At 56.3% G+C, this 922,746-nt stretch carries 846 protein-coding genes, 17 tRNA genes, 1 other RNA gene, 17 pseudogenes and 2 riboswitches (2 of these 883 cut by a window edge); of the genes and pseudogenes, 416 read left to right on the top strand and 465 right to left on the bottom strand.

Going from position 1 to position 922,746, the window contains the following annotated elements:
* On the top strand, positions 1–577 hold the 3' end of the coding sequence (locus tag HP15_RS07035; RefSeq protein ID WP_041645166.1) for a dehydrogenase. 1,502 nt of this gene lie to the left of the window's left edge; only the last 577 of its 2,079 coding nucleotides appear in the window; its start codon lies off the left edge, out of view; the stop codon is at positions 575–577.
* Here the strand turns inward: HP15_RS07035 and HP15_RS07040 are convergent.
* From HP15_RS07040 to HP15_RS07050, 3 genes are all read right to left on the bottom strand, one after another.
* A complete protein-coding gene (locus HP15_RS07040) occupies positions 547–2,106 on the bottom strand; it encodes a glutamate synthase-related protein (protein WP_041645167.1) in 1,560 nt (519 codons plus the stop codon). The two genes, HP15_RS07035 and HP15_RS07040, sit on opposite strands and share 31 nt — an antisense overlap.
* Positions 2,107–2,245: 139 nt before the next feature.
* Entirely contained in the window at positions 2,246–4,438 is a 2,193-nt protein-coding gene (locus HP15_RS07045; RefSeq protein ID WP_014576824.1) for an OsmC domain/YcaO domain-containing protein, read from the bottom strand.
* 93 nt (positions 4,439–4,531) lie between these two features.
* Positions 4,532–5,227, bottom strand: coding sequence for an aspartate/glutamate racemase family protein (locus tag HP15_RS07050; protein WP_014576825.1), 696 nt, complete (start codon positions 5,225–5,227; stop codon positions 4,532–4,534).
* 264 nt (positions 5,228–5,491) lie between these two features.
* On the opposite strand from HP15_RS07050, the gene HP15_RS07055 reads away from it, so the two are divergent.
* From HP15_RS07055 to HP15_RS07085, 6 genes are all read left to right on the top strand, one after another.
* Positions 5,492–6,196 (top strand): MipA/OmpV family protein, encoded by a 705-nt coding sequence (locus tag HP15_RS07055; RefSeq protein ID WP_041645168.1) that lies wholly within the window; start codon positions 5,492–5,494, stop codon positions 6,194–6,196.
* Positions 6,197–6,207: 11 nt separating this feature from the next.
* Positions 6,208–6,885 carry a hypothetical protein gene (locus tag HP15_RS21655; RefSeq protein WP_014576827.1) on the top strand — a complete coding sequence of 226 codons (678 nt, stop codon included), beginning with the start codon at positions 6,208–6,210 and terminating at the stop codon, positions 6,883–6,885.
* A gap of 463 nt (positions 6,886–7,348) precedes the next feature.
* Positions 7,349–7,954, top strand: a complete 606-nt coding sequence (locus tag HP15_RS07070; RefSeq protein WP_169702145.1) for a sensor histidine kinase — start codon at positions 7,349–7,351, stop codon at positions 7,952–7,954.
* The gene (locus HP15_RS07075; RefSeq protein ID WP_014576829.1) at positions 7,951–8,703 is read left to right on the top strand and encodes a LytR/AlgR family response regulator transcription factor; all 753 of its coding nucleotides are present in this window, start codon (positions 7,951–7,953) and stop codon (positions 8,701–8,703) included. The genes HP15_RS07070 and HP15_RS07075 overlap by 4 nt, the downstream gene beginning before the upstream one ends.
* Positions 8,704–8,720: 17 nt before the next feature.
* Entirely contained in the window at positions 8,721–9,632 is a 912-nt protein-coding gene (locus HP15_RS07080; protein WP_014576830.1) for a pirin family protein, read from the top strand.
* Positions 9,633–9,736: 104 nt separating this feature from the next.
* Positions 9,737–9,982, top strand: coding sequence for a DUF1289 domain-containing protein (locus HP15_RS07085; protein ID WP_014576831.1), 246 nt, complete (start codon positions 9,737–9,739; stop codon positions 9,980–9,982).
* 51 nt (positions 9,983–10,033) lie between these two features.
* Here HP15_RS07085 and HP15_RS07090 read toward each other — a convergent pair whose 3' ends face one another.
* The 3 genes from HP15_RS07090 to HP15_RS07100 all read right to left on the bottom strand — a co-directional run bounded on the left by HP15_RS07090 (position 10,034) and on the right by HP15_RS07100 (position 14,025).
* A complete protein-coding gene (locus tag HP15_RS07090) occupies positions 10,034–12,133 on the bottom strand; it encodes a TonB-dependent siderophore receptor (protein ID WP_014576832.1) in 2,100 nt (699 codons plus the stop codon).
* An 88-nt stretch (positions 12,134–12,221) separates the two neighbouring features.
* Complete coding sequence (locus HP15_RS07095; protein WP_014576833.1) at positions 12,222–12,887, bottom strand: DNA-3-methyladenine glycosylase I; 666 nt, start codon at positions 12,885–12,887, stop codon at positions 12,222–12,224.
* A gap of 13 nt (positions 12,888–12,900) precedes the next feature.
* Positions 12,901–14,025: a hypothetical protein gene (locus tag HP15_RS07100; RefSeq protein WP_014576834.1), complete on the bottom strand. Its 1,125-nt coding sequence runs from the start codon at positions 14,023–14,025 to the stop codon at positions 12,901–12,903.
* Positions 14,026–14,202: 177 nt separating this feature from the next.
* Between HP15_RS07100 and HP15_RS07105 the strand changes: the two genes are divergently transcribed.
* The gene (locus HP15_RS07105; protein WP_041646175.1) at positions 14,203–14,745 is read left to right on the top strand and encodes a GNAT family N-acetyltransferase; all 543 of its coding nucleotides are present in this window, start codon (positions 14,203–14,205) and stop codon (positions 14,743–14,745) included.
* 16 nt (positions 14,746–14,761) lie between these two features.
* Positions 14,762–15,868: a histone deacetylase family protein gene (locus HP15_RS07110; RefSeq protein WP_014576836.1), complete on the top strand. Its 1,107-nt coding sequence runs from the start codon at positions 14,762–14,764 to the stop codon at positions 15,866–15,868.
* Positions 15,869–15,878: 10 nt separating this feature from the next.
* On the opposite strand, the gene HP15_RS21660 is transcribed toward HP15_RS07110, so the two are convergent.
* Together HP15_RS21660 and HP15_RS07120 are read right to left on the bottom strand one after the other, a co-directional pair.
* The gene (locus HP15_RS21660) at positions 15,879–18,509 is read right to left on the bottom strand and encodes a sensor domain-containing protein (protein WP_014576837.1); all 2,631 of its coding nucleotides are present in this window, start codon (positions 18,507–18,509) and stop codon (positions 15,879–15,881) included.
* A gap of 635 nt (positions 18,510–19,144) precedes the next feature.
* Positions 19,145–20,350, bottom strand: coding sequence for a CaiB/BaiF CoA transferase family protein (locus HP15_RS07120; protein ID WP_014576838.1), 1,206 nt, complete (start codon positions 20,348–20,350; stop codon positions 19,145–19,147).
* 165 nt (positions 20,351–20,515) lie between these two features.
* Here HP15_RS07120 and HP15_RS07125 point away from each other — a divergent pair, with 165 nt between their 5' ends.
* The 6 genes from HP15_RS07125 (at position 20,516) to HP15_RS07150 (ending at position 27,045) form a co-directional block, all read left to right on the top strand.
* Positions 20,516–21,169 carry an ABC transporter ATP-binding protein gene (locus tag HP15_RS07125; RefSeq protein ID WP_206076561.1) on the top strand — a complete coding sequence of 218 codons (654 nt, stop codon included), beginning with the start codon at positions 20,516–20,518 and terminating at the stop codon, positions 21,167–21,169.
* A complete protein-coding gene (locus HP15_RS07130) occupies positions 21,159–23,726 on the top strand; it encodes an ABC transporter permease (RefSeq protein WP_041645170.1) in 2,568 nt (855 codons plus the stop codon). Before HP15_RS07125 ends, HP15_RS07130 begins: the two co-directional genes overlap by 11 nt.
* A 309-nt stretch (positions 23,727–24,035) precedes the next feature.
* A complete protein-coding gene (locus HP15_RS07135) occupies positions 24,036–24,854 on the top strand; it encodes a transporter substrate-binding domain-containing protein (RefSeq protein ID WP_008169535.1) in 819 nt (272 codons plus the stop codon).
* A 153-nt stretch (positions 24,855–25,007) separates the two neighbouring features.
* Entirely contained in the window at positions 25,008–25,673 is a 666-nt protein-coding gene (locus HP15_RS07140; RefSeq protein WP_008169533.1) for an amino acid ABC transporter permease, read from the top strand.
* Positions 25,673–26,326 (top strand): amino acid ABC transporter permease, encoded by a 654-nt coding sequence (locus tag HP15_RS07145; protein WP_008169529.1) that lies wholly within the window; start codon positions 25,673–25,675, stop codon positions 26,324–26,326. Before HP15_RS07140 ends, HP15_RS07145 begins: the two co-directional genes overlap by 1 nt.
* Positions 26,323–27,045, top strand: coding sequence for an amino acid ABC transporter ATP-binding protein (locus HP15_RS07150; protein WP_014576841.1), 723 nt, complete (start codon positions 26,323–26,325; stop codon positions 27,043–27,045). The genes HP15_RS07145 and HP15_RS07150 overlap by 4 nt, the downstream gene beginning before the upstream one ends.
* An 88-nt stretch (positions 27,046–27,133) precedes the next feature.
* On the opposite strand, the gene HP15_RS07155 is transcribed toward HP15_RS07150, so the two are convergent.
* The 17 genes from HP15_RS07155 to HP15_RS07230 form a co-directional block, all read right to left on the bottom strand.
* Entirely contained in the window at positions 27,134–27,526 is a 393-nt protein-coding gene (locus HP15_RS07155) for a hypothetical protein (protein ID WP_014576842.1), read from the bottom strand.
* Positions 27,527–27,590: 64 nt separating this feature from the next.
* The gene (locus HP15_RS07160) at positions 27,591–28,292 is read right to left on the bottom strand and encodes an SDR family oxidoreductase (protein WP_014576843.1); all 702 of its coding nucleotides are present in this window, start codon (positions 28,290–28,292) and stop codon (positions 27,591–27,593) included.
* Positions 28,293–28,405: 113 nt separating this feature from the next.
* Positions 28,406–28,825: a DUF4399 domain-containing protein gene (locus tag HP15_RS07165; protein WP_373274854.1), complete on the bottom strand. Its 420-nt coding sequence runs from the start codon at positions 28,823–28,825 to the stop codon at positions 28,406–28,408.
* 75 nt (positions 28,826–28,900) lie between these two features.
* Positions 28,901–29,812 (bottom strand): serine hydrolase domain-containing protein, encoded by a 912-nt coding sequence (locus tag HP15_RS07170; RefSeq protein WP_227499723.1) that lies wholly within the window; start codon positions 29,810–29,812, stop codon positions 28,901–28,903.
* A 219-nt stretch (positions 29,813–30,031) separates the two neighbouring features.
* Positions 30,032–30,364 (bottom strand): YnfA family protein, encoded by a 333-nt coding sequence (locus HP15_RS07175; RefSeq protein WP_008169514.1) that lies wholly within the window; start codon positions 30,362–30,364, stop codon positions 30,032–30,034.
* Positions 30,357–30,800 carry a GFA family protein gene (locus HP15_RS07180; protein ID WP_041645171.1) on the bottom strand — a complete coding sequence of 148 codons (444 nt, stop codon included), beginning with the start codon at positions 30,798–30,800 and terminating at the stop codon, positions 30,357–30,359. Before HP15_RS07180 ends, HP15_RS07175 begins: the two co-directional genes overlap by 8 nt.
* Positions 30,801–30,803: 3 nt before the next feature.
* A complete protein-coding gene (locus HP15_RS07185; RefSeq protein WP_014576847.1) occupies positions 30,804–31,346 on the bottom strand; it encodes a DinB family protein in 543 nt (180 codons plus the stop codon).
* A 65-nt stretch (positions 31,347–31,411) separates the two neighbouring features.
* Positions 31,412–32,008 carry a glutathione S-transferase family protein gene (locus HP15_RS07190; protein WP_014576848.1) on the bottom strand — a complete coding sequence of 199 codons (597 nt, stop codon included), beginning with the start codon at positions 32,006–32,008 and terminating at the stop codon, positions 31,412–31,414.
* Between the two features lie 45 nt (positions 32,009–32,053).
* The gene (locus tag HP15_RS07195) at positions 32,054–32,506 is read right to left on the bottom strand and encodes a GNAT family N-acetyltransferase (RefSeq protein WP_008169509.1); all 453 of its coding nucleotides are present in this window, start codon (positions 32,504–32,506) and stop codon (positions 32,054–32,056) included.
* Positions 32,507–32,543: 37 nt separating this feature from the next.
* Positions 32,544–32,636 carry a ChaB family protein gene (locus tag HP15_RS21890; protein WP_081449868.1) on the bottom strand — a complete coding sequence of 31 codons (93 nt, stop codon included), beginning with the start codon at positions 32,634–32,636 and terminating at the stop codon, positions 32,544–32,546.
* Positions 32,633–32,899: a DksA/TraR family C4-type zinc finger protein gene (locus HP15_RS07200; RefSeq protein ID WP_041645172.1), complete on the bottom strand. Its 267-nt coding sequence runs from the start codon at positions 32,897–32,899 to the stop codon at positions 32,633–32,635. Before HP15_RS07200 ends, HP15_RS21890 begins: the two co-directional genes overlap by 4 nt.
* 98 nt (positions 32,900–32,997) lie before the next feature.
* A complete protein-coding gene (locus tag HP15_RS07205) occupies positions 32,998–33,318 on the bottom strand; it encodes a DUF2834 domain-containing protein (RefSeq protein WP_041645173.1) in 321 nt (106 codons plus the stop codon).
* A gap of 29 nt (positions 33,319–33,347) precedes the next feature.
* Positions 33,348–33,845 carry a hypothetical protein gene (locus HP15_RS07210; RefSeq protein ID WP_014576851.1) on the bottom strand — a complete coding sequence of 166 codons (498 nt, stop codon included), beginning with the start codon at positions 33,843–33,845 and terminating at the stop codon, positions 33,348–33,350.
* Position 33,846: 1 nt separating this feature from the next.
* The gene (locus HP15_RS07215) at positions 33,847–34,167 is read right to left on the bottom strand and encodes a hypothetical protein (protein ID WP_014576852.1); all 321 of its coding nucleotides are present in this window, start codon (positions 34,165–34,167) and stop codon (positions 33,847–33,849) included.
* A gap of 150 nt (positions 34,168–34,317) precedes the next feature.
* Complete coding sequence (locus tag HP15_RS07220; RefSeq protein WP_014576853.1) at positions 34,318–34,797, bottom strand: acyl-CoA thioesterase; 480 nt, start codon at positions 34,795–34,797, stop codon at positions 34,318–34,320.
* Positions 34,798–34,858: 61 nt separating this feature from the next.
* Positions 34,859–35,149, bottom strand: a complete 291-nt coding sequence (locus HP15_RS07225; RefSeq protein WP_014576854.1) for a DUF1330 domain-containing protein — start codon at positions 35,147–35,149, stop codon at positions 34,859–34,861.
* Between the two features lie 59 nt (positions 35,150–35,208).
* Positions 35,209–36,054, bottom strand: coding sequence for a LysR family transcriptional regulator (locus tag HP15_RS07230; protein WP_014576855.1), 846 nt, complete (start codon positions 36,052–36,054; stop codon positions 35,209–35,211).
* Positions 36,055–36,198: 144 nt separating this feature from the next.
* Here HP15_RS07230 and HP15_RS07235 point away from each other — a divergent pair, with 144 nt between their 5' ends.
* Complete coding sequence (locus tag HP15_RS07235; RefSeq protein WP_041645175.1) at positions 36,199–36,912, top strand: FMN-dependent NADH-azoreductase; 714 nt, start codon at positions 36,199–36,201, stop codon at positions 36,910–36,912.
* Positions 36,896–37,375, top strand: coding sequence for a nucleoside deaminase (locus tag HP15_RS07240; RefSeq protein ID WP_014576857.1), 480 nt, complete (start codon positions 36,896–36,898; stop codon positions 37,373–37,375). Before HP15_RS07235 ends, HP15_RS07240 begins: the two co-directional genes overlap by 17 nt.
* 31 nt (positions 37,376–37,406) lie before the next feature.
* On the opposite strand, the gene HP15_RS07245 is transcribed toward HP15_RS07240, so the two are convergent.
* From HP15_RS07245 to HP15_RS07270, 8 genes are all read right to left on the bottom strand, one after another.
* Positions 37,407–37,844 (bottom strand): AAA family ATPase, encoded by a 438-nt coding sequence (locus HP15_RS07245; protein WP_041646179.1) that lies wholly within the window; start codon positions 37,842–37,844, stop codon positions 37,407–37,409.
* Positions 37,845–37,936: 92 nt separating this feature from the next.
* A complete protein-coding gene (locus tag HP15_RS21895; protein WP_206076551.1) occupies positions 37,937–38,986 on the bottom strand; it encodes a hypothetical protein in 1,050 nt (349 codons plus the stop codon).
* 355 nt (positions 38,987–39,341) lie between these two features.
* Positions 39,342–39,977, bottom strand: a complete 636-nt coding sequence (locus HP15_RS07250) for a hypothetical protein (RefSeq protein WP_041645176.1) — start codon at positions 39,975–39,977, stop codon at positions 39,342–39,344.
* Between the two features lie 108 nt (positions 39,978–40,085).
* Entirely contained in the window at positions 40,086–40,718 is a 633-nt protein-coding gene (locus HP15_RS22320; RefSeq protein WP_169702146.1) for a Cap15 family cyclic dinucleotide receptor domain-containing protein, read from the bottom strand.
* Complete coding sequence (locus HP15_RS07255) at positions 40,715–41,641, bottom strand: nucleotidyltransferase family protein (protein WP_014576862.1); 927 nt, start codon at positions 41,639–41,641, stop codon at positions 40,715–40,717. Before HP15_RS07255 ends, HP15_RS22320 begins: the two co-directional genes overlap by 4 nt.
* Positions 41,642–41,655: 14 nt before the next feature.
* The gene (locus tag HP15_RS07260; RefSeq protein WP_169702147.1) at positions 41,656–41,952 is read right to left on the bottom strand and encodes a hypothetical protein; all 297 of its coding nucleotides are present in this window, start codon (positions 41,950–41,952) and stop codon (positions 41,656–41,658) included.
* A gap of 5 nt (positions 41,953–41,957) precedes the next feature.
* Positions 41,958–42,656, bottom strand: a complete 699-nt coding sequence (locus tag HP15_RS07265; RefSeq protein WP_014576864.1) for a TSCPD domain-containing protein — start codon at positions 42,654–42,656, stop codon at positions 41,958–41,960.
* Between the two features lie 27 nt (positions 42,657–42,683).
* The gene (locus HP15_RS07270) at positions 42,684–44,822 is read right to left on the bottom strand and encodes an adenosylcobalamin-dependent ribonucleoside-diphosphate reductase (RefSeq protein ID WP_041646181.1); all 2,139 of its coding nucleotides are present in this window, start codon (positions 44,820–44,822) and stop codon (positions 42,684–42,686) included.
* Between the two features lie 449 nt (positions 44,823–45,271).
* On the opposite strand from HP15_RS07270, the gene HP15_RS07275 reads away from it, so the two are divergent.
* Positions 45,272–46,093 (top strand): DUF6160 family protein, encoded by an 822-nt coding sequence (locus tag HP15_RS07275; protein WP_041645178.1) that lies wholly within the window; start codon positions 45,272–45,274, stop codon positions 46,091–46,093.
* 48 nt (positions 46,094–46,141) lie between these two features.
* Here the strand turns inward: HP15_RS07275 and HP15_RS07280 are convergent, their stop codons facing one another.
* The 3 genes from HP15_RS07280 to HP15_RS07290 form a co-directional block, all read right to left on the bottom strand.
* Positions 46,142–46,936: an ABC transporter ATP-binding protein gene (locus tag HP15_RS07280; protein ID WP_014576867.1), complete on the bottom strand. Its 795-nt coding sequence runs from the start codon at positions 46,934–46,936 to the stop codon at positions 46,142–46,144.
* A gap of 9 nt (positions 46,937–46,945) precedes the next feature.
* A complete protein-coding gene (locus tag HP15_RS07285; protein WP_008174269.1) occupies positions 46,946–47,848 on the bottom strand; it encodes an ABC transporter permease in 903 nt (300 codons plus the stop codon).
* A 66-nt stretch (positions 47,849–47,914) separates the two neighbouring features.
* A complete protein-coding gene (locus HP15_RS07290; RefSeq protein WP_014576868.1) occupies positions 47,915–48,889 on the bottom strand; it encodes an ABC transporter substrate-binding protein in 975 nt (324 codons plus the stop codon).
* 241 nt (positions 48,890–49,130) lie between these two features.
* On the opposite strand from HP15_RS07290, the gene HP15_RS07295 reads away from it, so the two are divergent.
* Together HP15_RS07295 and HP15_RS07300 are read left to right on the top strand one after the other, a co-directional pair.
* A complete protein-coding gene (locus HP15_RS07295) occupies positions 49,131–50,798 on the top strand; it encodes an AMP-binding protein (protein ID WP_041645179.1) in 1,668 nt (555 codons plus the stop codon).
* A gap of 132 nt (positions 50,799–50,930) precedes the next feature.
* A complete protein-coding gene (locus tag HP15_RS07300) occupies positions 50,931–51,416 on the top strand; it encodes a thioesterase domain-containing protein (protein WP_008174272.1) in 486 nt (161 codons plus the stop codon).
* Between the two features lie 5 nt (positions 51,417–51,421).
* Here the strand turns inward: HP15_RS07300 and HP15_RS07305 are convergent, their stop codons facing one another.
* Both HP15_RS07305 and HP15_RS07310 read right to left on the bottom strand, forming a co-directional pair.
* Entirely contained in the window at positions 51,422–53,110 is a 1,689-nt protein-coding gene (locus HP15_RS07305; protein WP_041645180.1) for an ABC transporter permease, read from the bottom strand.
* A gap of 155 nt (positions 53,111–53,265) precedes the next feature.
* Complete coding sequence (locus HP15_RS07310) at positions 53,266–54,282, bottom strand: Fe(3+) ABC transporter substrate-binding protein (RefSeq protein WP_039882044.1); 1,017 nt, start codon at positions 54,280–54,282, stop codon at positions 53,266–53,268.
* A 187-nt stretch (positions 54,283–54,469) separates the two neighbouring features.
* Here HP15_RS07310 and HP15_RS07315 point away from each other — a divergent pair, with 187 nt between their 5' ends.
* From HP15_RS07315 to HP15_RS07325, 3 genes are all read left to right on the top strand, one after another.
* A complete protein-coding gene (locus tag HP15_RS07315; RefSeq protein WP_041645181.1) occupies positions 54,470–54,748 on the top strand; it encodes a PilZ domain-containing protein in 279 nt (92 codons plus the stop codon).
* A gap of 211 nt (positions 54,749–54,959) precedes the next feature.
* The gene (locus tag HP15_RS07320; RefSeq protein WP_227499724.1) at positions 54,960–55,415 is read left to right on the top strand and encodes a hypothetical protein; all 456 of its coding nucleotides are present in this window, start codon (positions 54,960–54,962) and stop codon (positions 55,413–55,415) included.
* Positions 55,416–55,591: 176 nt separating this feature from the next.
* Positions 55,592–56,899: an HD-GYP domain-containing protein gene (locus HP15_RS07325; RefSeq protein ID WP_014576875.1), complete on the top strand. Its 1,308-nt coding sequence runs from the start codon at positions 55,592–55,594 to the stop codon at positions 56,897–56,899.
* Here the strand turns inward: HP15_RS07325 and HP15_RS07330 are convergent.
* A complete protein-coding gene (locus HP15_RS07330) occupies positions 56,889–58,004 on the bottom strand; it encodes a hypothetical protein (RefSeq protein ID WP_014576876.1) in 1,116 nt (371 codons plus the stop codon). The genes HP15_RS07325 and HP15_RS07330 overlap by 11 nt on opposite strands.
* A gap of 261 nt (positions 58,005–58,265) precedes the next feature.
* Between HP15_RS07330 and HP15_RS07335 the strand changes: the two genes are divergently transcribed.
* The 3 genes from HP15_RS07335 to queF are packed head-to-tail and all read left to right on the top strand — an operon-like array spanning position 58,266 to position 60,819.
* Positions 58,266–59,216, top strand: a complete 951-nt coding sequence (locus HP15_RS07335; protein ID WP_014576877.1) for an ABC transporter ATP-binding protein — start codon at positions 58,266–58,268, stop codon at positions 59,214–59,216.
* Positions 59,213–59,986 carry an ABC transporter permease gene (locus tag HP15_RS07340; RefSeq protein WP_014576878.1) on the top strand — a complete coding sequence of 258 codons (774 nt, stop codon included), beginning with the start codon at positions 59,213–59,215 and terminating at the stop codon, positions 59,984–59,986. Before HP15_RS07335 ends, HP15_RS07340 begins: the two co-directional genes overlap by 4 nt.
* A gap of 14 nt (positions 59,987–60,000) precedes the next feature.
* Positions 60,001–60,819, top strand: a complete 819-nt coding sequence (queF, locus tag HP15_RS07345) for an NADPH-dependent 7-cyano-7-deazaguanine reductase QueF (RefSeq protein ID WP_014576879.1) — start codon at positions 60,001–60,003, stop codon at positions 60,817–60,819.
* A gap of 30 nt (positions 60,820–60,849) precedes the next feature.
* Here the strand turns inward: queF and HP15_RS07350 are convergent, their stop codons facing one another.
* Both HP15_RS07350 and HP15_RS07355 read right to left on the bottom strand, forming a co-directional pair.
* A complete protein-coding gene (locus tag HP15_RS07350; protein ID WP_227499760.1) occupies positions 60,850–62,193 on the bottom strand; it encodes an adenylate/guanylate cyclase domain-containing protein in 1,344 nt (447 codons plus the stop codon).
* Positions 62,194–62,290: 97 nt separating this feature from the next.
* Positions 62,291–62,602, bottom strand: coding sequence for an Mpo1-like protein (locus tag HP15_RS07355; protein ID WP_014576881.1), 312 nt, complete (start codon positions 62,600–62,602; stop codon positions 62,291–62,293).
* Positions 62,603–62,757: 155 nt separating this feature from the next.
* On the opposite strand from HP15_RS07355, the gene HP15_RS07360 reads away from it, so the two are divergent.
* From HP15_RS07360 to secF, 18 genes are all read left to right on the top strand, one after another.
* Positions 62,758–63,309, top strand: coding sequence for a nitroreductase family protein (locus tag HP15_RS07360; RefSeq protein ID WP_014576882.1), 552 nt, complete (start codon positions 62,758–62,760; stop codon positions 63,307–63,309).
* Between the two features lie 238 nt (positions 63,310–63,547).
* Complete coding sequence (flgB, locus tag HP15_RS07365) at positions 63,548–63,946, top strand: flagellar basal body rod protein FlgB (RefSeq protein ID WP_041645182.1); 399 nt, start codon at positions 63,548–63,550, stop codon at positions 63,944–63,946.
* 34 nt (positions 63,947–63,980) lie between these two features.
* Positions 63,981–64,430 (top strand): flagellar basal body rod protein FlgC, encoded by a 450-nt coding sequence (gene flgC / locus HP15_RS07370; protein WP_014576884.1) that lies wholly within the window; start codon positions 63,981–63,983, stop codon positions 64,428–64,430.
* Positions 64,431–64,448: 18 nt separating this feature from the next.
* Complete coding sequence (locus tag HP15_RS07375) at positions 64,449–65,126, top strand: flagellar hook assembly protein FlgD (protein WP_014576885.1); 678 nt, start codon at positions 64,449–64,451, stop codon at positions 65,124–65,126.
* 27 nt (positions 65,127–65,153) lie between these two features.
* On the top strand, positions 65,154–67,052 hold the full coding sequence (locus HP15_RS07380) for a flagellar hook protein FlgE (protein ID WP_014576886.1): 1,899 nt from the start codon (positions 65,154–65,156) through the stop codon (positions 67,050–67,052).
* 76 nt (positions 67,053–67,128) lie between these two features.
* Positions 67,129–67,881, top strand: a complete 753-nt coding sequence (locus tag HP15_RS07385; RefSeq protein ID WP_014576887.1) for a flagellar basal body rod protein FlgF — start codon at positions 67,129–67,131, stop codon at positions 67,879–67,881.
* Positions 67,882–67,963: 82 nt separating this feature from the next.
* Complete coding sequence (gene flgG / locus HP15_RS07390) at positions 67,964–68,752, top strand: flagellar basal-body rod protein FlgG (RefSeq protein WP_014576888.1); 789 nt, start codon at positions 67,964–67,966, stop codon at positions 68,750–68,752.
* A gap of 28 nt (positions 68,753–68,780) precedes the next feature.
* Positions 68,781–69,473 (top strand): flagellar basal body L-ring protein FlgH, encoded by a 693-nt coding sequence (gene flgH / locus HP15_RS07395; protein ID WP_373274848.1) that lies wholly within the window; start codon positions 68,781–68,783, stop codon positions 69,471–69,473.
* Positions 69,470–70,567, top strand: coding sequence for a flagellar basal body P-ring protein FlgI (locus HP15_RS07400; protein ID WP_014576890.1), 1,098 nt, complete (start codon positions 69,470–69,472; stop codon positions 70,565–70,567). The genes flgH and HP15_RS07400 overlap by 4 nt, the downstream gene beginning before the upstream one ends.
* A gap of 8 nt (positions 70,568–70,575) precedes the next feature.
* Positions 70,576–71,562, top strand: coding sequence for a flagellar assembly peptidoglycan hydrolase FlgJ (gene flgJ, locus HP15_RS07405; protein WP_014576891.1), 987 nt, complete (start codon positions 70,576–70,578; stop codon positions 71,560–71,562).
* 5 nt (positions 71,563–71,567) lie between these two features.
* Positions 71,568–73,598 (top strand): flagellar hook-associated protein FlgK, encoded by a 2,031-nt coding sequence (gene flgK / locus HP15_RS07410; protein WP_014576892.1) that lies wholly within the window; start codon positions 71,568–71,570, stop codon positions 73,596–73,598.
* A gap of 18 nt (positions 73,599–73,616) precedes the next feature.
* On the top strand, positions 73,617–74,840 hold the full coding sequence (flgL, locus tag HP15_RS07415; protein ID WP_014576893.1) for a flagellar hook-associated protein FlgL: 1,224 nt from the start codon (positions 73,617–73,619) through the stop codon (positions 74,838–74,840).
* A gap of 82 nt (positions 74,841–74,922) precedes the next feature.
* Positions 74,923–75,009, top strand: a tRNA-Leu gene (locus tag HP15_RS07420).
* A 35-nt stretch (positions 75,010–75,044) separates the two neighbouring features.
* Positions 75,045–76,148, top strand: coding sequence for a tRNA preQ1(34) S-adenosylmethionine ribosyltransferase-isomerase QueA (queA, locus tag HP15_RS07425; protein WP_014576894.1), 1,104 nt, complete (start codon positions 75,045–75,047; stop codon positions 76,146–76,148).
* 14 nt (positions 76,149–76,162) lie between these two features.
* The gene (gene tgt / locus HP15_RS07430; RefSeq protein WP_014576895.1) at positions 76,163–77,284 is read left to right on the top strand and encodes a tRNA guanosine(34) transglycosylase Tgt; all 1,122 of its coding nucleotides are present in this window, start codon (positions 76,163–76,165) and stop codon (positions 77,282–77,284) included.
* Between the two features lie 29 nt (positions 77,285–77,313).
* Positions 77,314–77,676: a preprotein translocase subunit YajC gene (gene yajC, locus HP15_RS07435; protein ID WP_014576896.1), complete on the top strand. Its 363-nt coding sequence runs from the start codon at positions 77,314–77,316 to the stop codon at positions 77,674–77,676.
* 95 nt (positions 77,677–77,771) lie between these two features.
* Entirely contained in the window at positions 77,772–79,646 is a 1,875-nt protein-coding gene (gene secD / locus HP15_RS07440; protein WP_014576897.1) for a protein translocase subunit SecD, read from the top strand.
* Positions 79,639–80,592 carry a protein translocase subunit SecF gene (gene secF, locus HP15_RS07445; RefSeq protein ID WP_014576898.1) on the top strand — a complete coding sequence of 318 codons (954 nt, stop codon included), beginning with the start codon at positions 79,639–79,641 and terminating at the stop codon, positions 80,590–80,592. Before secD ends, secF begins: the two co-directional genes overlap by 8 nt.
* Before the next feature lie 85 nt (positions 80,593–80,677).
* On the opposite strand, the pseudogene HP15_RS22855 reads toward secF, so the two are convergent.
* Positions 80,678–81,477, bottom strand: a pseudogene (locus HP15_RS22855) (inositol monophosphatase family protein).
* Positions 81,478–81,660: 183 nt separating this feature from the next.
* Between HP15_RS22855 and trmJ the strand changes: the two are divergent.
* From trmJ to der, 13 genes are all read left to right on the top strand, one after another.
* Complete coding sequence (gene trmJ, locus HP15_RS07455) at positions 81,661–82,524, top strand: tRNA (cytosine(32)/uridine(32)-2'-O)-methyltransferase TrmJ (RefSeq protein ID WP_014576900.1); 864 nt, start codon at positions 81,661–81,663, stop codon at positions 82,522–82,524.
* A complete protein-coding gene (gene cysE / locus HP15_RS07460; protein WP_227499763.1) occupies positions 82,487–83,290 on the top strand; it encodes a serine O-acetyltransferase in 804 nt (267 codons plus the stop codon). Before trmJ ends, cysE begins: the two co-directional genes overlap by 38 nt.
* Before the next feature lie 78 nt (positions 83,291–83,368).
* The gene (gene iscR / locus HP15_RS07465; RefSeq protein ID WP_008174321.1) at positions 83,369–83,866 is read left to right on the top strand and encodes a Fe-S cluster assembly transcriptional regulator IscR; all 498 of its coding nucleotides are present in this window, start codon (positions 83,369–83,371) and stop codon (positions 83,864–83,866) included.
* A gap of 22 nt (positions 83,867–83,888) precedes the next feature.
* Complete coding sequence (locus HP15_RS07470; protein WP_008174323.1) at positions 83,889–85,037, top strand: IscS subfamily cysteine desulfurase; 1,149 nt, start codon at positions 83,889–83,891, stop codon at positions 85,035–85,037.
* Positions 85,038–85,105: 68 nt separating this feature from the next.
* Entirely contained in the window at positions 85,106–85,534 is a 429-nt protein-coding gene (gene ndk / locus HP15_RS07475; RefSeq protein ID WP_008174325.1) for a nucleoside-diphosphate kinase, read from the top strand.
* 63 nt (positions 85,535–85,597) lie between these two features.
* Positions 85,598–86,710: a 23S rRNA (adenine(2503)-C(2))-methyltransferase RlmN gene (gene rlmN, locus HP15_RS07480; RefSeq protein WP_008174327.1), complete on the top strand. Its 1,113-nt coding sequence runs from the start codon at positions 85,598–85,600 to the stop codon at positions 86,708–86,710.
* Between the two features lie 74 nt (positions 86,711–86,784).
* Complete coding sequence (gene pilW / locus HP15_RS07485) at positions 86,785–87,558, top strand: type IV pilus biogenesis/stability protein PilW (protein ID WP_008174329.1); 774 nt, start codon at positions 86,785–86,787, stop codon at positions 87,556–87,558.
* The gene (locus tag HP15_RS07490; RefSeq protein ID WP_014576904.1) at positions 87,548–88,585 is read left to right on the top strand and encodes a RodZ domain-containing protein; all 1,038 of its coding nucleotides are present in this window, start codon (positions 87,548–87,550) and stop codon (positions 88,583–88,585) included. The genes pilW and HP15_RS07490 overlap by 11 nt, the downstream gene beginning before the upstream one ends.
* Before the next feature lie 35 nt (positions 88,586–88,620).
* Positions 88,621–89,739, top strand: coding sequence for a flavodoxin-dependent (E)-4-hydroxy-3-methylbut-2-enyl-diphosphate synthase (ispG, locus tag HP15_RS07495; RefSeq protein ID WP_008174332.1), 1,119 nt, complete (start codon positions 88,621–88,623; stop codon positions 89,737–89,739).
* A 49-nt stretch (positions 89,740–89,788) separates the two neighbouring features.
* Positions 89,789–91,069, top strand: coding sequence for a histidine--tRNA ligase (gene hisS / locus HP15_RS07500; RefSeq protein WP_014576905.1), 1,281 nt, complete (start codon positions 89,789–89,791; stop codon positions 91,067–91,069).
* A 52-nt stretch (positions 91,070–91,121) separates the two neighbouring features.
* Entirely contained in the window at positions 91,122–91,778 is a 657-nt protein-coding gene (locus HP15_RS07505; protein WP_014576906.1) for a YfgM family protein, read from the top strand.
* Complete coding sequence (gene bamB / locus HP15_RS07510) at positions 91,778–92,950, top strand: outer membrane protein assembly factor BamB (protein WP_014576907.1); 1,173 nt, start codon at positions 91,778–91,780, stop codon at positions 92,948–92,950. Before HP15_RS07505 ends, bamB begins: the two co-directional genes overlap by 1 nt.
* Before the next feature lie 9 nt (positions 92,951–92,959).
* Positions 92,960–94,381 carry a ribosome biogenesis GTPase Der gene (gene der, locus HP15_RS07515; RefSeq protein WP_041645184.1) on the top strand — a complete coding sequence of 474 codons (1,422 nt, stop codon included), beginning with the start codon at positions 92,960–92,962 and terminating at the stop codon, positions 94,379–94,381.
* A 21-nt stretch (positions 94,382–94,402) separates the two neighbouring features.
* Here der and pta read toward each other — a convergent pair whose 3' ends face one another.
* Genes pta through HP15_RS07530 form a run of 3 tightly spaced genes read right to left on the bottom strand, consistent with a single transcriptional unit; the run spans position 94,403 to position 100,227 of the window.
* A complete protein-coding gene (pta, locus tag HP15_RS07520) occupies positions 94,403–96,565 on the bottom strand; it encodes a phosphate acetyltransferase (RefSeq protein ID WP_041645185.1) in 2,163 nt (720 codons plus the stop codon).
* A 27-nt stretch (positions 96,566–96,592) separates the two neighbouring features.
* A complete protein-coding gene (locus HP15_RS07525) occupies positions 96,593–97,789 on the bottom strand; it encodes an acetate/propionate family kinase (protein ID WP_014576910.1) in 1,197 nt (398 codons plus the stop codon).
* A 26-nt stretch (positions 97,790–97,815) separates the two neighbouring features.
* Complete coding sequence (locus HP15_RS07530; protein ID WP_041646184.1) at positions 97,816–100,227, bottom strand: bifunctional diguanylate cyclase/phosphodiesterase; 2,412 nt, start codon at positions 100,225–100,227, stop codon at positions 97,816–97,818.
* A gap of 239 nt (positions 100,228–100,466) precedes the next feature.
* On the opposite strand from HP15_RS07530, the gene ccoM reads away from it, so the two are divergent.
* The gene (gene ccoM / locus HP15_RS23045) at positions 100,467–100,619 is read left to right on the top strand and encodes a cytochrome c oxidase subunit CcoM (protein ID WP_169702149.1); all 153 of its coding nucleotides are present in this window, start codon (positions 100,467–100,469) and stop codon (positions 100,617–100,619) included.
* 51 nt (positions 100,620–100,670) lie between these two features.
* Here the strand turns inward: ccoM and HP15_RS07535 are convergent.
* The 3 genes from HP15_RS07535 to HP15_RS07545 form a co-directional block, all read right to left on the bottom strand.
* Positions 100,671–100,746 (bottom strand) — tRNA-Glu (locus HP15_RS07535).
* Positions 100,747–100,861: 115 nt separating this feature from the next.
* Positions 100,862–101,788, bottom strand: coding sequence for a TIGR01777 family oxidoreductase (locus HP15_RS07540; RefSeq protein WP_014576914.1), 927 nt, complete (start codon positions 101,786–101,788; stop codon positions 100,862–100,864).
* 53 nt (positions 101,789–101,841) lie between these two features.
* The gene (locus HP15_RS07545) at positions 101,842–102,216 is read right to left on the bottom strand and encodes a sirohydrochlorin chelatase (protein WP_014576915.1); all 375 of its coding nucleotides are present in this window, start codon (positions 102,214–102,216) and stop codon (positions 101,842–101,844) included.
* A gap of 103 nt (positions 102,217–102,319) precedes the next feature.
* Between HP15_RS07545 and HP15_RS07550 the strand changes: the two genes are divergently transcribed.
* The 6 genes and pseudogenes from HP15_RS07550 (at position 102,320) to HP15_RS07575 (ending at position 107,473) form a co-directional block, all read left to right on the top strand.
* On the top strand, positions 102,320–102,922 hold the full coding sequence (locus tag HP15_RS07550; RefSeq protein WP_014576916.1) for a DUF924 family protein: 603 nt from the start codon (positions 102,320–102,322) through the stop codon (positions 102,920–102,922).
* Positions 102,923–103,067: 145 nt separating this feature from the next.
* Positions 103,068–103,757: pseudogene (locus HP15_RS21900) on the top strand (murein L,D-transpeptidase catalytic domain family protein); the annotation flags it as partial.
* Positions 103,758–103,841: 84 nt separating this feature from the next.
* Positions 103,842–103,917: transfer RNA gene (locus HP15_RS07560), tRNA-Gly, on the top strand.
* 135 nt (positions 103,918–104,052) lie between these two features.
* Entirely contained in the window at positions 104,053–104,847 is a 795-nt protein-coding gene (locus tag HP15_RS07565) for an MOSC domain-containing protein (RefSeq protein ID WP_041645187.1), read from the top strand.
* 8 nt (positions 104,848–104,855) lie between these two features.
* Entirely contained in the window at positions 104,856–106,808 is a 1,953-nt protein-coding gene (locus HP15_RS07570; RefSeq protein ID WP_041645188.1) for an ATP-binding cassette domain-containing protein, read from the top strand.
* Positions 106,805–107,473 carry a DUF6901 family protein gene (locus HP15_RS07575; protein WP_041645189.1) on the top strand — a complete coding sequence of 223 codons (669 nt, stop codon included), beginning with the start codon at positions 106,805–106,807 and terminating at the stop codon, positions 107,471–107,473. The genes HP15_RS07570 and HP15_RS07575 overlap by 4 nt, the downstream gene beginning before the upstream one ends.
* A gap of 61 nt (positions 107,474–107,534) precedes the next feature.
* On the opposite strand, the gene HP15_RS07580 is transcribed toward HP15_RS07575, so the two are convergent.
* From HP15_RS07580 to HP15_RS07590, 3 genes are all read right to left on the bottom strand, one after another.
* Positions 107,535–107,966: a universal stress protein gene (locus HP15_RS07580; RefSeq protein WP_008174363.1), complete on the bottom strand. Its 432-nt coding sequence runs from the start codon at positions 107,964–107,966 to the stop codon at positions 107,535–107,537.
* A 152-nt stretch (positions 107,967–108,118) separates the two neighbouring features.
* On the bottom strand, positions 108,119–108,937 hold the full coding sequence (locus HP15_RS07585; protein WP_008174364.1) for a hypothetical protein: 819 nt from the start codon (positions 108,935–108,937) through the stop codon (positions 108,119–108,121).
* Between the two features lie 70 nt (positions 108,938–109,007).
* Positions 109,008–109,223 (bottom strand): hypothetical protein, encoded by a 216-nt coding sequence (locus HP15_RS07590; RefSeq protein WP_008174365.1) that lies wholly within the window; start codon positions 109,221–109,223, stop codon positions 109,008–109,010.
* 150 nt (positions 109,224–109,373) lie between these two features.
* Here HP15_RS07590 and fadB point away from each other — a divergent pair, with 150 nt between their 5' ends.
* From fadB to topA, 3 genes are all read left to right on the top strand, one after another.
* On the top strand, positions 109,374–111,521 hold the full coding sequence (gene fadB, locus HP15_RS07595; RefSeq protein WP_014576921.1) for a fatty acid oxidation complex subunit alpha FadB: 2,148 nt from the start codon (positions 109,374–109,376) through the stop codon (positions 111,519–111,521).
* Between the two features lie 33 nt (positions 111,522–111,554).
* A complete protein-coding gene (gene fadA / locus HP15_RS07600; protein ID WP_041645190.1) occupies positions 111,555–112,730 on the top strand; it encodes an acetyl-CoA C-acyltransferase FadA in 1,176 nt (391 codons plus the stop codon).
* A 272-nt stretch (positions 112,731–113,002) separates the two neighbouring features.
* Positions 113,003–115,645 (top strand): type I DNA topoisomerase, encoded by a 2,643-nt coding sequence (gene topA, locus HP15_RS07605; protein WP_008174370.1) that lies wholly within the window; start codon positions 113,003–113,005, stop codon positions 115,643–115,645.
* Between the two features lie 60 nt (positions 115,646–115,705).
* Here topA and HP15_RS07610 read toward each other — a convergent pair whose 3' ends face one another.
* Positions 115,706–116,578 carry an NAD(P)-dependent oxidoreductase gene (locus HP15_RS07610; protein ID WP_014576923.1) on the bottom strand — a complete coding sequence of 291 codons (873 nt, stop codon included), beginning with the start codon at positions 116,576–116,578 and terminating at the stop codon, positions 115,706–115,708.
* A gap of 116 nt (positions 116,579–116,694) precedes the next feature.
* The gene (gene gltA, locus HP15_RS07615) at positions 116,695–117,969 is read right to left on the bottom strand and encodes a citrate synthase (protein WP_008174375.1); all 1,275 of its coding nucleotides are present in this window, start codon (positions 117,967–117,969) and stop codon (positions 116,695–116,697) included.
* Positions 117,970–118,447: 478 nt separating this feature from the next.
* On the opposite strand from gltA, the gene sdhC reads away from it, so the two are divergent.
* From sdhC to rluB, 13 genes are all read left to right on the top strand, one after another.
* Positions 118,448–118,825 (top strand): succinate dehydrogenase, cytochrome b556 subunit, encoded by a 378-nt coding sequence (gene sdhC, locus HP15_RS07620; RefSeq protein ID WP_014576924.1) that lies wholly within the window; start codon positions 118,448–118,450, stop codon positions 118,823–118,825.
* Entirely contained in the window at positions 118,816–119,163 is a 348-nt protein-coding gene (sdhD, locus tag HP15_RS07625; RefSeq protein WP_014576925.1) for a succinate dehydrogenase, hydrophobic membrane anchor protein, read from the top strand. The genes sdhC and sdhD overlap by 10 nt, the downstream gene beginning before the upstream one ends.
* 3 nt (positions 119,164–119,166) lie before the next feature.
* Positions 119,167–120,939 carry a succinate dehydrogenase flavoprotein subunit gene (gene sdhA, locus HP15_RS07630; protein ID WP_008174382.1) on the top strand — a complete coding sequence of 591 codons (1,773 nt, stop codon included), beginning with the start codon at positions 119,167–119,169 and terminating at the stop codon, positions 120,937–120,939.
* A gap of 14 nt (positions 120,940–120,953) precedes the next feature.
* The gene (locus HP15_RS07635) at positions 120,954–121,658 is read left to right on the top strand and encodes a succinate dehydrogenase iron-sulfur subunit (protein ID WP_008174383.1); all 705 of its coding nucleotides are present in this window, start codon (positions 120,954–120,956) and stop codon (positions 121,656–121,658) included.
* A 312-nt stretch (positions 121,659–121,970) separates the two neighbouring features.
* Positions 121,971–124,808, top strand: a complete 2,838-nt coding sequence (locus HP15_RS07640) for a 2-oxoglutarate dehydrogenase E1 component (protein WP_008174385.1) — start codon at positions 121,971–121,973, stop codon at positions 124,806–124,808.
* A 25-nt stretch (positions 124,809–124,833) separates the two neighbouring features.
* Positions 124,834–126,063: a 2-oxoglutarate dehydrogenase complex dihydrolipoyllysine-residue succinyltransferase gene (gene odhB, locus HP15_RS07645; protein WP_014576927.1), complete on the top strand. Its 1,230-nt coding sequence runs from the start codon at positions 124,834–124,836 to the stop codon at positions 126,061–126,063.
* A gap of 35 nt (positions 126,064–126,098) precedes the next feature.
* The gene (gene lpdA / locus HP15_RS07650) at positions 126,099–127,541 is read left to right on the top strand and encodes a dihydrolipoyl dehydrogenase (protein WP_008174390.1); all 1,443 of its coding nucleotides are present in this window, start codon (positions 126,099–126,101) and stop codon (positions 127,539–127,541) included.
* Between the two features lie 36 nt (positions 127,542–127,577).
* Entirely contained in the window at positions 127,578–128,744 is a 1,167-nt protein-coding gene (gene sucC, locus HP15_RS07655) for an ADP-forming succinate--CoA ligase subunit beta (protein ID WP_008174392.1), read from the top strand.
* Positions 128,744–129,616 carry a succinate--CoA ligase subunit alpha gene (gene sucD / locus HP15_RS07660; protein WP_008174394.1) on the top strand — a complete coding sequence of 291 codons (873 nt, stop codon included), beginning with the start codon at positions 128,744–128,746 and terminating at the stop codon, positions 129,614–129,616. The genes sucC and sucD overlap by 1 nt, the downstream gene beginning before the upstream one ends.
* 120 nt (positions 129,617–129,736) lie before the next feature.
* Positions 129,737–130,951: a tryptophan--tRNA ligase gene (locus HP15_RS07665; RefSeq protein WP_081449827.1), complete on the top strand. Its 1,215-nt coding sequence runs from the start codon at positions 129,737–129,739 to the stop codon at positions 130,949–130,951.
* Between the two features lie 59 nt (positions 130,952–131,010).
* Positions 131,011–131,844, top strand: coding sequence for a segregation and condensation protein A (locus tag HP15_RS07670; protein ID WP_008174399.1), 834 nt, complete (start codon positions 131,011–131,013; stop codon positions 131,842–131,844).
* 42 nt (positions 131,845–131,886) lie between these two features.
* Complete coding sequence (scpB, locus tag HP15_RS07675; RefSeq protein WP_008174401.1) at positions 131,887–132,525, top strand: SMC-Scp complex subunit ScpB; 639 nt, start codon at positions 131,887–131,889, stop codon at positions 132,523–132,525.
* Positions 132,526–132,564: 39 nt separating this feature from the next.
* Entirely contained in the window at positions 132,565–133,548 is a 984-nt protein-coding gene (rluB, locus tag HP15_RS07680; RefSeq protein ID WP_014576930.1) for a 23S rRNA pseudouridine(2605) synthase RluB, read from the top strand.
* A 3-nt stretch (positions 133,549–133,551) separates the two neighbouring features.
* On the opposite strand, the gene HP15_RS07685 is transcribed toward rluB, so the two are convergent.
* Positions 133,552–134,478 (bottom strand): GGDEF domain-containing protein, encoded by a 927-nt coding sequence (locus HP15_RS07685; protein WP_014576931.1) that lies wholly within the window; start codon positions 134,476–134,478, stop codon positions 133,552–133,554.
* A 284-nt stretch (positions 134,479–134,762) separates the two neighbouring features.
* On the opposite strand from HP15_RS07685, the gene HP15_RS07690 reads away from it, so the two are divergent.
* From HP15_RS07690 to HP15_RS22610, 6 genes are all read left to right on the top strand, one after another.
* Positions 134,763–135,446: a GntR family transcriptional regulator gene (locus HP15_RS07690; RefSeq protein WP_008174408.1), complete on the top strand. Its 684-nt coding sequence runs from the start codon at positions 134,763–134,765 to the stop codon at positions 135,444–135,446.
* Position 135,447: 1 nt separating this feature from the next.
* A complete protein-coding gene (gene smc / locus HP15_RS07695) occupies positions 135,448–138,942 on the top strand; it encodes a chromosome segregation protein SMC (protein WP_014576932.1) in 3,495 nt (1,164 codons plus the stop codon).
* A 122-nt stretch (positions 138,943–139,064) separates the two neighbouring features.
* Entirely contained in the window at positions 139,065–140,078 is a 1,014-nt protein-coding gene (zipA, locus tag HP15_RS07700; RefSeq protein ID WP_014576933.1) for a cell division protein ZipA, read from the top strand.
* A gap of 73 nt (positions 140,079–140,151) precedes the next feature.
* A complete protein-coding gene (gene ligA, locus HP15_RS07705; RefSeq protein WP_014576934.1) occupies positions 140,152–142,188 on the top strand; it encodes an NAD-dependent DNA ligase LigA in 2,037 nt (678 codons plus the stop codon).
* A 144-nt stretch (positions 142,189–142,332) separates the two neighbouring features.
* On the top strand, positions 142,333–143,589 hold the full coding sequence (locus tag HP15_RS22605; RefSeq protein WP_014576936.1) for a hypothetical protein: 1,257 nt from the start codon (positions 142,333–142,335) through the stop codon (positions 143,587–143,589).
* A 23-nt stretch (positions 143,590–143,612) separates the two neighbouring features.
* Complete coding sequence (locus tag HP15_RS22610) at positions 143,613–145,082, top strand: hypothetical protein (RefSeq protein WP_014576937.1); 1,470 nt, start codon at positions 143,613–143,615, stop codon at positions 145,080–145,082.
* A 12-nt stretch (positions 145,083–145,094) separates the two neighbouring features.
* Here HP15_RS22610 and HP15_RS07715 read toward each other — a convergent pair whose 3' ends face one another.
* From HP15_RS07715 to HP15_RS07725, 3 genes are all read right to left on the bottom strand, one after another.
* Complete coding sequence (locus HP15_RS07715) at positions 145,095–145,727, bottom strand: CBS domain-containing protein (protein WP_014576938.1); 633 nt, start codon at positions 145,725–145,727, stop codon at positions 145,095–145,097.
* A 73-nt stretch (positions 145,728–145,800) separates the two neighbouring features.
* Positions 145,801–147,699 carry a bifunctional tRNA (5-methylaminomethyl-2-thiouridine)(34)-methyltransferase MnmD/FAD-dependent 5-carboxymethylaminomethyl-2-thiouridine(34) oxidoreductase MnmC gene (gene mnmC / locus HP15_RS07720; RefSeq protein ID WP_014576939.1) on the bottom strand — a complete coding sequence of 633 codons (1,899 nt, stop codon included), beginning with the start codon at positions 147,697–147,699 and terminating at the stop codon, positions 145,801–145,803.
* 4 nt (positions 147,700–147,703) lie between these two features.
* A complete protein-coding gene (locus tag HP15_RS07725) occupies positions 147,704–148,315 on the bottom strand; it encodes a peptidylprolyl isomerase (RefSeq protein ID WP_014576940.1) in 612 nt (203 codons plus the stop codon).
* A 227-nt stretch (positions 148,316–148,542) separates the two neighbouring features.
* Here HP15_RS07725 and HP15_RS07730 point away from each other — a divergent pair, with 227 nt between their 5' ends.
* A complete protein-coding gene (locus HP15_RS07730) occupies positions 148,543–149,292 on the top strand; it encodes a hypothetical protein (RefSeq protein WP_014576942.1) in 750 nt (249 codons plus the stop codon).
* Between the two features lie 38 nt (positions 149,293–149,330).
* Here the strand turns inward: HP15_RS07730 and HP15_RS07735 are convergent, their stop codons facing one another.
* The 3 genes from HP15_RS07735 to flgA form a co-directional block, all read right to left on the bottom strand.
* A complete protein-coding gene (locus HP15_RS07735; RefSeq protein WP_008174427.1) occupies positions 149,331–149,801 on the bottom strand; it encodes a flagella synthesis protein FlgN in 471 nt (156 codons plus the stop codon).
* A gap of 7 nt (positions 149,802–149,808) precedes the next feature.
* Positions 149,809–150,135, bottom strand: a complete 327-nt coding sequence (gene flgM / locus HP15_RS07740) for a flagellar biosynthesis anti-sigma factor FlgM (protein WP_008174429.1) — start codon at positions 150,133–150,135, stop codon at positions 149,809–149,811.
* 173 nt (positions 150,136–150,308) lie between these two features.
* Positions 150,309–151,010: a flagellar basal body P-ring formation chaperone FlgA gene (gene flgA / locus HP15_RS07745; RefSeq protein WP_008174432.1), complete on the bottom strand. Its 702-nt coding sequence runs from the start codon at positions 151,008–151,010 to the stop codon at positions 150,309–150,311.
* A 188-nt stretch (positions 151,011–151,198) separates the two neighbouring features.
* Here flgA and HP15_RS07750 point away from each other — a divergent pair, with 188 nt between their 5' ends.
* The 6 genes from HP15_RS07750 to HP15_RS07775 all read left to right on the top strand — a co-directional run bounded on the left by HP15_RS07750 (position 151,199) and on the right by HP15_RS07775 (position 156,206).
* Positions 151,199–152,128 carry a chemotaxis protein CheV gene (locus tag HP15_RS07750; protein ID WP_014576944.1) on the top strand — a complete coding sequence of 310 codons (930 nt, stop codon included), beginning with the start codon at positions 151,199–151,201 and terminating at the stop codon, positions 152,126–152,128.
* Positions 152,129–152,165: 37 nt separating this feature from the next.
* The gene (locus tag HP15_RS07755) at positions 152,166–152,993 is read left to right on the top strand and encodes a CheR family methyltransferase (RefSeq protein WP_008174436.1); all 828 of its coding nucleotides are present in this window, start codon (positions 152,166–152,168) and stop codon (positions 152,991–152,993) included.
* A 3-nt stretch (positions 152,994–152,996) separates the two neighbouring features.
* The gene (locus HP15_RS07760; protein ID WP_014576945.1) at positions 152,997–154,193 is read left to right on the top strand and encodes an MFS transporter; all 1,197 of its coding nucleotides are present in this window, start codon (positions 152,997–152,999) and stop codon (positions 154,191–154,193) included.
* Positions 154,193–154,810 carry a flavin reductase family protein gene (locus HP15_RS07765; protein WP_014576946.1) on the top strand — a complete coding sequence of 206 codons (618 nt, stop codon included), beginning with the start codon at positions 154,193–154,195 and terminating at the stop codon, positions 154,808–154,810. Before HP15_RS07760 ends, HP15_RS07765 begins: the two co-directional genes overlap by 1 nt.
* Before the next feature lie 20 nt (positions 154,811–154,830).
* Positions 154,831–155,730, top strand: a complete 900-nt coding sequence (locus HP15_RS07770) for a LysR family transcriptional regulator (protein ID WP_014576947.1) — start codon at positions 154,831–154,833, stop codon at positions 155,728–155,730.
* A 110-nt stretch (positions 155,731–155,840) separates the two neighbouring features.
* Positions 155,841–156,206 carry a DUF7352 domain-containing protein gene (locus HP15_RS07775; protein ID WP_014576948.1) on the top strand — a complete coding sequence of 122 codons (366 nt, stop codon included), beginning with the start codon at positions 155,841–155,843 and terminating at the stop codon, positions 156,204–156,206.
* A gap of 28 nt (positions 156,207–156,234) precedes the next feature.
* On the opposite strand, the gene HP15_RS07780 is transcribed toward HP15_RS07775, so the two are convergent.
* Together HP15_RS07780 and HP15_RS07785 are read right to left on the bottom strand one after the other, a co-directional pair.
* Positions 156,235–156,894 (bottom strand): cupin domain-containing protein, encoded by a 660-nt coding sequence (locus tag HP15_RS07780; protein WP_014576949.1) that lies wholly within the window; start codon positions 156,892–156,894, stop codon positions 156,235–156,237.
* 66 nt (positions 156,895–156,960) lie between these two features.
* Entirely contained in the window at positions 156,961–157,491 is a 531-nt protein-coding gene (locus HP15_RS07785) for an isochorismatase family protein (protein WP_008174446.1), read from the bottom strand.
* A 205-nt stretch (positions 157,492–157,696) separates the two neighbouring features.
* Here HP15_RS07785 and HP15_RS07790 point away from each other — a divergent pair.
* Positions 157,697–157,787, top strand: a tRNA-Ser gene (locus HP15_RS07790).
* Positions 157,788–157,864: 77 nt separating this feature from the next.
* Here the strand turns inward: HP15_RS07790 and HP15_RS07795 are convergent.
* A complete protein-coding gene (locus tag HP15_RS07795; protein WP_014576950.1) occupies positions 157,865–158,467 on the bottom strand; it encodes a DUF938 domain-containing protein in 603 nt (200 codons plus the stop codon).
* Positions 158,468–158,495: 28 nt separating this feature from the next.
* Between HP15_RS07795 and HP15_RS07800 the strand changes: the two genes are divergently transcribed.
* Positions 158,496–159,089, top strand: coding sequence for a GNAT family N-acetyltransferase (locus tag HP15_RS07800; RefSeq protein WP_014576951.1), 594 nt, complete (start codon positions 158,496–158,498; stop codon positions 159,087–159,089).
* Here the strand turns inward: HP15_RS07800 and HP15_RS07805 are convergent.
* Positions 159,086–159,361 carry an acylphosphatase gene (locus tag HP15_RS07805; RefSeq protein WP_008174451.1) on the bottom strand — a complete coding sequence of 92 codons (276 nt, stop codon included), beginning with the start codon at positions 159,359–159,361 and terminating at the stop codon, positions 159,086–159,088. The two genes, HP15_RS07800 and HP15_RS07805, sit on opposite strands and share 4 nt — an antisense overlap.
* 85 nt (positions 159,362–159,446) lie before the next feature.
* Here HP15_RS07805 and HP15_RS07810 point away from each other — a divergent pair, with 85 nt between their 5' ends.
* Positions 159,447–160,220 (top strand): fructosamine kinase family protein, encoded by a 774-nt coding sequence (locus HP15_RS07810; protein WP_014576952.1) that lies wholly within the window; start codon positions 159,447–159,449, stop codon positions 160,218–160,220.
* On the opposite strand, the gene HP15_RS07815 is transcribed toward HP15_RS07810, so the two are convergent.
* The 3 genes from HP15_RS07815 to HP15_RS07825 all read right to left on the bottom strand — a co-directional run bounded on the left by HP15_RS07815 (position 160,217) and on the right by HP15_RS07825 (position 164,107).
* The gene (locus HP15_RS07815; protein ID WP_008174455.1) at positions 160,217–161,164 is read right to left on the bottom strand and encodes an AEC family transporter; all 948 of its coding nucleotides are present in this window, start codon (positions 161,162–161,164) and stop codon (positions 160,217–160,219) included. The two genes, HP15_RS07810 and HP15_RS07815, sit on opposite strands and share 4 nt — an antisense overlap.
* 151 nt (positions 161,165–161,315) lie before the next feature.
* Positions 161,316–163,649, bottom strand: a complete 2,334-nt coding sequence (locus HP15_RS07820) for a xanthine dehydrogenase family protein molybdopterin-binding subunit (RefSeq protein ID WP_014576953.1) — start codon at positions 163,647–163,649, stop codon at positions 161,316–161,318.
* On the bottom strand, positions 163,646–164,107 hold the full coding sequence (locus tag HP15_RS07825) for a (2Fe-2S)-binding protein (RefSeq protein WP_008174459.1): 462 nt from the start codon (positions 164,105–164,107) through the stop codon (positions 163,646–163,648). The genes HP15_RS07820 and HP15_RS07825 overlap by 4 nt, the downstream gene beginning before the upstream one ends.
* A gap of 161 nt (positions 164,108–164,268) precedes the next feature.
* On the opposite strand from HP15_RS07825, the gene HP15_RS07830 reads away from it, so the two are divergent.
* Positions 164,269–164,673 (top strand): DUF1330 domain-containing protein, encoded by a 405-nt coding sequence (locus HP15_RS07830; RefSeq protein WP_014576954.1) that lies wholly within the window; start codon positions 164,269–164,271, stop codon positions 164,671–164,673.
* Positions 164,674–164,684: 11 nt separating this feature from the next.
* On the opposite strand, the gene HP15_RS07835 is transcribed toward HP15_RS07830, so the two are convergent.
* A complete protein-coding gene (locus tag HP15_RS07835) occupies positions 164,685–165,014 on the bottom strand; it encodes a branched-chain amino acid transporter permease (protein ID WP_014576955.1) in 330 nt (109 codons plus the stop codon).
* Positions 165,007–165,711 carry an AzlC family ABC transporter permease gene (locus HP15_RS07840; RefSeq protein WP_014576956.1) on the bottom strand — a complete coding sequence of 235 codons (705 nt, stop codon included), beginning with the start codon at positions 165,709–165,711 and terminating at the stop codon, positions 165,007–165,009. Before HP15_RS07840 ends, HP15_RS07835 begins: the two co-directional genes overlap by 8 nt.
* Positions 165,712–165,879: 168 nt before the next feature.
* On the opposite strand from HP15_RS07840, the gene HP15_RS07845 reads away from it, so the two are divergent.
* The 5 genes from HP15_RS07845 to pgsA all read left to right on the top strand — a co-directional run bounded on the left by HP15_RS07845 (position 165,880) and on the right by pgsA (position 171,029).
* On the top strand, positions 165,880–167,499 hold the full coding sequence (locus tag HP15_RS07845) for a methyl-accepting chemotaxis protein (protein WP_014576957.1): 1,620 nt from the start codon (positions 165,880–165,882) through the stop codon (positions 167,497–167,499).
* Between the two features lie 84 nt (positions 167,500–167,583).
* Positions 167,584–167,835 (top strand): hypothetical protein, encoded by a 252-nt coding sequence (locus HP15_RS07850; RefSeq protein WP_008174466.1) that lies wholly within the window; start codon positions 167,584–167,586, stop codon positions 167,833–167,835.
* Positions 167,836–167,934: 99 nt separating this feature from the next.
* Positions 167,935–168,597, top strand: a complete 663-nt coding sequence (gene uvrY, locus HP15_RS07855) for a UvrY/SirA/GacA family response regulator transcription factor (RefSeq protein WP_008174467.1) — start codon at positions 167,935–167,937, stop codon at positions 168,595–168,597.
* Positions 168,581–170,443, top strand: coding sequence for an excinuclease ABC subunit UvrC (gene uvrC, locus HP15_RS07860; RefSeq protein ID WP_014576958.1), 1,863 nt, complete (start codon positions 168,581–168,583; stop codon positions 170,441–170,443). Before uvrY ends, uvrC begins: the two co-directional genes overlap by 17 nt.
* A gap of 7 nt (positions 170,444–170,450) precedes the next feature.
* Complete coding sequence (gene pgsA, locus HP15_RS07865) at positions 170,451–171,029, top strand: CDP-diacylglycerol--glycerol-3-phosphate 3-phosphatidyltransferase (RefSeq protein ID WP_014576959.1); 579 nt, start codon at positions 170,451–170,453, stop codon at positions 171,027–171,029.
* Here the strand turns inward: pgsA and HP15_RS21910 are convergent.
* The 4 genes from HP15_RS21910 to HP15_RS07880 are packed head-to-tail and all read right to left on the bottom strand — an operon-like array spanning position 170,962 to position 174,555.
* Entirely contained in the window at positions 170,962–171,615 is a 654-nt protein-coding gene (locus tag HP15_RS21910) for an ABC-type transport auxiliary lipoprotein family protein (protein ID WP_169702150.1), read from the bottom strand. The two genes, pgsA and HP15_RS21910, sit on opposite strands and share 68 nt — an antisense overlap.
* Positions 171,612–172,550, bottom strand: a complete 939-nt coding sequence (locus HP15_RS07870) for an MlaD family protein (RefSeq protein ID WP_014576960.1) — start codon at positions 172,548–172,550, stop codon at positions 171,612–171,614. The genes HP15_RS21910 and HP15_RS07870 overlap by 4 nt, the downstream gene beginning before the upstream one ends.
* A 2-nt stretch (positions 172,551–172,552) precedes the next feature.
* Positions 172,553–173,386, bottom strand: coding sequence for an ABC transporter ATP-binding protein (locus HP15_RS07875; protein WP_227499765.1), 834 nt, complete (start codon positions 173,384–173,386; stop codon positions 172,553–172,555).
* Between the two features lie 2 nt (positions 173,387–173,388).
* Complete coding sequence (locus HP15_RS07880; RefSeq protein ID WP_014576962.1) at positions 173,389–174,555, bottom strand: MlaE family ABC transporter permease; 1,167 nt, start codon at positions 174,553–174,555, stop codon at positions 173,389–173,391.
* Between the two features lie 224 nt (positions 174,556–174,779).
* Here HP15_RS07880 and HP15_RS07885 point away from each other — a divergent pair.
* The 15 genes from HP15_RS07885 to HP15_RS22615 all read left to right on the top strand — a co-directional run bounded on the left by HP15_RS07885 (position 174,780) and on the right by HP15_RS22615 (position 199,572).
* Positions 174,780–174,855, top strand: a tRNA-Gly gene (locus HP15_RS07885).
* A gap of 60 nt (positions 174,856–174,915) precedes the next feature.
* Positions 174,916–174,989, top strand: a tRNA-Cys gene (locus HP15_RS07890).
* A 168-nt stretch (positions 174,990–175,157) separates the two neighbouring features.
* A complete protein-coding gene (locus tag HP15_RS07895; RefSeq protein WP_014576963.1) occupies positions 175,158–176,873 on the top strand; it encodes an NAD(P)H-dependent oxidoreductase subunit E in 1,716 nt (571 codons plus the stop codon).
* Between the two features lie 10 nt (positions 176,874–176,883).
* Positions 176,884–179,775, top strand: a complete 2,892-nt coding sequence (fdhF, locus tag HP15_RS07900; protein ID WP_014576964.1) for a formate dehydrogenase subunit alpha — start codon at positions 176,884–176,886, stop codon at positions 179,773–179,775.
* Positions 179,776–179,911: 136 nt separating this feature from the next.
* Positions 179,912–181,033, top strand: a complete 1,122-nt coding sequence (locus HP15_RS07905; protein ID WP_014576965.1) for a metallophosphoesterase family protein — start codon at positions 179,912–179,914, stop codon at positions 181,031–181,033.
* A complete protein-coding gene (locus HP15_RS07910) occupies positions 181,030–183,678 on the top strand; it encodes an AAA family ATPase (RefSeq protein WP_014576966.1) in 2,649 nt (882 codons plus the stop codon). The genes HP15_RS07905 and HP15_RS07910 overlap by 4 nt, the downstream gene beginning before the upstream one ends.
* Before the next feature lie 587 nt (positions 183,679–184,265).
* Positions 184,266–186,689 (top strand): type I restriction-modification system subunit M, encoded by a 2,424-nt coding sequence (locus tag HP15_RS07915; RefSeq protein ID WP_014576968.1) that lies wholly within the window; start codon positions 184,266–184,268, stop codon positions 186,687–186,689.
* A 6-nt stretch (positions 186,690–186,695) separates the two neighbouring features.
* On the top strand, positions 186,696–187,979 hold the full coding sequence (locus tag HP15_RS07920) for a restriction endonuclease subunit S (protein ID WP_014576969.1): 1,284 nt from the start codon (positions 186,696–186,698) through the stop codon (positions 187,977–187,979).
* A gap of 6 nt (positions 187,980–187,985) precedes the next feature.
* Positions 187,986–189,398, top strand: coding sequence for a DUF262 domain-containing protein (locus HP15_RS07925; RefSeq protein ID WP_041645192.1), 1,413 nt, complete (start codon positions 187,986–187,988; stop codon positions 189,396–189,398).
* Positions 189,395–191,401: a DUF262 domain-containing protein gene (locus HP15_RS07930; RefSeq protein WP_014576971.1), complete on the top strand. Its 2,007-nt coding sequence runs from the start codon at positions 189,395–189,397 to the stop codon at positions 191,399–191,401. Before HP15_RS07925 ends, HP15_RS07930 begins: the two co-directional genes overlap by 4 nt.
* A complete protein-coding gene (locus HP15_RS07935) occupies positions 191,382–194,411 on the top strand; it encodes a type I restriction endonuclease subunit R (protein ID WP_014576972.1) in 3,030 nt (1,009 codons plus the stop codon). Before HP15_RS07930 ends, HP15_RS07935 begins: the two co-directional genes overlap by 20 nt.
* A gap of 186 nt (positions 194,412–194,597) precedes the next feature.
* Entirely contained in the window at positions 194,598–195,152 is a 555-nt protein-coding gene (locus HP15_RS07940) for a hypothetical protein (protein WP_014576973.1), read from the top strand.
* A gap of 86 nt (positions 195,153–195,238) precedes the next feature.
* Positions 195,239–195,634: an HIT family protein gene (locus tag HP15_RS21675; RefSeq protein ID WP_049784464.1), complete on the top strand. Its 396-nt coding sequence runs from the start codon at positions 195,239–195,241 to the stop codon at positions 195,632–195,634.
* Positions 195,592–196,938, top strand: a complete 1,347-nt coding sequence (locus HP15_RS07945; RefSeq protein WP_049784465.1) for a DUF3883 domain-containing protein — start codon at positions 195,592–195,594, stop codon at positions 196,936–196,938. The genes HP15_RS21675 and HP15_RS07945 overlap by 43 nt, the downstream gene beginning before the upstream one ends.
* 183 nt (positions 196,939–197,121) lie before the next feature.
* Entirely contained in the window at positions 197,122–199,572 is a 2,451-nt protein-coding gene (locus HP15_RS22615; protein WP_014576975.1) for an oxidoreductase, read from the top strand.
* 6 nt (positions 199,573–199,578) lie between these two features.
* Here HP15_RS22615 and HP15_RS21680 read toward each other — a convergent pair whose 3' ends face one another.
* Genes HP15_RS21680 through HP15_RS07975 form a run of 4 tightly spaced genes read right to left on the bottom strand, consistent with a single transcriptional unit; the run spans position 199,579 to position 202,879 of the window.
* Positions 199,579–200,625, bottom strand: coding sequence for a Gfo/Idh/MocA family protein (locus tag HP15_RS21680; RefSeq protein WP_014576976.1), 1,047 nt, complete (start codon positions 200,623–200,625; stop codon positions 199,579–199,581).
* Between the two features lie 44 nt (positions 200,626–200,669).
* Positions 200,670–201,488: an SDR family NAD(P)-dependent oxidoreductase gene (locus tag HP15_RS07965; RefSeq protein ID WP_041645194.1), complete on the bottom strand. Its 819-nt coding sequence runs from the start codon at positions 201,486–201,488 to the stop codon at positions 200,670–200,672.
* Positions 201,489–201,492: 4 nt separating this feature from the next.
* Complete coding sequence (locus HP15_RS07970) at positions 201,493–202,335, bottom strand: DNA glycosylase family protein (RefSeq protein WP_014576978.1); 843 nt, start codon at positions 202,333–202,335, stop codon at positions 201,493–201,495.
* 16 nt (positions 202,336–202,351) lie between these two features.
* Complete coding sequence (locus HP15_RS07975) at positions 202,352–202,879, bottom strand: CIA30 family protein (RefSeq protein WP_014576979.1); 528 nt, start codon at positions 202,877–202,879, stop codon at positions 202,352–202,354.
* Between the two features lie 258 nt (positions 202,880–203,137).
* Between HP15_RS07975 and HP15_RS07980 the strand changes: the two genes are divergently transcribed.
* From HP15_RS07980 to HP15_RS07990, 3 genes are read left to right on the top strand one after another with little or no spacing between them, the layout of a single operon-like run.
* Positions 203,138–206,077 carry a hypothetical protein gene (locus HP15_RS07980; protein WP_014576980.1) on the top strand — a complete coding sequence of 980 codons (2,940 nt, stop codon included), beginning with the start codon at positions 203,138–203,140 and terminating at the stop codon, positions 206,075–206,077.
* The gene (locus HP15_RS07985; RefSeq protein ID WP_014576981.1) at positions 206,070–207,470 is read left to right on the top strand and encodes a hypothetical protein; all 1,401 of its coding nucleotides are present in this window, start codon (positions 206,070–206,072) and stop codon (positions 207,468–207,470) included. Before HP15_RS07980 ends, HP15_RS07985 begins: the two co-directional genes overlap by 8 nt.
* Positions 207,463–208,032 (top strand): condensin complex protein MksE, encoded by a 570-nt coding sequence (locus HP15_RS07990; protein ID WP_014576982.1) that lies wholly within the window; start codon positions 207,463–207,465, stop codon positions 208,030–208,032. The genes HP15_RS07985 and HP15_RS07990 overlap by 8 nt, the downstream gene beginning before the upstream one ends.
* Positions 208,033–208,045: 13 nt before the next feature.
* Here HP15_RS07990 and HP15_RS07995 read toward each other — a convergent pair whose 3' ends face one another.
* On the bottom strand, positions 208,046–209,518 hold the full coding sequence (locus HP15_RS07995) for a DUF3336 domain-containing protein (protein WP_014576983.1): 1,473 nt from the start codon (positions 209,516–209,518) through the stop codon (positions 208,046–208,048).
* A gap of 91 nt (positions 209,519–209,609) precedes the next feature.
* Positions 209,610–211,517, bottom strand: coding sequence for a hypothetical protein (locus HP15_RS08000; protein WP_014576984.1), 1,908 nt, complete (start codon positions 211,515–211,517; stop codon positions 209,610–209,612).
* Here HP15_RS08000 and HP15_RS22330 point away from each other — a divergent pair.
* Both HP15_RS22330 and HP15_RS08005 read left to right on the top strand, forming a co-directional pair.
* Positions 211,510–211,779 (top strand): hypothetical protein, encoded by a 270-nt coding sequence (locus tag HP15_RS22330; protein WP_014576985.1) that lies wholly within the window; start codon positions 211,510–211,512, stop codon positions 211,777–211,779. The two genes, HP15_RS08000 and HP15_RS22330, sit on opposite strands and share 8 nt — an antisense overlap.
* A gap of 207 nt (positions 211,780–211,986) precedes the next feature.
* Positions 211,987–212,079, top strand: a riboswitch (glycine riboswitch).
* Positions 212,080–212,242: 163 nt separating this feature from the next.
* Positions 212,243–213,463, top strand: a complete 1,221-nt coding sequence (locus tag HP15_RS08005) for a D-amino acid dehydrogenase (RefSeq protein WP_008171203.1) — start codon at positions 212,243–212,245, stop codon at positions 213,461–213,463.
* Here the strand turns inward: HP15_RS08005 and HP15_RS08010 are convergent.
* The 5 genes from HP15_RS08010 to HP15_RS08030 all read right to left on the bottom strand — a co-directional run bounded on the left by HP15_RS08010 (position 213,444) and on the right by HP15_RS08030 (position 219,667).
* The gene (locus HP15_RS08010) at positions 213,444–215,003 is read right to left on the bottom strand and encodes an FGGY-family carbohydrate kinase (RefSeq protein WP_014576986.1); all 1,560 of its coding nucleotides are present in this window, start codon (positions 215,001–215,003) and stop codon (positions 213,444–213,446) included. The two genes, HP15_RS08005 and HP15_RS08010, sit on opposite strands and share 20 nt — an antisense overlap.
* A complete protein-coding gene (locus tag HP15_RS08015; RefSeq protein WP_014576987.1) occupies positions 214,993–216,591 on the bottom strand; it encodes a glycerol-3-phosphate dehydrogenase/oxidase in 1,599 nt (532 codons plus the stop codon). Before HP15_RS08015 ends, HP15_RS08010 begins: the two co-directional genes overlap by 11 nt.
* A gap of 26 nt (positions 216,592–216,617) precedes the next feature.
* Positions 216,618–218,222, bottom strand: coding sequence for an FAD-binding oxidoreductase (locus HP15_RS08020; protein ID WP_014576988.1), 1,605 nt, complete (start codon positions 218,220–218,222; stop codon positions 216,618–216,620).
* Between the two features lie 123 nt (positions 218,223–218,345).
* Entirely contained in the window at positions 218,346–219,008 is a 663-nt protein-coding gene (locus HP15_RS08025) for a transglutaminase-like cysteine peptidase (protein ID WP_008171198.1), read from the bottom strand.
* An 8-nt stretch (positions 219,009–219,016) separates the two neighbouring features.
* Positions 219,017–219,667 carry a type II secretion system protein N gene (locus HP15_RS08030; protein WP_008171195.1) on the bottom strand — a complete coding sequence of 217 codons (651 nt, stop codon included), beginning with the start codon at positions 219,665–219,667 and terminating at the stop codon, positions 219,017–219,019.
* Between the two features lie 166 nt (positions 219,668–219,833).
* Between HP15_RS08030 and gspE the strand changes: the two genes are divergently transcribed.
* The 11 genes from gspE (at position 219,834) to gorA (ending at position 229,729) form a co-directional block, all read left to right on the top strand.
* A complete protein-coding gene (gspE, locus tag HP15_RS08035; protein ID WP_014576989.1) occupies positions 219,834–221,342 on the top strand; it encodes a type II secretion system ATPase GspE in 1,509 nt (502 codons plus the stop codon).
* A gap of 3 nt (positions 221,343–221,345) precedes the next feature.
* Positions 221,346–222,557 (top strand): type II secretion system inner membrane protein GspF, encoded by a 1,212-nt coding sequence (gspF, locus tag HP15_RS08040; protein WP_014576990.1) that lies wholly within the window; start codon positions 221,346–221,348, stop codon positions 222,555–222,557.
* Positions 222,558–222,624: 67 nt separating this feature from the next.
* Complete coding sequence (gspG, locus tag HP15_RS08045) at positions 222,625–223,077, top strand: type II secretion system major pseudopilin GspG (RefSeq protein WP_014576991.1); 453 nt, start codon at positions 222,625–222,627, stop codon at positions 223,075–223,077.
* Positions 223,078–223,083: 6 nt separating this feature from the next.
* Positions 223,084–223,614 (top strand): type II secretion system minor pseudopilin GspH, encoded by a 531-nt coding sequence (gspH, locus tag HP15_RS08050; protein WP_014576992.1) that lies wholly within the window; start codon positions 223,084–223,086, stop codon positions 223,612–223,614.
* A complete protein-coding gene (gene gspI, locus HP15_RS08055) occupies positions 223,611–223,985 on the top strand; it encodes a type II secretion system minor pseudopilin GspI (protein WP_014576993.1) in 375 nt (124 codons plus the stop codon). The genes gspH and gspI overlap by 4 nt, the downstream gene beginning before the upstream one ends.
* On the top strand, positions 223,982–224,761 hold the full coding sequence (gene gspJ / locus HP15_RS08060; protein WP_041645195.1) for a type II secretion system minor pseudopilin GspJ: 780 nt from the start codon (positions 223,982–223,984) through the stop codon (positions 224,759–224,761). Before gspI ends, gspJ begins: the two co-directional genes overlap by 4 nt.
* A 6-nt stretch (positions 224,762–224,767) precedes the next feature.
* Positions 224,768–225,772, top strand: a complete 1,005-nt coding sequence (gspK, locus tag HP15_RS08065; protein ID WP_008171185.1) for a type II secretion system minor pseudopilin GspK — start codon at positions 224,768–224,770, stop codon at positions 225,770–225,772.
* A 2-nt stretch (positions 225,773–225,774) separates the two neighbouring features.
* Positions 225,775–227,079, top strand: a complete 1,305-nt coding sequence (gene gspL / locus HP15_RS08070) for a type II secretion system protein GspL (protein ID WP_014576995.1) — start codon at positions 225,775–225,777, stop codon at positions 227,077–227,079.
* Between the two features lie 3 nt (positions 227,080–227,082).
* A complete protein-coding gene (gene gspM, locus HP15_RS08075) occupies positions 227,083–227,613 on the top strand; it encodes a type II secretion system protein GspM (protein WP_014576996.1) in 531 nt (176 codons plus the stop codon).
* Positions 227,614–227,669: 56 nt separating this feature from the next.
* Positions 227,670–228,341 carry a GNAT family N-acetyltransferase gene (locus tag HP15_RS08080; RefSeq protein ID WP_008171182.1) on the top strand — a complete coding sequence of 224 codons (672 nt, stop codon included), beginning with the start codon at positions 227,670–227,672 and terminating at the stop codon, positions 228,339–228,341.
* Positions 228,342–228,367: 26 nt separating this feature from the next.
* Entirely contained in the window at positions 228,368–229,729 is a 1,362-nt protein-coding gene (gorA, locus tag HP15_RS08085; protein WP_014576997.1) for a glutathione-disulfide reductase, read from the top strand.
* A gap of 38 nt (positions 229,730–229,767) precedes the next feature.
* On the opposite strand, the gene HP15_RS08090 is transcribed toward gorA, so the two are convergent.
* The 3 genes from HP15_RS08090 to HP15_RS08100 form a co-directional block, all read right to left on the bottom strand.
* Positions 229,768–231,711 carry a HAMP domain-containing hybrid sensor histidine kinase/response regulator gene (locus HP15_RS08090; RefSeq protein ID WP_014576998.1) on the bottom strand — a complete coding sequence of 648 codons (1,944 nt, stop codon included), beginning with the start codon at positions 231,709–231,711 and terminating at the stop codon, positions 229,768–229,770.
* Positions 231,704–232,459: a hypothetical protein gene (locus HP15_RS08095; protein ID WP_227499727.1), complete on the bottom strand. Its 756-nt coding sequence runs from the start codon at positions 232,457–232,459 to the stop codon at positions 231,704–231,706. Before HP15_RS08095 ends, HP15_RS08090 begins: the two co-directional genes overlap by 8 nt.
* Positions 232,460–232,713: 254 nt before the next feature.
* Positions 232,714–234,837 carry a TonB-dependent receptor plug domain-containing protein gene (locus tag HP15_RS08100; RefSeq protein ID WP_041645196.1) on the bottom strand — a complete coding sequence of 708 codons (2,124 nt, stop codon included), beginning with the start codon at positions 234,835–234,837 and terminating at the stop codon, positions 232,714–232,716.
* A gap of 157 nt (positions 234,838–234,994) precedes the next feature.
* Between HP15_RS08100 and HP15_RS08105 the strand changes: the two genes are divergently transcribed.
* Positions 234,995–235,639, top strand: coding sequence for a hypothetical protein (locus HP15_RS08105; protein WP_014577001.1), 645 nt, complete (start codon positions 234,995–234,997; stop codon positions 235,637–235,639).
* 14 nt (positions 235,640–235,653) lie between these two features.
* Here HP15_RS08105 and HP15_RS08110 read toward each other — a convergent pair.
* The 4 genes and pseudogenes from HP15_RS08110 to HP15_RS08125 form a co-directional block, all read right to left on the bottom strand.
* A pseudogene (locus HP15_RS08110) lies at positions 235,654–236,585 on the bottom strand (bile acid:sodium symporter family protein).
* Between the two features lie 66 nt (positions 236,586–236,651).
* Complete coding sequence (locus HP15_RS08115) at positions 236,652–237,329, bottom strand: FadR/GntR family transcriptional regulator (RefSeq protein ID WP_014577004.1); 678 nt, start codon at positions 237,327–237,329, stop codon at positions 236,652–236,654.
* Positions 237,330–237,410: 81 nt separating this feature from the next.
* Entirely contained in the window at positions 237,411–238,907 is a 1,497-nt protein-coding gene (locus tag HP15_RS08120) for a flavin-containing monooxygenase (RefSeq protein ID WP_081449870.1), read from the bottom strand.
* Between the two features lie 84 nt (positions 238,908–238,991).
* The gene (locus HP15_RS08125; RefSeq protein WP_014577006.1) at positions 238,992–239,903 is read right to left on the bottom strand and encodes a LysR family transcriptional regulator; all 912 of its coding nucleotides are present in this window, start codon (positions 239,901–239,903) and stop codon (positions 238,992–238,994) included.
* 100 nt (positions 239,904–240,003) lie between these two features.
* On the opposite strand from HP15_RS08125, the gene HP15_RS08130 reads away from it, so the two are divergent.
* Both HP15_RS08130 and HP15_RS08135 read left to right on the top strand, forming a co-directional pair.
* Positions 240,004–241,623 carry an NADH-quinone oxidoreductase subunit L gene (locus HP15_RS08130; protein WP_014577007.1) on the top strand — a complete coding sequence of 540 codons (1,620 nt, stop codon included), beginning with the start codon at positions 240,004–240,006 and terminating at the stop codon, positions 241,621–241,623.
* Positions 241,620–244,076, top strand: coding sequence for a YbcC family protein (locus tag HP15_RS08135; protein ID WP_014577008.1), 2,457 nt, complete (start codon positions 241,620–241,622; stop codon positions 244,074–244,076). The genes HP15_RS08130 and HP15_RS08135 overlap by 4 nt, the downstream gene beginning before the upstream one ends.
* A 30-nt stretch (positions 244,077–244,106) precedes the next feature.
* Here the strand turns inward: HP15_RS08135 and HP15_RS08140 are convergent, their stop codons facing one another.
* Positions 244,107–244,379 carry a YebG family protein gene (locus HP15_RS08140; protein WP_008171158.1) on the bottom strand — a complete coding sequence of 91 codons (273 nt, stop codon included), beginning with the start codon at positions 244,377–244,379 and terminating at the stop codon, positions 244,107–244,109.
* 148 nt (positions 244,380–244,527) lie between these two features.
* Positions 244,528–245,496, bottom strand: a complete 969-nt coding sequence (locus HP15_RS08145) for a beta-ketoacyl-ACP synthase III (RefSeq protein ID WP_014577010.1) — start codon at positions 245,494–245,496, stop codon at positions 244,528–244,530.
* 167 nt (positions 245,497–245,663) lie between these two features.
* Between HP15_RS08145 and HP15_RS08150 the strand changes: the two genes are divergently transcribed.
* Entirely contained in the window at positions 245,664–245,915 is a 252-nt protein-coding gene (locus HP15_RS08150; protein WP_008171152.1) for a YdcH family protein, read from the top strand.
* Between the two features lie 170 nt (positions 245,916–246,085).
* Positions 246,086–246,238 (top strand): hypothetical protein, encoded by a 153-nt coding sequence (locus HP15_RS22335; RefSeq protein ID WP_008171150.1) that lies wholly within the window; start codon positions 246,086–246,088, stop codon positions 246,236–246,238.
* A gap of 251 nt (positions 246,239–246,489) precedes the next feature.
* On the opposite strand, the gene HP15_RS21920 is transcribed toward HP15_RS22335, so the two are convergent.
* From HP15_RS21920 to HP15_RS08185, 7 genes are all read right to left on the bottom strand, one after another.
* Complete coding sequence (locus HP15_RS21920; RefSeq protein WP_014577011.1) at positions 246,490–247,611, bottom strand: peptidoglycan-binding domain-containing protein; 1,122 nt, start codon at positions 247,609–247,611, stop codon at positions 246,490–246,492.
* Between the two features lie 116 nt (positions 247,612–247,727).
* A complete protein-coding gene (locus HP15_RS08165; RefSeq protein WP_227499728.1) occupies positions 247,728–249,593 on the bottom strand; it encodes a methyl-accepting chemotaxis protein in 1,866 nt (621 codons plus the stop codon).
* A 213-nt stretch (positions 249,594–249,806) separates the two neighbouring features.
* Positions 249,807–251,651: a protein kinase domain-containing protein gene (locus tag HP15_RS08170; protein ID WP_014577013.1), complete on the bottom strand. Its 1,845-nt coding sequence runs from the start codon at positions 251,649–251,651 to the stop codon at positions 249,807–249,809.
* A gap of 9 nt (positions 251,652–251,660) precedes the next feature.
* A complete protein-coding gene (locus HP15_RS08175) occupies positions 251,661–252,857 on the bottom strand; it encodes a 2-oxo acid dehydrogenase subunit E2 (RefSeq protein WP_455709724.1) in 1,197 nt (398 codons plus the stop codon).
* On the bottom strand, positions 252,803–253,258 hold the full coding sequence (locus HP15_RS22620; protein WP_014577015.1) for a biotin/lipoyl-containing protein: 456 nt from the start codon (positions 253,256–253,258) through the stop codon (positions 252,803–252,805). The genes HP15_RS08175 and HP15_RS22620 overlap by 55 nt, the downstream gene beginning before the upstream one ends.
* Positions 253,259–253,284: 26 nt before the next feature.
* Positions 253,285–254,262: an alpha-ketoacid dehydrogenase subunit beta gene (locus HP15_RS08180; protein ID WP_014577016.1), complete on the bottom strand. Its 978-nt coding sequence runs from the start codon at positions 254,260–254,262 to the stop codon at positions 253,285–253,287.
* Between the two features lies 1 nt (position 254,263).
* A complete protein-coding gene (locus tag HP15_RS08185; protein ID WP_041645201.1) occupies positions 254,264–255,448 on the bottom strand; it encodes a thiamine pyrophosphate-dependent dehydrogenase E1 component subunit alpha in 1,185 nt (394 codons plus the stop codon).
* Positions 255,449–255,725: 277 nt separating this feature from the next.
* Here HP15_RS08185 and HP15_RS08190 point away from each other — a divergent pair, with 277 nt between their 5' ends.
* The 4 genes from HP15_RS08190 to HP15_RS08205 all read left to right on the top strand — a co-directional run bounded on the left by HP15_RS08190 (position 255,726) and on the right by HP15_RS08205 (position 260,168).
* The gene (locus HP15_RS08190) at positions 255,726–257,162 is read left to right on the top strand and encodes a malate:quinone oxidoreductase (RefSeq protein ID WP_014577018.1); all 1,437 of its coding nucleotides are present in this window, start codon (positions 255,726–255,728) and stop codon (positions 257,160–257,162) included.
* Between the two features lie 61 nt (positions 257,163–257,223).
* Positions 257,224–258,960: an isocitrate/isopropylmalate family dehydrogenase gene (locus HP15_RS08195; RefSeq protein ID WP_041645202.1), complete on the top strand. Its 1,737-nt coding sequence runs from the start codon at positions 257,224–257,226 to the stop codon at positions 258,958–258,960.
* A 115-nt stretch (positions 258,961–259,075) separates the two neighbouring features.
* Positions 259,076–259,513: a PAS domain-containing protein gene (locus HP15_RS08200; protein WP_014577020.1), complete on the top strand. Its 438-nt coding sequence runs from the start codon at positions 259,076–259,078 to the stop codon at positions 259,511–259,513.
* A gap of 85 nt (positions 259,514–259,598) precedes the next feature.
* A complete protein-coding gene (locus tag HP15_RS08205; RefSeq protein ID WP_014577021.1) occupies positions 259,599–260,168 on the top strand; it encodes a pyridoxamine 5'-phosphate oxidase family protein in 570 nt (189 codons plus the stop codon).
* Positions 260,169–260,173: 5 nt separating this feature from the next.
* On the opposite strand, the gene HP15_RS08210 is transcribed toward HP15_RS08205, so the two are convergent.
* On the bottom strand, positions 260,174–260,668 hold the full coding sequence (locus HP15_RS08210) for a MarR family winged helix-turn-helix transcriptional regulator (RefSeq protein WP_227499729.1): 495 nt from the start codon (positions 260,666–260,668) through the stop codon (positions 260,174–260,176).
* Positions 260,669–260,816: 148 nt separating this feature from the next.
* On the opposite strand from HP15_RS08210, the gene HP15_RS08215 reads away from it, so the two are divergent.
* Entirely contained in the window at positions 260,817–261,797 is a 981-nt protein-coding gene (locus HP15_RS08215; protein WP_014577023.1) for a LysR family transcriptional regulator, read from the top strand.
* 77 nt (positions 261,798–261,874) lie between these two features.
* A complete protein-coding gene (locus tag HP15_RS22340; RefSeq protein WP_014577024.1) occupies positions 261,875–262,045 on the top strand; it encodes a hypothetical protein in 171 nt (56 codons plus the stop codon).
* 68 nt (positions 262,046–262,113) lie between these two features.
* Here the strand turns inward: HP15_RS22340 and HP15_RS08220 are convergent, their stop codons facing one another.
* Complete coding sequence (locus tag HP15_RS08220; protein WP_014577025.1) at positions 262,114–262,983, bottom strand: AraC family transcriptional regulator; 870 nt, start codon at positions 262,981–262,983, stop codon at positions 262,114–262,116.
* A 109-nt stretch (positions 262,984–263,092) separates the two neighbouring features.
* On the opposite strand from HP15_RS08220, the gene HP15_RS08225 reads away from it, so the two are divergent.
* The 8 genes and pseudogenes from HP15_RS08225 (at position 263,093) to ccoG (HP15_RS08260) (ending at position 269,494) form a co-directional block, all read left to right on the top strand.
* Complete coding sequence (locus tag HP15_RS08225; RefSeq protein ID WP_014577026.1) at positions 263,093–263,563, top strand: YHS domain-containing (seleno)protein; 471 nt, start codon at positions 263,093–263,095, stop codon at positions 263,561–263,563.
* A gap of 84 nt (positions 263,564–263,647) precedes the next feature.
* Positions 263,648–263,932: a BufA1 family periplasmic bufferin-type metallophore gene (locus HP15_RS08230; protein ID WP_014421587.1), complete on the top strand. Its 285-nt coding sequence runs from the start codon at positions 263,648–263,650 to the stop codon at positions 263,930–263,932.
* 5 nt (positions 263,933–263,937) lie between these two features.
* Entirely contained in the window at positions 263,938–264,849 is a 912-nt protein-coding gene (locus HP15_RS08235; protein WP_014577028.1) for a DUF692 domain-containing protein, read from the top strand.
* The gene (locus HP15_RS08240; protein ID WP_014577029.1) at positions 264,836–265,585 is read left to right on the top strand and encodes an HvfC/BufC N-terminal domain-containing protein; all 750 of its coding nucleotides are present in this window, start codon (positions 264,836–264,838) and stop codon (positions 265,583–265,585) included. Before HP15_RS08235 ends, HP15_RS08240 begins: the two co-directional genes overlap by 14 nt.
* A 12-nt stretch (positions 265,586–265,597) precedes the next feature.
* Positions 265,598–266,053 (top strand): DoxX family protein, encoded by a 456-nt coding sequence (locus HP15_RS08245; protein WP_014577030.1) that lies wholly within the window; start codon positions 265,598–265,600, stop codon positions 266,051–266,053.
* A gap of 108 nt (positions 266,054–266,161) precedes the next feature.
* Positions 266,162–266,500: a thioredoxin family protein gene (locus HP15_RS08250; protein ID WP_041646195.1), complete on the top strand. Its 339-nt coding sequence runs from the start codon at positions 266,162–266,164 to the stop codon at positions 266,498–266,500.
* Between the two features lie 84 nt (positions 266,501–266,584).
* Positions 266,585–267,985, top strand: a complete 1,401-nt coding sequence (locus HP15_RS08255) for an aminotransferase-like domain-containing protein (RefSeq protein ID WP_014577032.1) — start codon at positions 266,585–266,587, stop codon at positions 267,983–267,985.
* Positions 267,986–268,100: 115 nt separating this feature from the next.
* Positions 268,101–269,494: pseudogene (ccoG, locus tag HP15_RS08260) on the top strand (cytochrome c oxidase accessory protein CcoG).
* Between the two features lie 66 nt (positions 269,495–269,560).
* Here ccoG (HP15_RS08260) and dsbG read toward each other — a convergent pair.
* From dsbG to HP15_RS08275, 3 genes are all read right to left on the bottom strand, one after another.
* Positions 269,561–270,328 carry a thiol:disulfide interchange protein DsbG gene (gene dsbG / locus HP15_RS08265; protein WP_014577035.1) on the bottom strand — a complete coding sequence of 256 codons (768 nt, stop codon included), beginning with the start codon at positions 270,326–270,328 and terminating at the stop codon, positions 269,561–269,563.
* Between the two features lie 242 nt (positions 270,329–270,570).
* The gene (locus HP15_RS08270; protein ID WP_014577036.1) at positions 270,571–271,041 is read right to left on the bottom strand and encodes a nuclear transport factor 2 family protein; all 471 of its coding nucleotides are present in this window, start codon (positions 271,039–271,041) and stop codon (positions 270,571–270,573) included.
* A 46-nt stretch (positions 271,042–271,087) separates the two neighbouring features.
* On the bottom strand, positions 271,088–271,684 hold the full coding sequence (locus tag HP15_RS08275) for an RNA polymerase sigma factor (RefSeq protein ID WP_049784467.1): 597 nt from the start codon (positions 271,682–271,684) through the stop codon (positions 271,088–271,090).
* Between the two features lie 189 nt (positions 271,685–271,873).
* Here HP15_RS08275 and HP15_RS08280 point away from each other — a divergent pair, with 189 nt between their 5' ends.
* Entirely contained in the window at positions 271,874–272,443 is a 570-nt protein-coding gene (locus HP15_RS08280) for a TetR/AcrR family transcriptional regulator (protein ID WP_014577038.1), read from the top strand.
* 26 nt (positions 272,444–272,469) lie between these two features.
* Here the strand turns inward: HP15_RS08280 and nrtS are convergent, their stop codons facing one another.
* From nrtS to HP15_RS08295, 3 genes are read right to left on the bottom strand one after another with little or no spacing between them, the layout of a single operon-like run.
* Positions 272,470–272,715 carry a nitrate/nitrite transporter NrtS gene (gene nrtS / locus HP15_RS08285; RefSeq protein WP_014577039.1) on the bottom strand — a complete coding sequence of 82 codons (246 nt, stop codon included), beginning with the start codon at positions 272,713–272,715 and terminating at the stop codon, positions 272,470–272,472.
* On the bottom strand, positions 272,702–274,123 hold the full coding sequence (locus HP15_RS08290; RefSeq protein ID WP_014577040.1) for a dihydrolipoyl dehydrogenase: 1,422 nt from the start codon (positions 274,121–274,123) through the stop codon (positions 272,702–272,704). Before HP15_RS08290 ends, nrtS begins: the two co-directional genes overlap by 14 nt.
* Before the next feature lie 30 nt (positions 274,124–274,153).
* Positions 274,154–274,447, bottom strand: coding sequence for a glutaredoxin family protein (locus HP15_RS08295; protein ID WP_081449830.1), 294 nt, complete (start codon positions 274,445–274,447; stop codon positions 274,154–274,156).
* Between the two features lie 220 nt (positions 274,448–274,667).
* Here HP15_RS08295 and HP15_RS08300 point away from each other — a divergent pair, with 220 nt between their 5' ends.
* Positions 274,668–275,498 carry an alpha/beta fold hydrolase gene (locus tag HP15_RS08300; protein ID WP_081449831.1) on the top strand — a complete coding sequence of 277 codons (831 nt, stop codon included), beginning with the start codon at positions 274,668–274,670 and terminating at the stop codon, positions 275,496–275,498.
* 58 nt (positions 275,499–275,556) lie between these two features.
* On the opposite strand, the gene HP15_RS08305 is transcribed toward HP15_RS08300, so the two are convergent.
* Entirely contained in the window at positions 275,557–275,808 is a 252-nt protein-coding gene (locus HP15_RS08305) for a hypothetical protein (protein ID WP_014577045.1), read from the bottom strand.
* Between the two features lie 321 nt (positions 275,809–276,129).
* Between HP15_RS08305 and HP15_RS08310 the strand changes: the two genes are divergently transcribed.
* The 4 genes from HP15_RS08310 (at position 276,130) to HP15_RS08325 (ending at position 279,573) form a co-directional block, all read left to right on the top strand.
* Complete coding sequence (locus tag HP15_RS08310; RefSeq protein WP_014577046.1) at positions 276,130–277,125, top strand: lipid A deacylase LpxR family protein; 996 nt, start codon at positions 276,130–276,132, stop codon at positions 277,123–277,125.
* A gap of 117 nt (positions 277,126–277,242) precedes the next feature.
* On the top strand, positions 277,243–277,566 hold the full coding sequence (gene trxA, locus HP15_RS08315) for a thioredoxin (protein ID WP_014577047.1): 324 nt from the start codon (positions 277,243–277,245) through the stop codon (positions 277,564–277,566).
* 103 nt (positions 277,567–277,669) lie between these two features.
* Entirely contained in the window at positions 277,670–278,623 is a 954-nt protein-coding gene (locus HP15_RS08320) for a LysR family transcriptional regulator (RefSeq protein ID WP_014577048.1), read from the top strand.
* A 191-nt stretch (positions 278,624–278,814) separates the two neighbouring features.
* On the top strand, positions 278,815–279,573 hold the full coding sequence (locus HP15_RS08325; protein ID WP_041645203.1) for a BUD32 family EKC/KEOPS complex subunit: 759 nt from the start codon (positions 278,815–278,817) through the stop codon (positions 279,571–279,573).
* 112 nt (positions 279,574–279,685) lie between these two features.
* On the opposite strand, the gene HP15_RS22345 is transcribed toward HP15_RS08325, so the two are convergent.
* Together HP15_RS22345 and HP15_RS08330 are read right to left on the bottom strand one after the other, a co-directional pair.
* A complete protein-coding gene (locus tag HP15_RS22345; protein WP_014577050.1) occupies positions 279,686–279,829 on the bottom strand; it encodes a hypothetical protein in 144 nt (47 codons plus the stop codon).
* 108 nt (positions 279,830–279,937) lie between these two features.
* A complete protein-coding gene (locus HP15_RS08330) occupies positions 279,938–280,834 on the bottom strand; it encodes a PhzF family phenazine biosynthesis protein (RefSeq protein ID WP_014577051.1) in 897 nt (298 codons plus the stop codon).
* A gap of 115 nt (positions 280,835–280,949) precedes the next feature.
* Here HP15_RS08330 and HP15_RS08335 point away from each other — a divergent pair, with 115 nt between their 5' ends.
* The 6 genes from HP15_RS08335 (at position 280,950) to HP15_RS08360 (ending at position 285,751) form a co-directional block, all read left to right on the top strand.
* Complete coding sequence (locus HP15_RS08335) at positions 280,950–281,837, top strand: LysR substrate-binding domain-containing protein (RefSeq protein WP_014577052.1); 888 nt, start codon at positions 280,950–280,952, stop codon at positions 281,835–281,837.
* A 119-nt stretch (positions 281,838–281,956) separates the two neighbouring features.
* Positions 281,957–282,367: an ACT domain-containing protein gene (locus HP15_RS08340; protein ID WP_014577053.1), complete on the top strand. Its 411-nt coding sequence runs from the start codon at positions 281,957–281,959 to the stop codon at positions 282,365–282,367.
* Between the two features lie 468 nt (positions 282,368–282,835).
* Positions 282,836–283,837: an AraC family transcriptional regulator gene (locus HP15_RS08345; protein WP_041645204.1), complete on the top strand. Its 1,002-nt coding sequence runs from the start codon at positions 282,836–282,838 to the stop codon at positions 283,835–283,837.
* A 111-nt stretch (positions 283,838–283,948) separates the two neighbouring features.
* Complete coding sequence (locus tag HP15_RS08350) at positions 283,949–284,791, top strand: NAD(P)H-binding protein (RefSeq protein WP_014577056.1); 843 nt, start codon at positions 283,949–283,951, stop codon at positions 284,789–284,791.
* Between the two features lie 98 nt (positions 284,792–284,889).
* Positions 284,890–285,306, top strand: coding sequence for a hypothetical protein (locus HP15_RS08355; RefSeq protein WP_014577057.1), 417 nt, complete (start codon positions 284,890–284,892; stop codon positions 285,304–285,306).
* A 106-nt stretch (positions 285,307–285,412) separates the two neighbouring features.
* Positions 285,413–285,751, top strand: a complete 339-nt coding sequence (locus HP15_RS08360) for a hypothetical protein (RefSeq protein WP_049784468.1) — start codon at positions 285,413–285,415, stop codon at positions 285,749–285,751.
* Between the two features lie 53 nt (positions 285,752–285,804).
* On the opposite strand, the gene HP15_RS08365 is transcribed toward HP15_RS08360, so the two are convergent.
* A complete protein-coding gene (locus HP15_RS08365) occupies positions 285,805–286,353 on the bottom strand; it encodes a carboxymuconolactone decarboxylase family protein (RefSeq protein WP_041645205.1) in 549 nt (182 codons plus the stop codon).
* A gap of 128 nt (positions 286,354–286,481) precedes the next feature.
* Here HP15_RS08365 and HP15_RS08370 point away from each other — a divergent pair, with 128 nt between their 5' ends.
* Positions 286,482–287,396: a LysR family transcriptional regulator gene (locus HP15_RS08370; RefSeq protein WP_041645206.1), complete on the top strand. Its 915-nt coding sequence runs from the start codon at positions 286,482–286,484 to the stop codon at positions 287,394–287,396.
* A gap of 24 nt (positions 287,397–287,420) precedes the next feature.
* Here HP15_RS08370 and HP15_RS08375 read toward each other — a convergent pair whose 3' ends face one another.
* Both HP15_RS08375 and HP15_RS08380 read right to left on the bottom strand, forming a co-directional pair.
* Complete coding sequence (locus HP15_RS08375) at positions 287,421–287,963, bottom strand: NADPH-dependent FMN reductase (protein WP_014577061.1); 543 nt, start codon at positions 287,961–287,963, stop codon at positions 287,421–287,423.
* Entirely contained in the window at positions 287,960–288,832 is an 873-nt protein-coding gene (locus HP15_RS08380) for a pirin family protein (protein WP_041645207.1), read from the bottom strand. Before HP15_RS08380 ends, HP15_RS08375 begins: the two co-directional genes overlap by 4 nt.
* A gap of 105 nt (positions 288,833–288,937) precedes the next feature.
* Between HP15_RS08380 and HP15_RS08385 the strand changes: the two genes are divergently transcribed.
* Complete coding sequence (locus HP15_RS08385; RefSeq protein ID WP_014577063.1) at positions 288,938–289,849, top strand: LysR substrate-binding domain-containing protein; 912 nt, start codon at positions 288,938–288,940, stop codon at positions 289,847–289,849.
* Positions 289,850–290,062: 213 nt separating this feature from the next.
* On the top strand, positions 290,063–290,557 hold the full coding sequence (locus HP15_RS08390) for an anthrone oxygenase family protein (protein ID WP_169702151.1): 495 nt from the start codon (positions 290,063–290,065) through the stop codon (positions 290,555–290,557).
* A gap of 391 nt (positions 290,558–290,948) precedes the next feature.
* Here HP15_RS08390 and HP15_RS08395 read toward each other — a convergent pair whose 3' ends face one another.
* Genes HP15_RS08395 through HP15_RS08405 form a run of 3 tightly spaced genes read right to left on the bottom strand, consistent with a single transcriptional unit; the run spans position 290,949 to position 292,345 of the window.
* Positions 290,949–291,350: a GFA family protein gene (locus HP15_RS08395; RefSeq protein ID WP_041645209.1), complete on the bottom strand. Its 402-nt coding sequence runs from the start codon at positions 291,348–291,350 to the stop codon at positions 290,949–290,951.
* Positions 291,343–291,741, bottom strand: a complete 399-nt coding sequence (locus tag HP15_RS08400; protein WP_014577067.1) for a cupin domain-containing protein — start codon at positions 291,739–291,741, stop codon at positions 291,343–291,345. The genes HP15_RS08395 and HP15_RS08400 overlap by 8 nt, the downstream gene beginning before the upstream one ends.
* Positions 291,742–291,754: 13 nt before the next feature.
* Positions 291,755–292,345 (bottom strand): NAD(P)H-dependent oxidoreductase, encoded by a 591-nt coding sequence (locus HP15_RS08405; protein WP_014577068.1) that lies wholly within the window; start codon positions 292,343–292,345, stop codon positions 291,755–291,757.
* A gap of 122 nt (positions 292,346–292,467) precedes the next feature.
* On the opposite strand from HP15_RS08405, the gene HP15_RS08410 reads away from it, so the two are divergent.
* The 4 genes from HP15_RS08410 to HP15_RS08425 all read left to right on the top strand — a co-directional run bounded on the left by HP15_RS08410 (position 292,468) and on the right by HP15_RS08425 (position 297,938).
* Complete coding sequence (locus HP15_RS08410) at positions 292,468–292,827, top strand: winged helix-turn-helix transcriptional regulator (protein WP_014577069.1); 360 nt, start codon at positions 292,468–292,470, stop codon at positions 292,825–292,827.
* Positions 292,828–292,983: 156 nt separating this feature from the next.
* Positions 292,984–294,393 carry an aminotransferase-like domain-containing protein gene (locus tag HP15_RS08415; protein WP_041646203.1) on the top strand — a complete coding sequence of 470 codons (1,410 nt, stop codon included), beginning with the start codon at positions 292,984–292,986 and terminating at the stop codon, positions 294,391–294,393.
* Positions 294,394–294,492: 99 nt separating this feature from the next.
* A complete protein-coding gene (gene ccoG, locus HP15_RS08420) occupies positions 294,493–295,884 on the top strand; it encodes a cytochrome c oxidase accessory protein CcoG (RefSeq protein ID WP_014577071.1) in 1,392 nt (463 codons plus the stop codon).
* Positions 295,881–297,938 (top strand): putative bifunctional diguanylate cyclase/phosphodiesterase, encoded by a 2,058-nt coding sequence (locus HP15_RS08425; RefSeq protein WP_014577072.1) that lies wholly within the window; start codon positions 295,881–295,883, stop codon positions 297,936–297,938. Before ccoG (HP15_RS08420) ends, HP15_RS08425 begins: the two co-directional genes overlap by 4 nt.
* 27 nt (positions 297,939–297,965) lie before the next feature.
* Here the strand turns inward: HP15_RS08425 and HP15_RS08430 are convergent, their stop codons facing one another.
* Entirely contained in the window at positions 297,966–299,846 is a 1,881-nt protein-coding gene (locus tag HP15_RS08430) for a monovalent cation:proton antiporter-2 (CPA2) family protein (protein ID WP_014577073.1), read from the bottom strand.
* Positions 299,847–300,101: 255 nt separating this feature from the next.
* On the opposite strand from HP15_RS08430, the gene HP15_RS08435 reads away from it, so the two are divergent.
* Together HP15_RS08435 and HP15_RS08440 are read left to right on the top strand one after the other, a co-directional pair.
* Positions 300,102–302,840 (top strand): ATP-dependent Clp protease ATP-binding subunit, encoded by a 2,739-nt coding sequence (locus HP15_RS08435; RefSeq protein ID WP_014577074.1) that lies wholly within the window; start codon positions 300,102–300,104, stop codon positions 302,838–302,840.
* A gap of 17 nt (positions 302,841–302,857) precedes the next feature.
* Positions 302,858–303,826, top strand: coding sequence for an LLM class oxidoreductase (locus tag HP15_RS08440; RefSeq protein ID WP_014577075.1), 969 nt, complete (start codon positions 302,858–302,860; stop codon positions 303,824–303,826).
* A gap of 48 nt (positions 303,827–303,874) precedes the next feature.
* On the opposite strand, the gene HP15_RS08445 is transcribed toward HP15_RS08440, so the two are convergent.
* Positions 303,875–304,696: a CmcJ/NvfI family oxidoreductase gene (locus HP15_RS08445; protein ID WP_041645210.1), complete on the bottom strand. Its 822-nt coding sequence runs from the start codon at positions 304,694–304,696 to the stop codon at positions 303,875–303,877.
* 244 nt (positions 304,697–304,940) lie between these two features.
* Between HP15_RS08445 and HP15_RS08450 the strand changes: the two genes are divergently transcribed.
* The 3 genes from HP15_RS08450 (at position 304,941) to HP15_RS08460 (ending at position 307,246) form a co-directional block, all read left to right on the top strand.
* The gene (locus HP15_RS08450) at positions 304,941–306,269 is read left to right on the top strand and encodes a DUF3422 family protein (protein WP_014577077.1); all 1,329 of its coding nucleotides are present in this window, start codon (positions 304,941–304,943) and stop codon (positions 306,267–306,269) included.
* Positions 306,270–306,379: 110 nt separating this feature from the next.
* Positions 306,380–306,646, top strand: a complete 267-nt coding sequence (locus HP15_RS21925) for a DksA/TraR family C4-type zinc finger protein (protein WP_014577078.1) — start codon at positions 306,380–306,382, stop codon at positions 306,644–306,646.
* A 183-nt stretch (positions 306,647–306,829) separates the two neighbouring features.
* Positions 306,830–307,246, top strand: coding sequence for a MerR family transcriptional regulator (locus tag HP15_RS08460; protein WP_014577079.1), 417 nt, complete (start codon positions 306,830–306,832; stop codon positions 307,244–307,246).
* Between the two features lie 2 nt (positions 307,247–307,248).
* Here the strand turns inward: HP15_RS08460 and HP15_RS08465 are convergent, their stop codons facing one another.
* A complete protein-coding gene (locus HP15_RS08465) occupies positions 307,249–308,175 on the bottom strand; it encodes a hypothetical protein (RefSeq protein WP_014577080.1) in 927 nt (308 codons plus the stop codon).
* 181 nt (positions 308,176–308,356) lie between these two features.
* Between HP15_RS08465 and HP15_RS08470 the strand changes: the two genes are divergently transcribed.
* The 4 genes from HP15_RS08470 to HP15_RS08485 all read left to right on the top strand — a co-directional run bounded on the left by HP15_RS08470 (position 308,357) and on the right by HP15_RS08485 (position 316,799).
* Positions 308,357–309,580, top strand: coding sequence for an NADH:flavin oxidoreductase/NADH oxidase family protein (locus HP15_RS08470; RefSeq protein ID WP_041645212.1), 1,224 nt, complete (start codon positions 308,357–308,359; stop codon positions 309,578–309,580).
* 451 nt (positions 309,581–310,031) lie between these two features.
* Complete coding sequence (locus HP15_RS08475) at positions 310,032–310,793, top strand: tyrosine-type recombinase/integrase (RefSeq protein ID WP_227499731.1); 762 nt, start codon at positions 310,032–310,034, stop codon at positions 310,791–310,793.
* A 172-nt stretch (positions 310,794–310,965) separates the two neighbouring features.
* Positions 310,966–315,510 (top strand): NACHT domain-containing protein, encoded by a 4,545-nt coding sequence (locus HP15_RS08480; protein WP_169702152.1) that lies wholly within the window; start codon positions 310,966–310,968, stop codon positions 315,508–315,510.
* 125 nt (positions 315,511–315,635) lie between these two features.
* Positions 315,636–316,799 (top strand): hypothetical protein, encoded by a 1,164-nt coding sequence (locus tag HP15_RS08485; RefSeq protein ID WP_014577084.1) that lies wholly within the window; start codon positions 315,636–315,638, stop codon positions 316,797–316,799.
* A gap of 610 nt (positions 316,800–317,409) precedes the next feature.
* Here HP15_RS08485 and HP15_RS08490 read toward each other — a convergent pair.
* The 3 genes from HP15_RS08490 to HP15_RS08500 are packed head-to-tail and all read right to left on the bottom strand — an operon-like array spanning position 317,410 to position 319,177.
* Positions 317,410–318,039, bottom strand: a complete 630-nt coding sequence (locus HP15_RS08490; RefSeq protein ID WP_041645214.1) for an ATP-dependent zinc protease family protein — start codon at positions 318,037–318,039, stop codon at positions 317,410–317,412.
* Positions 318,036–318,611, bottom strand: a complete 576-nt coding sequence (locus tag HP15_RS08495; protein WP_041645215.1) for an acyl carrier protein phosphodiesterase — start codon at positions 318,609–318,611, stop codon at positions 318,036–318,038. The genes HP15_RS08490 and HP15_RS08495 overlap by 4 nt, the downstream gene beginning before the upstream one ends.
* Before the next feature lie 23 nt (positions 318,612–318,634).
* A complete protein-coding gene (locus tag HP15_RS08500) occupies positions 318,635–319,177 on the bottom strand; it encodes a porin family protein (protein WP_008169714.1) in 543 nt (180 codons plus the stop codon).
* Between the two features lie 250 nt (positions 319,178–319,427).
* On the opposite strand from HP15_RS08500, the gene HP15_RS08505 reads away from it, so the two are divergent.
* Positions 319,428–320,840, top strand: coding sequence for a TrkH family potassium uptake protein (locus HP15_RS08505; RefSeq protein WP_169702211.1), 1,413 nt, complete (start codon positions 319,428–319,430; stop codon positions 320,838–320,840).
* A 3-nt stretch (positions 320,841–320,843) separates the two neighbouring features.
* Here the strand turns inward: HP15_RS08505 and glgP (HP15_RS08510) are convergent, their stop codons facing one another.
* The 6 genes from glgP (HP15_RS08510) to glgC all read right to left on the bottom strand — a co-directional run bounded on the left by glgP (HP15_RS08510) (position 320,844) and on the right by glgC (position 329,139).
* A complete protein-coding gene (glgP, locus tag HP15_RS08510) occupies positions 320,844–323,378 on the bottom strand; it encodes an alpha-glucan family phosphorylase (RefSeq protein WP_014577087.1) in 2,535 nt (844 codons plus the stop codon).
* Between the two features lie 30 nt (positions 323,379–323,408).
* Positions 323,409–324,179, bottom strand: coding sequence for an SDR family NAD(P)-dependent oxidoreductase (locus HP15_RS08515; RefSeq protein WP_014577088.1), 771 nt, complete (start codon positions 324,177–324,179; stop codon positions 323,409–323,411).
* A gap of 27 nt (positions 324,180–324,206) precedes the next feature.
* The gene (locus HP15_RS08520) at positions 324,207–324,566 is read right to left on the bottom strand and encodes a PilZ domain-containing protein (protein ID WP_049784470.1); all 360 of its coding nucleotides are present in this window, start codon (positions 324,564–324,566) and stop codon (positions 324,207–324,209) included.
* Positions 324,567–324,666: 100 nt separating this feature from the next.
* Positions 324,667–326,160: a 4-alpha-glucanotransferase gene (malQ, locus tag HP15_RS08525; protein WP_014577090.1), complete on the bottom strand. Its 1,494-nt coding sequence runs from the start codon at positions 326,158–326,160 to the stop codon at positions 324,667–324,669.
* The gene (locus HP15_RS08530; protein ID WP_014577091.1) at positions 326,157–327,884 is read right to left on the bottom strand and encodes a glycoside hydrolase family 57 protein; all 1,728 of its coding nucleotides are present in this window, start codon (positions 327,882–327,884) and stop codon (positions 326,157–326,159) included. Before HP15_RS08530 ends, malQ begins: the two co-directional genes overlap by 4 nt.
* Positions 327,874–329,139, bottom strand: a complete 1,266-nt coding sequence (glgC, locus tag HP15_RS08535) for a glucose-1-phosphate adenylyltransferase (RefSeq protein ID WP_014577092.1) — start codon at positions 329,137–329,139, stop codon at positions 327,874–327,876. The genes HP15_RS08530 and glgC overlap by 11 nt, the downstream gene beginning before the upstream one ends.
* Before the next feature lie 203 nt (positions 329,140–329,342).
* Here glgC and glgB point away from each other — a divergent pair, with 203 nt between their 5' ends.
* Genes glgB through glgP (HP15_RS08550) form a run of 3 tightly spaced genes read left to right on the top strand, consistent with a single transcriptional unit; the run spans position 329,343 to position 335,274 of the window.
* Positions 329,343–331,229: a 1,4-alpha-glucan branching protein GlgB gene (gene glgB, locus HP15_RS08540; protein ID WP_041645216.1), complete on the top strand. Its 1,887-nt coding sequence runs from the start codon at positions 329,343–329,345 to the stop codon at positions 331,227–331,229.
* Positions 331,226–332,689, top strand: a complete 1,464-nt coding sequence (gene glgA / locus HP15_RS08545; RefSeq protein WP_014577094.1) for a glycogen synthase GlgA — start codon at positions 331,226–331,228, stop codon at positions 332,687–332,689. The genes glgB and glgA overlap by 4 nt, the downstream gene beginning before the upstream one ends.
* A gap of 32 nt (positions 332,690–332,721) precedes the next feature.
* Complete coding sequence (glgP, locus tag HP15_RS08550) at positions 332,722–335,274, top strand: alpha-glucan family phosphorylase (RefSeq protein WP_169702153.1); 2,553 nt, start codon at positions 332,722–332,724, stop codon at positions 335,272–335,274.
* 19 nt (positions 335,275–335,293) lie between these two features.
* Here glgP (HP15_RS08550) and HP15_RS08555 read toward each other — a convergent pair.
* Together HP15_RS08555 and HP15_RS08560 are read right to left on the bottom strand one after the other, a co-directional pair.
* Positions 335,294–335,952: pseudogene (locus tag HP15_RS08555) on the bottom strand (alpha/beta hydrolase).
* Between the two features lie 33 nt (positions 335,953–335,985).
* Complete coding sequence (locus HP15_RS08560; protein WP_041645217.1) at positions 335,986–337,182, bottom strand: lysophospholipid acyltransferase family protein; 1,197 nt, start codon at positions 337,180–337,182, stop codon at positions 335,986–335,988.
* Between the two features lie 217 nt (positions 337,183–337,399).
* On the opposite strand from HP15_RS08560, the gene recQ reads away from it, so the two are divergent.
* Entirely contained in the window at positions 337,400–339,268 is a 1,869-nt protein-coding gene (gene recQ, locus HP15_RS08565) for a DNA helicase RecQ (RefSeq protein WP_014577099.1), read from the top strand.
* 5 nt (positions 339,269–339,273) lie between these two features.
* Here recQ and HP15_RS08570 read toward each other — a convergent pair whose 3' ends face one another.
* Both HP15_RS08570 and HP15_RS22350 read right to left on the bottom strand, forming a co-directional pair.
* On the bottom strand, positions 339,274–339,828 hold the full coding sequence (locus HP15_RS08570) for a YiiD C-terminal domain-containing protein (RefSeq protein ID WP_041645218.1): 555 nt from the start codon (positions 339,826–339,828) through the stop codon (positions 339,274–339,276).
* Complete coding sequence (locus HP15_RS22350; RefSeq protein ID WP_169702114.1) at positions 339,812–340,084, bottom strand: hypothetical protein; 273 nt, start codon at positions 340,082–340,084, stop codon at positions 339,812–339,814. The genes HP15_RS08570 and HP15_RS22350 overlap by 17 nt, the downstream gene beginning before the upstream one ends.
* Between HP15_RS22350 and HP15_RS08575 the strand changes: the two genes are divergently transcribed.
* Positions 340,015–340,971 (top strand): type 2 periplasmic-binding domain-containing protein, encoded by a 957-nt coding sequence (locus tag HP15_RS08575; RefSeq protein WP_014577102.1) that lies wholly within the window; start codon positions 340,015–340,017, stop codon positions 340,969–340,971. The two genes, HP15_RS22350 and HP15_RS08575, sit on opposite strands and share 70 nt — an antisense overlap.
* A gap of 14 nt (positions 340,972–340,985) precedes the next feature.
* On the opposite strand, the gene HP15_RS08580 is transcribed toward HP15_RS08575, so the two are convergent.
* Positions 340,986–342,872, bottom strand: coding sequence for a methyl-accepting chemotaxis protein (locus tag HP15_RS08580; protein ID WP_014577103.1), 1,887 nt, complete (start codon positions 342,870–342,872; stop codon positions 340,986–340,988).
* Positions 342,873–343,020: 148 nt separating this feature from the next.
* Between HP15_RS08580 and HP15_RS08585 the strand changes: the two genes are divergently transcribed.
* The 4 genes from HP15_RS08585 (at position 343,021) to selD (ending at position 348,097) form a co-directional block, all read left to right on the top strand.
* Complete coding sequence (locus HP15_RS08585; RefSeq protein ID WP_008171577.1) at positions 343,021–344,541, top strand: carbon-nitrogen hydrolase family protein; 1,521 nt, start codon at positions 343,021–343,023, stop codon at positions 344,539–344,541.
* Between the two features lie 172 nt (positions 344,542–344,713).
* On the top strand, positions 344,714–345,112 hold the full coding sequence (locus HP15_RS08590; protein ID WP_008171578.1) for a hypothetical protein: 399 nt from the start codon (positions 344,714–344,716) through the stop codon (positions 345,110–345,112).
* 40 nt (positions 345,113–345,152) lie between these two features.
* Positions 345,153–345,821 carry a helix-hairpin-helix domain-containing protein gene (locus tag HP15_RS08595; protein WP_014577104.1) on the top strand — a complete coding sequence of 223 codons (669 nt, stop codon included), beginning with the start codon at positions 345,153–345,155 and terminating at the stop codon, positions 345,819–345,821.
* The gene (selD, locus tag HP15_RS08600) at positions 345,821–348,097 is read left to right on the top strand and encodes a selenide, water dikinase SelD (protein WP_014577105.1); all 2,277 of its coding nucleotides are present in this window, start codon (positions 345,821–345,823) and stop codon (positions 348,095–348,097) included. Before HP15_RS08595 ends, selD begins: the two co-directional genes overlap by 1 nt.
* On the opposite strand, the gene senB is transcribed toward selD, so the two are convergent.
* Positions 348,094–349,080, bottom strand: coding sequence for a selenoneine biosynthesis selenosugar synthase SenB (senB, locus tag HP15_RS08605; RefSeq protein WP_041645219.1), 987 nt, complete (start codon positions 349,078–349,080; stop codon positions 348,094–348,096). The genes selD and senB overlap by 4 nt on opposite strands.
* 177 nt (positions 349,081–349,257) lie before the next feature.
* Here senB and HP15_RS08610 point away from each other — a divergent pair, with 177 nt between their 5' ends.
* The 4 genes from HP15_RS08610 to HP15_RS08625 all read left to right on the top strand — a co-directional run bounded on the left by HP15_RS08610 (position 349,258) and on the right by HP15_RS08625 (position 353,007).
* Complete coding sequence (locus HP15_RS08610; RefSeq protein ID WP_197476564.1) at positions 349,258–350,133, top strand: putative selenate ABC transporter substrate-binding protein; 876 nt, start codon at positions 349,258–349,260, stop codon at positions 350,131–350,133.
* A complete protein-coding gene (locus tag HP15_RS08615; protein WP_014577108.1) occupies positions 350,133–350,783 on the top strand; it encodes a phosphonate ABC transporter ATP-binding protein in 651 nt (216 codons plus the stop codon). The genes HP15_RS08610 and HP15_RS08615 overlap by 1 nt, the downstream gene beginning before the upstream one ends.
* A gap of 16 nt (positions 350,784–350,799) precedes the next feature.
* On the top strand, positions 350,800–352,266 hold the full coding sequence (locus HP15_RS08620; RefSeq protein ID WP_014577109.1) for a PhnE/PtxC family ABC transporter permease: 1,467 nt from the start codon (positions 350,800–350,802) through the stop codon (positions 352,264–352,266).
* Between the two features lie 135 nt (positions 352,267–352,401).
* Positions 352,402–353,007, top strand: coding sequence for a hypothetical protein (locus HP15_RS08625; protein WP_014577110.1), 606 nt, complete (start codon positions 352,402–352,404; stop codon positions 353,005–353,007).
* On the opposite strand, the gene HP15_RS08630 is transcribed toward HP15_RS08625, so the two are convergent.
* A complete protein-coding gene (locus HP15_RS08630) occupies positions 353,000–353,311 on the bottom strand; it encodes a hypothetical protein (protein WP_014577111.1) in 312 nt (103 codons plus the stop codon). The two genes, HP15_RS08625 and HP15_RS08630, sit on opposite strands and share 8 nt — an antisense overlap.
* 89 nt (positions 353,312–353,400) lie before the next feature.
* Positions 353,401–353,892, bottom strand: coding sequence for a hypothetical protein (locus HP15_RS08635; protein WP_081449832.1), 492 nt, complete (start codon positions 353,890–353,892; stop codon positions 353,401–353,403).
* 102 nt (positions 353,893–353,994) lie between these two features.
* Between HP15_RS08635 and HP15_RS08640 the strand changes: the two genes are divergently transcribed.
* The 3 genes from HP15_RS08640 to HP15_RS08650 are packed head-to-tail and all read left to right on the top strand — an operon-like array spanning position 353,995 to position 356,217.
* Positions 353,995–354,915, top strand: coding sequence for an ABC transporter ATP-binding protein (locus HP15_RS08640; protein ID WP_008171591.1), 921 nt, complete (start codon positions 353,995–353,997; stop codon positions 354,913–354,915).
* Positions 354,916–354,941: 26 nt separating this feature from the next.
* Positions 354,942–355,703: an ABC transporter permease gene (locus HP15_RS08645; protein ID WP_008171593.1), complete on the top strand. Its 762-nt coding sequence runs from the start codon at positions 354,942–354,944 to the stop codon at positions 355,701–355,703.
* Positions 355,704–355,761: 58 nt separating this feature from the next.
* Entirely contained in the window at positions 355,762–356,217 is a 456-nt protein-coding gene (locus HP15_RS08650) for a DUF192 domain-containing protein (RefSeq protein WP_014577113.1), read from the top strand.
* A gap of 25 nt (positions 356,218–356,242) precedes the next feature.
* Here HP15_RS08650 and HP15_RS08655 read toward each other — a convergent pair whose 3' ends face one another.
* Complete coding sequence (locus HP15_RS08655; RefSeq protein ID WP_041645221.1) at positions 356,243–357,034, bottom strand: enoyl-CoA hydratase; 792 nt, start codon at positions 357,032–357,034, stop codon at positions 356,243–356,245.
* A gap of 188 nt (positions 357,035–357,222) precedes the next feature.
* On the opposite strand from HP15_RS08655, the gene HP15_RS22355 reads away from it, so the two are divergent.
* Genes HP15_RS22355 through HP15_RS08665 form a run of 3 tightly spaced genes read left to right on the top strand, consistent with a single transcriptional unit; the run spans position 357,223 to position 359,140 of the window.
* Positions 357,223–357,366 (top strand): hypothetical protein, encoded by a 144-nt coding sequence (locus HP15_RS22355; RefSeq protein WP_167450411.1) that lies wholly within the window; start codon positions 357,223–357,225, stop codon positions 357,364–357,366.
* A 38-nt stretch (positions 357,367–357,404) separates the two neighbouring features.
* Positions 357,405–358,283, top strand: coding sequence for a DMT family transporter (locus tag HP15_RS08660; RefSeq protein WP_014577116.1), 879 nt, complete (start codon positions 357,405–357,407; stop codon positions 358,281–358,283).
* Between the two features lie 53 nt (positions 358,284–358,336).
* Positions 358,337–359,140: an enoyl-CoA hydratase-related protein gene (locus tag HP15_RS08665; RefSeq protein WP_014577117.1), complete on the top strand. Its 804-nt coding sequence runs from the start codon at positions 358,337–358,339 to the stop codon at positions 359,138–359,140.
* Between the two features lie 38 nt (positions 359,141–359,178).
* Here HP15_RS08665 and HP15_RS08670 read toward each other — a convergent pair whose 3' ends face one another.
* On the bottom strand, positions 359,179–359,541 hold the full coding sequence (locus HP15_RS08670; protein WP_014577118.1) for a hypothetical protein: 363 nt from the start codon (positions 359,539–359,541) through the stop codon (positions 359,179–359,181).
* Positions 359,542–359,786: 245 nt separating this feature from the next.
* Here HP15_RS08670 and HP15_RS08675 point away from each other — a divergent pair, with 245 nt between their 5' ends.
* Complete coding sequence (locus HP15_RS08675) at positions 359,787–360,422, top strand: hypothetical protein (protein WP_014577119.1); 636 nt, start codon at positions 359,787–359,789, stop codon at positions 360,420–360,422.
* 182 nt (positions 360,423–360,604) lie between these two features.
* On the opposite strand, the gene HP15_RS22860 is transcribed toward HP15_RS08675, so the two are convergent.
* The 5 genes from HP15_RS22860 to HP15_RS08695 form a co-directional block, all read right to left on the bottom strand.
* A complete protein-coding gene (locus HP15_RS22860) occupies positions 360,605–361,486 on the bottom strand; it encodes a S8 family serine peptidase (protein WP_264642430.1) in 882 nt (293 codons plus the stop codon).
* 46 nt (positions 361,487–361,532) lie between these two features.
* Positions 361,533–363,110 (bottom strand): S8 family peptidase, encoded by a 1,578-nt coding sequence (locus tag HP15_RS22865; protein WP_264642264.1) that lies wholly within the window; start codon positions 363,108–363,110, stop codon positions 361,533–361,535.
* A 15-nt stretch (positions 363,111–363,125) separates the two neighbouring features.
* Positions 363,126–364,100: an AAA family ATPase gene (locus HP15_RS08685; RefSeq protein WP_014577121.1), complete on the bottom strand. Its 975-nt coding sequence runs from the start codon at positions 364,098–364,100 to the stop codon at positions 363,126–363,128.
* Positions 364,101–364,293: 193 nt separating this feature from the next.
* A tRNA-Leu gene (locus HP15_RS08690) sits at positions 364,294–364,380 on the bottom strand.
* A 75-nt stretch (positions 364,381–364,455) separates the two neighbouring features.
* On the bottom strand, positions 364,456–365,097 hold the full coding sequence (locus tag HP15_RS08695; protein WP_041646210.1) for a class I SAM-dependent methyltransferase: 642 nt from the start codon (positions 365,095–365,097) through the stop codon (positions 364,456–364,458).
* A 183-nt stretch (positions 365,098–365,280) separates the two neighbouring features.
* Between HP15_RS08695 and HP15_RS08700 the strand changes: the two genes are divergently transcribed.
* From HP15_RS08700 to cydC, 4 genes are read left to right on the top strand one after another with little or no spacing between them, the layout of a single operon-like run.
* Positions 365,281–366,723, top strand: a complete 1,443-nt coding sequence (locus HP15_RS08700; RefSeq protein WP_014577123.1) for a cytochrome ubiquinol oxidase subunit I — start codon at positions 365,281–365,283, stop codon at positions 366,721–366,723.
* 2 nt (positions 366,724–366,725) lie between these two features.
* The gene (gene cydB / locus HP15_RS08705; RefSeq protein ID WP_014577124.1) at positions 366,726–367,727 is read left to right on the top strand and encodes a cytochrome d ubiquinol oxidase subunit II; all 1,002 of its coding nucleotides are present in this window, start codon (positions 366,726–366,728) and stop codon (positions 367,725–367,727) included.
* Positions 367,728–369,440 carry a thiol reductant ABC exporter subunit CydD gene (cydD, locus tag HP15_RS08710; RefSeq protein ID WP_014577125.1) on the top strand — a complete coding sequence of 571 codons (1,713 nt, stop codon included), beginning with the start codon at positions 367,728–367,730 and terminating at the stop codon, positions 369,438–369,440.
* Positions 369,433–371,049, top strand: a complete 1,617-nt coding sequence (gene cydC / locus HP15_RS08715; RefSeq protein ID WP_014577126.1) for a thiol reductant ABC exporter subunit CydC — start codon at positions 369,433–369,435, stop codon at positions 371,047–371,049. Before cydD ends, cydC begins: the two co-directional genes overlap by 8 nt.
* On the opposite strand, the gene HP15_RS08720 is transcribed toward cydC, so the two are convergent.
* Positions 371,046–372,287, bottom strand: a complete 1,242-nt coding sequence (locus HP15_RS08720) for a saccharopine dehydrogenase family protein (RefSeq protein ID WP_014577127.1) — start codon at positions 372,285–372,287, stop codon at positions 371,046–371,048. The genes cydC and HP15_RS08720 overlap by 4 nt on opposite strands.
* A 57-nt stretch (positions 372,288–372,344) precedes the next feature.
* The gene (locus HP15_RS08725; RefSeq protein WP_014577128.1) at positions 372,345–372,761 is read right to left on the bottom strand and encodes a hypothetical protein; all 417 of its coding nucleotides are present in this window, start codon (positions 372,759–372,761) and stop codon (positions 372,345–372,347) included.
* Positions 372,762–372,968: 207 nt separating this feature from the next.
* Between HP15_RS08725 and HP15_RS08730 the strand changes: the two genes are divergently transcribed.
* Together HP15_RS08730 and HP15_RS08735 are read left to right on the top strand one after the other, a co-directional pair.
* Entirely contained in the window at positions 372,969–373,298 is a 330-nt protein-coding gene (locus HP15_RS08730; protein WP_041645222.1) for a hypothetical protein, read from the top strand.
* Between the two features lie 28 nt (positions 373,299–373,326).
* Entirely contained in the window at positions 373,327–373,800 is a 474-nt protein-coding gene (locus HP15_RS08735) for a hypothetical protein (RefSeq protein ID WP_014577130.1), read from the top strand.
* Between the two features lie 10 nt (positions 373,801–373,810).
* On the opposite strand, the gene HP15_RS08740 is transcribed toward HP15_RS08735, so the two are convergent.
* From HP15_RS08740 to HP15_RS08750, 3 genes are all read right to left on the bottom strand, one after another.
* Positions 373,811–374,650 carry a putative RNA methyltransferase gene (locus HP15_RS08740; RefSeq protein ID WP_041645223.1) on the bottom strand — a complete coding sequence of 280 codons (840 nt, stop codon included), beginning with the start codon at positions 374,648–374,650 and terminating at the stop codon, positions 373,811–373,813.
* A 110-nt stretch (positions 374,651–374,760) separates the two neighbouring features.
* Positions 374,761–375,702, bottom strand: a complete 942-nt coding sequence (locus tag HP15_RS08745; protein ID WP_014577132.1) for an electron transfer flavoprotein subunit alpha/FixB family protein — start codon at positions 375,700–375,702, stop codon at positions 374,761–374,763.
* A complete protein-coding gene (locus HP15_RS08750; RefSeq protein ID WP_008171627.1) occupies positions 375,703–376,452 on the bottom strand; it encodes an electron transfer flavoprotein subunit beta/FixA family protein in 750 nt (249 codons plus the stop codon).
* Positions 376,453–376,870: 418 nt separating this feature from the next.
* Here HP15_RS08750 and HP15_RS08755 point away from each other — a divergent pair, with 418 nt between their 5' ends.
* Entirely contained in the window at positions 376,871–378,523 is a 1,653-nt protein-coding gene (locus tag HP15_RS08755; protein WP_041646211.1) for an electron transfer flavoprotein-ubiquinone oxidoreductase, read from the top strand.
* Positions 378,524–378,621: 98 nt separating this feature from the next.
* Here the strand turns inward: HP15_RS08755 and HP15_RS08760 are convergent, their stop codons facing one another.
* From HP15_RS08760 to HP15_RS08790, 7 genes and pseudogenes are all read right to left on the bottom strand, one after another.
* Entirely contained in the window at positions 378,622–379,083 is a 462-nt protein-coding gene (locus HP15_RS08760) for an FKBP-type peptidyl-prolyl cis-trans isomerase (protein WP_008171631.1), read from the bottom strand.
* A gap of 199 nt (positions 379,084–379,282) precedes the next feature.
* Complete coding sequence (locus HP15_RS08765; RefSeq protein WP_014577134.1) at positions 379,283–379,849, bottom strand: DUF1285 domain-containing protein; 567 nt, start codon at positions 379,847–379,849, stop codon at positions 379,283–379,285.
* A 24-nt stretch (positions 379,850–379,873) separates the two neighbouring features.
* Positions 379,874–380,770 carry a radical SAM protein gene (locus tag HP15_RS08770; protein ID WP_014577135.1) on the bottom strand — a complete coding sequence of 299 codons (897 nt, stop codon included), beginning with the start codon at positions 380,768–380,770 and terminating at the stop codon, positions 379,874–379,876.
* Between the two features lie 45 nt (positions 380,771–380,815).
* Positions 380,816–381,265 (bottom strand): SixA phosphatase family protein, encoded by a 450-nt coding sequence (locus tag HP15_RS08775; protein ID WP_014577136.1) that lies wholly within the window; start codon positions 381,263–381,265, stop codon positions 380,816–380,818.
* 42 nt (positions 381,266–381,307) lie between these two features.
* The gene (locus HP15_RS08780) at positions 381,308–382,375 is read right to left on the bottom strand and encodes an NAD(P)H-dependent glycerol-3-phosphate dehydrogenase (RefSeq protein ID WP_008171642.1); all 1,068 of its coding nucleotides are present in this window, start codon (positions 382,373–382,375) and stop codon (positions 381,308–381,310) included.
* A 60-nt stretch (positions 382,376–382,435) separates the two neighbouring features.
* The gene (locus HP15_RS08785; protein ID WP_008171643.1) at positions 382,436–382,927 is read right to left on the bottom strand and encodes an STAS domain-containing protein; all 492 of its coding nucleotides are present in this window, start codon (positions 382,925–382,927) and stop codon (positions 382,436–382,438) included.
* A gap of 14 nt (positions 382,928–382,941) precedes the next feature.
* Positions 382,942–384,149 (bottom strand): annotated as a pseudogene (locus HP15_RS08790) (PP2C family protein-serine/threonine phosphatase).
* Between the two features lie 114 nt (positions 384,150–384,263).
* Here HP15_RS08790 and HP15_RS08795 point away from each other — a divergent pair.
* On the top strand, positions 384,264–385,748 hold the full coding sequence (locus HP15_RS08795; RefSeq protein WP_014577138.1) for an HD domain-containing protein: 1,485 nt from the start codon (positions 384,264–384,266) through the stop codon (positions 385,746–385,748).
* On the opposite strand, the gene HP15_RS08800 is transcribed toward HP15_RS08795, so the two are convergent.
* Positions 385,738–386,766 carry an NAD(P)/FAD-dependent oxidoreductase gene (locus HP15_RS08800; protein WP_014577139.1) on the bottom strand — a complete coding sequence of 343 codons (1,029 nt, stop codon included), beginning with the start codon at positions 386,764–386,766 and terminating at the stop codon, positions 385,738–385,740. The two genes, HP15_RS08795 and HP15_RS08800, sit on opposite strands and share 11 nt — an antisense overlap.
* Before the next feature lie 116 nt (positions 386,767–386,882).
* Here HP15_RS08800 and HP15_RS08805 point away from each other — a divergent pair, with 116 nt between their 5' ends.
* The 10 genes from HP15_RS08805 to HP15_RS08850 all read left to right on the top strand — a co-directional run bounded on the left by HP15_RS08805 (position 386,883) and on the right by HP15_RS08850 (position 395,308).
* Complete coding sequence (locus HP15_RS08805) at positions 386,883–387,839, top strand: acyl-CoA desaturase (RefSeq protein ID WP_041645224.1); 957 nt, start codon at positions 386,883–386,885, stop codon at positions 387,837–387,839.
* On the top strand, positions 387,836–388,303 hold the full coding sequence (locus tag HP15_RS08810) for a nuclear transport factor 2 family protein (RefSeq protein ID WP_041645225.1): 468 nt from the start codon (positions 387,836–387,838) through the stop codon (positions 388,301–388,303). Before HP15_RS08805 ends, HP15_RS08810 begins: the two co-directional genes overlap by 4 nt.
* Entirely contained in the window at positions 388,300–389,100 is an 801-nt protein-coding gene (locus tag HP15_RS08815; RefSeq protein ID WP_014577143.1) for an SDR family NAD(P)-dependent oxidoreductase, read from the top strand. Before HP15_RS08810 ends, HP15_RS08815 begins: the two co-directional genes overlap by 4 nt.
* Positions 389,097–390,362, top strand: a complete 1,266-nt coding sequence (locus HP15_RS08820; protein ID WP_014577144.1) for an NAD(P)/FAD-dependent oxidoreductase — start codon at positions 389,097–389,099, stop codon at positions 390,360–390,362. Before HP15_RS08815 ends, HP15_RS08820 begins: the two co-directional genes overlap by 4 nt.
* Before the next feature lie 2 nt (positions 390,363–390,364).
* Positions 390,365–391,249, top strand: a complete 885-nt coding sequence (locus HP15_RS08825) for a DUF1365 domain-containing protein (protein ID WP_014577145.1) — start codon at positions 390,365–390,367, stop codon at positions 391,247–391,249.
* On the top strand, positions 391,237–392,511 hold the full coding sequence (locus HP15_RS08830; RefSeq protein ID WP_014577146.1) for an SAM-dependent methyltransferase: 1,275 nt from the start codon (positions 391,237–391,239) through the stop codon (positions 392,509–392,511). Before HP15_RS08825 ends, HP15_RS08830 begins: the two co-directional genes overlap by 13 nt.
* A complete protein-coding gene (locus tag HP15_RS08835; RefSeq protein ID WP_014577147.1) occupies positions 392,508–393,029 on the top strand; it encodes a DUF2878 domain-containing protein in 522 nt (173 codons plus the stop codon). Before HP15_RS08830 ends, HP15_RS08835 begins: the two co-directional genes overlap by 4 nt.
* Complete coding sequence (locus tag HP15_RS08840; protein WP_041645226.1) at positions 393,026–393,766, top strand: hypothetical protein; 741 nt, start codon at positions 393,026–393,028, stop codon at positions 393,764–393,766. Before HP15_RS08835 ends, HP15_RS08840 begins: the two co-directional genes overlap by 4 nt.
* 81 nt (positions 393,767–393,847) lie before the next feature.
* The gene (xthA, locus tag HP15_RS08845; RefSeq protein WP_014577149.1) at positions 393,848–394,660 is read left to right on the top strand and encodes an exodeoxyribonuclease III; all 813 of its coding nucleotides are present in this window, start codon (positions 393,848–393,850) and stop codon (positions 394,658–394,660) included.
* A gap of 18 nt (positions 394,661–394,678) precedes the next feature.
* On the top strand, positions 394,679–395,308 hold the full coding sequence (locus HP15_RS08850; protein WP_008171664.1) for a TetR/AcrR family transcriptional regulator: 630 nt from the start codon (positions 394,679–394,681) through the stop codon (positions 395,306–395,308).
* A 9-nt stretch (positions 395,309–395,317) separates the two neighbouring features.
* Here the strand turns inward: HP15_RS08850 and HP15_RS08855 are convergent, their stop codons facing one another.
* Positions 395,318–395,731 (bottom strand): phasin family protein, encoded by a 414-nt coding sequence (locus HP15_RS08855; protein WP_014577150.1) that lies wholly within the window; start codon positions 395,729–395,731, stop codon positions 395,318–395,320.
* Positions 395,732–396,077: 346 nt separating this feature from the next.
* Here HP15_RS08855 and HP15_RS08860 point away from each other — a divergent pair, with 346 nt between their 5' ends.
* The 4 genes from HP15_RS08860 to hemH all read left to right on the top strand — a co-directional run bounded on the left by HP15_RS08860 (position 396,078) and on the right by hemH (position 398,621).
* The gene (locus HP15_RS08860; protein ID WP_014577151.1) at positions 396,078–396,515 is read left to right on the top strand and encodes a YeeE/YedE family protein; all 438 of its coding nucleotides are present in this window, start codon (positions 396,078–396,080) and stop codon (positions 396,513–396,515) included.
* 4 nt (positions 396,516–396,519) lie between these two features.
* Positions 396,520–396,945, top strand: a complete 426-nt coding sequence (locus HP15_RS08865; protein WP_008171667.1) for a YeeE/YedE family protein — start codon at positions 396,520–396,522, stop codon at positions 396,943–396,945.
* Positions 396,946–397,042: 97 nt separating this feature from the next.
* On the top strand, positions 397,043–397,474 hold the full coding sequence (locus HP15_RS08870; protein ID WP_008171670.1) for a TIGR01244 family sulfur transferase: 432 nt from the start codon (positions 397,043–397,045) through the stop codon (positions 397,472–397,474).
* A gap of 37 nt (positions 397,475–397,511) precedes the next feature.
* Positions 397,512–398,621, top strand: a complete 1,110-nt coding sequence (hemH, locus tag HP15_RS08875) for a ferrochelatase (protein ID WP_014577152.1) — start codon at positions 397,512–397,514, stop codon at positions 398,619–398,621.
* Positions 398,622–398,650: 29 nt separating this feature from the next.
* On the opposite strand, the gene HP15_RS08880 is transcribed toward hemH, so the two are convergent.
* Together HP15_RS08880 and HP15_RS08885 are read right to left on the bottom strand one after the other, a co-directional pair.
* The gene (locus tag HP15_RS08880) at positions 398,651–398,869 is read right to left on the bottom strand and encodes a hypothetical protein (RefSeq protein ID WP_014577153.1); all 219 of its coding nucleotides are present in this window, start codon (positions 398,867–398,869) and stop codon (positions 398,651–398,653) included.
* Positions 398,870–399,007: 138 nt separating this feature from the next.
* Positions 399,008–399,098, bottom strand: a tRNA-Ser gene (locus HP15_RS08885).
* A gap of 211 nt (positions 399,099–399,309) precedes the next feature.
* Between HP15_RS08885 and HP15_RS08890 the strand changes: the two genes are divergently transcribed.
* The 5 genes from HP15_RS08890 (at position 399,310) to HP15_RS08910 (ending at position 401,489) form a co-directional block, all read left to right on the top strand.
* Positions 399,310–400,008 (top strand): Bax inhibitor-1/YccA family protein, encoded by a 699-nt coding sequence (locus tag HP15_RS08890; protein WP_014577154.1) that lies wholly within the window; start codon positions 399,310–399,312, stop codon positions 400,006–400,008.
* Between the two features lie 103 nt (positions 400,009–400,111).
* On the top strand, positions 400,112–400,516 hold the full coding sequence (gene tusD, locus HP15_RS08895) for a sulfurtransferase complex subunit TusD (protein ID WP_014577155.1): 405 nt from the start codon (positions 400,112–400,114) through the stop codon (positions 400,514–400,516).
* A gap of 2 nt (positions 400,517–400,518) precedes the next feature.
* The gene (locus HP15_RS08900) at positions 400,519–400,869 is read left to right on the top strand and encodes a DsrE family protein (RefSeq protein WP_014577156.1); all 351 of its coding nucleotides are present in this window, start codon (positions 400,519–400,521) and stop codon (positions 400,867–400,869) included.
* Positions 400,870–400,874: 5 nt separating this feature from the next.
* Complete coding sequence (tusB, locus tag HP15_RS08905; RefSeq protein ID WP_049784472.1) at positions 400,875–401,159, top strand: sulfurtransferase complex subunit TusB; 285 nt, start codon at positions 400,875–400,877, stop codon at positions 401,157–401,159.
* Between the two features lie 3 nt (positions 401,160–401,162).
* Positions 401,163–401,489 (top strand): TusE/DsrC/DsvC family sulfur relay protein, encoded by a 327-nt coding sequence (locus HP15_RS08910; protein WP_014577158.1) that lies wholly within the window; start codon positions 401,163–401,165, stop codon positions 401,487–401,489.
* On the opposite strand, the gene HP15_RS08915 is transcribed toward HP15_RS08910, so the two are convergent.
* The 3 genes from HP15_RS08915 to nfuA form a co-directional block, all read right to left on the bottom strand.
* Entirely contained in the window at positions 401,476–401,844 is a 369-nt protein-coding gene (locus HP15_RS08915; protein WP_008171682.1) for a hypothetical protein, read from the bottom strand. The genes HP15_RS08910 and HP15_RS08915 overlap by 14 nt on opposite strands.
* A 41-nt stretch (positions 401,845–401,885) precedes the next feature.
* On the bottom strand, positions 401,886–403,085 hold the full coding sequence (locus HP15_RS08920) for a hypothetical protein (protein ID WP_206076552.1): 1,200 nt from the start codon (positions 403,083–403,085) through the stop codon (positions 401,886–401,888).
* 219 nt (positions 403,086–403,304) lie between these two features.
* Positions 403,305–403,892, bottom strand: coding sequence for a Fe-S biogenesis protein NfuA (gene nfuA, locus HP15_RS08925; protein ID WP_014577160.1), 588 nt, complete (start codon positions 403,890–403,892; stop codon positions 403,305–403,307).
* A gap of 232 nt (positions 403,893–404,124) precedes the next feature.
* Here nfuA and metH point away from each other — a divergent pair, with 232 nt between their 5' ends.
* From metH to HP15_RS08945, 4 genes are all read left to right on the top strand, one after another.
* Positions 404,125–407,823, top strand: a complete 3,699-nt coding sequence (metH, locus tag HP15_RS08930; RefSeq protein WP_014577161.1) for a methionine synthase — start codon at positions 404,125–404,127, stop codon at positions 407,821–407,823.
* A 33-nt stretch (positions 407,824–407,856) separates the two neighbouring features.
* Complete coding sequence (locus HP15_RS08935; protein ID WP_008171686.1) at positions 407,857–408,093, top strand: DUF2970 domain-containing protein; 237 nt, start codon at positions 407,857–407,859, stop codon at positions 408,091–408,093.
* Positions 408,094–408,453: 360 nt separating this feature from the next.
* Positions 408,454–410,106: a nitrite/sulfite reductase gene (locus HP15_RS08940; protein ID WP_041645228.1), complete on the top strand. Its 1,653-nt coding sequence runs from the start codon at positions 408,454–408,456 to the stop codon at positions 410,104–410,106.
* On the top strand, positions 410,099–410,605 hold the full coding sequence (locus HP15_RS08945) for a DUF934 domain-containing protein (RefSeq protein ID WP_008171689.1): 507 nt from the start codon (positions 410,099–410,101) through the stop codon (positions 410,603–410,605). Before HP15_RS08940 ends, HP15_RS08945 begins: the two co-directional genes overlap by 8 nt.
* Before the next feature lie 74 nt (positions 410,606–410,679).
* Here HP15_RS08945 and HP15_RS08950 read toward each other — a convergent pair whose 3' ends face one another.
* Both HP15_RS08950 and sohB read right to left on the bottom strand, forming a co-directional pair.
* Complete coding sequence (locus tag HP15_RS08950; protein ID WP_041645229.1) at positions 410,680–411,678, bottom strand: YhdH/YhfP family quinone oxidoreductase; 999 nt, start codon at positions 411,676–411,678, stop codon at positions 410,680–410,682.
* Positions 411,679–411,701: 23 nt separating this feature from the next.
* Positions 411,702–412,763: a protease SohB gene (gene sohB, locus HP15_RS08955; RefSeq protein ID WP_014577164.1), complete on the bottom strand. Its 1,062-nt coding sequence runs from the start codon at positions 412,761–412,763 to the stop codon at positions 411,702–411,704.
* A 231-nt stretch (positions 412,764–412,994) separates the two neighbouring features.
* On the opposite strand from sohB, the gene HP15_RS08960 reads away from it, so the two are divergent.
* Entirely contained in the window at positions 412,995–413,309 is a 315-nt protein-coding gene (locus tag HP15_RS08960; RefSeq protein ID WP_008171697.1) for an SCP2 sterol-binding domain-containing protein, read from the top strand.
* A 62-nt stretch (positions 413,310–413,371) separates the two neighbouring features.
* Here HP15_RS08960 and HP15_RS08965 read toward each other — a convergent pair whose 3' ends face one another.
* The 5 genes and pseudogenes from HP15_RS08965 to HP15_RS08985 all read right to left on the bottom strand — a co-directional run bounded on the left by HP15_RS08965 (position 413,372) and on the right by HP15_RS08985 (position 417,963).
* On the bottom strand, positions 413,372–414,019 hold the full coding sequence (locus HP15_RS08965) for a hypothetical protein (protein ID WP_008171698.1): 648 nt from the start codon (positions 414,017–414,019) through the stop codon (positions 413,372–413,374).
* Between the two features lie 4 nt (positions 414,020–414,023).
* Positions 414,024–415,729: pseudogene (locus tag HP15_RS08970) on the bottom strand (chemotaxis protein).
* A gap of 218 nt (positions 415,730–415,947) precedes the next feature.
* Entirely contained in the window at positions 415,948–416,658 is a 711-nt protein-coding gene (dnaQ, locus tag HP15_RS08975; protein ID WP_041645230.1) for a DNA polymerase III subunit epsilon, read from the bottom strand.
* Between the two features lie 38 nt (positions 416,659–416,696).
* Positions 416,697–417,140, bottom strand: a complete 444-nt coding sequence (gene rnhA, locus HP15_RS08980) for a ribonuclease HI (protein ID WP_014577167.1) — start codon at positions 417,138–417,140, stop codon at positions 416,697–416,699.
* A 28-nt stretch (positions 417,141–417,168) separates the two neighbouring features.
* Positions 417,169–417,963 (bottom strand): class I SAM-dependent methyltransferase, encoded by a 795-nt coding sequence (locus HP15_RS08985; RefSeq protein WP_014577168.1) that lies wholly within the window; start codon positions 417,961–417,963, stop codon positions 417,169–417,171.
* 96 nt (positions 417,964–418,059) lie between these two features.
* Between HP15_RS08985 and gloB the strand changes: the two genes are divergently transcribed.
* From gloB to HP15_RS09020, 7 genes are all read left to right on the top strand, one after another.
* Positions 418,060–418,854 (top strand): hydroxyacylglutathione hydrolase, encoded by a 795-nt coding sequence (gloB, locus tag HP15_RS08990; RefSeq protein WP_014577169.1) that lies wholly within the window; start codon positions 418,060–418,062, stop codon positions 418,852–418,854.
* A 168-nt stretch (positions 418,855–419,022) separates the two neighbouring features.
* Positions 419,023–420,723 (top strand): LysM peptidoglycan-binding domain-containing protein, encoded by a 1,701-nt coding sequence (locus HP15_RS08995; RefSeq protein WP_014577170.1) that lies wholly within the window; start codon positions 419,023–419,025, stop codon positions 420,721–420,723.
* A 12-nt stretch (positions 420,724–420,735) separates the two neighbouring features.
* On the top strand, positions 420,736–422,559 hold the full coding sequence (locus HP15_RS09000) for an extracellular solute-binding protein (protein WP_014577171.1): 1,824 nt from the start codon (positions 420,736–420,738) through the stop codon (positions 422,557–422,559).
* Between the two features lie 15 nt (positions 422,560–422,574).
* Entirely contained in the window at positions 422,575–423,660 is a 1,086-nt protein-coding gene (locus HP15_RS09005) for a microcin C ABC transporter permease YejB (RefSeq protein ID WP_008171714.1), read from the top strand.
* Positions 423,657–424,685 carry an ABC transporter permease gene (locus HP15_RS09010; protein ID WP_014577172.1) on the top strand — a complete coding sequence of 343 codons (1,029 nt, stop codon included), beginning with the start codon at positions 423,657–423,659 and terminating at the stop codon, positions 424,683–424,685. The genes HP15_RS09005 and HP15_RS09010 overlap by 4 nt, the downstream gene beginning before the upstream one ends.
* 1 nt (position 424,686) lies before the next feature.
* Positions 424,687–426,291 carry an ABC transporter ATP-binding protein gene (locus HP15_RS09015; protein WP_014577173.1) on the top strand — a complete coding sequence of 535 codons (1,605 nt, stop codon included), beginning with the start codon at positions 424,687–424,689 and terminating at the stop codon, positions 426,289–426,291.
* 65 nt (positions 426,292–426,356) lie between these two features.
* A complete protein-coding gene (locus HP15_RS09020) occupies positions 426,357–427,142 on the top strand; it encodes an enoyl-ACP reductase FabI (protein ID WP_008171720.1) in 786 nt (261 codons plus the stop codon).
* A gap of 71 nt (positions 427,143–427,213) precedes the next feature.
* Here HP15_RS09020 and HP15_RS09025 read toward each other — a convergent pair whose 3' ends face one another.
* On the bottom strand, positions 427,214–427,618 hold the full coding sequence (locus HP15_RS09025) for a PilZ domain-containing protein (protein WP_041645231.1): 405 nt from the start codon (positions 427,616–427,618) through the stop codon (positions 427,214–427,216).
* Positions 427,619–427,643: 25 nt separating this feature from the next.
* Entirely contained in the window at positions 427,644–429,467 is a 1,824-nt protein-coding gene (locus HP15_RS09030) for a DUF1631 family protein (protein ID WP_041645232.1), read from the bottom strand.
* A gap of 175 nt (positions 429,468–429,642) precedes the next feature.
* Here HP15_RS09030 and HP15_RS09035 point away from each other — a divergent pair, with 175 nt between their 5' ends.
* Positions 429,643–430,719, top strand: a complete 1,077-nt coding sequence (locus HP15_RS09035) for a 3-deoxy-7-phosphoheptulonate synthase (RefSeq protein ID WP_008171726.1) — start codon at positions 429,643–429,645, stop codon at positions 430,717–430,719.
* A 27-nt stretch (positions 430,720–430,746) separates the two neighbouring features.
* On the opposite strand, the pseudogene cobA reads toward HP15_RS09035, so the two are convergent.
* The 20 genes and pseudogenes from cobA to leuC form a co-directional block, all read right to left on the bottom strand.
* Positions 430,747–431,688, bottom strand: a pseudogene (gene cobA, locus HP15_RS09040) (uroporphyrinogen-III C-methyltransferase); the annotation flags it as partial.
* A complete protein-coding gene (gene serS / locus HP15_RS09045; protein ID WP_014577177.1) occupies positions 431,601–432,875 on the bottom strand; it encodes a serine--tRNA ligase in 1,275 nt (424 codons plus the stop codon). The pseudogene cobA and the gene serS, both read right to left, overlap by 88 nt.
* Before the next feature lie 87 nt (positions 432,876–432,962).
* Positions 432,963–434,300, bottom strand: a complete 1,338-nt coding sequence (locus tag HP15_RS09050; protein ID WP_014577178.1) for a replication-associated recombination protein A — start codon at positions 434,298–434,300, stop codon at positions 432,963–432,965.
* Entirely contained in the window at positions 434,300–434,947 is a 648-nt protein-coding gene (gene lolA / locus HP15_RS09055) for an outer membrane lipoprotein chaperone LolA (RefSeq protein WP_014577179.1), read from the bottom strand. Before lolA ends, HP15_RS09050 begins: the two co-directional genes overlap by 1 nt.
* Positions 434,948–434,959: 12 nt before the next feature.
* On the bottom strand, positions 434,960–437,542 hold the full coding sequence (locus HP15_RS22870; protein ID WP_014577180.1) for a DNA translocase FtsK: 2,583 nt from the start codon (positions 437,540–437,542) through the stop codon (positions 434,960–434,962).
* Between the two features lie 6 nt (positions 437,543–437,548).
* Positions 437,549–438,790: an O-succinylhomoserine sulfhydrylase gene (locus HP15_RS09065; protein WP_014577181.1), complete on the bottom strand. Its 1,242-nt coding sequence runs from the start codon at positions 438,788–438,790 to the stop codon at positions 437,549–437,551.
* A 26-nt stretch (positions 438,791–438,816) separates the two neighbouring features.
* On the bottom strand, positions 438,817–440,343 hold the full coding sequence (gene purF / locus HP15_RS09070) for an amidophosphoribosyltransferase (RefSeq protein ID WP_014577182.1): 1,527 nt from the start codon (positions 440,341–440,343) through the stop codon (positions 438,817–438,819).
* Positions 440,344–440,377: 34 nt separating this feature from the next.
* On the bottom strand, positions 440,378–440,947 hold the full coding sequence (locus HP15_RS09075) for a CvpA family protein (protein ID WP_008171742.1): 570 nt from the start codon (positions 440,945–440,947) through the stop codon (positions 440,378–440,380).
* Positions 440,948–441,038: 91 nt separating this feature from the next.
* Positions 441,039–441,710: an SPOR domain-containing protein gene (locus tag HP15_RS09080; protein WP_014577183.1), complete on the bottom strand. Its 672-nt coding sequence runs from the start codon at positions 441,708–441,710 to the stop codon at positions 441,039–441,041.
* A gap of 123 nt (positions 441,711–441,833) precedes the next feature.
* Positions 441,834–443,156 (bottom strand): bifunctional tetrahydrofolate synthase/dihydrofolate synthase, encoded by a 1,323-nt coding sequence (gene folC, locus HP15_RS09085; protein ID WP_014577184.1) that lies wholly within the window; start codon positions 443,154–443,156, stop codon positions 441,834–441,836.
* On the bottom strand, positions 443,140–444,066 hold the full coding sequence (gene accD, locus HP15_RS09090; RefSeq protein ID WP_008171745.1) for an acetyl-CoA carboxylase, carboxyltransferase subunit beta: 927 nt from the start codon (positions 444,064–444,066) through the stop codon (positions 443,140–443,142). The genes folC and accD overlap by 17 nt, the downstream gene beginning before the upstream one ends.
* Before the next feature lie 46 nt (positions 444,067–444,112).
* The gene (trpA, locus tag HP15_RS09095; RefSeq protein ID WP_008171746.1) at positions 444,113–444,925 is read right to left on the bottom strand and encodes a tryptophan synthase subunit alpha; all 813 of its coding nucleotides are present in this window, start codon (positions 444,923–444,925) and stop codon (positions 444,113–444,115) included.
* Between the two features lie 19 nt (positions 444,926–444,944).
* Positions 444,945–446,153 (bottom strand): tryptophan synthase subunit beta, encoded by a 1,209-nt coding sequence (trpB, locus tag HP15_RS09100; RefSeq protein WP_373274847.1) that lies wholly within the window; start codon positions 446,151–446,153, stop codon positions 444,945–444,947.
* A complete protein-coding gene (locus tag HP15_RS09105; RefSeq protein ID WP_014577185.1) occupies positions 446,146–446,775 on the bottom strand; it encodes a phosphoribosylanthranilate isomerase in 630 nt (209 codons plus the stop codon). Before HP15_RS09105 ends, trpB begins: the two co-directional genes overlap by 8 nt.
* A complete protein-coding gene (gene truA / locus HP15_RS09110) occupies positions 446,772–447,680 on the bottom strand; it encodes a tRNA pseudouridine(38-40) synthase TruA (protein ID WP_014577186.1) in 909 nt (302 codons plus the stop codon). The genes HP15_RS09105 and truA overlap by 4 nt, the downstream gene beginning before the upstream one ends.
* Positions 447,681–447,787: 107 nt before the next feature.
* The gene (locus HP15_RS09115) at positions 447,788–451,036 is read right to left on the bottom strand and encodes a FimV/HubP family polar landmark protein (protein ID WP_014577187.1); all 3,249 of its coding nucleotides are present in this window, start codon (positions 451,034–451,036) and stop codon (positions 447,788–447,790) included.
* 314 nt (positions 451,037–451,350) lie between these two features.
* Complete coding sequence (gene asd / locus HP15_RS09120) at positions 451,351–452,466, bottom strand: aspartate-semialdehyde dehydrogenase (RefSeq protein ID WP_041645233.1); 1,116 nt, start codon at positions 452,464–452,466, stop codon at positions 451,351–451,353.
* Between the two features lie 131 nt (positions 452,467–452,597).
* The gene (gene leuB / locus HP15_RS09125) at positions 452,598–453,671 is read right to left on the bottom strand and encodes a 3-isopropylmalate dehydrogenase (protein WP_041645234.1); all 1,074 of its coding nucleotides are present in this window, start codon (positions 453,669–453,671) and stop codon (positions 452,598–452,600) included.
* 60 nt (positions 453,672–453,731) lie between these two features.
* On the bottom strand, positions 453,732–454,379 hold the full coding sequence (leuD, locus tag HP15_RS09130) for a 3-isopropylmalate dehydratase small subunit (RefSeq protein WP_014577190.1): 648 nt from the start codon (positions 454,377–454,379) through the stop codon (positions 453,732–453,734).
* 16 nt (positions 454,380–454,395) lie between these two features.
* Positions 454,396–455,814, bottom strand: a complete 1,419-nt coding sequence (gene leuC, locus HP15_RS09135) for a 3-isopropylmalate dehydratase large subunit (protein ID WP_014577191.1) — start codon at positions 455,812–455,814, stop codon at positions 454,396–454,398.
* Between the two features lie 425 nt (positions 455,815–456,239).
* Between leuC and HP15_RS09140 the strand changes: the two genes are divergently transcribed.
* On the top strand, positions 456,240–457,112 hold the full coding sequence (locus HP15_RS09140) for a LysR family transcriptional regulator (protein ID WP_041645235.1): 873 nt from the start codon (positions 456,240–456,242) through the stop codon (positions 457,110–457,112).
* Between the two features lie 3 nt (positions 457,113–457,115).
* Here HP15_RS09140 and HP15_RS23050 read toward each other — a convergent pair.
* The 10 genes and pseudogenes from HP15_RS23050 to HP15_RS09190 all read right to left on the bottom strand — a co-directional run.
* Positions 457,116–458,203 (bottom strand): annotated as a pseudogene (locus tag HP15_RS23050) (MFS transporter); the annotation flags it as partial.
* A 218-nt stretch (positions 458,204–458,421) separates the two neighbouring features.
* Positions 458,422–459,516 (bottom strand): chorismate synthase, encoded by a 1,095-nt coding sequence (gene aroC / locus HP15_RS09150; RefSeq protein ID WP_014577195.1) that lies wholly within the window; start codon positions 459,514–459,516, stop codon positions 458,422–458,424.
* Positions 459,517–459,553: 37 nt separating this feature from the next.
* Positions 459,554–460,456, bottom strand: coding sequence for a 50S ribosomal protein L3 N(5)-glutamine methyltransferase (gene prmB / locus HP15_RS09155; RefSeq protein WP_014577196.1), 903 nt, complete (start codon positions 460,454–460,456; stop codon positions 459,554–459,556).
* A gap of 88 nt (positions 460,457–460,544) precedes the next feature.
* Positions 460,545–461,759 carry a patatin-like phospholipase family protein gene (locus HP15_RS09160; protein ID WP_014577197.1) on the bottom strand — a complete coding sequence of 405 codons (1,215 nt, stop codon included), beginning with the start codon at positions 461,757–461,759 and terminating at the stop codon, positions 460,545–460,547.
* Between the two features lie 5 nt (positions 461,760–461,764).
* On the bottom strand, positions 461,765–462,679 hold the full coding sequence (locus tag HP15_RS09165) for a DUF4892 domain-containing protein (RefSeq protein WP_014577198.1): 915 nt from the start codon (positions 462,677–462,679) through the stop codon (positions 461,765–461,767).
* Positions 462,672–463,622, bottom strand: coding sequence for an alpha/beta fold hydrolase (locus HP15_RS09170; protein WP_014577199.1), 951 nt, complete (start codon positions 463,620–463,622; stop codon positions 462,672–462,674). The genes HP15_RS09165 and HP15_RS09170 overlap by 8 nt, the downstream gene beginning before the upstream one ends.
* 13 nt (positions 463,623–463,635) lie before the next feature.
* Positions 463,636–463,986: a PilZ domain-containing protein gene (locus tag HP15_RS09175; RefSeq protein ID WP_041645236.1), complete on the bottom strand. Its 351-nt coding sequence runs from the start codon at positions 463,984–463,986 to the stop codon at positions 463,636–463,638.
* 115 nt (positions 463,987–464,101) lie between these two features.
* Complete coding sequence (locus HP15_RS09180) at positions 464,102–465,133, bottom strand: DNA polymerase III subunit delta' (protein WP_014577201.1); 1,032 nt, start codon at positions 465,131–465,133, stop codon at positions 464,102–464,104.
* On the bottom strand, positions 465,126–467,192 hold the full coding sequence (locus HP15_RS09185) for a transglutaminase TgpA family protein (RefSeq protein ID WP_085987850.1): 2,067 nt from the start codon (positions 467,190–467,192) through the stop codon (positions 465,126–465,128). The genes HP15_RS09180 and HP15_RS09185 overlap by 8 nt, the downstream gene beginning before the upstream one ends.
* Positions 467,193–467,197: 5 nt before the next feature.
* Positions 467,198–468,232 carry a DUF58 domain-containing protein gene (locus HP15_RS09190; RefSeq protein WP_041645237.1) on the bottom strand — a complete coding sequence of 345 codons (1,035 nt, stop codon included), beginning with the start codon at positions 468,230–468,232 and terminating at the stop codon, positions 467,198–467,200.
* Positions 468,233–468,420: 188 nt separating this feature from the next.
* Between HP15_RS09190 and HP15_RS09195 the strand changes: the two genes are divergently transcribed.
* A complete protein-coding gene (locus HP15_RS09195) occupies positions 468,421–469,038 on the top strand; it encodes a hypothetical protein (RefSeq protein ID WP_014577205.1) in 618 nt (205 codons plus the stop codon).
* Positions 469,039–469,172: 134 nt separating this feature from the next.
* Here the strand turns inward: HP15_RS09195 and HP15_RS09200 are convergent, their stop codons facing one another.
* Both HP15_RS09200 and HP15_RS09205 read right to left on the bottom strand, forming a co-directional pair.
* Positions 469,173–470,009, bottom strand: coding sequence for a DUF6160 family protein (locus tag HP15_RS09200; protein ID WP_014577206.1), 837 nt, complete (start codon positions 470,007–470,009; stop codon positions 469,173–469,175).
* A gap of 158 nt (positions 470,010–470,167) precedes the next feature.
* The gene (locus tag HP15_RS09205) at positions 470,168–470,722 is read right to left on the bottom strand and encodes a hypothetical protein (protein WP_049784473.1); all 555 of its coding nucleotides are present in this window, start codon (positions 470,720–470,722) and stop codon (positions 470,168–470,170) included.
* Between the two features lie 239 nt (positions 470,723–470,961).
* Between HP15_RS09205 and pabB the strand changes: the two genes are divergently transcribed.
* Complete coding sequence (gene pabB / locus HP15_RS09210) at positions 470,962–472,299, top strand: aminodeoxychorismate synthase component I (protein WP_041645238.1); 1,338 nt, start codon at positions 470,962–470,964, stop codon at positions 472,297–472,299.
* 65 nt (positions 472,300–472,364) lie between these two features.
* Here pabB and thrH read toward each other — a convergent pair whose 3' ends face one another.
* The gene (gene thrH, locus HP15_RS09215) at positions 472,365–472,979 is read right to left on the bottom strand and encodes a bifunctional phosphoserine phosphatase/homoserine phosphotransferase ThrH (protein ID WP_041646218.1); all 615 of its coding nucleotides are present in this window, start codon (positions 472,977–472,979) and stop codon (positions 472,365–472,367) included.
* A gap of 232 nt (positions 472,980–473,211) precedes the next feature.
* Between thrH and HP15_RS09220 the strand changes: the two genes are divergently transcribed.
* Entirely contained in the window at positions 473,212–473,934 is a 723-nt protein-coding gene (locus HP15_RS09220) for a phosphoadenylyl-sulfate reductase (RefSeq protein ID WP_014577210.1), read from the top strand.
* Positions 473,935–473,961: 27 nt separating this feature from the next.
* Here the strand turns inward: HP15_RS09220 and cysB are convergent, their stop codons facing one another.
* Positions 473,962–474,939, bottom strand: coding sequence for an HTH-type transcriptional regulator CysB (cysB, locus tag HP15_RS09225; protein ID WP_008171800.1), 978 nt, complete (start codon positions 474,937–474,939; stop codon positions 473,962–473,964).
* 246 nt (positions 474,940–475,185) lie between these two features.
* Between cysB and HP15_RS22885 the strand changes: the two genes are divergently transcribed.
* Positions 475,186–477,906 (top strand): LuxR C-terminal-related transcriptional regulator, encoded by a 2,721-nt coding sequence (locus tag HP15_RS22885; protein ID WP_041645239.1) that lies wholly within the window; start codon positions 475,186–475,188, stop codon positions 477,904–477,906.
* Between the two features lie 264 nt (positions 477,907–478,170).
* Here the strand turns inward: HP15_RS22885 and dinG are convergent, their stop codons facing one another.
* The 5 genes from dinG to HP15_RS09255 are packed head-to-tail and all read right to left on the bottom strand — an operon-like array spanning position 478,171 to position 485,116.
* Complete coding sequence (gene dinG / locus HP15_RS09235) at positions 478,171–480,375, bottom strand: ATP-dependent DNA helicase DinG (protein WP_014577212.1); 2,205 nt, start codon at positions 480,373–480,375, stop codon at positions 478,171–478,173.
* The gene (locus HP15_RS09240) at positions 480,375–481,100 is read right to left on the bottom strand and encodes a general secretion pathway protein GspB (RefSeq protein WP_014577213.1); all 726 of its coding nucleotides are present in this window, start codon (positions 481,098–481,100) and stop codon (positions 480,375–480,377) included. The genes dinG and HP15_RS09240 overlap by 1 nt, the downstream gene beginning before the upstream one ends.
* 2 nt (positions 481,101–481,102) lie before the next feature.
* Positions 481,103–482,809: an AAA family ATPase gene (locus HP15_RS09245; RefSeq protein WP_014577214.1), complete on the bottom strand. Its 1,707-nt coding sequence runs from the start codon at positions 482,807–482,809 to the stop codon at positions 481,103–481,105.
* 1 nt (position 482,810) lies between these two features.
* Positions 482,811–484,298, bottom strand: a complete 1,488-nt coding sequence (locus tag HP15_RS09250; RefSeq protein WP_014577215.1) for a DUF3336 domain-containing protein — start codon at positions 484,296–484,298, stop codon at positions 482,811–482,813.
* A 29-nt stretch (positions 484,299–484,327) separates the two neighbouring features.
* Positions 484,328–485,116 carry an MlaA family lipoprotein gene (locus HP15_RS09255; RefSeq protein ID WP_041645240.1) on the bottom strand — a complete coding sequence of 263 codons (789 nt, stop codon included), beginning with the start codon at positions 485,114–485,116 and terminating at the stop codon, positions 484,328–484,330.
* 89 nt (positions 485,117–485,205) lie between these two features.
* Between HP15_RS09255 and HP15_RS09260 the strand changes: the two genes are divergently transcribed.
* Positions 485,206–485,613, top strand: coding sequence for an acyl-CoA thioesterase (locus HP15_RS09260; RefSeq protein WP_041645241.1), 408 nt, complete (start codon positions 485,206–485,208; stop codon positions 485,611–485,613).
* A 12-nt stretch (positions 485,614–485,625) separates the two neighbouring features.
* Here the strand turns inward: HP15_RS09260 and HP15_RS09265 are convergent, their stop codons facing one another.
* From HP15_RS09265 to HP15_RS09275, 3 genes are all read right to left on the bottom strand, one after another.
* Entirely contained in the window at positions 485,626–486,747 is a 1,122-nt protein-coding gene (locus HP15_RS09265; RefSeq protein ID WP_014577218.1) for a beta-ketoacyl-ACP synthase III, read from the bottom strand.
* 150 nt (positions 486,748–486,897) lie between these two features.
* On the bottom strand, positions 486,898–490,833 hold the full coding sequence (gene hrpA, locus HP15_RS09270; protein ID WP_014577219.1) for an ATP-dependent RNA helicase HrpA: 3,936 nt from the start codon (positions 490,831–490,833) through the stop codon (positions 486,898–486,900).
* Positions 490,834–490,956: 123 nt separating this feature from the next.
* Positions 490,957–492,633, bottom strand: a complete 1,677-nt coding sequence (locus tag HP15_RS09275; protein WP_041645242.1) for a long-chain fatty acid--CoA ligase — start codon at positions 492,631–492,633, stop codon at positions 490,957–490,959.
* 200 nt (positions 492,634–492,833) lie between these two features.
* On the opposite strand from HP15_RS09275, the gene HP15_RS09280 reads away from it, so the two are divergent.
* On the top strand, positions 492,834–493,319 hold the full coding sequence (locus tag HP15_RS09280; RefSeq protein WP_014577221.1) for a MaoC/PaaZ C-terminal domain-containing protein: 486 nt from the start codon (positions 492,834–492,836) through the stop codon (positions 493,317–493,319).
* A gap of 47 nt (positions 493,320–493,366) precedes the next feature.
* On the opposite strand, the gene HP15_RS09285 is transcribed toward HP15_RS09280, so the two are convergent.
* The 22 genes and pseudogenes from HP15_RS09285 to HP15_RS09380 all read right to left on the bottom strand — a co-directional run bounded on the left by HP15_RS09285 (position 493,367) and on the right by HP15_RS09380 (position 512,440).
* On the bottom strand, positions 493,367–494,362 hold the full coding sequence (locus tag HP15_RS09285; protein WP_169702154.1) for an AgmX/PglI C-terminal domain-containing protein: 996 nt from the start codon (positions 494,360–494,362) through the stop codon (positions 493,367–493,369).
* On the bottom strand, positions 494,355–494,843 hold the full coding sequence (locus HP15_RS09290) for an ExbD/TolR family protein (protein ID WP_041645243.1): 489 nt from the start codon (positions 494,841–494,843) through the stop codon (positions 494,355–494,357). Before HP15_RS09290 ends, HP15_RS09285 begins: the two co-directional genes overlap by 8 nt.
* Positions 494,840–495,370: an ExbD/TolR family protein gene (locus HP15_RS09295; RefSeq protein ID WP_041645244.1), complete on the bottom strand. Its 531-nt coding sequence runs from the start codon at positions 495,368–495,370 to the stop codon at positions 494,840–494,842. Before HP15_RS09295 ends, HP15_RS09290 begins: the two co-directional genes overlap by 4 nt.
* Positions 495,367–495,992 (bottom strand): annotated as a pseudogene (locus HP15_RS09300) (MotA/TolQ/ExbB proton channel family protein). The gene HP15_RS09295 and the pseudogene HP15_RS09300 overlap by 4 nt, the downstream one beginning before the upstream one ends.
* A 13-nt stretch (positions 495,993–496,005) precedes the next feature.
* Positions 496,006–496,353, bottom strand: coding sequence for a hypothetical protein (locus HP15_RS09305; protein WP_014577226.1), 348 nt, complete (start codon positions 496,351–496,353; stop codon positions 496,006–496,008).
* Positions 496,354–496,836: a hypothetical protein gene (locus HP15_RS09310; RefSeq protein ID WP_014577227.1), complete on the bottom strand. Its 483-nt coding sequence runs from the start codon at positions 496,834–496,836 to the stop codon at positions 496,354–496,356.
* Positions 496,826–499,633 carry a tetratricopeptide repeat protein gene (locus HP15_RS09315; RefSeq protein ID WP_227499738.1) on the bottom strand — a complete coding sequence of 936 codons (2,808 nt, stop codon included), beginning with the start codon at positions 499,631–499,633 and terminating at the stop codon, positions 496,826–496,828. The genes HP15_RS09310 and HP15_RS09315 overlap by 11 nt, the downstream gene beginning before the upstream one ends.
* Positions 499,630–501,036 carry a tetratricopeptide repeat protein gene (locus tag HP15_RS09320; RefSeq protein ID WP_014577229.1) on the bottom strand — a complete coding sequence of 469 codons (1,407 nt, stop codon included), beginning with the start codon at positions 501,034–501,036 and terminating at the stop codon, positions 499,630–499,632. Before HP15_RS09320 ends, HP15_RS09315 begins: the two co-directional genes overlap by 4 nt.
* 6 nt (positions 501,037–501,042) lie before the next feature.
* Positions 501,043–501,591: a hypothetical protein gene (locus HP15_RS09325; RefSeq protein WP_227499739.1), complete on the bottom strand. Its 549-nt coding sequence runs from the start codon at positions 501,589–501,591 to the stop codon at positions 501,043–501,045.
* A gap of 346 nt (positions 501,592–501,937) precedes the next feature.
* Complete coding sequence (locus HP15_RS09330; protein ID WP_014577231.1) at positions 501,938–503,077, bottom strand: vWA domain-containing protein; 1,140 nt, start codon at positions 503,075–503,077, stop codon at positions 501,938–501,940.
* A 72-nt stretch (positions 503,078–503,149) separates the two neighbouring features.
* The gene (locus tag HP15_RS09335; protein ID WP_014577232.1) at positions 503,150–503,992 is read right to left on the bottom strand and encodes an AAA family ATPase; all 843 of its coding nucleotides are present in this window, start codon (positions 503,990–503,992) and stop codon (positions 503,150–503,152) included.
* A 17-nt stretch (positions 503,993–504,009) separates the two neighbouring features.
* On the bottom strand, positions 504,010–504,363 hold the full coding sequence (locus HP15_RS22650) for a hypothetical protein (RefSeq protein WP_014577233.1): 354 nt from the start codon (positions 504,361–504,363) through the stop codon (positions 504,010–504,012).
* Between the two features lie 23 nt (positions 504,364–504,386).
* Entirely contained in the window at positions 504,387–506,114 is a 1,728-nt protein-coding gene (locus HP15_RS09340; RefSeq protein WP_227499740.1) for a VWA domain-containing protein, read from the bottom strand.
* Between the two features lie 42 nt (positions 506,115–506,156).
* Complete coding sequence (locus HP15_RS09345) at positions 506,157–506,501, bottom strand: hypothetical protein (RefSeq protein WP_014577235.1); 345 nt, start codon at positions 506,499–506,501, stop codon at positions 506,157–506,159.
* On the bottom strand, positions 506,501–506,947 hold the full coding sequence (locus HP15_RS09350) for a YcgN family cysteine cluster protein (RefSeq protein ID WP_014577236.1): 447 nt from the start codon (positions 506,945–506,947) through the stop codon (positions 506,501–506,503). Before HP15_RS09350 ends, HP15_RS09345 begins: the two co-directional genes overlap by 1 nt.
* Positions 506,944–507,237, bottom strand: a complete 294-nt coding sequence (locus tag HP15_RS09355) for a YcgL domain-containing protein (RefSeq protein ID WP_014577237.1) — start codon at positions 507,235–507,237, stop codon at positions 506,944–506,946. The genes HP15_RS09350 and HP15_RS09355 overlap by 4 nt, the downstream gene beginning before the upstream one ends.
* Complete coding sequence (locus HP15_RS09360) at positions 507,234–508,391, bottom strand: ribonuclease D (RefSeq protein WP_014577238.1); 1,158 nt, start codon at positions 508,389–508,391, stop codon at positions 507,234–507,236. Before HP15_RS09360 ends, HP15_RS09355 begins: the two co-directional genes overlap by 4 nt.
* A 31-nt stretch (positions 508,392–508,422) precedes the next feature.
* Positions 508,423–509,025 (bottom strand): recombination mediator RecR, encoded by a 603-nt coding sequence (gene recR / locus HP15_RS09365; protein ID WP_008171846.1) that lies wholly within the window; start codon positions 509,023–509,025, stop codon positions 508,423–508,425.
* 31 nt (positions 509,026–509,056) lie between these two features.
* Positions 509,057–509,380, bottom strand: a complete 324-nt coding sequence (locus tag HP15_RS09370) for a YbaB/EbfC family nucleoid-associated protein (protein ID WP_008171847.1) — start codon at positions 509,378–509,380, stop codon at positions 509,057–509,059.
* 3 nt (positions 509,381–509,383) lie between these two features.
* The gene (dnaX, locus tag HP15_RS09375) at positions 509,384–511,336 is read right to left on the bottom strand and encodes a DNA polymerase III subunit gamma/tau (protein WP_014577239.1); all 1,953 of its coding nucleotides are present in this window, start codon (positions 511,334–511,336) and stop codon (positions 509,384–509,386) included.
* 150 nt (positions 511,337–511,486) lie between these two features.
* An RNA gene (ffs, locus tag HP15_RS21930) (signal recognition particle sRNA small type) lies at positions 511,487–511,583 on the bottom strand.
* 101 nt (positions 511,584–511,684) lie between these two features.
* A complete protein-coding gene (locus tag HP15_RS09380) occupies positions 511,685–512,440 on the bottom strand; it encodes a 2OG-Fe(II) oxygenase (RefSeq protein WP_014577240.1) in 756 nt (251 codons plus the stop codon).
* A gap of 118 nt (positions 512,441–512,558) precedes the next feature.
* On the opposite strand from HP15_RS09380, the gene HP15_RS09385 reads away from it, so the two are divergent.
* From HP15_RS09385 to HP15_RS09430, 10 genes and pseudogenes are all read left to right on the top strand, one after another.
* Positions 512,559–513,482: a D-hexose-6-phosphate mutarotase gene (locus HP15_RS09385; protein WP_041645245.1), complete on the top strand. Its 924-nt coding sequence runs from the start codon at positions 512,559–512,561 to the stop codon at positions 513,480–513,482.
* On the top strand, positions 513,479–514,294 hold the full coding sequence (locus tag HP15_RS09390) for a lysophospholipid acyltransferase family protein (protein WP_014577242.1): 816 nt from the start codon (positions 513,479–513,481) through the stop codon (positions 514,292–514,294). Before HP15_RS09385 ends, HP15_RS09390 begins: the two co-directional genes overlap by 4 nt.
* Positions 514,294–515,241, top strand: a complete 948-nt coding sequence (locus tag HP15_RS09395) for an SDR family oxidoreductase (RefSeq protein ID WP_014577243.1) — start codon at positions 514,294–514,296, stop codon at positions 515,239–515,241. The genes HP15_RS09390 and HP15_RS09395 overlap by 1 nt, the downstream gene beginning before the upstream one ends.
* A gap of 81 nt (positions 515,242–515,322) precedes the next feature.
* Positions 515,323–517,458 carry an XrtA/PEP-CTERM system histidine kinase PrsK gene (prsK, locus tag HP15_RS09400; protein ID WP_014577244.1) on the top strand — a complete coding sequence of 712 codons (2,136 nt, stop codon included), beginning with the start codon at positions 515,323–515,325 and terminating at the stop codon, positions 517,456–517,458.
* Between the two features lie 115 nt (positions 517,459–517,573).
* Positions 517,574–518,932 carry a PEP-CTERM-box response regulator transcription factor gene (prsR, locus tag HP15_RS09405; RefSeq protein WP_257903074.1) on the top strand — a complete coding sequence of 453 codons (1,359 nt, stop codon included), beginning with the start codon at positions 517,574–517,576 and terminating at the stop codon, positions 518,930–518,932.
* Positions 518,933–518,951: 19 nt separating this feature from the next.
* Positions 518,952–521,627, top strand: a complete 2,676-nt coding sequence (locus HP15_RS09410; RefSeq protein ID WP_014577246.1) for a tetratricopeptide repeat protein — start codon at positions 518,952–518,954, stop codon at positions 521,625–521,627.
* Positions 521,628–521,801: 174 nt separating this feature from the next.
* Positions 521,802–521,876: riboswitch (cyclic di-GMP riboswitch) on the top strand.
* Between the two features lie 32 nt (positions 521,877–521,908).
* Complete coding sequence (locus HP15_RS09415) at positions 521,909–522,703, top strand: PEP-CTERM sorting domain-containing protein (RefSeq protein WP_041645247.1); 795 nt, start codon at positions 521,909–521,911, stop codon at positions 522,701–522,703.
* A 129-nt stretch (positions 522,704–522,832) separates the two neighbouring features.
* Positions 522,833–524,248: an archaeosortase/exosortase family protein gene (locus HP15_RS09420; protein WP_014577248.1), complete on the top strand. Its 1,416-nt coding sequence runs from the start codon at positions 522,833–522,835 to the stop codon at positions 524,246–524,248.
* Between the two features lie 576 nt (positions 524,249–524,824).
* Positions 524,825–524,908: pseudogene (locus HP15_RS23055) on the top strand (PEP-CTERM sorting domain-containing protein); the annotation flags it as partial.
* A 96-nt stretch (positions 524,909–525,004) separates the two neighbouring features.
* Positions 525,005–526,450 carry a lipopolysaccharide biosynthesis protein gene (locus HP15_RS09430; RefSeq protein WP_014577250.1) on the top strand — a complete coding sequence of 482 codons (1,446 nt, stop codon included), beginning with the start codon at positions 525,005–525,007 and terminating at the stop codon, positions 526,448–526,450.
* Here HP15_RS09430 and HP15_RS09435 read toward each other — a convergent pair.
* Complete coding sequence (locus tag HP15_RS09435) at positions 526,447–528,807, bottom strand: FG-GAP repeat domain-containing protein (RefSeq protein ID WP_014577251.1); 2,361 nt, start codon at positions 528,805–528,807, stop codon at positions 526,447–526,449. The genes HP15_RS09430 and HP15_RS09435 overlap by 4 nt on opposite strands.
* Before the next feature lie 148 nt (positions 528,808–528,955).
* Here HP15_RS09435 and HP15_RS09440 point away from each other — a divergent pair, with 148 nt between their 5' ends.
* The 11 genes from HP15_RS09440 to HP15_RS09490 are packed head-to-tail and all read left to right on the top strand — an operon-like array spanning position 528,956 to position 541,047.
* On the top strand, positions 528,956–529,858 hold the full coding sequence (locus HP15_RS09440) for a glycosyltransferase family 2 protein (RefSeq protein WP_014577252.1): 903 nt from the start codon (positions 528,956–528,958) through the stop codon (positions 529,856–529,858).
* 17 nt (positions 529,859–529,875) lie between these two features.
* On the top strand, positions 529,876–530,901 hold the full coding sequence (locus tag HP15_RS09445) for an NAD-dependent epimerase/dehydratase family protein (protein WP_014577253.1): 1,026 nt from the start codon (positions 529,876–529,878) through the stop codon (positions 530,899–530,901).
* Positions 530,902–530,912: 11 nt separating this feature from the next.
* Positions 530,913–531,437 (top strand): dTDP-4-dehydrorhamnose 3,5-epimerase, encoded by a 525-nt coding sequence (rfbC, locus tag HP15_RS09450; protein WP_014577254.1) that lies wholly within the window; start codon positions 530,913–530,915, stop codon positions 531,435–531,437.
* 32 nt (positions 531,438–531,469) lie between these two features.
* Entirely contained in the window at positions 531,470–532,756 is a 1,287-nt protein-coding gene (locus tag HP15_RS09455) for an NAD(P)H-dependent oxidoreductase (protein WP_014577255.1), read from the top strand.
* Between the two features lie 24 nt (positions 532,757–532,780).
* Positions 532,781–533,566, top strand: coding sequence for a sugar phosphate nucleotidyltransferase (locus HP15_RS09460; protein WP_041645248.1), 786 nt, complete (start codon positions 532,781–532,783; stop codon positions 533,564–533,566).
* A 5-nt stretch (positions 533,567–533,571) separates the two neighbouring features.
* Positions 533,572–534,231, top strand: coding sequence for a PIG-L deacetylase family protein (locus tag HP15_RS09465; RefSeq protein ID WP_041645249.1), 660 nt, complete (start codon positions 533,572–533,574; stop codon positions 534,229–534,231).
* The gene (locus HP15_RS09470) at positions 534,231–535,571 is read left to right on the top strand and encodes a polysaccharide pyruvyl transferase family protein (RefSeq protein WP_014577258.1); all 1,341 of its coding nucleotides are present in this window, start codon (positions 534,231–534,233) and stop codon (positions 535,569–535,571) included. Before HP15_RS09465 ends, HP15_RS09470 begins: the two co-directional genes overlap by 1 nt.
* A gap of 2 nt (positions 535,572–535,573) precedes the next feature.
* The gene (locus HP15_RS09475; RefSeq protein ID WP_014577259.1) at positions 535,574–538,123 is read left to right on the top strand and encodes an RIFT barrel domain-containing protein; all 2,550 of its coding nucleotides are present in this window, start codon (positions 535,574–535,576) and stop codon (positions 538,121–538,123) included.
* 1 nt (position 538,124) lies between these two features.
* Positions 538,125–538,745 (top strand): acyltransferase, encoded by a 621-nt coding sequence (locus HP15_RS09480; protein ID WP_014577260.1) that lies wholly within the window; start codon positions 538,125–538,127, stop codon positions 538,743–538,745.
* 1 nt (position 538,746) lies between these two features.
* Positions 538,747–540,111: a phenylacetate--CoA ligase family protein gene (locus HP15_RS09485; protein WP_014577261.1), complete on the top strand. Its 1,365-nt coding sequence runs from the start codon at positions 538,747–538,749 to the stop codon at positions 540,109–540,111.
* A 6-nt stretch (positions 540,112–540,117) separates the two neighbouring features.
* Positions 540,118–541,047, top strand: coding sequence for a glycosyltransferase (locus HP15_RS09490; RefSeq protein ID WP_014577262.1), 930 nt, complete (start codon positions 540,118–540,120; stop codon positions 541,045–541,047).
* A 3-nt stretch (positions 541,048–541,050) separates the two neighbouring features.
* Here HP15_RS09490 and HP15_RS09495 read toward each other — a convergent pair whose 3' ends face one another.
* Complete coding sequence (locus HP15_RS09495; RefSeq protein ID WP_014577263.1) at positions 541,051–542,241, bottom strand: hypothetical protein; 1,191 nt, start codon at positions 542,239–542,241, stop codon at positions 541,051–541,053.
* A gap of 566 nt (positions 542,242–542,807) precedes the next feature.
* Here HP15_RS09495 and HP15_RS09500 point away from each other — a divergent pair.
* Positions 542,808–544,097 (top strand): glycosyltransferase, encoded by a 1,290-nt coding sequence (locus HP15_RS09500; RefSeq protein WP_169702155.1) that lies wholly within the window; start codon positions 542,808–542,810, stop codon positions 544,095–544,097.
* Positions 544,098–544,136: 39 nt separating this feature from the next.
* Here HP15_RS09500 and HP15_RS09505 read toward each other — a convergent pair whose 3' ends face one another.
* The 15 genes from HP15_RS09505 to HP15_RS09580 all read right to left on the bottom strand — a co-directional run bounded on the left by HP15_RS09505 (position 544,137) and on the right by HP15_RS09580 (position 563,558).
* A complete protein-coding gene (locus tag HP15_RS09505) occupies positions 544,137–546,161 on the bottom strand; it encodes a PA14 domain-containing protein (RefSeq protein ID WP_014577265.1) in 2,025 nt (674 codons plus the stop codon).
* A 423-nt stretch (positions 546,162–546,584) separates the two neighbouring features.
* Positions 546,585–547,748 carry an oligosaccharide flippase family protein gene (locus HP15_RS09515; RefSeq protein WP_014577266.1) on the bottom strand — a complete coding sequence of 388 codons (1,164 nt, stop codon included), beginning with the start codon at positions 547,746–547,748 and terminating at the stop codon, positions 546,585–546,587.
* 7 nt (positions 547,749–547,755) lie between these two features.
* On the bottom strand, positions 547,756–548,877 hold the full coding sequence (locus tag HP15_RS09520; RefSeq protein WP_014577267.1) for a glycosyltransferase: 1,122 nt from the start codon (positions 548,875–548,877) through the stop codon (positions 547,756–547,758).
* Complete coding sequence (asnB, locus tag HP15_RS09525; RefSeq protein ID WP_014577268.1) at positions 548,874–550,772, bottom strand: asparagine synthase (glutamine-hydrolyzing); 1,899 nt, start codon at positions 550,770–550,772, stop codon at positions 548,874–548,876. Before asnB ends, HP15_RS09520 begins: the two co-directional genes overlap by 4 nt.
* Positions 550,773–550,774: 2 nt before the next feature.
* Complete coding sequence (locus HP15_RS09530) at positions 550,775–551,926, bottom strand: glycosyltransferase family 4 protein (RefSeq protein ID WP_014577269.1); 1,152 nt, start codon at positions 551,924–551,926, stop codon at positions 550,775–550,777.
* Positions 551,923–553,293, bottom strand: coding sequence for an O-antigen ligase family protein (locus tag HP15_RS09535; RefSeq protein WP_014577270.1), 1,371 nt, complete (start codon positions 553,291–553,293; stop codon positions 551,923–551,925). Before HP15_RS09535 ends, HP15_RS09530 begins: the two co-directional genes overlap by 4 nt.
* Positions 553,294–554,469, bottom strand: coding sequence for a glycosyltransferase family 2 protein (locus tag HP15_RS09540; protein WP_014577271.1), 1,176 nt, complete (start codon positions 554,467–554,469; stop codon positions 553,294–553,296).
* Positions 554,466–555,527 (bottom strand): FemAB family XrtA/PEP-CTERM system-associated protein, encoded by a 1,062-nt coding sequence (locus HP15_RS09545; protein ID WP_014577272.1) that lies wholly within the window; start codon positions 555,525–555,527, stop codon positions 554,466–554,468. Before HP15_RS09545 ends, HP15_RS09540 begins: the two co-directional genes overlap by 4 nt.
* Complete coding sequence (locus HP15_RS09550) at positions 555,527–556,651, bottom strand: GNAT family N-acetyltransferase (RefSeq protein WP_014577273.1); 1,125 nt, start codon at positions 556,649–556,651, stop codon at positions 555,527–555,529. Before HP15_RS09550 ends, HP15_RS09545 begins: the two co-directional genes overlap by 1 nt.
* A complete protein-coding gene (locus tag HP15_RS09555) occupies positions 556,645–557,643 on the bottom strand; it encodes a polysaccharide deacetylase family protein (RefSeq protein ID WP_014577274.1) in 999 nt (332 codons plus the stop codon). The genes HP15_RS09550 and HP15_RS09555 overlap by 7 nt, the downstream gene beginning before the upstream one ends.
* A gap of 29 nt (positions 557,644–557,672) precedes the next feature.
* A complete protein-coding gene (locus tag HP15_RS09560) occupies positions 557,673–559,001 on the bottom strand; it encodes a hypothetical protein (protein WP_049784476.1) in 1,329 nt (442 codons plus the stop codon).
* A gap of 26 nt (positions 559,002–559,027) precedes the next feature.
* Positions 559,028–559,906 carry a P-loop NTPase family protein gene (locus tag HP15_RS09565; RefSeq protein WP_014577276.1) on the bottom strand — a complete coding sequence of 293 codons (879 nt, stop codon included), beginning with the start codon at positions 559,904–559,906 and terminating at the stop codon, positions 559,028–559,030.
* Positions 559,896–561,476, bottom strand: a complete 1,581-nt coding sequence (locus tag HP15_RS09570; RefSeq protein WP_014577277.1) for an XrtA system polysaccharide chain length determinant — start codon at positions 561,474–561,476, stop codon at positions 559,896–559,898. The genes HP15_RS09565 and HP15_RS09570 overlap by 11 nt, the downstream gene beginning before the upstream one ends.
* A complete protein-coding gene (locus tag HP15_RS09575; RefSeq protein WP_049784477.1) occupies positions 561,477–562,115 on the bottom strand; it encodes an XrtA/PEP-CTERM system exopolysaccharide export protein in 639 nt (212 codons plus the stop codon).
* 36 nt (positions 562,116–562,151) lie between these two features.
* Complete coding sequence (locus HP15_RS09580) at positions 562,152–563,558, bottom strand: TIGR03013 family XrtA/PEP-CTERM system glycosyltransferase (RefSeq protein ID WP_041645254.1); 1,407 nt, start codon at positions 563,556–563,558, stop codon at positions 562,152–562,154.
* Between the two features lie 264 nt (positions 563,559–563,822).
* Between HP15_RS09580 and HP15_RS09585 the strand changes: the two genes are divergently transcribed.
* Both HP15_RS09585 and HP15_RS09590 read left to right on the top strand, forming a co-directional pair.
* Positions 563,823–564,731, top strand: coding sequence for an XrtA system polysaccharide deacetylase (locus HP15_RS09585; protein ID WP_227499741.1), 909 nt, complete (start codon positions 563,823–563,825; stop codon positions 564,729–564,731).
* Between the two features lie 23 nt (positions 564,732–564,754).
* On the top strand, positions 564,755–565,804 hold the full coding sequence (locus HP15_RS09590) for an ExeA family protein (RefSeq protein ID WP_014577281.1): 1,050 nt from the start codon (positions 564,755–564,757) through the stop codon (positions 565,802–565,804).
* Between the two features lie 28 nt (positions 565,805–565,832).
* Here the strand turns inward: HP15_RS09590 and prpD are convergent, their stop codons facing one another.
* The 7 genes from prpD to HP15_RS09625 all read right to left on the bottom strand — a co-directional run bounded on the left by prpD (position 565,833) and on the right by HP15_RS09625 (position 575,652).
* Positions 565,833–567,317 (bottom strand): 2-methylcitrate dehydratase, encoded by a 1,485-nt coding sequence (gene prpD, locus HP15_RS09595; protein WP_014577282.1) that lies wholly within the window; start codon positions 567,315–567,317, stop codon positions 565,833–565,835.
* 33 nt (positions 567,318–567,350) lie between these two features.
* Positions 567,351–568,529, bottom strand: a complete 1,179-nt coding sequence (gene prpF / locus HP15_RS09600; RefSeq protein ID WP_041645255.1) for a 2-methylaconitate cis-trans isomerase PrpF — start codon at positions 568,527–568,529, stop codon at positions 567,351–567,353.
* Positions 568,526–571,123: a Fe/S-dependent 2-methylisocitrate dehydratase AcnD gene (gene acnD / locus HP15_RS09605; protein ID WP_014577284.1), complete on the bottom strand. Its 2,598-nt coding sequence runs from the start codon at positions 571,121–571,123 to the stop codon at positions 568,526–568,528. Before acnD ends, prpF begins: the two co-directional genes overlap by 4 nt.
* A complete protein-coding gene (gene prpC, locus HP15_RS09610) occupies positions 571,120–572,250 on the bottom strand; it encodes a bifunctional 2-methylcitrate synthase/citrate synthase (RefSeq protein ID WP_014577285.1) in 1,131 nt (376 codons plus the stop codon). Before prpC ends, acnD begins: the two co-directional genes overlap by 4 nt.
* 73 nt (positions 572,251–572,323) lie before the next feature.
* Complete coding sequence (gene prpB / locus HP15_RS09615) at positions 572,324–573,211, bottom strand: methylisocitrate lyase (RefSeq protein ID WP_014577286.1); 888 nt, start codon at positions 573,209–573,211, stop codon at positions 572,324–572,326.
* 62 nt (positions 573,212–573,273) lie between these two features.
* Positions 573,274–573,954, bottom strand: a complete 681-nt coding sequence (locus tag HP15_RS09620) for a GntR family transcriptional regulator (protein WP_014577287.1) — start codon at positions 573,952–573,954, stop codon at positions 573,274–573,276.
* Positions 573,955–574,065: 111 nt separating this feature from the next.
* Entirely contained in the window at positions 574,066–575,652 is a 1,587-nt protein-coding gene (locus HP15_RS09625; RefSeq protein ID WP_014577288.1) for a glucan biosynthesis protein, read from the bottom strand.
* A gap of 383 nt (positions 575,653–576,035) precedes the next feature.
* On the opposite strand from HP15_RS09625, the gene galU reads away from it, so the two are divergent.
* On the top strand, positions 576,036–576,872 hold the full coding sequence (gene galU / locus HP15_RS09630) for a UTP--glucose-1-phosphate uridylyltransferase GalU (RefSeq protein WP_014577289.1): 837 nt from the start codon (positions 576,036–576,038) through the stop codon (positions 576,870–576,872).
* Positions 576,873–576,888: 16 nt separating this feature from the next.
* On the opposite strand, the gene HP15_RS09635 is transcribed toward galU, so the two are convergent.
* The gene (locus HP15_RS09635) at positions 576,889–577,125 is read right to left on the bottom strand and encodes a hypothetical protein (protein ID WP_041645256.1); all 237 of its coding nucleotides are present in this window, start codon (positions 577,123–577,125) and stop codon (positions 576,889–576,891) included.
* A 141-nt stretch (positions 577,126–577,266) separates the two neighbouring features.
* Between HP15_RS09635 and HP15_RS09640 the strand changes: the two genes are divergently transcribed.
* Positions 577,267–578,139, top strand: a complete 873-nt coding sequence (locus HP15_RS09640; protein WP_014577291.1) for a RibD family protein — start codon at positions 577,267–577,269, stop codon at positions 578,137–578,139.
* Here the strand turns inward: HP15_RS09640 and HP15_RS09645 are convergent.
* The 4 genes from HP15_RS09645 to HP15_RS09660 are packed head-to-tail and all read right to left on the bottom strand — an operon-like array spanning position 578,123 to position 582,406.
* Entirely contained in the window at positions 578,123–579,046 is a 924-nt protein-coding gene (locus tag HP15_RS09645) for a lysylphosphatidylglycerol synthase transmembrane domain-containing protein (RefSeq protein ID WP_014577292.1), read from the bottom strand. The two genes, HP15_RS09640 and HP15_RS09645, sit on opposite strands and share 17 nt — an antisense overlap.
* Positions 579,043–580,983 (bottom strand): glycosyltransferase family 4 protein, encoded by a 1,941-nt coding sequence (locus tag HP15_RS09650; RefSeq protein WP_014577293.1) that lies wholly within the window; start codon positions 580,981–580,983, stop codon positions 579,043–579,045. The genes HP15_RS09645 and HP15_RS09650 overlap by 4 nt, the downstream gene beginning before the upstream one ends.
* Complete coding sequence (locus HP15_RS09655; protein WP_014577294.1) at positions 580,970–581,368, bottom strand: 6-pyruvoyl trahydropterin synthase family protein; 399 nt, start codon at positions 581,366–581,368, stop codon at positions 580,970–580,972. The genes HP15_RS09650 and HP15_RS09655 overlap by 14 nt, the downstream gene beginning before the upstream one ends.
* A 30-nt stretch (positions 581,369–581,398) precedes the next feature.
* Complete coding sequence (locus HP15_RS09660) at positions 581,399–582,406, bottom strand: zinc-dependent alcohol dehydrogenase (protein ID WP_014577295.1); 1,008 nt, start codon at positions 582,404–582,406, stop codon at positions 581,399–581,401.
* A gap of 176 nt (positions 582,407–582,582) precedes the next feature.
* On the opposite strand from HP15_RS09660, the gene HP15_RS09665 reads away from it, so the two are divergent.
* The 7 genes from HP15_RS09665 to HP15_RS09695 all read left to right on the top strand — a co-directional run bounded on the left by HP15_RS09665 (position 582,583) and on the right by HP15_RS09695 (position 587,962).
* Complete coding sequence (locus HP15_RS09665) at positions 582,583–583,317, top strand: CDP-alcohol phosphatidyltransferase family protein (RefSeq protein ID WP_041645257.1); 735 nt, start codon at positions 582,583–582,585, stop codon at positions 583,315–583,317.
* Positions 583,304–583,921: a YceI family protein gene (locus HP15_RS09670; RefSeq protein WP_085987844.1), complete on the top strand. Its 618-nt coding sequence runs from the start codon at positions 583,304–583,306 to the stop codon at positions 583,919–583,921. The genes HP15_RS09665 and HP15_RS09670 overlap by 14 nt, the downstream gene beginning before the upstream one ends.
* 131 nt (positions 583,922–584,052) lie before the next feature.
* Positions 584,053–585,123, top strand: coding sequence for a hypothetical protein (locus tag HP15_RS09675; RefSeq protein ID WP_014577298.1), 1,071 nt, complete (start codon positions 584,053–584,055; stop codon positions 585,121–585,123).
* Between the two features lie 102 nt (positions 585,124–585,225).
* Positions 585,226–586,314, top strand: coding sequence for a hypothetical protein (locus tag HP15_RS09680; RefSeq protein WP_014577299.1), 1,089 nt, complete (start codon positions 585,226–585,228; stop codon positions 586,312–586,314).
* A 146-nt stretch (positions 586,315–586,460) separates the two neighbouring features.
* Positions 586,461–587,411 (top strand): DMT family transporter, encoded by a 951-nt coding sequence (locus HP15_RS09685; RefSeq protein ID WP_014577300.1) that lies wholly within the window; start codon positions 586,461–586,463, stop codon positions 587,409–587,411.
* Between the two features lie 55 nt (positions 587,412–587,466).
* Positions 587,467–587,543, top strand: a tRNA-Val gene (locus HP15_RS09690).
* A gap of 164 nt (positions 587,544–587,707) precedes the next feature.
* Positions 587,708–587,962 (top strand): hypothetical protein, encoded by a 255-nt coding sequence (locus HP15_RS09695; protein WP_169702156.1) that lies wholly within the window; start codon positions 587,708–587,710, stop codon positions 587,960–587,962.
* Positions 587,963–588,184: 222 nt separating this feature from the next.
* Here HP15_RS09695 and HP15_RS09700 read toward each other — a convergent pair whose 3' ends face one another.
* The 34 genes from HP15_RS09700 to HP15_RS23060 all read right to left on the bottom strand — a co-directional run bounded on the left by HP15_RS09700 (position 588,185) and on the right by HP15_RS23060 (position 617,171).
* Positions 588,185–588,367: a hypothetical protein gene (locus tag HP15_RS09700; RefSeq protein ID WP_014577302.1), complete on the bottom strand. Its 183-nt coding sequence runs from the start codon at positions 588,365–588,367 to the stop codon at positions 588,185–588,187.
* Positions 588,368–588,998: 631 nt separating this feature from the next.
* A complete protein-coding gene (locus tag HP15_RS09705) occupies positions 588,999–591,581 on the bottom strand; it encodes a hypothetical protein (protein ID WP_014577303.1) in 2,583 nt (860 codons plus the stop codon).
* Positions 591,581–592,453 carry a hypothetical protein gene (locus tag HP15_RS09710; RefSeq protein ID WP_014577304.1) on the bottom strand — a complete coding sequence of 291 codons (873 nt, stop codon included), beginning with the start codon at positions 592,451–592,453 and terminating at the stop codon, positions 591,581–591,583. Before HP15_RS09710 ends, HP15_RS09705 begins: the two co-directional genes overlap by 1 nt.
* A gap of 74 nt (positions 592,454–592,527) precedes the next feature.
* Positions 592,528–592,788, bottom strand: coding sequence for a hypothetical protein (locus HP15_RS09715; RefSeq protein WP_041645258.1), 261 nt, complete (start codon positions 592,786–592,788; stop codon positions 592,528–592,530).
* Positions 592,788–593,195 (bottom strand): hypothetical protein, encoded by a 408-nt coding sequence (locus HP15_RS09720; RefSeq protein ID WP_041645260.1) that lies wholly within the window; start codon positions 593,193–593,195, stop codon positions 592,788–592,790. Before HP15_RS09720 ends, HP15_RS09715 begins: the two co-directional genes overlap by 1 nt.
* Entirely contained in the window at positions 593,192–593,545 is a 354-nt protein-coding gene (locus tag HP15_RS09725) for a hypothetical protein (protein ID WP_014577307.1), read from the bottom strand. Before HP15_RS09725 ends, HP15_RS09720 begins: the two co-directional genes overlap by 4 nt.
* Complete coding sequence (locus HP15_RS09730; RefSeq protein WP_041645261.1) at positions 593,542–596,289, bottom strand: phage tail tape measure protein; 2,748 nt, start codon at positions 596,287–596,289, stop codon at positions 593,542–593,544. Before HP15_RS09730 ends, HP15_RS09725 begins: the two co-directional genes overlap by 4 nt.
* A 59-nt stretch (positions 596,290–596,348) precedes the next feature.
* The gene (locus HP15_RS09735; RefSeq protein WP_014577309.1) at positions 596,349–596,765 is read right to left on the bottom strand and encodes a DUF4124 domain-containing protein; all 417 of its coding nucleotides are present in this window, start codon (positions 596,763–596,765) and stop codon (positions 596,349–596,351) included.
* A gap of 164 nt (positions 596,766–596,929) precedes the next feature.
* A complete protein-coding gene (locus HP15_RS09740; RefSeq protein WP_014577310.1) occupies positions 596,930–597,436 on the bottom strand; it encodes a hypothetical protein in 507 nt (168 codons plus the stop codon).
* Positions 597,433–598,404 (bottom strand): hypothetical protein, encoded by a 972-nt coding sequence (locus HP15_RS09745; protein WP_014577311.1) that lies wholly within the window; start codon positions 598,402–598,404, stop codon positions 597,433–597,435. Before HP15_RS09745 ends, HP15_RS09740 begins: the two co-directional genes overlap by 4 nt.
* 57 nt (positions 598,405–598,461) lie before the next feature.
* Positions 598,462–598,872 carry a hypothetical protein gene (locus HP15_RS09750; protein WP_014577312.1) on the bottom strand — a complete coding sequence of 137 codons (411 nt, stop codon included), beginning with the start codon at positions 598,870–598,872 and terminating at the stop codon, positions 598,462–598,464.
* The gene (locus tag HP15_RS09755; RefSeq protein WP_014577313.1) at positions 598,872–599,489 is read right to left on the bottom strand and encodes a phage tail protein; all 618 of its coding nucleotides are present in this window, start codon (positions 599,487–599,489) and stop codon (positions 598,872–598,874) included. The genes HP15_RS09750 and HP15_RS09755 overlap by 1 nt, the downstream gene beginning before the upstream one ends.
* Positions 599,479–599,793, bottom strand: coding sequence for a head-tail joining protein (locus tag HP15_RS09760; protein WP_014577314.1), 315 nt, complete (start codon positions 599,791–599,793; stop codon positions 599,479–599,481). The genes HP15_RS09755 and HP15_RS09760 overlap by 11 nt, the downstream gene beginning before the upstream one ends.
* Positions 599,793–600,056: a hypothetical protein gene (locus tag HP15_RS09765; protein ID WP_041645262.1), complete on the bottom strand. Its 264-nt coding sequence runs from the start codon at positions 600,054–600,056 to the stop codon at positions 599,793–599,795. Before HP15_RS09765 ends, HP15_RS09760 begins: the two co-directional genes overlap by 1 nt.
* 92 nt (positions 600,057–600,148) lie before the next feature.
* Positions 600,149–601,168 carry a major capsid protein gene (locus HP15_RS09770; RefSeq protein ID WP_014577316.1) on the bottom strand — a complete coding sequence of 340 codons (1,020 nt, stop codon included), beginning with the start codon at positions 601,166–601,168 and terminating at the stop codon, positions 600,149–600,151.
* Between the two features lie 61 nt (positions 601,169–601,229).
* Positions 601,230–601,598: a head decoration protein gene (locus tag HP15_RS09775; protein WP_014577317.1), complete on the bottom strand. Its 369-nt coding sequence runs from the start codon at positions 601,596–601,598 to the stop codon at positions 601,230–601,232.
* A gap of 63 nt (positions 601,599–601,661) precedes the next feature.
* Entirely contained in the window at positions 601,662–602,987 is a 1,326-nt protein-coding gene (locus HP15_RS09780) for a S49 family peptidase (protein ID WP_014577318.1), read from the bottom strand.
* A gap of 352 nt (positions 602,988–603,339) precedes the next feature.
* Positions 603,340–604,932, bottom strand: a complete 1,593-nt coding sequence (locus HP15_RS09785; protein WP_041645264.1) for a phage portal protein — start codon at positions 604,930–604,932, stop codon at positions 603,340–603,342.
* Between the two features lie 2 nt (positions 604,933–604,934).
* Complete coding sequence (locus HP15_RS09790; RefSeq protein ID WP_014577320.1) at positions 604,935–605,141, bottom strand: phage head-tail joining protein; 207 nt, start codon at positions 605,139–605,141, stop codon at positions 604,935–604,937.
* On the bottom strand, positions 605,138–607,165 hold the full coding sequence (locus HP15_RS09795; RefSeq protein WP_206076553.1) for a phage terminase large subunit family protein: 2,028 nt from the start codon (positions 607,163–607,165) through the stop codon (positions 605,138–605,140). The genes HP15_RS09790 and HP15_RS09795 overlap by 4 nt, the downstream gene beginning before the upstream one ends.
* Positions 607,050–607,568, bottom strand: coding sequence for a terminase small subunit (locus HP15_RS09800; protein ID WP_014577322.1), 519 nt, complete (start codon positions 607,566–607,568; stop codon positions 607,050–607,052). Before HP15_RS09800 ends, HP15_RS09795 begins: the two co-directional genes overlap by 116 nt.
* A 116-nt stretch (positions 607,569–607,684) precedes the next feature.
* Positions 607,685–608,035: a hypothetical protein gene (locus tag HP15_RS09805; protein WP_041645266.1), complete on the bottom strand. Its 351-nt coding sequence runs from the start codon at positions 608,033–608,035 to the stop codon at positions 607,685–607,687.
* Between the two features lie 5 nt (positions 608,036–608,040).
* Positions 608,041–609,588: an Ig-like domain-containing protein gene (locus tag HP15_RS09810; RefSeq protein ID WP_014577324.1), complete on the bottom strand. Its 1,548-nt coding sequence runs from the start codon at positions 609,586–609,588 to the stop codon at positions 608,041–608,043.
* Positions 609,588–610,727, bottom strand: coding sequence for a hypothetical protein (locus tag HP15_RS09815; protein WP_041645267.1), 1,140 nt, complete (start codon positions 610,725–610,727; stop codon positions 609,588–609,590). The genes HP15_RS09810 and HP15_RS09815 overlap by 1 nt, the downstream gene beginning before the upstream one ends.
* On the bottom strand, positions 610,727–611,833 hold the full coding sequence (locus tag HP15_RS09820) for a hypothetical protein (protein WP_014577326.1): 1,107 nt from the start codon (positions 611,831–611,833) through the stop codon (positions 610,727–610,729). Before HP15_RS09820 ends, HP15_RS09815 begins: the two co-directional genes overlap by 1 nt.
* Positions 611,823–612,059, bottom strand: a complete 237-nt coding sequence (lysC, locus tag HP15_RS23125) for an Rz1-like lysis system protein LysC (protein WP_423793701.1) — start codon at positions 612,057–612,059, stop codon at positions 611,823–611,825. The genes HP15_RS09820 and lysC overlap by 11 nt, the downstream gene beginning before the upstream one ends.
* A complete protein-coding gene (locus tag HP15_RS09825) occupies positions 611,944–612,405 on the bottom strand; it encodes a DUF2570 domain-containing protein (protein WP_014577328.1) in 462 nt (153 codons plus the stop codon). Before HP15_RS09825 ends, lysC begins: the two co-directional genes overlap by 116 nt.
* The gene (locus HP15_RS09830; RefSeq protein WP_041645268.1) at positions 612,402–612,647 is read right to left on the bottom strand and encodes a hypothetical protein; all 246 of its coding nucleotides are present in this window, start codon (positions 612,645–612,647) and stop codon (positions 612,402–612,404) included. Before HP15_RS09830 ends, HP15_RS09825 begins: the two co-directional genes overlap by 4 nt.
* Positions 612,647–613,009, bottom strand: coding sequence for a hypothetical protein (locus tag HP15_RS09835; protein ID WP_041645269.1), 363 nt, complete (start codon positions 613,007–613,009; stop codon positions 612,647–612,649). Before HP15_RS09835 ends, HP15_RS09830 begins: the two co-directional genes overlap by 1 nt.
* A 30-nt stretch (positions 613,010–613,039) precedes the next feature.
* Complete coding sequence (locus HP15_RS09840) at positions 613,040–613,447, bottom strand: M23 family metallopeptidase (RefSeq protein ID WP_049784478.1); 408 nt, start codon at positions 613,445–613,447, stop codon at positions 613,040–613,042.
* A gap of 268 nt (positions 613,448–613,715) precedes the next feature.
* Positions 613,716–614,036: an antiterminator Q family protein gene (locus HP15_RS21695; RefSeq protein ID WP_014577332.1), complete on the bottom strand. Its 321-nt coding sequence runs from the start codon at positions 614,034–614,036 to the stop codon at positions 613,716–613,718.
* Between the two features lie 335 nt (positions 614,037–614,371).
* Positions 614,372–615,985 (bottom strand): DUF5906 domain-containing protein, encoded by a 1,614-nt coding sequence (locus HP15_RS09850; RefSeq protein ID WP_049784479.1) that lies wholly within the window; start codon positions 615,983–615,985, stop codon positions 614,372–614,374.
* On the bottom strand, positions 615,972–616,868 hold the full coding sequence (locus HP15_RS09855) for a toprim domain-containing protein (RefSeq protein ID WP_014577334.1): 897 nt from the start codon (positions 616,866–616,868) through the stop codon (positions 615,972–615,974). Before HP15_RS09855 ends, HP15_RS09850 begins: the two co-directional genes overlap by 14 nt.
* Positions 616,869–616,934: 66 nt before the next feature.
* Positions 616,935–617,171, bottom strand: coding sequence for a YdaS family helix-turn-helix protein (locus HP15_RS23060; RefSeq protein WP_014577335.1), 237 nt, complete (start codon positions 617,169–617,171; stop codon positions 616,935–616,937).
* On the opposite strand from HP15_RS23060, the gene HP15_RS09865 reads away from it, so the two are divergent.
* The 41 genes from HP15_RS09865 to HP15_RS10055 all read left to right on the top strand — a co-directional run bounded on the left by HP15_RS09865 (position 617,133) and on the right by HP15_RS10055 (position 644,213).
* Positions 617,133–617,675 carry a hypothetical protein gene (locus tag HP15_RS09865; protein ID WP_169702115.1) on the top strand — a complete coding sequence of 181 codons (543 nt, stop codon included), beginning with the start codon at positions 617,133–617,135 and terminating at the stop codon, positions 617,673–617,675. The genes HP15_RS23060 and HP15_RS09865 overlap by 39 nt on opposite strands.
* Positions 617,676–617,864: 189 nt before the next feature.
* Positions 617,865–618,500, top strand: coding sequence for a hypothetical protein (locus tag HP15_RS09870; protein ID WP_014577337.1), 636 nt, complete (start codon positions 617,865–617,867; stop codon positions 618,498–618,500).
* A gap of 92 nt (positions 618,501–618,592) precedes the next feature.
* On the top strand, positions 618,593–619,036 hold the full coding sequence (locus tag HP15_RS09875) for a helix-turn-helix transcriptional regulator (RefSeq protein WP_014577338.1): 444 nt from the start codon (positions 618,593–618,595) through the stop codon (positions 619,034–619,036).
* On the top strand, positions 619,033–619,335 hold the full coding sequence (locus HP15_RS09880) for a phage antirepressor KilAC domain-containing protein (protein ID WP_014577339.1): 303 nt from the start codon (positions 619,033–619,035) through the stop codon (positions 619,333–619,335). Before HP15_RS09875 ends, HP15_RS09880 begins: the two co-directional genes overlap by 4 nt.
* Complete coding sequence (locus HP15_RS09885; protein ID WP_014577340.1) at positions 619,335–619,583, top strand: hypothetical protein; 249 nt, start codon at positions 619,335–619,337, stop codon at positions 619,581–619,583. Before HP15_RS09880 ends, HP15_RS09885 begins: the two co-directional genes overlap by 1 nt.
* 10 nt (positions 619,584–619,593) lie before the next feature.
* A complete protein-coding gene (locus HP15_RS09890; protein WP_041645270.1) occupies positions 619,594–619,791 on the top strand; it encodes a hypothetical protein in 198 nt (65 codons plus the stop codon).
* A gap of 101 nt (positions 619,792–619,892) precedes the next feature.
* Entirely contained in the window at positions 619,893–620,234 is a 342-nt protein-coding gene (locus HP15_RS09895; protein WP_014577342.1) for a DUF7673 family protein, read from the top strand.
* On the top strand, positions 620,231–620,542 hold the full coding sequence (locus HP15_RS09900; protein ID WP_014577343.1) for a hypothetical protein: 312 nt from the start codon (positions 620,231–620,233) through the stop codon (positions 620,540–620,542). Before HP15_RS09895 ends, HP15_RS09900 begins: the two co-directional genes overlap by 4 nt.
* The gene (locus HP15_RS09905; RefSeq protein ID WP_014577344.1) at positions 620,542–620,787 is read left to right on the top strand and encodes a hypothetical protein; all 246 of its coding nucleotides are present in this window, start codon (positions 620,542–620,544) and stop codon (positions 620,785–620,787) included. The genes HP15_RS09900 and HP15_RS09905 overlap by 1 nt, the downstream gene beginning before the upstream one ends.
* A complete protein-coding gene (locus tag HP15_RS09910; protein ID WP_014577345.1) occupies positions 620,784–621,149 on the top strand; it encodes a hypothetical protein in 366 nt (121 codons plus the stop codon). The genes HP15_RS09905 and HP15_RS09910 overlap by 4 nt, the downstream gene beginning before the upstream one ends.
* A gap of 3 nt (positions 621,150–621,152) precedes the next feature.
* Positions 621,153–622,019, top strand: a complete 867-nt coding sequence (locus tag HP15_RS09915) for a DUF2303 family protein (RefSeq protein ID WP_014577346.1) — start codon at positions 621,153–621,155, stop codon at positions 622,017–622,019.
* A 77-nt stretch (positions 622,020–622,096) separates the two neighbouring features.
* Positions 622,097–622,669, top strand: a complete 573-nt coding sequence (locus tag HP15_RS09920; protein WP_014577347.1) for a 3'-5' exonuclease — start codon at positions 622,097–622,099, stop codon at positions 622,667–622,669.
* 17 nt (positions 622,670–622,686) lie between these two features.
* Positions 622,687–623,082, top strand: a complete 396-nt coding sequence (locus tag HP15_RS09925; protein WP_014577348.1) for a DUF7673 family protein — start codon at positions 622,687–622,689, stop codon at positions 623,080–623,082.
* 2 nt (positions 623,083–623,084) lie between these two features.
* Positions 623,085–623,426: a hypothetical protein gene (locus tag HP15_RS09930; RefSeq protein ID WP_014577349.1), complete on the top strand. Its 342-nt coding sequence runs from the start codon at positions 623,085–623,087 to the stop codon at positions 623,424–623,426.
* Positions 623,404–624,483: a DUF5131 family protein gene (locus HP15_RS09935; RefSeq protein WP_014577350.1), complete on the top strand. Its 1,080-nt coding sequence runs from the start codon at positions 623,404–623,406 to the stop codon at positions 624,481–624,483. The genes HP15_RS09930 and HP15_RS09935 overlap by 23 nt, the downstream gene beginning before the upstream one ends.
* The gene (locus tag HP15_RS09940; RefSeq protein WP_014577351.1) at positions 624,480–624,977 is read left to right on the top strand and encodes a hypothetical protein; all 498 of its coding nucleotides are present in this window, start codon (positions 624,480–624,482) and stop codon (positions 624,975–624,977) included. Before HP15_RS09935 ends, HP15_RS09940 begins: the two co-directional genes overlap by 4 nt.
* The gene (locus tag HP15_RS22465) at positions 624,977–625,729 is read left to right on the top strand and encodes a cupin domain-containing protein (RefSeq protein WP_014577352.1); all 753 of its coding nucleotides are present in this window, start codon (positions 624,977–624,979) and stop codon (positions 625,727–625,729) included. Before HP15_RS09940 ends, HP15_RS22465 begins: the two co-directional genes overlap by 1 nt.
* Entirely contained in the window at positions 625,726–626,226 is a 501-nt protein-coding gene (locus HP15_RS09950; RefSeq protein ID WP_014577353.1) for a hypothetical protein, read from the top strand. Before HP15_RS22465 ends, HP15_RS09950 begins: the two co-directional genes overlap by 4 nt.
* A 159-nt stretch (positions 626,227–626,385) precedes the next feature.
* Positions 626,386–626,664, top strand: coding sequence for a hypothetical protein (locus HP15_RS09955; protein ID WP_014577354.1), 279 nt, complete (start codon positions 626,386–626,388; stop codon positions 626,662–626,664).
* Positions 626,657–627,019, top strand: coding sequence for a nucleoside triphosphate pyrophosphohydrolase family protein (locus HP15_RS09960; RefSeq protein WP_041645271.1), 363 nt, complete (start codon positions 626,657–626,659; stop codon positions 627,017–627,019). The genes HP15_RS09955 and HP15_RS09960 overlap by 8 nt, the downstream gene beginning before the upstream one ends.
* 12 nt (positions 627,020–627,031) lie before the next feature.
* A complete protein-coding gene (locus HP15_RS09965) occupies positions 627,032–627,373 on the top strand; it encodes a hypothetical protein (protein WP_014577356.1) in 342 nt (113 codons plus the stop codon).
* The gene (locus tag HP15_RS09970) at positions 627,370–627,801 is read left to right on the top strand and encodes a hypothetical protein (protein WP_014577357.1); all 432 of its coding nucleotides are present in this window, start codon (positions 627,370–627,372) and stop codon (positions 627,799–627,801) included. The genes HP15_RS09965 and HP15_RS09970 overlap by 4 nt, the downstream gene beginning before the upstream one ends.
* Positions 627,801–627,929 (top strand): hypothetical protein, encoded by a 129-nt coding sequence (locus HP15_RS22890; RefSeq protein ID WP_014577358.1) that lies wholly within the window; start codon positions 627,801–627,803, stop codon positions 627,927–627,929. The genes HP15_RS09970 and HP15_RS22890 overlap by 1 nt, the downstream gene beginning before the upstream one ends.
* Positions 627,922–628,407 carry a hypothetical protein gene (locus HP15_RS09975; protein WP_041645272.1) on the top strand — a complete coding sequence of 162 codons (486 nt, stop codon included), beginning with the start codon at positions 627,922–627,924 and terminating at the stop codon, positions 628,405–628,407. The genes HP15_RS22890 and HP15_RS09975 overlap by 8 nt, the downstream gene beginning before the upstream one ends.
* 13 nt (positions 628,408–628,420) lie before the next feature.
* Positions 628,421–628,624, top strand: a complete 204-nt coding sequence (locus tag HP15_RS09980; protein ID WP_014577360.1) for a hypothetical protein — start codon at positions 628,421–628,423, stop codon at positions 628,622–628,624.
* Positions 628,624–629,745 (top strand): phage integrase Arm DNA-binding domain-containing protein, encoded by a 1,122-nt coding sequence (locus tag HP15_RS09985; RefSeq protein WP_014577361.1) that lies wholly within the window; start codon positions 628,624–628,626, stop codon positions 629,743–629,745. The genes HP15_RS09980 and HP15_RS09985 overlap by 1 nt, the downstream gene beginning before the upstream one ends.
* A gap of 131 nt (positions 629,746–629,876) precedes the next feature.
* Positions 629,877–630,404: a hypothetical protein gene (locus HP15_RS09990; protein ID WP_014577362.1), complete on the top strand. Its 528-nt coding sequence runs from the start codon at positions 629,877–629,879 to the stop codon at positions 630,402–630,404.
* Positions 630,404–630,817 carry a hypothetical protein gene (locus tag HP15_RS09995; protein ID WP_014577363.1) on the top strand — a complete coding sequence of 138 codons (414 nt, stop codon included), beginning with the start codon at positions 630,404–630,406 and terminating at the stop codon, positions 630,815–630,817. Before HP15_RS09990 ends, HP15_RS09995 begins: the two co-directional genes overlap by 1 nt.
* 523 nt (positions 630,818–631,340) lie before the next feature.
* Positions 631,341–632,930, top strand: coding sequence for a sensor histidine kinase (locus tag HP15_RS10000; protein ID WP_227499742.1), 1,590 nt, complete (start codon positions 631,341–631,343; stop codon positions 632,928–632,930).
* Positions 632,930–634,108 carry a sigma-54-dependent transcriptional regulator gene (locus HP15_RS10005; protein ID WP_014577365.1) on the top strand — a complete coding sequence of 393 codons (1,179 nt, stop codon included), beginning with the start codon at positions 632,930–632,932 and terminating at the stop codon, positions 634,106–634,108. Before HP15_RS10000 ends, HP15_RS10005 begins: the two co-directional genes overlap by 1 nt.
* A 98-nt stretch (positions 634,109–634,206) precedes the next feature.
* Entirely contained in the window at positions 634,207–634,317 is a 111-nt protein-coding gene (locus tag HP15_RS22660) for a helix-turn-helix domain-containing protein (protein ID WP_264642437.1), read from the top strand.
* On the top strand, positions 634,314–635,603 hold the full coding sequence (locus HP15_RS10010; protein WP_014577367.1) for an ABC transporter substrate-binding protein: 1,290 nt from the start codon (positions 634,314–634,316) through the stop codon (positions 635,601–635,603). Before HP15_RS22660 ends, HP15_RS10010 begins: the two co-directional genes overlap by 4 nt.
* A 237-nt stretch (positions 635,604–635,840) precedes the next feature.
* Positions 635,841–637,121, top strand: coding sequence for an ABC transporter substrate-binding protein (locus HP15_RS10015; RefSeq protein ID WP_041645274.1), 1,281 nt, complete (start codon positions 635,841–635,843; stop codon positions 637,119–637,121).
* Positions 637,122–637,256: 135 nt separating this feature from the next.
* Positions 637,257–638,153 (top strand): branched-chain amino acid ABC transporter permease, encoded by an 897-nt coding sequence (locus tag HP15_RS10020; protein WP_014577369.1) that lies wholly within the window; start codon positions 637,257–637,259, stop codon positions 638,151–638,153.
* Positions 638,153–639,103, top strand: coding sequence for a branched-chain amino acid ABC transporter permease (locus HP15_RS10025; protein ID WP_041645275.1), 951 nt, complete (start codon positions 638,153–638,155; stop codon positions 639,101–639,103). Before HP15_RS10020 ends, HP15_RS10025 begins: the two co-directional genes overlap by 1 nt.
* Positions 639,100–639,903, top strand: coding sequence for an ABC transporter ATP-binding protein (locus HP15_RS10030; protein WP_014577371.1), 804 nt, complete (start codon positions 639,100–639,102; stop codon positions 639,901–639,903). Before HP15_RS10025 ends, HP15_RS10030 begins: the two co-directional genes overlap by 4 nt.
* A complete protein-coding gene (locus HP15_RS10035) occupies positions 639,890–640,546 on the top strand; it encodes an ATP-binding cassette domain-containing protein (RefSeq protein ID WP_014577372.1) in 657 nt (218 codons plus the stop codon). The genes HP15_RS10030 and HP15_RS10035 overlap by 14 nt, the downstream gene beginning before the upstream one ends.
* A 9-nt stretch (positions 640,547–640,555) precedes the next feature.
* Positions 640,556–641,713, top strand: coding sequence for an iron-containing alcohol dehydrogenase (locus HP15_RS10040; RefSeq protein ID WP_014577373.1), 1,158 nt, complete (start codon positions 640,556–640,558; stop codon positions 641,711–641,713).
* 33 nt (positions 641,714–641,746) lie between these two features.
* Positions 641,747–643,216, top strand: a complete 1,470-nt coding sequence (locus tag HP15_RS10045; RefSeq protein WP_014577374.1) for an NAD-dependent succinate-semialdehyde dehydrogenase — start codon at positions 641,747–641,749, stop codon at positions 643,214–643,216.
* Positions 643,217–643,287: 71 nt separating this feature from the next.
* Positions 643,288–643,728, top strand: a complete 441-nt coding sequence (locus tag HP15_RS21940) for an acyl-CoA thioesterase (RefSeq protein ID WP_228732810.1) — start codon at positions 643,288–643,290, stop codon at positions 643,726–643,728.
* A gap of 20 nt (positions 643,729–643,748) precedes the next feature.
* Positions 643,749–644,213, top strand: a complete 465-nt coding sequence (locus HP15_RS10055; protein WP_014577375.1) for a DMT family transporter — start codon at positions 643,749–643,751, stop codon at positions 644,211–644,213.
* 277 nt (positions 644,214–644,490) lie between these two features.
* Here HP15_RS10055 and HP15_RS10060 read toward each other — a convergent pair whose 3' ends face one another.
* The 6 genes from HP15_RS10060 to dapA are packed head-to-tail and all read right to left on the bottom strand — an operon-like array spanning position 644,491 to position 649,666.
* Positions 644,491–645,030, bottom strand: a complete 540-nt coding sequence (locus HP15_RS10060; protein ID WP_014577376.1) for a lipocalin family protein — start codon at positions 645,028–645,030, stop codon at positions 644,491–644,493.
* Positions 645,031–645,090: 60 nt separating this feature from the next.
* On the bottom strand, positions 645,091–646,098 hold the full coding sequence (locus HP15_RS10065; protein ID WP_014577377.1) for an NAD-dependent epimerase: 1,008 nt from the start codon (positions 646,096–646,098) through the stop codon (positions 645,091–645,093).
* Positions 646,099–646,126: 28 nt separating this feature from the next.
* Positions 646,127–646,864, bottom strand: coding sequence for a TIGR04219 family outer membrane beta-barrel protein (locus tag HP15_RS10070; protein WP_014577378.1), 738 nt, complete (start codon positions 646,862–646,864; stop codon positions 646,127–646,129).
* A gap of 32 nt (positions 646,865–646,896) precedes the next feature.
* Positions 646,897–647,610: a phosphoribosylaminoimidazolesuccinocarboxamide synthase gene (purC, locus tag HP15_RS10075; RefSeq protein WP_008169108.1), complete on the bottom strand. Its 714-nt coding sequence runs from the start codon at positions 647,608–647,610 to the stop codon at positions 646,897–646,899.
* Between the two features lie 44 nt (positions 647,611–647,654).
* Positions 647,655–648,752, bottom strand: a complete 1,098-nt coding sequence (gene bamC, locus HP15_RS10080) for an outer membrane protein assembly factor BamC (protein WP_041645277.1) — start codon at positions 648,750–648,752, stop codon at positions 647,655–647,657.
* 35 nt (positions 648,753–648,787) lie between these two features.
* Positions 648,788–649,666 (bottom strand): 4-hydroxy-tetrahydrodipicolinate synthase, encoded by an 879-nt coding sequence (dapA, locus tag HP15_RS10085; RefSeq protein WP_014577380.1) that lies wholly within the window; start codon positions 649,664–649,666, stop codon positions 648,788–648,790.
* Between the two features lie 74 nt (positions 649,667–649,740).
* On the opposite strand from dapA, the gene HP15_RS10090 reads away from it, so the two are divergent.
* Positions 649,741–650,208 carry a peroxiredoxin gene (locus HP15_RS10090; protein ID WP_014577381.1) on the top strand — a complete coding sequence of 156 codons (468 nt, stop codon included), beginning with the start codon at positions 649,741–649,743 and terminating at the stop codon, positions 650,206–650,208.
* A 7-nt stretch (positions 650,209–650,215) separates the two neighbouring features.
* Here the strand turns inward: HP15_RS10090 and HP15_RS10095 are convergent, their stop codons facing one another.
* Positions 650,216–651,295, bottom strand: coding sequence for an AI-2E family transporter (locus tag HP15_RS10095; protein WP_008169115.1), 1,080 nt, complete (start codon positions 651,293–651,295; stop codon positions 650,216–650,218).
* A 16-nt stretch (positions 651,296–651,311) separates the two neighbouring features.
* Positions 651,312–651,539 carry a sulfurtransferase TusA family protein gene (locus tag HP15_RS10100; RefSeq protein ID WP_014577382.1) on the bottom strand — a complete coding sequence of 76 codons (228 nt, stop codon included), beginning with the start codon at positions 651,537–651,539 and terminating at the stop codon, positions 651,312–651,314.
* 242 nt (positions 651,540–651,781) lie between these two features.
* On the opposite strand from HP15_RS10100, the pseudogene HP15_RS22895 reads away from it, so the two are divergent.
* A pseudogene (locus tag HP15_RS22895) lies at positions 651,782–653,175 on the top strand (M48 family metalloprotease).
* On the opposite strand, the gene nadA reads toward HP15_RS22895, so the two are convergent.
* The 15 genes from nadA to aspS all read right to left on the bottom strand — a co-directional run bounded on the left by nadA (position 653,176) and on the right by aspS (position 665,114).
* On the bottom strand, positions 653,176–654,237 hold the full coding sequence (gene nadA / locus HP15_RS10110; protein WP_014577384.1) for a quinolinate synthase NadA: 1,062 nt from the start codon (positions 654,235–654,237) through the stop codon (positions 653,176–653,178). It abuts the pseudogene before it with no gap.
* Between the two features lie 191 nt (positions 654,238–654,428).
* Positions 654,429–654,504 (bottom strand) — tRNA-Lys (locus tag HP15_RS10115).
* A 68-nt stretch (positions 654,505–654,572) separates the two neighbouring features.
* A tRNA-Lys gene (locus HP15_RS10120) sits at positions 654,573–654,648 on the bottom strand.
* Between the two features lie 85 nt (positions 654,649–654,733).
* Positions 654,734–655,480 carry a tol-pal system protein YbgF gene (ybgF, locus tag HP15_RS10125; RefSeq protein ID WP_014577385.1) on the bottom strand — a complete coding sequence of 249 codons (747 nt, stop codon included), beginning with the start codon at positions 655,478–655,480 and terminating at the stop codon, positions 654,734–654,736.
* A gap of 16 nt (positions 655,481–655,496) precedes the next feature.
* Positions 655,497–656,069, bottom strand: coding sequence for a peptidoglycan-associated lipoprotein Pal (gene pal, locus HP15_RS10130; RefSeq protein WP_008169120.1), 573 nt, complete (start codon positions 656,067–656,069; stop codon positions 655,497–655,499).
* A 67-nt stretch (positions 656,070–656,136) separates the two neighbouring features.
* Entirely contained in the window at positions 656,137–657,450 is a 1,314-nt protein-coding gene (gene tolB, locus HP15_RS10135; RefSeq protein ID WP_014577386.1) for a Tol-Pal system beta propeller repeat protein TolB, read from the bottom strand.
* A gap of 16 nt (positions 657,451–657,466) precedes the next feature.
* Positions 657,467–658,447 (bottom strand): cell envelope integrity protein TolA, encoded by a 981-nt coding sequence (gene tolA / locus HP15_RS10140; protein WP_014577387.1) that lies wholly within the window; start codon positions 658,445–658,447, stop codon positions 657,467–657,469.
* A 79-nt stretch (positions 658,448–658,526) separates the two neighbouring features.
* Positions 658,527–658,973, bottom strand: a complete 447-nt coding sequence (gene tolR / locus HP15_RS10145) for a protein TolR (RefSeq protein ID WP_014577388.1) — start codon at positions 658,971–658,973, stop codon at positions 658,527–658,529.
* A 46-nt stretch (positions 658,974–659,019) separates the two neighbouring features.
* Positions 659,020–659,709 (bottom strand): protein TolQ, encoded by a 690-nt coding sequence (tolQ, locus tag HP15_RS10150; RefSeq protein WP_014577389.1) that lies wholly within the window; start codon positions 659,707–659,709, stop codon positions 659,020–659,022.
* 3 nt (positions 659,710–659,712) lie between these two features.
* Positions 659,713–660,174 (bottom strand): YbgC/FadM family acyl-CoA thioesterase, encoded by a 462-nt coding sequence (locus tag HP15_RS10155; RefSeq protein ID WP_014577390.1) that lies wholly within the window; start codon positions 660,172–660,174, stop codon positions 659,713–659,715.
* Positions 660,167–661,198: a Holliday junction branch migration DNA helicase RuvB gene (ruvB, locus tag HP15_RS10160; protein WP_008169131.1), complete on the bottom strand. Its 1,032-nt coding sequence runs from the start codon at positions 661,196–661,198 to the stop codon at positions 660,167–660,169. The genes HP15_RS10155 and ruvB overlap by 8 nt, the downstream gene beginning before the upstream one ends.
* A 132-nt stretch (positions 661,199–661,330) precedes the next feature.
* A complete protein-coding gene (gene ruvA / locus HP15_RS10165; protein ID WP_014577392.1) occupies positions 661,331–661,960 on the bottom strand; it encodes a Holliday junction branch migration protein RuvA in 630 nt (209 codons plus the stop codon).
* 30 nt (positions 661,961–661,990) lie between these two features.
* Positions 661,991–662,518, bottom strand: a complete 528-nt coding sequence (gene ruvC, locus HP15_RS10170; RefSeq protein ID WP_014577393.1) for a crossover junction endodeoxyribonuclease RuvC — start codon at positions 662,516–662,518, stop codon at positions 661,991–661,993.
* Positions 662,519–662,536: 18 nt separating this feature from the next.
* Positions 662,537–663,280 carry a YebC/PmpR family DNA-binding transcriptional regulator gene (locus HP15_RS10175; RefSeq protein ID WP_014577394.1) on the bottom strand — a complete coding sequence of 248 codons (744 nt, stop codon included), beginning with the start codon at positions 663,278–663,280 and terminating at the stop codon, positions 662,537–662,539.
* 25 nt (positions 663,281–663,305) lie between these two features.
* Positions 663,306–665,114 carry an aspartate--tRNA ligase gene (gene aspS, locus HP15_RS10180; RefSeq protein WP_014577395.1) on the bottom strand — a complete coding sequence of 603 codons (1,809 nt, stop codon included), beginning with the start codon at positions 665,112–665,114 and terminating at the stop codon, positions 663,306–663,308.
* 208 nt (positions 665,115–665,322) lie between these two features.
* Between aspS and fabR the strand changes: the two genes are divergently transcribed.
* On the top strand, positions 665,323–665,940 hold the full coding sequence (gene fabR, locus HP15_RS10185; RefSeq protein ID WP_008169141.1) for an HTH-type transcriptional repressor FabR: 618 nt from the start codon (positions 665,323–665,325) through the stop codon (positions 665,938–665,940).
* A gap of 13 nt (positions 665,941–665,953) precedes the next feature.
* Here fabR and HP15_RS10190 read toward each other — a convergent pair whose 3' ends face one another.
* The 6 genes from HP15_RS10190 to guaB form a co-directional block, all read right to left on the bottom strand.
* Positions 665,954–666,394 carry an HIT domain-containing protein gene (locus HP15_RS10190; RefSeq protein WP_014577396.1) on the bottom strand — a complete coding sequence of 147 codons (441 nt, stop codon included), beginning with the start codon at positions 666,392–666,394 and terminating at the stop codon, positions 665,954–665,956.
* 17 nt (positions 666,395–666,411) lie between these two features.
* Positions 666,412–667,755, bottom strand: coding sequence for a UDP-glucose dehydrogenase family protein (locus HP15_RS10195; protein ID WP_014577397.1), 1,344 nt, complete (start codon positions 667,753–667,755; stop codon positions 666,412–666,414).
* Complete coding sequence (gene galE / locus HP15_RS10200) at positions 667,752–668,780, bottom strand: UDP-glucose 4-epimerase GalE (RefSeq protein ID WP_014577398.1); 1,029 nt, start codon at positions 668,778–668,780, stop codon at positions 667,752–667,754. The genes HP15_RS10195 and galE overlap by 4 nt, the downstream gene beginning before the upstream one ends.
* 9 nt (positions 668,781–668,789) lie before the next feature.
* Positions 668,790–669,293, bottom strand: a complete 504-nt coding sequence (gene tadA, locus HP15_RS10205; RefSeq protein WP_014577399.1) for a tRNA adenosine(34) deaminase TadA — start codon at positions 669,291–669,293, stop codon at positions 668,790–668,792.
* A 20-nt stretch (positions 669,294–669,313) separates the two neighbouring features.
* Positions 669,314–670,891, bottom strand: a complete 1,578-nt coding sequence (guaA, locus tag HP15_RS10210) for a glutamine-hydrolyzing GMP synthase (protein WP_014577400.1) — start codon at positions 670,889–670,891, stop codon at positions 669,314–669,316.
* A gap of 62 nt (positions 670,892–670,953) precedes the next feature.
* A complete protein-coding gene (guaB, locus tag HP15_RS10215) occupies positions 670,954–672,417 on the bottom strand; it encodes an IMP dehydrogenase (protein ID WP_008169151.1) in 1,464 nt (487 codons plus the stop codon).
* A 192-nt stretch (positions 672,418–672,609) separates the two neighbouring features.
* Here guaB and xseA point away from each other — a divergent pair, with 192 nt between their 5' ends.
* From xseA to HP15_RS10230, 3 genes are all read left to right on the top strand, one after another.
* Complete coding sequence (gene xseA / locus HP15_RS10220; RefSeq protein ID WP_014577401.1) at positions 672,610–673,998, top strand: exodeoxyribonuclease VII large subunit; 1,389 nt, start codon at positions 672,610–672,612, stop codon at positions 673,996–673,998.
* Positions 673,999–674,101: 103 nt separating this feature from the next.
* Entirely contained in the window at positions 674,102–675,976 is a 1,875-nt protein-coding gene (locus HP15_RS10225; protein WP_014577402.1) for a propionyl-CoA synthetase, read from the top strand.
* Between the two features lie 316 nt (positions 675,977–676,292).
* Positions 676,293–676,502, top strand: a complete 210-nt coding sequence (locus tag HP15_RS10230; protein ID WP_008169155.1) for a cold-shock protein — start codon at positions 676,293–676,295, stop codon at positions 676,500–676,502.
* A gap of 92 nt (positions 676,503–676,594) precedes the next feature.
* On the opposite strand, the gene leuA is transcribed toward HP15_RS10230, so the two are convergent.
* Positions 676,595–678,289 (bottom strand): 2-isopropylmalate synthase, encoded by a 1,695-nt coding sequence (gene leuA, locus HP15_RS10235; RefSeq protein ID WP_014577403.1) that lies wholly within the window; start codon positions 678,287–678,289, stop codon positions 676,595–676,597.
* 145 nt (positions 678,290–678,434) lie between these two features.
* On the opposite strand from leuA, the gene HP15_RS10240 reads away from it, so the two are divergent.
* Entirely contained in the window at positions 678,435–678,932 is a 498-nt protein-coding gene (locus tag HP15_RS10240; RefSeq protein WP_008169158.1) for an Lrp/AsnC family transcriptional regulator, read from the top strand.
* A 1-nt stretch (position 678,933) separates the two neighbouring features.
* Here HP15_RS10240 and HP15_RS10245 read toward each other — a convergent pair whose 3' ends face one another.
* Positions 678,934–679,548 carry a TetR/AcrR family transcriptional regulator gene (locus HP15_RS10245; RefSeq protein WP_041646252.1) on the bottom strand — a complete coding sequence of 205 codons (615 nt, stop codon included), beginning with the start codon at positions 679,546–679,548 and terminating at the stop codon, positions 678,934–678,936.
* 127 nt (positions 679,549–679,675) lie between these two features.
* On the opposite strand from HP15_RS10245, the gene HP15_RS10250 reads away from it, so the two are divergent.
* A complete protein-coding gene (locus HP15_RS10250; RefSeq protein WP_014577405.1) occupies positions 679,676–681,409 on the top strand; it encodes a proline--tRNA ligase in 1,734 nt (577 codons plus the stop codon).
* A gap of 55 nt (positions 681,410–681,464) precedes the next feature.
* Here the strand turns inward: HP15_RS10250 and murB are convergent, their stop codons facing one another.
* The 9 genes from murB to HP15_RS10295 all read right to left on the bottom strand — a co-directional run bounded on the left by murB (position 681,465) and on the right by HP15_RS10295 (position 690,389).
* Positions 681,465–682,511 (bottom strand): UDP-N-acetylmuramate dehydrogenase, encoded by a 1,047-nt coding sequence (gene murB / locus HP15_RS10255; RefSeq protein WP_014577406.1) that lies wholly within the window; start codon positions 682,509–682,511, stop codon positions 681,465–681,467.
* On the bottom strand, positions 682,508–682,987 hold the full coding sequence (locus HP15_RS10260) for a low molecular weight protein-tyrosine-phosphatase (RefSeq protein ID WP_014577407.1): 480 nt from the start codon (positions 682,985–682,987) through the stop codon (positions 682,508–682,510). Before HP15_RS10260 ends, murB begins: the two co-directional genes overlap by 4 nt.
* Positions 682,980–683,774, bottom strand: a complete 795-nt coding sequence (gene kdsB, locus HP15_RS10265; RefSeq protein WP_014577408.1) for a 3-deoxy-manno-octulosonate cytidylyltransferase — start codon at positions 683,772–683,774, stop codon at positions 682,980–682,982. Before kdsB ends, HP15_RS10260 begins: the two co-directional genes overlap by 8 nt.
* Before the next feature lie 26 nt (positions 683,775–683,800).
* Positions 683,801–683,989: a Trm112 family protein gene (locus HP15_RS10270; RefSeq protein ID WP_008169170.1), complete on the bottom strand. Its 189-nt coding sequence runs from the start codon at positions 683,987–683,989 to the stop codon at positions 683,801–683,803.
* Between the two features lie 19 nt (positions 683,990–684,008).
* The gene (gene lpxK, locus HP15_RS10275) at positions 684,009–685,055 is read right to left on the bottom strand and encodes a tetraacyldisaccharide 4'-kinase (protein WP_014577409.1); all 1,047 of its coding nucleotides are present in this window, start codon (positions 685,053–685,055) and stop codon (positions 684,009–684,011) included.
* Positions 685,052–686,830 (bottom strand): lipid A export permease/ATP-binding protein MsbA, encoded by a 1,779-nt coding sequence (msbA, locus tag HP15_RS10280; protein WP_014577410.1) that lies wholly within the window; start codon positions 686,828–686,830, stop codon positions 685,052–685,054. The genes lpxK and msbA overlap by 4 nt, the downstream gene beginning before the upstream one ends.
* Positions 686,827–687,252, bottom strand: a complete 426-nt coding sequence (locus tag HP15_RS10285) for an ExbD/TolR family protein (RefSeq protein ID WP_014577411.1) — start codon at positions 687,250–687,252, stop codon at positions 686,827–686,829. Before HP15_RS10285 ends, msbA begins: the two co-directional genes overlap by 4 nt.
* Before the next feature lie 5 nt (positions 687,253–687,257).
* Entirely contained in the window at positions 687,258–687,884 is a 627-nt protein-coding gene (locus tag HP15_RS10290; RefSeq protein ID WP_008169179.1) for a MotA/TolQ/ExbB proton channel family protein, read from the bottom strand.
* 72 nt (positions 687,885–687,956) lie between these two features.
* Positions 687,957–690,389: a DNA internalization-related competence protein ComEC/Rec2 gene (locus HP15_RS10295; protein ID WP_227499745.1), complete on the bottom strand. Its 2,433-nt coding sequence runs from the start codon at positions 690,387–690,389 to the stop codon at positions 687,957–687,959.
* A gap of 81 nt (positions 690,390–690,470) precedes the next feature.
* Between HP15_RS10295 and HP15_RS10300 the strand changes: the two genes are divergently transcribed.
* Positions 690,471–691,016, top strand: a complete 546-nt coding sequence (locus tag HP15_RS10300) for a DUF2062 domain-containing protein (RefSeq protein ID WP_008169186.1) — start codon at positions 690,471–690,473, stop codon at positions 691,014–691,016.
* On the opposite strand, the gene HP15_RS10305 is transcribed toward HP15_RS10300, so the two are convergent.
* Positions 691,004–691,693, bottom strand: a complete 690-nt coding sequence (locus HP15_RS10305) for an ABC transporter ATP-binding protein (protein ID WP_014577413.1) — start codon at positions 691,691–691,693, stop codon at positions 691,004–691,006. The genes HP15_RS10300 and HP15_RS10305 overlap by 13 nt on opposite strands.
* A 13-nt stretch (positions 691,694–691,706) precedes the next feature.
* A complete protein-coding gene (locus tag HP15_RS10310) occupies positions 691,707–692,948 on the bottom strand; it encodes a lipoprotein-releasing ABC transporter permease subunit (protein ID WP_014577414.1) in 1,242 nt (413 codons plus the stop codon).
* Between the two features lie 123 nt (positions 692,949–693,071).
* On the opposite strand from HP15_RS10310, the gene HP15_RS10315 reads away from it, so the two are divergent.
* From HP15_RS10315 to infA, 9 genes are all read left to right on the top strand, one after another.
* The gene (locus HP15_RS10315; protein ID WP_014577415.1) at positions 693,072–693,659 is read left to right on the top strand and encodes a PilZ domain-containing protein; all 588 of its coding nucleotides are present in this window, start codon (positions 693,072–693,074) and stop codon (positions 693,657–693,659) included.
* A 95-nt stretch (positions 693,660–693,754) separates the two neighbouring features.
* Complete coding sequence (locus tag HP15_RS10320) at positions 693,755–694,057, top strand: hypothetical protein (protein ID WP_014577416.1); 303 nt, start codon at positions 693,755–693,757, stop codon at positions 694,055–694,057.
* A 101-nt stretch (positions 694,058–694,158) separates the two neighbouring features.
* Entirely contained in the window at positions 694,159–695,208 is a 1,050-nt protein-coding gene (locus HP15_RS10325) for an agmatine deiminase family protein (RefSeq protein ID WP_227499746.1), read from the top strand.
* A complete protein-coding gene (locus HP15_RS10330; RefSeq protein WP_014577418.1) occupies positions 695,208–696,131 on the top strand; it encodes a carbon-nitrogen hydrolase in 924 nt (307 codons plus the stop codon). Before HP15_RS10325 ends, HP15_RS10330 begins: the two co-directional genes overlap by 1 nt.
* A gap of 7 nt (positions 696,132–696,138) precedes the next feature.
* Positions 696,139–697,050 (top strand): AAA family ATPase, encoded by a 912-nt coding sequence (locus tag HP15_RS10335; RefSeq protein WP_014577419.1) that lies wholly within the window; start codon positions 696,139–696,141, stop codon positions 697,048–697,050.
* Positions 697,051–697,192: 142 nt separating this feature from the next.
* Positions 697,193–698,146, top strand: coding sequence for a thioredoxin-disulfide reductase (trxB, locus tag HP15_RS10340; RefSeq protein WP_014577420.1), 954 nt, complete (start codon positions 697,193–697,195; stop codon positions 698,144–698,146).
* A 203-nt stretch (positions 698,147–698,349) separates the two neighbouring features.
* Positions 698,350–699,063, top strand: a complete 714-nt coding sequence (gene aat / locus HP15_RS10345; RefSeq protein WP_014577421.1) for a leucyl/phenylalanyl-tRNA--protein transferase — start codon at positions 698,350–698,352, stop codon at positions 699,061–699,063.
* Complete coding sequence (locus HP15_RS10350) at positions 699,064–699,777, top strand: arginyltransferase (RefSeq protein ID WP_014577422.1); 714 nt, start codon at positions 699,064–699,066, stop codon at positions 699,775–699,777.
* Between the two features lie 80 nt (positions 699,778–699,857).
* The gene (gene infA, locus HP15_RS10355; protein WP_008169200.1) at positions 699,858–700,076 is read left to right on the top strand and encodes a translation initiation factor IF-1; all 219 of its coding nucleotides are present in this window, start codon (positions 699,858–699,860) and stop codon (positions 700,074–700,076) included.
* Between the two features lie 105 nt (positions 700,077–700,181).
* On the opposite strand, the gene clpA is transcribed toward infA, so the two are convergent.
* Positions 700,182–702,452 carry an ATP-dependent Clp protease ATP-binding subunit ClpA gene (gene clpA / locus HP15_RS10360; RefSeq protein WP_014577423.1) on the bottom strand — a complete coding sequence of 757 codons (2,271 nt, stop codon included), beginning with the start codon at positions 702,450–702,452 and terminating at the stop codon, positions 700,182–700,184.
* 18 nt (positions 702,453–702,470) lie between these two features.
* On the bottom strand, positions 702,471–702,830 hold the full coding sequence (gene clpS / locus HP15_RS10365; protein WP_008169202.1) for an ATP-dependent Clp protease adapter ClpS: 360 nt from the start codon (positions 702,828–702,830) through the stop codon (positions 702,471–702,473).
* Positions 702,831–703,136: 306 nt separating this feature from the next.
* On the opposite strand from clpS, the gene HP15_RS23000 reads away from it, so the two are divergent.
* From HP15_RS23000 to HP15_RS22900, 8 genes are all read left to right on the top strand, one after another.
* Complete coding sequence (locus HP15_RS23000; protein ID WP_014577425.1) at positions 703,137–703,448, top strand: cold shock domain-containing protein; 312 nt, start codon at positions 703,137–703,139, stop codon at positions 703,446–703,448.
* 186 nt (positions 703,449–703,634) lie between these two features.
* Positions 703,635–704,267, top strand: coding sequence for a pseudouridine synthase (locus tag HP15_RS10375; RefSeq protein WP_041645279.1), 633 nt, complete (start codon positions 703,635–703,637; stop codon positions 704,265–704,267).
* A complete protein-coding gene (locus HP15_RS10380) occupies positions 704,264–704,728 on the top strand; it encodes an NUDIX hydrolase (RefSeq protein ID WP_041645280.1) in 465 nt (154 codons plus the stop codon). Before HP15_RS10375 ends, HP15_RS10380 begins: the two co-directional genes overlap by 4 nt.
* 36 nt (positions 704,729–704,764) lie before the next feature.
* Positions 704,765–705,952 carry a tRNA 2-thiouridine(34) synthase MnmA gene (gene mnmA / locus HP15_RS10385; RefSeq protein WP_014577429.1) on the top strand — a complete coding sequence of 396 codons (1,188 nt, stop codon included), beginning with the start codon at positions 704,765–704,767 and terminating at the stop codon, positions 705,950–705,952.
* Complete coding sequence (gene hflD, locus HP15_RS10390) at positions 705,949–706,593, top strand: high frequency lysogenization protein HflD (protein WP_008174761.1); 645 nt, start codon at positions 705,949–705,951, stop codon at positions 706,591–706,593. Before mnmA ends, hflD begins: the two co-directional genes overlap by 4 nt.
* 87 nt (positions 706,594–706,680) lie before the next feature.
* Positions 706,681–708,048, top strand: a complete 1,368-nt coding sequence (purB, locus tag HP15_RS10395; RefSeq protein ID WP_014577430.1) for an adenylosuccinate lyase — start codon at positions 706,681–706,683, stop codon at positions 708,046–708,048.
* Positions 708,049–708,065: 17 nt separating this feature from the next.
* Positions 708,066–709,217 (top strand): cupin domain-containing protein, encoded by a 1,152-nt coding sequence (locus HP15_RS10400; protein ID WP_014577431.1) that lies wholly within the window; start codon positions 708,066–708,068, stop codon positions 709,215–709,217.
* 5 nt (positions 709,218–709,222) lie between these two features.
* Positions 709,223–710,188, top strand: coding sequence for a GNAT family N-acetyltransferase (locus HP15_RS22900; RefSeq protein WP_014577432.1), 966 nt, complete (start codon positions 709,223–709,225; stop codon positions 710,186–710,188).
* Here the strand turns inward: HP15_RS22900 and HP15_RS10410 are convergent.
* On the bottom strand, positions 710,177–711,187 hold the full coding sequence (locus HP15_RS10410) for a LysR family transcriptional regulator (protein ID WP_039882066.1): 1,011 nt from the start codon (positions 711,185–711,187) through the stop codon (positions 710,177–710,179). The two genes, HP15_RS22900 and HP15_RS10410, sit on opposite strands and share 12 nt — an antisense overlap.
* Positions 711,188–711,422: 235 nt before the next feature.
* Here HP15_RS10410 and HP15_RS10415 point away from each other — a divergent pair, with 235 nt between their 5' ends.
* Entirely contained in the window at positions 711,423–712,190 is a 768-nt protein-coding gene (locus HP15_RS10415) for a hypothetical protein (RefSeq protein WP_014577434.1), read from the top strand.
* Positions 712,191–712,243: 53 nt separating this feature from the next.
* Positions 712,244–714,571 (top strand): hybrid sensor histidine kinase/response regulator, encoded by a 2,328-nt coding sequence (locus tag HP15_RS10420; protein WP_014577435.1) that lies wholly within the window; start codon positions 712,244–712,246, stop codon positions 714,569–714,571.
* Positions 714,572–714,580: 9 nt separating this feature from the next.
* Here HP15_RS10420 and HP15_RS10425 read toward each other — a convergent pair whose 3' ends face one another.
* Positions 714,581–715,072 carry a glutathione peroxidase gene (locus HP15_RS10425; protein ID WP_041645282.1) on the bottom strand — a complete coding sequence of 164 codons (492 nt, stop codon included), beginning with the start codon at positions 715,070–715,072 and terminating at the stop codon, positions 714,581–714,583.
* A 252-nt stretch (positions 715,073–715,324) separates the two neighbouring features.
* On the opposite strand from HP15_RS10425, the gene HP15_RS10430 reads away from it, so the two are divergent.
* The 3 genes from HP15_RS10430 to htpX all read left to right on the top strand — a co-directional run bounded on the left by HP15_RS10430 (position 715,325) and on the right by htpX (position 717,998).
* Positions 715,325–716,539, top strand: a complete 1,215-nt coding sequence (locus tag HP15_RS10430) for a pyridoxal phosphate-dependent aminotransferase (protein ID WP_014577437.1) — start codon at positions 715,325–715,327, stop codon at positions 716,537–716,539.
* An 11-nt stretch (positions 716,540–716,550) separates the two neighbouring features.
* Positions 716,551–717,021: a hypothetical protein gene (locus HP15_RS10435; RefSeq protein WP_014577438.1), complete on the top strand. Its 471-nt coding sequence runs from the start codon at positions 716,551–716,553 to the stop codon at positions 717,019–717,021.
* A gap of 95 nt (positions 717,022–717,116) precedes the next feature.
* The gene (gene htpX, locus HP15_RS10440; RefSeq protein ID WP_014577439.1) at positions 717,117–717,998 is read left to right on the top strand and encodes a protease HtpX; all 882 of its coding nucleotides are present in this window, start codon (positions 717,117–717,119) and stop codon (positions 717,996–717,998) included.
* 49 nt (positions 717,999–718,047) lie between these two features.
* Here the strand turns inward: htpX and pdxB are convergent, their stop codons facing one another.
* The 3 genes from pdxB to HP15_RS10455 are packed head-to-tail and all read right to left on the bottom strand — an operon-like array spanning position 718,048 to position 721,061.
* Positions 718,048–719,199, bottom strand: coding sequence for a 4-phosphoerythronate dehydrogenase PdxB (gene pdxB, locus HP15_RS10445; protein ID WP_014577440.1), 1,152 nt, complete (start codon positions 719,197–719,199; stop codon positions 718,048–718,050).
* Positions 719,200–719,216: 17 nt separating this feature from the next.
* Positions 719,217–720,500 carry a DEAD/DEAH box helicase gene (locus HP15_RS10450; RefSeq protein WP_014577441.1) on the bottom strand — a complete coding sequence of 428 codons (1,284 nt, stop codon included), beginning with the start codon at positions 720,498–720,500 and terminating at the stop codon, positions 719,217–719,219.
* Positions 720,501–720,506: 6 nt separating this feature from the next.
* A complete protein-coding gene (locus HP15_RS10455) occupies positions 720,507–721,061 on the bottom strand; it encodes an elongation factor P hydroxylase (RefSeq protein WP_014577442.1) in 555 nt (184 codons plus the stop codon).
* A gap of 187 nt (positions 721,062–721,248) precedes the next feature.
* On the opposite strand from HP15_RS10455, the gene dsbD reads away from it, so the two are divergent.
* Entirely contained in the window at positions 721,249–723,144 is a 1,896-nt protein-coding gene (gene dsbD, locus HP15_RS10460) for a protein-disulfide reductase DsbD (protein ID WP_014577443.1), read from the top strand.
* 11 nt (positions 723,145–723,155) lie between these two features.
* Here the strand turns inward: dsbD and tusA are convergent, their stop codons facing one another.
* Positions 723,156–723,395 (bottom strand): sulfurtransferase TusA, encoded by a 240-nt coding sequence (tusA, locus tag HP15_RS10465; RefSeq protein ID WP_014577444.1) that lies wholly within the window; start codon positions 723,393–723,395, stop codon positions 723,156–723,158.
* Positions 723,396–723,481: 86 nt separating this feature from the next.
* On the opposite strand from tusA, the gene HP15_RS10470 reads away from it, so the two are divergent.
* A complete protein-coding gene (locus HP15_RS10470; protein ID WP_014577445.1) occupies positions 723,482–723,772 on the top strand; it encodes an antibiotic biosynthesis monooxygenase family protein in 291 nt (96 codons plus the stop codon).
* Here the strand turns inward: HP15_RS10470 and rlmM are convergent.
* Positions 723,769–724,845 carry a 23S rRNA (cytidine(2498)-2'-O)-methyltransferase RlmM gene (rlmM, locus tag HP15_RS10475; protein WP_014577446.1) on the bottom strand — a complete coding sequence of 359 codons (1,077 nt, stop codon included), beginning with the start codon at positions 724,843–724,845 and terminating at the stop codon, positions 723,769–723,771. The two genes, HP15_RS10470 and rlmM, sit on opposite strands and share 4 nt — an antisense overlap.
* 112 nt (positions 724,846–724,957) lie before the next feature.
* Between rlmM and HP15_RS10480 the strand changes: the two genes are divergently transcribed.
* On the top strand, positions 724,958–726,799 hold the full coding sequence (locus HP15_RS10480; protein WP_014577447.1) for a sensor domain-containing diguanylate cyclase: 1,842 nt from the start codon (positions 724,958–724,960) through the stop codon (positions 726,797–726,799).
* 9 nt (positions 726,800–726,808) lie between these two features.
* On the opposite strand, the gene HP15_RS10485 is transcribed toward HP15_RS10480, so the two are convergent.
* A complete protein-coding gene (locus HP15_RS10485; RefSeq protein WP_014577448.1) occupies positions 726,809–727,450 on the bottom strand; it encodes an alpha/beta family hydrolase in 642 nt (213 codons plus the stop codon).
* A gap of 220 nt (positions 727,451–727,670) precedes the next feature.
* Here HP15_RS10485 and ccoN point away from each other — a divergent pair, with 220 nt between their 5' ends.
* The 9 genes from ccoN (at position 727,671) to HP15_RS10530 (ending at position 736,353) form a co-directional block, all read left to right on the top strand.
* Positions 727,671–729,101 carry a cytochrome-c oxidase, cbb3-type subunit I gene (gene ccoN, locus HP15_RS10490; RefSeq protein ID WP_014577449.1) on the top strand — a complete coding sequence of 477 codons (1,431 nt, stop codon included), beginning with the start codon at positions 727,671–727,673 and terminating at the stop codon, positions 729,099–729,101.
* A gap of 15 nt (positions 729,102–729,116) precedes the next feature.
* Complete coding sequence (gene ccoO, locus HP15_RS10495; protein WP_014577450.1) at positions 729,117–729,725, top strand: cytochrome-c oxidase, cbb3-type subunit II; 609 nt, start codon at positions 729,117–729,119, stop codon at positions 729,723–729,725.
* 4 nt (positions 729,726–729,729) lie between these two features.
* The gene (locus tag HP15_RS10500) at positions 729,730–729,915 is read left to right on the top strand and encodes a CcoQ/FixQ family Cbb3-type cytochrome c oxidase assembly chaperone (RefSeq protein WP_014577451.1); all 186 of its coding nucleotides are present in this window, start codon (positions 729,730–729,732) and stop codon (positions 729,913–729,915) included.
* Entirely contained in the window at positions 729,912–730,802 is an 891-nt protein-coding gene (ccoP, locus tag HP15_RS10505; RefSeq protein WP_014577452.1) for a cytochrome-c oxidase, cbb3-type subunit III, read from the top strand. Before HP15_RS10500 ends, ccoP begins: the two co-directional genes overlap by 4 nt.
* 130 nt (positions 730,803–730,932) lie before the next feature.
* A complete protein-coding gene (gene ccoG / locus HP15_RS10510) occupies positions 730,933–732,363 on the top strand; it encodes a cytochrome c oxidase accessory protein CcoG (RefSeq protein WP_014577453.1) in 1,431 nt (476 codons plus the stop codon).
* Between the two features lie 47 nt (positions 732,364–732,410).
* Positions 732,411–732,926: a FixH family protein gene (locus HP15_RS10515; protein WP_014577454.1), complete on the top strand. Its 516-nt coding sequence runs from the start codon at positions 732,411–732,413 to the stop codon at positions 732,924–732,926.
* Positions 732,923–735,370, top strand: a complete 2,448-nt coding sequence (locus HP15_RS10520; protein WP_014577455.1) for a heavy metal translocating P-type ATPase — start codon at positions 732,923–732,925, stop codon at positions 735,368–735,370. The genes HP15_RS10515 and HP15_RS10520 overlap by 4 nt, the downstream gene beginning before the upstream one ends.
* A gap of 36 nt (positions 735,371–735,406) precedes the next feature.
* Positions 735,407–735,667 (top strand): cbb3-type cytochrome oxidase assembly protein CcoS, encoded by a 261-nt coding sequence (gene ccoS, locus HP15_RS10525; RefSeq protein ID WP_041645284.1) that lies wholly within the window; start codon positions 735,407–735,409, stop codon positions 735,665–735,667.
* The gene (locus tag HP15_RS10530) at positions 735,664–736,353 is read left to right on the top strand and encodes a sulfite exporter TauE/SafE family protein (protein WP_041645285.1); all 690 of its coding nucleotides are present in this window, start codon (positions 735,664–735,666) and stop codon (positions 736,351–736,353) included. The genes ccoS and HP15_RS10530 overlap by 4 nt, the downstream gene beginning before the upstream one ends.
* A gap of 12 nt (positions 736,354–736,365) precedes the next feature.
* Here HP15_RS10530 and ttcA read toward each other — a convergent pair whose 3' ends face one another.
* Positions 736,366–737,280, bottom strand: a complete 915-nt coding sequence (gene ttcA / locus HP15_RS10535; protein ID WP_014577458.1) for a tRNA 2-thiocytidine(32) synthetase TtcA — start codon at positions 737,278–737,280, stop codon at positions 736,366–736,368.
* Positions 737,281–737,352: 72 nt separating this feature from the next.
* Between ttcA and HP15_RS10540 the strand changes: the two genes are divergently transcribed.
* The 3 genes from HP15_RS10540 to HP15_RS10550 are packed head-to-tail and all read left to right on the top strand — an operon-like array spanning position 737,353 to position 739,768.
* Positions 737,353–737,997: a TetR/AcrR family transcriptional regulator gene (locus HP15_RS10540; protein ID WP_014577459.1), complete on the top strand. Its 645-nt coding sequence runs from the start codon at positions 737,353–737,355 to the stop codon at positions 737,995–737,997.
* Positions 737,998–738,016: 19 nt separating this feature from the next.
* A complete protein-coding gene (locus tag HP15_RS10545) occupies positions 738,017–738,691 on the top strand; it encodes a DNA-J related domain-containing protein (protein ID WP_014577460.1) in 675 nt (224 codons plus the stop codon).
* 45 nt (positions 738,692–738,736) lie between these two features.
* Complete coding sequence (locus HP15_RS10550) at positions 738,737–739,768, top strand: polysaccharide deacetylase family protein (RefSeq protein ID WP_014577461.1); 1,032 nt, start codon at positions 738,737–738,739, stop codon at positions 739,766–739,768.
* A 4-nt stretch (positions 739,769–739,772) separates the two neighbouring features.
* Here the strand turns inward: HP15_RS10550 and HP15_RS10555 are convergent, their stop codons facing one another.
* The 11 genes from HP15_RS10555 to HP15_RS10605 form a co-directional block, all read right to left on the bottom strand.
* A complete protein-coding gene (locus tag HP15_RS10555) occupies positions 739,773–740,828 on the bottom strand; it encodes a MalM family protein (protein WP_014577462.1) in 1,056 nt (351 codons plus the stop codon).
* Between the two features lie 36 nt (positions 740,829–740,864).
* Positions 740,865–742,490, bottom strand: a complete 1,626-nt coding sequence (locus HP15_RS10560) for an OmpP1/FadL family transporter (protein ID WP_041645286.1) — start codon at positions 742,488–742,490, stop codon at positions 740,865–740,867.
* A gap of 38 nt (positions 742,491–742,528) precedes the next feature.
* Complete coding sequence (locus tag HP15_RS10565) at positions 742,529–743,539, bottom strand: hypothetical protein (protein WP_014577464.1); 1,011 nt, start codon at positions 743,537–743,539, stop codon at positions 742,529–742,531.
* Between the two features lie 53 nt (positions 743,540–743,592).
* Complete coding sequence (locus HP15_RS10570) at positions 743,593–744,393, bottom strand: C39 family peptidase (protein ID WP_014577465.1); 801 nt, start codon at positions 744,391–744,393, stop codon at positions 743,593–743,595.
* A 206-nt stretch (positions 744,394–744,599) separates the two neighbouring features.
* Positions 744,600–746,066, bottom strand: coding sequence for an SLC13 family permease (locus HP15_RS10575; RefSeq protein ID WP_041646258.1), 1,467 nt, complete (start codon positions 746,064–746,066; stop codon positions 744,600–744,602).
* A gap of 50 nt (positions 746,067–746,116) precedes the next feature.
* Complete coding sequence (locus HP15_RS10580) at positions 746,117–746,722, bottom strand: DUF2238 domain-containing protein (protein ID WP_014577467.1); 606 nt, start codon at positions 746,720–746,722, stop codon at positions 746,117–746,119.
* 20 nt (positions 746,723–746,742) lie between these two features.
* On the bottom strand, positions 746,743–748,491 hold the full coding sequence (locus tag HP15_RS10585) for an N-acyl-D-amino-acid deacylase family protein (RefSeq protein ID WP_014577468.1): 1,749 nt from the start codon (positions 748,489–748,491) through the stop codon (positions 746,743–746,745).
* Between the two features lie 98 nt (positions 748,492–748,589).
* Entirely contained in the window at positions 748,590–749,795 is a 1,206-nt protein-coding gene (locus HP15_RS10590) for an efflux RND transporter periplasmic adaptor subunit (RefSeq protein WP_014577469.1), read from the bottom strand.
* A gap of 32 nt (positions 749,796–749,827) precedes the next feature.
* Positions 749,828–752,209, bottom strand: coding sequence for an ABC transporter permease (locus HP15_RS10595; RefSeq protein WP_014577470.1), 2,382 nt, complete (start codon positions 752,207–752,209; stop codon positions 749,828–749,830).
* A gap of 21 nt (positions 752,210–752,230) precedes the next feature.
* Positions 752,231–752,962, bottom strand: a complete 732-nt coding sequence (locus tag HP15_RS10600) for an ABC transporter ATP-binding protein (protein WP_014577471.1) — start codon at positions 752,960–752,962, stop codon at positions 752,231–752,233.
* A gap of 8 nt (positions 752,963–752,970) precedes the next feature.
* Positions 752,971–753,291, bottom strand: a complete 321-nt coding sequence (locus HP15_RS10605) for a TraR/DksA family transcriptional regulator (protein WP_008174687.1) — start codon at positions 753,289–753,291, stop codon at positions 752,971–752,973.
* A 143-nt stretch (positions 753,292–753,434) separates the two neighbouring features.
* Here HP15_RS10605 and HP15_RS10610 point away from each other — a divergent pair, with 143 nt between their 5' ends.
* The 3 genes from HP15_RS10610 (at position 753,435) to HP15_RS10620 (ending at position 757,043) form a co-directional block, all read left to right on the top strand.
* On the top strand, positions 753,435–753,767 hold the full coding sequence (locus HP15_RS10610; protein ID WP_008174685.1) for a phasin family protein: 333 nt from the start codon (positions 753,435–753,437) through the stop codon (positions 753,765–753,767).
* 9 nt (positions 753,768–753,776) lie between these two features.
* The gene (locus tag HP15_RS10615; protein ID WP_014577473.1) at positions 753,777–755,579 is read left to right on the top strand and encodes a PHA/PHB synthase family protein; all 1,803 of its coding nucleotides are present in this window, start codon (positions 753,777–753,779) and stop codon (positions 755,577–755,579) included.
* A 99-nt stretch (positions 755,580–755,678) separates the two neighbouring features.
* Positions 755,679–757,043, top strand: a complete 1,365-nt coding sequence (locus HP15_RS10620) for a sodium:solute symporter family transporter (protein ID WP_008174680.1) — start codon at positions 755,679–755,681, stop codon at positions 757,041–757,043.
* Positions 757,044–757,067: 24 nt separating this feature from the next.
* Here HP15_RS10620 and HP15_RS10625 read toward each other — a convergent pair whose 3' ends face one another.
* From HP15_RS10625 to HP15_RS10695, 15 genes are all read right to left on the bottom strand, one after another.
* Positions 757,068–758,069, bottom strand: coding sequence for an AgmX/PglI C-terminal domain-containing protein (locus HP15_RS10625; RefSeq protein ID WP_014577474.1), 1,002 nt, complete (start codon positions 758,067–758,069; stop codon positions 757,068–757,070).
* Between the two features lie 2 nt (positions 758,070–758,071).
* A complete protein-coding gene (locus HP15_RS10630) occupies positions 758,072–758,572 on the bottom strand; it encodes an ExbD/TolR family protein (RefSeq protein WP_008174676.1) in 501 nt (166 codons plus the stop codon).
* Positions 758,569–759,081 carry an ExbD/TolR family protein gene (locus HP15_RS10635; protein ID WP_008174674.1) on the bottom strand — a complete coding sequence of 171 codons (513 nt, stop codon included), beginning with the start codon at positions 759,079–759,081 and terminating at the stop codon, positions 758,569–758,571. The genes HP15_RS10630 and HP15_RS10635 overlap by 4 nt, the downstream gene beginning before the upstream one ends.
* A gap of 25 nt (positions 759,082–759,106) precedes the next feature.
* Positions 759,107–759,814, bottom strand: coding sequence for a MotA/TolQ/ExbB proton channel family protein (locus HP15_RS10640; RefSeq protein WP_014577476.1), 708 nt, complete (start codon positions 759,812–759,814; stop codon positions 759,107–759,109).
* Positions 759,815–759,953: 139 nt separating this feature from the next.
* A complete protein-coding gene (locus HP15_RS10645) occupies positions 759,954–760,259 on the bottom strand; it encodes a hypothetical protein (protein ID WP_014577477.1) in 306 nt (101 codons plus the stop codon).
* Between the two features lie 15 nt (positions 760,260–760,274).
* Positions 760,275–760,844 carry a tetratricopeptide repeat protein gene (locus tag HP15_RS10650; RefSeq protein ID WP_041645287.1) on the bottom strand — a complete coding sequence of 190 codons (570 nt, stop codon included), beginning with the start codon at positions 760,842–760,844 and terminating at the stop codon, positions 760,275–760,277.
* The gene (locus HP15_RS10655) at positions 760,831–763,800 is read right to left on the bottom strand and encodes a tetratricopeptide repeat protein (RefSeq protein WP_227499623.1); all 2,970 of its coding nucleotides are present in this window, start codon (positions 763,798–763,800) and stop codon (positions 760,831–760,833) included. Before HP15_RS10655 ends, HP15_RS10650 begins: the two co-directional genes overlap by 14 nt.
* A complete protein-coding gene (locus HP15_RS10660) occupies positions 763,709–765,652 on the bottom strand; it encodes a coiled-coil domain-containing protein (protein WP_169702157.1) in 1,944 nt (647 codons plus the stop codon). The genes HP15_RS10655 and HP15_RS10660 overlap by 92 nt, the downstream gene beginning before the upstream one ends.
* Before the next feature lie 8 nt (positions 765,653–765,660).
* Positions 765,661–766,212, bottom strand: coding sequence for a hypothetical protein (locus HP15_RS10665; protein ID WP_041645288.1), 552 nt, complete (start codon positions 766,210–766,212; stop codon positions 765,661–765,663).
* 19 nt (positions 766,213–766,231) lie between these two features.
* On the bottom strand, positions 766,232–767,392 hold the full coding sequence (locus HP15_RS10670) for a DUF3570 domain-containing protein (RefSeq protein WP_039882068.1): 1,161 nt from the start codon (positions 767,390–767,392) through the stop codon (positions 766,232–766,234).
* Complete coding sequence (locus HP15_RS10675) at positions 767,379–767,615, bottom strand: DUF4266 domain-containing protein (RefSeq protein ID WP_041645289.1); 237 nt, start codon at positions 767,613–767,615, stop codon at positions 767,379–767,381. The genes HP15_RS10670 and HP15_RS10675 overlap by 14 nt, the downstream gene beginning before the upstream one ends.
* Before the next feature lie 18 nt (positions 767,616–767,633).
* A complete protein-coding gene (locus tag HP15_RS10680) occupies positions 767,634–768,137 on the bottom strand; it encodes a TlpA family protein disulfide reductase (protein ID WP_014577483.1) in 504 nt (167 codons plus the stop codon).
* Between the two features lie 11 nt (positions 768,138–768,148).
* On the bottom strand, positions 768,149–768,793 hold the full coding sequence (locus HP15_RS10685; RefSeq protein WP_008174661.1) for an outer membrane beta-barrel domain-containing protein: 645 nt from the start codon (positions 768,791–768,793) through the stop codon (positions 768,149–768,151).
* Positions 768,763–769,515, bottom strand: coding sequence for an SH3 domain-containing protein (locus HP15_RS10690; RefSeq protein WP_014577485.1), 753 nt, complete (start codon positions 769,513–769,515; stop codon positions 768,763–768,765). The genes HP15_RS10685 and HP15_RS10690 overlap by 31 nt, the downstream gene beginning before the upstream one ends.
* Before the next feature lie 22 nt (positions 769,516–769,537).
* Positions 769,538–772,240 carry an HzsA-related protein gene (locus HP15_RS10695; RefSeq protein WP_041645290.1) on the bottom strand — a complete coding sequence of 901 codons (2,703 nt, stop codon included), beginning with the start codon at positions 772,238–772,240 and terminating at the stop codon, positions 769,538–769,540.
* Between the two features lie 170 nt (positions 772,241–772,410).
* On the opposite strand from HP15_RS10695, the gene HP15_RS10700 reads away from it, so the two are divergent.
* From HP15_RS10700 to HP15_RS10710, 3 genes are read left to right on the top strand one after another with little or no spacing between them, the layout of a single operon-like run.
* Entirely contained in the window at positions 772,411–773,646 is a 1,236-nt protein-coding gene (locus HP15_RS10700; RefSeq protein ID WP_039882063.1) for a hypothetical protein, read from the top strand.
* 31 nt (positions 773,647–773,677) lie between these two features.
* Complete coding sequence (locus HP15_RS10705; RefSeq protein ID WP_014577489.1) at positions 773,678–776,143, top strand: LamG domain-containing protein; 2,466 nt, start codon at positions 773,678–773,680, stop codon at positions 776,141–776,143.
* A 12-nt stretch (positions 776,144–776,155) separates the two neighbouring features.
* Positions 776,156–777,715, top strand: coding sequence for a hypothetical protein (locus HP15_RS10710; RefSeq protein ID WP_014577490.1), 1,560 nt, complete (start codon positions 776,156–776,158; stop codon positions 777,713–777,715).
* 21 nt (positions 777,716–777,736) lie between these two features.
* Here HP15_RS10710 and HP15_RS10715 read toward each other — a convergent pair whose 3' ends face one another.
* Complete coding sequence (locus HP15_RS10715; protein WP_041645292.1) at positions 777,737–778,630, bottom strand: FAD:protein FMN transferase; 894 nt, start codon at positions 778,628–778,630, stop codon at positions 777,737–777,739.
* A gap of 401 nt (positions 778,631–779,031) precedes the next feature.
* Here HP15_RS10715 and HP15_RS10720 point away from each other — a divergent pair.
* Positions 779,032–780,281, top strand: a pseudogene (locus HP15_RS10720) (substrate-binding protein).
* Positions 780,282–780,304: 23 nt separating this feature from the next.
* Here the strand turns inward: HP15_RS10720 and HP15_RS10725 are convergent.
* The 10 genes from HP15_RS10725 to HP15_RS10770 form a co-directional block, all read right to left on the bottom strand.
* Positions 780,305–781,936, bottom strand: coding sequence for an NADP-dependent glyceraldehyde-3-phosphate dehydrogenase (locus HP15_RS10725; protein WP_014577493.1), 1,632 nt, complete (start codon positions 781,934–781,936; stop codon positions 780,305–780,307).
* Between the two features lie 11 nt (positions 781,937–781,947).
* Positions 781,948–782,754 carry a triose-phosphate isomerase gene (tpiA, locus tag HP15_RS10730; RefSeq protein ID WP_014577494.1) on the bottom strand — a complete coding sequence of 269 codons (807 nt, stop codon included), beginning with the start codon at positions 782,752–782,754 and terminating at the stop codon, positions 781,948–781,950.
* A 22-nt stretch (positions 782,755–782,776) separates the two neighbouring features.
* A complete protein-coding gene (eno, locus tag HP15_RS10735; protein ID WP_041645293.1) occupies positions 782,777–784,078 on the bottom strand; it encodes a phosphopyruvate hydratase in 1,302 nt (433 codons plus the stop codon).
* 163 nt (positions 784,079–784,241) lie between these two features.
* Positions 784,242–786,248, bottom strand: a complete 2,007-nt coding sequence (locus tag HP15_RS10740) for a methyl-accepting chemotaxis protein (RefSeq protein ID WP_014577496.1) — start codon at positions 786,246–786,248, stop codon at positions 784,242–784,244.
* Between the two features lie 213 nt (positions 786,249–786,461).
* Positions 786,462–788,204 carry an ABC transporter substrate-binding protein gene (locus HP15_RS10745; protein WP_014577497.1) on the bottom strand — a complete coding sequence of 581 codons (1,743 nt, stop codon included), beginning with the start codon at positions 788,202–788,204 and terminating at the stop codon, positions 786,462–786,464.
* Positions 788,205–788,425: 221 nt separating this feature from the next.
* Entirely contained in the window at positions 788,426–788,701 is a 276-nt protein-coding gene (locus HP15_RS10750) for a DUF2160 domain-containing protein (RefSeq protein WP_014577499.1), read from the bottom strand.
* Between the two features lie 11 nt (positions 788,702–788,712).
* Positions 788,713–789,519, bottom strand: coding sequence for a carbohydrate ABC transporter permease (locus HP15_RS10755; protein WP_008174643.1), 807 nt, complete (start codon positions 789,517–789,519; stop codon positions 788,713–788,715).
* A 10-nt stretch (positions 789,520–789,529) separates the two neighbouring features.
* Complete coding sequence (locus HP15_RS10760; protein WP_014577501.1) at positions 789,530–790,396, bottom strand: carbohydrate ABC transporter permease; 867 nt, start codon at positions 790,394–790,396, stop codon at positions 789,530–789,532.
* Positions 790,396–791,496 (bottom strand): ABC transporter ATP-binding protein, encoded by a 1,101-nt coding sequence (locus HP15_RS10765; RefSeq protein ID WP_014577502.1) that lies wholly within the window; start codon positions 791,494–791,496, stop codon positions 790,396–790,398. Before HP15_RS10765 ends, HP15_RS10760 begins: the two co-directional genes overlap by 1 nt.
* A complete protein-coding gene (locus HP15_RS10770; RefSeq protein ID WP_014577503.1) occupies positions 791,496–792,590 on the bottom strand; it encodes an ABC transporter ATP-binding protein in 1,095 nt (364 codons plus the stop codon). Before HP15_RS10770 ends, HP15_RS10765 begins: the two co-directional genes overlap by 1 nt.
* Before the next feature lie 334 nt (positions 792,591–792,924).
* Between HP15_RS10770 and HP15_RS10775 the strand changes: the two genes are divergently transcribed.
* Positions 792,925–794,805, top strand: a complete 1,881-nt coding sequence (locus HP15_RS10775; protein ID WP_014577504.1) for a sigma-54-dependent Fis family transcriptional regulator — start codon at positions 792,925–792,927, stop codon at positions 794,803–794,805.
* Between the two features lie 28 nt (positions 794,806–794,833).
* Here the strand turns inward: HP15_RS10775 and glpK are convergent, their stop codons facing one another.
* The gene (gene glpK / locus HP15_RS10780; protein WP_014577505.1) at positions 794,834–796,306 is read right to left on the bottom strand and encodes a glycerol kinase GlpK; all 1,473 of its coding nucleotides are present in this window, start codon (positions 796,304–796,306) and stop codon (positions 794,834–794,836) included.
* Between the two features lie 204 nt (positions 796,307–796,510).
* Between glpK and HP15_RS10785 the strand changes: the two are divergent.
* Positions 796,511–797,267 (top strand): annotated as a pseudogene (locus tag HP15_RS10785) (DeoR/GlpR family transcriptional regulator).
* A gap of 179 nt (positions 797,268–797,446) precedes the next feature.
* Positions 797,447–798,976, top strand: coding sequence for a glycerol-3-phosphate dehydrogenase (gene glpD / locus HP15_RS10790; protein WP_041645295.1), 1,530 nt, complete (start codon positions 797,447–797,449; stop codon positions 798,974–798,976).
* A gap of 302 nt (positions 798,977–799,278) precedes the next feature.
* Here the strand turns inward: glpD and HP15_RS10795 are convergent, their stop codons facing one another.
* The gene (locus HP15_RS10795) at positions 799,279–800,406 is read right to left on the bottom strand and encodes a porin family protein (protein ID WP_014577508.1); all 1,128 of its coding nucleotides are present in this window, start codon (positions 800,404–800,406) and stop codon (positions 799,279–799,281) included.
* Between the two features lie 370 nt (positions 800,407–800,776).
* Between HP15_RS10795 and HP15_RS10800 the strand changes: the two genes are divergently transcribed.
* Positions 800,777–802,528, top strand: coding sequence for an ABC transporter substrate-binding protein (locus tag HP15_RS10800; RefSeq protein WP_041645296.1), 1,752 nt, complete (start codon positions 800,777–800,779; stop codon positions 802,526–802,528).
* 51 nt (positions 802,529–802,579) lie between these two features.
* Here HP15_RS10800 and HP15_RS10805 read toward each other — a convergent pair whose 3' ends face one another.
* Positions 802,580–803,188: a uracil-DNA glycosylase family protein gene (locus HP15_RS10805; protein WP_041645298.1), complete on the bottom strand. Its 609-nt coding sequence runs from the start codon at positions 803,186–803,188 to the stop codon at positions 802,580–802,582.
* Between the two features lie 92 nt (positions 803,189–803,280).
* Between HP15_RS10805 and HP15_RS10810 the strand changes: the two genes are divergently transcribed.
* Positions 803,281–804,021: a nitroreductase family protein gene (locus tag HP15_RS10810; protein WP_014577511.1), complete on the top strand. Its 741-nt coding sequence runs from the start codon at positions 803,281–803,283 to the stop codon at positions 804,019–804,021.
* Between the two features lie 21 nt (positions 804,022–804,042).
* Here the strand turns inward: HP15_RS10810 and HP15_RS10815 are convergent, their stop codons facing one another.
* Together HP15_RS10815 and edd are read right to left on the bottom strand one after the other, a co-directional pair.
* The gene (locus HP15_RS10815; RefSeq protein ID WP_014577512.1) at positions 804,043–805,008 is read right to left on the bottom strand and encodes a glucokinase; all 966 of its coding nucleotides are present in this window, start codon (positions 805,006–805,008) and stop codon (positions 804,043–804,045) included.
* Positions 805,005–806,825: a phosphogluconate dehydratase gene (gene edd / locus HP15_RS10820; protein WP_041645299.1), complete on the bottom strand. Its 1,821-nt coding sequence runs from the start codon at positions 806,823–806,825 to the stop codon at positions 805,005–805,007. Before edd ends, HP15_RS10815 begins: the two co-directional genes overlap by 4 nt.
* Positions 806,826–806,994: 169 nt before the next feature.
* Here edd and gap point away from each other — a divergent pair, with 169 nt between their 5' ends.
* Together gap and pyk are read left to right on the top strand one after the other, a co-directional pair.
* Complete coding sequence (gap, locus tag HP15_RS10825) at positions 806,995–807,999, top strand: type I glyceraldehyde-3-phosphate dehydrogenase (RefSeq protein WP_014577514.1); 1,005 nt, start codon at positions 806,995–806,997, stop codon at positions 807,997–807,999.
* 68 nt (positions 808,000–808,067) lie between these two features.
* Positions 808,068–809,516: a pyruvate kinase gene (gene pyk / locus HP15_RS10830; protein ID WP_014577515.1), complete on the top strand. Its 1,449-nt coding sequence runs from the start codon at positions 808,068–808,070 to the stop codon at positions 809,514–809,516.
* 282 nt (positions 809,517–809,798) lie between these two features.
* Here the strand turns inward: pyk and HP15_RS10835 are convergent, their stop codons facing one another.
* From HP15_RS10835 to zwf, 3 genes are read right to left on the bottom strand one after another with little or no spacing between them, the layout of a single operon-like run.
* Positions 809,799–810,464 (bottom strand): bifunctional 4-hydroxy-2-oxoglutarate aldolase/2-dehydro-3-deoxy-phosphogluconate aldolase, encoded by a 666-nt coding sequence (locus tag HP15_RS10835; RefSeq protein WP_014577516.1) that lies wholly within the window; start codon positions 810,462–810,464, stop codon positions 809,799–809,801.
* A 17-nt stretch (positions 810,465–810,481) separates the two neighbouring features.
* Positions 810,482–811,195, bottom strand: a complete 714-nt coding sequence (gene pgl / locus HP15_RS10840; RefSeq protein ID WP_014577517.1) for a 6-phosphogluconolactonase — start codon at positions 811,193–811,195, stop codon at positions 810,482–810,484.
* A complete protein-coding gene (zwf, locus tag HP15_RS10845; protein WP_014577518.1) occupies positions 811,188–812,663 on the bottom strand; it encodes a glucose-6-phosphate dehydrogenase in 1,476 nt (491 codons plus the stop codon). Before zwf ends, pgl begins: the two co-directional genes overlap by 8 nt.
* A gap of 211 nt (positions 812,664–812,874) precedes the next feature.
* On the opposite strand from zwf, the gene HP15_RS10850 reads away from it, so the two are divergent.
* Entirely contained in the window at positions 812,875–813,747 is an 873-nt protein-coding gene (locus tag HP15_RS10850; protein WP_008174607.1) for a MurR/RpiR family transcriptional regulator, read from the top strand.
* A gap of 112 nt (positions 813,748–813,859) precedes the next feature.
* Here HP15_RS10850 and HP15_RS10855 read toward each other — a convergent pair whose 3' ends face one another.
* The 10 genes from HP15_RS10855 to HP15_RS10900 form a co-directional block, all read right to left on the bottom strand.
* Complete coding sequence (locus tag HP15_RS10855) at positions 813,860–815,704, bottom strand: SurA N-terminal domain-containing protein (protein WP_014577520.1); 1,845 nt, start codon at positions 815,702–815,704, stop codon at positions 813,860–813,862.
* Between the two features lie 156 nt (positions 815,705–815,860).
* A complete protein-coding gene (locus tag HP15_RS10860; RefSeq protein WP_008174603.1) occupies positions 815,861–816,133 on the bottom strand; it encodes an HU family DNA-binding protein in 273 nt (90 codons plus the stop codon).
* 238 nt (positions 816,134–816,371) lie between these two features.
* Complete coding sequence (gene lon, locus HP15_RS10865) at positions 816,372–818,789, bottom strand: endopeptidase La (protein WP_014577521.1); 2,418 nt, start codon at positions 818,787–818,789, stop codon at positions 816,372–816,374.
* Positions 818,790–818,951: 162 nt separating this feature from the next.
* Positions 818,952–820,235, bottom strand: a complete 1,284-nt coding sequence (clpX, locus tag HP15_RS10870) for an ATP-dependent Clp protease ATP-binding subunit ClpX (protein ID WP_008174598.1) — start codon at positions 820,233–820,235, stop codon at positions 818,952–818,954.
* Between the two features lie 76 nt (positions 820,236–820,311).
* Complete coding sequence (gene clpP, locus HP15_RS10875) at positions 820,312–820,947, bottom strand: ATP-dependent Clp endopeptidase proteolytic subunit ClpP (protein ID WP_039882061.1); 636 nt, start codon at positions 820,945–820,947, stop codon at positions 820,312–820,314.
* Positions 820,948–821,121: 174 nt separating this feature from the next.
* Positions 821,122–822,426, bottom strand: a complete 1,305-nt coding sequence (gene tig / locus HP15_RS10880) for a trigger factor (RefSeq protein WP_008174593.1) — start codon at positions 822,424–822,426, stop codon at positions 821,122–821,124.
* Between the two features lie 222 nt (positions 822,427–822,648).
* Positions 822,649–822,733: transfer RNA gene (locus HP15_RS10885), tRNA-Leu, on the bottom strand.
* Between the two features lie 79 nt (positions 822,734–822,812).
* Positions 822,813–822,888, bottom strand: a tRNA-His gene (locus HP15_RS10890).
* A gap of 75 nt (positions 822,889–822,963) precedes the next feature.
* Positions 822,964–823,040, bottom strand: a tRNA-Arg gene (locus HP15_RS10895).
* Positions 823,041–823,073: 33 nt separating this feature from the next.
* A tRNA-Pro gene (locus HP15_RS10900) sits at positions 823,074–823,150 on the bottom strand.
* Between the two features lie 234 nt (positions 823,151–823,384).
* Between HP15_RS10900 and folD the strand changes: the two genes are divergently transcribed.
* Positions 823,385–824,242 carry a bifunctional methylenetetrahydrofolate dehydrogenase/methenyltetrahydrofolate cyclohydrolase FolD gene (gene folD / locus HP15_RS10905; RefSeq protein WP_041645301.1) on the top strand — a complete coding sequence of 286 codons (858 nt, stop codon included), beginning with the start codon at positions 823,385–823,387 and terminating at the stop codon, positions 824,240–824,242.
* Positions 824,243–824,325: 83 nt separating this feature from the next.
* On the opposite strand, the gene HP15_RS10910 is transcribed toward folD, so the two are convergent.
* From HP15_RS10910 to HP15_RS10920, 3 genes are all read right to left on the bottom strand, one after another.
* Positions 824,326–826,506 (bottom strand): malate synthase G, encoded by a 2,181-nt coding sequence (locus tag HP15_RS10910; RefSeq protein ID WP_014577523.1) that lies wholly within the window; start codon positions 826,504–826,506, stop codon positions 824,326–824,328.
* Positions 826,507–826,656: 150 nt separating this feature from the next.
* Positions 826,657–828,045 carry a cysteine--tRNA ligase gene (gene cysS, locus HP15_RS10915; protein ID WP_014577524.1) on the bottom strand — a complete coding sequence of 463 codons (1,389 nt, stop codon included), beginning with the start codon at positions 828,043–828,045 and terminating at the stop codon, positions 826,657–826,659.
* A complete protein-coding gene (locus tag HP15_RS10920) occupies positions 828,042–829,721 on the bottom strand; it encodes a glutamine--tRNA ligase/YqeY domain fusion protein (protein ID WP_014577525.1) in 1,680 nt (559 codons plus the stop codon). The genes cysS and HP15_RS10920 overlap by 4 nt, the downstream gene beginning before the upstream one ends.
* Before the next feature lie 138 nt (positions 829,722–829,859).
* Here HP15_RS10920 and HP15_RS10925 point away from each other — a divergent pair, with 138 nt between their 5' ends.
* Both HP15_RS10925 and HP15_RS10930 read left to right on the top strand, forming a co-directional pair.
* The gene (locus tag HP15_RS10925) at positions 829,860–830,360 is read left to right on the top strand and encodes a peptidylprolyl isomerase (protein WP_008175011.1); all 501 of its coding nucleotides are present in this window, start codon (positions 829,860–829,862) and stop codon (positions 830,358–830,360) included.
* A complete protein-coding gene (locus HP15_RS10930) occupies positions 830,357–831,082 on the top strand; it encodes a UDP-2,3-diacylglucosamine diphosphatase (RefSeq protein ID WP_008175010.1) in 726 nt (241 codons plus the stop codon). Before HP15_RS10925 ends, HP15_RS10930 begins: the two co-directional genes overlap by 4 nt.
* Before the next feature lie 39 nt (positions 831,083–831,121).
* On the opposite strand, the gene HP15_RS10935 is transcribed toward HP15_RS10930, so the two are convergent.
* The 8 genes from HP15_RS10935 to HP15_RS10970 form a co-directional block, all read right to left on the bottom strand.
* The gene (locus HP15_RS10935) at positions 831,122–831,892 is read right to left on the bottom strand and encodes an amino acid ABC transporter ATP-binding protein (protein ID WP_014577526.1); all 771 of its coding nucleotides are present in this window, start codon (positions 831,890–831,892) and stop codon (positions 831,122–831,124) included.
* A 38-nt stretch (positions 831,893–831,930) separates the two neighbouring features.
* Positions 831,931–833,016, bottom strand: coding sequence for an amino acid ABC transporter permease (locus tag HP15_RS10940; RefSeq protein WP_041645302.1), 1,086 nt, complete (start codon positions 833,014–833,016; stop codon positions 831,931–831,933).
* Positions 833,016–834,203: an amino acid ABC transporter permease gene (locus HP15_RS10945; RefSeq protein ID WP_014577528.1), complete on the bottom strand. Its 1,188-nt coding sequence runs from the start codon at positions 834,201–834,203 to the stop codon at positions 833,016–833,018. The genes HP15_RS10940 and HP15_RS10945 overlap by 1 nt, the downstream gene beginning before the upstream one ends.
* A gap of 90 nt (positions 834,204–834,293) precedes the next feature.
* Positions 834,294–835,319, bottom strand: a complete 1,026-nt coding sequence (locus tag HP15_RS10950; protein ID WP_041645303.1) for an amino acid ABC transporter substrate-binding protein — start codon at positions 835,317–835,319, stop codon at positions 834,294–834,296.
* A gap of 261 nt (positions 835,320–835,580) precedes the next feature.
* Positions 835,581–836,468, bottom strand: coding sequence for a hypothetical protein (locus HP15_RS10955; protein WP_014577530.1), 888 nt, complete (start codon positions 836,466–836,468; stop codon positions 835,581–835,583).
* 33 nt (positions 836,469–836,501) lie between these two features.
* A complete protein-coding gene (locus tag HP15_RS10960) occupies positions 836,502–836,894 on the bottom strand; it encodes an acyl-CoA thioesterase (protein WP_014577531.1) in 393 nt (130 codons plus the stop codon).
* Positions 836,895–836,962: 68 nt separating this feature from the next.
* Positions 836,963–838,543 carry a PQQ-dependent sugar dehydrogenase gene (locus tag HP15_RS10965; RefSeq protein WP_081449836.1) on the bottom strand — a complete coding sequence of 527 codons (1,581 nt, stop codon included), beginning with the start codon at positions 838,541–838,543 and terminating at the stop codon, positions 836,963–836,965.
* Positions 838,544–838,657: 114 nt separating this feature from the next.
* Positions 838,658–839,428, bottom strand: a complete 771-nt coding sequence (locus HP15_RS10970; RefSeq protein ID WP_008174999.1) for a ferredoxin--NADP reductase — start codon at positions 839,426–839,428, stop codon at positions 838,658–838,660.
* A 145-nt stretch (positions 839,429–839,573) separates the two neighbouring features.
* On the opposite strand from HP15_RS10970, the pseudogene HP15_RS10975 reads away from it, so the two are divergent.
* Positions 839,574–840,457 (top strand): annotated as a pseudogene (locus HP15_RS10975) (LysR family transcriptional regulator).
* On the opposite strand, the gene miaE reads toward HP15_RS10975, so the two are convergent.
* Positions 840,449–841,057 (bottom strand): tRNA-(ms[2]io[6]A)-hydroxylase, encoded by a 609-nt coding sequence (gene miaE / locus HP15_RS10980; RefSeq protein WP_014577534.1) that lies wholly within the window; start codon positions 841,055–841,057, stop codon positions 840,449–840,451. The pseudogene HP15_RS10975 and the gene miaE sit on opposite strands and share 9 nt — an antisense overlap.
* Positions 841,058–841,313: 256 nt before the next feature.
* Between miaE and HP15_RS10985 the strand changes: the two genes are divergently transcribed.
* A complete protein-coding gene (locus tag HP15_RS10985) occupies positions 841,314–843,908 on the top strand; it encodes a bifunctional aconitate hydratase 2/2-methylisocitrate dehydratase (RefSeq protein ID WP_014577535.1) in 2,595 nt (864 codons plus the stop codon).
* A 90-nt stretch (positions 843,909–843,998) separates the two neighbouring features.
* On the opposite strand, the gene HP15_RS10990 is transcribed toward HP15_RS10985, so the two are convergent.
* From HP15_RS10990 to HP15_RS11050, 13 genes and pseudogenes are all read right to left on the bottom strand, one after another.
* On the bottom strand, positions 843,999–844,745 hold the full coding sequence (locus HP15_RS10990) for a sulfite exporter TauE/SafE family protein (RefSeq protein ID WP_014577536.1): 747 nt from the start codon (positions 844,743–844,745) through the stop codon (positions 843,999–844,001).
* A 130-nt stretch (positions 844,746–844,875) separates the two neighbouring features.
* Positions 844,876–846,366 (bottom strand): sodium/proline symporter PutP, encoded by a 1,491-nt coding sequence (putP, locus tag HP15_RS10995; RefSeq protein WP_041645305.1) that lies wholly within the window; start codon positions 846,364–846,366, stop codon positions 844,876–844,878.
* Between the two features lie 303 nt (positions 846,367–846,669).
* Positions 846,670–847,449: an AraC family transcriptional regulator gene (locus tag HP15_RS11000; protein WP_014577538.1), complete on the bottom strand. Its 780-nt coding sequence runs from the start codon at positions 847,447–847,449 to the stop codon at positions 846,670–846,672.
* A gap of 100 nt (positions 847,450–847,549) precedes the next feature.
* Positions 847,550–848,191, bottom strand: a complete 642-nt coding sequence (gene tmk / locus HP15_RS11005; protein WP_014577539.1) for a dTMP kinase — start codon at positions 848,189–848,191, stop codon at positions 847,550–847,552.
* Positions 848,188–849,252, bottom strand: a complete 1,065-nt coding sequence (mltG, locus tag HP15_RS11010; RefSeq protein WP_041645306.1) for an endolytic transglycosylase MltG — start codon at positions 849,250–849,252, stop codon at positions 848,188–848,190. Before mltG ends, tmk begins: the two co-directional genes overlap by 4 nt.
* A gap of 5 nt (positions 849,253–849,257) precedes the next feature.
* Complete coding sequence (gene pabC / locus HP15_RS11015; protein WP_014577541.1) at positions 849,258–850,076, bottom strand: aminodeoxychorismate lyase; 819 nt, start codon at positions 850,074–850,076, stop codon at positions 849,258–849,260.
* Positions 850,077–850,084: 8 nt separating this feature from the next.
* Positions 850,085–851,331: pseudogene (gene fabF / locus HP15_RS11020) on the bottom strand (beta-ketoacyl-ACP synthase II).
* Positions 851,332–851,461: 130 nt separating this feature from the next.
* Complete coding sequence (gene acpP, locus HP15_RS11025) at positions 851,462–851,695, bottom strand: acyl carrier protein (protein WP_008174976.1); 234 nt, start codon at positions 851,693–851,695, stop codon at positions 851,462–851,464.
* 133 nt (positions 851,696–851,828) lie between these two features.
* The gene (gene fabG / locus HP15_RS11030) at positions 851,829–852,572 is read right to left on the bottom strand and encodes a 3-oxoacyl-ACP reductase FabG (protein WP_008174974.1); all 744 of its coding nucleotides are present in this window, start codon (positions 852,570–852,572) and stop codon (positions 851,829–851,831) included.
* Between the two features lie 18 nt (positions 852,573–852,590).
* The gene (gene fabD / locus HP15_RS11035; protein ID WP_041645307.1) at positions 852,591–853,529 is read right to left on the bottom strand and encodes an ACP S-malonyltransferase; all 939 of its coding nucleotides are present in this window, start codon (positions 853,527–853,529) and stop codon (positions 852,591–852,593) included.
* 112 nt (positions 853,530–853,641) lie between these two features.
* Positions 853,642–854,643, bottom strand: coding sequence for a phosphate acyltransferase PlsX (gene plsX / locus HP15_RS11040; protein WP_014577545.1), 1,002 nt, complete (start codon positions 854,641–854,643; stop codon positions 853,642–853,644).
* Positions 854,644–854,686: 43 nt separating this feature from the next.
* Positions 854,687–854,866 carry a 50S ribosomal protein L32 gene (gene rpmF / locus HP15_RS11045; RefSeq protein WP_008174968.1) on the bottom strand — a complete coding sequence of 60 codons (180 nt, stop codon included), beginning with the start codon at positions 854,864–854,866 and terminating at the stop codon, positions 854,687–854,689.
* 100 nt (positions 854,867–854,966) lie between these two features.
* The gene (locus HP15_RS11050) at positions 854,967–855,521 is read right to left on the bottom strand and encodes a YceD family protein (RefSeq protein ID WP_008174965.1); all 555 of its coding nucleotides are present in this window, start codon (positions 855,519–855,521) and stop codon (positions 854,967–854,969) included.
* A gap of 138 nt (positions 855,522–855,659) precedes the next feature.
* Here HP15_RS11050 and HP15_RS11055 point away from each other — a divergent pair, with 138 nt between their 5' ends.
* Positions 855,660–856,268: a Maf family protein gene (locus tag HP15_RS11055; RefSeq protein WP_014577546.1), complete on the top strand. Its 609-nt coding sequence runs from the start codon at positions 855,660–855,662 to the stop codon at positions 856,266–856,268.
* Between the two features lie 4 nt (positions 856,269–856,272).
* On the opposite strand, the gene HP15_RS11060 is transcribed toward HP15_RS11055, so the two are convergent.
* The 3 genes from HP15_RS11060 to rluC are packed head-to-tail and all read right to left on the bottom strand — an operon-like array spanning position 856,273 to position 859,058.
* On the bottom strand, positions 856,273–857,316 hold the full coding sequence (locus tag HP15_RS11060; RefSeq protein ID WP_014577547.1) for a S49 family peptidase: 1,044 nt from the start codon (positions 857,314–857,316) through the stop codon (positions 856,273–856,275).
* Between the two features lie 39 nt (positions 857,317–857,355).
* Positions 857,356–858,003 (bottom strand): HAD family hydrolase, encoded by a 648-nt coding sequence (locus HP15_RS11065; protein WP_014577548.1) that lies wholly within the window; start codon positions 858,001–858,003, stop codon positions 857,356–857,358.
* The gene (gene rluC / locus HP15_RS11070; protein ID WP_014577549.1) at positions 858,000–859,058 is read right to left on the bottom strand and encodes a 23S rRNA pseudouridine(955/2504/2580) synthase RluC; all 1,059 of its coding nucleotides are present in this window, start codon (positions 859,056–859,058) and stop codon (positions 858,000–858,002) included. Before rluC ends, HP15_RS11065 begins: the two co-directional genes overlap by 4 nt.
* A 595-nt stretch (positions 859,059–859,653) precedes the next feature.
* Between rluC and rne the strand changes: the two genes are divergently transcribed.
* Together rne and HP15_RS11080 are read left to right on the top strand one after the other, a co-directional pair.
* Positions 859,654–862,887 carry a ribonuclease E gene (rne, locus tag HP15_RS11075; RefSeq protein WP_041645308.1) on the top strand — a complete coding sequence of 1,078 codons (3,234 nt, stop codon included), beginning with the start codon at positions 859,654–859,656 and terminating at the stop codon, positions 862,885–862,887.
* 3 nt (positions 862,888–862,890) lie between these two features.
* Positions 862,891–863,433: a YecA/YgfB family protein gene (locus HP15_RS11080; protein WP_008174953.1), complete on the top strand. Its 543-nt coding sequence runs from the start codon at positions 862,891–862,893 to the stop codon at positions 863,431–863,433.
* Here the strand turns inward: HP15_RS11080 and HP15_RS11085 are convergent.
* Complete coding sequence (locus HP15_RS11085) at positions 863,430–864,308, bottom strand: PHP domain-containing protein (RefSeq protein ID WP_041645309.1); 879 nt, start codon at positions 864,306–864,308, stop codon at positions 863,430–863,432. The genes HP15_RS11080 and HP15_RS11085 overlap by 4 nt on opposite strands.
* A 131-nt stretch (positions 864,309–864,439) precedes the next feature.
* On the opposite strand from HP15_RS11085, the gene HP15_RS11090 reads away from it, so the two are divergent.
* The 3 genes from HP15_RS11090 (at position 864,440) to HP15_RS11100 (ending at position 865,830) form a co-directional block, all read left to right on the top strand.
* On the top strand, positions 864,440–864,739 hold the full coding sequence (locus HP15_RS11090; protein WP_008174948.1) for a YciI family protein: 300 nt from the start codon (positions 864,440–864,442) through the stop codon (positions 864,737–864,739).
* Positions 864,740–864,863: 124 nt separating this feature from the next.
* Positions 864,864–865,535, top strand: coding sequence for a TIGR04211 family SH3 domain-containing protein (locus HP15_RS11095; protein ID WP_041645310.1), 672 nt, complete (start codon positions 864,864–864,866; stop codon positions 865,533–865,535).
* Between the two features lie 4 nt (positions 865,536–865,539).
* Entirely contained in the window at positions 865,540–865,830 is a 291-nt protein-coding gene (locus HP15_RS11100) for a PilZ domain-containing protein (protein WP_008174945.1), read from the top strand.
* 51 nt (positions 865,831–865,881) lie between these two features.
* On the opposite strand, the gene rraA is transcribed toward HP15_RS11100, so the two are convergent.
* Positions 865,882–866,361: a ribonuclease E activity regulator RraA gene (gene rraA / locus HP15_RS11105; protein ID WP_008174943.1), complete on the bottom strand. Its 480-nt coding sequence runs from the start codon at positions 866,359–866,361 to the stop codon at positions 865,882–865,884.
* Between the two features lie 30 nt (positions 866,362–866,391).
* Positions 866,392–868,728: a phosphoenolpyruvate synthase gene (ppsA, locus tag HP15_RS11110; protein ID WP_373274841.1), complete on the bottom strand. Its 2,337-nt coding sequence runs from the start codon at positions 868,726–868,728 to the stop codon at positions 866,392–866,394.
* A 215-nt stretch (positions 868,729–868,943) separates the two neighbouring features.
* Between ppsA and ppsR the strand changes: the two genes are divergently transcribed.
* Positions 868,944–869,759 carry a posphoenolpyruvate synthetase regulatory kinase/phosphorylase PpsR gene (ppsR, locus tag HP15_RS11115; protein ID WP_008174940.1) on the top strand — a complete coding sequence of 272 codons (816 nt, stop codon included), beginning with the start codon at positions 868,944–868,946 and terminating at the stop codon, positions 869,757–869,759.
* Positions 869,760–869,860: 101 nt separating this feature from the next.
* Here ppsR and HP15_RS11120 read toward each other — a convergent pair whose 3' ends face one another.
* Positions 869,861–872,785: an insulinase family protein gene (locus HP15_RS11120; protein WP_014577554.1), complete on the bottom strand. Its 2,925-nt coding sequence runs from the start codon at positions 872,783–872,785 to the stop codon at positions 869,861–869,863.
* A 99-nt stretch (positions 872,786–872,884) separates the two neighbouring features.
* Here HP15_RS11120 and HP15_RS11125 point away from each other — a divergent pair, with 99 nt between their 5' ends.
* The 3 genes from HP15_RS11125 to HP15_RS11135 all read left to right on the top strand — a co-directional run bounded on the left by HP15_RS11125 (position 872,885) and on the right by HP15_RS11135 (position 875,922).
* On the top strand, positions 872,885–873,346 hold the full coding sequence (locus tag HP15_RS11125; RefSeq protein WP_008175027.1) for a hypothetical protein: 462 nt from the start codon (positions 872,885–872,887) through the stop codon (positions 873,344–873,346).
* A gap of 115 nt (positions 873,347–873,461) precedes the next feature.
* The gene (locus HP15_RS11130) at positions 873,462–874,775 is read left to right on the top strand and encodes an MORN repeat-containing protein (protein ID WP_014577555.1); all 1,314 of its coding nucleotides are present in this window, start codon (positions 873,462–873,464) and stop codon (positions 874,773–874,775) included.
* A gap of 52 nt (positions 874,776–874,827) precedes the next feature.
* Complete coding sequence (locus HP15_RS11135; protein WP_008175032.1) at positions 874,828–875,922, top strand: response regulator; 1,095 nt, start codon at positions 874,828–874,830, stop codon at positions 875,920–875,922.
* Here the strand turns inward: HP15_RS11135 and HP15_RS11140 are convergent.
* Positions 875,882–876,559 carry a nucleotidyltransferase family protein gene (locus HP15_RS11140; RefSeq protein ID WP_041645311.1) on the bottom strand — a complete coding sequence of 226 codons (678 nt, stop codon included), beginning with the start codon at positions 876,557–876,559 and terminating at the stop codon, positions 875,882–875,884. The genes HP15_RS11135 and HP15_RS11140 overlap by 41 nt on opposite strands.
* 100 nt (positions 876,560–876,659) lie before the next feature.
* Between HP15_RS11140 and HP15_RS11145 the strand changes: the two genes are divergently transcribed.
* The gene (locus HP15_RS11145) at positions 876,660–877,511 is read left to right on the top strand and encodes a 6-carboxytetrahydropterin synthase (RefSeq protein WP_014577556.1); all 852 of its coding nucleotides are present in this window, start codon (positions 876,660–876,662) and stop codon (positions 877,509–877,511) included.
* A gap of 129 nt (positions 877,512–877,640) precedes the next feature.
* Here HP15_RS11145 and HP15_RS11150 read toward each other — a convergent pair.
* The 3 genes from HP15_RS11150 to gltX form a co-directional block, all read right to left on the bottom strand.
* Positions 877,641–877,716 (bottom strand) — tRNA-Glu (locus HP15_RS11150).
* Between the two features lie 7 nt (positions 877,717–877,723).
* A tRNA-Ala gene (locus HP15_RS11155) sits at positions 877,724–877,799 on the bottom strand.
* A 113-nt stretch (positions 877,800–877,912) separates the two neighbouring features.
* The gene (gltX, locus tag HP15_RS11160; RefSeq protein WP_041645313.1) at positions 877,913–879,397 is read right to left on the bottom strand and encodes a glutamate--tRNA ligase; all 1,485 of its coding nucleotides are present in this window, start codon (positions 879,395–879,397) and stop codon (positions 877,913–877,915) included.
* Positions 879,398–879,584: 187 nt separating this feature from the next.
* Between gltX and HP15_RS11165 the strand changes: the two genes are divergently transcribed.
* Positions 879,585–880,583 carry a zinc ABC transporter substrate-binding protein gene (locus tag HP15_RS11165; protein WP_014577558.1) on the top strand — a complete coding sequence of 333 codons (999 nt, stop codon included), beginning with the start codon at positions 879,585–879,587 and terminating at the stop codon, positions 880,581–880,583.
* Here HP15_RS11165 and HP15_RS11170 read toward each other — a convergent pair.
* Positions 880,560–881,474 (bottom strand): AEC family transporter, encoded by a 915-nt coding sequence (locus HP15_RS11170; protein WP_014577559.1) that lies wholly within the window; start codon positions 881,472–881,474, stop codon positions 880,560–880,562. The two genes, HP15_RS11165 and HP15_RS11170, sit on opposite strands and share 24 nt — an antisense overlap.
* Positions 881,475–881,584: 110 nt before the next feature.
* Between HP15_RS11170 and HP15_RS11175 the strand changes: the two genes are divergently transcribed.
* The 6 genes from HP15_RS11175 to HP15_RS11200 all read left to right on the top strand — a co-directional run bounded on the left by HP15_RS11175 (position 881,585) and on the right by HP15_RS11200 (position 886,699).
* Positions 881,585–882,016 carry a BLUF domain-containing protein gene (locus HP15_RS11175; protein ID WP_014577560.1) on the top strand — a complete coding sequence of 144 codons (432 nt, stop codon included), beginning with the start codon at positions 881,585–881,587 and terminating at the stop codon, positions 882,014–882,016.
* A 121-nt stretch (positions 882,017–882,137) separates the two neighbouring features.
* On the top strand, positions 882,138–883,172 hold the full coding sequence (gene dusA, locus HP15_RS11180) for a tRNA dihydrouridine(20/20a) synthase DusA (protein ID WP_014577561.1): 1,035 nt from the start codon (positions 882,138–882,140) through the stop codon (positions 883,170–883,172).
* 127 nt (positions 883,173–883,299) lie between these two features.
* On the top strand, positions 883,300–884,265 hold the full coding sequence (tal, locus tag HP15_RS11185) for a transaldolase (protein WP_014577562.1): 966 nt from the start codon (positions 883,300–883,302) through the stop codon (positions 884,263–884,265).
* 42 nt (positions 884,266–884,307) lie between these two features.
* The gene (locus HP15_RS11190; protein WP_014577563.1) at positions 884,308–884,757 is read left to right on the top strand and encodes a tellurite resistance TerB family protein; all 450 of its coding nucleotides are present in this window, start codon (positions 884,308–884,310) and stop codon (positions 884,755–884,757) included.
* An 11-nt stretch (positions 884,758–884,768) separates the two neighbouring features.
* Positions 884,769–885,896 (top strand): 3-deoxy-7-phosphoheptulonate synthase, encoded by a 1,128-nt coding sequence (locus HP15_RS11195; protein ID WP_014577564.1) that lies wholly within the window; start codon positions 884,769–884,771, stop codon positions 885,894–885,896.
* On the top strand, positions 885,893–886,699 hold the full coding sequence (locus HP15_RS11200) for a glycerophosphodiester phosphodiesterase (RefSeq protein ID WP_014577565.1): 807 nt from the start codon (positions 885,893–885,895) through the stop codon (positions 886,697–886,699). Before HP15_RS11195 ends, HP15_RS11200 begins: the two co-directional genes overlap by 4 nt.
* A 58-nt stretch (positions 886,700–886,757) precedes the next feature.
* Here the strand turns inward: HP15_RS11200 and sthA are convergent, their stop codons facing one another.
* The 10 genes from sthA to HP15_RS11250 form a co-directional block, all read right to left on the bottom strand.
* Positions 886,758–888,149: a Si-specific NAD(P)(+) transhydrogenase gene (gene sthA, locus HP15_RS11205; RefSeq protein ID WP_008175054.1), complete on the bottom strand. Its 1,392-nt coding sequence runs from the start codon at positions 888,147–888,149 to the stop codon at positions 886,758–886,760.
* A 58-nt stretch (positions 888,150–888,207) separates the two neighbouring features.
* Positions 888,208–888,456, bottom strand: coding sequence for a (Na+)-NQR maturation NqrM (gene nqrM, locus HP15_RS11210; RefSeq protein ID WP_008175057.1), 249 nt, complete (start codon positions 888,454–888,456; stop codon positions 888,208–888,210).
* Between the two features lie 12 nt (positions 888,457–888,468).
* Positions 888,469–889,518 carry an FAD:protein FMN transferase gene (locus HP15_RS11215; protein ID WP_041645317.1) on the bottom strand — a complete coding sequence of 350 codons (1,050 nt, stop codon included), beginning with the start codon at positions 889,516–889,518 and terminating at the stop codon, positions 888,469–888,471.
* A 9-nt stretch (positions 889,519–889,527) separates the two neighbouring features.
* Entirely contained in the window at positions 889,528–890,754 is a 1,227-nt protein-coding gene (gene nqrF, locus HP15_RS11220) for an NADH:ubiquinone reductase (Na(+)-transporting) subunit F (protein WP_014577567.1), read from the bottom strand.
* Positions 890,755–890,791: 37 nt separating this feature from the next.
* Positions 890,792–891,400, bottom strand: a complete 609-nt coding sequence (gene nqrE, locus HP15_RS11225; RefSeq protein WP_014577568.1) for an NADH:ubiquinone reductase (Na(+)-transporting) subunit E — start codon at positions 891,398–891,400, stop codon at positions 890,792–890,794.
* Positions 891,400–892,065 (bottom strand): NADH:ubiquinone reductase (Na(+)-transporting) subunit D, encoded by a 666-nt coding sequence (locus HP15_RS11230; protein WP_008175066.1) that lies wholly within the window; start codon positions 892,063–892,065, stop codon positions 891,400–891,402. The genes nqrE and HP15_RS11230 overlap by 1 nt, the downstream gene beginning before the upstream one ends.
* Positions 892,066–892,067: 2 nt before the next feature.
* Positions 892,068–892,871, bottom strand: coding sequence for a Na(+)-translocating NADH-quinone reductase subunit C (locus HP15_RS11235; protein ID WP_014577569.1), 804 nt, complete (start codon positions 892,869–892,871; stop codon positions 892,068–892,070).
* The gene (locus HP15_RS11240) at positions 892,864–894,072 is read right to left on the bottom strand and encodes an NADH:ubiquinone reductase (Na(+)-transporting) subunit B (RefSeq protein ID WP_014577570.1); all 1,209 of its coding nucleotides are present in this window, start codon (positions 894,070–894,072) and stop codon (positions 892,864–892,866) included. The genes HP15_RS11235 and HP15_RS11240 overlap by 8 nt, the downstream gene beginning before the upstream one ends.
* Before the next feature lie 4 nt (positions 894,073–894,076).
* The gene (locus tag HP15_RS11245) at positions 894,077–895,423 is read right to left on the bottom strand and encodes a Na(+)-translocating NADH-quinone reductase subunit A (RefSeq protein ID WP_014577571.1); all 1,347 of its coding nucleotides are present in this window, start codon (positions 895,421–895,423) and stop codon (positions 894,077–894,079) included.
* 270 nt (positions 895,424–895,693) lie between these two features.
* Positions 895,694–897,163, bottom strand: a complete 1,470-nt coding sequence (locus tag HP15_RS11250; protein ID WP_014577573.1) for a glyceraldehyde-3-phosphate dehydrogenase — start codon at positions 897,161–897,163, stop codon at positions 895,694–895,696.
* Positions 897,164–897,383: 220 nt separating this feature from the next.
* On the opposite strand from HP15_RS11250, the gene mfd reads away from it, so the two are divergent.
* Positions 897,384–900,917: a transcription-repair coupling factor gene (mfd, locus tag HP15_RS11255; protein ID WP_014577575.1), complete on the top strand. Its 3,534-nt coding sequence runs from the start codon at positions 897,384–897,386 to the stop codon at positions 900,915–900,917.
* Between the two features lie 29 nt (positions 900,918–900,946).
* Positions 900,947–901,774 (top strand): CsiV family protein, encoded by an 828-nt coding sequence (locus HP15_RS11260; protein WP_014577576.1) that lies wholly within the window; start codon positions 900,947–900,949, stop codon positions 901,772–901,774.
* Here HP15_RS11260 and HP15_RS11265 read toward each other — a convergent pair.
* Genes HP15_RS11265 through HP15_RS11285 form a run of 5 tightly spaced genes read right to left on the bottom strand, consistent with a single transcriptional unit; the run spans position 901,749 to position 905,972 of the window.
* Entirely contained in the window at positions 901,749–902,537 is a 789-nt protein-coding gene (locus HP15_RS11265; protein WP_014577577.1) for an S-methyl-5'-thioinosine phosphorylase, read from the bottom strand. The genes HP15_RS11260 and HP15_RS11265 overlap by 26 nt on opposite strands.
* Entirely contained in the window at positions 902,534–903,757 is a 1,224-nt protein-coding gene (locus HP15_RS11270) for a mechanosensitive ion channel family protein (protein WP_014577578.1), read from the bottom strand. The genes HP15_RS11265 and HP15_RS11270 overlap by 4 nt, the downstream gene beginning before the upstream one ends.
* 24 nt (positions 903,758–903,781) lie before the next feature.
* Entirely contained in the window at positions 903,782–904,276 is a 495-nt protein-coding gene (locus tag HP15_RS11275; RefSeq protein ID WP_014577579.1) for a L,D-transpeptidase, read from the bottom strand.
* A gap of 55 nt (positions 904,277–904,331) precedes the next feature.
* Positions 904,332–905,009, bottom strand: a complete 678-nt coding sequence (locus HP15_RS11280; RefSeq protein WP_008173132.1) for a TetR/AcrR family transcriptional regulator — start codon at positions 905,007–905,009, stop codon at positions 904,332–904,334.
* 60 nt (positions 905,010–905,069) lie between these two features.
* On the bottom strand, positions 905,070–905,972 hold the full coding sequence (locus HP15_RS11285) for a hypothetical protein (RefSeq protein ID WP_041645319.1): 903 nt from the start codon (positions 905,970–905,972) through the stop codon (positions 905,070–905,072).
* A gap of 174 nt (positions 905,973–906,146) precedes the next feature.
* Between HP15_RS11285 and HP15_RS11290 the strand changes: the two genes are divergently transcribed.
* The gene (locus HP15_RS11290) at positions 906,147–906,767 is read left to right on the top strand and encodes a riboflavin synthase (RefSeq protein WP_014577581.1); all 621 of its coding nucleotides are present in this window, start codon (positions 906,147–906,149) and stop codon (positions 906,765–906,767) included.
* A 13-nt stretch (positions 906,768–906,780) separates the two neighbouring features.
* On the opposite strand, the gene HP15_RS11295 is transcribed toward HP15_RS11290, so the two are convergent.
* The 5 genes from HP15_RS11295 to HP15_RS11310 form a co-directional block, all read right to left on the bottom strand.
* A complete protein-coding gene (locus HP15_RS11295; protein ID WP_041646266.1) occupies positions 906,781–907,929 on the bottom strand; it encodes a class I SAM-dependent methyltransferase in 1,149 nt (382 codons plus the stop codon).
* Positions 907,930–908,094: 165 nt separating this feature from the next.
* Positions 908,095–909,141 (bottom strand): class I SAM-dependent methyltransferase, encoded by a 1,047-nt coding sequence (locus tag HP15_RS11300; RefSeq protein ID WP_014577583.1) that lies wholly within the window; start codon positions 909,139–909,141, stop codon positions 908,095–908,097.
* 124 nt (positions 909,142–909,265) lie between these two features.
* The gene (locus tag HP15_RS22365; RefSeq protein ID WP_008173126.1) at positions 909,266–909,439 is read right to left on the bottom strand and encodes a hypothetical protein; all 174 of its coding nucleotides are present in this window, start codon (positions 909,437–909,439) and stop codon (positions 909,266–909,268) included.
* Between the two features lie 120 nt (positions 909,440–909,559).
* Positions 909,560–910,243: a carbonate dehydratase gene (gene can / locus HP15_RS11305; protein WP_014577585.1), complete on the bottom strand. Its 684-nt coding sequence runs from the start codon at positions 910,241–910,243 to the stop codon at positions 909,560–909,562.
* A 65-nt stretch (positions 910,244–910,308) separates the two neighbouring features.
* Positions 910,309–915,195: an NAD-glutamate dehydrogenase gene (locus HP15_RS11310; protein ID WP_014577586.1), complete on the bottom strand. Its 4,887-nt coding sequence runs from the start codon at positions 915,193–915,195 to the stop codon at positions 910,309–910,311.
* Between the two features lie 163 nt (positions 915,196–915,358).
* Here HP15_RS11310 and HP15_RS11315 point away from each other — a divergent pair, with 163 nt between their 5' ends.
* From HP15_RS11315 to HP15_RS22685, 7 genes are read left to right on the top strand one after another with little or no spacing between them, the layout of a single operon-like run.
* A complete protein-coding gene (locus tag HP15_RS11315; RefSeq protein ID WP_014577587.1) occupies positions 915,359–916,321 on the top strand; it encodes an AAA family ATPase in 963 nt (320 codons plus the stop codon).
* Between the two features lie 37 nt (positions 916,322–916,358).
* Positions 916,359–917,300: a DUF58 domain-containing protein gene (locus tag HP15_RS11320; RefSeq protein ID WP_014577588.1), complete on the top strand. Its 942-nt coding sequence runs from the start codon at positions 916,359–916,361 to the stop codon at positions 917,298–917,300.
* Positions 917,297–917,767, top strand: coding sequence for a DUF4381 domain-containing protein (locus tag HP15_RS11325; protein ID WP_008173120.1), 471 nt, complete (start codon positions 917,297–917,299; stop codon positions 917,765–917,767). Before HP15_RS11320 ends, HP15_RS11325 begins: the two co-directional genes overlap by 4 nt.
* A complete protein-coding gene (locus HP15_RS11330) occupies positions 917,761–918,789 on the top strand; it encodes a vWA domain-containing protein (RefSeq protein ID WP_014577589.1) in 1,029 nt (342 codons plus the stop codon). The genes HP15_RS11325 and HP15_RS11330 overlap by 7 nt, the downstream gene beginning before the upstream one ends.
* Positions 918,779–920,593, top strand: coding sequence for a VWA domain-containing protein (locus tag HP15_RS11335; RefSeq protein ID WP_014577590.1), 1,815 nt, complete (start codon positions 918,779–918,781; stop codon positions 920,591–920,593). The genes HP15_RS11330 and HP15_RS11335 overlap by 11 nt, the downstream gene beginning before the upstream one ends.
* The gene (locus HP15_RS21700; protein WP_014577591.1) at positions 920,587–921,771 is read left to right on the top strand and encodes a BatD family protein; all 1,185 of its coding nucleotides are present in this window, start codon (positions 920,587–920,589) and stop codon (positions 921,769–921,771) included. The genes HP15_RS11335 and HP15_RS21700 overlap by 7 nt, the downstream gene beginning before the upstream one ends.
* Before the next feature lie 2 nt (positions 921,772–921,773).
* A complete protein-coding gene (locus tag HP15_RS22685; RefSeq protein WP_014577592.1) occupies positions 921,774–922,328 on the top strand; it encodes a BatD family protein in 555 nt (184 codons plus the stop codon).
* A gap of 3 nt (positions 922,329–922,331) precedes the next feature.
* Here HP15_RS22685 and ccmI read toward each other — a convergent pair.
* Positions 922,332–922,746: pseudogene (gene ccmI, locus HP15_RS11350) on the bottom strand (c-type cytochrome biogenesis protein CcmI); it runs 853 nt beyond the window's last position.

Genomic DNA, 922,746 nt, shown 5'->3' on the forward strand with positions numbered 1-922,746 from the left:
TCTGGCGGCACCGGAGCCGGCCAAACTGCTGGCTCTCAAGGAAAGCATCGAACAGGAAACGCCGGGTGCCATCGTACATGTTGCCGGCTCTGCCGAACGCGATCTGGCCGACATGGACATGATCGTGACCGCCACCTCCGGGGCCGGCAAACGTATCCTGGATATCATGAAAGTGAAGCCGGGCTGCGTCATAACCGACGTCGCCCGCCCACTGGATATCCCGGCGGAGGATGTCGCCAAGCGGCCGGATGTGCTGGTGATCGAATCTGGCGAGATTCAGCTACCGGGTGAGGTGCATATGAAAGACATCGGGCTTCCGAAAGGCATTGCCTATGCCTGCCTGGCGGAAACCATCGTGCTTGCTCTGGAAGCGCGTTTCGAGAACTTCACTCTCGGGCGGAATATCGAGTGGGAAAAAGTGCGGGAGATTTACAAGCTGGGGCTGAAGCATGGCATGAAGCTGGCCGCCATTTCCGGGGTGAACGGTGTGTTCACCGAGGAGGACTTCGAACGGGTTCGAGTCCTGGCGGCCAGCGAAGAAGCACCTCAGGCAGAAGGATCAAGCACACCGGCGTAGCGAACGCCGCTGAGCAGGGCCATCTCCCGATGCCAGGTGGACAGGTCATCTATGTTCAGTTTGCTCAGGCTGTCGTGGCCACAGGCTCGTGCCATCACCTGCATCAGTGAGACAGAGGCCTCAAGGAAGTTCTGCAGCTGTTTGGCAGACTGGTCGACGTTCAACCGTTGGCGCAGGTCCTTGTTCTGGGTCGCAATGCCTGCAGGGCAATTGTTGGTGTTACAGATACGGGCTGCAACACAGCCGATGGACTGCATGGCACTGTTGGCAACGGCAATACCGTCAGCGCCCAGCGCCATGGCCTTCACAAAATCGATAGGAACCCGCAGGCCACCGGTAACGATCAATGTGACCCGTCCGCTTGCACCGCGGTCATCCAGATAGCGCCGCGCACGCGCCAGGGCAGGAATGGTGGGCACACTGATGTGATCACGGAAGATCTCGGGAGCAGCACCGGTGCCGCCGCCACGACCGTCGAGAATGATGTAGTCGGCGCCGGCATCCAGGGCGAATTGCACATCCCGCTCGATGTGATTGGCGCTCAGCTTGAAGCCCACGGGAATACCTCCGGTCACTTCCCGAACATGGCTGGCGAAGCGCTGGAAATCCTCAACTGAGCGCAAATCGTCGAAAGTGGGTGGGGAGTTCGCCGGTTCGCCCTCAGGAATATTGCGAACCTCTGAGATCTTGCCGGTGTTCTTGTTGCCCGGCAAATGGCCACCGGTGCCGGTCTTGGCGCCCTGGCCACCCTTGAAGTGAAACGCCTGCACTTTCTTGAGCAATTCTTCCTTGTAACCGAACTTGGCGCTGGCCAGCTCGTAGAAGTATCGGGAATTTTCCTGTTGCTCCTCAGGCAGCATGCCGCCCTCGCCAGAGCAGATGCCGGTGCCCGCAAGCTCGGCGCCACGAGCGAGAGCAATCTTGGCCTCCTCCGACAGTGCCCCGAAGCTCATGTCGGAAACGAATAGCGGCATGCTCAGTGTCAGTGGCATGCGGGCTTCAGGCCCGATTACCAGTTCGGTCGAGACGTCGGCGTCGTCTGCCAGCGGTTTACTGGCCATCTGCGCCACCATCAGTTGGAGGTCGTCCCAGTGGGGCAGGGTGTGGCGGGGCACGCCCATGGCAGTTGTCGGACCATGGTGGCCCATACTGCTCAGCCCCTCACGGGCCAACTGATGAATAAATTCAACGGTGGGTTCTTCTTTGGTGGATTTGGCCTTCGGCGCATCACCGGATTCCTCGTCGCCATCATCGTCTGACTCCGGCGCCTCCTTGCCAACCTGGTCATCGCTGAACTGCTGGTGAGTGCCGTCACAATAAGGCGCGCTTCCGGTCTGTTTACACTGGCACAGAACCGCCTCTTCGTCTTTTTCGGCCTTGAAGACCTTGGGCTTGAACCCCGTATCTCCGTGGGAACCGTCGCAGAACGGCTGGTTGTTGGAACGGCCACAAACGCAGAAGGCGTATTCCTCGCCTTTTTTCAGGCTGACTTTCTTGGGCTTGTTATCAGCGATCACCGGATTGCTCATTGCAAGGCTCCTTGTTTGGCGTATGCCACAAATGTACAAGGGTGTACGGGCATTAAACGCAAATAGGCTACTTGTAATGATCAAGTGTGGATCAGGACTGACCGCGCCGCCAATGCGGCGCGGCTCGCTCGGCGTCCGATTACTGCTGCAGGCCCGCCCTGGCTGCACGCGCCGCGTGCAGCTTCCGGTAGCTCTCGATCAACCGCTGATGCTTCTCCAGCCCATCCAGTTGCATGTTCGTGGTTTCCAGGCCGTGGAAACGAACGCTGCCATCCACTGAGCCAACAACAGCTTCCATGGTTTCCTTGCCGAACATGCGGGTGAAGTTGGTTATGTAGTCGCCCAGCTCCATTTCGTCGTCAAGGGTGACTTCGAGAACCGCATACATCGCTCGGTAGAAAAGGCCGCGCTCAACGGTGTTGTCGTTGAACTGAAGGAACATGTCGACGAATTCCAGGGCTTCTTCATGCCACTGCAGGGCAAGGCAGATCAGGATCTTCAGCTCAAGGATCGTGAGTTGGCCCCAGATGGTGTTTTCATCGAACTCCACGCCGATCAGGGTGATGATCGTCATGTAGTTGTCCAGCTGGCTGGCTTCCAGGCGCTCCACCAGATCGGCCAATTGCTCATCGTCCAGGCGGTGCAGGTTGAGGATGTCTTCCCGATAGTCCAAAGCCATGTTGGTGTTGTCCATTATCAGGTCTTCCACCGGATACACCTCGGAATAGCCTGGAACCAGGATTCGGCAGACCGGCGCGCCCAGTTCCTCATAGACGGCGACATAGACTTCCTTGCCCAGCTCCTCGAGGATACCGAACAGACACTCGGCTTCCTCGGCGTTGGTGCCGGAAAAATCCCATTCAACAAAATCATAATCGGACCTGGCGCTGAAGAACCGCCAGGACACCACGCCTGTGGAATCGATAAAGTGCTCCACAAAGTTGTTTGGCTCGGTCACTGCCAGGCTGTTGAAGGTGGGCGCCGGCACATCGTTGAGGCCCTCGAAGCTGCGGCCCTGCAGGAGTTCCGTCAGGCTTCGCTCAAGGGCCACTTCAAAGCTCGGGTGAGCGCCGAAAGAGGCGAACACGCCGCCCGTTCGCGGGTTCATCAGGGTAACGCACATTACCGGGAACTGGCCGCCGAGGGAGGCGTCCTTTACCAGAGTCGGGAAACCCTGGGCTTCCAGGGCTTCAATGCCTTCCAGGATGTTCGGGTATTTTTCCAGTACCTCCCGGGGCACGTCCGGAAGTGCAATCTCCTCTTCGATAATCTGCTTCTTTACCGCCCGTTCGAAAATCTCCGACAGACACTGAACCTGTGCTTCGTTCAGGGTATTGCCCGCACTCATGCCGTTGCTGAGAAACAGGTTCTCAATCAGGTTGGAGGGGAAATACACCACCTCGCCATCCGATTTTCGCACGTAGGGCAGGGAGACAATGCCCCGGTCGGCTCTGCCGGAGTTGGTATCAATCAGGTTGGAGCCGCCAAGCTCGCCGTCCGGGTTGTAGATGGCGAGGCAGTGGTCATCCAGAATACCTTCCGGCAGCTCGTCGTTGGGGCCCGGCTTGAACCACTTTTCGTTCGGGTAGTGGACGAAGTCGCTGTTGGCGATGTCCTCACCAAAGAACTGATCGTTGTAGAAAAAGTTGCAGCTGAGCCGCTCGATAAATTCGCCCAGGGCAGAGCACAGGGCGCTTTCCTTGGTAGCTCCCTTGCCATTGGTGAAGCACATGGGTGAGGCAGCATCGCGAATGTGCAGGGACCACACGTGCGGCACAATGTTCCGCCAGGAGGCAATCTCGATCTTCATGCCTAAGTCTTCAAGGATGCCAGTCATGTTGGCGATGGTCTGCTCCAGGGGCAGGTCCTTGCCTTCGATAAAGGTCTGGGTGCCGCCTTCCGGCTGGGTCATCAGCAGTGCCTGGGCGTCCGCGTCCAGGTTCTCGACGGTTTCAATCTCGAAGGTCGGGCCGGTCTGGACCACTTTTTTCACGGTGCAGCGGTCGATCGAGCGCAGGATGCCCTGGCGGTCTTTCTCCGAAATGTCCTCGGGCAGTTCCACGGAGATCTTGAAGATCTGGTTGTATCGGTTTTCCGGGTCCACGATGTTGTTCTGGGACAGGCGGATATTCTCGGTGGGAATGTCCCGTGCCAGGCAGTAGACCCGGACAAAGTAGGCTGCACACAGGGCAGAGGAGGCCAGGAAGTAGTCGAACGGGCTGGGCGCCGAGCCGTCGCCCTTGTAGCGAATCGGCTGGTCCGTTACGACGGTGAAATCGTCAAACTTGGCTTCAAGTCTGAGGTTCTCGAGAAAGTTGACGTTGATTTCCATTGCAAAGAGTCCTGGATCGGAGAATTTGGCGCGCCATGGCTTCTAATGGCGGCCATTATCCAGTTTTTGCAGGTGTTCGTCTTGGTCGGTCTTCTACGGATGATGTAACGCCAGCTCCACGGCTCGGGCGGCGTGAATCTCCGTGGTGTCGTAAAGTGGAACCTCAGTGTCGGCCTGGCTGATCAGCAATCCGATCTCGGTGCAGCCGAGAATGACCGCCTGGGCCCCGCGCCCCGAAAGCGACGAAACGATATCCAGGTAGGTGTGGCGCGAGTCAGGCTTGATCTCGCCCTGGCAAAGCTCTTCGTAGATAACACGGTGCACCTCATCCCGCTGGCTTTCATCCGGGGTGAGAACGTCGATACCGGCCGCCTCCAGTCGTTCCCTGTAGAACGCCTGCTCCATCGTAAAGCGGGTGCCCAGCAGGCCTGCTCGGGTCACACCCTCTTTCTTCAGTAACTGCGCGGTGGCATCCGCGATGTGTAGCAATGGAATCCCGATCGCCTGTTCGATCTCCGGAGCAACCTTGTGCATGGTGTTGGTACCGATCACCAGGAAATCCGCGCCGGCCTTCTGAACTGACAGAGCGGCCCCGGTAAGAATGTCGGCAGTGGCCGGCCAGTCGCCTTTGTGTTGTAGCGCTTCAATCTCGGCGAAATCCACGCTGAAGAGCACCAGTTTGGCTGAATGCAGCCCGCCCAGGCGGTTTTTAACGCCCTCGTTGATAAGCCGGTAATAGGTTTGCGTGGATTCCCAGCTCATGCCGCCGAGAAGGCCAATGGTTTTCATATATGAAATCCCAGAACAGAGTTTCCAACGACTCTAGCACAGTCTAGTGCGGTCGAATGCGCGTTACCGTCCATCTCTATTTATGCCGGCTTGTCGTCCATACCAACCGTTTATCTCACGCTTCCTTGGAGATTCTCCATCCGTGTGAAAGTCCGTGCTTCCGGGTATTCCACCCCTGAATTCATTCACTTGGAGATCATTGAAATGAACCCGTTAGCGACTCACCTTGCCCTCCGGTCAAGGCTCACTTTTACAGCACTTGTCTTGTGTATTCTTGCAGGCCCTGTCAGCGCCTCCGACTGGGACGCAAGCCTTGGCCTTTCGGGCGGCTCTATCCAGCGCCATGTAAAGGGGGAGAATGATCAGCATGTCGTCGTACCTTATGCCGATCTGCGGTGGGGGATGATGATGGCAAACCCGGAAGGTATCGGGCTTGTTACCTCGCCCACGTCTTCTAGCAAGCTCAAGGTGATGGTGCAGTTACGCCAGTCTGTGTTCGACCCGGATGATAACAAGGTGCTGGCAGCACTGGACGACCGGGATGACACCGGTGAGTTACTGATCAAATGGGGGCAGGCGACCCCCTGGGTTGATCTTGCCATTTTTGCGTCGGCCGATGTGTTGGACCGGCATGGCGGCCATGAATGGGGTATTGCAGTATCGCGCGAATTGCCCGCATGGGGGGGTGCGCTGGTGCCAAGCATTGACGTGCGTCAGCAATCGCGAAGGCTGGTTGATTACTACTACGGCGTTAGCCAGCAAGAGGCGTCTGCAAACATTGCGGCATACGAAGGAGAGAAATCGGTCGTAATGCGGACGTCGGTCTCTCACGTCCAGAAACTGGGTAGCGATTGGCATTCGGTGTTCGCGTTTGGTTATGAACATCTTGGCGACGGAGCTGGCGAAAGTTCAATCGTGGAGCGCAAGGGCTTCTGGTCTGGTGGTGTTGCAATCTTTTATCAGTTCTAGGAGCAAACGACATGAAGCTGTGTTTCTCATCTCGTGAACGAACGGGAGGGCTTGCCGGTATCCTTGCCGGATTAACGTTTCTGTTCGGGATGGTCTTTTACCTCGCGCTCTTGACGGAAGTTCAGTTCGGGAATCTATCGGCAGACATCACTTCCCAGCTCATTTACCTGCAGGGGCACAGCGGTTTTCTGTATACATGGTATTTTGTTATTTACCTCGTGTTCGGCTTTGCGCTGCTCAACATGCAGTTCGGATTGTCGGCGTTGTTGCCGAGAACAACCCTGAGCCAAGCTGCATCGCTCGCGGCGTACCTGTGGGCAGGTCTCGTGATTTCAGCGGGGCTGGTGGCGACCGTAGGGCATAATATGGTGATCACTCTTGCACAAGCCCATCCGGAACTCGCGCCGGGGGCCTTTGTGTCGCTCCATATAGTCGTCAACGGCCTAGGAGGCGGGAACGAACTCGTAGGTGGCGTATGGCTGATTCTGGTTTTTTTTGCCTCACGGCAGAAACAGTCGTTGCCAGAGGCTATTCAGTGGAGCGCACTGTTGGTCGGTTTTGCCGGCACGGCTACTGCACTGCCGCAACTGGCAGGGTTCTGCGGTGCGGTATTCGGGCTTGGCGGCATTCTCTGGTTCGTGGCCACGGGTATGCATCTGGCTTTTAATGGAGCAGGGCAGACATCATGATTACTGAGATTCAACGTCTCTGGCAGCGCCATGACCTGCTCCGAGATACCTTTCAGACGCTTGCAATCTGCTACGCGATTTCGATGGTAATCTGGCTAACGGACGCGGGCGAGTTCTGGCTGACACTGCAGGTTGCTCTCGTATTCGGGGTGTCTTGCCTGTGTGCGATACGGGTCAGTGTTCATTATCTTGAAAACCGGACTTCCATATTGGTGGCCACGGTCATTGGCTACCTGGTGGGAGTCGTTATTGGCATCGTCCACTTGTTTTATCAGCTTTATGGCTCCTTCGAAGAAGTGCGGGAGGCGCCGGCTTCTGATCTTATACTCAAGATCCTGTTCAGTTTGTTGGTGACCTACGTTTTCTACAACTCACATCGTTTGACCCGTAAACGTAGAGAACTACAGGCTCAACGAATGCGAACGCTTGAGCAGGAAAACAGCTGGCGGAATCCAACTATCAGGTGTTGCAATCAAGAATTGAGCCGCACTTCCTATTCAACACACTCGCCAATATACGTGTACTCATTGACGTGCGACCGGAGACGGCGAAAACAGTTCTGGATGACCTTACAGGGTTGCTCAGAGGTTCCATGACCAAGGCTGAGCGTCAGCTCATTCCTCTGTCTGAAGAGTTGGAGTTTGTGAAAGCTTACCTTTCGATACAGCGCACTAGAATGGGAGACAGATTGACCTTTGAAGTTGTCGTGCAGGATGACATCGCTGGAGTGAGCTGCCCGCCATTTACGCTGCAGCCGCTTGTTGAAAATTCGGTTATCCATGGCATTGAACCTAAACTTGAAGGCGGTCATATCCGGGTGCTGGTAGATGTTGGACCTGAGCGGTGCTGCGTTACCATCCGTGATACGGGGCTGGGATTGCGAAAGGATTCTCGTAAGAACAATGGCGTCGGGCATGGAATCGCCGTTGACAACATTCATCAGCGTTTGTCGCTGCTCTATGGAAAGAATGCATCGCTGATACTGGCCAACCATACTGATGAAAAGGGCTCAGTAACCGGTTGCGTTGCTACGGTTCGGTGGCCGATTAATCCCGGGGACTCGCCATGAACGTTATGGTTGTTGACGATGAACCCTTACTCAGATTTCACCTTCAGAAACTGCTCACGGATCTCTGGGATGAAGCAGAGCAGGTGATCTGTGTGGGGTCGGGCGTGGAAGCGGTCGAACGAATCAATGAAGTTGATGTGCATACCGTGTTTTTGGACATCAAGATGCCCGGTATGAGCGGCGTTGAGACAGCGGGTGTCCTGCGTGATATGGGATTTTCCGGGAACCTCGTATTTGTTACAGCCTACGATCAACATGCCTTGGAGGCATTTGAACATGAAGCGGTGGACTATCTGCTTAAACCCGTGCACGGAGACCGCTTGTATCAGTGCATTGAAAGACTGAGAAAGCGTGATGAAAGAACAGTGAAGTATGAGCTGGATGCTGCGCAGCTGAAACGCCTAATGCCGGTTGCAGGCTCCAGCGAACTTCGCTGGATTAACGCCACCCGCGGCCAGCAGGTTCATGTTATACGGTTGGACGATGTCTGTTGCTTTATCGCCGAGGACAAGTACACAACAGTGGTGACCGAGAACGGGGAGTTCCTCATTCGCAAAACCATCAAAGAATTAACGGAAACCCTCGATGTTGATCAGTTTTGGCGTATTCATCGTGCGATCATAGTTCAGGTTGGCCGTATTTCCAGGGTGGAACGAGATGAAGAAGGACACTATGAGGTGTTTATGGATGGCATTGGCAGAAGACTGCCGGTCAGTCGCAGCAATGCCCATCTCTTCAAGCAGATGTGAAGCTTAGGGAGCGATGCATGAGCAATCTGATGAATTCTGTCGAACAGAGCTGTGATTCGGCCGATGCGCCGTGCAGCGCCATTGAAGTCATTTTAAGCCCAAGGGTTGCTGATCTGGGCGGCTTTTCTGTGCGTCGCCTGTTGCCAACGGCAAAACGGAAAATGGTCGGCCCCTGGATTTTCTTTGATGAGATGGGTCCGGCGGCATTTCCGGCCGGCGAGGGCATCAACGTATTGCCGCATCCGCACATTGGCATTGCCACCGTAACCTACCTGTTTGAAGGCGAAATATTGCACCGGGATTCGGTGGGCAGCTACCAGCCCATCCAGCCGGGAGATATCAACTTGATGGTGGCCGGTAGTGGCATCGCCCATTCCGAGCGGGAGCGTCCTGAAATCACGGCCAAGGATCATCGTCTGCATGGGCTCCAGCTCTGGCTCGCCTTGCCGGAATCCCACGAGGAAACCGACCCCGCCTTTCATCATTATCCGGGCGATCAGATACCAGCCATCGACATTGACGGTGTCCCGGTCCGGGTAATGATCGGCAGTGCCTATGGCGTGAGCTCACTGGTGCGCCAATTCAGCGACACGCTGTATCTTGAAGCTACCCTGAAAGCCGGTCAGACCCTGGAGTTGCCGGAGGCGACCGAACGGGCCGTCTATGTCGCCAGTGGTGCGTTGCGAGCTCACGGCTCCGAACTGCCTGCCCATAGCATGACGGTTTTTTCCCGAGGCTCCGGCGTTGAGGTCACTGCTACTGAAGAAACGCGTATCGCTGTGATCGGTGGTGAGCCCCTTGGTAAGCGGTTTATTGAGTGGAACTTTGTTTCTTCCACCAGAGCCAGAATCGAAAAGGCCAAAGAGGACTGGAGGGCCGGGCGGTTTGCCAAAGTCGTGGGTGATGAGGAAGCGTTTATTCCCTACTAGGAGCTTGTCTCGGTTTTCCACTGGTGCCACGCCTTGTATCCAGGTGTCGACGTCTACAGTGTTAAGTAGAGCCACTTCTCAAAGAAGGAGGGGAGCCAGTATCCATGGAGCCCGTCACCAAGAAACCCTGTATCGACGTCTGCGAGTTCAACAAGAAGGCCATCTGCAAAGCCTGCGGCCGAACCCGTCAGGAGAAGAAAGAGTGGAAACAGCTGTCACCGGAACAGAAGCAGGCGATCTGGACACGTATTCTGGAGTCTCACGGCTCGGGTAAAGGAAAGAATCCCAAGGCATTGCGCGAGTTGTACGAGAAGGCCAAAAACAAGAAAAAGAAGAAAAAGAAGAGCTGATCGCCGCGGAAATATTCGGGTTGCGGCGATCAGAGACCTCAGGGTGAAGTGTTAGAAACGATACTTGGCGTTTGCATTCACAGTGCGCCGCTCGCCGTATCCGCAGTCTGCACCCTCGGAGCGACACCAGGTGATGTACTCTTCATCGGCCAGGTTCTTGGCATCGACGGTGAAGTCCCAGTTTTGCCAGGTGTAGCCAATCATGGCGTCGTAAAGGGTAACGGAAGGCACGACGGGCCCGCCGCCAGAACCAACGTTGTCTCCCACATATCGAACTCCGGCACCGAACCGCCAGTTGCTGGCGATATAGAGCTGGTTCCACCAGGAAGCCTGACGCTCGGCTACATAGGGAAGACGGTTGCCGGTGCCATCGTCTTTGGCACTGATGTCGGTATACGCCAACTGGGTTTCGAAACGCTGCCAGCGTTTGTTCACCTGCAGCTCCCAGCCGTCGATCACGGCGCCGGTCTGCTCGACACCTCCTGGCGTATTGCCATCACTGACGCGGTTCTCCTGGGTAATATCGAAATACGCGGCGCTTATGCCGAGGGACTGGTCCGGTGAAACATACTTCACGCCAGCTTCCTGCTGGTCGCCGGTTGTCGGTTTCAGGGTATTAGCCTCGGGAGTGCCGTCGGTACCGAGGTTCATGCTGAAGGCTTCAGCGTAGCTGATGTACGGAGAAATCCCGTTTTCAAACCGGTACATCAGACCCGCGCGACCGGTAGTGGCTTCTTCATCACTGACGGTGTCTGATCCGGAGACGGCCAGGCTGCGGTTCTCGGCCCAGTCGTGGCGAAGGCCGGCGGAAACGACAACAGGGCCGATTTCAATGTGGTCGGCAACGTAGAGGCCAATCTGCTCAATCTCGTTGTCTGGCCGGTCGGATGGGTTGATGATGCTGTCATTCAGGTTGCCGTACTGTGGGTCGTAAACATCGAATGTTCCGCCCAGACCATAGCCGTAGAAGTAGTTGTCCTGTTCCCAGAGGGCATCCTGGCGGTCGGCTCCGATAATAAGACGGTGGCGGGTCATGCCCAGATCAACATCGCCCTCGAGACGAGCGTCCATGTTGAAGATACGGGTTTCAGTGTCTGCCGTGTAAATGGTTCGTGATACCTCACCGTTGGCGTCAGGAACGCTTGGAATAGTGATCCAATGCTCACGAGTTTCTGCGCTGGAATCGGTATAACGGGCCGTAGCGGAAACCGCCCAGTTGGAATTCAGCTGATGATCGACAAACAGGGTAGCCTCGGTCTTCTCCCGGTCGTAACGATCCCAACCCGGTTCGCCAACAAACCGCTCGGAACCGATGAAACCCTGAGAACCCGGCTCCAGGGTGCCGGCCTGTGGCAGGAACTGGGCAGACACCTGGCCTTTGTTCTCCTGACGGTTCAGAAGCAGGGTGATGCTTGTATCATCGGTGGCGCGCCAGGTCAGTGAAGGGGCGAGTACGTAGCCATCGTCTTCCACATAATCCACCTGTGTGTCGCTGTCGCGTCCCAGTGCGATCAGACGGTACAACAAATCACCACTCTCGTTGACGGGGCCGGTTACATCCACGGCCAGTTGCTTGTGATTAAAGGTGCCATACTGGGCCCAGATCTCGCCGCCCTGTTCCTTTTCCGGGAGCTTGGATACCCCATTGATGATGCCGCCCAGGTCGCTCTGGCCATAAAGCATGGAGGAGGGGCCCTTGAGCACTTCGATGCTCTCGAGGGCGTACACATTGGTGCGGACGGTGTTGTAGGAACCGTAGATCTGACGCAAGCCATCCAGGTAGCGGCCGGCGTCTACTCCACGCACTTTTGCGGAATCGATTCGGGTGTCAAAACCGAAGTTGCCCGCGTTAACCCCTGGGGTGTAGAGCAGGGCGTCCTGGATGTTCTTGGCGCCGGAATCTTCGATGAAGCTGCGATCGACGATTGAGACCGAATAGGGTTGCTCTTCAACCGGAACGTTCAGTTTTCCAACGGCCGGCGTTTTTTCCAGAGGCATATAGTCCGGAGCGGTAATCGCATCAGAAACCACATCGAGAGCTTCGAGTGTGGTCGCGTCGTTGGTTTGCGATTGCGCCATGGCCAGAGAGCTTGCGCCGAGGAGTGAAACCAGTGCTGCAGAGCTGCAGCGTCGGGAGCGAATGACTTTCATACAAAAATACGCCTTCATTGTTAATGCGGAGGCGAATGATAACAATTATCATTAAATAAACAAGAGGTAATGAAATCGCGTGACAAGGTCAGTCGATAGTAAACGAGAGGATTCTCGAGATGTGGCTGTAGGGCAGGCCACTCTCCTCATGCCAGAGATTAAACGCTTCCTGCGCTTGCATCAGCCCTTTCCTGCTGGTGGGTGAAGCATCCAAAACCTCTTCCCTATGCAGCGCGGCAATAACATCCCGTGAAAGGATAAAGCCGTCCCAACCCACTCGCCGCAAAAAGTACTGGGCGCTGTTGCCACCGAGCCTCGCTCCGTTGCGTTTAAGCCACATCAGCAGGCCGGCCTGGTCACTGCTGGGCCAATTGGCGAGGAACTTGCCAAAGCTGCCGTGTTCCCGGGAGGCATCGACAATCATCCGCGCATTTTCGGGAACGGTCTGAATTTTCTGCGCGTTCCTGACGATGCGTTCGTCGCCCGCCAAACGCTCAAGCACTTCGGGAGGAACCTGCTGCCAGTAAAGCGGTACAAAGCCTTCGAAGGCCTCTTCAAACTTCGGCCATTTGTTTTCGATCACCCGCCAGACGAAACCGGCCTTGAAGATGCACCGGGTGATTTCCGAAAGGTATCGATCGTCACCAAGAGCCTCAAGCTCGCCGGGTGCCGCCACTCTCGGCAGCCGTGCGAGAACCTCGCTCTCGCCGCCTTTCTGGAGAACGGCCTGTTCGTAGATGCGGGAAAAGGACATAGCGGTCTTTGAATCAGTCCAGTGTGTTAAGTGATTTTTTCCGGCCAACGTGCGACAGGCCAATAATCAGGGTTCCGAGTAACCCGAGGGCAGGGCGCACAATCAACCGGAATACCCAACTGCCGATGTACAACACCGGCAGTAGTATCAGCATCCACCCGAGAAACTGCACCAGCTTTACCGGGTAGCCCATTACTTCCGCTACCTCTGCCAGGACGTCGTTGATGATACCGGGGTGTGTGACCACCAGATACCCCACGCCAATCACGGCGGGCCATTTTGCGTAGCGGGCGGTCGTCATCAGCATGCGCCCGCTAGTCGTGAGGCGAGCGGCCAGTGCTGCGGACCGGGTACCCCTTGCAGCGCCTCTGGATGAAACAGCGACAGCCCGTCCTACCCGAAGTACCTTCAACGCGCTGGCAAAAACCAGAACATCCACCGACGCCCAGCCGATATCAGAGGCGGTCACGTCGTCACCGGTGCGGTGCTGAATCTCAAGGTTGCGTATACCACTTGCGAAGAACTGGTTGATGTTCTCCAGCACCCGTTCGGTTCGAACCCAGATGACGTCGCCCTGCTCGTTCAATACGAACTGGCCCAGGAAATCGTGCCCTTCTTCCTGAATAAAGCGCACGGCGTACCACCCGCGCTCTTCCGGAGTCAGCTTTTCCTTTCGGGACGTGCTTTGTTGGCCGGCGGTACTGTTACCGGTGTCTTCGCCTCCGGTAAAGAACTCCACGGCCGCCTGATATTTTTTCGCCAGATCGTTCATCAGCTCGATAGAGCCAACAGGTTTGCTCAGGAAATAGTGAATCGGCGGAAGAATGTTTTCGCCATAGAGCCGAAGAATTTCCCGGAATTCCGGTTCGGGACCATATAGGGGAAATACTTCGCGTGTCATCGCCGGGTATCGCAAATACGCTGCCCGGGCCTTCAGTAGCAGCAGTTCGTCGTCTGCCATATCCAGCAAGGCTGCCTGCACTTCCAGTGGCTCTTTCTCGATCCGAGGGAATTCCCGGAGAGTATCTTCCGCCTGAATCTGGATCAGCCGCTCTTCAATCAGCATGGGCCGGGATGTGACCGTCGACAACAATGCAACGATCACCGAGATCCCCAGAATCAACAGGAGTTTTCTCATCGAAACTTACCCCGGGCAGGAATGAGTAAAAGAACCGTGTAGGGGTTGCCGCTTTTGTAGCTCGATCAACCAGCGACTACGCTTTGGAGAGTAGCGCAAATGTATACGCCCCGAAAATGCAGATCATTCCGGGATTGGGCTGGCATGCTTTTGGCGAAGGTCGAACGGGAGTTGCAAGTGGCGGTAAATCAAGCAAAGCGTGGATTTGTCATCAGAGAGGCCCGGGAAGAGGATTTGCCCGAGATGGTGGGCTTCCTCGCCAAACTGGCCCTGCATGTTTCGGGTGCGCCTCCCCATGACTTGAAGGAAAGCGAGTACAAGCGGCTTCTGCGAACCCTGCACTCCGCGCTGGACGATCCCAACAGACGACTCGTTGTGGCCGAAAGCAAAAGCGCCGGGCTCGTGGGTATGGGTTATGTTTATATCTGGAGAAGCCAGGGCATCTGGGAGCAGTCGGAAGCGGCAGAATTCAAGTCCGGCGTTATTGATGATATCTGGGTAGAGCCGGACTTCCGGGGGCTTGGTATCCTGAAGGCACTGTTGCGGGATCTTGTGACTTTCGCGGAGGAGCATCACGCCTCGGAGCTGATCCTCGAATACTCTGCTTCAAACAAGGAAGCCAAGGCTGCCTGGACCAAGCTGGGTTTCAAACCGACCGGGGTTCGCGCGGCGGCATTCACCTCGGTGGTTAAGCAGGCGCTGGCGGAATCACAAGGATAAGAAAAGGAAACAGGCCATGATCGGCGATCGCAGTGTGAATGTGTTTTACGATGAGATCATGCTCGGGCATAACCCCGAGGTGGATCTTCCGTTCATGCCCAGCCGGGTGGAAAAGCGGGTGCGATCCATTCTTCAGGGCTTGGATTTCAAATGGAGCTATCCGGAGCACCCTGGGCGGATCAGCGCCATCAAGGAGTATCTGGATGAAAACCCTGTGGCAGGTACTCAATTCAAATCGGGTGCGGCTGCCGCAACATACGATCAGCTGGCACGGGTACACACCACCTCCTACCTTGACCACATCTTCTCACTGGACGGGAAACGGGCGTGGCTTGATAAAGATACTACGGCGGTGTCACCCGACAGCATCAAAGCCGCCACGGCTGCGGCCGGCAACGCCATTGCCGCCGTTGAAAGCGTTGTGAAAGGGGAGTGTAACAGCGCGTTTGCCCTGATCCGCCCGCCCGGCCATCATGCGGAACCGGTTCGGGCACGGGGATTCTGCCTGCTCAATAATGTGGCCATTGCTGCGGCCCATGCCCAGGCCAAACTCGGCTGTGAGAAGATTCTGATCATCGACTGGGATGCCCATCATGGCAACGGTACCCAGGACATTTTCTGGGCAGACCCCGATGTCCTGTTTTTCGATACCCACTGCGCGGCGCCATTCTATCCCGGATCCGGTCACCTGGAAGAGATCGGTGATGGGCTGGGGGAGGGCTACACCATCAACGTGCCACTGCCGGAAACGGCTGGCGACGTTGCCTTTGAGAAAGTGTTCCGGGAGATCCTGATGCCGGCGGCGGATTACTTCCAGCCGGATCTGGTGCTGGTCTCTGCCGGCTTTGATCCGCACAGAAACGACATGGCCCTGAACCTCACCTACGATGGTTTCAAAGTAATCACAGGTATTGTTCAGGCGATTGCCGACAAACACTGTGAGGGACGGTTAGCGCTGGTTCTGGAAGGTGGCTACAGCCTGAGTTCGCTGTCCAAGGGGGTGCACGCCGTGCTCGAAGTGCTGGCCGGAGGGGAGGTACCGGAAGTGCATGAAATCGGTGTACCGGAGGCCGAGGAGGCAGCGGAATTCCATCGGTCTGCTTTCAGTGACGATCAGGAGTGATCAAGCCGCCTCAGAGTTGAAATTTGGCAATCACCTCCGAAAATGGCATCGGTCGGGCGATCAGGTAGCCCTGAGCCTGATCACATTCTCGCTCGCGCAGCATTGCAAGTTGCTCTTCAGTCTCAACTCCTTCAGCAATTACCTTGAGGTTCAGGCTGTGAGCCATGGCAATGATCGTGTTCGCAATCACTTCACTGCCTGGATCGGTAGTGACCTCGTTTATGAAGGATTTATCGATTTTTAAAGTATCGATAGGGAAGCGCTTCAGGTAGCTCAGGCTTGAGTAGCCAGTGCCGAAATCGTCGAGCGAGATGCTGACGCCAAGACTGCTTAGCTGAGACATGGTGTCTATTGCCGCCTCAACCTCATAAATCAGGGCGCTCTCTGTGATTTCCAGCTCCAGGTAGGCCGGCGGCATGCCGGTTTTGTCCAGAACTTCTTGTACAACAGTCACGAGATTCTCTTGATGGAACTGTCTGGCAGAAAGGTTTACTGCGACTCTCAGTCCCGGAATTGCCGCTGCCTGACGACAAGCTTCGTAGAGTACCCACTTTCCGATAGGTATGATCAAGCCCGTCTTTTCTGCCAGGGGGATGAAATGGTCTGGTGGGACCAGTCCTTCGGTAGGGTGCTGCCAGCGCAAGAGAGCCTCGAGGCCTACAAGCTGACGAGAAGCGATATCGATCTGCGGCTGATAATACAATTCGAGCTGGCGTTCCTCCAGCGCATGCCTGAGCGAAGTTTCCAGTGCAAGCGCGTCGCTCAGGGTGCCGTGATCCGAGGCAATGAAATGCCGGTAGTCGTTACCACCTTGCTCCTTTATCGTGGCCATTGCAGTTCTGGCACGATTGATCAACACATCCACGTCTATGCCAGTTCCGTCACATTCAGCGATTCCCATGCTGCAGGACACGAATAATTCTCGTCCGTTTTCCAACGAAATTACTGAGTGCAATTGGCCGTTGATGCAGGTAGCAATTTCAGAGGCGTCGGCTCCGCTCCGGTCAGGAAGCAACACGATAAACTCGTCACCACCCCAACGCGCAACCGTATCGGCTTCGGCAACACAGGCAAGTATACGTTCAGCGACTTTGCATAGAACGTAGTCCCCTACCGTGTGCCCCAGGCTGTCATTCACCTGTCGAAAGCGATCTATGTCGACATAGAGAATGCTGAACACGTTTTTTCGCCATTCGGCTTGAAGAATCGCCTGCTGCAGCCGGTCGGTAAACAACAGCCGGTTCGGCAGTTCGGTAACACTGTCAAAGTGAGTGAGGTACTCCAGCTGGTGGCTTTTTGCCAGGTTGGCGATCGCGAAAGAGATGTCACCGGCAACCTCGTTTAAAAGTCGCATTTCGGCTTGGTCAAAAGAGAATGCATCTTCTCGGTATAGCAGCAGGGCCACTTGTAGTTCCTGATCGCGATGCGTTAACGGGAATGCTACCAATGCCCCTACGCCAAGATTGATCAGGTCATTGAAGCCCCTATTGTAATCTGGCTTACGGAGCTCATTTTTTATGACGATGCGATGATTTTGGAGGCACTCGCCTACGATGGCCGTCTCTGCCTTGGATAACGGTCTGTTGCTAAATTTGTTGTTGGCAGCATGCTGGTTCAAGACGGTTCCTTGGCCCGAGTCGTGGTTGTACTCGACGATCATGGCTGCGAGTAATTCGCCTTCCTCGACCGTAAGCCGGGTAGCTTCCTCAAAGAGAGCTTTCCGGGTCTGTACCCTGACTATCAGGGTATTAATGCCACTCAACACCTTGTGGATACGGTTGAGTCTCAGAATCTTTTCCTCGGCCTTAAGGCGCTCAGTAATGTCCATTACCGACGCCATGATGTAGCGACCCTCCACCGTATGCACCGGGTTCAGGGCTATTTCTGCAGGGAATTCGGAATCATCATGGCGCAGGGCGAAAAGTTCGCGCCCCTCACCCATCATTCTCTGTTGGGGAGCATTCATGAACCCGCGCACGAAAACACTGTGCTCCTCGCGGAAGCGAAGAGGTAGCAGGCTTTCCAGGGGCTTACCGACCAGGTGATTTCGAGGGTAAAGAAACAGGGAATGGGCTAACTGGTTGGCCATTTGAATAATGCCGGCCTGATCAACCATTACGGTGGCGACGGGCGAGGAATCTATGGTTGAGCGAAACCGTTCCTCTTCACGGTTCAGCGCATCAGCGCCGAACCAACCGACAAAGCTCAGCACAAGAATGCTGGATACGGCGCTGATTGCAAACCCGAACGCCTCGCTATAGTAGCCTGCCTGAAGGCCTTTAAGGCTAAGCCAGCACATTAAAATTGGCGTGACTATTATAAACGGCAGAAGCTTTCGTACAGACCGACCACCGACGTAAGGGCTTGTGGCAGAGGCCATGATCCCCTCGTTCGGTCTAACCAGAAGCATGGCTGTACTGCAGAGCACGAAAAGGAGGGATGTGTGGAGGGCCATGGTTGAGAAAATCGTTAACTCAAACTGCTGAATTCCGAAAACGTAACCGGTCAGAGCTGACCCGCTGATAGTGAAAACCGTTAGAGCGAGGACCTGCAGTGCAATAGTCGAGTGGCGAACAGGTAATACGGTGGCCATCCATGCAGCGCCGATAAGGCCGAAACAGAGGGCCGTTCCGATGGACATTCGACCGGGCCAATCGCTCGGGGGAGTTGCTGTATCTTGGACGAACGGGTTGTCGATCCCCAGCTGCCATCCGCTAAAGTATTCAAGGAGCGTAAGACCCGGGATAATCAATAGGAACGCTGCGATTGTGAGCGTAACCGGACAATCTGAGCAAGGCCTGTAAATCAGAGCCTTGTAGCGGAGTATGAGGCCGCACGCGAGAAAGCACATCGCTGTGTTGAATTTCATCGACTGGAAGCCGGGAAGGATGCGCTTTCCGGCTTCGATGTCAAAAAACCAAGACAATAAAACCAGTGTGGCAATAGCGATTGTGAGCCAGCCGATCTGGTGCACAATGCGCCTGTAGATCCCAGAGGGTCTCGTAGCAGAGTGGGTATTGAATCTCAGGGCTTTATCGCTTGTCACCGTCTGAACTCCTCCTTGAGCGGGCGCAGAAACTGCCTTGCTTGAGACGCTAGCTCGGACTCCCGGATCGCATCCTTCAGCCTCTCACCAACAGCATAGCTACGGGTCGAAAAATTGCTACACGTGTAGGTTCGATATACGTTTAAACCTACCATCTGGACGTTATTGCCGTGCAGTCTGTGCTTATAAATCCCGCCGTTTCCGAAGAGTGATCAGTGTGTATGCAGCGTTTAAAAAATGTTAGTGGCGGCTATGGCTGCGATGCCTGAATCACACATCGCCTGGATTTCTTCGGCGGAATACCCACACTCTGCCAGCAGTTCGCCGGTTTGCTCGCCAAGGCGCGGAGCTCCCTGCCAGTGCTGCTCCGGTGCGGCCGAGAATCGCGACGGCGCCCTGGCCTGGCGGAGTCGGCCGGCCTGGGGGTGGTCGTAGTGGGAGAGCAGATCGTTGGCCAGTACCTGGGGATGGTCGAGTACCTGAGTGCGGGTCAACACCGGGGCGCAGGGCACTTGCTCGGCCTCGAGCCTTGCCAACCAGTGTTCGGCCGTATCGGTTTTGATGACCGACTGGATCAGCTCCAGCCTCGCATCAATATTCTCCTGGCGCAGCCGGGCAGTCAGGAACCTTGGATCCTCCGCCCACTCCGGGCGGTCCACAGCACGAATAAGGGCTTGCCACTCTCGATCGCTCTGAACCGCAATGGTGATGTAGCCGGTTGTGGTCTCATAGATGAGATCCTGAAGGCTCGCAGCCTCCTGCTGCGGCACCTCACTGTGAACAAAGGTCTGGCTGCCCATGTCGGAGCTCCAGAGAAACGCGATGATCGCGTCCAGCATGGACAGCCGGACATGTTGGCTTTCCCCGGTGCGTTCGCGGGCAAACAGAGCCGCGGTAATCGCCTGGGCTGCGGTTACACCGGTGAGCTTGTCGGGCAAAATGGTTCTCACCAGTTGCGGTCGAAGTTCATCGGCGCCCGCCTGCACGGTGGCCAATCCGGAGAGGCCCTGAATCAGCGGGTCGTATACCGGTCGCTGGGAATAGGGGCCGGTGTCACCGAAGCCACTGATTGATACCATCACGAGATTCGGGGCCACCTTGCGCAGCTGCTCTTCGCCGAGCCCCATCCGCTCAATGACGCCCGGCCGGAAGTTCTGCACAAAGACATCGGCCGACGCTACCAGTCGAAGCAGCGCGTCGCGTCCTGCCTTTTTTTTCAGGTTCAGCGCCACTGATTTCTTGTTGCGGTTGTTGTTGAGGTACAGCGCCGACATATCGCCCTGCCGATTGGCCGCGGAGCGCGTAAAGTCGCCACCCGCCGGATTCTCGATCTTGATAACCTCGGCACCCTGATCCGCCAGTATCATGGTCGCGAGAGGCCCGGAAATCATGGCTGTCAGATCGATAATGCGGATGCCATCGAGTGGTCCGGTCATGGTCAGGACTCCTGTTTTTCCGTGAAGGCGCCAAAAAACGTGAGTGCGCCACTCTTAAAAAGGGTTCGTACTCTAAACTTTATGCGGATGCCGATCATTTACCAGTACGCAACAGAGCAGGAAATTCATCAAACCAGAGGAGCGCCAGTGTCCACCAGCGTTGAAATGACCGACATTTTTCTCGAGTACCCCACAGAGTCCGGCAAGGTCGCCGTACTCAAAAATGCCTCCCTCATGGTGCCCCCGGGAGAAACACTGGCAATCACAGGCCCCTCTGGCAGCGGGAAAACGTCCCTGCTTTTGTTGCTTTCCGGCCTGCAGCGACCGACCAGTGGTGAAATTCTGGTCGGCGATCAACGTCTGGGCGACATGGACGCCAATGCTCTGGCCGACTGGCGAAGTGAGCACCTTGGCATCATTTTCCAGTCCTTTCACCTGCTGCCTGGCCTCACGGCCCTGGGAAACGTGAGTCTGCCGCTTGAGATTGCCGGCGAGGCCAGGCCGCGGGAACGAGCTCTCGCCATGTTGGAGGCCGTTGGTCTCAGCCATCGGCTGCAGCACTACCCGGGGCAGCTCTCTGGCGGCGAGCAGCAACGGGTTGCGATCGCTCGGGCACTGGTTCACCAGCCAAGCCTGTTGTTGGGAGATGAGCCCACAGGCAATCTGGACCATGAAACCGGTGAGAAAGTGCTCTCCCTGCTGTTCGACTTGCACAAGGACAGCAAATCCACGCTGGTACTGGTGACCCATGACGAGCGCGTTGCCGAGCGTTGTCAGCACAGGGTCCGGATGGACGGTGGGCGTCTCTATGCCTCCTGAACGCTCCACAAACCCGCTCTGGATGCTCCGATTCGCGATCACCGACCTGCGGTCACGTATCTCTGCGTTGAAGATTTTCCTGGCCTGCCTGATTCTCGGCGTTACCCTTGTGGCTGCGACAGCCAGCCTCTACCGGGTGATCGAGCAAAGCTTGCTGGCGGATACCCGCGCGCTGCTCGGTGGCGATGTGGAGCTGGATACCAGCGAGCCGCTGCCCGATGATGCGCTCGAATGGATTCGTGCTACCGGCAAAATTTCACTGGTTCGGGAATTCGATACCATCGTCAGCGGAAGCGGCGGCGACGGCTTCTTCCGGGCGGAGATACTGGTTCCGGATGCTCTCTATCCCCTCTACGGCGAGCTGGAGCTAATGCCGGATGAGCCTCTGGGGGCGCTTACAGGCCAGAAGGAAGGGCAGTGGGGCGCTATCATCGATCCTTTGCTGGCAGAACGCCTGGGCCAGTCGATTGGTGACCAGATTGAGATTGGCGCCGCCACCTTTCGAATCAGCGGCCTTATCGAGAAGCAACCGGATCGGAGCCTGAACGCCAATTGGCGAGGTCTGCCGATCATGATTTCCGAGCAGGCCGTGGAGGCAACCGGGTTGATTCGCCCGGGTAGCCGCGTGGATTACGAATACCGGGTACAAACCGAACAGAATCTCGACACCTGGCTTGAGGAATTCGAGCAGGCATTCCCGGATGCGCGATGGGAAATCACTACGTTTGCCGAGCGCAGCGAACGGATTTCCGAGCGTCTGGACCAGATTGCCACAGCACTCATCCTTATCGCTTTCACTACATTGTTCATCGGTGGCCTCGGCGTTGCCAACAGCATCCACGCCTACCTCGATGAAAAGCTGGGCACAATTGCCACCTTGCAAACACTTGGCCTGCGTCGCAAACCGCTTGTCGGCATATACCTCCTGCAGATTGGTGTATTGGGCAGCCTTGCAGGGCTTATTGGCGGTAGTATCGGGCTGGGGCTTTCCGCCCTGGCGATCAGCCTGGCGGGCGATGCCTTTGCTCTGGCGGGGCCCGATGGGGCCGGCGGCTGGTTGTCCTTGTGGTTGGTTCCTTTGCTGCTGAGCTGGCTGTTCGCTGTTCTGACTGCTTACGTGTTCGCACTGCCGGCACTCGCTCGAGCCCTCGCTGCTGCGCCGGCCGGGCTTTTCCGGGGGCAGGTCGAGGCGGCTCCCAACGAGCCTCGAAGCTGGCGGATTGCCAGCTATCTACTGCTGGCTGTCTACATCGGCGCTACCCTGTTCTGGCTCCCATCGCCTCATCTGGGCTTTCTGTTCCTGCTGGCGGTTACGCTGCTCTGGGGTCTCCTGGAAGGTTTGATCAAGGGGTTACGCCGCGGTGCCAAGGCTCTGGAAAACGGCGGTTTTGCCGACCGCAGGTTTGCCCGGCGGTTGGCCCTGGCCAATCTGCACCGGCCGGATTCGCCGCTCCGGGCAACGCTGCTGTCACTGGGCACCGCACTGACGCTTGTGGTGGCCTGCACGTTGATGGTTACCACGCTCCTGAGGGCGCTTGAAACCACCATACCGGAACAGTCGCCGGCGCTAATCCTCTATGAAGTGTTCCCGGACCAGATGGAACCGCTGCAAAACGGCCTGGAAGCGGTGGATGCCTCCAGCCGCGTCGAGTTGCTTCCGATGGTCCGTTCCCGTCTGGACACTATTAACCAGAAGCCGATTGCGGAGGTTCTGGCTGATAATGCCGAAGCTCGGCGAGAAGCCATGGGCGATGAATACAAACTGAGTTATCTCTCGGGAAACCCCGAAGCACTGGAACTGGTGGAAGGCAGCTGGTGGGAATCGCCGGCCCCCGAGGGGGAGCCTGCGTACATGGCCATGGAGGATCGGGAGGCCTACCAGCTTGGACTGGGGGTGGGCGACCAGCTCACCTTTACTGCACAGGATAAGAGCATCGACGTCGAAATCCGTGCAATTTACCGGCAAAAAGGGCTGCAGACCCGATTCTGGTTCGAGGGCATATTGCAGCAAGACGCACTGGACGACTTGATCAGCCTTTACGTCGGTGCGGTCTACCAAAGCGATGAGGCGGCCAGGGAATCCCAGCAATGGCTGGCACAGAACATCCCCAATGTAATCACGCTGCGCACCGCTGACTGGCTGGAAACCGCCGGCGATCTGCTGAATAAGGCAGCCGCGGGCCTGGCGGCTGTGGCATCGGTCAGTCTTCTCGCCAGCCTGCTTGTGCTTTCCAGCGTGGTCAGTGTCAGCCGCAGGCGGCAGCTTTACGAGGCCAACCTGTTGCACTGCCTTGGCGCCCGTCACGGAGCGATCCGCCAATCCATGCTGCTGGAAACCGGTTTGCTGACCTTCCTGGCAACGGTTTTCGCGACGGCGCTTGGTGCGCTAATTGCTTTACCTGTGGCTGACCTCGCCTTGAAGCTGCCGGCCGGCGATTTATGGTGGATTGGGGCGCTGGTTGCCGGAGGTGTCAGTTCGCTGGCGCTGCTGGGTGGATTACTGCCCACGCTCAGGGCAATGCGGTTAAACCCCGCTGTGTTGCTCAGAGACCGTTAAAATGGCCTGCTATAGTAATAAATTCGTCTTTTTGATTAAGGAGGTGTAAACATCAGTTAAATCATAGACCTAAGAACATGAAAAATGACTGTTTGTTCGTTTTTTGGCCGCTATCACGAGTTGCAGGCTCAAAAAATCCGGTTATATTGAGGAAATTAAGGAAAATTGCCTACCAAATGGCAAATTTCAAAAATTTTCACTAAATAATCTACGGTAGTATTTTTACGTATGCTTTTTGCACATAACTCGTGTTGTGTAGGCATAACGGACACACACTTTTCGCCCACGAAAGAAAAAGAGAGAATAACTATGATTCGCAAACTAGCACCGCTTGTATTCGCTTGTGCTGCGGTAACCTCCGTAAGCGCGACAGCCGATCAGCTGGACACCGTGATTCAACGTGGCACTCTGAACTGTGGCGTGGTTCTGGATTTCCCACCAATGGGATATTTTGACGAGAACAACGAGCCTGCAGGCTTCGACGTCGATTACTGTAACGACCTGGGCGAGGCGCTCGGCGTAGACGTCAATGTTCTCAACCTGACCTGGGGCGAGCGGATTCCCTCCCTGGTGTCCGGCAAGACTGATGTGGTTATCGGTTCTACCTCCGATACACTGGAGCGCGCCAAGACCGTTGGCTTCACCTACCCGTATTTCGTCTTCAAATTCCAGGTTATCGCTAACGAGGACAAGAACATTGAATCCTTCGACGACCTGAAAAACCTGAAAGTCGGTGCAGCACTCGGCACCACCTATGAAACCGAATACCTCGCGTATGCCGAGCAGCAGGGCTGGGGCAAGGACAACTACACCTCCTTCAAATCCGAGAACGATGCCTACCTGGGTCTTTACCAGGGCAAGGTCGACGCAATCATCTCTACCAACACCAACATCGCGACCAAACTGCGTAGCGAAGAGTTCGCAGACTTTGAAGCAGGCCCCTACGTTCCCAACTACGACGACGTTGTGGGCATCATCGCCAAGCGTGATGAGGTTGCCTGGATCAACTACCTGAACCTGTTCCTGGTACGCCAGATTCGCGACGGCAACATGAACGAAGCTTACAACAAGCACTTCGGTACCGATGCGCCGGCCGATCTGATCAAGTCCCTCCGGGACAACAAGTAAGCGCCGAACCGACGGCCGCCAAACAGGCGGCCGTCATTGCATTGGTTCCCGGGTCGGGCTCTCACCCAACGGTGTCCTGACCCAAAATTCTGATCACAGCCCTGGTTAAAGGGCCGTGGTCGAGTTTCCTACCATTCATAAAATGGCCAAGGTATGGACTACGAATTTCACTGGAACGTTGTGTTCCAGAACATGCCCCAGCTGCTGAACGGTGCCTTCGTTACCCTGCACGTATCCGTTCTGGCGATGCTTCTGGGCGTTGTGATCGCAATACTGTTGGCGATCGCCAAAATGAACAACACAAAGTTCTTCAGCCAGGTTGCTACGGTCTGGGTCGAGATCGCCCGGAATACGCCGGCCCTGTTCCAGATCTACATGGCCTATTTTGGCCTTGGAGCATTTGGTATCCACCTCAGTCCCTACGTGGCGGTATTGAGCGCACTGGTCTTTATCAACGCGGGCTACCTGACGGAGACGTTCCGGGGTGGTTTCCAGTCGATTCCGAGCACCCAGTACAGCGCCTCCAAGTCGCTGGGCATGACCAGTATCCAGACGTATCGATACATCATCCTTCCGCAGATGCTGAGACGCATCTACCACCCGATGACCAACCAGTTTGTCTGGTCCATCCTGATGAGCTCTCTGGGCATTCTGGTGGGTATGAGCGAGCTTTCTGGCACGACTCAGCGTCTGCAGTCACTGTCGTTCAGAACGCTGGAGTTCTTCATTGTGGCGGCCGTGATGTACTTCGTGATCACCAAACTCGTGTTGTTCGGGTCATCACTGCTTGCTCGTAGACTTTTCAAGGGGGAAATCTGATGAATTCTTTATTCACACCCCTGTCCTGGAGCGATAGCGGTCTGATCCTGACCGGTGTCTGGAATACCATCATCATCTCCGTTGTCGCCATCGTGGTGGGCACTATTCTGGGATTGATCGTCGGCTTTCTCCGTGCCGAGAGCAACAAGGCCGTCAACGTCCTTTTCGGTAGCGTGCTCGACGTGCTGAGAAGTGTTCCCCTGATCATCCAGCTTATTTTGTTCTCCACTTTTGTCGGTGCGATGGGGAATCCACTGGCGCCGTTTGTTGCGGGCTCCATTGTGCTCTCGCTGTATACCATGGCCTTCATGAGCGAGGTATTTCGCAGTGGCTTTGAGAGTGTCAGTCCCTCAATGCAGACGGCAGCGCGCTCACTGGGTATGACCAAATGGCAAACCATCTACCACATTCGGTTGCCGATTGGTTTGCGTGCTGTGTTCCCCTCGTGGCTGGGTGTTGCACTCAGTGTCATCAAGGACTCGGCCCTGGTCTCGGTCATCGGTTACATGGAATTGCTGCGCACGTCGGAGCAACTGATTTCAAGAACCCAGCAACCGCTCGAGATTCTGATCGGTGTTGGTATCTTTTACTTCATTATTTCGTACCCGCTGTCCCACTACGGCCGGTATGTTGAGAGGAAAATGGCAATATGATCAGCGTACAGAATGTCCATAAATCCTTCGGCGATCTTGAAGTACTGAAAGGCGTCAGCCTGGATGTAAAGAAAGGCGAGGTCGTGAGCGTTATCGGGGGCTCCGGCAGTGGCAAGTCGACTCTCCTGTATTGCATCAATGCCATTGAGCCCATCAACAAGGGCAAGATCCTCGTTGATGATGTGGATGTCCATGCCAAAGAGACCAACAAGGACAAGCTGCGCCAGAAACTGGGCATGGTCTTTCAGCAATGGAATTCCTTTCCTCATATGACTGTACTGGAGAACGCCGCACTGGCGCCCAGAATCGTCAAGAAAATGAGCAAGGAAGAGGCAATCGAAATTGCCAAGAAAGAGTTGGAGCACGTCGGCCTGGGCGACAAGTTCGACGTCTATCCCACGAAAATGTCGGGCGGCCAGCAGCAACGCCTGGCGATTGCCCGTGCTCTGGCCATGAAGCCTGACTATATGCTGCTTGACGAGGTGACCTCCGCGCTCGACCCGGAGCTGGTCGGCGAGGTTCTGGATACCCTGCGCCTGTTGGCAGAAGAGGGGATGACCATGATCTGTGTGACCCACGAAATGGGGTTCGCACGGGATGTCTCTGACCGGGTGGCTTACTTCCACGAGGGTGTGATCGCAGAGATCGGTGAAGCACGCCAGGTGATTACCGATCCGCAAAACCCGCTCACCCAGAAGTTCCTTTCAAAAGTGCGCTAGAAAGTCGCCACAACCGTGGCGCTGGCTGGGGGAGTTCTTGGACCCGCTTTCCCAGCCATTTTTCCAGCCCGCCCAGAATCCGGTGGCTTCAGTTCCGGTTCTTCAGCACCTCATAAATCTTCCTGACCGCTTCCTCCTGCTTTTGTTTCTCAACCATATCTTCCAGCAGCTCCAGTACCCGTTTCTCGTCGTTGCTCCGAAGACCCGGCCAGTACACATAGGGCACCAGATCCGGATTGCTGATAAAGAACAAGGCGGTTTGTTCCGGATCGTTGGCGATGTCTCCGCGCAGGCCTACGGAAAACTGGCGGCCCTCGCCACCCCGTAGCGTTAACAGGAGGGATTGGTCCTGCTCGATGAATCGGGTTTCCTCCACGGTAATGGGCTCTGCCAGATCCGGCACGGAGGTGATGTAGTATTGAAAGCCAAGGAACCCCAGCAGAACAGCAATCAACGCTGCCAGGGCAAAGGATTTGTTCATTCTGAAGATTCCAAGCTGCTTACATTGCTCTGGCAAATAATCCAAAGGGAAGGGATTTGATCACTTAGCTCAGCGGCGTCCATGGCCACCAGGGCACATAGGCCCGGCGCTTCTCCGATTCGATGGCCTTCACCAGAGCCTTCACTCCGGTTTCCAGATCCACCCGGAAGGGGGCATTTTTCGTATCGCGGTTAATATCGGTGAGAATGTAGCCCGGCATGATGTTGCTGACGTTAATGGGCTTGCCCCTGGTATCCAGTTGCAGGCCTTCCGCCAGAGAGGCTACGGCGGCCTTGGTGGCAGCGTATACGTTCAGTGGCCCACGGAAACCGCGAACACCACTGACTGACGACATCAACACCAGGTGACCGCTGTTTTGCTCGCGGAAGATCTCCATGGCCGCCTCGCTCTGGGCAATAGCGGCGATGAAGTTGGTCTCGGCGGTGTGACGGTTGGCGGCGAAATGCCCACGGCCGATGGGCTGTGAGCTGCCAATGCCTGCGTTAACCACCACCCGATCAAGACTACCGAGCTCATCCCGGAAGCCCCGGAACACTTCGAACACCTGATCGTAATCGCAGACATCAAGGCCTCGGACGAGTACCCGGATATCCGGATGAGCCTGCTGCAATTCCCGCTGGAGAGCTTCCAGCTTGTCTGCCCGGCGCGCACAGAGCGCCAGATTACAGCCTTTGGCCGCCCATTCGCGAGCCATGCCTTCCCCGAGACCGGTGCTGGCACCGGTAATCAGAATGTTCTTTCGCATCAGCTATCCCCTGGATTCGTTCGGATTATTTGCGCTCACAGTAGCATGATCGAACGCCCAGGGGATTGACTGAAATGCAACTCTGCACTGGCCATTCCGTTCAGGGTAGAACGTTACTCCACCATTACTGTGATCTTCTCGGAAACCACTGGCGGGTTGTGCGGCACATGCATGTGATCACCGACCAAAAGCTGCAGCGTGTGTTTACCCGGTGATAGCGTGATCTCGGTTTCGGTTTGCCCGCCACCAAAGTGTCTGATTTGATCCGTTGCCGGGAGGGATTTGCTCAGATCGGACGGTACGTCGGTATCGATCAGCAGGTGGTGGTGTCCGGTGCCTGCTTTTTCCACGCCAGCAGGTGCCACGCCCATGTTCCGCAGACCAAAGACGACTTTGAAGGTTTCGTCTACGGTTGCGCCGTCAGTTGGTTGCACGAAATACACGCCAGCGTTGGCCGGCGCCTCAGACTTCATGCTCTCTGCAATCGCTGCTACTGGCGCGATCAACAGAGCTGAAAACAGTGTAATTGCGATCCTGTTCATTTCGTTTCCTCCTTGGTGTTCGCCACCAGTGAATATAGTTGAGGAAACTTATGCGTGACGGCCGCTTCAGTTTTCCACGGCAGGAATTATGTGCTCCTCAATTAACTGGAACTGGCGGCGCAAAAAGGCTGAACCCGGCGAGGGAGGGGTAGGGTCAGAGGTCATCACCACGGTCAGTTTGCGAGCGGGCATCACATACAGTACCTGGCCTCCGTACCCACGCCCGTAATACCCCATTTCGCCGGCGAGCGGCTGCTGGAACCAGCCATAGCCATAGGGATCATCTGTGTAGGCGGACCTTCCGCGTTCAATCCAGGACTCCCGCACCCAGTTTTCCGGAAACAGGCGCCGATCACCAAGGCGGCCTTCATTGCGATAGAGCTCGCCGATTTTTGCCAGGTCCCTTGGCGAAAGAGCCATATTATTGCCACCAAAATAGATCCCCTGGGGGTCCCGACCCCAGGCAGGAATAGTTATATTCAGTGGCTCGCCCAACCATTCCCGCGCCAGGTCGAGCGTGCTGCGCCCGGCGCTTTCAGTGAGCGCCGCCGAGAGCAGGTGGCTGCTGCCGGTAGAGTAGAGCATGCGACCGCCCGGCTCATCCACGAACGGCCGGGTAAGCACATGGTGCACCCAGTTATCGCTGTTCACCCAGGGGCCATAGTAACGGCCAGATGTCCGCTGCAACCCGGCCTGCAAAGACAGCAGGTGGCCCAGAGTTATCCGGTCTACGCCCTCGGTGGCGGAGGCGGGTACGCGGTCACCGAGCGTTTCAACAACCGGTTGATTGGTTCCCTCGAACACACCTTTTTCGATGCCGATACCCACCAGCGCGGCGAGTACTGTCTTGGAGAGAGATTTGATGTTGGTTGGCGTGTCGAGCCCGGCACTCTTCAAATCCAATGCCAGAACTTCCTGGCCCTCATGGACAACAATCAAGGAGTGAAGGCGCTCAAGGTTTGCAGCCTCTCTGGACACCTCTGTTTGCCAGTCGGCTGTCTCTGAGTGGCTTGGCGGGGTCACCAGGAGCAGCAGTGCGAAAAGCCAATATGAAAAGCGTTGCATAGTGTAAGGAGGCGCTGGCGTCTTCGTTTTGGTAATTGGAACGTCGATCATATGACTACTGTACGTCAGCGCGCCGAGAGGAGGTCACGGGTTATTCAGATCTGTGGTGATTATCGGGTACGCGATGCAGATTTATGCGCCTCTAGGCGCAAACATGATAATCGCCATGCCGAGCAGTGCTACGCCGGATCCCACCAGATCCCAAACGGTCGGCCGGATACCATCAATAGCCCAAAGCCAGAGAATGGCCATAAAGATATACACACCGCCGTAGGCCGCATAAACCCGCCCGGCGGCAGTGGGATGCAGGGAAAGTAACCAGGCAAATGCCGCCAGGCTTAGGGCCCCGGGTACCAGAAGCCAGATGCTCTTTCCCTCGCGAAGCCAGAGATAGGGTAGGTAGCAGCCAACGATTTCAGCCAGCGCGGTAACGAGAAACAGACCGATGGTTTTCAGTTCAGGCACGGGGATTTTCCTGTAAAGCTTCCTGTAAAGATTCAAGGCTCTCGGGCCCTGCCTCCAGGCGGACGCAATCCCCGGAGTCACGCTCCCAGGAGGCAGCTGAGCCCATGTGAAGATGCACGTTCACGGCCACGGCCGTTTCAAATGACTCCTCCAGGAGTCCTGCAGGAACCCAAACCAACTCCATTCCCCTCAGTTGATTCGGTACTGGACTACCGCATACCGAGCAGAAATCACTGCGATAGCCTGTTGGCTTCTGGAAAGAAGAGATTTTGTCCTGACCAGACAGCCAGCGAAAATCCTTCTGCGTAACCAAAGTTGCCGCATTTGCCGACGATCCCGTTACCTTCCGGCAGAGGGAACAGTGGCATTGGTAGAGGTTGGGAAGATAGCCCTTGATTTCAAACTTCACCTCGCCACACAGGCATTCGCCGTTCATTTTTCATTCCTTAGATTGGTCTGGAATCAGCGCCAGAAGATCTGTCACCCCAATATCCACCCCGGCTTGTGAGAGCAGCGTAGAAACCTGCCCGCGATGATGGGTCTGGTGATTGAAAAAGTGTTGAAGAAGACTGGAGAACCGACGGTTCGCTGGAACCCCCTTCGTGTTTTGATAACGGATAACCACGTTCAGGTCGTCATCCGACAACGTGCCAACCCAACCGATAATATGGTTGTCGAGCCAGGCCCTCCGCTCCGACAGCGCGGCGAAGTCCTCAAACAGGATATCGTTCAGTTTGTTGGGTGAGGGCAGATCTACGACTTCCTTCAGTGCAATGCTAAAGGTTGGGTGCATGGCGAACCGTTTTAGCCAAATGGTGTCGCCAACAACAATGTGGTTGAGCGTTCCGAGAATGGAGCCGAAGAACGCGCCACGATCCTTGGCCAACTCGGTTTGTTCAAGGCCCCTTGCCGCTCCATAGATCTTTTCATTCATCCACTGATTGTAGGCGGCCATCAATTCGAAATTTGTTCTCAGACTCATTGTCTTGACCCTGTTCGAACTCTTTGGGTTTCATACGGGGATTGGTAGGAAATTACAAAGGACTCCTAAACCATAGGCCTGAAATTCGGTAATGCCGCAACCCGATCCAGCCATGCGCGAATCGCAGGGTAGGCTTCCAGCTCAAAACCACCCTCATCGGCGACGTGGGTGTATGCATAGAGTGAGATATCTGCAGTAGTGACCTTCTCACCCGCCAGGAATGGCGTTTGTGCCAGCTGCTGCTCCATCACCTGCAAGGCCTTGTGACCGCCGGTTTGCTTGGCGGCATACTCGTCGGCTTTGTCTGCCGGCAGTCCCAGGTACTTGTTGATAAAGCGCGCAACGGCGATAAACGGCTCATGGCTGTATTGTTCGAAGAACTGCCATTGCAGAACGCGGGCCTGGGCGAGGCGGTCATTCGGGTACAGATCAGAGCCGAACGCGAGGTAGTTGATGATGGCGTTGGACTCTGACAGCGTCTCGCCACTATCCAGCTCCAGCAGAGGAATCTTGCCATTCGGGTTCTTTTTCAAAAAATCATCGGATTTTGTGTCGCCCGCCAGAATGTCGACATCAATCCACTGATGGTCGATGTTCAGCAGTTGGCAAACGAGCTGAACCTTGTAGCAGTTGCCGGATTGGGTATCGCCATAGATTTTCATGCAGTTTCCTTTGCTGGGAGCGCGCCGTTTTTCAGGCCGGGGCGTTCAGGGCTCCGATCCGGGCTGCTTGAGGTCTTTGGTGTAGACATGCGTTGTTTTGGATTGCGTATAACCAACCGCCGGATAAAAGCCATGAGACTCAAGGCGCGTTACATTAGAGCGTACCACCACCCGCGGGAGTCCCATAGAGCTGGACCAGTCTTCAGCAGACTGGACCAATAGCTGGCCGATACCAGCCCTCCGTGCGCGGGAGCCTACAACCAGGCCTGTAATTTCCGCGACAAACAGCTCGCTGAGGAACAGGCGCTTTTCCACAGCTATCCATCCAACGACCGAACCTCCGGAAAGGGCGACGAAAAGCTGATGGTCGGGAGAGTTAGCGATTGCCTCGAGCCATGCTTTCGTGCGGAGCCTGCTGGCTGTGTAACCCCATTCGAGGACCAGAGCGTGAATGCCATCAAGATGATCAGCCCGCCCCGGTTCGATTGAAATGTCCATATTCAAACGCTAGTCCGGGAGGGTGTGCTATGGCGATTCATTCTTGGGATTTGCCTTTGACCCACCTGTCGCCCTCCTTGTGATATTCCTCTTTAACCGCCGCCCAGGCTACTTTGTGGGCCGTCTCTATCGCAGCTGGCTGTCCTTGCTGCCCCTGCGATTGATGCCGCCAGACTGGCTGTGCTCCTTTTCATGGGCCGACTGGCAGTCAATGCACAAACGAACACCGGGAATGGCCTTGCGCCGGGCCTCTGGAATTGGTGCTCCGCACTCATCACATTCCTCGGCACTTTCGCCTTTGGCCAACTGGCTGCGTGCGCGCTGGATTTCATCCTCAACGCTTGCGTCGATCTGTTCCTGAACCGCACCATCACGAGACCATCCGCCTGCCATGGGGCCCTCCGAAGTCTGGCTGACTGAAACCACTCAACGTTAGCATTGTAGCTCGGGTGCTCAAAGATGGCCGACGCTGATTTGGCTGATGCGAAGAGTCAAAGCCTACCAGTTTCAGTCTCGGGCCCACCTCGAAGAACCAGATACAACAAGGGCCCTGCGGAGACAAACACTGCTGTCAGAACGAAAAACGGAACTAGGTAACCCAATCCTTTGCCTCGACGTTTGGCATCCTGGTACATCCAGATGCAAGCCAATACCGCGAGAATGTAGAGATCAATAACAACCTGTGCGGTATCGGGGCTCGACATCAACTGGGCCCCGAATGCCAGGAGCGATTGCTCGGCGCCGGCCATCACCCAGAAGGTGAAGCCCATAAACAGGCAGAGAACGACGAGGGGGAGGGGGGATAGTCTCATAATCTTCCTTGATTTATTTGTTGCTGGAATTAAATGTCTTCAGCGATGCGCTTGAGGGATTCGCCATCAAGAAAATCGGAGTCAATCTTTAGCAGCTTTGCATCTTTGCCGATCACAAAGAGGAAGGCTTTGTTCCCGTGGTCGGAGTAGGCGAGTGAATAGGAATCCTGCGTCCAAGTGGCGACATCTCTGCCGCTGACAAAATTCTCGTGCACGGCCCCGATCAACGTCTGGTCACAATCGGCTGCAGCTGTCTCAAAGAAAACAGCCTCGAAGAAAGTGCCCGCTGGGCAGCCGTATTCCAACGTTTCATCGTGGGTCATGTCTGCGAATGCCAGGAATCGTTTACCTAGCTCGTCGCCGTATCGGAAGATCAACATGTTCTGGCTGTCGCCAATATCGCCAACAGCGGCGAAACCTGCCGGAATGTTGAATCTCAAGTCCGAGTACAAAAGCTCGATTCGGTTACCGGCATGAACAGCAACGGACAAACTTAAAGCAACAGCGATCAATCCAATCTTGAACATCTCAAATTCCCTTTAGTGCCATGTGGATTTCAGAGCGGAAATTCTGGCTGACTTGCAGCTTGCAAATGTAATAAGTCTGACTGTTACCGGAAGCGATGTTTTTACCGATGCCAGCCACTTGCTTCACGATATAGGAGATTCCTGGCTTGCCGCCGCTCGGTCTGGGAACCAGGTCCATGGAAGCTGAGCACGATTGCGACTCGGTTACTGCGGTATAGACGACCTCAGCGGATCGTTCATTGACGGATTCAGGTGAGGCCGTGCCATCGCCCCAGAAAAAATTGATGGCAGCGGAGACATACTCACGGTCACTGTGATCCATGATCCAATTCCTTTTGTTTACTGAGAGATAACGTCCTCCTGGACGCTTTGCACGTTAGCAAATGATCATTGCGAGAGCGAGTAAATCTACTGCGACCAAGTCACGTTCAAATTCGAAAAAATAGATCTGCTTCAGTTATTTGCGCCGGACTCATTTTTTATGCAGTGCCTTGTAGCGTTCCTCCAGTTCGGCACGAATGGCCCGGCGCTCCTTGCCGTTGGCAAATCGCCGTATCTGATCATCGGTGCTCGGGACCAACTGCGGCACGGCGACGGCTTTGCCGTTGTCATCAACCGCCACCATGGTAAAAAAGCAGCTGTTGCTATGGCGAACCAACTTGTCGCGGATGTTCTCGGTAACCACCTTGATGCCGATCTCCATGGAGGTACGGCCGGTATAGTTCACGCTGGCCAGAAAGGTCACCAGCTCGCCAATCTGGATGGGCTGGAGGAACATCACCTGATCGACGGACAGGGTAACAACATAGGTCCCCGCGTAGCGGCTGGCGCAGGCATAAGCGACCTCATCCAGGTACTTCAGCAGGGTGCCGCCGTGCACATTGCCGGAGAAATTGGCTTTGTCCGGCGTCATCAGAACGGTCATGCTCAGGCTTGTTGAATTGTTTTCCATGGCGCTTCTCTGTTGGTTTTGCTGTCCAGTATAGGCGCCAGGCTGCCAGCGGTGGCAGTAGTTATTCGTCGGCCTCGAAGGTCACCAGATCCACATCCGCTGCCTGGTTGCGTAACGGCACCAATGCCTGATAGGCAGGAGAGTCGTGCCAATTGGCGACGGAATCCGCATTGGGAAAGCGGATAACCACCGTATCGGTGTGCCGGTATTGCCCGCTCAGCACCTTTGCCTGTGTACCCCGAAGTACCAGTTCCGCACCCCAGGGAGCCAGCGTTGCCGGAACAAGGCTGCGGTATTCTGCCCATTTGTCGGGGTCTTTTACGGTGATGTTACCGATCACGTAGGCGGTCATTGGCGTTCTCCGGTTTTTATTGGGCTGATGTCCATGAAAAATGAAAGTGACTGCATGTATTACTGGTTCAGGATATCTTCGATCCAATTCAGGAATTTGGCCGCACTCCTCGTTTCGAAGCTATCCCTACCCGGAACGTAATAGCACAAATCTGATGTTACCGATTGAGTGTCGAAATGCTGCAGAACGTTGGCCTTTAACAGCCTTTCGACGAGCGTTGTAGAGCAGAACACCAGCCCATTGCCCGCCATAGCCTGTTGGATCCCGAAAAGCTCCTGATCAAACGTTTTGAGTTGGATATTTGCCCCCTGCAGTCCATTTTTTTCTAACCAATCGGTGAGGGGAGGGGCCGGTAACGCTTTGTTTTTCCACTCCGTGGTAAAAAGGGTTAAAGGGGCATTTTCCCAGGAGGGAGGCGTCATTCCATAGGCACCAAATACATTGAATGACTCAAATCGAATGACATCAGAATGCTCAGCAACTGAGACATCCCCGAATCGAATGGGAATGATGTAGGATTGGCTGTCGACCGACTCGCCGGTCGATATTTCCACAGAAATCTCGGGGTTGGCTTGTTCGAAATCGTGCTGGGAAGGGATCAGCACCATCGCTGCCAAGGATGATGTCGTCGTCACCCTGACCGTATTGCCTGCCTTCACCACCTCTTCCAAAGCGCTGTCGATTTTGCGAAACCCTTCCGCGGTCGCTTTGGCTAATCGGATACCCGTTCCCGTCAAGGATATCCGTCTTCCCTGCCGATGAAACAGGCTCACATTCAATCGGCTTTCCAGGTTGCCAATATGGTGTGAGATGGCTGTCGGCGTTAGCGAAAGTTCTTCTGCCGCCAACTTGAAACTACCCCGGCGGGCAGCCGACTCAAAGGCTTTCAGCGCCTGTAATGACACCTGCAATGTGAATCTCCAGGTCAATCACGAGTTCATGAACGTTTAGATGAGTTTAATTCATCTGCAAGTGTAATTTTTCCGTTTGTGCAAGTCCATCCAGCGCCACAAACTAGCTCCTGTCATCAATCAGCCAAGGAAATGAACATGAGCACACTATTACACATTGATTCAAGCGTTAGAGCCGCGACAAACCCGAACCCGGATCACGATTCCATATCGAAAAATGTCGCCCGCCGATTCATTGATACCTGGAAACAGAACCGGCCTGAGGATGAATATATCTATCGTGACGTTGGGGTGAATCCACCTGCTTTCATTACCCAGGATTGGATTGGTGCGGTGTTTACCCCTGAGGAAAACAGGACCCCGGCACAGCAAGAGACATTGGCACTCTCTGACACCCTGATCGCTGAGGTCTCAGCAGCCGACGTTATTGTGATTTCCTCACCCATGTACAACTACGGTATGCCGGCCCAGCTAAAAGCCTGGTTCGATCAGATCGTTCGCATTGGCAAAACGTTTGATTTCGATCTCGAACGAGGGGACTTCCCGCTGCAGCCCCTGCTATCCGGTAAGACATTGATCATCGTGACCTCCAGCGGAGAGTTTGGCTTTGAAAAAGGCGGAATAAGAGAAGAGTCTGGCCACCTGGTGCCGCACCTCAGAACGTTGAGCAAATACCTCGGTGTGGACACCATTTATGAGGTCGCCGCTGAATATCAGGAATTTGGCGACGAGAGGCACCGAGTGTCAGTAGCCAACGCCAAAGCTCGAGCCGAGAGCCTTGCTTCAGAGCTGAGCCTTTCCGCCCAGGCTCCATCGTCAGTACGTGAGGTCACCGATGTGGGACGAAATTGATGAAGAGCGTCTAGCAACCTGTGGCGAAAGCGCGATTGATCTGGCTATTAGCAATGTAAAAGCCGGTGGTTTGCCGTTTTCCGCTGTGATCGTCAATCAAAATGGAGACGTTGTCGGCAAGGGGGTAAATCAGGTTGCCGAGCATCTGGATTGTACCGCACACGCAGAAATACAGGCGATAAGGGACGCTTCACGTAATGAAAATAGCGTCTCTTTAAAAGGGACGACGTTGATTGCCTCAGGAGAGCCTTGCGCTCTCTGTTACATGGCGATCCGTATGGCCGGCATTGGGCATGTCCGTATCTTGTTGGATCGCTATGAGGCTGCAGAAAACGGGTTCGATTATCGGTGGACTTACAGGTATTTGAACCCCGGCCTCGTTAATGAGCTAGATGTTGTGACTTTGGCTAACGAAAGGAAGTTACTCCCATTCCAGATGGCCAAAATGGGGCTGAATGATTGAGAGGAGGGGGGTAATAGCGTGGCGGCTAAAATTAAGCCGTCACCATTCTAAAGACTTCCTCCGTGTCGAACTGAGCCCGTTCAGGCTGTTCTTTCTGTCGCTGTTTCAGCTGTTTTAAACAAACTTCATCGTCTACCGACAAATAGTACAGCTCATGAGGAATGCCGTGTTGCGAGTAGACGTCTTTGAACCAGGCTCTCTGCTTACGGGTGTTGCCGGGAAAGTTCAGGACTACAGAGGTACCAGCCAAGAGCACTTGCTCAACGTGTGATTTCAGCACTGGCTTGAGCCGAGATGAGTAACGAATGTAAGCATTGAAATCATTGATCTCGCCGGGGAACAAAGCGGCCAGCCACTCATCCTCTGAGATAAGCACGGCTCCCCGTTCACGAGCGATTTTGCCAGACAGAGTGCTTTTGCCAGCTCCCATTTTCCCGCAGAAGAATATCAACGTTCCGTAGGAATTCATTGCTTAATCCTTGGGCATAACGTCGCCAACAGCGGCCGAGCATAGCGAGGTCCAGCCCCGAAGGGCGATGCTGCTTGGCCTTGTTAGGCTTATTAATATATTGTGTTTTCTGTCATGCTTTTCCAAAGCAGCTTTCGATCTAGTTCTTTTCCTTCGTGAAAAACTCTTCCAAAGGTGTCATCTACTACCCTGCGACCTTTTTCATATACGTGCACATGGATGCCTTTTTCTTGAGGTCTATCTGCAGTCCAGAGAACAGCGGGAGTTGATGACCATAATTCAAAATCAAGTCCTTTGTAGTCATCCAAATCTAGCACTCTGTCCGGTATAATATATTCGTTACTCCGGTGAAACTGATCATGCAAGGGCTTTAAGGGTGTGGATACAATTTTGCCCTTGCTCCACACGCTATCATTCCCACAATTTCCACAAAAATGCTTTGCATGTGGAGTATTTGCAAAGCTTCCTAAATCTAGGTGAGGATAACCACATTTCTTGCAAGTAATGCAGCCCATCTCTCGTCCTTCTTCGATAGATTTTACAAACTCAAATGCGGCTGGAGGCGTGATTTGTATCTGTGTAATTTCATTGCTTTCGAACAAATCTAGGTGCTGTTTATATGAACAAACTATCGCATCGAAATCACGGTCGAGCTTTTTCTTGTCTTGACCTGTGAAGCGCTTGTGCACATGAATCTTTGGAGGTCTAGGAGTAGTTTCCTTCGAGGACATTGCCGGAGGCAAAGAACACCAAACTCCTATTTCCTCAAAATCACTGAAATCAATAACAAGGGGGTCGACAACATAACTCATAGCCATCAAATGATTGCTACAAGTTACCTCGCCAGACTCTGAGACAGCTGCCAGATCAGCCTTTGTTCCCCAATGTATTTGGTGGGTTTTACAATACCATCTATCTGCTCCATTTCTGAACTTTCCACATGGAACGATATGACAGGGAAGGATTGCATTGCCCCCCGACTTATTAGTAAAGCTACCAAAAACTTCTTCTGAACTTACTGCTATATTTCCAATTGTCCTTCCAGGAGCCCAACATATTGCTGTAGCCGCGCTATGATTTTCAGCCTCATCCTCCATTTCCCCTTCATTACAATGTTTTCGAAGAAAGATTTTCTTGGCCATTCCTGTGCCTGGGTCAGACCATTTGCATTCCCAAACTTCGACTTGACCAGTTTCAGGATTTAATTTTCTCGAATAAAACATTCTTTATATATCTCTAGTTGCACTATTCTCGCGGAACTTGGCTGCCTAACGCCTTGAATAAGCCGCCGTTTGGAGCGCTAGCGCAAAACGGTCGGCTTGATTCACTGGTTATAGGCTCCACAGGCCTAAGGACATTGAGGGCATTTTGCACCTCTAGGGTACTGGACATTGTGTATTGGACACAGAGAATAAGTACTCTCTTTTAAGACAGTGTCTTTCTTACTGGTTTTATCTTCGTTTCCTTGACTGCCTTTTTGATTTTTTTTGTCAGCGCTCATTTCGGTCTCCTTTTGAATGCGCTCAGATAGCTGTTGCGCGCCTTAATGTTCATGGAAAAAATCGTCAGCCAAAAAAGAAAGAAAAACAACAGGCAAGTTAACTTTATAGCCGGATCGATTTCTGTACTGTATATCGCGCTCAATAACGATAGCAACAACGCTAACTTTCCAGTATCTGACATTGCATCAACAACATCAACTTGCCATCGATAATATTTGAACGCCTCAAAACTGAAGGAACCATAAAACATTAAAAAACTGATTAGCATCAGTAATATCGAAGCCCCTAGTAACTGAACATTAGATTCCGATGATGTTGTCGCCAGAACTAGCGCAAAAAGTGCTGAAAATGAAAATCCAGCCAAAGTCAAAAACATACCTCTGTGCTCAGTTGTATTGCGCTCTTCCTCATCGATCTGTACAAATGTCGCATCGTGGTATTTAAAAATAATAACCAATCGCAAAGTAACAGGCACCAAGAAAATGAAAGCCCAATGAAAAGACTCAAACAGATCGAGAAGCTCTCTTTCAAGCTGCGTCAACATAATAGACACCAGTAGTAATGAAAGGGATACCTTTAATATTATTGTTGTATATATTTTTTCTCTTTCCCCAGGAAACATCTTATCCATTACTCGTATAACGCCAGCGTAACGGGCCGGTTTGTGTAGCGCAGCGAAATAAACCGGTCCTGTTGACGCACTAGTTAGGCATCCTGCAAATAGGCACCAGAATCTGTCTCATTCTGAGGCCTTCCGGAGTCGGTATGCGTGTTCAAAAGAGTGAGCCCGATTTCTACTCACAAACTGGAACTCTAATGACCCGGAAGTCTTTCTGGCCGTCCAATAGTTTCCAACCATTTGCTCAGGCGACCTTGGAGAACCCTCTACGGCCAGCCGGGTGGCGCCGTAGTGCATCCGGCTTCGGGTCTGCTGTAATTCGATGTCTGGTTCGTTGATAAATACAGTTGCGAGAATAAATTTGTCGCCTGGCTCCGCCGTAACTGATGCCGCGACAGTCGTTGATGATGACTCTTTTGTATACTGGCGAACATTAAGTTCATCTGCTGATTGAGTAACCACCAGCACGGCATCAATTGGTCCTCGTGGCGCCGTTTCGCCCTCGTGAATATAGTCAGATTTAAGCGTGCCGATCCAAGTCCCAGATAGGTGAGGAGTTTTAGTTAGTAAATGAACTACAGGCCAATGCCATGTCCAATGTTTAAATATAAATCCCGCAGCTGTAAGCACGCCGACCGCCAATGAAAAAGGCCCCAAGTAACTCCAGGTTAGGGTTTTACCTTGTATTAACAAATAGGCAGCCCACGTCGCTACCACAAGCCCTACGATGATGGTTGCGAAGGCTCTATTCATCTGCTGAACCCCACATGCTGCCAGGCTTTCAAAAGGAAGCTATGGGCTGAAGCTTTGGTCCATGGTTGCTCGCCACCAAAAAGCCATTTTAGGCCGCTTACTTCCACATAGACGAAATCATCCGTTTCTGCCTTAGTACCGTTCCACAGGGTGGTGATCACAGCTTTCAAATCGTCGTACAGGTCGCCCTGCTGGTAGCAGCCATCTGATGCATTGAAAGCCAAGCATTCCAATAAAAATGATGGCACGTCGGCGGCTTGACGAATCGATTGCTCTTCACTCCTTTTCATGTCGTCACGGAGACATTTTAGGACTCTTGCAATACGCTTGTATCGGCGACCAGTGCGATTATTTTTGTCAACACCATTTCTATAGTGGTCTTGGTGCCAGTTAATTATTCTTGAGCCATCCTTGCCTCGCATTTCGACACCTTCTAAGTAATGCCATGACCCGTCCGTGTTTCTCTTTCCGGTGTACCGATGGTGCTCCAAGAAAACAGCAACGTCAGCGTCCAGGCGAGAAGTATTGGAGTGAACATCGAATGCCTTTGACCCAGCGGTAACTCCATCATGGCCAAACTTCGCTTTCAAAGCTCGCCCGACATCCTCATGGAATGCATCTAATCCGTATTTCACTCCACCTGTATGACCCAAGTCTTCTGGTTGAGGCGGCTTGCCATTCGGGTATTTTGAAAAGAAACAGTCATGCAGTACCACTGCAATATCGATGTCACTCTCGTTTCGAGTGTTCGTATTATTTTTGTAGGAACCCGCTCCATAGACACTTATGCTCTTGCTATCCAAAGGAGCATAATTCGAGATGGCTTCATTTATCATCCTTGCTGCCCGGTCCGCCTTAGCCTCTTCACTATCACTCGGTGGTCGAGACCATGTAGCGAAACGGTCGCGCCAATACTGGGTCATAATCTCTCCGATTATTAGTCAATAAAGCGTTGTTGACTTTGGAATTCATTGCCTAACATTTGTATAGTCGTCGCGATGGTCATATTCCCCGTCCAAATATCCTGTCTGACCACTTCCAAACCTAACCAAAAGCGCTTCACATTCAATGCCCTGAATTCCAAACCTTTCCCAGAGCTTCGATAAAAACGATCATCACGACCGCTTTTCCTAATATCACCGACTTTTCGATCAAACCAATCACTTTTCCGGCCCGCCAAACAAAAAGGCCCGAAGTTTTCACTCCAGGCCTTCTCGTCATTCAATGCAGTCAATCATCTCAACCGCACTTGCTATCGCCGCAGGAGAGGCAGGTAGCACAACCGTCCATTACGATCACCGCCTTGGTGCTGCACTTGCCGCACATGGTGGCGTTCGGCGGGAAGTCGCTGGCCTTTTCATCGTTCGTGGCCGTGCTGTGGCTGGCTTCGAACTCGGCGCGCTTTTCGGCGAGGATGCGCTTGGTGGTTTCGCTCATTTCCTCGCTTTCCAGCAGGCCGATGGCTTTCAGGTGCTTCTCGATCACGGCGCCGATTTCAGCGACCAGGGAAGGCATGAACACGCCGCCTTTCTTGAAGTAGCCGCCGTTGGGGTCGTACACGCTGCGCAGCTCTTCCACCAGGAAGGTTACGTCGCCACCCTTGCGGAATACCGCAGAGATTACGCGGGTGAGGGCGATTACCCACTGGAAGTGTTCCATCGACTTGGAGTTGATGAACACTTCGTACGGCTGCCGGCTCTCGTGGTCGGTGCCTTCGTTGAGCAGGATGTCGTTGATGGTGATGTACATCGCGTGCTCGGCCACCGGCGGCTTGATCTTGTAGGTGGTGCCCAGCAGGAAGTCCGGCCGTTCGATGTATTCGTTCATCTGAACGGGCTTGGTTTCTGCGTGCACCGGTGCCTGGTGTTCGGCGGCTGCTTCTGGGTCGGCCTTCTTTACGCGGTAGCCGACGATTTTGTTGCTGATTTTAACTGTCATGTTCGTTGTCCTGTGTCGGTTCCCGGATCAGTATTTGCCGTAGGTGCCTTCTTTAAGCGCGTCAAACAGGTTGGCGGCGTTGTGGATTTCGCCGTCGTACTCTACCTGCTCGTTGCCCTTGAGGGTGACCTTGCTGCCATCGTCCAGGGTGAACTCGTACATTGTGTTCTCGAGGTCTTTTTCCTTAACCAGTACGCCCTGGAAGGCTTCCGGGTTGAAGCGGAAGGTGGTGCAACCCTTCAGGCCCTTATCGTAGGCGTAGAGGTAAATGTCCTTGAAGTCCTGGTAAGCGAAGTCTGTCGGAACGTTCGCGGTCTTGGAAATCGAGGAATCTACCCACTTCTGGGCGGCGGCCTGGATGTCCACGTGCTGCGACGGTGTTACGTCGTCGGAGGTGGTGAAGTAGGCCGGCAGCTTCTTGTCTTCATCCTCGGAGAACGGCATGGCGCCCGGGTTTACCATATGGCGGTATGCCAGCAGCTCGAAGGAGAATACGTCGACTTTCTCTTTCGTCTTCCGGCCTTCGCGGATGATGTTACGCGCGTAGTGGTGCGAGAAGCTCGGCTCAATGCCGTTGCTGGCGTTGTTGGCCAGTGACAGGCTGATGGTGCCGGTCGGCGCGATGGACGTGTGGTGGGTAAAGCGACCACCTTTCTCGGCCAGTTCTTCCACCAGCTTCGGCTCTACCTTGGCAATCTCCTGCATGTACTTGCTGTACTTGGCGTGCAGGATGCGGCCTTTCACCTTGTCGCCCAGTTTGTAGCCGTCTTCAGACAGCTGCGGGCACTTGGTGAGCATTTTCGGGGTAATCTCGAACTCATCGTCCATGATCGGCGCAACGCCTTTTTCCTCGGCCAGGGCGAGGGACTGGCGCCAGCCTTCAACGGCCATTTCACGCACGACTTCTTCGGTGAACTGCACAGACTCTTCAGAACCATAGGGCATGCGCAGCATGGCGAGGGTGGAGCCCAGGCCGAGGATGCCCATACCGTGGCGGCGCTTGTAGGTGATTTCGTGGCGCTGCTCAGCCAGCGGCAGGCCGTTGATCTCAACCACGTTGTCCAGCATGCGGGTGAAGATGGCCACAACCTTACGGTACTTCTCGTAGTTAAAGCTGGCCTTGTCGGTGAACGGGTAGTCCACGAACATGGTCAGGTTTACAGAACCAAGCAGGCAGCTGCCGTACGGGGGCAGGGGCTGCTCACCGCAGGGGTTGGTGGCACGGATGTCTTCGCAGAACCAGTTGTTGTTCATCTGGTTGACCTTGTCGATCAGGATGAAACCGGGCTCGGCGTAGTCGTAGGTGCTGGTCATGATGGTGTCCCAGATGAACTGGGCTTTCAGGGTGCGGTAGATGCGGCAGGCAACCTTGCCTTCACCGTTCACCACGTAGCCTTTCTGTTCCGGGAAATCACGGTATACAAACTGGCTTTCGTCGCTCAGGTCCAGCTTCTCGTCTTCCACTTCCTTCTTGGTAACGGGGAAGGAGAGGTGCCAGTCGGCGTCGTTGCGCACGGCTTCGATGAAGTCTTCAGTGATCAGCAGCGAGAGGTTGAACTGGCGCAGGCGACCGTCTTCGCGCTTGGCCTGGATGAAGTCGATCACGTCCGGATGGTGCACATCGAACGTGGCCATCTGGGCGCCGCGGCGGCCACCGGCAGAGGACACGGTGAAGCACATGCGATCGAAGATATCCATGAAAGACAGCGGGCCGGAGGTGGTTGCGCCGGCGCCAGCTACGTACGCGCCTTTCGGGCGCAGGGTGGAGAATTCATAACCGATACCACAGCCTGCCTTGAGGGTAAGGCCGGCTTCGTGGTTCTTTTCCAGGATGTCGTTCATGGAATCCTGAACGGTGCCTGAAACGGTGCAGTTGATGGTGGACGTTGCCGGCTTGTGCGCTTCGGCACCGGCGTTTGAGGTAATCCGGCCGGCAGGGATGGCGCCGTTCTGCAGGGCCCAGATGAAGTTCTTCATGTGCTGGGTACGCACGGATTTGTTTTCCACCTCGGCAAGGGCTTTGGCAACGCGTTCGTAGGTAGCGTTGATGTCCTTGTCCACGGGCTCGCCGGTCTTGGTCTTCAGCTGATATTTGCTGTGCCAGATGTCGATCGAGGCTTCCTGCATCGGAATTGTTGTTACCACTGCCTGTGCCTTAGCGTTCATTTCCACCCTCTGTCTTCCGGTATGTCTTCTTTTTGTGGCGCCGGTCCTTGTACCGGCGGCGCCACTCCCCTTGAGAATCGTGTCTTTGGCCTTGGGCCTGTTTTCTTTTTAACCACTATATATGGGCTGAATCTGAAACGAGTATAACAGGATATAGTGTTCTGTGAATAAGAACGCAACTATTGATAGGCGCTTCGGGGCAAAGAAAATCAATCAAAACCGGCTTGAATCCGGGAAATTTTTTCTAAAACAGCGGTTTGGGGCTAAAGGTTCAAAACCACTACATGTTGTGGTTTAAAAATTGATCAGGCCCTAGGCCGATCCGTGAGTCACATGAATTGTGACCCCTGCACGTACCCGGTTTGAACGTGTCGCTAAAGTATGGACGTGGTGTCGAAAACTGCAGTGGCCCACAGGATGTGAAAGAGACCAAAAACAAGGAAATAATAATGAAAGGCCTGAAACCTACCTTGCTAGCGCTCTGCGTTGCGGGTGTTCCACCTGCAGCCGTAGCCGAGATCCAGATGCTGGATGACTCGGCGATGGGCATGATCACCGGCCAGGCCGGTGTGACCATTGAGCTGGAAACCAAACTGAACATTGATCGCTTCATCTATACGGATGAGGGTTCAATGGAAATTAACGATATCTTCGTGGGTGGTACCAATCGGAGTGATATGTTTTCGGAGCTGGGTGTAAACCTGATGGGTGGCGCAGCTCAGGAAACAGACCTTCTGGATAACGTTCGAATCGAAATTGATATCCTCAGCGATGGGGATGCCATCATCAACGTCTTGCCTCAAACGTTCGGAGCGGTAGACCTGAGAGTTTCCACAGGAGCATGGAATCTTACAGGGACTGGCGGCAGTACCACCATTCTGGATAACTTTAATGCTGATATCCTGATGGGCGGTGCCAACATCGAGATTGATGCCGATACCGATGTCATGAACCTGAGAACGGACATCGCCGTTGATGACATGGATTTCGACATGCCCTTCCTGGCATTGGGCATCCGAGATTTCCGGCTGACAGGCAACACCTATGATCCGGTTCGCAACAAGAACATTCCTGATCTGTTTGCCAAAGTTGACCTGGATATCTACAAACGGGCCAATAGCCTTGGTGTTGATAGCCTGGCTATTGATCTGAACTCGTTCAATGCCGACATCACAATGGGAGGGGTTCTGGTTGGTGGAACATCCATCGGCACTGTGTTTGTGGATGACCTGGCGATCACCAATACCCAGCTACTGGTCTACGGCCACTGATATTGGGTGTAAAACCAAAACGGGGGCCAGTCTGGCCCCCGTTTTTTATCAGCCCAGCAACAGGCTGTCGTCGTCCACTTCCAGCCCACGTTGCTTTTCAAACAGCCCGAGCAGATCCTTCACTTCCAGACCTTCCCGATCTTTGCCTGCGATATCGAAAACCACCTGGCCCTGGTGCAGCATTACCGTGCGGCTGCCGACTTCCAGTGCCTGCTTCATGCTGTGGGTTACCATCAGTGCGGTGAGCTTCTGCTCTTCGATGATCTTGGTGGTGAGTTCCAGCACGAATGCAGCGGTTTTCGGGTCCAGCGCGGCCGTGTGTTCGTCCAGCAGCAGGATGCTCGAGGGCGTGAGGCTCGCCATTAGCAGGCTTACGGCCTGGCGTTGACCCCCGGAGAGCAGGCCCATCTTGTCTCCAAGACGTTTTTCCAGGCCCAGATTCAGGGACGAAAGGCTGTCCCTGAATTTTTCCATGTACAGCTTCTTCACGGCGCTGGTGAGGCCGCGGCGTTGGCCACGTTTGATGGCCAGGGCGAGGTTTTCCTCGATGCTGAGGCCCTCGCAGGTACCGGCCAGTGGGTCCTGGAATACCCGGGCAACACGGCCGGCCCGCTTGTGGGTCGGCAGTTTGGTGACGTCCAGGTTGTCCACGATGATCTGGCCGCTGTCTACCAGCACTTCGCCGGCGAGGGCATTCAGAAAGGTGGATTTGCCGGCGCCGTTGCTGCCTATCACGGTGACGAACTCACCCTGGTTAACGGTCAGGCTCATACCCCGAAGGGCCGGGTTTTCCAGCGGTGTGCCCTTGCCAAAGGTAAGCCGGAGATCGGTTGCACTGATCATGTCGCCTCCTCAGGCCTTGCTACGGGAAAGTTTGCCGGCAATGGATGAACGTACGCCGGGCAAAACGATGGCCAGGGTAACCAGAACCGCGGTAATCAGGTTCAGATCCTGGGCCTGCAGTCCCAGGAAATCCGCATTCAGAGCGAAGGCAATGGCCAGTCGGTAGATGATTGCGCCCACCACGCACGCAATGAGCGCGCGTACCACGGTAGAGGGAGTCACCACTGCTTCACCGCCAATCAGGGAGGCAAGGCCAATGACGATCACGCCTACGCCCATGGTGACATCGGCTGCACCCTGGCTCTGGGCAAAGAGCGCACCGGCAAGTCCGACAAGGCCGTTGGAAACGGCAACGCCGAGAACAATCATGGCGCCGGTGGCGATGCCCTGTGCCCGGGCCATTCTGGCGTTGGCGCCAGTGGCTCGCATGGCCAGGCCGGTTTCGGATTTCATGAAACGCCACAGGAGGATAAGGGCAACAAAGACCACAATAACGAACAGAAGCACCGGTACCTGGTGGTAGGCCAGATCCAGGTCGTACCAGGGCGTCAGCACGGTTTCTTCGGTCAGCAGGGCCACGTTGGGGCGGCCCATGATGCGCAGGTTGACTGAATAGAGCGCAATCATGGTCAGGATCGAGGCCAGCAGATTCAGAATGTTGAGTTTCACATTCAGCAGCGCCGTTACCGCGCCTGCGGCCATGCCGGCCATGACGGCACAGCCTGTGGCTAGCCACGGGTTCCAGCCTTCAATGATCAGTACGGCGGCAACGGCAGCACCGAGAGGAAAGCTGCCATCTACAGTGAGATCCGGGAAATCCAGCACCCGGAAGGAGAGGTAGATGCCGAAGGCGACCAGGCCGTAGATCAGTCCGGTCTCAATGGCACCATAAAGAGCGATGTTACTCAGCATGGTCGGGTATCACCAATGATAAAACGGGCAGCCCCTCGTGAGGGCCGCCCGTTGGGTTCAGGGGGATTACTTGGCGCTGTCGATCACTTTCTTCGCGTCTGCGATTACATCATCTGACAGGGTGATGCCCATGCGCTCTGCGGCGGCCGGGTTCACGAACAGGTCCAGCTTCTCCATGGTTTCAACCGCCATTTCGCCGGGTTTCTCGCCATTCAATACCCGGGCAACCATCACGCCGGTCTGGCGGCCATGGTCGTAGTAATCAAACCCGAGTGCTGCAACGGCACCGCGCTCAACGGTAGCGGTGTCTGCCGCGAATACCGGAATGCTGGCGCGCTCACCAACAGAGATAACGGCTTCGGCAGCACTGATCACGGTATTGTCTGTGGTCAGGTAGATGGCGTCTGCTTTACCCACCAGGGAGCGGGCCGCGCCCAGAACCTCGGAAGTTTTGGTGGCAGCACCTTTTACCAGTTCAAGGCCACGCGCCGAGAGGCGCTCTTCGAGCAGTTCTACCAGGGAGACGGCATTGGCTTCGCCCGGGTTGTAGACCGTGCCAATGCGTTTGGCATCGGGCATTACGCGCTGCAGCATGTCCAGGTGTTTGTCGATGGGCAGCATGTCGCTCACGCCGGTAATGTTGGCGCCAGGCGCCTCCAGATTACTTACCAGCTTGGCGCCAAGCGGGTCGGTTACAGCGGAGAAAATCACCGGTGTATTGCGGGCCGCAGCGGCAACGGTTTGCGCGGAGGGCGTTGCAATCGCCACGATCACGTCGGGACTTTCACCAACGAATTTGCGGGCAATCTGGGAAGCAATGGCAGAGTTGCCCTGGGCGCTTTCGTGCATCACTTCGAGGTTGTCGCCTTCTTTGAAGCCGCGCTCGGCGAGTTCATCTTTTATGCCCTGGTAGACGGCGTCCAGTGCCGGGTGTTCCACAATCTGTGTGATGGCTACAACGCGGGGTTCCTGTGCTTGAACAAGTGTTGCCAGCGCCAGCAGGGTGGCACCGAACAGGGTGCGCAGGGTTGTCTTGGCCATATGCCCATCTCCGGGTAGGTAAACTGATATGTTGCGAATCTGAAGGAGCGGAAGTTTACCACAGGCAAGGGGTTCAAGGGGTAGGGGATGTTGCCGGTGGCGGCGTTTTGGTTGCAATAGATGCAGTTGGAAATTATTTTGCTTGTGTCACGTTTTGACCGCTCATACTATGTTGAAATACCCTACGAAAGTCTAATAATAAGTCATCTATAACTCGAATAACGAACTGCAAGGAAGGTCCATGGACACAACAAACAAGCTTCCCCTGGATATGGTTTATCACTGGGAGAAGGCCAAGGCGAACTCCGTATACATGACCCAGCCCATTGGCGACGGCAAAACCGTCGACTACACCTGGGGTCGGGCGGTGGATGAGGCGCGGCGCATGGCGTCTTACCTCAAATCGCTGAACCTCCCTGAGAAGAGCCGCATCGGCCTGATCTCCAAGAACTGCGCCCACTGGATCATGACCGACTGGGCCATCTGGATGGCCGGTCACATTTCCGTTCCGCTGTATCCCACCCTGAATGCCGACACCGTTAATTACATCCTGAACCACGCCGAGTGCGAGGTGGTGTTTGTCGGCAAGCTGGACGACTGGGACATGATGAAACCGGGCGTGCCGGAATCCGTGCGTTGCATCTCCTTCCCGCTGAGCCCTCCCAATGATTTCGAAACCTGGGACGATATCGTCGCCAAGTATCCGCCTCTGGAAGAAAACGTTCAGCGTGATGCCGACGAACTGGCCACCATCGTTTACACCTCCGGCAGCACCGGTAAACCCAAGGGCGTCATGCTCAGCTTTTACAACATGGCCTATGCGGCAGAGGGCGGCATGGAGGTACTCGGTGTGAGCTCCGAGGAGCGCATGTTGTCGTACCTGCCGCTGGCTCACGTGTTCGAGCGTACCTTTGTTGAGCTGGCGTCGCTCTATGCGGGTTTCCACCTGTATTTTGCAGAATCTCTGGATACCTTCGTGCAGGATTTGCAGCGTGCCCAGCCAACGCTGTTCCTCTCGGTACCGCGCCTGTGGGTGAAATTCCAGCACGGTGTGCTCCAGAAGCTGCCGAAGAAGAAGCTGGACCGGCTGCTGAAGATTCCGGTGGTCAACAAACTGATCAAGAAGAAAATCCTGAAGGGCCTTGGCTTGGACAAGGTCAAGCTGGCAGGCAGTGGCTCGGCCCCCCTGGCGAGCGACGTTCTGGACTGGTACCGCAACCTTGGCCTCGAGTTGCTTGAGGGCTATGGCATGTCTGAAAACTTTGCCTACTCCCACATGAGCAAGCCGGGGCGCTCAAGAACCGGTTACGTTGGTGAGTCCGCGCCGGGGGTTGAAACCCGTATCAGCCCGGAGGGAGAGATTCAGATCAAGAGCCCGGCCACCATGATGGGCTACTACAAAGACGAAGAGAAAACCCGGGAGACCTTCACCGAGGATGGCTTCCTGAAGACTGGCGACAAGGGTGAAATTGATGAGATGGGCCGGCTCAAGATCACCGGTCGCATCAAGGAAATCTTCAAGACCAGCAAGGGCAAATATATTGCGCCTGCACCCATTGAGAACCGTCTGATGTCCCACGATGCCATCGAGATGGTGTGTGTCTCCGGTGCCAATCAGACCCAGCCCCACGCGCTGGTGATGCTGGCCGAGGAGTCCCGGCCGAAAATGGCGGATGAAGCCTTCCGTAAGGAAATCGAAGAGAGCTTCAAGAAGCTGATTGCCGATGTGAACAAGACCGTGGATCCCCACGAACAGTTGGCGTTTATCACCGTAATGAGCGACGAGTGGTCGATCGAGAACAGCTTCCTCACGCCGACCATGAAGCTCAAGCGCAATGTGGTTGAGGATGCGTATCAGGAGCAAGTGGAGAACTGGTATGCGCAGCGTCAGCCGGTTATCTGGCAGTAAAACGCCCGATTCAAAATGAAGATGTTATAGCCCGGCTCAGCCGGGCTTTTTTGTGCCGGAGAAAAACCGACGTAAGTCGCATAGGGAAAAGGAGGAAGCGGGCCTAAACTGGATGAATATCAGGAGGATGTTATGAGCCAGTTGTCCCTTTTCCAGAAGCGTATCCAGGACGAAATTCCCCTTTCCCGGGCGTTGGGGATTCAATTGCATTCCTGGGATGGTCATTCGCTGCTGCTTAGTGCGCCGCTGGAACCCAACAAGAACCACCAGGGTACGGGTTTTGGAGGCAGCGTGTACTCTGCGGCGGTTACTGCGGCCTGGGGCCTGACTGAATTGGCACTATGGGATCTTGGCTTGAAGGGCAATGTGGTAGTGCAGAGCGGGAATATCGATTACCTCGAGCCCGTGTCTTCCGATTTCTACGTGATCTGCCGACTGCCCGGTGAGGAGGTGCCGGAACGTTTTCGCAAAAGTCTGGCCCGGCATGGCAAGGGACGACTGGATCTGACGGCTGAGGTTTTTTGCGGCGAACCAAACACAATGCCTGAGGGGGATCCTGTGGCGGTTTTCCAGGGGCGGTTCGTGGTTCAGGATGTGAAAAGCCGGGTGACGTTCTGAGCTTGTCAGGCAATTGACCGGCTGTTGGAGATTGAGCGGCTCATCAGAATAATCGGAATGATGCCGGCCAGAACGATAATCAGGGCGGGTAGGGCGCTGTGGTACAGGCGCTCGTCAGAGGCGAACTGGTAGACGTAGGTCGCCAGTGTCTCGAAGTTGAACGGCCTGAGTATCAGGGTGGCCGGCAATTCCTTCATGCAATCCACGAAAACCACCAGGGCCGCTGTTACCAATGTGCCTCGCAACATTGGCAAGTGAACCCTGACCAGGGTGTTGCCCGGGGTGTGGCCCAGAGAGCGGGACGCCATGTCCATGCTCGGGGTAATCTTCTGCAACGCACTCTCCACGCTACCGGCCGAAACGGCAAGGAATCGCACGGTGTAGGCGAACACCAGGGCGAAGGCCGAGCCACTCAGTAACAGGCCCGTGCTGATTCCGAATACGTCCCGCATCAGGCTATCCAGCCAGTTGTCAAAACCTGCCAGGGGTACAATCACACCCACAGCCAGCACGGCGCCGGGCATGGCATAGCCCAGGCTGGAAAGGCGCATCAGTACCTGCATTTTGCGAGTGTTGTGCAGTCGGCGGCTGTAGGCGAGCGTGACACCAATCAGCAGAGTAGTGAGGGCTGCCGCGCCCGAGAGGAAAAGGCTGTTGAAGGTGTTTCGGACAAAATCCGGGTTCCAGCTTTCACCGAAGTATTCCCACGCATAGAGCCCGAGGGTTGCACCGGGAATCACGAAACCGAACAGAACCGGCAAAGCGCAAACCGCTACGCAAATCATCTGGCGCGGGAAGGACATGGTGAAGCGCTGGATCGGCTCACGGTTGTCCCGCGCTGCGAACTGTTGCTGGCGTCTTCGGGAATACCGTTCCAGGGTAACCAGGATCACCACGAAGATCAGCATTGTGGTGGCTATTTGAGCGGCCCCACCGAGGTTGCCGAGGTTCATCCAGGTATCAAACAGGCCAGCGGTCAGGGTCTGGACGGCAAAGAAGTCCACGGTGCCAAAATCGTTCAGGGTTTCCATCAACACCAGCGAAAGGCCGACGGCTACCGCCGGCCGGGCGATGGGCAGAACCACCCTGAAGAATGTGCTCAGCGCGGAGTGGCCGAGACTGCGGCTGACCGCGAACAGAGAAGGGGACTGTTCCAGAAAGGCGGCGCGGGCCAGAAGGTAAACGTAGGGATACAACACCAGCCCGATCATCAGCGTGGCGCCTTCGAGGCTGCGAATTTCCGGGAACCAGTAGTCTGCGGCACTGCTCCAGCCGAACAGGTCTCTCAAGGCACCCTGAACGGGGCCAGCGTAGTCCAGGAGGCTTGTGTACACATAGGCAATTACGTAGGCGGGCACTGCGAATGGTAGCAGCATCGCCCACTCAAAGAATTTGCGGCCAGGAAACTCGCACATGGTGACCGCCCAGGCCGACGCCAGGCCTATAACCAGAGTAAGGGCGCCCACCCCAATCATCAGTTTGAGCGTGGTTGTCAGGTACCGGGGAAGGGTGGTTTCGATCAGGTGTGGCCAGATGTTCTCTTCGGGAAAAAACGCCAGAAAAATAACGGAGAGAACCGGAAGGGCGACGATGGCGGTGGTCAGTAGTGCGCTGATCATCCATTTTGGAGAGGTACGCTTAGCCAGCAGGGGCTGGGATAGCCCTGGATTAACGCTGGTTGCGGCCTCGCTCATAGTGTCCCTGCGCCTGGATGTGGAGTCTGTCCAATTGAAGGCTGCAGATTGTAGTCACCTGACCTGATGCCTGCAACGGCTGGTGTCATACCGGAAGAGGGAAGCGCCCGGTAAAGGGCATGTGAGGGTGGTCAAACCACCCTCACTGCTGGCGATTACTCGCCGTCGTAATCGACGCGGTCAACCAGTTTGACTGCGGCGTTGCGGTTATCTGCAATCTCCTGCAGTGACAGGTTGTCGGGATTGATCTCACCCCACTCGGCAACCAGTCCGGAAGGCTTGACTTCCGGGTTTGCCGGGTATTCCGTGTTTGCCTCGGCGTAGATACGCTGGGCTTTCGGTGAAGACAGGAATTCCATCAGCTTGATGGCGTTCTCTCGGTTCGGCGCGCTCTTGGTCAGTGAAATACCACTGATATTTACGTGAGTGCCCCGGCCTTCGGCGTTCGGAAATACAAGCCGTACCTGCTCGGCAATCGGCCGCTGGTTCTCATCCTGCAGCATGTTGCCATAGTAGTAGCTGTTGCCAATGGAGACGTCGCATACGCCCTCGGCAATAGCCTTGATCTGGTCGCGGTCGCCACCCTGGGGTTTGCGGGCCAGATTGTCTTTCAAGCCTTCCAGCCACTTCTCGGTTTCGGCTTCACCATGGTGTGCGATCATGGAGGAGAACAGGGCGATGTTGTAGGGGTGCTTGCCGCTGCGAGTGCAGATACGGTTGTTCCACTTATCGTCTGCCAGTTGCTCGTAGGTGGTGATCTCACCTTCTTCCACGCGGTCCTTGGAAACGAAGATCAGGCGCCCGCGGGTGGTCAGGGCAAACCACTTGCCCTCGGGATGGCGCAGGTTTTCCGGAATGTTCTCTTCCAGAGTCTCGTTGTCGACGTTCTGAACGAGATCACGTTCTACCAGCTCGTTGAGGCGGGAAATATCAACGGTCATTACCAAATCTGCCGGGCTGTTGCGACCCTCGCGCTCCAGTCGCTCGGCCAGACCCTGTTTGGCAAAGACCACGTTGCTCTGGATGCCGGTTTCCTGTTCAAAAGCGTTCAGCAGGGGTTCGAGCAGATATGCCTGACGGTATGAGTAGATATTGACCTCGCCATCTGCGGAGGCGGCCATGGGCATGGCAGAGAGGGCGATTGCTGCGGTAGCAGCCAGTTTCATTCGCATATTCCCATCCTTTCGGGTGTTTCCGGTATTAATTTGCCTTTGCCAGGATCGGCAAGTTCTTAAAAACGCCAACCATTCTCATTTCCATTGACTCCAGAGTCAATCTCTCCGTTGGCATATTTTTCTGAAAATGGTGTTATGCTTCGGAAGACTATAAAAACTATGCAAAAAGTAGTGGAATCCTCAAATGGATGGGAACGATCGAAGAGAGCACATACGCACGGCAATGAGTGCGAAAGTAAAGGTGGTTCACGAGGAGCTGGGCGAGTTCATATTCTCGACCCGCGATATCTCCGACGGCGGTGTTTTCATCGTTGTGGACACTGAGCCATTTGCGCCAAACCTCGGCGACACAGTTACCGTGCAGGTGCAGGGGCTACCTGTTCCAGCACCGGTACTTGAAATGGTGGTCGTGCGCAAAACCAATGACGGGTACGGCCTCCAGTTTGATCAAAATGGTGACTGATAGACGGATTGAATGCCCCTGCCGTGGATAATGGCAGTGTTCAACCAACCGCTGTCAGGGATGCAACAGCCAGATGATCTTTTCAGTCTTTTCCAGAGCTTACAAGCCAATTATTGCAAGCCTTGTCCTGGTTTCCGTATCGGGTTGTGCCAGCTATTACTCACATTTTGCGATGTTTCCGGCTGAGAATTCATCCGGTGAGCCAAGACACGTGCGGCTGTCCTGGCAAAGCGCGGAGTATCCTGGTTGGTGGTTTGCCGGCGATAAAGCCACGCCCGTGAAGCTAGAAACCCAGTGCAGCGACCGTGTCTGGCGCCTCCGCGATGACGAAGAGGCGAGTGCCTGCGGCGAGGGTATTCGTGCCTGTGGCGAAGCGGGCCGGGATCGGGTGGCGCAGACGGGCCAGCCGGCAAGCGGCTCAACACGCTGCATGTCTATCAATCCGGCGGATCCGGATGCCCGTATTGCAGAAATAGAAGGGAAACTGGAGTTGCTGGTGTCCTGTACCCCTGCCGTCGTGGCAGAGGGTGAGGGTGATGACGCCCTGAACCTTGACTATCTGCGAGCATCATCAGTTCCGTACACGGTTTATGTCCGGAAGGCGCCGCGGGGTTCAATGCGGTCCCGATTGCCTGAATTTGATGAATCGGTATGTGACGCAGAGTGACACTTTCTGACGTTGATATGTGACTCCCATCACGTTGCTACATTTTGTTTCCTGTTGAACATTAGCGTTACGTTTTGTCGCGTTTGGGTTACCTGGCGATACGATATTGTAATTGTGTCTTCCGGCGGTTCGGTCAGAATGGTAGCTATCGAAAAGTTTGTTGTGTGAGGTGGCCCGTGGGTGTCCAACAGAAAAAAGTCGCAGTTCATGATCTGGAAGTGGGCATGTTCGTGTCTGATCTGGACAGGCCATGGCATCAGACTCCCTTTCCGATTCAGGGTTTCCATATCCGGTCCCAGGATGACATTCGTGCACTGGTATCCCACTGCAAATGGGTTCTGGTCGATGTGGCGGAAGCGAGGGAATCCAAAGAGGTAAAAGGCGGAAGCAAGCCGGCTTTCGGAACATTGCAAGGCAAGCGCAGGGGTGGGCGGGAGCAACTCCAGTTGCCGCCCCTGAGTATTCGCGAGCCAGTGACGTATGAAACCGTTACCAGTCTCAAGAAGGAAATGAAAACCTCAAAGCGCCTGCTTGACGATATGGAAGGCGCGCTGGATCAGCTTTTCGAGACTCTTCGTGCCGATGGCGTGCCAGATCTCCGGCCGATCGCTGCGATCACCAGCAAAATGGTGAGTAGCGTTGTTCGCCAGCCAGACGCTCTGTTGTGGCTCAGTCGCACCCGTGCTCACGACAGCTACCTGTACCGGCATGCACTGAATACCTCTGTCTGGGCCCTGGTGTGTGGGCGCCATCTCGGGTTGAACGAGGGGCTGCTGAACCATTTGGGCCTGGGTTGCCTGCTGTCCCAGGTGGGCAAGACCACGCTGCCTGCCGAGTTGCTGGCGCGGGAAGGCCAGTTGAGCTCAGAGGAGTATCTGACCTACCGGAGTTACGTTGGCCGTGGAGTCAGGATGCTTGAAAACAGCGGGCTCTCCCGTGCCGTGCTGAGTGTGGTTCAGGGGCATCGGGAACGTCACAACGGTTCCGGCTTTCCGGAGGGTGTCCGCGGCGATCGGATTCCATTGCTGGCCAAGGTTGCCGGTATCGCGGAATTTTTCGAATCGTTGATAGCGCCCCGGTCTCATGCCGAGCCGATGACACCGGCAAAAGCGGTCACGCTGCTCTATGAGATGCGCAATATCGAGTTCCAGGAGGACCTGGTCGAGAATTTCATCCAGGCGATCGGTATCTATCCCACCGGGAGTCTGGTCGAGCTGACCGATGGTCAGCGCGGTATTGTGGTTTCCCATTCCCCTGAGCGCCGTTTGTGGCCGCGGGTAATGGTAATGACCGATGCTGCCTCAAGGCCGTTGAAAACAGCCAAAATTATTGATCTGGCCAGATACAACGAAGGCAAGGAAGCGCCAGAAACCGTGCGGGTTCGCGATTGTCTGCCGCACGGTACGGAAGGCCTCGATCCTTCCTATTACGACGTGACCGGCGTGGAATCACGCTGGAGCCTCTCGCGCCTGATCAGCGGATAAGCACTCGCAGCTGTTTGCGAACCCACCGATAGGTATCCTCCGGACGGAAGCTGAGCAGCAGCTCGGACTCACCGCCGGAGGGGCCGGCGACAAAATACTCCACCTCTCCGCTCTGCCAGTCGGCTGAATTTATCTGGATATCCTGCGGGCGTGTGCTGATGGCCTCCAGCTCCGCCAGGGAAAGTCCGCCCCCGATTTTTCGAACCGCAACCTGCTTCAGGGCTGTATCAGTAGCCGGATGACTGGCAACGTCCTCATCCAGGAAATATCGGTTTGCGACGGTTGTACTGATCGCCTTGAGTTCCCGAGTGAGATAGGTCTGGGCATCCTCCGAATCAATGTCTTCCATGGTTCGCACGGCATTCTCGATTCGGTCCTTTTTGGCCTGCAGGTCTTCACTGTATTCAATGTCAGGATCGCGATCCTCATCATTCTCCGGTCGTGGCGGTGCGTTGTCGATTTCCTCCTGGGTGGGCGGCTCCTCACAGAGTTCATCGTCCTCGGGGTAAAAACAGATCGCGGCAAGCAGCTGATTGGCGGGAGACATCGGGTTGTTGGCCGTGAATTCGGATTCGCTGACACTGAAATCAATCGGCGCTGTCAGGCCCGGAAGGGCCGCGTTCAACTGCCTAATAACCCGGTCGCGGATATCGATACCGTCGCCCTCAGCAACATTCTGGCTCCAGTTCAGGAGCATCAGGAACCGGGACAGGTTCATCAGCGTTGTATTCTCCAGAACGTTTTGCTCAGTCAGCGTGTGGGTGCTCAATCCCTCATCATCCACCATTGGCGTTTGCAGCCCTGTGCGGGTGGTCTCGAAAAATTCGAGCAGGGTTACGTATTGCCTGGCCGGTACATCGCTAACCAGCGGCAGGTCTCCAACCCTGAACGTGAGGGTTTCGCCGGGGTAGTAGCGGAATTCTCCCGCTGTGTTCGTGGTGCCGGACTGACTGGCAGTCTGATAGGAAAGACCGTTAAAACCATTGAAATTGACTCGGCCGGTGCTCCTGTCGTCGCCGGAGCCTCCGCCGTCATCCAGACAGCCGGAGAGAGCAAGTGTGCCCAGCAGGGTGAACGTAAGTCGGGTGCGGTGAACGGATCTCATGGTTGAACGTACATTCCCTTCGTTTCAGCGCGCCTGCACCCGGGGTGCAGCAGCCTCTTTTGTAAATTGTTGTAACCGCATTATAGGGGCGTGATTTGCCTCATATCGGGATTCCTGTCGCAGTTTCCGTTATTGGTCCGGGCATGCCTCCGGCCGATAAGGGCCTTGAAATCAGCGACTTTGTCACAATAAATAGCAATCTAAATTCTGGCTGGCGGCGAGGGCCGTTCTTTGCCGTTTTTCACCGAATCGGGATGAGTTATGACCAATGCACTGGAAATTGAGGGCCTCACCAAAACCTATGGTGACGGCTTCAAGGCTCTCAAGGGGATTGATCTGCACGTCGCCGAGGGGGACTTCTTTGCCTTGCTGGGGCCCAATGGGGCAGGCAAATCGACCACCCTGGGTATTGTTTGCTCCCTGGTTAACAAAACAGCGGGAAAGGTGCGGGTGTTCGGATATGACACCGACACCCATCTCTCGGATGCCAAGTTGAACCTTGGTGTTGTGCCGCAGGAGTTCAACTTCAACCAGTTCGAAAAGGTCTTCGACATTGTCACCACCCAGGCCGGCTACTACGGAATTCCTCTTAAACAGGCCTCGGCGTCGGCTGAAAAGTATCTGAAAAAGCTCGGACTCTGGGAGAAGCGGGACACCCCGGCACGTATGCTCTCCGGCGGTATGAAACGTCGTCTGATGATTGCCCGGGCCCTGGTTCATGAGCCCAAACTGTTGATTCTGGACGAGCCGACTGCCGGCGTAGATATTGAACTTCGTCGGTCCATGTGGACCTTTCTGGAAGAAATGAATCGTCAGGGCACCACCATTATCCTGACGACCCATTATCTGGAGGAAGCGGAAGCCCTTTGCCGCAATATTGCCATTATCGATCATGGCAAGATTCTTAAAAACACCAGCAAAAAGGCCCTGCTGCAGCAACTGAGCCTGGAAACCTTTGTTCTGGACACCGAGAAGACCCTTGATGCCGCGCCTGAACTGAATGGTTTCCCGACTCGATTGGACGGAGAAGGTGCACTCGAGGTGGAAGTGCAGAAAGGGCAGGGGCTCAACCAGGTGTTCGTGGAGCTTGAACGGTTGGGCATAAAAGTGGTCAGCATGAGGACCAAGGCCAACCGGCTGGAGGAACTGTTTATTCGCATGGTCGAAGAGAACGCTGCGGAGTCAACTCAAACCGTGGAGGGTGCAGCATGACGCCACAAGCGCTCTTCACCGCCTTCAGTACCATCGTTGTCCGGGAGATACGCCGGTTTACCCGCATCTGGGCGCAAACCCTGTTGCCGCCCGCGGTCACCATGACCCTGTATTTCATTATTTTCGGCAACCTCATCGGTTCCCGTATCGGGGAGATGGGCGGCTTCGACTACATGTCTTTCATTGTGCCTGGGCTGATCATGATGTCGGTGATCACCAGTTCCTATGCCAATGTGGTGTCCTCATTTTTCTCCATGAAGTTCCAGCGCAGTATCGAGGAGCTTCTGGTGTCGCCGGTGCCGAACTGGGTAATCCTGGCCGGCTATGTAACCGGTGGCATGGCGCGAGGCCTCGGCATCGGGCTGATTGTCACGCTGTTGTCACTGGCGTTTACCCGCCTGTCCATCCACAACTTGCCAATGATGGTTCTGACGGTATTTCTGACTTCGGCACTGTTTGCCCTGGGTGGCTTTATCAACGCCATGTTGGCGACCAAGTTTGATGACATCTCCATTGTGCCCACGTTCGTGTTGACGCCGTTGACGTATCTGGGCGGCGTGTTCTACAGCATCGATTTACTGCCGGGGTTCTGGCAGGGCGTATCCATGGCCAACCCTATCCTCTACATGGTCAACGGCTTCCGGTACGGCATTCTGGGCGTGTCAGACGTTAATCCGTTTGTCTCTCTTGGTATGATTCTGGTTTTCATCTCCGTACTGGCATTCATTGCTCTCAGAATGCTGGAGCGTGGTAAAGGCATTCGCCACTGATTTCAGGAACCACTATGGCACTTAACGACGCCCCGCTTGGCAAGACAAGCGACTACCCGGACAGCTACGATCCTGGGCTGCTTTTCCCGGTGGCGAGAGAGGAAAATCGCCGCCGCCTTGGTCTGGAGGATGGCCGTTGGCCCTGGTTTGGCGAGGATCTGTGGCAGGCCTGGGAAATCTCCTGGCTGCGTCCAAGCGGCGTGCCGGAAGTGGCCTGGGCGGAGATTGTTTTTCCGGCGGCCTCGCCCGCAATCATTGAGTCCAAATCGCTCAAGCTGTACCTGAATTCGTTGAACCAGGCGGTCTACTCTTCTCGGGAGCAGGTCGCGGAGGTGATTACCCAGGATCTTTCCAGCGCCTGCGGCGGTGCTGTTCAGGTGAATCTGTTGAGCGTCGACGAATCCGGTGAAGCGATTGGCCGGCCGGAGGGCTTCGAGCTCATTGATGACGAGCCGGTCAGCGAAGTGGTTTTTGAATACGCGCCTGAGGCGCTTTCAGCGAGTGGGGAGGTGGTGACAGAACGGCTCTGCTCCCATCTGCTGAAGAGCAACTGCCCGGTAACCGGCCAGCCTGACTGGGCGACACTCCTCATAAGCTACACCGGACCGAAAATCGATCGGGGCGGTTTGTTGCGTTACGTGGTGAGCTTCCGGCAGAAACAGGATTTCCACGAGCATTGCGTGGAAACGGTGTTTACCGATCTGATGGGGCGATGCAACCCGGAGTCGCTTACCGTGGTTGCCCGGTATACACGGCGGGGCGGGCTGGATATCAATCCGTGGCGAAGCACGGAAACCGGCGGGGATGCCGGCCCAAGGTTGATACGTCAGTAGCAGGATTCTGTTTGAGCGCAGGGAAGCGCCTCAGGAAACATCCTCTTCCCGCCGCAGGCGATCTGCAGCATCTTCCAGAGCGGTCAGGATGGCCTGCCGCTCTTTCTCGGTGATCTTGTCCGAATCGAGATACATGGCGAAGCCGCTATGTTCGTGTTCCAGGAAGCTTCGGTTGGGGCCCATATCGCGCCGGAAGTCGACCACTTCGTAAATCGGCACCGGCTTGCCAAAGCCCTTCACGGTAATCTCGCCCTTGTCTCTGCACATGATCTTGTCCTTGATCAGCGCGAAGGTTTCGTAGGAAACGAGGATTTCGCCCGGCTCCGCCAGGGACTCAAGCCGGCTGGCCAGGTTTACTTCCTTGCCGATAATCGTGTAATCCATCCGGTTCTCGGCGCCAAAGTTACCAACCGTGGTATAACCGGTGCTAATTCCCATGCGGATTTCCAGCGGGGTCTTTATGCCCTGGCTGCGCCATTTCTGTCGCATGATTTTCATATGCTTGCGCATCTCGATGGCCATGGAGACACAGGCAAATGCGTCCTCCCTCTGGCCACGGCTGGTTGGGTCGCCAAAGAACACCATGATGGAATCACCAACGAACTTGTCGATGGTGCCGCCATACTTGAGAGCAACTTCCGACATTTCATTGAAATAGTGATTCAGCAGTTCGGTCAGTGCTTCGGGTTCCATTTCCTCAGACAACTCGGTGAAGCCTTTGATGTCAGAGAAAAACACCGCCAGTTTCTTGCGCTGGGTTTCCAGTCTCACGTCCCGCTCACCGGTGAAGATCGACTGCCAGACTTGAGGCGAGAGATATTTGGACAGTTTGTGTGAAAGCGCGATGGACTGCTCCCGCTGGTTCTGGATCTGGGTCTTTGCCAGCATCAACGCCCGTGCCTGCTGGTGGGAATAGTAAGCCGTAACGCATATATAAAGCCCGGTGGATAAAATCGACACGATGCTGGTCAGCAGGGGCGAGTGTGGTCCGTCTGCCGGGCCGACGATCGCAACCGCCCCCGCAATGGAGGCCGCCATGAAGCCGGTGCCCAGGACCCACTGACGGATACCACCAACAATCAGGCAACTGAACATCAGCATCAGTGCAACGGCGAGGGAGGGGATGACGATCAGCCCGATGCAACCAATGAAAGCGCCACCAACCACGCAATCAAATATCAGCATTTTCTGACGGATGCGTGGCGAATTCCTGAGGAAAGTGCGGCGAGTCAGGGCATGGGCGATGTGGGGCCAGGTGAGGGCCCCGGCAACCAGCCAGAGAAGCCATTGCGGAAAGGCGCCCTGGAGAACGCCGGTTACGATAATGGCGGCGGTTGAGGTGTATGCCAGTACCCGGCCATTGTAATCGGGCATCGGGGGAATGGCGATCGGGTTGCCCGCCGCCTCGGACGAGAGGGCTCTGCCAGCTGAGCTACTGGCATTACGCAGGTCTGCCGGGGCACTCATCATTTCAGAAACGGATCCTGCCAATGAGCATGTCGCGGAACATGACCCAGTCACCCATAAGGCTGTACAGTGGATATTTGAAGGTAGCGGGGCGATTTTTTTCAAACTTGAAATGACCAACCCACGCAAAGCCATAGCCTATAACCGGCAAGGCCAGAAGCCACAACAGCTTGCCTGAAGTCAGAGCCCATACGGCGACTATCAGGACCAGGAGACTTCCAGCGAAATGCAAGCGGCGACAGGTGACGTCGCTGTGCTCTTCGAGGTAGTACGGATAGAATTCGGAAAAGTTATTGAAGGATTGCTGGTTGCTCATTGTGTTGCCACTCAACGTTGTACGACCGCGTCATTTATAATTGTTGGTAGACCCGACTACGACTAAAGGTTAACAGCATTACGTAGAACCCACAATTCACAGCCATGAATTGTGTTCGTACCCATATTTCAACAGTCTTTAAACAGCGAGCAGATATGACCGCAGTTACCGATTTCCTCCTGAACCGCTCCTCTGAACCGAGGCTGGAATCACCCGCGCCGGATTCGACAACCCTCGAAAGGGCCTTTTCCTGCGCGGCGCGTGCACCGGACCATGCACTGCTCAGGCCCTGGCGCTATCTGGTGATCGAGGGTAAAGGCCTTGAAGCCCTGGGAGAGCTGTTTGCGTCCACCTGTGCCAATAACAGCGATGAGAAAGAAATCGAGAAGCTCCGGCGTGCCCCCCTTCGCGCACCCATGGTCATAGTTGGTATCGCGTCGCCCAGGACGCATCCCAAAGTACCGGAAATCGAGCAGGTCATGTCGGCAGCTGCCGGCATGAGTTTTGTTGAGCTTGCCCTTCAGGATGCCGGTTTCGGCGTGATGTGGAGAACAGGCGGCGTTGCCTACCACTCCTCGGTTCACCAGGGGTTGGGCCTGGAAGAGCATGAACAGATTGTTGGCTTTCTCTACACCGGTACGGTCTCGGCATCCAAGCCGTCTGTGCCCAGACCGGCGGTGGACGAGTTTGTGAGTCATTGGCCCTGAGACCTTGTTGAATACCCCCGGCTTCTGCCGGGGGAAGCAGCTTGCCGCTTTTTCTTGCCCTCTTCCTTTCTCCTTTCCCGTAACCGCTACTCGGATTCTCTGCAGGGCCTGCCAACACTGGGTTTCCTGACAAATTAACACCTGACCATAATTCTGGCATTCAGCTTGCTTTAGTCCTGTCAAAGAGCACAGCCGGCAAAAACAGCTCGGCATACCAGTGCAGTTTTCGGGAGGCAACATGGCAATTACGTTTGATTCGGCTCTGGGCATTCATCAACACGCGGTTGAAGCGCGTGTTAAACGCGCCGAAGTGCTGGCAAACAACCTGGCGAACGCCGACACCCCGGGTTTCAAAGCGCGGGATCTGGATTTCCAGGCAATGATGCAGAAGGCCCAGGAGCAGGTCAGCGGATTCCAGATGGCCAAAACCCATGACGCGCACATGGATACCTCGCCATCGGCGTCGGAAAGCGATTTGATGTATCGGGTTCCCCATCAGCCGTCGGTTGACGGCAATACGGTAGACGCCCAGCAGGAGCAGACCCGGTTTATGCGCAACGCCATGGATTTCCAGGCCAGCTTCCAGTTTTTGAACAGCAAGTTCAGCGGTTTGACCAAAGCCCTCAAGGGCGAATAAGCCGCAGTCACAGGATTAGCGAAGGAGAATTTTCATGTCACTGGGCAGCATTTTTGACATCGCCGGTTCCGGCATGACCGCGCAATCACTGCGGCTGAATACAACCGCGTCCAACATTGCCAATGCAGAAACGGCGAGTTCCAGCACGGGGGAAACCTATCGTGCCCGGAAGCCGGTTTTCTCGGCGATTCAGCAGTCTCTGATGAATCCCGGGCAGGGAGGCTTGCCCATGGCTGCCGATGAGGGGCCAGGTGCCGGCGTGAGGGTTGACGGTATTGTCGAGAGTGATGCGGAGCTTCAGATGCGTTACGAGCCCCATCACCCGGCGGCCAACGAAGATGGTTATGTCTTCTACCCGAATGTGAATGTGGTCGAAGAGATGGCGGACATGATGTCGTCGTCCAGAAGTTTCCAGATGAATGTGGATGTCATGAACACAGCCAAGTCCATGATGCAGCGCATTCTGACTCTTGGTCAGCAGTAACAGGGTGAGGAGCACAACATGACTGCAGTAAATGCAACAGACGCATCGGATGTTCTGAGCCAGTACCAGCTGAAGCAACAGAATGGCGGCCAGGGCACCAGTGAGCTGGGCCGGAACGAATTCATGGAATTGATGCTGGCGCAATTGAAAAACCAGAACCCGCTGGAGCCCCAGGAAAACGGCGAGTTTATCTCCCAGCTTGCACAGTTCAGCTCACTGGAGGAGATGCAAAACCTCTCCGGCACGGTTGAGGATGTGGTTGGGCAGTTCCGATCCACCCAGGCGCTACAAGCGTCGGCCATGGTGGGTAAAACCGTGCTGGCACCTTCCCAGATCGGGATCCTTGGTGCCGAAGGTGAAATTACCGGAACCATTCAAGTGCCAGCTTCGACAGGTGGGCTCCGCCTGTCTATCGAAGGGCAGAATGGCGAGCGGGTGCGGCAAATCGACATGGGCAGCAGCCAGGCAGGTGTTGTGTCCTTCCGCTGGGACGGCCAGGACGGTAACGGCAATCCCTTGCCGCCGGGGCCCTACCGCATTGTGGCAGAAGCCTCCTATCCAGATGGCCCGCAGCAGCTGGGCACTATGGTGAGCGCTAATGTGGACAGCGTATCCCTGGGCCAGGGCGGCTCGATAACCCTGAATCTTGCAGGCATGGGCTCCATCGCCTTGTCTGACGTGAAACAAATTAACTGAGACCGGTGAAACACCAAGGGGTGAACCATGGCATTTAATACAGGTTTGAGCGGCCTTCGTGCGGCATCGGTGGATCTGGACGTCACCGGCAACAATATTGCAAACGCCAGCACCGTCGGCTTCAAAGGCAGCAAGGCGCAGTTTGGCGATCTATACGCAAGCGGGTTCCTGAGCGCAGGCACCAACCCGATCGGCGACGGTGTCCGGGTTCAGGACGTTAAGCAGTCTTTTGGGCAGGGCAACATCAGCTTCACTGACAATGGCCTGGACATGGCGATTGCCGGCGATGGTTTTTTTATCCTGAACAACGGCGGCGAGATTCGTTATTCCCGCGCAGGACAGTTCGGCATTGATAAGGAAGGCTATGTAACGAACAATCAGAATATGCGGGTACAGGGATACACCGCGGACGAGGACGGCAACTTGTCTGGCATCCGGGGAGATTTGCAGATTGCAACAGACAACCTGGCTCCGAGAAGGACGACAAACCTCGACTCCGATCTGAATCTTGATTCCAGGGAGTCCGTGCTGGAAACCCGTGTTCGGGATGTCGGGCCTCTCACTCTTGCTTCCATACAGGGCGAGAGCTTTGATGTGCAGTATTCGGACGGCTCGCCTGCCTTCAATGTGAATATTGACCCTGCAGCCAGTGCCCGTGAAGCGGCCTCCACTATAAACGATGCGCCTGGATTGAGTGCTTCGGCCACGACGACAGCGACTTTCGACGGCACGCCGGCTCTTGATGACGCCTTCATCTCCGGCGCCAGTTCGTTTTCATTCAGCCTCGATATCAATGGTTCGCCGCTGACCCTGGACACGTCAAATATCAATTCCCTGCAGGATCTGGTTGATTCAATCAACAACTCCAGCGAGACCGCAATTTCCGCCTCGATTGTCACCGGAGGCGGGGGCAGCGATGTTCTGCGAGTGATTCATAACCAGGGTGAGACGCTCGACTTTACCTTTGCCGATGGCAATGGCAACGGCGATACCGGCACCGTCGAAGGTGATGTCAACGTGACTGCGGACCGGTCGGTGGCGGGAATCACATCAACCACCGCTGACAATGATTTTGAGGTTGCGTTCAACGCGTCACCAATCCGCGTCACCAATCAATTCAATCCGCTGGATCAGCGTACCTATAACCACGCTACATCCACCACGATCTACGACAGCCTGGGTAATTCCCACGAACTCACACAGTTCTTTGTGAAGAATCCGTCCCCAGGCAATGGTGTCGGGGTGAGCGAATGGTCGGTGTATGCCCAGATTGATGGCGAGTTTGTTGGTGGCACCGACGTGACCCCCTACACTGCAAGATTCGATCAGGACGGTGCTCTTCAGTCGATCGATGGCGACCCCAGTGGCGAAATCGTTATTGATGACTGGATACCCAAAGACAGCGACGGCCAGCCAAATGGGGCGGATGGCCCTCCTGCTGCCGGCGAGGTGGTAGTAACACCCATTCCTGAGCCACCGACAACATCGGCTTTTGTGATCAATCTCAGTGGCACAACGCAATATGGCGCTGCGTTTGGCGTGAACGACCAACAGCAGAATGGCTATACCACTGGCCGGCTCTCTGGACTGGACGTATCGGATCAAGGTGTTCTGTTTGCCCGATACACCAACGGCCAATCCCAGGCTCTGGGCCAGGTCGCGTTGGCCTCGTTCAATAACACCAACGGTCTGTCTCCCGTAGGCGATACGTCCTGGGTGGAAACGTTCGAATCCGGTCAGCCGATCATTGGTGCCCCGGATACCGGCACGCTGGGCTCTATCAAGGCCAGCTCGGTGGAGGAGTCCAACGTGGACTTGTCGGCGGAACTGGTTAACCTGATCATCGCCCAGCGGAACTATCAGGCCAACGCCAAGACCATTGAAACCTCCGATGCGGTCACCCAGACCATCATCAACCTCCGTTAATCCCGCATTTTAGCGAAAATGGCATGACTCCTGCAGGAAGACTGGAAACAGTCAAAATTCCGGCAGGAGTTTTCCCATGGACAAAGCCCTCTACATCGGTATGTCTGGCGCCAAGCAGAATATGCTGGCCCAGCAGGCCCATGCCAATAACCTGGCGAACGTCAGTACCACCGGCTTCAAGAAAGACTTCGCCCAGGCCCGCAGTATGCCTGTCTACGGGGAACACCACCCGACTCGTGCCTATGCCATGACAGAGAGGCCCGGCACGGACCTGTCCGCCGGGGCATTGATGGAAACAGGGCGCAAACTGGATGTGGCTGTGGAAGGTGAGGGATGGCTTGCCATTCAGAACGATCAGGGCGAGGAAGTCTTCACCCGCAGTGGCAGTCTCCAGGTGGATGTCAACGGCCTGGTGCGCCTTGCCAATGGCGAACTGGTGCTTGGCAACGGTGGGCCGGTCGCGCTGCCTCCTTTCGACAATGTCGAGATTGGCGCCGATGGCACTGTCTCAATTGTTCCTGTCGGTGGGCCACCGGACCAGCTGGTTGAAGTGGACCGGCTGAAGCTGGTCAGCCCGCCGCCGGAAGCCCTCGAGAAAGGTCTTGACGGACACATGCGCCGAAAGCCGGATCAGGCTCTGGATGGGCCCGAGCCACCGGATGCAAACCAGCGGGTTGCCTCAGGATTCCTTGAAAGCTCCAACGTAAACGCGGTGGAAGAGATGATCTCCAACCTCCAGCTGTCCCGGCAATACGAGATGCAGGTGAAGGTAATGACCACCGCGAACGAGAATTCCGAAGCAACGGCACGGCTGTTGCAGAACCTTTAAGTAACGACTGAACACATTGGCCTGGCGGGCCTGAAGCGGCAAAAAATGGCCGCCTGACAGCCCCCGGCAAGGAGTAAGCAGCATGCATCCAGCACTATGGGTCAGCAAGACCGGGTTGAGCGCTCAGGACACCAACATGTCCACCATTTCCAACAACCTGGCGAACGTCAACACCACTGGCTTCAAGCGGGACAGAGCCGTGTTTCAGGATCTTCTGTACCAGATCAACCGGCAGCCCGGTGGTCTGACAACCCAGAACTCGGAACTGCCTTCCGGCTTGCAGTTGGGCACTGGTGTGCGGGTTGTGGGTACGGCCAAGCAATTTTCCCAGGGCAACCTGCAGATTACCGAGCAGCCCCTGGATATGGCCATCAATGGCCGTGGTTTCCTGCAGGTGCAGTTGCCTGATGGCCAGATCGCCTACACCCGCGACGGCCAGTTCCAGCTCAACGCTGATGGCGATGTGGTGAACCCGGATGGCTACCCTCTGGAGCCCGCCATCAACGTGCCGGAGAACGCCACCAATATCACTATTGGTAAAGATGGCACCGTGACGGCGGTAACGGACGATCAGGCAGCACCGGTAAACCTGGGCCAGATTACGTTGGTGGATTTCATCAACCCCCAGGGCCTGCAGGCCATCGGCAACAACCTGTTCAAGGCGACCAACGCCAGTGGCGATCCTGCAGAAGGTGAACCCGGGCTGGCCGGACTCGGCAGTATCGAGCAGGGCTCCGTGGAGTCGTCCAACGTTGAGGTGGTGGAGGAGCTGGTGAACATGATTACCACCCAGCGTGCCTACGAGATGAACTCGAAGGTGGTTTCCACAACCGACCAGATGCTCCAGTTCATCACTCAGAACATCGGCTAATGCGGCCAGAGGTGAGGTCATGAAACTGATGACAACCCATAGGACAGTGCGAAGCGCCAGTACTCTGGTGATTGTGATGCTTCTGATCCTGTTGCAGGGGTGCACAGCGATGAGTCGCCCGCGGGCAGTTCCGGATGACCCGGAGTTTGCGCCGGTTCGTCCCCAGGCCATGATGCAGCGTGATAGCGCTTCGGGATCTATTTACCAGGTTTCCCGAAACTACAACTTCTACGGCGATACCGTGGCGTTGAACGTGGGTGATGTGCTGACCGTGAATCTGCAGGAATCCACCAGCGCCAGCAAAAATGCCGAGACCAGCATCACCAAGGACAATGAAACGACCTTGCCGAACCCGACCATTCTGGGCAAGGACAACTTTGGGATAAACACGTCGTTCAACCACGAGCGGGATTTCCAGGGCGCGGCAGAAGCAGATCAGAGCAACAGCCTCGCCGGCAGCATCACGGTTACGGTGACCGAAGTATTGCCGAATGGTGTTCTTCGTATTCGTGGCGAGAAATGGCTGTCGTTGACCAATGGTGATGAATACATCCGACTGACGGGTCTGGTACGCCCCCAGGATATCCAGCCTGATAACACGGTGGCATCCAATCGCATTGCGGACGCCCGGTTCGCCTATGGAGGCACTGGTGATTTTGACCAGGCAAACCAGATGGGCTGGCTGGCTCGCTTCTTTAACAGTGAGTGGTGGCCGCTATGAGCTTGCGCCGTGTCATTGTCTGGGTTCTTGCCCTGGCTGTGGTTTCTGCCCCGGTTTTGGCAGACCGCCTGAAGGATCTTTCCCGAATCAAGGGTGTCCGCAACAACCAGTTGGTGGGATATGGCCTGGTGGTTGGTCTTGATGGAACCGGTGACAAGGCGCCGTTTACCAATCAGACCTTCAGGAACATGATGAACCAGTTCGGCGTGACGCTTCCGGAAGGCGTCAACCCGAATCTTGCCAATGTCGCGGCCGTTACGGTGAGTGCGACATTGCCGCCCTTCGCCAAAGCGGGGCAGGAAATCGACATTACTGTGTCGTCCATCGGCAACGCCGACAGTCTGCGCGGCGGAACCTTGCTGATGACGTCACTGAAAGGTGCTGATGGACAGGTCTATGCCATGGCCCAGGGCAGTCTGGTGGTGGGTGGCTTCGGTGCTCAGGGACAGGACGGTTCCCGAATCACCGTGAACGTTCCCAGCGTTGGGCGGATTCCCAATGGCGCCACGATTGAGCGGGAGGTGGCTTCGCCATTCAGTCAGGGCGACACCATAACCTTTCATCTGCTGCGCCCGGATTTCACAACGGCTCGCAGGGTGGTCGAGGCCGTTAATGATCGTCTCGGCCCGGATATGGCTTATGCCCACGACGCCACGTCGATTTCCGTCCGCGCACCGCGGGACCCTTCCCAGCGGGTCAGCTTTCTGTCGATTCTCGAAAACATCGAGGTTGATCCGGCTCAGGATGCCGCGAAAGTGGTCATCAACAGCCGTACCGGCACCATCGTGGTTGGCCAGAATGTTCAGGTCAGTGCGGCAGCCGTTACTCACGGCAATCTGACGGTGACCATTCAGGAAAACCCCAACGTGGAGCAGCCGAATCCCTTTGCCGGTGGAGACACCGCCATTGAGCAGGATTCCCAGATTGCCATTACCGAGGAGCCGGCACGGATGTTCAAGTTCGGCCCCGCCGTCACCCTGAACGAGATCGTTCAGGCCGTGAACCAGGTGGGTGCGGCGCCTGGTGATGTCATGGCGGTACTTGAAGCCTTGAAACAGGCCGGTGCACTGCGCGCCGAACTGATCGTGATCTAGGTGGCGTGATGCAGGACTACAAGGTTCAACAGGCCCAGGTTTACACCGACTTCAACGGTCTTAATGCGTTGAAGGCCCAGGCTCGCACTGATAAGGAGTCCGCTCTTCGAGAGGTGGCGCGCCAGTTCGAGAGCCTGTTCCTGTCTGAAATGCTGAAGTCCATGCGTAAGGCCGGCGATGTCTTTGCTGAGGGCAACTACCTGAAGAGCAATCAGTCCGAGCTGTACCGGGATATGTTCGACAGCCAGATGAGTCTGACCATGGCTGGGGGCAAGGGCAGTGGCCTTGCGGAGGCACTGGTCCGGCAGTTGAGCAAACAGATTCCCGGCATGAACGATGAAGGAGGCAGGCTCGCTGGCCACAAGGCGAGTCTTGCGGATTACGACCGAAGCCTGCCCGCCCTGAATGCCGAGCTACCCGAGCGGGTTCGGGAGGTAACGTCTGTTGCACAGAAAGCGCCTTCAGCAGTGACGTCGACACCGTCGGACTTGCCGCATCAATTCGAATCTCCGGAGCATTTCGTGGCAGAGCTGCTGCCGGTGGCCGAACGGATTGCCCGGGACTCGGGGATAGACCCGAAACTGATGGTAGCCCAGGCGGCCCTGGAAACAGGCTGGGGCCGGCATATGATCCGTGGGGAGCAGGGCGAGCCCAGTTTTAACCTCTTCGGCATCAAGGCGGACAGCCGCTGGCAGGGTGATGCGGTCTCCATTACCACCACGGAATATCGGGAAGGGCTGCCCATGAAAGAGCAGGCCAACTTCCGGGCCTACAGGGATTACGAATCCAGCTTCCGGGATTATGTCTCTTTCCTGGAATCCAATCCCCGTTACCGGGAGGTCCTGTCGGTAGCAGACCAGCCTGAGGTTTTCGCAGAGAAGCTGCAGGAAGCCGGCTATGCAACCGACCCCAACTACGGCAACAAGATCCGCCAGATCATGAACCGTGACTCATTGATGACGCTGTCCATGGGCAGTGACGGGATGAAGGAGTAAAGCTTATGGCAGGGCTCATAGGTATTGGTCTGACCGGCATCCTCAGTCACCAGGCCGCGCTGAACACCACTGGCAACAATATAACCAACGCCAACACGCCGGGTTACAGTCGCCAGGAAGTGCTGTTTGAAACCCAGGAAGGCCAGCGAACTGGTGCCGGCACCATAGGCAGCGGCGTGAACGTGGCGGACATTCGCCGCCTGGCCAACGAATACCTGGTTCAACAGGTGCGTGAAGACAGCACCCTCTACGGAGAGCAGGAAGCCCTTAATTCGGAGCTGACCAGGCTTGATAACCTGCTCGGGGGTGAATCTACCGGCCTCAGCAATGCACTGAACAACTTTTTTGCGAGCCTTCAGAATGCCGCGGAAGATCCGACTTCCTTGCCACAGCGCCAGTTGGTCCTGAGTGAGGCACAGCAGGTTGTAAACCGTTTCCAGGCGCTGAACCAGGAATTCATCCAGCAGCGGGAATCCATCAAGACCCAGATGCAGCAGGGTGTGAAAGACGCGAATACCCTGCTGAAAAGCATTGCGGAGCTGAACCTGGCGATTTCTGAATCACCCGGCATTGCCCAGGGGCAAATGCCCAATGAATTGTTGGATAAGCGGGATGAGAAACTGCGGCAGCTGTCGGAGCTTATTAGCATAAAAGTCAGTCCGGCGGACGGTAGCCAGGTTAACGTGTCTCTGTCGAACGGTTTGTCCCTGGTGGTTGGCAGTAACGCTTCGACCCTCGGCACCCGGGAAAATGCCGAAGATCCGACACGTCTGGAGTTCACGCTGAGCAACGGTGGACGCCTCGTCAATATTGATGAACAGATCACCGGCGGCAAGCTGGGTGGTCTCCTGCGTTTCGATACCGAAGGTCTGAAACCGGCATTCGATGAGCTCGGCAGGATTGCCATTGCCCTCTCCGACACCATGAATCACCAGCATGAAATCGGGATGGATCTGGAGGGCGAACTCGGTGGGCTGTTCTTCACAGATATCAATTCGCTCGAGGCGCAACGGAGCCGCGTGGTCCCTAACGGAAATAACGCGCCCTCGACCAACGGACAGTTGGCTGTCGAGATAACCGACAGTTCGGCGCTTCCGGCAGGCCGCTGGACTCTCCAGTTCAGTGGCGATGGGCGAAGCTACGAGTTGATTGATCAGGGTACTGGAAGAACCGTCAATCAGGGCCGGTTGCCCGATCCGCCCCAGTCTGAGATTTCCATGCCCGGTTTCAACATCCGGGTGGAGGGCGGCACGTTCAATGCCGGAGACAAATATCTGATTCAACCAAGCCGGAATGCGGCGGAGAGCATCGGGCTGGTGGTCAATCGGGAGGAGGATCTGGCTTTCGCAAGTCCGGTTCGTGCTACCACCGGCGATGACAATATCGGTACCGGCAAGATTGATCAGGGCACCATGCTTAACGTCAGGAACCCCTTCACCAACTCCCTGTTGCCCGCGTTCCAATCGACCGGGCAACTGGCGAACGGGCCAATTACCGTAACATTCGACGATCCGGGAACCGGCCTGGTGTTCACGGTTACGGACGGCGGTGGAAACCCGATAGGTCCGGCAAACCGGCCCTACACGCCGGGCGTTGCCAATGAGCTGTTCAGCGACAATCCGGCGGATGGTGCCGAGTACCAGGGTTTCCAGTTCAAGATAACGGGCCAGCCGGCTGACGGTGACACCTTCGAGATCAATTACAACTCCAACGGTGTTTCGGACAACAGGAATGCGGAACTGCTGGCGGCTCTTGGCACGGCCAACACTCTGAATGGTGGCAGCCAGAACTTTTCCGAGGGCTATGCCGGGCTTGTTGAAGATATCGGTGTTAAAACACGCCAGAGCCAATTGGATGTGGATGCCGGCAAAACCCTTCTGGAACAGTCGACCAATCAGCGGGAATCTGTATCCGGCGTTAACCTGGATGAGGAAGCCGGCCGCCTGATCCAGTATCAGGCCGCCTACAATGCCTCGGCCCAGGTCATGTCGGTAGCCCAGGATTTGTTCAATACCCTGTTACAGAGTTTCCGGTAACGGTTGAGGTGATGTGACATGATCAGAATTTCATCACAGCAGATTTTTTCAGGCGGCATTAATCGGCTCCAGGAGCTCAATACCAGCCTGAATAACACCCAGCAACAGATCTCGACTGGCCAGAGGGTAAACAAACCTTCCGACGATCCGGTCGCTGCAGCGCGCATTCTGAAGCTGGATCAGGAGCTTTCGCGGGTTGAAACCTATCAGCGTAACGTCGACCTGGCGGACAACCGTCTGAAACAGGAAGAAAATGCTCTTTCAAGTTCGATCGATGTGATTCAGCGGATCCGGGAGCTGACGGTTCAGGCGGGTAATGGGTCATTGTCGGCCAACGACCGGCGGTCGATTTCTTCGGAGCTGGAGGAACGCCTGGGCCAGCTCGCCAATATTGCCAATACCCGTGATGCCTCTGGCGAATACATCTTTAGCGGATTCCAGGGCTCGGTAAAGGCTTTTGAGCAGGATCCCTCTGGCAGTTGGGTCTACCAGGGCGACGAGGGGCAGCGAGTCCTCGAAATCGATGATGGCGTCACCGTTCCGATCAGCGATAACGGCAAGGACATTTTCGTGAGGGTTCCTGCGGCCATCACCGGCGAACACAGCACGGTGAGCACGCCGGGCGCTTCTATTTCAGGCGTCAAGCTGGTTAACGAGGCAGATCTGGCTGCCGCCTACCCCAACTCATTCCCGGACGACATTACGGTTGAGGTTGATGCCGGTGGCAATATTATCGCTACGGACAGCCAGGGTGATGTGTTGACGGTGGATCCGGCAACCTATCAAAGTGGTGAGCCCTTTGAAGTTGCCGGTGTTGAAGTGACTCTGACAGATGCGGTTCCCGGTGCGGGGGATGTGTTTACGCTGAAGATCAATGAAAAACAGTCGGTGTTCGGCACCATTGAGAACCTGATTTCCGGTTTGAACAACATCGACAAGAGCAGTCCGGATGGGCAGTCCCAGTACGACGACCTGATTGCCAATTCCCTGATCAACCTCGATAACGCCCAGGAAAGCATTATCCTCAAGCAGACGGAGTTGGGAGGCCGGATGAACGCGGTGGAATCGACCAAGTCATTCCTGGAGGATTCGTCGGTCTACAGCAATGAAATACGGTCCCAGCTGCAGGATGTGGACTACGCAGAGGCCATCAGCACACTGAGTTTCCAGAGCTTCGTGTTGCAGGCGGCCCAGCAGTCGTTTGCCCAGGTTTCGCAGCTGTCACTGTTCGATCGATTGTAAAACTCTGAGCCGGCGGGCAGTTGTGTCCGCTGGCTTATTGCTTTCGCGATTTAGCTCAGTATAATCCCCAACACTCTCCGATGGCGGCGTGGTGAAATTGGTAGACACGACGGATTCAAAATCCGTTGGGGTAAAACCCGTGGCGGTTCGAGTCCGCCCGCCGCTACCATCTTCTTTTCTTCGGCGTCGTTAACAGTCCATTCCATGAATGTCTCCGATTTTCATTTTGACCTGCCGGACGAATTGATCGCCCGCTATCCACTCAAGGATCGCAGCGCGTCCAGGCTGCTTTGTCTCGACGGCCTCTCTGGCAAGCTTGACCACCGAATATTCAGTGAACTCCCTGACCTGCTTCAACCCGGCGACTTGCTGGTGTTTAACAACACCCGGGTGATTCCTGCGCGCCTTTTTGGCAAGAAGGAGACCGGTGGGCAGGTAGAAGTTCTGGTTGAGCGGGTAACCGGAGAACCTGACATCATCGCCCATGTTCGAGCCTCAAAAGCATTGAAACAGGGGCAGAAGGTGATCCTTGAGGATGGCACTTCTTTGAGAATGGCGGGGCGGGACGAAGCGCTGTTTCATCTCGTCTGTGAGTCTGAGGAGCCAGTGCTTGAGGTGCTCGAGCGGATTGGCCACATGCCACTGCCGCCCTATGTGGACCGTCCGGACGAATCCACCGATCGGGAACGCTACCAGACCGTTTACGCTCGGGAAGCAGGTGCCGTAGCAGCCCCCACGGCGGGTCTGCATTTCGATGAGAGCTTGCTGGAGAAACTGGCCGCCTGCGGCATTGAAAGTGCCTTTGTGACCCTGCACGTCGGTGCCGGCACATTCCAGCCGGTACGGGTCGATAAAATCGAGGATCACACCATGCACAGTGAGGTGGTGAACGTTCCCCAGGATGCCGTCGACGCCATCGAACGAACCCGTGCAAGGGGAGGGCGTGTGGTTGCCGTCGGTACCACGTCGGTTCGTTCCCTTGAGTCGGCCAGCCGTGGTGGTCGCCTGAGGGCGTTCACGGGCGAGACCGACATCTTCATTTACCCGGGTTACCGGTTTCAGACCGTGGACGCCCTGATCACCAACTTCCATTTGCCGGAATCCACCCTGATCATGTTGGTCAGCGCGTTTGCCGGCTATGACAACGTCATGTCGGCCTACCGGGAAGCGGTAAAGGAACGCTACCGCTTTTTCAGTTACGGTGACGCCATGTTTATCAACGGTCAGGAACCCAGCCGGGGCATGTTGCTCGGGGCGACCGTGGAATCCAATGAAGCCGGTAACGATAATGCCGGGGAGGCTTTGTGACACAAACCTGTTTCATGTCGTTCGAAAAACTGGGCGAGGATGGGCGCGCCCGCCGTGGCCGGCTGACGTTTCCCCGCGGAACCGTTGAGACCCCCGCGTTCATGCCTGTCGGCACTTACGGCACGGTCAAGGGTATGCTGCCCCGCGATATCCACGAAATCGGTGCTGAAATCATTTTGGGGAACACCTTTCACCTGATGCTTCGGCCCGGTACTGAGGTGGTCAAGGCCCATGGCGACCTTCACGATTTCACACAATGGCATGGGCCTATCCTGACCGACTCCGGCGGTTTCCAGGTGTTCAGTCTGGGTGAGATGCGCAAGATCACCGAGGACGGCGTTACCTTCCGTTCTCCGGTAGATGGTTCGCCGGTGGAGCTGTCACCGGAGATTGCGATCCAGGTGCAGCGGGATCTCGGGTCGGACATCGTTATGATATTTGACGAGTGTACGCCTTATCCGGCCACCGAGCGTCAGGCAAAAGATTCCATGGAGCTGTCGCTGCGATGGGCGCAACGAAGCAAAGATGCCCACGAGGGTAACCCTGCGGCGTTGTTCGGCATCGTTCAGGGCGGCATGTACGAAGGCCTGAGGGACCGCTCTCTGAAAGGGCTCACAGAGATCGGCTTCGATGGCTACGCCATTGGCGGTCTGTCGGTTGGCGAGCCCAAGGAAGACATGATCCGGATTCTCGACCACTTGCCGCCGAAAATGCCGGAAGACAAGCCGCGGTACCTGATGGGCGTGGGCCGGCCGGAAGATATCGTCGAGGCGGTGCGTCGCGGTGTCGACATGTTCGACTGTGTAATGCCTACCCGCAATGCCAGGAATGGCTATCTATTTACGTCAACCGGGATCGTAAAAATCCGCAATGCCCGGCACCGTCATGACACCGCGCCGCTGGACGAGCGCTGCGACTGTTATACCTGTAAGAATTTTTCGAGAAGTTATCTCCATCATCTGGATAAATGTGGAGAAATGCTTGGCTCACAACTGAATACCATCCACAACCTCCGGTTCTACCAGAACCTGATGGCTGGATTGCGTGGGGCCATTGAAGCAGGTACATTGTCGGACTTTGTAACCGACTTCTACGCTCTGCGCGGAGAGACCGTTCCGCCCCTGGGCAATGTTTGATTTATTCGCTAAACCAACGGAGATATTCAATGAAAGCTTTTAAAATGCTCGTTGCCGGCCTTTTGGCTCTGATGCCTGCTCTTGCCATGGCGCAGGACCCGGCTGCTCAGGGAATGGGTGTTATGGGCCAGGTGATCTTTTTCGCCGGCTTCATCCTGATTTTCTACTTCCTGATCTGGCGCCCACAGTCCAAGCGTGCGAAAGAGCACAAGGCTCTGATGTCCGGCCTGAATAAAGGTGATGAAGTTGTGACCTCTGGTGGTGTTGCCGGCAAAATTACCAAGGTGACTGACGATTTCATCGTTGTGGAAGTTGCTGACAACGTAGAGATCAAGGTCCAGAAAGTAGCCGTTGCTGCGGCGCTGCCGAAGGGCACGCTCAAGGACATCTGAGCGGGGGCCATTTAGCCGGCCATCCCTGGTGGCCGGTTTGAATCTTCCTGGCTGAAACACCAAGTCTGGCCGCTAGGCCGGCTACAAGGGATCCCATGCTGAACAAGTATCCGCTTTGGAAAAACCTGGTTATCCTGGTCGCGCTCGTGATCGGGTTTATCTACGCTTTGCCCAACCTCTTCCCCGACGACTACGCCATCCAGATTACCGGCGCCCGCAGTAGCACCGAAGTGAATGCCGGTGTGCTCGACAGGGCCGTTGGTGTGCTGGAAAGCCGGGGCATCGAGGTGAAAAGCAGTACTCTTCAGGATCGGGATGCTCTGATCCGTCTCACCAACTCTGAAGACCAATTGCAGGCCCGCCCCCTGGTGCAGGCTGCTCTTGGAAACGAATACCTGGTTGCACTGAACATGGCTGCCTCCACACCCGGTTGGCTAAAGAGCCTGGGTGCCGGCCCGATGAAGCTGGGTCTGGACCTTCGTGGCGGCGTCCACTTCCTGTTGGAAGTCGACATGGAAACCGCAGTCAGCCAGCGTCTGGATGCCATGTCTGGCCAGATCAAGCGAGAGCTGCGGGAAGAGCGGATCCGCTATCGTGGCGGAGATGTTCAGGATAACCGCGAGATCGTTCTCAGCTTTCGTGATGAAGCCTCCCGCACCGAAGCGTTCAACATGGTGCGTGACCAGTACAACGAATTCCTTCTCGATGAGCAGACCGAGGGTGATGAATTCCTCCTTGTCCTGACGCTCTCCGAGGCTGAGGTCACTGCGATTCAGGACTATGCTCTGGAGCAGAACCTCACAACGATCCGTAACCGGGTGAATGAGCTCGGTGTTGCTGAGCCCCTCGTTCAACAGCAGGGTGCCGACCGGATTATTGTTGAGTTGCCTGGCGTACAGGACACCGCACAGGCCAAGCGCGTACTTGGTGCAACCGCGAACCTTGAGTTCCGCATGGAGGCCCGCCAGGACGCCCCCAGCAGCGAGACCGAGGAGTTTGGTTTCCGGGATCAGCCACAGCGCACCGCGCGCCTCGAGCAGGAGGTGATCGCTACCGGTAACAACGTGGCCAATGCCCAGCAGGCGTTCGACGAAAACGGCCAACCCCAGGTTAATATCACCATGGATTCCGTCGGTGGCGACCTGATGAACCGGGCCACCCGCAATGCCATTGGCCGCAGGATGGCCGTGCTGTTCATCGAGTACCGCACGGAAACCGAAACCAGAATGGTAGACGGCGAGCCTCAGGAGGTGGAGAACCGCGTTGTGGAGAAAGGCATTATCAGCCTTGCCACAGTGCAATCCGCTCTGGGCAGCAGTTTCCGGATCACCGGGCTTGATTCTATTCCGGAAGCCGCAGAACTGGCGCTGCTCTTGCGCGCCGGTGCACTTGCCGCCCCGATGTACTTCGTTCAGGAGAGGACCATTGGTCCGAGCCTCGGCCAGAAAAATATAGACGCCGGCATGATGTCCGTTGCGCTTGGCTTCGGGCTGGTGCTGCTTTACATGCTTGTCTACTACCGTGGATTTGGCGTGGTAGCGAATATTGCGCTGACACTGAATCTGATGCTGCTCGTTGCGTGTATGTCGATCCTCTCGGCGACACTGACCCTGCCAGGCATCGCCGGTATCGTTCTGACCGTCGGTATGGCGGTGGATGCCAACGTGCTTATCTTTGAGAGGATAAAGGAAGAGCTGAAATCGGGCGTGCCGCCCCAGACGGCCATCAACTCCGGTTATTCCCGGGCCTTTGTTTCCATCTTTGATGCAAACATCACCACATTGCTGGTTGCCGTGATTCTTTTCGCGATGGGTTCCGGCCCCGTGAAAGGGTTTGCGGTGACACTCTGCATCGGGATTCTGACGTCGATGTTCTCTGGCCTGATGGTCAGCCGAAGCATCGTTAACATTGTTTACGGCGGCCGCAGGGTCGAGAAGCTGTCGATCGGAGGAAAGCTCGCTAATGTCTGAAGATCAAAAGCAACCGTTTGATTTCATGGGGTTACGGAAGATTGCTTCCATAATCTCCATTTCACTGATCGTGGTGTCCATTGCGCTGCTCGCAACACGCGGCCTGAATTTCGGGATGGACTTCACCGGCGGCACCTCCGTTGAATTTGAATACGCAGAGGCTCCGCAACTTGATGAAATCCGCTCCAGGCTGACAGAGGCCGGGTACGAGCAGTTTTCTGTTCAGAACTTCGGGGCTGACACGACGGTGTTGGTGCGGATGGCCGAGGCCGACAACGATCAGCTGGCACCGGAGGTTACCCGAACCTTGAAAGAGGGTGGTGCAGATCTTGAACTGGTCAGTTCCGAGTTCGTAGGGTCCCAGGTTGGTGAAGAGCTCAAGGAAGACAGTGGCCTTGGCTTGCTAATCGCCCTTGCCGTGGTGCTGATTTACGTGGGTATGCGCTTCCAGTTCAAATTCGGTATTGCCTCGGTGGTGCCTCTGGCTCACGACGTCATTATCGTTCTGGGTGTATTTGCGTTATTCCAGTGGACCTTCGATCTTACCGTTCTGGCTGCGTTGCTTGCGGTCATTGGTTATTCTTTGAACGATACCATCGTTGTGGCTGACCGCATCCGGGAGAACTTCCGCAAAATGCGTGTGGGTGAGCCCTGGGATATCATCAACGAATCCATTCACCAGACCATTGCGCGGACAATCAACACCTCGGGTACGACGCTCGTGGTCTTGCTTGCTCTCTACTTTCTGGGTGGTGAGGCAATCAACAACTTCGCCCTGGCTTTGATTATTGGTGTGGTCGTCGGTACCTACTCTTCCATATACGTGTCTGCGAATCTGCTGATGGTGATGGGCGTTTCTCGAGATGACCTGATCGTGCCGGCAAAGGAAGGCGCGGAAAATGCCGAAGAAGAAGAGCAGCCGCCGGAGTGGCTGAACCGGATGTAATCGTAGTTGTTCCCCGATTTCCGGGCACAAAAAAAACCGCCACATAATGTGGCGGTTTTTTTTGTGTCTCAAAGAGCCCGGGAGTTCAGCGAGGCAGACGGCCCCGGAACGGATGCAGGACCTTGAGCACTTCGCGGAACAGCTTCGGGTTTGCAACCACCAGCTGGCGGGCGTTCCCGGTGGACGGATTGCCCGAGAAATCACCGGTCAGGGCACCGGATTCCATGGCTAGTGTGACGCCAAGATCCAGTTCTGCCGCTTCTGGACGAAAGATGATGGCTGCGTCCATCAATCCGGCGGACACACGGGCGATATCCAGCACCACGCAGCCGGAGGTGCGGAACATACCGGAATCCCTGGCCAGTACAGCGGCCATTTCGCCCCAGAGCATCGGATCCTCGCTCTTTCGAGCCTGGTCCAGCAGGTTGGTAGCGATGGCGGCTTTCTCCGGCAGCTTGATTTCCGAAGCGCGCACGCGGCGGCTGTTGAGCGCCGCACCATGGCCTCGGCTGGCCGAGTATTCCTCTCCGGTAACGGGGTTAACCAGCAGCAGGTTTTCAGTTCGGTTATTCTTTTCTGGGACAGGGCCAGAGCGAACTCCGGAATGCCCCGAAGGAAATTTTCACGGCCCAGGACAGGGAAAATGTGCCAGCTCTTTTCGCTGGTTCCGGCATCCGCTTCGTTCAGGGCCGCGATGCTGTGGTCCTTGTAGGCTTTTTCGAGCTGTTCGGCAAAATTGTCATAAATAGATTGCTCAACCCGTTCCAGCTGACGACGGCGTTCTGAGTCGTCCTTGCCGGTAGGTTCCTGGCGCTCGAAATGGGCTTTCAGATAATCAGACCCCTGACGCGCGACGCGCAGGGCCATTTTAATAGCTGGTTGCATCTGAGTGTTCATTATCCGGGTGTGTGAAGGCCGGGTATCATAGCAAAAGATCACCCCGCTTGTATGTTTTTTGACTCAGCAATAGCACGGATAACCAGAGGTTACGGGTACTCCGGAGGGGCAGGGTGCCTTTGCTTTCTGCTATCATTGCCGCCCTGATCAATAACCTTGGGCCTGCTAACAATGCATAAAAGCGCACTTCCACAGGAAGGGACGGAAACATTCCAGGATCAGATCCGGATCGTTCTGGTTGAGACATCCCATTCAGGCAATATCGGCGCAGTCGCCCGTGCCATGAAAAATATGGGGCTCGGCAACCTGTGGCTGGTCAACCCGTCTTCGTTTCCGGACGAGGCTTCATACGCCCGTGCGGCGGGGGCTTCAGATGTGCTTGATAGCGCCCACGTGGTGTCTTCGCTCGATGAGGCGCTTGCCGACTGCGTTCTGGTAATGGGTACCAGTGCCCGGGGCAGAAAAGTCCCCTGGCCGGTGTGCGCCCCGCCCGAGGCTGCGGCCGCGGCCGCAGAGCACGCCGGCAGTGGCCCGGTGGCCATGGTGTTCGGCAGGGAGAACCATGGTCTCAGCAACGATGAGCTGCAGCGTTGTCATTATCATATTCATATTCCCTCCAATCCCGATTACAGCTCTCTCAACCTGGCCATGGCGGTGCAGGTCATGTGCTATGAATTGCGGATGTATTACCTCCGAAGCCTTGAAGGCGGTGAGGGAAGCCCATACTTAAAGTCGATGACCCGGCCCGGGGACGAAGGATGGGATGTGCCGCCGGCGAAAGTCCACGATGTTGAGGGCTTCTTCGGTCATCTTGAGCAGGTGCTTATCGATGTTGATTTCCATCGGCGGGAGAACCCCAGGCAGCTTATGACGCGCTTGCGGCGTCTGTTCCAGCGAGCCAGACTTGATCAGATGGAGATCAATATCCTCCGGGGCATCCTCACTGCTGTGCAGAAAGCGGCGGGCACACGGAACAACAGCAAATCAACCGAGGCCGATACTGCGGCGACGGAACAGGACAATGGCCATGTTTGAGCGTTTGCGGGAAGACATTAACAGCGTGTTCCATCGGGACCCCGCCGCCAGGAATACCTTTGAAGTGCTCACCAACTATCCCGGTTTGCACGCACTGCTTTTCCATCGGTTTTCCCATTGGTTGTGGAGTTTGGGGTTGAAATGGCTTGCGAGGACCATTTCGACGATCGCCCGTTGGCTTACCGGCATTGAGATTCATCCGGGTGCAACCATTGGTCGCCGCTTTTTCATCGACCACGGCATGGGTGTTGTTATTGGTGAGACTACGGTGATTGGCGACGACGTAACCCTCTATCAGGGGGTTACGCTGGGCGGAACCAGCTGGAACAAGGGTAAGCGGCATCCCACGATTGGCAACAGTGTGGTGGTTGGTGCCGGCGCCAAGATTCTGGGACCTTTTGAAGTAGGCGCGGGTGCCAAGATTGGTTCAAACTCGGTCGTTACCAAGGCTGTGCCAGAGGGTGCAACCGTTGTAGGTATTCCTGGCCGCGTTATTGTCAAACGCCAGGGCGAAGACGATGCCCGCCGCAAGGAGATGGAAGAGCGAATGGGCTTCGATGCATACGGCGTTACGGAAGAAATGCCGGACCCCGTAGCACGGGCCATGCGCTCTTTGCTTGATCACATGCATGCCGTGGATGACCGCATAGAGAATATGTGCAAGGCGTTGCGCAAGGTGAACAGTGAATACCAGAATGGTGAACTGCCACCGCTCCACGAGGAAGATTTCGATTGCGTGCGAGACGACGAAGAGGTGCGGCGCTGAATACTTGACTGAATTGGTTGGTCAATTCATACTCTGTTCTGCATTTTTGAGATTCAATCCCGCCATGGGGCTGACGCTATGAAGTTGACCACCAAAGGCCGCTATGCCGTTACGGCAATGCTGGATCTGGCTCTGCATGGAGACCAGGGGCCGGTGAGTCTGGCCGATATATCGGCGCGTCAGGAAATCTCACTGTCCTACCTGGAGCAGCTTTTCTCCCGTCTCCGCCGCCAGAAGCTGGTTGTCAGTATTCGCGGTCCCGGTGGTGGATACAGGCTCAGTCGTCCTGCGGCTGATCTCTACATTGCCGAAGTTGTTGATGCCGTCAGTGAATCGCTGGATACCACCCGGTGCGGCAACAAAGGCGATTGCCAGAACGGCGAGAAATGTCTGACCCATCACCTCTGGTCTGATCTCAGTGATCAGATTCATCAGTTTCTCAGCGAGATCAGTCTCGGAGACCTGATGAGGAAGCATGAAATTCGCCAGGTTGCGGATCGGCAAAATCGCCGCCAGTCCGACAGTGGCTCTGAAACCATCAATACCGAACGCCTGTCTGATCAGGCGCCGGCCTGACACCAACAAGTTTCCGGAATCCATGAAAAAGCCCGTTTATATGGACTACGCGGCCACCACGCCCGTTGATCCAGCCGTTGCTGATGAAATGATGAAATACCTCACGCTGGATGGTGTATTCGGTAATCCGGCATCCCGCACCCACGCCTATGGTTGGCAGGCAGAAGCCGCAGTGGAAGCTGCACGCAAGAAGGTCGCCAGTCTTGTCCACGCTGATCCGCGGGAGATTGTCTGGACCTCGGGGGCAACGGAATCAGACAACCTCGCCATCAAAGGGGCGGTTGCCGGCCGGCAGGGCGCTCATATCGTTACCTCCAGGATCGAGCACAAAGCGGTTGTTGATACCTGCAAGTGGCTGGAGCATCAGGGTACTGAAGTCACCTGGCTGGAGCCGGCAGCCGACGGAACCATCGGTTTTGATCAGGTGTTGGACGCGCTCAAGGAAAATACCGTGCTCGTCAGTCTGATGTTGGTGAACAACGAGCTTGGAACGATCAATGATATTGCCGCCATTGGTGCCGAATTGCGCCAAAGAGGCATTCTTTTTCACGTGGACGCCGCCCAGGCCGCCGGCAAGATGGCAATTGACGTCGGCTCCATGCCGGTGGATCTGCTGGCGCTTTCCGGCCACAAGGTTTATGGCCCGAAGGGCGTCGGCGCCCTGTACGTCAGGCGGTCGCCGGATGTTCGTATTGAGGCGCAGATTCATGGTGGTGGCCATGAGCGAGGAATGCGCTCCGGAACGCTCCCCACCCATCAGATTGTCGGAATGGGAAAGGCGTTCGAGATCGCCCAGTCCGCGCTTGAACAGGAAGTGGAGAAGCTGGAAGCCCTGCGGGAGGCGTTTCTTTCGGGGCTCCGGCCTCTCGAGGGTGTCACTCTCAACGGCAGTGAATCCCGGCGCGTCCCGGGCATAATGAATCTTTCCTTTGAAGGCGTCGATGCGGAGTCCCTCATGCTCGGCCTTCGGGATCTGGCGGTATCCTCCGGTTCGGCCTGCGCTTCAGCCACGGTAGAGCCCTCATATGTGCTTCGTGGCATCGGGTTGAGTGAACAGCAGGCCCATCGTGCGCTGCGCTTTTCCATCGGCCGCTACACCACGAACGAGGAAGTGGCGTTTGCCAGCGCGCAAATAGTTGATGTTGTTAGTCGCCTCCGCGCAGTGCGGTAGGAAGTTTGCCCCGGACTGCGTATAATCGCAGGCCAGAATTTTAACCATCCACAAACTGGAGAAATACCATGGCAACTGAGCGCACGCTCTCGATTATCAAGCCCGACGCGGTAGCAAAGAACGTGATCGGCGAAATTTACAGCCGCTTCGAGAAAGCTGGGCTGAACATCGTTGCTGCCAAGATGATGCACCTCACCCAGGAGCAGGCAGAAGGCTTTTACGCAGAGCACAAAGAGCGTCCGTTCTTTAACGACCTGGTTGCATTCATGACCTCCGGTCCGGTGGTTGTTCAGGTTCTGGAAGGTGAAGGCGCGATCCTTAAAAACCGTGACCTGATGGGCGCGACCAACCCGAAAGAAGCCGAGGCGGGCACTATCCGCGCTGATTTCGCATCGTCCATCGACGCAAACGCCGTTCACGGCTCTGATTCCGCGGCTTCTGCCGAGCGCGAAATCGCTTACTTCTTCAATGACAACGAGATCTGCCCGAGGGGCTGATTGCGTTGATCGGGGGCGATCATCCGGTCGCCTCCGAATTGATTATCTGATCGAGGTTATGAAATGACAGCGGCCGCTGAAAAAACCAATCTCCTGGGAATGCCAAAAGCAAAGCTCGAGGCCTTCTTCGAGTCCCTGGGAGAGAAGCGTTTTCGTGCCACTCAGGTTTTGCAGTGGATCCATCAGCGTGGCGCCGATGACTTCGATCAAATGACCAATATGAGCAAGGCGCTTCGGGAAAAGCTGAAGCAGGTTGCCGAGATCCGTGGTCCTGAGGTGGTGTACGACGAAACCTCCAAAGACGGCACCCGCAAGTGGGTGATGCGCATGGATAACGGCAACAGCGTGGAGACGGTACTGATTCCCGATGGCGAACGCGGCACACTCTGCGTTTCCTCACAGATTGGTTGCAGCCTGGACTGCACCTTCTGCTCCACCGGCAAGCGGGGCTTTAACCGTAATCTGACTGCGGCGGAAGTCATTGGCCAGGTGTGGGTTGCGCGCAAGGCCTTCATGCCGTTTGAGCCGGGCCCCGATCGGCCGATTACCAACGTGGTCATGATGGGCATGGGCGAGCCCCTGCTCAATTTTGACAATGTCGTGGACGCCATGAACCTCATGATGGAGGATCTGGCGTACGGGATCTCCAAGCGCCGGGTGACCCTCAGTACCTCTGGCGTGGTGCCCGCGCTGGATCGCCTGTCGGAAGTTACCGATGTTTCACTGGCCATTTCCCTGCATGCCCCGAATGATGAACTGCGTAACAAACTGGTTCCGTTGAATAAAAAGTACCCGATCTCAGAGCTGCTTGCGGCCACCAAGCGGTATTTCGCCCGTTTGCCAGACAAGCGTAAGGCTACAATCGAGTACACCGTTATCGAGGGGATGAACGATCAGCCCGAGCACGCCCGGGAACTGGCGGTGCTGTTGCGGGATCTTCCGTGCAAGATCAACCTGATTCCCTTCAATCCGTTTCCGGAGAGCGATTTCCGGAGACCGAGTATGAATGCCACGCGGCGGTTCCAGAACGTTCTTAACGAGGCTGGCTACATCACTACCATCAGAACCACGCGGGGCGATGACATTGACGCCGCCTGTGGGCAACTGGTCGGGCGGGTCGAGGACAGAACCCGGCGGAGTCAGCGGTATATTCAGGTTCAGCAGGTGAATCCCTGAACCAGATACGTCTTGCAGCCCAATCGAGGAAGGGGACACCCGTGATATCACCACCAGCAAACCGACGTTCATTCGTGTTGGCCACCCTGTTGCTGACCCTGCTGGTTACAGGTTGCGTTACCACTACCGACAGTCGGTTTTCACGGGAAGCAGATCAGCAGGAAGCGCTCGATAACTATGTGAAACTTGCCACGGCCTATATTGGGCAGGGCAATCTTGAACGTGCACGCCATCACCTCGACAGGGCATTGAAACTGGATTCAGATGACCCCGGCGCCAGGGCTGCGATGGGGCTTGTCTATAACGCCGAGGGTGAGCCAGAACTGGCTGAGCGTAATTTCAAACAGGCTATTTCCGAGGATCCAGGGTACACACGGGCGCGGGTTTATTACGGAGCTTTCCTGTTCGGCCAGAACCGGATGGAAGACGCGCGGGATCAATTCCGTGCTGCGTCCCGGGATACCGGTTATCAGGATCGCGGCTCGGTTTTCTTTAACCTGGGCATGACCCAGGAGCGCCTCGGAGAACTGGAAGCTGCGGCCACATCCTATCGCCGCGCAGTGGAGTTGACACGAGGCGATGCACGTTCCCTGCTGGCGCTCTCCCGGGTGTCCGTAGAGACTGGCGACTACGACGACGCGGCACGCTATTACTCGCGACTGATTTCATTGATGCAGCGAAATCAGCGTCTGGTCCACTCACCGGAGAGCCTTCTTACCGGAATCCGCATTGCCCGCTTCTACAGTGATGAAAACCAGGAGGCGAGCCTTGCGCTTCAACTCAGAAACAAATTTCCGGAGTCAGTCGAATACCAACAATATAAGGTGCTGATTTCTAATGGCAACTGAAGAAAACTCACAGCCAGCTACGAAGGAGCCCGTAGGGCGGCAGCTTCAAAAGGCACGGGAGAAAACCGGTCTGAGTACCGGTGATGTCGCAGCAGCGCAGCATTTGCGTCCTTCGGTAATCCAGGCGATCGAGTCGGGAGATTACAGCCAGATTGACAGTGAACTCTTTCTGAAAGGGTATGTCAGGGCTTATGCAAAACAGGTTGGGCTGGACGCAGATGCAGTGATTGCCGACCTCGACCAGGAACTGGAACCCATTCGGCAACAGCGGGAACAGGAGCAGGAAGCCAATCCGCTGGTAGACATCGAACGTCGCAGACGTCGTAAACGTCAGCTTGCCAAGGCTCTGTTTTTCCTGGTGGTGCTGGGCATTGCCGGATACCTTGCTTTCACCTTTCTGGCTCCTGCACAGGGCCCGGCGCCTTCCGAGCCGACGACAGAACCGGAATCAGTGCCGGAGGAGCCTGCTCCTGCTGAAGCCGAGGAATCGGCTGCGTTGGCCGAGCCAGAGCGCTCCGAACCTGTGCTTGTTGCCAGTGCTGAAGAGTCGGAATCGGCAGTTATGGAGGCGGAGGCGCCTACCGTGCAGCAGTCTGAAACAGAAACTGAGGCTCAAGCGCCTGAAACTGACGTTGGTGAAAATCAGGTGCCTGAAAACACACTGGCTACGGACGATGGCGCGGCTGATGCAACCGAGCCTGTTACCGATCAGATTCCTGCGGTCGTCCAGACCCCCGAGCCGGTTCTGGAAGACCCGAATGGGCTGTCGGATGCTTCGGACAACGGTCGACTCCAGATTCGCTTCAGTGACGATTGTTGGGTGCAGATCAGTGACGCAGCCGGTAACCGCCTGGTGAATTCGCTCCAGCGTAACGGGGATCTGATTGATATCGAGGGGCCGACGCCCTTGAGGGTTGTGATTGGCGCAGTCGATGCGGTTGAATCCATCCGTTTCCAGGGCGAGCCAGTGGATATCGGTGGCTACCGGGTTGTTAACAACCGGTCAGAATTCACCCTGACAATCTGAAATTTGATCAAATTTTCCATATCGGTCAGTAAGACATGAAACAGGATTCCCCGATTATCAGACGCAAATCCCGCCAGATCATGGTGGGCAATGTTCCTGTGGGTGGTGACGCGCCGATTGCGGTGCAGAGCATGACCAACACCGAAACCTGTGACGTCGAGGCCACCGTTGGCCAGATCAAGGCATTGCAGGAGGCAGGTGCGGACATAGTGCGTGTTTCCGTTCCGTCCATGGACGCCGCTGAGGCGTTCGGGAAGATTCGGGAGCAGGTTTCCCTGCCGTTGGTTGCCGACATCCACTTCGATTACAAAATCGCTCTTCGGGTAGCAGAACTGGGTGTTGACTGTCTCCGGATCAATCCGGGCAATATCGGCCGTGATGACCGCGTCAGTGCCGTAATCAGTGCGGCCCGGGACGGCAATATCCCCATTCGCATTGGTGTGAACGCAGGTTCGCTGGAGAAGTCTCTCCAGCGCAAATATGGCGAGCCGACGGCAGACGCGCTGGTGGAGTCCGCCATGCGCCACATCGATATCCTGGATCGTCATGACTTCCAGGATTTCAAGGTGAGCCTGAAAGCGTCGGAAGTGTTTATGACGGTCGATGCCTACCGTAAGATTGCCCAGCAGATTGAGCAGCCCCTGCACCTTGGCATCACCGAGGCCGGTGGTTTGAGATCTGGAACCGTGAAGTCCTCCATTGGCCTTGGCATGCTGTTGATGGACGGCATCGGTGACACCATCCGGGTATCGCTTGCAGCGGACCCCGTGCAGGAAATCAAGGTGGGCTTCGATATCCTGAAGAGCCTGCGCCTGCGCAGTCGCGGTATAAACTTCATCGCCTGTCCCAGCTGTTCCCGGCAGAATTTCGATGTCATCCAGACCATGAATGATCTGGAAGCTCGTCTGGAGGATGTAAACGATTCTCTGGATGTGGCCATCATCGGGTGCATCGTAAACGGTCCGGGTGAGGCGAAAGTGGCGGATCTCGGACTTACCGGCGGAAGCCCCAAGAACCTCTTCTACATGGCGGGAAAGCCGAACCAGAAGCTGGACAACGCGACATTGACGGATGATCTGGAGCGCCTGATTCGCGAGGAAGTGGCACGGCGCAAGGAACAGGAAGATTCGATTATTGCCCGGTCAGACAACTGATTGTTTCCAGTTCCCGGCATAACCATCCAGAAAAAGTTAAGGGTTAACATTGGCAAAGATTCAGGCAATTCGCGGGATGAACGATATCCTGCCGGAGCAGACGCCGGTTTGGCAGTTTGTGGAATCCACGGTTCGCAGGGTACTGGCCCAGTATGGCTACCAGGAAATCCGCATGCCGATTGTGGAACAGACCGATCTGTTCAAGCGTTCGATTGGTGAAGTGACCGACATCGTCGAAAAGGAAATGTACACCTTTGAAGACCGCAACGGTGACAGTCTGACCCTCCGCCCGGAGGGCACCGCCGGTTGTGTTCGGGCCGCCGAAGAGCACGGTCTTCTGTTCAATCAGACCCGCCGTCTCTGGTACACCGGCCCGATGTTCCGGCACGAACGTCCGCAAAAAGGCCGCTATCGCCAGTTTCATCAGATTGGCGTGGAGTGTTTTGGCATGAACGGTCCGGACATTGATGCCGAACTGCTCATCTTGACGGCAAGGCTCTGGAAAGAGCTTGGGCTTGCCGAGCATACCCGGCTTGAGATCAATTCCATCGGAACGTCGGAGTCCCGTCGGGTTTACCGGTCCGCCCTCGTGGATTACCTAGGTCAGTTCAAGGCAGACCTGGATGCCGATAGCCAGCGTCGCCTCGAATCGAACCCCCTGCGCATTCTGGACAGCAAGGATCCTTCGACGCGGAAAATCCTGGAAAACGCGCCCAGCCTTGACGACTATCTCGACGAAGAATCCCGCGAGCACTTCGAGCGTCTGAAGGCGCTTCTTGAGGCCGCAGGGGTGAATTATTCAGTGAATCCAGCGCTGGTGCGGGGCCTCGATTACTACGGCAAGACGGTGTTCGAGTGGATTACAGACAGCCTCGGCGCCCAGGGTACGGTGTGTGCAGGTGGTCGATACGATGGCCTGGTGGAGCAGCTGGGTGGCAAGCCGACCTTCGCAGTGGGCTTTGCAATGGGCCTTGAGCGCCTTATCCTGCTGCTGGAAACGCTGGAACTGGTTCCTGAGCACGTAAACAGCAATGCCGATGTCTACGTAACGGCGATGGGCGAGGGCGCATTGGCGCCTGCGCTCGTTCTGGCTGAACAGCTCCGGGCAGCCCTGCCAGAGCGCGTGATTGTTTCCCATTGTGGCGGTGGCAGTTTCAAAAGCCAGATGAAAAAGGCAGACCGCAGTGGTGCCAGGTACGCGGTGATTCTGGGCGAGAACGAAGTGGCCAACGGCACCGCCGGGCTTAAACCCTTGCGAGCCGACGAGCCGCAGGCGGAGATCGCCCAGGACAAGCTTGCGGACACACTGGCAGCGGCGCTGGCCGGCTGAGCCTGAACAAATTTACTGATACAAAAGCAAAAATTCGACTACAGGAGTCCTCATGGCAGAGTTGCGCACCGAAGAAGAACAGATCCAGGCGATCAAGGACTGGTGGAAAAAGAACGGCAGCTCACTGCTCATCGGTATTGGTGCGGCCCTGGCCATTGTGTTTGGCTGGCAGGCCTGGCAGAACCATCAGGCCCAGCAGCGCACCGAAGCGGCCAATCAGTTTGCCAACCTGCTGAATGCCTTCAGCGATCAGGCCGATGAAACCAGTGGCGAGACCGTCGCTTTTGTGGCGCAGACCCTCCGGGAAGACTACACGGACAGTGCCTATGCGGTTTACGGCAACCTGATCCTGGCCCGTCAGCAGCTGATGCAGGATGGCAACGCCGAGGCCGCCATTGATTCCCTGAAGTGGGCCCTTGAAAACACCGGTGAACACGAGGCACTGGCACTTGTCGTGCGCAATCGTCTGGCGCGCGCCCAGTTTACCGCAGGCCAGTACGAGGATGCTCTGGCCACCATCGACGGAGCCGGTAATGCCGATGCGTTTGATGCCATGTATTCCGAGCTTCGTGGCGATATCCTGCTTGCCCAGGGCGATCGCGAGGGTGCGCGTGAGGCCTACCTGGCTGCCCGTGAGCAGAGTCAGCAGGGCCGTAGCGGTATTCTGGAACTGAAACTGGCAGACCTTGGCGTCGGGGAGGATGCCTGATGCCGGTTCTCCGCGACAGGATCCCAAGACGCGGATTTTTCCTGGGGCTGGCGCTTCTGGCTGCGCTTTCCGGCTGCAGCAGCACGGATACGTTCGAGCAACCTGTACCGGTTCCCGAGATTGAGGCGTCCGTCGAATTCGAACGCGTCTGGAGCATGTCTGTTGGCGATGGCCATGATGGTGATTTTCTCTACCTTGCGCCACTGGTTACCGGGGATCTGATCTACGCGGCCTCCGCAGACGGTGAGCTTTATGCGGTAGCGACGGAGACCGGAGAGGTTGCCTGGGAATCCGAATTTGAAGATCGCATCTTCTCGGGGCTTGGTGGTGATGGTCAGAATCTGTACCTGACCACCGAGAATGCCGACCTGGTGGCCCTTTCCCGGGAGGATGGCTCTGAGGTGTGGCGTACGTCTTTGCCGACGGAAGTGCTGTCATCGCCACAATCCAACGGTTCTCTGGTTGTAGCCCAGACGACAGACGGCAAGGTACTAGGCTTCAGTGCCACCGATGGCGAGAAGCTCTGGCAGTATGATGGCTCCGTTCCGGTGCTGTCCATGCGCGCTGCCGCGGCTCCCCTGGTGGGCGGTGATGTGGTTATTGCGTCTTTTGCCAGTGGCAAGCTGATCGCGCTGACGGCAGCATCGGGCCAACCCATGTGGCAATACGAGGTAGGTCAGCCCCAGGGACGCACTGAGCTCGAGAGACTGGTAGACGTAACCGGCCAGCCGCTTGTCATTGAGACTGCCGTCATGGTGGTTGGTTACCAGGGCAAGCTGGCCCTTGTTGATATTCGTACCGGGCAGGAGATCTGGAGCCGGAAGGCCTCCAGCCTCTACTCTCCGATGATTGGTGGCGGTCAGATCTATCTTGCCGCTGCTGATGGCGAGATCATTGCCCTCAGAGGCTCGGACCGTCGCGAGGTCTGGACCCAGGATCGTCTTGCCTGGCGCCAACTGACCCAGCCGATGGTTTATGAAGACTACCTTGTGGTGGGCGATTTTGAAGGCTACCTCCATGCGTTGGACCGTGAAGATGGCAGCCTGGTTGGGCAGCGCGAATTCGACGATGAGGGTATCCGCGTACCGGCACAGCGCCTCGCCAATGGTAACCTGCTGGTTTTTGGCAACAGCGGAAAGATGGCCGTATTCCAGGTTAAGCCGCAGGATTGATCCCCAATTATGACCCCAGTTATTGCCCTTGTCGGACGCCCTAACGTCGGCAAATCGACATTATTTAATCAGATGACCCGTTCCAGGGATGCCCTGGTTGCGGACTTTCCGGGGCTTACCCGAGACCGCAAATACGGTGAGGGTAGTTATGAGGGCCAGCGTTTCATCGTTATAGACACCGGTGGCCTTACCGGTGACGAGCAGGGCCTTGACCTGGAAATGGCCCGGCAGTCCATGCAGGCGGTAGAAGAAGCCGACATCGTGCTATTCCTGGTGGACGGCAGGGCCGGCCTCACTGCAGGCGATGAGCTGATTGCAGACAGTCTTCGCCGCTCGGGCAAGCAGGCGCATCTGGTCGTGAACAAGACCGATGGACAAGATCCGGACATCGCCGCGTCGGATTTCTACAGTCTTGGCTTTGAATCCACGTTCCTGATCGCAGCTTCCCACAACCGCGGAATCCGCTCCATGCTTGAAATCCTGTTGCCCTCTGAAGAGGAGCGGGAGGAAGAGGACCGGGCAGATCGCTACCCCGGCATCCGCATCGGTGTGGTGGGCAGGCCGAACGTGGGCAAGTCCACACTGGTCAACCGCATGCTCGGTGAGGACCGTGTGGTGGTTTATGACATGCCCGGCACTACCAGGGACAGCGTCTATATCCCCTACGAGCGGCAAGGCAGCCAATACACGTTGATTGATACTGCCGGTGTCCGTCGAAGAAAGAATGTCAGCGAAGTGGTGGAGAAGTTTTCCATCATAAAAACGCTGCAGGCGATCGATGACGCCCATGTGGTTATCCTGGTTATTGATGCCCGGGAAGGTCTGGTTGATCAGGATCTTCACCTGATCGGGTTTGTGTTGGATGCCGGCCGCTCGCTAGTCATTGCCGTCAACAAGTGGGACGGCATGGACCCGGAAGACCGTGCCCGGGTGAAAGAACAGGTTCAGCGTCGCCTGGACTTTCTGGATTACGCTGATAAGCACTATATCTCGGCGCTTCACGGCTCCGGCGTCGGCGTGATGTATGAGTCGGTGCAAGCCTGCTACGAGTCCGCCATGGCGAAATGGCCAACCAACCGCCTGACTGCGATTCTGCAGGATGCTATTGCCCAGCATCAGCCGCCCATGGTGCACGGTCGTAGGATCAAGCTGCGTTACGCGCACCAGGGCGGTTCCAACCCCCCAGTGATTGTAGTTCACGGTAACCAGGTGGATTCCCTGCCGGGCGCATACAAGCGGTATCTTGAGAATACCTTCCGTAAGGTTCTGAAGGTAACGGGTTCACCAATCCGCTTCGAGTTTAAATCGGGTGAAAATCCGTTTGCCGGCAAAGTGGATCGGCTAACTCCGCGTCAGAAGGTCAAGAAGGACAACGACGAGAAGAAGGGCCGTCGTCCGAAAAAACAGCGCCAGAAGAGCCTCAAGCGCTGAGTGAGTGGCCGGGCTCAGGACTTATTCCTGGTCCGGCCCCGCACTTTCCACCTGCTTGGCCTGCACAGCGGTTAACGCAACCGTAAACACGATATCCTCCACCAGAGCCCCACGTGAAAGGTCGTTCACCGGCTTGCGCAAGCCCTGAAGCATTGGCCCGACACTGACCACATTGGCACTTCGCTGAACCGCCTTGTAAGTGGTATTGCCGGTGTTCAGATCCGGGAATACGAATACCGTTGCCTTGCCTGCGACTTTGCTGTCCGGCGCCTTGCTTCTTGCGACGCTTTCGATGGCCGCTGCATCGTATTGGAGTGGTCCGTCTATCAGCAGATCCGGCCTGCGCTCGCGAGCGATCCTCGTCGCCTCCCTGACTTTCTCGACATCCTGGCCGCTGCCGGACTCTCCGGTGCTGTAACTGATCATGGCGACCAGCGGCTCGATACCAAAGGCTTCCGCAGACTCCGCACTCTGGATGGCGATGTCGGCCAGTTCCTCGGCATTGGGGTCTGGATTGATGGCGCAGTCCCCGTAGACCACCACTTGTTGCGGCAACAACATGAAGAACACGGAAGAGACTACCTTTGCATGCTCATGGGTCTTGATCAGTTGCAGGGCAGGGCGCACCGTATTCGCCGTCGTGTGAATGGCACCGGATACCAGTCCATCAGCTTCATCCAGAGCCACCATCATGGTACCGAGAACGACGTTGTCTTCGAGCATGGCTTCCGCCATGTCTGATGTCAGTCCTTTATGCTTGCGAAGTTCTACCATCGGAGCGACGTAGCGTTGTCGCACCTCCCCTGGATCAATGATCTCGATATCCCCGGGCAGTTCCAGATCCTGGGAATCCGCTACCCGTTTTATCTCTGCCGCATTCCCGATCAAGGCACACCTTGCTAACCTGCGTTGATGGCAGATGATGGCGGCCTGTACGGTTCTTGGCTCGCTGCCCTCCGGCAATATGATGCGCTTATTCGCGGCCCGGGCCCGCTCGGACAGCTGGTATCGGAAGGCGGGAGGGGAAAGCCTGTCCTGCCGGGCAACCTTGAGATGCTGTTGCAACCAGTTGGTGTCGATACGGGTTGCCACCGCTTCCATCGCCTTTTCAATCCGGTTGGGGTCATCAATCGGGATGGCCGCCGACAGGTTGGCCAGCATATGAGCAGTTTCATAGGTATTGGCGTCTGACCCCAGAACCGGAAGGCCTGTTTCCAGGGCCCTGTGGCACAGGGTGATCACTCGCTGGTCGGGTATCAGGCCACCGGTCAGCATCAGGCCGGCGAGGGGAACCCCGTTGAGAGCGGCAACAGCTGTGGCCACCACGATGTCTTCGCGATCTCCGGGCGTGACCAGAAGAGTGCCAGGCCTGAGGGTTTCCGTCATGTTCCGAATGCTACGGGCGCAAACCGATACCTTCTGGACCCGCCTGGCGTGCATCTGCCCCTCATTGAGGACCGGTAACCCGAGTTCCCTGGCAATGTCGGATACCCTGGGGGCCAGCAAATCCGCCTGCCATGGAATCTCGGCTAAGAGGTGAAAGCGGCCCTCGCTGAATACCGTGCACTCGGTCTGGTAGTCGACAGTGACGGGGGCAGGGTGGTTGTTGTTGGAACGAGGCTCAAGGCCCGACTGCTCGGGCTCCCCAACCTTGTTCAGGATGACGCCAATGACGTCCGGATCACTGGGACTGGCAAACAGGCGTGACGAGAAGTCCAGTTCTTCATCCAGTTGCCTGGCGTCCAGGTCTTTGGGCGTGCTCACCAGGATTACCTCGGAACCCAGGTTGCGGGCAACTTCCACGTTCAGCCTGGCGATGTAGGCTTCGCTGCGGTCTGGGACGAGGCCTTCGATGATCACCACATCCACATCCCGGGCAACCTTCTGGTATTCACCCACGACTGTTTCGAGGAGGTAGTCGGCTTTGCCTCTGTTAAGCAGTTGTTGCGCTTCCTTGAGGGCAATCGGGTCTGGCGGGTTCAGGTGGCTGCTGGCCCTCACAAACGCCACCGACGAGTCCTGGCCAGCGTTGTGCATGGATTCTGCGCGGTGAACCGCCTGGCAGAAGGGTTTGTAGAAGCCAACGCTGACGCCTACCCGTTCAAGGGCGCGCAACAGACCCAGGCAAACGGAGGTCAGGCCTGAGTCCATGGAAGTCGGTGCAAAAAAGAGACTCTTTGCCATAGTGGTATTCCTGATGATGCGTTTGGGTCAGGCCTGAATGTCAGAGCCTGCAAGCCGAGTTGCTTCCCGGGCAATGACCAGCTCTTCGTTGGTGGGAATCACCAAAACCGGAAATCGCGAGTCGGGGCTTTCAATATGTCCGTCGCTGAATTGGCCATGATGGATGTTGAGGTCCTGGCTGAGCTCGAATCCCGTCAGTTTGAGATGGCGAATGGTCTCTTCCCTGATCCGCGGGCTGTTTTCCCCGATGCCGCCGGTGAAAACCAGAGCGTCCAGCTGGCTCAGGGACGCCATCATCGCGCCAACGTAGCGGGCGAGGCGAAAGCAGAACACATCAATAGCGGTTTGTGATGGTTCATGGCCATGGTCCGCGAGTTCACAGAGTGAGCGCATGTCGTTCGTCTGGCCGGACAGTCCAAGGAGGCCACTCTCCTGATTCAGAACCCGATGAACCTCATCCGCGGCGATTCCCTTGCTGCGGAGAAAGTCGAACAGGCCGGGGTCGACATCCCCGCTACGGGTGCCCATTACCAGACCCTCAAGTGGCGTCAGGCCCATGCTGGTATCCACACTGATTCCGTCACGGATGGCGGTAATGCTGCACCCGTTGCCCAGATGGGCCGATATGACCGAGGTGGTTGCCGGCGTTTTGCCCAGCAAACGGGCGGCTTCTGATGCCATAAAGGCGTGACTGGTACCGTGGAATCCGTATCTCCGGATCCCCCAGTCGCGGTACCAGGCCTCTGGAAGCGCATAGAGGAAGGCCCGTCTGGGCAGGGTCTGATGAAACGCGGTGTCGAAAACGGCCGTCTGCGGTACATCGGGAAACTGTGCCAGGGTTGCCCGAATCCCGGACAGGTTGACCGGGTTGTGAAGAGGGGCAAGGCCTGCGCAGCTTTCAATGGCCTTGAGCACATCGCCATCAATGAGTACGGCCTCATGGAAGGTCTCACCACCATGAACGACCCTGTGACCTATGGCCGAGGGAGCCGTTGTCATCAGTCCCAGGTCCCGGAAAGCCGTGACCAGTGTCTCTAGCGCCTGATCATGGCCGGCGCCAGCGTCCAGAGGGATCGTTCCTTCCTGGCCGTCAATGTGGGCAAATGCATCGCTCTGGCCCAGGCGCTCGGCCAGAGCGGACACCAGTTTCCTGTGTTGGTTGTTGAACAGTGCGAGTTTCAGGGATGAGCTGCCGCAGTTCACGACAAGTACGGTGTCTTCCATGGGAATAGGCGTCCAACGGTTTCAAGTTATACGCGGCGATTGTTGGCCAGCCAGGCATCAAAGTCCGCCGCCGGCAGCGGACGACTGTAGAAATACCCCTGGGAGAAGTCACAACCTTCCTTCTTCAGGAAGTGGGTCTGAGCCTCTTCCTCAACCCCCTCGGCGATAACACGCAGGCCCAAACTATGAGCCATATTGATGATGGCTCTTACCAGTGAGGCGTCCTCAGGCTCCTTCATGACGTCCTGAACAAACGACTTGTCAATTTTCAGGGTATCAAACGGATAGCTCTTGAGATAACTGAGCGCTGAATAGCCCGTACCAAAATCGTCTACCGACAACCGGATGCCGGCTTTGTCCAGTTGGCGCAGGATTTCGGCGGTTTCGATCGAGTTGTCCAGAATGAGCCGTTCGGTAATTTCGAGTTCCAGCTGTTCCGGCGCCAGGCCACTGGTCGCCAGGGCGTGCATAACAGCCTCGGTAAAACCGGGATCGCGGAACTGACGGGGCGAGACGTTGACGGAAATGCCAATGTCTTTCCCGGTGGCTTCCTTCCAGCCCATGGCGGCTCGACAGGCCTCCAGGAGAACCCACTCACCGATCGGTGTAATCAGGCCGGTTTCCTCGGCCAGGGGAATGAATCGATCCGGCATTACCATGCCCATGGCCGGATTGTTCCACCGCAGCAACGCCTCAACCGAGCAAAGCGTGCCCGAGTCGGTATTAACAATTGGCTGGAAATACAACTCGAACTCCTTCAGCTCCAGAGCCCTGCGCATGCTGGACTCCATCTTCAGGCGTTCATGGGAAACTTCGGTCATTTCCGGCGCGAAATGGGCAAACGAGCTCTTGCCCTTGTGTTTGGCCTGGTACATGGCGGCATCAGCGTGCTGCAGGAGCGTACCGCTGTTGTCGGAGTCCGTCGGGAAAATGGCGATGCCGATACTCGTGGTTACGAACACCTCCTGCCCATTCAGAATGTACGGTGGCGAGAAGGTCTTCAGGATACGCTCTGCGACCTGCGAGGAAGCCTCGGGGCCAGTCAGGCCTGGCAGGATCACGAGGAACTCATCGCCACCCAGGCGGGCAACAGTGCTGGTACCGCGAAGGCAACTTGAAATTCGACGGGCCGCCTCAATCAGCAGGTTATCGCCGGCATCGTGGCCAAGGGTGTCGTTAATGTGTTTGAAGTTGTCGAGATCCAGGAACATGACGCCCACAAGCGTGCTTTCCCTGCGCGCCTGGGCCAGTGCAAGCTTCAGCCGGTCCAGGGCAAGCATCCGGTTAGGCAGCCCTGTAAGGATGTCGTAATTGGCCTGACGCAGAAGTTGCTGTTCATAGCGTTTCCGGATGCTGATGTCTTCACCGAGGATGAGGTACCCGGTGGTGCCGCCGGCCTCGTCCTTGATCGGGGTAACAATCAGTTGCTCCCAGAAGCGTTCTCCGTTCCGGCGCACACTGTTCACTTCACCCTGCCAGACTCCGACTCGTTGCACCTGCAAGCGGATGGACTGCCACAAGTGTCGGCTATCACGGTTCTCTATGTCGTTGTCACCCAGTGCGCCAGGGTGTTTGCCGATGATGGAGGCAGCCTCATAACCGGTTAACTGGGTGAATTTCTGGTTGGCAAACTCGATACGCCATTGGCGGTCGCAGATCAGAACCGAAGAGGGGCTCTGCTCAATGGCCTTGGAAAACTTGCGGATTTCCGCCGCATCCTTTTGTTGGCGTTCCATGTCTGCGTTGAGACGTTCACGCATCTGGTTGATGGCGTCCGTGACACGGCCGAGCTCATCATTCCGGTTAGACGGCGTGTTGGGCCTTTCCAGGGTAAGTGGCTTCGACGTTGTCGTCAGTGAGAAGTCGCGGGCGTAGTTCGCCATGGTGGTCAGATGGCGCGCAACGAAATGCTGGAATATCCAGATAATCAGTATCGAAACAAAGAACGTCTTCAGGAACTGGGTCAGCAGAATGACGCCCACCTTGCGCTTCAGTTCGTCGTAGACGCGATCAAGGTCTGCGGTCACCGTCAGTTCGCCCAGCTTGAACATTTCATCGCCCTGATGGACAAGGCTGAAGCTGTGAGAGGTGGTTTTCGCGTCCCTGGGTATCTCGCCCATCACCAGTTCAGAATCGGGTTCTATTCGCAAGCGAAGGTGCACCACATCCGGCAAGCTGAGTATGCCTTCCATCTGGGTTTGCAGGAGCTTCTGGTCCAGGGCCCACAAGCTTCTGGCAAGGCTAGAGGCGTAGCCCGACTCTACAACCTGCATGCGGTTGTCGATTTGCGAGAGATCTTTTCGATAATCGGAGTAGATCTGGAGCGCGGATGCCACCAGTGTAAAGGCCGAGCTGAATAGCAGAATCCACGCCAACAGCCTGAAAGACAGGGGCGAGCCTGTGCGAAAACGTTGAAGACGCGTCGACAGTTTTGGCATGTCTTGAACTTCAGCCACCCAGACCGGTTAGGAGATCGGACACTTCCTTTGTTTCCGACTATAGCAGCAGTTTCTTTCGAATGCCTTGCAAATACAGGAAAAATCGAAGGAAATGTGTTGTGGTTCAGTATTTATGCGTACATGCGGTCTGACAAATACGTTGACCTGGATCAATACCTTGCGGGCGGCCCGGGCGTAACCTGAGTTTAATCAAGTTAATTGCCGGAAGGAGAAACAAAATGTATATGGACGCCGTTGTGATCGCAGGTATTGCCACTGTACTGCTGATGCTTGGCTTTTTTGTTGGTGTTGGCATCTTCGTGATGAAAGATCAGAAGGAGCACGGACACCAGGATAGAAAAGAAGGGAAGCACGGACATAAGCCGGTTTGACGATGAAGTCGGGAAACCTCGGTTTCCCTGACCCATCAGCGCAGAAAAAATTGGCGTCCCCTAGGGGGTTCGAACCCCTGTTGCCGCCGTGAAAGGGCGGAGTCCTAGGCCACTAGACGAAGGGGACGCAACGTTTTCAACACCTTGCCTCGTCGAGGTGGCGCGTATATTAAGAAAGCTTCGAAACGCTGTCAACGTCTTTTGTGAAAAAAATCAGGGGAGCTTGATAAGGCCCCCTTGGGTCATCCTTTTTGTCCGGCTGCCCCTGGAGCAACGGATTGGGTCAATGCCTGATCCAGGTCCGGATACCGGAACTGGAATTGCTGGCTGACCAGCTTCTCCGGAATAGCCCGCTGGCCCGTCAGAAGAAGCCTCGCCATTTCACCCAGAGCCACCTTGAGCACCGGAGCGGGTGCCGGAAAGAGAGTGGGACGGTGTAAAACCTTCCCCAGGCTCCGGGTGAATTCTGCGTTCGTTACCGGGTTCGGGCTTACGACATTGTATGGGCCTGATGCGTCCGGGTTTTCCATCATCCAGATAAGTGCGCTGACCACATCGTCCCTGTGGACCCAAGGCATATACTGGGTACCGCTACCCAGGCGTCCTCCCAGTCCCAGTTTGAAGGGCAGGAGCATCCGCTCCAGGAAGCCACCATCCGGGCCTGCCACGACGCCTGTCCGGGAGAAGCACAGGCGAACGCCGTCATCGCAAAGTGGTTTGGCGGCGTTTTCCCAGTCGCGGCACAGCCGATGCGTAAATTCGTCATTCGGACTGGTGCTTTCGGTGACCGTGGCTGATCCCTGGTCCCCGTAAAAGCCAACAGCCGATCCCGAAACGACTACATTCGGCGCTTGATCCCAACTTCGGATGACCTCGACCAGGGTTTCGGTGACGCCAATGCGGCTGTCACGGAGTTCCTGCTTTCGGGACTCCGACCAGCGTTTATCCGCGATACCTTCTCCGGCAAGGTTGATAACGGCATCGTATCCGGGGTGAGAGCGAAGCTGCTGCAGATCACGGATTGCCTCGACCCGTCCGCAGCTTGATTTGACCGTTTCGGCCGGTTGCCGGCTGAAAACCGTCAGTTCGTAATCCCGTGCTAATAATTCACGGCAGAGAACGTGGCCAATAAACCCGGTTCCTCCGGTAATCAGAATCCTTTTCGACATAATCGATACTCCTGTCGCGCACCGGCTTCTGGCGCTGTCTCAGAACGCCCGGTTCAGGCGGGTGTCTCTTCCAGTTGAAGCATAACAACATCGCGAATTGCCTCTCCCAGGAGAGGGTTTTCCCCAATCGGAGGCGCCAGCTGAATGGATACGCTGTGGGCTTTTTCGAGTTCTTCGATCATTGCCGGAACATCCTTTCGCAAGTGGCGGCCGGCCGCCAGGAACAAAGGAACGATTGTAAACTCGGTGATGCCCTCAGCCACACCGTCCATGATGATCGTATCAATGGATGGTTCCGCCAGTTCCATATAGGCGACCCTGGCGTTGTCGACAGACGCGAGAGTCGGCGCTGCAAGCTTTTCGAAGGTTTCACACCAGCGCTTGTCACTGCTTCCATGTGCCAACAGAATAATGCGGGGGCTGCTCATTGCCGCTCCTGAAGTAGTCAATTTGTTAGGGCCTGTCGTAAGTCGGGAAAGCCGGCCTCATGAGAGAGGGCCGGTACCATATAAAGTAACAGGGTGACGGTGAATGTTCGATTGGAAAGAGATTCTGGATTTCTGGTTTGGCGAACTTGACGAACATGGGCTGCCAGACAGCGACCACCGGAACAAGTGGTTCCGATCGGACCGCAGGTTTGACCAGGAGATACGCCGTCGTTTCCTTTCAATGGTGTTGTTTGCTTCCGAGCAGGGATTGGACCATTGGCGGAGTGAGGCCGGCGGTATACTTGCCGAGATCATTCTGCTTGACCAGTTTTCGCGGAATATCTTCCGCGGCGGTGCCATGGCGTTTGATCAGGATCGCCAGGCGCGCAAGCTATGCCGGCAAGCGATGCAGAAAGGGCAGGATACGATGCTACCGCCCGTGCACCGAGCGTTTCTCTACATGCCGCTCCAGCATTCGGAACTCAAGGACGACCAGGACATGTCCGTGGAATGCTACGAGCAACTGGCGCGATCAACTGAAGGAATCCTTTCCGATTTCATGGGTAGCTTTCTGCAATCCGCAAAGGATCACCGGGCGATCATTCAAAAGTACGGACGATTCCCTCACCGCAACAAGGCACTCGGCAGAACCTCAACGGCGGAAGAGCGGGAGTACCTGGCCGGTGGTCGCCGTTTCGGCCAGTAGCGCAATCGCGCTTTCCTTAAAGTTTTGTATAGAAAACGTACATTCGGACGGGGTTGGCACTTTTCCCTGATAAACTGCGCAACACTGAGATTGCACGGGATAGCGATCCTTCTTTGGCTTGCAATCATTTTACCGGGGATCTGGAATGAAAAAGACGCGGCGGCTTTTACCCGCAGGCCTGCTACTGGCTTTTTGGGCGTGGCTACCACTCTCATCGTTTGGCGCCTCTCTGGACGACGACCTTTTAGGTCGCCTGAGTGCCGCCGCTCCAAAGCTCGATACAAAGGTCCTCAGGACCGCAATCAGCGCCTCTCGCTGCGCTGTCTCCAGTGGTGTTCAGATGCCCGAGCGGCTTGCGGTGATTGATTTCTCGTTGCCGTCCAGTCAGGAAAGGCTATGGATTTTCGATCTGGAGAAGGGCGAGCTGTTGCTTCGGGACCTGGTTGCTCACGGTAAAAATTCCGGAAATTTCAAATCGACCGCTTTCTCCAACGTGGAGGGTAGTTACCAGTCCAGTATCGGGCTTTTCCAGGCCCGGGAATCCTATTACGGCAAGCACGGCTATTCGCTCAGGCTGGATGGTCTCGAGCCCGGGATCAACGATCTTGCCCGGCAGCGCGCCATCGTTATACATGGGGCGGATTACGTGAATGATGATTGGGTCAGTAAATACGGCCGCATCGGGCGTAGTCACGGGTGCCCGGCCGTTGATAACCAGATCATCAAGCGTGTTGTCGACAATCTTAAGGGGGGGCAATTGGTGTTCAAGTACTATCCGGATCAGGAGTGGCTGCACAGTTCCGGATTCCTGAAATGTGATAACCGTACACTGGCAGGAAAAACCTTAAAAAAAGTGGTTGACGGTTCCGTCGGGATCCGTAGAATACGCCTCCGTTGTCGGCAACAGCCGAACAGCATTGCGGGAATAGCTCAGTTGGTAGAGCACAACCTTGCCAAGGTTGGGGTCGCGAGTTCGAATCTCGTTTCCCGCTCCAGATTTCGAAAACCCGGTCCTGAAAAGGTCCGGGTTTTTTCGTTTTCGGGCACCTGCAACCTCTGCGCCGGGGGTTGCGGTCAGGTATACTCATCAGCCTGTTTCGAGTCCCGATTCTCTGTGGGAGGTTGCCTCCATGAAGGTCCATTCGCTGTTCGTATACCCTGTCAAATCCCTTTCCGGTATTGAGGTGACCAGTTTTCATACCGACGATTTCGGTCCAGTCGGAGACAGGCGATGGATGATCGTTGATGATGAGCGGCGTTTTGTCACCCAGAGAGAGCATCCCGAACTCGCCCGCGTGGAAACGCAGTTGGATGGAGATCAGGTTGTTATCAACATTCCCGGTGAAGGTGATTTTGGTCTGACAGCCTCCAATGACGAGCTTCGCGTACTGGTGTGGCGGGACTGGGTGAAGGCCTTGGCCGGCTTGCCAGAAGCCAGTGATGCTCTCAGTCGGTTTTGCCGCAAGCCTGTTAGCCTGGTATTCATGCCGGACAGCTCCTTCCGCCGCGTTGATGCGGGCAGGGTCGATGAGTACCGGCGTGTGGGCTTTGCTGATGGTTTTCCTTTCCTGGTTACCAACACTGCCTCGTTGGCAGAGCTCAACACCCGGCTGGAGGTGCCCGTGGAGATGCGGAGGTTCCGTCCCAACATCGTCGTTGAGGGCGCGGACGCCTGGGATGAGGACCATTGGCAGAGCTTGAGCATTGGCAATAACCGTCTGAGCATGGTAAAGCCCTGTTCACGCTGCGTAATGACGACCGTCGACCCCTCGACCGGCCTGAAGGATGCTGCCGTTCAGCCGCTCAGAACCCTGTCCCGCTATCGCAGGACCGGTGAGGGCGTGATCTTCGGCCAGAACGCGATTCATGAATCACCAGGACTTATCCGGGTTGGTGAACCCGTTACTGTCAATCAATCGGAGTAAAACCAAACGTGCCATTGTTAACGCTGGACTCAGTCTCCCTGGCTTATGGAATGCATCCGCTGCTTGATCAGGCCTCATTGGTTATCGATGCCGGAGAGCGTGTGTGTTTGCTGGGACGAAACGGCGAGGGAAAATCGACCCTGCTGAAGATTGTCAGTGGCGAAGTGACACCCGATGGTGGCGTGGTTCGTCTCGATGATGGCGCTGTTCTGGCGGTGCTGCCGCAGAACCTGCCCTCCGAGGACACTCGCACGGCCTATGAAGTGGTTGCCGGGGCCTTTCCTGAAACCGGCAAGTTGCTGGCAGAGTTCCACCAGTTGTCCCAGCAGGGCGACGAGGCGAGCCTGGACCGGTTGATGAAAGTCCAGGAGCGCCTTGAAGCCCTGGACGGTTGGCGACTGGATCAAAAGGTAACCACCATTCTTGGTCAGTATGGCGTTGATCCCGATCAAACCCTCGATACCCTCTCGGGAGGCTGGCAGCGCCGTGTTCTCCTGGCAAAAGCTTTGGTTGCCGACCCGGATATTCTGTTGCTGGATGAGCCTACAAACCACCTGGACGTCCCCGCGATCGCCTGGCTGGAAGAGGCCCTGGGTCAGTTTCGCGGCGCCATGTTGTTTGTCAGCCATGATCGGGCGTTTATCCGGCGGATGGCGACCAGGATTGTAGAGCTGGACCGCGGGAAGCTGGTGAGCTTCGCTGCCACCTACGACCGCTACCTGGACCTCAAGGAAAAAGCGCTGGAGGAAGAAGAACGGCAGAACGCGCTGTTTGACAAGCGCCTCAAGCAGGAAGAGGCCTGGATTCGGCAGGGCATCAAGGCTCGCAGGACTCGTAATATGGGGCGCGTTCGTGCCCTGAAGGCCATGCGTGAGGAGCACAGGCAGCGTCGTGTGCGGGGCGGAACCGCAACTTTCGCGGTGGAGGACGCGGCGCGCTCAGGAAAGCTTGTGGTTGAAACCCGGGATGCGGGCTTTGCTTATCCCGACGGCACTCCGGTCATCAGAGACATGAATCTCACCATTCTGAGAGGGGACAAGATCGGGCTTGTTGGGGAGAACGGCACAGGCAAGACCACGCTTGTTCGACTCCTGTTGGGGAATTTGGAACCAACCGAGGGATCCATTCGTCTTGGTACCAATCTGCAGGTTGCCTATTTCGATCAGTTGCGCGGAGAGCTCGATCTGACGCGGAACGCATTGGACAACCTCTCCGAGGGTCGGGAGTTCATCGACATCAATGGCCAGAGTAAACACGTTCTCGGCTATTTGCAGGAGTTCCTGTTTACCCCGGAGCGAGCCAGATCTCCGGTCAGTGTTTTTTCTGGTGGCGAAAGGGCCCGGTTGCTTCTGGCCAAGCTCTTCAGCAAGCCCGCGAATATCCTGGTGCTCGACGAACCGACGAATGATCTGGACGTTGAAACACTGGAATTGCTGGAAGAACAGCTGGCGGAATTTGCCGGCACAGTGATCGTGATCAGTCACGACCGTGAGTTTCTCGATAATGTGATCACCGAAACGGTTTTCCTGGACGGTTCGGGCAAAGTGCGTGAGTACGTTGGCGGTTACACGGACTGGCGTCGGCAGGGCGGTTGCTTCCCCTCAGAAGCCACGGGTAACCGGCCGGACAAGCAGGATAAAAACGGCAAGACATCCGGTAGCACCGAAAAGGTCGTATCAAAGAAACCGGCAGAGAACGCAAAACCGCGGGCAGAACCTGAAAAGGGCAAGCCCGTGAAACTGAGTTACAAGCTCAAGCTCGAGCTGGAACAGTTACCAGGGCAGATCGAGGAGCTTGAGCAGGAAGTCGCCGGCCTGCAGGAAATAATTTCCCAGGCTGATTTTTATTCAGGCCCACCGGATGAAGTCTCGGCCACTCTGGAAGCATTGACGGAAAAGGAAAACCGTCTGGAGCAGGTCATTGAGCGGTGGATGGAGCTGGAAGAACAGGCAAATCAATGAATGTACATTACGATTTCAGATTTCAGGACGGCCGTAGGGTTGAGTTTAAAGTAACGGACAAGCCGTCCCGGCCTTCCGGAAAACTTCCGTCCTGGACACAGCTGGAACATTGCCAGTGTAGCAACTGTCCTTTGAAGGCTTCCGAATCCTCCCACTGTCCCGCGGCAACCGAGATATTGCCGGTTGTGGAGGCCTTTCGGGATGAGGATGCCTACCAGAAGGTGGAAGTGAAGGTAACCGATGATCGTCGAAGCTATGAGAAGCAGACGGCGCTTGAGGAGGCACTTCGATCGTTGCTTGGGCTGAAAATGGCGACCAGCGGGTGCCCGGTTCTGTCAGAGCTCAAGCCCATGGCGGTTCATCACCTGCCGTTCGCAAACACCGATGAATTCATTATGCGCAGCGTTTCCCATTACCTGTTGCAGCAATACTTCGCGAAACGGAATCATCAGACCCCAGACTGGGAATTGAAGGGGCTGGTGGAGAGGAATCAGAGGCTGCAGCTGGTGAATCAGGCCCTGTGGCAGAGAATACACTCAGTCTGCAAGGGTGACAGCAATCTGAAGGCACTACTGAACTTCTTCTCGATGGCATCGAGTGTCAGTTTCTCGCTGGAAAGTCAGCTTCGCAAACTTGAGGCGAAAATGGAGGGGGAAAGGGGCTGATCGCGGCTTTCGTTCTCAGCAGGCCCGGGTCCACGCCCCGGGCCTTTTTGTTGGTCAAGCCTTAATGAATGCGAACGGCCAGAACATCGCATTCGGTTCCATGCAGAACCCCGTTTGCGGTGGAGCCCAGCAAAAGCTGAAAACCCTTCCGGCCATGACTTCCCACGATCACGAGGTCTACTTCCTGTTCCTTCGCAAGCCTGTGGATTTCGGACTCGGGGCGCCCAACCGTCACCACCTGGTTGTTTTTAGCCACACCGTATTTGTCGCCGTAGGTTCCCAATTGCTCGCGAGCTGCTTTGTCGAGTTGGTCCTGTAGCTCGGTCAGATCCATCGGAATATCGCCACCATAGGCATAGCCGACGGGCTCAACCACATGAACCAGCATCAGCTCCGCACCATGGGCTTCGCTTATGGCCTTTGCCTTGTCCAGTACCTGTGGGGCTTCTTCTGTCAGGTCAATCGCAACAAGCATCTTTTTATAGGCAGACATCGTATCGCTCCTTCGCACACGGGATATTATTCTGAGGATAGTACCTTAAATCGGGTCGGGAAAGTGTAGCGGGAAACTGACGGGTATCAAAAACAGAGGCGGAAAAGTGCTTTTCTGGCAGGCAATTAGGCCTGCCAGAAAGAGCAGGGCGGTCAGGCGTTGCCCTTGAGCAGTTCAATGGTTGTCGCAAGTCCTTTGAGGATACCCTTGGAATAGCGATCGATTACAAAGCCCACGTTGTTTTCGTTGTAGTTAATGTAGGAGCCACGGATAAACTGCCATTTGGCGGAAATGTCGTTAAGCGCGTCCTTGAGCTCCGGTGTTCCCTGGCCTTGTATTACGGATGCCAGCAACTGGTCCAGCTCCCGGGCCTGTTCATCCAGCGGGGTTTCGGTTGAGGAGCCCTGGAAGGTCTGGGCGACAGAGGAGTTTGTCCTGACCGAGTATTTCGCCATCATCTGGGCCATTTTTACGGCCGCCGAACGGGCCGCTTCTACCCTTGGGTTGGTCTCGGTCTGTGAGCTTTCCTGGGCCACCTTGTATAGCTCGGTGGCTTTCTCGTTCATCGTGAGTGCCTGGTTGGCCATGTCTGAGACCAGCCGCAAATCGGGGTAGCCCTGGTTGCGCACATCGTTGATGTTATCCCGCATCAGGTTCTTGAACTTGTCGAATTCCTGGTTCAGCCCCTCAACTTCCTCGGCTGACAGTACGCCTGAATCGCTGCCCGCGATGGAGTTCATGGAATCGTTGGCCGAGTTGATGCCCTGCACAATCTCGTTCAGGGTGCCGGTATCACCGGTTCCGCTGAAACGGTAGTAGGCGTCCAGAGCCATGTAGTTGCTGACCCGGAAATTGTGAAGATCGGAGAGAAATCCGTCGGCACTGTCCTGAGCGCGGGCACCCATGGACGTGAGTGCAAGGAGAATCAGTGCGGCTACAAGGGAACGTATCCGCAGGTTTGCGTCTTTCATCGGATGGGTCTCCGTAATGCGGTTTTATTATTGTGGACCAAAGTCGTAGATCGAAGGTAAAGTAACTCCGTCAGCCAATCAAGCAGTTTTGGCGGCGGTGTAGCCCGTAAATGTAAATAACTTTGAAATTTGCGTGACGAAGTTCCGGTTTTTTCTGAGCAGTGGCTTCCAGTTCACTGAAACATAACAATTCCGCTCCAATTTTCTTCGGTTGCCCCCGGTATTTCGGGGACTTTTGCAGCCCTCCCGAAAGAAACAAATTGACAAATGCGCCGTTTTTTTTCATCGTGTGCCCTCACGATTCAAACGACTGTATGAATTTTTGGATCGGATGATCGGGCAGTGACCGAAATCTCGCTGCACAAACAGCCGCGCCGGTAAATCAAAAGTACCGCCCGGTTGGAAGCAGTTCCAAACACAGACTGGAGATCAGTTGATGATTTACGAAGGTAAAGCCATCACGGTTAAAGAGATCGAAGGCGGGATCGCTCAGTTGAACTTCGACTTGCAGGGCGAGTCAGTAAACAAGTTCAACCGTCTTACTATTGAAGAGCTCCGCGCCGCGACTGACGCACTGAAAGCGCAGAAGAACCTGAAGGGTCTGGTAGTCACCAGCTCCAAGGACAGCTTCATTGTTGGTGCCGACATTACCGAATTCACCGAGCTTTTTGCAGGCTCGGAAGAGGATCTGGTAGCCAACAACCTCAAGGCTAACGAAGTCTTCAACGCTGTTGAAGATCTGCCGTTCCCCACCGTTACCGCGATCAACGGTATGGCGCTGGGTGGCGGTTTCGAAATGTGTCTTGCAACCGACTACCGCGTGATGGACAAGAAGGCCAAGGTTGGTCTTCCGGAAGTGAAGCTTGGCATCTTCCCGGGCTTTGGCGGTACCGTGCGTCTGTCCCGTCTGGTTGGCGTGGACAATGCCGTCGAGTGGATCAGCGGTGGTACCGAGAACCGTGCTGATGTCGCTCTGAAAGTCGGCGCTGTCGATGCCGTGCTCGATTCCGACAAGCTGGTCGATGCTGCTGTTGCCATTATTAACCAGTGCAACGAAGGCAAGCTGGACCACGAAGCCCGTCGTGAAGAGAAGAAGGGCAAGATCAAGCTCAATGCCATGGAAAGCATGATGGCATTCGAGATTTCCAAGGCGTTTGTTGCTGGCAAGGCTGGCAAGAACTACCCGGCTCCTGTCGAGGCCATCAAGGTTATGCAGAAGCATGCCGGCATGACCCGCGACAAGGCAATCGAAGTCGAAGCCAAAGGCTTCGCCAAGATGGCCAAGACCAATGTGGCGGCCTGCCTGGTTGGTCTGTTCCTGAACGATCAGGAATTGAAGAAGAAGGCCAAGGCCTGGGAAAAAGAAGCTAACGACGTGAACCTGGCTGCCGTTCTGGGTGCCGGTATCATGGGTGGTGGTGTTGCATTCCAGTCTGCCCTGAAAGGCACGCCGATCATCATGAAGGACATCAACCAGGACGGCATCGCCCTGGGTCTGAAAGAAGCCAAGAAGCTTCTGTCCAAGCGTGTTGAAAAAGGAAAGATGAAGCCGGATCAGATGGCCGACGTGCTCAACAGCATCACGCCGACCCTGAACTATGGCGACTTCAAGAATGTAGACCTGGTGGTTGAAGCGGTTGTTGAAAACCCGAAGGTGAAAGATGCGGTTCTGCGTGAAACCGAAGATGCGGTTCGCGAGGACACCATCCTGACCTCCAACACCTCGACGATTTCCATCGACCTGCTGGCCAAGAACCTGAAGCGTCCGGAAAACTTCTGCGGCATGCACTTCTTCAACCCGGTGCACATGATGCCGCTGGTTGAGGTAATCCGTGGCGAGAAGACCAGTGATCGCGCCATTGCAACCACGGTTGCCTACGCCAAGGCCATGGGCAAGACCCCGATCGTTGTAAACGATTGCCCGGGCTTCCTGGTCAACCGTGTTCTGTTCCCGTACTTCGGCGGCTTTATCGGCCTGGTACGTGACGGTGCTGACTTCCAGCACGTTGACAAGGTTATGGAAAAGTTCGGCTGGCCCATGGGTCCTGCGTACCTGCTGGACGTGGTCGGCATGGATACCGGCAAGCACGCTGGCGAAGTAATGGCAGACGGCTTCCCGGATCGGATGAAGCACGAAGGTACAACCGCCATTGACGTAATGTTCGATAACAACCGTTACGGACAGAAGAACGACAAGGGCTTCTACAAGTATGAACTGGACCGCAAGGGCAAGCAGAAGAAGGTTGTCGACGAAGAGACCTACAAGCTGCTCGAGCCTGTTGTTCAGGGTAAGAACGAGTTCAGCGAAGAAGACATCATCGCCCGTATGATGATTCCTCTTTGCCTGGAAACCGTTCGCTGCCTGGAAGATGGCATTGTCGAAGATCCGGCAGATGCTGATATGGGCCTGATTTTCGGTATCGGCTTCCCGCCGTTCCGTGGTGGTGCCCTGCGCTATATCGACGATATGGGTGTAGACAAGTTCGTCGAACTGGCAGACAAGTTTGCAGACCTTGGTCCTCTTTATCACCCGACCGAGAAGCTGCGTGAAATGGCCAAGACTGGCAAAAAGTTCTTTGGCTAACCCTGAACGAGATTTCCGAACGGAGAAAGATCTATGAGCCTTAATCCGAGAGACGTTGTCGTCGTCGATTGCGTGCGGACTCCGATGGGTCGTGCCAAAAACGGTTGTTTCCGGAACGTGCGTGCAGAGACCCTGTCCGCCAATCTGATCGAAGCACTGTTTGAGCGCAACCCGAAGCTCGACCCGAAAGAAGTTGAAGATGTTATCTGGGGCTGTGTAAACCAGACCAAGGAGCAGGGCTTCAACGTGGCGCGTCAGATTTCCCTGCTGACCCGCATTCCCCACGAGTCTGCCGCTCAGACCGTGAACCGCCTGTGTGGCTCTGCCATGAGCGCGATTCACACTGCAGCCCAGGCCATCATGACCGGCAACGGTGATGTGTTCTTCGTGGGTGGTGTTGAGCACATGGGGCACGTACCCATGACCGAAGGCTTCGACCACAACCCGGCTGCGTCCAAGTACTCCGCAAAAGCGTCCAACATGATGGGCCTGACCGCGGAAATGCTGGCCAAAATGCACGGGATTACCCGTGAGCAGCAGGACGAGTTCGGTGCTCGGTCCCACCGTCTGGCCCATGAAGCGACCTTAGAAGGCCGTTTCAAGAACGAAATCGTGCCCATTGAAGGTCACGACGAGAACGGCTTCAAGGTGCTGATCGAGGAAGACGAGACCATTCGTCCCGAGACCACGGCCGAGTCCCTGAGCCAGCTCAAGCCGGCGTTCGATCCGAAGAACGGTACCGTAACAGCCGGTACGTCTTCCCAGCTGACCGACGGTGCGGCAGCGATGGTGTTGATGTCTGCAGAGCGTGCGGAGGCACTTGGTCTCAAGCCGATTGCCAAGATCCGCAGCATGGCCGTTGCCGGCTGTGATCCCGCGATCATGGGTTACGGCCCGGTGCCGGCCACCAAGAAAGCCCTGAAGCGCGCAGGCCTGAAAGTCGAGGATATCGACTTCTGGGAACTGAACGAGGCTTTCGCCGGCCAGTCCCTGCCTGTCCTGAAGGACCTGAAACTTCTGGGCGTTATGGAAGAAAAAGTGAACCTGAACGGCGGCGCGATTGCCCTGGGCCATCCGCTGGGCTGCTCTGGTGCACGTATCTCTACAACCCTGCTGAATGTAATGCAGGCCAAAGGCGGTAAGCTTGGTGTTTCCACCATGTGTATCGGTCTGGGCCAGGGCATTGCAACGGTCTGGGAGCGTCTGTAATCCAGTAACCGGATTGCATTTCGCGGTTTCAGAAGGCCCGGCAAATGCCGGGCCTTTCTGTTTCAGCAGGCGGGACCAACAGGGTTCCCGAATGTGAAAAAAAGCAGGATTGAAACCAAAGAATGGGTTGTCTTGCTATTCTTGACCCTGTAAAACAGTGAGCCTATACAAAATAGCGGCGTATTTGTGTTTTCTAGCCGACTGATTTTACAGCGAGTTTACGGTTTGCTGATTTATTGACCGATTTATCGCCAAGGATACAGAACTCCGATATGGGTAAAAGTCTCGTAATTGTCGAGTCACCAGCGAAAGCGAAGACCATCAACAAGTACCTGGGCTCTGACTTCATCGTCAAATCGAGCGTCGGGCACATTCGTGATCTTCCCGTCAGTGGCAGCGGATCCCAGTCCGATCCCAAAGAGCGTGCCAAGCAGGCTGCTATCACCCGGAAGATGAGCCCTGAAGAGAAGGCGGTTCATAAAAAGCGCAAGTCCCGCGAACAGCTGGTCGCCCGGATGGGTGTAGATCCGGACCAGGACTGGAGTGCCCGTTACGAGATCCTTCCCGGCAAAGAGAAGGTGGTCAGCGAACTCAAGCGTTTGGCCAAATCAGCAGATCATATCTATCTGGCAACGGATTTGGACCGCGAAGGGGAGGCCATCGCCTGGCACCTTCAGCAGACCATTGGTGGCGAACCAGAGAAGTACCGGCGCGTGGTGTTCAACGAAATCACCAAGCGTGCGATTCAGGAAGCGTTCAAGGATCCAGGCACTCTCGACAATAACCGGGTTAACGCACAGCAGGCCCGTCGATTCCTCGACCGGGTTGTTGGCTATATGGTGTCGCCCCTGCTTTGGGCCAAGCTTGCCCGCGGCCTCTCCGCCGGCCGTGTTCAATCCGTTGCGGTGCGGCTGATAGTTGAGCGTGAACGTGAAATCCGGAAGTTCGTTCCGGAGGAGTTCTGGCAGTTGCACGCCGATCTGGCGTCTGCCAAGGCCGATCAACCGGTCCGTTTCGAGGTGACTCGCCACGAGGACAAGCCCTATCGTCCGGTCAATGAGCAGCAGAGCAGTGACCACGTCAGCCGGCTGAAGGCGGGTACGTTCAAGGTTGCCAAGCGGGAAGACAAGCCGACCCGTTCGCGGCCGTCCGCGCCGTTTATTACGTCTACGCTGCAGCAGGCTGCCAGTAACCGGATGGGGTTCAGCGTCAAGAAGACGATGATGTTGGCCCAGCGTCTTTATGAGGCCGGTTTCATTACCTACATGCGGACGGACTCAACCAATCTGAGTCAGGATGCGATCAACAGTTGCCGTGCGTATATCGAAAAGCAGTTCGGCGACAAATACCGGCCCGAAAAGCCCCGTGTCTACGGCAGCAAAGAGGGCGCCCAGGAGGCGCACGAGGCCATTCGCCCAACCGAAGTCAGCCGTCGTCCGGCGGATATCAGTGGCCTTGAGAAGGATGCCGAGAAGCTCTACGACCTCATATGGCGTCAGTTTATTGCCTGTCAGATGTCCGACGCCGAATTCCTGAGTACGTCCATCGTGGTGGCCAATGGCGACTATGAACTCCGTACCCGGGGCCGGATCATCAAGTTCGACGGCTTCCTGAAGGCAGCACCCCAGGCCGCCAAGAAAGACGAAGACATTGCTCTGCCTGACATTAAGGTGGATGAAGTGCTGGATCTCAAGAAACTGGATCCTACGCAGCACTTTACCAAGCCGGCGCCCAGGTACACCGAGGCCAGCTTGGTCAAGGAGCTCGAAAAGCAGGGCATTGGCCGTCCGTCGACCTACGCATCGATTATTTCCACGATTCAGGATCGCGGCTATGTGAGGCTGCAGAACCGTCGGTTCTACGCCGAGAAGATGGGTGAGATCGTTACCGAGCGCCTGTCGGAATCTTTTCCGAACCTGATGGACTTCGATTTCACCGCGAGGATGGAAGATGAGCTCGACGAGATTGCCGAGGGCGATGTCGAGTGGAAGAAAGTCCTGAATGACTTTTACGGTCGGTTCCGGCAGCAGCTGGAAAAAGCCGAGAGTGGTGAAGACGGCGGCATGAGGGCCAACACGCCGACTGAAACGGACATTCCATGCCCGAGCTGTGGCCGGAACATGCAGATCCGGGTGGCCAGCACTGGTGTTTTCCTGGGTTGCTCTGGCTATTCCTTGCCACCGAAAGAGCGTTGCAAGACTACCATTAACCTCGTATCCGGTGATGAGGTTGTCAGCGCCGACGATGACGTAGAGGGTGAGGGCGAAACCCGTCTGCTGCGCAAGAAACGTCGCTGCCCCAAGTGTGGCACCGCCATGGACAGCTACCTGGTGGACGAAACCCGCAAGCTGCATGTTTGCGGTAACAATCCGGATTGCTCTGGCTACGAGGTGGAAAAGGGCACCTTCCGCATCAAGGGCTACGATGGGCCGACTCTTGAGTGCGATAAGTGTGGCTCCGAGATGCAGCTTAAAACCGGGCGTTTTGGCAAGTATTTCGGATGCACCAATGCCGAGTGCAAGAATACCCGCAAGTTGCTGAAAAATGGCGAGCCCGCTCCGCCCAAAATGGACCCGGTGCCAATGCCCGAGCTCCAATGTCAGAAAGTCGATGATACTTACGTTCTCAGGGATGGTGCGTCCGGTTTGTTCCTGGCTGCCAGCAAATTCCCGAAAAACCGGGAAACGCGGCCACCGCTGGTGATGGAGATTAAACCGCACCGCAAGGAGATTGATCCGAAGTACGATTACCTGATGGATGCGCCCGAGCGTGACCCCGAGGGTAATCCGACGGTGATTCGCTACAGCCGTAAGAGCAAGGAGCAGTACGTCATGTCGGAAAAGGATGGCAAGGCGACGGGCTGGTCTGCGTGGTATGTGAACGGTAAGTGGCAACCACAGGACAAGAAAAAGTAACGTCTGCTGGTTTTCGGGGTCGTGGGCTGATTGCCGTCAAACGACCCCGGATTCAATACCTTAGCGGAATTTCCTCAGTCTCTGTATGAGAGATGAGGTATCCCACCGTTTACCGCCCATCGACTGAACATCCGCATAGAATTGATCGACCAGTGCGGTCACCGGCAGAGACGCATTCACTTTTCTCGCCTCCTCAAGGCAAATCCCGAGGTCCTTGCGCATCCAGTCAACGGCGAAGCCGTGTTCGAACTCTCCTGCAATCATGGTTCCCGAGCGGTTTTCCATTTGCCAGGATTGGGCTGCGCCTTTTGAAATCACGTCCACCACTTTCGCCACATCCAGTTCAGCCTGCTCGGCAAAGTGCAGGGCCTCTGAAAGCCCCTGGACGAGACCGGCAATCGCGATCTGGTTCACCATCTTGGTTTTCTGGCCACTGCCAGCTGGGCCCATTCGATTGAGTGCCCGCGCATAGTGCTCCATAACCGGCTCGGCTTTCGCATAGTCCTGTTCCGAGCCGCCGCACATGATGGTCAGTTTGCCGTTTTCAGCGCCTTGCTGGCCGCCGGATACAGGCGCGTCCACAAATCCCATGTTGTTTTTGCTGGCAGCTTCAGCGAGATACTCGGCAATGCCGGCAGAAGCCGTAGTGTGATCGACCAGCACAGCGCCTTCAGAGGCGTTGGCGAGAATGCCTTCATCACCCTCGTAAACGGCCATAAGGTCGGTATCGGCCCCAACACAGGTCAAAACAATATCCGCGCCCCTCACGGTCTCAGCAATGGTGGTGCAGCTGGTTCCCGAGTATTCGCTTGCCCACTGCTCGGCTTTGGCATTGGTCCGGTTCCAGACCCTGACGTCGAGCCCCGCCTTTGCCAGGTGGCCGGCCATCGGGTAACCCATGACGCCCAGGCCAATAAATGCTGCTGTAGTCATCGCTTTCTCCTCTTATGTTTTTATCGGGTTAACTTAGCACATTAGGGCAGGGCAGCACGCAATAAAAAAGGCCGCTGAATCAGCGGCCTTTACGTGCTTTACCCGGTAAGTCAGACTTATTTGGCCGGATAATCCCGGGAATCCGAGCCGGTGTAGAGCTGACGCGGACGGCCGATGCGATAGTCGCCGCTTACCATTTCGTTCCAGTGCGAGAACCAGCCAATGGTACGCGACAGAGCGAAGATAACGGTGAACATCGAAGTCGGGATTCCGATTGCCTTGAGGATCAGGCCGGAATAGAAATCCACGTTGGGGTAGAGCTTGCGCTTGACGAAGTATTCGTCTTCCAACGCGATCTTCTCGAGACGCTGGGCGATCTTCAGCAGCGGGTCGTTTTCCAGGCCCAGCTCGGTCAGCACTTCGTGGGCAGTTTCAGCCATTACTTTGGCGCGCGGGTCGAAGTTCTTGTATACCCGGTGGCCGAAGCCCATCAGGCGGAACGGATCGTCTTTGTCCTTGGCCTTGGCAATGAATTTCTCGATGTTGGATTCGTCGCCGATCTCGGCCAGCATGTCCAGAACCGCTTCGTTGGCGCCGCCGTGGGCAGGTCCCCACAGAGCCGCGATGCCGGAGGCAATGCAGGCGTAGGGGTTGGCGCCGGTAGAGCCGGCGAGGCGCACCGTAGACGTTGAGGCGTTCTGTTCATGATCCGCGTGCAGGATGAAAATCTTGTCCATGGCCTTGGCCAGGATCGGGTTCGGCTTGTACTCCTCGCAAGGAACGCCAAACATCATCTGCAGGAAGTTCTCGGAGTACGAGAGGTCATTGCGCGGATAAATGAAAGGTTGACCAATGGCGTACTTGTAACACCAGGCGGCAATGGTCGGCATCTTTGCAATCAGGCGATGCGCGGTAATTTCCCGCTGCTCCTGGCTGGCAACGTCCATCTCACCGTGGTAGAAGGCGGACAGAGCGCCGACCACACCACACATGATCGCCATCGGGTGTGCATCACGACGGAAACCCTGGAAGAAGTTCCGCATCTGGTCGTGGAGCATGGTGTGGTTTTTGATGGTGTCGTGGAACTTCTGGTTTTCCTCGGCACTCGGGAGTTCGCCGTGAAGGAGGAGGTAGCAGACTTCAAGGTAGTCAGAATGTTCGGCCAGTTGCTCAATCGGGTAGCCGCGGTGCAGGAGAACGCCGTTTGCTCCGTCGATGTAGGTAATGGCCGATTCGCAGGCTGCTGTGGATACGAATCCGGGATCGTATGTGAAAACGCCTTCCTGGACTAGGCCTCGTACGTCGATAACGTCAGGGCCGACGGTGCCTGAATAAACCGGTAGCTCAATGGACTTGTCCCCCACCGAGAGCGTGGCTTTCCTGTCGGTCATGGTGCTCTCCTATTTATCAGCTTTGACAGCTTTATCTACAGTTATAGATGCGCTAGAAGGCGCGTATTATCGCAAAACTGGCGGCAAAATATAGGGCGTTGGCTTTTTTTGTCAATGGAAGAGTCGGGAAAACCCATAATTTGACATTGGCTGTAAATCAGGGATATCCCGAATGACAACGGATTCGGGCAGGAAAAGGATTTGTCAATCCTCCTTATAGCTGGCTTAACCCCCTGAAATACGCGGCCTGAGCGACGTTGCACGTTTGTAATTGGTTAGGGTACTCCTTATAATCCCTAGCCCGGAATCGGGGATAAACCTTTTATGGCAGCTTTCTAGACAGGCGGTTGTGGAAAAGGTTTCTTCTCTTCCAAGCCAATCGTATGCCGGTTTCGTAGCGGCATGCCGATCCTTACATACCAACCATCCGCACCCGGTTTTCCGGTCCCGCGGAACTAAGAGAGAGTGTGAGAGCGCTGTGAATAGCAAACGACCAGTAAATCTCGATCTCGGCAAGTTTCATTTTCCGCTGCCAGCCATTACGTCCATATTGCACCGCATCAGCGGCATCATCCTGTTTGTTGCTGTTGCGTTCATGCTTTACGGGCTCCAGCTTTCCCTGTCCGGGGAAGAGGGCTTCAGTCGCGTAAGTGAACTGCTGGACAGCTTCCTTGCCAAGCTGATTACCTGGGGCATCTTGTCTGCTCTGTTGTACCACCTGGTTGCAGGCATCAAGCACCTGTTCATGGACATGGGCATTGGTGAAGAGCTGGAAAGCGGCCGCCTGGCATCAAAGATCACGGTTGCGGTTTCCGTCATTCTCATCCTTTTGGCAGGAGTTTGGGTATGGGCATGAACAGTGTCACGAATATCGGTCGTAACGGAATTCAGGATTGGATCATCCAGCGCGTTTCGGCCTACGTATTAGCCCTGTACACGCTGTTTTTACTCGGCTTTTTCATCTCCACCGACGTCGACTACCAAACCTGGTCTGCTCTGTTCGATCAGGCATGGGTGAAGATATTCACGCTTCTGGCTTTGTTGTCGATTGCGGGGCATGCATGGGTCGGGTTGTGGACAGTTACAACGGATTACATGAAATCCGCTGGACAACGGTTGCTGGCCCAGGCAGTGGTTATCCTCGGTGTTTTTGTGTACGTCGTCTGGGGTATTCAAATTATTTGGGGGCTTTAATCGATGGCTAATATCAAGACCATGTCCTTTGACGCAATTGTTATCGGTGGCGGCGGCTCCGGCATGCGTGCCGCGCTTCAGCTGACCGAATCCGGCGTCAATACCGCGTGTATCACCAAGGTTTTCCCCACGCGGTCTCATACGGTCTCTGCGCAGGGCGGTATTACCTGTGCTATTGCCAGTGCTGATCCGAACGACGACTGGCGCTGGCACATGTATGACACGGTAAAAGGCTCGGACTACATTGCCGACCAGGATGCCGTCGAGTACATGTGTTCTGTAGGCCCTCAGGCGGTGTTCGAGCTTGAGCACATGGGTCTTCCTTTCTCCCGTACCGAGCAGGGTCGTATCTATCAGCGTCCTTTCGGTGGCCAGTCCAAGGGCCCGGATAACCCGACTCAGGCAGCTCGTACCTGTGCAGCTGCCGACCGTACCGGTCACGCGCTTCTGCATACCCTGTATCAGGCCAACATCAAGGGTGGCACAACGTTCCTGAACGAGTGGTACGCGGTTGATCTCGTCAAGAACAGCAAGGACGAAGTCGTTGGTGTGGTCGCCATCGAAGTCGAGACCGGCGAAGTTGCTTACATCAAGTCCAAGGCAACCGTTCTGGCTACCGGTGGCGCGGGTCGTATCTACGCCTCCACAACAAACGCCCTGATCAATACGGGCGATGGTATCGGCATGGCGCTGCGCGCCGGTTTCCCGATGCAGGACATGGAGATGTGGCAGTTCCATCCGACCGGCATCTACGGTGCTGGCACGCTGGTAACCGAAGGTTGCCGGGGCGAGGGTGGTTATCTGATCAACGCCGAGGGCGAGCGTTTCATGGAGCGCTATGCGCCGAACGCGAAAGACCTGGCAGGCCGGGACGTTGTTGCCCGCGCCATGGTTATCGAGATCCTGGAAGGTCGTGGCTGTGGTCCCGACAAGGATCACGTGCTGCTGAAGCTTGATCATCTGGGCGAAGAAACCCTGAACCTGCGTTTGCCGGGCATCTGTGAGCTGTCCCGCACCTTTGCACACGTTGATCCGGTGAAAGAGCCGATCCCGGTTGTTCCGACCTGTCACTACATGATGGGCGGTATTCCGACCAACGTTGGTGGCCAGGCGCTGACCCAGGACGAAAATGGCAAGGACAAGCCGATCCCCGGGCTGTTCGCCTGTGGTGAAGCAGCCTGTGTATCGGTACACGGTGCCAACCGTCTGGGTGGTAACTCTCTGCTGGATCTGGTGGTCTTCGGTCGCGCAGCGGGTCTGCACATCGAGGAGCAGCTTCGTGGCGGCTTTGAAGTGGACGGTGCCAGCGAAGACGACATCAAACGCGCGATGGCGCGGCTTGACCGCCTGAACAACGCCTCCGAAGGCGAGAGTGTTGCGGAAGTTCGGAAAGATCTCCAGAACTGTATGCAGCTGTACTTCGGTGTATTCCGTGACGGCAAGAGCATGGAAGAGGGTCTCAAGAAGCTGGAAGCCATTGGTGAGCGCGTTCGCAACACCAAGCTGGCTGATACCAGCAACGCCTTTAACACTGCTCGTATCGAGGCGCTCGAACTGGACAACCTTTATGAGGTTGCCCTGTCCACAGCGATTTCCGCGTTCGAGCGTAAGGAAAGCCGTGGTGCCCACGCCAGGAACGATTTCACTGAGCGTGATGACGAGAACTGGCTCAAGCACTCCATGTACTTCCCGCTGGAAAAGCGTGTGGGCAAGCGTGATGTGAACTTTGCACCGAAGACGGTGGACAAGTTCGAGCCGAAGGTCCGGACTTACTAAGGGGGATTCCGAAAATGTTAGTAAGCCTTTATCGTTATAACCCGGAGACCGACAACGCGCCTTATATGCAGGACGTGGATGTCGAAATTCCGGAAGGCAAGGATCTCATGGTTCTTGACGTGCTGAACCTGGTCAAGGAGCGGGATCCTTCAATGGCCTATCGCCGTTCCTGTCGGGAGGGCGTTTGTGGCTCCGACGGCATGAACATGAACGGCAAGAACGGGCTGGCCTGTATCACGCCTGTTTCCCAGGTGGTGAAGGGCGATAAGCTGGTTCTGCGCCCGCTGCCGGGCCTGCCGGTCATTCGTGATCTGGTTGTAGATATGAGTCTTTTCTATAAGCAGTACGAAAAGGTCATGCCGTACCTGATTAACGACAAGCCTGCGCCTGCGATCGAGCGGCTGCAGTCTCCGGAAGACCGCCAGAAGCTGGACGGCCTGTACGAGTGTATTCTCTGTGCCTGCTGCTCCACGTCCTGCCCGTCGTTCTGGTGGAACCCTGACAAGTTTATCGGTCCTGCCGGCCTGCTTCAGGCCTACCGTTTCCTGGCTGACAGCCGGGATACAGCCCAGGAAGAGCGACTTGCCAACCTTGATGACCCGTTCAGCGTATTCCGTTGCCGGGGCATCATGAACTGTGTAAGTGTCTGCCCGAAAGGCCTGAACCCCACAAGGGCTATCGGCCACATTCGGAATCTTCTGCTGCAAAGGGCTACTTAAGCAGCAGGATTTGCGACAGACGCTATACTGTTCTGATCAGGTTAGTACCCGGAAGGCCTCGCAAGTTTGCGGGGCCTTCAACCAAAGGCTTATAGTCAAAGGTCTTACCCGGGTGCACACTACGCAAGCCGTGGCGGGAACTTATAAAGTTTTCTCCCTGTTTTGCTGAGTATAAAAACCACCGGGGAATGGAAAACATCCATGTCGGGTGTGGTGGCCAAAGTCGATCCCGTAAAAACCCGTATTGACTGAGAAATACCCCTGGCCGACCATATCGGGCTCCCCGCACCAGCCCAAGGTGAGCTATTCAAGATGCACGAAAGCATAATGGAGCAGTTATGGCAGACTTCCCACCTCCAGGGTGGAAATCTCGCCTATGTTGAACAGCTTTTTGAAACCTACCTGACAGACCCCAACGCCGTTCCCGAAGAGTGGCGCAGCTATTTCGACAAGCTTCCCAGTGTCGATGGCTACAAGGGCCGTGACATTGTCCACTCTTCCATCCGCGAACAGTTTGAACACATTTCCCGCAATCAGCGCTTTCTTGCCAGCGGCGGCGTTCCCGCAAGCGCCACGTCTGATGCGGACAAAAAGCAGATTCGTGTTCTCCAGCTGATCAACGCCTATCGCTTCCGCGGTCATCAGGAAGCGAAGCTGGACCCGCTCGGTGTATGGCAGCGTCCCCGGGTCGAAGACCTCGATCCCGAATTTCATGAGCTATCCGACTCTGACAGGGATCTCGAATTCCAGACCGGCTCCCTGAACCTTGGCTCCGAGACCATGAAGCTCGGAGACATTGTCGATGGCCTGCGCCAGACCTATTGCGAAAGCATCGGTGCCGAATACATGCACGTGGTGGATACCCGCATCAAGCGTTGGTTCCAGCAGCGCATGGAGCCGGTTCGTTCACGCCCGGCCTACGAAGATAACACCCGTAAGCATATCCTTGAGCGCCTGACGGCCGCTGAAGGCCTCGAGAAGTACCTGGGGTCCCGCTATCCCGGCGTAAAACGGTTCGGTCTGGAGGGTGGCGAGAGTCTGATCCCCTGTCTGGACGAGCTGATTCAGCGTGCCGGCTCCTATGGTGCCAAGGAAATCGTCCTGGGTATGGCTCACCGTGGCCGCCTCAACGTTCTGGTAAACACCCTGGGCAAAAATCCGCGGGAGCTTTTCGACGAATTCGAGGGCAAGAAGCTCGCAGATTCTGGCTCCGGTGATGTGAAGTACCACCAGGGCTTCTCATCCAACGTGATGACGCCGGGTGGCGAAGTTCACCTGGCAATGGCGTTTAACCCGTCACACCTTGAAATCGTTTCTCCGGTTGTTGAGGGCTCTGTCCGGGCTCGTCAAACCCGCCGTAACGACAATGAGGGCACCAAGGTCGTTCCGATTATCATGCACGGCGACGCGGCGTTTGCCGGCCAGGGCGTGGTGATGGAAACTTTCCAGATGTCCCAGACCCGCGGCTTCGGCGTTGGTGGCACCATTCATATCGTGATCAACAACCAGGTTGGTTTCACCACCAGCAAGCAGGAAGATGCGCGATCCACGGAATACTGTACCGACGTTGCCAAGATGATCCAGGCGCCGATTCTGCATGTGAATGCGGATGACCCTGAAGCGGTCATGTTCGTGACACAGATGGCCATGGATTATCGCAATGAATTCAAGAACGACGTTGTGATCGACCTCGTCTGCTATCGTCGTCGCGGTCACAACGAAGCGGACGAGCCGGCAGCAACCCAGCCGGTCATGTACGAGAAAATCCGCAAGCTCAAGACCACCCGCAACCTGTACGTGGATCAATTGGTGGAAGCCGGTGTTATCACCGAGGAAGAAGCCAAGCAGATGGAGAACGACTACCGTGACGCCCTGGATAATGGCGAGCACGTGGTCAAGTCCCTGGTCAAAGAGCCCAACAAAGAGCTCTACGTTGACTGGACTCCTTACCTCGGCCACGAGTGGACAGCCAAGTGCAAGTCCAGCGTTGCGCTGAAGACGATCCAGAAGCTGGGCAAGAAACTGACCTCGGTCCCTGAAGGTTTCAGTATCCAGCGTCAGGTCTCCAAGATTGTTTCCGACCGCGAAAAAATGACCGCCGGCGCCCTGCCTATCAACTGGGGCTACGGTGAAGTCATGGCGTACGCGACGCTGTTGGACGAAGGTCACCCAATCCGTCTTACGGGGCAGGATATTGGCCGTGGCACGTTCTCTCACCGCCATGCCGTCCTTCACAACCAGAAAGATGGATCGACCCATATCGCTCTGGCGGAATTGTCGGAAGATCAGCCCAAGTTCGAAATTTACGACTCGCTGCTGTCGGAAGAAGCCGTAATGGCGTTCGAGTACGGCTACGCCACTACCGCGCCTGATGGCCTTGTGGTCTGGGAAGCGCAGTTCGGCGATTTTGCCAATGGTGCCCAGGTTGTAATCGATCAGTTCCTGACCAGCGGTGAGCACAAGTGGGGACGCCTTTGTGGTCTGACCCTTCTGCTGCCCCATGGTTACGAAGGGCAAGGGCCGGAGCACAGCTCGGCGCGCCTTGAGCGTTTCCTGCAACTGAGTGCAGAGCATAATATCCAGGTTTGCGTGCCCACCACGCCTTCCCAGGTATTCCACATGCTGCGGCGCCAGGTAAAACGCCCGTTACGCAAGCCGTTGGTAGCCATTACGCCCAAGAGCCTGCTGCGGCACAAGGAAGCGACGTCTGATCTTGATGATCTGACCAGCGGTACTTTCAAGACGGTGCTGCCCGAGAAAGAACCGTCCGATCCGAAGAAGGTCACCCGTCTGATCCTGTGCTCAGGCAAGGTGTATTTCGATCTGCTTGAAAAGAAGAAGTCGGACGAGCGTGATGACGTGGCCATTGTCCGGATCGAACAGCTGTATCCTTTCCCTGGAGACGATCTTGACGAGCTCTTGAGCGAGTACTCCAAGCTCAAGCACGTCGTCTGGTGTCAGGAAGAGCCGATGAACCAGGGTGCCTGGTACTGCAGCCAGCATCACATGCGTAATGCGCTGCACCGCCTGAACCCCAAGCTGTACCTTCAGTATGCCGGTCGTGACGCTTCGGCTGCTCCTGCCTGTGGCCATATGTCGGTCCACATTGAAGAGCAGAAGAAACTGGTTAACGACGCGTTTGAAATTTGACGAGCTACCGAACTAAGGATCTGTAATGTCAACTGAGATTAAAGCCCCCGTTTTCCCGGAGTCGGTCGCGGAAGGTACTGTCGCGACCTGGCACAAACAGCCGGGTGAAGCCTGCTCCCGTGACGAGCTGATTGTCGATATCGAGACCGACAAGGTTGTTCTTGAGGTTGTTGCGCCTGCTGACGGCGTGATTGAAGAAATCATCAAGAACGAAGGCGATACCGTTGAAAGTGGTGAGGTAGTCGGCAAGTTCAAGGAAGGCGCCAAGGGCGAATCCAAGCCTGCCGAGGGTAAGAAAGAAGAAAGCAAGGAAGAGGCTCCGAAGGAAGAAGCCAAGAGTGAGGCATCTTCCGGCGAAGCCATCCTGAGCCCGGCGGCCCGAAAGCTGGCTGAGGAAAATAACGTCGATCCGAACAGCATCAAGGGTACCGGTAAAGATGGCCGCGTAACCAAGGAAGACGTTCAGAACCACGTAGACAGCGCCAAGTCCTCCGGCGGTGCTGCCGCACCCCAGCCTGCGGCTGGTATGCCGGAAGTCAACGTCAGCCAGGGCGAACGTCCCGAGAAGCGCGTACCGATGACCCGCCTGCGTGCGAGCATCGCCAAGCGTCTGGTTAATGCCCAGCAGAGCGCAGCCATGCTGACCACCTTTAACGAGGTGAACATGGGCCCGATCATGGAGATGCGCAAGCAGTACCAGGACAGCTTTGTGAAGCGTCACGGTATCAAGCTTGGCTTCATGTCGTTCTTTACCAAGGCTGCCACCGAAGCCCTGAAGCGCTTCCCGGCGGTGAACGCGTCCATCGATGGTAACGACATGGTGTATCACGGTTACCAGGACATCGGCGTGGCGGTTTCCACCGATCGCGGCCTGGTGGTTCCTGTTCTGCGTGATTCCGACGCCATGGGTCTGGCCGACATCGAGAAGAAGATCGTCGAGTACGGCACCAAGGCGAAAGAAGGCAAACTGGCCATTGAAGACATGACCGGCGGTACCTTCACAATTACCAACGGCGGTATCTTCGGTTCGCTGATTTCCACACCGATCCTGAACCCGCCGCAGACAGCCATCCTGGGCATGCACAAGATCCAGGAGCGTCCGATGGCCGTGAACGGCAAGGTGGAAATTCAGCCGATGATGTACCTGGCGCTTTCTTACGACCACAGAATGATTGATGGTAAGGAAGCGGTGCAGTTCCTCGTTGCCATCAAGGAAATGCTTGAAGACCCGGCACGTATTCTGCTGGACGTCTGAGCCGACATTTAACGAATCGGAAACGGGATAAAAGTATGTCTGATAAGTACGACGTCATTGTCATTGGTGCAGGCCCCGGGGGCTACGTAGCTGCCATCAAAGCGGCACAGCTGGGTCTCAAGACCGCGTGTGTCGAGTCCTGGACTTCAGAAGACGGCAAGGCACAGGTGCTCGGTGGTACCTGCCTGAACGTTGGTTGCATCCCCTCCAAGGCGCTGCTGGAGATTTCCCACAAGTTTGAGGAATCCAGCCACGATTTCGAGATGCAGGGCATCATCGCCAAGGATGTCAAAATGGACATCGGCAAGATGATGGAGCGCAAGAGCGGCATCGTTAAGCAGCTGACCGGCGGTATCGCAGGCCTGTTCAAGTCCAACGGCGTGACTTCCATCCATGGCCACGGCAAATTGCTGGCCAACCGCAAGGTGGAAGTAACCGACAAGGACGGCAAGTCGAAGACCTACGAAGCCGAAAACATCATTCTGGCCACCGGTTCCAAGCCGATCCAGATTCCGCCCGCGCCCTTCGACGGCGAATACATCGTGGATTCCGAGGGTGCCCTCGAGTTCACCGAGGTGCCGAAGCGTCTGGGTGTGATTGGTGCCGGCGTTATCGGCCTGGAGCTCGGCAGTGTCTGGGCTCGCCTGGGCGCGGAAGTCACCGTTCTGGAAGCCCAGGACACCTTCCTGCCGGCCGTTGACCAGCAGGTAGCAAAAGATGCCCTGAAACAGTTCCAGAAGCAGGGACTGAACATCGTCATGGGTGCGCGTATGACTGGCGCGGAAGTAAAGCGCAAGCTGGTGAACGTGAACTACGAGGATTCCAAGGGCAAGCACGAAGCCAAGTTCGACAAGCTGATCGTGGCTGTTGGTCGTCGACCCTACACCGACAACCTGTTGTCGGAAGATTCCGGCGTCCAGATGGATGAGCGCGGCTTCATCTTTGTTGATGACAACTGTAAAACCGAAGCCCCGGGTGTCTGGGCGATCGGTGACGTGGTTCGTGGACCCATGCTGGCCCACAAGGCGTCTGAAGAAGGCATCATGGTTGCGGAGCGTATTGCCGGGCACAAGCCTCAGGTGAACTACGACTGCATCCCGAACGTTGTCTACACCTTCCCGGAAGTTGCCTGGGTTGGCAAAACCGAAGAGCAGATGAAGGCAGAAGGTGAAGAGTACAACGTAGGTACCTTCCCGTTTGCGGCCAACGGTCGTGCAATGGCTGCAAACTCGGCGTCCGGTCTGGTCAAGATCATTGCTGACGCAAAAACTGACCGCATTGTCGGTTTCCATGTAGTTGGTCCCCAGGCCTCTGAAATCGTTGCCCAGGGCGTAATCGCCATGGAATTCGGTTCCAGCGCCGAAGATCTGGCCCTGACCTGTTTTGCACATCCGACTCTGTCCGAGTCCGTGCATGAAGCAGCTCTGGCCGTCGGTGGTGGCGCGATCCACATCGCCAACCGCCGCAAGAAGAAGTAACGCAAACCAGGAATTTTTTAATTCGGGACATTAACTATGAATTTGCATGAATATCAGGGCAAACAGCTTTTCGCTGAATATGGCCTGCCAGTATCCAAGGGCATTGCCTGTGATACTCCGAAGGAAGCTGTAGACGCAGCTGGTGAAATCGGCGGTGATGCATGGGTTGTGAAAGCCCAGGTTCACGCAGGTGGCCGTGGTAAGGCTGGTGGTGTAAAGCTGGTCAAGAGCAAAGAAGAGATCCGCGAGTTTGCCGAGAAGTGGCTGGGCCAGAACCTGGTAACCTACCAGACAGATGAAAACGGCCAGCCGGTGAGCAAGATCCTGGTTGAATCCCTCACCGACATCGACCAGGAGCTTTACCTGGGCGCGGTTGTTGACCGTGGCACTCGCCGCATCGTGTTCATGGCTTCCACCGAAGGTGGTGTTGAGATTGAGAAGGTTGCCGAAGAAACGCCCGAGAAGATCCTGAAAGCCGAAATCGACCCGCTGGTTGGCGCTCAGCCGTACCAGGGCCGCGAGCTCGCGTTCAAGCTGGGCCTGGAAGGCAAGCAGATCGGTCAGTTCACCAAGATCTTCGTTGGTCTGGCCAAGCTGTTCGAAGAGTGCGATCTGGCACTGGTAGAAATCAACCCGCTGGTTATTACCCCGGCTGGTGATCTGCACTGCCTGGACGCCAAAGTCGGCGTCGACGGCAACGCACTGTACCGCCAGAAGAAGATCCACGAGATGCACGATCCCTCCCAGGAAGATTCCCGGGAAGCGGAAGCGGCCAAGTGGGAGCTCAACTACGTGGCCCTGGAAGGCAACATCGGCTGCATGGTCAACGGTGCCGGCCTGGCCATGGGTACCATGGACATCATCAAGCTGTCCGGCGGCCAGCCTGCCAACTTCCTGGACGTTGGCGGCGGTGCAACCAAGGAGCGTGTTTCCGAGGCATTCAAGATCATCCTGTCTGACTCCAATGTGAAGGCGGTTCTGGTCAACATCTTCGGTGGTATCGTTCGCTGCGACATGATTGCAGAGGGCATCATCGGTGCCGTGAAGGAAGTCGGCGTCAAGGTTCCTGTTGTGGTTCGCCTTGAAGGCAACAACGCGGAGAAGGGTACTCAGGTACTCGCCGAGAGCGGTCTGAACATCATTGCCGCTACCAGTCTGTCGAATGCGGCAGAGCAAGTTGTTAAAGCCGCAGGGGGTAAATAATGAGCATCCTGATTAACAAAGACACCAAGGTTATCTGTCAGGGCTTTACCGGCGCACAGGGCACCTTCCACTCAGAGCAGGCGATCGCCTACGGCACCAAGATGGTTGGTGGCGTCAGCCCCGGCAAGGGCGGTACCGAGCATCTGGGTCTGCCGGTGTTCAACACCGTGCGTGACGCCGTTGAAGCAACCGGCGCAGAAGCTACCGTTATCTACGTACCTGCGCCGTTCTGTAAGGACGCCATCATCGAAGCGGCGGATGCCGGCATTCAGCTGATCGTATGTATCACTGAAGGTATCCCGACTATCGATATGCTGTACGCCAAAGAATACGTGGATCGCAAAGGCGTCCGCATGATTGGTCCGAACTGCCCGGGTGTTATCACTCCGGACGAGTGCAAGATCGGCATCATGCCTGGCCACATCCACAAGAAGGGCAAGGTTGGCATCGTCTCCCGTTCAGGCACCCTGACTTACGAAGCGGTCAAGCAGACCACTGACTTCGGCTACGGTCAGTCCACCTGTATCGGTATCGGTGGCGACCCGATCCCGGGCTCCAACTTCATCGACATTCTGGCCCTGCTCGAGAAAGATCCCGAGACAGAAGCCATTGTGATGATTGGCGAGATCGGCGGTACCGCCGAGGAAGAAGCTGCGGCCTACATCAAGCAGAACGTCTCCAAGCCGGTGGTTTCCTACATCGCTGGTGTTACTGCGCCTCCGGGCAAGCGCATGGGCCATGCGGGCGCCATCATCTCCGGTGGCAAGGGTACAGCAGACGATAAGTTTGCCGCCCTGGAAGACGCTGGTGTTCGCACCGTACGCAGTCTGGCCGAGATCGGTCAGGCCCTGAAGGAAGTCACTGGCTGGTAAGCTGGCCTTCTTTCAGTAAAAACCCCCGTTTCTGCCCTGCAGAGCGGGGGTTTTTTATTTATAATGCCGGGTCGCCTGAACTATGATGGCGGTTCCAATACCAAATAAGGAGTTCGTGCTTTGAGTTCTGTAGATTCCCAGCAAAGGGTTTTGTCCGGCATGCGTCCGACCGGCAAGCTTCACCTTGGCCACTACCACGGTGTGCTGAAAAACTGGGTTAAACTCCAGCATGAATTCGAATGTTTTTTCTTTGTGGCGGACTGGCACGCGCTCACCACCAACTACGATGACCCCTCCGGCATTGAACAAAGCGTCTGGGATATGGTCATTGATTGGTTGGCTGCCGGTGTGAACCCGGGCTCGTCCACGATGTTTATCCAGTCGCAGGTGCCCGAGCACGCCGAACTGCATCTGCTGCTCTCGATGATCACGCCACTCGGGTGGCTGGAACGCGTGCCGACGTTCAAGGATCAGCAGGAGAAGTTGCGGGAGAAGGATTTGGCGACTTACGGGTTCCTGGGTTACCCGCTGCTTCAGAGTGCAGATATTCTGGTTTACCGGGCAGGAAAAGTGCCTGTTGGTGCAGATCAGGTTTCCCACGTTGAAATCACCCGGGAAATCGCGCGCCGGTTCAACCACATCTATGGTCGCGAGCCAGGGTTTGAAGAGCAGGCGGAAGGTGCCATCGTGAAGATGGGCAAGAAAAACGCCAAGCTCTATCGCAATCTCAAGAGGCGTTACCAGGAAGAGGGCGACATGGACGCCCTGGAAACGGCCCGTGCTCTGCTGAAAGAGCAACAGAATATCTCCCTGGGCGATCGTGAGCGTCTTTACGGTTACATTGAAGGTGGCGGCAAGGTGATTCTGCCGGAGCCCCAACCGCTGCTGACGCCGGAATCCAAATTGCCGGGGCTGGATGGGCAGAAAATGTCCAAGTCCTACAACAACTACATCGGCCTGCGGGAAGAGCCGGACAGCGTAGCCCAGAAGGTTCGCACCATGCAGACCGACCCCCAACGGGTCCGGCGCACCGATGCGGGTGAGCCCGAAAAGTGCCCGGTGTGGGGAATGCACAAGATCTATTCTGACGCCGACACTCAGGAGTGGGTGCAAAACGGTTGTCGCAGCGCCGGCATCGGTTGCCTGGATTGCAAGAAGCCGTTGATTGACGCGATTGTCGAGGAGCAGCGTCCGCTCCACGAACGCGCGCGGGAGTATGAGGGCAATCCGGATCTGGTTCATTCCATTCTCCAGGAAGGTCGCGAGCACGCCCGCGACGCCGCCCGCGACACCCTGGAGGAAGTCCGGGCCGCCATGGGGCTTCATTACCGCTGAATCCGCAGGAGTCGGTGCCACGAGCATACAGCCAGTGCGCCGACCCGGAGTGAAAGGTTATGACTGAAGAATCCACCGATCAGGCCACGCCCGAAGCCCAGGACGCTGCACCGGAGCAGTCGCCCCTGGCGCGGGTGTCCGGCAAGCCGGTGGTGGATCTTCCCAAGGATTTGTACATTCCACCGGACGCCCTTGCCGTCTTCCTTGAGGCGTTCGAAGGGCCGCTGGATCTTCTGCTGTATCTCATCCGTCGCCAGAACATGAACATTCTGGACATCGACGTCAGCGAAATTACCCGGCAATACATGGATTACATTGGTGCCGTGGAGGCCATGCGGTTCGAGCTGGCTGCGGAATACCTGGTGATGGCCGCCACATTGGCGGAGATCAAATCGAGGATGCTGTTGCCTCGACAGGAAAGCGACGATGAGGAAGAGGTTGATCCCCGGGCCGAGCTGATTCGCCGGCTTCAGCAATACGAACGGTTCAAGCAGGCTGCCGAGGACATTGATGAATTACCGCGCCTGGAACGCGATACCTTTGCCGCCTCCGCCGCGCTGCCGAAGATGCCCTCCAGTCAGCCCCATCCGGATGTAGACTTGCGGGAAATGCTGCTGGCTCTGCAAGGCGTGCTTCAGCGGGCAGACCTGTTCACCAGTCACCACGTTGAACGGGAAAGGCTTTCGACCCGGGAGCGCATGTCCGCAATCCTGTCGGTGCTTCAGGATGATCATTTTGTGACCTTCGAAAGCCTGTTTACGATTGAAGAGGGCCGGCTCGGCGTCGTGGTGACCTTCCTGGCCACGCTTGAGCTGGTCAAAGAGCAGCTGATCGAGGTTGTTCAGGCCGAGGTTCTGGGCCCGATTCATGTTCGAGCCAGGGCAGCCAGCTAGGGCCTCCCAACGTTCAAAGCACGGAAATACGGATCAGACACCATGAACGAAGAACACCTGCTTAGAATACAGGCGATTGCCGAAGCGGCCCTGCTGGCGGCGGGCAAACCCTTGTCTCTCGACCAGCTCCGGGACCTGTTCAGTGAAGAGGAGCGCCCCGCACGCCAGGTAATGGAACATGTCATGGTACTTCTGGAAGCGGCCTGCGAAGGGCGCGGTTTTGAATTGAAGAAGGTTGCCAGCGGCTACCGTATTCAGGTACGCGAGGAATTCGCGCCCTGGGTAGGGCGTTTGTTTGAGGAAAAGCCCCAGCGCTATTCTCGGGCGTTGCTTGAAACCTTGGCATTGATCGCCTACCGGCAGCCCATCACCCGGGGTGAAATCGAGGATATTCGGGGTGTTACGGTAAGCAGCAATATCATTCGCACCCTGCTTGAGCGAGAGTGGGTTCGCGTCGTTGGGCATCGGGATGTTCCCGGCCGTCCGGCCATGTATGCGACTACGAAACAGTTTCTGGACTACTTCAACCTCACGGGCCTGGATCAGATGCCGCCCCTGAATGAAGTCCGCGATCTTGAAGAGATCGGCCGGGAAATTGAAAAGAACATGCAGGCGGAGATCGAGTTCGAATCAACGACTGCCGAGAACGACGACGAATCTTCGAGCCAGACACTTCACTGACGCCATTCGGGTGTCAGTCAGATACTAAGGATTGATTTCATGGCGGCAGAACGCCCCAACAAACCAGCCAGACCAGCCAAGGACAACGCGAGCCAGGGTGGGCCAGAGCGTATTCAGAAATTGCTTGCCCGTGCGGGCATCGGTTCGCGCCGGGAAATTGAAGGCTGGATGGAAGCCGGCCGCCTGCTGGTCAACGGGCAACCTGTGGCGCCCGGGCAAAAAGCGACTGTTGAGGATCGCTTCGAACTCGACGGCAAGCGACTTGAAGTGTCCGGTGCGGCGGAAGTGATGCGCCGGGTACTGATCTATAACAAGCCGGAGGGTGAGGTTACCACTCGAAAGGATCCTGAGGGGCGGCCGACGGTGTTTGATCGTTTGCCACGTCTCAAGGAGCATCGGTGGATTTCCATCGGACGGCTGGATATCAATACCACGGGTCTGGTGCTCTTCACCACAGACGGCGAGTTGGCGAATCGCCTGATGCACCCGTCCAACCAGATTGATCGGGAATACGCGGTACGGATCTTCGGGGAAGTGGACGATGCGAAGATCGAGCGCCTGCTTCAGGGCGTTCTCCTGGAAGATGGCATGGCCAAGTTCACCGATATCTCTCCGGCCGGCGGTAGCGGTATAAATCGCTGGTTCCACGTGACCTTGCTGGAAGGGCGCAATCGGGAAGTACGTCGTCTGTGGGAATCTCAGGGTGTTCGCGTCAGTCGGCTGAAGCGCGTGCGCTACGGGCCGATCTTCCTGCCGAGCAGGCTGACCGTAGGAAAATGGGAAGAGCTGGATCAGCGGGCAGTAGACACCCTGAGTCGCACGGTTGGTCTCGAAGCGGTTGAAATTCCGCAGAAAACACCAAATGAGAAAGCGGCCCACGACCGCCAGAGGCGGAAAAGCCCTGGCCGGTCCGGTAAGAAAACCCCCGGCAACAAATGGGCGGTCAGCGACACCAAGCCTGCCAAACCGGCCGGGCGTGCTCCCCGGCCAGAGAGAGCCCGAAGCAAGACGCCCCGGGGCTGATCGTTACGAAATGGTGGCAAACACCCGGGTGCAGTTACGGCCCTGGTGTTTGGCACGATAGAGTGCCTCGTCCGCCCTTGCCAGCCAGGCCTGGGGCGCCTCCTTGGGCAAGAAAGTGGCAACACCACAACTCGTTGTGACCTTCAGCTCCTTCTCTCCGCCATCAACCCGGATAGCGGCAATCGCTTCGCGAACGCGCTCTGCTACATCCCTGGCATCCTGCTCCGAGGTATGCGGGAGCAGGATAGCAAACTCCTCGCCGCCAAAGCGGTAGACTGAATCCGAGGTTCGGATCGACTTCTCGATCTCGCACGCAGCCAATTGCAGAAGATGGTCGCCAACCACATGGCCGTGAGTGTCGTTCACCGTCTTGAAGTGGTCCAGATCGCAGAGGACGAGCGAGTAAGGCTCGCCATGGCGCTCTGATAAAAGGCTGGAGCGCTGCAGAGCGTCGTCCAGGGCGCGTTTGTTGGGTATGCCGGTCAGGGAATCTGTCAGGGATGCCTGTTCAATGGCCACGTACTGGCAGGCGTTGCGAATCGGGCAGATCGCCGCACTCAGAACCATCTCTACGCCTTCCAGCTCCTGTTCCGAGAACCTCTGCCGACGTTGCAGTACTAGGGTCCCATAATTGACACCTTCAAGGCTCAGCCGGTACTCGCAGCGGTGTGGGCCCCCCATGCCTGTGGCATAGACGAAATCCTGTTTACCGATCCGGTGGCGGTAGTTGAGCGCACTGAAAGGAACAATGGCGACCAGCTCTTCGGCCAGGATCGCCAGCTGCTGTTCCAGCGACAGGGTGGTGGACAGCCGGCGCGTTAGCCTGGTGAGTACATCCGGCGTGTTGTTCCAGTCCTTGTGTGCCTGACGCAGCGCAGCCAGTTTCTGGGGCTGGGAAGGAGACTGATGGATCGACGGTATGTTTTTCACTACGGTTCACTCTGTCGCAGAAGTTTACAGTGCTTTGCGTGTGCGAAGCAGAAACCGTGCCCAGTCATAAAAAACGAACAAAAACAGCGAGTAACGAGGATAACATCACTTGGTTTCTGATTTTTCGGCTGTCGTTCCTGATTCGCCGTCAAAAAACCGGCAGTGATTTGCCGCGATGTTCCTGAGCTGTGCAAAATGTCAGACAAGGGGTGGGGCTATAGATTCCCTGTGGTAAACTTCTGCGTTTGAAATCGTGCCGTCTTCAGGAATGAGTGACCAACTTTATGAGGTTTCAGGCCCCGGAAAGTCTGTCTGAACAAATTGCCCAGCATCTGGGGCAACGAATCATCACGCGAGATCTCAAGCCCGGCGAACGCATTCAGGAATTGAAGGTGTCGGGAGAACTGAATGTCAGCCGTGGCTCCGTTCGGGAAGCACTGCTCATTCTGGAGCGCCGCCATCTGATCGAGATTTTCCCCCGGCGGGGTGCGGTGGTCTCCAGCCTGACGCCAGAAAGCGTCAACAGCCTCTACGACATCTATATCGACCTTCTCTGCATGCTGGGACGCAAGGTACTTGAGCGCTGGTCTGGCAGGGAGCTTGGCGGTGTCATGGGCCAAGTCCGTGAATTGCAGGCAGTCATTGATGCGTTGAACGCCACCAGTGCCGACGCCGCCGAGCAGGTTATTGATGCGGGTTTCGGGGTTATGCGTTACGCCTACGGCCTGGTCGAGAACCCGTTTCTGGAAGAAACCCTCGAGAATTTCCGGCCAGCCATCAGCCGCACCTATTTTGTGGCGCTGGAACACTTCCGGGAAGAAATCGGTGAAACTGCCACCTTCTTTCGGCAGCTGGCGGATGCCGCCGTCAACGACGACACTGAGCGGCTGCAAGCCGTTATCCAGGCCTTTGGGGAGCACCAGCGGCAGCAGGTGTTGACGATCCTCCGGCAGGAAGCGAGCGCCTGATATGCGGCTGAAGTCCATCAAACTGTCCGGCTTCAAATCGTTCGTAGATCCCACCACGGTTCCGTTCCCCTCCAACATGACGGCCGTGGTCGGCCCCAATGGGTGCGGCAAGTCCAACATCATCGATGCGGTGCGTTGGGTCATGGGGGAGAGCTCCGCCAAGTACCTGCGCGGCGAATCCATGACGGACGTTATTTTCAACGGTTCCAGTGCAAGAAAGCCTGTGGGACAGGCCTCCATCGAACTGGTGTTTGATAACAGCGATGGGTCCGCGCCCGGTGAATTCGTGAAATTCAACGAAATCTCCGTTCGCCGCCGCGTTTCCCGGGAAGGGCAGTCCGAATATTTCCTGAATGGCTCCAAGTGCCGGCGTCGCGACATTACTGACCTGTTCCTCGGCACCGGTCTCGGCCCGCGGAGCTATGCCATCATCGAACAGGGCATGATCTCGCGGCTGATTGAGGCCAAACCGGAAGAGCTTCGGATCTATATTGAAGAAGCGGCCGGCATTTCAAAATACAAGGAGCGGCGCCGGGAAACGGAGAACCGTATCCGCCGGACCCAGGAAAACCTGGAGCGTCTGACCGATTTGAGGGAAGAGCTGGGCCGCCAACTGCAACACCTGGAGCGTCAGGCAGCCGCAGCCGAAAAGTACAAGGCCTTCAAGCAGGAAGAGCGCCAGAAAAAAGCCGAACTGACGGTGCTTCGCTGGCAATCTCTCGACAATGACTTGCAAGCCTGGCGAGGCAAGATCCGGGATACCGAGCTCGAGCTTGAGAAATACCTCACCGAGCGGGTCAGCCTGGAGACCTCCCTGGAATCCCTGCGCGACAATCACCAGGAACGAACCGAGCATTTCAACCGGGCACAGGCACGCTATTACGAAGCCGGGGCCGATATCGCCCGTATTGAGCAGAGCCTCGAACACCAGCGTGAACGGAGCCGGCAAATGGCGGCTGAGCTGGACCAGGCCATGGCGAACCAGAGAGAACTGGCCCGCGAGCTGGAGCAGGATGAGGACAAGCTTGCGGGAATCCAGGAAGAACTCGACATGATGGAGCCGGAGCAGGAAGCGCTGGCAGTTCGCTCCGAGGAATCTGGTGAGAAGTTGCAGCAGGCCGAAGACGCCATGAGCGACTGGCAGCACCAGTGGGAAGACTTCAGTGCCCGTTCATCGGACGCGCGGCGCCAGGCAGAGCTGGCCCAGTCCAGAATCCGCTCGCTTGAGGATGCCATTGAGCAACTGCTGGCCCGCCAACGCAAGCTTCAGGACGAACAGGAATTGCTGGAAGGTCAGATGGACCGCGCCGAGCTTGAAGAGCTGCTGGAACAGCAGGAAACGCTGGAGCTGAAGCGCGAAGAGGCGGCCGAACGGATTGCATCCGTTCAGGACGAGCTCTACGAAGCCCGGCAGCAACAGCGTGATGCCGAGCAGGCGCTCTCTGAAGAACGCCAACGGGTGCAGAGCCTTCGTGCGTCCCTGGAGTCCCAGCAATCCCTTCTGGATGAGCAGATGGGGGCCGGGGATGATGTTCTGCAATCCTGGCTGTCACAGAACGCCCTCAGCGATATGCCCCGGGTGGCCAGTCAGCTTCAGATTACCGATGGCTGGGAGTTTGCTGTCGAACAGGTTATCGGGCGGTTTACCCAGGGTCTCTGCCTTCCCGATATTGATCAGCTCTCGTCCGCCATGAAAGAAGCGCCAAAGGGGTTGGCGCTGGTGGAGGCAGAAGCCACAGACGGCAGTGAGCGTTCCGGGTTGGCGGCCAAAGTTTCCGGAGTGCCGGGAATTGCCTCGTTGCTTCGCGGCATCGATACCGTCGAAACCGTCTCTGACGCCATGGGTATGCGATCGGGGCTTCGGGACGGTCAAAGCCTGATGACACCCGAGGGCGTCTGGATATCCCGGGAGTGGGTCCTGATGCCGGACTCTGATGCCGGCCAGGTCGGTGTGATTGAGCGGCAGAAGAAGGTGACCGAACTGGCCGCGCAGCTGGCCGAGGCGGAGGAGGCGCTGGAGGCGGCTACCGAACGGCTGGAAGAGCTCCAGGAGCGGGCAGAGCGTTCGGAAGCAGCCCGGGATGAGGCGCAGACCCGTCTGAGCGAGGCCGATCGTGAACTGAGCACACTGGCGTCCAGGGTCAGCGGCCTACGAGCACGTGCCGAGCAGATTGATGCCCGCCTGCAGCGAATCCGGGACGATATCCAGGACGTGTCCGAAAACCTCGAGGGCCAGAAAGAGAGTCTTCAGGATGCCCGGGAAGACTGGCAACTGGCGCTGGCTTCCACCGAAGACAGCGATGAAGAGAAAGAGCGGTTGCTGGAGCAGCGTGATACCTTGCGCGAAAGCCTGGACCGGCTTCGCCAGGAGGCCCGGCACGACCGTGATCACGCGCATCAGCTGCAGCTCCAGCTGCAGACCCTGCACAGTCAACGGGACGGCCTCAGGCAGACGATTGATCGGATGCAGTTGCAGAAGGAGCGTATCGACGAGCGCCTGGAGATTCTGAGGGAGTCCCGGGAAAGCGCCGAAGAGCCCATCGAAGACCTTCAGATGCAGCTCGAAGGGCTGCTGGATCGGCGATTGGCGGAAGAGGAAAAGCTGGGCGCTGCTCGCGACGCGCTGGAAGAGATTGATCGGGAAGTGCGCGAAAAGGAACAGGGCAGAAGCGGAACCGATCATCGCATTCAGGAAGTCCGGTCCCGACTCGAAAAACTGAAAATGGAGTCCCAGGCCCTGGAAATCCGTTCCGGGAACCATGTCGATCAGCTCAAGGAGCTGGACGTAAAACTTCAGGATATCCTCGCCCAGTTGCCCGAGGGTGCGAATGAAAAAGACTGGGCAGACGAACTGGAGCGGATCGGCAACCGAATTCAGCGCCTGGGCGCGATTAACCTGGCGGCCATCGAGGAATATCAGGTTCAGAGTGAGCGCAAGACCTACCTGGATTCCCAGCATGAAGACCTGATGGAAGCCCTGGAAACACTGGACAACGCCATTCGGAAAATAGACCGGGAAACCCGGCAGCGTTTCAAGGAAACCTTTGACCAGGTGAACGGTGGTCTGCAGGCTTTGTTTCCCAAAGTGTTCGGAGGCGGAAACGCCTACCTGGAGCTTACCGGTGAGGATCTTCTGGAAACCGGCGTTGCAATCATGGCGCGGCCGCCGGGCAAGAAGAACAGCACCATTCACCTGCTGTCGGGCGGCGAGAAGGCCCTTACGGCGATCGCACTGGTGTTTTCGATTTTCCAGCTGAACCCGGCACCCTTCTGTATGCTGGACGAGGTGGATGCGCCGCTGGATGACGCCAACGTGGGCCGCTATGCCAACATGGTCAAGGAGATGTCCAAGCAGGTTCAGTTCATCTACATTACCCACAACAAGATTGCCATGGAGATGGCGGATCAGTTGATGGGCGTAACCATGCACGAACCGGGGTGTTCGCGCCTGGTGTCGGTCGATGTCGACGAGGCAGCGGCTCTCGCAGAGGCTTGAGGCTGTTCAGAATTCAGGCGACCATGACAATCACGCCATCTGGCCCGGGTGTGCGTTGTATTCATTACGGGCTTTTCTTAGAGTAGCAACGTTACGGGATCTGCAAACAGGACAGCAGCACTATGTCACTTAGGGAATGGTTAATTGCCATCGGTACCCTGGTTATTATCGGCATTGTCATTGATGGCGTGCGCCGCATGCGGCGTGCCCGGAAGGAATCCATGGCAATCTCATCGGGCATGGGCGCCGATGAGCTCGAGGATTCGCCACTCGATGACGAGTACAACCCGGAGTTGCCCAACGGCGGCGCACGAACCATCTCCCGCGACACACTCGAAGAGCGTGGCTATGTAAAGCGTGAAAAGCCCAGCCGATTTGGTTCTCCGAAACCCAAACCGACCCGCCCGGTGACAGCTGCTGCCAAGGAAGAACATCGGGAGTCGCCAGAACCGGATCTACATCTGGAGCCGGAAAGCGAACCGGCTGCCGAGTATCACGATGAACCTGTTGAGTCGGATCCCGATTTCGGGTTGTCCAGTCATGAGCCTGAAGAAACCGAGCTGGAATCAGGTTGGGGGGCCATCGAAGATGAGGCGGAAGCAGTCCCGCCTACGGTGACAACCGAAGTAGAGGAAGATACGGCACGGCGTGAACCTTCCCGAGCGGTGAGTGGTCAGCCGCTGGCAGGTGCGAATCGCCCTGAAGCCCGGGAAGTGATTGTGATCAATGTCCTGGCCAAGAGCGGTGAAGACTTCAAGGGGGTGGCCCTGAAGAAGTTGTTCGAAGCCTGTGGTCTGGAGCATGGTGATATGGACATTTATCACCGGCACGAGGAGTCCGATACCACCAGCCCGGTCCAGTTCAGTGTTGCCAATGCCGTGGAACCCGGCACGTTCAAGCCGGGCGATATGCCGACCCTGGCCACGCCCGGTATCAGTTTCTTCATGAGTATGCCCGGGCCCACCAATGCGCTGCAGGCGTTTGACTTCATGCTTGAGACAGCCCAGGCCGTGGTTCGTAACCTTGGCGGCGAGCTTAAGGATGAGCGCCGGAGCGTGATGACTCCTCAGACAATCGAGCACTGCCGCCAGAGGATTCGGGAGTTCGAGCGCAAGCAACGTTCCCAGCGAGTCTGAAACCTGGCGGTAAAAGAAGGCCAGATGCCCGGTTTGTTCCGGGCATTTTTTTGAGAGACGAGAGTGCCAGTCCATGAGCAAAGCCACGCCCGACATCATTCAGCGTGTTGAAGAACTCCGTTCGGCGATTGATGACCATAACTACCGCTATTACGTGCTGGATGACCCGCGTGTTCCAGATGCGGAATACGACCGGTTGTTCCGGGAATTGCAGGGCCTGGAAACCGATTATCCGGAGTTGGCTTCGGACACGTCGCCCACGCGGCGGGTTGGCAGCGCCGCGGAAACCAGCTTTGAGGAGGTAGTGCACAGGCTGCCCATGCTGTCGCTGGATAATGCGTTCAGCGAGGACGAACTTCGTGATTTTGACCGGCGGGTAAAAGATCGGCTCGGTATCACTGAGGACGTGGAGTATGTCTGTGAACCCAAGCTGGACGGGCTGGCGGTGAGCCTGCACTACGAGAATGGCGCCCTGACTACCGCCGCCACCCGGGGGGATGGCTATTCCGGGGAGGACATAACCGCCAATATCCGAACCATTCCCTCGGTACCGCTGAAGCTCCGTGGCGACGACGTGCCCGATCTGGTGGAGGTCCGCGGCGAAGTCTACATGCCGAAGGACGGTTTCGAACAGCTTAACCGCCGCCTGGCGGAGCGTGGCGAGAAGACCTTCGTTAATCCACGTAATGCGGCGGCCGGCAGCCTCCGGCAGAAAAAGTCGACGGTAACCGCCAGGCGCCCTCTCGAAATGTGCGCTTACAGCGTTGCGGTAACTGACGAAAGCCTCTTGCCGGATACCCAGTGGGAGGGGCTGAAGAGAGTCCAGAGCTGGGGTTTCCGTATTAATCCCGAGATGCGCAAGGCCAGGGGCGCGGAGGAATGCCTCGAAGCCTACAGCGAGCTGATGGACAAACGCGACGGTCTCCCCTACGAAATCGACGGTATCGTCTTCAAGGTGAACCGGCTTGACCAGCAAAAGGCCCTGGGTTTTGTATCCCGGGCCCCTCGTTGGGCGATTGCCCAGAAGTTTCCGGCTCAGGAGGAACTCACGGTTATCGAGGACGTGGAATTCCAGGTCGGTCGTACTGGCGCGGTTACCCCGGTTGCGAGGTTAAAACCCGTGTTTGTGGGCGGTGTAACGGTGAGCAACGCCACCCTCCATAACATGGACGAAATTCGCCGACTGGATGTTCATATCGGCGATACCGTGTTCATTCGCCGCGCCGGTGATGTGATTCCGCAGGTGGTCAAGGTGGTGGCCGAAAAACGCCCCTCAGGCGCCCGGGAAGTGGAATTGCCCCGACAGTGCCCGGTGTGTGACTCGGATGTTATCCAGATCGAAGGCGAAGCCGTTGCCCGTTGCTCTGGCGGCCTGTTCTGCCCCGCGCAGCGAAAGGAAGCCATTCGCCACTATGCCTCCCGCAAAGCCCTCGATATTGAGGGCCTGGGAGACAAGTGGATAGATATCATGGTGGATCAGGGCATGGTGGAAACCGTTGCCGATCTGTATCGCCTGACTACCGACGACCTCGTAAAACTTGAGCGAATGGGAGAAAAGTCGGCGGCCAATCTGGTGGCTGCCATTGATCGGGCCAGAAACCCCGTGCTCTGGAGGTTCCTGTATGCCCTTGGCATCCGGGAGGTGGGGGAGGCCACCGCTAAAGCCCTGGCGGGCCACTTCGGAACTCTGGAGGCCATTGCTGCAGCGGATGAAGAGAGCCTTCAGACGGTTCCGGATGTCGGGCCGATCGTTGCGGGGCATATCCGTAGCTTTTTCGAGCAGACCCACAATCGCGAAACCCTGGATGCCCTGCGTGAAGCCGGTGTGAGGTGGCAGGAAGAGGAAGTCCGGGAGGGAGAGAAGCCTCTGAAAGGCCAGACCTGGGTGCTGACCGGTACGCTTTCCGGAATGACAAGGGACGAAGCCAAAGAGAAGCTGGAATCCCTCGGAGCCAAGGTGGCCGGAAGCGTTTCCAAAAAGACGGCCTGCGTGGTGGCTGGAGAGGCCGCCGGTTCCAAACTGGCCAAGGCAGAACAGTTAGAGGTACCTGTTCTGGATGAAGCCGGGCTGGTGGCGTTGCTGGAAGAGCACGGCCTGGGCGCGGGCTAACCGAATCTGAGAACTCGCGCAGATCCCCTGCGTATCAAATTGGCTACCATGGCGTTGTTCTGTAACGGTGTGTAAACCGCCCGGTGTTCATGTTCCATCCGGGCGGTCGCTGCCATAACAACAACGATAGAAACGGATTTTTTCATGGGCGCCGATTTTCACTCCCGCATTCATCCTGTTCGCCAACTTGCCGTTCTGGCCCTGCTTTCACTGGGGCTTGCTGCGTGCAAGACGGAAAAGGATCCCGACCAGCCCACAATCCTTGGCGTACCTCCGGTGTTCGCCTATCTCGGTGTTGAATACTCCTACAACTTCGGGGCCTACGGTGGCGAAGATATCCTTGATTATTCCCTGACCAATGCGCCGTCCTGGCTGGCGCTCGAGGATACCAGTAACAAGGCCCGCCAGGGCATCATTATGCGCGGTGTCCCCGGCCTCACCGGCGGTAGTCGAGGAGAGGCGGACCTGGGCAAGACCGAAGGCATCAATCTGGTAACAACCGACGGCCGCATGGCCGGCGCCCAGCCGTTCGATATTGATGTGAAATACAATGTCATGTCTCTGGATGCAGAGCCGTTTACGGAAGGTGAAAGCCCGGAAATCCCTGCCAGTAACCGTGAACAATGTACCTTGCCCGATCTTGAAACCGAGGGTGAGCACAGCGTTACCATCAATCTCTACAACGATGACGGCTCCGTATCCGGTACCAGGGAGTTGACACTTCCGACGCGCCGCGTCTTCGTCAAGGTTACCCTGGATCAACCGTCGGTAACCCGGGTAGCGGTAGCGTTTGAGCTTTTGTCTGACTATGACGCATCCAGCTGCGACGTCGGATTCTCGCCTCCACACCAGAACTGCGATCACAGTGCCTCCAATGCGGGGGATGCCATCCTCGGCACGGACATTGTCGGGTTGGGCAGCAACAGTTCAATGCCTCGCGATGAGACGGGGGAAAGCGAGCTGGACTATATCGACTATGAGCTTGACGAACAGGGTTTCTATACGCGCGGTGTGATCACACTTGAGCCGGGTATTACCGAGTGTTATCTGCCATTGGAGGTGGTCGAGGACAGCTTTGCCGAGCCCGTCGAGTCCCTTCGCCTGGCACTGACAGAAGTGCGATCCGGTCTGGCCGGTCTTGGCAGCGGTAACGGTGGTGTCGTTACCAATTTGTCCATTCAGGACAACGAGCCGGTTCTGTCGCTGGAAACTGTAAACGGTGGCGGCAGGGATACGCTGAACGTGGGTGCTGTGCGCGAATACGTCGCGAGACTCTCTGGAGACAGAGACCGGGATATTTTGCGAAGCTCAGCCACACCGAAGACTCCACCGCACGTCTCGAATCCGAGTTCGTTATCGAGCGACTGGAAGACGGAAACTGGGTTGAGAATGACGAACTGATTTTTCCAGAAGGGACCGATGAAGTGCCTTTCCGGATTCGGGTACCGGAGGCCGGCTATACCAACCCGGCCTTCAGCGACCGGTTTATCCTGCTGGGCCTCAACGAGAACTTCCAGGCCGGTCGAGAGGATTATGCCCGAGCGGAGGCTGAAAACCTGATCCGGATCAGCCTCAACGAGCTGACGTCTCCGCTTGCTCTGAACCCTGGCGACGGCTTTGTGGCCACAGACATCTCGATGGGCCATGACGGCAGGCTGTTCGTTGCCGGCTACGACACCCAGGATAACGACAGGGTGCTGGTGCGAATCTTTGACCAACGAGGCACTCAGTTGCAGCAGGTTGACATATCCTCTGCGAGCGACAGCCTGAGCGCTCCGGATCCGGTCATAAACGTGGTGCAGCGGAAGGTGACCGAGGGTGGGACGAAGGTAGACCGGTTCGAATTTGTCGTTGCCTACAGCACCGATCAGTCTGTGGCGGGGACGTCCGGTCTGGGCGGCCTGGATTCAGTGACATCGCTTTACTGGTTTGATTCCGCCTCCAACGGTGGCGAATACGTTCGCACCTGGACCATCCGGACCGGAACGGATGCTGATGATCAGGTTCGCTGGGCCGGAATCAACCGTGACACCGGCTATGTCATCCTGGCCGGGGAAACGGAAGGTGTGTTTGATCAGCAGCAGGGATCGGGCGGCAGGGACAGCTTCCTGCAGCGAATTGATACCGAACTGGACGGCAACACGCAGCAGCCTGCGGTTGCCTGGACCCGCCAGGCCGGCTCAGCAGCCGATGACCGTGTTGCCGGCGGCAGCACAGAATCTGTGAACCCCGGGTTGTTTGGTTCGGCCGCGGGGTCTGTGGAAGGCGCTTCAGTCATCGGCGGCATTGATGCCTTCTTCTTTAACGCCTCCAGTGCCACCAGCGAACTTGATGTCAAACAGGTTGGCACCAGTGGCGATGAACCGGTTTCCAACGGACTGTATACCGGTAGCACGCTCTGGCTGATTGGTGCCAGTGATGGATCCTATTCTGTGCTGGAGCAGGACGAGGAAGACCCCGTTCTGGAGAGGGAGGCGCTCTCCAGTGCTGCCGGGTTCCTGCTGGGATATTCAGCCGCCGGGAATGTCAGTCGGGCCTTCACCCTGAATGACGAAGACGATCAGTCCAGCGAGGCATTTCTTGGGTTGGCTGATTTCGATGGCGACATGGTTGTGGCGGGTACCACGAACGGCGACTTCGCCAGCGGCGGTGTGGTGTCCGGAATGGAGCAGGGCATCGCTGCCCGGGTATCGCTGGTTCCAGAACCGGAGACGGAAGAGGAAGAGTCGGAATTCAGAAACAACTGGCGATACCAGCTTGCGGCCGATGACTCTGCCATAGTGGATCTCGAAAACTACCGCGATGACGAAATACCTGCATTAACCCGAGTAGGCAACAACTGGTATGTGCTTCTCTTCAGTCCAGAGGGAGAGCTGTTGACGCCTCTGAATTAGATGCCGTTGGAACTACACCGTTCCCTGATGGCGGCCGGCGCTGGCGTAAAGTCGCAGGTAGTCCGTGCTGGTAACAATTCCGGAGGCGGCGCCTTTGGCATCTACCACCAGGGCTGCGTTGAGCTGGTGGGCCAGCATGAGCCTGGCGAGCTGATGGGCATCGGTCTCGGGTGAGGCTGTCAGGAACGCGGGCAACTCGATGTGAACCAGGCTCTGGCTCATGGCATCGGCTTCGTTCTCGTGAAGCCAGCCCAGGAGCCAACGCAGGTCGACAAGGCCGGCAACGTTGTTATCCGCCATGATCACAAGGTGATGCACCTGGTGCTCGTCCATGACGGTTAAAGCCTCAGAAATCGTTGCAGACGCCGGAACGGAATACAGGGTTTGAGACGAGATGCTGGATACCGGCAGATAAGGGCGGTCTTCCCGGCGCTCGCCAGCGGCCGCCGCGCCGTATTCCTCAAGTGCTTTGTAGCGACCGGCATTGGCGGCCTGCTGGAACTCGGCGTCCGTTGCCTCACTTCGGCCAGGATTAATGCTCTGGGTTTCTGCCAGCTCTGTAACATCACCCACAGGCCTTGCCCGGAATGTTTCCGGTAGCCGGGTTCCGACCGGGCGGCCGGGTTCGCTGACAAAAATGGACATGGGTTCTCTCCGTGACTATGCCACCATTTCGATGGTTATCGGCAGTCTGACCGGAAACTTCAGCTGGAGTTTATTACGAAACCACCACATTCGTCTGATAGAGGCGTCGGGTTTCAAGGCGTTTGGCCAGGTTCGCGGGAAGGCAGGGAGGTTGTCCGGTAAGCAAGTCAGCCAGATATTCGGCCAGGAGCGGTGCGTAGGTCAGTCCTTTGCTGCCAAGGCCAGTAAGGAGGTAAAGGCTATCGAGATCGCCGCTCTCGCCGTCGAAAACGGGTCCAGCCACCGGCTGGTAGTCATGGGTGGTGCATCGGAAGGCAACCCGGCCACTGAGTTCCTGGCCGCTAAGCGCATCGCTTTCATCGGAAAACACCGCAGGCAGCATCGAGCCGAGTTCATCGATGTTCTCGTTATGACTTTCCACGGTGGGCGATGGGTTGTTGTCGCGTAGGTCGAAGGTTGCGCCGGTTACGGCAAACTCGCCCAGTGCAGGGTTTAGATACCGGTTCCCACAGACAACGGCCGTTGGGCTTCTGAGAGCTGTGGCTGGTAGGTGGCTAACCTGGCCACGAATGGCTTTCAGCCGGAAACGACCCTTTGTCGGGATAAGCTCCGGGCTGAGATGGCCCGAGCAGATGACCACCCGGTCAGCGGTGATCGATCTGTTGTTTTCCGTCGAAATGCTCCATGTTCCGTCCGAACGCCGAAGATTGTTGACCTCGCTATGGAACAGCGTGGATATCAGCGGGTGGTTCGCCAGTTCCTTGCAAAGGTTTGCGGGTTCGAGCCAGCCACTGCCTGGGAACCAGAGCCCGCCCGATTCCGTGGGCACGCCTGTCAGGGCGCTGGCCTGTTCCCGGGTCACCGGGTAAAAGATACTCCGGGGGTAGTCGTTCCTTTGGAGAAACCTCCGCTGCCGGTCCGCTTCCTGGGGATTGTGGGCCAGCTGTAGCAGGCCGGTCGGATGCCAGTGCTGGTCGCGCCAGTTGTGGTAGAAACGCTGCGCGAACGTGAGGGCTGTGAGCGCCAGCTCGGTCTGGTCGTTGAACTCTACGCCCAGCTTCACATACAGGGCGCCCTGGGCGTTGCCCGAGGCTGCTGCACCCGGACCATGGGCGTCGATCAGTGTTACCGGGTATCCCCGGTCTGCCAGGTTTCTTGCCAGTGCGCAGCCGGCAACACCTGCGCCGATGATTAAGATCGATTCCTGTTGTTCCGTGGGAACCGTTTTGATGGGTGCCGGGTTCTCCGCGACAAGAACGCCTTTCAGCATATCCCGTTTGCGACCGTATCCGGTGGTTTTTTCCATCCGGAATCCGGCCTCCATCAAGGCCCGACGAATCCGGCCAACGGAGGTAAAGGTCGCCAGAGTTGTGCCCGGCTTACTGTGTGCACGGATCTTGTTGATGGTGTTTTCCAGCCACATATCCGGGTTGCGGGACGGAGCGAACCCGTCCAGAAACCAGGCGTCGGCTTGAAAATCCAGGGATTGCCAGGCGTCGGTAATGTCGCCGAAAAACAGCGTCAGTCGAACCTGCCCCCCGGCCAGGAGCAGCCTGTGTACCCCGCGCACCAGGGGTGGGTAATTCAGAAGCAGTTCGTCGGCCAGCGCCGCCAGTTCGGGCCACTGTGCCAGGGCCCGGGCCAGGTCCTCGTGGGTGAGGGGGAAACGTTCAACGGAAACGAAGTGCAGCGTCGCCGCATGGGCCGGAGCGTGTCGCTGCCAGGCTTGCCAGGCAGCGAGAAAGTTCAGGCCGGTCCCAAAGCCGTTTTCGGCAATAACGAAATTGCCGCCCTCGGGAATCTGTGCGAAACGTTCGGGCAACTGGTTGTGTTGCAGGAAAACGTAGCGTGTTTCCTCGAGACCATTGTCACGGCTGAAATAGACATCGCCGAACCGGATGGACTCCGGGACGCCGTCGTGCCAAGCCAGTTCAGCGGGCTCTATTCCGGGCGGCAGGGGAGCACGGTCCACGGTGTCAGCCTTCGGGGTCGACCACGGTGACGGTTTCGATGATCACAGGTTCAACCGGCACATCGGCCATCCCCTGTTTGCGAGTGGTCTGTTTGCGGGCAATGGCATCGACAACGCCCATGCCCTCGGTCACCTTGCCAAAAACCGCATAACCCGGGCCGCGAACTCCGGCGTTCAGGAACCCGTTGTCGGAAAGGTTGATAAAGAACTGGGACGTGGCGGAATCAGGCGCACTGGTGCGAGCCATCGCAATGGTTCCACGAAGGTTCGGCAGTGTCTCTTTCGCTTCGTTGCGGATAGGGGCCCGAGTGGACTTGCGGGAGAGATCCCGGGTGAAACCGCCGCCCTGGATCATGAACCCGGGTATAACCCGATGGAAGATGGTGCCGTCGAAAAAACCGTCTTCGGCGTACTGCAGGAAATTGTCGACCGTTTCGGGCGCAACATCCGGGCGAAGCTGAAGCTCGATAGCGCCTTCACTGGTCACCATGCGGACCTTTGGAAGAGGATCACTGGCCGGTTGCTCATTGGTTTGCGCCTGCACCGCGGCAGTCGGCATGAGCAGGGCGAATGCCATAAGCAATACGGGTGTCACAGTTTTCAGGGGTTTTACCATGTTTGTCATTTGCAGCCGTTCTCCGTGTTATTAGCAGGTGTGTTTCCTGCGACAATTCGGCGAATTCTGTTATCAGGTGCCAGATCTTACCAGATGGTGATGGTAAAACGGGCACTGCATCCACGCACATCGTTGTGTGATCGGCTAACCTTCCCGATATCGGAAGTCATGGATCACACTGGCCGGGCCGGGTTGTACGGTTTTCACTGTTTAAAAGGAGACACTGGGTGAGAATCCGTCAGGGATTTGAAGAGAAATCACGCCTCGGGCGATTGCTTATCAATCGTGGGTATCTGTCTGAGGGGCAGGTTAACGAAGGCCTCAGGCTTCAGCGGGAAACGGGACAGCGCCTGGGTGAGGTATTTATCCAGGCGGGCTGGATCAGCGAGAAGGAGCTGCACCGTGTCCTCAAGCACCAGTCCCGCTATCGCAACGCTGCCGCCCTGGTAACAGCGGTCACGCTGCCATTCCAGCCCCTGGTAACCTTTGCGGCCAGCAATTCGGCCGAGGCGTCACAGGCAACGCTGGAAGCCGGCGAACTTTATGAGAGAGGCAATCTTGCCCTCATGAGTGAAGCCGAGCTGGCGGCGATTTCGGGTCAGGGCGATCCGACCCTGCTGCAGCGCATTGGTATTGTCAGCAATATGGCGGAGAACCCCGCAGGAAATGGGGAGCAAGGCACCGAGGCATCCGCAGATGTTATTGAAGGTCTCAAGCTTTCCGCCAATATCTTCGTGCCGGTTCTGAACTTCCTGGATTCAGATCTCAGCATTTCCGGTGTGCACTATCGTGAAGGGGAGCCGCGTTATCGGGTAAGAGAAGATGGCGCCCTGATGCTGGCGTTCCCTGAGCGCATCGAGGAAATCCGGATGGACAATATACGGGTTACGGGAGGCCAGGGAGCTTCAATGGGCAACGTGAGCATTCACGACATCCGGTTTCATCCCGACTCCCAGATGACCATCTACACCCGATAAAGTGGAAAGCATGGCTCGGCAGAGCCATGCGTCCGGGCTCAGGCGCTGGCGAGCACCGTGCTGCTTGATACCGTGGTCTGCTGACCCTGTGCACCGTACAGCTTTTGCTGGCCGGTGGCGCCGCGGAAAATATCTGTGAGCCTCGACAAACGCTTTTGCAAGTGGCTGATTACGCGACCGTTGGTCTGGTTCAGCGTCTGACAGGTTCGCAGCTTCTGGTCCGCTTCCTGCCAGAGTTCGAAGAGATCCGAGAATCCGGCGCTGCGAATAAAGCGGGAAGGCTCGCCACTTTCGGGGCGATATCCCATTTGTACGAGCGTTCGGATTTTCTGTTTGGCGCGTTCGCGGACTGCACCGAGGAGATCGTTCTTCTCTCTGGTCAGGGCGTCCAGCTGGCGGAGGTCGGAATTCGCAAGGCAGGTCTTTTCCTTGCCGAGAACGTCAGCCAGTGTTTCAAGCTGGCTGATATCCTGGGAAAGAAGGGTCTTCAAATCATCAATTGCGGCCATGGTCTACTCACCCGAAAATGCTTTCATCCATCTCAAGCATTTTCTGGGCCAGCTTCTCGGCGTCAATCTTGTACGTGCCATTTTCGAGGGCGGAACGGATCTGCTCGATGCGGTCGTCATCCATTTCCGGATAATCGCCCAGCTTTTGTTCGAGCTGCTTCAGATTCTTGGCCTGATTGCTCAGGCTAACGTTCTCACCACGGGCCCCCTGGGCCTGTGTCTTCGCCTGTTCGTTGGATGCCGGCTGGGTATTCTGTGCGCCGGAGCTTTTGTCGGCCGTAGTTCTCTGGGTGTTGACCTGGCCGGGGCCAATTCCATTTAAGTCAACTGACATATCTGTACCTGCTTGCCTGTCGCGCCACGAATGCGGCGCTTACTCGAGTTTATGTCTTCTTAACGGCGGCGCCGCGAAAACCTTTAGTACTTTTTAGCACTTTTTTCATCTGCTTTTACGACCGGTTTTGCGGCATTCACTTGCCGCTCCGGCAAGCCTCTGCCGCACGCGGCTCACATCGGAATCTCCACGTGGCCCGGCGCGACAACGCTGGCTCTTATCGTGCGCGATGAGCGCAGATTCTCAACCAGAACCTGTTCGCCAACGCTGGCGCTTGCCAGGGCTTTGCCCCGGGAACGTACTGAAAATCCACCGGTTTTGGCGGTGATGATAACATGATCGCCTCGTTCGACCGCATTCGGGGCCGAAAGCATGTCTGGTGTAACGAGCGATCCGGCATTCACTGCGCGCCGCACTTCCATGCCAATCGCCTGCTTCGAGTCCGTAATCACGCCACGTCTGGATGAATTGATTTCAACAGACTGCTTTGCAAGCAGCCCTTCGGTTATTCGCTCTCCACGCGTGAGTGGCCTCGCTGCTACCAGGGCTGGCCCATGGATAGAGACTGAAGCGGTAACAAACATTCGCCATGGGCGGGTTCCTTCGCAGGCTACCTGCAACGACGGGCTGGTGCTTTTCCATGGGTCACCGCTGAACTCTACACTCAAAGGCTTTTCGCACTCGGCGAGAGCGAGGCGGCTGTCGATGGAACCGGGTTCGAAGGAAACGGTGTAGCCATGCTCGGCCTGTTCAGACGCAAAGCTGTCCAGAAACGCCAGGGTTGCTTTCTGAATCTGTTCAGCCGTCGTTCCAGCAAGGAGCGGCGTGCTCAGGCCAGACATTAGCAGTAGTAGGGCGAAATTCGTGATGCGCATACGTATCAGTTTGTCCTATGCTGTCAACAACAGGGCAGAAAAGCCCGAATCAGGCTAAGGATTCGGTAAAAGTGGCCGTTAAATGGGCTGACCCACCCCTGATATGACGGGTTTCCGTCGATCAGGCTATTATTCAGTGAACAGCAAGATATATGCCGTTGTAATTCCGGCAAGCCAGGAGAATCGAAATGGCAGGGGTTTTGGACAGTGTCAACCAGCGCACTCAGATGGTCGGAAAGAACCGCCTTGAGCTGCTTCTTTTCCGTCTCAGAGGGCGCCAGATCTACGGGATCAACGTGTTCAAGGTGAAAGAGGTTCTGCAGTGTCCGAAGCTGTTCTCCCTGCCCAACAGTCGGCCGGTCGTTCGAGGCGTAGCCCATAGCCGGGGTGAGACTATCCCCATTATCGATCTGAGCATGGCAATCGGTCTGCCGGGTATCCCGCAAGACGAGCTCTCCACCAGCTTCGTCATCATCACTGAATACAATCGCAAAACGCAGGGTTTCCTGGTGAGCGGCGTCGAGCGAATCATGAACATGAACTGGGAAGAAATCCTGCCTCCACCCAAAGGGGCCGGCAAGGATGTCTATCTTACCGCTGTCACGAAAATTGATGATAAGCTTATTGAAATCATTGATGTAGAGAAGATTCTTTCAGAAGTTTCTCCGCTCGGGGAGGACGTAACCGAAGCCGTTCTGAGCAAGAGCGCGGACCGGGTGCCGGGGCATCTGCCCGTGCTGGTGGTCGATGATTCGTCCGTGGCCCGGCGCCAGATACAGCGGTGTCTCACCGCAATTGGCATGGAAGTGGTGCTGAAAAACGACGGCAAGCAGGCTATTGAACATCTGAAGGAAATCACTGCGGACGGTTCCCGGGCCAAGGATCACTTCTCTCTGATCATCTCGGACGTGGAGATGCCTGAAATGGATGGCTACACCCTCGTCACCAAGGTGAAAGAGGACCCGGCGCTTTCGGATATGTTTGTTATGCTTCACACCTCACTCAGCGGTGTGTTCAACCAGGCCATGGTAAAGAAGGTCGGGGCCGACGACTTTATGGCAAAGTTCAGTCCGGACGAGCTGGCAGAGCGGGTGATGGAAATCATCGACCAGGGTTGATGGAGCCGCTCAAAGATTCACTCAGAACAGAGACCCAATGAAAGCGGAAATAACGCCACAGGAATATGAAGCCTTCAAATCGTTCCTGCAGGACGCCTGTGGGATTTTACTGGGCGATAATAAACAGTACCTGGTCAAAAGCCGGTTGCGCAGGATTCTTGAAGAGAACAGCCTGAATACCCTGGGTGAACTGCTCGAGCGTCTTAAGCGCCCCGGGCGGGGCGGCCTGAAAGAGACTGTCATCGATGCGATGACAACCAATGAAACCCTGTGGTTCCGTGACAATCACCCTTTCCGGATTCTTCAGGAGAAACTGCTTCCCGAATTCGCAGAGCGCAACTCGATGCAGCCTTTGCGTATCTGGTCTGCGGCCTGCTCAACCGGCCAGGAGCCGTATTCGATTGCCATGATCGTCGAGGAGTTTCGGCGGGCGAGGCCCGGGAAGCTGCGGGATGTAAAGATCACCGCGACGGATATCTCCAAAAGCGTTCTTGATGTGGCTCGCAAGGGCGAGTATGAAATGCTTGCTATTGGTCGGGGGCTCTCGCCAGAGCGCCAGAAGCAGTTTTTCACGCCGTCCCTGAACGGTGGCTGGCAGATCAAACCCCAGATCAAGAGCATGGTGGAGTTCAAGGAGTTGAACCTGCTTGAGCGTTATATGCTGGGCAAGTTCGATATTGTGATGTGCCGGAACGTTCTGATCTATTTTTCGGCGGACCTGAAAAAGGACATTCTCACCCGGATGCACGCCACCCTGAACCCGGGCGGCTATCTGGTTCTTGGTGCCTCGGAATCGCTCAACGGCTTGCCCCATCTCTACGAGATGGTGCAGTGCCACCCCGGAATCATCTACAGGAAAAAATAATCCATGCCCCTCAATGTCTGGGTCCTGGTTGCCGCTCAGGCGCTGGCCATGTGCACAGCGCCTTTTATCGTTTTTATAGGCAGCATTCAGGGCAGAATGCTTGCCCCTGCGCCCGAGTACGCAACACTTCCCGTCGGTCTGGTGGTCGTAGGCACCGTTCTGGCTATCAAACCGGCAACCTGGTTAATGGAGCGCATCGGGCGCAAGCGCGTGATGCTGCTGGGTGCCATCATGGGCCTTGTTGCAGGTCTTATTGGAGGCCTGGCGTCCTGGACTGGTCTGTTTTCCCTTCTTTGTCTTGCGGCCGTGGTCGGTGGTACGGGGCTTGCGGTGGTTCACCAATATCGGTTTGCGGCCATGGAATCCGTGGCGCCGGGTATGGCGGGTTCTGCTGCCGCTCGCGTGTTGCTGGGTGGGCTGGTGGCAGCCTGGCTCGGGCCGGAAGTTGCGGGTCTGGGCAGCGGCGCGGCGGAGCAATACCCGTTTCTGGTCAGCTGGATCGCGCTGGCGGCCGTCCAGGGTGCGGCTTTGCTGATCCTTGCTATCGGTTACCGGGCAGGGGCCGAGCGCGTCCAGGAATCCCGGCCGGGAGGAGGCCGCCCACTACGGGAGATTATGGCGAACCCTTTGATCTGGGCTGCCATGAGTGCCGCGGCCATTGGCTATGCGGTGATGAGTTTCATCATGACGGCGACGCCGCTGAGCATGACCGAAATGGCCGGCCATGACCTCGACGATGCCAAGCGGGTGATCCAGCTCCACATAATGGCCATGTATCTTCCGTCGCTGATCAGCGGTTGGCTGACACGCGTGGTAGGCATTCCCCTGATGATGGCAGCGGGCCTGCTGGCCTACCTCGGCTGTATTGCCCTTGCCGCCAGTGGTGTCAGCTTCCACCACTATCTGTCAGCGCTTTTGTTGCTCGGCGTTGGCTGGAATTTCCTGTTCGTTGGTGGCACAACGCTGCTGCCCCGGGGGTATCGTGATGCCGAACGCTTCCGCGTCCAGGGCCTGAACGACATAATGGTTTTTGGCTCCCAGGCGACCGCGGCGCTGTCTGCCGGCGCAATTCTGAGCTGGCTGGGCTGGGGGGGTCTGGTCATGGTTGCCGTACCCTTCCTGATACTTCACGGGTTATTGATGACTTTGTGGCTGTTGCGCGAACGAACGCCCGAAGCTGCAGTTAACGGGAGAGAGTGATGCTTATAGATTTCGAGGGTATGGATCCGAAAGATGCCTACCACATCCTTACCCAGACAGTGATTCCGAGGCCAGTTGCCTGGGTGCTGAGTGAAAATCCGGATGGGGACTACAATCTGGCGCCATTCTCGTTCTTTACGCCGATCACCAGCAATCCCCCGTTGCTGATGATTTCCGTTGGTAAAAAACCGGCGGAGGGCGTGTCGAAAGACACCCGGGTAAACATTGAAGCGAGAAAGAATTTTGTCGTTCATATCGCCCACCGGGATCTCGCTGCGGCGGTCACAGAATCCTCGCGAACCTTGCCCCATGGCGAATCCGAACTGAAAAATCTTGATCTGGAGCTGGTGGATTTCGAAGGCTCGAGCCTGCCTCGGCTCAAGGACTGCAACGTGGCTTTTGCCTGCGAGCTCTACGACATCAAGGAAATCGGTGCCGGGCCCCAGTCACTGGTATTCGGAAAAGTCACCCGGGTATGGGTATCTGATGATGCAGCCCGTTACGATGACAAGAATCGCCTGACCTTCAATGGCGCTGCGATTGATCCGATCGGCCGTCTCGGCGGAAGCGAATACGTCACCTTCGGTGAAATCCTCAAAATTCCGCGGCCATCCTGAACCGGGGGCAGGGCAAAGGAATGGAACAGCTTAACCTCCGCCATCTCTACTATTTCTGGGTGATCAGCCGGGAAGGTTCGATCGCCCGAGCCAGTGAAGTCCTGGAGCTGGCGCCGCAGACCCTCAGTGGCCAGCTTGCCACGTTTGAAGCCTCAGTGGGTGGGCGCCTGTTCTCCCGGGAAAGGCGCAAGCTGATCCTCACAGACTACGGCCGGCTGATCCTCGGCTACGCCGACGACATATTCGCCCTCACCGGTGAGCTTGCCGAAACCCTGCGGCTTGATCCTTCCGAGCGCCCGCTGACCCTGCGAGCCGGCGTCTCCGCTTCCATTCACAAACTGATTGCCTACTACCTGCTGCAGCCGGCGATGGCGGGCGAGCGGTCCATCCAGCTTGAATGCCAGACCGGGCGCACCGAAGATCTCGTGCTCAGCCTGAAACGCAAGGAGCTGGATCTGGTTCTGACCGACCGGGTGCCACGGTTGCAGGAGGACGGCAATCTCACGGTACACCCTCTGGCGGGATCCAGCATGAGCCTGTTCGCCGCACCAGAGTTGGCAAGAAAGCTCAAAAAGGGGTTTCCCGAATCCCTGAATGGCCAACCGTTGCTGGCCAACGCCACGGATGCACCCTATTTCGAGCGACTGATGAACTGGTTTTCCCTGAATGGGGTTCGCATGAAACTTGTCGCTCGGGTAGATGACAGCGCACTGATCAAGGTATTTGGCAGCCAGGGCTATGGCGTGTTCGCTGCTCCAACCTCAATCCGCGAGGAGGTCTGCCGCCAGTATGAGGTAGAGCAGATTGCCTCAATTGAAGACGTCATGGATGAATTGTTCGCCATCACCCGTGGCCGAAAAACCGCCCATGAGGGCGTCCGTGCCATTGTCGATGCTCACACGGGTGATCGTGACGCCTGATTGCATCGAAAATAACGATCTTAAAAGCTCACAAAAGCTTATTTTATCGAACTCTGTTCCTGTCCATTATGGATTTGTGAAAGGCAGCAACCCGAAGAGGAGCAGTAGCTATGAAGACCATCCACAAATTCCGTCTGGAACCGGGCAAAGAGCCGACCACGCTCACGCTCAAAGAGGGTTACAGGGTGGTGCGCAGCGAATACATCGTGCCCCACAAGGCCGTCTACCTCTGGGTGGAGCAGCCCCTGAACGTAACCACACCAACCCTTGAGCGGCAGTTCCGAGTCGCTTATTCGGGCGAACCAGTGCCTGACAGCTTCGAATACCTCGATACCGCACTGGATCCATTTGGCCCTGAGGCGTACCACGTGTTTGCAATACCTGCCGGTGAAGAAGAGCTCTTCAATACGGCATCTGACGGTGCAAGCAACGACGCGTTCAGCAGGCAGAACTGGCAACACACAGCGATCTCTTGACCACTTCAGGGCCCTTCGGGGCCCTTTTTTATGGCGTCTCGATCGGCAGGTGGCCGGTTTTTACCCAGATGATTGTTTCCTTGTCCACGAACGGGTGATGCTGGCTCAGGTGGGGGCTCCGAATCCAGGTGCCCGCCGGGTAGCGACCATGTTCATCGCAAAACTCACCGGACAGCACGAATATCTCCTCGCCGCCGAAGTGCCTATGGGGTTGGAAAACCTCATTGGCCGGCCACTTCACCAGGGCCACATGCTCGTGCTCGAATTCGTGCAGCGGCATCACCTCAAGCCCGCCCATACCGGGCCGCCACGGCGCAGTGCGCGTATCGATGCGCACTGTGGATCCATCGCGTTCGTCGAACTGATGCAGCTTGACCAGCAGCGTGCAGCCTTCCTTACTGAAAGGGGCGTGTCCACTGCCTGGCGGGTTCCGTAAATAAGTACCGGCCGGGTAGTCGCCGGTCTCGTCGGAAAACACCCCATCCAGAACGAGGATTTCTTCGCCCAGTGGGTGCTCATGCCGGTTGAAGGAGGCACCAGGCTCGTACCTGACCACACTGGTCGCATGACCACGCTCTGCTTCCTCGCGGGCAAGAGGCTTTCTCAAAACACCACCGGCAGGGCTGGGCACCCAATCCTGCTCTTCGGTGCGGATGATGACTTTCTTGGAAAAGTCCATGTTGAGCATTGCGAACCTCAAAACCACCTGAAAATGAAGTGACTAATTACGTGGGCGCCAGCCTTCCGGATGCCTCTATTTGATCAGGGCCTGAATGTTCCGGAACTGCGGATGTTTGCAATGACGCATCCATTCAAACGCCACCATCTCAAGCGTTACAATCCTGGCGCCGCTCTCGTTCAGGCGGTCCAGAGCGACGTCCCGGTCAAACTCGTTGCGTGAGCCGGTGGCATCGGCCACCACCCATACCTTGTAACCAGCATCCAGCAGGCTAAGGGCGGTTTGCATCATACACACATGGGTCTCGCAGCCACCGATTACAATGTGCTGCCGGCCCTCCGGCAACTGGTCAACGAGCCCATCGGGGCAGGCATCAAAATGGTGCTTGGCCAGGGTCTGGTTGCAGAGCTCCCGGACCGCTTCAACATTATGTCCCAGCTTGTCCGGCAGCTGCTCGGTGCCCAGCACAGGAACTTCCATGAGCCCGGCAATGGTGGCCAGCACGATGCAGCGGTCCACCACCTCGTCGCCATGGCTAATGGCCGGCATCAGCTTTTCCTGGACATCGATGAGCAACAACGTCGATTGCTCGGCTTTCATCAGCATGAATAGTCTCTCCCCACAAACTGGATGATTATACTCGGCGTTGTACTAACGATAGTCCTGAATCTGCTCAACCGGTAAAGAGAAAACCCGTCTCGCCCGAATTTTTTTGACGATTTTCCCCGGGGGAGTTGCCAAGCGCCCGTAAAACCATTAAAGTTTGCGCCCTCAAATGAGCGACGACGTTGCTGATTTGAAACAGTTTATTGGAGAGGTGGCCGAGTGGCTGAAGGCGCACGCCTGGAAAGTGTGTAAACGTTAATAGCGTTTCGAGGGTTCGAATCCCTCCCTCTCCGCCAATACAAAACCCCAGCAGAAATGCTGGGGTTTTTTATTGGGTGATTGGCAGGGTAAGAAGAACCCTCGCGGGTTCGACCTAGGATTTCCTCCAAACCAACAACCGATTATTAGCCGGCATCCCGAAATCCTTTTCAAGCTTCAGCCCGGTTTCTTCACCCAGAGCCTCGAGATCCTCCATATCCCGAATTCCCATATGCGGCGCCTGTGTTCTAAGCGACAGGTCGAACCGTACATTGTTTTCACTGGTGTGCCGACCGCCATAGCTGAAAGGCCCATAGAGGCAGAAGATGGCGCCCCTGGGTAGGGCCTCCGCGAGGCCGCGAAACATTGCCTGCACTTCTTCCCAGGCCATGATATGCGCCGTATTGGCGGAGAACGCGCCGTCGATGGCGGGCAGGCTGGACCAATCTCCGTTCAATACCTCCAGGGCAATGGGCGGGTTGATATTTGTAAGGTGGGCATCGTCGATCCACGCCCGGGAAAGCTGGGCGTTCTGAGGGTGATCGGTGGGCTGCCAAACCACGTGGGGTAGGTGAGCGGCAAAGTGAACGGCGTGCTGGCCAGTGCCCGTGCCGATTTCCAGAATGGTGCCCGGCTGTTTGAAAAGCTCGACAAGTTTTTCCAGAATCGGCGCTTTGTTATTCTCGCAGGCTTGAGAAAACGGCTTGTCTTTTTGCATGCTCCGACCTTTCGACAGGGGGTAGTTTATGGCGGTTTCAATACGCCGGCTCAGCGGTGACCAGATTAAACCATACCTGGATGATCTCGCGCGCCTGAGGATCGAGGTGTTTCGCCATTTTCCCTACCTGTACGACGGTGATATGGACTACGAGCGCAAGTACCTCGATACCTACGCCCGCTCGCCAGAGAGCCTCTTCGTGCTGGCCCTGGATGGCGAAACGGTTGTTGGCGCCGCCACGGGCATCCCGATGGACCACGAAACGGACGAGTTCAAAGGGCCGTTCATCGAGCAGGGTTATGAGCCAGACAAGATCTTCTATTTCGGTGAGTCGGTGCTGCTGCCGAATTACCGGGGGCAGGGCATCGGGGTGGCCTTCTTCGACCACCGGGAAGGCCATGCCCGGGAACAGAGCCGTTTCACGCACTGCTGTTTCTGCGCGGTCGAGCGGCCTCAAGATCATCCCCTGAGACCCGCCGATTATCAGCCGCTGGACTCGTTCTGGCACAACCGCGGCTACCGAAAGGTACCGGAGCTGACCACCACCTACGCATGGAAAGATGTGGATCAGGCGGAGGAGACCGCCAAGCCCATGACGTTCTGGCTGAGGCGTATTGCCTAACGAACGCTGAAGTTGCTGAATTCCCCGGTTGGCGATTCCGGCGCAATATCCACCGCATCCACACGCGCATCCGGTGGGCCTTCGGCGCACCAGGTTCTGAGTTCGTCCAGGCGTTCCTCCGGGCCTTCGGCCACAATCTCAACTCGTCCATCGGGCAGATTGCGAGCGAACCCCGTCAAGCCCAGGGAAGAGGCCTTCTGTTCCGTGGAGGCGCGATAGTAGACCCCCTGTACGCGGCCGGATATCAGAAGTTGCCAGCGTTTGGTATCCATGGTTTGCTCCCGCTCGTTCTGTCGTGTCAGGCTTTATTTCAATCTACCGGTTCGGGCACGACCACTTCAAGGAGAGAGAACGCCGATGGCCTCCACCCACCTGAAACACAATGCAACTGGTTATGCCGATGCCCTGGTCTGCGAGGCGGAGGGATTGGAACGCCTTGCCAGCGCGCTTGATGAGGCCGGGGTGACTGACGTCGGTGTGCCGCACGTTTATCGGGTGAACGAAACCGAACTCGAAATCACCGCCATCCGGTCTTCCGGTGGCTCAGATCGGGCGCGGGAGGTGCTTGGTGAAGGGCTGGCCAGAATGCATGCCCTGCGTCAGGAGGCGTACGGCTGGGGCAGGGACAATTACATTGGCCTGGCACCGCAACCGAATCGCTGGTGCGACAACTGGGGTGAGTTTTTTGTCCACGACCGCCTTGGCTACCAGGTCTCACGTATTCGTGACGCCAGCCAGAGGACTCGCTTCGAACAGGTATTGGACCAGCACGGGGGCTTGCTGATGGACTGGCTGAACGCCCACTGTGAGCACCCGAGCCTTCTCCATGGTGATCTCTGGAATGGTAACGTGCTCTATGGCTCTGACCGCCCCTGGCTGATTGACCCGGCCGTCTACTGCGGTGATCGTGAAGCAGATATCGCCATGACACAGATGTTTGGTGGCTTCGGCGAAGCGTTCTATCGGGCCTACGACGCGTGTTGCCCACGAACACCGGTTTATGGCATCAAGCGTGAGGTCTACAACCTCTACCATTACCTGAACCACTACAACCTGTTTGGAGGTGGTTACCTGGAGGGTTGCCAGGTGGGTTTTGCCGCGATTGAAGCAATAGGCCGGGGCAGGGCCTAGATCAGGCCGGTACTGCGAAGCACGAAGACTCCCAGAGTGACAGTGATGCTTGCCAGAAGGGTCGTCAGGGCGATGATATTGGCCGCCAACCGGTCATTACCGCCCAGCGCCTTCACCATCACGAAACTGGCGGCCGCCGTCGGGCTGGCGAAGAACAGGAACATCAGGCCCAGCTCCGAACCCCGAAAACCGGCCAGCCACGCTGCGGCGGTGCAAAGCGCCGGCAGTATCACCATCTTGAACAGGCTGGAACCCAAGGCCGTTTTGCTGTCACTCCGGATGGCGCTCAGGGATACGGTCGCGCCGATGCAAAGCAGCGCCAGGGGCAGCGTGAGTGAGGCAAAGTAATCACCGCTGGTCATGACCCAGCCCGGCAGTGAGATATCCAGGGCGGCGAAGGGAATCGCCACGAAGACTGCCAGGATGAGCGGGTTGCGGATGATGTCATGGAAGATCTTCGTCCAGTCCGTTGTTTGCCCCGGTTGGTAGGCCACCAGCACGATCACCGAAAGTATGTTGTAGGAGATGATCACCAGGCCAAGCAGGATGCCACCTGCCGACAGGCCGAAGTCGCCGTAGAGATTGGCAGCAAGCGCCAGGCCGACGATTCCGCAGTTACCGCGAAACGCGCCCTGCACGTAAACGCCACGATCCTCCCGAACCACACGCCAGCGGGCCCAGAGCCAGGTGATGGCAAAACTCGCGAGGGTCGCACCCAGGTAAAACACCAGAAGCCCGGGATTGAACGCGGTATCCAGATCGGCCCGGATGATGCTCAAAAATACCAGGGTCGGCAGGGTGGCCTTGAACACCAGCGCCGAAGCAGTATTCACAAACGCGTTATCGATCCAGCCGATCCGGCGAAGTCCCAGGCCGATAAAGACCATGGCAAACACGGGCAGTGTCGTTTCCATGGTTTGCAGGAACAGATCGATCAGGGTCATCAAGGGTGGCCGTCGGGTCGAAGAGAGTGACTGGGTTCACCTGAATTATAAGCGGGGAGAAAGCTAGGATGCTATGGGAATACCACGAAGGTATGGGGCGGAGAGGGGGAGTGCCGTAAAAAAACAGGGCCCCGAGGGGCCCTGATCACTTTCAGGCTTTCAGTTGGTCGCCAACGGGCAGGCGCCGGATGCGTTTGCCGGTTGCGGCATAGATCGCATTGCACAATGCCGGCGCTACCGGAGGCAGGCCTGGCTCACCAACACCACCCATGGCCTCATCCGGGTTATCGACCAGGTGAACCCGCAGGGTTTTGGGTGCATCCGGCATGCGCGGGATCAGGTACTTGTCGAAGTTACCCTGCTGCGCCACACCGTCTTCGAATGTCACCTCGCTTTGCAGCGCGATGCCAATGCCCATCACTATGGCACCTTCCAGCTGTGAGCGAATCCGCTCCGGGTTGGCCTGCGGGCCGCAGTCGAAGGCGATGTCTGCCCGGTGGATGGTGAGTTCGCCCTGATCATCCACCTCCACATCAAAGACAATCGCGGTGTACGACACGAAGCTGTGGTGGAAGGCGAGGCCCAACCCACGATTCTTGCCGGTGGATTTACCCCAGTCCGCCTCCCTGGTTACCCGCTCGATTACGTTACGCATGCGCCCGATGTCGATCGGGTATAGATCCGGGTCTTCGCCATAATTCCAGCCATCTCCCACGGTGAGATTGTGGATCTCACGGTCCGGGCCGAGCAGGTCCAGCACGTAATCGCGATGGTCCTTGCCGGCGGCTACAGCCATCTCATGGGCAAAGCTCTGGATCGCCCATGCATGGGGCAGGTTGTAGACCGAGCGGAACCAGCCGATTCGCACATGGGCGGGTGCAGGTGGATTCTCCAGCCTCAGGGCCGGCACCGAGAAAGGCATGGTGTTAAAACCCATGCCCAGTTCGAATTCGCCCTTGTGTTTCGGGTCGGGCGCAAACAGCGAGCCGATACTGGGAGAGAGGGTCCGGTGCAGCCAGCCGGTGGCCTGCCCGTTGTTGTCCAGTCCCGCTTCGAGATAATCCACAGACACGGCGTGATAGTAGGCGTGGTGAATATCATCTTCCCGTGACCACTGCAGCCGGACCGGCCGACCTTTGAAGGCCTCGGCGATACTGGCCGCTTCAATCGCAAAATCCGGTTTGGACTTGCGACCGAAGCCGCCGCCCAGCAGGGTAACGTGGACGGTCACGTTCTCCGCATCCAGACCCAATCGCCCGGCCACGGTATCCCGGGTCGCCTGCGGATTCTGGACGGGCGCCCATACCTCAGCCTTGCCGTCCTTGATCCGCACGGTTGCCACCGGGGGCTCCATGGGAGCCTGGGCCATGTGGGGCATGTAGTAGGTGGCGGAAACCCTTTTGTCGGCATTTTCCAGAGCTGTGTCCAGATCGCCATGCTGACGGACGACCTTGCCAGGTTGCTGCGCCGCTTTCTCAAGGGATTCTCTGTAAGTGGCGGACGTATAGCTTGCGTTGTCGCCGGCAGGCTCCAGATTCCAGTCGATCTTCAGAGCCTTGCGACCCTCCATGGCGGCCCAGGTATTCGATGCCACCACGGCAATACCACCGAGCGGGCTGAAACCTGCCGGTTGGCCGGTGCCCTCAACCTTGAGTACTTTCTCAACACCGGGCACCTTGAGGGCCTCGGTGTCGTCGAAATCGCCAACAGTAGCCCCGTAAACCGGTGGACGGGCGATCACTGCATACAGCAGGCCCTCGAACGGAACATCAGCGCCATACACCGCCTTACCGGTGACAATATCCTCACCGTCGATGGCTTTAGGGTATGCGGACTTCAGCTCGCCGTTAATGAGGCCGGTTTCCTTGCCGACAAATCGCAGCTCGTCGTCGCGCTTGAGTACCAGTGCATTGCGCCCGGGAACGTCGAGCTCCCGAGCCTTGGCTGCGAGTTCCCCAAAGCCGAGTTCCTTGCCGGAAGGCCTGTGAACGATGGTGTGTACGCCAGCCTGCACCTCACTAACCGGCACGCCCCACTCATTGGCGGCCGCCTGTTCCAGCATCTGCCTGGCCGCCGCTGCGGCTCGGCGCATGGGCTGGTACCAGTGGCGCATGCTGCGGGAACCGTCAGTGTTCTGGTTGCCGTATTTGTCGTGATCGCCTTCCGCCTGCTCGACCCTTACCTGATCCCAGTCCGCGCCAAGCTCGTCGGCACCGACCATCACCAGGCTGGTCCGGATGCCCTGACCCATTTCGGAGCGGTTGTTCACAATGGTAACCAGGCCATCAGCATCGATATGGATGAACACGTTCGGGTCGTCCACCCAGCCGCCGGGCATGGCTCCCGCACCGAATTGAGCCTTTTCATTGCCAGCCAGGGCCACATCCCAACGGGCTGCAAGCACCAGGGCAGAGCCACCCGCCAGGCCCATCAGGAAGCGCCTGCGGCTCACGTTGGCTATCATCAAGTTGTCATCGGCGCTCATGCTTCACCCTCCTTGCCGGAAGCCCGTTCGATCGCCGCCAGAATGCGGTTGTAGGTGCCACAGCGGCAGAGATTCCCTGCCATGGCATCCACAATCTCCCCGGTTTCAGGGTTCGGTGTTCTTTTGAGCAACGCTGTGGCGTTCATGATCTGGCCACCCTGGCAGTAACCGCACTGGGCCACCCCGAGATCGAGCCAGGCCTGCTGAACCTTGCTTCCAACCGGGTCGTCGGCCATGGCTTCAATGGTGGTGATCTCGCCACTGGCCGCAGAGACCGGTGTGACGCAGGAGCGGATTGCCGTTCCGTTGAGATGAACTGTGCAGGCACCGCACTGGGACATCCCGCATCCGAACTTGGTTCCTTTGAGGCCGACAACGTCGCGGATTACCCAGAGCAGGGGCATGTTGTCGGGGACGTCGAGCTCGTAGCGCTCGCCGTTAATCGTGAGGGTAGCCATAACGTCCTCTCGTTTATGAGTTTTGCGTCTCCTTCACTGTAGCCCTACGAACTGGCAGAGTAAAAAGAGCAATCTGGATGAAAGGTAATAAAATCGCTTGCACGCTCGCCTCGGGCCTGGGCTATAGTAGGCCCCGGAAACAAGAGAAGAAGAGGATAAGGATGGACGCCGTTAATCCCACCCCCGAACAGCTGCAAAAAGTCCTGGCGGATACCCCGAAAGACCAGCCCGTTGTCATGCTGAATCTGCTGCGCTTCCGTGATAGGGCCAATTACAAGGAAGAGGCGCCGGAGCGAAGCGGCCGCGAAGCCTACAAGCTCTACATGGAAGAGGCTGCCGCCTGCGTAAAATCGGTCGGCGCAGAAGTCATCTGGTCTGGCCGCAGTGTTGGATCGCTGATTGCGCCCCCGGATGAATCCTGGGATCAGGTGCTTCTGGTCAGGTATCCCTCAATCGATGCCTTCATGGCCATGATCGAAAGCCGGGAATACAAAGGCGTGGTCAAACACCGCACCGCTGCCCTTCAGGATTCACGGCTCGTCGCCAATCTTGAAACCAGGATGTAAATAAAACCGGATCAAAGCCCGGCTTGCTGGATGGCCATGTCGCTGATGGTTCCTGCGGCGATAGAGAGCAGGGCATTGCGGCGCCAGAGGTGAATAATCACCACGAGGACGCCGGGAAGCAGGGCATCGAACCCCATCCATGAACCGGACCAATCCGCCGAGCGCTGCAGAAATACCGTGGCCAGCAACGCCATCACGGCCGCGGGAAGGTAGCGCCCCAGGTGTCGCACCAGTGGATGTTCCGTGTGCCTCTCGAAAAACAGGAAGGGAATCACCCGCGTGGCAAAGGTCGCGACTGCCGCTACCGCAATGAATGCCGCCAGATAGCCGGATTCACCCATGGCTGCTCTCCTCGCCCGGTGCCTGCCCGCGATGCTTCCGGTATTCGAACAGCAGGACGGCAGTGACCAGCGCAATGGCACCGATCAACTGGTGTGCCGGTGGCAAAACCAGCATGGCGACGCCCGCGGCCGCTGCTCCGAGCCAGATTGGGAAACCCTCTCCCAGGGCTTTGAATTGCTCCAGAGTCAGAACAATGAACAGAGCCACCAGCGCGAACTCGATGCCGGTGCTGTCAAAGGCGACATTGTCTCCAAGCAATGCACCAATTGCGCAACCCGCCACCCAGTAACACTGGTTAAAGCCGGTAATTCGGAAATCGACCTCCTGTTCGTGGGCCCGGTCGCTTCCTCGTGGGCGGCTGGTGAGCAGGGAATAGGTTTCATCGGTCAAACCGAAAATCAGATAGAGTTTTCGCCAGCCAGCGCCCTTGAACTGGCCCAGCAATGAAAGCCCGTAGAACAGATGTCGGGCGTTCAGAACAAACATCGCAATGAAGACTTCCAGCAGGCCCGCGTTAACGGACAGAAGACTGACGGCCAGTATCTGGCCGGCTCCGGCGTAAATCACGATTCCCATCAACGGCGCAGCCCACCAGGCATACTCGAGCTGGGTTGAGAACAGCACACCAAAGGCCATGCCCAGCGGAAGATAGCCGAACAAGATGGGCAGCGTGAGTCTGAAGACGGACTGGTTCATTAGCATCCAAACGGTCAGAAAGCGGCGATCATAGAGAATCGGTGGAATTTTTTGAAGTGGTTAACACCATTAACGAGGGCGAGCGATGAAAAGCTGACGCTGAGAGTGCAATAAAAGTGTCACAAAATCGGCATACCATCCGCGACATAGCCCGCTGTTGGAGTTGTCATGTTCGGCACAGTAAGAACCCGCATCCTTTTTTTCGCCTTTCTCTCGGTCTTTGCCGTCGCAGGACTTTCCGCTCTGTCCTGGAGCATCATCCTGAAAGCGGAAGACGCCTCCAAAACCCTGATCCAGACTAACCTTAACGAAGCCTGGCTACTGGCGGACCTCGAACAGGACCATCGGCACCTCCAGGATCTTGCCTACAAGATCAAGGCTCAGCTTCTGCTGTGGGATGAAATCGAGACCGAGTTCAGCCGTTTGGAGACCGCTTTGCCGGCACATTGGCAGAGTCTGGAAACGGATCCGGGGTTGAGCGAGTGGGCAGAGGCACATCGTGAGGATTTCGAGCGGGTATTGGCGCTTATCGCCCGGATGAAAGAGGGCATTGCAGAGAAAAGCTATTACCGTGTCGGGCAGGTCGTGGATTTCGATCTGTTCCCGGCCATGGAGCCGATGCTCGAAGCGATTGCTGGTCGACAGTTTCAAAGCAGGACGTCTGTATCTGACGGCGCCGACGAGTTGCTGTCGTTTCTGGCAGGCCAGCAGACCTTTGTGATTGCCGGTTCCGTATCCTTTCTGGTTATTGTTATCGCCATGACCTGGTGGCTGAGGCAGTCGGTTATTCTGCGCTTGCAGGGTATGCAAAACGATCTGGTTGCCATGGAAAAGAACGCGGATCTTACACGGGTGCCAGTCCTGAAAGGGCGGGACGAAGTGGCTGGCGTTGCCAATGCACTGGGTGGGTTGGTTTCCCGGTTCGAGCATTTCATCGCAGACATCCGGTCGGCTGCCGGTGGTCTGGATGAGCGTTCCGGCGCCCTGGATAACGGTGCGGAATCTCTCCAGGCAGCATCAGAGAAGACTCGGTCGCAGATCCACGACGTCAGCCAGTCCATGGCCGCCATTGCCGATCAGGCCTCGGCCATTGAGCGAGCCACAGGTGAGTCGGCCAATACCGTGAAATCTGCGGTGGCGGCCAACGAAGAAGTCCAGCATCGACTCACCACCAGCGAGGGCGCTGCGGAACATACGGTGGATGTCATTTCGCGCGTTTCGGGATCCATTCATGCCCTTAACGAATCCACGGGCAAGATTGAGCAGGTCATCGGAGTGATTGCCGATATTGCCGAGCAGACCAACCTGCTGGCTCTGAACGCAGCGATCGAAGCGGCTCGAGCAGGGGAGCACGGTCGTGGATTTGCCGTGGTAGCCGATGAGGTTCGGACCCTGTCCCGTCGCACCTCTGACTCTACCCGGGATATATCCCAGTGGGTGCAGGACCTTGTATCCGGCGTAAGCAGCGTCGATGCGCTTTTGGAAGAAATGCGCGATGCCGGCAGCAGCAACCGCGAGCATCTGGCTGCGCTCAAGGGACACCTTCAATCCCTGCAGGGCCAGTTCGTGGATCTTGAGAACCACAGCGCCGAGATCAGCTCTGCGGTTGCGTTTCAACGGGACGAGATCGGTCGGGTAGGCCGCCGTTCCACAGCGCTGGACGAAAGCGCCGATTTCCTCATTGAAACTGTCGAGCAAACCCGGACCATCAGCGAAGCGCTCAGGCAGGAGTCAGTCTCAATGCGGCAATTGATCGCCCGTTTCCGAACGGCCGCAGAACCAGCCTGATCAAGGATTGTTTGCCCGGATCCCCTCTCCGGGCTTCTACCTCGCCACCATAACTCGTAACATGGTTGCGTCAAAGGAGGTAGTATGACCGACAGCGCCGAAAACCAGCCCGAGCAAGACCCCAGACAGGAAAAATTCGTTGTCGACACCGAGTTGCTGACCGAAGACCAGCTTCAGGGCCTGGTGGAAGAGTACTGCACCCGATACCACGGACTGAACGACACTGAAAACCCCATGGGCGAGCAGAGCAGGGTAATGTCTGCGGTGCGCCGGGGCGATCTGGTGGTCTGGTTCGATCCCGTGGAAAACACCGCCGGGCTGGGTGTGCCGGCTTAGGCGTCAGGTGTGTCACGGTATTTGTGTTTGCACCTACCCGGGGCAGGAACTAAACGTTACAATCGCGCTGTTTTCCGAAAGCCGTGTGCGAGGTGAATTTTGATCAGGGTACTGGTTGTAGATGACCATGAGCTGGTGAGGTCCGGTATTACCCGGATGCTGGCTGACAACCCGGACATTGAAGTCATCGGGCAGGCGCCATCCGGAGAGGATGCCATCGATTTCGTCCGCCAGGAGCGGCCGGACATCGTGCTCATGGATATCCGCATGCCAGGCATTGGGGGCCTTGAGGCGACCCGTCGCATACTCCGCATTGATGATTCCATTCGCGTGATCGTGGTAACCGCCTGTGCGGACGACCCTTATCCGACCCGCGTCATGCAAAGCGGTGCCACCGCCTACATCACCAAGGGCGCGGATATCAAAGAGATGGTTCGCGCCATTCGTATGGCTCACACCGGCCAGCGCTATATCAGCCCGGAAATTGCCCAGAAGATGGCCCTGAAGCAATTGGGCGGCGGCGATCGCGACGAGGACGGCGAGCTCTCGCTGTTCGACCGGCTTTCCGAGCGGGAAATGCAGATCGCGATGATGGTGGTGGATTGCCAGAAGGTGCAGGACATTTCGGACAAGCTGTGCCTGAGCCCGAAGACCGTGAACAGCTACCGCTACCGGATCTTCGAGAAACTGGAGATTTCCAGTGATGTCGAATTGGCCCTGATGGCAGTGCGGCTCGGGTTGCTTGATGCCGACAAGGTCTGACCCTGAGAGCACCCACATCGGGGAGTTTGACAGCAAGAGCTTCCTGAAACAGTTGACCGAGCGGCCCGGCGTCTACCGAATGTACGACGAGGGTGGCTCGGTTCTTTACGTGGGCAAGGCCCGCAACCTGAAAAAACGGGTTGGCAGCTACTTCCGCAAGACCGGCCTTGCGCCCAAGACCGAAGCCCTGGTTGGCAAGATTGCCTCTATCGAGGTGACGATTACCGGCAGTGAAACCGAGGCGCTGCTGCTCGAACAGAATCTCATCAAATCGTTACGGCCGCCCTATAACATCCTGCTCCGTGACGATAAGTCCTATCCCTATATCTATTTGTCGTCCCACAGCGATTACCCCTCGCTGACGTTTCGTCGTGGGCGCACCAAAAAGGGCGGTGGCACCTGGTTCGGGCCGTTTCCGAGCTCGGGTGCGGTCAAGGAAAGTCTTAATGTATTACAGAAGATATTCCGTATAAGAAACTGTAGTGAAAGCTTTTTCAGGAACCGAACAAGGCCTTGCCTGCAGTACCAGATCAACCGTTGTACGGCACCGTGTGTTGAATACATCACGCCCGAGGAGTACCAGCAGGACATCCGCCACGCCACCATGTTTCTCGAGGGGAAAAACCCTGCGATCCTCCACGATCTGATGAATGCCATGGAGGCCGCTTCCAAGAACCTGGAGTTCGAGAAAGCAGCGGCCTATCGGGACCAGATCAATCATTTGCGCCATGTTCAGGAACAGCAGTCGGTAGACGGTGAGGGCGGCGATGCGGATGTCATCGCCATTGCCCAGGATGCGGGTATCGTCTGCATCGTGGTGATCATCGTGCGCGGCGGCCGTGTGCTCGGCACCAAGGACTATTTCCCCCGCTACTCCATCGAGCAGACCGAGGGCGAACTGCTCAGTGCCTTCCTCGGGCAGTATTATTTCGGCGGCAACACCCGGCGGGAGATTCCGCGGGATATCCTGGTGCCGGTTGAGGTGGAAGGTCAGGAACTGTTGGCCCAGGCCCTCAGCGAGTCTGCAAACCGGGAAACCCGGATTCGGGGCAATGTTCGCGGTGAACGCCGCCGGTGGCTGGAATTGGCCATGACCAACGCCCGCCAGACCCTGCTAACTCACCTGGCGAGCAAGGAGACCGTATACCGGCGCCTGCTGGCCCTGAGGGATCTTCTGGAGCTGTCGGAGACGCCGTCACGCATGGAGTGTTTCGATATCAGCCACAGCCACGGGGAAAATACCGTCGCATCCTGTGTGGTTTTCGATGAGAATGGCCCCCTGAAGAGTGATTACCGCCTGTACAATATCGAGGGCGTGACCGCCGGCGATGATTACGCCGCCATGCGCCAGGTGCTTTCCCGCCGTTACAAGCGGATGGTGGCCGGTGAGGGCAAGCGGCCGGATCTGGTCTTCATTGACGGTGGTAAAGGGCAGTTGAACATTGCCCGGGAAGTATTTGACGAGCTTGAGATTTCGGACATCCCGCTGATCGGCGTCGCCAAGGGCGTAACCCGTCGTGCAGGCATGGAGCAACTGATAGACGCCATGACTGGGGATGTCTTCCGGGTGCCGGCTGATTCGCCCGCGTTGCACCTGATCCAGCACATTCGGGATGAGTCCCACCGGTTTGCTATAACCGGGCACCGGGCGCGCCGTGATAAAAAGCGCCGGCAGTCTACACTGGAAGGCATTGAGGGCGTGGGACCGAAGAAACGGCGCGACCTGATTCGATACTTTGGCGGGATACAGGAACTCCGCAAGGCCGGGGTCGACGAGATGACCAAGGTTCAGGGCATCAGCAAATCACTGGCCGAAACCATATACGCAGCATTGCACGACGAGTAAGGACAGCATGAATTTACCAAACATCCTCACCCTTTCCCGCATCATCATGATTCCGGTGTTCGTGGTGATTTTTTACCTTCCGGTGGGGTGGAGCTACCTCGTGAGCGCGGCGATTTTCGGATTGGCGGCGGCCACGGACTGGCTGGACGGTTATCTGGCCCGCAAGCTCGACCAGAGTACGCCGTTCGGCGCGTTTCTCGATCCGGTCGCGGACAAGTTGATGGTGGCTGTTGCGCTGGCGGTGTTGATCGAGGAGCACTCGGCGATTCTGCTGACGATCCCGGCCACTGTGATCATCGGTCGTGAAATTGTCATTTCCGCATTGCGGGAGTGGATGGCAGAGATTGGCAGCCGCGCCAGCGTAGCGGTTTCCTACATCGGTAAGATCAAGACCACCGCGCAGATGGCTGCAATTGTCGGCCTTTTGGCGTTTCCTCCCGGCGTGCTCTGGGCTAATGTCGCCCTGGGTCTGCTCTATATTGCTGCAATTCTTACGCTCTGGTCCATGGGCCTTTACCTCAAGGCTGCCTGGGCGGATCTGTTTCCGGAGAAGGCCTCAGTTCAGACGGATAGTCACACGTCCTAGCCCATTCAATCACCCGGGTGGCCAGTTCGCTGCCCGCGGTACCGAAGGCCTCAACAATCTGGTCAACGGATGTGCCTGAGGCCGGCTCTACGATCCGGATGCTGCGAGTACACAGGGTGGCCCTGGAGCGGTCGTGAATCATCTGCAGGTGCAGCTCAATGACCACCTCCGGTCCGGATTCCGGGATTTGCGAATGAAACCCCGAGAGTTCGGTGACCAGGGTCAACTCAGCCTGTGCCGGATTGGTGTCGGTAATGACGTTTGTGTAGGCACCACTCTGACGAAGGCTATTGACCAGTGTGTCCCGAACCACCACTGGCCCGGTGTCCCTCCAGCGTGTTCCCTCATAGGCCCGGAACTCACTGGGTGCGGGCTTGGCCAGAATCCGCGATCCGGCTAAAGGCTCTGATGCGTAGGGCGTGTCCACGCGAAGCGATGCCATAACGGGTTGCCCGACCGCCGGTACCGCCCGAACCACAGCCAGGTCCATAACCCTCGGTGGCTCCGGGTTCGGAAACACCGTGCAGCCACTGCTGAGGGCAGCACCGAGGAGGAGCGTCAGGTTCCTGATTGACCTCAATGTCACTGTGCCATCTCCTTCATGGTTTCGTTGCCGAACAGAGTGCCTGTGGGGTCCTGCTCCAGGCGGTGCGTAAACTGATTCAGGCTACGCAGGGTTGCCCGGAGCTCCCGTAGCGCGGGCGCCAACTCTCCCATACCCTGCAGCCCGGCATCCATCGCCCCCTGGTTGTTTCGGGTCAACTCATCAATTCGCTCCATGGTGGTGGTCATTACCGCGAGCGCTTGGTCCATGGATTGCAGAACCCGCTGGCCATCGTTTTGCAGCAGTTCGTTGGCGTTATCCGAAACGTTGGACACTTTGATCGCAGCTTCTTCAGCGCGAATGGCGGCGGCATCGAATTGTTCGAGCAGGGCGATCAGCTGGTCCCGGCGGTCGAGCAGGGCGTCTGTGGCTTCCCGTGTGTTTTCCAGGATGGCCGATGCGTTGTCGATGTTGTCAGCCGATAACAGCGCCGTCGCGCTGGTAAGCAGCTGGTCGGCTTTGGCCAGGAGTTGCTCGCCGTTGGAAAGCAGGCTGGTGAACGCCGAGGGCTCGGCAATGATCACCGGCGGGTTGTCCTCGTCACCTTGCAACGCGGGTTTGTCCGGGCTTCCACCACTGAACTGCACGCTCATGCTACCGGTGATGTTGGCGAGCACCAGGCCGGCTTTCGTGTTCTCCCGAATGGGAACCGACTGATCCACCCGAACCAGAACCCGCACATGGCCGGGATTGTCCGGGTCCAGCTTCATCTCCACCACATCACCAATCTGAACGCCGCTGTAAAGCACAGGGTTACCTTCGGACAGGCCGCCGACGGCGTGATCGAACACAATCTCGTAGTAGCCCCATTCCCGATCGGCGGAGGATTTCGCCAGCCACAGAGAAAAGATCAAGGCGGCCGCAAAGGCCAGGATGGTAAACAGGCCAATGATCAGGTGGTGGGCCCTTGGCTCCATGGTTACTGCTCCTGATTCCGTTTTTCCAGATGATCCCTGAATGCGTAACTCGCTGCCCGGCCACGGGGCCCGTTAAAGTAGTCCTGGACCCAATCGTCCTCCGTGGCGGCGACCTTTTCCAGCGTATCAGCTACCAGCACCTTGCGCTGTGACAGTACCGCAACCCTGTCACAGGTTGAGTACAGGGTGTCCAGATCATGGGTGACCAGAAACACCGTCAGCCCCAGCGCATCCCGCAGCGTGACGATGAGTCTGTCGAAGGCGGCTGCGCCAATCGGGTCCAGCCCCGCGGTGGGCTCATCCAGGAACAGTATCTCAGGATCAAGGGCCAGGGCCCGTGCCAGGCTTGCGCGTTTCACCATACCGCCGGAAAGCTCGGACGGATACCGAACCGCTGCGTCAGGCGATAACCCGGTCAGCGCCAGCTTCATGCGCGCCAGCTTTTCCGCTTCTGGCCGTTTCAGGCCCGCGTGCTCGATCAGCGGAACGGCGATATTCTCCTGCAGGTTCAGGGACGTAAACAGGGCGCCCCCCTGGAACAGCACACCGAAGCGCTGCTCTATGCGCGAACGCGCCCGTGCCGAAAGCTGGATAAGATCCTCGCCAAATACCCGGATGTGGCCAGAGGCTGGCGTATTCAGGCCGACGATGCTGCGCAAAAGTACCGTCTTGCCAGTACCGGAACCGCCGACCACGCCCAGAATTTCACCCCGCAGAAGATCCAGGTCCAGATCCTCGTGGACAATGTGATCGCCAAAGCGGTTGCACAGGTCCCGCACCTCAATGACTGGCTCATTGCTTGTTTGAGGATTTGGAGACGCTGCCATATCTGCCATGATCACCAGCCCATTTCCATAAAGAATAGTGCAGCAATGGAATCCAGCAGAATCACCATGAAGATCGACTGAACCACGCTGGAGGTGGTGTGCTCACCCACCGATTGGGCGCTGCCCGCCACCTTGAAGCCTTCCAGGCAGCCAATCACCGCAATCAGGAAGGCAAAGATCGGCGCCTTAACAATGCCCACAACGAAATGCTGAAGGGCGATATCCCGCTCAACGATGGCCATGAACTGCGTCGGCGTTATATCCAGCACCAGCGCACAGACCATGGCGCCGCCCACCATACCCGAGATCATCCCCACGAAGGTGAGAATGGGCAGGCTCACCATCATGGCCATTACCCGGGGCAGCACGAGCAGTTCAATGGGGTTCAGGCCCAGGGTGCGGATGGCATCCAGCTCCTCGTTAACCTTCATGGCGCCAATGTGGGCGGTGAACGCGCTGGCGGTTCGGCCGGCCAGAAGGATCGCGGCCAGCAGCACCCCGAATTCCCGCAGGAAGGAAAACGCCACCAGGTTCACCGTGTAAATGGTGGCGCCGAAATCGTCCAGCACGGTTGCACCCAGAAAAGCCACCACAGCGCCCACCAGAAAAGTCAGCAGTGCCACGATAGGCAGGGCATTCAGGCCGGTGTCATGAACCGCAGCCACAAAGGGCGTCATCCGCCAGCGCCAGGGCCGGGGAAGGTTCCAGGCCAGGGTGCCGAGGGTCTGGCCAATAAAGCCCACAAGGATCCACAGCAGCCGGAAGATGCTTTCCACCTTCTGGCCGGTTCCGGTCACAAAGCTCCACACGAGGGAAGGCGAGCGCCGATCCGCCTCAGGCTGATTTTTCATGGCCTCGCAAACAGCAGCAATCAGGGCGGATGTTTCCCGGGGTAATTCGCTATCGGCCGAGGCGGCTTCGAGCAAACGTTCTGGGCCGATCAGGGAGGCCAGTTGTGAGGCGCCGGCGGTATCAATCCGCGTCAGCCCCGAGAGGTTGATCGACAGTTTAATCAAATCCCTGGAGGACATGGATGACGCCAGGGACGACAGAGACCGGTAATGGCTCAACAGCCAGTCGCCGTTCACACTCAGAGTGCCGGCTTCAACGCTGACGGATCCGGGGCTGGACGTCGGTTGTTGTGGATTGGTCTGTTCGGATGAATCAGGACTGGGCACGTTCTGTCGAATCCCTGAGTGATTTTGCCTGCCAATCCCTAGCTTAAAGAGTGCGGGGGATCTCTGCCAGTGACGAAGCTGCATGTTTGCATGCTGCCGCGCAATTGGCCAAACTTTGCCCACAATCTCCAGTAAAACAAAAACTTGATAAAAAACTATTGACGCCCGAACGGTAATCCGTAGAATACGCAGCCGTTGACGAGGCAATGCCCCGGAAACAAAGAGCGGGAATAGCTCAGTTGGTAGAGCACAACCTTGCCAAGGTTGGGGTCGCGAGTTCGAATCTCGTTTCCCGCTCCAATTTCAAGTCTCTCATTGCCCACCTGAGAGCACAAAGATCCGATCCCTTCGATCTTTTCCGGCGCGGTGGCAGAGTGGTTATGCAGCGGACTGCAACTCCGTGTACGCCGGTTCGATTCCGACCCGCGCCTCCATTATTTTTCCTTCTTTCTATCATTTCAGCTTCAGGCCAGATTCGTCTCGCTGTGCAGCAAATGTCCGATCATCTGGCGCCTCAACACCCTGATATGCTTCAATGACTTGTATCTTGTCAGACCAGCCACCACGGCTGTCTGCTGTATCTCGGTGCGTGGTCGAAAATAATGAAAACAGACGAACAGAAGGTCAAACGCAGGCGTTCCGGCCTTCGTGGCCGACAGCTGGAGCCCACTGTGCTGTCGGGGCTTCGGGAACTGATCGGTGACGAACGCGTTGATTCGTCATTGCGTCATCGCGATCGACTGATCGAGCACCTGCATCTGATTCAGGATGCCGACGGCTACCTCTCCATGGCCCGTCTGCGGGCCCTTGCGTCTTTCATGAACCTGCCCATGGCCGACGTTTATGAAACGGCCACGTTCTACGCACACTTCGATGTTGTTCACGATGAACAAACGCCGCCACCGGCAATCACCCTGAGGGTCTGCGATTCGCTCTCCTGCCAACTGGCGGGTGCAAGCGCACTCCATAAAACACTGGCTGACGGGACTGACCCTGCCCAGGTGCGTGTGGTTCACGCGCCTTGCATGGGCCGCTGCGATACGGCGCCCGTGGTGGCCGTGGGGCACCATCACGTGGGCAACGCGACTGCCGAAACGGTTGGCGCCGCAGTGGAACAACAGCAGGTGCAACCCGACGAGATTCATTGGCAAAAGCTGGCGGATTACCGCTCCGCGGGTGGCTACCAGTTACTGAAGGATTGCCGCGAGGGCCGGGTTACCGTTGATTCCCTTGCGGAAGAGCTGGAGCACGCCGGCTTGCGGGGCCTCGGCGGCGCCGGATTCCCCACCTATCGCAAATGGCAGGCCGTGCGAGCCGAACCCGGGCCACGTTACGCGGTGATTAACGCGGATGAGGGAGAGCCTGGCACGTTCAAGGATCGCTATTACCTCGAACGTGAACCCCACGGATTCCTGGAGGGCGCCCTGGTCAGTGCCTGGGCGGTTGAGGCTCAGGCTCTGTACATCTACCTCCGGGACGAGTATCCCGGCCTCCTTGTTGTGCTGAAAGACGCCATTGCCGAATTGGAAACTGCCGGCATCGTAGAACCGGGCTTTGTGATCCTGCGCCGTGGTGCCGGTGCTTACATTTGCGGCGAGGAATCGGCCCTGATCGAGTCTCTGGAAGGAAAACCCGGCAAGCCCCGCCACCGCCCGCCTTTTGTGGCCCAGAAAGGCCTGTTTGGTCAGCCCACCCTGGTCAACAACGTCGAGACCGTTTACTGGATCCCTCGCATTCACGCCCAGGGCGCCGAGTGGTATGCGAGCCAGGGGCGGCATGGTCGTAAAGGGCTTCGAAGCTTTTCGGTCTCCGGCCGGGTGGCTCGCCCCGGCGTTCATGTTGCGCCTGCAGGAGTCACCCTTAATGAGCTCATTGAGGAGTACTGCGGCGGCATGGCTGAAGGTCATCGCCTCGTGGCTTACCTTCCCGGCGGCGCTTCCGGCGGCATACTGCCGGCCAGCAAAGCCGATATTCCACTGGATTTCGACACCCTGCAGGAACACGGCTGCTTCATCGGTTCGGCCGCTGTGATTGTTCTGTCGGATCAGGACGATCTGCAAGCCGCGGCCGCCAACCTTTTGGGCTTCTTTGCGGACGAATCCTGCGGGCAGTGCACGCCCTGCCGTGTGGGTACTGAAAAAATGCTGACGCTGCTGGAGCGGGATACCTGGGATGAACAGACGCTCCAGCAACTGGCCGCCGTGATGGCCGATGCGTCCATCTGTGGTCTTGGCCAGGCCGCCCCCAATCCGGTGCTGAGCCTGCTGCGGGATTTTCGCAGCGAACTGGCCAGCCAAAACCTGATCGCCAAGGGGTAGGGAGGCAGCCATGAGCGAACCGAAAACAGCCATGAGTGATTCCAGTACAAGTTTTACCCTCACCCTCGACGACGTGGAGGTTCAGGCTTACCCCGGCGAAACCCTCTGGCAGGTCGCCAAGCGAGCCGGAGAAATCATCCCGCACCTGTGCTTCAAAGACGCGCCGGGCTACCGTGCCGATGGCAATTGTCGGGCCTGCATGGTGGAAGTCGAAGGCGAGCGGGTGCTCGCCGCAAGCTGCATTCGGGAAGCTGCGCCCGGCATGGTTGTGCGAAGCGCTGGCTCTTCGCGTGTTCAGGCAGCCCGCAAAGGGGTTCTCGAATTACTGCTGGCCGACCAGCCTGAGCGAGAAAGCAGTCCCGATCGGTCCAGCCATTTGTGGGACACGGCGGACCAGCTGGCCATCGATGCCGCTGCCGTGCGCCAGCGCCTGCCGGCACGTTCAGACCGGGACGGGCCCACGGTACACCACGTTGAACCCCGCTCCGATTCACTGCCTCACGCCGGGGGCCATGACGCCACCCATTCGGCCATGAACGTGAATCTGGACGCCTGCATCACCTGCGGCTTGTGCGAGCGGGCCTGTCGGGAAGTGCAGGGCAACGACGTGATTGGCCTGGCACATCGCGGCGCCGCTTCGAAAGTCATCTTTGATTTTGATGACCCCATGGGCGACAGCACCTGCGTTGCCTGCGGCGAATGCGTGCAGGCCTGCCCGACGGGCGCGCTCATGCCCGCCACCCTGATGGATGCCCGGGGCCGCGGAGACTCCGCCACGGCCGACCGCACGGTGGATTCCGTTTGCCCCTATTGTGGCGTGGGCTGCCAACTCACCTATCACGTGAGAGACGAGCCTGCGAGTGCCCAGTCAGGAGCGGGCGAGCAGCGAGGGCGTATTCTCTTTGTGGAGGGTAAAGACGGCCCCTCCAACCAGGGCAGGCTGTGCGTGAAAGGCCGCTTCGGGTTTGATTATCCGTCCCACCCGGCGCGGCTAACCCGGCCACTGATTCGCCGGGAGGGCGTTCCCAAAGGGCTCGATCCACACTTTGATCCGGCGAATCCGTTGACCCATTTCCGGGAAGCAAGCTGGGAAGAGGCACTGGAACTGGCGGCAACTGGATTAACCACACTGAAAGACCACCACGGCCCCAGCGCGCTGGCCGGCTTTGGCAGCGCCAAGTGCTCCAACGAAGAAGCCTGGCTGTTCCAGAAGCTGGTGCGCACCGGTTTCGGCTCCAACCACGTGGACCACTGCACCCGGCTCTGCCACGCCAGCTCCGTCGCAGCGCTGATGGAGTGCCTGGGGTCAGGCGCGGTAACTGCCTCCTTCATGCAGGCGCTCCAGGCAGACGTGGTAATTCTCACCGGCTGCAACCCGGCGGTGAATCACCCCGTCGCCGCTACCTACTTCAAACAGGCAGCGCGCAACGGCACCAAACTGATCATCATTGATCCCCGGGGCCAGTCGCTGGACGCCTATGCCTGGCGCAGCGTGCGTTTCTCGCCCGGTGGCGACGTATCGCTGTTCAACGCCATGCTCAATGTGATCATCAGCGAGGGGCTTTTCGACAAGACCTACATTGATACCCATACCGAAGGCTTCGAGGCGCTCGCGGCAAGTATCGAGGGCATGACCCCGGAAGTGATGAGCCCCGTATGCGGCGTCGACCCCGACACGATCCGGGAAGTGGCCCGCGCCTACGCTCAGGCCGAGAACGCAATGATCTTCTGGGGCATGGGCATCTCCCAACATGTGCACGGCACCGACAACGCACGCTGCCTGATTTCACTGGCGCTTGCCTGCGGCCATACTGGTCGGCCCGGTACCGGCCTGCACCCATTGCGGGGGCAGAACAACGTGCAGGGCGCCTCCGATGCCGGCTTGATCCCCATGGTACTGCCAGACTACCAGCCCGTCGGCGATACCCAGTTGCGAGCCGCGTTCGAAGAACTCTGGAACACCCAACTGGACCCGGAGCCGGGGCTGACCGTGGTGGAGATCATGGACGCCATCAGGGCGGGCACCATCAAGGGCATGTACATCCTGGGTGAAAACCCTGCGATGTCCGATCCGGATCTCACCCACGCACGGGCCGCGCTTGGCGCCCTGGAGCACCTGGTGGTTCAGGATCTGTTCGTCACCGAAACCGCCCAGTTTGCCGATGTCATCCTGCCGGCGGCTGCCTGGTCAGAAAAATCCGGCACCGTCACTAACACCAACCGGCAGGTGCAAATGGGCCGGGCAGCCCTCGCGCCCCCGGGTGAAGCAAAGGCGGACTGGTGGATTATCCAGGAAATCGCTCGGCGTTTCGGGTTGGGGTGGAACTACAGCGGCCCCGAGCAGGTGTTCGCCGAGATGAAGCAGGGCATGCACTCACTGGATCATATCTCCTGGTCCCGGTTGGAGCGCGAAGGGTCTGTGACCTATCCGTGCCAGGCCGACGACGCGCCGGGCGATGATGTGGTCTTCGCCGATGCGTTTCCCAGGTCCGGGGGGAAAGCCAAGTTCTCTCCGGCCAGCCCCCTGCCACCCGACGAGCCGGTGGATGAGGCCTATCCCACGGTGCTGACCACCGGGCGTTTGCTGGAGCACTGGCACACGGGCGCCATGACCCGCAGAAGCCGGGTACTGGACGAGCGCGAACCCGAAGCGGCGGCATTCCTGGCGCCCTCAGAACTGGAGCGCCTGGGCGTTGCCTCTGGAGAGGAGATCCACATAGCCACCCGGCGGGGCAGCATCACTCTTACGGCGCGGGCCGATCAGACCATGCCCGAAGGCATGGTGTTCGTGCCTTTCGCGTTCGTGGAAGCAGCGGCCAACCTGCTCACCAACCCGGCTCTGGACCCCTTCGGGAAGATTCCGGAATTCAAGTACGCCGCCTGCCGGCTGACCCCGGCCTAGTGCCGGGCTAGTGCTGGGCTAGTGCGGGGATAGCCAAGCTTGTTCAGAACGACGCGCATTGTCGCCTCGTGTCTGTAAAGTATCGTTGGTTGGTCTAGAATGGCGCCAAAATTCCCCGAATTCTCAGGTAGATAAAATGCCCAAGTTTTTGCACACGGCAGACTGGCAGATGGGCCGGGCGTTTACCCGTTTTGAAACCGAAGACGGTGCAGCCCTGGTCGAGGCCCGGTTTGAGTCCATAGAAACGCTCGCACAGCTTGCCAATGAGCATCAGTGCGATGCCGTTCTGGTCGCCGGTGATGTGTTTGATGCCCAGACGGTGTCCGATCGCACGATCCGGCGGGTGTTCAATGCCACAAGGGCGTTCGCCGGCCCCTGGGTCATGCTGCCCGGCAACCACGATGCCGCCCTGGCAGAGAGCGTATGGACCCGGGCCCAGCGCCTGGGCGCAGTACCTGAGAACGTACACCTGGCGCTGCAGCCTGGCGTTATCAATCTGGAGCAGCAGAGCCTCAGCATCCTATGCGCACCGCTGACCCAGCGCCACACCTACTGCGATCTGACTGAGCCGTTCAGCGGCTACGAGTCACCGGAAGGCTTCCTCCGGGTTGGCCTGGCCCACGGCAGTGTCCAGGGCCTGCTGCCGGACGAGATTGACTCCACCAATCCCATCGCGCCAGACCGTGCCGAGGCCAGCCGGCTCGATTACCTCGCCCTGGGCGACTGGCACGGTACCAAACAGATCGATGAACGCACATGGTACAGCGGCACCCCCGAGCCGGAACGCTTTCGGAATAACGAAGCCGGCAACGCCCTGATTGTTGAAGTGGCTGAGGCAGGGGCGACGCCGACGGTAACCCGAATAACCACCGGTCGGTATCAATGGCATCAGTGGCGGGAAACCCTGGCTGTGCAGTCTGATCTGGACCAACTGCTGGAGCGGTTGAATGCCTTGCCCGAATCCGCCGTTGTAGACCTGCGACTCGAGGGTTCGATAACCCTGGCTGGAGAAGAAACGCTCCTGCAGGCGCTTTCGGTGGCTGAAGCCCGGTTTAGAAGCCTGCGATGCGAACGGAGTGGGCTTCAGCTTGCGCCGACCGACGAGGACATCGCAGCCCTGAAGGCGGACGGGTACGTGGGCGAAGTCGTCGAGAGCCTGCGCGAGCGGCAGGTGGGCGCGCAGGATGATGCCGCCCGGGATGCGCTGGCGATTCTTGCGGGCTTGCTCAGAGAGCGGGAACAGGAGGCCAGCCAATGAAACTGCAGCGCATGCGCATTGAGCAGCTACGCCAGTTCCGCAAACCTTTTGTTCTGGACAACCTGCAGCCCGGCCTCAACCTGATTCACGGCCCCAACGAATCCGGCAAAAGCACCCTGGTGCGCGCCATCCGTGCCGCGTTTTTCGAGCGCTATCGCTCAACCGCCGTTGACGACCTTCGGCCCTGGGGCGATTCTGCAGCGGCACCCACCGTTGAACTGGATTTCGAGCACGAGGGCCTTTCCTGGCATCTCACCAAGAGCTTCCTTCAGCGTAAGCGCTGTGACCTGAAAGTCGGCACCGAGACCTACAGCGAAGACGACGCGGAAGAAAAACTGGCGGAATTGCTCGGCTACCAGTACCCGAAACGCGGCGCCAGCAAAGCCGAACACTGGGGCATACCGGGACTGCTGTGGGTGGAGCAGGGCACCGGGCAGGACATCGAACAGGCCATCGAACACGCTGGTGACCACCTGAAGTCCGCCCTGAACTCCATGGTGGGCGAAGTGGCCAGCTCCGGCGGCGATGACCTGATCGAGACCGTCCGCAGCCAACGGGACACGCTGCTTACCGGAAAGGGGAGTGCTCGTGGGGAGTACCTACAGCTTAAGAACGACCGTGCCCAATACGAGACCGAAATCGAAGGACTGAAGGACCGGGTGCTTAAGTACCAGGAGCAGGTCGACCGGTTGAGTAAATTGACCCAGGACTACGATCAGGCCGAAGCCGAGCGCCCCTGGGAAGAGGCCCAGCGCCAGTTGGAGCAAGCCCGCGCGCATTATCAGCAGGTGGAGCGACTGGAAGAACAGCAAGCCCAGGAGAAAGCAACGCTCGGCCAGCTGAAGCAGAACCACCGATTGTTGCAACAGAACAAGGAACACCTTGAGGGCCTGAGTCGCCAGCTTGAGGGCCGAAAAGCCGACCTGGACCGCGCGGAGCGAGACCTCGCCACCGCCCAGGCGCAAACGCCGGTGATTGCAGGCCGTTTGCAAGAAGCCAGAACCGCCTATGAACAGGCAGAGAAGCAACGCAAGCTCGCCGGCTTGCTGCAAACCCGTGAACGGCTGGAACAGGACGTCCGGCGGCTTGAGCAACAGAAACAGGTGCTGACCCAAAACCTTGCCAAAGCCAAGGACTACCACCAGCAGCTGGAGCAGGCCAGGCAGCAGGCCAGAGACAACCGCATTGATGCCGCCGCGGTTAAAAACCTGAAAACGACCGCGAACCAGCTGAACGAAGAAACCATCCGTTCACGAACCATCGCCACCCGATTGAGCTGGCAGCTGGAAGCCGGCGCTTCGTTAACGCTGAACAACGAGCAACTGACCGGGGAAGGCGAGCAGCAACTCCTGGAAGAATCCACACTGGTCATCCCGGGCGTGGGTACCCTGGGCATAACCCCCGGTGGGGAAGAGCTGGCCAGCACCCGCCGGAAGCTCAAAACCCTTGAGGACAGTTTTGCCGAACAGTTGAAGACCCTCGGCGTAGCATCCGTTGAACAGTCCGAAGACCGGCTTTCAGCGTTTGAAAATGCCGAAAGAGCCCAGAAGCATGCCGAAGACTTGCTGAAATCCGTGGCACCGGCCGGCATTGAGCAGCTTGTCTCCGAGCAGAGTGAGGCGGAAAGCGGACTGGAGAAAGCCAAAAGCCAGTTGCAGGCCACGCCAGAACCGGACCAGAAAGAGAGCGTGCCCGCCCTGGAAGAAGCGGAGGCCGCTTTCGTTCAGGCGAGCACCGCGCTGGATAAAGCCGAAGCTGATGAGCGAGAGCACCAGTCAACGCTGTCGACTTTGAAACAGGCCCGGGATAACGCCAAAACCGAATGGCAGCGGCTGGCGGATGAAGAAAAGAGCCCGGAACGGCAACAGCAGCTTCGCCAGATAACCACCGACCTGGCGAACCTCGAAAAGCAACAGACCGAACTGCAAGCCAGCCTAGAGAGCCGCGAACGGGAAATCCGCGAAGCCCGACCGGACTTTCTCAAGCAGGACATCGAACGCTACCAGAATGCGGTCAATCAGCTACGCCAGACCCAGGAAAACCGCGGGCGTGAGCTCAGGGATATCAAAGTCAGGCTTGAAGCCTGGGGTGCCGAAGGGCTGGAAGAACAGCTCAATGAGAAAGAGGCGGAGTACGACCAGTGCAATCGCCGCTATCAGGAATTGCACCGCCGCGCCCAGGCCCTGGATCTGCTGCTGAACCTGCTCACAGAAAAACGCCAGGCCCTCACACGCCGCCTGCAGGCACCGCTGCAAAAGCACCTTAACCACTACCTGTCGGTGCTTTTTCCGGAAGCCTCACTGGAAGTCGACGAACAGCTCCGCCCCGGCACCTTCAGCCGGGGCACCGAACTGGGACAGATCACCGAACTGAGTTTCGGGGCCCGGGAACAGATGGGCCTGATCAGCCGCCTGGCCTATGCCGATCTGCTGCGCGAAGCCGGAAGGCCAACGCTGGTCATCCTGGACGACACCCTGGTGCACAGTGACAGCGAGCGCCTCGAGGACATGAAACGCATCCTGTTTGATGCGGCCAGCCGGCATCAGATATTGCTGTTTACCTGCCATCCGGAGAAGTGGCAGGACCTGGGGGTGGCGCCTTTGGATATTCAGGCATCGAAGGAACAAAGCAGTCAGTTTGTGTAGCCGAACTAGTAATAGCCAGTGCCGAACAGTCCGGTTCGATATCTCACCATGCCCTGATTGGTGTCGCGGTATCCGAAGTCGATCGCCACAACCGGATTGGCGAAAAGGCTTCAAGCGCGAAGCCAGCCCGTATCCGCACTGCTTGTGTGCGAATATCCGGGCTACTTGGACTTTCCGAAAGGCTTCTGGCGGTTCTCTCTCAACAGGCAATTAGTCCGCGCGCAGTGTCGTGTTCGGGAACATGTCTACGAAATCGTTGGAGATCTTGGAATCTGCGGACATATCAAGCAGTATTGGTTCTATTACAAAAATGACGCAGCCTATCTAGTTGCCCCAAATGGTGAAGTGATCCGCGAACATATAGGACTTATGCCCAGCCAAACAATAGGAAGTAGAGATGAATGTTAGGCAAGCTTTGTGCCTACAGATTTGCTGCGGAATCTAAACTCCGAAAAGAGAATTTTGAGGGGGTGCCAATGGCTGAGAGCGATTGGTGGATTAATCAGGCCCTCTCGTGAGATAGCCGTAAACTCATTTTTATTCTGGCCTCGGGCCAAACGAACTAATCCAAGCACCAGGAAGTCTAAATGGATCACAGCGCACACAACAAACTTGTCTCCTTTATATGGAACATCGCCGACGACTGCCTGCGCGATGTGTATGTGCGGGGTAAATACCGCGATGTCATCCTGCCCATGGTAGTGCTGCGCCGTCTCGATACCCTGCTCATGCCGACTAAGGAGGCGGTGCTGGAAGAGGTGCGCTTCCAGAAAGAGGAAATGGACGCCACCGAGCTGGACCCGGCCCCGCTGAAGGCCGCATCCGGCTATGTGTTCTACAACGTCTCCAAGTGGACGCTCACCAGCCTGTACAACACCGCCACCAATAACCGGCAGATCCTGCTGGCCAACTTCGAGGAATACCTGAAGGGCTTCAGTCCCAACGTACAGGAAATCATCGAGTGCTTTGAGCTGAAGAGCAAAATCCAGCACATGGCCCACAAGGACGTGCTGCTGGATGTGGTGGAAAAATTCGTCTCGCCCAAAATTAACCTTACGCCCAAAGATGCTCTGGACCCGGACGGCTACAAGCTCCCCGGCCTCTCCAACCTGGGCATGGGCTATGTGTTTGAAGAGCTGATCCGCAAGTTCAACGAAGAAAACAACGAAGAGGCGGGGGAGCACTTTACCCCGCGGGAAGTGATCGAACTGATGACCCACCTGGTGTTCGATCCCATCAAGGACGACCTGCCGCTCACCCTGACCGTGTACGACCCGGCCTGCGGCAGCGGCGGCATGCTCACTGAATCCCAGAACTTCATTGAAGAGAAGTATCCCTCCGACAATCGGGATATCTACCTCTACGGCAAGGAAATCAACGACGAAACCTACGCCATCTGTAAATCCGACATGATGATCAAGGGCAACAACCCGGAAAACATCAAGGTCGGCTCCACCCTGTCCACCGATGAATTCGCCTCCGATCGTTTCGACTTCATGCTCTCCAACCCGCCCTACGGCAAAAGCTGGGCATCGGAGCAGAAGCACATCAAGGACGGCAGCGACGTCATCGACCCGCGCTTCAAGATCCAGCTCAAGGACTACTGGGGCAATGAAGAGGACTGCGACGCCACGCCGCGCTCCAGCGATGGCCAGTTGCTGTTCCTCATGGAAATGGTCAGCAAGATGAAAGACCCGGCCACGGGCTCAAAAGGCAGTCGCATTGCCTCGGTCCACAACGGCTCCAGCCTGTTCACCGGCGATGCCGGCGGAGGCGAAAGCAATATCCGCCGCTACCTGATCGAGAACGACTGGCTGGAGGCCATCGTCCAGCTACCCAACAACCTGTTCTACAACACCGGCATCACCACCTATATCTGGGTGCTGAACAACAACAAACCGGCAAACCGGCGTGGCAAGGTACAGCTGATCGATGCCAGCCTGCTGTACCGCAAGCTGCGCAAGAACCTGGGCAACAAAAACTGCGAATTCGCCCCCGACCATATCGAGCAAATCACCCGCACTTACCTGGACTGTACCGCCATCGAGCGGGAGCTGGACGCCAACAACGATCCCGTCGGCATCGCCAGCCAGGTGTTCCGCAACGAAGACTTCGGCTACCACAAGGTCACCATCGAACGCCCGGACCGCCGCAAGGCCCAGTTCTCCGAAGAGCGCATCGCCGGCCTGCGCTTCGACAAACAGATCAGCGAGGTCATGGAACATCTCTACGCCGAACACGGCGACAAGGTCTACGACAGCACCGGCCATGGCAAAGACAATAAGCAGAGCTTCCTGAAAAGCATCGAAAAGCCGGTCATGGCCTGGTGTGACGACAACGACATCAGCCTAAACACCAAAGCCAAAACCAAACTGCTGGACGTGAAGCGCTGGGCCAGTCTCAAGGCGATCTATGAAACTGCCCGCGAACTGATGGCCGCCATCGGCCAGGACGAGTTCGACGACTTCAACCAGTTTAAAAAGCAGGTGGATACCGAACTCAAGGCCAGAAAGCTCAAGCTTTCTGCTACCGAAAAGAACGCCATTCTTAATGCGATAAGCTGGTACGACGAAACCGCCGAAAAAGTGGTCAAGAAAGTGGTCAAGCTCAATGGCGACAAGCTGGACGAGCTGCTACACCGCTACGACTGCAGCGCTGAGCAGCTACCGGACTACGGCCTCTATCCCACCGGCAAGGCCAACGAATACATCACTTTTGAGTCCAGCTCAGACCTGCGCGATAGCGAATCCATTGCCCTATTGAAAGACGGGGAAAAGCAGGGCATTCACGGTTACTTCCTGGCAGAAGTGAAACCCCACGTGGAGGAGGCGTGGATCAACCTGGATTCCACCAAGATCGGCTACGAAATCAGCTTCAACAAATACTTCTACCGCCACAAACCGCTGCGCTCACTGGAAGAGGTGGCCCAGGACATTATCAGTCTGGAGCAGAAAGCTGAGGGGCTGATTGCACAGATCCTGGGTGTGGATGTTGAGCAGGTTCAGGGGTAGGTGGCTATGTTGAATGTTCATCAATTACACAAGTACGAAGCATATAAAGACTCAGGTGCTGACTGGCTTGGAATGATCCCAATAAATTGGACCTCGAAAAAGTTTAAGTATTTAGCGCGAGTTAAAAAGGGGAAGGTTCCAAAAAGAATTGTTTCAGAAAATAGATCAGGTCTCCCTCCATACTTAAGCATGGAGTATTTGAGGGGGGCGGAAGCCAATCAGTTTGTTGAGGATAGAGATGCTATTGTTGTCTCGGATGGCTCAATATTACTGCTGTGGGACGGTAGTAACGCAGGGGAGTTTGTCGTTGGAAGAGGAGGCGTAGTTTCATCTACATTAGCCGCCATTGACTTTTTTTCAGTAGATAGAAAGTTTGCCTGGTACGCCTGCCAGGTAACAGAAATAGAATTAAGGTCAACAACTGTTGGCATGGGTATACCGCACGTTGATGGTGAACAGCTGAAAAATTCATTTTTGGCAATTCCATCACTTGACGAACAGAGCCTAATCGCTAAATTCCTCGACAAAAAAACCACCCAAATCGACGAAGCCATTGCCATCAAAGAGCAGCAGATCGTCCTGCTGAAAGAGCGTAAGCAAATCATTATCCAAAAAGCCGTCACCCAGGGGCTTGATCCCACTGTGCCCATGAAACTTTCCGGCGTGGACTGGATTGGGGAGATTCCGAAGCATTGGGAGGTAGTGAGATTCAAAAATCTATTTTCGCAAAGCAGACTGCCAGTTCGTATTGGTGACGGTGTTGTCACTTCATATCGTGACGGGCAAGTCACGCTTCGAACAAATCGCCGGTTAGAAGGGTACACCGAAGCAATTATTGAAGGAGGTTATCAAGGTATTAGAAAGGGGCAGCTTGTTCTGAATTCAATGGACGCATTTGAAGGAGCTATTGGTGTGTCTGACTCTGATGGAAAGTGTACTCCCGAATATGTGATTTGTGACCCTAATAGAGGCGGAATATCTCAATACTATTTTGCCTATTTGCTTCGTGAAATGGCATTGGGAAAGTATATTCAGGTAATTTGTAACGCCGTTAGGCAGCGTGCAGTAAGAATACGATATAACAATTTGGCACCTAGGTTCATGGTGGTCCCACCGGAGAGCGAGCAGGAAGAAATTGTTAAATTTATCGAGTCAGAGAAGGTCAAGATAGGTGACGGGATTGATCACCTTCAGTCCCAAATCGAAAAACTGAAAGAATACAAAACCACCCTAATCAACAGCGCCGTCACAGGAAAAATCAAGATCACCCCCGACATGGTGGAGGCCTGATCCAGCATGACAGTTCAGGTCGCCACTTGCAGTGCTGCCCAGCTTTTCTCGGGGTGTTTGTTTCCAAGTCATTCCGCAGCATCGGATGCCATTGCCACCAGCGATGGTGCAACGGTGACCGGTGAACTGACCATCCCGGAATACCAGCGCCCCTATTGCTGGCAGGACAAGCAATTGCATGGCCTGTTGCTGGATATTGAATCCCATGTGGCCCGAAAAACTGATGGCAATGTCGAGTTGTCCTACTATCTGGGCAGCCTGATCCTGCATCAGGATAACGGCAAGCTGAATATCATCGACGGCCAGCAGCGCATTACCACCCTGGCGCTTATGGCCTGCCTGATCGATCCCGGGCTGCCGCTGGTGGAAGACCTGGTTTATGAACACCCCACCGGCCAGCAGCAGATCAAGCATAACCTCAAGTGGCTCCGTGATCGTCTGGATCGGGTGAGGAATTGGGTTGACTTCAACAAGCTGCAATTCACTCTGGTGATCACCCAGTCCGAAGACGATGCCTACCGCTTCTTTGAAACTCAGAATACCGGCGGGGTACGGCTGGGTGGGCCGGATATTATCAAGGCCCACCACCTGCGGGCGGTGGAGACACTGCATCAACCGCAGTTCGCCAGACAGTGGGAAGCCATGGGCTCGCTGGACAGCACTGTCAGTGCTTTGCTGAAAGGCCGCTACTGGCAGGGCGTGAAACCACGGGAGCTACCGTCTCACAATCAGCAGAAGCGGATTCGTGACTGTATTGTCTTGGAACTGGCACAGGAAACCGGTGAGGGCGACGACATTGCCTATGGCCGCATTCGCCGCCAAATCGGCCTGGCGGGCGACGTCAGCCAGCAGGCCGACCAGCAAGGCTACGAGGTGCGCCAGCCCCTGAACGCGGGCATCAACAGCATCCGCTACCTGGCCTACTTTCAGGCACTGCACAAACGCTACTGGCGGCAACCTGATTTACCGCACCTGGCAGGCTATCAGCAGTTTGTTGGGTGGCTAAAAGGGCTGGAGGGCTGTGGTTACCTGGAAAAACTCTATGAGGCCTGCCTGCTGCTCTATATCAGCCAGTTTGGTGAAAACCAGCTGGATCTGGCCGCCAGGAAGCTGTTCCGGGTTGTCTACGCCCGACGGGTCAGTAACCAAAAGTCCGTGCGTGAAAATTCCATTCCCGCCTTTATCAAGGAACAGCCTGTACTGGACTGGATCGCTGCCAGCTATACCCCAGACCAGGTTTTTGCCTTTCTGGACGCGTTCAAGCTGACGGTCGATCCCAGCAATCTGGACAAGAACAGTGTGAAGCGGCGTTTTGTGGAAAGGGTCTGCAAGGAATTCGGCCTGGACCTGGAGGCAGGGCAGTATGAAAAGGCGTTTGCCGCTGCTTTGAACCAAAAGATAACAGGAGTGCAGGGATGACCGCAGTGGCTGAGCATCAGGTCAACACAGAGGTATTGACCCTGAAGAATGTCAGCGACAAGGAAGTGGGGTTCGTAATCCCCAGCTACCAGCGCCCTTACGTATGGCGCGATGAGGATGTGATCAAGCTCTTTGATGATATCCGCGAAGCCTTTGTAACGGATGAACCCCAATACTTTATCGGCAGTGTGCTGTCTGCGGTGCGGGTTGAGGAAGGGACTCGGATTTATGAGTTAATTGATGGCCAGCAGCGCACGACCACTCTGATGTTGCTGTCCTTGGCCTTCAAGGCTGCTGAGGTGCAATCGGAACTGGCAGAAGCCTCCATTTTGGGTGACCAACCGAGGTTAAGCTTCGAGATCCGGGATGCTGTGCGCAACTTGTTGGGCAGCTATGCCGGCCTGGAGCGCATGACCCGCCCCGGCCCAGATGCTATCCAGAATGACGCCTACCTAACCCATCTGGATGCCAACCTGAGGGTGTTGAAGCAGCAAGTTGCTACGCTTCGAGAAGACAATGATTTCGATCTAGAAGCGTTTGCCGATTACGTGTACCGAAATGTGAGCTGGGTAAACAACATCGTCCCGGAAAGCATGGACCTGAATCGACTGTTCGCCAGCATGAATACGGCAGGCATCCAGCTTGAGCCAGTGGACCTGTTGAAGGCCAAACTGTTTCGCAAGATCACCACGGACAAAGCCCTTTACAGAGTCATCTGGCAGGCATGTGAGCACATGGAGAACTACTTTGAACGTAATCTCCGGCAGTTATTTCCCAATGCCAACTGGAATGCGATCGAGTACAAGGATCTTAAAGCCTATAAAGGCAAGATCATCGAAGGTAAGGCGGGCGAAACTGAGGACATTCAGGGCGAGGAGTCCGGAAAGACACTTTTACAACTGCTCGATGAAGTAAAGGCCGGTGACGAGCCCGATAACCTCACGCCAAAAATGGAAGAAGACACCCAGGAAGGAATCGAGGACGAAACCGTCTACTGTCGCTCTATCGTGGGCTTCGAGTTGTTATTGATCCATGCCCTGCGGGTTTTCTGTGTCCGAAATCAGTGGCCGGATATAGAGGCTCGAATTAAGGCCTCAAACCTGATGGCTTGCTTTGACTGCCTCCTCGAAAAGGATGAGTCCACAATAAAACAATTCGTCGAGCTTCTGTGGCAGGTGCGCTATCAGTTTGACACCTGGGTGATGAAATGGGCCGAGCATGATGATCAACCTGATCCACAACTGCGACTGACCAATATCAGCCGCTCTCAATCCAATGGCAAGTATTACATCAATCGTAGCGCTAAGGATTTGGGGAGCCTGGTACAACTCCAGGCAGTTCGTAATTTCACCGGTGACCGCTCGGCGCATTACTGGTTAACGGCGCTTCTCGCTCAGTTGGTAGAAAAACCTGAAATGGATTCTGAACAGGTATTGTATGTACTGGAGAAACTGGACAATCAGCTCTCGCTGACCACCGAAACTCAGAAAGAAGCCAGCTTCAAGATCGCCAGAGGAGAGTTCCCCGCTACCTTGGGATGGGCGTACATGGAGGCCCATCTCAATAGCGCCAAAGGCACCAGCTTCGAGCACTACTGGTTCCAGAAACTCGAATACCTGCTTTGGAAGCAGGGTGACCATAGCGATGAAAAGCTTAAGCGATATCGCATTACTTCAAAGAACTCCGTGGAGCATGTGCACCCTCAGAACGAAGAGTACAAAAATGCCATGCCAAAAGGATCTTTGGATGCTTTTGGTAATCTGGTGTTGCTGAGCCCGGGTGAAAACTCGTCCTACAGCAACCAAACCGTTGGCAAAAAAAGGGAAGATTTCAAGGATAAGCCCCGCTATGACTCATTGAAGCTCAAGGCCATTTTTGAGGTTTATGATGACGCTGGCGGGGAGTGGGGAGAAGAGCAAATCGCCTTACACCAGAAGCGCATGACCGCGTTGCTGGAAAATCATTACAGGCACGGAGGGGAACATGGTCAGCCAAACCAATGAGCAGGCGCTGGAAGCTGCCATCGAGAGGGCATTAACGGGCTTGACCACAGAAGCCGTGAAGCAGGCCGGCAAGGTAAAAGAAACACCGGCGGATGATCTGGTTGCCAATAATGGGTTCCAGCTGGGATTGCCTTACGATTTCAACGCACAGTACGCCATTGATGAGAAACTTTTCTGGCGCTTTCTAGAGCAGACTCAGGGCAAAGAACTGGCGAAACTAAAAAAGCACAATTCCACTGATTGGGATCGCAAGCTTTTGGAGCGTTACGACCGGCTCATCAAGAAGCACGGCATCCTGCACCTTCTGAAGAAGGGCCTGGCGGTAGACGATGCGCACTTCCACCTGATGTACCCGGCCCCGCTGGCGAGCAGTAGCGAAAAAGTAAAACAAAATTATGCCGCCAATATCTTCAGCTGCACCCGACAGGTTCGCTACTCTCTCGCCAATCCGCTTCAGGAAATCGACATGGTGTTGTTCCTGAATGGCATCCCGCTGGTGACGATGGAGCTGAAGAACGCCTGGACCGGACAGACCGCCCGTTACCATGGCCAGAAGCAGTATCGTGAGAATCGTGACACCAACCAGCCCCTACTGAATTTTGCGCGGTGTCTGGTTCACATGGCGGTAGATACGGATGAGGTCTACATGACCACCAAGCTGAACGGCAAATCGACGTTTTTCCTGCCGTTCAATAAGGGGCACAACCATGGTAAAGGGAATCCGCCAAACCCTCATGGACATAAGAGCAGTTACCTCTGGGAAGAGGTTTTCACCAAAGACAGCCTGGTGAACATCATCCAGCATTTCGTGCGACTGGATGGCAGCAGCAAGGACCCGCTGAGAAAGCGGACCCTGTTCTTCCCTCGTTATCACCAGATGGATGTGGTGCGAAAGCTTGTTGCCCATGCTGAGGACCACGGCGTGGGCCATACCTACCTGATCCAGCATTCCGCTGGTTCGGGCAAATCCAATTCCATTACCTGGGCGGCGTATCAGCTGATCGAGACGTATCCGAAGAACGACGCGGCGGCTGGCGGTAAGGACCAGGATCAGCCGCTGTTTGATTCCGTGATTGTCGTCACCGACCGGCGCCTGCTCGACAAACAGATTCGGGAGAACATCAAAGAATTCTCTGAGGTTAAGAACATTGTTGCCCCGGCCTTTAAATCATCAGAGCTGAAAAGTGCCCTTGAGAGCGGCAAGAAAATTATCATCACAACGATCCAGAAATTCCCGTTCATAGTGGAGGGGATTGAGGACCTGGGTGACAAGCGTTTCGCAGTCATCATCGACGAGGCACACAGCTCCCAGTCCGGCTCGGCCCACGACAATATGAACCGTGCTATGGGCCAGGAAGACGACGAGGATGAGCAGGACAAGATTCTAAAGGCTATGCGCTCGCGCAAGATGCGTGGGAACGCCTCCTACATGGCTTTCACGGCCACTCCCAAGAACACCACTTTCGAAAAGTTTGGCGAAAAGCAGGACGACGGCACTTTTCGGGAGTTCCACCTTTACTCGATGAAGCAGGCGATTGAGGAAGGTTTTATTCTCGATGTGTTGGCCAATTACACCACTTACAAGAGCTACTATGAGATTGAAAAATCCATAGCCGAAAACCCGCAATTCGACACCAAGAAAGCTCAGAAAAAGCTGCGGGCCTATGTAGAGAGCAGCCAGCAGACCATCAATACCAAAGCCGAGATCATGCTCGAACACTTCATCCCTCAGGTGGTGAACACTAAGAAGCTGAAGGGTAAGGCCAAGGGCATGGTGGTAACCCAGAACATTGAGACGGCCATCCGCTACCACCGGGCAATTTCGCGGATACTGGAAAAGAATGGCAACCCATTTAAAGCTCTTGTGGCGTTCTCAGGCACAAAGGAAGTGGACGGTATCGAGTATACCGAAGCCGATATCAACGGCTTCTCAGAGAATGACACCAAGGACAAGTTTGATACGGATGAGTATCGCCTTCTGGTAGTGGCCAACAAATACCTGACTGGCTTCGATCAGCCCAAGTTGTGCGCCATGTACGTGGACAAGAAGCTGGCCTCAGTGATGTGTGTGCAGACCTTGTCACGTCTGAACCGCGCAGCGCCTAAGCTGGGTAAAAAGACGGAAGACCTCTTCATTCTCGACTTCTTTAATACCACTGACGATATCAAAACCGCTTTTGATCCTTTCTACACCGCCACATCCCTTTCAGGCGCGACGGATGTGAACGTGCTCCATGAACTCAAGGATGCGATGGATGAGGTAGGCGTTTACGAGTGGCATGAAGTCGAAGATTTTGTGGCGCGTTATTTCGACGGAGAGGATGCGCAGAATCTTAGCCCAATCATCGATGTGGCGGCATCTCGCTTTGAGCATGAGCTGGAACTGGAAGACGATGACAAAGTCGATTTCAAGATAAAAGCGAAGCAGTACGTGAAGATCTACGGGCAGATGGCCGCAATCATGCCTTATGAAATCGTTGCCTGGGAGAAGCTCTTCTGGTTTCTGAAATTTCTGATTCCGAAATTAAAAGTCAAAGACCCGGACACAGATGCCATCGATGAGCTTTTGGAGTCTGTAGATCTTAGCTCATACGGCCTGCAACGAGTGAAACTGAATCACTCAATTTCGCTGGATGAAGAAGAGTCAGGTGTTGATCCTCAAAATCCCAATCCCCGTGGTGCTCTCGGAGACGGCCCGCAGGAAGATCCTCTGGACGAGATAGTGCGGACTTTTAATGAGCGCTGGTTCCAGGGATGGACTGCGACGCCTGAAGAGCAAAAGGTCAAGTTCGTGAACATTGCTGAGAGCATCAGGCAGCACCCCGATTTTGAGGCTAAGTACCAAAACAACCCTGATCCGCATAACCGTGAGCTGGCGTTCGAGAAAATGCTGAAAGAGGTGATGTTACGCCGCAGGAAAGATGAGTTGGAGCTTTATAAAATGTTTGCGGGGGATGCTGCATTCAAGACTGCTTGGATGCAGAGCATGCAGCGGATGGTTGATTACTGAGGCTTGTGGAAAGGGCTGCATCGTAATTCTGTTGTTTTGCAGTTGTCTTGGTTAACTCACTTCGCAGCAGGAAGTCCGGTCACCACATACCCAAAGGATTAGGCAAAGGAGCCATTATCAATGCCTTTACAGAACCGAGTCCTCCCTCAGGGTCTCATTGAACGACACAGTGCCAGAGGCACGTTCATGGGAAATCGGGGCGTTCTTCATGGCACTGACAAAAAACTCAAGCGATTGTTTAAAACTAAAGCTTGGATTATTTGTTTGCTGGAGTTCAAAGGTCGGAAACGGGAGTTGATGTCCCCGAATGCCTATACAGAACTTTTCTTTCTCGACGAGGTTACGGCTCTCGCGGCAGGCCATCGGCCCTGCGCAGAGTGTAGGCGTAGCCGCTACAACGAGTTCCGTAAGGCCTGGATGGAAGGGAATCAATGGGAGAGAAGTTCTGTTATCCGTGCACCGGAGATGGATGAAGTCTTGCACCGGGAGCGAATTGAGGGCGATAACAAAGTAACCTGGAACGGCCGGTTGCTGGATCTGCCCCACGGCACAATGTTTGAGTTTGATCAGAAGAGCTACGCTATTTGTGACGGCGACATTCTGGAGTGGAACTTTGACGGATATAGCAAAGCTGATCCGGTTACGTTTCCGGAGGAGGTTGATGTTTTGACTCCGCGTTCAGTGGTTAATGTTTTGTCTACTGAATTCAGACCGGAGTTTCATGTGAGCGCGGCATCGTAAATGCCAAGCTAAACCGAGGGATAGCGTTAGTGTTAATAGACTCAGAGTGCGCGCGTGCCTGGAACTCTTGGCTGGAAGCTTGAAATATGAAACAGGGCTGCCCTTTTTGCACCGTTGCTGAAACGCTTGATAAGGGCTCAATGCCGTCAAACGCATTGGCTCATATCCGCCTAGATGGCTTTCCGGTTTCTGAAGGCCATTTATTGGTCGTCCCCAATCGCCACGCCGCCGATTGGTTTGATCTTACAGCTGCTGAACAACAAGCGATCATGGAATTAGTCGGGCAAGGAAAGCAGTGGCTCGAAGAACGTTATCAGCCCGATGGCTACAATATCGGCATGAACTGTGGAACGGCGGCAGGGCAGACCGTTCTACACATGCATTGTCACCTGATCCCCAGGTATGCGGGCGATCAGCCAGACCCACGTGGTGGCGTACGATGGGTCATCCCGGAGAAAGCGGATTACTGGAGTGGCCGGTGAGTTTGCTTGATTACGAGAAGCGCTTCTCAACGCTCCGAGTGAACAGGGGTGCCGCTAATAAGAGCCCTCATAAAGTGGCCATGTTGCAGGCGGTGATGGATCTCGTTGAGTCGGGTGAAGTTGCAAATAATCGTTTCTATTTTGACGACAACCTTAGAAGTCACTTTACCAAGCGCTTTCAAGAACTGGCGTCTCCTTCGGATCGGAACAATCCCCACTTACCGTACTTCCATCTCCGAAGCGAAGGGTTTTGGCACCTCAAAGTTAGACCCGGTCAGCACGAGTCATATGCTCAACTTACAACGGCAACATCGCCGGGCGTCATTGACGCTCACATTGACCACGCATTTCTTGAAGATGAGCTGTTTGAGCTGATGGGTAACCAGATTGGCCGCGAGCTTCTGAGATCAGCTCTCCTGGTTAATCTTGATGACACGTCGATTCGTGAGCTCCTCAAACCTAAGCGTGGGGGCTGGGACTGGCTGGAGTGCGAGTTTCTAGTCAATGATTACGTAAAGATGTTGGAGAAAGAGCTCGCCGGGGCAAAATACAACAAGTCTGCACATCGCAGGGCTCTCCAACCCCGCCTGAATGGTCGCTCTGAGAGATCAATCGAGGACAAGCATCAAAATGTAAGTGCCGTGTTATTGGAACTAGGACTTCCATACATCCCTGGCTACAAACCTTATTTCAACTACCAGAAACAGCTCAAATCCGTGGTTCTGTCTTATCTTGCCGGCCATCAAAAGCTCGTTGCGCACTTACACGTGGTCGCGGATACCGTTGCCGAAGAGCCGGAATATTATGACCGAGGCTGGGATTCGGTGTTTGATCCGGAACCTCCAGAGCGCATCCCTAATGTCGATGAGATCCGTCCCAGTTATCTTGCCAAGCACATCGATTTCTCTGAACGTGAGCGTCGCAACCGTCAGTTGGGTGAGAGGGCGGAAGAATTCGTGCTTCGGATGGAGAAGCAGCGGCTCACTGCGCAAGGCAGGCCTGACCTGGCTGCGGAAGTTGAATGGTCGAGTAAAGACCGTGGCGACGGATTAGGTTTCGATATTCGGTCTTTTGACTCGAATGGGGATCAAGAGCGTTTCCTGGAGGTCAAGGCGACGAACTCAGGGAAATATTTGCCGTTTTTTATTAGCGAGAACGAGCGGGCATTTTCCAATGACTATTCAGACGCTTTTCGTTTGTATCGGGTCTACGAATTTACTACTGCTCCGAAATTTTTCATCTTGCCAGGGTCGATTGAGCAACATGTGCATTTGTTGCCGCAAAATTACAGAGCTCGGTTTTAATTCGAAATATTGCCAGTCGCCTTGTTCGAAGGTAGAAAACTCTAGCAGCCATGCGCTGATCCCAATAGACACGTCGCAGTGATAGTGCCTATCAGGCCAATAATAGTCCGTTACCTTTTTGCCGAAAGAAGGGTCAGAACCTTATATCACTGGGACAACACAATCTCCACGGGAAGTTCATTCATGCAAAACGTTCGCATCGCCATCGTTGGCGCCGGCCTGGCGGGTTTATATGCCGCTTATGTCCTGGAGAAAAAGGGCGTCAAAGACTATATCGTTCTTGAGGCGAGGGACGTTCTTGGTGGGCGTATTGCGTCTACGATCCACGCTGAGGGTCAACCTGATGTGTCGGGTGAGGGCTTCGATCTGGGGCCCGCCTGGTTCTGGCCTGCATTCCAGACCGATATGGCGCAGCTGGTGGATGAGCTCGGGTTAGAGACCTTTGAGCAATTTGAAACCGGCGATATGCTTCTGGAACGTTCATCCAATCAGCCTCCTGAGCGAACGGCCGGGTACGTCAACTCTCCACCTTCAATGCGAATCGCCGGTGGCATGTATTCGCTCATTGATGCGTTGTATCAGCGGCTTGATCCAGCGCGTGTTGTGACGGGCCAAACGGTTCGCAGCCTGCGCATTTCAGAGCCCTCTATCGAGCTACTGACCGAAGATGCTCAAAGCCAAAGTGTGAGCTACAGTGCGGACCATGTGTTGCTGGCAATGCCGCCCCGATTGGTTGAGTCTCAGCTAACGTTTTCGCCTGCCTTACCGGATGAACTTGCCAGGCAATGGCAGGCGACAGATACCTGGATGGCCCCTCACGCAAAATACATTGCCGTGTTTGATCAGCCTTTCTGGCGAGCGCAAGGGTTATCCGGTGAGGCTCGAAGTGCCGTTGGGCCCATGGTTGAGATTCATGATGCCTCCACTCAGGGAGGGAAGGCGGCCTTGTTTGGTTTCCTGGGTGAGCCTGCGGACGTGCGCCGTCGTGTTTCTGAGGAAGAGCTTATGACTGCGTGCCGCACACAGTTCGTGCGACTGTTTGGTGCGCAAGCGGAGAATCCAGAGGCGGAATTTATCAAGGACTGGGCTAAAGAGATTTACACCGCGACCCATACAGATGAAAGATCCTCTGGCAATCACCCTACACCTGCCTTGTCGCCGAGCTCAGGTGCATGGGCTGACCGATTAACCGGCATTGGCAGTGAGTGGTCTCGTGAGTTTACGGGCTATCTCGCCGGCGCTATTGATGCAGTAAATCGCGGTTTAGAACACAAAAACTCAAACCATCAGGATGATGCCATGCCCGAATCACCGCTTGCCCAACCTCTGAAGCTCCCTTGCGGAGCAGTCCTGCCGAACCGACTTGCCAAGGCTGCCATGACCGAGGGGCTGGCAGACAATCAGCTACACGCCACCCACCGCCATGAAACCCTCTATGGTCGCTGGTCCGATGGCGGGGCGGGGCTGTTGATTACTGGCAACGTGATGATTGATCACCGGGTGCTGGAGCGGCCGGGTAACGTGGCGATTGATCCAGCGCCGGCTGAAGGCGAGCCGGAGGGTATGGCCCAGTTGCGTGCCTGGGCTGAAGCCGGCACCCGCAACGGCAACCATTTGTGGATGCAGATTTCCCATGCTGGTCGCCAGTCGCCGCGTTACGTGACCACGCGCCCGATGGGGCCGTCGGAAGTCCAGCTATCGCTGATGGGCAACTATGCCCGCCCACGGGCGCTTTCGGAGCCGGAGATCCTCGACTTTATCCAGCGCTTTGCCAATGTGGCCCGGATCGCCAAAGAGGCGGGCTTCACCGGCGTTCAGGTGCACGGGGCCCATGGGTATCTGTTGTCGTCTTTTCTGTCTCCGGTGACCAACCAGCGCACCGATCGCTGGGGTGGATCGCTGGAGAACCGCGCCCGTTTCCTGCTCGAGGTGGTGCGGGCAACACGCGCCGCTGTGGGGCCGGAGTTTCCGGTGGCGGTAAAGCTGAATTCTGATGATTTCCGCAAGGGCGGTTTTACGCTTGATGAGTCCGTGAAGGTGGTGCGCTGGCTCAATGAGGAGGGTATTGATCTGCTGGAGGTTTCTGGCGGCACTTATGAGCAGCCGCGGCTGCTTGGCTACAGCGGTGATGCCGACACGGCAAGCGATGGGCCGGCCATGCGGGAAAGCACTCGCAAGCGGGAGGCTTACTTCCTGGATTACGCCCAGACGATTCGCGAGGTGTGCGATTGCCCGCTGATGGTCACCGGTGGATTCCGGACGCGCGCGTTTATGGAAGAGGCAGTCGCCAATGGCGAAACTGACGTGATTGGCCTTGGCCGGCCGCTCTGCACGGATCCCGATACCCCCAAGGATCTGCTTGAAGGGCGCATTGATAAGACGGTTTGCCACGAAGACCACATCAAGCTGGCTCAACGAGGGTTTTTCTCGCCGGCGAGTCCGCTGATGCCGCTTAAAGTCATTAACGTGTTGGGCGGCCAGGCGTGGTACTACCAGCAGATTTTCCGGCTGGCGGATGATGGTAAAGCTGATCCGGACCTGGGTATTTTCAAGGCCATTGGGGCTTACTTGAAGGACGAAATGGGCCAGGCCCGGCGGGTGAAAAAGGCCCGCCGCCAGAACGGCGGGACCTGAGAACACTTACAAGGAGATAACGGCGCCGTTTGATTCCGCTGATTCGAACAGCGCCGACATCACCCGATGACAGGCCAAGCTGCGCTTGGGCCATTGATCGTCTATCTCGCCAGTCAGAATGATGTTCGAGAACTTCTCAACCAGCTTCACCACGTGGTCACAGGGCTCTACCTCTTGCTCTGTGTCTTTGCCATCGGCATCACCCAGCACGTAGTGCGAGCTACCGGTGAAGCGTTCACCGTAGGCCGCGAAATTCCCGGTTCTACCCTGGCCACCCACCAGGTCGTCGATGCGTATCAGGCCAGCGTCGCCAACCGTTTCTACCTGCGATCGATGAGCGAGTTCGCAGCCTGCATCAAAGGTGGCCATTCGGCCATCAGAGAACCAGAGGGTGCCGCCACAGGCGACGATGGTGTCGATGGAGTTCTTGGAGACGAACGTCATCTGTACGCGTTCAGGCAGTTCGTAACCAAAGCTCCACATAGTGGCGCTGATCGGGTACCAACCCTGGTCGCCAAAGCAGCCCATGGGTTCCCGAGACTTGTCGGTTCGGCCATTGCCACCTTCGTACCATTCCTTGTTGGGGGCCTTGAAGGTGAAGGCACTGGTTACTCGACGCACGTCGCCAATATCGCCATTGGCAATGCGCTGCTCGATGTCTTGCGTGCGGTTGCTGTGCAGCCACATGGTTCCATCCATGAACTGCACGCCGTTTTCTTTGCAGACGTCGATGGCCTCTTCAATGCCGTCGGCCAACGGCTTCTCGGCGTACACGTGCTTGCCTGCGCGGGCGGCTTTCTTGATCCATTCGTTCCGAAGAGCCGTGGGGACCGGAATGTAAACCCCGTCGATACTCTCATCCGCCAGAAGTTCATCGTAGGAGCCGAGCGCCTGCGGTACATCGTGCTCGTCTGCCCAGGCCTGGGCCCGATCGAGGGACCGACTTGCCACCGCAACAACGTCGGCATTTTCCGCATCGTGCATTCCAGCCACGACCTTGGTGGCAATTTCGGCGGTGCCTATGATGCCCCACCGGACTTTGCGATTTTCCATGTTGGGTCTCCTTGAACAGGGTTGGCTTGGGGTGTGTGCTTACACTAGCTGAACAGAATGCGCTGAATCGACCGGGGAATAAACCGGGTGATGAATTCGGCAGCGTAGGTCTGGGGTGTCACCAGGTATCGAGGTTTGGGCCGTGTCACCTCTGCAGCCTTGTAGATCTTTTGGGCAACATCCGACGCACTGGCGGTAAACGGCTTGATGCTGGCGCCTGGCGCGAGCGCGGCTTCCATGGCTTGGTATTTTTCCCGGTGCACTGCGCTGGCTCGCCCAAGCACGGGCTGTAACGCGGCCAGGGCATGTTCCCTGAACCGGGTTTTCACGGGCCCAGGGAGCACCAGCGAGACGCTTTCCAGGCTCTTGCTGCCCTGTTCATCAAACCAGAAGCTCTCATGGGCCGTGTTCATCGCGGATTTGGCGGCACAGTAGGCGCCTTTCATTTTCTGGGGCACGATCGAGAGCACGGAGCTTACGGCGATGACCCGCAAGGGTTTACCGTGTTGTTCGCAAAGCCTCAGGCACAGGGCGGCCAGTTTGATGGGGCCGAATACGTGGGTGCTGAATTGCTTTTGCCACATGGATTCGGAGAGGTCGCGAAGCGCGCCGAATTGCCCGTAACCGGAGTTGTTGACGAGAATAACCCGCTCGGCTGCCGCAATTTCTGCCTCCAGCGTGCCGGCAAGTCCTTCGATCTGCTCAAAAGACTCAATATCCAGCGCCAGCTCCAGGTCGGCAGACTCGACGCCGGTTGGCTTTCGCGACAGGGCGACAACCCTGCAGCCGTTGCGGGCAAAGAGGGTACAGGCCTCGTTGCCAATGCCTGCGCTGGCGCCGGTTATCAGGGCGAGTTTGGTCATTGCATCAATCCCCAATCCAGTTGGCTTTATCTACAATGCGCTTCAGCTTGTAGCCGAGAAACCGATACTTGCCCCAGTGTTGAAAAGCGCTTTGGGCGTACTTCGGGTCAAACCCTTGTTGGCGCAGATAGGCGCTGACTTCGGAGTCGACCGGCAGCGTCTCAAAATTTCTCATCAGCATCATGGTGTGAGAAGCAGCATAGGGGCCGATGCCTTTCAGGGAAATCAGGTAGTCGTAGTCGACCATGTCACCATGGGCAGAACCATCGGTCTGGATGGCTTGATCCTGGAGTAATTGATCGGTCACCGTGTCGACGGTCCGGGCTCTGAACCCCAGCTTGCACTCGTCGGCCAATCGCTCGGGGCCAATCCTCTGGATTTCCTCGGGTTCAGGGAAAAGGCCGTCGCCCAGGGCAACCAGGGAGGCGACCATGGATTTGGTCTGCTTCCAGGTGGTGTTGATGGTGCAAACCGTTTTAATAAGATCCTCAAAGAAGGTGTCGCCGCGCAGGAATCGGCCGCCACCGGATCGTATAAAGCGGGCAATGTCCGGATCGTTCCTGTCGCAGAGCGCAAGAAACTCTGAGGGATCCCAGTCGAGCTGCAGCCATCGGGCGACGCTTTCGGAAACCGCGGCGGTGCTGGATGAGGAGGTTTCGATAACAAGCTGATCTTCAGAGTGCTGGTGGACCCGGGCCCATGCCGCGTTCTCGCCAATCCTAACCGTTCGCTCAAGACGCTCACCGTCCCAGTGCCAGGGCGCAAGCTGACACCAACCGTGGCTTTCTACCGTCATGCGCAGGTTGAATGGCTGCCGCAGGTCCAGGGCAAAGGTTTGTGTAGTCATGGCCGGTTGAGCTCCATCAGTACAGAACCCAGTCCTGCATCTTCAGTTGAAATTCACCAGCCTGTCGCCCTGATACGAAAAGGCTGACTGAAGCCAGGTACGAAAGATTCAGGGCTGCCTCATCGCTCAATGTTTTGCCGCGCCACGTAGGGATGAATTCACTGAACGGCAGGCGTATGCGGCTCCAGTCCTCTGTATCAGGTGTGAATGCATGCTGATAAACAATGCTTCGCCGGTTGGTGCTATTGCGAAGGCCGATCTTGTAGGTTTTTCCGTCGGCTTTTGCCAGCAATTCGATTCCTGTGAAATCGGTAGCATCGACGGGTTCTGGCAAGTCTGCTTTGACAGAGGCAAAGCCGCCGCCGTTATCCAACCGCACAATGCCATGGAAGAGGCCGACTCCTTCGTCAGAATGAATCAGCTCGCCATCAGACTGTCCGCCCATGACCTGGTCACCAAGGGAGTCCCATTGCAAGCGCTGGCCCTTGGTATCGAACGTAACCAGGGTATGATTGCCGCGGCTGTTACTGTGCATGTCTTTCATTGGCTTTCCTTTACGCGCTTTGCAAAGACTTAGGGTAGCATTCTGGATTTAAAGCCCCCGATACAGTAAGCGCATGATGACGTTACACTATCTGCCAAACCTACGTTTATAAACACAGTTCAGAGTGTTTATTATGCGGGTGGTCTGCAAATGTTCGCGACGGTGGCGGCCTCGCTCGTTGGCGGAGGGGCATCTTTATGGCCCTCGCAGAGACCTTCCGGGCAACCGGCAAATTCATGGAACAGGAGATGATTCTGGATGAGTGACTCCCAGGGGAGCCCAGGCAATTTCAATTTTGGTATTCGCCGTCTGGTGTTGGTGGATTCCGCCGGCTTCTGTTACGTGGAAATTCCGGTGGATAACCATGGCCTCATCCTGGGGCCGGGCAATCTGGGCAAATCCAGCCTCCTGAACTCCCTACGCTTGTTTTTGCTGCCGGAGAACAACTTCAAGAACAGCCGCAAGAAATTTGCCTTCCGTAATGCCAGCGCCGGTAGCTTTTACACCAACGAGGAAAGCTACCAGCATTACTTTCCCAGCCAGTTCAGTTTCCTGATCATGGAAGCCGAGAACCGGGCCGGGGTGCATTGCCAGATCCTGTATCGGGACAGCGCCAGCCAGCTCAGCTACGGCCGAGCTTTTGTGCCGGTGGGCTACGATCAGCTGCGGCCACTGTTCTGGGATGGAAATGATGAGGACGGCATTGGCCAGGCGGTGCCGGAGCTGTCGTTCAGCCGCTTGTCCGAAAAGCTGAAAAAGCTCTCCAAGGAAACCCGGCTGGTGAATGACCCGGCCAAACTCAAACAAATGCTGTACAGCAGCGAGCTGATGAACGCCGATGCGGTGCGTTATTCCGTGCTGCCCCTGGGTGAGTCGGATGAGCGCCGGGTGCAGTCTCTGCGCACCTTGATCCTGCTGCTGTTTGAGATGAAGGCAGACGATCAGGCCATGTCCAATGCGGTGGCCAGCATCATCGAGGCAGACAAGAAATTCGCCGACGATGCCTTTGATTTCAACATCGACGACTTCCTTAATCGCCACGACCAGTTGAAGCAGCAGCAAACCCAGCTCACGAGAATCGAGAAAGAGCGTTCACGGTTTGAAAAGCTCCAGAAGGATTATCAGGCCTACCAGACGCTGCTTCGCAGTCAGCATGATTTTGCCGCGTTTCGCGATGGTGTGAGCGATGCCCTGCAGGATATTGGCGCAAGGCGTAAAGCCGCGGTGGAGGCTTTCAACGAGCAGAACGAGACGCTGCGCCATGTGCTGCAGGCTCTGAAAAAGCTGGAGCAGGACGCCAGCGGCCTGAAAGGCGAGATCCGTTCCGCCGATCGGCGTATCAAGCAGGCCGAGCAAAATCAGAAAGACGGCGATTTGTTGGTTTCCCAATACGGTGAGATGACGCTTCAGGAAATCGAGGAGATCCAGAAAGAGGAACTCGATAGCAAGAAAGGGCACCTGGCCGCCCTGAAAAGTGCCGCCCAGGCCGAGATCCGGCTGGAACAGATCCAGAAAAAGAAGCAGGAGCTTGAGCGCAAGCTGGAATCCCTGAAGGAACGGGAAAGCAAGCAACATTGGCAGCTTCAGAACCAGCTGGACGAGGCCACCGCCGCACCGCTGCGGGCGGTGGACCCCCGATTGGTGATGGCGAGCCCCGGCCAGGATCTGGACGCCGACAGCAAGGCGGCCATCGAGGCATTCGCCGGGCTGTTTGTGCCTACTGAGAAAGGCTTTGACTGGTTCGATGCCGAATATCAGGCCCAGCCAGCGCGGCAGACTGACTTTGCAGAGCAGCGCCGGCATATTGAAGGTGAGCTTCATGGGCTGGAAAAGGAGCGGGCCGAGCTGTCGGACACTGCCAATCAGGAACACGATCGGCCACGATTGATCGAGCGCACCGAGAAAGAGATCCGTGCCATCGAGAAAGATCTGGAAACGCTGCAGCGTTACCCGGCGACTGCGACCACTCTTCGGGACGCAACCCAGGAAAAGCAGGCGGCGGAGGAACAGCTGGCCAAACTGGAAGAGCAGGCCCGGCTGGAGCAGGAAAAGCAGGATGCGGTGCAGCAGAAGGCCGCCAAAGCCAGGGCCGAAAAAGAGCGGATCGAGGAGCGGGAACGGGAGCTGGCGGGCCTCAGCCGGAGCGTTGGCACGGTAGAGCACCGGTTCCCGCATCTGAAAGCGGTGGAAGCGGAACAGCCGTTGGACACCGAACAGGTGTCTGTGGCGGCATTTGACGACCTGCAAACCCAGCTGGACGACCTGGAGGAGCGCCGTCGCAGTATCCTCGACCACCTTCGCCAGTTCGTGTATCTCGGCATCCACGAAGATACCGAAGGCGAACTACAGAAAGACAGCCCCGCGTCATCGGCTATTCGGGAAACGTTCAAAGGCCTCTCAGATCTGTTTGCCGGCATGGCAGAGCGCTGGAATGTGCTGGAGCAGCAGGTGGGTATCCACAATGAAACCGTGGCCAGCTACCGACAGGCCCTGAAATCCAATCACGAGCACATTTCCCGTTTCGAAGCGCAGCTGAACCGCGAGCTGGAAGGCGTGCGCATCAACGATCTGGTGGAAATCCGCGTGGATATCCACACCGATCCGAAATTCCGCAATCTGGTGGAAGAAGCCAACAACATCGACCCCTATGGCAACCAGCTGCAGTCCGACGCGTTCTATGATCGTTTGCGGGTGTTTGTGGCGGACTTTTTCGGGGAGGGCGGCAGCAAGCGCCTGACCATGGACAAGGTGATCACCGGCATTTCCTACCGTACCCGCAAGGAAAACGCCACAAGCCTCGACAAGAAGGGCCAGTCCACCTCCACCACGGCCCTGATCAATCTGGAACTGGTGTACCGGCTGCTGAAACGGGTGTTGTACCCGGGCGTTCAGTTGTCGTTCCCCATGGTGCTGGATGAGCTGGCCAGCGTGGACATCAGCCAGATGCCGTCGCTGCTGGAGCGTCTCCGCAAGCAGGGCTTCAACCTGTTCTCTGCGGCCACTCACAGTGCCAGCGCGGAAGTGATTTACCTGATCGGCCGGCACCTGGAAGTAGGGCAGATGCGCACCGCGAAGCCGTACAGCCCGCAGCGCACCCTGGTGTTCTGGGGTGGGGCCGAGGGCTTCACCAACGGCGAGGCCATGAGCCACTGGGCTGACCAGACCCAAGCCAGCTTGATGGAGCCGGTGGATGAGTAAACGCTTCAGCACCCTGGATACCACCCGGCTGCTGTTCGAGCACCCGAAGATCCTGTTCCGGATGATCGAGCGGATGGACCGGAACGAAGCCCGGTATATCCGCGAGAGCGATCTGGTGGCCGAGGTGATGGACTACACCCGCACCCTTGGCAACGCCGACCGGGATCGGGTGCGTTTTGCGCTGAATACCGACAATCTGTTCCGCAGTGGCCTGGTGATCGACATCATCAAGGCCGAAGGTGAACGTCGATTGGTGTTCCAGGATGCCCTGATCAACCTGATGCGCGCCTGCAACGCGTCGCTGTACCAGGAACTGACCGATGCCCGCCTGCGCGGCCATCTGGTTACCCTTCGGGACGTGCGCAATCGGCTCGAGACCAGCACTTTCAGCGAGGCGGATCCGGACTACACCGAACTGAGGGATGATCTGAACGAGCGGGTGAGCCAGCTCATCGGCATGCTGCGCCAGAATGTCCTGCGCATGCAGACCATCAGTGCGCAGCTTGCGGACCTGTCCGGCGACGCCAGCCGGGCGCCCGAGAAATTCCTGGAGTTCCGCCAGAACCTGTTTGAGCAGATCGTTACCCTGTACGAGCGCCACATCAAGCCGACCCTGGTGTTCCTGAACCCGGATACACGGCTGCCGGATGGCAGCAACCTGTTCGAAACCCTGGAAGCGATGGTGCGGTTGCTGGAAAATCACGGCGATCACAGCCTGGCAGACCAGTTGTTCCGTTCGTCCATCAGCCTGAACGCCCTGTACAAACCCATTCAGGCGGTGGCCCAGGAGGTGGAGCACTTCCTGCGCAAGACGCGCCAGGGAATGGTCCAGTACAACGCCATGGAGTATTTCTACGGCAAACTGCAGGAACTCAAGGGCGAAACCGAGACTCTCAGCCTGAAACGAAAGAGGCTGGAAGGTGGAGACTTTGCCCGCAGCATCGGTTTCCTGATCGGCCTCCGTGCCCAGCAACGCCCGAAACACTACGCCTTCGGTGAATCTTCCAGCTACTACCAGCTGTTGTTCAGCGAACTGGACCTGCGCCTGAACGACCTCCGACGCAAGGCAGAAGTGCCGGTTTTGCAGGAAGTGGATGGCAGTGGTCGCCATACCCGGATCGATGTCCAGCGCATCAACCAGCTCTATCAATGGCTGGAGACTCTGGAACTGCGGCCAACAACCGATCTGGTACGTGAGCTTCACGGGCGCCTGGATGGCTTCATCCCGGGCTATCGCTTTCCGGACCTGCTGGCAGCGTTAAACCGGCTGGTAAACTCGCCGCCCGAGGGCCTGCAGGTGGTGACTACCAACCGCTTCCGAATCCTTGATCAGTCAACCGACAGTGAACAGTTTGTCTACCGAAAGCGTCGCCTGGAGCAACAGAATGTCTGAGTTTGAAGAAATCCTCCCGGCCCACAGCGCCGCGATCTACCGGGAATTCCAGGCCGGCCGGGTGATTGTGCGTGATGTGTGGGACAGCAACCGCTCCGAGCTGCGTGCCAATCCGCTCTACAACCTGCTGTATAACCATCTGTCCCATTTCCGGACCTTCTATGAGCATCTGGGCAGCGAGCTGGTGTTCAACGAAACCGGCGCGTTTTTCTTCCTCAAGGAAAGCAGTGACGACGAGAATGAAGAGCACGACGAGAACGCCTTCCGCGTGCAGGTAATCCTACTGTTGATTGGGCGTTACTTCGCACGCAGCGGTCGGGATCTTGAATACCTTGGCCGGCCCGACGCCGGGCTGAACGAGCAAGACCTATCGGCCCTGGCGAGCGATGAGGAATGCCAGGAAATCCTGAGGGCCGCACGGTTTGAGAAAGGCCTGCCGGAAGCTCTGGACTACCTCGATAAACGCCACCTCCTGTTTCGAGCCGGTGCAGGGCGCTGTTTCCTGAGTTCCGCCGGGATGTATTTCCTGCAGGAGTTGGTTCGGGAGTTTGAACAGGGGTAGAGGCCAAGTGCACTCAGGCCATTGACGTTTCTTCGCCTTCTTTCTCAAGATCTGACTCTAACTGCCTAATGCACACGTCAAATGCCCGGCTGATCCTGGTCTGGTCCTTGATCATGGCCAGCCGTGGCCATGTGGCCTGTTCACCAAGATTGATATACATCTCGAGATCTTCAGGGCTCGGGTTGGAGAGGACCTTTCGGTAAAGGGACGCCTTGGGCGGGAAATGGATGTTGATGTCCCCGAGGTATTGCTGACTGGTCATGGCGTAGGCCTGCTCGATGAGTGGCCGGATGATGCCGGGGTGTGGGCTTTGCTTGGTCAGTTTCAGCGCCGTGGCAATCTGGCCGTGGGCGAGGGAGACTGCCGCACGTTTGGCCCAGGCCGTTATGCCACTCTGGTCGTGGTGACTGATGAATGGCACCACGTGGGGGTTGGCCTGGCTTACGATGGTTTTGTTCACGTTGTGCAGGCGTGCCATGCGCATCAGTGGCAGGTCGCCATGCACGCTGCCGTCAATCCAGCTTTCGGTGGGCATGTAGGGGACACTGGTATCCCGACGACCGTTTGATTCCCGGGCCTGAAGAACCACAGGCGGAAATATGCCCGGCACGGCGCAGGAGGCCATCACAGCCGAATCCACCAGCACAGCCGGTGAGGACAGCCAGTTGAGCAGCCGTGGCTTCTGCTGGGTACGGGTGGGGGAGACGGAGATATTCAGTGTTCGGCCACTGTGCTCATACGCTTCCTTGAAACTGACGCTGCCCAGATTGTGCTGGAGATGCTCCTGAAGTTGGCGCGGATCCATGGCATGGCCCGCCCTCAAGCCTTCGGTGACGCCGAGCCAGCGGAAGGCATTCAGGTGAATCCGTTCCGGATGGTTAAAAAACTCTGCCAGTTCCTTGTCGTCCCGTGTGCAGATGGCACCCGCCACGATGGCACCCATGCTGGAGCCTGCCATCACATCCGGCAGCAGGTCCTGTCGCCAGAGCGCCCGGGTGACACCGATGTGGTAAATACCAAAGGCTGCACCACCGCTGAGCATCAGGGCCGGCCGGCCATAGACCCGCTCGGCGTCCTGAAACATTTTCAGTTTTCTGGCGGTTGTCACTTCCGGGATAGGATGGTCGCAAATGAATTCCATGGACGTCTCGACGGCATCCAGGAATTCACCTACCAGTCGATTGGTGCCGCTGCGCGCCACGGTGTAAAGATCGGGATTGGATAATTCGCCCAGGTGACGGTAGAGGCTTTCCTGAAGTATCCGGATCAGTCGCCGCGTGTCGCCATTCTGCCTGCAATGGTCCATGAGGCCCATGTGCTTGCGCATCAGGCTTTCATGCAGCATCCCGGTTTCTTCCTGCTCACGCCAGGCCAGCAGCCCGTCCATGTCATCGAGCGCGGTAGCGGCCTCGCACCACTGCTCGTAGTCATGGGCCTGTTCCAGTTGCTGCTGGAGCTGTTTGCGGGTCTTCGCGGCGTGTTTCATGCCTTTTACCTTAACTCATCCTGGCGGGAAAAAAGAAACCCCTGCCGGAGCAGGGGTCGCTTTCTGAACCGGGTCCAGGACCGGACGGCTATCAGATAGCCACGGGATCTTGAATAACTGTATGGATAAACTGGATCACGTTACGGGTATCTTCGGCCTGTTTAACGAATGCCTCGATGTTGCTGCCGGTGTAGCTATCGCTGTCAAGTACACGGATCCAGAGGTCGTCTGTTTTGTCGATGTAAGCGCAGCTCAGGTTGTCTGGTTGGCGTTCCACATAACTTACATCCACCCCAGAGTAGATCGATTCAGTGGTATGGCTGAAGTTACTGTAATCAACGTAGCCGCTAACAAGACGCTTGACACCGCATTCTGCGGCATTGCCCTGGCATGCTGCGGTGCCGTGTTTGAGGAACAGCAGGCCTTCATCGGCCAGCACTTGGTCCGGCAACTCAATAGCGATCTGCTTGGTAACCCAGGTGCCCTCGTCCATGACTTCTATCGTGCCTTCCAGCTTGCCCCAGCGCATAAGCGCCCAGTACAGAGCCAGGCCAGCAAGAGGGGAGTCGACGGTCTGATAGTGACTGAGATTACCGGTACCATCGTCGACGCCGTAAGCGAGTCGACCGGACAGGTCGAGTTTCAGGCCGACGGAGGCATTGATGGAGTTCATTACGTCATTAAGGGTTCGATCGAGTACCCGAGGATTGCTAAGGGCAACCCGGGCCACGTTCAGGCGTCCGAGTTCCAACTCGATGACGTCGTCTTCAAACCCGGCCACGATGATGCATTCACCGGTTTCGTCCAGTTCCATGGGAACAAAACCGCCGTTCACCGAGATCGGCTGCGGGCAACCGTTTGCGTCAAGGACGGGTACGCCATTTTCATCCCGCTCGAGCTGCCAGAGATCGCCGAATACTTCGCCCTTATAGGTGAACTCAACGCCCTCGTTCAGCCCAAGCACTGTGTTCAGGAAGACCAGCCCATCAATGGTCAGTGGAACGCTCTTGTTGGAGGCCCCGCCGAGGAATGCCGCCGCAGCATGCATTAAATCAAAGCTGTTGGGAGGGAGGGTCTCCAGCGGGGTTTCCGGCATGTCCTGAATGACATCATGGGTAAAGACGATGGTCCGTCTCGCATCGTCGGCATGGGTTGTGAAGCCGGCAATGTTTTCGCCGTAGTAGTCTTCCAGGTCGAAGATGCGGCTCCAGGCATTCGCAACCTGATCTTCATACAGGCAGGTGGAGCCTGAGTCGATGTACTGAACATAGGAAACAAACTGGGTTACATAATCGGTCATGCGGTTATGCGTCATGTTTGAAAGATCTGCATAACCCTCATGCAGACTCACACCACCGGTACGGCCTGGCGTTCCGTCCCGCAGATAGGAAAGGTCGCCCAGTTCCAGATCATCGCGGATTTCCTTCCATTCAGGTGGAACCACCTGCCCGCCTTCGCGGCTCTCGGGTCCGTAACCAGCGATTCGTCCTTCTTTGAGGAGCGCATAGTACAGAGCGAGGTTTTCACGGGGTGAGTCTATGGTCTTCTCAACCAGTTCACCATCAACTTCCGTTACCAGCACCAGTCTGCCTGCGGGATCGGTTTTGATGGCAGTAGACGCATTGATGTTGTCGACCGCCTCGGCCAGTGCCCGGGCAAAGACGGCTGGATTCTGGGTGACGGTCCTGATCATGTTCAGGCGCCCAATTTCCAGCTCGATGGTATAGGTCTCATAGCCTTCTACCACTGTGCAGGCAAAGTCCAGTTCGGTGTCGTCGAATTCTTCAACAACCATCGGGACGGTATCGTGCTCGCTGCCGTCCGGCCAGGTTATGGTTTCGGACGAAATCGGCTGTATGCAACCATTTCCGTCCAGTACCGGAACACCGTACTCATCACGCACCACCATCCAGAGGTCGCCATACAGGTTTTTCGGATCTGTGGGAACGTCGTTGAGTCCCAGTGCGGAATTGACAAAAACAACGGAATCAATGGTCAAAGGTATTTCTTTGCCAGTTGCCGCTCCCAGGAACGAAGCGGCACTGTCGAGTACTTTTTCCGAGATTGCAGGTTGCTCCGTTGAGGGCGTTGTATTCGAGCTACTCGAAGAACTTGAGCCATCCAGAAAACATCCGCTCAACAAAGCCATTGAAGCAATTAAAGGCGCATTTATCAGATGCTTAATTGTTTTTGTACGGGACATGGTCATACTCCTTAATGCATGGGCCGAAGACCGCAACAACTATTCGGACAGAGCATGATTGCCGGATAACAGCTTGACGGTGCGCTCAAAACGCCGCGTCTATCTCAGACGATCTGGTTCTGTATGTATAAGCGTAAGGCAGATGGGTGTTAGATTGTCTGACGTTGGTCAATTTTTGCCACACCTGTGACACCAATGCTTTGGTTTCATGCCTTCCGGTTATTTGCTATGTTTAGGCCCGTGGGTTGGGTTTTATTACCAATCAGACATGTCTGCGGGAGAGACTGAATCCCTTGCGATCAGCGCCGAAGGAGCAACTGCCCCGGAAACTCTCAGGCAAAAGGACCGCTGACATGAATACTTTCCGAAGAGCTGCCGACAATCGCGTCAGTCGGCACACCGAAGGAGCAAGCGGCCGTTTTCGTTAAAACGGCTCGTGAATCTCTCAGGTCCCGTGACGGAAGGGGTGCTTTCTGCCATTTCGAGCAGGGAGGAAACCCTTGGCGCTCACGGAGATTGGAATGAAGCGAATCGCAGTAATTGGCGGTGGTATCACTGGTATTACCACGGCCTACACCCTTGCCAAGCGCGGGCTTGACGTTACGGTTTACGAGAAGCATCGCTATGCGGCGATGGAAACCTCCTTCGCCAACGGTGGGCAGCTCTCCGCTTCTAACGCAGAGGTCTGGAACAACTGGCAGACCGTGATGAAGGGCATCAAGTGGATGTCCCGCCGGGATGCGCCACTGCTGGTCAACCCGAAGCCTTCCTGGCACAAGCTGAGCTGGTTCGCCGAGTTCATTGCCGCCATTCCCCAGTATGAGAAGAACACTACGGAAACCGCTCGCCTGGCCATTGCTGCCCGCGATCACCTGTTTGCCTGGGCGCAGGAAGAAGGCATCGATTTCGATCTGAAGAAGCAGGGTATCCTGCACATCTACCGGGACAAGGCCGGGTTTGATCACGCTGAAAAGGTATCGCGCCTGCTGGCGGCTGGTGGCCTTGAGCGTCGTTCGGTGACCCCGGAGGAAATGAAATCCATCGAGCCGACCCTGGCCGGCAACTATTACGGCGGGTTTTTCACAGAGAGTGACTCCACCGGTGATATTCACAAGTTCACCAATGGACTGGCGGATGCCATCAAGCGGCTGGGCGTAAAAACCTGTTACGGCCACACGGTGACCGAGCTGAGCGCCGATGAGCGCAATGCCTGGGTGACCGCCCACGATGGTACCGAACAATCCCGGGACACGTTCGACGGCGTTGTGATCTGTGCCGGCGTCGGCAGTCGCGGGCTCGCGAAAAAGCTGGGTGACCGGGTGAATATCTATCCGGTTAAGGGGTACTCAATTACCGTGGAGCTGGACGACGAAGCCTCGCAAAAGGCGGCACCGACCGTGAGTTTGCTCGACGATGCCACCAAGATCGTCACCAGTCGCCTGGGCGATGGCCGTTTCCGGGTTGCCGGTACCGCCGAGTTCAGCGGTTACAACCGCGATATCAAGGACGACCGCATCCGCCCGCTGACCCGTTGGGTTGAGCAGTGCTTCCCCGGTGTCTGCACTCGCAAGGTAGTGCCCTGGGCCGGCTTGCGGCCAATGCTGCCCAACATGATGCCAAGGGTTGGGCCAGGCCGCCTGCCGACCGTGTTCTACAACACCGGTCACGGTCACCTGGGCTGGACGCTCTCTGCGATTACCGCAGAGTTGGTCGCTGAGAGCGTTACCGGGGATAGTCGGTAATCTCGCGGATTTTCCGGTACAGGGGTTGAAGCTGAGGGTACATCTTCAGGTAAACCTCGGAATACAGCCGCTGGTAAAGAGCCCGGGTTTCTTCGTTTGGATGAAAAACGTCGCCAACCCGGGTCATATTCGCCACGGCGGTGTCGAAATCCGGATGCAGCCCTAGCCCGACAGCCGCATCAATGGCGGCGCCGAGCCCGGAGGTCTCATAGGTGTGAGGCCTCTCGGCCGGTAACCCGAACACATCGGCGGTAAGCTGCATCGCTGCATCGCTCTGTGAGCCACCGCCGGCCACTCGCAACTTCCTGATTTTCACGCCGCTTCGCTTCTCGATTTTCTCCTTTCCTTCCCTGAGCGCGTAGGCAAGACCTTCGAGGATGGCGCGATAAATGTGGGAGCGGGTGTGAACGTCCCCGAACCCGATGATGGAGCCTTTCGCTTCCGGCCCCGGCTGGCGTACGCCGGGTGACCAGTAGGGCTGCAGCATCAGGCCCATGGAGCCTGGTGGCACTGCCTTGACCAGTTCATCGAACAGCGCTTCCGGCTCGATACCTCGTTCCTCGGCCAGTTTCTGTTCTCTCAGCCCGAACTCCCGCTTGAACCAGCTCACCATCCAGAAACCCCGGTAGATCATGACCTCCGTCGAGTAATGGCCGGGCAACGCAGACGGATAGGGCGGCATTAGCCGGATCGGTTCGACGTAACGCTGGCTGGTGGTGTTGATGGTGGCAGTGGTGCCATAGCTCATACAGCCAATATCGGGTGTCAGCCCGCCGGAGCCGAGAATCTCACAGGCCTTGTCGGAAGCTGCGGCGATTACTGGGAGGCTTTTTGCCAGGCCCAGGTGCTTGCAGGCTTCGTCGGTCAAATGGCCCAGTGTTTCGCCGGGTGCAACCAGCTCAGGCAGCATGGAAGGCTCGACTGGCATCGTCTGCCATTTGAAATCCCGCCGGCCGGCCCAGCGATGCTTTTTATAGTCGAATGGCAGGTATCCCACCTGGCTGCCGGTCGAGTCCCGGAATTCTCCGGTGAGTCGGTAGTTGAGATAGCCAGACAGCAGCAGGAAATACCGGGTTTTGGCCCAGATCTCGGGTTCATTCTGGGCGATCCAGTTGGCCTGGGTTTTTTCCCGGAACCGGTTGATAGTGTCTTCCAGACGGGCAACTTTGAACAGCCATCCCCAGGGCCCTTTGACGGAGCCTTCGACCCTTGCATGTCGCTGGTCGAGCCAGATGATTGCCGGGCGTAGAGGCTGTCCATTTTCATCCAGATTTATGACGGTGCCGCGTTGGGTGGTCACGGTAACGCCGGCAACCTGATCCGGTGTCGCGTTTGTGGAGTTCCAGAGCAATTGGCAGGCTTCCCCGAGCTGCTCCCAGAAGTAGTCCGGGTGCTGCTCGGCCCAGCCGGGCTCTCTCGAAAAATAGGGCTCTATTTCCTGCTTGCCTTTGCCCACCAGATTGCCACGGGTATCGAAGAGCAGCGCCCGAACGCTCTGGGTGCCATTGTCGATGGCCAGGATGAGCGGCTCAGCTGGCATCGGAGGCCTCCTGAGGTGGCAGCGAATAGGCATTGTGATAGGTCGACAGGTAGCGGGCCTGTTCCTCCTCCCACCGCTGGTCAGCCCAGCCAAGCAGGGGCTGGCAGTGGTTACGAATCTCCGGTAGAAGAGCTTCGCCGGCATTCGGTAGCACCATACCTAACCGCGTTCGGCGCAGAAGCAGGTCATCCAGATGCTGCACATCTTCTCTCCGGCACGCCCAGCAAAGCTCCGCCCAGAGCAGGTCGGTAGCCCGATTCGGAGTGACAGGCTCCAGTGGGCCCGAAGCAAGCATTTGATCAAGCTCGGGGCCATAGAACCCCTGCAGTCGCTGCCAGCACTGGTAGCTAATGGTGGCTGGCCTTGAGGGGTGATCTGTGCGCTGAAACACCGGTTTGGATGCGGGCCGCAGAACTTCGCTGGAGCCTTCCCCAAGCCCCTGGACCAGCGCCTCGCGGGCGATGACCCGGAAGGTGGTGAGCTTGCCGCCGGCAATGCTGACCAGCCCCCGATCCACTCGAAGTGCGTGTTCCCGGTTCTCCTTGGACGGTGACTTACCCGTGCCATCGGTTACCACCGGCCTTACACCGGCCCAGGTCGAAAGGATATCGTTTCGCGTAATGGGGCTGCCCGGAAACAATCGTGAGGCGATCTCAAGCAGGTAGGCGGTCTCGGATTCAGAAATCACCGGCTCCTGATCCAGGCTGCCCTCATGGTCGATGTCGGTGGTGCCGAGAACGGTGGTGCCCAGCCATGGGAAGGCAAACACCGGGCGGCCATCTTCCGGATGAAACAGGGAAACCGAACAGGACACCGGCAGGCTGGACCAGGGCAGCACGAGATGGCTGCCACGCAGGGGTCGGATGTGCATGGCGTCTTCAGAGGTCTTGCTGGACTGCAGCCGATCTGCCCAGGCACCGGTGGCATTGATGACCAGGGGCGCGAAGACCTCAATGGGCGTATCGTTTTCCTCGGCCTGAATCAGCAAGCCGGATACATCGCCGTTGCTGCGCTTTATTTCATCGGCTCGTGTGTAATTCAGGCACATGGCGCCGTCCCGCCGGGCTTCGGCAATCAGGCGCAGGACCAGGCGCGAGTCGTCGGTGACTGCATCGGTAAAACCGCTGGCGCCAGCGAGGTTTTCGCTCGTCAGGCCCGGCACCCAGAGCATGGATTCGGCCGGGGTCAGAAAGTGGCGGCTTTGGTTGCGGGCAATCAAGTCGTAAACCCGAAGCAGTGTCTGGAACAGGCGCGGTCCGGGGAACTGGCCTTTGAAGTGCGGCATGATGAAGCGCAGGGGCTCAATTAACCCCGGTGCTTCCGCCATTAACCGTTCCCGCTCGCGCACGGCGTCCCGGGTCAGACCGTAATGCCCGCTGCCCAGGTACCGGAGGCCACCGTGCACCATCTTCGAGGACCGGCTGGAGGTACCCCAGGAAAAGTCCTTCTGTTCTACCAGAAGCGTGCGCAGCCCGCTGCCTGCTGCTTCCCGTGCCACGCCGGCGCCGGTAATTCCGCCGCCGACCACCACCACATCAAATTCGTTGGTCCCTGAACGCAGCGCATTGAGGATTTCACTCCGGGTCATGTTGGGGCTCCCATTCGGCGTTGCGCTCATTTGACCAGTGTTTCCGGGTTCAGGATCGCGTCCGGGTCAAAGGTGCTGCACAGGGAACGTATAGCCAACATGCCCAGTTCGCCTTTTTCCACCGGCAGATAAGGGGCGTGATCCTTACCGACACCGTGTTGATGGCTGATGGTGCCGCGGTTGTTCACGATCAGTTCAGAGGTGCTGGTTTTGAGCGTTTGCCAGCGCGCGAGTGTTTCCTCGTAGCTGTCGCCCACCCGGAACACGTAGGTGGTGTAGATGCTGCAGCCCTGGCTGTAGAAGTGGGAGAGGTGGGTGAACACATGGGTGTTCTCGTTCTGGTCTTTCAGCCCGTCACGCAGGCTGGTCTCGATCAGACCCAGCAGATTGTCGACGTTGTCCCAGTCAGTGGCCGTTTCCAGAGTGTCGACAGCATAGCCCATCTGCCAGAGGGCCTCTCTCAGATAGGGCATGGTAAAACGCTTGGCCGCCCATTTGTCGCCGAGCCGCGTGCCGGTATAGACGCCGTTTTGGGCCTTGCAGATGCTTCGGGCCTCTTTCAGGGCGTTTCGGGTCTGCAGTCGGGAGCCGGTGATCCCGAAGGTCATCATGCATTTGCCCTCACCAGCGCCCCTCAGCGACAGGAAACGCTCGAGCATGCCGATAAGCCGGGGGTGGCCGGCCAGCGCGAGCTGGGTCTCGGTCTCTACGGCATTGCTGAGCCTGAGCATGGATAACTGGGTTCGGGTCTGCACCAGCAGGCGGCTGGCCGTGCGGGCACTCTCCCAATCCGGAAAAAAGACCACATGAAAGCTCTCGTGTTCGGGCAGCGGAGTAACCCGCACCTTCACCTCGGTAATCAGCCCAATGCGGCCCTCCGAGCCCAGAATCATCTCACGGATATCCGGACCTGCGCTGGAGGCCGGTATTGTGGGCAGGTTAAGGGTGCCTTGCAGGGTTTCGACGCGGCCACCGGCAAAGAGTTGTTCAATACGGCCATAGCGCAGGGATTGCTGGCCACTGGATCGGGAGGCTACCCAGCCGCCGACGGTGGAAAGCTCGAAAGACTGGGGGAAATGCCCCAGCGTGTAGCCATGGGCCCGGAGTTGGGACTCAACGAGTGGCCCGGGTGTTCCCGCACCAAACGTCGCGATCTGGCTGTCCGTGTCCAGGTCGATCAGGCGATTCATCCGGCTCATGTCCACAGTCAGTACTGGCTGGCCTTTATCCACCGGATTTATGTGCCCGGCCACACTGGTGCCGCCACCGTAGGGAATCAGGTGAATGTGTTGTTCCGCGGCCCAGGAGAGCAGGGTTTGAACCTCTTCGCTGGTGGTAGGGTAGGCCACGCCATCGGGGAACACACCAAACTCGCCGCTGCGCATGGCCAGCCAGTCCGCAAGACTCTGGCCGCGGGCATGCCGCACTCGTGCTTCCGGGCCTGTATCGATCAGTGATACCAGGTCTGCCGGCCGGGTAAGGCGGGTTTCCGGTACTTTGGCGCAAACAGAATCCAGGGTCGCGTCCGCCAGAGGCCGGCCACTACCGATGCGTGATGCCAGAAAGTCCTGGCCCTGTTCCGGCATTGCCAGATTGAATCCCTCGTCGCCCCAGCCGTTCCAGCGTCGCATGTGCTTTATTCTCCAGATTAAAAACGAATGTGGCGCATTCTATAGGCTCTGCGTGGTTCGCCGCTGTCGCTTGGCGCCATGGTTCCTGTCATTTGCCGCCAGTGGCTGGCTTTGGCAACCCGCTCAGGGTCGGAGCGATTCCGTCAGCCGGCTGTTCAGGTCCTGCCACCGTGAGAGTTTGCCCGCTTCGCCGATCCGGGTGCGCGCTCCGCCGGACTGGTTCAGCCAGAGGCCTTCACCGTTGAAGCTGTAAACGGGTTCAAGATCAGTACGTTGAGATGCAGGTTTAATGTCATTTATCAGGTTGTCCAGAATCAACGGATCGGCGTCTGGCTCCGGGTACCACGCCAGCACCATGTGGGCCTGGTTCAGTTCCAGCGCTTTGACATACACGATCCGGAGCTGATCATCGGGCACGCCCATGGACTTGAGGGTCAGGTATTTGGCAATTGAGAAATCCTCACAGTCACCACCGTTGGTGGTCAGCAGTTCTACCGGGGTTGCCCAGTAGTCTTCCTCGCCCCAGTGGCGGATATCGCTGACAAACGTGACTCGATTGAAGAAGGAGTTTACCAGCCGGAGCTGCCGGTCGATGGGGGCGTTTGCGGCAAGAGCATGCAGGCGCTGCCAGTTTTCAAGGCGCTGGTGGGCTTCGGTTCCGAATTCTTCCTGAACATAGTTCATCAGACGGGAGCCCAGCTCGAAGGCACTCACAAGAGAGACCACGAGCAATAATGCAGGCAGAAGCGTGGAACGGCGGCGTATCTGAAGGGCGGCCGTTTCCATAGCGCGCCTCAGTTATTGTTCCGTAGGCGTTCCCTGAGCTGCTCAAGGCGCCGGCGGATTTCCTCCCGGCGCTGCTCATCGCTGGTGGCAGAAGCGGGCGCTCTCGAGGGTGAGGGGGATGCAGCCTGCTGGACGGCGGGCGAAGGCTCTGCCTGCTGGTCGGCCGTGAAGGATATGCCGCTGCGGTCTTCGGATTCCGGGAAGTAGAGGTTTTCGAGTTTGCCGGAGCGTTCAATGATCACCCGGTTCGGATGTACCGAGCGCAGTGTGGCATTGCCGGGCAGTTCGTCACCCACCAGGTAGGCTTCGGTTTTACTTTTGTCATCTTCGATCAGCGCGCTGCCCGGGAAATCACCATCCGCGGCCAGTACGCCCCGAAGGAACAGTCGGAGGTTGGTTTCAGGGAGATTCTCGGTATCCATTTCTACCGGCTCGCTTTCGCCGGATGCAGCTCCGAACAATTCCAGGGAGGAAAGGTCCACGCTGGGTGGCTCGCGACCGGCGGCCGGGTCGGAGACCAGTGGCTGCACGTTATCGTACTGTCCCTGCTGGCCTTCCATTTGCCAGAAACGGTAACCCTGCCAGGCTGTCAGGGCGACCATGGCCGCCCCTGCCACGAGCGCGAGAATCAGGGGAAACCGTTCATTGTTTAGGAGCATTGATCATCCTGAATGCAAGTTTGTGGGCCGGGAAAAAGCTCACAGGTTATCAGACTGCAACGTTTTATTGGGAGTATAGTGTATAGAGTTATTCAGCGGGTCCATATCCTGTGGTAGCCTTTCTGAATTAGTTGAATCGAAAAGGGTTTCACGAACGAGGACGACCTTGACCACAGACACTGAACTTCAGCCGCAGGATGCTCCGCTGGGCCGTCTTCCGTTTACTTTTGCCAAGCGCAACGGAGTAATCCTGACCCGTTCGGACTCCGGCGAGCCCGTTATTCTGGTGCGGCCCGGTGCGTCCCATTCTGCGCTGGCGGAAGCGAACCGTATCAGTGGCGGTCGTGCCCGTTTTGCCACCATTGATCCGGACCGTTTCGACCAGGCCCTGAATTCCGCCTATCAGAACGACTCTGCGGAAGCGATGCAGATGGTGGAGGGCATCGGCGATGACATGGACCTGGCCTCCCTCGCTGACTCCGTGCCGGAAACCGAGGATCTGCTGGAGCAGGAAGACGATGCTCCAATCATCCGTCTGATCAATGCCATTCTCACTGAAGCAGTGAAAACCAGCGCCTCGGACGTTCACATTGAAACCTATGAAAAGCGCCTTGTGGTTCGCTTCCGGGTGGATGGTGTGTTGCGCGAAGTGGTAGAGCCCAAGCGCGCACTGGCCCCGCTGCTGGTGTCCCGGATCAAGGTCATGGCGAAGCTGGATATTGCCGAGAAGCGGGTGCCCCAGGATGGCCGTATTGCGCTGAGGGTCGCTGGTCGGGAAGTTGATATTCGTGTGTCGACCATGCCGTCTTCAAGCGGTGAACGCGTGGTTCTGCGTTTGCTCGACAAACAGGCAGGTGCCATACGGCTGGAATCCCTGGGCATGGCGGGGCAGGACCTGAAGGTTCTGCGCAAGCTGATTTACCGGCCTTATGGCATTTTGCTGGTCACTGGCCCGACGGGTTCCGGTAAGTCCACCACGCTCTATGCCTCGCTCCAGGAAATTAACGACCGTAGCCGCAACATCCTGACTGTTGAAGACCCCATCGAGTATAACCTGCCCGGCATCGGCCAGACCCAGGTGAATACCAAGGTGGCCATGACCTTTGCCCGGGGTCTTCGTGCCATTCTGCGTCAGGACCCAGACGTGGTTATGATCGGTGAGATCCGGGATCTGGAAACGGCAGAAATTGCCGTACAGGCGAGTCTGACGGGCCACCTGGTCCTCTCCACGTTGCACACCAACACTGCCGTTGGCGCGATTACCCGGCTTATGGATATGGGTATTGAGCCCTTCCTGATTTCATCAAGCCTGGTGGGCATTGTTGCCCAACGGCTGGTTCGGGTTCTGTGCAAGGAATGCCGGGAGCCGTATACACCTACAGAAGAGCACTGCGAGTTTCTGCAGCAGGATCCCGCCAACCCGCCCACCATTTACCGGGCAACCGGCTGTAGCCATTGCAACCAGCTCGGTTACCGTGGGCGTATTGGTATCTATGAGGTGGTGGAGATCTCCGAGGAAATCAGTTCTCTGATCCACAAACGTGCCGGTGAGCTGGACCTGGAAAAGGTGGCTCGCCAGCATGGGCCCAGTATTCACGCAGACGGCGTGCAGAAAATCCTGGATGGTGTGACCACGGTGGAAGAAGTACTCCGCGTTACGCACCGGGGTCAGTAAACCATGCCAGCATACGAATACAAGGCTCTCGATTCCCGAGGCAAGCAAAAACAAGGTGTCGTGGAAGCAGATGCGCCGAGAGCCGTTCGCCAGCAACTTCGGGAGCGAGGCCTAACGCCGCTGGCCGTCGAGCCGGCCGCCGAGAAACAGACCAGGAGCAATCCCCTGAGCAGCCGGGGTTCGCTGGCCGCGGCCGATCTGGCACTGGTTACACGCCAACTGGCAACCCTGATCCAGTCCGGCATTCCCATTGAGCAGGCGCTCTCGGCTGCTGCTCAGCAGTCACCGAAACCCAGAATACGCAGCATGCTGATCGCCATACGCGCGAAAGTCATGGAAGGCTACACCCTGGCGGACAGCCTGGGTGAGTTCCCCCGGGCATTCCCGAGGCTGTACCGGTCTACCGTTGCGGCCGGTGAGCACGCCGGCCATCTCGATCTGGTTCTGAACCGGCTGGCGGATTACACCGAAAACCGTCAGGAGGCGCGCCAGAAAATTCAGCTGGCGGCCATCTACCCCATCATTCTCAGTATCGTCGCCATTGCCATCGTCGTGTTCCTGCTGACCTACGTGGTGCCGGATATCATCGATGTGTTTCTGAAGCAGGGGCAGGAGTTGCCAACGCTGACCATGGCCATGCTTGCGGTGTCGGAATTTCTGGCGGATTACGGTGTCTATCTATTTATACTGCTGGTCGCCGCATTGATGGTGTTCCGCTTTTTCCTGACCAAGCCCGGGTTTAGACTGCGGTTTCACAAACGTCTGTTACATCTCCCCTTGTTTTCAGGGATGGTTCGTGGCGTTAACACTGCCCGCTATGCCAGCACCCTCAGCATACTGACGACCAGTGGCGTGCCGCTGGTAGAGGCAATGCGCATTGCCGGTGAGGTGTTATCCAACGATTTTCTGCGGCAGGAACTGCGGGATGCAGCCAGAAAGGTCAGCGAAGGCGGCTCATTGCACCGTTCCCTTGATCAGACCGGGTATTTTCCGCCGATGATGCTGCACATGATCGCCAGCGGGGAGGCCAGTGGTGAGCTGGACAGCATGCTGGAACGAACCGCGCGCATGCAGGAAAACACCCTTCAATCAAAGATCGCTGCGATTGTGGGGCTGTTCGAGCCGATGATGCTACTGGTGATGGGCGTGGTGGTGCTGATCATCGTGCTGGCCATCATGCTGCCGATACTGAATATGAGTAATCTCGTGGGATGAAACCCGCGCCGGAGCGTCCGTCGACGAGCCCGGACCAAAGCAATCCATGCCAATAACGAGTGAGACAATGACGACCAAAAACCTCAATTCACACAACCGTAACCGCGGCTTTACCCTGATTGAAATCATGGTGGTGATGGTGATCCTGGGCCTGCTGGTGGCCATCGTGGCTCCAAACATCATGGGTCGGAGTGACCAGGCCAAGGTCACCGTGGCGGAAACCCAGCTGAGCAACATTGCAAATGCGCTGGACCTTTATCGCCTGGATAACAGCCATTATCCCTCCACCCAGCAGGGTCTTGAGGCGCTGGTTTCCAAGCCAAGTGGCAGCCCGGAGCCCAAGAACTGGAATTCCGACGGTTACCTGAAGAGCGTGCCGGAGGATCCCTGGGGTTCTGAATACCAGTACGTAAGCCCGGGTACCGAAGGTCCCTACGATCTGTATTCCTACGGCTCTGACGGCCAGGAAGGTGGCGACGGAGACGCTGCCGATATCAGCGTCTGGGACACCGAGGGCTAAATCACTGTGCAGGTCAGATCCCGACAGACCGGTTTCACCCTGATTGAAATACTGGTGGTCCTGGTGGTTGTGGGTCTGCTGGCTTCGCTTGCCGTGTTTACCATGGGGGGAAGCTCCCAGCAGCGCGAACTGGAAAATGAGGTCCGGGAGCTGTACCTGCTTATGCAGACAGCCTCGGAGCAGGCGGTTCTGAATAATCTGGAGCTGGGCCTGAAGCTGGAGGAAGACGGCTACCAGTTCGTGGCTTACCAGGATCAGACCGGCGACTGGAAGGCCTCGGGTGAGCGTATGTTCCGGGCCCGGAGCCTGCCGGAATGGCTCACTGTCACCGAGTTCATCGAAAGCGACGCGCCAAGGCTGGCATCATCCGAAGATACGCTGTTGCCGGACGTCGTTTTTTTCTCCAGTGGCGAGACAACGCCGTTCGAGCTTGAGTTCACCATCGGAAACGGGTCAGACACGATGCACGTTCTGGCCTCGGATGGGGTGTCGCCCATGGAGTGGCGCAAACCGGGCGATGAGGGGAGCAGCGGGTGAGGACGCAGAAAGGGTTTACCCTGATCGAAGTACTTATTGCCCTGCTTGTGTTCGGCCTGATTGCAACGGCTGCGGCTGAAGTTGGGAGCCAGTACATTTCCAGTTACGAACGGGTTCGGGACAAAACCCTGGCGAGCTGGTTGGCAGATAACCGAATTAACGAAATTCGACTGCAGGAAAACATCCCGGGTATCTCCGAGAACTCCAAGGATACCGACTTCGGGCCGTATCGTTGGCGGGTGACCACCGCGATTCTTGCAACCGCCGAGGCGAAGATGCGTCGTGTGGAGGTCACGGTTGCCCGTTATCGCGAGGAAGGCGCGGCGCCGGATCCGATCCATACCCTGTCGGCGTTCGTGGGGGCACAATGACGTTCCCGTCCGCACACAGCTGCCATCCGCAACAACGTGGTTTCACGCTGCTTGAGGTTTTGATCGCGGTTACCATCACTGCCGTTATCGGGCTTGGCGTTTGGCAGGTTATCAACGGAGTGGTTAATTCCCGTGATCGGGTGAACGAACTGGCGGAACAGTTCGACGGTTTGCAACGGTCCATGCTCCTGCTTGAGCGCGATATCATGCAGGTGGTCAACCGGCCTGCCAGGGACATTTACGGTGATTTCCAACCAGCGCTCTCCAGCCGTGAGGACGACTTTTCCCTGTTGCTGACCCGTCAGGGGTGGCGGAACCCCCTGGGTATTCGCCGCAGTGGCCTGCAGCGTGTCGGTTGGGAATATACTGGCAGCGAACTGCGGCGCCGGTACTGGCCCATGGTGGATCAGGGCCAGGAAGATGACAGCCGCGACGTGCTGCTGCTGGAAGGCGTAAAGCGCCTGGAAATAAGGTTTCTGGATGCCAACCGGAGCTGGCAACCGCAATGGCCAACCGATGAGGTGATGGCCGGACTGACCCCGGGGAGCCGCCCGGATATTCCATTGCCGCTGGGCATGGAAGTGACTCTTGAACATGAACGTTTTGGAACGCTGGTGCGGACCTTTGCCTTACCGGATTTTGATCCGGCCGTTGCCCAGGGTGCAGTAAACCAGGCCAACCAGGCTGCCAGCGAAGCGGAAGAAGAAAGCACAGAAGAAGAGGCTACCGGAGAACAAACCGGAGAGAATACCGGTACAACGGGGCAGGGAGGCTAGGTAGCGATGGGCCAGACCCCGAGGTTATCGAATCGTCAGCGCGGCGTTGCTCTGATCATGGTGCTGCTGGCCATGGCTCTGGTGGTCATGCTTGCTTCGGGGATGACCCAGCAGCAGAGCTTGCGAGTGTTCAAGGCGGGACATTATCTGGCTCAACAGCAGGGCCAGAGTATCGCACTTGGCGCCGAGGCGTTCGCCCGCCAGATCCTGCGCAGGGATTATGACGAGGACAAGGAAGAGAACCTGATGGTCGATAGCCTTGACGAGTTCTGGGCCGCCAATGCAGCCGTTCTGCCGCTGGATGACAATGGCGTGGCTGAGGTTCAGATTGACGACCTCGGAGGTCGCCTTAATCTGAACGACCTGGTCGGCGCCAATGGCCAGGTGGACCCCATCGTCAGAGATCGTTTTGTTCAGTTGTTTGCCGCACTGGGGATTACTGCAGTTTCTGTAGATTCGCTGGTGGACTGGATCGACCCCAACGACCAGACCGTCACGGCCTACGGCGCCGAGGACGGCCAGTATCTGATGGCTGAGCAGGGTTATCGGGCTGCCAACCAGCCGTTCACCACGGTGACCGAATTACGCCTGATCGAAGGCATGACCGAAGAGATTTATCGGGCCCTGCGGCCCCACGTGGCGGCACTTCCTGTAAATGGTGCGGGGATCAACGTGAACACCGCGACGGCCATGGTGATCCGCTCTCTCCATGAAGAGCTGACGGACGCCCAGGCTGCGTCTATTCTTGAGAAGCGGGAAGAGGAACGGTTCGAGAATCTCCAGGACTTTCTGGCGTTACCAGAGTTCGCCGGGCTCGGGCTCAAGTCGGTTGGACTGGGGTTGCAGACACGGTTTTTTGAAGTTGCCTCGCGGATTACCTACGATAACCGTGTCGTGAATATGGTCAGTACCGTGTTCCGGACTCCGGAAGGCGAAGTCCAGACGGTTAACAGGGATATCGGGCAGAAAAACCGAATCACCAAAGAGCCTTTCACAATTTCAGAAGGATAATCATGTCTTATCGCCTTTACGTCCGCCCAATACCGCCGTTTGCGGACGCTGACCAGGACCCCGGTGCCCAGATGTTCAACTGGGTCCTGCACGATGCCAGTGGCGATGCGCAGGCTCGCGGCGCAGGCGACAGCCGGGAAACCATCGAGCATACCCTCGGCCAGAATGCACTGGATAATGTTCTGTTGATCGGCCTTATCCCCGGCGAAGAAGCGATTTATTGTCTGGCTGATATTCCCGCGAAGCAAAGCCGATTTATCAATCAGGCGTTGCCCTACGCTGTCGAGGAGCAGATTGCCCAGGACATTGATTCTGTTCATCTGGCGCTGGGCGCCCATACCGATCACGGCTACCGAGTCGCGGCCATTGATCGCGAACGTATGGGGCAGTGGGTGAATCTCTTTAGCGGCTGGGAGCATGCTCGCCTGGAAGCGATTTTTCCGGATGCCTCATTGTTGCCGCGCACCGAAGGCGGCTGGTCGGTCTGCCTGGATGGCGAAACGGCAATGATGGTGAGCGAACGCGGCGAGTGGCTGAGTATGCAGTCTGCGAACCTGGGAATGTTTGCTCACACGCTGGCTGCCCCGTCTGCGGAGGAAGTGGTGGCTGAAATTCCGGTCACGCTTTACGGCACCGCTGATGAATTTGATCTCCAGCAATCGGCCATCTCGGAGTTGAACGGTTCTGGTCGGCTTGCGGTTCGCAAGGAAGTTCTTGAGCTCATGCCTCTGGAGCTGCTGGCCTACGCCCATCACCATCATCTGTGCGAACCGGTAAACCTGTGCCAGGGCATGTTCTCGTCCAAATCGGGCAAGGCGAGTCCGCTCAAACCATGGAAACCCCTCATCGCAGTTGCCGCCGTCTGGTTCGTGGTTCAGGTGGCGTTGAATGCCGGAATGGGATTCTACTATCAGAATCAGGCAGAAAAACTGCGAAACGAGGCCATGGCAATCTATCGCGATGCGTTTCCGAATGACCGGCGTACCCATGCCGGCAACGTCCGGCGCGTGATCGAAGGCCAGTTGCGGGTTGCCGGCGCCAGTGGGCCGGAGGTGGACTTTATCACCCTGATGAAATACACAGGACAACAGTATTCCCGTTTGCCGGGCAGTCAGGGAGTGAATTTCAATTCAGTGAATTACAGCCGCTCACGGGGTGAGCTGGTGGTAGACGTAAAAGCCGATAGCTATGACCGGTTGAGCGCTCTGCGCAACGGCCTCGCGAACCAGGGGCTGGAGGCGCAGATTGGCTCGGTGGTGAACGAAGCGAGCGGCGCCCGCGGCCGCCTGACGGTCTCAGGAGGTTAAGGTATGCTTTCCCGAATCAAGGATCAGCCGGCGGTCGGCAAACTCATTGCTCAGTATGACCAGTTGCCCCGTCGCGACCAGCAGGCTTTGGTGGTGCTGGCCATCGCTGTTTTTCTTGGCCTTCTGTATTTTGCCGTCTGGCGACCGGCGGCCGGGTTCTACGACCAGGCGGAAGCTGCAAGAGACAATGCCGGCGAATTGCTGGCCTGGATGCAGGCAAACCAACGGACAATTCAGCGTCTTGGCAACACAGGCGGTGCCAGCACCACGGCGTCGGCAGACAAACCCGCGGATGGCCGTGCCCTGATGGCTCTGGTGACCCGTTCCGCCGGGGAGGCGGGTCTGTCACTTCAGCGCTTTGAACCCAGCGGTGAAGACGCCATCCGCGTCTGGCTTGAGAATGCACCTTTTGCAGAGGTTGCCGCTTGGTTAGAGCGATTGAATGGCACCCATGGTGTCGTCATTGACCAGGCCGCCATGGACAGGGCCAGTGAGCCAGGGCGGGTTTCCGTTCGTCTCACACTGGCCATCTGATTCTGAAAACCAGATTCCGGGCCTTTTGTCCGGAACTGACGCAGGAGAGGGAAGCGATGAGTAACGGCAGCGACAACAAGAACAAATCCGAGCCAGCCATTGTTCGCCTGGACGAAACGGCGCGGAATGAAGCCAGATCCATTCTGTTTCACGCCTACCGGAACGAACCGACGTTCCAGTACCTGTTTGATCACCGGCGCCCCGGCTACGACCAGAGGGTGAGGGCGACCATAAGGGAGCTGATAGACCTTTATTTTGAGCTCGAACAGGATGCCATTGGCGTGATGGTTGACGACACGCTTGTGGCCGTTGCGTTCATCGGGGATCCCGAATTAAGGATGAACCTGGCTGATCAGATCAGCTGGCGGATTCGTATGGTGCTGACGACGGGGTTTGCCTCTACACGTCGGTATCTGGACTACCACGAGAAAATTCGCGACATGTTGCCACAACCACTGGCGCATCAGTTGCCCATGATGGGGGTTAATCCCAAATACCAGAATCGCGGCTACGGCCGGTTGCTGCTGAAAACCGTTGAAAAACTCTGTGCCGAGAACCCGCGTGGCAGCGGGTTGGTGCTCGATACGGGTAACAACCGTTATCTGCCGTTTTACGAATCCGAGGGTTTCCGGAGCCTTGGCAAGATTCAGCTCGGCGATTTTGAAGATCACGTGTTGTTCAGGGAAGTGCATCCGGAAACCAAAACGGCCACCTCCGGCCAAACCTGATTTTAAAATGTGTAACGGGAGAAGCTGTGTCTGACCAGCAGGATTTTGATCTGATCGTTATCGGAGCCGGCTCCGGCGGCGTTCGCCTCGCGCGGATGTCTGCCCAGCGGGGCGCCAGGGTGGCCGTGGTTGAATCCAGGTATCTTGGCGGAACCTGCGTAAACGTTGGCTGCGTGCCCAAGAAACTGTTTGTGTACGGCGCTCACGTTCACGATGAGCTGGAAGATGCAGCCGGCTACGGTTGGCAGGTTCCACTCGATGATGTCAGTTTCGACTGGCCGAAGCTGGTTGCCAACAAGAATGCCGAGATCGAGCGTCTGAATGGCATTTATGGCCGGTTGCTGGAAAACGCCGGTGTGACCATCGTCGAAGGAACGGCGTCCTTGACAGACGCCAATACCGTGGTGGTCGGGGATACCTCCTATCGGGCCAAACACATCACGATTGCCACCGGCAGCTGGCCGGTGATTCCGGATGTGCCTGGCAAGGAATGCATTCTTACGTCCAACGAGATGTTCTACCTGCCGCAGCTGCCGAAGCAGGCCGTGGTCTGGGGCGGTGGCTACATCGCTGTGGAGTTTGCCGGCATCCTGGCCGGGTTGGGTGTTGATACAACCTTGCTGTATCGCGGTGATCTGTTCCTGCGCGGGTTTGATGGCGACATCCGACGGTTTACCGAACAGGAAATGCGGAAAAAAGGCGTAAACCTGCAGTTCGGGGTGACCATTGAATCGGTTGAGGCCGAAAATGCCCATTACCGGGTTCAACTTAACAATGGCGAAACCCTGGAGACTGGCCTGGTGATGGCGGCAACCGGTCGTCGTGCCCTGGTTGACGGTCTTGGTCTGACTGATCTTGGTGTCCAGCTCAGCGCCTCGGGGCATGTTGTCGTGGATGATCACTTCCAGACTGCCGTGCCCTCAATTACTGCGCTGGGTGATGTGATTGGAACTCCTCAGCTTACGCCGGTTGCCCTGGCACAGGGCATGGTGCTATCCAGACGTTTATTCGGCGATGGCAAAGGCGAAATGGACTATTCGGCGATTCCAACGGCCGTATTCTGCCAGCCAAACATCGGAACGGTTGGGCTGACTGAGGAAGAGGCCCGGGAAGCGGGGCATCGACTGCGGATCTACCGTTCGGAGTTCCGTCCGATGAAATACACCCTCAGTGGTCGTGACGAACGGAGCTTGATGAAGCTGGTGGTAGACGACGAGACTGATCGAGTATTGGGTGCCCACATGGTGGGTCCGGACGCTGGTGAGATTACCCAGGGGCTGGCGGTTGCCATCAAGGCTGGTGCGACCAAGGCCCAGTTTGATTCCACCCTGGGCATTCATCCGACATCTGCCGAAGAGTTTGTCACCATGCGCGAGCCGGTGGCGTGACTTAGTGCCGGCGTCCGGCTCTGGGCGCCCGAACCTTTCTAGAGCTTGATCCAGCGGCTGAGCACTTCCCGCAGCATTTCCTTGCGAACAGGCTTGGCCAGATAGTCGTTCATGCCACAATCGAGACAACTCTTTTCTGTCCCGGGCAGAACGTCTGCCGTTAGTGCAATGATCGGTGTCCCTATCTGCCCGTTGCTCTGCTCCCATTCCCGGATATAGCGGGTGGCCTCGTATCCGTCCATCACGGGCATCTGACAGTCCATCAATATGATGTCGTAGCCTGTGTGGTTAGTGGTCACCCTGTCCAGTGCTTCCTTGCCGTTGTTGGCGGAATCGGTATGGAAACCCAATCGCTTGAGCATAGCTGTGGCAACGCGCTGGTTTACCGGGTTATCTTCCACCACCAGAGCGTGGCTGGTGCCATTAATCGTCTCCCTTGGCGGTGTACCGGACGGTTCGGGCTCGCTGGGTCGATCCGCCAGCTCGAAGGGCAGCTCAAACCGGAACGAGGAACCCTTACCCAGATCCGTTTCCACCTGAATGTGCCCGCCCATGAGTTCAACCAGCCGCTGGACCAGGGAGAGGCCAAGCCCGGTGCCCCCGTATAGCCGGCTGTTTCCGCCGTCGACCTGTTCGAAGGAGTTGAAAATGTCGTGAAGGCGCTCGGTCGGAATGCCGGACCCGGAGTCGCTGACCGAGCAATTTAGAATGATGCAGTTGTCTTCCAGAGCGAAAAAGCCCGCCTGAATATTGATAAAGCCATCGCCAGTAAACTTGATGGCGTTGTCAGCCAGCCCCGCTAGAATTTGCCGCAAACGCGCGGGGTCACCGATGACTACGGGGTTGTCCGGCCAGTCGCCGAAGAACTTGAGATTGAGGGCAAGGCCCTGTTGCTCGGCGAGGTGTCGGTAGGTGGCGGTGCAGTTGGAAATCAGTTCCCGAAGGTTAAACTCCTGGCTTTCAAGCTTCAGGGTGCCGCTGTCCATCTTCGAGTAATCGAGGATGTCCCCGATGACGGTCAACAGATCCTCGGTGGACTGGCGGGCGGTGTTGAGGTATTCGCGCTGGCGTTGGGTAAGCGGTTCTTCCTGGATCAGATCGACCATCCCAAGCACCCCGTTCAGGGGCGTACGCAACTCATGGCTCATGGTTGCCAGAAATTCAGATTTCGCCTGATTTGCCATCTCGGCCTTTTCCCGGGCACCTTCGGACGCGGCGAGGGTCTGGTCCCGTGCTGTTTTCAGGCCGGCCAGGTGATGAGCCAGCTGGTTGAGTTGCTCTTCAATGGCAACGATCTCCTTCGAACTCTGGTGAGTATTCAGGGGACGCTCCTGGTAGTCACCATCGGTGAGTTGACCGATTCGCCCGGCGAGGTCCCGTATCGGTGCCAGAATTGCTCCAAGGAAATGATTGATGATCAGAATGCTGAACAGCAGCAGGGCCACGCCAACGGCGATCGATGTCCAGAGAATATCCTGCCGCCGTTCCGCAAGAACATCCTGACTTACGCCAACCTGAACAGTGCCAACCCGCAGAGAACCGGAACCAAAGCCATAGTCCGGCTCAAACCACTCCGCAGTGCGCTCCGAACCAAATTCCAGGGGCTGCTGGAGAATCTCGGCTTCATAGATCTGGTAGCGCTCGGGTATCTCACCTGGGTTGATCGGTTCGCGGGAAACAAAGCCAAGTTGGTCTCCCATAACGTCAGAAACCCGGATCCAGTCGGCTTTACTGCGACGCAGCGACTGGGAAAGGATCTGGTCCAGTGCCAGAGTGTTGCCAGAGACAACGGCGTATTCCAGGGCAGGGGCGAGGCTGTCGGCAAGCATCTGGCTGCTGTCGGACAGATCCCGGCGCGCATCCTCAAGGCGCACAGACGTGAAGAACACCATCAGAACGATAAACATGACGATGGCTGGCAGAGCTCCAAGGAGCAGCAGCTTTCGCGACATGGGGCGCTGTTGTCTGTGGCTGTTATTCATCAGACGCCTCCCCATTAACCGTTAATTGTCGATCAACCCGTGTGGCAATATCCTCACGGCTCGGCAAGGGAATGTTCAGAGAACGTGCAACCTGGGCATTGACCTCGACCCGAAACTCCTCGGGATACGAGGGTTCCGGGTATGCACCGGTTTCGAAAAAGGTTGATAAAAAGTTGCCGGCCATCTCAACCATTTCAGGGAACGGGGCATAACTGGAAGCCAGGGAGCCTGCTTTGACATAAGCCTGAGTGGGGCCGATGACGATCTGATTACGGCGGTAGGCGGTCAGCAGAATATGTTTGATGGTTCGGGGGTTGTAAATGGCGCTGTCGGGCGCTGCAAGCAAGAAATCACCGTAACCAAGGGCCCGGACAAGCGTCGGAATCAGCTCATCGTTGCTGTCTACAAGAAAGATCTTCGCCGACATGCCGTAGGCCGGCAGTTCATCAATCAGCGGCTCGTACAGTTCAACGGAATCCGCTGTTGCCAGCAGGGCAATCTTGTTGGCCTGGGGCAAAATGGCCTTTCCCGTCAGAGCCTGGCGGATCAGCGGCACATCGTACAACACCGCCGAGATCTGGCCCGGCGACCGCTCGGCAAAGGCGGAGATAAAGGATCGGTCGACCAGCATGGCCAGGATCGCTGCGGACCGGTTGGCTTGACGTGCCCGGGAGAAAGCGGCGGGGCCGACCGTAATGACCGGACTGTTCTCCAGAGTGGCCAGCTGGTCGTCGGAGACCTCGGTCAAGGAGGTCGCTGGTCCCAGCTGCCGTTTCAGGAGAGCAATCAGATGTTGATCCAAAGGTGCGTTGCCTGAGCCGACAAAATAAACGACCCTTGCCGGTGCTTCCTGGGCATTGGCCACCGTGGCGCAAACGGCGAAAAGCAGAATGCACAGGGCCTTGAGTAAAAGGCCCGGGTTTCCGCATCTATTCCGGTTTCGGTGAATCGTGCCTGTCCTTCGCTCCATACCGTCCAGGGCTCGCGCTTTCCTTGTTAACTTCAGAAACGAATACCAGCCTCAACAAAAAACTGGTTCTGATCCTCAATCCGGTTATCCGGGCTGATCCATGGCTTGGGATTCAGATAATGCTGCATCGTCAGTGCCAGCATATAACTGTAATCGGCTTTGTCCACCCGGCGGGCCAGACGGAAATCGGCTCGCTCGAACCGGGATTCCCGTACCTCATTGGTCCAGTACATTGCTGCGGAGGTCATGAAACCCATAGGCAGATCCTGAATCCAGGCGAAGCTGCCAGAGTCGCGGGCTGAGAGCCGTGCCAACAGATCCACAGCACGTTCCTGCTTGTCCACCGGCAGTGCCGCCGGGTCGCCGGTGTAACGACCTTCCTGCTCAAGGTAGGCGTAGGTGGCGCGAAGTTTGGTCCCGGAAAACTCCAACGAGGTTTCCAGTTCTACGCCTTCTTGCTCCAGATCGACATTGTTGGCGATATACCACTCTTCTTCGTTGATGACACCGCTGATCATGTCACGGAAATCGTCGTTGAAGTAGCGGACTTCCACCGAGAGCAATGCTCTTTCCAGATGGAACTGGCCAAAATAACTGATCTCCCTGGAGGTGATCCATTCTTCCTCCAGCTCCTGGCCATAGGTGGAGGTTGTCGGGTCCAGAAGGCCCTCGACTTCGATTCTCTGGCCGTCCAATGCTTCAAATGGGGCCTGCACATTTCTCGGCGTGTAGCCCCAGTCAGGATTCTGTTCAAAGGCGTCCGGTGTGCGAACCGCCCGGGAAAACACGAAACGCAGGGCATGGTTGTTGTTCAGGATGAAGTTTGCGGCAGCCCTGGGCGAGAAATAATCTTCATCGGTGGTGGTGGTCTGTTCCCAGTTCCCGCCAGCGTTAAAGGTTAGCCATCGAAAGGGCGAGTACTCGGCATTCGCGAATACCCGGGATTGATAGTTGTCTCCTTTCCCGTTGAAGAAGGTCTCGGAATTGAAAGAGTCCTTTCTGTAGCCCACGCCGGAAACCAGCTTGAATTCATCGCTGAAAATGATGGTGTCCTGAAGTTCGATTTCTTGCCGGGTTTCCTCGAGGTCTTCGTTCAGATCAGCAATGAACGGACCCTGGTCTTCGGGGAAGGCCGGGAACCCGGATGGCAGAAGCGCGTTGATTTCCGCTGCCGGGGCGGAAACCGTCCAACGCTGACGTTGCCGTTGGTTCTGATAGCTTGCCTGAATATGGTAGAAGTGACTGGGAGAGGTCGCTCCGTCGAACCGGACATGGAGATAGTAGTCGTCCATGATGATGTCCGGGTTGGTGATCGCCCCCAACTTGCCGGACTTCTCGAAGTCCTCTTCGTTTACGCCATCCAGCACGCCGGCGCGCACATCGATGGAATGCTGACGATCAATCCGGAACACGCTGTCGAAATTGAAGTTGTTGATGTCGTGGCCATCGTGGAAGGGGATCTCCTCGCCGCCATCAACCTGGCTGTCAAAGCCATTGGATTTGCGCTTTTCGTATGACAACCTCCAACTCTTATCGGCATCGGTATCGCCCACAGAGGTGAACGTTCGAACATGTCCCCGCGAGCCGACCGAGGTGTAGGCCTCCACGCCGGCGGTATCCTGAGGCGATCGGGTGATGATGTTGATGCTGCCGAGGAACGCGTTGATGCCGTAGGCCGCGGAGTTGGGGCCTCGACTCACTTCAATTCGTTCGATATTTTCCAGAGCGACTGGCATGCCCAGCCAGTCTACGTCTGCGAGGCTGATCCGGTAGGCGGTTCGTCCGTCAATTTGAACTTGCAGCCGACGCTGTTCGTACTGGGACGTACCGTGGTAGGTTGCCACCGGATTGGTGCTTCCCCAATGACCAACAACCATACCCGGTACCAGCCGGAGTGCCTCTACCAGGTTCATGACACCGAGATCTCGGATCATGTCGCCTGTAATGATGGTGGTTGTCCCGGGAACCCGAAGCTTGGACTGGCGCAGTCGGGTTGTGGTCAACACTTCGGGAATTTCGCTGTGTTCGCCTTCCAGGCCAAGCAAGCCGGGCATGAAGTCGGGGGTTTCAGTCTGTGCCTGGACCGTCACAGGCAACAGCGCAGAGATAGCAAGGCTGACGCCAAGGCAGGTTACGAGAGGGCGACAGTTACTCATTCCTGCCATTTTTATCGATTGATGCATGGTTGACGTTCTATAATCTGCCGAGAAATTGAGTAAAGCGGTTTTATTATGTTTGGGTCCTATCGTAAGGGACTACAGACGGTTTGTCTCTCTGAAATGTAATGAATCTAGGCCCGGGAGTTGCAGCTTTATGAATTGTTGGGAAATCCTTGGAATTGAGCCGACCGGCGATCGTCGGAAGATCCAGGATGCGTATGAGCAACAGCTCAAGTTTGCTTCGGAAGACGAGGCAAAGAGCCTGGAAGCGGCTTTCCGGGAGGCAGTCGGGGACGATCCGGGCCCGGTAAAGCAGGCTTCTGACACGGTTCAGACTGAACCGCATCGCGAGGTGCAGGACGAGGAGCCTGATCGTCCGCTGGATGCCAACGAAGGCCAGGTGGTTCGTGAGGTGGTTATCCAGATCAAGGCCTTGCTCAATGATTCCTCAAGAAGCAAGGACCCGGGCATCTGGAAAGCCATTCTGGACGAGCCGCCCGCTGATCAGCCGCGGTTGCGACGTGAGATCGGACGCCAGTTGGAGCCCCAGATACGTCCGATGGCGGAAAACGGCACCTTTCCGGCACCGGTGGCCCAGTTTCTCGGTGAGTGGTTTGGCTGGTTCACTATGGAACAGGCGCCTGAGGTGGCCGACGATCGGAATTACCCGGAACCCGACATGGCGGAAGAGCAGGGCGAACAGCCACCGCAAATGGTCAATTTCTGGCCGGCGGTGATTGGCTGGATTGTCGGGCTGGCGATTCTCGCCACACTCTTTGGCGGAATGGGGGGCGGTTGAGTCCGCCGCCCGTATCAGCCCGTTTTCTCTGCATTCGCCCTTTCAATTTTATCCCGGTACTTCTGGGCCAGGAAGGCTCCGACGATAACCTGTATCTGGTTGTAGCACATGATCGGTAACACGATCATGCCGAAGCCCGGGTGCCCTGAGAACAGGACCTTGGCCATGGGCAGTCCCGACGCCAGGCTCTTTTTGGAGCCGCAGAACACCACAGCGGCTTCGTCCTCCAGGCTGAACCCGAATCGCCGTACCAGGAACCTGGCAAACACCATGAATAGCAGCAGCAAGCCCAGGCAGAGCGCAATGGCGAAAAGGATGGCCTGCAGGGGCAGATTCTCCCAGAGTCCGCTCTCTACCGAATGTGAAAAAGCGGAGTAGACGATCAGCCAGATCACGCACTGATCGTATCGGGCCATCAGTGTTTCGTTTCTGCCAAGAAACCCGCCGAGCCATGGTCGGAGCGCATGCCCAACCGCAAAAGGCAGCAGCAGTTGCAGAATGATGTCTTTCAGGGCTTCCGCTACGGAGAAATCCCCGCCGCCAGATGTGCTTACCAACAGCAACAGCAGGAATGGCGTCAGCATCATGCCAAAGACATTGGAGGCGGCTGCGCTGCAGATTGCCGCCGGAACATTGCCACGCGCCATTGCGGTATAGGCGATGGAGGAGGATACCGCCGACGGCAGGACGCCCAGATAAAGAAACCCCAGACCAAGATCCTTCGGCATCCAGGAGGGTGCGATATTGCTGAGGCCGTTAATCGGCAGCACCGCGAGTGGAAAAAATCGAAGGTGAGCGAAGTGATCAGAATGTGCAGCCGCCAGTGGGTGGCACCGGCAATAATCTGCTCGCGGGACAGCGCTGCGCCATGGAAAAAGAAGAGCAGGGCGACGGCGACCGTTCCGGCAGTGGCCAGTGCCTCGCCTGCCTGGCCAGTTGCAGGCAGAAAGGTGGCCAATACGATGGCGCCAAGGAGCAGCAGGGTAAAGGTGTCGATCCGGAACTTCATGAATCAGGACTCCCGACGCTTCAAGGCCTGAAGGCTGGGTTTCAAAAGCGACCGGGCCAGGGATTCTGCCTTGCCCTCGTCCTGACGCCGGACCGCCGCGAGCAGGAGTTCGTGATCTTCCTGCGAGGGTTCCGGCAGGTCTGCGTCGGTTTCGGTCTTCTCGATGGTCTGGCTGACAGCGTGGGAAAAGTAGTCGTAGAGCTCGATCAGCGCTGAGTTATGAGAAGCCGCAACCAGGGCATGATGGAAGGCTTCGTCGTGCCGGATGCGAGCCTGCAGGTCATCTCCCGCTTTGGCGCGAGCATCCAGGGCTGTGGTCATGTGCCGGAGATCCTGTTCTGTCCGCCGGTGCGCTGCCAGCTTGGCGGCCTCCGTTTCCAGCATGATCCTGACCTCCAGCTGCTCCGCCAGCTGGGTGCGGGCAATTCTCCGCAGTGTCTCCCCGGCGTCCCGTGTCGCCCGTACGTATGTGCCATCCCCCTGGCGGGTTTCCAGCATCCCCACGTGTACCAGCACCCGAACCGCCTCACGAACCGTGTTTCGGCTTACTCCGAGGGATTCGGAAAGTTCTGATTCGACGGGCAGGCGATCGCCAACCGACCAGTCACCTTTTTCGATGGCGTTTCTGAGACTCTCGATAGCGGTCTCGACCAGCGAGCCTTTGCGAATACGTTCCAGCATAGCGTATATCATCCTTCAAACCGATAACCCAATCATCCTATGAATATAGGCAAGGTTCAAGTGCAAAAGGCTTTCACCCGATTACCCCGCGGTCTGGCCAGGGTAAAGAAACTGGTAATCAGCGGTGTCTACCCGGCGGGTGGCGAACCGGTAGGTGAAGGTGAATCCCGGCCAGTTGATGGTATTGCGCCCATGCTCATCGAGGTACCAGGAGGTGCAGCCAGAGCTCCAGACTGTGTCTTCCAGGCCCTGTTGAACCACATGGGTGAAACGGTCCTGCCGGTCTTGTCGGACGTCCATGGCGGAGTCAGGGTACTTTTCGAGTGCCTCCAGACATTCCAGGACGTAGCGAAACTGGGACTCAAGCATGTACAGGATAGAGTTATGGGCCAGGTTGGTGTTGGGTCCATAGAGCATGAACATGTTGGGGAAGCCGCTGACGGTGATGCCTTTGAACGCGACAGCGCCGTTCTGCCAGGCCTCATTCAGCGTCTTTCCGCCCCGGCCTGTTATCCGGATGGGTGACAGGAACTCCGAGGCCCGAAAACCAGTGCCGCAGATAATGGCGTCCACTTCATGGTGGTGGCCTTCGTGCGTAATGACGCCGGACTCGTCAATGTGGTCAATAGGGTCGGTAATCAGGTTCACATTCGGCCGGTTGATGGCCGGATACCAGTCGTTGGAAATCAGAATCCGTTTGCAGCCGATCTTGTAGTCCGGAATGATCTTTTTCAGCTTGGCGGGATCTGTGACCTGTTTTCTGGCCTCCCGCTTTGCCATGTTCGCGTAATACTCGAGAAGGCCACTGAATTTGGTGAAAGCGAGGGCGCGACTCTCGTTTTTCCAGTAAATAAGGTACCGATAGAGGCGATCCCATGCCGGTACTTTCTGGAACAGCGTCTGCTCCCAGCGCTTGAAGGGCCGATCCGGCTTGGGCAGGACCCAGGCCGCCGAGCGCTGAAACAGGTCCAGCTGCTTTACCTTCGATGCAATCTCCGGAACAAACTGAAGGGCACTGGCGCCGGTTCCAATGACCGCCACCCGTTTATCGGACAAGTCGTAATCATGATCCCAACGGGCTGAATGGAACATTTTGCCCTGGAAACGATCCAGTCCCTTGAGGTTTGGCCAGGCAGGTTGATTGAGCTGTCCGGTGGCGGTGATGAGTACATTGGCGGTCAGCTGCTCACCGTTTGCGAGGGTCACCGACCATTGATTTGTTTTGTCGTCAAACGCGGCTTCCTGCACCTCGGAGTTAAACCGGATGTGACTGCCTAGGCGATATTTCTGAACGCAGTGCTCCATATAGCCGAGTATTTCGCGCTGCAAGCCGAATTTCCGCGACCAGTCGTGCTTGGGTTCGAAGGAGTATGAATAAAAGTGCGATTGCACATCGCAGGCGGCACCGGGGTAGGTGTTATCACGCCAGGTACCTCCAACCCGGTCGGCTTTTTCCAGCAGGGTCAGGTTATTGAAGCCGGCCAGTTTCAGTTTGATGGCCATGCCCAGACCACCAAAACCGCTACCGATAATCAGAATGGACGGGTGTTCTCGCAGGCTGGCTTGGCTCATGATCATATGTCCGGCGTTATTATTGTGGTCTTTCTGCTTCAGTATACGGATGTAAGTCAGCCTTATGGATGACATTTTTCGCCACTCGGGCTAGTCAGAATGACCAATCGGCGTCCGGGTCAGATAATTGTCCTGAGTCTGGGATAGCAGTTCCCTGAGTGCCGGCGTCTCGAACTGGCGTCGGATACTGATGGCATAGAACTCCTCGAAGACGCCTGGCAGGGCGCCGTAGTCTGCAAGGGTTCCGCTCTTCATTTCGTCGCGCACGACCACCGGAGGCATAATGGCGAAATGACCGGTATCCCGGGTGAGAAGTCGCATCATCGCCATGTCATCCACCTCGGCGGCGATGTTGGGACGCAGCCTGTGATACTCGCACAACTGGTCGAAGGCCTGGCGTATGTTGTTGTCCGGGCCCGGCACAATCAGACTCCGGCCACGCAGTACGTCGACAAAATCGCCCTGAACGTCTATTCCCCGCGGCCCGATGATGCTGACCGGCTGTTTGGCAATCAGCCGTGACCGCCAGGGATTCTGTTCATCTCCCTGTACCGCCTGGTTTGCGAGGATCAGGTCCAGTCGATGCGCCGAGAGGCGTCTTAGCAGCTCATCCATGTGGCTACTTTGCAGGCTCAGCTCAAGGTCTTCCCGGTTCAACAGCGGCTGCAGAAAGCCTTCCTGGAAGTTACGGGAGAGCGTAGCCACTGCCCCGATCCGGAGTATCTCGCGGTTTGGTTGAGCGCCGGAGGCAAATAATGCCGTCAGTTCCTCACCCTGGCGGAAGATCTCCTCGGCGTAGGAGAATGCCATTCTCCCGGCTTCAGACAGCTTGAGGCGCCGCCCCTCGCGAATGAAGAGGTCGTGCCCCAGGCTGTCTTCCAGCTTGCGTATCTGACCCGACAGCGCCGACTGGGAAATATGCAGCGAGTCCGCTGCCCGCGTCAGGTGGCCGGTTCGCGCGACCTTCCAGAAGTAGTAAAGGTGATGGTAATTCAGCTTCATGTGATTTCGTTCTCGAAAAACGAATGATCTGATAAGTATAAACCATTTTTTATATGTGACGATGATCGGCAAAGTACTTGCAATCAGGAGGTTTGCAAGTATGAATCCAATCGCCGAATTTTCATTGCTCTCGATCCTCGCACTCTGGCTGCTGCTGCCGGTTGGTCTCTTCCTGCTTGCCGGGTTGACTGGCTGGCTGAAGAATCCACTGAAAGTGAACCACTGTTGGCGACTTGCCGGGTGGGCATTGTTGGCCTCCATGGCCGTTTCGGTCGTGATGGGAATCCTCCTCCTGATTCAGCCCTATACAGGAGGCGACAGCAACCGTCTGGCCACCCTGGGTGGGCGCTTCGGCCTGTATCCAGACGGGATAGCGGTCTGGATGGCCACGATGGTGGCGTTTATTGGCTGGGTTATTCTTCGGTTTGCAGACAACTACCTCAGCCAGGACCCTGGCCGTGACCGTTTTCTTCCCTGGTTTCTGGTGACGGTTGCCTCTGTTCTGGTACTGGTGTTTACCAACCATCTGCTGATTCTGGCAGGCGCCTGGATTGGTGTCAGTCTGGCCCTGCATCATTTGCTCACCCTCTATCAGGACCGGCCCCAGGCGCGAATGGCGGCGGTTCAGAAGTTCATCGTCAGCCGGGTGGGGGATGCACTGGTGGTCTCTGGTGTGGTGGCGCTCTACCTGCATTACGGCACCTTTTACCTGCCAGACATGGTCCAGAATGAGGGCGCCCGAGCCGGTGGCTCAACAGCGCTGACAGTTGCCTCGGTGGTTCTGGCTCTGGCGGCGGTTCTCAAGTGCGCCCAGATTCCCTTTCATGGCTGGCTCATCCGCGTTATGGAGGCTCCCACGCCCGTGTCTGCGCTGCTCCATGCCGGGGTTATCAATCTTGGCGGTTTCCTCTGGCTCCGTTTATTCCCGGTGTTCGATGGCTTTACGGCCGGCCACATGATTCTGCTCGTGATCGGCGGCATGACGGCGGTCGTTGCGGTTCTCACCATGATAACCCAGTACTCGGTCAAACATGCTCTTGCCTGGTCAACCTGTGCGCAGATGGGCTTTATGCTGTTCGAAATCGGCATGGGGGCCTACACACTGGCACTGCTGCATCTACTGGCCCATTCGCTGTACAAGGCGCATTCGTTCCTGGCTTCCGGTCGCACGGTGGCCGTGTCGGCAGCAACGCGTTTTCCCGAATCTCCCTCTGCCAACCGGCTCTCCTGGGCCGGGCTTACCGGCCTGTTGGCGGCGGCGATCCTGGTTCAGTTCCCGTGGATCGTGGAAAACAATCCGGTTTTCGGAGCATTGCTGGTGCTGGCGGTATCGGCGGCCGCCATGGGCATCCCGGCCGGAGCAACCAAAGCGGTGAAGCTGAAGCTTGCAGGACTGGCAGTGCTCCTGGTTCCGCTGTACTCATTGTTGCACTTTCTCATCGGCCCGGCCGTTCCCGAGCAGGAAGGGTTTGCTATCCCCGGCATTGCCCTGGGAACGGGCGCCACTCTGGTAACGCTGCTCGCCGTGTGCTCTTTGATGATTGCATTCGGTGCTCGCTTTCCGGCCACCCGTGCTCTGGGCGTTCATTTTCGTCAGGGGCTTTACCTGGAATTGCCCTTTGATCGGTTGACCTGCTTCCTGGCGGCGGAGGCTTTGAAGGTGCCGGCCATGTTCCGCAGGGTTCCGCATCATCCGTTCAGACTGGAGGAGAGATCATGAGCGATGTAAGCGCGCCGTTACCGGAACTGCAGTGGCTGAGCGATGACTGGCCTAAACCGGTTAAACAGGCCTGCGACCTGATCGCTCCTGTCTGGCCTCTCGATCAGTGGATAGCGGTGAATCCGTTCTGGGGCCTGAGACATTGTCCGGCCCCGCGGGTTGATCAGGTGCTCAACGAGCGCGCGGGTTTCAGTATGCTTATGCCGACCGAGTTTTACCGGGAAGCCTGGGAAGGTGGACGGATTCGGGAAGACGATCTGAGGGCAAGTATTGCGGAGCGCGGCGATGAACGGAATACCGCCTGGTACCTTGATTGGCTGGGTCGAAACGGGGCGATAACTGCGCCACTGCGCGGTTCCATTCTGGATACCTTTGCGGTTGCGAATGCCCACGAGGAGGCCGGTGTTCTGACTGACATGGTTTGCGACCAGGTTTCTCGCGTTTGCGGCGCCTTTTTCGATCAGCGCCAGAGCCGATGGTCCCTTTCGGGCAACCAGGCCAATGGGGGGGTGTTCGGTTTTTGGCTTGAATCAGTCAGGCAGGATCTGGCGCTTGATTTTACGACCGGGTTGAAAGGGGGCCGTGCGTTCTTCAAGACGGTTCCGGACGGCAGGGATCAGGCAGTACAGGAGGCGCTGAGTCGGATCGGCGCTCGTGGAGATGAGTTGGAAGCGCTGTGCCATAGCCTGTTGTTGAGAGTGAACGGCTGGGCCTCCTGGTGTCGCGGAGAAGACTGGCGGGCAGGCCTTGAGGGTCGTTCATCCGATCGGTGTGAGGACATTCTGGCGATCATGCTGGTCTGGGAGTCCGCAGGGGTAGCCTTCGCCTCGGCGGCACAGAAAGCAGAGTGGCAGAGGCAGAGAGCCCGTGCGAGTCGCAGGGGCGATTACGATGATCGCAGCAGGCTGTGGGTGTGGCAGCGTGCCTTCGAGATTGGTTACCAGCGCACCTTGTGGCAGGCACTTGAATCTGCGCCGATAAAGCAGGCGTTGCCCGACTCCGGGCGTGGCATTCCCGCAGCCCAGGCGGTTTTCTGTATCGATGTTCGCTCCGAAGTGATGCGCCGCCACCTTGAAGCAGTGTGCCCCGACGTGCAGACGCTCGGATTCGCCGGTTTTTTCGGAATGCCAATCGATCATCAGCAACACGGACCGCTTGCCCCGGCCCGCCGACTGCCGGGCCTGTTGCCCGCGTCTTTCCGGTTGATTGATACCAAGGGCAGCCTGCGAGAGGATCTGGCAGTGAATCGCTCTCTCGATCAGAGAGAGATCGCCCGTGAATCAGTCAGAAAGGCGAAATACACCAGCTTGTCGACGTTCACACTGGTTGAGACCACCGGTTTGGCCTGGGCCTGGAAACTGGTGAAAGACACTTTGAAAAAGGGCCACAAAACCCGCCCTGACCAAAGTGTAGAGGGGCGCCTGGTCCATAGCCACGGAGGCGACCCGCTCTCTGATGCCGAGAGGGTTGCGCTGGCGGCCAATATGCTCCGGGGGATGTCTCTGACCAGTGGTTTCGCGCCTTTGCTGGTACTTGTTGGCCATGGCAGTCATACCGATAACAACCCGAACCAGGCTGGTCTCGACTGTGGTGCATGTGGCGGCCAGAGCGGCGGCGTGAACGCCCGGCTTGCAGCAAGCCTGGTCAATGATCCACAGGTCAGGGCGGGGCTTGCCGACGAAGGTATCAGAATTCCGGACTTCACCTGGGCGGTCGCTGCCGAGCACTGCACAGCCACGGACAAGGTAACGATTGCTGATCGCCATCTTATCCCGGATTCGCACATGCAGCACCTGGCAGATCTGGAAGCCGGATTCGAAACAGCCGGCATCCGGGCTCGAAAAGAGCGGGCAACGCCGCTGAAATTGAACGGGTTGGACGACGATAACCTCAAGCAGGCCATGGAAACCCGGACCCGGGACTGGTCAGAGGTTCGTCCGGAGTGGGGGCTGGCCAATAACGCGGCAATCATCTTCGCGAAGCGCAGCAGGACCCGGGGCAGCAACCTGTCCGGCCGCGTATTCCTGCACGATTACGATCCGACTCTGGACGAAGATGGCGGTCTTCTGGAGGCTTTGCTGGCGGCACCAATGATCGTCGCCAACTGGATCAACCTTCAGTACTTTGCGTCGGTAACGGTTCCCGAAGTGTATGGCTCGGGTAACAAGCTCCTGCACTCCGTGGTTGGCGGCAACGTCGGCGTTGTCGAAGGTAATAACGCACGGTTGAGAATTGGCCTGCCGCTGCAGTCCGTTCACGATGGCACTCATTGGCGCCATGAACCGGTTCGTCTTACTGTTCTGATTGATGCGCCGGGAGATCGGATTGAATCCGTGTTACGTCGCCAGCCAGATGTGGCGGCTCTGGTGGAGAACCAGTGGGTCAGTTTGCATCGGATGTCTGGCCAGGGCGTAGCGCGTTACGACAATGGCAACTGGGTAACCGTGGCATGAGAGGAGGGCGGCCGCGCCGCCCCTGTCCTGCTATTCCTGTTCTGCGTTCAGCAGCTCGGGCTTCTTGAGAGCTTTCTGGAACAGGTCTTTGTCCTCCGCTATGGCCATGGCACAGCGTTCGGCCAGATCGTCGCCCAGGCCTTCAACCTTGCGGCCAAGGAATACCTGAATTTCCTCCGCCAGTTCGAGCACTTTGTCCCGGGCGTCGGCTTCGGCTTTTGAAGTGAACAGCATCGTCTCAGGATTTTTCAGTGCCATATCCAGGCCGTCCCTATCAGAAAAGTAGACTGCTTGTACTGCCATGGTTATTCCTCGCAGTGAGCGTTATTGGTACTGTATAAAAATACAGTCTATCTGACAGGGTGCGGTAAACACAATGAAAAAACGGGCTTCAACAAAAGCTGAAGCCCGTCTCTGGTTCAAAACGAGTGGCGATCCGAAAGATGGCCGATCAGTAACGGAGCAGTGCAGAGCCCCAGGTAAATCCGCCGCCAAAAGCCTCAAGGAGAAGCACCTCATTGCGTTTGATCCGCCCATCTCGCACAGCCACATCAAGGGCGAGAGGGATAGATGCAGCGGACGTGTTGCCGTGCTCATTAACCGTTACGACAACCTGATCCATGGACATGTTCAGTTTCTTTGCCGTGGCCGAGATGATTCTAAGGTTGGCCTGGTGTGGAACCAGCCAGTCGATCTCCGATTTCTGCATCCGGTTGGCTGCCAGGGTTTCATCAACGATCTTGCCTAGCGTGTTCACCGCCACTTTGAACACTTCATTGCCCTTCATCTCGACGAAGGCCCGACCCGCCTTTACCTGATCGTAATTGTCTGAGATGCCGCAAGGCACGTGGAGCAGATCTTCGTATTGACCGTCGGCGTGGATATGGGTGGAAAGAATCCCGGTTTCCTCGTCGGCTTCCAGAATCACGGCACCGGCCCCGTCTCCGAAGAGAACACAGGTACCGCGGTCTTCCCAGTTAATGATGCGGGAAAAAACCTCAGCGCCGATAACCAGGGCTTTCTTGCTGCTTCCGGTCTTGATGAACTTTTCGGCTGTTGCGAGGGCGTATACAAATCCGCTGCACACCGCCTGTATGTCGAACGCGGGGCAGCCATGGATGCCAAGACGCGCCTGCAGGATGCATGCGGAACTCGGAAAAATCTTGTCCGGGGTGGAGGTGGCAAACACGATCAGATCGATGTCCTGTGCATTGATGCCCGCGGCATCAATGGCATTCCTGGCAGCCTGCTCCGCAAGATCCACTGTGGTCTGGCCTTCAACGGCAATATGACGTCGTTCGATTCCCGTGCGCTCACGAATCCACTGGTCGGTGGTGTCGACCATTTTTTCGAGGTCTTTGTTGGTAACGATGTTTTCAGGCAGGTAGGAACCGGTGCCGGTAATTCGTGCAAAGGTCATTCGCAAGTGTCCCGAGGCGTAACTGGATAACGTACTACCATGCTATACCCATGCAACGTCGTGCGTAATTAGCGATTTGTCAAAGACGCCCAGAAACTGGCACGCTCGTCTATGCTGAAGGTGATCAGCCTTGATCAACACTCTGCAAAGAAGAGGAGAGGAATACGATGGGCATTTCCAGCCATGAGCTTCACGTAGAATTCCCGCAGTACCGAGAACTGATTCAGGAACTCAAGAACAATGATCTCAAGTTCAACGAAAAGCTTCAGGAGTACACGCATCTCGATCACGAAATTGAAGGGCTGGAAAAGAGGGATTCTCCCATCGGTGATGACAAACTCCACCGCATGAAGCAGAAACGCGCACAGCTGAAAGATGACCTTTACCAAGTGTTACTTTCAAACGCCAAGGCGTCATAAGACTGCCATCAAAAGTACACAATTCTGATACCCAATAATGCTTGGAGCCCCTGTTTATAGGGGTTTCCAAGTATTCAGAAAGCTCCTCGTCAAGCTTAGAATAGGACCCTAATTAAACAAGGTCCCGGTTTTCGGAGACCAACATTCTGGGTTGACCAAGGAGTAATGAAATGAAAAGAGCTGCTTCGCTTTACAAAGGCTGGCGGATGAAGCGCAACTTTATCCATCTGGTGATGACCATGGATCGTCGGTTGCTGAACGATGTGGGATTTTCCCCTGAACTGGTTGAGCAGAAACTGAGCACTCCGTTCTGGAAATTCTGATCCTCGTGACTGATCGACTCTGCTTTCGGTAACCTTCTGAACTGGTTGAAAAATAATCAGCCCAGAAGGTTACAGACTGTCACAAGAATGAAATATCCCATTGTTCTTAAAGCCCTTTTATCCCGAAAAAATCTAAGAAAATTGATCTGAATCTGTATTCTCTTCTACCGGATCGTCCTATAGTTACGCTACCTCCAGAACCAGACCGGTTCACCCTGAAAGGAGAGCTTGACGATGATCCATGAATTCCTTCAAAGCAATTTGCCCTTAGACTCCTCCGTAAGCCTCAAGCGTTCAGATACCGAGCCTGATAAAGACATTGCCAACGCCCGCAGCGAAGCCTTTGAGATAGTCTCAGACTCCGGTGAAACCGTAGGCTTTGTGAAGGCCTGGGAAGATGATCCGAGTTTCCGCGGATACGTCCACTTCGATTCCGACGGCAACGTGATTGACTGGAAAGTCTTTAAAGACCGGTTGCAGAGCTGACGCTCACACCAGCCAACCAAAAAGAAATCGAATAAGACGCTGAAAAAACCGCCGCCGGTGCTCTGAGAATTATCGGCAACCGCGGAATTTGTCGATGCAGTGTTTTCTCCTTCGATTGGCTGGGCTTTCTTCGTCTCCGTTACTTTCGGCTCGGCAGGTCCCGCACTGGTAGGCTCTGCAGGGAGCTGGGCCAGCACCGGGTCTGGTTCTTTGGTGGCTTCCGGTGTTGTTTCCTCGGCGACCGCAGGTTCCGGCGTGGGAGCTGGAGCTGAAGTTGGAGCAGGGCGCTCTGAAGCCACCGGTTCGGGGGGTGTCGGGGCGGCTTCCGCCACTTTTTCTTGTGGCTTCACTTCAGTGCTTTTCGAAGTTCCCTCAGTAACTATCTGGTTTTCATCAGGTTCGCCATCGAGCGAAGTTGTTGGCTTGCCCTGTTCGGAAGATTTTTGAATGGGGTCCGGGGTAGGTTCTGGCGCGGGCGCAGGCTCTGGTTCAGCCCTGGCAATGGTCGGGGTATTGGACGCTGGCTTGGGAAGGGACAAACCGAGCTGTGCCACTGACGCCTTTCGACTGCCGACTGAATTTGCAGTGATGGTTGCGCTGGATGTTTTGGTCACGCCGAGCGCTTTCAGTGTTGCCGTATCCAGGTTGCCGTTGGTTTGCAGCCCATTTTGAGCTTGATAGGCGCGTATGGCCGCTCGGAGTTGCTCATCAATCCATCCATCCGCGCGTCCGATATCATGACCGGCACCGTAAAGTGCATTTTCGGCGGCGAAAATGACTTTTTCGGGTTCGGCGGCTTGAGCAGTGCCGAGGCAGGCAGCCGCTGTCAGAATGACAATGGCAGGGCCGCGAGCGCCTTGCTTCCTAAGTGATTGAGAGCGCGTCATGGCGAAATACCTCCGGGCAGTCCGTTTCCGGTTACATTGTGTAACTTGAAACCCAAAGGTATCAGGTAATCATCTGCGCTCTCGTGAATTGGTTAACATTTGCAACCATTGTGTGTTCAGGATTCACTGGCCCTGAAGCGTCGCACGAGCGTATTCAATTCATCAGCCATGTTCGCCAGAGAGCGGCTTGACTGATTCACCTGGGAAATGTCTCCGGCCAGTTCCTCAATTGCGCCGCTGCTTATTTCCACGTTCTGGGTCATCTCTGCGGCGGTCGCTCGCTGTTGCTCGGTCGCGCTTGCAATCTGGGTGGTCATTTCAACGATGCTGTTAACCGCCGCGAGAATGTCCGTCAAAGCTTCGCCCGACTTGCTTGCCTCCTCGCTGGCCTCTTCGGCCATCTGCTTGGCCTTGCTCATGTCCACTACTGCGCCGGCCGCGCCACTCTGGAGCTGGGACACAATCCGCTCGATATCGACGGTCGATTCCTGAACGCGCTTGGCCAGTCCTCGAACTTCATCGGCAACCACGGCAAATCCTCGCCCGGCGTCACCGGCTCGAGCCGCCTCAATGGCGGCATTGAGCGCAAGGAGATTCGTTTGCTCAGCAATGCTCTGGATAACAGCCAGCACATTACCGATTTCGGCCGATTCGTTCTCCAGTTGTTGGATCCGGGTAGACCCCTTCTCAACCTGATTGGCCAGGTTGGTAACCGCCCGAATGGCAGAGTCAACGGTTTCTTGTCCGGAATCCGCAAGCGATGAGGCCTTACGGGCCGATTCGTCAGTTTCGCTGGTGTTCGAGGCGATCTCTTCGGAGGTGGACACCATTTCCTGCATGGCGGCAGACACCTGCGTGATCTGGTCGCGCTGTTGCTCCGAATTGGCAGTTGTACGCTCTGTGATACCGGAAAGTGATTCGGACTCGCCGGTCAGTTGGCGAGACGCCGTTACAATTCGGGAAATCGTTTCCTCAAGCGTTTGCAGGAAGGTGTTGACTGCGTCGATGAAGTCACCGATCTCATCGGGACGGCCCGGAGTGAGTCGGGTTGAGAGGTTGCCGTTGTTATTGGCGATGTCATCGAGGTAACCGAGAATTTCAGTCTTGGCGCGTTTCACGCTGTTGCCCATCAAACGGCTCATCACAATCGCAACAATCAATCCGAGTACGGCAGAGACCAGGAAAGCTGCCAGAGTAAATTTCAGAGCGAGATCGGTTTCGGCGGTTGCCTCATCGGCCTCTTCGTCCAGGGAGGCAAATATACTTGCTTCAAGTTCCCTCGCCATGCTCGCAATTTCCGGTCCAAGCACGTCCAGCTTCTGGGATTTAACGTTGACGAGAATGCTCTGCTGCTCAAGCATTTTCTGAACAGCAGCTCGGTAGGCTTCCAGTTCCTCAACAACGGTGTTCAGGTATACCTGAACAAATTCGGGACCATTCTCGGCATCAATCAGTTCGAGGGCGTCAGACAGATCTTCAATGGCCCAACCGAGGGCCTTTTGCGAATCCTCGTCGCCGGTTGCCAGATACCGCTCGGCAGTCATCCGCATGATCAACGCATCGTTAAGGAGCTGCTCCAGACCGGCTCTCAGATCGCTGTCTGGCTCACGGTTGGCAACACCATTTAATGCAAGCCTGAGGGCTTTTGTTGCGTTAGGTCCGTGCACATCCAGCTGTTCAGCAATAATGTTGAGCACCTGACGCTTTGCCGGAACCAGCTCGTTTCTGAAGGCCTCAATGTATTGATTGGTTGTCCCTTCAATCCGATCAACCAGGCTGGCTCGCTCGGGCTCCTGAATGTCCTCCTGCGCCTTCGCCATGACGGCTCTGAAATCCGTTTCCATCTCATCAAACCGTTCCAGGGTTTTTTCGTTGCCTGTAGAAAAGTAATCGAATACCCGAAGGCGCATTCGATAAACGCTGATGACCGACTCAGTGCCAATGGCCGTTTCTGGCGCAAGATCGCGGGCGACCGTGTTCATCCGCTGATCCAACTGCTGAAATTCGTAGACACTGAAAAAGGTAACAGAGGCGAAGAGGAGAAGAACAAAAACGGGTGCTATCAATAGCTTGCCCGGGACACCTAATTTTCGTTCTACGGATTCGAGAAAAGAGGAAGCCAAAGCGTAGCCCTTCTATTAATTTGTTTTAACAGGTAACGGCACGGTTTCTCAAAACTGAAGCTGTGTTTTGCCTCAGGTAGAGGCATGCTCAGTCCTTGGATTACGCGGGTAGTAGCGTTCGGGAAGTCGCTCGATGTGGGGAAAGAACCGGGTGTCCTTGTAAGGCATCTTCATAAAGCCTGATACGCCGAGCCCGGTTATCTGTTCGACTGCCGAGAGAATTTCATCCAGCAACCGGCTGAACTCCGATTCTTGCTCAGGATCCAGTAGCCGATAGTGGCTATGGATTTTGAGATGGCGGGGCAGGGCTTCGAAGATGATCATGCCCGTGTGGTGAATACTGTTCAGTGCCTCCAGCGAACGGATGATGGTCTCAGGAAGAACGAGAAATTCCTCCGGATCCGGTCCGTCTTCGAAGTAGGAGTGAACGCGACTTTCGTCCTCCACCTCTGGTGCGGCGCTGACCTCGTAATGCAGTTTCATGTCCGGCGACACCAGAAACGGCTGGTCCGGTTCTTCGCGATCAATATGCAGAGTGTTCCGGGCGTTAAACAGACAACTTTTGAAAATTCCCTTGCGGTAAATGGCCTGGGCCAGGAAAACCATGTTGTTGACGGCCTGCACAAACGCCGACTTCAATGCCGGATCGTGCAGATTCAGGGAAGTGTCGATGTAGATACCATCGGTTTCCCAGCGCACGGCCAGTCCACCTTCCACCGGGTAGCGCCCGAGCCGGCTCACGGCTGCCAGAAACGCCTTTTCGGTTTCGCCCATGCCCTGCATGAAGTTCTTGTAGTAGCGGTCCAGCTGTACGTCATTGACGTCGTTGAGGGTTTCCGGTGCGCCTTCCTCCCTGAGAAAGGATTTACGCGAGCTGTAAACCACGGTGTCAATTTCCTGGTCAGAGGCACGCACCCACACAGGTACCTGGGCCGCGACCGGGGTTTCCGGCAGATCGATCATCACCGTGCGGGCCATACGCGGCATCTCTGTCAGGTAGTAATCGCCCGCCCTACGGCGAGTTTCCGGATCCGGTGACAGCATGCCATCCAGCATGCGTGCGAATTCCATGGGCAGGCCCAGTGAGGTGGCCGGGATGGCCCGATGGCCAAAGCGGCAGGATTGGGCTGACGCCAGGGCATAGAGCGTGCCGGCTGCTCCCTGTTCATCGAAACGGGGAGACGACAGCCCACCGTTGAGCTGTTCCTCGCCGATAAAATACACATCGCCGAGCCGGGCGTTGGTTTGCTGGAGGTTGTCAGACATCAGCTCCATCACGTTGGCGGTGATGAACTGCTGGTTGGCGTCCAGCTGGGCAAACACGGAGGAGCCCCAGTCAATCAGGGCAATGTTTTCGGTGCTGGCGTCGAAGACCAGATTGGAAGGTTTGATGTCGCCATGAACGATCGGTCTGCCAGCCGGTCCATTCTCACGGCGCAGGTTTCGAAGGATGTCCGCCAGCTGGTCCGCGATGCGCATGATGAGCCGTGGTTTCAGACGACCATCACGCAGGGAAACCTCTTCCAGATTTAATCCGGCAGCACGCTCCATCACCAGAATCGGCTGGTTATTGGCTCTTTGGTAGGAAATCAGCCGTGGCACCCTGGGGTGGCGGACCTGCTCCAGAATGTAGGCTTCATCTTCAAGCCGGTCTTGAAGATGCCGGGGCAGGTTGATTCGGGTGAACTTGAAGACGTGTTCCGGGCCCCCGGCTGCGGTGCCTGGCAGGCGGCCTGAGAATACAAAGCCGTACGCACCCTTGCCAATCAGTTCTATGTCCTGGTAGCCGAGTTGGCGGAGCTGGGCAGCGCAGAGCGCCACCCAGTCCTTGAGCTTTTTGGCATCATCATGGCTGAGCAGGTAGATCGACTGCTCTTCGGGTATGTAGAACTGCTGCAGTTGCGTCTTCTGCGCCATGATGAAACGTCAGCCCATATGCAGGAGCATGGTTTGGGGCGATTCGAGGTAGCCCTTCCAGCGATTGCAGAATCGGGCGATGGTGCCGCCGTCAATAATGCGATGGTCGCCGGCCCAGCTCACGGTCATGATGGCGCGCTCCACCACCTGGCCGTTGGCGTCAAACCGGGGCAGTTTCTGGGTGCGTCCAAGGGCAACGATGGCCACTTCCGGCGCGTTGATAATTGGCGCGGTGTAAGTTCCGCCCAATGCGCCAATGTTGGAGATGGTAATGGTGCCGCCCTTGAGGTCTTCCTGGCTGACGCGGCCGGATCGGGCTGCTTCGGTCAGGCGCGCAACCTCGTCGGCAATGCCCAACAACGAGAGGCTTTCCACGCCTTTGATGTTCGGCACCGTCAGGCCGGCTTTGCCATCCACCGCCATACCGATATTGCACTGGGGCAGGTAGTGAATCTCCGTGACGTCATCGTTGAGCTGGCTGTTGAGAACCGGGAATTCCTGAACCGCCAGGGCCATGGCCTTCATGAAGAAGGGCATGAGCGTCAGTCTTGAGCCCCGCGCTTCTGCCTCCGGTTTGAGTTGTTCCCGTAGCTTGAGCAGATCGGTGACATCAATATCCTCGCTGTAGATAAAGTGAGGAATGGTGGTGGCTGATTTGACCATACTTTTCGCCATCGCAGCCTTTATTCCGCGGATGGGTTCGACTCGCGCTTCCTGATCGGCGGCAGGCGCCCTGCGGGCACTTCTGGTGGTGGCCGTTTGCGCATCGTCGGCGGGAGCCTGGTTCTGGGCCTGTTTCGGGCCTTCCTCGATATAAGCCAGTACATCGGCTTTCAGCACACGGCCATCTTTACCTGATCCCTGAATATCCGAGAGGTTGAGTTCATGCTCCCGAACCAGACGGCGAACGGCAGGGCTGGCCGGAATACGCTGTCGGCTGGCCGCAGCGACAGGCGAGGCTGTCGCGGTTGAGAGTTGAGCCGCGGGCTCGGGTTTGGTTCTAGCTTCCTCCGGCTCTTCACGATCCCGGGGAATGAACGCAAACAGCGGGGCATGAACCTTGGCCATAGCCTGCTGTTGATGGTAAAGCTTGGTGACGCGCCCGGCTTTAGGGGCGGTAATCTCGACCATGGCCTTGTCGGTCATAACGTCTACAACAGGCTGGTCTTCCTCGATTTCGTCACCTTCGGCAACGCGCCACTCCACCACCTCGCACTCAACGATACCTTCGCCGATATCCGGCAGGATAAAGTCTTCGGTGGCGTTATCGTCCGATTCGATGCCGGAGGCCGGCTGTTTTCCGCCTCGGGAGCCGGCTTTGCTTCGGCAGGTTCCGGAGAACTGGCTGCTGACGCCTGGCCACTGCTCTCGCTTTCATCCACCAGCTCGAACAGCGGGGCATGGACTTTGGCGGTGTCGCCTTCCTTGTAGTAGAGGCGTGTCACGCGGCCCTTGTAGGGTGCCGGAATCTCCACCAGGGCCTTGTCGGTCATTACCTCGGCGACCGGTTGATCTTCTTCAATCACATCGCCTTCGCTAACCAGCCATTTGACCAGTTCACATTCCACGATACCTTCGCCGATATCGGGCAGTATAAAATCACTCATAGTCGCTCTCCTGTCCTGATATCAGCCTAGAATTCAACGCTCGCCCTGATGGCCTCATAGACCTTCAGGTGGTTGGGCAGGTGCTCTTTTTCCAGCACCAGCGGGAAGGGGGTGTCCATCCCGGTTACCCTAGCGATCGGAGACTCCAGATACAGGAAGCAGCGCTCCTGAATGGTGGCCGCGATTTCACCGGCGAATCCGCCGGTCAGGGGAGCTTCGTGGGTGACCACCAGCCGTCCAGTCTTGAACACGGAGTTGGCGACGGTTTCCACATCCCAGGGCAAAATGGTCCGCAGGTCGATGACTTCGCAGGAAATGCCGTCTTTCTCGGCCCGTTCCACGGCCTGATCAATCACTTCCATCTGGGCGCCCCAGCCCAGGATCGTGACGTCCGTGCCTTCCTTGGTGACTTCGGCTTCGCCCAGGGGCAGGCGATAGTCTTCATCCGGCACTTCACCCACCGAGGCCCGGTAAAGGCGCTTGGGCTCAAAGAACAGGGTCGGGTTGGGATCGTGGATAGCGGCAAGCAGCAGCCCTTTGGCCTGATGCGGGTTGCGCGGCACCACGATTTTCAAACCTGGGGTGTGGGCAAAGTAGGCTTCCGGTGACTGGGAATGGTAGAGGCCGCCTGCAATGCCGCCGCCGTAAGGGGCGCGAATGGTCAGGCCGCCGACGTTGAACAGGTTGCCTGAGCGATAGCGGAACTTGGCGGATTCGTTCACGATCTGATCGAAGGCCGGAAAAATGTAGTCGGCAAACTGGATCTCGGCCACCGGCACCGAACCCTGTGCGGCCAGGCCGTTGGCAAACCCGATGATGCCTTGCTCTACCAGAGGCGTGTTAAAGCAGCGGGCTTTGCCGTATTTCTGTTGCAGGTTACTGGTGGCACGGAATACGCCGCCAAAAACGCCCACATCCTCACCGAAACACAGAACCCGCTCGTCCTCCGCCATGGCGGTGTCGAGGGCATTGTTGATGGCCTGGAGCATATTCATCTTCGACATCTCAGGCTCCTCCCTTGGCGTGTTCGGCACTCTTCGGGTATTCGTCCGGGTGACGGCCGATGTGCGCTTTCAATTTTTCGAACTGCTCAGCCAGGGCAGGTGGCACTTCGTCGTAGACGTCGCTTACCAGGGATTCTAGCGGCGGTGGTGGACGCTTCTGGGCACGTTTCATCGTTTCCAGTACTTCGCGGCGCATGTTTTCCTGCAGCTGCTTTTCGTCGTCCTCACTCCACCATTTCTTGCTTTCCAGCCAGAGGCGCATACGCAGGATAGGATCTTTCTCACGCCAGACTGCTTCTTCATCCTTGCTGCGATAGCCGGAGGGGTCGTCCGAGGAGGAGTGGGCGGCCAGGCGATAGCTCATGGCTTCGATCAATACCGGACGGTTGTGTTCCACGGCCAGTTTGCGGGCTTCCTGAGTGGCCTGGTACATGGCCAGAATGTCGTTTCCATCCACGCGGATCACGTCCATCTTGTAGCCATAGGCCCGCGGTGCAACACCGTCGGCAGCAAACTGCTCTGCGGCCGGGGTAGAAATGGCGTACCCGTTGTTGCGGCAAAGGAAAATCACCGGAACCCGATGAACTGCAGCCATGTTCAGGGCAGCGTGAAAGTCGCCTTCCGAGGCAGCGCCTTCACCAAAATAGGTAATGGTGCAAAGACCTTCGCCCCTGAGTTTCTGACCATAGGCATAGCCCGCGGCCTGGGGAATCTGGGTGGCCAGCGGCGAGGAAATGGTCATGTAGTTCAGCTTCTTCGAGCCATAGTGGACCGGCATCTGGCGGCCCTTGCCATAGTCCATCTCGTTGCCGAACAACTGGTTCATGAATTCATCAATGGTAAAGCCGCGGTAGGCCAGGGCACCTTGCTCCCGGTACTGCGCCATGATCATGTCGCCATCATCCAGTGCTGCGGCACTGCCGATCACGGCAGCTTCTTCGCCGGTACACTGCATGTAAAAGCTCAAGCGGCCCTGCCGTTGGGCAGCAAGCATTCGCTCGTCAAGAATTCGGGTAGTGACCATGGCCCGGTATATACGGAGGGCCTTGTCTTTGTCGAGATCAGGAGCCTTGGCGCTCTTGTAGAGCTTGCCGTCCTGTTTCAGGAGCTTGAAGGTGGGAATCCGGAATTCCGCACCGTCGGTAAACACTGGGGAATACACAACTTTGGACTTTGTTGTTGTCATAATCCTCTTCCTGGGGTAGTGGCCTGAGGAACAAACACTCCTTGTGGGAGTGTAGTTAATGTCATTGTAGACAGCCTGGCGAAATCTGGTGTGATTCCCGCCAGTTCATGTTTACCTTAACGTAAACTGCGAAACAGGGGTAGACCCTTCTGTTCAGAATTTTCCTTTGTTAAAGAACGCTCGGCACGCGTTTTCCGTGTCTGCCGAAGCGTGCTACCGTCAATACACACACTTTTCCAACCTTGTTCAGACATTCGACTCACGCGGGTAGGTTTTAATGAACGTAATTATCATTGGCGCAGGGATCATGGGCACAACTTTCGCGACCCTCGCGAAAGAACTGGCACCGGAACTGGATATCACCATTCTCGAGAGACTGGATGGCCCCGGGGCAGGCAATTCCTGGGTGTTCAATAACGCCGGAACCGGGCATGAGGCGAATTGTGAGCTGAACTATACGCCGGTGGACGAAGAGGTTATTTCAGTCGAAAAGGCGGTGAAGATTCACGCTCAGTTCAATGTGGCCAAGCAGTTCTGGGCGTACCTGATCCAGAAAGGGGCCATCAAAGACCCCAAATCGTTTATCAACCAGACCAAGCACTGCACCATCGTCTCCGAGCCATCTATTCAGGAACTGAAGCTTCGGTTCAATGAGATGTCGTCCCACCATTTCTTCGAACAGATGCGTTACTCCGAGGATTTCGACGAGATCAAGAGCTGGATTCCATACACCATGGAGGAGCGGCCCAGACACGAGAAAATGGCGGCGACCGTTATCGAGACGGGCACGGACGTCAACTTTGGCGCCCTCACAGAGCAAATGGCCAAGCATGCTGTTGACGATCTTGGGGTGAAAATTGAATACGGGACGCACGTCAAGCGAGTGCATCGCAGCCCCGCCGGAAGCTGGCTTGTGGAAACCCAGAGCAGGGGCGTTGATCGCCGCTACAAGGCCGACGTTCTTTTCGTCGGTGCTGGCGGTGGTGCCTTCCCGATACTGAAAAAGAGCCACTTGCCTTTCGCGCGCCGCTTCACCGGTTTTCCCGTCGGCGGACGGTTCCTGCAGGCCGAGATAACCGCCGAGCAGGCCGAGCAGTACAGAGCGAAAACTTACGGAAAGGCGAAAGTGGGTGCACCTCCGATGTCCGTTCCCCATCTGGACCTCCGGGTTTCGGATGGAAGGTATTATCTTCTGTTTGGTCCTTTTGCCTCCTTTAAACCGGTGCTGGAGCGGGGCCGGGGGTTCCTGGACTACCTCCGCTCCATGCGCCTCCACGATATCCCGAGCCTGCTGAATGTCGCCATTGAGCACTTCCCGTTGGTCAAATACCTGGTTTCAGAGACCTTCAAGGGTGAAAAGAGTATGTTCGAGGAGCTGGACAGTTTCGCACCGGGCATGAGCAAGAAGTTCAACTGGAAAGCGGTTGAGGCCGGGCAGCGGGTTCAGATCATCCGCGACGGAGATCTGCAAATGGGTACAGAGATCCTCGTCTCGAAAGACAAGACCTACGGCACGCTCCTGGGTGCATCGCCTGGTGCGTCGGTATCGCCGGAAGTCATGCTACGTTGCCTTGAACAGCTTTTGCCGTCTATTTTTACCAGTGAGGAAGCCGGCAAAAAGAAAAAGAGATATTCCCCGAGGACAATCTGGATTTCCTGGCGAAAAATCCCGAGCGTTACCGGGAGATCCGGGATGCCGTCAATGAACGGCTAGGGATCAAGCAGTCGGCATCGCAGCAGGACTGACCAGGCCAACAAACAGCAGGGAGATTTTCATGGACAGTAGAATCAGTGTGACCTCGCCCCTTGTAATCCTTCACGGCGACGAGATGGCTCAGGTTGCGTTCGAACACATTCTCAAGAAGTTTGTGAACTCACGGCTTGATATTCAGCTTGAGGAAATCGATCTGTCCGCGGAAAACCGGCTGCTGACCAATGGCCAGGTGGTTATTGATGCCATCGATTCGCTCCAACGCCACGGAGTGGGTGTAAAGAACGCTGGCATGACGGTAAACCGCCAGCAGTTGGAGGACTTGCTCAGGAAACACCCGGGTGTGGATGGCGAAAATCTGCACCCGCTGGCGACCAAGTCCCCCAATGGTGCGATCCGCAAGGGCATCAGTGGCAATATTACCCGTGAGGACATCCAGTTCCGTAACCTCAACATCCGCCGTCCACAGTGGGTCGGGCGTGACATTGAGGTGGATACCATGGAATTCGGCGGCATCAAGGACAGCTTTAACCAGCTTTCCCTGGCAACCGGCGTCGTCAAGCTGATGTTTGTGGGCAGCAGTGGCGACCCGGTAGAGCTTCATCGCCGAGAGATTCGCAAAGGCGATCCGTGGCTGCTTGCGACGAATGACATCGAGGATGTGAAAGCCTGGGCGCATCGCTTTTTCCAACGTGCAATCGCAGAAAAACGAGACGTATACCTCGGCCTCAAGGATACGGTGATCCCCGGCTACGATGGGGCTATGCGCTCGGTGATCGAGGACATCTATCACAGTGACTACAAGAAGCAGATTGAAGACCTGGGGCTGAATTACTACTACGAGCTGATCGATGCCCAGGCAGCACGTATTGTTTCCAATCCGCCGGAGCGTGCGCTCTGGGGTGTGCCGGATAATACCACCGGGCGAAAGCTGCTCAAGCTGGTGAACCAACTCAAGGAATTCGGCATTCCAGGCCGCGGGGCTCATGTGTCCATCTCACGGATGAGCGCTGGGGGCGGCGACCAGTATGGTAGCTTCAACATGGCGGCCAAGGAGGATGGCATTCTCAAGGTGATCGTCGACGGTGACGAGAAACATGCCCGCCGGGTTCGGAAAGGCGACCCAATGTTGCTTATGTCCAATGACCGTGAAGCCATCAAGGACTGGGTTCTGCAAGTCTTTCGGGATGCTTCGCGCAAGGACAAAGAGGTGTATTTCGGTCTCAAGCGCGAGTACATGGAGTACGACGAAGTTTACAGCGAGGTCATTACCGAAGTGCGCAGGGAACTGGCCAGCGAGCATACACCGCCGCCCTCGTTCATGATCATGCGGCCGTCCAGCCAGCTTAAAAAGATGATCACGGATCCACCGAGAAATGCGCTTTATCCCTCCCAGAACCTCGACGGGGATATCTTCTCGGACATTTCCGCCGCGCTCGGGGGAAGCCTGGCGACGGCCAGTTCAATCATCGAGAGCAAAGACGGAACCATGCTGTTCGAGGCACCCCATGGCACCGCCCATGATCTTTACCTGAAGTATCTCGAGAGCGACGGTAAGGTAGCTCATTTCAACCCGTCGGCGCTGATTTTTGCCCTGGGCAACGCCCTGGAAACCCTGGGTGAGCGCGAAGGCAACGAGCCCCTGAGCCAGTATGCGGTGCAACTGAAGGCAGCATTGACCGACACCGTTGACCGGGGCATTGTCACTGCCGATCTTAAAGGCAAGACCGTGGACCCGGATTCGGAACAAGTGGTCGATATGATTGGTTTTCTGGAGGCCGTGGAAAAGGCGCTCCAGTGAGCCGTTGAATCCCTGATCCGGTCAAAGGCGGCAACGTAAGGTTCTGGGGAGGGGCAACAGCCATTACTGTGCTCCCATACCGAAGAACAGACCTTTCAGACAGGAGCCGCCACTGATGGCGTTTTACAACCGAAAGAAACTGGAATTACAGGAAGCGCTCGCAAAGCTTGAAGCTGCCAAAAGCCGCGTTCAGGAGCTGGAATCGGATTTTCAGGCTGTCGAGAAAGCCATGGCGGTTCTCGTTATGACGCAGGATGGCATTATCGAGCGGGCGAACCACAGGTTGTTGGACTTGCTCGGCTATCAGCCAGAGGCCTTGATCGGTCAGCACCATCGGGTTCTTTGCACCAGCGACTACGCGAAAAGCGAAGACTACATCCGGTTCTGGCGTGAGTTGGTTACCGGTAATGTTAAAAAGGGACGCTTTCCAGCTGTCCACGCTGACGGACACGAAGTCTGGTTAGAGGCTAGCTATTCGCCGGTGAAGGGAGAGCAGGGCGTGGCTACGCGAGTTATTGCTCTGGTTAACTCGGCACAGACTGCCGAAAAATAATGGCGGTGCGCCGTAACATCTGGGCTGGTCGGGTTACTGATAGCGAATAGGAACGCCAACGTAGCAGAATCCGCAGGAGCCCAAGATGGCGCACAAATTTGCAGAAATAGCGTTTACCAGAACCGTAAAACAGGTTCAGGAGGAAATGGGCAGTCGCTCCGGTTATGCATCCATTGAGACCGGTCCTGACCGCAATAACGTTCTGAGGGATCGCGAACGCGGTTTTATTGAGGCCCGTGACAGTTTTTACATCGCCAGTGTTGGCGAAACCGGCTGGCCCTACATCCAGCATCGGGGCGGGCCGGCAGGGTTTCTGAAGGTGATTGATCAGTCGACAATCGGCTTTGCCGATTACTCTGGCAATCGCCAATACATCACCACGGGCAACGTACTCACCAATGATCGCGTCTCGCTTTTCCTGATGGATTATCCGAACAGGAGGAGACTCAAACTGCTCGGACGAATGACTCTGGTTGGCCCCGAACAGCCGGGGATTCTGGAGCAACTGAGCGACAGCGATTACAAAGCACTGGTTGAAAGGGGCGTGATCATCCGTGTTGAAGCGTTCGACTGGAACTGTCCGCAGCACATAACCCCGCGATACACGCAGTCAGAAGTTGAAGCGTTGATTGACTCAATGGCCAACGATGGCTGAGCGCTTCAGAGGGTCGACTGCAGTTTGACGCTATAGCGTCTTAACTTGCCGACAGTCTCTGACCAGTCATCGGCCCCTACCATCTCCGTGAATTCATTGTGCGCGTCTTCCCACCTTGCGAGGGCCTGTTGGTAGATGTCCTCGCCCTCTTGCGTCAGAGAGAGACCCAGGGAACGCTTTTGCCCCGTCGGCCGGGATTCGAGGAGCCCCTTGGCAATCAGCTTTTCGACCGTTCTCTGCAGTGAAGTTCTCTCCATCCCGAGGAGTTCCGCAAGTTCATTTATGGAGTTGGGCGGAGAAAGCTTGATTGCGTTGAGTATGGAGAACTGTGTGATCCGAAGCCCTGTCTCCGCCAGGTGATGGTTGTAATGACGGGTTACCAGGCGTGAGAAAACGCGGGAGTAGAGGGCGGCGCAGGTTCTGGCAACATCCAGCGGCGTTGTTTCTTGTGATGAGTGGTCGACCATTATGGCAATCCGATAAATGAAGTGTATATGCATGATGGTAGGTTTCATCCCCCGAATAGTCCAGCGAGCCACCGGACAAGACCGAGTGAATTAAGACATCAGTTCCGTAACAGATTGGTGTTGCGAACGTCTGTGCAATAGGCGTCAGTTTTCTCAGTCTCCCAATGACAAGCGAGGCATTATGAAAAACCAGGAACTCAACCTACTGCACGTATTCAGCGCGATTATGACGGAAGGTTCCATCACCAGAGCGGCGGATCGTCTCGGCATGACCCAGCCCGCCGTTTCAAATGTGGTCTCAAGAATGCGAACGGCCTGGAAAGATCCTCTCTTTGTAAAACGGGGGCGGCAGGTGGAGCCAACCTCCTATGCCCAAAGTCTCTGGGACCAGATCCGCAATCCCTTGCACGAGCTCTCCAACGCGGTAAATTCCACGCGCTTTACGCCAAGCGAGTCGCGTCGGACGTTCCGGGTTGCTGTCACCGACCTTATTCTTGAGATGGTCTGGCAACCGCTGGTTTCCGAGTTACAAGAGGCGGCTCCGGGCATTGACTTGCATGCGGTTCCTTTCTCGCCGGCTACCGCAGCAAACCATCTGCGCGAGGCCAGCGTGGACTTTGTGATCGGCTTTTTCGAGCAGCATGATCACAGCCTCAGAAGCCTATGGCTCTTCGATACCGGCTACGTTCTTGCTATGAGGAGCGGGCACGAGCTGAGCGGACGGCCCGTCGATCTCGAGTCTTTTCTTTCAGCCCAGCACCTTCTTGCAACCATGTCGGGAGAGGCTCACGGTGTTGTAGACGACACTCTGCACAGGCGAGGACTGGAGCGGAGAGTGGCAGTTACCGTCAACCATTTCTCCGCAGTGCCGAATTTGCTCAGGAATTCGGATCTGGTAGCCACGATTCCGGAGGTCATCACCGGAGACTGTGAGTTTTGTGCTGGTATTTCGCTCACAAGCCTACCGATTGACGTGGAGCCAACGAGTCTGTATCTGGCGTGGCACACCCGCCATGACCGGGATCCCGGAATCATCTGGATCCGGAGTGTTATCGAGCGTGTGGCGAAGGCGTGCTGGGCAAAAGCAATGGCCGCCCGGGAGCTTGATTGTGGGCCGCTGACCGTTATTGAGCCCGGTCTGTACAATCGGCCCAGTAACTAGAACGCCTGTCCATTTGTTGGGCAGCTCCAGTGGTTAGTATTTCTCTCGTAGACATCAACCACTGGAGAAAACTCATTATGAAAAACGTCACTTCCAAAGCACTGCTACTTGTTTCTATTGCCCTGATCTCGGCGTCTGCAAGCGCCTCTCTTGCCGATCGAAAATCAGATGTTGATGATCACGGTGAGGCCGTAAGCAGCCCTTACTCAGGCCAGAAAGTCATTCGTGGTCAGGTCGTTTTGAAATAGCAAACAGTCACAAAAAAGGGGGCAAGGATTCGTAATCCTTGCCCCCTTTTTTGTTGCGCCTTCAGTATCTAGGCAACGTGCGCTTTTTCGGCAACGCTGGCGCTTACTGCCTCCGCTGCTGTCGTGTTCAATTTTTTCCATTCCCTGGGTGTCATCCCGGTGTTTTTCTTGAAGGCCCTGGAAAATCCCGATGCATCCTCGTAGCCCACTTCAAAGCAGATGATGGACATGGGTTTGTCTTTGAGAATCAGCTTCTTCGCAGCAGCTATCCGGGTGTTCTGGACGTACTCGCCGGGTGCCAATCCGAGGATGTTCTTGAAATGTTGAATGAAGGTTGATCGGGACATGGTTGCAACCTCTGCCAGCCTGTCCACGGACAGATCGCCATTCAGGTTTGAGTCGATGCAGCTTAGTACCTTACTTAGTTGCCTATCCGCCAATGCCGATAACAAACCTTTCGGCGTTTCTCCATCCGAGACGACATGCCGAAGCACATTGACAAATATCACCTCAACCAGGCGATTCATGACGGCATCTCGCCCTTCCTGCGCCGCTTCGGCCTCCGCGAACAGCACATCCACGAAGGACCCAAGCCCCTGAACCGAAGATAGAGGCAGCACTACGGAGTCGGGCAGGGCGTCCAGGACAGGGTTCCGTGAACCTGTCTGGAACTTGATTGAAGCGCAAATCATCTCCGCGCCCTCACGATTGGCACCAAAGAGCTGATGCGGTTGGGAGCGAACCGAAAAAATCATGGTCGGTTCTGACAGCGTGAGCTTCTCCCGGTTCGCTTCCATAATGTCGAGCACTCCGGATCGAAGCACGTGGATGTAGCCGGTTCCTTCTTCTTCAAAGGACGCCAGCCCGCAGAGCTGGCCCCGGAAGAAAACGCCGGCGTTCACATTAAGTTGGTCGAGGATGTAAGAAAGCCTGTCCATAAGCACTCCAGATAATTGGCATAGAAGTTTGAACGATCGTACGCATTCAGTACCGCTCGAAGCCTTATTGTTTCAAACGTAGTCATCATTCATTCAAAGGAGATACCCAATGACTCGTTTCAACAAACTTCGTGCCTTCGTTGCTGTTGCTGCCTTGAGCGCTGCCTCTGGTACTTTTGCTGCCGATATCGACATGAACGCCGACGCCAATGATGTTGCCATCAGCGGTTACGACCCGGTGGCCTACTTCTCTGATTCAGAGGCTACCAAAGGTTCTGCCGAATACACCGCTACCTATAAGAACGCGATCTACCATTTCTCCAGCGCAGAGAATCGCGATCTGTTTCGTGCCGACCCCAGTGCCTACGCGCCCCAATACGGTGGCTACTGTGCGTTCGGCGTAACCATGGAGAAGAAGTTCGACGTTGATCCTGAAGCCTGGCGGATTGTCGACAACAAGCTTTACCTGAATCTGAACAAAGACGTGCAAACGCGTTGGCTCACGGATGTACCTGGCTTCATCGCCAATGCCAACGACATCTGGCCCGAGATCAAAACTGTGGAAGCAGCCGAGCTGTAATCCTCTGCCAACGATATGAGCACGTCCCGGGGTCCTTGGCGTTTTCGGTCGAGGACCCTGAAACAAACTGTGAAGGTGATCGATATGAACCAGAAACTTCTTTTCAGTGCGGCACTGGCCGCGGCATTGGCCGGTGCCATGTCTGCTCCCCTGGCTCACGCAGGTGGCAAAGAAAAGTGTTACGGCATTTCGCCTGTAGGTGGTAACGATTGTGCGAACCTTGCCGGTACCCACTCCTGTGCAGGGCAGTCCAAAGTCGCCAACGACCCGGGTGAGTACAAGATTGTCGAGAAGGGCACCTGTGAAGATCTGGGTGGCTTTGACAAGGAAACAGCCCTGAAAATCATTGCTGAGAAAAGCAAAGGTTAAGTGGCATGGGTAATCGTCAGGACAACGTCCCAGCCAAGCCCCAGCTCGCGAGCAGCACTGTTGGGGTAGGGTTACGACCAGACCATTATCAGGACGTTCTCGAGCACACCCCTTCGGTAGATTTTCTTGAGGTGCACTCGGAGAATTTCTTCGCGGAGGCAGGAATCGCTGTCGATGTGTTGAGGGAGGTTTCGGCAAGTACGCCAATCAGCCTTCATGGTACTTCGGCAGGTCTGGGCTCCGTTGAGGCGATTCCTGACGATTACCTCAAGCGACTCAAACGTCTTGTGGACCGGGTTGACCCGATATTGGTGTCAGACCACCTGTGTTTTACCTGGGCAAGGATCGGTGGGCGGCTCTTTCATGGTGGTGATCTTCTGCCGATTCCCTACACCGAAGACAGTCTCAGGCACGCGGCGAACAACATTGACCGAATGCAACAGGCGCTGGGCCGCCAGATCGCGGTGGAGAACGTCTGTGCGTACATCGAGTTTGACCACAATGACTTCGACGAGGCCGCCTTTCTTAATGAAATCGTTGCCCGCACGGGCTGCGGTTTAATCCTTGATATCAATAACGTGATGGTGAACGCCCGTAATGCGCGAGTAGGCGATCCGGCGGATTTTGTTGACGATTATGTTGCCTCTCTCGATCACTCCGCCATTGCGGAAATTCATCTTGCGGGCTCAACGCCCGTGGATCGGCAAGAACTGCTGATCGATGACCATGCCTGCCCGGTACCCGAGGCTGGGTGGCACGCGTATGGGCGTGTGCTCCGAAAGATCGGCCCGCGGCCCACGTTGATTGAGTGGGACAACAACCTTCCATCATGGCGCGAGCTTCAGGGTGAAGCCATCAAGGCCAGGAAAGCACAAAGCCGTGTATTGAACAGGGAGCGAAGCCATGAACCTGTCTGATTATCAGAGCCAGTTTCTGGCGTTCCTGTTCGGCGATATTAACGAGCCGGGGCTGCCCAATTCAGACGTGTATCGATTTGGCGTAGAGGCGAAAGCGGTTCGAGCCCTTGGGCACAGCTATCCGACGGTAAAGGCACTACTAGGACCGTCTGCTTTCGAGGAACTGGCCCTGGATTATTTCGGAGTGATCCGGAAACAGAGCGGCGATTGGAGTGATTTCGGCTGGGGATTTCCGAGCTGGATCATCTCGCATCGGATTTCAGACCGGGTTCCCTATCTCTCCGATGTGGCGCGACTCGACAACTACGTGGGCCGGGTCGAGCGCAGCCAGTATCAAGACGTGGACTTCCAGAGCTTTTCTGCGATTGGCGAAGATCTTTCGACCTGTCGGCTCATTCTCAATAGCGGGCTTGAGTTTTTCAGGTCCGTTTATCCGATCGTCAGCATATGGGAAGCACACAAAAGCCACACCCCGCAGGACACACTCAGCTTTGCCCAGGCAAAAAGAATGATCGCCAAAGGCCGGGGCCAGAACGTCTTGGTCTATCGATCGGGTTGGCGAGGGATGGCGGAAGCCATCTCCGAAAAGGATATTGCGCTGCTGGAGCGGCTGAGAAAACAGCCAAGTATTGCCGAAGCCTTCGGTGAAGGTGTTCTGGACGAAACGAATTTTACCGGTTGGCTGCAAGACATGATCTCAAAAAGGGTCATCGTCGGCGCCAGAACCATTCATTGAGAGGAAAATGATATGAAAACCTTAGCGTACAGTTTTTACGGATTAAACGATTCGGTCCAGCGAATTGTCGGCGGCATGCTACCTGTTGCACTTCTTCTTGGACGTCTCTATGTGGCATGGATCTTCTTCAAAGCCGGCCTGACAAAGATTGATGACTGGGGAACAACACTGTTTCTGTTTGAAGAAGAGTACAGCGTTCCGCTGTTGAGCCCCGAGATCGCAGCTTTCCTCGCAACGTTCGGAGAACTGGTTTTTCCGGTTCTTCTGGTGATTGGCCTGTTCTCGCTTGTGTCCTCGCTGGGGCTTTTTGTCATCAACATTGTTGCAGTTATCAGCCTTGAAATGATCGCGCCCGCAGCCGAACTGTATCACGTGGTCTGGGGCCTGATTCTGATGGCATTGGCCATGTGTGGCCCAGGCCTGCTATCGCTGGACAAACTGGTTGGAAACCGTGTGAGGAGAGCCTGAGCCAGTCCTGTTTACCCCTTGGCGTATTCGGTTTTCACCTTCGCATCGACATTGTTCGCCGAATACGCCCTTTTTATTCCTGAAGAACTTTCCCGGAGGAAATTCGTTGTGCCGATTGTAAATCTGAATACGTTTGACGAGCTGGGCGAACTGGCAAACCGACATGAGTGGTTGTTGCTGGATTTCTGGGCTCCCTGGTGTGCACCGTGCAAAGTGATGAACCCGGTTATGGAACAGTTCAGCGAATTGAACCAAGAAACAGCGGTGATCAAGGTTGATGTGGATCAGAAGCATGAGATCGCAGCAAAGTTCGGCGTGCGAGCCATCCCAACGCTGGTTTTGCTCAGGCGTGATCAGTTCATGGGCCAGGAAACCGGGTCCAAATCTCTGAAGGATCTGGCCAGCTGGATCGACGGGCTGAAGCAAAAGGTATCCCAACTGGCGTGAATTGTTGGCGTTTTTGAGAGTAAACTCAGTTTGCCGGGCCCGCGCCCGGCTTTTTTGTAAGAAGGCGGGGAGACAGATCAAACCATGGCAAAGCCATTGCCGAGATACCAGAAACTTGAGGTAACCCTGCGAGACCAGATTGAAACTGGTCGATGGCGAGGTGGCGAGCGGCTCCCCTCAATAAGATCACTCTGCCAGGACTATCATCTCTCCAAGATTACTGTGCAGCACGCGCTGCAGCGGCTGGAAGCGCTCGGGCTCATAGAGGCTCGGGAACGCAGCGGTTTTTTTGTTGTACCTCCCCAGAATAAATTCGAGGTTCCCGGTCAAGCACCGACGCCGGACGAGCCAAAACCTGTGTCGGTAAGCCAGGTATTCCAGGACATAATGACCCGCAGCGCGGCTTTTGATCTGCTGCCGGCTTGTAACCGGGATGAGCCGCCACCGGGGATCATTCAACTCAACCGGTCGATCGGTCGGGCTCTGAGGCGGCAGTCCACAAGATTTCAGTACTATGACGAGCCCGCAGGGGATCAGGAATTGCGTAATCAGATCGCTCTGAGAGCCGCCCGAAGAGGTTGGATTGCGCAAGCGGATGACTTCTGTATCACGTCGGGGTGTCAGCAATCGTTGTTTCTCGCGCTGATGGCTGTTTGCAAGAGTGGCGATGTGGTCGCGGTGGAAACTCCCGGTTTTTATGGCGTGCTGCAGCTACTTGAACAGCTTCAACTGCGGGTGATCGAGATACCTGCATCGCCGGAAAGTGGTATGAATGTGAGTGCGCTTGAGGATGTACTAAAGGTCTGGGATGTTAAAGCTTGTGTGGTGTCGCCAGCGTTTGCTACGCCTACCGGTTCTGTCATGCCGACTGAAGCGCGGAGAGGGTTACTGGCGCTGGCAGATCGGCATGACGTCGCCATCATCGAAGATGACATTTACGCTGAATCGGGCTGGTTGAATGTGCCCGATACACTGAAAGCCATCGACACCTCTGCCCGGGTTATCCACTGCAGTTCCTTTTCAAAAGTTCTATCCCGCGATCTCCGTCTTGGATGGGTTTCAGGTGGAAGATGGCATGACGAAATCCTCAAACTGAAACTGACCTCCCAGTTGGCGAGTAGCCGATTCCTCCAGGAAGGCGTGGCAGGTTTCATCGCTGAGGGCGGTTACGCGTCGTTTTTGCGCCGCCACCGGCAGGACTTGCGGCGGCGAAGGGATCAGTTGCTTGAGCTTCTGAGTGGCTGGAACGTCTCTCTTCGGGTAACAACCCCCCATGGTGGTCTGGCTCTCTGGGTAGAGCTTCAGGAAGACGTCGACACACTGAGGCTCTACGGCAGGGCGCTCCAGGAGGGGATTGTGATTACGCCGGGAAATCTCTTCTCTGTATCCGGAAAGTTCTCCAACTGCCTTAGAATCAGCTTTGCTCACCCCTGGAACGCCGCCCGTGTTTCTGCCTTGAAGAGACTCCCTGAGTTAATGATCTGAACTTCCACCAACTGTCCCTATAAAAATTTAAAAAAGTGGTCCTGCCCCCATTCATCGCGACCGACTATCCTCCTGCCTTCCGTTTCTGATCGACCATGGCATAGGTGCGAAGCAAATGAGTCGCCTGATCTCTGTTAAACAGATTGAATCTCCTGCTCCGGCCCCCGGGGCCACCCAAAAAATCCAGCCCCGAAGCTTCTCCGGCGTTTATCGCCGACTCCGGATCGCGGGGGGACTGGTACTTTTCGCACTGTACTTCGGTGTCGCGTGGCTGGATTGGGGCGGAAGGCAGGCTGTGCTCTGGGATCTCGCAGAGAAGAAATTCCATATTTTCTCTGCGACGTTTTGGCCGGAAGACCTGGTGTTGCTTGCCGCGATTCTCCTGATCTGTGCCTTCGGCCTGTTTTTTTGACGGTTCTGGCGGGTCGAGTGTGGTGTGGATACGCCTGCCCGCAAAGTGTCTGGACATGGGTTTTCCTGTGGGCAGAGCGATTGGCAGAGGGAGATCGGAACAGGCGGCTCAAACTCGATGCCGCACCTCTCACCGCCAATAAAGTTGCTCGCCGGGGAATGAAACATGGTCTTTGGTTGCTGATTGGACTGGCTACGGCCATCACCTTCGTGGGGTATTTCACGCCTATTCGGGGCCTGGTCGCAGACCTTATTGCCATGGAAGCTTCGGGCTGGGCGGTCTTCTGGATCTTCTTTTTTACCAGCGCCACCTACCTGAATGCGGGATGGCTGAGGGAGAAAGTCTGTTTCCATATGTGCCCCTACGGCCGCTTTCAGTCATCCATGGTAGATGCCGATTCCCTGGTTATTTCCTACGATGCCGCGCGGGGGGAACCGCGAGGCTCACGTAAAAAAGACGATGTACAAGTCTCTCAAGAGCTTGGAGATTGCATCGATTGCCAGATGTGTGTGCAGGTATGCCCGACCGGTATCGATATCCGCGATGGCTTGCAAATGGAATGTATCGGATGTGCGGCGTGTATCGACGCCTGCGACTCGATCATGGACAAGATGGGATACGCCCGTGGACTGGTACGTTACGCCAGCGAGCGCGATCTGAAGGGAGGGAAAACGAACCTTCTGAGGCCACGACTGGTGGGGTATTTTGTGTTCCTCGCCTTGATGATTGGACTTTTTTCCTGGGGCGTGGCGTCCAGACCACTGGTAACCCTCGACGTCGAGAGGGATCGCGGAATGTATCGCTATACAGGCGGGGGCAACATTGAAAACAGCTATTTGCTCAAGCTGACCAATAAAGACAGCAGCCCGAGATATCTGGTGATCGAGGTTGGCGGTTTTGAAGAATTTTCAACTACTGGTCCCGGAGGTATCGTCGTTGGAGCAGGTGAGCGGGTTGAAGTCCCATTTTCTGTCGCTGTTCCAAGCTCTTCCCTTGATTCCGGGGCCAACGACGTTGTTTTTGAGGTCAGTAGCCTGAATCACGAAGGGGCAGTGATAACCGGCACCACCACCTTTCTTGGCCCCCCTAAACACTGATGGGATCGGTCTTTAGGATGAACAAAGGGACGGCCGCGAATCTCCATGAGCCGTCCCCTTGGCTGCCTAGGGATTCAAGATGCGATTCAGTTCACTCTCTGGAGGCAGACCAAGGCGCATCTTCACATTACCGGTGGAATCTTTGTAATAAATTCCGGGAGTGGCACTAACGCCGAGGTTGGACATCAAGCGGTTATTCGCTTCCACCTGGGCTTTGCCTCGCTCCGAGGCTGCATGTACCGGCACGATGCCTCCACTTCGGAAGGTCTCAAAGTTCTTGATGTACGCGCCGTGTGGTCTGTTCGAGCCAAGGATTGTTGAGGCTTTCGCAATACTGTCGCTGGCAAGTACTCCGACCACAATATGCCTGATTTGAACTTTGCCCTCGTTAATCCAAGGCAAGGCGGCTGTCCGGAACCTGTGACAATAAGGGCAGTTTGGGTCTACGAAGGCGTAAACCACGGTTTCTGCGTTCGGGTCACCGTCCTGAATCCAGTGGCTGTTTTCGAGCTCTGCCCAGGCCTGTTGATTTTTCGCATCATGGAAAAGCTCTTGGACTCTGGGAGCGGAGAGATTCAAACCTTTCTTATCGATCAGCGTTCCAACAAACGCATGCTCTCCGTCTTGGGTAACGTAGAGAGTGACCGGAGAACCGTTCGAATCGAGAATATACCCGGTCATACCGTCAATGGCCTCGAAGGAAGAGACCACCTTCAGTCCGCGATCCGTTACCTGTTTGATAATCGGAGCATGACTCCCGGAGCCATGAGCTGTTGCCGAGAAGAGAAAGGCCGCACTGATCACTGCCGCCAGCCCAGAGATCTTTTTATCCATGACGTTTACCCTTTTTCAGAGGTGGATCAAGTCGTTGAGGGCTCTAATCTAGTGCTTTTCAAAGGCGGGGAGGCGGCGAATCGTGCTGAAAACTCGGCAGGATGTCTGAAAAGCAAACTCGGGGAGAAAGCGATGGGAAGATTGCGAAAATTAAGGCGGCGCCGGTGGGTATTAAAGTATCACTGGGCCGCCGGAATGGGATATGGCGCAGAATTCCCGGAGGGAACTCAACGCCGTAAACATCAAAGCCCCAAGTCACTGAGGCCAGGATGGTCACCCGGTCTACGACCGAGTGGCCAATGGAAAAGCCTGTCTGACTCTTTGATGGGACTATCGTTGATGCATGCGAAACGGCGCTGCATCAGGCCGTCGGCATCGAATTCCCAGTTTTCGTTTCCGTAGGACCGGAACCAGTTTCCGCTGTCGTCGTGCCACTCGTAGGCATATCTCACGGCAATGCGGTTGTCAGTGTAAGCCCACAGCTCCTTGATCAGGCGGTAATCCAGCTCACGATTCCATTTACGGGTGAGGAACTCCTCGACCTGTTTGCGGCCGTTGGCGAACTCGGCCCGGTTGCGCCAGCGTGTGTCCTCTGTGTAGGCGAGGGCGACCTTCGCAGGGTCACGGCTGTTCCAGCCATCTTCTGCAAGGCGGACTTTTTCAATGGCACTTTCCCGTGTGAAGGGAGGTAGTGGTGGACGTTGGGTACTCATAGGGTTTCTCCAATTGTGGCAAAACACAGTAACAAGGCCGCCTTGATCAGAGCAGGGCGGCCAACTCGTTTCGTGCACGGTGCAGAATGACCCGCAGGTTTCCGTGAGAAATCTCCAGCACTTCAGACACCTGCGAACCTGTCATGGGGCTCATGCCCTTCAGCAGAATCGCGTTAGCGTGGTCCCGATTCATCTTCTTCAATTCAACGCGAATGCGTTCCTGAACCTTTGCAGTCTGGGTAGCCAGCTCCGGTTCGCTAAGATGCCCGGCGGTGCCACTAAATTGGTTGTCCTGAGAGCTATCGGATAACAGGGCGAGGCTGGGCGTTGCGGGAAACTCTTTCCGATTTTCCCGATACGTGTTGAAGGCTTTATTGGTGACAATACGGCACAGCCAGGTCTTGAGTGACGAACGGCCCTCGAAAGACCCAATGGCTCCAATGGCAGCCATCCAGGCCTCCTGAGCGATATCTTCGGCAACGGCTGCAGAGGTATATTTGGCCGCAACTCTCAGCATTACCGGATGATATCGCCGGTAAGCTTCCGCAAAGGCTTTCGGGTGTCCGGCCTGCAAGCCATCAATCAGATCAGCTTCAAGCCCAAACACGGGCGCCTGCCGGGTAGTTTTGATTTGTATGTCCATCGTGCTCTTCTCCGTGCCGAGTTTGCTGGTGGTTCGCTAATGAAACCGACAACAACACCAGTCAAAAAACACCCTGTTCATAACGGCGCGTGGTATTTCTTGAAGTAGACAAGTCGGTCTATTTTTAATTCTAGACAGATCTGTCTAATTTGGTCAAGATATATTCAATGAAAAAACGGAGGTCCGCAGATGGGACGAAGACAGGTTTTGATTGATACGGCATTGCGACTGTTCTATGAACATGGGATCCACGCTATCGGTATTAACCAGGTGCTCCAGGAGTCGGGTGTAGCAAAGCAAACGCTCTACAATCATTTCGAGAGCAAGGACAGCCTGGTAGAGGCTGCTGTCGCGCATCGCGACAAACTGTTTTTCCAATGGTTGGAGTCGCGAATGAGCAGTCAGCCCGCGGGAAGAGAGGCACTCATGGAGATGTTTGATGCGGTGCATGATTGGTTTAACAATCGCGTACCGACATTGCATCGTTTCTATGGGTGCTTCTTTATCAATACCTGTGGTGAGTACAGCGATCCCGAGCACCCGGTACACAAACGATGTGCGGCTCACAAGACCAGGATTTTTGAACTCCTGAAGCAGCACGCCCGGGAAATCTGCAGTTCAGAAGCCGATGCAGAAGAGTTGGCTAATGCGCTGTTTTTGTTGAAAGAGGGCGCCATTGTTAAAGCGCATGTTGAAGGCGATCTGGACGCAGCACTAAAGGCTAAGGGGGTTGCCTCAAGAATGATATCGCCGCACTGAGACACAGTGCGGCAATATTCGAGTGGTTAACGATACCTTGAAACGGGCACATTCAGTCCGGAGGATCTCTGGCAATCCCGTTCGCTGGACAGTTTACCGAGCATGAAAACGCAGAATGGGACGCAGTAGGTCAAGACTGCCGGCAGCCATTGAATTTTCTGATATCCGAACAGCGCATCATGTTGGTTGATCAGCAATAGAATCGAACCTACCACAAGGGCAACCTTTGCTGCCTGTTTGTGGTAACGCCGGAACAGTTCAAGCAACTGCATGGGATGCCTCCTCACGTTCTATCTTTTTCAACTGTTCTGCCGCATTCCGGAAGGCGGTGCGAACACCCTCTTCAATAACCGGGTGATAGAAAGGCATCCCGAGTATCTCGTTTACCGTTAGAGACTGTTGCACGGCCCAGGCCAGAAGGTGACCAATATGCTCCGCAGCCGGTCCAAACATTTCTGCGCCAAGCAGAATGCCGCTGTGCTTGTCTGCGTAGACCTTAAGCATGCCCTGGTTTTTGGCCATTACGCGGCTTCTTCCCTGGTTGTGAAAGCTGACCGCCCCAGTGATGAAGGTGTGTGGCGCCAATTCGTGCGCTCGCTTGCCTATGCTGGCAACCTGGGGGTCGGAAAAGACAACGCCCAACCCGGCCCGTCGATGGCCGCGTTCCACAGTGGGAAAGGTTCCCGCGTTGCTGCCCGCGATACGCCCCTCATCTGAAGCCTCATGCAACAGGGGCAACTCATTGTTAGCGTCACCCGCAATGAATATGTGCGGTGCACTGGTTTGCATGGTGTACCTATCAGAGTCTGGAACGCCGCGGGCGTCCAGGGCGATGCCGGTATTCTCGAGGCCGAGTTTGTCAGTGTTGGGAATGCGACCGGTTGCGGCCAGTACATAATCAACCACTACCGTGTGAACGATGCCTCCGGATGTGCGATAGGTCACCTGCACGCCGTTCAGGGTTTCCTTTGCTGCGAGGACTTCCGCGTGAAGGACGAGATCAAATTCGGACTGGAAAGTATCCGCAGCAATTTTCCGGATTTCGGAGTCGGCAATTCCACCGACCGATTCGTTGCGCGACAGCATCGTAACGTTGACGTTGAGTCGGCTTAGGGCCTGCCCCAATTCCAGACCGATAACACCGGCCCCGACAACAAGTACGGATGTCGGAAGATGTTCCAGTTCGAATACATCGTCGTTAACGAGCAGGCGGTTACCCGCGCCCTCAAGTACTTCAGGAATAAACGGTCTGGAACCTGTTGCAATAACAATCCGGTCGGCAGTGATTTCAAGACCGTTATCAATCTGCAAACGATGGGTATCCACGAACCGTGCGTAACCACGCACCTTATGGCTATCGTCAAACTCGTCGACATCGTCAACAACAAACCCGACGAACCGGTCGCGTTCTCTTCTCACGCGTTCCATAACCGCAGCACCGTCGGTTTCAACCGTCGGGACATTAAGCCCGAAAATCCCCGCATGCCTGGCGCCATGGGAGGCTTCTGCGGCGGCAATCAGAAGCTTACTGGGCATGCAGCCGACACGCGCGCAAGTGGTGCCATAGTGACTCCCCTCAATCAGCGCGATGCTGTCGGTATGTTTGCGAGCTTCGCGATAGGCACCCATACCGGCTGTGCCTGTGCCAATAATGGCAACATCAACTTTGCGTTTGAGCATTTTTGCTCTCCTGTATGTTGTGAGGATCGTTCACAAGGTTTGATTGTGCTCAGCCGACTGGGCGGCATGGCGCTGGAGGTAATGCACGATGTCCTGGGATTCGTACAGCCAGCGAACCTCTCTGTTCGATTCAATTCTCAGGCAAGGAACCTGTGCCCGACCGCCACCTTTGATCAGTTCCTCGCGGTAGGCCGGGTTTCTGGCGATATCACGTTCTTCCACTTCGATGTCGATGTGCTTCATCGCAGAGCGGGTGTACGCGCAAAAAGGGCATGAACGGTAGTGGTACAAAGAAAACGATGTGGCTTTTGAACTGACAGACATGTGCTGTCTCCCTGGTCGTGAATGTGAGTGCCATTCTCCGCAGTTTGACCAAGGGGGAGGCGGCAGGACGGTTGGAAAAATTATCCATCTGTCTGAGCTCCGCGCTTAAGGTGATTGCATGTACAAGAAATGAACTACTAACACTTGCATCACCTTTCAAGATGTATATACACTTTAGAGCGATGAAGAACCGGTGTTCAACTAATTTAGGAAGACGGAAATGAATCTTTCTCTGAATATATTTCAGGCTGCGTTCGGTGTTTACAGCCGATTGCTGCCATCCAGCGCGGCATCAAAAGCTGTCGGATTGATGACCAGTCCCCGAATCAAGGTCGAAAGGCGCGCCTCATCCCGTGAATTGTTTGAGAGGGTGGTGCCACTCAATAACGATGGCTTGCTGTCAATTTATGGGAGTGGGCCAAAGAAAGTCCTGGTCCTTCATGGGTGGTCGGGTTGGATCGGCCAATTCAGGGATCTTATCCGTGAGATTGATCCGGATGAATGCACCGTTTATGCGGTTCATCCGGCCGGCCATGGCGATTCAACGGCCACCAAATCGCATCCGGGACGGTTTATTGAAGCCGTTCTGGACGCCCATGAATACGTGGGGAGTTCTTTTGATGTTGCGATCGGGCATTCACTGGGCGCTGCGGCCCTTGTATACGCCCAATCCGCCAGGGGGTGCTTCGACCGTCTCGTGCTCGTTTCAGGCCCGGCAACGATAGAGGGCGTGCTCAGTCGATTCGCCCGGTTTGTAAATCTTGGCGAGCGCAGTGAACGTCTTTTTGTTCGCGACATGGAAGAAACGGTAGGACTGAGTGTTGATCGATTGGATCTGATTGCGCTTGCGCCTGGAATCGAGGTACCCGTTTTGCTCATCCATGATGATTCTGATTCGGAAGTTCCGGTTACTGAATCCGTTGCACTGAACGAGGCGTTTCCAAGGAGCCGTTTAACCCATACAACGGGGTATGGCCATAGCCGGCTGTTGCGGAATCCGGAAGTCGTTCGAGAGATCGTCGAATTTACACATTCACCGTTCCGACCATAACCCGAGACTGAAAAAAGCACCGTCCATGGTGCCAGGACGCAAATGAGACATCTGAGACTCAACCGTGGCTTTCGGGCTGCACCTGGCCACGGATGACGATCTGACCGCTGTACGGAGCAGGTTTGGCCGCATGGTTGTCGGCGTCGCGATCCTGAATCTCACCGCGAATCACGATTTGGCCGCTGTAGGGAGCGGGCTGAGCCTGCTCGGAGCGGGGTTCGTCTGATTTGCGGTCTGCGAGGGTCGCATGAGCGGGCAGGGCAGCCAAGGTAATGAGGGAAGCCAGGGTAACCAGTGCAAATTTACGCATTTTCAATTCTCCACAGTTTGAGTTGATTTAGCTGACTCCGATACCGGAATCGGTCGGATATCAGATGAGCAAATTGTGGGACTGAACAATGTGGAGGAATAATTCTGAAACGGTATGGCAAACATCATTGCCAGTGATGGGGGTTGATGACGACTGCCCAAAAACCGCACGTATTACTACTTATCTATCAACCGAGGTGATGTTTTAAATATCAACGCTTGATTAGTTCTGAGGGCCAGGAGTTCGAAAAATAGCAGCCATCTTTTCTACCGACACAATTTCGGAGTTGGCTATGATTTTCGATTTTTGACCATTTCTCTTATGGGCCTTGTTTTGGCTTCGTCAGCGCTGGCAGAGTCGGCGGATTCGGTACTTGCGCTCTCCACGGACAACGACCTGTTCGCTCCAACGCAAACAGATCGGGATTACACCGCCGGTGTAGCGATTACCTATTCCTCCAATTCCGAGGATTTCATTGGGAATCCGGTGTCCCGGGTGAGCCAGGGGCTGGACAGTTTTGTGTTGCCCTATCTGGGCCAAGAGGAGGGGAGCCCGCAGAGCGCCGCGATTGAGCTGGGGGTTTATGGCTTCACCCCTGAGGAAATCAAGGAATCCGCGATTGACCGTAGCGATCGGCCCTACAGCAGTCTGGTCTACCTGTCCTCAAGCCAGAGTTACCAGGCTCTCGGCGTCGATTCGGGCTGGACGACATCCATGACCGTGGGTGTTCTGGGACTCGATGTATTCAAATCCGGCCAGAACGCGGTCCACAAGGTGGTAGGTAGCGACCGCGCGAACGGTTGGGACCATCAGATCTCGAATGGTGGTGAGCCGACTTTCCGATACTCGGCGGCGTATCACCAGTACCTGGATGCCAGCGAATCGGATCAAAAGTTCAAAGTGACCTATTTCGGATCGGTCGGATACCTGACCGAGTTTGGAGCAGCATTGGTTTTCCGGGATGGCCTGATTTCCTCTCCGGACAACCGATTTAACCCCGAGCTGATGGCCTACGGTGAGCGTGCGCCCGGAGTTTCTGCACCAGGCGGACGTGAGAATTATTTCTGGGGCGGGGTGTCGGTGAAAGCCCGGGCTTACAACGCCTTTCTACAAGGCCAGTTTCGTGAATCGGACCATGAACTGGATGCCAATGATCTGAACATCCTGCTGGCTGAAGTATGGGCTGGTTATACCCACAGTTTCCTGGCGGGCACCGAGCTCAGTTATGTGTTGCGTGTTCAGAGTTCCGAAATCAAATCCGGGACGGGAAATCGCACGCTGGCCTGGGGCGGGCTGGTATTCAGCAAACGGCTTTGAAGTCCGGACCGACACTCATCATTAGGGGAAATAGAACTTATACCGTCCAGTAATTGGTTTTTCCGCGCAGCTGGCTGCAGTGTGTGAACCAATCTATTTGTAAAAGGAGTGGAACCTATGAGCAACATGATCGAAGTAACCGATATAAATTTTGAACAGGCTGTTGTACAGAGTGATCGCCCTGTGCTGGTCGATTTCTGGGCACCCTGGTGTGGCCCCTGTAAAACAGTAGCTCCCATGTTGGAGGCAATCGCTGATGAGTTTGGCGATGAGCTGACCATCGCCAAAGTGAACGTCGACGACAGTCCCGATGTGACTGCGAAAATGCGTATCAGGGGCATCCCAACGTTGGCACTGTTTCAGGATGGTGGCGTGATTGCCCAGAAAACCGGTGCCGGCAGTCTGAGTGAACTGAGAACGTTCGTGAAAGGAAACTTGTAAACCTCTTCAGCGGCCTCCCCATCGGGAGGCTTCTTCATACTGCAATTGCGGTTCGGGTTCTTCCGGGCCAGACTTGTCAGGGTCCATCCTTCAGGAACGTTGAATGAAAACGCAAGAACTTCAGCTGTTGTACATTTTTGATGCGATCATGACCGAACGCTCCGTGACCCGAGCAGCTGATCGACTTTCCATGACTCAGCCTGCCGTCTCCAATGCGATTTCCCGAATGCGCCAGATCTGGAACGACCCATTGTTTGTGCGAAAGGGTCGTAACATCGAGCCAACGTCTTACGCGCTCAGTCTGTGGGATCAGGTGGGGGATCACATGTACGCATTGACGAATGCGGTGAGTGCCACGCAGTTTGATCCGGCCACCTCGAAGCGGAAATTCCGCATAGCGGTCACGGATGTGACTGTTGAAATGATTTGGCGACAGCTGATTGAACTTCTTGAGGACCAGGCGCCGGGCGTTGATATCCACGCCGTCCCCTACACGCCGGAGGGCACGTACGAAGATTTGCGCGAGGCGCATGTTGATCTCGCGGTCGGCATGCTTACCCAGCACGATCACAGTTTGCGAAGTACGTGGTTGTTTGAAGGCGGGTATGTTCTGGCGATGCGAGCCGACCATCCGCTCGCCGGCAGGCAGATCACCATGGAGGAATTTCTCGAGGCCCGGCACCTGCTCGTGACTATGTCGGGGGATGCGCACGGATTCGTGGACAGCTACCTTGATCAAAAGGGCCAGAACCGACGCATTGCCGCGACGGTAAACCATTTTTCGATTGTTCCCCAGGTCCTCAGGGATTCAAACCTGATCGCCGCGGTCCCCGAGTTGATAAGCCAGGATTGTGGCTTCGTGGATGGGCTATGGATGGGGCAGTTGCCTTTCGAAGTGGATCCAACCAGCCTGTATCTCATCTGGCACACACGCCACGACCGTGATCCCGGAATCGTGTGGTTGCGGAACCACGTGGAACGGCTCCTTCGCGAGCGCTGGCACGACATTATGACCAACTCGCCCTGTGGCCGGTCTGCAGTAAAAGCCATCGCCTGAAACAATTAAACATTCACTCATCATTTTCCGTGATGACAAAGATACGGCAACGGAATTATTCAGCCTCCCGAAAACTCCCAATAATCCTAAGCAGATGTCGCGAATTGCGGCATTGGCAAGGGCTCGGTTGAACCACGATTGATCCGGCCAGCTTGCCCAATAATCTGCATTTTTTGGAGTTGGGAGGGAGAATGAACGGCCAAACGAACTGCTCGTCTATGGGCTCCAGCTGGAAGCCTGCTGCAATCACCGATACCGCTGACCAGAAATGGTACAAGCCAATCATTTCTTTAAATGCTGATCAGAGTGGCAACAGGGACGTGTACAAGGCTTTCCGATTCTCCCGGGGCCTTCTCGGGGCATACTTCCGGTTCCTTGCATCCCATGAGTACAGAATGCTGAGGAAAGTCGAGCACCTGGATTTCACCCCCGATCAGGTCAGGCGCCCATCAGACGCCGCGCCCACCATCCATTATCGTCTGATCGAGGGAAGGCCGGTAAAGGAGATTGCGGCAGGCAAGGGTGTACCGGACAACTTTTTCTCACAGCTTTTCACGGATGTGAAAACCCTGCACCAGCATGGCGTGGCCCACATGGACCTTGGCAATTCCGGAAACATTCTGGTTTCGGGGCGTGGCGACCCTGCAATCATCGATTTCGGCTCAGCCATTCCCCTGAGTTGGCTCCCAACACCCCTTCAGGGCTGGGCCTGCCGCAAGGATATCCTTGGAGTTCTGAAGCTCTGGCATCGTTTCGATAGTGAATCCATGCCTTTGTTTCTTGTGCATTACTACCAGAGCAATTATCGCAAAAACATATACACGCCCAGGCGCTTTCTGAAGGCGCTGAGGCGTTGGGTAACGGGAGGCGCTGACAAAGAAGGCCTGTCCGGATTGACGACCGTGATCAGTGTGTTCTTCGGTCTCCTGGTACTGGTTTCTTTCACCTAAAGAGCGGCATTCGCCGCTCCATTTTATGCCTTCCGGCTAACGAAAACTGGTGAGCGAACCAGGCAAAAAAAAAGGGCGGTCACTTTGACCGCCCTTTTTCGTTGTAGTCAGCTTAGTTGCTGATACCAAGCTCGAATGTTTCGATCGCTGGATTGTTTCCACGTTCGATATCTTCCTGGCTTACACCTTCAGCCTGTGCGAAAGCAGAGAAAGCGATTACAGAGAAAACGAGAAAGAACTTGTTGATTGCGTTCATGTGATATTCCACCTTTTAAGAGAATTAAGTTAGACAGCATCGCCGTATTGGCTTGATGGTTATTCTCTTGGTTTCCCGTCCTCAGAAAAAATTGCTTTGCGGTATACATCACATCAGGTCAGGTGATGGGTTAACTTCAACTTCAATTACTTCTCTGATTGCGCCCCGACCACCCGCGTACAGGTTCTCGATTCTGTTATCGGTTCCAACAGTCAGCCGCACGTTGACGACACTGGGTGAGGGCTCGGCCATCCAGCGACCCTGTTCGATGGTGAATTCCTGCTTCTGACTAGCCAGTCGCTCGCGCAGATAGCAGGCCAGCGGGCCAGCAGCCATTCCCGTTGCAGACTCCTCCAGGATGCCGTACCGGGGGGCGAACATGCGGGCTCCTGCGTCTCTGCCTTCGCCAACGCCGTCGAAGGAGAACACGTAGAACCCTATAAGATCCAGAGCTTCGCTAAGTTGCTCAATGAGACCGAAATCTGGCTCAAGACCCTTGATTGTCGAGCCGTCGCGAATGCCAATCACCACAAAGCTGTTGCCGGTATTGACCAACATTGGCTCGGCACCTTCGATCAGATCGTCGGTGGTGATTCCAAGAGAGAGCAGGGCGGCCTGCAGATCAGGCTCGTTCAGAGCTTCGAAACGAGGGGCTCTCTGTTCCATATAAGCCGCTTTACCTTCCATGATGATGGATCTCAGGCCATCAATGGTCTCCTTCGACGACCGGTCATTCGCTAGCAGGCCTTTCTGTTGCAGAAAACTGAAGGTCGCGATTGTGGCGTGGCCGCAATGAGCGATTTGCTGGGTAGGCGTAAAGAATTCCAGTTTGATATCAGCCGCGTCAGATGGAGAAACGAAAGCCGTTTCTGAGAGGCCAACTGCGGCAGCGATTCTCTGCTTTTCTGCATGGCTGAATCGCTCGGCGTGCAGCACCACACCTGCAGGGTTGCCGCCGGAATTACCGTCAACAAAGGCACTTATGACAGGGACTTCAATTTTCACGATGATTGCTCCTTCAGTTATTGAGTCACTTAATCTTTTCAGTGACTGGCTCCTGTAACAAACGGATAAAACCCCACTACACTTAATGTGAAATTAATCGTAGGCGATCCAGAAAATGCAAAAGCTGCCGCCCCTTAGGGCTCTTCAGGCGTTTCGGTACGCATCTCGGGAGCTAAGCTTCAAGTCCGCTGCTGAAGCGCTGAACATTTCCCAGGCAGCGGTGAGTACCCATATCCGCGGGCTTGAAGAGTTCCTTGGTATGAAGCTCTTTGTCAGGTTGACCCGCGAAGTGAAATTAACGCATGAAGGCCGGAAGCTCTCCGGCTATGTGGAGACGGGGTTTCAGGAGCTGGAAAAAGGCATTGCGCTGTTTGCGCCAGACTCGAACCCTGGGCGCTTAACCGTGGCCACGGTGCCATCCTTTGCCAGTCGATGGCTGGTTCCCCGCATTGATTCGTTTCAGCGGGCTCATCCAGAAATACAACTTAGCTTGCAGCCTAATCTGCAACTGGTGAATTTCCAGGGCGATGGTGTCGACCTGGCGATCCGCTTCGGCAATGGTGAGTACCCGGGGCTTGAATCCAGGCTTTTGCAAAAAGAAAAGCTTTTACCGGTGTGCCACAGCAGTGTGACTGAAGGTAAGCCCGTTACGCCGGAGAACCTGGCTCGGCTTCCATGGCTGATCGATGAATCGGTTGATCTGGAGCGCTCATGGTTGGTATTTCAGGAAAAACTCGGAATAAAAATACCGGACAACGCTATAACGCTTCGGGTTACAGAAGGGACGACGCTTGTAGAGGCCGTTCTTGCTGGCCGAGGGATTGCCTTAATGCGGTACAGCCTTGTTGCCGATCTATTGAAAGCAGGATTAATCCAGAGCCCAATCGATATTTCTGTGCCAGCGGAGTACCAATATTACCTTGTGGCACCTGAGGCTAAATTTCGTACCGACAAAGTCCGGGCCTTTGTTTCCTGGATCAGTAGGGCAGTGCGTTCAGGATGAATTCCTATGCAGAAATATTGCGGTCGCGATAAGGAGAAAACGATTATTTTGCTTTGTAAGGCCGCAGAAAATGCTAAGTTCTTGTTATGCCCACGACCTTCCAATAAAGGATAGTAGAGATGATGCGAACTGAGTTTCTTCAGGAATTGATCAAGCAGCTCTCGCCAAAACTGGATTCGACAACTTATGTCTACTGCACAGTACCCAAGGCCAGGTATGGCGAACTGGAACACCTTAACCCGATTGTCAGCATTGCCGAACTGGAAGGCCTGACGCTGGTAATTCCTCTTGAGCAGGCCAAAGCCGAGGGCCTGGACTACTACAGAATCTTCCGGCGCATTACTCTGGAAGGGCATTCAAGCCTGGAGGCCCTGGGGCTCACATCGGTGGTAACAAGCCTGTTGGCAGAGAGAGGCATCACCACCAATGTGATAGCCGGGTTCTACCATGACCACATGTTCGTGCCCAGTGACCGCACTGAGGAGGCCATGAAGGCGCTGAAGGAGCTGGCTAATAACCCGAACGGCTAATCGGACATCCGGCTGTCCTTGTAACAGCCGGTTTCTCTACAGCCTGGAAATGGGTTATCAACCCGTCAATCAATTGTCGGTCGGTTTTGTCGGCACTTGAGTCCGAACGGCTGCGAATCGCAGGGCAACGGCCAGGGTGAAAAATGCCGCCAAGCCGCCGAAGAGAGTAATTACAGGAACAATGTTCATAGGATTAAAACCTCCAGTAGGACTAATTGCGGCCTGTCGTCTGTTGTCAGCATTCCGGGCCTGAAAATCAGCGATGTCTGACCCCGATATTTGCACGACAGGTTATGTGCAAGCTCACTATTAGTCTACGAGGAAGAGGCTGTGATGGGCGTAGGCAGAAACCATTATTACGGGTATGCAAATACACTTAGACGAGCGCCAAACCGCGGAAAGATCCGTTTCTTGCCAGCCGCTCGTCCAAGTTGCACAAGCAATCGAATATAGATTATCTATGTTGCTATGTCTCAGATAACGTCATTGTATGTCTATAAAGTTGCCGGTCAGGCAAGCCCGGGCGTAGAAACGCGCGACTTGATACGGGAACTTGGCCTTCCGGTAGACGGCCCCATCGATCCAACGCAGATGGTGTCTTCAGCGGCGTATTACGGCTTTTTTGCCGAACTGGTTGATCGCGATCCCGATGGCGTTGTCCTGCCATTGAGGATCGGCGCTGCCATGCGAAGCGACGAGTACGGTGCTTTTGGTCTGGCGTGGAAATCCGCACCAACTTTGCGAGGCTCTTTCACCAGGGCAGAGCGTTACGGGCATGTACTGGGTAGCGCGGAAACCTACTCACTCGAAAAGACGGAAGAGGGCTTTCTCTTCAACCTTGAAAAAGCAGGCGATGGTTCTCGGGGCATGCTGCTCTCCAATGAGGCCAGCATGTCGGCGGTAACGACCATCAGCGAAGAAGTAAGCGCCTCACGCTTCGTACCGATGGCCATCTATTTCAAGCATGCGCCGCTAGGCAATACCAGCGTGTATGAGTCCCATTTTGGCTGTCCCGTTCATTTCGAGTCGGGTCGCGATGCGATGCTTGTGAGTAACGAAAGCATCGATACACCCAACAAGCTGGGCGACGAATCCATCGCCCGTTTTTTTGACCAGCATCTTGAGCTGCAACTGAATTCGCTCAAAGGCGATACTGAACTGCAGCAACAAGTCAGGCGTGCTGTCGCCAACGTGCTGAGTGAGGGTGTACCGAAGCTGTCACGAATCGCCTCCGAGTTGAAGATGGGCGCCCGGACATTGCAAAGAAGATTGTCTGAGCAGGGCTATTCATTTCAAACCATTGTCGACATGGCGCAGAAAGATCTCGCACAGCGACTTCTGCGCGAGACAGACTACAGTCTTGCCGAAGTTGCCTTCCTGACGGGGTTTGCGGAACAAAGTGGGTTCACTCGGGCCTTCAAGCGTTGGGCGGGACAGACGCCACGATCCTATCGACTTCGAGCTCGCTGAAGCGAGGTTCAAGCTTGTCGTCAGCTGCACAAACTCTGGCACCCTGGGGCAATAACAAACAACACTGTTCCTCGAAAATTGACTTGCACTTACGAGAAAAGGAGCAAGTCAATGAAACCATCCAATCAGTCACATCAAACAATTCTTGTCGTAGGCGGTACCGGAAAAACCGGGAAACGCGTCGTTGAACAGCTTAAAAGCATTGGTCATGAGGTTCGAGTTGGGTCCCGCTCAGCGATCCCGTCTTTTGATTGGGCCAACGAGAAAAGCTGGGACGCCTGCCTCACTGGCGTAACCTCAGCCTACATCACTTACTCACCTGACCTGGCAATGCCTGGCGCAACTGACGCTATCCAGGCGTTCGTTAGCCTGGCCAGACGCCGCGGAGTGAAGCGACTTGTGCTGTTATCAGGGCGTGGCGAAGCCGAGGCACAAGCCTGCGAAGACATTGTTCAGGAATCTGGCCTCGAATGGACGGTGGTCCGCGCAAGCTGGTTTAACCAGAACTTCTCTGAAGGCGCATTCATCGACATGGTGTTGAATGGCGCCATCACTCTGCCAGCCGGTGATCAGGTCGAGCCCTTCGTTGATGTCGATGACATCGCAGACGTGGCTGTTGCGGCCCTGACTCAGGACAGCCACAGCGGGCGCATCTATGAAGTGACGGGGCCAAGACTCATGACCTTTGCAGACGTGGCCAACGATCTTTCCCGCGCGACCGGTCGCGAGATTTCATTCATCGACGTGCCTCACAAGAGCTTTATTACAGAGATGGAGAACTCCGGGGCGCCCGAGGATGTGGTCTGGATGCTGGACTATCTCTTCGCAACGGTTCTTGACGGCCGCAACGCCCATTTGACCGATGGCGTACAACAGGCACTTGGCCGGCCACCGAAAGACTTTGCAACCTTTGCAGAGGAAGTGGCAAACACGGGTATCTGGGAAGAACGATAAACGAGTCTGGCCCCCGAAATGAACCAGGTTTGGCAGGCGCTTGCAGCAGTTGTCAAACCTGACCCTTTCCCACTTTCAACTCACAGGGAACATGAAGAATGCTGGATAAGATACTGTTAACAATATCAATCGCACTTTACGCCATTGCTGTTCCGTATTTGGAAATTAACGACACCCACGTGTTCAACCCGGACTGGGTAGCCCATGCGAGATTGCACGAAGTGTGGCAACTGATTACCAACTCTTCTCTCGGTGCGATTGCCCTGTGGCTTACCTGGATGTCTGTCGATGGAAAGGGCAAAGCAAGTGTTATTGCGCTGGTGGTCACCGGCGGTTTCCTTGCAGCCTATGCCTTGCAGGGTTTATACGGCGGATCAATGGTGCATCCAGATGGTACGGAAAAGACTGTATCAGGCATCAATGTCGGCGTGATTGGATTCGGTTGGGTATTTGTGAGTTCCGTTTTCACACTCGTGAGAGCAGGGCGCCTTTCTGTCATGCAGCAGGAAAGTTAAATGGAACCAACAGGACAGGAAGTGCTCCAGGGGACTTCTCTGTAACAATAAGACTGCCCTGATAGTCAAAGGAGTGACTATCGTTGATTAGGTTCGGGAGGGCGCCATGACCGCTTTAACTCAGGTATCGCAGGGAAATTATGTACCGACAGAGGGAATGAAGGAGCTTTTGCGGCGGTGGTTTTATCTGAAGTTCGTTCAGAAAAAGAGCACCGTAGAGTTGATGGCGACAGCCTCCGACCTTCGAAATAAAAGCGCGTTGAGCATCGTGGCGCTGTTGGACGTTGACGAGCAAATGATCTCGCAAGTGGTCGGCAAGAAAAGGCTCATCTTTGTTCAGAACTGCCACGCTTACCTGAAGGGCTCGGTCAATCCTGCAGACCTGGGATCCGGCGTTTCAAGCAACCAATACCTGGAACTGTCTTGTGATCTTTCAGCTTGGTAGCGATGAAATAGAGATCACGGTGGCCCCTTTTCGCCACCGTGATCTCTATTTTGTTACTCCGACAGCGGTTTTACCGACGGGAAATCGATATCAGTCGCTAAGACCCGGTTGATGTAATTGGTCAGAACGTTCAGGGCTACGTTGCCAATGATTTCGACCAGCTCGGCGTCGCTGTATCCGGCTGAGCGAACCTTCTGAACGTCGTCATTTGAAACGTTTCCTCGATCCTTTGTGATCTTTGCTGCGAACTCGAGGGCAACGGCCGCTTTCTCGTCGTCCGAGTGTCCGCGTCTCGCAGCCTCGATTTCCTCAGAACTAAGTTTTGCAACGTTTCTGCCCAAGTAATCATGAGCCGCCAGGCAGTATTCGCAGTCGTTTATCTCCGCGACCGCCAACGCAATGCGCTCTCGCGTTTGGGCTGACAAAGAACCAGCGCTGAGGGCGCCGTTCAGGCCAAGATATCCTTCAAGGGTTTTGGGGCTATTCGCAGTAATGCGGAATAAATTGGGAACAGTACCCAAAAGGCTATTCACAGCTTCGAGCAATGCCCGCGAGGCTTGGGGAGCCTCTGAAATTGAGGCTGGTGTTGGAATGCGTGACATATCGTTTCTCCTGTTGATTTCGTTAAGGAGCATCGATATTAAAATTTCAGAATCAATTAATAATTGGTGCATAGAGCAATTCACTATTACGCATTGTGAAATTAACAATTCGGTAGGATGGCCGCTGTATGGATAAGATTGCATTGATGCGCGTCTTCGTGGAGGCCGCCGAACGCGAAAGCTTCGTAGGGGCTAGCCAGAGGCTAGACATGTCAGCCCCGGCTGTTACCCGTGCAATCGCCCAGTTGGAGGGCTCGTTGGGCGTTCGCTTATTCAACCGCACCACCAGGCGTGTCCGTTTGACTGAGTCTGGTAACCGCTACTTTCAGGATGCCAAGAGAATTCTGGAGGAAATTGAGGAGGTCGAGTCGGCGCTATTGGGGATTTACAGGGAACCAAAGGGCATTTTGTCTGTGACAGCGCCTGTGCTGTTTGGGAGAAAATACATTGTTCCCATCCTTATTGAGTTCCTCGACAGACACCCGGAAATCCAGGTGAAGGCAGCTTTCTACGATCGAGTGAGCAATATTCTCGATGAGGGCCTGGATGTAGCAATCCGTATCGGCAACCTGAAAGACTCCAGCCAGTTCGCTGTCAGGGTTGGGAATGTCCAAAAGGTAGTGTGTGGCTCTCCGGATTATTTAAGAAAACATGGCCTGCCAAATCATCCAGCTGACCTTGCTGATCACCAGATTATCCAGTCTTCTGCGGTAGAACCATCAACGACCTGGTGGTTTGAGTCATCTGAGGGCAAGACTTCTGTACGAGTCTCGCCGCGCCTCCAATTTAATCAGAATGACTCTGCAATCTCTGCAGTAAAGAGCGGCTACGGAATTACGCGGCTAATGTCATATCAAGTTGGAGAGGAATTCCAAACCGGTTCGTTAGTACGAATTCTCCAGGAACACGAACCCGAACCCATACCGATAAATATTGTTTACCTTGAGGGGTTGAGAGCGAGCGCCAAAATTCGCTCGTTCGTGGACCTGGCTAAAGTGAGGCTTCAGAATAATCTGCTGATCAACCATCAAATAAAACCCTGAATTCAGTGTCCAAGCTGAGGCTCGTTAGGTGGCCCGGGGTTCAAAAGCAAAGGCACTCAATACCTGTTCAAGCTTTTCAACCAGATCGCTATTCGTCAGCTCGCCGCGATCGACATCAAAGTTATCGAAAAAGCTTGGAATGCTGAGGCTGCCAACGACCTTGCCATTAAAAAAGGGAGCAGCGGTTTCAGCAAGCTTCAGCACGGTATTTCCGCCACCGGGCCCCGGAGACGTGGCGAGCATCACGATCGGTTTGTCACGGTAGACGTTCCGGCCAATTCGACTCATCCAATCGAAGAGGTTTTTAAACGCTACAGTGAAATTGCCATTGTGCTCGGCAAAGGAAACCAGAATCACGTCCGCTTGTTCGATCCTGGCCTGGAAGGCATGCGCGCACTTAGGAATGCCGTATTGCTCCTCCAGGTCGATGTTGTAGATCGGCAAGTCAAAATCATTAATCTCAACATAATCGATCTCAGCATTCGCCAGCTTGGTCGCAGCGTATTTCACGAGTTGTTTATTGATGGATTTGCGACTGTTGGTCGCGGCAAACGTTAATACTTTCATACAAGGCTCCCCAACTCTCCCGCGTTATAACGAGCAACCACCTCATCGATTTCTTGTTGAGTGCTCATTGCAAACGGTCCGTATTGAACGAAATTTTCATTGATTGTCTCACCCGAGAGCACCGCAAAATGGCTGCTTGATGAAGACTTTCCGCGTATCGTGAGTGCCTCGCCCTCTGCACCATCAATCGCGCTGGACTCTCCCTGGTGGAGCGTGAACCATTCGCCGCGCACGTGAAATTCGATGTCGCCTTCAACTGAATAGATCCAGGCATTGAAGCCCGTTTGAATGCGGTGTTCGAATAACGATGTTTTGTCAGCAAAACCATCAAGAATAGTGGCTGGCCATACCGACGCCGCGTCCGTCTCGACCCCGTTGCTTCGGCCAAGAACCAGCCGCACACGATAGCCCGGGCCGTTCAGGGTCGGCATGTCTTCTCGCTTCACATGCAGGGAGCTTGGCGCCTGGTGCTTCATGCGGCCGGGCAAGTTAACGAAAACCTGTAGTCCATGAATCGTGGCGCCTTCTCGCGGTGCCTCGTCGTGAACGGCACCGCTGCCCGCATTCAGCCAGTAGAGGTCACCAGGGTTAATGTCGAAGTCATTCCCCAGCGAATCGCGGTTGTTGAATTTGCCTTCCGTATCTTCAAACAAAACGGTGACTGCCGAGAGGCCAGCGTGAGGGTGGGCGCCAAAGGTAGGTGCCGTCATAGTGTAGTGATCCACCATGATGAAGGGATCCATGGCCCCATAAAACTGCCCGTGGCGAAAACCCACACCCGTGAACCCTGAGCCGACACTCAGTGGACTCCCCTTTACCGGGGCAAGAGCTGTTATCGAGCCATGTTGTTGAGCAACCTGATAGGCCATAGTCTTTCTCCGTTCCATATGTGATCTGAAAATAATCTAGCAGCTTGGTATCTAAACAAAAATGGCTAAAATATGAACTATACGTTCCATATATAGGACGCTAGTGTGAGCATTGACCTGAACGACTACTTCTATTTCGTGCATGTTGTTGAAAAGAAGGGTTACACCGCAGCGGCAAAGGCATTGGACATGCCCAAGTCGCGACTGAGCCGACATGTTGCTCAGCTGGAGGAGCGCCTTGGTGTGAGGCTGCTTCAGAGAAGTTCCCGCAATGTCGCCGTTACCGAAGAAGGGAAGAGCTTCTACCAGCATGCTCGAAAGCTCGTTGACCAATTCGAAATGGCTGAAGCAGCAATGGACAATAGAGGTGGAAGGCTTTCAGGAAAGGTTGTGATCAGTTGTTCGCTGGGTGTGGCGCAATTTGTTCTGTTCGATATCGTGACTGATTTCGCCAGGTTGCACCCGAACGTGCTTATCGAACAACGCGTCACCAACTCCATGATCGACTTGATTACTGAGGGAGTAGACATCGCTATTCGCGGGCACAGTGGTGAATTGCCTGATTCGAGTTTGATACAGCGGTTTATCGCGAATGTGGAATGGCAGTTTTATTGCTCGCCTGGTTATCTGGAGCAACTAGAACAACTGCAAACACCTTATGATTTCGCCAGTTGTCGTTTCTTAAAGGTGGGGAGAGCCGGCGCGAAAGAGGCGATTCCCTTGCAGCACAAAGATGGTCTTCGTACCCATCAGACTACCCATATCGCACTTTGCTCAGAGGATATGTCGACAATTAGGCAAGCCGCAATCGATGGCCTGGGCGTTACTGCATTGCCTGATTATGTCTGCAGAGCACCCGTTGAAGCCGGCCAGCTCGTTCGGGTATTGCCAGCCTGGGTATCCCAGTACGCAAGCCTCAGTCTGTTGATGCCATCACGGGTAGGTGTGCCACCGCATACAAAAGCTTTAGCCGAGTTCATTCGAGAGCGGCTGCCATTGGCTGTGAGGCCGCAATAGACGGAGCAGGGCGGATGTACACGGCTTTCAAGCGTTGAGCAGAACAGACTCAAAAGTCCTATCGACTATGGATTGGTTGAGGCTGTGTTTGAATTTGTCGCCCTCGGCAAAAACTTTGGCATGCTGCGGCAATAACATCCGACATGGTTCCACGAAAATTGGCTTGTACCTGAACCAACTAACGTTCATTGCCCGTCTGACAGGAGCCATATTATGACTTTGCTTGAACTCGCACTGATCGTGGCTACGTTGCTAGCTGCCTTAACCGCTGGGTTTGTCTTTTCCTTTGCATCGGTTGTTATGCCAGGAATTGGAAACTTAACGGATAAGGAATTCATTCGCGCATTTCAGGCTATCGACGGCGTGATCCAGGCCGGTCATCCCGTCTTTGGTCTTGTATGGATCGGATCCGTCTTTGCTTTAGTGGCAGCGGCGATTCTGGCAGTCCTGCAGAACGACGGCCTTGTGCCAACCTTGGTAGTTGCCAGTGCCGTCGTCTATACCCTCGGGGTCCAACTACCAACATTCCTGATTAATGTTCCGCTCAATAACGCCCTACAAATGTTGAATGTGGACGACATGGATGAACTCATGCTTGCCTCAGAACGGCGCTCTTTTGAAAATCGCTGGGTACGATGGAACCTGATAAGGACTGCATTTGCTTCCGGGGTTAGCGTTTCATTGATGCTGGTTCTGCTGTGGCTTTGACAGAGCCTGCCGGCAGGGAGATGGCTGTGGAGCGGTTAGACGACCAACCTAACCGCTTAAATCCCTGAATCGCTGAATCAACAACTTAAGAACCTTTTTCAACACAAAGTGCTTAAAAAAGCCCAGCCATGTCTTTGTCATTGGTTGGTCAAACTTTTCCACGCAAAGTACTTAAAATGGCGTACGGGTCCTCAGGGTATTGGAAGCTGCGCCGCTTGCGAGCTAGGGGAGGACGAGCGCTTTCAGATGGCTTGGCGAGAAACGCTGCTAAACAAAAGCGAACGTTCAAAGCTTGAAAGGCGGGCCTGAAACTTGCCCGCCCTTACTCATCTCTCCGGGTTATGCTCCAGTTATCTTTTAACCTCAGGTAGGTGGCTGGAAAACGCAGATGTCATCGCTTCGGCAGCGGATCATCAATGTTGATGATTCTGCGGTCGTAGAAAAAATGACTGCTGGGCTGATAGCTCTCCGGAAGGGTGTGGTCGTGAGTTTTCAGAACCAGCAGTTGTGAGACCAACTTCCAGCCCATGGCGTTGGTGTTGTACAGCACCTCGCCGCAGTCCCGGCAGAAAACCCGCGTCATGCGTTTAGTCGGGTGCTGGAAGGTGTTCACTGAATCGGCCCCATGCGCAATCTCCACCTGATCCGCTTCCCACGCTAGAACCGAATGATAGGGCACCTGAAGCAGGTCCCGGCAGTCTTCGCAGTGGCAATAGCCGTGTACTTTTGGGGCGCCTGTCATGGTGACTTCCACGGCGCCACAGTCGCAGTGAACGGAATGTTGTTCAGTCATGGCGTTGTCCTCCCGGTTTGTTTTCGACGATGATCGCAATCACCGTGTTGTTGCCGACGTTGGTTACCCGGTGAGTCCAAGCCTCGTGCCACATGACATGCCCGTCTGGCACTTCGGCCTCCAAGGTGTCGCCATTAAGAGTTTGAATGCTCAATTGGCCGCCCTGTTGGAAATACACCGTCTCATCGTGGTGCCGGTGCATCGCGTCGGACTCGCCTGGCTCAAGCACCATTTTTAAAACCAGAACTTCGTCGTTTCCTTTCAGCACAGTGTAGTAGTCAGGCGATGCGATATGGGCAGGGTTGAGAGGCTCTTCCTCTGCGGCCACTACGGTGGAAGCCGACGCGAACAGGGTAAACAGCAGCAGGCTTGCATAGATTTTCGTCGGCATGGTGGCTCCTGTCTTATCCTGGAATATGTGCTTCGAGGTGTTGGGTAAAGCGCTGGAAGTCTTTCTCAACCTGCGGGTTTTTCATCACGTCGTAGCAGGCGAAGGTTTCCAGCGGTTCCATGGCAAAGAACCGGAAGTTCATGTGCATGGGGAACAGCAGGTCGTCCACGCTTTTGCCCTGGAACAGATATTCGTCGGGATTGTCGAACGATTCTTGCGGCGCGTTGAACGTCAGCGATATCAGATACTTTTTACCCGCCAGTGTGCCGCCGGTGCCGTAATTCGACTTGGGTGCATCCTCTGTTCGGCCATCGCCGTTACACAGGGCGCCGCCCATGCCAGCGGTGTACACCTCGTCCATGTACTTCTTGAATGTCCAGGGCACACCCATCCAGTTGACAGGGGTTTGCAGAATCACGATGTCGGCCCACTGATGGTTTTTCAGTTCCTGGTCCACGTTCCAGCCGTTGTCCACTTCGACTATGCGGGTTTTGTGGCCCTTGGCAGTCAGTAGTTCATCGGCTATCTGCACCAGAGTGCCGTTAAGTTTGCCTTCCGCAAAGGAATAGTGATGGTGAGCGTTGATGATAAGAACGTTGCTCATGAAAGCCTCCGGTTCGTTGAATTTTCAGGTAACCTATCCATTGCAGGTATATTAAAGTTACCTGTACTATGCGATCAATTAGTATACTTTTAGTAACCTGCTATTTATTTGGGGGTGGAGTCATGGGCAGCCATGTAGAAACAGACGCTCAGGGCCGCAAAACCGCGGTCAACGTCTGCCTGGAACCCTGCGCCATTGAGCGCGGCATGCGCATTATCGGAGGAAAGTGGACGGGATCGATCATCTTTCACCTGAAAGACGGCCCTGTGCGCTTCAATGATCTGGCTCGCATGCTGGGCGGCGCCAGCAAGAAGATGATTGATCAACGGTTGAAGGAGCTGGAAGCCCGACAGATGGTGGTGCGAAAAGTCATCAACGACCGGCCAGTGGCGGTGACCTATGAGTTGACGGACTTCGGGCGCAGTGCATTGAAGATTCTGGATGAGTTGCGGATGTGGTCAGACGAGCACAAAATTAAGTAACCCTATGAGTCGATCTGGAGTGGGCAGGGGCCTCCTTGAACTGAAGTTGGCCATGGTGGCCTATTCACTGCCTGTAAACCCATGAGAAATGGGGGTTACTGCATTTATTACGCCGATGATGGCATGGTCCACACCAAGTTCTGGGGGAGACTCTCTTTGGCTGAAGAAACGCACCGCTATCAGCAGCTGGAGCAGTGGATACTGCAAGGCATCATTGACGGTCGCTGGAAGTCGGGTGATCGTCTGCCATCCATTCGGGAGATATGTGCACAACAGGGCGTGTCAAAAGCCACAGTCCAGCATGCCCTGCAGCGACTTGAGGCACAGGGGTTTCTGGAGGTTCGGCCAAAGGCAGGCCATTTCGTTACCCTGGCGCCTAAAGCCACTGCACCGCCGAGAACCACCTCCCGTATTGAAGCGCCGCGCCCCGTCAATGTTAGTGATTTACTGCTGGACATTATGGATCGAAATGCGGCGTTCGATCTTCTCCCCAAACTGCATGCCGGCGAATTGCCACCAGGAATCGTAAGCCTCAACCGAGCCATTGGGAGAGCGCTTCGGAGGCAGCGTGGCGCCGACTTCCAGTATTACGACAAGCCTGCAGGCGATCTGAAATTGCGGGAACAGCTTGGGCTTCTGCTGGCTAAACGAGGGTGGCCAGTGACGCCAGATGAACTATGTATAACCTCGGGCTGTCAACATGCCTTGTTCCTGGCGCTCATGGCTTGCTGTCAGCGCGGGGACGTCGTTGCCGTGGAATCGCCGGGTTTCTATGGGGTACTGCAACTGCTGGAACAACTCGGTTTGCAAGTTATGGAAATACCAACCTCCACGGCAAGCGGTATGGATATGGACGCCCTTGAAGAAGCACTGGGGCGCTGGAACATCCAGGCATGCGTCGTGTCTCCGGCGTTTGCTACGCCAGGAGGGGCGTTGATGTCCGAGGCTCCCCGGCGACGACTGATGGCCCTGGCGGAAAAGTACGATCTGGCCGTTATCGAAGACGATATATACGCGGAGTCGGGGTTTTCCCGGGTTCCCGACACTCTTAAAGCGCTGGATGAGAACAATCGTGTCATCCACTGCAGTTCGTTTTCCAAGGTGTTATCCAGGGACCTGCGGCTGGGCTGGATTTCAGGGGCACGCTGGCATCAGCGGATACTGCACCTGAAAATGGTGACTCAACTGGCCAGTAGCCGCTACTTACAACAGGGCGTTGCGGCCTATATGGAAGAAGGTGAGCTGTCCGCCCATCTCCGCAGGCAACGAAAGGTGCTGAGTGAGCAACGCGACCGGCTACTGGCTTCACTGCTCGCATGGCCGGTGTCGGTAAGAGTGACGGCGCCCCAGGGCGGCCTGGCGGTCTGGCTGGAACTGCCTGCAACGGTCGACACCCTGGCTGTATACCCCAAGGCGCTTGACGCAGGTGTTGTGATCACGCCCGGCCCACTTTTTTCCGCATCGGGTAAGTATGGCAATTGTCTGAGGATCAGCTTTTCCCATCCCTGGGATGAGCGAAGAATCCGCGCCCTGAATCAACTACCAGAGTTGCTGTATCTTACCTGACGGCCCATCTGTCCCTATTAAAAATTAAAAATTTGAGCCTGCACCGATCCCGTGGAACTGGATAACCTCACTGTCAGATAGAACGACTGTAAGTGAGTAATGAGCCAGAATATCCCGCTTCGCAATATTGATACCGTTCCTGACCGCCCCACGCTCATGGATAAAATTCATACCCGCAGTTTCAAGGGCTATTTCAGGCGACTGAGAATCCTTGGTGGAGCACTCCTGTTTGCTCTGTATTTTGGAACGGTCTGGTTAACCAGCGGAGACCGCCAGGCGGTCTTATGGGACCTTTCTGAGAAGCAGTTCCATATTTTCGGCAGTACCTTCTGGCCTCAGGATCTGGTTCTCCTGTCAGCAATCCTGATCATATGCGCAGTCGGGCTATTCTTTTTGACCGTGCTGGCCGGGCGGGTCTGGTGCGGATATACCTGTCCCCAAAGCGTGTGGATGTGGATATTCATGTGGGCAGAGAAAGTCACCGAGGGCGACCGAAACCAGCGCATCAAACTTGACCAGGCTCCAATGAGCATCGCCAAGTTTTTCAAACGCGCCCGGAAGCATACGCTCTGGTTGCTGATCAGCCTTGCGACAGCCGTGACGTTCGTTGGTTACTTCACGCCCATCCGGGAACTGCTACCCAATCTGATTACCATGGATATTGGGGCAACGGCTCTTTTCTGGGTCTTTTTCTTCACGGTGGCAACCTACACCAACGCAGGATGGCTCCGTGAGAAAGTGTGCCTGCATATGTGTCCCTACGGCCGTTTCCAGTCGTCCATGCTGGATCAGGACTCATTGGTCATTACCTATGATGCAGCGCGAGGCGAGTCCAGAGGCCCCCGGAAGAAAGGGGCGGATTACAAGTCGGAAGGGCTGGGTGATTGTATCGACTGCCAGATGTGCGTTCAGGTGTGCCCTACGGGTATCGATATTCGCGATGGCCTGCAGATGGAGTGCATAGCCTGTGCGGCGTGCATTGACGCCTGTGATTCGGTCATGGAAAAAATGGCCTACGGTACGGGGCTGATTCGCTACACCAGCGAGCGGGCATTGAATGGAGGTGGACTGCGTATTGTCAGGCCAAGGATGCTCGGTTACGCCGTCGTTCTACTCGCAATGATTTCAGCGTTGTCCTGGGCTTTCGTCTCCAGACCAATGCTGACACTTGATATCGAAAAAGACCGTGGCTTGTTTCGATACAACACGCAAGGCCATATCGAAAACAGTTATGTATTGAAGATCCTCAACAAGAGCCAGCACAGTCAGAGTTATAACATCGGTGTGTCTGGAGTGGACGGCCTGCAACTGAGCTCTGCAGCGCCTGTGTCTGTAGGAGCAAGGGAGAGAGTTGAGCTTCCGATTACCGTATCCGTTGCACCGGAGTCCCTTGAGACTGAAGTCAGTGCTATCAATTTCCATCTTCAATCAGTGAAAGATCCGGCACTGAAACTCGTCGCAAACAGTAAATTCGTGGGGACAATACAATGACTGAAAACCACATGCATGAGGTCATGGACCGGCTGTCACCGTCGGTCTTCGCCGGTCTGCTAACCGTCGATGGCGTGCTCACATACGCCAATAAGGCTGCGCTGGATGCCATTGGCGCACAAGCCGAGGAGGTGCTGGGCCGACCGTTCGATGCCACCCCCTGGTGGCGGTTCTCGGACCAGAGCCGGCAACGTCTGCGTGAGTCGATACGGGCCGCCGGCCGGGGCCTTGCGTCCCGCTTTGACGTGCCTATCCTTGATCTCAATGGCCGGGTGCGGACCATGGATTTCACCCTGCACCCGGTCTACGACGACAACGGAAACGTCACCTATCTGGTACCTTCCGGGCGCGACATCACGGAGCGCAGGCAGGCGGAGCGGGAGCTGCGGCTGACCCAGTTCGCAGTGGATCACGCGCGGGGCGCAATGTTCCAGATCGATGCCGACGGGCGGGTACGCTATGCCAATCGCGCGGCCTGCGACATGCTCGGGTACGCCCGCGAAGACCTTACAGGACGCTTGCTTTCCGATATCGATCCCACCATGACGGAAGGGGTATGGCGGGAGCATTTGCACGAGTTGAAGGCGCAGGGCTCGGCACGACTTGAGTCACTCGCCCGCCGCAGCGACGGGGGACTGATCCCCATCGAGGTAACCGCCACCTACATCGAGTACGAAGGTGAGCCCGTCAGCTTCTCCTATGTCGACGATCTCACGGCCCGTAGGGCATCCGAGGAGCGCATCCACTATCTAACCCGATTCGACGGCCTTACCCGGTTGCCGAACCGGACTGCACTCCACGAACGCCTCGAACAGGCCATCGAGTCGGCGCAACACAGCAACTCGTCTGTGGCGCTTCTGATTGTCGGGCTCGACCGCCTGGGGCTGGTCAACGACGCCCTGGGGCACGCGGGCGGAGACGAGGTGCTTCGCGCCATCGCCGAGAGGCTGTCCGCATGCGCGGAAACACCCGCGACCGTGGCCCGTATTGGCGGGGATGAATTTGCGATCATGTACACGACAGATACGCAGCAGGATCTCCATGCCGAGTATTGGATTCAACGCATCCTTGAGTCAGTCTCCGAGCCCTTGCGGATCGACGATCAGGAGATCTGCCTAACCTGCAGCATTGGCTCTGCCGCCTATCCAACCGACGGAACGGACTCGGGAGAGCTGTTCAAGAACGCCTCTTCAGCGCTGCGCTGTGCCAAGGGCCGGGGGCGCAACATGCACCAGGCTTATGCCATTGCCACGGCCAACCGGGATCCGGAGCGACTGTTCCTGGAGTCAGCGCTGCGCGGTGCTCAGAAGTACGGCGAGTTCAGCGTACATTACCAACCCCGTATCGACGTGGACACCGGCGCGCCCGTTGGCGCTGAAGCACTGTTGCGCTGGCATCACCCCGACAAGGGTATGATTTCGCCTGCGCGTTTTATCCCTATTGCGGAGGAGACCGGCCTGATCGAATCGATAGGGGAGTGGGTGCTGCGAGCGGCATGCGAGCAGAACAGGCTCTGGCGTGAAAGTGACCTGAAGCCCGGACGCATTGGCGTGAACCTCTCAGCCCGGCAGTTCCGCCACGCAGACCTCGCTCTGCGGGTGGTGCAACTACTTAAAGAGTCCGGCCTGGACCCGGAACATCTGGAACTCGAAATCACCGAAAGCATGCTCATGGAGGACGTCGATGCTGCGATCACGACAATGACGTGCCTCAAGGATTACGGCGTGAGCATCGCGCTGGACGACTTCGGCACCGGTTACTCCTGCCTGAGCTACCTGAAGCGCTTCCCGATCGATACGCTCAAAATCGACCAGTCGTTCGTCCGCGAAATCACCAGTGATCCGGCCAGTGCCGCGATCGCCGACGCCATCATCGCCATGGCCCAACGCCTGGGTCTGGATGTCATCGCCGAAGGCGTGGAGACCCCGGAGCAGTGCCGATTGCTGCGTGAAAGCGGATGTCGGCTTATGCAGGGCTACCTGTTTGCAAGACCGGTGCCGGCAGAGGATCTGACCAAACTGCTGCGTGTTGGGAACCTCGGCAAGCACCTCTGACTCGGCTTGGGCTGACATCGCCAGTAATCAGCCGTCGTTCCTCGGTGGTGTCCACGACGGTGTTTCGTCCTCGATTCGCCGTGCGTCTTCCCGCATGGCGTGACCCAGTGACTCGTCCAGTTTCATGAACAGCTCCCCGTAGCGTGGGCTGAAATGGATGCCTTCCTGGATGTTGCGCCAGGCGCTGAACAGTTGGTCTTCGTTGGCTTTTTCGCTGGCGACAAAGGATTGGGTCATCCGGCGAGCGCGTTCGGGGTGGACACCCATGGCGGTGAGGGCATCGCCGCCGAGAGCCAGGGCGGAGTAGTAGGTTTCGCTCACTACGTCGTCGGCGCCGGCTTCTCGCAGTTCGTAGCCGTGGCCGCGGTCGAAGGCGCGGGCCAGTACCCAGACCTCCGGGTAAAGCTGTTTGACATGACGCACCAGATTAACGGCCCGGTCGCGGTCATCAATGGCGACGACGAGCAGGCGAGCCTCGGCAATGCCAGCGGTTTCCAGTAGCTGGATACGGGTGGCGTCGCCAAAGTAGCTTGTCAGTTGGATCCGCCGCAGGTTTTCGATCTGCTCCAGGGCATGGTCCAGGGCAACGCTGGGAATGTTGTTGGCGCGAAGCAACCGGCAGACGATCTGCCCGAAGCGGCCGACCCCTGCCACAATCACCGGCGCCTGCTCTTCTATCTCATCCGGCTCCGCTTCTTCATTGGAGGCCTTCTGATAGCGGGGCAGCACCACCCGCTCATAGACAATGAACAACAGCGGTGTCAGGAACATGGACAGGGCCACGACCAGTGACAGCATCTGCGCGGTGTCCGCCGGGATCACACGGTTCTGGGTGCTGTAGGTCAGCAGCACAAACCCGAATTCACCGGCCTGGGCGAGCCCGAGGGTGAACAGCCAGCCTTCACTGCTGCGGATGCGGAAGGCGAGGGCCAGAACAACCAGAATCAGTGCCTTGCCAATGATCACCGCCAGGGCGAGAAGCAGGACGATATCCCAGGACTCCGCCAGAACGCCGAAATTGATTCCCGCGCCCACGGTAATGAAGAACAGCCCCAGCAGCAGCCCTTTGAACGGCTCGATATTGGCTTCCAGTTCGTGCCGGAATTCGCTGTTGGCCAGCACCACACCGGCCAGGAATGCGCCAAGTGCCGGTGACAGGTCTACCAGGCTCATGAGCGCCGCGATGCCGATAATGAGCATCAGGGACGTGGCGGTGAATACCTCCCGCATGCCGGACTTCACCACGTAGCGGAACAGTGGCCGGCTCAGGTAATGGCCGCAGACAATCACCAGCACGATCGCACCGACAACGGCCAGCCCATGTGCCCAGCCCGGCAGGTTCTCAACCAGGCTCAGGCTGCTGTGTCCGTGCTCTGCATCGGTGGCGGAGATTCCGGACACGGCCAGCAGCGGGATGACGGCCAACATGGGAATCACCGCAATGTCCTGGAAAAGCAGCACCGAGAAGGCACTCTGGCCACCTTCGGTTTTGACCAGACCCTTTTCGGTCAGCGTCTGCAACACAATCGCGGTTGAGGAGAGGGAGAAGAGAAACCCTACCGCCACGGCGGTTTGCCAGGCCATCCCCAACGACCAGGCAAAGCCGGTAGCGGCGGCTGCGGTCAGTGTGACCTGCAGGCCGCCGAGGCCGAGCAGCCGGACCCGCATGGCCCAGAGAGATTTGGGATCAAGCTCCATCCCCACCAGGAACAGCATCATCACCACGCCGAATTCGGCAAAATGCTGAAGGGTGACCGTCTCCTGGCCCACCAGCCCGGTCACCGGTCCGATGACGACACCGGCCACCAGGTAACCGAGTACCGACCCCAGCCCGAGCCGCCTGGCCAGCGGCACCGCGATGACCGCCGCCACCAGGTATATAAACGCCTGAACAAAGTAGTCAGTCATCAGTTATGTCCTTGGGCCGAAAATCGGAGATTCGTCCTCTAACCTTAGACCAACCGCTGTAATTCGCCTCGGGGAACAGTGTGGCCCTGATTCCTTCGTGCCGCCTTGCTTTCGATCCACCTCGAACTATACTTAAATTTAAGCTTCTCCCGGGCTCTGCCCCCTTCCAGACTTTACTGGGCTCCGCCCCTTCTCCAAGGCTTAGCCGTTCCCATACGACTGTTGTAAGCCACACAACAGTACTACGGAGGGAACATGGGCAAGAGCGCGGAACAATCACCGCAAGTATCCTGCGATATCTGCCGGCAACGCCCTGCGGCTCTGCAGGTAACCGTTTCACAGGCCGGTCGAAGACGCACCCTCAACGTATGCCAAACGGATTATTTGCGCCTGAGAGCACGAAGTGCCTCTCCGTTTGAATCCCTGTTTGGCAGCGGGCTGCACTCCGACGATTTCTTCGAGCGGCTGGCGCGAGACGAGGATTTCGGCTTTGGCAGTGTCGCCAGTCGAGAGAATGGCCGGCCGCAGGATAGCGAATCGATCGCCCTCGGTGACCTGCTTAGTGAGCAAAGCGAGCAGATTCTGCAGCAAGCCGCGGCTACCGCGGCGGAGTGGGGTTCGCAGCTCATTGATACCAGCCACCTGCTTTACGCGCTGGCCGATAACGATGTGGTGCAGGCGCTGCTCAAGCGATACCAGCTGTCTGCCAGGGACCTCAAGACCCAGGTTGAGCAACTGACACCCAAAGGTGCGAGCGAACCCGAAACGGACGGGCCTGCAAAGATCGGAGTTTCCCCACGGGTGAAAGCAGCGCTACAGCACGCCTTCCAGGCGTCGAGAGACCTTGGGCATGGGTACATTGGTCCCGAGCACCTTCTGATCGGTTTGGCCGAGGAGGAGGGGCTGGCCAGCGACTTGCTGAACCGTTACGGCCTTTCTGCACACAGTCTTCGGCAGAAGACTGTGCAGGTGGTCGGGAAGGGGGCGCAGGAGGGGCGACTGCCGGAGCAAAGCGACACACCCACCCTGGACAAGTACAGTCGGGATCTCACGGCACTGGCTAACGAGGGCAAGCTGGACCCGGTGATCGGTCGAGCGGCCGAGGTTGAGAGCCTGATCGAGGTTCTCTCCCGGCGCCGTAAGAACAACCCCGTTCTTATCGGTGAGCCGGGCGTCGGCAAGACCGCCATTGTTGAAGGGCTGGCGCAGCGAATTGTTCACAACGAAGTACCGGACCTGTTGCAGAACAAACGAGTGGTTGAGCTAAACATCAACTCGCTGGTGGCGGGCTCCCAGTATCGTGGTCAATTCGAGGAGCGGATCAAACAGGTCCTCGACGAGATTACTTCCCACCAAAACAAGATTGTGCTGTTCATCGACGAGCTACACACCATTGTCGGCGCCGGATCGACCGGGGGTGAGGGCGGGCTGGACGTCGCAAACACTCTCAAGCCACAACTGGCGCGTGGCGAACTGCATTTGGTCGGGGCGACCACGCTGGCCGAATACCAGAAGCACATCGAAAAAGACGCAGCGCTGGAGCGGCGGCTGCAACCGGTGTTCGTCGCCGAACCAACGATTGACCAGACCATCAATATACTCAGGGGGCTCAGGGATCGACTGGAGGCCCACCACAAGGTGACGATCACCGACGAGGCGATTGTCGCCGCCGTCGAGATGGCGGACCGCTACGTTACCAACCGGTTCCTGCCGGACAAGGCCATCGATCTGATCGATCAGGCGGCTGCCCGGGTACGAATCGGTGGCACTTCGCGGCCGCCGGAGCTTCACGAGCTTGGTGCACAGATCGACCAATTGCGGCGCGAACGTGACTACGCATCCAACCGCAAGGATTTCGAGCGCGCGAGCGCGCTGGAAGCTCGTATCGAAGAACACCAAGGCGACTATGATCAAGGCCTCGAGGAATGGAACACGACCCGGAGCACTAGCGCTAACCAGGTAGACGTCGAAGATGTGGCACAGATCGTTTCGCGTCTCACCGGCGTTCCGGTGGCAGAGCTCACCACTGAGGAGCGCACGAGGCTGATGGAGATGGAACAGCGTCTACATCAGCGGGTTGTCGGTCAGGACGAGGCGGTAACTGCGGTATCCGATGCCGTGCGCCTTTCTCGCGCCGGGCTGGGCGACCGCCGCCGTCCCATCGCAACCTTCTTCTTCCTCGGACCCACGGGCGTGGGTAAGACGGAATTGACCAAAGCCCTTGCGGAAACGGTATTTGGTGATGAAGAGGCGATGATCCGTATTGACATGAGCGAGTACATGGAGCGGCATACGGTCGCGCGCCTCATCGGGGCGCCTCCCGGGTACGTAGGGCACGAGGAAGGGGGTCAGCTTACCGAAAAGGTGCGCAGAAAGCCGTACAGCGTCGTTCTGCTGGACGAGTTCGAGAAAGCACATATGGATGTCCAGAACGTGCTGCTACAGGTCTTCGAGGATGGGCGGCTCACTGATGGCAAGGGGCGCGTTGTGGACTTCACCAATACCATCATAATCGCTACGAGCAACATCGGTTCCGATGTTATCCGGGAAAACATCGAGGCCCCGGAGGACAAGCGCAAGGACGACGCGGAATTGAAGTCGGAGCTGTTGAACGTGCTTCGTCGCTATCTCCGCCCGGAGTTCATCAACCGCATTGATGAGATCATCGTGTTCCACGCACTCGATCGCAAGCAAATCGGTGACATCGTAGGTCTGCAGCTCGAGCGCGTGAAGCGTATCGCGCACGGGCAGGGCTTGACGGTGGAGTTTGACGACTCACTCATCGACCACTTGGCGGATGTCGGCTACCGGCCGGAGTTTGGTGCGCGCGAACTTCGTCGCCAGATCCGATCCCTGATCGAGACGCGCCTTGCGAGTGCCGTGTTGCGGGGCGACATAGAGGAAGGTGATAGCCTGCGCTTCGTCTACGACGAGGGTCGAAGTGAGATCCGCTGGGAGAAGGAAGCAAAGGTGCCTGCCTCCGAACCGGAGTGACAAATGAAGGACAGAGTATGTTTACTCCGAATTCCATTCCCTATCAGCAACAACCTGGCTTTCAGCGCACCTACCGCCAAGGCCGCCTGAGCCTTGGCCTTTTCTTCCCCCTCGAAGCCTTTACCGGCGATACGCCGAGTATGCTCGACCAGGTCAGCTTGGCCCAAAATGCCGAAAAGCTGGGTTTCTCCGCCCTTTGGTTTCGCGACGTGCCGTTACGCGACCCCAGCTTCGGGGATTCGGGCCAGGTGTTCGACCCCTGGGTCTACCTGGGTTTTATGGCAGCACATACTCACTCGATTGCGCTGGGTACCGCGTCGGTCATCCTGCCAATCCGTAATCCCCTGCACACTGCCAAGGCCGCAACGAGTGTCGATCAGCTCAGTGGTGGCCGTCTGTTACTCGGCGTGGCTTCCGGTGACCGTCCAGTAGAGTTCCCGGCATTCGGTGTCGACCCGGAGCAACGCGGCAGCCTGTTCCGCGAATACCTCAAGGTATTTCGCGAGGTACAGCTCAGCAGTTTCGTGCCTATAACCTGGTCCGGCGGCACGCTTGAGGGAGCCGATTTGATTCCCAAGCCGACCACGGCGGAAATTCCTTTCTTCGTTACCGGCCATAGCCGTCAGACGCTGGAGTGGATCGCCCGTTACAGTCATGGGTGGATCAGTTATCCGCGTCCCCCGAAGTCCCAGCAAGTGGTTGTCGAGAACTGGCGCACGGCGGTTCGTGATGAATGTGGCGAGCTGTTCAAACCCTTCAGCCAGTCACTTTATCTCGACCTGACAGATAACCCGCAGACACCACCACGGCCGATCCACTTGGGGTATCAACTGGGACGGCATCGCCTTATTGCGCTACTACACATCTTGCAGGAGATCGGCGTAAACCATGTGATTATCAATCTGAAATACGGCCAACGACCTGCCGGCGAGGTCGTTGAGGAAATCGGTGAATTCGTTTTACCTGACTTCGCCATGTCGGCATAAAAGCCGGTCAGGAGCTGTACGGGGGAGGGCATCGCCAGTGTTCAAAATCTAGCCGAAGAAGGCGAGGGTGCGAACCTCGATACTCTCTCGAGGCGGGGCTCCTGGCGGCGTATTGGGGTCCTGGAAGGCCGTATGGGGGGTGAAGCGGGCACGGCCGTCGTGACGCGAGTCATACCCTTTGATCAGCAAGGCTTCGTCACGGCGCATGTCCGGAAAATAGTACCAGCGCTGGCGCGGATTGTAGGCCAGGTGGTAGATCTCACCGATACGATCCGGGTAGACCAGGTCGGTGGCCAGCAGGTCATCGGAGTCGAGCGTCGATGCGTCCAGCAGCGCCAGCGGCGAACGCTTGACGGGCCCATTTATGGGGCGCCATAGGTTGATCTGAGCTACCGGCATTGCCGCCAGAGCGTCGGCCTGTTCGCTGCCCAGCACGTCGCGCACACGCTCAGGCCCTGAGCGCTCGGTGTAGTCATTATGCACGCGGCTGGCCGGGCCGCGAATGCCCCGTTGCTCGGCATCGCTACGCCGGGTGTGGTCGAAGATGACGACGCGGCTCGCTCCCGTCAGCTCTTTAATCAAAGCCTCGACTTCGGCATAGTAGACGCTTTCCACCAACGTATCGTCGTAAAGGTCCTCGACCACCGTGTCCCGCCGATGAAGTTCGAACCCCTGCTTGTCCAGAGAAAGGCTGTCTACCAGCGGTCGGCCGTTGTATATCGTGACGTCGCGCTCCTCCTGTTCTGCAAAGTAGTGCGGTTCACTGTCACCGGTCAGGGCTTCGGTATGCACATAGGGCTTCGCGTCGTGCTTGACCAGATAGGTGAGCGTCGTGGTAATGCTGGCGGGCATGTCCGCTGAGTGCTGCAAGAAACACCTCCTGGTCCGCTGAACGCGTCCAGAGTGTGGTGTCATCGTGGGGGCGCGATAGCTTTAGAGTTCTTCACTACCAAGTATAGGCCATCAGACGGCAACTTTCCCTGCCTTGGCCCGGTTCTTTGGTCAAATGTTACATCGCGTCGTAATCGCTCACGGGGTGCACCTTCGCGTAGTGAGCTATAGTGTTAGTAGAGCCCCACTCAGTATTCTCTCAACCAGTCAACCTGAGGTCATTATGACCGAGTCGACCCACCATCCGAACGATCAGCCGGCCTCAACCGACACCGTGTATGGAATGCCGGCCTATCCCGATAGGGCTGCGGCCGTCAACGAAGTGCATGCACGCCCACACCTCATGATTCAGGCCCCGAGGGAGATGTTGCAGTTCGCTTTCATGACGGGAGGAAATCTGACCAAGGATAAGTTGGCGATGAATGAGTTGTCTGGGCGTCTCCACGTGGCTGAGCCTGACCAATCTACGTCCTTTCATGGCTTGACCTGGGAAGACGGAGGCCTGCATTGCGAAAAGCACTCGGAGTATTCCACGTATCTGTGGTGTGCCGAGCTTGATCCCGAAACCGGAGAACCGCGCGGCGAGAATCCTTTCAAGCATGGATTCATACCTCCCGGCCCGGTGGTATCGGGCGTGCGCCTGACGTTTCTTCCATGGAATTCGGATACTGAGAAGGAGGTAGATCGCTTCGATCCTTCCTGCCTTTGTTACTCGCTGGTAGAAAGTGGGGACGCTGCCATCCTCACCGATTTCCGACAGGATGAAGACGGCCTGACGCACATCCTGATCCTTGCGCGTGATTTAAAACCCGCACGAGCGGGGGCGCTGGCGCAACGCCTTCTGGAGATCGAGACCTACCGGACCTTAGCCTTGTTGTCGTTGCCATTGACCAGGTCAATGACGACGGAGCTGCGAAGCATGGAGTCACAACTGGCCATGATGACTGATGAGATGTCTACGAACTCGGAAGCGCGGCGTGATAACCATTCCCTTCTGTCAGAATTGACCAGTCTGGGTGCAAAACTGGAGGCCTGTGTTGCTGCGAATCTCTATCGATTTGGCGCCAGCCGGGCTTACTACGAGATTGTTGAAGAGAGGTTGGCAACGCTAGTGGAGGAGGGCGTATCGGGATACTTCACCTGGCGGGATTTCCTTCAGCGTCGTATTGCTCCTGCGATGCGAACCTGCCTTTCGGTTAAAGAGCGCCAGGCCAAGCTCTCCGACGAACTGACCCGAAACATCTCACTGCTGCGCTCCTGGGTCGATGTCGAACTGGAACGTCAGAATCGGGACTTGCTGGCGTCGATGAACAACCGAGTCAAGCTGCAATTGCGTCTTCAGCAAACGGTTGAAGGCCTGTCTGTGGCAGCAATTTCATATTACGTCGTGAGTCTTTCAGGCTATTTCCTGAAGGGTATTCCATTCATTTACGATGTTGTCACACCGGTGATGTCGGTACTGGTACCCGTCGTGATGCTGTCGATCTGGTGGAAAGTTCGTCGGATCAGGCATGCCCACGAGGATTCCACGGCGCTGGAAAGGTCTTACTGACGATCTACCGGCTTGAAACGCGAAAAGGGGAAATCGGCAATCGTGGAGCGTCCGCTTTCGGACGCAACCATTTGATGGGTTCAGTCATCTGATCTTTCTGGGGTGAGGCTATGGCAGGTGGATGGTCACGTGATGGTTCGGTTCAGGAACAGATCGACGCAAGCGTTGAAGACGAGATTGAGCGCGCTCGCAGCCAGCTTACCGTGGGTGAGAGTGCCGCGAAATGCGATGAATGTTGCGCGCCAATTCCAGAGGCCCGGCGCAAGGCGATTCCCGGAGTTCGGCTTTGTATTGACTGCCAGTCGGCCCATGAAAAGCGGAATACCCGGGCTAGCGGTATCAATCGGAGGGGCAGTAAGGATAGCCAGCTTCGATAGCCGCTGGGTTTGCATGCCGATCCGAATGTTCGCTTTGCGACCGTTCCGCATCCGAGGCAATCCCTAAACAAAAACGGGCATTGAGATTCGAATAACATGACCGCGTAGTGACAGACAACTGGGCGCCTGCCGCAGCAATTGGTAAAGTTAAATCACGCGTTAATCTTTAACTGGCAGGCACGCATGAAAATCAGTGAAATTGCCAAGCTCACGCAGCTGGCACCTTCCAAGATCCGCTTTTATGAACACATCGGATTGCTGAAAAACGTGCAACGCAAGGCAAACGGCTATCGCAGCTATCCGCCCGAAGCGGTCACCGTGCTGAAGCTTATTACCACGGCGCAACAGGCTGGATTTAGTCTGGATGAGCTGAGATCTCTGCTTCCGTCGGACATGGAAGCGTGGGACCACAGTTTTCTTCTGCAATCACTCCACCAGAAGGTTCGGGATATTGAGGACATGGAGCAGAAGCTGGCTGCCAGTAAAGCCCAGTTGCTGGATGTTCTGGCGGATATTGAGGCCAAACCGGAGGACATGGATTGTGCCGACAACGCAAAACGGGTGCTTTCCCAGTATGGTCTGGGAAAGCCCGAGCACTGACCTCAGTCGTTCAGGGAAGCCAGTGGTTTTGGCGCGTAAAGTGCGCTCTGAAAGCTGGGAACGTAGTCGTATCGGACCATCTCACCAAGATCCAAGCTGCGAATAAAGTCCGAGAACTCACCCTCACCCAACTCAAGATTGACGGCTTCGTCATCCATGGTCGAACCATGTTTGAGTTGGCGTGAATCGGCGTGGCCATAGACCAGGCGCCCATCCTGATCAATATTAATGAAGCTGTTAGTCACAAGGGTTTCTTCTTCGGAAACATCCTCCAATCGTTCGGTCTCAAATACAAAATCCAGTTTTCCGCTTTTCTGGTCCATCACTTCAAAGGTCACCGAGTGATCGCTCATCCGGTAGTTAATGCCTATCAGCCATTTGGGCAGGTTGTATCCGACTACACCGCGTACCCGCGCCAGTTCAGTATCCACAGGCAGCTTGAGAACATAACCCCAGAAATCTGCATTTCGGGACTGCCGGAAGAGGCTGATAGGGCCCCTGTTGGCGTTGCCAGGCTTGGTAGTGACTATCGCCAGCGAGATTTCGTTGTAAGAGTCATTGTCGCAGTAGTGATAGGCGTAGCCCGTCAGCGCTACTAACCCCCTGCCTGGCCAGATACTTAAGGGTTGAACCTGCTCTCGCACCTCTTCGGGCATGAGCGAGGTGAGACGGTCCAGATCGGCGGTAAAAATCGCCGTCACCTTGCTGTTTTCATAGTAAAAATTTGGTGAATAGGATTCAAACCCAATATCCACTTTCTGTTTTTCCAGCGTTCGAAACCAGCTCAGATCGGTTTCCGGCGATTCCTCTGCAATGACCGAGAGTGGCGGGTTCGAACGGAATCGATCGTAGAGGCCGTCCTCGATAACGGGTACGTCGTAACCCGCAATGTCTATGATGGTGGTCTCCGCGTGGGACAGTGAAGACATAAGCGCCAGTGCCAGCCCTGCTGCTCTGTGTGTGAATCTCATTCCTAGTACCTCCCAATGTGTGTTGGTTGCGGGAAGCACCTTAAGGTTAAATCTAACTTTAAGGTCAACCTTTATTTTCCTGTTGACCTTAAAGTTGACTTTAAGGATAGAGTCGCCTCACATCCTAAGGAGGTGACCCATGAACGTATTTCAACCACTCTTGCTCCCGAATGGCACCCAGGTGCCTAACCGAATTGCCAAGGCCGCCATGGAAGAGAACATGGCGGATTCGAATTTCGCCCCCTCGGAGGGCCTCATTCAGCTATACCGGGCGTGGGCCGAAGGTGGTTCCGGCCTTTTGATAAGCGGAAATGTGATGATTGACCGCCGGGCGATGACCGGTCCGGGCGGCGTGGTTCTGGAGAACGACGATCAATTGCCACTCTTCAAACGATGGGCTGACACCGGGCGAGCGCGGGGCGCGCAGTTCTGGATGCAGATTAATCATCCCGGTCGTCAAATGCCGGGCGATCTGGCGCAGGAAACCTGGGCGCCGTCGCCGATATCCGTCGATCTGGGCAAGATGTCCAAGCATTTCAATCCGCCACGAGAGCTTACGGAAGAAAAGATCCAAGATGTGATTGCGCGTTTCATTGAAACAGCCAGACTGGCTGAGCAGGCCGGGTTCACGGGCGTCGAGGTCCACGGCGCGCACGGGTACCTGATCAGTCAGTTCCTGTCACCGCTGACCAACAAGCGCCGGGATCAGTGGGGCGGCTCGCTTGAGAATCGCGCACGCCTGTTGATCGAGGTGGTTCGCGGTATCCGCGCTGCGGTGTCACCGGACTTCGCCGTGGCAGTAAAACTGAACTCCGCCGACTTTCAGCGAGGTGGCTTCAGTCAGGATGATGCACGGCAGGTTGTGTCCATGCTGAACCCTCTGGGTGTGGACCTGGTCGAGCTGTCGGGTGGCAGCTACGAGGCGCCTGCCATGCACGGGGGTGCCCGGGATGGCCGCACCTTGGCAAGAGAAGCCTATTTCTTTGAATTCGCCAAAGACATCCAGGCCTTCGCAAGAATGCCAGTCATGGTGACGGGTGGCGTACGCCGCTTGCCCGTGGCAGAGCAGGTCGTGAGTAGCGGCGTGGACATGGTAGGCATCGCAACGGCGCTGGCCATCGATCCAAACTTGCCGAGAGACTGGGAAAACGGCCGAAACAGCGCACCGGAACTGTCCCCGATCACCTGGAAAAACAAACCTTTGGCATCCCTGGCGTATATGTCGGTGGTGAAATACCAGCTGCTCAAACACAGCCTGGGAAAGCCTGCCAAACCGGAAGTGTCGCCGCTTTGGGCTCTGGCTTGCGGACAACTGAACAACACTGTTCGTAGCCGCAGGTACCGCAGGAAAATGGCGGCTTAATGCGCGGTCGAGGGAAGCCGGCAATTTTGGCTTTTTGAAGCGTTGGCAGGTCGAATTCGCCGTGATCGCCTGCCAACGTTGTCGCAACTTTGACCAGGCTGAACGCTCGCTTTCGAGATCTATATGAATGTTCGCTTTGCGACCAAAGCTTCAGTTTCGAACCTCCACCGACCAACTTCGTCACCCGGAGTCGCCAGTTGCCGTTCGACGTCGTCATTGGCATTGCCCCAGAGCAGATCGGAAACGATCGGTTCTTTTCCGATTAGCGTGAGAATTAGCTCCCGAAGTCGGGACGGCATCGATTATCGTCAGTTTCTGTCACTTGAAATGTGATTTGACGCTTGTTCGTAGTTCGTCAACCGACCCCCGTTTCTCGCGGTTTTCCCGTTGGTTGCCATACTTATGAAACCGGAAGAGGGCGCTTGGCCGGGCCTGGAATTCCCCCCTGAAATTGACAGAACCCTGGACGGGAAATGTCAAAATCCATCACCAGCGCGCGGTCACTTCCGCGCCCGTCCCGAAATACGCGTTCGCTCGGCTTTCAGGAGCGTCCACTGGTCTCGTTCCCGATCACCGAGGTACCATCGATTGGGACCGACTCATCGACAAGCGGCCGTTGCTGCCGGAAACCCTCGACACCATGCCCAAGTACCTGCTCAAGCCCGAGGTACTGACGCTGCTGGAGGCCGAGACCCACCCCATGCACCGGCTGATCCTGGATCTGATGTGGTGCATCGGCGCGCGGGTCTCCGAGGTGCTGACGATCACGCCGGCGAGTTTCATTGATGACGGCTACGACTTCGGGGTGGTCCTCAAGACGATCAAGCAAGGGGCCGGGCGGCCGAGCAAACGCAGCCTGCAACGCTCGCCCAAGCGCTTTATTCCGATTCTGGATAGAGACTTTCAGACCCGGATCCAGAGCTACCTGTGGATGGGGAAGTTTCGGCAGGACGAGCGGATCTTTCCGATCACGCGCCAAGCGGTCAGTGCCAACATCGATCGGCTGATCGACCAGGTGGGGGGAGAGCCGCCGTTCAAGATCGGGTGCCATACCTTTCGGCACAGCTTCGCGGTGCATCTGCTGCTGTACGGCCGACCGCTGAAGTTTGTGAGCCAACTGCTCGGGCATCGAAGCGTGGAATCCACAGAGGTTTACACAAATGTGTTAGCGTTCGACGGAGCGCATTTCTTGGAAGGCGTAGATTTTCACTGACCCTTCTCTGGGAGGAAGGGCATTCGCGAACGGAAATGAAGATCGCAAAGCCAACCGTGTTAGATGTAAGCTCTCTACTGACGGGACTTCTAAATAATTGTTTTACAATGTCGCAGGCATTGGGTGCTTGCAAACATACCGGGCTTTGGACAAAGCCGTGTTGGGAGTAGAAATGGCTCTCTTGAGAACTGAGATCGAAAAGGCACTCGAAGAGCTCATCTCCCAAGAAGAAGGAATGCGTTTTCAAGGGCTCGCGGTTGTTATTGGCAAGTTGCGCTGGCCCGAACTCGTTGCCCGTCAGCGCAAGAAAGATTTGGGACTTGATGCCTACGCGCGCGCAAGCCTGACTCAGGAAAATGTTGGCAAGGGCCTCGCCGCGTCAATCACCCCAACCCTTACAAAAATTTCCCACGATGTAGTGACCGCCAAAGAGAACTTTCCTGATCTGAGAAAGCTCATCTTCGTGACACCCGCCAAAGTTGGGAACGCCGACCGCAAAAAATGGGAAGATAAGATAGAGCAAGATCACGGTATCGAACTGCATGTCATCGAGCGCGAGGAAATTATCACTCTTATGCAGATGCCAGAGAGTGCCTCGCTATTAGCAAGCTTTCTCTATCTTAAGCACGATATCGAGCCTCCTGCTGAAAGTGTCGTTGCCAAGGCCAAGCGAGCCGCTGAAGTAGTCGTGCAAAATTGGTTTTCAAAGACAAAGAACCAGCCCCTCATTGATCTACTGGCGGTCCGTTTAGATCACGATGGAGCAGAATCTGACGATTTGCTGTCACTAGAACAAATCGACCAAGCGTTGTCCCAAAGCCGACGCATTGTTCTCGAAGGACCTGCCGGCCGAGGCAAAACTACAACATTAATACAGCTGGGGTTAAAGTCTCGATTTGCTGGAATCCCCTTGATGATCGAGCTTCCGGCCTGGGCATCTTCAGGCCGGGAAATTCTTGAATATGTTGCCGGCATGCCTGCGTTTCAGGCTGAAGGTCTCACCTCTGCCGACTTGGCGCAATTACAGACGGTGGAACCCTTCTTGTTCCTGCTGAACGGGTGGAACGAGATCGCGGAGTCAAACTCTGTACGAGCAGTAGAAGCACTTAAGTTGCTCGAACGAGATTTCCCGAGCTCTGGGATCATAGTCGCAACAAGAAAACATCACTTCACACCCCCTTTGCCAGGCGCGACGCAGTTGAGATTGCTGCGCCTCCGACATTCCGAGAGAACCAGTTACCTAGAGGCCCGACTTGGGGGAAAAGGTAGAGCCCTTCGTATCCGTATCGATTCTGAACCTGCTCTGGATGATCTAACCCTTACGCCTTTCGTGCTCTCTGAAGTAGCTTCACTCTTTGAAGCAGGCGCGGATATTCCGTCCACGAAAATCGGCATTCTTTCTGAAGTTCTTCGACTGCAAGAACAACGAGACGAGCATAGGAATGCTTTACTCACTGCACCTATTTTTGGACGTCAAACGGATTTCCTAAAGACTTTAGCAACGGAGATGACTCGCCGAGGAACGGTGTATCTGGGTGAAGCCGAGGCCCGCTCTTTTACCGCCGACATAACCAATGAGCTTGTGGCCTGCGGGCAGCTTTCCCCCGCTGGGTCGCCCGAGGTACTCTCGCTGCTGACGGCTCACCACGTACTCGAACGAATTGACTATCCAAAGATAGCGTTTCAGTTTGAGCATCAACAGGTTCAAGAATACTATGCTGCGCTGGATCTTTTTGAACGCCTACTCGATATTGGGGAGGGGGATCAAGAAGCGATTGAGCGTTTCAAGGAGCAATACGTCAACGATCCAGTGTGGGGCGAACCGGTTCGAATGATCGCCGAAATGTGTGCGGAGTCTACTGAGGACGAAGCTTTACATGACAGAGCCGTCAGCGCCGGCGTGAAGCTTGTGGGAATGACGTTGTCCGTCGATATCGTATTCGCCGGTGAGCTTGCTAGACTTTGTGGCAAGCTTATATGGAAGAAGGTCCGTGATTCGGTTGGAGAGAGACTTCGAAACGTTTACACAGTTCAAGAGGGGGCTTTTCGACAACTCGCCCTAGCGGCTATGCTTGGCACCGGCTCCGACGACTTCAAAGATATAATTATTCCAGTTCTTTCAGGATCAGACCAACAGTCTCGCCTCAAGACCTACAGGCTCTTCCCATCTATTGAAACCTCATCTCTTGGACCGAACTGGCGCGATGAAGTGCGAGGCTGGAGTGAGGAGGCTAGATCTGATTTTGTTGCCGAATTGCTTCACCATCGCTTAAAAGTTGAGATTGCTAACTTTGCTGCTGAAGATGAGAGTAAGGTTGTGAAGAGTGCAGCGATATCTGGTCTTCTATGGACAGGATCGGAGGAGGTTCTGGCTCGAGTTCTCGAGTCCTTGGATCCGGAAACCTTCGAGGAGCTTGCATGCCAACATACCAACGAATTTCCAAAGGATCTCAGGCCCAAGCAAATCATTGCGATCCGCCATCGTCTAGATGCGACCCAAGACCCTTCTAGTCGCCTTAGAATGGGTTTGGAGTTGATAGAATTAGGAGAACGACGGTTAGCGGAAATCATCAAAGATGCGATGACCGCACTCTCTGGTAGTGAACTGAGCAAAATTGGTTCGCCGACCGTTAAGCACGCTCTCGAGTATATTGGAAGAACCGATCCAGAGTGGGAAAGCGATTGGGTTGCTATCAGGATTGCCGAAGGCTCTCTTTGGGACCCCAAATACTGGCTGCCTTTTGTTACATGTGTTTCCGATGATTTAACCGACAAGCTCCTGACTCGCCTTGAAACCGAGGATCTGCGGAAAGAGCGCATTGACGGCCTCATTTTTGCGGTCTCGAAGCTATCAAACGAAAATATATCTGCCCGTGTCTTTAGCAAATTGCGTGAGCTTCAAGGGAGAGTAGACGAAGATCACGACAAAAAGCATGAATTTGAGTCCCAGATAATTTGGCAGCTAGAAGCTTTGTTTCGTAGTTTTCCCGGAGACGTCGCTGCGGCAGGAATTCTCTCCTCTGCATCCTGTCGGGATCCTCTTGACATCAAAGTTACCACTCAAGTTTTAACCAGAATAGCTTCGGATATGGAGCCTCTGAAAATCTGTAATGATGATCTAAGAGTGCAGCTCCGTTATTACCTGAGAAGTACCATAGATATCGTACTGGAGCAGGACGATTTTAACGGCAAGGAAAAGGCCGACATGGCTTCTTCGATTGCACGAATCGGGGAACCCGGAGACATTGAGCTCCTGGTGAGGCTCATCTACGCCGATATAGAAAGAATTCGCCAAGGAAAGGCTGCACGAGCTTCCGGAGATTCTGGTCCTCGCGTTAATGGTTCATATATGAGCTATTCTCGGTGGCATATTGCCTCTGCGAGATTACTCGACTCTTGCGGAGCCAACGAGGTCCTCATTGACTTGCTCTCAGAGCCGGAGTATCGCTCCGACGCGGCGGCTGCAATGGCAGTCGATTTTTTGCCCAAGTCGAGTCAGTTTTTCTCTCGTCCCTTTCGATCGGACATAATGTGGGCTGCGCGCGAAGGGCGCTCTACGTCGCCGGCCGACGACCAGTGGCGCACGCGGTTTGCATCCGCAATTAATTCCGAAATCGAGCGCCTACGAGAACGAGCCCCTGAGGGGAAATCCTTCCCAATCCTGGCACAGCTTGCAAATGCGCTTGCTGCCGTAGATGGCCACGGTTCCGCGGCAACAGTGTTAGAAATAATTGGAAAGCCTGACGAGTGGAACCAATTCATTTGTCTCGACGCCGCTGAACGATTACTTATCGCTGGAGTCCTGCTGCCGGTGAATACTCTATTTTCACAGGTGAATCCCATCCTTGAGAGAACTAGACACTGGCTCCAAAAATCGGAGAGGGATTTACTACGACGAGCCCTGGTGCTCTGTCCATTCGTAGATGACCCAAAGCTTGGAATCGCCAAGATGCGGGAGGTGCTTAGCAAACGCCAATTCCGAGGATACGAGCTGAGGGAACTTATAATGGCTCTTGGGGAGAGTCGATCGGAGGCGGCCTCGGAGCTCTTATACGATCTAGCAACTGATCCACAGATCTTTCGGGAATGCGATGATTACCTCATCGATGCCCTCTCAAAACTCAACAAGCCGCTAGCGCGTGAACTGCTCCTCGGTCTTGTCGATCCGGAGATTCCTGACCTCTTATTAACACGCCGCCCTCAGCGTGAGGACGTACTGGTGGGGCGCCTTGCCGAACTGGCTCAGGATGATGCCGAAGTGGGCGAACGGCTACGGAAGTTGTGCGAGTCAGATATTCCGATACTGATTAGAGATATCCTTTCGAAAGTAATGAACTTGATTGGGACGCCAGAAGCCTTTAGCGCCAGCCTAAGCCTGATTGATGACACCAGGCAAATAGCTATTCCACAAGGTATTTGGAGTCTGCTCAATAACGCGTTTATTAATCGACGCCCCCACGCACAGAATTCCAGTATCTTTGAGCTAAGTCCAAGCTCGTCAAATCAATTGCGTACTGAGCTATTTCGAATGGCGATTAGGGATGAAAAACGATGGAAGTCTGCCTTAAGGCTTCTTGTTGAAATCGAGGAATGGCGCTTGGAGCAGGGGAGGCCGACAATTGAACCTCGTCATCCCGATCTTACATCTGGGCAACCATGGCCGCCATGGGAGGCTTTCGGCCATCCTAATCAGAAAACGCTCGACGGTCACTTATGATCAAGTCGTTTAAAGGATGTGCTTAACGGCTGCCAACGCAGAAGAACAGCATCATCGATGAGCTATTGCCGCTCGATTGGAATTCGGCCGCTTCTGACAAGTTATAATTTCGGACGCTTACGCATATGGAAGGTATAGAAGTAATAATCAACATTTTTGCGCAGATGATTAGTGCTTTTTGGGCAGATCATCTCCCGGTCATCGGGAGTTTTGCTCGTGACATTGCTGTAGCCGTCTCGGCAGTCTGGGCTGTGTGGGCTGGACAAAAGGGGTTGCGTAAATATCTTTATGACGAGGACCTCAAAGAGCGGGCAAAGAGAGTTCGTTCCGCAAATGAAGTGGCTCATCACGAAGCTCGTAAGGTATTGGAAGATATTGAATCTACTGATACCAACACCCGGCCTGTTACGGAAGATGACCTCGATGCATACCGGAACTGGGCAGAAAAACTTAATAGGGCTACTCGCGGCAGCAGCTCATCTGTCCAGACATACGCATTCTTTTTGCGTCAGTTTTTGTCAGTGGTTAAGCCTAATTATAAGTCTCAGTATGGTGCTAGCGAATCCATTGTGACTCTTGATCTTCTCAACCTGGTTTACGCAATCGCACATATGATCGCCCATGAGGCAGCACATATAGTCGATGTGCCAGATTATCCAGAACTAAAAAAGAATTTGTCGAAGGGGAAAGGTGCCTATCGTGTTGTGCCTAAACATACCTCCGTGCGATTTCCTGGGGGGCGGTACGGGCTTGATTTAAATCCTCAATCCGAACCTGCACACGAGTTTTATTCAGCGGTCGTAGCGGTAACTTCGAGTAGAGTACTTCGAAAAGAATGCCTGAGGATTATTCGATCAAACTTACCAGTCGTACAAAAATTGTTTCGGTATGGGATTTATTTCCCGCCTCGGTTAGACGTGGATCGGACCCTTGGACCTAATTCACTGCCTATCCTCTTCTCAGGCCAATTGTATTTAATCGGCCTCAAGCGAGACTTTGTGGCGGCTGAAAAACAAAGTGGGTATGTATGGAAGGCGTGGTATGCGGAGTTAGGCGGAGGAATCAAGTTCACAAATACGTCAGAGTGGTTGAGCCATATAGGGAAAAACTACTTTGATCTTGTCAATGATTCGCAGGAGTTCAATAAAAACTTTCAGAAGGCAACTGTCTATGCGGGTGAGATTATCGAGGTTCCTGTACCGGAATCAGAAGTAAAGAAACTCTCGTTGCTCCGGAAGTGGGCGCTCAAGAAGTGGTTGGGTAAACTTGGTGTGCCTACTAAAGGCTAGCTTAGGTGAGGCCTGATTACCGTCATGGGCTTGGCATACTGCGGAGCATGACGAAGCGTCTCGATATCAACCAACTCTTCGACAATTCGTCGCGAGCTCCGGCGAGGCCGGAGGGTACGAGAGTTGATGCGCAGCAACGCGATTATTAAGAAGCTGACCCATGAAGTGACCATTCTCAAACCCCGGAAGGTGCAGTCAAAGTATTACCCAAACTGACATAGTTCTGGCCAGACCTGACGCTATTACACAATCGAAATTAACCGCCGGAATCCTACGTATTGAACGCCCAAAAGGCACTATCCTATGAAAATCTCGAAAACGTTCAGAATCATAGAGATAGAGTCATGGACGACGGATTTAGGACTTCTTGTGAAAATTTAGTACTTTCTGTGGCTATTCTTTAGCACTTTCTGTGGTCGTCCACAAACGGGCAAAACAGCATCCAATCCCCAGTATCCAACTGCGCATAATGTATATTATGTTAAATAGGGTGTAGGGGTACAAAGTTAGAAACTTATAAAAATGCTCGCCCTCCAATCCGCAACTCGCCTGTCCGGCTCTCGGGTCTTCAATAAAACTGGGCTGGGATGAGCAATCCCAGCCCCCGCGTTCAGGAATCGCTATCGGTTTCCTCTACCACATTCTCGGCATGCCTCTTTGCCAGCTCTTCGAGCGTTATATATTCACACTCTTTTTCGGCCATAAACGAGTCTGCGGAATCGATAAGAATATTGTCGTCGCGCATGAATCGGCGACCCAGCAGAGCCGGATAGGAAAACTTGCCGCGGTCTGTCAGTGAAAACTGCGTGGTATGGGTGGTTCCGGCAATGCAGAAGTCCATCATGACCACATATCGCTTCTGGGATGGCGCGCCTTTTCGTTTGATCAGGACAGTTCGCTCAACCGGCCGTTCGAACTCCAGAATGACGTCGTCATGGTCCAGTTCGCCCTCGGTCGGCTGGTCTTCGTGGTCACCCAGTGGAATCTGGAAACTGACCCACTCCTCGCCGTCGCGCTCAAAGCCCTCGATGTTGACCGCGTGCAGAGACGACGTTTTGGCGCCTGTATCGAGTCGCGCCTTCAGCCTCAGGTTGGTATCTTTCATGACTACCCATTCAACATAGCCAAGGGTTTCCGGCGGTCGCTGCTGGTTATTGTTGGCGTCGGCCTCCGCAGAAACCGCCATCGCTGATGGAAAAACCAATGTCACAGCCAACAACGCCCTAATAACAAGCCTCATTCAATACCTCCTGCAAATACCTGTAAATCCGGGAAAAATGATAAAAAATTGTGCTCCAGTTCTTCCTGGTTTGCGCGGATTTCCGTGATTATGCCGGCGAAATCATTTCTGAACCGTATGCGCCCTGCAACGCGGTCCAGTGCCTTCCCGATGTTTTCAAGGTCCTGGTAGGCCCCGAACCAGTCGTTCCACACCATCATTCGGGTAACTCTGGCCATTTTCTCCGGCATGAGATGTTCTTTCTGCTGCAACTCGTTGTATATGCAGCGAATAAATGCCTCTTGCTCAATTTCACTGAACCGGTCCCAGTGTTTGAGAAGAAAATGGTCATAGAGAATATCGAGCGCAACGCCGGCAAATCGACGACGTTGGCGGGAGAACACCTGTTTGCTGGCAAGTACGTCGGGGTGCTGGTCGGTGAAGCTGTCGACCGCCCGATGATGGCGGACGCCCTGCTTCACCGGGTCCGGCAGCGTCGAGAGATCGACGCCCCGGGTAAAGTCACCGAGGATGCTCCCCACCCGAGCTTCAGGTGAGTCCGGCGCGAGAAATACATGAGCCAGATGGTTCAAACAGTCTCCCCGGTGGCCTGGTTTCAGAAGTTGAATTGAATACCGACGCCCAGACCATCGACTTCGGCATTACTGTCTTCATAATAACGCATGTATTCAAGGTTGCCGGACAGGTTCGGCGCAAATTCCATATTCATGCCGATGCCGTAGGAAACGTCCGTTTCATCCTCGGTGGCAGTGCCCAGAAACGAAGAAGCTTCGATTTCGACCCGGGTGAAACCGAGGATAGCGTACGGCGTAATGGGTGATTCGTTGGCCAGATTGAACGTGGCGTAGCCGCCGAAGAAGTTATCCAGTGAATAATCGACTCCGCCGATGCGGTCGTCATCTACGCCAAAACCGCCCCGCGCTTCGATGCCCAGATACGGCGTCGCCATCACGCCAACTTTGGCAGACAGCGTGCCTACGTCGGCATCCGCGTTACCGCTCTCAAGGTTCATGAAAGTGTAGTTCAGGCCTGTGTAGAGCCCGCCAACGCCAGACTTGTACATATCCTGGGCGGATGCGGCTCCTGCAGCAGCCATACCGGTGGCAAAGATAACGGCAATTGAACGTACGTGTTTCATTTTTTATCTCCTTAACCGAATTGTTCGGTGTACATCGCTGAACTTGCACCAGACTGACGCGTTTTGCCATCAGAAAGATCCGCATTTACGCGTTATTTACACCGATTTAATTCGCCGGTAATTTCAGCATCCGCGCGGTGTTACCTTGCGGAAGGCCGACCCCACAGGTATTCTGACGCCGTCTCCCGGTATCAGCTGGCTCGAGCATCCATTGAGAAATCTCTACCCCGTCATTTTCATTGTCAGCGTCATGTTCGTGCTTTTGAGCATTTTCATGACATTGCCTGTCATCCTGCTTGCGGGATCTGAAGCGCCGAACGCCATGGCGTTTGCAGAATCGGCCGCTATTGTCTGGGGCCTCGGTATACTGGGAATGGCCGCCACCTACCGCAAACCGAGAGATCTGAAGCCCAGGTACATGTTCGTACTCACGGTATCTTCTTGGTTCATTATTGCCCTGTTTTCATCCCTTCCTTTCTATCTGAGTGACCTGGGCATTTCTGCCGCAGACGCCTTTTTCGAGGGCACCTCGGGGATTACCACCACCGGGGCAACAGTGCTCAGCGGCCTCGATGATATGGACAGGGATCTCTTGATCTGGCGGTCCATCCTGCAATGGATCGGTGGTATCGGGATTATCGGTATGTTCGTTGCGGTACTCCCGTTTCTGCGGGTCGGCGGCATGCGGCTGTTCGCCACCGAGTCTTCGGAATGGACCGACAAGGCTCTGCCAAGGATGAAAACACTCAGCCGTGGCTTGCTGGTGGTTTATCTGGCGTTTTCGATCATTGCGGTGGTTACCTACTGGTTTTCTGGCATGACGCTCTTCGATGCCTTCAACCATGGTCTTACCAGCATCGCCACCGGTGGCTTTTCCACCTCGGATCTTTCCATGGGCAAGTTCAATGATCTGATCCTCATGGAAGCCACATTTTTCATGATTATCGGCAGCTTGCCCTTCTTCCTTTTCGTGCGTGAAATGCATGGCCAACACGGCGTTCTTTTCCGGGATCAGCAGGTGCGATTGTTTCTCGCGATCCTGTTTTTTGTACCGCTGCTTCTGACACTCTACCGCTGGATGGTGTCACCGGTTCCCTTCGATCCCATCCATAACTACGCCTCTACCCTGTTTAACGTCACTTCTGTGGTAACCACCACGGGCTATGCTTCCGAAGATTATTCCGCCTGGGGCCCTCTGGCGTTCGTGCTGTTCTTTTTCCTGATGTTCGTGGGCGGCTGCTCTGGTTCCACGGCCGGCGGCATGAAAATCTTCCGGTTCCAGCTTTCCCTGATCATCCTGCGTGAGCAATTGATGCGCCTGCTGCACCCTCGTGCGGTTCTTACCCGTAACTACAACGGCCGGGCCGTGAGCGATGAGATTATCTCGTCGATGATTGCATACACGTTCATCTTCCTGCTCTGTCTTTTGCTGATCACGGTTGCCCTGGCCGCCATGCAGCTGGACTTTGTCACGGCACTGTCTGGCGCCCTCACCTCGCTGACCAATGTCGGCCCCGGCCTTGGGGACATCATTGGTCCTGCGGGTAATTTCGGGCCGCTTCCCGATGCCGCAAAATGGGTACTGTCTGTGGGTATGCTCATGGGGCGTCTGGAGATACTGAGCGTGGTGATCGTTCTTTCGCCGGCGTTCTGGCGCAGCTGAGGCCTACCTGAGCCAGAGTATGGCAGGGTTTTCCAGAGGAAGGTTCAGGCGTTCATCCCGCACTCGCAGGCGCGGCGTGTAGTGTCCTTCGGGGCGTGAAGGCACTGTGCATTCATAAAGATAGGTATGAGGGGAACCACCCAGCGGATGCTTCATCTGCATGGCCGTAATGGTTCTTGGGCCATGCTCGGAATCCTCTGCAACAAGCTCTACTGCAATCCGCTGCTCGTCAATTCCATCCAGATAGACTTCCACGGTGAAAGTCTGGCTACCCAAATCTTCGCTTGTATTGAAGCTGTTGAAACGCAACCGGGACCAGTGCCTGGAGATTTCTCCGTATTCACCAATTAGCTCCCGTGCAGTCTCGGAGCTGCGTCGGCTTCCCATTTCTGCCATGGGGAGATAGAACTGCTCGACGTATTCCCGCATCATCCGGTTGGCAGAATAGGCCGCCGTCAGTTGATCCATGCTCGCACGCATGCGCCCGACCCATTTCCGGGGAATACCCTCGCTGTCGACGTCATAGAATCCGGGAATCACCTCGTTCTCGAGCAGATCAAAGAGCTGTTCCATGTCTGATATATCGTGGTCGTGATTGTTTGACCCGCTCAGCTCGTCAAACGTGGCGCCGGGTCGAATAGCCCAGCCCACATCCGGGTTCCAGGCCTCCGCCCACCAGCCATCGTACTGTGACAGGTTCAGTCCCCCGTTCACGAGTACCTTCATGCCACTGGTGCCGCAGGCTTCCCAAGGGTGTCTCGGACAGTTGAGCCACACATCCACGCCCTGGATAAGCTGGTTGGCCACGCCCAGATCGTAGTCTTCAATAAACACCACCTTGCCCTCGACATCCGGTCGCCGGGAGAAGGCTTTCCATCGCCGGATGATGTCTTTCCCCGGGAGATCGTAGGGGTGGGCCTTGCCTGCAAGCACAATCTGAATCGGGCGATCGCGGCTGGCAAGCAGTTTGAGCAGGCGCTCCTGATCCTTGAGCAGGAGATCTGGTCGCTTGTATTCCGTAAACCGGCGGGCAAAGCCCAACGTGAGGGTTTCATGGTCCAACAAAAGGCCACACGCGGCTTCATGGTTGTTTCCGGGGTTTTGTTCGCAATGCTGGCTTGCAAGCCTTCGCCGGAGGTAGGTAATCAGCCTTGCGCGCTCCAGGCGCCTCATTTCCCATAATTCTTCGTCGGCGATGTTTGTCATCGGGCAGGTGCTCTGGAGAGGCCTGCGCCAGCGATCCTTGCCGCAGGCCCGGGTCCAGATGGCGTCGGATTCCGGAGAATCCCAGCTCGGCGTGTGGATGCCATTGGTCACGTAGTCCGCCGGAATGTCTTCGGCTGGCCAGCGCGGGAAGAAAGGCTGGAAAATGGTCTGGGTGACCTTCTGGTGGATGCGGCTGACACCGTTGAACCGACCACACATATTGAGGGCCAGCAAGGCCATATTGAGTTTAAGGTCAGTCGACTGATTGTCTGCGTTGGAGGGCTGGCTTCCCAATGCCAGCAATTGATCGACATTCAGGTCGCGGCCTTCGAGCCAGGGTGTCAGATACAGTCGCAATAGCGATCGGGAGAAATGATCAAAGCCGGACGCCACCGAGGTGTGCGTGGTAAACAGATTTGTCGCCCTGGTTGCGGTTCGAGCTGTCTGGAAATCACTTTGATGGTCGTCCTGCCAGCTGAAGGCCCTCTCTATGAGCGCCAGGGCACAGTGGCCCTCATTCAGATGGCAGAGTGACGGCGATTTCCCCAGTTGTTCCAGCAAACGCCAGCCACCGATGCCCAATACCATTTCCTGTTGCAGGCGCTTTTCCGGGTCACCGGTATAGAGTTCGCTGGTGATACCCCGATCACCCGGTTCGTTTCGGGGGTCGTTGCTATCGAGCAGCAACAGCTCGCAGCGGCCAACCTGGGCCTTCCAGGCCCGAAGGCGCACGTGTCGTCCCGGGAAAGGCACAATCACCCTCACCCACTGGTCGTCAGCGTCACGCAGGGGCGAGACGGGCAGCATGGTGGGGTCGTTGTAAGGATAGAACTCCAGCTGTTCGCCATCGGTGCTGATGGCCTGGCGAAAGTAGCCCTGCTGGTACAGCAGACCCACCGCCATGACTGGTGCACCCAGATCGCTGGACGCCTTCAGAAAATCGCCGGCCAGTACGCCCAGACCACCGCTGTACAGCGGCAGCGATTCGCTCAGACCATATTCCATGCAGAAATAGGCAACGCCCTCGCCCAGATCGCCCGGACAATCGGTCGAATACCAGGTGTCAGCCTCTGTAAAAGCCTGGTGAGCATGAATCTGCTCACGGTAGCGCTGCTGAAAGTCGGGGTCTGCGGCCAGTTCTTCCAGCCGCTCCCCGGACACGCTGTTCAAAACCAGCCACGCGTTCCGGGTGGTGTCCCAGATGTCCGAATCAAGAGCGCGCCAGAGCTCATCGGTACCGTGATGCCAGGTCCACCGAAGGTCCAGCGCCAACTGGAACAATCCGCTCAGGGATTCCGGCAAGGACCGCGGGGTATAGGCTGCCAGGGTCAAGTTTGAACTCCGCTCAGGTTGGTCGGGACATCATCGAGCGGTATAACCGCCATCAATCACCAGTTCACTCCCGGTCACAAACTTGGATTCGTCAGAGGCGAGATAGACCGCGCCCCAGGCAATATCATCGGGCTCGCCCATGTGACCGACAGGATGCATTGCCGCCGTGGCCTTTTTAGCTTCCTCCGGGTCCTGTCCGGTCGTTTTGAGGTGGGCCTCAACCAGCGGGGTCCAGATAAACCCGGGGTGAATGGAATTGCAGCGAATGTTTTCAGTGGCATACAACAGGGCGTCGGTTTTGGACATCAAACGCACGGCGCCCTTGGAGGCATGATAAGGCGGAATATCCGGCGCACTCACCAGCCCATAAATGGATGACAGGTTGATAATGCTGCCAACGCCCGCTTTTTTCATGTGGGGAATGGCGTGCTTGGTGCAGAAAAACACGCCCTTGACGTTCACATCCTGAACATGGTCCCACTCTTCTTCCGTGAGTTCATGGGTCGGCTTGTTCGCCCCGGCAATGCCGGCGTTGTTCACCAGTACAGTCGGGGTACCGAAGGTATTGGCAACGGCGTCCAGAACCTGTTTGACCTCTTGTTCCTTGCTTACGTCACAGTGCCAGTAACCCGCCTTCAGACCGCGGCCTTCAAGTTGTTTAGCCAGGGCCTCTCCCTCGGAATCCTGGCAGTCGAGAATGGCGACAGCAGCACCCTCTTCTGCCATTCGGAGCGCTGTTGCGGCTCCGATGCCAACGGAGCCACCGGTGATCACGGCCACTTTACCTTTGAGTCGTTCCATGCACAGATCCTCTCCCTTGGGTGTTCTTCAGGCTTGTTTCCTGCGGGCAGGAAAATAATTGACTGGCATGTGGTGGTTTTTAAGCCAGTTGATCAGTGAAGAAATTGTAAAACTGTCGTTCTCGACGCCTTCAAAATCGACACCAAGGCCACGGTCTGACTTCCGCACAACATGGGCCTTCAGCCGACGGAACCGCTTTTCCTGGGTATCCGGAAAACGGAACTCCAGCTCCACAGTCTGGTTTAACTGAACGTCAGTGTAGTCCGTGGCAATGAACAGACCACGTTTGGAGGCATCGCGAATCTGACCGGTCGCAACCGGCATCCCGCGCTTGTATACCAACAGCCCAAGCTTTCCCTGTACGCGTTTACTGAGTCTGTGTTCCATGTTCCCCCCTCGTGACTCATCTTGAACGCCAATTGTTGATACTGCTTGTGTGTTATATCGAAGGTTGGGGCCCGCCTCTTTGATGCTGATCAAAAAATGCTCAGACCGGAGGAAGGCGCCCATGTCGTTTTACCGATTCAGCGATTATTTTCGACAAGTCTTTCTCGGGAAAATTCCAGTCCAGTTTCCATGTCCAGTTATTTGTAATGGTGCCCGGCGTATTGAACCTTGCCTCGGTTCCAAGACCGAGGAAATCCTGCATCGGCACCACGGCCAATGAGCAGACCGAACGGAACGCCGCTTCAATTACCGGCCATGGCATCCCATCACCACTGGTGGCCAGATAATCGTTCACATAGTGCCGGGTACGGTCATCCAGGCTGCGGTACCACCCCAGTGTTGTGTCGTTATCGTGGGTGCCGGTGTAGACAAGATCCCGGGGCTGGTGGTTGTGAAGCAGATGCGGATTGTTTGGGCTGCCGTCGAAGCCAAATTGCATCACCGTCATCCCTGGCAGGCGGAAGCGATGACGAAGTTCTTCCACATCGTCGCTGATGATGCCGAGGTTTTCGGCTACCAGGGGTAAATCCGGGAAGCGGTCGAAGCAGGCCTGTAGAAAATGGTCAGAGGGGCCGGGAACCCAATAGCCGTTTCGTGGTTGAGGAGCCTCTGCCGGGATCTCCCAATAGGCCTGAAGCCCCCGAAAATGGTCTATCCGGATCAGATCGAACAGATGGCGCTGGCTTTCGAGCCGTTGAAGCCACCACTGGTAGCCATCTTCCGCCATAACCTGCCAGTTGTAGAGTGGATTACCCCAGTGCTGGCCCTCCTCGGAAAAATAGTCCGGCGGCACACCGGCAACCACAGTGGGTTCGCCCCGGGCGTCCAGTTTGAAGAACTGTCGGTTGGCCCAGACATCGGCGCTGTCTTGAGCGACAAAAATGGGGATATCACCAAACAGCAAAACATTGCGGCTTCGTGCATAGTCCCTGAGTGCCTGCCACTGGTGGTTGAACAGGAACTGCTCAAACCTGATGCGAGCCAGTCTGGCCTGGTTTTGGTCGACAAAGGCCTGCAAGGCAGCCGGCTCCCGATCCCTCAAGTGCTCTGGCCACTGGAGCCAGCCTGGCGACTCCTGAACCTCCCGGATTGCGCAGAACAGACAGAAATCATCCAGCCAGTAATCATTTCTTGCCCGGAAACCTTCAAATCCGGCCAGATCAAGGCCCTTCCGGCTTGTGGCATGGCCCTCGTAAAACCGTTGGGCGGCGATAGCCAGCAGCTGCTGGCGGGATTCGGCGATGGGCTGGGCCAGTTCAGCGTCGGCCAGCAGTCCAGTCTGCAGCAGTTCAGCGAGGTCAATAAAATCCTGGTTGCCCGCGTGGGCACTCAGGGACTGGTACGGTGAAAGATCCTGGTGTGTTGGTCCAATAGGCAGTGTCTGCCAGACGGTAATGCCACTGTCGGCCAGAAAATCGACGAACCGGCGGGCGCCGGCGCCCAGAACACCGAGGCTTCCGGGCAGGCAGGTCGGGTGAAGCAGCACACCGGCCCTTCGGGCACTGAACAGATCCTTGTCGTTCGCTGAAGTCATGCAGGATGATCCGCCTCATGGCCCGGCCGCATGGTACCGCCGCGAGCCGGTTCTCCACTGCCCTGGCTGAGCTTCTGGAACACGGATGGCGGGGCCGGGTAGCCGATCATTTCATAGAGATTGACGAGGTGGCGGCGATACAGATGCTCAAAGTCGCTGACGATCTGGGCCGGGTTATAGTCACCAAACCACCAGAACCAGTCGGACCCTTCGCAGATAGCCAGTTGCTGCATGGCGGCTGCTTTCTGCTCCGAATTGAGACTGCCATTGTCCATCACCCGGTCGAAGTGGGTTTTGGCTTCACAGAGCAGATCCCAGGCCCGGTTCTTGTCCGGGTCACCGATCCAGGTGGAGAACGTACCGTAAATCCAGCTGCCGGCCACAAGATGCGGCAAATGAACCGGCGCGGCTACGGGGTTCGCCACCAGATCGGCATAAGTGGTCAATCTGAGCCGGGGGTGGTTTGCCAGTACCCGATAAAGTTCGTCGAGGAAGTGAAAACCGTTCTCGGGGTAATACTCCCAGGCATTTTCGCCATCCATGATCACGGAAATCACCGGCTTCGTCTTGCCCTTGGCCTGCCCCGCAATGTTTTCCATGTGATGCACCAGGTCGCCAACGGCATCCCTGGCGTGCCAGTCTGCGTAAGTAAAACCGATCAGATCCGACAGACCGTCGTCACGGAAGAAGACGGCGGTATCCGATTCGCCGAACGTATAGGGCTGGTGAATCCCGGCATCGAGCAAATCCGGGTTGTCCTGCCGGGCCAGATTGAGGCTGTTGTGCACCACAGAATCTCCGCTGGCAGTCCATCGGAATTGATGTTGGTCCAGCAGGCCCAGTGTGGCCTGGCTGAGACCACCCTCGGAAGCCCAGCAGCCGGAGGGATCAACACCGAAGAAGCGCTGAAAAACGGCCCTGGCCTGCTGGAGTTGCCACGCGGCGCGCGCTTCACCCTCCGGATAATGGCTGTGTGCTGGCAAAGCGATATCCGGCATGGCCTCGCGGGCAGCACCCAGGTCAATCAACAGAGGGAGCATGGCATGGGTATAGGGGCTGACAGACAACTCCACCTGCCCTTTTTGCGCAAGATGCCGGTACCTTGGGCCGATGCCGGATAGCACATCAAAAATCACGTCGAGAAGAGCCTTCCGGTCATCCATCGAAAAGTTGTGGCCCTTCTCCTGAAGGCTCTGGATGCAATGGCTGCTTCTGCGGATGGTTTCTCCCATCCAGCCAAGGTGGTACCAAACCAGCAAGTCGGAAAGAAACCGACTTGAAATGTATCTCTGCAGCTCGGGCTTTTTGCGGTAAACCTCTGCAAGCTCCGCCAACTGCGCGTAGGCCGGATACCGATTGATGATCCGTTCCCGGTTGGCCCGCAGAGACTTTTCGATCAATCCCAGAAACGCAGGCGTTCCGGTTTCCGGCAACTGTTCTGCAACCAGAGCTGCGAGCAAAGGATCGCCGATCTCGCCGGCGCCATGGCGCCATTTTTCAATCTGGATCAGGTAGGTCTCGATCTGCTCAAGCAGTACCGGGGCAAAATTGACTACCGCCCTGGCGTCCGGATTCGCTTCCAGATGCGCCGCCATGTCGCTGTAATCCTTGATGGTATGAAGGTACACCCAGGGAAACAGGAACTGATCGGTGCGCATATCCTGATAAGACGGCTGGTGCATGTGCCAGCAGAGTACAACCGGTGTTTTGGTGTCAGAGACCATGGGGATAATCCTGCCCGAGCATCTCGGGCGTGATCAGCACAATACCTTTGGGCGATACATGAAACCGCTTCCGGTCATCGGCCTCGTCGAAACCTATCCTCGTCCCTTCGGGGATGCGGCAGCCACGATCAATCAAGGCATTGCGGATGTGGCAGTGACGGCCAATCTCGACATCCGGGTAGATGACCGAATCCGAGATTTCACTATAAGAATGAATCTTAACTTGCGAAAACAACAGGGAATGCTTCACCAGAGCGCCGGAGACAATACAGCCGCCGGCCACCATGGAGTCCACAGCCATGCCCCGTCGATTGTCATCATCGAAAACAAACTTTGCCGGCGGCAGCTGTTCCTGATAGGTCCATATCGGCCAGTGGGAATCATAGAGATTGAGCTCCGGGCTGATTCCGATCAGCTCCAGGTTTGCCTGCCAGAGTGCGTCAACGGTGCCCACATCGCGCCAATAGGCCGGCTTGTTCTCAACCGGATTACGGAACGGGAAGGCGACCACCCGCAGACGCTTGATGACGGAGGGAATAATGTCCTTGCCGAAATCGTGAGACGATTCTCCATCCATTTGCTGGTCGCGCATGAGTTCGTCGAAGAGCACCTGGGTACTGAACACATAGATACCCATGGATGCCAGCGCCTTTCCGGGCTGGCCCGGCATTGGCTTGGGCTGTTCGGGCTTCTCGACGAACTCGGTGACCCTCAACTCGTCATCTACCGACATCACCCCGAATGCCGAGGCTTCATCGAGAGGTACTTCGATACAGCCCACGGTAATATCGGCATCATTCTCCACGTGATGGGCCAGCATGGTGCCGTAGTCCATCTTGTACACGTGATCACCCGCAAGAATCAGCACATACTCTGGCTGGTGGCTGCGAATGATGTCGAGGTTCTGAAGCACAGCGTCTGCCGTTCCCTCATACCAGGAAGTCTCGATCCGCTGTTGCGCAGGTAAGAGCTCTACGAACTCATCCAGTTCTCCCCGGAGAAACCCCCAACCCCGCTGGATATGGCGGATCAGGGAATGGGATTTGTACTGGGTGATCACACCAACCTGCCCGATCCCGGAGTTTATGCAGTTCGAGAGTGGAAAATCGATAATCCGGAATTTGCCTCCAAAGGGCACCGCCGGTTTGGCCCGCCATTTGGTGAGATCGTGGAGGCGGGATCCCCGCCCTCCGGCAAGAACCAGTGCAAGAGTCTGACGAGTGAGACGACTGACGAAACGCTTGGCCGTTTGCATAGCTGCTTCCCTGAAGAAAACCTTCCCTGTAACCGGTCGTTTAACCGCAAGGGTTTGCCACGTTTTTGACGCCTTAAACTATAGTAGAACACTAGCACGGAATTATGACGTAAACTTGTTTTGGGTCATTTTTTAAACAGGCCCTTTCGCGTCCAATGAAGGGACGCCCAAAGCGCCTCATCTGGTCAGGAACAGCACGGTCTATGGACAGTCCAACGCTCAGCGAATTCGACCTCCACCTTTTTGCCGAGGGTCGACACTGGCACATTTACAACGTGCTCGGTGCCCATGTCTGCAGGAACCGAGGTGTGGAAGGTGTCCGGTTTGCAGTCTGGGCGCCCCACGCCAGCGCAGTCAGTGTTGCCGGTGACTTTAACGAATGGAACGCGGGCATCCATCCCATGTCGTTGCATGAAGGCACGGGGGTTTGGTCCTGCTTTATCCCGGGCATCGGTAACGGCGCTCTCTATAAATTCGCCATCACAACGGACAAAGGCCGGCAGATCCTGAAAACCGATCCCTATGGACAGGCTTTCGAGCTCAGGCCCTCCACCGCTGCTGTAGTCACCGAGCGCGGCCACTTTGGCTGGGGCGATGGCGACTGGCTGGCCCGGCGGGGTCGCTGGAACTGGCAGGATTCGCCCATCTCCATCTACGAGGTTCATGCCGCCTCCTGGCGCCACCACGGTTCGGGTCGATGGCTGACCTATCGGGAACTGGCCGACCAACTCATTCCCTATGTGCTCGAACTGGGCTTCACCCACATTGAACTGTTGCCGGTCACCGAACACCCCCTGGATGAATCCTGGGGATACCAGACCACCGGATACTACGCGCCCACCAGTCGGTTCGGCACGCCGGACGATCTTCGTTATCTGGTGGACCAATGCCACCGGCACAACATCGGCGTGATTCTGGACTGGGTACCGGGACATTTCCCGACCGATGAACACGCCCTTGCCCGCTTTGATGGCAGCGCGCTTTACGAACATGAAGATCCCCGCAAAGGGCGCCATCAGGACTGGGGCACACTCATCTACAACTATGGCCGGCATGAGGTGCGGAACTTCCTGATCGGCAGTGCCTTGTTCTGGCTGGACGCCTTTCATATCGACGGGCTCAGGGTGGATGCGGTGGCTTCCATGCTGTACCTCAACTACTCCCGCAAGGAAGGCGAATGGGAGCCCAACGTGCATGGAGGCCATGAAAACCTCGAAGCCATTGAGTTCCTGCGGGAATTGAACCAGGTCTGCCAAAGCCGCTTCCCCGGAACGCTGGTCTGTGCGGAAGAATCGACCTCCTGGCCGCGTGTAACCCGGCCACCGGAAATTGGCGGACTCGGGTTCAACCTGAAATGGAACATGGGCTGGATGCACGACACCCTGGACTATCTGGCACAGGATCCGGTGTATCGTCAGTATCATCACGACAAGCTGACCTTTGGGCTGCTCTATGCCTTCTCGGAGAATTTCCTGCTGCCGCTTTCCCACGACGAAGTGGTTCATGGCAAAGGTAGCCTGATCAACAAAATGACCGGCGACGAATGGCAACAGAGAGCTACCTTGAGGGTGCTTTTTACCTACATGTTCAGTTACCCGGGCGCCAAACTTCTTTTCATGGGCGGTGAGTTCGGCCAGCGGCGGGAGTGGAGTGAATCCCGGGAACTGGACTGGTCTCTACTGGCCTACCCGGAGCATCAGGGTATTAAAAAGCTGGTTCAGGACCTGAACGGTATCTACCGGCGGGAGGTGTCGTTACATGGCGCCTGCTTCAAGCCGGATGGTTTCGAGTGGATTGACTGCCATGATTCCCCCCAGTCAGTGATCAGTTTCCTGCGCACCGCCAAGGGCGAAACCTCGGTGATTGTCGTTAATTTCACACCCATGCCCAGACACCACTATCGGATCGGCCTGCCTGAAGGTGGCAACTGGCGGGAAATTTTTAATTCCGATTCAGAGTATTACGGTGGGAGTAATCTGGGAAATCCCTACCCCATGCCTGCGGATGCCCAGCCCTGGATGAACCGTGAGTGGTCCGTGGAACTAACCCTGCCACCACTGGGCGCGATCATTCTGAGGCCGGCTTTATGATCCGGGTGCTGTTTGCAACCAGTGAGGTTTATCCCTTGATGAAAACCGGCGGTCTTGCCGACGTTTCTGCAAGTTTGCCGGAAGCGCTCTGCCGCCTGGAATACGACGTACAGATACTTCTACCGGGCTATCCCGATGCTTTGAGAGCAGCAAGAAAGGCAGGCTCCCGAAGGAAGGCGCGGTTTCAGCTGGGGCAATACAATGTGAGCCTCTGGCAGACCCGACTGCCCGGCACCGCTGTCACGCTATGGCTAGTGGACTGTCCGCCATTGTTTGATCGCCCTGGCAACCCCTACAAGAACGAGGAAGGCAGAGACTGGTGGGACAATGCCCATCGCTTTGAGCTGTTCGGAAAGGTCGGCGCCATGATCGCCATGGGAGAGGCAGGCCTGTCCTGGAGACCGGATCTGGTTCACTGCAACGACTGGCAAACCGGGCTGATACCGGTATTTCTAGAGGCCTACCACGACAGGCCCGGCACTGTGTTTACCATCCATAACCTCGCCTACCAGGGACTCTTCTCCCACGAGACTTTCCGTGCCCTGGGTCTGCCTGATTCGCTCTGGAACCTCGAGCAGCTTGAATTCTACGGGCAGCTTTCGTTCATCAAGGGCGGCCTGGTTTTCAGTGACCGAATCACCACCGTCAGCCCGACCTATGCGCTCGAGATCCAGACCCCGGAATTCGGTAATGGACTTGATGGTTTGCTCCGACACCGCCAGGACGCGCTCACCGGCATTCTCAACGGCATCGATAACCGGGTCTGGAATCCAGAGGAGGACCCTGAACTGTCCTTCCACTATGGCCGGGATCACTTGAAGAACAAGACGCAGTGCCAGGCCGGCCTGCAGCAAGAGCTCGGGCTGGAGGTAAACGGCGGTCCACTACTGGGCTTCATCGGGCGACTGGTTGAACAGAAAGGCGTGGACTGGCTGGTTTCGGTGATGCCGCACTTGCTGGAACAGGGTTGCCAGTTTGTCGTTCTTGGCTCCGGTGAAGCCAGTTACGAGGAGCCCCTGAAACGCCTTGCCCGGCAATGGCCGGGGCAAATGTCTCTCACGTTGGGCTACAACGAGGGGCTATCCCACCGCATCACGGCCGGCTGTGACCTGTTCCTGATGCCCTCGAGATTCGAGCCCTGTGGGCTCAACCAGATGTACAGCCTCAGGTACGGCACGATTCCGGTGGTGCACGGTGTTGGCGGGCTGGCAGACACGGTCAAGGACCCTCAGGAGGTTGGCATCGACAAGGCCACCGGATTCGTTTTTACCGGCGCCAATGCCGATTCGTTACTGGCTGCCGTAAACCGCGCGCTACAGGTTTTTGAAAAACGTAAGCAATGGCGGAGGTTGCAGGACAACGGCATGGCGATCGACTATTCCTGGAAACAGCGGGCTCGCACCTATGGCGATCTGTATCAACGTATTCTCAAAGAACGTGACCAACAACAGCTGGATTAGTGCGAGCGCTTGCCCGCCTGGAGGCAACCAACATGCATAAAGCAACGGAATTCCGACTTGAAGCTCATCCCCTGCTTCCCGAACCCCTGGAACGACTGGAAGAGCTTGCCAATGACCTGTTCTACAGCTGGGACCACGGCGTTCGAAGCCTGTTTGTCCGTATTGACCTACCGCTATGGCAGAAAGTCGAGCACAACCCGAAGCTTTTCCTGCGGCGGGTTGCCCAGGATCGACTCGATGAAGCCTCTGAAGACCGGGCGTTTCTGGCCGAGTATCGTCGGGTCCTGAGTAGCTACGATGCCTATCTGGAGGCTGGCCCGGGCCCGGAAGTGACGGAGAAGCTCGATCCGGAACAGGCCCTGGTGGCTTACTTCTGTGCCGAATTCGGCTTCCACGAAAGTTTTCCGATCTATTCCGGCGGCCTGGGCATCCTTGCCGGCGATCATTGCAAGGCAGCCAGTGACCTGGCCCTGCCCTTTGTCGCTGTGGGTCTGTTGTATCGGCAGGGTTACTTTATTCAGAGTATCGACGCCCACGGTCAGCAGATTGCGCGCTACCAGTCCCATTCCAGCGATGAATTGCCTATTTCACCGGTGGAGATAGACGGCAAGTGGCTCAAGGTCTCCGTCCCCTTCCCCGGGCGTGATGTTGTGGCGCGGGTGTGGGAAGCCCGCGTCGGCCATATCCGCTTATACCTGCTGGACAGCAATACCGAAGAAAACGGCCCGGAAGACCGGGATCTCACGCTCCAGCTTTACGGTGGCGACGAGTCCACGCGGATCAGCCAGGAAATGCTGCTTGGCATTGGTGGAACCCGGGTTGTGGAGGCGCTGCACCTAAAGCCGACCGTCTGGCATATCAACGAGGGCCATGCCGCATTCCAGATTCTGGAACGCTGCAGGCACACCATGGTTTCCGGGTTGAGTTTCGAGGCCGCGCTTGAAGCCGTTGCCGGCGCTACGCTGTTCACAACGCATACGCCGGTACCGGCCGGCCACGACATCTTTCCACGCTCCCTCATTCATCATGCCCTGGGGCGATATATCGAGGAATCTGCCCTGGATTTTGATCAGGTGTTTGCCCTGGGCTCGAAGGACGGTGGGGACAGTTTCAACATGACCAGTCTGGGCCTGCGCGGCTCTCGCTTCCACAACGGGGTGAGCCGGATTCACGGTGGTGTCGCCTCGTTGATGGAGGGCGATATCTGGCCCCAAGTGCCGCCTGCAGAAAACCCTATCGGGTACATTACCAACGGTGTGCACGTACCGACGTTTCTGGCGCCGGAATGGTCCAGCCTGTTCGATATACAGGCGCCCACGTGGAAAAGTGAACTCCGGAACCCGGAATTCTGGAAGTTTATCGACCAGATCCCGGACTATCACTACTGGAGCGTTCACAAGGCCCTGAAACAGCAAATGGGCGAATACATTGTCCAGCGGCTCAAGCGCCAGCATAAACGCAACGGCACCGGCCATTCCGTCACTGACAGGATGACCCGGCAGCTTGTTTCCTCGGAAAAAGACACGCTGGTTATCGGGTTTGCAAGGCGGTTCGCCACCTACAAACGCGCGACGCTGATCTTCTCGGACCTGGAACGCCTCGAAAGCATCCTGACCGATCCGGACCGCCCGGTGGTCCTGGTATTTGCCGGCAAGGCCCATCCCAAGGACAAACCCGGTCAGCAACTGATCAAGGTAATCCACGACCTTTCCATGCACCCTTCGTTGATGGGGCACCTGATTCTCCTGGAGGACTATGACCAGGCCATGGCCCGCAGGCTGCTCAGTGGCGTCGATGTGTGGCTGAACACACCGGAATACCCGAAAGAGGCCAGTGGCACCTCCGGAGAGAAAGCAGCCCTCAATGGCGCTCTTAATCTCAGCGTGCTCGACGGCTGGTGGGGCGAAGGCTATGACGGCAAAAATGGGTGGGGCATCCCTCCCAGGGATACCGAACTGGACCCTGAATTCCGGAATGAGGAAGAGGCCCGGGACCTGATCGATCTGCTCGAATTCGAAGTGGTTCCCCTCTACTACGAGCGCGCCTCCCAGGGCTTTTCGAAAGGCTGGGTCCAGCGATCCAAGGCTTCGATGAAGTCGATCACACCAAGGTTTAACGCCCGGCGTATGGTGATGGACTACGTCAATAACTATTACCAGCCGGCATCAACCCAGGGTGCTTTGCTGATGGCCGACAACGGCGAGGTTGCCAAAGGACTGGCAGACTGGAAGGCAAGGGTCAGGCATGCCTGGCCAGGAGTGGAATTAAACGTGGTTGGCTGCGTCGAAGCTGCCTGCCCCCATGATGGCGGCGTAGAACTCAGAGTCGAGGCAAGGCTCAATGGCCTGTCAGCGGAGGATGTGCGGGTGGAGTGCCTGGTCAGCCCAGAATGCACCGGCACCCATAACAGCCCGGGGCCCGACAGTTTCTTGCTGGATAAGGAAAGCGAAGCGGAGGGGCGAACCGTGTTTTCCACCCGCGTGCAACCACCCTATCCCGGCTTGCAGACTCTCAGGCTCAGGATGTACCCCTATCACGAATCACTGACGCATCCGTTAGAGATGGGCGCCATGCTCTGGGTCTGACCCAGGGCATGGCGGTGACTCAAAGCAGGTGCCGGCGAATGAATCGGCCGATGTCCTGTATTTCCTCAAGGCACACACTGTGTTCCATGGGGAACGTCTGATACGAAGGGTCGTAGCCCATCTCCTTCAGGGTTTCGACACTGCGCACACCCAGTGATTCCGGCACCATCGGATCGAAGGTTCCGTGATACACGCTGATCGGCACATCGGCATTGGCCTCGGAGCGTTGAACCGTGTCCGCGGTGGCGAAGTAGGTTGAAAGCGCCAGGACACCGCCAAACCTTTCCGGGTAGCTGAGCCCCAGTTCATAGGCAACGGCGCCTCCCTGGGAGAATCCGGCGATGATAATACGCTCCGGCGGGATGCCTTTTTGTTTTTGCTGCTCGACCAGTTTGGCGACCGCATCGGCAGACGCCCGCAACTGTTCCGTATCCACCACGCGGTCGATATCCATGGCCTTGATGTCGTACCAGGCGGGCATGGACATGCCACCGTTGATGGTGACAGGCAGATTGGGCGCATGGGGAAAGATGAAGCGTACCGCTGTATCTTCCGGAAGGCCCAGTTCCGGCACTACGGGCTCGAAGTCGTGGCCGCTCGCACCAAGGCCATGAAGCCAGATGACGGCTGCGGTCGGGTTTCCCCGGTTTCAATCTCAATGTACTGAAGATCCTGCACGGTTTACCTCATGTCTGAAAATTATGTACCGGTTTATTCGGAATGGCCGGATTTCTCGGCATTGGCCTCGAGCGCGGTGACCACTGGGTTGGCATACATATCCAGCAGATAAGGCCGGATGGACGGATCGCAGGCTTCCAGTCTCCGCTCCATCTCGGCTTCAGCAGCTTCCATTTCCGCCGGTGACCAGGTTTCGGCAGTGACCACTGAATCGCTGACGGTATCCGGCGTATCGTGGGCCTGGGGATGAAGACCACGCTGCTGATAAGCCACCAGGTTGGAGGCATGCAGGTGATAGTTTGCATGCATCTCCCGATCTATACGGGCGGCCAGATCTTTCGGGTTATCCGGTGAATCATGGATGGGCGCACCAAAGTGCACATGCACGTGCCCTTTGAAACCGGTCAGTCCCTTCATGATCTGTTCGGTATCTTCACCCTCTCGCTTGATGTACTGGCCGGTCCGGGCCCGGGTTTCCAGCTCCTGGGCTTTGTCGGCATCGCACGGATCGTACTCGTAGGCAATGGAAACTGGCACCACATGCAGCCGATTCATGGCTTCGTCAAAACCGAGCCCGCTTTTCTTACGGCTCATATAGAACATCTTGATGATGGCGGGATCGGTAAAGTCCAGCCCGTCCTTCGCCCGGCCCTCGCGTTGGGCAATCCATATGCTGTGATTGGTATCGATGCTGTGGTTGATAAAGCCGGAGAGTGTGATGTAGGCATCACGCATCTCGCGGGGGCTTGTCATGCTGCGTCGCACTACAAAGCTCTTGTTCAGTCGCATCATTTCAGCGAACACCCGGTTGGCAAGCAGGTTGTCGCCAATGGCAATTCGGGTGGTATGGAAACCATTCTGGAACAGCTGGTAGTTCACCACCATGGGGTCGAAAACAATGTCCCGATGGTTTGAAATAAACAGATAGGCGCCGCGCTTGTCGAGGTTCTCCAGCCCGCTGGTCGTTACTCGTGTGGTTGTGCTCTCAACCAGCTCACCCACGTAGCTGGAAAGCCCGGCCTGGAGATCATCGACTCGTGTGTAGTGACCAAAATGGCTGTTTAACCAGCGACGGGTAAATACACGCAACATGGCCGGCGCCCAGCGGGCCAGAGTCGGTGACTTGAAGCGACCGACCATATCCAGAAATTCCTGATCGTTGACCAGGCGGTTGATAGCGGCGCCGGTTTCTTCGTCCGAATAGGGACGGATGGCATCAAATTCCTGCATGGAAGCCCTGTTGATATCAGTGTCTGTCACAGTATGGCGTGAAACGGTGGTTCAAAAACGCGGTATTGTAGCGTTTCTTAGATTAGTTTGCCTCCACCCGGCCCGTGGGTTTGCTGGCCAATCCTCAGGGTTAATCTGGTATCATTCGCCATTGCGCCGAACCCGGCACTCCACCCGAATCAATACAGCGGCTCCAGGCCGAGCAACCGGTTATTCTATGTATCTTGATCAGGATTTCGAACAGCTTTCCACCGAGCGCCCAACCACCTCGGGCCGTGATCCGGAACAGGTGCTGCACGAAGTCTTTGGTTATGAATCCTTCCGTCCGCTTCAGGGTGACATCATCCGGGAAGTATCGGAAGGCCGCGATGCACTTGTGCTCATGCCGACGGGCGGCGGTAAATCTCTTTGCTACCAGGTACCGGCGCTGGTTCGCTCGGGCACTGCGATCGTAATTTCACCTCTGATTGCCCTGATGCAGGATCAGGTTGCGGCCTTGAAAGAGCTGGGGGTCCGGGCTGCGTTCCTGAATTCAACCATGGATTTCGAGCAGGCCCGGGCGACTGAATACGCGCTCATGACCGGTGAGCTTGACCTTCTGTACTGCGCCCCTGAACGACTGATACAGCCGCGCACCATCGAATTGCTTCATGACGCCTCCATCTCGCTGTTCGCTATCGACGAGGCCCATTGTGTGTCCCAATGGGGTCACGATTTCCGATCCGATTACCTTCAGCTCAGCATGCTGGCAGAACAGTTTCCGGGCGTACCCCGCATCGCGTTGACCGCAACCGCGGATGAGCGAACCCGAAAGGAAATTGCAGAACGACTGTCACTGACAGAGGCAAGACACTTCGTCAGTGGCTTCGATCGCCCCAACATTCAGTACCGTATAGCGCCAAAAATAAACGCGAACAAACAGTTACTGGATTTTATTAAAGCCGAACATGAGGGCGACTGCGGCATCGTCTACTGCCTGTCCCGGAACAAGGTCGACGCCACCGCGAAAACCCTGGCCCAGAAAGGCTATACCGCTCTGCCCTATCATGCAGGCCTGTCCTCGGAACAGCGTGCCCATCACCAGGAGCGGTTCCTGCGTGAAGACGGGGTGATTATTGTTGCCACCATCGCCTTCGGCATGGGTATCGATAAACCGGACGTGCGCTTTGTCGCCCATCTGGATCTGCCGAAGAGCCTTGAAGCCTACTATCAGGAAACCGGTCGGGCCGGGCGTGACGGCAAGCCATCTACGGCCTGGATGGTTTATGGCCTGCAGGATGTCATCAAACTGCGCCAGATGCTGGAAAGCTCACAGGGTAACGATCATTTCAAGCGCGTGGAACGGCAGAAGCTGGATGCGATGCTGGGTCTTTGTGAGGTCACCAGTTGCCGGCGTCAGGTGCTGCTGCGTTATTTCGGGGACGAGCTTGAGCAACCCTGCGGCAATTGCGACACCTGCCTGAATCCACCGGACACCTGGGATGGAACTGTCGCCGTCCAGAAAGCCCTTTCCTGCGTTTTCCGAACGGGCCAGCGTTTCGGCGTTACCTATCTGATTGATGTTCTGCGAGGCTCGGAAAACGAGCGGATTCTCCAATCCGGGCACCACCAGGTGTCAACCTACGGCATTGGAACCGAACTGAGTGCCAACGAGTGGAAATCGGTCTACCGGCAACTGGTGGCAAATGGTTACCTCCGTGCAGATCCGGAGGGCTATGGTGCGCTCCAGTTGACCGAGCAGTGTCGACCACTGCTGAAAGGAAGGCAGACCATTGAGCTGCGCAAGGATCCGGAAATCAAAAAGACAACCGGCCGGGCAAACGGCGGCCGGTCGGGTTCGCCGGTCTCAGAACAGATTACCGACAAGGCCGGCTGGGAGGCGCTTCGAGCCTGCCGCAAGGAGCTGGCCGACAAACAGGGCGTGCCGCCCTACGTCATTTTCCATGACACTACCCTGTTTGGAATGCTGGAACGCAAACCGCGCACCCTGGATGAGCTGGCGGAAGTCAGCGGCGTGGGCGCCGCCAAGCTTGAGAAATACGGCGAGATTTTCCTGCAAACCATCGCTGGCCTCGAACAGGCCTGAATTATTCAGGCCTCTGCTTTAAACCCTTTTTTCCGCACGCGGTAATGGGCGATGGAGGTTGCTACATGGTTGCCCTCTTCGTCCACCAGTTTGCCTTCCAGGGAGAATTTCGCCCGCCCTGTCTCGTCAGCGTCGGCAAGAATGGCTGCCACGGTTTCGGGATCCAGGGTGAATTCTACAGTGACATCGCTGTTGGCTGGCTGGAGAAACTGCAACGTCATTTCCTTGAGAATCGGCGTGTACGAAGGCCCCAGATCAAATAGGGTCAGCACGCCACCGGGAATTTCGGCTACCAGGAAGTACGCGCCCGCATAAAGGCTGCCGAAGTGGTTTTTGTTGCCTTTCAAGCGGATTTTCGCTCTTACATATCCTGGCCTGACCTCCTCAACGCTGAAGTTGTTCCGTGGTGCAAAAGGAATCGACAGACCGATGATCTTGTTCACCGCTGCGTACCCGCCCGTTTTCTTCAGCCAGGCCAGAGGGCTGGCCAGTGTAGCCTTGGGGTCGGTACTGGCCACCCATTGACCGGTCGCTCCGATGAGATTATCGATAATTGCCATTGCCAAGCTCCGAAATTGATTGGGAACTGATGATTACAACGGACTTCAGTGCTCGCAAGAAGGTTTTACAATTTTTTTGGATGTTGTCTGATTTATTTTTGAGTTTCTGTTCTAAAGTGAGGATGCGTGCCTGAATCATGACTGCTTGATAGCCGGTTTTTCCAATAGTAAGAAAGGATCTCTGATTTGGAATATTCTCTGCCCGCTTCCCTGGTCTTCCACCGGTTTCGAAAACTGGTTCTTTGCCTGATGCCATTGGCTTTCTGCCTTGCGGCAGGACCGCTCTCAGCCACAACGTCATCGACCACTGCGTCGCAGGCAGCCGCCGTGCGCGGTTACGTACTCTGGTACCGGAATTACGACAGCCCTGCCATCCGGGCCCTGGTGGAGCTTGCTCTGAAGAAGACGCCAGAGTACGGAGAATTTCAGATCATCAGAAGTGAAGAGCTGAGCCAGGGCCGCGTACTGAGGGAACTGACAGACGGCCAATCACGATTAGTTGACATCGCCAATGTTGCTACCTCCGCAGAACGGGAGAAATCCCTGACCGCCATACCGTTTCCGGTCGATGGCGGGTTGCTCGGTTTTCGGGTTTGCGTGGTCATGCCGGAATCCCTGCCACGGTTTGCGGGAATCAAGACTCTGGATGATTTGAGAGACAGTCAGATTCGGATTGGCCAGGGCGCCCACTGGCCAGACACACCGGTGCTTGAAGCCAACGGTATTCCGGTGGTCACTCACTCCCGATACGAAATACTGTTCGGAATGTTGCGTAATGAACGCTTCGAGTGTTTTGCCAGGGGCGTAAGCGAAGTGCTTTACGACCTGGAATTGGAGCAGGATCCTAATCTGGTAATTGAGCCTGATCTGTTGATCGCCTACCCGATGCCGTCCTATCTCTTTGTCGGTCCCGAAGACCAGGAAACCGCCCATCGCCTTCAGCTGGGAATCGAGCGCGCCATCCACGATGGCAGCTTCAATGATTTCCTCAGGCACTACTACGCCCGCGCTGTGAAAGAGCTTGATCTCGACGAGCGTACGGTCATTACCCTCGAAAACCCGTACCTGAGCGAAGAATCCCGTTACGTTGGGCGCAAAACCTTCGAGAACCTGCGTCGTCGGCTTGAAGTCCTAAGCCGCTAACAGGCGCCCTGCGCTTACACCCGGAACCTCGACACGTTCTGGTTCAGTGCGGTGCCGATGCGCTCAATTTGCCCGCTGTAAACATCGTTTTCGGTGGCCGCGGCGGCCGCTTCCTGGCCCTGATCCGCAATCCGGGTAATCGACGAGTTCAACTCCTCGGTAACCGACGTCTGTTCTTCGGATGCTGTGGCAATCTGTGACGTCATCTGGCTGATGGACGTGATTGCCTCGGCAATCCGATTGAGGGCATCCATGGCGTCCTGCGCTTTTTCCATGCTGACATTGGATACCGCCGTTGAGGCATTCATGACATCGACCGCATCATTGGCGCCCTTCTGCAGACGCTCAATCATGTCGTTGATTTCCTCGGTGCTGGACTGGGTGCGCTGGGCAAGGTTACGTACCTCGTCTGCCACAACTGCGAAGCCCCGCCCTGCTTCACCGGCCCGAGCCGCTTCAATGGCGGCATTCAATGCCAGCAGGTTGGTTTGCTCTGCAATACCCTGAATCACTTCAAGCACTGTTGTGATTGACGTAACGTCCTTGCCAAGCGTGTGGATGACCTCTGCGGCCGCATTAATCTCCTTCGAGAGCTTCTGCACGGCGTCCCGGGAGGCAGCGACGGTCTCCAGCGAAGCCCGGCTGTCCGCATCCGCGTTGTTGGCGGCATCCGCGGTTTGCTGTGCGTTCTGGGCGATCTCGCCGGCAGCGGCCGACATCTCGTTGATCGCGGTCGCCACCATATCGATCTCGGCCTGCTGGCTCTCCACGCTTGAACGACTGGTACTGGCGGTATCTCTCAGCGAGCTGACATTTTCCCCGAGTTCGGCGCTACCCTTCTGGACATCCCGGACGACCGTCTGGATGTTCTCGACAAACTGGTTAAAGCTCCGGGCCAACTCACCGAACTCATCTCTTGCACTGTCGTCCAGGCGCTGGGTCAGGTCGGCATCACCACTGCCAATGTCCGCCATGGCCTTGTTCAAGCGGCGAACCGGCGCCATCAGGACCTTGATGCCCAGATGCAGAATTACCAGAGAAACGATCAGGCCGATCACGGCCATGATCAATCCAGTCATTCTGGCGCTCTGGACCGGTGCGTTGATCTTGTCCGCGTTTACAAACGTCCCCAGATACCATTGCACGCCGCGCGCTTCACTGATCGGATGGAAGCTGGCCTCCCAGTTGCCGTCATCATTACTGTATTCGTGAGCGTCCCCGCCAAGATCCGGCTTGCCGCCAATGAGCTCACTGATGTTCTTGCCGACAAGGCTTTGCCGTGGGTGGAACAGTATGGTGCCACGCTCATTGATCAAAGCAGCGTAACCGGTGTCCGCGAGTGTGACTGTGCTCAGGGTTTTTGCTATCGCGCCCAGGCCGATATCAGCACCGGCCACGCCCTCGTATTCACCGCGCTTCACGGGCGCAAGTGTGGAGATGATCATGTCGTTGGTGCTGGCATCCTGATACGGCTCGGTAAACGAGGCGCTGCCGAGGCTCATGGCCTTCTTGTACCAGGGTCGCTGGCGGGGATCGTAATCCGCTGGCAGCGTGGCATTCGCCTCCGGCGATTTCATCAGCATGTAGCCGTCGGTACGCCCCACATAGACATCCCGGAACCCGCCGCCGGTGGTAATAGCCTGAAGAATAACCCGCGCCTCTTCGTCGTTCTCGGCATTCTCCAGGGCTTTGGCCGTGGCTTCAGTCATAACCAGCCGGGTATTGAGCCACTCTGCGATGCTCGACGTGCTCTGCTGCACGGTGTCGTCGATAAGCGCGTTTACATAGGTTTCTGTAGTGTTTTGTAGCCGTAAATCGCCAGAGAGCGTAAAAGCCCCCATAACTAACAGCAACAGAATACCGAAAGCGGTCAGGAGCTTTTGCCCGAATGTCAGCTGCACGGTCGAGTCCTCAGCAATAAAATTGATATTCGTTAATGTGTGTTTCGGCCCATGGTGCGAAGTCTTTAGCGGCTTCTGTTAAACTTTCTAATTATTGACGCAGACGCTGAGATTGTCCTCATTCCATAACGAACGGGAGCCGAACTGAATGGCCCATGAAGAACTGCACCTCAACCTCCGAAACCTGAGGCTTGATGACTACGATCAGCTTCAGAAGCTTATGGATCGGGTATACGACGACATCGGAGGCTCCTGGCCGAAGGACACCATCAAGGCATTGGTGGAGCAGTTCCCCGACGGCCAGATCTGCATTGAGGAAAGTGGCCAGCTTATTGCGGTTGCGCTGACGGTTTGCGTTAAGTACGAGCGTTTCAGCAACCCGCATACCTACGACGATCTGATCCTCCGCAACGAAAAAATCTGGCACAACGCCAATGGCGACTCCCTCTATGGGCTGGATGTCTTTATCCACCCAGACTATCGGGGCTACCGCCTGGGTCGTCGACTCTACGAAGCGCGAAAAGAACTCTGCCGCTCCATGAACCTGCGTGCCATCCTGGCGGGCGGGCGGATACCGAGCTACTTCAAATACGCCGAACAGTATTCACCCGAAGAGTACATTCAACGGGTCGATCGGAAGGAAATCTACGATCCGATTCTGAGTTTCCAGCTCTCGAACGATTTCCAGGTTACGCGGTTGATGCACAAATACCTGCCCGAGGATGAGAAATCCCAGGGCTACGCGACGTTGCTGGAATGGCGGAACATTCTCTATACCCCACCTTCCCCGGTTCTGAGCGTCAAGAAAACTCAGATAAGGCTGGGCGCCGTGCAGTGGCAGATGCGTGAATTCACCTCGGTTGAAGAGGTGCTCGAGCAGGTTGAGTATTTTGTGGACGCCTTGTCTGATTACAAAAGTGACTTCGCCATCTTCCCCGAGTTTTTCAACGCGCCGCTGATGGGACTGACCGATCAGATGGACCAGACCCGGGCCATCCGTTTCCTCGCCGGATTTACCCAGCAGTTCCGGGAAGAGATGTCTGAAATGGCGGTGAGCTACAACATCAACATTATCACCGGTTCCATGCCGCTGATCGAAAACGATCGGGTGTATAACGTGTCCTATCTCTGCCACCGGGACGGTCGTGTTGATGAGCAACGCAAGATTCACATCACGCCCCACGAACGCCGCGACTGGGTGATCGAGGGCGGCAACCAGTTTGAGGTCTTCGAGACCGATGCCGGCCGGGTCGCCATCATGATCTGCTATGACATCGAATTCCCTGAACTGGGCCGTATTGCTGCCAGCCAGGAGGTTGATATCATAATGGTGCCGTTCTGGACCGACACCAAAAACGGCTACCTCAGGGTTCGTCAGTGCGCCCAGGCCCGCGCAATCGAAAACGAATGCTATGTGGTCGTCACTGGTAGCGTTGGCAACCTGCCGAAAGTCGAGAACCTGGACGTCCAGTACGCTCAGTCTGCCGTATTCTCACCTTCGGATTTTGCCTTCCCGCACGATGCAGTTATGGCGGAAACCACGCCGAATACGGAGATGATCATGTTCTCCGATATGGACCTGGAAAAGCTGAAACTGGTGCGTAACGAGGGGTCTGTCACTAACCTGAAAGATCGTCGCGTTGATATGTATGAATTGAAGACCAAGTAAACTGGCCCGATCAGCCAGGTGAAATTGTTAAATAACTGCGTTAGCGGTCGATCGTATGGCACTGATGGCGTTGCAAAACTAGAATTCAGTGTCTATTGTTTAACCAATATCCAGCCTGTCTCCCAATGAGACAGGTTGCTGTGGATACGGAAATCACCAGAGAACCCGATTCATGAACGAAGCATTGCCGGACCTTGTCGCGCGATTCCGAGTCAGACAGGGCCTTTTTCGGAAGGAACTTGTCGAAGCCGCCCTTTATGAGCTGGACGGCTACGGTTGTGTTATGAAAACCGACAAAGTGTTCAACCCCGGTGATACCGTGGTGCTGGATCTCGTGATGGACATGCCGTTCGACAAGATCCGCGCAGAAGGACTCGCCGGGCTGGTGACCGAACGCAGAAAACACTGCAGTAATTTCTTCTATTCAATCGATTTTGTAGAGCTCGACTCCAACGGCAGCTCGTCGCTGGCGGAAAAGCTCCGCAGGATCCGGGAAGTGCTATCCAAGAAACAGTCGCTCAAATCACGTCGTTCCCCAGGCTCCATGTCCGGTTTCCGGCAGATGGCCTGATATTGATTTTCGTTGAAACCTGCCCGTAAGGAGACATTCCATGGCGAAGAAAGCCAAACAGAACGTTGATAAAATCGTGAAAAAGGTCAACAAGGAGTTCGAAAAGACTTCTTCCCAGATCGAAGGCCTGGTGAACGATGCGCTGAAGCAGTTCGACAGCCTGCAGAACCAGGTTCAGGAGCCTGTTCGCAAGCTGCTCAAGGAAATCGACGAGCTTCGCGACCGCGAGATGAAGCGTTTCCACGAAGAGTTTGAGCGTCGCCTGGAAGAGTTCCATGAACTGCAGAGCAGCATTCTCGAGCGGCTTGGCGTGGCTTCCAAGGAAGCGGGTGAAGAGGTCAAGAAGCTCACAGATGAAGTGAGTAAAGAGGCCAGCACGGCAGCCAAGAAATCAGCGCCTAAGAAAACCGCCAAAACAGCTTCCAAAGCCAAAGGCGCGACCAGCAAGCCTGCGGCGAAAAAGCCGGCTGCGAAGAAGCCTGCAGCCAAGAAAGCACCAGCTGCCAAGGCTGCAAAGCCGGTCGACAAGAGTGACCTGACGCTGGTTAAAGGTATCGGTCCGGCCACCGCCAAGAAGATGAAGGACGCTGGCATTACCTCCATCGACCAGATCGCCAATCCGTCTGCCGAAGACCAGGAAAAGCTCAAGGCCTTCTCAAACGTCAAGGGATACAGCCAATTCAGCGCTGAAGCCAAGAAAATCGGCTGATGCGAACGCCTGACCAGCCTGTTTTACGGGACATTGTCCTGATTGGCGGCGGGCACAGCCACGTCGGGGTACTCAAGCGGTTCGCGATGAACCCTGTTCCCGGCGTGCGCCTGACCCTGATCTGCCGCGACACCCACACCCCCTATTCCGGCATGCTGCCGGGCTACGTGGCCGGCCACTATAGCTACGACGATGTCCACATCGATCTGAGTCGCCTGGCGGAATACGCTGGCGCGCGCTTTTACCGGGCCGAAGCCATGGGCATCGACCGGGATCGGAAGCGTGTTATCTGCCGCGGTCGCCCGGATGTGCCCTACGACATACTGTCCATCAATATTGGCTCGTCGCCGCGGGTCAATGAAGTGGAAGGCGCTTCCGACCACGCGGTTCCGGTGAAGCCGATCACCGGCTTCAACAACCGCTGGCTTGCACTGCTCTCCCGTATCGAGAATCACGACGGGCCGCTGGCGGTTGCGGTGGTTGGCGCTGGCGCCGGTGGCGTTGAGCTGACCCTCGCCATGCAGTTTCGACTGAAGAACGAACTGAAACAGCGCGGTAAAGATCCCGGTCAGCTGCATTTCCACCTCTTTGACGCCGCCGACGAAATTCTGCCAACCCACAACCCCAAGGTGCGTGAGGTTTTCCGGAAAACCCTCTCGAATCGTGGTGTGAAGGTCCATCTGGGATCGCCAGTCAGCAAGGTTCAGGAAGGGTTATTGATTACCGAATCCGGCGAAACCCTGCAAACGGACGAAGTGCTCTGGGTAACCCGGGCTGGTGGCCCGGAATGGCTCAAGGACACAGGTCTGGCGCTGGACGATGGTCTGTTCCTGAGAGTACGCGATACCTTGCAAGTGGACAATGACGATAGCATTTTTGCTGCTGGCGATATTGCCAACGTCATGAATCACCCCCGAGAAAAAGCGGGGGTATTTGCGGTACGACAGGGACCTCCCCTCGCCGACAACCTCAAGCGGCTTGCAACCGGCAAGGATCCGAAAGATTTTCATCCTCAGAAGAAGTGGTTAGCGCTAATCAGTACCGGGGACAAATACGCTGTGGCCTCTAGGGGAGATCTGCAGTTCGACGGCGCCTGGGTCTGGCGCTGGAAAGACTGGATCGATCGCCGCTTCATGAAGAAGTTCAATGATCTGCCTCCAATGGAGGAAGAATCCAGACTGCCGGATACGGCTGCCGCACAGAATGCCGAGGAAGCCTCCCAGGCCATTTCGGCGGTTGCCATGCGTTGTGGTGGTTGTGGCGCCAAGGTGGGCAGCACCGTTCTTTCGCGTGCACTGGGAGAGCTGAAACCCATCGAGCGGGACGATATCCTGATCGGCCTTCACGCCCCGGACGACGCCGCCGTTTTGACAGTACCGCCCGGCAAAGCCGTGGTCCACACCGTGGATTTCTTCCGAGCGTTCATTGACGACCCCTACATCTTTGGCAAGGTGGCGGCCAATCATAGCCTCGGTGACGTCTTTGCCATGGGCGCCGAAGCCCAGAGTGCCACGGCCGTTGCCACGGTGCCTTACGGAATTGAATCCAAGGTTGAGGATGTCGTCTATCAGATGATGTCTGGTGCTGTTGAAGTGCTGAACGAGGCAGGATGCGCGCTGGTTGGCGGGCACACCGGCGAGGGCAAGGAACTGGCCCTGGGCTTTGCAGTCAACGGCCTGATCGACCCGGAAGAAGTCATGAGCAAAGGTGGCCTGAAAGCGGGCGATGCCCTGATTCTCACCAAGCCCATCGGTACAGGCACCTTGTTTGCCGCTCACGCAAAGCTGGCGGCCAAAGGTCGGTGGATTGATTCTGCACTCGCCTCCATGGTTCAGTCCAATAAGGCGGCAGCAGACTGTCTCAGGAAATTTGGATCAAAAGCCTGTACCGACGTTACTGGCTTCGGCCTCCTCGGGCATCTGGTTGAAATGACCAAGCCCTCGGGTGTAGATGCCGAACTGGATCTTTCTGCCATCCCGATCCTTCCGGGCGCGGAGGAAACAGCGGCAGCAGGGATTCTCAGTTCCCTGCAACCAGCAAACATCCGCTTGCGCCGGGGTATCCGGGATCAGGAAAAATGGGTAAATCATGCCCGATATCCCCTGATTTTTGACCCTCAAACGGCGGGTGGTCTGCTGGCAAGCGTTGCGGCGGACAAGGCAGAGGAGTGTGTAAGGGAACTGAAAGCCCTGGGCTATCCCCACACCGCCATTATCGGGCGAATTACCGCCCAGGACGAGACCGGACCGATCGAGCCCATATCCCTGCGGGATTAGTGCCTCTCTGAGCAGCGTTGCACCGCCTGGCGCAGCGCCTGCTCGAGCGCCGCCTGCTCTTTCTCCGGCATGAAATGCCCGGCAAGCTGACTGACTTGATGCTTGAGGGTGCCCAGAAATTCCGGATCCTGCTCTACTTTGTAGAGAAGATCGGCCAGGGCGCGTTCCTTCCCGACCGGAAAATAACCAGCATAATCGTTGCCCAGAAGCCCAACATTCCCGGGGATGTCCGAGGCGATCACCGGAAGACCGGCGCGGCAGGCCTCCGATACCACGTTCGCGCCACCTTCCATCACCGAGCTGATCACCATTACCAGGCTATCGGCCATCAACTGCCGGGCATCGCCTTTATCTAATTCCCCAAGCCACTGGAAGCGAGGATTACTCGCCATCTCCTGTTCCGCTTTGGCGCGCCAATCTTCGTTGTAAGCTTTGCCAGCGCAGACAACCTGAATGCGGGAGTCGTCGGGCAAAAGGCGGGCTGCGTAAGCCGCCCTGAGTGAATCCTTTTCTTCTCGGAGATGGCCGATAACACAAACTCCGAATCCCCTCTCTTGCGCCTTCTTGCGTGGCTCGGGAAATGCTTCCGGCCCGTCTGCGGACTGGTAAAGTGTGGTGAGCTTGTCAGCCAACTCTGTCGGAATGTCGCGGGCGACAAGACTGTGCAGGCCGATCAGGGCATCCGCGGCCTCCATGGAATACAGGGTCTCTTCCGGAAACTCCTGCTGGTGGCGGTAGATATCCGTCCCGGTCAGCGCAACAATCAGGGGCCTTTCAGGCCAGTTTGTCCGAAACTTTCTGATGGCATCAACGCTTCGCCACGCATGGAGAGCGATAAAAGCGTCACAGGGCTCACCGTGGTATTCAGTAACCACGTCAACCGAGTGCCCGGCACTTTCCAGCAAGGTCTCCCACCGTTCCGCCGTTGCCCGGTTTCCTGCTTTCGAACCCGGCTGAGCGGGTGTAATCATTGTGATGCGCATAGTCTTGGCCGTGACCCAGGTGACTGAAATTCGGAATGTTCGGTCCTGAGCCAATTAAACCCGCAAACCGTATAGCTGTTCAGAGTTAACGTAAATCAAGGTATCCTGCAAGGCACCGGGGAGCCCCAACTTCCCTTGAGTCACATTCCACACAGTCTGGCAAAGTAAGGAACTCCAATGGCCCTTAATCTAATACGGAAATTGATGGTTTCCAGTCTTTTCTGTTTTACCGCAGCTTCGGCCACGGCTGAAACCTTCGTGTTCACCGCTATACCTGATGAAGACGAAACCAAGCTGGTCGAGAGATTCAAAGGTGTGGCCGATTATCTCTCCCAGGAACTGGATGTTGAAGTAAGGTACATCCCGGTTAAATCCTACGCAGCCGCAGTGTCCGCGTTCCGTAACAATCAGGTTCAGCTGGCCTGGTTTGGCGGGCTGTCCGGTGTTCAGGCGCGTCGGCTGGTTCCCGGCTCCGAGGCCATCGCCCAGGGCGTCGAGGATGAAGCATTCCAGACCTACTTTATCGCGAACACCAGCACCGGCATCGAGCCTGCCGACGAACTCTCCGCTCTGGAAGATAACCTGAAAGACAAAACCTTCACCTTCGGCTCGAAAGGGTCCACTTCCGGTCGTCTTATGCCCGAGTTCTACATCCGGGACGTGTTCGGCGCCCAGCCAGACGACTTCTTCTCCCGGGTTGGTTTCAGCGGCAACCACACGCGCACCTTGCGCCTGGTTGAGGCCGGCACTTACCAGGTCGGCGCCCTGAACTTCCAGGTTTGGGAAAAAGAACTGGCGGACGGCAACATCGATACCGATGCCGTTCAGGTCATCTGGGAAACACCGCCCTACCCGGACTACCAGTGGACCATTCGTGGTGACGTTAACGAGCGTTTCGGTGATGGCTTCAAGGAGCGTGTAACCGAGGCTCTGCTGAACCTCGACGATCAGGCGCTGCTCGAGAGCTTCCCCCGGTCCGGATTCATTCCGGCCTCCAACGATGACTACGAGCCCATTCGCAAAACTGCGGAAGAGATTGGAATCCTGGACTGATGTCAGGGTTTGATCTTTCAGGCCTCACGGCCTCTTTTGGCGGCGAGCGGGTCATTGGCCCGCTGTCGCTGAAAGTCAATGAGGGAGAGCAGGTTGCCCTCGTGGGTAAGAGTGGTGCTGGAAAATCCACGCTTATCCGGCTGATTCATGAAAGGGTAAACCGGGAATCCTCGCTCGTTCCTCAGGACCTGGGCCTGGTGAATGCCCTGCCTGTTTTCCATAACGTGTTCATGGGGCAACTGGATAAACATTCCACCTGGTACAACACCGTTACCCTGATCCGCCCGTTTTCAAAGAATCGCGACGAAGTGCGTGAACTGCTGAAGGCCCTGGGTATGCCTGAAAAACTATGGCTACCCACCGCGTCGCTCTCCGGTGGACAGCGTCAGCGTGTCGCCATTGCACGCGCCCTCTATCGTAAGGCGCCCGTACTCCTGGCGGACGAGCCCATTTCAGCGCTCGATGGACCGATGGCTCATCTGGTGATGGAACTGCTTAAAGAACGTTTCCAGACCAGTGTGATCGCGCTGCACGATGTGGAGATGGCGTTGAAATACTGCAGTCGCATTGTCGGCATTCAGGACGGTCAGGTTGCGCTGGACGAATCCAGCGAGCGCCTGTCGGCCACCGACATCACGTCGCTGTATTAGGGAAACGGCCACGCTCATGTTCTCTTCCCCAACGGTCCGCACCAGCTTCATTTTTGTGGCCGTCGCCATTGTTGGCCTCTTGTTCGCAGACATTGCGATTACGGCGTCCAACCCATGGCGGGACCTTGGTAACTTTTTCCTGGGGGTTCTGACACCCAACTTCTTCAGCAGCGAAGGGCTGATGACGGCCCTGCTGAGAACCGTTGCCTTTGCGTTTGTCGGGGTAGCCCTGGGCAGCGTTTGCGGTTTCCTGCTGTCATTGGTTTACCGTTTCCTGCCCGTGCGCATCTTCTGTGCGTTTATCCGGGCCATCCACGAGCTGTTCTGGGCCCTGATCTTCCTTCAGTTTTTCGGTTTTCATCCGCTGACTGGTGTACTGGCAATTGCCATTCCCTACTCCGGGATCTTTGCCAAAGTGTATTCCGAAATCCTGGATGAGACGGACCCGGAGCCGGGACGGTTGTTGCCCCCCGGCACCGGTACGATAGCGGCGTTTCTTTACACCCGGATCCCCGATTGCTGGGTTCAGCTTCGTACCTATACGGCCTATCGGTTGGAGTGCGGCCTCCGTTCCAGCGCCATCCTCGGGTTCGTGGGCCTGCCGACACTCGGTTTCTATCTGGAAACCTCCTTCTCCCAGGGGCTCTATTCAGACGCCGGCGCCATGCTGATCCTCTTCTACGTGCTGATTGCCACCATGCCTCTCTGGGTCAGGCCCAGACTTCTGCCCGTCTATATCCTCGGGGCGCCCTTCTTCCTTGGCGATGGCCTGCCGATTGTCTGGGGCAATGTGGCCCGTTTCTTTACCGAGGACATCGTTCCCAGCCCTCTGCGAAATGGTGAAGGGGTCGCCGGCCTGATCCCATGGTTCAACGATCTTATGATTAACGAGGCCATGCCCGGTATCTGGAATACTGTGATACTCACTCAGATCGCCCTGGTCGCAACGGGCATCCTGACGCTCCTGGCATTCCCTCTGATCTCCAACCACTTCGGTGGCCCGGTTCGGCGCACATCGGGGCATATATTTCTGGTCATAGCCCGCTCAACACCAGAATACATCCTCGCCTACATCCTGCTGCAGCTCTGGGGTCCCTCAATGCTGCCAGCTGTCGTCGCGCTCGCGCTCCACAATGGCGGGATCATCGGCCATCTGATTGGCCGCCAGACCAACGGCATTCGCCTGCGGCCCGATGCACCAACCGGCTTCAATCGCTACAGCTGGGAGCTGGTTCCGCGGGTGTATCGGTCGTTCCTGGCGTTTCTGTTTTACCGGTGGGAAATCATCATGCGGGAAACCGCGATTCTCGGCATACTGGGCATCTATACCCTCGGCTTCTACGTCGACAGCGCCATCCAGAACATACGGTTTGACCGGGCTATGGTGCTGATCCTCATCACGGCCCTACTGAACATCGGCATTGATACCCTCGGCCGCTATATTCGCCGCAAGCTGGCCTTGCAGACCATGCCCACCTGCTAACCCGCAATGCGATCCCCATCACAGTTCCGTCATTTCGGCCAACGCTAAACCGGTAATTGGCGAACGGTTGGCGGTATTGTGCGGATACATTCCGTTACACTCTGATCACCTATTGCAACATTCAGAGTTCTGGTGATGATGGTTAACGGGTTGATTCTCTTCATTCAGGTCGGGCTGCTGGCGCTGCTTGTCCTGTTGGCTGTGCGGGTTATCTCGCTGGTGCGTTCCGAACCCATCGCAGTCGGTCGCCAGGAAATCTGGCCAGCAACGAAGGACACGGTAGCTACCGACCTGCCCTCAAACAATTCCGAATGGCCGGTTGCCAGCAGAAGGCCGGTTCCTGAAGCTGCTCCGGACCGGGCTGAGCTCATCACCCGATTGCACATTCTGGCTGGTCTCCAGGAACGGGATTGCCGCGTAAAGGGTCTGGTGCTAGCGACCGCACCCGATGCGGTCAAAGCGTATGCCACGGCTTGGCTGTACGGTGCCGGCTGCGCCCTGAGCGACAAAAGCAGTCGGCATTCCGAGGCACTGGCCGGGATCGTTGCCCAGACCATCAATCGAAAAACAGGGATTCGTCAACCGGAGGCGATGCAGGCGATCAGCACATTAACAGACAGTGCGGTTTATCTGGCTTGTTTCCGGGCGGGTCTGGAAGGTGCGGAGTTCTGGCGATACAACCATTTCGTACCGCCCACGTCGAGTCTTTACGACGCCATTACTGCCAACGCGTTTATTTAGCAGCCTGTCTGTTTGCGGTTTCAAGTACCCAGTCGGTACCCAGGGCAACGGGTTCCGCATGATCCTGCTCGTCCACTCGGGTTCCGGTTATTTCAGGCCGGCTGAAGCCGCCATCATCCGTATTGGCCATGCTGTCCACATCCACGGAACGAACCACATAGGTTACGCCACCGGCCAGCACTTTCGCACGATGGGTCAGACCGAAAACAAACCGGCAGTAATCAAGCTTTAGCTGAATCAGATCCTGTTCGGCTTTGCGGATTTTTCTGAGCAGAACCTTCTGAACGCTATCTCCGTAATCCATCACGTTGTCCCTGCAAATGGCGATGAGATGATTTTACACAATCCCGTACCGTTGTCAGCCGACCAGTTGCCGGTTCAGCTGTCCCGGTGCTATTCGGCCTGGAAAACCAGCTTAACCGGGATGTTTTCGATGAGTTCCTGGCCCTGTTGCAGATCAATGCGCCAGGTCATTTTGCCATCCACGGTGCAAAAAGGGGCTGTGAAACGGGCGGAGTACTGGTTTTCCGACTCTTTGCCGAGGGGCACCGGGTACTCGCCCATGTACATGGACTCGCCCCGGAGAACAGCCAGAAAGCGTTCCGGACGTTCCGGTGTAGCAACGGTTAGCTGGTATTCGGTGCCCTGAGCGCCCACGCCCATGGTGTTGAGGGCAACCTGCCAATCTCCGGAACCATTTGACCATTGGCACGGACCGCTTTCCAGCAGATCACACTGAACAGTCTGACTTTCTCCGCCGGACGTTTCGCCAGTGTCTCCTAGCAGGCGCCAACCGAACACACCGGCAACAACCACGGCCAGAATCAATCCTGTAACAGCAATCGCGCGTAACATAACCGCTTCCCGAACAAACCTGGCCGGCATTATGGGGTTTTCTCCGGCCGAGGCAAAGGTTTCTAAACTGGCGCTACTCATGAGAAAATACTGCGCCTTCAATTCGACCCATTCTGACCACAGGACACGCCCGTGCAGCCGGATATTTCCGTTAAGCACCTGAGCAAGGTATATGGCGACGGTTTTCAGGCCCTGAAAGACATTAACCTGGACATCCGCCGTGGCGAGATCTTCGCCCTCCTCGGCCCCAATGGCGCTGGCAAGACCACGCTTATCAGTATCATCTGCGGTATCGTCAATGCATCCTCCGGACAGGTAACGGCCGCCGGTTACGATATTGTCAAAGACTACCGCAAGGCCCGCGAGACCATCGGCCTGGTGCCACAGGAACTCAACACCGATTCATTCGAAACTGTCTGGAATGCCGTTTCCTTCAGTCGTGGGCTATTCGGCAAGGCGCCGAAACCTGCGCACATCGAGAAAGTCCTGAAAGATCTTTCTCTCTGGGACAAGCGCAACAACCGGATCATGTCTCTCTCCGGTGGCATGAAGCGCCGCCTGATGATTGCCAAGGCGCTCTCCCATGAGCCCCAGATACTGTTCCTGGATGAGCCCACGGCCGGCGTCGACGTTGAACTGCGCCGGGACATGTGGGAAATGGTACGCAAACTTCGGGAACATGGCGTGACCATCATCCTCACCACCCACTACATCGAAGAAGCCGAGGAAATGGCGGATCGCATCGGTGTCATTCGCGGTGGCGAGATCATTCTGGTCGAGGACAAGGCCCAGTTGATGACCAAGCTGGGCAAGAAAGAGTTGCGACTGCAGCTGCAGCACAAACTGGACAAGGTGCCCGGTGAACTGACTCTGGAGCCGATAGAGCTGTCAGAGGATGGTTACGAGCTGATATACACCTTCGACTCCCAGCGAGAGCAGGCAGGGGTAACCCGATTGCTCCGCACGCTTGGCGATCTCGGTATCGAATACCGAGACCTTCAAACCCGGGAAAGCTCCCTTGAAGAGATTTTTGTCGGCCTGGTGCACGAGTAAAACTGCCGGCTATTCTGGAGAAATGCATGAACCTGTACGGTATCCGCGCAATCTACAATTTTGAAATGGCCCGCATGAAGCGCACTGTGATGCAAAGTGTGCTCTCGCCGGTTATCTCCACCTGCCTGTATTTCGTGGTGTTTGGCTCAGCGATTGGCTCGCGGATGGGCGACATCGACAACATCGCCTACGGCGCTTACATCATCCCCGGCCTGGTGATGCTGTCGCTGCTGATGCAAAGTATTTCGAACGCCTCCTTCGGCATCTACATGCCCAAGTTCTCGGGCACGATTTATGAAGTGCTCTCTGCCCCGGTCTCCTATGTGGAAGTGGTGCTGGGCTATGTCGGTGCTGCTGCCACCAAGTCCATCATTCTTGGGCTTATCATCCTGGCGACCGCCAAGTTCTTTGTCGACTACGACGTATTGCACCCCTTCTGGATGCTCTCCTTCCTGGTGCTTACCTCGGTGACCTTCAGCCTGTTCGGTTTCATTATCGGCATCTGGGCCGACGGATTCGAAAAACTTCAGATCGTGCCGATGATGATTGTCACACCGCTGGTTTTCCTTGGCGGTACTTTCTATTCAATCGACATGCTGCCAGAGGTCTGGCAAACGGTGAGCCTGTTCAATCCGGTGGTTTACCTGATCAGCGGTTTCCGTTGGGCGTTTTACGGCGTGTCTGACGTTCATATTGCCATCAGTGTGGGAATGACCCTCGTATTCCTCACGGCCTGCATGGTCGGCATCTGGTGGATTTTCAAGACCGGCTACCGGTTGCGCTCGTGACCTGCGCATCAAGCCCGGTTCGGGGGCGGAAGTCTGGGCCCTCCTTGCAGCCAGCTTATTGCTCTACGGCTGCTCCTCGGGCATTGCAGCACCTCAGGACGGCCTGCCGGTCGTCGAGGCCTGCTTTGTGTCTGCGTCGGGCGTGGTGCCAGTGCAACTCGAGATTGCCAGCACTTCCGAGCAACGCCAGAAAGGACTGATGGGCCGTACGTCCATGGCTCCCGATGCCGGGATGCTGTTTAAATACCGCGAGCCGAGATCAGCCAGCCACGGATTCTGGATGTACAAGACCCTGATTCCCCTCGACATCGCCTACCTGAACGAGGATGGCAAGATTGGCAGCATTCGCAAGATGGTGCCCTGCCCCTCGGCCAGCGGCTCCGGTTGCCCCACCTACCCGGCCGGTGTGCCATTCATCGAGGCCGTGGAGATGAACGCCGGCTTTTTCCTGGAACATGGAATCGGAACGGGCGACCGGCTTGCCATCGGAAAGGACAATTGCCCGGCAAATTAGGCCGGGCAATGTCTCAGCAACCGATTCAGCTGTCCTGCCACTCTGGCTTGCGCTTCTCCAGAAATGCGCAGATACCTTCCTGGGCATCGTTCGCCATCATGTTGTCTGCCATCACCTTTGAGGTGTACTCATAAGCGTCCTCCAGCGGCATTTCCAGTTGCCGGTAGAAGGCTTCCTTACCAATCTTCAGGGTATGGCCGGACTTGTCTGCGATGGTACGCGCCAGCTTGTAAACCATTTCGTCCAGGTGCTGCTCATCAACAATCTGATTGACCAGTCCGATGCGTTCAGCTTTCACGGCACCAATCATCTCACCGGTCAGCAGCATTTCCATGGCGTGCTTGCGTGACACATTCCGGGACAGCGCCACCATCGGCGTGGAACAGAACAGCCCGATATTGACGCCAGGCGTCGCAAACCGGGCGGTATCGGCCGCCACGGCCAGGTCGCAGCTGGCCACCAGCTGGCAGCCGGCGGCGGTCGCAACACCCGCCACCCGCGCAATGACTGGCCGGGGCAGGTTCACGATCTGCTGCATCACCTTGCTGCACTGGTTAAACAGGGCCAGCTGGAATTCATGGCTATCAAACTGCTCACGCACTTCCCGGAGGTCATGGCCGGCACAAAACACGTTGCCATGAGCCGCAAGGACGACAACCCGCGTTTCCGAATCGGAGGCGATGATCGCCAGCTCTTCAGACAAGGCCTCGAGCATGGCCATGGAAAGGCTGTTTTTCTTCTCCGGCTGGTTCAGTGTAAGCGTGGTAATGCCATTTTCGCTGTACTTGTGCACCAGCTCTTGTGTTTGTTCAGTCATGTGGACACTCCATTTGAATCGTTGCTGCACCGGGCATTCTGGAATCTTACCCAGAGTATTGCTGACTGCGTCTATACTGTCGAAGCGACTTTTGTAGGATGCTCAGTTTTCAATTCGTTGCGGTTGTTATAGACCTCTGCTGCCCATAGGCTGTTGGTAGAAGCCAAAACTGCAGAGAGGAATAACGCATGTCAAAATCAATGATCCTCAAAGCCATCTTCGCTATCGCGGTTATCGGCGGAGCAGTCTTCATAATCGTAAAAGACGAGCCAGCAACACCAACCGGCGACATCAACAGCATCCAGCCGCTGCCGGAACAGGACAACCCATAAATTAACCGAACCACCACACCGGAACAGGCGAAGCCACGTTGCAGACGACCAGAATCAAAGGACTGACCATCGCAGCTCTGGGCGTGCTGTTTATCGTGCCCGATGCGTTGCTGGTGAAAATCACCTCCGTGGATCCTGTGGTCTTTCTGTTCTGGCGCGGCCTGTTACTGGCGATCAGTTTTTTTGTGATCAGCTGGGCGCGATACCGTTCCCGGCTGGTGCCTGAAATTCGAAAATGCGGCCGTAAAGGCCTGTTCTGTGCCGGTGCCTTTGCCATCAGTACCCTCGGGTTCGTGGTTGGCATGAAGAACACAGCCGCCGGCAATGTGCTGGTCATCCTGAACACCGCGCCGGTCATCGCGGCCGTGATTGCCTGGGCGGTATGGAAAGAAACGCTGCCTCTTCGCACCTGGGTAGTTATTCTGGTGTGCGTCACCGGCGCCACCTTCATGGCCGTGGGCGAATTCGGCAAGGGCGACCCTCTGGGTCTGTTGATGGCCGTGGTTGCCGCCACTGCCCTGGCCTCCAACCTCAACGTAGCGCGCTCCAAACCCGACAGCGATATGAGCGTGATGCTTATGTTCGGCGCGCTGGTGTTGGCAGGTGTTGCGGCATTGCTTAGTGGTGCGCAGATGCCCTCGGCCCGTGATTTCTTCTTTATCGCCCTGCTCTGTCTGGTGTTCCTGCCCACTGCGTGCATCCTGATCCAGATTGGCCCCCGCTATATCCCGGCGGCGGAAGTCAGCCTGATGCTGCTTCTGGAAACCGTGTTCGGGTCTTTCCTTGTCTGGCTATTCCTCGGCGAAGTACCGCCAAAGCTCAGCCTGGTAGGTGGTGTTATTGTATTCTCCGCCCTGGCGGTGCATGGCTGGACAGAAGTAAGCCGGTACCGAAAAGCGCGGGTGGCAGTTGATTAACCCGGTTCCCGCGCGCGAAGATACGCGCTGATCAAAAACAAGGAACCGCAACAATGACCACCGTACCCAAGCTCACCGATGCCCTGTTGACCCTCGAGAACCGTGTCGCCACGCTTACTCTGAACCGTCACGACCTGCGCAATGCGCTGACCGGCTCAAACCTGATCGACGACATCGTGACCACCGCGGAATGGGTTAACCAGTGCGAAGACGTGTCGGTAATGGTGATCACCGGAGCGGGCTCTGCGTTCAGTGCAGGCGGCAACATCCGGGACATGGCCAACCGCAGCGGCGATTTTGCCGGCGACGTGGCCGAATGCGCCGACCGTTACCGCAAAGGCATCCAGCGCATTCCCCTGGCCCTGCAGAATGTGGAAATACCCATCATCGCCGCGGTCAACGGTCCCGCCATCGGAGCCGGCTTCGATTTGGCCAACATGGCGGATATCCGCATTGCCTCGGACAACGCAAAGTTCGGCGAAACCTTTCTTAACCTGGGAATCATTCCGGGTGACGGCGGCGCCTGGTTTATGCAGCGCCTGATTGGCTATCAGCGCGCCTTCGAGCTAACGCTCACCGGGCGGGTGATAGATGCTTCCGAGGCAAAGGAGCTGGGCATTGTTCTGGAGGTGGTGCCAGCGGACGAACTTATGAACGCCGCTAATGCCATGGCAAGTCGCATGGCCAGCCAGCCACCGAAAGCCACTCGCCTCACCAAACGCCTGATGAAAATGGCGCCGAGAATGGAGCTGAAGGATTTTCTGGATGTATGCGCCAACTTCCAGGGCATGTGCCACAACGAGCCTGAGCACCTGGAAGCGGTCAACAAAATGCTTGAAGCAATGTCGAAAAAATAGTGGCGGCGGCCAAATGGCCGCCTATCTATCAAACGGGGCTATTGCCCCGTAAAGACCTTGAGGTCGAGCTCTTTCTCCACCTGCCTTGTAATCGTCTCGTCAGAAAGACTGAAAGCCACATGGAACCCCTTTTCGGTCTCGATACCACCATCATTGATGATGGAAACCACCTGCGCAGGATCTGTCAGTTCACTGACATCTTCGACCAGCGCTATCTGATCATCTTCCGAAAGCAGACTGTTTGCCGCTTCAATCGCCGAGGAGGCACCCTGGCCGGGTGATGGCGTACAGACAATCATTCTGGCCTGCCCCACTGGCGTCACGATCAGCCGCTTGGCTTTCTCGATGGGATCGTTCACATAATCTGCGATTTGCTTACCGATAGTTTCAACTTCGGCCATGGCGGTTTGTCTCCTCATGCGGAAAGCATTGAGTTAAAGCTTACGCCGGGGGTGGGAACGTCGATCACTGCGCTGCTTGAGTCGTCAATTTGGATGGAGATTGAAAAAAGATATCTCTCAGGTTATGTTGCCAATTTTCTTGCGCCTGCCCTGGAATATTTCGGAAATATAGGCACTTAGGCGATCTTTCTAATGCCGGGTGGAATATATAGAACCTCGAACCAGCCTGGAGTATTAAGTTTTTTATGAAGCAGTTTCTGCCAAGCGTCGTTCTCACAGTTTGTCTATCACCATACCTCGCGGCTGAAACCAATAGATTACCCGAAGGCTTCACAAAACCTACCTTCAGCTATACACAGATCGGTTTTCAGTATGGCTACATCGATCTGAAAACGGAGATTCCTACCACTGATGGAACCTACGACAAGCTCGACGCTGTCGAAATCACTGGTTCTTATCAAATTGCACAGAACTTCTTCATTGGAGCGCATTTCCGTCGCGCCGACGAGAAAAAGCAGCGTTCGAAAGTGGAGATCTCCTCTGGCGCTTTATTTCTGGGAATGCCTCTGGATGCCAGCGAAAAGGTTGATGTCATTCCGACAATAGGTATCGGCGAATTTAATACTGAAGCATGTGGTGTCACTCTATGTTTTTCAGATAGCGATACGGCAGCTGTATTTGGAGCGCAGCTTCGCGTTTTTGCCATACCCGATACCCTGGAGCTAAAGCTGGGCGTCCATGACAACACACTTGAAGGTTCTGATCCCTACTACACGATCGGCCTGGCCGGCTGGGCAAAGCGCCATCACCGCTTATCGTTTGAATACACCGATGCGGAGGGAATTAGAGGATATGGGCTTGGCTACGGTTTTAACTGGTGAATCAACAACGAAAGAAAAATCTCTTGCTAGATTCACGTTCGTGACTTACACGGTCCCGGGAGTAAAAAACAAAATTGCCGCTTCGCCTGTCGACGCACTCTTACGGTGGGAGAAGCTGACGGTGGCGGCATTCACCCGCCACCTTAGAGTTCTGTCAATAACTGTGCGCCAATGCAAGGTACTCAATTATGAATACGGACTTCAGTTTCAACAGTCGATTCGATTATGGTCTGGATCTCATTATAGATATCCGTGTCAACTTCCGGTGCTTCAATTGATATGATTAAAGCGTATCTAGCAGTCTTGTTGAATGACTCAAGCTTTGTTCTAGTTCTCCACCATCCCATAGCAGGGTAAACCGCAATTACCCCTCTCTCTGATAGCTCGATAGCACTACCGCGCCATACATCTTTATGTATTGAGCCTCGATGCCTGTATTCGCCAAAAAGCCAATTGGGATCTCCATTCCCAACTGTTGAATTCCCCTGTTCAGCACTTTGAGCTGCGCGTGACATTCTAGCCTTGAATGCATCCGTGGACTCAGTTGGGCGCTTTACATCGAAGCGAAGTTGATGGCTCGGGTAACGATATTTACTTGAGACATTGCGACTGGAAGGATTCGGCTCCACGAAATACGACAGCGTAACCGTCATCCTAATCTCTGTATCACCCAAAGATGCCAAAAGATCTTTCGGCCACGGCAGTTCATGCAAATTCATGTCTTTGGTTGATGGGGATTTTCCCTTCTTTTTTTCAAAGGGCTGAATATGGTCTTCTACAACCATAACAACAGAATTTTTTAAGCTACTAAGCGCACGATTTACGCTTGGAGCGCCAAAACCAACACAACGGGCTAAACGCTTGGCATTATGCTTGTCTGTTTTCTTAGGGTCGGTGAACTGCTCCGTCATTGCATCGGTCCATTCGGCCGAATGGATCATCAACGCCCTTACAGTCTCAGGCCATAGATTTGGATATTCGTGCAGAATCTTTGCAGAAAAATTCGCTGCCAAGGCAGTTGCAGCGCTTGTTGCTTCGAATGTTGAGAAGTGCCTCTCTGAAATGTCATGGTTTGTAGTTAGAAGCTTGAGACTATTTAGGCCTGCACAGCTATATTATCCTTCCCACATTGCCAGCCTCGAAAACAACCTCAGGCTTTATCGGCATCGAGTTTTCCCAGGTGAGTGATGTCGTACTATACGGGCTCAAGCCTCCATTTGGAGCTACTGGCTCATAGTTGTCAGCCCCTAGATCATCAATAACCACCTTTCTTGTGTACCCGCCCACTGTAATTGCATTCCAAGCTTGGCCTGGGTCGTGAATATCTTGTAACTCATTATGAGAGGGGTAACCCATTAATTCGGTTAAGTCATCGCCGGTGTTTCCTGCACACACCAGCATAAGTCGGGGAAACCGATTTTCTCCCAAATAGTCAGAGCAAAGGCTGTCGATCGTGCTTGACCAAGCCGATGGCCGTCCTCTATCCCTTGAATCGGTAGCAGACAATGCCATGACATAGACACGATTCCGATCAAACGCTTGAATTTCCGGCAGTGAAACCCCTTCCGCTGTAATTACTCCATGGTGCCTGCCCTTATTGTCCCCGGGCGATCTGATTAGCTTGACCCCTTCCAAGCGCCAATTCACCTCGAGATCCTCTGTGGTCTCAAGCGCCGTCGTGAGGTCACCCCATACAGAGAGGCCGCTCATTCCCGTTCCATGGCCGTCTTCATCATTAATGATCCATGACGGATCAATGACATGTCGATCATCGGAATCAAGGACAGGAGAGATTAATGGATGCCCGGAGTTGATACCGCTATCAAGAACACAAATGAAAGGACTGTTTTCATTGTTTGTAAACTTGGTTCTTTCCAGTAATTCGGTTACCCATTCCGTTTGTTCTTCTCTGCCCATTGCATCAAAGAACTCTGCTGTCTCTTTAGCTCGTCTAATCTCGGAAATCTTGCTCATTAATAGAGAGCTTTGAGATAACTTTGACTTGGTGCAGTGGGCCAAAAGCACTGTTCGTTCAGGAAACTCCAAAGTGCTGTCAGAAACTTCGATCCCAATTGAAACTGCAACTTTTTTAAAGTCGTGGACTACAGCCGTTCTGTCATCTAGAACAGGCAGCCATATCTCCCACCAAATTTCTTGTTGGCCGTCTGTTGGTAAGGCCGAATCGTCGTCGTTCCAAAGTTCGTTAAATGCTGACTCTCGTATAGATTCGATCGCATCTATGAGCGTTCTGTTATCTCGAGGACCGCCTTTACGATCCTTACGCCCCTCTAGGTAGTCTTTAATCTTTTTCTCAAAAAATCCGATCTTATCAATGGGAACAAAAACGGTAGCGGTAACTTTATCGTCATGATACCGCACATTTAGTAATTCAAGTTTTTGTCGTGAGTCAGCCAGACTCTCGAATGCAAGCTCAACCCCGGGGAAGCTATCAAACGTCACTTGAAGGCCGATAGATGACTCTAGCTCGTACTGTTCTGCCTCTCGAACTATTGCAGGCTTCGATTCTTTCACACGATTAAGCTGGGAGGAGAGGCTTGCGGCTTGTTCCATTCGATTTCGTTGCGGAACATTTTTGGCAGTGACTACCTTCCTTGGATATGTGTATTTTTCAGGTTTGCCAGTACTACCGAGAATTATATGCTGCCGTCCATCCTTGATGCGGGGCATTTACAGCTCCTAACTTTATATTGATTTTCTCATCTCTCGACGATCAGTTATAGCATCTTCCAACATGCTATCAGTGACTTTGTTATGCCCGTATATAAGAGTTTCCTTCAATGCCTCATCTGCGACCCTAACAACTTCAGCATTACTAAGCCCCTCGCAAAGGTCGGGAAGCTTCGACCACTGGAAATCTTTCGCGACATGACCAGCTAATCTCCCCTTAAACAACCTTACTATTTCATCTTTACTAGGCATTGCATACCTGATTACATCATCGAAACGCCGAAAAAGTGCGCTATCAAGAACCTCGATGTGATTTGTGGCGCATACAATTAGGCTATTGGAATGGTCTTCTTCGATCATTTGAAGAAAGCTATTCAAGATTCTTCGGGCTTCACCAACGTCATTCCCTCCTTGGCGCTGCGAACCGAGAGCATCAAATTCATCAAAAAAATATACGCCTCGAACATTTGATATTGCATCAAACACCTGGCGAAGCTTTGCCGATGACTCACCCATAAATTTTGTTATAAGTGAGTCAAGCCTAACCTGAAATAGCGGGTAATCAAGTTCACCGGCGAGCGCAGACGCCGTATAGGTCTTCCCCGTTCCGGGCGGACCAACAAGAAGCACTCTTCTCCTTGGGTGTAGTCCGTGGTCCTTTAGACGACTCATAAACCTTTGCTCTCGAACAATTCGGTCCAGTTGATATCTCACTTTATCCGAAACGACCAGGTCAGAAAGCCTGTTTTTAGGATGGGAAGCAACTAAAAGACCTGATTCATCCGAAATACTTTTAGCTATTGAAACCGAAGCCTTTCGGAAGGAATTTTTCTTCGCCCTTTGAACAATGTCCCTGAGTTCTTGAGCCAATTTCCCATGGCCGCTACGAGCTTCATGCGCAGCAACTTGCAGTGCTATGGACACAAAGCGTTCGTCATCATTCTCAAGATGCGACTTAACCAATGCTTTTAAGTGCTCTGAACTTGCCATAACGTTACACGCTCTGTATGTGGTGCTCGTTTGCTAAATTAGATGCTGGAATGATAGTGAAGATCTAGGGCGTTGTCTCATTAAATGGATCTGAATGTGCTGAGCAATGCCGCAAGGTGACTACCTTATCTCTAAATCCAAAAACTCAAGGCGGCAACTGGAACCGCTGACTGTAGTGGGGCATTGATTTTATTGGTGCTCCGGGCCGGAATCGAACCGGCACGACCTAACGGTCGAGAGATTTTAAGTCTCTTGTGTCTACCAATTTCACCACCGGAGCATTCGGGGGAGGTTTTGACGGGCAGAATTGTATAAGTCTGCGTGGGGTAACGCAATTCGGATTCTGCCCGCACTATCAGGCTGCCGGGCTGGTCTCTACCGGGTTGATCGCCCTGCCCTTATAAATGTATCCCGCGATTTTCGGGGCCTTGGGGATGTAGAGGTTTTCCAGCTCCTGGATTTCAAAGCCGGCGTGACGGATCAGGTCTGCGATGTGTCGGTTCAGGTGGCAGCCGCCGGCCAGCTTTTTCCAGCCCGGGGTAATGCGGTTTTGCCATTTCCTCGTGTCATCGTGGGGCGATTCGCCGTGTTCCAGGAACAGGAGTTCACCGCCGGGTTTGAGCACTCGGCGCATCTGTTGAAGAGCGGCATTCCAGTCGGGGATCGTACACAGGGTGAAGGTCAGCAGAACGGTGTCCACGGAGTTGTCGTCCAGAGGGATTTTCTCCCCGGGCAGATCCAGCCATTCAACCTTTATTGGAGTTTTGGCAAGGTTGGGCTGGGCCTTTCTACGCATGCCTTCTGAGGGCTCCAGGCCGTACACCATATCGACATTATTGGCGTTGTAGAACTCCATGTTGATGGCCGAGCCCATGCCCACTTCCAGAACCACACCTTTGGCATGGGGAACCACCTGGCTACGAAGTTTCATCACCTGGCCCATTGAGCAAGCCCGGTCTATGATGTGAGGCAGTATTCTGTCTTCGTAAAAGCTCATCGGCATCACCATAATTGTTTTAAATCAAGGGTGCGACAATCGGCCCTATCGAAACTGCTAGCTTATTTAGTAGCATAGTAACCATCTGCCGGTAATAACAATATAACAATCAGAGCTAAGGCAGCGGCTGAACGGGTTCGCTGGGCCCGTTTGTTATGATGTGATCGTTACCGGAGGGTTCCCATGGAACTTGATCCTCTCATCCTATCGCGAATCCAGTTCGCGTTCGTGGTGTCATTTCACGCCATTTTTCCGGTGTTTACCATCGGCCTCGCTTCCTACATCGCGGTACTCGAAGGCCTGGCCTTCAAAACCGAGAATCCGTTGTGGGTGAAGCTCTCTGCCTTCTGGACCAAGGTGTTTGCCGTGGTGTTCGGCATGGGGGTGGTATCAGGCATCGTGATGTCGTTCCAGTTTGGTACCAACTGGAGTAACTTCGCCCAGGCCTCTGCCAATTTCCTTGGCCCAATCCTGAGTTATGAGGTGGTCACGGCGTTCTTCCTTGAGGCGGCGTTCCTCGGCGTGCTCCTGTTTGGTCGCGACAAGGTGCCCGCTGGTGTTCACCTGTTTGCCGCTATCATGGTTGCCACCGGCACCTTCATTTCGTCGTTCTGGATTCTCTCGGCGAACAGCTGGATGCAGACTCCGGCCGGCACCGAACTTCGCGACGGCGTGTTCTACGTGACTTCCTGGAGCGAGGCGATCTTCAATCCCTCATTCCCCTATCGCTTCGCCCACATGGCATTGGCTTCTTTCCTTACCGGTGGCTTTGTTGTGGCCGGCGTGAGCGCCTGGTACCTGTTGCGCGGTCGCGAGGTTGAGGCCAACAAGAAAGCACTGTCCATGTGCCTTTGGCTGTTGCTGTTCATTGCGCCCGCCCAGGCAGTCCTGGGGGATTTCCACGGCCTGAACACTCTGGAGCATCAGCCGGCCAAGGTGTCAGCGATGGAAGGCAATTGGGAAACTTCCCGCAATGTGCCTCTGTTGTTGTTTGCCATTCCCGATCAGGAAAACCAGCGCAACCTGTTTGAGATTGGCATTCCCAGCCTGGCCAGTTTCATTCTCACCCACGAATGGGACGGCGAGGTTCCGGGCCTGAACGAAGTGGCTGTTGAAGAGCAGCCGCCCGTCGCGATCGTGTTCTGGTCCTTCCGGATCATGGTGGGTATTGGCTTGCTGATGATCGCCTTCGCAGTCACCGGCCTGGTTTTGAGGGCCGGAGGACGGTACTGGCGCACCAGCTGGTTCCTGCAGGGTATGCGCTTTATGAGCATTGCCCCCTTCTTTGCGGTGCTGACAGGCTGGTTCGTGACCGAAACAGGCCGGGCACCCTGGCTGGTGTACGGCCAGATGATCCAGGCACAGGCATTGACTCCCTCACTGACGGGCGGCATGGCATTGTTCACACTCATCGGCTATATCGTTGTGTACGCTCTGGTGTTCTCTGCCGGCGTGTATTACCTGATGCGCGTGCTTTATGTCGGTCTCGAAGACCACGATGAAGACGAGCACGAGGCCGAACGGCCGAAGCGTCCGTTCTCCGCCGCACACGTGCCTTTCGAAATCGATCACGACTCCGGCGATACTGTTGGTACTGCCAAGCCAGTAAACCAGGGAGGTCACTGATTATGGAACTGTTTGATCTGCCTCTTATCTGGGCATTTATTATCGGCTTCGGCATCATCATGTATGTACTGATGGACGGCTTCGATCTGGGCGTGGGGATTCTCTTCCCCTTCGCCCCGAACGAGGAAGCCCGGGACACCATGATGAACTCGGTGGCGCCGGTATGGGACGGCAACGAAACCTGGCTGGTGCTGGGTGGTGCCGGGCTCCTTGCCGCGTTCCCGATGGTGTATTCCATCTTCCTGCCGGCATTGTACATCGGTGTATTCCTGCTGCTGGCCGGGCTGATCTTCCGGGGCGTGGCGTTTGAGTTCCGGTTCAAGGCCCGCACCTCCCGCTATCTGTGGAACTGGGCTTTCGCGGGCGGTTCAACCGTTGCGTCCTTCGCACAGGGTGCTGTCGTCGGCGCCTATATTCAGGGTTTCGAAACCGCCAACGGCGTTTATGTGGGCGGCGCGCTGGACTGGCTTACGCCATTCACCGTTCTCACGGGCCTCGGAATGCTGGCCGGCTACTCCCTGCTGGGTTCCACCTGGCTGATCATGAAAACCGAGGGTTACCTGCAGCAGTGGGCCTACAAGATTACCCTGCCGTTGCTGCTGGCGGTGCTGGTTGTCTTTGGCATCATTGGGGTCTGGACGCCGTTCGTGGACGAAATGGTCCGTGAGCGCTGGTTCTCTAACCTGAGTATCATCTGGGTTCTGCCAGTCCTGACCCTGCTTTGTGCTATTCAGATCTACCGTTCGGTACGTGATCGCCGGGACGGCATGCCGTTTGTGGCTACCATGGGGCTGTTCATCACCACCTATCTGGGTCTGGTGGTCAGCCGCTGGCCCTATGTGGTTCCCCCGGAATACACGCTCTGGGAAGCCGCGTCCGCCTACGAGTCCCAGCTGTTCCTGCTGTTGGGCCTGCTGTTCGTGATCCCGATCGTGCTGGTGTACACCGCCTGGACCTACTGGGTCTTCCGCGGCAAGGTGCGCGCCGGAGAGGGATACCACTGAGTGGCGGAGCCACTGGCTAATGATGGCGGGGGAGGTTCCCCCGCCACTGACCAGAAAACCGTCAAAGGCTGGCTCGCGCAGCTTGCCCTCGGCAATCGACTCTGGATCCGCATTGCTGTTGCTGCGGGCACAGTGGCCGGCATAGCGACCATCATCCAGATGGTTTTGTTGGCCCGGATAATTCATCTGGGCGTGATTGACGAGGTCCCTATCGCGGACCTCACTCCCCTCTTCCTTGGGCTCATTCTCGCACTGGTGGTTCGGGCACTTGGCCAGGGCTTTCAGACGCGTTTTGCTGCCCGTTGCAGCGAACAGGTACGGCGGGATGCCAGGCGTCAGCTCCACAAACACTGGCAGGCCACCGGCCCGGTAGAGCTGGGCCAATCCTCCGCAGGCACCCTTGCCCGGGAATGGATTGACCACGTGGAAGCACTGCACGGTTATTTCGCCCGTTTTCTGCCGCAAATGACGCTGTCGATGATCGTGCCCCTGCTGATCCTCGTTCTCGTGTTCTGGCTGGACTGGCTGGCCGGTATTTTCCTGCTGTTGTCTGCCCCTCTGATTCCTCTGTTCATGGCGCTGGTGGGCATGGGCGCGGAAAAACTTAACCAACAGCACTTCGAGACCATCAGCCGGCTCTCCGGACAGTTTCTGGACAAGGTGCGCGGGCTAACCACCCTCCAGTTGTTTGGCCAGACGACGGGCGCTGCAGAACTCATTCGCAAACGGTCCGATCACTATCGGCGCGTTACCATGAAAACGCTGCGGATTGCGTTTCTCTCGTCCGCGGTCCTGGAGTTCTTTGCCTCAGTGGCCATTGCCGTTATCGCCATTTACATCGGTTTTGGTTTGCTGGGCTACATCACCTATGGCCCGTCCGAAGATCTCACGCTGTTTTCCGGGCTTCTGATTCTGTTGCTGGCCCCGGAGTTCTTCCAGCCCTTACGGACGCTGTCACAGCATTATCATGATCGCGCAGCGGCTATGGGTGCGGGCACAGAAATTCTTGAACGGCTTGGTTCGCCAGCGCACTTCGACACGTCTACAGATGGCAACCCGGTAGCAGGTGCGGATGATCGCATTGAGTTGCGGTCCGTCAGTAAACGCTTTCGGTCGGATCAGCCCGTGATTCAGGATCTGTCGCTGACCATCCAAAAAGGCGAAGTAATTGCCCTCACCGGCCCCTCGGGTGGCGGCAAGTCCACCCTGCTGCATCTGCTGGCCGGTTTTATGGCACCGGATACCGGTGAACTCCACCTGTTTGGCGAATCGGCGGGAAGTTTCCGGTTCGGCTGGCTGGGGCAGAAAGGCTTCCTGGTTCAGGGTACCTGGGCCGATAACCTCAGGCTGACTACGCCAGATGCCTCCGATATTGCCATTGAAACCGCCCTGCGCAATGTCGGCCTGGGTTCCCTGCTGGACAGCCGGCAACAGGGTATCTATAGCCCGGTATCCGAGGAAGGTCAGGGGCTCTCCGGCGGACAGGCGCGGCGGCTGAGCCTGGCACGTATTTTCCTGGCGGATTATGACCTTATTCTGCTGGACGAACCCACCGCGGGCCTCGACAGCGACAGCGAGGTGTTTGTGCTGGAGGCTCTGCACAAATTGGCGGTAGCCGGCAAAACCCTGATCTTCTCCACCCATCACCAAGCCTTGCTCACCCTGGCAAACCGGGTTCTGCTGGTCTCCGGCGGGGAGGTTCGGGATGCGTGAGCTGAAACCGTGGCTGGAGCTGATCTTAAAGCGGCCCGGACGCCTGGTGGTCGGTGGTTTCCTAATTCTCGCTACCCTGCTATCCGGCATTGCGCTGTTGGCTGTGTCTGGCTGGTTCCTTACCAAAACGGCGCTGGTGGGATTGCTCCTGGCTGCCGGGGTGGCGGCCACTATCAACCTTTACGTGCCCGGTGGCGCTATCCGGTTTTTCGCTGTGTCCCGAACAGTGTTCCGGTATCTGGAACGGGTATATAACCACGATACGGTTCTGAGACTGCTTACAGATATTCGCGTGAACCTGTTCTCTCGGCTGTCCCGCGCCACGCGCGTACGCCGGGGAGAGCTGAGTGGCGCCCAGTGGCTCTCGCGCCTGACCAGCGATGTCGATGCCCTTGATACCCTGTACCTCCGGTTGATCGCGCCTACGGCTCTGGCTGGCCTGGTAACCCTCCTGGTGGTGGTGCTGGCAGCCATTCTGTTTGATGTTGGAACCGCTGTACTGGTGGGCCTGCTTCTTGTGATTGCCCTGGCGGTCGCGACGGTTGGTGTTTACCTCAGAACCTGGCAACTTGCGGCCCGGCAAAGCGACCGGCAGGAAGAATTGCGAACGGCGGTCATTGAACATATTGAAGGTTTCTCAGAACTAACTGCGGCCGGTCGCACTGGTAAACATGCTGCCTGGCTTATGCGCCAGGCCCATCAGGTAACCTCAGAGCAGGCAAAAACGGATACCCGCGTGGGCTGGCACCTGGCCGGAACCCATCTGCTGGTAAATCTCTCTGCGGTCCTGGCGCTCTGGGCGGGTTTTGTCCTGTTCCAGGCGGGCACGCTATCCGGGCCTGTGCTGGTTTTACTGCCCATTGCTCTGCTCGGACTGGCTGAGGTCTATGCCATGCTGCCTGATGCCTTTGGCAAGCTCGGAGCCACCATCGCCTCCGCGGCTCGCCTGAACCGCGATTGCCGCGAAGAGGAACGGCAGGCTGTCAACGAAAAGCAAGAATTACCGCCGGAAACCGCCCTTCTTGCAGACAATATTACGGTGAAACACGCCGGTTACGCGCCGCTTTTCACGCGCTTCAATCTTGAGATTGAGGATGGCAAACGCATCGGTATTCTGGGCCACTCCGGCAGTGGAAAGTCTTCACTCGCCGATGTGCTCGCAGGCCTTTTGCCGGTTGCTCAGGGAAGCCTGGCGCGGAGGGATTGCGTTTACCTGACCCAGAAAACCGTGCTATTTGAAGACACGTTGCGGGCCAACCTGTTACTGGGCTCTCCGGAGGCTTCGGAGACGGAACTCTGGAGCATGCTGGAGCAGATGGAACTGGCTGAGCGCTTCGCTACCGAACCGGATCAACTCGATACCTGGCTGGGCAGCGCCGGAAGCAGACTCTCAGGCGGCGAGGCAAGAAGAGTGGCACTGGCGCGGGTGTTACTGAATCCAGCTCCCCTGGTCATACTGGATGAGCCGTTCACTGGCCTGGATGCTGAGACCCGGTCGAGGATAGCAAAACGGATGGAATCGCTTCTGGAAGGGAAAACCGTGGTCAGTCTCGCACACGGGTCGGATGCCCTTCCGGGCACCGACCGTGTGATCTACCTGAGTGGTTAGCGGGTTTCGAGAACCTCAAACGTCAGCCCCGCCTTGCTGGTAAGCCTGTCCATCAGCTTGCCATCCAGCAGAGAAGACGGTGTCCAGAACCCACCTGGCTGATCCGCCGGAATATCGAACGCCAGGCACATGCCCGCTTCGCCCAACATCTTGCCGGTGGAACCGTAGCCCGGATCCTGATCGCCGGTCACTTTGGTGATGATGGTCTTGCCGTCCTCGGTGCGACCAACAAAGCGCAGATCATAAAAACCGGCTTTCTGGGCTTCGGGGCTTGGGCCCTCGCCCGGCTGAGGGACAAACTTCTCCACCAGCCAGCGAGTCGGTTTGATGGCCGAGGCGGTAAAGAACGCCGCCAGGCCGCCGGTGATCGCATAAGCAGCCAGCCGGCCCTTGGTGCCACGACCGGTCATCATGGCTTCATCGTAGGTGAATTCCTTGCCGTACCGCGCGTTCTGCATGGCATTGGAGCGATGCACCACCCGTGTATTGATGGCGCCCATCACGAAGGGAGCAAGCCAGGCGTTGAACGTCTTATCAAACTCGGCGCCCTTGAGGCTGGGCTGCCGGGTCTTGGAGCGATGTTCCGGCGGACAGATGGAAAACGGGTTGGCCAGCTCCTTGCGCAGCTTCGGATCCGCCGCCGCTTCCTTCGCAACATTCATCATGGAGGCAACCGTACCGCCGGAGAACTCGCCCTTGGCGGTCTTGACCCGCATGCGGACATCCTGGCACGGCATTCCGAACGTCTGCTCCGCCTGATTCTGCAGGAACCAGACGCCCATATCAGAGGGAATCGAATCGAAACCGCAACAGTGAACAATGCGCGCTCCAGAGGTTTTCGCCTCCGCCTCGTAACGCTCCACCATCTTGCGAATCCATTGAACTTCGCCGGTGAGATCGCAATAGTCCGTGCCAGTCTGTACGCAAGCCTTGACCAGCGGCTCGCCGTAAAGCGCATAAGGGCCGACCGTGGATATAATCACGCGGGTCTGCTCACACATGGACTTGAGGGCTGCATCGTCGGCGGCATCGGCAAGAATCACCGGCAGATCCCTGGCCTTGTCGCCAAGGCTGCTTTTCAGTGTGTTGAGCTTGCTCTCGGAGCGTCCGGCAATCGCCCATTTTACCGATTGGCCTACACCGTAGGTCTCGAGCAAGTAACGGGTAAGAATCTGGCCGACGAAGCTGGTGGCACCGAACACCACCAGATCATGGGCTGTTTCTGCGGATTTGGTCATTGCTCTTCCTTAGTAAACAGTGATGACAACAGAAATTGATAACGAATCAATGGTATTTCAGCGGAGCCCGGCAACCGCTTTCTCGCCCATCAGACGCATGAATACGGCAACACCCAGGCCCCAGAAACCGTTGAGGAGCAAGCCGCCCACCCAGGTCTGGGCCGAGACATCTAGCCCTTTCAGGGGGAATACAACCAGCATGGCGACTGCGGTGGGACCTACAGCCCCTACAATGACATGCCCCAGCCAGAACTTCACCCCTGCCAGGCGCCCAAGGATCAGCCACAACAACATGCCCCAAAGGCCACCAAAGAACGCCAATGACACAACCTGGGGCACACCCAGCGGCGGCACCGGTGACAGGTTGAAGGGCGCTGCGGGCACGATGCCCCCGAGCCAGAACAATGCGAACAGGCCCTGATGAAACACCAGGGTTGCGAGAAAACCACTTGCAAACGCCTTGAACCAAACCATGAACAATCCTCTGTTGGTATGAATAGTCGGCCTTAACCCGTTGATTCTGCGTAGCTCATTGAACAACTGCAACCAATGTTAACAGTTTTGAGCGCTCGTTCTACTTTCCCGGCAACACCGTTAAATCCGTCTTCACGGCCAATCGTTTGTCATACTGCTTGGGGCACACTGGCAGGCAGAGCAAGAAACGATTTCCGGAGGTTCGAATTGATCACCTTTTTAACAGTCTTGAGCATCCTGCTTGTCCTGTTCAGCGGCTTTGTCTGCTGGCAGGTTCTTGAACAGCGCAAAGTGATCGCCCGAATGATGGAGAACGACGATATCGCAGATTCCGAGCAGGAACCGGAGCTGGTTATTACGCTTCGGGTACTGGATCCGATTGCCCTGGCCAAGCGGGAGTCACGCTCTGCCCGAGTGCTTGCCGACAAACTCCCCGTGATGGTTCGCAAAATGGTGTACCAGGAAGTGATGAAAGAACTTGAGGAAGAGATGACAGAGCGCGAAATCGACGTGGATATGCAGATTGAGTATCGATGATCGCAATGTGTGACTGGAGGGCCCCATCATGAACCTGGCCGCAATCGTATTGTTGCTGCTACTGGCCTTTTGCGGATTCTGCATCGCCTACTGGCAGCTGCTGCTCTGTCGACGGGAAGCACGGATTCTCAATTCCCATCGTGTGTCAGCGCACAGTGCCATTCAGAAAAGCAGAATGGATCTTCTCGAGGTCCGGAACCGGGCGCGGTTGCTGGAGGACTCGGTTTCGGGTGGCGCGAGCGCCGTAGAAAAGCTGCACAAAGCAATCTCGAACACGACTTTCGGGCTGATTGATCTGTTCTCGAAGGATGAGGAGTTCCGACAGACTGCCCGTAAAGCACGGGCCACCCATGACCAGAAGAGCCAACAGATCTACAAAACCGTGCGCACGACCAACAAGGCCCTGCACATCCTCGCCGATACCCTGATCATCGGGAAAGCAGAAAAGCGGCTCGCTTCCCGCAAGAGCGGCAAGGCTCAGGGTTCCGACGACGGTCAATGAAATTCGGGGGTTAGCGCCTTTCCAGGCGTTTCAGAACCACGTCGACTGTCACCACCAGTGATTTGAGCGAAGCAGCCTTCTCAAGGCCCTCCGAGTTGGCCCGATAAAGATGGGGTGTCATGGCCAGGAGATCGGCGATGCTGTCCTGGTCCGGAAGACTCAGCGGGAACCTTAGCACGGTCGAATCCAGGGTCCGGAAGCCCTCGGGATCAGCCATCTCAGTGTCTGCGGGTGGTTTCAGTTCGGGGTAAATGATTTCACGCAGTTCCCGAAGGTGGTCTGAGCCGGCATCCACCTGTATCACCTTCCCGCCGGGCTTCAGCACCCGGGCGAATTCGCTGAAAACCGGAAAACCGAACAGGCAAAGCACGAGATCTAGGGATTCCGGCAGTATTGGCAGGTTGGCATTGCTGCCAACCGCCCACCGGGTCTGTTTGTCCTGTTTGGCCGCGGCCAGAACCGCCCACTTCGAAATGTCGACGCCGATCAAAGAGATATCTCTGGCGCCGGCCAAGCTCGCGAGGTGTCGAAGGTAATAACCTTCGCCAGAGCCTGCGTCCAGAATCGATCCGGTGCCCTCGCTCGGGAGCCACTGCAATACCTGATCGCTCACGGCCTCGGCGATGTTTGTGTAGAACCCTGCATTCAGAAACCGTTGTCTGGCCGCAACCATTTCCTTGCTATCACCCGGGTCCAGGGAACGTTTCTTTTGAACGGGTAACAGATGCACGTAGCCCTGCCGGGCAACATCAAAGTTGTGTCCGTTCTCGCAACGCCAGGTTTTTTCGCTGGGCACGAGTGGGCAGCCGTCCAGTGGGCAAGCTAAGGCATCAAACGGCATTGTGGTCATGGTTCGTGTATCCGGTTCAACCGTCGGGGTCAGATATCATGGCAGGTATTCTGGCTTCACCCAAAAGAAAAAGGCACCCGAAGGTGCCTTTTCTCAAGCCAGGCAGAAAGTTACAGAACTTTCTTCAGCTCTTCTTCAAGCTGCGGAACGGCTTCGAACAGGTCCGCTACCAGACCATAATCGGCAACCTGGAAGATCGGCGCTTCTTCATCCTTGTTGATCGCAACGATCACCTTGGAATCGGACATACCGGCCAGATGCTGGATGGCACCGGAAATACCCACAGCGATGTACAGCTGCGGAGCAACAATCTTACCGGTCTGGCCAACCTGCATGTCGTTTGGCACGAAACCGGCATCGACAGCAGCACGGGATGCGCCAACCGCAGCACCCATCAGATCGGCTACCTGCTCCAGCATCTTGAAGTTGTCGCCGTTCTGCATGCCGCGACCACCGGAAACCACGATACCGGCGCTTGCCAGATCAGGGCGGTCGGACTTGGCCAGCTCTTCGCTGACGAACTGGGACAGGCCAGCGTCTTTCACGACGTCCAATTGCTCGACAGAAGCGGAGCCACCTTCAGCAGCAACCGGGTCGAACGCGGTCGGACGAACAGTAACGACTTTGATGCTGTCACTGGATTTTACAGTGGCAATCGCGTTACCGGCGTAGATCGGGCGAACGAAGGTGTCTTCGGACTCCACACGCATGATGTCGGAAACCTGCGCAACATCCAGCAGTGCGGCAACACGCGGCATGAAGTCTTTGCCCACGGTTCCAGCGGCGGCGAGAATATGGCTGTAGCCCTTGCCTACTTCGGCAACCAGCTCACCCAGGTTTTCGCCCAGGAAGTGACCATAAGCGGCGTTATCGGCAACCAGTACCTTGTTAACGCCTTCGGCCTTAACAGCTGCTTCAGCAACGGCACCACAGTTCTCACCGGCAACCAGTACGTCGATGTCTCCGCCGATGGCCTTGGCAGCCGCTACAACATTCAGGGTAGCCTGTTTCAGGCTGCTGTTGTCATGTTCAGCAATTACAAGGATGCTCATTTAGATCACCTTCGCTTCGTTCTTCAGTTTATCGACCAGCTCGGCAACGTCGGCCACTTTCACACCCGCCTGACGGGAAGCAGGCGCTTCAACCTTCAGGGTGGAAAGGCGCGGAGCGATGTCGACACCCAGATCGGCCGGGCTCATGTTGTCCAGCGGTTTCTTCTTCGCCTTCATGATGTTCGGCAGAGAAGCGTAGCGCGGCTCGTTCAGACGCAGGTCGGTAGTGACAACCGCAGGCAGGTTCAGAGCAACGGTCATCAGACCACCGTCTACCTCACGGGTTACGTTAACCTTGTCGCCCTCAACAACCACTTCGGAAGCGAAAGTGCCCTGACCCATGCCGGTCAGCGCGGCCAGCATCTGGCCAGTCTGGTTGTTATCGGAATCGATGGACTGCTTGCCAAGAATGACCAGCTTCGGCTCTTCTTTCTCAACAACAGCCTTGAGCAGCTTGGCCGCTTCGAGAGACTGAACCTCCTCGTCCGTTTCGACGTGGATACCACGGTCAGCACCCAGCGCCAGTGCAGTACGGATCTGCTCCTGGGAGGCTTTCGGGCCAATGGATACCACCACGATTTCACTGGCAACACCCTTCTCTTTCAGGCGAACGGCTTCTTCTACCGCGATTTCGCAGAACGGGTTCATTGCCATCTTGACGTTGGCGAGGTCAACACCGGTGTTGTCCGGCTTGACGCGCACCTTTACGTTGTAGTCGATTACTCGTTTTACAGCGACCAGAACCTTCATAGATTCCTCGTTCTTCTACGATGGGTTTATGACTTGCAGTCCTCGCGCAGAGCCTGCCGAAATTCAATGCGCACTAATGATGGAGGCAACACACGGCAGAATCAATAGCCTCAAACGACGCGCCAGGACTGAACTTTCAGCCAATTCCCCGGTATTGACCGGGGACGGCAATGAGACGATACTAGATTTCGACTCAAAACACACGATGTTTCAGTGTGCTCTTACAATGCCAAAGGACAGGGCGAATTTCAAACAAACGTTTGTTTGATTCTTCAAATACGGTATCCTTTTGGTTATGCAAGTCGGGACAAACGGCTTGGGGCAGTCGTCTATAGGCACTTTTACCGGTATGATGGCGGCCCAGAATAATTGGCCTGCGGGCACATAATATCCATTAAAGATGTTTGAGGAGACCAACGTGGAACGCGAATCGATGGAATTTGATGTTCTGATCGTCGGCGGCGGCCCGGCGGGCCTGTCGGCAGCGTGCCGTGTCATGCAACTGGCACAGGAAGCTGGCGAGGAACTCACCGTATGCGTTGTAGAGAAAGGTTCTGAGATCGGCGCCCACATTCTGGCCGGTACCGTATTCGAGCCCACTGCCCTCACCGAACTCTTCCCGGACTGGAAAGAGAAAGGCGCCCCGCTCAACACGCCCGTTACCCGGGACGACATTTTCCTGCTGAAGAACCAGGACAGCGCCACCAAGATCCCGAATGCGTTTGTGCCCAAGAACATGCACAACCATGGCAACTACATTATCAGCCTGGGTAACCTGTGCCGCTGGCTCGCCGAACAGGCCGAACAGCTTGGCGTTGAGGTGTATCCCGGCTTTGCCGCGTCCGAAACCATCATTGAAGACGGTCAGGTAAAAGGCATCATTACCGGCGATATGGGCGTGGCCCGCGACGGTTCCGAAAAAGACGGCTACATGCCGGGCATGGAACTGCGCGCGAAGTACACCCTGTTCACCGAGGGCTGCCGCGGTCACCTGGGCAAGCGCCTGATCAACGAGTTCAAGCTTGATGAAGGCAAAGACCCGCAGCACTACGGTATCGGTATCAAGGAACTGTGGGATATTGATCCGGCCAAACACGAGCCGGGCCTCGTAGTTCATACCACCGGCTGGCCCCTGAAAGAAACCGGCTCCACCGGTGGTTCTTTCCTGTATCACCTCGAGAATGGCCAGGTATATGTGGGCCTGATCACCGATCTGTCCTACAGCAACCCGCATCTGAGCCCGTTTGAGGAATTTCAGCGGCTGAAGCTGCATCCGGAAATCAAGAAACACCTGGAAGGCGGCAAGCGCGTTTCTTACGGCGCCCGTGCAATCACTAAAGGCGGTTATAACGCCCTGCCCAAGATGAGCTTCCCGGGTGGTCTCCTGCTGGGCTGTGACGCGGGCACGCTGAACGGTTCCAAGATCAAAGGCTCCCACACCGCCATGAAGTCCGGCATGTTGGGCGCCGAGGCAGTTTTCGAAGCGCTGAAGGACGGCAAGAGCGGCGAAGAGATCAGCAGCTTCCAGAAGAAATTTGAAGACAGCTGGCTGTTCAAGGAGCTATACGCAGAGCGTAACTTCGGCCCGGCGATGCACAAGTTCGGCAATATAGTCGGTGGCGCCATCGCCTACTTCGAGCAGAACATCCTGCGCGGCAGCCTGCCGATTACCTTCCACGATACCACTCCGGATTATGCCACCATGAAGCCGGCAGCCGAGTGCAAGAAGGTGACCTATCCCAAGCCGGATAACACCCTGACCTTCGATCGTCTGTCCTCGGTGTTCATTTCAAACACCAACCACGAGGAAGATCAGCCGGTTCACCTTAAACTGACCGATCCGGACCTTCCGATCCGCGACAACCTGCCTAAATACGATGAGCCTGCGCAGCGCTACTGCCCGGCTGGTGTTTATGAAGTTGTCGAGAAAGACGATGGCAGCGGAAAGCGCTTCCAGATCAACGCCCAGAACTGTGTTCACTGCAAGACCTGCGACATCAAGGATCCTGCGCAGAACATTAACTGGGTAACTCCGGAAGGGGGCGGTGGCCCGAATTATCCGAACATGTAAGTCCGGATTCCGGTAGAAAAACGGCCCCTCGCGGGCCGTTTTTTTGGCATAAAAAACGGCTCCCGAGGGAGCCGTTTTTCGTTGCGCTTCAGAAAAGCTTAGTGAGCGTGGCCGTGCTCTTGCTCTTCGTCAGTCGCGTCGCGAGCTTCTACCACTTCTACGTCGAAGTGCAGAGTCTGGCCAGCGAGCGGATGGTTGGCGTCGATGGTGACGGTTTCGTCGCCAACTTCTACCACACGAACGACCTGGGGGCCGCCCGGGGTCTGCGCCTGGAACTGCATGCCCGGCTCGATGGTATCGACGCCTTCAAATGCAGAACGCGGAACCGGCTGGATCAGCTCTTCGTTAACTTCGCCGTAGCCTTCAGCAGGTTCTACAGAAACCTTAACCTGATCGCCTGCGTTCTTTTCGTTCAGTGCACTTTCCAGTCCACCGATAATGTTCTGTGCACCTTCCAGGTAAGACAGAGGCTCACGACCTTCTACACGGGAGGAATCAAGCTGCTCTCCCTGATCGTTGGTGAGCGTGTAATGGATGGTGACAACACGAGGTTGGGCCATGTGATCTCCTTGCGTGTCCGCAATGACTGTTTAATTGATTTAGGCAATCGAAAGTGATCGTGAACAGCCAGACTGAACAGAGGGACTAACGACCACCGGGCCTCGTTAGAGAGCCAGGCTCATAACAAGTATGAAAACACAGTTTAACAACTGAGCTAATGCGTTTTCTACCGTAATTCTGGGGCCGCGGTACGGGTTTTCAACCACCCTGCCCGATTTTGTAGAAAATTCCGTGGCTGAATACCCCTAGAACCGGGTGTCCGTCTTCATTCCGTTCCACAACATGCTCCGCCAGGTCGTAATAGGCTGCGGTTACCAGTCGCGCTTCGACCCCATGGCGAACCTTTACCACGGGTCTTGGCTCATCGGAGCCCGGATAGGTGGTCACTTCCAGTGGATGGTCCTGGCCGATCTCAAGGGTTTCGCCGACATTGGTGGTCAGGGAAATGACCTGCCGGTCGCTCTCTCCAGTCACGGTCAGGGAATGGGCGAGCAACGGCGCATCCTCGACTTGGATGCGCCACTTTTCAACGGGCGTCACCAGGTAGTATTCGCCGTCGCTTTCCCGGCGGAGAATGGTGGAAAACAGACGTACAATTGCTTCTCGAGCCAGCGGCTCGCCTTTGAAGATCCACTGACCATCGCGGCTGATGCGAAGATCCATATCCCCGGAAAGCTCGGGGTCCCACTGATCAATGGGTGGATTCCCGGCCTTCTTCACGGTTTCCTCCACCTGCTTTGCAAGATTATCCGGATTCATGCTCATAACGGTGGCTCCCGGCTATCTGAATTACAACCCGCGCATCCACTCCGCGCGCAACGGTGCTGCACCGGGGTTGGTAATGGCGAGGTTTACCTGGTCCAGCATTTTCTGCTTGTCACGCCCAAGCGTGCCTTTCAGCACGAGGTAATTTGAAGCGTGATCACTGCGGAAGATGGTCTTATCCAGCTCAAGATGCTCCAGGAAGAGGCGTATCTCTTCAAAGAGCCCTTTTTGGGACAGCGGAACGAAATCGTCTCCGAAGCCCTCCCGGAAACGTTCTTCTCCCTGTGGGAAACTGACCACGAGGGTGGAAAGATAATCCGGCTGTGTCTCGTTGCAGAGCGTTGCGGTATTGATCGCGTGCTGGCGCGAAAGGTTTTCTCCGCCCAGCCCATTCAGCACCATGACAGAGCTCGTAAGACCCGCTTCACGGATTTTCAGCAGTGCCGAGCGGGTGGATTCCCAGGTTTCGCCCTTGTTAACCCGGCGCAGGATTTCATCATCGCCGGATTCCATACCGACATAGAGAATTTCAAGGCCTGCATCCTTCAGTTGAGCCAGTTCTTCCACGGTCTTTTTCGCGAGGTTGCGGGGCAGACAGTAGCTGGAAACCCGCTGAAGATCCGGAAAAGCCTCCCTGAGCTGACCCAGTATTTCCAACAGGCGACGGGTCGGCAATACCATGGCATCACCGTCTGCCAGAAAAACCCGGCGCACGCCACCCAGGCTGCGAGCCGCATTACGGATGTCCTGGAGCACATCTTCAGGCTTGCGGGCCCGGAATTTCTTTTGCGGCTGCGTATACATCTCGCAAAACGTGCACTTGTTCCAGGAGCAGCCGTTGGTGACCGGCAGGATCAGTGACTTGGCTTCACTGGGAGGCCGGAAGACCGGCTCCACGTAGTCAATTGGAAAGCTGTACATAGTCGGGCTCGGATTTGAGAATTCAGAAATTACTTACTGGCGATATCAGGGCAGAAACTGGGCTTTCAAGTCAGCGCAACCGGGGCCGACTACTGGCATATCCAGCATGACGGCCTGGGAGGTCATGAACGGAATGCCCCGGCGGTGTGCGTCAACCAGAAGCGTGGCAAGCCCTCCCACCAGGGGCATGTGGGAAACGATCAACAGGGGTGATTCGTGATGCTCAATCAATGCATCAAGGCAGGCTGCCGGGTCGTCGTCCGGAGTGATGAACCTCTTTTCTTCAACGGGACAATTGAGAATTTCGGAGACGATCGCCGCCGTTTGCCTGGCACGCACATAGGGGCTGCTCCAGACCAGCTTCGGGCGCCAGGGCGACTCCGCGATGCGAGCGGCAACCTCAGCCACGCCAAGCCGGCCGGCCTCTGTCAGTTCACGTTCCTGATCCAGCGTATGCCAGCCAGCTTCCCCATGGCGCATGATGAGCAGTTGCAAGGGCTCTCTCCTTTCCGGCCTGGTCCCGGTTCAGCGGGCCTGTTACTGGCTGATGGTCCGCGGCAGTATAAATTCTACGTCGGAATTCTGGACCGACATCATGAGGCTATTGATGACCGCCTTGATTGAAGCGTTGTCATAGAGGATCTCGTAAAGCCCACGAACCAGTGGCATGTAAATCCCGATGGCCTCGGCTTTCTGCTTGACGAGCTTCAGGGTATAGATGCCCTCGGCCACCTGCCCGAGCTCCGCCACGGCATCGTCCAGTTTCTGGCCCTGGCCAACGGCATAACCCACTCGAAAGTTCCGGCTCTTGGATGAGGTGCAGGTCACGATCAGATCACCGACACCCGCCAGCCCCATGAATGTCATTGGGTTGGCGCCGAGGCTGACGGCAAACCGGCTCATCTCCGCAAGACCGCGGGTAATCAGCATAGCCTTGGCGTTCTCACCCATTTCCAGGGCGGAGGCAAGACCTGCAACAATCGCATAAATGTTCTTCAGTGCCCCGGCGAGTTCCACGCCATACACATCCACGTTCGCGTAAACGCGAAAATACTCGCACCCAAGGAGGTCCTGAACCGAGCGGCGTACATCCGGATCCTTGGCGGCAATAACAGTGGCGGTCAGATCCCGGTTTACGATTTCACCAGCCAGGTTGGGGCCACTGAGCACGCCAGTACGACAACGAGGGATCTCTTCCTGCAGAATCTCGCTCATCAGTTTGAAGCCGTGCTCTTCAATCCCCTTGGTGAGGCTGATGACAATTTGCTCGTCGCGGAATTTGTCGCTGTTCTCGCGGATAACGGCCCGAAAGGCTTTGCTCGGAATGGCAACAAAGACGATCTCGGCCTTGCTGACAGCGTCCGCCAGGTCTGTGGTGGGCTGAATGTCACCGGTCAGCTCAATGCCTGGCATGTAGCGGCTATTGATTCGGGTGCTGCGGATCTCTTCGGCCTGGGCTTTGCCACGCATCCAGAAATGAACACGGTGACCGTTTTCACCCAGCACCTTGGCCATGGCAGTACCAAAACTGCCACCGCCCAGAACCGCCACATCATGTACTGGCGCGGCTGCCTCAGTGTTCCGGGGCGTCGATTGTTCAGACATAGTTCTTCCGTTCTGTCAGATCAGGTGTGATACCGGCCATGTCGCACCAGGGTGGCGCAGTTAACCGGGCTCTTCACATTCCAGAGCGCGCACCAGATTCTTGAATTCTTCCCTGTTTCGGCTGTTCAGGCCCATCAGCACTTTATGGGCATCAAGAACCTTGTCTCGAACCTGCTGTTCGCTGGCCCTGAGTACGGGAATCTCTTCAAGCTCTTCAATTCGGGACGCGGGTTCTCGCACAATAATAAAGATCTTGTCGAAACCCATGGAAGTGATAATGCGGGTAATATCGGGATTGGTCGAAATAAGTGTGGGCAGGAAGTTGCTCTGTTTCTGGGCCGCCATGGCGATTTTGGCAAGCAGTCCGAGTGTAGTGCTGTCGATAATCTCGGTCTCGGTCAGGTCGATCACCACGGTCTTGAACTCCGGGTCCTGGGTGATGGACTCAACCAGATTGTCCAGCGTCGAACACAGGTTCAGCCGGATTTCCCCAATAAACTTCAGGACATAGATGCCCTGTTTTTCAGCTTGCAGGATCTTGTAACCAGCCATGTTTCACACTGCCACTAATTCGACGGGGTGTTATCTGATCCGTTCATGGTATCAGTTACCGATACGATAGCGATATCGTCCGGCAGCTCTGTGATCTGTTCCAGATGCAGAGCCTCGTTCAGAGAGGCGATAGTGTGACGACCTCCCGATACGAGTTCAAGTAGTGTCCGCTCCTTTTCATCCAGTCCCTTTTCCCGGATAACTTCCAGAATTCCATCCGAAAACAGGGTCAGATGAAACGGTTTGTTCAGGGGAACCTCATACACTTCCCATTCCGGCGTCTCAAACAGCCCTACCGGAAGCCCGCTTCCCTCGAGAAACGCAGCCTCCCCACCCTCAAAGGACAGGATGGGCATCGGGAAATGGGCGCCGACTGCATAATTCAACTTACGTTCGCTCAGCGAAATAATGCCAACGAATACGGTTACGTGTTTACCGAGGCCGGTATCCAGCAACTCGGAATTGATGCGTTCCAGGAATCGGTCCGGGTACAGGATATCTTCACTGGAGCCCCGGCGAAGGTTTCGCTGCAAGCGGTTGGTCAGGTTCTTCAGCAGTACGGTTACGAACGCGGAACTGGCGCCATGGCCGGAGACATCGGCGATGTACACCAGAACCTTGTCGTCGGAAATACGGAAGTAATCCAGAAAATCACCGCTCAGGTAAAGCGATGGCTTGATCATGTGGTCCACGTGCAGGCCACTCATCACCTGTTCATGCTCCGGAAGCATCCGTAACTGGACCTTTCGGCCAGCGCGCTGGTCTGCCCGCAGCTCGGCGATGCCGTCCCGCAGGTCACGATTAGCCTCTTCAAGCTCCTGCCGGTAAAGCTGATTCAGCCGGTTGACCCGGACCCGGTCGAACAATTTCCCGATAACATCGTCCAGTGCGCCCTTGTCGTCGTTGCAGGGTTTGAGGACAAAGTCCGCCGCCCCGGCCCTGAGGGCGCTGACCACATCAGCGCTGGACTCGCTGGACGAACAGGCGACGATCGGCGTGAATGTTTCGGCTTCTTCCAGGCGATTGGCGAGATCCCGGATGGATTCCGGAGGCAGGTCTGCAAAGATGACATCGGGAATGTTATCGTCAAAAGCGCCTTGGCGCTAGCGAGATCCCGGTAGCCGGTCACGTAGAACCCCCTCGCTTCAAGGTAACGGGCGAGATCCGTACGGGCCTTTTCATCGGCGTCTATTATAAGTATGCGCTCGGTGCGCGAGGTCATGGCGACTGCCCTAAACTACCAGCGATAAACGATAAATTGGCTTGATTAAGCCTATTCTGGCACGCCCCTGTGATATAACAAGGCCAAGTTCATGAAATCGGAGGATTCCATCTGATGCGACGTGCCGTAAACGATCTACTCGGAGCCTATGACAAGCTGATCATGGATCCGGTTCACGGAGGCATTCCGCTTTACCGGCACGAGATCCAGGTGATTGATCACCCGCTGTTCCAGCGACTGCGAAACATCTGCCAGAACGACATCCTGAGCCTGGTCTTTCCCGGCGCAACCCATTCCCGTTTTCTGCACAGTATTGGTGTGATGCATGTGGGCACGCGCATGTTCCGCTCGATGATCGACGCCTACCTCAGGGAGCGCCAGCTCAGCGACAAAACCGACCTTAGCCTGAGCCAGCTCGACGCCATCGACTATCTGGCCAAAACCATCCGGTTGGGCTGTCTTCTGCATGACAGCGGGCATTCAAGTTTTTCCCATCAGTTCACCCAGGCCCGGCGCATTCGGGAACTGATGTCCCGTCCCGGCCGCTTCCGGGATCTGTGGCGCGGCGTGGATTATTCCGCCTACCACCCGGAAGAACCCGACGAGCTGGAACACGAGCATTATTCCGTGCGTGTCGCCCACGATGTGCTCATGGCGGTGGATCTCGAAGGTGCGGGGCTTTTCGCCCGGGACGTTATCGGCATTATGGAAACGACGGACGTAAAACCCAGTGAGACGTTCTGTCGTCATGCCCGCACATTCTGGGCCTTTATTGCGGGAGAGGATGCCGCGGCGGGATCACCGCTCAGCGAAAACATACCCGGGCTGGTGATGGATCTGCTGTCATCGATTGTATCCGGCGAAATCGACGCTGACCGGGCCGATTACATGCTGCGGGACGGCTTCCACTCTTCGGTAACCATCGGCGGTTTCAATCTGGACCACCTCTTAAGCAACCTGCGTTTTGGATGGGATGTGTCCGAACCCTGGCTGGGGCTAGCCATAACCCAGAAAGGGCTGGGGGCGCTCGAGGACTTTGTCTACAGTCGCCACCAGATGTACCGCAAGGTTTACGCGCACAAGACCGCGCTGGGCTTTGACTGGCTGCTTCGGGAAGCGATCAACGAAGTGCTCGATGACCCTGAGAACTTTGAATGGGTGGATACCTGCCTGAGCGACATGGCCTACTTTGCAGAACTGACCGACAACTTCTTCTGGGAGGCGTTTCGGAAAGTGGCCCGCAAGCACCCGAAGAGTTTCTCGTTCTGCATTGTAAACCGGGTGAAACTGAACCATCTGGATACCCGGGAAGACCTCTCAGCCAGGGGGATCGAACGTCATAGCGCATGGTTGGCCGAAGAGCTTTCTCTCAGCCCTGCCCAGGTAGTGACCTGTTCGATGCGGGCGCGCTTCTCGAACATTCAGGACAACTTCAACGGCATCAAGGTGCTCGTGCGCGAACCTATCCACCGCACCCGGTCGTTGAAGAAGATCACCGACGTCAGCGCCTTCTTCAGCAAGTTCAGTGACGGCACCATCACACATTTCTATACCCGGCCCGATGTGACCACCGGTAACCAGGAGTCTCTCACTGAGTAGTGGGAGCGGTCGTCAGTTCAGCAACCAGTCCGCAGGCACTGTCGAACGCGCCCTCTACCCGGCCGCCACTGAGCCAGTCGCCTGCGAGCCCGATTTTGTAATCCGGGAACCAAAGATGGCCAGGGTGTTCTCCGCCTTCAGAGCGCGCGTAGAGCCAGCGATGGGTAACCACTTCGTCCGGACCGGTATCGAAGCCGGTCGTTTCACGAAACGCAGCCAACAGTTTTTCGGCCACTTCCTCGGCTGGTGTATCCACATGGTCTTCGGTCCAGGCCGGGCTGGCGTGAAAAACCCACCATTGGCCCTCATCGTCTCGACCGGGCTTACTGGAGTTGTTGGCCACCCAGAACAGCGCCGGGTGCTTGCAGCGCATGCCTTCGTGATGCGGCCAGGGCGATACCGGGAAGTGGGCGGCAACGGCCCAGCATGGCAGAACCCGGCTCACCGGATCGTCGAGGTAGGAGGCCAGGGCGTCGAGGCTGCTGTCCGCCAGCAAATCCCGAGCCTGTGCCGGAGGCGCGGTAACGATAACTGCATCAAAATCGCCGAGGTGCGAGCCGGCGGTGGAAAAGAGCGACCAGGACTGGTCGTTTCGGGCCAATCTGGCAACGCGTGTCTCGGTAACAACGTGAGCGTGTCCGGACAGGGCCCGGGTAATCGCTGTCATGCGGGGAATACCGACGTAACGGGTCTCCTGCGGGAAGGATTCCCATTTATCAGCATTCGTCTGGAAACCAAACCGTCCTTCCCACGGTCCGAAGCTTTCAGGGCCGGCAAATTTATGGAGAAACGGCAGGAAATCCGGGTTCCGTGAGGTGAAGTATTGCGCGCCCATATCTGCTGATCCGCCGGTTACCCGCTTCGCAGCGAGCCTGCCCCCCGGTCCCCGGCTTTTTTCGAAGACCGTAACGTCATGGCCGAAACCGCGCAGCTGGATAGCGGCGGTCAGCCCGGAGAGGCCTGAACCGACAATGGCGATACGGCGTATAAGTGACGAATCAAAGGTTTGATTAAACATGGTTTATCGTGCATCCAATTACAGTAGTGAGATCGTACTACTCTCCATGAAACACCAGCGGCATCAAGACTGAGTGTGCGATCAAGATTCCATTAAAGAGAAAGGGCAATCAGGGTATGACCCGAATGCAACATTGGCTTACAAACATTCTGAGGTGGTTCGATTCCGAAGCAGGTTCGGATCACATAGACACCACGTCCCGATCATTCAATTTTTTACGCGTTATTCCGTTCATTGCGCTCCATCTGGCCTGCCTTCTGGCGTTTTACACCGGCGTAAGCGCATTCGCCATCGGATTCGCGATTGCTTTCTTCCTCGTGCGGATGTTTGCGATTACCGGATTCTACCATCGTTATTTTGCCCACAAGACGTTCAAGACCAGCCGGCCTGCCCAGTTTGTATTCGCGGTGCTCGGCGCCAGTGCGGCCCAACGTGGCCCGCTCTGGTGGGCTGCCCACCATCGCCATCATCATCAGCACTCCGATGATGTTCAGGACCTGCACTCGCCCCATCAGGGCGGATTCTGGTGGTCCCACATGGGGTGGTTCACCTGTGACGCCGGCTTTGCGACCGACGAACGTCGGATTCGGGACTGGCTGAAATTCCCGGAACTCAGGCTGATTAACCGGTTTGACGCTCTGGTACCGGCTCTCGCCGCCGTTGGTATCTACGCGCTGGGCGAAGCATTGGCCGCGTGGGCTCCGGGGTTGGGGACCAACGGTCTGCAGATGCTTATCTGGGGATTCTTCATATCGACCGTCGTGCTGTTTCACGCCACGGTATCCATCAACTCTCTGTCCCACGTCTGGGGCAAGCGCCGATTTGAAACCTCGGACGACAGCCGGAACAACTTCTGGCTCGCTCTGCTTACCCTGGGCGAAGGATGGCACAACAATCACCACCGCTGGCCGCAATCTGTTCGCCAGGGGTTCCGGTGGTATGAAATTGACATCACCTGGTATGGGCTATGGCTGATGTCGAAGCTTGGCATCATCTGGGAGCTCAACCCGATACCCAAGCACATTCAGGAAGAAACACGCGAACTGGATAAAATGAGGAGGAGCAGGCAATGACAACCGCCTCAAAGATCGAAGTAGGTACGCGTAATTCGGCGGTGCCGGCAACGCTCGATAATTTCAGAGCGCTGTTCAACGAACTCGACAAGGGTAATCTGAACAAGCTCTCCCGGGTCTACAGCGAGGATATCCGGTTCCAGGACCCACTGAGCACCGTATCGGGCCTGGATGAGCTGACCCACTATTTCGCCGGGGCCTATGCGAATGTCATCTCCTGTCGCTTTGAATTCGGTGAAGCCGTGGTTCACGGTGAGTTTGCCGCCTTGCCCTGGGTTATGCACCTTCGTCACAAGCGCCTTCGCAAGGGGCGTGATGTCCAGGTGCAGGGCATCAGCCACCTCGAAATCCGGGACGGAATGGTGTGCTACCACCGTGATTACTTTGACGCCGGAGAAATGCTCTACGAAAACCTGCCGGTGATTGGCAGGGCCATTCGCTGGATCAAGGATCAGGCAGGATGAGTGATCGACTTCAGGAAACCTCGAATATCTGGATTACCGGCGCCAGTTCGGGTATTGGCGAATCCGTTACCCGTGCCCTGGCACGCGGTGGTCACCGGCTCGTGATTACCGGTCGCCGACAGGGTGCTCTCGAAGAACTGGCTTCTGCAGCGCCAGACCGGATTATACCGGCGGCCGCAGACACCACCAGCAAAGAAGACCTCCAGGCCATCGCGGGCACACTGGAAAATCACGGCGACCTGAACATGGTGATACTGAACGCCGGCACCTGTGAATATCTGGAGATAGCGCACTACAACAGTGACGTTATCGAGAAGAACATTCACACCAATGTGATTGGCACGGCGCGATGTCTCGATATTGCTCTGCCTGCCCTCAGGCGCAGCCGGGCTAAAGGCCAGCCGGCGACCCTCGTGATCGTCAGCTCTTCAGCCTGGTGGTTCCCTTTTGGCCGGGCTGAAGGCTACGGCGCTTCCAAGGCGGCGCTGACCTATTTTGCCCATGCACTCCGGGCAGACCTTGACGCCGAAGGGATCGACGTAGTGGTGGTTTCCCCCGGATTCGTCAAGACACCATTGACCGATCGGAACGATTTCCCAATGCCCTTCCTGGTTTCTGCAGAGGATGCGGCGGAACGCATTGTCAGTGGTCTCGCGCGTGGCAAGAACGAGATTGCATTCCCCAAGCGCTTCACCTGGATGTTGAAAGCGCTGGGCGCCCTTCCCCGGCCCTTGATCGACCGTATGTCGGCCTCTATGGCCCGTAAAAGCAACACTGAACAGGAAAATAATGGATGAGTAGTGAGCGTCAGCGGATTGCTGTCATTGGGGCCGGCGTTTCCGGCCTCACGGCTTCCTGGCTTTTGGCCGAGAAACACGATGTTCAGGTTTTTGAAGCGGGCGACTATGCCGGCGGTCACACCAACACCGAACAGGTCGAAGCCGGTGGCCGGACCTGGCCGGTTAATACTGGCTTCATCGTTTTCAACGACTGGACCTACCCGAATTTCATCAAACTGATGGAGCGTCTGGGAGTTCCGTCGGAAGTCAGCGACATGAGCTTCAGCGTGGACTGCAGCAGCACCGGCCTGCAGTACAACGGCACCAGCCTGAATACCCTGTTTGCCCAGCGAAAGAATCTGTTCAACCTGCCGTTCCTGAAGATGGTGAGGGAGATTCTGCGCTTTAACAAGGAAACCCGTGCAGACCTTGAAGCCGGCAATATCAATAACGAAGAAACACTGGGGGAATACCTGAATCGGAATGGGTACTCCCGCTATTTCAGGAACTACTACATTGTTCCGATGGGCGCGGCTATCTGGTCAGCACCGGAAATCGTGCTGGAACAGTTTCCAATCCGGTTCTTCCTGCAGTTTTTCAACAATCACGGCATGCTGTCTGTGGATGACCGCCCAACCTGGCGGGTGATTTCCGGAGGGTCTGCCCAATACGTGAAGAAAATGATGGAACGGCTGGGTGATGGCATGCACCTGAACAGCCCTGTCGACAGGGTTGTCCGCCATGAGGACGGTGTAACCGTGACTGTCAGGGGCGAGGAACACCACTTTGACCAGGTGATTTTTGGCTGCCACAGCGACCAGGCCCTTGCCATGCTCGCTGACGCGACCGACAAGGAACGGGACATACTCGGTGCCATGGCCTATCAGAACAACGATGTGGTGCTCCATACAGACAGCAGCGTGTTGCCGGACAATCGCCGGGCCTGGGCTGCCTGGAACTACTTTATTCCGACCCACAGTACTGAACCGGTTTCTGTCACCTACAACATGAACATACTGCAGAACTTCCATGATGCCCCGGAAACCTTCTGTGTAACCCTCAATCGCAGCCGAGATATCGATCCCGAAAAGGTGATCAAGCGCTTCGAATACGCCCATCCGGTGTTCACTCTGGACGCGGTGGCAGCCCAGGAACGCTACGACGAAATCGGTAATCAGAATCGAACCCATTTCTGTGGTGCATACTGGTTCAACGGATTCCATGAAGATGGCGTTCGCAGCGCGTTGCGGGTAACCGAAGCGTTCGGGGTGGAGCTTTGACCGTGAACAGCCAGTGGCTGGAGGGTACTGTCCGGCACAGGCGGAAGTACCCGGTGAAACACGAATTCAGCTACAGCACCGGCATGCTGGCCCTGGACACCGACGAGTGGAATCAGGTTTCCGGTATCAGCCCGTTATTTTCACTGGAACGTTTCAACTGGATGTCTCTGAAGCGCAGCGACTACTTCCGTCCGGAGACAGGCGACCTGTCCGGGGCTGTGCGTGACCACGTGGAACGGGCCACCGGCTGGCGTCCGGATGGCGAAGTCGAGCTGATTACCCATCCGCGCTACTTTGGTTACGTGTTCAATCCGGTCAGCTTCTATTTCTGCTATCGCGCCGGGGAATGCCCGGCGGATGGCGTGGTTCCAAAGGTCATCGTTGCCCAGATTACCAACACCCCGTGGCATGACCGTCATGCCTATTGCCTGGAGACGACCGGCGCAGAGCCGAACCGGGCGGGCTGGCGCACCGAACAGTTTGGTTTTAGCAAACGCTTTCACGTGTCGCCGTTCAACGGCATGAACCAGCACTACGAGTGGACATTCAGTTTCCGGGGCCCTGATCTGAGAATTCACATGAATGTTCTGGAAGAGGGCCGCAAGCATTTTGATGCCACTCTGGTAGTCCAACGTACCCCTCTCACTCGTAAAGATGTGCACAGAAGTCTTCGAAAGTTTCCGCTCGAGGCATTCAAGGTTGTGGCAGGTATTTACTGGCACGCCCTGCGCCTCAAGCTCAAGGGGGCACCGTTCTACACCCACCCCGATAAGCTTTCCGAGGACGATACCGCCTACCGCCGTGGGCACGATGATTCCGGGCTGGATGTCACCAGCTCTGAGACCAATGACAAGATTCGTGGAAGGGTAAGTTCATGGAGAACCTGAATACTTCGGTTGAAAACACCAAATCCGAATCGGGCAGCCTGCCGGCTATCAGCCGTTTCGCACGTACCCTGGTGATTCAACAGCTCCGTTTGCTGGGCGAGGGCAAACTGACGGTTCGGGAATCCGGATTCGAGGATCTGGTATTCGGGGATGGCGACAGCCAATACCAGCCGGCAGAGCTGATTATCCACGATCACAGCACCTGGAGGGACCTTCTGACTGGCGGAAGCGTCGGCGCGGCGGAAGCGTATGTCGCTGGTGATTGGTCAACCCCCGATCTGGTTGCCCTGCTCCGGTTCTTTACCCGCAACGTCGACCGCATGAACGAGTTTGAAGACCGGTTCAGCTGGGTTACCAAGCCTGCCCTCAAAGGTCTGCACTGGCTGAACCGGAACACCAAGGAAGGCTCCCGAAAGAACATCAGCGCCCACTACGATCTTGGCAATGACCTGTTCGAGACATTCCTCGATCCAACCATGATGTACTCGTCGGCGATCTATCCCAGCGCCGAATCGAGCCTTGAAGAAGCGGCTGTGCACAAACTGGACACCATCTGCCGGAAGCTGGACCTCCAACCCGGGGACAAGGTGATTGAAATCGGCACCGGCTGGGGCGGCTTTGCGATCCATGCCGCCAAACACTACGGCTGTCATGTCACCACGACGACCATTTCCAGAGAGCAGCTGGAGCTCGCGAAAGAACGGGTTCAGAAAGAGGGGCTGGAGGACCAGATTACCCTACTGTTTGACGATTACCGGGATCTCGAGGGGCAATTCGACAAACTTGTTTCCATCGAGATGATTGAAGCCGTTGGTCCTCAGTTTCTCGACAGCTATTTCTCGCAGATTAACGCCCTGTTGAAGCCCGACGGGTTGGCTCTGGTGCAGGCCATTAACATGCCGGAGCAGCGGTACCAGAGAGCTTTGAAAAACGTGGATTTTATCCAGCGATTTATCTTTCCGGGAAGCTTTATTCCCTCTTTCGGAGCCATCCTCGAATCGGTTCGAAAAGAAAGCAAGCTGGTACTCACCCATGCCGAGGATACCGGCTTCCACTATGCCAGGACCCTTCACGACTGGTGCGACCGGTTCATGGCCCAGCGGGACAAGCTTGAATCGATGGGTTACGACGATGCTTTCCGGCGCCTGTGGCACTTTTACTTTGCCTACTGTGAAGCGGGCTTCAGCGAGCGGGCCATTGGCGTTGCGCAGCTGGTGTTCGCCAAGCCCGGCAACAAACGCGAGAACATATTGAGCGTATGATCGCCTCCGAAACTGCCCGTAACGTTCTTAATTTCCTGCTGTTCCAGGCAGGCTGGTTTGCCTGCGTGTTTTATCCCGGACTGATCGGCGCCGGCATCGTAGTGATCTTTCTGGTGCTGCATTTTGTCCTGGTTAGCCAGAACCGGATGACCGAGCTTCAGTTTATCGGCCTGGGAACCGTCGTCGGCTCAATTCTGGACGGCATCTGGTTCCGTACCGGTATTCTGGATGACGGCACCGGCCAGGTGATGCTCACTCCACCGTGGCTTGTGGCCATCTGGGCCATCTTCATGACGACCCTGAGCCATTCCCTCGACTGGATCAGCAAGAAAGCCTGGCTGCCCTTCGTGCTTGCGCCCTTTGCCGGCCCCTTCGCCTATTGGTCGGCGAGCCAGCTCGGTGCAGTGCAGCTGCCAGACTTGCTGCCATCGCTGATTGCACTCGGGTTTGGCTGGCTGGTTGTCTTCCCGCTGCTGCTGTTCGCCCGCAAAACGCTTTACCCGGAGCTGGTTCGATGAAACGCGCTACCTGGTCAGTTTACGTGGCGCTCTTGGCAGCCGCATGGCCGGCCGCGGCCGCAGATTTCAGTTTCATCGGTACCGCAAGCACCGGAGACGGCAACGTCATTTACGAAGAGCGCCACTCCGTTGATGGTACCTGTGAGCAAGGCATGTTCCGGCCCCGGCAACACGAGGTGACCTACTTCAAACCGGACGCGGACGAGTCATTCGCCCGCAAAGACCTTGAATACGAGGTTTCAGTACTGCGTCCGTCCGTAGACTTCGTTCAGCCGACATTCAGTGAAGAAATGCAGATCACCTACACTGCACCCGACACTTTGATGATCGACTGGCAGACGCCAGGCGGCGATTCAGAGCAATTCGAGGTGAAATACCCGGCCACTACCGTTGTGGATGCCGGGTTTGATAACTTCGTACGCCAGAATTGGCAGAGTGTTGTGGCTGGCGAGCCGGTTGAATTCCGGTTTCTTGGGCCTACCCGGGGCGAGCATTACGGTTTCGTTCTGGAACGGGTCGAGAACGACCGGGTGAATGCTGACCATGTAGTACAGATACGCCCTACCGGCATGGTACTGCGTTTCCTGGTCGACCCCATCGTGCTGGGTTACAGCAACTCGGGTGCCCTTTCCGACTATCTGGGCCTCACCAATATCCGGAAAAACCAGGATGAAAACTACACCGCCCATATCCGTTATAAAGTGAACACCACCCCGGATTGTGAACTGACCCCCTGAAACTGTCGCCCCTGCCAAGGCAGACCCCGGGGGTCAGTATGGTAAACTCCGACGGGAATCAACGCCGGAGAGTATTTTGAAATGATGTTCGTCTCTTTCAACGTCAACAGTATCCGCACCCGCCTGCACCAGCTTGAAGCCGTAATAGACACCCTCGCACCGGATTTTATCGGCCTTCAGGAAACCAAGGTTCAGGACGACGACTTTCCGGTAGAAGCAATCCGGGACCTTGGCTACCACGTGCATTTCCACGGGCAAAAAACCCACTATGGCGTTGCCCTGCTCTCAAAAGCGGAGCCGGAGGAGGTTATCAAAGGCTACCCCTGGGATGGTGAGGATTCCCAGCGCAGGCTGATTACCGGCCATTTCACGGTCAATGGCGAAAAGCTGACGGTGATCAACGGCTATTTTCCCCAGGGTGAAAGCCGTGACCATCCGGTGAAGTTTCCTGCCAAGGAGAAGTTCTACGGGGATCTGATGCGTTACCTGGACGAGCTCAAGAAAGCGGGCGGCCACGTGGTGGTGATGGGGGATATGAACATCTCTCCAACCGATAAAGACATTGGTATTGGCGCCGACAACGCCAAACGCTGGCTACGAACCGGCAAATGCTCCTTCCTGCCGGAGGAACGGGAATGGCTGGGCCAGGTCGAGTCTCGCGGTTATACCGATGTGTTCCGGCACCTTCATCCTGATGAAGCGGACACTTTCAGCTGGTTTGACTACCGCAGCAAAGGTTTCGAGCGAGACCCCAAGCGTGGTCTGCGGATTGATCTGATCATGGCCAGTGACAGCCTGCTGCCCAAAGCCCGGAAAGCGGGTGTTTCCTACGACATTCGAGCCATGGAAAGGCCGTCCGACCACTGTCCGGTCTGGGCGAGCTTCGAGCTCTAGGGGCTGGCCCGGCGCGATATGAAAAAAATCAAAACCCGCGACCGTATCCTCCAGACCAGCCTGGCGCTGTTTAACACCGTCGGCGAGCCCAATGTCACCACCCTGCTGATCTCCGATGAGATGGATATCAGCCCGGGTAACCTCTATTACCACTTCAAGAGCAAAGGTGACATTGTCGAGGAAATCTTCGACCAGTACGAACACGACATGGTCGACTTGTTGGCGGTTCCGGAAGACGCCGACATCAGCCTCGACCAGCAGGGGTTCTTTCTGCACCTGCTGTTCGAGACCGTAGCCCGCTACCGGTTCCTCTATCAGGATCTGGTGAACGTGTTGTCCCGGTACGATCAGCTGCAGGTACGATTCAAGCGCATCCAGAAAAAGAAAAGACTGGCTTTCAAGACGATTTGCGAGAGCTTTCGACGCCAGGGCATTATGGCGATTGAGCAGGAAGAGCTTGATTCTCTTTGTGAGCAGTTGACGCTAACCGCCTGTTATTGGAGCGCTTTCGATACGCTCTCTCACCTGGATGACCGGGAGGCAGTGGATCCGGGGCGGGGTGTTTACCAGATGATGCATCTGGTGCTGCCCTACCTTGCGCCGGCCGACCGGGAGGAAGCCCGGCTGATGAGCCGGGATTATCTCTGAGCCGTAACGTTATTCTTCGTCATCACCGGCACGTTTCCGCAGGCGGGCAAGTTCTGTTTCAAGGGCTTCAATACGCCGCTCCATGGATTCGATTTCTTCACGGCGATGTATGCCCAGACGTCTCAGGGCACCGGACACCCGTTCATCAAACATGTGCTCAAGCCGGTCCCAGGTGCCAGTGGCTCGCTCCCGAACCCCTTCAACCCGATCCTCCACGGACTTGATCTGCTTTTCGACGACGCCACGGGTTTTGTTCTCGAGCTGCTCACCTTCCTGCACGAGACGCTCGAAGAAACGGCCAGTATCTTCCTCGGCTTTGGTGTAGGCGCCCAACCCGGCCAGCCAGATCTGGCGGGCTGAACCCTTGATTTTTGCCGCCAGTTGCGGATCATTCTCCGGCTTATTGTCGTTCTCGTCAGACATGTACAACCTCGGGAGTGCGGATAGTTCTTTCTAACCGCCATTGTATTACAGCTTGGCCCGGATTTCAGTCGGCCTGGAACCCGCGCAACGAAAGGCGGCAGTATAAAGACGCATCCGATATGAAAAAATGTTTTCAAACGAAAGTGAGTCTCGCTTGAAGTGTTCAAAATATAGTCAATACTTCCCAATACCGGCGTCCCTGCTGATGCCGGTTTGTCTGGAAGTCTTTCATGGATACTACTCGCACGCCTCTGCCCGGCATCCTTTGCCGGGCTTTTTTTTGTTATTATTGCCCCAAGATATATGCTTATTCCAAAATGAAAGTCTTTAAAATTCGGAGTATCAGATGATTGAAATTGCGTGGAGTAACTTCACCCCCTGGTCAGCGTTGGCGGGTGGCATATTGGTGGGCATAGCTGCCGCCAGCTTTCTGCTTCTCAACGGGCGGATTGCAGGCATCAGTGGCATTCTTGGCGGGCTTCTTTCACCGGCAAAAGGCGATATTGCCTGGCGCGTGGCGTTCCTTGCCGGACTGATTGGTGCACCGGCAGTCTGGGTACTGGCTACCGAGCTTCCCCCTATCGAAATCGAGGCCGGCTATCCCGCGCTCATTGTTGCGGGGCTGTTGGTGGGGATCGGCACCCGATACGGTTCCGGCTGTACCAGTGGACACGGGGTTTGCGGTCTGTCCCGCCTATCGCTGCGCTCGCTGGCAGCCACGATGAGCTTCATGGCTGCCGGATTTGTCACCGTGTACGTGATTCGTCACCTGATGGGGGTCTGATGCCATGAAATTTTCTCTTGCTTCTCTGTTTGCTGGCCTTGTCTTCGGAATGGGGCTTATCGTTTCCGGCATGGCCAATCCTGAAAAGGTGCTCGGCTTCCTTGATATCGCAGGCCTTTGGGATCCTTCACTGGCGTTTGTGATGGGAGGCGCCATTATGGTGGGTGTGGTCGCGTTTGCCGTTGCCCGCAAGCGCACTCTTTCCTTCCTCGGGTTCCACATGAAAATGCCCACCAGTGCCCATATCGATAAACGATTGGTACTCGGCGGTCTTATGTTCGGCGTTGGCTGGGGTATCGCAGGCTTCTGCCCCGGGCCTGGACTGGTCGCGCTCGGTGCCGGTGAAACCAAGGCGGCGGTGTTTGTTGCGGCCATGGTTGCGGGCATGGGCATTTTCGAAGTCATTGAGCGCAACCGTGCGAAAGTGTAAGTATTTTCTATAAATTTACCCGCCGCCATTCTGACACAGCCCGGGGGCTGTGCGATCATGGCGGCAGCTCCACCACCCGATTCGGAGAACGACATCCATGGATATCAGAAAAATCGACGACAACATTTCGGTGGCCCCTCAGATTTCCATTGAAGACGTGGCAGAAGCCGCGAAGCTGGGGTTCAAGACGCTCGTAGCAAATCGCCCTGACCACGAAGAGCCGGGCCAGCCTGCCATGGCGGATATTGAAGCCGCCGCCAGGGAACAGGGCCTTGAGTGGGTATACATGCCGGTGGAGTCGGGAAACATCACTGACGACGACGTAAACCGCTTCGCGCCGATGATCCGGGACGCCGAAAAACCCGTACTGGCATTCTGTCGTTCCGGGACTCGCTGCACCGTGCTCTGGGCTCTGAGCGCGGCCAGAAACACATCAGCCGATGAGATTTTTACCAAAGCACGCAACGCCGGTTACGACATTTCCGGCCTTGCACCAAGAATGGCGCAGCAGGCCGCCGACAAAGGCTGACACTGCCACCGCCTAACCAACGTTCAGGATCTACCGCATGCAATACAAAGGTTCAGAGAATTTCAGCCACAACCAGTCTGACCGATTGGGAGTGCTGGTTACCAACCTGGGGACACCGGATGCGCCAACAACCTCGGCCCTCCGTCGCTACCTGGCTGAATTTCTCTCGGACCCCCGGGTGGTCGAATTGCCGCGGCCGCTCTGGTGGCTGATCCTTCACGGTGTGATCCTGAGAATTCGTCCCAAGCGAAGCGCAGAGGCTTACTCCAGCGTCTGGCAGCCGGAGGGCTCTCCCCTGCTGCTGCACACTGCAAAGCAGGCTGAGGGTATACGAGAGGCACTCAAGCGCAAGTACGGCCCTAACGTGGTCGTCGGCTTTGCGATGCGCTACGGCAACCCCTCAATTTCCCGGGTTCTTGATGAGATGCAGGAACAGGGCGTACGGAAACTGCTGGTTCTGCCACTGTACCCCCAATACTCCGCGTCGACCTCGGCCTCCACCTTCGATGCCATTGCCAAGGATTTCTCGAAACGGCGCTGGCTGCCGGATTTCCGTTTCATTTCTCACTACCCGGATTATCCTCCGTACATTGAAGCCATGGCGCGCCATATCGAGGCGCACTGGGCCAACCATGGACGCAACCAGAAGCTGGTATTTTCCTACCATGGCGTGCCGCTCAAGTACCTGACCAAGGGCGATCCTTATCACTGCGAGTGCCACAAAACGTCTCGCCTGCTGGCTGAGCGGCTGGGCCTGAGCAAAGAGGACTACATGACCACGTTCCAATCCCGCTTTGGCAAGGAAGAGTGGCTCAAGCCCTACACGGATGAAACCCTGAAGTCCCTGCCAGGCAAAGGCGTCAAATCCATCGACGTATTCTGCCCCGGCTTTTCATCCGATTGCCTGGAAACCATTGAGGAAATCGACGAAGAAAACCGTGAGTACTTCATGGAGGCCGGCGGTGAAGGGTTCAGCTACATCACAGCGCTGAACGCCACACCCGGGCACATCGAAGCCCTGGTAAAACTGATCGAGGAAAATCTGGAAGGCTGGCAGGTGCCAAAGAACGAGCCAGAGGCTCTGGCAGCTCGCCAGCAGCGGGCAGACGAGCAGAAAGAAGCAATCTATCCGGGCCGGGATCTCTGATCCGCCCCCGAGTTATAGCCGGGGCTGCATCAGCTGCCCCGGTTTCCCTCCTTACCTTCAAAGCCCTCTGAAATATCCGGTACAGACTGACAGAACGTGCATTCGTCCGTATCGACGGCGGCGCCGCCAGCCTCCACATAACGCAACTTATGGCTCGCCCTGCCCCGATTTGCGGACACGGAAAACTTGCGGTTCCGGCGTTCGGCCGAACCGGTATCAGATGTTTGATGATTCTGAAATTCGCCCATAACACCCTCTCGTAGTCTCTATGCAAGAATAATGAGGGTTAACTGGCTTCAAACCAAGTAGGGATAACCACGTCGTTATGACGGGAAATATCACGTGGGGAACTGGAGATTCGGAAGAAAGAAAGGTAAGAGGAAAAATGGCGGTGGGCCAGGGATTCGAACCCCGGGAAGGCTACTAACCTTCGGCGGTTTTCAAGACCGCTGCATTCAGCCACTCTGCCAGCCCACCGGTTTTTCCATTCGCCGTCATTGCGACAGCGGTGAGCATGATACCGGAATTGCCTGTGCTGTCAACGCTCTGCATAAAACCCGCCGCATTTTTCAACATTAACGGTTTTTAATGGAATCCGGAAGACGGTTTCCTGTCGTAAATGATTGAAAGTTGCGTATCTGACACTATTATGGGAACCAGTATCCAGTCGTTATAAACGGAGATGACAATGGAAGACAGACGATTCGGCGTTCAGAACTCTCAGGGAGCCTATTCGACTCCCCAGACGGAGCGCGCGACCACAGGCATCAGCGATGATGCGATGAAGGTGTTGCGCAACACCTATATGCTGCTTGGCATGACACTCGCCTTTTCGGCGCTGACAGCATTCCTGAACATGAACGGAACCCACCCGGGCTTCCTGATCACCATCGTGGGATACATTGGGCTGCTGTTCGCAACCTATAAGTTGAAAAACAGCCCCTGGGGCATCGTGACTACCTTCGCCCTGACCGGGTTCATGGGTTACACCCTGGGTCCGATCATTGGCGCCTTCGTAGCTGCCGGCGCTTCCTCGATTGTCGCCCAGGCGCTGACACTGACCGCAGTTGCGTTTGTTGGTCTGTCTGCCACGGCCATCATCACCAAGAAAGACTTCAGCTTCATGTCCAGCTTCCTGACCGCTGGTGCGTTTGTACTGATCGGTGCCATGCTTCTGGCCTTCCTGATGGAGAGCTCTGTTCTGCATCTGGCAGTATCCGCCGGCTTCACGATCTTTGCATCGATCATGATCCTGTTCGAGACCAGCCAGATCATCAAGGGTGGTGAGCGTAACTACGTGATCGCCACTGTTGGTCTGTATGTATCCATCTACAACCTGTTCGTCAGCCTGCTGCACCTGCTGTCTGCGTTCAGTGGCGAAGATTGATACCAGGCTGAATCAGCCGCTTCGAAACCCCGGCAGTTGCCGGGGTTTTTGCTTTCTGTAAACTGAAAGTCATTGTCTTGCAGACTTATAACGAACAGGAACCATGTCCGAAACCTTTACCCTGGTAATTACCGGCGCGCCCTACTCGTCTCAGGCGCCCCAGACTGCTCTCGGCTTTGCGAAGGCAGCGGTGGATGCTGGTCATCACATTGACCGGGTGTTCCTCTACGGTGACGGGGTCCATCTGGCCTCTGCGCTCTGCGCGCCACCGTCTGACGAAACCCACTGGCCAGACGAATGGTCGCGGTTTCTGACTCAGCACAATATTCCCGGCGTGGCATGCATTGCCTCCGCGCTGCGTCGTGGCCTCGTCAACGAAACCGAACAGAAACGCTATGAATTGCCTTCGGCCAATCTTCGGGCCCCGTTTGAAATCGCTGGTCTCGGCGAATGGGTCGAAGGACGAATCAAATCCACGCGCACGCTCTATTTCCACGCTGGAGACTGACCATGAGCACACTGATCATGATTGACCAGCCTCCCTACGGCGCGTGGACCGGACGGGAAGCACTGGATATGGCGTTTTCGCTGGCAGCCTTCGACCAGTCGGCATCCCTGCTATTCACCGGGCCTGGCGTTAACTGGCTGAGACAGACTCAGCACGCCGGAGGCATTGAACAGAAGTCTGTGGAGAAGAATCTCGCTGCAGCACCGATATTCGGCATTGACGCGATCCTGGCTGATCGGGCTGCCTGCATCGCCTTCGGCCTCGATGAGCATTCGCTGATTGAAGGCGTCACCCTGGTAGATGCTGATGCCGATCTCCTCACTGACTATGACCACACCGCATTTGCAGGTTAGCTCAGATGACTGACATCCAGACATTGCACATATTGAACAAATCCCCCGATCATCCCCGGGCCGCGCGGTGCGTTGAAATGATGTCTGCAGAAGACGGCCTTCTTCTGACCGGCAACGGCGTGCTGTTGCTGGCACGCGGGAACCTTCTGCCGGGCGCCAGCAAGGTCTTTGCGCTCATTCCGGACGTCGAGGCGCGCGGACTGGGAGATCTGAGCGGCAACGTCAGTTCTGTGGACTTTGGGGAGATGGTAACGCTTTCATTGCAGGCACAACGGGTAATCAGTTGGTAAATCATGGTCAGTAATGCAACGCCACAACGAAACAACGAAGGCTTTCTTGAAGACGCCCAGGCGTGGACCGAAGGTGTCGCGACGGCCATCGCTGCCGAGGACGACGTGGATCTCACAGAAAAACACTGGGAAATCATAAAGTTTCTTCGGTCTTTTTATGAAGAGCATGAAATGTCGCCACCCTCTAATCGCCTGTTTGTGAAGGCGGTCAAAGAAGCGCTCGGTGAGGATAAGGGGAACAGCATCTACCTGATGCAGCTGTTTCCCGGCACCCCTGCAAAGACCGCCTGCAGGATTGCGGGGCTGCCAAGGCCAACTAACTGTCTTTAGAGTCCTTTGAGGCGGCGCCGTCCTTCTGCCTGTTGCGTTCCAGGTCGGCTGCACTGCCAAGGAAGCTACTCAGGCCGTTCTCAAACAGGCCAGAGCCAAATTTCAGGAACTGGCGGGTCGATTCTTTAACGGTGCCGTCAAGGGCGCTTTCTGGCAGTTCCCGGATGGTATCTGCCACACCCTTTTTTACGCCACGAGTCACCGCCGGTTCGATTTCACGGCCGGCCTCAATCAGTTCCGCCACCCTGGCATCGAGGTATGGACGGACCACGAAACGCCAGAACCCCCAGAGAGTGACAAGCACGGCGCCAACGGTTGCAAGAATCTGGATTGTCAGTGTTAGCCAAAAAGGCATAGCCTTCCTCCTTGTACTCCCGATAACGGGATTCATTCCGGCTAGAAATTCAGATAGTTCAGGGAAACGAACTGAAGCAACCCTGCCAGGGCACCAAAAATACCGCCCACAATCATCAACTGGACCTCTTCTTCCCGGAACGCCGGGCGCAGGATGTCCTGGAATTCATCGGGTTTCAGCGCTTTCATCTGGCCGGACAGAACTTCGGCTACCACAGGTGCCCGCTCTCGGTTAAAAGCCGGGTCACTGAACACGTCACGCGTAGCCAGTACCGCCTTCTGGTTCATGGCTTTCTTGAGCTCGGTGTAACCCGTCATACCAACGGTGACCTGCGCCGTCAGCTTCATGATGACAGAGTTGTCCAGTAAGGGGCGAAGGTGTTTCTGGATAATCGCACGGGTTCTGTCACCGTGGCTGCCGTTGATCATGGCGTCGGCAACCTTCTCTACAGTAATCAGTTCCTCCGCCACCAGCCTGGCCCAGACATCACTGATTTCTGGCTGCCTGCGCAAAAACAAACCCTGAACCTTCCAAAACAGGATTCGTCGGGGCCTGAGCGGCGCGAAAATCAGGTTGATGGCAATCCAGTTGGTCACGAAACCGACCACGAAGCCGCCCAGCGGCAGCAGCCAGGGCTCCGGATAGCGAGTCCATAAGGGCACAAGGAGAGCTCCAAGAATGCCTCCGATAACCGCACCTCGGTTGATCACAGACTGAAGCTCCACCGCACCGGCTTGCTGGAAAATCCGGTTCATCATGTCCGGATGTTTTTCGAGTTCGCGGCTGAGCAGAGCCTTGAGGTCGACCAACTCGTCCAGATCGTCACCAAAGTCCTCCACCAGCTCCTCTACCCTGGAGGGCAGCTGTTCACGGGCCCACTGATAAATCCGGTTTCTGACAAATAAGGGAAGGTTGTCCCAAAGGACCGGCTGGATTTCGTACATAACCTCATCGATGTACTCATCCATCCGCGGGGTCACCTGGGAAATCACCTGCTCAACGATGCGCTGCGGTTCAAGCCTCTGGTAGACAGCGTTGAGGTCGCCGAACTGCCGAAGCGTCCTGTCGATGCAGATATGCGCCATCTTTTCCGCTTTGCGGGGAATAACGCCCTGCCACCCTATCAGCCCCACTCCGATGAACTGCACCGGATAGAAGGACATCTGGATGGCCAGCCAGTTGGTCAGCCAACCAACAACGGCCGCCATAAGAGGCACTGACAGAAGCGCAACGTCGAACAAGTTTGACCCCGGTAGAAGAGTGTAATCCGTTTTAAGGCGGTGATAATGCCGTTAACGGACAGACAGGATAGTACCTGCCTGCAGTTGCTGTGTATGCGACACATGATGAAGTAATTGAAATGTCACAACATTGGCCGAGCAGCCATGGCGAAAGCGGTAATGCGGCAGGCCGAATAGATGCCGCGCCCCGGAGGGCGCGGCAAAACGGGAAGGGAGGACTTACTGGTAGTAGGCGTTTTCGGTGTAGGAGTGGTCGGTCACGTCACGCACTGCAGTGATTTCCGGAACCCGCTCCTTCAAGGTTGATTCCACGCCCTGCTTCAGGGTCAGGCTGACTGCCGAGCAACCCTGGCAACCGCCACCGAAACGCAGCACGGCCACGGATTCGTCGACGATCTCCACAAGGGACACCTCGCCGCCATGGGCGGCCAGATTCGGATTGATCTCGGAAGCGAGTATGTAGTTCACCCGATCCGGCAGAGGTGCGTCGTCATCAATCTTGGGCACTTTTGCATTTGGTGCCTTGATGGTGAGCTGCCCACCCATCTGGTCCTTGGAGTAATCCACGTAGGCCTCTTCGAGGAAGGGCACGGAATTGTGGTCCAGATACAGGACGAACTTGTCCAGATCTACCTGCTCGTCCGTCGGTACTACTTCGTTAGGCGGGCAGTAGGCCAGACAGGTTTCGGCGTTTTTGGTGCCGGGCTGGGTCACGAAGATACGTACGCCCATGCCTTCCACGTCCTGTTTTTCGATAAGTTGTGCAAGATAATCCCGAGCGGGATCTGTCACAGTAACCTGAGCCATGTTTTCAACCCGTTTGAAAGTTTGGGTTCATTTTAAGGGAGTTCGCGGGAACATGAAAGACCAAGTAAAATAGTCGGGCTTTACGAAGGTAATGAATTTCCCGTATTGGCAGGTATTTGCAGTAGGCAATTGATAATCGTCATTCGTACTAAGACGGGCTCGGGCAATTTTGCTATGATCCCGCGCCATTGAATTTAATACCGCGTTTTTAACGACATCCGGAAGTAAACCTATGACCGATCGCACCACCCGTCTCGACCAGCTCCACAAGGCCCTGCAGGAACGCATTGTGATCCTTGATGGCGGCATGGGCACCATGATCCAGAATCTCAAGCTGGACGAGAAGGCGTTCCGTGGCGATCGGTTTGCCGACTACGAACGGGAAGTTCAGGGCAATAATGACCTGCTGAACCTGACCCAGCCCGCCCTGCTCCGCAACATCCACGCGGACTACCTGGACGCCGGCGCAGACATTATCGAGACCAACACCTTTAACTCCACCCAGCTTTCCCAGGCGGACTATGGGCTGGAAGCGATTGCCAGGGAACTGAACGTGGCCGCAGCCGAACTGGCCCGGCAGATCGCGGATGAGTACACCGCGAAAAACCCGGAAAAACCGCGATTTGTCGCCGGTGCCGTCGGGCCAACATCGCGGACCGCCTCCATCTCACCGGATGTCAATAACCCGGGCTACCGCAATGTCGATTTCCAGACCCTGGTCGATAACTACTACGAAGCGGTAGGAGGCCTGGTCGAAGGCGGCTGCGACCTGATCCTGATTGAAACCATTTTCGATACGCTGAACGCCAAGGCGGCGATCTACGCCACTCAGCAGTATTTTGAGGACAGCGGCATCACCCTGCCGATCATGATTTCCGGCACCATTACCGATGCCTCCGGCCGAACCCTTTCCGGTCAGACCACCGAGGCTTTCTGGAATTCGGTGGCCCACGCCAAACCCATATCCGTTGGCCTGAACTGCGCACTGGGGGCCGACGCCCTGCGCCCTTATGTGGAAGAGCTGTCTGCAAAGGCGGAAACCTATGTCAGCGCCCACCCGAATGCCGGCCTTCCCAACGAGTTTGGTGAATACGATCAGACACCCGAGGAAATGGCCGAGATCATCGAAGGCTTCGCCCGTGACGGTTTTCTGAACATCATCGGTGGCTGCTGTGGCTCCCGGCCGGATCACATCGAAGCCATCGCCCAGGCGGTGTCCAAGTACCCGCCCCGGAAGATTCCCGAACGCCCGAAAGCGCTGCGTCTTTCTGGCCTTGAGCCGTTCACAGGCGACGACAATGTTCTGTTTATCAACGTGGGTGAGCGGACCAACGTCACCGGCTCCAAGCGCTTCCTGCGTCTGATCAAGGAAGAGCAATACGAAGAGGCCCTCAGCGTCGCCCGTGATCAGGTGGAAAACGGTGCCCAGATCATCGACATCAACATGGATGAGGGCATGCTGGAGTCGAAAGAGGTGATGGTCACCTTCCTGAACCTCGTCGCCTCCGAGCCGGATATCTCCCGGGTGCCGATCATGATCGACTCCTCCAAGTGGGATGTGATCGAAGCAGGATTGCGCTGCATCCAGGGCAAGGCGGTTGTGAACTCCATCAGTCTCAAGGAAGGCGAAGAGGAGTTCGTCAAGCGCGCCAGAGACTGCATGCGCTATGGCGCCGCCGTGGTGGTAATGGCCTTCGACGAACAGGGCCAGGCAGACACCTACGAGCGCAAGACCGAGATCTGCAAGCGCTCTTACGATGTGTTGACCGGCATCGGCTTCAACCCGGCGGATATCATTTTTGATCCGAACATCTTTGCCATTGCCACAGGCATCGAGGAACACAACAACTACGCGGTGGATTTCATCAACGCCACCCGCTGGATTCGGGAAAACCTGCCCCACGCCTCAATTTCCGGCGGCGTGAGCAACGTGTCCTTCTCGTTCCGCGGCAATGATGTAGTCCGTGAAGCCATCCACTCGGTGTTCCTCTACCACGCCATCAAGGCGGGGATGAACATGGGCATCGTGAACCCCGGCCAACTGGTGATTTACGACGAAATCGACCCGGAGCTCAAAGAGCTGGTGGAAGATGTTGTCCTGAACCGCCGTGATGATTCCACTGACCGGCTCCTTGAGATCGCCGAACGCTACAAAGGCAAAGGCGGCAAAACCCAGGAGGAAGACCTGGCCTGGCGTGAATGGCCGGTGGAGAAGCGCCTGGAACATGCACTGGTCAAAGGCATTACCACCTATATCGTGGACGATACCGAAGCCTGCCGCCAGAGAGCCACACATCCCATTGAGGTCATTGAAGGCCCATTGATGGATGGCATGAACGTGGTCGGAGACCTCTTCGGCGATGGCAAGATGTTCCTGCCCCAGGTGGTCAAAAGCGCCCGCGTCATGAAACAGGCGGTTGCACACCTGATTCCCTACATCGAAGCGGAGAAAACGGAAGACCAGAAAGCCAAGGGCAAGATCCTGATGGCCACGGTAAAGGGCGATGTCCATGATATCGGCAAGAACATCGTGGGAGTGGTCCTGCAATGCAACAACTATGAGGTGATTGACCTGGGTGTGATGGTGCCCTGCGACAAGATCCTCGCTGCTGCAAAAGAACACGATGTCGACCTTATTGGTCTGAGCGGTCTGATTACCCCGTCTCTGGACGAAATGGTCCACGTGGCTCGCGAGATGCAACGACTCGATTTCAACATTCCGCTGATGATCGGTGGCGCAACAACTTCCAAGGCGCATACCGCGGTAAAAATCGAGCCCCAGTACAAGAACGACATCGCGCTGTACGTGTCGGACGCATCCCGCTGCGTGAACGTCGCATCCCAGCTTCTGAGCAAGAATGCGAAGCCCGAGTTTGTGGAAGCCGCCCGTACGGAGTATGACGAAATCCGCGAGCGCCGCAAGAACCGAGGTGACCGCACCAAGCTGGTTTCCCTGAAGGAAGCTCGTGATCGCGCCCCCGACATCTCCTTCGAAGGCTACCAGCCTCCAAAGCCGGCTTTCACCGGCATCCGGGTGTTCGAGGAATATGACCTCAACGAGCTGGTGGACTACATCGACTGGACGCCGTTCTTCATGTCCTGGGATATTTCTGGCAAGTACCCGGCCATTTTTGATGACCCGAAGCGTGGCGAGGCTGCCCGCCACCTCTTTGACGATGCCCAGAAGATTCTGCACCGGATGATTGATGAAAAGCGGGTCTCTGCCCGTGGCGTCATCGGTTTCTGGCCAGCCAACCGCCGTGGTGACGATGTTGTGCTTTACACGGACGAATCCTGCACCGAGGAGCTGACTACCCTGCACCACCTCCGTCAGCAGGATGAAAAGGCACCGGGCAAACCCATGATGGCGCTGTCGGATTTTGTCGCGCCTGAAGGCTCCGGGACCGTGGACTACGTGGGCGGTTTCGCGGTCACCACCGGCATTGGTGCAGAAGAATTCTCGGTAGAGTTCAAGGATGCCAACGACGACTATAATGCGATTATGGTGAAGGCGTTGGCCGACCGCCTGGCAGAAGCTTTCGCCGAGCGGATGCACGAGCGGGTTCGCCAGGAGTTCTGGGGCTATGCCGCTGATGAAAAGCTGGCCAACGATGACCTGATCAAGGAAAGGTACCGCGGAATACGTCCGGCACCCGGCTACCCGGCGTGCCCGGACCACACGGAGAAGGCAACCTTGTTCAGTTTGCTTGAGGCCACTGATACTGCAGGCATTGAGTTGACCGAGCACTTTGCCATGTTCCCGACCGCTGCCGTCTCCGGCTGGTACTTTGCGCATCCGGAATCCAAGTATTTTGCGGTAGGGAAAATTGGCGCTGACCAGGTTGAGGACTATGCTGAACGCAAAGGCATTTCCAAGGCCGAGGCAGAACGCTGGCTTGCGCCAAGCCTGGCGTACGATCCGGCAGAGTAAGCTTCGGGTGAAGCACAGATCAGGGGCGGATGTATGACTGAATCTTCAGAAGCGGAAAAACGGGACGAAAAAAAGCCGCGTGGACCTGGCGTATTGAAAGTCATGCAAAGCATACTCGCCGGCGCGTTCGGAGTTCAGTCCGACAAGCGCCGGGAAGAGGACTTTTCAAGCCATAGCCCCTGGCCTTACATCATCGCCGGCATTCTGTTCACAGCCAGCTTTGTTGTAGGTCTGATCGTTATTGTAAATCTGGTCCTGGCGAGCCAGTAGACTACTGGCCAGCTACCCAGACCACCGCGAAAGCCACGGCAAGAACCACCAGCAGCACGGCGGCAACGGCATCGGCCTGACTGTCAGAACGTGCGGTCTTTTTCATGTCTGTTCCTCTTTCCGAGTTTTTGTCTCGTGTTTTTCTTGTTATCACGGCAGCAGCGCACACTGCTAACGTCATCCTCCAAGTTAAGCAGTTAATTGATATTCGTCCAGTCCCTTGTTCCTTCTGCTTATCGCCTGAGTCGATAAACATATTTTGAAATAATCATTTTAAGAATAAAAACCCGCTGTTATCCTTTCCGTCAGATATAAGGCCGTCGGCCTGGATATGTCGCTTTCAAGCAGGATCTTCCCACTATGTACGTATATGATGAACACGATCGGCAAATGGCTGCCGAGAGGGTTGCCCAGTTCCGTGACCAGACAGAAAGAGCGCTGGCCGGAGAATTGGCTGAAGACGAGTTTCTTCCCCTTCGCCTGCAGAACGGCCTGTACGTTCAGCGTCTTGCCCCCATGCTCAGGATCTGTGTTCCTTACGGCATGATGCGCTCAAACCAGCTTCGCCGGCTTGCGCGAATTACCCGGGACTACGACAAAGGCTATGCGCACTTCACCACTCGCCAGAATGTGCAGCTTAACTGGCCGGCGCTGGAAGACGTTCCCGACATTCTTGCAGAACTCGCTGAAGTGGAAATGCACGCCAACCAGACCAGCGGCAACTGCATTCGTAATACCACCACAGACCAGTTCTCCGGTGTTCAGTCGGACGAGATTGCGGATCCCCGGCCCTACTGCGAAATCATTCGCCAGTGGTCCACGTTCCATCCGGAATTCGCCTTCCTGCCGCGGAAATTCAAGGTTGCCGTGAACGCTTCCGAGCAAACCGATCGAGCCGCCATCCAGGTGCACGACATCGGGCTTCAGATGGTACGCAACGAGGCCGGCGATCTCGGTTTCCGGGTACACGTGGGCGGTGGTCTTGGCCGTACGCCCATGGTCGGGCCGGTAATTCGCGATTTCCTGCCGGAACTGGATCTGTTGACCTACCTGGAGGCCGTGCTTCGCGTCTATAACCGATACGGTCGGCGCGACAACAAGTTCAAGGCCCGGATCAAGATTCTGGTGAAGGCTCTGACCCCTGAGGGCTTTGCTGAAAAAGTGGAAGCAGAGTGGCAGCATATCAAGGAATCCCCGACCCGGCTGACGCCCGAGGCGATTCAACGTATCCAGGGCTACTTTACTGAACCGGATTACGCGGCTATCGACAATGCCACGGACCTGCTGGCCAGCCAGCGGTTTGAGAACCGAGGCTTTGACCAGTGGCTGACCCACAACGTGGACACCCACAAGAAGGCAGGCTATGCCATCGTCTCCCTGACGATGAAGAAAACCGGCACTCCTCCTGGCGATGTCAGTGACAAGCAGCTTGAACAGATTGCTGATCTGGCAGACGAGTTCAGCTTCGGTGAAATCCGGGTCACTCACCAACAGAACGTGGTGCTGGCCGATGTGCGCCAGGATCGGCTGTTTGAACTGTGGCAGGCGATTACGCCCATGGGTTTCGGTACCGCGAACCTGAATACCCTGACTGATGTTATCTGCTGCCCCGGCGGTGATTACTGCGCCCTGGCCAACGCCAAGTCCATCCCGGTGGCCGAGGCCATCCAGCGGCAGTTCGATGATCTGGATTACCTGTACGACCTGGGCAATATCGATCTGAACATTTCCGGGTGCATGAATGCCTGCGGTCACCACCACGTCGGCAACATTGGTGTTCTCGGTGTCGACAAGAAAGGCCAGGAGTTCTATCAGATCAGTCTGGGCGGGTCGTCCCATCATGATGCCTCAATCGGCAAGATTCTGGGGCCTTCCTTTGCACGGGATGAGATGCCCAAGGTGATTTCAAAGATCATTGATGTCTACGTGGACAAGCGCACGGAAGAGGAAACCTTCCTAGACACCTATCGCCGCGTAGGAATTGATCCATTCAAGGAGCGGGTTTATGCCTAACGTTATTTCTCCGGATGGCAGCATCCGCCAGGACAACTGGGTAGTGGTGCCCCGCCCCGCCGAGGGCGAATCGCTGGATATTCCGGCCGACCAGCCGGCGTTAATCCCTGCGGATCTCTGGCTGGCAGGCTATGAGCATTTTACCGGACGGCAGGAGATTGGCGTGTGGTTCGACAGCCACGACGAGCCGGAGATTCTGGACGGTCGGGTGAACGAACTGCCGGTAATTGCTGTGAATTTTCCGAAGTTCAGTGACGGGCGTGGTTACAGCATTGGCCGGCTACTGCGTGAACGTTTCGGCTACAAGAATGAGCTTCGGGCGATTGGAGACGTGTTGCTGGATCAGCTGCAGTTCATGAAGCGCTGCGGATTCGATGCTTATGTCCTTCGGGCTGACAAGGACATCAACAAAGCTGCGCGGTGCCTGAACTTCTTCAGCCAGGGCTACCAGGCCGCGACCGATACGGAGATCCCGCTGTTCCGGCGTCGGGCCTCCTAGTTATCAAGCTTTAGAGTACGAAGAGAGGGGCTTTTCCCTCTCTTCTATTCCATCTTATCGGTTGGAGTCGCTTCTTATTTAGAGTGATCCAGGACAATCTTGCCGGCTGATTCACCTTTCAAGAACGCCTTCAGCGCCCCATCCAGCTCACTGCGACCGATATCCCGGGCAGACGCTTCGGTCTTCGGACACGCCCACTCCCCGGCGAATTTCTTCCATACCGCTTCTTTCTCTGGCAGGGGAATCTCTACCGAATCGACACCCAGCAGATTCACGCCACGCAGGATAAACGGCAGCACGGTGGTCTGAAGGCCCGGACCGGCTACGAGACCACAACAGGATACTGAGCCACCAGGCTTGATCTGCTTGAGCAGTTCGGCCAATGGGCTACCACCCACCGTATCGACAGCGTTCGCAAATGCCGGTTTAACGAGGGGTTTCTTTTCCTCGGCCAGGGTTTCACGACCCACAACTTTTTTAGCCCCAAGAGCTTTGAGATCGTCTGCATGGTCGGCCTTGCCGCTTATGGCGACGACGTCGAACCCAAGTTTGGCAAGCAGTTCCACCGCAACGGTGCCAACGGCACCGGAGGCTCCTGAAACTGCGACTTTGCCCTGCTCCGGCTTGGCGCCCATAGTCAGAAGCTTCTGAACACAGAGACCGGCGGTGAGGCCGGCGGTGCCATAGATCATAGCGGTACGAGCGTTCCATCCTTCCGGCATGGGAACACACCAGGCGGCAGGTACGCGGATGTATTCGCCAAAACCGCCGTCTGTATTCATGCCCAGGTCGTACCCGGTCACGATAACCGGACTGCCGTTCGAGGGGTTGCCAGTGGCGGAATCGACGACCTCTCCTGCTGCATCAATACCCGGGGTATGGGGAAAGGAACGGGTAACGCCCTTATTGCCGGAAGCCGACAGCGCATCCTTGTAGTTGAGAGAAGAGTGGCTTACCCGTATCAGGACGTCACCATCAGGAAGGTCGGCAGTACTCAAAGATTTCTCCGCACCGACATACTCGCCGTTCTGCTCTTCAACGCGCCAGGCCTTGAATTCCGAATTGGTGGTCATCATTCTTCTCCGCTTTCGGTGGTCTACTGGAACTTCTGGTTGCGGAAGGCGCCCAGGACTTTCCAGACAGTGTGTTCAAGCGCCGAACTGGTGGCCAATCCGAGTTTTTCCGGAAGGGTCCGTTTGCGCTGATATGCCACTGAGACTACGTCTGCCCGGTCGCAGGCTTCAATGAGATATTCGTCGGAGGTTTTGATCTCGTCGATCAGTTTCACTTCGAGCGCTCGCTTGCCGAACCAGATATCTCCATTGGCAACGGCTGCAATGTCCAGGTCCGGCCGGCGTTCGCTGACATACTCTTTGAAAAGACCGTGAGTGTCTTCAAGATCTTCCAGAAATTTCTGTCGTCCTTTATCGGTGTTTTCACCAAATATAGTCATGGTGCGTTTGTGCTCTCCAGCGGTGAGCACTTCGAAGTCCACGTCGTTCTTCTTGAGGAAACGATGGAAATTCGGAAGCTGGGCAACCACACCGATCGAGCCCAGGATGGCAAAGGGCGAAGCAACGATCCTGTCTGCGACGCAGGCCATCATGTAGCCTCCACTGGCCGCCACCTTGTCAACGCAGGCGGTGAGGCGCAGACCCTTGCTGCGAATCCGGTCCAGCTGGGCGGCCGCAAGGCCATAGGAATGAACCAGCCCACCACCGCTTTCGAGGCGGATAACCACTTCGTCTTTTTCCGGATCGGCAATACTCAGCACCGCTGTAATTGCCCTGCGAAGCGGATCTGTGTCGCTGGCTTTGATATCGCCGTCGAAATCCAGAACATAGACGCGACCACGACTGTCATCCTGCTCATCGGTATTCTTCGCGGCCTTGGCCGCTTTCTTCTCCGCCTTCTGAGCCTTTTTCCGGGCCTTCTGGAACACCTTTCTTTGGTGATCAGACATCAGCCGTGACTGAATCGTTTCACGCAACTTTTCGTATTTCTCGTTGAGTTTCCGGATCTTGAGTTCTCCCTCGCCCTCATGATCGCCCCGATCCTTCTGGGCCGCGGACATGATGACAGAGATCACTACCAGGGCCGCCACCACGAAAGTAACGATCTTGGCCAAAAACAAACCGTATTCTGTCAGGAACTCCAAAGTGCTTCTCCAACTCAGTGTGCGGGAACAAGAGTGTAACTTACCGAATTTATGGTGATAAGGAGAGCAAAAAAATTAAAACAAGCGTTCGATCGATCTTGACAGGGCCGACCACTCACCATAAAGTCGGATTGCGAGGTCGGCTCTACCCGGGCATTCGATCAGGCTCGTGCAGCCAGGGACATCAAGCCGTCGTGATCATGACTAGACAACCATCAAAAGGGTAAAACAATGTCTGTAGCTCAGGTATTTGAACAACTCGAACAGAATTTCAACGCAGACGCAGCACAAGGCCTGGACCTGGTATTCCAGTTCGACATCGAGGACGACAAGACCTACCACCTCGTTATCAATGACGGCACGTGCAAAATGCACGAAGGCGCCCATGACGATCCTTCCGTTACCCTGATCATGAACTCCGAAACCCTGCAGGGCATCGTTTCAGGCGAGACCGACGGCATGCAGGCATTCATGGCAGGTCAACTGCGCGCCGAAGGCGATATGATGCTGGCAACCAAATTGGGCGAACTGTTCAAGATGGGCTGATTGCCCCCGTCAAGCACAAAAAAGCCTGCGTCTCGACGCAGGCTTTTTTTATGTCCGAGAATCTATTGATTCCAGAACTGCACGGCTTCCCTCGCCTGCTCGTTTACCGGAACAGCAACCAGGCCCGAAGAAGATAGCTTTACCTCGAAAACAGCCCCATCCCGCATTGGCATGAACGTCATGCTTCCGTCCACGGCCTCCACAAACGGCAAGTTGAATTGACGGTCCCACTGCCAGAGATCAGGCCAGATGCCTTCAGCGAGGCCTATGGAAGTCCTCGGAGCCGACCGCTCCTGCTCAAGCGACGTGTAACGCCCACTCAATTGCTCGAGCCGGTAACCGGGAGCGATATCAAGCCAACGGAAGGGGCCGGTAAAACGGAGAATCCTGGCGTCAATCTGCCATTGATCGCCCTGCAGCGTTCTCACCACAGACAACCCATCCTGACTCTGAAGGGAAACCTGCCAGATCTGTTCGGCCTGTCTCTGGGTGGAGATGCTTGCCGCGGTCTGCAAGCCTACCAGTGAATGATAGCTGCTCAGATTTACCGCAATCACGAGGACATATAAACCGGCCAGAATGACACCGAAAACCGCCGTTCCTTTAATCCAGGTGAGCAACCATCGGGGGTGCCTGAAAAACAGCAGGCCCGCTATAACCATCACAGCGCCGGCAGCGGCCAGTACAATGATAGCGAGCGTGTGGGACATGGAACTACAAACCTACATCGTCCAGCGACGATTCAGCCAGTTTCAGTAGATCTACGTTGCGGTCTTCGCTTTTGCCAATACTCTCGATGTAGTACTCCAGCGAAGTCAGAGCGTCCGCCAGCGCCTCGAGCACCTGGGCGGCTGGCGCTTCCTTCGCATCCAGCAAGCGCTCCTGGATTGAAGCCGCAACCCGCTCGAGAACCCCGGCGGCTCCGGGATCATTCACCATTTGCAGGCCACCCCAGATGCTGTGCAGGGTTGCAGGCAGATTGGCAAGATGCAGTTTGTCGTAGTCGGATTCGATAAAAGCGGTGATCGCACGCTTTGCCAGGGTCAATGCCCCACGGGCTTCGTCAGCCACGACATAGAGCGCCTCACGGAGGTAGACAGACTCCTCCCGCTTGCGTTCACCACCGGCCAACGCGTCGGTTTCCGACGTGATGCCGCGGGTCACGATCTGCATGACGGCGTCTTCAATTCCCAGGACGGAATCGGCGAGTCGATACAGTTCATCATCACCGGGCAAGCGAGATTCTGCTTCCCAACCCCGAAGCTTGCTCGCCTCTTCTCTGGAAACGCCCGCCAGCTTGTTCAGGTCAAGCATCACCAAAGTGTTGGCCAGTCGCTCGAGGGCATCGGCAATCGAAGACAGCTCCGCCAGATCCGGCTCGATACCGCGTTCAATGATGTCCAGCTTGTCCTTCAACTGGTTCAGTTCATCCTGAAGGGCTTCTGACAGGGATTTAAGGACATCACTGCCAGGACCGTACAACCTGCGCGCATGGGCTTCCAGCATGGAATCCGGAAAATCCGCCGGCGCGAGATGGTAAGCGGATAACACCTCGGTAACTTCAGGGTTAGCAGACCCGCTGCGGTACAGCAGATAGACCAGATCCCGAATCAGCGAATCCGGCGCGTCTTTACCCGTGGCAACCTTGCCCACGTACACCACTTCCCGGGCGTACTTCTCGATCCGCATGAACATGCGCTTGCGGGCCTTGTTAAAGACCATAGCGCGATCAAGCATGGTGTCCGCAACAATGCCGACAAGGCACCACATCTGCCCCATAGGTGCGCCCTGGCAAAGGCGGGCAAGCCCTCTCGAAGCGCGGCCAATCAATTTCTTGTTTACCACATCGTTCCGGTCGCGAAGAATTCCCAAAAGCGCAACCTGGAAGGTCAGGCGCATGCGACGCGCCATGACTTCGTAATCCGCCTCATTGCCTTCAAACGGCTGCAATGACAAACCGGCACAAAAATCCGGCCTCTCTTTGACATCGACATCAAAAAACAGGATTCGGGATAGGGTTTTTCCCGGCGGGCCTCTCGGAGGTCATTGATCACGGGAAGCAACAACTCGGGATGGTCTTCCCGCTGCTGATGATAGTACTCGACATAGCGCCGAAGAATGAACAGAGCGCTATTGAGGGTAGTAAGAAGGATGTTTTTGTCGTCATTAGCGCCAACGGGAACGTCGTTGGCCATAGTTACTGCTTCCTGGCACAGCAGGGTTCCACCCCGCAGCTCCACCAGAATGAAAATGCCCCGCAACTGGTTGATGAAATCAACACAGTTCTGGAGATCCTCACCCCTTTCGCGGTTTTCCTGAAAGCGTTCAAGGCTGGATTCTGCCTGCTTGATGGTCTGCTCTATTTCACTTTTGACCAGATCAAACGACTGCGATTTCGTCGCGAGAGACGACTGAACCATAAACGCTTCCCGTTAATGTTGCGGAGACTACCGCATCCTCTTTGGTGGTCACTGGTCCGGCTGTCGCGTACCAGGCCTTTTTGTTCTGGGCCGGCTAACCCCTTTTCCGGCCAAAGCCAGTTCGCAAAAAACTGGCGAACTTATCATTACTTATAACATAAAACTCAAGTACCTCAAGAAAGGCGGAATGTAACATTTGGTACAGCCCGACCCAGTTCTCATTCCGGGCTCTGGAGTTTACCCCACACAGTTTCGCCCGCCTGTTTTTCGAGCAGGGACATGAACTCTTGGTGGGCTTCGGCCTCTGAACTGGAAGCACGAACCACCGACAGAGGCGCTCTGTCAGCAGGTAGCCTTCGAATTCCGCCGTTACCGCCGCCGTTCTCAGATCCGGCATCCAGTGACAGCGCGGTCTGGCCACCGGTAAGGAGGAGGTAAACATCGGCCAGGATCTCCGCATCCAGCAAGGCGCCGTGGAGGTCACGGTTGCTATTGTCCACACCGTAGCGCTTACAGAGCGCATCCAGGTTGTTCTTCTGCCCCGGGTGACGGGCCCTTGCGATAGCGAGGGAGTCGACAATTCCGCAGTGGTCCGCGGTTTTCCGTACCGGCTTGAGGCGGGCAAATTCCGAGTCCATGAAGCCGACGTCGAACGCAGCGTTATGGATAACCAGCTCGGCGCCCTTGATGAACTCGAAGAACTCATCGGCGATTTCCGCGAAACGGGGTTTGTCGGCAAGGAACTCGTTGGTGATGCCGTGAACAGTGATCGCCTCAGCCTCTACTTCCCGGTCCGGGTTGATATAGACATGGTAGTTGCGGCCGGTGAGCTGACGCTCCATCAATTCAACACAACCGATCTCGATGATCCGGTGACCCTCTGCCGGGTCGATACCCGTGGTTTCTGTATCCAGTACGATCTGTCTCATTGCCTGCACCTGGTTATCTGTATTTATGCGCTCTGAATCTATGCGCCGGAAAGCTCGTCGACGCCGCGATTGGCCAGTTCATCCGCCAGCTCATTGTCAGGAACACCAGAGTGCCCTTTTACCCAGTGCCAGTTAATCTGGTGCCGGGCCACTTCGGCATCCAGCTCGCGCCAAAGATCTTCGTTCTTCACGGGCTTTTTCGCGGAGGTCTTCCAGCCGTTCCGCTTCCAGCCTGCCATCCATTCCGTAATGCCTTTGCGCACGTACTGCGAATCCGTAAACAGCTCCACCTCGCACGGGCGCTTCAGGGCCTCCAGACCACGGATGGCTGCCATTAATTCCATGCGGTTGTTCGTGGTATTCGTCTCCCCGCCGTGCAGGGTCTTCCGATTGTCGCCATAGCGCAAAACCACGCCCCAGCCGCCGGGCCCGGGGTTGCCTTTGCAGGCGCCATCCGTATAGAGGGTTACCTTGCCGGTCATTCAGCCTCCTGATTTAATTTTCGGTGATTCACTTCGGTCTGTTAATCGGCGAGCCACTGCGGCTGCAACCTCGGGAGGCGCCAACGGTACCGGTGCCCGGCAGAGCAATCACCTTGCTTTGGCGCCAGACGGGGCGCCTCGGCAACCGGGCGTGGACGCGTTTTTTGGCAAGGATACAGTAATAGGCGCCTACTGGCAGGAGTCGATTTCCGGACAAACGGTTGTCAATCCGGCTCGTCGGCTTGCGACCACTGCGCTGCAGTGGTGGCCTGAAAAACCGGGTAATCGACGCTTCAACATTGAAGCCCAGCAAGTGCAGCCAGTCTTCCATGCGTCCACGCAAGAGGAAACGACCGCCCCACGGGCCCTCGCTACTCCTGGAGATCAGTTTGCGCGCACCCCAGAGGCTCAGAGGATTAAAACCAAACAGGGCCATCGTGCCCTCTCCCCGGAGCACGCGCGCCGCCTCGCGAATCACCTGGTGAGGGTAAGGAGAGAAATCGGCCGTGTGATGCAGCACGACAAGATCCATCGAGTCACCGGGAAAGGCCAGCTCGTCGGCATCGCAGATTGCGACTCCATCCGGAATATGGGGATACCATCTTGGCGCTGTCATGATCTTCTGGGAAAAATCCGTGCCGGTAGCCAATGGCAGCCGATGGCTGATCCCCACCTGCAACTGCCTGGCGCCTGTCAGACGCTGTAGTTCGGCGTCGACAAAGCGTCTCTGGTCGGCCAACAGTGCCCGACCCAACGGAGTCTGGAACCAGCGCTCAAAGCTCTCATGTCTGGCGGAATAATCAACTGCCTCGGATTCACTCACCAATGCGCCACTCCCGGAAGCCCTTTCCCATGGTTGGGGCCTTGTATTTAATGCTCTATCATATCAGTCACATTCGATAAGCACATGTGGGGCCCTATGCTGACCATTTCCGCCATACCCGCCTTCAGTGACAACTATATCTGGTGCCTTTCCGACACCGCCAGCGACAAGGCGCTGATCGTGGACCCGGGCCAGGCCCAACCGGTCCTGGACCATCTGGCCGAGAACGGACTGACCCTGGATACCATTCTGGTGACCCACCATCATCCGGACCATGTCGGCGGTGTCAAAGACCTGATTTCCCGTTTTCCGGATTGCAGGGTAACGGGCCCCGCGGATTCGCCCTACAAAGGCAGTACCAACCTGGTTCATCCCGGTGACGAGGTGATCTGGGAAGATATCACCTTTCAGGTCCTGGGCGTTCCCGGCCATACTCTCGATCATATTGCCTACTTCACCGACGTCGAGGTAAATGGTCGGCCGGTTCTCTTCTGCGGCGATACCCTTTTTGTCTGTGGATGCGGACGTCTGTTCGAGGGCTCACCGGAGCAGATGCGTCAGTCTCTTCAGACCCTCCGGGCGCTGCCTGGCAAGACCGCCGTTTACTGCGCCCACGAGTACACCCTCGCGAACCTGCGCTTTGCCCGCAGCTGGTTGCCGGAAGACGAAGGTCTCCGGACGTTCGAGCAGGAATGTCAGGCCGCCCGCGATGCAGGAAAACCGACGGTTCCTTCAGTCCTCGAGAACGAGAAACGGCTCAATCCGTTTCTGAGGTGGGATGATCCGGCGGTAGTGGACTCCGCCCGGGCCTATTGCTCGAGCCGCGGCCTGCCCGCCGATTCCGATAACGCTATTTTTGCGGCCATTCGCCACGGCAAGGATAATTTCTGACGCCTGGTGATACGCACTTAACAAATCCTCTCAGAGCCGTAACGAGAGGTTTCTTGACCCCTTTTTAATCGGTCCCATAGAATCATTTCAAAATTGTGACCGTAAATTGTTCAATATGCCGGAGTTTCAGATGCTGAATCCGGCCTCAACCTGAACCCGGATGCTGTTATGTCGGCCAGACGATTGTCGTTTTTGTTTTTCGCCGGAGCCCTCGCAAGTGGCTGCACCAGCCTGATCAGCCAGGGAGAGCAAAGCCCGCTGAACACACAGGAAGTTACGGTCGCCGCGGGCGATGAAGGGCTCAAGAAAGCTGTGGAGACCGGAGAAAACCGTGACGCTGCCCGCGACGAGCCGCTGGACGAAGCTATTGCTCCGGAATTGAAGGATGCTGCCAGGGATGCCCGGGAGAAGCTCGACAATCCGGTTCAGAAAACCGCTGAGGCGGAGGCAGTTGAGCAGGATCTGTGGGCAAGACTGCGTTCAGGATTTGTTCTGGATCACGATATCGACAATGAACGGGTTCGGGACCAGTTGAACTGGTATGCCCGACATCCCGGCTACATTGATCGGGTTGTGGAACGCGGCAGTCGCTACCTTCACTATATCGTCAACGAGACAGAAAAGCGGGGCCTGCCTGCTGAATATGCCCTGCTCCCCGTTGTTGAAAGCGCGTTCGATCCGTTTGCCTACTCCCATGGGCGCGCGGCCGGCCTCTGGCAATTCATTCCCTCCACGGGCAAGTACTTTGGTCTGACACAAAGCTGGTGGCACGATGACCGTCGTGACGTCATCGCCGCAACCGACGCTGCCCTGACCTATCTCGAGCGCCTCGCAAACCGGTTTGATGGCGACCACACGCTCGCCCTTGCCGCCTACAACAGCGGCGGCGGCACGGTTTCCAGCGCCATGCGCCGCAACCGGAACGCCAACAAGCCGACAGACTTCTGGTCTCTTCACCTGCCCCGGGAAACCAGACACTACGTCCCCAAACTGATTGCTCTGGCGAAAATATTCGACGATCCCGAGGCCTATGGCATCGAACTGCCATCGTTAAAGGATGAACCCTACTTCGAAGTTGTTGATACCGGCTCCCAGCTCGACCTTGCCCAGGCGGCAGAACTGGCCGGGGTAGATGTCGACGAGATCTACCTCCTGAACCCCTCCTACAATCGCTGGGCAACTTCGCCGGATGGACCTCACCGGTTGCTCGTTCCGGTTGGGAATGCGGAGACGTTCCGTGCAGCCCTGGCTGAAATTCCAGCCAATCAACGGGTGTCCTGGCGCAACTACAAAGTCAAATCCGGAGACAGTCTCAATTCGATCTCCCGCAAATTCTCCACAACGCCGTCAGTGCTGCAGCAGGTCAACAATCTGGACAGCGACCTGATACGAATTGGCCAGCGCCTGATGATTCCCTCTGCTTCCAAGGGCAGCGATGCTTACGCCCTGAGCGCCTCCCAGCGCCTTGAGCGCAAACAGGAGCGTAAGCGGGACGGTAACAAGGTTCGTTACACGGTGCGCAAGGGCGACACCTTCTGGGACATTGCCCGCGAGCACCGGGTGTCCGTGCGTGAAGTTGCTGCCTGGAACGGTATGGCGCCCGGCGATCCGCTGATACCCGGCAAGGAACTGGTCATCTGGTCCAAAACCAGTCAGCCGACGGTTGTGGCAGCCAACAGTGGCCGTGGCAAGGCTATGGTTCGGAAAGTAGGCTACCGGGTGCGCAAAGGCGACTCCCTTGCCCGGATTGCCAGCAGGTTTTCCGTGAATGTGCGGGACATCGCAAGCTGGAACGATCTGAATACCGCCCGTTATCTGCAACCCGGGCAAAGTCTGGTACTCTACGTTGATATCCGAAACAGTCCCTGACGTGCGAGACTTATGACAAGAACACGGAAAGCCTCATCCCTTACGTCGTTTTTATCAGCCCTGGCACTTATTGCCACACCGCTTATCTCACCCTTTTCCGTCGCCGACGAGGCAATGCCAGCCCATGGCATTGCCATGCACGGGGACACCAAATACCCCGCCGGGTTTAGCCACTTTGATTACGTGAATCCGGAAGCCCCGAAAGGCGGCACCCTGAAAATGGCGGTTGTTGCCAACGGCTTCGACTCATTCAATCCTTTTGATATCCGGGGTGTTGCCGCCGCGGGCATCAGCAACTATCTGTATGACACACTCCTTGAGTCGTCCGACGATGAGCCCTTTTCGGCCTACGGCCTGATTGCCGAATCCCTGGAGACACCCGAAGACCGGAGCTATGTGGTTTTCAATATCCGTGAACAGGCGCGGTTCCACGATGGCGAAGCCATTACCGCTGAGGATGTGAAATTCTCCTTCGACACGCTTACTACCCAGGGGCACCCCTTCTTCCGGAACTACTACGCTGACGTCGAAACAGTCACGATAGAAAGCCCTCAGCGAGTACGTTTTGACTTCAAGGAAACCAGCAATCGGGAGCTGCCGCTGATCCTCGGCCAGATGCCCATTTTGCCCCAACACTACTGGGCCGATCGAGAATTTGGCAAGAATGGCCTCAACCCGCCGTTGGGCAGTGGCCCCTACCGGATTGGTGACTTCGAAGCAGGCCGGTCGATTACTTACGAACGCGTTGACGATTACTGGGCACAGGATCTTGGCGTCCGGAATGGCCGCTTCAACTTCGATCAGATCACCTACGACTACTACAACGATGACACCGTGGCGCTGGAGGCGTTCAAGGCCGGCAGTTTCGATTTCCGGTTGGAGTCTTCCGCCAAGAACTGGGCCACAGCCTACACCGGGGAGCGTTTCGAAAACGGCACGATCATCAAGGAAGCCATCGAACATCACCGGCCTTCAGGCATGCAGGGTTTTGCCTTCAACACCCGCAGAAAGGTGTTTTCCGACCCGCTGGTTCGTGAAGCGCTGGCCTATGGTTTCGACTTCCAGTGGGCCAACAAGAACCTCTTCTTCGACCAGTACACCCGTACCGACAGCTACTTTGAAAACAGCGATCTCGCTTCCTCGGGTCTCCCCACCGGCCGTGAACTGGAAATACTCGAACCTTACCGGGATCAGTTGCCCGATGATGTGTTTACCGAGGAGTACCAGCCACCCACCACCGAAGGCCAGCAGGGCCTCCGCGAGAATCTGAGGACGGCTCTGGGTCTGCTCAAGTCTGCCGGGTATATCATCCGCGATGGCAAGATGGTACACGGCGAAACCGGCGAACCACTGGCGTTCGAAATCCTGCTGTTCCAGAAGAGCTTCGAGCGGGTGGTTCTGCCTTTCAAGAACAACCTCGGCCGTCTCGGTATCGATGTGACCGTACGCCTCGTGGACAGCAACCAGTACATCCAGCGCCTGCGGGAATTCGATTTCGATATGATCACCCAGGTGTTCGGCCAATCGGATTCCCCGGGCAATGAACAGCGGGAATACTGGCATTCATCCACCGTGGATGCCAAAGGCTCACGGAATTACATGGGCGTGAGCGATCCGGTGATCGACGAGCTTGTGAACATGGTCATTCAGGCGCCAAACCGAGAGGAACTGGTTTACCGGGTTCGCGCCTTGGACCGGGTTCTGCTGCACCACTATTATGTGATTCCTCACTGGCACCTGAGAAGCGACCGTGTCGCCTACTGGAACCATCTGCAACGTCCAGCCGAGACGCCGAAAAACGGCATTGATCTGGACAACTGGTGGGCGAAGCCCTGAGGAAAACGCCGCCAAATGGGCATCTACATACTCAGGCGTCTGGCGCTGATCATCCCCACGCTGATCGGAATCATGCTGCTCAACTTTGTCATTGTGCAGGCGGCCCCCGGTGGTCCCGTTGAGCAGCTTATCGCGGAGATGGAAGGCCACGGCGGCAGCGCCCTGGCCCGGGCTTCCGGTGGTGGAACAGGTGGAGAGGTAGCCGACTCTTCCGGCGACACGCGTGGTTCCCGCGGCATACCCGATGAGCTTCTGAAAGAAATCGAAGTCATGTATGGCTTCGACAAGCCTGCTCACGAACGCTTCTTCAAGATGCTTGGCGATTACGCCACCTTCAACTTCGGTGATTCCTTCTTCCGGGAAAAAAGCGTCATCGACCTGATAATCGATAAAATGCCCGTTTCGATCTCCCTGGGGCTGTGGTCGACGCTGATCATCTATTTTATTTCCATCCCCCTGGGCATCCGGAAAGCGGTTACAGACGGCTCCAGGTTCGATGTCTGGACCAGCTCAGCCATTGTGGTGGGCTACGCCATTCCGGGCTTCCTCTTCGCGATACTGCTCATCGTGCTGTTTGCCGGGGGCAGTTATTTCGACTGGTTTCCGCTCCGGGGCCTGACCTCTTCGAATTTCGACGAGCTTACCTGGTACCAGAAAATCGGGGATTACTTCTGGCACCTGGCGTTGCCCGTCACCGCAAATGTGATCGGCGGTTTTGCCACCCTGACCCTGCTTACCAAGAATTCCTTCCTTGATGAGATCGGAAAGCAGTACGTGGTAACCGCCCGCGCCAAGGGTCTGGACCAGAAAGAAGTGCTGTATGGCCACGTATTTCGCAATGCCATGCTGATCGTGATTGCCAGCCTGCCAGGCGTCCTTGTCGCTCTGTTCTTTACGGGCTCCCTGCTGATTGAAGTGATCTTCTCCCTCGACGGGCTCGGGCTGCTCGGCTTCGAGGCGGCCCTGAACCGCGACTATCCCGTGATCTTCGGCACCCTGTACATATTCACCCTGATGGGCCTGATCCTGAAGCTGATCAGCGACATTACTTATGTCCTGGTCGATCCGCGGATCGATTTTGAAAGCCGGGAGGGTGCGTGAGTTTCCGGTCTCTGACTCCGATCCAACAGCGGCGCCTGCGGAACTTCCGGAAAAACCGCCGGGGCTTCTGGTCTTTGTGGATCTTTCTCGCCCTGTTTGGCCTGTCACTGGTCGCCGAGCTCATTGCCAACGACTCGCCGCTGGTCGTGTCCTACAAAGGCGACCTCTACTTCCCGGTCGTCCAATCCGTGCCGGAAGAAACCTTTGGTGGTTTCCTGCCCACGGAAGCCGATTATCGCGATCCCTTTATCGCCGATGAGATAAGCGCCAACGGATGGATGGTCTGGCCACCGATACGGTTCAGCTACAACACCATCAATTACGATCTCGAGGTTCCGTCACCGGCGCCGCCGAGTGCAGAGAACTGGCTGGGGACCGACGATCAGGGCCGGGATGTTGCAGCCCGGGTGATCTATGGCTTCCGCATTTCGGTTCTGTTCGGTCTCACCCTGACCATCGCCAGTTGCATTGTCGGCGTAGTGGTCGGCGCCATCCAGGGCTTTTACGGCGGCAAAATTGATCTACTGGGCCAGCGCTTTATCGAGGTCTGGTCCGGCCTGCCGGTACTGTATCTGCTGATCATTCTCTCGAGCATTGTGCAGCCAAACTTCTGGTGGCTGCTGGGCATCATGCTGCTGTTCAGCTGGATGGGGCTGGTGGATGTGGTCCGTGCGGAATTCCTGCGTGCCCGTAACTTCGAATACGTCAAAGCTGCCCGTGCACTGGGTCTGGACAACAGCAAAATCATGTTCCGGCATATACTCCCCAATGCCATGGTAGCCACGCTGACCTTCCTCCCGTTCATTCTGACGGGGGCAATTACCGGCCTGACCTCCCTGGATTTCCTGGGCTTTGGCCTGCCCTCCGGTTCGCCCTCGTTGGGGGAACTGATTGCCCAGGGCAAGGCCAACCTGCATGCGCCCTGGCTGGGCATATCCGCCTTCGTATCGCTGTCGCTGATGCTCACCTTGCTGGTGTTCGTGGGTGAAGCCGTACGCGATGCCTTCGATCCGAGGAAGAGCTGATATGAGCCAGTTACTTCAGATTTCCGATCTTTCGATCTGTTTTGATCACGGGCCTCCAGCCGTCGAATCCCTGTCACTGGCAATCCGTGAGGGCGAGACCCTCGCACTGGTGGGCGAAAGCGGCTCCGGAAAATCCATTTCGGCACTGTCGATTCTGCGCCTCCTCGATGCACGGCACGCCAGTTACCCCAGCGGGCAAATCCGGTACCGTGACGAAGATCTTCTGGCCGCCACTGAGAAGCGCATGCGCCAGATCCGCGGCCGGGAGATCGGGATGATATTCCAGGAGCCCATGACATCCCTTAATCCTCTACATACCGTGGAAAAGCAGATTGGCGAAACCCTGGAACTGCACAAGGGAATGCGCGGGCCACAGGCAAAACAGCGCTGTCTGGAGCTGCTGCAACTCGTGGGGATACAGAACCCGGAAAGCAAGCTTGGCGCCTATCCCCACCAACTTTCGGGGGGGCAAAAGCAGCGGGTGATGATCGCCATGGCCCTCGCCAACGAACCCGATCTCCTTATCGCGGACGAGCCTACGACGGCACTGGATGTAACCGTCCAGAAACAGGTTCTCGAATTGCTCAGGGACCTTCAGAAGAAACTGGGTATGGCCATTCTTCTGATTACCCATGACCTGACCATCGTTCGGCGGTACGCCGACCATGTGGCTGTCATGGAACATGGCAAACTCGTGGAAGAGGCTGATACCGATGCCCTGTTTGCCAGCCCACAACACCCCTATACACGAAAGCTTCTGGATGCCGAGCCCCCGGAGGCGCCCCTACCCCTCGATAAACGTGCAGAACCGTTGCTGGCTGTTGAGCGACTGGACGTGCGTTTCCCGATACGAAAGAGCCTTCTGGGCAAGGTGAAGGAATCCTTTCACGCTGTGCAGGGCGCCGATTTCCAGCTCAATCGGGGCGAAACGCTCGGAATCGTCGGGGAAAGTGGCAGCGGCAAAACCACCATCGGCCATGCGCTGCTGAAGCTTACCGCCAGTACCGGGAGTATCCGCCTCCGGGGCGAGGAGCTGGCGTTTCTTAACCAGAAGGATTTCAGGCCCTGGCGAAGGCGCGTGCAGATTGTCTTTCAGGATCCGTTTGGCAGCCTGAGTCCCAGAATGTCCATTGCCGAAATTATCCGCGAAGGGCTGGAGATCCACGACGCGGAAAACGCAGCCGAACACGACAGCAAAGTGATTCGCGCGCTCACCGACGTTGGCCTTGATCCGGAGGCACGGCATCGTTATCCACACGAATTCTCTGGCGGCCAGCGCCAACGCATTGCCATCGCCCGGGCTCTGGTGCTGCAGCCCGACCTGATCATTCTGGACGAACCCACATCCGCCCTGGACCGCACCGTGCAGAAGCAGGTCATTGAGCTGTTGAGGGCTATCCAGACCCGTTATGGTCTAAGCTATATCTTTATCAGCCATGACTTGGCTGTAGTACGCGCCCTGAGCCATAAGCTACTGGTGCTGCAGCATGGCCGGATCGTGGAATATGGTGACGCGGCCAGGATTTTCGCTGCACCGCAGGCGGAGTACACCCGTGAACTGCTGAACGCGGCGTTCTTTTACCAGAAACCAACTACGACTATTTGAGCGTTACCCCGACCAGAGCACTCAGGGATAATGCTCGCAAATCAGGAACACAGGGAGAACGACCCATGGGAATCCTCAGTGGCAAGAAAGCACTGATCGTTGGCGTAGCCAGCAAACTGTCCATTGCTTACGGTATCGCCGAGGCCTTCGCCCGCGAGGGTGCCGAACTGGCGTTTACCTACCAGAATGAAAAACTTCAGCCACGGGTTGAGAAGTTCGCCGAACAATGGGGAAGCAAGCTGACTTTCCCCTGCGATGTCGCAAGCGACGAAGAAATTGAAAACGTCTTCAAAGAGCTGGGCAAGCACTGGGACAACATCGACATCATTGTGCATGCTGTCGGCTATGCGCCTGGACACGAGCTGGACGGCAACTACGTCGACGTGACCACCCGTGATGGCTTCCGCATTGCCCACGATATCAGCTCCTACAGCTTTGTCGCGCTGGCCAAGGGTGCCCGCGGCATGATGCATGAAGGCAGCTCGCTGATTACCCTGAGCTACCTCGGCGCCGAGAAGGTTCTGCAGAACTACAATGTGATGGGCCTGGCCAAGGCTTCCCTGGAAGCCAATGTTCGCTACATGGCCGCCAGCCTGGGCCGGGACGGCATTCGGGTGAATGGCATTTCCGCGGGTCCGATCAAGACCCTGGCCGCCTCTGGCATCAAGAGCTTCCGTAAGATGCTGGCCGAAAATGCCAGGCGTGCGCCGCTGAGGCGAAACGTCACCATCGACGAAGTTGGTAATGCTGCCGCATTCCTCGGCTCTGATATGTCCTCCGGTATTACCGGCGAGATCATGTACGTGGACGGTGGCTTCAACATTACCGGAATGGGTGAACTGGAAGAGTAAGTCTCAGCCTTCCCGAACGTAAAAGAGCCGGCGCTATGCCGGCTCTTTTCGTTGGATTGCACGGACAAGAGTCAATCCTGGGCCATCGCCGAGGCCACGGCCTCCACCCACTCGACGTATGCGGTTTCGTCAGACTCGATGATTCGCGCCCCCACCAGAAAGCTCGACTCGTTGGGTCGACACCAGACCACTTCGACCATCAGACCGAAAGGCTGGGCATGGTTACCAAGAAATACGCTCGCCGGCAGCAGGGCCCCCAGGGAAAGGGGTTCGTCAGCTGTCAGGCAAAGGCCACTGGCCGAAATATCACGAATACCGCAGACAAGGCCCCGCTCCTCGGCTCCGGTTTCTTCCGGCAAGCCGGACTCAAGCTCGAGTATTGCCCTGGCTCGCGCCGTAAGACGGTAATCTGCCCGATTGTCCTGACCAACGGGCGGCTCATTCCGGGTTCCAAAGCTATAGTCATTATCTGTCATTGTTGTTTTTCCTGCTTCGGCAATATCAGTTGCGGCCAACACGAATCCGCCCGACTACCCTGCTAAGGGTGTCGTCGAATTCCGCGGAGGTTCCCAGAACCCGGATGCGTCCTTCGACAATCCCCTCAACCAGGGCGTCCTCTAGAAATTCGCGCCTGTTCAGGCCCAGACGGTCCACAAACACGAGCTTTCTCGACGCATTGATGCGCACGGCCAGTTTCAGACGGGCAGGTTCATCAGACGTTTCATCGGGTTCAACGACAATCCAGCCACCAAGCTTGATAGCATCCACCTGTTTCTCGGCCAGCAGTGTTCTTTCCTTCCGGATCCGTTCCTTTTCAGCCTGTTCATCGGCGAGTCGTTGCTCTTCATCGGCTTGCCGCTGGCGCTCAAGCTCGGCTTCACGCTCCGCTTCCTCAGCTCTGCGCCGTTCTTCCGCGGCTTCTTTTTCCCGCCTCAATTCCTCGGCGCGCAGCCTGGCAGCTTCCGCCGCCTGTTCCCTCTGCCGACGCTGCTTCTCGCAGACCCGGGCGAGCAGTTCCACGGTTTCTGCCAACACCGTTCCGAACGGCGTGAGCTGCGGCAATGGCCGGATCTGCTCCTGCTCAAGGGCCCTCTGAAACTCGCCCCAGGTCTGCAGCCCCAGTTTCACGCCGGCGCCGTTGGTCCAGAGGATTTCTGCCGATTCCGGCAAGAACGCATAGAAGTAACGGCGCTGCTCTCCGACACCCTCGCCCTCGACAAACCATTGCCCCTCATACGGTTCAAAAGCTTCTGCCGCGGGCACTTCGAAGCTGAGCCAGGTGCTGTCCCAGTGGAAGCTCCCCGCCGCCGGCAGAGCCTCCACAAGATCCGGCGCCTCTCCTCTCAGCCTGGAAACCATAGCGGATTCGATCCCGGACAGGGACTCCGCAGGCAGTGATTCATTAAAAACCCGTTTCCAGACATCAAGGATGCGATCGCCGATCTGTTCGCCCACGTGATAGAGCCGGTTACGGTCCTTGTCGGAAAGCGACGGATCACCAATCCAGACCAGCCATTCCAGCAACTTGCTGCCATGTCGCAGGTTCTCTCCGTCGAGACCGGAATCCCAGATCGACTGTTTCAGCAGACCCTGCCAGTGATCAAGTACAAAGCGGACAATCGGAAGCGGCAGCTTGCGCCCCTGGAGAGCCCGACCGATCAATGCCCGGGAAGACTGCTCTGCCTTGCGCTGCTTTGCAGCGCCCTGCTCGGTTTCCAGCAGCCGTTGGCGGAGCTTTCCAACCTGGGTATTCCTCTTCCCGGCGTCTTCCTGCCAGCGATGACAGAATTCGTTCACCGGTTCCGTCTTGCCGGATTCAAAACTTGCGGAAACGGCGATAACCAGCGAATCCAGCTGATCCATCAGAACCTTGGCGGAACGGCCTCCGGAATCACTCCAGCCGCGCCACTCCTGAAGGCTGTCCAGCCACTCCAGTAGCGCCTTGCTGAAGGCTTTCTTGCCCTCCAGATTCATGCGCCAGGCAAGATAGAAGCGCAGCCTTGCCACCCGGCGGGCGAGGCTCGGATGCAGGCCGCTTGTCTTCAGGAACACGTCCATGATGCGGTCAGCCACATAGGCGGCGTTCACCTGTCGGGCTGACCACTCCAGATGAACAGAGCGGATAACATGGGTAACCCGCTCGTCACGCTGTTCTGACCAGCAGGAAACCAGCAGTGGGCGCCAGTCGCTGACGGCGTCTGGTTCGAGCTTGCCAGCCGGGTATGGAAGGTCAGGAACACGAATGCCGGCCAGGACATCGTCAATCTTGCCTGAAACCGCTGCAACGGAAGGCACATTCTTCGGTCTCTGCCTGTTTTGCGACATCCGTTCCCCGTACTTAAGAAGCGTTGAAAAGGCCCTGTAAATAACGCAGTATAACCAACTCGCCGGGGTTTACCGCAACCGTGCACCGGCGCTATTCGCGTTAATCTGCAACCCTGTTGGCATATTCTATCGTCCACCAGGGCTGCAACGATCAGAATCGGGGAAGCAGAACAACATGTCGGGCAACAAACTAGAGAATCTGAATGTGGCGAGCCAGGAAGCACTGATCACTCCTGAAGCGCTGAAGAAGGAGATGCCGCTCTCCGACAAGGCCGCAGAAACCGTCTCAAAGGGCCGCCAGGCGATCTATGACATCATGGATGGCAAGGACCACCGGCTATTCGTCGTGGTGGGCCCCTGCTCCATTCACGATGTTGAAGCTGCGAGAGATTACGCCGCGCGCCTGAAGAAGCTTGCCGATGAAGTCAGCGATACGCTGCTGATCGTTATGCGTGTCTATTTCGAGAAGCCTCGCACAACCGTCGGCTGGAAAGGTCTCATCAACGATCCGCACCTGAACGACACCTTTGATATTGAGCAGGGCCTTCACATCGGTCGTCGTCTGCTGCTGGATATCAACGAGCTTGGCCTGCCCGCAGCCACCGAAGCGCTGGATCCGATCTCCCCGCAGTACCTGCAGGACACCATTGCCTGGTCCGCCATCGGCGCCCGTACTACCGAGTCACAGACTCACCGAGAGATGAGCAGTGGCCTGTCCATGGCGATCGGTTTCAAGAACGGCACCGACGGCAGCCTGGACGTCGCGGTGAACGCCATGAAGTCCGTGTCTCACCCGCACAGTTTCCTGGGCATCGACCAGCAGGGGCAGGTGGCGATTATCCGCACCAAGGGCAATAACTACGGCCACGTTGTTCTGCGTGGTGGCGGTGGCAAACCCAACTACGATTCGGTGAGCGTCGCCCTCTGCGAACAGGCGCTGGATAAAGCAGGCCTGCGCAAGTCGATGATGATTGACTGCAGCCATGCCAACTCCAGCAAGGATCCGGCCATTCAGCCGCTGGTCATGCAGGATGTCACCCACCAGATCCTCGAAGGTAACACCTCGATCCAGAGCCTGATGGTGGAAAGCAACATCAATTGGGGTAACCAGTCGATCCCCGAGAACCTGGCGGATCTGAAGTACGGTGTCTCTGTGACAGACGCCTGCATTGACTGGCCGACCACGGAAAAGGCGATTCGGGATATGCGCGACAAGCTGAAAGACGTACTTCCCAAGCGCAAGATCGGCTGATCGGAGCCGGATACCAAACGGGGAGCCTCAGCTCCCCGTTTTTATTACCCCACCTATCCAGTCCAGCCTCTCCCTGAGCGCCACCACATGGCCGATGATGACCAGCGTCGGCGGCTGAACAGCTTCAGCGTCTACCCTTTCGACAATATTACAGAGGTTACCTATGACCACACGCTGATCCCTTGTGGTTCCCTTGGAAACCAGCGCAACGGGCATATCGTGAGACATGCCATGCGCAACCAGTTGCCGGCAGATGATCGGCAAACCCACGAGCCCCATATAAAACACCAGGGTCTGGTTGTTCTGAACAAAGTCTCGCCAAGGAAGATCGCAGGTATCGTTCTTGAGATGGCCAGTCACGAACCGGACTGACTGGGCATAATCCCGATGTGTGAGCGGGATTCCGGCGTAGGCCGCGCAGCCGGAAGCGGCGGTTATACCCGGCACCACCTGAAAGCGTACGCCGGCGTCGGCCAGAGTTTCAATTTCTTCGCCCCCGCGCCCGAAGATAAACGGGTCTCCGCCCTTGAGACGGACCACCTTCCGACCCTGCCTGGCCAGATCCACCAATCGTTGATTGATCTGGTCCTGAGGCAAGGTGTGGTTAGCCCGCTGCTTCCCCACATGAATCATCTCGGCAGTGTCTGGAATCATGGCCAGTATTTCCGGCGACACCAGGCGATCGTAAAGCACCACTTCGGCGGACGTAATCAGCCTCCAGGCTTTGAGTGTCAGCAGTTCAGGGTCGCCCGGCCCGGCCCCGACGAGGGCCACTTCGCCCGCTGATGTGTTCGGGTTCGAGGTCACCGGGTTTACCCTGTACCTTACCGGTGCAGGGGTTGCACCAACGCCCTTCCCTGGCGCACTTTGTTGCTGATCACTCATTGGATTATGTCGACGCCTCCCATGTACGGCCTGAGAACCTCCGGAACCACAATGCTGCCGTCTGCCTGCTGGTAATTCTCCATAACCGCAATCAGCGCACGGCCAACCGCAAGACCTGAACCGTTCAGCGTATGCACAGGTTCCGGCTTACCGGTTTCCGGGTTACGCCAACGCGCATGCATGCGGCGTGCCTGGAAATCACGTGTGTTGGAGCAGGATGAAATTTCGCGGAACTTGTCCTGTCCCGGCAACCAGACTTCCAGATCGTAGGTCTTGGCCGCCGAAAAGCCCATATCGCCACCACACAATACAACGACGCGATAAGGCAGCTCCAGCATTTGCAGAACCTTTTCCGCGTGCCCAGTGAGCGCCTCCAGGGCGGCATCGGAATCGGCGGGACGAACGACATGCACGAGTTCAACCTTATCGAACTGATGCTGACGGATCATGCCCCGGGTATCCCGGCCGTAGGAGCCGGCCTCACTGCGGAAACACGGCGTATGACAGACCATCTGCAGTGGCAACTCTGCGGCATCAAGGATGGAATCTGAGACCAGATTGGTGGCAGGTACTTCCGCGGTTGGAATCAGATAAAGCGGGTGTTCGCCCTCGGTTTTGAACAGATCCTCCTCAAACTTGGGCAACTGGCCCGTGCCATAGAGGCTATCAGCATTCACGAGGTAAGGTACGTAGGTCTCCAGGTAGCCATGTTCGCGAGTGTGCAAATCCAGCATGAACTGGGCCAGAGCCCTGTGCAGCCGTGCGACCGGCCCTCGCATGACAGCAAACCGCGAGTGGGCCAGGCGGGTCGCGGTCTCGAAGTCCAGGCCTTTCAGACCCTCCCCAAGGGCAACGTGATCTTTGGGCTCGAAATCAAAGGTCTTGGGCGTGCCCCAGGTTCGAATCTCGACGTTGTCGTCTTCGCTCTCACCAGCAGGCACATCTTCGTCCGGAAGGTTCGGGATTCCGGCCAGGAACCCGTTGAGCTCCTCCTGTAGCGAACGGAGCTCGTCTTCAGCTTCGGATCTCTTTTTCTTCAGATCTTCCACCTCATCCAGCAGCGGCTGGATGTCCTCACCGGCTGCCTTGGCTTTCCCGATTGATTTGGACCGTTTGTTCTGCTCGCTCTGCAGGTTTTCCGTGCTTACCTGAAGGGCGCGGCGGCGTTCCTCAAGCTGCTCGAAGGTGGCGGTATCGAATTCGAAATTCTTGATGGTCAGCCGACGGGCGATCTCTTCTGTCTGGGTGCGGACACGTTTGGGATCGAGCATGATTATCCTGAATCTTCCGGTTAGCGATGTTTTGAATGACTGGCCATTATACCTGCACTGGCGCTCGTGGCTACCGCAGCAGGAGGCTCAGGTATAGCGTTTGCGGGGGCTTTCAGCGTTGCGGGAATCCAGGCGCTGGCGTTTCTCCGCCAGCTTGATCTCCAGCCCACGATTCACGGGTTCGTAGTATCGGCGCTGGTGGATCGCCTCAGGCAGATAGGACTCGCCGGCGGCGAAGGCCTCCGGTTCGTCATGTGCGTACCGATAGGTATCTCCGTGGCCCATGCTCTTCATCAGCTTGGTGGGCGCATTGCGCAAATGTACCGGGACTTCGTAGTCCGGATCCTGCCGGATGTCCGCCATGCATTTGTTGAAGGCGTTGTAAACTGCATTGCTCTTGGGCGCCATGGCCAGGTAGGTCACTGCCTGGGCCAGTGCCAGCTCCCCTTCCGGAGATCCCAACCGCTCCTGAGCGTCCCAGGCTTCCATGCTGAGTTGCAGAGCACGGGTATCGGCGTTACCAATGTCTTCACTGGCAATTCGCACCAGACGCCGGGCGACATAGAGAGGATCACAGCCGCCATCCAGCATCCGGCACAGCCAATACAGCGAGCCGTCCGGATCTGATCCGCGAACGGATTTATGCAACGCTGAGATCTGGTCGTAGAATACGTCACCGCCCTTGTCGAACCGGCGGAGGCTGGTCTGCATGACCTGCTCAAGCTGATCCGCCGTTACCCGATCCGTGCCGGCCTCATCCGGCTCTGCCAGGTCAGCCGCCACTTCCAGGATATTGAGAGCACGGCGGGCATCGCCACCAGACGCGGCCGCCATCAGGGTCAGCACGTCTTCATCAACTCGCAGGCGTCCACCAAATCCTTCATCAACTGTCAGCGCGCGGCGTAGCAACTGAAGGATGTCCTCTTCCTCAAGGTTCTTGAGCACGTAGACACGTGTTCTGGAAAGCAACGCACTGTTCAGCTCAAAAGAGGGATTCTCAGTGGTCGCACCCACGAAGATGAAAGTACCGTCTTCAATGTGGGGGAGAAACGCGTCCTGCTGGCTTTTGTTGAAGCGGTGAACTTCATCCACGAACAACAGTGTGTCCCGACCCTGTGACTGCTTGCGATTACGTGCCCGCTCAACAACGGCCCGGATCTCTTTCACACCGCTCAGTACGGCCGAAACCGTCTCGAAACTGAGATCGCCGACATTGGCCAGTAGTTGGGCGAAGGTGGTTTTACCGACTCCGGGAGGGCCCCAGAGGATCATCGAGTGAAGCTGGCCCTGCTCAACAGCGCGCCGCAGCGGTTTGCCGGGCCCGACCAGATGAGCCTGGCCCACATAGTCATTCAGGCTTGCCGGCCGCATTCTCGCGGCCAGCGGCCGAAAGCCCGCGGATTCCGCGAACAGACTGTCCTGCATCAGGCCCCGTCCCGGATAATATCCACACCCTCCGGATAGTCGAGGGTGAACGCACCCGCTTCAACCGGTTCGTTCAGCCTGATCCGGTCGAAACTCAGGACGCTGAGCTGTGCCAGGGAATCCTGCATACGCATCTCCTGGAGCTCACCCTTGAAGAACGTCAGCCTGAGGGACGTAAAAAGGGAGTCCGGACTTCTTGGTTGCAGAGTGAATTCAAGGGTGTTGTCGCCAATCTGGCGACCGGACACCCTGTAGGTATCCTCCAGATTATCCACCTCACCGCTCAGCAAAAGCGCGGGTGTGGATTGCACTCGATCGTCGAGATTGTGGATCGTGACCTGTTCCAGGTCCGGATCGTAAACCTCCACGGTTTCGCCATCACTGACAATAAACTGCGACAGTGGCGCACTGGTCTCCCAGTAGAACAGCCCGGGGCGCTTGGCCTTCAGGGAGCCACGGGTTTCCTGAACCTTGTTGCCATTCTCGTTAACAACAATCTGGATAAAGTCTGCCTGGTAGGACTCGTAGCCCTTCAGCAACGAGGCCAACTCGTTCGCGCTATCGCTGCCCTCACTCGCACTCAGAGGGCCGGCAATTAACACCGCCATGACCAGGGTGACCAGGCATTTCAAAAAAGATTGTCCCATTGCTTGTAACTCCTAATCTCTGGGTGGCGGCGGAGCCAGAACTTCACGAGCCCCATTGTGGCCAGCGGCGCTTACCACGCCGGATGCTTCCATGGCATCAACCAGGTTCGCTGCCCGGTTGTACCCGATCTTGAATTTTCGCTGTACCGAGGAAATCGAAACACGGCGCCCTTCCGTGACGAAGGCAACGGCCTCGTCGTAAAGGGCATCCCCTTCACTATCCCCGCCTCCTTCCGAGAGGTTGGGAACGCCCGGCAGGCTCTCGCCTTCGGCGCCATTGAGAACATCGTCCACATACACGGGCTCGCCCCGGGCTTTCCAGGCACTCACCACGCGATGGACTTCGTCGTCATCCACAAAAGCCCCATGCACCCGAACCGGCAGGCCCGAACCCGGTGGCAGGTAAAGCATGTCACCATGCCCCAGGAGCTGCTCGGCGCCGCCCTGATCCAGCACCGTGCGTGAATCAATCTTGGACGAAACCTGGAACGACATCCGGGTCGGAATGTTGGCCTTGATCAGGCCGGTGATTACATCCACCGATGGCCGCTGGGTGGCAAGGATCAAGTGAATACCGGCCGCCCGCGCCTTCTGCGCGATCCGGGCAATCAGTTCCTCAACTTTCTTGCCGACGATCATCATCATGTCGGCGAATTCATCAATCACCACCACGATGAAGGGAAGAGTGTCCAGCTCGGGGCGCTCCTGCTCGTCGTTGGCCAGGTACTCGTCCGGCTTCCAGAACGGATCCAGTAATGGTTCGCCGGCGGCCCTGGCGTCTTTGATCTTGCGGTTGTAGCCCGCGAGGTTACGGACCCCGAGGCTGGCCATGAGCTTGTACCGGCGTTCCATTTCAGCGACACACCAGCGTAGTGCGTTGGCCGCCTCCTTCATGTCGGTGACCACCGGAGCCAGCAGGTGCGGAATGCCGTCGTAGATGCTCAGTTCAAGCATCTTGGGGTCCACCATGATAAAGCGGACCTCTTCCGGGCCTGCCTTCAGCAGCATGCTGAGCAGCATGGCATTGACGCCGACCGATTTACCGGAACCGGTGGTCCCCGCCACCAGCAGGTGCGGCATTTTGGAGAGATTGGCAACCATCGGGTTGCCGCCAATGTCGTTACCCAGTGCCAGGGTCAGCGGTGAGTTCGACTCCTGAAACACCCGCGCGCCAAGCACTTCACTGAGCCGGACCATTTCCCGTTCTTCGTTGGGAATCTCGATACCGACCACAGACTTGCCAGGAATCACCTCGACTACCCGAACGCTCAGTACCGCCAGTGAGCGGGCCAGGTCCTTTGCGAGGTTGGAAATCTTGCTGACCTTCACACCTGGAGCCGGCTTGATCTCGAACCGGGTAATGACCGGGCCGGGATTGACCTCGACTACTTCAACGGATACCCCGAAATCCCCCAGCTTTTCCTCTAGCAGCCGTGACATATGTTCCAGAGATTCTTCGGAGTAGCCTCTTTCCTTATGCTCCTCCGGCGGGTCCAGAAGAGAAATCGGCGGAATCGGGCTTTCAATATCTTCCAGCAATGAAGGCTGCTTGTTGCCCTTGTCTTTGGACTGGGTCGGCTGTTCGTCCTTCTTGAAGGGCGAAATCTTCAGCGACCGTCCGGCAGACTGAGGAGATGCCTCGGGTTTGGCGGGTTTCCCGTTAGCAACAGGAGCCTCATCCCGTGAACTGAAGCTTTCGAGCCTTGCAGGTTCCGGGTCAACTTCGGCAGAGAGACCATCCAACGCGGGCTCTTTTCGACTGGTTTCTGGCTTCGACGCGGGCTTCGGGGCTTTTGGCTTTTTCGGCCCAAAGCCGGGAATCCGTTGCCACCAGCGTGGTTTGTCGGCATCTGCTTTTTGCCGTTTGCTGTCCATGGCCGGCACACGGTCCTTGACCACCGGTGGCTCAGCTTTCGGTTCTGCTTTAGGCTCTGGCTTTTCCGACTTGGGCTTGCCTTTGAAAAGGCCTTTGATGGCAAGGCCCGTTCTGAGAGTCAAACCGCCCACCTGATCCATCAGCCAGAACCAGGAGAGACCGGTAGTAACCGTTAACGCGAACAGGAAAATGGCAATCAGCAACAGGGTTGTTGCCGGCAGGTTGAAAAACCGCACCATAGCGTCGGCAACAGCCGTTCCAAGGACACCGCCCGAGGACGCCCCGAGACCAAACACGGAATACAGTGACAACAGACTGGTTGCCGAGAGAAGAATCAGCAAGAAGCCACCGAAGCGCATCATGAAGAGTGGCCAGTGCAGATCCAGGGAATCGTTACGCCGACGGATGAGCATCAACGCGTAGCCCGCAATCATGACCGGGAACAGATAGGCAACGTGGCCGAAGAAATCCATGAACAGGCTGGCGAGCCAGGCACCAGTGCGGCCCGCATAATTCTGCACGCTGGTGTCATGACCGATACTGGCCCAGCCCGGATCTGACGGGCTAAAGGTAACCAGTGCCATGGAAAGGTAAATGCAAAGGGCAATAAGCGCGATGACGGCGCCTTCGCGAGCGCCCTGGGCGGCCAGCCGGCGAAAGCGCTGCTGCTTCTCTGTCAGTTCCTGTGGTGCTTTCTTCGCTTTTGCAGATTCGGCCATGAATGCTCAGACGTTATCGGTGCTTTCGTTCCGAAGCGCCTGAAAGCCGCGTTCAAGATCGGTTTTCAGGTCTTCTACGGCTTCGATCCCCACGGAAATCCGTATCAGATTCTCCGTGATCCCGGCCCGCGCCTTATCCTCCGGGGATAGTCGCCCGTGAGTGGTTGTGGCCGGGTGGGTGATCGTGGTCTTGACGTCACCGAGGTTTGCGGTGATGGAGATCATCCGGGTGCCATCGATGAAGCGCCATGCCTCCTCCCGCGCACCCTTTAGCTGGAACGACAGCACACCACCAAATCCGGTCTGCTGCTTTTTCGCCAGCTCATGTTGCGGATGACTCTGGAGCCCGGCATAGAAAACACGTTCAACTGCCGGCTGTTGCTCCAGCCACAGTGCCAACTCTAACGCATTGTCACAGTGGGCGCGCATACGAATTGGTAAGGTTTCCAGGCCCTTCTGAAACACCCAGGCGTTGAAGGGGCTCATGGTGGGGCCGGCCGAACGAAGGAAGCCATAGACCTCTTCCATCATCTTCTCTGATCCGACCACGACGCCTCCCACGCAGCGACCCTGACCATCCAGATATTTGGTCGCCGAGTGAATCACGATGTCTGCGCCCTGCTCCAGCGGGCGCTGGAGCACCGGCGTGCAGAAGCAGTTATCGACCACGAACAGGGCGTCGTTGTCTCTTGCCAGTTGCCCCAGGATCTCCATATCGGCCACTTCGCAGAGCGGATTGGACGGCGTTTCAATAAACAGCATCCGGGTTTCGGAACGGATCGAAGCCTGCCACTCTTCCATATCCGTCAGACTGACAAACGTGGTTTCCACCCCGAAACGCGCCATGTATTTCTGGAACAGCACGTTGGTGGTGCCGAACACACCCCGGGAGCAGATCACATGATCGCCGCTCTTCAGTAGCGCCATGCAGGTGCTCAGGATCGCAGACATACCGGATGCGGTGGCGACGGCACGTTCACCGCCTTCCATGGCGGCGATCCGACCTTCAAACGCCTGGACCGTAGGGTTGGTAAACCGGGAGTAGATGTTTCCGGGCTCTTCGCCGCCAAATCGCGCCGCCGCCTGGGCCGCGCTGCCATAAACGAAGCTGGACGTGGGGAATATCGCGTCGCTGTGCTCAAGCTGCCCGGTGCGGATCTGCCCTGCCCTCACGGCCAGGGTGTCCACGGACATCCCGTCCAGGTCGGACTCCGGAATCCAGACAGTTTCTTCGCGGCGAAAAGTCATCTACATCTCCTGCCTGAAAGCGGCGTTCAGTCTTCGTCGTTATGCAAGTCAATAATGCCATTGTCCCCGTCAGCACCACCGGCACTTTCGGATCGCTTTTCGTCATTGCGCAAGCCGTCAATGCGGCTCAGATACGCTTCATCGACATCACCGGTCACATAATCGCCAGTGAATACCGAGCACTCCCATCCCTCAATGTCATCGTTCACTTCACTGACGCAGGTTATAAGGTCCTCCAGATCCTGATAGAGCAGCCAGTCGGCACCAATCAGTTCCCGGATTTGCTCTACGGTGCGCCCGTGGGCAATCAGCTCACTGGCGGAGGGCATGTCGATACCATACACGTTCGGGTAGCGAACAGGAGGCGCCGCAGACGCAAAATAGACCTTACGGGCACCGGCATCCCGAGCCATCTGGACGATTTCCTTGCAGGTGGTACCGCGAACGATGGAATCATCCACCAGCATCACGTTTTTGCCACGAAACTCCAGATCGATCGGGTTAAGCTTCTGTCGGACCGATTTCTTGCGCATTTTCTGGCCCGGCATGATGAATGTCCGGCCGATGTAGCGGTTTTTGATAAAGCCTTCACGGAATTTCACCCCCAGACGATGCGCCATCTGCATTGCCGACGTTCGGCTGGTGTCCGGAATCGGCATGACAACGTCGATATCGTGATCCGGTGTCTCGCGGAGTACTTTCTCCGCCAGGGTTTCGCCCATGCGCAGACGAGCCTTGTAAACAGACACCTTATCTATAATGGAGTCAGGCCGGGCAAAATACACGTGTTCGAAAATGCAGGGGTACAGATGCGGCTGCTCGGCGCACTGGCGGGTATAGAGGGTACCGTCAGTTTCGATATAGACCGCCTCGCCCGGGGCAATATCGCGCACGAGGGTGTAGCCCGCAGCATTCAAGGCAACGCTTTCAGAGGCAATCATGTATTCCTTGCGGCCATTCTCGTCGGTGCGTTCGCCGTAGCAGGCAGGCCGGATACCATTCGGGTCCCGGAAGCCAACAATGCCATAGCCGGTAATCATGGCAATGACGGCGTAGGCACCCCGGCAGCGTTTGTGAACCGCGCTGACCGCAGAAAAGATCTCATCCTTGGTCGGGTCCAGCTTGCCAAGCTTCTGCAATTCATGAGCGAACACGTTCAACAGCACTTCCGAGTCGGAGTTCGTGTTGATGTGGCGCAGATCGGTCCGGAACAGGTCCTTGCTGAGGTCATCAGCGTTGGTCAGGTTGCCGTTGTGAGCAAGGGTAATGCCATAGGGGCTGTTCACATAGAACGGCTGGGCTTCGGCGGAGCTGGAACTGCCGGCGGTCGGATAGCGCACGTGGCCTATACCCACGTTGCCCACCAGACGACGCATATGACGGGTATGGAAAACATCCCGTACCAGGCCATTGTCCTTGCGGAGGAAAAACCGTTCATCCTGAAATGTCACAATGCCCGCCGCGTCCTGGCCCCGGTGCTGAAGTACAGTCAGCGCATCATAGAGCGACTGATTGACGTTGGAAGTACTGACGATGCCGACAATGCCACACATGGATAAGTGTATCTCCGAGTGTTAAAACTGAATGTTAGCGGGACACGGACGCGGGTTCCACGCCTTCCTGCTCTGTAACGGAATCCGGTTCCGGCGCGTTTTCAGGCGCAGGCCCAAGAAAGCGCGCAAATTCATCGCCCAGGGTCCGTCTGGACCAGTCTTCAACCACCGCCAGGCGATCAATAATGATCGAGGTACGCCACCAGGTATCCTGGGCCAGCGGTGTGTAACGGGTAAATGCAATCGCAACGATCACCACCACCACGCCCCGCAAAAGGCCAAAACCCATTCCAAGCACCCGATCGGTGGCCGACAAGCCGGTGGCCCGAATCAGATGGCCGATCATGTTGTTGATGATGGCACCGACGATGAGCGTTCCAAAGAAAAGTATGGCAAAAGCAGCAATAAGCCGGACAAGCGGCGTTTCAACCGTGCTCTCCAGCAGGGACTGCATCTGGGGGTGGAAGGTTCTGGCCAGGATAAACGCGCCCACCCAGGTCACCAGCGAGAGGGCTTCCCGTACAAAGCCCCGTTTCAGACTGATGAGGGTGGAAACTGTAATCAGGGCGATAATGACCCAGTCAATCCAGATCAGCGCTTCCATTGAAAACCCGGTGGAGAAAAGGAAGCGCGAATTCTATCAGGAAACCCCGGTTCGCCAAACCGCAAGACACACATAAACCGGACCCCGGGCGTTATTTTTCGCCGGAGGTCACCAGGCTGTTAAGACCAAAGGCATCGTCCAGAGCCCTTTTGGCCGATTCGGCCTCGGTTTTTGACGCAAAGGGCCCGCTGAAGACCCTTGTCAGCGTTGTGTCGCCGCGGACAACCTCCTGAAGATGCGAGCCATAGCCCTTTTCCCGGACCTGATCTCTCAAGCGTCGGGCGTTGTCGGCATTGCCAAAGCTGCCCAACTGCACCACCCAGGCGCCATCCAGCGACCGCTCATACTCTGCAGCTTCTGTGGCAGCATTCTCCGAGGTTTGTTCAGATGTCTGAGCCGGCTCATTGGCGGATTCCTGAGCGTTGCCGCTCTCGGGCTGGGCAGCATCGGACGAATCGGTTACGTCCTGCATCTCATCCTGGCCAGGCGCCTCTTCGAGGATACGATAACCCGGGGAATCCCCTGCTTCTTGCGCGCTTGAGGGTGCTGCCAGGCCGCTATCGCTGGACTCAAGACCGTAAGACGGCGCCGGCGCCAATTCCGATTCGGGCGCTTCCACTTCAGGGAAAGGCGGCTCTTCCGGAATCTTGATGGTTGTGGACGTGCGCTCGGAATGAGGCTCATCAAAAAGCATGGGAACAAAGATAACCGCCAGGGAAACAAGTACCAGCGCCCCGATTATTCTCTGTTTCAGTCCATCCACGTTGCTAGGCTCCCAACTGTTATGACTGCGCCCCGACGGGCACCCATGCGCAGATACTAACTGGCCGGCAACCGGAACTCAAAGTGTCAGGCCCGGCCATGGACAAAGTTTAAGGCGGCCTGCCTAGCTTCCGGCTACCTTGCCAGCGAGCAGAATCTCGCGTCCTTCAGCGACCGTAAAGAAAGAACCGAACACAACCACGAGATCGTTCGGGTCAGCCACGGCCAATGCTGAAACTAACGCCTCCCGCACGGATTCGAAAGCCGTCGCCTGGATCCCTGAATCGGCCAGTCTTGCTTGCAGGTCTTGACCGGAAAGGCCTCTTGGTACTTTGAGGCCGGCCAGATACCAGGCATCGACCACATCAACCATGGCTCTGCCCACACCTGCCACGTCCTTGTCCGCCAGGGCACCATAAACACCATGCACCCGTCTACCCGGGGATTTTAGCTGACTCAGCTGACCAGACAACCAACCGGCAGCATGGGGGTTATGGCCAACATCCAAGAAGATATCCGGTGCGGAACCAACACGCTCAAAACGCCCGGGTACACTCAGACCTGAAAGCACCTGCTCAATGACTGGTACCGGCAGGTTCGGTTCAAGCTCGCGTATGGCAACCACGGCGGCTGCCACGCTTTTGATCGGCAATGGGCCGGCGGGCAGACGAATCGCCTGGCCTTTATGGCGAAGCTCTACCGCCGGAGCATCATCGCCTTTTTGCTGCTCGGTCACCAGCTCATAATCACGCCCCAGCAGAGCCAGTTCGACCTTCTGCGCAGTGACCTGCTGAAGCACCGAGCGGGGCGGATCAGAATCGGCATAGACCGAGGGGATGCCCGGCCTAAGGACACCGGCCTTTTCAAACCCGATGACTTCGCGATTGTCGCCAAGGAAGGCAACATGGTCGATGTCCACCGATGTCAGGATGGCAAAATCCGCGTCCAGGACATTGACAGCATCCAGCCGCCCACCCAGGCCAACCTCCAGCACCCAGTCGTCGAGGCCCGCATCGGCAAAGGCCACGAAAGCGGCAAGGGTTCCGAATTCAAAATAGGTAAGAGAGACTTTGCCGCGTGCTTCTTCGACGGCTTCGAATGCACTGACAAGCGCGTCGTCGGAGATATCCTCACCATTAAGACGCACACGTTCGTTATAGCGTTGTAGATGGGGCGAGGTGTAGGCGCCAGTCCGGCGGCCAGCCGCGCGCAAAAGCGCCTCAACAGTAGCAACCGCGCTGCCTTTGCCGTTAGTGCCAGCCACAGTGATGATCCGGGCGGACGGCTTTCGTCGGAACAACCGCCGCAGGACCACGAGGACCCGGTCCAGGCCAAGATCAATCTCTGTAGGGTGTATCGCTTCCAGGTAGGTAAGCCACTGATCGACGGTGGCACCAGCCCCCGGCGATGCCGGGGGCTGGTCTGCAGGGTTACTCGGCAGGGGCATCGGTTTCAGGCTTCTCCGAGACTTCAAACTCGATCGGGTCTTCGGTTCCCGGGCGCTCCTGGCCGGTAAACTTGGCGAGCACATGAGCAATGCGTTCGCGCATCTGGTGGCGATGGAGAATCATATCAATCGCGCCATGCTCAAGCAGGAACTCACTGCGCTGGAAACCTTCCGGCAGTTTTTCACGAACCGTCTGTTCGATAACCCGGGGGCCGGCGAAACCGATCAATGCGTTTGGCTCTGCAATGTTGAGATCCCCCAGCATGGCCAGACTGGCGGACACGCCACCGAAGACAGGGTCCGTCATCACCGAGATATAGGGAATACCCTCAACTTTCATCCTCTCAAGCACAGCGGCTGTCTTCGACATCTGCATCAACGACAGGATCGCTTCCTGCATGCGGGCGCCGCCGCTGGCTGAGAAGCACACCAACGGGATACGCTCCTTGAGGGCAACATTTGCGGCCTGGACAAACTTCTCCCCGACCACTTGCCCCATGGAGCCACCAAGGAATCCAAATTCGAACGCGCAGGCAACCAAAGGAACCCCAAGCGTCGTGCCTTTCATTGCTACAAGGGCATCCTTTTCCCCAGTGGCCTTCTGCGCCTGGGACAAACGATCTTTGTAACGCTTACTATCCTTGAACTTCAATCGGTCCCAAGGCTCAAGCTCAGCGGCAACTTCTTCACGACCCTCCGGATCAAGAAAAATTTCGAGGCGTCGACGCGCAGTCACCCTCAGGTGGTGGTTGCATTTGGGGCAAACATCCAGGTTTTTCTCAAGTTCCGGCTTGTAGAGAAAGGCACCGCATTTGGGGCATTTCTTCCACAACCCCTCCGGAACACCCGTTCTCTGCTTCGACTCCGAGCGAATCTTGCTCGGCATTATCTTGTCCAGCCAGTTACTCATGGTCTCATCCTGTCCTTTGACGCCTGTTTGCCCTCCTCCCCTTCATTCAGGAGGCGAGACTGTCCAGTGCTTCACGCATCGGGTGGAGCAGATCCGTCAATGCCCGCTTGAGCTGGTCGGTATCTGCCTGATTTCTGGCTATTGTATCGACCAGGACGCTGCCAACAATTACACCATCGGATACCCGACCGACCGCCGCGGCAGTTTCCGCATCACGAATACCGAAACCGACACCCACCGGGAGAGCTGTCAGTTCGTGAATATGATTCACCTTGGCAGCTACCTCTTCCACGTTGATGGTGGCCGATCCCGTCACACCCTTGATAGAAACATAGTACACATAACCGGAGGAGTGCTCACTGATTGCCCGGATCCGGTCATCGGTCGTGGTTGGTGAAAGCAGGAAGATGGCGTCGAGATTTCGCTGGGTGAACAGCGGAGCAACCTCGTCGGCCTCTTCCGGTGGCAAGTCAACGGTCAGAATGCCGTCTACGCCAGCATCCTTGGCCGCATCCGCAAAACGCTCGTAGCCCATGGCTTCCATCGGGTTCAGGTAGCCCATCAAAACCACCGGAGTTGCGTCGTCTGACTTGCGGAACTCCTTGACCATGGCAATCACCTGCCTCAGCGAGGTACCGTGCACCAGGGCCCGCTCACAGGCAAGCTGGATTACCGGGCCGTCTGCCATGGGGTCAGAGAACGGCACCCCCAGCTCGATAATATCTGCCCCCGCCTCAACCAGCGTGTGCATCAGATCTACCGTGACATCGGGATGCGGGTCACCGGCAGTAATATAGGGAATAAGTGCCTTACGACCTTGTCCTTTCAGGGCCTTGAGGACCCCTTCAATTCGGCTCATGCCTGCTCCTGTTAATTCTTCAGATCTCGATGCCTTCAAGCTTGGCAACCGTGTTAATGTCCTTGTCGCCACGCCCGGAAACGTTAATGACAACGGTCTGGTCTTTGTCCATGGTCGCCGCCAGTTTGATGGCATAAGCGACAGCGTGAGCCGTTTCCAGCGCGGGCATAATGCCCTCGACGCGGGTCAATTTCCGGAACCCTTCCATCGCTTCGTCATCGGTAACGGACACATAATTGGCACGGCCAATGTCCTTCAACCAGCTGTGCTCTGGACCCACCCCTGGATAGTCCAGGCCGGCACTCACCGAATGCGTCCCTGCGATCTGGCCATTTTCGTCCTCCATCAGGTAGGTGCGGTTACCGTGAAGCACGCCAGGACGACCGGCACAGAGTGGTGCCGCGTGTTTGCCAGTATCAATGCCCAGGCCGCCAGCCTCGACACCGTAAAGCTGTACCGATTCGTCAGAAAGGAACGGATAGAACATGCCAATGGCGTTGGAACCACCACCCACACAAGCAACCAGGGCATCCGGCAATTTGCCGGTTTTCTCCAGCGCCTGACGACGGGTTTCACGACCGATTACCGACTGGAAATCCCGGACCAGCAGCGGATATGGATGCGGCCCCGCAACGGTACCAATGATATAGAAAGTGTCGTCCACGTGAGCCACCCAGTCACGCATCGCATCGTTCATGGCATCCTTTAGGGTTTTGGTGCCACCCTGAACGGCATGTACCGTCGCGCCCAGAAGCTTCATCCGGAACACGTTCAGAGACTGTCGCTGGACATCCTCCGCGCCCATGAACACATGGCATTCAAGACCCAGACGCGCGCAAACAGTGGCAGTGGCAACACCGTGCTGACCCGCACCGGTTTCGGCAATGATCCGCTTTTTACCGAGGAAACTGGCAAGCAGCGCCTGGCCGATCGTGTTGTTCACCTTATGGGCACCGGTGTGACAAAGATCTTCACGCTTGAGCCAGATCTGGGCGCCGCCGGTTTCACGGCTGAGACGCTCGGCGAAATACAGAGGGGTTGGCCGGCCAACATAGTCCGCCAGTTCCTTGTCGAACCGCGCCTGGAATTCCGGATCCTTCTTCAGGCGGGCGTATTCTTTCTCGAGCGTCATCAGGGAATCCATCAGAGTCTCGGAAACAAATCGCCCACCAAAGGCGCCGAAGTGACCCCGCGCGTCCGGCAGTGCGCTCAGCATTTCTTCAGTCAGTTTTACAGACACGGTGAACCTCTTTAATAAAATGAGAAATTTTCTGGATATCCTTGATGCCTTTGTCCTGTTCAACACCGCCACTGACATCTACAGCCCAGGGTTTCACCTGTTTCACAGCGGCAAATACGTTATCAGATGACAAACCCCCGGCCAATATGATCGGAAGCGGCCGGTAGTCAGGGATCAGATCCCAGTTAAACGATTTTCCTGTGCCTCCATACCGGTCTGGATCCCAGGCGTCGACCAGCAGGCCGGAGGCATTGTGAAACTCCTCGAAGGCAGCTTCAATCTGCCCCGCCTCTCGGACCCTGATGGCCTTGATCCAGCGTCGACCAAAACTGGCACAGAAATCCGCCGATTCGTCGCCATGAAACTGCAGCAAATCCAGTGGCACCCGCTCGAGAACCGCCTCGACTTCCTGCCTGGATGGATTAACAAATAATCCGACCACCGACATGAACGCCGGAACACGCTTTGCCAACTCGGCGGCCTGATCCAATGACACTGACCGGGGACTCGGCTCATAAAAAACCAGACCCAGGGCGTCGGCGCCGAATTGAACAGCCCCGTCGATATCCTCGGGGCGGGTAAGGCCGCAAATTTTGACCCTTGCGCTCATTGGCTCGGAACCCGCTGTTTGACATGGATGTGTGTTGGGGTGAACGGACTGTTTTCTTCCCGAGTGAACCAGGGCCGCAGAAAGCCCGGGCCGCACTCGACAGCGGGAATCCCGAATTCCTCCGGGTACCCCACATCGACCAGATACAGACCATGGGGAGGCGCTGTTACACCTGCAGCTGTCCGATCTCTGGCGACCAGTATCTCATGAATCCACTCCGGTCGCTGCTTTCCCGAACCAACCGCCATCAGGGCACCGGCGATATTCCGGACCATGTGGTGCAAAAACGCGTTGGCCTGCACGTCTATTACGACAAAATCCCGTTTCCGGGTTACCGAAATACGTTCCAGAAACCGAATCGGTGTTCGAGACTGGCATCCGGCCGCACGGAAAGAGGAAAAGTCATGCTCTCCCGCCAATGCCTGGGCGGCCCTGTGCATACGATCTGCGTCCAGTGGGCGGAAGGTCCAGCTTACCTGGCCCCGCTGTATACCCGGACGCACTGGATGGTTGTAGATGATGTAACGGTAACGCCGATAGGTCGCGGAAAATCGAGCGTGGAAATCACCGACTCCGTTTCCGGCCCAGTGCACGGAAATGTCATCGGGCAGCGCCGTGTTTATACCCATAACCCAGGAGCGCAGGTTACGGACAGACGGAGTGTCAAAATGAGCGATTTGATAGCTGGCGTGCACCCCGGCATCGGTACGGCCCGCACACACCAGATCAACTGCATGGTTCGCAACCTTTGCCACCGCTGCCGTCAGTTCCGCTTCCACCGATCGAACACCGGATTTCTGGAGCTGCCAGCCGTGAAACCCACGCCCATCATATTCGAAGGCAAGTGCGACGCGGCCCGCGCCTACGGCGTTATCGGTGGAGAGCTGCTGAGTCTTGAGAAACAAGTGCGAATCCGAAGAGAATGGTTCTATAAAAACAAAGCGCCGACCTTATTGCCGGGAGGATACCCGGCGGCCGGCGCTTGCTTCCTGTCAGACCCGATTATAACGGATCAGGACAGATTTTTAAGGAGGTCTTGCGCCTCTGCTTTCTGGTCTTCGTTTCCTTCAAGGGAGACTTCTTCCAGGATGTCGCGAGCTCCGTCGGTGTCACCCATCTCGATGTACGCCCGCGCCAGATCCAGTTTGGTAGCGGCCTCATCGGTTCCGGCCAGGAAGTCGAAATCGTCCTCGTCACCGAGTTCGCTTTCATCGATGTCCGCAACCTGCGATTTGCGCGACTCATCGGAAACTTCATCAGACGCGACCGGGAGATCAAGATCACTTTCAGATGTCTCCGAGTCTTCGAGCTCATCGGTTACACCCAGTTGCTCGAGATCCTCGGCATCTTCAACCGTCTGTTCAGGATCCGCTTCCTCCGCATCGCCCTCACCGAGTGTGTCCTCAAGACCAAGCTCTTCATCGAGTGACGCCTCTTCGCTCTCCTCGGGGTTGGCTGAATCGGCAGAATCGGAAAACTCTTCCATCAGGGCCAGGTCTTCATCGGAGACGTCCAGTTCCAGGTCATCCAGCGAAGATTCTTCCATCTCACTGCCACCAAGCTCGTCTTCTTCACCGGCTACCTTGTCCAGTTCAGCATCGAGCTCATCCAGGAATGACTCGTCCAGCGAATCAATATCCGATTCGCCGTCAGTATCAGCACTCTGCTCAGTACCTTCCTCGGATGTAGTTTTAGGCCTTTCGTCTGGCAGCTCCTCCGTCAGGTCTCCTTCGTCCAGATCACCCTCTTCCAGATTAAGGCTCAGGTCGTCATCAGAATCGTCGAGCCCCTGCTCTGCGCCGGATGGCTTGTCAGTGTCCTCTTCGAATTCCGAAGACAGATCCCAGTCTGTGGACTCCTCAAGCTCGGAGGTGTCTTCGGTCGAAGGCTTTTCTTCGTCCGATTCCAGCTCCAGGCCCGAGAGATCGTATTCGATCATATCGTCACGGCTTTCTTCTTTGCCCTCGCCGGATGCGTCCTCCTTGCTGGCCTCGGATTCGTCAAGCTCATCAAGCTCGAAATCAGACAGGTCAGCCTCTGAAAGTTCCGAATCAAAGTCGCCAAACTCGTTCTCGGCCGGCTCTTCTTTCTCAGCATCAAACTGATCGGCGAGAAGTTCTTCAGATTCAGGCTTGTCCTGCTTCTCAATGGACTCATCACCGGTTTCGTCAGAATCATAGGACGTAGCGAACGAATCGGAACGTAACTGAGATTCAAGGTCATCGATGCTGGGCATCGACTCCGCCTCTTCCAGCCGCGCGCGCAGCTCGTTCGCAGTGGTCAGCGCTTCTTCATCGTCCAGAGCCTCGACCTCTCCGAATTGTTTTTCGAAAGAGTCGCGATCCTGGGTATCTGCGTAGACACCGAGCAGCTTCAAGCGCAGATCGGTGCGACTGGGCTCACGGGAAATTGCGGTTTCCAGAGCTTGGGCAGCCCGATCATGTTGACCATAGGCAATGTAAGAGTCAGCCTCGGCCAGGGCGTCGCCAGCCGCAGATTGCTGATCCTCTTCATCCAGGCTCAGATCGAAGGAATCCGTTTCTTCGTCGGTTTCATTGTTCAGCTGTTCGTAAAACGCCTTTTCCCGGTTTGCATTGCGGCGGGCAAGCAGCAGGAGAAGCAACAGCAGAACGATCAGACCGCCACCAAGGGCAATCTGATACATCGGATTACCAGTTATGGCATCAATAACGTTACCGGGGAAACCTTTATCGGCAGCCGGAGCCTGTTGAGCAGGCTTGGGCGCAGGCTCTGCAGATTGCTCTGTTTGTGTCGGGGCTGGCTCCGCCGCCGCAGTTTCTTCAACCGCATCATCGGTAGCCTCAACCGCCGGCTCGTCCGCTCCAGACATTTCAGCCTGTTCTGATGCGTCACCGGAATCGGCACCCATCTGATCATCGGATGACTGATCGGAACCGGCCATTTCGTCAGTTTCATCGACCATAGCCTCGGACTCGGCCATGTCGCCTGATTCACCCGCAGCTTCCGCATCCTCAGCTTCACCGTCCATCATGTCCGAATCGACGGGTGCCGTATCACCTTCAACGGCCTCGTCCATGGCGACAGATTCCTCTGCTCCAACATCGGCAGCCGGACTTTCAACGGGTGCGGTCTGCTCCGCCGTTTCATCACCGGCAGTCTGCTGCATTTCAGCAAGCTGGGTATTCTTGAGCTCAAGCAGGCGCTGCAGAGTCTGCACCTGGTCCTGCAGGTCCTCAACACGACTGTTCAGCTCATCGTTCTCCCGGCGAGCGCTTTCGAGCTCTTCCATCGCGACCGCTGTGCCGGCATCAACGCCGCCCGGCAGTTCGCTGTCACCGCCCGCGGAGCCACTTTCGCTGGCCTCACTGCCGGCGTCCTCGGACACCACGAGTTTGAGCTCATCACCTCCGGCGCCAGCCTGCTGTTGGGGCGCGGACGCTGCCTGCTGCTCGGCGGTTGCATCGACTGTGCGCTGGGGCGTCTGGAATTCCTGATTCTGCTGGGCAACCACGCGAGTAGCTTCAGCGCGAGTTCGACTCTGGATCTGGTCCAGAGACGGGACACGCAGCACTTCACCGCGCTTCAGTCGATTGATGTTATTGCCAATGAATGCGTTCGGGTTCAGGTCCTGGATTGCCAGCATGACCTGCTGCATAGAGACACTGTTGTCTGGACGCACTTGAGACGCGATGGTCCACAATGTGTCTGAAGCTCCGGTGGGCCCGAATGTATCAGCCTGATATCCGGAACCCAGCGACCGCTCGGCCTGAGCCTGGCGACGAACTGATTCGGCACTGCGAGTGGTCGTCGGCTGGCTGGTTGTCTGGGACGTGGAGACTGTTGGAGTGCTGACCTGTTCCTGCACGCCGGACTCTTCCGCGTATACAGGTGGATCCACCAGAACGGCGTATTCCCGCATTAACCGGCCGTTTGGCCAGGTCAACTCAAGCAGGAAGTTGAGGTACGGTTCCCTCAGAGGTTCACGGGAGGACACATTGACAATGAGACTGCCATCATTGCCGGTGACCACCTGGAACCTGAGTTTACTGAGAAACTGGTTGCGATCCAGCCCCACCCGCTCATATGCCTGTTCCGAGGCAATATTGACGAACACGTCCGCTGGATTGACGCCACGGCTTTGGGGCAGAACAATCTCTGCGTCCAGTGGCTCGTTCAGATAGGACTGAAGTTCTATTTCACCCAGCCCCAGGGCCTGTGCGACGCCGGATCCGAGCCCTCCCGCCAGAGCCAGGGCAACCGCAAGCTTGCGTACCTTCATGCTTTTTCCTTTCCAGTCTCCGTTATTCGTTACTGCTCTTTTTCAAACAGAATCGGACGAGGTTGGATGACTTTCGTCTTGATAATTCTCGTTATTATGTGTTCTTTTTAATTTTCAGTCCGGCAAGTATTGTTGATAAAACCTCTTTTATCAATCAATCAGCCGCAATCCTTGTACCATTTTTTTATCAATCACGCGGAACTACCTAGCGCTCTTGAAAATAACAGGGGCGGAGGCTGAAATCAGCCTCCGCCCCCTCACCGGTTTATCGAAACCGGACACAGTTGGCATTTATTGCCTCTGTGTAACAATTTTTAACGCTCCTGAAGGATCCGGAGCATACGGCGCAGCGGCTCAGCGGCACCCCACAGGAGCTGATCACCCACCGTAAACGCGGAAATGTATTCCGGCCCCATGGTCAGCTTGCGGATACGGCCGACAGGAACGCTCAAGGTACCGGTCACCTTCGCTGGAGTAAGTTCCTCAATGGTCGCATCACGATCATTGGGAATCACTTTTACCCAGTCATTCGCTTTCGCAAGGATCGACTCGATTTCAGAAACCGGGAGATCCTTCTTCAGCTTGATAGTCAGCGCCTGACTGTGGGAGCGCATTGCGCCAATCCGCACACAGATGCCGTCGATGGGAATCGGGTTATCGGAGCGCCCGAGAATTTTGTTGGTCTCGACCCCCGCCTTCCACTCTTCCTTGCTCATGCCGTTGTCGAGCTGCTTGTCGATGAACGGGATAAGACTGCCGGCCAGGGGCACCTGGAAGTGCTCGGTCGGGAAGCCGTCCGAACGCATGGTTTCGGTTACCTTGCGGTCAATCTCCAGAATCGCGGAGGAAGGATCGTCCAGCTCAGACTTGACGCTCTTGTTGAGCTCGCCCATCTGGTTCAACAGCTCGCGCATGTTCTGAGCGCCAGAACCGGAAGCCGCCTGATAGGTCATGGGCGACACCCACTCGATCAGATCCTGCTCAAGCAGGCCACCCAAAGCCAGCATCATCAGGCTCACGGTGCAGTTACCACCGATGTAGTCCTTGACGCCTTTCTCAAGCGCGGCGTCAATCACGTTTCGGTTGACCGGATCCAGAACAATCACCGAGTGGTCGACCATCCGCAGGGTGGAGGCTGCATCAATCCAGTAACCTTCCCAGCCCGCGTCACGGAGCTTCTGATAAACCGCGCCGGTGTAGTCGCCACCCTGACAGGTCACGATGACATCCATGGTTTTCAGAATCTCGACGTCAAACGCGTCCTGCAGAGGAGGAACGTCGTCTTTTCCCACGTCCGGCGCAGGCTTGCCAGCCTGGGATGTGGTGAAAAACACCGGTTCGATATCGGCGAAATCGTTTTCTTCACGCATGCGTTGCATGAGGACCGAGCCCACCATGCCACGCCAACCTACAAGTCCAACTCGCTTCATGTGCGATCTTCAGACCTCGTTTTATGCCCGCCCCATGCCTTTATCGCTGGCAGGGACAGGATGGATGATCCCGCGGCAACTGCATCGCGTTGCCGTCGGGTCTCAAATACGCCTGTCAGGGCCTGGCCTCTTTACAGTGCAGCCAGAACCGCCTCCCCCATTTCCCGGGTGGACACTTTCTTTGCGCCCTCAGACATGATGTCCGCTGTTCGCAGACCCTGATCCAGGACCTTGCTGACCGCCGCTTCAATGGCTTCAGCAGCTTTTTCCTCATTCAGACTGTACCGCAGCATCATGGCAGCACTGAGGATGGTGGCCAGCGGATTGGCAATGCCCTGCCCGGCAATATCCGGCGCAGACCCGTGGCAGGGCTCATACATGCCCTGCTTTTCGGAGTTCAGCGACGCCGATGGCAACATACCGATCGAGCCGGTGAGCATAGCCGCTTCGTCCGAAAGAATATCACCAAACATGTTGCCAGTCACAATCACGTCAAACTGCTTGGGTGCACGGACCAGCTGCATGGCGGCATTGTCCACGTACATATGAGACAGCTCCACGTCCGGATATTCCCGGCGGAGATCGTTCATGATTTCCCGCCATAGAACAGTCACTTCCAGCACGTTGGCCTTGTCCACGGAGCACAGCTTCTTGCCCCGCTGCTGCGCGGCTTCAAAAGCCACCCGCCCGATACGACGAATTTCCGATTCTGTGTAGGCGTAGGTGTTGTAACCCTGGCGCTCTCCGCTCTCCAGTTCGCGCACACCGCGCGGCTGACCAAAATAGATGCCACCAGTCAGTTCACGGACAATCATGATATCCAGCCCGGAAACAACTTCCGGCTTCAGAGAAGAGGCGGAGGCCAGTTGAGGATAAAGGATTGCCGGGCGCAGGTTGGCGAACAGCTCCAGGTTAGAGCGCAACCCCAGCAACCCCTTCTCCGGGCGCTTAGCCATGGGCAGACTGTCCCACTGAGGACCGCCCACGGCACCCAGAAGGATCGCGTCGGCTCTGGTGGCCTTTTCGAGGGTTTCATCCGGCAGCGGTGTGTCGGTTTCATCAATCGCCGCACCGCCCACGAGGCCGGACTCGAAGCTCAGGCCGAGATTGAACTGATCATTGATCTTGTTGAGCACTTTTTCCGCTTCAGCGACAATTTCCGGACCGATACCGTCGCCGGGAAGCATCAGGATAGTTCTGGGCATGTTTTTTCCTTGTTCCATTCCTTCAGGTCGAATTAGCGCCAGCGTAATCCGACAGCCTATTCAACCCCCGGCACCAAACAGCCAGGGCGCAGTTTTACGGCGGCTTTCTTCGTAAGACCGGATCAGCTCAGCGTCTTCCAGCGTCACGCCAATATCATCCAGGCCGTTCAGCAGGCAATGACGACGGAAATCATCCACCTCAAAGGTAAAGGTTTCGCCGGATGGGGTAGTTACAGTCCTGGCTTCCAGGTCGACTGCCAACTGATAGCCTTCACTCTGCTCCACTTCCCGGAATAAACGATCGACAATTTCCTCTGGAAGAACAATGGGTAACAACCCATTCTTAAAGCAGTTATTATAGAAAATATCCGCAAAACTCGGAGCAATAATCACCCGGAACCCGAAATCCTCCAGAGCCCAGGGTGCGTGCTCCCGGCTTGAACCACAGCCAAAGTTACGTCGCGCCAACAATACACTGGCGTTCTTGTAGCGGTCCTGATTCAGGACAAAATCCGGATTAATCGGACGGGTGGAACAATCCTGATCCGGTTTGCCTTCATCCATATACCGCAACTCATCAAACAGGTTCGGGCCGAAACCCGTGCGCTTGATGGACTTCAGAAACTGCTTGGGAATGATCATGTCCGTATCCACGTTGGAACGGTCCATGGGGGCGACAACGCCCTGGTGTTGCTTCAATGCGCGCATGGTTCTCTCCTATGGATCAGTTCATCAGCTCGCGGACATCAACGAAATGACCGGTTACAGCGGCAGCAGCAGCCATGGCCGGGCTCACCAGATGGGTACGCCCGCCAAAGCCCTGACGGCCCTCGAAGTTCCGGTTCGACGTGGAAGCACAATGCTCCCCCTGCCCCAGCTTGTCGGCGTTCATGGCCAGGCACATCGAACAGCCCGGGTCGCGCCACTCAAGACCGGCTTCGATAAAGATCTTGTCGAGACCTTCCTGCTCCGCCTGGGCTTTCACCAGACCGGAACCGGGAACCACCATGGCCTGCTTCAGAATCGGCGACACCTTCCGCCCTTTCACCACGGCAGCGGCCTCGCGCAGATCCTCAATCCGGCTGTTGGTACAGGAGCCAATGAACACACGATCCAGCTTGATATCGGTAATCGCCATATTGGGCTGCAAACCCATGTACTTGAGAGCGCGAACAATGCCTTCTCGCTTGATCGGATCGGCTTCCTGTTCCGGATCGGGCACCTTGCCATCAATTCCGGCCACCATTTCAGGAGACGTACCCCAGCTCACCTGCGGCTGGATTTCCGAGCCTTCGAGCTCAACAATCTTGTCGAAGACTGCATCGCTATCGCTATGCAACGTGCGCCAGTATTCAACTGCAGCATCCCACTGCTCGCCCTTGGGGCCAAACGGGCGATTGCGAACGTATTCGATGGTGGTGTCATCAACCGCTACCATACCAACCCGCGCACCGGCTTCGATGGACATGTTGCAGATGGTCATCCGCCCTTCCATGCTCAGGCCCCGGATGGCTTCGCCGCCAAACTCAATGGCGTGCCCGGTACCACCGGCAGTCCCGATTTTGCCAATGATGGCCAGCACAACATCCTTGCCGGTAACGCCCGGACCCAGCTTGCCATTGACCTTCACCAGCATGTTTTTCATTTTCTGCTGCACCAGGCACTGGGTAGCCAGCACATGCTCAACTTCACTGGTGCCAATACCATGAGCCAGGCAACCGAAAGCACCGTGGGTAGATGTATGGGAATCCCCACAAACAATACTCATGCCCGGCAACGTTGCGCCCTGCTCGGGCCCGATAACGTGCACGATGCCCTGGCGTTGATCCTTGATCTTGAACTCTAGAATCCCGAACTCGTCGCAGTTCTTGTCCAGTGTTTCCACCTGGATCCGGGAAACCGGGTCAACAATACCTTCGACACCACGATCACGATCCGTGGTAGGCACGTTGTGGTCCGGCGTCGCAATGTTGGCATCAATCCGCCACGGCTTCCGCCCCGCCAGACGCAGGCCTTCAAATGCCTGGGGTGATGTCACTTCGTGCAGTAACTGACGATCGATATAAATCAACGCGGAGCCGTCATCGCGCTGTTTGACGAGATGATCGTCCCACAATTTGTCGTATAAGGTTTTGCCCGCCATGGTTCTCTCTCACTCTCTGGGGGTTTTTGGTTCTGACGTTTGATAACGGTATCTTACCGCCTGCGACCGGATAACCCCAATTCATGTTTTTTATCTATCGCATGCCTTATGGTAATGCTTTAAGATTCTGAGAAGGTCGCATGAAGGGATAAGCCTCCCAAAACACGCCCGTAAATACATCCATGTAGGGCTCGGTCGCGCCATCCCTGGCGCTCCACGGTTTTGGGAGGCTCATCCCTCCATACTCCCCATGCGCTGCGGATATTGGCCACACTCTGGGGAGCGGGTTGGAGCAGCGTTTTCAAAACCGTAGAGGGCCAGGGATGGCCCGATTCGAGCCCACAGGGATGTACTTGTCGGCGTGTTTTGAAAACGCTGTTCCAAGCCGGGACCTGCACCATATTTCGAAATCCGGGAACACAGATATGGACTCAAACGCATTAAAGGCATTTTTGACCATTGTCGATCAGGGCTCCTTCTCTGAAGCCGCGGAAATCCTGCACCTGACACAGCCGGCCATCTCTAAACGCCTGGCCGCCTTGGAAAACCAGCTTGGCACCAGCCTGATCGATCGGAGCCACCGCCAGATTCGTCTGACCAATGCCGGCAGTCGTTTGCTTCCCCATGCACGTCGGATCCTCGATGAAATTCACAACGCCCGGGTGGCGTTGTCGCCGGACTCTGGACAAGTCGAGGGCGAGCTGCAAATCATCGCCAGCCATCACATCGGTCTGCATCATTTGCCAAATTGGCTACGACGGTTCAAACGGGAATACCCTCAGGTGTCCATCAACCTACAGTTCATGGAATCCGATGCCGCCTACGAGCAGATGCGTAAACGTAATGCGGAGCTGGCATTCGTGACGCTGAGTGACAGCATGGAACCGAGCTTTCATGTGTTTGCTCAATGGCCGGACCAGATGGTGTTTGTGGCGGGCGCTGAGCACCCCCTGGCGTCACTCGAAAATCCGAGGCTTACAGACTTAGCAGACCACCCGGCACTATTGCCCGACACCAGCACCGCAACCTATCGGGTTGTGAGCCGGTTGTTTCTGGAGGCGAATCTGCACCTGAATCCGCAAATGCCAACCAACTACCTGGAAACCATCAAGATGATGACCAGTGTGGGCCTGGGCTGGAGTGTGCTGCCCCTGCGCATGATTGACGACAGCCTTACGGTACTGGACGTGGGCAAGCCGGTTTCTCGTGTCCTCGGGGGGATCGGGTTATCCGGGCGGCAGCTCAGCAACGCCGCCAATGCGTTACTCACCATCGTGCAGGAAGAAGAAAGCGCCTGAGCTTTACCCCTCGCCATGGGCTGGCGGCGGCCGAAGGCCTCGCCAGGTGATCACGATTGCGAGGGCCATGGCGGCCGCACCACCCCAGAAAGCCGCCGAGGTACTGAACCCATCCACCAGGAAGCCCGACAACCAGGCCCCAAGCGCACCGCCAGCACCGAACGTGAGGCCGCTGTAGAGGGCCTGCCCTTGCCCGTGATGGTACTTGCCAAAAAAGCCCTGGATGTATTGGACAGAGATAGCGTGCAGCGCACCGTAAGATGCTGCATGCAGCAGCTGAGCGAACAGCAGGACGAGGACAACATCCGTCAGCTCCGCGATCAGTACCCATCGAATCATGGTGAGCGTAAGCGCGCCGATCGCAATCTGGCGAACCGTGAAACTGCGCGTTAACCGGTGCATCACCAGAAACAGCGCGATCTCCGCAAACACACCCAGCGACCACAGCAAACCAATCGACAGCTTGCCGTAGCCGTGCTGCTCCAGATGAATACTGAAGAACGTGTAGTAGGCTCCGTGCGAAACCTGCAGCAGGAAATTCATCAGAAAAACGTAACCACTGCCGGGTGCGTGACGATGGCCTTTAAACTACCTTTCGGAGCCGGCGGCTTTCGCTCACCCCGCTCCGCAGGCACCAGAAATGCGGATACGGCAATGCCCGCAAACACCGGAAGCAACAACCACGGGAGATTCTGAATCGGCACCAGTTCCAGCAAACCGCCGACCAGCGCAACCGCTCCGATGAACCCCACCGAGCCCCAGAGCCGAACCCGCCCGTATTTCTCTTTCTGCTCGCCCAGGGTTCGAAGCGTGATCACCTCATACAGCGGCAAGATCGCATTCCAGAAAAACGTGAACGCCAGCATGACCAGCAGCAGGCCATAAAACCCCGGTTCCATGAATACGCCGGCGAAGAACAGCGAGCCGGTAATGGCGCCGACCCGGACCAGACGAACCCGTTGGCCGGTCTTGTCGCCGAGCCAACCCCAGACGCTGGGCGCAATGATTTTGGTGAGCTGGATCGTCGCCATGAGGGTGGCGATCTGGAGGTAGGAAAAGCCCTGGCCCTCAAGGTAGAGGGACCAATACGGCAAGAGCCCGCCAAGGAGGGCGAAGAACCAGAAATAGAGGTTAGAGAGGCGCCAGTAGATAGAAATACCCCGCAAGTCCGGCTGTTTTGGCGGGACTCACTGCCCAAAAATGTGGAGCGCCAAGGATGGCGCGACCAAGCCCTACAGGGAAGTATTCACGGGCGTTTTTTGGGCAGTGAGTGCCGCCAAAGCAGCTTCACCAAGCCTGACAAACAAAATCAGAGCTGCCCAATCACCGGCGTAGAAACAGAAACATCCGCATTCTGCCCACGATGCCGCAGGTAATGGTCCATCAACACAATGGCCATCATCGCCTCCGCAATAGGTGTCGCGCGGATGCCGACACATGGATCGTGCCGCCCGGTGGTAATAACTTCACAGGGATCGCCGTTCACATCAATACTGCGACCCGACAAACGCAAACTCGACGTGGGCTTCAATGCGATACTGGCCACGATCGGTTGCCCCGAGGAAATACCTCCAAGCACACCACCGGCATTATTCGAAAGGAACCCTTCCGGCGTCATTTCGTCACGATGCTCGGTGCCCTTCTGGTCGATGCAGTCAAAACCGGCGCCAATCTCGACGCCCTTCACCGCATTGATGCTCATCAGTGCATGAGCCAGATCCGCATCCAGGCGGTCAAAGATCGGCTCGCCGAGACCCGGTGGCACACCGTCGGCAACCACGTTGATCCGGGCACCGATGGAATCCCCCTCCTTGCGCAGGGCATCCATATAAGCTTCCATCTCGGGAACCTTGTCCGCATCCGGGCAGAAGAACGGGTTCTGGTGAACCTGATCCCAATCCAGTTTCTCGGCCTTGATGGGCCCCAGCTGCGACAGATAGCCGCGAATCCGGATACCCAGGCGCTGCTCAAGGAATTTTCTCGCAACAGCACCCGCAGCAACCCGCATAGCGGTCTCACGGGCAGACGAACGACCACCGCCGCGATAGTCGCGAACACCATACTTGTGCATGTAGGTGTAATCAGCGTGAGCCGGCCGAAACTGTTCGGAGATCTTTGAGTAATCCTTGGACCGCTGATCGGTGTTTTCAATCAGCAGGCCAATCGGCGTTCCGGTGGTCTTACCCTCGAAAACGCCTGACAGGATTCTCACCTCGTCGGCTTCGCGACGCTGGGTTGTGTGCCGGGATGTGCCTGGCTTACGGCGATCCAGGTCCCGCTGCATGTCCGCTTCCGAAAGCTCAAGCCCCGGAGGGCAGCCATCAATGATGCACCCCAGCGCAGGCCCGTGGCTCTCGCCGAATGAGGTAACCGTAAACAGTTTTCCGAAAGAGTTTCCCGACATAATTCAGTATCTTGTTCAGCTTTTATGAGAATTCAGTTTAACTGGAAGCCTGCCACTGACGCAGGTCCGGCTCGGTGATCAGAAAGACGCCATCGCCCCCATTCTCGAACTCCAGCCAGGTCAGTGGCAGATCCGGATACGCCTCATCCATTGCAACCCAGCTGTTACCGACTTCCACGACCAGTAGTCCACCAGGAGTGAGATGCTCGGCCGCTTTGGCAATGATTCTGTGAGCGATGTCGAGCCCGTCTTTACCGGCGGCAAGGCCCAGCTCAGGTTCGTGGCGGTACTCATCCGGCATGCTGGAGAGATCGTCTGCATCCACATAGGGCGGGTTGCTAACGATCACGTCGTAGCGACCTTCAATATTGTCAAAGACATCGGATTGTACGGTACGGACCCGCTCGCGGACTCCGTGCAGGTCGATATTGGATTCAGCCACTTCAAGTGCATCCGGAGAAATGTCCGACAGATCGACTTCCGCCTCGCCGAAAACAGATGCCGCACCAATGCCAATGCACCCGCTCCCGGTGCAAAGATCAAGGATGCGTTCCACCGGCTTGTCTCCGAGCCACGGCTGAAAGCCATTCTCGATCAATTCACCAATGGGGGAACGCGGTACCAACACCCGTTCGTCAACATGAAAGGGCATGCCCATAAACCAGGCTTCACCGAGCAGATACGCCAGAGGTACGCGCTCATCCACGCGCCGGGCGATTCTTTCCAGTACCAGCTCCCGCTCTTCCCGCGTTAGACGGGCATCCAGGAACAGAGTGTTGTTTTCAAGGGGAAGGTGCAGGCTACGCATAACCAGCTGAACGGCTTCATCCCAGACATTGTCCGTGCCATGCCCGAAAAACAGCGGCGAAGCAGCAAACCGAGAGGAGGCGTAGCGGAGGTAATCCCGAACGCTGTGAAGGTCGTCAATAGGGCTGGTCACTAACGTACATCCTGTGCAAGAGCGTGTTAGCGCGGGATTATACGCTGATTACCCGCTCGACTGCAGCCCGCCCCCGCCAACAAATTGTTCAGATAGCCAGAGGCCCGGAGCTGTTCCGGCTTTCTTCAAAGCGATCCAGCGCAGCAGCCATCCGCTCACGGCCCAGCTGAATCAATTCCGGGGCCTTGTGATAATCGTAGCTCCGACAGGCATTCTTCGGGATATTCACCAGCAAATCCGGCGGGTAGCCCGCGATCTTGTACTGCACAAGCGCACTCTGCATGGTCTCGATGGTGAGGTTCATCACATCGAATTTGCCGATCCCGAGCTTGTCCCAGTCGATGGTTTCGTGCTCTTCCTGGCTCTTCTTGTCAGCCGGCTTCTTCTCCGTCTGCTTTTGATGCTCTTTCTTGTGCACTGCCCGGCTGATCTTTTCTTCCGGGCTGTCACCGTTGTCCGGCTTCCGGGCAGTCAGGGATTTCAGGGCATCCCAATCAAACCAGCGCGAGGCCTTCTCACGGATGGTATCCACCCACTCGTCCATATCCGTGTTTTCAGCCTCGCCTGGAGTAAACGCAGCGTCCGGAATCCGTCGACGGCGGTCATCCTCGCCACTGAGATTGACCGCAACGATGATGTCAGCGTGGGAGGAAATGGTCGGGATGATTGGCAAAGGATTGAGCAAGGCACCGTCCACGAGGACTCTGCCATTGAGAACGAGAGGTGTGACAACACTTGGAATCGCCACCGAAGCGCGGATAGCCTGATCCAGAGGCCCTTCCTGAAACCAGATTTCCTTGTGGGCGAGCAGATCTGTCGCCACGGCCGTAAAGGCAATGGGCAGGTTTTCGATCCGGGTATCTCCCAGCATTTCCCTTACAACCGAAAAAATCTTCTCGCCACGAATAGCACCCACGGAATTGAACGTTACATCGAGGAGCTTGAGGACATCGAACTGGCCCAGGCCGGTAACCCAGTCCTTGTAGTCCTGCATCTTGCCCGCTCCGAACATACCGCCGATCAGGGCCCCCATGGAACAGCCGGAGATAGCAACGATGTCGTAGCCACGCTCCACCAGAACTTCGATGGCGCCGATGTGGGCATACCCTCTGGCACCACCACTTCCCAGCGTCAGAGCCACGGTCTTGCGCGGTTTGTTCCGGTCTTTGCCTTTTTCCGGATTTGCCGGAGCACTGGTAGCGGAGACATCCGAGCTGCTCAGGACCTTCGAGACGTTGTCCTGCGGATCTTTCTCTGAGGGCTTGTCCTTTGGATCCTGATCGTCATCCTTTGATGTGCCCATAATCATTACCTCGAGATCACCACCACTTCTACCCGGTCGCCCTGCCTGTCTGGATCACTGAAGACACCTGCCGGCCCCACAACGATTATCTCCTGTTGAGCCCGGGAGACACCCGTTTTGGACAGGACCTCCGACAACGATTCGGTAGCCAGGCGGGCACGCTCCATCGCATCACTGAAGGACTCATCAGTCTCCAATACAGAATAGCCCACCAGTGCAACCACCGTACCCTCTTCACGGGCCAGATCATTCACCCGCCTGCGATCCGTTGCCTGCCAATCGAACCGGTAGGTTACACCGCCTTGCCAGGGAACAATAATCGGCCCTTCGACGCGGTTGGCCATGGTGCCAAAGCCGGGAATGGTCGCGCCGGATTCAACCCGCAGGTGCTCCACCCAAACATACTCCCGAAGGTTGCCGCGAGTCACCGTGTAAATGAGGGTCAGCCAACGGGCGCCGTCCTCGGCAACGGTGCCCGCCACCAGATAATCCTGGGTTGCATCACGGCCATAGAGAACGGCCTGATTAAAGATCTGGTTCGCCCATACGTTGCTTCTTCCACAACGGATACTGGAGCACTCGAACAGAATCTGGGCGTTTCTCTGGCGCAACAGACCCAGGTAGTGGTCCCGCGCTTCCTCGCGACTTGAGTCTCGGGCAATCCGGTACAGGCGCCCTTCCCCAGTCACGGGCAAGCGGGCCAGGGTTTCGGAGCGAATCTCGTTATTGACTTCCCGCACGGGGCTGAACAATACCAGGTGTCCCGACGACTGAATCGAGACCGTATCTTCAAGCGTCGACTGTTGATAGGCCTCGGGCATATCCTCCGGAGCAGACTGCACACCGGAAGACAGTGCCAATAATCCGAGGATCGGTACCAAGAAACGTGTGAACAGTAATTTCAGCAAGCGATTACTCATTTTCCAGGAATTGTCTGATGGCTATTGCAGCCGGCCCGGTCTCGCCATCCAGATGGCAATGGTGACCTCCCGGCACGGTTACGATCTGGAGGTTGGCGATAGCGTCAGCGCGTTTATCCAGATCCTTTCTGTACGAAAGAAGTCCTGCATCGGCTCTGACAAAAAGCACACGGGTTTCGATAGCAGACAGCGAAGCCAGCACCTGCTCTTCGGTCATCATCAATGGAGACGGGTGCCGTAACCTGGGATCGGTCTGCCAGACGTAGCCCTCTCCCTCGGGTTTCATATTGCGCGGAATGAGTGTCAGCGCGGCCTCGGGGCTGAGCGGGCTCAGCCCGCCCTCCCGTGCTTTGGCGGCCGTGGCGATATCCGGATAGACAACCTGGCGGCCAGAGCCGGCAATGCGTTTTTTCACAGCTTTCCGGAGCTGGGGAATGGTTTCCTTAACCGGACGGCTCAATGCGCCCAGGCTGTCGATCATGACAAGGTTTCGAATTCGCTCCGGAAAGGCGGCCGCGTAGAGCGCTCCGACAATCCCCCCAAGCGAGTGCCCGACCAGGTTGATCCTGCCATCCGGTGTTTCCTGGAAATAGCGTTCAACCAGCTCGGCAAGATCCGCCACATAGTCCATCAAGAGGTAACTCTGCCCCTCTGGCCGGTGCCCGGAATGGCCATGCCCGGCGAAGTCCAGCGCGTAGACGGGCCCGAGTCGCGCCAGCTCCGGTGCGAGCTTCACAAAGGTAAGGCTGTTATCGAGCCAACCATGCAGCATTATGATCGGTGTATTATCGTGGGCATCAGTAGCGGCAGGCCAGCTAAGGCCGGCCAGGGTGATGTGCCGGAGTTTCCAATCGGACTCGCGGAACGACCGGGCGGGGTTTTCAATGCTCCCGTCCTTCACCTGGTTTCCGGGGGTGTCCGTGGGAAACGACATGTCGCTCATCCAGGCTCCGCCTTCACATTGTATGGGTGGGGCGATCGGAGCTCAGCGAGCCTGCCAGGTAGGACTCAATCTTGGTTCGGGCGGTTTCATCATCACCGTTGAACTGGACACCAATACCCGCCGCGCGGTTGCCCTGGGCACCTTTGGGCGTTATCCAGATTACCTTGCCAGCGACCGGAATTTGTTCAGGCTCGTCCATCAGGTTGAGAAGCAGGAAGACTTCGTCGCCCAACTGATATTGTTTCTGGGTCGGGATGAACAGACCGCCCTGGCGAATATACGGCATGTATGCCGCGTAGAGCACTGCTTTATCCTTGATTGTCAGGGTGAGTATGCCACTGCGCGCACCAAAACCTGGCCCCATAACTGACACCTTTCTCTTAGATCGTTTTGAACGGTTATCGGGATCCGAAAATCCCTTTCATTCCGGAATCATAGCAGTTGTTGCCCCCAAAGACGCAATTCTGCCGGGATATCCACTAGGCAGCAGGGCGTTTCACCGGCATCAGCTTTTGCCAGGCGATCAGAAGACGACTGGCTTCCAGCTCGGGGCTGGCGTTGTAGACACCCGCTGCGCGTGATTCCTTTACCATATCGAGCAACTCATGGGCCCGCCAGCCGGGCGTCGTTTTTGCCAGAAATCCGAGCATATCGGCGGCATCGGCGTCCCGAGCACTGCCCCCCACAATCAAGCGTGCCAGATCAGCCGCCCAGGTTTCGAACAACCAAAGCGTATCCTCCAGGCCCATGGACTTGAACGCCCTGGCGGCCTCACCGACCGGAATCCTGGACTTCATGAAATCCTTGAAGCGGTCTAGGGCCGTGTCCCGCAAACCGATGAAATCACCTGTTGCATAGTCCAGTGCCAATCTGGGTGCATTACCCGCCAGCATCAAAGCTTTGGCCAGAACATCTGCAGACGGTTGTGCATCTTCGGGAAGATTCTTTACACGACTGGCGAGCCAGTGGTTGGCTTCGCTGTTGCCGGGCACCGGAACCGTCAATGTCTGACATCGGGACCGGATGGTAGGCAACACCGGACGACCACTCTCCTGCAACAGAATCAAGGTCACGTCGGGCAGCGGCTCTTCAAGGGTCTTGAGCAATGCGTTCGCCGCATTGATGTTCAACTGATCCGCCCGGTCAATAATCGCCACTTTATGGTGGGCCACCTGCGGAGACGCCACCGCGAACGACGACAGAGCCCTGACCTGATCCACCTTGACCATACGGGACTTTTCCGGCGCATAAATCCGGATATCCGGGTGGCTGGCGGCTGCCAGAAGTTCACATTGTTTACAGCGGCCACAGGCAATTGGCTGGCCCGCTTCCCGGCCCAATGGCTGATCGCACAGCAGCAGCCCGCCGACAGCCTCTGCCCAGGCCCGCTTGCCCACACCACACTCACCAACAAGTATAAGAGCGTGTGGGAGTCGGTCTTCTGCGACCCGGCTCTGAACCGTTTGCCAGGCACGGCGCAGCCAGGGCATATCTTGGGCAATATCAGTCACTGGATCTTCCTGTGCGGGTTCCGGATCTGCGCAGTTGGCGCTTCATGGTTGCAAGCAAGCGGCGCATTCGCTTCAACTGCTCAACGCCCTCGTCGTCTTTACCAGCGCTATAGTAATGGCTGTTCACCATCCGGGCAAAAAGCCTGGCAGAATCCCCTGCAGCCGGTTCAGCTTTTGCCAGCCTTGATGCAAGAACCGACGGCGTTTCACCATGACGGACAGGCACGCCTGCACTCGCGCACAGACGGTGCCACGTATCCACCACCCTCCGCAACGCGTCCCGCCTTTCTCCACGGCGCATTTGCAACGCGGAAATGAGTCCAGCGATTAGCAAACCGGCACCAACGATACCCGCCGTCATGTATCCCAATTCACGCATGCCGAAACCACCGGGCAACCTGGACATCAGATCCATCTGGCTCTGGCCCTGATAGCCGACGACCCAGCGCTGCCACTGGTAGTTGATGCGATCCAGCTGAAGACTCGCCCATTGCACCAGGGCCACATCCGCATAACGCTGGGGAGAGGCCCAGTTGTTTTCCAGGAAGGATCCCTCCTCTGCCACCGCGTCTCTCAGGCCTGACTCAATCCTATCCGGCGCAATGGCAGCCGTGGGATCGATCCTCACCCATCCGCGGCCGTCAATGTACGCCTCAACCCAGGCATGGGCATCGTACTGCCGCACAATCAGATAATCGCCTCCCGCCCCGTTTTCTCCGCCCTGATAGCCGACGACAACGCGCGAGGGAATACCGGCAGCGCGCAACACGAAGGTGGTTGCGCCAGCATAGTGGGCACAAAAACCGCGCTTCTCGTCAAAAAGCAGGGAATCAATGCCGTCTTCAGGCATGGCAGGAGGTCTGAGCGTGTAAAAGTATTCCTGTTCTCGAAAACGCTGCAACAGGGTACGAACGACCTGCTCGTCGCCCATCGTACGGCGAAGTTCCCGCGCAAATTCTCGCGCTCTGGGATTGCCTTCCTGCGGCAACTGAAGATAGCGGCGCAGTTCCGCAGCGTTTTGTGTTTCGGCAACAGAAGCTTCGCTCTCGAGTGCCAGCCTATAACGCACGGGGCTGTCAGCCGGCCGCCGGAAACGGAAAAGATCCGCGCTGTCTTCGAACACGTTATCCGATACCGCACGGGAACCTTCCAGGGCAAATGCCCAGCGCTGATCCGTAGGTTCCAACAACACGTCATACTGGTTTGGCTCAAGCTCTCCTATGCCACCATCGACCGCTACGCGGCCCAGGGCCCGAAATGGTTCTTGTTGACCCTGGCGCCAGGTTTCTCCATCCAGGTAGTCGAGAATAAGCCCTCGCCAGTATCTTTCTCTGTAGGCGGGCATCTCGCCGCCAAAGGTTACCCGGAACGCCCTCTCACTGCTCTGGGCAAGGTTGGAAATATCCCCTGGCCTCATGGTGTCGCTGATCCCGGTCCGGGCCTCACCGGACACCAGCGGCACACTCCACAGCGGCGACATCCGGGGGAAAAACACGAATAAAAGAACGACGATTGGCAGTGTCTTGAGGAACATTCCACCCAGCCTGCGCCAGCCTGAAGTCATGCCGCCGGGCAGTTCTGGTGCGTTCAGTACTTGTAGCCCGACCAGCAGCAGCGCTATGCCGGTGAAGTTGACCAGTGCCCATAGAATCTCCTGATGGAACAGGAAATTTACCGAGGCCAGATAGACAAGAATGAAAAAAAGAACGTAGAAGTCCCTGACCGAACGGGTCTCCAGCCACTTGAGACCTACCGCCAGCACGAAGAACGAAGCTGCGGTATCTACCGTGAACCGCCCCTGCACTGTTGCAACATAGACGCCGATCAGCACCAGCATAATGCCCGTGCGCAACAGGCGGCCAGGGAGCCTTACCCTTCCGTATTGCGCCAACCAGCGCCAGGCGGCCAACACTGCGCAAGCCGCAATCAGCCAGAGCGGTAACCGGTCCCACTGTGGCGACAGCAGCAACGCAAAACTGGCAATCAGCCAGAGCAAGGCTCTCGAAGGCAGATTGGTCGCTGTCGCTTCTTCCGATTGGGTGCCTCTGATGCGGTCCAGGAAACTCAAGCCCGCCCCTCCCCTGCATACTGCGGTGAGTTTCCTATCGGCTTTCTGCGCGTTCCATGGGGCTCGGCCATGGTATCCCGGGGCCGTTCCTCACCCCAGGTCGCCAATGCACGCAGGCACCGTGCTGCGTGCGCCGGCCCCGAATCAGGCTCGATGATCTGCCCGGGAAGATTCAACCCGAAACGCACGCCGCTTTTGCCCCGTTCATTGACCAGAAACGCCAGGTAACTCAACCGTAACTCATGGTCTGCGCCAGGGTAGGCGTTGAAATCCAGCCAATAGGGACTGCCCTGCTCACCCTCCCAGTCTGCCACCACCATTTGCCCGGTTCGTGCGAACCGCTTCCAGAGCACCCGCTGGCTGAGATCACCTTCCCGCCAGGGTCGGATATCCGCATGGTCATTGCCCTCAACGGATCGTGCTTCTGCTGACTCTTCACCATCCTCTACCGTGCTGAACGCCTCAGGAGCTGGAACCGGCCTTGGGAATACCAGACCGGAGGATACCGGCCGAACCCACGACCAGGACTTGAGGAGGCCGAACGGAAAACGCGTTTCAATCCGTACCCGATCGGGCCGCAAATACCCCCGATGAGCGGAATGAACCGGAAGCGTGACATCCAGGGAACGACCCGAGTGAACGTGAACCGGGGCCAGGCCGGACTCTTCGCAGGACAGCAGGATGGCAATGGCGTCATCCCGCCCTGCCTTCAGGCGGAATCGAAACGGAATATCATCACCGGCAAAGCCCTCTCCCGGCTGAACCAGCGTGAGTTCCAGGCCGGACAGATTTCGATGGGTCTGATGCATCGCGCCAACAAAGACCGCCCCAAGCAGAAAGGTACTCAGATAGATCAGGCTGTTCTGATAATTGATGCCGGTGAGAAGCATGATGACGAGCAACAGCCCGAACACGAGTCCCGCACCAGTAGGCAGGATGAATATGTTCTTCTGACTGAAGCTCTGGACATCGGACCGCGGAATCCGTCGGTTAATCCAGCGACGAAAGCGTTTTCTGAACGGATTTATCATAGTAGAACTGAGGTCCTGCGATGCCCAAAAAGTTCATGGTATTCGACCACGATTTTGCGTTGATTAGTAACAGTACCGAAAAATCAAAGATTCTGATCACAATCCCGGATCATCTGGCTTGAATTCCTGTCTGACAAACCGAATACTCGTTCAAGGGAGCGTGTTTTTTAAACAAAAGAGGCCAGATTATGAAACGCCGACATCTGCTCACCACCGCCATCAGCGGCCTGGTTGTTGCCTTACCTGCCTTCGGTGGCGTTCAGACCATGACCTCGGACGAGATGGTGGAAACCTATGTGAAAGATTCCGCCGTAATCGTTGTACCCAAAGAACGGAAGAAATCAGAAGCCGACCGCCAACGTATCCTGCGCTCCCTCACCATATCGCCCGGCGAACCGGTACTGACCGAAGCTGAGGAGGAAGCTTACCGGGAAGCGTTGCAACGATACGTTGATGAGGGCAGGACCGATGCTCTGGAAAACGCAGAAGATGAATTCCTCCGTCGCGCCCTGCTGCTGCCCCAGGAAGAAATCGCCCGGGCGCAGCCGCCAGCAGAGTTTACCCCAACGATTCCACCAATCATCTTTGGGCAGCAGGCACAGATTCCGGAAGAGCCTTTTACGCAAACCTTTCTTAATGATCAACTGGGGATAGGGTTTGACGGGCAGAACCTGAATTTCAGCATCGGCAATCCGCCTGGGATTGATCAGATACAGGTTCCGCAGGCCATTAATGAAGGGCCCATTACTTTGACGCCGAGGCCTGGTGGAGGGTTTGATCTTTCTATTGCGGTGCCGGATCAGTAGCGCAGAATTAACTGATTCAATTGGAAAGCGGCAGCCAGGATTGGCTGCCGTTTTTTATTGGCCTGAGCTTTACCATGACCAATAAAAACGCCCCGCGGAGCGGGGCGTTTCACCAACTTTGGTGTTACGTCAGATTAGTGACCATAAACCTTCATGTTGGTATTGGTTACTGCCAGGTTGTCCATCTGGAATGAACCGATGGAAGCACCACCGATTTCAACAGCACCTACGATAATATCCGCCCGGAATTCGGGAATCGCGATTTCCAGAGCGTCACCGCCAGTTGCAGCAGAAGTCCCCTTACCCACAGTAATGGTTGCAAAAGCATAGGCATTGGCCAAAGTGGTTGGGTCGGCAGGATCAACGCCGGCACCACCAGTCTCCAGGAAGTTGGTACCCATAACACGCATGTCACGGATATTCACGCCCAGGAAGTCAACATCCATATCCATATCAGTCACGTTAAAACCAACGTTCATGATCAGGTCGTCTGTCGCAGTATCAACGCGAATGTTGAGCTGCGCCAGGCCACCTTCGATACCAATGTTGCTAGCCAGCAGAGTTGTGTCGCCACTGCCGTCGGTAGCGTTCAGTGACGCAGAACCAACACCAACAGCGAAGTCAATTGGAGCACCAGAGATGCTGTGGACATCAATGAAGGCATCACCATCAGCCTCTACATCAATGTCGATCAACAGATCGTCCAGCAGACCAGAGACGCCAGTTACATTGCCGCTACCATCACGCTCGACGGTTCCACCACCGATGAAGATATCGTTGACTGACAGGTAACCATCGTCGGTGTAGCGGAATTCGCCAATGCTGACTTCGGTTTCCAGTTCAATAGACACACCAGACTGACCAGTCACGTTACCCATTGCACTGTCATCGAGCGCTTTCAGGTCAGCGTGTGCAGCAAATGGAGCTGCTGCAACAGCAGTTGCAAGTGCGATTTTCTTCAGGCCTTTCATAACGTTCTCCTTACGGAAAAATTGTTGTTATTTCCATGTGTGCAGACTGTTTGGTTTACTTTTGTATCTGCACAGATACAGAGTACGTCAGAGGTAACAGAATGTTCCGTGAACACCTTCACAGTAACCAATAATTAGATTGTTAGACATTCCTAGATTCATTCGGCAGATTCTTCGTCAACCTTGATATTGAAGATCTGCTTTTCCATGTCTACAACAACTTGCTCTCCGTAGCTTGCCTTGCCGTTTTTGATAGTAAAAGGAACGAGCTGTGCCAGTGTCGGACCAAAAATATGTTCCATTTCTACTACAAGAACTTTGTCAGCGTTTGATTTTTTATTTGGGTTATCAGCCGTATAAAAAATCGCAGTGGCCCCGATCTTTCCTTTTTTCACGAGCGCAATGAGAGACCGCCGGAGAACCTCCAGCGCGATCTCAGGAGGCATTTCTTCTGCCTGTCTAATGCGGATGGCTTTTACGTTATCCCCAGTGTCTGAGACCACTGCAAAAGGCTTCACTCCACCAGTAAGCACAATACGATCAGAAAGATTCTGGATTCCCTTCTCATACATCCTCTCAAACTGTGTCTGGATCATTTGTTTAACCTCCTTGTCTGACTGCTCAGAGCCTTGTGCGGCTGCGAAACAAGGAGCAATAACCAGAATCGCAAACAGTGACAGAACCTCCTTTGCAATGTACCTAGACTTTCTCATCGACAATCTCCGTCCTTTTCTTGGATGCATCACTCAATCGCATGAACGCCGCACCCTGATCTATTTTTGTATTAAGAATGGCCGCCAAACTCAGTTAGAATACCGGCCGATGTCCCAATCTGGCATCCAACTGGAACAGCCTTCAATTAGATCAGTGGCTCGGTGAACCCGACAACGCCGGTTTTGTGTGCTGTTTATCATTTCTCGAAGAATCCGGAGGAACCTTGAACCCGGCAAACATGCGTGAACTTACCGATGAGGGCTACCATCGCCTGCTCAGCCATGCGTGTCGGGAAACGGATTTCGCCTATATCGGAAGCGTTGGAAACGGCCCGGCCCGGGGAGTTTTCAGCGGATTTTCGGCCAGAGCTATTGCCACCGAAGTACTACAACACCCTGTGCCTGAAGATTTCTGCTCCGATCAGCTTGCCCAGAACATGGAAAGCCTCGTCCACCAGTTCCAGATCGAACAGGAACCCAATCCGGAATGCCTGTCCGGAGGGTGGATTGGTTTCCTGGGCTATGAGCTCGGGTATGTCAGGGAAAACCGTCTCAGAGAGCTCTGCCCATCTCTGGATGTCCCCCTGATGTCTGCAGGATTCTATCTTTGGACTGCCAGTCATAATCGCAAAACAGATCAATATTGGCTTTGGATTCATCCGGACTGCCCTGATGGGACGCGTGATTTACTGGACCAGTGGCTGGCCACGGACGAACCCGCCACCACTGGATGGTCTATGGTTTGCGGATTTCAGCCCAGGCAAACACCGGTTGCCTTCAGGACGAGCGTAGAAAGGGTTCGCCAATACATCGAAGCCGGTGATTGTTATCAGGCGAATCTGTCTCAGGAATTCTCAGGCCGTTTCGTAGGGGATCCCTGGCGAGCATTCCAGGCGCTTTCGGATGCTAACCCTACTCCCTACAGCGGTTTTATCCGATCAGGCGAAGCATCGATTATCTCGGTCTCCCCCGAACGTTTTCTCGAGATACACGATCGCACCGTAACCACCAGCCCAATTAAGGGCACCAGGCCGAGAGGCAGAACACCGGAAACCGATCTGGTCTATGCCTCTGAACTGGAAGGCTCCGAAAAGGACCTTGCCGAGAACCTGATGATCGTTGATCTTCTCCGCAATGATCTGGGCCTGAACGCGAAACCCGGTAGTGTGAAAGTCGACAAACTCTTTGCTCTTGAGTCCTACAAGAACGTTCATCACCTCGTCAGCCACATTCGCGCGGAACTTGCCGACGGTGTTACGCCGATGAAGGCCCTGTTTGACGCATTCCCGGGTGGTTCCATTACGGGTGCACCCAAGATCCGAGCAATGGAAATCATCCGGGAACTCGAGCCCCACTGGCGCGGCCCCTACTGCGGCTCGATTTTCTATCGCGGACTGGATGGCACTCTGGACAGCAATATTGCGATTCGAACCATGCTGTGTGATGGCGAGGGCACCATTCGGTGCTGGGGTGGTGGCGGTATTGTTGCGGACTCAGATCCCGAGGCTGAATATCAGGAGACGCTCGCAAAAGTCGGGTCTTTAATGCGGTTTCTGGAAGAGTTGGTGATCGACTGAAGTGAGTTCGGGTGAACATGGGAGCAGAAGAAAGCGTTCTTCTGACCCCAGTTTCAGTCTTACAATCAGGCGCTATGGATCTCGCTGGCCTTGAGAAACTCCTGCCTGAGATCGTCAAAGTTATGTACCGCAGGGAACTGCGGGAATTCGTCGATCACGTTTTGCGGCGCATGGAACAGGATACCGGCTTCGGCCTGGCCCAGCATGGTAGTGTCATTGTAGGAATCACCGGCAGCAATCACGCGGTAATTCAGCAACTGGAATGCCCTCACCGACTGTCGCTTGGGGTCGCGCTGGCGCAGCAGGTAGTTGGTGATCTGGCCGTCGTCTGCAACTTCCAGCTTGTGACAAAGCAGTGCCGGATAACCCAGCTTCTTCATCAGGGGCATGGCGAATTCGTAGAAGGTGTCGGACAGGATCACAACCTGAAAACGCTCGCGCAGCCAATCCAGAAACTCCCGGGCGCCGGGCAGCGGGTCCAGCTCGCCAATCACTTCCTGGATTTGCGGAAGGCCATAGCCGTGCTGGTCCAGCAGCTTGAGGCGCTGCTTCATCAACACGTCATAATCCGGAATATCGCGGGTGGTCGCCTTGAGCTCTTCAATGCCGGTCTTTTCGGCGAACGCGATCCAGATCTCCGGGATCAATACTCCTTCAAGGTCAAGGCATGCCAGTTCCACAACGATCTCCTGCTTTGATTGGTAAAGGGCCAGTACGGTCAATCCGCCTGCCTGTATTCGGTGCGTATGATAAGAAAAACCGGCCAGGATTGCATCGTGGAAGTGTAAACCCGCGCTTTTAAACGCGGAATAACCATATAGATCGTCATTCCTTCAGGGTATGAGGCATTTAATGGTAGCCTTTTCGGTCAGTTAGATACCCTTGCACATCCATAGAAGGCAATGCCGGGCCATGACCGATATTCAAACCCTGCGGGAAGAGCTCGAAGGCCAGAGCCCCCGTTCGATTCTCAAAGCTGCGCTGCAACAATACGATAACATCGCCATTTCTTTCAGTGGCGCAGAAGATGTCGTGTTGATTGAAATGGCGCACAAGCTGACCGACAACCTGAAGGTTTTCACTCTGGATACAGGCCGTCTGCATCCGGAAACCTACGATTTTGTAGAGCGGGTTCGCAAGCATTACGGCATCGAGATCGAAGTTCTGTTTCCGGATGCTCACGAAGTTCAGGATCTGGTGAACAAAAAGGGCCTGTTCAGCTTCTATGAAGATGGGCACGGTGAGTGTTGCGGCATTCGCAAGGTCAACCCCCTTCGCCGCAAGCTGGCGACCGTGGACGCCTGGATCACTGGACAGCGGAAAGACCAGAGCCCCGGAACTCGCAATGACGTCCCGGTTATCCAGGAAGATACCGCCTTCTCGACCAATGAAAAGACACTGGTAAAGTTCAACCCACTTGCAAACTGGACATCAAAAGAGGTGTGGGATTACATCCGTATGTCCGAGGCGCCGTACAACAAACTGCATGAGAAAGGCTTTGTCAGCATCGGCTGCCAGCCCTGCACCCGTCCTGTCCTGCCTGGTCAACATGAACGTGAAGGCCGCTGGTGGTGGGAAGAAGCCACCCAGAAAGAATGCGGCCTCCATGCCGGCAACCTGATCGCCCGGGAATAACCCGGGCGCCTCTTGCCCATTCATCTTTTAGTGAGTGGGCAGCTCGACATCTTTGAACAGTTCTTCGATTTCAGACCGGCTGCCCTGATGGGAAACCGCCTCGTCCACCTTTTCTTTGGTGAGATGGGGCGCGAAACGGTGAATGAAGTCATACATATAGCCCCGCAGGAAAGTCCCCTTTCGGAACCCGAGTCGTGTGACGCTGGGACGGAAAAGCTTGCGGGCGTCGAGCGCAACCAGGTCGGTGTCCGTTTTTGGATCGAATGCCATGCTCGCGACAATTCCAACACCGAGCCCCAACCTGACGTAGGTCTTGATCACGTCTGCATCTGCTGCCGTAAATACCACTTTCGGTGTCAGTCCCTGGGACTGGAACGCCTCATCCAGTTTCGAGCGCCCCGTAAAGCCGAACACGTAAGTCACGAGCGGGTATTCTGCCAGCTCTGGAAGTGTCAGTTCCGGCAGTTTCGCCAGTGGATGATCCTTCGGCACGATGACGCTCCGGTTCCATTTGTAGCATGGCATCATTATCAGGTCGTTAAACAGCTCCATGCCCTCGGTGGCAATGGCAAAATCGACCGCCCCGCTGGCTGCCATTTCGGAGATCTGCATTGGCGTCCCCTGATGCATATGCAGGGAGACGTCCGGGTACTCCTCTATAAAACCACTGATAATCGGGGGCAGTGCATAACGCGCCTGGGTATGAGTGGTGGCGATGCTGAGATCACCCTTTCGCTGGTTACTGAATTCCTGGGCAATCTTCTTGATGCCCTCAACCCGCCGCAGGATTTCGCCAGCCTCGCGAATAATGATCTCGCCGCCCGGTGTGATTCTGGTGAGATGCTTGCCGCTGCGGGCAAATACTTCAAGCCCCAGCTCGTCCTCCAGCAGGCGGATCTGTTTGGAGATACCCGGCTGGGACGTGAACAGACTCTGGGCGGTTGCTGAGACATTCAGGTCGTGATGCGCAACTTCCCAGATATAGCGCAACTGTTGTAGTTTCATTGAATCTGCTGCTCCCTGGAGATCGAAGGACCTTGTTGAAGAATACGCATAAAAATACAGATTTTCATTCTTTTTTAATATAGGCAACTGCTTTTACACAGTTTAGACCAAAATCGCATTTGCGCAGCCCCTGATAAAACTCTGAGGCTATGAAAAGCCCCTCCAACCCTTGACTTGGCCAATACAAAGGACACAATCCGTAATGCCCTGTCTGGGCACATCAACACTCCAGTTCTCAGGGAACCCATGCTGCTCACCACAAAGTTTCTTCGGCCAACGTCAGACTCACGCGCGGTTAAACGTGAGCGGCTGAGTGCCTTGCTTGAGTCCCGGGCTCCGAAAAGACTGAATCTGGTTATTGCGCCGGCCGGGTTTGGCAAAACCACTCTGGTTGCGCAATGGTGTTCAAGGGTTTCCTCCCCTACCGCCTGGCTCTCTCTGGATGAACACGACGATGAGCCCCGGCGATTCTGGCAGTACCTGATAGGTGCTTTTGAGCAAGCCGGGCTGACCGGCGCCTCCGATTTGCGCAAACAACTGGCTCACCACTCAGATGACACGTTTACCGAGGCCATTACCGGCCTGATCAACACGCTGGCTCATGATGACAGCCCGTGGTCCCTGGTGCTGGACGACTTCCACTTCATTGGCAACCCGGCCATCCACAGGCAGTTCGCCTATTTCATTGATTATCTTCCGCCGGGTGTTCTGATAACCCTGGCGTCCAGAACCGAACCGCCACTGCCCCTGGCCCGCTGGCGCGTCCGTCGGTGGATCCAGGACATCCACCCTGGCCTGTTGGCCTTTTCTGAAGACGAATGCCGTCAGTTTTTTCACGACACCATGGGCCTTGATATCGCCGACGAGGATGTCCACGCGATTTACCGCAAAACCGAAGGCTGGGTCGCCGCCATGCAGCTGTCCGCATTGTCCGGAAAGGACGCCAGCACGAGTGGAAACCAGATAAATCTGGATGAGCGCCACATCAGCGATTATGTGCTGAGCGAAGTACTTGAGCAGCAACCCCGGGAGCTGTCGGACTTTCTGCTTGAAACGGCCTGTTGCCCCCGGCTGTGTGCATCCCTCTGTGATTCGATCCGTGGGTCCGATAACAGCCAGGAGCTGCTTGAAAAACTTCTCAGCCAGAATCTGTTCCTGATCCCGCTGGATACCCGGAACGAGTGGTTCCGCTATCACGACCTGTTTCGGGATGCGCTGCAACTCAGGGTAAGTCACCAAGATCCTGACTTGGCCGCGCGACTCTGGCACCGTACGGTGGACTGGTTATTGGCCCATGGTCACGTGCAGGAAGCCATTGCCCAGATCGTCCGACAGGAGGACTGGTCCCGGCTTGCCCGGGTGCTCGCCGAGCACGGCAACAACCTGATCCATGGCGGATATCACCTCCCCGTGCTGGACTGGATTGATGCCCTGCCACAGGATCTTGTCATCGACAATCCGCAACTCCAGATGCTCCGGATCTGGGGGCTGTTCTTTGCCAACCGCATGGATAGTCTGGAGCCGCTGCTGTCCGGCCTGGAGGATCTTCTGGACCGGCAGGTGGCGGACTCCCATCCGGATGCCGAAGGGGCCCTCGGGCTGCAAAGTGAGATCTCGTTGATGCGCTCCTATCTGGCTCGCACCCGGAGTGACGACAAGAGCGCCGCAGATCTCACAAGACAGGTGCTCAGGGAGATTGATCACACTCGCATACCATTAAAGTCGGTAACCTATTACGGCCTTGGGCTGGATTACTACGGCAAAGGTGAACTCACCGAAGCCGAAGACGCGCTCCAGTCGGCAGTCCGTTACGGACAGGTCGAACATAAACCCAGTACGGTTCTTTCCAGTGGGGGCCTGCTGGCGTGGATTCAATACAATCGCGGCGATATCGATCTGGCTTTGGAAACCTGCACCGAGATAAGGCAATGGGTGGACAAACACTATGCGGACCCAACCCAGCCAAGACTCATCTCATGCTGGCAGAACAGTACACTCTGTGAGATTCATCGCGAACGAAATCACCCCCAGCTAGCAGCCACGCACCTGAAACCGTTGCTCGAACATGTTGAGCGGGGCACCGAACCGGGCCAGCACGTGATCATTCAGTACGTGCGTGGTCACCTGGCTTTCAGCGAAGGCAGGCTCCAGGACGCGATTGACGCACTCGAAGACGCATCCCAGACCGCCCGCAAGCGGCGAGAGCAAATCGTGTTCGAGCCACCGGCAAGCACTGCCCTTCTGGCACGCTGCTACCTGGCTTCAGGCCATCCGGAAAAAGCCCGGGCCTGCCTGGATTCCCGAGCCGATACCGAGTTCACCAATCCGCTTCATCTTGAACAAAGCCGTATTAGCGAGGCGCGAGTGCTGGTTGCACTGGATCAGCCCGAGCGGGCCCAGGAAATACTCAGCGCTCTTTTGCAACCGGCTGAACGCAACGCCCACAACAGACACCTGGTGGAAATTCTGTTGGTCTATGGCGAGGCCCTGGCGAAGCAGGAACGGACCGGTGAATCGGAGCAAATGCTGACCCGCGCGATAGAACTGGCCAGCGAAGCCGGATTCCTGAGCCTCTTTGCGGAGGAAAGCCCGGATCTGCGTGCCCTGCTCCTCGGTTTGCCAGCACTGGATGAACCGGGAAGCTGGAACGCCAGCGTCAGGAAAATGCTTCTCGATCAACGCCAGTCCGGCGAGGGCCATTCTGAAGCAAAACCTAGTGCCATTTCTGGTGAGCGCGGTCCTACGACACTCAACGCCGAAACACTGCCTGAACCTCTCAGCCAGCGAGAACTTGAAGTGCTTGCGCTCATTCATGCGGGCCACGCCAACAAGGAAATTGCCGCAAAAATGGACGTTGCCCCGGCTACGGTGAAGGCCCACATTCGCAACCTTTATGGAAAGCTCGGCGTGGGCCGCAGAACCGAGGCTCTGGCCAGGGCCCGGGAACTGGGGTTGCTGCAAGGCTGATTTCGAGCCCAAAAACGTGACACAACTCACACTTTGCACCAACAACTTGAACCCGCTACGCCCTTTGGACGATCCGGCTACGCCCTCTAATCCCCTATTATATTTTCAACGGTGAGGGAAACCTCACCAGGAATTCTGAAACTTCAGGCCTTCAGATTTCTTGTTCCGCGTTGTTTCGACGCCCGGGTTCGAAAGAACCCCTTGATGAGAGCCAACCCCAAAAGGGCTGGCTCTTTTTTTATGGCTGGACGGTTCTGGTGGGATTCAGTGTTCGATGATCCGGCGGAAGGGTGGCAACGCATCCAGCAACAGCTGACCATACCGGCGGGCAATAATGCGGCGATCCAGGATCGTCACTCTTCCAGTATCCTGCTCTGTCCGCAGCAGCCGACCAACCGCCTGGACGAGTTTGATGGACGCGTCCGGAACGGTGATTTCCATAAACGGATTGCCGCCCCGCTGCGTCACCCACTCGGCCAGGCTCGCCTCAATGGGATCATCCGGCACCGAAAATGGCAAACGGGTAATCACGACGTGGTGCAAGTACTTGCCTGGCAGGTCGATACCCTCTGCAAAACTGGCAACGCCGAACAGGACACTCGGCCGGCCTTCATCCACCCTGCTGCAATGCTGCCTCAGCACTTCGCCCTTGGCCATATCGTCCTGGGTAATAATGAGGTCTGGGTAATCCGGGGCCAACGCGTCTCGCACTTGCAGCATTTGACGACGTGACGTAAACAGTACCAGAGTCGCCTTCTCGCCTGCCCAGAGGTCCGGTAGTCGTTTTACAAGCTCATCGGCGAAGCCGTCATCCGTTGGCATGGCAGACATCGCAGGCACCTCCACCGTTGCCATTTCGCCGTAACGGAAAGAGCTGGGAACCACGAGGAAGCGGCTGCCCTGGGGCAATCCAGCCCGCGCGTTCAGGCGATCGAACCGACCAAGTGCAGTCAGGGTCGCACTGGTGAGCACGGCGCCGTAAGCGCGAGACCAAAGCCTGGAATACAACAGGTTGTCTGCCAGTACCGGTGAACTGTAAAGGGTGATGTCTTCGGCGTGATCCCAGCGCTGGCGTACTGCCCATCGGGCTGGGGGCGGGCTTTTCTGCGTTTTCGGCCTGGCTTCAGGCTCATCACCTGTCTCGCTGTTGGTTTCAGCTTCCACGGGGGGACTGGCATTGCCCGGGTCGCACCAGGCTGTCCAGAGCCGCAACTGGTCCTCTGCCCGGGCGTGAAAGGAGCCTATCACCGGATACCAGGCTTCGGCGGTTTCCCGGTCGATCTCATGCTCCTTGCGCTCATCAAAGGCGCCCTGCAACTCGTCCGCCAGAACGCCCAGTTGCCGGACCATGTTAGCGGTAGCAATCCGGCTTTCGGCTGCAAGCTCGGCCATCGCCTCCGGCAACTCACCTTCCGGATAACGCCACTGCGCCGTCCGGCGCTCTTCGTTGAACTCCCAGCCGGTATTCTGCTCGGCTTCTTCGTAAACCCGGTTGAGGACCAGGTCTACCTCTCTCGACGCAGAACTGATGCGATCCAGGGACTTGGCGGCCTGAGTGCCGGCTGCCAGATAAGGCTGCATTTTAACAAGCGCCTGGGAAAGCTGCTTCAGCCATTGCCGGGTAGCATTGAGTGGCAGCGACGCGGCAAAGTGATTCAGGGCCTTGTCCGGAAGGTGATGAGCCTCGTCGAAAATATAAAGGGCGTTCTCCGGCTCCGGCAGAATGGCGCCGCCGCCCAGGGCAAGGTCGGCCAGAACCAGATCATGGTTAGCCACCACGATATCGGCATCATCAAGGTCTTTACGGGCATCAAAAAACGCGCAACTGTCGAAATAGCTGCAGTGGCGGTTGGTGCACTGCCGGTGGTCGGTTGTTACCTGTCGCCAGACGTCGTCCGGTATCTGTTCCGGCCAGTGGTCCCGGTCACCGTCCCACTCACGGGAGCCATAACTGGCGAGCATTTCCTCGAAAAAGGCCCGGGTGCCCGGTTCTTCATTTTTCGGCCCATCCAAAAGGAACAGGGGCATGGTGTCGCTGTCGGTATTGCCTTCATCGTGCAGTCGGGCTTCCAACCGTGACATGCAGAGGTAGCGCCCCCGCCCTTTGGCCAGAGTCCAGTTGAAATCCATCTTGCTGTGCCTTTTCAGGTCCGGGAGATCTTTGAGCACAATCTGGTCCTGAAGGGCCACGGTTGCGGTGGAGATAACCAGGGTTTTGCCGAGGGCTTTGGCCACCGGGATGGCAGCGATCAGATAGGCAAGGGTTTTGCCTGTCCCGGTCCCGGCTTCGACCACACAGGCAGAGGCAGGGGACGTTCGCTGGCCATCGTTCTCGGTGATGTCGCCCATGTATCTGGCGATTTCCGCAATCATCAGGCGTTGCCCATAGCGCGCCCGAATATCCTTGCCTGCCAGCACATCCCGATATCCCTGCTGGATCGATTGCTTGATCTCGTCGGTCAGCGCCATCAGCGAGGGCTCACCCAGTCCCGAACAACGCCAACCCGAAAACGGCGCCCGTCACGACTCAGAACCACCCCTTCTTCCGTTATGTCGTCTACCCGCAAGCCTTCGAAGACGTCGCCCACTCGCAGGTAGGTGTCGTTAATCATGACCCGGCGCGATGCAGGGGATGACGAGTAGATATGGCTGTTAAAGGTCAAATCGGGAACGCTCTTCTGAAATGAGAGCGGCAACTCTACCAGATGTGGCACTCTGCCTGCCTGCTCGGGCTGCACCATTGGTGCAGCAGTTTCGGCATTTGCGGATGAGGGAACGATAACGGTCGCCCGCTCCCGGCTTTGTGATGGGGAAGGTTCCGAAGCGATCGGCGCCGGCGTCGCCTCGCCCGCATCGGGCTCAGGGATGGTCCCCGTTTGTGCAACGGGATCTTCCAATGTCGGCGCTGGCTCTGTCGCAGGCGCCACCGCATCAGGTTCAGGAGCTGTCGTTCTGGCCGAGGCCGCAGATGTCTCGGATTGCGACTCGGAAACCCAGGGCAACGGCGCTCCCGGCCAGAAGACAAAGGCCAGGACGCCGGCATTGAGCATGAGTGCAAGAGACACCCAGGCAGCCGGCGACCACCGCTTTTTCTTCGGGCGATGGATCAGCTGTACCTGCTGACCAAGGTCCGGTACGCGCCCTTGCCTCCGTTCAGTTTCGGATTTCCGCAATGCGTCAAGAATGTACGACATAATTACTCTCGACCTTCAACTTGCCGGCGACCTTCGGACTGCAGAGGCTTGAGACGGGGAATGTTAGCTTCCAGGTCGTTATTGATCTGGATAATCGTCATGGCTCCGGCGATCCCATCGACGGTAAGCCCTCGCAATGACTGATACCAGCGAACCTGCTCTTCGGAATCCAGCCGTTTCACCCGGTCACTTTCAGCACGGGAATTACTGAAACGGTCCGCCAGATCCATCATTCGCGCACCAATCCAGAGTTGCTCGCCCCCGCCATTGCTGTAAAAGCCGTCGCCCGTCAGGTATTCCGGAAGGCGCCACAGAACCCGATACTCCCCGAACCAATAGCGCTCGATACTGGCAAACAATACAGTCTGATTGCCGGAGGGCAAGGCGATGTCTGCGGTATCGCCATCCAGATGGCGGAGCACGACAAACCCCCGGTTACCCGCCTCATCCTGCAACTGAAGCATCGCCGGGCGATCCAGAAACTCAAGGCTTCGGCGGCTACCCTGACGACTCAGGCATCCAAGGCCCTCCTCGTTGGCCCAGTCGCAGGCAACGGGCGCTTCCGAAGGTTCATATTCGCGCCCCCAAATCCCGAAAAGTACCTGAAAAGCCTCCACGGAATCCAGAAGCTGACCTGGCACGGCAAGTTCAACGGGTGCTGACGACTCTCCCGACCCGGTTTCCTGGATCTCTTGCAATGGTTTCTGTTCCTGCTCCTCGACTCGCTCAACAGCTCCCTGTAAAGGTTCTGCTGAGGAGGGATCGGTGAGAAACGCTCCGCCCGGTGACCAACGCTCAAAAAGCCAGGAGGTGCCGATGATGGCCACCAGAATCGAAGCCGCAACGATAAGGTACTGGGATCTGTCTGGTGACTGGTGAGCTCGTGAGGGCGTGGGGCCGAGGGATTGTCCACGTACTTCTTTTGCCGCCTGGCGGATATGCTCGGGCGTAATCTCATGCTCACCCTCGGCATAGGCGCCCAACAATGCGCGGTCACTGATCAGGTTGATCAGGCGGGGTATGCCCTGGCTCTCGCGATAAAGGCGATTCACCGCCCGCTGCGAAAAGATATCACCCCGCATGCCAGCAACACTGAGGCGGTATTTCAGGTAGGCCGCAAGCTCATCCCGACCGATGGCGTCCAGGTGATAGCGTGCTGTAACCCGCTGATTCAGCTGCCTCAATTCCGGAAGTGCCAGCATTTCCTGCAGTTCAGGCTGGCCAAGCAGGACAATCTGCAGCAGCTTCTTCTCTGCCGTCTCAAGATTGGTCAACAGCCTTAACTGTTCCAGCACCTCGGCCGAAAGGTTCTGGGCCTCATCAATCATCAGAACCTTGTGTCGCCCGGCTGCATGGGCCTTGAGCAAGTCCCGGTTAATCAGATCAACCAGTTCCTTGATGGTGGCACTGATATCGTGGGGGATTTCCAGCTCATCGCAGATGGAGGACAGTAACTCCCGCGCAGAGAGCCTCGGGTTGAGGATCAGTGCGATATCCACATGATCGGGAACATTCTCGATAAAACACCGGGAAACCGTTGTTTTTCCTGTTCCCACCTCACCAGTAATCACGATGAAACCGCCCTGCCCCTGGACTCCGTACATCAGGTGCGCCAGGGCCTCCTTGTGGCGATCGCTGAGATATAGATAACGAGGGTCTGGGGCAATGGAAAACGGCGGTTCGCGAAAGCCGAAAAAGTCGTAATACATATCAAGACGTACCGGAATCCGCGTTGCTGATCAGCCTGAGCTCGGCCGTGCGCCGGTTCTGTTGCTTCAGCCTTCGCACGCAGCGCTCCAGGGTTTTCGATATACGGGCGTGGGAGCGAATCATGGAGATCTTCGGCCAGGTCGCCCGCTCGCCAGCCAGAATCATCTGCCGTACATAGGCAGGATCCGGATTCGCCAGCATCCTGCTGTAATCCTTGAAGGAATACGACGGAGCTATGGTCACGTCTCCCGAGTAACGCTGAGCCATAATGGTGTACAACTGACCGGACATCTGCCGCAGAAGTTCCGGCCTTACCCGTTTTCGCAGGTAATCGAACACGCCCTGGCCATGAAACTGTATCTCGGATTTCAACAGATGCATGGGCAGATTTCCGAGGGACAGTTTTTCATCCAGCCCCCGCTGGCTCAGGAAAGGGACTACGTGGGGATTGGTCTGGCTCACGATGGTGTAATTGACATCGTACAGGTGCATCAACCGCTCGATTGGCAAATCACTGACGACCGAGCCATCCACAAACTTCAGGCGCGGCATATACGGTAGCGTATTACCCTGAATGTCTTTTTTCATCAGGGTAACCGGCGGGAAAATACCGGGAACCGCGGCGCTGGCAAGCACCGCGCTCCACACCATCAAATAGGGCGAGGTGTATCCGCAAAGCAACCGGGCCTTCTGGTGCGCCTGCACTGGGGACACGCTAACGTTGATTGAACGTCCGGTACGCTGATACGCCTCCTCGAAGGTGTACTCACCGATATTGCCCCGCAGACAGTTCCGAAGCTCCTCCTGATCCATGAGCCCGTCGCCACGGACTGCGCTGAGAAGACCTCGCCATTTCCAGGCTTTCAGGTTGTGGTTCTCGGGGATCAGCATTTCCGGAATTTCGGCATCCGTATGCACACCAAGAATGCCCGCGATGATGGCCCCGATACTTGAGCCCGCAATAACCTGCGGCAGAAGCCCCTTTTCCCAGAGCGCCTTGATCACGCCGAAATGGAACACACCGAGGGTGGCGCCACCACTAAGCAAAAGTGCCGGGCGACCATAACTTGTGAGGGTGTCGCGGAAGAACTGGAGCTTATCTGCAACTGGAAAACCCGGAACCGGTTGATCACAAAGATAGTCCAGCGCTTCACAGACCTGCGTGATGTACTCCTCGATCAGATGCTTGGTGCCGACGCGCGATCGGGTATAAAGCGCGGGATTGCCCATATTGCCCAGGTCATGGTGCAAGCCTTCGCGGAGAGCGCGTTTGAGGCGTTCCACGTCATTTTGCTGGCGATATTGCTTGAGGTTGCTCAGCCGGTCGTAGATGACTTCATAATGATAAAGGTCGGAGGCAAAATCCTCTTTCCACTCGGCGTTGCCCTCCAAAAAGTCCAGTTCCAGGGCTGCTGCTTTCCATACCTCGTAGTTGGGCGCGTCGGCCAGCATTTTCCGGAACTTGGCTATTCTTGGGTCCTTGAGCACCGTTGATCTCCTTTCAATCCGGCTGACGCTTAGAAATCATCAAGCATCAAGTCCTCATCGTCATCGCTGGCAAACGGATCGTTAACCACCTTACCGTCGTTAATCAGGAATTCGCGACGTTGCAGAAAGGCATTCCGCACAAACACGTAACTATCGCCAGAGATGAAACTTTCAGCAGGGATCAAATCCGCCCGGCGGTCGACGATTTGCAGAGCCCTTGCATAGTAAACTTCAGGGCTTTCCACTTCATCCCACGCCGAAGGCAACGCGAAACCGTCCGTCACAAACCCGGTAAAGTGCCGGGGTGTGGAAGGGCCGAGAAAAGGAAGCATCAGATAGGGCCCTGAACCCGCGCCCCAGTATCCCAGGGTCTGGCCAAAATCCTCGGGCCGTTCCGGCAGGTCAAAGGCGGTTGCGACATCGAACAAACCACCCAGCCCAAAGGTGGTGTTGTAGGTGAAGCGCCCCACGGCAACCACCGCAGACTCCCCTTTCAGTTGAAGGACACTGTTGGTGAAGTTCCTCAGTTCTGTCAGATTGTTGAAAAAATTGGTAACGCCGCGGTCGATGATTTGCGGCGTAAAGGTCCGATAGGCCTGTGCTACCGGTTTCAGGAACCAGCGGTCGATGGTTTCGTTGAAGGTGTACACCTTGCGGTTCCAGTTCTCCCAGGGATCTGCGGGATCAACCGGAACAGATCCCTCTGGAGCGGGTTCCTGCATGTTCTGGGCAATAGCCTGGCCCGCTGGCACAAGCGCAGACAGGGAAAACAACATGGCCAGGGTAATAAACCGGCGCCGGATAAAAAAGTAGTTCATCATCTGCTCTTGGGTTGTTTAATTCGTTTCAGTTCGTCGAAAATACCGGCGCTACTTTTTATTATTAAACCGTTGTTCCGGAGAAACCGATGTCAGTACCGGGAAATCTTGTAAACACAATCACTATGCCCCTCCGGTGGGGAGACATGGATGCATACGGCCACGCCAATAATACAGTCTACTTCCGATTCTTTGAGGAAGCGCGCATTGTGTGGCTGGCTTCACTGGAGCTGGGCGGGCCTGACGAGCCGACCGGCCCGGTCATTATAAAGACCAGCGCTACCTTTCTAAAGGAATTGAACCACCCGGCAACGGTTGAGGTGAAAACATACGCTGACAAGGCAGGTAACACCAGTCTCGACACCTACCATTTGCTGACAGATGTCGACACCGGCGCCGTATATGCGGAAGGCTATGCAAAAATCGTCTGGTTCGACCGAAAGACGCGCTCATCGGCTCCGCTGCCAGACACCCTCAGGGCACTGGCAACGTCTTGACCCAGCTCACTTCTATCGGCGGCGAACCACCACGCTGCCGATGGAATAACCTGCCCCGAAAGAACAGATTACCCCCAGATCACCACTGACAAGGTCATCCTTGTTTTTGTGGAAGGCGATGATCGAACCGGCGGAGCTGGTGTTTGCGTACTCATCCAGAATGACCGGGGCCTCTTCTTCGGTGGCATCCCGACCCAGTACCTTGCGCGCTATCAGCTGATTCATGTTCAGGTTGGCCTGGTGCAGCCACATGCGACGGAGATCATCCGGGGCAAGCGAAAGGCTTTGCAGCTGTTTCTGGATTGTCTCGGCAACCAGTGGCGACACTTCTTTGAATACCTTACGGCCTTGCTGAACGAAGAGCTTGTCCGGTTTGCCGACACCGGATTCGTCGGCGCGGTTCAGAAACCCGAAATTGTTCCGGATGTTATTCGAGAATTTGGTTTTAAGACTGGTACCGAGGATCTCGAAGCCCTGGCCCTCACGAGTATCTTCTTCTCGCTCAACCAGAATAGCCGTACAGGCGTCACCGAAAATAAAATGACTGTCCCGATCGCGGAAGTTCAGGTGGCCCGAACAGATTTCCGGGCTGACCACCAGAACGGCACGGGCACTGCCATTCTCGACAGAATTAACGGCGGCCTGGAGCCCAAACGTAGCGGAGCTGCAGGCTACGTTCATATCATAGGCAAACCCGTCGATACCCAACGCCTCCTGGACCTCGATAGAAACGGCTGGGTAGGCTCGCTGCAGATTAGAGCAGGCAACAATCACCGCATCAACATCCTCAGCCGACTTGCCCGCTTGTTCCAGCGCCTCACGGCAGGCCGTCACGGCCATATCGCATTGAACCGAGGGCTCTTCGTTGCTGCGATCCGGGATGTAGGGTTTCATGCGGTTGGGATCGAGAATGCCATCCTTGTCGATGACATGGCGACGCTTGATGCCCGACGCTTTTTCGATGAACGAAGAGGAGGAAGGCTGCAGTGGCGTTACATCGCCGCTGGCGATGGCGTCTGCGTTCTCGGCGTTGAACAGTTCAACATACTGGTTAAAGGCTTCGACCAGTTCGTCATTACTAATGGTTGCTGGCGGTGTGTAGAGACCGGTCCCGCTAATAACGGCTTTAATCACGCTAACCCCACGTCATAATTGTGAAAACGGGACACCAGACATCCCGTTTTGTTAATTCGTTGACCTACTGCCGGAAATACTAACACAGTATCGGGGTTTTGCCCGTCGGGTATCAGTCATGGGCACCGGATTGGTGCGCCCGTTACTGCCTCAGACCTTCGTTTTCTCCCACTGCCGGTCCAATCGTTTTACAGACACAGTCATCGCCGTGCCCAGTTGCTGTGCAAAAAACGACACCCGGAATTCTTCCAGCATCCAGCGGTACAGCACCAGCTCGGGGTCTCGAACACCCTGCCGCTGCTGTTCGTCCCGCTTGACAGCATACCGGGACCAGAGCGGCTCAATGGTGTGGAGAAATTCCCGTTCCCGGCCCATTTCCCGGGGCATCTTCTCCAGCCGAACCAGAGCCGCCTCAAAATAGCGCCCGAATTCCGCCAGCCACTCAGGCGGCGTCTCAACCAGGAATCCCGGATATATCAGGTTCTGCAGCTGAAACTTGAGATCCGCCATGCTGTTGGCCATGACCAGATTGATCTTACCTTTTAACTGTTTCGCTACCTTCTGGTAACCGGACATGGCCTGATACAGCCGTTCGTCTGCCTGCTCCAGTGCAGGAATGAAATCCCCTCGGTGAGCATCAAACACCCTGTCGAAGCCCTCTGCTGTCCTCGGAATTTCTTCCGTAAGAAAGTGCTGCATGGCGGTCGCCAACAGCAGATCGTCCAACAACACTTTCGACTGACCCACCGGAGCAAACATCAGCGCAGACTGTTTAAACCGGGGAAGCTTGCGCTCCAGATCATCAAGGGTTCGGCCAAACCGGTTTATGATCAAGCGGGCGATAGCCTTCCGAGTCGTATCTTCAGCGGTCAGCCGATCAAGACAACGGATCTGGCGTACCTGCTTACCCAGGTCCTCAAGGGCGGGATACACAGTAACCTGCATACCGCCTTTTTCTGTCTGTACCTGTTCAGGCAATGCGCCGAACTGCCATTCCGTGTACTCGCCACTCGGTTCCGTTGCCGCATCATCCTGAGTTGCCGAGGCCAGTGCCTGCTCGGCCTGACCCTCAAGTTGGTGCTGAAGATCTGCCGTTTCCCTGCTCTCTGCAATGGCGCGACCGCCGTCACCCATAACGCGAAGGTTCATCCGCAAGTGTTTTGGCAATTCGCTATCGGTCCAGGCATCAGGATCAATCTGCACGCCGGTCATGCGCCGCAACTGTTCGCCAAGCTGAAGCGTCAGCGGTTCGTTGGAAGGCTGAAGATTTTCGAGAGCGGCATCCACGAAATCCGGCACCGGCACGAAATTCCGGCGCAATGCCTTGGGCAGGGATTTCACCAGGGCAATGCACTTCTCCCTCAACAGTCCCGGCACCAGCCATTCCAGGCGACGGGACGGTATCTGCTTGAGCGCCATCAAGGGCACCTGAAGCGTAACGCCGTCCTTTTCACTGGTGGGTTCGAACTCATAGCTCAGCGGGTATCGAACACCCTCCCACTCCAGATAGTCCGGGTACAGGTCAGCGGCCTTGGCATCAACCGGGCGCTGAAGAATGTCGGATTCCGTCAGCTCAAGTTGCTTCAACTGCTCCGCCGGGAGCCCCTTCCACCAGGTCTCGAAGTGCCGGCCACTGATGATGTCTGACGGCAGGCGTTCATCATAGAAGGCCACCAGCACTTCATCGTCAACGAGCAGGTCACGCCGCCGGGTCTTCTTCTCCAGATTCTCAACCGTGTCGAGCATTTCCCTGTTACGGGCGATAAAGGGCGCCTTTGATCGGTAATCCCCCTCCACCAGGGCTCGCCGGATAAACAGATTTCGGCATTCCGCCGGATCCACCTTGGCGTAAGGAATGCGGCGCTTGGCCACGATATCGAGGCCGTAAAGGGTCACCTTTTCATAGCCCATCACCTGGGCCCGCTTCTGCTCCCAGTGGGGCTCAAAGTAGTGGTGCTTGACGATATGTCCGGCCAGGGGCTCAATCCACTCCGGTTGAATGGAGGCCACCACCCGGGCGAACACCCGACTGGTCTCCACAATCTCGGTGGCCACAATCCATTTCGGGCCAGTCTTGGCGACCTTCGAACCGGGAAAGATCAGGACTTTGCGGTTTCGTGTTGCCAGGTATTCCTTTTTCTCAACTTTCACCGCCACCTGGCCCAGGAGACCCGCCAGAATCGCCTTGTGCAGCGCTTCGTAACTGGCGGCATCCTTGTTGACCGCCAGCTTTTGTTCCCGGCAGATCAACGTGAGCTGGCGATGGATGTCCCGCCATTCCCGCATCCGCATCCAACTCAGGAAACTCTTCTGGCAGACCTTTTTGAGCTGATTCTGGGACAATTCCTGACGCTGTTCTTCGTAGAAGTTCCAGACATTCAGTAGCGTCAGAAAATCGGATTCTTTGTCATTGAAAGGCGCGTGGGCCTGATCCGCAGCCTGCTGCTTGTCCTGGGGGCGTTCCCTGGGGTCCTGAATACTCAGCCCGGCAATGATCACCAGCGTTTCCGAAAGACTCCCCAGCTCGGCGGCGGTGACCAGCATCCTGGCCAGGCGCGGGTCCAGAGGCAGCCGTGCCATGGTTCGACCAAGGCGGGTGACGCGTCGTTTGTCATCCACCGCGCCCAACTCTTCAAGGAGCTTGTAGCCGTCGTTTACCTGGCGCTTATCCGGCGCCTCAAGAAATGGGAACTGGCGAATCTCCCCCAAACCTGAAGTGGCCATCTGCAGAATGACGGACGCCAGGTTGGTTCGCAGGATTTCCGGATCGGTGTATTCCGGGCGGTTGATGAAGTCCGTCTCATCGTACAGGCGGAAACAGATGCCCGGGGCAACACGACCGCAACGCCCTGCCCTCTGGTTGGCGCTCGCCTGGGAAATTGGTTCCACCGGCAGGCGCTGGATCTTCGAGCGCACGCTGTAACGACTGATCCGGGCAACACCGGTATCGATCACGTATCGAATACCCGGCACCGTCAGCGAGGTCTCCGCCACGTTGGTGGATAACACGATCCGTCGTCCCTTGTGGGACTGGAAAACCCGATTCTGCTCGGCGTTGCTCAATCGGGAATACAGCGGAAGCACTTCGGTATGGCGCAGGTCGACGTGGCGAAGAACCTTGCTGAGGTTGCGGATCTCGCGCTCGCCGGGCAGAAAAACCAGAATATCTCCAGGCGGCTGTTTCTGGCTGCGCTCGTGCTGCTCGATTTCATCCAGGGCACCCAGCACGCCATCCGTCCACCCCTGATCCCGGTCGTCTTCATCTCCGGTCAGTGGCCGATAGCGCACGTCCACCGGATAGGTTCGGCCGCTCACCTCGATCACGGGCGCCTTGTCGAAGAACTCGCTGAAGCGCTCGACCTCAATGGTGGCCGACGTAATGATAACCTTCAGATCCGGGCGTTTGGGCAAAAGCTGGCGCAGGTAGCCCAGCAGAAAATCGATGTTGAGACTGCGCTCGTGGGCTTCGTCGATGATGATCGTATCGTAGCGGTCCAGAAACCGGTCGTGCTGAACCTCCGCCAGCAGTATACCGTCGGTCATCACCTTTACACGGGATTGCTCGGAGGTGTTATCGGTAAAACGAACCTGATACCCGATCTGCTGACCAATCTGCTCACCGATCTCCTCGGCAATACGGGCAGCCACACTGCGGGCGGCGATCCGCCGAGGCTGGGTATGACCGATCAGGCCACGAATACCACGGCCACTGTTCATGCAGATTTTGGGTATCTGGGTGGTTTTGCCAGAACCGGTCTCACCCGCAATGATCACCACCTGATGGTTTTCGATGGCCTCACGGATATCATCCACACGCTCGGAGACCGGAAGACCCTCGGGGAAGCTGGCCGGCTTGTGCAGGGCATGGCGTTGCTGAACCTTTTCAAGCCCGCGCTCCAGCCAGCTGGCCATTTTCTCCAGGTCTTTCTGGCCCGGTTTGCCCTTGGTACGGGCAACCGTTTTCACAATGCGGGCGGCTTCCTGCTGATTGCAGGCGTCCAGCTGCTCCATCATCGCTTTAACGGCGGCTTCGCCATCGGGCTTGGGTTTCGGTGTGCTCGGAGTATCGGAACGGGTGTCTGTCATTGAATTGCCGGAATAGCGCTCACTCGGATTCGATTTGGCGACAGTCTATCGGGAAAGTCGGTGTCTTAAAAACGGAAAAACCCCGCCGAAGCGGGGTTTTCCTTGATCCACTGCCAGGAAGGCTTACTTATTGTTCGCCTCGTCCCGCAGTTCACGGCGCAGGATCTTGCCCACATTTGTCTTGGGCAGCTCGTCCCGGAACTCGAATTTCTTGGGAACCTTGTAGGCGGTTAGCCGCTCGCGACAAAACTCCTTGAGCTCGTTTTCCGTGACGCCTTCAGCCGTCGGCACCAGGTAAACCTTGACCGCCTCACCACTCTTGGCATCGGGAACGCCAACCGCGGCGCACTCGACCACTTTCGGATGGCTGCTGACCACATCTTCGATCTCATTCGGGAACACGTTGAAGCCAGAGACAATGATCATGTCTTTCTTGCGATCGACAATACGGATATAGCCGTCTTCCTGAATCAGGGCAATGTCCCCGGTGCGCAGATAGCCGTCCTCGGTGAAGGACTTCTGGGTATCCTCAGGGCGCTGCCAGTAACCGCGCATAACCTGCGGGCCCTTCACGCACAGCTCGCCGGGCTCGCCAAGAGGCGTTTCATTGCCTTCTTCATCCAGAGTTTTAACCACTGTAGACGGAATCGGAAGGCCGATGGTGCCGATCTGAATGGCGCTGTGGGGGTTGAAGGTCACAACCGGGGACGTTTCGGTCATACCGAAGCCCTCGCAGATCTCACATCCAGTGACCCGCTCCCACATCTTGGCAGTGTCGCTTGTCAGCGCCATGCCGCCCGAGGACGTCAGCTTCAGGCTGCTGAAGTCCAGATCCTGGAAGTCTTCGTTGTTGCAAAGCGCGACAAAGAGCGTGTTCAGTCCCAGGAACGCGGTGAACTTGTGGTTCTTCAGCTCTTTCACAAAGCCCGGGATATCACGCGGGTTCGGAATCAGCACGTTGTGCGCGCCGGCCTCAAGCATGATGCCGCAGTTCAGGGTAAAGGAATAAATGTGGTAGAGCGGCAGCGGCGCGATAACAACCTCCTGACCTTCAACCACCATGTCTTCCATCATAGGCCGGGTCTGCAGCAGGTTGGCTACCAGGTTGCCGTGGGTCAGCATCGCGCCTTTCGCCACACCGGTCGTCCCGCCGGTGTACTGAAGCACGGCAATGTCATCCTGCTTGCACTCTACCGGGGTGAATTTTTCACGGGCGCCGGCACTCAGAACGGCAGGCAGCTTGTGGGCCTGGGGCAGATTGAACGGCGGCACCATCTTTTTGACATGCTTGACCACGGCATTCATCAGCGTGCGCTTGATTGGCGAGTGCATATCCGCGATTTCGGTAACAATCACGTGCTCGATGCCAGTGTGCGGCAACACCTTCTCGGCGTTCTCGGCCATGTTCGCGAGAACCACCAGCGCCTTGGCTCCGGAATCGTTGAACTGATGTTCCATTTCCCGCGTGGTATAAAGCGGGTTGGTATTCACTACAATCAGGCCAGCTCGCATTGCGCCAAACACAACGACCGGGTACTGGCTGACGTTCGGCATCTGCACCGCGATGCGGTCGCCAGGTTTCAGGTCTGTCTTGTTTTGCAGCCAGGCTGCAAAGTTGCGGCTCTGGGTGTCGAGGTCACGGTAAGTGAGAGTTGCACCAACAGCACTGAAAGCTGGACGGTCGGCAAATTTTTTGACCGACTGCTCGAACACATCCACCATGCTTTTGTACTTGTTCAGGTCCACCTCGCGGGGTACGCCGGCGGGGTATTTATCCTGATAGAACTGCTCAAAATCCATCACCATCTCCTGTTTGGCGCTTTTGATTGTAATGATTTACCGATGTCAGGTTGCTCAAAAAATCAACCCTACAAAAGTATCAGCCTCAAAAAAGTGGGGAGAGAATAGCAGTTTTGTAACCGATGAGGTAGTTTTCGAAACTCTTACCCGAACACCAACCAGAACACCTGTACTCAAATGACAACAGTGCGGAGCACGCGATGAGCGATACCCTTGATACCCTGGAAAATATCACCTACGACGAGCTGAACGAAGGCGATACCGCGACCTTCACACGCACCCTTACCGAGGACGAACTGGTGCTGTTTGCAGCGGTCTCCGGCGATGTAAACCCGGTACACCTGGACTCTGAATTTGCCGCAGGCTCCATGTTCAAGGAACGCATAGCCCACGGTATGTGGAGCGGCTCGTTGATTTCGGCGGCTCTGGCAACAGTGATGCCAGGCCCTGGGACGATTTACCTGGAGCAGAGTCTTTCGTTCAAGCGGCCGGTTAAACTGGACGACACCCTGACGGTTCATCTCAAAGTCCTTCGCAAGGAGCCGAAAGGCCGGGTTGTGGTGGAGTGCGACGTGCGCAATCAGAACGAACAGAAGGTGGTCATCGGTGAAGCGAAGGTGATCGCCCCGACGGAAAAGGTGTCTCTGCACAAACCGCGACTGCCGAAAATCGCCATCGAACACTGAGAATTCGAAATCGGGCAGCCATTTTTATGGCCGCCCGATCGCACGCTTCACCCGGGCAGGAAATCAATCGGGAACCTGACCTTGCGGGGCTCAACATTGTCGGCCCCGAAATTGAAGAGCCGTACCCGCATGGCAATCCGTTGCTCCAGGGTGGCATGCCCAAGCTCCGAACTGACTACCTCGCAGGCGGAAACCGAACCATCCGGCTCTATGACCAGCTCCAGCAAGACTTTGCCCTCTAGGGTCGGGTCCTGGCGGAGTTCCCTCCGATACATGGAATAGAGTGCCGTTTTCTGGGCATCGAAGACTTTCCGAATATTGCTCATTGCCCGCTCACCAGCGGACGGGGCTGTCTCGGCAGGTTTAGCAACCACTTGCCTGGTTTCTTCAACGGGGGCCGCAACTGTTTTGACCTCGTGCTCAGCCACAGCGACGGTTGTTTCAGGAGCAACCGTATCTTCAACTCCGCCACTGCCAGCGAGGACTTCCGTCGATGCCTCATTCTCTCGGGTTCGACCCGGGGCGCTGCCTTCCGTGTTGACCGAAAATTTTCGAGCCGGCGCTGGTTCGGGGGACCTGAGTGATGCCAACTTGTCCCTCATCGACAGCAGCCCCGATCTCGACGCTTTCTCCCTAGCCTGCTCGATGGTTTGCGTTGGCTTCGGCTTTGGCTCCGAAGCTACCTGAGGTTTTACCTCTGGTTCCGGAGCAGGTTCAACCTCGGCAACTTCCGGCTCCGGCTGTTCAGGCTTTTCAGGCTGCACTTCTGGTTTCGGCTCGGGCTCGGGTTCCGCCTCGGGCTTCACCGGCTCCGGTGTCACCACCGGTTGCGGCTTCTCCACCAGGCGAGCCAGCCTTGGGGGAATCGTCTCGGCTTCGCTGCGCTCGATCTCCGGCACATCCTGAGTGGGAATTAGCAACGCAGGCGGCAAAAACAGCGCCGTCACCAACAAGACGATGCCCGTAAATCGTCTACTCTCGGCCTGATCACGACTCCATGGCAGCCCTGAATCGCCCATTCGAGACCATCCGCTGTCAGCCATTTCGGACCTCCCGTTCCACAGCGAGCCGCACCTGCCGGTACTGCTCATCAACACAGGTCTGCATGACCTTGCGAAGCAATCGGTAGTCGGTGTCGCGACCCGCCATGATGGTTACGTCAAGCCCCTCCTCGGGAATTTCAGACCAGCGACTGCGACGCCAGGAAAGCTCTTCCGAAAGCCCAGTGATATAGGTATCACCAATCTCGATACCCTCCAGTCTTGCAACTTCGCTGCCCTGAACGAGAATGGCATTGCCCGTTATCTGGACTGTCAGGCTCTCAACGGCCGCCTGTTGCGCCGTGGACTTTGGCAGTGGCACGTCCGCGGTGTTCTGCATCACTTTCACATCCGACGAATTCACCATCAGGAAGAAAACCAGGATCGTGAAGATGTCCATCAGGGACACCAGGTTCAGGCCCCCAGGCTTCTTCATACGGCCGTAATGTCGACGAATTCTTTTGGCCTTGCGCGAGGTCTTCATGCGTCCTCCCCGGATTCAAGCCGGGCATTCGCCGCAAGCTTTCGGTCTGCGGGCGCATCCTTCAGCGAGACATCAGGAAACAGCTCTCCCTCAACCACGCTGGCCGCAACCACAGCCGGATAAGAACGGACCGTATCCATGGCCGTGATCAGTGTCTGGTAATCGATGTCTGGCCCGACTTCCAGAACCACATCAGTCTTCTCGGGAACCCGGTTTTTTATCTGCCGAAGGACCTGACGCAGGCCTTCGAAGTCTTGAACTGCCTCTTCTGCCGGCAACACACGGATCAAGCCGCGATCACTGTCGGCGATTTCAATACCCTCCGGAATCAAAGTAACCACGAGACGGAACTCTTCGGGCGCCGGCGTTTCCCCGGCATCCATACCGGGAAAATTCAGCTCGATCATTCGAACCTGACTGAATACCATGCCGAGCAACAGGACAGGTACCAGCACAATCATCAGATTGAGAAAGGCGGTAATATCCAGCTCAGGCGATACGCTTAACCTGCGGTGACGTCGTCTCATGCTTCAGACACAATGTTCAGCAACTTGACGCCGGCCATTTCAAAACTGTCGACAATCTCATTGGTTCGGGTCTGTAGTACCGCATGAAACATGAGCAACGGAATGGCCGACATCAGGCCGAAAGCCGTGGTATTCATGGCCACGGAAATACTTTCGGACAACAGACTGGCCTTCTGGGAAGGATCTGCCGCCGCCACCGCAGTAAACGCAGCAATCAGACCAATAATGGTTCCCAGCAGGCCGAGCAACGTCGCGATGTTGGCCAGGGTTGCCAGATATTGGGTACGCTTTTCCAGGCGCGGCAGCACTTCCATCAAGCCTTCTTCCATGGCGTACTCAATATCCTCCCTACGGCTGTTGCTCAGCAGACGGCCGATGCCCGCCCCCATGATTGAGGCAATCGCACTGTCTGAGTTTGTGGCGGCTTTCATGGCGCGCTGATAGTCCCGCTTCCTCAGCAGCGGCAGGATGCCCCGCTCAAAGGCAATCCGGTTTCGCCGCCGTACCGCAGAGAGATAGAAGAACCGCTCCAGAGTAATCGCCAACCCCAATGCCAGGACAATGGCGATGGGGTACATGAAGGGCCCACCTTCCTGGAAAAACGTACGATCGTGTCCAGCATGACTGTTCTCCGGTTATTGCTCGGCCAAGCCTGAGTCTCCAACAGGGCTCAGGATGAGAGGATTAAGGTTTTCACGAAACAGACGGTGACGCTCGAGGACGACTGGATCTACCGGCCGGACCAGTTCCGGCGCCTCGTCATTCAGGTCCGCCCTTGGTCGTTTTGGCAGGCTTGGGGCTTGCCAGGGCAGTATGTAGAGTACCCGCGGCTCGTCTTCGCCGAGGCTGGCGGATATACCCTCAACAGCCAGCCGGTTCGCTTCTTCCTGATCCGCCTGCGCCGGGTTGAGGAGCATTAACTGGAGGCCAACCAGCGCCAGTACGCGTAAAACGACTTTGGCAGTTTTGCGGATATCAGCCATTTATTGCAGCCTCCGTTCCAGATCCGCTATCCAGCCAGCCACCTGCTGGTCTTCTTTATCCGTCAGCTGCCGGTAGCGGTTGTAATGCTCAAGGGCAGTCTGAAGATCCAGCAAATAGAGCTCGGCAATCACCGCCAGATTAAAATGCAGCTCGGCCACATCCGGCGAATGGCTGATGCCCAGTTCCAGTAGCCTCGCCGCTTCGGCGAATCGGTACTGGTCCTTTAGAACGAGCGCCAGGTTGTTGACTGTCACCGCCCTGGTCGGATCCAGCTCCACGGCTTTTTGCCATGCATTCACTGCCGCGCCTTTGCGACCTTCTTCGAAGGCCACCCGCCCCTCCTGTTCATAACTTGCTGCCAGTTCCGGATCCTTTCCGATGGGCGTCTCCGGCTGCCGGACTTCCTGCCCGGCGCAGCCGACGAGCAACACCAGAAGCGCCGCCAGTGGCAGGCCCGTTTTCCCCGTTGAATTACACGCCATCCCTGATCTCCATAGTCCAGCCAAGCCACTTAACACTCCGCTCGTAACGTCCCGGGTGCAGCTCCGCAAGAACGCCAAGGCTGCGTCCTATCCAGGGGTCATACCCCTCGGCCGTAATCCGGCGATGGTTCTCCGTATGCAGTTGAATGGCTTTGTCTTCGAATGGGAAAGCTTCTTCCTCCAGTAACATCTGATACTGCATCGCCTCCAGTTCATTCAAATCCGCTGGAACCGCGGATGCCATCAGGTCTTTGGCCAGACCACGATAGAGTTCGGCCCGTCGGAACAGCGATTCAGACAGAACTCGCTCGCCGCCCAGAGCTTCGGCATCCAGGAATCTCTGTCGAGCCGATTCCAGCGCCTTTTGCTTGCGCGCCAGAGATTGTTCCAGCGGCTGGCTCAGTCTGATGCTGGTAAACAATGCAGCCGCACGGGCACCGAGAACCAGTGACGACCGGGAGGCCCACTCAAGGGTGTCGGCGGTGTGCCAGGTGCTGTCCAGCTCTGACTGGACCAGTACTTCCCTCCAGGCATCGGGATTGTCGCCGGCTTCTACCAGGCGATGCCGGAATGTCTGGAGCTGTTCATGTTCGGCCCCGCTCTCTGCCTTCGGAGCCGTTGCAAGGTAATCCCTGTAAAGGGCATTTCGTTCCGCTACATTCCCGGCTTGATTCAACAATTCCGCAGCCCGCAACTTCAGGCTCCATGGGTTAGCGTGATTGTCGGCGGCCTGCAATAATTCTGACGCCGCGCGGGTGGGTTCATCAGACTGAATCCAGGCATGTACCAGCTTTTCGCTGATGCCGGCAGTAAGCTCGTGCTGGGGAAAATCGGCGCGAAAACTCTGCAGGTCGCCGACGGCAGCGCCCCAGTCCGATGCTTTGAGTAAGGTGTTGGCGGCGTCGTAGCGCGCACGGATCGCAACGTCCGAACCTGGTAGCACCGAATCAACCCGTCGGAAGTGCCCAACGGCCTCTCCGAGCCTGCCACTGGATACCGCGAGCTCTGCCTGGCGATAGACGGACGTCGCCAATTGCTTCCGAATGGCTGAGACCTGCTCTTCGGTCACGTTTGCGAGCCGTTCACTTTCGGCAAGATTCAGCGCCTGGCCCCAGGCACGCTCCGCCAGGCCATAGTCGCCCTCTTCCTGGCGTATCCGGGCCATGACCTGCCATGCCGCGTATCGCTCTGCCGGAGACGCCGTGGGCGCAGTCAATACCCGCGAACCATAATCCAACGCCAGTTGGTGGTCGCCGGCGGCCAGCCACCGGGCGGCGAGATCTGCCATCAGGCCGGGAATCCGGCTATCCCCTTCGAAACGTCCACTAAAGCGGTTGGCCTCATTGGAAACATCCTTCAGTTCGGGTTGAAAGGCAGACACAGTGGTCGGCCGGTCAAGACTGTTTCTCAACAGAGCAATAGCGGCCCAGGCAGCATCGGCAGCCTCGCTGTAACCGGGCGACTCATAGGCTGCTCTGCGAAAATTCGTCAACGCTTTCGGAAAATCCCTCGCCTGCAGCCAGGCATCACCAGCAAGGCGTAGCATTTCGCCGCTCTGATCAATCCTCGGAGCCAGGTGTGCGTAATAAACCGCTGCCTCAGCAAAAGCGGATTCAGCCTTCGCCACCCGGCCCTGTTCCACCAATCGTGTGGCCAGGTCATAGTGGTAATCCGCCAACCGTTTGCTGTAACTCAGCCATTTATTCTTCTGTTCACCAGTCAGAGCGGCGTAAGCGGAATCCTGGCTGTAGCTGGCGACGAACTCCGCACGGGCATTGCGAACCTGCTCCGGATCACCAGCCGCTTGCCACACATCCACTATCTGTAACCGGAAGGCAGGCACAGCACGGTGACTGGGCGAATAGTCAATAAAGGCCTGATTGGCAGCAACACTTGCGATGGTCTCGCCCTTCACCGCGTAGTAATCGGCCAGCCGATCGAACAGGAGATGTTCCCAGTGGTGGGAACGGCTCCCATCCAGCCAGGCAATAAGGGTTTCCGTACCGCTGTTTCGGGCAGCCATCAGGGCAAGCACCCGAAACGTGTCATCGATGGTATCAACGCTCGAATCACTGACTGACCCCAGGCTCTGTGCGCTCGGCAGGAATTCATCCAGAACTCTGATAAAGGTCGCTGCGGCCCTGTTCCACGCAGACGGCCCCTGTTTGAACTGGCTCCAACCGAGCATGTATCTGGCCTTGATGCCCAGCTCTCCACCAGCGTCTGAATTAATCAGGTGCAGATAGCCGGTTTCCGCTTCTGTGTAGCGTCCGGCTGCGAAGGCGGATTCAGCCAATCGGAACCTGGCCTCTGGCACAAGAGGGGATTTCGGATATAACCCGACCAGCTGTTTCAACCTCTGGAATGAAGCATCCTGCTGCCCCGTCAGAGCATGGGCCTTGGCCATCTGGTACAGCAGCTCGTCAAGCCTCCCGCCATAGGAACCTCGCTCGAGAATAGACTCATAGCTGCTGATGGCCTCGCTGTAGACCTGTTCTTCTTCAGACGCCGACAAGCCAACGTCTGATCCTGACCGATCCCTGATGTTGCTCAGCCGGTTGAGGGCATCGATCCGAACCTCAGGCTCGTCCGATGTCCTGAACAGGCGATGGTAGCGCCGGGCCACTTCCGAAGGCGAGATCGCCGGCATCGGCCTGCTTTCAAAAGTAAGAAACACCGGTCGCATGTCCCCGATCGTCTCTCCGTCCCGCCCAAGCTCTACACGAAAGGCTTCCTGGGCTGCAGCCGGGACCACCAACATCAAGCAGAGGAACAAGCCCGCAACTGGTTTCATCATGGCTGCGTCTCCTCCAGGCTCTGAAGGGCGAGATATTCGTAAAGATGCGCAATTTGCTGTTCGGTTTTGTCCAGCGCAAAGGCCATCTGCTGATCTCTGGCTTCGACATACTCAAGTGCCAGTTTGTCCAGCGCCGACTCGCACCTTTCAAGCAACTGACGAACAGCCGATAACAACACCTCGTTTCGCCTTTCCAGCGCAAGGGCTTCACGACGCAATCGATTCAGCGTTTCCGGCTGCCGGGATCCCCTGGCCTGGACCTGTTCCAGTCTGGCCTGTGTGTCGGCCAGCGTTTTATGAAGGGAGCGAATACGGGCTTGCTGATCTGGATCGGCTTGATTGGCCAAACTCTCCAGGCTGGCACTCAGATCCTTGCCCCGCGCGGAGAGATCCATTTTGCTTTGATCGGCGAACGGGTTCTGCATGCCGGCGAGTTTGTCTTCAAGCGCTCCCCCGAACACCTGCAGATCATGACCGTGGCGATCCAGCTTTGCCGCCATGGTGCGAAGGGCCACGACTCGCCCCGCCGCCCTCTGCGCCTCCGGACCCTCCATGAAGCCCAACAGATAGGCCATTCGCGGTTGAGTCAAGGTGCGGCTGTCGGCAAGAAACCAGTCAACTCCGGTCTCCCTGGCATCTTCCAGCAGGGTTTTGTAGGCGCCCTGTTCGCGAATCTTGCCGGCAAGTTTACGAAGCGTGACCCGTTCACTCTCGAACGCAGCGTTGGCCGCAAGGTAGGCTTCTCCAGCCTGCCCGAGATAGCCGGAGAGATCGTAGCCGCGCCCCATCCCTATCCATGCGTCGGCAACTCCCGGGTAGGCCAAAGGATATTTCCTGGCTCGATGCCAGCTCTGCATAGCGGCCCGGTGATTGCCTTTTTCTGTCAGCGCCAAGCCGTGCAGGTAAAGGGCCCGCGGCGTGTTGAAACTGTCGAGATCGACCTTCTCCAGAAAGCCGATCGCTTTATCGAATTCGCCATGCTGGTAGGCAAGGTGGCCCGCACGTACCAACAGATTATTCTCCAGATTCTGGCTACGCTCGGAATCGGCGTCACCATCGGACATGGCTAACGCAACCCGCAGAGCAACCAGCGCTCTGGCCGGGTTAAGATCGGATTTCGCGTAATCACTGGCAAGATTGAGGTATCCCAGAGCCGCCCAGTAGCCCTCTTTCATACCGGCCAGGATGCGCCCGGCCTCATCGGTGCGGCCTTCGGCTCGTGCCTTCTCAGCATCTTCATAGAGCGCTTGCTGTCGTCCGTCCCCAAGATCGACGCCGACTTCTCCCGCCTGCCGGAATTGCTTGAGACCAGAAAGGACATCATCCGGCATTACCGGCGTGGCCGCCCCGGAAAAGCCGGAAACAGTCAGAGGTAACACAAACAGGAGGACCCGGAGCATCATGGCGCCCTACTCCCGCTCCATGAAAGAAACCCGAGGTTCGTAATCGGGCGCCCGGGCTTCCAGACTCATCTGCAAACGGAGTACGCCGGGGCGTTTTCTGAACTTATGGGTGGATTCCCGCCGCACGAAATCATCATCGGCGGAGCGAGCGGTAATCACCGTTTTCAACTCATGCTCGCCGTTTTCCAGGTTCCCGGTGAACAACTGCTGGATTCCGCCGCGTTCAAGCGATGTCCGCTCTCTATCGGAATACAGGTGGGAAGCCACGGGCTGGCCATTGACGAACAGCTCCACAGAATCAAGATTGAGGGCATCCCGGCTCTGAAGTGTCAGAAAAACTGCCAGTCGGGTATTGGCTGGATGCAGGACCTTCTGCTCAAGAGCGAAGACGCGCTCGGAATGGCTGGCGACCTCGGCACTCAGCCGCTCTAACTCCTCGTCAAGCCCGGCCGCAGCCGTCGCTGGAGCAGACAGCAATGCCAGAACCACTGATCCGATGGCGAATACCCTTTGGTCTGCTATCCGGCGTCTTCGTGTTTGTTGTGTGCCGAACATAAGCCTCCTGCCCTTGTAGCCTCTGTAACTCATGCAAACTTCTGTAACAGATCGGCGGAAAGCGTAACACTTGGTAACCGCCAAGAACGGTATCCAGATCACCAAATGAAAAACGCGAGTTCGGCAGTTAAAAACTGAGAAGAGTGTCGACTTATTTGACAGGGAGGGGAGATTTATCGGAGCAAAATAAAGGCTAAGCGGATAAGTTGAATTTTAAACGACTGTTTTAGCAGCTTTTAAGTCAAGTGGCCCTGTATTTGCTCACTGGAAATCGGCGGGAGTGCCTTCAGGCAACCCCGCTTGATATGCCGAGCTTTGCCGATGCCCTCAACCGCATCGGCTTTTTTTATTTACTCAGCTGTTTCATGGCCGACTCGAGGCCCTCGACGGTCAGCGGATACATGTGGTCGTTGACGAGCTGCTTGGTCATTCCCAACGAACCTCCGTTACCCCAGTAACTCTCCGGAAGCGGGTTGATCCAGACAACCTTGCGGAAGTGCTCATTGATGCGTTGAAACCAGGTAGCGCCCGCTTCCTCGTTCCAGTGCTCAATTGAACCACCGGGATGGGAAATCTCGTAAGGCGCCATGGTCGCATCGCCGACAAAGATCACTTTGTAGTCGGGCGTGTACTTGTGAAGAATGTCCCAGGTGCTGGTGGTTTCATTCATCCGCCGGATATTGTTTTTCCAGACACTTTCATAAACGAAATTGTGGAAATAGAAATATTCCATGTGCTTGAATTCGAGCCGTGCGGCCGAAAACAGCTCCTCACAGACACGAACGTGGGGGTCCATGGAGCCGCCCACATCGAAAAAGATCAGCACTTTCACAGCGTTATGCCGTTCGGGCACCATCTTCAGATCCAGATAACCGGCATTGCGGGCAGTGGAACGAATCGTGTCGTCCATATCCAGCTGGTCTGCCGCACCCTGGCGGGCGAACTTGCGCAACCGACGCAGCGCCACCTTGATGTTCCGTATGCCCAGAGTCACGCTGTCGTCCAGATCCTTGAACTCGCGTTTTTCCCAGACTTTAACGGCCCTGCCGTGGCGGCCATTCTTCTGGCCAATACGGAAGCCTTCGGGGTTATAGCCGTTCGCCCCGAATGGTGAAGTGCCGCCGGTTCCGATCCATTTGTTGCCACCGGCGTGGCGCTCTTCCTGCTCTTCCATTCGCTTCTTGAAGGTCTCGATAAGCTCCTCAAGGCCTCCCAGAGAATCAATTTTGGCCTTCTCTTCCTCAGACAAGTGCTTCTCGAACTCGGCCCTCAACCAGTCGTCCGGAATCAGGGCTTCCAGCAGGTCGTCGAGGTTCTCGATACCTTCAAAGTAAGCCTGAAAGGCGCGGTCAAACTTGTCGAAGTGGCGCTCGTCCTTAACCAGGCAGAGCCGAGCGAGGTAGTAGAACTCTTCCATATCCGCAAAGGCGAGCCTCTTCTGCAGGGCTTCCAGAAGATCCAGGAATTCCCTCAAACTGGCAGGCACCTTCGCGCGCCGAACTTCAAGAAAAAATCAATCAACATAAAACGTGACTCTTGCCAGTGTTCTTGCCGAGAATCAGCTGCGACGACGGGCCATAAACGCGAGCTTCTGCAACAGGTGAACGTCCTGCTCGTTCTTCACCAGAGCACCATAAAGAGGCGGCAGCGCCGAACTGGAATCCTTCTCCTGCAACATTTTCGCCGACAGCTCATCAGCCATCAGCAGTTTCAGCCAGTCAATCAGCTCCGAGGTGGACGGCTTCTTCTTGAGGCCCGGGACCTTGCGCACATCGAAAAAAACTTCCAGAGCATCGCGAACGATTTCCTGCTGCAAGTCCGGGAAATGCACGTCCACGATATTCTGCATGGTGTCGTGGTCCGGGAAGCTGATGTAGTGGAAGAAGCACCGGCGCAGGAAGGCATCCGGCAGTTCTTTTTCGTTGTTACTGGTGATCACCACGATCGGGCGTTTCTTTGCCTTAACCAACTTCTGAGTCTCATAGACAAAGAACTCCATACGGTCGAGTTCCAGCAAGAGGTCGTTAGGGAATTCGATATCCGCTTTGTCGATTTCATCAATCAGCAACACAACCTGCTCATCAGCCTCAAAGGCCTCCCAAAGCTTGCCCTTTACGATGTAGTTGCTGATGTCCTTGACCTTTTCATCACCCAACTGGGAGTCCCGCAGACGGGAAACCGCATCGTACTCGTACAGGCCCTGCTGGGCCTTGGTGGTGGACTTGATGTGCCAGGGAATCAGTCTCATCCCGAGGGCGGCGGCCATTTCCTCGGCCAGCAGGGTTTTCCCGGTGCCCGGCTCGCCCTTGATCAACAGCGGGCGCTGAAGCGCAATCGCTGCGTTGACGGCCATTTGCAGGTCATCGGTGGCTACGTACTTCTCGGTACCGGTAAACTTCATGGTCTGGTTCCTGTTGGTTACTTTTTCTGGTCTTTCTGATCCGGTTTTTTCTTCGAGTCGTCTTCGGGCAATCCGGACTCGTCCTGATCATAATCGGGTAAATCGTCGAATTCGGACAGATCGAAATCTTCAAGCCCGAACTCCTCCTCATCATCATCTTCCGGCCCATCAGCGTCGGACGGATCGGCAATATCCTCCAGCTCCGGGATATCCTCATCCAACTCGCCAGGCTCTTCCTCCACCGGGGTATCCGCTACCGGGATGTCCTCTTCCAGTTCGTCGGTCGGTTCAATCTCTGGTTCCGTAAGCGCTTCATCTTCCGACTTCAGAGCGGCCTCATGTTCATCAATGACGGCCTCCAGCTCAGACATATCGTCCTCAAATGCTTCCTCGGTTACCTCAGGGATTTCCTCGGCTTCGACATCCTCTTCCGGCTCTGAGACTGCCTCCGGCTCGGGTTCTGGTTCGGGTTCGGTCTCTTCCTGCAGATCCTCAAGTGTTTCGCGCTCTGATGCTGCTTTCTCTTGCGCCTGCTGATCCTGTTTACGCTTACGGATGGCAAACCAGACCAAACCGCCAATGAAGAGAAGACCACCGCCGGCTGCGCCGACCATCCACAAAGGCACGGCAAAGCAGGTTCCGCGTCTTCCGGCTCCTCAGGGGCCGGTTCAGGCTCCTGGACCGCTGGCGTCTCTGGCTCCTCCACCTCGCTTACGTCGATGGGCGATGTAATCGCCGGTTCCGGCCCGGATTGCTCCGGCTCAGACACCGGCGGCTCCGGTTCAGACTGCTCAGGAGCGAGCGCCGGTTCTGTCACCTGCGGCTCCGGCGATTCAGCCGGTTCAACCCCTTCAGGCATCGTAAACCCGACGGTGGCGCTGAACTTGCGGCTGAAGGTCTGGCCATCGGCCACCACGTCAAAGGTGTAGAGGCCCGCGGCTGGCAAACGACTTACCGTATCCCGGTAGGTGCCGTCTTCCGGCGGCTGCTCTCCCGACAATACCTTGGTTCCACTTCTGCCATCCTCGGAGGTGATACTGAGGCTGACCTCAATCACACCCAGAAAATCGGGATTAGTGATTTTCTCACCTTCTTCGAAAAAGCCGACCCGGAGCTTGAGGGGCTCCTGCAATGTAAATGAAGGAGGTAGAGGATTGACCACCATCCTCAGATCGCTAACGACGGTAACCCGGCTGCCCTCTCCGAGTTCGCCATTAATGCGCCACTGCCCTGCCAACGGCTCATTGACCGTAATAAGATCGTAACCGGCTTCCCTGGCCCACCGGACGTTGTCGGGAAACTCCGAAAGATTAACGACCTGATCGTCCGGGCGCACGAGGGCAAGCTCCCGGGTGGCAGAGGTTTCAGACTCGCCCCAGAAAATCAGGGCGGTAAACTCACGAACGCCCTCGTCCACAGTAAAGCCATTGCCCTCAATGGGAATCTGCTCCTGTGGGACCGCGGTATTCAATGCCTGAAGAAATGCCAGGTTCAGCGCATCTGCTGTATCCGCCACCTGGAAACGACCGCCGGAGTCTGTCGCCAACGCTTTCAGAAAGTCGGTATCGGCGGCCTCAGAGAGAGCCACGGGGTGAAAGGTAGCGCCCCTTTCGATGAGATCAGCGACAATCGTATCCAGAATGCGAGTTTCCTCTGCGGTATTCTTTGCAGGATCGTCGGAGATATCGACCTTGCCGTCGGTCAGCAGTATGAAGTGGGTCCGGCTCAGATCGCCGTCTGTGAAATAATCATCGCTGGCTGTCTCAATAGCCGCGCCAAGGTTTGTTCTGAGTGCGACCGAGTTAATCTGAGCTGAGCGCTGAATGGCCATTTCCCGCCATGCGTTGTTCACCTCACGGTGCGGCACCAGCATGTTGACATACTGCCCGAAGGTCCAGACACCCGCGGAGGCCCCCTCTGGCAAAAGCCGGGCCAGCAGACGCACGGCGGGCTGTCGCAGGTTGTCCGGATCGGTGTCTTTCATGGAGCCCGAGATGTCGACTATGATCCGGACGTCCGACTGCTCCGGCAGTTGAACATCGTCGCTCTCCTGGGCATTCAGCCCGGCTGGCAGACTGAGCACGAAGCAAAGTGCAACCAGCCCAAACCATCTCGATGTCATCTCTCTCAAGGCATCCATCCTTATCTTTTTTTCTTTTTCGCGCTATTTACGAACAAGACGATAGCGAACCAGATCCAACACCCAGACCAGCAGCATGACCAAGCCGGCGAGCCCCAGGTTGAACATGGCCCGACCTGAAGCGTCGGCGTCGCCAAGAATCATTTCGTAGCCGCCGAACAGCCAGGCGGGAATCCACCAACCGGCCAGATCGGGTGATTCAACCGGCGTGAGCAGCAAAGCCACCAGGGCGGCGAGAATCAGGGTCCGCACTCCATAAAAAGGTAGAAAACGGATCAGGCTCTTCATCATGTAAAAGAACACGACAAAGGCTATAGCGTAGGCGGCCCAGAAAATCCCATAGGCCATTTGTGCATCGGTATCAATCATTACAGGATCCAGTGAATGATATGTTCTTCCCAGTCTTCTTCCGGCACGCGGTCTTCTGAAATCACCTTGTGACGGATCGAAACGCCTGCTTCGTGTACCGAATCCGGATCCCCGCTTCGCAAGGGATGCCAATCGGCCAGCGGCCGGTCTTCAGCCAGGGTGCGGTAAGCGCAGGTGTACGGCAACCAATGGTAGTCGTTGACGGTACCGGGTGTCAGTACCGTGCAACCCGGCACCTTCTTGAGCCGCTCTTCGTAAACGGTGCACTGGCAGGTCTCTTCGTTCATATAACGACACACCAGATCGGTGTGGTAGACCTCGCCGGTGTCTTCGTCTTCCAGTTTGTTCAGGCAACACTTCCCGCAACCGTCGCAAAGAGACTCCCATTCTTCAGGCGTCATTTCATGCAGGCGCTTACGTTGCCAGAACGGCACCTGGGCAATCATGGATTGCGCTGATCCAGTCTGCGCTTGAAGTCCACCACGTACCCTTCCTGCTCTTCCGGCATTTGCAGAAAAAAGTCTTTCTCGCCAATGGCTTCCAGAACCTGCTTTCCGGTAGTTCTCGCAAGCTTGCGGTCGGGCGTCAGGACCAGATCCATGGAATGAACCGGCTGACCGAAAATACCCCGGAGGCTCTCGGGAAGCTCCTCCCACTTCTGTCCGCGCCGAACAAAAAGGTAGGTATCCTTCTTTTTGCTGCTCCGGAAAACAGAGACAAATTCCCGCTCTTTCATGACTTCAGTAATTCCTCGATATCAGCGCGAACCGGAGCAAGAATCTGCGCCCGCCAGCCCTGGAAAAAATCGTGTTGCGCGAGGTCCGGTTGCTGTACAACTTTTTCCAAACGCTTTCTCGGCGCTAACAATTCCATTGGAATATCAGCATCTTCTGCCGCATTCCTGAAAAGACGCTTTAACTGTTTAAAGAATCCCTGCTGATCCCGGGACAACGGTGGCGCAATCCTCTCAAGGGACGAATTATCCGCGGTCGATCCCCGGCTAACAAGTTCAATCAGGGTATCGCCGTACCGACGGACTGCGCCGGATGGTACTCCCTGAATGTTGGAAAGTTCCTTCACGGACGCCGGCAGCCTTTCCGCGATGGCAATCAACAGTGCATCTGCCAGCACACGGTTCCTTGGCCGGTCCCGCCGCTGGCACTCCCGCTCACGCCAGCGCACCAGTTCCTTGAGAACACCCTGTTGCTGAGCCGAGAGGGTCCATCCGGCCCGCAGTTTCAGGTAATGGTTGTCGGGATCCTCCTGCCCTGCCAGTTCATTGGCAAAGCGCGCCGATTCCTCAACCAGAGCCGCTTCCAGACCGCGATCGCGAAGTAATGCACTGACCCAATGGTACATCGGCTCCAGAAAACGGATATCGTCAATCGCGTAGCGTTGCTGAGCATCGCTCAGCGGTCTCGCCAGCCAGTCAGAGCGGGTGGCGGACTTGTCCAGAGTCTCACCGAACAGGGTTTCCACCAGCCTCGCGTAACCCAGGGAGAACCCTGCTCCGGCCATTGCGGCCCCGATTTGAAGATCAATGACACCGGCAGGTTGAAGATTCAGCCACTGGCGAAAAAGTTCCAGATCTTCGCTCATGGCGTAAAGAAGCTTTGGAGTGTCCGGGTCCGCCAGGACTTCCCGAAATCGTCCGGACTGCTCGGCAACGGAAGGGTCCACCAGGCAAAACTCGCCGTCGAGGCCCAACTGAACCAACCCCGGTATCGGGTAAAAGGTGTTTACCCGCTCAAATTCGGTGTCCAGCGCCAGGGGCTTGCCCGGTGCCCGATCCAGCCATTTGTCCAGTGCTTGTGGTTCCCGGATCCAGTCAATCCTGGTCGGAGCCGGGGGAACGTCAACTGCCACAGCGGCCTGGGCGGAAATATCCATAAACGTGCCTGGTAGGTTTATTCGGTCAGATTCAATCGGACAGCGGTTTGCGACCGCGGAATGCGTGAGTCAGGGTAAAGCCATCGACGTAACCGAGCTCTCCACCCACCGGTATGCCATGGGCCAGACGGGTTATCAGGATGCCCTGGCCATCAAGGCGATCGGCGATGTAGTGAGCCGTAGCCTCACCTTCCACCGTCGGGTTGGTCGCCAGAATCAGCTCAGTCACGCCTTCGTCGCGGATCCGCTTCAGCAGACGTTCAATGCCGATTTCCTCCGGTCCAACGCCATCAATCGGTGAAAGATGACCCATCAGGACGAAATAGCCGCCGCGATAGTCACCCGCCTGCTCAATGGCCAGAAGATCTGAAGGGCTTTCCACTACGCACAGGGTGCCCGTGCGCCGCTGGGGATTTTCACAGATCCCGCAGATCTCGGTGTCAGCAAAGTTCTGGCAGCTTTCACACCGCCGGACACCGCTCATGGCCTGGCTCAGCGCCTCAGAAAGTCGGGTGCCGCCGGAACGACCACGCTCCAGCAGATGGAAAGCCATGCGCTGGGCCGTTTTCTGGCCGACTCCGGGAAGACAACGAAGGGATTCTACAAGCTCATCAACCAGCGGGCTGAATGCCATGAAAGGTCCTCGAACGGCTGCAGGATGGAATTCAGAACGGCATCTTGAAACCGGGCGGCAGGCCCATGCCGGACATCATACCGGACATTTTCTCTTTCTGGTTTTCCTCGACGCGCCGCACGGCATCGTTCACCGCAGCGGCCAGAAGGTCTTCCAGAATATCTTTTTCCTCAGTCATCAGGGACGAGTCTATGTCCACTTTACGAACGTCGTGACGGCCGTTCATGGTGACTTTGACAAGGCCGGCTCCGGCTTCGCCAGTCACTTCGGCCTTGGCGATTTCTTCCTGAGCCTTCTGCATCTCTTCCTGCATTTTCTGGGCTTTTTTCATCATGTCGCCCATATTATTCATCATAGCTTATCTCCTGCTTGTCTCTGCCGGCCGGATACTGTCTTCCACTACCCGCGCCTCGAATCGTTCAACAATAGACTTTACGACCGGATCCCTGTGAATGGACGCCTCTGCGGCTTCCTGGCGCGCCTTTCTCTGGCGTTCCTCATAAGCCGCAGGGGTGTCTGGCCCGGGATTGCCCTGCTCTGTACGTAACTGAATGGAGTCGCCAAAGCGGTTTCTCAAGGCAGCCAGAATCTTTTCCTCGTGCCTGCTGTTCAACAGCCGGGCGTGCCCCTCATCAATGGTCAGCGTAATCACATCGCCATCGCGGGACATGGCGCCGTGACTGGCAAGATTACCGGGCATGCCCACAATGCCAAGACTCCGGAAATCACGGTGCCAGACGAATTCGCCCTCAGGCTCAGGCGCCTGCTCAACTGCAGGTTCCATCGCTGGATCGGACTCCACAAACGCGGGTTCCGGAGCCGGGGCCGCCTGCTCAACTGGCTCCGCGCTAACTGCAGGTGCTGGCTCTTCGGTAACAGGAGCTTCGTCGTTTAAAGGATAGCTTTCTTCATACTCTCCAGCCGCCTCGGCCTGGGCATCCAGACTGGCTAGCCAGGATGCATCCTCATCCGCAACGGGTGGAGCGGCCGGCATCTCGGGTTCAGGCTCAGGCGTGGATTCGGGTTCCGGCTCCGGCTGTCCAGGGAGTTCGCTGGCCTCTTGAGCCGGCTCTGCGGCCATTTCCGTTACCGGTTCAGAACCTTGCGGCTGCGGTTCCGGCTGTTTTTGCTCTACCTGTGGGGTCGGCGCCGGGTCGGGCTCATCCCGTGGCTCGGAAGCGGCAGACTGACCACCGGAGCTTATGGCCGGCGGCTCTCGCCGGTCAGCCCCGGGGCGGAAGGCAAGCATCCGGAGCAGGGTCATTTCGAAACCCATCCGGGCATCCGGCGTAATGGTAAGGTCTTTCCTCCCAATCAGCGCAGACTGGTAAAAAAGCTGGGCATCCTCGGCACTGAGCTTGCGAGCCAGCGCCTGGACCTGCTCGGCATCGCCGAGGGCGTTATCGGCACTGCCCGGAACCACCTGTTCCATGGTCACCCGGTGAAAGAGCGATAGCAGATCGGCGAGGATCACACTGTAATCCGGTGCAAAGTCCGAAATCCGGCTGATTTCCGCCAGCAAGGCCGGGCCGTCGCCTTCAACGAGTGCATTCACAATGCGTTCAATATCCCGCTGATCAATGGTCCCCAGCATATTACTGACATCACTGGCGGACAGCTTCTGGTTGCCAAAGGCGATAGCCTGATCGGTGAGGCTCAAGGCATCGCGCATACTGCCGTCCGCAGCCCGGGCCAGGAGCCACAGGGCCGGTTCCTCAAATGGAATTTCCTCGGCACCCAGTACATGACGCAGATGGCCTGCGATGTGCTCCGGCGTCATGCGTTTGAGATTAAACTGCAGGCACCGTGAGAGCACTGTGACCGGCAGTTTCTGGGGATCGGTCGTTGCCAGCAGGAACTTGACGTGTTCCGGCGGTTCTTCAAGGGTCTTCAGGAAAGCGTTGAACGATTGGTTCGTCAGCATGTGCACCTCGTCAATGAGGTACACTTTGTAGCGGCCACGCGTGGGCGCATACTGGACGTTATCCGTCAGCTCACGCATATCATCAACGCCGGTCCGGGACGCGGCGTCGATTTCAATCAGATCCACAAACCGGCCTTCCTGAATCTCCTGGCAGCTCGAGCATTCACCACAGGGGTTCGGGGTTACGCCGGTTTCGCAGTTGAGGCAGCGTGCAAGCAGACGCCCAATGGTGGTCTTGCCTACCCCACGGGTCCCCGTGAACAGATAAGCATGATGAAGACGCTGGCTTTCCAGGGCGTGAATTAACGCCTGGAGCACGTGTTCCTGGCCCACCATATCCTCAAAAGTGCGTGGGCGCCATTTACGGGCAAGTACCTGGTAGCTCATGTTCCGCCAACTGCAGTGAAAAACGGCTTTAACCTTAGCACGGACAAAGATCCAGAAGAAGCAGACTTGATTCCGGAAGCGCGCTCACAAGTTCATGGCTATCAAGGATAATCAGAAGAAAAACAGGAGAGGAGAGGAAACTGGGGGTGACTCCATCAGCGACACCCCGGCACACAATTCCACCGCTGCGGCTGCTCCCTTCCGGGCCTGACCGGGTTCACGGTTTCATGTTGCGGAGGCACCAATGGAGCCACCATAACGGCGTTCCGGGACAATTCCCCGAAAGCGGCGCGCATATTAGCAAAAGGGTTTGCACACTACAATGACAAATCAGCACGCCCGTCAGCATCATCCTTGTAAAGGCAGCGGCACTTCATCCTGTCGGAACCAGCAGGCCAGACTGTAGCGAGTGCGGTTTGCCGGTAACACCTCGTGAGGAATTTCCTCGCTCATGAACAAGGCCATTCGTCCTGCCTCGGGCAACACGGTTCCGCACACTTCCTGATCGTTGTCCCGGTTGAAAACCTGAAGCGCGCCACCGTCGGCTGCCTGCCAATCTTCATTCAGATAAAGCACCAGACTCACCACCCGGGATGCCCTGCCCTTAAAGCTGTCCAGATGCTGTTTATAGAAATCACCTGAATGGTACGTAGCATAATGAGTCTCGAATCGCTTCAGCCCGAGAAACAGCCTTTGATTCAGACCCTGGCGAATGGACTCGAAAAACTCGAACAGCGCGGCCTGAGGAGCTGTAATGCCTTGCAGCCAGGCAATCTTGTCGCGCCGCACCGACCGGTCTCGCACCAGATCACTCCCGCGCCCGATGCCAGCTTTTTTCATGGCATCGGTACGATCCAGAATCTGCACTTCCTGTTTCAGCGCCGCCAATAGGTTGGCGCCCAGCCGCGACCTCACATCCAGCGACATCCAGCCGTGCTCGCTCAGCCCTGAAGCCAGTTCATCCAGCCAGTCCTCAGACACCGGCTCCTGTTGCTCCGGCGTGAGATCCATCGACTGGACATCACTGCCCGCCACCGCATCCTGGGCGCTGTGCAAAGGTGAGATAAGGGGATCATGGATCGGAATGATTACCGGCGTTTCCATCGGCAGGCCTCGTACTGAATTTGAGCGTATTTTAGGCGCAATTGTCGCCGCAGCGGCAGTTTTAATTTACTCTCTGTGTAGGCAAATACACTTAACCGGTTTCACTCAGTAGCTAACCATGTCAGAAAGCAGTAACAGGCCACCGCTCTCACTTTCGCCGGGCCAGTGGTCCTTCACGCGCTGGAAAACAATCGGGCAACTGGAAGCTCTCGAGGTCCACCATCCTTTATTCCAGGCCACCGTGTTTATTCAGGGCGCTCACCTGGCAAGCTTCAAACCTCAGGATGAATCTGACTGGCTCTGGATGAGCCCAGCGGCCCGGTACGAACCCGGTCGAGCCATCCGCGGCGGCATCCCCGTGTGCTGGCCCTGGTTTGGCGATCCGGCCCGCAACGCGCCGGAAGTGCGGAAACGCATCCAGACCGACCAAGCCCACGGGTTTGCCCGTACCGCGCTCTGGAAACTGGAAGATGTCCGGGAGAACGCCCACGAAGTGGAAATCAGCCTGTCCCTGGATGCCAATGAAGATTTCAGTGATGTCTGGATCGGGCATGCGCTCGCCCTGCTCACCTTCAGCTTCTCCATCCGCGGATGCCAACTGGCTTTGACGACCACGAACCTGGGGAACGATCCGCTGGCCTTTACCCAGGCGCTCCATACTTATTTGCCGACCAGCGACATAACCCGGACTCGTGTGCTGGGTCTCGGAAACAGCCAGTACATCGACACCCTGGATAACTGGGAATACCGCAACCAGGAAGGCCCTGTGTATTTCGACGGCGAAACGGACCGCATCTATGAGAGCGGCGAAACCCTGACGATCGTGACACCCCGAACTGGCCGCAAGCTCTCGGCCGTAGGAAGTGACTCAACTGTGGTCTGGAACCCCGGTCCGGCCAAGGCGGCCAAGCTATCGGATTTTCCCGATACGGCCTGGCAGTCCATGCTGTGCGTCGAAACCGCCAATGCAGCCAGCGATTATCGGGTGCTTAATAACGGGCAAAGCCACACATTAGGCGTATTCATTGGAAGGAAATCATGAGCCTGGCATCGTTTCTGAAATCCCGACTCGTTCCCGCGGAACTGGATCAACATATCAACCGCATCCGCAAACCCATCGGGAGCCTGGGCTACGACCCATGGGGCTATAACAACGAAGCCATGAAGTACGGGCTTTCGCTCACCAAACAGATTTACGAAAAGTACTTCCGGGTACAGGCGCACGGGGTGGAAAACATTCCCGCCGAGGGGCCGGTCCTCATTATTGCCAATCACAGTGGCCAGCTCCCTATCGACGGCTTGCTGATTGGCTATGCCCTTGCCTCCCGGGAAAAAGATGCCCGCATTCCAAGGGCCATGATTGAACGCTTTTTTCCAACCGTGCCCTGGCTGGGCAATTTGCTGAATGAAGTTGGCGCTGTACTTGGAGACCCGGTCAACTGCGCCAAGATGCTCGCGAATAACGAAGCCGTGATTGTTTTCCCCGAGGGCATTCGAGGTTCGGGCAAGCTTTACCACGACCGCTACCAGCTCAAACGGTTTGGCAACGGCTTCATGCACCTGGCCATGAAGTACAAGGCGCCGATCGTGCCCGTTGGCGTGGTGGGTTGCGAGGAAACCATCCCGGCCATCGCCAACATAAAGCCCCTGGCAAAAGCCCTGGGCATTCCCTATGCCCCGGTCGCCATGCCCGTGGTGCTGCCGGCAAAAGTTCACCTGAACTTCGGAGCCCCGATGTACTTCGACGACCTTGAAATTCCCGAAGAACAGGTCACAGAACGCGTAGAGAAGGTCAAGGCGGAAATCAGCCGGCTGATCGACAAGGGACTGAGCGAAAGGAAAAGGCTTTTCTGATGAGCGAACAACGCAGACCGCACATTCTGATCACCGGTGCCGCCGGCGCCCTCGCCCAGAAAGTTATCGAACAGCTTCGGGATACCTGCGACCTGGTCGCCGTGGATTTCCGCGAACAGGTCTACCTGGGCGACGACATCCCCAGCTACTGCATCGATTTCAACAAGAGGGTGTTCGAGGATCTGTTCCGGCGCTATGAGTTTGATGGCGTGATCCACATGGGCCGGATTATGTCCAGCCAGCTCACCCGCATGCGGCGCTACAACGCCAACGTGCTCGGCACCCAGAAGCTTCTGGACCTGAGCCACAAGTACGGCATCAAACGAGTGGTCGTGCTTTCAACGTTCCATGTCTACGGAGCGGTGGCCTACAACCCAGCACTTATCGACGAAGCGGCACCGCTCAAGAGCGCAGGGCTCAGCGCCGACCTGATTGACTCCGTGGAACTGGAGAACCTGGCCAACATCTATCTGTGGCGCTACCCGGAACTGAACATCACCATTCTGCGACCCTGCAATATCGTCGGGCCGGGCGTGCGCAACACCATAAGCACCCTGCTGGGCAGCGAACGGGCTCCGGTGCTGGCGGGCTTTTCGCCCATGATGCAGTTTATCCATATCGATGACATGGCCGACGCCATTGTGCTGGCGTATAAAAAACCGACACGTGGCGTGTTCAACGTCGCGCCGCAGGACTGGGTGGCTTACCAGCACGCACTAAAGCTATGTGGCTGCAAGCGAATCCAGGTGCCTTCCATTCCACCGATGGTTCCGAAGATGATACTCGGCACCTTGAAACTGAAGAGCTTTCCGTCCTATCTGATGGCGTTCTTCAAGTACCCGGTGGTGATTGATGGGCGGGCGTTTGTTAATGAGTTCGGATTTGAGCCGAAGCGGCCGCTAAAGGAGATTTTCCGGTTTTATCGGGAGAACAAGAGGCCGGTTTAGGTCCACAGCGGCTACATAAGTTACGCTGGGAACTAAACAGAGCTATTCTTTGGAAAGGACTTCTTCACGAGGCACTCTGGCATGTTCAGCAACATGGACGTACTCAGCTACTCGCTGGCGGCGATTACGTTCGGACTTCTGGCGATTTTGGTGGCGGCACGATACCTTCGTCGCGGAGTCGACCGCGCTCTTGCGCTTGCCTCAACCGTTACGGCCGTTTGGGCGTGTTCGCTCGTAAGTCAGAGCATTTGGGGCTATCCGGGCTTTAACCTGAGATATTTGATTGAATTGCTTCGGGATGCCGCCTGGATTTACCTGCTCTTTGCGTTGCTGAAAGACGGACTGAGGGAGAATAAGCTCACCGGCAAAGTAAAGCAGATTCTGGGCGCAAGCGCGGGCGTGCTACTTTTGGTTCTGCTCGGAATCGGGCTCATCGAAAATTTCACTGATATGGCCATGGCTAGCGGGAAAATCAAACTTCTCGGCCAAATCGGACTTTCCCTGCTAGGCCTGTCTCTCATCGAGCAAATCTGGCGCAATTCCCCCAGTTTCGGAAGATCAAGTATAAAATACATGTGCATTGGCGCGGGGACTATCTTCGCCTTCGATTTCTTTATGTATTCCGATGCCCTCCTCTTTGGGCATGTTGCGGAATCGTTCTGGAACGCTCGCGGTTTTGTAAATGCTCTACTGACACCGCTATTCGCGGTCAATGTTATCAACACCCGCAGGCAGCCCGTTGATTTTCACTTGTCCCGCTCGGCAGTTTTTCATGGTGGAACACTGATATTTGCCGGTGGCTATCTGCTGTTTCTTGCCCTCGGTGGCTATTATGTTCGAACCCTGGGTGGGCAATGGGGCGACGCGCTTCAGGTTCTATTTTTCACGATTTCGCTTGTTTTCCTGACTACGCTCCTTCTCTCGAGGCGCATCCGTTCCAAACTGATGGTATTGATCAGCCAAAACTTTTTTGACTACAAATACGACTACCGCGAAGAATGGCTGAAAATGACGCGGGAGCTTGCCGACCTCAGTGACGACCCTCCTCTACCCCAGCGCGTCATAAGGATTCTCGCGGGACTAGTTGAGAGTAACGCGGGTGCGATTTGGCTCATTGGCGAGCAGGATGCTTACGTTCTCAAAGCTTCGGTCAATCTTTCGACACCCAAATACACCATGATCGAGGGCAACTCCGAGCTGGTTCGCTTTTTTCGGGACCGTGAGTGGATTGTCGACTTACATGAATACAAGGCAGATCCGGTCAGCTACAACCTTTTGGAAATTCCTGACGCAATAGCAAAAACTCCTGACTGCTGGCTGATCATTCCTCTTTATTTGGGCAATGAGCTCTATGGGATGGCTCTTGTCGGCAACCCATACGCCCGCGTAGAGCTCAATTGGGAAAACTTTGACCTCATTAAGGTCGTGGCTCGGCAGACCTGCAACCTGCTCGCCCAAGCCGATGCTCAATACAGATTATCCCGTGCGATGCAGTTTGAAGCCGTAAGCAAGGCGTCCTCTTTTATGGTTCATGACCTGAAAACCGTGATTGCCCAGTTGTCACTGCTGGTGAAAAATGCGCCAAAGCATCGCAATAACCCTGCATTCATTGACGATATGATCAATACAACTGAACACGCTGTGAGGAAAATGTCGAATCTGGTAGATCACATTCGCAAACCTCATACAGAAGAAAAGGTCAATCTTGAACCGATCAACCTGACACATTTGGTTCAGCACTTGGTGACGCATTATCAGCATCGGACGCCAGCGCCGCATGTTGTCGGCTCTCCACCAGAAGCGATCATTAAAGCTGATACTGAGCATCTCCGCAGCGTACTGGGCCATCTGATTCAGAACGCACAGGACGCGACACCGCAGACAGGGGAAATCACTCTTACAATCAAGACATCCAAAGGCTCCGTAGTTCTGTTCATTCAAGACACAGGCTCAGGAATGACAGAAGAATTCATCAGTGACCAATTATTCAAACCTTTTGAAAGCACCAAAGGTCTGACGGGCATGGGTATTGGCGCTTATCAGGCTAGGGAATACATACGGAAAATTGGGGGAAGTATCGATGTTACAAGCGAGCCCGGGGTTGGGTCATGTTTCTCTGTGCGAATCCCCCTTGCATTCGAAAAGGCGGTACAACTGACTGAACAAACATATCGACCAGATCATGACGCGGACCACTCAAAGGAGAGCGTCAATTAGTCGGCGTCCACTTCAATAAATTCCATCGAGCATTGCAAAGTGTCAACGTTCGGTTAAGAATCTTTACAAGGGAAACTCCAAAAAAGGATTTGATGCTGTTGTGACTAGACGACTCTTGATCGTAGAAGACGACCCGGGGCTCCAGAGCCAAATGCGCTGGTGCTTCAGCGATGATCTGGAAGTAAGCCTAGCGTCGGATCGTGAATCCGCATTGGCACTCCTGCGACGAGAAGAGCCCAATGTAGTGACCTTGGATCTAGGCCTCCCCCCTGACCCAGGAGGAGCCTCTGAGGGATTCAGTCTTCTGGAAGAAATTCTCAGGCTCGCGCCACTAACAAAAATCATCGTTGTTACCGGTCGCGAAGACAAGGAGAATGCTGTCAAGGCCATTGGAATGGGCGCATCAGACTTTTACCAAAAGCCTCTGGATGCAGACATCCTGACCTTTGTCGTAGACCGAGCTTTTCGGCTTTATGAACTTGAGCGCGAGAATCGCGAACTGGCGAACCAGCAGAACGCCACCAATATCAAAGGTATTGTCGCAGCCAGCCCGCAAATGCTTCAGGTTTGCCGGACGCTAGAGAAAATCGCGCCGACTGACGTTACTACACTCATAAACGGTGAAACCGGAACCGGCAAGGAGCTGCTCGCTCGGGCACTGCATGATCTCAGCCCTCGAGCCTCAAAGCCCTTCGCGGCCATTAATTGCGCAGCAATACCTGAAGCCCTCTTGGAAAGCGAGCTATTCGGCTACGAAAAAGGCGCTTTTACCGGCGCAACACAGAACAAAAAGGGCAAAATAGAGTCTGCCAACGGTGGCACGCTTTTTCTTGACGAGATAGGGGACATGCCTTTCGCGCTGCAGGCAAAATTGCTCAGATTTCTTCAGGAACGGATGATTGATCGCGTTGGTGCGATCGAACCAATTTCAGTTGATGTACGGGTTATATGTGCGACCCACCGGAATCTGAACCAGCTTATTGAAGGCGGCGAATTCCGGGAGGATCTGTACTACCGCATTAGCGAAATCACGCTTGACGTCCCTGCTCTGAGGGATCGTGATGGCGATGCCCTGGTTCTCGCCCAATCACTCCTGAAAAGTATCGGGAAAGAGCTCGACCGCCCCAACCTGTCCTTCGCCGAGGACGCCATAAGCGCCGTCAATAACTATCCTTGGCCCGGGAATGTGCGGGAGATGATCAACAAGGTCAAGCGCGCGATCATAATGGCCGAAGGTAAAAGAGTCACTGCCGAAGACCTGTCCCTTCAAGCTACATCAACGCAAGATGAGAAATGCCTGAACCTTCGCCAGATTCGAGAAACCGCAGAGCGGCGTGCGCTTAACCAAGCACTTCAGGTCAGCGGATTCAATATGGCGAGGGCGGCCCGATTACTTGGCATAACACGCCCCACCATTTATAGCCTTACCGATAAGTACAACATCGAAACCTCCGAAGCTTCACCAGAGAGCTAAAGAGCCAGGCAGGACTACTATGAACAACGTAACTACATTGCCCATGTTCAAGCGACACCGCCACCATGGGCGCGTGATTACCTTTTGCAAGGGTCTGTATATCGGCACCAGCCTTGTGGCAGCGCTGGTTTTAGCCGGATGCGGCGGGGGTTCAACAGAGCCCGAAGGGCTCACTCACATTAATCGAAGTGAGACCTACGCAGAGCAAGGGCAGTACAGATCCGCCATGCTGGAAATAAAAAACGCCATCCAGCAGGAACCGGAAAATCTAGACTACATTCTACGCCTTTCTGATCTCTATCTTCGTGTGGGTGCCTATCCAGAAGTCGAGACACTCCTGGGTCCGCGACTGGATCAACAGCCCGGCGAGATCGCGCTTCCCTTAGCAGAGTCCTACATTGGGCAAGGCAAACACTTATCTGCGCGTGAAACATTGGCACTGGCCGACCTTGAAACCCCAGAGGAAAAAGGTCGAGGCGCCGTTGTTCAAGGCGGCGCGCTGAGACTCGCCGGCGACTATCAGGCAGCCATTGAGCAATTCGAAAAGGCACTTGCTGAGGGGTGGCAAGTGGAAAAGGCGACTGCCGGGATCCTGAAAACCTACCTGCATCTGAACAATCCTCAGAAAGCAGTATCCGAGGCTGACTCCTATCTCGCAGAATACCCTGAAAGCTCCGAGGTCTTGATGTTAAAGGGGCGCGCACTTTACACGCTGAACCGCCTTGAGCCGGCTGTGGAGGCGCTAACGGCAGCTGTGGGCGCTCTCCCCAACTCTGACTTTTTTCTGCCAGTGCGAAGACAAACACTGACATTGCTTTCCCGAGTGCTCACGGAACAGGGCCGTGTTACCGAAGCACAGGTTTATAACCGGGTTCTTGCAGAAAATACCGATTCCGATCTTGAGAATCAGGCAAAGTCAGCGATTTCTGCGATTAAAGAAGGTCGCTTCGACGAGGCCTCTGAGACCCTCCAGGACCTGCTCCAGTTAAACCCGGATAACGAACGCATCGCTCTTACCCTTGGCGCGCTAAATCTGCAACAAGGCAGGCTTCAAGAGGGCCTGGATCTGCTTTCTCAGAATATTGATCCGGAAACGTCTCCCACCCGCTTCATTCGGCTTACAACAATGGCTCGAATCGACAAGGGTGAGCGCCGGGAAGCCTATGCAACGCTGGCTCGAGCAATTGAGGCCCGCCCCGACGACACGGAGCTGCTGGCTATGCATGGCATGGTGGCGCTGAGTCTCGAAGACACGAAGTCCGAGGGCGTTGCCAGTCTGAGCCGGGCCCTAAGCCTCAATCCCGAGAACGTTCGTCTTCGACTGGCCCTAGCCAACTATTACGAAGGCCAAGGGATGCCCGAGCAAGCTCTGGGACAACTTCGGATTGCCTTTGCAAACAAACCGGACGACTGGCCCACCACAGCGGCCTACGTGCGTTTACTTATCCGAGAGGGCCAAACCGGGGAGCTTAGAGAGTTGCAACAGTCTCTGGAGAACGGCTACCCCGAGAACCGCTCTGCGCAGCTTCTTGCAGCGATTTCATTAGCAGGAACTGGTGATACCGAAGAGGCAATCAAGAAGTTGGAAGGCCTCCGTGACACCAACCCTGAGAGCATTGAAGTAAACATCACGCTAGCCCAGCTATACCAGGAGGCGGGTCAACCAGCCAAAGCCGTCAACAGCTTTGTCGCAGCTGCCAAACAAACCGAGCCAAAACTACCGTTGTTGTTCAGGGCTGCCCGGCTTCATGCCGCCAACCATCAGAACGAGTCCGCCGTTGAAGACTGGACCAAGTCTGTCAGTCAGGCTGAACCCGAATTGGCAGATGCTCTGGCCGCAACAGAGATTCTTTGGCTGATATCCGAAGATGAACTGGAGACAGCCCGTTCCCGGCTAGCAGAAGTCGGCAAGGGAATAGAGTCAGCGTCTCTCAAGACCGCTGAAGCCAACCTGCTTGCTGCCGAAGCACAGAAACTAACACTCTCAGAACAATGGGATGATGCGGTCAACAAGGCTCAGCAGGCTTTTGCACTGAACCCTGAAAATCAGGGGTTTGCTCTGTTACCAGCACGAATCCGCACCCAACAGGGTAATATCGAGGCAGCTGAGTCTGCGGTATTGGAAGTCGAGCAGGTTTTCGGAGCAACGGCCCCGGTGACCACTGCACGCGCCGCCATCCTACAGGCTGATAATCGCGCTGAAGAAGCTTTTCAGACCCTCTATAAATTTTGGAGTGAGAGCGGTGATCCTGCCGTCCTTCCCGCGCTCGTTCAGCTGTCCAACCAGGTCGCGCAAGAGAAGACCGACGAACTTACAGCAAAATGGGTTGATCTCGTCCCTGATAGCGTTCCGGCCAACCTTTCCCGCGGGAATCAATTGATGACCGAAGGCAACATCATGGCGGCCGCAAATCACTATCAAAAGGTTTTACAGCGGGATCCGCTCCACACAACGGCTTTGAACAATCTTGCCTGGGCATTAAGGGATACAGACACCCCTCGTGCACTTGAATTCGCAGCTCGCGCTGCCGAGATTGAGCCTGAGAACCCGGCGATTCTCGATACCTATGGCTGGATTCTTCATCTCGATGGCCAACACCGTGCAGCAATGGATCAACTACAACGAGCGCTCGCAATGGCCCCGGATAACGAAGAATTCAAAAAGCACCTCGACGAGATTCGCAGGGCATTATAGCCTTAACTGTCTATGTCGTATCGATAAGAAACCAGACTCGAAAGCGTGTCTGGTTTTTTTACATCTCATGCATAGCCGCTTTACACAACCAATCTGACGGCTTCTTCACTCAACTGTTTTATATATGTTTTTCCGTTCTGGCACGGATGTTGTTTAACAGACGACGTGGGGACATTTCCCCGCCGCCAAACCTCTCGCGAGAGGGGGACGGAAAGCCACGGATCTCTCTGAGATAGCCGGGTTGCACGGAACGCACTACACCTTGACGGAGTATCAGTACAATGAAATTGGCCAGAACGACTTTAGCTGTAGCGTGTCTGAGCGCCATGTCTGCTCAAGCAGCATTCATTAACAACGGTTCTGAGGCGAATCTCAGTGAGATTATCAACGACAATCTCATTGTCTCGGGAAGCAGCGTTAATGTGCTCGGCGATACCAAAAACAATGATGTAAGCACCGAACCATTTTTTACCTCTTCCCCGGACGGAAGCAACAGCACAGCAACCTTTCTGATTGAAATCACGTCTATGCTGTCCAAACAGTCTTTCGGCATCTACAACGGCGACGACTACGTCGAGTTGTTTAACGGTGCGGACGAAGGCAGCTTTACAACCAGTGGCGGCTTTAACGGGCCCGTAACTGACAACGCCAACCGCGCCCAAGTCAGTTTCGACATCTCGGGTGGTAGCTACAGCGTTTACGTCAACAATCAGAAAAAGGGTACCTTTGCCAGCGAGGAATTCGGTTTCTACCTGGGTCGCGGTGGCGCCCCGGTAATCTATTCCGATGCCGAACGTAATGGTGGCGTTGAGCGATTTGTTGCAATTCAGGGCAAGGGGCAGCGGATCAATCTAGGCAGCGAAATAACCTACGGCTGCAGTGAAGATACTCCTGAGAAATGCGTACTTTGGGAAAGTGATGACTACATCCTTGGTTTCGAGGACGGATCAGACATGGACTACAACGACATGCTGGTCTACGTGGAGGACATCGTCCCGGTTCCAGAACCCGGAACGCTTGCGCTTCTTGGGATCGGCCTTTTCGGCCTCGGTGTCGTTCGGCGCCGCAAAGCCTAAGGCCCGCTAGCGTTATCCAGAAACCCCACCGTGCACGCGGTGGGGTTTTTGCTGGCCAGACCTAATGACGAGAAAAGAATAAGGCGATACTCTTTGCAGTAAATCAATAACAGGATTCTCAGGTTACGGATGACTTTGGTTCCCCGGCTTTCTCGTGCTTGGCCTTTTCTCTTGGCCACCCTCGCATCCGTTGTGATTTTCTATCCCTCATGGGCCAGGCTCGCTGAAATCTGGCTTAAGTGGGAACAGACCATGTCACACGGCCTACCCACAGCTATTGCCTATCTGGCCCTCCTTATTGTCCACCCACCTCTGGATAGCAGCTCACGCTGGTCTGAAAAAGGGCTCTGTAGTCGTCTTGTTGGGGGAATACTGCTCATTCTTGTCACTTCCGCGTGGGCAGCACTTGAACTGGTTCGTATCGATACGCTGGCCTATCTCACCTTGCCAGTCAGCCTTTTTGCAATCGCGTGGACCCTACTAGGGCTCGGGGGCGCGCTGAAGCTCATCCCATACCTGCTCCTGCTCAGCCTATCGCTGCCTATATGGGCTGACCTCATTCCGATACTGGTGAACGTGGCCACCGTCGTCGTCGGGGGCGCAGTCAGCGCCATGGGAATAACCGCACTGATTGAAGGCAGCAACATTACGCTCGCCTACGGCAGACTCGTTATTGCAGATGGCTGTTCAGGCATCGGCTTCCTCGCGATTGCAATGGTGCTTGGAGCATTCACGGCAATCCTGAACGACTATCGGTGGCGAGGCTGGGCAATGATAATGTCCTGCTCAATTGTCTTGGCGCTGGTTATTAACTGGGTCCGTATCATTGCATTGGTGCTAATAGCTGACTGGACAAATATGGAAAGTTCCCTGGTTCGTGAACACGAGATGTTCGGCTGGATCGTGTTCGCAGCCTTTATTCTGCCAGCGCTTGCTCTGGCTCCGGTCAGGCGCCGAAAAACTTTACAGTTCGGTAATGATCACGTGATCAGCTACTCCGCTTCTGGTTTTATTTTGTTCGCGCTGGTAGCCGGGTCAGGAGCGGTTTTCATGGTTCAGTCGAGGGAGATAGAGGAATCTCCACTCTCGATCACAGGCGCTGACTTACGCGAGATAAGTGCGCCCGCTCTTCCCTTATCTCTCCAGGTGCCTGATCAACTTGAACAAAGATTCTTCATGGAGGAAGGCACGGAGGTTTACGTATCCCTGGCACAGATCCAACGTCATTCTCCGGAGGAAAAGATCGTCCCTTACTTACCCCCACTCGTGGATCGCGATATGTGGTTCAGGGAAGCGACACCAGCTCCAGGCAAGGAAATATGGAGGCGCATCAGCACACCTCAGAGGGTAGTTGTCTCACATATTTACGCTATTGGCGCCTACCGCACAGATACCTACGTCAAAGCCAAGTTATTACAACTGCCAGCAATCTACAGTGGAAGAACGCGGTTTGCACTGATTTCCCTGCAGGCCGCGTGCAAAACCTCAACCTGTGAAGAGGCTTTGGACCGCATCGCTGCCTTTGAGGCCAAGACTGATATCTGAATCCAATTCTGGCCTGTCGACCCGTTTTACACCTGACCGGCTACTGTCTCACTAAGGAATCTCTTACTTACTGTTTTATATAGCTTTACTCATGTTGGCCTCACCATTGCTTTGTTATCTACTGCAACACGACACTAAACACAGGAAGGTGATGCTATGAACAAATTTATTGGAGGAGTCGCTGCGGGCGTATTCATGACTTTTGCGACCGCGCAGGCAGGCATGATCACTGACACGGTTAACCAGGCAGTGAAATTGAATATGTGGGACAGCCACTCCTACACCCACAATATTAACGATGATGGATTCGTATTGGGCAGCGCAGTAAGTGGCACCCTGGAAATCGACGTCGCAGACGATCGTGACGGCTGGTTCTCCCTGTTCGAAACCATCCTGTTTCAAATCGAAGATTTCGATTTTGACACCGGGACCATCCAGTTTGGCACAGCTGATTTCGGCAGCAACCTCGAAGCGGAAGCTCTGGGTGCACTGAATGCTGATGGCTACCTCGACGTTACGGTTAAGTCTCTTAGCGGTGACTTCTACGTAGGCAAGTCAGTTCTCTCTGTAGTAACCGAAGCTGTTCCCGAGCCTGGCACACTTGCCCTGTTGGGTCTTGGTCTCGCCGGTCTGGGCGCTGCCCGCCGCCGTAAGGCCTGATTACTCCCAGTTTTCAGGCAGAAAAAAGCCAGCTTGCGCTGGCTTTTTTTGTGCCTATAGTAAACGCCAAACCCTCTACCAGATTGAATAACCTTTATGTCCGCCAGCCTGAAAGTCATCAAAAGTGCTGCGTTGCTGCTCGGTATGCAGGTCGTTCAGCGCGGACTGGGCATCATCAGTACGCTGATCCTCGCTCGAATATTGACGCCTGATGATTTCGGGATCATTGCGTTGATCACCATCGTCCTCCAGTTTTTTGAGCTGCTGGCGGAGATTGGGAACCAACAATACATTGTCCAGAAAGAAATACTTCGCGACAGCGATCTTAATACTGCCTGGACAATGGACATTCTGATCAAGTCTTTAGTTGCTCTCGCCGTCATTTGTTCGGCGCCGCTCTTATCTGCTTTTTTCGAAACACCGGAATTGGCCCTTGCCCTGACCATAGCGACCCTTGCCCTTCCCCTCCGAGCTCTTCGCACTCCTGGAATGATGCAAGCCGTCAGAGAGATAGATTACCGCCCTCTGTTTCGACTTACCCTCTGGCAAAAGGGACTATCGTTTATTGCCGTGATCACCATCGCCTGGCTATACCAGAGTTATTGGGCAATCGTTCTGGGAAGCCTGCTTTCTGCAGCCGTGTTTGCCATCGGTTCTTATAGGGTTCATCCATACCGGCCCAAATGGAGCCTTGAGAATGCGCGTGAACAATGGAGTTTTTCACAGTGGCTTTTGCTGCGGGGCATTGTCGGGTTTACACGTTCGCAAGTCGACAACCTGATTGTTTCCAAGCACTTCAGCACCTCTGCGCTCGGAGGATACAATCTGGTCCGTGAAATCAGCTTGTTACCAGCCTTGTCTGCAATCATTCCAATGAGCGAGCCTCTTCTGGCGTCGATTGCCCGGGTAAAGGACGATCCTGACTCACTGGCCTACCGGGTGAGATTCAGCCTGGCAATCATGGTGACCGTCCTCACGCCACTCACAACCTTTCTGATGCTGTACCCCGACCTAATTGTGCTGACTCTTCTCGGCGAACAATGGGCGGCGTACAGCCACCTGTTGCGACCGTTCGCACTCTTTTTCCTGACATTTTGTCTTTTCGCTCTGATCAGCGATGCCATAATTGCGCTTGGGCGGGTGCGGGCACTGTTTACATTCGATCTGATTTCGACAGCCATCATTATCATTATCTTGCTTGTCTTTGCGACAGGCTCTTTGACAAACATGGCTTGGATTCGCGGAGGGCTGGCGATAGCAACCACTATCGCACTACTGGTGCTTCTTAACCACTGGACTGGATTCAGCCAAACGAAGCTCCTATTCCTAATAATACCCGGAGCATTGGGATCGACCGCAGGTACGGGCCTGATGATGGTTATGCATCTCGGAGAGATTCAAGGATTCTGGGAATTGGCTATTCGTGGGTGTTTATTCATTATCACATCGGCACTCGCCGCAATTTGCGCAGCCATACTACTCCTGAAGAAAACCGAAGAGTGGCATCAGGTTCGATACATTCTTAAAGAGTTCAGGCGCTAGTCAGAGGCAACTCCAGTAGCATTGACGCTTTCGTAAACAATCACTTTGTGATGCCCCCAACCAATCGAAACAACGTCTTTATCGCCGTCGTCATCCAAATCCACTACTAATGCGCCATCGTGATGTTCGTCACCCTGGTGTATCAATCTCGGCAACCACGATTCTCCATTGTTCCGATTTTCAAGCCACAGGAGCCTCGCTCGCTCCGGATTCCGGAGGTCATGCTCCCCCACGATCACATCCGGATCGCCATCGTCATCCATATCCGCTACGCCAAGACTCATTGGCCCTGTTAATCGTGCAATCAAGTGTTTTTCCCAGTCGCCCTTCTGAGGCAATTGCTGGTACCAGACCAAATCACCGGTCTCACTTACAGCTTCAAACCCCACGACAATGTCCGGGAGGCCGTCACTGTTCAAATCCGAAACCACATGACGGTCAGGTTTTAGGCCCTTTTCGTCAATCCAGACGGCTTCCCAGTCACCAAGCCCACTTCCATACAATATGGCAGTTCCGAGAATAACATCCGAATTATGATCCGCGTCCAAGTCTGCGACAGAGACGGCCTCATCCAATGAAAGGGGGTTGAACTCGCTCCATACCCATTCCTCGTGTCGCGCCTGTATCGGAACAGCGATCGATTGGATGCCCTCTCCTGCAGCATGCCAGGACAAAAGCACACGTTCTTCCTTGTCACCCATTGCAGGTAATACTGCGCTACCCTGCAGGAGGTCTCCGCTTGCCCTCTGAATGTTCTGAAAAATTTCGAACTCGCCAGCGCCAAGGTTCCTGGCCCAGACGAGTCGCTCTCCGTGGTTACCTTCTTTATCCCGGGAATCAGTAACCCAGTTCGCCAGCTTTTCCCAAAAGGGTGCCTGATAACCATAGGCTCGCCACCCAGTGGCAAGGACATCAGGCCTTCCATCCCGATCGAAATCATGAATTAGAGCAGCGTCAGTCGCCCCGGCCCCCAACTCCGAGCGCTGCCATTGCTCACCCAACGCACCAGGGTTTCGATACCAGAACCCACCGCTTACCAAATCTTTCCGACCATCCCCATCCAAATCCTCGGCGAGAACGGCGGTGGCCTGCCCGGGTCGGTCATCGTCAATGACATGCCGCACCCAACCTTGGCGGGAATTCAGTTGATTTCGCCAGATCCAAACTGGGTAATCCCCCCGGAAATTCTCGATCTGCCAGTTCGTCCCGATCAGATCGACATCAAAATCATTGTCTATATCAACCGCTCTGAGGCTATGCGCTCCCCCTAGAGAAAGGGTTTCCTGTACCCAGCCGTTCGGCTCGTTCAAGTAAACCGAAACCGGGTTCTCACCCTCACCCTGATTCATTTCAGCAGTGAGCACATCCATATCTCCGTCAAGATCGACATCCGCCGCAGCCACAAAGTGGTGGACCGTTTCGACGTCCTCGGCAACTATGTGTTTTATCCAGTATTGGTCAGTTATTGCGCCAGGGTTCTCCAGCCATGCAATTTCATAGAAGGCCCCAGTTGGTTCCGATGGGGAAAGCAAAATGTCCGGCCAACCGTCACCATTGAAATCACCGGTATCGATGTAGACATCATGCCAGTGCCAACCACCTTCACCAGAGCCGGTGTACTGGATCTTTTCCCAAGAATTCAGGGAGTCACCCGGGTTCCGGAGCCACACGTCACTGGCCACAATATCTTTGAACCCGTCCTTGTCGAGATCTGTAATCGAGAGCCCCTCACCATGCGGGACAGAGATGTCCTCATAGGCCCATTGCTCTGGAGTTACCTGCCTGAAAACCCGAATAAAATTTCCATTCTTATAGCCGAACAGAGACTGGTTCCGGACGATCACGTCAAGTGCACCGTCACGATCCAGGTCGGCCACCTCAACATCATGAAACTTGCCTTCACCAATCAAATAGCGACTCCAGTCATCATTTTTTAGCCACACGATGCCGCTGTCGGAAACCAAAACAATGTCGTTGGCGCCGTCGCCGTCGACATCCGAAACTTCAAGATCTGTCCTCGTCGCCAACGATTCGGTAATTGTGTGGCGCTTCCAGGTCGGGTTTTCATACCACACCAGTTCGCCCAAACGATCTGAAAAATCGTTTATGCCGAGTTTGCGCCCGACCCTCTCAAAAAACGTCAAATTTCTCGGCCGATGCCCTCCGATAACAATGTCCAAAAGGCCATCGCCATCAATATCGCCGATCGTTTTGCCCCAGGGAGCATTTGGACCACTCGGGTCGATGGTTTCGCGTTCGAAAAATGAATTCGCGGGTCCTGAATCTGTGGGATGAGATGAGTCGCACCCGGTTAGTGCGACGAAAACTGCCAGTGTCAGAATACGTAAAGGCTGCATAATCCGTAGTCCCAGAAACGTCCGTGTGGTGGCAGGAAGCGGAGCCTAGCAGAGCCGGAAAACTTCGGGGCGCTGGCTACACTTCGTTACAATAATGTACTAATATTAACATTAAGTTGAAGTCATTGGTTCGGCGAGGGATAGCACCATGAATCAGCAGTACGACGAAACCAGTCCGGTGGCTATCGGCCTGCCTGTCTATAATGGCGAGCGGTATCTGGAAGACACCCTGCGCTCCGTACTGAACCAGACTTTCGACAACTTTGACCTCTTCATCGCCGACAACGCCTCCACAGACCGTACCGAAGAAATCTGCCGAGATTACGGCGGTCGAGATTCGCGAATTCAATATATTCGTAATCCCATCAATCTGGGTGCGTCGAAAAACTATACAGTCTGTTTTGAACCGGCCCGGTCCAGATTTTTTCGATGGCAGAACGCCGATGACCCGATCGAACCCACGTTGATTGAAAAGTGTTTTGAGGTTTTAGAGGCAGATCACGATGTAGTTCTTGCCTACGGCAAGACCCACATAATTGATGAATACGGCGCTTTTACAGAAGCCTACGACGATAAGCTGAATCTCACTTCGGAGTCTGCCTCCCAGCGGTTTAAAGACTGCATTCAAAATCTGGGCCTGCAAAACGTAATTTACGGACTTATGCGGCGAGATGCCCTTGCGCGCACGGCGCTACTCGGCAACTACGTGGCAGCAGATATCAATCTGGTTGTCGAGCTGTCTCTTTATGGGAAGTTCAGAGAAGTGCCTGTTCACCTCTTCAATCGCCGCATGCATCCGCAGGCCAGCAGTTGGAAACGTGATGATAGCGAACGCCAGAAGAATTTCTGGGATCCGGCAAAGCGAAAGCTCGTGATGCAGACCTGGCGAAGCATTAAGGAGTACTACAAAGCCGTCTGGAGAGCACCAATACCGCTTGAGGACAAACGGGTGCTGTCTATGTTTCTTCTCAAACGGGCCTATTGGTATAAAGATCCGATGAAGAATGAACTGATGGACGTCATCAAATACGGGCTCATCAAGCGCCCCTGAATCTGCAAGGAGAGATTATGAAGGTATTAGTTACAGGCCACAGAGGTTTTATTGGCACGGTTATGGTGCCGATGCTGCTTGAGGAAGGATTCGATGTCACCGGCCTGGATACCGATCTCTATCGCTACTGCACGTATGGCGACGAGCCCATGGACGTGCCCTCCATCTACAAAGATGTGCGCGACGTTACAGCCAAAGACCTTGAAGGCTTTGACGCCATTGTCCACCTGGCAGCACTTTCAAACGATCCTCTCGGAAATATCAATCCCGATCTGACCTATGACATCAACTATCACGCTTCTGTAAAAATCGCAGAGCTGGCGCGTTCTGTTGGTGTGCAACGTTTCCTGTTCGCGTCCTCATGCAGCATGTACGGAAAAGCGGGACAAGACGTCCTTGATGAAACTGCCCAATTCAACCCAGTTACCCCCTACGCCAAGTCCAAGGTGCTGGTAGAAGAAGACGTTTCCAAACTTGCCAGTGATACTTTCAGCCCGGTGTTTCTTCGCAATGCAACCGCCTACGGAGTTTCGCCGCGGATCCGGTTCGACCTTGTGATCAACAACCTGGTGGCCTGGGCCCACACAACCGGCAAGATTCTGCTGAAGAGCGATGGCACACCGTGGCGCCCTCTTGTTCATATTGAAGATATCACCCAGGCAGTGATTTGCGCCCTCAAGGCTGAACGCGATGTGATACATAACCTGGCAGTAAACGTCGGTAGTAACGAAGAAAACTACCAGATGCGGGATCTGGCGCAGTTCGTCAAGGAAACCGTACCGAACTGCGAGGTCGAATACGCAGAGGATGCCGGTCCAGACCCGCGCTCTTACCGCGTCAATTTTGACAAGATTCATCAGGTGTTTCCGGAATTCAAAACCAGGTGGACGGCGCGCAAGGGTGTTGAACAGTGCTACGAATCCTATCTTCGATTCGGACTCAGTAAAGACGACTACGAAGGGATCCGCTACAAACGTATTGCCCACATCATGAATTTGATTGAGGAAGGCAAACTCGATCGCAACCTGGTCTGGCAGATCTAGGGGTCGAACAGATGATATTTACTGAAACGGAAATTTCGGGCTCCTACCTGATAGACGTCAAGCGCATTGGCGACGATAGAGGTTTCTTCGGCCGTCTGTGGTGCGAGCGAGAAATGGAAGAAATGGGCCTTGTATCGGCAATTAAGCAGTCCAACATCGGCGTAAGCCCTCTGAAAGGCACTCTCAGGGGACTTCACTACCAAACAGCCCCACATCAGGAAGTGAAAATTATTCGTTGTCCGCGCGGCGCCATTTACGATGTCATTGTGGATCTGCGCCCTGACTCACCTACATTCAAAAAGTGGTTCGCAGTTGAACTGACAGCGGAAAACAGCCGGATGCTCTACGTTCCCGAGGGCTGCGCAACGGGTTACCAGACACTCGTAGACGACACCGAGATCTATTACCACACGAGTGAATTCTACCATCCGGAATCTGCAACAGGCGTTCGCCACGATGACCCTACATTTGGCATCGAGTGGCCGCTGCCCATCGCAGCGATCTCGGACAACGACAAGAACTGGAATAATTTCTGACAATAAAATAAATAGAAAGACAGGGAAGCAAAATGATCATAGTCGACACAGAGATTGCAAAGCGGGTAGAGGAAAACCGTCCGATCAGACTGGCCATGGTCGGCGCGGGTTACAGCGCGAAGCATATCGCCGCACAGATTGAGAGTTCATTCCCGGCGATTCAGTTGGCGGTAATTGTCAACCGAACCCCAGAGAACGCCGAAGCAGTTTTTCGCAATGCTGGCGTAGACAACACTCAGTTTGTTTCGACCAGCGCCGAACTGGAACAAGCAATTGAGTCCCGCACTCCCTGTATTGCGGACGACGCCAGAGTCGCGTTTGACGCTGCTACCATCGACGCCGTTCTTGAGACGACTGGCGAAGTGGAGTATGGCGCCTGGGTCGCTCTGGAATCCATCAAGGCAGGCAAGCACACGTTCGTACTGAACTGCGAAATGGACGCAACCGTTGGTCCTCTGATGAAGCACTATGCCAAGCAGAATGGCGTAGTCTATTCAAACTCAGACGGCGACGAACCTGGTGTAGCTTCCAACCTGGCTCGTCACGTTCGCACCATGGGGCTGGAGGTTGTGGGCGCCGGCAATCTCAAAGGCTTCTACGATGTTCACAGAACGCCTGAAACCCAAAAGGCGTTTGCAGAGGCCAACAACCAGAAACCACACATGATGACCTCTTTCGTGGACGGCACCAAATTGTCCATGGAGCTTACGGTCACCGCGAACGCACTTGGCTTTGGTGTGGGCAAGCGTGGCATGTACGGGCCCGCGTGTGACGATGTACGAACCTGCCTTAGCCATTTCCCCGACGATGCCTTCTCTCCCGGCCAAGGTATCGTGGACTTCCTTCTTGGCGCCTCTCCATACACCGGCGCATTTATTGTTGGTTACACCGACAACCCGATGAAGCAGGAATACCTGAAGTACCTGAAGATGGGCGACGGTCCTTTTTACGTGTTCTACACCCCCTTCCACCTTCCGCAGCTGGAAATACCCATCACGGTTTGTCGTGGCGTCCTTTGTAATGACGCTGCCGTTACCCCTCTTGGAAAGCCCTATTGCGAAGCAGTCGCAATCGCGAAAAAGGATCTCAACGAGGGCGACATCCTTGATGGCATAGGAGGCTTTACCAATTACGCCCTGATCGACAATTTCGAGACCAGCCTGCGGGACAACCTGTTGCCAATGGGCGTTGCCCAGAACTGCAAAGTAAAGCGCCACGTGCCTATGGACCAGGCACTTACCTATGATGATGTTGAGTTGCCCGACGGGCGCCTGATTGACCAACTCAGAGAAGAAATGATTGCTACACTTTGCTCATAGAGGCAGTTGAAGGGAGTCAGTGTTATGAAGGTTGTACTCTTTTGTGGCGGACTAGGAATGCGCCTGCGTGAATTCTCAGAAAACATTCCCAAGCCGATGGTGCCCATTGGCCACCGGCCGATTGTCTGGAATTTGATGAAGTTCTACTCCCATTACGGCCACAAGGATTTCGTTATCTGCCTTGGCCACAACGCCCATGTAATCAAACAGTATTTCCTTAAATATGACGAGTGCCTTACTAACGATTTCGTGCTTGAAGCCGGCAAACCGCACCTGACCAAAACCGACATCCACGATTGGAAGATTACCTTCGCCGATACCGGGCTTAAATCAAACATCGGGATGCGCCTGAAGGCAGTTGAGAAGTATCTGGATGATCTCGGCCCCGACGACATGTTCATGGCCAACTATGCGGATGGCCTTTCGGATGTTCCACTAGATGACATGCTGGAGTTTTTCAAGAAAAGCGGGAAAACTGCCTGTTTCCTTTGTGTGCAGCCACAACAGTCATTCCATTACGTGCGGCTTAACGACGACGGTACCGTACACAGCATCCAGGACACGACCAATACTGGCCTGACGGTGAACGGCGGCTTTTTCATTTTCAAGAAACGAATTTATGAGTACATACAGGACGGTGAGGAACTCGTTCACGAGCCGTTCGAGCGACTGATAGCGGAAAATGAGCTGGTGGCTTACCGATACGATGGTTTCTGGAAATGCATGGACACGTTTAAGGACAAGCAGGCCTTTGACGAGCTCAATGCAAGTGGGGAATGCCCCTGGCAGGTCTGGCGAGAGAAGGTGTAGCTGCTATGTTAAACAGTGTGCTTGGTGAAGCACAGAGCCCCCTACACATCTTGTGCTTGGGCGCCCACTGCGATGATATTGAGATCGGCTGCGGTGGTACCCTGCTTCAAATTCTCACAGAGCGAATCGATGTACACCTTACCTGGGTGGTGTTTGCTTCGAACCCTGCACGCCGGCAAGAGGCCGAAACGGGCGCACGGCTGTTTAGCGAAGGCGCGGACTCTTTGGAGCTGAGGATTCATGATTTTCGGGACGGTTTCCTTCCAACGGAGCCCGAGCGTTTAAAGGAGACCTTCGAACACCTGAAACATGACATCCCCCAACCTGACATAATTTTCACTCACTATCGTCATGACCTTCACCAGGATCATCGCGCTGTTTCAGATCTGACCTGGAACACGTTCAGAAACCAATTGATTCTGGAATATGAAATTCCGAAGTGGGACGGAGACATGGGCCAGCCGAACGCTTTTTTCCCCATTTCCAGGGCTACTGGCGAGGCCAAAATCCGATTCTTACACGAAGCCTACACTTCACAGGCGGCAAAAGCATGGTTCAGCCAAGACCTGTTCTGGAGCCTGATGAGAATCCGGGGTATGGAATCCAACGCTGCTGACACCATCGCAGAAGCATTTTACTCTCGCAAAATGGTCCTATCCGTCTGATGTCAACGCGCTCCCCTTCGCCCAGAATCGCTGTCTTTGGTCACTATGGGAACCAGAACCTTGGTGATGAGGCCATTATCGAAGCTGTATTGAAGAATCTTCGTCACCACCTACCCAATGCGGAACTCTCCTGTTTTTCCATTAATCCTTCGGACAGCGCCAGCAGACACGGTGTCGATTCATTCCCGATCCGGTATCGTGCCGATTTTTTTAATCCGCCCCGGACCCAGACGCCTGCACAGGAAGACACCCCTGCACCAGCGGCTGTAAATGAAGTAGCCACGCCATTAGCAAAATCTTGGAAGACCAGACTCAAGTCTTTCCCACTTTTGGGCAGCCTACTCCGCACAGGCCAGAACGTAGTCGAGTTCCGCCATACGTTAAAGCAGGAAGTTGTGTTTCTTCGAGCCGCCAGCATAAGACTGGAAACCGTCGACCTGCTTCTGATCACCGGCTCAAATCAGTTCCTGGACAATTTTGGCGGACCATGGGGGTTCCCATATACTTTGTTGAAGTGGACGTGGCTCGCAAAGCGTTCAGGCACAAAGGTGGCCTTTTTGAGCATTGGTGCCGGCCCACTCACTCACCCGCTCAGTTACTGGATGCTCCGCCGGGCGCTGAAACGAGCCGATTACCTCTCATTACGGGACGAAGGTTCACAAACACTGATTCGTGAAAAGGTAGGTATAGAGGGGCCAGTCTTTCCTGACCTGGCCCACAGTCTTTATGAAAGTGGGGCCAGGCCAAGTCGAGCAGAGCGAAGCGACAGGCTGCGGGTTGCTGTCAACCCGATGCCGGTCTTTGACAGGCGTTACTGGCACCATCCGGACGACACCCTATATAGAGACTATGTCCAGAAACTGGCAAAACTCTGTGAACACATTGTCCAGGAGGGAGCTCATCTCACGTTGTTCAGCACACAATTAAAAGATGAGGACGTTATCGACGATGTGATCGAAGCCATGGGGGTTGCCGCTCCGCCCTCGATTGCCCGCAGCAGAACGGTCGCCGAATTGATGGAGACGCTCAGTCAATCAGACTGCGTAGTTGCCACCCGGTTCCACGCCACCGTATTACCACTACAACTTGGCATTCCCGTGCTGGGTATTTGCTATTACCGAAAAGCCGCAGAGCTTCTTGTGGATGTGGGGCTGGGCGATTACTTCGTCAACATTGATGATTTCGATGATGAGACCCTGCGCCAGAAGTATAAGGCCTTGACCACACGAATTTCTTCCGGCTCTCTCACGCTTTCTGAGGAGCACTCACGATACATCCAGGCGCTTGACGAACAGTATAGAAATATCGCTGCCCTGGCGGTCAAAGGAGACCAGCAGTAAGCATGCCGAGGCCCAGCGTTGTACTCCGAGAAAACCACGGTTTTTCGAGGACCTCTGAACCGATCCAACTTGGAATTCCGCTTGCCAAAGGGTATCTGCAGGATAAGCAACCTCATTTCCTGAAATATTCTGACGGGGAATTGGTTATACCTTTTCAGACCCGCCCGCTCAGCTATTGGCCAGATAACAGCGTGCGTTGGCTTCAGGTTGCCTTTCCGGCCGACCTTGCCCCGAACCAAACTCGCGTCGTCGAGCTTTTCAAGGAAGAACCCTCTCTCAATAATCCAAATTCCCAGGTCGTTCCACCTGTTCAGCCAGCTGATAGCGGCCTTGGCATCAGGATTATGCTGCCAAACGGCGACTATCGCGAGATGGAGTTCGAACTGAAGGATCCGTTGAACACCTCGTGTTCTGTACGATTCGAGAAGAAGTGGGCTGTTGTCGAAGACGGCACCTACTTCTTACGTAGCCGTTCAGAAGGCGTTTTCCTGACGTCAGCAGGAACCGATCTCGTCCGGTTCTTTATTGATATCCAACTCTTTAAAGTAGGCGAACTGATTCGTGTTGACGCAGGTCTTCATAATCCCCGTAGGGCTGTTCACAAGGGCGGCTTGTGGGATCTTGGCGACCCTGGTTCAGTTTATTTCAAATCATTCTCGCTTAGTGTTCGACAAATGGACAGCCGTTCCCAGTGGATCAGGCCCCAGCCTGGTGTCGAGCCGATTTTCAGCGAGAATGAAGCGCTTATTCTCCACCAGGAGTCCAGCGGCGGAGAGAATTGGAACAGCAACAACCATCTCAATCGGGATGGCGTGGTGACAACCAGGTACCGGGGCTTCAGGCTTTTCCGAAAATCTGAAGTAGTAGACGATGGATATCGTGCATCTCCGGTCGCCGGGGTAACGGGAGAAAACTCCGGCACCTGTGCGCAGCTGTCCGAGTTTTGGCAAAACTTCCCGTCTTCAATCAAGGCCGAACGAGGTTGTGTGACTATCGGCTTCTTTCCTGAGACCGAGTTGGATTACGAGCTCCAGGGAGGCGAACAAAAGCGCCAAACCGCCTGGATCCAGCTGACACCCGCTGGAGAAACCTTGTTGAACCTCCAGTCACCCTTAACGCCCGTGATTCCGGCCGAACACTATGCCAACACCAAAGCATTCTCGTGCTTTTCTCCTCCGGAGGAGACCGACGAGATTGATTCGCTTATAGGGCTGGCGCTCTCACCGGAAGAAGGCTTCCTGAAAAAACGGGAGATCATTGACGAATACGGATGGCGAAACTTTGGCGACCTCTATGCTGATCATGAATGCATGTACCTGCCATCCGATCATCCCAGGTTTATTACCCATTACAACAATCAGTATGACGCCATCTACGGCTTCGCACGCCAGTTTGCCTTGACGGGGGATCGACGTTGGTTCGAGTTAATGGATGATCTCGCAAAACACGTGGCAGATATCGACATTTATCATACAGACGATGACCGCACTGAATACAACCGTGGTATGTTCTGGCACACAGATCACTACCTTGATGCCCACACCGCCACGCACCGCACTTATTCACGATTTAATTCAACCAGCTCAATACCAGGCCAAACCGGCGGCGGCCCCGCGGCGGAACATTGTTACAGCACGGGATTGCTCTACCATTTCTGGATGACCGGGTCTGAATCATCGCGTTCGGCCGTTATTGAACTCGCGACCTGGATGAGAAATGCTCATGAGGGATCAAAAGGTCTTCTGGCGCAGGTGCTTGCTGTAAAGAAAACGGACCTCCCACGGTTAAAAAAGGTTTGGGGAGGCAATACGAACGGGGTTTATCGGTATCCGTTCACACGCGGCACGGGAAACTACATTAACACGTTGCTGGATGCCAGTATGCTGGAACCAGATGAAGGTTGGCTTGATCTTGCCGAAAGCGTGATTCGCAGCACTATCGGCCCAATGGATAACATTGAACAGCGTGGGCTACTGGACGCAGAAACGGGCTGGCACTACCTTGTGTTGCTTTCGGCAATGACGCGCTACCTCTGGATGAAACTGGACAACAACACGATAGACGAACCTTATCACTACACCCTGGCGAGCCTACGGCACTACTGGCGTTGGATGGCTAAAAACGAACGTCCGTTTATGGATGATTCTGAAAACCTTGAATTTCCCAACGACACCTGGGTCGCACAAGATTTCAGGAAAGCAGTGTTAATGAAGCAGGCGGCACTATTTGATACCGCGCACCGGAAAATATACGAAGAAAAGGCATCTGAATGGTCTCTCTATGTGACTCAAAAGCTCCAGGCTAGTGAAGAGCGATTCTTTACCAGAATCCTTATTATACTGCTTCAAAATTACGGCCCGCACCGTTTCCAAACAACAATACCAGAGAAGGGTCAACTTCTGTCACCGACAAACACCAACCGGATGGCCTTGACGAAAGCCAAATCTACCCTGAGAGTCCTCATCCAGATAGGCCGTCGAATTGGCCGCGGTTTGCTGCAGTTTCGTCCCTCCAGAGAGAGTTCCTGGTTAAAGATACGTTTGGAGCGTTGACATGAAATCCCAGATCAAGACCCTGGCACGAATCATATTCACACTGTTGGCTTCACCTTTATGGCTGGTCTATCGCGGGTTTTCGATCATAGGCAACCAGGATTCAGTGTTTCAGTCCGTTTCCCAGTTATTGAGCCTGGTTCCAGGAAAACCGGGAATCTATTTGAGAGCCAGTTTTTACAGCCTCGCCTGCCCCGACACATCCAGCGAGATTTCTATTGGTTTTCTAACCGTTTTGTCCCACTGGGACACGACTATCGAACGTGGGGTTTACGTGGGCCCTCAATGCAACATTGGGAAGTGTTTCATTGGAGAGAACACCTTGTTGGGCAGCGGCGTACATGTGCTCAGCGGCAGCAAGCAACACGAATTTAACGATCCCCAACGCCCCATTCAGGAACAGGGTGGCACCTTTACAAAAATCAGGATTGGCCGGGATTGTTGGCTGGGAAACACGTCCGTTGTGATGAGTGATATCGGCGACCACAGTGTTGTGGCGGCCGGCGCTGTTGTGACCAGGGCAATACCGCCTGGATGTATTGTCGCAGGCAATCCGGCAAAAAAGGTACGTTCACGCTTCAGTGAACAGCCATCCGGTTCACAAGGGGAGAATGCAAACTGACATGGGTGGTCGAATCGAAAGCCTCTATTATTCAAGCCCTGTGTGGTTGCAAAACATGCTTGTCAGCGCACTCGGCTATCGCCTCTACCTTAAACGGTACACTGGCCGCTATCATCAGATTCGCGCCCTTCTCTCGGAGGCGCGTCACTGGACTGAGAGCCAACGGCTCGCCTACCAAAATGAAAGACTCTATGAGATGGTTCGTTTCTGTAAACAGAACGTGCCCTACTACCAAAAGCTGTTTGCCGAACACGGACTGCGTGAGCAGGACATCACCCACATTGACGATCTCCACAAAATCCCGGTTCTGGACAAAGATACCCTACGCAAGGACCAAGGGAATTTCAGAGCTGTGGGCTCAAAGCCCTATATCCTACAGAACACCAGTGGAAGTACAGGCACCCCTCTGACCCTGGCAGTTGACGAAACGACATATAAAATGGCCATGGCATTAGTGGTGGATCATGAAGAGTTCCACGGGGTTCCGTTTGGTGCCCGCAGAGCCACCTTTGCCGGCAGAATGGTCCAGAAATCCAATGACCTTTCCCCACCGTTCTGGCGCTTCAATCGCGCCGAAAACCAACGGCTTTACTCCAGTTACCACCTGAACAGGGACACCTTCCCGTTCTATCGAAAGGATCTCGATTCATTTGCTCCGCTCGAGTTAATCGGATACCCCTCCGCCATTTCGGACATTGCCGGATACTTCGAGTTGACTGAAACTAGGCCACAGTTCAGCCCCAAAGCCATTATTACGAACTCCGAAACCCTTCTTTCCTGGCAGCGAGAGAGAATAGAGAATGTTTTCCAGTGCCCGGTACGAGATTATTATGGAACCGCAGAGTACGTTGTTTTTGCGGGACAGGACGCAGAAGGTCTTTATCAAGTAAGTCCAACTTTGGGAATCACCGAAGTGCACACGGATGAAAGAAACAAACTACAGGGCGATATTATTGCAACCTCCCTTACTAACTATTGCATGCCACTCCTACGCTATCGAGTAGGTGATTCTGCGACACTGATCAGTGAGAGTGAAGGAAGCGTTCAGACCACGTTCGCAGGGATAAACGGTCGGCTAGATGACTATATTGAGACGCCGGATGGTCGGAGAATTGGTCGAATTGACCATATTTTTAAGGGGCTAACTGGCATTAAGGAGGCTCAGGTTATTCAGGAGACCGATGAAGATTGCCGAATACTTATTGTAAAAGAATCCGCGGAATCATCATTAAACGAGCACGCTCTCCAGGAAAACTTCCACGCTCGAATAGGTCCGGAGATGAAGCTCTTCATTGAATACACCAGTCAAATCCCAAGGGCTGCAAACGGCAAATTTAAAAGTGTTGTTCGGGCAGTGAAGGCATAGTCGAACATGATCATATTTACCATTGTTATTCCCTGCTTCAACGAGGCAGAGCATATCGGCAAGTGCCTTTCATCACTAAACAATCAGAATTTTCCGAGAAACCAGTTTGAGATTATTGTTGTCGACAATGGGTCCGAAGATGCATCTGTAGAAATAAGCCAGGCTTCGGCTGATAGAACCATTGTGTATCCCGATGGTAAAGTCGGAGCGGTCAGGAACAAAGGAGCATCAGAAGCAAAAGGCCAAAACCTCGTTTTCATAGATGCCGACTGCACAATGGACAATGACTGGCTGAATCGTGCTCTGAAGCTTCTTAGCCTCAATGCAAACACGGCGTTTGGAGGTGGCTGCTTGCTTCCTCCCGACGCGAGCTGGATTGAAAAGTGCTGGCTTTTGGAGGGGCACGAAGGGAATTCTCTACCTAGAGAGCTCATAGGTTGCTCAATCGTCCTAAATCGTGACCTATTTGAAGAAATTGGCGGCTTCAATGAGAGTATGTCATCCGGGGAAGATAGTGAACTATCTCGTAGGCTGAAGATCGCAGGAAACTCGGTTAGCTTGAGCAGGGCCCTAAACGTTGTCCATTGGGGAAACGCCAAGACACAAAGCGCCTTTATAAGGCGCCAGATATGGCATGCAAAGTCTTATGAGTCATACCTCAGAAACAATATGGGTGACCCGGTATTCCTTCTTGCCGGATTGTTCGCTGCATTGTCAACTTTAGGCGGTTTCTCCTTGTTTCTGGCACCAAGAGTGTCCATCTTGGCCTTGATGCTAGCACTAATACTCCCAGCGATACTTACAGCAAAACGATTTAAAAGAGTATCTCGGTTACCGTGTTCACTTTCAGAAGCCGTAAACTCATACTACTTAGACTTACTCTATTTAATTGGCCGATCCATCGGCCTTTCCGCTGTTCTCCTCAGCCGACTGTGACCCTCAATTGATCTCAATAGATGTTGGGGGTGCAGGTGGAGACGCGATCGGCTCTCCCATTAAATCACTGGGAATATCATTTCTTATTACGACATCATCTATCGAGTACCACTCTTCTCGTCGCTCTGAATTGTCATAGGTTTGGAAAAAGTCATTGCCACCGATTGCCACAAGATTCCACTTGGCATTCACGTCTTCAGATGTAGAACCACGAATCCACGGGATGGTTGTAACGTTAAAAATCTGTTCTCCATTGATCCATTGCCGCATTATTCCGTCTTTGGCGCCCGGCGACGAATTCATCTTCACGTAGAAAGCCAATTTAGTCCACGAGCCTCCTCGACCATAGACCTGATCGTGGCCGATGTTTACGTAGGGATCCCGTGAAATAAGGCCACCATTCACTCGATCTTCCAATTCAGGGTCGGAACCATTCGGCCCCATACCCGACAGATCGGCAGTAAAGTTCATATTTAGATCACCAATGCCCACCAACTGCCGCGGCAATCCTGAAATGTCGCCTGATGAGAACCCATAGTTATCTCCATGCGGGCCACCCCTGAAGGCCAAAGCATTTCGCACCCCATAGCTATTGATTGTGTGATCCCACAAAAATATGGGGCCAAGCTCCCCTCCGCCGAATGCTTGATACTCGCTTCCGTCACCGCTCCAGCTAGAAACACGAAAGAGTTTTGAAGCTGCTGCTGGCGTTCCGCTAACGTATTCGCGTGTCCAGTTGTCGCCAAAGCGGATCCAAAACTCAACGTAGAGTGAGTCGTAGCCCTCAGGAAAATACTGCACGAGCATCGACTCCGACCCCCAGTAGTTCCAACCGGCATCGTAAGAATCTCTCCAACTGACGAAGGACTTGCCGTTTCCACCGCGCGCTTTATCCGAGTTCTTCGCCAATATCTCAATTGCTTCATGACGATCAGGATGGCCAGTAGAAGGAGCCCAGACCGGATCCTGCCGTACAGAGAACCATCCTTCCGGAATTTTGTGCGTGGAGGCGCGCTGTTCACGATCCGGTTTTCCAGCAGGATTTGCTGAAGTCGCGTTTACCTCGAGACCGCTGTGCCAATCTGGCTGACCGTCGAAGCTGTCTTGAAACAGAATTTCACCATTGGCTAATCCGCTTGAGGCAACCAAAGCAATCAAACAGAGCTTTCTTGAAAAATTAGGTAACGGGAGCATAGGTAATCCTTTCGCTATCCAAGTTGAACTGGCTCTTGAGAAGATACTCGAAGCCGTGTAGCTAGTATGTGAACAGACTTCATTTCCATGGCAACTGACTGTGTTGATTGGCGACCTTATGTAACGTTATATTTCAGTCTAGCACCTGCCGGGCAAGCATCCATTGGCGGGGATAGACCTAATTTTTCCCAAAAACGGCGCCATATCCTATGTAGTTATTACGTGCAATCTGATAGATTTATCACCAAGGCGATTTGGGACGTTTTCAAGTTAGCGGAGACCAGCATTCCCGTGTAATCACCTGTTTGAAACCATCGCACCAATTACACTTCGTTATTTTTGCACTTTATCGGCCAATGGAACATGACCATCTTGCAACTGAATGGTCCAACCATCCAGATACGGAACGAAGGCAATCGAAAACTTTTTACGGTGAGGATTTCTGACAAAGGAATATGTCGAGCACTAGAGCAGATCTCAAAGATAGACATATTCTGTTTATCGCCTATTTCTATCCACCTACTGATAGCACTGGTGTCCCTGGATGCATGCGGACGATAAAATTCGTGCGTAACCTAGCCAATGGCCGCTGCCACGTCCTCACAACCTCTCCGCAAACGAAATCATCTCCTGACGCGCTTGCCCACCTTCACTTACCGGTTAACAGAGAACAAATACACAGGGTAAAAAGTTTAGACATTTTTAAATTTCTATTGTGGGCCAGAAAGCGGATTCGGCTACTGACCTCTTTTTCAAAGCGGGCTGAACCGACAGATAAGACTGTCCAGTCAGTTCTCAAGACTTCAAACACTAACGGCGAAGTTGCTAGTCGAAGCAAAGTGCAAAAATTTAAGGACTTTATTTATGACGCCTGCTACTTCCCAGACCAAGCCGGGCCCTGGATAATTCCGGCGGTAATAAAAGGCATCAAGGTTGTAAAGCAACACAATATTGACGCTATCTTTGCGACTGGTTCGCCGTGGTCAGGATTGGTCGCAGGATATCTCATCAGTAGATTGAGCTCCCTTCCGCTAATCGTCGATTTTCGTGACCCCTGGATGAATAATCCTTTCCATCAATCGAAAGGGCGATTGTTAGATGATTGGAGCGCAAGGCTCGAACGGCGTGTTGTGAAGCATGCATCGGCCGTATCTCTCAATACAGACCCACTGCACGCTGAATTCGTTCATCGGTATCCAGATGAACCCGCGAACAAATTTTTTGTTATGCCCAATGGGTTCGATTCAGCCGAATTTCAGAACATCGTTGCAGAACCGAGAGTGACAGTTCAAGACTCGCTTTTGCTATGCCACGCAGGTTTCCTTTATGGCGTCCGCGACCCCGCCGTATTACTTGAGGCAATCAGAGCAGCAAATCAGCAACTGGCAGATTCAGGCAAAAGGATCGTTTTCCGACAGATAGGCGATGTAAATCTGGGTTACGACCTCAAAGACCGTTTCTCCGACCTCCTTGAAGATGGCAGTCTGATTCTGGATTCCGCTCGACCCTATAAAGAGTGCCTCTCAGCACTTGCATCAGCCGATATAGTAGTCAACGTCCAACCAGGAACACGCACTCAGATTCCCTCCAAACTCTACGATTACCTCGCCATCAACAAACCGATTATCAATATAACTTCTCCGGACGGGGCCTTGGGCACCTTGGTTATCGATAAAAAACTTGGGGACCTAGTTAGCTTTGAGGAGAAAGAGCAGTTAACTCAGCTCCTGAAAGCATATGCCCTTGACGAAAAACTGGGTTCTTTCTCCGGCTATGAAAACCGAGACGAGTTCGAAATATCGCACATCACTCAGACGTTAGCCCGACGCCTTCACGAGTGCCTGGATGCCCCCTAAACTACTCGGGCGTACCAGATAGGCACGCCCGATCCTTCGCTACTGAATATTGTATTGAACGGTATTCGATGGAGGGCTTAACAAGCCCTCTTGGTCCCTCGTCTGGAGGTTGAAGTACCAGACGCCTGCGCTTAGTCCCTCGAAACTATAGGTAGTTACATCACTGGATACCGTCACGGTTTGATCAAGCGAGGATTGATTCTGCCCATAGTTAATCTGATAAGACTGAATCTCGCTTAGGGAGATTGATGTACCGTCAAGCCGGGTTCCGGGCGCTGTCCAACTGATGGTCACAACGGGGGCTGGCGCCGGATCGGGCTCGGGATCAGGCTCCGGAGCAGACGGCTCACTCGTTGTCGAATCGCCAATCCCGGCGGTACGGCCCTCCCAGATTGCCGCCTCGCTAGGATTGCGTGGGCTTACGCCACTTTCGAATGCACTGAGGACTGTAACCCCCTGAGTGTTCAGTACCTGTCCGGCATCATCCATCCAGGGGTCAGAGCCGTATTCCATTTCCCAAACATCCGGAATTGAGTCCCCGTCCGAATCCAAAGATACCTCAGAGTCAAGCGGAGTTACCCGGAAGATATCGGAACTATTAACAGTTCGGCCATTGCTCATGTCCACAACCTGGAGCACGACGCTAGCTCCCCCGTAGCCTTCATTGAATTCCAGAACTACGGGATATTTTTCCCCAGCCGAGAGGGCCTTTTGCGCGCGGTAGGTCGTGCTGTTGAGACCTGTCCACGCATCTATAATCAGGTCACCACCAACGTAAAGCCTCGCACCGTCATCGCGACTAATACGGAATTCATAATTTCGCTGCCCTGAATCAAATGCTGGAATCAGAGTGCTGTACCAACGAACGCTAAATCGATCATTCGGGAGGTTCCCGCCCGGCGAACCACCACCCCAGCTATTCGTGGGGCTTTCATCCAGGCGTGCGAAATCAAACGTTTCGAAGTTCCTTCCGGAAAAATACTGGCCCACCAGACCCTGGGTATACGGCACATCCACTGGAGCCTCTGGCTCAACAGGCTTGTCGTCAGGGTTGCTCGGATCCGTTCCTTCATTGTATTCCCTAAGGTTGGAATAACCGTCCCCGTCCGCGTCTCTCTCAGCGTCAAGCGGGTCTGCAGGATCTAGCCCGTACGCGAATTCTGCTCCATCGGGGATGGAGTCGCCATCCGTATCTGCAGATGTGGGATCAATCCATAGCTGATATTCATCCGCAGTTGTTAACAGATCATTGTCCGGGTCTGCATTTGCATCCTCCGGATCGGCCGGATTCAGGCCTGCCTGCACCTCCCAGTTGTCATACAGACCGTCCTGATCTTCATCGAGAGGCGGGTATGCATCATTGAAAGGCAGGCTATGCTCACCGTCGAAAAAGCCCACACGGTACCCTGCTGAGAACCCCAGCCTGGCGTCGGCAGTATCGGGATACAACTGGCTTTCTTGCCGAGGAGAGTAAAGGTACTGGGAGTCAATAACGGACCTTCCAAAACCCGGCCCCTCCCAGGCCACGCTGAAATGATCACCTCCGCCGCCTTCTTTGTGTCTTAGTTCAAAATAGTAGCGCTTGCCTGCAGTCAGTTCCTGAACTGCGGACACCTGGGAAGTGTACTTTGAGTAGTCTCCTGCAGATGTCCAGCCGGTAACAGAGGCGATAACCCTTACATCCGAGGCATTCTGACTAGGGCTTAGCAAGAACTGAGTTTCATCATCACCAGAAACATAGAACCTGTATAGCCCACTCGCCGGGGCCTCGATAAAACCACGAACGAGGCTGCCATAGTTGTCAGCGCGATTGGGGCTAACCGACAGGCGCGTTAATTCCAGAACTTGATCCGGATTATCGGGGTACCTGCTTAGACTGGTGAGCTGAGCTATTGAGTTTCCATTCACTCCCTCAAAATACCGAAGTTCAGCCCAACCTGCCTCGCTGGCCTCCGGAAGGGCTGCGGTTGGAGGTAAAGAATCGACACCTCTCATGGTCCAGGATTGGCATCCTGATAGGAAAAGGGCAGTCAAGGTTAACGGAACAAACTTTCCAGTTGCCATGGCAGACTCCAAAACCTGAGAAAGGAGTGTTTAGTCTCGAATAGTCAGTATCGTCACAGGTACTGAATCACGCCACGCAAACGATGTAATGATTGGCAATTAAAAACCCAGACAAAGAGGGTGCGGTTCTAAAAGGCTCCCGATCGAAACTTGTTGATAAACCACACCCACCCGTTAACAACTTCATTTTTAAGAGGGTGCCTTATAAGGAAAATGCTACTTACCCAGATCAGGGGCAAAAGGCAAGCGACGGCCAAAAAGGGAATAGCGGTTCCATCAAACCATTGTTTACCAACCTGATAGATTCCCCAAGCGGAAGACCAACACACTCCCGTGATCAGAGTATTACCTATCCAAGCATGGAAGAACGCAATGATCTCCAGATTAAGGAAAGTTCCCAGCAAAATTGTTGTGAACATAAAATCAAGGAAGCCCACAACCGCAAAGCTTCCTGCGACGTAAACCAAGCCGTGGGGATAAGCTGCTACTATCCCAATACAATACAGAACAAACATCACGCCTTCTTTTTAACACCATCAGCCGTTCCTTTCCACGGGCCACAAGCAGGTCACTCGAAAACCAATGAACCGTTCGGAACATGGCCCAATAGGCCAACATGGTCGCAAACGGAGCTGCTGCGTCCCATTGATCTCCAAAAAAAAGGCGGATGACGGGTAGGCTGACAACGCTCGCTACGGCAAGAACCGGCCAAACGAACCCGCCGAGCAATACAGTAGCACCAATGTAAGCCTGGTTAACGTCCTTGCCGGTCCGCTGTACTTCAGACAAGAAAGGCAAAACCACTGGCTTTACCCCCATGAGGAGTATTTGTGACATGAATTCAATGAACCCAAGGCCCCGTGAAAACAGACCAACTTGAGCCGTTGTGCCGAGCTTGCCAATGATCATATCCGGGGCCGTGACCACGCCCCGCCTGAAAAAGCCGGCAAGTGAGTTGTAGATTCCGAAGCTCGCTATCGGCTTCAGGTTTCTGAACGAGGGCTGCCAACGGATACGGGCCGGCATAAACGTCAAAATTATCAGAAATTCGACGACAACAGAGAGTGTATAACCCCACGCCAATGCGTAATAGGTGTAGCCCATGTGAATGAGCACGACAGTAGAAATCAGATTCGAAAGTGACGTACCCAGGCGAATGAAGAAGAGCTCGCGGAACCGGAATTCTCTCGTTAAGATCGCTGCAGGAATGCTGATGAACGGCGCAAGAAAAAAGCTGACCGACAGAATCGTGAAGATTGTTGCAACTGGCGGTATGTCGTAAAGCTCAGAAACTGGAATTGCGGAAAACCAGATCCCGATACCCATGCCCCAGGAGATCAGCATAGTGAGACCAAGAGCTGCCCTGACCTTTTCCTCGGTCATCTCGGACTCTCTGACCAGATACATCCCCGCGCCCAACAAGCGGAATTCACTTATCACCATTACAATGGCACTGGCAATCGCAAAGGTGCCAATCTGGTCTGGCGTAAGGAGGCGAGCCACAATCATCGTGGACGCCAAGCCTATTAGCATCCCTCCATATCGGGTCAGAAAAGAAAACAGCAGCGCACGGCGAACTTTTGACATGGGTGGCTCAGTTGCCTCTGCACTGGTGGTAAATGGTTGTGTACTGACTTGCCATATGGTTTATCGAATAATTTTCATTGAAGCGCTCTCTGGACAACCTTGAGCAAGCCTGCCAAAGGCCCGGGTTCTCCAGAAGTTTTGACATCGCTGACAGAAATGCCTCTTTGTTGTTGTTCTCGGTGAGAAACCCCGTCTGACCATCTACGACGATTTCAGGATTTCCCCCAACGTGGGTCGCAACTGCAGGAATTCCGAGACTCATGGCTTCTAACAGTGTCATTGATGTTCCTTCCGTGAAAGACGACAACAGGAAGACATTCATCAACCCCAGATACTGGGCGGGTCTGTTGATAAACCCTGTAAACCTGACCGATTCTCCAATATTCAGGTCAGCTACCCTCTTTTCCAATGCCGGCCTTTCCGGGCCATCGCCGACCATAAGAAGAACGGCCGTAGGATGGGCCTCCAACAGTTCTGCGAAAGCATCAATCATCATTCTCTGGTTCTTGACCTGATCTAGTCGGGAAACCGTACCCAGAACTGGTGCTTTTTCTGGAATACCCAGTTCAGAGCGTATCTTTGACACCTGTTCCTCTTTCCGTTCAAGGGGATCGATACCGTTATAGATCACTTTTATTTTCGCTTTAGGGATGAACTCGTATCGGGAAAGCGCCTCTCGGGTCGCTCCTGATATTGCGATGATCGCAGGCGTCATCAGTGCCATCAACGGATTGATCATGAGGGCCTTATACCGGTACCTGTCCGGAAAAAACCGTCCGTGTTCAGTGAAGACTACCTTGGAGCCAGTACCAAACGACGCCAGCCACCCGTAAACATAGGGCGTGTACTGATGGCAGTGAACGATATCGAACCGTCCCTGCTGAATCCGTTTTCTCAAGGATTTGACCAACGCCAGATCAAAGCCTGGTTGTCGACTGAGGCAAAACACCGGCAAACCTTCATTTGCCAGAGACTGGCCGATCTCACCGATAAAACTATCAATACATGCGATCTCATGATTAACCTCGCATGATCTGGAATTCCTAACCAGCTGATTGATCACCTGTTCCGTGCCACCTATGGCCATATTGAAGGTGACATGCAGTACGTTGATTGAGCGCGCTGTCATCTTACGAAGTCTTTGTAGTGCTGATACCAGAGGGCGAAGACCACCATGCTCCAGAGCTCCTGGGTGAAACGGTTATCTCCCGAAAGGTGTGCTTGCCATAGCGCCCTAACCTGCTCCATTCTGAAATAGCGGGACAAACCGCTATCGGGCCCCGTCAAAAGCGGTTCAGCAATAGCCCGAATCTCTGATCTCAACCATTGGGCGAGCGGCACCGAGAACCCCATTTTCTTCCGGTAGAGTATGTCTTCATCAAGCAAATCAGAGAAACATTCCTTTAGAACGTGCTTCTTGCAATTGCCTTTCAGCTTCAGCGCAGAAGGAATGCCAGCGGCATACTCCACTACCCGGTAATCAAGGAGCGGAGCACGGGTTTCGAGGGAATTCGCCATGCTCATTCGATCAACCTTCACCAGGATGTCGCCCGGTAAATAGGTCTTGATATCCGTGTAGAGAATGCGGGAAAGATGATCTTCCGCAGGTGCCTCCTGATAGTGATGCCGGGTAATGTCAGCAGGATCGTAATCATCGGTTAGCGCGGCAAACTCAGGGGAAACAACTCTTTTCCAAACCCTGGGATTGAAAAAGCAGTTGCTCGTAAAGAATCCGAGATCTGGATCGAGTGCTACGGTCCCGAGAAGCGACGACGCCTTTTTGCCCAACGGGCCCGGGATATGGCCTGCCAGTCGGGATAACCCGGGAAAAAGTGAATGCCTCAGTGCCGGCGGGAACAAAGACCGGATTCGGTTTTCAATGGCATCTGTCCGATACTTGGAGTAACCCGCAAAATTCTCATCACCGCCGTCACCTGCAAGCGCAACGGTAACCTGAGTGCGCGCAAGTTGTGAAACGAAAAACGTGGGCACAAAAGAAGGATCGGCAAAGGGTTCATCAAAGAATCGGCTGATACCAACGAGGTTATCCGCTACCGTCTCTTTGACTGTGAATACGTGATGGTCCGTCTTGAATTGCCTGGCGACAAGGTCCGCGTACTTAATTTCATCGAACTTTTCGTCATCAAATCCGATTGTGCAGGTGGTAACGGGCTGAGAAGACCGGCCAGCCATAAGACCGACAACAGCGCTTGAGTCGATACCACCGCTCAAAAAAGCGCCCAGGGGAACATCACTGATCATTCTCAAGCGTACCGCTTCGTCAATGACATCGTAGAGCCCGGCTTTTATATCACTAACCGTCCGACCCTCTACAGGCCTGAAGGAAAGATCCCAGTATTTCCGCACGGAAATACGACCCTCGCAAACTTCCATACAATGCCCAGGCGGTAGTTTGTGTACGTTCGCATAGATCGTCTTGGGGTCAGGGATGTATTGATAGACGAAGAAGTCCTTGATCGCATCCGGCCTCAGCGCGGGGCGCACAACGGGTGTAGCGAATAACGCTTTAATTTCAGAACCAAAGAAGAACTGTCCATCCGTGTCGGTGTAGTATAGAGGCTTTTTACCGAGCCGATCCCGTCCGATGAAAAGTGACTTGGTCTTGGCATCCCAAATGGCGAATGCGAACATTCCGTTCAGCTGCCTCAGGCAGGATTCACCATGCCTGGCGTACAGAGCGAGAAGCACTTCCGTGTCTGTCTGGGTTTTGAACGAAAAACCGTCTTGCTCCAAACCCTCGCGGAGAGAGCGAAAGTTATAGATTTCGCCATTGAAAACGATAATGTACCGCCCGCACGACGATGCCATCGGCTGGTTACCGGCGGATGATAAATCCAGGATGCTCAGGCGCTGATGAACAAGAGCGACGTCCTGATCGATGTGGACACCGTTTGCGTCCGGCCCTCGATGAGCAATGGCTTGGCCCATCCGTTCGGCCCATAGGTGATGTTGTTCTCGATCCGGCAACGTACCGGTGCGCAGAAATCCTGCGATGCCACACATGGTTAGTCGGCCCCCCCGGTTACCGTTGAATTGCGGGGGGACATAAGCTGCTGAAAGAGTTCAAGATACTCATCAGCCATTCGTCGCGCCGAATAGACTTCTTCTACTCGGGTCCTGGCATTCGCAGTCAGTGTGGCCTTGAGTTCAGGGTCAACAAGCAGCTTATTGCAGGCTTCAACTAATGCACAGACATCGCCGTGTGGCACCAATAACCCTGTAACTCCATCCTCAATCAGTTGATCTACCCCAGGAATGTCGTAGGCAACGACCGGAACACCGACAGCCATCGATTCCATCAAGCACCTGGGAATCCCCTCCAAAGAAGAGGTCATCACGAACATCTCAAACTTGGAAAGCAGCTCCAGGCGATCTTCGCGAAAGCCCAGAAACTTGACAGCCTGCCCGGCTTTCATGCGGGCGCACTTTTCCTCCAATTGTGGACGTTGCCGTCCCTCACCTATGAGCTGTAACTCCAGGCCTTGGTGATGCTCGTGCAGCCCCTCAAACGCGCTTAATAGGTCCAGCAGTCCTTTGCGGGGAATAAGCTGGCCGACAAATCCGATTGGTCGGATACCGGCTTCCGACTTTTCCCGGGAACCGGGATTAGCGAGTGTGGCGTCTATGTCCTTGATATCCACACCATTCCGGATAAAGCGAATCTTTGATGACGGCACCCTGAAACGGTGCATGTCCTCTATCAATTCCTCGGACAAGGGGGCGACAGCATCAAAGTACCTGAGGATTGAGGTTCCAAGCCTGATAAACATTTTAAGTTTAAAGCCAACATTGCCGGAGAAGCCGTGGGGTGTGCTCACGCAACGGATGCCTGCAATTCTGCCTGCGATCAGGCCCAGGATGTCGGATTTATAGCCATGGGTCAGAATGACATCGATTTCCCTCTTCCGAATGATGTTAACCAGCGTTTTGACGCTTCTGATATCGAATCGACCAGCCATATCAACGTAATGGACTTGGCCAGCCGAGTCCGGGTGGAAATCTGCTACGCGCAGGTCTTGGTTCGGGCTTTCCCTCGTTACTGCCAGATCGCATCGCATTCGCTGCGGATCAATGTTGTTGGCAAATGCCAGTACCCATCTTTCGGCCCCGTAAAAACCCGAAGGTGAGATAAACTGAAGCACCTTGATCTGACTCACGTGTATACGTCCCTGCTTTTGCGTGTAAATTTGGCTCGTTCGTACGATGCTGCGTCGCCTTCTCCGGCGGCACCAGCATTTGCTTTCTTGGCCTGCAAGTAATAGACCTTGATCGCAACAGCCAGAAAAAGAATCATCCAATAAAGGATTTCGGCCCGGAATCTGTTTATGAAGGTGCCCGCGGCAAGATATCCGATGAACGCACACTCCAGCGCCAATATCTGAAAATACGCTTTGGTGTTATCCATGGACATCACATACTTCTTGGCCTTGCGGGCCAGGCGATAGAGCGACAGCAACATGCAGCAGAAAAAGCCGAAGCCCAGCCAGCCCAGTTCCGACAATCCCTGGAACCACATCGAGTGGACAGAGCGATGCTCCACTCCTCCGCGGGTTTCGTCGTCCATGTATTGTGGGGCGAGTCTGTTATATCCGTTGATCCCCATGCCCATTGGATGATCGTCGAGCATGTCAAACGTTGTCCACCAGAACACCATACGACTTGAGCCACTGGTTTCCTTGTCTTCGATTTCTTTCAGCGTTCCCATACGTTCCCAGAACAAGTCATCGGTGACGTAGATTGCGCCTGAGAGCCCGACAACAACCATGAGCACAGCCGTGAATCGCTGTCCTTTGCGCTGCTGGCTGGAAAAAATCATGAACAGGATGAAAATGCCCAAACTGACAACTCCGGCAAGAAATGCACCACGACTGTTGATGAGAACGAGACCGTTAGCAATGAGCGCACCACATACAACAGAAAGAGCCCGGATTTTTTTGTCACCCATCCAGGCGAAATAAAGTAGCAGGACTGCGGAAGGGACCAGGGCCGCCGCCGTATCATTGGCATCCAGAGAATCCACCATTCCAATACCCTCTACCCTCCCTTGCGCATTCCGACCTGTCACATGGGCGAGATAACCGATGTAAGCGCACCCCATGATGTATACCCACAGGCAAACTTTGAGTGCTTTCTCCGAATAAATAAGCTTGTAAGCAACCAAAACAATAATAATCAGCTTGAGAAATTCGAACGTAAAGCGTTTGTGGTTCGGAAGGTCAAGGGCAAAGATATACGCAACGTAATACATGCAAAGAACCGCAAGCATCCACTTGAACGGGGCCATCTCCCCCCATGGACTCATTTCTGAGTAATGGCGGTATTTTATTGCAAGGGCGTACAACATCAGCAGAGAAGCGATTAGCGAATAGCGCAACCCAGGGATACTGCTGGCCCACCAGCGATTGTCTGGGTTAAAAAAATAAACCATCTGGTAAACCACGAATGCGGCGGTACCACTGTATGCAAGGGCCGCAACAACGCCACCAAAAAACACCAGCAGGAAAAGAAGCGCAAATTTCGACATTTAACGACCTTCCCTCCCCGGCCTTGCGCTGTCCCAGGTCACTTGGGTTTCACCCTGAATAGCCCTGAGAATGCCGCGAACGGCATACCAATTCACAGCGACGAAGTAGTAGGGAAAGGAAATCCAGATTGGAAGGGCGTTCTTGTTGGAAGAAAAATGACCAATGGCAGCCAACCCAAGGGTTAGCGCACCGCCAAGCGCAATCAATTTGAACACGGTCAAACCAAAAAGAGACAGTGCCAGACTCCCGAAACCGCCCAAAGCGAGGAAAAGAGGGATCAACCAACGCAACAGTTTGTGAGAAATCACCATGAAGGAAAAAAGCCCGGTTTTAAAAGGATTCATAACACCCCGAACCCGGAAAAGCCCTCGAATGCTCCGATTTACAATGCGTTCCTTGCGGGCAATTTCCCTATCAAACTCTCCGGCAGTCTCCTCAAAACACTGAGCTTTCGGCTCAAAAACACCGCGGTAGCCCTTAAGCACAATCTGAAGGGGATTCACAAAATCGTTGATGTCTTTTTGATCCAGAGGCTGCCACAAAGCACTTCTGATGGCGTAGATAGCGCCATCACCTCCGACAACCGACGAAAGGCGCGACTCCATTGTTTTAATTGCCAGTTCATATCGCCAATAGAGCCCTTCATTCTGAGCACTCGCTCCGGCCTCTCCATCCGTATATAGGGCCGCACCAACCACATACCCGACATTGCGCTTCTGAAAGTGACGAACCAGCTGACGAACGGCATCGGTCGCATACATCGCATTGGCGTCGCTAAACACCGTAATATCTGAATACACAGAGTCCATGGCGAGGTTCAAGCCCATGGTTTTCCCCAGACGACCCTCCTGCCTGATCAGTTGAACTCCTCGCCCGGCGAATCGCTCTACAATTTCGTCCGTGCCGTCGGTCGAGCCATCGGACACCACCAGCACAGTAAGTCGATCCTCTGGGTAATCGAGCTCTAGCGAGTTGCTCAGTTTCTCTTCAATGACATCGGCCTCATTAAAGCACGAAACAACGAGAGTTACCGATGGGAGACTGTCCTCAGGCTGCGTCGCTACTTCTTCCGGCTTTTTCAATAACGACAATATCCCAAGCAGGAGCGGGAACCCGATATAGACGTAGGCCGGCACCAGGAAACATACAATGGTTGCAATCAGAATCGCGCTCATAGGCTGATATATCGTCTTATCTTCGGACCAAGCCAATTGGCCAAATCAGGGGGCAGGCATTGCCAGCCGGCCACTATCCATTTTCTGATCGTTGATTTCAGGTCGCTGGGAACAACAATTGGGTTGTCAGAACCGGAGGCATCGTCTAAGCGATGCCACCTGAGTGCCTTTGGCTGGCCCCCCCACTGCTTTTTAAAGCGAAAAGTGCCTTCGCCGAAGGAAGAACGGCCAAAATCGAAGGTTTTCGCTCCACGATCGCTTACCCACTCGAGCAGTCGCCAGTAAAGGAGCATATTTGGCGCAAGGTGATTGTATTCCGCCAGCGTGGATGCCCAGGGAATGCAAGCTTCCTCATTGCCCAAGAGAACGATACCAGCCCCAACAGGCAGGCCATCCAGATCGACAACAGCGACCACCATCCGCGGGCCATAGGCTTCCCTCAATGCCTGGAAAAAAGACAAACTGTGAACCGGCGAGCCCAACCGCCTCATATTGTCGCAAAAGACGCTATAGAATCCCCTGAGAAGCTCATCTTCCATTCCGACACAACAAGCAAGTCCGTTCTTTTCAGCCTTGCGAATCTGGCTTCGAAGTTTTGGCTTGAAAGTCGTAAACAAAGCCTGACTGCTTCCCGGCAGAGAAAGAACCATTCGAACCTTCTGGCCAGCATTCCAGGTGTCGGTTTCTACGGCCGGATTTCTAACGCGAATCTCTACGGAGTTCAGTCCTTCTCTGGTTTTCAACTCCTTTGCGGCTGCGAGCAGTCTTTCTCGAATAGAGTCATCGTCAGCGACAGGGCCACCGTAGTCGCAAAAAGGGAGTGAAATTAATCGAGGAGCCATGAAGGGTGGCTTGATTATCACAAGAGGCAAAACCCCACAAACTTCGTCGTTTCGATAGGCAGCGATCACCCTGCTCTGGTGTCGGTAGGCCTTTTCGATTGCCTCCAGCCAAGAAATGGAATGATATGGCCCCGCTTCCCCGGTTTTCCTCAGATAGCGGTCAAGCTCTTCTCTCGGACACCGGGCCAGTCTGAATACGCGAACCTCAACCGGCATTATTGAACTCCACGAGAGAAAAGATTGCGAGCCGACCGGAGCGCGTTCTCGACACACAGGCTAACCCGTGGGCGCTGCAACACCATTTTCACGATACTTCCATGTTCACGCCCGAGACTCTTTTTGTACCGATCTTCACCACCCATAAAGTCATAGAAATCCAAGCCTTTATCGAGATACTCCTGAATCATGATGGAGTGCCCCACCAGCCCCGGCTTGAGGCGGTTATCGTCGGTTTCGCTGGTTACTCCCAGATAGAAGTACACTCGCTTTCCCTGGATGAAGTTATAGAAGCCCGCGAGTAGCTCGTCCCCGGCCTTCACAACGGCAATATCTACCTCACCTTTTTCCCATCCGGATCGAATCAAACCATGATGGAAGCGAACAAACTCACGGTTGGCATACCCACTTTGCCCGGGCAGTCTCCCCCATTTTTTAATATGGTGCCCACCGAATCCATCGAACCAATCGATAGCTTCTGAAACGCTTGGTGGCCGGTGCACCGCCAGATCTCCCAACTCTGAATACAAGCGAATGGACCTCTTTATCTGATAGCGAGCATTGGAAGACAGCGCTTGCAAGTAGCTTGAGGCCGAACGTCGAACTTCATTCAGATCGACACCCACACAGGGCGTTTGCCACCGAATCAGAGCACGCATACCACTAGCCCTCGATAATTTGGAGGCTCGACCAACGTCAATCCCGGTCACAATGAGTTCATCCCATTGGATTTCATTCCGTTTGAGTGCGTCCAGAAAGGCTTTGCTCACTGCCTGTTCCTCGCCCCGTTTTATCAGAAAATCGTTGTACTCTATCCAGATTTGATCTTCATATGGCTCACCGGTTTGGTGAAGCCTCATGCAATTAGAGATCACGAATCCATGCCGACGCTCTTCCGTCATCGAAAGCAACCCAAGGCCAATCAAGTGACCTGATTTCACTGCTTCGAGGACGAGCAGATTTGGTTTGTATGTTGTTAGCCAGTTCCCTATCCACCGCCATGATAGAAAAAAGCAGGCATCTGAATGCGCATATAACCTCTGCCACTTTTCTTCCAGTGACTCGATATTCGCCTGGGAGAAATTGACCATCGTTACTGCAACGGAAATATTCTCAGCTAGCATTCAGCCTGCTCCGCCAGCAAACGCAATTGCTTTGGCGAGATCGCTTTGCCACCCACTTCGTTAAAGAAAAAATCAAAGAAGCGCCGGAAACGCTCCAAAAACTCCTCCAGTTGATCCTCGTTTCGAACATAAGTGGTATTGCCTGGAACGACACTGGGACTGTGGAAGCTCCAGGTGAAAACTCGGGTGCCGCGTTCCAACAAAGATTTGGTGAGCCTTAAATGCTCGTTTGACGAGTACCCCTCCGGAGAAAGCATTAAACGATCAACCGCTCCGAGACGAGCCAGCACCCCTGGCAACCGGAACTGTCGCAACGACCACGCTACGTTATGCAGAGGTCTGCCAAATGAAGCAGCCCACCCCAAAAACGCACCAGTACAGGGAATTTCCAGCAGTGGCTGATCCGGATCTCCAAACCAGAAAGGATTTGGCCCAAAGCGCGAATAGTCAGGGCCACCATCAGCGCTGCCGTCCATCGGGGGGCAGACCGAAAGGTCTATAGTGAATCCCAGTTCAGCAAGAATTTCCTGGGTATTCTCCCCAAAACCATAACGCCCAGCCTTGTAGATAGTGGGCTGAAAGCCGAACGATTCGGCGATCCGATCCCTGAGATTCCTGAGCTTTTCTTTCTCCAGATCTCTGGGCAGATTTCCCGGGTACATATTGGATCGGGTCAGCGCTTCTTTGAAGGGCGGATTCACCCAAGGATGCAACTGAGCCCCAATATCACACTCACCGCGGTCGTAGTATTGTTTGAGAAGGCCGAACCCTTCCTTTTGGCTTGCAACTGGATAATCTATTACATAGCAGGGAGTTATTCCGTATTCTCTGAAGATCGCCTGGGCTCTGCCGATGTACTCCATGGCGGAAACAGAATTCTCTCGAGAATCCGGCGCTGCACTCCAATCGAACTCTTCTTCGGCGTCGACGACCACTACCAGATAAGGTGGAGAATCCGCAGGCAATCTGATTTCCTTGCAGTCTTTGAACATTGAATCCTTTCCTGACAGCAGATATCTGACTAACGGCCCTGGCCAATGAGAGAAAACCCATGAGTTAAAACCAGCCGGAGTTCAAACTCCTCTTCATCAGGTCGCTGGCGCTTACTTCTCAAATAGGCTTGGTTGAATTCCACTGCGAATGTCGTGAATTCGGCGAGCTGGCGAACCCAGCGCGAGTTGAATCGGTGCACCTGTTCCTGCACTTCCGAGGCATTTTCCTCAGTTTCTGCTTGCCACAAATAACGAAACTCCAAGCGTTGTAAATTCGATATTTGAATTCCGAGGTCCAAGCCGGCGCCGAGCTCGTGGGTCGTCTCGCCACTTTCCTTGGACTCTCGGATTTCTCCAGATACCTGAACCGAAAAATCACAAACATCGCACAGAGTTCGACGGGTGTGGCGTAAATCGAACCGATCAGACAAGACCACTTCATTCAGCCGAACGTTCTCTGAAAAGTCATCTGGTGTTTGCGGATTCAACACTAGATCGATGGCGCTATCCGACAGCGTGCGATTATAGGAAAAAGAGGTCGTCCAATCTGTCGTTACCCAATCCTTTGTCAGGAAAGCAGTTACGCCGTCACTCTCTGTGACGAGCCCGGAAGGAAGCTCGGTCTCAGCCTCACTGACACCGCCGCCAATGGAAAAAGTGCCAAAATCATCAGCGGAGCGGTACCCAACCTGGTAGGCATCAATCGTAACCTCTGTGGCACCTTCATCGGACCAACTTCGGCTGCCATTCACAAGCCCAAAGGACCTCTGGGATAGCCTTCTCTCAAGATTGACCTTTGCAGTGTAGGAGTCCGTATCGCCTTCGTCTGAATCGCCATAAGCCCGTGCTCCATCTGCCGACACCCTGACAGTGGTCAAAGCGCCAGGGGTCAACCTCAGACCCGCCCCCGCGTTGACAATGTTCTGGGTATCATAATTCGTCGGGTCGATCAGAAAGCCGGTGTTGTTCCGCACTGTCCGTACGGTGTGGCCTGCATTGAATTCGAATGGGTTGGAGGGGTCGGCGTGGGCAAACCGAGACAACCCGGTTATTGAACTATTGTCTCCGCCACTACCTATATCTGAATTCCGTGATGTCTCCACTCTGGCTGAATAGTCCAGCAATGCACTGTTACCTCCACTGACCCACTCGCCCGCAAGCCCGCCTTCCAATCCGAGCCGACCTTCCGTCTCACTGTCCGTACCCGCAGCCGTATCGACGCGATTTTGAGTCAACGCGGTAAAAACAGACGCATTTCCCTCAAAACGGGCCAGGTCTTCCTCAAAGGCCTGAGCAAAGGCCGGACCAAAAGGCATTATCAGAGCAAGAAACCCCAAAACTCCGGTGAAGCGATCCATGATTCCACCACTGAACGTTGACAGTTTCATTCCTGAAAGACCAAGCCGGAGAATTTGGTGGCATCAAAGGATTCCACCGACTCCAGAATTTCATCTTCTGTTAAACGACCGAAAGGTACTCCTAATATCACCTGATCGGAGAACCTCTCAAGAATCCTGGCCTCAGTACTCTCCTGGAATGGTGGCGAGTTGATAATGATGCAACGATCCGGATAGCGCCCTTCTAGTTCTTCGATGAGGTCTCGCATCCTTATTGAGGAAAAGAGCTCCACAGCTGAAGCTGGGTGGTTCCCTGCCGGAATGACACTGAGCCTGTCGACGCCGCTTGGATAGATAATCTTTTTGATGGGCAACTTGGGGTCGAGAATATAGTCCGTCACCCCTTCATCCATCGGCACGGAAACCAACTCGGATAACCCACTGTTGTGAGGATCACAATCAACCAACAGCGCGGAGGTGCCGGAATCCGAAGCAAACGCAGCCGCCAAGTTAAACGCCGTTCTTACAGGACACTCTGACTTGCCAATGCAGGAATAAAGAACTGTAAAACTGGGCCTGTTGTTGGCGTTGTTGCGCAATTGAATGCGAATCTCGCGGTAAGCATCCAGAACCGCTTTATCAGCCATGCCAGGAAATACGATCTTGCGAGCCCGCAACTCTGCCTTCGTCCAGGGCCGGGGATTTGATATCAGCCCCAATGATACAGACGAATCGTAGACAGAGGGTGGATATCCATCGGTTTCCGTCTCGACACGTGTCCAGTTCGGCGGTTGCAGGCGCTCTCCCGCAAATGGGCGTTCCTTCCTGAACTGATCATCCGGATTAGCCTCGCCGTCGCCGTACTTGCCTTCTTTGCGCTGTTGCTGACTTTTAAGAAGTGCGTTGTAGAGTTTATTATCGTCCATTCCCTACTCCCGCCCCAAATATCTCTGCCAATTTAGACATTATCCGTTCCGGGCTGATACCCATCACGCTGAAAACCAGAACGGCGAGATATGCTGTAATAAAAACACCCAGGATACTCAGCAGTAGTAGGACGTCTTTTCGCAAAAGCCTATCTTTCCAGGTACTCCGATAGTGGGGAATCGTGCCAATAACCGGAATCGACTCGGGAAGTGCTAGATGGAGTTCCCGAGGCGAACGAATTCGTTGGTCAAACATAACGAGTGCTGTTATCAGGCCAAGCACCAGAGCACTACCCAGGAATGGTCCGGCCAGCCCAATCTGATAGAGCTGAAGCCCGTCCCACTGGGTTGGGAATGTTGCAGGTTCCTGAATCTTATAGCTCACGCCTTCACCCTGAACATCCAGAGTCATGGAAAGCCTGGCGCGCTCGCGCCGCTGCAGCATGTCCTCATATACATCACGCGTTACGTCGTAATCGCGAGTCAGTTCAGACAACTGGGCCTGATTCTCCGCGACACGCTCAGCCCGGGCGAAGGCTTCCTCCAGCAAACGTTCCAAAGAGGCTAGACGATTTCTTTGAACCTCAAGGTCGGTGCGGCCTTCAGACAAACGCATCTTGAGGTTTTCATAGACGGGATTCTCGAGCACTTCGGTTACACTGCCTTCGCGGGAATCATCGCTCTGAGTCGAAACCTGTTGTTCAAGATCTCCGATTTGCCCTTTGATACTCACCACATCCGGATGGCGCTCATGGTAACGCAAGAGCAACTCATCCAGCTCCTGCCTCAATGCCACCAGCCGTCTTTCAGCAGCAGATCGTCCCGGATCAACTGTAACCCGCCGAACTGGTTCCTCCTGAGATAACTGCTGCTGAGTAAGCCGAACTTCTGATTCAGTCTGCTGGATCTGAAGCTTGAGATTCTCTATCTCAGCTCGGAGGTTTTCAATGCGGCCACGGACATTTCCTTCCGTACCATCTTGATTATTCGATTTAAAGACTTTTAGTTTCTGTTCAGCCTCTTCGAGCTGTCGCTGGTAAGACTTGACCTGTGAATCAATAAATTCGAAGGCCGCCTGGCTTTCGCCCTGCTTTTTGTTAATTGTGCGCTCAATAAACCTGTCGAGTACCGAACTCAGAACGGTAAAAGACTGATTTGGATCCTTACTCGAGTAGGAAAGCTCAAGAAAATTTCGATTGGACACCCTGAGAGAGATCTGCTTACGGAGACCCGATATAGCAACATTTTTATCCTGATCAGACTCTGCCCCGGTCAGAAGCTCACTATCAAGCGCTATCTGCTCGAGGAATGAGCGACTCTCAACTAACTCACGCGCTTCGTTAATACGATCAATCTGCGTGACTTCGGCCTGCCCGCGAAGAAGTGGCTCAAGGATGTTTGATTGATCGGCGTAAAGCAGCGCCTCTGATGTATAAGTCTTTGGAGTTACATATCCCCAACCCAAAACACCGGCAGTTGCAAGCATAAATACGATAGCGGCCGACACCCGATATCGGTACAACTCTCGCTTTATTGCTCGAAGGGTATCGAGGATAAACTGCAGATCCATTTATAGCTCACCTCTGAAGATCTGTTTTCTGGGAACACTGATCACGTCTCCTGGCTGGAGGACATGATTGAAGTCCATATTCCCTTCGGAAATCAGCTCGCCGAGATCAAGGCCAAAGGTTTTATATTCGCCATCTACTTGGCGGTTCAGCGTCGCCCGACCGTCAGCGGCGAAGTCTGTCAATCCGCCTGCCAAAAGAACCAAATCCAGAACCGTCATGCCCGGCTGAAACGCAACCGACTGGGGCGCTTCCACCTGGCCGGTAATCCTGACCCGGTTGCGATACTCTTTGCTGGCAGGATTAACCACCATGACTGTAACCTCGGGGCTGCGCACCAATTCGCTCAACGCTACTCGTATCTCTGAGGCCAGCTCCTCGGGCCGTTTACCCTCCGCAATGACATCGCCAGTCAATGGCATCGAAATATTCCCGTCAGGACGGACGACGATGGTTTGTGAAAGCTCGGGGTTGCGCCAAACATGAACCGAAACAGTATCTCCTACACCTATTTCATAGGGCTCTGATTGGGCGTCGGTGGCGGTAGGCATTGACTTCGTGGACGGAAGCCCCGAGCAGGCCGCTAAAAACGAAACCAAAGCGACAAGAAGGACTCCCTTAAACAACTGCGCGTTTCCCATGAGCTTTCTCCAGATTCAGTTTATTCTTAGCAGCTTCTAGCGAACACCCTTACCAAGCAACACGACCTCAACGGTCTGTATCATGATCAAGATGTCCATCATCAGGCTATGATTCTTAGAATAGTATAAGTCGTACTCAAGTTTGCCTTTTGCGTCCTCAATAGATGCACCGTAGGGGTATTTAAGTTGCGCCCAGCCCATTAATCCAGGCTTGACGTAATGCCTCGTGTCGTAAAACGGGATTTTCTCTTTTAATTCAGAAACAAATTCCGGGCGCTCAGGGCGGGGACCAACTATGCTCATTTCCCCTTTGAGAACATTGTAGATTTGAGGAAGTTCATCAAGACGAGTATTTCGAATAAAAGCGCCAACTTTGGTCACTCGGCTATCGTTAGCAGATGCCCACTGAGCTTTGCCGTCTTTTTCAGCATCTTGCCGCATACTACGGAATTTGTAGATCCTGAACTCGCGGCCAAGCATGCCGACACGTTTCTGGCTATAGAGAATCGGCCTTCCTGTTTCCAGAAAGACCGCCAGTGCAGTTAAGACAATGAACGGCAACATAACTACCAGCAAGGTCAGGCTGATAGCGAGATCCAGGAAACGCTTGGCAAAGGCTCTACTCTTGGACGCTTTGAAGCCTTCCGAAAAAACAATCCAGGATGGGTGCACCATAGCGAGCTTCGCTTTCTTTAGCTCCCGTTCATAAAAGTCCAGAGCGCTTGTAACTTCAACCCCGCGCAGTTTACATTCCATTAGATCTGGCACAGGCAGCCAACCACCCTCAGCTTTGCGACGTTCTTGCTGAGCGACAACTATTTCCGAGATTCGGTTTTTACGGCAAAACTCATAGAAGTCGTAGGGCGTACAAAGAAGCTTCTCTTGTTCCACGGTCGGGTCGGTGCTATCGGAAATGCACCCTAAAATGCGGACTCCCAGCGCACGCATATTCTGTTCGGACTCCGCCAGCAAACCTCCAGCGAAATCACCAGCACCTAGAATCACAACCCGGCGCACCAGTTGCTCCGAGTCCACAATCCTGAGGAAGATCAATCTCATGAGAACAACGACTAACGAAGCCAGCATTACGGCCCAAAAAAGGTTGGAACTTCCAGGGTCTGCAGCAGGCACCATGACATAAAGGATGGTCAGCCCGATGCCCCCAACAAAACAGTAAGCAACCAAGGTTCTGAAAAAGAGAGAAGAGATACTTTCCTGCACCATAACCAGATATCCACCCATGGCCAGCGTTCCGCAGCTTAAGACGAGTGCAAACAGAAAAGCGGAAAGGATGTCGGTATGGACAGGCGCATAGTCGACCCCGACAAATGAAAGAATTAGGGTCAACAAATAGAAAACGGCAAAAAGGACCACGAACTCCAGAATGCCGAGCACCAAATGCGGTATGTGTATGTAATGCTTGCGAAACCGTATGTACGACACGCTGAACTTCCTTGTCGTCTGTTCGACAATCAGCGACAGACTAACATCAAATTACCCTGGCAGCTTTCTACCCTTTGCTGCCAGCCATGACCTCTCAAGAGGCATTCTGCGCTGAACACAACGCAATCTCAACAGATTGTATCTTTATGTAACATACTTTTACATTGTTTTATGTTGCTCAAAACTTCCGGGTTAAGACTGATTGTAATCGGCAACTATCTAGGAGAAAATCAAATTATTGGTGTTAGTTGGGAAGGAGTACCCATGCCACGCCCGGACGCAAGATCACCGCTCCATGCAATGAGTATTGATGTGGAAGATTACTTCCATGTTGCTGCTCTCTCGCACGTAATAAAACCTAGCCAGTGGGACAGCCTGCCGAGTCGAGTGGTTCAAAATACGGAAAGGCTGCTAGAACTGTTCAAACAGTATGACGTCAAGTCAACATTTTTTGTTCTCGGCTGGGTTGCAGAACGCTTTCCGGACCTCATCAGAAAACTCTCTGACGACGGTCATGAGATTGCTTCCCACGGATATAGCCACCAACTCATCTATAATCAATCTCGGGAAATTTTCCGGGAAGAAACCATCCGGTCCAAAAAACTTCTCGAAGACATTACCGGTAATCCCGTTCACGGCTATCGAGCGGCCAGCTACTCGATCACAAGGGAGTCACTTTGGGCCCTCGACATTCTTTGTGAGGCCGGCTTCAATTGGGACTCAAGCATCTTTCCGATCCGACATGATCGTTATGGAATTCCAGATTCGCCAAAAGCGCCCTATTCGATTCAAACGGAGAGTGGCAACGTTATCAGGGAGTTCCCACTGACCACGGCCAAAGTATTTGGCCTCTCAGTTCCCGCTGCAGGCGGAGGTTACTTCAGGCAATTTCCCTATCCATTGTTCCGGTACCTGTTCCGTAACGCATCCGGCTTCGGAACGCACCCGCAGATGTTTTACCTGCATCCTTGGGAGATAGATCCCGACCAACCTAGATACAACAATGCCAGTTGGCTCTCAAGGTTCAGGCACTACACGAACCTTGACCAGTGTTATGGTCGCCTAGAAACGCTCCTACAGGACTTCCGATTTGGCACGGTCAGTGAAAGTTACAATGCCTACGATCCTGACGAATCTCTGACTCGAAACTCCCAAATGGTGCGCCTGGCTTAGCCGGGCAAAGGACGTCGTTAGCCATGTATCTTGAATTTTTTGGACTGCACAGGCACCCCTTTCGGATTACACCGGAAGACGATTTCATTTACATGAGTCAGCAGCACTCCCGTGCATATGTCTATATGTCTTCGGCTATCTGGAGCTCAGAAGGTTTCGTCGTAATTAGTGGTGAGATAGGCTCCGGAAAAACTACCTTACTCAAGAAAACTATCAGAAACCTTGAGGGCGACCTGAAGCTACTCAATATTTCCTACACCAATCTTGAGTCGAAAGATCTGTTTGGATTAATCCTTCGCAAGGCGGGTTTGAAAGTCGAGGATGACAGCAAGGTCGCCATGCTCTTTCAGATCACGGAGTACCTGGAGCGAATGGCGGCCGCAGGAACGCCCGTAGTTTTGACGATTGATGAAGCTCAGAATCTGACCCGAGAAAACCTTGAAGACATTCGAATGCTGACCGGCATGGAAAGTATGGGCGGGCCTTCAATGCGGGTAATACTTCTTGGACAGCCAGAGCTAAAGGCTGCAGTGTCTGCGATACCGCAGCTCTCTCAGCGTGTAAAACTTTTCTTCCACCTGGAGGGGCTGACAGCTGCAGAAACAGCAGAATACATTGATTACAGGCTTCTTGTTTCTGGGCACGGCGGTAACAAGTTATTTGATGACGACACAGTTAGTGAGATTCACAAGCTCAGCCATGGCATACCCAGACTGATTAATAAGCTCTGTGACGGAATGATGATGTGCGCTTACTCGGAAGATCGGCCATTCATAGATCCTTTCGACCTGAAAGGTATTCGGAAGGACCTACTTGGTGAGGACGATACCGACGAGTCAGTTGACCAAAAGCCAGGTCGTCAGCGACCTAAGAAAGACATGGTGGAGACTAAGCAGCGTAAGCGGCATCAAAGCGAGGCAGAAGCTGACTCGTCTCAGGTACTTTTGAGAATCGCTGAAGCTCTGGAGAGTATAGACAGAAGGCTTTCGCAGATGACGTCAAACCCAAAGGAAAATGAGGACCGCTATAGCACCTCAAGCAATGTGAAGCCGCTGGCGCCAGGGCGAAAATAGAGGTTTTCCTAATCCGCCCCGCAGACCGTTAAATCAACAGTAAATTCATGAACTCATGAACAGGTGTGTTTTCCAGTTTCTCCGGATCCTGGCACATCTTTAGGACAGTATCGCAGCGTTTTGACGGAAGTCGCGTCTTGAGATTGGAAAGGAACTTTTCTTCCAGAAGCGGCATACCTTCCTTCCGACGACGACGATGACCTATCGGATACTCGACCGCAATCTTGTCCGTGTTCGAACCATCATTGAAAAACACCTGAATCGCATTGGCGATGGAGCGCTTTTCCGGTTCCAGATATTCCCGGGTATACCGCTCGTCCTCCACAACTTCCATTTTATCCCTAAGTTCATCAATTATCGGGTTAGCCCGGTGGAAACTGTCTTCATAATGCTCCGCGGTGAGGCTACCAAAGGCAAGCGGAACGGCAGCCATATATTGCAGGCAATGATCGCGATCTGCGGCGTTTGCCAGCTTCCCGACCTTGGAAATGATCCGGATCGCAGATTCATGAGTGGTGATCACGATCTTATTTATCTCGTTCAGTCGGTCTTTAACTTCCGGATACAAGATAACAGCCGCTTCTGCCGCAGTTTGAGCATGGAATTCGGCAGGGAAGGAGATTTTGAAAAGGATGTTTTCCATTACGTAGGAACCGAATTCCTGAGGAAGCGAGAATTGGCGTTTATCCTCGGGTTTGAGCTTCTGATCTTTATTGGTTTTACTAAACAGAACGTCATAAAAGCCCCATTGGGGCGCTGTCAGCACTCCCGGAACGCCCATTTCACCTCGCATTGCAATATCCGCCAACCGGACCGCCCGTGACGTGGCGTCACCCGCTGCCCATGACTTCCGGGAGCCGGCGTTGGGAGCATGACGGTACGTCCTGAGGGATTGCCCGTCTACCCAGGCATGGGACAGCGCCGAAAGCAGCTGCTCACGATCCGCGCCCATCAATCGGGAAGCCACCGCCGTTGAAGCCACTTTAACAAGCACCACATGGTCCAACCCAACGCGATTAAAAGAGTTTTCGAGGGCCAGGACGCCCTGAATTTCATGAGCCATGATCATGGCTTCCAGAACGGTTCGCATCGTTAGCGGCTCTTTGCCTTCAGCAACCCGTTTCTGCGAAAGGTGGTCTGCAACAGCCAATATGGCACCCAGATTGTCCGATGGATGCCCCCATTCGGCCGCCAGCCATGTGTCGTTGTAGTCCAACCAGCGAACATTGCAACCAATGTCCCACGCAGCCTTTACGGGGTCCAGTCGGTAGGGCGTTCCGGGCACACGGGCACCGTGCGGAACCATGGTGCCTTCGACGATTGGACCAAGATGTTTGGTGCATTCTGGAAAGCGCAGAGCCAGAAGAGCACAACCGAGAGTATCCATCAGACAATATCGGGCGGTATTCCAGGCTTCTTCGCTGGTTATTTCATAGGTAAGAACGTAATCCGCGATTTTCTGCAGGACTTCGTCATAATCGGGACGTTCGTTGAGATCAAATGTTGCAGACATAGTGGAGCCTCCTTGCCCCCACTATAGATTCCGTCAGATGCTATCGCCAGGCACCCTCACCCAACCTTCCATCAAAACCCGCGCACTGCGGCTCATAATGGCTTTGGTTGCGGTCCACTGACCATCCACTTCCTTCGCTTCTGCCCCTACACGCAAAGTGCCTGATGGGTGACCAAAGGTCACATGGGTACGGTCGCCACCGCCAGCAGCGAGGTTTACGAGGGTTCCGGGAACGGCCGACGCCGTGGCAATGGCCACCGCCGCGGTGCCCATCATGGCGTGGTGGAGCTTGCCCATGGACAGAGCGCGAACCAGTACATCGACGTCCTCTGCCCCGATGCTCTTCCCGCTTGACGATACGTAATCAGACGGTTTCGCCACGAAGGCCACTTTCGGGGTGTGCTGGCGATTGGCCGCTTCTTCGATGTTCTGAATCAGCCCCATTTTCACCGCACCATGGGCACGAATGGTTTCGAACCTCGCCAGGGCCGCGGGATCGGAGTTGATGTCGTCCTGCAGCTCGGTGCCTTTGTATCCGATGTCCCCGGCGTTCACGAAGATGGTGGGGATGCCGGCATTGATCATGGTAGCTTTCAAGGTGCCTTCGCCAGGCACTTCCAGGTCGTCCACCAGGTTGCCGGTGGGGAACATGGAGCCTTCGCCATCAGCCGGGTCCATGAATTCCACCTGCACTTCAGCGGCCGGGAAGGTCACGCCGTCGAGCTCAAAATCGCCGGTTTCCTGCACTTCACCGTTGGTGATGGGCACGTGGGCAACGATTGTTTTCTTGATGTTGGCCTGCCAGATACGCACCGTGCAGGTGCCATTTTCCGGAATACGGTCTTTGGCCACAAAGCCGCTGTTGATGGCGAAAGCGCCTACGGCGGCGGTGAGGTTGCCGCAGTTACCGCTCCAGTCCACAAAGGGCTTGTCGATGGAGACCTGGCCGAACAGGTAGTCGACGTCGTGATCCGGCTGGGTGGGTTCTGCCAGGATCACAGTCTTGCTGGTGCTGGAGGTAGCGCCGCCCATGCCGTCGATTTGCTTCTGGTAGGGGTCGGGGCTGCCGATCACCCGCAACAACAATTTGTCCCGGGCTTCGCCCGGGCTCTGGCAGGCTTCCGGCAAATCCTTCAGCCGGAAGAACACGCCTTTGCTGGTGCCGCCACGCATGTACGTGGCGGGGATTTTTATTTGTGGCTTGTGTGTCATGCCGCACCTTCCGATTGCAGGAAATCCTCGGCAAACCGCTGCAACACCCCACCGGCGCTGTAGATAGATACTTCTTCAGCGGTGTCCAGGCGGCAGACGACCGGAATTCGCTCGGTGCTGCCGTTCTTCCGATGGATGACCAGCGTGAGCTCGGCACGGGGCGCCGGTGTGCCCTCCACGTCGTAGGTTTCGGTGCCGTCGATGCCAAGGGTCTTGCGGGTTGTGCCTTCCTCGAACTGCAGGGGCATCACGCCCATGCCGATCAGGTTGGTGCGGTGAATCCGCTCGAAGCCTTCGGCCACAATCGCCTCTACACCGGCCAGAGCTACACCCTTGGCGGCCCAGTCACGGGAGGAGCCCTGGCCGTAGTCGGCACCGGCGATGATGATCAGCGGCTGCTTGCGCTCCATGTAGGTTTCGATGGCTTCCCACATGCGGACCACTTTGCCCTCCGGCTCGATGCGGGCCAGGGAGCCCTGCTTCACGTTGCCGTTTTCATCCCGGACCATTTCGTTGAACAGTTTGGGGTTGGCAAACGTAGCGCGCTGGGCTGTCAGGTGATCACCACGGTGGGTGGCGTAGGAGTTAAAGTCTTCCTCCGGCACGCCCATCTTGTGCAGGTACTCACCAGCGGCACTGTTCATCATGATCGCGTTTGAGGGCGACAGGTGGTCGGTGGTGATGTTGTCCGGCAACACCGCCAGCGGACGCATGCCCTTGAGGGTTTTCTCACCTACCATGCCACCTTCCCAGTAAGGGGGGCGACGGATGTAGGTGCTCTGGGGGCGCCACTTATACAGCGGGTTGGTGTTGGCCTGGGCATCCCGAGTGATGTCGAACATCGGGATGTAGGTGCTGCGGAACTGCTCCGGCTTCACGCTGGATTTCACGATGGCATCGATTTCAGCATCGTCCGGCCAGATGTCCTTCAGGGTGACGGGGTTGCCGTCTTGATCGTAGCCCAGGGCATCTTTTTCGATGTCAAAACGGATGGTGCCTGCAATCGCATAGGCAACCACCAGCGGCGGCGACGCCAGGAATGCCTGCTTGGCGTATGGGTGAATCCGGCCGTCGAAATTCCGGTTACCGGAGAGCACGGCAGTGGAGAACAGGTCGCGATCCATGATTTCCTGCGCGATCTTCGGATCCAGGGCGCCACTCATGCCGTTACAGGTGGTGCAGGCAAAAGCCACCACGCCAAAACCGAGCTGCTCCAGCTCAGGCAGGAGTTTGGCCTCTTCCAGGTACATCTTGACGGTTTTGGAGCCCGGCGCCAGGGAAGTTTTCACCCAGGGCTTCCGGGTCAGGCCCAGCTTGTTGGCGTTGCGGGCAATCAGGCCTGCAGCCACCATGTTGCGGGGGTTACTGGTATTCGTACAGCTGGTGATGGCGGCGATGATGCAGGCGCCATCCGGCATCTTGCCTTCTTCCTGTTCCCATTCACCGGCAATGCCACGCGCTGCCAGCTCGGAGGTGGGCAGGTGTGCGTGAGGGTTGGAGGGGCCAGCCAGCGTGCGAGTGACTTTGGACAGGTCGAACTTCAGCACGCGCTCGTATTCCGCGTTTTTCATGCTGTCGGCCCAGAGACCCGTTTCCTTGGCGAATTTCTCGACCAGGGCCACCTGATCGTCCTCGCGGCCGGTCAGCTTCAGGTAGTCGATGGTCTGACCGTCGATGTAGAACATCGCTGCGGTGGCGCCATACTCCGGAGTCATGTTGGAGATGGTGGCACGGTCGCCCACGCTGAGGCTGTCTGCGCCTTCACCATAGAACTCCAGGTATGCGCCGACCACTTTCTCCTTGCGCAGGAACTCGGTGATGGCCAGTACCATGTCGGTACTGGTGATGCCGGGCTGCAGTTTGCCAGTCAGCTCTACACCCACGATATCCGGCAGGCGCATCATGGAGGCACGCCCCAGCATAACGCTCTCGGCTTCCAGACCACCCACACCCACGGAGATAACACCGAGGGCATCAACCATCGGGGTGTGACTGTCGGTACCGACACAGGTATCCGGGAAGGCTACGCCATCGCGGTTCTGTACCACCGGAGACATCTTCTCCAGGTTGATCTGGTGCATGATGCCGTTGCCGGGAGGGATCACGTCCACGTTTTTGAACGCGGTCTTGGTCCAGTTGATGAAGTGGAAACGGTCATCGTTTCGACGGTCTTCAATCTCTCGGTTCTTCTCGAACGCGTCCTTCTCGAAACCGGCGTGCTCCACGGCCAGCGAGTGATCCACGATCAGCTGCGTCGGAACCACAGGATTGACCTTGGCGGGGTCACCGCCCTTCTCGGCAATGGCGTCACGCAAACCTGCGAGATCCACCAGAGCGGTCTGGCCAAGAATGTCGTGGCATACCACGCGGGCCGGATACCAGGGGAAATCCAGGTCGCGCTTGCGTTCGATCAGCTGTTTCAGGGAATCCGTCAGCACCTCGGGATCGCACCGGCGAACCAGTTGCTCAGCCAGGATCTTGGAGGTGTACGGGAGCTTGTCGTACGCGCCGGCCTGGATGTCTTCCACGGCCTGGCGAGTATCGAAATAGTCCAGGTCGGTACCTGGCAGACTCTTGCGGTATTCAGTGTTCATGGCCGCTCCTCAATCGGAACCCACTTGGCATCCGCCGGGCCGGTGTAATCGGCGCTTGGGCGAATGATGCGGTTGTTCTCACGCTGTTCTTTCACGTGGGCGGTCCAGCCGGATACCCGGGACATCACGAAGATTGGGGTGAACAATTCGGTTGGAATGCCCATGAAGTGGTAGGCGGATGCGTGGAAGAAGTCCGCGTTACAGAACAGCTTCTTCTCGCGCCACATAACCGCTTCACAGCGCTCGGATACCGGATACAGCACGGTATCGCCCACTTCTTCCGCCAGCTTCTTGGACCACTGCTTGATGATGGCGTTCCGCGGGTCGGACTCTTTGTAGATCGCGTGACCGAAGCCCATGATCTTTTCTTTCCGCTCAAGCATGCCCATCAGGCCTTCTTCGGCCTCTTCCGGGGTCTTGAACTTCTGGATCAGCGCCATGGCGGCCTCGTTGGCACCGCCGTGCAGAGGACCGCGCAGTGAGCCGATCGCACCGGTCACGCAGCTGTGAATGTCAGACAGGGTGGAGGCACATACGCGGGCGGTGAACGTGGAGGCGTTGAATTCGTGCTCTGCGTACAGGATCAGAGAGACGTTCATCACGCGCTCGTGCAGCTCGCTGGGCTTCTTGCCGTGAAGCAGCTCCAGGAAATGGCCGCCGATGGAGTCCACGTCGCTCTCGGTTTCGATCCGAACGCCTTCGTGGGCGAAGCGGTACCAGTAAGTGATAATGGACGGGAATACCGCCAGCATGCGGTCGATCTTGTCGTCCTGCTCGCTGAAATCTTCTTCGGTTTCCAGGTTGCCCAGCATGGAGCAGCCGGTACGCATCACGTCCATCGGATGCGCGTCTTTGGGAATCTGCTCAAGCACGGTTTTCAGGGCGGCCGGAAGGCCGCGCAGGCTCTGGAGCTTTTTCTTGTAGGCATCCAGTTCCTGACGGTTTGGCAGTTTGCCCCGCAGTAGAAGGTAGGCGATTTCTTCAAACTGGGCTTTCTCTGCCAGATCGGCAATGTCGTAACCGCGGTAAGTCAGGCCAGCGCCGCTCTTGCCGACGGTGCACAGGGCGGTTTCGCCAGCTACCTGGCCACGGAGGCCTGCGCCACTCAGTTGTTTTGCTTCAGCCATTGTTGTCTCCCATCTTTATCTTGTTTGGACATCGGGGTCAGATAAAACCGTCATCTGGCCCCAATCGCAGTCGTTAGCCTTTGCTCTGCTGGAACAGCTGGTCCAGCTTCTGCTCGAAATCGTGGTAGTTCAGGAAATCGTACAGCTCCATACGGGTCTGCATCATATCGACCACGTCTTTCTGGTCGCCCTTCTCCAGGATGTTCTGGTAAACAGTCAGAGCGGCCTTGTTCATGGCGCGGAAGGCGCTGAGCGGGTACAGAACCATGTCGGCGCCGGCTTCGGCCAGTTCCTTGCGGTTGTATAGCGGTGTGGCACCAAATTCGGTGATGTTGGCCAGGATAGGCACGTCCAGGGCTTCGGAGAAGGCCTTGTAGTGCTCAAGTTCCGTAACCGCTTCGGCAAAGATGCCGTCGGCGCCGGCTTCAATGCAGGCCTTGGCGCGTTCGATAGCGGCTTCGAGGCCCTCTTTCTGGAACGCGTCGGTACGGGCCATGATAAAGAAGTCTTTGTCTTCCCGGGCATCCACGGCGGCCTTGATGCGGTCGACCATCTCCTCCTGGGACACGATCTCCTTGTTCGGGCGGTGACCACAGCGTTTCTGGGCAACCTGGTCTTCGATGTGGACAGCGGCTGCACCGGCACGCTCCATCTCGCGGATGGTGCGGGCGATGTTGAAAGCACCACCCCAGCCGGTATCAATATCAACCAGCAAAGGTACGTCGGTAGCTGCGGTAATTCGGCGAACGTCCTCGACCACTTCGTTCATGGAGGTCATGCCCAGATCCGGCAAACCGTAGGAGGCGTTAGCGACGCCGCCACCGGAAAGATAAATGGCCTGATGACCCACTTTCTCGGCCATCATAGCGGCGTAGGCGTTGATGGTTCCGACAATCTGAAGGGGCTGGTTGTCTTTGAGCGCTTTGCGGAAGCGGGCGCCGGGGCTGAGTTTGTTGGACATGGTGTTGGCCTCTCTTGGTTATTCGTAAATTTGTGCGTGAAATCGGGGTCTGCCCCCCTTGTTCAAATTGTGAGCTCGCCTTCCTCGATCTTTCTCTCGATGTTCTGTCTTGCTGCGTTGATATGGCGTTTCATCAGAAATTCGGCGAGTTCCCCATCGCGCTGGGCGATGGCCTCGACGATACGGCGGTGTTCACCCAGTGCCCGCTGGGGGCGCCCGGTGGAGGTGCTGAGACGGTAACGGTACATCCGTACCATGTAATAAAGATCACCCAGCAGCATCTGGGCAAGTTTGGTATTGCGGCTACCGGTGGCGATTCTGTGGTGGAAGTCGTAATCCCCTTCGGCCTGGTAATAGGCCTGGCCCTGGGCTTCATCGATCATGCGTTCGTGGGTGTCGAGGGTGGCCTGAAGGTCGGCAATTTCCTGGTCGGTCATGCGCTCGGCGGCCTGTCGAGCGGCCAGCCCCTCCATGACTTCGCGTATGCGGTAGAGCTCCATTAACTCGGATGCGCTGACTGAAACCACCTTGACGCCGGCGTGGGGACGGCGCACCAGAAGGCCGCGGGATTCAAGACGGCCCAGCGCTTCCCGGAGCGGGCCGCGCGTGAGGTTAAAACGGGAACAAAGCTCCAGTTCGCCGATCTTCTCGCCCGGCGCCAGTTCCCCTTTGACGATTGCCGTTTGCAGACAATCAAACGCCTCATCGGCGCGGGTGTAGGTGGTAGACAGTAACTCAGCCATAGTTTGTCAACAAAACCGGGTTGATTTTGAGCAAAGCTACGCTTGAGCGATCATATTGTCAACAATATTGGCTAAATTGAGCTGCAGATTGTTTACAATAGGTAGAGCCAATCAGTAGAACTGGCGCTCGGCGACCGGTGGCGGAGTGTACTGATATAGCCAGGTCTCCGTCAGCGGCTCGCCGCCCAGCCTGAGGTACAGGCGGATATTGACAGGTTCAGTGGAATCATCTGGCACGAGGTCAAACATGGCCCGGTAGCCGTCGATTGCAGACAATGGTCTTGCGGAAGTGATTTCGACGTCTCCGCGGCTCACGGTTATGACCGTCTCTACCTCTGCATCCTTGGCGAGCATTTCAAGCGCGCCGCCGGCGAAATCAACTGCAAAGCGCCAAGAGAAATAGGTGCGCTCCTGACCCACGACACCGCCCAGTCCGGTCCTGGTTGCTTGCACCGTGGCTAATTCATATGGTTGCAACGGAGCTTGCTCGCCCCAGTGCAGGCGGTAGCTGTAGAGGTATTCCCGGCCTGGCAACAGAGGTTCCTGCGGGTGCCAGAAGGCGACGATGTTGTCGAAGGTTTCATCCACGGTGGGGATTTCCACCAGATCAACACTGCCCCGCCCCCAGTCTCCCTGGGGCTCCACCCAGAGGCTGGGCCGGCGATCGTAAAACACGCCATCATCCTGGTAGTGGTCGAAATCCCTGTCCCGCTGCAGCAGGCCAAAGCCAACGGGATTGTTATCCTGAAAAGTGTTGAACCGGAGATTGACGGGATTCACCAGTGGCCGCCACAACCACTCGCCGTTGCCGTTGCGAATGGCGAGGCCGTCAGAATCATGTATTTCCGGACGCCAGTCGTAGCCCATGCGATCATCATTTTCGCCCACCTGGTACATGCTGGTCAGCGGCGCAATCCCTGCCCTCGTGATTTCCGTTCTCGGGTAAAGCGCTACATCAACATCCACGACCATGTTGCGCCCCGGGTCGAGCACAAACGCGTAGGCGCCGGTGGTACTGGGGGAGTCCAGCAGAGCCCATACCCTGAGTAGCTGGCTCCCAGGGGCCGGCTTCTCCAGCCAGAACTCGGAAAACCGGGGAAACTCTTCTTTGCGATCCATGCCGGTATCAATGGCCAGCCCTCTGGCCGACAGGCCGTACTGCATCTCAGAGCCCACCGCCCGAAAGTAACTGGCGCCCAGGAAGGCGGCCAGGTCCAGGGCGAAATTGTTGTGGTAGTGAATCCGAAAACCGGCGTAGCCCAGGTCTTCTGGCAAATCGCCCAGGGGCTGATCGCCGTTGTACCGGAACAGATCCTGTCGATAGGCCAGTTCCGTTGCCCCGCCATCAATGACTTCATGGATTTTTACGGGTTGTTGGAAATACAGCCCAAGGTGGAAGAGCTGAATCTGGAAAGCAGTGTCGTCGCCGCGCCAGAGCGCCCGGTCGGGCCTGAAGGCGATGGCCTGGTAGTCATCCCAGGAAATGGTTTTCAGTGATTGGGGCAATTCGTTTTTATGGGAGACATACGCCTCAGCTGCCAATGCCCGGGCCCGACCTTTGAGCCAGGCGTAGCTGAAGGCACGGGGACTGCTTCCAGATACTGGTTGGAGGCCGGTACCCATCGCAAGGGGCGACAGTGGTAACGCGCCAGCACTTACCAGTGCTCCCAGCCCCTTGATCAGCGTTCGTCTGTCCATTGGTCTCGCCCCTCCTGTACCGGGCTATAGATTGCCATAGAGAAGATCACGTGGACTATGTACGAACAATAAAAGGTAGAGAGCCTATTCGGGTAAGGAACCCACGCTGCCGAAAGCGCACCAAATGAGTGCAATCAGGCAAGGAGGATCGCACCAAGAGACCTCTGATCAGAGAAATTTTTGGTAATGGTAAACCTGAAGAACCCTCCTCTAAGGGGCCATAGCTCTTTGCTAGAACGTACAATTTCCAAAACCGCCCTGCATTTGTCGTTACAACTTGGGTAAACTCGGCACACTTTGTGATAGAACAATTGTTGATAGGCTTACGCAAAGGCGTTAAGCGGCCCACAGGGCGTGAAACCGACCATCAAAGGACGAACTATATGATCAAAAAATGCCTGTTTCCCGTCGCCGGCTACGGCACCCGCTTTCTTCCGGCCACCAAGGCGATGCCCAAGGAGATCCTGCCGGTAGTAAACAAACCCCTGGTTCAGTACGGCGTTGAGGAAGCCGCCGAAGCAGGTATTCACGAATTCGGCTTCGTGACCGGTCGCGGCAAGCGGGCCATCGAGGATCATTTCGACATCAGCTACGAACTCGAACAACAGATTGCCGGCTCGGGTAAGGAAGAGCTGCTGACCTCCATCCGCGAGCTGATCGACCACAACAGTTTTGCCTTCACCCGGCAGAATGAGATGAAGGGCCTCGGCCACGCCATACTGACTGGTCGCAACCTGGTGGGTGACAACCCGTTTGCGGTCGTGCTGGCGGATGACTTCTGCATTGGCCCCGACGGTGAAGATGGCGTCCTGGCGCAGATGGTGAAGCTCTACAACCAGTTCCGCTGCTCTATTGTAGCCATCGAAGAAGTGCCGGCTGATGAAACCCACAAGTACGGGGTGATCGCAGGTGAATCCATGAAAGATGGCCTCTACCGGATCACAGACATGGTAGAAAAGCCGGCTCCGGAAGATGCGCCCAGCAACCTCGCCATTATCGGCCGCTATATTCTCACGCCGGATATCTTCGAAATTATTGAGAAGACCCCGGCGGGCAAGAACGGTGAAGTCCAGATCACCGATGCCCTTCTCGAGCAGGCGAAAAATGGTTGCGTGCTGGCTTATCAGTTCAAAGGTCGCCGGTTCGATTGCGGCAGCATTGATGGCTTTGTGGAAGCCACCAACTACGTCTACGAGAATATCTACAAGAAAGACAAGTAAGAAACCCGGGGCGGGATCAGTTGCCCAGGATTTGCAGAATCATTCGCCGGTTTTCCGCACTTGTCCTTCGGAACCGGCGAAGAAGCTCCGCTTCTTCCGTGGTCAACTGGACCTTCTCGAGGACTTGTTCCAGCTCGTCCAGCGACTCGAGAAGTTCGTCGCTCTTATCCAAGGCAATACCGGGCAGCTCAAGTTGCCCATGGTCCTCAGGCTTTTCTGGCTCCCAGTGCTGAATGGGTTGCGCATGCTGCATGGCCACTTACCTCGTCATCCAAGCCGGGATACTTGTCCCGATAATGCCCTGCGAAGTGAATCAATCCGGAAATGTAACGTACATATAGCTTTGCACACAATCTGCCTATACTGAAGATGGCAACAACCAAACAGGCTATTTATGGCGGCAAGAACTCTGGATATCGACTCGGCATGGGAGTTGGTGCTTAGCGCAGTTAACCGCAGCAATGTGACACTGCCATTGCCGGGAACCGACAAAGAAGCGGTAAAACTGAACGGCCACGGGGCCTGGCATCTGATGCAGCCGGCCACGGGTGAGGCGAAGGATCTGCTCTCGGTATTCCTACCCCTTTGTCGGCCCGTGCCAGATAACGGTAGCCCCAAAGTTATTGGTCAGTTGGGCCAGAGCCTGGACGGACGCATTGCCACGGTTACCGGTCGCTCCCGATTCATCAACGGCGACGATGGAATTACCCATCTGCACCGGATTCGCGCAGTGTCGGATGCGGTTGTTGTCGGGGCCGGAACCGCCACTACAGACAATCCCCGTTTGACCGTTCGCCGCACCAGTGGCCGCAACCCTGTGCGCGTGGTCATTGACCGTCACCATCGCGTACCAGACAGCCATCACCTGTTCACCGATGGCGAAGCTCCCACCCTGCGGTTGGTGGCAGGTACTTACGAGAAAGCGAAGAATCCATCGATCGGTTCCGGGGTTACTGAGATTCCCTGTCTCGGGGATGCCGAATCCGAAGATGCCGTCGATCCGAGAGTGATCCTCGAGGTTCTCGCAGACCTGGGGCTGAAAAAAGTTTTTGTGGAAGGGGGCGGTGTTACCGTTTCGTGCTTCCTGAACGCTGGCTTGCTGGACCGCCTTCACGTGATGGTCGCACCCATGATCATCGGCAGCGGCAGACCAGCCTTCTCGCTTCCCGAGATCGACTTTCTGGATGATGCCTTGCGGCCGCGCGCCCAGCTTATAAACCTCGGCAGCGACATGCTGTTCGACCTCGACTTTACCCGTGATGTGTAGGTCGAAAAAAAGCAGCCCCTGGTAAACTGGACACCAAAACCAACGCTCCGTACCCGACGCTCAGCGCCACGCCCTGCTCCGCGGGCAATCCCGCCATCGGCCACAGCAAGGCTGCCGCGCCCTCGCGGATGCCCCAACCGGCAACTGTCAGTGGTACCACCATGCTCAGCAACAGGATACTGCCCAGACTGACAATGATGGCCGCCGACTCTGTACTTTCGATATAACCTGCGCCCCAGGCCAGGCAGAGAAACACCCCGAGATAGCTTGCCAACACCAGTAAAGATGAGCCAATCTGAACCGGCAACACCGTTCGGTTAAGCAAAGACTCGTAAAGATCCCGCCTGAGCCGCTGAAGATAAGCCGCCAGCCCGGTTTTGAGGGCCAGCCAGAGTGCAAGAAACACCCCAATAACGCCGGCGCCCAGCAAGAGCCCGCCATTCCATTGACCAGCCGCTACCCGTCCGGATCCAAGCAACCAGATACCCGATATGACGACTACGAGCGCCAAAACCAATTGGCCCGAAAGTCGCTCGATTGCCACCCCGTGCACAGCGGAGAGGCGCTCTCCGGCGCCGCTGCCATGTCGCCAGGCCCGGTTTACGTCGCCGAGCACACCTCCCGGCAACACCTGGTTCAGAAACGTCGCCAGATAGTACTCCCGCACCGCTACTCCATAGGCCAGGGGCAGCCCGAGCCGTTCGACGGTGTAACGCCATCGCCAGGCAGACAATGCCACCTGAAAGACCGTAAGTGCCAGTGCGGGAACCAGGACATAGGGAGAAAAGCGGGCAAGCTCCTGCCAGAGCTCACCCGAATCAATCGAGCGGATCACGAATCCGATAACCAGAACCGTGAATAACCAACGGGCCGCCAGCCTCACCTGCCGTTGACGCAGTTCGGTCAAGGCAATGCCTCGGGTGGCAGTGCCAGCAGATCCAGATGTCTCACAACAATCTTAAGATCCCCTTTGGATAACTGCTGATTGCGTGTCTCCAGCCAGCGTGACAATCGGTCCGCCTCGTGAGGTGACTGCTCAATGGCCGCGTCGATCCAGCCCTGCATCAGCATTTTGGCCAAGGCGTGATCCGCGCCATCCAGTATCCAGGGGGATTCCGCCAGTTCAACCCGGTAACCTTCGGCAACCAGCAGGCCTTGCAAGACAGTGCTGGCCTCCGGCCCGAGCGCGGCACCAATTCCCTTGTCGCCGTGCTGGTGCCGATTTACCAATGTCTTCACCAGCTCATCATCAGGATGCTCGGGAGACAGCTCAAAGTGACCGGCATAGCTCAACACAATGAGCATCGCGGACTTCCTTCCTGCGGCTGCGAGGGCTAACGCATCCAGCCATGGCTCGGAAACCAGATCAATCAGTGCTGACGCTGTTATCAGGTCCGCCTCCCGGGGCAGTTGTTGCTCCATGTTTTCCGACGTCAGCTGAACCGGGCGGGTTTCAAACGGCACATCCAGGCAGTCCACACGCTGTCCGGCCTCCCGCAATAGTGCAGAATCCTGATCCAGTGCCAGCCAGGTTTGAGGCACCTGCAGCGCAGGCACCAGGAAAAGCGCGTTCGAGCCACGGCCTGTGCCAATGTCGACAATTCGCATCGGGTAGTGGCTCTCCGGTGACAAGCCATCATAACGATTCAGCAACCACTGATTGAGCTGATCGGTCAGCCCTTGTGAGCGAGCCCGGTGATCCGCTGCTTCCCGGGCTGCCAGCCATGTGCTCTCGAATTCCGAATGCTGGTGCAGATGCGTGGAAAGGCCACTGAAGTAGTGCAGCGCTTCTAGGACATCTTTGCCGGTATCCCCCCATGAGCGGATTCGGCGGGATTCCCTTGCGGCAAGTTTACGGGCGTGCTCAAGCTGTTCCGGATGTTCCAGCCAGTTCCTGAGGCGCGCCTCAAGGGCCCTGACATCGCCCGCACAATACTGAACCACACCAGGCCTGGCGGAGTTGTTGGCAAGGGCGCCGCCATCGGAGGAAATAACGGGTAGCCCTTCCGCCAGCGCCTCATCAATCACCATGCCATAGCCCTCGTACAGGGAGGGTAGTACAAAGAGATCCGCCTTGCGGTAGAGCTCGGCCAGCCCGGCTTCTTCGACTTCCCCTGCCAGCGCAATCCTGTCTTCAAGGCCCGCTTCTGCAATCGCCCGGCGAACCTGCTGGCTATATTCCGGATCACGACTGTCAGATCCTGCCAACGTGCATTGCCACGACACGCCCTTCAGGTTTTCCAGCGCCTCCACCAATTGATGCTGGGCCTTTCGGGGTGAAAGATGAGCAACGCACAGAATGTGCGGGGTACCGGTTTGCGACGACTGATCACAGCCTATGGGGTTCGCGGCTCGGGTGACGCCCGGCTCGGCAACCCTGATCATCTCAGCCGGCACCTCATAATCCGCCAGGCGAGCGGCGGTGTGTTGGCTGGTGGTGATCACCCCGTTTACAAATCCAAGCGCCCGCGTTTCTGAATCAAAAAACCACTGTCTATTAGCTTCACTGATCCCCGTTTCATCAGCCAGGGGGTGGTGTACCAGCGCGATCAGATTGAGGCGTGGGGAATGCTTTTCAACAATCTCCGGCAGCCCCCCCATGGCAAGACCATCAAGTACCACAGAGGCGCCATCAGGCAGACTCGCGAGCTTCTTATCCATCCCATTACGGGCAACCCTGTCCGGGCGTGGAAACTGCCCGGGCAACCCACTGACCCGGGCTCTGCAACCGGCGTCGCCCAGGGCTTCCACGAGCTTGCGGACATACCGGTAGCCGCCCGTGTTCTGTTCCGGATCACCCGGAACAATAAACTCCAGGAAGCCCGGTTTGTCAGATTCCGGCATGGTAGCTTGCCCAGGCAATGTGGGATTCCGAGAGGGTGACTTTCAGGCTGACAATCCCTTCTCCTGTCTCGCCGAGACGGCCACCGTGAATGGCTGCCGCCATACGATCGAAAACCAGTTTGGCCATGAATTCGGTGGTGGTATTCCTGCCACGCAGTTCCGGCAGCTCGTCCAGGTTCTGCATATTGAATTCGGAGAGAATGCTTTTGAGGATCTCGGAAGCCAGGCCTATGTCGACGACCAGGTCGTCCTTATCCAGTTGGTGACGCTCAAAGGTCACGTCGACCACATAGGTGGCACCATGAACCTTCTGTGCAGGACCAAAGATCTCTCCGTTGAAGCTGTGGGCAATCATCATGTGGTCCCGGACCGTCAAACCGAACATAGTCTCTCCTTAGCAGGCAATTTTGGATTTTCAGTAAACAACGCGATGGCACAGAGTATCCCGGCCATCAATCAGAATTCGCGCCATGGATTTTGGTAGATCATCAAACTTGCACTCGCCGGTTATCAGCACATCCAGCGCATCGTCCTGGAGCAATTCCAATGCAAGCGCCAGGCGTTTGCGATAGTCCCACCGTGGGACTCGAGATGGCACTATCTGGCCCACCTGGCTGGATTTCAGGGTCAGACGCCGCGGATGGAAGGCGGCCCCCAACGGTGCAGATACCAGCTGATCCCCGTACCAGCTCATTTCCACAATGGTCGCCTCCTGCCCTGCCAGCCCAAGAGCGGTCTCCAGGCCCGAGGGGTGGCCACTGGCATGGATAACAAGGTCGTGATCATCAGGGGCCGACTCACTGCTGAAGGTCAAACCGAGCTGTTCGGCAACGGCCTGTCTCTCTGGATTCGTATCGATCGCGGTGACACGGGCTCCCGGGATACGACTCGCCAGCCAGGCGACGAGCAGGCCAACAACGCCAAGACCAACCACCGCAATGCGGTCACCGACTGCTGGCGCTCCATCCCAGAGGCCGTTTACAGCGGTCTCCATGTTGGCGGCAAGTATTGCTCGCTCGGCGGGCAAGTCTTTGGGCAAAGGCGTCAACGCCGACGCCGGCACCCGGTAGCAATTCTGATGCGGATAAAGGCAGAACACCGTTTGGCCCACTAACTCTGCAGGCCCTTCCACTACTTTGCCGACGCTGGCGTAGCCGTACTTTACTGGCCAGGGAAAATCTCCCTCCTGAAACGGCGCCCGCATGGCTGCGTATTCGCTCTTTGGTACCCGGCCATGGAAAACCAGTGATTCCGTGCCCCGACTGATACCCGAATACAGCGCCTGAACCGTAACCGATTCGTCCTTCTGCTCGTCATCAGAGGTAACCAGTGGCGTTTCCAGAATCTCGCCCTTGCCGGCGCCGGTTACCCACCAGGCTCGTGCCATCGATTCGGTGTTCGGCTCATCAGGGTCGCGATGCAAAAGGATCTCCTTTTTAGCAGTTTTTCAAACGTGCTGGTCGTCGCCCTGCACGGGCTGAACCTTCAGGTCTGAACACGGTCTATGCTCGTAAGCATGTTCAGTTATACCAACTATAGTCAGTGTACAGCGCATCCGAGGTCTTTGATGCCTGCAATCCTATACGCTGGAGTTCATTGATGGATTCTAACGGCCATTCAGCTTCGCAAAGGATGCCACTTGCCCTGGATCTCGTCTGGGGCTTTGGGCTTGTCGCCCTGTTCTGCGCAGCCACCGGCTGGTTAACCCAGCCCCCCGTCCTTTTCTACTTCTTGGCAGCGGCGCTTTACCTGGCCGCTTGTGCCCTGATCATCCGGTTCTGGCCCGAAACCCGGGATTTCGGATGGGCAAACCGGGCGACGCTGCTGAGAGGCAGTCTGGTGATAGTCCTGGTGGCTCTGGCCCCCTTTGCCGACCACCTCACTGACAGCCTCTGGCTCTACGGCTGGATGGCATTGCTGGCGCTGATTCTGGATGGCGTAGACGGAAAAGTCGCCAGGGCCACCGGCTCCCAGAGCGAATTTGGCGCCCGCTTCGACATGGAACTGGATGCCCTGTTTATTCTCGGCCTCAGCGTGGCTGTCCTGGCATTGGGCAAGGCTGGTCCCTGGGTTTTGGCCCTGGGCCTCATTCGCTATGCCTTCGTTGTCGCGACTCACTTCCTGGACTGGCTGAATGCCCAACTGCCGGAGAGCTTCAGACGCAAGACGGTTTGCGTTTGGCAGATCGTTACCCTGCTGGTGGCCGTTTTGCCGCCGGTCAATGCGCTATTCGCCAGTATCACGCTTGCAACTGCCCTCGCACTGCTTGTGTGGTCGTTTTTCCTGGATATTCACTGGCTTTATCAGAGGAGACATCACCATGATGTTCATTAAACGGAAAACCCTTACCCGTTCTGCCATTGCCCTGCCTGCTGCTCTCGCACTGAGCCCGGCAGCCATGGCCGAGCCGAGTAACTTTGTTGTCGACGACGAACACTTTTCAATGTTCTTCGAAATCATGCACATCGGCTACGCCCCGGTAATGGGGATGTTCCGCGAAGTAGAGGGACAATTCGTTTACGACGAGGAAGCCAGGGAGCTCGAATCTGGTCAGCTGGTGTTCCAGAGCGACAGTGTGTACACCAACCACAAGAAGCGTGACGAACACGTTCGCAACGAGGATTTCCTCGACGCCGACGAGTATCCTGAGATTACCTTTACTATTACCGACTTCGAAACGACTGGCGAGAACACGGGCAAAGTAACCGGCGATCTGGAGTTACTCGGCCAGACACGGCCCGTGGTGCTGGATGTGACCCTCAACAAAGCAGACGTTTACCCCTTTGGTCATGAGGAATACACACTGGGCATCAGCGCTTCCACCACCCTGAAACGCAGTGAATGGGGCATGACATACGGCCTTGATGGCGCGATGGTCGGTGATGAAGTGAAATTGCACTTTGGCTTCGAGGCCATTCGGGAATCCGGCATGTTCTGATCACCGGCTGATCGGAATGTGAACCGCCGCACAACGCGGACACATTCTGTTACACATAGAGTCCGGATTTTGGGGTGCGGCGGAAATCCCGTTATCTTTAGAGTTACAACAATAATCAAGGGAACTGCCGCATGCCGGGCAAGGTCGCTCTTCTTCTGACACTGGTAACGGCTGGCGTGGTTGGCGCGGGGTATCTGCTCTCCGCTGACAACCACACAGATTTCAGCTGGTTTTCGAAGGTGGTCGACTCGGCCGAGACGGCGCCTGTCCAAAGCGCAGGCCTGGCAAGGCAGTCTTCTACCGATCCCTCGGCTGAGCCGGAACCACCCTCGGATAACGCCCTCGGGTTCATGCTGGCCAGCGTTGCCGATCAATACGCTGAAACTACCCGATACCCTCCCTGGTCCATACCTCTCTCCCCGGAACAGGCGAACGCCTACCGTGGCAATCACTACGAGCCGGTCAGTCTGCCCCTCGAAGGTGACGGGCAGTTCACCGTAACGCTGGAGAAATACCGGTTTACTGCAGGGGAACAAATTCTTGTTGCAGCGGCTATCCGGGGCTCTCAGGTGGTCGGTCGCTCGCTGTCTGCAACGCTGGAGAGGCCGGAAAGCCGGGATGCCATCGCTGGCACCACCTTGGAAGAGGCGGGTTCCCCGGGTTACTTCGAGGGCGTTCTGTCCGCCGACGAATCACCGGGTGAATATCGGCTGATCGTTGAGACCCGGCTTGATGGCAAACCAGTCCGCCATGTCTCAACACTGGCCATTGAACCTTACCTGGGCGAATTCGAGGGGCTTGGCGATGCCCGTATCCAGGGTAACAATCTGATAATTCCCGTTCGTTTCTCGCCGGAAGACCCCGGCTACTACGCACTTTCGGCCCAGCTGTTTGTTGGCCAACGCCCGGTTGCTCAACTGCAGATGGAGAAAAGGCTGGACAGCACGTCGAACACGATCAATCTCAAGGCACACGGCACGGTAGTTGGCCAATCAGACGATGGACGGCCAGCTACAGCTGAAAACCTGCAGATTCGGCAGCTTCCCGCCCGGCCAGGTGACCGGACTAATTACGCTTTCGGCCCCGACGAGGGCTACGCTTTCACACCACCGGATCTCGGCAGTCTTACCGATACACCGGCGGTGAATCCCGAATCAGAACAACGCGCGGCTCTGCTACGGCAGCTTGCCGACAAGTTCTGATGGCAGGGCGCAGGCTCTGCACCGGCTAACGCCGGGCTGTACCGCTACAAGTGGCGGATAAACGTCTTGTGACAACAATAAAGCAGCAAAGACGGAGCAACTATGAAAACAACAAAGATCGGAAATGCCTGTAAGGCCGCCCTGGCGGTCGCTATCACCGGCAGCTTGTTTGCCGGCACCGCCCAGGCCCAACTGGCCGGGCACAACGTGATCCTGGTTCACGGATTCCAGCAGCAAGACCTGGCCAACCCTCCTGCCAATCTGCAGGAGGTGAAGAACGCCGGCGAGGACTATTGGCGTACTTTCTGGCTCTCCCGGGCCGAGGCCCGTATCGACTGGGGCAGTGACGGGCGCGTTGAGGGTGGTATTGCCCAGCAAGCCTATGAACAGATGCGTCAGATCAGTCAGCAAGGTCTGTGCAATGACTTTTGCATCGTTGTTTCTCACTCTACCGGGGATCTCGTTACCCGGTATCTGCTGGAAAACCAGGCACGCTGGCTTCAATCCGAGGGCCTTCAGCCGTTGAAAATCCTGGCAACCCTGGATTACTCCGGCGCCGGCGGTGGCACTGAACTGGCCAACCTGGCACTCAGCCTTGCCTACAACGACAGCTGGTACAACTGGCCCCTCCGGGCAGCAGTAGAAGCCTTCACCGGCATTGAGCCGGAACCCGGCAAGCTGGGCGTGGTAAACGACCTGCAAACCAACGCAGCGCGTAACCTCGCGGTGAGCCCGAATGGAATCCCAAGGCTGCGTTTCGTGGCTGGTGGGTCATCCTATGGCGGTATCACCAAGCCATTCATCGCCGGCACGGACGATGGCGTGGTACCCACCCATTCGGCCTGTGGTGCCACCTCCGCCGCCGGGATCGATTCCTGCTCTTCCAGCATCAGCCTGGCGGGCAAGGTAACGAGCCAGGATGGCCCGGCCGCTCTTTACTTCAACCACTATCCGGTACTGATGAACGAGGGAGTCACCCACAGCGGCGTGCTCGGCTCCGAGACGGGCAACATCTCCGTTCCGGTGGTCAACAACACCACTCTCGGCGGTTTGCAGGTGGATTTCGCCAGCCGCACCTACAACAAGCGCGCCTGGTGGCAATGGTGGGGTTCCGGTGACCGGTACATTGAAGTGCCCGGCTCAGATCAGACCGATATGTCGAATCTGGTTTACACAACCCTGAATAACTGACCTGACACGGACCAATACTGTAAAGGGCTCAGGGAAGAGCCGCTTCTCACCTCGGTAGTTTTACCCATCTTTCCTTTTTAGTTCGCAAACTATACATTGGTTCGCTTTCGCCGTTCGATTCAAGCACTGCCGCCAAGCGATATCCGATGTCTGACACTCACAAATCCGATCTTCTACTGGTTGTTGTCACCCTGTTTGCAGCCATCAGCTGGATGTTTTCCAAGGAAGCAGTACTGCTGATGCCGCCTCTCATGTTCATGGCGGCCAGGTTTTTGATCGCCGGGACCGTGCTCGCCTTTTTCGCCCGTCGCTCGCTGATGAAACTGAGCGTCGATCAGCTCCGCCGAAGTGTGGGTGTCGGGCTGGTGTTTGGCACGGCCATGACCTGCTGGGTGATGGGACTGGTTCATATAACCAGTCTGGGTGAAGGCGCCTTTTTGACCAGCCTGGGTGTCGTAATAGTGCCGATTATCGCACGCCTGGTATTCAAGGAAGCCCAACCGCCGAGCACATGGCTGGCGATTCCGATTGCCGTTGCCGGGCTCGCGCTGCTCTCCCTTGAAAACGGATTTCGCCCTGAAGCAGGCCAGATCTTCTTTGTCATGGCAGCGACAATTTTCGCCCTGTATTTCAATCTCAATACCCGGGCGGCCAATCAGAGAACCGTGATAAACCGGCTCGGCAGAACGGTGGAAAAACACCGCGTACCCGCCCTGCCCCTCACAGCCATTGCGCTGCTGACGGTCGGCCTGCTTACCCTGGTTGAATCCATGATTATGGAGCCCTGGCGGCCTACCCTGAATAATCTCTCGCCAATGCTGGCCTGGTGGGTGGTGGCCAGTGCCGTGATTGGCACGGCCGGTCGTTTCCTGCTTCAGACGTTCGCCCAGAGCCTGTCTGCGAACAGCCATGGCGTGGTGATTCTGGTACTTGAGCCGGTGTGGGTTGCTCTGTTCGCGGCAGGATGGTTTGGCGAGTCTATGACCGGCATTCAACTGGCCGGCTGTGGCCTCATCTTTGCCGCCCTGATCGTCAACCGCTGGGCCGTGCTGAGCAAAGCCATCAAGGAAAAACTCCGCAAGCGGAAAACCGCATAAAAGTGGTTGACCAGCATCGGCTGAATCAGTATATTTCGTCCCCGTTGCAGGACACAGGACCATAGCTCAGTTGGTTAGAGCGCTACCTTGACATGGTAGAGGTCCCCAGTTCGAATCTGGGTGGTCCTACCAATTCTGCAAAGAAAGTCAGTTACTTACACGCCCCGTAAGAACTGGCTTTTTTTCTTTCCCGATATTTTCCCAATATTTTCCCGAAACGAATCGCTTATACAGTGGTCGCTCTCCCCTGCTTTTCACGTATCCTCCAGCACCTCAATCAGGCGGAGTGAACACCGTTGAGAATCACCACAGAAATGCTCCAGGAACTGGAGCGATCGATAGCTCCAGATGCCCAGGCAGAGATCCGAATCTATGCCGGCGGATGCGATATCCGCGTGCGCTGGAACAAAGGATTGAGAGAAGCCAATCAGAACTTGGGCGCGGAGCAGCTGGCCCAGATCGAAGAGTTTCGGGAAGAGAAGATGCGGCTGGCCTGGGACAAGCTGATTGCCAAGTTCCAGGGGTTGCGGGATATGAAGCCCCGTTACTGAGGCTCACTGAAAGGTGCGAGATATCGCACGCCAGATGGCGCACATGGCCGACATTACTTGCTCGCGAACCAGGTAGACTGGCCACCGGTCTGAAGGAACAGGCCGTCTCGGACCAAAGCCGGCAGGGATGCCAGGCGAACGCGACACCTGCCCAGTGGTGTGACTACAGCGAGAGTGCTGCCTGAGACTATTAAGGGAGGGGCCGGAAGCCCCTCCCCTTTTTCACTCCTCGAAAGCACCAAGGATCTGGTGCAACACCTGAAGCACAAGCTCCTTTTCCTGTGCGAAGATCACCCTGAAAAACTCATTAATAAGAATTAGGGCATTCTTATCGTTCAGGTGTACTGCCTGCTCAATTGCAAAAATGAGCGTTTCGAGTAGTGCCTTTGCGGCTTTAAGATCCATACTTCTCTCCTTATTTTGGATCAGTTGCACACAAACAGGCACACGGGAGTACTGGAAATACACCTTGCATGGTGTATCCTAGAAAGTGCGGTAACGAAGTCGGCAAACTCAAACCGCTAGCTCCAGGCAGGCCTCCCGAGGCCTGCTTTTTAGTTTCTGTATTCGCTATTCTGTTCGTCTCATCACCTCCTTTCTTTTGTCGGGCCTAAATTACGGTCGCAGTGAAATTAGGAAAGTAATCTTTACCCCTCTAATTTCTACTCCTCGCTCTGGATTCTAGTTAGATTTTCCAAAATCGGTAACTAATCTGCTACAAAATGCGACACTCTTTGGTGTTATTGAATAAGCCACCGGTCCCAGCTAACGGATCAACTACTATTCAATCACAGATTTTCAAACTGCAACCCCGGGAATCCAGATACTCGCATATTAATAGTGCGCTTCCAGGAACTGTCAGTAGCAAATCCATTAAAACACAGATCCGGATTCTTCCAAGCGGCCATACCCAAGTCACTTGAAATCCCAGATTACCCGTTAAGAGAGTTTCCACAATCCCCGAAAAAGGGGTTACTAAGAAAGAATTTTCAAGAAAGGTCGACGTGCGAGGAGCCTTAGCGTGTGGGCAGCGAGACTACTGAATGGAAAGGCGATCGAGAACGAAACCTTCTGCAAAATCTTGCTCGAGGAGATTTGAAATCACATCCGGATAGCCATCCATTTGGCTATACCAAACTGGAGATCGGTCGTTGGCCAGTTCTGGCTCATAGTAAACGAGGGAGAGCGCCTTTTGCCCGTTAGCTTTCACTCCGGCGCCCCATAGCAGCCCCCTGGCTCCATACTCCGTGTTCACGGTATCACCCAGGCTGTTGGTGCTGGTAAAGCTATCAACGCCGAAACCCTGCGGGATGGACAATGAGGCAGTCTGGGTATAGGTGTTGTTCCCCGAGAACGAATCGCCCTGCACCTGCAGAGTTTTCTGTTTCACGCCATCCATGAAAATGTTCACTTCTTCCGAATCGCTATTGGATCCGGAAAAGCTAACCACCCACTCGTTGAATCCATCCTGCGTGTCATAGGGATCGTCCGCGCTGGTGGTGTACTCCGATGTGAAATAGTGGCACCAAATGGCGCAGAAGTTGAACCTGGCATCAATGGAGACAATCTTCAGTTCATTGTCGGTGGATGAGAACGCCTCGTTGATCGACTCGGAAAGCGTGCCGCTAGGCGTTGCCTGTCCATCGTCGGAAAACTGCAGCTGCGTTGTTGAATCGGAACTGGCGCTCCAGGTGAACGGCGCTTCAGCAAGAACCTTTCCTTCGCTCGTGACGATCTGGGTGGGGCCCCCGCTGGTCACAGTCTCGGAGAACGATGAGACACCTTCACTGAGTCGTGGGAAGTTGGTGTTGAGCCTGCCGACCAGGTGATTATCCCGATACAGCGAATAAGCCGGTATCTTCTGGCTTACCTCAACAACTTCTTCACCAATGTATTCGTAATAGATTGGGCGCTTATTCTCTGAAATGCTTCGATTGGTGACCACCCTCCGCTCGATAACCTCTGGAACAATGTCATCCGAAAGGATGTTGGTGTAGTCGAGAGTTGTCGTACCAATTGTGTCGTTTTTATCCCACATCTTTAGATAGCTGACGCCGGTTGAGAGATTCAGCCGCATCCGGTAGATCTGTTCTGGCAGGAGGTTGCCCCTGTTCCGAGCAGTGCAAACCGCCTCTTTGCCATCGCGGCTGAAATACCAGTCAGTGGTGGAGGCCAACTGGGTGGAATTGTAGAACGTGAATAGCTCTTCTTCCTGAGCCTCAGGGATGGGCCTCAACTGCTCATCAAGGGCAACACGAACAACAGAGCCAGATTCCGCAAGATATTTTTCTGCGTTAACCACAGCAACCAGATATCGCTGGTCACCCTCAGTGTAAACGGCAGCGCCGTGCACGTTGTCACTGAATACCCAGAGCACTTCCCCGCGCATGAACACTTCGGGGCCAGCCATCCAGTCCTTGCGCCAGTGCGCGAAATCGCCGGGCTGATTGGGATAGTCTTTTGTATCAGGCTCGCCCACCCCGTGAACGTCGTACATCCTGGTTGGAGGCCCAGCCCAGGAAAGAACAACGCCCTTATCACCAATCCAGTTTCGATACCCGTAGCGCTGCGGCAGGCCCTTCTCAATGTTGTAGGAGCCGGCCTTGTAGTTCAGCTTCCACACACCGTCATAACCATCTTCGGCGCCGATGGGCGGATTAATCTCCCCCAGTTCCGTTTCATACGGTTGGCCATGCACGATCGCGAACGATACTTTGTCTGGCATCACCACCTGGTACCGGGAAACCCAGAACACAAAGCTGATATCCGAACAGGGAACAGGCTCTTTCTCAAACCCAATCACCAAAGGGCCCGACTCGGTAAAACGCACCAACACGCGATCGCCGTCTTCAAAGGCAGCCCCGTTGCAATCCATGTACTGAATTGGCACCGACTGATAAACAGCCTGCTGATTGATGTTCAGCTGCTGGGCAGAAGAAAAGGCGTCATCCAGCGTCACTGTGCACGCATCACCGGTCAAATCGCTGATCGTGCCAAGCCGGTAACCGGGCCGCCATTTCTGAACACCAGGGAGGATGGCCAGATTAAAGTACAACTGAGGAGCTGACTGGGCGATGTCAGGGAAAAGCGATCCATCACGCGAAGCGTCATAACCGGCTTCACCGCTAAAGCCTGGCTGGATGATGACACCGCGACCTCCCTCGTCATTGAGATCGGCAAGGCCCACGTCTCCACTCAGCTCTTCAGTAAAGTCCGCGCACCAGGCGTCCAGGGTCTTTGATTCCGGTACCGCTTCCAGGAGATTGCGACGCTTTAGAAGCGAGAGGTTTTCAGCAATCAGAACGTCCCGCTGGTACCGCAGCCGGCCGATCGCCGCCGTCTGTTTGGCCAGCTCCACCTGAAGATCGCCAATCTGCCCAGCGAACTGGTCAGGCGCCTGGCGATAGTCATCGATCAGCAGATCAATATCACGGCGCAAGTCATCGGCCTTCCCTTCCGTTTGCAGCACCTCCAGTTTCTTTTCTGGAATCAACACGGCCAACTCGGCAATGCGTTTGTTGACGCGCTCCAGCTCTGCCTTCACACGCTCCACCGCATACTTCAGCCGAACCCGATAAAGCCCCGCACCTTCACTCGCAACAATCTCACCGCGCGACATCAGCTCTGCCCCACTTCACAGAACTTGTCAGCCCGGCTCACGTAGTAATTGATGAAATCCACAGTGAATTCCGCGTTGCGGGCCTGAACCGTCATACCAGGCCGGAGAAAAAGGTCAATGGAGCAGCGCGCTCGAAACTTGCCATCGGAGAAGTTCAGAGATCTCAGACCCTTCAGCGGCCTGGTATTCTGGGAGGAAACGAAACCGGGCCCATACCCGGAAACCGTAGCGGTCAGCTGACGGGGGCCCTCGTCATATCGGAAAGAAGAAAAATCGGAGCGCATGATCTCTTCAGAGCGCTCCGAACCATCTGAGAATCGATACCCTTTGGACACGATCAACTCACCGCCGGAACGCTCCTGAATCTCTTCCAGCCGTCCAGAGGCGCCAGGTATGACAGCCTGAAGATAGTTGCTGTTCTCGCCACTACGCGCTGTCGCTTGCCAGCTCGAAATCCGGAACACGAGATCCGGGTTACCTGTGATGGTGAGCGTGTAGAACTCCCTCAGCTGCCGTGGATCCAGACCTTCAGTCCAATCCTGGAACCCCTGGAACTGTGCGGTAAGTCCGAGTTCCGCTTGGATGGCACCAAAGGTGGATGCGGCCTCACCCTGAAGTGAGGCACTGAAATCAAGGCTGGCGCCAATTGTTCCTTGAACTCCCTGAATTCCTTGAAGCGCAGCAGAAAAGCCGAGCGCAGCAGCCAAACTGCCGACGTGGTGGCCACCCTCAAAAACAGGAACAAAACCAAGCTCCGCCTGAATCGTGCCGTTCGTGCTCGCGTTACCAATGAACTCCGCCGAAAAAGTCAGCTCTGCAACAATCGATGATTCGGTGGTTCCACCAGCCCCGGAGAGATCGATATTGTTCATCGCAGGCGGAGAATATCCTGCCTGAGCGCCCGATAGATCAATATTGGAAACGCTGGGAGGTGTGTAGCTCACGCCTATGCCGCTCCAAAATTGGTAACATCGTAAGGGCCATGGACCTGGGGCTGGTAGCCGCCACCATAGAGATAGAACACGAAGTAAACCTCAACCCCGTCGTAATCATCGAATGTGAAGTTTATCGATGTAGAGCTGAAAAGAACGTCGTATACCTTGTTCACCTCCTGCTGGAGGCCAGACACCACCACAAGCGCATCGATTTTCACTCCCGTGGCATCCTGCGGAAACGTCAGTTCCATGCTAACGTTGCGCGTTGTCATCACGCACCCCCGATCGTAATCGTCCCCGAAGTGATCGCAACCGGCCCATTCTCTGTGATAGTGCTGGTGTTTAGAGTGAGTTCAGCGCCGTCACCCGGACCTCCTGCAGTAAGGTAAAGCACTTCTGCACCATCCCGGTCCAGAATCCTCGCCCATTTTTGATCGCCTCCGGCATTCGCCGAATTGTCATTGCTGATAGGCTCAAAGGTGATTTCGCCGTCCGTTTCGTTCGCTGCAGTGTTGGTCAATGCTAGCTCTGCCAATAAAGTGTCGGTGATGGTCTGCCCCATCGAAGCCGGTTCCGCACCGTCGTATACCTCTATAATCGGCGAGCTTATTGACCCGTTGGCGATCTTAGAGATGATGAGTTGCGCAATTTCTGAGCGGATTGCAGTAGTTAGTTTCATTGATCGATTCGCCTCTCAACAAGAACCACCAGCCGGATGGATTCAGTGGTTTCGGAATAGTTTTCCGGGGCGCCAATAAAGCACCCCTCCTCAAACGCAACAATCAAACGGCCATAGGCCTTAACCATGCGGATAACGTTGTCCACCTGGTCTTTACTTGAAGGTGTCCATTCAATGCTGAGCACCCGGTCAGCATCCGAGTAACCGAAATCATTGATCTCGGCTTCACCATCCAGCGTTGCCGTGCGCGAAACCCTCCGCGAGAAGTCAGCGAGCCCACGAGGATCCACATTGTTCACGGTCACCAGGCCATTCAGATCGAACTCTGGAGCAGTAATAAACAGCATCATCCGTTAAGCCTCAGTAGCAGCTCTTCGCCCTGCGCATTCATGCGCACCTGGATTCCCTCGAGCAACGCAAACATAAGCGCCTCAAGGTGCGGCTGAAGACCATCACCGGAAACCTTGATCAATGCGTCACCATTCTGGAGCTGACGGGTTTTCTGGCGGATGTATTCAATTTGCGCTTCAGTCAGCTTGCTTTGGTCATTGAGGGATTGTTCGCGGTATTCGTTTTCTTTGCGGAGCTGTTCATTGATGCTGATCTGAGTGAGTCGACTCGCATCATCGAAACCACTGAAGAGATCAGTAATTGTCTTGCCTGTGCTTTCGAAGGTGTCGCTGATCGTGTTGGCTATGGCCTCAACCTGATCTGCGTTCGCCTGAACCTCAGAAATGTCCAGGGAGATCTTCGCCTCGACATTCTTGATCCGCTCATTGCTGGCAATCTTCTCCATCTCGATGAAGAACTCTTCGGACTTCTCAACCGCTTTTTCGGTTTTCTTAGCCGTGTCCTCCATGGCATTGCCGGATTTGACGATAGTGCCGGAGAAGGAGTTGATCTTGCCGGTGGCTTCGTCATATCCGAGCTGAAGAGCTTTGTTGTTCTCCGCGAGCACTGCAGTGGTTTTGGACACTTCTCCCAGTGCACCACCGCTTGCTGACACCTGACGGTTCAGCTCTTCGACGGCATCAGTAATGCCGCGCTGTGAACCGCTGAACTCCTCAGTTTTGTTGGCGTTGTCGACCAACTGCTGGGCGTAACGGTTGAACTCCTGGCGTTGATCTTCCGTGATTTCAGTGGTGTAACCCATGGTCTGGCCAAGGGTTTTGTTCATCTCGTCGTAGCGCTGACTGATCTTCCGAAGTTCTTCGGTTTCGTCCTGCAGCTTCTTGATCTCACCGGTGGCAGGCGCGAAACTGTCGGCTAGAGATTTGATCTCATCCGCATTGAAGTACTGATAAAGCTTGGAGCCAATGGAACCGAACTCTTCCTCAATGTAATCATTGATGAATGTTCCGAAGGCATAGCCGCCAGTCAGAGCCAGCCCAAGCAGGCCACCCTTTCCAGCTGTAGTTGAAGCGATACCCTTAATGCTGTTCAGGTTGCCGATAATCGCTTTGAAACCCTGAGCGCCAGCCAAGGCAGTCAGGCCAGTGCCAACGCTACTCAGCCCTCCGGCGAGGCCACCGATGGCTGGCAGAACCGTATCGATCGCTTTCCCGACACCCAGAATCTCACCAACCGTTTTCTTGGTGGTGCCATCAAGCTGTTCGAATTCCTCAATCCCTTTGCCAATGGCCTGGAACAGAGGCTCAAGCCCTTCGGCAATCCCGCTGGATACCTGCACCAATGCCGTGAACGCATCCACCACCCGCTGCATAGCAGACTGCAGCCCTTCCACCGTGGACAGATCCACGTTGCCAAACAGGCCTACGAACAAATCATCGAGTTCACCGCCCAGATCACCAAAGGATTCGAGCAGGTCTGAGAAGTCCAGCCCGGAGAGCGCTTCGGGGAAGTTTGCAGCAATAACCTGGAGCTTCTGGTCAATGTCCTGAGCAAGCCCTTCCAGACCGTCCAGAATGGGCGCAAAGGCACCATCACCCAACTTGATCTCATTACCCAGGGAATTGAAGATGCTGGTAACACTTTTAACCGCAGAGCGGGTTTCGTCGGTGAGGCGGCCACCCAGGCCAATCAGAGCGGATTCAACGTTGTTGCGAAGGGTCTGGCCAAGGTTTGCCAGGGTGTCGGATAGTTCCTTTGCTGCTGTTTCAGAAGCTCCGGCATTGTTTTTGAAGGCTTCCAGGTTCTGCGCAAACTTTTCAGAGGCGTTGCCCGTAAGGGCCAGCACCGGTGCCAACGCCTCGACAGAACCGAACAGCTTGGCAATGACCTCAGTGTTTCCGCCCGTGGCCTTCTCCACATCCTCAAGAACACCAGCAAAGCCCTTGCTTTCAAGGGCAGCTGCGTTGAACTCGAGGCCAAGCTCTTTGGCCAGGTCGCTGGCTTCTTTCGAGGGCTTCAGAATGGCATTGATAGCCGCCCGGATACCGGTGATCGCTTCCGCTGTTCCGGTACCGGTCTCCGCCGTAATGGTTGCGATCGCACCCGCCATCTCATCGAACGACAGGCCCGCCGCTGCAGCAATGGGAGCCAGCCGACCAATGGCAGCTGACAGTTCCGGAATGGTGGTTTGGCCCAGCTGAACAGCGGTGAAGAACGAATCTGCGTAGTCCCCGGCTTCATCAGCTGAAGCACCGAAGGCGTTCATCACGCTGACCAAGGCTGTTGTTGTGTCGCCAAGGTCCGCCTTGCCAGCGATCGCCAGCTGTTCAGCAGCCGCGATCAGCTCCAGGGAATCCTTGTAATCAACGCCCGCCGAGATTGCTCCATAGGTAGCGCTGGTGATCTGGTCAAGGGATGCGGTGGAGCGCTCCGAATACTCCAGAATCTGAGCCTGAAAATCCCGGAGATTATCCGCCGGCTGCCCGATCAGGGTGGCGATCTCACCGAACGCGGTATCGAAGTCATCCGACAGCTTCACCGCGAAGGCCGTGATACCCACACCAGCAGCAGCCAGAGCAAGATCCAGCTTCACGATGCTGTCTGTGATATCGGCCAGAACGCCGGTCACATTCCCTGTTTTGTCCACCAGGCCATCCAGCCCACGGCCAACTGAGTTGATGGCACCGCCAGTGTTATCAACCCCACCGAAGATCAGCTCTACCGTTTTCTTGAGGTCTGCCATGTTTTCTCCGGGCATAAAAAAACCCTGCCGAGGCAGGGTTCATTGGTTCAGAGTTTGCTCTAGCTGCAGTAATAAGCGACTTCGCTTTCCCAGCGAGTCACGCGGTCTTCCGCATCTCTCCGCTCGCTTTGTTTGTAACCGCGCCGGAGAAGCTGATCGAGCTCATTCTCATACCTTTGAAGGATAATCTTTGCCTTCCGGCATGAACTGGATTCTGTGCGGGGTTTCTGAGAAGTTGAAGCAATATCGCTGTCGGCTCTGCGCTCGGCGCGTTCCTGGTCTATGCGATCCAGCATTTCTCGCTGGCGATCCGTAACCATGGAGCCGGTCTTGCTCTCCCGTATCTGAACTTCTTCCTGCTGACCAGGTGGAGGCTGGTTCCCAAAGTGAACGTTGCCGTTCTCATCAGTCCACTTATAAACCTGGGCAAAGGCAGAGAATGAAAGGGTGGCCAGAAACAGTAGTAAGAAGCGCATGTATTACCTCCGTGTAACAGTTTGTAAAACCTTAGCACATTACTTTTTGCTCTGCGCTTCGAACCATAGTGCCCACAAGGCCACTTCCGTTTCCGTTAGGTAGCCCTCTGGAAACACATCGGGCCGGATCTCAAACAGAAACCGGCCCTTACGATCCGCCAGGGCTAAGCTTGCCTGGATGTCTGGGTCTTTCCAGAGGGCTTTCGCTTTACCTGGGCAACCTTGCCCTGGCCAGTCAGGTCGTAGATCTGATTGGACAACTCCAGGAAGTCCGTAGGAAATGCCTCTGCAATCCGCACGACATCGCTGCGTTTGAGTTTTGGAGCAATTACCGCCATTTCAACGTGAGCTAGTTTCTTGGCGAGAGCCGGAGGAGAATCCTCACTGATTCCCAAGGCTTCAAGCATGCCCTGAATCTTTTCGGCTTCACTTCCCGCAAGTTTCTCCAACGCTTTTACCAGCAGCTTACTTTTATCGGCTTCCTGATCAGCTCTCGCCAGCTCTTCAGCAGTCAAACCCCGAACACGAAACACCACCGGGACCGGCTTGGCATCATCCCCCTCACCCTCATAGCCAGCAAAGCCAGCAGCGGTGAGACCAGAGAGCGGGACATCCTGTGCCCGCTCCTGGAACTTCGCCTTGCGGAAAGCGGCAAGGTCGAAATTACTCACAGCGATACCTCTTTGCCCTTCTCATCCACGTTGATGGTACAGGCAGCAACGATATCGCCACCGGCTGGGAAGGTCCGGGCAATGGACAGAACGCCCTGTTCAATGAAGTGCTGGGGCCGGTTCTTGTCTGGGTAGAACCGGAAGTACAGGTTCTGGCCCTGAACAGCCGCGATGGTATCGCTGATACCATCCGTGAGATCCACACTGAACGTCGCGTTGTTCAGGCTCTGGGAGCGGGAGTTCTTCACCCGGGTATAGGTCTGTTTACTGGATGAGGAATAGCCCACTTCAGAAGGCACGAAGTCATACGCATCGAACGCTTCAATGAACTCCGGAGTGGCAAAGCTGGCATAAACACCCTTTGGAACACTGCCGGTGTGGATCTTCTTCAGTGCAGAGCTGAAACTCACCTCACCATTCACGTAGTCAATGGTGGCGATCGGGAACACAGCGCTTTCCATGTGCACGTTCACCAGCTGGAAGATCTCGCCTTCGGTTACAGCGGCAGCAGAAGCGCTGGTCATGCGGACCTGAGCCAGTTCAATGGAGCCGACAGCAATGAGAGGCGGGCCACCGGCATCACCACGAACTTCCGAAAACGCGGTGCCTTCAGTACCGGCAACCGCTGTCACATCCCCAGCACCATCACACACGATGCTGTTGATCATGTGGGTTTCAGTGGACGCACGAGTTACTGCAATGTTGGACTGAGCCGCCACTGCCAGTTCCACGCCCGACACAAAAGCGGTGAAGGCGGCGATCGCTACCGCATCATTTCCAGTGGCTGGGGAGCAAGCACCACCGGTCACCACTCCATCAGCCCGAACCACGGGCGCAAAGCCCGCAGCCTGGGACCAAAGCTCTTCGCCAGATTCAAAGGTTTGTGCATCGCCGGAATCCGACAGTGCGGTCATGGGAAAGGCGTTCTGCCCGCCTTCAAATTCGAGCAGCGCGTTGTCTGTAGACATAGGGTTTCTCCTGGTTTTCAAGCGCCACCGGGCGCGGGGTTTGTCTGTCTGGAGGTGTTACTCGTAAGGGCTGGTGTTGCTGGTTTCGTAGACGACCTGGAAGGTCACCAGAATGATCATTTCGTTCTGGCCTCCATCAGGGGAGTCCAGAACCGAATCCGTGTAACTGATGTGCTTGCAGAGCCCGCCAAGGGTCTGATCGCTGGCCAGGGCGTTATCCAGCAGAGCCGCAAGCATCTGGTTGCCCTGGACACTAGAATTGATCGTGAGGTCTCGTTTGGCCATCTCCCCAACGTTGAGCGTCAGGGTCATTTCATACTTCCGGTACTTGAGCTTTTCGGCCGTTTCGGAGGGGTCCCAGATAACGCGTGCAGGGAGCTCCTGTTCGCTGTCCAGTTGTTCACCCCGTTTGGCGTTTAAGCGGTCAGCAAATGCCTGCACAACCTGTTCTCGAATACTGTCTGGCATCAGAAGCCCCTCAGAATCGCGTCGATTTCTTTCTCGAATTGCTGCATCTGATACAGCGCCAGCGGCTCAGCAATGTCTTCTTTCACGTCGGTGAACACCTGTGAAAGCGAGGGTCCGTAGAAGACTTTGATCCTTCCGCCCTCAGAACCGATCTTTGAACGCCGACCAGCGATCGCAACACGGCCACTAGTGCCAGGCAGAACGATGTAGAACGGCTTGCCTTCAATCTCACTGTCACCGTCAAACACCTTGGCGCCGCCCGCTGGCTTCACCTTGACTCGGATTCCACGCTTCGGAATCGCAGGAGGCTTGAGCCAGCTGGTTTTGTCACCGGAAATACTGGTGTCCGTTGAGAAGCGAGAAAGCAGAAGGCCTCGGGAGGGTGTCGAGATCTTTGCCTGAAGCTTTTTCTGTGAGGCCTTGGTGATCGTCATCAGGCTCTTCACATAAGCGGCATTCAGACGAACCTGTTTCCGGATTTCCTTGCTGGATTCGGTGCGGCTTTTCGTCACCGTTTTGTTCAGGGATCTGGCGTGAGCTCGGCTTGCACCATCTGAGAACTTAGCCAGCAGGGCCCGCACTTCCTGCAGGCTGGAGCGATCAACCTCAACTTGCATTTGCGTAGTGCCTCGTCACCTGCCCGTCATCCGTGATCAGCCCGTCCAGTATCCAATCGATTCCGTCGATGGTTACCTTATCTCCGCGCCGGGGCCGATCAACATAGCTCTTCCGGATCTCAATCTGATTCCGGAACGAAGGCATATTCGTCTCATACACCTGGCGCTGCTCAACAGCCCTATCCAAAATGCAGCGGATCTGAAAGCTGGCGCCCTGGCCATCGGTGTACACCGCATCCACGGCGAACTGTTCATCAATGGCGGACTCAAGCCGGCCCGCCACTGAATCGAACTTGCTGGCCATCAGCTGCCGCTTTGCTCGTCGCCGGCTTCGTCATCGTCCGATGCGTCACCGCTGGCATCTGGTGCAGCGCCAGATGCCAGCACAGGACGCTCACCTACTTCGCCATCGTCCTTGATCACGCGAACGCAGCTTTCATACTTCTTTAGCTCAGCAGCGGTCATTTCAGTTTTGGTACCCGCTTTGATAATGGTTTTTTCGCCGGTGGATTTATCCCGGTCTTCCACCCGCTTGATAAACACCACTTTGGTTTTCTTCGCAGCCATGTCATTCACCTTTCAGGATTCGATTCAGATATGAAAAAGCCGGCCCATCTCATCGAAACAGGCCGGCTTAATTCAGGGTTTCTGTGTTCCGGTTACGGAGTCGGCAGCACCTTCGCACACAGGGTGGCGTCGATCCGACGAAGAACCGGCAGCGGGCCGGACTGAGTCATGATGTACTCAACGCCAGGATCATTGTCCGGCCAGTTCTTTGGCCACATTTCCGCTTCCTGGTACTGCGCGTTGGCATCCAGGATCGCGCCATAGGTGCGCACCCCACTGGCACCAGCGACACCGGCAATTACGATGTGACCATATGGAATGAAGTACTGCTTGTTACCTTGCGCATCCTTGTACCAGCCTTTGTACTCCCAGAGTTCCGCACCATTTTCACGGAAGCGGCCAGCGTACGATGCATCCAGTTCGGCAGGTGCCATTTCAAAGCGGGACTCGGAGCCGCGGCGAGTCTCAGCCAGGTCTTTGAACTCTTCATCTCTAAACGCCGCACGGAGGGTTCCCGGGCCAAAGAACACGTGCGTTGCCGGAGATTCCAACAGTTCAAACCAGTCCTGAAAATCCTCAACTGGCTTGGCCGTGGTCTGATTCCAGGCACCCGCGCCACCTGAGATATCGATGGTTAGGTTAGGATCGCGCCGAAAGTCCAGCAGCTTTTCCGGATACCGGGGGCCCGAAACAACCACCTGCCCTGTAAGCAGCACCTGGGACAGTATCCACTCTTCACGGCGGCGGATCTTCTTACGGTGAGTGGCCAACAGGTCCATTCGGATCGCGTCTGCCCTTTCCTCTGGCGTCAGCGGTCCGCTGAACCCTTCACCAGGACGGCGCTCCAAAACACGATCAGGGCTCACAACATCCTTCGGTTTCAGATAGGGCGGAATGAACTTCCGAAGTTCTCCACCAGGCTGCTGGCTCACCTGGCCAGGAACATAGGGACTCACAAACGGAGCCAGTTTGAAATCTTCATCCCAGGCATCAAAGGCAATTTCTTTGGTGCCAAAAGTCACGAACCCCGGGCAAAAGAGGTTCAGCAGGAACGGCATGAACGGATCCAGACGGCGGGTACCGTCCAGCAACTCAGTGGTGCTGTAGGTCATGGGGTGATCTCCTCAGATCTGGTTAATCAGGTGATGCTGGTAACGCAGGGCTACCGGGCGATCACTCCGGGGTTACAAGTGAAATGGGCGTGCCGTCGAACGCGGCCAGCTGCTCCGTGGCGCTCCAGCTGGTGTGGAACTTCACCTGGGTTTTGTCCAGGTCGCCACCCTTGGCAAAGACCACATTCATGGCACCACCAGAAGCGTCCGCATCGTGGTTCAGAACACCTACAGGCACCTGTGAACCATTGGTTGCGTCCTGCTGGGATTCCACCAGTTCGCCACTGGCAGAAACGCGGCCAATCACGGTACCGCGCTCCAGGTTCTGGCCACTGGACAGTGTGCCGCTGTCGAATGCCACCAGGCCGCCCAAGATGAACGGCGCCGGCTGGTAAGGCACGTATGAAGAGCCTGCGTAGATATCAGACATGGTTGTTTCCTCTCGGTTAAAAACAGGTTCTCAAACCGCCCGCCAGTGGCGAGCCGTTCCGGGTTAGTGGACTTTCTTGCTGCAGCCGGTGGCCTTGGCATGAGCAGCGGCCAGCTTGGCACCGCCCTTGAGCTCTCCGCCCTCTTCGCCGGCTGCGGCATCCGCCGCGATTTCCGGCTGCTTGGTATTGCCCATGGCTGCATCCAACAGGCCTTGAGGGCCAGCCGCTACGGTGACGTGCTTATCTGCAGCGGCCAACATCTCCTTGGCATCCTCCACAGACATCGTGGTTTTGAACGCCAGGTGCTGGGCCAGCTTGGTGCGGCCTTCGGCTTCGTCACACTGCAGGATGCCGGCAATGCGGGCCTGCTCAGTGGCGGCTGCATCAGCGGCCAGCTTGGTGGTGTCTACGGTATCCGGTTGCTCAGTGCTGGCTTCCGGGGCGGATGCCGGTGCTGTGGCCGCCGGCTTGGTCTTTGATTCAACCGTCATAGTGCTAACTCCGATTGTCGTGGTGGTTTGGATGTAGTCAGAGAAGGCGGCCAGCATGTCGTGGCCATTGATGAGCTCGTCCGCAAATCCTGCTTCGATTGCGTCCTGCCCGGTATAGATGGCCGCCTCAGTGGCAAGCACATCCGATGCAGAGAGGCCGATGTGTGTCGCCACCATGTCCGCAAACTCATTGCGGAGGCGGTCGGATTCGGCCTGGAATCTGGCAAGCACCTGCTCCGGCAGGTTCTCGTAAGGGTTGCCATCCACTTTGAAGGCGCCGGAGTGGATCAACGTCACATCAATGCCGTTGGCCTTCAGCTGCTCTTCAAAGCTGGCGTGCATCATCACCACGCCCACGGAACCGGTCCGGGCGCTGGTGGTGGTGTATCGGTAATCGGTAGCGCTGTGCAGGGCCATGCCGGCGCTGCAGGCCATGTCGTAGGAGATGGAGGCGATCGGCTTTTGGCCACGCAGCTCGTTCAGCCGGCGAGCGGTATCAAAGCAACCAGCAACCTCACCGCCGGGAGTATCCATATCCAGCAGGATGCCGTTCACGGTCGGATCCGCCAGGGCTTCCTCCACCCGGGCAATGATGCCGTCGTAACCAGTCATCCCAGAATACGGCTGCAGGTGCCCGAACTTGTGAACCAGGGTGCCGGCAACAGGAATCAGGGCAATGCCGTTAAGCACTTCATAAGGGCGGTTACGGGGCCGATCAGAGCCGAACGAATCCGCCCGCATCCGCAGCTTCTCCTGCGATTCGATCAGGCCAAACTCATCCTGCAGGCTGGCAACCCCAAGCCGGGGCGCCAAGGCGCCAAGAAATACCCGGGCATAGCCAGGCTCCAGCAACAGCGGCTGATTCAGCACACGGGCTGCAATGTTCTGGTTTCGCATAGTTTTCTCCGGGCATTAAAAAACCCCGCCGGGGCGGGGTTTAGGATCAGACGTCTATTGTTAGGCAGGACTTAGAAACCGGTATACACCATCGTCTCCGCATACCCATTCACGGCGCTTCATTCTCGCCATCGCTTTACGGGCAACGTTGGGCGGTAGTCGTCCTCGGCTCGGGTTTTGAAGATGTCGTTGAAACCATGCTTCTTCCGCCGTGAGTGGCATATTCATGTCGTAAGGACCTGGCCCACCAAATCCCGTCCGACTGGCGACGCCTGGATATACACTCTTCAATGCTGAAGTCATTCCAACACTCGCTGATTTCCGGATGTGTAGAATCATCGTATCACCTTAATCATGAAACGCCGCCCACTGCCTCCGGCTCCTCCTGGTCAGGAGCAAGGGCCAGCGCTTTCACCCAGCTGGGTGGTGGCAGGCCGGCTTTTTTCCGCTCCTCCATCTCCCGGACTTGCTGGGCAAACACTTCCTGGTAATCCTCGCCCATCTTCGCCAGCTCTTTCTCATAGGTGGAAAGGCCGGATTCGATCAGCAGGATGGATTCCTTCACTTCCTTCAGCCCATCGATGGCGATGCGGCCGGAGCCGATCCATTCGCAGTTGCACCAGGAAGCCTTCGCTTCGTAGAAGCCACGGGTGGCGGATCTCGGCAGGCGGATGCGCCCGCTGTCGATCGCTTCCTCCAGCCACAGCGCGAACACCATGGACGCGAAACGGCTGGGGATGATCTTCCGGCGGCCCATGAAATAACGCCAGCTTTCCATCATGCTGGCCCGCGCGGTGCTGTAGCTCAGTTCCCGGTAATCCTTTGTCAGCGACTCCTTCGAGGTGTTGGTGCCAGCGGCAATCCAGCGGGTGATGGAAGATTCCAACTCGCTGAAGCCGTTGTCAGCATTGCCGCTGGTCAGCAGATTGAGGTTCTCACCCGGCATCAAGTGCGGGATTTTTACGCCGTTGAGGCGGATATCCGCGCCCTCGTGGTAGTCGGCCAGGGTGCTCATGTATTGAGTGAGCTTGTCGGTGCTCAGGTCACCACCGATGATTTCCATCGCGGCTTCACTGCCCAGCTCACTCTCAATCACCGCCGCGTACATGGCGTTCACAATGGCGTTCTGTAGCTTGGTCTGCTGCAGCTTGCTCAGCTGGGGCAACTGCTCCATAACGCTGAGAAACTGATTCTCCCCCCGGGTCTGGCCATCGCCACGGGGCTCGAACACGTGCAGGAACTGCTGCCGGCCCCAGCGGGTTTCCCTGGGCACAAAGGTCCAGGCGTTGCCCATGCCATCAGACAAGCCGTAACCGGTGATGTCATGGTTACGCACCCAGTAGCCCACGGCCGCGCCAAAACGGTCGACCTTCACCCCAGCCCGCAGGCTGTTGCTGTCCGGCGCATGGTTCGGGTTGCACACCCGGTGGTGGTTCACCAGCTTGATGGCCGTGTTGAACAGTGCACCGGGCCGGCCCGTGATCCACTCAGCGGAGGCCATGCCCTCGCCGGCGCTGGTGTGGTTGGCCGTGATTTCCCGGCACATCATGGTGAGGGTGCGCTTGCGCTCCGCATCCACGTAGCAATTGATCGGGTCTTCCGCATACTCGGTGAAGGCGTCCTCCACCTCTTTCGCAAAGGCCCGGGCATCCTCTTCGCTCATGCCTAACGCCCGCCATTTGGGCTTGTAGCTGAGCCGGAACATGTGGCCAACGATGTTGTCGACGTGCAGCTGCACACCGTTTTTAGCCAGTGCATGGTTGCGCACCAGGTCTTCCGCACGGGCATTGCCACGCTTCAGGTCTGGCAGAAGGGCCGCGTCCGCCGTTTTGGCGCGCGGGTTCCAGCGTTGGAGCTGGCCACCAAAGCCGGTACCAGTGCCGGTGTAGCTCTCAGCCTTCTGGATCGGCCGGCCCGAGCTGTCTAGAAAGCTGATATCTGGCATCTTCACAGAATGAACCTCGCAGGACGACGGCGACGGCCGGCGCCACCAAGCTGGCTTTCCAGGCTGGCAATGTAGGCCGCCAGGTCTTTCTTGCTGGCCTGGGAGAACTCAACGGTTTTGCCATCGCGCTGAATGCGCACCACAGCCTGCCCGGTCAGCAGGTTGTGGTAGGCTTCGCGCGCCTCCAGCAGCTGGGTTTCAAGACTCATCGCATTCTCCGGGCAATATCAGCCAGGCTTGCGCCTTCTGGCTTTGAATTCTGGGGTTTGGTTTCGCTTCGCTGTTTGGGCTTATCCGGCACGGGCGCCGCGACTGAGGGCGCCAGCAGGTCTCCCTGCATCAGCTGCGCTTCCAGGGCATCCCACTGGTCCGGCTTGCGAACGTGAACCTTCACAGTTCTGGCGGCATGGAGTGCGTACACTTCGCAGTCCAGCCCTTCGTTGCGAACACCGGCTTTCGGCTGCCAGGTCTTCCGGCCGCCTCGCCTGCGATCCGGCGCTTTGATCTCAGCCGTGATCTGGTTGTAGTAGTCATCCCGAACACCCTGGTACCAGTGCATCCGGCCAGGGCCGTTGCCGGTGAGCTTCAACCGGGCGTCGATCAGGTCCTTGCCCTTCTCGGTACCCACCATGAACACCGGCAAGCCGTAGCGGCTGGCCTTGGTGGTCTTCGCGTTTACATCGATCTTCTTGGCTGGGGTAACGATCTCGCGGTTCAGGTTGTTGCTTTCACCCTTGATCGCCATCACTTTCACGCCCCGGCCGCGCCGGCTGCGCACGTAGTGATACACGGCATCGTTGGTCTGGCCATCGGAGGAGTCGATACTCGCTGCAGACACCTGAAGGTTGAAGCCGAGCTCATGCCGGTAGGCGCCAAACAGGAATTTATCCAGCTCATCCCATACCGGGTCTGCCTTATCGCTGCAGCTGCCGGCGGCATAGATTTCGCCCCAGAACACCAGCCAGCTTTCCTCTCCCCGCCCCCAGGCGCGAACGATGATCGCCAGGCGATCGTGCTGAACGTCGACACCAACCGTGAGTACCAGCCCGCCGGCGGGTACCGTCAGTTCCTGATACTCTTCTGCCCGCTCGCGCAGCGTGTCGGTATCCGGCGCATCTGTTCGGTACTCGTAGGACAATCCCAGGGTGTTGTTGACGAAGCCGATCATGTAGCTATCATCACCCAGATTCAGGTGGTGCTGGGCCTTGAGATATTTCTCAACCAGCAGTGGCAGCTTCGAGCCCGGGAACGGGCTGTACAGTTCGTTGATGTAGAAACCGGCGGTACCGCGGAACGGCTTGTGGGCTTTCCAATAGCCCTTCTTCACGTTCCGGTTTTTGTCGATATCCCGCCACAACACGCCGCAGTGCGGGCAGGCATAGCGGGCGGTTTCAGGCTGGGATTTGCCCAACACCTCATCCGCAACCGGCGCGTCTTCATTCCAGATCACGTTGTCCCAGCTGAGCACATGCTCTTCATTGCACTCATGGCATGGCACCATGAACATGCGCTGATCACTGGAGGCGAAGGCCTCATCAACGCGGGACAGGCCCTTAACCGTCGGCGTTCCGCCGAAGATCACCTTCCGATATTCGTAGGTCTTCGCTCGTTCCTCAAGGAGGTTGATGGAATCGCCCTGCCCGCTGACGCTGGTGTTACAGTCGTCTGGTTCCTCAACGCAGACCACCGGCGCGGAAAGCGACTTCACGTTGTCGGCTGCGTTCGAGGCCACCAGGGCAAGGAAACCTCCCGGGAACTTCTTGAAGTCGTTCCGGTTGCCGGAACTGCGAGAAGTAGAGACATCCACCAGCGCCCGCAGAACCGGTGTCACCTCAATCATCGGGTTGAACTTCTGGTCCAAATACTTCCGAATCGTCTTTTCTTTCGGAAACAGAAGCACGATCGGGCACGGATCGTTGTGAATCCGCCGGCCCAAGTAGTTGTTCCAGGCACCATCTGTCCAGGCCACCTGTGAGGACTTCCGACACACCAGCTTCTTCACCGCCGGATTATCCAACGCATCCAGAATGCCAGGCACCCACGGCGTCAGGTCCGTGGAGTACTTACCCGACCAGGCACTACTCTCCTGGGCAATGTACCGGTGCTTGTTGGCCCAATCAGTTGAGCTGATCTTCTCCGGTGGCCGGAACTTCGCCATGGCCTGGGCCATCACCCGGTCCAGGTTCGCGGCCAAGCGCTGCCAGCTGTCGGAGGACGGATCGAGAATGCTCATTCAGTAGCTCGATATCGAGATCGATGTCGTACAACGTATCGATCTCAGTCTTGAGTTTCGGGTTGCCCGTCAGCAGCTCAGTGCGGATAGACAACGCCACGGATTCCAATCGAGCCCCCACCAGTACCGCTGGTACCAGTTCTTCAAGATCCTTCGCCAGGGCCAGCTCCTCGCGGTCCCCTTTGATGCGCTCCAGGCGCTCACGGGCGGACTCATGGCGGGCGCCACTAACCGCGCGCTCCATCAGCCACTCGTGAACATCCTGAGTGTCGTACTCATTCGCCTGGCCCCGGCCACCAGCTCTGGCGATCGGGAACGAAGCGTCTTTCTGGTAAGCCGTAAAAGACCTTTCGGAAATACCGAAGATCTCAGCGAGCTCTCGCTTGTTTACTCGCTTACCCATTGCTAACTCTCTGATTCAAAACCAAGGAAGGAAGGCCAAGGTTGCGCCAAGTCTGCGAAAAAACCGCGAGTCTGCGCCCCCTCAGTGGACCTACTCGCCAGAAGGACCCGTGCCCATCAGGCTGTGACCTTGAACTCTGTGGATCCACCTGAAGCAACGCACCGGATTGCCGTGACAGCGTTCACCATCAGCAAATCCGTGTAGCTGTTCACGTCTCCCACGGACCAAGGCTTACCTTCTGCCGAACCATCTTTGACTGCAGCCAAATCATCCTGAGTGTATTCAACTCGGGCACTTCCAGCAGCTGGTGCGATACTTACCAGGACATCGCCAACACCAGCGGGGAGGATGAGCCACTCACCCGTCGCATCATTCACTGATTCACTGTGGTTGAAGCGCTGCCGAGGAACTGTCCGATTTTGCAGATACTGGAGGTCTTCCCGATCTGGAGAGAGGGTATTGGGCATCGTAGTCACCTGAAGAGTGTTTGGTTAACGGATCCAGTCAGTGAACGGAACAGCGGCTGGAACAGACCCCTCGGGGAGGTGGCGATCTGTTCGACCACTTTAAGTGTGGCCGACACCACAGTTTCATTCCCGGCATCATCAACGCCTGTTGCTGTCATCGTGTAGGTACCGATGGCCAGCTCGTTTAACTGTTGGATCCAGCTGCCGCTTGAGATGATTGGGCTGTAGGTTGAGCTGTGCGTAACGTCCACGCCTTCAACGTCAAGGGTCAGGCTTGTTGCATCCCCTGCGCTACCAGAAGCCACGGGCGTAGTGTCCAGAGTCGTCAGCGGGTTAACCGTGACAGCCGGTGCGATGTCATCAACCACCGTTACATCGAATGAGTCCTGAATGCTTCCATCCGCGCTATAGGCGGTTGCCACAAGCGTGAACGGTGAGGCCTCAATATCATCAACATTAGTGGTACCGGAAAGCACAGAACCATCAAACTCAAGGCCAGAGTTCGCAGGCAGCCCGCTAAGGCCGTAGGAGCTGGCACCACTGAAGTAGTTGTCAAGATCGACACTTACGGCATCGCCCTGCCCCAGATTCAGATCAGGCAAGGCCGAATCGAGTGTTGGAAGCACTGCAGCGCGGGTAGTAGCTGACAGGCCGGAAGACTGACTACCGATTGCGATTGAGCCTGTTCTCTCTACCTCAAAGCCATTGGCAGTTCGGATACGTGGTTTTACCAGGTAGCCCAATTGCACGTTGGTTGTGGCTGCAGTGAAGCCTGCAAACCCGGCGCCTGCGTCCACCGCGTACTGAACATCCGTTCCAGTCACTGATACGGCAATCTCTTCGCCCGCATCAATACCAGTGACCTCAATGGCCGGGAACTCTACCCACTGATCAAGGGCCTGGTTGGTCAGCGGATCTACCGTGAAGGCATCGGGATCGATGTCGACCTGAGCCTCAACGGTGATCGTTGCCGTGATGGTGTCCGTGGTGCCGTCATCAAACAGCACTTCGATTGCAACGGTGTCTTCACCAGTGAAGCCAGAATCCGGAGTATAGATATCAGCGACATCGTTGCCCCAGAGATCGTCAGCTTCCGCTGTGGCAGCATCCAGCGTCCCATTACTCGGGCCTGACACAATGCGGTGATACGTGCCGGCAGTGATCAGCACAGGGCTGGAAAACAGGCTGTTGCTGTCCACTGAGCCCACCGGGGAGGTGTAAGGATGCGTCTGGGTATAGCTGATTCCTGTGATGGTCGCAGTCTCAGTTGCTCCTGAAACCACCATGGAATAAGTGCCTGTCGCCAGTGTTCCAGGAATGCGCACCTGGATCTGATCATCTGTTGGATCATTCTCAGCAACCGCACAAGCAACGCTGTTCAGAGTCACGCTGGAGATTGACTCGCTGAATCCGGAGACATCCACCAGGACGAGCTGATACTGATTCACCGCGTTGTCAGAATCGACGGAAACCACAGCCGGAGCGCCAACGAACGGGCCGATGTAGCCCGTTTGCAGGTATGCCCCGCTGATGCCGCCGGTGATCAATTCCATTACGCGATGTCCTCAACGGTCAGATCGACGTTCAAGCCTTCATTCAAGGCCGGATTGAAATAGGAGAAGTGAACGGTGTCACCAACGGTTACGCCGGCCGATTCCAGGTTGATGGCTGAAGTCTGAGAGCTTCCGTTCAAGCTTCCATTGGTGGTGCTGAAGTGAACCGTTGATTCCGGATCAGAAGATTCACGAACCGCAATCTTGAGATTGGTGGCATTGGGCGTAAGGTCGCCTGCCTTATTTCGAATGGTCTGGGCAGAAATACCTTCAACAACCGCTGCAGCGGTTGTGTCATCAATGACTGTCGGGGTTGCTTGGACGTTCGGCGTAGGCTCATCGTCAACGGCGACTATCGCATACCGGTAACCGGTCGAAGCGGAGGCCGTAACAAAGTCCAGATCAGCAGAGATTCCTGCTGAAGCCAACACAGAATCAGCCTCAAGCGCCGGTGAGCCAGAGGCGTCCTGACCGTCAATAACCTGTTGAGAGGTCGGAACAGTGGCACCGGCGGGCAGTCGAACACCGTAGAACACGCTGTCCTCATCAGCGGTACCACTGATTGTGTGGCCGTTCTCGCGGGTTTCGGTTACAGCCGGGGCGACTTCATAGATTGGGGGTGTGGTGTCTGATGCAGCACCCGGCGTAATCATAATCGCGTTAGCATAGCCCGTGCTGCTTGACCCTGCGCCTTCTCGATACTCAAGCAGCGCATCACCGTTAGCGTCCGTGGTGCCTGTAAACTCTACAACCGAATCATTGGTGCCTTCTTCGATGTTCTGAGAAGCACCTCCGTTCAAGCGCCATTCAACAAAGCGCCCAGAGGCCCCGTTGGAGTAGCCTTTTAGGGTAAAGGAGGTATTTGCCGGGCCGGTGATCTCCATTTGCACCCAGGTAGGTGACGCGGGAACGCGGTGTCCTGAAGTTGCGGTCGTCTCGTCGTTAACCCAGGCTGCAGCGCCTGCTGTTGGCCAGTTGCCCAACGAAGCCGCATCGCTGGCCGGTTGGGCGCCTGAGACATAGTTCAATGACCACCCACCACCAATGGCGACTGGTGCAATGTCGGAAGCGACAATGTTTGTCCAGGCGGGATCTGATGATCCAGGGCCTGAACGAAGGTTTGCTTTGTGATCAGCCATTACGCGAGCCCATCCGGAAGACTGTCTGAAACAGTCGGCATTGATATTTCGTAGAATTCTTCGCGGTTGTCTTCATCCGTCCATGAACCACCAGCCCAGTTGTCGTTGCCACCAAGTGCAAAGGCGTTCCATCCGGGCATCGGGCCGCTGGCAGAATCCACCCAGCGCACCGCCTCACTGTCAACGACCAACACATCGTCGATGTACTGCTTAAAGACGCCGTCAGCAACGCCCGGGGCTGAGTTCATTTCGAGGTAGAACCCCATTTTTGTTCTTGTGCCCGCTGCGCCAAACAACTGTTGATGTCTAACCACTCCAGAGGTCGGCAAAAAACCTCCGTTGAGCTTGTCTGGAATCTGCGGACTTAGCCCTCCGGTCAACTTGCCTTGAATATGATCGGAGAAGTTCATATCGACATCACCCAGGCTTCCGCCAACGATGTCTCGGCCAATACCAAGTAGATCGGTATTACCCATGCTATAGTTGGTTTCGGGTGGCCCTCCACGAAACGAAAGCCGGTTCCGAATGCCATAACTCGTGGACGACGACCAATCCCACAAAAATAAAGGCCCCTGAGTACCGCCGCTGAAAGCAGACCAAAATTCATCGGTTGCCCCGGTAGAATGGAAGACCCGAAAGACCTTGGATGTACCCGTTTCGTCGCCAGTCCAGTCCACTTGAAACGAGATATAAAACTCGAGGTAGATTCTTTGGTAGAGCTGCGAAAGCAACTTGCCAAGCACGCCATTGGAGTTCCAGCCGGTTCCTCCAGATCGATTAAGCCGTCGACAACGGAGAACCCGCCCATGCCCTGGGAACATGGAGTCGGCAATTTCAAGGTTGTGGATGGCGCCGTCCGCTTCGGAGTTCCATACCGCATCCCAATTTGCAGGAAGGACGGATTCATCTCCTGTCCACCGGAAGGTGGTGTAATCGTTGCCCACAGCCGGACGCGGAGTCCAATCTGGCTGTTGGTCAAAACCATCCTGAAAAATCACACCCGCAGGCATAGACCCAGTCACAGGCAACCGCGTCAACCCAACTGACCCAACATTACGCTCTCCGGCATTGGCCGCCTGGTTGTTGTACGCGCCGTTATTGGGCATTGCTGGTCGCCTCACGCTCATTCCACGCCCGAGCATCGGCTTTATCGGCATTGCACTCGCCAATCGTGCTTTTCAGCACTTCAACGTACTCCGGGCAATAACCAATCACGTTAACCTCCGGCCCTGGAATCACTGTGGCTTCCAGGTACTCCGCTGGCACCCTCTCCCGCACGATCTCCGTTCGGGTCAAGTACTGTGTCTCGGCGCATGATGTCAAAAACAGCATCAGGCCAAGGCTGATCAACACATTCCGGAGCATCTTCAAGGGCCTTTGTGAGTTCTTCACGGGTTTGGGCCAGCTCCTGGTCACGGAACCGGTCCCGGCGCTGGCGTTCAATGGCTTTCTGCTCACGCCAGGCAATGTCCTTTTCGAGGTACTTAATCGAGGCGACGTTCTCGCGGTTCTCCTGGGCCGCATTGCTGATGATCACTGCCTGAGAGGCATTCTTCTCCAGCAGCTGGTCGCGATCGCTCCAAAGCCACCAGAAAGCTCCGACCACCACAACCACCAGCGTGCCGATGATCGGCACCAGATATGGGGCCAGCTTCGCCTTGGCCGCTTCCAGGATCACTGCTTAACCTTCCCTGCCCAAGCCTCAGCAATGTTGTTGCCGAAGTAGCTCACGATCAGCGTCACGCTGATGCCGTAGGACCAACCGATCACAGCGCCCATCGCAGGCAACGTGTTCGGCTGGGCCAGCTCCACAGCAGCCCATATCGGAGTCTGCAGAAACGCCCACCACATGCCCGCGTAATAGCCCCGGCGCCGGTGTTTCCACCAGCGGTTGGGATCTGGGTGGCTATCCTCTGGCATTACCGCTGTTCCTCGCTTGTCATCCGGCGCTTTAGAATCTCTAGCTCAGCCTTAAGTGCCGCCATCTTGGCGTTGCACTCTTCCCTTTCCCGGCGGAGCTCTGTGGCGTGCTGGTTGGCCTGGGCCTTAAGGGCTATGTCCAGATCTCCCACTAGCGCATTCAGGCGGCTTACTTCATCCACCAGGTGTTGGATCAATGCATTCTCGCGCTGAGCCAAATTCTCATCCCGTGCGATCTTACTTTTGCTTTTGATGCCGAACAGGCCAACGACCACATAGCACAGGGTCATGAACAGGCCACCGATGAAGGCCCAAACGCCGCCACCCTGGCTAAAACTGTCAACTATGGCGCTGAAAGGCATCCGATCATTCCGGGTCATTGGATTCAACGGTTAATGCTGCTGAGCGAGAATGATTGGAGTCGGGTCTATGAAATCATCCCTGGAATTCATCACTTCAAAATGCACATGTTCAGTGATGCCGGCATAACGGCCACCAAGGGCCTGAGCCTTGCCGATCACGGTGTCCCGCGTTACTTCGTCACCAACTGAGACACACGGCTCCACGTAGAACATTCGGTACCGATAACCGTGGGTGCTGACCTCAACATAACGGAAACTGAGATCATCGCCGTAGGGATAGCCCAGCTTGGTGACCTTTCCAGATACCGGAGAGCAAACGTCGGATCCTGGCCGGCAAGCCATATCAACGCCGTTATGCTTCCGAGATCCGCGAGAGTCTCCAAAGCCACCGCAACCATGACCATCGCAACGGCGGAAAGACATCTCGTGCAGGTGCATTGGAAACCTCCAGAATTTAAAACAGCCCGAGACATCAACCTTCGGGCAAAGGGTCCCGGCATGTTGGACCGTAGAGACACTTCCGATGATCAGAACCGCCGCAGGCCAAACACCGCAAAAACCCTCGCCACAAAAGAAAACCCCGGCTATCGCTAACCGGGGTTCTCAGGGCTCTTTTGGTGTTCAGCCATACTTCTGCGACTGTACGTGATTAAGGCTATATCCGTGCATGCACGAAGTCAATCTACTTTAGTATTTTTTAATCTGATTACTGAAACAGCCTTCCATCCACCCAGGCTTCTGCACTGCGCAACAGCACCCGCACCTTCTCCCGGCTCATTTTCACTTCCAGGCCAATCATCGAATAATCCCAGCGCCGCACATAGTAGGCCAGCACCACCTTGCCCAGATCCGGCTCCCGCTTCTTCAGGCTGGCCACCGCCTGGTCCACCGCCAGGGCTTCATCATCCGGCACCGTGCACCCACCCACGCCAGCCGTCAGCTGGACCGCTGCGTAACCTGAATTAACCCCACCACTGCGAACCCACACACCCCAGTCCTGCAGTCTCCGCCTTGTTTCATCCAGCATAGCTATCTCCATTCTCCGGTTTTTAGTTCTGTGCAGGGTATGTGCAGGGTTGTTTTCAAACCCTGCACGCTTTCAGCCTTACTGCCCCAACGTTTGTGCATAGTGTGCAGGGTGTGCATGGTTATAAGCCTCGCGCGGGGAATAAAAATTAAAGAGCACTTTTTAATACCGGCCCAAGCGCCCACACATATACGCACGTACGCGCGCGCGAAATAACCCTGCACACCCTGCACACCCTGCACATCCCTTCTGCCCCATGGGCTGAACACGTGCAGGGTTGATTTTGAACCCTGCACATACCCTGCACACAGCAAGGCAAACCCTGCCCATAGCCATCAATCAGGCTCCACATTGCCCGCTCGCTTGCGAAATTCAGCCACACATCCACCCAGATGCTCCGCCTTCGTGCGGTTCTCCGGGGGATCCTCCATCACAAACATCATCGCCTGGTGCTCAACACCGGCCAGCTTGAAGCGCTCTCTGGCCTTCACCAGCCGGCTTGAGAAGATCGTGATCAGCTTGGTTTCAGTGAGTGCGCGGTTACCGGTCTCCGTGCACCATCGGCGGTAGAAGAGGTAAACGTCACGGGTAGTGCAGCTGTGGAAGGGAATGTCCAGGTCTCCGGCTTTCCAGTCCCGGAAGAACACCTCAAAGTTCGGAAGGCTGAATTCAATCACCCGTTGCCTGGCAACGGTATCCAGCGGTTTCGTGTGCTTGGTGAAGTCAGCCAGGGGATAATCCAGCAGCAGCTGATAGAATGCGGCCGGCCCGCCGTTGTCCAGCTCATACGACACCTTGTCCTGCAGTTCCTTGCTCAAGGTGCCCTTGGGCCACACCACCAGGAACCGCCGGTCACTGGGCTCCAGCGGGAACGGCTGTATCTCGTTACTCAGGAACACACCGTTCATGTGGTTGGCCTCCTCCCAGCCAGTAACGAACTTCCGTTCAATGCGCTGGGTCTGGCCGGTGATCATGTGCTTGATGGTGCCCATCTGGTTGTGCTTCTCCGATCGGGATAGCACCTCCTCGAACACCGCATACAGCAGCCGGCTTCGCCAATCGGTGTACTGGGATTCCAGCTGGTGCTGGCCAAGGATCGCCGCGTAACGGCCGTAGATCATCCTCATCACTTCGCCAAAGAACAGCGACTTGCCACTGCCATGCACATCCGAATGGAACAGCAATGCGGTATCCAGCTTTGCACCAACGTTCTGCAGCGGATAGGCCAGCCATCTCACCACCCAATCGATCGTATCCTGATCCTGGTTGCACAGATGGCACAGCAGATCAAAGATGCCCTTACACTTCCGGTACTTTTCAGCCTTCGCCTTTTCATCCGGTACCAGGGGAATGCCCGTGAAGGTATTGATGGTGGTCTCTGTGTCGGATTGCTGGGTAGGGTCGAATACAATGTTGTCCTGATCGATCACCTGGCGCCGCGGGTGCTCCATCCAGCGCGTGTAGTCATTCGGCATGTACGCCTTCAGCGCCTCCAGAGGCACCACATCCTGCCGGCGCCTGTCCCAGGCATTCTTCGTAGGGTAGATGTAAACGAAACGCTCAATAATCTGCATCAGAGGATCATTCGAAGCATCCTTTTGCTGCTGCCCGTTCACCTCTATCCAGGTCATCGTTCGCCGGTTCGGGTGCTTCATCCAGGCATTGAACAGTTCATTTCCCATGGTGGCCTTCATGCCCGCCTGCTTGTACACCTTCTGCTGGTGCGAGTCGTAGACCTTCGTTTCACCATGGATCAATGCATAGCGCTGCAGGGCCTTCTTAAGAGCATCGCCCTCCCCCGTACCCCCTGAATCAGAGGGGGCCAGGGGAGATTCATCCGCGGAGGAATCATTGCTGGCAGGGCCAGCCTCAATAGCGGCCATCACCTGGACACGAACGGCCTCGAGGCCTTGCGCCATATGAAGATCGTTAAAGTCAGTCAACGCCATCGGCAGCCTCCGCAAAATCCGGAACCACCCACACGCCATTCACGGCGTTGGCCGCCTCTTCTGCCTTCAACCGGCCCGGGTTCTTGCCGATCCGCTCCTCTGTCTCTTTGTCTTCATCACCGGCTATGCAGATCCGAGCTGTAGGGAAGAACTGGCGGAGCACTTTCGCCACGGGCACCAGATTGCCTGAATCAAAGGCCACCGCAACCGGCAGGCCCGTGGCCATGTGAACGCTGGCACCCGTGGCGTAGCCCTCCACGATCACAACCGGGCACTCAGCCTCTGGGATATCGGTAAGCCAGTGAAAGGAACCCTCTTTGGGCGTGCCGGTAAGGAACGTCTTTTCGCCCTCCGGCGAGATCCATTGCAGGCTCACCAGGTCCAGAGCGAATAGCTGAGGGCCATCGCAGGCAACCGGCTTGTAAACGGGCACAACCACACTGCCCCGGCTGAAACGCAGCCCGAATGGTGCCACACCTTTGGCCGCCAGGTACTTGCTGGGCCCATCGACTGGCAGCTTGCTCCAGATGCGCTGGGCTTTTTCCCTGCACTCTTTCGCTGCAGCCTCCTGCTCTTTACGGGCCTTTTCCTGAGCCTGCTTCCGCCGGCGCTGATACTCCTTACGGTCTTCCTCAGTGAGCGAACCGGCAGGCATACCCACCTTACGCCTTTCATCGATCTTGTAATTGCCAAACGAACCGGCCAATCCAATGCCGCCAGAGTTCAACCGGAACTCATGAACCACATACCAGCCTGATTTCTTCTTGCCTTTGTCGGCACGGGGAAAAGTGACAGGAACCCGGACCAGCTTGCCCGAGGTATCAATGGAATCGACCAGGAGGCCGAGATCGCGCATCTGAGTGAGCACCGCATCAATATCCATTGCGGCCTCCGCAATCGTAAAAAGGTGACATGGAAAGAGCCCTCGATCCAGTATCTTGTTGGTTACTTATGCAACTGAGTGTTCTTTGGAATGATCAGGGGCAACACCGAACACATCAGGCCTCATTTCATAACGCGTAACAGCGCCGTCTGAAGCCCGCTCAAGTTCAATGCAGTGTTCGGAAGGGACCCGCTTCCAATAGTTCAACGCAGGCGGAGAAATGCCACAGATTTCAGCAACTTTGCGCTTGGTTTTTATGTTGGGATGAGCTTTGAGTTTTTCGAAGATCGTGTCGAGGTGCATCGCTCCGGTCTCGCAGAACTTAATTTAATTAAGTCGAGCTTAACCCCGTTGCTGTGCATTGACAAGGTAAGAATTTACTTTTGCGCCATGAGCACACATGAAGATTTTCTTAATCGGCTTAACGAAGCCATCAAAGACGGCGACGCAAAACAGGTACGCATAGCTGAATTTTGCGATGTCTCCGAGCAGGCCGTAGCCCGTTGGAAACGAACCGGGCAGATCAGCAAAGAAAACCTGATAGCCCTCAGCGAAATCAGCGGTTACCGTTATCTCTGGATCAAGGACGGGCAAGAGCCAAAACGTATCTCTTCAGTCAGCCAGAACCGCAGCGATTATATGAAGGCGGAGAATACCAAGGTCTACTACGCGAGAGACACGGAACATTCAGACGACGTTGAGCAGCTGGTTGAAGCCATCCGAAAAGCCCACGCCAACAAAGTCCTAAGCGATCAGGCCATCACTCACCTGACCAGCTTTATAAAGGCGCTGAACAACCGGCGCTGATCAATCGCAACGAACCGGAGCAGAAAATGGACCTTCTCACCGCGTTTATCATACTTACAGTCCTCGTAGCGGTGTTTGGATCCGCAAAGGGAAAGGAAAAAACGATCCCGAGCCAATACGAAACGACGCAATACCAGGGCTCCAGCCAAAAGAATCGCTGATCGGGAACCAAAGCCAGACCCCTACTCCATGCTCTACGAACACTGGAAAAGGGTTGAAGCCAAAGAGGTAGCGGTGCCTCCCTGGTATCACGATCCCATAACCGAGCACCAACTCAACCGCCTGAAAGAGGATGGCACTAAATTACCAGGCCGCCCTCTCTCTAAAGGCCAGGCTTCTGATTTGATCGGACTGGGTGAAGAGGTAGATCCCGGCCAATTTGAAATACTGAAATTCTTCAAAGTAACAGGGCTTCCGCTCAAACACGGCTCACTTGCCGCGATTGAGATCGATCGCCTTTTAAGCGATCCAGAAAAAGCCAGCAAGTGGATCAATAGGCCGGCCACACCTCTCCAGAAAGAATACTACCGCTATTTCAACATCCCTGTTCCCAAGGGACTTACCGCGTCTGAGGCAGAAGAGAAGATGGGCTCAGACGATCTTACCGATGACCAAAGTGACGAATGGTTTGCCTACTCTGAATTGATTGAAGAGCTTCAAGATAAGGATTTCCGCGAAGACTATGACCTGAAGAAACCCTCCCTGCCCATAATTCGCCAGGCAATTAAACAGCACCTGGATCAAGGTACAAAGCTGGATGCCCTCAGCGCGGACGATCTTGTAGACACTATTCTCTCCATAAAACCCGACCTCGAAAAAGCTTAACCAAACCGGATTAAGTTTTTCTAAATCTACTTGACTAACCCCTAAATCGGGGTTAAGTTTGCCTTAATCTTAATCTAATTAAGGTGAACTAAATGGACACTTTTACCGCCACCGAATTCACAGCCTGCAACAAGAACAACCTCTTCACGAAGAGCCAGTTGGAAACGCTTGCCTGGATGGCGGAAGGGAAAGAGAACTTTGCCATCGGCATGCTGCGCGGCCATGGCGAACCCGGTGCCAAGAAGCTCACCTGCCAGGTAATGCACAAACTCCAGTGCAACAACCGTTGCCTGGCCATCGCCCGCGCCTTCAAAGAGGGCTACCTCAAAGCCGCTGACACCACCTGCAAAGTTGCTGACGCCGCCAGGAACAATGCCGCCAAGGCCATTGCTGGTGTGCTCATCGTTATCAGCGGAATCACCGCAGGCACCGGTACCGGCGATTCATTCCTCAGAACAGCCAGCAGCCGCAGCCACGGCGTTTACCGCGTGCGCTGGGAAGAAGTCCTGCCGGCTAACCACGGGAGTGCAGCATGAGCCAGCAAACCACCCCACTCTACGAAGCGGCCCGCATGCTCAATCTGGGCCCGCAGAAGCTTTACCGGGCCCTGCGCAGCCGCAAAGTGCTGGACAACAACAACCTGCCCTACCGCTGCTACGTGCAGCAGGGCCTCTTCACCAGCGAGCTTAAATCCTACGAGCACCCAACGCTGGGCCCAAAGATGTACGCCACGCCGCACGTGACCGACAAAGGCATCGAGTGGCTGGCCAAAGAGTTCGAAGTGGAAATCACCGAAGCCTCCAACAACACCGCCCCTGAAGGAGCAACGCACTAATGCAATCCGAGAACCGCCCAACAGCCCAACAGCTACTGGCCAGCTGGCAACTCATCTGGCAGCGCAAGCTCAACGGCAAGCCGGAAGAAATGAAAGAGGCGATCGCCAGCCACGTGAACCTGTTCCCGAAGGGCAATCACGCTGAAGCCGAGGCCCGCACCCGGAAAACCGTGGCGGCCTACAGTGGCGATCCCGCAGCCATCCGCGCGCTCATCCAGCGCGGCAAAGCCACCCTGCGCAGCGTGTGAGGCACCGGCCATGGCAACGATCAACTTCCCAGACAACACCCCGGTAACGGTCATTAAGCAGGCCCTGGCCACCGTTGGCAAAAGCCTGCAGTACCGCCCGGGGCCAAACAGCAAACCCCAACCGGAGGACGTGCCCGATGTTCGTCACAGCGCTCTTGCTTCAGTTCAGCCTACTCCTGGTTTGGCTGATCAAAACCGCAACCATTGAAAGGACGCACCACCATGACATCACCGATGCCACAACAAACAAGCGCGAAACCATCTGGCTCTGCCTTCCCATCGCAGGGCGCAAGCGCCGGGTTCGGCTCCATGAGCACACCTTCACAGCTCACGGCCCTGGACGGGCGCCTGGGCTGGCTGGATCTCAACACCCGAGCGCCTGTTGTCAATCATGCCCTGAACATCATGTTCTCCGCCGCTATGCAGGACGGCACCGACGCCAACCGCGCCGGTCGTTTTTTGCTGGCCCTGTGGAGTCCAGACCAGTACCCCCTGGACCTGAATGATCTGGGCTATTTCGATCGCGAACTCAACTACGCCTGCCGGCACCTGGCCAACTTCATCATTGCCTGCCAGGTGAGCTTCCGGCAGCTGGTCACCCTTAGCGATATGGAACCCATCTTTGCCGCCTGGGGAGAAGAGCACCAATGAACACCTCCACCAAGCAACCAGAGCTCACCTTCGAAGAGCTGCAACAGGCCTACGAAGAACAGAGCCAGGCACTGAATGAACTGGTGATCCACTTCGATCGCACCGTGGCGCACCTGGAACAGGCCACCAAACTGATCGCCAAACAGGGCCAGCAACAGGGCGAGGCCATCGGCTGGCTGCGTGATATCCGCCATGCGGCCGGCGCCACCGGCCCAGATATCAGCCACCAGCAGCTGTGCCAGATCATTCAGGACCTACGCCGCCGCGCGTTTGTGAACGATGCCACCCAGATGCGGAGGGCCAACTGATGGCCCGCGCCTGCATGACCAAAACCCACAACCTGGCAGCGCTGATGCGCCTGTCAGATCTGGAACTCAGGATCGAGATCCAGACAGCCGCCACGGCTGACCCCCTACAGGGCCTGCACCTGTGCCACGAACTGCTGAATGCCGAGCAGTACTACCCCACCCGCCGGGGCCTCAACCAACTGGTGGGCCGGGAGGTAGAGCGCATTGGCCAACAACTTACCCAGCAACCGGAGAACATAAAGTGAGCAACCAGAACCGGGGCACTGACCTGCCCGAATTCATCCACGACCTGGACGCCGGCGTGTTCGCCGAAAAGGTCGCACGCGCTCTGGGCGATGTCGCCGCTGGCGTTGTCGACCAGAACAAGGCCGGCGAAGTCACCCTCAAATTCACCATGGGCAAAGTGGGCAACACCCCACGCGTCCAGATCAAGCACAAGCTGAGCTACAAGGTGCCGGAAATGAACGGCAGCTACAGCCAGGAGAACACCACCGAAAGCGTGATGCACGTGAACCCCGGTGGCCGCATCACACAGTTCCCCGAGAACCAGGGCCAGTTCTTCACCAAGAAAGGTGAAATCGAAACCCACCAGGACGAAAAGGAATAACGCATGACATCCGATGTACTGCAAGACAACAGTGCCCTGCACGAATACACCAAAATCGTACAGGCCAAGGAAATCCAGGAACTGCTGAACGCTCAGGCTGATGGCACCGCCGTAGCCATCCCAGAGGGCGTCAGGATCGCCGATCTGGAACAGTACCTGGAAAATCGCCGCCGGTACCGCGGCAACATGGCCACCAACCTAATCGATGAATTCGTTGAATTCGTCACCGCCACCACCGAGCAGTACACGCCAGTGAAGCACCTGGACAACGTGCCCTGCTTCGTTAATGCCAAAAAGATGACCGGTGAAGTGTTCTTCAACCTTGGCGACATTCACGAACCCGGCCACGGCGACCACACCGCGAACCTGACGATGGACAAAACCGAGTCCTTCAAAGAGCTGCTGAAAATCAACGGTGCCAAACAGGACCAGCGCACCCTGGCCGAATGGATGGAAGACTGGCGCGACCACATCGAAGCACTGGCTGAAGACGGCAACACCATTCTTCCGATCGGACCAGCCGTGGCCGCCGTGCGCAAAATCACCATCGGCGCCAGCTCTGAAACCACATCCGAAACCCAAACCTTCAGCAACCGCCAGAGCGCCATGGCGGAAGTGGAAGCCAAGAACCGCGACCAGATGCCCGCATTCCTGCGCTTCACCTGCGAGCCCTACCAGGGCCTGCAGGAACGCACATTCACCCTGCGCCTGTCACTGATCACCGGTGAAACCCCACGCATTGGCCTGCGCATCGTGCGGCTGGAAACCGCTGAAGAGGAAATGGCCCAGGAACTGGAAGAAAAGCTCCGCACCGGCTTTGAAGACACCCCCGTGAAAACCTTCGTGGGCAGCTTCAATCCCGGGAAATAAACCAACCGCGCCCCACAGGGGCGCATCTGAGAGGGCTTTCGCCGAGAGCTCTGCCAGATGCCACAAAGGAGAACAGCATGGACCTGAAACAACACGCCGCCGAACTCGCCAGATTCTGGCTCCACGACAACGCGGTGATCATCGACACAGAGACCACCGGCCTCACCGATACAGACGAGATCGTGGAGATCAGCGTTATTAACTGCCACGGCACCACCTTGCTGGATACGCTGATTCGCCCCTCCAGTGAGATCAATCCAGCCGCACAGGCCGTTCACGGCATTACCCTGGCAGAGACCGCTGATGCACCAACCTTCGATCAGGTACTGCCAGATCTGCTGCGCGTAATCCAAGGCAAAACAGTGGTTATGTACAACTCATCCTACGATGCCCGCCTCATCCAGCAGAGCGCCATGAAGCGAGGCTGCAGGGCGCCAACCCTGTACCCGCACTGTGCCATGAAAACCTACGCCAAGTTCTACGGCCAATGGGACGACTACCGCGAAAGCTGGAAATGGCAGTCCCTGGACAAAGCCGCCCGCCAGTGCGGAGTCACCGTAGACGGCAACGCACACCGCGCCCTCACCGATTGCTTCACCACCCTTGGCGTGATCAAAGCCATGGCCGCCTACAACCCGGCAGTGGCCTGAACCAGGAGAACAGCACCATGGAATTGATTCAAGATCGAAAGTTCAACGGCAACGCCACGCTCCACTGCACCCGGGAAGAGTGGGAAGCCATGCAGCGGCAGAAGCAGGAACAGTCCCGGCAGCGCTACCACAACAACCCCCAGGCCGCAGCCACAAAGCTGTACCAGATCGCCAGGACCGACACCGGCGGAGGCCGTGCTGCCAGCGCCCTGCTGCTGTCGCTGTGGAACAACAACTTCGTGTGCAACATGCGCGCTGTGATCTGCAGTCTGGACATCGACAACAGTGAAGCGGTGATCGCGCTGCTGGGCACACTCGGCCCCGGCCACCACCTGGAACGCTACCTCACCGAAGAACAGGTCATCGAAATCATCGATGTGTGGGGCGACATGCACGAGCGCCGGAGGGCTTAACCATGGCCACAGAACAAGTCACCCGCCAGGACTTTGAAGAGGCCCTGCGCGAAGACGAGATTCAGCAGCCCAAGCCAGAGCCAACCGGCGCGCAGGTATTGGCGCAGGTGGAAGCCGAGATCAACAAATACTTGGGCGGCAGCGCAGCTGACTGTGCATCAACGCTCGATTGCGCCGTGTCGAATCACCCGGAGACCACCCTGGCCGACATCATCCACTGCCTGATGGTGATGAACCACAAGCGCATCGAAAAGAAAGCGCACCGGGCCGCCATGCTCAAGGCCGCACGCAAGGCACTGACCATTATTGGAGAGTTCCCCCATGGGACAGAAAACCGGAATTGAGTGGACCGAATCCACCTGGAACCCGATCCGTGGCTGCTCCCGAGTCAGCGAAGGTTGCCGGAACTGCTACGCGGAAACCGTGGCCAACCGATTCAAGGGCCCGGGTGAACCCTATGAGGGGCTTGTCGCCAAGGGCGGTCAGTGGAATGGCGAGGTGCGACTGGTTGAACACAAGCTGGACGAGCCCTGCCGCTGGAGCAAGCCGCGAATGATCTTTGTGAACAGCATGAGCGACCTGTTTCACCCGGCTGTCTCTTTCGAAACCATCGCCGGAATTTTCGGAATCATGGCGGCCGCTTCCTGGCATACCTTCCAGGTGCTAACCAAGCGGCCGGAACGCATGATGGAGTTCTTCCAGTGGATTGAACAGCATCCGGAACGGAAGGACTTTGACAGCCCACAAGCAAGATCACAGCTTGGAGAAGATCACTGGATTCCGTTCTTCCTTGCGCAGAAGGCATCCGAAGTTCTACCTGACAGTGGCGCTGGCTTAACTGTAGACATCAAGGGTTGTTGGCCACTGGACAACCTTTGGCTCGGTGTCAGTGTTGAAGACCAAGCAACCGCAAATGAGCGCATCCCGCAGCTCCTCGAAACGCCGGCTGCTGTTCGATGGATCAGTGCAGAACCGTTGCTGGGCCCGATTATCTTGGACGAATTTCTTTTTCGGGGAGATCACAGCCTTCGTGAAACGGATCCATTGGCAGCCGCGATGCTGGCTGAATCGGTTGCAGATGGTCATGGATGGATACGGCCAGCAATCGACTGGGTAGTTGTTGGCGGTGAATCCGGACCAGGCGCGAGACCTATGCACCCCGACTGGGCCCGATCTCTACGCGATCGGTGCCAGGCCGCCAATGTTCCTTTCCTGTTCAAACAGTGGGGTGAGTTCGCACCCTCGCCCGACGGCGGCCTACCCGATGAACTTCCAGAGTCAGCCGGTTATTACTTTGAGGATCCACACCCACCCGGAAAGACCTGGCGATTCGGGAAAAAGCGCGCAGGTCGCACGCTGGATGGCCGCACCTGGGATGAGTACCCGGAGCCGGCGCAATGATCACCGCCCGCCTCAACCGTCTGCTCAAAGCCTACCGCATCGCCAAGTCCCTATTCGGCGATGCCAACCGAGGCCTCGCCCTACCCGGCCCAGTGTTCCGCTGGTGCCACAAAGTGCGCATGGCCGTGTGGGCCGAGATCGACTTGGTGAGGCGCCTCATTCCCCACATCCGGACCGCCAACCTCAAACAGGAGAAAACCATGGCATACCGAACCGAAGTCAACGACGCCGGCGAATCCCCCTCAGCCAGCAGCCGCCGGCAAGACGACAAGGCCATGAAAGACATCATCAGCGCCCTGCAGGACGGCGCCCACCTGCGCATTCATCCAAAAGTGCGACGGGCCGCCATCGAAGGCCTGCCAGAAAAAGACGCCCGAAATGGCCGAACCATCAGCGCCCACCGCTGCAAGAAGTTGGCAAAGGAAGGGATCATCCTCGAAGTCGCTATGGACCGCTACGCCTTCAACCCAGATCTGGAACTGGAGGCTTTGTGATGGACAACAAAACCGCACGGCAGGATCTGGAGACTGTGCTCCGAGTGGAAGACCTGGCACTGGGATCGATCCGAAAACTTCGGGGTATTCAGGATTGGTTAAGGGCTGAGGCAAACCGCTCTGAGCCGGCCAACGAGAACATTGGCACCATTGGCCACGTCGATTTCCGGAGGGTTGCATCCAGGGCGATCGCGGATATCGCAACGGTCACCGAACTGCTTGGAGTTCCAGAAGAACAAAGCGGCAGGCCAATTGTCGAGCTGGTGCAGGAGTTTCTCGCCGCCCAATCCAAAGATATCGAAGCGCTCCGAACCATCCTGGTGGATTCCGTGCGCTTGCGTGAACCGGATTTCATCATCGGCAACCCGCAGGATCCTTACCTGATTCGCTACTGGCTCAGGCGCGATCGCCCGGAAGGCAGCATCTACCTTCACTGCATTCGAAAAAGCGACGATGACAGAGCCCTCCACGATCACCCGTGGTCCAGCACTTCCCTGGTGTTAGAAGGAACCCTCCGCGAAATCTTGCCAGGGGGCAGCCGGCTACTGACACCTGGCACCATCGTCAGCCGCTCAGCAGAACAGGCCCACCGTCTGGAAGTGGTCGACGGCCCAGTGTGGACGCTCTTCATCACCGGCGCGGTAGAACGGGAATGGGGCTTTCACTGCCCAAACGGCTGGGTGCACCGGAAAGAATTCACAGATCCAGAAACCAACGGCCAACAGATCGGAAAAGGGTGTAGTGAATCATGAGAATAGCACCCCAACCAACGTTCCGAGTCCCGACCGATAGCAAAACCCATGCAGCGATCGCCAGAGACTGCGAGGCCCGGGAGGGTGTCGATGAAGCATGGGCAGCCTTCTGCAAAAAGTACGGAGGCGATCGCCTTTTCGCAGGAACTAGCCTGTCCGGCATTACCTTCGATGGTGAAAAAACGCCACCGAAGGACTGGATACCCTGCAGGGAATCCGCGATCGCATTCCGGCCGTCACTGAAAGGCCCGCTCTCTGAGGCAGCCAAAGAGTTCAAAGCCCTGCCAAACAAACCCAACAACCTGGAGTATCTCCAGTCACTCGGCCTCGACATACATCCGCTGAGCGGCCGCTACCTCACCCCGGGTTACATCAAACGGAACGGAACTTGGTACATCGTTGCCGATCCCGGCTGCCCAATTCCGGATGACGTGGTGGAAGTAACCGGCGAAGAGCGGGAAATGGTTCACGCGAAAGAGGAAAACACCCATGGCTAACCGCAGATACGTATTCAGAACCCTAACCGACCCAGATTGTGCCGGCCGGACACCAAACCACGTTCTCCGCTGCAGCCACACGGCCATGCCAGAAGCCGGGAAGCAATTCGCCTACATCGTCAGGCGGAGGAAGTATCAGGATTTGAGGGAGGCCAGACGATGACGGACATGGAGAAAGATGTCTTCGCACACACCGCCTTCGGAAAACTGGCACTGAAGAAAATGCAACCAGTGCCGGATAACTTCCGCCTGTTCGAAGCGGGCTGGCTGGGAGAGCAACCGAAAGACTGGGAAGTAATGGAAGTGAAAGGCGCGGAATTCCGAAGAGCGAAATCGGGCCCTAGAAAAGGGCGGCTAGCCATAAAGATCAGAGGTACTGAGCGCACCGTTTACCTCACTAAAGACCAGATCAAAGAGGAGTCTTCCGGAAATGATTAATCCAAGAATGATAGGCGGCGTTGCCATCGAATATCACGGCTCACACCCGCGAGGAAAATTCCTATTTGAGGTGGCGCAGGAAAACCAGAGAGCCAGAGAGAAATTCCCGGGAGGCGCAAATCTCGATACAGCCCTGATGGAGGAAGTAGGAGAACTGGCACAGGCGCTTCTGAAGATCAAGGAATCGAATTGGTCACCCGAACAGGTTTACAAAGAGGCGGTTCAGGTTGCATCCACCGCCATGCGCATCGCGGTAGAGGGGTGTCCTGAACATGCTTACCAGGGCGCGAAGTGCGGATTCGGTGGCTGCAGACAACCGGCCACCGGTGGCCCTTGCGCGCTCTGCTACGAATAAGGAGGCCCGGAAATGCTGACACCCGAACCAGTGCGCCGAGATGAAGATGGATTCTGGACCCACACTGCATTCAATGAACTATTCGGAGACCGAGAAATCATCCCGAAGGAAGAGTGGAAAGCGTGGTGCGAAGACCAGAACATTGAGATCTCCACGTCTCAAATGGAATACGAGTTAAATGAAGACCACCCCGCCTTTATCAGCCATTTCGATGAAGGCAACGCTGGGTGCATAGGCTGGACTCCCGAACCTCCAAGCGAAGATTGGTACATGCTCAGTATCCATGACACCGAGGACGGCCCGGTTGTGATCTGGTACCGGGAAATTCCAGAACAGGAGGGGCTCAGGCTATGAGTAACGCCTATCGGGATACCAGACACGTACCGCTCGAAAAAATCATCACAAGGCTTAAGGAACTGGCTGATGCAATTACCAGGGGCGGTGAATCAAGAGACCGCGAATTCACCATGAGAATCCCTGCCGAGTGCGATCGCGATGCCGACCTGGTGATTGCTGAAGCCGCCACTCGCCTGCAGCAGCTGGAGGCTGCAAACCGAGACCTGCAAGCCTGGTTCGATGATGCCAGAGCCGAGGCCGAGAAAGCCCAGAAACGCATCGAAGACCTGGAAAATGTAGCCACCAGCATCCGCCGGGATCTCAAGCTCAGAGCAGAACCAGATTGGGACGGCAGCGGCCAGCAGGTAGTGAACCTTTCCGCCAGCATCTGGGATGAGCTTAACTGCGTGCTGGACATCAAAGGCAACAGGCCGGAGGGCAAGTGATGTCGCTACGACTTTGGCTGTTGGCAACGGTTCTTGGAACCCTTGGAGGCTTTGGTGTCGGCCAGGTTATTGAAACCGAGCAGCGAGAGTACCTTCAGGAGCAAACAAAGGAATGTGGTTATGAGTGACTTCACCCAACTCCCAAAAAACATAGCCAACTGCATGGAACGCGCCGGAGCTCCCTTGTCAGAAGACCAGCGCCTTCTCCTGGTTGGCTATCTGGCACCTTTCCAGCAAGAACTGGAGCAAAGCAAATCTGGAGACGCTGAGAAAATCTCAAGCCTGAAAATCGACTTGGCCGAGTCATCAGCCGAAATATTGGAAATGGCCAACTGCCTGGCTGAATGCCTGGAAGACATCAACCAAGCCATAAACGCAACAATGCGATCTGGAAATGGCGGGAAACTCTGGATAGACGGTAAAGAACTTTCGACTCATGAGGTGGCAGATCGACTTGAAAACCTGATGATAAAGCGGGATCGAATCCTTAAAGCCTTGCATCCGCTCAGAGAACACAAGCAATGCACCTACCCAGACTGCCAATGCCCTTTCGACATGGGCCCCGACCACCAGTGCCTGAAAGGCCTCCCTGTGATCCGCAAGTAGCGAGGTAACTACTATGGCCAAGCTCAAACCTCTGGAAAAATGGAGAGAGGAAACCTTCGAGGAACCCGGCCCGTCCATGCGAGTGGTTTACAAGTGGGCCAATGAGGGCCACATTCCAGGAGCACGCAAAATCGGCGGGCTCTGGTTCGTGGATCCAGACAAAAGCAAGATGGCAACCGGCAATCCGCTGGTCGACAAGGTACTGCAGGCAAACTGATGGCACCAAGAAAGCGGCTCAAAAAGAACAAGGATCTGGTAGAGAACCTCTACGGTAGCACTAAGAACGGCGTTACATACTACCAGTACAAGCACCCGGTCACCGGCCAATATCATTCCATGGGCACCAACAAACAGGAAGCCAACGCGGCCGCTCGCCAGCTGAACAGCATATTGATTCCGGAGCGCAACTTGGTGGCTCAGGTAATGGGCACCGCGGATAAAGACATCAACCACCTCATCTACCGGTACCGCAAAGAGCTGCTACCCACCAAAGGACTGGCATCGGGAACTGAGAAGATCCTCGATTACAGACTCAAACGTATTGAGCGCGACCTGGGCAACAAGCTGATTGACGAAATGGACGTGCAGACAGTTGCCGAGTACCTTGATGACAACTTCGAACGCGATGCCTACATAAAGCACCGGGCCACGCTGATCGAACTGTTCCGCTTTGCCATCAACAAAGGCCTCTACCCGCTCGAAATGAGCAACCCGGCAGAGGTTACCTATGCCAAGTCAGAATACGAGAAAGCCCGCCGCCGCCTCACCCTGGAACAGTTTTGGGAGATCCACGCCAAAGCCGAACCGTGGATGCAGAACGCCATGGAAATCGCCCTGATCACCCTGCAGGGGCGCGCGGAAGTGATCAATATGAAGTTCTCTGATTACCAGGACAAAGTTCTGAAGGTGGTTAGGCAGAAGTCCAGCAAGCACGAACACTCGCACCTTATGATCCACTGCCCCCAGCTGGAGGAGATCGTCACCCGGGCCAGGCAATCAAAGATCGCCAGCCCCTACATCATCCACCGACGGCCAGAGCGCAAAGTGGAAGCCGAAGGCCGCGACCACTGGACCAAGCTCACACCCAACACCTTCACCGCCGAGTTCCGCAAAACCCGGGACAAGTGCGAAAGCTTCAAAAACGTGCCCAGGCAACACCGCCCAACCTTCCACGAGATCCGCGCCCTGGGCTCATGGCTCTACAAAAAGCAGGGGTTCGACAACGAAACGTACATCCAGCCGCTGATGGCGCATGCCGATGGAAAGATGACAGAGCATTATCAGCAGGGGCATGAGCAGCGGTGGGTAAAGGTCGAGGCGGGTTTGAAAATCAAATAACAGCGGAACTCTTTGGTAACCCTTTCGTCTAAGCTTGTAGTAAAAAGCTAGCAAGGTATTTAAATTACCTATACAGTATCTGCACCTATTGCTTAATTAATACACAATAACTAAGATACAGCCCGTTTTTGATGGACTACGAGAAAGCCCTTAAGGATATTCCGGCGCCGGCACCAGGTAATCGCAAAGCACTTTGTTACCTTCAGATACACCCTGATACCGTTGCGACCTACGCAAATGCTGGCAAGCGCACTAAGCTGTTTGAAATGCTTTATAACGTTTGCGGCATTGTTCCACCGGTTCCGAATATTGGCTTTCACGAACAGGAACACGTTTTTCCTGATCACCATGGCGGCGTGAAGCACGCTTGCAGTCTCTTCCAGGGGATCAACCGTCCCTACAAGGATAATGGTCGAGATGGTGAGATTTTCGTATATATCGTCAAACCCAAGTTTTTTTACGAGTACATCGCACACATGGTGTGCGTGGCTCAAAGGCAGGAAGTTCCAGAAGACGCACTTTTTGCCATTTATGTGAATTTTGAAGATCCCGACTACAATGATGGAGTAATCCTTGGCTGGGAGTGGATCCCAGCAGATACTCAAGATTGCTACCTCCCGGAAGATCATGAAGAAAGGTATGAGAAGAGGGTTTGGTAATGGAAACGCTTAATACTGTTCTGGATAGAGCATTCAACGTCTCACTGGCCGAGGCCTTCGAGGCGAAAGCAACCTACAACGCCCCAATGGATTGTGTTGAATACGTGAACTCAGATGAGTTTGCACTGGCTGTTCGTATTGATGGTTTCCTTACCTTGTACAAAGATAAGACTCGCCAGCGAGTGATTGGCTTTAAGTGCAAAGGTTTCCGTTACATTTTTGAGCGCGTGCGTGAGCAGCACCCTGAAATTGCTGAATGCCATTTCATTCCGATGATTCGAATCATCGAGGCAGCGCTATCGTACGCCGGTGACGAACTGTTTGAAGGCAAGCGTGCAGCCTACGAGCAGGCTCGTGAAATTGCCGACCGGGAAAACGTTCAGATTGAGTGCCCCGAACTCAAAGCTGCGTAACGGTCACAAGATTGTAAAAACCAGGCCACAGTGCCTGGTTTTTTTATGCCCGAAATTTCCAGATATACAGTGCGCAATGCGTTGATTTATATAGTCTGCAAAGTCTGCGTTTAAGGCGAGCGATCTAAGATAGTTTTTATATTAAATTCAGGTGGTTACTTTTCTTAGTGCGTTATTTTGACATGGTAGAGGTCCCCAGTTCGAATCTGGGTGGTCCTACCAATCCTGTTGAAAAGAGTCACTTGGCTAACGCCCAGTGGCTTTTTTTATGCCCGTCCATTCAGAGACCTTCCCAGGCCGCTTATCGCAGAATCAAAACGAAGCACCGCCGCGGAATATTCCAAGACCGCGCAACTCCCGATATGATCTCTGCATGAAAAGCATAATAAAACATGATGCCTCTGCTCCACCTCGCTTGAGGGTCCTTCGCCGGAATGGGTTAGCGAGACGATATCTATTCAGCGCACTTTTAATTGCCCTGATCCCACTTGTTGTCCTGGCGTTCATGTACGACACACAGTATGTGAAAGCACTGGAAAAGGTGACAGAAAGTCGGACGAATGCTCGACTTGCGGGCGCAGAGAACCTCTTAAGAACTTTCCTCCAGGAGCGAATCTATGAGCTTGAGGCTCTTGCCGACGTACCTGAGGTTTTCGATTGGTTGACCACTGCAAACGCCGAAGAGAAACCTAATGCCGAGGTCATGGCACAGCTGCGCCAGGCTCTCGATAGTCCCCATCTGTATGGGGTAGTGGTCAAGCCATCCCGATACGAGGCGCCCTTGTGGTATCTAACTCAAACGCTGCTGCAGCAAGTGGAGTTGGACGAACTGCCTTTAACTCCATTTGCCAACGGAGAAATAATCGGTCCGGCCCTACCAACTGATAGCAGGCCCGGTTGGTTTGTTCTCAGACTCAGCCCTACAGGGCTTAATCCCGCCCCTGAAGCCTGGGTTGGCTTGGTTGTGCGCCTTGCGAGCCTTACCGATCAGGTAAAAGATCTGAGCCTCACGGGCTTGCAGAGCCCTCTTATCGTAACGCCCCAAAACGTACCCATTACCGCCGTAGGAAATATACCCGGACAACCTTCCTATTCCGCCAAGGACATTAACTCGAACGATTTTATCGAGGGCTGGCACATACGCCTTCAATGGCTCGGTGACCCTCTGCTGGGCCCTTTGGAGTCAGCCAGATTCGGGTTAATCCTTTTGGCTTCTGGAGCGGCCTTGGCCGTTATTTTGTTGTCACGTCACCTTTCAAAAAGGTTGGAAAAACAGGTCACTCCTTTGATTGAAGGAGCTGACAGAGTTGCTGGAGGCGATTTTGATACTCCGCTACACACGGAGGGTACAGCGGAAATAGGCTATCTGGCCTTTGCCCTCGAACGTATGCGCCTTCGTCTTCGGCGGCTGGTAAAGAGCATGGTTGACGTAGAACGCCGTGCCATACTCGGGCAATTCTCCGCGGGCGTTGCACACGAGATTAGAAACCCTCTCGCAACCATAAAGACTACAATTCAGGCCCTATCGCGGAAGGAGTCGGATCCCAAACGCCAAAAGTTAATGGAATCAGTTGACCATGAGATCGACCGAGTAAACGATGTTGTCCAACTGCTCTTGGATTACGCTCGCCCGAGAGAAGCCAAGGCAAGCAAGGTCAACATCATCGACGTTGTTGAAACAGTGAAAATTCTCGCCGATGCAGTGGCACATCGCCATGGGATTGAGTTGGTACAAGTCGAGCACGAATCTGTTTACGCATGGGCCGACTCTTCACAGGTCCGACAGATCGTTATGAATCTGGTGATGAACGCCATTCAGGCAATGGAGGGTATTGGGGGCCGGGTTACAATTCGAACCAAACAGCAAGGCTTAGCAGTTTATGTTTCTGTCAGCGATAACGGCCCCGGCGTAAGCGCTGACCACCTGATCCACCTAACCGAGCCTTTCTTCACAACGAAAACCAATGGCACCGGTCTCGGCCTGGCCATTTGCAGACAGCTCGCGCAAGCTAATCAAGGTAACCTTCGTTTCCAAAGCGTTTCTGGCGAAGGCCTAAAAGTAACTTTGAAACTACCGCTCTATTTGAACAACGAAAACCAGGGATCCGTTTAATGCGAACGCCTACCGTCCTTATCATCGATGACGAGAAAAACCTTGTTAGTAGTCTGATGTTTTCGCTCGAAGAAGAAGGAATGACGGTTTTCGCCGCCTATGACGGAAAAAGCGGACTCACCGAGATTGAAAAACGGACACCAGACGTGGTCTTGCTCGATCTTAAATTGCCCGACCAATCTGGTTTTGAGGTTCTCGACCAGGTCCAGGCACTCCCGGCCCCGCCCATCACGATCATGATTTCGGCCCATGGCGATACTCGTGCTGCTGTCGAGGCAGTCAAAAAAGGCGCACAAGACTACATCACCAAACCGTTTGACCTGGACGAACTGATTCTTCTGATTCAGCGCAATCACAAGCATCGCCAACTGACAGAGGAAGTGGCCTATCGGAGAGAGCGGGAAGCGGACGTTCACGGCCTTGTTGGCCACTCCTCGGCCATGCGCAAGCTACTTGATCAAGTCGAGCGCATCGGTAAGAGCTCTGCGCGCACGGTACTTCTCCAGGGGCCATCAGGCAGCGGGAAAACCCTCATCGCGAAAGCTTTGCACGCCACAAAAGACAGAGCCGCACCGTTCGTATCTGTAAATTGCGCTTCGCTACCAGAAAACCTGCTAGAGGCCGAACTTTTTGGCGCAGAAAAAGGCGCATACACGGGCGCCGATAAGCGCCGAACTGGCTTGGTTGAGTTAGCAAACGGGGGGACTTTGTTCCTGGATGAGATTGGTGAGCTGCCGTTACCTCTTCAGGCAAAGCTATTAACCTTCCTTGAAACCCACCGCTTCCGCGCGGTCGGCGGCCAGAAAGAAATAGAGGCTGATCTGCGTGTTATAGCGGCCAGTAACAGGGATCTACAGACCGAGGCTCAAACAGGAGCTTTTCGGGAGGACCTCTTCTACCGTCTAAACGTTATGCCACTTACCATTCCGTCTCTTGCCGAGCGTAGGGATGATATCCCCATGCTGGCTTCGAATTTCGCAACAGGACTTGCAGCGCAAGAAGGCTGCAGGCCGATCAACCTTTCTTCCGAAACCCTCACCACACTCTGCAATTACGATTGGCCAGGAAACATTAGGGAACTGCGCAATACCATCGAGAGACTGACCATCTTGCACGCTGGTGAGAGCATCAATGTCGATCAGCTTCCCCCCGAAATTACGAAGTCAGCTCCTCAATAAAAACTTCGATTGCGGATAATGATGTTGAACGCAACGAAAAAAATGGATCATTGACCAGTGAAATTGCAAAACGGGAAGCTCAATGCATTTTGGACGCATTGGCTCAATCCAACGGCCGGAAGGGTGATGCCGCAAACTCCCTCGGAATATCCAGACACGCACTGAAAAGAAGGATGCAGAAGCTGGGGCTCACCGGAGATGAGCTGTGATCCCAATTTCCCACGACCGATTCATCGGTATCCTGTTTGGAATCTGTCTGGTGGTCCTCGTCACTTTTCCAATGCCTTCGAAGGCGCTGGAGTCTTTAGGTGCAAGCGAGGATACAGCGGATATTATCGTTGGATGCCTTTACCCCATGTCCGGACGAGCAGGTGTCTTGGGGCGAGATTCGGTAGTGGGCATACGACTCGCGCTTCAATACATTGAACAGCAGGGGTTGCCGACACTACCACGCCTCAGGGTTTTGCTTGGAGACACCAAATCCAAACGGTCAACCGCCGTTACGATTGCAAAACGATTCGTCGAGGAAGAGCAAGCCACATTTCTCTGTGGCGTTGTCAACTCATCGGTTGCTATTCAAGTCACCGAAATCGCAGCTTCCGCAGATGCGTTTTTCATCGGTACGGACCACGCCTCGTCCAGGCTCACCGATGAATTTTTCCACGATCGCTATTTCCGTGTGACGAACGACACGCGTCAATCGATGACTGCGGGAGCGCTCTTTATCAGAGATTACTTTGATGACCACTTGAAGAAAAAACCGCTTCGAATCTCGTACCTGGGTCCCGATTACGAATACGGCTATCAGGTGTGGGCCGATTTTCGCGAGGCTCTGAATAAATTGGGCGTGGATTACGAGATTGCCGGCACACTCTGGCCTCGGTTAAGTGAGCCAGACTACAGCCACTACATTAATGAGCTGATCAGACAAGAACCAGACTTGGTCGTGAATAGCCTGTGGGGAGGGGATTTCGTCGCTTTCGTCACCCAGGCTACTGACACCCGGCTGTTTGATGTTTCCCGCTTCGCGAACTTTGAAAAAGGTGGCGATTACGAGATTTTTGCTCACTTAGGCGATCGCATGCCTCTGGGATTGCTACTAGCATCGCGCCATCACAACAACTGGCCGGAAACTGATTTCAATCGGTGGTTTGTTCAGGAGTTCCACCGGCAAGCCGGTTACTACCCCTCCTCCGGGGCGCAAGGCGCGTTCACCGGCATACTCGCAATTGCCAAAGCAGCAAGCCAAGCAAGCGGGAATTACAAGGATCTAGAAGGCATCGAGCGAGCTTTTGAGCAGTTGAGTCTGACTACGCCTGAGGATCCGCCGGGTTTCCAATCCTCAATGGATCCAGTGACTCATCAAATCCGACAAGTAATGGCGATTGGCGAGACTGTAAAGGACCCTCGCTACCCTCCAGCGAAGGTAATGCTCGGTAATTGGCGAATCTATTACCCGTCTGATTACGAGCAAGTTCACCCTCTCACAGAATGAGCGAAAACCGCTCATCTTCGCTCACCCGACATGAGCGGATTTCGCTCACCGACTTCAAGAAAACCTCACTCCGAAATCTATATTCCATAAAAACAGCCACTTACGAATTTAGAATTTCTGGCATAGGGCGTGCAATCAGACACAGGCCGGCTTGAAAAGCGTCGGGCAGGACACCGGAAAAAAACAACACTGGTTGTCCAACCAAACGACACAAGAACAACAGTCTGGAGATCTGATATGAAACGTCCCCTGCTTACTGCAGCGACGGTCGCCTGTGCCATGACTACAGGTGCCATGAGCCTCAATGCTTACGCCAATGAAGAATACAAACTAGGCCTTGTAACCTTTCTTTCAGGCGCCGCGTCCGGGCCTTTCGGAATTCCCGCAAAGAACGCTGCTGACCTGGTAATCGATGCTATAAACGACGGCACCCTGCCGGCCCCAATTGAAGGCAAGGGAATTGACGGTCGAATGATCACGCCTGTCTACGTTGACGAGGCTGGCGGTGCGACAAAACAAACCTCAGAATTTCGAAATCTTGTTGAGCGCGACGGCGTCGATGCGGTCGTAGGTTACATCTCTTCCGGCGACTGTCTTGCCATCCCGGCTGTCGCTGAAGAACTTAAGATGCTGACCGTTTTGTTCGACTGTGGCACGCCTCGGGTCTTCGAGGAAGCTGATTACGAGTATGTTTTCCGCACCCACTCTACCGCCAGCATGGACAACATCGCGGCGGCCCGCTATGTTCACGAAAACGTTCCCAACCTGGAATCTGTCGCAGGCATAAACCAGAACTACTCTTGGGGTCACGACAGCTGGCGCGATTTTACCGAGACTTTAAAGGTCCTTCGCGGCGGGGATATTGAAATCACTACGGAACAGTTCCCCAAATTGTTCGCGGGCCAGTACGGTGCCGAAATTTCTGCCCTGCAAGTGAACTCCGCAGACGTTATTCACACATCTTTCTGGGGTGGTGACACAGACGCATTCGTACTCCAGGCAGCCGCTCGTGGTCTGCTGGCGGACAACCAGGTAATCTTCACTGCTGGCGAGACTGCACTCAACAGTCTTGGCGAACACCTGCCCGACGGTGCCATCATCGGTGCCCGTGGTCCCTTCGGTCCATTCGCTCCGGAAAGTGAACTGAACACTTGGTTCCAGACCGAATTCACCGAGCGTTTCGGCACACCGCCGACTTTCCCTGCCTACCACATGGCTCATGCGCTAATTGGCCTAAAGCTGGCTCAAGATAAGGCCGGTGTTGGTGCGTCTACCGAGGAGGTAATCACCGCCTTTGAAGGTCTCGAATTTGACGGCCCGGGCGGCCGGGTTGAAATGAGTCGCGGTAAGGGCCATCAGGCTGCAACAGAGATGGTTTATGGTCGCCTCAAACGTGTGGACGGTGAAATCACCTTTACCGACATTACCCGCTACCCGGCAGATTGCGTCAACCCGCCGGAAGGCGCAGAGACTGTAGAGTGGATCAAAGCCGGCATGCCAGGTGCCGAGTGTAACTGAGCCCACTGACCCAGCAACATGCTCATCGGGATCATCCGGTCCCGATGAGACTTTCCAACGATCTTTCACCCCTCCCCGACCGGAAGATGGCCCGGTCGGCAGGCGAGGTCTGTGCAAAGCATCGGGAGTCTTACAATGAAACAACTTCTTGCAATACTGGTGGATGGCTCGGTCTACGCCTCATGGCTCTTCATCATTTCCGCCGGTCTGACCCTAATTTACGGGGTCATGCGAATCCTCAATATGTCTCATGGTAGCTTTTACGCCCTTGGCGCGTACTCTGGTGCTGCCATGGTTGGCTGGTATTTTTCTACCGGCTCTGTTCCCTGGTTCAGCTTCGTCGCGCTAATCGCCGCCGCCCTTGTCGCCGGTATTTCCGTGGGGCTCCTGGTTGAGCGCGGCCTTCTGCGATTCATGTATGGCCGGGACGAGGTCGTCATGATTCTGGTCACTTACGGCGTCCTACTCATCATGGAAGATGCCATCAAGCTAATATGGGGTGTTGAGCCCTACTTTGCTTACCAACCCTACACCCTACTGGGTCGAACCAAGTTCGCTGGATTATCCTTCGCTAATTACGATTTCATGCTTATCGGCGTGAGCATACTGATCGGTCTCGCACTCTGGTATGGCCTAAACCGCACACGCAACGGAAAACTGCTTCGAGTAGTCATTCACGATCGTGAGATAGCCAGCGCACTCGGCATCAACGTTGCCCGAATCTTCACCATTACATTTCTGATTGGAGCTGGTATCGGATCACTCGCTGGAGCCCTGACTGCTCCAGGTCTGTCTGTTGTACCGGGGATGGGTATTGAGGTGATTGTTCTTGCATTCGCCGTGGTAGTTATTGGCGGTCTTGGCAGCATCACTGGCGCCCTTGTCGGCGCTCTGATCGTGGGTATGTCCCGAGCTGCAGCTGTCCATCTTTATCCCGATGTTGAGCTGTTCGTTATCTACGCGGTCATGGGACTTGTGCTGGCATTTCGTCCGCAAGGCCTGTTTGCCGTTGCCAACGCGAGGAAAATCTAATGAAAACGAGATCCCTAGCGCTCTTATTTGTATTCGGGTTGGTAGTCATTGCTGGCGGCCTTCTGCTACCGCAGTGGATGTCCTACCTATTTACCATCGCGATGGGCAAAGGCCTTGTGGTGCTCGGTCTAGTCCTTCTTATGCGGGCTGGCCTGGTTTCCTTTGGCCAGGGCCTTTACTACTGCGTGGGCGCCTACGTTGCCGGCATGCTGACCCAGTTCGTGGGAGTCACTGACATTCTGGTCATCATGCTTGCTTCCGTCGCCGTCAGCGTTGCCATAGCAGCCATCATTGGCCTGCTACTGTGTCGGTATCGAGAGATCTTCTTCGCAATGTTTTCGATGGCGTTCTCGATGATTCTTTATGGCTTGCTGGTGCGCAATCAGTTCCTTGGATCTACCGATGGTTTTAACGTTGCCAATCCGAGCTTATTGGGTTGGACTCCGGGTGCTGAAGCTTCATCAGACCTGGTTCTGATTGTCGCAGTATTCCTTGTAATCGTTCTCGGAGCTGTCGCATGGCGATATCTGAAATCTCTATCAGGTTACGCAGGTGAGGCTGTTCGAGAGAATGAAATTCGGTTGGAGTATCTGGGCGGCTCTGTGTTCCGTGTGGTGTACGTAAAGTACATAATCGCGGCGGCCCTGGCGGCTATTGGTGGCACTATCACCGCTCTGGTAAGCGGTCACGTTGATCCAGAAATGGCGTATTGGACCACTTCTGGCGAGTTTGTATTTATAGCCCTAATGGGCGGGACTGCTCATGTTGCAGCCCCGATCGTTGCAGCCGTTCTGTTCGAAGCTCTGCGCACTTATGCGTTCGCCGTTTCGCCCTACACCTGGCAAATGATTCTGGGTTTTGCCCTGCTGGCAATCATCCTGTTCATGCCGTCCGGTCTGTGGTCCCTGGTTGAACGATTCCAAAACAAGAAAGCGAGGAAAACGTCATGAGCGCTTTGTTGAAAACGGTCAATCTGGAACGAACATTTGGTGCAGTCACTGCCGCCACCGACATCAATGTTGAACTGAATACAGGCGAGGTAGTTGGAGTTATCGGCTCCAACGGGGCTGGCAAAACCACCTTTATCAATATGGTAACGGGCTATATCCAGCCGTCCAGTGGCGACATTCTCGTGCGTGGTAAATCCATCATCGGGAAGTCACCCAGGGACGTCTCATTGGCGGGCGTTGGTCGCTCCTTTCAGGTGCCTCAACTATTCCAGGAACTGACGGTTTTGGAGAATATGCTGATTGCGTTCGGTTTCTCCGTCGACCGCAAATTGAGCTTTCTGAAGCCTCTCAGATCCAAGGAAAAAGTCGAAAAGGCCCATGCTGTACTCCGCGAATATGAAATCGAGCAGTACGCGGAGGAGGTTGTATCTACTCTGCCCCAGGGAGTTCGCAAGCTGTTGGACATTGCCATGGCAATGCTCGCTGAGCCCGGGCTCATGCTGCTGGATGAGCCAACCTCAGGCGTTGCCATCGAGGATAAATTCTTACTGATGGATACCGTCATGGCGGCTGTCCGGAAAAGTGATGCTGCAACAATGTTCGTCGAGCACGATATGGAAGTCGTTCTGCGTTACGCCGACCGAGTTCTCGCGTTTTACGATGGCCGGGTCCTTGCGGACGGTCCGACCCAAACCGTTTTGTCTGACGCCAAAGTCCAGGAATTGGTGGTTGGGCATCACCTCGATCTTAGCGAAAACGAGGACAGCACTAGCAAGGAGTCTTCCCATGTTAGAACTTAAAAATGTCACTACGGAGATTGCCGGTACCACTATTCTCCGTGACGTCAGCTTTTCCGTCAGCAAGGGTTCCATGGTCGGGCTGATTGGGCGGAACGGCGCCGGAAAGACGACCTCACTCCGATCAATTATGGGCCTCATCAAGCCGAAAGCGGGCCAGGTACTGATCAATGGCGAGGACATGACCAATCAGGGTTCTTATGAGCGCGCAGGTATGTCCATTGGCTATATGCCAGAGGATCGTCGTCTCGTACCTGATCTGACGGTCGAAGAAAACATCATGGCACCAGCATGGGCCTGCCAACTCGTTAACGCAGAAGCCAGACTTGCCTGGATCTACGAAATGATGCCCGAGGTAGAGTCTTTCTCTGATCGCCGTGCACTGCAGTTATCTGGCGGTCAGCAAAAGCTCGTTGCTCTGGCCCGAGCAATGATGACTGGAACCAACTTGCTGCTACTGGACGAACCATTCGAGGGAGTGGCACCCGCACTTTCCAGACGACTCGCCAGTGTTTTGAGCACACTTAAAGATGAAGGCCTGACAGTCTTGCTGTCTGAATCAGACCAATCTCATTCCGCAGATCTAGTCGACAAAGCCTTTCAGATCGAACGTGGCAGCGTCGAACCGATTGCGTCGCTGACCTAGGAGGTACAAATGACTGCATTCACGTTTAACACAACCAAAAGCGTTATTTGCGAACCCGGCGTAACCCATCGTCTTGGGCAAATCGTGAAAGAGCACATGGGTAAAAAGGTACTGCTCGTTACAGATCCCGGGCTCGTCAAGGCTGGATTGCTTGACGTGGCTACAAATTCCCTCAACGAGGCAGGCGTTAAGTACGAGTTATTCGATGGCGTCGTTGCCGATCCGCCTGTGTCAGTCGTAGAAGCCGCGTTAGCCGACGCACGAGAAGCCGGAGTGGATGGTGTTATCGGATTTGGTGGCGGTTCATCCATGGATGTTGCCAAGTTGATTGCACTTCTTATTGGCGGAGAGGAAAAGTTAGACGACGTTTACGGTGTTGGACAAGCCAAAGGCAAACGTTTACCTCTGATCCAGATTCCAACGACAGCAGGAACGGGCTCAGAGGTCACACCGATATCGATCATTACTGTTGGTGAAACCGAGAAAAAAGGCGTTGTTGCGCCTCAGTTGCTTCCCGACATCGCCTTGCTCGATGCCGAGTTGACTCTCGGGCTGCCAGCTCACGTGACCGCGGCTACCGGCATCGATGCCATGGTTCATGCTATTGAAAGCTATACGTCAGCTTCCGCAAATAACAATCCGGTTTCAAAGGCCCTGGCTCGCGAAGCGCTGCGATTGCTCGGCGCGAATATTGAGACAGCCGTAAAGGATGGCAGTAATGTCAAAGCTCGCTCTGACATGCTGCTCGGAGCCATGCTAGCAGGTCAGGCTTTTGCTAACTCACCCGTAGCGGCAGTGCATGCTCTTGCCTACCCAATCGGCGGAATTTTCCATGTACCCCATGGTCTTTCCAACGCATTGGTGCTGCCTCATGTCATGCGGTTTAACACGGAGATCTGCGGTGAAGCCTATTCAATTCTGGCTACCGATGTTTTCCCAGATCTGGCAGGCACACCTGCCGCTAAGAGGGCCAATCAATTCATCGACCGTCTTGAAGCTCTGAGTGCTGATCTGGGGCTTGAACAAACCCTGCGTGAAGTCGGAATTGGTGAGGCCGATCTGGCCACCCTGGCTTCGGATTCCATGAAGCAAACTCGGCTGCTTGTAAACAACCCCCGGGAAGTGTCTGAAACTGACGCTCTGGCAATTTACAAGGCCGCTTTCTAATTTGGCCATGCTCTTATTTGATTGAGGTTACTCATGTCTCTTGAATTAAAGAATCGCGAACTTCTGCGCGAACAGGCGTATATCAACGGCCAATGGATAACGGCCAAGTCGGGAAAGACGTTTGCCGTGAACGATCCGGCCAACGGTGAGCAGTTGGCAACGGTGCCAGACATGGATGACACCGACGCTCGTGCAGCGATTGAAGCCGCTTCAGCCGCCTGGCCGGCATGGCGCTCTACTCCCGCCAAAGAGCGCGCTAACATTCTGCGCAAATGGTTCAATCTACTCATGGCCAACCAAGAGGATCTTGCTCGTCTGATGACCGCTGAGCAGGGAAAACCATTGGCCGAATCGCGCGGTGAAGTTGGCTACGGTGCCAGCTTTATCGAATGGTTCGCGGAAGAGGCCAAGAGAGCCTACGGTGATGTCATACCAGGCCACGGAAAGGACAAACGCATCGTTGTGATCAAACAACCGGTTGGCGTAGTTGCGGCTATCACCCCTTGGAACTTTCCGATAGCAATGATTACTCGCAAAGTTGCTCCGGCGCTCGCAGCAGGCTGCCCGGTAGTGGTCAAACCCGCCGAAGATACACCTCTCTCCGCATTGGCCATCACCGCACTGGCAGAGGAAGCCGGCGTACCGGCAGGTCTAATCAACATCATCACCTGCTCCAAACCCAACGCTGTCTCTGTCGGTAGTGAGCTGACGGGCAATCCTATCGTGCGGAAAGTTTCGTTTACCGGATCTACGCCGGTCGGGAAGCTACTAATGCGACAAGCGAGCGATACCGTCAAAAAGGTCAGCTTGGAACTCGGAGGTAATGCACCCTTCATTGTTTTCGATGACGCGGATCTCGATGCAGCTGTTGCCGGCCTTATGGCCTCCAAGTACCGCAATACCGGCCAGACCTGCGTCTGCGCCAACAGAGTCTACGTTCAAGCAGGCGTGTACGACGCCTTTGCCGAAAAGCTGAAGGCTGCTGTCAGCAAAATGGTGGTTGGTCCCGGCCTCGAAGGCGAAACCCAGCAGGGCCCCCTTATCAACGATGCGGCGCTCGCGAAGGTTAAGCGGCACATTGAAGACGCTACATCAAAAGGTGCAAAGGTTGCCTTGGGTGGCCGAGCTCACTCCTTAGGCGGAACCTTCTTTGAACCAACAATTCTCACTCACGCTACTCAGGAAATGCTGATCGCCCGAGAGGAGACCTTCGGGCCGGTTGCGCCGTTGTTTAAGTTTGAAACCGACGACGAGGCAATCGCTATGGCAAATGATTCAGAGTTCGGCTTATCGGCCTATTTCTATAGCCGAAATATCCATCGGGTATGGCGCGTAGCGGAAGAACTGGAATCAGGAATGATTGGCGTCAACGAAGGCATTATCTCTACAGAAGTGGCTCCCTTTGGCGGGGTAAAGGAAAGCGGCCTTGGCCGGGAAGGCTCCCACTACGGTCTGGACGAGTACATGGAGCTTAAATACCTGTGCCTGGGCGGAATGAAATAAATCTCACATAAACCAAGGCGCCCCGATGTCAGGAATCGAGGCGCCTACAGTCATACTCTTGGAGGGCCAAGGTGAATCGACAGGACTTCTCGGTTTTCTACCCCGTCTACACCCGCTGGATGGACAACGATGTATACGGACACGTGAACAACGTTACTTATTACTCCTATTTCGACTCAACGATTAATCGATACCTCATTGAACAAGGTGGCCTCGATATTCATTCGGCCAACATAGTGGGCTATGTCGTTAGCTCATCCTGCCAATTCCGACGTCCCGTTGCATATCCCGATTCAATTTCGGTGGGTCTCAGGGTCTCGAAGCTTGGAAACAGCTCCGTTACTTATGAGTTAGGTATTTTCAGAGAATCGGAAGAAGAAGCCGCAGCCCATGGTCAAGTGGTGCACGTTTTCGTGGACCGTGACCAAAATCGCTCTGTACCCATGCCTGCACAAATTCGCCACTGTCTTGAGGAAATCATCGTCCCTCAAGTTAGTGCTGAAGAAATTTAGAAGTTTGCTGAGGATCAAAAATGAACAGTTCATTCGCCTATGCCCTGCTCATGTTGGTCGCAGGAATCGGAATACCTGTGATGGCAACGCTTAACGGCGGACTCGGCGCGAGACTGCAGAGCCCGGCCCTGGCCGCTGCGATTCTCTTTTTCGTTGCCCTGATTCTGGCAATTTCTTATTTGATCACCACGGAGGGTTTTCCCGAAAAAATTTTTCCGGCCAATGTTCCCGTGTACTTCTACTTCGGAGGTTTCTTTGTCCTCTTCTATATCCTAACAATCACCTGGGTAGCGCCTAGATTCGGCATATCCAATGCAATTGCTTTCGTTTTGCTGGGGCAGCTCATCGCAATGAGCCTCATCGACCATTTTGGTCTGCTGGGCGTTCAAAAGTTCACCATGAGCTTGAGGCGGCTCGCCGGGTTGGGTGTGATGACAATCGGCGTTTTCTTGGTACTGAATAAGGTCCCGGGAGGGGCAAGATAAGGGGTCAGCCAAGTTGCCCTTCGGGGTAAAATCGGTCCAATCTTCATATTTTCCCGATTGCAGCGCTGGAAAGCTAAAAGACCTTTTCCCAGTAAGATAAGACAGAATAGCCAGATGTAGTCTGAAAGAAACAAACCTTTTCGCGTCGACATTCTTGATCCTATGAACGCCTCCGGTTCTGGGTGGTCTACTACTCCTGCCGAAAGAGTCAGCTTCTTACTCCCAGTATGAAATGGCTTTTTTTGTGCCCGCTCATCATCCTCAGGCACTTCAATCACTACGAACGATTCTTGCCCTGCTCCACTATGATCAGCTCTTCCAGATCAAAGCCCTCTGCCTTTGCGCGTCTCCTGAACGCCTCAATCGCCTCCTCACTGACCTCTGGGGTACGCGAGAGAAACCAGAGATAGTCACGGTTGTACCCCGTCACAAAGGCGTATGAATATTGTTCCTTGTCGAGTTCAAACACGACATAAGATGCGTAGAAAGGTCCGAAGAAAGACACCTTCAGGTGGCCTGTGTTTTCTTCTTCCACAAACACCGCTCGGCCGTCAGCTTCCTCCCATGTTTCTTTTTCGACGTTATAACCCCGATTGATTACCTCGATGCTGCCGTCGTCGTTACGGCTGTATTCCGCGCGAACATTGGTGAGACCGCGCTCAAAGGAATGGTCCAGGCGGGCGATTTCGTACCAGGTACCGAGGTAACGGTCACTCTCAAAACCGGAGACTGGCTCAATACCCTCTGGAAGACCGGTGCAGCCGGCCATGCCGATAAGCGCGGCTACCAGAAACCATCTTTTTAACACTGCCATCATCGCCAATGCTCCATTGTCGAGTCCCAGATACGAGAAGGGCCAGCAGTTGCTGGCCCTCTTTTATACGTTGTAGAAGTCCCGGTACCAGTCCACGAACCGCGCAATACCCTCCTCTACGGGGGTAGCTGGCTTATAGCCCACATCGTCGATCAGATCATCAACATTGGCGTAGGTGGCCGGCACGTCGCCCGGCTGCAACGGAAGCAGGTTTTTCTGGGCTTTCTTCCTGACTCGCTCCTCGATAATCTCGATAAAGCGAGATAGCTCAACCGGGTTGTTACTACCGATGTTGTAAAGGCGATAAGGCGCCTTGCTGGTGCCGGGATCCGGGGTTGCTCCGCTCCACTCCCCGTTTGGTTCGGCAACGTGGTCCAGAGTCCGGATCACGCCTTCGACGATGTCGTCGATGTAGGTGAAGTCCCGGCGGTGATGGCCATGGTTGAAGACGTCGATGGGCTCCCCGGCAAGGATCTTTTTGGTAAAGATAAACAAGGCCATATCCGGACGACCCCAGGGACCATAGACAGTGAAAAACCGCAGGCCTGTGGTCGGCAGGTTATACAGGTGGCTGTACGTGTGGGCCATGAGCTCGTTGGCCTTCTTGGAGGCCGCGTAGAGACTCAGCGGGTGATCCACGTTGTCGTGCACCGAGAACGGCATGGTCTCGTTGGCACCGTACACCGAGCTGCTGGACGCATAGACGAGGTGCTTGACCTTATTGTGCCTGCACCCTTCAAGGATGTTCATGAAACCAACGAGGTTGGCGTCCACATAAGCGTGAGGATTCTCGATGGAATATCGGACACCCGCCTGGGCCGCCAGGTGCACTACCCGCTCGGGTTTGTGCTCGGCGAAAAGGGCTTCCATGGCAGCGCGGTCAGCCACATCCTGACGGACTTCGGTAAAACCGGCTTTGTCGGTCAGGCGCTTCAGCCGCGCTTCCTTCAGGTTCACATCGTAGTAATCATTGACGTTATCAACGCCAATGACTTCATCGCCCCGATCAAGAAGGCGATGAGCCAGGTGTGAGCCGATAAAACCGGCCGTTCCGGTAACAAGAATCTTCACGTGTCTCTCCCTGAAAAGACTGCCAGTCTCAGAACGATACCCCGGCACTCACGAACGGTCCGCCTATCTCGACATCAAGCCGGTCATTGCCGTCTTCGTAATCAATAGACATCTGACGATAGCCTGCGCGGAACTGGATCAATGAGATCTCGTACTGGCCGTAGGCGTTGAAATCGTGCAGAGAGTCACCGTCGAAGCTGATGAAGTTGCCCTCAGCACCTACGGAAACACCCGTTAGTGGCAGGTCGAAACGAGCGGCGAGGTAGCCCATGGGTATGACCGCATCGACCGTGGTTTCGTTCGAAGGCGTGCCTGTTAAGGCCTCTTTAACAATAAGCTCTCCGGACAGATCCCGTGCGGTAAGGCCAAGATCCAGGTTCACCCAGTTATCAAGCACCTCGTAGTAAAGAGTCAGATCCAGTTGCTCCAAATCGAGATCAGACTGAACATCAAGGCCACCAAAATTCACGCCGCCAAAGTTACCATTTACCTGGCCACGACCACTCTGCTGTACCAGAGTGTAGTTCAATCGAACATTGGGAAGCACCGGAATCGGATGCTCAAGATACAGGGACGCATTCGCATTCGAATCGCTGTCTAGGTTGAGGTCATTTTCTACATCAACCACATCACCGTTGTCAGCAGCCTGGCCGGACAGATCCGAATCCCAGTAACTTACACTGGCTCCAAGACCAACCACATCTGCCTGTGACACAGGCGCCACCAGAAACAGTGAACCACCTACAGCAAGCATCAGTTTACGCATGACACACCTTTTGAATTTGTTGTCAGTTTCAGTCAGTCGAACTGGATTCCCAGACGGCGCCCGACTTCTTCGTACGTTTCGATCACTTCGCCAAGCCCCTGACGGAAACGATCCTTATCCATTTTCTTGCGGGTTTCCTTGTCCCAGATCCGGCAACCGTCCGGACTGAATTCGTCACCCAGAACGATCTTGCCCTCGCAGCGACCAAACTCCAGTTTGTAATCCACAAGCAGCATGCCTGCCTCATCAAACAGGGCCTTGAGCACGTCGTTAACCCGATAGGTCAACGATTTCATCTGCTCCAGCTCATCCGCCGCGGCCCAGCCAAAGCTGACGGCCAGGGATTCGTTGACCATCGGATCGTGGAGTGCGTCGTTCTTGAGGAACAGTTCGTAGGTGGGCGGATTCAGTTCCTGCCCCTCCGCCACGCCAAGACGACGGCAGAGACTGCCGGCAGAAACATTGCGAACCACGCATTCAACCGGAATCATATCCAGCTTCTTGACGAGAGATTCGGTGGACGACAGCAACCCTTCAAAATGGGTGGGCACACCTGCCGCTTCCAGCTTCTCCATGATGAACGCATTGAACTTGTTGTTCACCATGCCCTTGCGATTGAGCTGTTCCTTTTTCTCACCGTCGAAGGCGGATGTGTCGTCACGGAATACCAGCACGAAACGTTCGGGGTTGTCGGTACGGTAGACGGATTTTGCCTTGCCGGCGTAGAGTTCTTCGCGTTTTTCCATTTGGGTCTCCGAAAAGCGGCCGCCTCTGGCGGCCTCTTCCTGAATCAGTATAGGTAATCGAACAGTTGCTCGAGCAAATCCGACGTCGTCCGGCTGCCAGTGTAACCCGGAACGTCCTCGGCAGAGATGACAATGGCGTCGCTCTGCTGGCTAAGGCTGACTGTGTGGGTATGCTGGGGTGCGTCCTTGTCACTGAACCAGCTGAACCAGCCCGGATCCCGCTCGTCTTCGGTGCGGAAATCGACATGGAACCAACCTTCACTCCGGTTCAGATCGACAACGGGAATGCCGGAATCTGTAAGTGCCCGACTTACTTCCGCCCAGGAACGACCATAATCAAGCTCCATGCGGATCGCGACGGCTTCATCGTTTTCCGAGATCAGGCGAACCAGCGGATCGCTGACCATTCCGGATGCCGCCCGGGAAAAGGATTTGGTTTCTTCACGCGCCCTGAGAAAGTCACCCAGATCGGACAGCAGGCGTCTCTGCAATTCCAGAGCCTGCTCGGAGGGATCAGAAACGCCAGTCCAGGGGATCAGCTCATCCGGCTGATCTTCAACATCAAGCCGGCGTACCTGCACCTCTGTGGTCTTGCGTCGCACACCGGGAGCCATCCGAATTTGAAGAACGACTTTCTGTTCGCCGGCAGATGGGTTATCCGACAGCTCCACAAGGTTTCGGGCACGCTTGCTGAAATTGGCAAGTTCTGTCTGCAGGATGCCCAACTGGGGACTGTCGAAGCCGACGCCAAGACCCCGCTCGGAGAGATAGCTGTTTACCGCAGGCCAGATTCTGCCCGGCACGTCGTTGACCAGGAGCCAGAGCCGACCATCCAGTTCTTCGATAACGTAGTTTTCATCAAGGATGTCCGATGTCATGTCCGGCGGACGCGGAATATCGGACGGATACATTTTGCTGGCGTCGGCCGGCTGGACATCACGGATGGGCATGGTCTGACTGAAACGGGAATCGTCGGCAGTCTCCGGCAATTCCAGTGGTTTTCCTTCCGTGGCATTCACATAGCGTTCGGAGCGGTCTTCAACCAGACTGCAGCCCGAGGCTGCTGCCAGAAGCAACAGCCCGGATGCGACAACAACGGGTTTGAACATCAGGGTACTACCGGTTCCTTTTAGAACCTGCATCAGGTTACTCCGGTGATGGGATGATTTAAGCAAACTCAGAGAACACCTGAGACCTTGAGGGCATCTTCCACTTCGCCATGGAACTTTTCGCTGAGCACGGTCAGCGGCAGGCGGATGCCTTCCCCAATCATTCCCATATGATGGAGCGCCCATTTCACCGGGATAGGATTCGCTTCGAGGAACAGCTTCCGGTTAAGAGGCATGAGCAGTTCGTTCAAACGCTCGGTTTCTTCACGATTTCCGGCAACAGCGGCTTCGCACAGCTGGGACATTGCCTTCGGGGCGACGTTCGCGGTGACGGACACGTTGCCCTTGGCACCGGCCAGCATAAGTTCCGCTGCCGTTGCGTCATCACCTGAATAGACAGCCAGACGGCCGTCCAACGCTTCAATCAGTTCGGCACCCCGGGGAATGTTGCCGGTGGCGTCTTTGATGCCCACGATATTCGGAATATCGGCAAGCCGGAGCACGGTCTCGTTCAGCATGTCGCACGCTGTCCTGCCGGGCACGTTGTACAGCATCTGGTTCATGCCGGGGACGGCTTCGGCAATCGCCTTGAAGTGCTGATACAGGCCTTCCTGGGTCGGCTTGTTGTAGTAGGGAACAACGAGCAGGCAGGCATCTGCGCCAAGCTTATGGGCCTCGGCCGTCAGTTCAATGGCCTCACGGGTGCTGTTGCCGCCGGTGCCCGCAATGACCGGGATGCGACCATTAACACGTTTGATGATGTGGCCAATGGTCTGGCAATGCTCTTCCGGGTCGAGCGTTGCGGATTCGCCGGTGGTGCCCACAGCAACGATGCCGTGTGTGCCGTTTTCAATATGAAAGTCTACCAGCTTGTCCAGATCCTCCCAGTGGATGTCACCGTTTGGATGCATGGGCGTGACCAGTGCGACAAGGCTACCCGTAATCATAAAAGCTCCGTCCGAATAAAACCGATATGGTAATGTTGGGCACGAACTGACACAAGGGAATTAAAGGAGATGTCATGCCATCCGTTGAGTTAAACAAACCCGTTCCGGATTTTGAAGCGGCAGCGACCGGAGACCAGACCATCCGACTGGACGATCTGAAGGGTCAGAATGTTGTTATTTATTTCTATCCGAAGGACAACACCCCCGGCTGCACCACTGAAGGCCAGGACTTCCGGGACCGTATGAAGCAGTTTGAAGAGCTGGATACGGTTATTTTCGGGGTATCCAGGGACGGTCTGAAAGCCCATGAGAACTTCCGGGCCAAGCATGAGTTTCCCTTCCACCTGATTTCAGACAAGGACGAGGCCCTGTGTTCCCTCTTCGACGTGATCAAGCTGAAAAAGCTCTACGGCAAGGAATACATGGGCGTCGACCGGAGCACCTTCCTGATCGACAAGGATGGCGTGCTGCGGGCTGAATGGCGCGGCGTAAAAGTGAAAGGCCACGCCGACGAGGTGCTAGAGGCTGTCAAGGCACTTTAAGCGCCTGTTAGGCGCTTCCGGGTTCCGCCGGCGGCGCCGACTCCTTCACTGGCCAGGCAGCAAACACCGCCTTGAGCATGGTAGCCAGTGGAATTGCGAAGAAAACACCCCACAAGCCCCAGATTCCCCCGAAGAACAGCACCGCGACGATAATGGCCACCGGGTGCAGATTGTTCACCTCCGAGAACAGAATGGGCACCAGAACATTGCCGTCAAGCGCCTGAATGACACCGTAGATGACCATCACCCAGATGAACTGGCTGCCCCAGCCGAAGGCGAACAGGGCAATCACCGCAACAGGGATGGTAACGACGGCCGCGCCAATGTAGGGAATCACTACACTCAGCCCCACCAACAGCGAGAGCAGCGCAGCGTAAGGCATGCCCAGCAGCTTGAAGGCAATGTAGGTGGCGCCGCCCACAATCAGGATCTCGACGGCTTTGCCGCGCACGTAGTTGGCGCACTGGAGGTTCACCTCGTGCCAGATCTGCAGCATCATCGGGCGCTGGGGTGGCAGCAGCCGGGCGATTGAGTTGAGCAGCACCTCCCTGTCCTTCAGGAAGAAGAACACCAGGATAGGCACCAGCACCATGTAGATCAGCAACGCCACGAGATCTGGAATACTGGACAGCGAGAACGACACCAGCCATTGGGTCATGTGCCCCACTTCCGTACTCACCTGGCTGTAAACGGTGCTGACAGCTTCTCCGGAGATCAGGTGGGGATACTGCTGTGGCAGCAGCTCAAGATAAGATTGCAGCTCCCGGATAATGCGTGGCGCCTCGCCGGCCAGGTTGCTCAACTGCGTCCAGATCAGCGGAAGCAGGCCAAACAGGAAGCCAACAAGCACGCCGAGGAAAACCAGGAAAACCCCAATAATGGAAACCGTCTCCGGCACGCCCAGCTTGTTGAGCTTGGTGACCAGACCCTGCAGAATAAAGGCCACAATCAGCGAGGCAATGGCCGGCGCAAGCATGGCACCGAACCAGATAACAAAAATGGTTCCTGTCACCAGTATCAGGAACAGGATGACCGCTTCTTCATCCGAGAAGTATTTGTGCGCGAGACCGCGTAATGTCCTGATCATTTACAGCTCCGAAATCTTAACCGCCGCACTTTATCACAAACCGGTACTGCCCGGCGGTGTCAGAACTGCTCATCAACTTGTGATCGGACATCTGCAGAAAGGCTGGAATATCCCGGGCAGAACCTGCGTCTGTAGCAATCACCTCGAGTTCTTCACCGGGCGCCATGCTGTTCAGTTCCAGCTTTGTCTTCAGCAGCGGCATCGGGCAGCGCAACCCGGAGGCATCAAGCGTTCGATCAACCATACTAGCGATACACCATCACAAAATAATAAGCGGATTTAACAAGCAGGCATTATGCCGACAGTGATAATGTATTGCATCACAATCCTCGTTAACCAGAGGATCAGAACTTTTTATCGCAAACCGCTGTCAAACCGGCGATTCAGACCACAGGCACCCGGCTTTACATGATTGCTATCCAACCCAGATCCCGAACGCTACCGGCCTTGGCCATCACCGCCCTGCTGGCCCTGCTGCTTTTTTCAATGCCGAGCCACGCTCAGGAGAACAGGCTGCCGAGCATTGGCGGTTCCGGTGGGGGCCTGATCGCGGGCCAGCAGGAATCGGATATTGGCCAGCAGGTAATGGTATCTATCCGCCGATCCGCGCCGAGGATCAGCGACCCCCTGGTGTATGACTACCTCAGCGCCATTACCTATCGCCTGGTGCCCTCGGCCCCACTCCAGAATCGGGACCTGACCCTGGCATTGATCGACAGTCCTGCTATCAACGCATTTGCGGTGCCCGGTGGCATTGTAGGCGTTAATGGCGGTCTGTTTCTCAATGCTGCGACCGAGCAACAATTTGCGTCCGTTCTCGCTCACGAACTTGCCCACCTCAGCCAGCGGCATTTTGCACGGCGCATGGAGCAGCAGGAAACCAGCGCTCCGCTCACACTCGCCGGTATGATTGCGGGCATTGTTCTGTCGGCGGTCACCCAGTCTGATATAGGTTTGCCGCCATTGCCGGGACCCAGGCGCTGGCCGCCCAGAACATGCTCGCCTACAGCCGCTCCCATGAACAGGAAGCCGACCGGGTCGGGCTGGACATTCTGGCCAGCGCCGGGATGGACCCTCGCGGCATGCCGGAAATGTTTGAAATCATGATGCGCCAGAACCGCATGCAGGGAAATCGACTGCCAGAGTATCTGTCTACGCACCCGTTAACCCAGAGCCGCGTGGCCGACACCCGGAATCGTGCCGAACAGTATCCAGATGAAAACATCCGGGACGGCCAGGAATACCATCTGATGCGCAGCCGGCTGCAAGTGCATTACGCGCCCTCCCCCGACGTAGCCGTCGAAACCTTTGAAGCCTACCTCGATCGGCCGGATGCCCAGAGAAACGATGCCATCCGGTATGGCTTGTCCGTGGCCTACCTCGAGGACCGGCAATACGAGAAGGCAGTGGATATACTGAACGATCTGCTGGCCACGAATCCGGGCCGAATCACCTTCCAGGTAACCCTCGCAGAGGTCAGGCTTGCACAAGATCGTGTGGACGAGGCTCGATCCATTCTGAAAGACGCACTGGCGAGGAATCCGGGGAACTATCCAATCACCCACACCCTCGCCCTCACGGAAATAGCCGATGGTAATGGCGCCGCTGCGGCGGAGCATCTCAAACAGCTGACCCGTCAGCTACCGGGACAGGAGCATCTCTGGCTGAAACTGGCCGAGGCGGAGGGCATGGCAAGGAATATTGTGGGCGTGCATCGTGCCCGGGCAGAATACGATGTTCTGATGGGCGATCTGGAGTCTGCCCAGCGTCAGCTAAGGCAGGCTCAGGAAAAGTTGCCGGCCGGCGCGCCACAGAGGCAGATTGTGACCGAGCGGCTGGCAGAAATCACCAGCCGCCTGCACGCCAGGGCCAACAGCTGATCAGGCGTTGCCAGCAGCCTTGAGATTCATGTTGGCGGTAAAATCCAACATGCGCTGCAGAGGCTGCAGCGCTTTCTCTCTCAGTTCCGGATCCACAAACACTTCCTGATCACCCCGCTCCAGTACCTGTAGCAGATTCTGAAGGCCGTTCATCGCCATCCAGGGGCAATGGGCGCAGCTACGACAGGTAGCTCCATTGCCTGCGGTGGGCGCTTCAATCAGCGTTTTGTTCGGAGCCAGTTGCTGCATCTTGTAGAAAATGCCGTTGTCAGTGGCAACAATGAACTTTTCGTTGGGCATGGTCTGGACAGCATGAATCAGCTGCGAGGTTGAACCCACAACATCCGCCATCTCAACCACGGCATCGGGCGATTCCGGGTGGACCAGTACAGCCGCGTCCGGATAAAGGGCCTTCAGATCCTCCAGCCCGCGGGATTTGAATTCCTCATGAACGATGCAGGAACCGTCCCAGAGCAGCATATCAGCACCCGTCGTTTTCTGGACGTAGTGCCCCAGGTGCTTATCCGGCGCCCAGAGGATTTTTTCGCCGCGGGCATCCAGATCTTCAACAATAGCCTGGGCACAGCTTGAGGTAACCACCCAGTCCGCCCTCGCCTTCACAGCCGCAGACGTATTGGCGTAGACCACGACCGTGCGATCCGGGTGCTGGTCACAAAACTCGGCGAACTCATCGGCAGGACAGCCCACATCCAGGGAACAGGTCGCCTCAAGCGTTGGCATCAGAACGCGCTTTTCAGGATTCAGGATCTTGGCGGTTTCGCCCATGAACCTCACGCCGGCAACCACGATGGTGGAGGCCGAATGTTGGTTGCCAAAACGGGCCATCTCGAGGGAGTCCGCAACACAGCCACCGGTTTCCTCGGCAAGCCGCTGGATATCGGGATCGGTGTAATAGTGAGCCACAAGCACCGCATCCTGCTCCTTCAGAGCCGATTTTATACGAGCCTCCAGGTCGGACTTTTCGTCCGCGCTGAGCGGCTTCGGCTCGGCAGCATGCGCCAGGTGCTCTTGAACAAGGATACGGTCTTCAGCGTAAGTCATTACTGCGTCTCTGTATTGCGTGAACCCGGACATTATAACATTCATGCCCCAGGCTTAATGTTTCTGAAACAGTGCGATCATACACTTGTGATCGCTTTGCCTGTTCCCTGTTTACCTAGGTAGGAACGTATACGCAAAAAAAAAGAGCCCGGAGGCTCTTTTTTCACAAAAACCCGCAGGCTTCTGTTATTTGGTGGGTCGTGAAGGATTCGAACCTTCGACCAATTGGTTAAAAGCCAACTGCTCTACCAACTGAGCTAACGACCCGTAACTGGCGACCGAAGCCTTGACTTCAATCTATACCGAATGACTCAGCCCACCCGGTATTTCGTGTTTGGTGGGTCGTGAAGGATTCGAACCTTCGACCAATTGGTTAAAAGCCAACTGCTCTACCAACTGAGCTAACGACCCAAACGAGGCGCATATAGTAATGATTTTTGGCCGTTGATCAACCCCTTTTTCTCAGGTTTCTCAACATTTTTGCCGCGCCAGACAATCAGCCGTTCTGGGACTCGAGAAACTTCCGTGCGAGGTCAGCAGCACTGCTGGACGGGTAATCATCAATCACAGTTTGCATGCTGCGCCGAGCCTGTTCCTTTTCGCCCAGGCGATCATGAGTTACGCCCAGCTTATAGACCGCATCCGGAGCCTTGCGATGGTCGGCAAAACGGGTAGCGACAATCGTGAACGCCTGTTTTGCCTGTTCGAGCTGCGGCTTGACCAGATAGACCTCGCCGAGCCAGTAATAGGCGTTGACCGTCAGATCACCTTCCGGATATTCATCGATAAATTCGTATATCCGACTAATGGCATCATCGTATTTTTTCTGATTACGAATCAGGTCCTGGATCTGCTCGTAGGCCTTTCGTTCTTCCGCATCGGGCTGGCGGTATTCCCTGGCCTCCCGGGCCTGGCCTGAGGCAGCAGAGCCACCACCTTCGCTGGCTTCGGGAGCCGGCTGTGATGCGACCTTTTCCGAGAGATCCAGAATACGCTGATCCAGATCGATATAACGGTCGCGCCCTTGCTGCTGCAGGCGGTTAATCAGGTGCCGCTGCTCCTCCACTTCGCCCTGGAGCCGTCTGACTTCACCCTGAAGCTGCTGGATCATGTAGAACAGTTCCGACGTCGCCTGACTGCTGTTGGCGTTACGCTGACTGTCCTGGGCTGATTGCGCCAGGGCCACTCCCGCCTGCCCAAGGGCAAGCGGAAGCACCACTGTCGCCATGAGGATTTTTCTCATGGTCGTTCCTGTGTGATTACTCAAATACGAGTTCTACACGACGATTCTGGGCCCAGGCGCTCTCGCTGGAACCCATCACGGCCGGCTTCTCTTCGCCATAGCTTACGGTCTCGAGCTGGCCACGTGAAGCACCGTTTACAATCAGGAAACGCTGAACGGCGTTAGCACGACGCTCGCCAAGGGCCAGGTTGTATTCCTTGGTACCGCGCTCGTCGGCGTGCCCCTCAATGCGGACGTTCTGACCCGGGTTGTTGGCGAGGAAACGGGCATGTGCCACCAGGACATCGCGGGCTTCCTGCTTGATTTCAGCCGTATCGAAATCAAAGTAGAAGGTGGTGATTTCACGCAGGGCCTGTTGTTCGGCCTGCTTGCGAGCTTCCATACGCTCTTCTTCGGTCATGGCTGAAGAAGAAACACCGCCCTGGTCGTCACCTCCGTAAACAGTGGATCCACCTTCCTGGTCTACAGCAGCCACATCGGAACCATACTCGCCGCCTTCTTCGGAGGTACCACCGGTAGAGCTACAGCCCGCTACCAGACCGACAGACAACAACAGTGCGAACGCTTTTGATTGAGCTGAAAAATTCATGTTTTCTTCCTTTCAGTTGAGTGACGTTATTGCTTGAACAATGGCCAACACCGGAAAGCTCCGGGAGTCAGCGAACCAAAGGTCCCCAGGCGGGCTCACGGACATCGCCTTCGGATGCCGGCAAGCTGTACGCTGCTCCACCATCCGCGGAAATAACCGTGAGCACGTTGCTGCCATTCTGCCGGGTAGCGTAGATCAGCATCCGGCCATTGGGCGCAACACTGGGAGACTCATCAGACTCGGTGCGGGTTAGGATCGTTTCCTCCCCGGTTTTCAGTTCGGTACGGGCAATGTGAAATGCCCGATCGCGCTGGTGAACGTAATAAACATAGTTACCGTCATTGTCGGGCCTTGGCCGAGCGTTGTAACGGCTGCCGAAGGTGATACGACGAGGCTCCGCACCCGGTGTATCCATGTGGTAAATCTGCGGACCTCCGGACCGGTCCGACGTAAAGAAAATGCCCTTGCCAGTGGCGTCATAGCTCGGCTCGGTATCAATAGCCCAGTGGTTCGTAAGCTTGGTCAACTGCCGGGTATCCAGGTTCATCCGGTAGATCTCGGCGTTGCCGTCTTTCGAGAGGGTCATCAACAACGATCGGCCATCGTCGGACCAGGCCGGCGCCGAGTTAAGCCCCGGAAAGTCTGCCACTTTGGTGCGATTGCCGGTTGCAAGCTCATGAACAAAAATCACCGGTTTCCCTGTTTCGAACGACACATAGGCCAGCTTTTCCCCGTCTGGCGACCATGCCGGTGACAGGATGGGTTCCTGGCTTTCAAGACGGATTCTGGCGCGCTTGCCGTCCACGTCACTGACCTGCAGTCGGTAACGGGGTTTGCCGTTGGCGGTATCAAGCGTGATATAGGCAAGCTTTGTTGAGAAGGCACCCGGCACGCCTGTGATGGCCTCATATACCTTGTCGCTGATGTGGTGAGCCAGCGAGCGCATATTGGAGGCAGGTGCCGCCGCAGTTTCACCGAGAATCCGTTCCTCGCGGTTTACATCGAACAACTCATACCGGGCCTGAACACGGTCACCACTTCGGCTGAGGGCCCCCACAAGAACATAGCGCTGGCCCAGCAGGCGCCAGTCCCGGAAATACACTTCCTCCCGCCTGGATGGCAGGCTCAGCATCTTCTCGGGAGGCAGAGTCCGGAATTCGCCCGTCATGGTCAGATCCGCCTGAACAATGCTGCTGACCTTGTCGCCAGCGGGCATCTGTCCAGACTCGGCGAAAGGCACCACTGCAACAGGAATGGCCGAATCCGCGCCTTCAGTAATCCGGATCAACAGCTCCGCCCGGGCTGCCGAAACCGCGAAAAAGATCAGCGCCGTGGCGGCAAGAAGCGTTCTGGACGGTTTGTGCCAAATCCGATGTGTCATGGTGTTATCCGCATCCTTATCTCAACCGGCGTGGGTTGAATTCAATCGTAAACTGTCGGAAATACCGTTCAAAGGTATCCCGATCATTGGGTATCGGGTAACGACTCAGGGAACGCACCGCCCCCAGAGCGGAGTTATCGAACGCTGTATTCCCGCTGCTACTGACCAGCCGCACTCCGGCAAGCTCACCCGTCGGTAACAGCGTAATCTGGAGCCGCGCGGTCATCTCTTCAGTAGCCGAACTGGGCGGATACCACGCCTGGCTCAAGCGCTCACGGATCAAAGCCTGGTACTTCTCACTCTCCGACAGCATCTGGGCTTCCCGCGCTTTCGCAGCGGCCGCCTCTCTCTGGCGACGGGATTCCTCTTCCCGGGCCCTCTGAGCCGCCTCCGCCTGGGCTTCAAGCTGCTGTTCCCGGAGCTTGCGCTCTGCCTCGAGGCGCTTACGCTCAGCTTCCTGGCGAGCCAGTTCCTCCTGGCGCTTTCGTTCGGCCTCTTCCCGCTTCCGCTGCTCTTCCTGGCGCCGCTTCTCTTCTTCGGCTTTTCGTTTTGCCTCTTCCTGACGGCGTTTTTCTTCCTCAGCTTTCTGCCTGGCCCGCTCCTTGGCTTCCGCTTCCGCCTTTTGACGGGCAGCCTCCGCTTCACGGGCTTTCCGGGCTTCGCGTTCTTTCGCCTCTGCTTCCTGTCGCTCCTGCTCTTTCTGCTGCTGGAGCCGTTTTTGTTCTTCCTGTCGCTTCTGCTCTGCAATGCGACGGGCTTCTTCTTCCTGCCTCTGTCGTTCAGCTTCTTCCTTGCGACGCTGCTCTTCGGCCCGGCGTTCTTCGTCCCGCTTTTGCTGATCGACCGGCTCTACCACCGGGCTCGGTTCCGGCTCCTGCTGGGTAATCAGCCGGGCCGATATGCTCCTGGGTGGCGGCTCATGATCGGTGCTGGTCCAAGACCAACCCGCAAGCGCAATGCCCAGAATCAACAGGTGCAACGTGACCGAGAGCGCCACCGGTGATTTCCATGGTGGCACGCCTGTTGTGGTTACTTCGCGCTGGTGATCTCTCACAACACTCCTGCCCGCAACACTATCAATTGTCGTCCCGCGGTGATTCGGTGATCAGGCCGATACTGCTCGCCCCGGCACCCTGCAACTCGGCCATCAACCGAACAACTGTGCCGTAAGTAACATTCTCATCGCCGCGAACCAGAATCTCACTGGAGGCCCGTTGCGAGAGGATCTTGGAAACCTGGGCACGCAGGTCAGACAGCGTCATAGGGTCACTGCCCTCGTCTCCGATCTCGACGTAGTACGCTCCGTTTGCATCAACCGAAACAATGATGGACTCAACATCCTTGTCAGACTGAATAGGATCGGAAGTGGTCTGGGGCAGATCAACCTTCACCCCTTGCGTCAGCATCGGGGCGGTGACCATGAAGATGATCAGCAGCACCAGCATTACGTCAATGTACGGAACCACGTTGATCTCCGACATTGGCTTGCGCCGGTTTTCCGGCATCATTCCCATGCCTTTCATAGAACTGTGCTCCCGGGCTGATTCCTGCCTCTAATTACCAACCACATCATGCGGCGCCCTTGTCGCTCTGATGGACGCGGCGATGGAGGATGCTGGAAAACTCATCCGCAAAGGTTTCGTAGTTCTTCAAAAGGGCATCGGACATGGCGGAAAAACGGTTATAGGCAATAACCGCCGGTATTGCGGCGAACAGACCCATGGCGGTTGCGATGAGGGCCTCGGAGATGCCGGGCGCCACCGTCGCCAGTGTCGCCTGCTGAACCTGTGCCAGCCCCCGGAACGAGTTCATGATGCCCCAGACGGTACCAAACAGACCCACATAAGGGCTGGTGGAGCCGACCGTCGCCAGAAAAGGCAGGCTGGCCTCCAGCCGCTCGTGCTCCCGGGAAAAGGCGACCCGCATTGCGCGCTGGGTACCTTCCATGACCGCATCGGCATCCCGGCTTTGCTGGCGCAACCGGGAAAACTCCTTGAAACCGGCCCGGAACAGGGATTCCATGCCGGAAAACGGTGTTGGATCGGCATTCACCTCCCGGTACAACTGCCCCAGATCCATGCCTGACCAGAAACGCTCCTCGAACGCCAATTGCGCCCTCTTGGCCTTCCGGAACACCTGCAGGCGCTGGAAAATCAAGGCCCAGGACATGATTGACGCCAGGGCCAGCAAAAGCATGACCAGCTGAACCAAGACACCGGCATTGGCAATGAGGTACCAGACTGAAAGTTCTGAATCCACTTCTTACTCCTGGCTCGTTCTGTTTATCGTTTCGGTGGGCTGGACATTCCTGGCCAGCAATTCCTGCATATTCGTCGGTAACCGGCGGGGACGACCGGAATCAAGCGCTACGCAGGCTACCCGCACATCACTGTCACTCAGCAACTTCCGGTCTTCGGCCCGCATCACACGCTGACGGAAATCCATCCAGACTCTACCAAAAGCCACCGGTTCCGCAGTAACCAGCAGTTCGTCATCAAGCTTGGCCGGTACCGCATAATGAATGGTCAGCCGCTGCACTACATAACTGATATTGTCCGCCAGCCCCGCCCTGAGGCCAACGCCGCAACTGCGCACCCATTCGGTTCGGGCCCGCTCCATGTAATGGAGATATTTGGCATGAAATACGATGCCACCAGCGTCGGTGTCCTCGATATAGACCCGAATCGGCAGCTCGAACCTTCCCTCTGGCGCCTGTTCAACCAAAAAGATCGTCCTCCCTGCCCGACTTCGGCGGAATCACGCCGAAATGCTGATAGGCGTTGGAGGTCACCATCCGCCCTCTGGGAGTCCGGACCATATAACCCTGCTGGATCAGGAAGGGCTCAAGCACATCCTCAATGGTGCCGCGCTCTTCACTGATCGCGGCAGCAAGGCTCTCGACCCCGACAGGGCCACCGTCGAATTTCTCGATCATGGCCAGCAGCAGGCGCCGATCCATGTGATCGAAACCCTGGTTATCCACTTTCAGCATATTCAGTGCCTGATCGGCGATATCAGAGGTGATACGACCGTCTGAGCGGACTTCCGCAAAATCGCGGACACGGCGCAACAGGCGATTGGCGATACGCGGGGTACCGCGGGACCGGCGGGCAATTTCGAACGCGCCTGCCTCATCGACGGCTACCGAAGACAATCGCGCGGAGCGCAGAATGATGCTGGTAAGATCTTCGGTGTTATAGAACTCCAGCCGCTGCACGATGCCGAAGCGGTCACGCAGCGGCGAAGTCAGCAAGCCTGCCCGGGTGGTCGCCCCGACGAGGGTGAATGGCGGCAGGTCCAGCTTGATGGAGCGGGCGGCCGGGCCCTCACCGATCATGATGTCGAGCTGGTAATCTTCCATCGCCGGATACAGCACTTCTTCCACTGCCGCGCTGAGACGGTGGATCTCGTCAATGAAGAGAACGTCACCTTCTTCGAGATTAGTCAGCATGGCGGCCAGGTCGCCGGCTTTTTCAAGCACAGGACCAGACGTTGTCTTGATGGATACGCCCATCTCATTGGCGATGATATTGGCAAGGGTTGTTTTGCCCAGACCGGGCGGGCCAAAGATCAGAACGTGGTCCAGCGCTTCCTGACGACCCCGGGCCGCGGATATGAAAATATCCATCTGCTCACGGACCGTGGGCTGGCCAACATATTCGGCCAGCAGTGTCGGGCGAATGGCCCTGTCCTGTACTTCCTCATATTCACCGGCCCGGGCCGAGATCAACCGGTCGGATTCGATCATGGCATCACCCATAGTGTGGGAATCAACATCGTGCCTCACGTTTGCCCGCTATTCCAGCGCAGCCCCAATTGTACAAAGGGGTTAGCAGGTGTCACGTTACGCTCTCTACAGGTTCGCGACAGGTTCTGACGATCAGGCCGGAATCATGTTTCGCAGGGCCAGACGGATGAGCGTTTCACTACTCATCCCCTCCTCGGCCACTTTGCTGATGGCCTTGGCAGCCTCCTGGGGCTTGTAACCCAGAGCGATCAGTGCGGCTTCCGCCTCTTCAGTGGCCACCGGCCCGCCAGCGGGGCCTTGCCCGCCCGGCTGCCCCACGCCTGTCGCCTCGGGCGACGTTGGCACAAATTGCCCTTCAAGTTGCCCTATCCGGTCCGCCATTTCAATAAGAAGCCGTTCTGCTGTCTTCTTGCCAACGCCGGGGAGCTTGACCAGTGAGGCGGAGTCACGATTCTCAACGCAGCGAATGAACTGCTGTGCGTCCAATCCGGAAAGAATGCCAACGGCCAGCTTCGGGCCAACCCCATTGACCTTGATCAGCAGGCGGAAGAGGTCCCGGTCCAGGCTGGAAGCAAAGCCGTAGAGGCTCTGGGCGTCTTCACGGACGGCAAAATGGGTGTGCAGGGTGACTTCATCGCCGGTCTCCGGCAGATGAAAGAAGGTGGTATAAGGGATGTCGACTTCATAGCCCAGGCCCGCGCACTCAACCAGCGCCTGGCCCGGAGCCTTTTCAACCAGAATACCTCGGATACGACCAATCAAGCTGAATCTCCTGTCGCTCCTGGGAGCGGTTTATTGTTGTCGCACGCGACCGCTTCGGACTTTTCCCGCGCCACTGGCCACCCGCAGAATACTCTGGCTCATGTGGGCATGGCACATGGCGATGGCGAGCGCATCGGCCGCATCTGCCTGGGGTTTGCGTGAAAGCGAGAGCAACACCTGAACCATGTGCTGAACCTGGGATTTGTCAGCCCCGCCCTTGCCGACCACCGCCTGCTTTACCTGCCTCGCCGAGTATTCATGAACCGCCAAGCCACTGTTGGCGGCACTGACGATGGCCGCGCCGCGGGCCTGACCCAGCTTCAGAGCCGAGTCAGGATTGCGGGCCATGAACACCTGCTCGATGGCAAATTCTTCCGGCCGATACTCTCCGATCAGGGTGGCAAGGCTCTGGAATATGGTCTGAAGGCGTTCAGCCATGGGCTTCTCGCCCACCCGGATACAACCACTGTCGATGTACTCGATGTGTCGACCATCTGCCCGAATGACGCCGTAACCGGTAATTCGTGACCCCGGATCAACGCCCAGAATTATCGCCACATCAATGCTCCTGACTGGTCAAAGCGATTCCATGATGTCGCCGGAGATATCCGCGTTATGGTAGACATTCTGAACATCGTCCAGATCTTCGAGCATATCAATAAGCTTGAGGATGGTTTCCGCGCCGTCCCGATCCAGCTCAACCCGCGTGGATGGAACCATGGTTACTTCAGCATTGTCCGGCACCAGTCCCGCATTGACCAGAGATTCCTTGACGTCCAGAAACTGCTCGGGTGTGGTTACGATTTCCCAGGAACCGTCGTCCTGGGCCGCAAGGTCTTCGGCACCGGCGCTGAGTACGGCTTCCACCAGCCTGTCCTCTTCCCACTCCGGACCGTAGCTGATGATGCCCTGCTTGCTGAACAGGTAGGCGACCGATCCGTCGGTACCGAGATTGCCACCCATCTTGTTGAACGCGTGGCGGATTTCAGCCACAGACCGGTTTTTGTTGTCGGTCATGACTTCCACGAATATCGCCACACCACCGGGGCCATAGCCTTCGTAGGTCTGCTCTTCGTAGTTGTCATCATCGCCACCACCGGTGCCACGTTCAACCGCGCGCTCGATGGTGTCTTTTTTCATATTGGCGGTGAGCGCCTTGTCGATGACGGCGCGCAGGCGGGGATTATCATCGGGATTCCCCCCGCCCTGGCGCGCGGCCACGGTCAGCTCACGAATGATTTTGGTGAAGATCTTGCCCCGCTTGGCATCTTGTGCCGCCTTGCGGTGCTTGATGTTGGCCCACTTACTGTGACCCGCCATACAGCTCCTCCCTTAAATCACTGACTTACTCGTTGCCCTCACCGGCTTCCGCCTTGTTGCCTTCAACCGGCTTCGACGGCTTGCGCAGACGGATATGCAACTCACGCAGCTGCTTCTCATCCACTTCGCCCGGCGCCTGGGTCATCAGACAGGTGGCACTCTGGGTTTTCGGGAATGCGATAACGTCACGGATGGACGAAGCGCCGGTCATCAGCATGACCAGGCGATCCAGGCCGAACGCCAGACCACCATGGGGCGGGCAACCAAACTTCAGGGCATCCAGCAGGAAGCCGAACTTGGCGCGGGCTTCCTCTTCACCGATACCCAGAATACGGAACACCGCTTCCTGCATTTTCTCATCGTGAATACGGATAGAACCGCCGCCCAATTCAGTGCCGTTCAACACCATATCGTAGGCGCGGGACAATGCGTTGGCGGGGTCTGCGGCCAGATCTTCCGGACTACAGGACGGCGCGGTGAACGGATGGTGAATTGCGGTCAGGCCGCCGTCCGGAGTTTCCTCGAACATCGGGAAATCGACAACCCAGAGCGGCGCCCACTCGGAAGTCAGCATGTCGAGATCGTGACCGATCTTGATCCGCAGTGCGCCGAGGGCTTCATTGACCACGTTGGTCTTGTCCGCGCCGAAGAACACGATGTCGCCGTCTTCGGCACCCACACGCTCCATGATGGCCAGAGCAACATCATCACCCAGGAACTTGATGATCGGGGACTGCAGACCTTCAACGCCTTTGGACAGGTCATTGACCTTGATATAGGCAAGACCTTTGGCACCGTAGATACCAACAAACTTGGTGTAGTCGTCAATCTGCTTGCGCGTCAGCTCGCCGCCTTTCGGCACACGCAGAGCCGCCACACGACCTTTCGGATCCTTGGCAGGACCTGCGAAGACCTTGAAGTCCACGCCTTCAACCAGATCATTTACATCCAGCAGCTCCAGCGGGATACGCAGATCCGGCTTGTCGCTGCCGTAACGTTGCATTGCCTCGGCATACGGCATTTGCGGGAAAGACGGCAGTTCAACCTCCAGCACGTCCTTGAACAGCGCCCGGATCATGTCCTCGTTCAGCTTCATCAGGGTCTCTTCATCAATGAAAGAGGCCTCGATGTCTACCTGGGTGAACTCCGGCTGACGATCTGCACGCAGGTCTTCATCCCGGAAACACTTGGCGATCTGGTAGTAGCGGTCAACACCAGACACCATCAGCAGCTGCTTGAACAGCTGGGGAGACTGGGGAAGCGCGAAGAAGGAGCCTTCGTGGGTACGGCTCGGCACCAGATAATCCCGCGCGCCTTCCGGCGTGGCACGGGTCAGGATAGGAGTTTCGACATCCATGAAGCCGTTGCTGTCGAGGTAGTTACGGATATAACTGGTCACCCGGGAACGGAAACGCAGGCGGTTGATCATCTCCGGACGACGCAGGTCCACAAACCGGTAGCGCAGACGCACGTCCTCGCCAACGTCGACATGCTCATCCAGCGGGAACGGCGGCGTTGCCGCAGCGTTCAGGATAGTCAGCTCCTTACCCAGAAGCTCAACCTGCCCGGTCGGCATGTTGTTGTTCTCGGTTCCGGCAGGACGACGACGCACCCGGCCGGTGACCTTGATCACGAACTCGCTACGGACTTTTTCCGCAAGCGCAAAGCTCTCAGGGGTATCAGGATCCACAACAACCTGAGACATACCATCCCGATCCCGCAGATCCAGGAAGATAACCCCACCGTGGTCACGACGGCGATGTACCCATCCGCAAAGTGTGACTTCCTGATCGATGTGGGATTCGTTGATCCCACCGCAATAATGACTGCGCATACCGGTTCCCGTTACGTTTAATGTGTTCAAATATGGTGCGTGTTCTGGATCGCTTGAAAAATGGTGCGACCTTAGCGGAAAAGCCGCCCATTATAAACACAATGGCGGTGAAAATCAGGCGTGCGGGCACGCAAATCAAGCGGTCGGATGACTGCAGGTTGGCAGCCGGCTAGAATGCTTCTTTTTTACCAGCAGATGGAGTCTGAACTTGGCCACCAGAGCGGAGCAAAAACAGAAAACCCGGCGGGCACTGATGGATGCGGCGCTCTCGCAACTGAGTGCGGACCGGGGCTTTGGCAGTCTGAGTTTGCGGGAGGTTGCTCGGGAAGCCGGCATCGCCCCCACGTCTTTCTACCGGCACTTTGCCGAGCTTGATGAACTGGGCCTGGCTCTGGTGGACGAAGGCGGCGTTGCATTAAGGCAGCTGATGCGTCAGGCCCGCAAGCGGATTGCCCGTGATGGTGGCAGCGCCATTTCCACTTCTGTAGAAACCTTCATGGAGTACCTGGGCAACAATGCCAACCTGTTCCGGCTGATGCTTCGGGAAAGGACCGGGGTCTCCAAACCCTTTCGGACAGCCGTTAAGGCCGAAATTGACCACTTTGTGACCGAACTGGCCGATGACCTGCGGCGGATCGCCGACGAGCAGAACAAGCCCCTCTCAGAAGCCAGACTGGTGGCCGAGGCCATGGTAACGCTGGTCTTCAACCAGGGGGCAGAAGCGCTGGATGCAACCGCTTCCGAACGTGATGAGCTTAAGGCCAAGCTGAAAACCGAGCTCAGAATGATCCTGGTCGGCTCCCAGACTCTGGCGAAACGCAACTGACCTCACCTTCGAACTAGACCACGGCCTCAAGCTCAGCAAGAACCGGGGCCAGTCTTGAGCGAACCTGCTCCAGCTCCTCATCGGAATAAGCAACCGGCGCCTGCTTGCCCCACACCGGTCCCGGCCATGCCGGGTCGCCTTCGAACCGCACGATATGATGAAGATGAAGCTGGGGCACCATGTTGCCAAGGGCTGCGACGTTCATCTTGTCGCCGCCAAAGACATCCATCATGGCTTCGCTGAGCGCGGAGGATTCGCGGACCAGCTGGTGCTGCTGGTCCGCCGACAACTGGTAGATCTCACGGATGCCGGCGACCGCCGGCACCAACAGCACCCAAGGCCAGGTGCTGTCATTCATCAGTCGGATTTCACAAAGTGAGCTGCTTCCAAGGCCAATCGTGTCGGCCTTCAGTCGCTCGTGTAACCGGAAAACTGCCGGTTCACTCATACTCATCCTCCGATTATCTGGGTTTACTCGGAGTGGAACTGGGTGCGGCCACGGCCAATGGCATAATAAATGAGGCCGTAGCGATCCAGCATTTCCGGCTCGTAGAGATTGCGGCCATCAAAGACCACCGGTTCACGAATGGTCGCAGCAATAGATTCGAAGTCTGGCGACCGGAACTCTTTCCACTCGGTGCAGATAGCGAGAACGTCTGCCCCTTTAAGCGCCTGCTCTTTCGTGCCGCACAGAGTCAGGCCTTCCTGATCACCGTAGATTCGCTGGGTTTCCTCCATAGCCTCCGGGTCGAAAGCCTGCACTCTGGCGCCGGCTTTCCAGAGATCTTCCATCAATGTGCGGGAAGAAGCTTCGCGCATATCGTCGGTATTCGGCTTGAACGCCAGCCCCCAAAGCGCAACGACCTTGCCATTGAGATCACCACCAAAATAGTGGCTGATCTTGTCGAACAACACGTGTTTCTGGGCGTAGTTAACCGATTCAACCGCATTCAGCAAGCGTGCTTCGTAACCGCAGTCGCTGGCAGTTCGGGCCAGGGCCTGAACATCTTTCGGGAAGCAGGAACCGCCGTAACCGCAACCAGGGTAGATGAAGTGATAACCAATCCGCGGGTCGGAACCAATGCCCCGGCGCACGGCTTCGATATCAGCGCCCAGTCGCTCTGCAAGGTTGGCGATTTCGTTCATAAAGCTGATCTTGGTGGCCAGCATGGAGTTGGCCGCGTACTTGGTGAGCTCGGCAGACCGCAGGTCCATAAAGATCATGCGGTCATGATTCCGGTTGAACGGGTAGTAGACCTCCCGCAGCAGTTCCGCAGCCCGCTCGCTGTCGGTACCGACAACAATGCGGTCAGGCTTCATGAAATCGTTGATAGCCGCCCCTTCCTTGAGAAACTCGGGGTTCGACACCACATCAAAATCCAGCTCCAGGCCACGTCGGTCCAGCTGGGCGCGAACCGCAGCCCGGACCTTGTCGCCGGTACCCACCGGTACCGTGGACTTGTCGACCACCACCTTGTAGTCCTCCATGTGTTCACCAATGGAACGGGCTACGGCAGTAACATACTGGAGGTCGGCAGAACCGTCTTCATCCGGGGGGGTGCCCACGGCGATAAACTGGAGTGTGCCGTGACGAACGGCCTCCGCGCTATCTGTGGTGAACGAAAGGCGGCCCGCCTCAACGGTGTGCTTTACGATATTTTCAAGGCCTGGCTCATAGATGGGAATCTGGCCATTCTTGAGCTTTTCAATTTTGCCCTGGTCCACGTCCATACACAAAACGTTGTGACCTACATCCGCCAGGCATGCGCCAGTAACCAGACCGACATAGCCGGTCCCAAAAATCGTAATTTTCATCCGTTAAATCCCGATACAAATACAGAAAAGTTATGGGGCGTCGTCAGCTTTTTCTTCTGCCAGATCGCTTCCCAAGCCAGAGCTGTGCCGACAATGGTATCCAGATTGTCGTAGTCCGGCTGCCAGCCCAGGGTCTGGCGGATAAGTGTGTTGTCAGCCATCAATGCTGCCGGGTCGCCGGCGCGGCGGCCGGTTTCGGTGACCGGAAAATCAACGCCGGATTGCGCCTTGACCACATCAATCACTTCCCGGACCGTAAAGCCGCGACCATAACCGCAGTTCATGACCTTCGAATGACCACCATCTGCCATGTAGTCCAGCGCCATCACGTGGGCCTTGGCCAGGTCCTCCACGTGGATGTAGTCGCGAATGCAGGTGCCGTCCCGGGTATCGTAATCGGTGCCGAAGACACTCATGCCTTCCCGCTGTTCCGTCACGCACTCACAGGCGACCTTGATCAGATGCGTGGCTTCAGGTGTGGCCTGCCCCAGCAGCCCTTCCGGATTCGCGCCTGCTACATTGAAGTAACGGAGAATCACATAATTGAGGCTGGAGGCTGCGGCCAGATCCATGATCATCCGCTCGCTCATCATCTTGGACGCGCCGTAGGGGTTGATCGGGGCCAGCGGCAGATCCTCAGTGAGCACCGTCTGTTCAGGCATACCATAGACAGCCGCGGTGGAGGAAAAAACCATGTACGGCACTTCGTGCTTTTCGACCGCTTTCAGGAGGTTCAGGGTATTGCGGGTATTGTTGCTGTAGTACTTCAGGGGGTTGGCGACAGACTCCGGCACCACAATATTGGCAGCGAAATGCAGAACTGCCTCAAATTGGTGACGGGAGAACAGATCTTCGATTGCCGCTTCGTCGGCCAGATCCCCGACCACCAGTTCGCCGGCGGTGACCGCCCAGCGGTAGCCAGTGGAGAGGTTATCGAAAACAACGATATCGTGACCGGCCTGGCCCAGCTGACGGACCACGTGACTGCCAATATATCCGGCTCCGCCGGTAACGAGGACTTTCATAGGCGAAAACTACTCCTTCCCTGAATTCTGTTTGCGCAGACGCCGGATCTCTGCCCGTCGCCGACTGAAAAACTCACTGATCACCTGGCTGCACTGATCTGACAAGACGCCGCCAACGGCGGTCACGTCCCAGTTCAGATGGGGCTCTTCGAGTGTCCGGCGTGCAGACTCTATTGCACCGGCCTTGGGCTCACGTGCCCCATAGACAAGCCGACTGATTCTGCCGTGGACGATAGCACCCACGCACATGGTACAGGGCTCCAGAGTAACGTAAAGCGTGGCATCCGGCAGCCGATAATTGCCCACCCGGGCGGCGGCATCGCGCAGCGCCCTGATTTCGGCATGGGCCGTGGGATCGCAACCGGAAATCGGCGCGTTAAAACCCGCGCCGATTTCCTTGCCATCCAGAACCACCACGGCACCGACAGGCACTTCGCCCTTTGCTGCAGCCTCACCAGCCAGCTGGAGCGCGCGATTCATCCAGCGCTCGTCTTCCGGCGTCGCCTCAGACATCGGACCGGCTCACCCGTCGATTATTCCCACTCGATGGTTGCGGGCGGCTTGGACGAAACATCGTAGGTCACCCGGGATACACCGGTGATCTCATTGATGATCCGGTTGGAAACGGTCTCAAGGAGATCGTAAGGCAGATGCGCCCAGCGGGCGGTCATGAAATCGATGGTTTCAACAGCACGAAGAGCCACCACGTATTCGTAGCGGCGGGCGTCACCTACCACGCCAACCGACTTGACCGGCAGGAATACTGCAAAGGCCTGGCTCGTCTTGTGGTAGAAATCCGCACGGTGGAGTTCCTCCAGGAAAATGGCGTCGGCGCGGCGCAGGATATCGGCATATTCCTTTTTAACTTCACCGAGAATACGCACGCCCAGACCCGGCCCCGGGAACGGGTGGCGGTACACCATGTCGTATGGCAAACCAAGCTCAAGGCCGATCCGGCGCACCTCATCCTTGAACAGCTCCCGCAGCGGCTCCACCAGCTTCATTTTCATGGTTTCCGGCAGGCCGCCCACATTGTGGTGGGACTTGATAACGTGCGCTTTGCCGGTCTTGGACGCAGCAGACTCGATCACGTCCGGATAGATCGTGCCCTGTGCCAGCCAGTTCACGTCCTTGATATTGGCCGCTTCATCGTCGAACACGTCGATAAAGGTATTGCCGATGATCTTGCGTTTCTGCTCTGGATCAGAGACCCCTTTGAGCTTCGACAGGAACAGGTCTTCAGCATCAACCCGAATCACTTTTACGCCCATGTTGCTGGCGAACATGTCCATCACCTGGTCGCCTTCATGAAGACGCAGGAGACCGTTGTCCACAAACACACAAGTCAGCTGATCACCGATTGCCCGGTGCAGCAGTGCTGCCGTCACCGAGGAATCGACGCCACCGGACAAACCAAGCAATACCTTGTCGTTGCCCACCTGCTCGCGAATTTGCTGAACCGCATCATCGACGATCTTGGCCGGCGTCCAGAGGGCTTCGCATTTGCAGATAGTCAGGATGAAATGCTCGAGAATCCGCTTGCCCTGCAGGGTGTGGGTTACTTCGGGGTGGAACTGGACGCCATACAGGTTCCGGCTGAGATCCTGCATTGCGGAAATTGGCGCGCTCTCGGTGGAGGCCAGCAGCTCGAAGCCTTCAGGCATCGCCACCACCTTGTCACCGTGGCTCATCCACACGTCCAGCAGCGACTCACCAGCCGGCGTCAGATGATCGGTAATATCCGCCAGCAGCGGACCCTTGGCGCGAACCTTCACCTGGGCATAACCGAACTCGCGTTTCTCGGAACTGGCAACGCGGCCTCCAAGCTGCTCCGCCATAGTCTGCATGCCGTAGCAGATGCCGAGAATCGGGATACCGCGCTCAAACAGCCCTTCCGGCGCCCGGGGACCGCCCAGCTGAGTTACCGACTCCGGACCGCCTGCAAGAATAATCCCCTTCGGATTGAACTCATTAAGCTCGTCATCGGTGATATCGAACGCTTTGATCTCACAGTAAACGCCGATCTCGCGAACACGGCGGGCAATCAGCTGGGTGTACTGGGAACCGAAATCGAGAATCAGGATGCGGTGGTCGTGGATGTTCTGGGCCATGGAGTCCTCGGGGCTGAATAAACAACGCGGCCCTCTGGGGGCCGCGTCTGGTAGGGCAATGGTTAACCGATACGGTAGTTGGGCGATTCTTTGGTGATGGTCACGTCGTGCACATGGCTCTCACGCATACCCGCGTTGGTGATGCGCACGAATTCAGGCTTGGTGCGCATTTCTTCCATGGTGGCGCTACCGGTGTAGCCCATGGCAGCCCGCAGGCCACCAACCAGCTGGTGAACGATGTTACGCATCGGACCTTTGCAGGCAACGCGGCCTTCTATGCCTTCAGGAACCAGTTTCTCGATACCCTTACTGGCGTCCTGGAAGTAACGATCGCTGGAGCCCTGCCCCATGGCGCCGATGGAACCCATGCCACGATAGGCCTTGTAACTGCGGCCCTGGAACAGCTCCACTTCGCCAGGTGCCTCATCGGTACCTGCCAAAAGGCTACCGATCATGACGCTATGGGCGCCTGCGGCGATGGCTTTGGCAATATCACCGGAGAAACGGATACCGCCATCAGCGATAACCGGGACTCCGTGCTCTTTCAGCGCTGCTGCCACGTTGGAAACCGCAGAAATCTGGGGCACGCCAATACCCGCCACAATACGGGTGGTGCAGATGGAACCGGGGCCAATGCCTACCTTTACTGCATCCGCGCCGGCTTCCGCCAGGGCGAGCGCCGCGTGTGACGTGGCGATATTGCCGCCAATCACCTGCACATCGGGGAAATTCTTCTTGATAAAGCGCACGCGTTCCATCACGCCACGGGAATGACCGTGGGCGGTATCCACCACGATCACGTCGACCCCGGCTTCGGCCAGTGCGGTAATGCGGGCTTCGGTGTCGCCACCGGTGCTCACGGCCGCGCCAACTCTCAAACGACCCTGATCGTCTTTACACGCCAGCGGGTAATCTTTCGCCTTCTGGATATCCTTGACCGTGATCAGGCCGCGCAGCTCGAAGTTATCGTTAACGACCAGAACCTTCTCGATCCGATGGCGATGCAGCAGCTCTTTCACTTCCTCGAGACAGGCGCCTTCCTTGACCGTAACCAGCTTTTCCTTGGGCGTCATGATATCCCGAACCAGCGTGTCCATCCGGCTTTCAAAACGGATGTCGCGGCCAGTGACGATACCGATCAGGTCGTGGCCGTCCACCACCGGAAGACCGGAGATGCTGTTCGCCATGGTGATATCTACCAGTTCGCGAACCGTTGTCTCGGGCGAAACTGTAATCGGATCCTTCACCACGCCACTCTCGAACTTCTTGACCTTGCGGACGGCTGCCGCCTGTTGCTCAACGGTCATGTTCTTGTGCATGATGCCGATACCGCCTTCCTGAGCCATGGCGATGGCCAATTCTGCCTCGGTAACGGTATCCATGGCGGAAGACAGAAGAGGAATGTTGAGGGTGATACCCTTGGTCAGCTGGGTTTGCAGGCTAACCTCGTGGGGCAGCACTTCTGAATATCCGGGAACCAGCAGAACGTCATCAAATGTGAGGGCTTCTTCGGCAATTCGCAGCATTGGGATCCGCCTTTTGATCGTGCTAAGTTGGGAATTTCCGTGCCGTACCCGCGGCGGTACGACAAAGCAAAATCCTTAATCGATCTATTATAATGGGGCTCTCGAAGACAGTAAACCGGCCCTTTTTTAAGGTTCGATTGCATCTTTTTGAAATTTCGCTATTTTTACCCTCCCTCTTTTCGGCTATTGCGTATGTATAACGACGGATCAGGACCGGCGACGCCGCATCTTCAGGACACCCGCCCCCGGGCACTCAGCGTCAGCGAGCTCAACCACCAGGCCAGACATCTTCTGGAATCGAGCTTTATGCAGGTGTGGGTGGAAGGTGAACTCTCCGGACTTTCTCGCCCCTCGTCCGGCCACTGGTATTTTTCCCTGAAAGACCGGAAATGCCAGGTGCGATGCGCCATGTTCCGGGGCATGAACCAGCGCATCCGCACACCACCGAAAGAGGGCGATCAGGTCCGGATCCGCGGCAAGGTCACTCTTTACGAGAACCGCGGCGACTTCCAGATTATCGTTGAACACGTCGAACCTGCGGGGCTGGGCGCCCTCCAACAGGCCTTCGAGGAGCTCAAGCGGAAATTGCTGGCCGAAGGACTGTTTGAACAGGCCAGCAAGAAACCACTGCCCTCACTGCCCAGGCACATCGGTGTCGTCACCTCACCGACCGGCGCCGCGATCCACGACATACTCACCGTTCTCGCCCGGCGGTGCCCCGCTATACCCGTAACGCTCTACCCCACTGCCGTTCAGGGCAAGGCGGCTACCGCCGACATCGTACGAGCCATCGAAGCCGCCCAGAACCACGGCGTTGCCGATGTCCTGATTATCGGCCGTGGCGGTGGCTCTCTGGAGGATCTCTGGTGCTTTAATGAAGAAGCGGTCGCCCGCGCGATTGCCGCTTGCCGGATCCCCACGGTCAGTGCGGTTGGTCACGAGGTCGATGTAACCATTGCCGATTTCGTGGCTGATCTTCGGGCCCCGACGCCCTCGGCAGCCGCCGAAAAGATTTCGCCAGACCAGTCAGACTGGCTTAAACAGCTAAGAGACCGGGAATTCCGCCTGTCCAACGCCATGGGCCTGGCCCTGAAGCGCCTGGGCACCCAGCTCGGACATCTGAGCGCCCGGTTGCGCGACCCAAGAAGGGAGCTTCTGGAGAAAGCCCAGCGAATGGATGAGCTTGAACTGCGCCTCCGTAAAGCTATTCGACAGCGCCTGACAACCGTTGGCGTGCGCAATGATCACCTGCGCCAGAGACTGGTCATGCAGTCGCCGCACCGCCAGCTCTCGGATAGCCAGGACGCGCTGCGGCGCGTGAGCGAGCGATTGGTTTCGGTCATGCAGCAGGACCTGAAACAGCGTCGCGACAACCTGGAACATGCGGCGCAGACTCTGAATGTGGTCAGCCCCCTTGCGACCCTTGGACGGGGTTATTCCATCGTGCGCGACAACAACGGGAACATTCTTCGGGATGCCTCAAACGTTAACCCCGGCGACACCATCTCAGCCCGCGTTGCACGGGGTGAAATGACTGCGAAGGTGACTTCGGTCAAATCTGCAGAAGAAACTGGCCCCTAGACCCCCGAGACTAAGCCAATGGTCTACTAGTCCATGATTTCAAACGGCCTAAAGTTGTCAGGAAACGTATTAAAACAACAACAGGCACGATGAGGTGGAATGTATGGACTACCACTCAGAGTTCCGGCGGTCGATAGACAAACCGGACGAATTCTGGCGTGAACAGGCGGAAAAAATTGACTGGATCGAACCGCCGAAAACCATCTGGCAGCCAACCGACAATGGGCACGGGCAGTGGTTCCCCGACGGCACTCTGAACACTTGCGATGTGGCACTGGATGCCAACATCCGTGCAGGGCGTGGCGACCAGAAAGCCCTGATCTACGATTCTCCGGTTACCGATACCCAGCGCTCCTACACCTACAACGAGCTGACCGATGAAGTGGCCCGGTTCGCTGGAGCCCTCAAAGACCGTGGCATCACCAAGGGCGACCGGGTCATCATCTACATGCCGATGATTCCGGAAGCCGTCATTGCAATGCTCGGCTGCGCGCGAATTGGCGCCATTCATTCTGTGGTCTTCGGCGGCTTTGCAGCCCATGAGCTTGCGGTTCGCATCGATGACGCCAAACCGAAGGCTGTGATTACCGCTTCCTGTGGCATCGAAGTCACCCGTGTGATCGAGTACAAGCCCCTGGTCGACAAGGCCATTGATCAGGCCAGCCACAAACCGGAAACCTGCATCGTTTACCAGCGCCAACAGGTACAGGCCGAACTTCAGGCTTGCCGTGACCACGACTGGAACGAATTGATGGAAACGGCCGAACCAGCCGACCCGGTGCCCGTCAAATCAACAGACCCGCTCTATATTCTTTACACTTCGGGCACCACCGGTAAACCCAAAGGTGTGGTGCGCGACAACGGTGGTCATGCAGTTGCGCTGAACTACAGTATGAAGCTGGTCTACGACGCCAAACCCGGCGATGTTTACTGGGCCGCCTCTGACGTTGGCTGGGTCGTTGGCCATAGCTACATCGTCTACGCGCCATTGTTTGCGGGTTGCACCACCATCATGTACGAGGGCAAGCCGGTGAAAACACCGGATGCCGGAGCCTTCTGGCGAGTGGTTCAGGATCACAAAGTGAACATGCTGTTCACTGCCCCGACCGCATTCCGGGCCGTCCGCAAGGAAGATCCGGAAGCAGACCAGCTTTCACGCTACGACATCAGTTCACTGAAAAGACTGTTCCTGGCCGGCGAGCGACTCGATCCCGCCACCTATGAGTGGCTGAAAGAGCACACTGGCCTGCCTGTTCTCGACCACTGGTGGCAGACCGAAACCGGTTGGGCCATTTGCTGCAATCCGGTGGGAATTGAGTTAATGGCGACCAAACCAGGTTCGGCAACCGTTCCCTCCCCTGGCTACAACGTGCAGGTAGTGGACATGAACGGCAGCCAGATGCCCGCCGGCGAGCAGGGTCAGATTGCTGTAAAACTGCCACTGCCACCCGGCTGTATGATGACAGTCTGGGGCGACGATGAGCGATTCCGCAAAACCTACCTGGAACCGATATCGGGATTCTACAGCTCCGGCGACGGCGGCTTCATTGACGATGACGGGTACGTGTTCGTTATGGGCCGTACCGATGACGTTATCAATGTCGCTGGCCACCGGCTCTCTACCGGTGAGATGGAGGAAGTCGTAGCTTCCCACCCGGCCATAGCAGAGTGCTGCGTCGTGGGTGCGCACGATGATATGAAAGGGCAGATCCCCATAGGGCTGGTTTTGATCAAGGACGGCGCAACCATCGACCATGACGAACTGGAAGACGAGCTGGTGGAGATGGTTCGAGACAAGATTGGCGCCATCGCCTGTTTCCGCCGCGCCCTGGTGGTTGATCGCCTGCCCAAGACCCGCTCCGGCAAGATCCTCAGACGGGTCATCCGCCAGATTGCCGATGGCGAGGAATACTCGGTGCCCAGCACCATTGATGACCCTGCCATTCTGGAAGAAATCAGCGAGCAGTTCCGCCGCTGACAGAGCCCCCGTGAATGCTGCCCGCCCCGCCCGAACCGGGGGCGGGCAATTTTTACCCAATCAAATCCCAACCTGTTGTTTTTGCCGGCAATAAAACCTTCACGAAAGCTGCAAAAATTTCGTTGACGCCCCCCAAAGTCGGTCTATACTGAAATTGCTGTGAAAATACAGCGGTATTTGGTGAATGCGTTTCAACGTCCTGCCGAAGTGCTCTTCGTTGCCCCTTCCTCAGTACTCTCTGGATTTCTCAGCAACGATTCCATGTGGAATTTTGAAGGTCCCGTGAGGGCAAATTACAGAAAGACAGGAAAGATCAATGTCCGATACTAAAACCGGCCACGTTAAGTGGTTTAACGAGTCCAAAGGCTTTGGCTTCATTGCTCAGGACGGTGGCAGCGACGTGTTTGTTCACTACAGCGCAATCAATGCAAGCGGTTTCCGCACCCTGACCGAAGGCCAGCAGGTGCAGTTCACCGTAACACAGGGCCCAAAAGGCCCGCAGGCGGAAAACGTTACCCCGGTCTAAGGGTATACGCTCCGTCCTTTGCCCCTCACGGGCATCGGAAAACCAACAAGCCGGCATTCGTGCCGGCTTGTGTCGTCAGGACGGCAGGCTTTTCAGGCACCCGCCGCTTCAGGTTCCGCTTCCTTCTCAGGCATTTCGATACCCACTGCCTGGGCGACTGCCGAAAACAAGGCCTGCAAGGTAGCAGATGTTGTGTCTTCGGCCAGTGCCGCAGCGCTGCAATGCATACCGCTTGCGGTCAGGCGAATACAGGCCAGTGCGTTGGCATTGGTGCCCTCACCCAGCGCAAACTCGTCGTAAGCCTCGACAGCAATGGAGATACCAAAGCGCTTCTCCAGCGCCTCAGATACAGCCTCCACTGCGCCCAGCCCATGGCCATCCAGACGAACCGGCGATGCATCGCGACCCACCGACACCTCGGCATGCACACCCTCTTCGTCCCGGTGCAGGTCGTAGGAGCGCAGCGCCCAGTCGGCGTGGACTTTCAGATAGCGATCCTCGAACAGGCGATGAATGGTCAGCGAGTCAATCTCGCCACCGTTGGTTTCCGCCTCTCTCTGGACCACCTTGCTGAACTCGATCTGCAACCAGCGTGGCAGACTGATGTTGTAATCCCGCTCCAGTACATAGGCGACACCGCCCTTACCAGACTGGCTGTTGATGCGAACCACTTCCTCATAGCGGCGACCAACATCGAACGGGTCGATGGGAAGATACGCCACATTCCAGGTTTCGCCATCCTTGCGGCGCGCCAGACACTTGCGAATGGCATCCTGATGGCTGCCTGAGAACGCGGTGAACACCAGTTCGCCGGCGTAGGGATGGCGTGGATGGGTGGAAATCTCCGTACAGGCCTCAACCACTTCGGTGATCTCTGCCATGCCCGACAGATCCAGCGTGGGATCAATGCCCTGGGAGTACAGGTTCATGGCCATGGTCACCAGATCCATGTTGCCGGTGCGCTCACCGTTGCCCATCAATGTGCCCTCGACCCGATCGGCCCCTGCCATTACCGCCAATTCGGCGGCGGCCACGGCACAGCCGCGATCATTGTGAGTATGCACGCTGATGCTGATGTGTTCACGGCGCTGGATGTTGTCGCAGATCCACTCGATCTGGTCCGCAAACACGTTGGGTGTCGCCATTTCAACGGTGGCAGGCAGGTTGATAATCATCGGCTGGCCCTCTTCCGGACGCCAAACCTCACTCACGGCATCAATCACTTCCGCGGCGAAATCCAGCTCGGTACCGGTAAAGCTCTCCGGTGAATACTGGAACGTCCACTGGGTCTCCGGGTGGCGCGCGGCGATGTCACGAACCAGTTTGGCACCATTGACGGCAATGTCCCTGATACCGTCACGATCCAGACCAAACACCTGCTCCCGCTGAACCGTGGAAGTAGAATTATAGACATGCACGATTGCCTTTCGGGCGCCGGCCAATGCTTCATAGGTACGCTCGATCAACTCAGGACGGGCCTGGGTCAGCACCTGTATCTTCACATCCTCGGGGATGCGATTTTCTTCAATCAGTTTGCGGCAGAAATCGAAATCCGGTTGGCTGGCAGCGGGAAAGCCAATCTCGATTTCCTTGAAACCCAACTTCACCAGCAATTCGAACATCCGCGTTTTTTGGGCAACAGACATGGGCTTCACCAGTGCCTGATTACCATCCCGAAGATCCACGGCACACCAGGTTGGCGCCTTCTCAATGACCTTGTCCGGCCAGCGACGATCGGTTTTGGCAACAGGTTTGAACGCAACGTATTTGCGATGATCGAAAGCCATGCGTGTAATTCCTTGCGGTTTTAGAAGTGAATTCTTTGATGCGTACAGGTTAACGCGAAAAAGCTGGTATTTGATTGCGAACTTGAGCGGGGAAGCGTATTTTCTAACCTATAAATTGCCTGATAAACGCCATTCTTGGAATTTTATGACCGAAAACAAGAAAACCCTCGCCAAAATTGACAAGATGGACCGCCGAATCCTCGAACAGATCCAGCAGGATGGCTCCCTGACCAACCAGGAACTGGCAGAGAAAGTCGGGCTATCCCCTTCGCCCTGTCTCCGTCGTGTGCGGGCACTGGAGGATGCCGGTATCATCGTCAGAACCGTCACCATTCTGGACCACAAGAAACTTGGCCTTTCTCTGACGGCGATCATCCTGATTGGCATGGATCGGCATACGCCCGAGCGTTTCGCGGCGTTTGAAGAGCAGGTTGCCGAGTACCCGGAGGTGCAGGAGTGCTACCTGATTACCGGCCAGGACGCCGATTACATGCTGAAGGTGGTGGTACCGGACATGGACCATTACCACCATTTCCTGCTGAACCGCATTACCCGCATTCAGGGCGTCAGCGGCGTGCACTCCAGCTTCGTGCTCCGGCGAGTAATCGACAGTACTGCCCTGCCATTGGGGTACCTTTCCTGACTCAGGCGACGAGCTCGCGGACGTAAGCCCTTGCCATGCATTTGAGCTCCTCCACCAGTTGTCGACCCTGGGCGTCGGGCAGAGTTACCGCCAGCCGCAGGACAGTGCCGGCGGACCTTGGTAGCAAAAGGCTTGCTGTCCAGCGCCGATCATCAGGAATCCGGGGACACTCCTCTTTGAGTTTCCGGTCCAGATCGCGGGCGTTGGTGTACAGCTCTCTCAGATCCAGCTCCCTCAGCTCAGGCATTGCCTCTACACCACTCCAGATCGCCGAGTAGGCGGGCTCGTGGCGATAGAACTCATAGAACTGATCGATGAGAACGTCTACCGCATCGCTGAGGTTCAGTTCCTGCAACCGTTCCCGCAGAGCCCGCTCCATCTTCTCCACGTGCTGTTCGGCAATGGCATGGACGATGGCCGCCTTGTTGGGAAAGTAGCGGTAGAGAGAAGCCAGCGACATGCCCGATTGTCGGGCAATGGCTGACATGCTCGCAGCATCGACACCGGTCTCATGAAAAATGGCGGCGGCATGGCGAAGGATGGTGTTGACGCGCTCCCGGCTGCGGGCCTGAACCGGCCGGCGCCGCGGGGCGACATCAATAGATTCGTCGGTCATCATCTGTACCTTGTGCAACAGGCTCCGTACAATAATGGCCACTTTACGACAAATAAAGGCTCCGGCGGGCCAACCGCCGCCTGTCCATTAGTCTAACACTTCAGATTTATTACAAACGGAAGACACGATGCGAGCAAGCCGCTACCTGATTGCCACCCAGAAAGAGACCCCCGCCGACGCCGAGATCATCAGTCATCAGTTGATGTTGCGTGCCGGCATGATTCGCAAACTGGCCGCCGGGCTATACACCTGGTTGCCAATGGGCCTGCGTACCCTGCGCAAGGTCGAGCGAATCGTTCGCGAAGAAATGGACAAGAGTGGCGCTCAGGAAGTGTTGATGCCTGCGGTCCAGCCGGCCGAACTATGGGAGGAATCCGGACGCTGGACCCAGTACGGCGGCGAACTGCTGCGAATGAAAGACCGTCATGGCCGTGATTTCTGTTTCGGACCGACCCACGAAGAGGTCATTACCGACCTGATCCGGAATGAGATCAGCAGCTACAAGGAGTTGCCAGCCAACTTCTACCAGGTTCAGACCAAATTCCGGGACGAGCGTCGCCCCCGGTTTGGCGTGATGCGCGCCCGGGAATTCCTGATGAAGGACGCTTATTCCTTCCATCTGAACGCCGAGTCCCTGAACGAAACCTACGAATTAATGCACCGCACCTACTGCGCCATTTTCGACCGTTTCGGCCTGGATTACCGTGCTGTACAGGCGGACTCCGGCGCCATTGGTGGCAGCGCATCCCACGAGTTCCATGTGCTTGCATCTTCAGGTGAAGATGACATCGTGTTCAGCACCGGGAGCGATTACGCAGCCAACATCGAGAAAGCAGAGGCAGTAGCCCCGAGCGGCACCCGCCCTGCTCCGGCCGAGGAAATGAAGGAAGTCGCCACGCCGGACCAGAAAACCATCGAGGCGGTATCACAGCTGCTGGGCATTGACGCCACCCGCACGGTCAAAACCCTGCTGGTGAAGGCGGAAGCCGACGAGGACGGCAACTCCGGGCTGGTTGCACTGGTTCTGCGGGGCGATCACACCCTGAACGAGATCAAGGCCGAAAACCTGGCCGGCGTTGCCGAGCCTCTGACAATGGCCACCGATGAGGAAATCGAACAGGCTGTCGGCTGCAAGCCCGGATCTATCGGACCGGTAAACCTCAACGTGCCCGTCATTGTTGACCGCAGTGCCGCGCATCTGGCTGACTTTGTCTGCGGCGCCAACCGGGAAGGCTTCCACCTTACCGGCGTGAACTGGGAGAGAGACGCTGCGCTTGAACGGGTGGAAGACCTGCGCAACGTGGTTGAGGGCGACCCCAGCCCGGATGGCAAGGGCACTCTGGAGATCCGGCGCGGCATTGAAGTGGGCCACATCTTCAAACTTGGCAACAAGTACAGCACTGCCATGAACGCCACGGTTCTCGATGAAAACGGCAAAACCGTGATTATGGACATGGGCTGTTACGGCCTGGGTGTTTCCCGGGTTGTTGCCGCAGCCATTGAACAGAACCACGATGAAAACGGCATCATCTGGCCCGATGCCATTGCGCCTTTCCAGGTGGCCATTGTTACCCTGAACGCCCATAAGTCACCGACCGTTGCCGAGGCCGGCGAAAAGCTTTATGAACAGCTACGCCAGGCCGGTTACGATGTGCTGCTGGACGACCGCAAAGAGCGCCCGGGCGTGAAGTTTGCCGATATGGAATTGATTGGTATCCCGCACCGGTTCGTGGTTTCCGAGCGTGGTCTGGCAGCCGGAACCCTGGAGTACAAAGGCAGAAAGGATGCGGAAAAACAGGATGTACCGGTGGCTGAAGCGCTGCCATTCCTGGTCAACGCATCGCCCCGAAAAGGGCTCTGATCGCTGTCCGCATGCGCGGACAAGCCTCTGACGGCACTTGCATAAAGCAGTGCCGTCAGGGATTTTCCCTTCCCGAACCACCCACAATCCCTGGCTCCATTTCCAGGGTGACACCGAACCGGTCAACCACTGACTGACGAACTTCTCTGGCAAGCTCCAGTATGTCAGCACCTGTGCCGCCCGAGTGGTTAATCAGAACCAGCGCCTGTCGGTTATGCACGCCCACCCGGGCATTCCGGAAGCCTTTCCAGCCACTCTGATCGATCAGCCAGGCCGCTGCCAGTTTGACCCCCTGCTCCTGAGGATAAGCCACAATATCCGGGTGCCGCTCGCTGAGTACCTCGAATGTTTCTCCGTCAACCACCGGGTTCTTGAAGAAACTTCCGGCGTTCGGAATCATATCCGGGTCCGGCAACTTTCGTCGGCGAATGGCCATTACGGCCTCTGCCACATGCAAGGGGTCGAGGGCGGTTTCCGCTGTATCACCGAGGTACTCCCGGAGATCCCGATATCCGAGCACCAGAGCACGTGAGCGGGACAGACCCAAACGGATTTCGGTGATCACATAGCGACCTGGCGTCTGTTTGAACAGGCTGTCGCGGTAGGAAAAACGGCACTGGGCGTTATCGAGAACAACCAGCTCACCCGAATTGCGATCCAGTGCTGTGACGGATTCCAGGCTATCGCCAAGCTCGACACCATAGGCGCCAATATTCTGGACAGGCGCCGCGCCGGCCGTGCCCGGGATAAGCGCCAGATTCTCGATACCGCGATAACCGGCCCGGGCAGCATACAGGACCGCCTCATGCCAGTTTTCACCCGCACCAAGCACCAAGGTCGCCCTGTGGCCCTCAATGTGCTCCCAACGGCGGCCACGAATCGCCAGACGGACCACCAGCCCCGCGAAGTCACCCGCGAACACCAGGTTACTGCCGCCCCCCAGAATCAGGACTTCCTGATCCTCCGATGAGGCCCAGTCCAGAGACCTGACCAACTCATCTGAGGTGTGAACTTCGACATAAAAACGGGCTTTGGCCGGCACGTGCAGGGTATTCAGCGCCTCCAGCTCTATGTTTTCCCGAATTTCCGGCTGCTGACTCAAGCCAGGCGCCCCCGGATGTCCGCCAGCAGGCCCTCGCCGGCTTCCTGAATCAGGTCAAGCACGGTTTCAAAACCTGCATCACCACCGTAATAGGGATCTGGCACTTCCCGATGGGCCGACTGACCGAACTCCAGAAACAGGGCTGGCCGGGTGCCGCCATTCTGATGCCATACGTCCTTGATGTCCGCCAGGTTCTGGCGATCCATCACCAGCACGTAGTCAAAGGTGTCCAGATCCTCCGGACTGAACTGGCGGGCCCGTAATCCACTGATGTCGATACCCCGCCGACGGGCAGCCTCCTGGGCGCGGGCGTCAGGACTCTTGCCAATGTGCCAGTCACCGGTGCCGCAGGAATCGATGTGGACCTGCTCTGCAAGGCCCGCCTGCTCCACCAGTGAGCGAAACACACCTTCAGCACTGGGCGATCGACAGATGTTGCCCAGGCACACGAAGAGAACGTTTACCGGTTCAGCCATTCTCGCTATTCCTCTTCTCCAGCCAGCCTCGGACCCTGTGCAAATCGGCGTCGGTATCAACGCCGCCCGGCGGGTTGACCGCGGCCACATCCACGTGAATACGGGCACCGTTATAGAGCGCCCTCAACTGTTCCAGAGATTCGGTTAGCTCGGTCGGCGCAGGCGCCCAGCTGACAAACTCGGCCAGGACGGAAGCACGGTAACCATAGATGCCGATATGCCGGAAATATCCGACATTATCCGGCAAGGCAGCGTCCAGCCCCGTCAGAGGTGTGCCCTCCTGCCACTGGTCCCGGGCCCACGGGATCGGCGCACGGCTGAAATAATGGGCGATCCCCCTGTGATCGAACACCACCTTGACCACATTGGGATTGAACACGTGCTCCGGATCGTGGATCCGCTCACACAGTGTGGCAATGGCGACTTCAGGATAAAACTCCAGATTGTCGGCCACCTGGTTGATCAGTTCGGGCGGGATCAGGGGCTCGTCACCCTGGACGTTAACGACCCGATGATCCGGTCCGAAACCCAGCACCCGTGCAACCTCCTCAAGGCGGTCTGTGCCGCTGGCGTGATTGGGTGATGTCATCACTACTTCTGCACCAAAGCCTTCGCATGCGGTCCGGATCCGATCATCGTCCGTGGCGACAACGACCCTGTCTGCGCGGCTTTCCGCGGCACGCTCACAGACATGCTGGATCATCGGCTTGCCGGCAATGTCTGCCAAAGGCTTGCCCGGAAGGCGGCTGGACGCATAGCGGGCCGGAATCACAACGGTAAAAGACATGTAGTAACCACCTGGCTGACTTGGGTTTAGCGCTTGTGCAGACGCTCATCAGTAGAGAGCGTCCGGGCTTCGGTAGCCAACATCACAGGAATCCCCTCGCGGATCGGGAACGCCATGGCGTCCTGGTAACAGACCAGCTCGGTTCTGTCCTCGTTGAGCTTCAGATCGCCCTTACACACCGGACAGGCCAACAGCGCCAACAGTTTTTTATCCATGTTGCTTACTCACTTGATATCAGGAAGTTAACGGCTCGGAACATTGGCGAACCCGGGCCAGAAACGCGTCCCGGAACGGTCCCGGCAATCTGGCCTCAACGGTGAGGCTCCAGGCATTATCGGGTGCAAATTCCCGGCATTTCACCGCGTCTTTTGCGGTCATGACTATCAACTCATCGGTATCACTGTTCAGATCCTCAGGACGGAAACGATGGTGATCCGGAAAGGCCGCTTCGGTAACATCGGCGCCAAGGGTTCTGAGTGTATCGAAAAACCGGGCCGGGTTTCCGATCCCGGCCACAGCCCTCACGGCCTTGCCCCTGAGATCGCCAACGGCTCTCGCCTCCCCTGTTTTCAGGTGAACAAGGGTTGCAGGCTCAAGAATCATGGAAAATATCGCAGGGTGGTCAATGCCAACAAAGCTTTCCATGGCCTGCTCTGAAAGCTCTTTGCCATTTACAATAACAAAGTCCACAGAAGCCAGTCGCGAAACCGGCTCCCGAAGCGGGCCAACGGGGATCAAGGCGCCGTTACCGATGCCCCTTTGCCCATCAAATACCGACAGCTCCAGGTCTCTGGGCAACTTGTAGTGTTGAAGGCCGTCGTCACAAATCAGCACATCACCCAGGTTTTTCTCAAGAGCGTAATCGGCGCCCCGTCGGCGGCGCGGATCAACAACAACCGGGCAACCGGTGCTCAGCGCCAGCATGACAGGCTCGTCACCGGCTTCGGAAGGACTGGTCTCCGCCGCAACTTCCAGCGGGTACTGGCCAGCATTACCACCATAACCCCTGCTGAGAATAACCGGCCGCCAGCCATCGGATGCCAGTGCGGAAACCAGCCAGGCGGTGAGCGGCGATTTGCCGGTTCCACCGGCAGTGATGTTGCCAACCACAATGACCGGAACCGGGAGCGACGCATCCCTCGCATCCCAGGCGGCCCGACGGCGGGCTTCCGCGATGCTCCGGTACAGCCAAGACAGCGGTGCCAGAAAAGCCAGAGGGCGCTTCCTTCCATACCAGAGACGCTCAACCAGCGAACTCATGGCAGATTGCACCGCGCTCATGACTGCTCGCTGAACTGCATCTGGTGCAATTGAGCGTAAGCGCCGCCAGCGGCAAGGAGTTCGTCGTGGCGGCCGGATTCGGCGATGCGGCCATTGTCCATCACCAGGATTCGGTCCGCTTTCTCGATGGTGGACAGGCGATGCGCAATGACCAGAGTGGTACGGCCCTGCATAACCGTTTCCAACGCTTCCTGGATATGGCGTTCAGATTCCGTATCCAGCGCCGATGTCGCCTCATCAAGGATCAGAATCGGGGCGTTCTTGAGCAGCGCCCGGGCGATGGCGAGCCGCTGTCGCTGCCCACCGGAAAGCATGACCCCGTTGTCACCGATCATGGTATCCAGTCCCTCGGGCATACGGTCAATAAATTCGAGCGCATGAGCCTTGGCGGCAGCCTCGCGGATTTCCTCCGGTGTGCAGTCTCTCAAAGCACCATAGGCGATATTGGCAGCGATGGTGTCGTTGAACAGGACAACGTTCTGGGTTACCAGAGCGATCTGTTTACGCAGGGCCTTGAGGGAGAAATCGCGCAACGAGTGCCCGTCGATTCGGATATCTCCGCCGGTGTACTCATAGAACCTCGGCAACAGGCTCACCAAGGTGGATTTACCGCTGCCGGAACGCCCAACCAGAGCCACACTCTGCCCGGCAGGAATGCTGAGGGATATGCCTTCCAGCACATTGTCCAACTGGTCACGGTACCGAAACGCCACTTCGTCAAACTCGATGTCGCCTTCAACGCGATCCGGCGAATACGTGCCCGGATCCTGCTCCGGCGACTCGTCGATGGTTTCGAAAACATCGTAAGCCGCTGCAACGCCCTTCTGGATCTTGGCGTGAACAGAGGTGACCTGGCGGATGGGCTTGGCCATGGTCGTCGCCGCCGTAATGAATGCCACCAGCTGGCCGGTGCTCATCTCACCACGAATTTCCGGCGCCAGCATCATCCAGACGAGCCCGGCAATGGCGATGGCCACCAGCACCTGAATCACTGGAACACTGATCGCCTGAGTCGACGCCATCTTCAGACTTTGCTTGAGGTTTTTGTCATTAACCTCTTGAAAACGCTGGCGTTCATAATCCTCACCGCCGAACGTACGAACAACCCGGTAGCCGGTAATGGATTCAGAGGCCACGTGGGTAATATCACCCATGGAGCCCTGGATACGTTTGCTGATCTTGCGGAAGCGCTTGCTGGCATAGCTTACAACCGCGGCAATAAGCGGCCCCACCGCCAGGAAAATCAGCGTGAGTTTCCAGTTGGTGTAGAACATGTAACCCAGCAGACCGACGATGGTCAGACCTTCACGGAGCGTGATGGTCACGGCGTTGGTCGTCGCCTCCGCCACCTGCTCGACGTTAAAGGTAAGCTTGGACACCAGCCGTCCCGCCGCGTTGTCATCGAAATAGCGGGAAGGCAGTGTCATCAGTCGATCAAATACATCGTTACGGAGCGCATTTATGACCTGGCGACCGACATAGCTGATGAAGTACTGGCTCAGGAAGGTGCCCAGCCCACGGAATGCGAACACGCCAACGATAACCATCGTCAGCATCAGACGATTCTGCTCGGTCGGATTCTCGATAGCCGCAATAACGTATTCCATGGCCGCCGCCATGCCCGTCGATGCGGCGGCATAGATGATGTTACCGAGTACCGCCAGAGAGAAGGCCAGCAGGAAGGGCTTCACATAGGCGAGCAGGCGTTTGTAGGTTTCCCAGCTGCCCGCCGGCAGGCCGGCCGCAGGGTCTGGCAAAGGCTCGGGTACCTTCACTGGCTCTCAGCCTCCCGCTCAGTGGTGATACTGAGCTTGGCGAACCCCAGGCGTCCGGCAACGTCCATGGCACGAACCACAAATTCATGGGGTGTGCGGGCGTCAGCGGTAATGATGAACGGAAGCGAGTTATTGCCTTCAGCCAGTTCACGGACACCCCGCTCTAGGGTCTCCCGCCGATTATTGACCAATGTGCGGTCGTTCAGGATGTACTGCCCCTCGGCATTGATCACCACGTCAATCTGCTGCACTTCGGATGCCGGCGCAGGCTCGCCGCTGGCCTCAGGCAATTCAACCTGCAGATGGCTCTCGCGGGTAAAGGTCGTGGAAACCATAAAGAAAATCAGCAGCAGAAACACCACGTCGATCAGTGGCGTCAGGTCTACCCCGACTTCCTGGCTCCTCTGGCGCTTGAACTTCACGGCGTTCAGGCTCCTTCCACGTCGATTTCGCGGTCTCCGTGCACTACCTCAACCAGCTTGATCGCTTCCTGCTCCATGCCGACGACCAGCTCATCCACTCTCCGGATAAAGTAGCGGTGGCATATAAGTGCCGGGATGGCGACGCTCAGGCCAGCGGCCGTAGTAATAAGCGCTTCAGAGATACCACCGGCGAGGTTGCCGGCGTTGCCAACCCCGGCCAATTGGATCTCGGCAAATACCTTGATCATGCCAATGACGGTACCAAGCAGTCCCAGCAGAGGGGTGATCGTCGCAACGGTACCCAGCGGGTTAAGGAAACGCTCCAGATCATGGATGACCTGGCTTGCCTCGTGCTCGATGCTCTCTTTCATGATTTCGCGGCCATGCTTGGCGTTAAGCAGGCCACCGGCAAGAATCCGGCCCAGGGGCGATGACCCCTGCAGGGCTTTCAGTTTCCGGCCATTGAGTTCTTTCTTCTTGATCCAGCGCCATAACTCATTGATGGTCTGGGGGGGCGCGACCCTGGAAGCGCGAAGGGTCCAGAAACGCTCCAGAATGATGGCCAGCGCCAGAATGGAGCAGGCAACAATTGGCACCATCAGAATGCCACCGGCTTTCAACAGCTCGAACACGCTTGGTCTCCCTGATTGTTTGCAAGCCGCGCTACTTTAGCATAGCTACCCGTGGAGGCCACACCTGCAATGTCACGGTATTTTACATTGGTCACGGGCAAGCCCCGAACCACCGACCCAGAACGACGAGCCATGCCGCATTTCCTTTAATACCAGCTTTTTATCGACAACGGTCATCTCGACGCTGCCTGAACATGCTGTGTTCAGCGGCACCGCTCCGACCCCCGCGTAACGTGCGGTTACCGTCGGGTGGGGATGACCGTACCGGTGGCGATAGCCAGCGGTATAGATGACCCGATCTGGTCTCAGCACGCGCACCCAGGGTTCGGAAGATGAGGTTTTGCTCCCGTGGTGGGGCGCAACGAGCACGCGATTCGAAGGAACCTGAACGTCCTCTCGGCCAGCCATATAAGCCAGATACTCTGCCTCCACGGGTTCGGTAATATCTCCCGGCAAGAGCCACTCAGTTCCGGAGTCAGGGTGGTAGATACGCAACACACAGGAAGCGTCGTTACCCTCTTGTGCGCCCTCACCCTGCCAGAACTCGAGGACCAATCCTCCCAGCCTATCTTCAGCCTGTTTGCAGGCTTGCACAGGCAGTTCGCCAACCTGCTGCCTGACCGCCGCAGGCTCACCAGCAATGACACGGCCGACACTGACGTTCCGGGAAAGCTCCGAGATGCCACCGGCATGATCGCTGTCGGCGTGGCTGATCACGAGGGTGTCAATTCGCTTGATTCCTTCAGCCGCCAGATTGGGCAAAAGCGTGGATTCGACGGCCGAAAACACGCCGGGCACGGCGGGACCGGTATCGTAGACAAGAACCTCGCGCCCGTGTCGGACCAGAACCGAAAGACCCTGCCCAACATCCCATACCCTTACAACTGGCTCTGCAACGTACGAATTCCTTTCGGAAGAAGGGGCCGGATACACCAGCCACAACACCGCAGAAAGAACCGCCACAAGCCGGAACATGGCGAACGGCAAACACAATACTGAGACGCTCAGCAACGCCCAGCCAACAAGCTCCGGGACACCAGCCGGGATGTCGGGCGCCTGCCATTGCGCAAGCCACATGAGCCATTGCCACAGAACACCGAGGGTTAGATCGAATATTGGTAAGAACAGCTGGGCGGCGCCTGGAACTACGGCGGCAAGCAACCCACCCGCGACAAGCACTGGCATAACCACAAGGGATACCCAGGGAATCGCGACCAGGTTGGCCAACAAACCTACCAGGGGCTGGCCCTGCCCCAGTATTTCGAGGATTGGCCATAATCCGCCAAAAACCGCGAGCTGGGCCAGGACGAGTCCTCTCAGCCACCCGGTTCCAGCCAGTCGCGACGAGAATACAGTGATCAGGGTGGCAACCGCAGCGAACGAAAGCCAGAATCCCTGGTCCAGGGGCGCGAAAGGGTCCAGCACAAGAACGGCAGCCAACGCGGCCAGGAAAACGTTCCAGACCGGGGCCTGACGACTCATCAGTACCAGCCACCCACCGGCCACAACCATCACCAGAGCCCTCTGGGTTGGAACGGTAAATCCCGCCGCCAGGGCATAAACCAGACAGCAGAGGATAACGGCCAGGAAGGCAAACCAACGCCTTGAGCTATCGCTCACTATGTGTGCCGGAACAGTCAGCAACAGTCGCCGGCACAGAAACCCTGCCCCCAGGGCGATCAGACCCAGGTGCAGGCCCGATATGGCAACCAGGTGAATGGTGCCGGTCGCCTTGAGCACATCCCAGTGCTTCTGTTCCATGTGGCCGCGATGACCTATGAGTAACGAAGAAACCAGCGGAAAATGACGGGCACCGCCAAATTGCTCGATGGTCCATTGGTGAAGCAAACGATGCAGCTTCCGGTACTGGCAATGGACGAAACACCCGACATCCCGGTCAACCTCCACGCTACGAATGCTGCCCGTGGCCCGGTAGCCCTTGCGAAACAGCCAGTCCTCGTAGCGAAAGCCCGCGGGGTTCAGGGAGCCGTGGGGGCGCTTGAGCACGACTTCCAGCCGCAAACGTTGGCCCGGGAGCCGCTCCATTCCGTGACCGTACCAGGACAACCTGAGCAGGTCCGGCATCCTTGCTTCCTCTCGGGTCGGGATGGGAAGGTTGTGCCACTGGGTGACACAGAAACTGAAACGTAAACTGTTGAAGCTACCGGGCGAAGGAATATCACATACGTATCCCGAGACAGAGAGACGCTCGCGTTCCAGGCTTGCCGGCAGAACCGTTGAAAGCCGGTCACTGGCATGCCACGAGGCCCAGGAGAGTCCGACCATGATGCCAAGAGCAGATACGAATGCGGAGCTGGCAAAGGTCGGGGAAACGCAGATCCGGCCTAAGGCCAGCAGTGGTATCGCGGCTATCAACCACGTGGGAGGTGGCAGTATCGACAACCAATACAGTAAGATAACGCCACAAGAGAAGGCGATAACGCCCAGCGCTGCGGAACCGGAGTCGCCCGAAGGGCCCACCGGTCTGTTGATACTTCCGGACAATCCTTGTCCTCCTGTATGTCACAAACACCGGCGACATCCGATGAGCCGGTCTACTAACTCCGTCTAAAGGCAGAACTTCCAATGCCAAAGAAGTTCATGAAACGCTATCTGCCCTCACCAGAGAAGGTGCAAGCGATGCAGTCGCTGAGCTTTCTGGGCGATATCCTTCATGAACCGAACCTGTGGCACATCAACCGTCACAGTGTTGCGCGGGCCTTTCTCGTCGGCATCTGGTTCTGCTTTATTCCCATGCCCTTCCAGATGCTCGCGGCGGCCTTTTTTGCCATCTGGTTCAATGCCAACCTGCCGCTTTCAGTGGTCCTGGTATGGATCAGCAACCCTGTAACCATGCCGCCAATGTTCTATTTCAACTACAAGATTGGCGCCTGGGCTCTGGATCGGCCTGTACTCAGTTTTGATTTCGAGCTCTCGTGGTCCTGGATCAGCGAGCGGCTGCTGGATATCGGCATTCCCCTCTATCTCGGGTCCCTGGTGGTCGCAACGGTCTCCGCTTGCGTGGCCTACCTGATTATCCAGTATCTGTGGCGCCGGAAAATTCGCTCTGACTGGCAGGTGCGACGCACCGCACGACTCAGACGCCGTCGTGAGGCTGATCAGGCTTCCTGAATCAGGCGACCCTGCTCAAGCCGCATGACACGCCCCAGGCTTCTGGCCATTTTCATGTCATGGGTGACCATGACAAAGGCAATACCCAGCTGATCCCTCAATGACTCGATCAGCGCCTGCACCCCTTCTCCGGTATGTTCATCCAGGTTGCCCGTCGGTTCGTCCATCAGAACACAGTCCGGTTCGTTGACCAGTGCCCGGGCAATGGCCACCCGCTGGCGTTCGCCACCGGACAGCTCGCCGGGTTTGTGATCCAGCCGTTCGGCAAGCCCAACCCGCTGCAGCAGGCTGGCCGCCTTGTCCCTCGACCTGGATACCGCCATACCGCCCAACGCACAAGGCATCATCACGTTTTCCAGAGCGGTGAACTCCGGCAACAGGTGATGGAACTGATAGACAAACCCGAGATGGGCATTCCGGAACCGGGCGCGCCGTCCCTCGGAAAGCCGGTGAATGTCTTCGCCACAAATGGAAATCTGGCCGGAAGATGGCTTGTCGAGCCCGCCCAACAAGTTGAGCAACGTGGTTTTTCCGGCACCACTGCTGCCCACAATGGCAACGGTCTCCCCCTGCGCAACTTCGAGCGAGATATCCGAAAAAATGGTGAGCTTGCCGAGACCCTCGTTATAGGTTCGGGTCACCTGACGGCAGTCTATTACCAGGGCAGAGTGTGCCATTGCGGATTGTTCCTTACTCATAACGAAGCGCCTCCGCCGGATCCACCCTGGAAGCCCGCCAGGCCGGATAAATCGTTGCCAACAGACTCATAGCGAGGCCGGCGCCACTGATGATAAACACGTCCTGCCATTGCAGCTGGGAAGGCAGATAGCTGATGAAGTAAACGTCCGCGCTCAGGAACTGGTGGCCAAGCGCTCCCTCCAGCCAGGAAATAAAGGCACTGATGTTGAGCGCTCCGAAAACGCCCAACGCCGTGCCAACAATGGTTCCGAAGATACCGATGACCGCCCCCTGAACAATGAAGATACGCATGATGCGTCCCGGTGTTGCCCCCATGGTCCTGAGGATGGCGATGTCACCGGTTTTGTCGGTAACCACCATCACCAGCGTGGACACGATATTGAATGCAGCGACAGCCACGATAAACATCAGCAGCAGGCCGATCATGGTTTTCTCCATGCGGATGGCCTGGAACAGGTTGCCGTGGGTTCGGGTCCAGTCGGATACGTAATACCGGCCGCCCAGCGACTCAGCAGCCTGCTGCGACACCTTGGGAGCGGCAAAAAGGTCATCCACCAGCAGGCGAATACCCTCGGCTTTGCCCCCGGTCCGCATGAGCTTGGCGGCATCATCCATGTGAATCAGGGTGTAATTGCCATCCAGTTCTGCCCCGACACTGAAGATGCCCTTGACCGTGAACCGTTTGAGCCTGGGCAGGACCCCAGCCGGCGTAACCGAGGCTTCCGGCAGGACCACGGTTACCTTGTCACCGATCTGAAGACGCAGGCTGGCCGCCATCAACCGACCGATGATGATGCCGAATTCGCCAGAAACCAGATCGTTGAGACTGCCTTCGACCATGTGGTTTTCAATGATAGAAACCGTGCGCTCCTCTTCCGGGAGAATGCCGTTAAGCACGACCCCGCGAACATTTCCACCGCCGGTAACCATACCCTGCCCCTGTATGAAAGGCGCAGCAGCCAGCACGCGGGGGTGCTGCTGCACCTTCGCGTCGATTGATTGCCAGTCGTCAAGCGGCCCGGCGCCTTGAATGGTAGCGTGGGGCACCATCCCGAGAATTCTCTGCTTGAGCTCCCGATCGAAACCGTTCATGACCGAGAGCACGATGATCAGAACCGCAACTCCCAGCATCAGCCCGATCATGGAGGTCAGGGAAATAAAGGAAATGAAGTGATTGCGGCGTTTGGCGGCCGTGTAACGCAAGCCAATATAGAGTGATAAGGGTCTGAACATTGAGAGGTGCCTGTTGCTACCTTCCGGTCTGTCGTGGTCTGGTTTTCCCGGGTACCTTCCAGCACGACGGGAAACTGCTAAACTGTTCTGTACCAAATAAAAATTCAGCCTTCCGGAGCCGCGATGCAGTCGTCCGACATCCCCAACCAACCGGTGGACTATTCACCCGAACGGCGGGACTTTTTCCGCATTGAAGACCGGATCGGCCTGGAGATCCGCAAGCTGGCGCCTGGCACCGCAATGGAAGAAGATGCCTTCGACGGCGACCATCTTGAGAGCCTGAAAGCTGAATTCAGGCGGCTGGATCAGGACGTTAAATCCCAGCTTGCCAGCCTTGCCGAAAAAGACCGGCTGCTTACCGGACTGATCAAATCCCTGAACGGCAAGCTGGACACGCTTGCGCGCATTATGGCCTTTGAGCAAAATCCGTTGCAACCTGAGGACTGGCAGGAAGTAACCCTGAGCGAGGGTGGGCTGTCGTTCTCGAGCAGCACCCCTGCCTGGCAGCCGGGAGACCGGCTCGCCGTTCGAATGACCCTCCCACCCGAACTTTTCCAGCCCCGCGCAGTTGCCCGAGTTATCGAGGTACACCCCGATTCGTCAGGCGGAGCAAGGGTCCACACCGAATTCGCCCGGATTGAGGACAGCGATCGCCAGCAAATCGCACGACATGTGATGCGGTGGCAGATTCGACAGCGTCAAAAGGAGTAGACTGGGGAAAAACGAGTGACTTTTGCTAATCTTTTTCGGATATTACGCTTTATCCATGTCCTCCCGAGGACATCAGTTTTCATGGAGACCCATCAATGAGAAAGCAAACTACCCTGTTCGGCGCACTGGCAGTGACTGCCACACTGGCCCTTTTCCCGATGACGTCCGCGGTAGCTGAAGAAGTCCGCGTGCCAGTCGGCACCCAGGCCGATCGCGACCAGGCCAGCTTCCCCGGCTCTGGCATGAGCCAGTCATCAGTGCGCGCCTCCTGGGGTGCACCCGTGGAAATTGAAGGTCCCGTGGGCCAGCCACCGATCACCCAGTGGCACTATCAGGGCTTTATCGTGTATTTCGAAGGCGACCGGGTTATCCATACCGTTCTCAAGCCGAATCGCTGAAGGCCCGAGGGGCCTTTCCAGGCTGGAAATTCCCTTCCCATGTCCTGACGTTCAACCAATCGTTGGTTAGAATGGCGTCTTTTATGATTCAAGGTGACGTAGTGACAACCAAACGAGTGTTGCCCGCAGAGTGGGCGCCCCAGAGTGCCGTCATGCTGACCTGGCCCCACCCGGGAACCGACTGGGCAGGCCTGATCGACGAAGTTGAACCGGTGTTCCTCGACATCGCGAAAGCCGTACTCCCACACGAACACCTTGTCATCAGTTGCGAACACGTTGTCCGCCTTCAGGAGCTAGAACGGGACCTCAATCGGTACGCCGAGGACAATGGCTTTCCGGGACGCGTGAGATCGGTTCCGGCACCGGCGAATGACACCTGGGCCCGCGACCATGGACCCATCACCATTCTCACCGATGAAGGGCCGACACTGCTGGATTTCAGGTTCAACGCCTGGGGCGGAAAGTTCCCCTGGGAAAAGGACGATGCGTTAAATAATCACCTTTTCAATGCTGGCGTCTTCGGCACAACCAGGATGCAGCAGGTCGGTTTTGTGCTGGAAGGGGGTTCATTTGAATCGGATGGTCAGGGCACCCTGCTGACCACATCCGAGTGCCTGCTGACGCCCACCCGAAACCCGGCCATGGATCGCACGGCGATTGAACAGCTGCTTTCCGAGGTGCTGGGAATCCGGCGGATTCTCTGGCTCAACCACGGCTATCTTGCCGGGGATGACACCGACAGCCACATCGATACCCTCGCCCGATTTTGCGCCCCGGATCACATCTGCTACGTGACTTGCCCAGATGTGGCGGATGAACACTACAGCGCGTTGGCAGCCATGGAGGAGGAACTTCAGGAGTTCCGCCAGGCCGACGGCGCGCCCTACAAGCTGACGCCTCTGCCCTGGCCTGATGCCATCCATGATGAGGACGGTGAGCGTCTTCCGGCCACCTACGCCAACTTCCTGATCATCAACGAGGCGGTTTTGCTTCCTGTTTACGGCGTTGATCAGGATCAGGACGCCATTGCTGTCATGAAAGAGATCTTTCCGACACGAGCAATAGTGCCGATCAATTGCCGGCCCTTGATTCGTCAGCATGGCAGCCTTCACTGTGTGACCATGCAAATTCCCGCCGGAGTAGTCAGTTGATGAGCAGTGAGTTGCGCAAAAGCCAAATCAATGTTGCCGTCATCCAGCAGGCCTGTAGCAGCGACAAGGCCGCCAGCCTCGCCACTACCGAGAAACTGGTTCGTGAGGCCGTAGCCAGTGGCGCCAACCTGGTGATCCTCCAGGAACTTCACGCCACCCTATATTTCTGCCAGACCGAGGAAACGTCTGTTTTCGAGCTGGCAGAGCCGATTCCCGGCCCTACCAGCAAGCGCCTGTCTGACCTGGCCCGGGAACTGGGTATTGTGCTGGTTGGATCCATTTTCGAACGTCGTATGAACGGCGTGTATCACAACACGGCGGTTGTATTTGAGAAAGACGGCTCCCTGGCAGGGCTGTACCGGAAAATGCACATTCCGGACGACCCGGGGTTCTATGAAAAATTCTACTTCACGCCCGGTGACGCCCAGTTCAACGATGGCCGCAGCGGTTTCACGCCTATCGATACGTCTGTCGGCAGGCTCGGCGTGCTGGTGTGCTGGGACCAGTGGTACCCCGAGGCCGCAAGGCTGATGGCCCTGGCTGGCGCCGAGATCCTGATCTACCCAACTGCGATCGGCTGGGATGTAACGGATGACCCCGATGAACAGGCGCGTCAACTGGACGCCTGGGTCACCGTGCAAAGGGGCCATGCCGTTGCCAACAACCTGCCAGTCGTGGCTCCGAACCGGGTAGGCACCGAACCCGACCCCTCCGGGCACAGTGACGGCATCCGTTTCTGGGGTAACAGTTTTATCTGTGGCCCGCAGGGTGAGTTGCTGGCCCGGGGCGATGACAGCTCCGAATGCATCCTTGCCGTCACCCTGGATCGCAGCCGCAGTGAATCGGTTCGCCGTATCTGGCCGTATTTGAGAGATCGCCGAATAGACGCCTACGGCGACATCCTCAAACGCGTAAGAGACTGAGCCCCGAATGAAAAAACTGGTCGATACCGTAGTCAGTGAACTGAACCAGATACTCCTGGGCAAAGACCAACAGGTACGCCTTGCCCTCTGCGGGCTTCTGGCCCGGGGGCACCTGCTGATCGAAGATATCCCCGGCATGGGCAAAACCACTCTTTCTCATGCCCTGGCCAAGGTGATGGGGCTGACGTACCAGCGCATCCAGTTCACCAACGACCTGCTTCCGGCGGATGTGCTGGGTTACTCCATGTACGACAAACAGGCCGGCAGCCTGGTATTCCACCCCGGCCCGATCTTTGCCCAGGTGGTGTTGGCTGATGAAATCAACCGGGCATCACCGCGAACGCAGAGCGCTCTGCTCGAAGCCATGGAAGAACGGCAAGTGTCCATCGAGGGCGAGACCCGGCCACTGCCCCATCCGTTCTTCGTAATTGCCACCCAGAATCCCATCGAGCAGGGCGGCACCTATCCCCTGCCCGAGTCCCAACTGGACCGGTTCCTCATGCGTCTTCGCCTCGGCTATCCGGACCCACGGGCCGAGCGGGAGCTGCTGGAGGGCGAAGACCGACGTGCCATGACCGAAAAGCTGCCGACCCTGCTCTCCCAGGCCGACCTGAAAACCCTGCAGGAGGGCGTTACCCGGATAACCGCCAGCCCGGCACTTCTGGATTACGTGCAACGGTTGCTGGAACAGAGCCGGAGAATGCCCGGCCTTCTGTACGGGCTTTCGCCCCGGGCGGGATTGGGACTGGTGCGGGCCGCCAAGGCCTGGGCCCTGATGGAGGGGCGTCATCACGTGCTGCCTGACGACATCCAGGCCGTGTTCCCTGCAGTGGCAGCCCACCGTCTCGAACAGGGCGAGTCCGGCAAAAGCGCGGAAAGGGTTCGTCAGCTGTTGGCAACTGTTTCTGTGCTTGAGTAAATAGCAAGGTTTTATAAGCGGAATTGGCCAAAACGAATGGCAGACCGCGCCTTTCATGTTAGCCTTTGCTCCTTTCCCCGAAGCGTCTGGCCCTGAAACCGGGGCCCGGCAACGTACGGCTTTTTCAGTGAGAGAATTCCCAATGAGCGACACCAAACATTCCCGACTGATCATCCTCGGTTCTGGCCCCGCAGGTTACACCGCTGCCGTTTACGCAGCCCGCGCCAACCTGAATCCGACCCTGATTACCGGTATTGAAGTCGGCGGCCAGCTCACCACCACCACCGACGTCGACAACTGGCCCGGCGACAACGACGGCGTTCAGGGCCCGGAGCTCATGCAGCGCATGCTCAAGCATGCCGAACGCTTCGAAACCAGCATCGTCTACGACACCATCAACGAAGCCGACCTCCGTAACCGCCCATTCCGCCTCAAGGGCGATGGCGGCGAGTACACCTGCGACACCCTGATCATTGCTACCGGCGCCTCCGCTATGTATCTCGGCCTCGAGTCTGAAGAGAAATTCAAAGGCCAGGGCGTCTCCGCCTGCGCCACCTGCGACGGTTTTTTTTACAAAAAACAGAAAGTTGCCGTTATTGGCGGCGGTAACACCGCGGTCGAAGAGGCTCTGTACCTCTCCAACATAGCCGACGAAGTGACCCTGGTGCACCGCCGCGACAGCCTGCGTGCCGAGAAGATCCTCCAGGACAAACTGTTTGAAAAAGCCGAAAACGGCAACGTCAAGATCGTCTGGGACCACACCCTCGACGAAGTCCTGGGCGACGGCACCGGCGTCACCGGTATGCGCGTCAAAAGCACCAAAGACGACTCCACCCAGGAAATGGACCTGGCCGGCGTATTCATCGCCATCGGCCACAAACCGAACACCGATCTGTTCCAGGGCCAACTGGACATGGAAAACGGCTACATCCGCATCCGCTCCGGCCTCGAAGGCATGGCCACCCAGAGCAGCATTCCCGGCGTATTCGCCGCCGGCGACGTAGCGGACCACGTCTACCGCCAGGCCGTCACCTCTGCCGGCTTCGGTTGCATGGCCGCCCTGGATGCGGAAAAGTTTCTGGATCAGCAGGATTGATCTAGTCTTTTAGAAGACCAAACGGAAATTGATCGAGGTCGGGAGGGCCAGCCTTCTAAAACTGTGCGGAGCCAGGGATGGCGGAGCCAAGCGTACATGGACGTATTCACAGCGTGTTTTAGAAGGCTGGCCCTCCCGGGCGCGACTCCCAGGCCCGTTAGTATTCAGATCAACGCGAACTAGGCAGTAAAAACCGGAGAAGGATGACCTCACTACCCTGGCTAGACCCGGACCAACTCTGGTTCCCCCCCGCCAACGAAGCCCTGGACGACCCGGACGGCCTTCTTGCCCTCGGCGGCGACCTTTCCACCGAGCGACTCATACTGGCCTACCGGAACGGCATCTTCCCCTGGTACAGCGACGACCAGCCCATTTTGTGGTGGTCACCGAATCCGCGGTGTGTCCTTTTTCCGAACGAAATCCACGTTTCACGGAGCCTGCGCCGGACCCTGAACCAACAACGCTTCCAGGTAACCGCAGACAGACACTTCGGACGAATCATCCGCCTGTGCGCCTCAACCCGTGCCGAAGGTACCTGGATTACCGAAGAAATGATTGCCAGCTACTCAGAGCTGCATCGCATGGGCGTCGCCCACTCCATCGAAATCTGGAACCAGCGTGGTGAATTGGCCGGTGGCATGTACGGACTGGCCATTGGCCGGTGTTTCTTCGGTGAATCCATGTTTTCTCTGGAAACCAACGCGTCCAAAGTTCTCATGGTTCACCTGGCGCACCAGTTACAGCTCTGGGGCTACCGGATTATGGATTGCCAGGTAGAGAGCCGGCACCTGCTTACCATGGGCGCACGGACTATTCCACGGGAAGAGTTTTTATCTATACTCAGGATGAGCATCGATCAGAAACCGGATCAGACCGACTGGACCTTCCGATGGCGTTGGCCCGGGCCGGAGGAGTGAATGAGCAATCTCAGAACCCTGGTGTTCTTCGCGACACCACCGCACGATTGCAGCTACCTGCCAGACCGCGAGGCCACCACCATGTTTGTGGATCCGCGGGCTCATATCGACAAAAAGCTTTACAGCCAACTCACGGCTCTCGGCTTTCGCCGCAGCGGATCCCACTACTACCGCCCTCACTGTGAGCAGTGCAATGCCTGCATACCGGTTCGGTTGAAAGTTGATGATTTCAAGCCGGACAGAAGCCAGCGGCGTGTTCTCCGGAAAAACAAGGATTTGCAGTGCACCATGGCGCCCGCCACCTTTGCGGAGAGGTATTACCAGCTCTACGCCAATTACATCGAACAAAGGCACAAGGACGGCGACATGTACCCGCCGACCCGGGAACAGTTCACCTCGTTTCTGGTAGAAGGCGCAACCGATTCCTGGTTTCTGGAAATCCACCAGGGCGAACGGCTGGTAGGACTGGCAGCAGTCGATCTTCTGGACGATGGCCTTTCGGCCATCTATACGGTTTTCGATCCTGATCTGGAGGACCGCAGCCTGGGCACCTTCGCAATCCTCTGGCAAATTGAGGAAGCCTGCCGCAGGGGGCTGCCCCACCTGTACCTCGGTTACTGGATCAAGCAGTGCCGAAAAATGAATTACAAAACACGCTTCCGACCCATCGAAGCACTGAGAGACGGGCACTGGCGTGAACTGGACGCAGGCTAACTTTGCCAAACGCCGATAAATCAGGCAGAATTGCGCAATTTAGAATCACGAGAAGCATATTCAAACGAGGTTTCTACTGAATGCCGAAATCAGATGCCATTGAAATGGAAGGCGTTATTATCGATACCCTTCCAAACACCATGTTCCGCGTTGAGCTGAGCAACGGTCATGTTGTGACAGCCCATATCTCCGGAAAGATGCGCAAGAACTACATCCGCATCCTGACAGGTGACAAGGTCAAGGTTGAGCTGACTCCCTATGACCTGAGCAAGGGCCGGATCGTATATCGCGCCCGTTGATGCTCCCATGACATCTGAAAGCCCCTTCGGGGGCTTTTTTCGTCAGGGCACAAAAAAACCGCTGCCGGTTACCCGGCCAGCGGTTTTTCTTTAATCGAGCCTGTCTCAGACCGCCTCTGCAGGCTCGTCCTCGTACTCGAATACCAGCTCGTCATCCCGCAGGTGGATGAAGACATCCCCGCCTTTCTCTGAAAGGCGCCCGAACAGGATCTGCTCGGCCAGCGGCCGCTTGATCTTGTCCTGGATCAGGCGGGACATGGGGCGGGCGCCCATGGTGACGTCATAGCCCTTCTCGGCCAGCCAGGCCTTCGCCTCGTCATCCACATGCAGAACCACATGCTTCTCATCCAGCTGCGCCTGCAGCTCGGTGAGGAACTTGTCCACCACGTGGGTGATGGTATCGATCTGCAGGTCGCCGAACTGGATGATACCGTCCAGGCGATTTCGGAATTCCGGCGTGAAGGTCTTGCTGATAATTTCCATGCCGTCGGTGCTGTGATCCTGCTCGCTGAAGCCAATAGAGCGACGAGCCATGCTCTCGGCACCAGCGTTGGTGGTCATTACCAGAATGACGTGGCGGAAATCTGCCTTGCGGCCGTTGTTATCGGTCAGCGTGCCGTGATCCATGACCTGCAGCAGGAGGTTGAACACTTCCGGATGGGCCTTCTCGATCTCGTCCAGCAGCAGGACACAGTGCGGATGCTTGTTCACCGACTCGGTCAACAGGCCACCCTGATCGTACCCAACGTAGCCCGGAGGCGCACCGATCAGCCGTGATACGGTGTGCCGCTCCATATACTCCGACATATCAAAGCGTACCAGTTCGATACCCAGAACCTTCGCCAACTGCTTGGTAACCTCGGTTTTACCGACACCGGTCGGCCCTGCGAACAGGAAGGCACCCTCTGGCTTCTCGGGGGCCTTGAGCCCGGCGCGAGCCAGCTTGATGGCAGTGGACAGCGATTCGATGGCCGGATCCTGACCAAAGACCGTCATCTTCAGATCCCGCTCCAGGTTCCGCAGCAGATCCTTGTCGCTGGTAGACACGTTCTTCGGTGGGATACGGGCAATATTTGCAACCACATCCTCGATCTCGGTGACATCAACGGTCTTCTTACGCTTGCCTTCCGGCTGCAGCCGCTGGCGCGCGCCCGCCTCGTCAATGACGTCAATCGCCTTGTCCGGCAAGTGCCGATCGGTGATGTAACGGTCGGACAACTCTGCAGCCACCCGAAGCGCCTTGTCGGTGTATTTGAGATCGTGGTGCTTTTCGAAATTCGGCTTGAGGCCCTTCAGGATCTGGTAGGTGTCCTCAACACTGGGCTCGTTCACATCGATTTTCTGGAAACGGCGCGCCAGGGCGCTGTCTTTCTCGAAAATACCCCGGAACTCCTGGAACGTCGTTGAGCCAATGCACCGGATTTCACCCGAACTGAGCATGGGCTTCAACAGATTCGACGCATCCATCACGCCGCCGGAGGCAGAGCCCGCTCCGATGATGGTGTGGATCTCGTCGATGAACAGGATCGCGTGGTTTTCTTTCTTGAGTTCGGCAAGCAGACCTTTCAGACGCTTTTCGAAATCGCCGCGGTACTTGGTTCCGGCCAGCAGGGCACCCAGATCCAGCGAGTAGACCACCGCATCGGAAATAATATCGGGGACCTGTCCGTCGACGATACGCTTGGCGAGCCCCTCTGCGATGGCGGTTTTGCCAACCCCGGCCTCGCCGACCAGAAGCGGATTGTTCTTCCGGCGGCGTACAAGGATCTGCACCACCCGCTCGACTTCGTGTTCACGGCCGATCAGCGGATCAATGCGGCCCTGACGGGCCTGCTCGTTCAGGTTGGTGGCGTAGCTTTCAAGCGGCTTGGATTGTCCGCCTTCCTCGCCAGCCTCCTCGTGGGACGCCTGATCCTGACTCTCCTGATCTTCGGCGCCCTGAACCCTGGAAATACCGTGGGAAACAAAGTTGACCACATCAATGCGGGCAATGCTCTGTTTCTTGAGCACATACACCGCCTGGCTTTCCTGTTCACTAAAAATGGCCACCAGCACATTGGCGCCGGTTACCTCTTTCTTGCCCGAGGACTGCACATGGAACACAGCCCTTTGCAGGACTCGCTGGAACCCCAGTGTTGGCTGGGTCTCGCGCTCACTGTCGCTGCTCGGAATCAAAGGTGTGGTGGAGTCCACGAATTCGACAAGCTCTTCCTGAAGCCGCTTGAGGTCTGCACCACAGGCTTTCAGGACGCCCACTGCCGATTCATTATCCAGTAGGGCCAGCAACAAATGCTCCACAGTCATGAACTCATGACGCTTGTCCCGGGCATTCTTGAAGGCCGTATTCAGCGTAATTTCTAGATCTTTGCTCAGCATGGGCCACCCCAACGTCTATCAGTCCGCACGTTCAATCTCGCAAAGGAGCGGATGTTCGCATTCCGAAGAATACTGGTTCACCTGTGCCGCCTTTGTTTCCGCGATGTCCCGGGTATATACCCCGCATACAGCTTTTCCCTGTGTATGGACGAGCAGCATCACCTGCGTCGCCTTTTCCTCATTCATTCCGAAGAACTTCATCAACACATCGACCACAAAATCCATGGGCGTGTAATCATCGTTCAGAAGCACCACCCTGTATCGCGCCGGGCGCTTGAGAGCGGGCTTCTCGGGAGCAACGCTGAGGTCATCCTGTCGCCCCGGTTGTTCGTCCTCCCCCTGATTGAATACTAGTAGAGAATTTTCGATAGTCCGCATCATTCCTTACCGGTTTATCGGTGCCCTTGTTAAATGTGGATGTCCGCCCCGGGGTTTTCAAGCGGGGCATGAGATATTTATCAATACGAACATGATACCGCTTCCAGACTGCGTTCAACCACACATTCCAGGCATAGAAACTATTGACTCACCGCAATGATTGGCCGAAAGTTAAGTTGCAATGTAAAATAATGTAAATCCATGCAAGGTTTGTGTAACAGGATTCGGACCGACTGTGCGACGGCGCCGATAGGCACACAGAGAATTAACAAGAATAGAGACAGCAAAAGAACAGGGGAGTTCATCATGCCAAGAGGCAAGGTCAAGTGGTTCAACAATGCCAAAGGGTACGGATTCATCATCGAGGATGGCTGCAGTGACGACCTGTTTGCGCACTTCTCTTCGGTGCAAATGGACGGCTACAAGACCTTAAAAGCCGGCCAGGCCGTAACCTTCGACAAAAAGCCCAGCGACAAGGGCATTCACGCAGTCAACATCGTTCCCGACGAGCTGCCTGCCAGCAAGGCGCAAACTGACGCCAGCAGCGACTCTGCCGGACAATCCGGCCAGCAGGAATCAGGCAGGGACGGCTATCCGCCCCGTGCAGTCAACGCCTGACCTGTTCTGGTAACGCAAAATCACACCCACCGGTCGTCTGCTGGTGGGGGTCTCTTTTTTTGTCCTTCAAAAAACGTCGGGTGACAGGTCCCCCTGGGCGGTGGCGCCCGCCCTACTTTGCCAGCCTTCCTGTTTGCAGTACGCTGCACTGCTCAAAGACAGCGGATATCCGGGAAAGACCTGCGCATGGCCGAACTCGTGCTTTTCAATAAACCCTTTCATGTTCTGAGCCAATTCACAGACGATGGCGCTTCCGGAAGTAAACCACCTCGCGCTACCCTGGCAGATTACGTGCACATCCCGGGCATATATCCGGCCGGACGTCTGGACTACGATTCCGAGGGCCTGCTCCTTCTGACCGCTGAAGGCTCCCTGCAACACCGCATAGCGTCACCATCACTGAAGATGCCAAAGACCTACTGGGTGCAGGTAGAAGGAAACATTTCTGAAGAAGCACTGAGACACCTGGCTAGCGGTGTGCAGCTCAAGGATGGTCTGACCCGGCCGGCAAAAGCCGACAGAATGCCTGCCCCGACGGTCTGGCCGAGAGTGCCTCCGGTGCGTCATCGGGATAACATTCCGACGAGCTGGATTGAACTGACGATAACCGAGGGCAAGAACCGGCAGGTACGTCGAATGACCGCTGCCGTCGGGTTTCCGACACTTCGCCTGATCCGGTATCGGATTGGTGACTGGACCCTTGACGGCCTCGAATCCGGAGCCCATCGAACGGTCACCGTCAATTTACCCGCTTCACCAAAACCAACCCGCCGCGGCAACGCCGCTGGCGCCCGAACCAGGAGAAACCGGAAATCATGACCTGGACACCCCATGCTACCGTGGCCGTCATAGTCGAGGATGAAGCCGGCCGTTACCTGATGGTTGAAGAGATCAGCGGCGGCAAGGTTGTTTTCAACCAGCCGGCTGGCCATATCGAAGAAGATGAAGCCATTCTGGATGCCGTTCGACGGGAAACCCTTGAAGAGACAGGCTGGAACATAGAGCCCATACACTTCCTTGGCATTTACACCTACAAGGCTCCGGCCAACGGCGTTACCTACTATCGTTTCTGCTACGCTGCGCGGGCTGGCGACCGGGTTACTGAACAGCTGGACGATGGCATCATCGCCGCCCACTGGCTCACCCTGGATGAAATCCGCGCGCTGGGGGACAAACTGCGCAGTCCGCTGGTCATCCAGTGCATAGAAGATTACCGAAACGGCCGGCGATACCCGCTGGACGTGGTGGTGGACGCGCAGACGCCACCCTCGGAAAGATGATAAACTCGCGGTTTTTTAGTCGGTAACGAAGCTGTCATGACCAACGCACCCGAAGCCTCCTCTCCAAACAGTAACGCCAACACGCGTGTGATCGTCGGCATGTCCGGCGGCGTGGATTCTTCAGTGGCCGCCTGGCTTCTGAAAGACCAGGGCTATCAGGTTGAAGGCCTGTTCATGAAAAATTGGGACGAGGATGACGGCACCGAGTACTGCACAGCCATGACAGATCTGGCCGACGCCCAGGCCGTTGCCGATGCCATCGGCATCAAACTGCACACCGCCAGTTTTGCAGCCGAGTACTGGGACCGGGTTTTTGAGCACTTCCTCTCTGAATATCAGGCCGGACGAACACCCAATCCGGATATTCTTTGTAACAAAGAAGTGAAATTCCGGGCTTTTCTGGACTATGCCATCACCCTTGGTGCCGACTATATTGCAACGGGCCACTACGCCCGGCAACGGCCGATTGCTGGTTCAACGGGCAAGGCCCAACTCCTGAAGGGACTGGATCCGAACAAGGACCAGAGCTATTTCCTGCATGCCGTCTCCGGCGACCGCATTGCGCGGACCCTTTTCCCGGTCGGCGAGCTGGAAAAACCGGAAGTCCGCCGTATTGCCGAACAACAGGGTTTCGTTACCCATGATAAAAAAGACTCCACCGGTATCTGCTTTATCGGCGAACGCAAGTTCAAAGACTTCCTGAAGCAATACCTTCCGGCCCAGCCCGGCGACATTGAAACACCGGACGGCCAGAAAATTGGCCGGCACCAGGGCCTTATGTATCACACCATCGGCCAGAGACAGGGCCTGGGCATTGGCGGTCTCAGTGAATTCGGGGACGAGCCCTGGTATGTGGCGGAGAAAGACCTCAGCCGCAATGTGCTTGTTGCGGTTCAGGGCAAACACCATCCCCTGCTCTTTTCCCGTGGCCTCGTATCCGGTCCGATCGACTGGGTTGCCGGAGAGGCACCTGCTGGACATTTCCGCTGCAAGGCCAAGACCCGTTATCGCCAGCCGGATCAGGATTGCCAGGTTCTGTTGATCGACGGCGGTGTCCGCGTCGATTTTGACGACGCCCAGCGGGCTGTCACGCCCGGGCAGTCCGTGGTTTTCTACGACGGCGAGGTGTGCCTTGGTGGCGGCGTTATTGAGCAGACCTGGCGTGACGACGAACCACTTCCAGACCGTCTGACCGGCACACGTTCCGAGGAACAGACCGCATGAGCCGCTCACTCAAGGATCAGACCCTGGCGTTGGCCGGGGTATTCCAGGCCGCCAACCTGGTCCAGCAGATTGCCCACAATGGCCAGTGCAACGAGGCCAGCCTGGAAACATCTATCCGTTCCCTGTTTGCCACCAACCCGGAGAACACACTGGACGTCTACGGAGGCGAGCTTCGCGATATCCGCGAAGGCCTCGTCACCCTGTCCTCGGTGCTCAGCCAGCAGTCACGGCAGCAGGACATCGAAGTTCTGCGCTACGCCCTCAACCTGATCCAGCTCGAATCCAAACTGAATCGCCGCTCTGACATGCTGGACGTGATTGGCAGTCGCATTGATCAGGCCAGGCACACCGCCAGCCACTTCGGGTACACACACCCGAACCTGATCAGCAATCTGGCTTCCGTCTACGCCGATACCATCAGCACCTTTCGCCAGCGTATCCAGGTGAGCGGTAACCCCTCTGTGCTCCAACGCGAGGAGAATGCCGCGAAAGTGCGGGCACTGCTGCTGGCGGGTATCCGTTCCGCAGTGCTCTGGCGCCAGACCGGCGGCCGACGCTGGCAACTGATCTTTGCCCGCAAGAAAGTGATCGGGCTTGCCAAAGAGCTTGCCGAAGAAGCCAATCGCTCCCTCTACCACTGACGGCGCTGATTCAGAGCCGGCGGTGGTGTATGATATGCACCCCTATTTTCTTTTGATCCGATTCTTTGATGACTTGAGAGGTTTTCGATGGAACTCACCGCCCTGACCGCCATTTCCCCGGTCGATGGACGCTATGGCAACAAGGTCAGCGTCTTCCGTGAAATTTTCAGTGAGTATGGCCTGATCCGGAACCGGGTGACCGTCGAGATCCGCTGGCTACAGAAACTGGCCGCTCACCCTGGCGTGGCCGAGGTTCCTGCGTTTTCCGCCGACGCCAACGGCTTCCTGGACCGTCTGGTGAGCGAATTCAGCCTGGAAGACGCAGAGCGTATCAAGGACATCGAACGCACCACCAATCACGATGTGAAAGCGGTGGAGTACTTCATCAAGGAAAAGATCGCCAGCGTTCCTGAGCTGCACGCTGTCACGGAATTTGTTCACTTCGCCTGCACTTCTGAAGACATCAATAACCTCTCCCATGCGCTGATGCTGCGGGAAGGCCTGGACCACGGCCTGCTACCGGCCATGGACCGCGTTGTCGACAAGTTGGCGCAGCTTTCTCATGACCATGCCGAACAACCGATGCTGTCGCGCACTCACGGCCAGACGGCCTCGCCCACGACCGTGGGCAAAGAGCTGGCGAACGTCGTTCACCGTCTGCGGCGCCAGGTAAAACAGATCCGGGAAACCGAGCTGTTGGGCAAGATCAACGGTGCCGTGGGTAATTACAACGCCCATCTCTCCGCCTATCCGGAAATCGACTGGGCCCAGAACGCACGGGAGTTCATCGAGAGCCTCGGGCTCGACTGGAACCCTTACACCACCCAGATCGAACCGCACGATTACATTGCCGAGCTGTATGACTCCGTCGCTCGCTTCAACACCATCCTGATCGATCTGGACCGTGACGTCTGGGGCTATATTTCCCTCGGCTACTTCAAGCAGAAAACGGTAGAAGGCGAAGTAGGCTCTTCGACCATGCCCCACAAGGTCAATCCCATCGATTTCGAGAACTCCGAGGGCAACCTTGGCATCGCCAATGCGCTGTTCAGCCACCTCTCTGCCAAACTGCCTATATCACGCTGGCAGCGGGATCTGACCGACTCCACCGTACTGCGTAACCTGGGTGTTGGCTTTGCGCACAGCTTGATTGCCTACGAAGCCACCCTAAAAGGCCTGGGCAAACTGGAAATCAATCCGGCCCGACTGGATGAAGACCTGGACCATGCCTGGGAAGTGCTTGCCGAGCCGATCCAGACGGTGATGCGCCGTTACAATATCGAAAAGCCCTATGAAAAACTCAAGGCATTGACCCGTGGCAAGGCAATGACGCCGGAAGTGATCAAGAATTTCGTTGAGAGCCTCGACATTCCAGATCAGGCCAAGGCCGAACTGATGGCTTTGACGCCGGGCCGTTACATCGGTAACGCAGTCGATCAGGCACAAAACATCTGAAACCGGGAGTAACACCCATGGACATGCTTGGCGGACTCACACCCTCTGAATTTCTGCGGGACTATTGGCAGAAAAAGCCGCTGGTTATCCGTCAGGCGTTTCCCGATTTCCAGTGCCCGGTCAGCGCTGATGAACTGGCCGGCCTGGCCTGTGAGGAGGGCGTCGAGTCCCGGATTGTGATCGAAAATGACGATGGCAAGCCCTGGCAGCTCCACAACGGCCCCTTTTCGCCGGACCGGTTCAGCAGCCTGCCCGAACAGGACTGGACGCTCCTGGTACAGGGGCTGGACCACTGGGTGCCCGATATTGCAGATTTGCTGGAACACTTCCGCTTCATCCCCAATTGGCGCCTGGATGACATTATGGCCAGTTTTGCCCCGAAAGGCGGCAGCGTTGGCCCCCATTACGACCAGTATGATGTATTCCTCCTCCAGGCCCAGGGCCACCGCCGGTGGACGTTTGGAGGCCATTGCGATCATACCTCTCCCCGCGTAGAGGGCACTCCGCTGCGCATTCTGAGCAGCTGGGATGGCGAAGAAACCGTTACTCTGGCACCCGGTGACATGCTGTATCTGCCGCCGGGTATTGGCCACCATGGAGTGGCCGAGGATGACTGTATCACGCTGTCGGTTGGCTTCCGTGCACCCACCGTGGATGACATTCTGACCGGATTTACCGATTTCCTCTGCAGCCAGTCCGACGCCTCAGATCACCTGAACGATCCGGATCTGAAAATACAGGACAATCCGGGCACGATTCAGCCGGACGTGGTTGACCGCCTCGAGACCGTTATTCGGGAAAAACTTGAGGACCGCCGGCAACTGGCCCTCTGGTTTGGCCAGTTCTCAACGGCGCCCAAGAGCATGGATATTGTCGTGCCCGCGGAGGAGCCTGCGTCCACCGGAGACGTCGCCGAAGCAATACACGCGGGCGAGCAGCTGCGGTGGAACGAAGGCTCCCGTTTCGCGTTCTACGAGTTTGCCAGCGAAACCGCCCTGTTTGTGGACGGCGAGCAGTTCCTGCTCAAGGGCGATGCTCAGCCGTTTGCTCCGCTTCTCTGCTCGGGGGCCCGCGTCGATATGGCGACCCTCGCCCGGCTCTCCGAAGACGAAGCATTGCTTGGACTTCTGACCACGCTCTACAATCAAGGCTCGGTTTACTTCGAATAGGCGTTATGAGCATCCGGTTTCGCAAATACAGCTGGCAACTGGCCCCAGCATTCATCCGGGATATCCGCCAGCAGGTGTTTATTGAGGAACAGAAAGTTCCGCCGGAGCTGGAGTGGGATGAAACCGACGAAATTGCCGATCACTATCTGGCAGTGCTGCCAGACAATACCCCGGCAGGCGTGGCACGACTGTTTTCAACCCTTGAAGAGACCGGCCACATCGGTCGCATGGCGATCCTGCCCCAATACCGCGGACAGGGTATCGGGGAAGCATTGCTCCGGCACCTGATCGCAGAATCGGCTGACCGTTTTGCCGAGCTCAGGTTGTCTGCCCAGGAGCACGCCATTCCTTTTTATCAACGGTCAGGCTTCCACGTCTGTTCGGGCGTTTACGACGACGCCGGCATTCCCCACTTTGACATGCGTAGCCTGGCACCGGGACTCGCGGCCGAGGGCCTTGGCTCCCGGGACCGGCCGATGATTCTGGGCAGCGACACAGACTCCTGGCTGTTTGATACCGAGGCCAGGCTACTGGGGCTAATGGATTCGGTGGTTGGCCAGGCCGGCCAGCGCATCTGGCTGTATGACCGCCTGCTCGAACACGATCTGTATGACCGGCATCGTTTCCGGGAGCTGATCTCCGCCCTGGCCCGTCGGCACCGGCTCAGCGAAGTCAGGTTGCTGATCCATGACGACAAGCCGCTGGTGAAACGTCGACACACACTGGTCGAACTGATGCGCCGGCTGCCGAGCCGCATGGAACTTCGACTGGTCAACGAGGACTACCCGGTTGAGGACCAGCCCTTCATTATTGCTGACCGTGAAGGCGTGGTGTACCGACATGATTTCTACAAGCCAGAGGGTTTCGCCAAGTTCTCGGACGGCGGCCGCGTAAAGCTCTTGTCGGAAAACTTCCAGCGCATGTGGGATGCAGCCCGCCCTTCCCTGGAGCTTCGGGAGCTACCGCTCTGAGTGATGGGCCTGGGGCGCGTCCGGCGCTTCGAACCTGGCCCCGAACGGAGCAAACTCGGTATCCACCTCAGTAGCCACCTCAGCAATCAGTTTGCGCAGCCATTGATGATCCGCGTTGTGCTGCAACAGAGGGCTCCAGGCCATTTTCAGCTCGAACGGTGGAATCTCGAACGGAGGCACCTTGACCACAAGATTCGGGTTGTCTTTCTGCAGCCAGGCTGCCCGGGATGGCAGCGTGGCAATCAGGTCATGCTGCTCGGCCAGCAGCATCGCAACCTGATAGTGACGGGTGAAAACGGAAATCTGTCGCTTGCGCCCCATTCTCGACAGCGCCTCATCAACCCAGCCCAGTCGCTGGACATCCTTTGGGTTTACACCAACACCAACACCAAACCCGGTCTTGCTGACCCAGATATGGCTGGCGTCCAGATAGGTGTCCAGGGTGAAGGGCTCCTTCAATACCGGGTTACGGGCGTTCATCAGGCAGGCAAAATACTCGGTCCAGAGCGTCTTCTGATGGAAAGACTGGGGGATCTTGTCGAACCGGTTAATCGCCATATCCAACCGCCCCTGCTCGACATCCAGGAAGCTGACATCACTGGGCGTGAGCACATCCAGGGTGACGTGCGGCGCTTCCTGACGGATCCGCCTCAGAACCCGGGGCATAAGGCAGGATTCGGCATAATCACTGGCCATGATCCGGAACACGCGCTGGCTTTCAAGAGCCGAAAACGGTGTCTTATCTTGCACGGCCTGTTCAATATCCGACAGGATTCCCCGCACCAGCGGTTGTAATTCACGCGCGCGCTCCGTGGCCGTCATACCCTCACTGGTTCGCACTAGGAGCGGATCACTGAACAGATCCCGCAACCGCTTCAAACCATTGCTCATGGCAGGCTGGGTAATACCCAGGTGGTTCGCTGCCTTGGTCACATTCCGCTCGCGCAGCAACACATCCAGGTACACGAGCAGGTTCAGATCAACACGGGAAATATCCACAAAAACTCCGGAACGCCAGAACAACAGGAAAAGCGAGGCTCATTCACGAGAGCAATATACATGATAGCGAGGATTCACGTAATCAATCAGCAACACGAACTTTCACATTTGAAAACGGATCTGGAGCGGTATTTCTGCTAGTCTTTCGGATACTTGCTGAATAATATCGGTGTTTTGAGGCCGGTTTGTACACCCGCCATCATTTGATCCTGAAGCCGGAGTCGTTACTGACAAAATGGATACCACTACGATCGTCCTTCTGCTGGCGGCCATCGTTACCGTCTCGATTGTCATTATTGTGCTCAGCCAGATGCGGGAACGCGCCCGCATTGAACGGGCGCGCAAGATTACCGCTCAGGAAGACGCCTATAACAGGGCCAATCGCCTGCTGACCGAAATTCCAGGCCAATACCTGACAGCCGATCTGAAACTGCTCCTGATTAAACGCATGGAAGAAGCTTGCGCGGAGTTGGCCGGCCTGAAGTCGAACCTGCCGGTCAAGGAATGGCAGAAGTCCGCTGCAGAACTGAAAACACAGATCGTTGAAAAGCGCGACACCACCACGCCAGTCAAGATTGATTCCGCGGAAAAGTCGAATTACGTCAAGGAATTGCTTCAGAATCTGTTCAAGATGATTGAAGCCATGCACAAGAGCGGGCGGATTGATTCGGCCACCGCCAAGAAAAACCTCAAGTATGTGCTCTTCTTGGTCCACAAGACCCACGCGGATCTGCATGTGTTTCAGGCCCGGGATTATGTTCGCCAGAACCAGATCCGGAAGGCCATTCATGCCTATCACCTGGCCAGTACCGAAATGGGTAAATCCCGCGACAATCCACTTGCCATGAAAGCAGTGAAGAGCTTCCGGACGCGCATTCAGGAACTTGAGGCCATGAGTGCAGAGGGTAAGGAAAGCCCGCAGGGAGAGTCCAAACTGGACCGTGAGTGGGATACTTTTCTCCACGACGATGAGTGGAAGAAAAAGGCCGATTACGACGACTGAAGGTACCGAACGGGTCGCTGTGAGAGGCCCGTCAACAGGGACAGTGCAAACCCGTGAGCAACGGCTTCAAACAACGGCTTTCCTATAGACTGACTCGAGACACGGTCCTCGTTGCCATGGCCCTCGGGCTGGTGCTGAATGTGGTCCAGATTACCCTGGACTACTTTAGCGCGAAGGATTCCATGGAGAAGGAAATCCATGCGCTGATCGATATCAGCAACAGCCCGGCCTCCCAGATTGCCTACAACATCGACGTCCGTCTGGCGGAAGAGTTGCTCGACGGCCTGCTTCGCCATCCCGCGACCATTGATGCCCGGATTACCGATAATGACGACGAGACCATGGCAGCATCCAGCAAGAGCAGCCCGGTCTCGCCCTATCGCTGGGTCAGCGATCTGCTGTTCGGGCCGGATCGCGTATTTCGACAGGAGCTCCGGGTTCCGCAACTTGAGGATCTGCCACTTGGGCATCTGATCGTCACCATTGACACCTATCACTATGGGGCGCTCTTCCTCCAACGAGCCGGATACACGCTGATCAGCGGGCTACTGAAAAGCCTGATCCTGTCTGCAGCTCTCCTTGCCATTTTCTATTTTGTGCTGACCCGTCCCATGCTCAATGTGATCAGCGCACTGAGCCAGGTGCGGGCTACCTCTCCTGAAAAGGTCAGGCTTCCGATCCCGGCAAACCATCGGGAAGACGAGATCGGGACCATGGTTGGTATCATCAACCAACACCTGGAAACCATCGATTCGAGCCTTGCACAACTCCGGCACGCCGAGAGTGCCATGAAAAACTACTCCACCCAGCTTGAGCAGGAGGTGGCGGACCGGACCCGGGAGATCTCCGAAAAGAACGATGCTTTGCAGCGTGGTAATCGCGCCCTGGTCAAAGCCAAGGAAGATGCAGTTCGCCGGGCGCGGGCAAGGGCCAATTTCCTGGCCAGCATGAGCCATGAGATCCGGACTCCGCTCAATGGAGTTCTCGGGATGCTCGGCCTGGCACTCGAGGGCGAGCTGGATTCTGCCCAGCGCAACAGGATAGAAATTGCCCTGAACGCCGGTGAAAGCCTGCTCGGGCTGCTTAACGACATACTGGACATCTCGAAAGTGGAGGCCGGCAAACTCAGTCTGGAAAACATCCCCTTCAGTGTCCGGCACCTGATCGAAGAGTGCGCGACACTCCATGCCCAACAGGCGCGGCGCAAGCGTATTCACCTGGTCACCGAAATCGATCCGGATCTCCCTGAAGACTTCCTGGGAGACCCGACACGGGTACGCCAGGTGCTCAACAACCTCCTGAGCAATGCCATCAAATTCACGGACGAAGGCAGCGTGAAACTAAAGGCAGCCTACTCCGGGGGTAGCCTGAGAATCGATGTCGTGGATACCGGGATCGGTATGTCTACTGAGGGCCTGCACCGGATTTTCTCACCCTTCTCCCAGGCTGATGCAGAGACCACGCGGCTTTATGGGGGCACCGGTCTCGGCCTGACGCTCTGCCGTCAACTTGTCGAACGTATGCATGGCCAGATTCTGGTGGACTCCCGGGAGGGCAGCGGCACACACTTCACCGTTACCCTGCCCCTGCCGGTTCATGAAGCCAGCGAAGATTATGATCTGCCCCGCGTGGATTCCCGCCTCAAGGACATTGGCATAGCGATGGCAATACCACCGGACAACCCACACCGGTCTGCGATCGAAGCCCAACTTCGCAAATGGGGCATCCCGATACGCGGCGCGAGCAGACACCCGGATGGAATTCTTCTTGCCCTTGCCAACGCCGGAGACGAAGAAACCCTGGCATTCGCCGACAACTGGCAAGGCGCAGGCGTCGTACTGGTGGACTCTTCCGGCACCCTGCCCCCTGCCCTGGGGCAGCAACAGCTGCTCTCGTTGCCATTGCGTCGGGATGAATTGCTACGTTGCCTGCTTCTGGCCGCAGGGCTGCTGGACAGCGAGGAACAAACGGCCAACGCCGTGGAAGACGATGAGCAAACCGGCACGGAGGCTTCCCTGAAAATCCTTCTGGTGGAGGACAATCAGGTCAACCAGATGGTGGCCGTCAGCCTGCTCAAGAAACTCGGCCATCGCACAGATCACGCAGAGAACGGCCTCAAGGCCATACAAGCACTGGAAAACAACCACTATGACCTGGTGCTGATGGATTGCCAGATGCCGGTTATGGACGGCTACGAAGCTACACAGAGGATTCGGCAAAACCCGGAATGGAAAGAACTGCCGATCATCGCTGTTACCGCAAATGTGATGCAGGGCGACCGCGAGGACTGCCTCGCCTCAGGCATGAACGACTACATTACCAAGCCGTACAAGCGCGAAGAGCTCAGGACGGTCATCGACCGCTGGCGCCCCGCGATTTGACCGCGGCCTTCAGGCCGGTAACAGTTTCTCGATGTCGGCCCGAATATCCTCCGGCTTGGTTGTAGGCGGATAGCGACGGACTACCTTGCCATCGGGAGCTACCAGGAACTTGGTGAAGTTCCACTTGACCTTTTCCGACCCCATCAGTCCCTTGGCTTCACGCTTGAGAAAACGAAACAGTGGGTGTGCGCCATCACCGTTGACTTCGACCTTGGAAAACATGGGGAAGTCGACCCCGTAGTTGAGACTGCAGAACTGGCTAATTGCATCCTCGTCGCCCGGGTCCTGATTAAGGAACTGGTTGCAGGGAAAACCCAGAACCTCAAACCCCTTACTCCCCAATTCGTTGTGCAGGGACTGCAGGCCTTCGAATTGCGGTGTGAAACCACATTTACTCGCGGTATTCACGATCAGGAGCACCTTGCCCCGGTACTCTGCCATGCTTTGTTCATTACCCTTGATATCCCTTACCGTAAAATCGTAGACCGTCTCGCCTGCCATGAAGCTCTCCCTTCGATGTTTGTGTTCGTCGTGACTCCATTGTTCACAACACAGACCAAAAAACCATGGCAATGCAGGCTCTACGGCGATCATTTTTAAAAACCGGTTCAGGTTTGTGTGCTAAATCTGCCTTAACACGACACAATTCATCATAATTCCCCTGTTGCCGCAGGGCCTCGCTCCGCTAGAATAAAGGCCTCTCGTATTGGCAGGTGCCATTTTTCGATCTCAAAAGAAGGACGTCCGGGTCTTATGCAGAACTACTACAAATCCGCCAAGCTGGATAACGTGTGTTATGAAATCCGTGGCGTGGTTCTGCGGGAGGCACGCCGGCTAGAGGAAGAGGGTCACCGGGTACTCAAGCTTAATATTGGCAACCCTGCAGCGTTCGAACTGGATGTCCCGGAAGAAATCCAGCAGGACGTCATCTACAACATGCACCAGGCCCAGGGCTATGTGGAGTCGAAGGGGTTGTTCTCCGCCCGCAAGGCGGTCATGCACTACTGCCAGCAGCGGGGTATCGACAAGGTCGATATCGACGATATTTTCCTGGGTAACGGCGTCAGCGAGTTGATCGTTATGACGATGCAGGCCATGTTGAATACCGGCGACGAAGTCCTGATCCCGGCCCCCGACTACCCCTTGTGGACCGCAGCCGTCACACTTTCCAGCGGCAAGCCCGTGCACTATCGCTGCGACGAACAGCAGGACTGGTTTCCGGATATTGACGATATCCGCAAGAAGATCACCCGGCGGACCCGTGCCATTGTTCTGATCAACCCCAACAACCCGACCGGGGCCGTGTATTCAAAGGAGCTTCTCGAGCAGGTCATCGAACTGGCCCGCAAGCACAACCTGATTATTCTGTCGGACGAGATTTACGACAAGATCCTTTATGACGGTACCCAGCACATCTCGACCGCCTCGCTGGCCGACGACGTGCTGTTCTTTACCTATAACGGCCTGTCCAAGAATTACCGGGCAGCGGGTTACCGCTCGGGCTGGATGATCGTCAGTGGCGCAAAACACCGGGCGAAAGATCTGATCGAAGGCATCGACATGCTCTCGAATATGCGCCTGTGTGCCAACGTTCCGGCCCAACTGGCCATTCAGACAGCCCTGGGAGGCTACCAGTCCATCAACGATCTGGTGGCGCCAGGCGGGCGGCTCTACGAGCAAAGGGAAACCGCCTGGCGCATGCTTAACGACATTCCGGGCGTGAGCTGCGTCAAACCCCAGGGTGCGCTTTACCTGTTTCCGAAACTGGACCCCAAGCACTTCCCTATCGTGAACGACGAGAAACTGGTTCTGGACCTGCTGTTGCAAGAGAAAATCCTCTTGGTGCAGGGGTCGGCCTTCAATATCGATGACAGGCAGCACCTGAGAGTCGTGTTCCTGCCCAGGGAAGATACCCTCGAGGATGCCATGGGCCGGCTCGGCAATTTCCTTGGCCAATACCAGCAATAACGGGGAAAACCATGGCGGATATTCACGTCGAGGAATTCTACAAGGATGCGGCCATTGCCCTGGTGCAGTTGTATGGCGCCTTTCCCAGGCGCATCAACCTGTTTGTCGAGGACATTGCCGGCTCGGATGAGCCGGACGAATTTGGCCTGCACAGCAAGCGACACATGGCCTGTTTCGGCGCCCTGCTCTGGCTCGCAGAGGAAGGCCTGCTCCGGTACGTCGACACCATCCGCCAGGAGGCTCTGGACCAAGCGGTTCTGACCAGAGACGCCTTTATCCGCCTGAGCGCACCGGCGCCAGAGACTCTGACCAGCGAATTCGGAATCCCCGAGGAAACGGCTGCCGGTAATCTGCCCCCTTCCGTTCAGGAGGATCTTTCCACTCACATCCACCTGATTCGCAGGGCGCTGCGCGGGGGGAACTCCGCCCGAATCAGCCAGATCATGCAGGCAACCTTTTTTGCCGACCGCGGCAATTATTAAATCACCGTAAGCTCATTGATTGATTGAACCGCGACCGCATATAACGGTCTGAATAGCGGCTTTATTTTCTTTGACGAACTGATCAGGGCACCAACATGCGTATTCTGCTGTTTCTGGCAACCAACCTTGCTGTCATCCTTGTCGCGAGCTTTACACTGCGGCTGTTGGGCGTGGATAGCTACCTTGCCCAGAATGGTATTCAGTATGGCTCTTTGCTGGCCTTCGCGGCGGTCTTCGGATTTGCCGGCGCCATCGTGTCTCTACTGATATCCAAACGAATGGCCAAGTGGAGCACCAGGGCCCGGGTTATTGATGCCCCGAGAACACCTGCCGAGCGCTGGCTGGTTGATACCGTAGCCGAGTTGGCGAAGAACGCCGGTATCGGAATGCCGGAGGTGGCTATTTTCCCGGCTTCCCAATCCAACGCCTTCGCAACGGGCTGGAACAAGAACGATGCCCTGGTCGCCGTCAGCGAGGGCCTTTTGCATCGCTTCAACAAGGACGAAATCCGGGCAGTTCTGGGCCACGAAATCGGCCACGTGGCCAATGGCGACATGGTGACCCTGGCTCTGATTCAGGGCGTGGTGAACACGTTCGTGATCTTCGCCTCCCGGGTCATCGGTTCGTTTGTTGACCGGGTGATATTCAAGAACGAAAGTGGGCATGGCCTTGGGTTTTTCGCCGTCAGCATCGTTGCCGAGATTGTCCTGGGCATTCTGGCCAGCACGATCGTGTTCTGGTTCTCCCGCCGGCGGGAATTCCGGGCCGACATCGCTGGCGCCCAACTGGCGGGGCGCACAGCCATGATCAGCGCGCTTGCAAGACTGAAACAGGAAAGTGAAGTGCCGGATCAGATGCCGGATTCGCTCCAGGCATTCGGCATCAATCGCGGAGCCCGGGGCGGCCTGAGCGCCCTGTTTATGACGCATCCGCCCCTGGAAGACCGGATACAGGCATTGCAGCACGCCAAGCTGTAAAAAAACGGGGCCCGAGGGCCCCGTTTTTTGTTGTACAGGTGAGACTCGTTCAGATTTTCAACTTAAACCCAATGGCCCGGAAACTGTCCTGCAGCGATTTGCTGGTGCCCTTGAGCTGAATCTTGAGACTGGAACACTCCCGACGGACCGGGTAATCACGACGGAGCCTGTCAAAAGCCGCACCTCGCTCTTCAACGGATCCGGTCATGGCATTCCGCAGCCGGGCATCGTCGGGACGAGGGTCATAGCAAGCCCTCAGCGCAATGCGGATGGCATCGTCTTCGTCGGCCGAGCTGGTAAAGGAAATCTTGCTGAGCGCCGGCTCGGGTAAAAACTGGCCGGCTTTCTTGCGAACCGGCAAGCCCAGAAACTGGCTAAGCGCCTGGTAGATCATTTCCGTCCCCTGAACCTTGCCTTCGAGGCTGTATCCGGCGATGTGCGGTGTCGCCAACCAGACCCGGTCAACCAGTTCGGGGTGAATCCTCGGCTCCTGTTCCCAGACATCCAGCGCCACGGTCGGCGCGTTACCCTGGTCAAGCCGGGCCAGCAATGCTGACGAGTCGATGACTTCTCCACGACCAGCATTGATAAGGAGCTGATTTGCGCCCAGAGCCTCAAGCTCGGGATGACCAATCATATGCAGCGTGGGATGGTCCCCTTCTCGCGTCAAAGGTGTGTGCAGGGACACCACATCACACTTCATGGCCTCTTCCAGCGACACAAACTCCTGATCTTCCTCTTCCCGATCCGCCCTGGGCGGATCACAGAGGCGCACATCAAATCCAAGGCGCTCCAGTTTGTGGGCCAATTCACCACCGACATTGCCGACCCCGACAATACCAACACTGAGCTGGGACCAGTCAGCAAGGCCACGCCGCTCCGCATGCAGCGAGAGCACAGACAACACGTACTCGGCAACACTGTTGGCGTTGCAGCCCGGCGCCGCCGAGAAGCGAATACCCGCGGCCTCGAGCCAGTCGAGATCGACATGGTCGGTACCGATGGTGGTTGTGCCAACAAACCGAACCCGACTGCCCTCCAGGAGCTCACGATTTACCCTGGTGACGGAACGAACCAGCACGATATCGGCATCCCGGACATCCTCGTTCGACATGGAACGGCCGGATACCCGGCGAATCTCGCCGATATCGCCGAAAAAGGAATCCAGTAAGGGAATGTTTTCGTCTGCTACGATCAACATGATGATATTCGGCCCTGTCAGTTCCTGCGCTGACGCTGATTGCGCCCACCCTGACCACGTCCACCGCCACCCTGCGGGCGACGACCGCGCTTGCGGGTAATTGGCGGATTGTCCATCGGCGCCATGAGCGCTTCATCGGGCACGGCAGTCTTCAGCTTCTGGCTGATGTAGGTTTCGATGGCGGGAAGCGCGAACGAGTCATCCTCACCGGCAAAACTGATGGAAACCCCGTGTTTGCCAGCCCTGCCTGTGCGGCCAATCCGGTGCACATAATCTTCGGCATTATCAGGCAGATTGTAGTTGAAAACGTGAGTGACGCCGTTGACGTGAATACCACGGCCAGCCACATCGGTGGCCACCAGGACCTGGATGCTGCCTTTTTTGAACTGGTCCAGGGTTTTGAGGCGCTTGTTCTGGGCTATTTCGCCTGACATCAGGGCAACTTTGACGCCCTGATTCCTCAGATCTTCTTCCAGGTCGCGGCACTGATCCCGGCGGTTGGCAAATACCAGCGCCTTTTCCACTTCCGGCCGCTTCAGGAAATTGACGAGCACCGGCAGCTTTTCATCGTCGCCCACCAGGTAGACGGTCTGCTCAACCCGCTCCGCCGTTTTTTGCTCCGGTTCAATTTCGACAAACTCCGCGTTGCTGGTCCACATGGAGGCGAGGTTCAGCACGTCCTGATTGAACGTGGCACTGAACAGCAGGGTCTGGCGCTCCTCTTTGGGTGTGCATTTGCGGATAATGCGCTTCACATCGGGAATGAAGCCCATGTCTAGCATGCGATCAGCCTCATCAAGGATCAGGATGTCGAGCTGGTCCAGAAACACGTCCTGGGATCCGAGAAAATCGATCAGACGGCCCGGGGTAGCAACAAGGATGTCGACGATCTCATTCTGCAGCTGATCGCGCTGCTTGTCATAGTTCATGCCACCGACAACGGTTACTACGTTGTGGCCGGTATGCTGGCACAGTTGCTCAGCGTCTTTCGCGATCTGCATCGCCAGTTCCCGGGTGGGCGCCAGAGCCAGAACCCTCGGCTCGGAGGCAAAACGCTCCTTTTCGGGAATCGGGGTTTCCAGCAAACTCTGGATCGCCGTAATCAGAAACGCAGCGGTTTTGCCGGTGCCGGTCTGCGCCTGACCAATCAGATCTTCGCAGGCCAGTGTCCAGGGCAGTGTTTCGGCCTGAATGGGTGTGCAGTATTCAAAACCAATGGCCGTAATGGCATCCAGCAAACGTTTGTCGAGGTTCAGATCGCTGAATCTCAGATCGCCGGTGTGTTTTGGGTCAGATGTCATAAAGTCTCAGTTTTCCTGGGAATGTCCTGATTCAGAATATAGCGGAGCGATACGTCGGGCATCTTCATGCCAGCGTTCTTCTAGGATTTCTCCGGTACCGTAAAATGTGGCCAGCGAATCAAAAAAACTCTGGGCCCGGGGCGGCAACCCCTGTTCCAGATACTCACCTGCCTGGTCTCTGACTCTATGCCGAAACCGCTCTTCATCGGCGGCGCCAACGCCGGAGAGGTTGTCCACGCTGATGTGAAAACGGGACCCTGCGGCCACCGAAAACAACCACTCAATGGCCTGGGGCTTGACCTCAACCTGCTCGAACGCCTGTTGCTGCTGCAGTGTCCGGCCATCCGGACAGTACCAGTAACCATAGTCATGAAGTGTGCGCCGGTGCTCACCAGCAATACACCAGTGGCTTATTTCATGCAAAGCACTGGCATAATAGCCATGAGCGAAAACGACCTGTGCGAGACCTTCCGGATCGCTGGCAGGCAAGTATTCAGGTTCATCACTGCCTTTGACCAGAACTGTCCGGTATGCTTCCCGGAAAAGGTCATTAAACAGCATGATAAGATCATTTGGACTGTGATTCATTGGGTGGCTATTGTGCGACTTTACCGCCCCCAATACCAGAGGGAACTTTGTCAGTCACGTAGTGTCCATGGCTGGCGTGCGCCGGCGCCGATTGCGGTGTAACAGTCGCAATTGAAAAGACTCTGAACAGAGAGACACCAACCGGGAAATCTTACAATCAATGATGGCTTTTGCTGCAGTAACGACGATAAAACGCCAATGGGCAAATCCTCTGGGCCTGATTCTGGCACTCGCCCTTGTGTGTTTGAGTTCCCCCTCCGCCTGGGCACTCGGCGGCAATGGAGGCTTGCTTTTCGGTGGCCAGGGTAGCGACTTTCTGCCCGTCGACGAAGCGCTGCCCTTCAGTTTTTCAACCAACGCTGACACCGTGGTTCTCTCCTGGAATATCACGCCCGGGCACTACCTGTATCGCGACCGGATCAGCATCACCGCTACAAATCCCGAGGTAAGCCTGGGCGAACCCACTTTCTCGGCGCCAGGCACGGTGACCGAGGACGAATTCTTCGGCAAAACCACCGTTTTCTTTGATCCCGTTGACGCCCGTGTGCCTGTCGCGCTGCCTGCTGGCCTTCGGGAAGCCGAACTTCAGGTAACCTACCAGGGCTGCGCCAAAGCAGGCTTGTGTTACCCGCCCCAGACCCGGGATGTGCTCTTCTACCAGGGTAGCGGCGGATCCGGCTCACAGACCGCCGCAACACCTGGTTTTGCGTCAGGCGACAGTGTTCCCGTCGACACGGAAACCGCCACCGGCCTCGCCGGCTTCCTGGCCCAGCAATCCACCCTGGTCATTGCCGGTGTATTTTTGCTCCTCGGGTTGGGACTCACCTTCACCCCCTGTGTGTTGCCCATGGTCCCGATTATTTCCTCACTGGTTTCCGGCAGAAACACCCGGACAACCGGCCATGCCCTGCTCCTGTCCGGTAGCTATGTGCTGGGCATGGCACTCACATACGCTGCGGCCGGCGTGCTGACCGGCCTGCTGGGGGCCAGCTTCAATCTTCAGGCACAATTGCAGTCACCCTGGGTTCTGAGCGTCTTTGCGCTGATGTTTGTCGTTTTCGCACTGTCGATGTTCGATCTGTTCGAAATCCAGCTGCCTCGCTTTATTCGCGAACCACTCAATGATGCCAGTCACCGGCTCACGGGGAGTCGGGTATTCAGTATTTTCGGTATCGGCGCCCTGTCAGCGCTGATCGTATCGCCCTGCGTATCTGCGCCACTCGCTGGCAGCCTGCTGTACATCTCGACGACCCAGGACGCCGTAATCGGCGGGGTTGCCCTGTTTGCGCTCGGACTTGGAATGGGCATTCCTCTGATTCTGGTGGCGGTGGGTGGCCGGAAACTCCTGCCAACAACCGGCCACTGGATGACCGCCGTGAAGCACTTTTATGGTGTGATGTTGCTGGCCGTGGCCATCTGGCTGGTAGAGCGCCTGGTGCCGGGGTGGCTGGCATTGACCCTGTGGGGCCTCCTGGTCGCCATCACCGGCGTTCAACTGGGGGCCTTTGACGCTGCCAAGGCGGGCTGGGAGCGCACTCGTAAAGGTCTGGGCCTGGTCCTCTTCGCCTATGGTCTGGCGTTACTGGCAGGCGCCGTGGGTGGCGCCAATGACCCATTAAAACCTCTGGCACCATTCACCATCGCCTCAGCATCGTCAGGCGGCATTGGGACCGCTGGCATTCAGCACGCTGATTTCGTGCGGGTCGAACGCCCAGCGGATATTCAGGCGATGCTAGAACAGGCTCGTGAGCAGGGCCGGCCCGTGCTGCTCGATTTCTACGCCGACTGGTGCATCTCGTGCAAGGTGATGGAACGCAATGTTTTCAGCAAACCGGATGTAATCCAGGCGCTCAGCCCCTTCACCCTGCTTCAGATCGACATGACAGACAACACGCCCGAGCAGCAGGCCATGCTGGACGAACTGGGTCTGTTCGGGCCGCCAGCCATACTATTTTATGGCAGCAACGGGCAAGAACTTGCCCAACGAAGAGTGCTGGGCGAAATGGATCGGGAGGAATTCCTTGGTCACCTGCAGACGCTGCAGCCGGAAGTCTGACTGGCAAATCGCTATTGTCCCCGGCGTATCAGGTAGATAAACAGATCGTCCTCTTCCAGCTGTTTCACCAGTTCATGGCCGAGAAACTGGCAGAACCTCGGTATGTCCCGGGTGGTAGAGGGGTCTGTCGCCACAACCCGCAACACGCCACCAGGTTGGACATCGTTGATCCGATTATGAAGCATCATGACCGGTTCCGGGCAGAAAAGGCCCCGGGCGTCCAGCTCAAGGTCGTAGTCAGTTGCGGTCACACGTCGTCTCCTGTCAATGAACCTGATTTTTCGTAAAAACCTGCTAAATTATTGTTTATAACAGTTAAACCACTTGGAGGTTTCTCATGATCCGGGTTCTGATCGAACGCCATATTGCCGAAACCCTTGAAACAGCCTACGAAGAACGGTCGCGCAAGGTTCTGCAGCAGGCTGTCAGCGCCCCCGGTTTCATTTCTGGCGAAACCCTGCTCGACAGCCACGACCCCAATCACCGGATAACACTGGCGAACTGGCGCTCCGAAGCAGACTGGGATCGATGGTTTCACTCCGATGAGCGCCGTGAACTCATGCTGGAGCTTATCCCCATGATGGACGAAGAAGAGCACATTACAGTGCTGGAGCAAAGCGCCTTTTAACCCGTCCGCTCGATGAAGCAGGTTATTTCTTCCCTGTCATGGTAAAGGTGGCGGGCTTTAAGGCGAAAACCGATGCCCGCCTCTTTCAAGCCATCAACGAGAATGTCCCGGCAAATCAGCCACTCGTCATAGCGCTTTTTCATAGGCAACTTCAGATTGAAAACCGTGTAACGGCAAAGGCCTTCACCTAGCCAGGTCACAGCCAATTTTGCCGTTTTCCGGGGCTGATCCACAATGTCGCAGACCATCCAGTCGATGCCGCGCCTTGGCCGCCAACCATAACCATCCGCCTCAACATGCTCCACCTGTCCAGAGGCCATCAATTCAGGGTTCATTGGGCCGTTGTCCACTGCGGTTACCATCATCCCCTGATGCACAAGCTGCCAGGTCCATCCGCCTGGAGCGGCCCCAAGATCCGCGGCCTTCTTGCCACCACCAAGGTAGTCCAGCTCCTGTTCCGGGGGCAGAAACACCTTCCAGGCCTCTTCGAGCTTGAGGGCAGAACGACTGGGCGCTGATGCCGGCAGCCGCAGGCGCGGGATGCCACCAACGTAACGTGCCCGGTTATCCGCCAGACTGAAACCGACGACCGCCGACGTAAAATCGGGGAGGAAAACCTCCAGACGAGCCGGCGCAGGAGCATTCTGGTCAGCCTTCAGGAGGCCGGCTCCTCGCAAACCGCGGGAGAGCGGAGACACCCACTTTCGGGCAAAGTTTCCAAGGTCTCCATCCGCGTTGTTTTCCGGTAACCGGACTTCCAGCCGCGCACAACCCGGAAAACCGCGCCCAAGTCCACGGATTCCCTCGATAACAGCACCGACCCTGTCAGTCTCTGGCAGGCTGAATTGCCCGAGAACGACAATCCAGTCACGGACGAAGACCAGCTCCTCAAGAGGCAGACGAGCCATCACATCATCGGCAGTTTCCGGAGCTGCCGGATAGAAGCGCACCAGCCCCTGGTCTTTCAGGGGCTCAAAATACCCGAAAATGCCTCGCTCCGAGGCTGAGTCAGTCATTTCACGGCCGGCTTCGGTTTCAAAGCCTGGCCGGCAAAACACAAGAATCTGTTCCATGCATTTCCTGAATCAGGGTCGGAGACCAACCCGTAAAAGTTGAAACTGTTTAACAGCTTAGATTGTCTTCTCTGGCTACACTTCCCGCTCTGATAACCGCGGGAAGCCATGAATGTCGTCCGTTTTGCGTTTGATTGCCATTCTCTGCCTTTTGCTGGCCCCTGCCCTGGCGCTGCCAGACACGGGTTCGATGGCGTCGGACTGCCCTGTCCTCGAGGCCACCGATACTGCTGCCCGCGCTTCTCTGATGCAATACGTTTGCTATTACAGTGCGCCGCCGGGCGCGCCCGGACATGAAGCAAGGAATCCGGACCAACTCCCCCGAAATATCAATTGGACGCCTGCAAACGGCCGGGACCTGGTATTCAGCCACACCAAATCCGTTTACTGGGTACACCTGCACGTCAGGAACTCAGGCGCTGAGCGGGCCGCCTGGTACCTGAAACTCAACTACCCGCTGCTGGACGAAGTCACATTCTGGCAGACGGGGAATGATACTACAGAGACACTGGTTACCGGAGATCAGCGGCCTTTCGGGTCCAGGGCGGTAGACTACCGGTACTTTCTGCTTCCCGTCACACTGGATGGCGGTGAAACCCGGTCCCTGACGATCAGGATCCACAGCAATGGCGCTCTGAACGTGCCGCTCAGCTTTGAAACCCCGGCGGAAGTCATTGCCCGCAGTAATCATCTGACGTTGACCCACGGGCTATTCTACGGCGCGCTCCTGGTCTTTGCGGTCTTCAACCTGCTGCTGTTTTTCAGCTCCGGGACCGGCTATTACTTCTACAACGCGTTTTACTTGGCAGCACTCGGTCTCTTTCTGTTCGCCATGGGCGGCTTCGCGAACCAGTACTTCTGGCCAGACAACCCAGGCTTTGCCAATACATCCATCCCCTTGTCCTTGTCCCTTTGCGCCCTGGCCATGATCCTTTTCGGCCGGTCCTTCCTGGAAGTAGACCGCGGAACCATCTCGGAAACGGTCCTCAAGGGGCAAGCCTGGTTCTGCATTGGCTTCCTGGCACTGACACTGATACTGCCCTACAACAAAACCATTCTCCTAAATACCGTTCTTGCACTGACGGTTATTTCAAGCCTGTTCATCATCGCAGCGGTTCGTTGGAAACAGGGGTATCAGCCGGCCATGTGGTATCTGCTGGCCTGGCTGATCATGCTCGTTGGTGGTCTGATTTATGCCCTGGCGGCTTTTGGCTATCTGCATGACTTTCTTGCACGGGAGGCGCTGATGCAATCAGCAGTGGGAGGACAGGTGATCCTGCTGAACTATGCGATGGTGCAAAGGTGGCGCCTGCTGAACCAGAAGCTTCTGGACGTGGAACACAATGCAAGGACAGAACTGGAATTCAAGGTGCATGAACGTACCGCGCAGCTGCGGAACACCATGCGGGAACTGGAAAAGGCCAACCGCAAGCTATCGACACTGAGCCTGAACGACGCCCTGACCGGCCTTTACAATCGAAGGCACCTGAACAACATATTCCCGGAATTGTGCGCCGAAGCTCGGCGCACGTCCCAGCCACTGACCCTGGCGCTGGTCGATGCCGACCATTTCAAGAACATTAACGACACCTGGGGCCATGGCTTTGGGGACAGCTGCCTTCAGTTCATCGCCGAAATGCTGACCCGGCACGTGAAACGTCCCCGGGATGTTGCCATCCGATTCGGTGGTGAGGAGTTTGCGTTACTGCTGCCCGGAACCGATGCAAACGGAGCTTTGAATGTCTGTTCTGCATTGCTGCAAGACATCGCCAGGACGCCACTGCTCTCCCCAGACGGCAACAAAGTGAAAATAACCCTCAGCGCAGGTATCGCGTCACTCGTCTCCGGAGAGACTCAGAACCAACTGTTCGAACGGGCCGATGAGGCTCTGTACCGTGCAAAAAGCAGGGGCCGCAACCGCGCTGAGCTCTCTGAGGCTGTCGGGGTGCAGTAGAGATGAGACTCAAAGCCGCTCGTCCACAAAGATCCGGGTTTCCCGGGCAGCCGCCACGATCAGCTCCTTTTGGGTCTGTGGCTGGCTTTTCAGCGGTTGGAAATCATGATTACCCCCTTCCAGCCAGTGCAAACGGATCCCCTCCAACTCCTGCTCATGGCCAGCCATCTCGGACGGTTTCCCGAATGGATCCCTTGTCCCCTGAAGCACCAGCATAGGGCAGCTCACATCCTGGAAGTGCCCGGTACGCCAGCGGTCAGGCTTACCGGGCGGATGGAAGGGATAACCAAAGCAGGCGACACCATCAATACCTTCCCGACGGCTCGCCAGGATGCTTGCCATGCGTCCACCCATGGATTTACCACCCACCAGTACCCTGCTGCCAGATCCGCAATCTGATAGAACCTGGTCGACCACCCGGGTAAAGCAGTCCAGCAACACGCTCTCTCTGTCGGGCGGTCGCTTTTTTCCATCCAGACGCCTTTTCTGCATATACGGAAACTCAAAACGTACTGTCTCAATGCCCTCTTGCTCCAGGGCTGCCGAAAGCTCCTCCATGAAGGTCGAATCGGCCGGCGCACCGGCGCCGTGTGCCAAAATCAGTACAACTTTCGGCTCATTCCCATAGCCTTTGGTCTTAATCAACTCCACAGAATTCACCTCATCCAGTTAAGCGACTATCATTGCACTCAGGCAACACACATTCCCTTCGCTGAAACAACTCCAATAACGGCACTGAAAAGGAAGCCATGTTGCTGATTTCGGCGCATTTGACGGATATCAGGACTTGACCTGAGTCATTGCAAACAGCTAATCGTTTCTCCATACTTGCGCCCGCATATTTCCCCACTTTAAACCCATTGGTAAGGCTATGAGCACAGTAAATGCAAACCTGACATACAACTACAAGGTGGTAAGGCAGTTCACCATCATGACAGTGGTATGGGGTATTGTAGGTATGTCCCTGGGTGTGCTGATCGCAGCGCAGCTGGTCTGGCCATCCCTCAACCTCGACCTGCCCTTCACCCACTTCGGCCGTCTCCGGCCGCTGCATACCAACGCCGTCATATTCGGCTTTGGTGGAAGTGCCCTCTTCGCTACCTCCTACTATGTCGTGCAACGCACCTGTCAGGCCCGTCTGATTTCAGATGGTCTGGCGTCGTTCACTTTCTGGGGTTGGCAAGCGATCATTGTCTCGGCAGCCATTACCCTGCCGCTCGGCCTTACCTCTTCCAAGGAATATGCCGAACTCGAATGGCCGATCGATATCGCCATAGCCATTGTCTGGGTAACCTACGCACTTGTGTTCTTCGGAACCGTAATGAAGCGCAGCACCCCGCACATCTACGTGGCCAACTGGTTCTACGGTGCCTTCATTATTACGGTTGCGGCACTCCATATCGGCAATAACCTGGCCCTGCCAGCAAGCGCCTTCAAGTCCTACTCTGCATACGCAGGTGTCACCGACGCCATGATGCAGTGGTGGTATGGCCACAACGCCGTTGGCTTTTTCCTGACCGCCGGCTTCCTCGGGATGATGTACTACTTCGTTCCCAAGCAGGCCAACCGCCCGGTTTACTCCTACCGCCTGTCAATCGTCCACTTCTGGGCGCTGATCGCAACCTACGTATGGGCTGGTGGTCACCACCTGCACTACTCTGCGCTGCCAGACTGGGCACAGACTGCAGGCATGGTAATGTCTCTGATTCTGCTGGCACCTTCCTGGGGCGGCATGATCAACGGCATGATGACTCTCTCAGGCGCATGGCACAAACTGCGCACTGACCCTATTCTGCGCTTCCTCGTGGTCTCCCTGTCGTTCTACGGCATGTCCACTTTCGAAGGCCCGATGATGGCCATCAAGACTGTCAACGCGCTTTCCCACAACACTGACTGGACCATCGGCCACGTTCACTCCGGTGCTCTCGGCTGGGTTGCCATGATCAGTATCGGTGCGGTTTATCACCTGGTACCCAAGCTTTGGGGTGTTCAGGCGATGTACAGCTCTGCCCTGATCAACGTGCACTTCTGGCTGGCGACAGTAGGGGTTGTTCTGTACATCGTCGCGATGTGGGTAAACGGCATCATGCAAGGCCTGATGTGGCGCGCTGTCAACGAAGACGGCACCCTGACATACAGCTTTGTTGAAGCCCTGGAGGCCTCCTACCCCGGTTACTTTGTTCGCTTCATCGGCGGAGCCATTTTCGTGAGCGGCATGCTGCTGATGGCTTATAACGTCTACATGACCGTTCGCCAGAAAGATGCGGTTGCGCAGGACAACGCGGCAACACAGCCGGCGTAACGGGAGAGAATCAGAATGAAACATGAAATAGTCGAAAAGAACCTTGGTCTGATGATCGTACTGATCGTCCTGGTCATCAGTGGCGGCTTTCTGGCGGAAATAGTGCCGCTGTTCTTCCAGAAGAGTGTGAATGAGCCTGTCGAAGGCCTTGAGCCCCTCAGTGCTGTTGAGCTGGAAGGCAGGGACATCTACATTCGCGAAGGCTGCCACGTTTGTCATACCCAGCAGATCCGTCCGTTCCGTGCGGAGACTGAGCGGTATGGCCACTACTCCGTTGCGGGCGAGTTTGTTTATGACCGCCCGTTCCTGTGGGGATCCAAGCGCACCGGTCCGGATCTGGCCCGTGTAGGCGGTCGCTATTCGGACGCCTGGCAACGCCAGCATCTCTATAACCCGCGCAGCGTGGTTCCCGAATCAAACATGCCGGCCTTCCCGTGGCTGTTTGAGGACAAGGTAGACCACACCAAGACTGCTGCGAAGATGGAGACACTGCAAACACTTGGCGTGCCCTACACCGATGAGCAGATTGCCGAGGCGTCCGCTCAAGTGGAAGGCAAATTTGAAATCGAGGCTCTGGTCGCTTACCTGCAACAACTGGGCACAGTGATTTCAGAAAGACGGTGAATCAATGGATATCAATGAGTTACGCGGAGTTCACACACTTCTGGTGATGGCAGCCTTTTTCGGCATCGTGTGGTGGGCTTACAGCGCCCACCGCAAGAAAGCCAACGACGAGGCCGCACACTTGCCCTTCGATGATGACGACGTGGAAAAGCGTACGCTCGAACAGGAAAAAGCGGAGAAAAAACAATGAGTACCTTCTGGAGTATCTGGATCAGCGTGATCACGCTGGGTACTGTGTTTGGCTGCTGGTGGCTGCTTTGGGCGACCCGCAAGAGCCAGACGAGCGATACCGAAACCGACCGCACCATGGGCCATTCCTTTGATGGCATTGAGGAATATGACAACCCACTCCCCAAGTGGTGGTTCTACCTGTTCCTCGCTACCTGTGTATTTGCGCTGGGATACCTCGCGCTCTATCCGGGTCTGGGTAGTTTCAAGGGCTTGCTGGGCTGGACGTCGACCAACCAATGGGAAGCCGAGGTTGCCGAGGCTGAAGAGAAGTACGGGCCGATTTACGCCCAGTACGGACAGACCCCGGTGCCCGAGTTGGCAGAAAACAGCGATGCCATGAAAATCGGCCAGCGACTGTTTGCCAACAATTGTGCGGTATGCCATGGCTCCGCCGCTCGCGGCCAGGTGGGCTTCCCCAACCTGACGGACGACGACTGGCTGTATGGTGGAACTCCCGAGGCCATCCTGAGTACGCTGCACAACGGTCGTATGGGCGCCATGCCTGCCATGGGAACGATGCCAAATATGACCAGCGAACAAGTTGACCAGGTGGTTAACTATGTTCTCAGTTTCAGTGGACGGGAAAAGGATGCCGACGCAGCCAAAGCCGGAGAGCAAGTGTTTGCCCAGGCTTGCGTTGCTTGCCACGGCGCAGACGGCAAGGGCAATCAGGCCATTGGCGCACCGAACCTGACAGACAACACCTGGCTCTACGGTTCTACCTATGAGTGGATCAAGGAGACTGTCGTGAACGGTCGTCAGAATATGATGCCCGCTCAGGATCGCCTGCTTTCGGGCGATCAGATTCAGATTCTCGCGGCTTACGTCTACAGCCTCTCGAACTGAGTCAGCCGGCCGGGGGGTCAAGCCCCGGCCCGGTCTTTTCAACCCTGTGTCTGCGATGCGGGCACAGGCTTGAAAAGATCAGCAGCCTAACGGCCTGTTGCCCCGCATTACCATTTTCCTGGAGGTAACGATGAGCAGTGAGATTCCGGTCAAACAGGTTGACCCATCCTCTGACCCCTCCGACAACAACAATAAATCCGGAACCGTCGAGCTATACGCCAGCCGTAAGAAAATTTACGTCAAGGAAGTCAAAGGCTTCTTCCAACGCATCCGTAATGTCAGTCTTTTGCTGCTGATGGGGATGTACTTTGCGTTTGTCTGGTTCACCCTGGACGGACAACCACTGATTCATTTCGATCTCCCCGCCCGTGAATTCCACCTTTACGGGGCGACTTTCTACCCGAAAGATTTTATCTTGCTCTCGGGAATGCTGATTATCAGCGCTTTTGGTCTGTTTTTCATTACCACGCTATTTGGCCGGGTCTGGTGTGGCTACACTTGCCCCCAAACCGTATGGACCTTCATATTCATGTGGGTTGAGGAGCGTATTGAAGGCAGCCGAAACAAAAGGATGAAGCTGGATAAAGCTCCCAGCTCAGCAAACAAAATCGCCAAGAAATCCGCCAAGCACGCGGTGTGGTTGCTCATAGCCCTGGCTACCGGGCTAACCTTTGTCGGCTATTTCTACCCGATTCGGGAATTGATTACCGATCTGTTTACCCTGCAGGCCAATGGTTGGGCCTATTTCTGGGTTGCCTTTTTCACCGTAGCCACCTACCTCAACGCCGGGTGGATGCGTGAGCAGGTTTGTCTGTACATGTGCCCTTATGCCCGTTTCCAGTCGGTCATGTTCGATCCCAATACCCGTGTGGTCTCTTACGATCCCAACCGCGGCGAGCCCCGGGGCGGACGAAAGAAAGGCGTGGATCCTGCGGAAGCGGGCCTGGGGGACTGTATCGACTGCGGTCAGTGCGTTCAGGTCTGCCCCACCGGCATTGATATCAGAGATGGCCTCCAGTACGAGTGTATCGGCTGCGCCCTTTGCATCGATGCCTGTGACGAGATCATGGACAAGATGAATTACCCCAGGGGCCTGATCCGCTACACCACGGAAAACGAGCTGGAGGGCAAAACCTCGAAGCTCCTGCGGCCCAGAACCTTTGGCTACGGCGCCGTGCTGTCTTTGATGATTGCAGCAATCATATTCACGATTGCCACCCGGGTCCCGGCCCAGATGGATGCTCTGCGTGATCGCGGCGCGCTGTTCAGCTTCAATGGCGAGGGTCGTATCGAGAACTCCTACACCCTCAAAATCGCCAACATGACAGAGGTTCCTCAAACCTTCTCCCTGTCGGTGACCGGGATGGAGGGAATTCGTATCCTGACTGACAGCTCGGTGACCGTAGAGAGTGGCGAGAACCGCGCGCTGCCCACTGTTGTCGATGTGCCGCCGGAATCCATTACCGAATCCAATAACGACATTCTGTTCAGGGCTCAATCAGAGTCAGATTCTTCACTGAGCCTGGAAACCGAAAGTCGATTCGTCGGTCCAACGCGCTGATCATTGATCAGCGCGCGCATCCGAACGTCTAAATGAGATAGAGATATATGACTACTGAAACACCCGTTGCACCCTGGTATCGCCAGCCCTGGTTCTGGTTCCTCCTGATTTTCCCGGGTGCGTCCATCATTTATTGCGCCGTTGCGATTACCATCGCTATCAACACGGAAAACTCAATGGTGACAGACGACTGGTCCAAGGAAGGTCGTGGGATCAACATGTCCATCGCGAGGGACCAGAAGGCCGCGGACCTTGGCATGGAAGCCCAGATTGACTTTCAGAACCGAAACGTCACGGTCAACCTGAGTACCGTGGAAGGTCCCGCGGACTTCCCGTATCTGATTCTCAACCTGTTCCATCCGACCCTCTCGGACAAAGACCGCACTGTCCAGTTCCAGCAGATCGCTCCTGGCCGGTTTGCCGGGAAACTGCACAGTGACATCGATGGTCGCTGGTACTATGACCTCAGAGGTCCCGCCAATGAGTGGCGCCTTAAGGGTGAAACCTGGTTACCTTCTGAAAGCGGCATTACCATCAAGGCCGGGGAGTCTGCCCAAGGTTGACGCACCTGGATTGCTTCCATTGCGGTGAGCCGGCTGACGGTGAGCCGCCCATTACCCTCGAGCTTGATGGCACAACCCACCACTTCTGCTGTCAGGGCTGCAAAGCGGTTTGCCAGACGATTCACAGCGAGGGTCTGACCGGTTTTTACGATTTCCGGACTGAACCGGCAGTCACGCCAAAGCAACTGACCAACGCCGAAGTGAACCGCCTGAGGGAACTGGATCACCCCCTGGTTCAGGAGTCCTTCGTGGCGCCAGTAAAAGGCGCACAGGAAGCTCAGTTGCTGATTGGCGGCATCACCTGCGCTGCCTGTATCTGGCTGCTTGAAAATCACATGAAGCAGCAAACTGGTGTCGTATCTTTTTCGGTGAATCACACCACACAGCGTGCCCGCCTGGTCTGGTCCCAGGATCAAGCGCCTCTGAGCGACCTTTTGATTGCCATCCATGAGCTTGGCTATACGGCTCGCCCCTATCAGGCAGACGAGGCAGAACAAGCCCTGAAGGCGGAACACCGTTCCATGCTGATCAGGGTCGCCATCGCGGGCATCGGCTCTTTCCAGAGCATGATGCTGGCATTTCCGTTGTACTTTGAACTGGTCAATGATCTCTCACCGGAGTTTGTCAGTTTTTTCCGCTGGTTCAGCCTGCTGGTCGCCACTCCAGTGGTTCTCTACAGCGCCGCCCCCTTTTTCCGGAACGCTCGCCGGGACATCCAGAGCCGGCACCTGACCATGGATGTGCCGGTTGCCATTGCAATCGGACTGGCCTACCTCGCCAGTGCCTGGGTAACAATAGTTGGCGGGGACGAAGTCTACTTCGAGTCCGTGTGCATGTTTACATTCTTCCTGCTGTTGGGTCGTTATATTGAAGTGCAGGCCCGCTACCGAGCCGGCCTGACCGGAAACGCCCTTGCGGGGTTCCAGCCGACCGTTGCCACACTGGTGAGCGGTGACGATACGGACATAGTCCCGGCGCATCAGATTCGCCCGGGAGATATCGTTCGGGTTCGACCCGGTGAAACTTTGCCAGTGGATGGAGAAATCGTGCGGGGCGAGTCCACCCTGAACGAAGCCGCGTTGACGGGAGAGTATCTGCCCGAAACCCGTTACCCCGGGGATACGGTTCATGCCGGCAGTGTGAACGGCGAAAACCCACTTGATGTCCGGGTGGTAAAAGCGGGTGCTCAAACGCGGCTGTCCGGTATTCTCCGGGTGTTGGATCGGGTGCAATCTGAAAAGCCCCAGGTCGCAATGATGGCGGACCGGATGGCGGGGAAATTTGTGGGACGGGTACTGATACTGGCACCCGTTGTCTGGATTGGCTGGTGGCTGGCAGGCGCTGATAATGCCTTCGACATCACCCTTTCGGTACTGGTGGTCACCTGCCCCTGTGCTCTGTCGCTGGCGACGCCCACCGCGATCACCTCCGCCACCGTCAGGCTGCGCCGTCTCGGGTTTCTGCCCACTCGGGGCCACACCCTCGAATCAATGAACACCATCGATACCGTGGTGTTCGACAAAACCGGGACATTGACCCGCGGCGAACTCAGCCTGACCGGAATCGATATTGTTGGCAGCATGGATGAAACAACCTGCCTGAAGCTCGCCGCCGGGCTCGAGAAATATTCCGAGCATCCCATCGCCCGCGTATTCCATCGGCGTGACACCGCAGCCGTCGAAAACGTAGAAAACCACGTCGGTGGGGGTCTCTCTGGCCAGCTGGGAGAAAGGCCGTTGTTCATCGGCCACCGGGGTTTTGTCCAACAGCATGTCAGTACACCCGCGCCCAGCGCCGAACCTCACCAGGGCATGGAGATCTGGCTCGCTTCGGATCGCGAGTGGCTGGCCTGCTTTCGGTTGGACGACCAACCCCGAGCCGATGCCCGTGCGGCGATCAGAGCTCTTCAGGACGCTGGTATTCGCACATTGCTCCTGAGTGGCGACCGGTCCGGACATGTTGAGCAGGTAGCAGGCATGCTGGGCATTGACGAAGCGATCGGGCAGGCCTCTCCCGAAGAAAAACTGGCGGTACTGCAGAAACTTGAATCTGAAGGCAGGCACATCATGATGGTCGGCGACGGGCTGAACGATCTTCCGTCCATGGCCGGAGCGGGAATCTCGGTCGCCATGGGCACTGCTGCGGACCTGACCCAGCTCAAAGCCGATGCGGTACTTTTGAATGGCCAGTTGCTGCAGTTGGTTGAGGCCCTGAAAACCAGCCGCCAGACCCGGCGCATCATCCGCCAGAATCTCTGGTGGGCCCTGGCCTACAATGTCTGTGCGCTGCCCCTGGCTGCCGCAGGCATGGTGCCACCCTGGCTGGCAGCGATCGGGATGTCCCTCAGTTCCCTGGTGGTGGTGTTAAATGCACTTCGGCTTGGCAAAGCGCCTGCACAACCGCATCAGGATAATCCCCCGGTTGGCGCACAGGCGCTGTCCTGATACCGTAGCTTTATACTCGTTTTTTGAGGGTTCGCTGTGAAAATCGTAATGTTCCTCGTTCCGGTGATGCTCATCCTGGTAACTCTGGGTGTCGTGCTTTTTTCATGGGCGGTCAAGAACGGCCAGTACGATGACCTGGAAGGCCCGGCCCATCGGATACTTTACGATGACGATAAAGATATGATTCCGGACGACGCCCGCACTGACAAGACCGCGAAAGAGGCTTCTCCCCCAGAGCAAGCCGTTGAGGTCAGCGAGGCAGGCAATCCGGATGAGGATAAACCTCAAAAAGGATGAGCCCGGAACTTTACCTCAGCTATCCGAGCGCCTTTCTCATAGGACTCCTTGGTAGCACGCACTGCCTTGGCATGTGTGGCGGCATCAGCGCTTCCCTCTCAATGGCACTGCCTGTAGGCCGGGGTTTCCGGGTACGACAGACGGTCATGCTGCTGGCGTTCAACTTTGGGCGCATCGGTAGCTATGTGCTGATCGCCACACTGGTCGCGCTGGCCAGTACCACGGCGGCCAGTCAGTGGAGCACGGCCGGTCTTGTGCTTCGCAGCCTGGCCGGGGTTTTGCTGATCTTCATGGGATTATCCATGGGGCAATGGTGGCAGGGTATTCGTTACGTCGAACGGGTCGGCGCTCCAGTCTGGGCTCGTCTCTCTCCCCTGACCCGTCGCTTCCTGCCGGTAAATCACGGGGGACAGGCGCTTGCCCTCGGAGCACTCTGGGGCTGGCTGCCCTGCGGGCTGGTTTACAGCACTCTCGGATGGGCAGCGCTACAACCGACGGTGGGCTCGGCAGCACTAACCATGCTGTTTTTCGGGCTTGGTACCCTTCCTTCCATGCTCGCAACAGGTTTTGCGGCCAACTGGATCCGAGGCTTGCAGAGCCACCAGTTGTTCCGGAAGGTCACCGGTGGACTGCTTATCCTCTTCGGGCTATGGACCCTGCCTTTCCTGCATCTGTTCGGACACTAGTGTTCCGTCTGGCTAGATATTCAGGACATCCAGGCGACCGAAGTCAGTTGTGGTCTCGGGTTCAGCCGTCTGCACGGCCTGGCGCTTGCCACCCAGGCGCTTGCCTTCCTTGAAATCGTAGAGATTGGTATCAGCCAGGTGCGACGGCTCCACATTGCACATGGCCCGGAACATGGTCTCCAACCGGCCGGGGTGCTGCTTGTCCCAGCTCTGGAACATGTCCTTGATAACCTGGCGCTGCAAGTTCTCCTGTGAACCACACAGGTTGCAGGGAATAATGGGAAACTCTCTCAGACCGGCGTAGCGGGCGATATCCTTTTCGCGGCTGTAAGCCAGCGGCCGGATAACGGTATTGCGGCCATCATCACTGTGCAGAACTGGCGGCATGGATTTCAGTTTGCCGCCATAGAACATGTTCAGGAACAGGGTTTCCAGCAGATCGTCCCTATGGTGACCGAGCGCGATCTTGGTTACTCCGTGCTCTTCGGCGAAATTATAGAGAATTCCGCGACGTAGCCGGCTACACAGACCGCAGGTAGTCTTCCCTTCGGGGACTTTTTCCTTAACAATACTGTAAGTGTCCTTTTCGATGATGTGGTACTCGATACCCATGGAGGACAGGTATTCGGGCAACACCTCTTCCGGGAAACCGGGCTGTTTCTGGTCAAGGTTGACGGCAATCAGCTCGAACGAGACAGGCGCGCTCTTCTGCAGGTTAAGCAGGATATCGAGCATGGCGTAAGAGTCTTTTCCGCCGCTGAGGCAGCACATGACTTTGTCACCGGCCTCAATCATCGAAAAATCGGCAATCGCCTGCCCGACTTCGCGGCGCAGACGTTTCTGCAGCTTGTTCAACTCCAGCTTCTGGCGGCGCTCCCGCTCTGAGTTGAGGGATTGTTCGGCACTGGCGATCATTGCTTCGGACATACCAACTACGTTCACAGGTTAAATGGACGTGGGATTATACGCGTCACATGGATTCAGGGACAGGATACCAACATGGATACGTTGCAATCGAGTGAAGAAGCCGCTGGTAAACGGGAACAGAACCGCATCCGGAACCGGAGGGCTATTCTGCTCGCGGCGAGGGAATGTTTTCGCGAGCGGGGATATGAAAAATCGACCATCCGCGACATCGTCCGCCGCACCGGTCTTGCCGCCGGTACCTTCTACAATTATTTCTCCAGCAAGCAGGACATCTTCGCCGCCCTGCTCACTGACTTCCTGACCAACCTGAATAACAACCTCACGCGCCATCGGCGCGCTGCGGACACCACAGAAGATTTTATCCACTACGCCTACATGGCTTTATTCACTGCGACCGCCCGGGATCCACTGGTTTACGAGCTCGCGCACCGAAATGATCGAGCGCTACGGGAGCTGTTTGGTTCGGATATTCTCGGTCTGACCATGCTGTCCCTGGAAGACGATGTTCGCGAGGCGATGGCGCGGGGACTGCTTCCGCAGATCGATCATGAATACCTGTGTGCCGCTTTTTTCGGCGTCGCCTATGAGACCAGCCTGACGCTTGCCAGGCGGGCCCACAGGAACCCGGATTCAGCGGAAGCTGAAGCGTTGACCGCAACCCGATTCTCGACCGCCCTGTTCATGGGCGGGCTTCCGCGGCTGGCTGCACTTCCCTGATGGCCGGGAGTACCCTACCATGGACTCCATGACCGAAAGCCAAGCCCCGATCAAAATGTCCTACCCTGGAGCGGTGAACGAAGATGACTGCCTGGAGCAGCAGATTCAACACCTGCTGGTGGCTGTTGAGCATGAAATCCGGTCAACACCGGCGGGCATGAATGAGCTGTCGCTGATCAAGGCGCTCCAGGGGCAACCGTGGGAGTTGCTTGGAGACGTTGTTTTCAGCGAACCCGAAAAACTCTACCCGGTTCATTTTCTGCTGTTCCACGTACTCTACCGTCTTCGGGACCAGTTGTCCGAGGCCGGCGAAAGCCTCCAGATATCGCCTCTCAATATACGCATCGAAAAGCAGAGTGTGGTCAGTGGCGAGGGCGTTCCGGACAGTGTCGACACGCTTCGTCAATTCTATCTGGATCTCTCCCAATACCGTCTGCCGGAGGAAGCGATCCAACGGATGATGAATGATTTCTGGGCCGGCGCGCCCGGGCAGGCACCGGCCCAGGGCGAAACACGGGAAGCAGCGGAAATACTGGGCTTCCAGGCTGTCCCTTCTGATTTCCCGACCGTCAAGAAGCGTTTCCGCCGGGCGGTTATGAACGCCCACCCGGATCGCGGAGGCAAGACCGAAACCATTCAGGATCTGAATCAGGCCTTTGCCGTACTCAAAGCACACTTCCGTCACAACATCTGACCGGCCGGTTTGATCGCGTCGGAGCGAAGAAACACAGGAGACGATATGCCGCTCAAAGCATTCCTGAAAATTACCCTGGCTGTCGCGGTTATGTCGACCGCAACCTCGGCCCGGGCAGACCTCGTTGTCCTGCAGTATCATCATGTCAGTGATTCAACGCCGCCCGCGACCAGCACGTCTGTATCCCTGTTCGAGGGCCAGCTGGACATGATCTCGGATCTGGAGCTGGACGTTGTGGATCTACAGGAAGGCACCGAAAAAACGCTGGCCGGTACCGATGAACAAGGTAATCGCATCGCCATTACCTTCGATGACGCCTACGACTCCGTCTACCATACGGCGGCACCGCTGCTGGCCGAAAAGGCCTACCCCTACACGATTTTTGTAAATACAGAAGCCGTTGGCCGAACCGGCTACATGACCTGGGATCAGATTCGGGAGTTGGCCGAACGACCGGGCGTAACCATTGCCAACCACAGCGCTGACCATGGGCATCTTGCCCGTAAACCGAACGAAAGTCAGAGTGACTGGCAAGCCAGGGTTACCAGCAGTCTCGACTCAGCCCAGGCGACCCTCTCAAGGGAATTGAAGGCGCCTGCCCCCATGTTTGCGTACCCTTATGGCGAGTTCGACGAAGCACTGGAGCGCAAAGTGACTGAGCGGGGCTGGTACGGTTTTGGCCAGCAATCTGGCGCCATCGGCCAACAAACCGAGAAAACCCGATTGCCGCGTTTCCCGATGGCAAACGCCTACGGCCAGTTGGGAAGCCTTGAAAACAAGCTTCGCAGCAAAGCCTTCCCTGTTGATACCGGCACGCTGCCGGACGGGGTGATTTCGGAGAATCCGCCGACCCTGGTTTTCCCGCTGGTTGATCCCATTGATGCCAACAGGTTGACCTGCTTCGCCTCCGGCCAGGGACGTATCGACTTTAACGTGACTGATGGCAATGTAGCGGTAGAGGCCCCTAAAGCCTTCAATAGCAGAAGATTCCGTTACAACTGCACCCACCCTGCAAGCGATGGCAGCTACTACTGGCTGTCGCAACAGTGGCTGGATCTTAGCAGGCCAGAGGACTGAAACCTCATTCCTCCACCTGCATCAGGCCGATTTCACCGTGCCTGATGTGGGGGATTTTGCGGGGGCCGGCGGGGGTTTCGATAACAGTCTGACCGTTCAGGTCTTCATCTCGTGTAAACAGGACCAGCCAACGCTCGTCCTGTCCCGGGAAAGCGGGCACCCATGCTTCCAGGTAACCGCGCCGATGCCAGTTCTCCGGGGTAAAATCCATCACCAGGTCTGTTACCAGTCTCAACGGTGCCATCGACTCATCGAGAAACACCAGCGAGGGCACGAACACGCCGTCTTTGGCATAGGAGCGCAGGCGGATAACCAGACTGCGATGCGCGCCCGCGTCCGGGAGTTCAATCAGTTGATAGGGGCTGGTGCCTGTGAGAAACGGATGGGTGGCTGAGTCGTCAGAGAGGGAAATGCCAAACTCCCTTCCCGATTGCCAGCTTTGCCGATCAGTGACATCCATGGATTCACAACAGCTGGCTGAAAACCGGGCAAAAAAGTCATCGGTTCTAGCTTCAATACCCAGTATCGCGAAGGCGTCCGGGTCATAACCCTCTACGGGAGCTGCGCCCGCTACAGAGGGGCCTGTCTGGTAAACGCTGGCTTCAGTGATCTGGACAGGCGGTTCAACCAGCCCTTTCTCAAGGTCAGAGCGGGTATCTGGTCGGTAATAACTAACGCGAACATTGCCCTCGGCGTCGCGCCATGTGAAATAGGGCTGCCGCTCGCCCGGCCGAACGTAACCGTCTTTCGCAAGCGCTTCGGCATCCGGATAGTTTTCAAGCGTGTACTCGGTTTCTTCTTTCAGCCCTGTCTCGGGGCTCGCGTCACTCTCAGAGCGGGCCGGTCCCTCAGCGGACGCTTGATCACGGGACGCCCCGGCATGGTCAGCCGTCCCCCTGGTTGCTGACTCAACGATCGGCGAATATCGAACCCTGCCCTGCTCGTCTACCCAGGTAAAATAGCCTTCCCTTTCGGTGATCGTGGAGCCCCCTATCTGGCAGCCTCCGAGCAAGGCGGCCAGGAAAAGGCACGAAGCGGCTTTCAATAGCGAAGCGTTCATTACTGCAAATGACTACCTTCAGGTTAATGGCACCACTCAGAACCTGGTCCGGAAACTCAAGCCAGCCATGACGACCCGCAGCGATGTCTTGATATCGAGCCCCGCATACGGGTTATAAATAATGTTGGTGATGTTGTCGCAGTTTACGTTACAGCTGGTGTCCGCGGGAATCGACTCCACCGAGTGAAGGTAACTGAGATTCATGTCAATCTCGGTGTCCTTGTCCCACTGGTACCCCATACCAATGCTGTAGAGATTCGCCCCACCAAACGGCGCCATGACCTGTCGCTGATCATCCGGTATAACGGAATCCCGTATTTCCACGCCGGCACGCAGGTCCAGACGGGAAGACGCATGAAACTCCATGCCAAACGCCCAGTTCCACTGGCTCTTGAAACCCAGAGGCAGCCTCAGGGTATTTGGAGTGGCATTGTCCGGTGACAGGATCCGCGCCGCATTGAGGAACTCCAGGTTGCGGTCGAACCGGAAAACGAAGGCATCCCACTGTTCATAATCGGTCCAGCCGATATCAGCGTTGAGGGTCAGCTTTGGATGCACATCAACGCTGATGCCGGTCTGGAAGTGCTGGGGGTAGACCAGATCCATACTGACGTTGCCGGATTCCTTGGGCGCACCTGACGGAAGACTCAGGATCGCCGAGGTAATAGCACCCAGCACGGATCCGTTAACGCTCTGCCAGAAGCCGGACCAGTCATCGGTGTACTGGATTTCGAAGGTGCCCTTCATGTTCATTTCAGCTTCAGAGGTATAGCTCGCCCCCCAGCTGAACCAATCAGTTGGCTCCCACATCACCCCTAGTGCATAGGTGGGTGACAGGGTTTCCTGAACATTGATGTTCAGGGCACCAATGTCATCCCAGGGACCGACATTACCGCCACAAAGCGCTAGCCAGGGCTGCAGGGGCTCGTCACCACTCTCGCAGTTGAATGCGTCCTGCAGAACTTCGGCCACCCCGAGCAGCAGGTTGGGCGCCCGCATGTACTGGTCTGCCGCGATTCCCATATGGGACAGGTGGATACCGGCACCCACGGACCAGTCGTCATTGATTTCATAACCGACCGTCGGTGAGAGATAAGTCGTGCGCTGCAGCGCCGTGGCCTGGGGCTGATAACGGCCAGGGTCGTCCTTGTCGCGATAAAAGCCGGCCGCCAGCGGCAGGTAGAACGCATTACCAAAGGTCAGTTTCGAGCCCGGCGGGTTGATACTGATCCCCGCCGAAGGGGCCAGCGCCGGCCCCGGAGGCGCGCGAAGAATACCGTATCCGGGCAAATACAGGGCCACGTTGTTGGTGTGGCTGTGAGTATTGGCAACAGGGTCCCGTTGCTTTCCGGTCAGCGGATCCGTTTCGAGGCCGTCGATACCGAAAATTTCATACCCTTCCGGCGCTGTGAAGTCCGCGTCAATGTCGAGATAGACGCTCATCAAGTTTACTTCCAGCTGGCGCCCGTCCAGTTTGGTCAGGCCCGCTGGATTGTAGTGAATGGCCATGATCCCCGGCGGATCGGCAGTCACGGCATTGCCGAGCGCCAGCGCCTTGGGGTGAATGGTCAGGTTCTGCGCCAGCTGGGCCTGGGCACCACAAGATAGGGTCGTGGCAATCAGCGCCGCGAGAATCTGACGGTTGTGGATTTTCTGTCCCATGAAGTCCTTCCCTTCCCGTAGATCGTCAACGACACCAATCACTCTTTGAGACCGGAGAAGTTAATGGGCAGGGAGACCCCAAGAGAAAAGTCCGGGGCGTCCTCGGTGAGACCAATCCCGAGACTGGTATTCACGATAGTGGTATCGCTGATGCGCGTTCCCAATGACATGCTAAGGAAACCGGTCATCTGGTCCTGGGCAACGGCCTGATCGCCATTGGAGAAAGTCAGGATGGTTTCATCGCTGTAGCTGAGCTGAGCGGAAATACTCAGTGAAATATCGTAAGACAGGGAATAGGCAAAACCCGCCGAGCCCGACAGCCCGAACCCTGGATCCACCTCTTCAAGAAGCCGCGCACCCCTTACCTGCTGCAGGTTTTCAGCCGGCAAGTTATAGGTGGCGCTGACGGACCCGAAGATCACCACCGGATCGAGGACTTTGGAAAGGCTTGCGCCGCCGCCGATCGAATAGTAACCGCTACCAGTAGACAGCTGCTCGTTGATATCGATCTCGTAAGGACTGACGCCGGTCTTGGTGGACAGGGTGCCAAACAGTGTGGTCGACATCCTGCCGGGAACATAGGCGAACGGCTGCCAACGCCCGGTAAATGAAATATCGCCAAAGTCATAGACGTTGAGCTCATCCTGAGTGTCGTATTTGACCACCAGCGGAATTCGGGTTCCGACCGTCAGGTTGTCCAGCAGGCCATAATCGTAGGAAAAGGAATTCGTAAAGCTGTGGGTCGCCGATGGCACCACATCCAGGTTTCTCACCGATCCATTGGTAATGGCCAGGTCAAGACGCTGGTCCGCTGTGTAGGAATAATCGAACGAGTAATTCAGGGAATGAGAGCCCTTTTTCTGCAACGAATAGTTCTTCTCGGCAGCCTGGAACACTTCCTCCAGTTGTTGCGAAGCATCTTCGTCGCCCTCTTGTTTGGCCAGGGCTTCCCGCGCCTGATCCACACTCCCTTCCTGCGCCAGGGCCATGCCCGGAAGCAGACCTGCCGTGGAAACAAGGATAAAACCTCGCACAAACCAACGATTCATCCTGACTCCCTTATTTTATTTGTAGTGTTCCTGACCCGGGACTACCCGGTAAATTAGTTCCGACGGTAGTGCAACTGCTTGCGGGTGTTCTCCACACTGCCGTCGGGATTGTTTTTCTGGCGTTCAAGCAGATTCTGGATCCGCCGCTGGGTGGACTCGTGAAACGCCGGTATCCTTTCCAGCGCCAGAAGGGTCATTGTCTGGTCATCCACAAAGCGAAGGTCTTCTTCCTTCAGCTCGAGGTTGTCCAGTGGTTTATCGCTGCCCGGGAAGACAATGAAGAGCACATTGTCGTCCCACTTTTCCTCGAACTGAGCCAGCGTGAAGGAGATATTCCCTACCGAGGGGTCTGCCAGATAGGCACGCCCGTCGCGAATCGTCCTCAACACCACGAAGTGTTTGAAACCCGCGTGATGGATGGGCACGATCGCCGGGTGATCAAGATCCTTGAGATCATCAATCGTTGCCCGGAAGCCGCCTGAGGGATAACCGAGCGCTGTCACCAGTCGCTTCATATCCAGCATGGAAAAGGCGCGACGTTCCACGATACGTTCGCTTTCGCCGTAATGAAGCAGCCCCTCCATGACCTGACGTTCCGACAGGGTCCGACCCAGGTAGAAGTTCAGCACGGTGGTCAGCGCTGCACTTCCGCAGCTGTAGTCATAGGCCTGACGAACGATGTTGCGGAACTTCTGCTCCACCAGTGGCTCGACCCTGACATCCGATCGCAACTTTATCGGGCTCGAATCCACGTCCTGCTCAATAACAATCTGACCCTTCTCAAAAGGCTCCACCACGGTGGCTTCCTGCACCATGGTGAATGTAAGAATGGATCCAGCGAGCACCAGCAGCATGTCAGACGAAGTCCCTGTTTTTATTGGCCCCGTTATTCATCGGGTTACATGTTGTTACGGTAAGATACCGAAAAGCCTGCGCCCTTAAAGATAACTGTGCCTCAAATCTGTCGCTGCAGGAGGGGCCTTACGGAGGGGAATTGAGAACTGCTTCAAGACATCGGGAGGAATAAGGCGGCAGGCCCGGTTGCCGGGCCTGATGAGGGTCAGAGGGTAAAGACCACTCCGAGTAGCAGATAGCTCAGGACAGTCACCACCACTATGCCGAGCAGGTTCAGGGCGAACCCGGCTCTGATCATGTCGCCGATCTGCATGTGGCCACTGGAGAACACGATGGCATTGGGCGGGGTAGCCACCGGCATCATGAAGGCACAACTGGCGGCAATTGCAGCCGGTACTGTCAGTAGCAACGGCGACACCCCCTGACTAAGGGCCAGCGCCCCCAGCAACGGCAGAAACGCCGCCGCAGTCGCTGTATTGCTGGTAACTTCGGTCAGAAAAATGATCACGCCAACCACCAGCAGGATCATGACGAGCATCGGCAGGGCGCCGGCCACTCCGAGACTTTGGGCGATCCACTCCGCAAGGCCCGAACTGCTGATCACGCCGGCCATGGCCAGCCCCCCGCCAAACAGGAGCAGTACGCCCCAGGGAATACCCTTTGCAGTTTCCCAGTCCAGCAGAAATTCACGGTTGCGGGTATTCACCGGGATCAAGAACATGGCGATGGCCGCAGCAATGGCAATGCCGGTGTCGCTTAGCCAGGGCATCAATCTGTCGGATAACAGAGGCCTGAAGATCCAGGCACTTGCCGTAACAAGGAACACCAGTGCCACGAGCTTTTCGCCCTTTCCGAGCGTGCCCAACGCCTCAAGCTCTTGCCGAATGGCCTTGCCACCGTCGCCAGAGTTGCCAAGACCGAAGTCCCGGCGGGTCAGCCACCACCACGCCAGAACCAGCATTACGATCGTTACCGGAACGCCAAGAAGCATCCATTGGGCAAAGCCCACGGAGACGCCCTGGTTTTCGCTCAGGTAAGCGGCCAGCAAGGCATTTGGCGGTGTGCCAATAAGCGTGGCAATGCCACCGATACTGGCAGAATAAGCGATAGCCAGCAGCAGGGCCGTGGCATAACGCCGAACACCCTCAGGGTTATCATTGGTATCCATCATGGCTACCACCGACAGACCAATCGGCAGCATCATAATGGCGGTTGCCGTATTGCTGACCCACATGCTCAGAAAGGCCGTGGCCAGCATGAATCCGGCAATCTGGCGTCGGGGCTTGCTACCCACAGCCTTCAGCGTCATCAGGGCGATTCGCCGGTGCAGGTTCCACCTCTGCATTGCAAGCCCGAGGGTAAACCCCCCCAGGAACAGGAAAATGATTGGATTGGCATAGGGCTCGGTGGCTTCACCAACGGTTCCAAGCCCGAGCGCGGGAACCAGCACGATCGGTAACAGGGCAGTGGCGGGGATCGGAATGGCCTCGGTGGACCACCAGGTCGCCATGAGCAGCATCAATCCGAGGGCGGACCATGCTTGCCCAGACATGGTTTCAGGAGGTGGAAGGAGAATAGTCGCCAGAAGAAACGCGGCTCCGAGGATGAGCCCGATCACCTGGCTGCGGGGCATTCCCTCCGGTTGGTTGTCAGCATTGAGTTCTTCCGACATACAGTCCTGTTCCATTAATCAGACATTCCACTCCGGCTCGCGGCACAGCGTCATAGCTCCTCAAGCTGGCGATCATGAAAACGCCCAAGCAGGATAAGCGCCAGGATGGCCCCGGACAATGCCCAGGCCATATCCGACTGAGTGTCCCAGACGTAACCCTGGGTGCCCAGAAATGCCTCGGCGGCTTCATCGCTGAGCAAGGCTACCCACCATTCAATCAACTCGTAAAAGGCGCTCACCGCAAGGCAGAAGCAGACAATAAAAAACGCAGCCCAGCGGCGACTGGAGAACACCTCGAAACGAATGACCACTTCCCTGGCGACCATTGCGGGGATAAAACCCTGCGCCAGATGGCCAAGCTTGTCGTAGTTGTTACGCTCCCAGTCGAACCATTCCCGAAACCAGTCGAACAAAGGTACTTCCGCATAGGTATAGTGCCCGCCAACCATCAAGATGATGGCATGCACCAGTATCAACACATAAACCAGCGGCGTGAGTGGATAACGGAAGAAACACCAGACAACCGCTGCGAAACCAACGGCGGCAGGCAGCACTTCCAGAACCCATGTGGCCCGATCCGTGGGCTCGATGGCAGACCAGACAAATACAGCAAGGAAGACCACCACCCAGACTGCGGGTGCAAATCGCTGGCTCATAAGTTTCCTTTTGTCCGTGATTATCCAGACGCCCCGGCGCGCAGGAAGTGTCCGTATCCGGATTCCCTGCCCAACGCAGGTTGCACCTCACCATTCGTTACCGCAGGCCGGCCATTGATCAGCACCTCTCTGACACAACCAGGGACACGGTTAACCATTCTTTCCAGTCCGAAGTTTTCCATCTCGCCCCATTCAACCTGCTCCAGATCCTGATCAAGGCCACGGGGATCAAGTACCGTTATATCGGCCCGGTCCCCTACCCTGATATGACCTGCATCAACGCCAAGCCAATCTGCCTGTTCGCCGGTCAATCGGTGGACGGCACGTTCGAGGGACATGATTGGCTCGCCCTCCCCGTGGCTTTCATTAACCAGCTTCAGAAACCGAAGCGGCAAGTTGTAGAAGGCCATATTCCGGATGTGGGCGCCGGCATCGGAGAAGGTGATCAGCGCGCCCGGATTGGTCACCATTTTTCGGAGCCTATCCTTTCTGTGATTCCCCACCGTGGTAAACCAGCGCAGAGAACGTCCATGGGCCACCACCATGTCGAGGAAGAAATCGACAACATGGATGCCGCGGTCTGCCGCCAGTTCAGCGAAGTTTCGCCCGACGACACTCTTGTCCGGGCAATCGAGAATGACAGCATCACCGAAATCCCGCTGCCAAACTCGCGGAGAGAGCTTTTCCTTATAGAACTTCCGGAATTTCCGGCGGTACTGTTCGTCCTTGAGGAGATCGTTGCGCTCAAGCTGATCCCGAATATCCAGGGCCATTTCACCGGCACCGAATTCTTCGAACAGCACGATATCCATGCCATCGGCATAGACCGTGAACGGTGTCGGGAGCAGCTGCCAGCGAAAATTACCTCCAAAGCTGTTGGCCAGCCATCCGACCAGACTCGCCATTGGTTTGACCGTGGGGTTACCCTTGAGGTCGATCATCGCAATGAGGGTTGTTTTCAGCGGCTTTCTCAACCAGCCCAGGGTCTCTTTCAGGTACTGGGTCACCTGCAACGGATTGGCCGCATTCGGTGCGCCCTGGTGCACCCGCCCGTACCGGCGCAAAAGTGCATTCAGACGGCTGACCTCCCGCCAGCGGGCGTAAGTGCTTGGCAGGCTCTTGGACCACTCCCGATCACCGTCCACCTTGTCCCATTTCAGGCACATGGTGGAAAGACCGAGGAATCCTTCCTGCAGCGCCTCCTCCAGCAGAGCCTCCATTTTTTGCTGTTCTTCGGGAGTCGGCGTCACGTTTCTGTCAGTGGCGCGATGAAGACCCATCACGGCGGTTCTCAGATCACTGTGGCCGAGAAAGCTGATGACATTGGGCCCCAGTGGATGCTGGTCCATGAACGCCACCCACTCTTTTGGTGTCTGCCAGGACTTGTGCTGCTTCAGAATGGGCAGCACTTTTTCCCTCGGGACCGTTTCCACCCGGGTAAAAATATCCGAGGCGTCCTCCGGATCGGAACAGACCATGCTCAGGGAACAACTGCCGATCAGCACCGTGGTGACACCGTGACGCACGGATTCAGACAGGGACGGCGCTACCAGCAACTCGGCATCGTAATGGGTATGGGTATCGAGAAATCCCGGCGTTACCCAGCAACCGCTGGCGTCAATCGTGCGCGTCGCAAGGCCGGGTTCGGGCTGCTGGTCAAAGACTTCGGCAACCCGCCCATCTTTGATGCCAACATGGGCGATGCGTGAGGGGCCGCCGGTACCGTCAAAGTAGCGGCCGCCGACAATAAGCGTATCGAACTGGTTCACCGTGCCAGTCTCCTTTTTGTTTTTATGTGCCGTCAGTCTAGCCAGCCAAACGTGATATGTCCTCTCATTTTAGCCGGCGGACCGTGCAATGCAGGCCATTAACGAAGACGGATACGGCTGCCGTCTTCAAGCTGACGATCCGGGTGTCGGACGACGTTGTCTGCCTCAGTCAATCCTTCCTGGATAACTGTATGAAATCCGTTTGTGCGACCGACCGACACGTCTGTCAGAACCGCAATGTCATCGACAGCGCGGAATACCTGGTGCTGCCCATCAGTGACAAAGATGGCGGATTCCGGAACCTGAAGGACATTGTCGGAACGCCAGAGCAGAAACTCGGCGTCTACCCGATAGCCGTCCCCCAGGCTTTGCCAGGCATCAGCAGGACTGGTGATATCCGCAACCACCTGTACCCGCCTTTCTTCCACACCCAGGGCCGACACGTCCTCGAATCCAACCGGCTCAACGCGCCGGACGGTAGCGTCCAGGGTGCCTCCACCCCACCCGGTGAGGCGCGTCACCATACCGGGTTGAAGATTGACGGCATCAAAACTCAATACATCCACAACCACCTCAAGCGCCCCGGGATCCCCCAGTTCCAGAATGGCTTCACCGGCCTGAATCACACCCTCGCTTTTTCGCACAATTCCCAACACAGAGCCGTTTACAGGGGACCTGACCGGCACACGTTCAACCGCTCCATCACCGTTCGCACGCGCGGCAGACACCTCAAGGCGGGTTCGGGCCGCTGCCAGTTCGTGGGCCATCACTTCTTCGTCAAAGCGCGCGGAACGCAGAATGGCCTGGGTTCTGGCCGCAGCGGCCCGGGCCTGCTGCAAACGCTCGTCGGAAACAAAACGATCATCACTGAGCGCCTGTAGGCGGGCCAACTCACGCACGGCAAGGTCTGCTTCAGCCTCGGCCGCCGCCACTTTTTGACGAGTGGAGTTCAGCGCCGAGCGGGCCGACTGCACCTTGGCCTCCGCTTCGGCCCGACTTCGGGCATCAAGGGTGCTGGCAGGCATGGGGTCAACCTCCGTCAGCAGCTCTCCCGGAATTACCGGATCCCCCACTTCCAGCAATACCCTGTGCAGATAGCCGGCAACCGGTGATGAAACCACGTATCGGTCACGCACCCGCGTTTTGCCCTCCTCCTTGATAGTGATTTCCATGGGGCCACGGGTTACCGGCGCCAGATCCACCCAGACCGGATCCGGTCGGATCGTGACCACAACTGCAACACTGGCGAGCATTACAAACACCCCCCAGAACAACCATTTTCCGGCAAACCCTTTTTTCGCCATAACCTCAGTTCACTCCCCGATTGCTTTCGCACCTATTCCCGTGTTTTCAACACCGCTACCAGATCCAGCCGTTTCAGGCGCCACCAGGCAATGGCCCCGGAAGCGATCGCCGATACCACCACGACCAACGCGGACATGCCAAGTGTCTGGCTGGTGATCGTCAAGGGCACCCGATACAGTTCGGTTTGCATGGCAGTAACAATCATGAGAGCCAGACCCTGGCCAATCAGCCAACCGAGGGGAATGCCCAGAAACAGCAAAAGCGCAACCTCTCCCAACAATATATGCGCAACTTCATTCTGGGTGTATCCCAGCACTCTCAGGCTCGCCAACTCCCGACCTTTTTCCGCCAGTGAAATCCGGATCGTGTTGTAGACCACTCCAAAAGCGATGATTCCGCCCATCAAGCTGTTGAAAAAGGTGAACGTCAGGAAGGTTCTCGCCAGGGTGTCGTAGAAGCTGTCGAGCATGGCCTGCCGGATGCTCAGGCCAAGCACTCCCGGGGTTTCGCGAAGACTGTTATAAACTTCCGAAGCCTTGTCCGGGTCCAGGTTGATCAGAGCCTGATTGATCAGGGGCCCGTCCCCCAGTGCCCGGTTGAGGGCATCCAGATCCATGTAGGCACCAACCCCGAGAAACTCGCTGGTGATACCGGCGACCGGAACCATAACCGTTCGGCGGTCGCCCTCCAGGAGCTCCAGCTGCAGAACATCTCCCGGACCGACACCCAGTTCATCGGCCAGAAAATCGGTCAACAACAACCCCTCCCTGGGGAGCGGAACCGGCTGCAGGTCACTGTCGATGACAAATTGCAGGCGCGCCTCGGAGGGTATTCCGGTGACTGCGCTTCGCCACTCCCGATGGCCGGAAACAAGACGTGCCGGGACCGAGCGTCGCCCCTCCACGTAACGTATCCCGGCTTGCCGCTGCAAGCCGAACAACGCCGCGCTGTTCACCGGATCAATAAAGGTCGCGGACAGATCCTGTTGCTGAACCCGTGCAAACTGCGTGTGGACCATCAGGGACACCGAGTCGAACTGGAAGTTTCCCACCATCACGATGGCAGTGGCCATAGCGACCCCAGTCATGGATAACAGGGTCCGAACCGGACGACGGGAGAGCTGGCGCACGATCATTCGGGAGGGCTGGGCGAAACGGATTCCCGAGAGCAGCTTTTCCACTATGGTCACCCGGTACCTGGCGGGCCCCTCAGGCCTCATGGCTTCAGCGGGTGGCAGTGCCGCTGCCTGCCTGATGGCTCGCCAGGCTCCGAGCCAGGCGACCACAATTGTCATCAACCCCAGCAGCACAACCCATGCGGGGTCAATGCGAAACAACAGCCCCGGAAAGCGGTAATAATCCATGTACAGTTCGCCGAGAGAGCGTCCAAGCCATAGGCCAAGGCCAAGCCCCGCCAGCAAACCGATGACGGCAATCACGATGACCAGTTTGCTGTAATGCCAGGCGATCTGACGGTTGCTATAGCCGAAGGCCTTGAGTACCGCGACGATATCCCGTTGGGTGCTGATCAGACGGCCAATCACCACATTCAACAAAAACATGGCGACACTCATGAAAATGAGGGGGAAAACCGTCGCCATGGTTTTCAACTGATTGAGCTCGTCACTCAGAAAACGGTGGGAAAACTGGTCGTCCCGGCCAAAAGCCCCCGTTGCCCCATACCGGGCCAGCAATCGATCCAGAGCATCAATGACGGAGGCAGCAGAATGGCCAGGTTTGAGCGTCACCACCAGGCTGTTGAAAGCGCCCCGCATATCCATGGCGGATTCCAGGGACTCTCTGTTCATCCAGAGAACACCATACCGCTGATAGTCCGGCAGCATACCGCCCGGAGGAATGACGTAGATGAATTCCGGTGACTCAACAATGCCGGTTATCGTAAGAGCCTGCCGGCGGCCGTTGATAATGGCTTCAAACTGATCTCCCAGAACCAACTCATGCGCTTCGGCAAAGCTTCCGATAACTGCGATCTCCTGGCTTCGACCAGCAGCCGGGAGCCGTCCCTGGCGAATAAAAAGGCGGTTAACGTCAGGCTGACCTTCCGGCGGAACAGACACCAGGCGAGCCGACACCGGATCCGGAAACCCGGGTATTTCCAGTTTCGCAGCGCCTTCGACCCTCCCCTCGTACCTGGCGATACCAGGCAGCGCAGCGATGTCCTTGAGAGTATGGCGTGGAGCCCGTTTGACCGGCGCAAAGACCTCGGCAAATTCGTGTTGTTCGTAATACTGGGCTCTGGTTGCCAACAGCGATGAATAGTTCACGAGAGACATCACGCACACGCCCACGCCTCCGGCAATAACCAGTGCGATGGCCAGTACCTGGCCGCGCATCTGCCAGAGTTCCCGCCGTAACTTTACGTTCAGAACCGTGTTCAATCCCTTCGGCGACATCGCTGTTACTCTTCAGTACCGTTACCAGGACAATGTACGGGGATCCTGGCGACGCTCATTAAGAAGCTCACCGCTGATGTTGCCGTCCGAGAGCGTTATCACGCGATCCGCCATGCCGGCGATGGAAGCATTGTGGGTAATGATGACGGTAGTCGTGCCGGTCTCCCGGTTGGCTTTGTCCAGTGCCTCGAGCACCAATACGCCGGTGGCGGAATCGAGGGCGCCGGTTGGCTCGTCGCACAGGAGTACATCCGGTCGTTTGGCAATGGCCCGGGCAATGGCAACGCGCTGCTGTTCACCACCGGAAAGCTGGGCCGGAAAATGGTCAATGCGGCTCTTGAGCCCAACCAGTTCAAGTGCCTCTTCCGGCGTCATTGGATTGGTCGCTATCTCGGTCACTGCCGCCACATTTTCCCTGGCGGTGAGGCTGGGAATGAGATTATAGAACTGGAACACGAAACCCACGTGTTCACGGCGATAACGGGTGAGTTCGCGGTCGCCGGCAGCACTGAGATCAAAATCCCGATACCGGACCTCGCCGGTCGATGGCACATCCAGCCCGCCAAGAATGTTAAGGAGTGTGGATTTGCCAGAACCGGAAGCGCCCAGCATGACGACCAGTTCGCCGCCATAGAGATCCAGATCTACGCCACGGAGGGCATGAACCTGAACCTCCCCCTGATCATAGGTTTTCGTCAGGCCCCGGGTCTGGAATACGGCCGAGCCGGTCGTGGATGCCTGCAGTGGCTCCATGGTGTCACTCAGTCTTCGGCACAGTCCACGCAAACCGTGGTATATGGCAGAACCTGCAAGCGGCGTGGGTCAATGGCCTCGCCGCAGGATTCGCATTCGTCACCCACACCGTTATCAATCCGAGCCAGTGCGTGTTCAATCTGAGCGAGTTCGGAACGGGTTTCGGTTTCCAGCGAATCGACCACTTCGTCGTTCTGGGTCTGGGTAGCCTGCTCCTCGAAATCCTTGTCTAACGCGCCCCCTTCCCGATGCTGATGCGCCTCATAACGGGAAAGTCTGGCCGTCAGGTCGGCTCTCAGTGTTTCAAGTTCGGATTTCCGGTTGGTCATATGGCGCCTCCTGCCTTGCCGGGAAAACATGTTCCTACAGTAAAGCATAAGCTGAACCCGGGATTGATGCTTGTCAAAATTGCGTCACGCAGGATGAGGCAGAATAGAATTCCATCAAATCCATACGCAAAGGAGTTGTGACCATGAACACCGAGCTTTTCGAAAAAGCGACCCGTCTGAACGAAACCCTGTTCGAGCAATTTGGCAAGGCTGCAGAAATGCAGATGAACGCCTTCCGACGTTATGCCGATGTCACCATGGAGCAGGCTAAAAAGGTGTCTGAGGTCCGTGATCTGGAGAGCCTGAAAAGCCTGACTGGCGACCAGGCGGAGACCCTGAAATCACTGAGCGAGCAGTTCACCGCAGATTGGAAAGCCTGGCAGGACTACTTCAACGAAAGCAGGGAGCAGATTCAGAAGGTGTTCGAGAAAGCACCCGAGGCATCGGCCAAGCCCGGCCCGAAAACCGCCAAATAAGGGATAGTTATGTTCGGTCTGGATACGCTCGGGAAAGCAGTAGGTCAGCTCGTCAACGGCTTCGAAACCAACGTCCGCCAGGGACAGCAGCAACTGGAGAAAGCATTCGGAGATGCTGGCGTCCTGGATGCCGCAACGCTCTCCACGATAACGGAAATGTCGGATGCCTACCGCACAATGGCCGAAGATCTGCTCCTGCATCCGCTCCGGTTTGCAGGAGCGGAACTGGATCTGGCCCGCAAACATGCCGCGCTGGGGTACTACACCCTTGCACGGCTCGTGGGCAAGGACAAGAAGCCCGTTGTCGAACCAGAGGCCGACGACCGACGCTTCCAGGCCGAGGAGTGGCACAAGCATCTGCCTTTTGATGTCCTCCACCAGGCCTATCTGATCAACTCACAGGCCTTTCTGAACTGGGCGGCCGGCATGGAAGGGATTCCCCCGGCAGGACGGGACCAGATGCTGTTCTACGCCCGACACCTGACCAGCGCACTGTCGCCATCGAATTTCCCCGCCACGAATCCGGAAGTGCTCAGGATTACGTGGGAACGCAAAGGGATGAACCTGATTGACGGTGGACGGCAGCTGATCGAAGACCTGCGGCAGAATCCTTCCCTGTTCAATGTTGGGATGACAGATCGCTCTGCCTTTGAGGTAGGACGTAATCTGGCAACTACCCCTGGCAAGGTCGTGTTCCAGAACGAACTGATGCAGTTGATCCAGTACTCGCCAACAACAGAGACCGTCAGCAAACGCCCGTTGCTGATTGTTCCGCCATGGATCAACAAGTACTACATCCTGGACCTCACCGCCAGGAACTCCTTTATCCAGTGGTTGGTCAACCAGGGACAGACTGTTTTTATTATTTCCTGGCGAAATCCCGGGCCCTCCCTGCGGGACAAAGGCTGGGAAGACTACATGGAACTCGGGCCACTGGCGGCCATGGATGCGGTTACCGAAGCCACCGGCGAAGACCAGATGAATCTGATCGGCTATTGCATCGGTGGCACCCTGCTGGGCTCAACATTGGCCTGGCTCAAGAAAAAAGGCCGTGATCCGGTAGCCAGTGCTACCTATCTGACGACACTTCTGGACTTCTCGGACCCTGGCGGAATCGGTGTCTTCATCAACGATCACTCGATCCGGGGTATTGAGAAAATGCTGGAGCGCAAGGGCTACCTGGACGGCCGCGCTATGGCGTTCACGTTTAACCTTTTGAGAGAAAACGAGCTGTTCTGGTCGTTCTGGACCAATAACTACCTTAAAGGCCAGAAGCCCGCGGCTTTTGACCTGCTGTACTGGAACACCGATGGCACCAACCTGCCAGCGCGAATGCACAGCTACTATCTGCGACAGATGTACCTGAATAATCGACTGGTGAAGCCAGATTCCCTGAATCTGCTCGGCGAGTCCATCAATCTGTCCGAAATCGATGTGCCCTCTTTTTTCCTGTCCGCCAGGCAGGATCACATCGCCAAATGGAAAACCACCTACAAAGGGGCGCTGGCCCACGGCGGTGATGTCCGCTTTGTGCTCTCCGGCTCCGGCCATATCGCTGGCGTGATCAACCCGCCCTACAAGGAAAAGTACGGCTACTGGACCAATGACACCCTGGTGCCGGATGCAGACACCTGGTTCGAGAAGTCCGAACACCATCCGGGATCCTGGTGGCCTCACTGGCTCGAGTGGATTGCCCGTTTCTCAGACGGCGACGTGCCGGCTCGCATCCCCGGCGAAGGGAAACTTCCTGCGATTGAAGACGCACCCGGCAGCTACGTCAAAGTCAAAGCTGCGGAGGCCGTGAAGCAGTAGACCTCTGCGTGGCCCGCATTCCTGCGGGCCAACGTATCTCGCCCCGCTTCCGCCGTTGTGGCACTATGGCCCGCTTGATGAACGGCGGAGAACCTCCCGATGTTTTATACCACCCTCGCGGCGATCGTGGTCGCCATGATCCTGTTTGCCTGGCTCGGACTGAGAGCCCGTCTCGCCGACGGCGGACTGGATGACTATGTAACGGCAAGAAACAGTCAGGGAGCCAGGGCCCTCGGACTGTCTTTCCTCGCTTCCGGCATGGGCGGCTGGATACTGTTTGCCCCGCCGGAGGTTGGCGCACTGGTCGGCCCTCTGGCTCTGGCTGGCTATGCCCTGGGCGCCGCCTTGCCGTTTATCGTGTTCGCCTTCTGTGGCCCCGCTATTCGCCGCTTCCTTCCGGAAGGACGCAGCATCGGCGAATTCGCCAACGCCTGTTATGGCAATGGCGTACGCCGCTACGTTTCGACGATCTCGGTGCTCTATATGCTTTGCTTTCTGACCGCGGAGCTTACTGCCATTGGTGCCATAACGTCGCTGCTTTCCGGTATTGATGGCGGCATTGTGGTCATTGGCGTTGCCATAACCACACTGGTATACACCGCTGTCGGTGGTCTCAGGGCCAGCATCGTTACCGACCAATGGCAGGCGCTGTTACTGATCGGCTTGCTGGCTATCGTCAGTTTTGTTGCCGTAGGCAAGCTTCCGGACGCAGCACCCGCAGCGCTACCGGATATCCCTGCGTCGGCGGCCCTGAGCGTGGCGCTAACCCTGGTGATTGCCGTCACCGCCGCCAACCTGTTCCACCAGGGATACTGGCAGCGTTTATGGTCGGCTCGTGATACGGACGCCCTGAGCCGCGGCGCGTTGCTGGGCGGCGTGGTCACCATCGCCGTTGTCGCCGTGGTTGGCGGGCTGGGAATACTGGCGGCCATGAGCGGCGCCGACCTTGGCAGCCCGCCGATTCCGTTTTTTGCCTTGCTTGCTGATGCGCCGGCCTGGCTCGCTTTACCGGCCCTGATCCTGGCCATCACACTCGTGGCATCCTCGGTGGATACCCTGCAGAACGCACTTGCGTCGCTGGCGGTTACCGAAAAACAGGGGTTGTCCATTGTCAGTGCCCGATGGTTTACCGTGCTGCTGATGATTCCTGTGGTTCTGGTGGCACTTCAGGGGATTTCCGTGCTGCGGCTATTTTTGATCGCAGACCTGCTTTGCGCCACGGCGGTTCTGCCTGTACTGATGGGGCTCTGGGGAAAAATGACCACGAGGGCGGCGATCCTGGGCTGTCTGGCGGGACTTTTCGGCGCGATTCTGCCCGGATGGATTACCGGTGGCAGCCTGATGGCCGGATTGGAAGCTGCCAGCTTCCCCGGCAGCATTCCCACCCTGATGCCTTTCGTTGGTGCCCTGGTAGGCTCCGGACTGGTCAGTGTCGTGATCGCGACCACAACCCGGAAACGCTAAGCGGCATACTTGCTGTCCAGTGCCCTAGCTGGACAGCAATTCGATCGGATAACGGATCTTGGTTTGATCAACGCCCGGTCGGGCCCCGAAATCCACCAACCTCAGACGATTGCAGATCTTGCTCTCCAGCGCCGGCTCATTGAGTGTAGATTCCACCACCGAACAACTCGATACTGCACCGTTCGGCTCAATGACCAACTCCGGGGTAATACTTCCCTGCAGCGACGGTTTGCGCCGAAGCTCCCGGTTGTAGATGCTGTAGATCGCGGATTTGTTGGCATCCATGGTCCGGCGCAACTCTTCCTTGCTCCGGGTTCTGGCCGCAGTTTCCTGCTGTTCCTTGCGTGCCGCCTCTTTCACCGCAGCAACTCTCTCTGCTTCGGCAACTTCCGCGCGCTGACGCTCGGCCAGGGCGACCTGACCGGCCTCCCGGTTGAGCACTTCCTCGTTCACCCCACTGCTCTTCGCGCTCGCGGTCGCGCGCGAGGCCAAAGTATCACCGGTTTTGCGGGCAATAGGTTCCGCTGTATTGGCAACCGGGCCGTCCAGCTTGACCGACTCCGCCAGCGAACTGAGTTTCTTCAGTTCGTTCCCCATTGCGAGAATACCGGTATTCTTTGCCTTCTCCCGCGCCTTGGCGACCTCTTCAGGCTTGGGTTCTGGCTTGGGCTCCGGTTTTTCGGCTACCTGAGGCTCCGGCTCGGGTTCCGGCATCACCGGTTCAGGAACCGGCTCCGGCTTGGGCTCTGGTTTGGCCTGTTCCACCGGCTTTTCCTCAGGCTTCGGCGGTTCGGGCTCCGGCTCGGGCAACACCGGTTTTGGGGGCTCCTTTTTCTCGATGATCAGCTTGGCCAGCTGAGGCGGCAGAGCTTCCTGTTCCTGCCTGTCACGTTCTGGCAGCTCTACCCAGCTGACATAACCTGCAATTGCAAGGAACAATGGCATCACAAAAACAGCGGCGGCCAACAACCGCTTACGTTCACCACGCTCCTGATTCCAGGGCAATCCGTACCGATAATCCATCATGGTCAGGCTCCCTGTTCCGCACGCTGATTAACCGCCAGGGAAATACTGGCGTAACCGGCGTCCACACAGGTGGACATGATTTTTTTCAGCAGCTCGTAGGGCAGTTCGCGGTCTGCAAGAATGGTAATTGGTCGACCCGCATCCGGGGCAGGTGCCGACGAGCGACTGGCCTGATAGTCCAGTTCCTGCTTCAGGGCAGGCTCCACCTGTCCGTCAAACGTCTGGAAGGCGTCGCGTTTCACTACCAGCCGACCGTTCACCAGGATATCCCGGTCTGTGACGGTGAGGGCCAGGACGTCACCAGGGGGTTGCTGAGCGGTGGAATCCGGCAGTTTGATAGTGTTGTTCTGGTTCAATACCTGTACGTCGGAGGAGGAGTTCACCATCAGGAAGAACACCAGGATGGTGAAGATATCCATCAACGAGACCAGGTTCATCTTTCCCTGGCTTTTATTGCGCCGGTAATGGCGTTTCTGGCGGCGGGCCTTGGCAGATTCTTTCATGAACTCACCTCCGCGGATCCCGAAGGCTGTGCGGGCGCATCGCCGAGAGAGATCTCGGGGAACAGCTCCGCTTCAACCACACTACCAGCCACTACTGCCTCGTACGAGCGCACCGTGTCCATCACCGAGACCAGAGACTGATAGGACGTCTGCCGGGACGGCATAATAATCACATCCTTTTTGTCGGGCACACGGCTCTTGATTTCCTTCATGACATCCTTGAGCAGAACGAAATCATACTCGCCCTCGCGCTGGGGGATGTTCTTGATGACGCCGCCCTGGTTATCCGCAACGACCAGGCGATCCTCATAGATCACCACCTGGATCTGCAGCTCTTCCGCCTGCTGGGCCGACAGGCTCTCACCGGTCGGGAAGTTGAGTTCCAGAACGCTGGTGTGGGCGAACACCATATTCAGCAGCAGTACCGGCACCAGCACAATCATGAGATTCATGAAGGGCGTGATGTCGAGATCGGCCTCACTTTGTAGGCGACGATGTTTCCGTCTCATGGCCTGACATCCTTCTGGCTGGTTATCAGGCCGGGCTACCGGCCGGAGTCGCTACCTGTGCCGGCGCAGCGGCATTCTGTCCCTGTGGTTGAGCGGCGGTCTTACTGCCAGAACCATCGCTGAGGAGGTTCAGGACCTTGATGCCCGCCATCTCAAAGCTGTCGACGATCTCATTGGTCTTGGTCTGCAGCAGTGAGTGGATCAGCAGCATGGGAATTGCAGACATAAGGCCGAAGGCGGTGGTGTTCATGGCAACCGAGATACTCTGGGACAGAAGGCTCGCCTTCTGGGCCGGATCCGCTGCAGCTACCGCGGTAAACGCTGCAATCAACCCAATAATGGTACCCAGCAGGCCGAGCAGCGTGGCAATGTTGGCCAGCGTGGCCAGATACTGGGTACGCTTTTCCAACCGCGGCATCACATCCAGCAACCCCTCTTCCATCGCGTATTCGATCTCTTCACGACCCTGGCGGCGGGCCAGGCGCTGAAGGCCGAAGCCGATCATGGTCGACATGGCACTACCGGATTCCTGGGTGTAGTTCAGGGCGCCCTTCAGGTCACGCTTGGCGATCATCTGATGCAGGCGGTTGAAGTCCCGACGGTTGGTCAGTTTCTGGGCGGAAAGGTAAACGTAACGTTCAATGGCAACAATGAGTCCGACAATCAGCACAACTGCAATCGGAAACATAAAAAAGCCACCTTCCTGGAAGAAGCGAACGGCGGTATCGATCATTTTCTGGGCACTCCATGGTCCGGTTTTCAGATCAGTCTAAGCGCGTCACTCCCCTGCAAGGGTAAGTTCGCGAAAGTCTGTGTGAGGGTTTGTTTAATCTTGCGCAGGAACACACTCATGACGTGACAGGCATCACACTCTACTGCCCTGTGTTGGCCTGGGTCTGTTTGATAAACGCTTCGTGGTACTTGATAAAACGCTGGAACTCATAGCGTTCCAATGGCCGGAGACCCTGATCAACCATCAGGCGTTCTTCTGGCGCACGCAACTCGTCCACTTCCGGTGGCTGCCAGGGCACCAGATACATCACCGTAGGCACTTCCTGATCGCCACGGATTCGCGTGCCCTCAATGGTAACCACACCCGGAGCGTCCTGGGCGAAGACCATCGGCGCCGTGGGCACCAGCGCGGAAACTGCCAGAGCGATTAGCGCGAGACGTTTCATATCACATAGTCCACATCAGATTCTGTTTTTGGCATCGAAGATCCAGTCTTCCAGTCTGGGGTGCGGCTCACTGGCCGCGGACTGATAACGCTCATAAAGGTCAACCGCCTCGGCAGGTTTACCCAGGTAGATATCAAGCAGGAAGGCCAGATTAAGGATCGCAGGCGCGTAATTCGGATCAGCAGACAGTGCCGCGCGATAATACCCTTCTGCTTCGTCGAATTCTCCGGCATTCCGGGCAATTACTCCCAGATGATTCAGCGCCTGGACATGTTCAGGATTCACCGTGAGCGTGCGTTCAAACCAACTTTTCGCGGTCTCGGTATCCTCTTCCTGGAACGCAATAATGCCAAGGTTGGCCATGGGGCCGGCTTTTCCGGGGTAGTCGCTCGCCAGTTGCTCGAATCGGGTTTTGGCCTCGGCAAGATTTCCCTCCTCCATGGCACTCACGGCCTTGGCGAATGACGCTTCCAGTGCAGCTTGCTCAACTTCTGCCTTAGACTCCGGCGGCGCCGGCGCCGTCACACACCCCGAAAGCGAAAAAATCACGAAAAGACAGAGTCCGCAGGCCTTAATCGAGCTCATAGACAACCCCCTGGGTAACTTCTTCTTTCCGATAACGTCCGGGCAACAGGGCTTTCAAGGCCTCGTAACTGCGCTTGACCCATTCATCGAAAATGCCCTCCCGGGCCCGCCGGATATTCTGCTCGTGGATATCGATGGCGTTGTCCTCAAACGGGTAGGCCTGCTCTTCCAGGAGAAGCTCGTACTGAGCCAGTTCAAGCTCGCTCAATCCGGTGGGCCGCTCCGAGTCCATGAGATCGGCACCGAGGCGTGCATAGATGTGGGCGATCTGGTAACCAGCCTCGGTTGCAAATGATGAAAGGCCATAGCTGGCCGTCTTCTTGTAGGCGTTGACCGCTCGTTCAAGCGCATCGGTCTTCGCTGTCATGCTTTGATTGAGTGGCAGAGTCAGCCTGATGCCGTCATACCGGGCAAGGGCGTCGCGGGCGAGGATTGCAGAGGCTGACGCCGCAAGGTACCGCATGCGATCGTCGGCGGCGTCCGGGTCCCGGTCCACCGTTTCCATCTGCTTTCGCAACCAGTAATCCCTGCTTTCGGCATCCCCGTCTTCCTGATAGAGCTCAGCCAGCCGATTGGCCGCTTCCATGTAGACGTCCGTCGGCTCGGGGTGGCTGTTGGCGTAATTTCGCCAGGTATCAATCGCCTTCTCCCGGTTACCGGCCTGATCGTACAGTTCTGCTGCAATCAACAGGTTTTCCCTTCGCTCTTCCGGCGTCTTGGCGAGGGAGACCATTTGCTGGAGTTCGTCGGCGGCTCGCTCCCACTGCTCCGTTTCACGGTAGGCCAACGCCAGTTTTGCAGGGACTGTGTCAATCAGCTCGTGATTGGGGAAAGACCGCCTGAAACTGGTCAGCACACCGATGGCCTGCTCCCAGAGATTGGCGGTGATAAGAAGTGAGGCAGCATCGTATTCGGCGTTTGCCCGCAGAGCGGATTCTGGAACGGCCGTGCCGACTCGCAGGAATTCGCTCACCGCAGCCTCCACATTTCCGGCATCAGCTAACTGCTCCGCCTGTCGATAGACCGCGGCTGCCAGATTTTCACGAACGCCGCTTCTGCGTTCATCGTCTTCGGCCATTGTTGCCAGGGCGTCACGATAAGCCTGTTCCGCCTCGGCGTATCGGGCCAGTTCGGAGAGGCTGTGCCCGGATAACAGCAAAGCTTCCGTCGTCAATTCATCCGGGGGCGTGGGTTGCCAGGTAACAAGTCGGGCCGCCATATTGACGGTCTCTTCCCAGTTGTTCAGGTCAAATTCACGCTGCAGCGCAATGTAATACACCGCCGGCGCCCGGGCGTCGCCGGGAAACGCATTTGCGAACCGCAGCCGGTTCAGTTGTTGCAGCTCCTGATAGGCCATCCGCTCCGATACCGGTTCACTCTCCCAGGTTTGCGAGTACTCCCGGAATGCCAGCACCGATGCATACCCGGCTTCAGCTGCCCGATCGGCTACTGTGTCTTCCGGATAGTCATAGGCCACGCGTTCGAAAGCTGCGATTGCTGCCGGCCAGTCTTCCAGCTCCAGGTAAGTCTCACCCAGAAGGAACAGCCGCTCCGGTGTACGGGGGTGGTCCGGGAAGGTAGCCGCAAATTCGGCGTAATAACTGGCGGCTTTGCGGTAATGATCGTCCGCCTGCTGATCATCCTCCGCCTCCCCTGCCAGCAGGTACTGGCGGTCCGCCAGTTCCGGCAACAGTTGTTCCAGTTGTTGCTCGATGAAGCCAATTGCATCGGGGCCCGCTGACTGCCAGTAATCGCTGTAGATTCCGTAAAGGCTGACAAAGCCGGCCTTTCGTTCAGGGATCGTACGGGTGAAACCGGCCAGCTCAAGGGTATCAATGATCCGGATGTGGTAGCGCGGCGCCCAGGGACTCTCCGGATGGTCTTCTATGTAGGCCTCGAAGACATCGATGGCATCACTGTATTGCTCTCTCTCGAGCAAGAGCTCGCTGTAGCGGTCGTAGACCAGTATTTCGTAGGGGCGACCACCCGTTTGGCGGAAAAGCGCCTGGAGGGTTTCCGCTCCGTCAAGGTACGACAGGGACAGCCCTACCACCCTGAACAGATCTTCGATCAGTGTCTGGCTCCGCTGATCCACGTCCGCCACCGGCCTGCCCTCGGGCATGACAAGATCAAGCACTTCAACGTAACTGAAGAGCGCTTCCTGGTATTGCGCCTGCTTGAACAGACTCCAGCCCTTCATGTAATGCGCGTTCACCAGGAACGAGGGATCGGCCATGCGTTCCTGGCTCGCGAGGGTAACCTCGTCGAAAGCCTGTTCCGCTTCCCCGTATCGACCATCGATAAACAACAGATCGCCGCGGCGGAATTGAGCCTCAACCCAGTATTCTGAATCCGGGTAGCGGCGAACCAGAGTATTCAGGGCTTCAAGCTGCTGCGGCGTCGCGCCTCGAAGCTCCCAGGCTCTGGCAAGCTGATAATAGATCTGGTCATTGCCCTCACGCTCTGGATATTCCGACAGAAGACGCTGGTAGGCATCGATGGCGCCGGACAGTTCATCGACAGCCGAATCCGCCATTTTCCGCTCCGCACGCTGGAATTCCAGATCGGCCAACCGATGCCTGATGGTAACCTGCTTGCGGGGATCCTCTACGAGTGGCAAAAGCGCCTTGTAACTGTCCATTACCGTTTCAATGGAAACATCTTCTGCGGGGTCGCTGACCGCCGCTGCATCTGCACTTTCCTGCCGCGTTTCGATCGCCGGAAGCGCAGCCAGTGTGCCCTCACGGACTCGCGGCATTTCTTCGCCACCGGCAGGCATCATCGACTGCAACATCTGGCAGCCACTCGCCATGACAAGGGCCCCAACCATGAGGAGGCCTTTAACAGTCCTGCCGGCCATCCGATTATTCATCACCGGCACCTGCAGTTTGCGATGCGCGGAACAACTGGTCCGCCAGCCTCGCCTGGGCGTGGCGAGAGGCCAGCAGGTATCCATTAAGCTCCTGTTGCTGGGCAGCCAGCATCCGATCAACCTGCGCCAGGAGTGTTTGCCGGGCACTGCCTAATGCCTCGGACACCTCTGTTCCAAGAGTCGCGAGTTCCCGTTCGCTGGCAGCGATCCGACGAGCCAGTTCCGCATGGCGGGCATCATCGGCCATCAGGCTTTCAACCCGTTGCCGCTGGGCCTGAAAGCTCTGCATCTCGCGATCCAGTTGCATGAGCTGTTTTTGCGCCGCCCAGCGATTGATTCCATAGTCATCCGCAATCCACCAATCGAAGTAGGCACGCATCCGCCGATACGTCGCACGCTGCCTGGCGGTCGTCGCGTCGTCAGGCAAATCCGCCAGAGTTTCCTCCACCTCATCGAGCTTGTCTCTGAGCGCTTTTTGTTGCGAGGTCATGAAGAATCCCGCATCTTCGTCTGCCAGCGCCGAGGAAATTCTGTCCGTGAAGTCCTCGTGCAACTGCTGCCACTGGTCTGCCTGTTGGGTTTCGAGTGCCCGACGGGTCTCGGCAATACGAATCTGCCGTTGCTGCTCACGGGTCTCCAGCATGATCCGGAACGATTCAAACCTGGACTGCCGCTCGGCAATGAAGGACTGCATTCGGTAGAGTTCGTTCAATTCGGCAAGCGCCTGCTGGAACGTTTCCGAAGCCAGCACTTCCGCCATACCAGAATCGAGGGGCTGCACGCGCAGCCGGCCATAGGAATCTGTAAGAATCCCATCGCTGTCACGGCTGAACTCAAGCTGGGCCATCAGACTTTCTTCATTCAGCCGATCCCGGATATTGTCGAGCTCCCTGATACGGGCCTCGTAATGGTCGGCTGCCTTTTTAAACGCAGGCAATGCTCGCTGTGGAGCGTTCATCTGCTCAAGAACATAGGCGCGGGCAAAGGGAACCTGCTGGCGCCAGGGCAAAAACAGTTCACGGTTCGCGAGAGTATCAAGGGCGTCGAGAGCCCTCTCCGGCCTGCCCTGGCCCGCCGCGGCGACGGCGTAGTCAAAGAGAGCCTGATCGGCGAACACGCCGGTCAGTGGCATGGCTCCCAGGACCTCCAGAGCTGCCTCAAACTGGTTATCACGCAAATACAGGCCCGCAAGCGAGAGGCGAGCGCGGCCCAGCAGGCCCTCCCGTTCGGCATCTGGCTCGACGGAGTCAATGGACTCGTCGAGGATGGCGATGAGCTTTTTCAGTGCCTCTTCGGCGGCAGCTCCGTCTGCCGCATCGAGAGCGGAGACCGCGGAATTGTACCGGAGGTAAAGGGACCAGATGTCCGTTTCGTCCAGCTGCTCCCGAAGCGAAGTCAGTTCGGGTTCATCATCAGGGCGGGCAGACATCATGACCAGCCGGGAGCGCAGATAAATCCATTCGCGGAAAAGATCGTGGTCGGCCTCGGCCAGTATCTCGCCATCGACACGATCGAGGTTCTCACGTGCGAGCGCCTGATTCCCCTCGAGGTAAAACACCTTACCGAGATAGAACCAGGCCTGGTTGCGAACATCAGGCGACAGATTGCTGCCGGCGCCATCGGCCCCGAGTAGCTGCGTAAACAACCTGCTCGCCTCTCGGGTCATCCCCCAGGACAGCATGAGCCCGCCCTCGACGAGAGCCGGATGATCTCCGTGTCCCTCGATGCCGCCCCGTTCGCGCGCCACGGCCAGCTGGGTCAGAGCCTCGAAGGCGTTACCCTGATGGTATTCGTACAGCGCCCAACCATAACGAAGGTCCTTCGCCCGCTCGGGTTGCGCCTCGTCGGCATGAGCCGGAGTCATCATCAGCCACAGTAGGGCACCCGCGTAAATGAACGGGCGTCGACCTGAGGACTGGCTTGCTTTCAATCCCACGACGCGGCTTACTCCCACTCCACAATGGATACGGAGGGTTGGTAGTTGGAGGAGCGATCTTCAACGCGGATTTCCAGAGCGGCCGTTCCAGTGCCCTTCTCAAACTCCAGGGAGGCCGCCTGCTTGTAAGGCCGCTGATCCGGGCCGATTCCCTCAACAAACGCCGTCATCTCATGGACGCCGGTTTTCAGGTTGCCAACGTATAGCCGCTGCATGCCGCCGCGTTCAAGGGCAGTCACCTGTCGCTCCGTATACAGGTGGGAAGCAACAATCTCGTCGTCGACTTTCAGTTTGACCGCATCCAGCTTCAGAAACTTCCCGGCATCAACGCTGAGAAACACGGCAACCTGGGTATTGGCTGGAAAAAGCAGATCTTCCTCAAGGATAAACAGGTCACGATTCAGGCGTATCACTTTCTTCTTGAGCGCCTCCACCTGCTCGGCGACGGCTGTATCATCTTTCTCCGCCCCGGGATTGGTCTGGGCAAATGCGGGGGCTGTCAGGGCGAGGGTCAATGCCGCTAAAAGCACCGGAAATCGGGAGTTCAAGCAAGTGGCCATGGTCGTTCTTCCTGCATGCTCAGTATTCAAGAATCAACGACGCCCGGGTTACGTAGGCATCGAAGGAATATAGGGGTTCTTCGCCGGGGAGAAAGTCACCTGCTGCGGTGACATCCCGGAAGTTGTCATATTCAAAATTCAGCCAGTCCACCAGTAAGCTGAACTGCAGGCGATCGATGCCGGGAAGCGACGTCTGCTTCCATTCGTAGACCGCGCCCACCGCCAGGGTTGTCCCGGATAGGGAGCTGAGCTCCTTGTCACGGGCCAGGTGTGTCTGGGAGTTCTCGAATGGGAAAAGATCGCTGTAAAAGTCCGCCTCGCTCTGGCTGTAGTAACGAATGGAACCTTCAAGGGTCCAGTGCTGGTTCAATCCGTGCACGTATCCCAGTTCGACCGTGTGGGCGTTGATGCCCCAGGTATCGGAAAAATAACGGTATTCACCGCGAATTGAGGCGCGATATGGCAGATAGTAAAGCGCTCGCATGGCCACGGAGGTACTTGTTCGGGTTTCCGGATAACGTTCTGGTTGATACAGGAACGCTGTGGAATCGTTCGGGTCGATGTAGCGGTTCTGTCGGTAAGGGTTCTGCAGGAAGCCCTCATCCGTAACCACCTCAAGATCCAGGCCTACCAGGCTGTTGCGGGTGACGACCTGGCTCAGTCCGAGCTGATAGTTCCGACGATCAGCTTCCTCGCTGAAGGAATCGTTGCCGACCCGGCCCACTTCATCCCAGCCGCTGGCATAGCCCATGGTTACTGTGGACATGCCCCCGAAAAACTCCTGGCTGAGCGAGAAGTAAACGGTGTTGGCCTCGTAATCGTTTTCGGAACTGTTGGTGAAACCCAGACTCAAAATGGACTTATCGTGCAGGTAATCGACACCAAAAGTGTACTCGTTGCGTTCTTCCTCGTAGGGGCTCGCCGTGGCCAGAACGTCCACAGAGGCAGCCGAAACGGAGTCAACATAGTACTGGCCGGAAAACGAAACCGACGAGCCAATACCCTTGCGCACCAAAACTGAGGGGCCATCAATGACCATGCCACCACCGTCATAGCGGTGGTAGAGAACATCCACGTTATCCACTGGCAAGGTCGCCGCAATCGCCTGTTGCCCGGCCAACATCAGCACGAACAGAGCGCAGACGGAGCGTACTAACCTCTTGCCGTCAGTTACAGCCACAGCCACCCCCAGAACCGCCTTCTGCTCCCCGCGCAGACTCCCGGGACTGATAGACGTGATGCATATAGGAATCCGCCTTGCCATGACGGCTGAGACTCATGACCGGATCCGCCAGATTATCCCGTTCATAGGGTTTTACCCACGGCTTGATTGAGCTGCATCCAGAGATCGTGAAGGTCGCGACCAAAAGAGCAGAGGCAGTGAAGATCGACAAATTACGCATAAACGTTCCGTCCGAAAATTATTCGCGCACCAGCTCGCGAATCTGCTGTTCGTACTCGTCTTCGTAACCCGGCTGATAGCCGTAGTGGAGATACCGGGCATTACCATCGCGATCGATCATCACGGTCGTTGGCATAGCCTGGACTTCATAAAGCTCGCTCACCGAACTCTCCGGATCGTAAAGGATCGGGTAATTCACGGGTACCTTGTCCAGGAAGCGATGGGCCTCTTCCCGATTCTCATCCACATTGACCGCCAGAATCGTGAAGCCGAGATCCTTGTATTGGCTGTAAAGCTCATCCATCAGCGGCATTTCCTGGCGGCAGGGACCACACCATGATGCCCAGAAGTTCAGCATCACCACTTCACCACGATGGTCCTCCAGCCTCAGGTTTTCGCCGGAACGGCTTTCCAGGGTGAAATCCGGAGCTGGCACATTGATGGCCTCGGCGCCCGCCATGGGGCTAAGACAGGCCAGGACGCCCGCCACAGCCAGTGATTTTATGGATGCTTTCATAACCATTGCTCCTGTAATCAGAAAAAGACCGACAGGCCAGTGCTGACCTCTGTGTTCATGGAGGTTTTCTCGGCCCCAAGAACATCTATTCGGTAGTAGTGCTGTCTTACGCCAATCTGAACTGCAACGCTGTCCGTCAACAGAACCTGATAGCCCGCGCCGGCATTCAGGGTAAACCGGGTGTCACCCGCAAAATCGGTAGCGCCGGCACCCGCAATCAGATAGAAATTGGTGTTGAATGCGTAGTTCTCGGTGAGGAAGGCCTCGCCCGGAAGCACGTTGTAACCCAGGTTGATGTTGTAATAGCTGTAATCCCGCTCGCTGTCGGTAAGCACCTCCACGTTACCGGCCAGCTTCTCGAAACTGGTTTCTCCACCCTCCGCGAAGCCGACTCCGGCCTCGAAAAAGAAGGACTCGCTGAGGTGGTAGGTGAGCTTGCCGCCATAAAGCAGCGACGACTCGAAGTCCTCGATATTGAGCACGCCCACAAAAGCGCCAATTTCAAAGTTCTCGGTGTCAATCAGCGCCTCGGTGACCGGCACTGGGGTAACATCCGGCTCGATCAGCGGCCGATCATCCTGGGCCTGGGTTGCTGTGGCTATGCATAGCCCTGCCCCGAGACACAGCGTTTTCAGAAAAAGATGCTTAGTCCGATTTTCCATTCTGTCGCTTCTTCGTTGGTGGACCGGGTAGTGAACACTTTGTAGTCCTTCACTTCGGCACGGATGAAATATCGATCGGTGATGTAGGCGCGGATGCCAAGCCCTGCATGGCCAATGCTGTTATCCCGCTCTTCGGGCTGAGCCAGAGTGGCCTTGGGATCAACCCAGATATGCCCGACCCCCAGGGTAAAAAAGGGTGATACCCGCCAGTCAGGAAATGGCTGATGCACCAGATTCGCATTAACCATCCTAATTTCCGAGGCGCTGCCCAGAATCTGAGAAGCCCAAAGCTCGGCGGACAGGTTTCTGGTCATCCAGAAGCCTCCGTAGCCTGCCGTGACAGCGGCACCGTCAAACTCCCCCATCATCAATCCGGCTTCCACCCGCCGGCTTTCAAAAGCCTCAAAATCCGGCACCTGAAGATCCACACGATTACCCGTGGCATCCACCGTCTGCGCAATATCCGCAACCGCTATCCAACCCTCCCGGCCACGGGTATCCGTCACTTTGATCCAACTTGTCTTGCGCTGGAGAATGGTCAGCCATTCCCCTTTTTCGCTGGTATGAAAAACCGGATAGCCCGTTGCCGGTCCGGTTCGCCAGGACACATAGGGCTCCGCCACCTGCACTTTCAATGCATCGTCTTCAGCCTGCCCCCACAGCCAGCCGGCCCAGCTCTGGGCCGGCAACAACAAAAGAAACATAAGAATGGCGATGGGCATGGTGCGAATTTCAGTCCTTGGATCAGTCTTCCGGAGCGTCGAACGGATTGTTGAAATACTGGCCGCCAATATCCAACCACTCTGCAATCAGTCGCAGTTCGGCGGGCGAGAGGAAATCCCTGTGTGAACCGTCGTCGGCGAATACGTCGAAGAAACGACTGGCACGAGCACCGTTGACGGACATTGAAGCCTGCACCGGCACAGTTACCAGGATGGGTTGTTCATCTCCGTTGGCGTCCAGAATGGGATTGCCTTCTTCGTCCCTCAAAACCTCCCCGGAGTCCACGAGCACATCGATCAGAGCGCCGTTCACCAGTTCCTGCTCACTGTCCGGGAAGAGCAGTTCTCTGTAGGCGTTGAAGTGTAGCGGTTCATCGGGTGACGGGCCATCGCCCAGATCCAGTTGTCCAGCCGGCACTTGCTGAGCGTCCGCCGCATCGGTGTCCGTATGGCAACTGGTACAGGTGTAGTCATCCACGACCGCCATGGTGTCCGGGTCCAATACCTCCCGATTGACGCTCCACAGCGGATGAATATGCTGCTCGTAGTTGATCACAATCCGGCAATTCGGCGCCCAGTCGGTGGCACATACGCCGGATATCGGCGGCGGTGTCTGCAGATCGGCATAGGCGTAGGCAAAGCTGTCAGGCTTGGGATCCACGGCATCTCCGGACCATTCATCGGCATAGATCACATCCGGCGTCGGCCGGCGAATCTCGTTGATGCGGGCAAACACCTGAGCCATGGTTTCACCCATGTCGGCAAACAGAGCCGGGTCGGTATTCGGGAACGGAAGGCTGGTGGTTGCGGCCCCACCCCACACGGACGCTGGACCGGCATCCGGTCTGCCATGGGGTGTCGGACTGTTCGGGTTGTGGCACCCTGAACATTCAAGGGTCTCGCCGGGGCGCACCGTGAGCCAGTTCTGGTGCCGGTTGCCCATAGCGCCACCAACACGCTGGCCTTTCTCATCGAGAATACTGATGGCAAATGCAACATTGGCGGGCACCGCCACCTTCACTGACCCATCGGGCTCTATCGGCACGTAGCCCAGTATCTCCCGCATCAGCTGAGCCCGGCTGCGGCCAAAGGCGCTGTTGTCGAAATCCCGGACATTCTCATCGGGGATGGCCACGGGCTTTTCCAGTCGAAGGAATCTTGCCGGGCGATCTTCCGGCGGCGTTTGCAGCGGATCAGCCATTGCAGCAATACCAGTCGGCGTGGTGTCCACTCCATCGATATCATAGACGCTTCGAATGTGCAGGACGCCGTAGCCGGCATCGCCGAGGGCCCCCTCATCACCCGTGAACTGGGATTCCGGGATGAACCCTTCCAGAGGCCGCTCCTTCATCAGGACCGCCTCATCAAACTGAACGCCCTCTACCGGCGGGACCACCGGCCGCTGGGTTTCGCTGTTGATATCCAGAAGCCACAAACCGTAGACGGGCTCTGCGGGTTGATAGTCTTCGGATTGCAGGCGATCTTCCGTGCAGTTCACAATCCGGTCGGTCGCTGTTTCACGCAACCGGCAAGGTGTCCAACTGACCAGGTAGCGGTTGGTACCATCAAGCAGCGGTGAAACCGATGCATAACTGCCCTTCAGCGATAGTTGGCCATCCAGGCCCACGCCGGGCACAAGCGAGCGCTGGCCCGAACCTTCTGTGCCATCGAGACGAAGATTGGCCTCAACAAATTGGTCAACATCGACTTCCGCCAACACAGACGCGTAATCATCTGTTTCAAACGGCCTTAGCTGCACGAGCAGATTGCCGCTGTCTGATTTGCGTGGCTGCAGGTACTGTATGTCGTTCGCTTCTGGAACCGAATCGTGGGAGTGACGACCGAAAAGATAACTCAGGCCAGTGCCGTCAGGGTTGACGCGGTAGAGGTTCACACCGTTGTTCCGGGTTTGGCCGGCATTATCCCAGCGGCTGAACACAATGGTGCCATCATCCGCCACCATGGGGTCGAGGTCGTGGCTCTGATTGAAGGTGATCTGTTCAATGTTCTGACCATCGTCGTCCATCACATGCAGAACAAACCCGGGGCTATCACCCTCCTCGTCCAGACCGGAATACTGGGGTTTGCCTTCATCAAGCAGCACCGCCTTGGAAATCCGCTGGCGGGTTGACGAGAAAACGATTCTGCCATCAGGCAGATAGGCTGGCGCAACGTCCTGCCCGGCCCCGGCGGTAACGTCCGAATCGATGATCCGGCGCAGGATGTCGGTACTAACGTCGTATTCCCAGATATTCCAGGTTGGCTGATCCTCGTCGTCTGCGTCCTCGATTTCCGGCGCACGCATGGCAAACAGCAGTCTGGAGCCGTCGTGGGAAACGTGGAGATCTTTCACGTCGTAACGCAACTGACCATTGTCATCAAGGAATTGCGGCCCCGCGAATGCTCTTGAGGCAATATCCCGCGTCTCGGCGTCCGCAGTGGCACTGGCCTTCAGAAACAGCCGCGCTCCGGGGCGGAAAGCGCTCGGGTCGGCCAGGTTGTCCTCGACAAGGGCCCCGGTATTTTCGTCAAAAAGCAGAGCCCGTTCGACATAAGCCACAGGGTTCTCGACGACAACCGGATCCGCCTGCTGACTGTCGCTGCTCGAAAGACAGCCAGACAGAGCAGCAAGCGAGCCGAGTGCGAAAGCCAGGCGAGCACTGCGAGAGATGGTTAGAGTGGGCGACTTAATTTCCAACGTGAGAAACCCTGTTTCGGATGACATTCCATGACATAAATTAAGTCGGTTCCGCTGGCAGGCTCCAAGGGTTTTACGTAACGCAATGTAATAACGTGGCCTACGGCTCAAAACGAAGGATATAGCAAGCCGTAAACTTTTAACAATTGTCAAAAAGCATTAATGTGCACATGCTATCGATCACCGAGGGAAAGGACATGACCGCCCGGAACAGGATCAGAAGCCTGCTTTGCAAGGCTTGCAGTACCGCAGTTCTCGTCGCATTGGTGTCTGGACAGGCCAGCCTTGTTCAGGCTGGCCCCAGGGAGCAGGCCAAAAGAATTCACGATCGGGTCGCCGGCGTGCCACCCTCTGAAGTCGTCCTTGACGATATGGCGAGCGACATAGAGTCCGGCAGAGCGATTGATGCCGCCTTCACGGCCATGCAAGACAGCGCTTTCTACGACGTCACCCTGAAGAATTTTGCAGCCCCCTGGACCAACGAGGCGATGTCAAAGTTCGTGCCCCTTAATGATTACATTGCCACGGTGATTGGCCTGGTGCGGGACGGGGAAGACTTCCGAAAAGTTCTGTATGACGATGTTCTTTACATCGGGAATGCATCCCTGAACCTGCCAAACTACTCCACCAGCAACAACAACCACTACGAATCCCTCGAGAACAGTGGAGCCAGCCTTAAGGACAACCTGGAGCGGGTAAACCAGTCGACCTACACGGGCCTTCCTCCCTCGGCCACCGCCGGCGTCATTACATCAAGAGCTTCCGCCCGGGCTTTCTTCAGTGCCGGCACCAACCGGGCGATGTTCCGCTTCACACTAATCAATCACATGTGCAACGACCTGGAGCAGGTTGCGGACGTTACCTTGCCCACGGACCGCATTCGCCAGGATGTTTCCCGCAGCCCGGGTGGTGACAGCCGGGTATTCCTGAACAACTGCGTTGGCTGCCACACCGGCATGGACCCCATGACCCAGGCGTTTGCCTACTACGACTACGAGTATGACGCCAACACCGACCCCGATGGAGAACTGGGCAGGCTGGTCTACAACGCTATTGGCGAAACAGATCCAGAAACCGGCTCCAGGGTTCAGGCCAAGTACCACATCAACTCTGCAACCTTCGAGCAGGGCTATGTCACACCTGACGACAGCTGGGATAACTACTGGCGCCAGGGCGCCAATCGCCGACTGGGATGGGATCCCTCACTCCCGGGTTCCGGCAGCGGTGCCAAGAGCCTGGGTATGGAATTCGCGAATTCCGAGGCCTTCGCAGAGTGCCAGGTCAAGAAGGTGTTCGAGAATGTCTGCCTGCGACCTCCCTCCGACAGCGCAGACCGTTCGCAGGTAAGCAGTATGGTTGCCAGCTTCGCAAGTCAGGGTTACGACCTGAAGCAGGTATTTGCAGAATCCGCCGTGTACTGCATGGGGGAGTGAGGACGCTATGAAAACATTTAAAGGAATTTCCATGAGCTCCCTCAAATCGGTCCTTGCCATCACTGCCCTGGCCCTTCTGCTTTCTGCCTGCGGGGGCGAATCCACGGAACAACTGCCGAATACCTCCCAGAATTCCGGCACGGTTACCTACAACGGGCCTGCCCCCTCGACGGATGATGTAGCCAACTTCAAACGCACCGTGTGGGACAACCTGGTCACCCAGGATAAATGCGGCGCGTGCCACGGCTCCAATGGCCAGACACCCACATTCGTCAATGAGCAGGACGTTAACCTTGCTTACGCACAGGCGAACTCTATTGTTAACCTGTCTGATCCATCCCAGTCCACAATGGTGACAAAGGTCGCAGGTGGCCACAATTGCTGGCTCCAGAGCACGTCAGCCTGTGTGGACATTCTCACCACCTATATTTCCAACTGGGCAGGCGGGTCAGAAGGCTCTGCCAAAACCGTGGAACTTCGCGCTCCAGCGCTCAAAGAACCGGGTGCCACGGTTGCCCTTCCAACCGACACTGGCCTGTTTTCCACCACGGTATACCCCGAACTCAGACAGTATTGCAGCGACTGCCATGCTGATGGTGGGCAAACCCCTTACATTGCCAGCGCCGATGTTACTACTGCCTACGATCAGGCGAAAAGCCGTATTGATCCTATGAATCCGGGCGCATCCCGACTGGTTGAACGTCTGCGCTACGACTTCCACAACTGCTGGGACGACGACTGCGAAGCCTCAGCCGATTTGATGGAACTGAAGATTCTTGAAATGGTCCAGGATCTGAGCGCCCAACCCGTGGACCCGGCAATCGTTGCTAGCAAGGCACTCAACCTGCAGGCAGACGGCCTGCTCGCAAACTCCGGCGGCCGGTTTGAAGACAACGTGATTGCCCTGTACGAATTCAAGTTTGGTGAAGGCCAGACTGCCTTTGATACCAGCGGCGTATCGCCAGCGCTGGATCTGACCCTGAGCGGAAACGTTGACTGGGTTGGCGGCTGGGGCATCGACCTTGGCCCGGCGGGCGAAAACGAGCAGGGCTTCATGATCCCCGCGGGCAAGGCCCAGGGCAGCACCACCGCCAGCCGGAAGCTGCACACCCTGCTGACCGCCTCCGGCGAATACAGCATCGAGGCCTGGGTCGCCCCGGGCAACATTACCCAGGAAGATGCCCGGATCGTGACCTACTCCGGCTCATCCACCACCCGCAACGTCACCCTGAGCCAGTCGCTCCAGCGTTACGAGGTACTGCATCGCAGCACCACCAGTGACGAAAACACGCCTTTCGCAACCCAGGACGCCGACATGCTCCTGCAGGCAACGCTCCAGCACGTAGTGGTTAACTACACCCCGGCGACCGGTCGCCAGATCTTTGTGAATGGCGTTCCAACCGGCGATGTTGATCCGGACGACGGCGGACTACTGACCGAATGGGACGACAGTTTTGCCCTGGTCCTGGGCAACGAGACCGATGGCAACTCGCCCTGGCAGGGCGCGATCCGGATGGTCGCCATCCACAATCGGGCGCTGACACCGGAACAGGTCCAGGCCAACTTTGAGGTGGGCGTTGGCCAGAAGTTCTACCTTCTGTTCGGGGTCTCTCACCTGATCGACCTGCCCGAGAGCTTCATCGTGTTCGAAGTCAGCCAATTCGACAGCTACGCCTACAGATTCACCAGTCCCTTCTTTATCAGCCTTGATGACTCCGTCGAGCCATCAAATATTCCGCTGCGTGGCATGCGACTGGGTATTAACGGCAAGGAGGCAACGGTGGGACAGGCCTGGGCCAATCTGGACGTTACCCTCGACAGTGGCAGCTATGAACCGGGTACTGGGCAACCTCTCTCCTCCCTGGGCACCATCATCGCTCTTGAGAATGGGCCCGGAAACGATGAGTTCTTCCTGACGTTCGACCAACTGGGCGGAAACAACTTTGCCCGCTCCGAACCCTCGCTGCCGCCGCAGCCGGAACCCGCTGACCTGCCACCGTCATCGGAGATCGGCTTGAAGACTTTTGACGAGATAAACGAGTCCATGTCGAGGATGACCGGTGTTCCCACAACCAATCAGGCTGTATTCAACACATACACCACCGTGAAGCAGCAATTGCCTACGGTAGAGACTATTCAGGGTTTCCTGTCCTCTCATCAGATGGCCGTTACCCAGATGGCCATCCAGTACTGCGATGCCCTGGTCTCAAATGCGCAGCTTCGGGACCAGATGTTCCCAGGGTTCGATTTCTCCGCCCCGGCCAGCACCGCCTTCGACCACGGTGGCAAGAGCCTGGTTACCGGGCCATTGCTGTCGCGCTTTGTGGGCAGCAACCTGGCATCACAGCCTGGTGACAGCGCAATCGAAACGGAGCTCAGCGAGCTCATGGATAGACTGACCAGCTGTGATACAGGGTGTGAGCCTGACCGCACAGAAACAGTCGTGAAAGCAAGCTGTGCCGCCGTGCTTGGCAGCGCCACCACCCTGGTTCAGTAGAGGAAGCCGATCATGTTTATACGCAAATCCCGTAAAAAGCCTTTGGCCAACGGCAGCCCACTGCTCCACGACGATCACGGCAAGCCACGGACCCGCCGCGAATTTATCGCACAGGGCCTGATGGCAGGCTCAGCGACGGTGTTCGGTGCTTCCCTGTTCAGCCTGTTCGGTAATCCGAGAACAGCATCCGCGGCGCTCTCTTCAGACCTGGAAACGCTGAAAGCAAGCTGTGGCATCGCGGTTCAGGGCGCCGGCAAGATTCCGTTTATCTGCTTTGACCTGGCAGGAGGCGCCAACATTGCCGGCTCTAACGTGCTGATGGGCAAATCCGGTGGGCAAATGGATTTCCTGAGCACCGCGGGCTACAACAAACTCGGGTTACCAGGTGACATGCTGCCGAACGACCCGGCGTTCGTGAACACTGAGCTGGGCCTGGCGTTCCATTCGGACAGTGGTTTCCTGCGCGGCATTCTCCAGAGCACGAGTGCCGGCACCCGAGCAGGAATCGACGGCGCCATTATTGCGGCCCGCTCGGAAAACGACACCGGAAACAACCCCCACAACCCGATGTACGGCATCCATCACGCGGGTGCCGACGGCTCCCTGCTCTCCCTCATAGGGTCCCAGAGTTCGGAATCCGGCGGTAACTCGCTGGCACCGATGAACCTGATCAACCCGGAGGTTCGCCCCACCAAGATTGACCGGCCATCAGACGTTACCGGCCTGGTAGATGTAGGCGACCTGATTGGCATTCTGGATCAATCAGACGCGGTCGCCGTGATGGAATCCATTCAGCGCATCAGCGACGCCAAGATGAATCAGGTCAACACCGGCATCTCTACAGACGACGTCGTCAAGGATCTGGTTCGTTGCGGCTACATCAAGAGTGCAGACCTGGCAGACCGCTTCGGCAATCCGGCAGAACTGGATCCAGAGCTGGACCTCGAAATCGTGGGCCCTACCGGCATCTTCACCCGCGATGAGTTCAATAATAACCGTGAGTTCCGCAAAACTGCGTCTGTCATGAAGCTGGTGCTGAACGGCTACGCTGGCGCCGGCACGATCACCATGGGCGGCTACGACTACCATACGGGTGAGCGCGGAACCGGCGAGCGTCGTGATGAACAGGCCGGTCGGTGTATGGGCGCCTGTCTGGAATACGCCGCCCGGGTAGGAATGCCATTGATGCTCTATGTGTTCAGTGACGGCTCGGTGTCGAGCAACGGCCGAATCGACGATTCCATGGACGGTCGTGGCAAGGGCGAATGGACCGGCGATAACCAGCAGACGGCCGCCTCGTTCTTCCTGGTTTACAACCCGGCGGGCCGCCCCGCTCCGATTCGCAGGCAGATCGGCTTCATGCGCTCTGATGCGTCGGTGGAAACGGCCTCCAGTCCTGCGGCCAACAACGTCAACCAGTTGGTTCAGACCGTGCTGCTCAACTACATGGCATTGCACGGGGAGCAGGGTGACTTCGGTACCCGTTTCAACGGCCACGGGCTGGGCAATGGGACATCTCAGGACAGCCTGATTGCGTTCTCGAATGTCGTGAACGGCACTATCGGAAATTGACGGAAACTGCTCGTTCCGCCCCTAGTCTGATTGGGGCGGAACGAGGCCTTCTGAAACGTGCATCATGCGCTGATCATCGATAACCACAACATCGATACCTTTCAAACGCTCAATCATCTCCAGTCCCTTTTTGGGCCCGAGCACGAAAACCGCCGTGGAGAGGCCGTCGGTTGTCAACGCATCCTCGCCGATAATGGTCACGCTTTGGACACCCTGGACCGATTTGCCGGTCTCAGGCGACAGGATGTGATGAACCCTTTCTCCCGCCTCATCCACGAAGAACCGCTCGTAGTCGCCGGAGGTGGACACGGCCACATCCTCGAGCGGCAAAACCACCGCGTTGCGCCCTTCTGAACGGGGGTCCCGAATGCCCACGTACCAGGGCCGGCCCCGCTTGTCCCCTAACAGTCGCATGTCGCCGCCAGCACTCAGCCGGGCATGGCGAATGCCAAAACTGACCAGACGCTCGATTCCCAGATCCACTGCATACCCTTTGGCGATGCCACCGAGGTCTACCAGAATCCCTGCCTGCCGGTATTCGACCGTCTGATCATCCTCATCAAGAATCACATCCCGAAAATTCACCCGCGGCAAGCCGGATCGAAGCTCCTCGTCCGTGGGCTTTTTGCCGGCCCTGAAGTCATACAGGTAACCCACTGAGCCAAAGGTGATGTCGAAGGCGCCCTGGCTGAGTAGAGAAACCTCCCGTGCTTTTTCAATCACCTCGAACAACCCGTCACTGACTTCTACTGGCCCGTCGGGTGCATTGCGGTTGAGCCTGGAGACCTCGGACTCTTCCCGATAGCGACTCATCTGTTCATCAACCTGATGAAAAACCGCCAGCACCTCTTTGCCAACCCGGTTCGCCAGCTCGTCATCTTCCGCCCAGAACTCCAGTTCGATAGGCGTTGTCATTGCAGTATCCGAAAACCGATACCACTCGGCGCTGGCCGACATCGGGACAAAGACAAGCCCCATTGCCGCCACAAGAGACGAAAGAGTCGATCCAATTCCGAATTTCCAGCGCTTTATAGTTACCAAGACCCACAAAACTCCATTGGCTGCCGCGAAGCCCACACCGGGCATTTCCGGAAAGTATATCCATTTCTTCGACCGCCGCCGAACCGATTCATGGGAACAACAGAGGCCAGACAAGATGCAGATCACTAACCTACAATTTGTTACCCAAAATTCCACTTTTGTCCCATTGTTGGCTTCATAATCAGCAGAGACACTAGCGTTGCTTAACAAATAATCAAAACAATGATTGGCAGCCCTTTTCCCCATTGGCGCTGCAATTCCGGAGGCCAACCTGAATGAACGTCAGAAAAGTACTCTTTTCTGCTTGTCTGCTGTTGCTGGCGAGCACCACTGTGTATGCCGAAACCCTTAAAATCGGCCTGAACTACCCGCAGACCGGTCGTTACAAGGATCAGGGCCTGCAACAACGTCTGGGCGCCTTTCTGGCGGTTGATGAAATCAATAAAGCCGGTGGCGTGATGGGGCGTCAGCTGGAGCTGGTGATCAGAAATACCCGCGGTGACCCTGCCCAAGGTGCAAAGAACACCGCAGAACTCATCGACCGTGAAGGCGTCCAGATGGTGTTCGGCGGTGTGTCCAGCGCCGTTGCCATTGCCTCAGGCAAAGCTGCTCGCGATCGCAACCGGATCTACTTCGGCACGCTGACCTACTCGAACGCCACCACCGGCGCCGAAGGGCATTCATACATGTTCCGTGAGCCCTACAACGCCTGGATGACTGCAAAGGCGCTCAGTCAGTATCTGACCACCAATCATGCGGAAGACGATTACTTCTACATTACCGCCGACTACACCTGGGGCTGGTCTGTGGAGGAGTCTGTTCGCAAGTTCTCGGGAACCGAAGACACTGACCGCCATCAGGGCGTGAAAACCCCTTTCCCCGGGCACTGATTACCGATTTCAGGGAGGCGCTGGAGCAGGCAGAGGCCAGTAACGCCAAGGTTCTGATGATGGTCCTGTTCGGCGACGACATGGTGAGAGCACTGAACGTTGCCTACGAAATGGGCCTCACCAAGAAAATGCAGATTGTTGTGCCCAACCTGACCCTGGGCATGGCTCGGCAGGTAGGTCCCACCATTATGGAGGGCGTTATCGGTGGCTCCCCCTGGGTATGGAACGTACCCTACGAGCTGAACTATCCGAGAGGAAAAGAGTTTGTTGAGGCCTTCTCAGCGCGGTATGAAATGCGGCCTTCTACCGCTGCGGCCTCAGCCTACAGCATCGTCTATCAATACAAGGATGCAGTGGAACGTACCGGAACCACCAATACCGCCAGCCTCATCAGGGCCCTGGAGGGACATCGATACACATTCCTGAAGGATGAGCAGTACTGGCGCGAATTCGATCACCAGAATGTCCAGACGGTGTATGTGGTGAAAGTAAAACCACGCAACACCATCATTGCTGACGAATACAGTTCCGATTATTTCAGCATCATTGATTCCATGCCCGGTGATCAGGCCGCACAAACCCGGGAAGAATGGGAAGAGCGGCGCCGGGAGGCTGGCAAGCCCCTCCAGCTCTAGTTCCAAGACAGAGGGTCCGGCGATCAGAACAGATAGTCGGTTGTCAGTATTTTCGAGCTTCGTCCCCGCACAATGCCGGTCACCAGGTCCCGATTGCTCTCACTGGACTTGGTGGCCACGGTTGTGCGAATCGAGAACACCCGAAGGGCATCCGATACCGAAAGTGTGCCTTCCGCGGAGTCTTTGCGTCCGTTAAATGGCAGGGTATCGGGCCCCCTCTGGCACTGGGCATTGAGGTTGATCCGACCCACCTGATTTGCAAGCAGATCAATCAGCCTGCCCACCGTGTCGGAATCCGAACCGAAGATACTTAGCTGCTGCCCGAAGCTGGAATCCCGAACGTGCTCAATCACTTCCTGCTCATCCGAGAAAGCAGCAACAGGAATGACCGGCCCGAACTGTTCTTCATGATAGATGCGCATCTCGGCAGTGACCGGGTAAAGCACGGCAGGGTGAAAATACGTGCCGTTGACCTCGCCACCACACTCATTGACCACGGATGCGCCCTTGGCGATTGCGTCGTCTACCAGTTCCCTGAGAAACCCGATCTTGCCCGGCTCGGGCAATGGCGTCAGCGATACGTCCTGCTCCCATGGCATGCCCGCAACCAGTTCATTGACCGCATCCGATAGCTTGCTGACAAACTGGTCCGCAAGGGAATCATGGACAAACAGCAGTTTCAGGGCGGTGCAGCGCTGACCATTGAAAGACAGCGCTCCGCTGATACATTCACTCACGGCAAGCTCAAAGTCCGCATCCGGCAGCACGATGGCCGGATTGTTAGCGTCCAGGCCCAGCACTGCCTTTAAGCGATGCGGTTTCGGATGCATCTGTTTGAGCGCTGACGCACCCCGGTGGGTTCCTATAAAGGCGAACATGTCGACCTTGCCGCTTTCCATCAATGGCCCAACCGTATCCCTGCCCCGTCCGAAAATAATGTTGATGACTCCTGGCGGAAACGACTTCCGGAATGCATCCATCAGCGGGCCAATCAACAGCACACCGTATTTGGCGGGTTTGAAAACCACCGTGTTGCCCATGATCAACGCCGGAATCAGCGTCGTGAAAGTCTCATTGAGCGGGTAATTGAACGGCCCCATGCAGAGGGCTACCCCTACCGGTAGGCGACGAGTCTGAGCCACCACGCCACCGACGATTTCAAATCTCGAGGACCGGCGGTCAAGCACCTTAAGCTCATGAATCGTATCGTTTATATAGTCGCAGGTCCGGTCAAATTCCTTGCAGGCATCTTTCCGGGTCTTGCCGATTTCCCACATCAGAAGCTTTACCACGGCCTCCCGATGGTTACGCATCTCCGCGAGGAACTGCTCGACATGTTCGATTCTGTTGGCGACAGACATGCTGGGCCAGTCGCCACTTCCCTGACCGTAGGCCTGAACCGCCGCGTCCAGTGCTTCCAGAGCAGCCGCCTCATCCATCAGAGGCGTCCGCCCGATCAGCAGAGGTTGAGGAACTCCGTCGCCTTGCGCTGCTGAGCAAATCGGGCTGCGAACCTCTGCATAAGAACCGTCCCAAGGACGCAGTTCGCCGCCAACAAGGGTATGATTTAAGTTCACGCCTCCCTCACGGAACTCCTCCGGCACATCGGTTTCTTTCGGGAAAAACGTGGTTTGCATCCAGCGTGTTGGATCCATTTACATCTCCATCAGTGGGTTTCGCATTCGCCGGCCAGAATTCCGGAAGCCTCAGCCAGGGCTCCGGCGATCGTTCCGAATTCATCCGCGTGCAGTGAGGCACCGCCAATCAAGCCGCCATCAACGTCGGCAAGGCTGAACAGTTCATAGGCATTGGCAACTTTAACGCTGCCCCCGTATATCACCCGCAGCTCCTCGCTGATGTCGTCGGCTGACTCGGGCGCGCTTTTGGCGAGGAACTGACGGATCTGTTGATGCACCTCCGAAACCTGCTCCGGCGTTGCTGTTTTGCCCGTTCCGATAGCCCAAACCGGTTCATAGGCAACGATTCCATTAGCCATGGCCGCCAGGCCGACCTCGTCAATCACTGCCTGTAGCTGCTGTTCGATAATCAGACCGGTACGGCCCGACTCCCTGTCTTCCAGAGTCTCACCGACGCATAGCACCGGTGTAAGGCCGGACTGCAAAACCGAGCGGTATCGGGCTGCCACCTCCTGGTTGCCCTCGCCGAACAGTAGTCGGCGCTCGGAGTGACCCACGAGCGCATACCGGCAGCCCATTTCCTGAAGCATGGTGGCGCTGACCTCGCCGGTGTAGGCACCAGAGACAAACCCGGATGCATTCTGGGCGCCCAGCATGATGCCGGTATAGCCAAGCAGATCACGCACCTGGAACAGGTACGGATGCGGCGGGCATACCACCAGATCAACAGACTTACGGAACATCCGAAGTCGGGGTAAGACGCGCACCATCAGGGCCTGGTTTGCCTGGAGGCTGCCATTCATTTTCCAGTTTCCAATCAGAATCGGTTTTCTCATGGTGTTTCTCCCGCAAAGAAAGTCATGTATCGAGGGCACAACGTATCGCGCCGACACCCGGATAAAACGCGTGAGCGCCAAGATCCTGTTCAATGCGCAGCAGGCGGTTGTACTTGGCAACCCGGTCTGATCGGCAGAGAGAGCCGGTTTTTATCTGGCCTGATCGCGTTGCAACGGCCAGATCCGATATGAAGGTATCTTCGGTCTCGCCGCTACGGTGGGAAATCACCGTGGTGTAGCCGGAATCCTGAGCCATTCCGATAGCATCAAGGGTCTCGGTCAGGGTTCCGATCTGGTTAAATTTAATCAGCACTGAATTGGCAATGCCCTTCCTGATGCCTTCGGTAATGATTGAGGTATTCGTGACGAAAAGGTCGTCCCCTACCAGTTGGACGCGTTCGCCAAGTTTTTCGGTCAGAAGCTTCCAGCCGTCCCAATCGCTTTCATCCATACCATCCTCAATCGAGGCGATCGGGTACTTCATGGCCAGATCGAGCAGGTAATCCGAGAACTCTTCGGAAGTGAACTGCTTTCCAGCGCTCTTAAGGTTGTAATGGCCATCTTCATAGAATTCCGACGCGGCGCAATCGAGGGCAAGGACCACATCGGATCCGGGCCGATAGCCCGCCTTTTCGATGGCCGCCAGAATCAGATCGAGGGCTTCCTCGCTGGAACGCAAATTCGGCGCGAAGCCACCCTCATCGCCAACCGCGGTGGAAAGGCCGTTTTTGCGGAGCAACGCCTTCAGGGCATGGAAGGTTTCCACTCCCATGCGTAGCGCCTCACTGTAACTGGGCGCCCCGACGGGCTGGATCATGAACTCTTGGATATCAACGTTGTTGTCTGCATGGGCGCCGCCGTTGATGATGTTCATCATGGGCACCGGCAGGATGCTGGGGCCGTTGCAGCCGTATAGCTCGGCAAGATACCGGTACAGAGGCTGTTGCCGATAATTGGCCCCAGCGTTGGCCGTGGCCAGGGACACGGCAAGAATCGCATTGGCGCCAAACTCTGCCTTGTTGGGCGTGCCATCCATTTCGCACATGAGCCGGTCCATCACCAGTTGGTCAAACACCACACGGCCCTCCAGTGCTGGTGCTATGCATTCGTTAACGCACCGGACGGCTTGCAGAACGCCCTTGCCGTTATAGCGCCTGTCATCACAGTCTCGCTTTTCAAGCGCTTCCCGGGTTCCTGTCGAGGCACCGGATGGCACCCGGCCCTGCCCGACCACGCCGTTTCGGAGTTCCACGTCCACTTCCACTGTAGGCAATCCTCGGGAATCCAGAATCTCTCGAGCCGTCACTGTTTTTATATGTTCCATGGTGTCGTTCCTGTCACATCATTGTTGTTTGTGAATTTTATTTTCGGATAACGAACATTCTAAACATCTTAATATTCGTAAACGAACATCTTCAAGCGAAAATGAACGTTGGATCAGACAAATTTGTTATATGAAAACAAAAGTTGGTCAGTTGCCGATTTGTTTATTGGATCCGAAAGCGAGCCATCAGTGACTCAATGTTTGTCACCGAATCCTCCAACCGGTCACAGGTTGTGACCAAATCATCAATGCTTTCAAGCCCTTCAGCCGCAGAACCGCTGATATCACTGACCTGTCGGGCCACCGACTGACTGACGTTTTCCTGCTCGTCCATGCCGTGGCGGATGTGCTCAGCACCCTGATGAATCCGCTCCATCGCCGAGCCAATTCTGCCTGCGCCCTCGGAAACGCTGGCCATCAGCTCACGCACAGATCGCAGCTGTTCGAAGCTGGAGTTCATAGAGCTGACCGATTCCGACGCTTCTGCCTGAAGCCCTTCTACGAGGCTCCGGATACTATCGGTGCTCTCAGTAGTCTTTTGGGCCAGACCCCGCACTTCATCGGCGACCACTGCAAAACCGCGACCGGCATCACCGGCGCGTGCCGACTCGATGGCGGCGTTGAGGGCCAACAGGTTGGTCTGATTGGCGATGTCATCAATTGCCTCGGTAATCCTGCCAATATCGAAGGACGCCTGCTCAAGCTGACGCAGCTTCCCTGCGGTCTGCTCCGCCTGGACCTCCAGATCTGCAACACAGTCCATGCCGCGTTTAGCGGCAGAGAGATTGTCGTCCACCTGGAGATTGACCTTGCCAACCAGATCATGGGTATCCCGAACCGATCTTGCCACCTCCCTTGCAGAAGCCTCCATTTCAGTCATGGCAGCCGCAATGGAACCAAGTTCGTCAGACTGAGTCCTTGTCCGTTCGTTGAATTCGCGGGCGAACCTCGCGTTGCCCGACGCAATCACCGAGATGTCTGACCCCGCCTGTTGCAAACTACCCAAAACCGTGGCCATGGCCTCCGACAGCCGGTTAACAGAACTCTTGAGATCAATAAATTCGCCGCAGGCAGGAAACTCGAGAACCTGTGAGTAGTCACCCTCGGCCATTGCAGCAAGATGAGCCTGGGTCACCTGCAGTGGCCTGCTGATCATTCGCCCCAGCCTGAACGAGGTTGCGAGCGTCAGAAGAACCACCACGGGCAACAACCAGTAGACCAATTTTTCCGAAGTCAGAGCGGTTGCATCCAGTGTGAACACCGAGGCGCTGGCACGATCAGAGACCGTCTTCGCAGCCTCATCCAGGGCTGACGCCAATGCTGCCAGATTCTCCTCGACCTCTCTGGCAACATTATCCAGCTCTAGCCGCCTCTGGCGATAACCCGAGTACTGGCTGATTATCCCGGCCTGGTCATTTACCGCAGACAGAAACGTCGTCACAAGTGCCGGCAAACCATCCAGACGTGGTACCTCCTCAACCAGGGCCGATATGTCCTGCTCGATGGTCTGGGTATTGAATCGGAGATTCTCGACTATGGCATCGAGCTGACGCGCATCCTCGGTGCTGACCATCTGCATGACCAACAACTCGATGTTCGCCAGATTCTCCATGACGGTAGTAAACAGATCACGGATGTAAATATCCCGGCCTGCCGGTTCGGTACCCTCCCGAACCAGGGTTCGTTTGATTTCCCCGTTATTGGCGAGAAATTCAGTCAGGCCAGTATTCACCGCATCCGAAACCGACAACACCCGTGCCTTGAGAGAGGCCAGCGCGTCAGTGCTGCGATCAAGTTTCGACAGCTGTGACTGAGCTGTCCTGTTGACAGCCTGCAGTGGAGGAAACATGGCAGAACTGTTCGTGGTTAACAGCGTGTCACCACTGCCGCGCAGTCGCTCAATGCTGTTGGAAAGCTTTTCCAGCCTGGCATCCAGTGCCTCCGGATCGTCGGCCGAGACTACCTCCACCACATACTTGGCGGTTTCAGAACGATGGGCTTCCATTTCCTGAATCAAACCGCTGAGCGGAAAAACATCCGATGTTAGTTTGTCCGTAGTTCCTGAAAAGGACGACATGACGCTGATATTGAACGCTCCCCAGCACACAATAATCACGCAAAGCAGGCCAAAGCCAGCGTACAAACGATGAATTACGGAGATTTTGTTCATTGGAAACACCCTTCCCGCTATCGACATGCAGAGGCGGGCCAAACGGTAGAAAAAGGGCCGGCAGGGTTAACCCCGGGAGGGGCTACCTTGAAATGCTTGATAAGGGGGGGACTATAAGCAACCGGCCAAAACCCACCGTGACAACGGTGCTCTGCCTGCCGCAACCAAAGGGTCCTGTTGCGACAGGCATTGCTCTTCAGGAATCAGCTCGCCTTAGCGCGCCTCTTCCCAGGTTTTCAGCAGCTCATCATAAGCAACGGTTTTGCCTTGCGGCTTCTCGTTTGCAAGCTTGGGCTTGGGTGCGCCTGGCTGGTCCAGCCAGTATTGCGGATCGCGCGGCTCATTCAGCTTCGGACCACAGGTCGGCTGGACATTGGCGCGCTCGAGGCGCTCCATGACACGATCTTGAGCCTGCGCAAGACCATCAAGGGCTTCTTGCGGAGTAGCTTCGCCACTGGCTGCCTGAGCGATGTACTGCCACCACAGCTGGGCCAGCTTCGGATAGTCCGGTACGTTGGTACCAGTGGGAGACCACTGAACGCGCGCAGGGCTGCGATAGAACTCAACAAGACCACCGAGCTTGGGAGCCATTTCAGTCATCGCCTCAGACTCGATATCGGATTCCCGGATCGGAGTCAGACCGGCAATGGTTTTTTCTAGAGAAACGGTCTTGGATACGGTGAACTGAGCATACAGCCACGCTGCAAGACGACGCTTCTCGGGCGTTGAGTCCAGGAAGGTCCAGGAGCCGACGTCCTGGTAGCCCAGCTTCATGCCTTCTTCCCAGTATGGCCCGCGTGGCGACGGCGCCATGCGCCATTTGGGTGTGCCATCTTCGTTCACCACCGGCAGGCCATCCTTGATCATGCTCGCGGTAAAGGCTGTGTACCAGAAGATTTGCTGGGCAACATTACCCTGAGCAGGTACCGGGCCGGCCTCGGAAAAGGTCATGCCTTGGGCTTCGGGTGGCGCATACTCACGCAGCCAGTCCACGTATTTCTCGGTGGCATAAACGGCAGCGGGACCATTGGTTGCACCGCCACGGCTGACGCTGGACCCTACCGGGTGACACTCTTCAACCCGAATACCCCACTCGTCGACCGGCAGACCGTTGGGCAGGCCCTTGTCGCCAGCACCCGCCATGGAGAACCAGGCATCGGTGAAACGCCAGCCCAGAGATGGATCCTTCTTGCCATAGTCCATGTGGCCGTAAACGCGCTCGCCATCAATTTCCTTCACGTGCACCGAGAAGAATTCGGCAATATCCTCGTAGGCTGACCAGTTGACAGGTACACCCAGGTCGTAACCGTAGATGTCCTTGAACTGCTTTTGCAGATCTTCACGTTCAAACCAGTCGGCACGGAACCAGTAAAGGTTTGCAAACTGCTGGGAGGGGAGTTGGTAAAGCTTGCCGTCAGGCCCGGTGGTAAAGTCGAGCCCGATGAAATCATCGAGATCCAGGGTGGGCAAAGTGAGGTCCTTACCAGCACCATTCATGATGTCTTCAACAGCCACCACTTTTCCATAGCGGAAGTGGGTGCCGATCAGGTCGGAATCGTTCACGTAGCCATCGTAGATGTTCCGTCCAGACTGCATCTGAGTCTGGAGTTTCTCGATAACATCGCCTTCCTGAATCAGCGTGTGGGTAAGGTTGATCCCGGTAATTTCGGAAAACGCCTTGGCCAGAACATTGGACTCATACTCATGAGTCGCTATGGTTTCGGAAACCACGTTGATGTCCATGCCACGAAACTGCTCAGCGGCTTTGGTAAACCACTCCATTTCCTTGAGTTGCTCTTCCTTGCTCAGAGTGGAGTTCTTGAACGCTTCATTAACCCACTTCTCAGCTGCTTCACTATATTGATCGGCACTGACATGCAGGCTCAAACCCAAGCTGGCAACACCAACGGCGGCGCTGAGCAACAGGGTCCTCGGATATTTATTGTTGTTGAACATATCCAACCTCGTTCGTCTTGTTATGAATGGAACGAAACAGCCGGGTTTCGTTTCCGCATTTATAGCGCTCTGGTCGCTATTCTTTTCACCGGAATCTCCCGTGATCGATTCCGATCATTAAACTAAAAATAGTTCGTTTACGAAATCATTACAAGTGTTTTTGCAGATTTTCTCGGGCGAAATGTTCGCAAAAACAACATAGCGAACATCCGGCTTCAAATTCATCCCCAACGCAACAACACCAGTAACCAGGCCACCGAAACCGCCAGCGCCACCCAGAGGGTGATATCGCTGACCGCCAGGAAGGTTAGATGTATATACGCAGCCGATAACAATCCGATAAACAACCGGTCACCACGGGTGGTGGCTATCGGCAGAAACCCCTTTCTCTCGGTGCACGGGGAGACAATTTCGTAAACCGTCATTACCGCTAGAATTCCCGCAATCACTGCAAAGAAGATGGCGACGGTCGGCGTCCAGTTCATCCAGGCAATCATAAAACGTCTCCTTACACGCGTCCGAGGGCGAAGCCTTTGGCAACATGGTTACGAACGAACCAGATCACCAGCAGGCCGGGAATAATGGTGAGCGAACCGGCGGCAGCCAGAACACCCCAGTCGATACCGCTCGCCCCTATGGTTCGGGTCATAATCGCCCCGATCGGCTGGGCATCCACGGACGTTAGCGTCCGGGCCAGCAGCAGCTCTACCCAGGAGAACATGAAGGCAAAGAAGGCCGTCACCCCGATCCCGGAACGAATCATCGGCAGGAACACCTTCACGAAAAATTTCGGAAAGCTGTAGCCATCAATATAGGCCATCTCGTCATACTCACGGGGAACACCGGACATGAACCCTTCCAGAATCCAGACAGCCAGGGGCACGTTGAACAGGCAGTGAGCCAGTGCCACCGCAATGTGGGTATCGAAAAGGCCAATGGATGAATAAAGCTGGAAGAAAGGCAGCAGGAAGACCGCCGGCGGCGCCATCCGGTTGCTCAGCAGCCAGAAAAACAGATGCTTGTCACCCAGGAACTTGTAGCGACTAAACGCATAGGCGGCAGGCAGGGCCACAAGTAACGTGATGACCACGTTGATCGACACGTAGATCATCGAATTGATGTAGCCGTTGTACCAGCTGGGATCCGTAAAGATCACGGCATAGTTATCCAGGGTGAAGTTCTGGGGCCAAAGGGTAAGCCCGCCCAGAATTTCCTGGTTGGTCTTGAACGACATGTTCAACAACCAGTAGATCGGAGTCAGAAGCAAAAGAATAAACAGCGTAATCCCGACGTTTTTCGAACGTGTCTGTCTCATCACACTCTCCTTATTTTTCTTTGTCGGCGTGCGTAATGGCGGTAAAGAAGAGCCACGAAATCAGCAAGACGATCAGGAAATAGATCAGCGAGAACGCGGCCGCGCGCCCGAGATCGAACTGCCCGATGGCCATAGTTGTAAGAGTCTGGCTCAGGAAGGTCGTGGAACTGCCGGGACCACCACCAGTCAGCACAAAAGGCTCTATGTAAATCATGAAACTGTCCATGAACCGCAGGAGAACCGCGATGATCAGAACGCTTTTAAGCCTGGGGAGCTGGATATACCGGAACACGGCCCATTTCGAGGCGCGGTCGATCTCAGCCGCCTGGTAGAAAGCTTCCGGAATCGCCCTCAGCCCGGAGTAGCAGAGCAGGGCCACCAGGGGCGTCCAGTGCCAGACGTCCATCAAGAGAACCGTCAGCCAGGCATCGAGGGTGTCTCCGGTGTAGTTGTAATCTATACCCAACTGATTAATGCCCCATCCGAACAGACCGATATCGCCGCGGGCAAAAATCTGCCAGATGGTGCCAACCACATTCCAGGGAATCAGCAGTGGAATGGCCAGAAGAATCAGGCACAGGGAACCCTTGATACCGGATTTCGGCATCATGAGGGCAACACCGATACCCAGAGGAATCTGGATCAGCAGTACCGCACCCGAGAATATAAATTGACGAATCAGGGAATCCTGCAGGCGCTCATCAGTCAGTACCTCTTTAAACCACTCTGTGCCTACAAAGAACGCCTGGCCCGGGCCAAAAATATCCTGGACCGAGTAATTCACCACGGTCATCAGGGGAATCAGCGCCGAGAAGGCAACGAGCAGGAATACCGGCAGCACCAGCCACCAGGCTCTATTGTTTTGTACCTTTTGCATCACTGTTGCTCCTGTACCAGGAATTCATCCACATACAGCTTCAGCCATTGCCTCGGGAACGAGAGGTGAACCTTACTGCCAATCGATGCGGCGAACTCCTCGCTCTGCCGGACTTTCATTTTTTCATGGTCAAGCTGAACGGTAACAATCTTGTAGGTACCCAGGTCCTCTACATCCAGGACCTCGGCCTCGAAGGTGTCGTCTGAAGCCACAGAGGACACTTCCACAAACTCGGGACGGATTCCGATCTTGATGTTGGTGGACCTGGTCCGCTGCAAGACATCTACCTGCCAGGACTCGAGTGACACAACTGTGCTTCCGAAACACACGCCCCGGGGACACCGCTGCACTTCAATAAGGTTCATGCCGGGGCTGCCAATGAAAAAGCCCACGAAGGTATGGTTGGGCTGTTCGAACAGCTCGGTCGGCGTACCAAACTGGACAATCTGCCCGCCGTACATCACCGCTATCTTGTCGGCAAAGGTGGAGGCCTCGAGCTGGTCGTGGGTGACATACACCATGGTGATGTCAAACTGCTCGTGAATCTGCTTTAGCTTGCGGCGCAGTTTCCACTTGAGTTGCGGATCGATCACCGTCAGTGGCTCGTCGAACAGAATCGCGGACACGTCCTCCCGAACCAGGCCGCGGCCCATGGATACCTTCTGCTTTTCATCCGCGGTCAGGTTCTTCGCCTTCTTGTAGAGCTTGTCCTCTATTTCGAGGACCTCTGCAATCTCATGGACGCGGGCCTTGATCTTGGAGGCTGGCACCTTGTTGTTCTTCAGTGGGAACGCCAGGTTGTCGTATACCGTCATTGAGTCGTAAATGACGGGGAACTGAAAAACCTGGGCGATATTCCTGTCCCGGGGAGACAGTTCATTGACCCGCTTGCCGTCAAACAGAACATCACCTTCCGAAGGCTGAACAAGACCGGAAATAATGTTCAGCATGGTGCTTTTTCCGCAGCCCGACGGACCGAGCAGAGCGTATGCACCACCTTTGTGCCAGACATGGTCAAGCTGGCGAATCGCGTAATCATCCGGCCCGGTAGGCATATCGCTGTAGCTGTGGGCGAGTGATTTCAATTGAATTTCAGCCATCAGACAGACCCTCCTGAAACCTGGGACGGTGTGTGCACCAGTTGCTCGTCGTTGTCGAAAACGAAAAGCTTGTTGATTGGCAGGTACACCTTGATGGGTGAACCCGTGTGGTACTGATGCACGCCCATCAGTTGCAACACCATTTCAAAGTGGCTGTTCTCAACGTGCATGAAGGTTTCAGAACCACTGATCTCACTGAGCTCCACCTCCATGGACATCTCCAGGTCATCATCACTGGTGGGCACCAGACCGATATGGCTGGGACGGATCCCGAACCAGTAATCACCCGGTTTCAGCTTCGCCAATTCCTGCGTGAGCGCGTGGTGGGAGTATTCGTCGAAGGTCACCTCGGTTTCGGAAACCCGGCCACGAATCATGTTCATTGGAGGCTCGCTGAACAATTGTGCAGCGAGAGTGTTCACCGGTGCCCGATAGACATCCATCACCGGGCCGGTCTGAACGACCTGCCCCTCGTGCAGTAATGTTGTTGTACCGCCGAGTGCAAGGGCTTCATTGGCCTCTGTGGTTGCGTACACCGCAATACACTGGCGCTCGCGGAACAGATCCCGCAGTTCCGCCCGGAGCTCTTCGCGCAGCTTGTAATCAAGGTTGACCAGTGGCTCATCGAAAAGCACCAGGGTGGCATCTTTAACCAGCGCCCGGGCCATGGCCGTTCGCTGCTGTTGACCACCCGACAGTTCCAGGGGATAGCGCTTCAGCAGAGGGTCAATCCGGAGCATCGACGCGGTTTCTTTCACCCGACGATCAATCTCGGACTCGGTCATCTTTGCAAGCCGCAGGGGCGAAGCAATGTTTTCGTAGACCGTCAGGTTGGGATAATTGATGAACTGCTGGTAGATCATCGAAATATTACGGTTCTGTACGCTCTGCCCTGTTACGTCCTCGCCGTTGTATATCAGACGGCCATTATCGGGCTTGTCTAACCCGGCCATCAATCGCATCAGCGAGGTCTTTCCGGCCAGTGTCCGGCCGAGCAGAACGTTAAAGGAACCTGCCTCAAAGGTGAGGTTGGCATCCCGTATGTAGTCGACACCGTCGACCTCACGGGAGAGATTCTCCAGTGTTAAGGACATAGGCTTTCCTTTTTGTTCTTGTGGAAACGCGCTTCGGGACCGGCATACACCGACCGCGAAAATTCGATTTCGAATCCACTAACGCAAACGGTGTACCACTTCTTTAAGGTTTGTAGGTATCTCTACCTACAGCACTGTTTTTCAAGACTTTAAATTTTTATGACGATTTCCTATCCGAAAATAGCAATGTTCGTTTAGCAATACTTTGTTCAAAATGAACATTGACGTGAACAGCATTTGCACAGATTATTGAGCAACAGCAAGAACAGGCCTGTTCCACTTTGCTGCTCGAATCGTCAACCAGAACAACAAACGAAAAACTGAGTGACGCCTGATGAGAAAAAACGAATATTCGGATTATCGAAGTGTGATTGCCGATTCCTGGAACCGCTGTATTGCCTGGGGCCTTGATCACGATCATGAGCCAGCACCATTGAAACCAGAGCCGGCGAGGTTAGAGGAGATAAATCGACAGCACAGCGAACTGCTTTCGGTGACCGAAGCAGAAGTTCTGCCCTATTACCGAAACGTCCTATCAAACAGCCGATGTCTCATCCTGCTTGCCGATCAGCACGCAACCGTACTCAGCAGCTGGGGTGATGAACGCATCACCGAGACCCGTCTCAAACCCTGGTTCCAGACCGGTGCAAACTGGCAAGAGCAGAACTGCGGTACCAACGCTATTGGCACATCAATTGCAGTGGGGGGGCCCGTTCAGATTCAGCGTAATGAACATTTTCTGAAAACAAACCGGAGCATCATCGGCTCTGCCGCACCGATTTTCGATGCCCACCGCCAGATCGCGGGTGTTCTGAGCGTGTTTAGCGACGCCTATCTGCCTCAGGCTCACACGTTAGGCATGGTGCGACTGCTGTCCCAATCTGTGGAAAACCGCCTGATCAATCGTCAGTTCGGGCCGGATCACTTCCAGATCACCCTGAATACAACGGCGGACAACTTCGATAGCCCCTGGTCCGGCATTCTCGTGTGTGATGATTCCGGTCAGGTGATCGCCAGCAACCAGAGGGCAGATCAGCTTCTGGGAATGAACACCGTCGAAGCCAGGCTGGATGAGCTATTCACCCGCCACCGGAATCACATCCTCGGCCACCCTGAAACAGAAACCCTGCAACTGACCACCCGGAGCAAGGTCCGTCTTAGTGCCCGGATCAAACGCCCCACCCGAATCCCCGACGCCAACGGAAAAACAAAGCCGTCTCCAGTACCGGAGGACCTCCGACAATCCGCCCGACCGCTCGACATCGACAATCTTGATTACGGCGATTCCGCGGTCAAACGCTGTGCTACGCAAAGTCTCAAAGTTCTGGAGCGGGGTTTACCGGTACTCATCACCGGCGAAACGGGGGTAGGCAAGGAAGTGCTGGTGAAAGCTCTTCACCGCGCATCCCACCGCAAGGACCAGCCGCTGGTCGCGGTCAACTGCGCAGCCATTCCGCCGGAGCTGGTCGAATCGGAATTGTTCGGTTATGAAGCCGGTGCTTTCACCGGCGCAAGGGCGCAGGGATCACTGGGGTTCATACGAAAAGCGCACAAGGGCGTTCTGTTCCTCGACGAGATCGGCGAAATGCCTCTTTCTGCGCAGTCGCGTCTATTGCGTGTTCTACAGGAAAGGGTCGTTACACCGGTGGGATCCACCGACAGCGTCCCGGTCGATATTCTGTTGGTTACGGCAACCAATCGACCGCTGACCACCCGGATTGAAAACGGCCATTTCCGGGCCGACCTCTACTACCGCATCAACGGGTTGTGCGTCGAACTCCCAGCCCTTCGAAACCGTGCCGACAGGCGGATGCTGATACAGAGCCTGTATGCCCGGCACCGGGATCCGGGTCAGTCTGAGCAACTTTCACCGAAAGTCCTTTCGGCCCTGGAAGCCCACCCCTGGCCCGGTAACATCCGCCAACTGGTAAATGTGCTGAGGGTCGCCATCGCAATTGCCGACGGCGAGCAGGTGCAGGTTTGGCACCTGCCAGAAGATTTTCTTGCAGAGTTCGAGGCCAACCCCCTTGAACAGAGCGATCCACCGATGCAGGAACAGCCAGTTGCTGGTTCCGAAGCAGAAACCGAGGACACCCTTGCTAGAACCCTGCAAATTTACCGGAAATGCACCGGCAATATCTCGCAGGCGGCCAGAGAACTGTCCATCAGCCGCAACACCCTCTATAAGCGCCTGCGGGAAATGGGTGTTCGCTGACGTTCGTTGCCGCGGCCGCTTTGTTGTGTCAAAGCTTTTGCACCGCTTGGCTCCAGCCGTCGTAGAGCTTATCCCGATGCTCTTTAGTCATAACCGGCTCAAAATTCCGATCGCATCGCCACAAGTCCGAAAGCTCCTCGAGAGAGCCATAGACCCCGGCTTCCAGACCGGCGAGGTAGGCGGCGCCAAGCGCCGTGGTTTCAACCAGTGAAGGTCGATCCACCCGGGCGCCGAGAATGTCTGCCAGGAACTGGAGGACCCAGTTGTTGGCCACCATACCACCGTCGACTCTGAGGTTGACTGGGCGGATACCGTCCTTTTCCATGGCTTTTTGCAGATCCTTGGTCTGGTAGCAGACCGATTGCAGACCTGCCGTCACAATCTCCTTGATACCGGTATCACGAGTCAGGCCGAATATCGCGCCTCTCGCGTTGGGGTCCCAATAAGGTGCCCCAAGCCCGGTAAACGCAGGCACCAGATAGACGCCGTGGTCGACCGGTGTCCCCTCTGCCAACGGCTCTGTTTCACAGGCATCCCGGATAAGCCGAAGCCCGTCCCTCAGCCATTGAATGGTGGCCCCGGCAATGAAAATACTGCCCTCAAGGGCATAGGTAGGCTTGCCATTTACCCGGTACGCCACCGTCGTAAGCAAACGGTGCTTCGACTGCAAAGCCTTGTCGCCAGTATTGAGCATCAGAAAGCAACCCGTGCCGTAGGTGCTTTTCGCCATGCCAATGCCAAAGCAGGTCTGACCGAACAGGGCCGCCTGCTGATCGCCGGCCACCCCCAATACCGAGGTGCCGCTGAGTGCCCCGCCCTCGGTGATCCGCCCGAACTGATCGGCGGAATCCATCACCTCCGGCAACAGCGATTCGGGAATATCGAAAAGTTGCAGAAGCTCCGGATCCCATTTCTGGTTGTGAATGTTGAACAGCAGCGTACGACTGGCATTGGTGGCGTCAGTACGGTGCTCACGGCCACCGGTCAACCGCCACAACAGGAAGCTATCAACCGTCCCGAACGCAAGCTCTCCGCGCTCCGCACGCTCCCTGACTCCAGCGACATTTTCCAGAATCCAGCGGAGTTTGGTGGCCGAGAAATACGGATCAACCAGCAACCCGGTTTTGCTGCTGACCCACGGCTCAAGCCCCTCACTCTTCAGGGATTCGCAGTAGGAGGCTGTCCGCCGGTCCTGCCAGACAATAGCGTTATATACGGGCTCCCCGGTTTGACGATCCCATACCACAGTGGTCTCGCGCTGATTGGTAATGCCCACCGCGATCACTTCATCGCGATCACCACATTCCTCAGCCATCACCGCGTCGCAGGTCTGCTTAACCGATGACCAGAGATCCTCCGGATTGTGCTCTACCCAGCCACTGGCCGGGAAATGCTGCGGAAACTCTTGCTGGCGGGTGGCGTGTATGTTGCCCTGCAGGTCAAAGAGTATGGCTCTGGAACTGGTAGTTCCCTGATCAATGGAGAGTATGTACTGGCTCATAGAATTTCGACCTCGGTTTCTTATTTTTTCGTATTTTTACTTTTTTGAACATAAATGCCAAGTGGTTTTCACGGCAAGCGCGCATCTGGCCAACCTGTCCCGGTAAAAAAGCTGCATAACCCGCTGAAAACCACTAAACTTTGGGAATGTTTTCGGACGCACTATATTTCGCATGAGAAAAATGACAGAGCGGAGGAGGTTTTAATGGCACAGCGTCGCCGACAGGATCTGATTATGGAGCTGATCCAGCAGAACGGTTTCGTCACCACCGAACAGCTGGTAGACCAGTTCAAGGTGACGCCTCAGACCATCCGCCGGGACCTGAATGAACTCGCCAAACAGAAGAAACTCCGCAGGCACCATGGTGGAGCCGGCATTGACTCCAGCACTGTGAACACCGCCTATCAGGCCCGCAAGATCATGGATCTTGAAGCCAAGGAACGAATTGCCGAAGCACTCGTGGAGCTTATTCCTGATAACTCCTCAATGTTCATCAACATCGGCACCACCACCGAAACCATTGCCAAGGCACTGCTTGAGAAAACAACCTGCAGATCGTCACCAACAACCTGCACGTCGCATCTATTCTCTCCGCCAAAGAGACTTCCATGTCATCATTGCCGGTGGGGAAGTACGTAACCGCGACGGCGGCATCGTCGGTGAAGCCACACGGGACTTCATCAATCAGTTCAAAATGGACTTCGGCATTATCGGCATCAGCGGCATTCATAACGATGGCTCCCTGCTCGATTTCGATTACCGCGAAGTCCGCGTCGCCCAGGCAATCATTGCCAACTCCAACCAGGTTCTTCTTGCTGCCGACCATTCCAAGTTCGGGCGCAACGCCATGGTCCGTCTCGGCAGCATCTCCCAGGCTGACCACGTGTTTACCGACCAGCAACCTCCTGTAGAGATCCGCCAATTGCTGACCGAGCATAACGTACAGCTTCATATCGTCTGATTTCTTTTCGGTCCCTCCTGTTCGAAAATGTGACCGCCTCGCTCTTTTCGTTTTTTTCTATTTTTTCCTTTACGAATATCCTTGCCTTTCGCATAATAGTTCCATACCGCTTATTGAACATTGAAAAGTGCGCATCACAACAAAGCGTCTTTTCCAGTGGCGTCAGGAGATGACCAACAATGACTATGGAGCACGAACAGTTTGACGTTATTGTCGTTGGCGGCGGAGTCAACGGCACCGGCATTGCCATGGACGCAGCCGGGCGAGGTCTGAAAGTCCTGCTATGTGAAATGAATGATCTGGCTTCGGCTACCTCATCCAGCAGCAGCAAGCTGATACACGGCGGCCTTCGTTATCTTGAGCACTACGAATTCCGACTGGTCCGGGAGGCACTGGCTGAACGCGAGTCTCTGCTTCGCAACTCGCCACACATCATGTGGCCAATGCGCTTTCGGCTACCTCACCGCCCTCACCTGCGCCCGGCATGGATGATTCGAACCGGCCTCTTCCTTTATGACCATCTGGCAAAGCGTGAGATCCTGCCGGGCTCTCGCTCGATCAAATTCGGGGCAGACGATCCGCTCAAACCCGATATCACCAAGGGCTTTGAGTACTCGGACGGTTGGGTTGACGATGCCCGCCTGGTGGTTCTGACCGCAAAAAAAGCCCAGCAATTCGGTGCGCAGATTCTTACACGCACCAAATGCGTCAAAGCTGAACAGGGCTCCCGAGAGTGGCAAGTGACCCTCCGTGACATGACCGATGAGACCGAGAAAACCGTCTCGGCAAAGGCAATAGTGAACGCTTCGGGCCCCTGGGTGAGCCGGTTGTTCGGAGAAACGCTGTCGATGCCCGCCCCGAAGATGATTCGCATGGTTAAAGGCAGTCATATCGTTGTTCCGAGGCTGAACAAGGGAACCGAAGCCTATATTCTCCAGAACGAAGATGAGCGGATAGTGTTTGTTATTCCCTACGAGGATGAATTTTCGCTCGTGGGCACAACCGACGTGGACTACGAGGGTGACCCTAAAAAAGCCAAGATTTCGCCCGAGGAAACTGATTATCTTCTCAACATTGTGAACTCTCACTTCAAGCGACAACTTGTACCTTCAGATGTGATCTGGTCGTACTCCGGCGTACGCCCTCTGATGGATGATGAGCAGGAAAACGCTCAGAAAGCCTCGCGGGATTATTCTTTTGAGATCAACAGCGAGAAAGGCAAGGCACCGCTGATTTCAGTCTTCGGGGGCAAGATAACGACCTACCGCAAGCTGGCCGAAGCCGCGACTGACAAACTGTGCCAGTTCTTTCCCGAAGCCGGCGGACGCTGGACCAAGAAAGGGGTTTTACCAGGCGGTGACTTTGCCAATCACGAGGCTCTGGAGGAAACTCTGCGTCGCGACTATCCATGGCTCGCCGAGAAGGTCATCAGCCGCTATGTTCGCACTTACGGCACAACCAGCTATGACATTCTCAGAAATTGTACGTCTATGGAAGACCTCGGTATTCATTTCGCCGGAACTCTCTATGAACGTGAGGTCGAACACCTGGTCAAGAACGAGTGGGCCATGACGTCGGAGGATATTCTCTGGCGCAGGACCAAACAGGGGCTATACGCCAGCGACTCCGATATCGAATCCCTGGAACGTTATCTGATGAAAACTGTCACCACTGAAACTCGCAAAACTGCTCTCCACCACAGCGCCTGAAGCTCTCTCAGGCATCCTTGCTCCGGCCGGATAATTCCGCCCGGAGCTTTTTTCGGCGCTTCCACGGCCAGGGATTTTTGGCTTGGGAGAAGTCGGCCAGGCAGAGGAGACTCCTAAAACACGCTGTAAATACTTCCCTGTACGCTCGGCTCCGCCATCCATGGCTCCGGACGGTTTTTAGGAGTCTCCTCTGCCTGCCCTCCCATACATTTTCGGAATCTCGGACAATAAAAAAGGTTGAGGAATTAACCTCAACCTTTTGAGCACCGACTTCCGAGGGTGCTTGCCTCTTTTTGAGACAATCAGAACGTCAGTTGCGAACCAAAGATGATCGCATCGTATTCGCCCTGACCATTCCCCGTGCCCAGTGTCGTGTATTCCGCCATCAGGGTGAGGTGGTCTGTTGCTGCGTAGCGGGCAAACAGCATGGTCAGATCGGTATCGTCACCATCACCGGCGATGAAGTCGTCCTCACCTTCACCATAACTGACACCGAGTGTGGTCCGGTTGATCTGATAGGTTGTTTCAACATACCACTGGCTTGCGTCTTCTTCGTTCGGGTCCAGGCGCGCGGCAAACACACCGTTGCCTGTGCCCTGGGTGATGCCGTAGTTGCCACGAACACTCAGACCACCCAGCGAGACGGAACCACCGAAATCGATACCAGACATAGTGTAGTCATCGAAGGTGCCGGTTTTGGAGTCCACATCCTGGGTAAAGCCACTGGACCAAAGGGAGAAGTTGTCGCCGGAATAGACCACGTTCGCTTCGATGCGGGGCATGGTGTACTCGGCATCAGTAACGCCATCCACTTTCGACGGGCTAAACAGACCAACCTTGAATTGCAGGCCACCCAAGTTGTTGGAGGTGTACATCACACGGGGCGTGAAGTTGGCGTAAAAGTACCCGTTACCGATGCGCCCGGCGGTGGCCGCCACCTGGTCTGGCCCGCCAATGAGGCCGACACCCAACGCGCTGCCGTTATCACCAATGGCAGGAACCCCATAGATCCCGAAGCCTTTTCCTATATTAACCTTGCCAAAATCACCTGCCACTGCAATCTCCGAGACCCGACTGCGGAACTCCGTATTGGCATCACCGGGCGCAATATTGGCATTCATCTGGAAGTGGCCTGACACCTCCAAGCCGTTCTGGGTGGGCGCATAGATGTTCGTTTGCAGTGTTGCGGGGTTAAAACCGGTTGTGATGGTGAAAGAATCCTCATCGGTTGGCTCGTCATAGTTTCCGAACACCGCAAAGATCGGAATATGGCCGTTGAAGCCCGCCTTCCACCCATTATCGGACTCGAAAGAAACTTCCGCCATGACTGGAGAGGAGACACCTGCCGCCAATACCAGTGCGGCTGCCATTGGGGCTTTCCGGAAAGAGCGGTTGTTGGACGATATAAAAACGTTGTTATTTTCGATCATGTTAATTTCCTGTTTTTGTTAGCGCTGAACTTTAGCCAGCCAACCGAAACACCTCGCCAAAAGCCTTAGCCCCGGCCAGGCGCGTGGCAGCCAACTGCGTTAACGAACCGATTTATTTTCGCTTTAAGACAAAACAGTTCGAAACAGCACAAATTTAGCGCTCAAAATTCCAAATGAAAAGTTTATGATCGAAAAAATTTTCGTTTAGACGTGCCGCACATAGGCAAAAATTCCATTTAATGACTTTAACTTGTTGTATTAAAGGTATTAAATCTCAAATAGCCTAATCCTAAAATTTTTCGTTGACGAACCTTTTAGCGAACCATATGATCGTAAATTGTACGAAAAGCAACAAAAACAAGAGACGATCATGAACAAACTCGCGTTGTTAATAGGGCTGACACTACTGATCGGCCCACCGGTAACCGCCGGGCCTCTTTTCGAGTCGCTCTCTGGGGAGAAGCAGTCGCAGATCCGCACGCTGATCGAAGACCATTTCCCGGATTCAACTCTGTCCGCGGATGAACAGGCGGAAGAGCTGGCCTGGTTTGCCCATGCAGCCTCTGAGCTAAAGGGAACAGAGATCTCGGTTCTGTCCGAACAACTGCCGACCCACGATTACGAGGCAGAAGTCCTGGCACCTGCTTTTTCCGAGCTGACGGAGATTCCGGTAACACACGATAGAAGGCCAGAGGGCGAAGTCATTCGCCAGATCAATCTCCAGCGAATCATGGCTGCCAAGGGCCGATACGATGCGTTCGTTAACGACTCAGACATGATCGGCACCCACTCCCGCAGCGGCTGGGCTCTCGCACTCAGCGATTACATGGAGGGCGCGGGCGAGGCATTTACCCTGCCTACCCTGTCACTGGAAGATTTCATTGGGCTGGAATTTGTTACTGGGCCGGATGGGAAGATGTACCAGTTGCCCGATCAGCAGTTCGCCAACCTTTACTGGTTCCGATACGACTGGTTCCAACGCCCGGAACTGAGGGTTCGGTTCATGGAGCGTTACGGTTACGAGCTTGGCGTGCCCGTCAACTGGTCTGCCTATGAAGATATTGCAGAATTTTTCACGGTACACGTTCGGGAAATTGATGGTGAAAGGGTTTACGGCCACATGGACTACGGCAAGCGTGATCCCTCCCTGGGATGGCGCTTCACCGACGCCTGGTTTTCCATGGCAGGCGCGGGTGATCGGGGTATTCCCAACGGCCTGCCCGTCGATGAATGGGGCATTCGTATGGAAGGCTGCCATCCTGTTGGCTCTTCTGTCAGTCGCGGCGGCGCCACCAACAGTCCTGCGGCGGTCTACGCACTGGCAAAATACATAGACTGGTTACAGCGCTTCGCGCCTCCTGAAGCCGCAAACATGACGTTTTCAGAAGCCGGACCCGTGCCGGCCAGAGGCCAGGTAGCACAGCAGATTTTCTGGTATACCGCCTTCACATCCGACATGGCAAAAGAGGGTTTACCCGTCGTCAATGAAGACGGCACTCCGAAATGGCGCATGGCGCCCTCTCCTCGCGGCGCCTATTGGCAAGAGGGAATGAAACTGGGATACCAGGACGTTGGCGCCTGGACCATTCCCAGGGCCATGGGTTCGAACCAGCAGAAAGCAGCTTGGCTTTACGCCCAATTTACCGTCTCGCGTACGGTATCACTGCAGAAGACCCTCTATGGCCTCACCCCGATTCGCCTCTCAGACCTGGAGTCGCCGCAAATGCAAGAAAAAGCGCCGACACTGGGCGGTTTGGTCGAATTCTATCGGAGTCCTGCCAGGACAGCCTGGTCGCCGACGGGTGTGAACGTGCCAGACTATCCCCGCCTGGCCAAACTATGGTGGCCTAACATCGCCGATGCGGTAACAGGCAAAGTCACTCCTCAGCAGGCGCTCGATAACCTGGCCGCAGCGCAGGACAGGACTCTGTCGGTCATTGAGCGTAATTTCCTGGCCGGTGATTGCGGCCCGAAAATGGCAAAGGAAGAGCAATTAAAGGACGCCGACTGGTGGCTGGCGCAGCCGGGCGCGCCCAAACCACGTCTGCGCAACGAGAAACCGCCGGGCAAAACCATCCGATACGAGGATCTGCTCAAGCAGTGGGACGTTGCTGCCAAATGAACACCGATGAAACTAGAGACTCCAGCGGACGTTGCCGGCTGAGCACACCGGCTATCCGTACTCGGGTGCGAGAAGAAGAGCCACCCGACGCTGCAGTTCAGGCACAACATCACTTTCGAACCAGGGATTGCGACGCAGCCACAGGTTGTTTCTCGGGCTGGGATGAGGCATCGGGAGAACATCTGGCCAGTAGTCCTGCCAATGTTGCACGTTGGCTGTTACGGATTTTCGGCCGTCGGCAAGGTGCCAGGCGTGCGCATACTGCCCGATAACCAGCGTGAGCCCAATCTGCGGCAGACGATCCAGCAGCAGGTTCCGCCAGGCTGGCGCGCACTCCGGCCGCGGCGGAAGATCTCCGGACTTGCCTGTGCCCGGATAGCAAAACCCCATCGGCAGGATCGCAAGCTTCTGCTCGTCATAGAAGGTATCCCGGGTAACCCCCATCCATTGCCGAAGCCTATCGCCGCTGGGATCGTTGAAGGGCAGCCCGGTTTCATGCACGCGCCTGCCCGGGGCCTGCCCGACTACGAGAATTCTGGCGCTTTCAGATATCTGAATGACAGGCCTCGGCCCGCGTGGAAGAACGTCGGCGCAAATCGTACACGCCCGCACGCGCCGAACCAGGTCATCGAAGGGAAGCCGGGAAAGGTCCTCTGTCATGAGCGTTCCGTTATCAGGGTGATTGCACATACCGTCATTTCCCGTAACGATAGAGGCACAATCACGACACAACAAGTCTCGAAGGACACATCATGAATGCGAAAGCAGGCTCTCTCCCGCTGCCGGAAATCGATATCGAAGAGTTCCGGAAAGTTGTTCGCACGCGCCGCTCCATCAGGCGCTTCACCGATGAGCCGATTCCTGAGGCAGTGCTTGAAGATTGCCTGGAACTGGCAACCCTGGCTCCGAATTCCAGTAACCTTCAGCCCTGGGAATTTTTCGTTGTCCGCACGCCGGAGCTCAAGGCAAAACTCGCCCACGCCTGTCTTGGCCAGAATGCAGCGAAAACTGCCGCTGCGCTGATCGTAGTGGTTGCCCGACCGGATAGCTGGCGGGCTCATGCACGGCAAGCTCTTGAGGATTGGCCAGAAGAAAAACTGCCGCCCATCGTTGAAAAATACTACCGCAAAGTCGCCCCCATTCATTACAACCAGGGGCCGCTCGGTATTCTGGGGTTAGTGAAAAAAGCGGCAGGCCTTGCGGTGGGAATGACCAGGCCGGTGCCCCGGGGGCCCTACTCCAATTGCGAGATGAAAATCTGGGCTACCAAATCCACAGCCCTGGCTGCCCAGAACCTGATGCTTGCGCTCCGCGCCCACGGGTATGATTCCTGCCCCATGGAGGGTTTTGACGAGCATCGAGTGAAGAAGCTGATTAATCTGCCCGGAAAAGGATTGGTAACCATGGTACTGGCAGCCGGCCGACGGGCTGAAAACGGCGTCTATAACCGCCAGTACCGTTTTGATCAGCGCCAGATGGTGCACTACCTCTGATCCAGTAACGGCAATCCGGCCTCATACTTCCGGATTGCCCAGTGCCTCGGCAGCCCCCAGCAGGCCGGTGTAGGGCTCAGTGACCACATAAACAGGTGTGAACTCCAGCAGCGGGCGCATTCTTCCCTTATCCTCAAAGCCATTTCGGAACGGGCTTTCGAGAAAGAACTCGAGGAAACGGGGCAGGATTCCGCCACACAGGAAGACACCGCCTGTGCTACCCAGGGTCAGAACGCCATTGCCGGCTACCCGACCGAGAATTTCACAGAAATGGCTGAGCGTGTGGCGAGCCAGCCTGTCGGTGTTTTCTACCGCAGCCGCGGTGATTTTCTCCGGCGCATCCAGTGGCGCCGCAACGCCCTGAATCTCCGCATGGGCCTGATACAGGTTCAACAAGCCCTGACCGCACAGAATCCGTTCCACGGACACCCGGCCAAACCGGGCCTTGAGAATCCGCAGCACAGCCATTTCGGCATCGTCCGTGGGCGCGAAATCCACGTGGCCACCCTCGGTCATCAACGGCACCCAGCCATGCTCGATGGGCACTAACCCTGAAACACCGAGCCCGGTTCCCGGACCCATCACCAGCCTGGGGCGCCGGCTGTCACCGGGGCCGCCGCAAACATGCACCAGATGGTCGTTCGCAACGTGAGGAACGCCGAGGGCCATGGCGGTAAAATCGTTGATCACCTTGAACCTGGACCAGCCAAACTGTGCGCGGACTTCTTCGGTATCAAAAAGCCAGTGGTTGTTGGTCATCCGAACCTGGGTCCCGCGAACCGGTGAGGCAACAGCCAGACAGGCCCCATCGACCTCCGAAACCCCAACCCTAGCCAGGTAATCCCGCACTGCGTCATCGAGGTTCGCGTATTCCCCGCAGGGCAAAATCTTGATGGCGCGAGGCTGCACGGTTCCCTGCTCTACCAGTGCAAAACGCGCATTGGTGCCACCAATATCACCGACCAGTGAATAGTGTGTTGCTGTCATGCCTCGTGATTCCAGAAAAAGCTGGCCCCTTCCTCGGGATTGCTGGCAGCGCGTCGCATCCAGCCGAACAACTCCCGACCATAGCCGTGATGATACCCGGTCAGGTCCGCTTTTTCAGATTCCCGGCCGGCGAACTCCTGATCATCCAGGCGGATGGCAAGAACACCACTCTCGGCATCCAGACAAACCATGTCGCCATTCTTGACCTTGGCCAGCGGGCCACCGTCCAGCGCCTCCGGGTAGACATGGATCGCCGCAGGCACCTTGCCCGACGCACCGGACATACGGCCATCCGTCACCAGACCAACCTTGAATCCGCGATCCTGCAACACGCCAAGGTAGGGGGTAAGCTTGTGCAGCTCTGGCATACCATTGCTCTTGGGACCCTGGAAACGCACGATCACAATACAATCCCTGTCCAGATCCCCTGCCTCAAAGGCTGCCTTGAGTTCGTTCTGGTCGTTGAACACAACGGCCGGCGCTTCAACTTTACGGTGCTCCGGGGCAACGGCAGAGACCTTGATAACGCCCCGACCGAGGTTGCCATCAAGCACCCTCAGCCCACCATCGGGTGCAAACGGCTCGGCAACCGGGCTGAGCACATCCGGGCGAAGACTTTTTTCCGGCGCGGGCTTCCACACCAGTTGCTCATCCGACAACTCCGGCATCTCGGTATAGCGCTCAAGGCCATAGCCAACCACTGTGTTCACATCGTTATGCACGTATCCGCCGCTCAGCAGTTCCCTGATCAGGAACGGCGTTCCGCCAGCCTCGTGGAACGCATTCACGTCTTCCTGCCCGTTAGGGTAGATCCGGGTCATGGACGGAACCACGGAGGAAAGCTCGGCGTAGTCGTTCCAGTCGATGATGATCCCCGCCGCCCGGGCAATCGCTATCCAGTGAATGGTGTGATTGGTGGAACCGCCAGTAACCAGCAGCGCCACCAGAGCATTGACAATGCTCTTTTCATCCACCATATCGCCCAGACCCAGCTCGCCACCGTGAGGCTTGGACAGCCTGATCACCTGCTCGGTCGCCGCCCGGGTAAGCTCATCACGGAGCGGCGTATTGGGGTTCACAAACGCAGACCCCGGCATATGCAGGCCCATGACTTCCACCAACAGCTGGTTGCTGTTGGCGGTGCCGTAAAACGTACAGGTGCCGGGGCTGTGATAGGACTTGCTCTCGGCCTCCAGCAATTCTTCCTTGCCAACTTTGCCCTCGGCGTAAAGCTGGCGGATCCGCTGTTTCTCCTTGTTCGGGAGCCCTGAAGGCATTGGACCTGCCGGAAGCAGAATAGTGGGCAGATAGCCGAAGCTCAGCGAGCCTATCAGAAGGCCAGGCACAATCTTGTCGCAGATCCCCAAAAGCAGCGTGGCATCGAACATGTTGTGACTGAGGGCCACGGCCGTACTCATGGCAATGGTGTCCCGGGAGAACAGACTCAGCTCCATACCCGGCTGGCCCTGGGTTACGCCGTCACACATGGCCGGCGTACCCCCGGCCACCTGAGCCACCGACCCCATTCCACGGGCCGCCTCCCGAATAATATCCGGGAACTTTTCGTAGGGTTGGTGGGCCGAAAGCATATCGTTATAGGCCGTTACCATGGCCACGTTGGCCTTGTTCATGAATTTCAGGGTGTCTTTGTCACCCTGATTACAGGCCGCGAAACCGTGGGCCAGATTGCCGCAGGACAGAGAGCTCCGGTGTGGAGACTGGGCTTTGAGGGCATTCATGCGGTTCAGGTAATCCTGCCGCGTTGGGTGACTGCGCTCGATGATTCTCTGGGTAACCTTATCTACGGTCGGGTGCATGGTGGGCTCCATTGCGTAATTTATTAGAGTGGTCGTTTTTAGACGTAATTTTACTTCCTTTTTTTGGCATTTCCACCGGTTAATCGTTCATTTCTTCTTTTTTTGTTGTTATATTTACTACATTACTGAGGTAAAACGAACAAAAAACGACCACCCAAGGAGTCAGACAATGACGATCCGTATCGCAATCAACGGTTTTGGCCGCATCGGTCGCAATGTTCTCAGAGCATTGTATGAAGTTAACTACCGGAGCCAGCTACAGGTTGTTGCCATTAACGACCTTGGCGACGCCGAAACCAACGCCCATTTGCTCAAGTATGACAGTGTTCATGGTCGATTTGAGGCCGATGTCAGCCACGACTCAGAATCGCTGACAGTGAACGGCGACCGCATTGCTATCACAGCACTGCGCAACCCCGAAGAACTGCCCTGGAAAGATCACCGTGTCGACGTTGTTTTCGAGTGCACCGGGCTTTTCACCAAACGGGACAAGGCGGCAGCTCACCTGAAAGCCGGCGCGCGCAAGGTTATCATCTCTGCACCCAGCCCCGATGCGGATGCCATGATTGTCTACGGCGTGAATCACGAAACCCTGACCACCAATCACGACATTATCTCCAACGCGTCTTGCACTACCAACTGCCTGGCACCGGTTGTCGAAGCCTTGCACAAGGCCATCGGCATCGAGAGTGGCCTGATGACCACCATCCACTCCTACACCAACGACCAGAAACTGAGCGACGTGTACCACTCTGATCTTTACCGCGCTCGCTCTGCCACTCAATCGATGATTCCAACGAAGACCGGCGCGGCTGCCGCCATTGGCAAGGTTATTCCGGAACTTGAGGGAAAGCTTGATGGCCTCGCAGTTCGCGTCCCCACCATCAACGTATCATTGGTGGACTTTGGCTTTATCGCCAGCCGCGAAACGACCGTTGACGAAGTAAACGAGGCGATAAAAACAGCGGCCGAGAAAAATCCGGTTCTTGGTTATAATATCGAGAAACTGGTCAGCATCGACTTCAATCACAACGCACTTTCCAGCATCTATGATGCCAACCACACCCGCGTTCTGGGTCGTCACGTAAAAGTCATGGCCTGGTACGATAATGAATGGGGCTTCTCGAATCGTATGCTGGATAATGCCCTCGCCCTCCTCGAGGCCGGCCAGTAAATCTGGCCGTTTCAGCTGATTCCGCTACTCTTTTCGAGACCATTTTGAAGAACCAAAGGACACCAACCATGCTCAGGCGTACCAAGATTGTCGCCACTCTCGGCCCGGCCACCGATTCACCGGAATCCCTCGCGGCCATTATCGCCGCCGGTGTGGATGTCACCCGACTCAACTTTTCCCACGGCAGCGCCGAAGAGCACATCGGCCGCGCTCGCCGGGTTCGCGAAGCAGCAGCGGCCCAAGGCCGGTTTGTCGCTTTGCTGGCCGATTTGCAGGGCCCCAAGTTGCGCATCGCACGGTTCTCGGAGAACAAGGTCACCCTCAAGGCAGGCCAGACGTTTATCCTGGACGCTGCCATGGACAAGGAGGCGGGTACCGAGGAAAAGGTCGGCATCGACTACGAGCAACTGATCGAAGATGTGGAACCGGGAGACATTCTGGTTCTGGACGATGGCCGCATTGAGATGGAAGTGCAGTCGGTCAGCGACCACAGCATCACTTCCACCGTGCTTATCGGAGGTCCGCTCTCGAACAACAAGGGCCTGAACAAGCGCGGCGGCGGCCTGTCCGCCGATGCACTGACGGAGAAAGACAAACAGGATATCGTGACGGCCGCCAAACTGGGCGCGGATTACGTGGCGGTTTCGTTTGTGCGTACTGCCGAGGATATGCACATCGCCCGGCGCCTGCTGAAAGAGGCAGGCTCCGACGCAGGCCTGGTCGCGAAAATCGAACGGGCGGAACTGGCCGACGATGTGGAAGCCCTGGACGCGGTAATCGAAGCATCCGATGCCGTGATGGTTGCCCGTGGCGATCTCGCCGTTGAAATCGGCGACGCCCAGTTGGTGGGCGTACAGAAGCACATCATCTCCCGCGCCCGCGTTCTCAACCGCGCGGTGATCACGGCCACGCAGATGATGGAGTCTATGATCACCAGCCCGATGCCAACGCGAGCCGAAGTCTCAGACGTTGCCAACGCGGTGATGGACTACACTGATGCAGTGATGCTGTCTGCGGAAACAGCCGTGGGCGATTATCCCAAGGAAGCAGTCGAAGCCATGGTGCGCATCTGCCTGGGCGCAGAGAAGCATCCGTCGATGCATCAGTCCAAACACCGGATTCACGAGAGCATGGAGGAAGTTGATGAAGCTATCGCTCTTTCCGCCATGTACGCCGCGAACCACCTTGAGGGTGTCTCGGCCATTATCTGCATGACCGAGACGGGTGCCACGCCGAGGTTGATGTCTCGCATCAAGTCGAGCCTGCCAATCTTTGCGTTTTCGCGCCATCACTCCACCCAGCATCGGGTCGTTATGTTCCGTGGCGTTCAAACGGTGCCTTTCGATTCAGCCAAGATTCCGAACGAGCGGACCAATGCGCTGGCGGTGTCGGAGCTGGTGAATCGCGGAGCAGTCAAGGATGGTGATCTGGTGGTGATTACCAAGGGTGATTATGTGAATGCCCAGGGTGGAACCAATACCATGAAGATTGTTCGGGTTGGGTCGGATATCCGCTGATTATTTCTTCCCGATTAGCCCGCCGTCGGCGGTGGAAGACCTTGTAGCCTGAGGTTCTTGTGCCGGGCGGCAGTGGGGTTCCCCTTTCCAAAAACCGCTACGAGCACATCCATGTGCGCTTGGCTGTGGCCATCCTTGGCCACAGACATTTTTGGAAAGGGGAACCCCACTCCCTCGTTCAGAATGTTGCAGTTTTCTCGGCGTGACAGTTTCTCGAGTATTGAGAACTAAGCACGTAGGTCGGATTAGCCGCAGGCGTAATCCGACAAAATCCAAGCATAATTACAGTGCCAGATCAGCAAGGCTCCCCCGCGCAATCTCGGTAATCTGCGCCCAGTCCTTGGCCGCGACCAAATCTGCAGGGGTCAACCAGGTGCCACCAACGGCCTGGACGTTGCCCAGTGCCAGGTAGTCTGCCGCGGTGTTGCGGCGTATGCCGCCGGTTGGGCAGAAAGTGACGTCCGGGAATGGCCCGCTGAAGGCTTTGAGGGCCGGGATGCCGCCGGCGACTTCGGCGGGGAAGAATTTGAATTCGCGGTACCCGAGGTTATAGCCAATCATCATTTCCGAGATGGTGGCAATGCCCGGCAACAGCGGGGCTTCAGAGGTCAGGCCGAATTCCAGGATGGCTTCGGTTACGCCCGGGGTGATTACGAACTGGGCGCCAGCGGCCTCTACCTGTCGGTACTGGGCAATGCTGGTAACGGTGCCCGCGCCCACCCAGGCGTCCGGGATGGCTTTACGGACTTCTTCGATGGCTTTTAGGCCGTGTTCAGTGCGCAGGGTAATTTCGAGGACGTTGATGCCGCCATCAACGAGAGCCTGGCAAAGGGGCACGGCGTCGTCGAGGTCCTGAATGGCGATGACCGGCACCAGAGGTGAGGATTGCAGTACTGCCCTGACGCGCTCGCGGTGGTAATCGGAAAGTTGGCTCACGGTTTTCTCCATAACAAATGTCGGGCGTTTCAGGGACTCCAGAACACCTGGAGGCCTGGTTTCAGGAAAGCTCTGATTGGCATCTCGAGCACCTTGTCCGGTTCAGACATAGCACGGTCCAGTGTCTGCAGTTTGTCCTCGCCCTTCAGATGCAACGCGGTGAATCGGGCATCTCTAAGGGGTGGCCAGGTCAAGGTGATGCGCTTCTGCGGCTGCGACGCGGGCGTGGCGGGCGCAACGATTTCCTGGCATTCAGGATTCATCGCACTTTCCAATTCGGGTGCGTCGGGAAACAGTGAGGCGGTATGGCCGTCGTTGCCCATACCAAGAATCAGCACGTCGATGGGCAGGGCCAGGTCCGCCAGCTCAGCCTTCACCCGCTCAAGTCCCTCTGAGGGTGTCGCACCAGGCTGTTTGAGCGACAGGAACCGGGCCGAGGCCGCCTTATTCTTCAGCAGGTTCTCCCGAACCAGGCGGGTATTGCTGGCGTCATCGTTTTCTTCCACCCAACGCTCATCCGCCAGCAGAACGTCTACCCTGCCCCAGTCCAGATCCTTGCCGGACAGCGCTCTGAAAAATGGCAGCGGCGTGGAACCGCCGGATACCACCAGGCTCGCCCTGGGCGCTTCTCTCAGGCGGGCCGTCAGAAATCCCGCCACGGCATCAGCAAGATCCAAGGCCACGCCATTAGCCGTGTCACCTGAACGGTCGCTGACACCCTCGGGCAAACGCAGATCACACATCTTCATACCAGCTCCTGCCATCCCGGGTAATCATGGCGATGGAAGCAACGGGGCCCCAGGTTCCCGCCGCGTAACGTTTTGGCGGCTCGCCGCCATCCTTCCAGTTCCGAATAACCTGATCGACCCAGCGCCAGGCATACTCCACCTCGTCACGGCGCACGAACAGGTACTGGTTACCCTTCATTACCTCCCACAGCAAACGCTCGTAGGCATCGGGAATCCGATCGGTAACAAAGGTCTCAGAAAAGGTGAGCTCCAGAGGGCCTTGACGAAGTCGCATGCCCTTATCCAGGCCCTGGTCCTTGGTGAGGATCTTCAGGGCCATGCCTTCGTCAGGCTGAAGACGGATAATCAGCTTGTTGTTGGCAAGGTGCTTCTGGTCCGGATCAAAAATGTAATGCGGCGCAGGCTTGAAGTGGATGATGATCTGGGACAGCTTTTCGGGGAGGCGTTTACCAGTGCGAATGTAAAACGGGACACCTGACCAGCGCCAGTTGTCGATCTCTGCTTTCAGCGCAACGAAAGTCTCAGTAGCGCTGCCCTTGTTTGCCCCCTCCTCTTCCAGATAGCCGGGCACCGGCCTGCCGTTACTGGTGCCGGCGGTGTACTGGCCACGCACCACGTAACTGTCCATCATATCGGGCGTTATGCGCTTCAAGGCCTTGAGAACCTTGACCTTCTCATCCCGGATGCTGTCGGCAGACAGGTCCGAGGGCGGGTCCATGGCGATCAGGCACAGCAGCTGAAGCAGGTGATTCTGGATCATATCGCGAATCTGGCCAGCTTTGTCGAAATAGCCCCACCGTCCCTCAATGCCAACGCTCTCGGCCACCGTGATCTCAACGTGAGAAATGTGGTTCTGGTCCCACTGGGAGGCAAACAGGTTGTTGGCAAAACGCAGAGCGATCAGGTTCTGGACCGTTTCCTTACCCAGGTAATGATCAATCCGGAACAGCTGGTTCTCGTTGTAGACCTCGCCAAGCTCATCGTTGATCACCTTCGACGACTCCAGGTCGTGACCGATCGGCTTCTCGACCACCACCCGCGTCTTCTCGGTGCAGCAACTTGCGGCCCGCAGATTTCGGGCTATGACGCCATACATGGACGGCGGGGTGGCCATATAAACAATAAGCTCATTATTGGCATCATCACGCCACTCGTTGAGCACACCAAAAGCGTCGGGTTCGTTAAAATCCAGAATCTGGTAATCGACCCGCTTAAGGAAGGATTCGGCGAGTCCAGCATCGAACTCTTCCGGCTTTACGTACTGCTTCAGCTTGTCAAACAACTGCTGGCGCACGGTCTCGTTATCGGCATCTGAGCGGGCAATGGCCAGAACCCGGCTCCCCTCCGCCAAGAGGTTGGCGCGCTCAAGCTGGTACAGCGCCGGAAACAGTTTTCGCTGGGCAAGGTCACCCAAGGCTCCGAAGAGCATCAGGTCACAACGGGTATTGATCTTGTTGACCATTGGTTCCTTCTCTCTGGTGGGCAGTCCGTCGCAAAAACTCGACGACAGAACTCAATGTAGTAATTTTAACCAAATAATGACATCCAAAAATCGTTTTTCCAAGAAAAAACTGCGTTTCGTGATACTTTTACTACCCCAAAACCGGTAAAAAAGCGGTATAATCACCGCGTTTTCAAGACAACGACCGCCCATGATTCAGGGAGTACCATTGATGGCCGCGAACCAGGCGCACCGTGACGACAATCTGCTTGAGGACATCCAGTCCAGGCTGGAGACCCTTAACAAATCCGAGCGGAAAGTGGCCGAGGCCATTCTCCGTGACCCAAGCGCGGCCACCCGTTACAGCATAGCTGCCCTGGCGAGAGCCGCCGACGTCAGCGAACCCACCGTTAACCGTTTCTGCCGGGGTTTCTCGGCAACAGGTTTCCCGGATTTCAAGATTCGCCTCGCCCAGAGTATCGCCACCGGCACCCCCTATATCGGCCAGAACGTGGAGCCCGACGACACCGTTGCCGAATTCGCCGACAAGATCATGCTCAGTACCATTGCCAGCCTGGACAAGGCTCGGCAAGCGCTGGACCCGAAAGCCCTGGCAACGGCCATCGATTACCTGATCCAGGCCAAACAGATCAATTTCTTTGGCATGGGCGGATCTGCTGCCGTGGCTATGGATGCCCAGCACAAGTTCTTCCGCTTCAATATCCCGGTCATGTCCTACGACGACGCCCTGATGCAGCGCATGGTGGCGGCCGGGGCAAACGTGGGCGATGTTATCGTGCTCATTTCCTACACGGGCCGCACCCGGGAAACCGTGGATATCGCGCAACTTGCGCGGGCCAACGGTGCTACGGTGATCGGTATCACCAACCCCGATTCCCCCCTGGCGGAAAGCTGCACGGTGGTGCTGGGCGTCACCGCGCCGGAGGACACTGAGGTCTATATGCCAATGTCCTCTCGCATCATTCATCTGAGCGTTATCGACATTCTTGCAACCGGCGTAACCCTCAAACGCGGCGCGGATTTCCTCGGGCACCTCAAGAAGATCAAGGAAAGCCTCAAGCCCACCCGCTTCCCACCGACCTGAGCCTCAGTGCCACAATAGAAGAGGTCAGCAGATACAAGAAAGCCCGGGCATTCGCACCGGGCTTTTCGTTGATCGCGGGGCGCCATTCGGCGCCTTTTTCATGACGCGGATATCAGGGTCTCTCGACCTCCGCCCGGTTTCGAAGGAACTGCTGGTACGCGGCGTATTCCCTCTGGCCTTCGAGAGATGCCAGGAATTCCCGAAGCTGGTTCAGTTCGGTACCATCTTCCGAGACCTGCCCGTCCGTGACCTCGTCCAGCGCGATCACCGCGGCAGAATTGGCCATCACAGCCTTGCCAAACCGGGCGCCATCCGCAGGGCGCGGCAAAGAAAACACCTGCTGGAGAATGGCGGGACCTGCCTCGGAGGCGTTCCGTGCCAGCCCTTCATAGCTGGACCACTCACCAATACCCTCGGGGCTCTGACCTGACTCAAGGTCAGCGATAATCGCGTCAGCCCTTTCAGAAAGAGCTTCCCGCGTCTTGCGCTGCTCCAGCGTCGTCCGGATCTGATCGCGAACCTGATCCAGGGGCAGCTGCTCGGCTTCATGATACTTATTCACCCGGGCAACGACAGACACGTTGTCACCCACATCGATCAACTCGGTGTTGTAACCCGCGTCCAGGACATCTTCGGAAAACAACTGCCGTACCAGACCGGCGTGGTCAAATGGCGCCTGACCACCGTCACGGGTAACGCCGTTGGCCTCCCGCACCTCAAGCCCGAGCTCTTCGGCAGGGCCCGCCAGATCATCGGCGGCATACGCGGAGTCGGCAAGCTCTGCCCGGACTTCAGCAAACTGCTCACGAGCCTTTTCACGGGCCAGCTCACGACGGAGCTGGTCTTCCATTTCATCCAGAGACGGCACCTCGGACTCCCTGACATCCTCGAGGCGAATAAGATGAACCCCGAACGATGTCCGAACCGGCTCGGAAACTTCGCCTTCCTCAAGGGCAAACAGGGCTTCCTCGAAGGGCTCGGCGTAAATGCCACGACCGGCATAGCCCAGATCGCCGCCGTCTTCGGCCGAAACGGTATCAATGGAGTACTCCCGCGCCAGGTCAGCAAATGACTCCCCAGCCGCCAGGCGCTCCTGGATCGTTGCCATGGTTTCGTCCGCGTCACTGCCCTCTTCGATCAGGATGTGGGACGCCCGACGCTCCTCACTGGCCAAATCGGCCGCCTGCTGCTCGTAGTAGGCCTGAAGCTCCGCATCGTCAACTTCAATGCTCTCAGCAAGGGCACCCAGCGAAAGTGTGATGTAGGCAGCGTCTACACGCTCTGGCTGCTGAAACGCGCCCGAGTTTTCTTCATAGAAGGCTTCAACGTCAGCATCAGAAACCGATACTGCGTCCGCCACTGAGCTGGCAGGAATATCCAGTACCCGGAAACTGCGTGTCTGGTTCTGAATCTGGAGCAGCTGTTCGGCATTCTCATCCGCCACCAGGCCACTCTGAACGATACCCGCACGGATCTGGTTCACCACATATTGCTTGCGCATGGCTTCCCGAAACTCGCCCACGCCCATGCCCATATTACGGACTGTGGCCACAAAGCGGTCGCGATTGAACTGGCCATCCACCTGGAACTGCGGCATCTGGGTAATCAACGCATCGATATCAGCATCATTGAGTTCCAGTCCCTGAGCGTTGGCATCCTGGATCAGGACCTGCTCCTGGATCAGGGAATCCAGAACGTCTGTGCGAATCTGGTCTTCGTCAAGCATCGAGGGATCCGGGTTTTCCATTCTGGATAGCCGGCGCTGGCTCTCCATCTGGACCACGCGGAGAAACTCCCGCTCGGTAATATCCTCGCCGTTGACGGTTGCCACCTCAGGCTCGCCGGAGAAGCCGCCGACAATGGCGTCCATCCCCCAGATGGATAGCGACACAATAAGAAGACCAATGATGACCTTGGCGATCGTGCCCTGGGCATTGTTCCGAATATCTTGAAGCATGTTTCTCCCGGATCCCTGTTCAAGGTAGTGCAGTTTTATTCGTTTCAGCGCGCGGCGAAGGGCGGACCTAACGTAAAAAGGCGCACCCGGTGTGGAATGCGCCTTGAATTCTTCTTGGGTGGCTTCCTGCGACAGAAGCCACCGGAGAAAGAACCGTTACTTAACGGCGTCTTTCAGGGCCTTGCCTGCTTTGAACCCAGGCACTTTGGAGGCCGGAATCTTGATCTCGGCACCAGTCTGCGGGTTACGACCGGTACGAGCAGCACGCTCTTTTACGGAGAAGGTACCAAAACCGATCAGAGTTACCTGATCGCCTTTTTTCAGGGCACCGGTGATTGAGTTGGTCATTGCGTCCAGAGCACGGCCAGCGGCGGCTTTGGAGATATCTGCGGACTCTGCAATTGCATCGATAAGTTCGGACTTGTTCACACTAAACCCCTTCGATTTCAGGTTGAAGATGTTATAGGTTGGTTTGTTTTTTCTCGGACGTTCTCGACTATCGCATAAGCGGTCGGAGAATTCCATTCTTCACTTTTCTTATTCCTTTCGGCTTTATACCGGCATTCGGAATAGGGACTGACTGCGCGGGAGCCCTTGGTATTGGCTGCTTCACGGCGAAACAGTTATACCAATGGGCTCTCAGGCATGTCAACAACTCATCAAGGCTTTAATGTGTATTTATGCGCTCTGACGCGTCGCCTTCTTCGTCACGCGGCTTGCCAGAACCCGTTTCCGGAGATGAATCTTCAGCCCTGGGCTCGGGTGAATAGGCCAGTGCAATATCCAGCACTTCGTCGATCCACTTCACAGGACGAATCTCCAGCGACTCCTTGATGTTTTCAGGTATCTCCTTGAGATCCCTGACATTCTCATCCGGAATGATCACCGTCTTGATGCCACCCCGATGCGCTGCCAGAAGCTTTTCTTTCAACCCACCGATGGCAAGAACACGTCCACGCAGAGTGATTTCACCGGTCATTGCAACGTCGGCGCGAACCGGAATCTTGGTCAGAGAAGAAACCAGCGCTGTGCACATACCGATACCGGCACTGGGACCATCTTTCGGTGTCGCGCCCTCCGGTACATGCACGTGCAGATCGTGCTTCTCGTGGAAATCATCGGCAATTCCAAGACCGGGTGCCCGGCTACGTACCACTGTCAATGCCGTCTGGATGGACTCCTGCATGACATCACCCAGGGAACCCGTCTTCACGACCCGGCCCTTGCCAGGCGTGAGGGCGCACTCAATATGCAGCAGTTCGCCACCCACCTGGGTCCAAGCCAGACCGGTCACCTGACCAATCTCGTTCTTTTCCTCGGCGAGGCCGTACTTGAATTTTTTGACCCCCGAGTAATCTTCGAGCATGTCCTGCGTGAGAGTGACAGAGACCTTCTCTCCGCTTTCCACATGGTCACGCACCACCTTGCGGCAGATCTTGGCAATCTCGCGCTCCAGGCCACGTACACCGGCTTCACGGGTGTAATAGCGGATCAGGTCGCGAAGGGTGTCCTCTGGCAACTTGAGCTCATCCTTGCGCAAGCCGTTGGCCTTGATCTGCTTTGGCAACAGATAACGCAGCGCAATATTGACCTTCTCGTCCTCCGTGTAACCCGGGATACGGATGATTTCCATCCGGTCCAGCAGGGCGGGAGGAATGTCCATGGAGTTGGAGGTACACACGAACATCACATCGGAGAGATCGTAATCCACTTCGAGGTAGTGATCGTTGAAGGTGTGATTCTGTTCCGGGTCGAGGACCTCCAGCAGCGCTGAGGCCGGATCACCACGATGATCCATGCCCATCTTGTCAATTTCATCGAACAGGAACAGCGGATTCTTCACGCCCACCTTGGACAGTTTCTGAAGAAGCTTACCGGGCAACGCACCAATGTAGGTTTTCCGGTGGCCGCGGATTTCAGCTTCATCACGCACGCCGCCGAGGGCCATCCGGGTGTACTTCCGGTTGGTCGCACGGGCAATGGACTGACCGAGCGAAGTCTTGCCCACACCGGGAGGACCAACCAGGCAGAGCACAGGACCCTTGACCTTCTTCACACGGCTCTGAACCGCAAGGTATTCGAGAATACGCTTTTTGACTTCATCGAGGCCATAGTGGTCCCGATCGAGAATTTCACGGGCTTTTTCGATGTCGTGACGGACACGGCTGCGCTTCTTCCAGGGAATCGCCAGCATCCAGTCAATATAACCACGGACGACGGTCGCTTCCGCAGACATCGGAGACATCATCTTGAGCTTGTTCAGCTCCGTTTCAGTCTTTTTGCGGGCCTCTTCCGGCAATCCGGCTTCTTCCAGCTTCTGCTCAAGCTCTTCGAAGTCGTTGTTGCCTTCGCCCAGGTTACCCATCTCTTTCTGGATAGCCTTCATCTGTTCGTTCAGGTAGTACTCGCGCTGGCTGCGCTCCATCTGCTTTTTCACGCGGCCACGGATGCGCTTCTCAACCTCGATCAGGTCGATTTCGCCATCCAGCTTACCGAGCAGCAAGTCCACCCGCTTGCGGATATCCAGCGCTTCCAGCAGTTCCTGCTTTTCCGGAATACGCATTTCCAGGTGAGCAGCCATGGTGTCGGCCAGGCGTTCAAGCTCCTCAATACCGGTGAGAGCATTGGAGACCTCGGAAGGGACCTTTTTGGAGAGTTTCACGTACTTCTCGAACTCGTCCATCAGGGTCTTTATCAGGACCTCCTGCTCGCGCTCGGGCAGCCCTTCTTCATCCATCAGGACAGCGCCACCGGACAGGTACTCACCCTCGGAGATATCGCTGATGGTGGCTCGGGCGTTGCCCTCTACCAACACCTTGACGGTGCCATCGGGCAGGCGAAGCATCTGCAGAACCGTTGCCAGCGTGCCCATCTCGAACACATCCTTCGGACCCGGCTCATCAGTAGAGGCGTCTTTCTGGGCTACCAGGAGGATTTCCTTGCTTCCTTCCATCGCGGCTTCGAGAGCCTGAATGGATTTTTCTCGGCCCACAAACAGTGGGACCACCATGTGCGGAAACACCACTACGTCACGCAGCGGAAGCAGCGGGTACTCTTGCACGGCATCTTCGGGTATACGGGTCATTGGGAATCCTCTGACGGTATTTCTTTCAGCATATCACCCTTCATTGGGGCGCCCGCAAAAATTGCAATCTTTTTACTAAACGAAACAGGGCAGGAATATCGCAATACAAAAACGCGAAAAGGGGCGTTGCCGCCCCTCTTCATTTCAACCGCTAGCCTAGACTCAATCCTCGGGCACAGCCTTGGCGTGATCACTGCTGGCGTAAATCTTGAAGGGCTCGGAGTCCCCGCTGATCACGCTCTCATCGATCACCACTTTGGTCACGTCATGCTCAGAGGGAATCTGGTACATGGTGTCCAGAAGCGTCGCTTCCATAATGGAACGCAGACCACGGGCGCCTGTCTTTCTCTCCATGGCCTTGCGGGCAACAGCCCGAAGCGCATCTTCACGAAAATCAAGCTCGACCCCTTCCATATCAAACAGCTTCTGGTACTGCTTGGTCAGGGAGTTCTTGGGCTCGGTCAGAATCTGCACCAGCGCTTCTTCATCAAGTTCGTTTAGGGTTGCCACTACCGGCAAACGACCCACAAACTCCGGAATCAGGCCGTACTTCACGAGGTCCTCGGTCTCCACATCCTTGATAACGTCGCCGGTGTTCTTGGCATCGTCCTGGCTGGCAACCGAAGCAGAGAAACCGATGCTGTTCTTCTCGGTACGCTCGCGAATTACCTTGTCCAATCCGGCAAAGGCGCCACCGCAGATAAACAGCATATTGCCGGTATCAACCTGCAGGAATTCCTGCTGCGGATGCTTGCGACCTCCCTGCGGCGGGACCGATGCAACGGTACCCTCGATCAGCTTCAACAGTGCCTGCTGAACACCCTCACCGGAAACATCCCGGGTAATGGAAGGGTTGTCAGACTTGCGGGAAATCTTGTCGATCTCGTCAATGTAGACTATGCCCCGCTGAGCCTTGTCGACATCGTAATCGCATTTCTGCAGCAGTTTCTGAATGATGTTCTCGACATCCTCACCAACGTAGCCGGCTTCAGTCAGCGTGGTGGCGTCGGCGATCGTGAAGGGCACGTTCAGCATCCGCGCCAGAGTCTCGGCCAGCAGAGTTTTACCACTACCGGTTGGGCCAATCAGCAGAATGTTACTCTTGCCTAGCTCGACATCACCCTTGCCTTCGCCATAACGCAAACGCTTGTAGTGGTTGTAGACCGCCACCGACAAGACGACCTTGGCCCGGTCTTGACCAATCACGTATTCATCAAGGGTATTGCGGATCTCGGCCGGTGTAGGAAGGCGATCGCTCGGCTCTTCCTGTGCATTCTCCTGGATTTCCTCCCGGATAATGTCATTGCACAGGTCGACACACTCGTCGCAGATGAACACCGAGGGCCCTGCAATGAGCTTTCGGACTTCATGCTGGCTCTTTCCACAAAACGAGCAGTAGAGCAACTTGCCGTTATCGTCGCCCCTGCCGTTTCTTTCATCTGCCATTGAAATACCTCTGATCTCGTTTTGCCGGCGTCACTGCCTGATACGCCGGCCAAGTATGATGCGATTACTTCCAGTATTATTTATTCGGTACGCGCTTATCAAGTATTGAATCGATCAGCCCATACTCTTTCGCCTGAGCCGGATCCATGAAGTTGTCACGGTCCGTATCCTTGGCGATAGTCTCCAGATCCTGACCGGTGTGATGGGCCAGGATCGAATTCAGGGTATGACGAATCTTCAGGATTTCACGGGTGTGAATCTCGATATCCGTTGCCTGACCCTGATAGCCACCCAGCGGCTGGTGGATCATCACTCGGGAGTTCGGCAGACACGCCCGCTTCCCGGCAGCACCGCCCGCCAAAAGGAAGGCACCCATGCTGGCCGCCTGGCCAACACAAAGGGTGGCTACATCCGGCTTGATAAACTGCATGGTGTCGTAGATAGACATACCTGCAGTTACCGAGCCGCCGGGGCTGTTGATATAGAGGTGAATATCCTTGTCCGGGTTTTCAGACTCGAGGAACAGGAGCTGGGCCACAATCAGATTCGCCATGTGGTCCTCAACCGGACCCACCATGAAGATCACCCGCTCCTTGAGCAGACGGGAATAAATGTCGAACGACCGCTCGCCGCGAGCTGTCTGCTCGATAACAATCGGTACCAGTCCGGAATTGGTAACCATTGCGGGACCATCAATTGGTTTCTGCGTCATGATGCGCCTGAACTCCTTATGGACAATGGGTCGTGGACTCGCGCCACGGCAGTTTCAATAAAGTTGCACCCCATACTTTGCCAGCAGCGGCCCCAGATGAAAACAGCCGGGCATGCCGGCTGTTCTCAGGGGTCGGCCTTCGGGACCGGCTTTCTACTCCGATCCCGGGCAAAATCAGCGCTGGGGCTGACCGGCCTGAACGGCCTCTTCATATTTGACTTTCTTTTCTTTGACCTGGGCCTGCTCCAGCACGTGGTCAACAACTGCATCTTCCAGGACTGAAGACTCAATCTGAGACTTCTGCTCCGGGTTGCTGTTGAAGTGTGCAACCACTTCTTCTGGCTGTTCATACGTAGACGCGATCTCCTGGATCTTTTCGTCTACCTTGGCCGGGTCGGCTTTCAGGTCGTTTTTCTTGACCACTTCCTGGAACAGCAGGCCAGTCTTCACGCGGCGCTCAGCCTGCTCCTGGAAAATTTCCTTGGGCAGCTGCTGCGGATCAATCTGGCCGCCGAAACGCTGGACGGCGTCCTGACGGAGACGATCGATTTCCTGATCAACCAGGGCAGCCGGAATATCCAGCTCAGTGGTTTCCAGCAGACCGTCAACAACGTCGTTCTTGACCTTGTTGGAAACCGCCTGCTTGAGCTCGCGCTCCATGTTCTTTTTGACTTCTTCGCGGAAAGTCGCTTCGTCTTCGGCATCAATACCGAACTTCTTGAAGAATTCGGTGTCGAGTTCCGGCAACTGCGGCTCTTCAACCTTGTGAATCTTGATCTCGAACTTGGCCGGCTTACCCGCCAGATCTTCGTTGTGGTAATCCTCCGGGAAGGTAACCTCAATTTCCATGTCTTCGCCGGCCTTACCACCAACGATGGCCTTCTCAAAGCCCGGAATCATCTGGCCGGAGCCCAGAGTCAGACGATGGCCTTCAGCGGCTCCGCCTTCGAATTCTTCACCGTCGATAAAACCTTTGAAGTCAATGGTCAGCACGTCCTTGTTTTTGGACTTGCGCTTGACTTCTTTCATGGTGGCCTGCTGACGACGCAGGTTGTCGATCATGTTGTCGACATCTTTGTCGGTGATCTCGGAAGTCAGCTTCTCGACTGAAATCTTGCTGAGATCGCCCAGCTCGATTTCCGGCAGCACTTCGAAGATGGCGACAAATTCAAGGTCTTTGCCCTCTTCCATGGTCTTTGGCTCGAACTTCGGCCAACCTGCCGGGTTGATATCCTGTTCCTGCAGTGCCTTGATGTAGTTGTCGCGCATAACCTCGCCAACGATTTCCTGGCGGACGCTGTCACCGAAACGACGCTTGACGACGCTCATGGGCACCTTACCCGGACGGAAACCGTTCAGGCGCACGGTACGCGCTGTTTCCTGCAGGCGTTTCTGGACCGCCTGGTCGATTTCCTGGGCGGGCACACCAATCGTCATTCGACGCTCGATGTTGGAGGTCGTTTCAACAGACACTTGCATGGAAGATCCTCAAATTACAGGTTCGGTATGTGAATGAAATTAAACCTAAAAGTCCGGTCCAAGGGAGATTCCCGGAAAAGGACCGAAAATTAAAAGCCGGTAGTTTATCATGCTTTGCACCGCCGAGAGAATCACCCTGCAATGCAGTTTGATGCTGCACAGTCACGGGACCGGCCGAATCTTGAAGACAGAGATGGGGACGAAAGAGAAAAAAGAAAGGGGTGGTGCGCGAGGAGAGACTCGAACTCTCACGGGTTGCCCCACTGGAACCTAAATCCAGCGCGTCTACCAGTTCCGCCACTCGCGCACAACAGACTGAAGAATGCCCGATGGCAAGCCTGCCATCAATCTATTCAACAAACGCGGAATCTACTCTGAAAGAAAAGTGGGGTGGACGAAGGGGATCGAACCCTCGACCGCAGGAGTCACAATCCTGAGCTCTACCAACTGAGCTACGTCCACCACATCGGGACATGCCTTTACTTTTCAACTTTGCTGGTTACGGTCGCTCCGGCGCGGACCAAGCCAACGACTTGATGGCGCGCCCGGCAGGACTCGAACCTGCGACCACCCGCTTAGAAGGCGGGTGCTCTATCCAGCTGAGCTACGGGCGCTTAACCGTTCGCCCACCTGAACATTCAGAAATTTGGTCGGGGTAGAGAGATTCGAACTCCCGACATCCTGCTCCCAAAGCAGGCGCGCTACCAGACTGCGCTATACCCCGTCTGAACTGAACAACAAGTGCCTCAGCAAAGTTGGCGCGCATATTACCGGCGCCGGAGGGTGCCGTCAACACGTATTTCCAAATTCCCTGAAACAACAGTCTCTTCAGTGACAAAGCGCCCTGACAAAAGTTCCGGCGCGCGCCGCCCAGACAACCGTCCAATTGGAGTTCCGGCGGAAGCATGAGACAATGCCGACCCTTCAATTTACCGATGCCCAACCGACAAGACGAGACATGACCGCCAAACTGATCAACGGAAAAGAGATTGCCGCCGAAGTAAGACAGCAAGTCGCCGCAGGGGTGGAAGCAAGAACCCAACAGGGGCTCAGGGCGCCCGGACTGGCCGTAGTCCTGGTCGGCAACGATCCCGCATCCCACGTTTACGTGGGCAATAAACGGAAGGCGTGCGACCAGGCGGGAATCCTCTCACTCTCATACGATCTGCCGGAAGACACTTCCCAGGAAGCGCTGGAAGCACTGATTGATGAGCTGAACGAGAACCCCACCGTGGACGGGATCCTGGTGCAACTCCCCCTGCCCTCGCATCTCGATGCAGATCCGATTCTGGTAAAAATCCGGCCAGATAAAGACGTTGATGGCTTCCATCCATACAACATCGGTCGCCTGATGCAGCGTAAGCCCACCCTGCGCCCCTGCACACCGGCCGGCATCATTACCCTGCTCGACAGCATCGACACGCCCTACAAAGGCCAGCACGCCGTCATCGTTGGCGCCTCCAACATCGTCGGCCGCCCCATGAGCATGGAGCTGCTATTGAAGGGTGCCACGACAACCGTGTGTCACCGATTCACGCCAGATCTGGAGAAGTTTGTTCGTGAGGCTGACATCCTGGTCGCAGCCGTCGGCAAGCCAGGCCTGATCAAGGGCGATTGGGTAAAACCGGGTGCAACCGTGATTGATGTGGGCATCAACCGGATGGACGACGGGAAACTGCATGGCGACGTTGATTTCGCAGCCGCTTCGGAGCGCGCAGCCTATATAACGCCGGTTCCCGGCGGCGTAGGGCCGATGACCATCGCCACCCTGCTGCAAAACACCCTCTATGCGGCTGATGTCTTGCACAGGGACTGAGCCCGGAGTCAGGGTTCAGGCTCTGCCTGATCCGACGTGCCACAAAAAACCCCGCCGAAGCGGGGTTTTTTATTTCGCAGCTCTTACTGCCCGTATTTGGCTTTCGCCTTCAGACGGTAAGCGTGCAGTAGCGGCTCGGTGTAGCCATTAGGCTGCTCGCGGCCCTTGAGAACCAGATCCAGCGCTGCCTGGAAGGCGACACTGTCATCGAAGTTCCCGGCCATCGGGCGGTACGCCGAATCACCGGCGTTCTGCTTGTCGACTACCGCTGCCATACGCTTCATGGTCTCCATGATCTGATCTTCAGAGCAGATACCATGGTGCAGCCAGTTGGCCAGCAACTGGGAGGCGATACGCAGAGTCGCACGGTCTTCCATCAGGCCGACATCGTTGATGTCCGGCACCTTGGAGCAGCCAACACCCTGGTCAATCCAGCGCACAACGTAACCAAGGATGCCCTGGGCGTTGTTGTCCAGCTCCTGCTGGATGTCCTCGGCGCTCAAAGAAGCGGGATCATCCATCACCGGTACGGTCAGGATATCGTCCAGCGCGGCGCGGGTGCGGCTTTCCAGCTGCTTCTGGACATCAGCCACACTTACCTGATGGTAGTGAGTGGCGTGCAGTGTAGCCGCCGTGGGAGATGGAACCCAGGCAGTGTTCGCACCGGCCTTCGGATGCCCGATTTTCGCTTCCAGCATGCCAGCCATCAGGTCAGGCATGGCCCACATGCCCTTACCAATCTGGGCAACGCCACGGAAACCGGTTTCCAGGCCGATGTCCACGTTCCACTGCTCGTAGGCATTGATCCAGGTCGCCTGCTTCATCGCACCCTTGCGGATAAACGGACCCAGCTCCATGGAGGTATGGATCTCGTCCCCGGTGCGATCCAGGAAACCGGTGTTAATAAACACAGCCCGCTCTTTCGCGGCGTGGATACAGGCTTTCAGGTTAACTGTGGTGCGACGCTCCTCGTCCATGATGCCGACCTTCAGGCTGAAGCGCGGCAGGCTCAATGCATCCTCTACACGACCGAAAAATTCGTTGGTGAATGCCACCTCTTCCGGCCCGTGCATCTTAGGCTTCACGATATACATGGAGCCTTTGGTGCTGTTCTGGAACTTGCCATTGCCCTTCATGTCGTGAATGGCGATCAGCGAGGTGATCAGACCGTCCATCAGGCCTTCCGGCACTTCGTTACCGTCTTTCAGCAGGATGGCCGGGTTGGTCATCAGGTGGCCGACGTTACGGATAAACATCAGGCTGCGGCCTTTCAGGCTCAGCTCGCTGCCGTCTGCCGCGGTGTAGGTGCGATCCGCGTTCATCTTGCGGGTCAACTGCTCGCCACCTTTCTCGAAGGTTTCCTGCAGGTCGCCCTTCATCAGGCCCAGCCAGTTGCGATAGGCCAGCGCCTTGTCGTCGGCGTCTACAGCGGCCACGGAGTCTTCGCAGTCCATGATGGTTGTCAGTGCAGACTCCATCAGTACGTCTTTGACGTGGGCACCGTCGTCTTTGCCAATCGGGTGAGTGGCATCGATCTGGATCTCGAAGTGCATGCCGTTCTTGACCAGCAGTACGCCGGTGGGCGCATCAGCGGCACCGGTGTAGCCAACAAAGCCGGCTTCGTCTTTCAGGCCGGTGGACTCACCGTTCTGCAGCTTGACGACCAGTTTGCCACCTACAACCACATACTTGGCAGCATCTTTGTGACTGCCAGAGGCCAGCGGTGCCGAGCTGTCGAGCAGGTTGCGGGCCCACTCGATAACTTTTGCACCGCGAACCGGATTGTAACCACGGCCTTTTTCAGCGCCGTCTTCCTCGGAAATCGCGTCGGTACCGTACAGCGCATCGTACAGGCTACCCCAACGCGCGTTCGCAGCGTTCAGAGCAAAACGGGCGTTCATGATCGGCACCACCAGCTGAGGGCCGGCCATGGTTGCCACTTCCGGGTCGACATTGGAGGTGGAGATCTTGAACTCGGAAGGCTCGTCAACCAGGTAACCGATGTCTTTCAGGAAAGACTTGTATTCGCCCATGTCGAGCTTCTGGCCCTTGTGATCCCGGTTCCAGCTGTCCATTTTTTCCTGGATAGCATCACGCTTGGCCAGCAATTCACGGTTGCGTGGCGCCAGCTCGTTCACGATCTTGTCAAATTCTGCCCAGAATTTATCGGCATCGATTCCGGTGCCCGGGATCGCTTCGTTGTTCACGAAATCATACAGATTCTTTGCGACCTGAATGCCGCCGACTTGTACGCGTTCTGTCATCGTTGTCTGCCTCAGTGGGTTACGTTTCCCGACTCCCCCTTCATCTTGAGGGGGCATTCTAATTTGAGCGCCGCATTGTAAGGGAAAATCCTTACAAGATCATTCCTGCAGGCGCAAAACTGGTCTGACCAACCGGCAGCTCCCGGAAATTCAGGCTTTACGCCAGGTCGTCCCCTCTCGGGAATCGTCCAGAATAATACCTTTCTCGAGGAGCTCGTCGCGGATCCGGTCGGCCTCGGCAAAATTCTTTGCCTTGCGGGCATCAGCCCTGGCCTGGATCATTGCTTCAATGTCTTCGGCGCTAAGCTCACCACCCGTGTCTGCCTGGAAGAACGCCTCGGGATCCTGCTGCAGCAGCCCCAGAACACCACCAAGCCTTACCAGAATCGCCGCACTTTGCTTGGCATCGTCTTCACGACCATCGCGACGATGCTGATTGATCTCGTTGGCAACAGCGTGCAGGACGGCAATTGCACCCGCGGTGTTGAAGTCATCGTCCATCGCCTCGGCAAACCGCTCGTCGTGCTCGGATTCCGGCACATCGGCGGCCTTGGCGGGCACAATGCCTCTAAGCGCATGGTACAAACGGGTCAGAGTTCGGCCGGCCTCAGCCAGATTTTCCTCAGAGTAATCCACCTGGCTGCGGTAGTGGCTGGAAACCAGGAAGTAACGGACCACTTCTGCCGGGTACTTCTCCATGATCTCGCGGATGGTGAAGAAGTTACCCAGGGACTTGGACATCTTTTCTTTGTTCACCCGGATGGCACCCGCGTGCATCCAGGTGTTCACAAAAGTGTGGCCAGTGGCACATTCTGACTGGGCAATCTCGTTCTCATGATGCGGGAACAGCAGATCCGGGCCACCGCCGTGAATATCGAATGTTTCGCCGAGACAACAGGTGGACATCGCAGAGCACTCAATGTGCCAGCCGGGACGACCGTCGCCCCAGGGCGACGGCCAGCTGACCTCCCCTGCCTTTGCCGCTTTCCACAATGCGAAATCGGCGGGGCTGCGCTTGGCTTCCTGAACATCCACCCGCGCGCCCGCCAGAAGATCCTCCAGCTTTTTCTTGCTGAGCTTGCCGTAGTCATCGAAGGAATCGACCGCAAAGTAGACGTCGCCATTGTCTGCTGCGTAGGCGTGGCCGCCAGCAATCAGTTTGTGGATCATCGCAATAATTTCGTCGATATACGCGGTAGCTCGGGGCTCTTCATCCGGTGACAGCACGCCGAGACGGGCTTCGTCTTCGTGCATGGCTTTGATCATCCGGTCCGTGAGCTCGTCATAGGGCTCACCGTTTTCATCTGCACGGCGCAGGATCTTGTCGTCAATATCGGTGATATTGCGAACATAGTTCACGTCGTAACCGCGATGACGCAGGTAACGGGTAATCACATCAAAGGCTACCAGCACCCGGGCATGCCCCAGGTGGCAGTAGTCATAGACTGTCATACCGCAGACATACATCCGGACCTTGCCAGGCTCAATTGGCCGAAACTCTTCCTTCTGTTGGGTCAGCGTATTGTAGATGCGGATCACTTGCCCCCCTTGCCCCAGGAATCCCTGAGCGTAACAGTGCGGTTGAATACCGGCCGACCGGCAGCCTCGGTATGGGCCTGATCACAGAAGAAGTAGCCTTCCCGCTCGAACTGGTATGGAAGATCCATACGGGGCGCGACAAGACTCTTTTCGACGCGCGCGCCTTTGAGAACCACCAGCGATTCCGGATTCAGGTGATCCATCAAATCGCCTTCCTTGTCACTGTCCGGCGACTCGTGGTTAAACAGGCGGTCATACAGATTGATGTCTGCCTCTACACTGTCACTCGCCGAAACCCAGTGAATCACGCCGTTCGGTTTGTAGCCCTCGGGATTGACGCCCAGGGTGTTGGGATCGTACTCACACTTGAGCTCGACAATCTGGCCACTGTCGTCACGAATCACTTCCCGGCAGGTCATCACATAGCCGCCACGGAGGCGTACTGCCTGGTCCGGGGCCAGCCGCTTCCATTTACGCGGCGGCTCCATTTCGAAATCTTCCCGGTCGATATACAGAGTCTGGGTCCAGGGCACTTCCCGCTCGCCCATATCCGGATTTTGCGGGTGCACTGGTAAGGTGAGCGTTTCGCTTTGATCCGCCGGGTAATTGGTCAACGTGACTTTCAACGGGCGCATCACACACATGGCTCTCGGGGCCCGGGTGTTGAGGTCTTCGCGAATGGCGTGTTCAAGCATACCCACATCCACAGTGCCGCCGGCCTTGTTCACCCCGATCATGTCGCAGAAGGTGCGGATGGACTCCGGCGTGTAGCCACGCCGGCGCATACCGGAAATGGTTGGCATACGCGGATCGTTCCAGCCATCAACTACATTCTCATCTACCAGACGCTTGAGCTTACGTTTGGAGGTGATGGTGTAGTTCAGATTCAGCCGGGCAAACTCGATCTGACGCGGATGGCAGGGGCCGGAAATGTTATCCAGCACCCAGTCATATAAAGGCCGGTGATCCTCGAACTCCAGTGTGCACAGGGAATGGGTGATTCCCTCCATGGCGTCGGAAATCGGATGCGTAAAGTCGTACATCGGGTAGATGCACCACTTGTTGCCGGTCTGATGGTGTTCGGCGTAACGGATACGATAAAGGATCGGATCCCGCATGTTGATGTTCGGAGAGGCCATATCGATCTTGGCCCGCAGCACCAGCTCGCCGTTCTGGTACTTGCCGTCCCGCATATCGCGGAACAGTTGCAGACTTTCTTCCACCGGCCGATCCCGGTAAGGGCTGTTCCTGCCCGGCTCTTTGAGACTACCGCGATACTCGGCCATTTCATCTGCCGTCAGGGCGCAGACGTAAGCCTTGTCCCGGGTGATCAGCTCCTCGGCGAACTCATAGAGGGCATCGAAGTAATCCGATGCGTACCGCACATCGCCAGCCCACTCGTAACCGAGCCATTCCACATCCTGCTTGATGGCGTCGATGTATTCCTGGTTTTCCTTTTCCGGGTTGGTGTCGTCAAACCGCAGGTTACAGTCGCCGGAAAAGGTCTCGGCGATGCCAAAGTTGAGGCAGATCGATTTGGCATGACCGATATGCAGGTAGCCGTTGGGCTCCGGCGGGAATCGGGTGACCACCTTGCCGGTATGCTCTCCGCTGGCGATGGCGTCTTCGATCAGGCTCTGGATAAAGTTGTGGGCTTTCTTCGACTCGGCGCTCATACAATCTCTGTTAAAAGGGGAGTGAATCTTAAACCGCGTATTATACTCACAAATCCTTGCCGGACTCATGCATAGCGGGAAACTCTTGAGTACAATGGGCCCGTTAACGTACCTAACCTTTCTGAACAGGAAAACCTGATGATTCTGCTGAAAACCAACTACGGTGACATCAAGCTGGAACTGGACTACGACAAGGCACCGGAAACCGCCAAAAACTTTGAACAGTACGTTCGCGACGGTTTTTACGATGGCCTGATTTTTCACCGTGTGATCAGCAATTTCATGATTCAGGGCGGCGGCTTCGAACCGGGCATGACCCCACGTAAAACCCGCGATTCGATTCAGAACGAAGCCGATAACGGACTGAGCAACATGCAGGGAACCATTGCCATGGCACGCACCATGGACCCGCACTCTGCCACAGCCCAGTTCTTTATTAACGTTGAGAATAACGGCTTCCTGGACCACACCGCCAAAAACGCGGAAGGCTGGGGCTACTGCGTGTTCGGCAAAGTGGCCGACGGCATGGACACGGTAAACGCGATTCGAGCAGTGCGCACCACCATGCGTGCAGGCCACCAGGATGTGCCTGCCGATGACGTGGTAATCGAAAAAGCCGAGGTTCTGGAGGACGCGTGACCACGCTGTTTATTTCAGATCTTCACCTCGAGGAATCCCGCCCGGATATTACTGAGGCATTTCTGGGCTTTCTCGACGGGAAAGCCAGTGGTGTTGATCAGCTGTATATTCTCGGTGATTTCTTTGAGGCGTGGATAGGAGATGACGAACGCACGCCGCTCCAGGAGCAGATTGCGACTGCCCTTCGAAAACTGCGGGACAGCGGCACCAGGATTTTCCTGATGCACGGCAACCGGGACTTTCTGATCGGCCAGGACTTCTGCGACCGGGCCGGCGCAACGCTGCTGGACGATCCGACGGTGATTGATCTGTACGGTACTCCTACCCTGCTGATGCATGGAGACAGCCTGTGCACCGCCGATGTGGAATACCAGAAGTTCCGGGCCAACATGCGTAACCCGCAGTGGCAGCAGATGATACTCCAGCGCCCCCTGAAAGACCGCCAGCAAATGGCCCGCCAGCTACGGGAAATCAGCATGGCGAAAAATCAGGGCAAGGAGGAGTTCATCATGGACGTAACGCCCGAGGAAGTGGTCAAGGACTTGGAAACGCACGGTGTCCAGCGAATGATCCATGGCCACACCCATCGCCCCGCGGTTCATGAACTGACGGCCAACGGGTCGCCGGCAAAGCGTATTGTACTGGGAGACTGGGACAAGAACGTTTGGTGGCTTGAGGCAGAGCCAGGCAAGGAGCCCGAGCTATTCAAGGAGCCGTTGTAAAAAAAGCCGGGCAAATGCCCGGCTTTTTTAGTCTTGGTTTCAGTGCGCGAGTATCTGCTGGAGGAACTTCTGAGTTCTGGCTTCCTGTGGGTTGGTAAAGAACTCGTGGGGAGGCGCCTGCTCCACGATCTCGCCACCGTCCATGAAAATCACACGGTCCGCCACCGTCTTGGCAAAACCCATCTCATGGGTTACGCAGAGCATGGTCATACCGCTTCCCGCCAATTCAATCATTACGTCCAGCACTTCCTTGATCATCTCCGGATCCAAGGCCGAGGTTGGCTCGTCGAACAGCATGATCTTGGGCTTCATGCACAGGGCCCTGGCAATCGCCACACGCTGTTGCTGGCCGCCCGAAAGCTGCCCCGGGAATTTGTTAGCCTGATCCGGGATCTTGACCCGCTCAAGGTACTCCATCGCTGATGCCTCCGCTTCCTTTCGGGGCGTTTTTCGCACCCAGATCGGCGACAGGCAGCAGTTTTCCAAGACGGTCAGGTGCGGGAAGAGGTTGAAGTGCTGAAACACCATGCCGACTTCCCGCCGAACCGTATCAATGTGGCGGACATCATCGGTCAGCTCGATACCATCAACAATGATTTTGCCCTGCTGATGCTCCTCCAGCCGGTTGATGCAACGGATGAAGGTGGATTTTCCCGAGCCGGATGGCCCACAGATGACAATTCTCTCGCCCTGATCAACGGTCAGGTTGAGATCTTTGAGAACATGGAAGTCCCCGTACCACTTGTGCATGCCCTCAACCCGGATAATCCCCGGTTTTTTTCCCGGCTGGTCCTTCGGCGGGGTCTGCATTTCTGAGGTTTGTGTTTGGTCTGTCATAGGATTACCCGTCAGGTCTTATGACCAGTGTCTAGTTTTCGTTCAAGGTTCTGGCTGTATCTGGAGATGCCGAAGCAGAAGACCCAGAAACAGAACGCCACAAATACATAGCCCTCGATGGCAACATTCTGCCAGGCCGGATCGGTAACCGTGGACTGGACTGTGCCGAGGATATCGAAGAGCCCGATAATCAACACCAGCGTGGTGTCCTTGAACAGGGAAATGAAGGTGTTCACGATACCCGGAATAACCATCTTCAGAGCCTGCGGCAGGATGACCAGCCCCATTTTGCGCCAGTATCCCAGCCCCAGAGCATCGGCAGCCTCATACTGGCCCCGGGGAATGGCCTGCAGGCCACCGCGAATCACTTCCGCCATGTAAGCGGACTGCCACAGGGTTATACCGATCAGCGCCCGGGCCAGTTTCTCGAAGTTCACACCTTCCGGGAGAAACAGCGGCAGCATCACCGAAGCCATGAACAGAACCGTGATCAACGGAACCGCCCGCCATACCTCGATAAAGACCACACAGATCCCGCGGATGATCGGCATGTCGGAGCGACGACCCAGCGCCAGCAATATGCCAATGGGCAAGGACGCAATAATCCCGATGTAAGCCAGGATCAGGGTCAGCATCAGGCCGCCCCATTTCGAGCTCTGCACTTCTTCCAGGCCGAAACTGCCTCCGGGAATCAGGAAGTAGCCAACAATGGGCAAACCAAAGATACCGAACAGCCCGAGCCACTTGCGGCCGGGGAACCGCTCGATGAACTGGGGTACAAAGGAAACCGCCAGCAGCAGGAACATCACGTCGACCCGCCACTGCAGTTCATCCGGGTAGAATCCGTAGATAAAGAAATTCAGACGCTGGCTGATAAACAGCCAGCAGGCACCCGCTCCCGTACAGGCGCTCGGATCACTGCCAACAAAGTTGGCGTCGAGGAAAAACCAGTTGAGCAAAGGCCCTACACTGGTCACCAGCAGATAGGCCACACCCAGCGTCAATACCGTGTTGAACCAGCCGGAGAACAGGTTCTCCCGCATCCACTTGACCGGACGGAGCGCCTTCTTGGGTGCTTTCATGGTTGACTCGGTCATCATCGCTCCTTAATGGCCACAGCCCGGTTGTAAATATTCATGAACAACGAGATCAGCAGACTGATGGTCAGATATACCGCCATGGTAATGGCGACAACCTCGACGGCCTGCCCCGTCTGATTCAGCGTGGTGCCCATGAAGACCGCCACGAGATCCGGGTAACCGATGGCCGTTGCCAGGGAGGAGTTTTTCACCAGATTCAGATACTGACTGGTGAGCGGCGGAATGATGACCCGCATGGCCTGCGGTATCACCACCAACCTGAGGGTAAGACCATTGGGCAGCCCCAAAGCCTTGGAGGCCTCGGTTTGTCCCTTGCTGACCGACAGAATACCGGAGCGCACGATTTCAGCGATGAAGCTGGCGGTGTACAGCGACAGTGCAATCCACAGAGCCGCCAACTCCGGAATGATGGTAATTCCCCCGCCAAAGTTGAAGCCCCTGAGCGCTGGCAAATCCCACTCAAGAGGCCGACCGGCCACGAGATAAGAGATTATCGGTACCAGCACCAGAATTGCCACGCCGACCTTGAAGGTCGGGAAGATCTGTCCGGTCGCCAACTGGCGTTTTTTCGCCCATATCCGAATCCCGACGACAGCAGCGATGGCAAGCAGAATACCGCCCCAGACAATTCCGAAACCCTCCTGGGTCACTGGATCTGGCAGGTAAAGGCCCCGGTTGTTCAGGAACAGCGCTCCACCGACATCAACACTCTGGCGTGGTGACGGAAGATTGCTGAGTACGGCAAAGTACCAGAAGAAAATCTGCAGAAGCAGCGGTATGTTGCGGATCACTTCGATGTAAACCAGCGCCATTTTGGCCACAAGCCAGTTACTCGAGAGTCGCGCAACACCAATGATGAAACCGAGAATGGTGGCGGCAACGACACCCATCGCGGAAACAAGCAATGTATTGGTTAGACCAACCCAGAAGGTTCGGCCATAAGACATGGTTGCATCATAAGGCACCAGATTCATGATGATGCCGAATCCGGCGGTTTCACCGAGAAAGCCGAAACCGGTGCTGATGCCACGGCTTTCCATGTTGGAAAGCGTGTTATCGACGAGAATCCATCCGCCCCAGAACACGAGGGCAATGGCTACCGCCTGAAAGAAGAGTGAGCGGACCCGGGGGTCGTACCAGGGCTTGGGCCCTGCAGGTCGGGTATCGATTGTTTGTTTTTTCATGGATTGTCCTGAAGAGCTTCCCTGTGGTTTACAGCATCAGAGATAACGGCGAAGCCTCCCACAGGAGACTTCGCCGTATGCCTTCAGGTCTTAACGGACCGGCGGCGCATACATGATACCGCCTTCAGTCCAGAGCGCGTTGATTCCGCGATCCAGTCCCAGCGGGGTATCCGGTCCTACGTTGCGGTCATACATTTCACCGTAGTTGCCAACCAGTTTCACGGCCTGATAACCGAAGTCATCCGGCAGTCCAAGCTTGGCACCCATGTCGCCATCGGTACCCAGCAGGCGCTGGATATTCGGGTTGTCGGACTTCAGCATGTCGTCGGCATTGGCGCTGGTCACGCCCAGCTCTTCGGCGTTGATCTGAGCGAAAAGCACCCACTTGACGATGTTGAACCACTGATCGTCACCCTGGCGAACAACCGGGCCCAGGGGCTCTTTGGAAATGGTGTTCGGCAGGATCTTGGCTGAACTCGGATCAGACAGCTTCGAGCGAAGTGCCGCCAGTTGCGAACGGTCAGAGGTCAGAACGTCGCAACGACCCGCCGCAAAGCCCTGAACGGTTTGCTCGGAGGTGTCGAACACGATCGGCTTGAATTCCATGCCCTTGGCACGGAAGTAATCCGACAGGTTCAGCTCGGTGGTAGTACCGGCCTGGATACAGATGGTGGCACCGTCCAGCTGGGTGGCATCGTCCACACCGATACCCTTGTTGATCAAAAAGCCCTGACCATCGTAGTAATTCACGCCGGCAAAGTTCAGGCCCAGGGACGCATCGCGGGTCAGTGTCCAGGTGGTGTTACGGGAGAGCATGTCGATTTCACCCGACTGCAGGGCGGTGAAACGCTCCTTTGCAGTCAGTGGAGTAAACTCAACCGCGTTTGCGTCACCGAAAATCGCGGCAGCAACCGCGCGGCAGGTATCCACGTCGATACCGGTCCAGTTACCTTTTTCATCAGGCTGCGAGAAGCCAGGCAAACCGCTGGTCACGCCGCACTGGAGGTGACCTTTCTCCTTGACGTTCTCCAGAGTTGTAGCTGCCATGGCACCAGTGGCCGAGAACGTGCCTACGGCCAGAGCAATCCCCAGGGCAATCGATTTCGTCTTTCTCATTGTCTTTTCTCCGAACATCAGTTGGTTTTATCGCGACGAGTGTAATCAGCAATTTGCAAGCCACTCGGCGTAAGCCGATGATTTATATTATTTTTATCAATCACCGGCGCGTTTCAGGCGAATCTGGAACGAAGTAATACCATTTCATGCACCAGTTCGGCGCTTTCGCTCCAACCCCATGCGCCAAAAAAAGGCAGACCAAGGGCCGCGCCTATTAAAAGTAGAACAAGGTTCGGGAAATGAACTAGTTTTTATGCAAAATTATTTCGAAATTTTGAAAACTGGGGGCTCTGCGTAGGTCTCGAGGCGCTTCCGCCACCCCGGCAGCCAGCGCTCCCGCTCGATGGGATTCTCCGCGTTTTCTGCCCGGCGCGTCAGAACGGTGTCGGCTGCTTCCCTGAATTTCACAAGGGCGCTCTGATCCGGTGAACCAGACATTTCCAAAAGCACCTGAAGCAGCCCCCAGCCCTGGCCCTCATAGCGCTCCGTGGCCGAAAGCCCCTCGCCCTTGAAATTCACATAGTCGATGATGGCGTAAACGCCACCGGGTGTCTGGCTCAAAGACTCCAGCCTTCCTGCGACCTCTGACTTTTGATCATCCGGGGCTGCCTCAATAATCTTTCCAAGCGATTGCCTGGCGCGGCGGAATATGAATTCGGCCTGGATGCCCTGGGTACCCGCCAGAAACTCTCGCAGCTCTGCTACTCGTGGTGAATCGTCTACAGCCAGAAAGTCTGATTTTTCGCGCCAGGGAGCGTCAAAAGGCTCGAGCGCTCGCAACCATTCGGGAATATTGACCTGACGTTGTTCCATGTATTCCATCAGGGCAGGAAAACTTTCCACGAATCGCCCTTCAACGCCCTCCGGATACCAGATGAAGTGACCGATACCCAATGACGGAAACGCCTCGCCATCGTTCCAGTGGACCAGACACCGAAAACGCCCTGCGCACTCGTTCCGGAAAATCTGCTGGCCCACCCAGTCCAACTGGGCGGAGGTCAGTGCCAGGGAGATATCAACATCCGGGCCAGTCAGTGAAGTAAGTTGTGGGCCATTTGATTCGGGCGCGTTATCCTCATTAGTAGAATCACAACCAGTGACCACCAAAACACTCATCAGAGAGAGCAATACAAGGTATTTACCAAACACCAGCGCCTCCGGGAAAGTCAGAATTGTGCACGATCACGCTACCGCATGTTCTGCCAGCCTGGCTTTTATGTCCTCCGGAATCGGCAGTGCCTTCTCGGTTTCGTAATCAAAATGAATTAACACGGCGACACCCCGGGCAATCTGCTTGTCGCCCTGCCAGGCTTCCTGAATCACATGAAACGAGGAATTGCCGATCTTACCGATGCCTGTTTTGATCTTGACCGGAATATGCCAGTAGCTCTGTGCCATCAGATCAATCTCAAGTCGTGCAATGATCAGTGGCCAGGTCTCGGCTTCAAGGGTCGGGTGAAAAATACGGAAAACCGGCGTCCTGGCCTGCTCGAACCAGACCGGCAGAGTGGTATTGCTGATATGCCCGAGGGCATCGGTATCGCTGAAACGTGGTTCCAGTTCCAGATGAAACATAGCGGCTTCCCTCTTTCTGAAAACCGCCTACTATACACCGGCCGGGCCCAAAGACCCCAGAGCCGAGACTAAGGCAGGATACGCAGAATCCGTCCATCCGCACTGTCAGTGAGCAGATACACCGCCCCATCAGGCCCGGTAGCCACGTCCCGGATCCGTTCGCCCATTGCTTCGAACAAACTCTCGACGTCGCTTGCTTCACCAGCTTCCAGTGTGACGCGGTGAACGCTTTTATCGGCAAGGGCGCCGACCAGAAGGTTTCCCTGCCAGTCCGGAAACAGCTCACCCCGATAGCGGGTCATGCCTGAAGGGGCAATTGAAGGGGTCCAGTGCAACAACGGTTGCTCCATACCTTCCCGCTCAACAAAGGGCGTGATCATGGCGCCGGTGTAATCGATGCCGTGCGTGATCACGGGCCAGCCATAGTTGTGTCCCGGCTCGATAATATTTATCTCATCACCGCCGCGGGGGCCATGTTCATGGGCAATCAAGACGTTTTCGACGGAATCAAACACCAGCCCCTGAACGTTCCGGTGCCCGTAACTGTATATTTCCGGCAGAGCGCCTTCCCTGCCAACGAAGGGGTTGTCGGCGGGAACACTGCCATCCGGGTTCAGCCTCACGATCTTGCCCAGATGACTGGACAGGTTCTGCGCCTGCTCCCGATAGTCAAATCCGTCTCCCAGCGTCACGATCAGCGTACCGTCCGGAAGCCAGGCCATTCGGCCACCGTAGTGGGCGCTGCCTTCCTTGGCCGGCTTGGCACGGAATATCTCGACAACCTCCGTCAAGGCCTCCGCCTGCAACTGACCACGGGCCACGCACAGGTGATTCGCAGAGGCCGTCCCGCAAGAGTAGGCGAGAAAGACCAGTTGGTTATTCTCAAAGTCCGGCGACAACAGCACATCGAACAGACCTGCCTGAGCATCATTGAAAACCGGCGGAACTCCGGTAATCGGCGCCTGGCCGAGCTCCCACTCCTCTGAAATCATCCGCAACCGCCCTGCCCGCTCCGTCACAAGGGCGCCACCACCTGGAAGAAACGCCAGGGACCAGGGATGCTCCAGCCCGGAAGTCAACGTCTCGACGGTGTAGTCGCTCAAGGACTGGGCCTGTGTCGGACCTGGCAGCGCCCCGAGGCCAACCGCCAGGCAAAAGGCCAGCAGGGTTCCTGAGGCGTGGCTACTGACCCCGGTGGCAGGCCTGGCAGTAAGTCTGGCGAACAGGGCTCCGGCAAATGCGGCGGTTAACAGCATGGCAAGCAGACCTCCCCCGGTTCGGGTCGCCGCAATCAGGGTTGGCATGGGAGCCAGGGCATTAACCAACACTAGTGCAACCCACAGCCCGGATGCCCCGGCCAGGCCGAACAGTGGCACCCGAAGTCCGCGCCCCACGAAACGGGAAACGACCGCCGCAGCGCCCTGGGAAATAAGGAAACTGAGTCCAAAGAGGAGCAGGTAGAGCGGCGCAAAAGAGACCAGATCATGCCCGGTGGCAGAAATGCGGGCGTCAAGCCCAACCGCTACACCCATAGCCTGAAGGGCCCAAAGATTTAGCTGGGTCTGAACCACGGTGCCAAGAATTACCCCGACCGCCAGTGCCACCCAAAAGCTGATGACGTTTCTCTTCGTTAACTGCCGTCCTGCCATTGCTCCGCCTCCAAAGCCCTTTGCCGTTTATACGACCCATTCTGTCAGATACAAACACAAAAAAGCCGGAGCATCACGCTCCGGCTTTTTTCGAGGCGGATTCAGCCCGCGAGCTCACTGCTCCACGAACGCCCGCTCAATCACGTAATGACCCATATCGCCGCCCCGGGCTTCCTTGAAGCCCATGTTGTTCAGGATGGCGCAGGTGTCCTTGAGCATGCTTGGGCTGCCGCAGATCATGAACCGGTCATTCTCCGGGTCAAAATCCGGCAGGTCCAGATCACGGGTGATTTTGCCGGTCTCCATGGCATCGGTCAGCCTCCCCTGGTTGCGGAAGTCTTCCCGCGTCACAGTCGGATAGTAAACCAGCTTGCCCTGGACCATTTCGCCGAAGTATTCATTCTCCGGCAGCTCCTCGATCTCCTTCTGATAAGCCAGCTCGGAGACGTAACGCACGCCATGGGTCAGAATAACCTTATCGAACGCCTCGTAGACTTCCGGGTCCTTGATGATGCTCATGAAAGGCGCCAAACCAGTGCCGGTGCTGATCAGCCACAGATTCTTTCCGGGCAGAAGGTTGTCCAGAATCAGCGTCCCTGTCGGCTTGCGGCTCACCAGAATTTCGTCACCTACCTGGATTTTCTGAAGGCGGGAGGTCAGTGGGCCGTCCTGGACCTTGATCGAGAAGAACTCAAGCTCTTCCTCGTAATTGGCACTGGCGATACTGTAAGCGCGCATCAAAGGCTTACCCTCGGTCTCCAGGCCGATCATGACAAAGTGCCCGTTCTTGAAACGGAAGCCCGGATCACGGCTTGTAGTAAAGCTGAACAGGGTATCGTTCCAGTGATGGACGCTGGTAACTTTCTCTTTAATCAGGTTGCTCATGTAAACCTCTTGCCTGTTCGTTACGCTTTCTTACGGCGAATGATTCAATTTTGGATTGCGCTAAGTCTAACCCGACACTAACCTATCGGGAAAATGGGATATTCTCATAACCTTATTCGAGTGAGCCGATTAAGAGCGAAAAGTTATGAAGTACAGTTTTCGACAGCTGGAAGTTTTCCTGGCAGCCGCCCATTTCCAGAACATTACCCGTGCTGCCGAATCGCTGGCCATGTCGCAATCGGCAGCCAGCAGTGCGCTGAAAGAACTGGAAAACCAGTTCGACATCCAGCTGTTCGACCGCGTTGGCAAACGGCTCCAGTTAAACGAGCTGGGGCGGCTTTACCGCCCCAAGGTGGAGGCCGTCCTTGCCCAGGCCAATGAGCTGGAACAGGCCTTCAGCAAACACACGGAGGTGGGCGCCCTGAAAGTCGGTGCCACCCTGACTATCGGGAACTATTTGGCCGTGGGGGTCATGGCCCAATACATGAATACCCCTACCCATCCCAGAGTCTCCCTCGAAGTCGCCAATACCAGCACCATCGCAAGACGAGTGAGAGACTTCGAGCTGGATATTGGTTTGATCGAGGGGGAATTGCAGTCTTCAGAACTGGATGTATTGCCCTGGCGGGGAGATGAGTTGGTGGTGTTCTGTTCACCCACCCATCCACTGGCCCAAAAAACATCACTGACGGATGAAGACCTGCGCACCGCCACCTGGATCATGCGTGAGCAGGGGTCAGGAACCCGCCAGAGTTTGAGCGGGGCATGCACGGCCTGTTGCCGGATCTGAATGTGCTGCTGGAGCTGGAACACACCGAGGCCATAAAACGGGCAGTGGAAGCCGACCTGGGCATTGGCTGCCTTTCGGAAGTTGTGCTGGCCGACGCGTTCAAGCGCGGAAGTCTGGTGCCACTGACGGTACCGGAACACCGTCAGTTTGATCGGCAGTTCTATTTCATCCTGCACAAGCAGAAATACCGTAGCGCCGGAATTGATGCCTGGATAGAGCTTTGTCGGCAGTTACGCTGAGATGGGCCCGCTGTGAAAGCGAAACTCCTGATCCGGATCTTCAATCAACGCCCGCTCCAAGGCCAGAAAATCCCCCACACGGGCCGCGATCGGTCCACCAGCGGCCTGTTCGGCCAGAGTCAAGTAGTCCTGGTAATGCCGGGCTTCGGACTTCAGCAAACTGGTGTAGAAATCCGCCAGCTTCTCATCCAGGAACGGAGCGAGCGCGGCAAACCGTTCACAGGAGCGCGCCTCGATAATGGCGCCCACAATCAACACATCCACCAGGCGGCCAGGATCTTCTGACCGGACTTCCTGTCTTAATCCTGCCGCGTATCGGGCCGGGGTAAGATGGCAATAGTCCACGCCGCGCTTTTTCATAATCGCGAGCACCTGCTCGAAATGCCGGAGCTCCTCACGGGCCAGCCGGGACATCTTGTTCAGCAGGTCGGTGTTGTCAACGTACCGGTACATCAGGCTGAGCGCGGTGGAGGCGGCCTTCTTTTCGCAATGGGCGTGATCGATCAGCATCAGGTCCTGATTCGCCAGGGCATTGTCGATCCATTGCTGAGGGGTCTGGCACGGCAGGAAGTTGTGAATCTCTTGCAGGGCGTCGTTCATGGTTGAATACAGTTGTTGATTTGCGGCCGGCGAGTATAGCGCACTTAACAGATTCCTCCGACCTCTGTCCAACTTAACTTTATAAGGGGTTTCCTATAGAATGCAGCGCCAGATAAAGGAGTCTCTGAATAAACCCTGAAACCCCATCGGTGATTTGAGGCATTATTCAGAGGCTCCTGCGGCCTTTCCGCCAAAACCTCCCGCCAAGGCATGAAGCCAACGGCGCGGGACATTCCAACTGATGAGGGTCCATATCGTGTTAGAAGCCTATCGTGAACACGTTGCCGAACGTGAAGCCCTGGGTATTCCTCCCAAGCCCCTGAACGCCGAGCAGACTGCTGCTCTGGTCGATCTGCTGAAAAACCCGCCGGCCGGCGAGGAAGACACCCTGGTGTATCTCCTGGAAAACCGCGTACCGCCGGGTGTCGACGAAGCCGCCTACGTAAAGGCCGCGTTCCTGACTGCTATCGTAAAAGGCGAAGCCTCCTCTCCGCTGCTGGACAAGCCGACAGCAGTCAAGCTGCTGGGCATGATGCAGGGTGGCTATAACATTGCGACCCTGGTTGATCTTCTGGACGACTCGGAGCTGGCTGAGCTGGCCGGTGAGCAGCTGAAGCGCACCCTGCTGATGTTCGACGCCTTCAACGACGTGAAGGAAAAGATGGACGCTGGCAATCCGGTTGCCAGGGCAGTTATCGAATCCTGGGCCAACGGCGAGTGGTTCACCAATAAGAAGAAGGTACCAGAGAGCACCAAGATGGTGGTGTTCAAGGTCACTGGCGAAACCAACACCGACGACCTGTCTCCGGCTCCGGATGCCTGGTCCCGTCCGGACATCCCGCTGCATGCCCGCGCTGCCTACAAAATGGAACGCGACGGCCTGAAGCCGGAAGAGCCCGGCGTTACCGGTCCCATGAGCCAGATCGACGAGATCAAGGCCAAGGGCCTGCCCGTTGCCTTCGTGGGTGATGTTGTCGGTACCGGTTCTTCACGTAAGTCGGCCACTAACTCCGTTCTGTGGTTCTTCGGTGACGACATTCCGGGCGTGCCGAACAAGCGTGCCGGCGGTGTCTGCATCGGTAACAAGGTCGCTCCCATCTTCTTCAACACCATGGAAGATGCCGGTGCCCTGGTGTTCGAAGCCCCCGTCGACGACATGAACATGGGCGATGTTATCGAGATCCGCCCGTATGACGGCAAGATCCTGAACGAGGCTGGCGAGACTATCTCCGAGTTCAAGTTCAAGTCTGACGTGATCCTGGACGAAGTTCAGGCTGGCGGCCGTATCCCGCTGATCATCGGCCGTGGCCTGACTGCCAAGGCCCGCACAGCACTGGGCATGGGCGCGACCGACCTGTTCCGCCTGCCAAAAGATCCCGAAGCCGGCACCAAAGGCTTCACCCTGGCCCAGAAGATGGTTGGTAAGGCCTGTGGCCTGGAAGAAGGCAAAGGCGTTCGTCCGAACACCTACTGCGAACCGCACATGACCACCGTGGGCTCCCAGGACACCACCGGCCCGATGACCCGGGACGAACTCAAAGACCTGGCGTGTCTGGGCTTCCAGGCTGATCTGGTTATGCAGTCTTTCTGCCACACCGCTGCCTACCCGAAGCCGGTTGACGTGGAAATGCAGCACACCATGCCGGACTTTATCCGTACCCGCGGCGGTGTTTCACTGCGCCCGGGCGACGGTATCATCCACTCCTGGCTGAACCGCATGCTGCTGCCGGACACCGTGGGCACCGGTGGTGACTCCCACACCCGTTTCCCGATGGGCATCTCCTTCCCGGCCGGTTCCGGTCTGGTAGCGTTTGCCGCGGCGACCGGCGTTATGCCTCTGGACATGCCGGAATCCGTTCTGGTTCGCTTCAAGGGCGAAATGCAGCCCGGCATCACCCTGCGCGATCTGGTACACGCCATCCCGCTGTACGGCATCAAGCAAGGCATGCTGACCGTTGAGAAGAAAGGCAAGATCAACGAATTCTCCGGCCGCATCCTGGAAATTGAAGGCCTTGAGCACCTGACCGTTGAGCAGGCGTTCGAGTTGTCTGACGCTTCCGCCGAGCGTTCCGCCGCGGGTTGTACCATCAACCTGTCTGAAGACTCCGTGGCCGAGTACCTGCGTTCCAACATCACCATGTTGCGCTGGATGATTGCCGAGGGTTACGGCGATCCGCGTACCCTGGAGCGTCGTGCCCAGCAGATGGAAGAGTGGCTGGCTGATCCGAAGCTCATGCGTGCCGACAAAGATGCCGAGTATGCACACGTCATCGAAATCGATCTGGCCGACATCAAAGAGCCGATCGTATGCTGCCCGAATGATCCGGACGATGCCAAGTTCTTGTCCGAAGTGGCTGGCGACAAGGTTGACGAAGTATTCATTGGCTCCTGCATGACCAACATCGGTCACTTCCGCGCCGCCGGCAAACTGCTTGAGCAGCACAAAGGCCCGCTGAGCACGCGTCTGTGGATGTCGCCGCCGACCAAGATGGATCAGGCGCAGCTGATGGAAGAAGGTTACTTCAACACCTACGGCACCGCCGGTGTTCGCACCGAGATGCCGGGCTGCTCCCTGTGCATGGGTAACCAGGCACGCGTAGCGCCGAAGTCGACGGTCCTGTCCACTTCCACCCGTAACTTCCCGAACCGCCTCGGCGATGGTGCCAACGTGTACCTGACGTCTGCGGAACTGGCGGCTGTGGGTGCGGTTCTGGGCAAACTCCCCTCCCCTGCGGAGTACATGGAGTACGCGAAGGACCTGAACAGCATGTCGAAAGAGATTTACAAGTATCTCAACTTCGACCAGATGGAGAACTACACCAAGAAGGCTGCTGAGGCGAACGTTGCCTGAGCACTGACCTTCAGGGTTTAGCTCCACGGAAACGCCAGCCCCCGGCTGGCGTTTTTTATGCCTGATTACCCACCCGGGATGACCCTACAATCAGTAGATAACTAGCCTCACCAGAATCGCAGCCACCATGACAAGGGTTATCCCCTTGATCCAGCGTGCGCCGCGTTTGCTCATATTGACCCGGGTAGCAATGAAAGCGCCGGTAACGTTGCCCAGTGCCAGGGTCAGGCCCACGCCCCAGCGCACCTGGTCGTTGAGGGCAAACACCACCAGTGCAGCAAAGGTAAACGGCAACACAATCGAGACCTTGAGCACGTTCACCTGGCGCAAGTCGATCTTGAGCATGTGGTATAGCACCACAAGGAAAAGCACACCGACACCAACCTGGATGAATCCGCCGTACATGCCAACAACAAACATCGCCAGGTAGACAGCCGGGCCAAGCCGCTCGGGCGTCAATGGACGGGTATTGAGAACCGGCTGTGGCAACAACATGAAGACGGAAGCGCCGATCATGGCCGACACCAGCACCCATTCGAACACGGCGTCGGAGACCCAGGTAGCGACCCAGGCACCCACCAGAGAGCCCAGAACCGCAGGAATCGCCAGGTGCAGACTGACAACAAGGTTGCCATGCCCCATGCGGTAGAAGCTGCCTACAGCAGTGATACTCTGCAGGGTTATCGCCACCCGGTTCGTGCCGTTGGCGACCTGGGGCGGCAGACCCAGAAACATCAACAAGGGCAGGGTCAGCATGGAACCGCCGGCAGAGAGAACGTTTATAAATCCGGCAATGCCGCCGATCGACAGTAAAGCCACGATTTCCAGAACAGTCACTCAGTGCGCCCCATCGAAGATTGGAGGATTCGAAAGGAGGAAGCCCCCGATCCGGAATCATTATGACCAAAAAAAGGACTCCCGGAGGAGTCCTTTTCACTTCTTGCAACGCGTTTTGCGCGTTCTCTGTTTACCGTTCGATATGTTGGTATTCTCCGGCATCGGCGGTTGCCGAGCTCACTACCAGGATGGCAATGAAGGCAGCAATGAAACCGGGAATGATTTCGTAAACACCTGGACCACCCATGAACGAACCGTTCCAGCCCAGTGAAATCCAGATCATAACGGTGGCTGCACCGACAACCATACCTGCGATGGCCCCGGCACCGTTGGTGCGCGGCCACATCAGTGAAAGGATGATCAGCGGGCCAAATGCGGCACCGAAGCCGGCCCACGCGTTAGCCACCAGAGCCAGAACCTGAGAGTTCGGATCGGATGCGATGACGGCAGCGACAAGGCCGACGAGGACAACGCACACACGGCCAATATTCACGCATTCCTTGTCGCTTGCTTCCTTACGCAGGAACAGGCGATAGAAATCTTCTGTAAGCGACGAAGACGACACAAGCAACTGACTGGAGATGGTACTCATCACCGCCGCCAGCAGGGCCGCGTAAAGGAAGCCTGTAATCAGCGGATGGAACAGCATGTCTGACAGGATAATAAAGATGGTTTCCGGATCCTGTACGTCCATGCCATTTCGGATGGCGTACGCGCGACCGAACACACCCAGTGAAATCGCGCCGATCAGGGAAATCAGCATCCAGCTCATACCGATGTTCCGGGCAACCGGTACATCTTTCAGGGTGCGGATGGCCATGAAACGCACAATGATGTGGGGCTGACCAAAGTAACCCAGGCCCCAGGTAACCGCAGAGAGCCAGCCGATGAAGGTCAGCCCTTCCGTCCAGGACAGCAAGGTGGGATCGACCTCATTTAGTGTTTGCGACGCCTGGGCAAAACCCCCGCCGCCTTCACCAAAGAGTACGACCGCCGGCATGATGACCAGCGCCAGCATCATGATACAGCCCTGAACAAAGTCGGTCAGACTCACCGCCAGGAAACCGCCCACCACGGTGTATGCCAGAACCACACCGAGGGTGATCACAATACCTACGGCGTAATCGCTCAAACCACCAAAGTTGAAGATGCCGGAAAACGCGCTTTCGAACAGCTTGCCACCGGCGACGAGGCCGGATGCCGTGTAAACCGCGAAGAAGATCACGATGACGATGGCCGACACCGTACGCAGGGACAGGGCCTGTGTCGGAAAGCGGTTCGCCAGGAAAGACGGGATAGTAATCGCATTGCCATAGTGAACCGTCTGTTCACGCAGACGCGGGGCGACCAGTGTCCAGTTGAAGAATGCCCCCACGAGCAAACCAATACCGATCCAGGCCGATCCCAAACCCGACGCAAACAGCGCCCTGGGCAGACCCAGGAGCAACCAGCCACTCATGTCAGAAGCACCAGCGGAAAGCGCTGCCACCTTTGGACTCAGGGCGCGACCGCCCAACATATAGTCCTCAGAGGAAGACGTCGCTCTGCGCATTGCGAAAACGCCAATGGCAATCATGAGCGCGAAATATAAAAAGAGACTTATCCAAACACCAATAGCCATAGGGGCTCCTCCGGTTTAATGAGTCGGACCAGGTCCGCTCGCAAAGCACATGGCTGACCTGACGCCAACTCGCTGCACTATTCTTCTTTTCTTTCCAAGTTCCATCTCGAATGAAGCAGGAATTTTCCTTGTAACAACTTCCTGAACCTGAGCACACAAAGAAGATTTGCGACTCGCGCCCCGCACGCATGCATGAGACCGGGGCTCAGTCGCTATAACTTAGTATTAGTACGGATTCCGGGCTTACGAAATCCTACGATTCTTTTGCACAATCCTACGGGACTGGGAAACCGGCATGCCAAATCAGGCCACTCGGTCACCAACCTGCAGTCGTGAGGGCGTAGTCCCTTTGTATTTACGCAGTGCATTTGTCAGTGCACTTTGAGATGAGAAACCGGTTCGGTAACTGATTTCAGACACCGTAAGGGTAGTTTTGGAAAGGAGGGTAGCGGCCTGTTCGAGGCGTGTCTGTAACAGGAACTGGTGGGGCGTTATGCCTGCCAACTCTCTGAACACCTCATGGAAACGGCTAACACTCAGGCAAGCCTCTCCTGCCATATCTTCGACGGTGATCTTTTTGTGGAGATTTTTGAGAATGTAACGACGGACTGCCTCAGGGCTGATGGCATTCCGGTTTGAGGAGAACGAACGGCCTTCGGTAATACGATCGGCCATGCAGTACAGAATGCTCGAAGCAAGGTGTTGCTGGAGCGTAATATGATCCGGTGCCCGGTCGAACTCGCCGGCGGCAAACTGAACCAGCCCGTGCAAACGACTGTCCATTTGGAGAGTCCGCGGCTTTTCAAAAACCCGCATCATGCGCTCGTAATCGGCGTGTGCTGGCGAGTTGACGGCCGGAGTAAGCGGATCAAGATTGATCACAAGAACATGATTCTTGTCGTTACCGCGATAATCGTGGCGCGCTTCCGTGGGCACCAGATAAGCTCTCCAGGTATCCAGTTGAGCCCCGGCTCCATCGACGCTCAACTCGGCTTCGCCACGCACCCCTATGACAATCTGGTGGTGTTCATGCCGGTGCTGGTGCGCGGCCATGGGAAGCTTCAGAAGTTTCGCGTTAACCATTAAAACTGCCAGCGTTTAACTGAGAATGTTCCTCAATTAAAGCAGAACATTATAGAAAGTGCACGAATGGAACTGGAACCCGAGGGAAAACTCACAGTTTTCAGTCAGCCTGTGAACGACTTAACCAGTGATTCAACAATTCCGAAACCTGCCCGGAAACCTCGGCCAGCGGGCGTGCAGCGTCAATCACGTGATACCTGGAGGGCTGGGCCATGGCGCGAGCGAGATAGGTCTCCCTGATTCGCTGAAAGAATTCCAGATCTTCCTGTTCAAAACGATCGAGGTCGCCCCTCTTTCGGGCTCTGGCCATCCCGGTGTCCACGGGGGCATCAAGGACAATAACATGGTCTGGGCGGATATCACCCTGAACCAGTGTTTCAAGAAGCGCAATTCGCTCCTCCGGAACACCACGCCCCCCGCCCTGGTAGGCAAAGGTCGCATCGGTGAAACGGTCGCATAAGACCCACTGGCCCTGCTCAAGCGCAGGCAGGATTCGGGTATGCAGATGCTGGGCCCTGGCGGCAAACATCAGCAGCAACTCGGTGATTTCGTTGACCGGTTCATCCCTGGGCGCCAGCAAAAGCTCGCGAACAGCCTCAGCCATGGGCGTGCCACCCGGCTCACGGGTGACGATATAATCGACGCCCAGTCCAGCGAGCGTGTCGGCTGCATTCGTCAGCTGGGTCGATTTGCCAACCCCTTCCGTGCCTTCGAAGGTTATGAACTGCCCTCGTACTCTCATCCGGCATCCTCATCAGAATCACTGTTTTTTGGCGCCGGTGAAGAGCGGTAGTCTTCACGCCTGTTTAACTGAAACTCACGTACGGCTTTCTGATGCTCTGCGAGCGTGCGCGAGAATTTGTGGGTGCCATCTCCCCGGGCAACAAAGTACAGGGCATCACCGTCATCCGGGTGCAGGGCCGCATGAATAGCTTCGCGGCCAGGCAGGGCGATGGGAGTCGGAGGTAAGCCATTGATTCGGTATGTGTTGTAGGGCGTGTGCGTGCGCAGGTCCTTACGCCCGATCCGGCCCCGATAGCTGTCACCCATACCGTAGATAACCGTGGGGTCGGTCTGCAGTCGCATTCCCTTCTGCAAACGGCGGACGAACACCCCTGCCACCTGCTCCCGCTCATGGGGCGCACCGGTTTCGCGTTCTACGATAGATGCCATGATCAGGGCTTCGTAGGGATTGTCATAGGGCAAACCCTCTTCCCGAGCCGCCCATTCCTCGGCCAGTACTGTCTCCATCCGGTTGAAGGCACGCTTCAACAAATCCAGATCGGTCTCGCTACTGGTAAAGGCGTAGGTATCGGGGAAGAATCTTCCTTCGGGATGCTCACCCTCGGCTCCAACTGCCGCCATGACCTGCTCGCTGGTCCACTCGCCGGTGATTTTCTGAAGTCGCTCGGCCTGCGCCAGAGCGGCTCGCATATCCTTGAAGGTCCAGCCTTCTATAAACTGGACGTACCAGTGCTTGGTGTCTCCCGACACCATGACACCGATCATGTCCCTGGGGCTCATGCCATCAAGAAACTCGTACTGACCGGCCTTGATCCGCGTCTGCTCGGGCTCCAGCCGACCGTATAACCTCAGCCAGAGCCGGTCTGAAACCAACCCCTCAGCTTCGAGTCGACCAACGACTTCAATAAATGAACTGCCCTGGGGAACGTCAAACAGAAGAGGTTCTTCAAGCACCACCGGCTTTTTCAAGCCTTGTAGCCCCTGCCATACCCACAGCCCGGATCCCGCAGACGCAAGGACGGCGACACAAACGCACGCAAGCAATAACTTCTTGAGCAAACGATTTATTCCAGTGTTTCGAGAGGATTGAAGATTGTCGCAAGTCCGCTATCCACAGGCAAATGATGGCCGGCAATAGTGAGAACCGGAACAATGCCCAGAACGCTGTTCAGGAGAAACATTCCCTGACAATCGGGACCCAGTACATCGGGCACAGTGACGGGGCGCTCTGTTACCGGTTCGCCTCTCTGCCTCAGACGCTCCAGCAGCCACTGCCTGAGAACACCGGCAACCGCCAGACTCGACGCCGGCGGCGTCACCCATCCATCAGCCTGCCGCAGCAGGATGTTGGTACGAGTGCCTTCAACCAGGTTTCCCTCACGATCGGCCATGATGACCTCGAACAGCGATGGCTTGAGCTCGGCGGCCGCCAGGACCTGCTCCATCCGGTTCAGCGACTTGACCCCGGCCAATAACGGATTAACCGCCAGAGTTACCTTGGAGAAATCAACGGCGACACCATCAGAGTCCGGTGTCGGCGGCAAAGCCGATGCCGAAACCAGCAAATTGGGCTCCATCCCCGGATCAGGGCGATACCCTCGACCGCCACTGCCGCGGGTCAGGGTCAGCTTCAGAACCCAGCCGTCGCCCTTGAAGCGGTCCGCAAAACGTTGCCCCGCCTCGACGCAAACGCTGGCGAGCTCTTTGCGCGACACCTCGATACCCAATCGGCCGGCATCGCGCGCCATTCGTTCCAGGTGGCGGGATAGCAGAACCCCCTTCTGACCGGACATCCGAATGGTTTCAAACAGCCCGTCTCCATAGGCCAGACCCCGGTCATTGGCGGGCAAGCCACCGTCGTCAGCCCAGAAAAGACGAAACACGGCGGGGGTCAGCCTTCGTAGCGACGGAAAATCAGGGTGCCGTTGGTACCACCAAACCCGAAGGAGTTGGATAGGGCTACCCGCACATCCGCCTTACGGCTCGTGTGTGCCACAAGGTCCAGATCGCAACCCTCATCCGGATTGTCCAGATTGATGGTGGGCGGCAGGACCCCATCCCGAATCGCCAGAACCGAGAAGATCGCTTCCACAGCACCGGCAGCTCCAAGCAGGTGACCTGTCATGGACTTGGTGCTGCTCATGGCCAGCTTTTCGGCATGCGCGCCGAACACCCGACGAACTGCGGCCACTTCGGCCACGTCACCAACCTGGGTGGAGGTGCCGTGGGCGTTGATGTAGTCGATTTCTTCCAGATCAAGGCCAGCATCACGAACTGCGTTCGCCATGGATCGGGCGGCGCCCTCGCCATCTTCGGGCGGCGCTGTAATGTGGTGGGCGTCGTCGCTCATACCAAAACCGACAACTTCACCGTATATGGTGGCGCCCCGCTCCTTTGCGTGTTCAAGCTCTTCAAGCACAACGACACCGGCGCCATCGCTGAGCACAAAGCCGTCCCGGTCTTTATCCCAGGGGCGGCTGGCCTTTTCCGGTTCATCGTTACGGGTAGACAGAGCCCGCGCAGCCGAAAACGCAGCCATACCGGTACGCGTCGTCGCCATTTCCGAGCCACCTGCCAGCATGACATCGGCGTCGCCATAGGCAATCGTGCGGGCCGCGTAACCAATGTTGTGGGTGCCGGTAGTGCAGGCTGTCACAATCGCAATGTTGGGGCCACGGTATCCGAAACGGATCGCGGCATTGCCGGAGATCATGTTGATGACAGAAGCAGGCACGAAAACGGGGAAACCTTTCGGGGCCCCGACTTGTCCATGGTCAGGACGCTCTTCTCTATGTACTCAAGGCCGCCAATCCCGGAGCCGATTGCAATACCTACTCGCTCCCGATCAAGCTTCTCAAACGACTCCAGGCCACTGCTGTCAACTGCCTGCTGCGCAGCAATCAGGCCATAATGGATAAAGGCATCAAGCTTTCTGGCATCCTTCGGGGACAGGTAGGACTCCATGTCCAGATCCCGAATGGCCCCACCAATTCTGGTGTTGTAGGCAGACGCGTCAAAGCGGTCGATCATACCGATCCCGCTGCGCCCGGCCTGAATCGCTTCCCAGGACGACTCCACGCTATTGCCGACTGGCGACAGCATGCCCATACCTGTGATGACAACTCGCCGTTTAGTCATAACCTGTTGCACCTGATCTTGTCCGAATGAATCTGAACGCCGATTGAACCTGATTTTCGGCCAATAAAAAAGCCGTCCCTCGCTATTTCACAAGGACGGCTTTTTGCCTGGCTTTCTTAAATGCAGAGTATCAGGTGTGCGCGACGATGTAGTCGATCGCGTCCTGAACACTTGTCAGCTTCTCGGCTTCCTCGTCAGGAATCTCGGTTTCAAACTCCTCTTCAAGTGCCATAACCAGCTCAACGGTGTCCAGTGAGTCAGCGCCAAGATCCTCTACAAAAGAAGATGAGTTCTGAACTTCGGACTCTTTAACGCCCAACTGTTCACAAACGATCTTCTTCACGCGCTCTTCAACTGTACTCATAATGTCCTCACTTTGTGTGTCAACCAAGCAACTCTAGTGCTGCCAGTTTAGTTTAAACCCTACCTGCAAACAAGCAGGGATTCTGATAAACATGTTGTGCGACAAGGGGTTGCGCACAGACCCCGAAAGGGGCTTATCCCATGTACATTCCGCCGTTCACGTTGATGGTTTCACCCGTCACGTATCCGGCTGCATCTGATGCCAGGAAGGCAACCACGGCTGCCACTTCTTCCGGCTCACCCAGACGACCCGCGGGTATGATTTCCAGCATAGCCCCGCGCTGCTTGTCGTCCAGTTTTTTTGTCATATCCGTGTCAATAAATCCGGGAGCCACGCAATTTGCAGTGATACCGCGGTTCGACATTTCCTTGGCCAGGCTTCGGGTAAACCCTTCAACCCCGGCCTTGGCGGCGCAGTAATTGCCCTGCCCCGCATTCCCCATACCGGCAACCACGGAGCTGATATTGATAATCCGGCCCCATTTGGCCTTGGCCATCCCACGAAGCACGGCCTTGCTGGTCCGATAGACGCTGGACAGATTGGTTTCCAGAACCGAGGCCCAGTCATCATCTTTCAACCGCATCAGGAGGTTATCACGGGTAATGCCGGCATTGTTGACCAGAATCAGGGGCGCCCCCGATTTTTCCGTCAGCTCCTTCAAACCGGCTTCAATGCTGGCAGGGTCTGCAACGTTCATGACCATGCCGTAACCCTTGTAACCGGCCGACTGGAGATCGTTGGTGATGGATTCTGCACCGGCTTCACTGGTTGCTGTTCCGACAACCTCGGCACCCTGCGCGGCCAGCGCACGGGCAATGGCCTGACCAATACCGCGGGTAGCACCGGTGACCAGTGCGGTTTTACCTTCCAGAGACATGAATAACTCCCTTTCGTTTCAGGACTGACCGAAAGCGTCCAGCGCCTTCGCCAGCGAATCCGGGTCTTCGATACTGTGAACGGCCAAAGCCCGGTCGATACGTTTGGCCAGCCCTGCCAACACTTTTCCAGTGCCGCACTCGACTGCAACTTCGACATCATTGGAAACGAGGGCACGCACAGAGTCCGCCCAGAGCACCGGAGAATAAAGCTGCTTGAGAAGGTTGGCCTTCAGTGTAGCGGATTCGGTCTCGGCGGCAGCGTTAACATTTTGTATAACCGGGATGACAGCATCATTAAAGCGAACATCCTCCAACGCTCTCGCCAGCTCCTCCGCTGCGCCTTTCATAAGTGCGCAATGGGATGGCACGCTTACAGGCAATGGCATGGCCTTCTTCGCGCCTTTTTCCTTGCAGGCTTCAATAGCCCGCTCAACTGCGGCTGCCGAGCCAGCAATAACCACCTGACCAGGGGCATTGAAGTTTACCGCAGATACCACATCGCCCTGTGCCGCATCCTGACAGGCTGCCACAACGGCATCATCCTCAAGACCAAGGATGGCTGCCATCTTCCCTTCCCCAGCCGGCACAGCGTCCTGCATGAGCTCACCACGCAGGCGAACCAGCTTGACCGCTTCAACAAAATCGAGGCTCTCTGCCGCCACCAGGGCGCTGTACTCTCCCAGACTGTGACCGGCGAGAAAATCGGGAGAAGAACCGCCGGCAACAAACCACTGCCGCCAGAGGGCAATACTGGCCGTCAGGAGCGCAGGCTGCGTCACCATGGTTTTATTCAATTCCTCCGCCGGCCCCTTCTGGCAGAGATCCCAGAGGTCATAGCCGAGAACATTGGAGGCTTCGGAAAAGGTTCTGTCGATGATGGGCCAGGCTTCAGCGGCAGCCGAAAGCATGCCCACCGATTGCGACCCTTGTCCTGGAAAAATAAAGGCTGATTTCATAAGCGGGATCTTATCGTCATTGGGTGGTTACGTGAGATTAGCCAATAGTACAAGTTAGGCCAATTATCCGCGAATGCGTGGCCAAACCGGGACAGACTTTAGTCTCAGGCACTCAAAGCATGAGATCGTCGAGACGCTCGTTGATACGGCGGGGTACTTCCAGCTCAACTTCCCGAACGGCCTGTCGAATGGCCGACAACATGGCCCGCTCGTTGGCGTTGCCATGACTTTTGATCACCACGCCCTGAAGACCGAGCAAACTGGCACCGTTGTGTCGGGAAGGATCCATCAATTGCAGAAGCCGACCGATAATCGGACGGGCCAGCAGGCCGACCAGTCGGCCGTAGAGATTTCGTGTGAAGGCCTGTTCCATCAGCTCTATGAGGAGACCGGCAACACCCTCGCCGGTTTTCAGGGCTATATTGCCGACAAAGCCATCACAGACGACCACATCGGCGACGTCCCGGAACAGATCGCTACCTTCCACATAACCGATGTAGTTGATGGTATCGCACTGGGCCAGCATATGAGACGCCAGCCGGACCTGTTCATTGCCCTTTATCTCTTCCTCACCGACGTTCAGAAGAGCGACCCTTGGTTCCGCCTGGCTGCAGATCGCAGAGGCCATCAGGGACCCCATCAGGGCATACTGATAGAGATTCTCGGCGGTTGAGTCGACATTGGCGCCGAGATCAAGGACGTGACAGCGCCCCCTGAGCGAGGGAATCAGTTTGGCAATAGCCGGGCGCTCGATACCCGGATACATGCGGATAATGGTGCGCCCGAACGCCATCAATGCACCGGTGTTACCGGCACTGACACAGCCCTGGGCCTCGCCATCGCGGACAAGACTCAGGGCGATGGCCATGGAAGAGTTTTTCTTGTGGCGGAGAGCGTGGGAGGGGCGCTCGTTCATCCGAACAACGTCTGCCGCCTCGACAATGCGAATTCGGGCGTGCCCCTCACGCAACAAAGCCTCGAGCTCGCTCCGGATTCCCACCAGAACGATGCTCAAGGCTTCGTTTTCACGCACCGCCCGCAGCGATGCGGCAACCACGACGGCAGCCCCGCGGTCGCCACTCATTGCATCAATCGTGATGGTGACCGGCTTCACCGTTCTGCCATCCGATTCGGGACGGTGCATAGCGGCAACGAGATTACTCGTCGCGTGCTTCGATTACCTGCTTGCCGCGGTAGAAGCCGTCCGGAGACACGTGGTGACGACGATGAACTTCACCAGTAGTCGCATCGGTGCTCAGAGCAGCGGCGCTCAGGGCGTCGTGTGAACGGCGCATGCCACGCTTGGAACGGGTCTTACGGTTTTGCTGTACAGCCATGATTATGCTCCTGACCTGTTAACGTAAACTTGAATTGCTGAATAAGTAACGTCTGTTCGTTAAATGTGCGCCGGTCTCCCGAGGGACGACCCACGCCCGGTTAATGCTTTGTCTTCTTGAGATCCGCCAGGACACTGAACGGATTCTCACCCGACTTTCTCACCGGCTCTGCCCCGGAGCTGTCAGGCTCGTAGGCTTCCAGATCTTCCCGGGCAGGACACTGGTCCCGTTCGTGAAGCGGAAACGGTGGCAAAACCAGCAACAGCTCGTCTTCCACCATCGACCAGAGGTCCGCCGTAAAATCATCGGTCAAAAACGGCTCGAGTTCTTTCGGCAGCTGTTGCGCCTGCTCGTCACTGGTAACAAGACCCAGCTTGAACTCGGAGACCAGAGTCACGCTCATGGCGCCCATGCACCGCTGACACTCCAGATCAACCGGGGCCGCCAGCTCGCCCGAAACAACGCGACGACGCTCACCATCCATAAAAAAAGACAGTTTGACCCGGCACGCAGCGCCTTCCGAAAACCCGAGAACGGATTCACGAAAACGGCCAAGCCCGCTGATGGGAATCACTCCCTCCAGTGTGCTGTTATGTTCCGCTAACCGGTAAGGATCAACAGATTTGGGCAACTCGGCGTTGGACGCGTTTGACATAGGCGCGCAATTTTAGGGGCGCAGCCGGCCGCTGTCAAAGACTTCGTTGCTTTTTCACGGGGGTTCCAGTGCAGATAGGTGTAATTTACGATAATCGCACAACAGATGCACCGGCCAGATACTTAAAGGACTCGATCAATGCCCCCAAAACCGCTTTTACTGGCGTCTTCATCACCGTACCGGAGAGCGCTCCTGGAGCGGCTTGGCTTGCCGTTCACCTGCGCAAGCCCGGATATCGACGAATCACCCTATCAAGGCGAGACCGGCGAGGCCCTGGCGACACGTCTGGCCGAGAGCAAGGCCCGCGAATTGGCGGACCGGTTCCCCGGCCACTGGATCATCGGCTCGGACCAGGTCGCCTGTCTGCCCGACGGCTCGGTACTGAGCAAGCCCGGCAACCACGAAATGGCGACAGAGCAGTTACGCCAGAGCAGCGGTCACAGGGTACTGTTTCTTACAGGCTTGGCGCTGCTCGACTCCGATTCCGGCAAAATCGACAGCCTTTGCGAGCCGTTTAACGTCAGGTTCCGGGAACTGGCTGATGAGGAGATAGAAGCCTACCTATTGCGGGAGAAACCTTACGACTGCGCCGGCAGCTTCAAGATGGAAGGCCTCGGCATTACTCTGTTCGAGGCCCTTGAGGGCCGGGACCCGAACAGCCTGGTGGGCCTCCCCCTTATTGCCCTGAACGATCTGCTGAGGCAATGGGGCCGGAATCCCCTGCTGGAAAACCGGCCTGCCTCATAAGGCATTACCGAAGCTCGAGCCGGGACTCGACCAGTTGACTGGCAAAACCCTCGCCAAAGGCGACGCCAAGCTGATCAACAATATCCTGGAACGGTGATTTGCGACGGCTGTAGTCCACCAGTTCCTCCTGACCTATGATCTGCCGGGCAACGTGTGATGCGCTGCCGAGCCCATCAGCCAGGCCAAGCTCAACGGCCTGCTCGCCACTCCAGACCAGCCCGCTGAACAGACGCTCATCATCCGCCAGACGATCACCACGCCCTTGCTTGACCGCTTCGATAAACTGCTGGTGGGTGTTTTCCAGGACACTCTGCCAGAAAGTGACTTCCTCTTCCTGCTCCGGCGAAAACGGATCAAGGAACGCCTTGTTCTCACCGGCCGTGTAGAGACGGCGATCCACGCCGATCTTCTCCATAACCTCGGTAAAGCCGAAACCGCCAGCCACCACCCCAATCGAGCCGACAAGGCTGGCCCGGTTGGCATAGATCTCATCCGCTGCCGCAGCAATGTAATAGGCCCCGGAAGCGCCGATGTCCGAGATCACAGCGTAGACCTTTTTCTCGGGATACTCCTCCCGCAGGCGCTTGATCTCATCGTAGACATACCCGGACTGCACCGGGCTCCCACCCGGGCTGTTGATGCGCAGAATCACTGCTACCGAGTTTGGCTCTTCGAAGGCTGTTCGCAGAGAACCTACAATATTGTCTGCACTGGCCAGTTCGTCGGCAGCGATCGGACCGTTTATTTCTACCAGAGCCGTGTGCTTGCCGGTTACACCCTCCAGTGAATCGCCCAGGGGAAACTTGATCAAAAACAGCAAGGCAATCAGGTAACCAAACGTCAGGAACTTGAAAAAGATACCCCAGCGCCGGCTCTTGCGCTGCTCAGACTGCAGCGACATGACGAGTTTTTCGATGAGCTTCCAGTCACGTCCGGACTCGGGCGGAAGCTTCGGTGACTTGCGCCCGAAAAACGGCTTACTTTCTTTTTCAGGCTCCACCGGTTTGTCACCCCAATCGGCAGACTTATCAGATTCCCAGTCACTCATGTGCGCATCCTGTCAGCAACGTCAATGAATTCGGTCTGTTTACAGCCCCAGCACCCGCCGGAGGTCTGGCACGGATTCAACAATGGCATGGGGCGAATAATCACCCAACACATCCCGCTTGTGCACACCCCATTCAACGCCGATGGAGGGCATGCCGATACGCCGGGCCATATCAAGATCGTATCGGGTATCGCCAATCATCACCGCCTCTTCGGGCTCAATGCGATAGAAACGAAGAATCTCCTCAAGCATGGCCGGGTCGGGCTTGGAGCGCGTCTCATCGGCACAACGGGTGATCTCGAAGTGGTCGCCAAGACCGCTGGAAGCCAGCGCAAAGTCCAGGCCGCGCCGGCTCTTGCCGGTTGCCACAGAACAACTGCGACCGGATCCTCGCAGATCTGCGACCACATCGGCCATACCCTCAAACACGTTTTGCGGCGTTGTCACCTTGCTGAAGAAATAGCGTCCGTATCCGTCGCGAATCCTGTTCATTTCTTCCCGACTGATACCGGGATAAAGCTTCTCCAACGCCTCGACCATGCCAAGCCCGATAATATCCCGGTACGCCTCACGCTCCAGGGCCGGAAAGCCCAGCTCGGTTGCCGCCTGATGCAGGCTGTCAGCAATATGCTCAACCGAGTCCACCAGGGTCCCGTCCCAGTCAAAAATTACTACTCTGACGTTCATTGATCGTTTCCTTTAAGACGCCCGGAAAGTTTCCTGAGCACGTCATTGAATGCATCGTCGTAAGGCGCCTCAAGGCGCATAGCCTCACCCGAGACCGGCAAGGTAAACTCCAGGGCCCGCGCATGCAGCATCAGCCTTTGCCCGCCAATGGACCGGAACGCCTTGAGGCTGACATCATCCATATACTTGTCGTCACCCGCAATCGGATGACCGGCCCAGGCGCTGTGCACGCGGATCTGGTGTGTACGACCGGTAATTGGCGACGCCTCGACAAGGCTGTAGCCCGCGTAATGCTCGAGGCAGCGGAATGTCGTCAGCGAGGCCTTGCCGGCAGCGTCAACCTTCACCCGACGCTCGCCATTGGGCATCTCGTAGCGCAGCAGAGGCACATCCACCCGGTCAACGCTGGCCGGCCAGTCGCCGGCGACCAGCGCATGGTAATGCTTGCGGATTCGTTTCTGCCGCAGCTCATCCTGCAGGTACCGAAGCGCCGACCGCTTCTTGGCCACCATGATCAGTCCGGACGTATCCCGATCCAGACGGTGAACGAGCTCCAGAAACTTTGCCGTCGGGCGAGCGGAACGAAGCACCTCGATCAACCCGAAACTCAGGCCGCTGCCGCCGTGTACGGCGATACCGGACGGTTTGTTGACCACCAGCATCTGCTCGTTCTCGAAAACAACCGCGGATTCCATCACGCCCTGCACCCGGGAGCCGGGCGCCACCTGATCCGGCTTTTCCTTTCGGGTGATCGGTGGGATACGCACCTGATCACCGGTTCTCACCCGGGAATCCGGCTTGACCCGTCCTTTATTGACCCGAACCTCGCCCTTGCGGATGACACGATAAATAATGCTCTTGGGCACACCGCGAAGCTGGGCAAGAAGGAAGTTATCCACCCTCTGACCCTCGTTGTCTTCGTCCACGGTAACCCACTGGACGCCCTGACGGACTTCTCCACGAACAGCCTGACTCTCACTGCCGGCCCTGCTGGTGTTTTTTGCCCTCTCGGGCCGCGGTTGGGCTGGCTTTCTGCTCGCAGACTTTCGAGACATGAAGTTCCTTGGCTACTGGAGTGACTGCAGGATTGAACGGCTGCATGAATACTGTTATATTCCGGCGTGCTTTGCCGTTTGTCTACGGCCTGACCAACTCAAGTCAGAAGCCGGAGCGGCAGAAGTATACCGACACTATTCGAGAGTTTGAACGCCGTGCACCCAATCACTACCGGGAACGGCGAGAGAAATGCTCCCGGAGGACCAGGACAGATCTTCGAAAGGCTGCATCCTGTACCCGGGAGAGAGAAAAACCGCGCGGAAAACCGCGGGCGACATCGCGAAGAATCACTGCCACCCAGGGCCGGGCCGTCCAGCATACGAATACGACGTGAGACCCAGGCACCTGAGTGAACCTGAAAACGGATAACATGCGTCAACAGACACGAACCTTACACGACCTCTCCCTGCCCACAGGCAGCCGGATCGTCGGCGTTGGTCTCAGACCGAAAGGATCAAACCCCAGAAGGGTCTGATTCGTCTGGCCGCCGGTCCGCCCTTGATGTAACAGGGCCCGCGGCACGCACATCCTGCTTCGCTGATGCGATCCCCTCCGGTTTTCTGTCAAATTAAACGACAGGAACTCTTTCTTTCCATGAAAAGAATGCTTATCAATGCAACTCATCCCGAAGAGTTGCGCGTCGCCCTGGTTGACGGCCAGCGTCTATTCGACCTTGATATCGAATCCAGCTCCCGCGAGCAGAAGAAAGCCAATATCTACAAGGGCCGCATTACCCGGGTCGAGCCCAGTCTCGAGGCCGCGTTTGTGGATTTCGGCGCCGAGCGCCACGGCTTTCTGCCGTTGAAGGAAATTTCCAAGGAATACTTCAAGAAGTCGCCCGGCCAGATCGAAGGCAAAATCAACATCAAGGACGTTGTTTCCGAAGGCCAGGAAGTAATTGTGCAGGTCGACAAGGAAGAGCGTGGCAACAAGGGCGCAGCCCTGACCACGTTTATCTCCCTGGCAGGTCGCTATCTGGTACTCATGCCCAACAACCCCCGTGCCGGCGGCATCTCCCGTCGCATTGAGGGCGATGAGCGGGCGCAGCTCAAAGAAGCGATGAACGATGTTCAGGTGCCGAAATCCATGGGCATCATCGTTCGTACCGCCGGCATCGGCCGTACCACTGAAGAACTCCAGTGGGATCTGGACTACCTGGTGCAATTCTGGGAGGCCATCACTCAGGCCGCCGGCGAGCGCAAGGCACCCTTCCTGATTCACCAGGAAAGCAACGTTATCATCCGTGCGGTCCGTGACTACCTTCGCCAGGACATCGGCGAGGTTCTGATTGACGCTAATGGCGTCTATGAGGACGTCCTGAATTTCGTTCGTGCGGTCATGCCCACCTTCGAAAACAAGATCAAGCTGTACAAGGATGAAATCCCGCTGTTCAGCCGGTACCAGATCGAAGGCCAGATCGAGACCGCCTTCCAGCGGGAAGTGAAATTGCCCTCCGGCGGCTCCATCGTGATTGACCCGACCGAGGCCCTGGTTTCCATCGACATCAACTCTTCCCGCGCCACGAAAGGTCAGGATATCGAGGAAACCGCGCTCCAGACCAACCTGGAAGCGGCAGAGGAAATCGCCCGCCAGCTGCGCCTGCGTGACATGGGCGGCCTGATTGTCATCGACTTTATCGACATGACGCCTGCGAAGCATCAGCGGGAAGTTGAACAGAAGATGCGTGAGGCCCTGGAAATCGACCGGGCCCGGGTTCAGGTGGGCAAGATCTCCCGCTTCGGCCTGCTGGAAATGTCCCGTCAGCGCCTGCGCCCCTCCCTGGGAGAGACACGCAGCGAAGTGTGCCCCCGATGTGAAGGTCAGGGCACCATTCGTGGCATCGAGTCCCTCGCCCTGAGCATCATGCGCCTGATCTACGAAGAATCGTCAAAGGATAAGACCGGCGAAGTACGAGCCGTTGTGCCCGTTTCTGTCGCCACTTTCCTGCTCAACGAGAAGCGCAAGCAGCTGGCCGACATTGAAGCCCGCCAGGAAGTGAGCGTTGTCGTGGTGCCGGTTCCGCATATGGAGACACCGCATTTCGAAATCATCCGGATGCGTCAGGATGAAACAACGCCAGAGCACATTTCCAGCCATCAGGTGGCCCAGGAGTACAGCGAGCGTGAAGAAGAAATCTTCGAGGCGCCGACCCCTGAGAAGCCGGTACGCGAACAGGCTGCGGTAAAAGCAATCCGGCCGAGCGCACCCGCACCCGCGCCTGCCCCGGCCGCACCGAAGGCTGATGAAACCACTGAACAGGAAGAAGGCCTCTTCCGCCGGCTGGGACGCAAGATCGCTGGTTTCTTTAGTGGCGAAGAAGAACAGAAAGTCGAGAATCGCGAGCAGAGCCAGAGCCAGCGCGAAGATCGTCGCAACCAGGGCCGTCAGGACCGTCGCAAATCCCGGGTAGCCCGCGGCGATGACCAGCGTGCAGGTGGCAACCGCAGTGGCAACGAACGTCGCCAGGGCGGCCAGCAGGGCCGTGGTGACGACAACCGTGGCCGCGGCCGCAACCGCAACGACGACCAGAACCGTGGCAACCAGAATCGCCAGGCATCCGAAAACAAAGGCCAGGATAATCGCGGAGGCGACAACAAGAGCGCCGATAACAAAGGCTCTGAAAATCGTCGTGACAACCGTCGCGACAACCAGGGCCGCGGCCGCAACAGGCCCCAGCGCGACCCGAAGGATAATCGCGAGCAGAAGGACCAGAAGGATCAGGGCCAGCAGGATAATGCAGCCAAGTCCGGTCCAGCGGACAAGACCGGTTCAGAAGAGAAACGCAGAAAGCCACGTCGCCAGCGCAACCGCGACGGCTCTCCGTCTGAAGCACCGGCGTCCGCTCCGGCTGATCGAAAAGCCGCTCGTAGCGAGAAGCATCAGAAGGACACGCAGCCGGAAAACGGTCGTGACGATGCCAAGCCCGAAGTGAAAGCCGAGCAGGTAAAGGAAACCGTCAACAAAGCGTCTGACAAGCCCGAAACCAGCGCTGAGACTGCGCCGGCAGCCAGCGAAGCACCGAAACCGGAAGCTGCTCAGAAAGAGCCGGCAAAAGAGCAGAAGCCCGAGAAGGCATCCGCAGACAAAGCGCCGTCGGAGAGCAAGCCGGAAGCGAAACCGGCAGCGGAAACAAAACCCGCTGCAGATAGCCCGGTTGAAAAGCAGGAAGCTGTCCAAGCGAAACCTGAAAAAGCCGAGCCCGCCAAGGCTGAACAAAGCTCCGAACCCCTCGAGAAGCCTGAGGAAAAGAGCGAAAAAGTTACCGGGCAGGCGCAAGGCGCAGCCACAGACAAAGAGCCTGCCAAGAGCACCGCGGCCACTGATGAGCCAAAGCCGGTGACTGACCAGGCTCCCGAGAAAAAAGAGGCAGCTCCGAGGCCAAAGCCGGAGTCCAGGGCCACAGCCGACGGTGAACAAGCGCCGCGGGCGAAGAAGCAGCCGGCGAAGCCCAAGGAAGCGCCAGCCGCCAAGACAGAACCGGAGGAGGCACCACAACCCGAGAAGGCTGAAAAGCCAGCGGAGGAGAAGGTAGCACCAGAGCGTAAGGCTCCCGAGGCTCAACCGGAGCCAAAGCAGCCGGAAGCAGCGCAGGCCAGCCCCGAAAAGGCCGAGCCCAAGAAAGCCGAGCCCGAAAAAGTTGAGCCCAAAACCGCAGAGCCAGTGAAGGAAGAGACGCCTTCCGCTCCGGAGGCAACGGCCAAGGACACGCCTGCCGATGCCCCGGCAGTCGACGTTCCTGTAACACCGGGCCGCGCTTACAATGATCCAAGAGAAGTCCGCAAGCGCCAGAAGGCCGCGGAAGAGGCCAAAAAGGCCGGGAGTAACTAACTGATGCTATCGAACTCCGACATAGAAGCGCTGGAAGACATCCTCTTTGCCGAGCCCTGGGGCGATGAAGCCCTGGATTTCTTCGGTTTCCATGGGGTGGTCTGCGCCAGCGTCGTCGGCCCGGCTGAACTGAGCGCGGAAGAAATCTTCCGCCTCGCCACGGGCACCGATCAGGTGCCCGACACCGGGATTCCCGAGGTGTTCAGGCGCTGCTCGACCCAGCTGGCCAATGACATGGCCCATTCCCTGGACATGGGGCAGTCTCTGGAACTGCCGGAGCCGGAGGATGGCGACCCCATGAACGCACTGGAAAACTGGTGCGCCGGGTTCGTGGACACCTTTCTGGAACACGAAGAAGAATGGCTCGAAGCAGCTAGCGAAGAAGAAGCAGCGGACCTGATGGTGCCTATGCTGACACTCTCAGGACTGTTCGATGACGAGGACTTCCAGAAGGTTCGCAACAGTGAAAAGCTATCCCGGCAGATGGCCGACGCCATCCCGGACTCACTGACGGATCTGTACCTGCTGTTCCACGCGCCGGATTAAGCCGGCGCCGCACCCGGAACAGGTTGTCTGAACGAATGCCAGACCGGCTCAAGCCCGTCTGGCATTTTCATGATGCGGCCAAGCTCACACCAGGGAGCCCCGGGAAAGTGAAAATCACTGCCCTGGGATGCCAGCAATTCCTCTTTCCGACAAAGCTCTGCAAGAAACCCCAGATCACCACTGGATTGACCTGAAGTAGACACTTCAATTGCCTGCCCCCCTGCCCTTCGGAAATCCGCGGTCAGTTCCCTGAGTTTGGTTGCCGTAAGCTGGTATTTTCGGGGATGGGCAAGAACCGCAACGCCACCTGCCTCGGTGATCCAGCGCACGACTTCTGGAAGCTCCGGCCAGAAAGCTTTTACATCACCGGGCTTACCGTTACCCAGATATCGCTTGAATGCCTGGGCAGCATTGCGAACAACGCCAGCCTCTGTCAGAACCTGTGCAAAATGGGGCCGTCCAGGCACATCGCCACCGGCAGCCTCGGAGGCCTTATCGAGAAGGCCATCAACACCAAGCTTACCCAGGCGGTCCGCGATCATGCGGGCACGAGCCCAGCGATTCTCGTTCTGCTGCTCCAGCGCCTGCCTGAAACCGGCCTGCCCGGGATCAAAATCCAGACCGACGATGTGGATGGTCCGGCTTTTCCAGAGGCAGGAAAGCTCAACCCCGGGAATCAGGATGATACCCTGCGCCTGCGCAGCCGCCTCGGCTTCGGCAAGGCCAGCGATCGTGTCGTGGTCAGTAAGGGCCAGGTGGGTAACCCCCCGACCGGCAGCGCGCTCGACCAGTGCCGCCGGTGATAGCGCGCCATCGGAAGCCGTGCTGTGGCAATGCAGATCAATGCACAAATGCGGGTCTTGCGGTATAGTCACAAAATATCCTGAATCTTCAGATAACTGGCGGCTTGCCAGGGTTTAACAGTGTACCAGCCAACCCTTGCACGACACGACCGCTGATTGTCTGATCAACTATCCTGTCTTTGAAAACCTGTTCGGAGAGCTGAATGTACTACGCCATTATCAGTGAAGATGTCGAGAACAGCCTGCCGTTGCGCCAGTCCGCGCGTCCGGCTCACATCGACCGGCTTCAGGCCCTGAAAGCCGAGGGCCGATTGCTTGTCGCTGGCCCTCATCCGGCGCTGGATACTCCAGAGCCCGGCGATGCCGGCTTTACCGGTAGTCTGGTAATCGCGGAATTTGACTCTCTGGAAGCGGCCCAGGCCTGGGCAGATGCTGACCCTTATGTGGAGGCAGGCGTTTATGACAAGGTTGTGGTAAAGCCTTTCAAAGCCGTCCTCCCGTGAGCGGGCCTTGGGGCCCATGAGTTTATTGTAATGATGGCACGCTTGCACGGCGGGGCATCTGTGACAAAATTGCGCTTTTAATCAGACTCAGATTTCAACCGCAGAATTTCAGGGAACGTAACCAGTGACGCTTTTTCGTCTAGCAATCAGTGTGTTGTTCGCAGTGTCCTCCATTGCTGTTGCCCAGGCAAAGACTGTCTGGGTTGACGACCAGTTGTACCTGCCAGTGAGGTCAGGCGCAGGTTCCCAATTCCGCATCATTGAAAACGCGGTTCCCAGTGGCACGCCGCTGGAAGTCATCGAGGCCTCCGATTCCGGATACACCCTCGTTCGCACTCCCAAGGGCACCGAGGGCTGGGTTTCCAGTCAATACCTGAGCGAGACACCCATTGCTGCAGATCGCCTGCGTACGGCCAACCGTCAGTTGGAAGAAACGCGCGCTGAACTCGCCCAGGCAAAAGAGCAGCTGTCTAACGTCGTCACTGAGCGCAACGCGCTGGAAAGCTCCGAAGCCTCGCTTTCTGACCGCTCACAGGAGCTCCAGGAAGAGCTTCAGCGGATCAAGAGTATCGCCGCCGATTCCATCAATCTGGAACGTCGAAATCGCGAGCTGCGGGAAGAGAACCAGAAGATTCGCAACGACCTTGAAGTGCTCACGGCTGAAAACGAGCGTCTCGAAGCCAGCAAGGAATACGATTTCATGTTGCTGGGCGCGGGCCTCGTTCTCGGTGGCGTTTTGCTGGCACTGATCATTCCAATGCTCAAACCAACAAGAAAAACCGACAACTGGGCCTGATGCCATGAAGGATTATTCGGAGAAACGCGATTTCCACCGTATGCAGGTGAACTCGGAGATTGAGATCAGCGACAGCCAGGGCAACCGCTTCAAAGGGATCTGCCGTGATCTGAGCGCGACCGGCATGCAACTCTACGTTGAGCAGGCCGTGAACGTTGGCGAGGAACTTCACACGGTGCTTCACTCCAGCAGTGATCAGTTTCCGCCGCTGGAGACTGTCTGCGAAGTCATTCGCTGCGAACCGGAAGGAGACGGGTTCCTCCTTGGAACGAACATCAGCGAAGTCACTCGCTGAACGAAAAACGGCGGCCATTGGCCGCCGTTTTTGTCTCTGCCTCGAAAAGCCTCAAACCAGAGGCTTCTCAGAAACAATGATGCCGTTGTTGTCGGCGTAGACGTAGTGTCCGGGATGGAATGTAACGCCGTGGAAGGTGACCGGCACATTCAGGTCGCCCAGGCCACGCTTTTCACTCTTTCTCGGATGGGTGCCAAGGGCCTGCACACCCAGGGCGGTGTTGCCAATCTCATCCACGTCGCGCACGCAACCATAGATGATCAGGCCCGCCCAGCCGTTGCTAGCAGCCTTCTCCGCGAGCATGTCGCCCAATAGCGCATGGCGCTTTGAAGCGCCACCATCCACGACCATCACACGACCGTTCCCTGGCTGGCCAACCTGCTCTTTCACCACGGAGTTATCTTCAAAACACTTCACGGTCACAATCTCACCGCCAAATGCCTTGTTGCCACCGTAGTTATTGAAGCCGGGCTCTACAACCAGCACTTCCGGAAATTCGTCACACAGGTCCGGGGTAATTATCGTCGTCACGTTGTCGCTCTCCTTATCCTGGAAATAAACTCAGTCGATTTTTTCGTCGGCCAGGAAGAACCAGGTGTCCAGTACCGAATCGGGGTTCAGTGACACCGTATCAATGCCCTGATCCATCAGCCACTTGGCGAGATCCGGATGATCCGATGGCCCCTGCCCGCAGATACCGATGTATTTGCCGGCCTTCTTGCACGCCTGAATGGCGTTGGAAAGCAGCGCCTTGACCGCATCGTTCCGCTCATCGAAGAGGTGCGCGATGATGCCCGAATCCCGGTCCAGACCCAGGGTCAGCTGAGTCAGATCGTTGGAGCCGATGGAGAAGCCGTCAAAGTGCTCCAGGAACTGATCCGCCAGCAGCGCATTGGCCGGCAGCTCACACATCATGATGACCCGAAGACCGTTGTCACCACGCTTGAGTCCGTTCTCCGCCAGCAGGTTCACTACCTGTTCCGCTTCACCCACGGTACGCACGAACGGAACCATCACTTCCACATTGGTCAGCCCCATCTCGTTACGCACCTTTTTCAGGGCACGGCATTCCAGCTCGAAGCAGTCCCGGAAGGTATCGGAGATATAGCGCGATGCACCCCGGAAACCGAGCATCGGGTTTTCTTCATCCGGCTCGTACAGAGTGCCGCCGATCAGGTTGGCGTATTCGTTGGATTTGAAGTCCGACAACCGCACGATCACTTTCTTGGGCGCGAACGCCGCTGCCAGGGTAGAGATGCCCTCAACCAGCTTGTCGACATAGAAATCCACCGGCGAGCTGTAACCGGAGATGCGTTTCTCAACGGTCTGCTTGATATCCCGGGGCAGTCCATCAAAGTTCAGCAGTGCCTTGGGATGAACACCGATCATCCGGTTAATAATGAACTCAAGCCGTGCCAAACCAACACCTTCATTCGGCAACGCCTGGAAATCAAAAGCCCGGTCTGGGTTGCCGACGTTCATCATGATCTTGAACGGGATGTTCGGCATGGAGTCCACGGTATTTTCCCGCAGCTCGAAATCCAGGGAGCCCTCGTAGATCATGCCGGTATCGCCCTCGGCGCAGGAGACGGTCACTTCCTGTGCGTCGGACAGCAACTCGGTGGCATCGCCGCATCCAACCACGGCCGGAATGCCCAGCTCGCGAGCAATAATGGCCGCGTGGCAGGTACGACCACCGCGGTCGGTAACAATGGCGGAAGCCCTTTTCATCACCGGCTCCCAATCCGGGTCGGTCATGTCGGTAACCAGCACATCGCCGGCCTGCACCCGGTCCATTTCCTTGATGCTGGTGATGATCTTCACCGGGCCACTGCCGATCTTGTGGCCGATGCTCCGGCCTTCCACCAGCACCTTGCCGGTTTCTTTAAGCAGGTAGCGCTCCATCACATTGGCAGACGCACGGCTTTTCACCGTCTCAGGGCGCGCCTGAACGATGTAGATCTTGCCGTCGTCGCCGTCCTTCGCCCACTCGATGTCCATCGGTCGCTGGTAGTGCTTCTCGATAATCATCGCCTGACGTGCCAGGTCTTCCACCTCGGCGTCAGTGATGCAGAAGCGGTTGCGGTCTTCCTGCTCCACCTTCACTGTTTCAACGAATTCACCTTCACCGGGCTTGGTGTGGTAGACCATCTTGATGGCCTTGCTGCCCAGATTGCGACGCAGGACGGCCGGCCGACTGGCTTCGAGAGTAGGCTTGTGTACGTAGAATTCATCAGGGTTTACAGCACCCTGAACGACGGTCTCACCCAGACCGTAAGAGGCAGTTACAAATACCACGTCACGGAAGCCGGATTCTGTGTCGAGGGTGAACATAACGCCACTGGCCGCCGTCTCACTGCGCACCATTTTCTGGATACCAGCTGAGAGCGCGACCATCTTGTGGTCAAAGCCGTGGTGGACGCGGTAGGAAATAGCGCGGTCATTGAACAGCGACGCAAACACTTCCTTGACCGAGGTACGCACCTGTTGCAGCCCCACCACGTTCAGGAAGGTTTCCTGCTGGCCTGCAAAGGAGGCATCCGGGAGATCTTCCGCCGTTGCAGAGGAACGTACCGCAACCGCCATGTGTTCGTTGCCATCCTGCAGGGTGGCGAACGATTCCTTCAGGGCGTTCTCCAGAACATCCGGAAATGGCGTTTCAATGATCCATTGACGAATCTGGGCACCAACCCGGGCCAGTTCGTTAACGTCGTTGATGTCCAGGGCATCGAGAGCGTTGTCGATACGCTCTTTCAGTCCGTCAGTAGCGAGGAATTCGCGATAGGCGTGCGCTGTTGTGGCAAAGCCACCTGGAACGGTAACACCTGCGTTGGCGAGATTACTGATCATTTCGCCGAGTGAGGCGTTCTTGCCGCCTACCCGATCGACATCGGACATTCCCAGGTGATCAAACCAGATAATGTAATCTTCCAAAGCATGTCTCCCTTGAGTCTGTGAAGCTAAGAGCAAAATCGGGCCAGCGGTATCAAGCGGTAAAAGCAGACAATATCCACTGCGGAGTCTCGAACTTGGCGTGTATGATACTGTAACCTGCGGAAATTACCTAGGCCACCGAGCCGGGAATCAAGAACCAAGGAACCGGACAATACAGCATGAAACGCACTGCTTTTTTCATTTCTGATGGCACCGGCCTGACAGCCGAGGCTCTCGGGCACAGCCTTCTGGCCCAGTTCGAAAAGATCGAGTTTGAACGGGTTACTGTTCCCTACATTGCGGACGAAGAAAAAGCCCGGGAAATGGTCAAACGGATCAACAAGGCGGCCGAGACAGACGGCGCACGGCCGCTGGTGTTCGACACCATTGTAAACAGCGATATCCGGGAAATCATCGCCACCGCCGAGGGTTTCATGGTGGACATCTTCGGTACGTTTCTCAGCCCCCTGGAACAGGAACTCCAGTCTTCCTCTTCCTATACCGTCGGTAAATCCCATGCCATCAACAATGAAGGCAGCTATGAACGCCGGATCAATGCCGTCAATTTCGCGCTGGATAATGACGATGGCGCACGCACCCGGCATTACGACGAAGCAGACCTGATCCTCGTTGGCGCCTCCCGAAGCGGGAAAACCCCCACCTGTCTCTATCTGGCACTGCAGTATGGCGTGAAAGCGGCAAACTATCCGATTACCGAAGAAGACCTGGCAGACCAGCAGATCCCGAAAGCCCTGAAACCTTATAAAGAGAAAATTTTCGGGCTGACTATCGAGCCGGAGCGGCTGGCAACCATCCGCAACGAACGCAAGCCAAACTCTCGCTACTCATCCATCAAGCAGTGCATGCACGAGATCGAGGAAATTGAATTGATGTATCGGCGTGAGCGGATTCCGTACCTGAATACCACCGCATATTCGGTTGAGGAGATCTCCACCCGAATCATGGTGACAACCGGTTTGAAGCGGCAACGCTAGGGGTACGGACGGCTGGAGGGCGTCATCGGGGCAGAATAAGAAATGGGCCAGACCAAGAAGAGGCCAGATGAAGACTTCATCTGGCCTCTGTTGTTTTGGCTTTACAGTTCCTGAATGTTCAGGCCAAGCTTCTCGGCCCTGGCCCGGTTTTCCGGACTGGTTACCACGGCCGTACTGGCTCTCTCCGGCACCAGCCAGGTTCTGGCCACACGCTTCAGGTCATCCAGGGTGGCGGACAGCACCCGCTCCCGGAACCTGGCACGCTGCTCCGGGCTTCGCCCAAACAGCTTGTTGTGAAAAGCATGGCGAGCAGCGCCCGCGGGCGATCTGGGCCTGTCGAGTTGACCAATTACACCAAGAATCGACTCTTCAAGCTCCTGATAGTCGTGGTCATTGTCCTGAAGCCACGCAAGGGCCGCGTCGAAATCGTCCAGCGTTTCCTCCAGGCGCGGATCACGGTAGGAGAAGAACCGGAACGTGCCATTCACGCTGTCCTGCCCGGCGCCGCCACCGTAAGCGCCACCCTTCTCCCGAATGGCTCGGTGCAGATAACCGTTACGCAAGAAACCACCCAGCACGGTCAGTGCCGCCGCATCGGGATGATCCACAGCGACAGTGCTGTAGGCCTTGGAGCAGAAGTTAACCTGGGTAGAAGTCAGCCACGCCTCACGGGTGGTGTAATTGACCGGTTCCATTTTCCAGCCTGCAATGCCCGCTCCAGAGGCATCACGCCAGCAGGATTTCAGATCATCAACCATCGCCGGGAGCTGATCCTCTTCACCAATCACCAGGAACTCCCGACCCTGCTTGCCGATCTTCTCGTGCAATGCAGAAAGCTTGTCACAGAGCGCCGTCAATTCCTCTGGATCCTTCAGGGCCTGATCGAGCTGCTTGGTGCCGCGAATACCGGCAAGACCACCCAGCCGGAAAGAAAGCCAGGCACCCGGACTCATACCCTGTGAAGCCGCGCCCATGGCCAGTGCATGGCCACTGCCGGTTACGGCCTGCTCGCGACGGGCCCGGATCTGCGCAATGATCTCCCGGATTCGCTCTTTCTCATCGAAGCGGGCACTGGTGTAGACATCCCGCAGAAGACGGGTCAATTCACTGCGATTGCGGGCCAGCGCCTTGCCGTTGAAGATGATGTAACCGGACAGCGCCTGAACGTCATCAATCCGGCCTTTGGCGCTGAACGCTGCACCGATACCACCAGACTCCGCAGAGATACGATCCTGCATTTGCAGGTAGTCCAGATCACCACAACCCACTTCGGAAATCAGCGTGGTGTAGTAAGGCACCAGAAGCAGCTCCTCTTCGGTCAGCGCCGGCACCGGGACAACAATCTGCTCGTAAACCAGACCGTTGGTACCACGGGCATAAACGGTTGCCGAAATGTCGCCGTCATAACGCCCTTCCGGCTCGGGCATCTGCAGAGGCACGTCAGACAGATCCACCTTTGGCAGAATGGAGTCATCGTCCTTCTGCATCTGGCGTTCTTCCAGCGCCCTGGCCCGGTCAACAATCATCCGGACCTCGTCATCCGTCAGCTCGGCCTTGCGACGGGCCAGCGCTTCACGGATGGCTTCCTGCCGGCGCGACTCGAGCTTTTCATCCGGCCGCAGGGTCAGGGTGACCCGGTGCGGGTTCTCAAGAAGCTTGCGGCGGATCAGATCCGGCACGTATTGCGGGTCCCGGATTTTCTCCCGGAGCGTTGCCAGGACCGGCTCCAGATCCAGCAATTCAACCGGATCACCGCCGTGCACCATGGGTGCAATGGCACTCATGATCAGCTGCAGGCCGTACGGGAACTGGTCACCAGCAATTTCCCGCTGGTGCAGTTCGAGCTGATGCAGGATGGCTTCCAGACGTTCCTGGCTGACGCCCTCCTCCACGACCTTGAGCAGCGTGGACTCGAGCAGGGCTTCCAGATCCTTGTGCTTGTCCGGCTCGCTGCCTTCGATGCCGCAAACAAAGGTCATTTCACGGTTGGAGTCTTCCAGACCACACATGGGCGAAGGTGCATGACCAAGATCCGTGGTTTCCAGGGCTCGCATCAGCGGTGAGGCACTGTTTTCCAGCAGTACCGCAGAGAGCAGTTGACCCTCCAGGTTCTCCTGCAAATCAAAACTGTGGCCCAGCAACCAGCCCACAACGATGTGAGTCTTGTTGTCGGTCCCCTCGCCTTCGTTGACCGCATAACCCTGCTCTACCCTGACCGGCGCGAACATGCGCTTCTCGTCGCGAACCGGAAGATCGATGTCCAGCCGGTCGAACCGTTTCAGCGCCAGCTCTTCAAACTTCTCATGATGCTCATGAGCCGGGATATCGCCGTAGGTGGCAAATATCGCGTTGCTGGGGTGATAGTGGTGGCGGTAGAACTGCAGCAGGTCGTCGTAGCTCAGATCCACGATGTGGTCGGGCTCGCCACCGCTGTTGTAGTGATAGGTCGTGGTCGGGAACAGGTGGCTGCTGAGGTTCTGCCACAGCTGGGACGTGGGCGAACTCATGGCGCCTTTCATCTCGTTGTAGACAACACCCCGATAAACCAGGTCGGTGGACGGATCTTCCGGCTTATCGAACTCAAGGCGATGACCTTCCTGCGCAAAATCCAGCGGATCGAGCTTGGAGAAAAATACACAATCCAGGTAAACCGACAGAAGGTTGTCGAAATCCTTTCGGTTCATGCTGGCGAAGGGATAGGCCGTCCAGTCGCTGCTGGTGAAAGCGTTCATGAACGTGTTCAGTGACCGCCGAATCATCATGAAGAACGGATCACGAACCGGGAAACGCTCGCTGCCACACAATGCCGTGTGTTCCAGAATGTGCGCCACCCCGGTGGAATCCATCGGGAAGGTACGCAGGGCAACGAAAAACACGTTTTCGTCGTTGTCGGCTGCCAGATGCAGATGGCGGGCGCCAGTCTTCTTGTGACGATACTCCTCGACCTCGAGATTGAGTGTATCGATCCGGTGACTGCGAAGTTTCTCAAAGGCCGGATGAGTTGCGTTGTCGATCACTGCAGCCATTCAAACTATCCTGTCTTTAAACAATTGGAGAATTGTAGGGTAACACGTAGTATCGCTTATCATGCATCACTCCAGAAGCTATAGGGTACCGCGCCGTACATGACAACACCTGCACCTCAATCAAAGGCCGTTGAGGCCCCGGAAGTAGCCGCCTATTGGGCAGAACGTCGGCGGTACCTCGAGCGGATCCGGAAAGTACCGGAAGTCAGACAGCGCTTCTGGCGGGAAGTTGCCCTTTATCTGCTCCGCCGATTGCTCTGGTCATTCGGATTCTTCCCGATCTTCATCGCCTTCTGGGTGCCACTGGTGATGGCCAGCTTCAACCCGGTAGCGATGGCATCGGATCTGATTCCGGTGTTACAGAATTTCGTCGACTCGAACCCGGAGGTACAGGCAACGACCATTAGCACCCTGGCCATCGCTTGGGCCTCCATCGGGTTTTTCTTTCTCGTCTTCGATTTCGTGCTAACCCCTTTCAAATCGCCTTATCAATACGAAGCCGACGTGTACATGAGATCATGGGAGCAGCTCAACCATGATCAGCTTCCGGATAAAGTGTGATTTGGCCTGCATTCTCGGTAACTCCCCGTCACTTTCTGTTACATAGCGTTGCACTCACTGGGTAAGATGAACCGGTAGACAGAATTCCAAGAATGCAGGATCAAGAGGTTCCGTCATGGTCGATTTCAGACCGCTTCTGTTCGTCAATGCCCTGGCGCTCATGCTGCTGGTAACCGCCGGGTTCGCCTCGGTTCGGGATGACCTTCAGATAACAGAAGCCTTCGAACCACCCTCGACGGATCAAGCTGTTGCCTCTATTACTACCGAGCCCGAGCCGGCCCCAGAGCCTGTTCCGGAGGCATCCGCCAGAACCGAACAGGCTGCCCGGGAGTCGCGCCCACCCGTGGTGGAAGCCACTCCGTTTACCGTGCCATCCATGCCGGAGAACCCGGAGGTTCTGGCGGTAGCTGAACCGCCATCGGTAATGGCAACGAGAACAGACACCGCCCCGGCAAATCCGCAACAACCGGAAAAACAGCAGGAACCCCAGCCACCGACGCAGGCGCTGCTGGTACTACGCTCAAACGTTGTCGGCGATCAGGTCACCATCAACGGCAAGAAATATGGCGCGACCCGCCTGGATCTTGAGCTGGACCCGGGCCGCTACGAGGTCACCATCACCAAGCCAGGTTTCAAACCCTGGAACCGCTCCATTGCCCTGAAAGCCGGCAATGAGGTGACTCTGGTGGGCGAACTGGAGGCTCTGACCACGGTGAATTTCCGCGACGGGATCTGGATCGGTGGCGTGAAGACCGGTGATGGCACCTACCAGGACAACGATGGACTGCGCTACGAGGGGCATTTCGTGGATGGTGAATTCCACGGCCAGGGCACCGCGTGGTATCCCGATGGTGGCCGTTACGAGGGAGGCTGGTCTGCAGGCAACCGCGAGGGCGACGGTGAATGGCGCAGTGCCGACGGCTCGCGCTATTCCGGCGAATTCCGGGACAACCAGTTTAACGGCAAAGGCACGCTTACACTGGCAAACGGCGACATACTGACCGGCCACTGGAAGGACGGACAGCTTAATGGCCACGGTTCCCTGACCACCGCGGATGGCATGCTCTACGTCGGCGGCTTCCGAAACGACGAATTTCATGGCACCGGCACACTCACCTACCCCGACGGTCGCCATTACGAAGGCGAACTTTCCAACGGCGCCTTCCATGGCACCGGGGCAGAGGTCTTCGCCAGCGGCAAGAAATACGAGGGCGAATACATTGAAGGAAAGTTCCACGGTAAGGGCTTGCTGAAGAATCCCAACGGCAGCTCGATCGAAGCGACATTCCGTCATGGCGAGCCTTACGGACAGGTACGCCTGACCACAGCGGCAGGGGAAATTTTCACTGCCCGAACCACTGAACCCGGTGTCTGTTATAGGGACAAGAGCTACCGGGCCACAGAGTGCCCGAAACTGGAAGGCTGGTAATCATAACGGCCCGATAACAAACGCGTTTGCAGTAAACGATTGAGGTAGTGACATGGCGATCAAGAACGCTCTGCTGGTAGATGACTCCAAGGTGGCCCGATTTGCCCTGAGCAAACTGCTGGAAAGTCGCGATATGGAAGTCAATATGGCTGGCTCGGCCGAGGAGGCCCTCGATTTCCTGAACAGCCAGGGGCGTCCGGATGTCATCTTCATGGACCATCTAATGCCGGGGATGAATGGCGTAGAGGCGACCAAAGCCATCAAGGGCAACCCGGAGACCGCCGGCATCCCCATCATCATGTGCACATCCAAAAAATCGTCATCATTCATGGAGGAGGCCAGGAACTTCGGTGTTTACAACATCCTCACTAAACCGCCGCAAACGGAGGGCCTCAAAGAGGTTTTGGACCAGCTGGCCAGTGACGTCACAGGCGGAAACTTGCCGGAGCCACCGCTGCAATCTGAGCCGGCTGCCGCGGAAGAGGACGAACTGCTGAACGTACCTGCAGATGCGTCGGTGGAACTGTCGCCCAAGACGGGCGATTCAGCCAGCCGGAGCAACCCGCAAGCCAATGTGGTGCCCTTGACCAGCGAGTTGATTGAGCAGATCGCCCGTTCCGCAGTCAAAACTCACATCAACAACCGCCTCCACGAACTGCTCAGTTCCCTCTTTGACGAGCAGTTCGATCACCTGAAGCGGGCTCTGGATGAATCCCGAAGCAAACAGGACGCGGTGATTGAGGAACGCCTGAACGCCGTCACCGAAATGGTCGACGAACGGACCAAAAATCTGCGGGACGAAGTTGCCGCGGAGGTCAACCTGAACCTTGGCAGCGAACTTGCCGTGCTCAAGAAGGAGCTGAAAAAGAATTCCGGCTTCACGAGCGAGCATATGGCCGAGCTGAAAGATCACATCACGAGTGTGCAGACGATTGATACCGAGTTCTGGCAAACCCTTCAGTCCGAGGCTATTCAGCAAGCCCACGAGATCTCGAGGGAAACCGCTGAAGACATAGCCCAGCGCACAATCGACCTTTTTGTTGCGCAGCAGCGCTCGGCATCGTCCCGGGTCTACACCATTGGTCTTGCCATAAGTCTAGGCATCTTCAGCGTCGGGATTGCCTGGCTGTCTGGCCTGTTCGGTTGAGCAGGGTCCTGATCCTCTGCCAGTCTGCCGGGGTGTCCACATCATCGTGGATCCCCGGAATATCTACCCGGGTTGCACGCACCTCTGCAAGCAGTCGCCCGGCGCCCCTATCCCCCTCCAGATCCAACACCAGCGGCCAGAGCCATCTGGGCAAATAGGCGGGCACACCCGGCCGGCCACCGTAATCTGCAGCGATGGGCTGTTCCGGTACACAGCGGGCCGCCTTGCCAAAGGCCTCGAGGGCGTTCAGATCCAGTAACGGCTGGTCCGCCACCAGAACAAACACGCCTTTTACGGCTGGCCCCAGGCTGCGAAGTCCCGCTGACAGAGATGCCGAGATGCCCTCCTGCCAATCCGGCGCCCGCAACCAGGAAGAAGGTTGCCTCCGACAACGAAAGCGTATGAGCGGGTACCAGGCCCCACACACCACTCGAACTTCCGGGCTGAGGATTCGGCCCTGGGCAATGGCGGCGTCCAACAATGTGCGGTTACGGCAGTCCGTGTCTGTCCCTTCACCAGAAGCCAGCGGCAGGAGGGCTTTCGGCCGACCGAGGCGGCTCGAGGCACCGGCCGCCAGTATCAGTGCCGGAAATTGCTGATCAATGTGCGAGTCGAGGTTTAAAATGATGAGTCCGATAGCAAAAAGAAATGAAGCAGTGGCTAACCGCCAGACTGCTGTATTCGGTGATTTTTGCTAGAATTCGGCCATCAATCAACCATACCCGCCTGGAAATTTGATGAACCATCTGTTTGTAGACAACCTGACCGTTATCGATTTTGCCTACCTGGACCCGACCCGTGGGCTGGTGGGTGAAAGCTGGATTGCGGATGTGGTGCTTGGCGGGGAGCTGGACGAACAGGGCATGGTGTTCGACTTCAGTAACGTAAAACGCACCATCAAGCGGGTGATCGATGAGCGTGTTGACCATCGCCTGGTGATTCCCCGCGGCTACCAGGGGCTCTCCTGGAGTGAGGAGCAGCCAGACACTTTTACCTGGGCACTCACGGACGGCAGCCAGATCATTCACCGCTCACCGGACGAGGCCATTGTCTGGTTGTCCGCCGATCGGGTTGTGCCCTCGGCCGTGGCCTCTTTGCTGGAACAGGAAATAAAGGCCGTGCTTCCGGCCAACGTGATTTCCGTGGAGATCAATCTCCGGGAAGAGGAGATCGATGGTGCCTACTACCACTATGTCCACGGCCTTAAGAAACACCTGGGCAACTGCCAGCGCATCGCCCACGGCCATCGATCACCGATTCGTATCGACCGGAACGGCCACCGCGATTACGATCTGGAGCGCAGCTGGGCCAAGCTCTGGCGGGATATCTACGTGGGGTCCGAGGGGGATGTGGTGCGTCGCCATGTGGGCGAAGACGGCGTTCGCTATGTGACCTTCGAATACGAGGCCAACCAGGGCGAGTTTGCACTGACCCTGCCAGAGGAGCGCGTGTACATGCTGGATACCGACACCACGGTGGAGCTCATTGCCGCCCACATGGCCGACAAGCTCAAGGTGGAGTTCGCGACAGACACCATCCGGGTGAAGGCTTATGAGGGTGTTGGGAAGGGTGCCATTGCCGAGCGCTGAATAAATCCGGGGTCAGATGGAAATTTCATTTGACCCCATTGTTGTCTGACCCGACATTCAGACACAAAAAAACCGCCAGAAGGCGGTTTTTTTGATGGCTTCCCGGTGGACTAAACCGTCAAGCCGTATTGGCGTCCCCTAGGGGGTTCGAACCCCTGTTGCCGCCGTGAAAGGGCGGAGTCCTAGGCCACTAGACGAAGGGGACTAGAAATTGGTGGAGCCAGGCGGGATCGAACCGCCGACCTCAACACTGCCAGTGTTGCGCTCTCCCAGCTGAGCTATGGCCCCTCAACGGCTGCGTATATTAAGGATCCGCCCTGTGGGCGTCAACCTCTGAAACACACTTTTTTTCAGTTTTCTGAACATCCCTGTTCAAGCCGTTTATTAATTCACCAAAGCGGTTAATGAATACCCAGAGCCGCGTACTCCTTTTCCACCTTCTTGGTTTCCTTCTTGGAGAATCCACCCATCACTTCCAGGGCATGCCGAAGCCTTGAACGGGTCATGTCCGGGCCCAGCAGCGCCATGGAATCCATGACAGACCAGGAATTCGGGGTGCCAGCAACCGCCACAAAAATGGAGAACATGAAGTCACCCATCTTCAGGTCCATGGCTTTGGCCAACGCCTTGATATCCGCGAAGATGGTCTCCTTGCTCCAGTGTCGCTGCGCTTCAAGCTTCCAGAGCGTGAACTGAAGAACCCGCTTGATCTGGGCTTCCTCCAGCTTGTTGTGGACAAAGTCTTCCGGCCTCAGGTTGAGCATGCCGGAGAACATGAACTGGGCCATGGGCGCCACATCCGAAAACACCTCTGCCCTGCCCTTGATGTGGGGCACCAGAGCACGCAGGGCATCCTCATTGAACCACCACTGGCGCATGCGCTCCATGAACTGCTCTTCAGTCAGCTCTTCGCGCAGCCACTGGCCGTTCAGCCAGCGGAGCTTCTCCACGTCAAACACCGGGCCACCAAGGGAAACTCGCTGGATGTCGAAGTTCTCGATCATCTCGTCCAGGGTGAACTTTTCCCGCTCGTCCGGCATGGACCAGCCCATGCGCCCCAGGTAGTTGGTGACGGCCTCCGGCAGAAAGCCCATGCGCTCATAGAAATTGATGCTGGTCGGGTTCTTGCGTTTGGACAGCTTGCTCTTGTCCGGGTTGCGCAGCAGCGGAAGGTGACACAGCACCGGCATATCCCAGCCAAAATACTGGTACAGCAGCTTGTGCTTGGGCGCCGAGTTGATCCACTCCTCACCGCGCAGAACGTGGGTGATTTCCATCAGGTGATCATCAACCACATTCGCGAGGTGATAAGTGGGCATGCCATCGGACTTGAGCAGAATCTGGCAGTCCACCTGAGCCCAGTCGATCTCAATGGTGCCCCGAAGCATGTCGTCGATCTCGCAGACGCCCTCATCGGGCACTTTCATACGAATCACGTATGGTTCACCTGCATCGAGGCGGCGCTTCACTTCGTCCTCGGGCAGCTCCAGATCGCCCTTGATACCCGGGTTCAGGCCCTGGGCCTTGCGTTCTTCCCGAATGGCTTCCAGCTCATCCGGTGTGCGGAAGCAATAAAATGCGTGGCCGGCCGTCACCAGATCCTCGGCATACTGCCGGTACGAGTGCTTGCGCTCGGACTGGCGATAGGGGCCGTGAGGACCACCCACGTCGGGGCCTTCATCCCAGTTCAGACCGAGCCAGCGCAGCGCCTTGAGAATGTCCTGCTCGGATTCTGCGGTACTGCGGGCCTGGTCGGTGTCTTCGATACGCAGGATAAACTGGCCGCCGTGCTGACGGGCAAAGCACAGGTTGAACAGGGCCACGTAGGCGGTACCAACGTGAGGGTCTCCCGTGGGTGACGGAGCAATTCGGGTACGTACAGTCATGAAACCTTCCTGAAAAATCGGTGGCCGTTTGATAAAGCGGGCATTATACCGGCCAACGGCAGGTTTCGCATGATCAGGAAGTTAACGAGCACACCAGAAATACTAAGTAAGAAGTTTCTTTTGCCGGCCCCGGCCGAGTTTGTTATATTATAACATTACACATTAGCATCGCAGGATCTCACTTATCATGCGCGTTACCGGAAAAGCACTTTCTATTGCACTCGGAGCCGGCACCCTTTTGTTTCACAGCGCCCTGCAGGCCGAGACCCGTATTGTTACTTCCATCAAACCGGTTGAGCTGATCGTCAGTGCGATCGCCACGGAAGACATGCAGACAACGAGTCTCGTCCCGCCCGGCTCCAGCCCCCACAATTACACCATGAAGCCATCCCAGCGCCGGGCACTGGAAAACGCCGACGTGATTTTCTGGGTCGGGCCCGACATGGAAACCTTCCTTAATCGCCTTCTGGCAGGGCAGGAATTCAGCGGTCGAACGGTCGCGCTCATGGATGCCGAGCACGAACCCGGGGAAGTTACCCACGATGACCACGCGCACGACGAGCACGCGGACGATCACCATGGCCATGCTCACGAAGAGGAGGCCAAGGAGGAAGAACACCACAACGAGGGGCACGGACACGGCCATGATCACGGAGAAGGCGAAGACCCGCACATCTGGCTGGATCCCGAATTGGCCATCGAAATGGCCGGGACGATACGCGATGCTCTCTCAGGACTGGAAGGTGTTGACGCTGGCGCGTTGAACGAAAATTTCGAGCAGTTCAAAGCCAGCGTTCGAGAAACCGATGCCAATATCCGGGACCGCCTTGCACCGGCGCGCGAAATCAGCCTGTTCGCCTATCACGACGCCTTTACCCGATTTGCCGAACACTATGAACTGAAACTCGAGGGCGTTCTGACGCTGAACCCGGAGCTGTCGCCAGGGGCCCGGCATATCGCGGAAGTGCAGGAAAAACTGCGCAACGCAAACCATCCCTGCCTCCTGACCGAACCGCAGTTCAACCGGCAGTGGTGGCGCTCGATCACCGAGAGCCTGGACGTGACCTTCAGCACCTGGGACCCTCTGGCCACTGACATCGCGGCAACGCCAGAAGGTTACAACAACTTCCAGCACAGCATTGTCGACGCGGTGCTCAAGTGCCTACCAGAGAATACTGAGCATTAACGGTATGGTGACGATGGCCAGCAAGGTCTGACCACTGATGATGCCCGCCATCAGGGGGGCATCGCCACCAAGCTGTCGAGCCAGAATGTAGGCAGAGGTGGCCGTGGGAAGCGCCGACAACAGCACGGCCACCTGAACCATCATTCCCTCAAGACCCAGCAACAAGGCCAGCCCCGCAGTCATCAGCGGAAATCCGACCAACTTCAGCGCCGATGAAACAATAAACGGCAGTGAAGCGCCTCTGAGGGCCTTGAGCTGAAGCCCGGCGCCAACCGTCATCAAACCCATCGGCAACGCCAGATTGCTTAGCGGCTCGAGAATGCCGCCGATCAGCGGATGAAATCCGATTTCGAAGAAACTCCAGACCACGCCAATCACCGAGCCCACTATAAGAGGATTGGTCACAATCGCCTTGAATACTGGCACCAGCCTCACCGGCCCTTCCGTGGCCACCAGTGAAAACATCAGTATGCACAGCAGATTCAGCAACGGCACCATGATGGCAACCGCAATCGCCGTGAGGGAAAGGCCCTGATCGCCGAGCAGCATGCCGCCAGCCGCCAGGCCCACGTAGGAATTGAACCGGATAGCCCCCTGGTAAACCGAAGAAAAAACCGGGCCGGACCAGCGCCAGAACCATTGGGCAATCGCCAGGATCAGCGTCATCGCGATCAGCATGGCGCCAATGAGCAATGCAATGTCGCCATAAGCGGAAGCCGGCAGCCTGGCCTGCCCCAGCTTGAAGATCAACATGGCCGGAAACAGCACGTAGTAGGTAAACCTCTCCGCCTGGGGCCAGAAATCGCCGCCCGGAAAGTCAATGCGGCGGAACACATGCCCAAGCATGATCAGGATAAATACCGGCAGCAGAGCCTGCACCATCAGGGGCATACGTTCAAACTCCAGGGCAAGGTTGTTTACTTGGGTTTTATGGGAGTACAGTTAAAGAAGCATGAGATCATAGCAGAAGGAGTGCTTCTCCTTCAGGGAGGTTTTTTGCTATGGACGCATCAAAGCCCAGACTTTGCAGGCTTATCTATTTCAGCAGCGTTTCTTCGCATCTGCAGGAATCCGATTTAGACGACATCCTCGCGGAATCCATCAAAAGAAACGAGCGGGACGGCATCACCGGCCTGCTGGCTTATGATCAGTTCAATTTCATGCAGGTTTTGGAAGGTGAGAAAGAGGCTGTCAACAGACTTTACCTTGGCATCACTGCCGATCCTCGCCACCAGGATGTTCGCCTGATTCAGTACGAGCAAATCGATCATCGCCAGTTTGACGATTGGGCAATGGCTCTGGCGAAGCTTCCCGAGGTTCCGGGCAATTACATCAACAAACTCTATGGTGGATTCAAGCCCCAGCTGTTCTCCACTCGAGACGCTCTAATCTACTTCAATTTTCTCCGCAACTATTTGAAACGCGCAGCCTGAAGCCTGTTATGGGTTTCGCCAAAGCCTTACGGAAATCGCAAGCAGATGCCTGTTAAACTAGACGACAATTTTCGCCGTAACGATTTACGCCACACGTTTTTGGTTGATAACAGGTACCGTAATGTCTGGAATACCATCCCAGGAAACCATGCTGCACAACTCCGGCCCCTCCCGCCGCTTCTGCGTGGCACCAATGATGGACTGGACCACCAGTCACTACCGTTATCTGGCGCGCCAGCTCAGCCGGCATACCCTGCTCTACACCGAGATGGTCACCACCGGCGCACTGATTCATGGCGACACCGCGCGCTTTCTGCGCCACGATGAGGCCGAATACCCACTGGCCCTTCAGCTGGGTGGCAGCGATGCTGGCGAACTTGCCCACTGCGCCAGGCTGGCACAGCAATACGGCTTCGATGAGGTTAACCTGAACGTCGGTTGCCCCAGCGACCGTGTTCAGAACAACATGATCGGTGCCTGCCTGATGGGCCATCCGGACAAGGTGGCAGAGGGCGTGCGCGCCATGATCGAAGCAACCGACCTGCCAGTCACCGTGAAGCATCGAATCGGTATTGATGGGCGGGAGTCCTGGGACGATCTCTGCGAATTCGTGGAAAAAGTGTCCGAAGCTGGCTGCCGGACCTTTATCGTGCACGCCCGGATCGCGATTCTCGAAGGCCTGAGCCCCAAGGAAAACCGGGAAGTCCCTCCGCTTAAATACGACTGGGTCTACCGGCTGAAAGCGAAATACCCGCACCTTGAAATCATCATCAACGGCGGCATCAAGACCTTCGGTGAGTGCCACGAGCATCTCCGGCATACCGACGGCGTGATGCTGGGTCGGGAGGCGTACCACAATCCCTGGCTGCTGGCGGGAGTTGACCCGGAGTTTTTCGGGCAGGCGGCGCCGGTAGAAACCCGGCATCAGGCACTTCGGGCCATGCTTCCGTTCATAGGGAGCGAACTTGAGCGCGGCGTATTCCTGACTCACATGTCCAGGCACCTTCTCGGCCTTTTCCACGGCCAACCTGGCGGTCGGCAGTTCCGTCGCTATATCAGCGAGAACGCCCATAAATCCGGTGCTGGCCTGGAAGTGATCGAAACCGCTCTGGAAAAGGTTCGTGAACCGGCGGCGCCGGAGATTGCCGAAGCTTAATCGCAGGCAATTGCCACCATACCTTTTGTTGTCTTGTTCCTGTCAGAGCGGCCCGTTATTGTAGGCATATAGCCAGCGCCCGGGATTCGGGCGCACCAATAACAGATCAACCGGGACGACAGGACGAATGACCAGCAAGCTCGACCAACTGAAGACCATGACCACGGTGGTAGCGGATACCGGCGATATCGAAGCCATTGCGAAGTGGCGGCCGGAAGATGCCACCACCAATCCATCCCTGCTGCTCAAAGCTGCCGCTTCCGACGCTTACCGGCCGATGCTGGACAAGGCTGTGGCAGAAGCCCGGCGGCATGGCGGCTCAGACGCCGAGCAGCTGACCATGGCCACGGATATGCTGGCCGTACTCGCCGGCCGAGAAATCCTGAACCTGATTCCCGGTGTGGTTTCGACGGAGGTGGATGCCCGTTTGTCCTTTGATACCGCCGGTACGCTCGAGCGCGCCCGCCGCCTGGTTGAGCTGTACGACAAACAGGGCGTAGACACCAGTCGCGTACTGATCAAGATTGCTTCTACCTGGGAAGGGATCCGGGCCGCCGAGCAACTGGAGAAAGAAGGCATTCACTGCAACCTGACGTTGCTGTTTTCTTTCATTCAGGCCGCTGCCTGTGCCCAGGCCGGTGCATTCCTGATCTCGCCCTTTGTAGGTCGAATCCTGGACTGGCACCTGGCCAGCACTGGCCGGGACACCTACCCGGCTGCAGAGGATCCGGGGGTGCTTTCGGTATCCCGCATCTACAATTACTACAAGGCCAACGGCTTTAAAACGGTAGTGATGGGTGCCAGTTTCCGGAACACCGGCGAAATTGAAATGCTGGCTGGCTGTGACCGCCTGACCATAAGCCCTACCCTGCTGCAGGAGTTGCAGGACGACCCGGGCGATCTGCCGCGTCGACTGGTCGCCGACACCGCCAGCTCACCGGATCAGTTTGGCACCATCGACGAGAAACTGTTCCGCTGGGAATCCAACGAGGACGCTATGGCTACCGAGAAGCTGGCCGATGGTATCCGCCGGTTCACAGCCGACCAGATTGAACTGGAAAACCGGGTCCGGCAGCTGGCCAGGGCGGCCTGACGCGGCGCCTCAAACCAAACACAGAAGTAGGACTGTCCGATCATGATCGAGCGCCTGAAAAAACTGTTTGCGGCACCGGAAGCTGAACGCGAGAAGCCCGATAACCATCAGCTCGCAGTGGCTGCCACGGCATTGATGGTTCAGCTTTCCCGTGTCGACCAGGATGAAGACGAGCGCGAACTGCAGGCCATTGTTGATGGCGCAGTAAAAGCACATCAGGTAACCCGGGCCGAAGCCGAGGAAATTCTGGAAGACGCCCTTAGCCACGCAGACGATGCCACGTCGCTCTATGAATTTACCGGCCAGATCAACGAGTACCTGGACCAGGAAGGAAAACAGGCCCTGCTCGAAAGTATCTGGCGCGTGGCCTTTGCGGACGGCCGCATCGACAAGTACGAAGAACACCTTATTCGCCGCATGGCAGACCTGCTGCATCTTAATCATCGGGAGTTCATGCAGGCGCGGCACCGGGCGCAAGACGCCGGTTCTTAAAAGGAGACAGCATGCTAGCGATTCTTCATCCGAATACCGCTCTGGACAGCGAAGAATACCGACAGACCATGCACTACCTCGAGAATCTCCCGAACGTGTCGGTTCGGGTTCATGAGGTTCAGGGCGCCACCCAGAGGCTGACCGAAATCTACCTTCTCGGGGACACCAAGCCCCTGAACAAGGAAGAGATCGAAGCCCTGCCTGCGGTCGAACGAGCCATACGCATTTCGGACGACTACCGTATTCTTGGACGCCACCGGGACGATCGACGGCAAAGCGGCTTCACCTACAACGGTGTCGAGTTCAGTCAATCCAACCTGAACATCTTTGCCGGGCTGTGCGCGGTTGATGTGCCCGAACACGTCGACATGATGATGCAGGCCCTGGAAGAACATGGGGAAGTTTGCACAAGAATGGGCGCCTACAAGCCGCGCACCAACCCCTATTCATTCCAGGGCCACGGCAAGGGCTGCCTCCCCTGGGTGTTTGAAAAGGCGGGTAAACACGGCATCAAGGTGATCGCCATGGAGATCACTCATGAGAGCCACATTGAGGAAATCGACAACTGCCTCGAAAAGCTTGGCCGTCCAACCGGTGTAATGCTGCAGGTGGGCACCCGCAATACCCAGAACTTCGAGCTGCTCAAAGCCATTGGCCGCCAGAGTACCTATCCGGTACTGCTCAAACGCGGGTTCGGGATTACCCTGAATGAATCCCTCAACGCTGCCGAGTATCTGGCCAGCGAAGGCAACGCTAATGTCATCTTCTGCCTGAGGGGCATGAAAACCGAGGCCGGCCAGCCCCATCGGAACATGGTGGATTTCGCCCATGTGCCGGCGGTCAAGCGCCTCACCCGTATGCCAGTCTGTGTGGATCCTTCCCATTCGGTGGGCAGCCGCGAGCAGTCTCCGGACGGCATCCTTGATGTCATGCACGCGACCGCCCAGGGCGTCGTCGCCGGTGCCAACATGGTCCTCGTGGATTTCCACCCCAAGCCGGAAAGAGCCCTGGTGGACGGCCCTCAGGCCTTGCTGATGAACGAGCTGCCGGCGTACCTCGAAGACATACGCCTTTGCCACGACACTTGGAAGAAGCGCCAGGCCATTTACCAACGCCTGAAGGATGATGCAGCGGAATGATTGTCTACGGACACAGAGGCGCCAAGGGAGAAGCTCCCGAAAACACCCTTCCGGGATTTACGCATGCCTACCGGCACGGTATCCGGCACTTCGAACTGGATCTCGTATTGTCAAAAGACGGCAAGCCGGTACTGGTACACGATCTTTCGGTTGACCGCACGACCAGCCAGAAAGGCAGTATCAGTCAGTACACGGCTGCCGAACTGGCTGCCATGGATGCGCGAAGAAACACCAGCTCCTGGCCCACACCCACGGGAATTCCCGCGCTGGAAGACCTTCTGGACCGGTTCGACGACCTCGAACACCTGCAACTGGAAGTCAAAAAAGACACGCGTCAGCGCCTGAACATTCTCAGCAATCGCCTGACAGAGGTTATACAGCGACGCAATCTGTATCAGACGGTGGCCATAACCTCTTCCGACACCTGGTTTCTGAAACAGATCCGGCGGCGGAATAAGAACATCCGCATCGGCCTGGTAGCAGAGCGCAAATTCCCGCGCCCCTTGAGCATTGCGGGCCAACTCGGCTGTGAGTATCTCTGCATCAACTGGAAGCTTTGCTCAAAAGCGCTGGTTGAAAAAGCCCATCGAAAGGGCATGCACGTGTCCACCTGGACGGTGAACCGGATTCACGACATGTTGCAACTGGAAGAAATGGGCGTGGACAGCATCATCACTGACTATCCCACCAGCACCCGCATATTCTTCGACAACAGGGCCAGGTCAGCTCTGTCACTGCCACAGAGTCACGCCGGGGTGTCCGCCAGTAAAGAAGCCCTGTCAGCGGGTGAATTCGGGATATGAAAGGTTGAGCCGGGGTCAGTTGAAGGCTTTCTTCTGACCCCTCTTGCGGCCTGCCCCGTTAAAAGATCCGGTTCAGACCGTTCAACGCCGCGACACGGTAGGCTTCCGCCATGGTCGGATAGTTGAACGTGGTATTGATGAAGTAGTTCAGAGAGTTGGCCTCTCCTTCCTGATTCATGATCGCCTGGCCGATGTGGACGATTTCCGCCGCCTGGTCACCGAAACAGTGGATACCCAGAATCTGACGGGTCTCCCGGTGAAACAGGATTTTCAGCATGCCTACCGCTTCTCCGGTAATCTGGGCACGGGCGAGATCCTTGAAGAACGCCTGTCCAACCTCGTAGGGCACCTTGGCTTCCGTCAGTTCGCGCTCGGTTTTACCAACGGAACTGATTTCCGGAATGGTGTAGATCCCGGTCGGAACATCCGACACAAAGCGGAAGTATGCGTCATCGACAATATCCGAGGATGCAGAGCGGCCCTGGTCATAAGCGGCGCTTGCCAGACTTGGCCAGCCGATCACGTCGCCCGCTGCGTAGATGTTGTCCACTTCGGTGCGATAGTGCTCGTCAACAGCCAGTTGTCCACGACCATTGGGTTCCAGACCGATATTTTCGAGGCCCAGCTTCTCGGTGTTCCCGCTGCGACCATTGCACCACAGGAATGCATCCGCACGGATTTTCTTGCCCGATTGAAGCGACAACACCACACCGTGGTCGTCGCCCACAACCGACTCATACTGCTCGTTGTGGCGAACCAGAACGCCATTATTCCGCAGGTGGTAACTCAGGGCGTCGGAGATCTCGTCATCCAGGAAGGACAACAGCCGGCTACCCGGGTTGATCAGGTCGACTTTTACACCCAGGCCCGCAAAGATCGAGGCATACTCTGACCCTATGACGCCAGCGCCATAAATAATCAGTGTACGAGGCGTGTGAGACAGGTTCAGAATGGTGTCGGAGTTATAGATACGGTGGTGACGGAAGTCCACATCGGGTGGCAGGTAGGGCCTGGAACCGGTGGCAATGATCGCCTGCTTGAAGTGCAGCGTCTCGGAGGACTTGCTACCCCGGACTTCTATGCGGTTCTGGTCGACAAAAAAGGCCCGGCCGTTTATCAGATCCACGCGATTGCGAGAGTAGAACTGCGTCCGGAGCTTGACCTGTTTGCCGATGACTTTCTGGGCATTCTGAAGCACGCGCGGGAAAGAGAACCACCGAGGCTCACCGATATCCCGGAACATCTGGTTGGTGTTGAACGTAATGATCTGTTTGACGGAGTGGCGCAGCGCCTTGGAAGGAATGGTGCCCCAGTGGGTGCAGTTCCCGCCAACGGTAGGCTTGTCTTCGATGATAGCGACACGTTTGCCGTGTTTCGTCGCATTCATCGCCGCGCCTTCGCCGGACGGACCGGCGCCGATAACGACGACGTCGTAATGATGTTCTGCCATGCGCGCAGTGACTCCTTATCTACGTCGTGAAAAGATGGTTGTAATTGTCAAAAACAGATCAGTGCTTGCTGGCCTTGCTGGCGTCGTAAGCCAGAGCCTCGGGCTCTTTACCCTCGTTGGCCAACCGTTCGTTTTCTTCTTCGCACTTCTGGGTATTACCACCGCAGATATCACAGGACTGGCTGATACCGAGCGCGCCAATCCCGCCGCAGGTTCCGCTGATGGGCTTGCGCCCGAGGATCACGCCAATAGACATGGCTGCAACCAGCAAAACCACGATGAAAAGAACCAAAAGAAAGGTACCCATGTTGCCCTCCCCTCATTGAGTCACGTAGGACGAAAAGGCGGGCGTCTGGTGCGTCTCGAAGCCTTCATCCGTCCTGACAATAAAATAGGCCGGGATATTTTCCCTTACCGCGAGCTCATTTGCCCGCTCGTAGCCCATCACATTAAAACCGGTTGCCAGAGCATCTGCCGTCATACAATCGTCCGCGATAACGGTTACTGATGCCAGCTTGTGAGCAATTGGCTCACCCGTTTCAGGGTCTATTGTATGGGAATACCGACGCCCTTCCGATTCGTAATAATTACGATAATCACCTGATGTTGCCATAGCACGTGATTCCAGCGCCACCACGCGGTTTACCGCGCGCCCTTCGGCCATCGGCTGTTCTATGGCCAGTCGCCAGGTGCTGCCATCAGGTTTACGGCCATTGACGCTAACCTCTCCGCCAATCTCCACCAGGTATGCCTCCACGCCTTCGCTCTCAAGAAAACGGGCAACCGCATCTACACCGTATCCCTTGGCGATAGCCGACAGATCCACATATTGCGGTGGTGTCGCACGCACGGCGGGCGGATCGACCCGCAGCTCAAGCTTCTCGAAGCCAGTGGCAGCAAGAACCCTGGAGAGAGATTCTTCTGACGGAATCTGCTCCGGGCGCGCCTCGGGGCCAAACCCCCAAAGATTTACCACCGGGCCGATGGTCACATCAAAGGCACCAGCGGTCATCGTTGAGATCTCTTCAGCCTTCTGAAGAACACGGAGCAAGCCCGCTGACACCGGAACCCACTCGGATTGATCGGATCGTTGATTGAAACGGGACAGCTCCGAATCCTCGCGCCAGGTCGACATTGACGCATCAACCCCTTCGAGCACCTCATCGATACCGCTGGCCAGAGTTTCAAGCCTCTCCTGATCCTCGGTCAATACGACATTGATGTGGTAGCTGGTGCCGAAGACAGGTCCGGAGATTTCCCAGATTTTTTCCTCTGGCTCAAACGAACAACCCGCCAGAACGGCAAAGGCCAGCGCTGTAAAAGCGCTGGCCAGGGCCACCCTGGCGGGTCGTACCATGCTGAATGTCATCAGAACTGCTTAGCCTCCAAAGTCATCCAGCATGATGTTTTCATCCTCTACACCCAGATCTTTCAGCATCTTGATGCAGGACGCATTCATGATTGGGGGCCCACACATGTAGTACTCACAGTCTTCCGGAGCCGGATGGTCCTTCAGATAGTTCTCGTACAATACGTTGTGGATAAACCCTGTGGGGCCTTCCCAGTTATCCTCCGGCAGTGCATCGGAAAGAGCTACGTGCCACTCGAAGTTGTCGTTCTCTTCCTGCAGCCCGTCGAAATCCTCTACGTAGAACATCTCGCGAACACTGCGCGCACCGTACCAGAAGCTGATCTTGCGCTTGGAGTTCAGGCGCTTGAGCTGATCGAAAATATGGGAACGCATGGGCGCCATGCCGGCACCACCACCGATGAAGACCATTTCCGCGTCAGTCTTCTTGGCGAAGAACTCACCGAACGGTCCCATCACGGTCACCTTGTCTCCTGGCTTCAGGTTGAACACATAGCTCGACATGATGCCCGGGTTATGGTCCGTGCCCGGAGGCGGCGTAGCGATACGAATGTTGAACTTGAGAACACCCTTTTCTTCCGGATAGTTCGCCATGGAATAAGCCCGGATGGTCTCTTCCTTGTTGACCGCCTTGTAGCGCCAGATGTTGTGCTTGTCCCAGTCCTCGTGGAACTCTTCCTCGATGTCGAAATCCTTGAAGTCGATTTCGTAGGGAGGGCACTCAAGCTGAACATAGCCGCCGGCACGGAAATCCACTTCCTCACCTTCAGGCAGCTTGAGTACGAGTTCTTTGATGAAGGTAGCCACGTTGTGGTTGGAGACAACCTCACATTCCCACTTCTTCACGCCGAAGAATTCCTCCGGCACTTCCACCTTCATATCCTGTTTGACAGGAACCTGACAGGACAGGCGCCAGCCTTCTTTCTCTTCACGGTTGGTGAAGTGGGTCTTCTCTGTTGGCAGCATGGCACCGCCGCCTTCCAGAACCTTGCACTTGCACTGGGCGCAGGTACCGCCGCCACCGCAGGCAGAGGAGAGGAAAATACCACTGTTTGCCAGAGTACCGAGCAGCTTGCCGCCGGCTTCGGTCTTCAGCGTGTGTTCTGGATCATCGTTGATCTCAATGGTCACATCACCGGTGCTTACCAGCCTGGACCGGGCCGCAAGAATCACTGCGACCAGGGCCAGAACGATAACGGTGAACATGACCACGCCGAGAATAATTTCTGTATTCATGGTCTCGCCTTTTCGTTAAACCGAATCACCGGGTGAATTACAGTGAGATACCGGAGAAGGACATGAAGCCCAGGGACATCAGACCAACAGTAATGAAGGTGATACCCAGGCCACGCAGGCCTTCCGGAACGTCACTGTACTTCAGCTTCTCGCGGATACCCGCCAGGGCAATGATTGCCAGTGCCCAGCCGAGGCCGGCACCAAAGCCGTAAACCACACTCTCGCCGAAGGTATAGTCACGCTCAACCATGAACAGCGAGGCACCAAGGATGGCGCAGTTCACCGTAATCAGTGGCAGGAACACACCCAGAGCGGCATAGAGCGCCGGTATGTACTTGTCCAGAACCATTTCCATGATCTGGACGATAGCCGCGATTACACCGATATACGTCAGCAATCCGAGAAAGCTCAGGTCGACATTCGGCAAGCCTGCCCAATCCAGGGCGCCTTCGCGAAGGATGGTGTTGTACAGCAGGTTATTCACCGGCACGGTTACAGTCAGCACCACAACAACGGCAATGCCAAGCCCTGTCGCAGCCTCGATCTTCTTGGAGATGGCCAGGAAGGTACACATCCCCAGGAAGAACGCCAGAGCCATGTTTTCAACAAAAACGGCCTTCAGAATCAGACTGATATAGTGTTCCATCAGAAGGCCTCCTTGGCGACATGACGTGACATTTTGTAGTCCGGCTCTTCAACCTGCTCCGGCTTCCAGGTCCGCAGACCCCAGATGGCCAGGCCGATAATGAAGAAGGCGCTCGGCGGCAGCAGCAACAACCCGTTCGGGATGTACCAGCCGCCCTCGTTGACCACCGGCATCAGGGACACGCCGAACAGGGAACCGGCACCCAGCAGTTCACGGAAGAAGGCAACAAAGATCAGGAGCACGGAGTAGCCCAGACCGTTACCAACGCCGTCCAGGAAGCTCAGCCAGGGGCCGTTCTTCATGGCGAAGCCTTCCGCGCGGCCCATGACGATACAGTTGGTGATAATCAGACCAACAAACACCGACAGCTGCTTGGAAATCTCGTAGGCGTAAGCCTTGAGTACCTGATCAACCACGATTACCAGTGAGGCGATGATGGTCATCTGTACGATGATCCGGATACTGCCCGGAATCTGGGTACGTACCAGCGACACTGCGAGGTTGGAAAATGCGGTAACGGCAATAACCGCTGCACACATAACAAGAGTAACGTTCATGCTGGTGGTTACCGCCAGCGCTGAACAGATGCCCAGAATCTGCAGGGCAATCGGGTTATTGCTGAAGATCGGTTCGAAGAGAACCTGTTTGGCTGATGCATCTGCCATGATCAGACCTCCCCTTCACGAAGTTTTTGCAGGAACGGCGCGTACCCGCGGTCGCCCATCCAGTAGTTGACCAGTTGCTCAACGCCGCGGCTTGTCAGCGTAGCACCAGACAGAGCATCAACCTTGTGCTCCTTGTCCTGCGCGTCGGCGCCAACACCGCCCTTGACCAGTCGCACCTGGGGCTCGGAACGGTCTTCGTTGTAGACCTCCTTGCCAACCCACTGGCGCTTCCAGCGCGGGTTGTCCACTTCGCCACCAAGCCCCGGGGTTTCTGCGTGCGCATAGAAACCCAGACCTTCGATGGTGTTCAGGTCACCCTCAAGAGAAATGAAGCCATACAGCGTGGACCAGAGCCCGTAGCCGTGGATCGGAAGAACCACGCGGTTGATCTGGCCGTTCTCGCTCATGGTGTAAACCTTGGCAACATTCGGGCGACGCTTGATGCCGGCCTTGTCTTCCGAAGAAGGAATGTTGGTGGACATCTGCGGATCAGAAGCAGCCTTGTACATGTCGTACTTCATGGGATCCTGGACACCCACGTCGGACGGCTCGACAAATTCACCGGTATCGAGGTCGACAAGGCGAACATCAAAACGTGCGAACGCATCTTCGATCTGCTCGGCACTGGAGCCAGACTCCAGCATGCCTGCAGCAGAGAGGATGTTGGTCTTGATATCCAGATTCTGGTTCTGGATCTGGGCCGGCCGGAGCAGAACCGCTGCAGTGGACACCACCACAGAGAAGGCAATACTCAGAACCAGCGCAACAACCAGCGTGCGGGAGACGGTTTCTTTAGCTTTAGCCACGAGCAAGCCTCCGTTTGATGTTGGCCTGGACCACGTAATGATCCATCAGCGGCGCAAACAGGTTAGCGAACAGAATCGCCAGCATGATGCCCTCGGGGAAGGCCGGGTTGATGACACGGATCAGGATGGTCATGACGCCCACCAGAATGCCGAAACACCAGCGACCGGTGTTGGTCATCGCCGCAGACACCGGGTCGGTTGCCATGAACATCATACCGAAGGCAAAACCGCCCATAACAAGATGCCAATGCGCAGGAATTGCAAACATCGGGTTGGTTTCGGATCCGACGATATTCAACAGCAGGGACATGCCGATCATACCAATCAGCACGCCGCCAACAATCCGGTAACTGGCAATCTTCATGACCAGCAGTATCAGACCACCTATCAGAACCGCCAGGGTCGAAGTTTCACCCATGGAGCCCTGAATGGTGCCCACGAAAGCGCTCATCCAGCCAATCTGGGCTTCCAGGGCTTCCAGACCGCCACTTGCGGCCCAGCTCAACGCGGTAGCACCACTGAAACCGTCAACCGCGGTCCAGACAGTGTCACCGGAGATCTGCGCCGGGTAGGCAAAGTAGAGGAATGCGCGACCTGTCAGGGCCGGGTTCAGGAAGTTCTTGCCGGTACCGCCAAACACTTCCTTGCCGATAACCACACCGAAGGTGATACCCAGTGCCACCTGCCACAGCGGAATGGTGGGCGGGCAGATCAGGGCAAAAAGAACCGATGTAACGAAGAAACCCTCGTTTACCTCGTGACGACGCACGGTGGCGAACAGGACTTCCCAGAAACCACCAACCACGAAGGTCACGAAGTAAATGGGGACGAAGTACGCCATACCATAAACGAAGTTATCCCATACGCCAGCACCGGCACCGGTGATGGCAAGTGCCTGAATGAAGGCAGTCCGCAGGCCGCCGTCGGCAACCATGGCGTCCGGGTTGGACGCGAGGAAGCTGTTGGCCTGGAAGCCGATGTTCCACATACCGAAGAACATCGCCGGGAAAGTACACAGCCACACGGTAATCATGATGCGTTTGAGGTCGACGCCGTCGCGCACATGAGCGGTTGTGGAGGTTACTTTGCCGGGGGTGTAGAAAATGGTATCCACGGCTTCGTACAACGCATACCAGCGCTCGTACTTGCCACCCTTTTCAAAGTGATGCTCGATTCCATCGAGAAACTGTCTGATAGCCATCGTATTAGCCCTCGATCTCGATTCGGGTCAGGTTCTCGCGGAGAATCGGACCATATTCATATTTGCCCGGGCACACGAACGTGCACAGCGCCAGATCTTCTTCATCCAGCTCAAGCGCTCCGAGCTTCTGTGCCATCTCGGTGTCACCGACAATCAGCGAACGCAGCAGCTGCGTCGGGAGAATGTCCAGAGGCATGATCTGCTCGTAAGCGCCAACCGGAACCATCGCCCGCTCACTACCATTGGTAGTGGTGGTAAAGTTGAAAAGCTTTCCGCTGGTCAGCTTGGACAGGTAAATGTTCAGCACCGAGAACCGGTTCGGGCCCGGAGACAGCCATCCCATGAACTCGCGCTTGTTGCCCTCTTCAAGTACGGATACCTGGTTGGCAAAGCGGCCAAGGTAGGCGCAGGGGCCATCGCCGCGGCGACCACCGAACACAGAACCCGAAATCGGCCGGATCTCACAATCTGTGGCAACTTCGCCCTCCAGAAGTTCCTCGAGGCTGGCACCCAGACGGGTACGAACCAGGCGCGGCTTCAGGGCCTTGGGACCACCAATCGCGACAATACGCTCCACCGGCACTTCTCCGGATTCGAACAGTTTCGCGATGTCGATGACGTCCTGATAATTGATGCTCCAGACCGTCTTGCTGCCGGATACGGGATCCAGATGATGGATGTGGGTACCAACGTTACCTGCCGGATGCTTGCCATCAAACTGGTGCACCTCAACAGCGTCGGATTTGGGTACCGCCACGTTGGATCCGGGCTTGCCGGTAACAAACACTTTGCCCGTGGTCAGCTTGGTGAGAAGCGTGAGGCCTTTTTCAAACGCCTGGCTGTTCTCGCCAATGATCACCGTCGGGTCCGCTGCCAGCGGGTTAGTGTCCATCACCGACACGAAAATGGAGTGAGGGGCGGAGTCGATCTCGGGAACCTTGCTGTAGGGGCGCGTCTTGAATGCCGTCCACAAACCGGATTCCACAAGATTATCAACCACCTGCTGGCGTTCCAGGCCGGCAAGATCCGCTTCGCTGTAGCGGGCAAATGTCTCAGCCTCGTCGCCATCGATTTCGATAACGACAGACTGGAATACCCGACGCTCACCGCGGTTAATCTCTTTCACCACGCCCGCGGCGGGTGAAGTATAACGAACGCCTTCGGTCTTCTTGTCCGTGAACAGCAGCGTACCGCGCTTGACACGGTCTCCCTCTTTCACAGCCATCGTCGGCTTCATGCCGATGTAGTCAAAACCGATCAACGCCACGTGGCGAACGGGTTTGCCGTCTGTAATGGTCTGTTCGGGAGCGCCGCTGATGGGAAGATCCAGGCCTTTTTTGATCTTGATCATTAGCCTCATCCAATCATCAGAAACTTTTCAATGGATTCGTAACGCCCGACACCTGCGGCCCAGAAAAAACCATGAGAAACGTAGTGCCAGACGTACCCAAAATCGCGCCAATTATAGAGATTAAGGAATCCTATTTCCACCAGAAACCGGAACGGGTTAAGAGCTGGTCGCCAATCGAGCCAGTCAACTGGCCATAAAAGCAAAAACCCCGGCAACGGTTGCTGCCGGGGTTTTTGATGACCTTTACCTCACCAATCAGGTGCGTTCCGCTCAGTCTCTCGCACGTTTGGGGAAGATCGGGTAATTTACGCCTGCCATCTGGTTGACCACTCGCACCACCTGGGCACTGTAGCCAAACTCGTTGTCGTACCAGACATACAGGATCAGACGCTTGCCACTGGCGATAGTTGCCTGGGCGTCAACGATGCCGGCGTGACGGGAGCCAACAAAGTCGGTGGAGACCACTTCCGGCGAATTGACAAAGTCAATCTGCTTCTGAAGTTCTGAATGCAGCGCCATGTCGCGCAGATAGTCGTTTACCCCTTCTACATCAACGTCTTTCTTGAGGTTGAGATTCAGGATCGCCATGGAAACGTTCGGCGTCGGTACGCGAATGGCATTGCCGGTCAGCTTGCCTTTGAGCACCGGCAGCGCCTTGGCAACGGCTTTGGCTGCGCCTGTCTCGGTAATTACCATGTTCAGGGCGGCACTCCGTCCGCGACGGCTTCCCTTGTGGTAGTTGTCGATCAGGTTCTGGTCGTTGGTGTACGAGTGAACGGTCTCAACATGGCCGTCTTCGATACCGTACTCGTCCTCAATTGCCTTGAGCACCGGTGTGATGGCATTGGTGGTGCAGGACGCTGCCGACAGGATCTTGTCGTCGTCGGTGATCCAGTCGTTATTGATGCCATAAACAATGTTCTTGATATCACCCTTGCCCGGAGCGGTCAGGATCACGCGGCTGACACCCTTCGATTTGAGGTGCAGGCCAAGTCCTGCCTCGTCACGCCACTTACCGGTGTTGTCGATCACGATGGCGTTGTTGATGCCGTACTCGGTGTAGTCCACCTTATCCGGACCATCGGAATAGATGACCTTGATGTAGTTGCCGTTGGCGATCAGGGCCGATTCTTTTTCATCAACCGTGATGGTGCCATCGAACGGGCCATGCACAGAGTCACGGCGCAGCAGACTGGCGCGCTTCTCGAGATCGTTTTCCGCTCCACCCTGGCGAACGACGATGGCACGCAGGCGCAGATTATTACCGCCGCCCGCTTTCTCAATCAGAATGCGCGCCAGCAGACGCCCGATACGGCCGAAACCATACAGGACAACGTCTTTGGTGTCGTTGTGGGCATCTTCCTCGGACTGAGCGGCGTACTGCCCTACAACAGGACCGATTTCACGCTTCAGAAATTCGGTAAGATCACCGCCCTCGTCCTTGAACTTGACCGCAAGCTTGCCGATATCCACGTGGGCGCGGCCAAGATCAAGCTTGTCCATGGCCTGCAGGATCGGCAGGGTGTCGTGAACAGAAAGCTCGCTGTCTTCAACCTGGCGCACAAAACGATGAGCGCGGATGATGTCGATAACCGACTGGTTGATGATGGCGCGGCCGTATACAGAAGTAACCACATTGTTTTTGCGGTAGAGGCGGCCGATCAGCGGAATCATGGCTTCCGCGGTGGATTCTCTTTCTGTCCAGTTGGACAGGTGCTGATTGATCTGTTCGTGACTCACGCTTGGACCTCTGCAATTGGCACTTGGAAATTGGGGCGCACATTATCCAATTTAATCCGGTCGACCGCAAATACGGCGGGGCATGACCTTCGTATAGGTCGCGCCGGCTAATAACGCAAACGCCGACCATGGCGCCGGCGCCATGACAGTGAGGGGCGCGAGCGTTAGAATACGCGCCTCACCGCTCCCGGACATCCACAGCAGGAGAACCTGACCGCCAATGAGCCAAGGTGCCAGCACACGCCCGTCACCCCTCCCCCTGATTGCGCCCGAATTTCCGTCTCGGCCGGCCGATCACCGAACATGGGGTCAACTGCACGGCAGCAGTGAGGCGCTGGCCATCTGCGAAAGTGCGCGCGCGCACAAGGGTCTGACCCTGGTCATTACCCGCAGCACCGCCGATGCCATCCGGCTTGAGCAGGCCATGCGCTTCTTCCTGGGGCTACCCCCGGAAGAAGACGGCCCGGCGGTCAGCGACGATGGGCTGGAACTGCTGTCGCTGCCCGACTGGGAAACCCTGCCCTACGATCTGTTTTCGCCCCACCAGGACATTATTTCCCGGCGAATCCGGACCCTGCACCGCCTGCCCGCAACCAGCCACGGGGTTCTGGTGGTTCCTGCACGTACGCTGATGCACAGGCTGCCGCCAGTAAATTACCTCCAGGGCAACACCCTGCTTCTGGAAGTGGGACAGTCCCTGGATATCGAGAGCTGGCGAATGCAGCTTGAGGCGGCAGGCTACCGGCATGCCGAGAACGTCTACGAGCATGGCGAATACGCGGTCCGGGGGGCCATACTAGACATTTTCCCCATGGGCGCCAGCCAGCCCTTCCGGATTGACCTGTTCGATGATGAGATCGAAACGCTCCGGACTTTCGACCCCGAGACTCAGCGCTCAATCGACCGGATCGAACGCATCGAACTGCTGCCCGCCTTTGAATTCCCCTGGCACAAAGAGGCGCGCTCCGGATTCCGCAGCCGCTGGTTCGAGCAGTTCCCGGATGCCGACAAAGACACCCCCATCTATCAGGACGTGACTCACGGCATTACCCCGCCGGGCATTGAGTACTACCTGCCGCTGTTCTTCGACGAGACGGCAACCCTGTTTGACTATCTGCCAGGCGCCACTCACGTTTTTACTGCGGACGGACTGAACGATGCGGTCAGCCACTTTGACAGTGAAACCCGCAACCGGTACGAAGATCGTCGTCACGATCGCCTGCGGCCGATTCTGCCGCCCAAGCGCCTCTTCCTGCAGCAGGAAGAGCTGTTCGGACAACTGAAGGCCTTCCCGAGGGTAACCGTCTCCGCGGAGACAAAGGATGCCGCGGGATCGGTTAACTGCCCCACGACAACCTTGCCGGATATCGCCATGGACGGTCGAGCCGCAGACCCTGCCGGTCGCCTCAAGCGGTTTCTGGGAGAGTTCGACGGCCACGTGCTGATATGCGCCGAATCGTCCGGTCGGCGCGAGGCGCTGATGGAGAATCTTGGCGAACAGGGTGTTGAATTGAAAACCCTGTCCGGCTGGCAGGCTTTTCTTGACGATAAGGAAAGCTCCGTGGCCATCACCATTGCTCCGATGGAGCAAGGCCTGGTGCTGCCCGAGCATTCCGTTGCCCTGATCACCGAGACCGCCCTGTTCGGCGAACGGGTACTGCAGCGGCGGCGCCGCGAGAAGCCTACGGAAACGGACGATGCCGGCTTCCGGGATCTGTCGGAATTGCGGATTGGTGCGCCGGTGGTTCATATCGACCACGGTGTTGGCCGTTATCTGGGTCTGGAGACCATCACCGTAGAGGGCGAAGCGAGCGAATTCCTGATGCTTGGGTACGCCGGGGGCTCAAAGCTGTACGTTCCGGTCTCCAGCCTGCACCTGATTTCCCGCTATGCAGGCAATGACACCGAACACGCGCCGCTGCACAAACTCGGGACGGACCGCTGGAGCACAGCGAAACAGAAAGCCCTTGAGAAGATCCGGGATACTGCCGCCGAGCTGCTGGATGTGTACGCCCGCCGGGAGGCGCGCAAAGGCTTCAGCTTCGAGGATCCCAAGGAAGCCTATCGTGCCTTTGCTGCCGGCTTTCCGTTCGAGGAGACACCAGACCAGCAGGTTGCTATCCAGTCGGTGTTCGAGGACATGACCAGCGAGCAGCCCATGGATCGCCTGGTGTGTGGCGATGTCGGTTTCGGGAAAACCGAAGTTGCCATGCGCGCGGCGTTCCTGGCTACTTGGTCGGGCAAACAGGTGGCGGTTCTGGTCCCCACTACCCTCCTCGCCCAGCAGCATTATGAATCCTTCCGGGACCGTTTCTCGGATACCCCTGTGCAGGTCGAGCTGCTCAGCCGGTTCCGCACGGCTGGCCAGACCAGCAAGGCGTTGGAGGCGGTGGAGAACGGCCGGGCCGACATCGTCATCGGCACCCACAAACTGCTACAGGGCGACATCAAATTCAAGAATCTTGGCCTGGTTATCATCGACGAAGAGCATCGCTTTGGCGTTCAGCAGAAGGAAAGACTGAAAGCACTGCGGGCCGAAGTGGACATGCTCAACCTGACCGCCACCCCGATTCCGCGGACGCTGAACATGGCCATGGGCCATCTGCGGGATCTCTCGATTATCGCCACTCCTCCGGCCCGGCGGCTCTCGGTGAAAACTTTTGTGCGCCAGAAAGACAACGCCATGGTCAAGGAAGCCATACTGCGGGAGATTCTCCGGGGCGGTCAGGTCTACTTCCTCCACAACGACGTGGCCACCATCGAGAAGACGGCAGAGGATTTACGTTCGCTGATTCCGGAAGCGCGGGTGGGCGTCGCCCACGGGCAGATGAGAGAGCGTGATCTGGAAAAGATCATGTCCGACTTCTACCACAAACGCTTCAACGTGCTGGTGTGCACAACGATCATTGAAACCGGCATCGACGTTCCCAGCGCCAACACCATTATTATCGAGCGGGCAGACAAGTTCGGCCTGGCGCAATTACATCAGCTTCGGGGCCGGGTCGGCCGTTCGCACCACCAGGCCTACGCCTACCTGCTCACGCCACCGCCGAAATCCATCACGGCGGACGCCAAAAAGCGTCTGGATGCGATTTCGGAGGCGCAGGACCTGGGTGCCGGCTTCATGCTGGCCACTCACGACCTCGAAATCCGCGGTGCCGGGGAGTTATTGGGGGAAGAACAGAGCGGGCAGATCGAAAGTATCGGCTTTACCCTTTACATGCAGCTTCTGGACGAGGCCGTCAAGGCCATTCGCGAGGGCCGAACCCCGAACGCCGACCTGCCCCTTAGCCACGGCACCGAAATGAACCTGAGAATCCCGGCTCTTATCCCCGAGGATTATCTGCCGGATGTCCATAACCGCCTGATGCTCTACAAACGGATTGCCAGCGTGGACAGCCCGGAAGCATTAAAAGAACTTCAGGTTGAAATGATCGATCGGTTCGGATTGTTACCGGATCCGGCCAAAAACCTGATCCGCCAGACCGAGCTTCGATTGCGTGCAGAAGCCCTGGGCATCGTGAAAGTCGATGCCGGCAAGGAGTGGGCGCGGCTCGAGTTTGGCAGCTCGACACCGGTGGATCCGCTGGTTCTGGTTAAAAAAGTGCAATCCGCACCTGACCAGTACCGGCTCGAAGGTGCCAACAGCTTCCGTTTTCGGCTGAAGGATGCCACAACCGGTGGTAAACTCGACGGCATTTCCCGGATGCTTGGCGAGCTGGAGCCAGCAAAAAATGACGCGTCCGGCTCATGAACGGCCGACCAACAAGTGGAGTACGACCCTTGCAAATTGATGGAATTCGCTGGTGCCGATACCCGACCCGGGCCATCCTGGCAGCTCTGCTTCTGAGCTTTTCTCTAACAGGCGCCGCACAGCAGCCTGACAGGGCAACCTTGCCTCTTGAGCCCGGCACGCCGGTTCCGGATGACTACTACCGGGCGGAGTTTGTCATTCTTGAGCGGATTGTAGAGCCGGAAGCTGTGAAGGAGCGGATGTCTGATCGCTCGGTAGAGCCGCCCCTTGAGACCGAAGAGGTTCTCTGGTCATCGCTGGAGGATGGCACCACGGAAACCACACTGGAATTGGCGCCCCAAAAGGATCTCCATCTTGCCAGTGCCGCCGCCAGACTCGAACGCAGTGGCCGTTACCGTGTGCTTGTGGCTGCCGGTTGGTACGAGGCGTTTCCACCGGATTACGAGGGGACACCCTTGCGGGTTGAAGCAGGTGACTGGCTAAACGAGGCTCGCACCCGGGAGGTGGAGGGACACATCACCATCGACCGGCAACGCTATTTGCACGTCAATGTGCATCTGAACCACTGGCAACTGGCAGAAGAGCCATCGGAGCTGCCAATAGAGGCTGCGACCGAGCTCTCTGAAGAAACACCCCCCGCCCCGGACGCATCCGGAGCAAGTGACTCCGCCCCAATGTCAGCAGCAACCGGAGAAGCAGCCGGTCAGCAACTACCGGTTCTGGCTGAACCCGCGCCCCTGGAATTGTTGACCTGGATTCGGGAAACCCGCCGGATGCGCAGTGAGGAAATCCACTTCCTCGATTCCCCCACGATCGGCGTGCTGGTATTTTTCAAGAAGATTGAGGCAACGGAGTAAGCACCCCAAGGCCAGCCATCGAGACTTCGAGGATCCGCTTGACCCCGGACATTCCCTGCTCGATGGCCGCCTCAATTTCTTCCATGGTGATGATATGGTCGGATTTTCCAGCCGCCCAGTTCACCACCAAACCCAGACAGACGTAACGCATTCCAAGTTCCGCCGCCAGCGCGGCTTCCGGCATACCGGTCATTCCTACCAGGTCGCAGCCGTCCCGCTCCATCCGGATGATTTCAGCCGCGGTTTCCAGCCTCGGGCCCTGGGTTGCGCCATACACTCCGAAACCGGAAAACGGCACGTTTTCTGCTCCGGCGGCATCAATCAGGATCTGCCGCGCGCTCTCGTCGTAGGGCCAGGTGAAATCAATGTGGGTCACCGAGTCCAGACTGCCCTCGAAAAAGGTGCTGGCACGCCCCCATGTGTAGTCAATAATCTGGTCGGGAATAACCACATGGGCAGGTCCCATATCTGCATGAATACCGCCCACGGCGTTGACACCGACGACCGTTCGCACACCGGCATCGTAAAGGGCCTTGAGGTTCGCCCGGTAATTCACCTGATGGGGTGGAATACGGTGTGGGTTACCATGGCGCGACAGGAACATCACCGGCTGATCACCCAAGCGCCCCTCTACCAATGGCGCGGAAGGCATGCCCCAGGGCGTTCCGGCTTTATTCTCGCCGGTGATTTCCAGGCCAGACAATGTGGTCAGGCCTGTACCCCCGATAATCCCGACAGGGTGCATTTTCTCCGGTGACGTCATTCTGACTCTCCTGAATCTTCTACATCTCCGGTGGTCTGGCGATTCTGCGATTTCTGCGCACTTTTCCCGGAGGAGGCTTCCCCACGCTTATCTGCCGAGTCGTCCGATTGCGATCCGGACAGCCGAACCCCTTCGGGCAAGTGCAGAGTCCGGGTCGGGAAGGCGACCTCAGCTCCGTAGCCTTCAATAATATCGCTGATCTTCAGCAGCACATCCTGTTTCACTTCGTGGAATGGAACCCACTGGGTTGTCTTGGTAAAGCAATACACCATGATGTCCAGTGACGAGGCATTGAAGGCCAGGAAATTCACAATCAGGGTCTCATCGCTCTCGATATCCTCATGCTGCTGAAGCATGGCTCTGATATCGTCAACGATCGTTGCCATCTGTGCGACATCCGCATAGCGGATGCCAATGGTCTCGTAGATCCGACGATTGCTCATGCGCGAGGGGTTTTCTACCGCAATGGTGGTAAACGCCGCATTCGGCACGTAAAGAGGACGCTTGTCGAAGGTACGGATGGTCGTCAGACGCCAGCCGATATGCTCAACCGTCCCCTCGATGTTCCGATCGGGCGATCGCACCCAGTCCCCGACCTTGAAGGGTCGATCCAGGTGGATGATAAAACCGCCGAAAAAGTTCGCCAGCAGGTCCTTGGCGGCAAAACCAACCGCAATACCGCCCACGCCGCCGAAGGCCAGTACCCCCGAAATGCTGTAGCCCATGGACTGCATGGCAATGAGCACGGCCGTAATGAGGACAACGGCCCGGGACAGTTTGCTCACCGCGTTGACGGTGGTGTAGTCCATGGGCTGTTTCATTTTCAGAGGAGATACGAGAATCCCCTCCGCTTCTTTGATCAATCGCAGAACCGCCCAGACCAGTACGAAGATGAAACCAATCTGCAGCACCGACTCATTGGCCTTGAAGATCTCCGCTTCCGAGTATTTGTGAGCCACTTCGGCAGCCCAATAGACCCCCTGCAGCCAGACAAACGCGACCACCGGCTTTCGAGCCGCATGCAGCAAGGCATCGTCGAACAGGTTTTTGGTCTGGCTGAATTTGCGTTCAAGAGCCGCGATTATGTGGCTGGCAATGTAGGCGACCGTGGCCGTTCCAAAAACCAGCGCAAAGACAACAATTCCAACGCGCCAGGCTTCAGACAGCAGCCCGAAATTCTCGATCCAGCCATTCACCATGGCCATAACATCCCCGATCATCGGATTCCTCTGGTCTAGACAGTTTTATCGAATGGAAACGGCCGTTCCCGGCCTGACGCGATCAAACAGATCAATAATGTCTGCGTTGCGCATCCGCACGCAGCCATGGGACAACGGCACGCCCATGGGCTCGCTGTCCGGTGTGCCGTGAATGTATATGAAGCGGCGGAAAGTATCGACACCCGGGCCCCTGTTTTTGCCCCACTCGCGACCGCATAGCCAGAGAATCCGGCTCAGTATCCAGTCGCGTTCGGGATGAAGCCGGGCGAGATCCACGCTGTAGGTTTCGCCGGTGGGGCGCCGGGCACGGAATACTGTCCCAACAGGAAGACCGGCGCCAATACTGGCCCGGACATAGTGCTCACCACGCGGAGTGCATCCGCTGCCATCGCTCTCTCCCGGCCCGTTCAGGCCGGTGGAAACCGGATAGGAGGCAACAATCTCTCCGCCTTCGCTTTTCAGCTGCAGGCGCTGAAGGGTCAGGTCAATATCGATTCGAACAGATGCGGGGTGCGTCAAAACCGGCCAGGCTCCCTTGGAGGTTCAGTGGGAAGCCTAACCGAGAGAGAGGAATTCAGGCAACCGAGACCTTGCTGCCAGCTGGCGGGATCAGCATGGCGTCTTCGGCCTGCATGCCGGCTGCCAGGAAAGGCACCAGGCGGGCAGCAATTTCCTGGACGGTGGTTTCCACGCCCAGCTTGTTCTGAAGAATATCGCGAAGCGCATCGCTGCTGGACATGGTGAACGCCGTTGCCCCCAGCATGAACTGGATACGCCAGTAGCGATCCACCGAGGAAAGCTGAGGCGTTGCTTCCTTGAGCAGGCGCATGAACCGGCTGAAGGGCTCGCTGTACTCTTGCTCAAGGAACTTGCGCAGATGGCCCTGTGACTGGGTATAGGCAAGCCCAAGCAGGCGCATGAAGATCGAGATACCCTTTTCGTTACGCTGGGGCATACGCACCGCACTCTCGGTAAGCGCCCAGAGCGTCTGATTCAGGGTTGGAGGCTTACCGCTGCAACGCTCTTCCAGCTCATCGAACGCGTTTTCCAGTGTGGCGGAAAACGGTGTCAGAAAGCGCGCAAATACCGCATGAATCAGTGCGTTCTTTGAACCAAAGTGGTAATTGACAGCGGCCAGATTTACTTTAGCCTTACTGGTAATCATTCGGAGCGAGGTTTCCGAAAAACCCCGGTCGGCGAACAGCTCTTCGGCTGCATCGAGAATCCGGTCAACGGTATCAGACTGCGCCATTTTGTTATCAATGCCTCTAGCAAACGTCTGTTTGAAACATACGTTTGAAGCGCATCTGTGTCAAGTTCTCGGCTCAGGCTCTGCGGCGACTTCTTCCCACCCCTGATCAATCGCTTCCTGATTACCCTCGAAAAAGGCTTTCTGAACTCGGCTGTACGCCTTCTCTGCCTCCAGCAGGTAAATCAGGTAAAGGCGCACGTGCTCCCGGCGAGTCAACTGGCGTGCCAGGCCCCGGTTCTCCGACAGTCGCAACAGATGGCCAAAACGCGTGTTCTTCAGCGCAGGGTTAAAATCCGACATCCTGGCACATTGCCAGATAAGGCCATCAGAGCCCTCCAGGTGGGCAACGTGCTGCCTTGCCTCGCGGAGCATCCGCTGCCGGGTCATAAGCAGATCAAGATAGGAAGGTTTTGTTGTGTAGATTCGGCGCACCGCCGGAATCCCGAGCAGCAGGATGATCACAAACGCACCGAAGCCGCCGCCTGCAATCCAGGCTGGCACAAACCCGGTCAGCCCACTCAGAAAGATGGCTGCCGCAATCAAGGCACTGAATAACCAGAGGTCCCGGCCCCGACGCGCCTCGGCCATCGTATAGTTGTCCGGCCAACCGTTCATCGCCAGCAGCTCAAAGTCCATCAGCAGCACCCGGTCGCATTGACGAAGCATCAACCGGAGTTTGCGTTGCCGGGATTCCGCCAGAATCCTCTCGGGCTTGCTGCTACCAGCGTCCCGATGCTGATCATCGCCCGAGGCTTCTTCGGACCCGGTTGCGGTATCCGGCGCCTGATCAACGGGCAGCGTTTCCGCGCCTTTTGCGGCATCCGCACCTGCAGCCGGCGCAGAAGGCTGGCTTCCCGCCTCCAAGGGTGCGGGCACAGGATCGGCCGCCCGACCAGGGCGCAGCACGGGGGCCTGCGCCGGACTGTTTGCCCGGGTGGCGGCCTTACTCTGATTTTCAGCCATGGCAGATTGTCCGCATTCAGGGGTTATGAAGGGTATCGACCATGATGCAGGATACTTGAATGTTTACCCCGGTATACCGACATCAGTCGGGCCTTGGCATCAGTCAGCCCGCTCGCTATCCTTGGCGCACCTGCCGGAAAGGCGCCCCATACCACATTGAATGAGGTCAGGCTTATGTTCACAGGCATTGTCCAGGGCATTGCAACCATCGAAGACGTCACTGCAGAGCCCGGGCTCAGCACTTTTGCCATTCGCCTCCCCGCAGAAAAGGCAGATGGCGTCTCCATCGGCGCCTCGGTGGCAATCAACGGAACCTGCCTGACCGTCACACGCCAGGAAGACAGCGTGCTTTATTTCGATGCCATGCAGGAAACCCTGAGACTTACCACGCTGGGGGAGCTGACTACCGGGGACCAGGTGAATTTCGAGCGCGCCGCCCGGATTGGGGATGAAATTGGTGGCCACCTGCTTTCTGGCCACATACACACGGCGGCCAGCATTGTCGAAATACGGCGCACGGAAAACAACGTCACGCTATGGTTTGAGGTGCCCGAGGAATGGGCCCGCTACATCTTCCCCAAAGGCTACATCGCCATCAATGGCGCCAGCCTGACTATTGGCGAGGTACGGGGCAACCGGTTCAACATCCATCTGATCCCGGAGACGCTGCGGGCCACAACCTTTGGGTCCTGTGAACAGGGCCAGCGGGTGAATATTGAAATAGACAGCCAGACACAGACCATCGTGGATACCCTGGCCCGGCTCGGGTATGACCGCCCGGCGCCAACATTGTAATCTGACAGGTTATTCAGCGGTTGCCTGCCCGAAACACCACGAACTTGGGGCTGGCGTCCAGCTGCTGCACTGACGAAAAGTACCGGCGCAGGCTTCGGTGATAGCCAAGGTGTCGATTTCCTACCAGGAGCAGGCGACCGCCCGGCCTCAGGTGTTGCGACGCCTGCTCGAATAACCGAAGTGCGATGTGATCACCGACCACACCACCCTCGTGGAACGGCGGGTTCAGCAGTATCAGATCAAAGGCTCCCAGATCGGACTCAATACCATCGCGATGGGAGAAAGCGGCTTTGGCATCCGGAAAGGCTTTTTCAACATTACGACGGGCACTGAGCACGGCCTGGCTTGAAACATCGCTGAAAACCAACTGCAGATCCCGTCGCTCCGACAGCGCCGCCAGGCCCAGTACGCCGTTACCGCAGGCCAGATCAAGCACCGAATCGCCAGCCCTGGCCGTCGACACCTCGTTGACCACATGTGGCAACATCAGGCGGGTGCCGATATCCAGCTTTTCCCGGGCAAACACCGCCGGCAATGCCTCTATGCCCACATCACCTTTTCGGTCGCCCAATCGGTAGCCTTTCCAGGTCGCTGACCAATCCGCCAGATTCGCAGCGCCCCTGGTACAACGAATCACCCGCGCTTTCTTTCGCGCCGGCAGCACCTGCTCTGTCCGTACAGCTTCGGCGAACACATCAACGCTTCTTGCCGGTAGATGCTTGATCATGCCGCCTGCCAGCAACACGCCCGAATCCGTCATCACGCGATTGAGCCAGCGCAGCAACCAGGCCAGATAGTCGGCCTGGCGGGGTATTCTCAATACCACCAGGTCAAACGGGCCCTCGGGCGCATTAATCCAGCTGAAAACAGATTCAGGTGGCGTGACTTCCGGGTTCAAAGAAGCATTATGTGCCAGGGCAGCGGGCAACACAGCACTGTCGGCCACCACGGTCGGAGAGAGCGCTGCCAGCCCCAGTGAAAGAGCCCCGAACTGATCATCCACCACCAGAACCCGGGGCTCACCCAGGGCTGCCGCCGCGCAAATGGCTTCCTCAAGCAGAAGCTCGTCCGCCGCATCCCATGCCCTCAGCGTCGGATCACCAGTGCCTGGCCGGGCAAGAATCAGTGAGCCTCCGGAGAAATCAAGTTGGGCGGTTGTCATTTCGGGCATGCTGGAGGCCTTTTGTCACAAAAGCGCCATTCTAGGCTGTTTATTCTAGAAATTAACCCTAACGTGGAAGGTGTTCACGCTGAACATCCCTTTTCCGGTTGGCTCCGTTGTTCTGGACGCGAACCTCTTGCCCCTCACCCCAGGGGCTTTTTTCGTTCAGGAACGTCGAAAAGCGCGATAAACGGTAAAACGCTGATTCTCCCGCAATCGTTCAACCGGCCCGATACAGCGCTTCATCAATGGCTCGTAGGGCAGAAAACTGTTCGCCACCAGGCGCACCTCACCACCTGGCGCCAGATGGCGCACCACCTCCCGAAGAAAACGCTCAGTCATCGACAGGTCTGTTCTGACACCGGAGTGAAAGGGTGGATTACTGAGAATAACGGGCCATGAACCCTCAACGCCCGGAAGGCCGTCCGAAGCCATGATCCGCCCGGAAACGCCGTTGCGCTCATAGGTGGCCCGTGCACAGATAACGGCCTGGGACTGAACATCAATCCCGTCGATCGTTAGCCGGGGAAGGCCCTGCCGCTCTTGCCAGCGATGGAGCCAGGCACCGAGGACACCCGCACCACAGGCAAAATCCAGAACCGGGCCAGACCGCAGAGGCGCCCCGTCCAGCGTTTCCATAAGCAAGCGGGTACCGTCGTCCAGCTCACCAAGACTGAAAATACCCGGCAGTCCGGCAACATCCAGATGAACCGACTGGCAGTCAATCCCGGTCCAGGTCATCCACTCCCGGAGCGAGAATTCTGGAAGAGGCTCGATATTCTCAGCACACCAGACCTGGCAATGCCGGGCGCTATCGGTCTTGGTAGCCTGCGGCGCCACAGCCTTGAGTTGTTTCACGGCCCCGGCAATGCCTTCTTTCTTCTCACCTACCAGCACCAGTCGAGCGCGGGGTGCAGCCAGCCAGCGTGCCAGGGCAAGACGCAGGTCAAGCTCCGCCCGGGCCTTGGGAAGAAAAACCACGAGTGTGTCAAAGGTACCGGCAGCCAGAGCAGGATCGTCGTAGCCAAAACAGATCTGCCAGCCGTCGCGCCCGCTGAGTGAGGCACACACACCGGCATGCTCACTCATTGCCATACCGCCAGCGGGCAAATCCGTCAGCAGCTCACCAGCGGATACGCCCAAAAGGGCCAGCCTCCCCTGCACAAGGTGGCGGTTTCGCAACAGGACTTCATGGGAATTGGGCAATGACATTGATGGGCTTATCCCGAGTGGGTAGTTCAAAGACGGGATATGCTAACCGGAATGAGCCCTCGCGTCTCCCTTGAAAGACGGAGACCGGAGGGCCTTCAGAGAGGAAATACCATCAAATCTTCAATCACTTGTAACGGGCAACCGTTCCAACCCTCAGGGCGTCCTCCGGTGACATACCCCAGTCCTCAGCCTGACCGGCATCAGACGATTTCCGCCCCCGACCCCGTGACTCCGCGCTGGCCGTGGCATCTTTCCTCTGGTTCAGAACTGTCAGGGCTTTTTGCATCAATTCTTTCATGGTCACACTCCTCGCTTACTGCAGGATCTACTCTAGCAAAGCAGGAGGTGACCAACTGTGATGACGCCGAGGGTCAGGAAGTGACGCCCTTCACGAATTTTTGACGCAATTTTACATTCTTCACTGCACGATTTTCTGGCGCCCAGAGCGTACCGGCCTCTGAACCAGCTCATCGATGCTGTTCTGCCGTACCCGCTCACGATCTTCCTCGCAGGCTACCGACAACCCCATATCCCGCAGAACCCCATCCGAGACATCGTAGACAAAGCCATGAACCGTGAGCGGCTGACCCCGCCGCCAGGCTTCCTGAACAATGCTGTTCTGGCAAACATGCCCCACCTGCTCAACCACGTTGAGTTCGCACAGACGGTCGACCCGATCCTGAACGCCCGGCAGGGCATCGAGTACTTGCTGATGCCGGTCACGGACATCCTGAACGTGTCGAAGCCAGTTGCTGATCAGTCCAAATCCTTCATTGAGCAATGCCGCCCTGACGCCGCCACAGCCATAGTGGCCAACCACCAGGACATGTTTCACCTTCAATACTTCGATGGCGAACTGCAGTACCGACAGACAGTTAAAATCCGTGTGGACAACCACGTTGGCCACGTTCCGGTGAACAAAAAGCTCCCCCGGCAGAAGATCGACGATCTGGTTGGCGGGCACGCGGCTGTCTGCGCAACCAATCCACAGGTATTCCGGTGCCTGCTGATTCGACAGGCGGGTAAAAAACTGCGGATCCTGGGCCTTGATACCGTCTGCCCAGGCCCGGTTTTTTTCCAGAAGATGGTCAAGCTGACCCATTATCCCACTCCGTTTGATGATTCCCGTCCGGCGATTGAACGGGAATACGCATCCCAAAGCAATACTCAGTTGGTCTGCACCTCCACCTCCGCATGAGGCTGATGCATGGTGCTCTGGGCCAGATCCAGCAACTCACGCAGCGCCACGGAGAACATGGCGTACTCCGGCTCCCGCACACCCTTGAGCTCGGAAAGCATGGATTTCCAGCGGTCGATCATCTGCTGATGGCGGGACAGCCACGCCTCCACGCAGGCCGGCACGTCTTCCGGCTTGTCTGCCAGCTTCAAAACACCTGTGGTTAGCGCCCGCTGCTGCCAGTCGAGATCTTCCCGGAAACTTTCCCGGGCCAGGGCCTGCCAGTGTGAGCCGGGCTGCAGCGATGCAATGGCGCTCGCGAACCAGTTCAGATCCAGGCGGTCACCCAGCTCATAGTAGAGATTGGCCACCGTCTTCAGTGGCATGCCAGAGGCTTCGTGGGCCTCGATGATACCCAGAGACGAGTACAGGTGGCCGGTACCCGAAACCACGGACGCCAGCTCTGATGGCAGCCCGGCATCCACCAGAGCTTGATGCCGTTTCTCCCAGGTGGTTTTCGCCTGATCACCAAGATACTCGGGCAGCCCCGCTGTAATCGCCCAGACGCTGTCGGCAAAGCGCTCCATGTGGTGCTGAATGCTCAGCTCCGCCCGACGGTTGCGTAACAGCCAGCGCACCGAACGGCGCATCAGGCGCATCAGGTCCTGCATCAGCTCCATCTGCAGCTGGGCTGAGACATGGAAATCCAGGGCTTCAATCCTGTCCCACCAGTTATCAATGCGGAACACGTCACGGGCGATAATCCAGGCCAGAGCAATAGAGGCGGCATCGGCACCCGTAGACTGGTTCAAACGCTCCACAAAGGTAATCCCCATGTGGTTGACCATGTCATTGGCAATCTGTGTCGCGATGATTTCACGCCGCAGCTGATGCTCTCCCAGCTCCTTCGAGAATTTCTGGGTCAGATCCCTGGGAAACACCTTGTACATTTCACCGGCCAGAAGGGGATCGTCAGGCAGGGTGCTGTCGATCAGGGTCTGCTTCAGGTCGCCCTTCACATAGGAAATGAGTACCGACAGTTCCGGCCGAGTCAGCCCTTTCTTGTCCAGCTTGCGCTCGGACAGGGTCTCGTCATCGGGCAGGAACTCCAGGGCACGATTGAGCTTGCCCTCGCTCTCAAAGGTATTCATCAGCCGGCGATACTCTTCCAGCCGGGTCGCTGCATCCTCGCTGGCAATACTGATGGCCTGGGTCTGACGGTAGTTGTTCTTGAGCACCAACTCCGCGACGTCATCGGTCATCTCCTCAAGCATGATGTTGCGCTGCTTGTTAGTGAGATCACCCATGGCAACGGCCCGGTTGAGCAGGATCTTCATGTTGACCTCGTGGTCAGAACAATCCACACCGCCGGAGTTGTCGATAAAGTCCGTGTTCAGGCGTCCGCCCTTGAGCGCAAATTCAATGCGACCGAGCTGGGTAAGCCCAAGGTTGCCGCCCTCACCGACCACCTTGCAGCGAAGATCCGAACCGTTGATCCGCAGACCATCGTTGGCCTTGTCGCCCACATCACTGTGGGATTCGCTGGCGGCTTTCACATAGGTGCCAATGCCACCGACCCAGAGCAGATCGACCTGGGCTTTGAGGATGTGCGAGATCAGCATGTTTGGTGGCACCCGATCCGATTTGATACCCAGCAGTTTCTTCATTTCCGGGCTGACCGGGATAGATTTCGAATTCCGGCTGAAAACCCCGCCTCCCTTGGAAATCAGTTTGCTGTCGTAATCGGTCCAGGCGGATCGCGGAAGTCCGAACAGACGCATCCGTTCCTTGTAGCTCTTCTCCGGATCCGGTGAAGGGTCGACAAAGATATGCACGTGGTTGAAAGCAGCGACCAGCTTGGTCTTCTCTGAGCACAACATGCCATTGCCGAAGACATCACCACCCATGTCGCCAATGCCAATGGCGGTGAACTCATCCAGTCCGGGGTTGATGCCCATTTCCCGGAAATGCCGCTCTACAGAGACCCAGGCACCCCGGGCCGTGATGCCCATTTTCTTGTGGTCGTAACCATTGCTTCCGCCGGAGGCGAAGGCATCGCCCATCCAGAAACCGTATTCCGCGGCCAGACCATTGGCGATGTCCGAGAAGGTTGCCGTACCCTTGTCAGCCGCCACAACCAGGTAATGATCGTCGTCGTCATGACGGATCACCCGTTCCGGCGGCGCAATGCCGGCATCCACCAGATTGTCGGTGATATCCAGCAACCCCCGGATAAATGTCTTATAGGCTTCGATGCCCTCGGCCTGGAAAGCTTCCCTGTCCGACGGATCCGGCAGGCGCTTGGCCACAAAGCCACCTTTGGCGCCGACCGGCACGATAACCGCATTCTTGACCTGCTGGGCCTTGACCAGCCCCAGAATCTCGGTGCGGTAATCCTCAAACCGGTCTGACCAGCGCAAGCCGCCGCGGGCGACCTTGCCACCCCGCAGGTGTACGCCTTCGACGCGCGGCGAGTACACGAAAATCTCGAACATCGGCATGGGCAATGGCATGTCCGGAATCCGGGATGGATCAAACTTCACGCTGATGTAGGGCTTGGGACCACCGGACTCGCCATGCTGGTAGTAGTTGGTACGCAGGGTCGCCTGGATCAATTCCAGGTAGAGCCGAAGCACCCGGTCCTCACTGAGGTTCTCCACATTTTCGAGGCCGGCATTGAATTCGATTTCCAGTTTCTGCTGGGCCGCCTGGCTCTTCCCGGGGCTCTGGTAACGCTCCGGATTGAAACGTATTTCGAAAAATTCCAGCAGCAGGCGGGTCAGTTCAACGTGGTTCACCAGCGTGTTGGAGATAAAGGTCTGACTGTTGGAAAAGCGTATCTGGCGCATATACCGGGCGTAGGTCCGCAACAGCGCGATTTCCCGCCAGCTCATGTAGGAAGAGAGCAGCATCCGGTTGAAGGCGTCGTTTTCCGCTTCTCCGTACCACACCCGGCGGAACAGCTCCTCAAAGATCGGACGGATACGATGAATATCGACAACAGTCCCCTGGTGAGCCTGGAGCGTGAAGTCGTGAATCCACACCGTTTTGTTGTGCCGGTCGATGACCTCGAAGGGGTGTTCGCCGATAACCCGGAAGCCGAGGTTGTCGAAGATCGGCATCACATCGGAAAGCGGCAACGGTTCGTCCGGGTAGAAAAGCTTGAAATGCAGCGTGCTCTCGTCTTCTTCCAGAGCCCGGTAGAAGCTCATGGCAAGGTCATGATTGTTCGCCGATGAAGCGATATGCTCCAGATCGATCGCCGCTCGCCTTGGCGAGAACATATCGGTGTAGCTGGCCGGAAAACCGCCCGCCCACAAGCGATAGAGCTCATTGCCCTGCTCTTCGCCCCAGGCCTCACTCAGGGCTTCAGACAACCCATCACGCCAGGACTGGGCAAGCTCGATAACCTTTTCCCGGATCTCCGCCGTGGGCAGTTGGCGGTTCTCGACCTGGGGTACCCGTATGGTGAACTGGACCCGCGCAAGGACCGACTCGGAAAAGTGGGTGACAAACTCGACGTCTTCCGCTCCCAACCGGTCAACCAGCACCTGCTCGACTTTCAGCCGTAGTTCGGTGTTGTAGATGTCCCTCGGAAAGAACGCCAGGCAGGTCACGAACTGGCCATAAACGTCTTCCCGCAGGAACAATTCGATCCGGCGACGCTCCTGGATGTACAGGATACTTTTGGCCACCTTGAGCAGCTCGTCCTGCTCGATCTGGAACAGTTCGTCCCGGGGATACACTGTCAGAATCTGCTCGAGTTCTTTACCGGCGTAGTCGTCACGCAGAAAACCGGACCGTTTCATCACGCTCTGGAATTTACGGCGCAGCAGGGGAATCTCGTCCGGCCGCTCGTTATAGACGCGGGCAGTGTAAAGGCCCAGGAACCGCCGCTCACCGACTACCTCGCCTTTGCTGTTGAATTTCTTGACTGCGATGTAGTCCGGGTAGGCGGGCCGGTGCACCCGCGAGCGCTGGGCCGATTTGGCGAAGATGAAAATATCATCGCTTCGGGTCATCTCGTGGCGCGTGCGCTGCGGCAGTTCGTTCAGGCGAACCCGGTCCGGGCGCTCGTTATTGACCCGGAGGATACCCAGTTCGGAATTCTCTACCCGACGCACCACCATGCCACTCTTGTCCTTGGCAAAGTCGTACTCGTCGTAGCCAAGGAACGTAAAATGGTCCCGGGCGAGCCATTCCAGAAACGCCCTGGCCTCTTCTTTCTGCTCCTCGTTAATGCCCGCCGTGGTGTTGTCCAACTCACCAAGAATCTCGTTCACTTTCTCGGTAACTACCGGGAAGTCGCTGACAGCGATCCGCACCTCATGAAGCACGTTCTGCAGGGTGTCTTCCAGATCACGGAGATCCTCGGGATTACTGTGCCGATCAATCTCGAGGACAATGAACGCCTCGTAGTCCGAACCGGAGGCTTTCTTTTTAGACGTGTGCAGCTTCTCGAGTTTGCCATTCTGGTCGCGGTTCACCTGCAGGATCGAGTGCTGGATAGAATGGGTACCGATTTCCCGATGGTTGATTGCAATGCGCAGGGAATCAATCAGAAACGGAATGTTCGGATGCAGTATAAAAACAACGGTGTGAGTCGATTGCCAACCGTCACTCTCCAGGTCGGGGTTGAAAACGGCAACCGGAGTTTCCTCGGCAGACCGTTTCTGCAGAAACTGCCAGGCGGCCAGAACGGCGCCATAGGTATCCGCAAATCGTCGACTGACCAGCTCTTCAAGGGGAATATGAGCATAATGCTGCTTGGCAAATTCGCTGATTTTCTTGGCTTCGGTTTTGGAAATCTTCTTAGCGAAAGCGTCAGCCAACTGTTCAAAGAATTGATCCTTGCTGGCCACTGTCAGCGCATTCATGGTCGACCTCAGTTAGTGTGAAATAAACGTAATCGGCGTATCGTCACATAAGCATAGTCAAACCCTTGATTTTTGCCGGCCAGACGCCAAAACTTCGGCAACTACCTACGCACGATACGGGTTTCTCCGGAAAATCCTCAGATACAGAGAGCAGTCATTTCCAATGTCGCTACAGCATACGTTCGGTGAGTTACGGGAACAGTTAGCCAAACGGATAATCGGGCAGGAAAAACTGGTGGATCGTCTGCTGATCGCGCTTCTTGCCGACGGCCACCTGCTCGTAGAAGGCGCCCCGGGGCTGGCAAAAACCACGGCGATCAAGGCGCTTGCCGACCATCTGGAAGGCGACTTTCACAGAATCCAGTTTACGCCAGACCTGCTGCCCTCAGACGTTACGGGCAGTGAAATCTACCGCCCGGAAACCGGGCAGTTCGAATTCCAGCGAGGCCCCATCTTCCACAACCTGGTGCTTGCGGATGAAATCAACCGTGCGCCTGCCAAGGTGCAGTCTGCCCTTCTCGAGGCCATGGGTGAACGCCAGATCAGCGTCGGGATGCGCACGTTTCCGCTGGACCGGCTGTTCCTGGTGATGGCCACCCAGAATCCCATTGAGCAGGAAGGTACCTACCCGCTGCCCGAAGCCCAGCTGGACCGCTTTCTGATGCACGTGGTTATCCACTACCCGTCGGCGGAAGCGGAGAAGGCCATCCTGCAACTGGCCCGTAACGATTATCGTCACGGCCTTCCGAAAACGGACCTTCGCCTGACGCCAGACCAGGTGTTTGATGCCCGCGCGGAAGTCGCGAACATCTACATGGCGGAACCCGTAGAGCAATATTTGTTGGCCCTGGTGCTGGCAACCCGCGACCCGGCGGCACTGGACCCGGAACTGGCCCGATGGACAGCCTTCGGCGCCAGCCCCCGTGGCACCATCGCCCTGGACCGCTGCGCCCGGGCGTTGGCCTGGCTAGACGGCCGGGATTACGTAACACCCGACGATGTCCGAGCCATGGCCTTCGATGTGCTACGACACCGCATCCTCCTCACGTTCGAAGCAGAGGCCGAAGGCATGACCGCTGACACGGTTATCGAACGGCTGATCGAACGTGTTCCGGTGAGCGCCTGAAGCCATCGACGGAAGCAATACACGGGAGCCGTCTGGCATGGGCAACACCGAAGCAATAACGCACATCGGCCTACCGGATCTGATCCGCCTGCAGGCAGACGCACGGGCACTGAAACTGCCCTCTGCCCGCCCGGTGCGGACGCGTCAGGCCGGCTTGCAGCGCTCGCCGCAACGAGGCCGGGGCATGGCGTTTGCCGAGGTACGGTTGTACCAGCCCGGGGACGACATCCGTAGCATCGACTGGCGGGTAACGGCGCGGCGCCAGGAGCCCCATACCAAGCTTTATGAGGAGGAACGGGAACGGCCCGTTCTTCTTCTTTGCGATCTCGGCCCAAGCCTGTTTTTTGCCAGTACCGGCGCCTTCAAGCAGGTTCGTTGCGCACAGATCGCCTCCATTCTGGCCTGGCTGGCACTCTGGTCGGGCGATCAGGTAGGTGGCATTGTCTTTAACGACGAGGCCCTGAGAGTGCTTCGCCCGGCGCGGCGGAAGAAATCAGTGCTGCGACTGCTGGATACTCTCGATGAACTGCAAAGAAGGGATAATCGAGGGCCGGAACAAAACGAGCCGTCCGGCCAGAGCCGCCTGGACATGGCACTGACCGAGGCTCGCAGGGTGGCCCATACCGGTAGCCGGATTTTCGTGATCAGCGATTTCCTGGATATCTCACAGGAGACGGGCACCCTGCTCGGCGCGCTCGCCCGCCATAACGGCGTCAGCGCCCTGAGGGTCGTGGATCCATTGGAAAAAGAGCTGCCGAAAAGCGGACGCTTTGCGATAGCCGGCCCGGACGGACCGGTATGGTTCGATGCCGGAAACCCCCGGTTCCAGAGGGCCTGGCACGAGAAAGTCACCAACCATGAACACCGGCTGGCAGAGTGTTTCCGTACCTCCGGCGTTACCATGGCAGAAGTGTCCACGGCGAATGACCCCGCAGCGACCCTCAAATTGCTGCTGGGACCCGGAGGCCGCATAGGATGAACCCGCAGGATCCACTCAGCCAGCTTCGGGACATTCACCTGCCTGAAACAGGGGGCCTCTGGCCTCCGGCGCCAGGTTGGTGGGTATTGGCCATTTTGCTCATTGCTGTGCTTGCTGCCCTGGTCTGGCTGTTTATCCGGCGGAGACAAAGAAACCGGTGGTTCCGCTCCGCTCGGGCCGAACTCGCCAGACTGGAACGATCAGCAGCCACTACCCCCGCGTGGTTCACACAACTGAACACCCTGCTGAAGCAGGCCGCCCGCGAGCGCTACCCGGAACAGCACCCGGAAGCGCTGACCGGCGATGCCTGGGTGGAATTCCTGTTAAAGACCGCCCCGAAGGACCGGGTTGCCTCCAGACCGGTTGCCGAGGCTCTGGTTCACAGTGCCTGGCGACCTGAGGTTTCAACCAAGCCGGCCGACGCCCTGGCGTTCGCCCGTTTGTGGCTGGGAGGTCAGAAATGCTGAATCTCGCCTGGCCCTGGGCACTGGTTCTGGTGCTCTTGCCCCTGATTCTCAAATGGCGCAAGCCCGGAGCGCAATCGGTCGACGCGCCCGTGTTGCCGGTTGGCCACTGGCTGTCGGACCTGCCCGGTGTCAGTCGTCGTGGCAATGCCGTACCGCTCTGGCAGCAACTGTTGCTGTTCCTGATGTGGACGCTTCTGGTGGTTGCCCTGGCACGGCCGCAGCATGTGGGCGAGCAGGTTCAGATGCCAGTTTCCGGCCGGGATCTCATGCTGGTCGTCGACATTTCCCCCAGCATGGATGAGCAGGATATGGTCCTTCAGGGCCGGAGTATTAATCGATTGCAGGCGGTCAAGCGCGTGCTTGATGACTTTATCTCCCGCCGCCAGGGTGACCGGCTAGGTCTGATCCTGTTCGGCACCGAGCCCTACGTACAGGCGCCGCTCACCTTCGATCTGGAGACGGTCAGAACCCTGATGCGTGAGGCGGGCCTTGGCATGGCCGGGCGCGCCACGGCCATTGGCGACGCCGTGGGCCTGGCAACCAAACGCCTGAGAAACCGGCCCCAGGATCAGCGCGTTGTGGTCCTGCTGACTGATGGCGCCAATACTGCGGGAGAAATCACCCCAGACAAAGCTACCGAAATCGCCGCGGCCGCCAGCATTCGCCTGTACACCATTGGTATTGGCGCCGAGTCCATGGTCCAGCGTGGGCTGCTGGGTTCGCGCCGGGTCAACCCATCCAGGGATCTGGACGAAAACCTGCTAACCCGCATGGCCCAGCAGACCGGCGGGGAGTATTTCCGGGCGCGCAGCCTGCCCGAGCTGGAGCTTATCTACGAGAGCATTGATCGACTGGAACCGATCGAGCTTGAAGGCAAGTTCTATCGGCCGGTAACCGAGCTCTATGTCTGGCCTGCCGGGCTCGCGGTCATTCTGTGGCTGGCGCTGTTCCTCGTCCGCCACGGGCGGGAACTTGTTGCTGAAACCCGCCGGAGCAAGGAGGAGAAAACGCATGTGGGCTGACTTCCATTTCCTGCGCCCGCTCTGGCTGCTGTTAATCCTGCTGATACCGATACTGTATCTTGCATTCCGGCAACTCCGCATGGGCGACAGCGGATGGTCCCGGCTTATTCCGGCCCGCCTGCTCTCGCCCCTGATTCGTCACAACGGCAGCTCGGGCCAGTCGAACAAGTCACCTCTGGTTCCGGCCTCTTTGGCCCTGATCATTCTGTCCCTGGCCCTGGCCGGACCGGCCTGGCGGGAGGCACCGACACCGCTGAAACAACCCGGCGATAGCCTCGTGATCGCACTGGACCTTTCACTGTCCATGCTGGCAACGGACGTGGAGCCTGATCGACTGACCCGGGCCAAACGGAAGATCCGGGATATTCTCGAGCTTCGGGAAGGCAGCCTGACCGGCCTGCTCGTCTTTTCCGGCGATGCCCACGTGGTGACACCGCTGACCGATGATAGCCGTACGATTGAGGGCATGCTCAACGTGCTGGACCCGGTGATCATGCCGGCGACAGGCAACCGGGCCGATCTCGCCGTTGCCCGCGCAAAGGCATTGCTGGAACAAGGCGCACCGGGCGAAGGTCGCATCCTGTTAATCACCGACAGCCTCAACGACGACTACGAAGGTACCATTCGGGACACGCTTTCCGGCACCGGATACGCGCTCAATACCCTGGTCGTCGGCACCGAGAACGGAGGCCCCATTCCCCTCGCCCGGCGCGGTTTCATACGGGAGAACGGCGACATTGTCATCAGTCGTGCTGAACCCGAAGCGCTGGCGGCACTCGCCCGCAGCAGCGGCGGCCAGAGCCATGAGCTGACCCTGGACGACACCGATATTGAAGCGCTCGACCTGAGCCCGCGGGACAGTGACGACTGGCAGGATTCCGAGGACGGCCTGACGGTCAATCGCTGGCAGGATGACGGTTACTGGTTGCTCTGGCTCGCGCTGCCGCTGGTTTTGATGGGATGGCGCCGGGGGGCTCTCAGTGCGCTTGCTTTGATCCTGCTGCCGGTCTGGCCGCAGCCGGCAGCCGCCATAAGCTGGGAAGAACTCTGGCAGAGGGAAGATCAGCGAGCTCCCGCCTTGATTCAGGACAACCCGGAATCAGCCGCCCGCCAGCTTGAAGACCCGGAATGGCGGGGCTCTGCCCTCTATCGTTCCGGCAAGTTCGACAGCGCCGCCGAAGCGTTTGCGCGCAAACAGGGTCCCCGTGCCAGTTACAACCGGGGCAATGCCCTGGCCCGTGCCGGAAAACTGGAAGAGGCCCTGGCTGCCTATGATGCGGCGCTGAACGCAGCGCCTGACATGGAAGACGCCCTTCACAACCGGAAAATTGTCGAGGAACTTCTGAATCAGGAACAGCAGAACCAGGACGGCAACCAGGATAACAACCAACAGGAGTCCCGGAACTCCCAGGGCGACGGCAGTAATCAGCAACAAAACCGTCAGGGCCAGAACGGAAACAATGAAAGCGAGAATCCCGGCAGTCAGGGGAACAGTCAACAGCAGAACCCGGAAAACAACGAGTCTTCTTCCGACACGGAGAATCAGCAAGGCGGCCAGACGGCTGAACAGAATCAACAGCAGGCGGGCGAGCGCGGAGATCCCGAGCAGGCTTCCGGGGAGCAGGAAACCCCGTCCGGCCAGTCCCCGGCACCCGCCCCTATCTCTGAAACACCGCTGACCCAGAGCCAGGAGCAGTGGCTCAGGCGCGTCCCTGACAATCCGGGCGGATTATTACAGCGCAAATTTCTGCAGCAGTATCAACAACGCCAGACTCCATCCGATGAGGGCGATACACCATGGTAAAACGGCTGATGATTCCCGCCGTCTGTCTGTTTCTTCTGACGGCATTCTGGCTGCCGGCCCAGGCCCAGGCACAACCCCATACGCAGGCCCGGCAACTGACAGTCGAGCCGGACCGGACCCGCCTCTATGAGGGTGAGGTTCTGACCCTGACCGTAAAAGGCAGCATGGAGATAGACATCAATCTCGGCAACCTGTTCGACTTCGACATGTCGAGCCTGCCCAAGCCTGATATAGAGAAAGTGGAACCAGATTTTGAGATCCTGGCCCAGAACCAGCAGTACAGTATCCGCACCGTAAACAGTCAGATGGTGGGTGAAATCACCTGGACCTACCAATTGGCACCGAAAACCACCGGCGAACTGACCATTCCTGCACTCACCTTCAAGGATGCTGTTTCGGAGCCGGTTACCGTGGAAGTCGTCGACGGCTCGCCGCCAGACCAGGCCGCGCCTGGAAGGGACAGCTTTATCGAGCTGTCCGCCGACAAGGATGAAGTCTATGTGCAGGAGCAACTGATCCTGACAGTGCGGCTTTTCTTCAGGGGCAACCTCATTCGCGGCGAGCTGTCTGAGCCGACCCATCCCCATGTGATTATCGAATCCCTGGGCAGGCAGCAGGAATTTTCACGCTATCGCGACGGTGTGCGATACCGCGTGGTGGAGCGGCGCTACGCGATCTTCCCCCAACGACCGGGAACCTTGAAGCTGCCCCCCGTACGCTTCGAGGGACAGGCCAGAGATGCCTCTGGCAGCCTCCGTTTCCTGAGGGACAGTGAGGAGCTTTTTGAGGTGCCGGTCAAGGATGTCCCGGCCCAGTTCAGTGGCGATACCTGGCTGCCGGCAACAGGCTTGTCGCTTGAGGAGTCCGGGCTTCCGCCGTCACTGGAAGTCGCGACCGGCGAAAACATTACCCGAGAGATCAGGCTGACGGCGGCGGGCTTGCCCGGGGAGGCACTGCCACCCTTACCCGATACGGTCCCGGACGGACTGAGAAGTTACCCGGAAGAGCCAGAGAGGCAGACCGAAACAACGCCGGCAGGCCTGACCTCTTCGCTGAAGCAATCCGTGGCTCTGGTTCCGGTTGAGGCGGGACAGATGACGTTGCCAGCCATTCGCATTTACTGGTGGGATACCGAAGCGGATCGGGAACGCGTTGCCGTCATCCCGGAAAAAAACTGACGGTGACGGATCCGAATGCCGTCGCCGCCGAACCGCCGCAACCCGCGAATGGAGAACCGGCCCCTGAACCGGACACGATCAGCCCGGAATCATCGACTGACCGGACAGCACCGGAGGCCGGGTTGTGGCAGTGGCTCACCCTGGCGTTCGGCATACTCTGGGCCGGAACCTTGATGGCATGGTGGTGGTCGCGCAAAGGCGCCAAGAACGCCCCCGACTTTACTCAGCACAATGACGATGAAGATGTCGCCTTCGAGCACCTGATCACGGCCGTGAGAAGCGGTTCAGCCCGGACACCGGAGCTGCTGGTAGCATGGGCCAATCGGCACAGACCCGGCGAACACTTCCGTTCCGCGTCTGACGTTGTGCACCACTTCCAGGACGAGACCATGGCAACAGAGCTAGGCAAGCTCCAGGCCCGGTTTTTTGCGCCAGACCATGACAACGAAAACTGGGATGGACGGCCACTGGCCCGGACTCTTGAGGCCATTCGAAAGCGAAAACAGACGCGGGCAAACGCCGATCTGCCTCCGCTTTATCCCAAGGGCCTCTCCTGAGGATCAGTCAATCAGTTGCTGATCGATCACAACCGCTACAGGCGCTTCCTGGCTCTCGTTAACGGCTACAGGAACGTCGGTGCTGCCCTGCCAGTCTCCTGCTTGGGCGGCCACATTGCCGGAACGACTGAGACGGGCGGTTACAACCACCTCGTCAACACTGGAAATGGTAGCCTGCGGTGACATGGCGTACCGGTCGTCCAGCCGGATCTCCACCGGCAACTGGTCTGCCGTCAGCCGGGCTACTGCCAGAGGCGGGCCCTGCTGGACATTGGGCTGGCGAGCAAACAGGAACAGAGTGGTATCTGCAGGCACCTGATTCTGGAAGTCCTCGGAAAGCGTTACCCGAACGGTAACCCCAGCACCGGAGGTTTCGGCAGCGGCCACCTGTGCCGGTGGTTCCTCGCCGAGACGGGTG

It is taken from the genome of Marinobacter adhaerens HP15 (assembly GCF_000166295.1).
Lineage (GTDB): Bacteria > Pseudomonadota > Gammaproteobacteria > Pseudomonadales > Oleiphilaceae > Marinobacter > Marinobacter adhaerens.

What these genes read in the sequence shown, in the direction of transcription:
- HP15_RS07040 (WP_041645167.1), bottom strand. Translation starts at nt 2,106, where the DNA reads ATGAGCAATCCGGTGATCGCTGATAACAAGCCCAAGAAAGTCAGCCTG.
- HP15_RS07045 (WP_014576824.1), bottom strand. Translation starts at nt 4,438, where the DNA reads ATGGAAATCAACGTCAACTTTCTCGAGAACCTCAGACTTGAAGCCAAG.
- HP15_RS07050 (WP_014576825.1), bottom strand. Translation starts at nt 5,227, where the DNA reads ATGAAAACCATTGGCCTTCTCGGCGGCATGAGCTGGGAATCCACGCAA.
- HP15_RS21655 (WP_014576827.1), top strand. Translation starts at nt 6,208, where the DNA reads ATGAAGCTGTGTTTCTCATCTCGTGAACGAACGGGAGGGCTTGCCGGT.
- HP15_RS07075 (WP_014576829.1), top strand. Translation starts at nt 7,951, where the DNA reads ATGAACGTTATGGTTGTTGACGATGAACCCTTACTCAGATTTCACCTT.
- HP15_RS07080 (WP_014576830.1), top strand. Translation starts at nt 8,721, where the DNA reads ATGAGCAATCTGATGAATTCTGTCGAACAGAGCTGTGATTCGGCCGAT.
- HP15_RS07085 (WP_014576831.1), top strand. Translation starts at nt 9,737, where the DNA reads ATGGAGCCCGTCACCAAGAAACCCTGTATCGACGTCTGCGAGTTCAAC.
- HP15_RS07090 (WP_014576832.1), bottom strand. Translation starts at nt 12,133, where the DNA reads ATGAAAGTCATTCGCTCCCGACGCTGCAGCTCTGCAGCACTGGTTTCA.
- HP15_RS07095 (WP_014576833.1), bottom strand. Translation starts at nt 12,887, where the DNA reads ATGTCCTTTTCCCGCATCTACGAACAGGCCGTTCTCCAGAAAGGCGGC.
- HP15_RS07100 (WP_014576834.1), bottom strand. Translation starts at nt 14,025, where the DNA reads ATGAGAAAACTCCTGTTGATTCTGGGGATCTCGGTGATCGTTGCATTG.
- HP15_RS07110 (WP_014576836.1), top strand. Translation starts at nt 14,762, where the DNA reads ATGATCGGCGATCGCAGTGTGAATGTGTTTTACGATGAGATCATGCTC.
- HP15_RS21660 (WP_014576837.1), bottom strand. Translation starts at nt 18,509, where the DNA reads ATGTCCATCGGAACGGCCCTCTGTTTCGGCCTTATCGGCGCTGCATGG.
- HP15_RS07120 (WP_014576838.1), bottom strand. Translation starts at nt 20,350, where the DNA reads ATGACCGGACCACTCGATGGCATCCGCATTATCGATCTGACAGCCATG.
- HP15_RS07125 (WP_206076561.1), top strand. Translation starts at nt 20,516, where the DNA reads ATGACCGACATTTTTCTCGAGTACCCCACAGAGTCCGGCAAGGTCGCC.
- HP15_RS07130 (WP_041645170.1), top strand. Translation starts at nt 21,159, where the DNA reads ATGCCTCCTGAACGCTCCACAAACCCGCTCTGGATGCTCCGATTCGCG.
- HP15_RS07135 (WP_008169535.1), top strand. Translation starts at nt 24,036, where the DNA reads ATGATTCGCAAACTAGCACCGCTTGTATTCGCTTGTGCTGCGGTAACC.
- HP15_RS07140 (WP_008169533.1), top strand. Translation starts at nt 25,008, where the DNA reads ATGGACTACGAATTTCACTGGAACGTTGTGTTCCAGAACATGCCCCAG.
- HP15_RS07145 (WP_008169529.1), top strand. Translation starts at nt 25,673, where the DNA reads ATGAATTCTTTATTCACACCCCTGTCCTGGAGCGATAGCGGTCTGATC.
- HP15_RS07150 (WP_014576841.1), top strand. Translation starts at nt 26,323, where the DNA reads ATGATCAGCGTACAGAATGTCCATAAATCCTTCGGCGATCTTGAAGTA.
- HP15_RS07155 (WP_014576842.1), bottom strand. Translation starts at nt 27,526, where the DNA reads ATGAACAAATCCTTTGCCCTGGCAGCGTTGATTGCTGTTCTGCTGGGG.
- HP15_RS07160 (WP_014576843.1), bottom strand. Translation starts at nt 28,292, where the DNA reads ATGCGAAAGAACATTCTGATTACCGGTGCCAGCACCGGTCTCGGGGAA.
- HP15_RS07180 (WP_041645171.1), bottom strand. Translation starts at nt 30,800, where the DNA reads ATGAACGGCGAATGCCTGTGTGGCGAGGTGAAGTTTGAAATCAAGGGC.
- HP15_RS07185 (WP_014576847.1), bottom strand. Translation starts at nt 31,346, where the DNA reads ATGAGTCTGAGAACAAATTTCGAATTGATGGCCGCCTACAATCAGTGG.
- HP15_RS07190 (WP_014576848.1), bottom strand. Translation starts at nt 32,008, where the DNA reads ATGAAAATCTATGGCGATACCCAATCCGGCAACTGCTACAAGGTTCAG.
- HP15_RS07195 (WP_008169509.1), bottom strand. Translation starts at nt 32,506, where the DNA reads ATGGACATTTCAATCGAACCGGGGCGGGCTGATCATCTTGATGGCATT.
- HP15_RS07200 (WP_041645172.1), bottom strand. Translation starts at nt 32,899, where the DNA reads ATGGCAGGCGGATGGTCTCGTGATGGTGCGGTTCAGGAACAGATCGAC.
- HP15_RS07205 (WP_041645173.1), bottom strand. Translation starts at nt 33,318, where the DNA reads ATGAGACTATCCCCCCTCCCCCTCGTCGTTCTCTGCCTGTTTATGGGC.
- HP15_RS07210 (WP_014576851.1), bottom strand. Translation starts at nt 33,845, where the DNA reads ATGTTCAAGATTGGATTGATCGCTGTTGCTTTAAGTTTGTCCGTTGCT.
- HP15_RS07215 (WP_014576852.1), bottom strand. Translation starts at nt 34,167, where the DNA reads ATGGATCACAGTGACCGTGAGTATGTCTCCGCTGCCATCAATTTTTTC.
- HP15_RS07220 (WP_014576853.1), bottom strand. Translation starts at nt 34,797, where the DNA reads ATGGAAAACAATTCAACAAGCCTGAGCATGACCGTTCTGATGACGCCG.
- HP15_RS07225 (WP_014576854.1), bottom strand. Translation starts at nt 35,149, where the DNA reads ATGACCGCCTACGTGATCGGTAACATCACCGTAAAAGACCCCGACAAA.
- HP15_RS07235 (WP_041645175.1), top strand. Translation starts at nt 36,199, where the DNA reads ATGAGCACACTATTACACATTGATTCAAGCGTTAGAGCCGCGACAAAC.
- HP15_RS07240 (WP_014576857.1), top strand. Translation starts at nt 36,896, where the DNA reads ATGTGGGACGAAATTGATGAAGAGCGTCTAGCAACCTGTGGCGAAAGC.
- HP15_RS07245 (WP_041646179.1), bottom strand. Translation starts at nt 37,844, where the DNA reads ATGAATTCCTACGGAACGTTGATATTCTTCTGCGGGAAAATGGGAGCT.
- HP15_RS21895 (WP_206076551.1), bottom strand. Translation starts at nt 38,986, where the DNA reads ATGGCCAAGAAAATCTTTCTTCGAAAACATTGTAATGAAGGGGAAATG.
- HP15_RS07250 (WP_041645176.1), bottom strand. Translation starts at nt 39,977, where the DNA reads ATGGATAAGATGTTTCCTGGGGAAAGAGAAAAAATATATACAACAATA.
- HP15_RS22320 (WP_169702146.1), bottom strand. Translation starts at nt 40,718, where the DNA reads ATGAATAGAGCCTTCGCAACCATCATCGTAGGGCTTGTGGTAGCGACG.
- HP15_RS07255 (WP_014576862.1), bottom strand. Translation starts at nt 41,641, where the DNA reads ATGACCCAGTATTGGCGCGACCGTTTCGCTACATGGTCTCGACCACCG.
- HP15_RS07265 (WP_014576864.1), bottom strand. Translation starts at nt 42,656, where the DNA reads ATGACAGTTAAAATCAGCAACAAAATCGTCGGCTACCGCGTAAAGAAG.
- HP15_RS07270 (WP_041646181.1), bottom strand. Translation starts at nt 44,822, where the DNA reads ATGAACGCTAAGGCACAGGCAGTGGTAACAACAATTCCGATGCAGGAA.
- HP15_RS07275 (WP_041645178.1), top strand. Translation starts at nt 45,272, where the DNA reads ATGAAAGGCCTGAAACCTACCTTGCTAGCGCTCTGCGTTGCGGGTGTT.
- HP15_RS07280 (WP_014576867.1), bottom strand. Translation starts at nt 46,936, where the DNA reads ATGATCAGTGCAACCGATCTCCGGCTTACCTTTGGCAAGGGCACACCG.
- HP15_RS07285 (WP_008174269.1), bottom strand. Translation starts at nt 47,848, where the DNA reads ATGCTGAGTAACATCGCTCTTTATGGTGCCATTGAGACCGGACTGATC.
- HP15_RS07290 (WP_014576868.1), bottom strand. Translation starts at nt 48,889, where the DNA reads ATGGCCAAGACAACCCTGCGCACCCTGTTCGGTGCCACCCTGCTGGCG.
- HP15_RS07295 (WP_041645179.1), top strand. Translation starts at nt 49,131, where the DNA reads ATGGACACAACAAACAAGCTTCCCCTGGATATGGTTTATCACTGGGAG.
- HP15_RS07300 (WP_008174272.1), top strand. Translation starts at nt 50,931, where the DNA reads ATGAGCCAGTTGTCCCTTTTCCAGAAGCGTATCCAGGACGAAATTCCC.
- HP15_RS07305 (WP_041645180.1), bottom strand. Translation starts at nt 53,110, where the DNA reads ATGAGCGAGGCCGCAACCAGCGTTAATCCAGGGCTATCCCAGCCCCTG.
- HP15_RS07310 (WP_039882044.1), bottom strand. Translation starts at nt 54,282, where the DNA reads ATGCGAATGAAACTGGCTGCTACCGCAGCAATCGCCCTCTCTGCCATG.
- HP15_RS07315 (WP_041645181.1), top strand. Translation starts at nt 54,470, where the DNA reads ATGGATGGGAACGATCGAAGAGAGCACATACGCACGGCAATGAGTGCG.
- HP15_RS07330 (WP_014576876.1), bottom strand. Translation starts at nt 58,004, where the DNA reads ATGAGATCCGTTCACCGCACCCGACTTACGTTCACCCTGCTGGGCACA.
- HP15_RS07335 (WP_014576877.1), top strand. Translation starts at nt 58,266, where the DNA reads ATGACCAATGCACTGGAAATTGAGGGCCTCACCAAAACCTATGGTGAC.
- HP15_RS07340 (WP_014576878.1), top strand. Translation starts at nt 59,213, where the DNA reads ATGACGCCACAAGCGCTCTTCACCGCCTTCAGTACCATCGTTGTCCGG.
- queF (WP_014576879.1), top strand. Translation starts at nt 60,001, where the DNA reads ATGGCACTTAACGACGCCCCGCTTGGCAAGACAAGCGACTACCCGGAC.
- HP15_RS07350 (WP_227499760.1), bottom strand. Translation starts at nt 62,193, where the DNA reads ATGCCCGATTACAATGGCCGGGTACTGGCATACACCTCAACCGCCGCC.
- HP15_RS07355 (WP_014576881.1), bottom strand. Translation starts at nt 62,602, where the DNA reads ATGAGCAACCAGCAATCCTTCAATAACTTTTCCGAATTCTATCCGTAC.
- HP15_RS07360 (WP_014576882.1), top strand. Translation starts at nt 62,758, where the DNA reads ATGACCGCAGTTACCGATTTCCTCCTGAACCGCTCCTCTGAACCGAGG.
- flgB (WP_041645182.1), top strand. Translation starts at nt 63,548, where the DNA reads ATGGCAATTACGTTTGATTCGGCTCTGGGCATTCATCAACACGCGGTT.
- flgC (WP_014576884.1), top strand. Translation starts at nt 63,981, where the DNA reads ATGTCACTGGGCAGCATTTTTGACATCGCCGGTTCCGGCATGACCGCG.
- HP15_RS07375 (WP_014576885.1), top strand. Translation starts at nt 64,449, where the DNA reads ATGACTGCAGTAAATGCAACAGACGCATCGGATGTTCTGAGCCAGTAC.
- HP15_RS07380 (WP_014576886.1), top strand. Translation starts at nt 65,154, where the DNA reads ATGGCATTTAATACAGGTTTGAGCGGCCTTCGTGCGGCATCGGTGGAT.
- HP15_RS07385 (WP_014576887.1), top strand. Translation starts at nt 67,129, where the DNA reads ATGGACAAAGCCCTCTACATCGGTATGTCTGGCGCCAAGCAGAATATG.
- flgG (WP_014576888.1), top strand. Translation starts at nt 67,964, where the DNA reads ATGCATCCAGCACTATGGGTCAGCAAGACCGGGTTGAGCGCTCAGGAC.
- flgH (WP_373274848.1), top strand. Translation starts at nt 68,781, where the DNA reads ATGACAACCCATAGGACAGTGCGAAGCGCCAGTACTCTGGTGATTGTG.
- HP15_RS07400 (WP_014576890.1), top strand. Translation starts at nt 69,470, where the DNA reads ATGAGCTTGCGCCGTGTCATTGTCTGGGTTCTTGCCCTGGCTGTGGTT.
- flgJ (WP_014576891.1), top strand. Translation starts at nt 70,576, where the DNA reads ATGCAGGACTACAAGGTTCAACAGGCCCAGGTTTACACCGACTTCAAC.
- flgK (WP_014576892.1), top strand. Translation starts at nt 71,568, where the DNA reads ATGGCAGGGCTCATAGGTATTGGTCTGACCGGCATCCTCAGTCACCAG.
- flgL (WP_014576893.1), top strand. Translation starts at nt 73,617, where the DNA reads ATGATCAGAATTTCATCACAGCAGATTTTTTCAGGCGGCATTAATCGG.
- queA (WP_014576894.1), top strand. Translation starts at nt 75,045, where the DNA reads ATGAATGTCTCCGATTTTCATTTTGACCTGCCGGACGAATTGATCGCC.
- tgt (WP_014576895.1), top strand. Translation starts at nt 76,163, where the DNA reads ATGTCGTTCGAAAAACTGGGCGAGGATGGGCGCGCCCGCCGTGGCCGG.
- yajC (WP_014576896.1), top strand. Translation starts at nt 77,314, where the DNA reads ATGAAAGCTTTTAAAATGCTCGTTGCCGGCCTTTTGGCTCTGATGCCT.
- secD (WP_014576897.1), top strand. Translation starts at nt 77,772, where the DNA reads ATGCTGAACAAGTATCCGCTTTGGAAAAACCTGGTTATCCTGGTCGCG.
- secF (WP_014576898.1), top strand. Translation starts at nt 79,639, where the DNA reads ATGTCTGAAGATCAAAAGCAACCGTTTGATTTCATGGGGTTACGGAAG.
- trmJ (WP_014576900.1), top strand. Translation starts at nt 81,661, where the DNA reads ATGCATAAAAGCGCACTTCCACAGGAAGGGACGGAAACATTCCAGGAT.
- iscR (WP_008174321.1), top strand. Translation starts at nt 83,369, where the DNA reads ATGAAGTTGACCACCAAAGGCCGCTATGCCGTTACGGCAATGCTGGAT.
- HP15_RS07470 (WP_008174323.1), top strand. Translation starts at nt 83,889, where the DNA reads ATGAAAAAGCCCGTTTATATGGACTACGCGGCCACCACGCCCGTTGAT.
- ndk (WP_008174325.1), top strand. Translation starts at nt 85,106, where the DNA reads ATGGCAACTGAGCGCACGCTCTCGATTATCAAGCCCGACGCGGTAGCA.
- rlmN (WP_008174327.1), top strand. Translation starts at nt 85,598, where the DNA reads ATGACAGCGGCCGCTGAAAAAACCAATCTCCTGGGAATGCCAAAAGCA.
- HP15_RS07490 (WP_014576904.1), top strand. Translation starts at nt 87,548, where the DNA reads ATGGCAACTGAAGAAAACTCACAGCCAGCTACGAAGGAGCCCGTAGGG.
- ispG (WP_008174332.1), top strand. Translation starts at nt 88,621, where the DNA reads ATGAAACAGGATTCCCCGATTATCAGACGCAAATCCCGCCAGATCATG.
- HP15_RS07505 (WP_014576906.1), top strand. Translation starts at nt 91,122, where the DNA reads ATGGCAGAGTTGCGCACCGAAGAAGAACAGATCCAGGCGATCAAGGAC.
- bamB (WP_014576907.1), top strand. Translation starts at nt 91,778, where the DNA reads ATGCCGGTTCTCCGCGACAGGATCCCAAGACGCGGATTTTTCCTGGGG.
- der (WP_041645184.1), top strand. Translation starts at nt 92,960, where the DNA reads ATGACCCCAGTTATTGCCCTTGTCGGACGCCCTAACGTCGGCAAATCG.
- pta (WP_041645185.1), bottom strand. Translation starts at nt 96,565, where the DNA reads ATGGCAAAGAGTCTCTTTTTTGCACCGACTTCCATGGACTCAGGCCTG.
- HP15_RS07525 (WP_014576910.1), bottom strand. Translation starts at nt 97,789, where the DNA reads ATGGAAGACACCGTACTTGTCGTGAACTGCGGCAGCTCATCCCTGAAA.
- HP15_RS07530 (WP_041646184.1), bottom strand. Translation starts at nt 100,227, where the DNA reads ATGCCAAAACTGTCGACGCGTCTTCAACGTTTTCGCACAGGCTCGCCC.
- ccoM (WP_169702149.1), top strand. Translation starts at nt 100,467, where the DNA reads ATGTATATGGACGCCGTTGTGATCGCAGGTATTGCCACTGTACTGCTG.
- HP15_RS07540 (WP_014576914.1), bottom strand. Translation starts at nt 101,788, where the DNA reads ATGTCGAAAAGGATTCTGATTACCGGAGGAACCGGGTTTATTGGCCAC.
- HP15_RS07545 (WP_014576915.1), bottom strand. Translation starts at nt 102,216, where the DNA reads ATGAGCAGCCCCCGCATTATTCTGTTGGCACATGGAAGCAGTGACAAG.
- HP15_RS07550 (WP_014576916.1), top strand. Translation starts at nt 102,320, where the DNA reads ATGTTCGATTGGAAAGAGATTCTGGATTTCTGGTTTGGCGAACTTGAC.
- HP15_RS07565 (WP_041645187.1), top strand. Translation starts at nt 104,053, where the DNA reads ATGAAGGTCCATTCGCTGTTCGTATACCCTGTCAAATCCCTTTCCGGT.
- HP15_RS07575 (WP_041645189.1), top strand. Translation starts at nt 106,805, where the DNA reads ATGAATGTACATTACGATTTCAGATTTCAGGACGGCCGTAGGGTTGAG.
- HP15_RS07580 (WP_008174363.1), bottom strand. Translation starts at nt 107,966, where the DNA reads ATGTCTGCCTATAAAAAGATGCTTGTTGCGATTGACCTGACAGAAGAA.
- HP15_RS07585 (WP_008174364.1), bottom strand. Translation starts at nt 108,937, where the DNA reads ATGAAAGACGCAAACCTGCGGATACGTTCCCTTGTAGCCGCACTGATT.
- HP15_RS07590 (WP_008174365.1), bottom strand. Translation starts at nt 109,223, where the DNA reads ATGAAAAAAAACGGCGCATTTGTCAATTTGTTTCTTTCGGGAGGGCTG.
- fadB (WP_014576921.1), top strand. Translation starts at nt 109,374, where the DNA reads ATGATTTACGAAGGTAAAGCCATCACGGTTAAAGAGATCGAAGGCGGG.
- fadA (WP_041645190.1), top strand. Translation starts at nt 111,555, where the DNA reads ATGAGCCTTAATCCGAGAGACGTTGTCGTCGTCGATTGCGTGCGGACT.
- topA (WP_008174370.1), top strand. Translation starts at nt 113,003, where the DNA reads ATGGGTAAAAGTCTCGTAATTGTCGAGTCACCAGCGAAAGCGAAGACC.
- HP15_RS07610 (WP_014576923.1), bottom strand. Translation starts at nt 116,578, where the DNA reads ATGACTACAGCAGCATTTATTGGCCTGGGCGTCATGGGTTACCCGATG.
- gltA (WP_008174375.1), bottom strand. Translation starts at nt 117,969, where the DNA reads ATGACCGACAGGAAAGCCACGCTCTCGGTGGGGGACAAGTCCATTGAG.
- sdhD (WP_014576925.1), top strand. Translation starts at nt 118,816, where the DNA reads ATGGGCATGAACAGTGTCACGAATATCGGTCGTAACGGAATTCAGGAT.
- sdhA (WP_008174382.1), top strand. Translation starts at nt 119,167, where the DNA reads ATGGCTAATATCAAGACCATGTCCTTTGACGCAATTGTTATCGGTGGC.
- HP15_RS07635 (WP_008174383.1), top strand. Translation starts at nt 120,954, where the DNA reads ATGTTAGTAAGCCTTTATCGTTATAACCCGGAGACCGACAACGCGCCT.
- HP15_RS07640 (WP_008174385.1), top strand. Translation starts at nt 121,971, where the DNA reads ATGCACGAAAGCATAATGGAGCAGTTATGGCAGACTTCCCACCTCCAG.
- odhB (WP_014576927.1), top strand. Translation starts at nt 124,834, where the DNA reads ATGTCAACTGAGATTAAAGCCCCCGTTTTCCCGGAGTCGGTCGCGGAA.
- lpdA (WP_008174390.1), top strand. Translation starts at nt 126,099, where the DNA reads ATGTCTGATAAGTACGACGTCATTGTCATTGGTGCAGGCCCCGGGGGC.
- sucC (WP_008174392.1), top strand. Translation starts at nt 127,578, where the DNA reads ATGAATTTGCATGAATATCAGGGCAAACAGCTTTTCGCTGAATATGGC.
- sucD (WP_008174394.1), top strand. Translation starts at nt 128,744, where the DNA reads ATGAGCATCCTGATTAACAAAGACACCAAGGTTATCTGTCAGGGCTTT.
- HP15_RS07670 (WP_008174399.1), top strand. Translation starts at nt 131,011, where the DNA reads ATGACTGAAGAATCCACCGATCAGGCCACGCCCGAAGCCCAGGACGCT.
- scpB (WP_008174401.1), top strand. Translation starts at nt 131,887, where the DNA reads ATGAACGAAGAACACCTGCTTAGAATACAGGCGATTGCCGAAGCGGCC.
- rluB (WP_014576930.1), top strand. Translation starts at nt 132,565, where the DNA reads ATGGCGGCAGAACGCCCCAACAAACCAGCCAGACCAGCCAAGGACAAC.
- HP15_RS07690 (WP_008174408.1), top strand. Translation starts at nt 134,763, where the DNA reads ATGAGGTTTCAGGCCCCGGAAAGTCTGTCTGAACAAATTGCCCAGCAT.
- smc (WP_014576932.1), top strand. Translation starts at nt 135,448, where the DNA reads ATGCGGCTGAAGTCCATCAAACTGTCCGGCTTCAAATCGTTCGTAGAT.
- zipA (WP_014576933.1), top strand. Translation starts at nt 139,065, where the DNA reads ATGTCACTTAGGGAATGGTTAATTGCCATCGGTACCCTGGTTATTATC.
- ligA (WP_014576934.1), top strand. Translation starts at nt 140,152, where the DNA reads ATGAGCAAAGCCACGCCCGACATCATTCAGCGTGTTGAAGAACTCCGT.
- HP15_RS22605 (WP_014576936.1), top strand. Translation starts at nt 142,333, where the DNA reads ATGGGCGCCGATTTTCACTCCCGCATTCATCCTGTTCGCCAACTTGCC.
- HP15_RS07715 (WP_014576938.1), bottom strand. Translation starts at nt 145,727, where the DNA reads ATGTCCATTTTTGTCAGCGAACCCGGCCGCCCGGTCGGAACCCGGCTA.
- HP15_RS07725 (WP_014576940.1), bottom strand. Translation starts at nt 148,315, where the DNA reads ATGGTAAAACCCCTGAAAACTGTGACACCCGTATTGCTTATGGCATTC.
- HP15_RS07735 (WP_008174427.1), bottom strand. Translation starts at nt 149,801, where the DNA reads ATGGCCGCAATTGATGATTTGAAGACCCTTCTTTCCCAGGATATCAGC.
- flgM (WP_008174429.1), bottom strand. Translation starts at nt 150,135, where the DNA reads ATGTCAGTTGACTTAAATGGAATTGGCCCCGGCCAGGTCAACACCCAG.
- flgA (WP_008174432.1), bottom strand. Translation starts at nt 151,010, where the DNA reads ATGCGCATCACGAATTTCGCCCTACTACTGCTAATGTCTGGCCTGAGC.
- HP15_RS07750 (WP_014576944.1), top strand. Translation starts at nt 151,199, where the DNA reads ATGGCAGGGGTTTTGGACAGTGTCAACCAGCGCACTCAGATGGTCGGA.
- HP15_RS07755 (WP_008174436.1), top strand. Translation starts at nt 152,166, where the DNA reads ATGAAAGCGGAAATAACGCCACAGGAATATGAAGCCTTCAAATCGTTC.
- HP15_RS07760 (WP_014576945.1), top strand. Translation starts at nt 152,997, where the DNA reads ATGCCCCTCAATGTCTGGGTCCTGGTTGCCGCTCAGGCGCTGGCCATG.
- HP15_RS07765 (WP_014576946.1), top strand. Translation starts at nt 154,193, where the DNA reads ATGCTTATAGATTTCGAGGGTATGGATCCGAAAGATGCCTACCACATC.
- HP15_RS07770 (WP_014576947.1), top strand. Translation starts at nt 154,831, where the DNA reads ATGGAACAGCTTAACCTCCGCCATCTCTACTATTTCTGGGTGATCAGC.
- HP15_RS07775 (WP_014576948.1), top strand. Translation starts at nt 155,841, where the DNA reads ATGAAGACCATCCACAAATTCCGTCTGGAACCGGGCAAAGAGCCGACC.
- HP15_RS07780 (WP_014576949.1), bottom strand. Translation starts at nt 156,894, where the DNA reads ATGCTCAACATGGACTTTTCCAAGAAAGTCATCATCCGCACCGAAGAG.
- HP15_RS07785 (WP_008174446.1), bottom strand. Translation starts at nt 157,491, where the DNA reads ATGCTGATGAAAGCCGAGCAATCGACGTTGTTGCTCATCGATGTCCAG.
- HP15_RS07795 (WP_014576950.1), bottom strand. Translation starts at nt 158,467, where the DNA reads ATGCAAAAAGACAAGCCGTTTTCTCAAGCCTGCGAGAATAACAAAGCG.
- HP15_RS07800 (WP_014576951.1), top strand. Translation starts at nt 158,496, where the DNA reads ATGGCGGTTTCAATACGCCGGCTCAGCGGTGACCAGATTAAACCATAC.
- HP15_RS07805 (WP_008174451.1), bottom strand. Translation starts at nt 159,361, where the DNA reads ATGGATACCAAACGCTGGCAACTTCTGATATCCGGCCGCGTACAGGGG.
- HP15_RS07810 (WP_014576952.1), top strand. Translation starts at nt 159,447, where the DNA reads ATGGCCTCCACCCACCTGAAACACAATGCAACTGGTTATGCCGATGCC.
- HP15_RS07815 (WP_008174455.1), bottom strand. Translation starts at nt 161,164, where the DNA reads ATGACCCTGATCGATCTGTTCCTGCAAACCATGGAAACGACACTGCCC.
- HP15_RS07820 (WP_014576953.1), bottom strand. Translation starts at nt 163,649, where the DNA reads ATGAGCGCCGATGACAACTTGATGATAGCCAACGTGAGCCGCAGGCGC.
- HP15_RS07825 (WP_008174459.1), bottom strand. Translation starts at nt 164,107, where the DNA reads ATGGCTACCCTCACGATTAACGGCGAGCGCTACGAGCTCGACGTCCCC.
- HP15_RS07830 (WP_014576954.1), top strand. Translation starts at nt 164,269, where the DNA reads ATGGACGCCGTTAATCCCACCCCCGAACAGCTGCAAAAAGTCCTGGCG.
- HP15_RS07835 (WP_014576955.1), bottom strand. Translation starts at nt 165,014, where the DNA reads ATGGGTGAATCCGGCTATCTGGCGGCATTCATTGCGGTAGCGGCAGTC.
- HP15_RS07840 (WP_014576956.1), bottom strand. Translation starts at nt 165,711, where the DNA reads ATGAACCAGTCCGTCTTCAGACTCACGCTGCCCATCTTGTTCGGCTAT.
- HP15_RS07845 (WP_014576957.1), top strand. Translation starts at nt 165,880, where the DNA reads ATGTTCGGCACAGTAAGAACCCGCATCCTTTTTTTCGCCTTTCTCTCG.
- HP15_RS07850 (WP_008174466.1), top strand. Translation starts at nt 167,584, where the DNA reads ATGACCGACAGCGCCGAAAACCAGCCCGAGCAAGACCCCAGACAGGAA.
- uvrC (WP_014576958.1), top strand. Translation starts at nt 168,581, where the DNA reads ATGCCGACAAGGTCTGACCCTGAGAGCACCCACATCGGGGAGTTTGAC.
- pgsA (WP_014576959.1), top strand. Translation starts at nt 170,451, where the DNA reads ATGAATTTACCAAACATCCTCACCCTTTCCCGCATCATCATGATTCCG.
- HP15_RS07870 (WP_014576960.1), bottom strand. Translation starts at nt 172,550, where the DNA reads ATGGAGCCAAGGGCCCACCACCTGATCATTGGCCTGTTTACCATCCTG.
- HP15_RS07875 (WP_227499765.1), bottom strand. Translation starts at nt 173,386, where the DNA reads ATGGCAGATATGGCAGCGTCTCCAAATCCTCAAACAAGCAATGAGCCA.
- HP15_RS07895 (WP_014576963.1), top strand. Translation starts at nt 175,158, where the DNA reads ATGAAAACAGACGAACAGAAGGTCAAACGCAGGCGTTCCGGCCTTCGT.
- fdhF (WP_014576964.1), top strand. Translation starts at nt 176,884, where the DNA reads ATGAGCGAACCGAAAACAGCCATGAGTGATTCCAGTACAAGTTTTACC.
- HP15_RS07905 (WP_014576965.1), top strand. Translation starts at nt 179,912, where the DNA reads ATGCCCAAGTTTTTGCACACGGCAGACTGGCAGATGGGCCGGGCGTTT.
- HP15_RS07910 (WP_014576966.1), top strand. Translation starts at nt 181,030, where the DNA reads ATGAAACTGCAGCGCATGCGCATTGAGCAGCTACGCCAGTTCCGCAAA.
- HP15_RS07915 (WP_014576968.1), top strand. Translation starts at nt 184,266, where the DNA reads ATGGATCACAGCGCACACAACAAACTTGTCTCCTTTATATGGAACATC.
- HP15_RS07920 (WP_014576969.1), top strand. Translation starts at nt 186,696, where the DNA reads ATGTTGAATGTTCATCAATTACACAAGTACGAAGCATATAAAGACTCA.
- HP15_RS07925 (WP_041645192.1), top strand. Translation starts at nt 187,986, where the DNA reads ATGACAGTTCAGGTCGCCACTTGCAGTGCTGCCCAGCTTTTCTCGGGG.
- HP15_RS07930 (WP_014576971.1), top strand. Translation starts at nt 189,395, where the DNA reads ATGACCGCAGTGGCTGAGCATCAGGTCAACACAGAGGTATTGACCCTG.
- HP15_RS07935 (WP_014576972.1), top strand. Translation starts at nt 191,382, where the DNA reads ATGGTCAGCCAAACCAATGAGCAGGCGCTGGAAGCTGCCATCGAGAGG.
- HP15_RS07940 (WP_014576973.1), top strand. Translation starts at nt 194,598, where the DNA reads ATGGGAAATCGGGGCGTTCTTCATGGCACTGACAAAAAACTCAAGCGA.
- HP15_RS21675 (WP_049784464.1), top strand. Translation starts at nt 195,239, where the DNA reads ATGAAACAGGGCTGCCCTTTTTGCACCGTTGCTGAAACGCTTGATAAG.
- HP15_RS07945 (WP_049784465.1), top strand. Translation starts at nt 195,592, where the DNA reads ATGGGTCATCCCGGAGAAAGCGGATTACTGGAGTGGCCGGTGAGTTTG.
- HP15_RS22615 (WP_014576975.1), top strand. Translation starts at nt 197,122, where the DNA reads ATGCAAAACGTTCGCATCGCCATCGTTGGCGCCGGCCTGGCGGGTTTA.
- HP15_RS21680 (WP_014576976.1), bottom strand. Translation starts at nt 200,625, where the DNA reads ATGGAAAATCGCAAAGTCCGGTGGGGCATCATAGGCACCGCCGAAATT.
- HP15_RS07965 (WP_041645194.1), bottom strand. Translation starts at nt 201,488, where the DNA reads ATGACCAAACTCGCCCTGATAACCGGCGCCAGCGCAGGCATTGGCAAC.
- HP15_RS07970 (WP_014576978.1), bottom strand. Translation starts at nt 202,335, where the DNA reads ATGACTACACAAACCTTTGCCCTGGACCTGCGGCAGCCATTCAACCTG.
- HP15_RS07975 (WP_014576979.1), bottom strand. Translation starts at nt 202,879, where the DNA reads ATGAAAGACATGCACAGTAACAGCCGCGGCAATCATACCCTGGTTACG.
- HP15_RS07980 (WP_014576980.1), top strand. Translation starts at nt 203,138, where the DNA reads ATGAGTGACTCCCAGGGGAGCCCAGGCAATTTCAATTTTGGTATTCGC.
- HP15_RS07985 (WP_014576981.1), top strand. Translation starts at nt 206,070, where the DNA reads ATGAGTAAACGCTTCAGCACCCTGGATACCACCCGGCTGCTGTTCGAG.
- HP15_RS07990 (WP_014576982.1), top strand. Translation starts at nt 207,463, where the DNA reads ATGTCTGAGTTTGAAGAAATCCTCCCGGCCCACAGCGCCGCGATCTAC.
- HP15_RS07995 (WP_014576983.1), bottom strand. Translation starts at nt 209,518, where the DNA reads ATGAAACACGCCGCGAAGACCCGCAAACAGCTCCAGCAGCAACTGGAA.
- HP15_RS22330 (WP_014576985.1), top strand. Translation starts at nt 211,510, where the DNA reads ATGGTCAAAGGTATTTCTTTGCCAGTTGCCGCTCCCAGGAACGAAGCG.
- HP15_RS08005 (WP_008171203.1), top strand. Translation starts at nt 212,243, where the DNA reads ATGAAGCGAATCGCAGTAATTGGCGGTGGTATCACTGGTATTACCACG.
- HP15_RS08010 (WP_014576986.1), bottom strand. Translation starts at nt 215,003, where the DNA reads ATGCCAGCTGAGCCGCTCATCCTGGCCATCGACAATGGCACCCAGAGC.
- HP15_RS08015 (WP_014576987.1), bottom strand. Translation starts at nt 216,591, where the DNA reads ATGACCCGGAGTGAAATCCTCAATGCGCTGCGTTCAGGGACCAACGAA.
- HP15_RS08020 (WP_014576988.1), bottom strand. Translation starts at nt 218,222, where the DNA reads ATGCGACGCTGGAACGGCTGGGGCGACGAGGGATTCAATCTGGCAATG.
- HP15_RS08025 (WP_008171198.1), bottom strand. Translation starts at nt 219,008, where the DNA reads ATGGAAACGGCCGCCCTTCAGATACGCCGCCGTTCCACGCTTCTGCCT.
- HP15_RS08030 (WP_008171195.1), bottom strand. Translation starts at nt 219,667, where the DNA reads ATGCTCCTAAACAATGAACGGTTTCCCCTGATTCTCGCGCTCGTGGCA.
- gspF (WP_014576990.1), top strand. Translation starts at nt 221,346, where the DNA reads ATGCCAGCATACGAATACAAGGCTCTCGATTCCCGAGGCAAGCAAAAA.
- gspG (WP_014576991.1), top strand. Translation starts at nt 222,625, where the DNA reads ATGACGACCAAAAACCTCAATTCACACAACCGTAACCGCGGCTTTACC.
- gspJ (WP_041645195.1), top strand. Translation starts at nt 223,982, where the DNA reads ATGACGTTCCCGTCCGCACACAGCTGCCATCCGCAACAACGTGGTTTC.
- gspK (WP_008171185.1), top strand. Translation starts at nt 224,768, where the DNA reads ATGGGCCAGACCCCGAGGTTATCGAATCGTCAGCGCGGCGTTGCTCTG.
- gspL (WP_014576995.1), top strand. Translation starts at nt 225,775, where the DNA reads ATGTCTTATCGCCTTTACGTCCGCCCAATACCGCCGTTTGCGGACGCT.
- gspM (WP_014576996.1), top strand. Translation starts at nt 227,083, where the DNA reads ATGCTTTCCCGAATCAAGGATCAGCCGGCGGTCGGCAAACTCATTGCT.
- HP15_RS08080 (WP_008171182.1), top strand. Translation starts at nt 227,670, where the DNA reads ATGAGTAACGGCAGCGACAACAAGAACAAATCCGAGCCAGCCATTGTT.
- HP15_RS08090 (WP_014576998.1), bottom strand. Translation starts at nt 231,711, where the DNA reads ATGAATAACAGCCACAGACAACAGCGCCCCATGTCGCGAAAGCTGCTG.
- HP15_RS08100 (WP_041645196.1), bottom strand. Translation starts at nt 234,837, where the DNA reads ATGAGTAACTGTCGCCCTCTCGTAACCTGCCTTGGCGTCAGCCTTGCT.
- HP15_RS08105 (WP_014577001.1), top strand. Translation starts at nt 234,995, where the DNA reads ATGAATTGTTGGGAAATCCTTGGAATTGAGCCGACCGGCGATCGTCGG.
- HP15_RS08115 (WP_014577004.1), bottom strand. Translation starts at nt 237,329, where the DNA reads ATGCTGGAACGTATTCGCAAAGGCTCGCTGGTCGAGACCGCTATCGAG.
- HP15_RS08120 (WP_081449870.1), bottom strand. Translation starts at nt 238,907, where the DNA reads ATGATCATGAGCCAAGCCAGCCTGCGAGAACACCCGTCCATTCTGATT.
- HP15_RS08125 (WP_014577006.1), bottom strand. Translation starts at nt 239,903, where the DNA reads ATGAAGCTGAATTACCATCACCTTTACTACTTCTGGAAGGTCGCGCGA.
- HP15_RS08130 (WP_014577007.1), top strand. Translation starts at nt 240,004, where the DNA reads ATGAATCCAATCGCCGAATTTTCATTGCTCTCGATCCTCGCACTCTGG.
- HP15_RS08135 (WP_014577008.1), top strand. Translation starts at nt 241,620, where the DNA reads ATGAGCGATGTAAGCGCGCCGTTACCGGAACTGCAGTGGCTGAGCGAT.
- HP15_RS08140 (WP_008171158.1), bottom strand. Translation starts at nt 244,379, where the DNA reads ATGGCAGTACAAGCAGTCTACTTTTCTGATAGGGACGGCCTGGATATG.
- HP15_RS08145 (WP_014577010.1), bottom strand. Translation starts at nt 245,496, where the DNA reads ATGACCTTTGCACGAATTACCGGCACCGGTTCCTACCTGCCTGAAAAC.
- HP15_RS08150 (WP_008171152.1), top strand. Translation starts at nt 245,664, where the DNA reads ATGGGCATTTCCAGCCATGAGCTTCACGTAGAATTCCCGCAGTACCGA.
- HP15_RS22335 (WP_008171150.1), top strand. Translation starts at nt 246,086, where the DNA reads ATGAAAAGAGCTGCTTCGCTTTACAAAGGCTGGCGGATGAAGCGCAAC.
- HP15_RS21920 (WP_014577011.1), bottom strand. Translation starts at nt 247,611, where the DNA reads ATGACGCGCTCTCAATCACTTAGGAAGCAAGGCGCTCGCGGCCCTGCC.
- HP15_RS08165 (WP_227499728.1), bottom strand. Translation starts at nt 249,593, where the DNA reads ATGAACACGGTCGCCCGCGATCTTGCGCCAGAAACGGCCATTGGCACT.
- HP15_RS08170 (WP_014577013.1), bottom strand. Translation starts at nt 251,651, where the DNA reads ATGGCGCAGAAGACGCAACTGCAGCAGTTCTACATACCCGAAGAGCAG.
- HP15_RS22620 (WP_014577015.1), bottom strand. Translation starts at nt 253,258, where the DNA reads ATGAGTGATTTTATACTGCCCGATATCGGCGAAGGTATCGTGGAATGT.
- HP15_RS08180 (WP_014577016.1), bottom strand. Translation starts at nt 254,262, where the DNA reads ATGTCGAAGATGAATATGCTCCAGGCCATCAACAATGCCCTCGACACC.
- HP15_RS08185 (WP_041645201.1), bottom strand. Translation starts at nt 255,448, where the DNA reads ATGACAACAACAAAGTCCAAAGTTGTGTATTCCCCAGTGTTTACCGAC.
- HP15_RS08190 (WP_014577018.1), top strand. Translation starts at nt 255,726, where the DNA reads ATGAACGTAATTATCATTGGCGCAGGGATCATGGGCACAACTTTCGCG.
- HP15_RS08195 (WP_041645202.1), top strand. Translation starts at nt 257,224, where the DNA reads ATGGACAGTAGAATCAGTGTGACCTCGCCCCTTGTAATCCTTCACGGC.
- HP15_RS08200 (WP_014577020.1), top strand. Translation starts at nt 259,076, where the DNA reads ATGGCGTTTTACAACCGAAAGAAACTGGAATTACAGGAAGCGCTCGCA.
- HP15_RS08205 (WP_014577021.1), top strand. Translation starts at nt 259,599, where the DNA reads ATGGCGCACAAATTTGCAGAAATAGCGTTTACCAGAACCGTAAAACAG.
- HP15_RS08210 (WP_227499729.1), bottom strand. Translation starts at nt 260,668, where the DNA reads ATGCATATACACTTCATTTATCGGATTGCCATAATGGTCGACCACTCA.
- HP15_RS08215 (WP_014577023.1), top strand. Translation starts at nt 260,817, where the DNA reads ATGAAAAACCAGGAACTCAACCTACTGCACGTATTCAGCGCGATTATG.
- HP15_RS22340 (WP_014577024.1), top strand. Translation starts at nt 261,875, where the DNA reads ATGAAAAACGTCACTTCCAAAGCACTGCTACTTGTTTCTATTGCCCTG.
- HP15_RS08220 (WP_014577025.1), bottom strand. Translation starts at nt 262,983, where the DNA reads ATGGACAGGCTTTCTTACATCCTCGACCAACTTAATGTGAACGCCGGC.
- HP15_RS08225 (WP_014577026.1), top strand. Translation starts at nt 263,093, where the DNA reads ATGACTCGTTTCAACAAACTTCGTGCCTTCGTTGCTGTTGCTGCCTTG.
- HP15_RS08230 (WP_014421587.1), top strand. Translation starts at nt 263,648, where the DNA reads ATGAACCAGAAACTTCTTTTCAGTGCGGCACTGGCCGCGGCATTGGCC.
- HP15_RS08235 (WP_014577028.1), top strand. Translation starts at nt 263,938, where the DNA reads ATGGGTAATCGTCAGGACAACGTCCCAGCCAAGCCCCAGCTCGCGAGC.
- HP15_RS08240 (WP_014577029.1), top strand. Translation starts at nt 264,836, where the DNA reads ATGAACCTGTCTGATTATCAGAGCCAGTTTCTGGCGTTCCTGTTCGGC.
- HP15_RS08245 (WP_014577030.1), top strand. Translation starts at nt 265,598, where the DNA reads ATGAAAACCTTAGCGTACAGTTTTTACGGATTAAACGATTCGGTCCAG.
- HP15_RS08255 (WP_014577032.1), top strand. Translation starts at nt 266,585, where the DNA reads ATGGCAAAGCCATTGCCGAGATACCAGAAACTTGAGGTAACCCTGCGA.
- dsbG (WP_014577035.1), bottom strand. Translation starts at nt 270,328, where the DNA reads ATGGATAAAAAGATCTCTGGGCTGGCGGCAGTGATCAGTGCGGCCTTT.
- HP15_RS08270 (WP_014577036.1), bottom strand. Translation starts at nt 271,041, where the DNA reads ATGAGTACCCAACGTCCACCACTACCTCCCTTCACACGGGAAAGTGCC.
- HP15_RS08275 (WP_049784467.1), bottom strand. Translation starts at nt 271,684, where the DNA reads ATGGACATACAAATCAAAACTACCCGGCAGGCGCCCGTGTTTGGGCTT.
- HP15_RS08280 (WP_014577038.1), top strand. Translation starts at nt 271,874, where the DNA reads ATGGGACGAAGACAGGTTTTGATTGATACGGCATTGCGACTGTTCTAT.
- nrtS (WP_014577039.1), bottom strand. Translation starts at nt 272,715, where the DNA reads ATGCAGTTGCTTGAACTGTTCCGGCGTTACCACAAACAGGCAGCAAAG.
- HP15_RS08290 (WP_014577040.1), bottom strand. Translation starts at nt 274,123, where the DNA reads ATGCTCAAACGCAAAGTTGATGTTGCCATTATTGGCACAGGCACAGCC.
- HP15_RS08295 (WP_081449830.1), bottom strand. Translation starts at nt 274,447, where the DNA reads ATGTCTGTCAGTTCAAAAGCCACATCGTTTTCTTTGTACCACTACCGT.
- HP15_RS08300 (WP_081449831.1), top strand. Translation starts at nt 274,668, where the DNA reads ATGAATCTTTCTCTGAATATATTTCAGGCTGCGTTCGGTGTTTACAGC.
- HP15_RS08305 (WP_014577045.1), bottom strand. Translation starts at nt 275,808, where the DNA reads ATGCGTAAATTTGCACTGGTTACCCTGGCTTCCCTCATTACCTTGGCT.
- HP15_RS08310 (WP_014577046.1), top strand. Translation starts at nt 276,130, where the DNA reads ATGGGCCTTGTTTTGGCTTCGTCAGCGCTGGCAGAGTCGGCGGATTCG.
- trxA (WP_014577047.1), top strand. Translation starts at nt 277,243, where the DNA reads ATGAGCAACATGATCGAAGTAACCGATATAAATTTTGAACAGGCTGTT.
- HP15_RS08320 (WP_014577048.1), top strand. Translation starts at nt 277,670, where the DNA reads ATGAAAACGCAAGAACTTCAGCTGTTGTACATTTTTGATGCGATCATG.
- HP15_RS08325 (WP_041645203.1), top strand. Translation starts at nt 278,815, where the DNA reads ATGAACGGCCAAACGAACTGCTCGTCTATGGGCTCCAGCTGGAAGCCT.
- HP15_RS22345 (WP_014577050.1), bottom strand. Translation starts at nt 279,829, where the DNA reads ATGAACGCAATCAACAAGTTCTTTCTCGTTTTCTCTGTAATCGCTTTC.
- HP15_RS08335 (WP_014577052.1), top strand. Translation starts at nt 280,950, where the DNA reads ATGCAAAAGCTGCCGCCCCTTAGGGCTCTTCAGGCGTTTCGGTACGCA.
- HP15_RS08340 (WP_014577053.1), top strand. Translation starts at nt 281,957, where the DNA reads ATGATGCGAACTGAGTTTCTTCAGGAATTGATCAAGCAGCTCTCGCCA.
- HP15_RS08345 (WP_041645204.1), top strand. Translation starts at nt 282,836, where the DNA reads ATGTCTCAGATAACGTCATTGTATGTCTATAAAGTTGCCGGTCAGGCA.
- HP15_RS08350 (WP_014577056.1), top strand. Translation starts at nt 283,949, where the DNA reads ATGAAACCATCCAATCAGTCACATCAAACAATTCTTGTCGTAGGCGGT.
- HP15_RS08355 (WP_014577057.1), top strand. Translation starts at nt 284,890, where the DNA reads ATGCTGGATAAGATACTGTTAACAATATCAATCGCACTTTACGCCATT.
- HP15_RS08360 (WP_049784468.1), top strand. Translation starts at nt 285,413, where the DNA reads ATGACCGCTTTAACTCAGGTATCGCAGGGAAATTATGTACCGACAGAG.
- HP15_RS08365 (WP_041645205.1), bottom strand. Translation starts at nt 286,353, where the DNA reads ATGTCACGCATTCCAACACCAGCCTCAATTTCAGAGGCTCCCCAAGCC.
- HP15_RS08370 (WP_041645206.1), top strand. Translation starts at nt 286,482, where the DNA reads ATGGATAAGATTGCATTGATGCGCGTCTTCGTGGAGGCCGCCGAACGC.
- HP15_RS08375 (WP_014577061.1), bottom strand. Translation starts at nt 287,963, where the DNA reads ATGAAAGTATTAACGTTTGCCGCGACCAACAGTCGCAAATCCATCAAT.
- HP15_RS08380 (WP_041645207.1), bottom strand. Translation starts at nt 288,832, where the DNA reads ATGGCCTATCAGGTTGCTCAACAACATGGCTCGATAACAGCTCTTGCC.
- HP15_RS08390 (WP_169702151.1), top strand. Translation starts at nt 290,063, where the DNA reads ATGACTTTGCTTGAACTCGCACTGATCGTGGCTACGTTGCTAGCTGCC.
- HP15_RS08395 (WP_041645209.1), bottom strand. Translation starts at nt 291,350, where the DNA reads ATGACTGAACAACATTCCGTTCACTGCGACTGTGGCGCCGTGGAAGTC.
- HP15_RS08400 (WP_014577067.1), bottom strand. Translation starts at nt 291,741, where the DNA reads ATGCCGACGAAAATCTATGCAAGCCTGCTGCTGTTTACCCTGTTCGCG.
- HP15_RS08405 (WP_014577068.1), bottom strand. Translation starts at nt 292,345, where the DNA reads ATGAGCAACGTTCTTATCATCAACGCTCACCATCACTATTCCTTTGCG.
- HP15_RS08410 (WP_014577069.1), top strand. Translation starts at nt 292,468, where the DNA reads ATGGGCAGCCATGTAGAAACAGACGCTCAGGGCCGCAAAACCGCGGTC.
- ccoG (WP_014577071.1), top strand. Translation starts at nt 294,493, where the DNA reads ATGAGCCAGAATATCCCGCTTCGCAATATTGATACCGTTCCTGACCGC.
- HP15_RS08425 (WP_014577072.1), top strand. Translation starts at nt 295,881, where the DNA reads ATGACTGAAAACCACATGCATGAGGTCATGGACCGGCTGTCACCGTCG.
- HP15_RS08430 (WP_014577073.1), bottom strand. Translation starts at nt 299,846, where the DNA reads ATGACTGACTACTTTGTTCAGGCGTTTATATACCTGGTGGCGGCGGTC.
- HP15_RS08435 (WP_014577074.1), top strand. Translation starts at nt 300,102, where the DNA reads ATGGGCAAGAGCGCGGAACAATCACCGCAAGTATCCTGCGATATCTGC.
- HP15_RS08440 (WP_014577075.1), top strand. Translation starts at nt 302,858, where the DNA reads ATGTTTACTCCGAATTCCATTCCCTATCAGCAACAACCTGGCTTTCAG.
- HP15_RS08450 (WP_014577077.1), top strand. Translation starts at nt 304,941, where the DNA reads ATGACCGAGTCGACCCACCATCCGAACGATCAGCCGGCCTCAACCGAC.
- HP15_RS21925 (WP_014577078.1), top strand. Translation starts at nt 306,380, where the DNA reads ATGGCAGGTGGATGGTCACGTGATGGTTCGGTTCAGGAACAGATCGAC.
- HP15_RS08460 (WP_014577079.1), top strand. Translation starts at nt 306,830, where the DNA reads ATGAAAATCAGTGAAATTGCCAAGCTCACGCAGCTGGCACCTTCCAAG.
- HP15_RS08465 (WP_014577080.1), bottom strand. Translation starts at nt 308,175, where the DNA reads ATGTCTTCACTGTCCCACGCGGAGACCACCATCATAGACATTGCGGGT.
- HP15_RS08470 (WP_041645212.1), top strand. Translation starts at nt 308,357, where the DNA reads ATGAACGTATTTCAACCACTCTTGCTCCCGAATGGCACCCAGGTGCCT.
- HP15_RS08480 (WP_169702152.1), top strand. Translation starts at nt 310,966, where the DNA reads ATGGCTCTCTTGAGAACTGAGATCGAAAAGGCACTCGAAGAGCTCATC.
- HP15_RS08485 (WP_014577084.1), top strand. Translation starts at nt 315,636, where the DNA reads ATGGAAGGTATAGAAGTAATAATCAACATTTTTGCGCAGATGATTAGT.
- HP15_RS08490 (WP_041645214.1), bottom strand. Translation starts at nt 318,039, where the DNA reads ATGAGGCTTGTTATTAGGGCGTTGTTGGCTGTGACATTGGTTTTTCCA.
- HP15_RS08500 (WP_008169714.1), bottom strand. Translation starts at nt 319,177, where the DNA reads ATGAAACACGTACGTTCAATTGCCGTTATCTTTGCCACCGGTATGGCT.
- HP15_RS08505 (WP_169702211.1), top strand. Translation starts at nt 319,428, where the DNA reads ATGTTCGTGCTTTTGAGCATTTTCATGACATTGCCTGTCATCCTGCTT.
- HP15_RS08515 (WP_014577088.1), bottom strand. Translation starts at nt 324,179, where the DNA reads ATGGAACGACTCAAAGGTAAAGTGGCCGTGATCACCGGTGGCTCCGTT.
- HP15_RS08520 (WP_049784470.1), bottom strand. Translation starts at nt 324,566, where the DNA reads ATGGAACACAGACTCAGTAAACGCGTACAGGGAAAGCTTGGGCTGTTG.
- malQ (WP_014577090.1), bottom strand. Translation starts at nt 326,160, where the DNA reads ATGACTTCAGCGAACGACAAGGATCTGTTCAGTGCCCGAAGGGCCGGT.
- HP15_RS08530 (WP_014577091.1), bottom strand. Translation starts at nt 327,884, where the DNA reads ATGGTCTCTGACACCAAAACACCGGTTGTACTCTGCTGGCACATGCAC.
- glgC (WP_014577092.1), bottom strand. Translation starts at nt 329,139, where the DNA reads ATGCAAACGGCCAAGCGTTTCGTCAGTCGTCTCACTCGTCAGACTCTT.
- glgB (WP_041645216.1), top strand. Translation starts at nt 329,343, where the DNA reads ATGGACAGTCCAACGCTCAGCGAATTCGACCTCCACCTTTTTGCCGAG.
- glgA (WP_014577094.1), top strand. Translation starts at nt 331,226, where the DNA reads ATGATCCGGGTGCTGTTTGCAACCAGTGAGGTTTATCCCTTGATGAAA.
- glgP (WP_169702153.1), top strand. Translation starts at nt 332,722, where the DNA reads ATGCATAAAGCAACGGAATTCCGACTTGAAGCTCATCCCCTGCTTCCC.
- HP15_RS08560 (WP_041645217.1), bottom strand. Translation starts at nt 337,182, where the DNA reads ATGCAGGAATTTGATGCCATCCGTCCCTATTCGGACGAAGAAACCGGC.
- recQ (WP_014577099.1), top strand. Translation starts at nt 337,400, where the DNA reads ATGTATCTTGATCAGGATTTCGAACAGCTTTCCACCGAGCGCCCAACC.
- HP15_RS08570 (WP_041645218.1), bottom strand. Translation starts at nt 339,828, where the DNA reads ATGGCAATTATCGATAATCTCATCGGAGCGACCGGTCAATGGGTGGCC.
- HP15_RS22350 (WP_169702114.1), bottom strand. Translation starts at nt 340,084, where the DNA reads ATGGCATCAGGCAAAGAACCAGTTTTCGAAACCGGTGGAAGACCAGGG.
- HP15_RS08585 (WP_008171577.1), top strand. Translation starts at nt 343,021, where the DNA reads ATGGCCCATGAAGAACTGCACCTCAACCTCCGAAACCTGAGGCTTGAT.
- HP15_RS08590 (WP_008171578.1), top strand. Translation starts at nt 344,714, where the DNA reads ATGAACGAAGCATTGCCGGACCTTGTCGCGCGATTCCGAGTCAGACAG.
- HP15_RS08595 (WP_014577104.1), top strand. Translation starts at nt 345,153, where the DNA reads ATGGCGAAGAAAGCCAAACAGAACGTTGATAAAATCGTGAAAAAGGTC.
- selD (WP_014577105.1), top strand. Translation starts at nt 345,821, where the DNA reads ATGCGAACGCCTGACCAGCCTGTTTTACGGGACATTGTCCTGATTGGC.
- senB (WP_041645219.1), bottom strand. Translation starts at nt 349,080, where the DNA reads ATGCGCATCACAATGATTACACCCGCTCAGCCGGGTTCGAAAGCAGGA.
- HP15_RS08610 (WP_197476564.1), top strand. Translation starts at nt 349,258, where the DNA reads ATGGCCCTTAATCTAATACGGAAATTGATGGTTTCCAGTCTTTTCTGT.
- HP15_RS08615 (WP_014577108.1), top strand. Translation starts at nt 350,133, where the DNA reads ATGTCAGGGTTTGATCTTTCAGGCCTCACGGCCTCTTTTGGCGGCGAG.
- HP15_RS08620 (WP_014577109.1), top strand. Translation starts at nt 350,800, where the DNA reads ATGTTCTCTTCCCCAACGGTCCGCACCAGCTTCATTTTTGTGGCCGTC.
- HP15_RS08625 (WP_014577110.1), top strand. Translation starts at nt 352,402, where the DNA reads ATGATGGTTAACGGGTTGATTCTCTTCATTCAGGTCGGGCTGCTGGCG.
- HP15_RS08630 (WP_014577111.1), bottom strand. Translation starts at nt 353,311, where the DNA reads ATGGATTACGGAGATAGCGTTCAGAAGGTTCTGCTCAGAAAAATCCGC.
- HP15_RS08635 (WP_081449832.1), bottom strand. Translation starts at nt 353,892, where the DNA reads ATGCCGGCCAGGTTTGTTCGGGAAGCGGTTATGTTACGCGCGATTGCT.
- HP15_RS08645 (WP_008171593.1), top strand. Translation starts at nt 354,942, where the DNA reads ATGAACCTGTACGGTATCCGCGCAATCTACAATTTTGAAATGGCCCGC.
- HP15_RS08655 (WP_041645221.1), bottom strand. Translation starts at nt 357,034, where the DNA reads ATGACTGAACAAACACAAGAGCTGGTGCACAAGTACAGCGAAAATGGC.
- HP15_RS22355 (WP_167450411.1), top strand. Translation starts at nt 357,223, where the DNA reads ATGTCAAAATCAATGATCCTCAAAGCCATCTTCGCTATCGCGGTTATC.
- HP15_RS08665 (WP_014577117.1), top strand. Translation starts at nt 358,337, where the DNA reads ATGACCACCGTACCCAAGCTCACCGATGCCCTGTTGACCCTCGAGAAC.
- HP15_RS08670 (WP_014577118.1), bottom strand. Translation starts at nt 359,541, where the DNA reads ATGGCCGAAGTTGAAACTATCGGTAAGCAAATCGCAGATTATGTGAAC.
- HP15_RS08675 (WP_014577119.1), top strand. Translation starts at nt 359,787, where the DNA reads ATGAAGCAGTTTCTGCCAAGCGTCGTTCTCACAGTTTGTCTATCACCA.
- HP15_RS22865 (WP_264642264.1), bottom strand. Translation starts at nt 363,110, where the DNA reads ATGCCCCGCATCAAGGATGGACGGCAGCATATAATTCTCGGTAGTACT.
- HP15_RS08685 (WP_014577121.1), bottom strand. Translation starts at nt 364,100, where the DNA reads ATGGCAAGTTCAGAGCACTTAAAAGCATTGGTTAAGTCGCATCTTGAG.
- HP15_RS08695 (WP_041646210.1), bottom strand. Translation starts at nt 365,097, where the DNA reads ATGAGCTTTTACGAAGACAGAATACTGCCTCACATCATAGACCGGGCT.
- HP15_RS08700 (WP_014577123.1), top strand. Translation starts at nt 365,281, where the DNA reads ATGGAACTTGATCCTCTCATCCTATCGCGAATCCAGTTCGCGTTCGTG.
- cydB (WP_014577124.1), top strand. Translation starts at nt 366,726, where the DNA reads ATGGAACTGTTTGATCTGCCTCTTATCTGGGCATTTATTATCGGCTTC.
- cydC (WP_014577126.1), top strand. Translation starts at nt 369,433, where the DNA reads ATGCGTGAGCTGAAACCGTGGCTGGAGCTGATCTTAAAGCGGCCCGGA.
- HP15_RS08720 (WP_014577127.1), bottom strand. Translation starts at nt 372,287, where the DNA reads ATGACCAAATCCGCAGAAACAGCCCATGATCTGGTGGTGTTCGGTGCC.
- HP15_RS08725 (WP_014577128.1), bottom strand. Translation starts at nt 372,761, where the DNA reads ATGGTTTGGTTCAAGGCGTTTGCAAGTGGTTTTCTCGCAACCCTGGTG.
- HP15_RS08735 (WP_014577130.1), top strand. Translation starts at nt 373,327, where the DNA reads ATGAACCTGGCCGCAATCGTATTGTTGCTGCTACTGGCCTTTTGCGGA.
- HP15_RS08740 (WP_041645223.1), bottom strand. Translation starts at nt 374,650, where the DNA reads ATGACCACAATGCCGTTTGATGCCTTAGCTTGCCCACTGGACGGCTGC.
- HP15_RS08745 (WP_014577132.1), bottom strand. Translation starts at nt 375,702, where the DNA reads ATGAGCATCCTTGTAATTGCTGAACATGACAACAGCAGCCTGAAACAG.
- HP15_RS08750 (WP_008171627.1), bottom strand. Translation starts at nt 376,452, where the DNA reads ATGAAGGTTCTGGTCGCTGTAAAACGAGTAATCGACTACAACGTAAAG.
- HP15_RS08760 (WP_008171631.1), bottom strand. Translation starts at nt 379,083, where the DNA reads ATGGCCCAACCTCGTGTTGTCACCATCCATTACACGCTCACCAACGAT.
- HP15_RS08765 (WP_014577134.1), bottom strand. Translation starts at nt 379,849, where the DNA reads ATGAGCATGAATCCGGATAATCTTGCAAAGCAGGTGGAGGAAACCGTG.
- HP15_RS08770 (WP_014577135.1), bottom strand. Translation starts at nt 380,770, where the DNA reads ATGTACAGCTTTCCAATTGACTACGTGGAGCCGGTCTTCCGGCCTCCC.
- HP15_RS08780 (WP_008171642.1), bottom strand. Translation starts at nt 382,375, where the DNA reads ATGTCTGAACAATCGACGCCCCGGAACACTGAGGCAGCCGCGCCAGTA.
- HP15_RS08785 (WP_008171643.1), bottom strand. Translation starts at nt 382,927, where the DNA reads ATGGCTGGTTACAAGATCCTGCAAGCTGAAAAACAGGGCATCTATGTC.
- HP15_RS08795 (WP_014577138.1), top strand. Translation starts at nt 384,264, where the DNA reads ATGCGACGTGCCGTAAACGATCTACTCGGAGCCTATGACAAGCTGATC.
- HP15_RS08800 (WP_014577139.1), bottom strand. Translation starts at nt 386,766, where the DNA reads ATGTTTAATCAAACCTTTGATTCGTCACTTATACGCCGTATCGCCATT.
- HP15_RS08805 (WP_041645224.1), top strand. Translation starts at nt 386,883, where the DNA reads ATGACCCGAATGCAACATTGGCTTACAAACATTCTGAGGTGGTTCGAT.
- HP15_RS08810 (WP_041645225.1), top strand. Translation starts at nt 387,836, where the DNA reads ATGACAACCGCCTCAAAGATCGAAGTAGGTACGCGTAATTCGGCGGTG.
- HP15_RS08815 (WP_014577143.1), top strand. Translation starts at nt 388,300, where the DNA reads ATGAGTGATCGACTTCAGGAAACCTCGAATATCTGGATTACCGGCGCC.
- HP15_RS08820 (WP_014577144.1), top strand. Translation starts at nt 389,097, where the DNA reads ATGAGTAGTGAGCGTCAGCGGATTGCTGTCATTGGGGCCGGCGTTTCC.
- HP15_RS08830 (WP_014577146.1), top strand. Translation starts at nt 391,237, where the DNA reads ATGGAGAACCTGAATACTTCGGTTGAAAACACCAAATCCGAATCGGGC.
- HP15_RS08835 (WP_014577147.1), top strand. Translation starts at nt 392,508, where the DNA reads ATGATCGCCTCCGAAACTGCCCGTAACGTTCTTAATTTCCTGCTGTTC.
- HP15_RS08840 (WP_041645226.1), top strand. Translation starts at nt 393,026, where the DNA reads ATGAAACGCGCTACCTGGTCAGTTTACGTGGCGCTCTTGGCAGCCGCA.
- xthA (WP_014577149.1), top strand. Translation starts at nt 393,848, where the DNA reads ATGATGTTCGTCTCTTTCAACGTCAACAGTATCCGCACCCGCCTGCAC.
- HP15_RS08850 (WP_008171664.1), top strand. Translation starts at nt 394,679, where the DNA reads ATGAAAAAAATCAAAACCCGCGACCGTATCCTCCAGACCAGCCTGGCG.
- HP15_RS08855 (WP_014577150.1), bottom strand. Translation starts at nt 395,731, where the DNA reads ATGTCTGACGAGAACGACAATAAGCCGGAGAATGATCCGCAACTGGCG.
- HP15_RS08860 (WP_014577151.1), top strand. Translation starts at nt 396,078, where the DNA reads ATGATTGAAATTGCGTGGAGTAACTTCACCCCCTGGTCAGCGTTGGCG.
- HP15_RS08865 (WP_008171667.1), top strand. Translation starts at nt 396,520, where the DNA reads ATGAAATTTTCTCTTGCTTCTCTGTTTGCTGGCCTTGTCTTCGGAATG.
- HP15_RS08870 (WP_008171670.1), top strand. Translation starts at nt 397,043, where the DNA reads ATGGATATCAGAAAAATCGACGACAACATTTCGGTGGCCCCTCAGATT.
- hemH (WP_014577152.1), top strand. Translation starts at nt 397,512, where the DNA reads ATGCAATACAAAGGTTCAGAGAATTTCAGCCACAACCAGTCTGACCGA.
- HP15_RS08880 (WP_014577153.1), bottom strand. Translation starts at nt 398,869, where the DNA reads ATGGGCGAATTTCAGAATCATCAAACATCTGATACCGGTTCGGCCGAA.
- HP15_RS08890 (WP_014577154.1), top strand. Translation starts at nt 399,310, where the DNA reads ATGGAAGACAGACGATTCGGCGTTCAGAACTCTCAGGGAGCCTATTCG.
- tusD (WP_014577155.1), top strand. Translation starts at nt 400,112, where the DNA reads ATGTCCGAAACCTTTACCCTGGTAATTACCGGCGCGCCCTACTCGTCT.
- HP15_RS08900 (WP_014577156.1), top strand. Translation starts at nt 400,519, where the DNA reads ATGAGCACACTGATCATGATTGACCAGCCTCCCTACGGCGCGTGGACC.
- tusB (WP_049784472.1), top strand. Translation starts at nt 400,875, where the DNA reads ATGACTGACATCCAGACATTGCACATATTGAACAAATCCCCCGATCAT.
- HP15_RS08910 (WP_014577158.1), top strand. Translation starts at nt 401,163, where the DNA reads ATGGTCAGTAATGCAACGCCACAACGAAACAACGAAGGCTTTCTTGAA.
- HP15_RS08915 (WP_008171682.1), bottom strand. Translation starts at nt 401,844, where the DNA reads ATGCCTTTTTGGCTAACACTGACAATCCAGATTCTTGCAACCGTTGGC.
- nfuA (WP_014577160.1), bottom strand. Translation starts at nt 403,892, where the DNA reads ATGGCTCAGGTTACTGTGACAGATCCCGCTCGGGATTATCTTGCACAA.
- metH (WP_014577161.1), top strand. Translation starts at nt 404,125, where the DNA reads ATGACCGATCGCACCACCCGTCTCGACCAGCTCCACAAGGCCCTGCAG.
- HP15_RS08935 (WP_008171686.1), top strand. Translation starts at nt 407,857, where the DNA reads ATGACTGAATCTTCAGAAGCGGAAAAACGGGACGAAAAAAAGCCGCGT.
- HP15_RS08940 (WP_041645228.1), top strand. Translation starts at nt 408,454, where the DNA reads ATGTACGTATATGATGAACACGATCGGCAAATGGCTGCCGAGAGGGTT.
- HP15_RS08945 (WP_008171689.1), top strand. Translation starts at nt 410,099, where the DNA reads ATGCCTAACGTTATTTCTCCGGATGGCAGCATCCGCCAGGACAACTGG.
- HP15_RS08950 (WP_041645229.1), bottom strand. Translation starts at nt 411,678, where the DNA reads ATGACCACCAATTCGGAATTCAAGGCCTGGCGCGTTGAAGAGCAGAAC.
- HP15_RS08960 (WP_008171697.1), top strand. Translation starts at nt 412,995, where the DNA reads ATGTCTGTAGCTCAGGTATTTGAACAACTCGAACAGAATTTCAACGCA.
- HP15_RS08965 (WP_008171698.1), bottom strand. Translation starts at nt 414,019, where the DNA reads ATGTCCCACACGCTCGCTATCATTGTACTGGCCGCTGCCGGCGCTGTG.
- dnaQ (WP_041645230.1), bottom strand. Translation starts at nt 416,658, where the DNA reads ATGAGACAGATCGTACTGGATACAGAAACCACGGGTATCGACCCGGCA.
- rnhA (WP_014577167.1), bottom strand. Translation starts at nt 417,140, where the DNA reads ATGACCGGCAAGGTAACCCTCTATACGGATGGCGCCTGCAAAGGCAAC.
- gloB (WP_014577169.1), top strand. Translation starts at nt 418,060, where the DNA reads ATGCTGACCATTTCCGCCATACCCGCCTTCAGTGACAACTATATCTGG.
- HP15_RS08995 (WP_014577170.1), top strand. Translation starts at nt 419,023, where the DNA reads ATGTCGGCCAGACGATTGTCGTTTTTGTTTTTCGCCGGAGCCCTCGCA.
- HP15_RS09000 (WP_014577171.1), top strand. Translation starts at nt 420,736, where the DNA reads ATGACAAGAACACGGAAAGCCTCATCCCTTACGTCGTTTTTATCAGCC.
- HP15_RS09005 (WP_008171714.1), top strand. Translation starts at nt 422,575, where the DNA reads ATGGGCATCTACATACTCAGGCGTCTGGCGCTGATCATCCCCACGCTG.
- HP15_RS09015 (WP_014577173.1), top strand. Translation starts at nt 424,687, where the DNA reads ATGAGCCAGTTACTTCAGATTTCCGATCTTTCGATCTGTTTTGATCAC.
- HP15_RS09020 (WP_008171720.1), top strand. Translation starts at nt 426,357, where the DNA reads ATGGGAATCCTCAGTGGCAAGAAAGCACTGATCGTTGGCGTAGCCAGC.
- HP15_RS09025 (WP_041645231.1), bottom strand. Translation starts at nt 427,618, where the DNA reads ATGACAGATAATGACTATAGCTTTGGAACCCGGAATGAGCCGCCCGTT.
- HP15_RS09030 (WP_041645232.1), bottom strand. Translation starts at nt 429,467, where the DNA reads ATGTCGCAAAACAGGCAGAGACCGAAGAATGTGCCTTCCGTTGCAGCG.
- HP15_RS09035 (WP_008171726.1), top strand. Translation starts at nt 429,643, where the DNA reads ATGTCGGGCAACAAACTAGAGAATCTGAATGTGGCGAGCCAGGAAGCA.
- serS (WP_014577177.1), bottom strand. Translation starts at nt 432,875, where the DNA reads ATGCTCGATCCCAAACGTGTCCGCACCCAGACAGAAGAGATCGCCCGT.
- HP15_RS09050 (WP_014577178.1), bottom strand. Translation starts at nt 434,300, where the DNA reads ATGCAGGACAGTCTGTTCGCGGAATCCGCGGGCTTTCGGCCGCTGGCC.
- lolA (WP_014577179.1), bottom strand. Translation starts at nt 434,947, where the DNA reads ATGGGACAATCTTTTTTGAAATGCCTGGTCACCCTGGTCATGGCGGTG.
- HP15_RS22870 (WP_014577180.1), bottom strand. Translation starts at nt 437,542, where the DNA reads ATGGCCGAATCTGCAAAAGCGAAGAAAGCACCACAGGAACTGACAGAG.
- HP15_RS09065 (WP_014577181.1), bottom strand. Translation starts at nt 438,790, where the DNA reads ATGACTTTTCGCCGCGAAGAAACTGTCTGGATTCCGGAGTCCGACCTG.
- purF (WP_014577182.1), bottom strand. Translation starts at nt 440,343, where the DNA reads ATGTGTGGCATTGTCGGCATCGTCAGTACTTCCAACGTCAATCAGTCG.
- HP15_RS09075 (WP_008171742.1), bottom strand. Translation starts at nt 440,947, where the DNA reads ATGGAAGCGCTGATCTGGATTGACTGGGTCATTATCGCCCTGATTACA.
- folC (WP_014577184.1), bottom strand. Translation starts at nt 443,156, where the DNA reads ATGCCCCTGCCGAGTAACCCTGCAGACCAGCCCCCGGCATCGCCGGGG.
- accD (WP_008171745.1), bottom strand. Translation starts at nt 444,066, where the DNA reads ATGAGTAACTGGCTGGACAAGATAATGCCGAGCAAGATTCGCTCGGAG.
- trpA (WP_008171746.1), bottom strand. Translation starts at nt 444,925, where the DNA reads ATGAGCCGAATTGAAGGGGTCCTCAAGGCCCTGAAAGGACAAGGTCGT.
- HP15_RS09105 (WP_014577185.1), bottom strand. Translation starts at nt 446,775, where the DNA reads ATGAGCGCAAGGGTCAAAATTTGCGGCCTTACCCGCCCCGAGGATATC.
- HP15_RS09115 (WP_014577187.1), bottom strand. Translation starts at nt 451,036, where the DNA reads ATGAAGGTACGCAAGCTTGCGGTTGCCCTGGCTCTGGCGGGAGGGCTC.
- asd (WP_041645233.1), bottom strand. Translation starts at nt 452,466, where the DNA reads ATGAAGCGAGTTGGACTTGTAGGTTGGCGTGGCATGGTGGGCTCGGTC.
- leuB (WP_041645234.1), bottom strand. Translation starts at nt 453,671, where the DNA reads ATGCCCAGAACTATCCTGATGCTTCCCGGCGACGGTATCGGTCCGGAA.
- leuD (WP_014577190.1), bottom strand. Translation starts at nt 454,379, where the DNA reads ATGCGCGCATTGAAGCAACACCAGGGCGTTGTCGCCCCCATGGACCGT.
- leuC (WP_014577191.1), bottom strand. Translation starts at nt 455,814, where the DNA reads ATGGCGGGCAAAACCTTATACGACAAATTGTGGGACGATCATCTCGTC.
- HP15_RS09140 (WP_041645235.1), top strand. Translation starts at nt 456,240, where the DNA reads ATGGACTCAAACGCATTAAAGGCATTTTTGACCATTGTCGATCAGGGC.
- aroC (WP_014577195.1), bottom strand. Translation starts at nt 459,516, where the DNA reads ATGTCGGGAAACTCTTTCGGAAAACTGTTTACGGTTACCTCATTCGGC.
- HP15_RS09160 (WP_014577197.1), bottom strand. Translation starts at nt 461,759, where the DNA reads ATGGGCACATCAAAGGATGACGATCAGGATCCAAAGGACAAGCCCTCA.
- HP15_RS09165 (WP_014577198.1), bottom strand. Translation starts at nt 462,679, where the DNA reads ATGAGTAATCGCTTGCTGAAATTACTGTTCACACGTTTCTTGGTACCG.
- HP15_RS09170 (WP_014577199.1), bottom strand. Translation starts at nt 463,622, where the DNA reads ATGAGCGACATGTCGTTTCCCACGGACACCCCCGGAAACCAGGTGAAG.
- HP15_RS09175 (WP_041645236.1), bottom strand. Translation starts at nt 463,986, where the DNA reads ATGGGGCCAGGTTTTGGTGCGCGCAGTGGCATACTCACCCTGACAATC.
- HP15_RS09190 (WP_041645237.1), bottom strand. Translation starts at nt 468,232, where the DNA reads ATGATAAATCCGTTCAGAAAACGCTTTCGTCGCTGGATTAACCGACGG.
- HP15_RS09195 (WP_014577205.1), top strand. Translation starts at nt 468,421, where the DNA reads ATGAAACGCCGACATCTGCTCACCACCGCCATCAGCGGCCTGGTTGTT.
- HP15_RS09200 (WP_014577206.1), bottom strand. Translation starts at nt 470,009, where the DNA reads ATGAAAGGCCTGAAGAAAATCGCACTTGCAACTGCTGTTGCAGCAGCT.
- HP15_RS09205 (WP_049784473.1), bottom strand. Translation starts at nt 470,722, where the DNA reads ATGAGAAAGTCTAGGTACATTGCAAAGGAGGTTCTGTCACTGTTTGCG.
- pabB (WP_041645238.1), top strand. Translation starts at nt 470,962, where the DNA reads ATGCGTGAACTTACCGATGAGGGCTACCATCGCCTGCTCAGCCATGCG.
- HP15_RS09220 (WP_014577210.1), top strand. Translation starts at nt 473,212, where the DNA reads ATGACCGATATTCAAACCCTGCGGGAAGAGCTCGAAGGCCAGAGCCCC.
- cysB (WP_008171800.1), bottom strand. Translation starts at nt 474,939, where the DNA reads ATGAAACTACAACAGTTGCGCTATATCTGGGAAGTTGCGCATCACGAC.
- HP15_RS22885 (WP_041645239.1), top strand. Translation starts at nt 475,186, where the DNA reads ATGCTGCTCACCACAAAGTTTCTTCGGCCAACGTCAGACTCACGCGCG.
- dinG (WP_014577212.1), bottom strand. Translation starts at nt 480,375, where the DNA reads ATGGCGCTGACCGACGAGATCAAGCAATCGATCCAGCAGGGATATCGG.
- HP15_RS09240 (WP_014577213.1), bottom strand. Translation starts at nt 481,100, where the DNA reads ATGTCGTACATTCTTGACGCATTGCGGAAATCCGAAACTGAACGGAGG.
- HP15_RS09245 (WP_014577214.1), bottom strand. Translation starts at nt 482,809, where the DNA reads ATGTATTACGACTTTTTCGGCTTTCGCGAACCGCCGTTTTCCATTGCC.
- HP15_RS09255 (WP_041645240.1), bottom strand. Translation starts at nt 485,116, where the DNA reads ATGAACTACTTTTTTATCCGGCGCCGGTTTATTACCCTGGCCATGTTG.
- HP15_RS09260 (WP_041645241.1), top strand. Translation starts at nt 485,206, where the DNA reads ATGTCAGTACCGGGAAATCTTGTAAACACAATCACTATGCCCCTCCGG.
- hrpA (WP_014577219.1), bottom strand. Translation starts at nt 490,833, where the DNA reads ATGACAGACACCCGTTCCGATACTCCGAGCACACCGAAACCCAAGCCC.
- HP15_RS09275 (WP_041645242.1), bottom strand. Translation starts at nt 492,633, where the DNA reads ATGGATTTTGAGCAGTTCTATCAGGATAAATACCCCGCCGGCGTACCC.
- HP15_RS09280 (WP_014577221.1), top strand. Translation starts at nt 492,834, where the DNA reads ATGAGCGATACCCTTGATACCCTGGAAAATATCACCTACGACGAGCTG.
- HP15_RS09285 (WP_169702154.1), bottom strand. Translation starts at nt 494,362, where the DNA reads ATGGCTGACAGCGGATGGTCTCGAATGGGCGATTCAGGGCTGCCATGG.
- HP15_RS09290 (WP_041645243.1), bottom strand. Translation starts at nt 494,843, where the DNA reads ATGAAGACCTCGCGCAAGGCCAAAAGAATTCGTCGACATTACGGCCGT.
- HP15_RS09295 (WP_041645244.1), bottom strand. Translation starts at nt 495,370, where the DNA reads ATGAGACGACGTCACCGCAGGTTAAGCGTATCGCCTGAGCTGGATATT.
- HP15_RS09305 (WP_014577226.1), bottom strand. Translation starts at nt 496,353, where the DNA reads ATGGCTGATATCCGCAAAACTGCCAAAGTCGTTTTACGCGTACTGGCG.
- HP15_RS09310 (WP_014577227.1), bottom strand. Translation starts at nt 496,836, where the DNA reads ATGGCGTGTAATTCAACGGGGAAAACGGGCCTGCCACTGGCGGCGCTT.
- HP15_RS09315 (WP_227499738.1), bottom strand. Translation starts at nt 499,633, where the DNA reads ATGATGAAACCAGTTGCGGGCTTGTTCCTCTGCTTGATGTTGGTGGTC.
- HP15_RS09320 (WP_014577229.1), bottom strand. Translation starts at nt 501,036, where the DNA reads ATGATGCTCCGGGTCCTCCTGTTTGTGTTACCTCTGACTGTTTCCGGC.
- HP15_RS09325 (WP_227499739.1), bottom strand. Translation starts at nt 501,591, where the DNA reads ATGTTCGGCACACAACAAACACGAAGACGCCGGATAGCAGACCAAAGG.
- HP15_RS09335 (WP_014577232.1), bottom strand. Translation starts at nt 503,992, where the DNA reads ATGAAGTTTACCGGTACCGAGAAGTACGTAGCCACCGATGACCTGCAA.
- HP15_RS22650 (WP_014577233.1), bottom strand. Translation starts at nt 504,363, where the DNA reads ATGTCTGAGCTGGAGGCCGTCATTGATGAACATGAGGCCGCTCTGAAG.
- HP15_RS09340 (WP_227499740.1), bottom strand. Translation starts at nt 506,114, where the DNA reads ATGACATCGAGATGGTTTGGGCTGGTTGCACTTTGCTTCGTGCTCAGT.
- HP15_RS09345 (WP_014577235.1), bottom strand. Translation starts at nt 506,501, where the DNA reads ATGATTGATACCGATGCACAAATGGCCTATGGGATTTTCTGGGCCGCC.
- HP15_RS09350 (WP_014577236.1), bottom strand. Translation starts at nt 506,947, where the DNA reads ATGATTGCCCAGGTGCCGTTCTGGCAACGTAAGCGCCTGCATGAAATG.
- HP15_RS09355 (WP_014577237.1), bottom strand. Translation starts at nt 507,237, where the DNA reads ATGAAAGAGCGGGAATTTGTCTCTGTTTTCCGGAGCAGCAAAAAGAAG.
- HP15_RS09360 (WP_014577238.1), bottom strand. Translation starts at nt 508,391, where the DNA reads ATGGATATTTCCGCCCAGGCCGCTGTGGCAGTTGACGTTCCCCCGGCT.
- recR (WP_008171846.1), bottom strand. Translation starts at nt 509,025, where the DNA reads ATGGCATTCAGCCCGCTGGTTGATGAGCTTGTAGAATCCCTTCGTTGT.
- HP15_RS09370 (WP_008171847.1), bottom strand. Translation starts at nt 509,380, where the DNA reads ATGATGAATAATATGGGCGACATGATGAAAAAAGCCCAGAAAATGCAG.
- dnaX (WP_014577239.1), bottom strand. Translation starts at nt 511,336, where the DNA reads ATGAGCTACCAGGTACTTGCCCGTAAATGGCGCCCACGCACTTTTGAG.
- HP15_RS09380 (WP_014577240.1), bottom strand. Translation starts at nt 512,440, where the DNA reads ATGGAAACGCCGGTAATCATTCCGATCCATGATCCCCTTATCTCACCT.
- HP15_RS09385 (WP_041645245.1), top strand. Translation starts at nt 512,559, where the DNA reads ATGTCAGAAAGCAGTAACAGGCCACCGCTCTCACTTTCGCCGGGCCAG.
- HP15_RS09390 (WP_014577242.1), top strand. Translation starts at nt 513,479, where the DNA reads ATGAGCCTGGCATCGTTTCTGAAATCCCGACTCGTTCCCGCGGAACTG.
- HP15_RS09395 (WP_014577243.1), top strand. Translation starts at nt 514,294, where the DNA reads ATGAGCGAACAACGCAGACCGCACATTCTGATCACCGGTGCCGCCGGC.
- prsK (WP_014577244.1), top strand. Translation starts at nt 515,323, where the DNA reads ATGTTCAGCAACATGGACGTACTCAGCTACTCGCTGGCGGCGATTACG.
- HP15_RS09410 (WP_014577246.1), top strand. Translation starts at nt 518,952, where the DNA reads ATGAACAACGTAACTACATTGCCCATGTTCAAGCGACACCGCCACCAT.
- HP15_RS09415 (WP_041645247.1), top strand. Translation starts at nt 521,909, where the DNA reads ATGAAATTGGCCAGAACGACTTTAGCTGTAGCGTGTCTGAGCGCCATG.
- HP15_RS09420 (WP_014577248.1), top strand. Translation starts at nt 522,833, where the DNA reads ATGACTTTGGTTCCCCGGCTTTCTCGTGCTTGGCCTTTTCTCTTGGCC.
- HP15_RS09430 (WP_014577250.1), top strand. Translation starts at nt 525,005, where the DNA reads ATGTCCGCCAGCCTGAAAGTCATCAAAAGTGCTGCGTTGCTGCTCGGT.
- HP15_RS09435 (WP_014577251.1), bottom strand. Translation starts at nt 528,807, where the DNA reads ATGCAGCCTTTACGTATTCTGACACTGGCAGTTTTCGTCGCACTAACC.
- HP15_RS09440 (WP_014577252.1), top strand. Translation starts at nt 528,956, where the DNA reads ATGAATCAGCAGTACGACGAAACCAGTCCGGTGGCTATCGGCCTGCCT.
- HP15_RS09445 (WP_014577253.1), top strand. Translation starts at nt 529,876, where the DNA reads ATGAAGGTATTAGTTACAGGCCACAGAGGTTTTATTGGCACGGTTATG.
- rfbC (WP_014577254.1), top strand. Translation starts at nt 530,913, where the DNA reads ATGATATTTACTGAAACGGAAATTTCGGGCTCCTACCTGATAGACGTC.
- HP15_RS09455 (WP_014577255.1), top strand. Translation starts at nt 531,470, where the DNA reads ATGATCATAGTCGACACAGAGATTGCAAAGCGGGTAGAGGAAAACCGT.
- HP15_RS09460 (WP_041645248.1), top strand. Translation starts at nt 532,781, where the DNA reads ATGAAGGTTGTACTCTTTTGTGGCGGACTAGGAATGCGCCTGCGTGAA.
- HP15_RS09465 (WP_041645249.1), top strand. Translation starts at nt 533,572, where the DNA reads ATGTTAAACAGTGTGCTTGGTGAAGCACAGAGCCCCCTACACATCTTG.
- HP15_RS09470 (WP_014577258.1), top strand. Translation starts at nt 534,231, where the DNA reads ATGTCAACGCGCTCCCCTTCGCCCAGAATCGCTGTCTTTGGTCACTAT.
- HP15_RS09475 (WP_014577259.1), top strand. Translation starts at nt 535,574, where the DNA reads ATGCCGAGGCCCAGCGTTGTACTCCGAGAAAACCACGGTTTTTCGAGG.
- HP15_RS09480 (WP_014577260.1), top strand. Translation starts at nt 538,125, where the DNA reads ATGAAATCCCAGATCAAGACCCTGGCACGAATCATATTCACACTGTTG.
- HP15_RS09485 (WP_014577261.1), top strand. Translation starts at nt 538,747, where the DNA reads ATGGGTGGTCGAATCGAAAGCCTCTATTATTCAAGCCCTGTGTGGTTG.
- HP15_RS09490 (WP_014577262.1), top strand. Translation starts at nt 540,118, where the DNA reads ATGATCATATTTACCATTGTTATTCCCTGCTTCAACGAGGCAGAGCAT.
- HP15_RS09495 (WP_014577263.1), bottom strand. Translation starts at nt 542,241, where the DNA reads ATGCTCCCGTTACCTAATTTTTCAAGAAAGCTCTGTTTGATTGCTTTG.
- HP15_RS09505 (WP_014577265.1), bottom strand. Translation starts at nt 546,161, where the DNA reads ATGGCAACTGGAAAGTTTGTTCCGTTAACCTTGACTGCCCTTTTCCTA.
- HP15_RS09515 (WP_014577266.1), bottom strand. Translation starts at nt 547,748, where the DNA reads ATGTCAAAAGTTCGCCGTGCGCTGCTGTTTTCTTTTCTGACCCGATAT.
- HP15_RS09520 (WP_014577267.1), bottom strand. Translation starts at nt 548,877, where the DNA reads ATGACAGCGCGCTCAATCAACGTACTGCATGTCACCTTCAATATGGCC.
- asnB (WP_014577268.1), bottom strand. Translation starts at nt 550,772, where the DNA reads ATGTGTGGCATCGCAGGATTTCTGCGCACCGGTACGTTGCCGGATCGA.
- HP15_RS09535 (WP_014577270.1), bottom strand. Translation starts at nt 553,293, where the DNA reads ATGTCGAAATTTGCGCTTCTTTTCCTGCTGGTGTTTTTTGGTGGCGTT.
- HP15_RS09540 (WP_014577271.1), bottom strand. Translation starts at nt 554,469, where the DNA reads ATGAGCGCGATTCTGATTGCAACCATTGTATGTTTCCTGGTGCCGGCC.
- HP15_RS09545 (WP_014577272.1), bottom strand. Translation starts at nt 555,527, where the DNA reads ATGCCGGTTGAGGTTCGCGTATTCAGACTGGCCCGGTGTCCGAGAGAA.
- HP15_RS09550 (WP_014577273.1), bottom strand. Translation starts at nt 556,651, where the DNA reads ATGCTAGCTGAGAATATTTCCGTTGCAGTAACGATGGTCAATTTCTCC.
- HP15_RS09555 (WP_014577274.1), bottom strand. Translation starts at nt 557,643, where the DNA reads ATGTTCAAAGACTGCAAGGAAATCAGATTGCCTGCGGATTCTCCACCT.
- HP15_RS09560 (WP_049784476.1), bottom strand. Translation starts at nt 559,001, where the DNA reads ATGGATCGCTTCACCGGAGTTTTGGGGTTTCTTGCTCTGATAATGCCT.
- HP15_RS09565 (WP_014577276.1), bottom strand. Translation starts at nt 559,906, where the DNA reads ATGGACGATAATAAACTCTACAACGCACTTCTTAAAAGTCAGCAACAG.
- HP15_RS09570 (WP_014577277.1), bottom strand. Translation starts at nt 561,476, where the DNA reads ATGGATCTGCAGTTTATCCTCGATACCCTTCGAGCAATAAAGCGAGAG.
- HP15_RS09575 (WP_049784477.1), bottom strand. Translation starts at nt 562,115, where the DNA reads ATGGGAAACGCGCAGTTGTTTAAGGGAGTCCTTCTTGTCGCTTTGGTT.
- HP15_RS09585 (WP_227499741.1), top strand. Translation starts at nt 563,823, where the DNA reads ATGCCACGCCCGGACGCAAGATCACCGCTCCATGCAATGAGTATTGAT.
- HP15_RS09590 (WP_014577281.1), top strand. Translation starts at nt 564,755, where the DNA reads ATGTATCTTGAATTTTTTGGACTGCACAGGCACCCCTTTCGGATTACA.
- prpD (WP_014577282.1), bottom strand. Translation starts at nt 567,317, where the DNA reads ATGTCTGCAACATTTGATCTCAACGAACGTCCCGATTATGACGAAGTC.
- prpF (WP_041645255.1), bottom strand. Translation starts at nt 568,529, where the DNA reads ATGACACACAAGCCACAAATAAAAATCCCCGCCACGTACATGCGTGGC.
- acnD (WP_014577284.1), bottom strand. Translation starts at nt 571,123, where the DNA reads ATGAACACTGAATACCGCAAGAGTCTGCCAGGTACCGACCTGGACTAT.
- prpC (WP_014577285.1), bottom strand. Translation starts at nt 572,250, where the DNA reads ATGGCTGAAGCAAAACAACTGAGTGGCGCAGGCCTCCGTGGCCAGGTA.
- prpB (WP_014577286.1), bottom strand. Translation starts at nt 573,211, where the DNA reads ATGTCCAACAAACTCAGCCCCGGCGCCCGCTTCCGCAAAGCGCTCAAA.
- HP15_RS09620 (WP_014577287.1), bottom strand. Translation starts at nt 573,954, where the DNA reads ATGGCTGAGTTACTGTCTACCACCTACACCCGCGCCGATGAGGCGTTT.
- HP15_RS09625 (WP_014577288.1), bottom strand. Translation starts at nt 575,652, where the DNA reads ATGGACAGACGAACGCTGATCAAGGGGCTGGGAGCACTGGTAAGTGCT.
- galU (WP_014577289.1), top strand. Translation starts at nt 576,036, where the DNA reads ATGATCAAAAAATGCCTGTTTCCCGTCGCCGGCTACGGCACCCGCTTT.
- HP15_RS09635 (WP_041645256.1), bottom strand. Translation starts at nt 577,125, where the DNA reads ATGCAGCATGCGCAACCCATTCAGCACTGGGAGCCAGAAAAGCCTGAG.
- HP15_RS09640 (WP_014577291.1), top strand. Translation starts at nt 577,267, where the DNA reads ATGGCGGCAAGAACTCTGGATATCGACTCGGCATGGGAGTTGGTGCTT.
- HP15_RS09650 (WP_014577293.1), bottom strand. Translation starts at nt 580,983, where the DNA reads ATGCCGGAATCTGACAAACCGGGCTTCCTGGAGTTTATTGTTCCGGGT.
- HP15_RS09655 (WP_014577294.1), bottom strand. Translation starts at nt 581,368, where the DNA reads ATGTTCGGTTTGACGGTCCGGGACCACATGATGATTGCCCACAGCTTC.
- HP15_RS09665 (WP_041645257.1), top strand. Translation starts at nt 582,583, where the DNA reads ATGGATTCTAACGGCCATTCAGCTTCGCAAAGGATGCCACTTGCCCTG.
- HP15_RS09670 (WP_085987844.1), top strand. Translation starts at nt 583,304, where the DNA reads ATGATGTTCATTAAACGGAAAACCCTTACCCGTTCTGCCATTGCCCTG.
- HP15_RS09675 (WP_014577298.1), top strand. Translation starts at nt 584,053, where the DNA reads ATGCCGGGCAAGGTCGCTCTTCTTCTGACACTGGTAACGGCTGGCGTG.
- HP15_RS09680 (WP_014577299.1), top strand. Translation starts at nt 585,226, where the DNA reads ATGAAAACAACAAAGATCGGAAATGCCTGTAAGGCCGCCCTGGCGGTC.
- HP15_RS09685 (WP_014577300.1), top strand. Translation starts at nt 586,461, where the DNA reads ATGTCTGACACTCACAAATCCGATCTTCTACTGGTTGTTGTCACCCTG.
- HP15_RS09700 (WP_014577302.1), bottom strand. Translation starts at nt 588,367, where the DNA reads ATGGATCTTAAAGCCGCAAAGGCACTACTCGAAACGCTCATTTTTGCA.
- HP15_RS09705 (WP_014577303.1), bottom strand. Translation starts at nt 591,581, where the DNA reads ATGTCGCGCGGTGAGATTGTTGCGAGTGAAGGTGCGGGGCTTTATCGG.
- HP15_RS09710 (WP_014577304.1), bottom strand. Translation starts at nt 592,453, where the DNA reads ATGAACAATATCGATCTCTCCGGGGCTGGTGGAACCACCGAATCATCG.
- HP15_RS09715 (WP_041645258.1), bottom strand. Translation starts at nt 592,788, where the DNA reads ATGACAACGCGCAACGTTAGCATGGAACTGACGTTTCCGCAGGATGCC.
- HP15_RS09720 (WP_041645260.1), bottom strand. Translation starts at nt 593,195, where the DNA reads ATGAAACTAACTACTGCAATCCGCTCAGAAATTGCGCAACTCATCATC.
- HP15_RS09725 (WP_014577307.1), bottom strand. Translation starts at nt 593,545, where the DNA reads ATGATGCTGTTTATTACTGCTCCAGAGTTCGATCTGAATGGCCTGGTG.
- HP15_RS09730 (WP_041645261.1), bottom strand. Translation starts at nt 596,289, where the DNA reads ATGGCAGACCTCAAGAAAACGGTAGAGCTGATCTTCGGTGGGGTTGAT.
- HP15_RS09735 (WP_014577309.1), bottom strand. Translation starts at nt 596,765, where the DNA reads ATGCGCTTCTTACTACTGTTTCTGGCCACCCTTTCATTCTCTGCCTTT.
- HP15_RS09745 (WP_014577311.1), bottom strand. Translation starts at nt 598,404, where the DNA reads ATGTCTACAGACAACGCGCTGCTCGAATTTGAAGGCGGGCAGAACGCC.
- HP15_RS09750 (WP_014577312.1), bottom strand. Translation starts at nt 598,872, where the DNA reads ATGCCAGACAGTATTCGAGAACAGGTTGTGCAGGCATTTGCTGACCGC.
- HP15_RS09755 (WP_014577313.1), bottom strand. Translation starts at nt 599,489, where the DNA reads ATGCAAGTTGAGGTTGATCGCTCCAGCCTGCAGGAAGTGCGGGCCCTG.
- HP15_RS09760 (WP_014577314.1), bottom strand. Translation starts at nt 599,793, where the DNA reads ATGGCCAGCAAGTTCGATTCAGTGGCGGGCCGGCTTGAGTCCGCCATT.
- HP15_RS09765 (WP_041645262.1), bottom strand. Translation starts at nt 600,056, where the DNA reads ATGGCTGCGAAGAAAACCAAAGTGGTGTTTATCAAGCGGGTGGAAGAC.
- HP15_RS09770 (WP_014577316.1), bottom strand. Translation starts at nt 601,168, where the DNA reads ATGACCTACAGCACCACTGAGTTGCTGGACGGTACCCGCCGTCTGGAT.
- HP15_RS09775 (WP_014577317.1), bottom strand. Translation starts at nt 601,598, where the DNA reads ATGTCTGATATCTACGCAGGCTCTTCATACGTGCCTTACCAGCCGGCG.
- HP15_RS09780 (WP_014577318.1), bottom strand. Translation starts at nt 602,987, where the DNA reads ATGCGAAACCAGAACATTGCAGCCCGTGTGCTGAATCAGCCGCTGTTG.
- HP15_RS09785 (WP_041645264.1), bottom strand. Translation starts at nt 604,932, where the DNA reads ATGCCAGATATCAGCTTTCTAGACAGCTCGGGCCGGCCGATCCAGAAG.
- HP15_RS09790 (WP_014577320.1), bottom strand. Translation starts at nt 605,141, where the DNA reads ATGAGTCTTGAAACCCAGCTGCTGGAGGCGCGCGAAGCCTACCACAAC.
- HP15_RS09795 (WP_206076553.1), bottom strand. Translation starts at nt 607,165, where the DNA reads ATGAGCATTCTCGATCCGTCCTCCGACAGCTGGCAGCGCTTGGCCGCG.
- HP15_RS09800 (WP_014577322.1), bottom strand. Translation starts at nt 607,568, where the DNA reads ATGGGTAAGCGAGTAAACAAGCGAGAGCTCGCTGAGATCTTCGGTATT.
- HP15_RS09805 (WP_041645266.1), bottom strand. Translation starts at nt 608,035, where the DNA reads ATGCCCAATACCCTCTCTCCAGATCGGGAAGACCTCCAGTATCTGCAA.
- HP15_RS09810 (WP_014577324.1), bottom strand. Translation starts at nt 609,588, where the DNA reads ATGGAATTGATCACCGGCGGCATCAGCGGGGCATACCTGCAAACGGGC.
- HP15_RS09815 (WP_041645267.1), bottom strand. Translation starts at nt 610,727, where the DNA reads ATGGCTGATCACAAAGCAAACCTTCGTTCAGGCCCTGGATCATCAGAT.
- HP15_RS09820 (WP_014577326.1), bottom strand. Translation starts at nt 611,833, where the DNA reads ATGCCCAATAACGGCGCGTACAACAACCAGGCGGCCAATGCCGGAGAG.
- lysC (WP_423793701.1), bottom strand. Translation starts at nt 612,059, where the DNA reads ATGCTGTTTTTGACATCATGCGCCGAGACACAGTACTTGACCCGAACG.
- HP15_RS09830 (WP_041645268.1), bottom strand. Translation starts at nt 612,647, where the DNA reads ATGCCAGAGGATAGCCACCCAGATCCCAACCGCTGGTGGAAACACCGG.
- HP15_RS09835 (WP_041645269.1), bottom strand. Translation starts at nt 613,009, where the DNA reads ATGCCTTTCAGCGCCATAGTTGACAGTTTTAGCCAGGGTGGCGGCGTT.
- HP15_RS09840 (WP_049784478.1), bottom strand. Translation starts at nt 613,447, where the DNA reads ATGCACCTGCACGAGATGTCTTTCCGCCGTTGCGATGGTCATGGTTGC.
- HP15_RS21695 (WP_014577332.1), bottom strand. Translation starts at nt 614,036, where the DNA reads ATGCTGGATGAAACAAGGCGGAGACTGCAGGACTGGGGTGTGTGGGTT.
- HP15_RS09850 (WP_049784479.1), bottom strand. Translation starts at nt 615,985, where the DNA reads ATGGCGTTGACTGACTTTAACGATCTTCATATGGCGCAAGGCCTCGAG.
- HP15_RS09855 (WP_014577334.1), bottom strand. Translation starts at nt 616,868, where the DNA reads ATGGATATTGATGCGGTGCTCACTCAGATGCGCGATCTCGGCCTCCTG.
- HP15_RS09865 (WP_169702115.1), top strand. Translation starts at nt 617,133, where the DNA reads ATGAGCTTTGAGTTTTTCGAAGATCGTGTCGAGGTGCATCGCTCCGGT.
- HP15_RS23060 (WP_014577335.1), bottom strand. Translation starts at nt 617,171, where the DNA reads ATGCACCTCGACACGATCTTCGAAAAACTCAAAGCTCATCCCAACATA.
- HP15_RS09870 (WP_014577337.1), top strand. Translation starts at nt 617,865, where the DNA reads ATGCTCTACGAACACTGGAAAAGGGTTGAAGCCAAAGAGGTAGCGGTG.
- HP15_RS09875 (WP_014577338.1), top strand. Translation starts at nt 618,593, where the DNA reads ATGGACACTTTTACCGCCACCGAATTCACAGCCTGCAACAAGAACAAC.
- HP15_RS09880 (WP_014577339.1), top strand. Translation starts at nt 619,033, where the DNA reads ATGAGCCAGCAAACCACCCCACTCTACGAAGCGGCCCGCATGCTCAAT.
- HP15_RS09885 (WP_014577340.1), top strand. Translation starts at nt 619,335, where the DNA reads ATGCAATCCGAGAACCGCCCAACAGCCCAACAGCTACTGGCCAGCTGG.
- HP15_RS09890 (WP_041645270.1), top strand. Translation starts at nt 619,594, where the DNA reads ATGGCAACGATCAACTTCCCAGACAACACCCCGGTAACGGTCATTAAG.
- HP15_RS09895 (WP_014577342.1), top strand. Translation starts at nt 619,893, where the DNA reads ATGAGCACACCTTCACAGCTCACGGCCCTGGACGGGCGCCTGGGCTGG.
- HP15_RS09900 (WP_014577343.1), top strand. Translation starts at nt 620,231, where the DNA reads ATGAACACCTCCACCAAGCAACCAGAGCTCACCTTCGAAGAGCTGCAA.
- HP15_RS09905 (WP_014577344.1), top strand. Translation starts at nt 620,542, where the DNA reads ATGGCCCGCGCCTGCATGACCAAAACCCACAACCTGGCAGCGCTGATG.
- HP15_RS09915 (WP_014577346.1), top strand. Translation starts at nt 621,153, where the DNA reads ATGACATCCGATGTACTGCAAGACAACAGTGCCCTGCACGAATACACC.
- HP15_RS09920 (WP_014577347.1), top strand. Translation starts at nt 622,097, where the DNA reads ATGGACCTGAAACAACACGCCGCCGAACTCGCCAGATTCTGGCTCCAC.
- HP15_RS09925 (WP_014577348.1), top strand. Translation starts at nt 622,687, where the DNA reads ATGGAATTGATTCAAGATCGAAAGTTCAACGGCAACGCCACGCTCCAC.
- HP15_RS09930 (WP_014577349.1), top strand. Translation starts at nt 623,085, where the DNA reads ATGGCCACAGAACAAGTCACCCGCCAGGACTTTGAAGAGGCCCTGCGC.
- HP15_RS09935 (WP_014577350.1), top strand. Translation starts at nt 623,404, where the DNA reads ATGGGACAGAAAACCGGAATTGAGTGGACCGAATCCACCTGGAACCCG.
- HP15_RS09940 (WP_014577351.1), top strand. Translation starts at nt 624,480, where the DNA reads ATGATCACCGCCCGCCTCAACCGTCTGCTCAAAGCCTACCGCATCGCC.
- HP15_RS22465 (WP_014577352.1), top strand. Translation starts at nt 624,977, where the DNA reads ATGGACAACAAAACCGCACGGCAGGATCTGGAGACTGTGCTCCGAGTG.
- HP15_RS09950 (WP_014577353.1), top strand. Translation starts at nt 625,726, where the DNA reads ATGAGAATAGCACCCCAACCAACGTTCCGAGTCCCGACCGATAGCAAA.
- HP15_RS09955 (WP_014577354.1), top strand. Translation starts at nt 626,386, where the DNA reads ATGACGGACATGGAGAAAGATGTCTTCGCACACACCGCCTTCGGAAAA.
- HP15_RS09960 (WP_041645271.1), top strand. Translation starts at nt 626,657, where the DNA reads ATGATTAATCCAAGAATGATAGGCGGCGTTGCCATCGAATATCACGGC.
- HP15_RS09965 (WP_014577356.1), top strand. Translation starts at nt 627,032, where the DNA reads ATGCTGACACCCGAACCAGTGCGCCGAGATGAAGATGGATTCTGGACC.
- HP15_RS09970 (WP_014577357.1), top strand. Translation starts at nt 627,370, where the DNA reads ATGAGTAACGCCTATCGGGATACCAGACACGTACCGCTCGAAAAAATC.
- HP15_RS22890 (WP_014577358.1), top strand. Translation starts at nt 627,801, where the DNA reads ATGTCGCTACGACTTTGGCTGTTGGCAACGGTTCTTGGAACCCTTGGA.
- HP15_RS09975 (WP_041645272.1), top strand. Translation starts at nt 627,922, where the DNA reads ATGAGTGACTTCACCCAACTCCCAAAAAACATAGCCAACTGCATGGAA.
- HP15_RS09980 (WP_014577360.1), top strand. Translation starts at nt 628,421, where the DNA reads ATGGCCAAGCTCAAACCTCTGGAAAAATGGAGAGAGGAAACCTTCGAG.
- HP15_RS09985 (WP_014577361.1), top strand. Translation starts at nt 628,624, where the DNA reads ATGGCACCAAGAAAGCGGCTCAAAAAGAACAAGGATCTGGTAGAGAAC.
- HP15_RS09990 (WP_014577362.1), top strand. Translation starts at nt 629,877, where the DNA reads ATGGACTACGAGAAAGCCCTTAAGGATATTCCGGCGCCGGCACCAGGT.
- HP15_RS09995 (WP_014577363.1), top strand. Translation starts at nt 630,404, where the DNA reads ATGGAAACGCTTAATACTGTTCTGGATAGAGCATTCAACGTCTCACTG.
- HP15_RS10005 (WP_014577365.1), top strand. Translation starts at nt 632,930, where the DNA reads ATGCGAACGCCTACCGTCCTTATCATCGATGACGAGAAAAACCTTGTT.
- HP15_RS10015 (WP_041645274.1), top strand. Translation starts at nt 635,841, where the DNA reads ATGAAACGTCCCCTGCTTACTGCAGCGACGGTCGCCTGTGCCATGACT.
- HP15_RS10020 (WP_014577369.1), top strand. Translation starts at nt 637,257, where the DNA reads ATGAAACAACTTCTTGCAATACTGGTGGATGGCTCGGTCTACGCCTCA.
- HP15_RS10025 (WP_041645275.1), top strand. Translation starts at nt 638,153, where the DNA reads ATGAAAACGAGATCCCTAGCGCTCTTATTTGTATTCGGGTTGGTAGTC.
- HP15_RS10030 (WP_014577371.1), top strand. Translation starts at nt 639,100, where the DNA reads ATGAGCGCTTTGTTGAAAACGGTCAATCTGGAACGAACATTTGGTGCA.
- HP15_RS10035 (WP_014577372.1), top strand. Translation starts at nt 639,890, where the DNA reads ATGTTAGAACTTAAAAATGTCACTACGGAGATTGCCGGTACCACTATT.
- HP15_RS10040 (WP_014577373.1), top strand. Translation starts at nt 640,556, where the DNA reads ATGACTGCATTCACGTTTAACACAACCAAAAGCGTTATTTGCGAACCC.
- HP15_RS10045 (WP_014577374.1), top strand. Translation starts at nt 641,747, where the DNA reads ATGTCTCTTGAATTAAAGAATCGCGAACTTCTGCGCGAACAGGCGTAT.
- HP15_RS10055 (WP_014577375.1), top strand. Translation starts at nt 643,749, where the DNA reads ATGAACAGTTCATTCGCCTATGCCCTGCTCATGTTGGTCGCAGGAATC.
- HP15_RS10060 (WP_014577376.1), bottom strand. Translation starts at nt 645,030, where the DNA reads ATGATGGCAGTGTTAAAAAGATGGTTTCTGGTAGCCGCGCTTATCGGC.
- HP15_RS10070 (WP_014577378.1), bottom strand. Translation starts at nt 646,864, where the DNA reads ATGCGTAAACTGATGCTTGCTGTAGGTGGTTCACTGTTTCTGGTGGCG.
- purC (WP_008169108.1), bottom strand. Translation starts at nt 647,610, where the DNA reads ATGGAAAAACGCGAAGAACTCTACGCCGGCAAGGCAAAATCCGTCTAC.
- bamC (WP_041645277.1), bottom strand. Translation starts at nt 648,752, where the DNA reads ATGCAGGTTCTAAAAGGAACCGGTAGTACCCTGATGTTCAAACCCGTT.
- dapA (WP_014577380.1), bottom strand. Translation starts at nt 649,666, where the DNA reads ATGATTACGGGTAGCCTTGTCGCACTGGTCACGCCCATGCATCCAAAC.
- HP15_RS10090 (WP_014577381.1), top strand. Translation starts at nt 649,741, where the DNA reads ATGCCATCCGTTGAGTTAAACAAACCCGTTCCGGATTTTGAAGCGGCA.
- HP15_RS10095 (WP_008169115.1), bottom strand. Translation starts at nt 651,295, where the DNA reads ATGATCAGGACATTACGCGGTCTCGCGCACAAATACTTCTCGGATGAA.
- HP15_RS10100 (WP_014577382.1), bottom strand. Translation starts at nt 651,539, where the DNA reads ATGGTTGATCGAACGCTTGATGCCTCCGGGTTGCGCTGCCCGATGCCG.
- nadA (WP_014577384.1), bottom strand. Translation starts at nt 654,237, where the DNA reads ATGACTTACGCTGAAGACCGTATCCTTGTTCAAGAGCACCTGGCGCAT.
- ybgF (WP_014577385.1), bottom strand. Translation starts at nt 655,480, where the DNA reads ATGAGAAAAATCCTCATGGCGACAGTGGTGCTTCCGCTTGCCCTTGGG.
- pal (WP_008169120.1), bottom strand. Translation starts at nt 656,069, where the DNA reads ATGAATTTTTCAGCTCAATCAAAAGCGTTCGCACTGTTGTTGTCTGTC.
- tolB (WP_014577386.1), bottom strand. Translation starts at nt 657,450, where the DNA reads ATGACACATCGGATTTGGCACAAACCGTCCAGAACGCTTCTTGCCGCC.
- tolR (WP_014577388.1), bottom strand. Translation starts at nt 658,973, where the DNA reads ATGAAAGGCATGGGAATGATGCCGGAAAACCGGCGCAAGCCAATGTCG.
- ruvB (WP_008169131.1), bottom strand. Translation starts at nt 661,198, where the DNA reads ATGATCGAATCCGACCGGTTGATCTCGGCCCGGGCCGGTGAATATGAG.
- HP15_RS10175 (WP_014577394.1), bottom strand. Translation starts at nt 663,280, where the DNA reads ATGGCGGGTCACAGTAAGTGGGCCAACATCAAGCACCGCAAGGCGGCA.
- aspS (WP_014577395.1), bottom strand. Translation starts at nt 665,114, where the DNA reads ATGCGCAGTCATTATTGCGGTGGGATCAACGAATCCCACATCGATCAG.
- HP15_RS10190 (WP_014577396.1), bottom strand. Translation starts at nt 666,394, where the DNA reads ATGAGTATGAGTGAACCGGCAGTTTTCCGGTTACACGAGCGACTGAAG.
- HP15_RS10195 (WP_014577397.1), bottom strand. Translation starts at nt 667,755, where the DNA reads ATGAAAATTACGATTTTTGGGACCGGCTATGTCGGTCTGGTTACTGGC.
- galE (WP_014577398.1), bottom strand. Translation starts at nt 668,780, where the DNA reads ATGAAAGTCCTCGTTACCGGCGGAGCCGGATATATTGGCAGTCACGTG.
- tadA (WP_014577399.1), bottom strand. Translation starts at nt 669,293, where the DNA reads ATGTCTGAGGCGACGCCGGAAGACGAGCGCTGGATGAATCGCGCGCTC.
- guaA (WP_014577400.1), bottom strand. Translation starts at nt 670,891, where the DNA reads ATGGCCCAGAACATCCACGACCACCGCATCCTGATTCTCGATTTCGGT.
- guaB (WP_008169151.1), bottom strand. Translation starts at nt 672,417, where the DNA reads ATGCTGCGAATTGCCGAAGAAGCCCTCACATTTGATGACGTTCTGCTG.
- xseA (WP_014577401.1), top strand. Translation starts at nt 672,610, where the DNA reads ATGTATAACGACGGATCAGGACCGGCGACGCCGCATCTTCAGGACACC.
- HP15_RS10225 (WP_014577402.1), top strand. Translation starts at nt 674,102, where the DNA reads ATGGACTACCACTCAGAGTTCCGGCGGTCGATAGACAAACCGGACGAA.
- HP15_RS10230 (WP_008169155.1), top strand. Translation starts at nt 676,293, where the DNA reads ATGTCCGATACTAAAACCGGCCACGTTAAGTGGTTTAACGAGTCCAAA.
- leuA (WP_014577403.1), bottom strand. Translation starts at nt 678,289, where the DNA reads ATGGCTTTCGATCATCGCAAATACGTTGCGTTCAAACCTGTTGCCAAA.
- HP15_RS10240 (WP_008169158.1), top strand. Translation starts at nt 678,435, where the DNA reads ATGACCGAAAACAAGAAAACCCTCGCCAAAATTGACAAGATGGACCGC.
- HP15_RS10245 (WP_041646252.1), bottom strand. Translation starts at nt 679,548, where the DNA reads ATGACCGACGAATCTATTGATGTCGCCCCGCGGCGCCGGCCGGTTCAG.
- HP15_RS10250 (WP_014577405.1), top strand. Translation starts at nt 679,676, where the DNA reads ATGCGAGCAAGCCGCTACCTGATTGCCACCCAGAAAGAGACCCCCGCC.
- HP15_RS10260 (WP_014577407.1), bottom strand. Translation starts at nt 682,987, where the DNA reads ATGGCTGAACCGGTAAACGTTCTCTTCGTGTGCCTGGGCAACATCTGT.
- kdsB (WP_014577408.1), bottom strand. Translation starts at nt 683,774, where the DNA reads ATGTCTTTTACCGTTGTGATTCCGGCCCGCTATGCGTCCAGCCGCCTT.
- HP15_RS10270 (WP_008169170.1), bottom strand. Translation starts at nt 683,989, where the DNA reads ATGGATAAAAAACTGTTGGCGCTGTTGGCCTGTCCGGTGTGTAAGGGC.
- lpxK (WP_014577409.1), bottom strand. Translation starts at nt 685,055, where the DNA reads ATGAGCGCGGTGCAATCTGCCATGAGTTCGCTGGTTGAGCGTCTCTGG.
- HP15_RS10300 (WP_008169186.1), top strand. Translation starts at nt 690,471, where the DNA reads ATGCCAAAGAAGTTCATGAAACGCTATCTGCCCTCACCAGAGAAGGTG.
- HP15_RS10305 (WP_014577413.1), bottom strand. Translation starts at nt 691,693, where the DNA reads ATGGCACACTCTGCCCTGGTAATAGACTGCCGTCAGGTGACCCGAACC.
- HP15_RS10310 (WP_014577414.1), bottom strand. Translation starts at nt 692,948, where the DNA reads ATGTTCAGACCCTTATCACTCTATATTGGCTTGCGTTACACGGCCGCC.
- HP15_RS10315 (WP_014577415.1), top strand. Translation starts at nt 693,072, where the DNA reads ATGCAGTCGTCCGACATCCCCAACCAACCGGTGGACTATTCACCCGAA.
- HP15_RS10320 (WP_014577416.1), top strand. Translation starts at nt 693,755, where the DNA reads ATGAGAAAGCAAACTACCCTGTTCGGCGCACTGGCAGTGACTGCCACA.
- HP15_RS10330 (WP_014577418.1), top strand. Translation starts at nt 695,208, where the DNA reads ATGAGCAGTGAGTTGCGCAAAAGCCAAATCAATGTTGCCGTCATCCAG.
- HP15_RS10335 (WP_014577419.1), top strand. Translation starts at nt 696,139, where the DNA reads ATGAAAAAACTGGTCGATACCGTAGTCAGTGAACTGAACCAGATACTC.
- trxB (WP_014577420.1), top strand. Translation starts at nt 697,193, where the DNA reads ATGAGCGACACCAAACATTCCCGACTGATCATCCTCGGTTCTGGCCCC.
- aat (WP_014577421.1), top strand. Translation starts at nt 698,350, where the DNA reads ATGACCTCACTACCCTGGCTAGACCCGGACCAACTCTGGTTCCCCCCC.
- HP15_RS10350 (WP_014577422.1), top strand. Translation starts at nt 699,064, where the DNA reads ATGAGCAATCTCAGAACCCTGGTGTTCTTCGCGACACCACCGCACGAT.
- infA (WP_008169200.1), top strand. Translation starts at nt 699,858, where the DNA reads ATGCCGAAATCAGATGCCATTGAAATGGAAGGCGTTATTATCGATACC.
- clpA (WP_014577423.1), bottom strand. Translation starts at nt 702,452, where the DNA reads ATGCTGAGCAAAGATCTAGAAATTACGCTGAATACGGCCTTCAAGAAT.
- clpS (WP_008169202.1), bottom strand. Translation starts at nt 702,830, where the DNA reads ATGCGGACTATCGAAAATTCTCTACTAGTATTCAATCAGGGGGAGGAC.
- HP15_RS23000 (WP_014577425.1), top strand. Translation starts at nt 703,137, where the DNA reads ATGCCAAGAGGCAAGGTCAAGTGGTTCAACAATGCCAAAGGGTACGGA.
- HP15_RS10375 (WP_041645279.1), top strand. Translation starts at nt 703,635, where the DNA reads ATGGCCGAACTCGTGCTTTTCAATAAACCCTTTCATGTTCTGAGCCAA.
- HP15_RS10380 (WP_041645280.1), top strand. Translation starts at nt 704,264, where the DNA reads ATGACCTGGACACCCCATGCTACCGTGGCCGTCATAGTCGAGGATGAA.
- mnmA (WP_014577429.1), top strand. Translation starts at nt 704,765, where the DNA reads ATGACCAACGCACCCGAAGCCTCCTCTCCAAACAGTAACGCCAACACG.
- hflD (WP_008174761.1), top strand. Translation starts at nt 705,949, where the DNA reads ATGAGCCGCTCACTCAAGGATCAGACCCTGGCGTTGGCCGGGGTATTC.
- purB (WP_014577430.1), top strand. Translation starts at nt 706,681, where the DNA reads ATGGAACTCACCGCCCTGACCGCCATTTCCCCGGTCGATGGACGCTAT.
- HP15_RS10400 (WP_014577431.1), top strand. Translation starts at nt 708,066, where the DNA reads ATGGACATGCTTGGCGGACTCACACCCTCTGAATTTCTGCGGGACTAT.
- HP15_RS22900 (WP_014577432.1), top strand. Translation starts at nt 709,223, where the DNA reads ATGAGCATCCGGTTTCGCAAATACAGCTGGCAACTGGCCCCAGCATTC.
- HP15_RS10415 (WP_014577434.1), top strand. Translation starts at nt 711,423, where the DNA reads ATGGATACCACTACGATCGTCCTTCTGCTGGCGGCCATCGTTACCGTC.
- HP15_RS10425 (WP_041645282.1), bottom strand. Translation starts at nt 715,072, where the DNA reads ATGGCAGGCGAGACGGTCTACGATTTTACGGTAAGGGATATCAAGGGT.
- HP15_RS10430 (WP_014577437.1), top strand. Translation starts at nt 715,325, where the DNA reads ATGCAGAACTACTACAAATCCGCCAAGCTGGATAACGTGTGTTATGAA.
- HP15_RS10435 (WP_014577438.1), top strand. Translation starts at nt 716,551, where the DNA reads ATGGCGGATATTCACGTCGAGGAATTCTACAAGGATGCGGCCATTGCC.
- htpX (WP_014577439.1), top strand. Translation starts at nt 717,117, where the DNA reads ATGCGTATTCTGCTGTTTCTGGCAACCAACCTTGCTGTCATCCTTGTC.
- pdxB (WP_014577440.1), bottom strand. Translation starts at nt 719,199, where the DNA reads ATGTTGATCGTAGCAGACGAAAACATTCCCTTACTGGATTCCTTTTTC.
- HP15_RS10450 (WP_014577441.1), bottom strand. Translation starts at nt 720,500, where the DNA reads ATGACATCTGACCCAAAACACACCGGCGATCTGAGATTCAGCGATCTG.
- HP15_RS10455 (WP_014577442.1), bottom strand. Translation starts at nt 721,061, where the DNA reads ATGCTGTTTAATGACCTTTTCCGGGAAGCATACCGGACAGTTCTGGTC.
- dsbD (WP_014577443.1), top strand. Translation starts at nt 721,249, where the DNA reads ATGATGGCTTTTGCTGCAGTAACGACGATAAAACGCCAATGGGCAAAT.
- HP15_RS10470 (WP_014577445.1), top strand. Translation starts at nt 723,482, where the DNA reads ATGATCCGGGTTCTGATCGAACGCCATATTGCCGAAACCCTTGAAACA.
- rlmM (WP_014577446.1), bottom strand. Translation starts at nt 724,845, where the DNA reads ATGGAACAGATTCTTGTGTTTTGCCGGCCAGGCTTTGAAACCGAAGCC.
- HP15_RS10480 (WP_014577447.1), top strand. Translation starts at nt 724,958, where the DNA reads ATGTCGTCCGTTTTGCGTTTGATTGCCATTCTCTGCCTTTTGCTGGCC.
- ccoN (WP_014577449.1), top strand. Translation starts at nt 727,671, where the DNA reads ATGAGCACAGTAAATGCAAACCTGACATACAACTACAAGGTGGTAAGG.
- ccoO (WP_014577450.1), top strand. Translation starts at nt 729,117, where the DNA reads ATGAAACATGAAATAGTCGAAAAGAACCTTGGTCTGATGATCGTACTG.
- HP15_RS10500 (WP_014577451.1), top strand. Translation starts at nt 729,730, where the DNA reads ATGGATATCAATGAGTTACGCGGAGTTCACACACTTCTGGTGATGGCA.
- ccoP (WP_014577452.1), top strand. Translation starts at nt 729,912, where the DNA reads ATGAGTACCTTCTGGAGTATCTGGATCAGCGTGATCACGCTGGGTACT.
- ccoG (WP_014577453.1), top strand. Translation starts at nt 730,933, where the DNA reads ATGAGCAGTGAGATTCCGGTCAAACAGGTTGACCCATCCTCTGACCCC.
- HP15_RS10515 (WP_014577454.1), top strand. Translation starts at nt 732,411, where the DNA reads ATGACTACTGAAACACCCGTTGCACCCTGGTATCGCCAGCCCTGGTTC.
- HP15_RS10530 (WP_041645285.1), top strand. Translation starts at nt 735,664, where the DNA reads ATGAGCCCGGAACTTTACCTCAGCTATCCGAGCGCCTTTCTCATAGGA.
- ttcA (WP_014577458.1), bottom strand. Translation starts at nt 737,280, where the DNA reads ATGTCCGAAGCAATGATCGCCAGTGCCGAACAATCCCTCAACTCAGAG.
- HP15_RS10540 (WP_014577459.1), top strand. Translation starts at nt 737,353, where the DNA reads ATGGATACGTTGCAATCGAGTGAAGAAGCCGCTGGTAAACGGGAACAG.
- HP15_RS10545 (WP_014577460.1), top strand. Translation starts at nt 738,017, where the DNA reads ATGGACTCCATGACCGAAAGCCAAGCCCCGATCAAAATGTCCTACCCT.
- HP15_RS10550 (WP_014577461.1), top strand. Translation starts at nt 738,737, where the DNA reads ATGCCGCTCAAAGCATTCCTGAAAATTACCCTGGCTGTCGCGGTTATG.
- HP15_RS10555 (WP_014577462.1), bottom strand. Translation starts at nt 740,828, where the DNA reads ATGAACGCTTCGCTATTGAAAGCCGCTTCGTGCCTTTTCCTGGCCGCC.
- HP15_RS10560 (WP_041645286.1), bottom strand. Translation starts at nt 742,490, where the DNA reads ATGGGACAGAAAATCCACAACCGTCAGATTCTCGCGGCGCTGATTGCC.
- HP15_RS10565 (WP_014577464.1), bottom strand. Translation starts at nt 743,539, where the DNA reads ATGAATCGTTGGTTTGTGCGAGGTTTTATCCTTGTTTCCACGGCAGGT.
- HP15_RS10570 (WP_014577465.1), bottom strand. Translation starts at nt 744,393, where the DNA reads ATGCTGCTGGTGCTCGCTGGATCCATTCTTACATTCACCATGGTGCAG.
- HP15_RS10575 (WP_041646258.1), bottom strand. Translation starts at nt 746,066, where the DNA reads ATGTCGGAAGAACTCAATGCTGACAACCAACCGGAGGGAATGCCCCGC.
- HP15_RS10580 (WP_014577467.1), bottom strand. Translation starts at nt 746,722, where the DNA reads ATGAGCCAGCGATTTGCACCCGCAGTCTGGGTGGTGGTCTTCCTTGCT.
- HP15_RS10590 (WP_014577469.1), bottom strand. Translation starts at nt 749,795, where the DNA reads ATGGCGAAAAAAGGGTTTGCCGGAAAATGGTTGTTCTGGGGGGTGTTT.
- HP15_RS10595 (WP_014577470.1), bottom strand. Translation starts at nt 752,209, where the DNA reads ATGTCGCCGAAGGGATTGAACACGGTTCTGAACGTAAAGTTACGGCGG.
- HP15_RS10600 (WP_014577471.1), bottom strand. Translation starts at nt 752,962, where the DNA reads ATGGAGCCACTGCAGGCATCCACGACCGGCTCGGCCGTATTCCAGACC.
- HP15_RS10605 (WP_008174687.1), bottom strand. Translation starts at nt 753,291, where the DNA reads ATGACCAACCGGAAATCCGAACTTGAAACACTGAGAGCCGACCTGACG.
- HP15_RS10610 (WP_008174685.1), top strand. Translation starts at nt 753,435, where the DNA reads ATGAACACCGAGCTTTTCGAAAAAGCGACCCGTCTGAACGAAACCCTG.
- HP15_RS10615 (WP_014577473.1), top strand. Translation starts at nt 753,777, where the DNA reads ATGTTCGGTCTGGATACGCTCGGGAAAGCAGTAGGTCAGCTCGTCAAC.
- HP15_RS10620 (WP_008174680.1), top strand. Translation starts at nt 755,679, where the DNA reads ATGTTTTATACCACCCTCGCGGCGATCGTGGTCGCCATGATCCTGTTT.
- HP15_RS10625 (WP_014577474.1), bottom strand. Translation starts at nt 758,069, where the DNA reads ATGATGGATTATCGGTACGGATTGCCCTGGAATCAGGAGCGTGGTGAA.
- HP15_RS10630 (WP_008174676.1), bottom strand. Translation starts at nt 758,572, where the DNA reads ATGAAAGAATCTGCCAAGGCCCGCCGCCAGAAACGCCATTACCGGCGC.
- HP15_RS10635 (WP_008174674.1), bottom strand. Translation starts at nt 759,081, where the DNA reads ATGAGACGGAAACATCGTCGCCTACAAAGTGAGGCCGATCTCGACATC.
- HP15_RS10640 (WP_014577476.1), bottom strand. Translation starts at nt 759,814, where the DNA reads ATGATCGATACCGCCGTTCGCTTCTTCCAGGAAGGTGGCTTTTTTATG.
- HP15_RS10645 (WP_014577477.1), bottom strand. Translation starts at nt 760,259, where the DNA reads ATGAAACGTCTCGCGCTAATCGCTCTGGCAGTTTCCGCGCTGGTGCCC.
- HP15_RS10650 (WP_041645287.1), bottom strand. Translation starts at nt 760,844, where the DNA reads ATGAGCTCGATTAAGGCCTGCGGACTCTGTCTTTTCGTGATTTTTTCG.
- HP15_RS10655 (WP_227499623.1), bottom strand. Translation starts at nt 763,800, where the DNA reads ATGGATACCTGCTGGCCTCTCGCCACGCCCAGGCGAGGCTGGCGGACC.
- HP15_RS10665 (WP_041645288.1), bottom strand. Translation starts at nt 766,212, where the DNA reads ATGGCCACTTGCTTGAACTCCCGATTTCCGGTGCTTTTAGCGGCATTG.
- HP15_RS10675 (WP_041645289.1), bottom strand. Translation starts at nt 767,615, where the DNA reads ATGCGTAATTTGTCGATCTTCACTGCCTCTGCTCTTTTGGTCGCGACC.
- HP15_RS10680 (WP_014577483.1), bottom strand. Translation starts at nt 768,137, where the DNA reads ATGGTTATGAAAGCATCCATAAAATCACTGGCTGTGGCGGGCGTCCTG.
- HP15_RS10685 (WP_008174661.1), bottom strand. Translation starts at nt 768,793, where the DNA reads ATGGAAAATCGGACTAAGCATCTTTTTCTGAAAACGCTGTGTCTCGGG.
- HP15_RS10690 (WP_014577485.1), bottom strand. Translation starts at nt 769,515, where the DNA reads ATGCCCATCGCCATTCTTATGTTTCTTTTGTTGTTGCCGGCCCAGAGC.
- HP15_RS10695 (WP_041645290.1), bottom strand. Translation starts at nt 772,240, where the DNA reads ATGTCATCCGAAACAGGGTTTCTCACGTTGGAAATTAAGTCGCCCACT.
- HP15_RS10700 (WP_039882063.1), top strand. Translation starts at nt 772,411, where the DNA reads ATGACCGCCCGGAACAGGATCAGAAGCCTGCTTTGCAAGGCTTGCAGT.
- HP15_RS10705 (WP_014577489.1), top strand. Translation starts at nt 773,678, where the DNA reads ATGAGCTCCCTCAAATCGGTCCTTGCCATCACTGCCCTGGCCCTTCTG.
- HP15_RS10710 (WP_014577490.1), top strand. Translation starts at nt 776,156, where the DNA reads ATGTTTATACGCAAATCCCGTAAAAAGCCTTTGGCCAACGGCAGCCCA.
- HP15_RS10715 (WP_041645292.1), bottom strand. Translation starts at nt 778,630, where the DNA reads ATGACAACGCCTATCGAACTGGAGTTCTGGGCGGAAGATGACGAGCTG.
- HP15_RS10725 (WP_014577493.1), bottom strand. Translation starts at nt 781,936, where the DNA reads ATGGATCCAACACGCTGGATGCAAACCACGTTTTTCCCGAAAGAAACC.
- tpiA (WP_014577494.1), bottom strand. Translation starts at nt 782,754, where the DNA reads ATGAGAAAACCGATTCTGATTGGAAACTGGAAAATGAATGGCAGCCTC.
- eno (WP_041645293.1), bottom strand. Translation starts at nt 784,078, where the DNA reads ATGGAACATATAAAAACAGTGACGGCTCGAGAGATTCTGGATTCCCGA.
- HP15_RS10740 (WP_014577496.1), bottom strand. Translation starts at nt 786,248, where the DNA reads ATGAACAAAATCTCCGTAATTCATCGTTTGTACGCTGGCTTTGGCCTG.
- HP15_RS10745 (WP_014577497.1), bottom strand. Translation starts at nt 788,204, where the DNA reads ATGTTCAACAACAATAAATATCCGAGGACCCTGTTGCTCAGCGCCGCC.
- HP15_RS10750 (WP_014577499.1), bottom strand. Translation starts at nt 788,701, where the DNA reads ATGATTGCCTGGATGAACTGGACGCCGACCGTCGCCATCTTCTTTGCA.
- HP15_RS10755 (WP_008174643.1), bottom strand. Translation starts at nt 789,519, where the DNA reads ATGAGACAGACACGTTCGAAAAACGTCGGGATTACGCTGTTTATTCTT.
- HP15_RS10760 (WP_014577501.1), bottom strand. Translation starts at nt 790,396, where the DNA reads ATGCAAAAGGTACAAAACAATAGAGCCTGGTGGCTGGTGCTGCCGGTA.
- HP15_RS10765 (WP_014577502.1), bottom strand. Translation starts at nt 791,496, where the DNA reads ATGGCTGAAATTCAATTGAAATCACTCGCCCACAGCTACAGCGATATG.
- HP15_RS10770 (WP_014577503.1), bottom strand. Translation starts at nt 792,590, where the DNA reads ATGTCCTTAACACTGGAGAATCTCTCCCGTGAGGTCGACGGTGTCGAC.
- HP15_RS10775 (WP_014577504.1), top strand. Translation starts at nt 792,925, where the DNA reads ATGAGAAAAAACGAATATTCGGATTATCGAAGTGTGATTGCCGATTCC.
- glpK (WP_014577505.1), bottom strand. Translation starts at nt 796,306, where the DNA reads ATGAGCCAGTACATACTCTCCATTGATCAGGGAACTACCAGTTCCAGA.
- glpD (WP_041645295.1), top strand. Translation starts at nt 797,447, where the DNA reads ATGACTATGGAGCACGAACAGTTTGACGTTATTGTCGTTGGCGGCGGA.
- HP15_RS10795 (WP_014577508.1), bottom strand. Translation starts at nt 800,406, where the DNA reads ATGATCGAAAATAACAACGTTTTTATATCGTCCAACAACCGCTCTTTC.
- HP15_RS10800 (WP_041645296.1), top strand. Translation starts at nt 800,777, where the DNA reads ATGAACAAACTCGCGTTGTTAATAGGGCTGACACTACTGATCGGCCCA.
- HP15_RS10805 (WP_041645298.1), bottom strand. Translation starts at nt 803,188, where the DNA reads ATGACAGAGGACCTTTCCCGGCTTCCCTTCGATGACCTGGTTCGGCGC.
- HP15_RS10810 (WP_014577511.1), top strand. Translation starts at nt 803,281, where the DNA reads ATGAATGCGAAAGCAGGCTCTCTCCCGCTGCCGGAAATCGATATCGAA.
- HP15_RS10815 (WP_014577512.1), bottom strand. Translation starts at nt 805,008, where the DNA reads ATGACAGCAACACACTATTCACTGGTCGGTGATATTGGTGGCACCAAT.
- edd (WP_041645299.1), bottom strand. Translation starts at nt 806,825, where the DNA reads ATGCACCCGACCGTAGATAAGGTTACCCAGAGAATCATCGAGCGCAGT.
- gap (WP_014577514.1), top strand. Translation starts at nt 806,995, where the DNA reads ATGACGATCCGTATCGCAATCAACGGTTTTGGCCGCATCGGTCGCAAT.
- pyk (WP_014577515.1), top strand. Translation starts at nt 808,068, where the DNA reads ATGCTCAGGCGTACCAAGATTGTCGCCACTCTCGGCCCGGCCACCGAT.
- HP15_RS10835 (WP_014577516.1), bottom strand. Translation starts at nt 810,464, where the DNA reads ATGGAGAAAACCGTGAGCCAACTTTCCGATTACCACCGCGAGCGCGTC.
- pgl (WP_014577517.1), bottom strand. Translation starts at nt 811,195, where the DNA reads ATGTGTGATCTGCGTTTGCCCGAGGGTGTCAGCGACCGTTCAGGTGAC.
- zwf (WP_014577518.1), bottom strand. Translation starts at nt 812,663, where the DNA reads ATGGTCAACAAGATCAATACCCGTTGTGACCTGATGCTCTTCGGAGCC.
- HP15_RS10850 (WP_008174607.1), top strand. Translation starts at nt 812,875, where the DNA reads ATGGCCGCGAACCAGGCGCACCGTGACGACAATCTGCTTGAGGACATC.
- HP15_RS10855 (WP_014577520.1), bottom strand. Translation starts at nt 815,704, where the DNA reads ATGCTTCAAGATATTCGGAACAATGCCCAGGGCACGATCGCCAAGGTC.
- lon (WP_014577521.1), bottom strand. Translation starts at nt 818,789, where the DNA reads ATGACCCGTATACCCGAAGATGCCGTGCAAGAGTACCCGCTGCTTCCG.
- clpX (WP_008174598.1), bottom strand. Translation starts at nt 820,235, where the DNA reads ATGGCAGATGAAAGAAACGGCAGGGGCGACGATAACGGCAAGTTGCTC.
- clpP (WP_039882061.1), bottom strand. Translation starts at nt 820,947, where the DNA reads ATGACGCAGAAACCAATTGATGGTCCCGCAATGGTTACCAATTCCGGA.
- tig (WP_008174593.1), bottom strand. Translation starts at nt 822,426, where the DNA reads ATGCAAGTGTCTGTTGAAACGACCTCCAACATCGAGCGTCGAATGACG.
- folD (WP_041645301.1), top strand. Translation starts at nt 823,385, where the DNA reads ATGACCGCCAAACTGATCAACGGAAAAGAGATTGCCGCCGAAGTAAGA.
- HP15_RS10910 (WP_014577523.1), bottom strand. Translation starts at nt 826,506, where the DNA reads ATGACAGAACGCGTACAAGTCGGCGGCATTCAGGTCGCAAAGAATCTG.
- HP15_RS10920 (WP_014577525.1), bottom strand. Translation starts at nt 829,721, where the DNA reads ATGAGCGCCGAGTCGAAGAAAGCCCACAACTTTATCCAGAGCCTGATC.
- HP15_RS10925 (WP_008175011.1), top strand. Translation starts at nt 829,860, where the DNA reads ATGATTCTGCTGAAAACCAACTACGGTGACATCAAGCTGGAACTGGAC.
- HP15_RS10935 (WP_014577526.1), bottom strand. Translation starts at nt 831,892, where the DNA reads ATGCAGACCCCGCCGAAGGACCAGCCGGGAAAAAAACCGGGGATTATC.
- HP15_RS10940 (WP_041645302.1), bottom strand. Translation starts at nt 833,016, where the DNA reads ATGACCGAGTCAACCATGAAAGCACCCAAGAAGGCGCTCCGTCCGGTC.
- HP15_RS10945 (WP_014577528.1), bottom strand. Translation starts at nt 834,203, where the DNA reads ATGAAAAAACAAACAATCGATACCCGACCTGCAGGGCCCAAGCCCTGG.
- HP15_RS10950 (WP_041645303.1), bottom strand. Translation starts at nt 835,319, where the DNA reads ATGAGAAAGACGAAATCGATTGCCCTGGGGATTGCTCTGGCCGTAGGC.
- HP15_RS10960 (WP_014577531.1), bottom strand. Translation starts at nt 836,894, where the DNA reads ATGTTTCATCTGGAACTGGAACCACGTTTCAGCGATACCGATGCCCTC.
- HP15_RS10965 (WP_081449836.1), bottom strand. Translation starts at nt 838,543, where the DNA reads ATGGCAGGACGGCAGTTAACGAAGAGAAACGTCATCAGCTTTTGGGTG.
- HP15_RS10970 (WP_008174999.1), bottom strand. Translation starts at nt 839,428, where the DNA reads ATGAGCAACCTGATTAAAGAGAAAGTTACCAGCGTCCATCACTGGAAC.
- miaE (WP_014577534.1), bottom strand. Translation starts at nt 841,057, where the DNA reads ATGAACGACGCCCTGCAAGAGATTCACAACTTCCTGCCGTGCCAGACC.
- putP (WP_041645305.1), bottom strand. Translation starts at nt 846,366, where the DNA reads ATGGCTATTGGTGTTTGGATAAGTCTCTTTTTATATTTCGCGCTCATG.
- HP15_RS11000 (WP_014577538.1), bottom strand. Translation starts at nt 847,449, where the DNA reads ATGGTTAACGCGAAACTTCTGAAGCTTCCCATGGCCGCGCACCAGCAC.
- tmk (WP_014577539.1), bottom strand. Translation starts at nt 848,191, where the DNA reads ATGAGAGTACGAGGGCAGTTCATAACCTTCGAAGGCACGGAAGGGGTT.
- acpP (WP_008174976.1), bottom strand. Translation starts at nt 851,695, where the DNA reads ATGAGTACAGTTGAAGAGCGCGTGAAGAAGATCGTTTGTGAACAGTTG.
- fabG (WP_008174974.1), bottom strand. Translation starts at nt 852,572, where the DNA reads ATGTCTCTGGAAGGTAAAACCGCACTGGTCACCGGTGCTACCCGCGGT.
- fabD (WP_041645307.1), bottom strand. Translation starts at nt 853,529, where the DNA reads ATGAAATCAGCCTTTATTTTTCCAGGACAAGGGTCGCAATCGGTGGGC.
- rpmF (WP_008174968.1), bottom strand. Translation starts at nt 854,866, where the DNA reads ATGGCTGTACAGCAAAACCGTAAGACCCGTTCCAAGCGTGGCATGCGC.
- HP15_RS11050 (WP_008174965.1), bottom strand. Translation starts at nt 855,521, where the DNA reads ATGTCAAACGCGTCCAACGCCGAGTTGCCCAAATCTGTTGATCCTTAC.
- HP15_RS11055 (WP_014577546.1), top strand. Translation starts at nt 855,660, where the DNA reads ATGCCCCCAAAACCGCTTTTACTGGCGTCTTCATCACCGTACCGGAGA.
- HP15_RS11060 (WP_014577547.1), bottom strand. Translation starts at nt 857,316, where the DNA reads ATGAGTGACTGGGAATCTGATAAGTCTGCCGATTGGGGTGACAAACCG.
- HP15_RS11065 (WP_014577548.1), bottom strand. Translation starts at nt 858,003, where the DNA reads ATGAACGTCAGAGTAGTAATTTTTGACTGGGACGGGACCCTGGTGGAC.
- rluC (WP_014577549.1), bottom strand. Translation starts at nt 859,058, where the DNA reads ATGTCTCGAAAGTCTGCGAGCAGAAAGCCAGCCCAACCGCGGCCCGAG.
- rne (WP_041645308.1), top strand. Translation starts at nt 859,654, where the DNA reads ATGAAAAGAATGCTTATCAATGCAACTCATCCCGAAGAGTTGCGCGTC.
- HP15_RS11080 (WP_008174953.1), top strand. Translation starts at nt 862,891, where the DNA reads ATGCTATCGAACTCCGACATAGAAGCGCTGGAAGACATCCTCTTTGCC.
- HP15_RS11090 (WP_008174948.1), top strand. Translation starts at nt 864,440, where the DNA reads ATGTACTACGCCATTATCAGTGAAGATGTCGAGAACAGCCTGCCGTTG.
- HP15_RS11100 (WP_008174945.1), top strand. Translation starts at nt 865,540, where the DNA reads ATGAAGGATTATTCGGAGAAACGCGATTTCCACCGTATGCAGGTGAAC.
- ppsA (WP_373274841.1), bottom strand. Translation starts at nt 868,728, where the DNA reads ATGTCCGATGTCGATCGGGTAGGCGGCAAGAACGCCTCACTCGGCGAA.
- ppsR (WP_008174940.1), top strand. Translation starts at nt 868,944, where the DNA reads ATGAAACGCACTGCTTTTTTCATTTCTGATGGCACCGGCCTGACAGCC.
- HP15_RS11120 (WP_014577554.1), bottom strand. Translation starts at nt 872,785, where the DNA reads ATGGCTGCAGTGATCGACAACGCAACTCATCCGGCCTTTGAGAAACTT.
- HP15_RS11125 (WP_008175027.1), top strand. Translation starts at nt 872,885, where the DNA reads ATGACAACACCTGCACCTCAATCAAAGGCCGTTGAGGCCCCGGAAGTA.
- HP15_RS11130 (WP_014577555.1), top strand. Translation starts at nt 873,462, where the DNA reads ATGGTCGATTTCAGACCGCTTCTGTTCGTCAATGCCCTGGCGCTCATG.
- HP15_RS11135 (WP_008175032.1), top strand. Translation starts at nt 874,828, where the DNA reads ATGGCGATCAAGAACGCTCTGCTGGTAGATGACTCCAAGGTGGCCCGA.
- HP15_RS11145 (WP_014577556.1), top strand. Translation starts at nt 876,660, where the DNA reads ATGAACCATCTGTTTGTAGACAACCTGACCGTTATCGATTTTGCCTAC.
- gltX (WP_041645313.1), bottom strand. Translation starts at nt 879,397, where the DNA reads ATGACTGTACGTACCCGAATTGCTCCGTCACCCACGGGAGACCCTCAC.
- HP15_RS11165 (WP_014577558.1), top strand. Translation starts at nt 879,585, where the DNA reads ATGCGCGTTACCGGAAAAGCACTTTCTATTGCACTCGGAGCCGGCACC.
- HP15_RS11170 (WP_014577559.1), bottom strand. Translation starts at nt 881,474, where the DNA reads ATGCCCCTGATGGTGCAGGCTCTGCTGCCGGTATTTATCCTGATCATG.
- HP15_RS11175 (WP_014577560.1), top strand. Translation starts at nt 881,585, where the DNA reads ATGGACGCATCAAAGCCCAGACTTTGCAGGCTTATCTATTTCAGCAGC.
- dusA (WP_014577561.1), top strand. Translation starts at nt 882,138, where the DNA reads ATGTCTGGAATACCATCCCAGGAAACCATGCTGCACAACTCCGGCCCC.
- tal (WP_014577562.1), top strand. Translation starts at nt 883,300, where the DNA reads ATGACCAGCAAGCTCGACCAACTGAAGACCATGACCACGGTGGTAGCG.
- HP15_RS11190 (WP_014577563.1), top strand. Translation starts at nt 884,308, where the DNA reads ATGATCGAGCGCCTGAAAAAACTGTTTGCGGCACCGGAAGCTGAACGC.
- HP15_RS11195 (WP_014577564.1), top strand. Translation starts at nt 884,769, where the DNA reads ATGCTAGCGATTCTTCATCCGAATACCGCTCTGGACAGCGAAGAATAC.
- HP15_RS11200 (WP_014577565.1), top strand. Translation starts at nt 885,893, where the DNA reads ATGATTGTCTACGGACACAGAGGCGCCAAGGGAGAAGCTCCCGAAAAC.
- sthA (WP_008175054.1), bottom strand. Translation starts at nt 888,149, where the DNA reads ATGGCAGAACATCATTACGACGTCGTCGTTATCGGCGCCGGTCCGTCC.
- nqrM (WP_008175057.1), bottom strand. Translation starts at nt 888,456, where the DNA reads ATGGGTACCTTTCTTTTGGTTCTTTTCATCGTGGTTTTGCTGGTTGCA.
- HP15_RS11215 (WP_041645317.1), bottom strand. Translation starts at nt 889,518, where the DNA reads ATGACATTCAGCATGGTACGACCCGCCAGGGTGGCCCTGGCCAGCGCT.
- nqrF (WP_014577567.1), bottom strand. Translation starts at nt 890,754, where the DNA reads ATGAATACAGAAATTATTCTCGGCGTGGTCATGTTCACCGTTATCGTT.
- nqrE (WP_014577568.1), bottom strand. Translation starts at nt 891,400, where the DNA reads ATGGAACACTATATCAGTCTGATTCTGAAGGCCGTTTTTGTTGAAAAC.
- HP15_RS11230 (WP_008175066.1), bottom strand. Translation starts at nt 892,065, where the DNA reads ATGGCAGATGCATCAGCCAAACAGGTTCTCTTCGAACCGATCTTCAGC.
- HP15_RS11240 (WP_014577570.1), bottom strand. Translation starts at nt 894,072, where the DNA reads ATGGCTATCAGACAGTTTCTCGATGGAATCGAGCATCACTTTGAAAAG.
- HP15_RS11245 (WP_014577571.1), bottom strand. Translation starts at nt 895,423, where the DNA reads ATGATCAAGATCAAAAAAGGCCTGGATCTTCCCATCAGCGGCGCTCCC.
- mfd (WP_014577575.1), top strand. Translation starts at nt 897,384, where the DNA reads ATGAGCCAAGGTGCCAGCACACGCCCGTCACCCCTCCCCCTGATTGCG.
- HP15_RS11265 (WP_014577577.1), bottom strand. Translation starts at nt 902,537, where the DNA reads ATGACGTCACCGGAGAAAATGCACCCTGTCGGGATTATCGGGGGTACA.
- HP15_RS11270 (WP_014577578.1), bottom strand. Translation starts at nt 903,757, where the DNA reads ATGATCGGGGATGTTATGGCCATGGTGAATGGCTGGATCGAGAATTTC.
- HP15_RS11280 (WP_008173132.1), bottom strand. Translation starts at nt 905,009, where the DNA reads ATGGCGCAGTCTGATACCGTTGACCGGATTCTCGATGCAGCCGAAGAG.
- HP15_RS11285 (WP_041645319.1), bottom strand. Translation starts at nt 905,972, where the DNA reads ATGGCTGAAAATCAGAGTAAGGCCGCCACCCGGGCAAACAGTCCGGCG.
- HP15_RS11290 (WP_014577581.1), top strand. Translation starts at nt 906,147, where the DNA reads ATGTTCACAGGCATTGTCCAGGGCATTGCAACCATCGAAGACGTCACT.
- HP15_RS11295 (WP_041646266.1), bottom strand. Translation starts at nt 907,929, where the DNA reads ATGACAACCGCCCAACTTGATTTCTCCGGAGGCTCACTGATTCTTGCC.
- HP15_RS11300 (WP_014577583.1), bottom strand. Translation starts at nt 909,141, where the DNA reads ATGTCATTGCCCAATTCCCATGAAGTCCTGTTGCGAAACCGCCACCTT.
- HP15_RS22365 (WP_008173126.1), bottom strand. Translation starts at nt 909,439, where the DNA reads ATGAAAGAATTGATGCAAAAAGCCCTGACAGTTCTGAACCAGAGGAAA.
- can (WP_014577585.1), bottom strand. Translation starts at nt 910,243, where the DNA reads ATGGGTCAGCTTGACCATCTTCTGGAAAAAAACCGGGCCTGGGCAGAC.
- HP15_RS11310 (WP_014577586.1), bottom strand. Translation starts at nt 915,195, where the DNA reads ATGAATGCGCTGACAGTGGCCAGCAAGGATCAATTCTTTGAACAGTTG.
- HP15_RS11315 (WP_014577587.1), top strand. Translation starts at nt 915,359, where the DNA reads ATGTCGCTACAGCATACGTTCGGTGAGTTACGGGAACAGTTAGCCAAA.
- HP15_RS11320 (WP_014577588.1), top strand. Translation starts at nt 916,359, where the DNA reads ATGGGCAACACCGAAGCAATAACGCACATCGGCCTACCGGATCTGATC.
- HP15_RS11325 (WP_008173120.1), top strand. Translation starts at nt 917,297, where the DNA reads ATGAACCCGCAGGATCCACTCAGCCAGCTTCGGGACATTCACCTGCCT.
- HP15_RS11330 (WP_014577589.1), top strand. Translation starts at nt 917,761, where the DNA reads ATGCTGAATCTCGCCTGGCCCTGGGCACTGGTTCTGGTGCTCTTGCCC.
- HP15_RS11335 (WP_014577590.1), top strand. Translation starts at nt 918,779, where the DNA reads ATGTGGGCTGACTTCCATTTCCTGCGCCCGCTCTGGCTGCTGTTAATC.
- HP15_RS21700 (WP_014577591.1), top strand. Translation starts at nt 920,587, where the DNA reads ATGGTAAAACGGCTGATGATTCCCGCCGTCTGTCTGTTTCTTCTGACG.